The organism is Thalassolituus oleivorans MIL-1 (assembly GCF_000355675.1).
Lineage (GTDB): Bacteria > Pseudomonadota > Gammaproteobacteria > Pseudomonadales > Oceanobacteraceae > Thalassolituus > Thalassolituus oleivorans.
In genome coordinates this window covers 345,001-1,267,746 of the sequence record NC_020888.1, presented here as the reverse complement: position 1 = coordinate 1,267,746, position 922,746 = coordinate 345,001, and the positions used below count along the sequence as shown (strand labels likewise).

816 protein-coding genes, 14 tRNA genes, 2 rRNA genes, 2 other RNA genes, 3 pseudogenes and 1 riboswitch (2 of these 838 cut by a window edge) are annotated in these 922,746 nt (G+C 46.8%); of the genes and pseudogenes, 317 read left to right on the top strand and 520 right to left on the bottom strand.

Annotated elements, in window-relative coordinates; all coding sequences use genetic code 11:
• Positions 1–989, top strand: partial view of a BatD family protein gene (locus TOL_RS05735; RefSeq protein ID WP_015486351.1) — the 3' portion only. Its footprint begins 697 nt before the window's first position; only the last 989 of its 1,686 coding nucleotides appear in the window; its start codon lies off the left edge, out of view; its stop codon occupies positions 987–989.
• A gap of 193 nt (positions 990–1,182) precedes the next feature.
• Here TOL_RS05735 and TOL_RS05730 read toward each other — a convergent pair whose 3' ends face one another.
• From TOL_RS05730 to TOL_RS05710, 5 genes are all read right to left on the bottom strand, one after another.
• Entirely contained in the window at positions 1,183–1,413 is a 231-nt protein-coding gene (locus TOL_RS05730) for a thioredoxin family protein (protein ID WP_015486350.1), read from the bottom strand.
• 11 nt (positions 1,414–1,424) lie between these two features.
• Entirely contained in the window at positions 1,425–2,411 is a 987-nt protein-coding gene (locus tag TOL_RS05725; RefSeq protein ID WP_015486349.1) for a permease, read from the bottom strand.
• A gap of 820 nt (positions 2,412–3,231) precedes the next feature.
• Entirely contained in the window at positions 3,232–3,723 is a 492-nt protein-coding gene (locus TOL_RS05720; RefSeq protein ID WP_015486348.1) for a GNAT family N-acetyltransferase, read from the bottom strand.
• Between the two features lie 58 nt (positions 3,724–3,781).
• Positions 3,782–4,189 carry a GFA family protein gene (locus tag TOL_RS05715; protein ID WP_015486347.1) on the bottom strand — a complete coding sequence of 136 codons (408 nt, stop codon included), beginning with the start codon at positions 4,187–4,189 and terminating at the stop codon, positions 3,782–3,784.
• A gap of 16 nt (positions 4,190–4,205) precedes the next feature.
• On the bottom strand, positions 4,206–4,898 hold the full coding sequence (locus TOL_RS05710) for a type 1 glutamine amidotransferase (RefSeq protein WP_015486346.1): 693 nt from the start codon (positions 4,896–4,898) through the stop codon (positions 4,206–4,208).
• A gap of 217 nt (positions 4,899–5,115) precedes the next feature.
• On the opposite strand from TOL_RS05710, the gene TOL_RS05705 reads away from it, so the two are divergent.
• Positions 5,116–5,643, top strand: a complete 528-nt coding sequence (locus TOL_RS05705; protein WP_015486345.1) for an NADPH-dependent FMN reductase — start codon at positions 5,116–5,118, stop codon at positions 5,641–5,643.
• A 202-nt stretch (positions 5,644–5,845) separates the two neighbouring features.
• On the opposite strand, the gene ligA is transcribed toward TOL_RS05705, so the two are convergent.
• From ligA to TOL_RS05685, 4 genes are all read right to left on the bottom strand, one after another.
• On the bottom strand, positions 5,846–7,951 hold the full coding sequence (ligA, locus tag TOL_RS05700) for an NAD-dependent DNA ligase LigA (protein WP_015486344.1): 2,106 nt from the start codon (positions 7,949–7,951) through the stop codon (positions 5,846–5,848).
• A 100-nt stretch (positions 7,952–8,051) separates the two neighbouring features.
• Entirely contained in the window at positions 8,052–9,236 is a 1,185-nt protein-coding gene (locus tag TOL_RS05695) for a cell division protein ZipA (RefSeq protein ID WP_158505907.1), read from the bottom strand.
• Positions 9,237–9,478: 242 nt separating this feature from the next.
• Positions 9,479–12,982 carry a chromosome segregation protein SMC gene (gene smc / locus TOL_RS05690; protein ID WP_015486342.1) on the bottom strand — a complete coding sequence of 1,168 codons (3,504 nt, stop codon included), beginning with the start codon at positions 12,980–12,982 and terminating at the stop codon, positions 9,479–9,481.
• Between the two features lie 3 nt (positions 12,983–12,985).
• A complete protein-coding gene (locus TOL_RS05685; protein WP_015486341.1) occupies positions 12,986–13,645 on the bottom strand; it encodes a GntR family transcriptional regulator in 660 nt (219 codons plus the stop codon).
• Between the two features lie 177 nt (positions 13,646–13,822).
• Between TOL_RS05685 and TOL_RS05680 the strand changes: the two genes are divergently transcribed.
• Entirely contained in the window at positions 13,823–14,974 is a 1,152-nt protein-coding gene (locus TOL_RS05680) for an alkane 1-monooxygenase (RefSeq protein WP_015486340.1), read from the top strand.
• A 66-nt stretch (positions 14,975–15,040) separates the two neighbouring features.
• Here TOL_RS05680 and TOL_RS05675 read toward each other — a convergent pair whose 3' ends face one another.
• Entirely contained in the window at positions 15,041–15,961 is a 921-nt protein-coding gene (locus TOL_RS05675) for a P-loop NTPase family protein (RefSeq protein ID WP_015486339.1), read from the bottom strand.
• Between the two features lie 304 nt (positions 15,962–16,265).
• Between TOL_RS05675 and TOL_RS05670 the strand changes: the two genes are divergently transcribed.
• The 4 genes from TOL_RS05670 to TOL_RS05655 all read left to right on the top strand — a co-directional run bounded on the left by TOL_RS05670 (position 16,266) and on the right by TOL_RS05655 (position 21,550).
• Positions 16,266–17,537 carry a glycerophosphodiester phosphodiesterase family protein gene (locus TOL_RS05670; protein WP_015486338.1) on the top strand — a complete coding sequence of 424 codons (1,272 nt, stop codon included), beginning with the start codon at positions 16,266–16,268 and terminating at the stop codon, positions 17,535–17,537.
• Positions 17,538–17,756: 219 nt separating this feature from the next.
• Positions 17,757–18,482, top strand: a complete 726-nt coding sequence (locus TOL_RS18220; RefSeq protein WP_015486337.1) for a putative porin — start codon at positions 17,757–17,759, stop codon at positions 18,480–18,482.
• Positions 18,483–18,658: 176 nt separating this feature from the next.
• A complete protein-coding gene (locus tag TOL_RS05660; RefSeq protein WP_015486336.1) occupies positions 18,659–20,188 on the top strand; it encodes an AbgT family transporter in 1,530 nt (509 codons plus the stop codon).
• A gap of 108 nt (positions 20,189–20,296) precedes the next feature.
• Entirely contained in the window at positions 20,297–21,550 is a 1,254-nt protein-coding gene (locus tag TOL_RS05655; RefSeq protein ID WP_015486335.1) for a TIGR03862 family flavoprotein, read from the top strand.
• A 137-nt stretch (positions 21,551–21,687) separates the two neighbouring features.
• On the opposite strand, the gene TOL_RS05650 is transcribed toward TOL_RS05655, so the two are convergent.
• Together TOL_RS05650 and TOL_RS05645 are read right to left on the bottom strand one after the other, a co-directional pair.
• Positions 21,688–22,758: an alkene reductase gene (locus TOL_RS05650; RefSeq protein ID WP_015486334.1), complete on the bottom strand. Its 1,071-nt coding sequence runs from the start codon at positions 22,756–22,758 to the stop codon at positions 21,688–21,690.
• A 145-nt stretch (positions 22,759–22,903) separates the two neighbouring features.
• The gene (locus TOL_RS05645) at positions 22,904–23,458 is read right to left on the bottom strand and encodes a flavodoxin family protein (protein ID WP_015486333.1); all 555 of its coding nucleotides are present in this window, start codon (positions 23,456–23,458) and stop codon (positions 22,904–22,906) included.
• Positions 23,459–23,680: 222 nt separating this feature from the next.
• On the opposite strand from TOL_RS05645, the gene TOL_RS05640 reads away from it, so the two are divergent.
• Both TOL_RS05640 and TOL_RS05635 read left to right on the top strand, forming a co-directional pair.
• The gene (locus tag TOL_RS05640) at positions 23,681–23,965 is read left to right on the top strand and encodes a PepSY domain-containing protein (RefSeq protein ID WP_015486332.1); all 285 of its coding nucleotides are present in this window, start codon (positions 23,681–23,683) and stop codon (positions 23,963–23,965) included.
• Entirely contained in the window at positions 23,966–24,478 is a 513-nt protein-coding gene (locus tag TOL_RS05635; protein ID WP_015486331.1) for a cytochrome b/b6 domain-containing protein, read from the top strand.
• Positions 24,479–24,632: 154 nt separating this feature from the next.
• Here the strand turns inward: TOL_RS05635 and TOL_RS05630 are convergent.
• The 8 genes from TOL_RS05630 to fadB form a co-directional block, all read right to left on the bottom strand.
• Positions 24,633–25,816, bottom strand: a protein-coding gene (locus tag TOL_RS05630) for an IS3 family transposase (protein ID WP_144055335.1) whose coding sequence is annotated in 2 segments (ribosomal slippage) — positions 24,633–25,528 and positions 25,528–25,816 — 1,185 coding nt in all. Because the reading frame shifts where the segments join, the coding sequence is not laid out codon by codon here.
• A gap of 72 nt (positions 25,817–25,888) precedes the next feature.
• A complete protein-coding gene (locus tag TOL_RS05620) occupies positions 25,889–27,562 on the bottom strand; it encodes an AIPR family protein (protein ID WP_015486328.1) in 1,674 nt (557 codons plus the stop codon).
• Between the two features lie 151 nt (positions 27,563–27,713).
• On the bottom strand, positions 27,714–28,166 hold the full coding sequence (locus tag TOL_RS05615; protein ID WP_015486327.1) for a hypothetical protein: 453 nt from the start codon (positions 28,164–28,166) through the stop codon (positions 27,714–27,716).
• 49 nt (positions 28,167–28,215) lie between these two features.
• A complete protein-coding gene (locus TOL_RS05610) occupies positions 28,216–28,992 on the bottom strand; it encodes a hypothetical protein (protein WP_041588412.1) in 777 nt (258 codons plus the stop codon).
• A gap of 29 nt (positions 28,993–29,021) precedes the next feature.
• Positions 29,022–29,477: a hypothetical protein gene (locus TOL_RS05605; protein WP_015486325.1), complete on the bottom strand. Its 456-nt coding sequence runs from the start codon at positions 29,475–29,477 to the stop codon at positions 29,022–29,024.
• A gap of 528 nt (positions 29,478–30,005) precedes the next feature.
• Positions 30,006–30,851, bottom strand: coding sequence for a DUF6160 family protein (locus tag TOL_RS18215; protein ID WP_015486324.1), 846 nt, complete (start codon positions 30,849–30,851; stop codon positions 30,006–30,008).
• A 226-nt stretch (positions 30,852–31,077) separates the two neighbouring features.
• Entirely contained in the window at positions 31,078–32,253 is a 1,176-nt protein-coding gene (fadA, locus tag TOL_RS05595; protein ID WP_015486323.1) for an acetyl-CoA C-acyltransferase FadA, read from the bottom strand.
• A 24-nt stretch (positions 32,254–32,277) separates the two neighbouring features.
• Complete coding sequence (gene fadB, locus TOL_RS05590) at positions 32,278–34,425, bottom strand: fatty acid oxidation complex subunit alpha FadB (protein WP_015486322.1); 2,148 nt, start codon at positions 34,423–34,425, stop codon at positions 32,278–32,280.
• A gap of 368 nt (positions 34,426–34,793) precedes the next feature.
• Between fadB and TOL_RS05585 the strand changes: the two genes are divergently transcribed.
• A complete protein-coding gene (locus TOL_RS05585; protein WP_015486321.1) occupies positions 34,794–35,588 on the top strand; it encodes a hypothetical protein in 795 nt (264 codons plus the stop codon).
• Between the two features lie 75 nt (positions 35,589–35,663).
• On the opposite strand, the gene TOL_RS05580 is transcribed toward TOL_RS05585, so the two are convergent.
• Together TOL_RS05580 and TOL_RS05575 are read right to left on the bottom strand one after the other, a co-directional pair.
• The gene (locus TOL_RS05580; RefSeq protein ID WP_015486320.1) at positions 35,664–36,140 is read right to left on the bottom strand and encodes a hypothetical protein; all 477 of its coding nucleotides are present in this window, start codon (positions 36,138–36,140) and stop codon (positions 35,664–35,666) included.
• Positions 36,137–38,101 (bottom strand): ATP-binding cassette domain-containing protein, encoded by a 1,965-nt coding sequence (locus TOL_RS05575; protein WP_223248657.1) that lies wholly within the window; start codon positions 38,099–38,101, stop codon positions 36,137–36,139. Before TOL_RS05575 ends, TOL_RS05580 begins: the two co-directional genes overlap by 4 nt.
• Before the next feature lie 158 nt (positions 38,102–38,259).
• Here TOL_RS05575 and TOL_RS05570 point away from each other — a divergent pair, with 158 nt between their 5' ends.
• The 8 genes from TOL_RS05570 to TOL_RS05535 all read left to right on the top strand — a co-directional run bounded on the left by TOL_RS05570 (position 38,260) and on the right by TOL_RS05535 (position 43,356).
• Complete coding sequence (locus TOL_RS05570) at positions 38,260–39,342, top strand: efflux RND transporter periplasmic adaptor subunit (protein ID WP_015486318.1); 1,083 nt, start codon at positions 38,260–38,262, stop codon at positions 39,340–39,342.
• Positions 39,339–42,443 carry an efflux RND transporter permease subunit gene (locus TOL_RS05565; RefSeq protein WP_015486317.1) on the top strand — a complete coding sequence of 1,035 codons (3,105 nt, stop codon included), beginning with the start codon at positions 39,339–39,341 and terminating at the stop codon, positions 42,441–42,443. The genes TOL_RS05570 and TOL_RS05565 overlap by 4 nt, the downstream gene beginning before the upstream one ends.
• A gap of 157 nt (positions 42,444–42,600) precedes the next feature.
• Positions 42,601–42,676 (top strand) — tRNA-Val (locus TOL_RS05560).
• 29 nt (positions 42,677–42,705) lie between these two features.
• A tRNA-Asp gene (locus TOL_RS05555) sits at positions 42,706–42,782 on the top strand.
• A gap of 22 nt (positions 42,783–42,804) precedes the next feature.
• A tRNA-Val gene (locus TOL_RS05550) sits at positions 42,805–42,880 on the top strand.
• 34 nt (positions 42,881–42,914) lie between these two features.
• A tRNA-Asp gene (locus TOL_RS05545) sits at positions 42,915–42,991 on the top strand.
• Between the two features lie 179 nt (positions 42,992–43,170).
• Positions 43,171–43,246 (top strand) — tRNA-Val (locus TOL_RS05540).
• Between the two features lie 33 nt (positions 43,247–43,279).
• A tRNA-Asp gene (locus TOL_RS05535) sits at positions 43,280–43,356 on the top strand.
• 441 nt (positions 43,357–43,797) lie between these two features.
• Here the strand turns inward: TOL_RS05535 and TOL_RS05530 are convergent.
• The 11 genes from TOL_RS05530 to TOL_RS05480 all read right to left on the bottom strand — a co-directional run bounded on the left by TOL_RS05530 (position 43,798) and on the right by TOL_RS05480 (position 57,660).
• Positions 43,798–44,850, bottom strand: a complete 1,053-nt coding sequence (locus tag TOL_RS05530; protein ID WP_015486316.1) for an AraC family transcriptional regulator — start codon at positions 44,848–44,850, stop codon at positions 43,798–43,800.
• A gap of 15 nt (positions 44,851–44,865) precedes the next feature.
• On the bottom strand, positions 44,866–45,723 hold the full coding sequence (locus TOL_RS05525; RefSeq protein ID WP_015486315.1) for a hypothetical protein: 858 nt from the start codon (positions 45,721–45,723) through the stop codon (positions 44,866–44,868).
• 103 nt (positions 45,724–45,826) lie between these two features.
• Positions 45,827–48,310, bottom strand: a complete 2,484-nt coding sequence (locus TOL_RS05520) for an efflux RND transporter permease subunit (protein ID WP_015486314.1) — start codon at positions 48,308–48,310, stop codon at positions 45,827–45,829.
• A gap of 2 nt (positions 48,311–48,312) precedes the next feature.
• Complete coding sequence (locus TOL_RS05515; protein ID WP_015486313.1) at positions 48,313–49,530, bottom strand: WD40/YVTN/BNR-like repeat-containing protein; 1,218 nt, start codon at positions 49,528–49,530, stop codon at positions 48,313–48,315.
• Positions 49,531–49,766: 236 nt separating this feature from the next.
• The gene (locus TOL_RS05510; protein ID WP_015486312.1) at positions 49,767–51,149 is read right to left on the bottom strand and encodes a DUF1329 domain-containing protein; all 1,383 of its coding nucleotides are present in this window, start codon (positions 51,147–51,149) and stop codon (positions 49,767–49,769) included.
• 96 nt (positions 51,150–51,245) lie between these two features.
• Entirely contained in the window at positions 51,246–53,873 is a 2,628-nt protein-coding gene (gene pepN, locus TOL_RS05505) for an aminopeptidase N (protein WP_015486311.1), read from the bottom strand.
• 19 nt (positions 53,874–53,892) lie between these two features.
• Positions 53,893–54,714 (bottom strand): DUF2797 domain-containing protein, encoded by an 822-nt coding sequence (locus TOL_RS05500; RefSeq protein ID WP_015486310.1) that lies wholly within the window; start codon positions 54,712–54,714, stop codon positions 53,893–53,895.
• Between the two features lie 25 nt (positions 54,715–54,739).
• Positions 54,740–54,985: a YeaC family protein gene (locus TOL_RS05495; RefSeq protein ID WP_015486309.1), complete on the bottom strand. Its 246-nt coding sequence runs from the start codon at positions 54,983–54,985 to the stop codon at positions 54,740–54,742.
• Positions 54,975–55,817, bottom strand: coding sequence for a rhomboid family intramembrane serine protease (locus tag TOL_RS05490; RefSeq protein ID WP_015486308.1), 843 nt, complete (start codon positions 55,815–55,817; stop codon positions 54,975–54,977). The genes TOL_RS05495 and TOL_RS05490 overlap by 11 nt, the downstream gene beginning before the upstream one ends.
• On the bottom strand, positions 55,817–56,773 hold the full coding sequence (locus TOL_RS05485; RefSeq protein ID WP_015486307.1) for a metallophosphoesterase: 957 nt from the start codon (positions 56,771–56,773) through the stop codon (positions 55,817–55,819). The genes TOL_RS05490 and TOL_RS05485 overlap by 1 nt, the downstream gene beginning before the upstream one ends.
• Positions 56,774–56,775: 2 nt before the next feature.
• On the bottom strand, positions 56,776–57,660 hold the full coding sequence (locus tag TOL_RS05480; protein WP_015486306.1) for an NAD(+) kinase: 885 nt from the start codon (positions 57,658–57,660) through the stop codon (positions 56,776–56,778).
• Positions 57,661–57,798: 138 nt separating this feature from the next.
• Here TOL_RS05480 and TOL_RS18210 point away from each other — a divergent pair, with 138 nt between their 5' ends.
• On the top strand, positions 57,799–58,668 hold the full coding sequence (locus TOL_RS18210) for a DUF1853 family protein (protein ID WP_015486305.1): 870 nt from the start codon (positions 57,799–57,801) through the stop codon (positions 58,666–58,668).
• Here TOL_RS18210 and TOL_RS05470 read toward each other — a convergent pair.
• Positions 58,634–59,545, bottom strand: coding sequence for a 1-aminocyclopropane-1-carboxylate deaminase/D-cysteine desulfhydrase (locus TOL_RS05470; RefSeq protein WP_015486304.1), 912 nt, complete (start codon positions 59,543–59,545; stop codon positions 58,634–58,636). The genes TOL_RS18210 and TOL_RS05470 overlap by 35 nt on opposite strands.
• A 28-nt stretch (positions 59,546–59,573) precedes the next feature.
• A complete protein-coding gene (locus TOL_RS05465) occupies positions 59,574–60,362 on the bottom strand; it encodes a hypothetical protein (RefSeq protein WP_015486303.1) in 789 nt (262 codons plus the stop codon).
• Positions 60,363–60,613: 251 nt separating this feature from the next.
• On the opposite strand from TOL_RS05465, the gene topA reads away from it, so the two are divergent.
• Both topA and TOL_RS05455 read left to right on the top strand, forming a co-directional pair.
• A complete protein-coding gene (gene topA / locus TOL_RS05460) occupies positions 60,614–63,295 on the top strand; it encodes a type I DNA topoisomerase (RefSeq protein WP_015486301.1) in 2,682 nt (893 codons plus the stop codon).
• A gap of 156 nt (positions 63,296–63,451) precedes the next feature.
• A complete protein-coding gene (locus TOL_RS05455; protein ID WP_015486299.1) occupies positions 63,452–63,739 on the top strand; it encodes a ComEA family DNA-binding protein in 288 nt (95 codons plus the stop codon).
• 54 nt (positions 63,740–63,793) lie between these two features.
• Here TOL_RS05455 and TOL_RS05450 read toward each other — a convergent pair whose 3' ends face one another.
• From TOL_RS05450 to TOL_RS05430, 5 genes are all read right to left on the bottom strand, one after another.
• Positions 63,794–64,516 (bottom strand): hypothetical protein, encoded by a 723-nt coding sequence (locus TOL_RS05450; RefSeq protein WP_015486298.1) that lies wholly within the window; start codon positions 64,514–64,516, stop codon positions 63,794–63,796.
• Positions 64,517–64,519: 3 nt separating this feature from the next.
• Positions 64,520–64,771, bottom strand: coding sequence for a glutaredoxin family protein (locus tag TOL_RS05445; protein ID WP_015486297.1), 252 nt, complete (start codon positions 64,769–64,771; stop codon positions 64,520–64,522).
• A 67-nt stretch (positions 64,772–64,838) separates the two neighbouring features.
• Positions 64,839–65,930: a DUF5610 domain-containing protein gene (locus tag TOL_RS05440; RefSeq protein WP_015486296.1), complete on the bottom strand. Its 1,092-nt coding sequence runs from the start codon at positions 65,928–65,930 to the stop codon at positions 64,839–64,841.
• A gap of 116 nt (positions 65,931–66,046) precedes the next feature.
• The gene (locus TOL_RS05435; RefSeq protein WP_044019374.1) at positions 66,047–66,388 is read right to left on the bottom strand and encodes a hypothetical protein; all 342 of its coding nucleotides are present in this window, start codon (positions 66,386–66,388) and stop codon (positions 66,047–66,049) included.
• Between the two features lie 104 nt (positions 66,389–66,492).
• A complete protein-coding gene (locus TOL_RS05430) occupies positions 66,493–67,509 on the bottom strand; it encodes an AraC family transcriptional regulator (protein WP_015486294.1) in 1,017 nt (338 codons plus the stop codon).
• 183 nt (positions 67,510–67,692) lie between these two features.
• Between TOL_RS05430 and TOL_RS05425 the strand changes: the two genes are divergently transcribed.
• Positions 67,693–68,571: a MaoC family dehydratase gene (locus TOL_RS05425; RefSeq protein WP_015486293.1), complete on the top strand. Its 879-nt coding sequence runs from the start codon at positions 67,693–67,695 to the stop codon at positions 68,569–68,571.
• A gap of 38 nt (positions 68,572–68,609) precedes the next feature.
• Here TOL_RS05425 and TOL_RS05420 read toward each other — a convergent pair whose 3' ends face one another.
• A complete protein-coding gene (locus TOL_RS05420) occupies positions 68,610–69,020 on the bottom strand; it encodes a DUF7793 family protein (protein WP_015486292.1) in 411 nt (136 codons plus the stop codon).
• Between the two features lie 394 nt (positions 69,021–69,414).
• Here TOL_RS05420 and TOL_RS05415 point away from each other — a divergent pair, with 394 nt between their 5' ends.
• Together TOL_RS05415 and TOL_RS05410 are read left to right on the top strand one after the other, a co-directional pair.
• On the top strand, positions 69,415–70,095 hold the full coding sequence (locus TOL_RS05415; RefSeq protein ID WP_015486291.1) for a hypothetical protein: 681 nt from the start codon (positions 69,415–69,417) through the stop codon (positions 70,093–70,095).
• A 303-nt stretch (positions 70,096–70,398) separates the two neighbouring features.
• A complete protein-coding gene (locus TOL_RS05410) occupies positions 70,399–71,445 on the top strand; it encodes an AraC family transcriptional regulator (protein WP_015486290.1) in 1,047 nt (348 codons plus the stop codon).
• 58 nt (positions 71,446–71,503) lie between these two features.
• On the opposite strand, the gene TOL_RS05405 is transcribed toward TOL_RS05410, so the two are convergent.
• The 6 genes from TOL_RS05405 to lepB form a co-directional block, all read right to left on the bottom strand.
• Positions 71,504–72,061, bottom strand: coding sequence for an NUDIX domain-containing protein (locus TOL_RS05405; protein ID WP_015486289.1), 558 nt, complete (start codon positions 72,059–72,061; stop codon positions 71,504–71,506).
• Entirely contained in the window at positions 72,042–72,620 is a 579-nt protein-coding gene (gene rrtA, locus TOL_RS05400; protein WP_025265951.1) for a rhombosortase, read from the bottom strand. The genes TOL_RS05405 and rrtA overlap by 20 nt, the downstream gene beginning before the upstream one ends.
• Before the next feature lie 30 nt (positions 72,621–72,650).
• Complete coding sequence (locus TOL_RS05395) at positions 72,651–74,732, bottom strand: M6 family metalloprotease domain-containing protein (protein ID WP_015486287.1); 2,082 nt, start codon at positions 74,730–74,732, stop codon at positions 72,651–72,653.
• Positions 74,733–74,868: 136 nt separating this feature from the next.
• Positions 74,869–75,873 (bottom strand): YheT family hydrolase, encoded by a 1,005-nt coding sequence (locus TOL_RS05390; RefSeq protein ID WP_015486286.1) that lies wholly within the window; start codon positions 75,871–75,873, stop codon positions 74,869–74,871.
• 115 nt (positions 75,874–75,988) lie between these two features.
• Positions 75,989–76,354: a glutaredoxin family protein gene (locus tag TOL_RS05385; RefSeq protein ID WP_015486285.1), complete on the bottom strand. Its 366-nt coding sequence runs from the start codon at positions 76,352–76,354 to the stop codon at positions 75,989–75,991.
• Positions 76,355–76,648: 294 nt separating this feature from the next.
• Positions 76,649–77,479 carry a signal peptidase I gene (gene lepB / locus TOL_RS05380; RefSeq protein ID WP_015486284.1) on the bottom strand — a complete coding sequence of 277 codons (831 nt, stop codon included), beginning with the start codon at positions 77,477–77,479 and terminating at the stop codon, positions 76,649–76,651.
• A gap of 95 nt (positions 77,480–77,574) precedes the next feature.
• Between lepB and TOL_RS05375 the strand changes: the two genes are divergently transcribed.
• Positions 77,575–78,600 (top strand): alpha/beta fold hydrolase, encoded by a 1,026-nt coding sequence (locus TOL_RS05375; protein WP_025265955.1) that lies wholly within the window; start codon positions 77,575–77,577, stop codon positions 78,598–78,600.
• A gap of 49 nt (positions 78,601–78,649) precedes the next feature.
• On the opposite strand, the gene paeA is transcribed toward TOL_RS05375, so the two are convergent.
• Positions 78,650–79,966: a polyamine export protein PaeA gene (paeA, locus tag TOL_RS05370; protein ID WP_015486282.1), complete on the bottom strand. Its 1,317-nt coding sequence runs from the start codon at positions 79,964–79,966 to the stop codon at positions 78,650–78,652.
• Between the two features lie 120 nt (positions 79,967–80,086).
• The gene (locus TOL_RS05365) at positions 80,087–81,436 is read right to left on the bottom strand and encodes a deoxyguanosinetriphosphate triphosphohydrolase (protein WP_015486281.1); all 1,350 of its coding nucleotides are present in this window, start codon (positions 81,434–81,436) and stop codon (positions 80,087–80,089) included.
• 174 nt (positions 81,437–81,610) lie between these two features.
• Here TOL_RS05365 and TOL_RS05360 point away from each other — a divergent pair, with 174 nt between their 5' ends.
• Positions 81,611–83,941 (top strand): efflux RND transporter permease subunit, encoded by a 2,331-nt coding sequence (locus TOL_RS05360; RefSeq protein ID WP_015486280.1) that lies wholly within the window; start codon positions 81,611–81,613, stop codon positions 83,939–83,941.
• Here the strand turns inward: TOL_RS05360 and TOL_RS05355 are convergent.
• A complete protein-coding gene (locus tag TOL_RS05355; RefSeq protein ID WP_015486279.1) occupies positions 83,930–84,562 on the bottom strand; it encodes a MarC family protein in 633 nt (210 codons plus the stop codon). The genes TOL_RS05360 and TOL_RS05355 overlap by 12 nt on opposite strands.
• A gap of 219 nt (positions 84,563–84,781) precedes the next feature.
• On the opposite strand from TOL_RS05355, the gene TOL_RS05350 reads away from it, so the two are divergent.
• The 3 genes from TOL_RS05350 (at position 84,782) to TOL_RS05340 (ending at position 89,346) form a co-directional block, all read left to right on the top strand.
• Positions 84,782–87,073: a hypothetical protein gene (locus tag TOL_RS05350; RefSeq protein ID WP_015486278.1), complete on the top strand. Its 2,292-nt coding sequence runs from the start codon at positions 84,782–84,784 to the stop codon at positions 87,071–87,073.
• A gap of 215 nt (positions 87,074–87,288) precedes the next feature.
• On the top strand, positions 87,289–87,558 hold the full coding sequence (locus TOL_RS05345; protein WP_015486277.1) for a DUF4212 domain-containing protein: 270 nt from the start codon (positions 87,289–87,291) through the stop codon (positions 87,556–87,558).
• Positions 87,559–87,570: 12 nt separating this feature from the next.
• Positions 87,571–89,346, top strand: a complete 1,776-nt coding sequence (locus TOL_RS05340; RefSeq protein WP_015486276.1) for a sodium:solute symporter family protein — start codon at positions 87,571–87,573, stop codon at positions 89,344–89,346.
• A gap of 74 nt (positions 89,347–89,420) precedes the next feature.
• On the opposite strand, the gene TOL_RS05335 is transcribed toward TOL_RS05340, so the two are convergent.
• The 10 genes from TOL_RS05335 to TOL_RS05290 all read right to left on the bottom strand — a co-directional run bounded on the left by TOL_RS05335 (position 89,421) and on the right by TOL_RS05290 (position 100,003).
• Entirely contained in the window at positions 89,421–90,299 is an 879-nt protein-coding gene (locus TOL_RS05335; RefSeq protein WP_015486275.1) for an alpha/beta hydrolase, read from the bottom strand.
• Positions 90,300–90,410: 111 nt separating this feature from the next.
• Positions 90,411–90,905, bottom strand: a complete 495-nt coding sequence (tpx, locus tag TOL_RS05330; protein WP_015486274.1) for a thiol peroxidase — start codon at positions 90,903–90,905, stop codon at positions 90,411–90,413.
• A gap of 213 nt (positions 90,906–91,118) precedes the next feature.
• Positions 91,119–91,541: a group I truncated hemoglobin gene (locus tag TOL_RS05325; protein WP_015486273.1), complete on the bottom strand. Its 423-nt coding sequence runs from the start codon at positions 91,539–91,541 to the stop codon at positions 91,119–91,121.
• Positions 91,542–91,572: 31 nt separating this feature from the next.
• Positions 91,573–92,436 carry a DUF3034 family protein gene (locus TOL_RS05320; RefSeq protein WP_015486272.1) on the bottom strand — a complete coding sequence of 288 codons (864 nt, stop codon included), beginning with the start codon at positions 92,434–92,436 and terminating at the stop codon, positions 91,573–91,575.
• 3 nt (positions 92,437–92,439) lie between these two features.
• Positions 92,440–94,812, bottom strand: coding sequence for a putative bifunctional diguanylate cyclase/phosphodiesterase (locus TOL_RS05315; RefSeq protein ID WP_015486271.1), 2,373 nt, complete (start codon positions 94,810–94,812; stop codon positions 92,440–92,442).
• 4 nt (positions 94,813–94,816) lie between these two features.
• Positions 94,817–95,509 (bottom strand): methylamine utilization protein, encoded by a 693-nt coding sequence (locus TOL_RS19135; protein WP_015486270.1) that lies wholly within the window; start codon positions 95,507–95,509, stop codon positions 94,817–94,819.
• Positions 95,510–95,598: 89 nt separating this feature from the next.
• Entirely contained in the window at positions 95,599–96,222 is a 624-nt protein-coding gene (locus TOL_RS05305; protein ID WP_015486269.1) for a 3'-5' exonuclease, read from the bottom strand.
• Positions 96,219–98,018 (bottom strand): DUF294 nucleotidyltransferase-like domain-containing protein, encoded by a 1,800-nt coding sequence (locus TOL_RS05300; protein ID WP_015486268.1) that lies wholly within the window; start codon positions 98,016–98,018, stop codon positions 96,219–96,221. The genes TOL_RS05305 and TOL_RS05300 overlap by 4 nt, the downstream gene beginning before the upstream one ends.
• 51 nt (positions 98,019–98,069) lie before the next feature.
• Positions 98,070–99,650: a sodium:solute symporter family transporter gene (locus TOL_RS05295; protein ID WP_051052379.1), complete on the bottom strand. Its 1,581-nt coding sequence runs from the start codon at positions 99,648–99,650 to the stop codon at positions 98,070–98,072.
• Positions 99,647–100,003: a DUF485 domain-containing protein gene (locus tag TOL_RS05290; protein ID WP_015486266.1), complete on the bottom strand. Its 357-nt coding sequence runs from the start codon at positions 100,001–100,003 to the stop codon at positions 99,647–99,649. Before TOL_RS05290 ends, TOL_RS05295 begins: the two co-directional genes overlap by 4 nt.
• 248 nt (positions 100,004–100,251) lie before the next feature.
• Between TOL_RS05290 and TOL_RS05285 the strand changes: the two genes are divergently transcribed.
• The gene (locus tag TOL_RS05285; protein ID WP_015486265.1) at positions 100,252–103,698 is read left to right on the top strand and encodes a PAS domain-containing hybrid sensor histidine kinase/response regulator; all 3,447 of its coding nucleotides are present in this window, start codon (positions 100,252–100,254) and stop codon (positions 103,696–103,698) included.
• 48 nt (positions 103,699–103,746) lie between these two features.
• On the opposite strand, the gene TOL_RS05280 is transcribed toward TOL_RS05285, so the two are convergent.
• Both TOL_RS05280 and acs read right to left on the bottom strand, forming a co-directional pair.
• Complete coding sequence (locus TOL_RS05280; protein WP_015486264.1) at positions 103,747–104,436, bottom strand: response regulator transcription factor; 690 nt, start codon at positions 104,434–104,436, stop codon at positions 103,747–103,749.
• Between the two features lie 120 nt (positions 104,437–104,556).
• On the bottom strand, positions 104,557–106,506 hold the full coding sequence (gene acs, locus TOL_RS05275; RefSeq protein ID WP_015486263.1) for an acetate--CoA ligase: 1,950 nt from the start codon (positions 106,504–106,506) through the stop codon (positions 104,557–104,559).
• A gap of 363 nt (positions 106,507–106,869) precedes the next feature.
• Between acs and TOL_RS05270 the strand changes: the two genes are divergently transcribed.
• The 10 genes from TOL_RS05270 (at position 106,870) to TOL_RS05225 (ending at position 122,957) form a co-directional block, all read left to right on the top strand.
• Positions 106,870–107,988, top strand: coding sequence for a DcaP family trimeric outer membrane transporter (locus TOL_RS05270; RefSeq protein WP_015486261.1), 1,119 nt, complete (start codon positions 106,870–106,872; stop codon positions 107,986–107,988).
• Between the two features lie 703 nt (positions 107,989–108,691).
• A complete protein-coding gene (locus TOL_RS05265) occupies positions 108,692–109,942 on the top strand; it encodes a DUF11 domain-containing protein (RefSeq protein ID WP_144055332.1) in 1,251 nt (416 codons plus the stop codon).
• Positions 109,943–109,960: 18 nt separating this feature from the next.
• Positions 109,961–112,756 carry a beta strand repeat-containing protein gene (locus TOL_RS05260; protein WP_015486259.1) on the top strand — a complete coding sequence of 932 codons (2,796 nt, stop codon included), beginning with the start codon at positions 109,961–109,963 and terminating at the stop codon, positions 112,754–112,756.
• Between the two features lie 134 nt (positions 112,757–112,890).
• Complete coding sequence (locus TOL_RS05255; RefSeq protein ID WP_015486258.1) at positions 112,891–113,328, top strand: hypothetical protein; 438 nt, start codon at positions 112,891–112,893, stop codon at positions 113,326–113,328.
• Between the two features lie 10 nt (positions 113,329–113,338).
• Entirely contained in the window at positions 113,339–114,337 is a 999-nt protein-coding gene (locus TOL_RS05250) for a hypothetical protein (RefSeq protein ID WP_015486257.1), read from the top strand.
• Positions 114,338–114,351: 14 nt separating this feature from the next.
• Positions 114,352–114,810, top strand: coding sequence for a DUF11 domain-containing protein (locus TOL_RS18205; protein ID WP_015486256.1), 459 nt, complete (start codon positions 114,352–114,354; stop codon positions 114,808–114,810).
• A 19-nt stretch (positions 114,811–114,829) separates the two neighbouring features.
• Positions 114,830–115,942: a DUF11 domain-containing protein gene (locus TOL_RS05240; RefSeq protein WP_015486255.1), complete on the top strand. Its 1,113-nt coding sequence runs from the start codon at positions 114,830–114,832 to the stop codon at positions 115,940–115,942.
• Between the two features lie 13 nt (positions 115,943–115,955).
• Entirely contained in the window at positions 115,956–120,320 is a 4,365-nt protein-coding gene (locus TOL_RS05235) for an OmpA family protein (protein WP_015486254.1), read from the top strand.
• 90 nt (positions 120,321–120,410) lie between these two features.
• A complete protein-coding gene (locus TOL_RS05230) occupies positions 120,411–121,805 on the top strand; it encodes a hypothetical protein (RefSeq protein WP_015486253.1) in 1,395 nt (464 codons plus the stop codon).
• A gap of 129 nt (positions 121,806–121,934) precedes the next feature.
• Positions 121,935–122,957 (top strand): DUF2804 domain-containing protein, encoded by a 1,023-nt coding sequence (locus TOL_RS05225; protein ID WP_015486252.1) that lies wholly within the window; start codon positions 121,935–121,937, stop codon positions 122,955–122,957.
• A 90-nt stretch (positions 122,958–123,047) separates the two neighbouring features.
• Here TOL_RS05225 and ccmI read toward each other — a convergent pair whose 3' ends face one another.
• From ccmI to ccmA, 9 genes are read right to left on the bottom strand one after another with little or no spacing between them, the layout of a single operon-like run.
• The gene (gene ccmI, locus TOL_RS05220) at positions 123,048–124,283 is read right to left on the bottom strand and encodes a c-type cytochrome biogenesis protein CcmI (protein WP_015486251.1); all 1,236 of its coding nucleotides are present in this window, start codon (positions 124,281–124,283) and stop codon (positions 123,048–123,050) included.
• On the bottom strand, positions 124,280–124,771 hold the full coding sequence (locus TOL_RS05215) for a cytochrome c-type biogenesis protein (protein ID WP_015486250.1): 492 nt from the start codon (positions 124,769–124,771) through the stop codon (positions 124,280–124,282). Before TOL_RS05215 ends, ccmI begins: the two co-directional genes overlap by 4 nt.
• The gene (locus TOL_RS05210; protein WP_015486249.1) at positions 124,771–125,292 is read right to left on the bottom strand and encodes a DsbE family thiol:disulfide interchange protein; all 522 of its coding nucleotides are present in this window, start codon (positions 125,290–125,292) and stop codon (positions 124,771–124,773) included. Before TOL_RS05210 ends, TOL_RS05215 begins: the two co-directional genes overlap by 1 nt.
• The gene (locus tag TOL_RS05205) at positions 125,289–127,265 is read right to left on the bottom strand and encodes a heme lyase CcmF/NrfE family subunit (RefSeq protein WP_041588724.1); all 1,977 of its coding nucleotides are present in this window, start codon (positions 127,263–127,265) and stop codon (positions 125,289–125,291) included. Before TOL_RS05205 ends, TOL_RS05210 begins: the two co-directional genes overlap by 4 nt.
• Positions 127,266–127,287: 22 nt before the next feature.
• The gene (gene ccmE, locus TOL_RS05200; RefSeq protein WP_015486247.1) at positions 127,288–127,743 is read right to left on the bottom strand and encodes a cytochrome c maturation protein CcmE; all 456 of its coding nucleotides are present in this window, start codon (positions 127,741–127,743) and stop codon (positions 127,288–127,290) included.
• Positions 127,727–127,915, bottom strand: a complete 189-nt coding sequence (ccmD, locus tag TOL_RS05195) for a heme exporter protein CcmD (RefSeq protein ID WP_015486246.1) — start codon at positions 127,913–127,915, stop codon at positions 127,727–127,729. Before ccmD ends, ccmE begins: the two co-directional genes overlap by 17 nt.
• Before the next feature lie 10 nt (positions 127,916–127,925).
• Positions 127,926–128,678: a heme ABC transporter permease gene (locus TOL_RS05190; protein WP_015486245.1), complete on the bottom strand. Its 753-nt coding sequence runs from the start codon at positions 128,676–128,678 to the stop codon at positions 127,926–127,928.
• A gap of 7 nt (positions 128,679–128,685) precedes the next feature.
• Complete coding sequence (gene ccmB, locus TOL_RS05185) at positions 128,686–129,354, bottom strand: heme exporter protein CcmB (RefSeq protein WP_015486244.1); 669 nt, start codon at positions 129,352–129,354, stop codon at positions 128,686–128,688.
• Positions 129,351–129,998, bottom strand: coding sequence for a cytochrome c biogenesis heme-transporting ATPase CcmA (ccmA, locus tag TOL_RS05180; protein WP_015486243.1), 648 nt, complete (start codon positions 129,996–129,998; stop codon positions 129,351–129,353). Before ccmA ends, ccmB begins: the two co-directional genes overlap by 4 nt.
• Before the next feature lie 114 nt (positions 129,999–130,112).
• On the opposite strand from ccmA, the gene fliK reads away from it, so the two are divergent.
• Together fliK and TOL_RS05170 are read left to right on the top strand one after the other, a co-directional pair.
• Positions 130,113–131,993, top strand: a complete 1,881-nt coding sequence (gene fliK, locus TOL_RS05175) for a flagellar hook-length control protein FliK (RefSeq protein ID WP_158505905.1) — start codon at positions 130,113–130,115, stop codon at positions 131,991–131,993.
• Positions 131,990–132,274: an EscU/YscU/HrcU family type III secretion system export apparatus switch protein gene (locus TOL_RS05170; RefSeq protein ID WP_015486241.1), complete on the top strand. Its 285-nt coding sequence runs from the start codon at positions 131,990–131,992 to the stop codon at positions 132,272–132,274. Before fliK ends, TOL_RS05170 begins: the two co-directional genes overlap by 4 nt.
• Before the next feature lie 15 nt (positions 132,275–132,289).
• On the opposite strand, the gene TOL_RS05165 is transcribed toward TOL_RS05170, so the two are convergent.
• On the bottom strand, positions 132,290–133,357 hold the full coding sequence (locus tag TOL_RS05165) for a TauD/TfdA dioxygenase family protein (RefSeq protein WP_015486240.1): 1,068 nt from the start codon (positions 133,355–133,357) through the stop codon (positions 132,290–132,292).
• 316 nt (positions 133,358–133,673) lie between these two features.
• Between TOL_RS05165 and TOL_RS05160 the strand changes: the two genes are divergently transcribed.
• Complete coding sequence (locus TOL_RS05160) at positions 133,674–134,630, top strand: hypothetical protein (protein ID WP_015486239.1); 957 nt, start codon at positions 133,674–133,676, stop codon at positions 134,628–134,630.
• 9 nt (positions 134,631–134,639) lie between these two features.
• Here the strand turns inward: TOL_RS05160 and TOL_RS05155 are convergent, their stop codons facing one another.
• Complete coding sequence (locus tag TOL_RS05155) at positions 134,640–135,641, bottom strand: type I asparaginase (protein WP_015486238.1); 1,002 nt, start codon at positions 135,639–135,641, stop codon at positions 134,640–134,642.
• A gap of 150 nt (positions 135,642–135,791) precedes the next feature.
• Positions 135,792–136,454 carry a TetR/AcrR family transcriptional regulator gene (locus tag TOL_RS18200; protein WP_015486237.1) on the bottom strand — a complete coding sequence of 221 codons (663 nt, stop codon included), beginning with the start codon at positions 136,452–136,454 and terminating at the stop codon, positions 135,792–135,794.
• Positions 136,455–136,710: 256 nt separating this feature from the next.
• Between TOL_RS18200 and hemN the strand changes: the two genes are divergently transcribed.
• Together hemN and TOL_RS18195 are read left to right on the top strand one after the other, a co-directional pair.
• The gene (gene hemN / locus TOL_RS05145) at positions 136,711–138,087 is read left to right on the top strand and encodes an oxygen-independent coproporphyrinogen III oxidase (protein ID WP_015486236.1); all 1,377 of its coding nucleotides are present in this window, start codon (positions 136,711–136,713) and stop codon (positions 138,085–138,087) included.
• A complete protein-coding gene (locus tag TOL_RS18195; RefSeq protein ID WP_015486235.1) occupies positions 138,056–138,583 on the top strand; it encodes a TlpA family protein disulfide reductase in 528 nt (175 codons plus the stop codon). Before hemN ends, TOL_RS18195 begins: the two co-directional genes overlap by 32 nt.
• Before the next feature lie 25 nt (positions 138,584–138,608).
• Here TOL_RS18195 and TOL_RS05135 read toward each other — a convergent pair whose 3' ends face one another.
• Positions 138,609–139,193, bottom strand: coding sequence for a hypothetical protein (locus TOL_RS05135; RefSeq protein ID WP_015486234.1), 585 nt, complete (start codon positions 139,191–139,193; stop codon positions 138,609–138,611).
• Positions 139,194–139,305: 112 nt separating this feature from the next.
• On the opposite strand from TOL_RS05135, the gene TOL_RS05130 reads away from it, so the two are divergent.
• The 3 genes from TOL_RS05130 (at position 139,306) to TOL_RS18190 (ending at position 141,044) form a co-directional block, all read left to right on the top strand.
• Positions 139,306–140,061, top strand: coding sequence for a GNAT family N-acetyltransferase (locus TOL_RS05130; protein WP_015486233.1), 756 nt, complete (start codon positions 139,306–139,308; stop codon positions 140,059–140,061).
• A 79-nt stretch (positions 140,062–140,140) separates the two neighbouring features.
• Entirely contained in the window at positions 140,141–140,620 is a 480-nt protein-coding gene (locus tag TOL_RS05125) for a DUF4442 domain-containing protein (RefSeq protein WP_015486232.1), read from the top strand.
• A gap of 97 nt (positions 140,621–140,717) precedes the next feature.
• Entirely contained in the window at positions 140,718–141,044 is a 327-nt protein-coding gene (locus TOL_RS18190) for a hypothetical protein (RefSeq protein WP_015486231.1), read from the top strand.
• 19 nt (positions 141,045–141,063) lie between these two features.
• On the opposite strand, the gene TOL_RS05115 is transcribed toward TOL_RS18190, so the two are convergent.
• On the bottom strand, positions 141,064–142,008 hold the full coding sequence (locus TOL_RS05115; protein WP_051052378.1) for a diguanylate cyclase domain-containing protein: 945 nt from the start codon (positions 142,006–142,008) through the stop codon (positions 141,064–141,066).
• A 246-nt stretch (positions 142,009–142,254) separates the two neighbouring features.
• On the opposite strand from TOL_RS05115, the gene TOL_RS05110 reads away from it, so the two are divergent.
• The 5 genes from TOL_RS05110 to TOL_RS05090 are packed head-to-tail and all read left to right on the top strand — an operon-like array spanning position 142,255 to position 147,650.
• Positions 142,255–143,019 carry a glucosaminidase domain-containing protein gene (locus TOL_RS05110; protein ID WP_015486229.1) on the top strand — a complete coding sequence of 255 codons (765 nt, stop codon included), beginning with the start codon at positions 142,255–142,257 and terminating at the stop codon, positions 143,017–143,019.
• Between the two features lie 5 nt (positions 143,020–143,024).
• Positions 143,025–143,432: a hypothetical protein gene (locus TOL_RS05105; protein ID WP_015486228.1), complete on the top strand. Its 408-nt coding sequence runs from the start codon at positions 143,025–143,027 to the stop codon at positions 143,430–143,432.
• A 28-nt stretch (positions 143,433–143,460) separates the two neighbouring features.
• Positions 143,461–144,642 carry an acetate/propionate family kinase gene (locus TOL_RS05100; protein WP_015486227.1) on the top strand — a complete coding sequence of 394 codons (1,182 nt, stop codon included), beginning with the start codon at positions 143,461–143,463 and terminating at the stop codon, positions 144,640–144,642.
• Complete coding sequence (gene pta, locus TOL_RS05095) at positions 144,635–146,755, top strand: phosphate acetyltransferase (RefSeq protein WP_015486226.1); 2,121 nt, start codon at positions 144,635–144,637, stop codon at positions 146,753–146,755. Before TOL_RS05100 ends, pta begins: the two co-directional genes overlap by 8 nt.
• A 7-nt stretch (positions 146,756–146,762) precedes the next feature.
• Positions 146,763–147,650 (top strand): acyltransferase, encoded by an 888-nt coding sequence (locus TOL_RS05090; protein ID WP_015486225.1) that lies wholly within the window; start codon positions 146,763–146,765, stop codon positions 147,648–147,650.
• A 3-nt stretch (positions 147,651–147,653) separates the two neighbouring features.
• Here the strand turns inward: TOL_RS05090 and TOL_RS05085 are convergent, their stop codons facing one another.
• Together TOL_RS05085 and TOL_RS05080 are read right to left on the bottom strand one after the other, a co-directional pair.
• Positions 147,654–148,166 carry a GGDEF domain-containing protein gene (locus TOL_RS05085; RefSeq protein WP_051052377.1) on the bottom strand — a complete coding sequence of 171 codons (513 nt, stop codon included), beginning with the start codon at positions 148,164–148,166 and terminating at the stop codon, positions 147,654–147,656.
• Positions 148,167–148,190: 24 nt separating this feature from the next.
• Positions 148,191–148,907 carry a hypothetical protein gene (locus TOL_RS05080; protein WP_015486223.1) on the bottom strand — a complete coding sequence of 239 codons (717 nt, stop codon included), beginning with the start codon at positions 148,905–148,907 and terminating at the stop codon, positions 148,191–148,193.
• A gap of 119 nt (positions 148,908–149,026) precedes the next feature.
• Here TOL_RS05080 and cysK point away from each other — a divergent pair, with 119 nt between their 5' ends.
• Together cysK and TOL_RS05070 are read left to right on the top strand one after the other, a co-directional pair.
• On the top strand, positions 149,027–149,971 hold the full coding sequence (gene cysK, locus TOL_RS05075) for a cysteine synthase A (protein ID WP_015486222.1): 945 nt from the start codon (positions 149,027–149,029) through the stop codon (positions 149,969–149,971).
• Positions 149,972–150,036: 65 nt separating this feature from the next.
• The gene (locus TOL_RS05070) at positions 150,037–150,606 is read left to right on the top strand and encodes an alpha-ketoglutarate-dependent dioxygenase AlkB family protein (protein ID WP_158505904.1); all 570 of its coding nucleotides are present in this window, start codon (positions 150,037–150,039) and stop codon (positions 150,604–150,606) included.
• Here the strand turns inward: TOL_RS05070 and TOL_RS05065 are convergent.
• Both TOL_RS05065 and TOL_RS05060 read right to left on the bottom strand, forming a co-directional pair.
• On the bottom strand, positions 150,593–151,513 hold the full coding sequence (locus tag TOL_RS05065) for a hypothetical protein (RefSeq protein ID WP_015486220.1): 921 nt from the start codon (positions 151,511–151,513) through the stop codon (positions 150,593–150,595). The genes TOL_RS05070 and TOL_RS05065 overlap by 14 nt on opposite strands.
• Positions 151,514–151,584: 71 nt before the next feature.
• Complete coding sequence (locus TOL_RS05060; protein ID WP_041588405.1) at positions 151,585–152,448, bottom strand: cation diffusion facilitator family transporter; 864 nt, start codon at positions 152,446–152,448, stop codon at positions 151,585–151,587.
• A gap of 210 nt (positions 152,449–152,658) precedes the next feature.
• Here TOL_RS05060 and TOL_RS18185 point away from each other — a divergent pair, with 210 nt between their 5' ends.
• Positions 152,659–153,525: a response regulator gene (locus TOL_RS18185; protein WP_015486218.1), complete on the top strand. Its 867-nt coding sequence runs from the start codon at positions 152,659–152,661 to the stop codon at positions 153,523–153,525.
• Positions 153,526–153,690: 165 nt separating this feature from the next.
• Positions 153,691–154,485, top strand: a complete 795-nt coding sequence (locus TOL_RS05050; RefSeq protein ID WP_041588404.1) for a tetratricopeptide repeat protein — start codon at positions 153,691–153,693, stop codon at positions 154,483–154,485.
• A 64-nt stretch (positions 154,486–154,549) separates the two neighbouring features.
• Here the strand turns inward: TOL_RS05050 and TOL_RS05045 are convergent, their stop codons facing one another.
• Together TOL_RS05045 and TOL_RS05040 are read right to left on the bottom strand one after the other, a co-directional pair.
• Positions 154,550–155,656: a DUF4377 domain-containing protein gene (locus TOL_RS05045; RefSeq protein ID WP_015486215.1), complete on the bottom strand. Its 1,107-nt coding sequence runs from the start codon at positions 155,654–155,656 to the stop codon at positions 154,550–154,552.
• Positions 155,653–156,606, bottom strand: coding sequence for a 1-acyl-sn-glycerol-3-phosphate acyltransferase (locus TOL_RS05040; protein ID WP_051052376.1), 954 nt, complete (start codon positions 156,604–156,606; stop codon positions 155,653–155,655). Before TOL_RS05040 ends, TOL_RS05045 begins: the two co-directional genes overlap by 4 nt.
• Before the next feature lie 404 nt (positions 156,607–157,010).
• Here TOL_RS05040 and TOL_RS05035 point away from each other — a divergent pair, with 404 nt between their 5' ends.
• Positions 157,011–157,412, top strand: a complete 402-nt coding sequence (locus TOL_RS05035) for a hypothetical protein (RefSeq protein WP_015486213.1) — start codon at positions 157,011–157,013, stop codon at positions 157,410–157,412.
• On the opposite strand, the gene TOL_RS05030 is transcribed toward TOL_RS05035, so the two are convergent.
• Entirely contained in the window at positions 157,387–159,444 is a 2,058-nt protein-coding gene (locus TOL_RS05030) for a response regulator (protein WP_015486212.1), read from the bottom strand. The genes TOL_RS05035 and TOL_RS05030 overlap by 26 nt on opposite strands.
• 42 nt (positions 159,445–159,486) lie before the next feature.
• The gene (locus TOL_RS18180) at positions 159,487–160,032 is read right to left on the bottom strand and encodes a helix-turn-helix domain-containing protein (RefSeq protein WP_015486211.1); all 546 of its coding nucleotides are present in this window, start codon (positions 160,030–160,032) and stop codon (positions 159,487–159,489) included.
• Positions 160,033–160,198: 166 nt separating this feature from the next.
• On the opposite strand from TOL_RS18180, the gene TOL_RS05020 reads away from it, so the two are divergent.
• The 3 genes from TOL_RS05020 to TOL_RS05010 all read left to right on the top strand — a co-directional run bounded on the left by TOL_RS05020 (position 160,199) and on the right by TOL_RS05010 (position 164,910).
• The gene (locus tag TOL_RS05020) at positions 160,199–161,710 is read left to right on the top strand and encodes a response regulator (protein ID WP_015486210.1); all 1,512 of its coding nucleotides are present in this window, start codon (positions 160,199–160,201) and stop codon (positions 161,708–161,710) included.
• A gap of 69 nt (positions 161,711–161,779) precedes the next feature.
• Positions 161,780–162,040, top strand: a complete 261-nt coding sequence (locus TOL_RS05015) for a hypothetical protein (RefSeq protein WP_015486209.1) — start codon at positions 161,780–161,782, stop codon at positions 162,038–162,040.
• Positions 162,041–162,048: 8 nt separating this feature from the next.
• Positions 162,049–164,910, top strand: coding sequence for an insulinase family protein (locus TOL_RS05010; RefSeq protein WP_015486208.1), 2,862 nt, complete (start codon positions 162,049–162,051; stop codon positions 164,908–164,910).
• Positions 164,911–164,929: 19 nt separating this feature from the next.
• Here the strand turns inward: TOL_RS05010 and TOL_RS05005 are convergent, their stop codons facing one another.
• Positions 164,930–165,961, bottom strand: coding sequence for an AraC family transcriptional regulator (locus TOL_RS05005; RefSeq protein WP_015486207.1), 1,032 nt, complete (start codon positions 165,959–165,961; stop codon positions 164,930–164,932).
• A 118-nt stretch (positions 165,962–166,079) separates the two neighbouring features.
• Between TOL_RS05005 and TOL_RS05000 the strand changes: the two genes are divergently transcribed.
• Both TOL_RS05000 and TOL_RS04995 read left to right on the top strand, forming a co-directional pair.
• Complete coding sequence (locus tag TOL_RS05000) at positions 166,080–167,534, top strand: flavin-containing monooxygenase (protein ID WP_015486206.1); 1,455 nt, start codon at positions 166,080–166,082, stop codon at positions 167,532–167,534.
• A gap of 27 nt (positions 167,535–167,561) precedes the next feature.
• Positions 167,562–168,332, top strand: coding sequence for an SDR family oxidoreductase (locus TOL_RS04995; protein ID WP_015486205.1), 771 nt, complete (start codon positions 167,562–167,564; stop codon positions 168,330–168,332).
• Between the two features lie 56 nt (positions 168,333–168,388).
• Here TOL_RS04995 and TOL_RS04990 read toward each other — a convergent pair whose 3' ends face one another.
• The 5 genes from TOL_RS04990 to TOL_RS04970 all read right to left on the bottom strand — a co-directional run bounded on the left by TOL_RS04990 (position 168,389) and on the right by TOL_RS04970 (position 174,478).
• A complete protein-coding gene (locus tag TOL_RS04990; protein WP_015486204.1) occupies positions 168,389–168,703 on the bottom strand; it encodes a hypothetical protein in 315 nt (104 codons plus the stop codon).
• Positions 168,703–170,610, bottom strand: coding sequence for a TIGR03545 family protein (locus TOL_RS04985; RefSeq protein ID WP_015486203.1), 1,908 nt, complete (start codon positions 170,608–170,610; stop codon positions 168,703–168,705). The genes TOL_RS04990 and TOL_RS04985 overlap by 1 nt, the downstream gene beginning before the upstream one ends.
• Positions 170,611–170,613: 3 nt before the next feature.
• A complete protein-coding gene (locus TOL_RS04980; protein ID WP_015486202.1) occupies positions 170,614–171,123 on the bottom strand; it encodes a TIGR03546 family protein in 510 nt (169 codons plus the stop codon).
• Positions 171,124–171,335: 212 nt separating this feature from the next.
• Complete coding sequence (locus tag TOL_RS18175) at positions 171,336–173,300, bottom strand: sensor histidine kinase (protein ID WP_015486201.1); 1,965 nt, start codon at positions 173,298–173,300, stop codon at positions 171,336–171,338.
• The gene (locus TOL_RS04970) at positions 173,300–174,478 is read right to left on the bottom strand and encodes a transporter substrate-binding protein (protein ID WP_015486200.1); all 1,179 of its coding nucleotides are present in this window, start codon (positions 174,476–174,478) and stop codon (positions 173,300–173,302) included. The genes TOL_RS18175 and TOL_RS04970 overlap by 1 nt, the downstream gene beginning before the upstream one ends.
• A gap of 513 nt (positions 174,479–174,991) precedes the next feature.
• Here TOL_RS04970 and TOL_RS04965 point away from each other — a divergent pair.
• On the top strand, positions 174,992–176,002 hold the full coding sequence (locus tag TOL_RS04965; protein WP_015486199.1) for an efflux RND transporter periplasmic adaptor subunit: 1,011 nt from the start codon (positions 174,992–174,994) through the stop codon (positions 176,000–176,002).
• A gap of 15 nt (positions 176,003–176,017) precedes the next feature.
• Entirely contained in the window at positions 176,018–179,149 is a 3,132-nt protein-coding gene (locus TOL_RS04960) for an efflux RND transporter permease subunit (RefSeq protein ID WP_015486198.1), read from the top strand.
• Between the two features lie 77 nt (positions 179,150–179,226).
• Here the strand turns inward: TOL_RS04960 and TOL_RS04955 are convergent, their stop codons facing one another.
• From TOL_RS04955 to TOL_RS04945, 3 genes are all read right to left on the bottom strand, one after another.
• Positions 179,227–179,673, bottom strand: coding sequence for a DUF4124 domain-containing protein (locus tag TOL_RS04955; RefSeq protein ID WP_015486197.1), 447 nt, complete (start codon positions 179,671–179,673; stop codon positions 179,227–179,229).
• Positions 179,674–179,708: 35 nt separating this feature from the next.
• On the bottom strand, positions 179,709–181,415 hold the full coding sequence (gene recJ, locus TOL_RS04950; RefSeq protein ID WP_015486196.1) for a single-stranded-DNA-specific exonuclease RecJ: 1,707 nt from the start codon (positions 181,413–181,415) through the stop codon (positions 179,709–179,711).
• Between the two features lie 76 nt (positions 181,416–181,491).
• Entirely contained in the window at positions 181,492–182,352 is an 861-nt protein-coding gene (locus tag TOL_RS04945; RefSeq protein ID WP_015486195.1) for a DNA ligase, read from the bottom strand.
• Positions 182,353–182,596: 244 nt separating this feature from the next.
• Between TOL_RS04945 and folK (TOL_RS04940) the strand changes: the two genes are divergently transcribed.
• The gene (gene folK, locus TOL_RS04940; RefSeq protein WP_015486194.1) at positions 182,597–183,019 is read left to right on the top strand and encodes a 2-amino-4-hydroxy-6-hydroxymethyldihydropteridine diphosphokinase; all 423 of its coding nucleotides are present in this window, start codon (positions 182,597–182,599) and stop codon (positions 183,017–183,019) included.
• Here folK (TOL_RS04940) and TOL_RS04935 read toward each other — a convergent pair.
• From TOL_RS04935 to TOL_RS04925, 3 genes are all read right to left on the bottom strand, one after another.
• On the bottom strand, positions 183,001–183,708 hold the full coding sequence (locus tag TOL_RS04935) for an SDR family NAD(P)-dependent oxidoreductase (protein ID WP_015486193.1): 708 nt from the start codon (positions 183,706–183,708) through the stop codon (positions 183,001–183,003). The genes folK (TOL_RS04940) and TOL_RS04935 overlap by 19 nt on opposite strands.
• Positions 183,709–184,066: 358 nt before the next feature.
• Positions 184,067–184,143, bottom strand: a tRNA-Met gene (locus TOL_RS04930).
• Between the two features lie 108 nt (positions 184,144–184,251).
• Positions 184,252–184,328, bottom strand: a tRNA-Met gene (locus TOL_RS04925).
• Between the two features lie 237 nt (positions 184,329–184,565).
• On the opposite strand from TOL_RS04925, the gene TOL_RS04920 reads away from it, so the two are divergent.
• Positions 184,566–185,615, top strand: a complete 1,050-nt coding sequence (locus tag TOL_RS04920; protein ID WP_015486192.1) for an AraC family transcriptional regulator — start codon at positions 184,566–184,568, stop codon at positions 185,613–185,615.
• A 70-nt stretch (positions 185,616–185,685) separates the two neighbouring features.
• Here TOL_RS04920 and TOL_RS04915 read toward each other — a convergent pair whose 3' ends face one another.
• From TOL_RS04915 to msrA, 7 genes are all read right to left on the bottom strand, one after another.
• Complete coding sequence (locus tag TOL_RS04915; protein WP_015486191.1) at positions 185,686–186,231, bottom strand: hypothetical protein; 546 nt, start codon at positions 186,229–186,231, stop codon at positions 185,686–185,688.
• A gap of 151 nt (positions 186,232–186,382) precedes the next feature.
• On the bottom strand, positions 186,383–187,069 hold the full coding sequence (locus tag TOL_RS04910) for a class I SAM-dependent methyltransferase (protein ID WP_015486190.1): 687 nt from the start codon (positions 187,067–187,069) through the stop codon (positions 186,383–186,385).
• Positions 187,059–188,135: a murein transglycosylase domain-containing protein gene (locus TOL_RS04905; protein WP_015486189.1), complete on the bottom strand. Its 1,077-nt coding sequence runs from the start codon at positions 188,133–188,135 to the stop codon at positions 187,059–187,061. The genes TOL_RS04910 and TOL_RS04905 overlap by 11 nt, the downstream gene beginning before the upstream one ends.
• Positions 188,136–188,183: 48 nt before the next feature.
• Positions 188,184–189,542 carry a DUF1329 domain-containing protein gene (locus TOL_RS04900; protein ID WP_015486188.1) on the bottom strand — a complete coding sequence of 453 codons (1,359 nt, stop codon included), beginning with the start codon at positions 189,540–189,542 and terminating at the stop codon, positions 188,184–188,186.
• Positions 189,543–189,725: 183 nt separating this feature from the next.
• Entirely contained in the window at positions 189,726–190,328 is a 603-nt protein-coding gene (locus TOL_RS04895; RefSeq protein ID WP_015486187.1) for a Yip1 family protein, read from the bottom strand.
• 132 nt (positions 190,329–190,460) lie between these two features.
• Positions 190,461–191,264 (bottom strand): TatD family hydrolase, encoded by an 804-nt coding sequence (locus TOL_RS04890; RefSeq protein ID WP_015486186.1) that lies wholly within the window; start codon positions 191,262–191,264, stop codon positions 190,461–190,463.
• Positions 191,265–191,274: 10 nt separating this feature from the next.
• Positions 191,275–191,913 (bottom strand): peptide-methionine (S)-S-oxide reductase MsrA, encoded by a 639-nt coding sequence (gene msrA, locus TOL_RS04885; RefSeq protein WP_015486185.1) that lies wholly within the window; start codon positions 191,911–191,913, stop codon positions 191,275–191,277.
• Positions 191,914–191,965: 52 nt separating this feature from the next.
• Between msrA and TOL_RS04880 the strand changes: the two genes are divergently transcribed.
• From TOL_RS04880 to TOL_RS04870, 3 genes are all read left to right on the top strand, one after another.
• A complete protein-coding gene (locus TOL_RS04880) occupies positions 191,966–192,724 on the top strand; it encodes an MBL fold metallo-hydrolase (RefSeq protein WP_041588403.1) in 759 nt (252 codons plus the stop codon).
• Entirely contained in the window at positions 192,721–193,377 is a 657-nt protein-coding gene (locus TOL_RS04875) for a class I SAM-dependent methyltransferase (RefSeq protein WP_015486183.1), read from the top strand. Before TOL_RS04880 ends, TOL_RS04875 begins: the two co-directional genes overlap by 4 nt.
• An 84-nt stretch (positions 193,378–193,461) precedes the next feature.
• Complete coding sequence (locus tag TOL_RS04870) at positions 193,462–195,393, top strand: ribonuclease R family protein (RefSeq protein ID WP_015486182.1); 1,932 nt, start codon at positions 193,462–193,464, stop codon at positions 195,391–195,393.
• A gap of 75 nt (positions 195,394–195,468) precedes the next feature.
• Here the strand turns inward: TOL_RS04870 and TOL_RS04865 are convergent, their stop codons facing one another.
• Positions 195,469–195,945 (bottom strand): hypothetical protein, encoded by a 477-nt coding sequence (locus TOL_RS04865; RefSeq protein WP_015486181.1) that lies wholly within the window; start codon positions 195,943–195,945, stop codon positions 195,469–195,471.
• A gap of 425 nt (positions 195,946–196,370) precedes the next feature.
• Between TOL_RS04865 and TOL_RS04860 the strand changes: the two genes are divergently transcribed.
• Together TOL_RS04860 and feoB are read left to right on the top strand one after the other, a co-directional pair.
• Positions 196,371–196,610 carry a FeoA family protein gene (locus TOL_RS04860; RefSeq protein WP_015486180.1) on the top strand — a complete coding sequence of 80 codons (240 nt, stop codon included), beginning with the start codon at positions 196,371–196,373 and terminating at the stop codon, positions 196,608–196,610.
• Positions 196,607–198,904, top strand: a complete 2,298-nt coding sequence (gene feoB, locus TOL_RS04855) for a Fe(2+) transporter permease subunit FeoB (protein ID WP_015486179.1) — start codon at positions 196,607–196,609, stop codon at positions 198,902–198,904. The genes TOL_RS04860 and feoB overlap by 4 nt, the downstream gene beginning before the upstream one ends.
• A gap of 76 nt (positions 198,905–198,980) precedes the next feature.
• On the opposite strand, the gene TOL_RS04850 is transcribed toward feoB, so the two are convergent.
• The gene (locus TOL_RS04850) at positions 198,981–199,592 is read right to left on the bottom strand and encodes a flavin reductase family protein (protein ID WP_015486178.1); all 612 of its coding nucleotides are present in this window, start codon (positions 199,590–199,592) and stop codon (positions 198,981–198,983) included.
• Positions 199,593–199,764: 172 nt separating this feature from the next.
• Here TOL_RS04850 and TOL_RS04845 point away from each other — a divergent pair, with 172 nt between their 5' ends.
• The 4 genes from TOL_RS04845 (at position 199,765) to TOL_RS18695 (ending at position 202,620) form a co-directional block, all read left to right on the top strand.
• Positions 199,765–200,733: a bile acid:sodium symporter family protein gene (locus TOL_RS04845; RefSeq protein ID WP_015486177.1), complete on the top strand. Its 969-nt coding sequence runs from the start codon at positions 199,765–199,767 to the stop codon at positions 200,731–200,733.
• A complete protein-coding gene (locus TOL_RS04840; protein WP_025266019.1) occupies positions 200,730–201,251 on the top strand; it encodes a YceB family lipoprotein in 522 nt (173 codons plus the stop codon). The genes TOL_RS04845 and TOL_RS04840 overlap by 4 nt, the downstream gene beginning before the upstream one ends.
• A gap of 452 nt (positions 201,252–201,703) precedes the next feature.
• Positions 201,704–201,913 carry a cold-shock protein gene (locus TOL_RS04835; RefSeq protein ID WP_015486174.1) on the top strand — a complete coding sequence of 70 codons (210 nt, stop codon included), beginning with the start codon at positions 201,704–201,706 and terminating at the stop codon, positions 201,911–201,913.
• 176 nt (positions 201,914–202,089) lie between these two features.
• Positions 202,090–202,620 carry a DUF1289 domain-containing protein gene (locus TOL_RS18695; protein WP_015486173.1) on the top strand — a complete coding sequence of 177 codons (531 nt, stop codon included), beginning with the start codon at positions 202,090–202,092 and terminating at the stop codon, positions 202,618–202,620.
• Here the strand turns inward: TOL_RS18695 and TOL_RS04825 are convergent.
• Together TOL_RS04825 and TOL_RS04820 are read right to left on the bottom strand one after the other, a co-directional pair.
• Entirely contained in the window at positions 202,617–203,408 is a 792-nt protein-coding gene (locus TOL_RS04825; protein ID WP_015486172.1) for a hydroxypyruvate isomerase family protein, read from the bottom strand. The two genes, TOL_RS18695 and TOL_RS04825, sit on opposite strands and share 4 nt — an antisense overlap.
• On the bottom strand, positions 203,405–204,289 hold the full coding sequence (locus TOL_RS04820) for an NAD(P)-dependent oxidoreductase (protein ID WP_015486171.1): 885 nt from the start codon (positions 204,287–204,289) through the stop codon (positions 203,405–203,407). The genes TOL_RS04825 and TOL_RS04820 overlap by 4 nt, the downstream gene beginning before the upstream one ends.
• A 172-nt stretch (positions 204,290–204,461) precedes the next feature.
• Here TOL_RS04820 and TOL_RS04815 point away from each other — a divergent pair, with 172 nt between their 5' ends.
• Entirely contained in the window at positions 204,462–205,289 is an 828-nt protein-coding gene (locus tag TOL_RS04815) for an HDOD domain-containing protein (RefSeq protein WP_015486170.1), read from the top strand.
• Between the two features lie 28 nt (positions 205,290–205,317).
• Here the strand turns inward: TOL_RS04815 and TOL_RS04810 are convergent, their stop codons facing one another.
• From TOL_RS04810 to TOL_RS04770, 9 genes are all read right to left on the bottom strand, one after another.
• A complete protein-coding gene (locus tag TOL_RS04810; protein WP_015486169.1) occupies positions 205,318–206,271 on the bottom strand; it encodes an alpha-L-glutamate ligase-like protein in 954 nt (317 codons plus the stop codon).
• Positions 206,268–207,794: an inactive transglutaminase family protein gene (locus tag TOL_RS04805; protein ID WP_015486168.1), complete on the bottom strand. Its 1,527-nt coding sequence runs from the start codon at positions 207,792–207,794 to the stop codon at positions 206,268–206,270. Before TOL_RS04805 ends, TOL_RS04810 begins: the two co-directional genes overlap by 4 nt.
• Entirely contained in the window at positions 207,791–208,561 is a 771-nt protein-coding gene (locus TOL_RS04800; protein ID WP_015486167.1) for an ATP-dependent zinc protease family protein, read from the bottom strand. The genes TOL_RS04805 and TOL_RS04800 overlap by 4 nt, the downstream gene beginning before the upstream one ends.
• 159 nt (positions 208,562–208,720) lie before the next feature.
• Positions 208,721–209,191, bottom strand: a complete 471-nt coding sequence (gene bfr / locus TOL_RS04795; protein ID WP_015486166.1) for a bacterioferritin — start codon at positions 209,189–209,191, stop codon at positions 208,721–208,723.
• Positions 209,192–209,203: 12 nt separating this feature from the next.
• Positions 209,204–209,668, bottom strand: coding sequence for a bacterioferritin (gene bfr, locus TOL_RS04790; protein ID WP_015486165.1), 465 nt, complete (start codon positions 209,666–209,668; stop codon positions 209,204–209,206).
• A gap of 115 nt (positions 209,669–209,783) precedes the next feature.
• Complete coding sequence (locus TOL_RS04785; protein WP_015486164.1) at positions 209,784–210,254, bottom strand: DUF2947 domain-containing protein; 471 nt, start codon at positions 210,252–210,254, stop codon at positions 209,784–209,786.
• Between the two features lie 96 nt (positions 210,255–210,350).
• Positions 210,351–211,754 (bottom strand): threonine synthase, encoded by a 1,404-nt coding sequence (thrC, locus tag TOL_RS04780; RefSeq protein WP_041588708.1) that lies wholly within the window; start codon positions 211,752–211,754, stop codon positions 210,351–210,353.
• An 82-nt stretch (positions 211,755–211,836) separates the two neighbouring features.
• Positions 211,837–212,175, bottom strand: a complete 339-nt coding sequence (locus tag TOL_RS04775) for a hypothetical protein (RefSeq protein WP_015486162.1) — start codon at positions 212,173–212,175, stop codon at positions 211,837–211,839.
• Positions 212,176–212,283: 108 nt separating this feature from the next.
• Complete coding sequence (locus TOL_RS04770) at positions 212,284–212,787, bottom strand: DUF3087 family protein (protein ID WP_015486161.1); 504 nt, start codon at positions 212,785–212,787, stop codon at positions 212,284–212,286.
• Positions 212,788–213,041: 254 nt separating this feature from the next.
• Here TOL_RS04770 and TOL_RS04765 point away from each other — a divergent pair, with 254 nt between their 5' ends.
• The gene (locus tag TOL_RS04765; protein WP_015486160.1) at positions 213,042–214,166 is read left to right on the top strand and encodes an NADH:flavin oxidoreductase; all 1,125 of its coding nucleotides are present in this window, start codon (positions 213,042–213,044) and stop codon (positions 214,164–214,166) included.
• Positions 214,167–214,389: 223 nt separating this feature from the next.
• A complete protein-coding gene (locus TOL_RS04760) occupies positions 214,390–215,064 on the top strand; it encodes an Hsp20/alpha crystallin family protein (RefSeq protein WP_015486159.1) in 675 nt (224 codons plus the stop codon).
• A gap of 138 nt (positions 215,065–215,202) precedes the next feature.
• Here TOL_RS04760 and TOL_RS04755 read toward each other — a convergent pair whose 3' ends face one another.
• On the bottom strand, positions 215,203–215,454 hold the full coding sequence (locus TOL_RS04755; RefSeq protein WP_015486158.1) for a hypothetical protein: 252 nt from the start codon (positions 215,452–215,454) through the stop codon (positions 215,203–215,205).
• Positions 215,455–215,674: 220 nt separating this feature from the next.
• Between TOL_RS04755 and TOL_RS04750 the strand changes: the two genes are divergently transcribed.
• From TOL_RS04750 to TOL_RS04715, 8 genes are all read left to right on the top strand, one after another.
• Positions 215,675–216,277 (top strand): restriction endonuclease subunit S, encoded by a 603-nt coding sequence (locus tag TOL_RS04750; protein ID WP_015486157.1) that lies wholly within the window; start codon positions 215,675–215,677, stop codon positions 216,275–216,277.
• An 85-nt stretch (positions 216,278–216,362) separates the two neighbouring features.
• Entirely contained in the window at positions 216,363–217,889 is a 1,527-nt protein-coding gene (locus tag TOL_RS04745; RefSeq protein WP_015486156.1) for a type I restriction-modification system subunit M, read from the top strand.
• Positions 217,882–218,925 (top strand): PDDEXK nuclease domain-containing protein, encoded by a 1,044-nt coding sequence (locus TOL_RS04740; RefSeq protein WP_015486155.1) that lies wholly within the window; start codon positions 217,882–217,884, stop codon positions 218,923–218,925. Before TOL_RS04745 ends, TOL_RS04740 begins: the two co-directional genes overlap by 8 nt.
• Before the next feature lie 98 nt (positions 218,926–219,023).
• On the top strand, positions 219,024–220,166 hold the full coding sequence (locus TOL_RS04735; RefSeq protein WP_015486154.1) for a restriction endonuclease subunit S: 1,143 nt from the start codon (positions 219,024–219,026) through the stop codon (positions 220,164–220,166).
• A gap of 18 nt (positions 220,167–220,184) precedes the next feature.
• Positions 220,185–222,122, top strand: coding sequence for an ATP-binding protein (locus tag TOL_RS04730; protein ID WP_015486153.1), 1,938 nt, complete (start codon positions 220,185–220,187; stop codon positions 222,120–222,122).
• A gap of 128 nt (positions 222,123–222,250) precedes the next feature.
• Positions 222,251–223,288 carry a virulence RhuM family protein gene (locus TOL_RS04725; protein WP_015486152.1) on the top strand — a complete coding sequence of 346 codons (1,038 nt, stop codon included), beginning with the start codon at positions 222,251–222,253 and terminating at the stop codon, positions 223,286–223,288.
• A 3-nt stretch (positions 223,289–223,291) separates the two neighbouring features.
• A complete protein-coding gene (locus TOL_RS04720; RefSeq protein WP_015486151.1) occupies positions 223,292–226,624 on the top strand; it encodes a type I restriction endonuclease subunit R in 3,333 nt (1,110 codons plus the stop codon).
• 6 nt (positions 226,625–226,630) lie between these two features.
• Positions 226,631–227,380, top strand: coding sequence for a M48 family metallopeptidase (locus TOL_RS04715; protein WP_015486150.1), 750 nt, complete (start codon positions 226,631–226,633; stop codon positions 227,378–227,380).
• A 40-nt stretch (positions 227,381–227,420) separates the two neighbouring features.
• Here the strand turns inward: TOL_RS04715 and TOL_RS04710 are convergent, their stop codons facing one another.
• The 3 genes from TOL_RS04710 to ffh all read right to left on the bottom strand — a co-directional run bounded on the left by TOL_RS04710 (position 227,421) and on the right by ffh (position 230,275).
• Entirely contained in the window at positions 227,421–227,840 is a 420-nt protein-coding gene (locus TOL_RS04710; RefSeq protein WP_015486149.1) for a secondary thiamine-phosphate synthase enzyme YjbQ, read from the bottom strand.
• A gap of 60 nt (positions 227,841–227,900) precedes the next feature.
• A complete protein-coding gene (locus tag TOL_RS04705) occupies positions 227,901–228,713 on the bottom strand; it encodes a hypothetical protein (RefSeq protein WP_015486148.1) in 813 nt (270 codons plus the stop codon).
• 170 nt (positions 228,714–228,883) lie between these two features.
• Complete coding sequence (gene ffh, locus TOL_RS04700) at positions 228,884–230,275, bottom strand: signal recognition particle protein (RefSeq protein WP_015486147.1); 1,392 nt, start codon at positions 230,273–230,275, stop codon at positions 228,884–228,886.
• A 132-nt stretch (positions 230,276–230,407) separates the two neighbouring features.
• Between ffh and TOL_RS04695 the strand changes: the two genes are divergently transcribed.
• The 11 genes from TOL_RS04695 (at position 230,408) to TOL_RS04645 (ending at position 240,941) form a co-directional block, all read left to right on the top strand.
• Positions 230,408–231,214, top strand: a complete 807-nt coding sequence (locus tag TOL_RS04695; protein ID WP_015486146.1) for a cytochrome C assembly family protein — start codon at positions 230,408–230,410, stop codon at positions 231,212–231,214.
• Between the two features lie 101 nt (positions 231,215–231,315).
• Positions 231,316–232,605 (top strand): HlyC/CorC family transporter, encoded by a 1,290-nt coding sequence (locus TOL_RS04690; RefSeq protein WP_015486145.1) that lies wholly within the window; start codon positions 231,316–231,318, stop codon positions 232,603–232,605.
• A 108-nt stretch (positions 232,606–232,713) separates the two neighbouring features.
• Positions 232,714–234,831 carry a methionine--tRNA ligase gene (metG, locus tag TOL_RS04685; RefSeq protein ID WP_015486144.1) on the top strand — a complete coding sequence of 706 codons (2,118 nt, stop codon included), beginning with the start codon at positions 232,714–232,716 and terminating at the stop codon, positions 234,829–234,831.
• A 305-nt stretch (positions 234,832–235,136) separates the two neighbouring features.
• On the top strand, positions 235,137–236,021 hold the full coding sequence (locus tag TOL_RS04680) for an urease accessory protein UreD (RefSeq protein WP_015486143.1): 885 nt from the start codon (positions 235,137–235,139) through the stop codon (positions 236,019–236,021).
• Between the two features lie 50 nt (positions 236,022–236,071).
• Positions 236,072–236,374: an urease subunit gamma gene (locus TOL_RS04675; RefSeq protein WP_015486142.1), complete on the top strand. Its 303-nt coding sequence runs from the start codon at positions 236,072–236,074 to the stop codon at positions 236,372–236,374.
• 15 nt (positions 236,375–236,389) lie between these two features.
• Positions 236,390–236,710 carry an urease subunit beta gene (locus tag TOL_RS04670; RefSeq protein WP_015486141.1) on the top strand — a complete coding sequence of 107 codons (321 nt, stop codon included), beginning with the start codon at positions 236,390–236,392 and terminating at the stop codon, positions 236,708–236,710.
• Positions 236,707–238,431, top strand: coding sequence for an urease subunit alpha (gene ureC, locus TOL_RS04665; protein WP_015486140.1), 1,725 nt, complete (start codon positions 236,707–236,709; stop codon positions 238,429–238,431). Before TOL_RS04670 ends, ureC begins: the two co-directional genes overlap by 4 nt.
• A gap of 14 nt (positions 238,432–238,445) precedes the next feature.
• The gene (gene ureE, locus TOL_RS04660; RefSeq protein ID WP_015486139.1) at positions 238,446–238,946 is read left to right on the top strand and encodes an urease accessory protein UreE; all 501 of its coding nucleotides are present in this window, start codon (positions 238,446–238,448) and stop codon (positions 238,944–238,946) included.
• Entirely contained in the window at positions 238,903–239,646 is a 744-nt protein-coding gene (locus TOL_RS04655) for an urease accessory protein UreF (protein ID WP_015486138.1), read from the top strand. The genes ureE and TOL_RS04655 overlap by 44 nt, the downstream gene beginning before the upstream one ends.
• 31 nt (positions 239,647–239,677) lie before the next feature.
• Positions 239,678–240,319: an urease accessory protein UreG gene (ureG, locus tag TOL_RS04650; RefSeq protein ID WP_015486137.1), complete on the top strand. Its 642-nt coding sequence runs from the start codon at positions 239,678–239,680 to the stop codon at positions 240,317–240,319.
• Positions 240,320–240,374: 55 nt separating this feature from the next.
• Positions 240,375–240,941: a HupE/UreJ family protein gene (locus TOL_RS04645; protein ID WP_015486136.1), complete on the top strand. Its 567-nt coding sequence runs from the start codon at positions 240,375–240,377 to the stop codon at positions 240,939–240,941.
• A gap of 104 nt (positions 240,942–241,045) precedes the next feature.
• Here TOL_RS04645 and efp read toward each other — a convergent pair whose 3' ends face one another.
• Entirely contained in the window at positions 241,046–241,612 is a 567-nt protein-coding gene (gene efp / locus TOL_RS04640; protein WP_015486135.1) for an elongation factor P, read from the bottom strand.
• Positions 241,613–241,644: 32 nt separating this feature from the next.
• A complete protein-coding gene (gene earP / locus TOL_RS04635; protein ID WP_015486134.1) occupies positions 241,645–242,778 on the bottom strand; it encodes an elongation factor P maturation arginine rhamnosyltransferase EarP in 1,134 nt (377 codons plus the stop codon).
• A 282-nt stretch (positions 242,779–243,060) separates the two neighbouring features.
• Here earP and TOL_RS04630 point away from each other — a divergent pair, with 282 nt between their 5' ends.
• Positions 243,061–243,879, top strand: a complete 819-nt coding sequence (locus TOL_RS04630) for a Tim44 domain-containing protein (protein ID WP_015486133.1) — start codon at positions 243,061–243,063, stop codon at positions 243,877–243,879.
• Positions 243,880–244,110: 231 nt separating this feature from the next.
• On the opposite strand, the gene TOL_RS04625 is transcribed toward TOL_RS04630, so the two are convergent.
• A complete protein-coding gene (locus TOL_RS04625; protein WP_041588401.1) occupies positions 244,111–244,773 on the bottom strand; it encodes a phosphatase PAP2 family protein in 663 nt (220 codons plus the stop codon).
• Between the two features lie 85 nt (positions 244,774–244,858).
• On the bottom strand, positions 244,859–245,839 hold the full coding sequence (locus TOL_RS04620) for a GlxA family transcriptional regulator (protein WP_015486131.1): 981 nt from the start codon (positions 245,837–245,839) through the stop codon (positions 244,859–244,861).
• A 127-nt stretch (positions 245,840–245,966) separates the two neighbouring features.
• On the opposite strand from TOL_RS04620, the gene TOL_RS04615 reads away from it, so the two are divergent.
• Together TOL_RS04615 and TOL_RS04610 are read left to right on the top strand one after the other, a co-directional pair.
• Positions 245,967–247,757 carry an acyl-CoA dehydrogenase gene (locus TOL_RS04615; protein ID WP_015486130.1) on the top strand — a complete coding sequence of 597 codons (1,791 nt, stop codon included), beginning with the start codon at positions 245,967–245,969 and terminating at the stop codon, positions 247,755–247,757.
• 12 nt (positions 247,758–247,769) lie between these two features.
• Complete coding sequence (locus TOL_RS04610) at positions 247,770–248,549, top strand: crotonase/enoyl-CoA hydratase family protein (RefSeq protein ID WP_015486129.1); 780 nt, start codon at positions 247,770–247,772, stop codon at positions 248,547–248,549.
• A gap of 69 nt (positions 248,550–248,618) precedes the next feature.
• Here TOL_RS04610 and der read toward each other — a convergent pair whose 3' ends face one another.
• The 12 genes from der to trmJ all read right to left on the bottom strand — a co-directional run bounded on the left by der (position 248,619) and on the right by trmJ (position 260,619).
• The gene (gene der / locus TOL_RS04605; protein WP_015486128.1) at positions 248,619–250,118 is read right to left on the bottom strand and encodes a ribosome biogenesis GTPase Der; all 1,500 of its coding nucleotides are present in this window, start codon (positions 250,116–250,118) and stop codon (positions 248,619–248,621) included.
• A gap of 91 nt (positions 250,119–250,209) precedes the next feature.
• Positions 250,210–251,403 (bottom strand): outer membrane protein assembly factor BamB, encoded by a 1,194-nt coding sequence (bamB, locus tag TOL_RS04600; RefSeq protein ID WP_015486127.1) that lies wholly within the window; start codon positions 251,401–251,403, stop codon positions 250,210–250,212.
• Entirely contained in the window at positions 251,403–252,065 is a 663-nt protein-coding gene (locus tag TOL_RS04595; protein WP_015486126.1) for a YfgM family protein, read from the bottom strand. Before TOL_RS04595 ends, bamB begins: the two co-directional genes overlap by 1 nt.
• Positions 252,066–252,118: 53 nt before the next feature.
• Complete coding sequence (gene hisS, locus TOL_RS04590) at positions 252,119–253,399, bottom strand: histidine--tRNA ligase (RefSeq protein WP_015486125.1); 1,281 nt, start codon at positions 253,397–253,399, stop codon at positions 252,119–252,121.
• Positions 253,400–253,431: 32 nt separating this feature from the next.
• Positions 253,432–254,550: a flavodoxin-dependent (E)-4-hydroxy-3-methylbut-2-enyl-diphosphate synthase gene (gene ispG / locus TOL_RS04585; protein WP_015486124.1), complete on the bottom strand. Its 1,119-nt coding sequence runs from the start codon at positions 254,548–254,550 to the stop codon at positions 253,432–253,434.
• A complete protein-coding gene (locus tag TOL_RS04580; RefSeq protein WP_015486123.1) occupies positions 254,547–255,344 on the bottom strand; it encodes a tetratricopeptide repeat protein in 798 nt (265 codons plus the stop codon). The genes ispG and TOL_RS04580 overlap by 4 nt, the downstream gene beginning before the upstream one ends.
• On the bottom strand, positions 255,341–256,489 hold the full coding sequence (rlmN, locus tag TOL_RS04575) for a dual-specificity RNA methyltransferase RlmN (protein ID WP_015486122.1): 1,149 nt from the start codon (positions 256,487–256,489) through the stop codon (positions 255,341–255,343). Before rlmN ends, TOL_RS04580 begins: the two co-directional genes overlap by 4 nt.
• Positions 256,490–256,563: 74 nt before the next feature.
• Positions 256,564–256,989 carry a nucleoside-diphosphate kinase gene (ndk, locus tag TOL_RS04570; protein ID WP_015486121.1) on the bottom strand — a complete coding sequence of 142 codons (426 nt, stop codon included), beginning with the start codon at positions 256,987–256,989 and terminating at the stop codon, positions 256,564–256,566.
• A gap of 121 nt (positions 256,990–257,110) precedes the next feature.
• Complete coding sequence (locus tag TOL_RS04565; protein WP_015486120.1) at positions 257,111–258,274, bottom strand: aminotransferase class V-fold PLP-dependent enzyme; 1,164 nt, start codon at positions 258,272–258,274, stop codon at positions 257,111–257,113.
• Between the two features lie 118 nt (positions 258,275–258,392).
• Positions 258,393–258,875, bottom strand: a complete 483-nt coding sequence (iscR, locus tag TOL_RS04560; RefSeq protein ID WP_015486119.1) for a Fe-S cluster assembly transcriptional regulator IscR — start codon at positions 258,873–258,875, stop codon at positions 258,393–258,395.
• A gap of 110 nt (positions 258,876–258,985) precedes the next feature.
• Entirely contained in the window at positions 258,986–259,825 is an 840-nt protein-coding gene (gene cysE, locus TOL_RS04555) for a serine O-acetyltransferase (RefSeq protein WP_015486118.1), read from the bottom strand.
• On the bottom strand, positions 259,822–260,619 hold the full coding sequence (gene trmJ, locus TOL_RS04550) for a tRNA (cytosine(32)/uridine(32)-2'-O)-methyltransferase TrmJ (protein ID WP_015486117.1): 798 nt from the start codon (positions 260,617–260,619) through the stop codon (positions 259,822–259,824). The genes cysE and trmJ overlap by 4 nt, the downstream gene beginning before the upstream one ends.
• A 179-nt stretch (positions 260,620–260,798) precedes the next feature.
• Between trmJ and TOL_RS04545 the strand changes: the two genes are divergently transcribed.
• A complete protein-coding gene (locus TOL_RS04545; RefSeq protein ID WP_015486116.1) occupies positions 260,799–261,572 on the top strand; it encodes an inositol monophosphatase family protein in 774 nt (257 codons plus the stop codon).
• A 270-nt stretch (positions 261,573–261,842) separates the two neighbouring features.
• On the opposite strand, the gene TOL_RS19405 is transcribed toward TOL_RS04545, so the two are convergent.
• On the bottom strand, positions 261,843–262,334 hold the full coding sequence (locus TOL_RS19405; RefSeq protein ID WP_015486114.1) for a cold-shock protein: 492 nt from the start codon (positions 262,332–262,334) through the stop codon (positions 261,843–261,845).
• Positions 262,335–262,462: 128 nt separating this feature from the next.
• Here TOL_RS19405 and TOL_RS04535 point away from each other — a divergent pair, with 128 nt between their 5' ends.
• Together TOL_RS04535 and plsB are read left to right on the top strand one after the other, a co-directional pair.
• Entirely contained in the window at positions 262,463–262,708 is a 246-nt protein-coding gene (locus TOL_RS04535; RefSeq protein ID WP_015486113.1) for a SlyX family protein, read from the top strand.
• A 182-nt stretch (positions 262,709–262,890) separates the two neighbouring features.
• Complete coding sequence (plsB, locus tag TOL_RS04530) at positions 262,891–265,344, top strand: glycerol-3-phosphate 1-O-acyltransferase PlsB (protein ID WP_015486112.1); 2,454 nt, start codon at positions 262,891–262,893, stop codon at positions 265,342–265,344.
• An 83-nt stretch (positions 265,345–265,427) separates the two neighbouring features.
• Here the strand turns inward: plsB and TOL_RS04525 are convergent, their stop codons facing one another.
• From TOL_RS04525 to cysM, 10 genes are all read right to left on the bottom strand, one after another.
• Positions 265,428–266,207 (bottom strand): class I SAM-dependent methyltransferase, encoded by a 780-nt coding sequence (locus tag TOL_RS04525; RefSeq protein ID WP_015486111.1) that lies wholly within the window; start codon positions 266,205–266,207, stop codon positions 265,428–265,430.
• A 6-nt stretch (positions 266,208–266,213) separates the two neighbouring features.
• Positions 266,214–267,011, bottom strand: coding sequence for an undecaprenyl-diphosphate phosphatase (locus TOL_RS04520; protein WP_015486110.1), 798 nt, complete (start codon positions 267,009–267,011; stop codon positions 266,214–266,216).
• A 25-nt stretch (positions 267,012–267,036) separates the two neighbouring features.
• On the bottom strand, positions 267,037–267,729 hold the full coding sequence (gene tsaB, locus TOL_RS04515) for a tRNA (adenosine(37)-N6)-threonylcarbamoyltransferase complex dimerization subunit type 1 TsaB (RefSeq protein ID WP_015486109.1): 693 nt from the start codon (positions 267,727–267,729) through the stop codon (positions 267,037–267,039).
• 160 nt (positions 267,730–267,889) lie between these two features.
• A complete protein-coding gene (locus TOL_RS18170; RefSeq protein WP_015486108.1) occupies positions 267,890–269,092 on the bottom strand; it encodes a hypothetical protein in 1,203 nt (400 codons plus the stop codon).
• 469 nt (positions 269,093–269,561) lie between these two features.
• Complete coding sequence (gene adk, locus TOL_RS04505; protein ID WP_015486106.1) at positions 269,562–270,215, bottom strand: adenylate kinase; 654 nt, start codon at positions 270,213–270,215, stop codon at positions 269,562–269,564.
• A gap of 325 nt (positions 270,216–270,540) precedes the next feature.
• Positions 270,541–273,174 carry a phosphoenolpyruvate carboxylase gene (gene ppc, locus TOL_RS04500; protein WP_015486104.1) on the bottom strand — a complete coding sequence of 878 codons (2,634 nt, stop codon included), beginning with the start codon at positions 273,172–273,174 and terminating at the stop codon, positions 270,541–270,543.
• Between the two features lie 177 nt (positions 273,175–273,351).
• Positions 273,352–274,170, bottom strand: a complete 819-nt coding sequence (mazG, locus tag TOL_RS04495) for a nucleoside triphosphate pyrophosphohydrolase (protein WP_015486103.1) — start codon at positions 274,168–274,170, stop codon at positions 273,352–273,354.
• Positions 274,167–276,419 (bottom strand): GTP diphosphokinase, encoded by a 2,253-nt coding sequence (gene relA / locus TOL_RS04490; protein ID WP_015486102.1) that lies wholly within the window; start codon positions 276,417–276,419, stop codon positions 274,167–274,169. The genes mazG and relA overlap by 4 nt, the downstream gene beginning before the upstream one ends.
• Positions 276,412–277,755, bottom strand: a complete 1,344-nt coding sequence (rlmD, locus tag TOL_RS04485; protein WP_015486101.1) for a 23S rRNA (uracil(1939)-C(5))-methyltransferase RlmD — start codon at positions 277,753–277,755, stop codon at positions 276,412–276,414. The genes relA and rlmD overlap by 8 nt, the downstream gene beginning before the upstream one ends.
• A 96-nt stretch (positions 277,756–277,851) precedes the next feature.
• A complete protein-coding gene (gene cysM, locus TOL_RS04480; RefSeq protein ID WP_015486100.1) occupies positions 277,852–278,784 on the bottom strand; it encodes a cysteine synthase CysM in 933 nt (310 codons plus the stop codon).
• Between the two features lie 177 nt (positions 278,785–278,961).
• Here cysM and TOL_RS04475 point away from each other — a divergent pair, with 177 nt between their 5' ends.
• Positions 278,962–281,793 (top strand): response regulator, encoded by a 2,832-nt coding sequence (locus TOL_RS04475; RefSeq protein WP_015486099.1) that lies wholly within the window; start codon positions 278,962–278,964, stop codon positions 281,791–281,793.
• Here the strand turns inward: TOL_RS04475 and acpS are convergent.
• The 12 genes from acpS to rpoE all read right to left on the bottom strand — a co-directional run bounded on the left by acpS (position 281,766) and on the right by rpoE (position 291,599).
• Positions 281,766–282,173, bottom strand: a complete 408-nt coding sequence (acpS, locus tag TOL_RS04470; protein WP_015486098.1) for a holo-ACP synthase — start codon at positions 282,171–282,173, stop codon at positions 281,766–281,768. The genes TOL_RS04475 and acpS overlap by 28 nt on opposite strands.
• A gap of 8 nt (positions 282,174–282,181) precedes the next feature.
• A complete protein-coding gene (pdxJ, locus tag TOL_RS04465; RefSeq protein ID WP_015486097.1) occupies positions 282,182–282,919 on the bottom strand; it encodes a pyridoxine 5'-phosphate synthase in 738 nt (245 codons plus the stop codon).
• Positions 282,920–282,929: 10 nt separating this feature from the next.
• Complete coding sequence (recO, locus tag TOL_RS04460) at positions 282,930–283,571, bottom strand: DNA repair protein RecO (protein ID WP_015486096.1); 642 nt, start codon at positions 283,569–283,571, stop codon at positions 282,930–282,932.
• 5 nt (positions 283,572–283,576) lie between these two features.
• A complete protein-coding gene (era, locus tag TOL_RS04455; RefSeq protein ID WP_015486095.1) occupies positions 283,577–284,467 on the bottom strand; it encodes a GTPase Era in 891 nt (296 codons plus the stop codon).
• Positions 284,467–285,156 (bottom strand): ribonuclease III, encoded by a 690-nt coding sequence (rnc, locus tag TOL_RS04450; RefSeq protein WP_015486094.1) that lies wholly within the window; start codon positions 285,154–285,156, stop codon positions 284,467–284,469. The genes era and rnc overlap by 1 nt, the downstream gene beginning before the upstream one ends.
• Positions 285,153–285,518, bottom strand: coding sequence for a DUF4845 domain-containing protein (locus TOL_RS04445; protein WP_015486093.1), 366 nt, complete (start codon positions 285,516–285,518; stop codon positions 285,153–285,155). Before TOL_RS04445 ends, rnc begins: the two co-directional genes overlap by 4 nt.
• Positions 285,518–287,317, bottom strand: coding sequence for a translation elongation factor 4 (gene lepA / locus TOL_RS04440; RefSeq protein ID WP_015486092.1), 1,800 nt, complete (start codon positions 287,315–287,317; stop codon positions 285,518–285,520). The genes TOL_RS04445 and lepA overlap by 1 nt, the downstream gene beginning before the upstream one ends.
• Before the next feature lie 128 nt (positions 287,318–287,445).
• Positions 287,446–288,831 carry a DegQ family serine endoprotease gene (locus tag TOL_RS04435; protein ID WP_015486091.1) on the bottom strand — a complete coding sequence of 462 codons (1,386 nt, stop codon included), beginning with the start codon at positions 288,829–288,831 and terminating at the stop codon, positions 287,446–287,448.
• A 22-nt stretch (positions 288,832–288,853) separates the two neighbouring features.
• Complete coding sequence (locus TOL_RS04430; RefSeq protein ID WP_015486090.1) at positions 288,854–289,297, bottom strand: SoxR reducing system RseC family protein; 444 nt, start codon at positions 289,295–289,297, stop codon at positions 288,854–288,856.
• A gap of 7 nt (positions 289,298–289,304) precedes the next feature.
• Positions 289,305–290,309, bottom strand: a complete 1,005-nt coding sequence (locus TOL_RS04425; protein WP_041588399.1) for a MucB/RseB C-terminal domain-containing protein — start codon at positions 290,307–290,309, stop codon at positions 289,305–289,307.
• Positions 290,306–290,992 (bottom strand): sigma-E factor negative regulatory protein, encoded by a 687-nt coding sequence (locus TOL_RS18165; RefSeq protein WP_015486088.1) that lies wholly within the window; start codon positions 290,990–290,992, stop codon positions 290,306–290,308. Before TOL_RS18165 ends, TOL_RS04425 begins: the two co-directional genes overlap by 4 nt.
• 19 nt (positions 290,993–291,011) lie before the next feature.
• Entirely contained in the window at positions 291,012–291,599 is a 588-nt protein-coding gene (gene rpoE / locus TOL_RS04415; RefSeq protein WP_025266064.1) for an RNA polymerase sigma factor RpoE, read from the bottom strand.
• A gap of 311 nt (positions 291,600–291,910) precedes the next feature.
• On the opposite strand from rpoE, the gene nadB reads away from it, so the two are divergent.
• A complete protein-coding gene (gene nadB / locus TOL_RS04410; protein WP_015486086.1) occupies positions 291,911–293,518 on the top strand; it encodes an L-aspartate oxidase in 1,608 nt (535 codons plus the stop codon).
• A gap of 22 nt (positions 293,519–293,540) precedes the next feature.
• Here nadB and TOL_RS04405 read toward each other — a convergent pair whose 3' ends face one another.
• Entirely contained in the window at positions 293,541–293,963 is a 423-nt protein-coding gene (locus tag TOL_RS04405; RefSeq protein ID WP_025266065.1) for a hypothetical protein, read from the bottom strand.
• Positions 293,944–294,210, bottom strand: coding sequence for an FAD assembly factor SdhE (locus TOL_RS04400; protein WP_015486084.1), 267 nt, complete (start codon positions 294,208–294,210; stop codon positions 293,944–293,946). The genes TOL_RS04405 and TOL_RS04400 overlap by 20 nt, the downstream gene beginning before the upstream one ends.
• A 176-nt stretch (positions 294,211–294,386) precedes the next feature.
• Between TOL_RS04400 and ygfZ the strand changes: the two genes are divergently transcribed.
• Both ygfZ and TOL_RS04390 read left to right on the top strand, forming a co-directional pair.
• Positions 294,387–295,325 (top strand): CAF17-like 4Fe-4S cluster assembly/insertion protein YgfZ, encoded by a 939-nt coding sequence (gene ygfZ, locus TOL_RS04395; protein ID WP_015486083.1) that lies wholly within the window; start codon positions 294,387–294,389, stop codon positions 295,323–295,325.
• Positions 295,326–295,365: 40 nt separating this feature from the next.
• A complete protein-coding gene (locus TOL_RS04390) occupies positions 295,366–296,211 on the top strand; it encodes an HDOD domain-containing protein (protein ID WP_015486082.1) in 846 nt (281 codons plus the stop codon).
• 47 nt (positions 296,212–296,258) lie between these two features.
• Here the strand turns inward: TOL_RS04390 and TOL_RS04385 are convergent, their stop codons facing one another.
• Complete coding sequence (locus TOL_RS04385) at positions 296,259–297,383, bottom strand: enoyl-CoA hydratase/isomerase family protein (RefSeq protein ID WP_015486081.1); 1,125 nt, start codon at positions 297,381–297,383, stop codon at positions 296,259–296,261.
• Between the two features lie 70 nt (positions 297,384–297,453).
• Between TOL_RS04385 and TOL_RS04380 the strand changes: the two genes are divergently transcribed.
• The 3 genes from TOL_RS04380 (at position 297,454) to TOL_RS04370 (ending at position 299,821) form a co-directional block, all read left to right on the top strand.
• Entirely contained in the window at positions 297,454–298,119 is a 666-nt protein-coding gene (locus TOL_RS04380) for a hypothetical protein (protein ID WP_015486080.1), read from the top strand.
• A 16-nt stretch (positions 298,120–298,135) separates the two neighbouring features.
• On the top strand, positions 298,136–299,095 hold the full coding sequence (locus TOL_RS04375) for an alpha/beta fold hydrolase (RefSeq protein WP_015486079.1): 960 nt from the start codon (positions 298,136–298,138) through the stop codon (positions 299,093–299,095).
• A gap of 243 nt (positions 299,096–299,338) precedes the next feature.
• Complete coding sequence (locus TOL_RS04370) at positions 299,339–299,821, top strand: DUF4442 domain-containing protein (protein ID WP_015486077.1); 483 nt, start codon at positions 299,339–299,341, stop codon at positions 299,819–299,821.
• Positions 299,822–299,903: 82 nt separating this feature from the next.
• Here the strand turns inward: TOL_RS04370 and TOL_RS04365 are convergent, their stop codons facing one another.
• The 12 genes from TOL_RS04365 to TOL_RS04310 all read right to left on the bottom strand — a co-directional run bounded on the left by TOL_RS04365 (position 299,904) and on the right by TOL_RS04310 (position 317,462).
• Positions 299,904–301,202, bottom strand: coding sequence for a tetratricopeptide repeat protein (locus tag TOL_RS04365; RefSeq protein ID WP_015486076.1), 1,299 nt, complete (start codon positions 301,200–301,202; stop codon positions 299,904–299,906).
• Positions 301,203–301,214: 12 nt separating this feature from the next.
• Positions 301,215–301,859 (bottom strand): energy transducer TonB, encoded by a 645-nt coding sequence (locus tag TOL_RS04360; protein WP_015486075.1) that lies wholly within the window; start codon positions 301,857–301,859, stop codon positions 301,215–301,217.
• Positions 301,860–301,861: 2 nt separating this feature from the next.
• On the bottom strand, positions 301,862–302,272 hold the full coding sequence (locus TOL_RS04355; protein ID WP_015486074.1) for an ExbD/TolR family protein: 411 nt from the start codon (positions 302,270–302,272) through the stop codon (positions 301,862–301,864).
• 15 nt (positions 302,273–302,287) lie between these two features.
• Entirely contained in the window at positions 302,288–302,809 is a 522-nt protein-coding gene (locus TOL_RS04350; RefSeq protein WP_015486073.1) for a MotA/TolQ/ExbB proton channel family protein, read from the bottom strand.
• A gap of 5 nt (positions 302,810–302,814) precedes the next feature.
• Positions 302,815–304,191, bottom strand: coding sequence for a MotA/TolQ/ExbB proton channel family protein (locus TOL_RS04345; RefSeq protein ID WP_015486072.1), 1,377 nt, complete (start codon positions 304,189–304,191; stop codon positions 302,815–302,817).
• Complete coding sequence (locus TOL_RS04340; protein ID WP_015486071.1) at positions 304,191–304,979, bottom strand: DUF3450 domain-containing protein; 789 nt, start codon at positions 304,977–304,979, stop codon at positions 304,191–304,193. The genes TOL_RS04345 and TOL_RS04340 overlap by 1 nt, the downstream gene beginning before the upstream one ends.
• Before the next feature lie 229 nt (positions 304,980–305,208).
• Positions 305,209–306,591 carry a hypothetical protein gene (locus tag TOL_RS04335; RefSeq protein ID WP_015486070.1) on the bottom strand — a complete coding sequence of 461 codons (1,383 nt, stop codon included), beginning with the start codon at positions 306,589–306,591 and terminating at the stop codon, positions 305,209–305,211.
• An 83-nt stretch (positions 306,592–306,674) separates the two neighbouring features.
• The gene (locus tag TOL_RS04330; protein WP_231848009.1) at positions 306,675–309,641 is read right to left on the bottom strand and encodes a TonB-dependent receptor; all 2,967 of its coding nucleotides are present in this window, start codon (positions 309,639–309,641) and stop codon (positions 306,675–306,677) included.
• A gap of 151 nt (positions 309,642–309,792) precedes the next feature.
• Positions 309,793–310,758, bottom strand: a complete 966-nt coding sequence (locus TOL_RS04325; protein WP_015486068.1) for a LysR family transcriptional regulator — start codon at positions 310,756–310,758, stop codon at positions 309,793–309,795.
• Positions 310,758–314,414, bottom strand: a complete 3,657-nt coding sequence (locus TOL_RS18160; RefSeq protein ID WP_158505902.1) for an FG-GAP-like repeat-containing protein — start codon at positions 314,412–314,414, stop codon at positions 310,758–310,760. Before TOL_RS18160 ends, TOL_RS04325 begins: the two co-directional genes overlap by 1 nt.
• 312 nt (positions 314,415–314,726) lie before the next feature.
• Complete coding sequence (locus tag TOL_RS04315) at positions 314,727–315,776, bottom strand: DUF2333 family protein (protein WP_015486065.1); 1,050 nt, start codon at positions 315,774–315,776, stop codon at positions 314,727–314,729.
• A 255-nt stretch (positions 315,777–316,031) separates the two neighbouring features.
• Positions 316,032–317,462 carry an OmpP1/FadL family transporter gene (locus TOL_RS04310; protein ID WP_015486064.1) on the bottom strand — a complete coding sequence of 477 codons (1,431 nt, stop codon included), beginning with the start codon at positions 317,460–317,462 and terminating at the stop codon, positions 316,032–316,034.
• Between the two features lie 208 nt (positions 317,463–317,670).
• Between TOL_RS04310 and tsaA the strand changes: the two genes are divergently transcribed.
• On the top strand, positions 317,671–318,408 hold the full coding sequence (gene tsaA / locus TOL_RS04305; RefSeq protein WP_015486063.1) for a tRNA (N6-threonylcarbamoyladenosine(37)-N6)-methyltransferase TrmO: 738 nt from the start codon (positions 317,671–317,673) through the stop codon (positions 318,406–318,408).
• A gap of 58 nt (positions 318,409–318,466) precedes the next feature.
• Here the strand turns inward: tsaA and tmpT are convergent, their stop codons facing one another.
• The 3 genes from tmpT to TOL_RS04290 all read right to left on the bottom strand — a co-directional run bounded on the left by tmpT (position 318,467) and on the right by TOL_RS04290 (position 320,824).
• A complete protein-coding gene (gene tmpT / locus TOL_RS04300; RefSeq protein ID WP_015486062.1) occupies positions 318,467–319,135 on the bottom strand; it encodes a thiopurine S-methyltransferase in 669 nt (222 codons plus the stop codon).
• A 132-nt stretch (positions 319,136–319,267) separates the two neighbouring features.
• Entirely contained in the window at positions 319,268–319,834 is a 567-nt protein-coding gene (locus TOL_RS04295; protein ID WP_015486061.1) for a PhnA domain-containing protein, read from the bottom strand.
• Positions 319,835–319,981: 147 nt separating this feature from the next.
• Entirely contained in the window at positions 319,982–320,824 is an 843-nt protein-coding gene (locus tag TOL_RS04290; RefSeq protein WP_015486060.1) for a metal-dependent hydrolase, read from the bottom strand.
• Positions 320,825–321,014: 190 nt separating this feature from the next.
• On the opposite strand from TOL_RS04290, the gene TOL_RS04285 reads away from it, so the two are divergent.
• The 3 genes from TOL_RS04285 to TOL_RS04275 all read left to right on the top strand — a co-directional run bounded on the left by TOL_RS04285 (position 321,015) and on the right by TOL_RS04275 (position 324,262).
• Positions 321,015–322,058, top strand: coding sequence for an AraC family transcriptional regulator (locus TOL_RS04285; RefSeq protein ID WP_015486059.1), 1,044 nt, complete (start codon positions 321,015–321,017; stop codon positions 322,056–322,058).
• A 94-nt stretch (positions 322,059–322,152) separates the two neighbouring features.
• Positions 322,153–323,463, top strand: a complete 1,311-nt coding sequence (locus TOL_RS04280; protein ID WP_015486058.1) for an RsmB/NOP family class I SAM-dependent RNA methyltransferase — start codon at positions 322,153–322,155, stop codon at positions 323,461–323,463.
• Positions 323,464–323,530: 67 nt separating this feature from the next.
• Positions 323,531–324,262 carry a substrate-binding periplasmic protein gene (locus tag TOL_RS04275; RefSeq protein ID WP_025266073.1) on the top strand — a complete coding sequence of 244 codons (732 nt, stop codon included), beginning with the start codon at positions 323,531–323,533 and terminating at the stop codon, positions 324,260–324,262.
• Between the two features lie 32 nt (positions 324,263–324,294).
• Here TOL_RS04275 and TOL_RS04270 read toward each other — a convergent pair whose 3' ends face one another.
• The gene (locus TOL_RS04270; RefSeq protein WP_015486055.1) at positions 324,295–325,458 is read right to left on the bottom strand and encodes a type III PLP-dependent enzyme; all 1,164 of its coding nucleotides are present in this window, start codon (positions 325,456–325,458) and stop codon (positions 324,295–324,297) included.
• 224 nt (positions 325,459–325,682) lie between these two features.
• On the opposite strand from TOL_RS04270, the gene TOL_RS04265 reads away from it, so the two are divergent.
• The 4 genes from TOL_RS04265 (at position 325,683) to TOL_RS04250 (ending at position 332,155) form a co-directional block, all read left to right on the top strand.
• Positions 325,683–327,524: an ABC transporter ATP-binding protein gene (locus TOL_RS04265; RefSeq protein ID WP_015486054.1), complete on the top strand. Its 1,842-nt coding sequence runs from the start codon at positions 325,683–325,685 to the stop codon at positions 327,522–327,524.
• A gap of 172 nt (positions 327,525–327,696) precedes the next feature.
• Positions 327,697–329,934: a TonB-dependent receptor domain-containing protein gene (locus TOL_RS04260; RefSeq protein ID WP_015486053.1), complete on the top strand. Its 2,238-nt coding sequence runs from the start codon at positions 327,697–327,699 to the stop codon at positions 329,932–329,934.
• Between the two features lie 69 nt (positions 329,935–330,003).
• Entirely contained in the window at positions 330,004–331,128 is a 1,125-nt protein-coding gene (locus TOL_RS04255; protein ID WP_015486052.1) for an alkaline phosphatase family protein, read from the top strand.
• A gap of 10 nt (positions 331,129–331,138) precedes the next feature.
• Positions 331,139–332,155, top strand: a complete 1,017-nt coding sequence (locus TOL_RS04250; RefSeq protein WP_015486051.1) for an alkaline phosphatase D family protein — start codon at positions 331,139–331,141, stop codon at positions 332,153–332,155.
• Between the two features lie 80 nt (positions 332,156–332,235).
• Here the strand turns inward: TOL_RS04250 and TOL_RS04245 are convergent, their stop codons facing one another.
• The gene (locus tag TOL_RS04245) at positions 332,236–333,066 is read right to left on the bottom strand and encodes a crotonase/enoyl-CoA hydratase family protein (protein WP_015486050.1); all 831 of its coding nucleotides are present in this window, start codon (positions 333,064–333,066) and stop codon (positions 332,236–332,238) included.
• A gap of 166 nt (positions 333,067–333,232) precedes the next feature.
• Positions 333,233–334,228 (bottom strand): ferrochelatase, encoded by a 996-nt coding sequence (hemH, locus tag TOL_RS04240; RefSeq protein WP_015486049.1) that lies wholly within the window; start codon positions 334,226–334,228, stop codon positions 333,233–333,235.
• A gap of 261 nt (positions 334,229–334,489) precedes the next feature.
• Between hemH and TOL_RS04235 the strand changes: the two genes are divergently transcribed.
• The 5 genes from TOL_RS04235 to TOL_RS04215 are packed head-to-tail and all read left to right on the top strand — an operon-like array spanning position 334,490 to position 338,943.
• Positions 334,490–335,923, top strand: coding sequence for a circularly permuted type 2 ATP-grasp protein (locus tag TOL_RS04235; protein WP_015486048.1), 1,434 nt, complete (start codon positions 334,490–334,492; stop codon positions 335,921–335,923).
• Positions 335,917–336,849, top strand: coding sequence for an alpha-E domain-containing protein (locus tag TOL_RS04230; protein WP_015486047.1), 933 nt, complete (start codon positions 335,917–335,919; stop codon positions 336,847–336,849). The genes TOL_RS04235 and TOL_RS04230 overlap by 7 nt, the downstream gene beginning before the upstream one ends.
• Positions 336,850–336,862: 13 nt before the next feature.
• Positions 336,863–337,648, top strand: a complete 786-nt coding sequence (locus TOL_RS04225; protein ID WP_015486046.1) for a transglutaminase family protein — start codon at positions 336,863–336,865, stop codon at positions 337,646–337,648.
• 32 nt (positions 337,649–337,680) lie between these two features.
• Positions 337,681–338,394 (top strand): proteasome-type protease, encoded by a 714-nt coding sequence (locus TOL_RS04220; protein ID WP_015486045.1) that lies wholly within the window; start codon positions 337,681–337,683, stop codon positions 338,392–338,394.
• Between the two features lie 18 nt (positions 338,395–338,412).
• Positions 338,413–338,943 (top strand): NADPH-dependent FMN reductase, encoded by a 531-nt coding sequence (locus TOL_RS04215; RefSeq protein ID WP_015486044.1) that lies wholly within the window; start codon positions 338,413–338,415, stop codon positions 338,941–338,943.
• On the opposite strand, the gene TOL_RS04210 is transcribed toward TOL_RS04215, so the two are convergent.
• From TOL_RS04210 to TOL_RS04130, 22 genes and pseudogenes are all read right to left on the bottom strand, one after another.
• On the bottom strand, positions 338,911–339,945 hold the full coding sequence (locus tag TOL_RS04210; RefSeq protein WP_015486043.1) for a threonine-phosphate decarboxylase: 1,035 nt from the start codon (positions 339,943–339,945) through the stop codon (positions 338,911–338,913). The two genes, TOL_RS04215 and TOL_RS04210, sit on opposite strands and share 33 nt — an antisense overlap.
• A complete protein-coding gene (cbiB, locus tag TOL_RS04205) occupies positions 339,946–340,941 on the bottom strand; it encodes an adenosylcobinamide-phosphate synthase CbiB (RefSeq protein ID WP_015486042.1) in 996 nt (331 codons plus the stop codon).
• A gap of 58 nt (positions 340,942–340,999) precedes the next feature.
• Entirely contained in the window at positions 341,000–342,463 is a 1,464-nt protein-coding gene (locus TOL_RS04200) for an esterase-like activity of phytase family protein (RefSeq protein ID WP_015486041.1), read from the bottom strand.
• Between the two features lie 19 nt (positions 342,464–342,482).
• A complete protein-coding gene (locus TOL_RS04195) occupies positions 342,483–343,355 on the bottom strand; it encodes a hypothetical protein (RefSeq protein ID WP_015486040.1) in 873 nt (290 codons plus the stop codon).
• 124 nt (positions 343,356–343,479) lie between these two features.
• A complete protein-coding gene (locus TOL_RS19400) occupies positions 343,480–343,605 on the bottom strand; it encodes a hypothetical protein (RefSeq protein WP_015486039.1) in 126 nt (41 codons plus the stop codon).
• Positions 343,606–343,974: 369 nt separating this feature from the next.
• Entirely contained in the window at positions 343,975–345,414 is a 1,440-nt protein-coding gene (locus TOL_RS04190) for a P-loop ATPase, Sll1717 family (RefSeq protein WP_015486038.1), read from the bottom strand.
• Between the two features lie 112 nt (positions 345,415–345,526).
• Positions 345,527–345,853 carry a hypothetical protein gene (locus TOL_RS04185; RefSeq protein WP_015486037.1) on the bottom strand — a complete coding sequence of 109 codons (327 nt, stop codon included), beginning with the start codon at positions 345,851–345,853 and terminating at the stop codon, positions 345,527–345,529.
• Between the two features lie 486 nt (positions 345,854–346,339).
• Positions 346,340–346,641, bottom strand: an RNA gene (gene rnpB, locus TOL_RS19560) — RNase P RNA component class A.
• Positions 346,642–346,866: 225 nt separating this feature from the next.
• Entirely contained in the window at positions 346,867–348,228 is a 1,362-nt protein-coding gene (locus TOL_RS04180; RefSeq protein ID WP_015486036.1) for a KAP family P-loop NTPase fold protein, read from the bottom strand.
• Positions 348,229–348,382: 154 nt separating this feature from the next.
• A complete protein-coding gene (locus TOL_RS04175) occupies positions 348,383–348,652 on the bottom strand; it encodes an immunity protein Tsi6 family protein (protein ID WP_015486035.1) in 270 nt (89 codons plus the stop codon).
• 2 nt (positions 348,653–348,654) lie between these two features.
• The gene (locus TOL_RS19010; protein WP_015486034.1) at positions 348,655–350,241 is read right to left on the bottom strand and encodes a polymorphic toxin type 46 domain-containing protein; all 1,587 of its coding nucleotides are present in this window, start codon (positions 350,239–350,241) and stop codon (positions 348,655–348,657) included.
• A 112-nt stretch (positions 350,242–350,353) separates the two neighbouring features.
• Positions 350,354–350,596 (bottom strand): hypothetical protein, encoded by a 243-nt coding sequence (locus TOL_RS04165; RefSeq protein WP_015486033.1) that lies wholly within the window; start codon positions 350,594–350,596, stop codon positions 350,354–350,356.
• A gap of 542 nt (positions 350,597–351,138) precedes the next feature.
• The gene (locus TOL_RS19395) at positions 351,139–351,261 is read right to left on the bottom strand and encodes a hypothetical protein (protein ID WP_269450301.1); all 123 of its coding nucleotides are present in this window, start codon (positions 351,259–351,261) and stop codon (positions 351,139–351,141) included.
• Positions 351,262–351,544: 283 nt separating this feature from the next.
• The gene (locus tag TOL_RS04160) at positions 351,545–352,444 is read right to left on the bottom strand and encodes a hypothetical protein (RefSeq protein ID WP_015486031.1); all 900 of its coding nucleotides are present in this window, start codon (positions 352,442–352,444) and stop codon (positions 351,545–351,547) included.
• A 24-nt stretch (positions 352,445–352,468) separates the two neighbouring features.
• A complete protein-coding gene (locus TOL_RS04155; protein WP_015486030.1) occupies positions 352,469–353,017 on the bottom strand; it encodes a recombinase family protein in 549 nt (182 codons plus the stop codon).
• 170 nt (positions 353,018–353,187) lie between these two features.
• A complete protein-coding gene (locus tag TOL_RS04150) occupies positions 353,188–353,691 on the bottom strand; it encodes a hypothetical protein (protein ID WP_015486029.1) in 504 nt (167 codons plus the stop codon).
• 309 nt (positions 353,692–354,000) lie between these two features.
• Positions 354,001–355,422, bottom strand: coding sequence for a DUF3258 domain-containing protein (locus TOL_RS04145; RefSeq protein WP_015486028.1), 1,422 nt, complete (start codon positions 355,420–355,422; stop codon positions 354,001–354,003).
• Between the two features lie 63 nt (positions 355,423–355,485).
• Positions 355,486–355,608 (bottom strand): annotated as a pseudogene (locus tag TOL_RS19490) (DUF6538 domain-containing protein); the annotation flags it as partial.
• A gap of 72 nt (positions 355,609–355,680) precedes the next feature.
• An RNA gene (gene rnpB / locus TOL_RS18605) (RNase P RNA component class A) lies at positions 355,681–356,037 on the bottom strand.
• Positions 356,038–356,170: 133 nt separating this feature from the next.
• Complete coding sequence (locus tag TOL_RS04140; protein ID WP_041588398.1) at positions 356,171–357,064, bottom strand: diacylglycerol/lipid kinase family protein; 894 nt, start codon at positions 357,062–357,064, stop codon at positions 356,171–356,173.
• Positions 357,065–357,147: 83 nt separating this feature from the next.
• Positions 357,148–358,011 (bottom strand): alpha/beta hydrolase family protein, encoded by an 864-nt coding sequence (locus TOL_RS04135; protein ID WP_015486026.1) that lies wholly within the window; start codon positions 358,009–358,011, stop codon positions 357,148–357,150.
• 25 nt (positions 358,012–358,036) lie between these two features.
• Positions 358,037–358,450: a MarR family winged helix-turn-helix transcriptional regulator gene (locus TOL_RS04130; protein ID WP_015486025.1), complete on the bottom strand. Its 414-nt coding sequence runs from the start codon at positions 358,448–358,450 to the stop codon at positions 358,037–358,039.
• 241 nt (positions 358,451–358,691) lie between these two features.
• Between TOL_RS04130 and TOL_RS04125 the strand changes: the two genes are divergently transcribed.
• On the top strand, positions 358,692–359,291 hold the full coding sequence (locus tag TOL_RS04125) for a GNAT family N-acetyltransferase (RefSeq protein WP_015486024.1): 600 nt from the start codon (positions 358,692–358,694) through the stop codon (positions 359,289–359,291).
• Positions 359,292–359,410: 119 nt separating this feature from the next.
• On the opposite strand, the gene TOL_RS04120 is transcribed toward TOL_RS04125, so the two are convergent.
• Positions 359,411–359,812, bottom strand: coding sequence for an HPF/RaiA family ribosome-associated protein (locus TOL_RS04120; protein WP_015486023.1), 402 nt, complete (start codon positions 359,810–359,812; stop codon positions 359,411–359,413).
• Positions 359,813–360,246: 434 nt separating this feature from the next.
• Between TOL_RS04120 and TOL_RS19245 the strand changes: the two genes are divergently transcribed.
• The 5 genes from TOL_RS19245 to TOL_RS04095 all read left to right on the top strand — a co-directional run bounded on the left by TOL_RS19245 (position 360,247) and on the right by TOL_RS04095 (position 363,113).
• Positions 360,247–360,810, top strand: a complete 564-nt coding sequence (locus tag TOL_RS19245) for a hypothetical protein (protein WP_015486022.1) — start codon at positions 360,247–360,249, stop codon at positions 360,808–360,810.
• A 120-nt stretch (positions 360,811–360,930) separates the two neighbouring features.
• Positions 360,931–361,356: a hypothetical protein gene (locus tag TOL_RS19240; RefSeq protein WP_015486021.1), complete on the top strand. Its 426-nt coding sequence runs from the start codon at positions 360,931–360,933 to the stop codon at positions 361,354–361,356.
• A gap of 31 nt (positions 361,357–361,387) precedes the next feature.
• Positions 361,388–361,999: a hypothetical protein gene (locus TOL_RS04105; protein WP_197537905.1), complete on the top strand. Its 612-nt coding sequence runs from the start codon at positions 361,388–361,390 to the stop codon at positions 361,997–361,999.
• Positions 361,996–362,529, top strand: coding sequence for a hypothetical protein (locus TOL_RS04100; RefSeq protein ID WP_015486019.1), 534 nt, complete (start codon positions 361,996–361,998; stop codon positions 362,527–362,529). The genes TOL_RS04105 and TOL_RS04100 overlap by 4 nt, the downstream gene beginning before the upstream one ends.
• Positions 362,530–362,645: 116 nt before the next feature.
• Positions 362,646–363,113 (top strand): SPFH domain-containing protein, encoded by a 468-nt coding sequence (locus tag TOL_RS04095; RefSeq protein WP_015486018.1) that lies wholly within the window; start codon positions 362,646–362,648, stop codon positions 363,111–363,113.
• 39 nt (positions 363,114–363,152) lie between these two features.
• Here the strand turns inward: TOL_RS04095 and rsmI are convergent, their stop codons facing one another.
• A complete protein-coding gene (gene rsmI / locus TOL_RS04090; protein WP_015486017.1) occupies positions 363,153–364,013 on the bottom strand; it encodes a 16S rRNA (cytidine(1402)-2'-O)-methyltransferase in 861 nt (286 codons plus the stop codon).
• Here rsmI and TOL_RS18155 point away from each other — a divergent pair.
• From TOL_RS18155 to TOL_RS04075, 3 genes are all read left to right on the top strand, one after another.
• Positions 364,012–365,946 (top strand): penicillin-binding protein activator, encoded by a 1,935-nt coding sequence (locus tag TOL_RS18155; protein WP_015486016.1) that lies wholly within the window; start codon positions 364,012–364,014, stop codon positions 365,944–365,946. The two genes, rsmI and TOL_RS18155, sit on opposite strands and share 2 nt — an antisense overlap.
• A 62-nt stretch (positions 365,947–366,008) precedes the next feature.
• Positions 366,009–366,413: a YraN family protein gene (locus tag TOL_RS04080; protein WP_015486015.1), complete on the top strand. Its 405-nt coding sequence runs from the start codon at positions 366,009–366,011 to the stop codon at positions 366,411–366,413.
• A gap of 79 nt (positions 366,414–366,492) precedes the next feature.
• Positions 366,493–367,077 carry a phosphoheptose isomerase gene (locus TOL_RS04075; RefSeq protein WP_015486014.1) on the top strand — a complete coding sequence of 195 codons (585 nt, stop codon included), beginning with the start codon at positions 366,493–366,495 and terminating at the stop codon, positions 367,075–367,077.
• A 37-nt stretch (positions 367,078–367,114) separates the two neighbouring features.
• Here the strand turns inward: TOL_RS04075 and corA are convergent, their stop codons facing one another.
• From corA to hemA, 6 genes are all read right to left on the bottom strand, one after another.
• A complete protein-coding gene (gene corA / locus TOL_RS04070) occupies positions 367,115–368,182 on the bottom strand; it encodes a magnesium/cobalt transporter CorA (protein ID WP_015486013.1) in 1,068 nt (355 codons plus the stop codon).
• A 116-nt stretch (positions 368,183–368,298) separates the two neighbouring features.
• On the bottom strand, positions 368,299–369,576 hold the full coding sequence (locus tag TOL_RS04065) for an NAD(P)/FAD-dependent oxidoreductase (protein ID WP_015486012.1): 1,278 nt from the start codon (positions 369,574–369,576) through the stop codon (positions 368,299–368,301).
• Between the two features lie 170 nt (positions 369,577–369,746).
• Positions 369,747–370,493, bottom strand: coding sequence for a HesA/MoeB/ThiF family protein (locus tag TOL_RS04060; protein WP_015486011.1), 747 nt, complete (start codon positions 370,491–370,493; stop codon positions 369,747–369,749).
• 31 nt (positions 370,494–370,524) lie between these two features.
• A complete protein-coding gene (gene prmC / locus TOL_RS04055) occupies positions 370,525–371,397 on the bottom strand; it encodes a peptide chain release factor N(5)-glutamine methyltransferase (RefSeq protein WP_015486010.1) in 873 nt (290 codons plus the stop codon).
• 18 nt (positions 371,398–371,415) lie between these two features.
• Positions 371,416–372,501, bottom strand: a complete 1,086-nt coding sequence (gene prfA / locus TOL_RS04050; protein WP_015486009.1) for a peptide chain release factor 1 — start codon at positions 372,499–372,501, stop codon at positions 371,416–371,418.
• A 4-nt stretch (positions 372,502–372,505) separates the two neighbouring features.
• A complete protein-coding gene (gene hemA, locus TOL_RS04045; RefSeq protein WP_015486008.1) occupies positions 372,506–373,783 on the bottom strand; it encodes a glutamyl-tRNA reductase in 1,278 nt (425 codons plus the stop codon).
• A 204-nt stretch (positions 373,784–373,987) separates the two neighbouring features.
• On the opposite strand from hemA, the gene TOL_RS04040 reads away from it, so the two are divergent.
• From TOL_RS04040 to TOL_RS19005, 11 genes are all read left to right on the top strand, one after another.
• A complete protein-coding gene (locus TOL_RS04040) occupies positions 373,988–375,793 on the top strand; it encodes a tetratricopeptide repeat protein (protein ID WP_015486007.1) in 1,806 nt (601 codons plus the stop codon).
• Positions 375,794–375,866: 73 nt separating this feature from the next.
• Positions 375,867–376,388, top strand: a complete 522-nt coding sequence (gene lolB / locus TOL_RS04035; protein WP_015486006.1) for a lipoprotein insertase outer membrane protein LolB — start codon at positions 375,867–375,869, stop codon at positions 376,386–376,388.
• Positions 376,381–377,238: a 4-(cytidine 5'-diphospho)-2-C-methyl-D-erythritol kinase gene (ispE, locus tag TOL_RS04030; RefSeq protein ID WP_015486005.1), complete on the top strand. Its 858-nt coding sequence runs from the start codon at positions 376,381–376,383 to the stop codon at positions 377,236–377,238. The genes lolB and ispE overlap by 8 nt, the downstream gene beginning before the upstream one ends.
• Positions 377,239–377,244: 6 nt before the next feature.
• A tRNA-Gln gene (locus TOL_RS04025) sits at positions 377,245–377,319 on the top strand.
• 49 nt (positions 377,320–377,368) lie between these two features.
• Entirely contained in the window at positions 377,369–378,310 is a 942-nt protein-coding gene (locus TOL_RS04020; protein WP_015486004.1) for a ribose-phosphate pyrophosphokinase, read from the top strand.
• An 84-nt stretch (positions 378,311–378,394) separates the two neighbouring features.
• A complete protein-coding gene (locus tag TOL_RS04015) occupies positions 378,395–379,024 on the top strand; it encodes a 50S ribosomal protein L25/general stress protein Ctc (protein ID WP_015486003.1) in 630 nt (209 codons plus the stop codon).
• Between the two features lie 80 nt (positions 379,025–379,104).
• Entirely contained in the window at positions 379,105–379,692 is a 588-nt protein-coding gene (gene pth / locus TOL_RS04010) for an aminoacyl-tRNA hydrolase (protein ID WP_015486002.1), read from the top strand.
• A gap of 80 nt (positions 379,693–379,772) precedes the next feature.
• Positions 379,773–380,864 carry a redox-regulated ATPase YchF gene (gene ychF, locus TOL_RS04005; RefSeq protein WP_015486001.1) on the top strand — a complete coding sequence of 364 codons (1,092 nt, stop codon included), beginning with the start codon at positions 379,773–379,775 and terminating at the stop codon, positions 380,862–380,864.
• 184 nt (positions 380,865–381,048) lie between these two features.
• Entirely contained in the window at positions 381,049–382,239 is a 1,191-nt protein-coding gene (locus tag TOL_RS04000) for a multidrug effflux MFS transporter (protein ID WP_015486000.1), read from the top strand.
• 139 nt (positions 382,240–382,378) lie between these two features.
• Positions 382,379–382,942 (top strand): TetR/AcrR family transcriptional regulator, encoded by a 564-nt coding sequence (locus tag TOL_RS18150; protein ID WP_015485999.1) that lies wholly within the window; start codon positions 382,379–382,381, stop codon positions 382,940–382,942.
• 32 nt (positions 382,943–382,974) lie between these two features.
• Positions 382,975–383,148, top strand: coding sequence for a hypothetical protein (locus TOL_RS19005; RefSeq protein ID WP_015485998.1), 174 nt, complete (start codon positions 382,975–382,977; stop codon positions 383,146–383,148).
• Between the two features lie 44 nt (positions 383,149–383,192).
• On the opposite strand, the gene TOL_RS03990 is transcribed toward TOL_RS19005, so the two are convergent.
• The gene (locus tag TOL_RS03990) at positions 383,193–383,795 is read right to left on the bottom strand and encodes a hypothetical protein (RefSeq protein ID WP_015485997.1); all 603 of its coding nucleotides are present in this window, start codon (positions 383,793–383,795) and stop codon (positions 383,193–383,195) included.
• Between the two features lie 322 nt (positions 383,796–384,117).
• Between TOL_RS03990 and TOL_RS03985 the strand changes: the two genes are divergently transcribed.
• A complete protein-coding gene (locus TOL_RS03985) occupies positions 384,118–385,050 on the top strand; it encodes a hypothetical protein (RefSeq protein ID WP_015485996.1) in 933 nt (310 codons plus the stop codon).
• 9 nt (positions 385,051–385,059) lie between these two features.
• Here TOL_RS03985 and TOL_RS03980 read toward each other — a convergent pair whose 3' ends face one another.
• Positions 385,060–385,401, bottom strand: coding sequence for a DUF1820 family protein (locus tag TOL_RS03980; protein ID WP_015485995.1), 342 nt, complete (start codon positions 385,399–385,401; stop codon positions 385,060–385,062).
• 182 nt (positions 385,402–385,583) lie between these two features.
• On the opposite strand from TOL_RS03980, the gene miaB reads away from it, so the two are divergent.
• From miaB to lnt, 5 genes are all read left to right on the top strand, one after another.
• A complete protein-coding gene (gene miaB / locus TOL_RS03975; RefSeq protein WP_015485994.1) occupies positions 385,584–386,933 on the top strand; it encodes a tRNA (N6-isopentenyl adenosine(37)-C2)-methylthiotransferase MiaB in 1,350 nt (449 codons plus the stop codon).
• Between the two features lie 90 nt (positions 386,934–387,023).
• Positions 387,024–388,079, top strand: a complete 1,056-nt coding sequence (locus TOL_RS03970; RefSeq protein ID WP_015485993.1) for a PhoH family protein — start codon at positions 387,024–387,026, stop codon at positions 388,077–388,079.
• Positions 388,076–388,552 (top strand): rRNA maturation RNase YbeY, encoded by a 477-nt coding sequence (ybeY, locus tag TOL_RS03965; protein WP_015485992.1) that lies wholly within the window; start codon positions 388,076–388,078, stop codon positions 388,550–388,552. Before TOL_RS03970 ends, ybeY begins: the two co-directional genes overlap by 4 nt.
• Positions 388,549–389,394 (top strand): HlyC/CorC family transporter, encoded by an 846-nt coding sequence (locus TOL_RS03960; RefSeq protein ID WP_015485991.1) that lies wholly within the window; start codon positions 388,549–388,551, stop codon positions 389,392–389,394. The genes ybeY and TOL_RS03960 overlap by 4 nt, the downstream gene beginning before the upstream one ends.
• A gap of 3 nt (positions 389,395–389,397) precedes the next feature.
• Positions 389,398–390,906: an apolipoprotein N-acyltransferase gene (lnt, locus tag TOL_RS03955; RefSeq protein ID WP_015485990.1), complete on the top strand. Its 1,509-nt coding sequence runs from the start codon at positions 389,398–389,400 to the stop codon at positions 390,904–390,906.
• Here lnt and TOL_RS18145 read toward each other — a convergent pair whose 3' ends face one another.
• A complete protein-coding gene (locus TOL_RS18145) occupies positions 390,907–391,701 on the bottom strand; it encodes a FadR/GntR family transcriptional regulator (RefSeq protein WP_015485989.1) in 795 nt (264 codons plus the stop codon).
• A 264-nt stretch (positions 391,702–391,965) separates the two neighbouring features.
• Between TOL_RS18145 and TOL_RS03945 the strand changes: the two genes are divergently transcribed.
• Positions 391,966–392,307 (top strand): DUF6164 family protein, encoded by a 342-nt coding sequence (locus TOL_RS03945; RefSeq protein WP_015485988.1) that lies wholly within the window; start codon positions 391,966–391,968, stop codon positions 392,305–392,307.
• Positions 392,308–392,335: 28 nt separating this feature from the next.
• Here TOL_RS03945 and mutT read toward each other — a convergent pair whose 3' ends face one another.
• The 20 genes from mutT to mraZ all read right to left on the bottom strand — a co-directional run bounded on the left by mutT (position 392,336) and on the right by mraZ (position 415,344).
• Positions 392,336–392,755 carry an 8-oxo-dGTP diphosphatase MutT gene (gene mutT, locus TOL_RS03940; RefSeq protein ID WP_015485987.1) on the bottom strand — a complete coding sequence of 140 codons (420 nt, stop codon included), beginning with the start codon at positions 392,753–392,755 and terminating at the stop codon, positions 392,336–392,338.
• A complete protein-coding gene (gene argJ, locus TOL_RS03935; RefSeq protein WP_015485986.1) occupies positions 392,755–393,972 on the bottom strand; it encodes a bifunctional glutamate N-acetyltransferase/amino-acid acetyltransferase ArgJ in 1,218 nt (405 codons plus the stop codon). Before argJ ends, mutT begins: the two co-directional genes overlap by 1 nt.
• Before the next feature lie 16 nt (positions 393,973–393,988).
• Positions 393,989–396,730: a preprotein translocase subunit SecA gene (gene secA / locus TOL_RS03930; RefSeq protein WP_015485985.1), complete on the bottom strand. Its 2,742-nt coding sequence runs from the start codon at positions 396,728–396,730 to the stop codon at positions 393,989–393,991.
• A gap of 98 nt (positions 396,731–396,828) precedes the next feature.
• Positions 396,829–397,758 (bottom strand): M23 family metallopeptidase, encoded by a 930-nt coding sequence (locus TOL_RS03925; RefSeq protein ID WP_041588397.1) that lies wholly within the window; start codon positions 397,756–397,758, stop codon positions 396,829–396,831.
• 136 nt (positions 397,759–397,894) lie between these two features.
• The gene (gene lpxC, locus TOL_RS03920; RefSeq protein ID WP_015485983.1) at positions 397,895–398,800 is read right to left on the bottom strand and encodes a UDP-3-O-acyl-N-acetylglucosamine deacetylase; all 906 of its coding nucleotides are present in this window, start codon (positions 398,798–398,800) and stop codon (positions 397,895–397,897) included.
• Between the two features lie 98 nt (positions 398,801–398,898).
• Positions 398,899–400,065 carry a cell division protein FtsZ gene (gene ftsZ / locus TOL_RS03915; RefSeq protein WP_025266128.1) on the bottom strand — a complete coding sequence of 389 codons (1,167 nt, stop codon included), beginning with the start codon at positions 400,063–400,065 and terminating at the stop codon, positions 398,899–398,901.
• Positions 400,066–400,126: 61 nt separating this feature from the next.
• A complete protein-coding gene (gene ftsA, locus TOL_RS03910) occupies positions 400,127–401,362 on the bottom strand; it encodes a cell division protein FtsA (protein ID WP_015485981.1) in 1,236 nt (411 codons plus the stop codon).
• A complete protein-coding gene (locus TOL_RS03905) occupies positions 401,362–402,144 on the bottom strand; it encodes a cell division protein FtsQ/DivIB (RefSeq protein ID WP_015485980.1) in 783 nt (260 codons plus the stop codon). Before TOL_RS03905 ends, ftsA begins: the two co-directional genes overlap by 1 nt.
• Positions 402,134–403,054 (bottom strand): D-alanine--D-alanine ligase, encoded by a 921-nt coding sequence (locus TOL_RS03900; protein WP_015485979.1) that lies wholly within the window; start codon positions 403,052–403,054, stop codon positions 402,134–402,136. The genes TOL_RS03905 and TOL_RS03900 overlap by 11 nt, the downstream gene beginning before the upstream one ends.
• A 2-nt stretch (positions 403,055–403,056) precedes the next feature.
• Positions 403,057–404,478: a UDP-N-acetylmuramate--L-alanine ligase gene (murC, locus tag TOL_RS03895; RefSeq protein ID WP_041588679.1), complete on the bottom strand. Its 1,422-nt coding sequence runs from the start codon at positions 404,476–404,478 to the stop codon at positions 403,057–403,059.
• A gap of 22 nt (positions 404,479–404,500) precedes the next feature.
• Complete coding sequence (gene murG / locus TOL_RS03890; protein ID WP_015485977.1) at positions 404,501–405,571, bottom strand: undecaprenyldiphospho-muramoylpentapeptide beta-N-acetylglucosaminyltransferase; 1,071 nt, start codon at positions 405,569–405,571, stop codon at positions 404,501–404,503.
• Complete coding sequence (gene ftsW, locus TOL_RS03885) at positions 405,564–406,724, bottom strand: putative lipid II flippase FtsW (protein WP_015485976.1); 1,161 nt, start codon at positions 406,722–406,724, stop codon at positions 405,564–405,566. Before ftsW ends, murG begins: the two co-directional genes overlap by 8 nt.
• Complete coding sequence (murD, locus tag TOL_RS03880) at positions 406,721–408,073, bottom strand: UDP-N-acetylmuramoyl-L-alanine--D-glutamate ligase (RefSeq protein ID WP_015485975.1); 1,353 nt, start codon at positions 408,071–408,073, stop codon at positions 406,721–406,723. Before murD ends, ftsW begins: the two co-directional genes overlap by 4 nt.
• Positions 408,074–408,085: 12 nt before the next feature.
• On the bottom strand, positions 408,086–409,168 hold the full coding sequence (mraY, locus tag TOL_RS03875; protein WP_015485974.1) for a phospho-N-acetylmuramoyl-pentapeptide-transferase: 1,083 nt from the start codon (positions 409,166–409,168) through the stop codon (positions 408,086–408,088).
• Between the two features lie 2 nt (positions 409,169–409,170).
• Positions 409,171–410,535: a UDP-N-acetylmuramoyl-tripeptide--D-alanyl-D-alanine ligase gene (locus TOL_RS03870; RefSeq protein ID WP_015485973.1), complete on the bottom strand. Its 1,365-nt coding sequence runs from the start codon at positions 410,533–410,535 to the stop codon at positions 409,171–409,173.
• Positions 410,525–411,994, bottom strand: coding sequence for a UDP-N-acetylmuramoyl-L-alanyl-D-glutamate--2,6-diaminopimelate ligase (locus tag TOL_RS03865; RefSeq protein ID WP_015485972.1), 1,470 nt, complete (start codon positions 411,992–411,994; stop codon positions 410,525–410,527). The genes TOL_RS03870 and TOL_RS03865 overlap by 11 nt, the downstream gene beginning before the upstream one ends.
• Positions 411,991–413,709 (bottom strand): peptidoglycan D,D-transpeptidase FtsI family protein, encoded by a 1,719-nt coding sequence (locus TOL_RS03860; RefSeq protein ID WP_015485971.1) that lies wholly within the window; start codon positions 413,707–413,709, stop codon positions 411,991–411,993. The genes TOL_RS03865 and TOL_RS03860 overlap by 4 nt, the downstream gene beginning before the upstream one ends.
• Complete coding sequence (gene ftsL / locus TOL_RS03855; RefSeq protein ID WP_015485970.1) at positions 413,706–413,960, bottom strand: cell division protein FtsL; 255 nt, start codon at positions 413,958–413,960, stop codon at positions 413,706–413,708. The genes TOL_RS03860 and ftsL overlap by 4 nt, the downstream gene beginning before the upstream one ends.
• On the bottom strand, positions 413,957–414,892 hold the full coding sequence (rsmH, locus tag TOL_RS03850) for a 16S rRNA (cytosine(1402)-N(4))-methyltransferase RsmH (RefSeq protein ID WP_015485969.1): 936 nt from the start codon (positions 414,890–414,892) through the stop codon (positions 413,957–413,959). The genes ftsL and rsmH overlap by 4 nt, the downstream gene beginning before the upstream one ends.
• Complete coding sequence (gene mraZ / locus TOL_RS03845; protein ID WP_015485968.1) at positions 414,889–415,344, bottom strand: division/cell wall cluster transcriptional repressor MraZ; 456 nt, start codon at positions 415,342–415,344, stop codon at positions 414,889–414,891. Before mraZ ends, rsmH begins: the two co-directional genes overlap by 4 nt.
• 526 nt (positions 415,345–415,870) lie before the next feature.
• On the opposite strand from mraZ, the gene TOL_RS03840 reads away from it, so the two are divergent.
• The 5 genes from TOL_RS03840 (at position 415,871) to TOL_RS03820 (ending at position 420,387) form a co-directional block, all read left to right on the top strand.
• Entirely contained in the window at positions 415,871–416,536 is a 666-nt protein-coding gene (locus TOL_RS03840) for a DUF502 domain-containing protein (RefSeq protein WP_015485967.1), read from the top strand.
• 219 nt (positions 416,537–416,755) lie between these two features.
• Positions 416,756–417,559 (top strand): COG4705 family protein, encoded by an 804-nt coding sequence (locus TOL_RS03835; protein ID WP_015485966.1) that lies wholly within the window; start codon positions 416,756–416,758, stop codon positions 417,557–417,559.
• A 2-nt stretch (positions 417,560–417,561) separates the two neighbouring features.
• The gene (locus tag TOL_RS03830) at positions 417,562–418,347 is read left to right on the top strand and encodes a COG4705 family protein (RefSeq protein ID WP_015485965.1); all 786 of its coding nucleotides are present in this window, start codon (positions 417,562–417,564) and stop codon (positions 418,345–418,347) included.
• Between the two features lie 13 nt (positions 418,348–418,360).
• Positions 418,361–419,035: a response regulator gene (locus TOL_RS03825; RefSeq protein ID WP_015485964.1), complete on the top strand. Its 675-nt coding sequence runs from the start codon at positions 418,361–418,363 to the stop codon at positions 419,033–419,035.
• Positions 419,032–420,387, top strand: a complete 1,356-nt coding sequence (locus TOL_RS03820; RefSeq protein ID WP_015485963.1) for a sensor histidine kinase — start codon at positions 419,032–419,034, stop codon at positions 420,385–420,387. Before TOL_RS03825 ends, TOL_RS03820 begins: the two co-directional genes overlap by 4 nt.
• A 75-nt stretch (positions 420,388–420,462) precedes the next feature.
• Here TOL_RS03820 and TOL_RS18680 read toward each other — a convergent pair whose 3' ends face one another.
• Positions 420,463–420,597 (bottom strand): DUF2834 domain-containing protein, encoded by a 135-nt coding sequence (locus TOL_RS18680; RefSeq protein WP_081601076.1) that lies wholly within the window; start codon positions 420,595–420,597, stop codon positions 420,463–420,465.
• Between the two features lie 165 nt (positions 420,598–420,762).
• On the opposite strand from TOL_RS18680, the gene TOL_RS03815 reads away from it, so the two are divergent.
• Entirely contained in the window at positions 420,763–423,084 is a 2,322-nt protein-coding gene (locus TOL_RS03815) for a M48 family metallopeptidase (RefSeq protein WP_015485961.1), read from the top strand.
• Here TOL_RS03815 and TOL_RS18675 read toward each other — a convergent pair.
• Both TOL_RS18675 and TOL_RS03810 read right to left on the bottom strand, forming a co-directional pair.
• The gene (locus tag TOL_RS18675; RefSeq protein ID WP_015485960.1) at positions 423,025–423,519 is read right to left on the bottom strand and encodes an IS3 family transposase; all 495 of its coding nucleotides are present in this window, start codon (positions 423,517–423,519) and stop codon (positions 423,025–423,027) included. The two genes, TOL_RS03815 and TOL_RS18675, sit on opposite strands and share 60 nt — an antisense overlap.
• A gap of 17 nt (positions 423,520–423,536) precedes the next feature.
• Complete coding sequence (locus tag TOL_RS03810; RefSeq protein WP_144055327.1) at positions 423,537–423,722, bottom strand: hypothetical protein; 186 nt, start codon at positions 423,720–423,722, stop codon at positions 423,537–423,539.
• Between the two features lie 111 nt (positions 423,723–423,833).
• On the opposite strand from TOL_RS03810, the gene TOL_RS03805 reads away from it, so the two are divergent.
• Positions 423,834–424,841: a transposase gene (locus tag TOL_RS03805; RefSeq protein ID WP_015485958.1), complete on the top strand. Its 1,008-nt coding sequence runs from the start codon at positions 423,834–423,836 to the stop codon at positions 424,839–424,841.
• A 677-nt stretch (positions 424,842–425,518) separates the two neighbouring features.
• Here TOL_RS03805 and TOL_RS03800 read toward each other — a convergent pair.
• Both TOL_RS03800 and bioA read right to left on the bottom strand, forming a co-directional pair.
• On the bottom strand, positions 425,519–426,316 hold the full coding sequence (locus TOL_RS03800; protein WP_015485957.1) for a substrate-binding domain-containing protein: 798 nt from the start codon (positions 426,314–426,316) through the stop codon (positions 425,519–425,521).
• 461 nt (positions 426,317–426,777) lie between these two features.
• The gene (gene bioA, locus TOL_RS03795; protein WP_015485956.1) at positions 426,778–428,064 is read right to left on the bottom strand and encodes an adenosylmethionine--8-amino-7-oxononanoate transaminase; all 1,287 of its coding nucleotides are present in this window, start codon (positions 428,062–428,064) and stop codon (positions 426,778–426,780) included.
• Positions 428,065–428,224: 160 nt separating this feature from the next.
• Between bioA and bioF the strand changes: the two genes are divergently transcribed.
• The 3 genes from bioF to bioD are packed head-to-tail and all read left to right on the top strand — an operon-like array spanning position 428,225 to position 431,636.
• On the top strand, positions 428,225–429,418 hold the full coding sequence (gene bioF, locus TOL_RS03790) for an 8-amino-7-oxononanoate synthase (RefSeq protein ID WP_015485955.1): 1,194 nt from the start codon (positions 428,225–428,227) through the stop codon (positions 429,416–429,418).
• Entirely contained in the window at positions 429,415–430,920 is a 1,506-nt protein-coding gene (locus tag TOL_RS18140; protein WP_015485954.1) for a methyltransferase domain-containing protein, read from the top strand. Before bioF ends, TOL_RS18140 begins: the two co-directional genes overlap by 4 nt.
• Positions 430,921–430,922: 2 nt before the next feature.
• The gene (gene bioD, locus TOL_RS03780; protein ID WP_015485953.1) at positions 430,923–431,636 is read left to right on the top strand and encodes a dethiobiotin synthase; all 714 of its coding nucleotides are present in this window, start codon (positions 430,923–430,925) and stop codon (positions 431,634–431,636) included.
• 96 nt (positions 431,637–431,732) lie between these two features.
• On the opposite strand, the gene TOL_RS03775 is transcribed toward bioD, so the two are convergent.
• Positions 431,733–433,865, bottom strand: a complete 2,133-nt coding sequence (locus tag TOL_RS03775; RefSeq protein WP_015485952.1) for a TRAP transporter large permease subunit — start codon at positions 433,863–433,865, stop codon at positions 431,733–431,735.
• 244 nt (positions 433,866–434,109) lie between these two features.
• Here TOL_RS03775 and TOL_RS03770 point away from each other — a divergent pair, with 244 nt between their 5' ends.
• Positions 434,110–435,129, top strand: coding sequence for a cyclic nucleotide-binding domain-containing protein (locus TOL_RS03770; protein ID WP_015485951.1), 1,020 nt, complete (start codon positions 434,110–434,112; stop codon positions 435,127–435,129).
• Positions 435,130–435,194: 65 nt separating this feature from the next.
• On the opposite strand, the gene TOL_RS03765 is transcribed toward TOL_RS03770, so the two are convergent.
• On the bottom strand, positions 435,195–435,797 hold the full coding sequence (locus TOL_RS03765; RefSeq protein WP_015485950.1) for a peroxiredoxin: 603 nt from the start codon (positions 435,795–435,797) through the stop codon (positions 435,195–435,197).
• A gap of 191 nt (positions 435,798–435,988) precedes the next feature.
• Here TOL_RS03765 and TOL_RS03760 point away from each other — a divergent pair, with 191 nt between their 5' ends.
• The 6 genes from TOL_RS03760 to gcvP all read left to right on the top strand — a co-directional run bounded on the left by TOL_RS03760 (position 435,989) and on the right by gcvP (position 444,681).
• The gene (locus TOL_RS03760; RefSeq protein ID WP_041588395.1) at positions 435,989–436,879 is read left to right on the top strand and encodes an energy transducer TonB family protein; all 891 of its coding nucleotides are present in this window, start codon (positions 435,989–435,991) and stop codon (positions 436,877–436,879) included.
• A gap of 78 nt (positions 436,880–436,957) precedes the next feature.
• Complete coding sequence (locus tag TOL_RS03755; protein ID WP_015485948.1) at positions 436,958–438,787, top strand: cation:proton antiporter; 1,830 nt, start codon at positions 436,958–436,960, stop codon at positions 438,785–438,787.
• A gap of 342 nt (positions 438,788–439,129) precedes the next feature.
• Positions 439,130–440,023, top strand: coding sequence for a helix-turn-helix domain-containing protein (locus TOL_RS03750; protein WP_041588394.1), 894 nt, complete (start codon positions 439,130–439,132; stop codon positions 440,021–440,023).
• Between the two features lie 146 nt (positions 440,024–440,169).
• Positions 440,170–441,252 (top strand): glycine cleavage system aminomethyltransferase GcvT, encoded by a 1,083-nt coding sequence (gcvT, locus tag TOL_RS03745; protein WP_015485946.1) that lies wholly within the window; start codon positions 440,170–440,172, stop codon positions 441,250–441,252.
• Between the two features lie 46 nt (positions 441,253–441,298).
• A complete protein-coding gene (gene gcvH, locus TOL_RS03740) occupies positions 441,299–441,682 on the top strand; it encodes a glycine cleavage system protein GcvH (RefSeq protein ID WP_015485945.1) in 384 nt (127 codons plus the stop codon).
• A gap of 98 nt (positions 441,683–441,780) precedes the next feature.
• Entirely contained in the window at positions 441,781–444,681 is a 2,901-nt protein-coding gene (gene gcvP, locus TOL_RS03735; RefSeq protein ID WP_015485944.1) for an aminomethyl-transferring glycine dehydrogenase, read from the top strand.
• Between the two features lie 68 nt (positions 444,682–444,749).
• On the opposite strand, the gene TOL_RS18135 is transcribed toward gcvP, so the two are convergent.
• The 3 genes from TOL_RS18135 to TOL_RS03720 all read right to left on the bottom strand — a co-directional run bounded on the left by TOL_RS18135 (position 444,750) and on the right by TOL_RS03720 (position 452,794).
• On the bottom strand, positions 444,750–447,278 hold the full coding sequence (locus TOL_RS18135) for a putative bifunctional diguanylate cyclase/phosphodiesterase (RefSeq protein WP_231848008.1): 2,529 nt from the start codon (positions 447,276–447,278) through the stop codon (positions 444,750–444,752).
• Positions 447,279–447,711: 433 nt separating this feature from the next.
• Positions 447,712–450,366, bottom strand: coding sequence for a putative bifunctional diguanylate cyclase/phosphodiesterase (locus tag TOL_RS18130; protein ID WP_015485942.1), 2,655 nt, complete (start codon positions 450,364–450,366; stop codon positions 447,712–447,714).
• 298 nt (positions 450,367–450,664) lie between these two features.
• Positions 450,665–452,794: a hypothetical protein gene (locus TOL_RS03720; protein ID WP_041588393.1), complete on the bottom strand. Its 2,130-nt coding sequence runs from the start codon at positions 452,792–452,794 to the stop codon at positions 450,665–450,667.
• A 305-nt stretch (positions 452,795–453,099) separates the two neighbouring features.
• Here TOL_RS03720 and TOL_RS03715 point away from each other — a divergent pair, with 305 nt between their 5' ends.
• Positions 453,100–454,005 (top strand): DMT family transporter, encoded by a 906-nt coding sequence (locus tag TOL_RS03715; RefSeq protein ID WP_025266155.1) that lies wholly within the window; start codon positions 453,100–453,102, stop codon positions 454,003–454,005.
• Positions 454,006–454,120: 115 nt separating this feature from the next.
• Here the strand turns inward: TOL_RS03715 and ggpS are convergent, their stop codons facing one another.
• From ggpS to gtfA, 5 genes are all read right to left on the bottom strand, one after another.
• Complete coding sequence (ggpS, locus tag TOL_RS03710; RefSeq protein WP_015485939.1) at positions 454,121–456,379, bottom strand: glucosylglycerol-phosphate synthase; 2,259 nt, start codon at positions 456,377–456,379, stop codon at positions 454,121–454,123.
• Positions 456,380–456,724: 345 nt separating this feature from the next.
• Positions 456,725–458,374, bottom strand: coding sequence for a methyl-accepting chemotaxis protein (locus TOL_RS03705; protein WP_015485938.1), 1,650 nt, complete (start codon positions 458,372–458,374; stop codon positions 456,725–456,727).
• A 33-nt stretch (positions 458,375–458,407) separates the two neighbouring features.
• Positions 458,408–458,986 (bottom strand): cache domain-containing protein, encoded by a 579-nt coding sequence (locus TOL_RS03700; RefSeq protein ID WP_015485937.1) that lies wholly within the window; start codon positions 458,984–458,986, stop codon positions 458,408–458,410.
• Between the two features lie 100 nt (positions 458,987–459,086).
• Entirely contained in the window at positions 459,087–460,364 is a 1,278-nt protein-coding gene (locus TOL_RS03695; protein WP_015485936.1) for an MFS transporter, read from the bottom strand.
• Between the two features lie 113 nt (positions 460,365–460,477).
• On the bottom strand, positions 460,478–461,920 hold the full coding sequence (gene gtfA, locus TOL_RS03690; protein WP_015485935.1) for a sucrose phosphorylase: 1,443 nt from the start codon (positions 461,918–461,920) through the stop codon (positions 460,478–460,480).
• Positions 461,921–462,438: 518 nt separating this feature from the next.
• Here gtfA and mqo point away from each other — a divergent pair.
• Both mqo and TOL_RS03680 read left to right on the top strand, forming a co-directional pair.
• Positions 462,439–463,923: a malate dehydrogenase (quinone) gene (mqo, locus tag TOL_RS03685; protein WP_015485934.1), complete on the top strand. Its 1,485-nt coding sequence runs from the start codon at positions 462,439–462,441 to the stop codon at positions 463,921–463,923.
• Positions 463,924–464,119: 196 nt separating this feature from the next.
• Positions 464,120–465,241 carry a CvfB family protein gene (locus TOL_RS03680; RefSeq protein ID WP_015485933.1) on the top strand — a complete coding sequence of 374 codons (1,122 nt, stop codon included), beginning with the start codon at positions 464,120–464,122 and terminating at the stop codon, positions 465,239–465,241.
• A 7-nt stretch (positions 465,242–465,248) separates the two neighbouring features.
• Here TOL_RS03680 and TOL_RS03675 read toward each other — a convergent pair whose 3' ends face one another.
• The 4 genes from TOL_RS03675 to TOL_RS03660 all read right to left on the bottom strand — a co-directional run bounded on the left by TOL_RS03675 (position 465,249) and on the right by TOL_RS03660 (position 469,054).
• A complete protein-coding gene (locus TOL_RS03675) occupies positions 465,249–465,791 on the bottom strand; it encodes a DUF924 family protein (protein WP_015485932.1) in 543 nt (180 codons plus the stop codon).
• Positions 465,792–465,800: 9 nt separating this feature from the next.
• Entirely contained in the window at positions 465,801–466,316 is a 516-nt protein-coding gene (locus TOL_RS03670; protein ID WP_015485931.1) for an SHOCT domain-containing protein, read from the bottom strand.
• Positions 466,317–466,422: 106 nt separating this feature from the next.
• Positions 466,423–466,977, bottom strand: coding sequence for a VF530 family protein (locus TOL_RS03665; protein WP_015485930.1), 555 nt, complete (start codon positions 466,975–466,977; stop codon positions 466,423–466,425).
• A gap of 88 nt (positions 466,978–467,065) precedes the next feature.
• On the bottom strand, positions 467,066–469,054 hold the full coding sequence (locus tag TOL_RS03660) for a BCCT family transporter (RefSeq protein WP_015485929.1): 1,989 nt from the start codon (positions 469,052–469,054) through the stop codon (positions 467,066–467,068).
• 163 nt (positions 469,055–469,217) lie between these two features.
• On the opposite strand from TOL_RS03660, the gene TOL_RS03655 reads away from it, so the two are divergent.
• Together TOL_RS03655 and TOL_RS03650 are read left to right on the top strand one after the other, a co-directional pair.
• Positions 469,218–470,813: an ABC-F family ATPase gene (locus TOL_RS03655; protein WP_015485928.1), complete on the top strand. Its 1,596-nt coding sequence runs from the start codon at positions 469,218–469,220 to the stop codon at positions 470,811–470,813.
• Between the two features lie 241 nt (positions 470,814–471,054).
• Entirely contained in the window at positions 471,055–473,067 is a 2,013-nt protein-coding gene (locus TOL_RS03650; RefSeq protein ID WP_015485926.1) for a methyl-accepting chemotaxis protein, read from the top strand.
• A 3-nt stretch (positions 473,068–473,070) separates the two neighbouring features.
• Here TOL_RS03650 and TOL_RS03645 read toward each other — a convergent pair whose 3' ends face one another.
• Positions 473,071–473,931, bottom strand: a complete 861-nt coding sequence (locus TOL_RS03645) for an endo alpha-1,4 polygalactosaminidase (protein WP_015485925.1) — start codon at positions 473,929–473,931, stop codon at positions 473,071–473,073.
• 117 nt (positions 473,932–474,048) lie between these two features.
• On the opposite strand from TOL_RS03645, the gene TOL_RS03640 reads away from it, so the two are divergent.
• Together TOL_RS03640 and nhaD are read left to right on the top strand one after the other, a co-directional pair.
• The gene (locus TOL_RS03640) at positions 474,049–474,684 is read left to right on the top strand and encodes a cyclic nucleotide-binding domain-containing protein (protein ID WP_015485924.1); all 636 of its coding nucleotides are present in this window, start codon (positions 474,049–474,051) and stop codon (positions 474,682–474,684) included.
• Positions 474,685–474,830: 146 nt separating this feature from the next.
• Positions 474,831–476,087 (top strand): sodium:proton antiporter NhaD, encoded by a 1,257-nt coding sequence (gene nhaD, locus TOL_RS03635; RefSeq protein WP_015485923.1) that lies wholly within the window; start codon positions 474,831–474,833, stop codon positions 476,085–476,087.
• Positions 476,088–476,123: 36 nt separating this feature from the next.
• Here nhaD and TOL_RS03630 read toward each other — a convergent pair whose 3' ends face one another.
• From TOL_RS03630 to dnaE, 5 genes are all read right to left on the bottom strand, one after another.
• Complete coding sequence (locus TOL_RS03630; RefSeq protein WP_015485922.1) at positions 476,124–476,858, bottom strand: glutathione S-transferase family protein; 735 nt, start codon at positions 476,856–476,858, stop codon at positions 476,124–476,126.
• A gap of 9 nt (positions 476,859–476,867) precedes the next feature.
• Complete coding sequence (locus tag TOL_RS03625) at positions 476,868–477,392, bottom strand: thioesterase family protein (RefSeq protein WP_015485921.1); 525 nt, start codon at positions 477,390–477,392, stop codon at positions 476,868–476,870.
• Between the two features lie 112 nt (positions 477,393–477,504).
• On the bottom strand, positions 477,505–478,011 hold the full coding sequence (locus TOL_RS03620) for a hypothetical protein (protein WP_041588392.1): 507 nt from the start codon (positions 478,009–478,011) through the stop codon (positions 477,505–477,507).
• A gap of 84 nt (positions 478,012–478,095) precedes the next feature.
• Positions 478,096–479,421, bottom strand: a complete 1,326-nt coding sequence (tilS, locus tag TOL_RS03615) for a tRNA lysidine(34) synthetase TilS (RefSeq protein WP_041588391.1) — start codon at positions 479,419–479,421, stop codon at positions 478,096–478,098.
• A gap of 24 nt (positions 479,422–479,445) precedes the next feature.
• Positions 479,446–482,934, bottom strand: a complete 3,489-nt coding sequence (gene dnaE, locus TOL_RS03610) for a DNA polymerase III subunit alpha (protein ID WP_015485918.1) — start codon at positions 482,932–482,934, stop codon at positions 479,446–479,448.
• A gap of 145 nt (positions 482,935–483,079) precedes the next feature.
• Here dnaE and rimK point away from each other — a divergent pair, with 145 nt between their 5' ends.
• From rimK to TOL_RS03595, 3 genes are all read left to right on the top strand, one after another.
• Entirely contained in the window at positions 483,080–483,994 is a 915-nt protein-coding gene (rimK, locus tag TOL_RS03605) for a 30S ribosomal protein S6--L-glutamate ligase (protein WP_015485917.1), read from the top strand.
• Positions 483,995–483,996: 2 nt separating this feature from the next.
• Positions 483,997–485,028 carry a succinylglutamate desuccinylase/aspartoacylase family protein gene (locus TOL_RS03600; protein WP_015485916.1) on the top strand — a complete coding sequence of 344 codons (1,032 nt, stop codon included), beginning with the start codon at positions 483,997–483,999 and terminating at the stop codon, positions 485,026–485,028.
• 116 nt (positions 485,029–485,144) lie between these two features.
• A riboswitch (FMN riboswitch) is annotated at positions 485,145–485,295 on the top strand.
• Positions 485,296–485,376: 81 nt separating this feature from the next.
• Entirely contained in the window at positions 485,377–485,859 is a 483-nt protein-coding gene (locus tag TOL_RS03595) for a 6,7-dimethyl-8-ribityllumazine synthase (RefSeq protein WP_015485915.1), read from the top strand.
• A gap of 77 nt (positions 485,860–485,936) precedes the next feature.
• On the opposite strand, the gene TOL_RS03590 is transcribed toward TOL_RS03595, so the two are convergent.
• Complete coding sequence (locus tag TOL_RS03590) at positions 485,937–486,185, bottom strand: hypothetical protein (protein ID WP_015485914.1); 249 nt, start codon at positions 486,183–486,185, stop codon at positions 485,937–485,939.
• 162 nt (positions 486,186–486,347) lie between these two features.
• On the opposite strand from TOL_RS03590, the gene TOL_RS03585 reads away from it, so the two are divergent.
• Positions 486,348–487,178: a TatD family hydrolase gene (locus tag TOL_RS03585; RefSeq protein ID WP_015485913.1), complete on the top strand. Its 831-nt coding sequence runs from the start codon at positions 486,348–486,350 to the stop codon at positions 487,176–487,178.
• 52 nt (positions 487,179–487,230) lie between these two features.
• Here TOL_RS03585 and TOL_RS03580 read toward each other — a convergent pair whose 3' ends face one another.
• Both TOL_RS03580 and TOL_RS03575 read right to left on the bottom strand, forming a co-directional pair.
• The gene (locus tag TOL_RS03580; protein ID WP_041588390.1) at positions 487,231–488,541 is read right to left on the bottom strand and encodes a hypothetical protein; all 1,311 of its coding nucleotides are present in this window, start codon (positions 488,539–488,541) and stop codon (positions 487,231–487,233) included.
• A 126-nt stretch (positions 488,542–488,667) separates the two neighbouring features.
• Positions 488,668–490,059, bottom strand: a complete 1,392-nt coding sequence (locus tag TOL_RS03575) for a DEAD/DEAH box helicase (protein WP_197537916.1) — start codon at positions 490,057–490,059, stop codon at positions 488,668–488,670.
• Positions 490,060–490,377: 318 nt separating this feature from the next.
• Between TOL_RS03575 and TOL_RS03570 the strand changes: the two genes are divergently transcribed.
• Together TOL_RS03570 and TOL_RS03565 are read left to right on the top strand one after the other, a co-directional pair.
• Positions 490,378–490,701 (top strand): hypothetical protein, encoded by a 324-nt coding sequence (locus TOL_RS03570; protein WP_015485910.1) that lies wholly within the window; start codon positions 490,378–490,380, stop codon positions 490,699–490,701.
• 6 nt (positions 490,702–490,707) lie between these two features.
• Positions 490,708–491,910 (top strand): cation:proton antiporter, encoded by a 1,203-nt coding sequence (locus TOL_RS03565; protein WP_015485909.1) that lies wholly within the window; start codon positions 490,708–490,710, stop codon positions 491,908–491,910.
• 1 nt (position 491,911) lies between these two features.
• Here TOL_RS03565 and TOL_RS03560 read toward each other — a convergent pair whose 3' ends face one another.
• The 5 genes from TOL_RS03560 to TOL_RS03540 form a co-directional block, all read right to left on the bottom strand.
• Complete coding sequence (locus TOL_RS03560; protein WP_015485908.1) at positions 491,912–492,583, bottom strand: YoaK family protein; 672 nt, start codon at positions 492,581–492,583, stop codon at positions 491,912–491,914.
• Positions 492,584–492,619: 36 nt separating this feature from the next.
• Positions 492,620–493,174 (bottom strand): VF530 family protein, encoded by a 555-nt coding sequence (locus TOL_RS19485; protein ID WP_015485907.1) that lies wholly within the window; start codon positions 493,172–493,174, stop codon positions 492,620–492,622.
• 73 nt (positions 493,175–493,247) lie between these two features.
• Complete coding sequence (locus TOL_RS03550) at positions 493,248–494,375, bottom strand: putative solute-binding protein (RefSeq protein WP_015485906.1); 1,128 nt, start codon at positions 494,373–494,375, stop codon at positions 493,248–493,250.
• A gap of 238 nt (positions 494,376–494,613) precedes the next feature.
• Positions 494,614–494,928, bottom strand: coding sequence for a hypothetical protein (locus TOL_RS03545; RefSeq protein WP_015485905.1), 315 nt, complete (start codon positions 494,926–494,928; stop codon positions 494,614–494,616).
• A 1-nt stretch (position 494,929) separates the two neighbouring features.
• A complete protein-coding gene (locus tag TOL_RS03540) occupies positions 494,930–496,102 on the bottom strand; it encodes a glycosyltransferase (protein ID WP_231848007.1) in 1,173 nt (390 codons plus the stop codon).
• A gap of 228 nt (positions 496,103–496,330) precedes the next feature.
• Here TOL_RS03540 and TOL_RS03535 point away from each other — a divergent pair, with 228 nt between their 5' ends.
• From TOL_RS03535 to TOL_RS03525, 3 genes are all read left to right on the top strand, one after another.
• On the top strand, positions 496,331–497,131 hold the full coding sequence (locus tag TOL_RS03535) for a hypothetical protein (RefSeq protein WP_015485903.1): 801 nt from the start codon (positions 496,331–496,333) through the stop codon (positions 497,129–497,131).
• Positions 497,132–497,203: 72 nt separating this feature from the next.
• Positions 497,204–497,770, top strand: a complete 567-nt coding sequence (locus TOL_RS03530) for a hypothetical protein (RefSeq protein ID WP_015485902.1) — start codon at positions 497,204–497,206, stop codon at positions 497,768–497,770.
• 260 nt (positions 497,771–498,030) lie between these two features.
• Positions 498,031–498,759: a type 2 periplasmic-binding domain-containing protein gene (locus tag TOL_RS03525; protein ID WP_015485901.1), complete on the top strand. Its 729-nt coding sequence runs from the start codon at positions 498,031–498,033 to the stop codon at positions 498,757–498,759.
• Positions 498,760–498,880: 121 nt separating this feature from the next.
• Here TOL_RS03525 and groL read toward each other — a convergent pair whose 3' ends face one another.
• The 3 genes from groL to TOL_RS03510 form a co-directional block, all read right to left on the bottom strand.
• Positions 498,881–500,527, bottom strand: a complete 1,647-nt coding sequence (gene groL, locus TOL_RS03520; RefSeq protein WP_015485900.1) for a chaperonin GroEL — start codon at positions 500,525–500,527, stop codon at positions 498,881–498,883.
• 53 nt (positions 500,528–500,580) lie between these two features.
• Complete coding sequence (locus TOL_RS03515) at positions 500,581–500,874, bottom strand: co-chaperone GroES (protein WP_015485899.1); 294 nt, start codon at positions 500,872–500,874, stop codon at positions 500,581–500,583.
• Positions 500,875–501,032: 158 nt separating this feature from the next.
• Positions 501,033–501,509 (bottom strand): FxsA family protein, encoded by a 477-nt coding sequence (locus TOL_RS03510; protein ID WP_015485898.1) that lies wholly within the window; start codon positions 501,507–501,509, stop codon positions 501,033–501,035.
• 342 nt (positions 501,510–501,851) lie between these two features.
• Between TOL_RS03510 and TOL_RS03505 the strand changes: the two genes are divergently transcribed.
• From TOL_RS03505 to TOL_RS03485, 5 genes are all read left to right on the top strand, one after another.
• Positions 501,852–503,348 (top strand): flavin-containing monooxygenase, encoded by a 1,497-nt coding sequence (locus tag TOL_RS03505; RefSeq protein WP_015485897.1) that lies wholly within the window; start codon positions 501,852–501,854, stop codon positions 503,346–503,348.
• Between the two features lie 124 nt (positions 503,349–503,472).
• Complete coding sequence (locus TOL_RS03500; protein WP_015485896.1) at positions 503,473–503,958, top strand: hypothetical protein; 486 nt, start codon at positions 503,473–503,475, stop codon at positions 503,956–503,958.
• Positions 503,959–503,961: 3 nt separating this feature from the next.
• Positions 503,962–504,630, top strand: a complete 669-nt coding sequence (locus tag TOL_RS03495; RefSeq protein WP_015485895.1) for a PspA/IM30 family protein — start codon at positions 503,962–503,964, stop codon at positions 504,628–504,630.
• Positions 504,631–505,284, top strand: coding sequence for a YqiJ family protein (locus tag TOL_RS03490; RefSeq protein ID WP_015485894.1), 654 nt, complete (start codon positions 504,631–504,633; stop codon positions 505,282–505,284). It abuts the gene before it with no gap.
• A gap of 38 nt (positions 505,285–505,322) precedes the next feature.
• Positions 505,323–507,008 carry a flotillin family protein gene (locus TOL_RS03485; protein WP_015485893.1) on the top strand — a complete coding sequence of 562 codons (1,686 nt, stop codon included), beginning with the start codon at positions 505,323–505,325 and terminating at the stop codon, positions 507,006–507,008.
• Positions 507,009–507,120: 112 nt separating this feature from the next.
• Here TOL_RS03485 and TOL_RS19390 read toward each other — a convergent pair whose 3' ends face one another.
• The 5 genes from TOL_RS19390 to TOL_RS03460 all read right to left on the bottom strand — a co-directional run bounded on the left by TOL_RS19390 (position 507,121) and on the right by TOL_RS03460 (position 513,512).
• Positions 507,121–509,268, bottom strand: coding sequence for a 3-hydroxyacyl-CoA dehydrogenase NAD-binding domain-containing protein (locus TOL_RS19390; RefSeq protein ID WP_015485892.1), 2,148 nt, complete (start codon positions 509,266–509,268; stop codon positions 507,121–507,123).
• Positions 509,269–509,309: 41 nt separating this feature from the next.
• A complete protein-coding gene (locus TOL_RS03475) occupies positions 509,310–510,515 on the bottom strand; it encodes an acetyl-CoA C-acetyltransferase (RefSeq protein WP_015485891.1) in 1,206 nt (401 codons plus the stop codon).
• 15 nt (positions 510,516–510,530) lie between these two features.
• Positions 510,531–511,667, bottom strand: a complete 1,137-nt coding sequence (locus tag TOL_RS03470) for an acyl-CoA dehydrogenase family protein (protein WP_015485890.1) — start codon at positions 511,665–511,667, stop codon at positions 510,531–510,533.
• The gene (locus TOL_RS03465; RefSeq protein ID WP_015485889.1) at positions 511,667–512,881 is read right to left on the bottom strand and encodes a CaiB/BaiF CoA transferase family protein; all 1,215 of its coding nucleotides are present in this window, start codon (positions 512,879–512,881) and stop codon (positions 511,667–511,669) included. Before TOL_RS03465 ends, TOL_RS03470 begins: the two co-directional genes overlap by 1 nt.
• A gap of 190 nt (positions 512,882–513,071) precedes the next feature.
• Positions 513,072–513,512, bottom strand: a complete 441-nt coding sequence (locus tag TOL_RS03460) for a MerR family transcriptional regulator (RefSeq protein WP_025266194.1) — start codon at positions 513,510–513,512, stop codon at positions 513,072–513,074.
• Between the two features lie 306 nt (positions 513,513–513,818).
• On the opposite strand from TOL_RS03460, the gene TOL_RS03455 reads away from it, so the two are divergent.
• The 3 genes from TOL_RS03455 (at position 513,819) to TOL_RS03445 (ending at position 516,928) form a co-directional block, all read left to right on the top strand.
• Positions 513,819–514,577 carry an SDR family oxidoreductase gene (locus TOL_RS03455; RefSeq protein ID WP_015485887.1) on the top strand — a complete coding sequence of 253 codons (759 nt, stop codon included), beginning with the start codon at positions 513,819–513,821 and terminating at the stop codon, positions 514,575–514,577.
• Between the two features lie 62 nt (positions 514,578–514,639).
• Positions 514,640–514,960 carry an MGMT family protein gene (locus TOL_RS03450; protein WP_015485886.1) on the top strand — a complete coding sequence of 107 codons (321 nt, stop codon included), beginning with the start codon at positions 514,640–514,642 and terminating at the stop codon, positions 514,958–514,960.
• Between the two features lie 486 nt (positions 514,961–515,446).
• Positions 515,447–516,928 (top strand): flavin-containing monooxygenase, encoded by a 1,482-nt coding sequence (locus TOL_RS03445; RefSeq protein WP_015485884.1) that lies wholly within the window; start codon positions 515,447–515,449, stop codon positions 516,926–516,928.
• A 79-nt stretch (positions 516,929–517,007) separates the two neighbouring features.
• Here TOL_RS03445 and TOL_RS03440 read toward each other — a convergent pair whose 3' ends face one another.
• The 3 genes from TOL_RS03440 to aceE are packed head-to-tail and all read right to left on the bottom strand — an operon-like array spanning position 517,008 to position 523,381.
• Positions 517,008–519,029, bottom strand: coding sequence for a methyl-accepting chemotaxis protein (locus TOL_RS03440; RefSeq protein ID WP_015485883.1), 2,022 nt, complete (start codon positions 519,027–519,029; stop codon positions 517,008–517,010).
• Between the two features lie 41 nt (positions 519,030–519,070).
• Positions 519,071–520,684 carry a dihydrolipoyllysine-residue acetyltransferase gene (locus TOL_RS03435; RefSeq protein ID WP_015485882.1) on the bottom strand — a complete coding sequence of 538 codons (1,614 nt, stop codon included), beginning with the start codon at positions 520,682–520,684 and terminating at the stop codon, positions 519,071–519,073.
• A gap of 12 nt (positions 520,685–520,696) precedes the next feature.
• Entirely contained in the window at positions 520,697–523,381 is a 2,685-nt protein-coding gene (gene aceE / locus TOL_RS03430; RefSeq protein ID WP_015485881.1) for a pyruvate dehydrogenase (acetyl-transferring), homodimeric type, read from the bottom strand.
• Between the two features lie 85 nt (positions 523,382–523,466).
• Between aceE and cobO the strand changes: the two genes are divergently transcribed.
• Entirely contained in the window at positions 523,467–524,084 is a 618-nt protein-coding gene (gene cobO, locus TOL_RS03425) for a cob(I)yrinic acid a,c-diamide adenosyltransferase (protein WP_015485880.1), read from the top strand.
• 37 nt (positions 524,085–524,121) lie between these two features.
• Here cobO and TOL_RS03420 read toward each other — a convergent pair whose 3' ends face one another.
• Positions 524,122–525,024 carry a cobalamin-binding protein gene (locus TOL_RS03420; RefSeq protein ID WP_041588388.1) on the bottom strand — a complete coding sequence of 301 codons (903 nt, stop codon included), beginning with the start codon at positions 525,022–525,024 and terminating at the stop codon, positions 524,122–524,124.
• Positions 525,025–525,121: 97 nt separating this feature from the next.
• On the opposite strand from TOL_RS03420, the gene TOL_RS03415 reads away from it, so the two are divergent.
• On the top strand, positions 525,122–526,669 hold the full coding sequence (locus TOL_RS03415; RefSeq protein ID WP_231848006.1) for a cobyric acid synthase: 1,548 nt from the start codon (positions 525,122–525,124) through the stop codon (positions 526,667–526,669).
• Here the strand turns inward: TOL_RS03415 and TOL_RS03410 are convergent.
• From TOL_RS03410 to cobU, 4 genes are read right to left on the bottom strand one after another with little or no spacing between them, the layout of a single operon-like run.
• Entirely contained in the window at positions 526,658–527,449 is a 792-nt protein-coding gene (locus TOL_RS03410) for an adenosylcobinamide-GDP ribazoletransferase (RefSeq protein WP_015485877.1), read from the bottom strand. The genes TOL_RS03415 and TOL_RS03410 overlap by 12 nt on opposite strands.
• On the bottom strand, positions 527,446–528,114 hold the full coding sequence (locus TOL_RS03405; protein ID WP_015485876.1) for a histidine phosphatase family protein: 669 nt from the start codon (positions 528,112–528,114) through the stop codon (positions 527,446–527,448). Before TOL_RS03405 ends, TOL_RS03410 begins: the two co-directional genes overlap by 4 nt.
• Entirely contained in the window at positions 528,114–529,199 is a 1,086-nt protein-coding gene (gene cobT / locus TOL_RS03400) for a nicotinate-nucleotide--dimethylbenzimidazole phosphoribosyltransferase (RefSeq protein WP_015485875.1), read from the bottom strand. The genes TOL_RS03405 and cobT overlap by 1 nt, the downstream gene beginning before the upstream one ends.
• 16 nt (positions 529,200–529,215) lie before the next feature.
• Positions 529,216–529,746, bottom strand: a complete 531-nt coding sequence (cobU, locus tag TOL_RS03395; RefSeq protein ID WP_015485874.1) for a bifunctional adenosylcobinamide kinase/adenosylcobinamide-phosphate guanylyltransferase — start codon at positions 529,744–529,746, stop codon at positions 529,216–529,218.
• A gap of 73 nt (positions 529,747–529,819) precedes the next feature.
• Between cobU and TOL_RS03390 the strand changes: the two genes are divergently transcribed.
• Together TOL_RS03390 and TOL_RS03385 are read left to right on the top strand one after the other, a co-directional pair.
• Positions 529,820–530,164, top strand: coding sequence for a PilZ domain-containing protein (locus TOL_RS03390; protein WP_015485873.1), 345 nt, complete (start codon positions 529,820–529,822; stop codon positions 530,162–530,164).
• A 57-nt stretch (positions 530,165–530,221) separates the two neighbouring features.
• Positions 530,222–531,142, top strand: coding sequence for an ROK family protein (locus TOL_RS03385; RefSeq protein ID WP_015485872.1), 921 nt, complete (start codon positions 530,222–530,224; stop codon positions 531,140–531,142).
• Between the two features lie 29 nt (positions 531,143–531,171).
• Here TOL_RS03385 and ampE read toward each other — a convergent pair whose 3' ends face one another.
• Both ampE and ampD read right to left on the bottom strand, forming a co-directional pair.
• Positions 531,172–532,047: a regulatory signaling modulator protein AmpE gene (gene ampE / locus TOL_RS03380; RefSeq protein WP_015485871.1), complete on the bottom strand. Its 876-nt coding sequence runs from the start codon at positions 532,045–532,047 to the stop codon at positions 531,172–531,174.
• Between the two features lie 60 nt (positions 532,048–532,107).
• Positions 532,108–532,647: a 1,6-anhydro-N-acetylmuramyl-L-alanine amidase AmpD gene (gene ampD / locus TOL_RS03375; protein ID WP_015485870.1), complete on the bottom strand. Its 540-nt coding sequence runs from the start codon at positions 532,645–532,647 to the stop codon at positions 532,108–532,110.
• Positions 532,648–532,784: 137 nt separating this feature from the next.
• Here ampD and TOL_RS03370 point away from each other — a divergent pair, with 137 nt between their 5' ends.
• The 8 genes from TOL_RS03370 to yacG all read left to right on the top strand — a co-directional run bounded on the left by TOL_RS03370 (position 532,785) and on the right by yacG (position 540,899).
• Complete coding sequence (locus tag TOL_RS03370; protein ID WP_015485869.1) at positions 532,785–534,128, top strand: alanine/glycine:cation symporter family protein; 1,344 nt, start codon at positions 532,785–532,787, stop codon at positions 534,126–534,128.
• 174 nt (positions 534,129–534,302) lie between these two features.
• Positions 534,303–535,154, top strand: coding sequence for a carboxylating nicotinate-nucleotide diphosphorylase (nadC, locus tag TOL_RS03365; protein WP_015485868.1), 852 nt, complete (start codon positions 534,303–534,305; stop codon positions 535,152–535,154).
• Positions 535,155–535,433: 279 nt separating this feature from the next.
• Complete coding sequence (locus tag TOL_RS19385; RefSeq protein ID WP_015485867.1) at positions 535,434–535,928, top strand: pilin; 495 nt, start codon at positions 535,434–535,436, stop codon at positions 535,926–535,928.
• A 237-nt stretch (positions 535,929–536,165) separates the two neighbouring features.
• Positions 536,166–537,863, top strand: coding sequence for a type IV-A pilus assembly ATPase PilB (gene pilB, locus TOL_RS03355; RefSeq protein ID WP_015485866.1), 1,698 nt, complete (start codon positions 536,166–536,168; stop codon positions 537,861–537,863).
• A gap of 44 nt (positions 537,864–537,907) precedes the next feature.
• Complete coding sequence (locus TOL_RS03350) at positions 537,908–539,137, top strand: type II secretion system F family protein (protein ID WP_015485865.1); 1,230 nt, start codon at positions 537,908–537,910, stop codon at positions 539,135–539,137.
• A gap of 4 nt (positions 539,138–539,141) precedes the next feature.
• Complete coding sequence (locus tag TOL_RS03345; RefSeq protein WP_015485864.1) at positions 539,142–540,029, top strand: prepilin peptidase; 888 nt, start codon at positions 539,142–539,144, stop codon at positions 540,027–540,029.
• A gap of 39 nt (positions 540,030–540,068) precedes the next feature.
• Positions 540,069–540,668: a dephospho-CoA kinase gene (gene coaE / locus TOL_RS03340; protein ID WP_015485863.1), complete on the top strand. Its 600-nt coding sequence runs from the start codon at positions 540,069–540,071 to the stop codon at positions 540,666–540,668.
• 36 nt (positions 540,669–540,704) lie between these two features.
• Positions 540,705–540,899 (top strand): DNA gyrase inhibitor YacG, encoded by a 195-nt coding sequence (yacG, locus tag TOL_RS03335; protein ID WP_015485862.1) that lies wholly within the window; start codon positions 540,705–540,707, stop codon positions 540,897–540,899.
• Positions 540,900–540,954: 55 nt separating this feature from the next.
• Here yacG and TOL_RS03330 read toward each other — a convergent pair whose 3' ends face one another.
• From TOL_RS03330 to TOL_RS03310, 5 genes are all read right to left on the bottom strand, one after another.
• Positions 540,955–542,136 carry a response regulator gene (locus TOL_RS03330; RefSeq protein WP_015485861.1) on the bottom strand — a complete coding sequence of 394 codons (1,182 nt, stop codon included), beginning with the start codon at positions 542,134–542,136 and terminating at the stop codon, positions 540,955–540,957.
• A 152-nt stretch (positions 542,137–542,288) separates the two neighbouring features.
• Positions 542,289–544,907, bottom strand: coding sequence for a LuxR C-terminal-related transcriptional regulator (locus tag TOL_RS19380; RefSeq protein ID WP_015485860.1), 2,619 nt, complete (start codon positions 544,905–544,907; stop codon positions 542,289–542,291).
• A 138-nt stretch (positions 544,908–545,045) separates the two neighbouring features.
• Positions 545,046–545,774 (bottom strand): PepSY domain-containing protein, encoded by a 729-nt coding sequence (locus TOL_RS03320; protein WP_015485859.1) that lies wholly within the window; start codon positions 545,772–545,774, stop codon positions 545,046–545,048.
• On the bottom strand, positions 545,774–546,352 hold the full coding sequence (locus TOL_RS03315; protein ID WP_015485858.1) for an FMN-binding protein: 579 nt from the start codon (positions 546,350–546,352) through the stop codon (positions 545,774–545,776). The genes TOL_RS03320 and TOL_RS03315 overlap by 1 nt, the downstream gene beginning before the upstream one ends.
• A gap of 9 nt (positions 546,353–546,361) precedes the next feature.
• Positions 546,362–547,507, bottom strand: a complete 1,146-nt coding sequence (locus tag TOL_RS03310) for a porin family protein (RefSeq protein ID WP_015485857.1) — start codon at positions 547,505–547,507, stop codon at positions 546,362–546,364.
• A 249-nt stretch (positions 547,508–547,756) separates the two neighbouring features.
• Between TOL_RS03310 and leuS the strand changes: the two genes are divergently transcribed.
• The 4 genes from leuS to TOL_RS03290 all read left to right on the top strand — a co-directional run bounded on the left by leuS (position 547,757) and on the right by TOL_RS03290 (position 552,773).
• A complete protein-coding gene (leuS, locus tag TOL_RS03305) occupies positions 547,757–550,336 on the top strand; it encodes a leucine--tRNA ligase (protein ID WP_041588386.1) in 2,580 nt (859 codons plus the stop codon).
• Positions 550,337–550,378: 42 nt separating this feature from the next.
• Entirely contained in the window at positions 550,379–550,915 is a 537-nt protein-coding gene (locus TOL_RS03300) for an LPS-assembly lipoprotein LptE (RefSeq protein ID WP_015485855.1), read from the top strand.
• The gene (gene holA, locus TOL_RS03295; RefSeq protein ID WP_025266223.1) at positions 550,912–551,919 is read left to right on the top strand and encodes a DNA polymerase III subunit delta; all 1,008 of its coding nucleotides are present in this window, start codon (positions 550,912–550,914) and stop codon (positions 551,917–551,919) included. The genes TOL_RS03300 and holA overlap by 4 nt, the downstream gene beginning before the upstream one ends.
• Before the next feature lie 260 nt (positions 551,920–552,179).
• Entirely contained in the window at positions 552,180–552,773 is a 594-nt protein-coding gene (locus TOL_RS03290) for a hypothetical protein (protein WP_015485853.1), read from the top strand.
• On the opposite strand, the gene TOL_RS18125 is transcribed toward TOL_RS03290, so the two are convergent.
• Positions 552,765–553,613: a sugar nucleotide-binding protein gene (locus TOL_RS18125; protein WP_015485852.1), complete on the bottom strand. Its 849-nt coding sequence runs from the start codon at positions 553,611–553,613 to the stop codon at positions 552,765–552,767. The genes TOL_RS03290 and TOL_RS18125 overlap by 9 nt on opposite strands.
• Before the next feature lie 125 nt (positions 553,614–553,738).
• On the opposite strand from TOL_RS18125, the gene TOL_RS03280 reads away from it, so the two are divergent.
• Both TOL_RS03280 and TOL_RS03275 read left to right on the top strand, forming a co-directional pair.
• A complete protein-coding gene (locus TOL_RS03280; RefSeq protein WP_015485851.1) occupies positions 553,739–555,550 on the top strand; it encodes a sensor domain-containing diguanylate cyclase in 1,812 nt (603 codons plus the stop codon).
• A gap of 30 nt (positions 555,551–555,580) precedes the next feature.
• Entirely contained in the window at positions 555,581–556,123 is a 543-nt protein-coding gene (locus TOL_RS03275; protein ID WP_015485850.1) for a YbhB/YbcL family Raf kinase inhibitor-like protein, read from the top strand.
• A gap of 6 nt (positions 556,124–556,129) precedes the next feature.
• Here TOL_RS03275 and TOL_RS03270 read toward each other — a convergent pair whose 3' ends face one another.
• Positions 556,130–556,507, bottom strand: a complete 378-nt coding sequence (locus TOL_RS03270; RefSeq protein ID WP_015485849.1) for a hypothetical protein — start codon at positions 556,505–556,507, stop codon at positions 556,130–556,132.
• Positions 556,508–556,687: 180 nt separating this feature from the next.
• Between TOL_RS03270 and TOL_RS03265 the strand changes: the two genes are divergently transcribed.
• A complete protein-coding gene (locus TOL_RS03265; RefSeq protein ID WP_015485848.1) occupies positions 556,688–557,428 on the top strand; it encodes a glutathione peroxidase in 741 nt (246 codons plus the stop codon).
• A 30-nt stretch (positions 557,429–557,458) separates the two neighbouring features.
• On the opposite strand, the gene TOL_RS19130 is transcribed toward TOL_RS03265, so the two are convergent.
• From TOL_RS19130 to mpl, 5 genes are all read right to left on the bottom strand, one after another.
• Entirely contained in the window at positions 557,459–557,713 is a 255-nt protein-coding gene (locus TOL_RS19130) for a hypothetical protein (RefSeq protein WP_015485847.1), read from the bottom strand.
• Between the two features lie 126 nt (positions 557,714–557,839).
• Positions 557,840–560,311, bottom strand: coding sequence for a thrombospondin type 3 repeat-containing protein (locus TOL_RS03255; protein ID WP_015485846.1), 2,472 nt, complete (start codon positions 560,309–560,311; stop codon positions 557,840–557,842).
• Between the two features lie 10 nt (positions 560,312–560,321).
• A complete protein-coding gene (locus TOL_RS03250; RefSeq protein ID WP_015485845.1) occupies positions 560,322–560,684 on the bottom strand; it encodes a PA3694 family proteiin in 363 nt (120 codons plus the stop codon).
• Positions 560,677–561,342, bottom strand: coding sequence for a flavin prenyltransferase UbiX (locus TOL_RS03245; protein WP_015485844.1), 666 nt, complete (start codon positions 561,340–561,342; stop codon positions 560,677–560,679). Before TOL_RS03245 ends, TOL_RS03250 begins: the two co-directional genes overlap by 8 nt.
• The gene (gene mpl / locus TOL_RS03240) at positions 561,339–562,727 is read right to left on the bottom strand and encodes a UDP-N-acetylmuramate:L-alanyl-gamma-D-glutamyl-meso-diaminopimelate ligase (protein ID WP_015485843.1); all 1,389 of its coding nucleotides are present in this window, start codon (positions 562,725–562,727) and stop codon (positions 561,339–561,341) included. Before mpl ends, TOL_RS03245 begins: the two co-directional genes overlap by 4 nt.
• Before the next feature lie 259 nt (positions 562,728–562,986).
• Between mpl and TOL_RS03235 the strand changes: the two genes are divergently transcribed.
• The gene (locus TOL_RS03235) at positions 562,987–563,961 is read left to right on the top strand and encodes a class 1 fructose-bisphosphatase (protein ID WP_015485842.1); all 975 of its coding nucleotides are present in this window, start codon (positions 562,987–562,989) and stop codon (positions 563,959–563,961) included.
• Positions 563,962–563,995: 34 nt separating this feature from the next.
• On the opposite strand, the gene TOL_RS03230 is transcribed toward TOL_RS03235, so the two are convergent.
• The 5 genes from TOL_RS03230 to TOL_RS03210 all read right to left on the bottom strand — a co-directional run bounded on the left by TOL_RS03230 (position 563,996) and on the right by TOL_RS03210 (position 572,605).
• Positions 563,996–565,891, bottom strand: a complete 1,896-nt coding sequence (locus TOL_RS03230) for an ATP-binding response regulator (RefSeq protein WP_015485841.1) — start codon at positions 565,889–565,891, stop codon at positions 563,996–563,998.
• Complete coding sequence (locus tag TOL_RS03225; RefSeq protein ID WP_015485840.1) at positions 565,878–566,783, bottom strand: hypothetical protein; 906 nt, start codon at positions 566,781–566,783, stop codon at positions 565,878–565,880. Before TOL_RS03225 ends, TOL_RS03230 begins: the two co-directional genes overlap by 14 nt.
• Positions 566,784–566,797: 14 nt before the next feature.
• Complete coding sequence (locus tag TOL_RS18120) at positions 566,798–569,134, bottom strand: TonB-dependent receptor plug domain-containing protein (protein WP_015485839.1); 2,337 nt, start codon at positions 569,132–569,134, stop codon at positions 566,798–566,800.
• Positions 569,135–569,400: 266 nt separating this feature from the next.
• Entirely contained in the window at positions 569,401–570,240 is an 840-nt protein-coding gene (locus TOL_RS03215) for a hypothetical protein (RefSeq protein WP_144055323.1), read from the bottom strand.
• A gap of 52 nt (positions 570,241–570,292) precedes the next feature.
• Positions 570,293–572,605, bottom strand: a complete 2,313-nt coding sequence (locus TOL_RS03210) for a TonB-dependent receptor plug domain-containing protein (protein ID WP_015485837.1) — start codon at positions 572,603–572,605, stop codon at positions 570,293–570,295.
• A gap of 169 nt (positions 572,606–572,774) precedes the next feature.
• Between TOL_RS03210 and ppa the strand changes: the two genes are divergently transcribed.
• The gene (gene ppa, locus TOL_RS03205) at positions 572,775–573,302 is read left to right on the top strand and encodes an inorganic diphosphatase (RefSeq protein ID WP_041588385.1); all 528 of its coding nucleotides are present in this window, start codon (positions 572,775–572,777) and stop codon (positions 573,300–573,302) included.
• Positions 573,303–573,372: 70 nt separating this feature from the next.
• Here the strand turns inward: ppa and TOL_RS03200 are convergent, their stop codons facing one another.
• Complete coding sequence (locus tag TOL_RS03200) at positions 573,373–573,840, bottom strand: PAS domain-containing protein (protein ID WP_015485835.1); 468 nt, start codon at positions 573,838–573,840, stop codon at positions 573,373–573,375.
• A gap of 221 nt (positions 573,841–574,061) precedes the next feature.
• On the opposite strand from TOL_RS03200, the gene TOL_RS03195 reads away from it, so the two are divergent.
• Entirely contained in the window at positions 574,062–574,979 is a 918-nt protein-coding gene (locus TOL_RS03195) for a MerR family transcriptional regulator (protein ID WP_015485834.1), read from the top strand.
• Positions 574,976–575,980 carry a class I SAM-dependent methyltransferase gene (locus TOL_RS03190; RefSeq protein WP_015485833.1) on the top strand — a complete coding sequence of 335 codons (1,005 nt, stop codon included), beginning with the start codon at positions 574,976–574,978 and terminating at the stop codon, positions 575,978–575,980. The genes TOL_RS03195 and TOL_RS03190 overlap by 4 nt, the downstream gene beginning before the upstream one ends.
• Before the next feature lie 7 nt (positions 575,981–575,987).
• Here TOL_RS03190 and TOL_RS03185 read toward each other — a convergent pair whose 3' ends face one another.
• From TOL_RS03185 to TOL_RS03175, 3 genes are all read right to left on the bottom strand, one after another.
• Positions 575,988–577,166, bottom strand: a complete 1,179-nt coding sequence (locus TOL_RS03185) for an MFS transporter (protein ID WP_015485832.1) — start codon at positions 577,164–577,166, stop codon at positions 575,988–575,990.
• Positions 577,167–577,230: 64 nt separating this feature from the next.
• Positions 577,231–578,022, bottom strand: a complete 792-nt coding sequence (speD, locus tag TOL_RS03180; RefSeq protein ID WP_015485831.1) for an adenosylmethionine decarboxylase — start codon at positions 578,020–578,022, stop codon at positions 577,231–577,233.
• 34 nt (positions 578,023–578,056) lie between these two features.
• A complete protein-coding gene (locus TOL_RS03175) occupies positions 578,057–578,479 on the bottom strand; it encodes an OsmC family protein (RefSeq protein ID WP_015485830.1) in 423 nt (140 codons plus the stop codon).
• A 188-nt stretch (positions 578,480–578,667) separates the two neighbouring features.
• Between TOL_RS03175 and crp the strand changes: the two genes are divergently transcribed.
• Entirely contained in the window at positions 578,668–579,306 is a 639-nt protein-coding gene (gene crp, locus TOL_RS03170) for a cAMP-activated global transcriptional regulator CRP (RefSeq protein ID WP_015485828.1), read from the top strand.
• A 61-nt stretch (positions 579,307–579,367) separates the two neighbouring features.
• Here the strand turns inward: crp and trpC are convergent, their stop codons facing one another.
• From trpC to TOL_RS03140, 6 genes are all read right to left on the bottom strand, one after another.
• Entirely contained in the window at positions 579,368–580,168 is an 801-nt protein-coding gene (trpC, locus tag TOL_RS03165) for an indole-3-glycerol phosphate synthase TrpC (RefSeq protein ID WP_015485827.1), read from the bottom strand.
• Positions 580,169–580,210: 42 nt separating this feature from the next.
• On the bottom strand, positions 580,211–581,257 hold the full coding sequence (gene trpD / locus TOL_RS03160; protein WP_015485826.1) for an anthranilate phosphoribosyltransferase: 1,047 nt from the start codon (positions 581,255–581,257) through the stop codon (positions 580,211–580,213).
• A gap of 14 nt (positions 581,258–581,271) precedes the next feature.
• Complete coding sequence (locus TOL_RS03155; protein ID WP_041588384.1) at positions 581,272–581,865, bottom strand: aminodeoxychorismate/anthranilate synthase component II; 594 nt, start codon at positions 581,863–581,865, stop codon at positions 581,272–581,274.
• Positions 581,866–581,907: 42 nt separating this feature from the next.
• The gene (gene trpE / locus TOL_RS03150; RefSeq protein ID WP_015485824.1) at positions 581,908–583,392 is read right to left on the bottom strand and encodes an anthranilate synthase component I; all 1,485 of its coding nucleotides are present in this window, start codon (positions 583,390–583,392) and stop codon (positions 581,908–581,910) included.
• Between the two features lie 232 nt (positions 583,393–583,624).
• Positions 583,625–584,296, bottom strand: coding sequence for an HAD family hydrolase (locus TOL_RS03145; RefSeq protein ID WP_015485823.1), 672 nt, complete (start codon positions 584,294–584,296; stop codon positions 583,625–583,627).
• A 78-nt stretch (positions 584,297–584,374) separates the two neighbouring features.
• Entirely contained in the window at positions 584,375–584,881 is a 507-nt protein-coding gene (locus TOL_RS03140; RefSeq protein WP_015485822.1) for a hypothetical protein, read from the bottom strand.
• A 122-nt stretch (positions 584,882–585,003) separates the two neighbouring features.
• Between TOL_RS03140 and TOL_RS03135 the strand changes: the two genes are divergently transcribed.
• A complete protein-coding gene (locus TOL_RS03135; RefSeq protein ID WP_015485821.1) occupies positions 585,004–585,363 on the top strand; it encodes an HPF/RaiA family ribosome-associated protein in 360 nt (119 codons plus the stop codon).
• A gap of 66 nt (positions 585,364–585,429) precedes the next feature.
• Here the strand turns inward: TOL_RS03135 and TOL_RS03130 are convergent, their stop codons facing one another.
• The 6 genes from TOL_RS03130 to bioB form a co-directional block, all read right to left on the bottom strand.
• The gene (locus TOL_RS03130; RefSeq protein ID WP_081601072.1) at positions 585,430–586,047 is read right to left on the bottom strand and encodes a TetR/AcrR family transcriptional regulator; all 618 of its coding nucleotides are present in this window, start codon (positions 586,045–586,047) and stop codon (positions 585,430–585,432) included.
• 143 nt (positions 586,048–586,190) lie between these two features.
• Entirely contained in the window at positions 586,191–587,981 is a 1,791-nt protein-coding gene (locus TOL_RS03125; RefSeq protein WP_015485819.1) for an acyl-CoA dehydrogenase C-terminal domain-containing protein, read from the bottom strand.
• Positions 587,982–588,151: 170 nt separating this feature from the next.
• Positions 588,152–589,957 (bottom strand): acyl-CoA dehydrogenase C-terminal domain-containing protein, encoded by a 1,806-nt coding sequence (locus TOL_RS03120; RefSeq protein ID WP_015485818.1) that lies wholly within the window; start codon positions 589,955–589,957, stop codon positions 588,152–588,154.
• A gap of 211 nt (positions 589,958–590,168) precedes the next feature.
• The gene (locus tag TOL_RS18115; protein ID WP_015485817.1) at positions 590,169–591,056 is read right to left on the bottom strand and encodes a putative metalloprotease CJM1_0395 family protein; all 888 of its coding nucleotides are present in this window, start codon (positions 591,054–591,056) and stop codon (positions 590,169–590,171) included.
• 22 nt (positions 591,057–591,078) lie between these two features.
• Positions 591,079–591,330, bottom strand: coding sequence for a flagellar basal body rod C-terminal domain-containing protein (locus TOL_RS18110; protein ID WP_015485816.1), 252 nt, complete (start codon positions 591,328–591,330; stop codon positions 591,079–591,081).
• 105 nt (positions 591,331–591,435) lie between these two features.
• Positions 591,436–592,500: a biotin synthase BioB gene (gene bioB, locus TOL_RS03105; RefSeq protein ID WP_015485815.1), complete on the bottom strand. Its 1,065-nt coding sequence runs from the start codon at positions 592,498–592,500 to the stop codon at positions 591,436–591,438.
• A gap of 56 nt (positions 592,501–592,556) precedes the next feature.
• Between bioB and TOL_RS03100 the strand changes: the two genes are divergently transcribed.
• The 3 genes from TOL_RS03100 (at position 592,557) to TOL_RS03090 (ending at position 594,876) form a co-directional block, all read left to right on the top strand.
• Positions 592,557–593,297, top strand: a complete 741-nt coding sequence (locus TOL_RS03100) for a ComF family protein (RefSeq protein ID WP_015485814.1) — start codon at positions 592,557–592,559, stop codon at positions 593,295–593,297.
• A 61-nt stretch (positions 593,298–593,358) separates the two neighbouring features.
• Positions 593,359–594,342: a serine/threonine protein kinase gene (locus TOL_RS03095; RefSeq protein ID WP_015485813.1), complete on the top strand. Its 984-nt coding sequence runs from the start codon at positions 593,359–593,361 to the stop codon at positions 594,340–594,342.
• 33 nt (positions 594,343–594,375) lie between these two features.
• On the top strand, positions 594,376–594,876 hold the full coding sequence (locus TOL_RS03090) for an outer membrane beta-barrel protein (protein WP_015485812.1): 501 nt from the start codon (positions 594,376–594,378) through the stop codon (positions 594,874–594,876).
• Between the two features lie 82 nt (positions 594,877–594,958).
• On the opposite strand, the gene TOL_RS03085 is transcribed toward TOL_RS03090, so the two are convergent.
• The 3 genes from TOL_RS03085 to TOL_RS03075 are packed head-to-tail and all read right to left on the bottom strand — an operon-like array spanning position 594,959 to position 601,283.
• Positions 594,959–596,323 (bottom strand): DUF1329 domain-containing protein, encoded by a 1,365-nt coding sequence (locus TOL_RS03085; protein ID WP_015485811.1) that lies wholly within the window; start codon positions 596,321–596,323, stop codon positions 594,959–594,961.
• Between the two features lie 35 nt (positions 596,324–596,358).
• Positions 596,359–598,272 carry a DUF1302 domain-containing protein gene (locus tag TOL_RS03080; RefSeq protein WP_015485810.1) on the bottom strand — a complete coding sequence of 638 codons (1,914 nt, stop codon included), beginning with the start codon at positions 598,270–598,272 and terminating at the stop codon, positions 596,359–596,361.
• Positions 598,273–598,292: 20 nt separating this feature from the next.
• The gene (locus tag TOL_RS03075) at positions 598,293–601,283 is read right to left on the bottom strand and encodes a hypothetical protein (RefSeq protein WP_015485809.1); all 2,991 of its coding nucleotides are present in this window, start codon (positions 601,281–601,283) and stop codon (positions 598,293–598,295) included.
• 281 nt (positions 601,284–601,564) lie between these two features.
• On the opposite strand from TOL_RS03075, the gene TOL_RS03070 reads away from it, so the two are divergent.
• Positions 601,565–602,752: a thiolase family protein gene (locus TOL_RS03070; protein WP_015485808.1), complete on the top strand. Its 1,188-nt coding sequence runs from the start codon at positions 601,565–601,567 to the stop codon at positions 602,750–602,752.
• A gap of 85 nt (positions 602,753–602,837) precedes the next feature.
• On the opposite strand, the gene purU is transcribed toward TOL_RS03070, so the two are convergent.
• The gene (gene purU / locus TOL_RS03065) at positions 602,838–603,689 is read right to left on the bottom strand and encodes a formyltetrahydrofolate deformylase (RefSeq protein WP_041588383.1); all 852 of its coding nucleotides are present in this window, start codon (positions 603,687–603,689) and stop codon (positions 602,838–602,840) included.
• 108 nt (positions 603,690–603,797) lie between these two features.
• Here purU and TOL_RS03060 point away from each other — a divergent pair, with 108 nt between their 5' ends.
• From TOL_RS03060 to ppnN, 3 genes are all read left to right on the top strand, one after another.
• A complete protein-coding gene (locus TOL_RS03060; protein ID WP_015485806.1) occupies positions 603,798–604,568 on the top strand; it encodes a hypothetical protein in 771 nt (256 codons plus the stop codon).
• A gap of 132 nt (positions 604,569–604,700) precedes the next feature.
• Complete coding sequence (locus TOL_RS03055; protein ID WP_158505900.1) at positions 604,701–605,270, top strand: CBS domain-containing protein; 570 nt, start codon at positions 604,701–604,703, stop codon at positions 605,268–605,270.
• Between the two features lie 9 nt (positions 605,271–605,279).
• Positions 605,280–606,641 (top strand): nucleotide 5'-monophosphate nucleosidase PpnN, encoded by a 1,362-nt coding sequence (ppnN, locus tag TOL_RS03050; protein WP_015485804.1) that lies wholly within the window; start codon positions 605,280–605,282, stop codon positions 606,639–606,641.
• Positions 606,642–606,701: 60 nt separating this feature from the next.
• Here ppnN and TOL_RS03045 read toward each other — a convergent pair whose 3' ends face one another.
• The gene (locus TOL_RS03045; RefSeq protein ID WP_015485803.1) at positions 606,702–608,369 is read right to left on the bottom strand and encodes an alkaline phosphatase family protein; all 1,668 of its coding nucleotides are present in this window, start codon (positions 608,367–608,369) and stop codon (positions 606,702–606,704) included.
• Between the two features lie 153 nt (positions 608,370–608,522).
• Here TOL_RS03045 and TOL_RS03040 point away from each other — a divergent pair, with 153 nt between their 5' ends.
• Positions 608,523–610,136 (top strand): hypothetical protein, encoded by a 1,614-nt coding sequence (locus TOL_RS03040; protein WP_015485802.1) that lies wholly within the window; start codon positions 608,523–608,525, stop codon positions 610,134–610,136.
• 108 nt (positions 610,137–610,244) lie between these two features.
• On the top strand, positions 610,245–612,041 hold the full coding sequence (locus tag TOL_RS19375) for a PhoX family protein (RefSeq protein ID WP_015485801.1): 1,797 nt from the start codon (positions 610,245–610,247) through the stop codon (positions 612,039–612,041).
• Positions 612,042–612,101: 60 nt separating this feature from the next.
• Here TOL_RS19375 and TOL_RS03030 read toward each other — a convergent pair whose 3' ends face one another.
• From TOL_RS03030 to TOL_RS18105, 8 genes are all read right to left on the bottom strand, one after another.
• Positions 612,102–612,782, bottom strand: coding sequence for an OmpA/MotB family protein (locus tag TOL_RS03030; protein ID WP_015485800.1), 681 nt, complete (start codon positions 612,780–612,782; stop codon positions 612,102–612,104).
• A complete protein-coding gene (locus TOL_RS03025) occupies positions 612,779–613,585 on the bottom strand; it encodes a motility protein A (protein ID WP_015485799.1) in 807 nt (268 codons plus the stop codon). The genes TOL_RS03030 and TOL_RS03025 overlap by 4 nt, the downstream gene beginning before the upstream one ends.
• A 6-nt stretch (positions 613,586–613,591) precedes the next feature.
• Positions 613,592–615,526 (bottom strand): FliG C-terminal domain-containing protein, encoded by a 1,935-nt coding sequence (locus tag TOL_RS03020; protein WP_015485798.1) that lies wholly within the window; start codon positions 615,524–615,526, stop codon positions 613,592–613,594.
• 10 nt (positions 615,527–615,536) lie between these two features.
• The gene (locus TOL_RS03015; RefSeq protein WP_015485797.1) at positions 615,537–616,208 is read right to left on the bottom strand and encodes a tetratricopeptide repeat protein; all 672 of its coding nucleotides are present in this window, start codon (positions 616,206–616,208) and stop codon (positions 615,537–615,539) included.
• An 8-nt stretch (positions 616,209–616,216) separates the two neighbouring features.
• Complete coding sequence (locus tag TOL_RS03010; RefSeq protein ID WP_015485796.1) at positions 616,217–617,275, bottom strand: hypothetical protein; 1,059 nt, start codon at positions 617,273–617,275, stop codon at positions 616,217–616,219.
• A 366-nt stretch (positions 617,276–617,641) separates the two neighbouring features.
• On the bottom strand, positions 617,642–617,944 hold the full coding sequence (locus tag TOL_RS03005; protein ID WP_015485795.1) for a 4a-hydroxytetrahydrobiopterin dehydratase: 303 nt from the start codon (positions 617,942–617,944) through the stop codon (positions 617,642–617,644).
• Positions 617,945–618,055: 111 nt separating this feature from the next.
• Positions 618,056–619,567 carry a fumarate hydratase gene (locus tag TOL_RS03000; protein ID WP_015485794.1) on the bottom strand — a complete coding sequence of 504 codons (1,512 nt, stop codon included), beginning with the start codon at positions 619,565–619,567 and terminating at the stop codon, positions 618,056–618,058.
• 175 nt (positions 619,568–619,742) lie between these two features.
• The gene (locus tag TOL_RS18105) at positions 619,743–620,504 is read right to left on the bottom strand and encodes a DUF2846 domain-containing protein (protein WP_015485793.1); all 762 of its coding nucleotides are present in this window, start codon (positions 620,502–620,504) and stop codon (positions 619,743–619,745) included.
• A 231-nt stretch (positions 620,505–620,735) separates the two neighbouring features.
• Between TOL_RS18105 and TOL_RS02990 the strand changes: the two genes are divergently transcribed.
• Positions 620,736–621,242 (top strand): hypothetical protein, encoded by a 507-nt coding sequence (locus tag TOL_RS02990; protein WP_015485792.1) that lies wholly within the window; start codon positions 620,736–620,738, stop codon positions 621,240–621,242.
• A gap of 13 nt (positions 621,243–621,255) precedes the next feature.
• Positions 621,256–621,684: a hypothetical protein gene (locus TOL_RS02985; RefSeq protein ID WP_015485791.1), complete on the top strand. Its 429-nt coding sequence runs from the start codon at positions 621,256–621,258 to the stop codon at positions 621,682–621,684.
• Between the two features lie 30 nt (positions 621,685–621,714).
• On the opposite strand, the gene TOL_RS02980 is transcribed toward TOL_RS02985, so the two are convergent.
• Entirely contained in the window at positions 621,715–622,581 is an 867-nt protein-coding gene (locus TOL_RS02980) for a hypothetical protein (protein ID WP_015485790.1), read from the bottom strand.
• The gene (locus tag TOL_RS02975) at positions 622,578–623,393 is read right to left on the bottom strand and encodes a hypothetical protein (protein WP_015485789.1); all 816 of its coding nucleotides are present in this window, start codon (positions 623,391–623,393) and stop codon (positions 622,578–622,580) included. Before TOL_RS02975 ends, TOL_RS02980 begins: the two co-directional genes overlap by 4 nt.
• A 446-nt stretch (positions 623,394–623,839) precedes the next feature.
• On the opposite strand from TOL_RS02975, the gene sodB reads away from it, so the two are divergent.
• Together sodB and TOL_RS02965 are read left to right on the top strand one after the other, a co-directional pair.
• Positions 623,840–624,421, top strand: a complete 582-nt coding sequence (gene sodB / locus TOL_RS02970; protein WP_015485787.1) for a superoxide dismutase [Fe] — start codon at positions 623,840–623,842, stop codon at positions 624,419–624,421.
• A gap of 69 nt (positions 624,422–624,490) precedes the next feature.
• On the top strand, positions 624,491–625,099 hold the full coding sequence (locus TOL_RS02965) for a Maf family protein (protein ID WP_015485786.1): 609 nt from the start codon (positions 624,491–624,493) through the stop codon (positions 625,097–625,099).
• 36 nt (positions 625,100–625,135) lie between these two features.
• On the opposite strand, the gene gspD is transcribed toward TOL_RS02965, so the two are convergent.
• The 4 genes from gspD to TOL_RS02945 all read right to left on the bottom strand — a co-directional run bounded on the left by gspD (position 625,136) and on the right by TOL_RS02945 (position 629,248).
• Positions 625,136–627,031 carry a type II secretion system secretin GspD gene (gene gspD, locus TOL_RS02960; protein WP_015485785.1) on the bottom strand — a complete coding sequence of 632 codons (1,896 nt, stop codon included), beginning with the start codon at positions 627,029–627,031 and terminating at the stop codon, positions 625,136–625,138.
• Between the two features lie 2 nt (positions 627,032–627,033).
• Positions 627,034–627,915 (bottom strand): type II secretion system protein N, encoded by an 882-nt coding sequence (locus TOL_RS02955; RefSeq protein ID WP_015485784.1) that lies wholly within the window; start codon positions 627,913–627,915, stop codon positions 627,034–627,036.
• A 34-nt stretch (positions 627,916–627,949) separates the two neighbouring features.
• Positions 627,950–628,732: a type II secretion system protein N gene (gspN, locus tag TOL_RS02950; protein WP_015485783.1), complete on the bottom strand. Its 783-nt coding sequence runs from the start codon at positions 628,730–628,732 to the stop codon at positions 627,950–627,952.
• A gap of 165 nt (positions 628,733–628,897) precedes the next feature.
• On the bottom strand, positions 628,898–629,248 hold the full coding sequence (locus TOL_RS02945) for a GIY-YIG nuclease family protein (RefSeq protein ID WP_015485782.1): 351 nt from the start codon (positions 629,246–629,248) through the stop codon (positions 628,898–628,900).
• A gap of 119 nt (positions 629,249–629,367) precedes the next feature.
• Here TOL_RS02945 and trhA point away from each other — a divergent pair, with 119 nt between their 5' ends.
• Complete coding sequence (gene trhA, locus TOL_RS02940; protein ID WP_015485781.1) at positions 629,368–630,027, top strand: PAQR family membrane homeostasis protein TrhA; 660 nt, start codon at positions 629,368–629,370, stop codon at positions 630,025–630,027.
• Positions 630,027–630,455 carry an alternative ribosome rescue aminoacyl-tRNA hydrolase ArfB gene (gene arfB, locus TOL_RS02935; protein ID WP_015485780.1) on the top strand — a complete coding sequence of 143 codons (429 nt, stop codon included), beginning with the start codon at positions 630,027–630,029 and terminating at the stop codon, positions 630,453–630,455. The genes trhA and arfB overlap by 1 nt, the downstream gene beginning before the upstream one ends.
• Here the strand turns inward: arfB and djlA are convergent.
• From djlA to TOL_RS02920, 3 genes are read right to left on the bottom strand one after another with little or no spacing between them, the layout of a single operon-like run.
• Positions 630,452–631,342: a co-chaperone DjlA gene (gene djlA, locus TOL_RS02930; RefSeq protein WP_015485779.1), complete on the bottom strand. Its 891-nt coding sequence runs from the start codon at positions 631,340–631,342 to the stop codon at positions 630,452–630,454. The two genes, arfB and djlA, sit on opposite strands and share 4 nt — an antisense overlap.
• Positions 631,339–632,025: an N-acetylmuramate alpha-1-phosphate uridylyltransferase MurU gene (gene murU, locus TOL_RS02925; RefSeq protein ID WP_015485778.1), complete on the bottom strand. Its 687-nt coding sequence runs from the start codon at positions 632,023–632,025 to the stop codon at positions 631,339–631,341. Before murU ends, djlA begins: the two co-directional genes overlap by 4 nt.
• Complete coding sequence (locus TOL_RS02920) at positions 632,022–633,056, bottom strand: aminoglycoside phosphotransferase family protein (protein ID WP_015485777.1); 1,035 nt, start codon at positions 633,054–633,056, stop codon at positions 632,022–632,024. The genes murU and TOL_RS02920 overlap by 4 nt, the downstream gene beginning before the upstream one ends.
• Before the next feature lie 109 nt (positions 633,057–633,165).
• Here TOL_RS02920 and TOL_RS02915 point away from each other — a divergent pair, with 109 nt between their 5' ends.
• From TOL_RS02915 to TOL_RS02870, 10 genes are all read left to right on the top strand, one after another.
• The gene (locus TOL_RS02915) at positions 633,166–635,643 is read left to right on the top strand and encodes an LPS-assembly protein LptD (RefSeq protein WP_041588381.1); all 2,478 of its coding nucleotides are present in this window, start codon (positions 633,166–633,168) and stop codon (positions 635,641–635,643) included.
• A complete protein-coding gene (locus TOL_RS02910) occupies positions 635,633–636,913 on the top strand; it encodes a peptidylprolyl isomerase (protein WP_051052370.1) in 1,281 nt (426 codons plus the stop codon). Before TOL_RS02915 ends, TOL_RS02910 begins: the two co-directional genes overlap by 11 nt.
• Positions 636,910–637,893 carry a 4-hydroxythreonine-4-phosphate dehydrogenase PdxA gene (gene pdxA, locus TOL_RS02905; protein WP_015485774.1) on the top strand — a complete coding sequence of 328 codons (984 nt, stop codon included), beginning with the start codon at positions 636,910–636,912 and terminating at the stop codon, positions 637,891–637,893. The genes TOL_RS02910 and pdxA overlap by 4 nt, the downstream gene beginning before the upstream one ends.
• Before the next feature lie 71 nt (positions 637,894–637,964).
• Complete coding sequence (gene rsmA, locus TOL_RS02900; protein WP_015485773.1) at positions 637,965–638,855, top strand: 16S rRNA (adenine(1518)-N(6)/adenine(1519)-N(6))-dimethyltransferase RsmA; 891 nt, start codon at positions 637,965–637,967, stop codon at positions 638,853–638,855.
• Positions 638,845–639,222, top strand: coding sequence for a Co2+/Mg2+ efflux protein ApaG (apaG, locus tag TOL_RS02895; RefSeq protein ID WP_015485772.1), 378 nt, complete (start codon positions 638,845–638,847; stop codon positions 639,220–639,222). Before rsmA ends, apaG begins: the two co-directional genes overlap by 11 nt.
• 55 nt (positions 639,223–639,277) lie before the next feature.
• On the top strand, positions 639,278–640,093 hold the full coding sequence (locus TOL_RS02890) for a symmetrical bis(5'-nucleosyl)-tetraphosphatase (RefSeq protein ID WP_015485771.1): 816 nt from the start codon (positions 639,278–639,280) through the stop codon (positions 640,091–640,093).
• A 64-nt stretch (positions 640,094–640,157) separates the two neighbouring features.
• Positions 640,158–640,478: a thiosulfate sulfurtransferase GlpE gene (gene glpE / locus TOL_RS02885; RefSeq protein WP_015485770.1), complete on the top strand. Its 321-nt coding sequence runs from the start codon at positions 640,158–640,160 to the stop codon at positions 640,476–640,478.
• A 316-nt stretch (positions 640,479–640,794) separates the two neighbouring features.
• Complete coding sequence (locus TOL_RS02880; protein ID WP_015485768.1) at positions 640,795–642,717, top strand: PrkA family serine protein kinase; 1,923 nt, start codon at positions 640,795–640,797, stop codon at positions 642,715–642,717.
• Between the two features lie 32 nt (positions 642,718–642,749).
• Positions 642,750–644,030, top strand: a complete 1,281-nt coding sequence (locus TOL_RS02875) for a YeaH/YhbH family protein (protein WP_015485767.1) — start codon at positions 642,750–642,752, stop codon at positions 644,028–644,030.
• Positions 644,027–645,532, top strand: a complete 1,506-nt coding sequence (locus TOL_RS02870; protein ID WP_015485766.1) for a SpoVR family protein — start codon at positions 644,027–644,029, stop codon at positions 645,530–645,532. The genes TOL_RS02875 and TOL_RS02870 overlap by 4 nt, the downstream gene beginning before the upstream one ends.
• 101 nt (positions 645,533–645,633) lie before the next feature.
• On the opposite strand, the gene TOL_RS02865 is transcribed toward TOL_RS02870, so the two are convergent.
• Genes TOL_RS02865 through TOL_RS02855 form a run of 3 tightly spaced genes read right to left on the bottom strand, consistent with a single transcriptional unit; the run spans position 645,634 to position 648,504 of the window.
• Positions 645,634–646,824, bottom strand: coding sequence for a flagellar assembly protein FlgT (locus tag TOL_RS02865; RefSeq protein ID WP_015485765.1), 1,191 nt, complete (start codon positions 646,822–646,824; stop codon positions 645,634–645,636).
• 12 nt (positions 646,825–646,836) lie between these two features.
• Positions 646,837–647,460 (bottom strand): LPP20 family lipoprotein, encoded by a 624-nt coding sequence (locus tag TOL_RS02860; protein WP_015485764.1) that lies wholly within the window; start codon positions 647,458–647,460, stop codon positions 646,837–646,839.
• A 60-nt stretch (positions 647,461–647,520) separates the two neighbouring features.
• Positions 647,521–648,504: a DMT family transporter gene (locus TOL_RS02855; protein ID WP_051052369.1), complete on the bottom strand. Its 984-nt coding sequence runs from the start codon at positions 648,502–648,504 to the stop codon at positions 647,521–647,523.
• Between the two features lie 331 nt (positions 648,505–648,835).
• On the opposite strand from TOL_RS02855, the gene traF reads away from it, so the two are divergent.
• On the top strand, positions 648,836–650,467 hold the full coding sequence (traF, locus tag TOL_RS02850) for a conjugal transfer protein TraF (RefSeq protein ID WP_015485762.1): 1,632 nt from the start codon (positions 648,836–648,838) through the stop codon (positions 650,465–650,467).
• 105 nt (positions 650,468–650,572) lie between these two features.
• Complete coding sequence (locus TOL_RS02845; protein ID WP_041588638.1) at positions 650,573–651,805, top strand: multifunctional CCA addition/repair protein; 1,233 nt, start codon at positions 650,573–650,575, stop codon at positions 651,803–651,805.
• On the opposite strand, the gene folK (TOL_RS02840) is transcribed toward TOL_RS02845, so the two are convergent.
• From folK (TOL_RS02840) to tsaD, 3 genes are read right to left on the bottom strand one after another with little or no spacing between them, the layout of a single operon-like run.
• On the bottom strand, positions 651,794–652,306 hold the full coding sequence (gene folK / locus TOL_RS02840; RefSeq protein WP_015485760.1) for a 2-amino-4-hydroxy-6-hydroxymethyldihydropteridine diphosphokinase: 513 nt from the start codon (positions 652,304–652,306) through the stop codon (positions 651,794–651,796). The two genes, TOL_RS02845 and folK (TOL_RS02840), sit on opposite strands and share 12 nt — an antisense overlap.
• Positions 652,306–652,659 (bottom strand): dihydroneopterin aldolase, encoded by a 354-nt coding sequence (gene folB, locus TOL_RS02835; protein WP_015485759.1) that lies wholly within the window; start codon positions 652,657–652,659, stop codon positions 652,306–652,308. Before folB ends, folK (TOL_RS02840) begins: the two co-directional genes overlap by 1 nt.
• A complete protein-coding gene (gene tsaD / locus TOL_RS02830) occupies positions 652,652–653,692 on the bottom strand; it encodes a tRNA (adenosine(37)-N6)-threonylcarbamoyltransferase complex transferase subunit TsaD (protein WP_015485758.1) in 1,041 nt (346 codons plus the stop codon). The genes folB and tsaD overlap by 8 nt, the downstream gene beginning before the upstream one ends.
• Before the next feature lie 200 nt (positions 653,693–653,892).
• On the opposite strand from tsaD, the gene rpsU reads away from it, so the two are divergent.
• From rpsU to TOL_RS02795, 7 genes and pseudogenes are all read left to right on the top strand, one after another.
• The gene (gene rpsU, locus TOL_RS02825; protein WP_015485757.1) at positions 653,893–654,108 is read left to right on the top strand and encodes a 30S ribosomal protein S21; all 216 of its coding nucleotides are present in this window, start codon (positions 653,893–653,895) and stop codon (positions 654,106–654,108) included.
• A 24-nt stretch (positions 654,109–654,132) separates the two neighbouring features.
• Positions 654,133–654,576, top strand: coding sequence for a GatB/YqeY domain-containing protein (locus TOL_RS02820; protein WP_015485756.1), 444 nt, complete (start codon positions 654,133–654,135; stop codon positions 654,574–654,576).
• A 141-nt stretch (positions 654,577–654,717) separates the two neighbouring features.
• Entirely contained in the window at positions 654,718–656,547 is a 1,830-nt protein-coding gene (gene dnaG / locus TOL_RS02815; RefSeq protein ID WP_015485755.1) for a DNA primase, read from the top strand.
• Positions 656,548–656,761: 214 nt separating this feature from the next.
• A pseudogene (rpoD, locus tag TOL_RS02810) lies at positions 656,762–658,609 on the top strand (RNA polymerase sigma factor RpoD); the annotation flags it as partial.
• Positions 658,610–658,791: 182 nt separating this feature from the next.
• Positions 658,792–658,868 (top strand) — tRNA-Ile (locus TOL_RS02805).
• A gap of 512 nt (positions 658,869–659,380) precedes the next feature.
• On the top strand, positions 659,381–659,986 hold the full coding sequence (locus tag TOL_RS02800) for a DUF6088 family protein (protein WP_223248670.1): 606 nt from the start codon (positions 659,381–659,383) through the stop codon (positions 659,984–659,986).
• On the top strand, positions 659,986–660,288 hold the full coding sequence (locus TOL_RS02795) for a nucleotidyl transferase AbiEii/AbiGii toxin family protein (protein ID WP_015485752.1): 303 nt from the start codon (positions 659,986–659,988) through the stop codon (positions 660,286–660,288). The genes TOL_RS02800 and TOL_RS02795 overlap by 1 nt, the downstream gene beginning before the upstream one ends.
• A gap of 278 nt (positions 660,289–660,566) precedes the next feature.
• On the opposite strand, the gene TOL_RS19125 is transcribed toward TOL_RS02795, so the two are convergent.
• From TOL_RS19125 to TOL_RS02705, 17 genes are all read right to left on the bottom strand, one after another.
• Positions 660,567–661,004, bottom strand: coding sequence for a hypothetical protein (locus tag TOL_RS19125; protein WP_015485751.1), 438 nt, complete (start codon positions 661,002–661,004; stop codon positions 660,567–660,569).
• A gap of 11 nt (positions 661,005–661,015) precedes the next feature.
• A complete protein-coding gene (locus TOL_RS02785) occupies positions 661,016–661,846 on the bottom strand; it encodes a hypothetical protein (protein ID WP_015485750.1) in 831 nt (276 codons plus the stop codon).
• 276 nt (positions 661,847–662,122) lie between these two features.
• On the bottom strand, positions 662,123–665,245 hold the full coding sequence (locus tag TOL_RS02780; protein WP_015485749.1) for an efflux RND transporter permease subunit: 3,123 nt from the start codon (positions 665,243–665,245) through the stop codon (positions 662,123–662,125).
• Positions 665,238–666,863, bottom strand: coding sequence for an efflux RND transporter periplasmic adaptor subunit (locus TOL_RS02775; protein WP_015485748.1), 1,626 nt, complete (start codon positions 666,861–666,863; stop codon positions 665,238–665,240). The genes TOL_RS02780 and TOL_RS02775 overlap by 8 nt, the downstream gene beginning before the upstream one ends.
• A gap of 11 nt (positions 666,864–666,874) precedes the next feature.
• On the bottom strand, positions 666,875–668,206 hold the full coding sequence (locus tag TOL_RS02770; RefSeq protein WP_015485747.1) for a TolC family protein: 1,332 nt from the start codon (positions 668,204–668,206) through the stop codon (positions 666,875–666,877).
• Positions 668,203–668,745 carry a DUF411 domain-containing protein gene (locus TOL_RS02765; RefSeq protein WP_015485746.1) on the bottom strand — a complete coding sequence of 181 codons (543 nt, stop codon included), beginning with the start codon at positions 668,743–668,745 and terminating at the stop codon, positions 668,203–668,205. Before TOL_RS02765 ends, TOL_RS02770 begins: the two co-directional genes overlap by 4 nt.
• A gap of 606 nt (positions 668,746–669,351) precedes the next feature.
• Positions 669,352–669,711, bottom strand: coding sequence for a hypothetical protein (locus tag TOL_RS02760; protein ID WP_015485744.1), 360 nt, complete (start codon positions 669,709–669,711; stop codon positions 669,352–669,354).
• Positions 669,712–669,728: 17 nt separating this feature from the next.
• A complete protein-coding gene (locus tag TOL_RS02755; protein ID WP_015485743.1) occupies positions 669,729–670,052 on the bottom strand; it encodes a P-II family nitrogen regulator in 324 nt (107 codons plus the stop codon).
• A gap of 61 nt (positions 670,053–670,113) precedes the next feature.
• Positions 670,114–670,623 (bottom strand): YybH family protein, encoded by a 510-nt coding sequence (locus TOL_RS02750; RefSeq protein ID WP_015485742.1) that lies wholly within the window; start codon positions 670,621–670,623, stop codon positions 670,114–670,116.
• A 15-nt stretch (positions 670,624–670,638) separates the two neighbouring features.
• The gene (locus TOL_RS02745) at positions 670,639–671,280 is read right to left on the bottom strand and encodes a methyltransferase family protein (RefSeq protein WP_015485741.1); all 642 of its coding nucleotides are present in this window, start codon (positions 671,278–671,280) and stop codon (positions 670,639–670,641) included.
• The gene (locus TOL_RS02740) at positions 671,270–671,512 is read right to left on the bottom strand and encodes a DUF2933 domain-containing protein (RefSeq protein WP_015485740.1); all 243 of its coding nucleotides are present in this window, start codon (positions 671,510–671,512) and stop codon (positions 671,270–671,272) included. The genes TOL_RS02745 and TOL_RS02740 overlap by 11 nt, the downstream gene beginning before the upstream one ends.
• Positions 671,509–673,779: a heavy metal translocating P-type ATPase gene (locus TOL_RS02735; RefSeq protein WP_223248759.1), complete on the bottom strand. Its 2,271-nt coding sequence runs from the start codon at positions 673,777–673,779 to the stop codon at positions 671,509–671,511. Before TOL_RS02735 ends, TOL_RS02740 begins: the two co-directional genes overlap by 4 nt.
• 85 nt (positions 673,780–673,864) lie before the next feature.
• Positions 673,865–674,443 (bottom strand): c-type cytochrome, encoded by a 579-nt coding sequence (locus TOL_RS02725; RefSeq protein ID WP_015485738.1) that lies wholly within the window; start codon positions 674,441–674,443, stop codon positions 673,865–673,867.
• Positions 674,444–674,461: 18 nt separating this feature from the next.
• Entirely contained in the window at positions 674,462–674,740 is a 279-nt protein-coding gene (locus TOL_RS02720; RefSeq protein WP_015485737.1) for a hypothetical protein, read from the bottom strand.
• Between the two features lie 50 nt (positions 674,741–674,790).
• Positions 674,791–675,624, bottom strand: a complete 834-nt coding sequence (locus TOL_RS02715; RefSeq protein ID WP_231848004.1) for a copper resistance protein B — start codon at positions 675,622–675,624, stop codon at positions 674,791–674,793.
• An 8-nt stretch (positions 675,625–675,632) separates the two neighbouring features.
• Positions 675,633–677,453, bottom strand: coding sequence for a copper resistance system multicopper oxidase (locus TOL_RS02710; protein ID WP_015485735.1), 1,821 nt, complete (start codon positions 677,451–677,453; stop codon positions 675,633–675,635).
• Entirely contained in the window at positions 677,450–677,806 is a 357-nt protein-coding gene (locus TOL_RS02705) for a hypothetical protein (protein ID WP_015485734.1), read from the bottom strand. The genes TOL_RS02710 and TOL_RS02705 overlap by 4 nt, the downstream gene beginning before the upstream one ends.
• A gap of 239 nt (positions 677,807–678,045) precedes the next feature.
• Here TOL_RS02705 and TOL_RS02700 point away from each other — a divergent pair, with 239 nt between their 5' ends.
• The 4 genes from TOL_RS02700 to TOL_RS02685 all read left to right on the top strand — a co-directional run bounded on the left by TOL_RS02700 (position 678,046) and on the right by TOL_RS02685 (position 681,804).
• Positions 678,046–678,738 carry a heavy metal response regulator transcription factor gene (locus TOL_RS02700; RefSeq protein ID WP_015485733.1) on the top strand — a complete coding sequence of 231 codons (693 nt, stop codon included), beginning with the start codon at positions 678,046–678,048 and terminating at the stop codon, positions 678,736–678,738.
• Complete coding sequence (locus tag TOL_RS02695) at positions 678,710–680,131, top strand: heavy metal sensor histidine kinase (protein ID WP_231848003.1); 1,422 nt, start codon at positions 678,710–678,712, stop codon at positions 680,129–680,131. Before TOL_RS02700 ends, TOL_RS02695 begins: the two co-directional genes overlap by 29 nt.
• Positions 680,132–680,187: 56 nt before the next feature.
• On the top strand, positions 680,188–680,886 hold the full coding sequence (locus TOL_RS18100) for a helix-turn-helix domain-containing protein (RefSeq protein WP_015485731.1): 699 nt from the start codon (positions 680,188–680,190) through the stop codon (positions 680,884–680,886).
• 72 nt (positions 680,887–680,958) lie between these two features.
• Positions 680,959–681,804 (top strand): sterol desaturase family protein, encoded by an 846-nt coding sequence (locus TOL_RS02685; protein ID WP_015485730.1) that lies wholly within the window; start codon positions 680,959–680,961, stop codon positions 681,802–681,804.
• A 90-nt stretch (positions 681,805–681,894) separates the two neighbouring features.
• Here TOL_RS02685 and TOL_RS02680 read toward each other — a convergent pair whose 3' ends face one another.
• From TOL_RS02680 to TOL_RS02645, 8 genes are all read right to left on the bottom strand, one after another.
• Positions 681,895–682,221, bottom strand: a complete 327-nt coding sequence (locus TOL_RS02680; protein ID WP_015485729.1) for a YnfA family protein — start codon at positions 682,219–682,221, stop codon at positions 681,895–681,897.
• Positions 682,222–682,235: 14 nt separating this feature from the next.
• Positions 682,236–683,135 (bottom strand): cation diffusion facilitator family transporter, encoded by a 900-nt coding sequence (locus TOL_RS02675; RefSeq protein ID WP_015485728.1) that lies wholly within the window; start codon positions 683,133–683,135, stop codon positions 682,236–682,238.
• Positions 683,136–683,184: 49 nt separating this feature from the next.
• Positions 683,185–683,508 carry a P-II family nitrogen regulator gene (locus tag TOL_RS02670; RefSeq protein ID WP_015485727.1) on the bottom strand — a complete coding sequence of 108 codons (324 nt, stop codon included), beginning with the start codon at positions 683,506–683,508 and terminating at the stop codon, positions 683,185–683,187.
• A gap of 77 nt (positions 683,509–683,585) precedes the next feature.
• Positions 683,586–686,726 carry an efflux RND transporter permease subunit gene (locus TOL_RS02665; protein ID WP_015485726.1) on the bottom strand — a complete coding sequence of 1,047 codons (3,141 nt, stop codon included), beginning with the start codon at positions 686,724–686,726 and terminating at the stop codon, positions 683,586–683,588.
• 83 nt (positions 686,727–686,809) lie between these two features.
• On the bottom strand, positions 686,810–687,751 hold the full coding sequence (locus TOL_RS02660) for an efflux RND transporter periplasmic adaptor subunit (RefSeq protein ID WP_015485725.1): 942 nt from the start codon (positions 687,749–687,751) through the stop codon (positions 686,810–686,812).
• On the bottom strand, positions 687,748–689,088 hold the full coding sequence (locus TOL_RS02655; RefSeq protein WP_015485724.1) for a TolC family protein: 1,341 nt from the start codon (positions 689,086–689,088) through the stop codon (positions 687,748–687,750). Before TOL_RS02655 ends, TOL_RS02660 begins: the two co-directional genes overlap by 4 nt.
• A gap of 83 nt (positions 689,089–689,171) precedes the next feature.
• A complete protein-coding gene (locus TOL_RS02650; RefSeq protein WP_015485723.1) occupies positions 689,172–689,519 on the bottom strand; it encodes a hypothetical protein in 348 nt (115 codons plus the stop codon).
• Positions 689,520–689,710: 191 nt separating this feature from the next.
• Positions 689,711–690,610, bottom strand: a complete 900-nt coding sequence (locus TOL_RS02645; RefSeq protein WP_011711494.1) for a cation efflux transmembrane domain-containing protein — start codon at positions 690,608–690,610, stop codon at positions 689,711–689,713.
• Positions 690,611–690,687: 77 nt separating this feature from the next.
• Here TOL_RS02645 and cadR point away from each other — a divergent pair, with 77 nt between their 5' ends.
• The gene (gene cadR, locus TOL_RS02640) at positions 690,688–691,095 is read left to right on the top strand and encodes a Cd(II)/Pb(II)-responsive transcriptional regulator (protein ID WP_015485722.1); all 408 of its coding nucleotides are present in this window, start codon (positions 690,688–690,690) and stop codon (positions 691,093–691,095) included.
• On the opposite strand, the gene TOL_RS02635 is transcribed toward cadR, so the two are convergent.
• The 6 genes from TOL_RS02635 to TOL_RS02615 form a co-directional block, all read right to left on the bottom strand.
• Positions 691,073–693,061 (bottom strand): cytochrome c/FTR1 family iron permease, encoded by a 1,989-nt coding sequence (locus tag TOL_RS02635; protein WP_015485721.1) that lies wholly within the window; start codon positions 693,059–693,061, stop codon positions 691,073–691,075. The two genes, cadR and TOL_RS02635, sit on opposite strands and share 23 nt — an antisense overlap.
• 230 nt (positions 693,062–693,291) lie before the next feature.
• Complete coding sequence (locus TOL_RS19370; protein WP_015485720.1) at positions 693,292–693,525, bottom strand: GDCCVxC domain-containing (seleno)protein; 234 nt, start codon at positions 693,523–693,525, stop codon at positions 693,292–693,294.
• Positions 693,525–693,812 carry a mercury resistance system periplasmic binding protein MerP gene (gene merP / locus TOL_RS02630; RefSeq protein ID WP_015485719.1) on the bottom strand — a complete coding sequence of 96 codons (288 nt, stop codon included), beginning with the start codon at positions 693,810–693,812 and terminating at the stop codon, positions 693,525–693,527. The genes TOL_RS19370 and merP overlap by 1 nt, the downstream gene beginning before the upstream one ends.
• A gap of 17 nt (positions 693,813–693,829) precedes the next feature.
• Positions 693,830–694,189 carry a mercuric transporter MerT family protein gene (locus TOL_RS02625; protein WP_015485718.1) on the bottom strand — a complete coding sequence of 120 codons (360 nt, stop codon included), beginning with the start codon at positions 694,187–694,189 and terminating at the stop codon, positions 693,830–693,832.
• 76 nt (positions 694,190–694,265) lie between these two features.
• Entirely contained in the window at positions 694,266–694,670 is a 405-nt protein-coding gene (gene merR / locus TOL_RS02620) for an Hg(II)-responsive transcriptional regulator (RefSeq protein ID WP_015485717.1), read from the bottom strand.
• Positions 694,667–695,083, bottom strand: coding sequence for a DUF4143 domain-containing protein (locus TOL_RS02615; RefSeq protein ID WP_041588377.1), 417 nt, complete (start codon positions 695,081–695,083; stop codon positions 694,667–694,669). The genes merR and TOL_RS02615 overlap by 4 nt, the downstream gene beginning before the upstream one ends.
• A gap of 81 nt (positions 695,084–695,164) precedes the next feature.
• Between TOL_RS02615 and tnpA (TOL_RS18095) the strand changes: the two genes are divergently transcribed.
• The 3 genes from tnpA (TOL_RS18095) to tnpC (TOL_RS02600) are packed head-to-tail and all read left to right on the top strand — an operon-like array spanning position 695,165 to position 697,441.
• Positions 695,165–695,464 (top strand): IS66 family insertion sequence element accessory protein TnpA, encoded by a 300-nt coding sequence (tnpA, locus tag TOL_RS18095; RefSeq protein WP_015485608.1) that lies wholly within the window; start codon positions 695,165–695,167, stop codon positions 695,462–695,464.
• Positions 695,451–695,807 carry an IS66 family insertion sequence element accessory protein TnpB gene (gene tnpB / locus TOL_RS02605; protein WP_015485607.1) on the top strand — a complete coding sequence of 119 codons (357 nt, stop codon included), beginning with the start codon at positions 695,451–695,453 and terminating at the stop codon, positions 695,805–695,807. The genes tnpA (TOL_RS18095) and tnpB (TOL_RS02605) overlap by 14 nt, the downstream gene beginning before the upstream one ends.
• Positions 695,808–695,830: 23 nt before the next feature.
• Positions 695,831–697,441 (top strand): IS66 family transposase, encoded by a 1,611-nt coding sequence (gene tnpC / locus TOL_RS02600; RefSeq protein ID WP_015485715.1) that lies wholly within the window; start codon positions 695,831–695,833, stop codon positions 697,439–697,441.
• Positions 697,442–697,619: 178 nt separating this feature from the next.
• Here tnpC (TOL_RS02600) and TOL_RS18655 read toward each other — a convergent pair whose 3' ends face one another.
• The 6 genes from TOL_RS18655 to TOL_RS02570 form a co-directional block, all read right to left on the bottom strand.
• A complete protein-coding gene (locus TOL_RS18655) occupies positions 697,620–698,930 on the bottom strand; it encodes a TniQ family protein (protein WP_041588376.1) in 1,311 nt (436 codons plus the stop codon).
• Positions 698,931–698,939: 9 nt separating this feature from the next.
• Positions 698,940–700,013 (bottom strand): AAA family ATPase, encoded by a 1,074-nt coding sequence (locus TOL_RS02590; protein ID WP_015485712.1) that lies wholly within the window; start codon positions 700,011–700,013, stop codon positions 698,940–698,942.
• A 2-nt stretch (positions 700,014–700,015) separates the two neighbouring features.
• Positions 700,016–702,415, bottom strand: coding sequence for a Mu transposase C-terminal domain-containing protein (locus TOL_RS02585; protein ID WP_015485711.1), 2,400 nt, complete (start codon positions 702,413–702,415; stop codon positions 700,016–700,018).
• Between the two features lie 219 nt (positions 702,416–702,634).
• Entirely contained in the window at positions 702,635–702,997 is a 363-nt protein-coding gene (locus TOL_RS18085) for a helix-turn-helix domain-containing protein (protein ID WP_015485710.1), read from the bottom strand.
• A 204-nt stretch (positions 702,998–703,201) separates the two neighbouring features.
• Entirely contained in the window at positions 703,202–705,028 is a 1,827-nt protein-coding gene (locus tag TOL_RS02575; protein WP_144055319.1) for a sensor domain-containing diguanylate cyclase, read from the bottom strand.
• A gap of 114 nt (positions 705,029–705,142) precedes the next feature.
• A complete protein-coding gene (locus tag TOL_RS02570) occupies positions 705,143–706,192 on the bottom strand; it encodes an AraC family transcriptional regulator (RefSeq protein ID WP_015485708.1) in 1,050 nt (349 codons plus the stop codon).
• Positions 706,193–706,408: 216 nt separating this feature from the next.
• Here TOL_RS02570 and TOL_RS02565 point away from each other — a divergent pair, with 216 nt between their 5' ends.
• From TOL_RS02565 to TOL_RS02550, 4 genes are all read left to right on the top strand, one after another.
• Entirely contained in the window at positions 706,409–707,446 is a 1,038-nt protein-coding gene (locus TOL_RS02565; protein WP_015485707.1) for a fatty acid desaturase, read from the top strand.
• 105 nt (positions 707,447–707,551) lie between these two features.
• Entirely contained in the window at positions 707,552–708,538 is a 987-nt protein-coding gene (locus TOL_RS02560) for an NAD(P)H-dependent flavin oxidoreductase (RefSeq protein ID WP_015485706.1), read from the top strand.
• Positions 708,535–709,422 (top strand): crotonase/enoyl-CoA hydratase family protein, encoded by an 888-nt coding sequence (locus TOL_RS02555; RefSeq protein ID WP_015485705.1) that lies wholly within the window; start codon positions 708,535–708,537, stop codon positions 709,420–709,422. Before TOL_RS02560 ends, TOL_RS02555 begins: the two co-directional genes overlap by 4 nt.
• A gap of 105 nt (positions 709,423–709,527) precedes the next feature.
• Positions 709,528–710,142 (top strand): nucleotidyltransferase family protein, encoded by a 615-nt coding sequence (locus TOL_RS02550; protein ID WP_015485704.1) that lies wholly within the window; start codon positions 709,528–709,530, stop codon positions 710,140–710,142.
• A gap of 61 nt (positions 710,143–710,203) precedes the next feature.
• Here the strand turns inward: TOL_RS02550 and TOL_RS02545 are convergent, their stop codons facing one another.
• The 3 genes from TOL_RS02545 to TOL_RS02535 form a co-directional block, all read right to left on the bottom strand.
• A complete protein-coding gene (locus TOL_RS02545; protein ID WP_015485703.1) occupies positions 710,204–711,835 on the bottom strand; it encodes a long-chain-fatty-acid--CoA ligase in 1,632 nt (543 codons plus the stop codon).
• Positions 711,836–712,028: 193 nt separating this feature from the next.
• Positions 712,029–712,907, bottom strand: coding sequence for a metal-dependent hydrolase (locus tag TOL_RS02540; protein ID WP_041588374.1), 879 nt, complete (start codon positions 712,905–712,907; stop codon positions 712,029–712,031).
• 198 nt (positions 712,908–713,105) lie between these two features.
• Positions 713,106–713,954, bottom strand: coding sequence for a metal-dependent hydrolase (locus TOL_RS02535; protein WP_015485701.1), 849 nt, complete (start codon positions 713,952–713,954; stop codon positions 713,106–713,108).
• A 170-nt stretch (positions 713,955–714,124) separates the two neighbouring features.
• Between TOL_RS02535 and TOL_RS02530 the strand changes: the two genes are divergently transcribed.
• Positions 714,125–714,580, top strand: a complete 456-nt coding sequence (locus TOL_RS02530; protein ID WP_015485700.1) for a YaiI/YqxD family protein — start codon at positions 714,125–714,127, stop codon at positions 714,578–714,580.
• 2 nt (positions 714,581–714,582) lie between these two features.
• Positions 714,583–715,620: a 2-dehydropantoate 2-reductase gene (locus TOL_RS02525; RefSeq protein ID WP_015485699.1), complete on the top strand. Its 1,038-nt coding sequence runs from the start codon at positions 714,583–714,585 to the stop codon at positions 715,618–715,620.
• An 80-nt stretch (positions 715,621–715,700) separates the two neighbouring features.
• Here the strand turns inward: TOL_RS02525 and TOL_RS02520 are convergent, their stop codons facing one another.
• On the bottom strand, positions 715,701–717,281 hold the full coding sequence (locus TOL_RS02520; protein WP_015485698.1) for a flavin-containing monooxygenase: 1,581 nt from the start codon (positions 717,279–717,281) through the stop codon (positions 715,701–715,703).
• A 103-nt stretch (positions 717,282–717,384) separates the two neighbouring features.
• Here TOL_RS02520 and TOL_RS02515 point away from each other — a divergent pair, with 103 nt between their 5' ends.
• Positions 717,385–718,395 (top strand): AraC family transcriptional regulator, encoded by a 1,011-nt coding sequence (locus tag TOL_RS02515; RefSeq protein ID WP_015485697.1) that lies wholly within the window; start codon positions 717,385–717,387, stop codon positions 718,393–718,395.
• Here TOL_RS02515 and TOL_RS02510 read toward each other — a convergent pair.
• Together TOL_RS02510 and TOL_RS02505 are read right to left on the bottom strand one after the other, a co-directional pair.
• Positions 718,392–719,036 (bottom strand): GGDEF domain-containing protein, encoded by a 645-nt coding sequence (locus TOL_RS02510; protein ID WP_015485696.1) that lies wholly within the window; start codon positions 719,034–719,036, stop codon positions 718,392–718,394. The genes TOL_RS02515 and TOL_RS02510 overlap by 4 nt on opposite strands.
• Before the next feature lie 94 nt (positions 719,037–719,130).
• Entirely contained in the window at positions 719,131–719,493 is a 363-nt protein-coding gene (locus tag TOL_RS02505; RefSeq protein WP_015485695.1) for a PA4575 family protein, read from the bottom strand.
• 185 nt (positions 719,494–719,678) lie between these two features.
• On the opposite strand from TOL_RS02505, the gene TOL_RS02500 reads away from it, so the two are divergent.
• From TOL_RS02500 to TOL_RS02485, 4 genes are all read left to right on the top strand, one after another.
• Positions 719,679–720,491, top strand: coding sequence for a methyltransferase domain-containing protein (locus TOL_RS02500; RefSeq protein WP_015485694.1), 813 nt, complete (start codon positions 719,679–719,681; stop codon positions 720,489–720,491).
• Entirely contained in the window at positions 720,488–720,985 is a 498-nt protein-coding gene (locus TOL_RS02495) for a 2-thiouracil desulfurase family protein (RefSeq protein WP_015485693.1), read from the top strand. Before TOL_RS02500 ends, TOL_RS02495 begins: the two co-directional genes overlap by 4 nt.
• A gap of 180 nt (positions 720,986–721,165) precedes the next feature.
• Positions 721,166–721,642 (top strand): PAS domain-containing protein, encoded by a 477-nt coding sequence (locus TOL_RS02490; RefSeq protein WP_015485692.1) that lies wholly within the window; start codon positions 721,166–721,168, stop codon positions 721,640–721,642.
• On the top strand, positions 721,617–723,116 hold the full coding sequence (locus tag TOL_RS02485) for a methyl-accepting chemotaxis protein (RefSeq protein ID WP_015485691.1): 1,500 nt from the start codon (positions 721,617–721,619) through the stop codon (positions 723,114–723,116). Before TOL_RS02490 ends, TOL_RS02485 begins: the two co-directional genes overlap by 26 nt.
• Positions 723,117–723,121: 5 nt before the next feature.
• Here the strand turns inward: TOL_RS02485 and TOL_RS02480 are convergent, their stop codons facing one another.
• The 55 genes from TOL_RS02480 to TOL_RS02205 all read right to left on the bottom strand — a co-directional run bounded on the left by TOL_RS02480 (position 723,122) and on the right by TOL_RS02205 (position 760,782).
• A complete protein-coding gene (locus TOL_RS02480) occupies positions 723,122–723,874 on the bottom strand; it encodes a class II aldolase/adducin family protein (protein WP_015485690.1) in 753 nt (250 codons plus the stop codon).
• 600 nt (positions 723,875–724,474) lie between these two features.
• On the bottom strand, positions 724,475–725,323 hold the full coding sequence (locus tag TOL_RS02475; protein WP_015485689.1) for a hypothetical protein: 849 nt from the start codon (positions 725,321–725,323) through the stop codon (positions 724,475–724,477).
• An 8-nt stretch (positions 725,324–725,331) separates the two neighbouring features.
• Positions 725,332–725,955: a putative phage tail protein gene (locus TOL_RS02470; RefSeq protein WP_015485688.1), complete on the bottom strand. Its 624-nt coding sequence runs from the start codon at positions 725,953–725,955 to the stop codon at positions 725,332–725,334.
• The gene (locus tag TOL_RS02465) at positions 725,955–726,779 is read right to left on the bottom strand and encodes a phage tail fiber repeat family protein (protein WP_015485687.1); all 825 of its coding nucleotides are present in this window, start codon (positions 726,777–726,779) and stop codon (positions 725,955–725,957) included. The genes TOL_RS02470 and TOL_RS02465 overlap by 1 nt, the downstream gene beginning before the upstream one ends.
• 12 nt (positions 726,780–726,791) lie before the next feature.
• On the bottom strand, positions 726,792–727,841 hold the full coding sequence (locus tag TOL_RS02460) for a baseplate J/gp47 family protein (RefSeq protein WP_015485686.1): 1,050 nt from the start codon (positions 727,839–727,841) through the stop codon (positions 726,792–726,794).
• Positions 727,831–728,268 carry a phage GP46 family protein gene (locus TOL_RS02455; protein WP_015485685.1) on the bottom strand — a complete coding sequence of 146 codons (438 nt, stop codon included), beginning with the start codon at positions 728,266–728,268 and terminating at the stop codon, positions 727,831–727,833. The genes TOL_RS02460 and TOL_RS02455 overlap by 11 nt, the downstream gene beginning before the upstream one ends.
• Complete coding sequence (locus tag TOL_RS02450) at positions 728,265–728,909, bottom strand: phage baseplate assembly protein V (RefSeq protein WP_015485684.1); 645 nt, start codon at positions 728,907–728,909, stop codon at positions 728,265–728,267. Before TOL_RS02450 ends, TOL_RS02455 begins: the two co-directional genes overlap by 4 nt.
• Positions 728,906–729,970 carry a phage baseplate assembly protein gene (locus TOL_RS02445; RefSeq protein WP_015485683.1) on the bottom strand — a complete coding sequence of 355 codons (1,065 nt, stop codon included), beginning with the start codon at positions 729,968–729,970 and terminating at the stop codon, positions 728,906–728,908. Before TOL_RS02445 ends, TOL_RS02450 begins: the two co-directional genes overlap by 4 nt.
• On the bottom strand, positions 729,967–731,181 hold the full coding sequence (locus tag TOL_RS02440; protein WP_015485682.1) for a DNA circularization protein: 1,215 nt from the start codon (positions 731,179–731,181) through the stop codon (positions 729,967–729,969). The genes TOL_RS02445 and TOL_RS02440 overlap by 4 nt, the downstream gene beginning before the upstream one ends.
• Entirely contained in the window at positions 731,181–732,980 is a 1,800-nt protein-coding gene (locus TOL_RS02435) for a phage tail tape measure protein (protein WP_015485681.1), read from the bottom strand. Before TOL_RS02435 ends, TOL_RS02440 begins: the two co-directional genes overlap by 1 nt.
• Before the next feature lie 128 nt (positions 732,981–733,108).
• Entirely contained in the window at positions 733,109–733,531 is a 423-nt protein-coding gene (locus TOL_RS02430) for a phage tail assembly protein (RefSeq protein ID WP_015485680.1), read from the bottom strand.
• A 1-nt stretch (position 733,532) separates the two neighbouring features.
• A complete protein-coding gene (locus TOL_RS02425; protein WP_015485679.1) occupies positions 733,533–733,892 on the bottom strand; it encodes a phage tail tube protein in 360 nt (119 codons plus the stop codon).
• A gap of 10 nt (positions 733,893–733,902) precedes the next feature.
• Entirely contained in the window at positions 733,903–735,354 is a 1,452-nt protein-coding gene (locus TOL_RS02420) for a phage tail sheath subtilisin-like domain-containing protein (RefSeq protein WP_015485678.1), read from the bottom strand.
• The gene (locus TOL_RS02415) at positions 735,354–735,551 is read right to left on the bottom strand and encodes a DUF2635 domain-containing protein (protein ID WP_015485677.1); all 198 of its coding nucleotides are present in this window, start codon (positions 735,549–735,551) and stop codon (positions 735,354–735,356) included. The genes TOL_RS02420 and TOL_RS02415 overlap by 1 nt, the downstream gene beginning before the upstream one ends.
• Positions 735,548–736,093, bottom strand: coding sequence for a hypothetical protein (locus tag TOL_RS02410; RefSeq protein WP_015485676.1), 546 nt, complete (start codon positions 736,091–736,093; stop codon positions 735,548–735,550). Before TOL_RS02410 ends, TOL_RS02415 begins: the two co-directional genes overlap by 4 nt.
• On the bottom strand, positions 736,090–736,569 hold the full coding sequence (locus tag TOL_RS02405) for a phage virion morphogenesis protein (RefSeq protein WP_015485675.1): 480 nt from the start codon (positions 736,567–736,569) through the stop codon (positions 736,090–736,092). Before TOL_RS02405 ends, TOL_RS02410 begins: the two co-directional genes overlap by 4 nt.
• 33 nt (positions 736,570–736,602) lie before the next feature.
• The gene (locus TOL_RS02400; RefSeq protein WP_015485674.1) at positions 736,603–737,019 is read right to left on the bottom strand and encodes a gp436 family protein; all 417 of its coding nucleotides are present in this window, start codon (positions 737,017–737,019) and stop codon (positions 736,603–736,605) included.
• The gene (locus tag TOL_RS18895; RefSeq protein WP_015485673.1) at positions 737,019–737,435 is read right to left on the bottom strand and encodes an HI1506-related protein; all 417 of its coding nucleotides are present in this window, start codon (positions 737,433–737,435) and stop codon (positions 737,019–737,021) included. Before TOL_RS18895 ends, TOL_RS02400 begins: the two co-directional genes overlap by 1 nt.
• A gap of 86 nt (positions 737,436–737,521) precedes the next feature.
• Positions 737,522–738,415 carry a Mu-like prophage major head subunit gpT family protein gene (locus tag TOL_RS02390; RefSeq protein WP_015485672.1) on the bottom strand — a complete coding sequence of 298 codons (894 nt, stop codon included), beginning with the start codon at positions 738,413–738,415 and terminating at the stop codon, positions 737,522–737,524.
• Between the two features lie 40 nt (positions 738,416–738,455).
• Positions 738,456–738,857, bottom strand: coding sequence for a hypothetical protein (locus tag TOL_RS02385; RefSeq protein ID WP_015485671.1), 402 nt, complete (start codon positions 738,855–738,857; stop codon positions 738,456–738,458).
• A gap of 57 nt (positions 738,858–738,914) precedes the next feature.
• On the bottom strand, positions 738,915–739,937 hold the full coding sequence (locus TOL_RS02380) for a phage protease (protein WP_015485670.1): 1,023 nt from the start codon (positions 739,935–739,937) through the stop codon (positions 738,915–738,917).
• A 110-nt stretch (positions 739,938–740,047) separates the two neighbouring features.
• A complete protein-coding gene (locus TOL_RS02375) occupies positions 740,048–740,539 on the bottom strand; it encodes a hypothetical protein (protein WP_015485669.1) in 492 nt (163 codons plus the stop codon).
• A gap of 53 nt (positions 740,540–740,592) precedes the next feature.
• Positions 740,593–741,201, bottom strand: a complete 609-nt coding sequence (locus TOL_RS02370; protein ID WP_015485668.1) for a hypothetical protein — start codon at positions 741,199–741,201, stop codon at positions 740,593–740,595.
• Positions 741,198–742,124: a hypothetical protein gene (locus TOL_RS02365; protein ID WP_015485667.1), complete on the bottom strand. Its 927-nt coding sequence runs from the start codon at positions 742,122–742,124 to the stop codon at positions 741,198–741,200. Before TOL_RS02365 ends, TOL_RS02370 begins: the two co-directional genes overlap by 4 nt.
• A 249-nt stretch (positions 742,125–742,373) precedes the next feature.
• On the bottom strand, positions 742,374–742,556 hold the full coding sequence (locus TOL_RS02360) for a hypothetical protein (protein ID WP_015485665.1): 183 nt from the start codon (positions 742,554–742,556) through the stop codon (positions 742,374–742,376).
• The gene (locus TOL_RS18640; protein ID WP_015485664.1) at positions 742,553–744,097 is read right to left on the bottom strand and encodes a phage minor head protein; all 1,545 of its coding nucleotides are present in this window, start codon (positions 744,095–744,097) and stop codon (positions 742,553–742,555) included. Before TOL_RS18640 ends, TOL_RS02360 begins: the two co-directional genes overlap by 4 nt.
• Complete coding sequence (locus TOL_RS02350; RefSeq protein WP_015485663.1) at positions 744,097–744,288, bottom strand: hypothetical protein; 192 nt, start codon at positions 744,286–744,288, stop codon at positions 744,097–744,099. The genes TOL_RS18640 and TOL_RS02350 overlap by 1 nt, the downstream gene beginning before the upstream one ends.
• Entirely contained in the window at positions 744,288–745,940 is a 1,653-nt protein-coding gene (locus tag TOL_RS02345) for a DUF935 domain-containing protein (RefSeq protein WP_015485662.1), read from the bottom strand. The genes TOL_RS02350 and TOL_RS02345 overlap by 1 nt, the downstream gene beginning before the upstream one ends.
• Before the next feature lie 9 nt (positions 745,941–745,949).
• Positions 745,950–747,482 (bottom strand): terminase large subunit domain-containing protein, encoded by a 1,533-nt coding sequence (locus tag TOL_RS02340; protein WP_015485661.1) that lies wholly within the window; start codon positions 747,480–747,482, stop codon positions 745,950–745,952.
• Positions 747,482–748,048, bottom strand: a complete 567-nt coding sequence (locus TOL_RS02335; RefSeq protein ID WP_015485660.1) for a DUF3486 family protein — start codon at positions 748,046–748,048, stop codon at positions 747,482–747,484. Before TOL_RS02335 ends, TOL_RS02340 begins: the two co-directional genes overlap by 1 nt.
• A 1-nt stretch (position 748,049) precedes the next feature.
• Positions 748,050–748,346 (bottom strand): VpaChn25_0724 family phage protein, encoded by a 297-nt coding sequence (locus TOL_RS02330; protein ID WP_015485659.1) that lies wholly within the window; start codon positions 748,344–748,346, stop codon positions 748,050–748,052.
• Positions 748,343–748,717 carry a hypothetical protein gene (locus TOL_RS02325; RefSeq protein ID WP_015485658.1) on the bottom strand — a complete coding sequence of 125 codons (375 nt, stop codon included), beginning with the start codon at positions 748,715–748,717 and terminating at the stop codon, positions 748,343–748,345. The genes TOL_RS02330 and TOL_RS02325 overlap by 4 nt, the downstream gene beginning before the upstream one ends.
• Complete coding sequence (locus TOL_RS02320) at positions 748,717–748,944, bottom strand: TraR/DksA C4-type zinc finger protein (protein WP_015485657.1); 228 nt, start codon at positions 748,942–748,944, stop codon at positions 748,717–748,719. The genes TOL_RS02325 and TOL_RS02320 overlap by 1 nt, the downstream gene beginning before the upstream one ends.
• Entirely contained in the window at positions 748,944–749,204 is a 261-nt protein-coding gene (locus TOL_RS02315; RefSeq protein ID WP_015485656.1) for a hypothetical protein, read from the bottom strand. Before TOL_RS02315 ends, TOL_RS02320 begins: the two co-directional genes overlap by 1 nt.
• Entirely contained in the window at positions 749,149–749,415 is a 267-nt protein-coding gene (locus tag TOL_RS02310; RefSeq protein WP_015485655.1) for a hypothetical protein, read from the bottom strand. The genes TOL_RS02315 and TOL_RS02310 overlap by 56 nt, the downstream gene beginning before the upstream one ends.
• Positions 749,412–749,642: a hypothetical protein gene (locus TOL_RS02305; RefSeq protein ID WP_015485654.1), complete on the bottom strand. Its 231-nt coding sequence runs from the start codon at positions 749,640–749,642 to the stop codon at positions 749,412–749,414. The genes TOL_RS02310 and TOL_RS02305 overlap by 4 nt, the downstream gene beginning before the upstream one ends.
• Positions 749,639–750,151: a D-Ala-D-Ala carboxypeptidase family metallohydrolase gene (locus TOL_RS02300; RefSeq protein WP_015485653.1), complete on the bottom strand. Its 513-nt coding sequence runs from the start codon at positions 750,149–750,151 to the stop codon at positions 749,639–749,641. The genes TOL_RS02305 and TOL_RS02300 overlap by 4 nt, the downstream gene beginning before the upstream one ends.
• A gap of 174 nt (positions 750,152–750,325) precedes the next feature.
• Positions 750,326–750,532: a hypothetical protein gene (locus TOL_RS02295; protein ID WP_015485652.1), complete on the bottom strand. Its 207-nt coding sequence runs from the start codon at positions 750,530–750,532 to the stop codon at positions 750,326–750,328.
• A 47-nt stretch (positions 750,533–750,579) separates the two neighbouring features.
• On the bottom strand, positions 750,580–750,777 hold the full coding sequence (locus TOL_RS18890; protein ID WP_144055318.1) for a hypothetical protein: 198 nt from the start codon (positions 750,775–750,777) through the stop codon (positions 750,580–750,582).
• Between the two features lie 159 nt (positions 750,778–750,936).
• Positions 750,937–751,332 (bottom strand): Mor transcription activator family protein, encoded by a 396-nt coding sequence (locus tag TOL_RS02285; RefSeq protein ID WP_015485650.1) that lies wholly within the window; start codon positions 751,330–751,332, stop codon positions 750,937–750,939.
• A 14-nt stretch (positions 751,333–751,346) separates the two neighbouring features.
• Complete coding sequence (locus tag TOL_RS02280) at positions 751,347–751,793, bottom strand: gp16 family protein (protein WP_015485649.1); 447 nt, start codon at positions 751,791–751,793, stop codon at positions 751,347–751,349.
• Between the two features lie 80 nt (positions 751,794–751,873).
• Positions 751,874–752,227, bottom strand: coding sequence for a hypothetical protein (locus tag TOL_RS02275; RefSeq protein ID WP_015485648.1), 354 nt, complete (start codon positions 752,225–752,227; stop codon positions 751,874–751,876).
• Positions 752,228–753,009: 782 nt separating this feature from the next.
• A complete protein-coding gene (locus TOL_RS02265; protein ID WP_015485645.1) occupies positions 753,010–753,462 on the bottom strand; it encodes a hypothetical protein in 453 nt (150 codons plus the stop codon).
• Between the two features lie 3 nt (positions 753,463–753,465).
• Positions 753,466–753,747, bottom strand: coding sequence for a hypothetical protein (locus TOL_RS02260; RefSeq protein ID WP_015485644.1), 282 nt, complete (start codon positions 753,745–753,747; stop codon positions 753,466–753,468).
• Positions 753,748–753,749: 2 nt separating this feature from the next.
• The gene (locus tag TOL_RS02255) at positions 753,750–753,965 is read right to left on the bottom strand and encodes a hypothetical protein (RefSeq protein WP_015485643.1); all 216 of its coding nucleotides are present in this window, start codon (positions 753,963–753,965) and stop codon (positions 753,750–753,752) included.
• Positions 753,955–754,587 carry a DUF3164 family protein gene (locus TOL_RS02250; protein ID WP_015485642.1) on the bottom strand — a complete coding sequence of 211 codons (633 nt, stop codon included), beginning with the start codon at positions 754,585–754,587 and terminating at the stop codon, positions 753,955–753,957. Before TOL_RS02250 ends, TOL_RS02255 begins: the two co-directional genes overlap by 11 nt.
• Positions 754,587–754,817, bottom strand: a complete 231-nt coding sequence (locus tag TOL_RS02245; protein WP_015485641.1) for a hypothetical protein — start codon at positions 754,815–754,817, stop codon at positions 754,587–754,589. Before TOL_RS02245 ends, TOL_RS02250 begins: the two co-directional genes overlap by 1 nt.
• A gap of 206 nt (positions 754,818–755,023) precedes the next feature.
• Positions 755,024–755,680, bottom strand: a complete 657-nt coding sequence (locus tag TOL_RS02240; protein ID WP_015485639.1) for a hypothetical protein — start codon at positions 755,678–755,680, stop codon at positions 755,024–755,026.
• On the bottom strand, positions 755,677–755,964 hold the full coding sequence (locus TOL_RS02235) for a hypothetical protein (RefSeq protein ID WP_015485638.1): 288 nt from the start codon (positions 755,962–755,964) through the stop codon (positions 755,677–755,679). The genes TOL_RS02240 and TOL_RS02235 overlap by 4 nt, the downstream gene beginning before the upstream one ends.
• Positions 755,957–756,304 carry a hypothetical protein gene (locus tag TOL_RS02230; protein WP_041588621.1) on the bottom strand — a complete coding sequence of 116 codons (348 nt, stop codon included), beginning with the start codon at positions 756,302–756,304 and terminating at the stop codon, positions 755,957–755,959. Before TOL_RS02230 ends, TOL_RS02235 begins: the two co-directional genes overlap by 8 nt.
• A 10-nt stretch (positions 756,305–756,314) precedes the next feature.
• Positions 756,315–756,974, bottom strand: a complete 660-nt coding sequence (locus tag TOL_RS02225; protein WP_015485636.1) for a hypothetical protein — start codon at positions 756,972–756,974, stop codon at positions 756,315–756,317.
• Positions 756,971–757,690 carry an AAA family ATPase gene (locus tag TOL_RS02220; protein WP_015485635.1) on the bottom strand — a complete coding sequence of 240 codons (720 nt, stop codon included), beginning with the start codon at positions 757,688–757,690 and terminating at the stop codon, positions 756,971–756,973. The genes TOL_RS02225 and TOL_RS02220 overlap by 4 nt, the downstream gene beginning before the upstream one ends.
• 48 nt (positions 757,691–757,738) lie before the next feature.
• Complete coding sequence (locus TOL_RS02215) at positions 757,739–759,937, bottom strand: Mu transposase C-terminal domain-containing protein (protein ID WP_015485634.1); 2,199 nt, start codon at positions 759,935–759,937, stop codon at positions 757,739–757,741.
• Entirely contained in the window at positions 759,934–760,419 is a 486-nt protein-coding gene (locus tag TOL_RS02210) for a hypothetical protein (RefSeq protein ID WP_015485633.1), read from the bottom strand. Before TOL_RS02210 ends, TOL_RS02215 begins: the two co-directional genes overlap by 4 nt.
• A 90-nt stretch (positions 760,420–760,509) precedes the next feature.
• Positions 760,510–760,782, bottom strand: coding sequence for a hypothetical protein (locus TOL_RS02205; RefSeq protein WP_015485632.1), 273 nt, complete (start codon positions 760,780–760,782; stop codon positions 760,510–760,512).
• A gap of 106 nt (positions 760,783–760,888) precedes the next feature.
• Here TOL_RS02205 and TOL_RS02200 point away from each other — a divergent pair, with 106 nt between their 5' ends.
• Positions 760,889–761,455, top strand: coding sequence for a hypothetical protein (locus TOL_RS02200; protein WP_015485631.1), 567 nt, complete (start codon positions 760,889–760,891; stop codon positions 761,453–761,455).
• Between the two features lie 516 nt (positions 761,456–761,971).
• Here the strand turns inward: TOL_RS02200 and TOL_RS02195 are convergent.
• The 6 genes from TOL_RS02195 to alaS all read right to left on the bottom strand — a co-directional run bounded on the left by TOL_RS02195 (position 761,972) and on the right by alaS (position 766,823).
• Positions 761,972–762,048, bottom strand: a tRNA-Arg gene (locus tag TOL_RS02195).
• 45 nt (positions 762,049–762,093) lie between these two features.
• Positions 762,094–762,170: transfer RNA gene (locus TOL_RS02190), tRNA-Arg, on the bottom strand.
• Positions 762,171–762,249: 79 nt separating this feature from the next.
• Positions 762,250–762,340: transfer RNA gene (locus TOL_RS02185), tRNA-Ser, on the bottom strand.
• A gap of 74 nt (positions 762,341–762,414) precedes the next feature.
• Complete coding sequence (csrA, locus tag TOL_RS02180) at positions 762,415–762,609, bottom strand: carbon storage regulator CsrA (RefSeq protein ID WP_015485630.1); 195 nt, start codon at positions 762,607–762,609, stop codon at positions 762,415–762,417.
• A 190-nt stretch (positions 762,610–762,799) separates the two neighbouring features.
• On the bottom strand, positions 762,800–764,032 hold the full coding sequence (locus TOL_RS02175) for an aspartate kinase (protein WP_015485629.1): 1,233 nt from the start codon (positions 764,030–764,032) through the stop codon (positions 762,800–762,802).
• Between the two features lie 163 nt (positions 764,033–764,195).
• Positions 764,196–766,823, bottom strand: coding sequence for an alanine--tRNA ligase (gene alaS, locus TOL_RS02170; RefSeq protein ID WP_015485628.1), 2,628 nt, complete (start codon positions 766,821–766,823; stop codon positions 764,196–764,198).
• Positions 766,824–767,052: 229 nt separating this feature from the next.
• Here alaS and TOL_RS02165 point away from each other — a divergent pair, with 229 nt between their 5' ends.
• From TOL_RS02165 to TOL_RS02145, 5 genes are all read left to right on the top strand, one after another.
• Entirely contained in the window at positions 767,053–767,253 is a 201-nt protein-coding gene (locus tag TOL_RS02165; RefSeq protein WP_015485627.1) for a YgaP family membrane protein, read from the top strand.
• A gap of 92 nt (positions 767,254–767,345) precedes the next feature.
• The gene (locus tag TOL_RS02160) at positions 767,346–768,323 is read left to right on the top strand and encodes a hypothetical protein (protein ID WP_015485626.1); all 978 of its coding nucleotides are present in this window, start codon (positions 767,346–767,348) and stop codon (positions 768,321–768,323) included.
• Positions 768,320–768,553, top strand: coding sequence for a hypothetical protein (locus TOL_RS02155; RefSeq protein WP_015485625.1), 234 nt, complete (start codon positions 768,320–768,322; stop codon positions 768,551–768,553). The genes TOL_RS02160 and TOL_RS02155 overlap by 4 nt, the downstream gene beginning before the upstream one ends.
• A gap of 15 nt (positions 768,554–768,568) precedes the next feature.
• Complete coding sequence (locus TOL_RS02150; protein ID WP_041588370.1) at positions 768,569–769,435, top strand: alpha/beta fold hydrolase; 867 nt, start codon at positions 768,569–768,571, stop codon at positions 769,433–769,435.
• Positions 769,436–769,553: 118 nt separating this feature from the next.
• Positions 769,554–770,837: an NAD(P)/FAD-dependent oxidoreductase gene (locus TOL_RS02145; RefSeq protein ID WP_015485623.1), complete on the top strand. Its 1,284-nt coding sequence runs from the start codon at positions 769,554–769,556 to the stop codon at positions 770,835–770,837.
• On the opposite strand, the gene TOL_RS02140 is transcribed toward TOL_RS02145, so the two are convergent.
• The 6 genes from TOL_RS02140 to TOL_RS02115 all read right to left on the bottom strand — a co-directional run bounded on the left by TOL_RS02140 (position 770,809) and on the right by TOL_RS02115 (position 778,289).
• Positions 770,809–771,843 carry a helix-turn-helix domain-containing protein gene (locus TOL_RS02140; protein ID WP_015485622.1) on the bottom strand — a complete coding sequence of 345 codons (1,035 nt, stop codon included), beginning with the start codon at positions 771,841–771,843 and terminating at the stop codon, positions 770,809–770,811. The genes TOL_RS02145 and TOL_RS02140 overlap by 29 nt on opposite strands.
• A gap of 156 nt (positions 771,844–771,999) precedes the next feature.
• On the bottom strand, positions 772,000–772,485 hold the full coding sequence (gene recX / locus TOL_RS02135) for a recombination regulator RecX (RefSeq protein WP_015485621.1): 486 nt from the start codon (positions 772,483–772,485) through the stop codon (positions 772,000–772,002).
• Positions 772,466–773,503, bottom strand: a complete 1,038-nt coding sequence (gene recA / locus TOL_RS02130) for a recombinase RecA (protein ID WP_015485620.1) — start codon at positions 773,501–773,503, stop codon at positions 772,466–772,468. Before recA ends, recX begins: the two co-directional genes overlap by 20 nt.
• A gap of 124 nt (positions 773,504–773,627) precedes the next feature.
• A complete protein-coding gene (locus TOL_RS02125; protein ID WP_015485619.1) occupies positions 773,628–774,113 on the bottom strand; it encodes a CinA family protein in 486 nt (161 codons plus the stop codon).
• A 61-nt stretch (positions 774,114–774,174) separates the two neighbouring features.
• Positions 774,175–777,192: an efflux RND transporter permease subunit gene (locus TOL_RS02120; RefSeq protein ID WP_015485618.1), complete on the bottom strand. Its 3,018-nt coding sequence runs from the start codon at positions 777,190–777,192 to the stop codon at positions 774,175–774,177.
• Positions 777,189–778,289, bottom strand: a complete 1,101-nt coding sequence (locus TOL_RS02115) for an efflux RND transporter periplasmic adaptor subunit (protein WP_015485617.1) — start codon at positions 778,287–778,289, stop codon at positions 777,189–777,191. Before TOL_RS02115 ends, TOL_RS02120 begins: the two co-directional genes overlap by 4 nt.
• A gap of 97 nt (positions 778,290–778,386) precedes the next feature.
• Here TOL_RS02115 and TOL_RS18075 point away from each other — a divergent pair, with 97 nt between their 5' ends.
• Together TOL_RS18075 and TOL_RS02105 are read left to right on the top strand one after the other, a co-directional pair.
• Positions 778,387–779,043 carry a TetR/AcrR family transcriptional regulator gene (locus tag TOL_RS18075; protein ID WP_015485616.1) on the top strand — a complete coding sequence of 219 codons (657 nt, stop codon included), beginning with the start codon at positions 778,387–778,389 and terminating at the stop codon, positions 779,041–779,043.
• Between the two features lie 2 nt (positions 779,044–779,045).
• The gene (locus tag TOL_RS02105) at positions 779,046–779,621 is read left to right on the top strand and encodes a hypothetical protein (RefSeq protein WP_015485615.1); all 576 of its coding nucleotides are present in this window, start codon (positions 779,046–779,048) and stop codon (positions 779,619–779,621) included.
• Positions 779,622–779,629: 8 nt separating this feature from the next.
• Here the strand turns inward: TOL_RS02105 and TOL_RS02100 are convergent, their stop codons facing one another.
• Complete coding sequence (locus TOL_RS02100) at positions 779,630–780,124, bottom strand: DUF4411 family protein (protein WP_015485614.1); 495 nt, start codon at positions 780,122–780,124, stop codon at positions 779,630–779,632.
• Positions 780,121–781,260, bottom strand: a complete 1,140-nt coding sequence (locus TOL_RS02095) for an ImmA/IrrE family metallo-endopeptidase (protein ID WP_041588369.1) — start codon at positions 781,258–781,260, stop codon at positions 780,121–780,123. The genes TOL_RS02100 and TOL_RS02095 overlap by 4 nt, the downstream gene beginning before the upstream one ends.
• Positions 781,261–781,469: 209 nt before the next feature.
• Between TOL_RS02095 and TOL_RS02090 the strand changes: the two genes are divergently transcribed.
• The 7 genes from TOL_RS02090 to tnpC (TOL_RS02055) all read left to right on the top strand — a co-directional run bounded on the left by TOL_RS02090 (position 781,470) and on the right by tnpC (TOL_RS02055) (position 790,797).
• The gene (locus tag TOL_RS02090) at positions 781,470–782,990 is read left to right on the top strand and encodes a site-specific DNA-methyltransferase (RefSeq protein ID WP_015485612.1); all 1,521 of its coding nucleotides are present in this window, start codon (positions 781,470–781,472) and stop codon (positions 782,988–782,990) included.
• A 33-nt stretch (positions 782,991–783,023) separates the two neighbouring features.
• Positions 783,024–785,726, top strand: coding sequence for a DEAD/DEAH box helicase (locus TOL_RS02085; RefSeq protein WP_015485611.1), 2,703 nt, complete (start codon positions 783,024–783,026; stop codon positions 785,724–785,726).
• A gap of 683 nt (positions 785,727–786,409) precedes the next feature.
• Positions 786,410–787,978 (top strand): TNT domain-containing protein, encoded by a 1,569-nt coding sequence (locus TOL_RS19120; protein ID WP_015485610.1) that lies wholly within the window; start codon positions 786,410–786,412, stop codon positions 787,976–787,978.
• A gap of 1 nt (position 787,979) precedes the next feature.
• Positions 787,980–788,339, top strand: a complete 360-nt coding sequence (locus TOL_RS02070; protein WP_015485609.1) for a hypothetical protein — start codon at positions 787,980–787,982, stop codon at positions 788,337–788,339.
• A gap of 160 nt (positions 788,340–788,499) precedes the next feature.
• On the top strand, positions 788,500–788,799 hold the full coding sequence (gene tnpA / locus TOL_RS18070; protein WP_015485608.1) for an IS66 family insertion sequence element accessory protein TnpA: 300 nt from the start codon (positions 788,500–788,502) through the stop codon (positions 788,797–788,799).
• Positions 788,786–789,142 (top strand): IS66 family insertion sequence element accessory protein TnpB, encoded by a 357-nt coding sequence (gene tnpB, locus TOL_RS02060; protein WP_015485607.1) that lies wholly within the window; start codon positions 788,786–788,788, stop codon positions 789,140–789,142. Before tnpA (TOL_RS18070) ends, tnpB (TOL_RS02060) begins: the two co-directional genes overlap by 14 nt.
• A gap of 23 nt (positions 789,143–789,165) precedes the next feature.
• On the top strand, positions 789,166–790,797 hold the full coding sequence (gene tnpC, locus TOL_RS02055; RefSeq protein WP_015485606.1) for an IS66 family transposase: 1,632 nt from the start codon (positions 789,166–789,168) through the stop codon (positions 790,795–790,797).
• Positions 790,798–790,901: 104 nt separating this feature from the next.
• Here tnpC (TOL_RS02055) and TOL_RS02050 read toward each other — a convergent pair.
• Positions 790,902–791,159 (bottom strand): annotated as a pseudogene (locus TOL_RS02050) (IS3 family transposase); the annotation flags it as partial.
• A gap of 115 nt (positions 791,160–791,274) precedes the next feature.
• Positions 791,275–791,634: a hypothetical protein gene (locus TOL_RS02045; protein WP_015485605.1), complete on the bottom strand. Its 360-nt coding sequence runs from the start codon at positions 791,632–791,634 to the stop codon at positions 791,275–791,277.
• A gap of 317 nt (positions 791,635–791,951) precedes the next feature.
• Here TOL_RS02045 and TOL_RS02040 point away from each other — a divergent pair, with 317 nt between their 5' ends.
• Together TOL_RS02040 and TOL_RS02035 are read left to right on the top strand one after the other, a co-directional pair.
• Positions 791,952–792,209 (top strand): type II toxin-antitoxin system ParD family antitoxin, encoded by a 258-nt coding sequence (locus tag TOL_RS02040; protein ID WP_015485604.1) that lies wholly within the window; start codon positions 791,952–791,954, stop codon positions 792,207–792,209.
• Positions 792,210–792,214: 5 nt separating this feature from the next.
• Positions 792,215–792,514: a type II toxin-antitoxin system RelE/ParE family toxin gene (locus TOL_RS02035; protein ID WP_015485603.1), complete on the top strand. Its 300-nt coding sequence runs from the start codon at positions 792,215–792,217 to the stop codon at positions 792,512–792,514.
• A gap of 17 nt (positions 792,515–792,531) precedes the next feature.
• On the opposite strand, the gene TOL_RS02030 is transcribed toward TOL_RS02035, so the two are convergent.
• The 4 genes from TOL_RS02030 to TOL_RS02015 form a co-directional block, all read right to left on the bottom strand.
• Complete coding sequence (locus TOL_RS02030; protein ID WP_015485602.1) at positions 792,532–793,251, bottom strand: transposase; 720 nt, start codon at positions 793,249–793,251, stop codon at positions 792,532–792,534.
• Between the two features lie 197 nt (positions 793,252–793,448).
• Positions 793,449–793,808 carry a hypothetical protein gene (locus tag TOL_RS02025; RefSeq protein WP_041588367.1) on the bottom strand — a complete coding sequence of 120 codons (360 nt, stop codon included), beginning with the start codon at positions 793,806–793,808 and terminating at the stop codon, positions 793,449–793,451.
• Position 793,809: 1 nt separating this feature from the next.
• The gene (locus tag TOL_RS02020) at positions 793,810–794,448 is read right to left on the bottom strand and encodes a hypothetical protein (protein WP_015485599.1); all 639 of its coding nucleotides are present in this window, start codon (positions 794,446–794,448) and stop codon (positions 793,810–793,812) included.
• 170 nt (positions 794,449–794,618) lie between these two features.
• Positions 794,619–794,966 carry a DUF4112 domain-containing protein gene (locus TOL_RS02015; RefSeq protein ID WP_015485598.1) on the bottom strand — a complete coding sequence of 116 codons (348 nt, stop codon included), beginning with the start codon at positions 794,964–794,966 and terminating at the stop codon, positions 794,619–794,621.
• Positions 794,967–795,015: 49 nt separating this feature from the next.
• Here TOL_RS02015 and TOL_RS02010 point away from each other — a divergent pair, with 49 nt between their 5' ends.
• A complete protein-coding gene (locus TOL_RS02010; RefSeq protein ID WP_041588366.1) occupies positions 795,016–796,461 on the top strand; it encodes a porin family protein in 1,446 nt (481 codons plus the stop codon).
• Positions 796,462–796,480: 19 nt separating this feature from the next.
• Positions 796,481–797,668: a hypothetical protein gene (locus tag TOL_RS02005; RefSeq protein WP_015485596.1), complete on the top strand. Its 1,188-nt coding sequence runs from the start codon at positions 796,481–796,483 to the stop codon at positions 797,666–797,668.
• On the opposite strand, the gene TOL_RS02000 is transcribed toward TOL_RS02005, so the two are convergent.
• The gene (locus TOL_RS02000) at positions 797,665–799,854 is read right to left on the bottom strand and encodes an FdhF/YdeP family oxidoreductase (protein WP_015485595.1); all 2,190 of its coding nucleotides are present in this window, start codon (positions 799,852–799,854) and stop codon (positions 797,665–797,667) included. The two genes, TOL_RS02005 and TOL_RS02000, sit on opposite strands and share 4 nt — an antisense overlap.
• A 170-nt stretch (positions 799,855–800,024) precedes the next feature.
• Between TOL_RS02000 and TOL_RS01995 the strand changes: the two genes are divergently transcribed.
• The 5 genes from TOL_RS01995 to TOL_RS01975 all read left to right on the top strand — a co-directional run bounded on the left by TOL_RS01995 (position 800,025) and on the right by TOL_RS01975 (position 803,738).
• A complete protein-coding gene (locus tag TOL_RS01995; RefSeq protein WP_015485594.1) occupies positions 800,025–800,675 on the top strand; it encodes a hypothetical protein in 651 nt (216 codons plus the stop codon).
• 354 nt (positions 800,676–801,029) lie between these two features.
• Positions 801,030–801,605, top strand: a complete 576-nt coding sequence (locus TOL_RS01990; protein WP_015485593.1) for a DUF2589 domain-containing protein — start codon at positions 801,030–801,032, stop codon at positions 801,603–801,605.
• Positions 801,606–801,675: 70 nt separating this feature from the next.
• The gene (locus TOL_RS01985) at positions 801,676–802,377 is read left to right on the top strand and encodes a hypothetical protein (protein WP_015485592.1); all 702 of its coding nucleotides are present in this window, start codon (positions 801,676–801,678) and stop codon (positions 802,375–802,377) included.
• Between the two features lie 5 nt (positions 802,378–802,382).
• Positions 802,383–802,946 (top strand): hypothetical protein, encoded by a 564-nt coding sequence (locus TOL_RS01980; protein ID WP_015485591.1) that lies wholly within the window; start codon positions 802,383–802,385, stop codon positions 802,944–802,946.
• A gap of 186 nt (positions 802,947–803,132) precedes the next feature.
• Entirely contained in the window at positions 803,133–803,738 is a 606-nt protein-coding gene (locus TOL_RS01975) for a Pycsar system effector family protein (RefSeq protein WP_015485590.1), read from the top strand.
• A 97-nt stretch (positions 803,739–803,835) separates the two neighbouring features.
• On the opposite strand, the gene efpL is transcribed toward TOL_RS01975, so the two are convergent.
• The 16 genes from efpL to TOL_RS01895 form a co-directional block, all read right to left on the bottom strand.
• Positions 803,836–804,402, bottom strand: a complete 567-nt coding sequence (gene efpL, locus TOL_RS01970; RefSeq protein WP_015485589.1) for an elongation factor P-like protein EfpL — start codon at positions 804,400–804,402, stop codon at positions 803,836–803,838.
• A 211-nt stretch (positions 804,403–804,613) separates the two neighbouring features.
• Positions 804,614–805,036 carry a ClpXP protease specificity-enhancing factor gene (locus tag TOL_RS01965; protein WP_015485588.1) on the bottom strand — a complete coding sequence of 141 codons (423 nt, stop codon included), beginning with the start codon at positions 805,034–805,036 and terminating at the stop codon, positions 804,614–804,616.
• Positions 805,036–805,662 (bottom strand): stringent starvation protein SspA, encoded by a 627-nt coding sequence (sspA, locus tag TOL_RS01960; protein ID WP_015485587.1) that lies wholly within the window; start codon positions 805,660–805,662, stop codon positions 805,036–805,038. The genes TOL_RS01965 and sspA overlap by 1 nt, the downstream gene beginning before the upstream one ends.
• A 95-nt stretch (positions 805,663–805,757) precedes the next feature.
• A complete protein-coding gene (locus TOL_RS01955; protein ID WP_015485586.1) occupies positions 805,758–806,516 on the bottom strand; it encodes a cytochrome c1 in 759 nt (252 codons plus the stop codon).
• Positions 806,517–806,518: 2 nt separating this feature from the next.
• Positions 806,519–807,751, bottom strand: a complete 1,233-nt coding sequence (locus TOL_RS01950) for a cytochrome b (RefSeq protein ID WP_015485585.1) — start codon at positions 807,749–807,751, stop codon at positions 806,519–806,521.
• On the bottom strand, positions 807,751–808,347 hold the full coding sequence (petA, locus tag TOL_RS01945) for a ubiquinol-cytochrome c reductase iron-sulfur subunit (RefSeq protein ID WP_015485584.1): 597 nt from the start codon (positions 808,345–808,347) through the stop codon (positions 807,751–807,753). Before petA ends, TOL_RS01950 begins: the two co-directional genes overlap by 1 nt.
• Before the next feature lie 220 nt (positions 808,348–808,567).
• Positions 808,568–808,960 carry a 30S ribosomal protein S9 gene (rpsI, locus tag TOL_RS01940; RefSeq protein ID WP_015485583.1) on the bottom strand — a complete coding sequence of 131 codons (393 nt, stop codon included), beginning with the start codon at positions 808,958–808,960 and terminating at the stop codon, positions 808,568–808,570.
• A gap of 4 nt (positions 808,961–808,964) precedes the next feature.
• Positions 808,965–809,396 (bottom strand): 50S ribosomal protein L13, encoded by a 432-nt coding sequence (rplM, locus tag TOL_RS01935; protein WP_015485582.1) that lies wholly within the window; start codon positions 809,394–809,396, stop codon positions 808,965–808,967.
• A gap of 145 nt (positions 809,397–809,541) precedes the next feature.
• Entirely contained in the window at positions 809,542–809,853 is a 312-nt protein-coding gene (locus TOL_RS01930) for a hypothetical protein (protein ID WP_015485581.1), read from the bottom strand.
• 118 nt (positions 809,854–809,971) lie between these two features.
• Entirely contained in the window at positions 809,972–811,561 is a 1,590-nt protein-coding gene (locus TOL_RS01925; protein WP_015485580.1) for a peptide chain release factor 3, read from the bottom strand.
• An 87-nt stretch (positions 811,562–811,648) separates the two neighbouring features.
• Positions 811,649–813,754, bottom strand: coding sequence for a TRAP transporter large permease subunit (locus TOL_RS01920; protein WP_015485579.1), 2,106 nt, complete (start codon positions 813,752–813,754; stop codon positions 811,649–811,651).
• A gap of 273 nt (positions 813,755–814,027) precedes the next feature.
• The gene (locus TOL_RS01915; protein ID WP_015485578.1) at positions 814,028–821,131 is read right to left on the bottom strand and encodes a GLUG motif-containing protein; all 7,104 of its coding nucleotides are present in this window, start codon (positions 821,129–821,131) and stop codon (positions 814,028–814,030) included.
• Between the two features lie 404 nt (positions 821,132–821,535).
• Positions 821,536–828,837, bottom strand: coding sequence for a GLUG motif-containing protein (locus TOL_RS18065; RefSeq protein ID WP_015485577.1), 7,302 nt, complete (start codon positions 828,835–828,837; stop codon positions 821,536–821,538).
• 82 nt (positions 828,838–828,919) lie between these two features.
• On the bottom strand, positions 828,920–839,695 hold the full coding sequence (locus tag TOL_RS01905; protein WP_015485576.1) for a filamentous hemagglutinin N-terminal domain-containing protein: 10,776 nt from the start codon (positions 839,693–839,695) through the stop codon (positions 828,920–828,922).
• 97 nt (positions 839,696–839,792) lie between these two features.
• Positions 839,793–841,844, bottom strand: a complete 2,052-nt coding sequence (locus TOL_RS01900) for a ShlB/FhaC/HecB family hemolysin secretion/activation protein (protein ID WP_015485575.1) — start codon at positions 841,842–841,844, stop codon at positions 839,793–839,795.
• A 409-nt stretch (positions 841,845–842,253) separates the two neighbouring features.
• The gene (locus tag TOL_RS01895) at positions 842,254–843,138 is read right to left on the bottom strand and encodes a Stp1/IreP family PP2C-type Ser/Thr phosphatase (RefSeq protein WP_197537901.1); all 885 of its coding nucleotides are present in this window, start codon (positions 843,136–843,138) and stop codon (positions 842,254–842,256) included.
• 239 nt (positions 843,139–843,377) lie between these two features.
• On the opposite strand from TOL_RS01895, the gene TOL_RS01890 reads away from it, so the two are divergent.
• The 9 genes from TOL_RS01890 (at position 843,378) to TOL_RS18060 (ending at position 852,275) form a co-directional block, all read left to right on the top strand.
• A complete protein-coding gene (locus TOL_RS01890) occupies positions 843,378–844,106 on the top strand; it encodes a transposase (RefSeq protein WP_041588365.1) in 729 nt (242 codons plus the stop codon).
• Between the two features lie 412 nt (positions 844,107–844,518).
• Positions 844,519–845,007 (top strand): Hcp family type VI secretion system effector, encoded by a 489-nt coding sequence (locus TOL_RS01885; RefSeq protein WP_015485571.1) that lies wholly within the window; start codon positions 844,519–844,521, stop codon positions 845,005–845,007.
• A 151-nt stretch (positions 845,008–845,158) separates the two neighbouring features.
• On the top strand, positions 845,159–847,045 hold the full coding sequence (locus TOL_RS01880; protein WP_015485570.1) for a type VI secretion system Vgr family protein: 1,887 nt from the start codon (positions 845,159–845,161) through the stop codon (positions 847,043–847,045).
• Positions 847,046–847,056: 11 nt separating this feature from the next.
• The gene (locus TOL_RS01875; RefSeq protein WP_015485569.1) at positions 847,057–847,641 is read left to right on the top strand and encodes a DUF6931 family protein; all 585 of its coding nucleotides are present in this window, start codon (positions 847,057–847,059) and stop codon (positions 847,639–847,641) included.
• Between the two features lie 3 nt (positions 847,642–847,644).
• Complete coding sequence (locus TOL_RS01870; protein WP_015485568.1) at positions 847,645–847,938, top strand: PAAR domain-containing protein; 294 nt, start codon at positions 847,645–847,647, stop codon at positions 847,936–847,938.
• 35 nt (positions 847,939–847,973) lie between these two features.
• Positions 847,974–849,317, top strand: a complete 1,344-nt coding sequence (locus TOL_RS01865; RefSeq protein ID WP_015485567.1) for a hypothetical protein — start codon at positions 847,974–847,976, stop codon at positions 849,315–849,317.
• A gap of 2 nt (positions 849,318–849,319) precedes the next feature.
• On the top strand, positions 849,320–850,414 hold the full coding sequence (locus TOL_RS01860) for a hypothetical protein (protein WP_015485566.1): 1,095 nt from the start codon (positions 849,320–849,322) through the stop codon (positions 850,412–850,414).
• A 108-nt stretch (positions 850,415–850,522) separates the two neighbouring features.
• On the top strand, positions 850,523–851,101 hold the full coding sequence (locus TOL_RS01855; RefSeq protein WP_144055317.1) for a DUF6795 domain-containing protein: 579 nt from the start codon (positions 850,523–850,525) through the stop codon (positions 851,099–851,101).
• 10 nt (positions 851,102–851,111) lie between these two features.
• Positions 851,112–852,275 (top strand): lipase family protein, encoded by a 1,164-nt coding sequence (locus TOL_RS18060; RefSeq protein WP_015485564.1) that lies wholly within the window; start codon positions 851,112–851,114, stop codon positions 852,273–852,275.
• A 297-nt stretch (positions 852,276–852,572) separates the two neighbouring features.
• Here the strand turns inward: TOL_RS18060 and TOL_RS01845 are convergent, their stop codons facing one another.
• The 15 genes from TOL_RS01845 to tagH all read right to left on the bottom strand — a co-directional run bounded on the left by TOL_RS01845 (position 852,573) and on the right by tagH (position 874,359).
• The gene (locus tag TOL_RS01845; protein ID WP_015485563.1) at positions 852,573–854,267 is read right to left on the bottom strand and encodes a hypothetical protein; all 1,695 of its coding nucleotides are present in this window, start codon (positions 854,265–854,267) and stop codon (positions 852,573–852,575) included.
• A gap of 146 nt (positions 854,268–854,413) precedes the next feature.
• On the bottom strand, positions 854,414–857,074 hold the full coding sequence (tssH, locus tag TOL_RS01840; RefSeq protein ID WP_015485562.1) for a type VI secretion system ATPase TssH: 2,661 nt from the start codon (positions 857,072–857,074) through the stop codon (positions 854,414–854,416).
• A gap of 62 nt (positions 857,075–857,136) precedes the next feature.
• Positions 857,137–858,276, bottom strand: coding sequence for a type VI secretion system baseplate subunit TssG (gene tssG / locus TOL_RS01835; protein WP_015485561.1), 1,140 nt, complete (start codon positions 858,274–858,276; stop codon positions 857,137–857,139).
• Positions 858,240–860,072, bottom strand: a complete 1,833-nt coding sequence (tssF, locus tag TOL_RS01830; RefSeq protein ID WP_015485560.1) for a type VI secretion system baseplate subunit TssF — start codon at positions 860,070–860,072, stop codon at positions 858,240–858,242. The genes tssG and tssF overlap by 37 nt, the downstream gene beginning before the upstream one ends.
• Positions 860,073–860,552 (bottom strand): type VI secretion system baseplate subunit TssE, encoded by a 480-nt coding sequence (tssE, locus tag TOL_RS01825; RefSeq protein ID WP_015485559.1) that lies wholly within the window; start codon positions 860,550–860,552, stop codon positions 860,073–860,075. It lies immediately after the preceding gene.
• A gap of 1 nt (position 860,553) precedes the next feature.
• Positions 860,554–862,074 carry a type VI secretion system contractile sheath large subunit gene (gene tssC, locus TOL_RS01820; protein ID WP_041588611.1) on the bottom strand — a complete coding sequence of 507 codons (1,521 nt, stop codon included), beginning with the start codon at positions 862,072–862,074 and terminating at the stop codon, positions 860,554–860,556.
• Positions 862,075–862,139: 65 nt separating this feature from the next.
• Positions 862,140–863,624 (bottom strand): type VI secretion system contractile sheath large subunit, encoded by a 1,485-nt coding sequence (tssC, locus tag TOL_RS01815; RefSeq protein ID WP_015485557.1) that lies wholly within the window; start codon positions 863,622–863,624, stop codon positions 862,140–862,142.
• A complete protein-coding gene (tssB, locus tag TOL_RS01810) occupies positions 863,624–864,142 on the bottom strand; it encodes a type VI secretion system contractile sheath small subunit (protein ID WP_015485556.1) in 519 nt (172 codons plus the stop codon). Before tssB ends, tssC (TOL_RS01815) begins: the two co-directional genes overlap by 1 nt.
• A gap of 59 nt (positions 864,143–864,201) precedes the next feature.
• The gene (gene tssA, locus TOL_RS01805) at positions 864,202–865,455 is read right to left on the bottom strand and encodes a type VI secretion system protein TssA (RefSeq protein WP_015485555.1); all 1,254 of its coding nucleotides are present in this window, start codon (positions 865,453–865,455) and stop codon (positions 864,202–864,204) included.
• Between the two features lie 137 nt (positions 865,456–865,592).
• Positions 865,593–866,270: a type VI secretion system-associated protein TagF gene (gene tagF, locus TOL_RS01800; RefSeq protein ID WP_015485554.1), complete on the bottom strand. Its 678-nt coding sequence runs from the start codon at positions 866,268–866,270 to the stop codon at positions 865,593–865,595.
• Between the two features lie 10 nt (positions 866,271–866,280).
• Positions 866,281–869,778, bottom strand: a complete 3,498-nt coding sequence (gene tssM, locus TOL_RS01795) for a type VI secretion system membrane subunit TssM (protein WP_015485553.1) — start codon at positions 869,776–869,778, stop codon at positions 866,281–866,283.
• A gap of 80 nt (positions 869,779–869,858) precedes the next feature.
• Positions 869,859–870,740: a type IVB secretion system protein IcmH/DotU gene (gene icmH / locus TOL_RS01790; RefSeq protein WP_015485552.1), complete on the bottom strand. Its 882-nt coding sequence runs from the start codon at positions 870,738–870,740 to the stop codon at positions 869,859–869,861.
• Between the two features lie 4 nt (positions 870,741–870,744).
• On the bottom strand, positions 870,745–872,079 hold the full coding sequence (gene tssK / locus TOL_RS01785) for a type VI secretion system baseplate subunit TssK (protein ID WP_015485551.1): 1,335 nt from the start codon (positions 872,077–872,079) through the stop codon (positions 870,745–870,747).
• Positions 872,080–872,170: 91 nt separating this feature from the next.
• Positions 872,171–872,707, bottom strand: a complete 537-nt coding sequence (gene tssJ, locus TOL_RS01780; RefSeq protein WP_144055316.1) for a type VI secretion system lipoprotein TssJ — start codon at positions 872,705–872,707, stop codon at positions 872,171–872,173.
• A 38-nt stretch (positions 872,708–872,745) separates the two neighbouring features.
• The gene (gene tagH / locus TOL_RS01775; RefSeq protein ID WP_015485549.1) at positions 872,746–874,359 is read right to left on the bottom strand and encodes a type VI secretion system-associated FHA domain protein TagH; all 1,614 of its coding nucleotides are present in this window, start codon (positions 874,357–874,359) and stop codon (positions 872,746–872,748) included.
• Positions 874,360–874,635: 276 nt separating this feature from the next.
• Here tagH and TOL_RS18055 point away from each other — a divergent pair, with 276 nt between their 5' ends.
• The 3 genes from TOL_RS18055 (at position 874,636) to TOL_RS01760 (ending at position 878,851) form a co-directional block, all read left to right on the top strand.
• Complete coding sequence (locus TOL_RS18055; protein WP_081601063.1) at positions 874,636–877,242, top strand: bifunctional serine/threonine-protein kinase/formylglycine-generating enzyme family protein; 2,607 nt, start codon at positions 874,636–874,638, stop codon at positions 877,240–877,242.
• A 208-nt stretch (positions 877,243–877,450) separates the two neighbouring features.
• Positions 877,451–878,392, top strand: a complete 942-nt coding sequence (locus TOL_RS01765; protein WP_015485547.1) for an SPFH domain-containing protein — start codon at positions 877,451–877,453, stop codon at positions 878,390–878,392.
• 3 nt (positions 878,393–878,395) lie between these two features.
• On the top strand, positions 878,396–878,851 hold the full coding sequence (locus tag TOL_RS01760; RefSeq protein WP_015485546.1) for an NfeD family protein: 456 nt from the start codon (positions 878,396–878,398) through the stop codon (positions 878,849–878,851).
• Between the two features lie 30 nt (positions 878,852–878,881).
• Here the strand turns inward: TOL_RS01760 and TOL_RS01755 are convergent, their stop codons facing one another.
• Together TOL_RS01755 and TOL_RS01750 are read right to left on the bottom strand one after the other, a co-directional pair.
• Entirely contained in the window at positions 878,882–880,264 is a 1,383-nt protein-coding gene (locus tag TOL_RS01755) for a ribonuclease J (RefSeq protein WP_015485545.1), read from the bottom strand.
• A gap of 14 nt (positions 880,265–880,278) precedes the next feature.
• Entirely contained in the window at positions 880,279–880,686 is a 408-nt protein-coding gene (locus TOL_RS01750) for a thiol-disulfide oxidoreductase DCC family protein (RefSeq protein ID WP_015485544.1), read from the bottom strand.
• 182 nt (positions 880,687–880,868) lie between these two features.
• On the opposite strand from TOL_RS01750, the gene ilvD reads away from it, so the two are divergent.
• Positions 880,869–882,707: a dihydroxy-acid dehydratase gene (gene ilvD / locus TOL_RS01745; protein ID WP_015485543.1), complete on the top strand. Its 1,839-nt coding sequence runs from the start codon at positions 880,869–880,871 to the stop codon at positions 882,705–882,707.
• Positions 882,708–882,956: 249 nt separating this feature from the next.
• Here ilvD and TOL_RS01735 read toward each other — a convergent pair whose 3' ends face one another.
• The 5 genes from TOL_RS01735 to hisB form a co-directional block, all read right to left on the bottom strand.
• Entirely contained in the window at positions 882,957–884,555 is a 1,599-nt protein-coding gene (locus TOL_RS01735; RefSeq protein WP_231848002.1) for a methyl-accepting chemotaxis protein, read from the bottom strand.
• 297 nt (positions 884,556–884,852) lie between these two features.
• The gene (gene hisF / locus TOL_RS01730; RefSeq protein WP_015485541.1) at positions 884,853–885,617 is read right to left on the bottom strand and encodes an imidazole glycerol phosphate synthase subunit HisF; all 765 of its coding nucleotides are present in this window, start codon (positions 885,615–885,617) and stop codon (positions 884,853–884,855) included.
• Positions 885,618–885,620: 3 nt separating this feature from the next.
• The gene (hisA, locus tag TOL_RS01725; protein WP_015485540.1) at positions 885,621–886,361 is read right to left on the bottom strand and encodes a 1-(5-phosphoribosyl)-5-[(5-phosphoribosylamino)methylideneamino]imidazole-4-carboxamide isomerase; all 741 of its coding nucleotides are present in this window, start codon (positions 886,359–886,361) and stop codon (positions 885,621–885,623) included.
• A gap of 48 nt (positions 886,362–886,409) precedes the next feature.
• Positions 886,410–887,054 carry an imidazole glycerol phosphate synthase subunit HisH gene (hisH, locus tag TOL_RS01720; RefSeq protein ID WP_015485539.1) on the bottom strand — a complete coding sequence of 215 codons (645 nt, stop codon included), beginning with the start codon at positions 887,052–887,054 and terminating at the stop codon, positions 886,410–886,412.
• Between the two features lie 9 nt (positions 887,055–887,063).
• Positions 887,064–887,654, bottom strand: coding sequence for an imidazoleglycerol-phosphate dehydratase HisB (gene hisB / locus TOL_RS01715; RefSeq protein ID WP_015485538.1), 591 nt, complete (start codon positions 887,652–887,654; stop codon positions 887,064–887,066).
• Between the two features lie 136 nt (positions 887,655–887,790).
• Here hisB and TOL_RS01710 point away from each other — a divergent pair, with 136 nt between their 5' ends.
• The 7 genes from TOL_RS01710 to TOL_RS01680 all read left to right on the top strand — a co-directional run bounded on the left by TOL_RS01710 (position 887,791) and on the right by TOL_RS01680 (position 895,149).
• Positions 887,791–888,210 (top strand): acetyl-CoA sensor PanZ family protein, encoded by a 420-nt coding sequence (locus TOL_RS01710; protein WP_015485537.1) that lies wholly within the window; start codon positions 887,791–887,793, stop codon positions 888,208–888,210.
• Between the two features lie 114 nt (positions 888,211–888,324).
• The gene (locus TOL_RS01705) at positions 888,325–888,954 is read left to right on the top strand and encodes an MlaC/ttg2D family ABC transporter substrate-binding protein (protein ID WP_015485536.1); all 630 of its coding nucleotides are present in this window, start codon (positions 888,325–888,327) and stop codon (positions 888,952–888,954) included.
• A 407-nt stretch (positions 888,955–889,361) separates the two neighbouring features.
• Positions 889,362–891,773, top strand: a complete 2,412-nt coding sequence (locus TOL_RS01700; protein WP_025264597.1) for a bifunctional diguanylate cyclase/phosphodiesterase — start codon at positions 889,362–889,364, stop codon at positions 891,771–891,773.
• A 63-nt stretch (positions 891,774–891,836) separates the two neighbouring features.
• On the top strand, positions 891,837–892,886 hold the full coding sequence (mutY, locus tag TOL_RS01695; protein WP_015485534.1) for an A/G-specific adenine glycosylase: 1,050 nt from the start codon (positions 891,837–891,839) through the stop codon (positions 892,884–892,886).
• A 19-nt stretch (positions 892,887–892,905) separates the two neighbouring features.
• The gene (locus tag TOL_RS01690; protein ID WP_015485533.1) at positions 892,906–893,172 is read left to right on the top strand and encodes an oxidative damage protection protein; all 267 of its coding nucleotides are present in this window, start codon (positions 892,906–892,908) and stop codon (positions 893,170–893,172) included.
• Between the two features lie 106 nt (positions 893,173–893,278).
• A tRNA-Phe gene (locus tag TOL_RS01685) sits at positions 893,279–893,354 on the top strand.
• 109 nt (positions 893,355–893,463) lie between these two features.
• The gene (locus TOL_RS01680) at positions 893,464–895,149 is read left to right on the top strand and encodes a DUF6538 domain-containing protein (RefSeq protein WP_041588363.1); all 1,686 of its coding nucleotides are present in this window, start codon (positions 893,464–893,466) and stop codon (positions 895,147–895,149) included.
• 638 nt (positions 895,150–895,787) lie between these two features.
• Here TOL_RS01680 and TOL_RS01670 read toward each other — a convergent pair.
• A complete protein-coding gene (locus tag TOL_RS01670) occupies positions 895,788–895,976 on the bottom strand; it encodes a hypothetical protein (RefSeq protein WP_015485530.1) in 189 nt (62 codons plus the stop codon).
• A gap of 557 nt (positions 895,977–896,533) precedes the next feature.
• Between TOL_RS01670 and TOL_RS01665 the strand changes: the two genes are divergently transcribed.
• On the top strand, positions 896,534–897,106 hold the full coding sequence (locus TOL_RS01665) for a recombinase family protein (RefSeq protein ID WP_015485528.1): 573 nt from the start codon (positions 896,534–896,536) through the stop codon (positions 897,104–897,106).
• A 628-nt stretch (positions 897,107–897,734) separates the two neighbouring features.
• On the opposite strand, the gene TOL_RS01660 is transcribed toward TOL_RS01665, so the two are convergent.
• The 7 genes from TOL_RS01660 to TOL_RS01625 form a co-directional block, all read right to left on the bottom strand.
• Entirely contained in the window at positions 897,735–898,700 is a 966-nt protein-coding gene (locus TOL_RS01660; protein ID WP_051052367.1) for a reverse transcriptase family protein, read from the bottom strand.
• Between the two features lie 1,152 nt (positions 898,701–899,852).
• On the bottom strand, positions 899,853–902,012 hold the full coding sequence (locus TOL_RS01650; RefSeq protein ID WP_015485524.1) for a membrane dipeptidase: 2,160 nt from the start codon (positions 902,010–902,012) through the stop codon (positions 899,853–899,855).
• A gap of 629 nt (positions 902,013–902,641) precedes the next feature.
• Complete coding sequence (locus tag TOL_RS01645) at positions 902,642–903,508, bottom strand: alpha/beta fold hydrolase (RefSeq protein WP_015485523.1); 867 nt, start codon at positions 903,506–903,508, stop codon at positions 902,642–902,644.
• An 8-nt stretch (positions 903,509–903,516) separates the two neighbouring features.
• The gene (locus TOL_RS01640; protein ID WP_015485522.1) at positions 903,517–905,505 is read right to left on the bottom strand and encodes a RecQ family ATP-dependent DNA helicase; all 1,989 of its coding nucleotides are present in this window, start codon (positions 905,503–905,505) and stop codon (positions 903,517–903,519) included.
• 75 nt (positions 905,506–905,580) lie between these two features.
• A complete protein-coding gene (locus tag TOL_RS01635; RefSeq protein ID WP_015485521.1) occupies positions 905,581–906,117 on the bottom strand; it encodes an SPOR domain-containing protein in 537 nt (178 codons plus the stop codon).
• Positions 906,118–906,178: 61 nt separating this feature from the next.
• Positions 906,179–907,864 carry an arginine--tRNA ligase gene (argS, locus tag TOL_RS01630; RefSeq protein WP_015485520.1) on the bottom strand — a complete coding sequence of 562 codons (1,686 nt, stop codon included), beginning with the start codon at positions 907,862–907,864 and terminating at the stop codon, positions 906,179–906,181.
• A 423-nt stretch (positions 907,865–908,287) separates the two neighbouring features.
• On the bottom strand, positions 908,288–909,295 hold the full coding sequence (locus TOL_RS01625; RefSeq protein WP_015485519.1) for a fatty acid desaturase family protein: 1,008 nt from the start codon (positions 909,293–909,295) through the stop codon (positions 908,288–908,290).
• Positions 909,296–909,427: 132 nt separating this feature from the next.
• Here TOL_RS01625 and TOL_RS01620 point away from each other — a divergent pair, with 132 nt between their 5' ends.
• The gene (locus tag TOL_RS01620) at positions 909,428–910,651 is read left to right on the top strand and encodes an ATP-binding protein (protein WP_025264590.1); all 1,224 of its coding nucleotides are present in this window, start codon (positions 909,428–909,430) and stop codon (positions 910,649–910,651) included.
• Positions 910,648–911,178 carry a response regulator transcription factor gene (locus TOL_RS01615; protein ID WP_041588360.1) on the top strand — a complete coding sequence of 177 codons (531 nt, stop codon included), beginning with the start codon at positions 910,648–910,650 and terminating at the stop codon, positions 911,176–911,178. Before TOL_RS01620 ends, TOL_RS01615 begins: the two co-directional genes overlap by 4 nt.
• Positions 911,179–911,184: 6 nt before the next feature.
• Here TOL_RS01615 and TOL_RS01610 read toward each other — a convergent pair whose 3' ends face one another.
• The 10 genes from TOL_RS01610 to TOL_RS01565 form a co-directional block, all read right to left on the bottom strand.
• Positions 911,185–911,844, bottom strand: a complete 660-nt coding sequence (locus TOL_RS01610) for an energy-coupling factor ABC transporter permease (protein ID WP_015485515.1) — start codon at positions 911,842–911,844, stop codon at positions 911,185–911,187.
• Positions 911,844–912,287 (bottom strand): ribosomal protein S18-alanine N-acetyltransferase, encoded by a 444-nt coding sequence (rimI, locus tag TOL_RS01605; protein ID WP_015485514.1) that lies wholly within the window; start codon positions 912,285–912,287, stop codon positions 911,844–911,846. The genes TOL_RS01610 and rimI overlap by 1 nt, the downstream gene beginning before the upstream one ends.
• A gap of 11 nt (positions 912,288–912,298) precedes the next feature.
• Positions 912,299–913,072, bottom strand: coding sequence for a hypothetical protein (locus TOL_RS01600; protein WP_015485513.1), 774 nt, complete (start codon positions 913,070–913,072; stop codon positions 912,299–912,301).
• A 5-nt stretch (positions 913,073–913,077) separates the two neighbouring features.
• Complete coding sequence (locus TOL_RS01595) at positions 913,078–914,628, bottom strand: 2-isopropylmalate synthase (RefSeq protein WP_015485512.1); 1,551 nt, start codon at positions 914,626–914,628, stop codon at positions 913,078–913,080.
• 70 nt (positions 914,629–914,698) lie between these two features.
• Complete coding sequence (locus tag TOL_RS01590; protein WP_015485511.1) at positions 914,699–917,104, bottom strand: DUF6160 family protein; 2,406 nt, start codon at positions 917,102–917,104, stop codon at positions 914,699–914,701.
• 2 nt (positions 917,105–917,106) lie between these two features.
• A complete protein-coding gene (locus tag TOL_RS01585; protein ID WP_015485510.1) occupies positions 917,107–917,730 on the bottom strand; it encodes a DUF6160 family protein in 624 nt (207 codons plus the stop codon).
• Between the two features lie 41 nt (positions 917,731–917,771).
• Entirely contained in the window at positions 917,772–919,340 is a 1,569-nt protein-coding gene (locus tag TOL_RS01580; RefSeq protein WP_015485509.1) for a hypothetical protein, read from the bottom strand.
• A gap of 2 nt (positions 919,341–919,342) precedes the next feature.
• The gene (locus TOL_RS01575; RefSeq protein WP_231848001.1) at positions 919,343–920,506 is read right to left on the bottom strand and encodes a hypothetical protein; all 1,164 of its coding nucleotides are present in this window, start codon (positions 920,504–920,506) and stop codon (positions 919,343–919,345) included.
• 556 nt (positions 920,507–921,062) lie between these two features.
• A 5S ribosomal RNA gene (rrf, locus tag TOL_RS01570) occupies positions 921,063–921,178 on the bottom strand.
• 194 nt (positions 921,179–921,372) lie between these two features.
• Positions 921,373–922,746: ribosomal RNA gene (locus TOL_RS01565) — 23S ribosomal RNA — on the bottom strand (it continues 1,515 nt past the right edge of the window).

The following is a 922,746-nucleotide window of genomic DNA, read 5'->3' as shown; positions in this document are numbered from 1 at the left end:
GTTACGACCGCTTTAATCGTGGCCGCACCGCCACCGTAGTAAGCAAACCGATTAAGCTAAACGTGCAGCCAATACCTAAAGATTACCCACAAGCACCTTGGTTACCTGCCAGCAATCTAAAAATTGAAGAGAGCTTTAGCAAAGACGAAAAAAGCTGGAAAGTTGGCGAGCCTGTTACGCGCTCATTTAAAATTACCGCCGACGGAATTTCGGGTAGCCAAATTCCACCGATACCAACACCCGAAGTATCGCAACTACGCTACTACCCAGACCAAACCAACCAAGATACACAAATGGATGAAACTGGCTTACACGCCACCGTTGCACAATCGGTTGCCTTAGTGCCGACCACCGCTGGAAGAATAGTCCTGCCAGAGCTGCGTATTCCATGGTGGAACACACGCCTAAATACGGTTGAATATGCTGTATTGCCCGCTCGCACCATTCAGGTCGCCGAGGCCGTTAGCAGTATTCCTACTCCGGTGACTGCGCCGCAAGACTTAACCGTGAACAGCACCGAGGTAGAAACAAATACCACTAACGGAATATGGCCGTGGATCTGTGCCCTGCTCGTGATCAGCAATATCGGCACACTAGCGCTACTATGGTTCCTTCGTGCTCGTCCAAATGGTGGCGACATAAGCCCGCGAAAACAGGGTAAAAAAGAAAATAGCGTAACCGTAGAAGGCAACTGGAAAGAAGTACGCATTGCCTGCCAAAGCAGCAGCCCAAAATACATGCGCGACGCCATATTACGCTGGGCACCCGTGCACTTTAATGACCCTACCCTGCTAACGATGGATCAGTTAATACAGCATTACCAAGACCCCAAAATAAAAGCGGCATTAGCAGAGCTGGATGCACAACTATACTCACAGCAGGACAACAGCGCATTTAATGGCAATGCCTTGCTCACTTTGCTAAAGAAGGAAGATCCAAACAGTAAAAAGAAAAATACTAAAGAGGGTTTAGCCCCGCTTTACCCCTAATGGATATTGGGCTGGGGCTAAATTAGCTCGCTGGTGCTGTAGGAGCGGATCTTATCCGCGATCAGCGTTGACTATATCGCTAGGTTCTTCGCGAAAAAGTTTCGCTCCTACAATTTCACATACCTGTAAGAGCGGATCTTATCCGCGATAAGTGTCGATTATATCGCGAGGTTATTCGCGATGCCTTATCGTCTTACAACCAACTCTCTACTTTTTTGCGATCCGGAATCGACCCCGAATGCACTACCACCTCATCAACGACCACCGCTGGTGTACTCATCACTCCATAATTCATCATCACCTCGGCGCTGGTTTCCTTTACGAGGTTAACTGGCACACCATGCTCCTCGGCTATCGCCTGAATCACCGCCGCCGTTTTAACGCATTTTGCACAACCACTACCCAATACTTTAATTTGCTTCATATTTATCTCCGCTAACTAAAACTAACCGCATTCAAACTCCAACCCATCACCGTAAACGAAAACAGTAATAGCGCTAAAATGATCGCCAGTAACTTCCAAGTCATCACCTGCTTTAACAAAATAAACTCAGGGAAACTCGCGGCCACCGTACTCATACAAAATGCCAACGTCGTGCCAATTGGCAGTCCCTTAGTGATCAAGCTTTCCATTACAGGAATAACACCCGTCGCGTTGGAATACAGCGGAATACCTAGCAATACCGCCATAGGAACCGACCACCACTGGCCACTACCTAAATTCGTTTCGATCCACTCTACAGGCACATATCCGTGCAACGCTGCACCTAAACCCACACCGATAAAAACCCACTTCCAAACGCGGCTTAAAATATCCAATAGCTCGTGCTTGGCAAACTCATGTCGTTCTTTCGCGGTTAACTTTGGTGTATTCACACGTTCAGAGACCGTAGCAGGGTTAGCCGATTGATAAGCTTTAAGTGCAAAAGGCTGTAACAACCTTTCCGCATGAATAAGATCTAAGAACATACCACCCGCAATCCCGATAACTAAACCGACCAAGACATACGCTAGCGTAATCTCCCACCCCACCAAACTTAACAAAAGCAACACCGCCACCTCGTTAATAAGCGGCGACGTTAAAAGAAACGCCATTGTGATCCCAACAGGAATACCACCCGACGTAAATCCAAGAAAAACCGGAATACTAGAACACGAACAAAACGGCGTAATCGCACCAAATATCGAACCCATGAAATAACCGATAAACCGGTTTTTACCTGCCAAATAATCACGAACTTTTTCGATGTTAAGAGAAGCACGAATCAACGCAATGAAATAAATCATCAACACCAAAAGAAAGAAAATCTTAGTGGTATCTTCAATGAAAAAATGAACAGCACCGCCCAGCTTAGAACCTGGCAACAATCCGAACAGCGTATAAGCCATCCAATCAGCTAGATCAGTAAAAATACTCAGCACATATACCTCTCATTCGCACAGCGAATAGGTAATCAGAAGACACAAGGTAACAAAACCCTGATGAACGAGTATACAAGCTAAATGGCGAGATAAACCTAGCGGGATGTGCGGTATTGGAGGAATCGGCGGTTATCTGGCTTTATCATGACTTAGGACAGCTAATTGGCGACACTCGATACAGGCTGCCATGTAGGAGCGACTCAACGAACGCTTTTTGTTCGTAGTCGCGATAAACGCAGAGTATAGAATCAAGGTTGCAAATCGGCACTACTCGCTTCGCTCCCTGAGTACCTCCTACGATTATCCGAGTACCTCCTACGTTTATGCTGAGTACCTCTTACAGTTTTTAATTCAACCTACAGCCATGTAGGAGCGACTCAACGAACGCTTTTTGTTCGTAGTCGCGATAAACGCAGAGTATAGAATCAACGTTGCAAATCGGCACTGCTCGCTTCGCTCCCTGAGTACCTCCTACGATTATCCGAGTACCTCCTACAATTATGCTGAGTACCTCCTAAGATTATACTGAGTACCTCTTACAGTTTTTAATTCAAACCTACAGCCATGTAGGAGCGACTCAACGAACGCTTTTTGTTCGTAGTCGCGATAAACGCAGAGTATAGAATCAACGTTGCAAATCGGCACTGCTCGCTTCGCTCCCTGAGTACCTCCTACGATTATCCGAGTACCTCCTACGATTATCCGAGTACCTCCTACAATTCAATATGAACAAGCTAAAAAAAGAATGCGTTAGAAGTTAGAAGACGTCATCGTTCATTTGCTATGTTTGATAGATGTATTAAAAACACCATTTTCTTTATCACAACTGAACTTTGGCAAAAACGTGCTTATCGTAAAATTCACCGTTTTTATAACATGCTTTGTGGAATATCCCCTCGCGCTGAAAGCCGCATTTTTCTAGTACGTGCATCGATGCTTTATTGGGGTCAAACACAGTACCGTAGATACGAACAATATCAGTAGTAGAGAAGATCATATCGGTTAACGCGTTAGTGGCTTGGCTTGCGTAACCAGCTCCCCAAAACGGCTCACCAAGCCAGTAGCCTATTTCTGCGGATCTGCAGCCTTCGAATAGCCCGGGCTCAGCACCAACGCAGCCGATCAATTCGTCGTTGAGCGTAATTGCACGAACAATACCGACTTTACTACCGGTAGAAATCCACCAATTTGCATCATCTTCTGAATATGGAGTCGGCATTCGAGAAGATAGATATCTGGTAACGTTGTGATTATTTAATAATTCCACTAATGCACTGGCATCTTCTGGTAAAAACTCTCGAAGGTTAATCATGGTATTTTCTCGCCGAAGTTTATTACTGTACTTATTTTTAAGGCCGTTACTTTACACTTCACGGCTGCTTATCATAAACCGCGACACCTTCAGGGATCACATACCAATCTTGCTTTTCACTTACCCAAACATGCGCTACTGGATGAATAATGCCGGTATCCGATAAATTCGATGGTTTAAGCTTGATCTTATCAGGTTCAGCTGGATTGAAATGATAAATGCGATTGCCACATGTAGGGCAAAATTTCGCTCCGTTTAAGTTTCCACTTTCTGCAACTCTTATCCACTCCTTCATCTCGCCATTAAATTCGACGGTATCAGCATTCACCAGTGCGGTGATACTAAACGCACTGGTGGAAAGCTTTTGGCATTCTTTGCAGTGACATGCAACGACCATTAGTGGCTCAGATAGCAATTTATATGTCACTTGACCACACTGACATGATCCTTGTATCGGGAATGTCATTTTTATCTCCTAAGCTTTATCGAGCTTCGTGCAAATATTCAAGAACTCTGGTCATCAGGCTATTTATTGATGTGTAACTTTCTTTCACCGCGGCCAAAATTTCGGCTTCTGACTGAATGTATTCTCCCCCCACCAACTCGTCTCTGCAATTCGTAACAAGAGCTTGCGCCGATACCGGCGTAGTTTCGAGATGAAACTGCAACCCAATAACATTACGACCGAGCTGGAATGCCTGATTTTCACACCCTTGGCTTTTTGCTATTTGCACAGCACCCTCGGGCAGGCTGAAGGTTTCACCGTGCCAATGGAATACGTCGATTTCTTTTGGAAACTGAAACGTTGAGCTAGCTTCTGAATTAACCGCTGTTATGGGAAACCAGCCAATTTCTTTTACGGTATTAGGAAAGACCTTACCGCCCATCGTATCGGCAATTAGTTGTGCTCCTAAACAAATACCCAGTACAGGTATTCCTAAATCAATGGCCTGCTTTATGAAGTCTTTTTCTTGCGCTAACCACGGATATTCAGCTTCATCGTTAACACTCATAGGGCCACCCATAACAACGAGAAAATCAATACTCTCGATATCAGGGAAAACGGCTGAACTATAAAGTGGCGTATTTGAGATTTCGTAGCCTGCATTTACAAGCCAAGATTCTATGCTTCCTAAACCTTCAAACGATACATGCTGTAAGTAATGTGCTCGCATTCAGACGCCCTATGTTGTTCACGCATGGATTTAATCGTACATCTAAAAAATTTCAGTTCTAAGTATATGCACTTTATGGAGTGTTAAAGTCGTGAGCAAGCGGTATATTTAGCGATACCATTTTGGCCACCGCACTCTTAGAAACAGAAGTGATTTAGCATTAGATCCTTATGGACGAGCAAAACCATATACCAAACACTAACGAAGCGTTCTGTACATGAAACTACTGGCCCTCTCTGGCAGCCTGCGCCGTACGTCGTACAATACTGCCGCCATTCAAGCACTAAAACGGCTTGCCCCAACGAGTATTGAGATTGTTATTGGCGACATTAGCTCGTTGCCCCTGTTCAACCCTGACATTGAGAATAATGATATTCCTACGGTGCAAGCGCTTAAGTCTAATTTAGCGCAGGCCTCGGGCTTAATCATCGCGAGCCCTGAATATGCTCATGGCATTAGCGGGCCGATGAAGAATGCCTTAGATTGGCTAGTCAGCGGTGTTGAATTTCCTTATAAGCCGATCATGTTGGTCAACACCTCACCGCGAGCGTCGCATGCGCTGAATGCGTTAATTGAAGTGATCACTACGATGTCGGGCGATATCATCGAAAGCGCAAACGTTACCGTTCCCTTGTTGAGTAGCGAACTGGATGCGGATGGTATTGTGGAAAACCGAGAAATCTCAGCAGTGCTGAGTAATGGCCTTAAAGAATTTTGCCAGAGGATTGAAGCGTCAATCCCGTAGGAGCGGATCTTATCCGCGACAGCATTGATTACACCGCAACGGTATTCGCGAAAAAGTTTCGCTCCTACAATGTCACATACCTGTAAGAGCGGATCTTATCCGCGACAGCATTGATTACACCGCAACGCTATTCGCGAAAAAGTTTCGCTCCTACAATGTCACACACCTGTAAGAGCGGATCTTATCCGCGATCATCGTTAGTTTACGCGTCAGCAACACTCAATCCATGCTCGGCCAGCATTTCAATAAACGCAGCTTCATCCAATACCGTGACGTCTAGCTGTTGGGCTTTGGCTAATTTGGAGCCTGCTTTTTCGCCAGCAACGAGGAAGTCGGTTTTGGCGGATACGCTGCCGGTTACTTTTACGCCTAGGCGTTCGAGTAGGGTTTTGGCTTGTTCACGGGTAATGTCGCTGAGGGTTCCAGTGATAACCGCTATTTGCCCACTAAGAGGCGCATCTTCGGCTTTTGTCGGCTCTTGTTCTTCCCAGCTAATACCGGCTTTTTGCAGTTGTTCTATGACGGTGCGGTTGTGTTCTTCGGCAAAGAAGTTGGTGACATGAGCGGCAACGATAACGCCCACATCGGCAACTTCTAATAGCTGTTCGTTGCTGGCGTTCATGATGCGTTCTAGAAAGCCAAAATGTGCGGCTAAATTCTGAGCGGTGACAGTTCCGACTTCACGAATACCGAGTGCGTATAAAAACCGGCCTAGGGTGGTTTTTTTCGCGGTTTCGAGTGCATCTAATACATTTTGTGCGGATTTTTCGGCCATGCGTTCAAGGCCTGATAACTGCTCTAATGTGAGATGAAATAAATCATCTACTGAGTCAATTAATCCGGCGTCCACTAGTTGATCAATTAATTTATCGCCTAAGCCTTCAACATCTAATGCTTTACGCGAGGCGAAGTGTTTGATCGCTTCTTTGCGTTGCGCTGAGCACACTAGGCCGCCGGTACAGCGCGCCACGGCTTCGCCTTCTACCTTTTCGATGTGCGAATCACACACGGGGCAGGTTTCGGGCATAGTGATTTCAATCGTGGTTTCAGGGCGACGATCTTCCACTACCGATACAATTTGTGGAATAACATCACCGGCACGACGAATAATCACGGTATCGCCAATACGCACGCCTAGGCGCGCGACTTCGTCCATATTGTGCAATGTGGCATTGCTCACGGTAACACCGGCCACATGCACGGGCTGAAGGCGCGCTACAGGAGTTAATGCCCCCGTGCGCCCTACTTGAAAATCAACACCCAGTAATTCGGTCATTTGTTCTACGGCAGGGAATTTATAAGCAATAGCCCAACGTGGCGCACGGGCAACAAAGCCTAGGCGTTCCTGTAGGGTTAGATCGTTTACTTTAAATACGGTGCCGTCGATTTCATACGCTAACGAATGACGTTTTTCGCCAAGCTGCTGAAAAAAGGCTTCGGCTTCTGCAATACCCTGCACTACTCGCATTTCTTCGTTAATACGAACACCCCATTCTTTTAATTTATACAGAATATCGGCATGGGTATTGGGTAAGGTCGCTTCGTCACTAACAACGCCAATGCTGTACGCGCAAAATTCGAGTGGGCGTTGTGCGGTAATTTGCGGATCAAGCTGACGTAATGAACCTGCCGCGGCATTGCGAGGGTTAGCAAATAACTTAGTATCGTTCGCACGCGCCCGTTCGTTGTAAGCTTCAAAGCCTGCTTTAAGCATATACACTTCGCCACGAATTTCGATGCGTTGCGGGTAATCATCACCGCGTAAACGCAAAGGCACATTTTTAATGGTGCGTACGTTTTGAGTCACGTCTTCACCGGTTTGACCATCGCCACGAGTGGCGGCACGCACTAATAATCCGTCTTCGTACAATAGACTAATGGCCAATCCATCAAGTTTTGGTTCACAAGCATATTCAACGGTATCCGTGCTTTTTAAACGATCTAAAACGCGTTGATCAAAAGCAATAAATTCTTCGCCGTTCATGGCGTTATCCAGCGATAACATAGGGCGTTCATGAGTTACGCTGGTGAAGCCAGCGAGTGGAGCAGCGCCTACTCTTTGTGTTGGCGAGTCGGGGGTGACTAAGCTCGGATTCTCTTGCTCTAAGGTTTGTAATTCGCGCAATAAGCGATCGTACTCCGCATCAGGAATACTCGGTTCATCTAAAACGTAATAACGATGATTATGTAAATTAATTTGCTCACGTAAGGCGATTATTTGTTCGGAAGGTGCGCTATTAGTTGCAGAAGTATTAGCAGTAGAAGTCGACGCGCTGGCGTCGTCGGAAAATAAATCGTGTTGGCTCATGACATTCTCTATCGACATATTGGTAGGCCAAAAAACAACGCGGCTGAAATCAGCCGCGCGTTATATTTACTACCACTAAATTTTCGCTTTATACGCTATTTTAGTGACGCTGTTTTTTTGCCCGCAAGCGCTGTTGGCGCTCGTAATCTAAAATTTGTTGGCGTTCGTGTTCACGTGTTTGCGAAGTCATGGCGCTGTGTGTGCCATCAAGTACGTCGGCTTTTAAATTACGCGATACAACCATCGCCATTTCAGACATGGCTTCGTAGGCTTCTAACGGGCGCTTAGCTCCCGGCAAACTCATAAAGAAACTCAATCCGGTAAACATTTGCTCGGCCATTTGTCCTGGTGCAAATACGCCCGGCTCATGGCTTTGAGCAACCGAGAACTGAATATTGCCTTGGCCATCGGCATCTTCAAAGCGATGGAAGATATTCTTTTCGCCGTAACGTAAATCACAACTATTGAACAAAAACAGTAAATCTTTACCAGAAAAACCCTCTGGATCACGAGCAATAGTATGAATCACTAATACCAATTCAGCATCAGGGCGGTTCGCTAATACTTCGGCATTTGGGCCAGCAAAATTTACCGGCTGAGAAATCGTATTTTCAGGTAGTAGGCTTTCAACTTCGTCTTCTAGATGCGGATCATTTACGGTGTCAGGATCTTCTACTTGAGGAAGGTCTGCTTCCGCCTCCGCTTCCGCAGCATCTTCAGCGTCTTGTATGGTGACATCGACTTTTGGCTGCGAAACGTTTTCTTTTTCTTTCTTTGTGGTTTCACCCACGACACGAGGGGCCGATAAAATACCGTCGGCAAACGCATCATCTGAACCCAGCTCTTCAACATCCAACAACACCGGCACTTGTTCATCCAGATTCACTGGGCGCGCTTTCGGAATTAGTGGAGAATTTGGGATTTCAACGGGCTTATGCGGAGCAGGATGACTTTCTTTATGCTTGGCAAAGGTAGAGGTGGTTTTCGGCTTGTTATAATTCGCTAGCGTGGACGGCTTCAGAGGCTGAGGTGGTTTCTGCGGCGATTTAATCGATGGTTTGACATCGTCGAGCGCTGAGAACGACACTGCGTCAGCAGGAATATCGGCTGAGTCTTCGTCTTTACCAGACATAAGCACTGCTAATGAATCTTCTTCGTCGCTATTAGCCGTATGGCCAATAACCCGAGCTTTGCCGGGCAATTCAGGATTGAAGTCATCTTCAGGAAGGTTGTGTCCGCCACTAGGGATATCCAAACGTAGTGCCTCTGCACGGGCACGTTTCATACGTCTAAATCCGTCGACTAGAATTACCACCATTCCTAATAATCCAATTAGGATCATGACGGTGCGCCAGCTCCACTCCATATTTTGCCTCTAAACCTGCTTGCCGAATGTATTGTTATAAAGTTAACGATGAAACTAAACCACGATATTACACCACGCTGGCTCAGCATGACATAACGCTATCAATCTAGTCCATGTTCAGCTTGGATGACAGCGCTGGCGAGTAGTTTCATTGGTGTGCATTATCCTTCCACCATGCTGGCAGCTTCTTCGACGTCCACAGACACCAAACGAGATACACCCGGTTCGTGCATGGTAACCCCCATCAGCTGATCGGCCATTTCCATGGCGATCTTGTTGTGAGTGATGTAGATAAACTGCACTTTTTCCGACATAGCTTTCACCAGTCGGGCATAACGCCCTACGTTGGCGTCATCCAGTGGTGCATCCACTTCGTCGAGCATACAGAAAGGCGCTGGATTGAGCTGGAAGATGGAGAAAACTAAAGCAATTGCAGTAAGAGCCTTCTCGCCACCCGACAGCAGGTGAATGGTGCTGTTCTTTTTGCCCGGCGGACGGGCCATGATACTCACACCCGTGCTCAGCAAATCATCACCGGTGAGTTCTAGGCAGGCATGGCCGCCACCAAATACTTTCGGGAATAACTCAGCAAGGCCGGCGTTCATTTTCTCGAAGGTTTCTTGGAAGCGGCTGCGCGTTTCTTTGTCGATCTTTTGAATCGCACCTTCTAAGGTGTTCAACGCTTTTTGCAGATCGTCGTTTTGCGCGTCAAGATAGACCTTACGCTCTGACTGCAATTTATATTCTTCAATTGCTGCTAAGTTAATAGCCCCTAGGCGCTGTATGCGTTCGGCAATTTTGAGAAGGTCTTGCTGCCATTGCTCGGAGTTGGCTTCATCCGGCATATTTTCGAGTACGTCTTTAAGAGTGAGCTTGTCTTCTTGTAGCTGCTCAACCAGACCTTGACGACGAATATCCAATGCTTGGCATTCCATCCGCACCGATTCTAAATCGTTACGTACTTCCAACGCGCGACGCTCAGCATCAGCGCGCTTTTGCTCTAGCTCGCGCATTTGCGTATCGACTAGCTCTAACGCATGACGAGCAGCCTGCATGGATTGTTCGGCGGTTAGGCGCTGCTCCAGCAACTCTTCTAGCTCAGCGCGTAACACATCAAGATCGGCATCGTGATCACGATTTTGATTTTCTAATATCTGTTGTTTGCGCTCTTTAAAGCGCTGCATTTGCTCAGCTAGGCGAGCAATGGCTTGCTGTAAACTATCTTCACGGCTGCGCACGCTTTGGAGTTGTAGCTGCAATTGATGCAAGCGATCTTTATTTTGACCTGCGCCTAAGCGTGCTCGCTCAAGCTGCTGCACACACTCTTGCTTACGAGCTTGTAACCGTTCACGCTCGTCGGTGTCGTCATCAATAGCCGCCATCGCGGTTTGCCATTCGAGACGCATTTCTTCGAGATGTTCTCGCTCTAGCGTTTGCGTTTCGCGAATTTCACTCAGCGACTGATCGAGTTTGTCGGTACGTAACGATAGCTGCTCTGCTTTCGCTTTCATGCCCGATAACTGCGATGACACAGCGACCAACTTTTGGCTGATTTGCTGCAGTTCACGCTGTGCGGTATCGCGTTGTTGTTCTAGGCTACGCAGGCGCAGTTGCACCGTATCGAGATCAGCCTCCCACTCTTCGACTAACATATCGAGTTCGTCGGCTTCGTCCACCAGCACTTCGAGTTCTTGCTGGCGCGCTAAAACACCGCCTTCACCATCGGCTGCACGAGCAACGCGCAACCAATCAGGGCCAAGCCAAATCCCATCAGGAGTGATTACTGATTGATGAGATTGCAGTTGCGAACGCATGGCCAGAGCGGTGGTTAAGTCATCTGCAGTCAGCACGTTAGCGAGTAATGATTCTAAATTCTGAGCGCTTTGAACTTTGGCAGCTAACGTATTGGCGGCGCTGTTAGCCGTATTGGTATTACTTTGCCATAAAGTGAGCGTGCCTTCTTTAAAACCGCCCAGCCATTGTTGCGTTAGCGCCATGTCGTCGATTAACACGGCTTGCAGGTAATCACCCAAGACGGTTTCAACGGCGCGTTCCCAGCCGCTGGTCACTTGCAGTTGCTCCGCTAAGCGTGGCTTACGCGCCAACTGATGGCTTTCAAGCCAATGACTAACGGCTTCGCTGCCCTGACCCATCGCGGCTTTTTGTAATGCTTCAAGAGTGGCTTTACGCCCCAACATTTGTTGCAAACGCTGGCGGCCATCGTCGAGCTGACGACGCTGTTTTTCGCTGTCTTCTCGCGATTGCACCAGCTGTTCTTGCAGTTCATCAACGCGGGCTTGCTGTGATTCAACTTGCAATTCGGCTTCGCTGGCTTCTTCTTGCAGTAGCAGAATTTCGTCGTTTTCTGGGTTTTCGGTAAGCTGGCGACGCTCCTCTTCAAGGCGTTCGGCTTGCTGTTGTAGGCGCACCAACTGCTGTTCGATGGTTTGCATACGTGCTTGCGCCACTTCCGCTTGGCGGGTGGGTTCGCTGGCGCGTTGGGTAAAGCTATCCCAGGATTCTTGCCATTGCTGCTGTGCTTCTTCAGCTTCTAGCAAGGCCATATTGGTTTCTTCGGCACCGGCTTCGAGCATTTCGAATTCGGGTTCTAGCGTTAGGCGTTGCTCGGCAAGAGTTTCCATCGCTAATTGGTCATCTTCGAGTGCGCGTTGAGTATCGAGCAGGCCTTTTTCTACATCAGCCATATCGCGATCAAGCTGCAAACTCAGTTGAGCTTGGTGCTCGATTTTTTGTTCGGCGCGGGCAATGCGCGAACCGACTTCGTAGAACTTGCCCTGGGCGCTGTTGAATTCATCGGTGCGAGTCATGTGCTCAACCCGCAATGCTTCGATACCGGCGTCGGCAGCTCGTTGATCGGCCATTTGGGCTTCGAACTTCACATCAAGTTCGGCAATTTTGGTTTCGCGTATCTGATATTCGCCGTTCAGAGCTTGCCACTTCAAGGCTTGCAATTGGGCTTTCTTCTCACGTTCTTGGGCTTTGTATTCGCGATATTTCTCTGCAGCCTGTGCTTGGCGCTGCAGATGCGCGAGTTGGCGCTCTAACTCGCTACGAATATCGCTCAGACGCTCTAAGTTTTCGTGCGTGCGGCGCATACGATTTTCGGTTTCGCGGCGGCGTTCTTTGTATTTAGAAATACCAGCAGCTTCTTCGACATAAACCCGCAATTCTTCTGGCTTAGCTTCGATTAGGCGCGAGATCATGCCCTGCTCAATGATGGCGTATGAACGCGGCCCTAAACCTGTGCCTAAAAAGATATCGGTAATGTCTTTGCGACGACACTTAGTACCGTTGAGGTAATAGTTAGACTGGCCATCACGGGTTACCTGACGGCGAATACTGATTTCGTTATAGCCTGCGTATTCGCCGCGTAAAGTCGAATCAGAGTTATCAAACACAAGATCAACGCTGGCTTTACTCACCGGCTTACGTTCAGACGAGCCATTAAAGATAACGTCGGTCATGGCATCGCCGCGCAAATACTTGGCAGAGCTTTCGCCCATCACCCAGCGTACGGCATCGATGGTATTGGATTTACCACAACCGTTAGGGCCAACAATACCGGTCATATTGGTATTGAAAGGCACCGTAGTAGGATCAACGAAGGATTTAAATCCAGACAGGCGTATCGCTTTTAACCGCATGGCTTAGTTTTCTTCCTGCATAGCGGCCAACACGAGACTGCATTGATGGCGGCCATAGCTATGAAATATTTTAGGCAATACGTCAGTATCCCTGCTTAACACTGCCGTGACTAGGCCACTAAAGAATTGGCGACTCAGTTCAGTTTCATCGGGGGAATGGCGTATCGACATGGCGTAGGTACGATGAATCGCTGGCTGCAAGTCTTCAAGCATTTGCGCTAGATAATCGTTGTTAGCAATCGTGAATGCCTTACGCATTAGCTCAAAGCCCGCCAAGATAAACGCATTCTTATCCTGACTACTGGCCAACTCTTGCAAGCGCATTGCCTGATCTAACAAAACTTGTTTGTTGTTATCGTTCCAATTGCGCGCCAGAAGATCCGCTAGCATCGTCAGCAAAGTAACGTACATATCGTATAGGCTGCGCACGCGATGTGGTGTCAGTTCGGTAACAATTGCTCCGCGACGAGGAAGAATGGTGACTAGGTGCCGGCTTTCTAATAACAGCAGTGCTTCGCGCACCGGCCCACGGCTAACCTCAAGTTCTTGAACGACGCGCCCTTCTTGTATGCGCTCGTTTGACTTCAAATCACCCTGAATAATCCGTTCTGCTAGATGCCCCGCAATTTGCTCCGCTAGGCTCTCTGGGGTGACAAAACTCATTCGTTTTCCTGTTCTAAACTGTGACTAAACGGTTGGCGAGATAGTATCACAGGATTCATTTTACGCATCCTCGGCCCGTTCGAATGGCAGAATCGAACTCTTGATCTAAATCATCTTTTGTTGGATTGTAGGACAATATTACTAAATAAGAAAAAACTCTACCTAGAGGATTGCGCTATGACAACGAAAACGGCAACCATTATTCCAGCGACAGACTGGCGTATGCAGCTGAAAAAATACGGCTACTTGGTGGTACTGCTACCAGCCATTCTTTGGCCTATGTCTATCTCTCTTTGGGAGTCAAATGGCGCTAACAGCGATCTTTGGTTCTTTTTCCCGCTATTTTTTGTATTTGGCATTATTCCTATTCTCGATCATTTGGTCGGCAAAGACCCATTCAACCCCAATGAAGAAATGGATGTACCTTCGATGTCGGCTGAGAAGTGGTATCCATTTTTAACCATACTGACATTGCCAGTCATGCTCGCCAACGTAACCTATGCCGGCTTTTTGTTTGTAGATGATCGTATTGGTCTTCTAGGGCAATTCGGTATTGTGATTTCTACTGGCGTGATTATGGGTATCGTATGCATCAACGTTGGCCACGAATTAATTCATAAAGACAGCAAAATTGAGCAGTGGACCGGCGGTTTATTACTTGCTTTGGTAACTTACGCTGGATTTAAAGTTGAGCACGTACGCGGTCACCATGTACATGTATCAACACCGGATGACGCTTCGTCTTCACGCTACAACCAAACCTTGTATCAATTTTTGCCACATGCTTACTGGCACAACTTTAAAAATGCTTGGGTGTTAGAAGCAGCAAAACTACGTCGTAAAAATCAGCCGATTGTTAGCTGGCACAATGAATTAATTTGGTGGTACAGCATCTCGGCTTTATTAGCCGTAGCAAGTGGCGTGTTATGGGGCTGGGAAGGTGTCGTCTTCTTCGTAGCGCAAAGTTTCTTTGCCTTCACTTTGCTAGAAATCGTTAACTACATTGAGCACTACGGCTTGCACCGTCGCAAACTAGAGAATGGTCGTTACGAGCGTACTACCCCAGCTCATTCTTGGAACAGCAATTATTTACTGACTAACTTATTATTGGTGCAATTGCAGCGTCACTCTGATCACCATGCGAACCCTAAGCGTCGTTATCAAGTATTGCGCCACTACGATGAAAGCCCGCAATTACCGGGTGGTTACGCAACCATGGTAGTGTTGGCGATTATTCCGCCACTCTGGTTTAAAGTGATGAATCCGCGCGTGGAAGCCTATTACAAAGGCGAAGAATATCAGTTAAACAATGATCAACTGTCGAAATAAATACTGAATAAAAAAAAGCCGTACTGGAAACAGTACGGCTTTTTTTATTTGCACAAACAATAAATGTTACATAAATGGATACAGCGACTTAGGCTCGTCGGTAGTTTCAGTATCGCTTGGTGATGCTTTCGCACCGGCTTCGTAACTCACGCCCACGTAAGCAGCACGAGTATTAGTTAATGGCATTTGCGTTTGTGCCATTGGTGCTTGCGGGGCTGGTGCAACAGGCGTTGGGGCTGATGCAACAGGCGCTGGGGCTGGCTCAACCGGCGCAGGCGCTGCCGCAGCTGAATAAGCCAATACTTGGTCAAATTCGGCGAAAGCCTTTTTCACCCAAACACGCGTACGTTGACGCTCCATTAATGTAAGGTGCGGTTGCGATGCATCAGCAAAGTGTTCAGCACCCCAAAAGCTAAAATTCAACTCGTCGATTTTGCGCATAGTTGCGGTGTGCAACACTGGCAAGGTCAAAATATTCAATTCTGAACCCGGTGGTAACTGCACTTGAGCAATAGATTGATCAGCAGGCCCAAAATCCAAACCGCGTCCCATATTTTTGACCACAACGCATGGCATAGATCCACCATGACGTTGTAAGAAGCCTTTTAACAAACCAGCAGAATCCATACCGTCGTCGATGATGTACCAATATACGCAGCGCACATTCATTTCTTCGCACATTTCGGCTACGCCGTTTTCTTCCATCCAGCGATTAAGAAAACGCTCGCTTTGTGCCGGTAAATCGACCACCACTTGTACATCTTGTTCTATTGCCAGCTCCATAATACGGTCGGCGCTTTCAAAGTGATCAAGATCAATTGCTTGGGTATATTCAGGATAAAAACGCGACAGTGTAGAGTGCGATTGATCAGCATCTAAACCGGCATACATCATCTTATTGTCTAAGCAATACTGTGATAATAAACGCGATACGACGGATTTACCCACGCCGCCCTTTTCTCCGCCAACAAAATGTATTGTGCTCATATCTAACTCCTTCTGATGACTCTATAAATAAAAAACGCAGTTCAATTGACGCTTGTTCTGATTTGATGCCGCTAAGAGGCGATACGATACCGTTGAAACAAGAGCATGCCATGTCATTTTTCATATATAAATGACATTGACGACATAGACCGCCTATAGGATCACATATGCCAGCAATGAGCCACCGCGATCTTGTCATGCGTTCGTATCATAACTGCAATACCGAGCCTCTAACTTAGTGATGCGATCCATAGGAAATCGCAACGAACGCTCAAAATAAAACACATTCGACATTGGAGGATCTATGCAAGTACGGACTCACTTACTCACCCTGCTCATGACGCTGGTATTCAGCCAGCTAACATTCGCCGATTCATCACACGACAACAGCCAAGCAAATGTTAAGCGTATTGGTCAGCACTTCTCAGCGGTACAATTAGGACCACGCCCGTTTTTCTTAGTAAACGACATGGACGAAGGTGCACTGAAAGATCGCCTATCGCGTTGCGGAAAAGGCCCTTTCCGACCATCAACGTTCTCAATTGGTCACCGCGGTGCCGCATTGCAATTTCCAGAACACACGCGTGAATCGTATGTTGCTGCCGCCAAAATGGGCGCTGGCATTATTGAATGTGACGTTACCTTCACCAAAGATCGCGAGTTGGTTTGTCGCCATTCGCAGTGCGACTTACACACCACCACCAATATTCTAGCAACACCATTGGCTTCTAAGTGTTCTGTTCCGCCTGAATTTGATCAAAATGGCGTGCTAACCAATGCCAAAGCGATTCAATGTTGCACCAGTGACATCACTCTCGCTGAATTCAAAACCCTTGAAGGCAAAATGGACGCTGCAAATACCGCAGCCACCAGCATTGAAGAATACATGGATGCAACGCCTAGCTTCCGCACAGATCTCTATTCCGCCCACGGCACTTTAATGACACATGCTGAATACATCGCACTAGTCGACGACCTAGGTGCAGACTTCACGCCCGAACTAAAAACACCAAGCGTTACCATGCCGTTTGAAGGCGATTACACGCAGGCCGATTTCGCTCAGCAAATGATTAATGAATATCGTTCTGCTGGCATTCATCCACGCCGCGTATGGGCTCAGTCGTTTGATTTCGACGATATTCTCTATTGGAATCAAAACGAACCTTGGTTTGCCCGCCAAGCTGTTTACCTTGATGGTTCTGAAGATGCCTCTACTAGCCTTGAGCAAATGCAGCAATGGAAAGCTGATGGCATGAAGGTATTAGCCCCACCGATGTGGATGCTGTTAGACGTTAACGAGAATGGTGACATCGTGCCATCGCAGTATGCAAAAAATGCTAAAGCGGCCGGTTTGAAGCTCATTACTTGGACGTTAGAGCGTTCAGGCCTGCTTAAAGATAACGGCGGGTATTACTATCAATCGGTGAACGGCTCATTAGGAAAAGCCGATGTGATTGATAACGATGGCGATACCTTCACTGTGCTTGATGTGCTGGCAAAACAGGTCGGCGTTATCGGCGTATTCTCTGATTGGCCGGCAACCACAACCTTTTATGCGAACTGCATGAATCTATAGCCTCTTCATACGCAATAATGAAGCGCATTTAGCCCGTCGAACTGCGACGGGCCATTACTTGCCGTAAGTATTGCAAGCGCATTTATCACTCAGAATCATTCAACGCGCCATAACTCGGATAGGCACTTCAAGCACACCGTTAATTGCGATATAGTCGTTGCCATATGGCGCGTTACTGCCACCGGACTAATACCTAATAAGAATAATGGGACGACACCAATGAAGAAGACTTCCCTCGCGCTAACAATGACTGCGCTAATGGCTGCTCACGGTTCAGCTTATGCTAGCGACTATCGCTCTGAAGCCAGTGCAACCTTTGGCCAGATCAACTACCAAAACAACGATGAGAACACGTTTGGCATCGATTTGAAGATGAACCTAGAGCGAGTTCGAACCAAGAATCGTCCGTTGGCTGAGGCTGCCTTCCTAGGCCATAACAGCAACATCAACGCGAACTATGCGCAGTTCAATAAAGCAAAAGTTGAAACACGTGGTTTTGGTGGCGAGTTTTGGGTTAACGACTTCTTCTTCGCTGGCAACTACCAAATGACAGAAGAGAACAACGACATCAACGCGCGTTTTGGTGTTGCTCTTTATCATGGTTTGCTGGTGTACGCTGGTTTAGATACCGGCGATAGCTATGACACTGATGCCATGACCTACGGGTTGAAATACGTTACGCCTGTAGGCAACGACTTTATTAACTTTGAAGTATCGATGACGGATAACGAAGAAGTCAGTTCTTATAATTTGATCACCGACTACTACTTTACGCGTGACATCGCCTTCGGTATTCGTGCCACCGATACGGGTGTAGAAGATGCCGATCCGATTTATGGTGCAGGCTTCCGCGCTTTCATCGTACCGCCAGTCAGCGTGAGCTTAGAATATACCCGTGACAATGGCATGGATACCTACGTATTTACGGGTGTTACCCGTTTTTAATACCGCTTAGTACTCTAAAGAAACCGGCATTAGCCGGTTTTTTTATACCTAAAATAAACAACGTGCACATACTCGATTCGAACATTACTGCCATTATCACTTCGATCAAGGTTGGCCAAAACACCTAGCGATGGGTAGACTCAGGGCTACTTTATAACGCTTAGGTAGGCTCCTCCATGTCGTTATCCGCAAACCGAACCTCTTTAGTTCAACGTGCGCTAAACAAGGTTGAATTACTCGGTAATCGACTCCCGCATCCGACTCTATTATTTGTTTATTTATCGGCTTTTATTCTGGTGTTATCCGCAATTGCGGCAGGATTTCAGCTGCAAGCCTTGCATCCAATTAGCGGCGAAACAATTTCTGCGGTCAATCTCCTCAGCGTCGATGGTTTGCATAAAATTTTGGCCAACACGGTCACTAACTTCACTCATTTTGCGCCTGTAGGCACGGTACTGGTTGCCATGCTCGGCATTGGCGTCGCGGAAAAAAGCGGATTATTTGATGTCGCCTTGCGAGCCAGCGTACATAAAGCACCTAGCACGTTATTAACTGCGATGGTGGTATTTACTGGCGTGATGTCGAGCATCGCAGCCGACGCTGGCTATGTTGTATTAATACCGCTCGCCGCCATTATTTTCCAAAGTGCGGGACGCCATCCATTAGCCGGAATTGCGGCTGCGTTTGCCGGAGTATCCGGTGGCTATAGTGCTAACTTATTAATTGGCCCTGTCGACGCTATGCTCGCGGGGTTATCAACCGAAGCTGCTCATCTGGTGGCGCAAGACTATCAAGTGAGTGCCACCGCTAATTATTACTTTATGGTGGCATCGACATTTCTTGTGACCTTTGTCGGCACTTGGATTACCCAACGTTGGATCGAACCGCGCTTACTCGAATCAAGCCCTATGAATACGCTCGTTGACGTTAATAATGGCGAGGATAAAAATCATACTTTAACGCAACTCGATAAACGCGGTTTACGCGCTGTAGGCTTACTGACGATTATCGTGACGGCATTATTATTGTGGGGGCTTGTACCAGCAGATGGTCTACTGCGTAATCCCGAAACTGGCAGCATTTTACGTTCTCCCTTTATTCAAGGCATTGTCGTAATTATTGCCGTTTATGCCTTGCTGGCCGGTATTGTTTTCGCCCGAGTATCTGGCCGTTGGCACAGCAACGGTGAAGCAATAACGGCCATGGAATCGGCCATGGCCAGCATGGCAAGCTACTTAGTATTAATGTTCTTTGCCGCACAATTTGTCAGTTATTTTTCGTGGAGTAATCTGGGCGCAGTGTCGGCGATTCAGGGGGCGCAGCTGCTACAAAGCTGGGATCTATCGCCAACCTTATTACTCGCGGGTTTTGTTATCATGGCCGCTAGCATTAACTTATTAATCGGCAGCGCCAGCGCCAAATGGGCGCTGCTCGCGCCTATTTTTGTACCTATGCTGCTACTGGCTGGAATATCCCCCGAAGCAACGCAAATGGCCTTCCGTGTGGGCGACAGCAGCACCAATATTATTACGCCATTAATGCCCTATTTCGGCGTTGTGGTGGCCTATGTACAACGCTATCAGCCGACAGCTGGGATTGGCACGATTATGTCGATGATGCTGCCCTACAGTGTTGGCTTCTTGATTTTTTGGTCTGGCTTAATGGTGCTGTGGTTAACACTCGGCTTACCTCTTGGGCCGAGCTAACGTAATCCGGCTATTGCCTCACCCCCTCTAGATCGTGCCAACGCAACATTTTTGCGGCGTCGGTAAATAGGGTAAACTGCGCGCCTAATATTCCTAGGACACTGTTTTATGGCCTCTCCAGCATCCGCCCAACGCATTGCCGTCATCGGTGCTGGCCCTGCAGGCCTAATGGCAGCAGAGCATATAGCCAACGCCGGATTAGCGGTCGACGTGTTTGATGCGATGCCCAGTGTTGCACGCAAATTCTTATTGGCAGGCATTGGCGGTATGAACATCACCCATGCCGAAGACTACGACACTTTAGTTACCCGCTATGGCGGCGCGCAAAGTCAGCTTAAGCCGATATTAGATGATCTTCCTCCACTAGAATTGCGCGCATGGATTCATGCGCTTGGAGTAGATACCTTTGTTGGCACCTCGCAACGCGTTTTCCCCACCGATATGAAAGCCGCACCGTTACTGCGTGCTTGGTTGCACCGTTTGCGTAGCTCCGGCGTTACCTTTCATCCGCGTCATCGCTGGACAGGCTGGAACAACAACACCCCTCAAGATGGCTGGGTATTTGCCACGCCCGATGGCGAAGTAACTCATCAGTTCGATGCTGTCGTTTTAGCCTTAGGCGGTGCCAGCTGGGCGAAGCTCGGATCGGATGGTCGCTGGTGTGAGCCGCTTGCGCAGATGCAGGTTGATATTGCCCCGCTTAAACCCACGAATTGTGGCTTTGAGATACCGTGGAGTGACTTTATTCGCGAACGTTTCGCCGGTACGCCGCTTAAAAATATCGCGGTTTCAATTACCGATAAAAATGGCAATACCGAATACAAAAAAGGAGAATTTGTCCTCAGCGAATATGGCATTGAAGGCAGTTTGATTTACGCTATTAGCGCGCCGCTGCGCGATCTTATTGATACCAATGGCGAAAAAACAGCCGAGTTTTTCCTCGACTGGTTGCCGAATATGACAGTAGAGCAAATCATCAAAAAACTCGACCAGCCGCGCAAAGGCATGAGTTTTTCTAACGTGTTGCGTAAAAAATTAAATTTACCAGCCCTCACCAATGCACTATTAAAAGAATGTTGCCCCACCCTCGACAATAATAATTCGACGGATGTTGCTAACGCGATTAAAGCCATGCCAATGCGCCCACAGCAGACGCGCCCTATCGACGAGGCGATCAGCAGTGCTGGCGGCGTTCGCTTTAACTCAACCAATAACGATCTTATGCTAGAGCAATTACCTGGGGTTTTTGTTGCCGGAGAAATGCTGGACTGGGAAGCCCCTACCGGTGGCTACTTACTGACCGCTTGTTTTGCAACCGGCAAACGCGCCGGTCTGGGTTTAGTGCAATGGTTACAGAAATAAAACGTCATTAATTTCTTTGGATTAATTTTATTCATTGTTAATCTCGCGCTTAGCCTATTGAACACACTAAATTGTATTCAACGAAAAAGCCTCCTTACGGAGGCTTCAGTCGTATTAACACATCTATTTAAAGCGTTTTAAAGAGCTGGATAATCGGTATAGCCTTTTGCACCTGGCGAATAGAAGGTCGCTTCGTCAGGCGTATTTAACTCAGCACCCGCTTTAATACGCGCCGGTAAATCTGGGTTGGCAAGGAAGCCCGTACCAAATGCAACCGCATCAAACTGTCCGGCGGCAATCGCGGCTTCTGCTTCTTCAGCACCGTAGCCCATATTTAATACTAAATTACCTTTGTAGGCTGCACGCGCAGGTGTAATAACATCCGCTTGCTGCACACCAAAAAAATCGGCGCGCATTAAATGCAAGTAAGCTAAATCGAAGGCGTTTAATTGCTCAGCCAAGTAACTAATTAGAGCGACTGGATCACTGTCTTTCATATCGTTGAAGCTATTAAGAGGCGATAAACGCACACCCACACGACCGGCGCCAAATACCTCAGTAACAGCGGTTAAGATCTCGATCAGCAAACGCGCGCGATTCTCCATCGAACCACCGTATTTATCCGTACGCTTGTTACTACCATCGCGTAAGAATTGGTCGATGATGTAGCCGTTTGCCGCATGCACTTCGATACCATCAAAACCCGCCGCTTTAGCATTTACTGCCGCTTGCTTAAATGCAGCAACCAGCTCAGCAATTTCGCTCTCGGTAAGCGCACGAGGAACCGTGTATGCTTTTTTGCCTTCAGGCGTATGAGTTTCGCCATCGATTGCAATCGCACTCGGTGCAACGGCTTCTTGGCCATTATTCAGCAATGGATGTGCTGCACGACCAGCATGCCAAATTTGCATAAAAATTCGACCACCGTTGGCATGTACAGCATCAGTGGTTTTCTTCCAGCCTTCGACTTGCGCTTGCGAATACACACCTGGATCGCTACCAAACGCTGATGTACCTGGCATAACCATAGTACATTCGGTAATTAATAAACCGGCACTCGCGCGCTGCGAATAATACTCGGCCATGAGTTCATTCGGTTGGTGCCCTTCAGCACGACAACGAGTAAGAGGAGCCATGAGCATCCGATTAGGTAGCTCAAGGTCGCCAAGTTGAATACTAGAGAATAATGCGGAATGTGTAGCAGTCATGGGAGCCTCGTCGTGCTTTAAATGTCGGCTAACTATAGGAACATCACTGGCGGCCATCAAGCGATCAAAGAGAACAATAGCGCTGGATGGCAGCAACAGTGAGTTGCAACTAATTTTGTATTGAAATTAGAATATTTGCCCCAAGTTAGGCACTTAACCGACCGGCAATAGCTGCTACACGCTCGCCATACAATCGCGCGGTTTCTAGATCACCGGCTGGAATAGCGTCGTTGCCAGCGTCCGAAGGTGACTGAACTAACACACCAACAGAACCACCCAGATTGTTAACTTCACTACGCGTCGAAGCCAACTTATTCGCCGGTGGCAAACCTAAGCTAACCCAAATACCGCCATGCTGTGACGCTAATGTCTGCAAGTAGATCATAGTGACTTGCTTATCGCCGTTTAAGCTCGCGCTGTTGGTAAAGCCACCAAAGACCTTGTCTTGCCATTCGCGGGTAAACCAGGCTTTAGACGTCGCATCGGCAAACTTCTTAAACTGCCACGGCACTGAACCCATGTAGGTTGGCGCACCAAAGATAATAGCATCCGCCGCGTTTAGAGTTTCCCAATCGGCATCGGTGATGTCGCCGTTACTATCGATTTTGATTGCCTCAGCATTCGCACCGTCGATAACAAAGTTTGCTACGTGCTCTGTGTGTCCGTATCCAGAAAAATACACTACGACTGTTTTGGTCATGTTCAAGTCCTCATAAGGTAAGCCATTCGATTGCCGTCAACACCTAGGCTTAAATAGGTATCTAGGCCATCACTGTTGCTGAAAGCAGATTAATAACTCGTACCCATCGAATCCATCTCATAAATTCGCACCAATCTTTCGAAAATTTATATGGTTATTGATAATCATTATCGTTTATGTAAGATACCACCAAATCCAAAATGACCCACCAAAGGTAATCCCATGCTCAAGATTGCTAGCTTCTTTGTAACAGCTCTATTTTTCAGTGCCTCCCTACATGCCGGAGCCGCATGTAAAGAACACCCAAAAAATGAATGGTTACACGTACTCGACATGCAGAAAAAAATCGTCAACGAATACGGCTTTGCGATTAAGAAATTTCAAACATCTGGCGACTGCTACGAAATTTACGGCTGGGGTTTAAACGAAGCCAAGACCGAGTTCGTTAAAATTGAAGTGTATTTCGATACCAAAACCGGCGAAATCATTAAGAAAAAAGAAGATTAAATGCAAACGCCCTATCAATCTTGGGACATCGTTATTCGCCTAGGGCATTGGCTAATGGCGAGCCTATTTTTAATTAATTATTGGCTATTAGAAGAAGGTGAAGATTGGCATGAGTGGGCGGGTTATGCCCTCTTCTGTATTTTAACGTTTCGCATGATTTGGGGATTTGTTGGTCCATCAAATGCGCGCTTTAGCGACTTTTTCCCCACGATTAAGCGCCTTAAATACAGCATTAACAACTTCAACCAAGAACAAAAAAAACACCTAACTGAAAATCGCCACAACCCGATTGCCGGCCTCATGGTGTTATTTTTACTATTTACCCTTCTCATCACTGCAGTGAGTGGATGGATGCAAACCTTAGATGCTTTTTGGGGCGAAGACTGGGTACAAAACCTACATGCTTGGTCGGCCGATGCCGTAATGATAGCCGTGGCTGTGCACGTTAGTGCGGTATTGATTATTCAATATCGATACAAAGTGCCCTTGATCAAACGCATGATTCGTCGTTAAAAATAAAGGTAGAGCACCGACGTCGTATCTGTAGGAGCGAAACTTTTTCGCGATAAAAAACCATCATCTACGTCATATATGTAGGAGGTACTCAGGGAAGCGAAGCGAGCAGTGCCGATATGATCTTGCCCCGATAAAACGGACACATGAATTTTCATGCTACTATTCGCTCGTATTCTATCGGTGAACAATAACCAATCCCTGAATGCAGCCGCGTTCGATTATAAAAATCATTAATGTAACGTCCCAAAGCATACTTCAATTCTTCGCCTGATTGGAAGTTCGTGCATCGGATTAATTCTGCTTTCAATGTATGAAAGAATGATTCCATATGAGCATTGTCGGTACATTTACCTGGGCGGCTCAAACTATGGAAGATGCCATGCCGTTTAAGATCCTTTTGGTATTCAGCCCCTCTGTACTCAACACCTCGATCCGTGTGCAGCATAAGTCCCTTCTCTGGCTTTCTTTTCTTTATAGCAGTTGCCAATGTTCTTTTGGTTACTTCCGTCGTTCTTTTCGTATCTAAGCTCCAACCAACAATGCGCCTTGAGTGAAGATCCATGACCGCTGACAAGTAATGCCACTGCTTCTTTACTTTGAGATACGTCACATCAGCAACCCATACTTTGTTCTTTGCTTCAGGCACGGCACCATCTGATCTCAGATTTTCACCGGAGGCAAGGAAACGCCTCATGCCGGGTGCTCGGTAGGTTACTCGAGTAACGCGCGCGATTAAGCCCATCTCTTGCATCAAGCGCGCTATACGCTTCCTGCTGACGCAAAATCCTTGGTTTTGCACTGCTTTCCAAACTCTAGGGCTGCCGTAGCGCCCTTCGACCTTGTCATACACTTTCTGAATTTCAATCTTTAGTAGTGCATCTTCACTTGTGCGGCTCGAATCTTCGCGCTTACGCCAATCGTAATAACCGCTTCGAGAGACACCGAGCAAAAAGCACAACGATTTAATCCCCAGATCTAATCCGAATCTTTCGATGAATCGATACCTTGCTGATGTTCCTCCGCAAGAAACCGTTGCCACTTTTTTAGTAGGTCATTCTCCTGCTTAAGCTTGCGATTTTCAGCTTCTAATCGCTTAACTTTCGAGAGTTCCTTCTCTTGCTTAGAAGATACTTCAGTTACTTTCTTTCGTTTATCTGCCACGATTTTGCCTTCACGATATTCTTTTCGCCATCGTGACAGCATAAACGGATGAATGTCGAGAGTAACGGCAACTTCTTTAACCTGAATACCTTCAATCAAACTCAACTGAACGGCTTTAACTTTGAATTCATTTGAGTACTGCCACGTCTTTCTTGGCTTTGTATATTTTGGCATTGGACACCTCATCTGTTAGATGTTGGTGTCCGTTAAATCGGGGGAAGATCAGTGTCCGCGTGCAGCAACTTGTTAGCTCAGGAGCTTAGCTACAAGAGCCGAGCCCTTTGCAACTTGGTCGGTTGCGCCTAATTCATTAAACTTCTCAAGCACCACTTGAAGTGAATCACTAAGAATTTCGTTAGATACCTCTACGTTCGGCAACTCTGAAAGTTTTTTCTCTATCTCTTGCGATGATCCTGCTATTTTAATGCTCGCAATCATCGCCACATAAAACTTGATATTAGTAATCGTTTTTCTTTCTAATTGAGTCTCACAATTTTCTGGCTTGAGATATGTTTCGGTTGCTTTCAGTATTTGAATAGCTTTCAGGTATATATCAATTGGTTTGTCTAAGCTAAATATTTTCTTGTATTCCACATCTGAATTTATCAGTGTCGAAGGACGAGCCCTTGCGCTATCAGGCTTCAACATCATGATAGCCATCATCGCCTGTGCCATATAAGAAATGCTAATTATCTTAGAAACAGGCATTCCTTGATTTTTATAAAAGTTCTTCTTTCTATCATAGTAATAGCCATTTGACTTAAGAAAGTCTTCAATATTTCTATGGATATCATCAGAGCTTCTTAATGATGCAGGTGGGATGGATGTTTGACTGTTAGTTGCTCGTATAATCCTGTCTCTCGCTTCTTCATCTTCTTCACAGATCACCCTTACAAGCACTGCTCTTTCATCGCCCTCGTGACTTTCGAGCTGCGAGAAGTACTGGTATATTTCATGTGATGTCTGAAGCCCATTAACAATTTGAGGGTCTTCAATTGTAAGCTGTTTACCAGCCATTACTGCTTTGGGTGTTATGATAGTCACACCATTATTTAGATACCAAAAATTCTCTGAATCCTTATTTTCAAGCGTCTTTCGTATGCCAGTATTGACGACAACACTACCTTGATAATCTCTGACATTTGATTCGAAAATGCTTCGCGCCAACGATCCAGAATCAGATATAAACTCGTAGTATTTTGACAAGCTCACTAAACATAGATAACTACCAGCGGTCGTACCAATTGGTGATTCAGCCACTTCCAGGACTCTTGAAGTAGAAGGAACATTTCTCGTCATCTCAAGAAGTTCTGATGCACCAATAAATTCGAAAGAAAACTCAGCACCTCCAAACATCTTGACAATGTCTTCCTGCAATTTCGGCACTTTACCAGAGACATTTGGATGAACATCGTCACCTTGAGTCGCGTAAAAATATCGTATTTCTATTTTTGGAAATGTCTTAGCTAGTTTTGAATAGGAGTCTCTAAAAAGCTTTACCTTGTCAATCAGGTCTGCGTTATAGCGCTCGGCATAATCGTCCGGATTGTTCGCTAGATTAAACAAGTCCTGGGCTGATTCCCTGAATTTGATTACGGCATCTTCTTTAAAGGACGCCGAAGTTTTTGACTGAATTATAATCAATTCAATATGATTTTTTTTCTGATTGGTATTTACTGATGTATCTTCTTTTAATGGCTCGCCATTAATAAATGTATAGATTGAATCAATACCACCATCTCCTCCATCACCTACTATCCCGTATGAAATGTCGTCGTAGGTAAGATCATAATTCTTAAGTATTTCAGAGGCCGAATAGATTTCAAAATACTCTGATACAGTCAGTTCATCACCAGATTCGGCGCATCGCTCCTTGATGATTTGCTCAAGAATTATTTGATCATTTGTTTTTTGAGCCATCTTTATTCCTTATTAACTTGATGGTGGTACGCCCTCAAAGGAGCTAACGCCCGCAACACCGGACGGATTTGAGATGGCTGCGTTTTTGCGGCCCTTTTGCAAAAACGAAGACAGCTTAAATACGGTCCGAGTGTTTGCGTTTGTTAAGGCATTAGCCATCGGGCCTTACTTTAAAGCTAGAGCTATGCCCCACACCAAAATTAACTCCGGGATACTTTTTTGAAAAAGCCACAATGTCTGTATATATTTTCAACACATCGCTATCAAAGGATTTGCACTTATGAAGCGACGTTGCCTGCTGTCTTTTATTCCCTTCATAGTATGAATACATGGGATAAACACCATTCTCAGAGGGTTCTACTGAGAATTCATAGCCTCCCATTTTTAAAATCATTACCCCATTTTTATCAATACTGTATTTATCGAACATCAAGGAAAAACTATCTTCTCTTTTAGAAAAGTTCCGATACCTACCTTCGTCAGATCTAAGTTCAATAAAATCAGATGAACACTCACCGCCGGACGTACTATAAAATCCATCCTCGAACCCCATAGAAAATGGGCTTAACGAAAGTAAAATTGTAAGAAAGAATAGATGCTTCATGATTGAGCCTTAACGCCGCATTCAGCGGCTTGTCCGCTGGAATGCTTTGTTAAGCATCTGGTTCAACTTCAGGATCAACGTCTTCTGTCGTTGGATCTGTTACTTTCTCAAGAAAAAAACGTATCGGCTTTGTCAGCATCTTTTTCAATTTTAGGGCTCTAGCTGTGAAAGAATCTAATTTATCAATGAGCTCTCCTAGCCGCTTCAAAACATCTGGATTATCTTTAGAAGAATCCTTTAAGTCTTGCTGATTTGCAACGACGGCGCCAATTGTTCCTTGAAGTGCTTCTTTTAACCCTTTTGCACCCTTGATTCTGTACATGCTTATAGAATTTCTTAAGCGCTCTACCTCTTCCAAAAGAGATAATCGCAATGCATCAGGAAGACTAGACGCATATACTGCGCTAAAAAGTTCTTCTGTCTTCTCGATTATCTCTTTTAGATCTTCATCGGAAAGAGTGTCTTCTGTGTAAAACGTGGATAGTTCTTCTGCGCAAAACTGCAGCCGTGTAAGAGACTCTTCAGTTAAGTGCCCTTTGACAGGCTTCCAGTCCGCTCCAAGATTCAGAGGGAAGAAGGCATTATTTATTCTGTTAAATGACTTCAGGTATAAATCATGGTTTAGATTATTATTCATCTTTATCAATGACTGAATTTCGTTTGAAAGTGTATACAACTCCACCACAGCCTTTGTAACTATTACATCGTTTTCCTCTACATCTAAAACAGTCGCCCAGACCTTACGTACCTTCTCTTGATCTGGACGGTTTTTGGCCTGTGTTAGTATTTTATGAAGTCTTCCTGCTGGATTACTTTCGTCGATCAATTATGTATCTCCATTGATTGCTTAACGCCTCAAGAACCGGAGGCAGCTTTACCGCCGTCCGTGTTACTTGTCTTGTTAAGTGTTGGATTTTGAATATTTATAGGAGGTTTTGATGAGTCCTGTGCTTGTAGTGGTTTTTGTAGGATTTCTTGTTGGGTGTGTTGTGTCAATCCTTGTTCCACTCTTAACAGATAAAAAGTGATTGCGAGGGAAAATATTGCAGTCAGTATTACACCAGAAATAGCTATATAGAAAGGTTTAGTGTTGTACCAAGGGGTTTTATCCTCTATCAATTGATGTAGATAGATTGAGGTTTTACTTACCTCAGAGATTAAATCTTTATAAATTGGATTAATATTGCCAATTTTTGATAACTGGTCTCTGCATTGTTTAAGTTCAGGTAGTGTTAATGTACCACCCGTGGCTCGTACATTTAAACAGAACGCTGAAACTTCGTCGCGTTTTTCGAGATTGTAAGTTTTCACGGTGTTACCTTTATGGAGGACACTTAACAGCTTAATAGTGTACTGGCACACTTTGCCGGTTTTGACAAAGTTCCGATTTTACCGTAACTCATTGTTTTAAAAGGGGCATATTCCATTACACTAATAATCCATTCTGTGAAAGTGTGCGCGCACACTATTTCGGTTTTGTATGGCACACTAACTTGTAAACCAAGTTTGTAACTTACTGATTTAAGTGGAGTTTAAGCTATCACCCACTGGCAAAGCGTGCAACCCGATTTGTAAAGTGTGCCACAGTTTCTTGCCTTTGTAAAAATATACTGTATATATGAACAGTATATATTTACAATTGGAGGTCACGGATGGCCAAGAGCAAATTCCTCACTGATATACGTCAGTTTATGCGCTTTAATGGGTACAGCCTTCGCGCATAAGATGCGCTCCTACAGGCACGGCTTAACTTTGCTCAACGTTTGGTTTTGCTAATTGCATTTCACCCACAAAAAAACCGGCCGAAGCCGGTTTTTTATTAAACAAATACTGTTGCGTTTAGTGACCAGCAATAAACAAATCAACACCGCGAATAGATACGTCGTCTAAGGTAATACCGCCGATTAAACCATTACCGACATATACGGTTGGCATTACAAGATCGAAAACGTTTTGGCCAGCAGCGCCGCCTTTAAAATCTATTCCTACACCTTCATCAAAAGCGGCAATTGCATAATGGAAGCTGGCTAAGCTTGAACCTGGCGTGTCGTCGATATAGTCACCACCGAGTAAGACGGCATCATATATCTGCACACCCAACATAGAGCTTAAATCGAGATCAAGATCATCAATACCAAAGCTAAGGTCACCTGTGATGGTTGTGCGATTAACCGGAAGGCCGTTGAACTGCCATTCTTGTTCTGAAATCACGGTTCTGAACTGTCCAAGCGCACCGTAGATATTCATGCTATCAACTAGCACTGCACCTACTTGGTTAGATGCGTTTTTCAACGCTACTTGGTCAACATGAATGTTGAAATCAACAAACTGTTCGCCATTGGCGCCGTTAGAGCCGCCATCAATAACTAGAGCACCCGTGCTGTCGACATCAATCGCGAAGGTGAGGTTATCAATACGAGAGGTATTGGTAACGGCTTCGCCAAATAGGGTTGTACGGCCTGCACCACCACCTAAGGTAACGCCAGAAACAGATAACGAGCCGCCATCGAATACGTCGTCATCGGTATATTTAATTTCACCAATGGTTAGATCGAAATCGAGAGTTAGATCCACACCAGCCTGACCAGTGGCATTGGACAACTCAAAGTCAGACGCAGGAACTAGTTCAGCAAAGGCAGAAACAGGTGTTAAAAGTACGAGACAGGATAATAGAGGTAATTTCACTGGCCTTCCTTGATAGTTATTATGGGCTTAGTTTACGGTTGTTAACTATTGTAATCTAGGGTCAGAATGCGCCAGAAACCAAGTTTTTGTATCAAAGCCTTCGCGCATAAGATGCGCTCTTACCTGTACGGCCCAGCTTTGCTAAAAGTTTGGTATTGCTCAACCATATTTCACCCATAAAAAAACCGGCACAAGGCCGGTTTTTTTTATTCGTCTGACGTCAGAATTACATGCGTTCCCAAACGGTCGCAATACCCTGACCCAAACCAATACACATAGTGCTCACACCATACTTACCATTGTTCTGTTCTAGAACGTTGATCAGTGTGGTTGAAATACGAGCGCCTGAACAACCCAGTGGGTGACCCAGTGCGATCGCACCACCATGAATGTTAATGCGGTCTTCAGCGATTTCTTTCAGCTTAAGATCTTTAACACATGGTAGAGATTGAGCAGCAAATGCTTCGTTCAATTCCCAGTAGTCGATGTCGGTAGTTTCTAAGCCAGCACGCTTAAGTGCTTTCTTAGTCGCTGGTACTGGGCCGTAGCCCATGATTGCAGCGTCAACACCGGCAACTGCCATAGCTACGATACGAGCACGTGGCTTAAGACCAAGTTCCATCGCTTTTTCGTAGCTCATCAGCAACATAGCTGACGCACCATCAGTGATCTGTGAAGAAGTACCCGCAGTAACGGTACCGCTCTTAGGATCGAATGCTGGGCGTAGCTTGCCTAGGCTTTCTGCAGTGGTTTCAGGACGGATAGTTTCGTCTTGAGTCACTAGGATTTCTTTACCGTCTGCATCGTGGCCGAACATAGGAACGATCTCGTTCTTGAACTTGCCTTCGTCAGTCGCTTTTTGCGCTAGACGATGCGAACGTGCTGCGAACTCATCTTGTTGTTGACGAGTAATGCCGTGCATTTTGCCCAACATTTCAGCTGTTAAACCCATCATGTTCGATGCTTTCGCAGAGAACTTAGAGGCTTCTGGGTTGTGGTCGAAACCATGTTGCATGTTTACGTGACCCATGTGCTCAACACCGCCAACAACGAACACATCGCCGTTACCAGTTTGAATTGCTTGAGCAGCAGTATGGATTGCTGACATGGCTGAACCGCACAAACGGTTAACAGTTTGTGCACCCGCTTCTTTAGGTACAACAGTCATCAGACCGATCTGACGTGCAACGTTAAAGCCTTGTTCTAGAGTCTGGTTTACACAGCCCCAGATGATGTCTTCAACGAGCGCCGGGCTTACGCCTGGGTTACGTTCGAACAGTGCGTTGATTACGTTAGCAGAGATAGTTTCCGCGCGAACATTGCGGAATACGCCACCTTTGGAACGACCCATTGGTGAGCGCACTGCATCTACTACTACAACGTCTTTTGGATTGTAAGACATGTGATATTTCTCCTAGTGCGCCTATTAACCGAAGTAGCTTTCGCCGTTCGCAGCCATTTCACGCATACGATCGGTTGGTTTGTACAGATTACCCAGTTCAGCGTACTTGTCGCATGAAGCAACGAAGTTAGCCATACCTAGAGAATCCATGTAACGGCACGCACCACCACGGAATGGAGGGAAGCCGATACCGAAGATCAAGCCCATATCTGCTTCGGCTGGTGTATCAACGATACCCTCTTCCAAGCAGCGAGCGATTTCGATGCACATTGGGATCATCATGCGCTCGATCAGTTCTTCGTTAGTGAATTCACGGCTTTCTGCAACCACTGGCTTGAGTAGGTCGTAAACGCCAGCGTCAACAGTCTTCTTAGGCTTACCTTTGGCATCAGTTTCATAAACGTAGAAACCTTTACCGTTTTTCTGGCCAAGACGGTTTTCTTCGTACATCACATCCATTGCCGACTTGAAGTCAGCCTTCATGCGATCTGGGAAACCTTCTGCCATCACTTCGTTTGCATGGTGACCAGTGTCGATACCAACAACGTCTAGCAAGTAAGCTGGACCCATTGGGAAACCGAACTTCTCCATCACTTTATCAACAGTTTGGAAGTCAGCACCGTGACGAACCAAGCCTGCGAAACCAGCGAAGTAAGGGAACAATACGCGGTTAACTAAGAAACCAGGGCAATCGTTAACAACGATTGGTGTTTTGCCCATTTTCTTAGCGTATGAAACCACAGTAGCAACGGCTTCTGGAGACGTCTTCGCACCGCGAATAATTTCTACCAATGGCATCATGTTTACTGGGTTAAAGAAGTGCATACCCAAGAAGTTTTCAGGACGCTTAAGATCAGCAGCCAACAAATCGATAGAAATCGTTGATGTGTTAGATGTGATGATGGTGTCGGGACGAACGTTATCTTCTAGTTCAGCCAATACCATTTTCTTAACTTTCGGGTTTTCAACAACCGCTTCTACTACGGTGTCTACGTTACCGAAATCGCCGTAAGTCAAAGTAGGACGAATGCGGTTTAACGCTTCACCCATTTGAGCTGGCTTCATTTTCTTACGTTCTACACGCTTAGAAAGCAGTTTGTTGGCTTCGTTCAAGCCCAACTCGATACCTGCTTCAGCGATATCTTTCATTAAGATAGGCGTGCCTTTCAAGGCTGACTGGTAAGCAATACCGCCACCCATGATGCCTGCGCCTAATACAGCTGCCATGTTAGTAGGCTTAGCCGCTTTGTCGTAATCTTTGGCTTTTTTCTTCAACAACTGATCGTTCATGAACAAACCGATCAATGCATTGCTTTCAGATGTTTTAGCCAGTTGTGCGAAACCTTTAGCTTCTACTTCTAGCGCTTTGTCACGACCAAAGTTTGCAGCTTTCTGCATAGACTTGATTGCAACGATTGGCGCTGGGTAGTGACCTTTGGTTTGGCCAGCAACGAAACCTTTAGCGGTTTCGAAAACCATCATTTGCTCTAGCGTGTCGAGTTTCAACTTAGATGTTTTCTCTTCACGACGAGCTTGCCAGTTGATTTCGCCTGCAATCGCAGATTGCAACATAGCAATAGATACTTCTTTCAGCTTGTCGGCAGTAACAACAGAATCAACAGCACCGTCTTTCAGTGCTTTTTCTGGCTTGTTCTCTGCGCCCATGCAGATCCATTCGATGGCATTGTCTGCGCCGATAACGCGTGGCAGACGAACAGTACCGCCGAAGCCTGGCATTAAGCCTAACTTAACTTCTGGCAGACCCACCTTTGCTTTGTCAGACATAACACGTAGGTCAGTCGACAAACACATTTCAAAACCGCCACCCAATGCGATGCCATTGATAGCAGTCAGGGTTGGAACTGGCAGATCTTCGATAGCGCTGAAGATTTTGTTAGCTTCTAAGCCCCAAGCTGCGATTTCTTCTTCGCTTTGCTTGAACGCTTCACCGAATTCGGTGATGTCCGCGCCTACGATGAAAACGTCTTTGCCAGAAGTAACAAGAACGCCTTTAACGTCGCTGTTACCTTGGATTGCTTCTACAGATGCCTTAAGGTCTTCCAGGGTTACACGGTTAAACTTGTTAACAGAGTCGCCTTGTAGATCGAATTTCAATTCGGCGATGCCGCCTTCGATCATAGTTACCGTGATGGCTTTACCTTCGTAAATCATCAACTGATCTCCACATGGTGGTTAGCTATTGGTTGGCCTGCTTATGCGAGCCAACAGTTTGCCGGTTGGTGAAACAACGGCTTTTGGTGTTCAGAAATCGAACAATTCATACAAGCGTTTGAATCCGAACGCACACCTTCTTAGAAAGCGGCCTGAAAGTCAAGACGCGCTCAATAAATAGCCACCTTAGCCAACTCCGTCACAAATGCTGTCATGAGTGGTGTAGTAAGGGCTTGATACGCAGCAATGACAGCATTTTTCGTCTATTTTGTTACGTATTGTAATGTCCTATATGGAGAAGGCATTAGATTTCATACACTCAGGTTGTGAGAAGAGCTGATACTTTCAAAAATAATAAGTAGATACCTATGAATAAATTAGTAACAAGTCTGTTTTTTACCTTAGCCATTCTACTATTCAGCCCGCTATTGCGAGCTGATCCGCAAACGATTCTGGTTGAAATGCAAACCATGCGTTTAGCTGCAACCAACGCGGTAACTAGCTTTTATATGTTTTCTGGGCTCGATGCCGATAGTAAATACGCTCAACGCATCGACACCAACTTTGAACGCTTTGAGGCATCACTTGAGCAAGTTAGCCTGCAAGCTCAAGCCATCGGCTTGGTAGATGAAGTCGCGACCATCGAACACGACTGGGCAGAATTCAAACAGCTAACAAATAACAATCGCGCAGATATGCTCAATGTTGGCTATCCCAATGTACGGTTAGTAGATGATATGGGCAGAAAATCACTCGCGTTGGTTAACCTGATATCCAGCTCGTATGCAAAATTAGCCTCTACTAGCGGTATGGCACCACCTGCCATCGTGCAGCAAGCCCGTAACATGGCACTGCTAATGGAAGAAATCACGTCGCAATACGCAGCTCGGGGAACGAGTGTTCTGGGGCAAGTATTTCTTGGTGTCCAAAAACAAACACTCACCGAAATGGCGGATAAATTTCAGCTGGATTATTTAGCGCTAAAGGAGATGGCGAAAGATAAAAGAAGTCAGGTAATTCTCGACAGTATTGGTAGCAAGTGGAGCTTTATGGAACGCTCTATTCGTAATTACAACGAGAACAGCGTGCCCTTTTTAGTGGTGAGCTACAACGATCGCATCGTCGGACATTTGCAAGAACTGGATGATTTATACCACAAATAATGGTGATGCCTAGCCCAACAAAAAGCCCTCGAAATGAGGGCTTTTTGTTATCTAGCTCAACCAAATAAAAAACCGTTACTCGGGGAGGAAGGCTTTTAAAAACTGCTCGTAGGATTCAGCGGTTGCAGCTTTATGTTCGGCCGTCATTATGGTGGCGCGATTTTCAAATACTTCCATCATGATTATTTCATCATTTAAAGTACCGATTTTCTCGCACAGCAAAGCCGCCTCCGCAGGCGTTCCTTTATCATGCCACGCCAGCCCCTCGGGTAAACCTTCACTATCCCAAGCCGCTTGCCCGACCACGCGAAAACGCAATTCGCCCCCCTGTTGTCGACCAGGTCTTACGTAGGTGAAGCTTGTACCCCAAACCTCATCGCGTACGCCGTTTTTTGCCGACTCCGGTTTAAACTTAAATTGGCGTACATGCAGCCCTCGCTTAATCGCATCGAGACGCAGCGCGGCAAGGCGGGTATCTCGAGGGCTTGGTTTCATCCAATAAACAGAACCAAATACGACAAGCACTACGAGAATAACAACAGGCCAAATCATTCGGTCATTGCCTCAAGCTCTAACCAACGCTCTTCAAGAGCTTCTATTGCGGCTTCAGCATCAACTAACGCTGCTAAGGTTTTTTGAATGGTTTCAGGGTCACCGTTATAGAAATCCGCCGCGCTCGATTGAGCCGCTAGCTCATCGCGCTTTGCTTCTGCTTTGGCTATATCCTGCGGCAGATTGTCGAGTTCGCGTTGCAATTTATACGATAGTTTTTTGCGCTCAGTTGCCGCTTGAGGCGCGCTAACCGACTCAGTTTTCTTTGGATCAGGCTTGGCCGAAGCTGCATGTTTAGCGGCTTTATTTTGCTCTTCTGCGGGCTGAGTTTTTAACCAGTTCTGCCAGTCAGAATAACCACCAACGTGCTCTTCGATTTGACCATTTTCACCAAAGACCCAAAGATGGGTTACTACGCTATCAAGGAAGGCACGGTCATGGCTTACCAAAAGCAAGGTGCCTTGGTATTCCAACAACCGTTCTTCAAGCAATTCTAAGGTTTCAACATCAAGGTCGTTGGTTGGCTCATCCATAACCAATAAATTGCACGGTTTAAGAAATAACTTAGCCAGCAATACGCGGTTACGTTCACCACCCGACAGCGCTTTAACAGGAGTACGTGCGCGTGCGCCTGAGAACAGGAAGTCACCTAAATAACCAATAATGTGACGGCTCTGACCATTCACTTCCACTTGATCACGACCATCGGATACGTTATCTGCAATCGAGCGATCACCATCCAATTGATGACGCGACTGATCGAAGTAAGAAACTTCCAGTTTCGTTCCTAAACGAATACTACCGCTCTGAGGTTGCAAGTTACCCAGCAACAGCTTTAACAACGTACTCTTACCCACCCCGTTCGGACCAACCAAACCAATACGATCACCGCGTATAACTTTGGAAGAGAAGTGATTCACTTGCTGGATGTCTTTCCATGCATAGCTGATGTCATCAATTTCGAATACTTGCTTACCAGACGACTCGGCCGCACTCATGCTGATGTTAGCGGTGCCGACTTGATTGCGTCGTGCAGAACGTTCATTACGCATTTCTTTAAGACGTAACACTCGTCCTTCATTACGAGTACGGCGAGCTTTTACGCCTTGGCGAATCCATTTTTCTTCTTCGGCTAAACGCTTGTCGAATAACGCGTTTTGCGTTTCTTCTTCTTCAAGACGTTTTTCGCGGTATTCAATAAAGCTGCGGTAATCGCCATCCCAGCTATAAATATGGCCGCGATCAAGATCAATAATGCGAGTGGCGAGTGCTTGTACGAAGGCTCTATCGTGACTGATAAATACCAAAGCACCATTGAACTGTTTAAGCTGTTCTTCTAGCCATTCAATCGTCGGCACGTCCATATGGTTGGTCGGCTCGTCGAGAATTAACACATCAGGCTCTGTAACCAAAGCACGAGCTAACATGACTCGTCGCTGCCAACCACCAGACAGTTCGTTAAACCGAGCTTCTTCCGGTAGGTTTAGCTTTTGAATGATAGCGTCCACTCTTTGCTGCAGTCGCCAGCCATCATTGGCTTCAATCTCGGTTTGCAATCGCTCAAGGCGATTCATATTGGTATCCATACCTTTGGCGATTTCTTCGTGATATTCGGCAATGACTTTACCGACATCACCTAAACCTTGAGCCACCACATCATAAACAGCGATGTCTTCTGCTTTTGGTAGCTCTTGCTGCAGTGTTGCTGTACGCAACATGTCGCGGTGCTGAACGCGCCCGTCATCAGGGCTGATTTCCCGAGTAAGCACTTTTAATAACGTCGACTTACCCTCACCGTTGCGACCAACGATACACACTCGTTCGCCAGAATGGATATCCAAATCAACCTTGTTTAGCAGGACGTGGTCGCCAAACGCTAACTCGACCTGCAACAGACGCACTAACACCATGAAAATATTCGCTTCGCGTGAAAAAACGCCATGGTAACAGCACTGAGCCATAAGAAGGAGGTGTTCCGGAAGCCAGTCACCAATTTGTCGTAAAATTCACCGATTTAGCCTCTATGATCGAGCCTAAACAGCCGGTAGTATCCGGTAACGATTTTTTTAGGCAACGACTAGCCTCGCCTAGCGCCAAATATCTATCTGGAATAACAATAATGCCAATACAAATTAACCGCTCTCATGTCATTGCTATTCTCATTGCACTTTTACTAGTGGTTTGGGTTGTATCAGGCGATGCCGCTGAACCCGATGTCGCCGATCGCCCTCTTAACAATCAAGAGACCTCGTTTAAAGTAGGCTACGAAGTTTTCGTTCCGACTCAAAAAGCCAGCAACGTAAGAATTTCAGCTCATATTAGTGCAAATCGAAGCGTCGATGTAGTGGCCGAGATTAACGGCAAAGTAACCGCACTGCCGTTGAAGCGCGGCGCGTTGGTTAATCAGGGCGATACAATTCTCGAAATTGATCAGCGTGACCTTCCGGCTAAATTGAAACAAGCAAAAGCGCGTCTAGAACAACGCCAGCTAGAAACCGCTAGCGTGCGCAACTTATATGAGCGCGGCCTCACCAATCAATCAGCCATCGCCTCTGCGGAAGCCGAACTGGCCGAAGCGGAAGCCATTGTTACCCGTGCGCGCCTCGACTTAGAAGCCACCCGTGTCAAAGCACCATTTTCTGGGGTATATGACCAGCGCTTTGTTGAATTGGGCGAATATGCTTCTGTAGGTCAAACCCTTGTGCGAGTCGTCGACAACGCCACCATGTTGATCAAAGGTTCTGTGTCTGAAAACAATATCAATCAAATACGCAAAGGGACTGAGGCATACGCGATTCTTCCCGACGACACCCGCCTCACTGGCACTATTCGTTTTATCGCAAGCTCAGCCGATGCCAAAACTCGCACCTACCCGATAGAGATGGAAGTTAACGATGCGCCGGCACCATTATTCGACGGACAAACGGCAACGCTATTTGTCCCCCAAGGTAAAGTCGATGCTTATTTTGTCTCTCCGTCTTTGCTAATCATCACGGATAACGGCGGCCTAGGACTCAAGGTAATCACTGCCGAAGATACCGTCGCCGTTGTGCCTGTTAGTATTTTATCGGCCGAAACTAATGGTATTTGGATTCAAGGTCCAACCGGTGAACAACGCATTATTACGGTTGGCCAAGGCTTCGTAACCGTCGGTGAGCATGTGAATGCCGTTTTGTTGAATAACGAGGCAAGCCAATCATGATGGCATTGATCCGCGCAGCCGTTGATCGTCATCGCACGGTCATCATGCTCTTCGTATTAACGTTAATTGCTGGGGCTACAACTCTCTATCAAATACCCAAAGAAAGCGCGCCCGACGTTACCATTCCACAGGTATATGTATCGGTGGTACACGACGGTATATCGCCAGATGATGCCGATAGTTTGTTGTACGAGCCACTAGAGACTCAACTGCAAGGGCTGGAGGGACTGAAAGAAATGACCTCTACCGCGAGTTTTGGTCATCTTTCTATTCAGCTCGATTTTTACAGTAATGTGGATATCGACAAAGCGCTAGAAGACGTTCGTAATAAAGTAAATGATGCCGTTGGCGAGCTTCCCGTCGACAGCAAAGAGCCTGTTATTCGCGAAATTAACGTCGCCCTATTTCCGGTGATGGTGGTCACTCTATCTGGCGCGGTCGATGAGAATGTTCTTTATGGCGCGGCCGATGCACTCAAAGATAAAATTGAAGCCTTACCAGGTGTACTCGAAGTTAATATTCAAGGTAAGCGTGAACAAATCGCCGAACTCATTGTTGACCCTGCGCGCATGGATAACTATGGGTTATCGCTATCAGAAGTTGGCCAACTATTAAGCAACAATAGTTTGCTCGTTGCCTCGGAGGATCTCGACAGCGAAGCCGGTCGCTTTGGGATAAAAATTCCGGGACGCATAGATGACATCGAAGGATTAATGCGCTTACCCGTTAAGGTAACCGACGATCACGTCGTGTTATTTCAAGACATTGCCGTTGGCCGTTTATCGTTTAAAGATAAAACCTCGGCTGCACGGGTTAATGGTGTTCAGGCGGTAACACTCGACATTAAAAAACGCATTGGTGCCAACATCATTGAAACCTTAGATGAAGTTCGCGAAATCACAGCCCAAGCGCAAGAAATACTGCCAGAAGGTATGACCATCGGCATTATTCAAGATGAATCAAAGCAAATTCGAACCATGCTTAACGATCTTTTTAATAGCGTATTGGTCGCAACCTTGCTGGTATTTATTTTAATTCTTGGCAGTTTAGGTGTTCGCAGCTCATTACTGGTTGGCTTGGCAATTCCCGGTGCATTTCTAATGGGGATTATGGCACTTGCGGCCATGGGGCACACATTGAATATGGTGGTGCTTTTCGCCTTAATTTTATCCGTCGGCATGTTAGTCGACAGCGCCATCGTCGTGGTCGAATATGCCGATCGCCGACTTGCCGAAGGCGCTAGCGCAAAAGATGCCTTTACCGAGGCCGCCAGTCGTATGGCGTGGCCAATCATCGCCTCGACAGCAACCACTCTTGCGGTTTTTTTACCGCTATTATTCTGGCCCGGCATTATGGGCGGCTTTATGAAGTTCTTGCCGCTAACCTTGTTATTCACTTTAACCGGCTCGCTCATCATGGCTTTGATCGTCATGCCCGCCATCGGTAAAACACTGGGCCAAGCAAAGCACCATGACAACGATTCTTTAGATAGTATTATTGCGGCGGAACAAGGCGATTTTGGCAAATTAAAAGGCTTTTCTGGTGGCTACGTACGCGTACTATCCAAAGCTTTAAAAGCGCCCGCCATGACCACCCTGATTGTTCTTGCCTCTGTATTTGGTTCATTTTTCGTCTACAGCGTTTTAGGCCATGGCTCCGAATTTTTCCCGGATGTGGATGCCGATGTCGCCATGGTGGATGTTCGTGCCCGAGGCAACCTATCAATTGCCGAACGTGAAACACTGGTGCGCGATGTCGAAAATCAAATTTTTGATATGGCTGAAATTGATGCCATCTACACCTCGGTATTTGCCCACGCACCCAGAGGAGGAATGGAAAGTTCTCCGCCGGATCTTATTGGTCGGATTCAACTTGAATTAATTGACTGGGAATCGCGCCGTCCAGCCGTAGAAATACTAAAAGAAATTGAACAACGAACAGCCCATATTCCCGGTTTGATTATCGAAACACGAAAAAAAGAAGGTGGCCCTGCCGGTGGAGCGCCAATTCAGCTGCAATTAAGCAGCAATACGGAAGCGAACCTTCTACCTATGGTGGAAAAAGTACGTGCCATGTTAGAAGCCGACCCAGACCTTAAAGACGTGCGTGACGACCGCCCACTGCAAGGTGTGGAATGGCGAATAGATATTGATCGCGAAGAAGCGGTACGCTACGGCGCTAGCGTGGCAGAAATTGGGTCGTTAATACGCATGGTGACCGGTGGCCAGCTTATTACTAAGTTTCAGCCAGACTATGCCGATGAAGAACTGGATATTCTTCTGCGCTATCCCGGCTCGAAGCGCACCATCGACTTATTCACCGACCTCAATATTCATACCGATAAGGGTCTAGTGCCAATCAGTCAGTTTGTTAAACGTACCCCCATCGAGCGTACCGGCGATATCGTGCGAGCGGATGGCAAACGACGTTATCTCATCACTGCTAATGTTAAAGACGGCGTTAACGCTAACGCCAAGATTGCCGAACTTGGTGAACAAGCGAAAGAAATCGACTGGCAAGCAGCAGGTGTAGAACCTAAGTTTCGCGGCGACTCTGAAGAACAAGCCGAAACCGGCATATTTCTCGTGAGTGCTTTTGCCATCGCCATTTTTATGATGGTGACGATTCTAGTCACACAATTTAATAGCTTCTATCAAGCTGGCCTCATTATGAGTGCCATTGTGCTGTCGATTGCCGGCGTACTGATGGGCTTATTAATTCGGGGCGAGCCATTTGGCATTGTGATGAGTGGCGTTGGTGTTATCGCTTTGGCCGGAATTGTGGTGAATAACAATATCATTCTTATTGATACCTATAACCAGTTCAAAAAGACGGGGCTTACTGCGTTTGACGCTGCCTTGCGTACCGGTGCGATTCGTTTACGTCCGGTATTACTGACAGCGGTTACCACCATCGTTGGCTTAATGCCTATGGTGCTGCAATGGAACATCGATCTAATTCATCGAGAATTCAGCATTGGTGCACCCTCATCACAGTGGTGGACACAATTATCAACCGCGATTGCTGGGGGTTTAACCTTTGCGACGGTACTGACACTGATATTGACGCCAGCGCTGCTCGTATGGCGAGACAGAGAGTAGCCAGAATCTATTCAGAACGGGGCATTCCTTTTTGTTCACACGAAGAAGAATGCCGTGGTCAAAATTCACGCAACCTACTGAAAAAAGTAAGAAAAGTTAGAAATAGCATTTGACATAGAATCCGACGCGAGTAGAATGCCCACTCGCTTTAGGACGAGGGTGATTAGCTCAGCTGGGAGAGCATCTGCCTTACAAGCAGAGGGTCGGCGGTTCGATCCCGTCATCACCCACCAAAAGCGAATTTTGAAGTGTAATAAGTAACGGACTGGTAGTTCAGTTGGTTAGAATACCGGCCTGTCACGCCGGGGGTCGCGGGTTCGAGTCCCGTCCAGTCCGCCATTACTTATACGACGACAAATAAGGGTGATTAGCTCAGCTGGGAGAGCATCTGCCTTACAAGCAGAGGGTCGGCGGTTCGATCCCGTCATCACCCACCAAACCTTTAGATGCAGGTTAAGCATCAGACAATGTGGACTGGTAGTTCAGTTGGTTAGAATACCGGCCTGTCACGCCGGGGGTCGCGGGTTCGAGTCCCGTCCAGTCCGCCATTATTGTCTAAAAATGTAGTGATTAGTATTGCAGGCTAAACCGGATTAGCACGGTTTGATGTTCGAAATTAGTACAAGGCGCACCGCAGCGAGTACCCAAGGCATACCACATGGTAGTCGCAGGGACGAGCGAGGAACAACGCAGTAATAAATCGAACAGCGAAGCGATATTAAAGATTGGGTGATTAGCTCAGCTGGGAGAGCATCTGCCTTACAAGCAGAGGGTCGGCGGTTCGATCCCGTCATCACCCACCAAACCTTTTGATGCAGGTAAAGCATCGACAATGCGGACTGGTAGTTCAGTTGGTTAGAATACCGGCCTGTCACGCCGGGGGTCGCGGGTTCGAGTCCCGTCCAGTCCGCCATCTATTTATAGATCCCCTTTTAAAGCCTTTGTTTTTGATGATCACAGCGAGTCCCACGGGATGCCGCCCAGTCGTCCGCCATCTTTTTATAGATCCCCTTTTATACCCTTTGTTTTTGATGATCACAGCGAGTCCCACGGGATGCCGCCCAGTCGTCCGCCATCTTTTTATAGATCCCCTTTTAAAGCCCCGCAACGCCATCAATAATTCGTATTCTTGTCATATAACTGTCACACCAAGATTCTATTCTCTCTACCGTCTTAGAGCATATGTATAGAAACTCTTAGACTAAAATCTTGTCTTACACCCGTTAGCGTCTATGCTTATTGAAGCTGGCACGACTAATGCTAGCCAAGAAATGTAGGTCAACTAAAACTAAAACAATAAGGAGGCAGTTATGTCTGACTATATTGAAGAGCTGCTAGATATCACCATCGACGATTATGAAGACGATGTTGATGACGCAGTAGAAATGTAACTCCGGCGTTTTTCTTCACGGAACCGACCTGGCGCTTCGCCAGTCCACCGTTTAAACGCTCTCTGAAAAGCAGTCGCTGATCCAAATCCAAGCAGAAATGCTATCTCACCTAGGGTCAGCGTAGTATCCCTTACGTAACTTACCGCCAAATCTCGGCGGGTCGTATTCAATACTTCTTGAAAGCTATGCCCTTCTGCACTTAATCGACGCCTTAACGTCCACGGTGCCGTATTTAAACGATGCGCCACTTGCTCTAAGGTTGGTGTATTGCCATCCAATAGTGGACCAATAGCACGAGCGACCGTCTCGCGGTAACTTAACCCTAATCGAACATGCTCTAATTCTCGCTCAGCACTGCGCCGAAGGGCTTCATACGTTGATGCACAAGCATGAAGCGAAGGTATTTCCAATGCCCACTCGTGAAGCACGACAGCGTTGCGTGTTGCCTCAAAATGCACCGGACATTGAAAGTAACCTTGATATTCATCGACATAGCTCGGCGCTGAGAACTCAAACTCTATCCGCTTCACCAAATCAGTGCGACCAGTGACCCACTGAAGAAAGTGATACCAGCCACACAAGACAGAATCTACGACGAATAAGTTGTAGGCATTGTAGGGGCTAACCGAATAGAAACTGGCGACGCCGCAGCCTTGCTCCAATTTAAATTGAGAGCGACCACGCGCGTTAAAACTAGACAATAATTCATATGTCGCCAACGCCTGACAAGAAATGCGCACATTCGGCGCACTCATCGCAAGTAAGCCGGCTAACCCAAGATGCGGCGCTTTAGTCTGACGCCCCATTTCCAAGCCAAGCCAAGGCTTGTCACTCACCTCTATACAGGCATGCCCGAGACGCATGAAGCGCGGAATGCTGATGCGTGCGTCCGGTGACGCGAGCTTGAGATCGTCTAACTGGAATTGCTGTAGCATAGGTGTCGCATCGTGACCCAAGCGACTCATGGCCAAGCGCATGAGCTCAACGAAAGCGACTGAAACATCTCCAAGCTTCACGATATGAATCTCAAATTAAGCGTCAAAACGACCTGACTCGCCTTCTTTTTCAGCTGGCTGCTCAAGCTCTTCACTAAGCACTTCTGGAGCTAGTGATTCAGGCTCGTAAAAATCGATTAAAAATTGATAGCTCAGCGACAAAATAGTTACGGATATCAAGCTACCAACATACACAACCAGCAACGCAAAATACGTCGCTAAGTGAGATTCAAGCCAGTACAAAATTGCTGCAGGAATAATCATGGCGATTGGAATTAACAATACAACGATTACCATACGCGTACCATTTCCTTCACTTAACGCCCAAGCACGCTTCAAATCCCCCTGCTTACCAATCGCCACTTCAGGCAAAGTAATCGACAGGCGACCAAATAAATACATAGCGATTAGCCCACCAATTGTGCCTCCAATGGCCATTCCTTCTTGCGAGCCTGTCGCTGCGCCAATAAAAAATGGTACTAAAGCCGCTATGCCTGCAATAAATCCAATAACAACAGCGCGCCCTAGATAGCGCCATTCATTTTTACCCCAGCCATGTAAACCATTTGTGTACCACTGATCACGAGGCAATAAAGTAAAACGATGAGCCGCTGTCGCCATTAAAATACTAAAGAGCATAGCGATAAGACTCATGCCCAATTGCTTCATCGACTGTCCCGCTTCGACCATAGGGTCTGCTTCGACCACCTGAGCATCATCCGTAACAACGGGAGAGAAATAGACTTCGCTAATAAAGTCGACGGTCGCCAAAACAAAAATTACTGGCAAAAACATAGGGATCACAATATTGCGTTTTGCCCAAAGCAAGACGATAGCTTCTTTGAGTAAATCGAATACCGGAAGCTTAGCTTCAAGACCTAATGAACTTTTCATTCACACTCCTAATGGTGTTGGATAGAGCACTATTTAATGGCAGCAATAAAAAAGCCCCAGCGTGGCTGGGGCTTTAGTGTAACGGAGGCTATCGCCGACGTCATTAACCCGCTGGCGGAGTATCGCCGTGACGAGCTTTGTGACGTGCTTTCATACGTTCAGGACGTAAGATAAAGCTTGCCAAAGCTGGTAGCAGAATCAAAGAACCTAACATGTTCCACAAGAACATAAAGGTCAACAAAATACCCATATCGGCTTGGAACTTAATCGGCGATGCAATCCAAGTAGCAACACCAATCGCCAAGGTAATCCCCGTGAATGACACGGCTTTACCGGTTGAGCGTAATGTTTCGAAGAAGGCTTCCTGCATGGTTTTACCAGCAACAATCATTACTTCTAGACGGTTATAGATATAAATCCCGTAATCCACGCCAATACCAACCCCGAGTGCAATCACGGGCAAGGTCGCTACTTTCACGCCGATATCCAAATACGTCATCAGTGCTTGACTTAAAATCGACGTCAAAGCCAATGGAATTAGAATACAAGCAACAGCGGTAAATGAACGGAACGTCATAAAGCAGAGTACAAATACAACCACGTAAACGAAGATCAACATGGTATTTTGTGCATCAGCAATGACTTGGTTTGTCGCGGCTTCAATACCCGCGTTACCCGACGCTAATTGGAAACGCACAGGTGCTGAATCAATTTCACCATTGGCGATAGCTTCATCCATTTCAGCCATACCGTAACCAAAATATTTTTCATCAACGTGGTCGTCAAATTGCTCTTTAAACTTTTCTACCGCAGCAACCGCGGTTTCCAAAGTTTCTGCCTTATGATCGTTAAGATACACAATCACAGGAGCCATCGAACAATCAGGATTCAATAATCCTGCTGGTGCACGCTGGATTGAGGTATTCAAAATGGTTTGGTTGCGAGATAACGCCGACCAATTGAGGTTGCCCTCGTTCATCGCCTTCGTAACTAGCTTTGACACTGTTACTAACGATGTTGTCGATTGAACCCCCTCAACGTTATCCATGTACCACATAAAGCGATCAACAGCGTCCATGACTTTGAAGCTATTGCAGTGTTCCCGAGCGGTTTCAACCATCACCACAAACACATCTGCACTAGTGGAATAATTGGATACCATAAAGGCGTTATCTAGGTTGTAGCGCGAATCTGCACGCAACTCAGGAGCACCTTTATCCAAGTCGCCAATTTTTAATCCCTGACTGTAATAATAACCAGAAACAGCCATCACGATTGCGATCACAATTGGTATTGGTGCCACTTTGCGATTCGCAAACATTGAAAGTCCGCGCCAGATAGCGGCGGGATTAGCATCCGACTTACGCGCATGCTCAACACCGGAACGACTAATACCGATATAAGACATAACAATCGGCAACAAGACCAAGTTAGTCACAATAATCATGGCAACGCCGACACTCGCTGCAATCGCTAGCTCTTGAATAACACCGATATCAATAAACAGGAGTGTTAAGAAACCAATCGCATCACTCAATAGTGCCAACATACCCGGTACATAAAGACCGCGAAACGCTTGGCGAGCCGCTTGAACTGGTGAAGCTCCTTTACCCGACTCAATGGCGATACCGTTAATAATCTGTACACCATGGCTAATACCAATCGCAAAGACTAAGAAAGGCACCAATACCGAATATAAATCGACCGTAAAGCCTGCCAACGCCAACGATCCTAATTGCCATACCACGGCGATTAGCGAAGCAACGATCGGTACAACGGTGCCTTTCGGGCAACGTGAGTACAGGTACAACAGAATCGCGGTCATGATCATAGCCATTAGGAAGAACCCACCAATGGACTTAGCGCCATCGAGTAAGTCACCTAATTTTTTAGGCATGCCGGTAATGTAAATTTTGTATTGATCATCACTAAACTGAGAACGAATTTTTTCTTCTAAGTCGTGTGAAAACTGACCATAACTTAGCTTTTCACCCGTTTCTGGATCGTATTCAATTAGTGGTACATCGATAATTGACGAACGGAAGTCGTTGGAAACTAAACGACCGACTTGTCCAGATTTCAGTACGTTCTGACGCACAACTTCGAGGCTTTCTTTACTGCCATCGTAAGTGCTTGGAATAACAGGACCGCCTTGGAAGCCTTCTTCTGTTACTTCCATCCAGCGTACGTTTGGTGTCCATAGCGACTGCATGCCCGAGCGATCAACGCCTTTGATGAAAAATATTTCATCACTGATCTTGCTCAGTTTTTCCATGTATTCGGCGGTAAATACGTCACCGTTTGTCACTTCAACGGCAATTTTTACGTTAGCAACACCACTCTTCATCTCGTCTTTATGGACTAGATAATTTTGAATATAACTATGATTCAGCGGAATGTATTTTTCGATGCTGGCATCAAGCGTTACTTTGCTCAAACCATAAGCAAACACCATGGTAATAATGGCTAATAGCAGCATAACTATGCCGCGATTATTAAAAATAAAACGCTCTAACCAAGGTTCTGACTCAGGCGATAAAATATAATGCTCTGGAACCGTTGAGTAATGACTCTTTTTTTCCTTCATGATCACTCTTCTCCGGTTGCCATGCTGATATTGAGATCCATCAGTTCTCCCGACGCATCTAAGATCTTCACACCGGCCTCCCCAACAATAATAAAGTGGCCATCATTAGTTTCGACCACTGAAGATGATGCCTTACGGCCACCAAGAATAATTGAGCGCGGTGCCATTAGTTTTTCATTAAACACCACAACTGAACCAGCGTTACCCACCAGCAATGCTTCACCATTGCCAACAACGCCGCCTAATAATGTTTGTTCACTGCCTGTCGTTAATTCGACCCAAGTAATGCCGTCGTCTTTTGAACGAAAAACATGACCGCGTAAACCGAACAAGAGTTGCAAATCACCGCTATCCACCATGCCAAACAGTGAACCATCGTAAGGCGAATCTTGAGTTACCCAAGTTTGCCCTAAGTCATCCGAACGCAATAGAAGACCCATTTCGCCGACAATTGCCAAAGAAGTCGGACCGACATTGGTGATAGCATTTAGGTGTAGACGATCAGGATTGGGTAATCGTGAAGAAACATCTTCCCAATTTTTACCACCGTCTAAAGTTTGAAAGAACATGCCATAGGCACCAACGGCAAAACCGCGATTGGCATCGTAAAACCAAACATCAAGAAATGGCTTAGTAGACCCTGTGTTCTGGTCATACTCAGCATCTTGAACTGCAAAACTGGCTGCTTCTTCGGCCATTTCTGCGTTTTCAATTCGTAGATCATTACCAGAATCGGAGGCCGCAACAAGCGCATCTTCTGCTTTCGCTAAATTCGCTTTTGCTGCGCGGACGATGGCATCATTTGCTGCAAAACCATCAAATTGTTTTTCCCAACTACGACCAGCATCACTGCTGTGTAATATCACACCATCATGTCCCACGGCCCAACCATAGCGGTCACCCGAAAAGTGCACGGCCGTCAGCGTGACCGATACAGGCACATCGCTTTGACGCCAGCTCATCCCATTATCGTCCGAAAAAACAATATGTCCGTATGAACCTACGCTAACGATACGATTGCCCGCACGAGTAACATCTAATAACAATGACTCATGTGCACGCATAGTTTGTAAAGCAGGCGAATCGAGCGGATCTATCCACTCTGCTTGTGTTAGATCAGCGGCAAGCACCATAGTAAGTAGTGCTATAACGCGGGATAAACCATTCAGGCGCGCATCCCCATTTGCACATCCTTTAGGCTTAACCAAATTAAAAAACATATCAGACCCCGTTTTTATAGTAATGTCGGCTGAGGCTAGTCTATCGAACTGGCCTGATCTTGACTAACGTCCCGTTGTTACAGAATGTAAGGCAAATTTCTGTAACGCTACGACCAGCACTACTTTTCATGAATTTCGGGATCAATAATGAAAGCTGGTGTAGTTATAAGGATAGACGCAATCCTAAAAAGCAAAACGGACGAAGTTCACACTGCGTCCGTTTTACAACTTTAATCTTAGCGTCTTCCACGCCGCCTTAATTCAGCTGGCGTGAAATAGCGTTCACCTGGCGGTGGACTACTGTAATCTATCTCGCCCATTTCTTCGTTTGACAGTCCTTGAACATGGTATCGGCGAGCTTTCAGATCATGGAACACATCAAGCGTCGTCCACGTCACTGGCAATTCATAGTAAGTTTTCATATAGGCCGTGGATACACGCCAGAGATCGCCTTGGTTATCGTACTGATCTGCTAGCACGATTCCCCAAGTATCTTCATCTATATAGAAGCGACGTTTACTATAAACGTGGCGAACACCTGCTTTCTGTGTAGCTTCTAATACCCAAACACGATGTTTTTCATAACGCGTGTACTCAGGGTTGATGTGTCCAGGACGTAAGATATCGTTGTAGCTCAGTTCATTCGAGCTAAGACGATAGTTGTTGTAGGGAATAAATAATTCTTTTTTACCCAACAACTTCCAATCAAAACGATCCGGTGAACCGTTGAACATGTCGGTATCATCGGCGTAGCGTAAACCATCCGCTGCTGCAATGGGCGTATCGTATGCTAGGTTTGGTGCGCGACGTACGCGACGCTGACCCGCGTTATAACCCCAAGCTTGGCGAGGTTCATCCGCTTGGTTTAACGATTCATGAACTAATACCGCACCACCCGCTAAACGCGCAGGCGCTTTCGTTACAGATAGGTAATAGAACAAGATGTTATTCAGATCTTCGATGGTACGATCTTGACGATAGTAGTTAAATTCAACTTCTTGCTGCACGGTCGTAGGTGAAAAATTACCATCAACTTGTACCGCAACTTCAGAAGCTCGAAGCTGCAAGTATGTACCGCGCCAGCGAGTAATGTGATTCCAAATGGCTTTTAAGCCAGCTTCTTTATCATCGAGATCAATGACCGGAAACGGAATACCACCGTATGCGTACAACAGCGATGAGCCATTATTCGCTAACTCACTGCGTACCGCATTTTTATAAGTGTTTTCGTATACCCATTCAGGCGCTGCAGCAGTTCTACGCGTCTTATATACCGGTATTTTGAAAGTGTCAGGGTAAACATCGAACATAGCCATTTGGCCATCACTCAAATACGCGCGATATTGAGAGGCGTTCTTTGCATTAATCGTAAATAACGGTTTATCACCAGGAAACGGGTCAATATGATGTTGACCAGCCTTGGTATAGCCCAAAGGAGGCAAGGATAACCCTCCGCGCCATGGTGGAATATCCTTACCATTCCCAGCACGCTCTCCGCCAACGGGAGTCAGATCTTCCTTCAGGCGCTCCGCCTGCTGCACAGAGACAGCTGCAAAAACACTCGATGTGGAAAACATCAAAGCCAGCGCACCCGCTGCTATCCATTTTTTCTTATTCATTTACAACCTCTAAACCCGAGAGAATCATCATGCTTCTCTGCTAGGGAACCACTGAACTACCCATAAATGGTTGTGCTTTTTCTTGCTGTATTCACATTAAGACGTACCGAGGCTCTTACTTACAACTTCGTATACGTCTTTAGATAGATTGCCCTGATGCATAATGCGTTGCAATTCGGCTTTCATCAACTGTGAAAGAGTTGGCACAAGTCGCTGCCATTTTGTTAACGGGGTCAACAAACGTGAGGCGATTTGTGGGTTGCTGCTATTTAAACGTATAACAGCATCGGCTAACAACGCATAGCCAGCTCCATCTTCTCGATGGAAGTTAACTAATGATTGATTGGCAAAAATGCTGATCACAGACCGTACTTTATTAGGATTACGCCAATCAAATGCTGGGTGTGCTAATAAATACTTAACATGTTCAACCGTACCCATTGCCGATGACCCAGCTTGAGCACTTAACCATTGATTCACCACCAATGGGTCTGTTTGCCATTGTTGATAGAAGGAGGTCAATGCCGGAGCCGCTACCGCCTCGTTACCACTATTCACCATAACGATAAGCGCAGCCATTTGATCCGTCATATTATCGGCCGAAGCAAATTGTTGCTGCGCTTGCTCTAAACCTTCATCTGTCACGCGCGCCCAGTAACTTAACGCTAAATTCTTCAATGCGCGAGCGGTCATTTGAGCCGGAATGGGGGCATATTCGTCAGAACTGCACAATCTCAAGTAACAGTCTTTAAATTCTGCACTCAAATCGACTGCAATTGCTTGGCACACGGCTTCACGCGACGTATGAATACGCAGGGGATCAACCACATCACTGAATTCAGAAATATAGGCTTCTGACGGCAAGGTCAGTAAGTACGCCACCATTGCTGCATCTAACTCGGTATCGGCCAACAATGAGGCCAATGCTTCGCGTTCTGTTGGCGCGAGTGAAAATTCAGACGTTGCCGCGGCTTGCTCAATCCAATGCAACATTAAACGCTGACCAGCATCCCAACGATTAAAACCGTCACTATCGTGCTTTAGTAGGAACAAAAGATCGGTCGGAGTTTGATCGAATTGCACTTTTACAGGGGCTGAAAAATCGCGAAATAACGAAACTACCGGCTCAGTGGTTACGCCACTAAATACAAACGTTTGTTCAGCTTCTTTAAAATGCAGTACTTGGCTTTCAGGTGTCCAAGCCGCTGCGGGTTCAACTTGAATCGCCATATCATTGCCGTTCGCATCAAGTAAACCAAGCTGCACTGGAATCCAAACCGGTAATTTATTCGTTTGCTTTGGCGTATCAGGCGTGTGCTGGCGCAGAGTTAAACTTAAGGTTTTCGCCTCAGCATCGTACTTCGTCGTCGCACTCACAATCGGTGTTCCCGCTTGTTTGTACCAACGTTTGAATAAGGTTAAGTCAATACCACTCGCGTCTTGCATCGCACTAACGAATTCATTGATAGTGACGGCCTGACCGTCATGGCGAGCAAAATACAAATCTGAGCCTTTACGGAATTTCTCTGCACCTAAAATTTTGTGCAGCATCCCCACGACTTCACAGCCTTTTTCGTAAATCGTAACCGTATAAAAATTGGAGATTTCGATATACGCATCAGGCTGCACTGGATGCGCCATAGGGCCGCCATCTTCAGCGAATTGCACCGTACGCATAATTTTCGCGTCTTCTACCCGTTTTACAGTGGCAGAATTCATATCGGCAGAGAAACCGGCATCACGGAAAACAGTAAAACCTTCTTTCAAACTTAATTGAAACCAATCACGACAGGTCACGCGGTTGCCCGACCAATTGTGAAAGTATTCATGCGCAACAATGGACTCTATACGTTGATAAGCCGCATCGGTAGCCGTTGCAGGATTGGCCAATACGCACGACGAGTTAAAGACATTAAGCCCTTTATTTTCCATCGCGCCCATATTGAAATCATCAACAGCAACGATCATAAAAATATCAAGATCGTATTCACGCCCGTAAACCTCTTCATCCCAACGCATAGAGCGCTGCAATGCATCAATGGCGTAATCGGTTTTATCAATATTCTGTGGTTCAACAAAAATCTTGAGCACCACGTCACGACCACTCATGGTGGTAAAGCGATCTTCTTTTACTTTCAAATCACCGGCCACCAGCGCAAATAAATACGCCGGTTTTTTGTGAGGATCTAACCATACTGCATGACGTTTGCCATCACTGACGGTTTCACTCACAGGATTCCCATTCGATAGTAAAACGGGAAATTGCTCAGCATCAGCAATAATTTCAGTAGTAAATACCGACATCACATCTGGACGATCTGGGTAATAAGTTATGCGACGAAAACCTTCGGCCTCGCACTGGGTGCAGTACATTCCGCCAGAACGATACAAACCTTCGAGCGCGGTATTTTTAGCTGGATATATGCGAGTCACGATAGCCAAGGTATGACGCTCACCCAAGCCATGAATCTCCATTGACTCTTCACCCAACACATAACGTTCTGCCGTCAAAGGCTGGCCATCTAATTCAATTGAAATGAGTTCCAACTCTTGACCATCAAGGTGCAAAGAGGTCGCATCAGCTTGATGGCGCACAAGCTCTAACTTACTGTGCACTATGGTGTAATCATTAAATAACTCGAAACGCAGATGAGTCGTCTCGACTTGATAATTCGGAGCACGATAATCACTCAGTTGAATCGCTTTTGGCTGTGCGTCTCGCATATCGACCTCGATGCTTATCTTACGCGCTGAAAGTAACGGCGTAAGAGGTATATTTGCGTAAATTAATCACACCAGTATCTAACATTAAATACTGACCTTTTATTCCCAGTAACACCCCGGAAACAACGGGTGTTTTATCTAGATTATGGCTAACAACCTTAGTTGGATACTGCAGTACTGGGTAGTTAAATTGTCTTACCGTTTCACTGCCTAACCAACTCACAGAGCCTGGCCCTGCGTCTAATTCAATAGCCGCAAGCTCCGCAGAGAACTGTTCACGTAGCGCATCTCTGGTAGCTTCAAGATCCACAGCCGGCGCTTCAGTTTTCAACATAGCTTGCCAGCTAGTTTTATCAGCCACTTGCTTGCGCAAGGTATCTTCAATCAATCCAGATAAACGTCTGTTCGCTACCCTAGCAATAGGCAAAGCCTGAGAGGCTCCCTGATCTAACCAGCGCGATGGCATATTTTTCATACGCGTAATGCCAACTTTAATGCCGCTAGAATTAGCAAGGTAAACAATATGATCGTTAAAACATATTTTTTCAGCCCATTGCGGCTCTCGACAAGTTCCCATATGAAAATGACATTTTTCAGGGCTCATCATGCAGGAATCGCATTGCGCTAATTTAGTAAAGCACGGATAGCAATAACCCTGATTGAAACTCTTGTTGGTACTGCGCCCACAATGGCAACATTTAATAGCACCTGTCCAAGTAATAGTAATCGCTTTGCCTAAGTATTGATTAAGATCGACTAGATGTTCATCTAAAACCATTTGATAGGTTAGCGGCTCTCCCGGCTGCACCCGCATTTTGTCTAGGTGCCCTGTAATTTCCATCGTGTTTTACCTTAATGCGCTGTCATCATTGCAGAGTCAATGTTTGCGTATCATCATCTTTTGAGGATTTGCACTGGCTTTCCATATAACCAACACGCAGCTCTTCCGGCACATTGTGAGTCACTTCATAGTGCATAATGGCTTCCATACATAACTCACGCTGGCCTTCAACTAACAGCCTGCCATCCGGCCACTTACCCGTTGCCACAGCATTTTTCAGATTTTCATACACCTCAGGAGTCAGTGCTTTAATTAATTGTTCAAGCGTCATGTTTACCTCGTTTTTTGACCGGCCAAAGCCAACCCAACATTAAACCCGCTAATAAACCGCCTAAATGGCCACCATTGGCTATTCCAGTTAAACCCGGTTCAATTGTTTCTGCAGCTATGGTTACTGCCATGATCACCACCATCACGGTCATCAGTGCCGGAGGAATTCCGTAAGCTATTTGATAGCGGCGCTGACGTAAACCGACCCAGCCGACTAGGCCGTAAACCACGCCAGAAATTCCGCCAAATGCCGGTCCTTGGTACCACCACTGCAAAATATTACCCGCCAATCCGCAAACAGCAATTAACGCTATCAAGGCAATCCATTCACCTCGCCTTTCTAATGCGCGACCTAAGACCCAGCACCAAAAAGTATTGTTAAGTAGATGCAACAAACTGAAATGCAACAAAGTCGGACGCCACAACGACCATAGCCCCATATCGACATAACTCGCTAGCGCATAACGTTGCTCTGGCCAAAGGGTTTGCCCAGCAGACACCCACTCATGCCAAAAAGGCGAAAACTGCATCGCCAAGTACACTAGTGGTAATAATATGACTAAGGCCAATGTTACAGGGGTTTGCAGCGCCGACATTACACCGGCAAAGATGCCAACGCTAACCGATTCTTTTGGCTCTTCGACGCGTACGCCATTGTGCCAATCATCGATAAAACCTTTTACCAATGGAAATTGCCGTGGATCAGCAATAAATAAACATTGCTCCCCTTCAATTTCAATCACTCGGTGTACGATTTTCTCGGCCCACAATCGCTGCGTCACTGGACTTAAATCAAGTCCTAGAGGCGCTTTCAGTATCAACAATGGTTCCATTAGCGCTCGCTTTTTTCCACTCGAACCCAAGTGAACTTGCTCTTTTGCAGCGCATGCTCAGTATCCATTCTATAAGCAACTAAACGCCCATATTTCACTGCACTGTAATCAATACAGGCGATATTGGGCACAATTGGAGCTGGCAAACCCGCCATCCAATAGTGACCAATAAACAACGGCTTTTCTTCTGGGCCGTAATACAACAATTGCTTTTTCTCATCTTCGCTAAGCAGCGCATGCTGCAAATCTTCCGGAATCGGATCTGGCTGAAAAACAACTTCGTTATAGCGTTCGGGTTGATCGGCCCAAAACTTGGTGCGGAAAAACTGCCGTTTCATGCCGTCTTTTGCCGTCATAGTGCGCCCATCTGGCAATTTCAATGAGGTGCCACGTAGCATTCGATCGAGAAAACGATAGATAAAGGAATCGGTGTTAATTGATTCTGGCAGCATGTCACGTGCCAGCTGATTACCACCATACCGCGCTATGTATTCATCAATCATAGCTTGGTCCCAACAGGCATGAACCACGCGAAAATGGTCAAACTCTAAAAACAAAGGCAGATCAATAAACCAGTCTAAAAACTCGTTAAATTCTTGCGGGTAATTAGCAAATTGTTCGAGCGTTTGCTCCACCATAAAATCATTGCGCTTGGTGTGTTCGCGCAAGAACGGTTGGCGCATACCTGGAGGTGCCTCGGTGCAATAGGTCACGACGTTGTATTCGTGATTGCCCATAACAATGTGGGCGTGCCCATTGTCCACCATGTCACGCACAACGTGACAGGCGAGCCGAATGTTCGGACCGCGATCGACGATATCCCCCACAAAAACAACTTTGCGTTTTGGATGTTGATACGCCCCGTTGCGCTTGGTGTAACCCATTTGTTCCAATAACTCGATCAGCGTATGTCCACAGCCATGGATATCACCAATCAAATCGTAGCCTTGGTGCATACTCAATCTCCGAGATTACTACTCCAGCCCAACTTGGTTCGGCAGATTTCGTAGAAATTATGCCCTTTGGGATGAATCAATTTCAGTTTGTGCGACTTTTTCCGAATGGTAATGCTATCACCCGGAGCACATGGAATATGACTTTGGCCGTCGCAACTGACGGTTGGATAAAGACCTTGGCTGGCATCCACAACAATTTTAATTTCACTCTTACCGTCAACCACAATAGGACGACTGGATAAGGTGTGTGGAAACATCGGGACTAAGACCAGAGCATCTAAACGCGGATGCATGATAGGGCCGCCACCAGAAAGTGAGTATGCCGTTGATCCTGTTGGCGTAGATACGATTAAGCCATCGGAGCGTAAGTTGTAAACAAATTGCCCTTCGATGTACAAATCGAAGGCGATCATACGTGCTGATTTACCGGGGTGCAGAACGACATCATTCAATGCCGCAGCAGAACCGATGGGATTACCATCGCGCTTAATCTCGGCATCAAGCAAAAAGCGACGCTCTTCGATGTATTCGCCATCCAGCACGGCTTGCACCGCGTCACACATACCGTCATCAGGACTGATATCAGTTAAGAAGCCTAAGCGACCACGGTTAATACCCAACACTGGTGTATTGAAGCGCGCTAGCGCACGCGCTGCACCAAGCAAACTGCCATCACCGCCAACGACGATCACCAGATCACATATTTCACCCAGTAGATTGACGTTGGACACTTGCATACCGTGACCAGGCATCACTTCGGCAATACGGTCGTCCAATATGACGTGATAGCCTTCATCGACCATATAACGCGACAAACGGCGAATCGTTTCAATTACTTTATTGCTATTTAATCGACCGATAATGCCGATATTGCGAAATTCTTCCATTACGAAACCTGATCACCTCAATTTTGGCGCAGCTATGATAATGTGCGCACTATATTTGTTAGGCACTGCTGCAAGAATACGGCAAAGCATTGCCATAAAAACGTTAGTCGCTTTATACCATACAGGAGTGAAAAACACTTGTTGACCTCCCCGCTTAATCCAGAGCATCCATTTTTTGCGATCGAGTGTAAAGCTCAGCGCGATATGGTGTGGAGCGTACTTGGACCGTCCATGCTCGATTGCTCATGGGCTCCGCAACACCCTAGCTGGTTGCAAGCCGACTGGCAGCTACTCAGCCATGCAGAAGCAGAGTTTACCCCAGAGTTTTCCAGTACTCGCCTTGGTCTGATGTTCGAACAACTGTGGCAACGCGCCTTATCACTCACAGGTTCAGATTGGCTAGCCAATTTGCAAATTAGTGGCCCAGAACGAACGCTAGGCGAGCTAGATTTACTCCTCAGACAAGCAGACAAAGAGTGGCACCTCGAACTCGCGCTCAAGTTTTACTTAGGGCATCGCAACGAATGGATCGGGCCGAATCGTCGTGATCGATTAACCGACAAGCTGGCCCATACCCATTCCCATCAACTGGCATTGTCGCAGCAGCCCGAGGGAAAGAAAGCACTAGAACTTGCGGGCTGGCACGCCCCTGAACCGCAAGCGCTGATGCGCGGCTGCTTATTTCATCCCGCCAAACCAGAATTTAACGGCAGTCTTCCCGAAGAAGTATCTGCAAGCCACTGGCGCGGTCGCTGGTGTCACTACCAAGATGCTGCAGAGCTATTACCCGAAGGTCCTTGGTACGTAATATCCAAACCGGATTGGATAAGCCCTGTACGTTGCCCACTAACAGTGGAGCGCGCAGAACTCATACGATATTTAACAGCCCACTTTGAATATTTAACAGTTGCCGTTTGTGCTGTTGTGGCAGTTGAAGGCCAGCAAGGCTGGGTAGAACAACAACGTTGGTTAATCATGCCGGACAACTGGCCGCAGGGATTAGACTAAGGTTCACGCCTCGCCGCCCTTGTAAACCACCGGTATGAATCACTAAACGGCGCACATTCGATAATCTCCCCGCCGACTGTTCTTGCTCTAAGGCCCAGATCACCTTGGCCGTGTAAACCGGATCAAGCGGCAACTCAAGCGCATCGTAGCGCTGAATTACATGTTTTACCGCATCAGGGTAGCGACCAAAACCACCACCGTGATACTCATCTAGCACTTGCCAGTCTTTGCCAGAGCCAAGCTCTCGTTGCCAGCGTTCTTGTTGCTCGCCTTGATCCGCTACGCAATTCACACCAACCAGTTTGGTGTGCGCTGCTAACTTGGTGGCTATTCCAAGCGCCGTAGTGCCAGTTCCTAGCGCCAACCACACTTCGTCATAGCCTGACGACCGTTCGGCGATTAAAGCACACCCCTGACGCCCCTCAGGCCCATCTCCTCCCTCAGGGATAACCCATGCATCCCATTGCTGAGCTAGGTTTTGTCGGTAAGCTTCGTCATAGCGCAACGCATACTCTCGTCGATTACAGAACTGCAGCTGCGCTCCCCAAGCTTGGCAATCAACTAGCGTTGGTGTTAGCGGCAATTCAGCAAAGCCTCTTACCATTAGCGTCAACGGCACATTAGCCTGAGCACACACGGCAGCTAACGCATGGAGATGATTCGAATAGGCACCGCCAAAACTCAACAATCCACTGCGACCGGAGGCCTGCCATGCTTGCAGATGCCCCATTAATTTAAAAATTTTATTGCCACTCACGAAAGCATCTAGCTTATCTAAGCGCAAGACATCACAGCTTCCTGCGCCCTGCCAATCGGGCAAGGGATGAATCGGCGCGGTTCGCGAAATAACAGATGATACGATGTCATTTGGTGACATAGGGATCAGGGCACACGGCCCACCTTATTTAGAATTTCTTTTTAGCCTGCGCTGACGGATCCGTTGGAATTCCAAACTGGCCGCTGGCCTCTGCGGCTTCCTCTTTCGACAATGCCCGCGACAACGCATCGTTTGGATTAACATTGTCTTTGCTATTGTACAAAGCGGCTGTGCGCTGAGCTAATTCACGGATACGCTCTGTTTTCTCCGGATACTGCAAATCAAACTCTATTAATAATTTTTTTGCGGCCTTGTAGTAATTCGAAGCCGTAAGGACGTCTCCGCGCTGCCCAGCAACATCGCCTTGAGCTGTGTAAGTGTCAACCTCACGTTCCAACATAGTCATGCGCAAGTAGCGACGATATTCCAACATTGCCGTTTCAGATATCACCCTACCCTTCGCTAACGGCCCTAACGTTTTTAATATGCGCGTTAACTGTCGACGACCATAACGTAACTCTCGATCACTTTTGAACACCTTACGTAAATTTTGGTTTTGGCTGATTTTCTGACGATATTCATCAACATCAAATGCCTGCGCAGCCGGTGCATCTTTGTCAGCTTTAGGCATCGCACTATTCGCACGTTCATACAATTGCACGACTCGATCCAGAACAACCTGCTGAATTTCTTGATGATTGTCGACCAATATCAGAAATTCGAGCGCTTCCAACAAGTCATCAGCCTTTTGTTTTACTAGACGCGCTTGCTCTCGCTTGGCATTACTCGCTTGCTGCTTGCGCCCCCAAATAACGAAGGCAAACAAGACTAAACTGATGGGTACCGCGATCGCGATTACCAATCCAATTGCCGACATAGACTAAGCCTCTCCGTGAATAATGTGCTATTCCTAGCAAGTCAGCGATAAAAAAATGTAGCCGATCAATACCAAAATCGGGCATATATATGTCGCTATTGAGTGAAAGTTTAGCAACTTTTCCGCACACTGCCGGTCAAGTTGCAACATCGGAAATATACATCCGGACTTGACCGCACCCTGGGGTGTGCCTTTAAAGTGTCGCCTCTTAGGCTCGCTGAATCATCAGAACAAGGGTTAATCAAAGGACTATGGGCAAATCTCTGGTCATCGTGGAATCGCCAGCAAAGGCTAAAACGATTAATAAGTACCTGGGCAATGATTTCATTGTGAAGTCCAGTGTCGGTCACGTGCGCGACCTGCCAACATCAGGCTCTGCTAGCAAGAGCGATCCGAAGGAGCGTGCTCGTCAAGCAGCGCTTACTCGTAAAATGTCGCCTGATGAAAAAGAAATTTACAAAAAGAAAAAGGCACAAGACCAGCTTATTAACCGCATGGGCATCGATCCAGAGCACGGTTGGAAAGCGTCTTATGAAATTCTTCCCGGCAAAGAAAAAGTCGTGGAAGAACTAAAACGCCTCGCAAAAGATGCCGATCAAATCTATCTCGCAACGGATTTGGACCGCGAAGGGGAAGCCATCGCTTGGCACCTGCGGGAAATTATTGGCGAAAAAGACAAGCAATACCGTCGCGTGGTATTCAACGAAATCACCAAAAAAGCGATTCAAGCAGCGTTTGAAAAACCATCAGAGCTGAACATGAATCGTGTTAATGCCCAGCAAGCACGTCGATTCCTCGATCGTGTCGTGGGTTTTATGGTGTCGCCGCTGCTATGGGCAAAGGTCGCCCGTGGCCTGTCTGCCGGTCGCGTGCAATCCGTTGCCGTACGTTTGATCGTTGAACGTGAACGAGAAATTCGGGCCTTCGTACCAGAAGAATACTGGGAAGCGTTCGCCGATTTAAATACCAATTCCGGCGAAATTTTGCGAACTCAAGTGGCGCGTCGTGCTAACGGTGAATTTCGTCCAAGTAATGAAACAGATACGCTTAGTGCTTTAGAGCTTATCCGTAAAGGTCCATTTGTCGTTAGCAAACGCGAAGATAAGCCGACCAGCTCAAAACCAGCAGCACCATTTATTACCTCTACCCTGCAGCAGGCCGCTAGTACGCGCTTAGGCTTCAGCGTTAAGAAAACTATGACGTTGGCTCAACGTTTGTACGAAGCCGGTTTTATTACCTACATGCGTACTGACTCTACCAATTTGAGCCAAGATGCCGTTGCCAGTGCACGTGATTATATTCAGCAGCACTTCGGTGATGAATACCTGCCAGAGCAGCCGCGTATTTATAGCAGCAAAGAAGGTGCTCAAGAGGCTCACGAAGCCATACGACCTTCTGATGTGACGGCAAAAGCCAGTGTTTTGGCCTCGATGGAGCCTGATGCCCAGCGCCTATACGATTTAATTTGGCGTCGTTTTGTTGCCTGTCAAACGGCAGATGCACGCTTTACCAGCACCAGCGTTACCGTGACTTCTGGCGAGTTTGAATTAAAAACTCGCGGTCGCATTATTCGTTTTGACGGCCATCTAAAAGCGATGCCATCACAAGGTGGTAAAGGTGAAGAAGATATATTGCTTCCGGACGTATCCGAAGGTGATGTTCTGCACTTAGACAAGCTAGAACCTAAGCAACATTTCACTAAACCATCTCCGCGTTTCTCAGAAGCGGCATTGGTTAAAGAGCTAGAAAAACGCGGTATTGGTCGCCCTTCGACCTACGCCTCTATTATTTCAACCATTCAAGAACGCGGCTATGTCAGCCTAAAAGCACGTCGTTTTTATGCTGAGAAAATGGGCGATATCGTTACCAGTCGGCTAGTTGAAAATTTTGATGGCCTAATGGATTTTGGTTTTACCGCCAACATGGAAGAAAAACTGGATGATATCGCTGATGGCGATGTGAACTGGACTTCTGTACTCGATGAGTTTTATCAAGGTTTCCGGACACAGCTTGATACCGCTAGTGGCGAAAATGGGATGCGCCTAAACGCCCCCGTTGATACCGATATCGACTGCCCTAATTGCGGCCGACATATGCAAATTCGCACCGGTAGCACCGGCGTGTTTTTAGGCTGTTCCGGCTATGGTTTACCGCCGAAAGAACGCTGTACTCAAACGCTTAATCTTATTCCAGGTGAAGAAGCAATCACCGCTGAAGAAGATGAAGAAGCCGAAAGCCGTCGTTTAATGAACAAGCGTCGTTGCAAAATTTGCGACACGGCGATGGACAGCTATTTATTGGATGAAAACCGTAAAGTACATATTTGCGGTAATAACCCCGACTGTAACGGTTTTGAAGTCGAAAACGGTCAGTTCAAGATTAAAGGCTATGATGGTCCGCGCCTTGAATGTGATCGTTGCGGATCTGAAATGCAGTTAAAGTCTGGTCGTTTTGGTAAGTATTTTGGCTGCACCAACAACGAATGCAATAACACGCGTAAGTTATTAAAAAATGGTGAAGCTGCACCACCAAAAATGGATCCAATTCCAATGCCAGAGCTACGCTGTCTGAAAGTTGATGATAGTTATGTTCTGCGTGATGGTGCTGCAGGCCTATTTTTGGCGGCTAGCCAGTTCCCAAAAAATCGTGAAACGCGCGCTCCTTTGGTCACTGAATTGATTCCATACCAAGCGCAAATACCAGAAAAATATCACTATTTACTCGATGCTCCGCGTACTGATAGCGACGGTAACCCTGCAATTATCCGCTACAGTCGTAAAACCAAAGAGCAGTACGTAATGACTGAAGTCGAAGGTAAGGCAACTGGTTGGAGCGCTTATTTCGATAAAGGTCGCTGGGATATTACTGAGAAAAAAGCAGCAGCAAAACCAAAAGCAGCTGCGAAGAAAGCACCAGCTAAAAAGAAGACTTGAACCACAACAAAGTGATTTGAGTCTGATAATCAAATCATAAAAAAGTGTTAAAAAAAGCCGGCATTGCCGGCTTTTTTTTCACTCTAACGTCCGATGTTCAAAACGTAATTAAGGTTTTAGGGTTATATCTCAACCCAATGACATATGGAGCATGTTATGCAAAATCACTTCAAATTAGCCTGCAAAACCTTTTTCCTCAGCTGCTTAATGGCGATTGCTATTCCTACGCTTGCGGGAGAACCAAGCCAGAGTTTAATTAATATTAACAACGCCAGCGTTGAACAATTGAGCGAACTAAAAGGCATAGGTAAGGCGAAAGCTGAAGCCATTGTCGCTTATCGCGAAGCACACGGAAAATTCTCTTCTTTCGAAGAGTTATCGGCCGTAAAAGGAATTGGCGCAGCCACAATAGAAAAGAATAAAGCTCTGTTAGCAATCGAATAGCAGATATAAAAAAACCGCTCACAACACATTGTGAGCGGTTTTTTTAACAATTATTTATTGTAAAACTAAGCAATTGCCCCACTCACAGCGCATCAATAAATGATTCGCACCAGGACATGAGACATCATAAATTTCATAAGGCCATTCGCCTTTCAACAATTGCACTTCGGCATTTGGGCAACCCTCACGCTTCGATAACTTTTCAACCACGTATAAAGAACGACCATATTGACGCTGAGTCTTTAACTCCACCATGCCGCGACGCAAATCCAGTATTTCGGCATCATTGACTGAACGACGTTGTAACGTTACTAATTCATTGTAGGTTTCGTCAGAACCGTGTAGATCCCACTTACCTTGATTGTATTGGCCAAGAATCTTAATACACAATTCTTCGCGTCCTTCTTCATCACCCGCTTTGTCCATCAACTTAGTGACGGTTTCTTCAGCACGCTCGGTGACCTCCCATGTCATCGCCATGGCTAAACGAGCACCTGTATCCGCTCGAGTATCGGTCACGGTGACAATATTGTACGCCAAGCCAAAATCAGCTCCCTCAACAAATGGACCATTGCGCTCCCACCAGTTATTACGAGCCGTTAACCCAGCTTGACGTGCACGAGGGCTGACGTCGCGACATTGAGAAACCCAAGTACGCAGCATAGTATCGGCTTGCAATGCGTAGAAGACAGCCTCACCTTTTGGCGATAACGGTGTCTGTGCACAACCTTGAATAATGAGCGCGGCCATTACAGCCAGAATGAAACGTAATTTCACGGGTCAGTTCCTCTTGTTATTGTTGAGCAAAAATTCACGAGCCTGTTCTGCAGAGAACGGCCAGTTTAATTCTTGTTCGGTGAGTTCGTTCAAAATGACGGGGATTCTTGTGCCGTAGCGCTCAACAAGAAGGTCTGACTCGGCAATATCTTCCTGATAGATAGTTACTTCTATACCTTCTGCGGCAACGACCACCAATTGAGCAGCAATATCACACAGATGGCATCCATCAGTACCGAATAATACAAATGTCATTAAACCCCTCCACAACTGGTACGAGTATACCGCTGCGCAAAGGGGCTGACTATTAGGTAAAGCTTAATCAGAGTAGGCGATTTAGGCCTTCATTAAAGCTTTGCAATATATGGTAATCCGGTTTTTCCGGTAACCATTGCTGCATCATGTCTTGCAGTGTTGTGCGTGGCTCTGCCAGAGGGCTCGCTTTATCTAACGCTTTGATATACTCGTCGACATATTGCGCTAACGGCGATTGCAGCGAATCCAATTTCGGCGTTGGTAATGAAGGAGCTCCAGCCGCATAAGCACGACTGACTGACGAAAATGAGCGCTGACGTAGATCTAAGCTCATCGACGCAAGCTCATTGCCATCGAAGCCTAAATTCATCGCCTCTCCTAATGCTGCGCCGAGGTCGCCACCAAAAAACTTATCACTTAGCGATTTAACATCATCAAACAAGGCAGAAAGCGCATCTAATTCACCTTGATCTAACGAGCCTTCGACTTCTAATTCGAAGTTTTGTGAAAACGTAGAGCCGGACAAACTATTCGAGCCATTGCTTACACTAAATTGGCCTTGCTGATGTTTGAAATTAACCGTGACTTTATCGCCATCTCGCGTAACAACCTGCATCGACAAGGTATTTGAACTACCTCTTACACTGCGTTCAGATGTAACTGCCTGATTAGTAAGAACAGAATCGGTCTCAGTAGTGGCGGCGACATCTGCAGGTGCCGATTGGTCTGGATTCGCCAAGGCATCAAGACCGTCATCGACCAGTTTACGACTCGCGGTAATTTGCGCTTTCATCTCGTCATCGAGCAACCCCATGCTATCAAGCATATCCTCGGCATCAGCATAGCCTTTGGATATTCCAGATCGGGCCGCATCAATACGCTGTTGAATACGCTCTTCGCCAGCCCCTTGGTCACGTAATGACTCAATACCTGCCGTGACGTGAGCCAAAATATTAGCAGCGGTATCTTGCGCACTCTGTTTTGGACCTTGCACAACGGTTGGAGCCGCTTTCGCAGTCGCTTGTGTAGCTTCTGTCGAATCAGTGCTCGTTTCTGTTGTAGATTTACGCGCAGCGCCATCCGCAGAATGCCCGGAATACTTATGGCCTGACGTTAGAGAATGATAGGAATTTAGTGAATTATTAAACTGTATGCTCATGGGTATCTCCCGGGCCTTGCATTGTGGTTAGTCTATCGACCAGAAAATGCAAAACTTGAGCAAAAATTATTCAAAAAGGCCACTTGATGTAAATTCAGTGGCCTATGCAACTTCAACTAGTAACAAATTGCGCCTTGTTGATACTCATGGGGCAATTCGACCGACCAAGTAATCGCTTGCTCGTCAATAGCATCTAACAATTGCTGCGAATTGAATTGACGGTAGCGCATGACCAACAAGGTTCGGTATGCGGCGGTCAACGCTTGCTCCGTTAGCTGAAGTGTCGCTTCTAGGGTCATGATCTCCTCTTCAACTAACGACTTGCGCCATTGCGTGTAGTCTCGTAACGCGAGTTCATGATCAACTAAAGGATTAATGAGCGAGTTCTGATTTGAGCTATTCATAACGTCAACCTGCGAATTTTCCATTGGGTAGGTCACCACAATGAACTCAGACACTACGAACTACCAGTTCATTTTTTGAACACTTCAGTGAATAAAATTCAATAATAAGGCAGAGCTAGACGACATAAGCCAATTAAAGGCAATAACCGCCAACCCGATCAGCGGCGGCTATTGCGATATTCGACAGGAGTTTGATTGGTCCAGCGCTTAAACGCCCGATAAAATGTGCTGGGTTCCGAAAAGCCCGTGAGATAAACGATTTCGTCGATACTCTCATCCGTTCCCGACAACAGTTTCTTTGCCAAGTTACAACGATAGTCAGCCAACAATTGGTTGAAGTTAGTGCCAGCTTCAGCCAAGCGAGTGCGTAGCGTTCGCGATTTAATATTCAACCTTGATGCTACGTCTTCTAAATTTACTTGGCCGGTTTCTAATACCTCACCAAATACTTTGTACACCCGAGTGACCACATCTTGCCGCTCGAGCTTGGCCACATGTTCACTGGCAAGCTTTTCATGCAGCTGCAATAACTCTGGTTCAGCATGCAATGACGGTAAATCGAGTAATTGAATGTCAAAGTGGATGCGTGTTTCTGGCTCTGAAAAACGTACAGGGCAACCAAATATACGTTCGTATTCGCTAGTATCAGTAGGCGCAGAATGGGAAAAATCGATCGCCGAAGGACGAAATGCACCATCCGTCACATAACGGAAGAATCCTATCAAACCAAGCACCATACACTCGTTCAAGTGACGTAATGAACCCAACAATTCGCTCACACTGTCGACAACGATACATGCCAAACCGTCGTGAACTTCCACACTGGCTTGCGAGGCGTCACTCAGTAGACGTTGATAATTGAATGCACGAGCAAGCCCGTCGCCAAACGTAGGGCTAGAAAGAAACAGATACTGCAACACCTGACCTTTATAAACCGGCATATTTTCACCGAGATGCAAACCAATGTTTGGATCTTGGCTAACCTCCTCCATAACGCTCCAGAACAAGCCCTGAGCTTCATGCGGGGTACGCAAATTGCGGTCAGTCAGCAACTCTGGAGTTATCCCCAGTCGTTTACACACTTCAGAAACATCTAAGCCCATCTTCAGCATCGCTTGGTGAGCTAACTGAATCATAATGCCTGAGTCTCTTAATTCTGCCATTCCGCCAGACATAAGTTATTGATATTCCTTGCGAGTATTGGTGGAATTCTGCCACATAGCGCAAAGGCTGCAAGCCTTATTGACCAAAGTGACGCAAACGACATAGGCTAAGCGCCAATGAGGCCAGAGACAAGTTCATTGTAAACTGTTTGCCTTGTTATAACTTGGCCTGTATCGCCCCAAGGACTGTTCACTATGAATCAAGCTACGCACATGCAATTTAATGCGACTCCTGGCAACCTGAGTCAGTACGCTCGTTGTGTTATCCAGAAAGTGACCAAGAATGGCAAAGCCGATTTACCCAAAGTCGAAGCTGTGCAAAACAATGTTCGCACCAACCAAGCCCGCGTTTCTGCCTATGCCCGCGTTTGTGGTTTCGACGATAACTCCAATTTATTGCCTATCACCTACGCACATACCCTCGCGTTCCCGTTGCATATGGAAATGATGCTACATGAATCTTTTCCGGTTACACCAATGGGCATGGTTCACATCCGCAACAGTATTACTCAGCACCGTGCAATTCATGTTGATGAGAAGATGGATATTCGTTGCTTTTTTGCTGAGGGTGAGCGTACTAGCAAGGGCTTGGAATTCGACATTCAAACAGAAGTCCGCATTGGTGGAGAATTAGTTTGGGAAGGCACAAGCACCAACTTAGCTCGAGTTACAGGACCTGGCGCTCCTAAGAAAGCAAAAAATAATACTCCCCGTCCAGCCTTGCCTGATTTCCAAATGAAAGAACGTTGGATTTTAGCTACTGACTTAGGTCGTCGTTATGCCCGCGTATCAGGCGATACCAATCCTATTCATTTGCATTCTATTCCAGCAAAACTATTTGGTTTCAAAGGTCATATTGCTCATGGCATGTGGAGCAAAGCTCGCGCAGCAGCAGCTTTATACAAAAAAGTAAATTCTGAAGCCTGCACCATTAGTGTTGAATTTAAGTTACCGGTATTTTTACCGTCTAAGGTGGAATTTAACTACACCGAAAGCGACGCTGGCATCAACTTTGATCTACGCGATGACAAAGGCCAAAAAGTACATATGAAAGGGCAAATCATTAAGCTATAAGCCGAACTTGGAAGTGCTCAAGCCACAGGCCTAATTACTCAGGCTTGTGGTTTTATCGACGATTTAACGCCCCCCAAAACCCATTCCTTAGCCTCTCCTACTTCATCAAACAATGCCACTGGATAACCAGGCGCGTGATAAGACAGAAACATCGAGGTTAAATGACGCAACATAAAAGAAGTCCCTACAATAGCAACTGCTTCTGTTGATTCTAAGATCTGAGGATGAGACGCAAATAACTGGACTTCAAAATCCACCGTTAGAATGTGTTGCGCTAACATCACAACAGGACGCCTTGCCTTTCCCGTCAAACGCAAACGCTGTCCATAAAGAAAGCGCATTAAATCAACACTTAAATGGCTTAGATCCGTCAGATCGTGGTACACAATACCGTCATCACCAAGACGCGTTATCGGCTTAGGTAATTGATCGGTGTCTCGAATTGACATATTACCTTCAGTTATAAGAACACGTGGTTTTGCACGCTATCTAATTTTTTTTATAAAAGAAACAGTGATTCAACGTATAAAGGTCAATTGGAGACAATATGACACAATATAACCGACACATTGGCCTACTAGGAGTGCCACGAATTTTGCAAACTCTTCAATAGAAAAGCCTCACCTAGCAATAGGAAGATCTCATCCTAAAGCCAATTGCCGACATAATGAAAAGATTGGCTTTATCTTGGCTAGCCTGCTGGTATTATGACCACTGAAATAATAGTCAGTATACTAGACGGTAGTTTGTAGCAGCCAATAAATGACTGTGTCGCGTTCTCTATGAAACGATCATAAAGCTACCAACTGACTGACATTAACAATAACAAAAATGGATTCTCTCATGCGCTTAACCGCTACCCTTGGAGCCCTTGCTGCTCTCATGATCCCATCGCTAGTTTTGGCAGGCGAAGGCTTTGTCGGCGTTACCGCTGGTATTACTGATTCGCAGGACATGGATCAATTCAGCGAAAACTTCCGCATCGTTATTGGTCCGAACATCACTGAAAACCTATCGATGGAACTTGCGTTGCTCGATATGGGTGAAGCTGGTTTCGATGATCCCGTAGCAGATTTCAGCGCAGCAGGAGATGGCGTTGCGCCACGCTTTAATAACATTCAATCAGGAAGTGTTGATCGAGCAGGAGCAACAGATGATATCCAGGCGTCAGCAACCTACACAGGATTGAGTACGGTTCATCCTCGTAGTTTTCTAATCACTATGCGCTACCGTTTTGGCCTTACTGACACCATCGACTTTTTTATCAAAGGTGGAGCAAACGCTTGGGTCGCTAAGTACGATGAAGTAGAAATCGTGGCCTATGAAGACGGCAGCAGCACTCGACGTATCTCAAAATCGAGTGAAACCTCAGCGGTCGATTTAATTACTGGTGGTGGTTTTTTATGGAATGCTTATAAAAGCATGACAATTCGCGCCGAGTTGGAGACTACGGCGCTAGATAGTCAGATTTTTCCAAGAGCTCGCTTCCAGCTTCTGACTCTCGGATTGCAATACGAGTTCTAAAAGCAATACATAATCATTAGAAATACCAAGGCCCAACGCAAGAAAACACCTTATTTCAGCTTGCTTGGGCACTTTCGTGCCACTTATCCCTCTTTTTTTTCAATTGAAAACTTCTGTCAGCAATTGGTGTCATACTTTCTCACAATTGGGTCAAAGCTGTGCTACATTTGGTAACAGGTGACAAAAATGGGCACCTAGGGTTACCATAAAGCCTGATTTATGCCGCCTAATTTGCTGGACTGGTTTTTGCTAACGGAATAGTTAGAAAAATAACAACAAACTCACTGATCAGACATTGCCACTATGAACATGGAAAAAGGTTACGTATCAACTGCACTGATCCGGCCTCTGCTGGAAAATGCCGGAGCACGCTCTTTTGAAGAGATGCCGGATGCCTCGGAAGGAATCCAGCGTGTTTTGAAACAGCTGAAAGATCCGGACAGTCGCATTAGTATTGAAGACGCAGATGAACTCATTGGTCAGTTGATCCAAACAACAGGCAATGAAGCTTTGTGTGTTCAACCGCCGCATAAGTTCAATACGCACAGTAGTTGCCAATTGCAGCATTTATTCCTGTGCAGCAACACATTGCGTGAAGCACTCTACTACATGGAGAAGTTCTCGCCCTTGCTGAGCGACCTCCTTGAAGTAAACGTCACCCGCACCCGCGACAACATCATTAAGATCAAACTCCCTGTTCACGATAATGCTTTTCTTGCGAGTCAGCGTCATCGTACTGAAATCATTATCAGTATTATGCTGAACTGGATGCGTCAGTTGTGTGGAGCAGAGTTAGAAGTTGTCGGCATCAATGTGCCGTTCCCTGCAACACAGTACCAGCAACAGCACAGTCAGCAGTGGCGGACAACAGTGCAATACAATGCCGACGAGTGCAGCATTCAGCTACACAGCAAGTGGCTAGACGAAGGGTTACACAAAACAAACCCTCACATCCTCAGCATGATGAAGCGTGAAGTTGAAGAACAATATCGCAAACTCGCACGTTCGGGGTCTTTGGCAGAAAGAATTCGTAAAGCGCTCATGCAGGACAAAATCCGCTTAAATGCGAATCAGCAAGAAGTTGCTAACTACTTCCATATCAGTGCACGCACTCTCAATCGTCATTTGCATCGCGAAAATACGTCGCTTAAGCAAATCGTTACGCAAGTGCGATTAGAAACAGCTAAGCAGATGCTCATTGCTTCTGAAGACAGTATCGAACAGATCGCTCTGCAAATTGGTTTATCGGGTCGTCGTACTCTAGACCGAATATTTATTAAAGAAGTGAATCAAAGTCCGGCTCAATTTCGCCAGAACAATCGTCACCATGCGATGGCGGTCGGTCACTGACCAATATAGCGGTGCTCGATAGTGATATTTCTCATAATGTCACTATCGAGTGAGCTAATTAAGCCATTCCTAATAGCCGTATACGCTGAATCGCGAGCACGGACAGTGCATCGGTAATTCGACCATCCATCACCATCGCAAAGACCTCATCAAACGGTAGGCGTCGGATTGTTAGCACTTCCGTTTCTTCCATTTCCGTCTCGCCTTGCTCTAAGCCGCGCGCCACAAATACAAACCCTTCTTCATTGGTGATGCAATTACTCATATGTGCATGACCGCACGGCATCAATTCACTCGCAATCAGGCCTGTTTCTTCCTTTAGTTCCCGTAATGCACAAGCTGCTGGATCTTCGTCTAATGGGCAGCCACCCATCGGTATTTCCCAGTGATACTGACTCAAGGGGAAACGGTACTGACCAACTAACCAGGTATCGCCATTCTCGGCCAGAGGAACAACCCCCACGGCTCGATTTTTAAAGGACACAGTGCCATAAATACCTGGATTGCCGGCAGGATTAATCACCTGATATTCGTCAATCTTAATCCATGGGTTTTGATAGTAGGTTTTTGACGATATTATCTGCCAAGGACTGATGTCATCTTGCTTCTGAGTCATGCTCTTTCCTTACCGCTTGCTGGATACCCGCGACGACAATCCAAAGTATCCCCGCTAGAACCCCAAATAAATGCGCCCTAGTCTCAACGCGCCCTCCCAACCACGACGCCATAGCCAAGTCATCATACATAGGCGACTGCTCCCACAACACCTTGCCAATCACAATCGCAACAGTCACCCACACCACGCGACGACTGTAGAACGGCGAATACCAGATGGCGATCAATAAAGCGCCGTGCAAAGCTCCTGAAAGCCCTACGTATATAAGCAAATCGGGAGCAAACCAGTACAAGCTCAAGCCATCGGCTAATAATAGCCAAAACATGGCGATCAACGTCAATAGTGGATAGCGATGATCCGCGATGTAGGCAACTAAAGCCAAACCGCAAAGATTGAGCAGAAGATGATATAGCGAGAGATGAACCAGATGGCCGGAAATAATTCGCCACCACTGCCCAGCACCAATGGCCGCGCGGTCAAATTGCAATCCACCAGCAAAGCTTGCACTAGAGAATTGAATTAAAAGGCAAACAAGGGCTAACCCTATAAAGATGAACACTGATCTCAAAACCGAGATCCTACGCTGAGACTATACGCGGCAGTATAACCTTTGCCGTGGCAAAAAGACGATCAACAACAACCAAACCCAAGCGCCGCCACCAGAAGAACTCGACGAAGAACTACTAGCATCAATTACAGGTAGATTTGGAGCCATCGCATCAGCACCGAGATCACTGACACTAACCAAGACACGAACGCTGACATCAAACGGCGCAACCGTAAATGGACTGGAAGAGTTACTGCGCACATAGGTTAAGCCACTTGCCATACCCTGAGTGTCAGCAAGTATCGGGGCGTGAGAGCCATTAGTAACGCTATCAACTTGTAGGTAGAGAGTTCCTGCACTGACTTTTTTTGCACTTGAGAACAATAACCGGTTCCAACCTGCCTTTACGCTGTAATTCTGACGAACAACTTCACCATCCGGCGACCATACATCGAAATTCCGATATAAGCCCACGGTAACCTCACCAGGCCCATGCGCAAACCAGTCGATACCATCGACAGAGGTAACGCTAGAAGATAAGGCTATCGGCATTGCCATTGAGCCTGAACCGCCATATGAGCCCCACAAACCGTTTGGTGGTAACTCGTCATAACCAATATTATCGCCGTGAATATCAATACTACTGGTCACCGAGACCGATGCACTTGTATTGGTCGACAAACTGGCAAGCGTTACAGCTCCGCGACTGTCGCTATAAAGCTGATAGCCCGAAGCAGATTTCATCACCTGTTTTGAACTTCCCAAAACAAGACTGTCACTTTGCTCAAACGTCGGTAATAACACTAACTGATCAGCGACATCAGTTGTTAATGACGCAAGTGGGCCGAAGCCGAAGTTATCATCAATCTGCGAAATCAATAACCCTTCATCAGGAACACTCACATCAAAGCCAGTTTGATAACGATGCTCAAGCAATAACCGCTTACCATGACGATAGGCATCTAACGGGATTTCAATAATATCTGGCGATATCGCTAGCGCATCGAGTATGCCACCACCGGTAGTCACGACCGTTTCTTCGGCAAAGCCCGCTAATAGTTTATTCCACGCCATCATGTGAGATGGAAAATCGCCCGCGTCACCGCCACCGCTATTCCAACCGCCGTAGCTCATTAACCCCCACCGGCCAATACCATCACCAATGCCAAGATAGTCGTACAGGTCTGGCAGATCGAAGAGTAAATGACCTAACTCGTGAGAAATCAATCCGGTTGTCGCCATATGACGTTCATGCTGCTCGCCAAACATGGCGTATTCACTCAGCCACACCCCACCCGAATTAACTGCCGTAACCGAAGATTTGTGCGCCCATATGCGTGGATGTGAGGATGCAGTACCCGCATAAGCCTGCTCAAAGCCTGATACCAAGAGCACAACCGCGACTTCATTAGGATCGATCCAAGTATCGCCGTTCAAATCGTAGGCCGTTAAATTCACTACGCTTGCGACATAGGACAAGGCGGTTGCGACTAACGCCTGACTGCTCGATCCATATTGATTGCCGAAATCGGGGTGATCCGTGGTGAGCGTCATCGTAATAATGCCGTCATCGCGCGTACCCGATTGCTCTGCGACCGGTTCGATATCAAATTGACCGTAGGAATTTTCTAAAAAGTAATCGCGAACGCTGTTAGTGTTGCTTCCAAATACTCGCTCGGCGAATTCTGCATCACTGTAAGTCCAACTCTGATTAGCGAAGTTTACGCGGACAATCACTAACGGCTGCTTATGTGTGCCACCAGCATAACGATACGGTTGATGTTGAGGAGCTGCCGCACTGATAGTGGCATTGGCTTTGGGAGTGACGGAAATTTGCGGACCGTTGGAAGCCTCAGGAGCGGACGCAAGGCGGCCAAACTCGGTTGGTAGTGCCACAACCTTACCGCTGCGATCTAACTTAGCTAAAAAGAGCGTGCTATTCACTTCGACCAACAAACGGCCATCATCGAGTCGCAAATAGGGGTCATCTCTGCTTCCCATAAGCGACACCGAATACACGTCGCCCGAAGCCAACTCAATAGTGGTTTGCTGCAAAGCTGTGGGCATGCTGGCCCAAGCCGACATACTGCAAAACATTAAGATAACGAGGCGTAATATCGGCATGAGAATAAGAATCTGGTAGACGTCTACCTAAACTCTAGCTAAAAGTCTGCGAAGGGATAAGGCCGAGTAACAAGTCCCTACAATTCTTCTAAATACTGGCACTATTTAGCCGTAACAGTGCCAAATTCCCAACGGGTTAAACGCTTTCTTCTGCTAATCGAACAGGGGTTGGAAGGTGACCTCCCTGCTCTCGAATAAAAGCCATCGCTCGTCCTTCCATCCAGTAAACACGGTCAGGATTGCGCTGAATAAAACCAACGTGTCCGCCACTGGTCGGTTCTTCAAAGTAAAAATTGGCATGGCTGCGAGCAATAGCACGCGGGTAGCATTGCTCAGGAAGAAAGGGATCATTTTGCGCATTAACCATAAGAGCCGGAATACGAATGTCGGCTAAATAGCTAAGACAACTGCTCTTATTCCAGTAATCCACTGCACTACGAAAACCGTGTATGGGCGCGGTATAACGCTCGTCGTATTCTGCAAATGTGCGAATTTTAGCGAAGCCATTGAGATCAACGTGGGTCGGATATTGCGATGCCTTGGCTTTTAGATTTTCACCCAATTCCTTTAAAAACCGCGACATGAAAATTCGATTGGATGGCTTTGCCAATTCATATGCACACGCTTCTAAATCACAAGGAACAGAAAACGCACTCACCGACTCTATCTCGCTTGGTAGCGAATTCGCTGAACGACCCGCATACAAAAGACTGAGATTTCCGCCCATAGAAAATCCCACGAGATGAATACGAGTATAACCTTGAGCCAATGCGTGCTGGACAACAACATCGAGGTCATCCGTTGCGCCACTATGATACAAACGCAACTGAGTATTCACTTCGCCGCTACAGCCGCGATAATTCCAAGCAAGTGCATCCCATCCATGACGATTAGCTTCAAGCACTGTGCCGAGCACATAATGGCCACGCGAACTGCCGGTCAAGCCATGACTAACAATAACAAGTGTCTCGGAACCCATTCGGCTCCAGTCTAAATCGAGAAAGTCTTGATCCGGCGTAGGTATGCGTTCACGAACGAAAAAATCATCACGTAGACGGCGAAATAAATTAGGGAATATGGTTTGAACAAAACCATTAGAGAAGCCAAAAGGCGGGCTATAGCTCGAATCTATCAGGGGCATGGCATATCCAAAAAGTGGCTTTCGTTACATCGCATGTAAAAACAAACAAGATGATAGTAACGTAAGACGCTCAACCCTGCCCGGGGTTCAAGAATGATCGATCAGATCAATAAATCTATTGCGAGGAAAAACGCTGCTGCAAATACTTCAAAATAGTATCTGGATTATATAGCCAGTCATTGCATTCGTTGCCATCTATGCGTAGACAAGGCACACGTGGTTCACCGCCACCATTGAGCAACTCGTTACGGTATGCGTTAACACGCTCGACGTCTTTTTCAACAACCCGTAAACCCAGACGTTCGCAGTAGCGTTTTACTGCAATAGAAGACGGACAGCTACGACAAAAATAGAGATGCATACGGCGGGATTCGCGATCAAGCACACATTGCTCATCGGCAGAGCGCACGATAGGTTTGACCGGTAAAAAGCGGTCAACAAGATCCAGTGTTTTGCCTTTTAGTTGTCTCGTAAGATTCATACTTAAGCATGCCGTTGGCTTTGGATGATCGGCATTGTATTCGCCTAATTACAAATATCCAGTAGCAAATTGAACTATTTGTAATATTTTGCGCCAGAGGCGCGTTTTGACAGTTTTTCTGGAAAAATAAAGAAGTGAACAGGTCATGCACCTAGGTTCAGGAACATTACCGACATCATGACGACCAGAATAGTCGCCACCATTAACCAACGGCTGCGTTGGCAAAACGTACAAGGTGCCTTTTGTTTTGGCTTTGTTACTGAATCAACCATGGCAAAGGCACCTATTTAAGTATTACTGAATAATGTGATTACGCCCGAACGAAGGCAAATCTGACCAACCTTCCCAGTGCATCCAAACCGCCACTGCCTTGCCCACAATATTCTTCTCAGGAACAAATCCCCACATGCGGCTATCACCGCTATTGCCGCGGTTATCGCCCATCATAAAGTAATGCCCTTCAGGTACGTCCCACTCGCCTTCAGGACCCGCCCAAACAATAGGCTGTTGAGTGCGCGTATCTCGGGCAAGAATCCACTGTACTGTGGCCGTCGATGAAGGGTGTACCTCTTCCCCTAAATACTTAGTCGGTCGATAAGACGGCTCACCACCCAGCTCAGTGGTCGGTACGCTTTCGCCATTAATCGTTAAGCGACGATTTTTATACTCAATATGATCCCCAGGCTTGCCAATCACCCGCTTGATAAAATAGCGTGGATCATTAGGTGGAAAAAACACCATCACATCACCGCGCTCAGGTTCACCAATAGGCACTAAGGTATTACCAAATACTGGCATCCGCAGCCCATAATGAAACTTACTCACTAGAATAAAGTCTCCAGTAATTAGCCCAGGCTCCATCGAGCCAGACGGTATCTGGAAAGGTTCAGCAACAAAGGAACGTAGAACGAAGACGATGACTAACACTGGGAAGAAGGACTTTGACTGTTCAACAACGAAGGATTCTTCCTTTGCGCTGTCAATATCATCGACATTAGCCCCCTCTTGCTGCAACCGCTCTGCCTTTGCTTCACGCTGCTTCCGCAACCAAAGCCAATCAACTAAAGCAACAGCACCGGTAGTCGCAGTTGCTATCATCAAAATCAGGGGAAAATCGATATCCATAAATCGTCACTTATTCCAGACATTCTATAATGAACTGCATTCTAACCGCCGACAGACTGCAACGCGAGCGTAGCACTGTATATGAGAGTCAAGAAATGAGCCGAATACTAACCGATGATGGCATTGAACTGGCCTACGAAAGCATTGGCAGCGACGATGATCCCTGCATTATTTTGATTATGGGGCTAGGAGCTCAAATGCGCGTTTGGCCTGATTCTCTTTGTCATGCCCTAGTCAAAAAAGGTTTTCGTGTTATCCGCTTTGATAATCGTGACACCGGAGATTCAACGGCACTAGATCACCATGGCACACCAAGCTTAGTAAAAACGTGGCTAACGACCCAGTTCAAGCGTAAAGCACAAGTACCGTATACCTTAAAAGACATGAGCCGCGATGTAATCGCTTTGATGGATACCTTAGAAATTGATAGCGCTCATCTCGTCGGAGCTTCGATGGGGGGAATGATTGCTCAGATTCTTGCGGCAAAGCAAAAGAAGCGCGTGCGCAGTCTGACTTCGATTATGTCGTCGGCCACCAGCCCTAGCTTACCAGGGCCAAAATTACAGGTATTGCTGCAACTAGCAAGACGCCCAACTCCCTTCAATAGAGAAGCATCTATCCGCTATACCATGCGCATGAACCGCTTAATCGGCAGCCCAGCCTACCCGATGGACGAACTAGAATTACGGCAACTGGCAGAAACTAGCTTTGAGCGCACCTCTACACCCAGCGGATTTAAGCGCCAGTTAGTCGCCATTACTGCCGCCGGTGATCGCAGTCATTTATTGCGTAAAATTAAAGTGCCAACGCTGGTAATTCATGGTTCCGATGATCCACTCATCCCTGTGCGTATGGGGTTAGCGACGGCAGCGGGCATTCGTAAATCGAAAATGCGAGTTATTCACGGCATGGGACATGATTTGCCCAGCGGTTTAGTACCGCAGTTGAGTAAATTGCTCAGCAAGCATGTTAAAAAAGCAGAGAAACGTTGGCAACGTAAGATCGAGAAGAAACGCTTGAAGTTACTAGAACACGATGACCATCATGTTCTGGCATTACCGGCTCCTAATGACAGCTCAGAAACAAAAAACTTATTGAATGTCGTCAATATCCGAGCGTAATCACAACTCTAAAACAAGGCTTTGAATTCACTAAGCCTTGTAGATTGCTCTAGGATTTACTTCCTGATTCGCTTTGTTTGACGAGATCCAAACGAGTTACTAACAGCTGATCTACTCGCAAATTATCAATATCGACTGCTTCAAATTTAATTCCCATAAAGACAATAAAATCAGCGCGTTTTGGAATACGTTTAAGATGATAAATCAAAAAACCAGCAACGGTTTCGTATTGGTTATTATCGAAAAAAACATCAGTATCAAGTTCTAGCGCACGGGCAAGATCAACAACTGGTGTACTGCCATCCACTAACCAAGAATTTGAATCTCGCTGAATGATTTGATCCTCGCCGGATGGCACAACTAAATTACCCATAAAACTGTTCATCAAATCTTTTACCGTTAGGATACCAACCACTAACGCATATTCATTAAGCACGACAGCAAACGGTTTCGCCGTTGTTTTAAACGCGTTTAATCCTTCTGCAAGCGTTAGCGTATCAGGCAAGAACAGCAAATCACGCTCAATAAAATCGTTGCTGATCGAGGCTGCCTCACCTTTTAATACCTGACGCAGAATTTCCTTCGACTCAATGGCACCGACAACTCTATCCAACGAGCCATCGCATACTAAAAACCAATTGTGTGGATGCTCTACAATTTTAGCGCTGATTTCTGCGCTACTATCGCTAATGTCAAAATAAACTAGATGCTCGCGGGTGGTCATCGCCGTTGGCACAGTGCGGCCTTCAAGCTCAAACACGTTGCCTAAAAGATGGTATTCCTGTTCTTGCAAACTACCGTGCTCAGCGCCCGCATCCATCATCGCCACGATGTCATCAGTGGTAACGGTATCCTCACGTTGCAACGGCAGTTTAAGTAATTTCAGAACAATATTGGTCAAGCCATTAAAAAATGCCACTAAGGGTTTTAATAGCAACATCATAAAACGCATAGGACGAATAACACGGATAGCCACCGTCTCAGGAATCGTCATACCAACACGCTTAGGCAGCAAATCAGCAAACAGAATAAAAAGTGACGTTACCGCCGTAAACGACAGAATGAATCCTAATTGGTCGAGTAAAGGGCCACTGTAGAAGATACCAACAAACTGCACCATATAAGGGGTAAGTGTCGCCTCACCGACGATGCCACCCAGAATCGCGATCGCGTTCAAGGCGATTTGAATCATGGCGAAAAAAGCACCCGGCTGCTCTTGTAACGCCAGCACCTCTCCGGCACGTACATTGCCCTCTTCGACCATTACACGCAGCTTGATTTTACGCGCTGCCGCCAGCGATATCTCTGAGATAGCAAAGACACCACTCAGTAGAATTAGAACAAAAATAATAAATGCGTCACTCACGAACCTAGCTCCAAAAATTGTCGACTCTCGGGAAACTAACCCATCGAAATTTATCCGCGGAGTATCTGCCTAAGCTCAAGATTCAGCAAGACAGCGCACGTTAAATAATATGACTAACACTTAGTTGCGATTAGGTGGCTGATATCCTGAAAACTGGCGGGCAATCTCTGCCGCGTAGTTGTCGGTCATACCAGCAATAAAATCCAATGCGCGCATGTAAGCTTGGTATAGAGTCCAGTCCGACTTTGGCGCCGAACGTCCCATTAACTCTAGTACACGTTTATTGCGAAAGGTAGCTTGCCCATCCAGCACGCATTCACGTACCGCGCGTAAAAACGCATCCAACAGAATCGATAAGGTGGCATAAGAACCAACCTCAACCGCAAGCTTGCGACTGTCATTAAAAATACGTTCACGTGCAAGTTTTTTAGCACCATGCACCACTTGCTGCACATTGGCTGGGCAATAATCAATAATATCGCCCTTCAGCTCTCCGGCCAGTAAATTGTCGTGCTGATGCACAAACGCCGAACTCACGGCACTGACCATGGCCTCCATTGCTTGCCCGCGTAACATTTGCAAGCGACGGCGAGTGTTGTCAGCTTTATCTAATTCTTGCAAGGCTTCATGCCACTGTTCCGCTAACAAAGGCTGCAGTAAATCTTCGACCTCTTGATAATTTAACAGGCCCATTTCTATTCCATCTTCAAGGTCAATCAAGCCGTAACAAATATCATCAGCGGCTTCGAGCAAATACACGAGAGGATGGCGGCACCACGCATTTTCACCGGTTTGGATAAGACCAAGGGCGTTTGCTACTTCGCGCATTAGTGGTAATTCGGTTTGATAACAACCAAATTTCTTCCGCTCACCACGAACAACATAATCCACTGTCCACGGGTACTTTAAGAATGCCCCCAAGGTTCCGTAAGTTAGGCGCATGCCGCCGTCAAAACGATGCGACTCCACCTGGGTTACGATGCGTAGACCTTGAGCATTGCCCTCGAAGGTCTGCAAATCCGCTTGCTCTAATTCACTCAGTCCTTCAAGAAAATGGGCATTGTCTCGATCAAGAAACCAATGGCGGATAGCGTCCTCGCCAGTGTGGCCGTAGGGTGGATTGCCAATATCGTGAGCCAAGCAAGCTGCCTGCACTAATGCGCCAATGTCGCTGGCATCAACAAAATCAGGTAAAACTTTCCCCAACGCTTGCCCAACTCGCGTCCCCAGAGAGCGACCAACGCAAGCGACTTCTAAACTGTGGGTTAGACGGCTGTGTACGTGATCATTTTCAGAAAGCGGATGTACTTGGGTCTTTCGATCAAGGCGACGAAAAGCAGACGAAAAAATAATACGATCATAATCTTTGTGAAACGGCGTACGACCAAGATCCATGGCCAACGTACCTTGCTGTTCACCGAAGCGCGCTGATGAGAGTAACTTGTCCCAACGCATCGTTTTCGTCGTCATAAAACCACCTTATTTATAGATGCTCAGAGTATAGCGGTGTAGATCCTGCGCGCCTACCACGGTGATGTCATCAAATTACGGCACCCAACGAGCCAACAGCCTCGCCGAATCGGACCTTGCGAATACTAAGAAGTCGCATAGCATAGTCCGACGTTTTGATGTGAGTTACACGCAATGAGAGAGCGTTTTTTAAATTGGGTTATTGCCCATCCTTGGCTAGTCATCGTTGCCATTGCCATCGTGATATTGAGCAGTCTGGCTGGCATTCCACGTTTAGGATTCACCAGTGACTTTCGTATGTACTTCGGTCCTGAAAATCCGCAGTTAAAAGCCTTTGAAGAAATGGAGCAGCGCTTCTCACGCCAAGACAACGTATTCTTTTTAGTCTCGACTCCAAGCAGCCAAGCGGATCAGACGTTGTTTCAGCAAGACGCATTAGCGCTGATCGAAGCATTAACCACAGCGGGCTGGAAACTCCCCTACTCCCAGCGTGTTGACTCACTGCAAAATTTTCAATACACCCAAGTCGATGGCGACGACCTCTTAATTGCAGAATTTTATACCCTAGATGAATTACCGCTGGATCTTTCAGTACTCGCTCAACGCGCGATGAATGACCCCGATATTGTACCGAAAATATTATCCAAAGATGGACGGACAACCGGTATAAACGTGCAACTATTTTTACCCGAAAATAACAGTGCCGCGGCATCGTTAGAAACCGTTAAAGCAGCTCGCGCATTAGCCAATTCGTTGCGACAGCAATATCCAGATTTTTCTATTGAAGTGGCAGGGTCAGTTACCTCCAACGTGACAATGGGCGAAGCAATTAAACAAGATATTGAATCACTACTAGTTATTTCCTACGTCATCATGCTCGCCATCATGTTGTTATTACTGCGCACAGTGACCGGCATGCTACTCGTGACGGCGGTTATCGGCATGTCGGTAATCGTAACTATGGGGATATTTGGTTGGTTAAGCTATACGCTCACCCCGCCGACGGGCTTTGTGCCAACCGCGATTATGACGATCGCAGTGGCTGATACGATTCATATTTTAGTGTCGTATTACTATTACTTACGTCAGGGGAACGACAAAAAATCTGCGTTAATGACCAGTTTAAGTATTAATTTTTCACCGGTATTTATTACCAGTATTACGACCATGATTGGTGTTTTATGTTTAAACACTAGCGACTCTCCGCCGTATCGGGACATGGGTAATATGATTGCCGTAGGTGTCTTAGTAGCCTGGCTCCTGACCATTACCTTTTTACCCGCCGTGTTAGCTTTATTACCGACACCAAAAGGTCGCTCAAGTCAGCAACAATCAGCACTAATGGATCGCCTAGCCGATACCATTATTCGCCACCATAAAGCACTATTCATCACTATGGTTGCTCTCGTAGCAGCGAGCGCGACATTTGCTGGTCGCAATACCATTACCGAGCGCTGGCATGAATTTTTCGATACCAGTTTTGAAGTACGCCGCACCATTGATCACATAGAAAAATCATTAGGCGGTTTGCATGTTTTGTATTTCGTTACCGATAGCGAACGTGACAACGGTATTAATGATGTTGAATTTCTGCAGCAGTTGGATGATTTGGTACAGTGGTTACATCAACAAACGGGCGTCGTGCAAGTCACCAGCATTAGCGATACGCTTAAGCGGTTAAATCAAAATTTACATGGTGATGATCCTGCCTGGTATCGCACCCCAGAGAGCAACGAAGCAGCAGCGCAATATTTACTATTGTATGAACTATCGTTACCACTCGGGTTAGGATTAGATAACACATTAACAAGTGATCGTTCGGCCACTCGTATTCAAGTTAGTTTAGAGCGATCTGATTCACGCCATATTTTGGCAATGGAAAAAGACATTGTCGCTTGGTCAGAAGCACATGCACCTCTACTTCATATTCGCGAAGCAACGGGGTTAGATATTGTCTTTGCCAATCTTACCTTTCGCAACGTAACCGCTATGTTAGAGGGCACAGGGTTCGCACTTATTATCATATCTTTGTTGATGATTGCGGCATTGCGCTCTTGGCGATTGGGCTTAATTAGCATGGTGCCAAACATATTTCCGGCGATATTAGCGTATGGCTTATGGGGATTGTTATACGGCAAAGTCGATACAGCCACATCTGTCGTTGCCTGCGTGAGTTTGGGGATCGTGGTCGATGATACTGTGCACTTTTTAAGTAAATACAATTACGCACGATTGCAGTTAAAGCACTCTCCTGCCGATGCCATTCGCTATGCGTTTCATACCGTTGGTGTTGCGCTATTGATTACGTCAGCGATTTTGATCGGTGGCTTTATGGTCATGGAATTTTCACACTTTAATCCAAGCCGAGCCATGGGCACTTTACTCGCAATTACCATTGCAGTTGCGTTACTGATCGATTTTTTACTACTACCGCCATTGCTGTTGCTCACCGATAAACGGCAAATAGTAAAGACCCACAAACCGGAGTCACCGTTAGTGGTTTAATAAACCACTTTCGGCGATACCATCAAACATAAACTGCACAGCCAAAGCACACAGCAATACGCCCATCACGCGCGTAATGACCTGAACACCGGTTAGACCCAATATTCGGTGTAATTGCGTTGCCGCTAATAAGCATCCAAGCGTAATTAACATAATCACGAGTATGCAGCTCACCACAACGATTTGCTCTGACACATCCCCCTTGGCATGAGCCATCATCAAGATAATCGCGCCCATGCTGCCGGGGCCGGCAATTAACGGCAGTGCCATTGGAAATACCGATACATCTCGCCGCTCTAATGCTTCTGCATCTTCAGTTTCGGTCGTGCTATTTGCTCCTGAACTACGAGCAAACACCATATCAATGCCGATTAAGAGCAAAATAATACCGCCACCCGTACGCAAGGCTGCCATTGAAATTCCCAAAGCGGTCAACAAACTATCGCCAACTAAAGCAAAGGTCAGCAAAACAACGGTGGCAATCGCAACCGCCCGACGAGCAATACGGCGACGCTCTTTCGCTGTTTCTTCTGCCGTTAAGGCGGCAAAAATAGCTGAAATATCGATTGGGCTTACCGTCGCAAAGAGTGTCGCTAAGGTAACCGCTGCAATCTCCCCCATGAAATCGTCCCTTCTAGTTAATTTATGGTTATCGCAAAAAATGGCGCAAGAAGTCTTGAATTGATTAGGGTCATTTAGGCCATGACTTCTGTAGTCAGGCGATTGACCCCTGTTGCCAAGCATAACGAAGTAAATGTCTATGAAGTGTAGTCTGCCAGCCTAATCGAACACTGGCCAATGAAAACCCATAATTAAAATAATGATAACGGACGATAACTCATGAAGCATTCAACCAGTATTCTGGCACTGCCACTGCTACTCAGTGGTTGTGTTTTAGACTTGCCCGGGGAGTTTCCCGAGCAAGATGAGATATGTGAATTTGATCAAGCACGCGAAGATGAACGCGCTGCCTCCGCCGCGAACTTCCCAACCCCGCAAATTCAACGCTTGCTCGTCAACGGTAACGAGCGCTGGAGCAATGGCCAATCAGTAGCCCCACAATTGGTACCGGGCGACGAGATCACACTGATTGGTAGCGGCTTTGGTGCGGGCACAGACATTGATTTCTCCAAAATCATGATTGGTAATACACGTATTCTCGAAACCGACCTTGTTATGTACAAACAAGAGTTGGCCCTGAGCGCTCAGGTCAATTTTGAAACCACCGAAGTCGTCGATGAGTGGCCAAAAAACGTCTTAGGCTGGACCGATACCGAAATTCGCTTTCGCGTACCCGAGCACACATTAAGCGGCGATTTAATTGTACAAATTCAAAAACGCACCGGGTTTAATCAATCGTTAACTCATGCCGGCGACGCACACTTAGTGATTGATGCGCAAACGTCGCGCATTATCGATGACAACTTCATACACAATTGCGATGTGGTATCTGATGTTAGTGCGGTGAAATCCACCTCTCCGATCAGCGTTACGGTCGACAACGCTGGCTTTGATGCACTGGCACAAGCTGGAAGTGAAGCCTTCTGGTCTTGGGATTACAACGTCGGTCTTGCGCACAATGTTCGCAATCTAGACTGGACTGCCATTATGCAAGGCAAAGCCACCGACCCTATTTCTGGCGGTTTAGCCGACCCTAAATTACTGTTTGGTGCCGTGCCAGAAGTTCGTGGTGAAGTCCCAGATGAAGCCATTGATGACGTGTACTTTACTGAATACCCAATGCCGACGCCGATTCCCGGCTTCCTCGCCGGAAGTGAAGGCAAAAAAGAAGGGAACACCAGTAGTTCTGGCTATGTTGGTTATCGTTATGCTGAAGCCACGAACCCCTACACAGGTAATGGTGAATGGATTGGATTTAACTGTGCTTCCTGTCATGGCTACCGCGTCAGCTATGAAAAGGCACCGGGCAACCATGTTAATAAGGTCATTCCTGGGTTACCTAATCCGCAGTGGTCGATGAAGTGGTCGGTATTACAAACCAGCACTAAGACCTTTGATGCGATTTACGACAAAGAAGAAGGCCCAAGCTGGGCGCCGGGCAATGAGGATGTCGCCAAAGACATGCTTCTTTATTACATGCCCTCAGGAGCCGGTGAGCACAACATCATCCGTAAGGTAGGCGAAGGAAGCCATACCGATAACGACTACCAGTTCTCGCCGATTGCCATTCCGAACGTGACTCATTATATGTCGATCCGTCGCTCGCTCTCGCATACCGAATCCTACGTCGGTTTTGAAGGCTCATATATTCACGCCGAAGAGCCTGATGGCGCCCAAGGCAATATGAGTAAAGATTGGTTAGAAGCGTTAACTGCTTATATGACCACGCTAGATGAAAACGATGACGACCTACGCAATGTGGGCATGTATCGTTGGCTCGCCTATAACAATTTACTCGGCGAACAAGCCAGCACCGAAGTTTCAGAGGGCACATTCGTCAGTGCCGGCTGGCAGTCGTATCCAAAGGTGGCCGAAGCTGTCGCTCGTGGACAAGAGACCTACACACGCGATTGTGGCAGCTGCCATACCGACGCGTTAGAAAGCCACACAACCGAGCAAATGATACCGCTCGATCAAGTGGGTCGTTTCTTTGCACCGACTATCTATCAGAAAGAAACTCAGTCGATCCGTGTTGCCTACCTACGTGATCTCTACTGGACCGAACATCGTGGCTTATTATCAGACGGTCATGTTCGCAACCTAGAAGACTTGGTAAACCCTGAACGTTGCACCACAGGTTCGACACTCTACAACCAGTACTACACCTTGCATGAACCCGTGCGCCCTGAACTAGGTGGTCCAGATCATCAAGTAACGTATCCAGATCTCAACCGTAAAGGCGATGTATTTCGGGTGCCTAAGTCGAAGGAAAGCTGGCTCAAGCCAATTGGTAAGCAGCGTAACCGCTTCATCAAACGCCACAAATACTTCGTAGAAGTACCCTGGGACAAAGACAACTACTACTGGGATTATCAAGGCATGCGCGCGGCATACGGCCCAGGTGAACTGGGTAGTGACGATGCTATCGGTATGCCGGATGCTCCCCATCCTTGGTGTGCAAGTAGTACCAATGAAGTACAAGACCTCGTGCAATATCTGTTAACTCTATAAGTAGTTTATAAGTTAACCCCGCTGTACCAAGCGCTCTCGTGGTCGTTCTGCGAGAGCGCTTTCTCATCTTCTATTGCAACTAAAGTCAGTGCATTTATCCCTCATTTTCGTAAAAACCTGCCTGAAATCAGTGTGGTACTACCAAGGTCTAGCTGTCGCCAGCCCCCAACCTACTGCTAGTTTGGATAGGTATTAAATAAAAAGAGGATTGGGTTATGGCTTTCAGGTCTGACGACGATAAAAAAGCTTACTGGCGCAGAAACTTGAACTTAATGTTCTCGTTACTGGCTATCTGGGCATTGGTTTCTTACGGGTTTGGCATAGTTTTGCGTCCATTAATGGACATGATTCCCGTCGGCGGTGTGGGACTTGGTTTTTGGTTTGCCCAACAAGGTTCCATTTATGTGTTTCTCGCTATTGTAGTGATTTACGCCAAAAAAATGCGCGAACTCGATCGTGAGTTTGGCGTTGACGACGACGAATAAGAGGAGCTGACTATGGATCTGCAAACGTTAACCTATATCGTAGTGGGCCTAACTTTCGCCCTCTACTTTGGTATTGCCATTTGGGCTCGTGCCGGAACAACCGGTGAATACTATGCCGCAGGTCGCGGTGTACACCCAGTCGCCAACGGTATGGCAACCGCCGCCGATTGGATGTCAGCTGCATCCTTTATCTCTATGGCAGGTTTAATCGCCTTCCAAGGCTATGATGCTTCAATCTTCCTAATGGGCTGGACAGGTGGCTACGTGCTATTGGCACTCTGCTTAGCTCCTTACTTGCGTAAGTTTGGTAAATTCACCGTGCCTGATTTCATCGGTGATCGCTACTACTCACGTACCGCACGTATCGTGGCCGTTATCTGTTTAATCGTTGCATCGCTGACCTACGTAATTGGTCAGATGAAAGGGATTGGCGTGGCTTTCTCCCGCTTCCTCGATGTTGATTACGCAACAGGCCTCTACGCAGGTATGGGGATAGTATTCTTCTACGCCGTACTCGGCGGTATGAAAGGCGTAACCTACACTCAGATCGCTCAATACTGTGTGCTCATCTTTGCTTACACCGTACCCGCCATCTTTATCTCTCTTAATCTGACCAACAACCCAATTCCACAGTTAGGCTTCCTCAGCGATACCGCCGACGGCACGCCTCTACTAGTAAAGCTGGATCAAACTTTGGTCGACTTAGGTTTTGCTGAATATACCGCGCAAAAAGGCGGCACACTCAACATGATGATGTACACACTGTCTCTCATGATGGGTACTGCTGGCTTACCGCACGTTATTATCCGCTTCTTCACCGTACCAAAAGTATCAGACGCACGTTCTTCTGCGGGTTGGGCATTATTCTTCATCGCGATTCTATATACCACTGCGCCTGCAGTAGGTTCTATGGCTCGCCTGAACTTAACCAACACCATTCAAATGGGTGAAGTCGGCAGTGTCGACGGTAACTTGGAATACGCAGCACGTCCTGACTGGTTTAAAAACTGGGAAAATACTGGCTTGCTAGCGTTTGAAGATAAAAATGGTGACGGTCGTATCCAATATTACGACGACAAGAACCCAGAGTTTGCCGCTAAAGCTGAATCGTATGGCTGGAAAGGTAACGAAATGGTGAAGGTTGACCGTGACATTATGGTACTGGCGAACCCAGAGATTGCGAACCTACCGAATTGGGTAATCGCTCTGGTCGCGGCAGGTGGCTTAGCAGCGGCACTATCGACAGCAGCAGGTTTATTGCTGGCGATGTCGACTGCGATTTCTCACGACTTATTGAAGCGCACGTTTATGCCTGATATCAGTGAGAAAAATGAGTTGATGTCTGCACGTATTGCGATGGCTGGTGCGATTTTAGTGGCAGGTTACCTAGGCTTGAATCCTCCAGGCTTCGCAGCTCAGGTAGTGGCACTTGCCTTCGGTTTGGCGGCGTCCTCCATCTTCCCTGCGTTAATGATGGGTATCTTTAGTACTCGCATTAACAACCATGGTGCGGTGGCAGGTATGTTGGTCGGCTTAGTAAGTACCTTGGTTTATATCTTTGCATACAAAGGCTGGTTCTTTGTTGCCGGTACCGAGATGTTTGCTAACACGCCAGACAACTGGTTCTTGGGTATCTCACCAGAAGCCTTCGGTGCTCTAGGTGCATTACTCAACGTCGTGACTGCATTCGTAGTGTCTAGTATGACAGCACCAGTGCCTGATGATATTCGTCAGATAGTTGAAGATATCCGCGTACCGAAAGGTGCAGGATCTGCTCAAGATCACTAATTCAGTGTGATGAGTAATAAAAAACCCAGCCTCGGCTGGGTTTTTTATTGTCAGAAAAATCCGTTAAAACAACTTTAATTGCGCTCAATTTCCTTGATAAAGGTATTTATCGGCTCGATAGTACTGCCCTTAAAAAACAGCACTGGTGAAAACGCTCCAATTAAACTGGTATGGCCTGTTCCTTTAACCGTTACCAAGGTATGTGGCTTATTTAATTTATCTAAAGCCTTGGAAAATGAGTAACTATGGCGCTCAGTACTAATAAGTTCATCGTTCTCTGGCGCTAAAATTAACGCTGGTAAATCAGACGATTCAACAAACTCGATGGGATTCGAATTAGGTGGATAATTTGGATAAAAGAACACAGGCTTCACATCTTCTAGCACAATCGGATATAAGTCATAAGGCCCTGCCAACCCGACCCAACCGCGCAGACTGTCCATGCGGTCTAGACCTTCTGCACTCAGCCAACGATCATCCATAGCCAACATAGCGGCATTGTATGCCCCTGCGCTATGCCCCATTAAAATCAATTTTTGTTCAGGGTTAAGAGCGCGGTATTTAGCACTTTGTAACTCGTCATGGATCACGTTCACTGCAGCGGCACAATCAACCAAAAAATCCGGATACGTTACTTCGGGATAAAGCCGATAATTGGGTACCGCAACAATATAACCCTGTGCGGTTAAACGCCGAGCGACAAATTCATAACCCGACTTCTCGCCACTATTCCAACTACCGCCATAGAAGAACACGATAACTGGTGTGGGTGAATCTGATTCGTTTCCTGAAGGCAGATATAAATCGTATTTCTGCCGTTCAAGTTGGCCATAAGGTAAATCGCGGACCACATCAGCGGAGTAAACTTTAGAGATACCATTCACTATCCCTTGCGGTGAGCAAGCAGTAAGAACAGTTAGCACGGGAATAACGATAAGTTGTTTAAAGCGCATAAGTGAAACAGCCCAAACCAAGAAAAACTGTAGCTAAATTAAGCTATTTTTTCGAAATAGCAAAAAAACAGCGCCGAAGCGCTGTTTTCAAAGCCATATTGTCACTGACGCTTAAAGCACGGCAAGTGCCGCACTGTAGTTTGGCTCATCAGCAGTTTCTGCCACTTGCTCAGTATGCAGAACCTTACCGTCAGTATCCAAGACCACAACCGAACGAGACAACAACTTGGTCAACGGACCTGTCGCGAAATTCACACCATAATCGTCGCCGAAACTTGAACGGAAGGTAGAGCCAACCTTAACGTTATCAATACCCTCAGCACCGCAAAAGCGTCCTAATGCGAACGGCAAATCCGCAGAAACGCACACCACGGCGACGTTATCTAAGGATGCCGCTTGCTCGTTAAATTTGCGCACCGAAGTCGCACAGGTTGGTGTATCAATCGATGGGAAAATATTCAACACAACACGCTTACCCGCTAAGCTCGCCGACGTTAAATCTGACAGATCGCCAGCACTGAGAGTAAACCCAGGAGCAACAGATCCAACCGCTGGTAATGTGCCGACGGTTTCGAATGGATTGCCTTTCAAAGTAACTGTAGCCATGACTAACTCCTAGTAAAGAAACATAAACAGATGAGCACTACTATGAAACGATATGCCGCTAAGGGCAAGATACCTGAGTAAAACAGTATGGATTTTTGTCGGAACAATCTAATGGATATCGCTCATACTCGCCTGCCTGCCAATAATCTATGAAAAGCCGTTGCGACCATGCAACGGCTCAATATAAGTAGAATCGGTGAGCAATATTAGGGGTTAGCGATGAATAATCGCTGGGCGCATCGGCGCTAGACGCTGAATCAAACGATTTTGATCGGCATACGATACACCTTGGCTGGTCATCGCATTTTGCAAGAGTTCAACTACGCGGTTGAACTGGCTCTTATCAATCTGCATGCCAGCATGGACTGCTTCCATGGTATCGCCGGTGTATTCACACGGCCCATTACTCACCATACAAAACTGCTCTTGAAGTTTAGTCCGCAACCGCTCGATATCCGTATTCTTAAAGAAGGGATAGATATTTTTGTCGAATGAAATTTCCGTAATGTAGTCGTCGACGATATTAGCAACTCCCTGCTGACCACCTAAATCATCATACAAGGTATCAGCTTGGGCAAAAGAGACCATCGCACTCAAGGCGGCAACGGCAAGCATCTGTTTTATGATTATTGTCATAATGAACTCCTTAAACAGAAAGGCTCTAGCCTTATTTAAAATAACCAGTAATAGAAGCATACAGTCCGCTTTGATCTTCTGACCCTGCTATGCTGCCTAAATCCGCCCAAGCAACCGTGAGATTAAGATTTTTATTGGGAAAATAAGCAACGAATACATCGGCGAATCGATCTTCTTTAAATGCCGATAAATTATCAGGTTTATATCGATACTCAGCTCCAACGGCTAAGCCTTCGTCCAGTAATACCAGAGCCGACAATTCTGGGACTAACTTATAACTATTATTGTCGTCACCACCATAGCCCAGCAGCCCCATTTGATTGGCTTTAGTAGCTCTTAAAGTAGCGTTCCAGAGCAGGTGGTAGCCCCCTAATGCTGCTAAATGCACTTTAGTGGCCGAAACATAAAAATCGGTACCCGTGTCACTGTCTTTGGCGCCGACAGCATCGGCAATTTCGCCGTCAATGAGGCGCTTGTACTGAATACCGGCCGCTAGCTGTGGCATGCTGGTGTAGATAGCATCACCCGAAATTTTGTACTTAGCACCGTAAATCTCTTGCCTAATATCGACCGCAGTACCTTTTAGTTCAAAACGTTGCTGAGCTGCGGTTAGCTCAAAACGGTTACCATAGCTGAAGCCTATACCGTCTACAGTCATGCGAAAATCTTGTACATCCGTTAGCGTATGAAACGCACTCACACTGGTTTGATTCTCTTCACTGTAACCGGTAATCAACGCCCACGGCACCAATCCGCCGCCCGCACTACCTTCAACTTGGGTTACTCCCGAGGTTGCAATCAAACGTCCATCTGCATGTGTAGATAGCGCCATCATTAACCCTGCAGCAACACTAGTCATCGTGCGAACACTGGTTAGATATGATGAATTTTTCATAATTTACTCCGCTTTCTCTGCAGTCTTAAACTCGTCTAACCACTTAACCAAAGCATCACATGCCATCGGGCGAGCTAGATAATAACCTTGAATATAATCGCAGCCTGCTTCCCTCAGCCAGTCTTTCGATTCTAGGTCTTCAACCCCTTCGGCAATGACCGAAAGGCCCAGTTCATGCGCCATTGTAATGGTGTTACGCACGATAATTTGATCGTCTTTTTGCGTTGCTAATTTCAAAATAAAACACTTATCTATTTTTAGTTCATTGAGCGGCATTTGTGCAAGTTTCGACAAAGCTGAATAGCCAATACCATAGTCATCCATGGATATCTGAAAGCCGCGTTCGCGAAAATAGTTAAGCAGTGCAAGTGATTTATCAACGTCAGTCATCATGTCTCGCTCAGTAATTTCTAAGCAAACATCATGTGCTTCAAGATTATTTTGTTGTAACTTTTGTTCAATTAAAAACTTCAGACCATCGTCGCTCAGATCTTGTGCAGAAATATTAATAGATACCTGCATGGCTATACCATCGCGTTTGAGACGAGCCTGATCGTCAAGTACGCGACTGATAACCCAAGCAGTTACCAAACCAATCAAGCCCGTTTGTTCGGCTAATTCAATGAATAAATCAGGGGGAATAAAACCGTCATCTGGATGAAACCAACGTATTAGTGCCTCTGATTTTTCTACCTCTCCAGTACGTAGATTCATCTTTGGCTGATAGTACATTTGCAATTGGCCGTCGTCTTTCTGCAACGCTTCTTTTAAAGACCGCAGAATTTTCAACTTACGCAGATGAACTTTATCCTGCCCTTCTTGGTATACATAGAGACGCTCATTAATCGCAATAGCATGTTCATTCGCTATATTTCCGCGCCTTACTAATAATTTCGCGGTGTCTGCTTGCTCTGGATAGGCAATAGCTCCTGCACGAGCATCAATGCTCAAGCTAATCCCATTAATCTGCATCGGAGCTGACAGGGCATTAAGAATTTGCATACACATCAGACGTGTATCATTCTCTGTTTGATCTTCTCTGGCGGCTAAAATTAAGCAAAATTCATCGGCTGATAGCCGGGCCGATACACCATCCAAGGCAGTGGCTTTTATACGCTGAGCGATATTCACTAGACAGGTATCACCAACCTCAATGCCTAATGAATCATTAATTGATTTAAAGCCGCGAAGATTAATCCCCATTAGCACGAAGGGTTTGTTTTTTTCAACAAAGCGCTCAATAGAGGCCAACATACTGTCGCGATTTAATAGGCCCGTTAAGCTATCGTGGGTCGCCTGATAAACAATTTTTTTCTCACGTTCGGCGAGATCGACGTTCATGGTACGGAAGGCTGATATCAAGGTTTGAATTTCATAACTGCCGCGCTTCGGTGGCGCCACTAATTGATAATCGCCTTTTGCAATAGATTGCGCTGCAATCACTAAGGCTTTAAGAGGCTCAGTTAACCCATTAGCAATCAGTGTGCTTCCAAGAATTGCCAATATCACGATAACAACCGCAATCTGCAGGATGCGGCTAGTGAGTTCCTCATATTCTTCATAAAAGTGAGTTAAATCTTCTGTCAGTACAACTTGTACCGCTGACTCTTGATTGGACGATATATCCAGCATTCGACTAGCGTAACGTTGACTCGTCTCAAAAGGTAAACGGATAAAGCTTTGCACCGATTCTGGTGCACGTAATGCAGCACCTACCGCTTCCAGTGACGGTAGTGTGGTGGCATATGCCCAAGACTGATTACTATTGGATTCGGTATCCGTTTTTTCTATAAAAGTAACATCAACTCCCGAACCATTACCCAGTACTCGGGCTAAATCCTCATTCATTTCAAAGCCGACACCCGCAATGGCGACGACTCTTGGTGCTTTAACAGGGATCAGCAATAGTTGATAAATATGTTCACCTAGAACATAAAAATCCGCCCGCATTTCTCCTTGAAGAGCATCCATAAAAGGCGCTTTGTAAGCAAATTTGGAGCCTTCGAGAATATCGCTATTAGTGCTAGCGATAATACGCCCGTCAAGATCACTGAGAAACATCAGGTCGGAGTTAATACGCGCGCCATGATTTTCAAGCATGCTTCCAACGGTGCCAGAATCACTGCTAGCAACCGCTTGTTTAAAACCGAAATCGGAGACTAAAATTTGCGCTGCGCCTAGCAATTGATCTCTACGTGCATCAATAGTGCCTTGAAACGCTTCCACGGCCATGTCAATGTCTTCGTTAACACTTAGCTTAGTCGCGTTGCCAGTATTCACTAACACAACCAGCAATATCGCGCTTAGCGTTAACGAGGTTAAACCCGCGGCAAATGCGAGAATCTGACTTCGCAGACTATTGAAAAATATTGGCACTCTGTTACCTGCGCAACGAATTACCAAAGCCTTTGGCGGCAGGCGCCTCTAACTCTGGGGCAGGAACAGCAAGCGGCAGAACTAGGGTGTAGTGTGAATCGTCACTTTTAGCGGCTTGCAATTCATCATTACCCAATATCATTCTGGCGGACTCATCAAATGAATAACGTTGATGCCATAAGGAAATTTGTTTGAATTTAGCAGGAAGATCGAAAGTCACAGTGCCCTGATTATCGGTCATACGGGCATATGCACTGTCAGCCACGTAAATATAACCAAGCATGTTGTCGTGAATATTACAGCCAAGAACGACGACACCAGCGTTGTTGAATAAAACCGGCTCATCGGGTTTATTTGCATACAGTTTGATTTCAAATGGCTTTGGTTTTGAAAACGAGTACACATGATGGCGAATATTGTCGCTGTTGGGAAAGCTCACATTTTGCCCTTGCTGTACCAGCAAGACACGCGGTTTGAACTGCCGATCGACTTGGTCCATGATCGCGCTGTTAGCCTGAGGTCTTGGCGCAGAATCAGGCAAACCAAGTACAGACACCACGGCCCCCTCCACCGCCTTTCCACTTTCATCAACCACGGTAAACGTAATAGGTTGAGCTAGGACAACACAGGTAGCCGCAGCACACGCCAAGCTAACAAGGAAGTGGATTGAATACTGCGCGCTTTTAAGTAAGGTCACACCCGATCCCTAAAAAGTTACAACTAGTCCAATAACTCTAGTAAGAGATCAGGGTTTTAGCAAAGTGAGACGGAACTAAATCAAGCGTACTAAGGATCACGTTTGGTGTTAAATTTGGTCAACTTTATCCACATTAACGCCGTAGATATAACGTCACCCAGCGCCGTATGACGGTCGATAACAGGCACATTTAAGTCTTTCGCAAGTCCTTCAAAGGTGAGATCTAACGCCAGCTCAGGAATATAGCGCCGTTTCTGACGAACATAGAGTTCCGATACCTCGATAAATCGATTGGGTAGTTGAAAATGATATAGCTCCCGAATATATCGGTTAAGTATTGCCCTATCGTATTCGATATAAAAACCGCAAATTGGACGATTCCCAATAAAATCCAATAACTTCTCAATAGCTTCTGCTGCCGCGACACCATTCAGTCGATCCTCGCGGCGCAGATAATGAACTTTGACAGCATTAGGGTCGGTAATCGCATTGGAGTTAATCGTTAGATCTAAGGCATCCGACAACTGAATATGCTGACCCTTAACGACCACGGCAGCAACACTTAGCAACTCGCCCTTCTTGCGATCGAACATACTGGTCTCGCAGTCGAGCACGACTATTTCGTCGCCCTTGTACGGCTCCTCCATGATCGACCAACGCGCAGGTGGTGGCGAATACCAAGGCATTCTGCGCCGCAGCCAATGTGGGATCATCCGAAGTTTTCCAAGTGATAATGACTCACTAATAGCTGTTTGAATTTTTTCACTCGATGCAAACCATGACGCAATAAACTGCGGTCGACACTGCGTAGTGTCGCAAGCTGCAACTTCTGGGTGAGGCCCGGATTCTCGACCTCTCGTTCAAGCTGCTGACGTAGACGAATACGTAAAAATAAGATCAGTGCATCTTTAAGCCCTTGGGCGACTTCAGCATCCAATACATTTAAAGCTAAAAGCCGATCAATACGATCCAATGTACCGGTATCCGAAATTCCGTATTCAAAAGCTAGCGCTCGCACACCATGTACGAGAGGAAAAATCCCCCCTTTTTTAATATCAATCGTGCCGTGATCTTCGCGAATTTTACCCAGCAAGGTTAGTGGTGTTTCAAACTGCAATGCGGGACGAGCGAACCAAGCGGATGTGACGCTCGAACGCAATGCCGGCGTTTGCCAATGCGACTTAAGCCCGCGAAATAGATCAGGGTTGCCGCACACTACTTCTGCATCAATAAAAATAGCCATATTCATCATCGGCTCAGGTGTAGATGCTTGCAGCCATCGTCCTACTCGCTGCTGCCAACCTTCAACGGTATGGATCCATGCGTCGTTAATAAACATAACGCCGCCAGGACAAGGTGGATAACCAAAATCCAACAATATTTGATGAAGTTTATGCAGTATCGGCATCACAGCTTCGCGATCGTGGTCGTCCTTTAAAATCACAGCATTGTCTTGATCTGTCTTTAAAATTTGCTCGCCACGGCCTTCACTACCCAATACCAGAATACAAAAGCGTGATTGCAATCGCTCCGGCACGACTAATTCAAAAGCACGTTGTATTAACCGCCGATTCAAGGTTGTAATCAACGACATGATAGCGATGATTTTTACCCCCTGCCCCGACAAACTGCGAATCAAAACATCGAGTCGTCCGGCCGCCACAACCAAATCTTGAACGTTCTTTGCTTGCTCTATGCGCATAGCAATCACATGAGAATGGGTCGAAAATGCGCTCAGCATGTCCATCAATTCAAGGGTGCCAACTATCACGTCATCGTGCATCACCACCACACGTTCAATATGGTGCTGCGTCATTTTGATTAAAGCGTTGAACAGAAAATCGCCCTGTTCCACGGTAATTAAACCAAATTGAGCGATATCCCCCACTTTGTCGTTACGATCAGAATCGCCGAGCAGCACTGCGCGCAATAAATCCGTACCGGTGACAATTCCGACCCCCTCAGTCGTTTTGACTAAGACTGCATCGTATTTTTGTTCATCCATCATCGCGGCGACACGAGCAAGACTGGTTTGACCGGTAACATAGACTGGAGCGCGCATAGTATCGCTATCAATACGCGATAAAATAAACTCTGATACATCGCCATCCTGTTGTTCAACCAGTGATTGCTGAGTACCTAAGTCCGTTTTAAAATAAATTGAAAAATCACTAGAAGTATTTAGTAACTGAACGAAATCAGCTGTCTTCAATAAATAACAGAGAGTTTCTTCCACCGCGACATAGCGATGCTTACAGGCAGATTCAAGTATTGCTCGAACATCAAACAAGTCTTCTTTACCGTACTGAGAAAATACTTGTCCGTCGTCATCGGTTTCTTCGACGATACCTTTATATACAATGAATAAACCGGGAGAAGCCTGACCAATATCTAAAATTGCAGCACCTGTTGGGAAAAATACTAAATCCAAACGGCTGATCAACCATTGCAGTTGCTCTTCAGCTAAGAAGCTAAATGGAGGTTGATCTAGATTGATTTGAATACTCATATTTTTCCCTAAGCGATCATTTATGACAGCAATGGTGCTTTGTTAAAGCGATTAATCAAGCTGTGAAAATTCCTGCTGGCGCTCATGAGCACCTAATTCAGAACGGTCACTAAGTGAAAAATACACGATAGCCACAAAGCCAATCGTGACCGATAGCAAGGCAGGGTTCGACCAAGCAAAGATTGGCTCACTAAAACCAAATCCATCGACCCAAATCGCTGGGCCAAAAACAATACACAGTAAAACCAAAGACAAACTTAACCCGCCCCCTATTACAGCGCCTCTTGTCGTCAACCCCTTCCAATACAAGGCTAAGGTTAACAAAGGAAAACTCACACTGGCGGCGATGGCGAAGGCCAAACCGACAATATAAGCAACATTTTGCCCACGCATCAGTATGGCGACTAAAGTGGCGAACAATATCAGACCAACCACAGAGCTACTGTGAATAAATCGCTGTTTATAATAACTTCGACCTGGATTGACCGTTACCGCATACCAGTCGTGTGAAATAGCCGATGCCCCCGAGAGGAGCAATGCGGTCATCACCGATATGAGTACCACAAATAGCACTGCAGCCAAAAGGCCAGTTAAGATCGGACCTCCTACTCCTAACGCCAATTGTAATGCGACTAAATTCCCACCGTTATTCGCCACCGATATGTTCATTTCTGGATGTAAATCCAATAAACGTAAGGCGGCATAACCAACAACAAACGTCAGTAAATAGAATCCACCAATAAATCCGGTAGCATAAAATACCGACATTCTGGCGCGACGAGGATCAGCAACAGAAAAAAACCGCGTTAATACGTGAGGCAGCCCTGCTGTACCAAAAAGCAAAGCGACGCCTAGACTCAGTTGCGATAAAGCGCCTTGTTCTTGCAATGCCGACGTGGCTAAAAGCAAAGGCTGTTGCTTATGATCACTGGCAAATAACGTGGTGATATCTACATCCGCTTGCAGTAACCCCATAACCACCAACAACAGTGTCGTCAATAACATGACAACGGCTTTAACTACTTGAGCGCGAGTGGAAAATAACAAGCCACCAGCGATACCTAATAGCGCAGTTAATATGCCAATAACGACTACGCTGCCAATGTATGGCAACGAAAATAAATACGCAGCCAGATGCCCTGCAGCTACTAATTGAGCAGCTAAATACAACACCACAACCGGCACACTCGCAGCCATTGCGACGCGAGCAACGGCTGAGCGCTGCAATCTCACCGCCAAAATATCGGTAAGAGTGAAACGCCCAAGACGTCTTAAACGTTCAGCGAATAAGACTAAAATCAGAGGCCAACCTGCGAAAAAACCGACGGCATACAGCAAACCATGATAACCACTCAAGGCAATCATTCCGGCAATACCTAAAAACGAAGCAGCCGACAAATAATCGCCGGTAATCGCTAAGCCATTACGAATACCACCGTTATCGCGACCAGAGGCATAAAATTCTGCTGCAGTACGAATTCGGCGACCGCTCCACAACAATAAGACTCCCAACGGGATTAAGAAAAAAACAAAATAGCGAGGATCAGGCGCGGTCAAAATAGCCGCACGACTATCGTCAGCAAAGACCTGTGCGGTTGACGATAAAACTAAAAAACTGAGCAGCCACTTCATGACTTCACCGCGGCAGATTTACTGGCGTTATTAAGGCGCAAACACTCAGAACGCATGCGTTCATGCTCTTCGTCCCCCACCGTATTGGCATGCTTGACGTATATACCGGTAAGCAAGAACTGCAACAATATAAAAAATGCAGCAAAGGGCACTAGCCAAGGGGTAGGGTTACTGACACTCACAGGCGTTAGTAATATACAGGGTAAAAATACGACACTGAGAAGAAATACAGCATAGCTGCCACCCAGTACCGCCGCCATGCGCCGACGATATAGACGTTGCCCCGCAACCCAAGCTGCATAGTCGGGATGTTGGCTAATCAAGCTGCTCGATTCACTTTCCACTGTTTGCATTCCACCACCTCCGTGTCTTCAGTGTATCGAAAGTATTGCCATACCCCAGATCGACCATAGTCGCAGACCTTATAACATCAGCGCTACAGAGCACCATCTACAACTTTCGTCTAATATGAGTTAGGCCTGTACGGACACAACGCGAGCTCGCGTGGTAATCTCAGAGGCATAAGAAAGACAATAAAAAGAACAAGTTAATATGCTGCCGATGCGTCACTCCATCTTATGCATATTCATTAAGGATCGACATGATTCCCGTTAGTCAGCTAATTACAATCTCCATTTGTTATATTGCCGTGCTCTTTGTGATTGCTTGGTACGGCGACCGGCGCGCCCATCAAGGTAAACCCTTACATGGCAGTGGCTTGGTTTATAGCTTATCACTGGCCGTGTATTGCACATCATGGACCTTCTATGGAGCGGTTGGGCAAGCGGCATCCAGCGGTTGGATTTTTTTAGCGATTTACGTCGGGCCCATCGTATTTCTACTGCTTTTTTGGAATCTACTCGAACGCATTGTGCGTATCACCAAAGAAAAACGTCTAACCTCAATTGCCGACTTTATTGCCACGCGCTACGGTCGCGATCACACCCTCGCCGTCATAGTCACACTCGTTGCCGTTATGGGGGTCGTTCCTTATATCGCGCTGCAGCTAAAAGCAATTTCCACGACGTTTGAGTTACTCACCCAGCCTTTAGGGCTGGATTACGGTATTCCTGGCTCTATCTGGCAAGACACTGGTTTCTACATCAGCGTCGTCATGGCTCTATTCGTCATTATATTTGGTACTCGCGATATCGACGCCAGTGAGCAACATCCGGGCATGATTTTAGCGGTGGCATTTGAGTCTCTGGTCAAATTACTGGCCTTTGTTGGGGTTGGCATTTGGGTTATGACCTCGGTATTCGAGAGCCCTGAAGAGATATTGAAATTAACTCGAGAAACGGCCAGCGATCATCCGCTACTACAAAGCAATATGGTCTCAGTGTCCTTTATCTTACAAAGCGTGCTCGCCGGTTTTGCCATTGTGTGTTTACCACGGCAGTTTCAAGTCGCCGTTGTCGAAAACGAAAACACCAACCATATTCAAACGGCGCGTTGGTTATTCCCGCTGTATTTAGCCATCATGATGTTATTTGTTGCCCCGATTGCGTTAACGGGGCATTTATTTATGCAAGATTTAGGCTTTTCACCGGATACCTATGTGCTCAGTTTGCCCGTTTCTATGGGCCAAGATGCACTCGCGATTATTGCCTTTATCGGCGGCGGCAGTGCCGCTACCGGCATGATCATTGTCGCCACGATTGCCGTCAGTACCATGGTATCGAATGAACTGGTATTACCCGCCTTCTTTCGCCATGGGCAACAACAAGAAAATCAGCAACCAGCAGGTGTGCAGCGATTAGTTCTAACCGTGCGTCGTGTTGTTATTATCGGACTAATCGGGGTTTCGTATTTATTTTATCGAATCGCCGGGGAGTTTGAATCTCTCGCCGCAATAGGCTTATTGTCGTTCGCTGCCATCGCACAATTTGCGCCAGCTCTATTTGGCGGCTTGATATGGCAAGGAGCCAATCGTCAAGGCGCAGTCGCGGGCTTACTTGGCGGTACTTTTATTTGGTTCCAAATGTTGCTTTGGCCGGTACTGAGTCAACAGCTATTCGCACCTAGCGGAATCGACTCTATCGTGCCTAACAATATGTTTGGCTTCGACATGGACGACTTCAGTTTTACCGTAATTTTAAGTTTACTAGTCAATTGCACTCTATTTGTCTTTTTCTCGGTGGTCACTAACGCATCCGTTCGCGAACGTATGCTTGCTAGTGATTTCACCAGCGTACGCAGCTCCAATCAACGCAAACATACATCATCGTTTAATTGCAAAGTCGATGATGTACGCGTGGTACTTGAACGCATTTTGGGGTATCAAAAAACCGATGGTTTCTTCACCTTATATCAAGCTCGTCATGGTATTCAGTACGACCATGCCATGGCATCTGATGATCTCTTACACGATGCTGAAGAGCTACTAGCGTCCGTTGTTGGCTCATCATCGGCGCGGGTTATTTTTTCGACCCTACTAGGCGGAGAGCAAATTCAAATTCGCGATTTGGCTTTCTTAGCCAGTGAAGCAAGTCAGGCATTTACACTCAGCCGTGAACAATTACAGGCTGCATTAGAAAACCTCCATCAAGGGGTCAGTGTCATTGACCGTAACCTTAATTTAGTCGCTTGGAATCGCCGCTACTTAGAATTATTTGAATACCCGAAAGGCTTTATTCAAATTGGAAAACCCATCAAAGAAGTCATCGCCTATAACGCCATGCGCGGCTTTTGTGGCGAAGGCGCAGTAACCGATCAAGTTAAGCGACGTATGGATTACTTAAAAACATTATCCGCACATCATTTTGAACGTTCTCTGCCCCACGGCATCGTCGTTTCTATGCAAGGCCACCCCATGCCTGATGGCGGTTTCGTTACCAGTTTTACCGATATAACAGCTCATCGAAAAGCAGAGCAGGCGTTGCGTGAAACCAACATAACCTTAGAAAGACGGGTTGAAAAACGAACGCAAGAATTAGACGATCTGACCTCACAATTAATTGATGCAAACCAAAGCAAAACGCGTTTCTTAGCGGCGACAGGCCACGATTTAATGCAGCCATTAAATGCCGCAAAGCTGTTTGCATCGACGCTGTCGCAGCAACGTTTAACGACCGAACAGCAAGGTCTACTAAAGCATTTAGAGGGTGCTTTACAATCTGCCGAGGACGTTCTGTCATTGCTGGTTGAAATATCAAAGCTCGATTCAGGGGCAATGGAGCCGAACTTAAAGCCGATAAGCTTAGCCGCGGTATTACGGCCATTACGCGATGAGTTCACTGCGCTTGCTGCCGATCAAGGCTTAAAGCTGCATGTGCGCGAATGCAAGCATTGGGTGATTAGTGACGCGCATTGGCTGCGCAGAATCATTCAGAACTTCTTAAGCAATGCTGTGCGCTATACCAACAAGGGTGGCATCTTATTAGGCTGTAGAGTACGTGGAGAGCATCTTTTATTAGAGGTTTGGGATACTGGTCTTGGCATACCACAAGACAAATTAATTGAAATATTCGGCGAATTTAAACGCCTCAATCAAGGACGCCAAGACACTAAAGGTCTGGGGCTAGGACTCGCTATTGTTGATCGTATGTCGCGTAGAATGGAGCATTCAGTCAGCGTGTCATCCCGAGTGGGACGCGGCACCTGTTTCCGCATTGAATTACCTCTAACTCCAGCTCAAGAACAAAAAGTTGATAAAAGCGATATCGTACTGAATAACACCGGCAACTTTAGTGGCATACCAACCTTTTGTATTGATAACGACGAGGCTGTATTAGCGGGTATGACTGCTCTACTCAGCAGCTGGGAATGCGATTTACATGCATGTCAAAACGAAACGGAAGCACAAAATATCCCATTCGAACCACGAATTATGCTGGCAGATTATCAGCTCGACCACGAATCAACAGGGCTAGATGTCATGATGGGCATACGTGCAAAAATGAATAACCCGGACATTCCTGGAATTTTGATTACTGCCGATCCTCGTCCAGAAATAGCCGATCAAGCGAAGGCATTAGGGTTCTATTTTTTAAGCAAGCCCGTTCGCCCAGCGGCATTACGAGCCTTGATGCGACGCTTACTGAGTTAACTCAGCAAGCGTGCTTGGAAAACGACAGAAATCATTGAATAAAGCGAATTAAGCATCAACGTGTGATGACGATGCCGCTATACGTCCTTCTGGTTTTTCGATATCTAAACTTTGTACGGCAATAACTGCTTGCGTACGAGTACGCACACCAAGCTTGCGAAAAATAGCAGTCACATGAGCTTTAATGGTCGCTTCACTAACTTCTAAATCATAAGCAATCTGCTTATTCAGCATACCGTCAGCCATCATAGTTAACACACGGAATTGCTGCGGAGTTAACGTCGCCAAACGCACCGCTAAGTCCATCGCTAATGGATTCGGGTGATGCTGATGACGGCGTGCTTTCTCAGGTAAATAAATATCACCTTGCAATACCAAACCAATTGCCCGAGAAATCTCATCAAGTGACGAAGACTTAGCAATATAACCAGCGGCTTCGTGGTCAATGGCCTGACACATAATCGCTGGATCTTCACAAGCCGAAACGACAATGACAGGTATTTCAGGATAATGGGAACGCATATACACTAGCCCTGAGTAACCGTGGGCACCGGGCATTTGCAAATCCAGCAGCACCAAATCTGCATCTTTATGCAGTTCGATTAAGTGCTGTAACTCGGGTAGCGATTCTGCCTGCTCAATCAACACATCGGGCAACAACTGTTTTACAGCTTGCTGCATAGCGGTGCGAAATAACGGATGGTCATCCGCAATAATAATTTTTTGGGCCAGTTGCATCACTGCCTCCTGTTTGGCTGTTCCATCGCCTTGTTATTGTTGTGTCTTACTGTCTGCTATTACTTTAGTCTAGAAACACTAAAGCCGCCGAGCAAGCTCGACGGCGTTAGTAACCAAACCTTAACGGTTTAGCCGCTCTTCAATCAAAGTTTCAACAACAGCAGGATCTGCCAGCGTTGAAATGTCACCCAGCGCGTCATGTTCGTTGGCTGCAATTTTGCGCAAAATTCGACGCATGATTTTGCCTGAACGCGTTTTCGGTAATCCAGGTGTAATCTGAATTAAATCAGGTGTCGCCACTGGGCCAATTTCAGCACGCACCCAGTTACGCAATTCTTTCACCAATTCATCGCTAGCTTCTTCGCCGGAATTTAATGTGACATACACATAAATGCCTTGGCCTTTGATATCGTGGGGGTAACCCACCACAGCGGCCTCAGCAACCTTAGGATGCGCCACTAACGAACTCTCAACTTCTGCAGTGCCCATGCGGTGGCCAGATACGTTAATCACATCGTCTACGCGACCCGTAATCCAATAGTAGCCATCCGCATCACGGCGGGCTCCGTCACCGGTAAAGTACATACCACGAAAGGTCGAAAAATAGGTCTGAACAAAGCGTTCGTGGTCGCCATAAACACTGCGTGCTTGGCCAGGCCAACTATCAACAATCACTAAGTTACCGTCAGTAGCGCCATCTAGAATCATACCGCCGCTATCCACTAACGCAGGCTGCACACCAAAGAATGGGCGAGTTGCCGAGCCTGGTTTAGCAGCCGTAGCGCCCGGCAGCGGCGTAATCATGATGCCACCGGTTTCGGTTTGCCACCAAGTATCCACCACAGGGCAACGCTCGTCGCCCATTGTGCGGTAATACCATTCCCAAGCTTCTGGATTGATCGGTTCACCAACCGAACCCAACAGACGCAGGCTCTTACGACTAGTGTTCTCGACCGCAGCCGTACCTTCCGCCATCAGTGAACGAATCGCGGTCGGCGCGGTATAGAGAATGTTCACTTGGTGTTTATCAATAATCTGCGAAATTCGATTAATGCTTGGATAATTCGGCACACCTTCCGACATCAAGGTAATACCACCATTCGCCAATGGCCCATAAAGCAGATAAGTGTGGCCGGTTACCCAGCCAACATCCGCGGTACACCAGTAGACATCACCATCATGGTAATCAAATACGTACTGATGGGTAATAGACGCCCAAACCATGTAACCGCCCGTCGTGTGCAATACACCCTTTGGTTTACCGGTGGAGCCTGACGTATACAAAATAAAGAGCGGGTCTTCGGCATTCATTTCTTCTGGCGGACAATTAGGGGATGCCAACGCCATTAAGTCTTCATACCAAACATCGCGCGCAGCATGCCAAGCCACTGGGCCGCCAGTGCGTTTTACCACAATCACTTTTTCTAATGATTTGATCGCTGGATGCGTCAATGCTTCATCGACATTGGCCTTCAGCGCAACTTTTTTACCTGCACGTACGCCTTCATCAGCGGTAATCACAATTTTTGAATTACTGTCTTCAATACGACCCGCTAATGCATCTGGTGAAAAACCACCAAATACCACCGAATGGATAGCCCCAATACGAGTACACGCCAACATTGCAACGGCAGCTTCAGGAATCATCGGCATATAAATACAAACAACATCGCCCTTACGTACGCCCTGCCCGCGTAGCGCGTTGGCAAAGCGCGATACTTGCTCATGCAATTCGCGATAGGTGATGTTTTTACTATCACTCGGGTCGTCACCCTCCCAAATAATGGCGGTTTGATCGGCGCGTGTTTCAAGATGGCGATCTAGACAGTTAGCAGAGGCGTTGAGCGTACCGTCTTCAAACCAACGGATATCGACTTTGTGATCATCGAAAGAAACGTTACGCACTTTGGTGAAAGGTTTAATCCAATCAATACGCTTACTGGCTTCCTCGCGCCAGAAGCCATCAGGATTAATGACCGATTGCTGATACATCTGCAAATACTTGTCGTTGTCGATCCAAGCTGAGTTGGCAAACTCAGGCTTAACCTCATAAATCTTGTCGTCACTCATTATTGTTCTCCCGTCATTCGTATCACGCTCAACCAGCTCGACAGCTGACGTCGTTTAATGTTCTACCTCCATATTGGTCGCACTAGGACCAAGGCTGAATTAGACAATGGTCTATTCAACCCAAATAGAGATCGCGCAGTGAGTTACTAGTCAGAGAATACTACAAAGTCAGGAAAGTACTGTCATTAGGGGCGATTCATCGTCACTTTGGTTCGATTCCAGCAAACTGAACAGGTGTTTCACCTAACCAGAACTAAAGTATTTGCTCAGTCAGGATGAGTGCTTCGACCTTTGGCTAATTTCATTGCACAGAATTTGTGCACCATAGTGGCTCTGCACAATACAAAAATTAGGAGAACAAGCATGCGCAAATTACCTATGGTTTTACTGGCCACTGCGGCACTGCCAATGGCGGTCAACGCTGCCAATACCGAGTTCAGCTTCGGCGGCTTCATTAAAATGGATGCCATGCTAAGCACCTATTCTGATGGTGATATAGCGCCAGCAAACATTGGCCGTGATTTCTATGTTCCATCGACCATCCCAGTGGGCGGTCAAGATGAAGGCGCGGATCTAGATTACAGTGCCAAATCAACTCGCCTGAATATGAAAACAGTCACTACCCTTGAAGACGGCGAAACTGTCACCGGATTTATTGAGATGGACTTTCTCTCCAGCCCAGGTGGCACCGAGGTTGTATCTAACTCATACAATCCACGACTACGTCATGCCTTCTTCAAGTACGATGGCCTGACCGCTGGTCAGACGTGGACGACCTTTATGAATACTGGAGCACTACCAGAAACCGTCGATTTCTTAGGGCCAAGTGAATCCTCCGTATTCGTTCGCCAAACTCAATTCCGCTACACGATGGGCGATTTTGATCTAGCCATTGAGAACCCAGAAACCACCGTTGATGGTGCCGTAAGCGATGATGGCATGCTGCCTGATTTTGTTGCTCGCTATAATATAAAGTCTGGCAATAGCAATTTTGCAGTAGCCGCTTTGGTGCGCCAACTGTCGTACGAAGATGCGGTAAACAATGTTGATAGCACCACAGCAATGGGCTTTGGTATCAATGTTTCTGGTAAAATAATGATCGGCGGCGACGACCTCAAACTCAGCCTCACTAGCGGTACCGGTGTTGGCCGTTATGTTGGCCTAGGCGCGGTTACCGATGCCAATTTGGTGAACGGAGATTTGAAAGCCAGTAAAACCACCGCCGCTTTCATCGCTTATCGCCATCACTGGACCAGCAAACTGCGCTCTACTGCTATGTACTCCATGCTGACGGCCGATTACGATAGCGCTGCCCCAACAACATCAACCACCGACATCTCTAGCGTGCGCGTAAACTTGATGTACAACCCTGTCGAACCTATCACTTACGGCGTTGAGTACAGTATGGCAACGCGTGAAATCGATAATGGTGCCAATGGCGATATGTCTCGTCTGCAAGTATCGGCAAAATATAGCTTCTAAGCAGTAATAGAGGCTACCTTGAAAAAACCGGTTCAATAACCGGTTTTTTTGTATCTACTCTAGTCTGTTAACTGATACCCCACTGATAGCACCCTCTAAACCAAAGCCCTCTGTTGAGACCAAAATGTCACGCTAATCAAAAAAATCATACATTCACATTGCTGCAATCTTTTAAGGGCACCCTGCTCCAGCTAAAAATCATTGCACTATGCGCATCTAACAAGATGTTTACAGCGTATATATAAGGTGACAGACAGTTACTCTTTCACCGCGTTGGAAACCAATCGTTACACATAGGTAGTGAAATGAAGAAAATAGCCAAGATATACCGCCGCTTGCACAAGATTTACATAGTGACAATTTTTGTCACTTTAGGTCCGATATTCCATGTTTTCATGTGACCTATGCCCTCTTTTATCGCTCAAAAACGATCAATAAACAGATATAAAGTAGTTTTATCAATACAAGCGGCGAATATCGAATATTCATCGCTAAATCAAGCGCTTACCACATGATGGAAAACTTTGGCTACATATTGGCTGTAAATTGACGCGAGATGTTACAAACCCTATGATCTCCAGCCATGAACATGGCGCGACTTTTTTTTTCGATAAAAGTTCAGGTTAATTTTTTGAAAACACGGAATTCCAAAATTTTAAACATGCTAAACAACCTGCCTAAAAACGGATTTTGCTCTGGGCTTGTGCTGTTATTGTGCTTTTTAGTCGCACCAATCTCTTACGCCCAAGATATCGTTCTGCGCAAAAGCTTTGCTGGTAATTTATCTTTCGCCTTGACCGGTAACACCATGCGCAGCGGCACCAACGGCTGCGGAGTACTTACCAGCTCAAGTGCAACACTGACGATTCCAACCGGTAGTACCTTAAAAGCGGCTTATCTTTACTGGTCAGGGTCTGGCTCGCCCGATACGAGCGTTAGTTTAAATGGTGCATCCGTTAGTGCAGCCGTTAGTTATACCGAAACGGGTAACAACGAAACCTATTACAGCGCCAAAGCCGACGTCACGGGTCGTATCTCCGCCTCGACATCTACTTATACAGTAACCGGTTTGACCTTTAGCACGGCAGACGCCTATTGCTCGACTGAAGGGGCTTATGGTGGTTGGGCTCTATTAGCGGTATACGAAAATAACTCTGAGCCATTGCGAGTCGTTAATCTATTTGATGGTTTCCGCGTTTACTGGGGCAGTTCAATTACCCTGACACCAAATAACTTCGTGGTAGCCCCAAACCCTGCGTCTCTTGGCGGCAAGCACGCTCACATCACTTGGGAAGGTGATTCTGGCAACTCTGATTCTCGTAACGGTATTAGCGAGTCGTTAGTTTTCAACGGAACCAGTTTAACCAGTACGAACAACCCAAGTGGTAACCAATTTAACTCATACTCTAATGCTGTTGGCGCCACGACTTCTGGGGTTGATCTCGACATCTATAACATTGGCAGTTTTTTAACGGCAGGATCTCGTTCGGTTGCGACGACGTATTCCTCGGGCCAAGACCAAGTTTTCCTTTCGGCTGAAATTATCAGTATTCCCAATGAACCGGTCAGCGATCTTTCACTAACGGTTACCGCCCCAACGACAGCGGTTGCTCGCGGCAGCAATATTAGCTACCAATTTTCAGTGAAGAACGACGGTCCGATTGACGAACCTACTGGTACAACGTTAACGATTCCATTAAATAATGGCGTTACCTTTATCAGTGCCACGGGAACTGATTGGTCATGCACCAACACCAGCAGCCAAGTGCTTTGTACATACAACAAAGCACTTACCGACAACGTAACCGCACCAGCGCTGACTCTTGTTGTTGGCACCAGCAATGCTACGACCAACACCATTTCAGGAACGGCCGTGGCTGCAGGCTCTAACTTCGATAACAATGAGGGTGACAATAGTGTCAGCATGGCCGTAACGCTTGCTGATCCTAATTGATCGACCTCAGTAAAGAGTGTGTTGGACGTCAACGGTGGCACTGTTCAGCCAGGGGATAAGCTGCGCTTTACAATTGATATCAATAATACAAGCGACTTCAATGCTGAAGGCATCCGTTTAACCGACAATATGCCGGCAGCTATCAGTAGTTTCGAGGTTGTTCGTCAACCTGTCGACAGTATTAATAACAGTACTGCAGCACCGACTGGCACCAATAGTGCGGGTGTCGTCATTATTGATAACTTAATGATTGCGGCTCAAGGGACAGAAGAAGTCGTCATTGACGCTATTGTTTCAAGTTCTGCGGCCCAAGGGACCAATATAACTAACAGCGCAATTATTGGTAACAGCACAACCACCTATACGATTACGGCGCCAACCGTGTCTGTGGCTAGCACTGCATCCAACGGGGAAATCGTATTACGTTCAAGCTTGGCTGGAAATTTGTCGTTTAAATTAACCGGCAACTCAATGCGTTCAAGCAGCAACGAATGTAACGCACTCACAAGCTCAAGTGCGAGCTTGACCATTCCGTCTGGTAGCACCATCAAAGCGGCTTATTTGTATTGGTCTGGCTCAGGTTCAACGGATAACTCGGTCAACTTGAATGGCTCCGCAGTTACCGCAGGCTACACCTATAATGAATCGTCAGGTAACCAGACCTTTTATAGTGCACGCGCGGATATTACTAGCCGCATTAGCGCTACTGGCGGCACTTATACAGTTACAGGTCTCACCTTCGATACTAGCAGTACTTATTGTAATAACGCTGTCGTATACGGTGGCTGGTCGATACTCGCTATTTATGAAAACGCGTCAGAGCCTTTGCGCGTTGTGAATTTATATGACGGTTTCAAAAGTTTCACCGGCAGTTCGATTACCCTATCGCCTAATAATTTTGTTATTGCACAGAATGCTGCGACTTTAGGTGGTCAGCATGCTCACATTACTTGGGAAGGTGATGCGGGTAACTCACAAAGCACCGGCGGGTTCAGTGAAGCATTAATATTTGAAGGCAACAGCTTAACCGACGCCAATAACCCAGCTGGTAATCAGTTCAACTCCTACTCTAATACAGTTGCGGCTGCTACCAGTGGCGTTGATATCGACACATACCAAATTGGCAGCTATCTAACTCCCGGCGCAACATCAGTCTCTACTACTTATTCATCTGGTCAAGACAAAGTATTTTTGACCGCTGAGATCATCAGTGTTCCCAACGAATTAGTATCTGATTTGCATCTGCTTACCACGGCGCCAGCGAAAGTATCTCGTGGCGCCAACATTAATTATTCATTTACTGCGCGCAACGATGGTCCATCAACAGCACCTATTGGTAGCGAAATTCGTATTCCCCTCAATGATGGCGCTACATTTATTAGCGCTAGTGGCACGGACTGGACTTGTACTTCCACACTGACTGAAGTGGTTTGTACTTATGCACAAAGTATCAATAACGGTGCTTCCTCTACTCCGCTGGCTATACAAATTGGCACTACAAATACAACTCAAGCAACCACCGTTGGCTCGGCAACGTTAAGCGGCAGCAACTTCGATAACGATAGTAGCGACAACAGCGATGACCTAGCGGTTATTCTGCAAGACGCTAATTTGTCGACAAGTACCAAAACGGTTACCGATCTGAATGGTGGGTTACTGGAGCCTGGCGATACCCTGCGCTATACCATCACTTTGAAAAACAGCAGCAACTTCAATGCAACCAACTTGTCGTTAACTGACAATATGCCCGCGTTGATTAGCAGCTACACGTTAGTAACCATCCCTGCAGGAAGTATCAACAACAGTGAGATTGCACCGGCAGGAAGCAATAGCAGTGGCCTCGTTCAAATCGACAATATCAGTATTAGTGCCGCGAGTAGCGTGACAGTCGTTATTGAAGCCATCTTGTCTAGCGGTGCTCAGAACGGTAACAGCGTTACCAACACAGCAGTCGCGGGCAACAACGGCCAAAGCTATACATTTTCGTCGCCGACACTGACGGTGAATAATGTTATCGATGGATCAGGTAATAAGCCTTTATATTTGCATAGCGATAGTTCGCTTACACGTATCGCAAGCACGGAAGAAAACTTTGTCACCATTAATGATGATCAGAGTAATACGTGGGCTATCAGCCCGGCCTTACAAACATCGGTGAGTCTGAATTACAACTCCTCTATTCCAGTTCAGCTATTTCTACAAAACTCAGCGACTAGCGGAACGTTTGTAAATAACACATTCAATCATACAGTCACTGCTACCCTGCGTAGAAAGCGTTCAGGGGCTACTACAAATATTGCGTCCGCGTCTCAAGCCATTGATTTAATCGGTGCTGGTAATAATTCGGGGCAAGATACGATTCGTAGTTTCCAATTCGATTTGGCGATTAGCAATCCCGTTACCTTGGAAGCCGGTGATTTACTTGAACTCGTTATCAGCCAATCACGTAACGGCGGCTCCCAAGCGTTTCCAACTTATCGCAACTTGAATGTTTATTCGTCGCATAGCGGTACCCCTGCCGCCGTACTACTAACTTCTAATACAGTCATTAACGTTAATTCCATTTCTGTATTTGATGCGCCATACCCTGCTGGAAATGAACTAACAAGTATTGATCGCGGCCAGCAAATTTATTTCCGTAGTCAGGTATCTGATCCGTTCGGTTACTACGACATTAACGGCGCATTACTTACCGTTGCGAACACCACTGGCGACCTGCCGATATCTGAAGCAACCCTCTCTCCTGTGGCCAGTAGCGGTGCAATTAATACCTACGAATACCCATATTTAATACCTACGAATACCCATATTTAGTACCAACGACTGCTAATGGTGGCGAGTGGACCATTACTGTAGAAGCCAACGAAGGCTTCGAAGGTACGGTATTCCATAATCGCACCCAAACGATCAGCTTGCGTTTACCGCCAGAATTAATTCTGACAAAAACCATGAACGTATTATCCGACCCGTTAAATGGCAGCACTAACCCAAAAGCGATTCCAGGTGCAGAGGTCGCATATCAATTAAATATCATCAATCAAGGTGAAGGCGAAAGTGATCCCGATAGCATTCAGTTAATTGATCACCTCGCCGCAAATACTCCGTTATTTGTGGGTAATTTCGCTAATGGTAGTCCTATTGAATTAGCTGATGGGACACCGGCGTCGACTCTTACTTTAACATTTACCAGTTTAGATTCTGCTACCGATGACATTGATTTCTCCAATAACGGCGGTACCAGTTTTACCTATATACCTAATCCCGATGCCGATGGATTTGATCCGTTAGTAACGGACATACGTATTACTCCGAAAGGCACTATGCCAGGCAGTGTTGGAGGCGGCTCGCCGCAATTCACTCTCATTTATAAAGTAAAGGTCCAATAAGGAGCATTCCATGAAGACCATCGTAAAAGGCGCCTTGCTATTCGCAGGGATTATATCGGCTTCGGCCACATGGGCGATCGGCACACCAGCCGGTACTAAAATCACTAACACCGCCGTTGCGACCTTTGATGATCCAGCGACCGGTACAACAGGCGTAACGACCAGTGATGCGGCTGAATTAACAGTATTAGAACTGATCAGCGTTAACGTAACCGCAGAAAACGTTACCCCAGTAACGACTAATGCAGGCGATACCGCACAAGTCCTGACTTATACCGTCACTAACACGGGTAACGGTAGTGAAGCATTTGCACTCGATGCTACTAACTTGGCAGGCGACCAATTCGACGCAGAAAATATCAAAGTTTACGTTGATACCGACGGTGATGGCGTATTCAGTGCTGGCGATCAATTGCTAACGTCGGGTAGCTCTATCAACTTAGATGCGAATTCATCTAACCCAGCAAAGACTATTTTTGTGGTGGTTGATATTCCTGCTGGCGCAACCACCATTGGTGATACCGCCAAAATTCAATTGGAAGCGACCTCTGATACTCCAGGAGCATCGACTGCTGCACCGGGTGATTTGTTAGTCGGCGAAGGCACTGGTGTTAGCGACGCCGTAGTCGGTAACAACGTAACGGATACTGCTTCAGCAACCTTCACTATTGGTGCAGAACCAACGACCGCTACCGTTAATATATCGAAAACAATCGCAGGTCGCGTTGATCCATTCGGTGGCACAACTGACGTTCCAGGCACTGTCGTAACGTACCAAATCGATGTTGAAGTTGTTGGTGGTGACGTTGATAACCTAGTTATCACTGATGCTATCCCAACCAACATGACCTACGTTGCGGGTACCCTAACGTTGGACGCTGCAGCACAGACAGATGCTGACGATGTTACAGATAATAGCAATGTAACAGCAGGTGCAGTCACCGTAACACTCGGTACTGTCACTAGCGGCACGTCTTATGTGATCCAGTTACAAGCTGAAATCAAATAATAAAGAGGCACAACATGCGCTTATTAACGACTTTGCTGTTACTACTGCCGTTATCCGTTTTTGCTCAGGTTAACTTGAACACGGAAGTGTTTCTGGTTGCACCTGTGACTCAAGCCGATGGCAGTGTTGTGGAAGAATGGCAGGATGCTGGAACCATCGCCCCTGGCGATAAAATCGGCTACCGGATCACTTACACCAACACAGGCAGTGAAGCCGTTAGTGGCGTAGTGATTAATAACCCTGTGCCCGAAAACACCACGTACGTGGCAAATAGTGCAAACGGTCAAGCTGCAACCATCACCTACTCGGTAGACGGTGAGCTGTTCGCTCGTATGCAAGATTTGAAAGTGGATGAGGATGGGCAATTACGCCCAGCTCGAGCCCAAGATATCAACCAAATCCGTTGGGTCCTACAGCAAGCAGTTGCTGCCGGAAAAAGTGGTTCGGTTGAGTTTAAGGTTCGCGTTAATTAATACCTAGTGGGAGCTACTTATGAATAAATATTCAAAACTGATTGCCCCAGTATTACTGGGGACGTTAAGCGGATTGGCAGTCAACGTACATGCAGCAGGTACTGCTGCAGGTACGGAAGTTACCAACACTGCAACCCTTAACTACCAAATCAACGGCATAGACCAAACTGCGGTCACTGCTGAAGATAAATTCAATGTCGATATTAAAGTCGACTTTGATTTGGCACGTTTAAATACTGATGCAAACCAAACATCATTAGAAACTGACAACGTTATCGTTGCAGCTTTCGTGGTAAACAACACTGGTAACGCGCCGACGTCGTTTGCCGTTGCAGCAGCAAACGCAACCGGAACAACGGTAAACGCCAACGGCAATGACTATACCGATACCATCGACCTAACGGGTACCTATACCTATTACGTTGATGTTAATGGTGACGGTCAACTTGATGCCGGCGACACGGCGATCACAGTGACAGATGAAATCCCTGCGGACGATTCAGTCACTATTTTCGTTGTTTTACCAAAAGAAAATATCACCGGTGTTGATGGTGACGTTGCGATCACAGATCTAACGGTTAATGGCGTTGCTTCCACTATTAATGGAACAACCTACAACCTAGATACGGACGACAACGATCCAAGCAACGGCAGCACAGACGATGCAGCAATCGCTAACGGCGCGACCACCATTGAAGTGGTTTATGCCAACGGTGCAACCCCTGCGGATGCTGACAACTCAGAAGTGTTAAGCGACGTTTTAAAATTGGCATTCCCTAACCTAAACAGTGACGGCGGAATTGATAACTTAACGAAAACATCGGTTGTTATCTCTGATCCGATTAATGGCACGACCAACCCTAAAGCCATCCCTGGCGCTGTGGTTAAGTACACCATTCGCATCGTAAACACAGGTAGTGCATCAGCAACCAATGTCATCATTACCGATACATTGCCGACTGACACTACCTACGTTGCAGACTCTCTGTTAGTTAGCTACGACGACCTTGCAACACCGGCAGCCGCCGATGCCGCAAACGTTACGGAAAGCAGTGGCGTAATCACGGCCAACCTAGGCGAAGTAGCCGCGGAAGAAGCCAACGTGATTGTTTTTCAAGTAACTATTAACTGAAGAAACTGACACGATGACTCTGTTCAATACCCACAGCAAATCACTCCTGACAACTGTCAGAGCGGCAGTATTGCTGACTGGAATGGGTATGCTATCGATGACGACAGCGAATAATGCATTCGCTGCGGTCACGCCTGCCAATACGGAAATTGAAAATACTGCAGTGGCATCGTATCAGGTAGCCGGTGTTGATTTTACGAAAGCAGCGTCAGTGAGCTTAACGACTCAGGAAATTAATCCAGGTCCGATTGCTCCGACGCCTGCTGAAATCTCACTTGGCCATTACGACGATACCGGTACTAGCAACGACACCTATTTAACCGATAGCGAATGCTCTGATAGTGCCGGTAACTACACCTCTTTAACTGGCTTTACCGATTTAAGCGGTACGAGTCATAGCTTGCCAGGCAACTACAGCCTGAGTGACGATCAATTTGGTTATAAAGTAGGCGAACCCCTATTTATTTTAGTGACTGAGGGCGACAAAAATATCAACCCTGTTCGTCCCGACCAAATTGTTATTACAATTTCCTCCAGTGATGGTTCTGATACCGAAACCATTCGCCTAACGGAAACAGGTAATAATACTGGAAAATTTGCTGGTGTATTGCCAACGACTGTTGCGAGCAATACCAGCCAATCGTATAACTGTGTTTTGTCGGTAAAATCTGGCCAAACCGTAGTAGCAACCTATCAGGATGCTGCGGACAGCACGGATATTGTTAGCGACTCAACCCGCTTTGATCCAAGCAGCCGTGTATTCAACGCCGCCACTGGTGCCCCCATTAATGGCGTAAGTATTACGCTTATTGATGTAGCCACCGGTCTACCGGCCGATGGCAAAGTATTCGAAGACGACGGTGTTACTCCATATCCAAGTACCGTTAAAACTGGCCCTGCTCCTACCATTAGTGCAAGCGCTGTAACTCCATCATTTGCTGATGGCGCGTTCCGTTTCCCTGTGATTGCTAGCGGTGAATATCAGCTACAAGTTAGCGGCCCAGCAGATTTCCGCATTCCGTCAGATTTAACTGATGATGAATTAATCAATGCACCGAATGGTCCATTTGCTATTAGCGCTATTTCTCGCGGTGAAAGTTTTACCGTGAATAACCGCGTATTCGTAACAGACATTGGTGCCGATCCACTTGATACCAATTTATTACTAAGTAAAACAGCATCTAAAAATGAGGCCGGTGTCGGCGACTTTATTGAGTTCACTATTCGTCTTAGCAATGGTGAAGTATTACTCAATGATGCAGAAGTGAAAGACCAACTACCTGCTGGCTTACGCTATCGCCAAGGCTCTGCGCGCATTAATGGTGTGAAAGTCGAAGATCCTAGCATTAGTAGCAAAGGCACATTACTGACATTTACTCTTCCTGAAGTCTCTGCAGAAGCCAGCTTAACGCTAAGCTACGTCACCCAAGTAACGACCTTGGCAAAAGGCCAAGTTACCAATACCGCATGGATTAACGACGACGTCGTCGTGAGTAATCGCGCTAGCGCTCGCGTATCCATTCGAGACGACTTCTATAAAGATAATGCCCGTTTATTTGGCCGAGTATTCCTTGACGACTGTAACGGTAACCAAGAGTCAGCCGATGGTGTTCCTAACATTCGTTTGTTTATGGAAGACGGCACCTATGTCGTGACCGATGAAGCGGGTGAATGGCATATCGAAGATGTAAAACCGGGCACGCACGTCGTCCAAATTGATAAAGCGACCGTTCCTCCATATATGGAACTAATGGAATGTGATCTCCGTGGTTTCCATGCAGGACGCGACTTCAGCCAATTTGTCGATGTTCAAGGTGGTAGTTTCTGGCGCGTTGATTTCGCATTGAAAATGCTTGAGCCAGACATGGGTGAAGTCACACAACAGTTAAATCATGAGTTAGTGCCTTTAGACATTGCCGCGAACCAAGCAACACCATACAACTCACCGGTTAAGCAAAAAGTACGTTTTACGATTGATGTAAAAGGTACAGGCTTGCCAGTTAACAACGTTATTCAAATGATCGCGTTACCTGACGGTCTTATTTATCAAACCGGAACAACCGATATGGATGGCGTCGCTTCTGCAGACCCAGAAATATCATACGGTACCCTGATTTATCGCTTAGGAGACAAGCCAGAAAGCTGGAGCCATCAAATTCATTTTGATGCAATAGTCACTGACCAAGCTCAGTCTGGCGATCTTGTTACACGTTCGATCACTCGCTTCCAAGCAGAAGGTCAAACACCACAGCAAGTCAAAGCGGCAACTACCACTGCTCTACTAGTATTGCCACCTGCCGATGGTGAGGTAAAACCGGTTAGTCCACCAAAGTTTGCTAACTTCTCGGATGTATTAACCGACGAAGATAAGCAAAACTTACGCTCAGTTATTGAACGTTTGGATGGCCTCGATAATTTGAAAATTCAAATTGTCGGTCATACTGACAGTACCCGTATTTCTAAGCGCAACCAGCATATTTTTGCCGACAACCAAGCCTTATCGGAAGCCCGTGCGAAATCAGTGGCGACCTATTTAGCTGAAGAATTAAAAGTTGCTGGTAGCCAAGTAACAGCGCTGGGTAAAGGTGCAACGGTTCCTGTAGCAAGTAACGCCAGTGCTGAAGGCCGTGCGCAAAACCGTCGCGTTGAAGTGAAAGTACTTAATGCTGATGCGGTACTCAGCTTGAAGAGCCAAGGCAGTGATTTACAAGTCGCCGGCGTTCAATCACTTATCCCAGGCTTTACCGGCTTACCCGCTACCGCGGCAGGCAATCCGGCGCAAATGCCATCGGAATTATTGATTCCTGAATTTGATGAGCAATGGTTCGATACCGCAGCAGACGATGCGCAATGGTTATGGCCACCACTAGATCGCAGCCCAGCTATTGGCTCGATAAAAATCGCAATTTCGCACGCGAAAAAGCAACGAGTTGTTTTGACTCTTAACGGTTCTCCGGTGAGCGCTCTTAACTATGACGGCACTACCGCAAGCACAAGTCGTGATTTGATGGTTAGCCAATGGCGCGGCGTCGATATTCAACCGGGGGCTAACCGTTTCGGCGTAACTATTCTTGATAGCAATGGCGACGTCGTCAGTGAATTCGAGAAGACAGTTCACTTTTCACAAGATCCTGCTAAAGCTGAGTTAGTGCTCGATCAAAGTACAGTGATCGCCGATGGCATTAATCCACCAACGATTGCCGTGCGTTTAACCGACAAAGACGGCTTCCCTATTCGCGCTAAAGTTCAGGGCGAAGTAGAAGTTCTAGCGCCATATCAGCTCTATGACGAAGCCCGTCAAATTGAAGCGAATCCGCTCGCAATGATGCAAACGCCGCACTATCAAGTCGGCAACGATGGCATTACTCGAATTCAATTGGCACCGACTTTCCAAGCGGGTGAAGCGGTATTACGTTTCCATCACTCAAATGGCCAAACCGATGAACTGCGCGTGTGGTTAAAACCACAAGATCGCGAGTGGATTTTGGTCGGTTTAGGCGATCTGTCTGTGGGTTATAACGCTGGCGGTGGCGACAACGCCTCAATGAAAGCCGCAGGTATTGATGACAACATTTATAGTGACGGTCGTGTCGCCTTCTTTACTCAAGGTCAGGTATCCGGCGAATGGTTAATCACCGCTGCCTACGACTCAGGCAAGGCCGAAGCCGAACCTTTCGCTCGTGTCATAGAGCCTGATCGTTACTACACCTTATACGGTGACGCCAGCCAGCAACAACTGGATGCTAGCTCTGCACGTAAGCTGTATGTAAGGGTTGAACGTGAGCGTTTCTACACGGTGTTTGGTGATATTAATACCGATCTGAACGTTACTACTCTAGGTCGCTATAACCGTAAATTGACTGGTTTACAGTCGGTATACCAAGGTGATGTTGTTGAATTATCCGGTTTTATCAGCCAAACCAACCAAGGTTTTGTACGTGACGAAATTCAAGGTGACGGCACGTCTGGTCTGTATCGTTTACAGAAGCAGCAATTAGTTCTCAACAGCGAAAACGTCAGTTTAGAAATTCGTGATCGTTATCGTAGCGAAGTCGTGCTTTCAACCCAATTGCTGCAACGCGATGTTGATTACGTTATCGACTATCAAGATGGCACGATTTATTTCAAGAGCCCAATCGCCAGCACCGACGCATCCTTTAATCCACGCTATATCGTGGTTGAATATGAGGTCGACGCCGGTGATAACCTTGGCTATATCAGTGGTGGCCGTGCTGGTGTGAAATTACTGGGCGATACTGTACGCGCTGGTGTCACCGCCATTACGCAAAATCAAACAGGTGATGATCGTAACTTACAAGCGTTAGACGCCACGGTGAAATTAGGTGATACCGAAATTACCGCTGAAATCGCCCAATAGGAAGAAGTTGTAGCAGGTGATGCCACCACAGCTAATGCTCATCGCATTGAGATCGCACATCGTAATGAAGTTATCGAAGCCAAAGCCTATGTGCAAAGCCAAGATAATGGCTTCGGTTTAGAACAAACATCCGACAGCGAAAATGATTACCGCAAAGAAGGTGTTGAGGGTAACTGGTACATAACCGACCGTGATCGCCTGCAAGTATTGGGTTTTCATCACTATGGTTTAAGCACAGAACTAAATAGCTATCAAAGCCAAGTAGACTGGATTCATCGCTTAGATGACGATCAACAATTCTCGTTTGGTGTCATCACAGCGCAAAATGAAAGCACTGACGAAACCATATACACGGACCAATTATCCGCTGGTTTCAGTCGTCGTTTCATGAATAACCGCATGACCTTAAGCTCGCAGTTACTTGGTAATGTATCCGAACGTAGCGACGCTTATGATCGCTTATTGTTGGGTGCCGATTATCGCCTAGACGATGACTACAGTTTATTCGCTGAACACGAAACTGGGTTTGAAAGCGATGCACCTCAACGCTCCGTATTCGGTGTTCGGGCCACACCTTGGGCCGGCGCTCGCGCCGAACAAAGTATCGAACAAGTAGAACAAGACGACAGTTATCGCTTATTCGCGGTATCTGGTTTATCGCAAGAGTTCTTGCTGAATGAAGCATGGAGCATAAGCACTGGTTTCGAACAATCGCAAGATTTGGAAAATAGTGCGCCTGAAGAAATCGGTACATCAGAAAACTTCCATGCCGTATACGTTGGCAGTGCTTATCGCACACCTATTTGGCAGTGGAATAACCGTGTCGAATATCGCAACGGTAATATCAATGATAAGTGGGTAGCTCGTACTAGCTTGTATCACCCACTAAGCGATGCACTGGCCACCGGTGGTAGCGTTAATTGGTTCCACGAAAATGGTGATGACACCTACTCCAACCAATTAGATGCGCGCTTTGATTTAGCACTACGCCCACGTAAAGATCCGTTTGCCTTATTGTGGCAAACGCGTTGGGTACAAGAAGCTTACGGTGGTAGCGGCATTCCTGACCGCACACGTAAATTAATTAATAATATTCATGCAAACTGGTTGATTACTGAACGTGATCAGTTGGCAGGACAATACGGTATTAAGCGTGTGTTGGATCAATATGGCAGCGGTAATTACGCCTCGACTACAGACTTTATGGCAACAGAATGGCGCCACCACCTGACCGAACGTTGGGATGTCGGAGCTCATGGTCGCCGTTTACATGGCTACGAAGCAGGTCAAGTTAATCATGGTGCCGGTGTATCGGTTGGTTATATTCCAAAAACCAACGTCTGGGTTGGCTTGGGTTATAACTTTACCGGCTTTATCGATAGTGATTTCTCTGCGGCGAACTTCACCGCCAAAGGTGTTTACCTGAAACTCCGCTTCAAAGCCGACCAAGAATCGTTGGCTACGATGCGAGCCGCTTTCCAATAAACATAACTTAGAGGGGCATCTCAGCCGAGATGCTCCCTCTTTGGCCTCATCACCCCGTTCCATCCTTGCTGCCTTGCTGTACTCTATAGCACTGATTTTATTGCGCTCTCGTTAGATAAAGGACACAGCATGACCTCGCGTGACCAACTTGTTGGCGACAACGGCCAGCCTGCCTACGGCATATTCCCTCGGGGTGTTGGTGATATCAATTTTATGGATTTCGATCTGCGTAACAGTATGGATCGTAAAATTGGACAATCAGCCAAACGTCGTCGCTTTAATCAATTTGAATTTATTGGAATTACCAGTCCAAGTTTGATTGTTGGTATCGCGATTGTTGACTTGAAACTGGTCAGTAATGCGTTCGTTTATCTATTTAATCCTGAGACCAAAGCCTACAAAGAATACAGTTTTCTCCAACCATTAAGTCGTGGCACCCGCTTTGGTACGCGCCCGAATAAAGATACGGTGACCTTTGTTAAAGGCCGCAATCGCGTCACCATACGTGCAACCCAACGTCCCGGTATTCGCCAAGTACGTGTATCGCTAAAAGATGGCACGCAAATACGCGCCAGCATAGATGAAAGTACTAACTATCACCCTCTTGCACTGTGCACTCGCACCGGCTATGAGGGGTGGACCTATACCCAAAAGGTGTGTGCGCGGGTATGTCATGGTTCCGTCGTGTGGGCGGGTAATACTTATAATCTAGAAAAAATAGGAGCGATGGCCAGCGTCGACTGGACCGGTGGTTTTATGCGTCGCGAAACAGTATGGAATTGGGGTAGCCTCTCTTGCCGCTTAGCCGATGGCCGACGCTTAGGCTTTAATTTAGCCGCAGGGGTCAACGAAACTGGATTTACGGAAAATGCCCTCTGGCTTGATGACCAACTCATAAAAATCAATCAGGTAGACTTCCGCTTTGATCGTTACCAAAGCGATCATGCTTGGGGCATGCATTCAGATGATGGCAAAATCCAACTATTCTTCGAACCTCGTGGGCAACGCTGCGAAAAAATTAATGCTCTCATTATTAAGTCTAACTTCACACAGCACTTTGGACAGTTTTACGGTGACATCGTATTAGAAAATGAAGTCATTCATTTAGATGGCCAATGGGGCTTTGCCGAAGACCACTACGCTAAGTGGTAACTACTTATAGATATTTCCGAGTCGTTCTCACCAATAAAAAGGCCGGTATTTATATGCATAAATACCGGCTTTTTCATTCAACTAAGATTGTTATTCAACACGCTGATCAATGCTGAGATTTAACAAATCTGTACCACGAGTAGCAACTGGCGAAATCTGCGTTTGCCAATCACCAGGCTGAGCTATCGGTTGATTAGTGCGAGAAACTCGGGCAATAACCGTTACCTCAGCAAAATTACTCAATTGTAAGCCCGCAGCCATCGCCTGAGCATCGCTAAGGGTGATGACCTGAGGTAAGTCTGCCACCGTTAAACGCTGCACAGCCAGAGGCATTGGTGGGCCGCTAACAGCTTTGGCCAAAACAAATACACTATCGGTACTATTTACCTCTGCTTTAGCTGCATCCGAGAGCGCAACAAACACTTGAATTTGCGCACGCTCCATCCAACTTAAATCAATTTCTTCCCCCTGCTCGGCGGCAAGACTAGCAGCTCGTTCAATGCCTTGGCCCAACGACTGCGATTCTGGCCCTTCCGGCATGCCAAGATAAAGCCCCTTCCAATGATCAACCGCAGCACTGTAATGGCCTAACTCAAAGGCTAAAATGCCAGCAATACCCATCGTTTGACGTTGATTAGGCGCCAACTCTAACGCTCGTTTAACTAAGCCGTAGGTTTCTTCATCAGCGACTTGATCGTTAGCGAAAAAACGCGCCTGTGCCAGTAATGTCATGGTCGCCGCTCTATCTTGTGCGGCTTCCGCAGGCAATGCCGCTAGAATATCTGCAAACACATCCGCCGCTTGGCTGAAATCACCTTGAGCATTTAATAACCGACCAAGTAAATAATTCCACTCGATCTCTTCAGGGTCGTGCTTAGCAGCAGCGGTTAAACGCTCAATCAACTCTTCACGTTCTTTATCCGATAGCTCTACCGAACTGGCTTTATCCAGCAACGCGGTCGCCGCGATAGCGTTAGCCGCACCCCACTGTTGATACAAAAGCACGGTAGCACCAACCGCAACCGCAACCACAGCAACCAGAAAACCCGCTCGCAGTGCTTTGCTCGGTGTCTTGGAATAGCTCTGCGCCTGATTAGCATTCGCCAGCAACTCCCGGTCTAGCTCTAAACGCAGCGCTGCTTTTTCGTCTTCAGTGATTTCCATAGCGTCAATATCGGCGCTACGCGTTTGATATAAGCGCAAATTCTCACTTTGCTGAAGAGACGCAGAATCACTATCTAAATCAGCATCATCACTTTTTAATAATGGCTGTAATAAAATGACGAACAACACGGCCGTCAGTAACAATAACAATGCCCAAATCATGACTGGTCGGCCTTATTTGTTGATTCGCTTTTTAAATATTCATTTTTTAATGCTTCGATACGCGCTTTCTCATCATCGCTAAGATCCGCCACGGGTTTCTTCTGCGCGCGACGAATGCCGATAATTAATAGTAAACCGAGCAAGAAGGCGACACCCGGCCCACCCCATAAAAATAAAGTATTCCAACGAAATGGCGGGTTGTAACGAACGAAATCACCATAACGAGCAACAAGATAATCAACAATCTGATCATCCGTTTGCCCATCTTGCATTAAGGTATATACCTTTTCGCGCAGATCGGCGGCTACAGGCGCACTTGAATCAGCGAGGTTTTGATTCTGACATTTAGGACAACGTAGGTCTTCGGCTAATGATTCAAAGCGTTGCGCTTTTTCAGGATCATCAAACGGATATTTCTGGCCATCAACAACAGCAAGCGTCGGCAAGCTCAGTAATGCCAATACCACTAAGGCTAAATAATTGCGCATTATTCCATCGCCTCAAATTGAAGTTTCAATGTCTGCCAAACCTTAGGATTTAAATCACCGATATGTTTAGCGCGAATAATACCCTTAGAATCCACTAAGAAAGTTTCTGGTGCACCGTATACACCCAGCTCCAAACCCAGCTGACCATTCGGATCAGACAAATTCCATATGTACGGATTACCAAACGACATTAACCAGTCTTTTGCCTTCTCGTCATTGTCTTTGTAATTGATTCCGAAAATACGTACGCCTTGACTGGCCAACTCATTTAAAAACGTGTGCTCTTGCTTACACGTAGGGCACCAAGTAGCCCACACATTAACCAGTGCAGGTGCGCCAACGATGTCCGCTTTCGTCACTGCTCGGCTGTCTTCCAAAACCGTTAATGAAAATTCAGGAAAAGGATGATCGATTAATGGCGATGGCAAACTGGTTTTATCTTCTTGACCTAAGCCAATCCAAAACACCACCGCCATGAGTACGAAAATACCAAGAGGAATAAAAAGCAAACTACGATTCATGCGTTTACTCCCCCCAGTTCAGCACCTTTTGCTGCCGTTACTTTTTTATCAGCGCGACGACGATAGCGTTTATCCAACATAGCTAAGAAACCACCACACGCCATAAAAATAGCACCCAGCCATACCCAGCGCATAAATGGCTTAACCTGCAAGCGCATCCCCCAAGCACCGTTGTCTAACGGTTCGCCCATAGAGACGTATAAATCACGGAACAAAGAGACATCAATAGCCGCCTCTGTCATCACCGAACCACGAGCGGTATAGCGACGCTTTTCCGCCATCAAAGTGCTAATTAACTTGTCATCTTCATACACATTAAAGCGCACGGCATCAGAGGTATAGTTTGGCCCAGTGATGTGTCCGCCCTGAGCAAATTCAAAGACATAATCACCTAAGGTTTCACGTTCACCAGGAGCAATCCTTACCGATTTTTCAGTACTGTAGTTAGCCACCATAGTGACACCCACAATCGTCACCGCCACACCTAAGTGCGCCAAAATCATACCGAGATAACTCATTCCTAAATTAGGAATTCGAGTAATTTGTCCGCGTGATTTTTTCCACACATCAATAAAGGTGGCTAGCGTGAGCCAAATACTGACGCTTAAACCAAGCACCACCATGCCTTTCAATTCACCGCTGATAATCATTGGCGTAATAATGGCAAAAACAATCGCTGCTATCGCCGCAGGCCAAAGCATAGTGCCGATACGACCAAGCGAATCGACTTTCCAGCGTGACATAGCACCTGCACCCACCACAACCGCAAGACCTACGCTAAGCGGAACAAACATAGTATTAAACCAAGCGGCACCCACAGACAATTTGCCGAGTCCCATAAAATCGTACACAAGCGGATATAGTGTTCCGATTAAAATAGCTAAAGCGATGACCACTAACAGCAAGTTATTTAGCAGTAAAAACATCTCGCGCGATACCAGCTCGAAACGTCCCGTTGAGGCTACGGTCGGTGCTTTTATCGCGTATAAAAGTAAGGATCCACCAACACAGATACCGAGCAATGCGAGAATAAAAATACCGCGCTCAGGATCAGAAGCGAACGCATGCACGGAAGTTAATACCCCAGAACGAACCAAGAAGGTGCCGAGTAAACTTAACGAAAAAGCAAAGATCGCCAGCAACACAGTCCAGCTTTTAAATAAACCGCGTTTTTCCGTTACCGCTAAGGAATGCAGTAACGCAGTTGCAACCAGCCAAGGCATTAATGATGCATTTTCTACCGGATCCCAGAACCACCAGCCACCCCAGCCAAGTTCGTAATACGCCCACCAGCTACCCAATGCGATGCCGACAGTTAGGAAGATCCACGCAGCGGTTGTCCACGGACGCGACCAACGCGCCCAAGCGGCATCCAAACGACCACTCATTAACGCTGCGATAGCAAAAGCAAAAGCCACTGATAAGCCAACGTAACCCATGTACAAAGTAGGCGGATGCACAATCAAACCGAAATCTTGTAGCAAGGGATTAAGGTCGCCGCCTTCGGCTGGAGCCGATGGCAAATGACGACTGAATGGATTTGAGGTTTCAAGGGTGAACAAAATAAAGCCCACCGACACCATGCCCATTACCGCAAGTACTCGAGCAATCATATCGATAGGTAACGACTTACTTAACCAAGCAACCGCCAAGCTCCACAAGCCAAGCATAGTTACCCATAGCAGCAAAGAGCCTTCATGAGCGCCCCATACCGCGCTGATTTTAAAGGGTGTTGGTAACGCGGTATTGCTATTGGCAGCGACATACGCCACCGAGAAATCATCAACAACAAAGCAATACGCTAAAGAAAATAGCGATATCAATAAAAATAGCGCTTGGCCAGTCGCCAAAGGGCGGGCATACGCCATTAGCCAAGGCGCTCCACGATTTACGCCTACCAATGGAATGACCACTTGAAAAGCGGCGCAGACAAAAGCAAATATTAACGCTAGTTGGCCAAATTCGGGCACCATACTGTACAGCTCTGTCATGTTATTAATCCCTTGCCGCTTCCAGTGCTTGTTTACCATCAAGGTGCGCTTTTTCAAGCGCGTCTTTTACTTCTGGCGGCATATAATTTTCATCGTGTTTTGCTAAAACCTCAGAGGCAATAAAAACGCCATCTGTATTTAATTTACCCAGTGCGACAATGCCCTGACCTTCGCGGAATAAATCTGGCAGGATGCCGTCATAGGTGATGGTCACTTCGGATGCACCATCCGTGACCACAAAGCTGGCGCTTAAACCGTCACGCACTACACTGCCGACCTCTACTAAGCCACCAGCACGGATAGTACGACCCGGTTCAACTTCACCATTGGCAATTTGCGTTGGCGTCATAAACAGATTGATATTCTGCGTAAGCGAGTACATTAGTAAGCCAACCGCAGAGCCTACGGCGATGACTAAAAATACAATTAACGTAAGACGTTTTTTACGCTGAGGGTGCATTGTGCTTCTCCCGACGCAAGCGCTGTGCTTGCTCTTTCATTAAACGACGACGGCGCAGAATGGGCTGCACCACGTTGACCGCAATAATCACGGCTGTGATTCCATAAGACAACCAGATGTAGAGTCCGTGTTTTCCCATGGCGATAAATTCTGCAAAACTATTAAATTCCATAACGCGAGTCCTATTCCTGACCACTTAATAGCTGTTTTACCCAGCTACGTTTGCGTTCATGCAACAAGATTTCGTTGCGCGTATTCAGTATTACCAGCAAGGCAAAAAACACGTAGCTGGTAACGATCATAATCAACAAAGGGACCAGCATATCGGGGTCCATTGACGGCTTTTCGGTGAGCTTAAGCGTCGCTGGCTGGTGCAAGGTATTCCACCATTCAACTGAGTATTTAATGATCGGAATATTCACTAATCCCACCAGCGAGAGAATGGCACCTGCTTTGTAAGATGCGTCGTCAGACTCCATGGCTCGCTGCAAAGCAATAACCCCGAAGTACAAAAACAACAGCATTAACATTGACGTTAGGCGTGCATCCCAAACCCACCAGGTTCCCCAAGTCGGTTTACCCCAAATGGCACCCGTCAGTAAGGCAATTAGACAGAATGAAGCACCGATAGGCGCAATCACTTTTGCCACCCACGCTGCCATTTTCATGCGCCAAATAAGATACACAGCACCCGCAACCGCCATCATCATAAAGGCACTCTGCGCTAAAATGGCCGCCGGAACATGAATATAAATAATACGGAAACTATTACCTTGTAGGTAATCTGCCGGAGCATAAGCCAAACCGAGAACCAAACCGACCACAGTGCCGATGATAGAAATTGCGGCCAACCAAGGAATCCAAGGCGTAGTCAGCTCGTAGAACCATTTCGGTGAACCCATTCGATGATAAAGCTGTGTCAGCCATTGCCACATAACAAAATTACCGCGATAAATTTAATTTGAGTGCCGCTGCTGCAGCAAACGGTGTGAACGCCAGTGCCAACGCGAACATCGCACCGAGCATGGCTATTTGACCATTGTACGGCATGCCGATACCGGCGTGATAAACCGCACTGGCCGCAAAAATCAAAACTGGAATATACAGGGGTAAAATTAATAAGGTGAGTAACAATCCACCGCTACGCACACTCGAAGTCAGGGCTGCCCCAACAGCCCCCAATAGACTCAAAATGGGAGTGCCGACCGCCAAACTTAAAATCAATGCGCCGTAGGCATCATTTGGCAGCGCCAACATCAAGCCTAAGACAGGCGACATAAGAGTTAATGGCAAACCACTAATACACCAATGAACCAAGGCTTTACCTAAAGCCATGCCGTAAAGAGACTCGCCCGAGGCCAACCATTGTTCCAACGAGCCATCTTCCACATCGGCACGAAACAATGCATCGAGGGAAAGTAGGGTCGCCAATAACGCCGCTACCCAAATGACGCCCCCTGCGATTTTAGCCAAAAACGACGGATCAGGATCAACCGCTAACGGAAATAAAGCCGCCACCATCAGAAAAAACATCAGTGGATTCGCCCACTCGCCAGGGTTACGTGCCGCTAGCAACAAATCACGCTTAACCGTCGCACCAATCAAACTCATGAATGCACGCTCCCAAGCTCTAACTGGCGTAAAGAAGGGATGCCTTGAAGAGCATGATGACTGGTGATAATAACTGCACCACCCCCGGTAACATGCCGTTCAAGTTGCTGTTCTAACCATGTAACGCCGTAATGATCGAGTGCGGTAAAAGGTTCATCTAAAATCCACAAGGGCGCTGGGCAAACACATAGTCGCGCCAAAGCAACGCGCCTTTGTTGTCCAGCAGAGAGCTGCTGACAGGCAGTTTCTTCATACCCAGCCAAAGAAACTTCTTCTAACGCCTGCCACAGAAGATCATCGGCCACATTCCATTGGCTCGTTAACCAACGTAAATTCTCAATCGGGGTTAGCGCACGTTTAACTGCCGACAAATGCCCCATGTATAAACGCTGATGGGCATAATGGGCATACACTTGCTGAAGCGGCTCTCCGGCCCAGAGAACCTCGCCGTCAAAATCTTGATTCAAGCCCGCTAACAAGCGCAGTAAGGTTGTTTTACCTGCGCCATTTGGCCCGACTAACTGCAATAAATCACCATTAGCCACATGCACCGATAACTGCTCAAATAGCACGCGATCATCGCGCTCGCAGGTCAATGAAGTAGCTGTTAACTCTATCTGACTGGCTCGTTTTGGGGCCGTCATCGGAACCTCTTAATAGTGATTTATCGCTACTGGTATCCCAGCGCGGCCGCATTATAACCAAAAACAGGCTGACGAACCTGAGCTCAGGCAACTATGATGGGTAAAGATGCGTCAATGGCCGCCGATATCTTACGTATGAAAACCGATTCTATTCCATTATTCACCACTAAAACGCTCGCTTCAGCGCGTGTTAGTAGCACCCCTGCGAGTGTTGAGTCCTCAGTTCAAGCTGCCACAAGCAGCCAGAACAACAGCCAACCTGCGCAAGCCGAAGCTAAAGTCATCGCCAGTAAGTTACAGCCCCAACCGGAAAATAGCGCCAACTCAAAAACTTTCACCAAACCCGAATGGCAATTGACCTTAGAAATCGATGGTAAAACGCTAAAGGTAAATAGTCGGTTGCCCCTCCCTGTCGACAGTCGGGTAACAGTCACTGTAAGCCAAGATGCTAATGGCAAACCACAACTCAATGTCGACGCTATCGAACTCGCATCGACAAAACCCGTGGTGGCAAGCAAAACATCAGAAACCGTGGCCAACAGCGCGGAAGCGCGCCCAGCATCAAACCCCACGGCCAATTTATTACAGATACTTAAAGGCGCAGTAAGTAGTACGCCTCAGGCACCCAGTGCGATTGTCAGCCAATGGCTAGCCAGCCGTTTACCTGCGACAACCCAAGCGCAGGTAATCCCTGCAGCACTGAAAATGATAAAGTCTAGCGTGAACCCAGCGAATAATCCTACAACCAGTTCAGCAGCAAACACTAACTCAATACCCAGCGCTAGCAGTACCGTCAATGCCTTACTAGCGCAACAGCTGCCAGACAGCGTACGCCAAAGCCTGAGCCAATTTATCGCTGCGCAACCTGAGCGGCCCGCCCTAAACCAAGGCAGCCAAGTAGAAAGTGCAGTACGCAACTCGCCACAACAGTACGAACGGCAACTATTACAGCACGTCGTGCAAAAGCTACTGCCCAATGCCGAATTACCATCTGCTATAAAAAACAGTTCGCCATCGTCGATATTTCAACAACTATGGCGTAACGCCCCTTCTAGACCACTGACGAATTCAGACGCTTCAACCGCTACAACGACCCGTACTGCGAGTGCTGCGCCAAATAGCATGAACATGGAAAAAAGCACCAACGGCTTAAGTTTACGTGAAGGTTTAAAACAAATATTCAGTCCGACAAGCGTGGACAATGGCACTCTAGGGGGCAATAAGCAGCTGCGCACACTCAGCGACGCGATTGCTGTTTTGTTAAACAAAGGTCAGGCAAACGACGGTGCTAAGAGCGCCACGCCAACAACCTCTAGCGTCCTTGCCACAGAAAGCGCGGCAAAATCACAGATTAACGCAGGGCATATTCCGCTTAACGATGATCAAGCATTGGCTAAATTACTCACACACAACCTCAAAGGCGCATTAGCCAAAGCATTTGTCGACTGGCAAGGACAACTAAGCGGTAATCGCGGAGTTGCCACCAGCCATTTACCCTTATCGTTTAGCGCTGCAGCCGATGATGTACCCGATGCCTTTCGCTTGCTGCAATCGACGTTAGCGCAACACGAAGTGGAGCAATTTCGCACGGTGCAATCCAGTAGTGAGCAATTGCAAACCTCTCTAGCCTTGCTATACCGCGATGGTAATCAACTGCGCGATATACCTATGCACATGCAGCGCGAAGACGGGGGCCAAGGAAATAAAGACAATGAAGTAAAACGCCAAAGCCGTTGGCGCATAAAACTGCACTTCAATCTGACAGAACTAGGGCCATTGGATGTCGATCTTGATTTACGTATGCCCACCATGTCGGCCACCTTTTGGTCGCAACAACCGGAGACTTTAGCCCGTATTAACCAAGCTATTGCCCCGTTGCGAAAGCGCCTTACGGAGCTCGGTGTTAGCGTCGAAACCTTGCAAGCGAAGCACGGCCAACTGCCACCACAAGAACACGGCAACATTCAACATTCACTCGTGGATATTCACACATGAGCCTGCCGGATAGCCTGTTTGAAAGCACCGAAGCCATTGCCATTAGTTATGACGGCTTAACCGCGCCCAAAATTAGCGCCAAAGGCGAAGATGACCTTGCCCAAGCCATTATTCAGCTCGCCCTGACGCACAAAGTACCTGTGTATGAAAACGCTGAATTAGTCAGCTGGCTTAGCCAACTCGATCTAGGTGACGAGATACCGCGACAGCTGTATCAAGTCATCGCCGAGATATTAGCCTTTGTTTATCACTTAGAGGGCAGAACGCCCGACAATAACTAGAGAAGCTGCCACCAATTAATTAGGCAGCTCCACAATACAATCAGTCGCCAGAAACGGTTCCGCCTGCAACTGGTATATCTTGCGTGGTTGATCGGCATAACCATTCATACGCCAATGAGCACACCGTATATTGTCGACAATAGTAATATCACCCGGTTGCCAACGAACTAACCGAGAATTTTCGAACGTTGCGTTAATGAGTTCATCCATTAGTGCGAACTTATTCGAAATAGGATTGCCGTTGTGCTGTGTAAGCTTCCACTCTAATCGCCATGTACTGGCCATGCATTCCTTGTCTAATGGTTTCCGTTCTGGGAATGTTTTACTGGCAGCCGCATAAACACTATCACCGCGATAAGCCCAAATCTGAGGGCAAAGTAATCCATTATCTGGATGGCGACACAACACGGGAATACGGTCCATTACCATCTGCATATGCTCGTCAGGGCGCAAGTAGTGTTTAATTCGACCAGCCACTAATATTGCGCGTTCCAACCAGTTCAGGCGCTTCACGCTAGTGAACTCAAATTGCTGCCAAGCATCCTGTAACGCTACTTGAGTTTCTGGCGACAGGGATTTGTAAACGCTATTTAAATCGGCAATTCCAGTCTCACCCCAAGTGGCAGGCGCTTCTTCGCAATACATAAACAAATAACGTGCACGCTTATTGTATACGCCACCCTCGACATGCGGCCCTTGTACTGAATTATCGATGCGCCCAAGTTGCTGCAGCTCTGAGTTCAGATAACTTCGATTGTCGCCAGCACCGAGAATTCCGTCCGTGATTCTTCGTACGAACGTAATGATAGGTCCAGCAACTTTCATCTTATTAAAAACATTCCATGTTTTGATCGAGAGATCATTCTGCAAAAAACGTTGAAAGTGATGAGCATCATTAATGTCAAAATCTCGAAAAATTATAAAGCCGAAATCTCGAACTTTATTATAAATAAAATCTTTCCATTGAGCGCGATCAATTGGGACATCATTGGGAGTTAAAATATAAGGCGCGCCAATAACTCGTTCTTGTACGCTCGTTTCAACCACTGAATTCCGCGAGGCATACTCCACGGTAATATCCATATTAATTTCCTTATTATTATATTTTTTGTATTGTTCAGTAGATCAAGGATGATTCTGCCACAACAATATTCATACATTCCGAGCCAATAACGATCAACATTGCCAATCTTTATAAAAAAATAGAATAAATTGTTATCGTATAGACAACCTCAGCCACGCGAGTCGCAGTGAGACAAAATATGGCACGCAGTTAATGCCGTAGGTGGCTTTTCACGCCAACCTTCTTCCAGAAAATCAACTCTTCAGTAAGTGCTGCTATTTACACAACCCCAATGCTAGAGTAGCTGAAGAAATCGTCTGCCTTCTAGGAGTTACCATGACGGAAAAAGATTACATCGCTCAACTGTTTCGTGTGCGACGTGAGCGTTTTGGGATTTCTGATGATATCTATTGGGGCTGGTTTAATCCTGATGATGGTAGCGTTGAATGGAAAACGTGGCGCCATGGCATGGGAGGTTTCGCGAACATTTTACGACCCTTAGGCTTTCCTTGCGATCCACTACCAATATGTAATGAAAATAAGGTCCCCAGTTGGCTAGAGATTTTTCGCGCGAGCAAAGAAAATCCACGTCCTGCCGCCCTTAAGCAAATCAACTGGAAGCAAACCTATGCATATTCACCCGACAGTATGCGCATGCCAGAAGTTGCTCTTCTTACACGGGAAGAAACAATAGCTTTAAAAGAAAAAGGGAAAAATCAAAAGTTAAATTACAGTAATCTAGCATTTTCAGCTCTTAACAGGGTCGTCGCTAAGAAACTCGTCAATGGAGACGATCCTTATTACTGGTTCATCGGAGTGAATATCCGCGGTGCCACCAATATTCGCAATGAGCAGTTTAATCAAGTATCTGGTATTAATTTACCGATATATCCAGACTCAGATGCCGCTCACTGGCAACAGCAGATGCGCTTGGCGTTAAAAAGCAAAAGTCACTGGGCAACTTGGAAACTGGCTAATATCGGTAAATACATAGGCGATGGCGGACTGTCGCTAGTCTATCGTTTATCGACCAATTCCAGTCACTTTGCCGGGAGCTGCTCGGTCATGGGCGATTGGCCATTACCTGACGAGCGCAATCCTGAAATTAACGACAACCGCTTACTATGTGCCGCAGGTCCTGGTACTGCAAACTACCCGATTAATAGCTCACTTGTTGGCTGGAATGGTGCAACCACCCTAACACTCAAATTACACCCATATATCTGTGAAAATCAGGCGCTCATCAAAACTCTGGTGAATGCTTGGCGAGACGAAATCCTAAGAGATTTGTAAATTCATGCCCTAGCGGCACTCGCCCCGCAACGACATCGGTATTTTACTGCGAATAACATCAACTTGTTCGTCACAAGCGAATAAATAGTGAAGTTTGGTAAAGGCCGCTTCCGCGGTCATATCACTACCCGAAGTAACACCAATTTTACTCAATACCGATCCTGAGGCGTAGGTATCTTGAAACACACCACCAGCCAAACATTGACTAACATTTACCACTACAATTCCGCGCTTAACCGCCTCCTCGATCACCTGCATTAACGCGGAATTATGGGAAGGTACATTACCTACACCATAATTACGTAAAATAATCCCTTTCAGCCCTTCCATGTTGAATATTTGCTCAACCATATTCGCCTGAATTCCAGGAAAAAGCGTTAGCATTGCAACGGCTTGAGAATCAAACGTCAGCGCACGAAAATTCGGTAATCCTGCTGGTAACAAAATTCGATTATTGAGCTGAATATTTACGCCAGCTTCTCCTAGCCAAAGTAAATTAGGGGAGTCAAAAGCATCTAAACTCGCGCTATTCACTTTGGTACTACGATTACCCCTTAAGAGCCGCCCATCAAAACAAATACAGACTTCTTTGAGCGCCGAATTAACCGCCAGAAACAGACTATTGAGCAGATTGTTCAATGCATCTGTACGCACCGTATTCAAAGGAATTTGCGAACCTGTGAGGATCACCGGCTTGTCTATTTCCTGTAAAATAAAAGACAGAGCGCTAGCGGTATAAGCCATGGTATCCGTACCATGCAGCACAATAAAACCATTATAGTTATGCCACTGCTGCGTCAATGAAAGCGCTATCCGCGACCAATCATTTGGACACAAGTCAGCACTATCTATTAGCGTATCTAATTGTACTAAGTCATAGACAGGTAACGTGTACCCGTGCAGCTTTTCTGCTAATAGCGCCGAAAAATTTTGTGCGGGCCGATAGCCGTCAGTGGAAGCCTCCATGCCTATAGTGCCACCAGTATGAAGTATCAGAATACGTTGCTGCATAGAGTAATAGCCGCGTCAGGTTAATGATCAACAATGTTCATTATGAGTTTATATCACGATATTTGGCAGAGTTTAGCACAGGAGAAAAACGCAATACTCCAATAAAAAAGCCCAGCACTAGGCTGGGCTTTTTTATTATTTTTCGTTTTTTTAGTGCGCCGTTTCTGCCTGACGCTCTATGGCCGACAGCAACCAGCCGATGTGCGTTTGTACGACATCATCAGGAATCAGGTCAACACCCGATAGTAATTGCGGTAGTGCTTTGTATCGATACGAGTCAATCAGCCCGTGCAAGGACGAAACAAAAAATAGCGCTAATTGCTTCTTCAATGCATCGCCTTTACTACCAATCGTAGGAACAGCATCGGCAAGCAGTGATAACAAGTGCGACTGCCACTCATCAACCATACGGCTGACTTGCAATTGAATTTCTTGATCAACACCATCAGTATGATCCAAGCTCAATAACGGCGGCTGAAACATCAGTTGATAGTACCCAGGGTAGCGCTGTGCGAAATCAATGAGGTTACCAGCAAACGCATACAAGGCAGCAGTGGCGTTAGCTGAGTTAGCCATTTGCTCATTCAGATCGGCGAACGCCATATCAAAGCCGCGGCGTCGGGTGTGAACGAACAAGGCTTCTTTATTTGGAAAGTAGTTGTAGATATTACTCGCCGTCATGCCCAATTGGGACGCTAGCTTTCTCATCGACAAATGATGAAAACCAACTTCAGCCATTACACTTGATGCGCTATCCATAATTCGTTCACGTTGTGCCGCAATTTCTTCCGGCGTAAACGGCTTCTTAGGCATAACCAACCTCGTTGACTACAAATCTCAGAAGCCAGTGTTTCGCAACTGAGAATTGTTATACAGATTTCAGGATCCGCCTATCAAACGTGCAAAAGGTGCCAAAATCAAGGCAATTAGCGACTAAATGCTATTTATTTTGCTCTAAACGGCAAATTTTTGATGTGGAACAATATAAGCCAAGATCGTCATGGATAGACTGCGCCGATTCTATTGCTAGATTCAACTAACTGAAGATTCACCTGCAGAGCTGCCTAATATGTCAGAGCACCTTATCTGGGATCCATTAATGATCCAGCGCTACAACACCGCAGGACCTCGTTATACGTCATTTCCAACGGCGGTAGAGTTTCGCAATGTTGATTCCGACCAGTTAGAGCGCAATGCGCTATGCACTCCAAGCCATACGCCACTCTCTCTCTATCTCCACATCCCCTTTTGCACCCATGTTTGCTACTACTGCGGCTGCAATAAGATAGTGACGAAAAACAAAGGGCGATCGATCCCCTATTTAGAACATTTGAAAACCGAAATCAGGATGAAGCATGCGTTGCTCGGAGGCTCGCGCAGTGTTGAGCAGCTGCATTTAGGTGGCGGCACACCGACATTCTTAAGTGATGATCAACTCACGGATTTGATGGAGTTTTTACGTAACTTATTTACTTTCAGCACCGCCGAGACTGCTGATTATTCGATAGAAATCGACCCGCGAGAGCTCCGTCCAAACACACTCAAGCGCTTGCGCGAACTGGGATTTAATCGCTTGAGCTACGGCGTACAAGATCTAGACGAGCGAGTTCAGGCGGCGGTCAACCGAGTCCAGCCCGAGAGTATGATTCGCGCCGTTATGATTGAGGCACGAGAGCTAGGCTTCCGTTCGATCAATATTGACCTGATCTATGGTTTGCCACATCAATCAGTAGAAAGCTTCGATAAAACACTCGATGCCATTATTGATATGCGCCCAGATCGGTTATCTATTTTCAACTATGCTCATTTACCGCAGCGATTTATGCCTCAGCGACGCATCAGCGAAGATGACTTGCCCTCGGCCCAAGAGAAGCTGCAAATTTTCGGACATGCAATTAGCAAACTCGATGACGCTGGCTACCATTATGTCGGGATGGATCACTTTGCTCTGCCTGATGACGAACTTGCCATTGCCCAACGCGACGGCAAGTTACATCGAAACTTCCAAGGATACACAACTCACGGCGACTGCGACCTAATTGGCTTTGGGGTCTCATCTATTAGTCAGGTTGGCGATCTCTATAGCCAAAATGCGGTATCGTTAGAAGACTGGCAAGAAGCGCTAGAAAACGGCGGACTACCGCTGAGTAAAGCCTGTAAAACCAATGCCGACGACCGTCTCCGTCGAGATATCATCATGGGGCTATTGTGCCATCTTGATATCCGCTTTAACGAACTGGATCAGCAACATAACATCGACAGCCGCACTTATCTCAGGCAGGATTTAGCTCGGTTGCAACCCATGTGTGATGACGGACTCGTAAACATTGACGAGCACGGGGTGCAGATTACAGATTCAGGTCGCTTACTGGTACGTCATGCCTGTATGGCCTTCGACCCATACCGGCAACAGGATGACCAAACCCGTTTTTCCAAAGCTATCTAAGAATTGGACCAAGCGCCTCTGGTGGGCGCAATGGCCCCTTTATGTACTGCTATTTCTGGGGATGAGCCATAGCCTCAATCGCCATTTACTCGAAGAAGGCACTAAGCTGCCGAACTTGTCGCTCTATACGCAAAGCGGCGCCCCTACTCAGATAAAATGGCCACAATCCGAGCAAACAATTGTTCTGTATGTCTTTGCTCCTTGGTGCAGCATTTGTCGAGTTAGCATGCCCGGCTTGAACTTGATACCGCAAGAACGTGCACGCGTGATTGGTATCGCACTTGATTGGGATAGCGCCAAGCAAGTAGAAGACTTTGTAGCATCCACTGGTTTCAAGGGGGAATGGTATTTAGGCGGGACCAAAATAGCTGAAGCACTAAAAGTTACTGGCTACCCCAGCTATTATGTCGTATCTGGCGATGGCCTAGTTAAGCATCGAGATCGAGGTTTAACGACACCTCCTGGGCTATGGCTAAGAACGATACCTGATAACTAAAGGCTTAACTTTAAGCGCAATGATATCAATAGTTAGCCAACTCATTTTCAGGTCGCCAAATCTTCCAGCGGCCATTCTCGTGTTTAAAAATCACCCGCGTTTCAAATGGCTTCTGAAAAGACTCTTGGCTGCGTCGTAACGTCCGCGCAGCACGGAAGGCTGGGTCTCGTACCCAGCTTTCAATATCATCCACATACCAAGCCACCATCGCCTCAGCATACGTCTCGTCCGCTTGCTGCTGCGGCTCAGATAACGACATGATCTCTTTCACCCGCCGAATACCGTAATAAAACCCTTCGGGATCTTCATCGTTCAACGCACGATAATCCCAAGTAAGCACAACGCGCTTTTTCCCCGCGCCCATGTCTTCCATGTACATCTTTTCGTCTCTGGCGACCATCTGATGACGAAACAAGGCCGCTAATGTCACCGCATCGCGACTCGTAGAAGCGCGTTCAACTTGCATAGGCAAACGCATGGGCGTCCAATACAGGCGCTCACCTGCAAAATCTTGCTGCAAGACACTCGCTGCCATATTTGGGCCAAATGCGGGTTGAGTTAGGCCAAAACTTGAAAAAAGTAACAAAATTGTAAGAATCAATGGTTTCATCTTTTCCCTCCAACCCTTAGGATAGCCGCTCTTTTTTTGATCATGTAATTTGTCACGAAAGTGTCATTGATTTGTTATAAATTTTGGCAAATCAGAGAAAACGGGAAGAACCATGCAGCAAGCCATTGCCCCCCTGCGTACCGAAATCGCTGAAGCGTCGCTGGTTGCGCGCATCACTGACGATCCGCAAGAGATTCAGCAGGCGCTTGAACTCCGTTTCCGTGTCTTTGCCGAAGATATGGGAGCCGATGTTGAAGGCGCCCACCTAGGCATAGACAAAGATCGCTTCGATGACCTGTGTATGCACTTGGTGATCAAAGATGTAAACAACGACCGTGTGGTTGGTTACAGCCGTATTCTGACCAATGAACTGGCAGAAAAAGCCGGCGGATTTTATTCATCGACTGAATTTGATCTCAGTAACATAGTACGGGACGGTCGTACTTTTATGGAAATTGGTCGCACTTGTGTTGATCCAGATTTTCGTAGTGGCTCAGCCATTGGCATGCTTTGGGCATTTATCGCTCAATACCTCGATGATCAGAACATCGATTACCTCATGGGGTGTTGCAGCATTCCTTTGTCAGATGGCTATGCCCGTGCCGTTGCCGTCGTTAATCATTTACGCGAACACCACTACACCACTCCCGATCTGCGTGTGACGCCAAAAGTACGTATGCCTACCATTGATGTCGATATGGATGGTAAACACTTGGTACCCTCACTACTGCGCGCATACTTGCGCCTAGGCGTGAAAGTGTGTGGTGAACCGTACCTAGACAAAGACTTCAACGTTGCCGATGCCCTGATTTTGTTGCACCGCACAGAGCTCGATCACCGCTATCTGCGTCGTATCCTCAAAAGTTAACTCAGTATTCCGCAGGCATGCTTAGAATGATGCGTGCCTATGCGGTAAACTTCAGCCTCACTTCAATCTGTGAGGCAACATGAAAAAAGCCATCATGCGCTGGTTATCTTCCCCGCGCATCTTCCGTCATACCATCAATCTGTTTACCCCATATATTGGCGCTGGCATTAAAGCGACCTATTTATCGCCGGACTACCGTGAAATCCATGTGCAAATGAAATTGCGCTGGTACAACCGTAACTATGTTGGCACCCACTTTGGCGGCAGCATATTTGCCATGACAGACCCCTTCTACATGTTGCTGTTCATGAATATTCTCGGGCCAAAATACATCGTATGGGACAAGGGCGCAGATATCGACTTTGTAGCTCCCGGTAAAGGCACCATCAGCGTACGCTTTATCATTACTGACGCCATGCTGGACGAAGTTTTAGCGAAAACGGCTAATGGTGAGAAGTTTGAGCCAACCTACGAAGTGCACGTCATAGACGAAGCTGGAGAACTAGTCGCCTCCGTGCAGAAACGACTTTATATACGCAAACATCCACGCCATCGTTGAGCGCGGTCTGTCGGGCTAAATCTTTCTGCTCTGCTACACTTTTTGTATCGACGTGTGTGCTAATCACACATGCTCACGATTCAACAAGGTAACCGCTATGACCACCATGACTATTAACCAAGCTGTCGAAATCATCTCTGACTTACTTCAGACACTTGAGAACGCTTATTGGGAGGCAGCAAACTGTGAAGAAAAGGATCGAGTTTTCAATCTTTCACAGATACTCAATGCAGAATACATCGAGCTATTAAAAATTAGCGTACAAGATCATCACTATGAATACGAAGTCATCTCAATTGCTAAGGCAGAATTACTCCAAGCATTGAATAATTTCGCCTTTAACTGTCAACAACACGTTCGTCGACAGCCAACAGCCACTCGACTGCAACAACTGCTCTCGCAATTCAGCAACAACCTCAATTAAGAGGAGTGAAGCTGTTTCATCATTGCGTTAGAAGTGATCGAATAGAGGCCAAGTCGACCGTTTGACTGAAACGATTACGACCTGCGGATTTAGCAGCGTAAAGCGCTTCATCCGCCGCCTCCATGAGAACCATCACATCGTCGTCCAATCGCGGCTCACACCACGCCAACCCCATACTCACGGTAACGTAAGGATTTACGTCGGAGCCGGCATTAGGAATCGCCAAGTCTTCAATAGCTTGTCGCAAGCGCTCAGCCACTACTGCCATACCATCAAATTGAATAGACGGCAGTATGATTGCGAATTCTTCACCACCAAAACGAGCCACCAGATCGCGTGGACGCTGCACTTGTTGCTTCAGGGTCTGAGCAACACGACGCAGACATTTATCACCTTCAACGTGGCCATAATTGTCGTTGTAGCCTTTAAAATAATCGATATCGATCATAATCAAACCAATATTGCCGCCCTCGCGTTGTGCGCGACGCCACTCTGCTAGCAAAAAATCATCTAAGTAACGACGATTGGCAACTTGAGTGAGCGCATCCGTGCTGGATAAACTTTCTAATCGGCGGATCTGTGCACGATGACGTAAAACGACCTCAATACGGGCTTTACAGAGCTCTAGATTCAAAGGCTTGCGAATATAGTCCAACGCGCCCACCTCTAACGCAGCCAACTCGGCCTCGTCGTCATCTGGTCCCATAATAATCAAACTGACATTACGACTCAGAGGACTCTCTAGCCATTGCTTGCAAAAAGATGCCAACTGCTGACCAACAAATGCCATATCAAGTAGCAAGATATCCGTCTGATGAGATGGCTCGCTCAGTCGATAAATTAACTGTTCCTGATTCATTGCACTAACCAATGTGGATGCAGAACCCAAGCAGGCACCCAACTGCGCCTGAACAGCTAAAGTTTCGTCAGCAATAATAATGATTGGATCTTGCGGCATAAGCATTAATATCCGTCAACGTGAGAACAGTATTATCGACCAGAATACACGAAACTTTGGCGCTGTTAATAAAACTTAACAAATATTTACTGGACGTCAGTTTTCCACATATTCGACCATGAAAAATCGTCAATAATCTGCCAAGGATATCGCATATAGCGATATTTAAGTAAACTAACAGGCGCTCGAAATGGCGTTAAAAGTACATTTTAAAATGAACGTCCAGAACTAAAAATCGTTATAGAGACTCTAATGAAGCCATTACTATTACTTATTTCTTCACTATTAATCGCTGCTTGCACGCCACAGTCAGATGAAAGTGATAGCCCTAAAACACTGATAAATCGGGATGTAAACCTGCCCGACTTTAGTGTTTACAATGATGTAAATGAAAAAAAAGCAGCGTTCTTTGGGTATCTTCTACCACTTATCGAACAAGCGAATTTGGATGTTAAGGCAGAACGTGAAGAAATGATGGCGATGGAGAAACGTCAACCTCTCGATCGTAAAGATAAAAATCGCTTAAAAGAACTCGTACTAAAATACAAAGTAGATGAATCATTGCCTGCCAAAGAGAAAATTCAGATATTGCTCAATCAAGTCAATGTCGTACCACCATCGCTTGTACTTGCTCAAGCGGCCAATGAATCAGCGTGGGGAACCTCGCGCTTTGCCGTCGAAGGCAACAATTTATTCGGGCAATGGTGTTTTCGTAAAGGCTGTGGTCTAGTGCCCGAAGCACGCGGGGACGACGCTAACCATGAAGTAGCTGCATTTGAAACGCCATTTCGTTCGATTTCAAGCTACATTCGCAACCTAAACCGCCATCCGAGCTATCAAGAACTGCGCGAAAAACGAAACCAACTATTAACAGATCAAGGCTATGCCACAGGTGAGCAGCTAGCCGAAGGGCTAATGCATTATTCTGAACGCGGAGAGGAATATGTTAACGAAATTCAAGCTATGATTCGTTATAACAAACTGAACCGTTACGATCCCAAAAATCCAGAGAGTTAAACTGCATGCCTAACGACGTCATAGACAAGATGGCAGAAAGTCCAAAAAGTAGTAACCCTACACAAATAGGCAGTAGTGATGACGCTTTGATAAATGACTTTAAAATTGTTTTTAAACGACGTGATTGGCTTTGCATATTTCATGGCGATCAGGATGGGCAACTTAGTTGGCTATCCACTGAAGGGTTAGTAGTCACTGCAGCCAAGCGTTTGCCCGTTGGCTGTCAGGTATGGATTAGTCTGCGCTCGCCTTATCATATTCTGCATCGAATTCCAGCGGATATTGTGCGAGCAGAACCCTGCAAAAATAGCTTCCGCTACAGCATGCGCTTCCAACTTGAAGAACTACCGGAAGAAGGCCGTCGTGGTGCTCGCATGGTTTTGCAACAATTAACTCATAGTCTGCAGCATTAATTAACTTAATGGTTTCAAGGAGTGTACCGTGCAGCAATCTGTTTTAGTCGTTAACTGTGGCAGTTCATCCATCAAATTAGCCTTGTACGCCGACGGCAGTGCGAGCGCACCGATTATGACCGCTTTAGCCGAACGCTTAGGTGGCGAAAATGCTTCCCTCACTATTAAGGGAGAATTAAGCCATTGCGAATCCGGTTTAATGGATCACCGCAAAGCATTGAGTCGGTTTATCGAGCTGGCTAAATCACAATTGAATAATCTTGTAGGTATCGGTCATCGCGTCGTTCACGGCGGAGAGGCCTTTCATAGTAGCACCCTACTAACTGAATCGGCGTTAGCTGAATTACGTCCTATATCTGCCCTAGCACCGTTGCATAACCCTCGTAATCTTATGGGTATCGACCTGTGTAACGACTTATTGCCGGGCGTTCCTTCAGTAGCCGTATTTGATACTTCTTTTCATCAGTCTATTTCCGAACAAGTTTATCTCTATGGGGTACCCTACGACTGGTATGAGCAAGATCAAGTGCGACGTTACGGTTTTCACGGCACCAGTTATCGCTACGTGTCACAAAAAGCCGCCGATTTATTGCAGCGACCCCACGAGGATTTACATCTATTAATCGCCCATCTCGGCAATGGCTGTAGCGCTTGCGCCGTACGGCAAGGTAAGTCGGTAGACAGTTCAATGGGGCTGACACCACTTGAAGGCTTGGTTATGGGAACCCGCAGTGGTGATATTGACCCCGGTTTAATTGAACATATGCAGCAATCCAGAGGCATGACCCTAGAGCAAACAATGAATGCACTGAATAGAGAAAGCGGACTTCAAGGCTTGTCGGCAGGACTCAGCAACGATATGCGTACCCTGCTGGAAGCCGAGAAGAATGGTAATGAAGCAGCCACCAGAGCGATTAAAGTCTTTTGCTTTCGAGTAGCTCGCAATTTGGCCGCGTTATCTACCTCGTTGCCGACCATCGATGCGGTAGTGTTTACTGGGGGCATTGGTGAGCATGCAGCAGTGATTCGCCAGCGGATTTTAGCGGCATGGCGTCCTATGAACTTCAGGCTTGATGATGCGTTAAATGCTCAGCACGGTGATCAATGCGGTCGAATTAGTCAAACAGGTAGCCCATTGGCAATGGTCGTACCTACCGACGAAGAACGCATGATTGCACATGATACTTATCAATTGGTTACCCATGATTAACATTTTTATTGCTCCAACCGATATTGAAAGCGGCCTAACAACCATTAGTCTTGGCTTAATTCAAGCGCTTGATTCCCAAGGTCTAAAAGTCGGATTCGTTAAGCCCGTCGCACCTGACTATGCCGCCAGCGAGCGTTCAACCCATCTCGTGCGCTCGGTATTGCATTTAGAAACACCGGATCCAATGAGCCTGCAAACGGTGCAGCACAGCATCAGTGAGGGTCTGCTGGATCGTGTCCTTGAAGATGTCGTCGGTTTACATGCGCAAGTAACCCACGATTGCGATGTCATACTCATCGAAGGGCTAACTCCAGACCGCAGCGAACCCTACACAGCAAAACTCAATGTAGAGATTGCCAAAGCACTTAATGCTGACGTGCTGCTTGTTGCTAATGCTGAAGGTCGCAGTATCAGCCAACTAGGTTCCGATTTACGTTTACAAATCGGCCTATTCGGTGGTGCCAAAGCAAATATTATGGGCTGCATCATTAATAAAGCTGGCGCTCCTGAGCTGAAGGACTCATTACCAACCGCCGAATCGGCACCAGAAACACTGCCGCCCGCAGGCTGCAGTGCGCACGAGTGCGATAACTTGCAAATGGATAACTGCCCTGTTTTAGGAGTCATTCCTTGGCAGGCCGACCTGTTAAGCCCTAGAACCTTAGATATTGCACGAGCATTAAAAGCCGATGTTATACACCAAGGAGAACTTGATAGCCGACGCGTCACTCGCGTAACACTGTGCGCTCGTTCTCTTGCCAATATTATTGACTTGCTCCGACCGGGAACATTGGTCGTTACCCCCGGCGACCGCGACGACATCATAGTGGCAGCAGCCATGGCCGCAACCAATGGAACTCCTCTTGCCGGCCTGCTATTAACCAGCGGCTATGCTCCCAATAAAGGCCTAGATGAACTATGCCAGCGGGCATGGCAAACCGGACTACCGGTGCTAAGTGTCAATACCGATACATTTGCAACCGCACGAGCACTCACGCAACTCGATACTCATGTGCCGATCGACGATGGTGATCGCGTACATCGCATCATGAATGTCATTGCCTCCCATCTGCATAGTGAACGCCTGTTAGAACGTATTGGCGCACCGCACACGCCACGCTTGAGCCCTGCGGCTTTTCGCTACCAATTGGTATCAAGAGCACGCGCTGATGTCCGCCGAATCGTATTACCTGAAGGCGAAGAACCAAGAACGGTTCAAGCCGCTGCTATTTGCCAACAGCGAGGGATTGCTCAGTGTATTCTGCTAGGTAAACGCGACACGATTGAGCAAGTCGCACGCGCCCAAGAAATTGAACTGCCCGATGACTTATTAATCATTGACCCTGAAGATGTCCGCGAACAATACGTTGCCGGTATGGTTGATTTACGCCGTCACAAGAATCTTACAGAACCAATGGCTTTAGCCCAACTTGAAGATAATGTCGTGCTCGGCACTATGATGCTGGCACTCGATGAAGTCGACGGCTTGGTCTCTGGCGCGATTCATACAACGGCCAATACCATTCGCCCTGCGTTGCAATTAATTAAAACGGCACCCGGAGCCAAATTAGTATCCTCAGTATTCTTTATGGGTTTACCAGACCAAGTTTTGGTCTATGGCGACTGCGCAGTCAATCCCGATCCTACCGCCGAAGAACTTGCCGACATCGCCATCCAAAGTGCTGAATCAGCAACCGCAATGGGCATTCCTGTTCGCGTTGCAATGCTGAGCTATTCCACCGGCGAATCAGGCACGGGAGCGGACGTAGAAAAAGTGCGCGCCGCGACGCAAATTGTTAAACGTGATCGCACTGACATTGTGATTGATGGCCCGCTTCAATACGATGCTGCCACCACCGCCAGCGTAGCGCGTAGCAAGGCTCCGAACAGCCCTGTTGCTGGTCAGGCCACAGTGCTAATATTCCCCGATTTAAACACCGGCAATACCACTTACAAGGCCGTTCAACGCAGCGCCAATGTCATTAGCATTGGCCCTATGTTGCAAGGGCTTGCTAAACCCGTTAACGATTTGTCGCGCGGCGCATTAGTAGAAGACATTGTCTACACCATTGCTCTGACGGCAATTCAGTCACAACATCAAACGAAAGGATAATCCACGCATGCTTCCGCTATTTAAGGGTATTGTGGCCAGCCTACTCCTGCTGGTAAATACGCTGTTTTGGGCCTGTTTCTTATTTAGCTTTACGCTATTTAAAATCATTCTCCCAATACCGGTGATTCGTCGCCTAATTACAGCCATTTTGGATACCATCGCCAATGCTTGGATTTCATGTAACTCCGGCTGGATGATACTGACCCAAAGTATGGATTGGAAAATTGAGCGCCCCTTCAACCTAGATAAAAAAGGCTGGTATTTTGTTCTCAGCAACCACCAAAGCTGGGTCGATATTTTAGTGCTGCAGCACAGCCTTAATGGGCGTATTCCATTGTTAAAATTCTTCCTAAAGCAAGAATTAATAAAAGTCCCTATCATGGGAGCGGCATGGTGGGCACTCGACTTTCCATTTATGAAGCGCTACAGCAAAGCGTATTTGGAAAAGCATCCCGAAAAGAAAGGACAGGATTTAGAAACAACGCGCAAGGCATGTGAGAAATTCAAAGATCTCCCAACCAGTGTTATGAATTTTCTGGAAGGTACCCGCTATACCGAGCAAAAGCACGCCGAGCAAAAATCAGAATTCAAACATTTACTGAAACCCAAAGCCGGCGGAATGGCATTCGCAATGAGCGCTATGGGAGACCAATTTAAATCGATTCTAGATGTGACAATTTATTACCCTGATGGCATCCCAACTTTTTGGGATTTCATGCAAGGAAAAATGCCGCGCTGTAGCGTCGTTATTGAAGAAAAGGCAATTCCTAAGGAATTGATGAACGGTGATTATGAAGCGAGTGATCGCTACCGTTTAGATTTTCAACTTTGGGTTCAGCAGTTGTGGGAAGAAAAAGACCGTCGTTTAGAGACAATGCGTAAGCAGTACAACTAACGATTAAGCGGCGCAACTCACACGGTTGCGCCCGCTGCCTTTTGCTTCGTATAAATGCTCATCTGCGCGACGTAAAAGCGCTTCATAGCTTGATCCCATTGCCGGCACTTCTGCGGCTACGCCAATACTCACCGTAGCCACTTCATGATTCGATTTTTCATGCTTTAACCCCAAGGCTTCCACACCGCGGCGAATCTCTTCTGCCATACGGCAGGCTTCTTCGCTCTTGGTTTCTGGCAGCAAAATAACGAACTCTTCGCCGCCATATCGCGCGCATTCATCACCAGGACGCTTACAGTACTCGTTGATCTTTGCAGCCACAGTACGTAAACAAATATCGCCTTGCTGATGTCCATAAAAATCGTTGTAGCGTTTAAAGGCATCGACGTCGATCATAATAATGGCCACCGGCAACGAATTACGCATGCAACGATTCCACTCTTCGAACATTTTCTCTTCGATAAAACGACGATTGGCGATTCCAGTTAAACTATCCGTCGTTGATAGCTGATGCAAACGTAATCCTAAATACTTCAACCGCTAGGCTTCTAGCGCTAACAAACGATTCTTAATGTAATCCGTACGCGCAGATGCCTCAATTTCGAATGACAAATATGCACCCATAGCAATTAATATCATCCAAAAAAGTATGTAATAAGGTGCTATAGCGTGCGCTAATACATCGACAGGGGTTGGATCAATAGGCAGAGGAACATTAGCCACGAAAATGGCGTAAGTTATCAACATCGCTAGCGACGCGACAAACATGATACGAAAATTTACCCTTAGCGCCATCATGGTGAAGACCTGCATCGGGATCATACCCATATGATAAAAATAGCTCATCTCCACTTCAACGTAGGTTACATTCCACAGCAGCGAAGCAAAACAAATGTAGGTACCAAGCCCGACCAAGTATAGACGGTATGCCTTCATAGTCGTTTTAAACGTAAAAAAAACAACCGCAGCCAACGCAACCGTAATACAAGCTCTTATTGTGAGAAGGTAGATCCCATTATCTCCACCAAAATGAAGATCCGCCCAACCAAACAAGAGAAAGATCATCAATCCCGCGTAAACAATACGAAGATCACTTGTAAGAGTTTGAGTAAGACTGTACTTCGCATACGCATCTTCTAATTCACGCGGAAAAAGCACAAAGAAACGTCCGCGCTGCAGTAATGCTAACAACGTGTTAATTTGCCCCTCAATCGGGCCTAATGTCGCGCTATCTTGTCCGATGCTGCCTTTATGCACTTATGTTCCCATTTGTTATAGTTCTTACATCTGTAGAATAGGACATCGGGTGTTACAATGTAGTGCCCGTCATCACAGATTAGTCTAGTTAAAATCTCTTAAAAGTCACTGAGGTTCCCATGAAGGTATACGACGACATTAGCCAATCCGTTGGTAACACACCCCTTGTTCGCATAAACAAGTTAACGTCTCACCCACATGTTTATGCCAAACTCGAAAGTCGAAATCCAGCACAATCGGTGAAGTGTCGCATCGGCGCCAACATGATTTGGCAAGCAGAGAAAGACGGCGTGCTCAAACCTGGTATGGAAATCGTAGAACCGACCAGCGGCAACACAGGTATTGCTCTCGCCTTTGTCGGTGCGGCTCGGGGCTATAAAGTGACATTAACTATGCCTGAGACTATGAGCATGGAGCGTCGTAAGGTCATGCAAGCGCTGGGCGCCAACCTAGTTTTGACAGAAGGCGCAAAAGGCATGAAGGGCGCTGTTGATGCGGCTCAAGCCTTAGTGGATGAAGACCCGAACCAACGTATTATCCTGCAGCAATTTAACAATCCGGCGAATCCTGCAATCCACGAGCTGACCACAGGCCCAGAAATTTGGAACGATACCGACGGATTAGTCGATATTGTTGTCGCTGGAGTCGGCACTGGCGGCACCATCACAGGTATCTCGCGTTTTCTAAAACAACATAAAGCTGTAACTTCTGTCGCAGTAGAGCCAGCTGATTCGCCCATCATTACCCAAACGCGAAATGGTGAAGAAATTAAACCTGGGCCACATAAAATCCAAGGAATTGGCGCCAATTTCATTCCAGGTAATCTAGACATCGCCATTCTTGATCGCGTTGAGCAAGTCAGCAACGACGACGCGATGAAAGTCGCCCATGAGTTGATGTCAAAAGAAGGCATCTTAGCGGGTATTTCATGTGGTGCCGCCATGACCGCCGCTCTGCGCGTTGCGGCAGAGCCTGAAAATGCTGAGAAAGTGATTGTCGTTATCCTACCAGACTCTGGTGAACGTTACTTAACGTCACCATTGTTCGAAGGATTTTTTAAATAAGCAGAAACTGAAAGATGCCTTGGTCACTTGATCTAAGCGAGCCCCAAACGTTACTGGATGGGGCGATGACCTACTATGCACAGGCGCTATCCTTCTCCTGTGCTGATCAGTTATTCACGTCGTTAAACGGTGAACTTCCTTGGACACAAGAAAGTATCATGATTTATGGGCGAGAGACCCTCAGCCCGCGCCTTCAAGCGTGGCATGGTGATGAAGGCATCTCTTATCGTTATTCGGGTAAAACCTTTACAACTCTACCTTGGACGCCAAGCCTCGTAGGGCTTTGTCACTCTATTAATCAAGCATTTGGTTTAAAGCTTAATTCAGTACTCGCCAATCTATATCGTGACGGGCAAGACAGTATGGGTTGGCATGCCGATGACGAAATGGAACTTGGATCTGACCCCATCATAGTATCTGTTAGCTTGGGGGCCGAACGTGATTTCGCTGTACGCCGAATCGGTGAGCAGCGTCAGGCCGGAAAGCTAGCATTAGCCCATGGCAGTTTGCTAGTAATGGAAGCGGGAATGCAAAACCGATGGCAACATAGCTTGCCCAAGCGTCAAGGGATAAAACAACCGCGCATTAACTTAACGTTTCGCGAAATAATTCATAGCCGCATCAGTTTGCCATAACAGCTTCTAGGCGGAACATGATCACTGGCGTGGTTTCATAATTTTTATCACCACTCCATTCTAATCCCGGTGCCACTTCGAAGAACATCCAAGACTTATAAACTTGGCGACGATAGCGAAAACCTGCACTGTAGTTATCGAATGTGGCTCCATATTCAGTATCACCTCGTGCCTGGCCAACCCAAGCGATTGCAGCCTTCCGGCTCAACTCTCGATAAGATCCTAGACCATAGCGTAATTCAAAAAAATCGTCGTTAAGCAGATAAGATGCTTTGGTTTCTAAGCGTAATAAGCGTTCAGTTGATAACGGGTAGTCAAATACTAGTGACGTATCTTCGCCATAACCTGTGCTTGTAAAGTAAGACAAGGTCTGAGTAATACGCATATTCCAATGATCAAAATACGCTAAACGACGAGCACGAATCCGCACAAATGGATCGGGCGGTACCGCCCACTTCACCCCTGCATCAATGTTAGTGCTCCAGTATTCAGTTTCTCGAATGATGAAACGCAGTGCCGCACTATACGTTGGGTTTTCGATACTTTCTAAAGGGTCACCTTCGCGCGCTTGCTCATCTTCTGATTCTAATAGCAGGTTTAAACGCTCATTGGTGTGAGGTAATACTAAACGAACGCTGGCGCCAAATTTATAATCGACCGGATCACCAATTTCGCGCCGCGTATAAAAGGATACTTTCGCAAGGCTTCCCTTCACATTCTCTTGCGGAAGGGTTTCGTCAAAAAAAACATCGACGAAAAAAGAATCAATGCCACCCGACAAGTTATCAAGATGATTAACCAACCAACCACGAGAGCGATCCAACATATCGTGATCGATGTCTGTTTCAGCTCTGTCCACTTCGCGGGGAATATCCGGCAACATCATTTCGACTTGCGGTAACAGCATTGGTGGCTGCATCGAGGCTTCGGCAGAAGCCACGCAACATAACGCTAACAACCGCCAGAAAAAATGCATAACTATACAGGGTCGTGGTGAACCAGAATTTCTGCACGCGGGAAACGCTCCTGAATTTGTGCTTCCAAGCGATCTCCAATTGCATGCGCTGATTTCAGCGACTGAGTACCATCTAGCTCTAGATGAAATTGAATAAACTGTACGACTCCAGATTGCCTTGTACGCAGATCGTGATATCCCCGCACGCCTTCACAATTTGAAATCAGATCAATCAAAGCATGTTCGTCTTCTTCTTCCAGTGCTCGATCCATCAGCACATTCAAACCATCTCGCACGATACCGTAAACGCTGTAAAGGAGTACCAAAGCAATGATCAAAGCCACTGCAGGATCTAACCAGTACACCTGCCAATTGGCCGCAAGTAAGGCCACAACAACAGCGAGGCTCGTTAAGATATCGCCATAATAGTGCGCAGAATCTGCCTTAATAGCTAAAGACCCAGTCTTCGTATAGACCCAACGCTGATAGAGCACTAAAACAATCGTCGCCATAGTAGAAAACAACATCACACCAATACTTTCACCCAGCGCATGCAGCGCCTGAGGATTGGCTAAACGATCAAGAACGTGCACTAACAACACGACAGCCGAACCCAAAATAAAAGCTGACTGTACCAAAGCAGCTAACCCTTCAGCCTTATAGTGACCAAAAGGATGGTCATTATCAGCAGGCATTAAGGCGTAACGAATAGCAAAAAAGTTAACCATCGATGCGACAATGTCCATTGACGAATCCAACAATGACGACAACACGCTAGCTGAGTCACTGGCCGACCACGCAAAGATCTTGGCAATAAGTAATATAATGCCCGTCGCCATTGAGGCTAGAGCCGCTCGTTTAATATGGACAGAAGCTGGATGAGTCATAACAAGAACGATGCCATTAAAAATCGCATTATGCCAGAAGTGAACCCATTTGGTTGCGCTTACTGGCCGATTTAAACAGTAAATAACTGCTATACTCCCTAACTCAACGAAAGAGTGTGACGCAGGTCAGATTGAACCTAGCTACAACTTGACCGATATGGCGCACTTTATACATAGTGGAACAGTCGTAAAACACTGGGTGAACTCATAATGTCTATAAAAAATGCTCTAGTGGTCGATGATTCAAAATCTGCCCGAATGATGTTGCAACGCCTCCTTAGTAAAATGAATGTACGGGTCGATACCGTGGATAGCGCAGAAGCAGCACTCTTGTTCCTAGAAGGCGCACAGCCCGACATTATTTTCATGGATCATATGATGCCTGGCATGGATGGTTTGGAAGCTACACAAATCATTCGCTCAAACCCCAAAACGTCGGGCATCCCGACCATCATGTACACCTCAAAAGAAGGTGAAGACTATTTCAAAATGGCACTGTCTCACGGCGCCAGTGGTGTGTTAGGTAAGCCAGCCAACCAAGAAGCCGTTATGGCAGTGATTAAATCGTTAGATGCGCCTGCCGCGAATGACGACACAAAGGACAGTGCACATGCGATTCCTTTAGTCGAAATAGATCATTTAATTCAAAAACACGTCAAACAAGCATTCGCCATAGCGCGCAGCGAAATAACCGCAGGTATCGATACCACAGCACAACAATTACAGCATCATCAGCGCCACCAACTAGAGATTATCCAGCAGCAGTTGCAAGCGCGCACTCAGGAAAGCAAAGAAGAGCTAGAACAAGCCCTCGATGCCAATGCGCTCTATAAGCTAACCCAACCGTTGAATCAGCGCTTAGCAATGGCAGTAGCCGATAAGCTAATTAAGAAAAATGCGGATGATTTAGTCGCCGTTATGCACACCAATAAAGTAGAGTTAGAAGCTTTGGTAGGAAGACAAAATAAAGAACTGCGTCGCGTCATACGCAGCGCCAGCATTATGGCCGGAACCATCGGAGCTTTGCTTGGTTCTGCCGTTGGAATCTTAGCGGCGCTTCTTACAAAACTGATCTAACGCATGAAATGATGCCGAATACTTCCTAGACAGGTGTATTCGGCTCGTTTAGACCCCCTCTGCTCTTCCCATTCCCATGCTGCCTGTTTAGACTGAAACTCAGAACATAGCCAAACCACTGTGTGTGAGGCTGCGTATTTCATCTTACCTATCATGGATAGCCAAATGATAAGAATACTTGGATTAGCCGCCATTGTTGCATTGAGTGGTTGTGCCGCTCCTGCTCCTTTAGTGATTGCCGGCTCAGGAGTGCACGCGATTGCACGCCACGACGAAAACATTAAGGTGCGTTCTGCGGCAGCGCTAAAAGACGAACCAGATCTTCTCACTTACTCAATGCAGTCTATTGGTCGCGGCAAAGCAACCGAAGCCATTCAGACTTACATGCTGGGATACGATAATCCCGATTACAGCACTAACATGAAATCACTGGCCTTATACCAAATTGCCTTGATTTACATGAACCGTTTTAATGATGATCGTGATGATGAAAAAGCACGTGAGTATTTACAGCGTCATCGCGAAGAATTTCCTAATTCACTACTTGCCACTCGCATTCAAGGCCATCTAGAAATTCTACGGAAACGTGATGAAGCCCCAGTGACAGACCACGCCGCTCAATTGCTAAAAGAAGTCGATCGCGAAGCTTTGTTAGCACAGGATCTAACGCCCTACGATGCTGATTTAAACCCAATGAGCGAGCGTGCCATTGCCGAAGATCGCACTGCGGACGCCGAGGCGGTATATAACATAGTGTATGACAATGTCGCTTCTGGCGACGAAATGCGCGCCAAGTCTTTATATCAGTTAGGCCTTATTTTCATGAGCCCATACAATAAAGACGCTAACCGCATGAAAGCTTTAGATTATCTGCGCAAAGCGAATGAAGAATTCCCAGATTCAAGCATTCGTGAAAAGGTTGCAATGAAAATCACCGAACTGCTTAATCGTCAGAATTAATCAGCAAATAGCCCAGTAAAAAATCACTTTTACTGGGCTTTGTTTAAATCTACTTCTGCCTTAATTACTCTATCGACCAAGTCACGTCATTTTCATCAGCGACACAACTATTGAAGTCATCAATATTGTCATTACTACAAACAACATCGGTGGCAACAACTTCGCTGCCATCAGTAAAGACCTTTACTAGAATCCATTCATCATTATCAATCGCAGTATTGAGATCGCTACATTGACTGTATTGGCTGCAATTTAATTCTTGAGCGCCGTCATAAAGAGTAATCACACCCGACGAATCATTAGCTAAAGCACTGCCTAATAAAATGATTTTATAGGTATAACTACTACCCGTATAATCAACCGGAGAGCTATCGTCTGTGACTAAACTCGCAGCGGTAATAGTTCCCGAACTCGACCGTGTTTGCTGCACAGTAATGTCGTAGCGATAACCCCAATCGTAACTAAAATTGGCAATATCAACCGGTAAAATCTCCCAATCATCTGAGCTATTTAAGCGATATAAATAGCATAGAGATGCGCTAGATTTACCACAATCGCTCAAAAAAGGAGCAATTTGCCAATCGACTTCGGTTTCGCCTTCACAATCGCTACTGAAGCCTTCTTCACTACTAGAGCAAATCACCTGATCTAACGTTAACTCACCAGCATTAATACTAAACTCACCAACAACAACGTACTGATTGCTAACAGCTGTCGCCAATACTTCGCAGTCGCTTGCACAGGTAAAGTTTTTCTCGCCGCCAAGATACCAAGCATCTGCGCCTAGTTGCGTTAATACCCCATTCTCTGTGTATAGGTTAATTTGAAAAGGCGTATCTATTGTCACTACTGGCACATCTTCTTCAATGCTGTTGTATGAATAAGAACTAGGATTACCATTGCTGTTAAAAGACGTAGTTACATTAATAGTGTAACGATGACCCCAAACAAAATCGGTAAATCCTGACAAATTGGCGTCTGAAATTCCCCAGCTATCGGTACTCAATTCGCGTGTACGAAAGCAAATATCAGCAGAATTTTTATCGCACTGTGCCTTGTAGTAATCAACTTGCAAAGTTTCTTCTTGATCACTCCAATGCCTTCCGAGCTCAGGGCAACCCGAGAGAACCAGTGTTGCCATCAACAAGGGCAGATACAGCATAAACTTCATATCAATGTCTCATCTTCAATTAACGGGGCCGCATAGTTTAATAACAAACGCCGCACCACGGCTTCAGGTTCATTTTGAACTCGAGACAGTAAAGCACGGCAACACGCCTCATCAACTTGGCCCGGGTTTACATCGGTGGCAAGGTTAAAGTGTCTTTGTAGTAAAGATAACGCGGCGCGATGAACCGGCATAACAACGGCCAATGCCTTAATCTGTCGATCAATCTCCGCTGCCATTGCATGGGCATCAGCCAACATGTCGTCTTTCAAAGGCGAGCCGAAGCATACACGAACATGCCCCTTATAACCGGTCAGCCCACGAATAACACTTTGCGTATCTTCGTTAGCCGCTTTGGCATATGAGGAGCCGTCTGCGCGAGCAACCAGCTCTCTCGCCTTTAATACGTCACAAGGATCCCATTCATACTGAACTAGCACCGGCACTGGCCTAAGGGAGGTTAACGTCGTCGTAAAATCATCTTTGAGTTCACGACCACTGAGCGCAAGCATTTTCAGAACGGCTGTATCCGTTTTATCGCGACTGTCTTTTGCACGACCCTCACGCTGCGCCAACCACACCGAATGACCTTGATCTAACGACTGCTTTATATAACCCGATAATCTTTGCAGTTCGGTTAATTTTTCCCGCTTACTCGCAGCAGAGCGTTTAACGACAAAGCTTTTATTCAGACGCATAACATCGGCTAACACAGGGTTGTGCAATAAGTTATCACCGATGGCGATACGAGCGGTGGGCCAGCCCTGACGATGTAGCGAAAAATTGATTAAAGTGGGATCCATCGCGATATCTCGATGATTAGATAACCACAAATAAGATGCACCACTGGCCATATCGTCGAGACCCGCGACTTCAACCCGCGACGTGGTTTTGTTGATCAGTTCTTCAATCCAGCGCACCAGCCAAGTTTGCACCTCGTCGACACTAGTCATAGCGCCCAAGCGACGCCGGAGATGCCACCCAACTAACCAGTAAAGCGCGGGCCTAGTCCAGGCAGGACTACTAGGGAAACGATAGCCCACCAATGCTCTTCGTAACTCCAAAGACTGACTGAGCCTAGTGATAACCCCCGACACTTCATTATCGTTATAGGGACGTATGTCAAAATACGGATCATGCATGGGTTGTGACAACCTCTAAACCAATGTTTCTATAATGCCAAAGGTAGCCCACAACGTCGTCAGGTAAAACGAGAAACTCTGTTTTTCGAGATATTGAAGTTGGGATTGGTGTATTCTTGAGTCAGCAACTTATTGCTATAGGTAGCGTCAGAGAGCGCCATGACAAATAGGTTCAATGAAACCATCTTTATCAATCAATCGTCATAGGGTAAACAATGATCGATCAATGGGACCCTTCACTACCCACCACTAATTTTCCTGATTCTGCGCTGCTGCAACGCATAGCAGAGCAAAGCAAAGTGTTACGCCTTCAAGGCAAAGATGCGTTAACACTAACCGCTGAGGAGTTACAGCAAGGAGCTAGCTGGATTCAACAAAGCGAGGAGATCTGGTTAAACACCATTCCGACACTAAGTGATGCCACTTTAATTGATCTAGCCTTTTTCTATACTCAGGCCGAGATGACTTTATCGGGTTTTCAAGCAAAAGCCAAAAATCCAGCGATATGGATTTTTCGCTATTTACGCCAGATGAAACGTCTGCCAGATAAGGCCATTATCCGCGAGCTGAAAGCTCTAACAGATAATCGTTTCATCCCTTACGGAAGTGTTTTGTAAGAGGCGGACTAAATGCCTGTAACGCCTGTTTCATATCGTGCAGGCGAACAGGCTTGGTTAAATAACCATCCATTCCCACGTCTTCACATAACTGCCGCTGCTCTTCCATAGCATCAGCAGAAAGAGCAATGATTGGAATATCTCTGATATCTGGGTTAGCGCGTATGGCTGCTGTGGCTTCAACCCCGTCCATAACCGGCATATGACAATCCATCAAAATAATATCGGGGCGGGTATGTTCTAGATAACGCAAAACTTCCCCACCATGGGCTACAACGGCCACTTCGCAACCGAGATGACGCAATATCTGCGTAACCACCTTCTGATTAACGGGATTATCCTCGGCCAGTAAAATATTGATGCCTTCAAGCGCTAATTTATTCTCACTCTCCTCATGGTTGAAGCGCGTAATAATGTCCGACACTGGGCGCGTTTTATCCAGCAAACGAAGTAATATTCGTTTCACTTCTTCTTGTCCAATCGGCCACTCCCAAGAAGCATCCATACCCTGCTTTGAAAGACGATCACTGCCTTCAAAAAAGCCGTTATCTGCGGTCATAGCAATTCGGCCGCCATGCTCCCGAACGGCTCGACGTACATTGTCAAAATTGGCTTTACGATACAGAGCACTAGAGATCACCAGCACATGCGGTTGGTGCCGACTAAGTTCAGCTATCAAGGATTCTATATTCTCAAACTGACGAACGCGAAAACCCATTTTCCGAACAACCGATACCACCAAAGCACGGTTGATCGCCAGCGCATCAGCAACCCATATATCGTAAGAATTTTTAGTCGTTAATAAAGTGGTCGTCAGGCTATTTTCCACCTCTATTGCAGCAACTGGTAATGTGATGTCCATCCAAAAACAAGAGCCAATACCTGGGCTGCTAACAACGCCTATTTTGCCACCCATTAAATTCGCTAACCGTTGACAAATATTCAATCCCAATCCGGTTCCGCCCTGATTCGCTGATATCGCACCATGAGCAAAGCTGTATTCTTCAAACAACAACACGGCTTTATCGGCTGAAATGCCGATACCGCTGTCTTCAACACTGAAACGTAAAGTGGCATCATTCTCAACTTGGCGCACTAAGACGACACGCAGCAGGACATGTCCTTCATCAGTAAATTTGATCGCATTTGTTAAGAGATTCATGAGTACTTGTCGAATGCGAGTGGGATCACCAACCACATGAGACGGCACACCGTCTTCGAAAAATAACTGTATCGCTAGCGATTTCTCACGTGCTTTAGGACTAACAATTTCAATTACACGCAAGGCCATATCATTTAAATCAAAGGGCGCCACATTAAGCGTTAATTTATTCGCTTCGATTTTTGATAAGTCCAGTACATCATTAACTATCGCCAGTAAATGTTCGGATGAGTGAGATATGGTGCGCAAATACCCTTGCTGCTCTGACGTCATTTCAGTGCTTTCTAAAAGCGACACCATGCCCAAAAGACCATTCATCGGAGTGCGTATTTCGTGGCTCATACTCGCTAAAAAGCGACTTTTTGCCGTGCTAGCGTCTTCTGCAAATTTCGTTTGCTGCTTGAGAAGGTTTTGAGCATTGGCCAGCTCAGTTATATCGCGACTAATAACGAGTAAAGACGCTAACTTTGTTGCTCTGACAATTGGCACTAATTGATTAGATAAGGTTACTCGCTTACCTTGCCCTCCTATCAGTTCAAGTTGATAAGATTGAGGCGTCAATGTCTCGATTGCGCGGGAGAGAGAGTTCTGAAATACGGACTGTTGCTCTGGTGCTAAGCATTCACCTATTTTATGCCCAACCAGCAACTCACCATCGAAATATTCCGAGGGGCGATTGCTTTTAATGATGGTGCCATCTTGAAGAATTTCTAGAATGGAATCAGGTAGATGATCCCAAATTAGTTGTAATTGTTGCTCAGACTGCAGTAACCCTGAACGCTCCGACTGGAAGCGTCGCCGGGATAATTCTTGAACAATAATGATGCCAATAAGAACGGCGATAATAGGTAAAGTCCAGAACCAGAGCATAGCAATATCCCTTGGCCTGAACCGGCCAGCCTATATTAACGCTTAAGCCGCTACATTATTGGTTAATTGCAATACAAACTGCGGTTGATCTGTTGGCCAACTTAAATGAATCCAGCCATCTCGTGCAGCGGTGTCAGACACACCTCCCGGAGAGATACAAATGCGCAATACATCCTTCGCATCACTGTCCTTAAGCAGCCTATTAACAGACACCTCATACTGCATCTGCGTTATAGCAACGGCCGCCGGTTGATGCTGACTGATCAGCCAACCAAAATGTACGGGATCTGACGTCACCATAAGGTCCCATCCAGCGCGTCGAACGCAGGCTGCAACATCAGCAGATAGATCGTCGACATCCGCTAACAGCACCAGTTTATGCCCACCGAGATCGAGTTCTTCCGGTATTGGCATATTGTTGTTGTTAAGAAAATCAACAAAACTGTCCACTGGGATGCGGTTGTCGCCGCGCCCTGGAAGCTTATATGCATCGAGGTGACCGCGCTCGATCCAACGAATCACTGTACGGAAGTTAACTCCGCAGTATTTCGCTACCTCGCCTGTTGTAAGTGCTTGTTTTTCCCGCACAGCAAACTCTCAATTTGGTAACTACACTAAAACCAGTATAGATAGCCCAGCGTTATTGCAAGGTGAATTCGGCAGATTTTTTTAATCCTTTACCTTAATTGCGATTCTGCGCACGGGGCTGTGATTCGTATATTTATGACGGCGTATAGCTGAGACAGGGGCTCCCATGCAGTTGAACGTTCTTCTGGTCGATGATGAAAACGGCATTATTCAAGCACTTAGACGTATGTTGCGGGCCGAGCCTTATCAACTATTCGAAGCTAGTGATGGTGAAGAAGCGTTAGAGATCATTCAACGTGAAGATATCCACCTCATGGTCACCGACTACAAAATGCCCCATCGTGACGGCATCTCCTTGTGCGAAGAAGTGCGGCGTCTATCCCCTGCTAGCTATCGATTACTGCTATCGGGTCAAGTCGACTACAAAGCGCTCCAGCAAGCGTGGAAAGATGGCGTTGTACATCGCTTTGTTGCTAAACCATGGGATAACTACACGCTAACCATGCACATACATGAAGGGCTTAGACAGCATGCTCTTTTACAGCGTTTAGAGCAGATGCAACAAGCGATTGTCGCTGATCAAGCCATGCTGTTGACCGACGATAACTGGATTGTTCGCTTGGCTAATCCTGCATTATGCCGAGCACTAGATTGCCGAGAAAGTGACCTACTAGGGGTAAACTTATTTTCTGCCAGCCTTTCGACTATCGCCATCACGCTGGAGGCCGAAGTCACCCGCCAGCTGGATGCAGGCCAAGTATGGCTCGGGTATTTCAACTTATTAAATCAAAATCACGACCAAGTACCGAGCTGGATGGCGATTAGTCCGCTGGGGAAACGCTACAGACTGTGTGCGCTCAATTTAGTCAACGAGCATGATCTTAATCATGCCGACCCCGCCTTAGCCGTATCGAGCTACCACAACACTAACTCACGAAAAGATCAGTCAGGTACGAGCAACTCCGAATCACTCGTTAACGCCGACACCACAAGCCTTGGCGCAGAAGAGACGTCAATTGCCCCTGTAGCCCAATTGGAATTTAGAGCCCTTCCAGTATTTAACGCACAAGGGGGGCTAGTCGCCTTAGAAAGCCATCAACTAGGCAATTATTCAAAGACGGAGTGGGACAGTTGGTTTAGTCAGTTGGTTAATACATGGGATACCTGCTTCACCGAAACCTTAAATGTCATTGTCGATGCCAGTGGTTTAGCACCTAGCTGTACCGACCACTTTTTGGCTGCACTCAATAACGCACGCCAACAGATACCAATCCAATGCTCTGTTATTTTGGATGAAGACTATTTAATCAGTGACGAACCGAGTGCCCAAGCTTGGCAAGCACAGCTACAAGAACATGGCTGCAAACGTTTGATCAGTCATTTTGGTCGTAGTTTTCTCAATGCCCGTCAGATTTTAAATCTACCTATTGACGGAATCTCCTTAGCACCCGAGTTTCTCACCAATATTCAAGACGCAAAGACGGGGGCCGCCGGGATAAGAATGTTGCAAAAACTGCATGAACACGGGGTATTGATCTACGCGCGCAACATTCATCAATCGGAAGCCTTAGCAGCAACCCACAAAGCCAACATCGATTGGCTCAGCGGTGCGGTTATGTCGCACGAACTGCATCTTAATCAGCTGCATTGGTATGGACCTGATAGTCAATTGGGGTAACCTTAACCCCAAGGTTGGCTATCCCTTAGGGGGCTGGGTATGATAGCGGACTAAACTCAGGAGCCGACTGTGAATAAAGATAAAGCCTACCACCAGATTGCCCTCGCCTGCCTCAAGACTCTGCACGGAGGCAGTGCTGCAAACTCTAACGATCAAGTTCAAGAACTGTACAAAGTGATTGATCAAGCATTCGAAGGGCAATTTGCCTTGTTGCTGACGGAACTGGAGGATGCTAAAGCGCGTCTACACCAAATAGAACAACTAGACCCGCTCAAGCATTCGCTTGCTGATGCTCAAGCGATTATTCAATACAACGGAACAGCACACTAGGAGCTGGCATGTTATCGCCGCGTTACTGGATCTTTTTTTTAATCGTATTAGCCGCCATTGGTTACTCTATGTTGAAACCCGACACTCTGACATCTGCAGATTCTAGTGACATTATTACTAGCCCTGCAGACCCGTTCAGTTACCGCTATTTAGAATTAGATAACGGCCTCAAAGTCGTGTTAATTAACACACCAAACACCGACAAAGCCGCCGCAGCAATGACCGTTAGTGTCGGCAGTGGCGATGATCCAGATAACCGCAATGGCTTAGCTCACTTCCTCGAACATATGCTGTTTTTGGGGACAGATCCGTATCCAGAGCCAGGCGAATACCAAGCCTATATTAGCCGTAACGGCGGTAGCCATAACGCCTTTACTGCGCACGCCCAAACAACCTATTTTTACGAAATAGAAAACGATGCAATGGCAGGCGCACTTGACCGCTTTGCTCCTTTCTTTATTTCTCCGCGCTTTGATGAAGCTTATGTCGATCGCGAGAAAAATGCCGTTCATGCAGAATTTCAATCTAAGTTAAAAGATGATTTCCGCCGTATTTTTTCTGCCGAAAAACAGGCAATGAATCCCGAACATCCATACGCTAAGTTCTCAACCGGTAACCTCGATACGCTGTCAGATACTGCCGATAGTAAGGTACGAGATGACTTACTCGCATTTTACAAAGAACACTACTCATCTGATCGTATGACACTTGTATTAGCGGGTGATTATCCATTAGAACAATTAGAGGGGTGGGCACGCAGCCATTTCTCCGCTGTGCCTAAACGTGAAATTGCCAAGCAGATTAATCACAAGCCTCTGTTTGTTGAAGGCCAGTTGCCACTCGACATGAATATCGAACCCGTAAAGGAAATTCGTCGCTTACAGTTCACCTTCCCAATGCCAGAAGTCATGAGCCTGTATGATTATAAACCCGTACAACTGCTGTCGAATTTAATTGGCCACGAAGGCGAAGGCAGTCTACTCGCCTATCTAAAACAACAAGGCTGGGCTGAAGCACTTAGCTCTGGTCGCGCGATCAGCACCGAAAATGAATCTGCTTTAACGGTGCAAATTAGCCTTACTCGCTTGGGTCTTTTGCATACCGAAAATATTACTCAAGCCTTAATGCACTACTTTGAGTTAATGAAAGTTAAGCCATTTCCAGAATATTTAAAAACAGAACAGCAGCAACTGAACGAATTGACTTTCCGCTATTTGGAACACGGACAGTTATCCGACTATGTAGTGCGCGTCAGCACTAATATGCAGTTATTCCCTGTTCAAGATATTATTTACGGAAATTACAAAGCGCTTATTCCGACCGACGAACAGATGCGTCCATACTTAAATGCTTTGAGTGCTAACAATATGTTGCGCACTCTAATCGCGCCGGGTGTTGTTACCGATATGGTTGATCCTTGGTATGCAACGCCAATGCGTATTCGCCCTAGCGACTACGCTAAGCTGGATATCGAAACAAATGGTTTAGATGCCTTGCACCTACCAGTAGCAAACCCTTTTATTCCAACCGACTTTAGCTTGCATGCGGGTACCGAACGCGCAACGCCAACGGCGTTGATACATAACGATGGTCAACAAGCTTGGTACTATCCAGAAAACGAATTCAAAGCACCGAAAAGCCAAATCATTTTGCGCTTAGCACTAGAGCCGGTGCAACAAAGTGCGCGCCAACAAGTACTGGCAAAGTTATACGCCCGCGCTATTAATGAAGCATTAAATACCTACAGCTATCCGGCATCGTTAGCGGGTTTAAATTACTCGCTTAGCGCGACGAATCGAGGCTTAGATATCGGTTTCGGCGGCTACCAAGATAAATTACCTGAACTGATGCGCCGTGTTTTAAGTGAAATGAACAACCTAGTCATTAGCGATGATGAATTTGAACGTTATCGTGCATCACTGCAGCGCTCGTTAGAAAACAATCTAAAAGCCAAACCTTTCCAGCGTACCATCGCGGAACTCAAGCATTGGTTATATGAGCCATCTTTCAATGAAGACGATTTACTGGCTGCGCTAGCCGATGTGAACCGTGAAGATGTGATTCGCTTTGCTAACGAGTACAGCAACGACTTGTCCAGTATTCTTTATGTCCACGGTAACGTTAGCGAAAAAGACGCTAAAGAAATGGCGGATATCGTTGCTAAACGCTTCCCTGCCAATGCCTCTACCTTGCCTTTGCCAGAAGTTAAACAACTTCCAGAGGGTCAATTCAGTCAAGTGATTGAGCAAGAGCATCCTGACAATGCCTTTAGCCTATATATTCAAGGGCAAGCAACCGACGATAATAGTCGTGCGCGTATGTCGCTGCTAACGCAAATACTCAGCGCGCCGTATTACCAATACATGCGCACAGAACAGCAACTTGGCTACGTTGTCGTTGCCACTGCATTTCCACAGCAAACGGTTCCTGGGCTGTTATTTGTCGTGCAATCACCAACCGCAACCCCGAACAAAATCATGCAACAAAGCCAAATTTTCTTCGAAAATTTCGCACCTCAGCTAGCCGCGACGACACCTGAGGAATTTGCTGCATTCAAAGAAGGTTTAGTGACCTTATTATTAGAAAAAGCTAAAAATATGCCAGAAAAAGCTGGGCAATTCTGGCAAGAAATAACGGTTGGTCGATACAGTTTCGATACCCGCAGTGCCATTGCCGAACAAGTTAAAACTCTTACTCTCGATGACATTATCACGCTTTATAATGATGCTATTACCGAGAAGAAATTTAGCTGGGCCGTATTTAGCAAAGGTGGTGACATCGAAAACCTTACGCCTCTGTCCGAGCAAAACCGCAGTCAGCTCCCGGCGTTTCCGCGTCCCGATTTAACGGCAATTCCAACAACGAACTGACAGCTAGATCAAACTGGCGTCACAGCGCTTTATCGAGCTGTTGACGCCGGTATTGAGCCGGAGACAACCCTTTCCAGCGTCGAAATGCATGACTAAAATTGGATAAATCGGAATAGCCAACCCGCTCCGCAATTTCATCCAATTGAATATAGCCAGCACTCAGCAAGGCTTCTGCCATACCTAAGCGAACGTCATCTCTAACAGCCCGCCAACGCGTGCCTTCTTCCGCTAACTGACGATGCATCGTGCGGGTCGACATAGATAGATAACTCGCCACCCGCTCCATACTGGACCCTAAGCCGGAGTGTAGTAGTGCATTGCGTACCTGTTCCGCAAAGCCCTGCCATTCCTGACGCGTAGCCAATAAGTCACGACATTGCTGCTCACACACCGCTAACGTTACCGCATTGGCCCTAGGTAAGGGTTTATCTAATATCTCGGCTGATAAAACGACTGCATTGCGTTTGGCGTTAAATATCACGGGGCATTGTGCCAAACCATTTAAGACATGGCGCTGCTGCGCCGATAGATCAGGCTCTGAAGAGGTGAGCTCTACCCGCTCTCGCGGCACTTCACCATTAAAAATTTCCCGCTGGATCAGCAATAGAGCGCCGATATCTCGCCCTAGTGCCATCACCCCTCCTAGTCCATCGTGACGTGGGGTATAAACCATGATGGCCTCTTGTCCCTCAATATGCAGCGAGATATCGCAGAAAGAATAGGTCAAATCAACGTAACGTAACCCTAATTCAATGGCCTTGCCTAAACTCGGACTGGCCAGTAAAGCAAAACCCCAAATGCCGTAGCTTGTGAGTTGATAGTTCAATCCCAATTCGAAACCAGCCAGAAACGGACTATCCACATGCTCCGCTAAGTTATCCAGCAGCCTAAACTCTTGCGCCTCATTCACCATTTGCATTGGATTAAATGGCATTAATTCCTGCAAATGAGTGCCTGTCAGCAGAGCTTCAGTATCAATACCGCGCGAGCGCGCAAATTCCAGAATCAGAAGTACACTACTAATACTGCGACTGAGCGAGCGATTGACCATTTAATGTACCTTGCGTGTCCGATAATCACAAAAACTCGTCCGATTGTGACATGGCTTATTGCGAACGTCTGCCACAAAATGAGCTACTCGTTTAAATAAAGATAATAATAGGTGACGCATGCAACACATTGAATGCCTTATCATTGGTGCCGGCTTCGGCGGAATCGGCATGGCAATACAATTAAAGAAATCTGGCAAGTCTGATTTCCAAATATGGGAAAAAGCCAGCGATTTCGGCGGTTGCTGGCGCGACAACACCTATCCCGGCGCTGCCTGTGATGTGCCATCCCATCTATATTCTTATTCATTTGCGCCCAAAAAAGACTGGCAGTACCGTTTTGCACGTCAACCAGAAATTCTCAGCTACATCCAACAATGTGCTCAGCAATACCAAGTTATCAGTCACCTGAGATTTGATCACGGCGTACGCTCGGCAGAGTTCGACACCGAGCGGCAGCACTGGGTAATTGAGGCTGAAAATGGCAATCAAATTACGGCACGTTATCTGATTACGGCAACGGGGCAACTTAATCGCCCTCTGATTCCAAACATCTCGGGGCTAGATGATTTTAAGGGTGAGCACTTTCATTCTGCTCAATGGCGTCATGATATTGATCTCACCGGAAAAACAGTGGCTGTTATCGGCACTGGCGCCTCCGCAATTCAATTTGTACCCGAAATTTCTAAGATTGCGGCTCAGGTCACCTTATTCCAACGCTCCGCTCCCTATGTCTTGCCTAAGCCTGATCGCGCATACACGCCGTGGGAGCACGCACTACTGAAATGGGTACCGGGCCTACAAAAACTGAGTCGCGTAAAAACGTACCTACAATATGAAAGTCGCGTTTTAGGTTTTCGTTTTCATGAACACCTTATGAAAATTATGGCAGGACAATGGGCTCGCTACATGAAGTCCCAGATTAAAGACCCTGAATTAAGAAAAGCCTTAACACCTAATTATCCGATGGGATGTAAGCGCATACTGTTGGCTAATAATTACTACGAAACCATGAAACGCAACAATGTCTCTCTATGCAGCGATGGCATTAGTAGCGTTAACGACTCTGGTATTATTGATAACAATGGCCAGCACCATCCTGTGGACGTCATTATTTATGCGACGGGTTTTAAAGCCACCGAATTCCTAGTACCAATGACAATTACAGGGGCTAACGGTCAATCCTTGCACGACGTCTGGAAAAACGGTGCCGAAGCCTACTTAGGTATTAATGTTCAGGGTTTCCCAAACTTATTTATGTTGTATGGGCCAAATACAAATCTTGGCCATAACTCAATAATTTATATGTTAGAAAGCCAATTTCGCTACATTCTATCGGCGATCAAATACCAAGAAAAAGGTGGTTTCCGCAGTATTGATGTACTGGCAACGCCGCAGAGAGCATTTAACGAAAATATACAAACAAAGATAAAAAATACCGTCTGGAATCAAGGCTGTCATAGCTGGTATATCACCGACGAAGGTAAAAATACCGTTAATTGGCCAACCTTCACCTTTAACTATCGGCGCATGACGAGTGAGTTTCATCCAAACGACTATCATTGCCAACAATAGTTAAACCAAATACTAGAGATAATTACCATGATCAAAACAGCCTTTATTACCGGTGCCGCGTCGGGTATCGGCAAGTCGACCGTTGAAGCACTCTATGCCAATGGCTGGACACTCGGCATCGCTGATATTAATCTCGATGCATTAAAAGAATACAGTGCAAATTGGGACCCAAATCGGGTGCACTGTTATCAACTCGACGTGCGTGATGCCAACCAAGTAACCGACTGCATTAAAAGCTTTGCCGAGAATAATAAACAGCGACTCAATCTATTATTCAACTGCGCTGGCATTTTACAAATTGATCGGTTTGAAGACATCAGTACGGCACGTCATCAACAAATATTCGATATCAATGTGATGGGCGTCGTGCATGGCTGCCAAGCCGCCTTTCCATATCTGCGCAACACACCAAAATCACAAGTGATCAATATGAGTTCAGCGTCTGCCACCTATGGTGTTCCTCATTTGGCAAGTTACTCTGCCTCCAAGTTTGCAGTACGCGGCTTAACAGAAGCGCTTAATATTGAATGGGCAGACCATAAGATCAGCGTAACCGATATTATGCCTCCCTTCGTTAATACCCATATGGTTACCTCTCAGACCAGCGAATCACGTATCCTAAATCGCCTAGGTGTAAATCTAGACGCCAAGGATATTACCGCAGCAATTCTTGCCCAAATTCAGAATCCTAAAACCCACCGTGCGGTAAGTTTACAATTTCAGATTCTCTATGCGCTGAATCAAATCACTCCTTCATGGCTCAATCGCCAGATGATGCGATTTTTAAACCGACCGTAAGTACTTCTAGCCATGAAAGAAAAAGGCCACTATCAAAAATAATAGCGGCCTTTTTATCATTCAGGTATCTCTGTATTCGGTGGATTAATATCTAACAAAAAATGTCCGTAGATATCCTGCTGCACCAGATCCACAACAATCACCATGGCAACCCCCATGAACTCGCTATTCACAAGAATATGCTCGTATTGATCATTCATACGATAAACGTGTGTAACAGCACCTGTGCGGCAATCAAATCCACAAAAATCGGCCACCGGAATGGCCTCTACGTACTGCCATAAATGCGGTACAGGCTGACCTGAGTTTACTCGCTGTGGATTAATGCGAGTCGCAGCAAATTCTTCCGGTGTTAAACGTCTTGTCATCATTAAAATAGCTTTTTAAGTTTATCTTTGGCTTGTTGTTCAGCTTCTTTCTTTTTACGCTCAGCTTCGGCTTTTGCAGCCGCTTTTTCGGCGTCTATTTTAGCCTGAGCAGCTGCTTTTTCAGCATCTATTTTAGCTTGTGCTGCCGCTTTTTCAGCATCGACTTTAGCTTTGGCTTCACGCTCTTTTTGTACAGTAAAATCTTCTAACTGCTGACCCGCCATGTCTTTAAGCGCATTGAAACGATCACTCATAGATCCATCCATCGCCGCCAACTGCTGTAATTCGCCAATGTAATCACCGCCATACTGAGTAATTTGAGCGGTCAAACGTGTGCGTAATTTAGCCTCTAGCTCATCTTGCTTCGCACGTATGCGCTGATTGAAGGCTTTGCTTAGCTGCTTGTCCAAATCAGAACCAAATTCTATTTTTGGCGTTAACAACTTGCCTTTAGCACCCGCATTGACCGTAAACTGCGTAATACCGGCCAGTGCTTGATTCATTTCTCGGGCGAATGTCGTTTTACCTGCACCACTAAACTTCGCATCACGCACGGTCGCATCAGCCGTCGCATTAAGTTTACCCGCGACAACTTGCGCATCGGCTTTCACTTGCACCCGCGATGATGCTAATTCAGCGCCGGCTATGCCCAAATTAACCGGTGCAAGACGCCAGTCACTGATGGTTAACATAGCGCTATCGGTTGCTGGCTGCTGGCGATGATCAAGGGTTATCAAACCACTAAGATCACCGACCCGTTGTAACTTATCACCTGTAATCGTTAATACCGATGGTCGCCGCGTGACGTCCTGTTGGTGGGTAAGATCGCGACCATTAATCACTAAATATCCACCATCGAATGGACCAGTAATATGAGCATTACGAATCAAAAATTCCGGCCAAGGGTCATTGCTCGGAAAATGCACAAAACGTCCGGTGAGGCGCGACTCTTCAATAACCTCGGGCTCTTCCACACCATCAGATGCTAGATATGGACTAATAAGTTCATACCAATATAGTGCTTGGCTTGCCCATTCAGCCGCTTGATCGCCAAATAGCAGGCCTGTCATATTGGCAGCACCGCTGGCATTAAGCTGATATTTGTCGCGCAAATAAGCTAAATCTTCACCCGGTGCATTTTTCAAATTAGCAGCTGCCAGCTGAATATCTTTACGACTCGCTTGAATAACATCTCGCGCTTGCTGAACCGCAGCTTGATCCGCTTTAAAGCGTTTCTTAAGCTCATCAAACTTAGCTTTACGCTGTTTAAAATCTTCTAGCGATGAAAAACTACCACTTGTTAGCGCTTTAAGCTCAGCTTCATACTTAGCCAAGTCAGCTTGAGTCGGCACACTTGCCACAGCGGCTTCAACGTCTGCTTTACGCTGCTTATAAGTGGCTTCCATAGCCTCACCCGCAGCCGTTGTTTTTAACGGTTCACGCGCAAAAATTTCATCGGCACTTGGTAAATCTTCAACACTCACTAATGGCTCTTCTGCGGCTTTTTTAGCAGCCTCGGCGGCAGCCTCCTCCGCAGTCGGTTTTGCAATCGCGCCGCTTTCTGTGCGCTCAGTATTGAACTGCAAATTACTCACCCCAAGGTCACGAACAATGCCTTTACCCAACAACAATGGCGCTAACTCAAGTTGCGCATCAGCTTGAGTAAATTCGACCAAATTACGCATCGGTTCACGCGCATCGGTAACCTGCAGACGATTTAAAGTAACGCCCAGCGGGTTAAAGCTAACATCAACGTCATCCACACTGACCTTCGCCCCTGCAACCTCAGTACCTATGTACTCGATACTGCTTTTAATTAACCAAGGCAAAGCTAAAACGAAAATAACAACAAGCAGCGCCGTAACGGCAATAAAGCCTAATAAACCAGACCAACGAATCCATTGTTTCATGTCTTACTCCGCAAACTTTTGATAAAGGCTATAAAAAGTACTGGCCTTTAACATCTGAGTAATTTTTAGTTTATTCACCCAATTCAGTACTCTCTCACGATAAACGCGTACCAATATTAGGGATATGGCAAACACAGGGATAAAAGCGATAAGCGCAATACACACACCGCCAAGAGTCAGGGTGTGATTAAAGGCTAACATACGCCAAAAGTCTTGAGCGTATAACTCGGTCCATAGAGTTTGAAGATCAGGGCGTGTTAGTAGTTCCTCGCCCAGTCGAATAGACCAAGGGTCGACTAACGCCATCCCTATACCGGTAAATACCAATATCCCAAGGAAAAATGCACTAAGGTTTACGCGGATAATCATTGCTAAAAGCAAGATCACCAGATTATGCAACGACCACAGCGGTGTTAAGCCTATGATCATAGATAAAGCTAGCGCCAAGGCAATTTGCCAAGGTGCAGATTCGGAGTTCAGTGCTTTTAGCAGCTTCGCCAACATAGTTAACATGATGCTTTCCTAGCAAATTGAGTAAGACAAGACATGTGTCTGAATTTGAATACTCGGGTCAATACCGATCATTGATAGATAACCGGCAACCCGCAGCTTCGGGCACCACTATAAAAGCCCGTCGCGTATAAATCCACCGTAGCCAGTGAGACAGGCCTCAGGGGGTATGGTTCTAGCGAAATCTAGGTCGGATGCCGATAGGTATAGTACGACTAAGCCGCATGACTGTCAGATGGTAAGGCTATTTGAACTTTTGTACCTTTCCCTACCTTACTCATCAACTTAATGGAGCCGCCATGTGCTTCAATAATGGAGTGCGCAATTGAAAGCCCCAAGCCAACCCCCTCCCCCACCGGACGAGTAGTATAAAATGGATCAAATATATGAGCTAAATGCTCCTGCTCAATGCCTGTGCCGCTATCTTGAAACTCAATAATTGTCTTTGCACCGCGCTGATATGCACGCACCCGTAGCTCACCTTCATTCGCGCAAGCTTTTAGCGCATTATCCGCAATGGCAGTAAATGCTTTACGTATTTGCTCATGTTTAAACCGAACAGGCTGCTTAACATCTATCGAATAATGTACCTTTACGTGCTGGGAATTAACTTGGCTAACCGCAAACTGTAGACACTCGTTGAGGTCGATGACTTGTTCTTCAGATTTATCCAATTCAGAGAAAACCCCCAAACTACCTACTATGCTTTTCACTCTCCCCAGCCCTTCTAACGATTCATTAAGTAGCTCTTTCATGTCTTGATTAACAAAATGAATATCTTCTTGCTGCTGAAATGCTACCAATTCACGATTAATTTCTTCGTAACCGGCACTGTCATTTTCCGTTGCTGCCTTTAAGTAGCGGTCGTACATATCGACCAGCTGCACATAAATCTTAGAATACTGACGCATGGTATCCATATTGGACGTTACCACACTCATAGGATTATTGATTTCGTGGGCAACACCAGCTGCTAAATGTCCAATCGATGCCATCTTTTCCGATTGCAGCAGCTGTGCTTGAGTACTGCGCAAGGAATGCGCCATGTCATTAAACTGATGAGCAAGTGCGCCCAACTCATCCTGCCTTTCTACTTGTGACCGTGCATCACGATCACCACGGGCAATTTTTTCTAAGTTATCAGATAGATCTTTTAACGGAGCGACAAGACTTCCAGATACATGACGGGAAACAAGAAAAACCAAGAGCAAAATAATCAAAGTTACTCCCCACGCTGAAAACTGCAAATCCGTAATCGCCGCTAATGCCATATTTTTTTCTCGACGAACTAAAACGACTGCATTGAGCGCTGGCAATGCTCGCGCACTAATCAACCAATCATCCCCCCACTCATTAACACTGCCACTATAATCGCGCCCCAGATAGGCCGCTGATAAAATGCGGCTCAGTAATGTGCCTCGATCAAAATGTCCATCGCCGAATAATTCATTAAAGCCACCATCACTATCTCGGTGATAAACACTCAAAACCTGCTTACTGCGATCATTCGTGGTCGTCAAAAATTGACGAATGGTGCTAGGCCCCGGAATGAGGACAACAACACCGATGAGCTGCTGATTTAAAATGGGCGATGCCATAAATGCAAAACCATCAGAGCCGTTAACACCCACTTCAATAACACTGTCCATCTGCCAAAGAGCTTGTTGAAAGGCACGTTGTATCGCCGTTCCGCTGTAATCGACATGAGTTAAGTTCGCACCATAAAGATCAGATTGCGAGGCGGAATAAACAACGTCGCCTTTTAAATTTACAAACAAGAGGTCCGTTAGCCCGTGTTTTTCAGCATAGAAAGCAAGATAATTCCAATAGCGATCCTGCTGGTCTTGATACTCCATCGAGTACAGTTCTCGATCATCATAAACCGATGAAAAATCAACCATTGCGCCCTGAACATAAGGAGAGCGAGAGAAAATTCGAACATCTTCAACTTGCGCCACTACGGCGAGATCAACTTCACGCTGTAATCGCTGAGTTAACTCTTCTAAATCTTCCATCATATTTTGCGCTAATCGACTCTCGGCATAGGTCATACCAATGCCAACGAGCAGTAATACAGGAAGAAGTACAAGTAACATCATCCATACCAGCATTCGCGCCTGCATACTTTGAAATTGATAGCTTTTAAGCGAGCGCAATCGTTGGCGTAAACGTTTTAACATTAATGTTTACCTACACTGGTCGCACGCCACAAACCACCGGCATTGCGCCAATAGATCGTAAGATTGTGAAGCCAATCAGAAGGAGCTTCTAACCCCGGAAACATTACAGGTCGAATGGCTGTATTTGATATCCATAATAGCTGCTGCTCGTTATTACGAACTTGAGCAATATAGAGGGTGTGCCAAGTACCTTGAAAAGCATGATCAACAGTGATCGCTCCGCCTGCGGTTAAGGCATTTCGTCCTAAAACAAATTCAAGCAAACTACGATTATCTAGGGTACGACCACGATTAAAAGCTTCTCCTAGCCAAGAGGCACTCAATTCAGACAAAATAGTGAGACCATCTAAATCACCCCTCAAATCCGCTTTCAAACGATGAATCTCGTGATTATGCGGATTTTCGAAATAATGACTTATAAAGTACATATCAACGCCGCTAGGAGGGCTCTGATCCACACAAAGTGAGAATATTTTCACACCGGTTTTGCTCAGCTCGCGATTAAACTGTCGGTCAAACATCCATTCGCAGGCATCCATTACGAGCACATCAGCTTTGAAAAAATTAATTTTATCGATAATAGAAGGGAGCTGTTCAATATTACTCATAAAATCTGAGGCAACAATTTGCGCATCATGAGTCACGAGCAACTGGCGACTAATCAATCGAAGTAGCATGGCGGAGCGTGCCGATTCGGTGCCTAAGAATTGGATTCTTCCACCTAAATTTTGTCGAACCCAACTGACCGCAGGAAACAAATATTGATTAGCAACCACGCCCAAATGAATGACATGCCGAGATTTAAACAACCCTTCCGAACTGCCCGGATATAGAAGCACAAGATCACTTTGTTCTAACACCGGTAATACCTGACGTACGCAAGCCGAGTCGCCACATCCAAGCACAGCAGCGACTGGCCCTTTCGCCAGTATTTCGTCAAAACGCATTTGCATGTCATCGCGGCTGAGTAAACTATCCACCACCTCGACCACAATATTGGACTCTGTCACTCGGTTTAAAGTGCGACGCAGTGTTTCCACCATTGCCGCATCGCGCCCTCCCATCGACCCCGAATGCGCAGCCATGACAATCACACGCAAACCTACCTCGTGGCGCGGCCAAAACCAGACGCCAGCAACAAGTAGAATTAGGATAGTCATCACGACCGTGCGCTTCATCCAATCGCCTCCATACACCACACCAATACTTCCCAGCCGTCACCCAAATAACATTGCTGACATATTGATAGTAGCTGATCAGGTCACATTGACGCTCATATAGAGCGAAAAGGGATAAAACGCTGTGCTCGTCTATAATCTTGGCGTAAGTAACCTTGATGTAACCACTTCCCTGTTACAATCTTATCAATCTTAGGTGTATATCCAAGGATTGTACCAATTACATTAACAATCCTTTCCGAGTTACCGATCTATTCATAAGAGTCGTAAATCGCTATAAATAACAGCTAATCATCTAATCGCTGGGCTATTTAGCTAAGCAATTAATACTGTACCAGCAAAACTTTTAAGCTCGCGGTCGACGAGCGCACTTAAAAGCAGCACCGGAACATCCACGAGGAAAATATGGCAAGATTAATATCACGCATCCGTCACGGGTTTATCGTTAGTACTATCCTTCTAGCTATAGTGGGGTGCAGTGAACAACAGGGAAGTGCCCCTCAAGGCCCGCAGATGCCGCCTCCAGCTGTCGGAGTGGCAACTATTAAAGCCGAATCGCTAAAGCTATACGACAATTTACCGGGACGGGTTTCCGCTTTCCGCACCGCGGAGATCCGTCCTCAAGTGAGTGGAATTATTCTAAAACGCTTCTTTGAGGAAGGCGCTTCAGTGAATGCCGGTGAAAAGCTATATCAAATAGAACCGACATTATATGAAGCTGAACTCGCCAGCGCAGAAGCTCAACTCGCAGTTGCTGAGGCAAACGCATACAGCGCTCACCTGCGCGCAGAGCGCTACAAAAAGCTGTCTAAAAATTCGGCGGTAAGCGAACAAGAGCTGGATGACTCTGAAGCAACGGCAAAACAGACCGAAGCTCAAGTAAAAGCGGCTCAGGCTGCAGTTCGTTCTGCTCGCATTAACTTAAGCTACACCGAAATCACTGCACCAATATCAGGTGTTATTGGTCGTTCAACGATCACAGAGGGCGCACTGGTTTCAGCACAACAATCGACTGCTCTGACAATTATTCGCCAATTAAGTCCTATTTACGTTGATATTCAGCGTCCCGCGAGCTCTGTTTTGCTGATGAGAAATCCAGCCTTGCCACGTGAAGTAACCCTTTCATTGGAAGATGGTACCTCTGTCGAAAAAACAGGTGAGCTGCAATTCAGTGATGCCAATGTTGATCCGGGCACCGGCACTGTAAACGTCCGCGCCTTGTTCGAAAACGCCGATCACTTGCTGCTGCCTGGCATGTTCGTGCGCGCCAATGTGCCAAGTTCATTAATTGAAAATGCTCTGCTTGTGCCGCAGCAAGCCGTAATGCGTCAAGCTGGCGGAGCAACCACAACTTACGTTGTGAACAGTGACAATGTTGTAGAAGTCCGTGGGGTAGAAGTCACCCGCGCAATAGGCGACAAGTGGCTAGTTAAAAGTGGCTTAAAAACAGATGACCGCGTTGTTATTAGCGGGCTGCAGAAAATAAAACCTGGGGTCACAGTGACTCCAGAAGAAACTAAGTAAGGGGTATTCTGCAACATGGCCAGATTTTTTATTGACCGACCCATTTTTGCTTGGGTGATTGCCATCATAATTATGTTGGCGGGTGCTTCTGCTGTGATAGAGCTGCCAGTGCAGCAATATCCAACAATTGCTCCTCCAGCAGTAAGCGTTAGTGCTTCTTATCCTGGTGCGTCGGCACAAACGCTAGAACAAAGCGTTACCCAGGTCATTGAGCAAAATATGACTGGGTTAGATAACCTTCTATACATGTCATCGAAAAGCAGCAGTGCGGGTAGTGCAACGGTAACACTTACCTTTTCACCGGGCACCGACGCAGATATTGCTCAGGTACAAGTTCAAAATAAACTGTCCTTAGCCGAAGCCTTGTTACCTGCAGAGGTGAAGCAGCAAGGTCTTAGCGTAACCAAAGCATCAACGTCATTTTTAATGGTTATTGGTCTGGTCTCTAAGTCGGGCGAATTAAGCCGCGTCGATTTGGCTGACTACATCAATAGTTATATAAAAGATCCGCTATCACGTACTAACGGTGTTGGCGATATTCGTGTGTTTGGTTCCCAATATGCCATGCGTATTTGGCTAAAACCCGAAAAATTAACAGGTTATGGCTTAACACCTAACGATGTTAAAAGCGCCATTGGTACGCAAAACAATCAGTTTGCATCAGGACAACTCGGTGGTTTACCTGCTGCACCGAACCAACAGTTAAATGCGACTATTATTGCCCAGACGCGCCTAGAAGCTTCTGAACAATTTGAAAATATATTGCTAAAGGTTAATAGCGATGGCTCGCAAGTCCGTTTGAAAGATGTGGCGAGTATTGAACTGGGTGCTGAAAACTATTCAGTTGCTGGCTATTACAACGGCAAACCAGCCTCTGGCATTGCGATTCAGCTCGCCAGTGGAGCGAATGCTCTTGGCACTGCGAAAGCTGTGCGAGAACGCATTACCCAATTATCAGCCTTCTTCCCTGACGATATAGAAGTGGTATATCCCTACGACACGACTCCTTTCGTTCAGATATCAATCAAAGAAGTGGTCAATACGTTAATTGAAGCAGTGGTATTAGTGTTTCTAGTGATCTTCCTATTTTTAGGTAATTTCCGCGCCACGTTAATTCCGACCATTGCCGTACCGGTTGTTCTGCTGGGAACCTTTGCTGTCATGGCTGTATTTGGCTACAGCATTAACACCCTCACTATGTTTGGTATGGTGCTCGCCATCGGTCTATTAATTGATGATGCCATCGTGGTCGTGGAAAACGTCGAACGAGTCATGGAAGAAGAAGGCTTATCGCCTAAAGAAGCAACGCGTAAATCCATGGATCAAATCACTTCAGCCCTAGTAGGTATTGCGCTAGTGCTGTCGGCGGTTTTTGTACCTATGGCGCTGATGAGTGGCTCAACTGGGTCTATTTATCGTCAATTCTCCCTCACTATCGTGTCCTCAATGGTACTGTCGGTATTTGTTGCGTTAACACTAACACCGGCATTGTGTGCAGCGATCTTAAAACCTGCCCACAAAGGTGAGCTGAGCGAGCAGCGTGGCTTCTTTGGCTGGTTTAACCGATTCATGCACAAATCAACCGGTGGCTATGTTAATTCCGTCAACGGTACATTAAAGCGCCCTATCCGCATGATGTTGGTGTATGCCGGCATGGTGGCAGTATTAGTATTTCTTTACGCACGCTTGCCGGCCTCTTTCTTACCATCCGAAGACCAAGGGGTGATTCTTAACCTAGTTCAATTGCCAGAAGGGGCGACGCTAGAACGCACCAATGAAGTCATGATGAAAATGAAGGATCACTATCTTGCTGATCCGGCGGTTAAATCTATCTTTACAGCGTCAGGCTTTAGCTTTGCTGGTCAAGGCCAGAATATGGGTATCGGTTTCGTAATGTTGAAGCACTGGGATGAACGTCAGACCCCAGAACTTTCTGCCGATGCAGCTATTGGTAGGGCTTGGGGAGCATTAAGTCAGATTAAAGATGCCACGATTTACCCGATTAACCTGCCGCCAATTCCTGCACTTGGAACCGCGGCCGGCTTCGACGTTATGCTGCAAGATCGCAATAATATTGGACACGACAACTTATTATTGGCACGTAACATGTTGCTCGGAATGGCAGCACAAGATGCACGACTTAATAGAGTTCGTCCTAACGGCATGAACGATGCCCCAATCTTTAAAATAGATATCGACTACGAGCGAGTAAAATCATTAGGCTTAGAAATCGCTGATGTGAACTCTACGTTGAGCACGGCTTGGGGTGGTTCATACGTCAATGACTTCCTAGATAATGGCCGCGTCAAAAAGGTATTTGTGCAGGGTGAGGCCTCATCTCGCATGCTGCCTGGTGATTTGGAAAAATGGTATGTACGCAACAAAAATGGCGAAATGGTTCCTTTCTCGGCCTTTATTTCAACCAGCTGGGAATACGGTTCTCCGTTATTAGAGCGTTACAATGGCTTGCCATCAATGAACATACAAGGCGAAGCGGCACCTGGATTAAGTACCGGCGATGCCATGGCTGCAATGGAGGAATTAGTTAAGAAGCTACCAGGTGGTGTTAGCCTTGAATGGACAGGTATGTCGTTGCAGGAACGCATGTCCGGCGCACAAGCGCCACTCCTCTATGCGATATCACTATTAGTTGTATTCCTTTGCTTAGCCGCTTTATACGAAAGCTGGTCCGTACCATTTGCGGTTATCCTAATCGTGCCACTGGGGGTTATGGGTGCTTTGATTGCCGCCACTGGCCGCGGATTAAGTAACGACGTGTATTTCCAAGTTGGCTTATTAACAACCATTGGTTTATCAGCTAAAAATGCGATTTTAATCGTGGAATTCGCCAAGCACTTGGTTGAACAAGGCAAAGGGTTAGTAGAAGCCACGTTGGAGGCTGCTCGCATGCGTTTGCGCCCTATTCTAATGACCTCCCTTGCCTTTATGTTGGGTGTATTACCATTAGCGATTAGTACCGGTGCCGGCGCACAAAGTCGTCATGCAATTGGTACCAGCGTTCTCGGCGGTATGATTGCTGCTACCTTCTTAGCTATCTTCTTTGTACCTTTATTCTATGTATTGGTTATGAAGCTAACTTGGAAGTTACGCGGAAAACCGGAGACATTAAAAGCGCCTGAACAGTAATAATGGAAGATAAAAAACCGGGCGATTGCCCGGTTTTTTTATTTCTTTAAACACAATATAAAAGCGTTAAACGATCCTCAATAACATGAAGCTTTAACGTCCGATTTAGCATTATTAATTTCGCGCCGACGATTCTTTAAGGTATCTAAATTAGCTTGCCCACCCCTCCTTACCTTTCCGTCGATATCACGCTGACGCTCTCTAGCACGCTGGCAAGCACGCTCTTTTTTCATTTTCAATTCTGCTTCTTGTCGGAGTTTTACATCCCTCATACTGTCCTCATAGCTATTATCAGGTTCATAATTCCTGCCGTTATAAGTACGATGCGTTGAAGACGGTGAATCCATACTATTTGTAGGCGCTACGTCAACAGATTCAAATGAGGAGTGACTCGGACTAACGTCAGAGAAATGCTTACGGCCATTCTCATCAGTCCATTGATAAACTTGAGCAAGTGTAAATTGGCTAACAAATACAGTCGATAAAACAACCAAATGCACTGTATTAAACTTTCGATCTTTCATTTCACATCCTTGTAACAATAATTAAATAAACGAGTTTATTCCAAATGACGAATCAACAACTGCAATGACTGACGCCCGCGAAACTCATTAACATCCAATTGAAATGCGCAATGCACTCGATCTCGCTGTTGATCGGGCCACTGCTGAGGATCGATATTAAACCATATTGCATCCAAGGCGAGATCAGATCCCTCTGGTTGCAGTACCATCTTTAAATGACGTTCGCCCACGATCCGCTGCTGTACTAAGCGAAAATGACCATCAAACACTGGCTCAGGGAAGTTCTGCCCCCAAGGGCCACCCCAGCGTAACTGTTCAGCTAGCTCTAAACTAAATTCAGCTATCGACAAATTGCCATCGCTATCAATGGTTTGATGCAATTGCTCTGACGATAAATGCGCTTGGCACACCCAATCAAATGCACGACTAAAGGCATCAAAAGCACCATCGTTCAAAGTCATACCGGCGGCCATCGCATGGCCACCAAATTTCTTAATTAAACCTGGGTGACGCTTATCCACTTCGTCAATCACATCCCGAATATGTAACCCCGGAATTGAACGTGCGGAACCTTTCAATACGCCATTATCATCCGCTGCAAAAGCAATCACTGGACGAAATAATTTATCTTTAATACGCGAGGCTAAAATACCAATCACACCTTGATGCCAATCGGGTTGAAACAAACATACCCCCACGGGGTTGTGATCATCTGCCTCAAACTTGGCCAATAAGGCTAGCGCTTCTTGTTGCATACCCTGCTCAATCGAACGACGATCACGATTAAACGCATCAAGCTGAGTCGCAATATCCAACGCCCGATTCATATCGTCGGTTAATAAGCATTCGATACCCAAAGACATATCATCCAACCGTCCTGCGGCATTGAGACGAGGGCCAATCGCAAAGCCAAAATCCGACGCTACAATCCGTGCTGGCTCACGCCCAGCCACCGTCAATAAAGCCTGAATACCAACGTGCCCTTGCCCTGCACGAATACGCCGTAAACCTTGTTCAACCAGAATTCGATTATTACGATCAAGCGGTACCACATCTGCGACACTTGCGAGTGCCACTAAATCCAATAATTGCGCCATATTCGGTGCTTCTCGTTGGCTAAACCAACCACTTTTATCCAGCGCTGCTCGTAACGCGAGCATGACATAAAACACCACAGTACAACCGCATGCTGCTTTACTCGCAAACTCACACCCTGGCTGATTAGGATTAACAATAGCGAGTGCATCAGGAAGTTGATCAGCGGCTAAATGGTGATCTGTAACCACCACAGCAATGCCTGCCGCATTCGCGGCAGCAACACCATCAATAGACGCGATACCATTATCCACCGTCATAATTAAATCGGGTTTCATAGTGACTGCGACAGCGACTAATTCGGGTGATAAGCCATAACCGAAATCAAAACGATTAGGCACTAAATAATCGACGTTTTGTGCTCCCATTAAACGCAGAGCGCGCAAAGCAACCGCGGTACTTGTCGCACCGTCCACGTCAAAATCACCTACCACCAGCAAACGCTTTCCTTGGGTTACCACCGGAATTAATGCCATAACCGCTTGGTCTATGCCTTTCATTTCGCGGTATGGCAATAAGCCTTTTAATTGCAACGCTAACTCGTCGACGGCCAAAACACCCCGCGCGGCGTAGACACGTTGCAACACCGGAGGCAATGATTGCAAGCCCAGTGCAATTGGAATTTCTCGCGATTGAATACGCGGCATACAAAGACCCAAAACAAGACCGAAAATGAAAAATGGTAACACATGACAAAGCCCGTATCGTAAGAAACGCTAACGATTATTCGTCTGGCCTTATGCGTAAAAAACGGGCAAATCGCGGTAAACCACTGGATGTTAAGCCGTTATAAGCAAAGGTGATCCGCGTCCCTAACGCCGGAGGAGTATGCCTTAACGTATCATTTAAACCGCTGCCTACTCGAATTTCTCTCCCATCATCCAAACGCAACAGCAGTGACCCTGTCATTCCCTGCAAGCGCCCTTCCCCAGGAATATACGCAATCACAACGCCTTCGCTATCTTGCACCGATTTTACTTTGAGCAAGTCTTGACTGCGTTGTCCCTGATATAAAGACACTGAACGATGCAACATCACACCTTCACCACCACGTGCTTCAACCTCTGCTAAATAGGCATCTAATTGCGCGCGATTACTAACGACTTTTTGTTCAACTAATTTAAGCCAAGCAACATCAGCCGTTTGAATTAAATTAATTAATGCTAGATAGCGCAAATGAAATGGCTGCGGGCTGTGTGGCTTATCGAATACTTGGTACGTCACCTCGCGCCACAATGTCTGGTTCGGAATACTCGAGCGAACAAGTCCGCTAATCTCGTCAAAACGCCCAACCCCAAGCCACAGCTCTCCGTCTAATGGCGTTCTCGGCAAGCGCGAGGTGAACCACTCTGGGGCCTCAATTATTCGGCCACTGCGAGTAAGTAGGTGCTCACCATCCCAATAAGCACGCACACCATCGAATTTTTCACTCATGGTATAACCCGCGATATCCTGATCCGGCTGCCATGACTCAGCCAACATCAATGCGGGTGACGGTTTGAGCGTTGCTGCCAAGATTGGCGAACTAAACCAAGTAACGGTAACAATAATGACAGTTACCAATAAAAAATTAACAACATCCATGTTGAGCTCCCATTGCTACGGTACAGAAGTGAGCAAGTCAAACAGCGAATACAGAGGATTCCAAGCGATAGAGCCGAATTTCAAACTTTAGAATTAAGCAGAAGGTCTACAAACCAAGCGATTGAACAAAAAGTTAGCCGTCGTCATTAGCCAACACTCGCCAGAAGCATTTATCCTTCCAAGATAGCTTGACAGAGTCCGTAGCGCGCTTAATCCTTAAGCATCACCCTTTCGACAAAAACTTATGCCATATTATCTTTTGGGTTTGGGCAGCAACATTCGCCCCAACGAACATCTACGGTTAGCCGAACAACAGCTCCAAGACATTGGTGAAGTAGTAAGCGCATCGCCAATACTCAATACCGCACCGGTAGGAGATACCTTTCACTACGAATTTTGTAATCAATTATTAGTGCTGCACACAGAAATGCCACCAACCATGTTGAAGCACAGACTACAGGTCATTGAAACAAATCTTGGACGCGAACCTAAAAACCCAAGTCGAAAAACCAAAGATCGTACTATCGACTTAGATATTTTAGCCCGTGCTGCGGATGCCGACACCTGTCGTCAACACCCGTTAGAAGAGAGCTACTACCAAAAGGTGATGTCCTTATGGAGCAGCAAGCTGAAGCAAGATACCGATACTCATACCCTAAAGGTTTGATCATATCGGTTAGCGACAAAACGCCCACCATCGACGCGCATTTGTGTGCCGGTAAGTGCTTTCGCAGAAAGCAGATAGTGACAGGCCTCAACAATAGCGTCGTAACCTAACTCACGACGAATCAAGGATTGTGAAAGCACCATAGTACGATACGCCTCGTCATGTTCAGGCAAAAACTGAATCGGCCCAGGCTGAATCACATTCACCCGAACCTTCCCCGCCAACCGCTGAGCCATACTCAATGCCCAGTTCTGTAAGCCAGCCTTCGACGCACAGTAAGCCGCGAAACGCTCGTTCGGTATATCAGTATAGATATCAGTAATCGCGACCATAGCCGCTTCAGGAGCCCACTGCAGGGCTTCAGTGATCATCGCTGGGGCTTTGACGTGCACGTTGAAATGCACCTCATAGTGCTTACCAAGATCCGTTGCCGCACAATCTGGGATAAAACATGATGCATTATGAATAACCGCATCCACCGGTCCAGCGAGTGCAAGCTCTTGGCACAAACTCGCCACATCTTTTTGCTCCGCCAGATTGGCCTTCACGGTGCGTAAGTTAGGGTGTAGCTCAAGCTCACACACGGTATTAAAGTGTGCAATTACCTGCCAGCCTTGAGTTAACCAATATTCAGCCAGCGTTTTACCTAAACGACGACCTGCACCGGTAATTAAAATGGTTTTAGACATGAATCTCATCTCACACATTGAACATTGAGTGTAAGAGATCGTTGCGCGGGATTCGAGAAATGAGTTTTCTATAGACGAAAAAAAACCAGCACTTGGCTGATTCATCTTTTATTCACTTTTTAATTGGTTGCGGGAGCAGGATTCGAACCGGGCGGCGCTCCGTCTACGACCGCTTGGTCGCTTTATCACAGACGAAAAAAAAACAGCGCTTGGCTGATTCATCTTTTATTCGCTTTTTAATTGGTTGCGGGAGCAGGATTCGAACCGGGCGGCGCTCCGTCTACGACCGCTTGGTCGCTTTATCACAGACGAAAAAAAACCAGCGCTTGGCTGATTCATCTTTTATTCGCTTTTTAATTGGTTGCGGGAGCAGGATTCGAACCTACGACCTTCGGGTTATGAGCCCGACGAGCTACCAGACTGCTCCATCCCGCGACAATGCTGTGTATCTGTTTACCGTCTTCGTACATCTTAGCGTGATGTTACGGTCTTTCAGGTCAGATCACCTGTTTCTCTGAACTACAAAATCATACTTAGAGTAGTTGGTTGCGGGAGCAGGATTCGAACCTACGACCTTCGGGTTATGAGCCCGACGAGCTACCAGACTGCTCCATCCCGCGTCAGAGGTGCGTATATTACGGAGGAGCCCTCCACCTGTCAACCGTAAACCATTGGTTTCATACTAATTTTCCTCATTTAAGTAATAAACGATGAAAAATTGTTCAATCTTGCTGGCTTGAGGCTCGATCTGGTGATAATTTATCAGTGTAGCAGTGGCGAACGGCGGAGAGTGTCTCCAAATGTCCTAGCTTCTAGCTTGCACTAATAAAAACAATAAATAGCAAAAGCCTAAATTTATGAGCACTAATCCAGCCAATACTATGACGACGGCGGCGTTGCAGCCCCTTCTACGTCTGTTGGAAAGCAAAGGTTATTCAAGCAGGGATCTGCTGGGTTCTTTAGGGTTGGATTCGTCCTCGATATCCAGCTCCACCCAACGTATCTCGATTTCGAATTTTGACCATTTGCTGGAGCAGTCGAGTCGTCTGTTAGATGATCCTGCCATCGGCTTAGCCGCTGGACAACGTTTGGAACTGCCAAGTTTTTACTTGTTAGGATTCCTAATCAGTAGCTGCCAAACTGGTCGTGAAGCACTCGCCGTGTTGCGACGCTACTACTCACTCATCAGCGATTCGAGATCTCCCGATTTTTTCATCGGACAAGATTCGATAAAGATCGTGTTCTACGTTACCGAAGGTACACCCTTTGGCAGCCAGACGCGGGCCGAATTTATCGCTGCAGGTATCCACACCGCAGGGCAGGCCATTGGTGGTAATTACTACCAAATCCAGGGAGTGGGGTTCCGCCATCCACCTCCGGCTCACAAAGATCGCCTGCAAAAGTTTTTCAATGTACCTATGCAATTTAATCAGCCGCAAAACTGGCTAAGCTTCTCTAGCCGTCATCTGGATAGCCCGCTGTCGTACGCAAACCCAGCGCTGTTCAATATGCTGCGTAGTGAAGCTGAGCAAGCCTTGTCGCGCTTCAGCCGTTTAAAGAGCTTTAGCCAAAAGGTGATGCATATCTTGTATCAATGGCCGGAAGCCGTGCCAATGACTAAGGATGCGGTTGCTGAACTGCTCAGCACGAGCAGTCGTACCCTAACCCGTCGGTTACAAGAAGAAGAATGTCAGTTCTCCACCTTGGTAAAAGAAGTACGCCTTGAGAAAGCGAAAGTCGCACTTAAATCGGCACAAACCGATGTGCAGCAATTAGCCCTTGATTTAGGCTTCTCTGATCGCCGTGGTTTCGAACGCGCATTTAAACAATGGACAGGTCTGACACCAGCGGCTTATCGCCGTCAGCATCTGACCAAAGGTTGCAGTTTAATCGAAGAGTCTAATTAAAATTTCAATTGCGTTTTAATGGACAAAAAAGCCGCTATTAATAGCGGCTTTTTTATTAACACGATATCACTTAGTGATCTTGATCGAAATGCGATGTAATTTTCGTTAAATAGGGACGTACGGCTTCTTTATCCGCTGCAGAAATAGTACCCAATGATTTAATCATGTTCATTGAAGCCTGCAACATATTTTCCATCATTTGCTTTTGTTCTTCAGGTAAAGCTGACGCCTTAAGCTGTTCGATCTGCGCTTCAATTTGCTTCACATCAATCGTTTCGCCTTCCATCGAAATTGCCATATAAGCCATGGTAATTTTCTTAGAAACTTCGCTCCAAGCTTCAACCGAATCAAAACTCTGAGTTTTTACTAATTTACTAAACTCATCGTACAAACCGGCTTTTTGTAATTGCGCAATACCCTGAGTAAACATCTCATCAACACTGGCAACGCCTTTTTTCATCATGTCTTCTTTCGGTAGCTGATCTTCGTGCTTATCCAGCCACGACTGCAAGGTCGGCATCGAGGATACCCAGTTATTCACTTGATCGTCCGATAAATCTCCAGCTCGGGCAACCGACATCATCAAACTGAGCACAAGCAATAAACCAAAACGCATAGGAAGTTCCCTTTTTTAAAAGTCTAGATAGACACTAAGTTCGGCTGACTTTAGCACAGCCATATTTTTCTTAGCAGCCCTAATTTAGGACAATTTGACTCGGTCAATGGCATTCAGTTCAGTATCACTAAAATGATTCAAGACCGAGCAACTAATTCAACATTGGGATCAGCGGGTCATCCCGACGACAGTATATGTCCACCTCTACTCGCTCGTCGAAATCGCCAATAGCAGGAAGCGTCGATGTTACAATCTGCTGTAAGCAGCGCAACTCGACAAAGTCAGGAGCAACAAATCGGCTCTCGGCAAGCAGCCAGTGCGGGATGTCTAACATCAATGCCTTTAAATCAACACTGCTACTGATGTCATACAAGACATCGCTAGCAAGTAATAAATCTACCTGCGGCCAATCACCGTCCACAATTTGAATATCGACACCGTTAACCGCCGCATTTACTTGTGCCGCAAGTAAAGCCTGTGGATCTAAATCCGCCACAAACACCGTTTTTGCACCCGCAAGTGCTGCTGCTATACCGACAATTCCTGAGCCGCAGCCAAAGTCGAGAACCCGTTTACCGGCGACCAAATTAGGATTAGCCACTATAAATTGTGCCAACGCTCGCCCGCCTGCCCATGCAAACGCCCAATAAGGAAGATTCTGCCAAAAGCGGCCAATGCCTTGAGCATCCATAGACACCGCATCGGCATCAATATTCAATAGCCATAAAGCCAATAATTCGCTATCCAACCAACGGCGACTTAAGCTTGCATTTGGCAATTCTAACGACTGTTGTAGTTGCTCTACTCGCCGTTCAATTTCGCTTACTTCATTCGCCATATTTCTGTTTTCTCGCAATAACTTTCTCTAGATAACGACGTGTTTCTTCTTTCGGGTGGCGTGTTGTCAAATAACGATATAGCTTGTCTTCAGACATACTATTTATTTGCGCTAGCGCCTTATTGCGATCGCGATGAAAGGTACGTAATAATTGCCCAGCACCACCGTTGTAGGCTGCAATCATACAATATTCACGCTTGCGATCACCTTTAATCCCAGCCAAATAACTATCCCTTAATATGGATAAATACGCAGTACCTGTTTCGATATTATTTCTTGGATCTAATAAATATTGGCGACTCGGAGCATGATCTTTACCATGAATCTTCGCCATCACATCTCGACCTGCGGTTTTTTGCATTACCTGCATTAAACCATAAGCCCGCGCTGGCGAAACAGCGAATGGGTTAAAGCTACTTTCAGTTTCAATAACAGCCAAGATAAGTGCTGGAGATATCCGATAACGTTGAGCTGCGGCATCAACGAAGGGGCGATATAAATTTGCGCTGACTTGTTTATGCTGGCTCACCATAGGTATTTCGATTAGGTAGCCATCTCGCGTTTTTACCAACGAACGTGTTAGTAAATAATCGGCATAGCGCTGTGCTCGCCAAGGGTATTCAATTACCTGACCTTCTTGATCTTTTACCTGTCCCGCCAAAAATGGACGCCCCGTAAGGCCAAAATCTGTAGCCGTGTACAAATCAATTTCGCGCGGATCTGCTGGCGTTAATAAAGTGCCAACAATGGCTTGCCGCAATTGTAGTAAGGGCTCTTCAGCACCGCGTGTTTCAACCCGAATTAAACCCCGCTCAAAATCAATTTTAACCAGTGTATGAAAGTCATCGAGATAACGAACCATAGTATGAGTTCCAGAAACCTCACCATTAGGTCCCCAGACATCTGCTGGCGGTGGTTCTAAAAAATCAAGCAAGACAGCCTGAACATCGTCAGGCAGTTGATCAAAATTATCGGGAAGATTATCAGCATAGGTACTGGCCGTAGGCACGGCCAGTAGAGCGCAAAGCGCAAATAAATTGAGGTGCTTAAACAACCACTTCACCACACGAATGTACCGCTAAAAAAGCCAGTGTAGCGGTACTTGGCTTAGCTGTCAGCGTTTTGCTTCACGGCGTACCGCGTTGGTTGAGAAGTCTTCTTCTGTCAGTTTAAAGCTGAAGTCGAGTGTCTTCGGACGCTCATTATCTAAACCTTCGACGTAATACTGACCACTAGTGAAGTCATACGTTACTTCCAAGGTAGGGAAGATTAACTGCTGATCATAGTAGTTAATGGTGTGCGATTCGGTTACTTGCAATAAAGTACCCGTAGCGTCGTATTCCTCAGCATAAATGATCGACCAACTGTCTTCATCGAGGTAATAACGGCGTTTGGCATAGCGATGGCTAAATCCTACACGTAAATTCGCTTCCACCACCCAAACTCGATGAGCTTCATAACGTAGCAAAGCAGAATTCAAATGATTGGTGTGCAAAATATCATCTATTTTTAGCGTATTTTGATGCACCTTATAACTGTTATACGGAATATACATCTCTTGCTTTCCGAGCAAGCTCCAATCGTAATAATCCGGTGCACCATTAAACATATCGACTTGATCGATGGTACGAATAGAGTTGGTATTCGAGTCTGATGTATCGTAAGCCAAATCTGGGGTTCTGCGCAGACGGCGCTGCCCCGGCACATAAATCCATGACTTACGTGGCGAGCGCACTTGATCAAGTGTTTCATGCACTAAAGTAATGGCCCCAGACAATTTCGCAGGTGCTAAAGTTTTGCGCTTAAGAAAGAAGATTTTATTATCCAATTCTTCCGGCTCTAAGCCTTTTTCGCTATAACGAACGTAATATTCGTACAAACGCAATGTATCCGAGCGCAAACCATTACTCGCGACCGCCGACGCTACTGCTGTGTAATTAAGCGTTTGCCCTCGAAAGCGTAAGGTATGATTCCATAGGGCCTCTAAGCCATTTGCAGGAATTGGAAATGGCGATGACATAGTGGCGCCCGTCACCCCGGCACCATATTTCATCAACTGGGCACGTTCGGCATTCACTTTGATCGCATCATAAACGTAGTCAGGATAAGACGCCGAGCGATGCGTTGGGTACACATCGAAATACATATCAGGAAAGCGCTGCAGCATGGCAATCTGCCCTGCACTCAAACGATTTTTGTGCTCAACAATATTCGCCGCACTGATACGTAAAAAAGGAATGTCTCTGGCAAATGGATCTTTATGAAAAGTGCCTGCCGGTTCGGAATCATCTTTGGCTAGACCGCCTTTCCATTCAGGAATGTCACTACCATTACCCGCACGTTCTGCTCCTACAGGCGTCAAGTCCGTGCTCAGTCGAGCGACTTTCTCTTCTGCCGTTAACGCCAATATCCCTGGGCTAAACAGTACTAACAAGACAGCAATACTAAGAACGTTAGGAAAACGGCGTGTCATAATCGATTAGCCCCTGAAATTAAATGGTGCAGCAGGCTAATAAGATGGCCCAATAGGATCAATAGCAAATTACAAAAAGACTACAAATAGAAATCGCTCGGGATTGCCCCGAGCAAAAGAGAAGTGCAGCAAATGTTTGCGAACAGACCTTATTATGGCGGCTTACTGAATTGCAAAGCAGAGCTATATAAACGTCGGACCTAACCCCATCCCCCACATAATAACGGTGATGGCCATACAACCGACCAAGGCGCACAAACCAACCGTCACGATAGAACTCGCAAATATAAATCCGCGTTCTTCTGGGATATCCATAAAGATAGGCACGCCGCTATACAGCAAGTACACGCTATACGCAGCAGCTCCCATCACCACTACCACGTCGAGCCAGAGCACAGGCACTAGGCCAATAATTCCTGATAGAAACAGTGGCGTGGAGGTATAAATAGTGAACATCAAACAGCGTTCAAAGCTCGCCGTCACACCAAACGTTCGCTCCATCCAAAATACGCAATAAGATACGAATGCCAATCCTAGTAATAGGGCAAAATAAAATGCGATGGCGATGGGCACTGCGCTGTCGTATGACAACTTCACTATGTCACTACCAGCAATACTCCAGCCCATTTGGGTGGTGCCAACGAATAAAGAAAAGGGGGGAATTAAAGCAAGAAGCAAAGCATAGCGAAGAAATGCGTGGGTAATACTGGTTCCCCCTTCGCGGCGAATCTCACTCCATTCTCGATGCGGATTATATATAAGTCCAAACATGTGATTAGTGAACATACAACGCTCCAGAAAGCGATTATTGGATAACCAAGCTACTGAGAATGATGGCTGCGGGCAACGTAAATACAGCAAGCGGCCCGAAAGAGCACTTTGTCATTACGCCGAGCTATAAGCCTTGCCGTTTTAAGTCTAGTTAATACTAGGCTCTTCTCGAATTAAGTAACTGGCGGGCAGCACACTTTGTCGATTGCGTTCCAATTGCGCTGACAATTCGTTGAGTTCAGCCCCCTGTAGTTGCGCCAGCATGGCCGCCAATAAGGGAATAGCGGCTGGAGAATTGGCTGGTCCTCGCCAAAAAGCTGGCTTCATATCGGGTGCGTCGGTTTCTAATAACCAAGCGGTCTTTGGTAAGGCGGCAATGGTGCGGCGCAACTTTTGCGCGCCTGGATGACTCATGGCTCCGCCAATCCCCAAGCAGAACCCCAAATCAAGCCAGGCCTTACCCTGTTGCTCGCTACCGCTGAAGGCATGCACGACACCGCCATACTCAAACCGCGCGCGTCGCAACATAGCAGCGGCTTCATCATGGCAGCCACGAATATGCAGTATGAGCGGTAATTTATGGCGCTTAGCGAGTTGGATATGTGTGGAAAAACAGGCGAGCTGTTGTTGCCAGTGAGCATCATCAACGGCCAGCACTCGATCTAATCCACACTCCCCCACCGCGCATGCCAACGAACTTTCAAGTGCAACATCGAGCCACTCAAAGTGCATCTGCTCGTGCTCAGCTAAAAAATAAGGATGTAATCCTAACGCGAATGACCATGAGTATTGCTGGCATAACGCCTCTAATTGCAGATTGCGCGCATGGGTAACACCCGGAATCAACAACCCTGAGACACCAACACGGCGGGCAAATTGCCACTCGCTTTGTCGATTTTGGTCGAACTCGGCAAAATCAAAGTGACAATGACTATCAAACCATAGAGGCATCGATACTCACTTACGGCAGAGGACGATAAGGCACCTGACAGCCGCTCAAACCACAATAACCGTTGGGGTTTTTCGCTAAGTACTGCTGGTGATAGGTCTCCGCCAAGTAAAACGGAATTCCGGCGCGTAGCTCGGTTGTAATTTCAGGGGCCCGCACTGTATCTAAGCAACGCTGATACTGATCTAAGCTCGCTCGAACCAAGCGCAAATCTTCATCATTTTCAGTAAATACCGCCGACCGATACTGAGTACCGATATCGTTACCTTGGCGCATTCCTTGTGTAGGATCATGCTGCTCCCAAAACACAGCCAGCAATTGTTCAAGTGAAATTTGCGCTGGGTCATACCAAATACGGACCAATTCTGTGTGCCCTGTGTTACCACTACAGACTTCATCATAAGTTGGGTTTTCGGTGTATCCACCGCCGTATCCCACTGCGGTCGCATAAACCCCCGGCAATGACCAAAACAGGCGTTCGGCTCCCCAAAAGCAGCCCATTCCTACGCTTAACTCTTTCAGTCCTGCGGGACAGTTTCCCGTGATATCATGCCCATTAACGAAATGCAGAGGCTCAACCGTCATAGGTTCACTACGGCCCGGAATTGCCTCTTCTGCGCTTGGTATTGCCATTAATTTTGGTCGCCACATAGAAAACCTCTGCTGCAATTTAACCAGTGTCTGAATAAAGTGATTGATCATTATGACCTGCGAATCGTCAGAATATTCCCTGCTTTTTCTTGGAACTGGAAGTGGAGGCCACTTACAAATGGGTTGCTCTGCTGCCTGTATTGAACAGCATCAAAAGCCGCTATTGTTGATTGATTGCGGCCCGGGTACGTTAGCCGCGTACCAAGCAAATTACGGCGGCCTCCCGAACGCCATATTTATGACCCACGCTCATATGGATCATATTGCCGACCTTGAAATTCTCACGGTTCGCGCCCGACTGCAAGAGGTAGCACCGATTACCTTGTTTGTACCATTGGCTTTAATTCCCACATTGCACCAGCGTCTTGCCACTTACCCCGGCACCATGGCAGAAGGCGATCACGACTTTTGGCAGTCATTTCAGCTACGCCCAGTTACCGATCAGTTTATTCATGCGGGGCACACATTTAAGCTCTACCCAACACGCCATCATGCTCCTAACTCCAGCCACGCACTCTGCCTGCCGGGACACATGTTTTTTTCGGGCGACACTCGACCGATTCCCGAAATTATTCACCATGAATTAACCGGCAGTGAAGCGATATTTCACGATTGCGGCACAATCCCGAATCCGTCGCACACAGGCTTAGACGATCTTAACCGCGAATATCGTGACGACGTGCGCAGCCGTTTTGTTCTGTATCACTATGCCGATGAAGCAGCCGCAACAACACTTGAAGCTGCGGGCTACCAAGTCGCTCGACCCAATGAGCGCTTTTCCTTACCCGATGGAAAGCGCCTGTCACTATGACGATAAGTAATCCTATTTTAGATACTCGTATTCGTACCATGTTGGCGGACGCCTACGTTAGCCAGCAAGTCTTACCGCAATGCTCAGAAATAAAGCTATGGCTGGTCGAGCCAGAAACCATGCGCCGTCACTTTAGCCAAGACGAAATTCGCAACATTCAAGAATATCCAGCCTACTGGGCATTTTGCTGGGCTAGCGGCCAAGTACTCGCTCGGGAAATCTTAGCCAATCCGAGCTGGGTGAAAGGTAAAAAGGTCATGGATTTTGGAGCGGGCTCAGGCGTCGTTGCCGTCGCTGCAGTCATGGCTGGAGCCGCCGAGGTCATTGCCTGCGATATTGATCCCGATGCCTTACTGTCGTGCCAACACAATGCTGAATTAAATGGCACCCAATTTCGGCTCCATCACGATCTATTCGAATTCGATGAACCCTTGGATCTACTGATCGCCGCGGACGTACTTTATGATCGGGCAAATTTGCCTTTATTAGAAATATTCCGCCAAAAGGCTCAAGAGGTTTTAGTCGCCGACTCTCGCGTAAAAGACTTTGATTTCCCCCCCTATCAAGCCATAGGTCGGCACGAGTCCTTCACTGTACCCGACCTCGATGAACTTGATGAGTTCAGGTGGGTCAACCTATATCATTGTAAATAACGCTATTTACGCACGGGATGGATTTCCCCAGCCTCGGGAAATCCATTACACTCTCCGCCTTTTCTGACATATGGTCCCGATCGGATGCTTGATAAAAACGCACTATCCCAGCTGAAGTCTCTGAAGCAGGAAATCCAACAAAGCACCCCTCGATTCGAAGGTACTGTTCGCGCCACTGCGGGACGTTTCGGTTTTGTGAATACCGAGGATGGTCAAAGTTTCTTTTTATCCCCCGAAGAGATGGAAAAAGTATTACCGGGAGATGTTGTCGCATTTCGCGTAGAACCCGCAGGCGAAGGTAAAGAACAAGCCATCGTTGAAAGCTTAATCAGCACAGTTCAAAACGAATTTTTAGGACGCTATGTCGTTCGCGGTAAAGGACATTTTGTCGAAGCTGATCATCCAACACTAAATCGTTGGATATTTGTACCACCCGCCAAACGCTTACAAGCAAAAGACGGCGATCTTGTTAAAGCACATATCAGCCAACATCCATTTCCGAAAGGTAAAGCCCAAGCCGATTTAGATGCGGTTATTGGTAACGATCAAACACCGCATATCGAACGCTTATTTGTGCAGCAGAAGTTTGGCCTCAGTGATGCCATCTCCGATGCAGCCCAAGCACAAGTAGACGCGTTATGCGCCCAAGGCGTGGATACGATTGCCAATGAGCGCAGCGATTTAACCCACCTACCGTTTGTGACCATCGACTCAGCAGGAACGCGCGACATAGATGATGCCTTGTACGCTGAAGCGCAAAGCAGCGGCTGGACATTATGGATTGCTATCGCCGATCCAGCAGCACTTATCGAGCCGGGAACGCCACTTGATGAATTAGCAAAAACACGTGCAACATCGGCGTACTTTCCTGATCAAGTACTGCCAATGCTGCCACCCGCATTGTCAGAGCAATTGTGCTCGTTGCAAGCTGGCGAGCTACGCTTGGCCATGGTGGTTGAATTACGCTTGAGCCAAGATGGCGATGTGCGTCAAACAACCTTACACAACGCGATTATCAAAAGCCGAGCAAAGCTGACGTACAACCAAGTTAGCCATTTGATTGCTGGCGAATGTGATGAGATTGCCGCTGAACTGCAAGGCCCGGTGTTACATCTATCCGACTGCGCCAAAGCACTGGCAGCTAACCGCCTGCGCAACTGCTTGGTGATGGAAGATCGCCCAGACTTTAAGCTCCTGGTCGATGAAGATGGCCATGTAACCGATATCGTTCGTATTGAGCGCAACGATGCACATCGTTTAGTCGAAGAATGTATGTTGGTTTGCAATCGCTCGGTCGCCTTGTGGTTGAAAGAACGCAACGCTGGTATGTTCATAGAACACGCAGGCGTTCGTAGCGAACGTATCGGTGAAGTCGCCGCGCTATTACGCGAAAATCTAGCGCTTGAAGCCAAGCCGAAATTCGACAACCTCGAAGAATACGTACAACTAATGCAACAAGCGGCCAAGGCTGAATGCGAACTACCGTTACGCGCGATTATCGGTCGCCAACAAGAACGCAGCCGCTTTGGCCTTGAAGGCAAGCCACACATGGGCTTGGGCTTCCCTTGCTATACCACCTTCACCTCACCACTGCGCAAATACAACGACCTGATGATTCATCGGACAGTACGTGCTTTGCTTAATGGCGAAAATATCGAGCAAGCATCTCAAGAATTACTCGATGCCGTTCAACAAGCACAGACTTCTGCACGGATAGCAGCAAATCAAACCGAACAATGGATGAAACTTGTTTGGTTAAATGCGAAAGATAAAGATGCGGTTTATAACGCGACAATTGTGCATATGAATAGCAGCTCAATAACGGTGCGTTTAAATGACAATGGTATCGAAGGCACTATTGATCGCCGTAAAGTTAAAGGTGATTGGACATTTGATAGCAAAACATTTACTCATCGCAATGCAGAGCAATGCTTTATGCTTGGACAAGCACTCAATGTGCGTATTAATGAGGTTCGCCCTTATAATCGCCAAGTAACGTTCGTAATAGTGGAATAATCATTTCTTACAACGGATAACAGCTAATAAAAAAGGGAGCCTAGGCTCCATTTTTTATTTCTAACTAATCAGTAATTAGCTAATTTTCCAAGTACGAACAGTTTCAAAACCGTATTCATTAATCCACTCGTCTAAAATACGTGGATTACGTTTGATTTTTTCTACTTTTTCGTGAGTTGCTGGATTGCGATATTCGCCAACTGCTAATTTAGGCTTAGGCAAAGATGACGTGCGCTCAGCACGTGTTTTTGTGCCTTTAGTTGCCGCACGGTTGATCACTTTTTCAAAATGCTTACGCAAGTTGTTATAGATAGAAGACGGTGATTCTTCTTTCGCCATACCAACAATCCAAGCTTCAATTTGCTCAGAGCGAGAAACATACAGCTCCGACTCTTGCAGACTGTTTTGATTGCATAGGCGCTTAATAGCAACATCAAACTCTTTTAAGCCTTCAAATTTCTTTTCTTGATCTTTTTTCAATTGCTCAAGCTCAAGAATTTTTTGATGGTGTTGCTGGATTTGTTTTTCAATATCGTTTGCAAATACGCTCACGTTTACAACCTCAAACTGTGTCGATTGGTTAATCTACCGTCGTATTATTACTACGTCCGATAAGGGGTATTCAAAACGACCTCATATCATCTTTAATGTTGCAGCAGCGTACGAAAAATAAACAATAAACGTGCTCACGTATAAGTGCGCGGACTTATACCAATATCGAGATATATGATCGGGACGCCAATATTAAACAATTAATAGGCGACTGCAAACAAACCATTTAGAAATTTAGCGATTTTTTGTCAATATCGAATATAGCAACATATATATTGTGGATTTGAGTAAGGGTTTATATACCTAACGCGTTTTCGAATCAGAGTGTCCTTAGAGTCTCTAGGGATTCCTTGCACTCTTGAATGATAAGGATTATCATTTGTGTAGTTTTCGTTGCTCCATCGTGACATCTAAGCTGGATAATTATGACACCCGAAACCCTCGATCAAATGGCAGTTGGCAGTCGCGCTAAAATCATCGGCTTTGCTAAAACAGAATCTCATTTCCGCCGTAAGCTGCTGGCATTAGGTTTAATGCCCGGAGCGGTCGTTGAAATTCGTCGTCTGGCACCATTGGGAGATCCTATGCAAATCCAACTGCGCGGAGCATCCGTTAGCTTACGCAAGCTAGAGGCCGCTATTATTTATGTGGAGCTGGAAGCATGAAAAGAGCGGTTATCGGCGTTATCGGCAATCCAAATTGCGGTAAGACGACCTTATTTAATGAACTAACCGGCTCTAAGCAAAAGGTTGGTAACTGGCCTGGTGTAACCGTTGACCGCAAAGAAGGCATCATCACCCTGCGCGGTGAAGCACACCTACTGGTCGACCTTCCTGGTACTTATGCGTTAGATAGCCACGATGATGAGCTATCCGTAGATGAAAAAATCGCTCGTGAATTCGCCCTAAGTGGCGAAGCACAGCTGATAGTGAATATCCTCGACGCGAGCAATTTACACCGAAACCTCTTCCTGACGTCACAACTCTTGGATATGGGCATTCCGGTAATTTGCGCAGTCAATATGATCGACGTTGCTGAACGCGAAGGTATTCATGTTGATTGTCAGCGCTTAGCCGAAGAGCTGGGTGTACCGGTTGTACCCATCGTAGCATCGACGGGCGTCGGCATTGCAGAGCTTTGCCGCGTATTAGGTCATCAACTGGGCCATGCGACTGTCGCAACGCCAATGATTCGACCAGATAAAGATCTAGATAGGGCGGTTCATCAATTAAAAGATTCCTTGCAAGGCACTGTTCCCAACGCATTTTGGACAGCGACCCGTGTATTAGAACAAGATATTTACGCGATGAAGGATCTTCCTCAAGATCGTCGCGACCAAGTCGAAGCGCAAGCGGAAGTACTACGCAAACAGCTCGAAAATGCACACAAGCAACCAATTGACGTGCTCGTCGCTAATGGACGATACCGCGCCATTGAACGTATTTTGCAGCAAGTATTAACCGTTAATAGCTTTGGTCGTTCTCTATCTGAGCGCATTGATGACTGGGTTCTCAACCGCTGGTTGGGCATACCGTTTTTCTTCTTCATCATGTACTTAATGTTTACCTTCGCGATTAACTTGGGCGGAGCATTTATTGATTTCTTCGATATCGCATTCGGCACTGTATTTGTCGATGGTACTCATTACGTACTTGAAGCTATCGGTACTCCCGGTTGGTTAACTACCCTATTAGCCGATGGCTTAGGCGGTGGTATTCAACTAGTCGCGACCTTTATCCCAGTCATCGGCGGCTTATACCTTTTCCTTTCCATTATCGAAGACTCTGGCTACATGGGGCGTGCTGCATTTGTGATGGATCGCTTAATGCGCGCTGTTGGCTTGCCCGGCAAGTCGTTTGTGCCGTTAATTGTCGGCTTCGGCTGTAACGTACCTGCGGTCATGGCAGCCCGCACTATGGATACCGAAAAAGACCGCTTACTTACCATCGCCATGGCACCTTTCATGTCGTGCGGAGCACGGTTATCGGTATACGCGCTTTTTGCCGCAGCCTTTTTTACTGAGAATGGCGCAACGATTGTTTTCAGTCTCTATTTTCTCGGTATCGCCATGGCCCTGTTAACAGGCTTAGCGCTGAAAAATACCTTATTCAAACCCGAATTAACGCCTTTTGTTATGGAGCTGCCGGCCTACCACATTCCGACCGTCAAAGGCGTTTTGCTAAAAACATGGGAGCGCTTAAAATCGTTTTGCCTACGTGCAGGTAAAACCATTATCGTGGTCGTCACCGTTCTTAGCTTCTTAAATTCCATCGGTAGCGATGGCTCGTTCGGCAACGAAAACAATGACAAATCGATTCTTTCAGGTATCGCTAAAGTCATTACTCCTGTTCTGAGTCCATTAGGCGTACAAGCCGACAATTGGCCTGCGACCGTTGGCATTATCACCGGTATATTCGCCAAGGAAGCTGTTGTTGGTACACTCGACGCTTTGTACACGCCAGAATCCGGTGACAAAGGAGAATTCGACCTGCAAGCGGGTCTGCTCGAAGCATTACAAACCATTCCGGATAACTTAGCCGGTATAGCTGACAACCTGCTTGATCCATTAGGCCTGTCATTAGTTGGGGCTGATCAAGGTGCAGAGCAAGGCGTTAAAGACACAACCTTCACCGCAATGGATACACTATTTGGCAGCCAACTAGCCGCCTTCTCGTATTTAGTATTTGTATTGCTATACACGCCTTGTGTCGCCACCTTGGGTGCCATGGTGCGTGAATCAGGTATGCGCTGGATGCTATTCGTAGCAGGTTGGAGTACAGGTTTAGCCTATACAACTGCCGTTATTATTTACCAGTTAGGCCGTATTTTTGAAACACCAGTAACATCCATCAGCTGGATAAGTGGATGCTCTGCTTTCATCGGTCTGTGTCTCTGGCAAATGCGTCGCTACGGAGCCAAACGAGATGCTCGCATGATTCCGTTGGTGAACATTGGCTAATGCTAGCAAGGAAGAAACCAATACAAAAAAGGCGATCTAAAGATCGCCTTTTTTGTGGTTGCTGTTCTGGTCGCGTCTATTCAGGTCTCGCCAATGAAATGATATCGCCCAACGCGGCATATTCAGAGCCACCTAGACGAGCAAGAGGATTAATCGCCGCCGCAGAAAGACGAGTACTGCCGCCTTTCACATAATCGACCCCTTCGGCAACAATCAGCTTATCAATCTCTAAAAAGACAATATGCTGCGGCGCTGGTCCTAAATCAGTCACTTGCTGCAAACGACAGTAGTAAGCAACTGGAGCACCATCAATATGCGGCAAACCGCCATCACTATCCGTCAATAATGGAACATTGCCCATACTGACTTCACTCTCATTTTTAGCCAAAGTTGCAGAACTAGCATTCAAGGCTTCCAACCAATCCACCGAGGCGATGTGAACCACACAACGTCCATCACGCTGCAAATTGCGGAAAGTATCTTTGTCTTCTCCCGGTTGCTTTTGCCCGATAGATACCACCATTGTCGGTGGATTAGCGCAAACAGGTGCAAAGAACGAATATGGAGCTAAGTTGTGCGAGCCATCATCGTTAACTGTTAATATCCAAGCAATCGGTCTCGGCAAAACTGATTGCACCATCAGATGATAACGTTCATTTGGCGTTAGTTCGGAAAATTGAAACTGCATACAACCACCTTAATTTTGATCTTGCGAAAATGCTACGCGATCCCGTGATACAGTCCTAGCGATAAGATGAAATCGTCATCTATTGATCCTCGGCTAAATCACTCTGCGACAGCAATCCGTCTTGCAGCTCGCCAGTAAAGTCGTTATAAGGCCTATCAACCGGAGGATTGCCATGTTTCCTATCAACCGCTTTTTCCCATTTCTCGCCGTCGCTGTCAGCCTATTAGCTTGGCACGATCCGGAACCACTACTCGATTGGAAAAGCGCGATTACCCCACTATTAACTGCCGTTATGTTCTGTATGGGGTTAACGCTTCGCTGGCAAGATTTTCGACGTATTTGGAAAAAACCAGAGCCGGTAGCATTAGGAATTCTACTGCAATTTACCTTAATGCCCCTTATCGCTTGGGCTCTGGCGTGGGCATTCAACCTGCCAGATGAACTGGCCATCGGCATGATCTTAGTCGGTGCCTGTGCTGGTGGCACCGCCTCCAATGTAATGACCTACCTTGCCGGAGGCGACGTTGCCCTTTCCATCAGCATGACCCTAGCGTCAACCTTATGGGGTTTATTTCTGACGCCTTGGCTGGTTTGGTTTTACGCCCGCAGCGGCATAACCGTTGATAGCCTAGGTATGCTCGCGAGCATCGGCCAAATGGTCATCTTACCGATTGCGGCAGGTTTATTTCTTAACCAATATTTACCGCAAGTTCGCGCGAAATTGCATAACCATCTTGCGGATATTGCCAGCGCTATCATCCTGCTCATCATTGCCATTATCGTCTCACTGAATGCCGATGAGATTGCAACCGTAGGAACCTCCGTGTTAGCTGCGGTCATACTTCATAACTTACTGGGACTTGCTGGCGGTTATGCAATTGCTCGCTGGAACGGTCATACTGAAGTGCAGGCCCGCACAATAGCGATCGAAGTAGGCATGCAGAACTCAGGACTGGCCGTTGCCTTGGCACTCAAGTTCTATACACCAGTGGCGGCATTACCCGGTGCCTTGTTCAGTGTTTGGCACAATGTGAGCGGTGCATTGCTCGCCGCCTACTTCCGCTGGCAAACCCAAAAAACGATTAAGCGCCAAGTTGCGTCGCACCAAGCCATAAAAATAACGATGGAGAAGCAAGAATGACAAAAATACTACTCAGTTTCATAGTTCTATTAATGTCTTTGCAGGCGTATGCCTATGACATGCGTATTACCGAAGCTCAGCTACAAGAACAGCTCAACGCGCGCATGCCGTGGCAGCAAGCTAAGTCTTTTGTTAATTTGACCATCAACAACGCTTTGGTCGATTTGTTACCTGAGGGCAATCGAGTTCGTGTCACGACTGATGCCAAGGTAATGCTGAGCATCGGCTTACAATCCAGCGGTACGTTAGTGTTTGAAGGCGACATTCGCTATAAGACAGAAGATCACAGCTTCTATATCGATAATCCTGTCATCATTGATATGCAGGTAGAAGGTATGTCGCCGCAACTAAAGCCTCAAGTAATAACTCTCGCTCAACATTCCATTGAACCGGCGCTGAAAGATCGGCCGGTCTACACCTTGTCAGATAGCGATGCGACACAAGTGATGGCGAAGATGATGCTAAAGGACCTCACCATTGAGAAAGACGAGGTTATTTTAACGTTAAGCCCGTTCTAAACGTCTCTCCTGCTGCATGAATAGCGCTTACGAGCGCTATTTTTTTACTTGGCGCTAAATAGTTAGTAATCGCCATCGAACTTTTCCAACATCCCCAATTCACCCGCTTACAGATCAAGTATTGAGCTGCGGCGGGACTTACAGGGCGCTTCCCCTAGGTTTCACCTGTCTATTTATTGCAAATTCGGGCCATTTACAAACTTGTTATTCAAATTAATTGCCGAAACCTGATAATGATGCTTGGTAGTCCTGCACAGTTGATATACTATTAGTCGCGTTGATGTACTGCATCAACAGATTGGCGAGTGCTACATATTGAACATATGCAAGATACTGGTCGAACAACGGCATTATTCAAGTATTCCCAGTTAGGCTGGGCCAGTATCGATGTAATGCCATTTGAAAAAGCAAGAGGTAGGCTTCGGCCACCGCAATATATTTAGGAAAGAAAAATGGCTAATACAGTTCAAGGCACCGTTAAGTGGTTCAACGATGAGAAAGGTTTCGGTTTCATCGAGCAAGAATCTGGTAAAGACGTATTCGTACACCACAGTGCAATCAACGGTTCAGGCCGTAAGACTTTGCACGAAGGTCAGAAAGTAACTATGGAAGTTACTCAGGGTCAAAAAGGCCCACAAGCTGAAAACGTTACTCCACAGTAATTGTTGAAGCTGCGTAGTCTTCGGACTACGTTGTGTTGACCGGCGAGATTCTTCTCGCCGGACGCCGACCCCCTCCCCGGTTATCCTTATGTCTGATTCTCTGTTCTTCACAGTTGTAGTCGACCATTCGTTTGAAATACTCATGCTGAATAACAGCCACTGCCGATCTTTGTCTTATGATTGATCAGGGCGAACTATTCTCAATTCCAAGTCCTTGCCAAGGTATTTGCGAAGTGAATAATCGTGGCTACTGCAAAGGCTGTCTACGCAATCGCACAGAGCGTTTTCACTGGCTTGAATTTACTGCTTATCAGCAACAACTCATCATTAATAACTGCGAAAAGCGCCGCCAAAAGATTATTGCCTCTCGCAATGCAATTGATGTCGAAGAAGAAGAATTAGAGATCCCGCAATTTGATCTATTTACGCCGCCTACCGAGTTAACACTCGTAGAAGATAAGCCCGATGCAGCTACCAGCGTATTAATAGATGATAAAAATACAGTGCCAGAAAACGTAGAAGAAATAACGGTAGAAACAGAGGTAGAGGAATCTTCTTCGAACTCACTATTTGCCGACTCTGTAGACGCTACCCCCCAAAAAGAGTCGACCACCTCTGATGACAAAAAAGCTGAGAAACCAGCAAAAACTCAACGCAATAGCACTAGCCAACCACCCGATAGCGACCAGCTAGATATGTTTTCTTAAACGCACTCTAGTGCTGGCAATTTTTTCTTCCAAGCCATGGTTACCGATGTATTTGGGCGACTCGGACGGTACTCTGCACCTATCCAGCCATCATATTCCGACTCTTCAATCGCACAAAAAATCTCATTAAAATCTAAATTTCCTGTACCCGGCTCGTGACGTCCCGGCGTGTCAGCAAACTGAATATGACCGATATCAGTGGCATAGTGCTTAATGAAGGTTGGAATATTTTCCCCCATCACTGCCATGTGATAAATATCGAACTGCATCTTAATCGAAGGGTGATTAACCTCCTCTAAAACACGCAGCATTTGCTCACCTGTCGATATCAAAAAATCTGGCATATCCTGCGTATTAATTGCTTCAAAGGTCGTGATGATTCCAAAAGGAGCCAGATGACGTGCGGTTTCTAACAAGTTGTTTTGAAACGTCGCTAAATAACTAGCGCGTTTGTTTGCATCAAAACAACGACCCGGCAATACATTCACACATTTAACTTTTAAGGCACGCGCATAAGCTTGGCACTCGACTAATGCGGCTGCAAATTCTGCAGTTTTACCAGGAATGGCCGCTAAGCCTTCGCCACCAGCCATTAAATCGCCAGCAGAGACATTGATAAGAACACAACGTAAATTCGATTCGACCAATGCGCGCTGGATATCGGCTATCGGCGTGTCGTAGGGAAATTGAATTTCAACCGCATCAAAACCATCTTTACGTGCCGCTGCGAAGCGACTTAAAAACGGTAATTCTGTGTATAGCAGCGATAAATTCGCAGTGAGTTTCACTCAGGTTTCTCCACATACATTGAGACGAGAGTGCAGGGATCGCGCTCGGCATTTCCCTGACTCGCATGAAGTCGCATTAACTCCGCACCTAAACCAACCATAGGTGCGGAGCTGTTCATTATTTTTGCTAAATTGTTGGCCATATCAAGATCTTTTAACAGTGTTTTGACATGCCATTTCACTTCATCAAAATCGCGCTTGGCCATCCGCGGCCCCGTCAATTGCAATGGAATCGAATCGGCAAAACCGCCTTTCAACGCAACAGGAATTTGCTCGGCATCGACTCCCGCTTTTTCAGCCAGAGCCATCACTTCTGCCATTACTAGCACATTGCAGCTTACCAGCATCTGATTGCAGATTTTGGTTACCTGACCTGACCCTACATCACCTACACGAGTAACCCGCTGTGATAATGGTGCTAATACAGGTCGGATAGTTGCAAGTACATCCTCTGGTCCACCCGCCATAATAGCTAGCGTACCCTGCTCAGCCCCAGCAACACCACCCGATACTGGAGCATCAATCCAAATACACCCAGAGGTCGTGTATAAACGCTCAGCCATCATTTGTGTTGCTTGCGGCTCTATGCTTGAGAAGTCAACAAGCACCTGCCCAGCACGCGCAGAATTCGCGACACCCGCCTCACCGAAAACAATATCGCTCACCGCCGCCGTATCGGTAACGCAAAGCATGACAATATCACTATGACGCACCAAATCGTCAAGTTTGTCAGTAAGAATAGCGCCAGCAGACACGACACCCGCGCACTTGTCGATGCTACGATTCCAAACACGAACCTCATACCCTGCACCCAGTAGGCGCAACGTCATAGGAACGCCCATCAAGCCCATACCAATAAAGCCGATTGTCGGTTGTGCCATATTGGCTCCTTGTTAGATTTCGTAACCATCTCGGCGCAAATCACTACCAATTCGGCCTGTTTAGACATGTCCCAATAATATCAAAGACTTAGCGAGTTAGTAGCGATTAATTAAGCAGTTTTTAAATCCTGTCCTATGCTTATTTCAGTGAACACCAAAGGAAGTAAACACTATGAATATGGCTTCAATTTTTGCTGAATCTCATCAACTACCGCACATTCCTCGTGTGGTACAAGAACTCATCCTAAGTTTCCAAGATGATGATGTTGACGTCGATGCGATCAGCGGCAAAGTTGCGCTCGACCAATCATTAACGGCTAAAGTTCTTCGCATGGCCAACTCGGCACACTACGGCGTATCCAGAACAATTGCCAACCCCCAAGATGCCGTTATGTTGCTGGGCTTTGATCGCTTACGCACTATGGTGCTTGCGTCGGGAGTTACCGGCGCATTTAAGATGGAAGGTTTCGATCAGAATGCGTTCTGGCGTGAGTCATTTGCCATTGCTGCCTTATCTAAATGGCTAGCTCAATATATCAGGGGTTGTGATAAAGAAACCGCTTTCACCTGCGGCATGATGCACTCAATTGGTAGCCTACTTATTCGTATGGTGATGCCAAAAGAAGCGAAGCACTTAGATGACGCTGAATCCATTGGAGGCAGCAAGCGCCATGAATTAGAAAACGGCCAGCTTGGTTTCTCTTATGCTGAGGTTGGCGCAGAATTAGCGAAACGCTGGAAATTCCCAGAGGTTATTCAAAATGCAATTGCAGGGCAAAATAAGCCTGGAAAAAATGAAGAATACTCAGTGGAAGCTGGATTAATCTATATCGCGAAGTATCTGAAACATTCCCATGAAAATGGCCTGTCAGAAGAGGATATCGTATCGGGATTTCCGCTAGCAGTAGCTGATAAAATCGGTTTAGACGCTACTCGTGCCTATAAAGACCTATCAGCAACAACCGATCTCAATTCAGGCCTTGATGGCCTGTTAGAATAAGTCGCGCAATACAATGCACATGGCGCGGCTAAGCGCCAAACCATGTGCGACTTAATGCCGAGCGTTCTTCCGGCCCTAGCGCTAATTCTGCAGCGGTTAAATTGTCAATCTTAGTTAGACGCGGACGCAAACCCGCTCCATTTGCCACTTGAATTCCTAAACCAGGACGGGCATTTAACTCTAACAGCATGGGTCCTTTGTAACGATCAAGCACAATATCTATACCCAAATAACCCAATTGGGTGACGTCGTAGCAACTAGCCGCAATCACTAACAAATCAGACCAGTTAGGTACAACCAACTCGCTCAGTAACTGACCCGTATCCGGGTGATGGGTAATCACCTCTCCATTTTGCACGGCATTTAGTGCCTTCCCCGTAGCGATATCCAAACCAACACCAACAGCACCTTGATGTAAATTTGCCTTACCATCGGAAGCATGCGTCGACAATCGCATCATCGCCATCACAGGATATCCTCGGCAAACGATAACGCGGATATCAGGCACACCTTCAACGGTAAAATGAGCAAAACTCGGATCAAAATGAATTAATTCTTCAATAATGACCGTGTCCGGACTTCCGCCCAAGCTGTACAAGCCCGACAAAATATTCGATACGTGACGCTGAATATCGTCTGGTGACACCGCCGCACCGCTGGATTTATAAAATCGCTGAGTGTCTTTGTCGGTAATCACCAAAATACCCTTACCGCCCGAACCTTTCGCAGGCTTAATAGCAAACCCATTATAATCAGCCACCAGCTCTCCGATACGACGTACATCATGCTGGTGCGCTATCGTTCCAATCAATGAAGGCGTATTGATACCGGCTTGCTGAGCAATAATTTTCGTCTTCAGTTTATTATCCACTAAAGGAAATAAGCGACGTGGATTGTAGCGACTGATGTAGCGACTATTTCGGCGATTAATGCCTAAAATACCGTCACGCGCTAGCTGCCAAGGAAAACGCAGACGAATCAATTTCTATTCCTAAATGATGCAAATCGTTTCAACTCTGACAGTCGATAACCCGCGTATGTGCCTAACATTAGCACTAAGGCTAAAACCACAAATTGCATACCGACAAAATTAAACATCAAATGACGAACCCATGGATCATTCATTGCGCCATAAGCGAAAACTGCAGTAAGTAAGCTGCCGCCGCCTTGAATCATTACCTCACGCCCGCCTTCTTCTTCCCAAAGAATCGACATACGTTCAATCGTCCAAGACAGAATAATCATAGGGAAGAACATAATTTTCAGGCCTTCGGTTAATCCTAACTTATAAGATAAAACGCTAAATATACTGATAATCCCGATAACAGAAATAATAACGGCCGTTATTCGTGCCACCAGCAGCAAATTTAACCGCGACAAATAACTACGAATAAATAAGCCAACAGCCACGACTAAAGAAAAGCCTATTAGCCCCGTCCCCAAAGACGTTTGCACAAATGCCAAGGCAATTAATACTGGCATAAAGGTACCTGAGGTACGAATACCCACTAAAATACGCAATATACATACAATTAAAGCACCCACAGGCAGCAGCAAAATGGTTTTGAACATGGCCTGCTCTTCTACCGGCAGACTCTGAATGGAGAAGTTAAGAAAATTTTGTTGATCAGATAAATTATTGGCAATTGAAGTAAAAGTAGACTCTTCACGGCGAATCATAGAAAAACGCACGCGTGAATCACTGGCGCCAATAACATCTAAAACCGGTGCGCCACGTTGCTCCCACAATATTTGCGGATGATTACTTAGGTTGTCGGTTCCAGCAGCATCTAAGTAAAACACTTGGCTTTCGTCACCATCCCATACGCGCAACAGCGGCGTTAAAGATTGCCGGCGGCGACCGTCCTCAAGCGCTAAAGCATAAACCACACTAGCAGGCACTTGGGTATGATTAAGAATTTCAGCAATTAACGCCGCTGGATGCCCATTAGAGTAACTGCGCAATAATTCAATATGCTGTGGCGGAGACTGCGAATTAAATCGTTTAAGTAACTCTCGGGTGAGACTGAAATTATCTGCTGATGTCGTGTAAGCCTCACTTAACACCATGCCAATTGCCGTACGATACGGCTCTGGCCAATCAGGATGACGCAAAAGCGGCGGTGGTTTCGGCGTCGCCGTAGAAGATTTGCTCTCTAATATTTCCGCCCGATAGTAAAGCTCTTGACGTCCAGCAGCACTACGAATAGTCCATTCTGCACGCGGCTCACCCTCATCAATAAAATTCAGGCCATAACCAGGTGAAGCCCCCGATTCTTGCAAAATTGTATAGCCATCCTGTGCGGATGGGCGTACCAAAGACACCGTCACCGCATCGCCGTTGGCGATAAACTCAACACGCGCTTCGACCGACCATACGGTTTGCGTTTCGCCATACATAAAAGGAACTTCATACACCCAATGGCGATGCAATATCAGCGCTATCCCTATCGCCAACAAAATAGCTATGAGCGTTATAAAAGGGACATTACGACGTTGAATCATGGTGTATTGATCACCTGTTCGGGTTCATATTTAGGGTGAGTAAACTCGATAGCGACATCCACTAAAGTTAAGTCGCGTAGAAAGCTGCGGCCTAGCAACACCGGGTAACTCATTTGAGTGCGATCCGTCAGTGTGAATTCCGTTGTTTGCATAATGCTATTGCCAAGGGCTACATCCAATTCCACCACAGGACGACGCTCGATTTCTTCGTAAGACGCCTGACGAATTTTAACTTTACGTACCATAGGCGCCTCTAAATGCAGTGGCGTTTTAGCATCTGACGCCAGCAAATCAAATGATACCCAACGGCGTCCATTACGTTCGAACTGTTGCACATTTAAGGCGTTTAAAGACGATGTTGCCGCGCCGGTATCAATACGCGCTTGAAAGTGATGACCCGGAGGATTGAGATAAATCCACTCGTTGGCACCAACAACCACCTTGTGATCGTTACCGACCTCCTTGGCGACGTTATCACATGCCCGTACCGGTGAACTGCTAGCAATGGTCGGGGTTTCGGTCAGCGCTTCGGTAGCGATAACTTCCAGCTGACTGCGCATGACGGCTAATTGCTGCTCTTGCATCGATAGCTGTGCGGACAACTGACGGAATTCCGCGGGATCGGTTGCTACAGTTGCACAAGCGCTGGCCATTTCTGCTTTTATTGCATCAATAGTGACATCACGGTGTGCCTGCGAAGGCCAATTACTACAACCTACCAGCCCTAAGCTAGCGATAACTAACGTACAACATACCCAACGGGGCATAACTGCTTACCTCACCCAAAATTGCTGCGGTATTTAATCACAAACCAAGTATCTGCCATACGTACAAATGGTCGTATTTTGCCGAATAGTCTAGCCTGCAAGGTTTTGATTCCACAAAAAAAGCTCCCGAGGGGAGCTTCGACATGCAGAGAGCAAAACCTATCCCATTTGCGACTGCAAATAATTCGGCAAACCTATCTTAGCGATCAAACCAAGCTGCTGTTCTAACCAATGCGTGTGATCATTTTCAGTGTCATCAAGAAGTACCTGTAACATCTCGCGAGTCTGATAATCCTTTACTTGCTCGCATAGCGCCATGATCTCACGAAGGTCGATAATGACCTTATATTCAAGATCCAAATCGCTTTGCAACATAGACGGCACATCACTACCCACATTCAGTGGTACACGAGTAACCATGTCGGGCTTACCACCCAAAAATAAAATACGCTCAATAATTTTTGAGGCGTGTTCTTTTTCGTCTTCAAACTCGTGATCAATGCGTTCGTACAGTTTTTTCAAACCCCAATCGTCGTACATACGGGAATGAATAAAATACTGGTCCATTGCACTTAATTCGCCCGCGAGTAACTCGTTCAATTTTTCAATAACTTGCAGATTACCTTGCATACAAATAACTCCTTACATCATGGACTGCTGGTAGTTTTCAATGCCGATCTGTGCAATCAGGCTTTGCTGGGTTTCCAGCCAGTCGAGGTATTCTTCTTCATACTCTTGAATATCTTCTAACAACTCGCGAGTAACAAAATCTTTTACCGATTCGCAATACGCAATCGCATCTTTAACAACGTCTAATTGCTCGACTATTTGATCTAAATCGCACTGCAACATTTCCGCTGTGTGCTCACCAATACGTAAACGATTTAAACGCTGTAAATTTGGTAAACCTTCAAGAAATAGAATTCGTTCAATCAAAGCATCCGCTTGCTTCATATCCTTGATTGATTTTTTGTAGGCTTTTTCATTGAGCTCTGACAACCCCCAATTTTTAAACATGCGAGCATGCAGAAAATACTGGTTGATCGACGTTAATTCGATACTCAATACCTGATTGAGCCATTCGAGTACTTTGCTATCGCCTTTCATAGAGGGCCTCATTAACTGTCGCGTCGTGGCAGCGGCCAAACTTGGCCCTGCAGGAATGATAAATCAGTGTAAAAGTCGCTTGTCGATCTTGCAAGTTAAGCACCCGAGAGCAGGGCTAGCGAATACCCGTTTCATAAGTACCGTTTGAATGAAAGCGAGCTACTTGCATGCGCTTCTTGGCGAGCATGATCGGCTCATCATCGTAGAACAAAAAGTTCTTCCAACTTTGTTTAAAGGTTCGCCAAGTTGTCTGGACTACATTGTTGATGTCGTAGCAGAAATACACCACCGTATTATCGTTCCAGTCAGAAAAGGCCTGTAGTAGCTCCGGCAGCGCCATATCGTCACTTTCCCACGCCGCTTGCCACTCGCCTTTCTCTAGCCAGATCCCGTTATGTGAAGGCCAATCATCACCGAGAAAATGAGAGGCATGCGTCGCCTCAGCACTGATATTTTGACGCCAATATTGATTAGCGAATCGCGTAGATAGTGGTTTGATATCGGCTAAGCATTCTTCCGATAACACCAACTCACGATGACGAAATATCCAACCCTGTGAATATTCCTGCAAGGTCTGATAATCCATGAAAATTCCTAAAATCTATATAATAAGCCAACGAATAAGCATCAGGATGCCACAAAAAAACCACCCGAGGGTGGCTTTTTTAGGCTGATGTGGCGATCAGTCTTTAAAAGTGTTGGTTGCGATAAATTCTTGCACCGTTGCCAAATCGGCTGGCAACACTTCTAAGCGCTCTTCACGAGTCATTAAATCCGACAAATGATGCGGCAACTTCGGCATATCGAAACCGGCACGCAACACAGCGTCTTCAAACTTAACTGGATGCGCTGTACCCAAAGTGATCATAGGGATACGTGGGTTACGACGGCATTCGCGCGCTGCTTTCACACCAATGGCCGTGTGAGGATCAAGCAAGTAGCCCGTTTCTTTGTAAACTTCTTGCATGGTTTGTACGGTCAAATCTTCACTTACCGCAAAGCTATCGAACAAGGCACGCGCCTTACCTAGCTTGTCCTCAGAGACTTCAACCGATTCAGTGCGCTTATTCATTTTGGCCATCAAGTCAGCCAAAGCTGCGCCATCGCGATCGTATAGATCAAACAACAAACGCTCGAAGTTGCTAGACACCGCGATGTCCATAGACGGCGTAATCGTGTGCTGCAACGGATGAACTTCGTACAAGTTTTGGCTCATCAAACGGTGTAATACATCGTTGCTGTTGGTCGCAATGATCAACTGCTCAATCGGCAGACCCATCTTCTTCGCCATATAGCCTGCGAAGATATCGCCAAAGTTACCGGTAGGCACCGAATACGCCATTGGACGTAAAGGACCACCCAAATTCAGACTTGAATAGAAGTAGTAAACGATCTGGGACATGATGCGCGCCCAGTTGATGCTGTTTACTGCAACCAGTTTACGCTCACCACGCAAGAACGATTGATCGCCAAAGCTGGCTTTGACCATATCTTGAGCTTGATCGAAGTTGCCTTTGATCGCGATATTGAAAATGTTATCGCCAACAACTGTCGTCATCTGACGGCGCTGCACTTCCGACACTTTGCCGTACGGATGCAGAATAAAGATATCCACATTACGGCAAGCTTTAGTACCTTCAATCGCAGCTGAGCCGGTATCACCAGACGTCGCGCCCATGATTACAACTTTTTCGTTGCGACGTTCAAGCACGTAATCCAACAAGCGACCTAACAGCTGTAAGGCAAAGTCTTTAAACGCTAACGTTGGACCATGGAACAACTCAAGTACATATTCGTTGTTATCCAACTGCTGCAATGGTGCAACCGCTTTATGACCAAATGCACCGTACACTTCGTTGATCATGGTTTGCAACGCGTCAGAATCAACACAACCCTCAACAAACGGATAAATCACTTTATGTGCTAATTCCGTGTATGGCAGGTCACGCCATGATTCGATTTCAGCCAAAGAAAACTGTGGTACTTCCTTAGGCACATACAAACCACCGTCGGTGGCTAAGCCAGTTAGCAGTACGTCTTCAAAGGTCAACTCAGGTGCGTTACCGCGGGTAGAAATGTATTTCATCATGGTCAGGAAGCCCTGCGAACATCGGTTAGCGTAAAAATGCGCGTAGTTTACAGGTTTTGAATTTATTGCGCACCCGCGATTAGTGAGCGACTACTCCTAACGCTTCAGCCGTTTCATCAAGTAAAGAACGGTCGGCGCTGATGCATTGGTAGTAAACCTCCGAAGATACCTTGCCGTCGTATTCAACGTCTAAGTAGAGATACTCTTCGTCGAACGGTGGCAGGTTTAACAAGGTCAGCATGGTATCAATGAGCGCAACACGATTTTCATCGCCGTCTTCGTAACCGCCTTGATAGAACACATCATCGACGCAGGAAGCGATGGTTTGGATTTTTAAGATCTCCAAGTCCGATGGCTGTGCATGAGCAATCGCACCAACAGATAGAAGCATTAAGACAAATAAAGGCCGAATACGCATAGATACCAGTCATAAAAGTAAGGTTATGCGGAGATTAACAGCACCATTTCCTATCAGGCCAGTATTGGTGTGTTACAAGGTGTAACTACTTTGCTCAACTCCTTGCAGCTAAAGCTGGCTCAATAACTCCGGCGAATAATCTTCGATACTCACATTCAGCCCTAGACGCTCAATCTGCTCATCCAAAGCGACAATCTGCTCGTTCAACTCAGGCATGGTCAAAGTATTATCTTCCAGCTGATACAAGTGCGCCGACGCATGCAAACTGAAATAGCGGATACGCACCGCAATAGGATTATCCTCCACCAACGCCGCATCCACTTTTTTAGACGACCGATAAATCTTATTTAAAGCCTGCTTTAAGCGCCAAGCATAAACAACTTCCGCCATATATGGATGATTGCGGTAGTGATACAGGGCAAAGGTCACGATAGCCGCAGCCGTCGCCACCCCCGCCGCATTAAGCATAAAGCTTGATTCGCCGCCGATCAGAAGATAACGGTATAACTCAGCTAGGGCTAACGATAGCCCGAATAATGCGATTACTAAGCCTGCCTGCACACGATTAAGGCGTTGCTTATATTGCTGCTTATCTATCTTTTGTAATTTCATAGTTCCACTCTTTAACGTTCCGCAGTGTCACGGCTAAACCCTGCGCAGCATAACCAGCCCTATGCCCTATGCCTACTACTGATGAAGAAACTACCGACGAAGCCGGTATTAACCTACGCTTTTGCTAGTTTTTAGAACAGTGTCTGCAAGAAACCCTATCAAAATGGCACATATCACTCCTAAAATGCATTAAACGCCGCGCTATGCTAACGGCTTACTTAAACCACCTAATTTCGCTACGTAATGGAGCTAACATGACGCAAGCCCTTTCCAACGCTGCTTTGTTTCAGCCTATCGAACTAGGCCCACTTTCGTTGCGCAATCGCATCGTAATGGCTCCGATGACTCGCACCTTTTCACCGGGCAACGTACCTAACGATTTAAACGTCGCCTACTACGAACGCCGCGCAGAGAATGAAGTCGGTTTAATCATTACCGAAGGCACCTGCATTGGTCATAAAGCGGCTAACGGATATGCACGAGTGCCTTTTATTTATGGCGAAGAAGCCCTCGCCGGATGGAAAAAAGTCGTTGATGCCGTGCACGCCAAAGGCGGAAAAATAGCACCACAACTCTGGCACGTAGGCTCCATTCGCAAAGAAGGCGTCGAGCCTGATGTATCCGTTCCTGGTTACAGCCCTTCTGGTTTAGTTCGCCCGGGCAAAGAAGGCGGCATCGCCATGACTAAGCAAGACATTGACGACGTCGTCGAAGCCTTTGCACAAGCGGCAGCAGACTCACAACGCATTGGCTTTGATGCAATTGAAGTTCACGGCGCACACGGTTATTTAGTCGATCAATTCTTCTGGGAAGGCACTAATCAGCGCGAAGATGAATACGGCGGCGATTTAGTTGCACGTACACGTTTCGCTTGCGAAATCGTATCAGCCATTCGCGAACGCGTCGGCCCAGACTTCCCCATCATCTTCCGTTTTTCACAATGGAAGCAGCAAGATTACTCTGCGCGCCTAGCAAATACGCCAGAAGAACTGGATGCCTTCTTAAAGCCATTGGTCAATGCCGGTGTTGATATCTTCCATTGCTCAACCCGTCGTTTTTGGGAACCTGAATTCGAAGGCTCGGATTTAAACCTCGCAGGCTGGACCAAAAAATTAACCGGTAAGCCAGTCATTACCGTTGGTAGCGTTGGCTTAACCGCCAGCTTTATCGATGAAGAAAAACACGACATGGTCGATGCATCAGGCGTTGCGACGGCATCATTTACTGAATTAGAACAACGCATGAATAACGATGAATTTGAACTGGTCGGAATTGGCCGTGCATTACTGCAAGACCCTGAGTGGGTTATTAAAATTCGCGAAGGTCGCTACGACGAGTTAGAAGACTACAGCAAGCAATCGTTGATGCAGTTAGTGTAATTTTTAAATTACCCTAATTAAATTAAAACCGGCGTAAGCCGGTTTTTTTATTGTATTCCTACTTATTGACGTTCACACCAACTACTTATACAACACCATCTGTAAAGCAATATTAAGAAAAGAACAGCTTTGTAAAATTCCATCTGCAAGCAACAACTCTCCCGATTCTATCTGTCTAAAATAGCAATTCCATCAAGACAAACGGAAATAGAGGAGACTCATCATGAGCGAATCAATACAGCCAAACAACCTGAAAAATAGTCTGATTGGTATCGGATTTATTGCGCTTGCTGCTCTCGGCTATTACAACTGGGACTTGCATAGCAAAGTTGCAGCACTAGAAAATCAGATATCGACGCCTGCGCACAGCGTTCCTGTGCAGATATCGGGGCAACCGCTTAGCCAAGCGTCTCCCGCTACTGGACACACAACCAACAACCTAGGACAAACAATAACGAATAGCATGCCTGACCCTTTTCAAACGCTACTGGCTATGAGACAAAACCCGGATGAAATGATTCGCCAAATGCAGCAACAAATGCAGAATATGGACATGGCGATGAACCAATTCATGTCTGGAAATCAAGGGCAAATCCAACAGGCAAGTTCTACGTCATTCGGCCAACCAGATATTAAAGTAACGGACGAAAAAAACGCCTATGAAGTGGTGATTGATGTACCTAAAGATTCCAACGTACAGGTAAACACCTCGTTAGATGGAGGACATCAGTTTACAGTGAATGGCACAGTCAAAAACGAGCTGAAAAATGACAACGAATACGTCAATTCGGTCAGCCAGTTCTCACGCTCTATGTATCTTAGCGATGCTGTGAAACAAGATGGAATTAAGACACAAAACAAAGGCAATCAAATCGTAATTACCCTGCCGAAAGTTTGATGGATTTTAAATGCTTAGGCGACCGAGCTACGGTCGCCTAATACAAGACACACCTAACACTTATAAGCTGTTGCAGATCAACCACCCATTTTACCAATACAGTAATTGAGATAAGCGGACTCTTCTTTGTACCGAAACTTAATCATCCTTAAACATCTGCTCACCATTCGGCACCGCAAACATATCCTCATACCGTAACCCCGCTCGCGCGAACCTATCTCTGATAATGCAAACCATCGGTGCAACCAGTGCCGCATCTTTGCTGACCAGTTGATACTCGACAATTTCATATAACGAATCAAAAGACCGATAGATCAGATGCAATTCCTCATGCAAGGATAAAACGTCATCCAACGCTGCCGGACGCTGTGGTAAATCGACATCTGTCATTTCCATGCTCCAGTAGTGAAAGGTAATAGCGAGCCACCTGGGGCAACCATCACCGTATATTGATCAACACATCATTGGCCATATCACCAGCCAAACACTCGCTTCAAGGCAAATGCTAGATTGCTTTTTTTGCATCAAAGACGATGAACCAACCATAGCTTGACATCCAACCATAATCAAACGATTATTTCTGCATCATTAACTATGAACTGGAATAGATTTGAAACTAAAACAGATCGCAACCATCAACGCAGGCTATCCGTTTCGGGGGAAAATCCCTGAAGTTAGCGATTCGTCCGTGGTTGCGGTGCAAATGAAAGATGTTTCGCTGGCAGAAGGCATTCGCTGGTCTGCTTGCCAAAAAACTGAGTTAACCGGCAAACGTCCTCCCGACTACCTCACCACCGGTGATATTTTAGTGGCCGCACGCGGTAACCATAACTACGCCATACCGATAGACTCAGCACTGGCCACCACCAACAAACAAGCCGTCGCCGCCCCACATTTCTTTGTCGTGCGCTTAAAAAGCCAAAATGAGAAGAAACAGGGCATACTGCCTGAATTCATTGCTTGGTTGCTGAACCAAATACCCGCTCAACGCTATTTCGAACAAAATGCTGAGGGTACACTAACCAAAAGTATTCGCCGTAGCGTGCTAGAAGAGGCTCCCATCGTTGTTCCGCCACTAGCCAAACAACGCACCATTGTTGCGATGGCGAACACCCTCCGCGAAGAACAACGATTAATGCAGCAGCTGATCAACAACAACGAGCTGATGATGAGAACAATAGCCAGAGACCTACACCTGAATCGCCGCCACTAAGTCACCGATACAGGTAAACAAAACAAAACTGGTCAACCAACGACTTGGCCCTAATAAAAGAACACAACGGATAAACGACACAGTCATGAGCGCTAACAGCAAAATCAATCAAGACGCCATCAACAAAGCCCTATGGAATGCCTGCGATACCTTCCGCGGCACCATCAGCGCCGACACCTACAAAGACTTCATCCTGACCATGCTATTTCTTAAGTACATCTCCGATGTATGGCAGGATCACTACGACGGCTACAAAGCAGAATACGGCGACGAGCCAGAACTCATTACCGAAATGCTAAAAAACGAACGTTTTGTACTGCCACCCCAAGCCAGTTTTTATGCCCTGCACGAGCGTCGGCACGAACCCGGCAACGGCGAACGTATCGACCAAGCCCTGCACGCCATCGAAGAAGCCAACGGCACCAAACTCAAAGACGCCGGAAAAAGCGTGTTCCAAGACATCAGCTTTAACACCGACAAACTGGGTGAAGAAAAGCAGAAAAACACCATACTGCGGCACCTAATTGAAGACTTTGCCAAACCCGAACTCAACCTCAAGCCCAGCCGTGTCGGCACGCTGGATGTCATCGGTAACGCCTACGAATACCTGATTAAAAACTTCGCCGCCAGCGGCGGACAAAAAGCCGGAGAGTTTTATACCCCGCCAGAAGTCTCGGATTTAATCGCCGAATTATTAGACCCACGCCCCGGCGACAGCATTTGCGATCCGGCCTGTGGCTCCGCCTCGTTATTAATGAAATGCGGCAGCAAAGTTCGCAAAAATCACGACAGTAAAAACTATGCCCTCTACGGCCAAGAAGCCATTGGCTCTACATGGTCACTGGCCAAAATGAACATGTTTTTGCACGGCGAAGACAACCATAAAATCGAATGGGGCGACACCATTCGTAACCCTAAATTGCTGGATAAAAACGGCGACTTAATGCTGTTCGATATCGTGACCGCCAACCCACCCTTTAGCCTAGATAAATGGGGGCACGACGAGGCCGATAACGATAAATTCAGCCGCTTTCGCCGCGGAGTACCACCCAAAACCAAAGGCGACTACGCCTTTATTTTGCACATGATCGAAACCTTAAAACCGAAAACGGGCCGCATGGGTGTGGTAGTGCCGCACGGCGTATTATTCCGTGGTTCGAGCGAAGGCAAAATTCGCCAACAACTCATCGACGAAAACCTGCTCGATGCCGTGATCGGCCTGCCCGAAAAACTGTTTTACGGCACCGGCATACCCGCCGCGATTTTAATTTTTAGCAAAGACAAATCCGACGATTCCGTGATGTTTATTGATGCATCACGCGAATTTAAAGCCGGTAAAAACCAAAACCTACTCAGCGAAGACAACATCAATAAAATTGTTGCCACCTATCGCAACGGTAACGACGTCGATAAATACGCCTACGTCGCCAGCCTGAATGAAATAAAAGAAAACGACTACAACCTCAATATCCCGCGCTACGTCGATACCTTTGAAGAAGAGGAAGAAATCGACCTGATGGCCTTACGCGCCGAGCGACTAAAACTTAAAGATCAACTAGCCGAGCTAGAAAGCGAGATGGCCAAGTATCTGGAGGAGTTGGGTTATGAATAACCCCGCTGAAACCGACCCGCTGTACCACAGTATCCGCGAACTGATACAACAAGCGCGCCAGCAGGTACAACGCCAGATTAACAGCACTATGGTGCATATCTACTGGCACATTGGCCAGCTGATTATCGAGCACGAACAGCAAGGTGAGCAGCGCGCTGCCTATGGCAAACAACAGCTGCAACAACTGTCCAGCCGCCTGACCGGTGAGTTTGGCAAAGGCTTTGACGTAACCAACCTGCGCAATATGCGCCGGTTTTATCAGGCCTTTCCAATTCGGGAGACAGTGTCTCCCGAATTGAGCTGGTCGCATTACAACCAACTAGCCCGCTTGGAAAACCCGGCCGCCCGGCAGTGGTATCAACAAGAAGCCATTCAGCAGCACTGGAGTGTACGCGCCCTGGAACGCCAGATCGGCACCCTCTACTATGAACGGCTGCTATCCAGCCAGAACAAAGCCCCGGTTGAAGCAGAAGCCCAGGCTAACACCCGCGCACTTGCCGTAAACCCCAAAGACTATCTGCGCGACCCCTACATACTCGATTTTCTGAATCTGGAATCGGGCAGCTATCAGGAAGCCGATCTGGAAGGCGGCATTATTCACAACCTGCAACAGTTCCTGCTGGAAATGGGCAAAGGCTTTGCCTTTGTTGAACGCCAGCAACGCATCCGTACCGACGATGGCGACTATTACATCGACTTAGTGTTTTACAACTACCTGCTTAAATGCTTTGTGCTGATCGACCTAAAACTGAACAAACTCAACCATCAGGACGTGGGCCAGATGGACATGTACGTTCGGCTGTACGAAGAACAAAAACGCAACCCCGACGACAACCCCACCATCGGTTTAATTCTGTGCAGCGAACACAACCACACAGTGGCGCAGTATTCGGTACTCAAAGACAGCCAACAGCTGTTTGCTTCGCGTTACCTCACTGTTTTACCCAGCGAAGAGGAACTGCAGCGCGAATTGGAACGGGGGCGGTGCAAAATTGAACAGCAGATTAAGGAACAGCGGGGGAAGTACCATGAGTAGGGTATTGAGTGAGAGCACCGTGGCAAGGCCGGTGTGGTCAGTGGCAACCGTAGTATCGCCGAAAACCGAGATGGCTAAGTATCTGGAGGAGCTGGGTTATGGTGCCTAAGGGGTGGTCGAAAGTCAGACTTGGCTCTGTCGCAGAATTGCAACGTGGATTTGACCTGCCAAGCAGCCAAAGGATTGATGGGAGCGTTCCAATAGTGTCATCTGGCGGTGTTACTGGTTATCACTCTGAAGCCAAATCTAAAGCACCTGGCGTTGTAACAGGACGATATGGTTCTATTGGTGATGTGTTCTACTTGGAAGAAGATTACTGGCCCCTCAATACCTCTCTATGGGTTAAAGATTTTCATGGAAATCATGAGAAATTTGTTTATTACTTATTGTGTAATTTTGACTTTAAAAAATTCAGTGATAAAACAGGCGTACCCGGTGTCAATCGAAATGACCTCCATGCCGTAAGAGTTAAACTTCCCGCCATCCCAGAACAAAAGAAAATCGCTCAAATCCTCTCCACTTGGGATAAGGCCATCACCACCACCGAACAACTACTCGCCAACAGCCAACAGCAGAAAAAAGCCCTGATGCAACAACTGCTCACCGGCAAAAAACGCCTGCTGGATGAAAATGGGGTTAGGTTTAGTGGAGAGTTCAAGCGCTTCCACTTCTCAGATTTACTTAATATTGATCAAAAGAGTCTAGGGGCAAAAACTGATCCAGATTTGAAATTCGATTACATATCCCTTTCTGACGTTGGAACAGGAACAATCTCTCGTGCTATTGAAAGACATACCTTTAAAACATCTCCCAGTCGAGCAAGAAGAATAGTTTCGTCTGGAGATATTTTACTTGCAACGGTTCGTCCAAATCTTCAAGGTTTTGCGAAAGTAAAAGAGCAACATAAACATTGCATTGCATCTACTGGGTTTGCAGTCCTGAGTCCAAAAAAAGGGACGTGCAATGACTACATCTATCACTATTTGTTTGGTTCTCATATAACAGGCCAAATCAATGCACTTGTGGTTGGTACAAACTACCCAGCAATTAATTCGTCAGATGTTTCAGGGTTGTGTATTTACTGTCCTAATTATGAAGAACAAGTCCAAATTGCAAAAGTACTCAATAGTAGTGATGAATTGGTATACGCTCTGCAACAAAAGCTTGATGCTTTAAAACAAGAGAAAAAAGCACTGATGCAGCAGCTATTAACTGGCAAGCGCCGGGTTAAAATTCAGTAACAGGGAGATTAATAGTTTATGCACGAATTCACTGCTGAAGAGTTACTGGAACAGCTGCAATTGCTAGACGAATGTCCACGCATAGAAGCCAAACGGGGGACTGAAATTGGCAGTTCGGTGATGCAAACCGTCTGTGCACTTGCTAATGAGCTTGGGCTGGGCGGTGGCTATATTTTACTGGGGGTATCAGAACCAGATGATCAGCAGAATCAGTTTTTCGTTTCGGGGGTAACCAACACCGATCAGCTACTAAATACTCTGCACACTAACTGTCGTGAGCAATTTGAGCACAGTATTCCAGTGTCGGCAGAAACCGTGCTTTTACAGGGTAAAACTGTGATTGTGGTGTTTGTGCCTGAACTGGAACCCGCCGCGAAGCCCTGTACCTTCAAAGGTAAATTCGACAGCAAAAATAAACGTAAAACCGGTGTATGGCGGCGTGGTCTTAACGGCGACTATGAATGCACCCAGATTGAGCTAGAACCTTTGCTTCTCGCCAAGAGTGGCCTTGGCTTTGAACAGGTGATTCTGCCGGATGCCGAATGGAGTGATCTTGATCCGGATGTCATCGCTCTTTATCGCCAATTACGTGCCCGAGTTCGTCCTCATGCGGAAGAATTACAGGCGAGTGACCAAGAAATGCTGCGAGCGCTGAATCTGGTCAAAAAACAGAACGGTGAATGGCTTCCGAATGTGGCTGGATTGCTGCTGATGGGTAAACCTCTGGCCTTACGGCGCCTGTTGCCCTCAGTTCGTGTAGATTACGTGCGTATCAGTGGTACCCAATGGGTTGAAGATCCTGAGCAGCGCTTCCAGACCACATTAGATTTGCGAGAGCCATTGCTAAGGCTGATTACCAAACTGGAAGCCACCATTCTAGATGATTTACCAAAACATTTTCGCCTTGAGGAAGGCAGCACCCAACGCAGCGACCAGCCACTGCTGCCACAAAAGGTGGTTCGGGAGGCGGTAGTGAACGCATTGATGCACAGAGACTATCATGTGCAGCAGCCGATTCTAGTGGTGCGTTACAGTAACCGGATTGATATTCGCAATGCTGGGTACTCCCTAAAACCAGAAACAATGCTGGGCGAGATGGGCTCCAAATTGCGTAATCCCGTATTGGCTGCGGTATTGTACGACCTGAACTTTGCCGAAACCAAGGGCTCGGGTATTCGAACTATGCGCAACTTACTTGAGCAGATTGGCTTAACAGCTCCTGTATTTGCTAATCATGTGATTGCCAATGAGTTTCAGGCAACCTACTTGCTACATCAACTATTAGGTCGAGATCAGCTGGCTTGGCTCAGTCAATTCAAACACTTGCAGCTGACCAACGATGAAGCCCGAGCTCTGATCCTAGCAAAAGAAACTGGTGCGGTAGACAATGCAGGATTACTCGCAGTTACCGGACTTGATACGCTATCAGCGAGCCAAGTTTTGGGGCGCTTGCATCACCAGCATGGTTTGCTAGTTAAAGGTGGCGCCGGCCCGGCAACCTATTATCAGTTGGCAGACTGGTCAGAAAATCAGGGGGAGCTACCTCTGTTTGGTAGCCAGAAATCGGCAAATACGGGTGACCTAAGTACAAATACGGGTGACCTAAGTACAAATACGGGTGACCTCGACGGAAATCGAAGTCACTTACCTAAACTGTTGGAACAACGAATCCGTGAACTCACCCCTAAAGCACGCCAAGGTCAGCTATGGCCTGTGATCGTATGGTTGTGTGCCCTGCACCCTTACAAAGCAGAACAGATAGCCAGCCTTCTTGGTGGACGATCCGACAAATCGCTCAAGAGTTCACACCTAAATACCCTGCGTGAACAAAAACAGCTGATTGCCTATCGCTACCCTGAAGTTATTAACCATCCGGATCAGGCATATCAGGCGACAGAGAAGGGGTTGCAATGGCTGAAAGATCAGGGAATTCATCCTTCAAAAGAGAAGTATTGATGATGAACACTGATCCAGTCGCAAAACTTCATGAAGAATACAGTGCCAAGCATCCGGTACTGGCGTTGCCAAAAGCTAATCTGGGTGGCGGAAAATAAAATGCTTAAGCGAACAGGAATAAACCATCGATGACAAATCAGCCCCCTTCACCACCGGCGGGTGAATTTGTGATGTTCACTTCCGATGATGGCAGCGCTCGCGTTGAATGCCGGTTTGAATCAGACACTCTCTGGCTATCGCAGGCAGCTATGGCAGATTTGTATCAGGTTACCCCTCAGGCTATTACCCAGCATGTTCGAGCGATTTACGAAGAAAGAGAGCTTGATCAAAATTCAACCTGTAAGGATTACTTACAAGTTCAAACAGAAGGTGGTCGCAAGGTTAGCCGTAAACGTTTGCATTACAGCTTACCCATGATCATCGCCGTTGGCTACCGAGTGCGCTCTACCCGTGGCACTCAGTTTCGCCAATGGGCAACTCGAACGTTAACTGAATATCTGACCAAAGGCTTTGTCATTGATGACGAACGCCTAAAGAATCCCCCTGTCGGAACGTCAGTGGTGCCGGATTACTTCGACGAGTTGCTGGAACGTATTCGCGATATCCGCGCCAGCGAGCGCCGAATGTATTTGCGTGTACGGGAAATCTTCGCTTTAGCCGCAGACTACGAGCCATCCCTAAAAGAAACCACGCAGTTCTTTAAAGTGATTCAGAATAAATTGCACTATGCCTGTACGGGTCATACTGCCGCCGAGTTAATCCATAACCGTGCCGATGCTTCGCAACCGAATATGGGGCTGAACACTTTTAAAGGCGCCGACGTGCGTAAGGGCGATATTGCTACGGCGAAAAACTACCTGACAGAACCTGAGATCAAAGAACTTAACCGTATTGTGACTATGTGGTTAGATTTTGCCGAAGATCAGGCTGAGCGACGCCAACAAGTGTTTTTGCAAGACTGGCAAATCAAGTTGGATCAGTTTCTACAATTTAATGATAGAGACGTGCTGACAGGATCAGGCAATATCAGTAAAAAAGACGCGGATGAAAAAGCTTCTGCCGAGTATGAGCACTTTGCTGAACAGCGTCGCCAGCTAATAGAGCAAGCAGGAGAACAAGACATCGACGAGCTGTTAAATTGGATACCGCCGAAGAAGGAAAGATAACGAATGGAACATTGCTTCCCCAAATTTCAGGAAGAATACAGTGCCAAGCTTCCGGCGCTGGCGTTGCTAACCAACCTTGGCTGGTCGTTCCTTTCTCCTGAAGAGGCGCTGCGTAAGCGCGGTAATCAATACGATCAGGTTGTGTTGCGCGACATTCTGCGCGATGAGCTCAAGAAGCGTACCTTCACCTTTGCCGGTCATGTGCATTCGCTGTCTGCTAAAGCCATTGATAATCTCATTGCCGAGGTGTGCAGCCCAGCGCTGAATGAGGGGCTATTAACCGCTAATGAGCGTCTTTATAACCATCTGCTTTATGGTATTTCGGTCACTGAGTTTGTCGATGGCCGCAAAGCTAATCCGACGGTTGCCTTAATTGATTGGCACAACCCTCAGAATAACAGCTTCACCTTTACTGAGGAGTTCAGTGTTACTCGCTCTGGTGGGGCTGGTTCATCGTCGGCGGATCGTCGTCGCCCAGATATTGTGTGCTTTGTGAATGGCATTCCACTGGTCGTGATCGAAGCTAAGCGCCCTGACGGCAATAGCAAAAAAGGCCCAACAATTGATGAAGGCATTTCGCAAAATTTACGCAACCAACGCCATGATGAAATTCCGCAGCTGTTTGTTTATAGCCAATTATTATTATCGGTAAACGGTATTGATGGCCGCTATGGTACGTGCGAAACCAGTAAGAAATTCTGGGCCGCTTGGCGTGAAGAAGATATTTCTGATGCAGAAATGGTGGCGATAAAAAATAAAAAGCTCTTATCAGAACAGGTAACTGGCTTATTTTCTCACCGCTCAACGTCAGACTTAACTTGGTATGAAAATCTGATTGCCGGTGGTGAATTGGCTGTCACTGGGCAGGATAAATTATTAATCAGTTTATTAAGCCCCGCGCGCCTGCTAGAAATGACGCGTTATTTTACCTTGTTTGATAAAAAGGCTGGCAAGATTGCCGCCCGTTATCAGCAAGTATTTGGCATTAAACGGCTGATTGAGCGCATCAATACTCGTAATTCTGCCGGAGGGCGTGAAGGCGGTGTTATCTGGCACACCACGGGGTCTGGTAAGTCGTTTACCATGGTATTTTTAAGCAAGGCGTTGATTCTGCATGATACGTTAAAGCAGTGCCGAATTTTGGTGGTAACAGATCGGGTTGATTTAGAAACTCAGCTGAGTAGAACCTTTGCTAATGGTGGCGAACTAGCCACTTCGAAAGACAAAACTGCTGCAATGGCAACCTCCGGCACTCGGCTGGCCGAGCAAATTGGTTCAGGGACCGAGCGAATTGTTTTTTCTCTTATTCAAAAATTTAATTCGGCCACCAAGCGTCCTGAATGCCATAACAACAGTGCAGATATGATTGTGTTAATTGACGAAGGTCACCGCAGCCAAGGTGGCGAGAATCATATTCGCATGAAGCTGGCATTGCCCAATGCGGCGTTTGTCGCGTTTACCGGTACGCCATTATTAAAAGATGATAAAACCACGAATAAATTTGGCCCTATTGTGCATGCCTACACGATGCAGCGCGCCGTAGAAGATCAAACCGTTACGCCTTTGCTATACGAGGAGCGAATCCCCGATTTAGATGTCAATGAGCGCGCGATTGATAGCTGGTTTGAGCGTATTACAGAAGGTTTAACGGCCAATCAAAAAGCCGACTTAAAGCGAAAATTTGCGAAAAAAGGTCAGGTGTATGAAGCCGACGATCGTATCCGTTTGATTGCATTGGATATTGCGAACCACTTTGTTAAAAACATTACCGAAGGCCTAAAGGGTCAGTTGGCCTGCGAAAACAAGGCCTCTGCCATTAAGTACAAGAAGTTCCTAGATGAAGCCGGCCTGTTTGAATCGGCCGTGGTGATGAGTGCTCCCGATACGCGTGAAGGTAATACCGCAGTTGATGAAGCGACAACCCCGGAAGTCACCCAATGGTGGAAAGACAATGTCGGTAAAGAGGATGAAAAAGCTTACACCAAACATTTGATTGAGCGGTTTGAGAACGATGATGCGTTAAAAATTCTTATTGTGGTCGATAAGCTGCTAACGGGATTTGACGAGCCAAAAAACACGGTACTGTATATCGATAAACCTCTAAAAGAACACAATTTAATTCAAGCCATCGCACGAGTAAACCGCCTACACCCATTGAAGAAGTTTGGCTTACTGATTGATTATCGCGGGATTTTATCTGAGCTGGATACAACGATTCAAAAGTATCAAGATTTGGCTTCTCGTACTCAAGGTGGTTACGACATTAATGACATTGCGGGTTTGTACAACCAAATGAGTACGGAGTACAAACGCTTACCACAGCTTTATAAACAGTTATGGGCGATTTTTGATGGTGTAAAAAATAAGAGCGATATTGAGCAGTTACGTCAGGTTTTAGTGCCGCGAATTAAAGAGACTAGCGGCGACCCGTTGGCCGGTGTTGCTGGCGAACTGGTTGATGTAAACCTGAAAAAACGCGAAGACTTTTATGAGGCGCTAACGGCCTTTGCGAGCTGCTTAAAGATTGCTCTGCAATCCGCTACATTTTATGAAGATAAGAGTTTTAGCGATGATGATCGCCATCGCTATAAACAGACGGTCAAAGAGCTTTCTAACTTACGCCAAACTATTCAGCAAGATACTGGCGAGCGAGTTGATTACGACGAATATGCTGAGCAAGTGAAGAAGCTGCTGGATAAACATGTGGTTGGTGTCGAAGTAAAAGAACCTGGCGGTGTTTATGAAGTGGGAAAAATGGGCCAGAAACAAAAGCCGAAAGATTGGGGTGAGGAAAAAACTCGCAACGAAACCGACATCATTAAAACCCGTGTCGCGAAAATGATCGAGCAAGGCTTGCAAGACGACCCGTATGCCCAAGAGGCTTTTTCCAAATTGCTGCGTCAGGCCATTGAAGAAGCCGAAAAGCTGTTCGATCACCCATTAAAACAGTACATGCTGTTCCGTGAGTTTGAAGCGCAAGTTCAAGACAGACGCTTAAACGATATTCCGAATGTGTTTGCCGGAAATCGTCATGCACAGGCCTACTTTGGTGTATTCAAAAAGGTATTACCAGACGCTTTCGCCTCTCCAGAAATGACCACGGATCAGCAAGTGCAGGATAAGTGGATAAAGCTGGCGTTTGAAATTGACCAAGCGGTAGAAACGTCGGTGACGGAAAACTCTATCAATCCACAAAATATCGAAGCCGATATCCGTAAGCAATTGCTGCCACGATTATTTCAGGAGTGCAAATCCATTGGCGGTGGTATGGATCAAGCCAAGAAACTGGTAGAGATGATTGTGCAAATTACTCGTGTTGGCTTAAGTGATCTCTGACGACCTATGAACGTACCGATTAAAGCCAACCGCCAGCTTATGAGCTTTCGTTACGGTGATCAGCAGATTGCGTTTGAGCGTGTTAAACGCCCCCAAGCCACGAGCAAAGTGCTGATTAAGGTTCACCCCGATTGCCGAGTAGTCGTGTCTGCTCCTGAAGATGCCGACAACGAGATGGTACTCAGTGCAGTAAAAAAACGTAGCCGCTGGATCTATGAAAAACTACGTGATTTTCGCAAACAACTTGAGCACATTACGCCGCGCCAATACATCAGTGGCGAAAGCCATTATTACTTAGGTAAACAGTACCTATTAAAAGTAATAGAAGCACCGGAGCAAGCTCAGGGAGTCAAACTGCTTCGAGGAAAGCTGGAGGTATCGGTAAAAATTAAAAGTGCCGAAAAAATAAAAACGCTACTGGCTGATTGGTATAAAGCACGCGCAAAAGAAATCTTCGCTAAACGCTTAGATGCCATGCTAGAACAAGCACTTTGGGTAACTGATTGCCCTCCTCTGCGTATTCTGACGATGCAAACCCAATGGGGCAGCTGTTCCCCCAATGGCCGGATCACCCTGAACCCTCACTTGGTTAAAGCGCCTCGCGAGTGTATTGACTACGTGATTTTGCACGAGCTCTGCCACATAGCTGAACATAATCACAGCGAACGATTTTACCGGCTAATGAGTAAAGTCATGCCAAAATGGGAAAAGACGAAAGAAAGGCTGGATGGGATGGCTTCAAGTATCACAAGTTGAATCAGTGATCAGCCGTATATATCCATATTAAAGATAGCCATCACTCACCATTCACTGTCAGCACCAGTCTTCTACTGCCGCCATAATCGCGGTGTTCGCACAAGTAAACGCCCTGCCATGTGCCCAGGTTTAATTGCCCATTGGTAATCGGAATAGTGACCGATGGCCCCAACAAACTAGTTTTAATATGCGCGGGCAAATCATCCGAGCCTTCATCATTGTGCTGATAGTAAGGCTGATTCTCGGGTACTAGGCGATTAAATACCCGTTCGAAATCACCGCGTACGGTTGGGTCCGCGTTTTCATTAATAGTAAGCGAGGCTGAGGTGTGTTGAATAAATACGTGCAGCAGACCGGCTTGAATTTGGCTTAATTCAGGCAGTTGCTGTTCTATTGCGGAGGTAATTAAATGAAAACCGCGAGCATACGGCTTTAATGTTATCGTGCGTTGAATCCACATAATCTACCTCCACTCAATCCTGCGCTGAACCTAGGAGGTAGATTACCAGAAAACGACAGCTTAGAAGCGGTAGCCCACCGAACCAATATACTCATCGAAGTAAAAAGTTTGATCGGCCTTGTCGCCTTTATTGCTGGTAAGTACGTCGCTCATATCGGCATAACCGAATTTACCTAAAAAGCGCACAAATACTCGCTTCCAAACCGTGGCTTCGATACCCAATTTCAGCACGGAGGCATAACCGGCTACATGCCATTCGTCGTTACGCTCACCACTCAATAGCTTTACGTTACTTTTTGGAAACAGCACACCGCCGCCGCCGCCGGCAAATAACGCAACATCAAACTTATCTTGCCACTGCCATACCGGCAAATACCCTTCGGTCTCTAACGAAATCATGTTAAAGCCATCAGTATGCTCGTACGTTAAAAAATCGTCGGTTAGCTGCTTTTGGCCTAATGCTGGATCTGTACGTGCAAATCCAGGTTTTAAAATTGTACCGCTAATATCGACGGTTTGATCTTGTACCATAACGTATTTCATATGGTCGAAGCCCAAAGATACAGACCAATTATTGGTAACAAAATAACCAAAACGCCAATTGTATTGCGGAATAGTCATGCGAAATGGATTGAGATAGGAGTGATGTACCTCCCTACCGCTTAATTCAGTCTGATGGTCACGGGCACTAACGTTATACAAGGTGAAATCGTGATCTTCGCCCTTAAAATGGATATCACTATCGGAATAGGTAGCGTTGTTCCAGCCCCAGTATGCATACCAGTCGCCTTGCTGACGCATAGTCGCGGCTTGAGTAAAAGATGAGAAAAACAAAATTATAAGCAATGACGTGTAAGCGTTTGTCCGCTTCATTCTAAATACTCCTCCAGTGAGTCATTGGATTTCCGCTATCATAACATTCTATTTAAACCAACAATGGGCGAACCAGTGGGATTATTAGATTCATATACGAAACAATATATCTTTTAGGCAAAAAAACGGCCAACCCAAAAGGCTAGCCGTTTTTGCGATCATCAGTACGATTATCGCATCATGGGTGGCATACCACCGGGAGGCATTCCGCCACCACCGCCCATTCCACCCATAGCGCGCATCATTTTTGCCATACCGCCTTTGGCCGATACTTTCTTCATCATCTTTTGCATTTGCTTATGTTGCTTGAGCAAACGGTTAAGATCCTGAATTTCGGTACCAGAACCAGCAGTAATACGCTTTTTGCGTGAGCCATTGATTTTATCGGGGAAGCGACGTTCATCGGGCGTCATGGAGAAAATAATCGACTCCATTTGCTTGAATTGTTTTTCCGCAGCGTCGGTTTGTTTGGCCATGGCGCCCATGTTACCCATGCCCGGTAACTTATCGAGCATGCCGGTTAAACCGCCCATGTTTTTCATTTGCTGAATTTGATCAAGGAAGTCTTCAAGATCGAAGCCCTTGCCCGACTTCATCTTCTTGGCGAGCTTATCCGCCTTCGACTTGTCGATCTTACGTTCGGCTTCTTCGATCAGGGTAAGAATATCGCCCAAATCCAAAATACGGGAAGCAACACGATCAGGGTGGAATGGTTCTAAGGCATCAACCTTTTCGCCCATACCCATAAACTTGATTGGCTTACCTGTGATATGACGCACCGACAGAGCGGCACCGCCACGTGCATCACCATCCGCTTTGGTTAAGATAACACCCGTTAGCGGTAAGGCATCGTTAAACGCCTTTGCGGTGTTCGCGGCATCCTGACCCGTCATGGCATCAACCACGAACAAGGTTTCAACCGGTTTGATACCTGCGTGTAACGCTTGAATTTCAGCCATCATGGCTTCGTCAACGGCCAAACGACCGGCGGTATCCACCAGCAACACATCAACGTGCGCGCGCTTAGCGGCATCAATGGCGTTGCGGGCGATATCTAATGGTTTTTGATCACCAGAAGATGGGAAGAATTGTGCGCCCACTTCTTTAGCTAACGTTTCTAGCTGCTTAATCGCCGCAGGGCGATAGACGTCAGCAGAAACGACCATGACCTTTTTCTTCTCGCGCTCAGCCAGATACTTAGCCAGCTTAGCAACAGTGGTCGTTTTACCCGCCCCCTGCAAACCCGCCATTAAGATGACGGCAGGCGGTTGGGTGGCAAGGTTCAACTTCTCGTTGGCCTCACCCATCACCGCTTGAAGTTCGTCATGGACGATTTTCAAAAACGCTTGGCCCGGATTTAGGCTCTTCATGACATCAGTGCCGATAGCACGCTCTTTCACCTGATCGGTGAAGGCTTTTACCACTGGTAATGCAACGTCGGCTTCCAACAAGGCCATACGCACTTCGCGCACGGTGCCTTTTATATTGTCTTCTGTTAACTTCGCCTGGCCAGTTATCCCTTTAAGGGCACTGCCAAGGCGGTCCGTGAGGCTCTCAAACATCTCGATGACTCTGCCAAATACAAAACAGCCGGCAGTATAGCGCGTTGCGGTTCTACTCCCAAACTCCGCTAATGCATCTTTTACCGAGTGTCGCCATGTGCGACACTGCGGCTATCTTTTTGAGGAATCACAATGTCTGGATTCGCATTGGCAGCCCCTGCTGCTGGTTTCTATATTTTTGCAGCCTTTGTGCAATGGTTAGTGGCTACCGGCCGCCGCCAAAATTCTCGTGGTTTAGTGCGCAGCTGTACCGCTATCGCAGCGCTTCTGCACATTGGCTATGTAGCGGCCACTATGTTCAAGGGCGATGAAATAAACTTGGCCTTTTTACAAGTGGGCTCTTTGATTTCTCTGGTCATTACCTTACTGCTGCTCTTCTCTAGCTGGCGCAAACCGGTCGATAACTTGCTGATTGGCTTGTTACCCATGGCTGCAGTGATATTACTAACCGCCTCTATTTTTCATCAGATCGTTATTTTCACCGAGCTGAGTTACGGCCTTACGTGGCATATCTTGCTGTCGATTCTGGCCTACAGCACCTTTACCATCGCATCCATGCAAGCAGTACTAGTGATGCTACAAGACCAGCACTTACGTAAACATCAAACTCGCGGCCTAGTTCAAGCGCTGCCGTCGCTGCAAACCATGGATGTATTGTTATTCGAAATGATCTGGTTAGGCATGATTTTATTAACAGCAGCCTTTGCTATCGGATGGCCACACGTCATCGACATAAAAGGTCAGCACCTGATCCACAAAGTAGCTTTTGGTTGCATCGGCTGGCTAGTCTTCGCGGGATTATTGTTTGGCCGTTATCGCTTTGGCTGGCGCGGCGTTATCGCTAGCCGTTGGACTCTTGTTGGCACAGGCTTCTTGGTCATGTCGTATTTTGGTTCGCGCTTTGTCCTCGAAGTTATTTTGCATGTATCGCCGCTATAGTCAGAGCTGAAGCGATTTAGCACTGACTAACCTCTCTGTCTGTTGACAGTTGAGACCTACACCCTATGATGGCGGGATCGAAATTATAAAAGGATACCGTCTTGAATGACGTCCCCTTAAGTATGCTATTCGGCATACTTGCTCTCCTGATAGTTATGTCAGGATTCTTCTCCAGTTCCGAAACTGGAATGATGTCGCTCAACCGCTATCGCTTGCGCCATATGGCCAAGAGCAAGCACAAAGGTGCCATGCGTGCTTCTAAGTTGTTGGAAAAGCCCGATCGTTTAATCGGCACCATTCTTACTGGTAACAACCTAGTTAACTTTGCCGCAGCCGCGTTAGCCACCATCATTAGCCAGCGGTTATGGCCGGACAATCCCGATCTTGCGGTATTTGTGAACACCATTTTATTTACCTTGGTGGTCCTTATTTTTGCCGAATTAACGCCGAAAACATTAGCTGCAATCATGCCGGAACGAATTGCCTTTCCTGCTGCGCGGTTATTGATTCCATTACAGTGGGCTCTGCACCCTTTTGTATGGTTCGTGAACACCATTGCCAATGCGCTGTTAAAAATCATCCGCATTGATGTCAATAACACTACCCCAGATAACCTCAGCACCGAAGAATTGCGCACTGTGGTACGTGAAGCCGGAACTATGATCCCGAAGCGCCACCAACATATGCTGATCAGTATTCTCGATTTAGAGAAGATGACGGTTAACGACATTATGGTGCCGCGTAACGAGGTAATGGGGATTGATTTAGATGATTCGCTCAGTGAAGTGATTCAGCAACTGCGTACCACACAACATACGCGCTTGCCGGTATTCCGTGGTGATATCAATAACGTAGTGGGTATTTTGCACACCCGCAATATCAGTCGCTTTTTATCATCGGGCGAGTATCTCAAAGCCGATATCGAAGAAATTTGCCGCGAACCGTATTTCATTCCTGAAAGTACACCGCTGCACACTCAGCTATTCAATTTCCAGAAAAACCAGCGCCGTATTGCACTGGTGGTTGATGAGTATGGCGATGTTCAAGGTATTTGTACCTTGGAAGATATCTTAGAAGAGATCGTGGGTGAATTTACTACCGATGTCGCCTCCAGCAGTTCTCCCGATGTACATCCGCAAGAAGATGGCAGCTTTATTGTCGATGGCACGGCCTATGTGCGTGACGTCAATCGCGCGCTGAAGTGGGATTTGCCCACCGATGGACCAAAATCCATCAGTGGATTAATTGTAGAAATGCTCGAACACATTCCCGAGGCGCCAGTCTGCTTGCTCATTGGCCGCTATCGTATCGAGATCATGCAAATTAAAGACAATACCATCCGCACCGCCAAGGTGACGCTTGATCCTAGGGTCGCTGATCACCACGAATAACATGCCTCAATAACTTCACGCCCGAAGAGATCTATCTTGGGGCGTGAAGCCGAACGTAATACCCGTTACAATGGCGCCCTTTCTTTGAGCAACCCGTAGCGAATTGTCATGACCGCACAGAACTCTCGTAACATCCTAGTCACCAGCGCCCTTCCTTATGCCAACGGTTCTATCCACCTTGGGCATTTGTTGGAATACATTCAAACTGATATTTGGGTTCGCTTTCAAAAATCGCGTGGCCATCAGTGCACCTACGTCTGTGCCGACGATGCGCACGGCACCGCAATTATGTTGCGCGCAGAAAAAGAAGGCATCTCACCAGAAGAACAAATTGCACGAGTAAAAGCCGAGCACGAAAAAGACTTCGCCGATTTCCAAATTGCGTTCGACAATTTTCATAGCACGCATAGCGAAGAGAACCGTGTGCTATCGGCTGAGATTTATAAAGCCTGCCGCGACAAAGGCTACATAGCCACGCGCAGCATCAAGCAATTATTTGATCCGGTAAAAGAGATTTTCTTAGCCGACCGTTACATCAAAGGCGAATGCCCTAAGTGTGGTGCTGGCGATCAATATGGCGACAACTGCGAGGTCTGTGGTGCAACTTACACTCCGGCAGAATTAAAAAATCCTTTTTCGGTTATTTCGGGTGCTACTCCCGTTGAAAAAGAATCTGAGCATTTCTTCTTTAAGTTGCCCGAATTCCAGAGCTTTTTACAAGAGTGGACACGCTCTGGCACGCTACAAGACGAAGTGGCTAACAAGTTGGCCGAATGGCTAGATAGCGGCCTGCAAGAATGGGATATATCTCGCGACGCGCCTTACTTTGGTTTCGAAATTCCAGATGCACCGGGCAAATATTTTTATGTTTGGCTCGATGCACCAATCGGCTACATGGCGAGCTTTAAAAATTTATGCGACCGTCGTGACGATTTAAACTTTGACGATTACTGGAAGGTCGGTTCTGAAGCCGAGGTGTATCACTTTATCGGCAAAGACATTATTAACTTCCATGCGTTGTTCTGGCCATCCATGCTCACGGCAGCAGAATACCGTACCCCAACGGCGGTAAACGCACACGGCTTCGTCACTGTGAACGGTGCCAAAATGTCCAAGTCGCGTGGCACCTTTATTACCGCCCGTACCTATTTGGATCATTTAAATCCGACTTATTTACGCTACTACTTTGCAGCCAAGTTAAGCTCCAGCGTCGATGATTTCGATTTAAACCTAGAAGACTTTGTACAGCGCGTAAACTCCGACCTCGTGAATAAACTGGTTAATATCGCGAGTCGTAGTGCTAGCTTTGTGATGAAAGCCGGTGGTCAGTTAAGCAGCCAATGTGCCGAGCCGGAAATGCTGCAAAGCTTTATTGATCGCGGTGATGTGATTGCCGATTTCTACGAAAAACGCGAGTTTGGTCGCGCCATGAAAGAAATCATGACACTGGCCGATCGCGCTAACGAATACATCCAAGAAAAAGCGCCTTGGGCGATGGCCAAAGAAGAAGGCCGTGAACAAGAAGTTCTGGATGTATGCTCGGTAGCCCTCAACTTGTTCCGTCAATTGATGACTTACCTTGCGCCAGTATTACCAGAATTAGCGCAAAAAACTTGTGAATTTATGAACCTCGATAATTTGCAATGGGATAATCGCGCTATTTTATTGGGCCATACTATTAACAAGTTTAAGCCGATGCTTAACCGCGCAGAAATGGATAAGGTCAACGCTATCCTGTTCGACACCCAAGAGCTTTTGGCAAAAGAAGCCGGTACTTCAACACAAAAAGAAGACAAAACGGCGGCAAAGAAAGACGCCAAAAAAGACGGTAGTAAAAAGGACGAGAAAAAAGCCAAAGGCCCAGCAACTCGTGAAGACGGTTCTGAAGCCATTGCTGAAACCATCGAGTTTCCCGATTTTGCTAAAGTCGATTTACGTATTGCTCGTATCGTTAAAGCCGATCACGTGGAGGGCGCAGACAAACTGCTGCAACTGACCTTAGATATCGGCAATGGCGAACTGCGTAACGTGTTCTCGGGTATTAAATCGGCTTATAAGCCAGAAGACCTTGAAGGCAAGTTAACCGTGATGGTCGCTAACTTAGCACCACGCAAAATGAAGTTCGGCATGTCCGAAGGCATGGTGCTGGCTGCTGGTCCGGGCGGATCAGACATCTGGTTGCTAGAACCACACGATGGTGCTCAGCCGGGTATGCGTGTGATGTAACACTGTTTGATCATCAGGTAGCCACTCAGCTACCTGATGATCAGCCTCTGAATAGCAACACCGATTCCGCAAAAACTCCCCTCTGCCTAACATTCTCTTACGCCTTAAAATCTGTTCGAAACCTTCTAATTTTCAATAACTTAGATAAAACCATCCAGTTTTTTTTAATTGGCAACTTTGCGCCCAGTTTTAAATCATCTATGGGTTTGCCTCCCCCCTGAGACAGTTGTAAAGTGATTGCAACATAACGGCGCACGTTCCTAATTAGGGTTCAAACCGCTGCTCAGCCGCACAGGAGAAACGGCTTGAATCTGCCTGTTCCGCCACCGAATTTAAATATTACTAATGCTTCAAGCTGGCGTGCTTCGCTCAGTCTCGGTTTTCGTCGCACCGAACGCGGCTCGCGTTTAGTTCGCAGTGAACACAACGGTCCGCTGTACGTACAAAAACCGTTTTATCCCGAAGGCCCAGATTGCGCCCATGTGTATTTGCTTCATCCTCCGGGTGGCATGGTATCGGGCGATTTTCTTGCCATCAGCGCTCATGCCGAATCACACAGTCATGCACTGATTACCACTCCCGGTGCTGGTCGGGTCTATCGCGCACGCAGCGATGGCCTGCTGCAACAGCAACAAGTAGAACTAACAATAGACGACGATGCCGTACTGGAATGGATGCCTCTGGAGACGATTCTCTTCCCCTCTTCGCGCGCGCGCCTGCAAACCAATGTGCACCTAGGCAACAACAGCCGCTTTATCGGTTGGGATATTGTCAGTCTGGGCTTACCTGCCAATGAAGCGCGCCTCGACGACCTAGGGCAAACGACGCATTTAAAACAAGGGCTGCGTCTTTATAATCAAGGGCGGTTAATTTTTAACGAACGCCTGAATTTATCGCCTGAGCAAAATAGCCACCTCAATGCGGCAGCCGGTTTTCGCGGCCATCCAGTACACGGGCTATTAGTTGCTGGGCCATTTTCCGCACCATTACCCGACGAGCTGATGGGCGCATTACAGGCCTTGTGCGAAAACGAACTCGCCGGTGTGACGTTGAATGGGGAAATATTAACTGTGCGTTATCTGGGCACCTGTAGCGAAAAAGCACGCCAGTTGTTGGTCGAGGCTTGGTCACTCATCCGACCACATTTATTACAGCGACCGGCCTGTGCACCACGCATCTGGGCGACTTAAATTCATTTAATTTGGCGCTCATGCGCTAATTATTAACACCGAGGTGAATGATGGAATTACTACCACGCGAAAAAGATAAGCTGCTGATTTTTACCGCAGCTTTATTAGCCGAACGTCGGCTTAATCGCGGCTTAAAATTAAATTATCCAGAAGCCATGGCCTATCTTTCGATGGAAATCATTGAAGGTGCACGCGATGGTAAAACCGTAGCCGAATTAATGAGCTACGGCAAAACGCTACTAACATCCGATCAAGTGATGCCGGGCGTGCCTGAGTTAATCCACGAAGTACAAGTGGAAGCGACCTTTCCCGATGGAACTAAATTAGTCACTGTTCACGAACCCATAGTGTAAAGCGGAGATAAAAACATGATTCCAGGTGAAATTATCGTCGGTGAAGGCGATATCCTTCTTAATGAAGGCCGCCCGACCATTACGCTGCGGGTTGAGAATACTGGCGACCGTCCGGTGCAAGTGGGTTCGCATTATCACTTTTATGAAACCAATATGGCGCTGTCGTTCGAGCGTGAAAAAACCAGAGGATTTCGGCTAAATATTGCCTCTGGTACGGCGGTGCGGTTTGAACCGGGTCAAGGCCGTGAAGTGGAATTAGTGGCGTATGTGGGCGACCGTAAAGTTTACGGTTTCCGTGGCGATGTGATGGGCAGTTTGGATGGAGAATCAGCATGAGCCAAGATACCAGCAAGAAAACCATGGATCGCACTTCCTACGCGCAAATGTTTGGCCCAACCACTGGCGACCGCGTGCGTTTAGGCGACACCGAACTCTTTATTCAAATTGAAAAAGACTTCACCACCTACGGCGACGAAGTAAAATTCGGTGGCGGCAAAGTCATTCGAGATGGCATGGGTCAAAGCCAATACACCAACGACGTGGCGGTAGACTTGGTTATTACCAATGCCGTGGTACTCGATCACTGGGGTATTGTAAAAGGCGATGTCGGTATTAAGAATGGCCGCATCTTTGCCATCGGTAAAGCCGGTAATCCCGACATCCAAGATAATATCGACATTATTATCGGCCCAGGTACTGAAGTAATTGCCGGTGAGGGTTCAATTTTAACCGCCGGTGGTATCGACGCTCACATTCACTTTATTTGCCCTCAGCAAGTCGAAGAAGCCTTAATGAGCGGTGTTACCACCATGATCGGTGGTGGTACAGGCCCAGCAACGGGCACCAATGCTACCACTTGTACCTCCGGTCCTTGGTATATCGGTAAAATGCTACAAGCCACCGATGACTTACCGATGAACTTTGGCTTCCTCGGCAAAGGAAACGCCAGCTTGCCTGCGGCGTTAGAAGAACAATTAGAAGCCGGTGCCTGCGGTTTAAAACTGCACGAAGATTGGGGCACCACACCAGCGTCGATTGATTGCTGTTTAAGTGTTGCAGAAAAATACGACGTGCAAGTAGCCATCCATACCGACACGCTTAACGAGTCGGGTTTTGTTGACGACACCATTGGCGCATTTAAAGATCGCGTTATTCACACCTACCACACCGAAGGTGCTGGCGGTGGTCATGCTCCGGACATTATTCGCGCGTGTGGCTACCCGAATGTATTGCCGTCTTCAACCAACCCGACTCGCCCGTACACGGCAAACACGGTAGACGAACATCTCGATATGCTGATGGTGTGCCACCACCTTGATAGCAGCATTCCAGAAGACGTGGCTTTTGCCGATTCGCGCATTCGTAAAGAAACCATCGCTGCCGAAGATTTATTCCACGACCGTGGTGCCTTCAGCATGATTTCATCCGATTCCCAAGCTATGGGGCGCGTCGGTGAAGTCATTACCCGCACATGGCAAACCGCGCATAAAATGAAAACCCAATTTGGTTTATTGCCTGAAGACGAAACACTCGGCGCGGATAACTTCCGCGCTCGTCGCTATATTTCTAAATACACAATAAACCCTGCCATCGCCCATGGTATGTCGCACGAAATTGGCTCTATCGAAAAAGGTAAGCTGGCGGATTTAGTGTTATGGAAACCAGCATTTTTTGCGGTTAAGCCATCAATGATTATTAAAGGTGGCATGATTGCAGCCGCGCCGATGGGCGACCCTAATGCCTCGATTCCTACACCACAACCGGTGCACTATCGCATGATGTTTGGAGCGCTTGGACGTGCCGCCGCCGCCACCAGTTTAACCTTTGTGTCGGGCGCGGCATTAAAGAATGATGTGGGTACCAAACTCGGCTTACACCGTACTTTGGCTGAGTGCAAAAATACGCGCAATATTCGTAAATCCGACATGGTATTAAACAATTGGATGCCAACCATTACGGTGGACCCTCAAACCTATGAAGTACGTGCCGATGGCGAGTTGCTGACCTGTGAGCCAGCAACTGAATTACCACTGGCACAGCTATACAACTTATTTTAAAAAGGACAGCCTTCATGCTGGAAGTCTACGAGCGCCTCGGCACTCATTGTCATGATCCGGTTAGTGCAACCGTCGTATTAACTTACGAGCAGCGCGACCGTGGTCGGTTGAAATTAACCAGTACCGATGGTGAAGAAGTACGCCTATTTTTAGAGCGCGGTAAACCCTTATTGGTGGGCGAATATTTAAAGGCTACATGCGGCAAAATCGTGAAAATCGAAGGCGCGGTAGAAGCCATTGCCCACGCCAGTTGCGACGATTGGCAAGCCTTTGCTAAAGCCTGCTATCACCTCGGCAATCGTCATGTAAAAGTTGAAGTCGGCGACCGTTGGTTGCGCATTCAACCCGATCACGTTCTGGAAGATATGCTGCATTTACTGGGCTTAATTGTCAGTCATGAAAACGCGGTATTTGTACCTGAATCAGGCGCTTATGCGCCGGGCTATGGTCACAATCACGGTGGACATAACCATGATGGTCATGATCACGGAGGCCATCACCACCATGACCACTAACACCATTAACCAACCTGCTGAGGAATTAAGCACACCGGCTTTACTGCGTTTATTGCAGCTGTCGAGTGTGAGCTTACCGGTGGGTGGTTATGCGTTTTCTCAAGGTCTGGAATACGCGGTGGAATGTGGCTGGGTCACTACCATGCAAGCGACGCGCGATTGGTTGTCGATTCAATTGCAAGAAACCATAGCGCTTATTGATTTGCCGGTATTGCACGGTGCCATGCACGCCATTGCCACTGGCGACGAAACCGCATGGCTAAAATGGAATGATTTAATTTTGGCTAGCCGTGAAACCCGCGAGCTGCGTCTTACCGATACCGCCATGGGGGAAGCCTTAGTGCGAGTATTAAAGTCCATTGAAGTACCTTTACCCGCCGCCGTAACAGAATGCGAAAGCGGCATTAGCTATGTCGCTCTCTATGCCCTACCCGCAGTGCAATGGGGCATTCCATTTAATGCCGCAGCAACCGGATTGGCATGGAGCTGGTTAGAAAATCAAATCGCCGCGGCTACTAAATTAGTGCCGCTTGGGCAAACCCAAGCACAGCAATTATTAAGTGATTTACAGCGCCTAATACCGGCAACAATAGCCACGGCTATGCAGGTAGAGGAAGACGATATCGGCGGCTCACTACCCGCGTTGGCCATTGCCAGCGCACGACATGAAACCCAATACACACGCTTGTTCCGTTCATGAACGGGCGTAAGATTCAACGGAGAGTTATTTAATGAAAAAACAAACATTACGCATTGGTGTTGGCGGCCCAGTTGGCTCAGGCAAAACAGCCCTATTACGTTCACTATGTACCGCTTTACGCGATCACTACAATATTGCCGTCGTCACCAATGATATTTACACCAAAGAAGATGCCGAATTTTTAACCCGCAACGAAGCGCTGTCGGCGGATCGTATTATGGGCGTGGAAACCGGTGGTTGCCCGCATACCGCCATTCGCGAAGATGCCTCGATGAATTTGGCCGCGATTGATGAATTAATGAAGCGCCATGAAAACTTGGATTTAGTCTTTGTCGAAAGCGGCGGCGACAATCTCAGTGCAACCTTTAGCCCTGAATTATCCGACCTGACCATTTACGTTATTGACGTATCCGCTGGCGATAAAATCCCACGTAAAGGTGGGCCAGGTATTACCCGTTCCGATTTATTGGTGATTAATAAAACCGATTTAGCCCCGCTGGTTGGCGCGTCACTCGAAGTGATGGATCGTGATGCCAAAAAGATGCGCGGCGAGCGTCCATTTGTTTTCTCTAATTTGAAAAAGGCAGAAGGATTGGATGACATTATCCAATTTATTATTACCGAAGGCATGTTAGAGCAAAAAACATTACCACCTGCAAAAGCCGTGGTTTAAACGCCAAGCTGATTTTAACAAGTTGAATTTACTAAAAATTCTAATGGAGAAATGTATGAAAAAAATCATCATCACCGCGGCAGCATTATTACTCCCCGCCGCCGCTTTTGCCCACACGGGCCATGGCACTAGCAGCTTTAGCGCCGGTATTGCTCATCCATTTATGGGCTTGGATCACCTACTGGCGATGCTCGCAGTTGGCCTTTGGTCGGCACGACAAGTGGGGGCTGCTCGCTGGACCACGCCAGTTACCTTCGTTGCCATGATGGCCGTAGGTGCCATTATTGGTGTAAGTAATAGCTTGGCGATTACTGAGTTTATGATTATTGCTTCTGTCGTAGCATTCGGTGCAATGATTGCATTTAAAGTAAGCAGCTCGGCTGTTATTGCTGGAGCAGTCGCAGGAACATTCGCGCTATTTCATGGCTTAGCACACGGTGCAGAAATGCCGATGATGAGTACGCTGTTCACCTATGGTGCCGGCTTTATTCTAGCGACAGCCCTACTCCATGCCATTGGTTTTGGTTTGGCTATGTTAGGCCATAATAAAGCAGCGGATGTGAGCCGTCGCATCGCCGGTGCTGGAATTGCAGTTGCTGGTTTAGCGATGGGTGTTGCCTGAACTTACTTAGATCGCGTTTTACCTAAGTGTTAAAACGACAAGTAAGCGCGCATAAAAAACGCCAGCATCGGCTGGCGTTTTTTTATGGCAAAACAAAAGCGAGCTTATTTTTTAGCACGGCCTTTGAATTCACCCGTACGAGTGTCGATTTCGATGTCTTCATCAATCTCAATGAATGATGCGACTTGAATCTCAGTACCGTTTTCTAGTGTTGCCAATTTCATGACCTTGCCGCTGGTGTCGCCACGAGCTGAAGGCTCTGTGTAAGAAACCTTACGCACGATAGTGGTTGGCAATTCAATGCTGATTGCTTTGCCTTCGTAGAAGGTCACTTCACACACTTCGGTCATACCATCAATGATGTATGGTAAAGCTTCACCTAGGTTTTCTTTTTCCATTTCGACTTGGTTGTACTCTTCGTCCATAAAGACGTAAAGAGGATCAGCGAAATATGAGTAAGTCACCTTGCTGCGTTCTAGGATGATAGGCTCTAACTTATCATCTGCCTTGAAAACAGGTTCTTGAGAAGCACCAGTAATCAAGTTCTTCAATTTCATTTTTACAACAGCCGAGTTACGACCCGACTTGTTGAATTCAGTTTTCAAGATCACCCAAGCTTGGCCATTCAGGCTCAGAACTTGTCCGATGCGAAAATCGTGAGCAGTTTTCATAGCGGTTACCGATTAAAGAAAAATCGCCAGCACTATACTCTGTTTTTAACGTACGTCACCAGATTTGATGCAAGGTCACCGTTAGACATAAGGTGTTGGCGCCAGCCCTCGGCATGTTGCTGCCAAATTGGCAGGCGTTGCAACACCGCAGGCCAATCGCCAATAGCGCCATGCACCTGATTCCAATGCAAGCTTAAGACTGAGATCTGGCTTGCCAATTGGACGTCGGCATCAGCCAAATACACTTCTAAAAAGGCTTCTAGCTTATCGATATGAGCATTGTCATCTTGAGGGTAAATATGCCACAGCGTTGGCTTACCGAGCACCTGAGAGCGCACAAAGGATTCTTCGCCACGAACACAGTTAAAGTCACAAATCGCCAATAGACCGTCGTATTCTAATTGCGACATAAAAGGCAAAGGGGTAATGGTTAGCGATCCGCGCTGCAGCGAAGCTCCCTCTATCAATGCCCAGCCCAACCAACGCTCGACATCGGCAGTCACTCGGCCAGTTGGCACGAATAAGTGACTGGTCGTTGGATCGTTAGCCAACGCCGCCAACAGGGTTTCGACCGCTGGGTTTTCGTAGGCAAAAAGAGAAATACGGCGATCAAATAAGCCATCTTCAACGACACCCAGCGAAGCGAGGAAGGTTTGCTGAGCCGTTGCGGATTTTAATGTTTCCGCTGTCGCGAGTAATTCATTGTCGATTAAAACGCCGCCGCTTCCGGCCGCAAAGCCAGGAAAGAAAAACACCCGCTGCATACCCGCTAATGGCGAACACCCTAGATGACAATCTAAAGTCCAAGCTTCAGCGCTTAAGTACTCAAGATTGAGCCATTGCGGCTGCGGTTCGCGTTGCGCCATGCTCACCAACCAAGCCTCGGGCAAATCACATGCAAACGCCTCAATAACCACATCCGCATGCGCAGCTAAGCTTACATCTACAATTTCTCGCCAATGCCTAATCTCCACTCCATTGACCGTTTGCTCCGCCGCCGCGGTGGAGGCATTAGGGCAAATTGCATTAAAGCTATTGAGATCGTCGACCCATAAGGTCAGCACTTGCTGGTGCTCGCGTACGAGCTGCTGAGCTAAGCGCCAACACACACCGATGTCGCCGAAATTATCAACAACTCGACAGAATATGTGCCACTGCAAGCGCATAAGAAACCCTAAATATAAAACCGCTAGTATACGTCGAGGTTATTGATAAACCGACTGATTAAAAATCAACAGGTATAGCGAAATGGCAGCTCGACATAACAAGCTCAGATAATCAATAACGGCGGGAAACTAAAGCGTCTATTTAACACTCGAACACATTAACAAGTGCACACTCATTCTTTTTTTGCGTTAACATCAAGGCAGTCAGGCGACAAAACCGCAACAATGAATTTATCCGTATAAGAACTAGGGTTATCCCCCGAGTTTATTGATGAGGCTAATATGAAGACCTTTTTAACCGTTTTTTCTGCATTTATATTTCTAATCAGTGTCAGTGGCGAAGCTCAAGCTAAACGCTTTGGCGGCGGCGGCTTTGGCAAAACATACAGCACCCCATATAAAAGTGCTCAACCGGCTAAACCATCATCACAGCCAGCATCTAATCAACCTGGTCGTAAAGGCGGACTAATGGGTGGCATGCTTGGTGGTTTACTTGCTGGTGGCCTATTTGCTTATCTGTTGGGCAGTGGCGCATTTGAAGGCATTCAGCTAATGGATATCTTGCTACTGGCCGGTGCCTTCTTTGTCATCATGCGCTTGTTAAAAGGTATGCGTGGGCCGCAACCAGCACATGCCGGCCATGCGCATGCGAGACAAAGCTTTGATCAAACACCAAATACGAATAGCACGTCTTCTTTTCAAGGCAATGGCCATCAAGCTCCGTTGGATCTGCCTGAGAACTTCGACGTTCGCGGTTTTATCGATGGTTCGCTAGAGCATTACCGCTTAGTGCAACAAGCGTGGAATGACGGCAACCTTGATTTGATCCGTGAATACGTTGCCGCCGACCTGTATGCCGCATTGGCTGCTCAACGTAATCGTTTGATGGTGCCACCAAAAACCGAAGTACTCGATCTGGAAGCTGAGATTGTGCGCGCGGAAGAAAGTGACGGTGTTCGTCATATCAGTGTCTTGTTTAAGGGACGCTGCCGTGACGAGCTAGAAAAATCAGAAGATGGGATTTTCGACATTTGGCATTTAGAGCGTGATCTCAGCAATGATGACTCACCTTGGTTGGTGGTTGGCATCGAAGCCCCGTAATTAACTCGTTAGGCAGAATAAAAAAAGGTGGCTACATCCGTGGCCACCCAAAAACACAGAAACTGTGTCACAAATAAAAAACCCAGCAAACGCTGGGCAAAGTGGAGATAAGGATCCTATGTAAGAACCTATACCCTCATTCTACCCAACTCAATACGGTAAAACAGGCCCTTAATGGCCATAAAAGTAGCATCCTGCGCCAAAGCTATCACTAAAGGGAACTTTATGACGCTACTCCAATCGACTGCGCCCTAGAAACCAATACCCCAAAGCGCGGCAGGTGAAGTAACAAACGTAGCCTGCAAATATCGTATCACTCAAGAAATGCCCTCCCTGAACAATGCGCGTCGCGCTAACCACTACTCCAACCGCTATCCCAAACCAGAACCAACTGCGGCGACGCAGCACCCAAGCAAAGGCAATAAACCAAAAGCCCATCGCTGAGTGACCGCTCACGAATGAATTGCAGCCCTTAGAACAATGATCGGAAATAACAAATGCGGGGGTGAAGGTATTTGGACCATCAAATTGTTCAATATTTTTGGGACGACTGCGATCAAATCCCTCTTTGAATACACCATGAACAAGAATACCTGGGCCAATAAGCAGTACCAGCAAGAGAAACAACCACGACTTGCGTTGCCTAACATCAACACCTTGCTTAACAAAAGTAAGGCCAATCACGATCAGGAGCGTCGGTACGATCACATGGGGTGCATAACGAAATAAGGCGTAAATAGAATCGGCAATAGGATGGTGGGCATACGGCCAAGAATGGCTTACAGGATCATAAAAAGTTGCGCTGACGGCTAGGTCTATCTGCGGGAAAGCAACAAAAATAGCCGCTAAAAAAAGCATGCTTAACCAATCTGCATTCTGTCGTAAAAAACTCATTACACGGCCCCATAACAATTCCAGAGGCAGCATACCGTTTTACGCATAATTGGTCATCGAAGAATACATTTCATGACTATTCAAACTAAAAACGGCGACTAAAACGGCGACGATACTCTGTTGGGGTGAGCCCAGTTTTCTTGCGAAACAAACGCCGGAATGAACTAGCATCATCGTAGCCTACATCATTCATCACCACATCAACGGTGCGTTCAGTTTCTTCTAGTAACTTTTGCGCGGCTTCTATTCGGATCGACTGCACATAGGTGTTTGGCGGCATATCAAGGGCAGAGTTAAAGCGACGAATAATGGTACGTTTGGACACATTAAACCGGTCGGCAAGTGCCTCTACGGTTACGGTTTCCGAATAATGCTCATCCAACCATGCCTGTACGTCTTTCACTAGATCATCTTTATGCGGTTTCGCTAAGCGCATCAATGAATAGGTTAATTGGCTATCGCGACGATAATCAATAACGAAGGCCTTTGCGGTTTGGATCGCGACCTCAAAACCCACGGTGCGCTCGATAATGTGCAAACCTAGATCAAACCAAGCCAAACCACCCCCAGCGCAATAAATATGTGCATCGCGAGTGATTAACTGATCGGCCTTTAAATCCACCTTCGGATAGCGTTGCTCAAATTGCTCTTTAAAACCCCAATGCGTCGTGGCGCTACGGCCATCCAGTATTCCCGCTTCGGCCAATAGAAAGTTACCTGTGCAATTACCTGCAATCACCCAACCATTTCGATCCGCACGACGCAGTAATTCCAACGTAGGAGCAGCATTCGCCAACACTTCTTCAAATACACCACCAATAGAGGGCACGATCAGAGCGTCTGCTGAGGTAATCTGGTCGTAGCTCATGTGTGCGCCAAGCATCAAGCCATTGATACAGCGGATAGGCTCGCCATCAGGACTAGCAATACGCACATTGAATAGACGCTCAGGCTCTTCACCTTGAATTCGGTTCCAAGAAACTCCGGCCAAGGCCAATAAGTCAGCGACACCGGTAATAGCCGAAGCCAATGCTTTATGAAATCCTACAACGACGATGTTTTGCATAATCTGTCACTAATGGCTTTATCTGTGGCTATATTGACAATTACCAGACGGCATGACAAGCCCGATACTGGTAAAAAGAGACAATACGCCAGACTTTTTGGCTTTACGCTTATCGGGAGCAACACGCATGCCGCAACTCATTAGCTCGAAGGATATGGATTTTTTACTGAATACCGTATTCAACGCCGAAGAACTTTGCCAATTACCTGCTTATCAAGAACACGACCGCACGACTTTTGATAGCGTGCTGACGACTGCCGAACGTATTGCTACCGATTACTTTTTACCGCATAACGCGAAGGCGGATGCCAACGAGCCACAATTTGATGGCGAGCGTGTTAGCACTATCCCTGAAGTAAAAACTGCTTGGCAGCACTTTGCGGATTCCGGATTGTTATCTGCTCGTCATAGCTATGAAGATGGCGGTATGCAGCTGCCAGCCTTGGTTCATAGTGCCTGTATGGCCTACTTCACTGCCGCCAACCCATCAACCGCTGGTTACCCTTTTTTAACCATGGCGGCCGCTAACTTAATCAATGCCTTTGGCAATGACGAACAAAAAAGCCGCTATCTACCGGCAATGTTCGACGGGCGCAGTGCCGGCACTATGGCGCTAACTGAGCCGGATGTAGGTTCGTCGCTGGGGGATTTAACCACCAAAGCCATTCCTCACGAGGACGGTAGCTACCGCATCAAAGGCCAGAAGATGTATATCTCTGGCGGCGACCAAGATATCACCAGCAACATTATTCATTTGGTTATTGCTCGCATTCAGGGGGCGCCGCAAGGCGTTAAAGGTATTTCACTGTTTCTGGTGCCTAAATTCATCACCAATGAGGCCGGCGAACCCATTCAACGCAACGATGTGCAGTTAGCCGGTTTGCTACACAAAATGGGCTACCGTGGCACCACGTCAACGGTGTTGTCGTTTGGCGAAAAAGACGATTGTCACGGCTATCTGATCGGTGAAGCTGGTCGCGGCCTTAGCTATATGTTCAAAATGATGAACGAGGCGCGTATTGGTGTTGGCCTAGGAGCCGCTGTGATCGGTTATCGCGGTTACATGGAATCACTCGACTATGCCCGCAACCGCCCGCAAGGCCGTCGCCCTGATGAGAAAGATCCACAAAGCAAACAGATCAATATTATTGAGCACGCAGACGTACGCCGTATGCTGCTAGCGCAAAAATCCTATGTCGAAGGCTCACTAGCCTTATGCATGCTCGCAGCACGGTTAGTCGATGAGCACGAAGCAGGCGGCGATGAGGATTCGGGCCGGTTACTCGACCTACTTACTCCGGTAGTGAAATCCTTTCCATCGTTTTATGGCCCACGTGCCAATGATCTTGCGATTCAAGTCTTAGGTGGTGCGGGTTATACCCGTGAGTACCCTGTTGAGCAGTGCTACCGTGATAACCGGTTAAATCCAATTCACGAAGGCACGCACGGTATTCAGTCGCTGGATTTACTGGGCCGTAAATTATGGCAAGAGAACGGCGCTGGCCAAAAGCTGTTACTCAAACGTATTCAGAAAACCATGCACGCTGCTGGTAAGCACAGTGAATTGGTAGAGTTAGTTGGCGTTTATCAAAAACACATTAATACCCTAATGCAAACCACGCTGGCATTAGGCTCTGCGTTACAAAGTGGCAAATTAAAGGAGGGCCTGGCCAACTCTGCCCTTTATCTCGACATGATGGGTAAATGCATTATCGCTTGGCTGTGGTTAGATATGGCTGAAAAAGCTATCTCGACCTTTGCCAGCTCCGAATCAAAAGAAGATACCGATTTTATGGCCGGAAAAATCCAAGCCGCGCGTTACTTTATTTTGTGGGAGTTGCCAGAAGTCGAGCATCAAGCGCATTTATTAACGAGCTTTGATCGAACATGTTTAGATATGCAAGACAACTGGTTTTAAAGGATCAATACCATGAGTAGCTTACTGATTAATGCCAGCGAACATATTTTAACCATGACGTTTAATCGTCCTGAAAAATACAATGCTCTCGACATTGATACGTTTAAACTTTTAGCCAAGGCTCTTTATCAACTCGAACATGACCCTGAATTACGGGTAGGTATTTTGCTCGCTAACGGTAAACATTTTACCTCGGGGCTAGAACTCGATAAATGGGCACCAATATTCGCCAAAGGCGTCATGCCAACGCTAGCAGACGATGAATTAGACCCTTATGGCATTAGCGGTCAACGTTTAACCAAGCCGCTAATTATTGCTACTCAAGGTCTGTGCTACACCAGTGGTCTAGAGCTATTACTTAATACAGATATTCGTATCGCCACACCCGAAACTCGTTTTGCCCAACTTGAAGTTAAACGTGGCATCTACCCTTGCGGTGGCGGCACAGTACGCTTGCCCGAAGAAATTGGCTGGGGACGAGCGCAGCGATATCTATTAACCGGCGATGAATTTACCGGACAGCAAGCTTATGACTGGGGCATGGTACAAGAACTTTGTAGCGCCGATGAACTTGCAAATAAGGCACACGAGATCGCCACTAAAATAGCGGCGGCGGCACCATTAGGTGTACAAGCAGCACTCAGGTCATCCAAACTGGCACGCTTTGAAGGCGACACTACGGCGCTATCTCATGTATTTGATGACATGCCAAACATCATTGCCAGCGCCGATGCGCGCGAAGGGGTGATGTCATTTATGCAGCGCCGTGAGGCAAAGTTCACGGGTAAATAAACCAATACCACGCCCATAAAAAAACCCGCTTAAATGCGGGTTTTTTTATTTAAACTGAAGCTGCGCTACTCAACCTTTCGGCTTTTGGTAGGACTTTTTCAGCTGTTTACGCGCTTTCTCAATCTTGTTCTTACGCACGTTTGCCGTTCGTTCAACCGCTTCTGCACGACGACGACTACTGTGTTTAACTTCCTTAGTTTTGTCCGCAAATGGGTTTTCACCTTGGCGGAATTCAAAACGGATCGGCGTACCTTTAATTTCTAATACGCGACGGAAAGTATTGGCTAAGTAACGACGATAATCTTCGGGTAAGTCATTAGCTAAGTTACCGTGTACCACGATAATCGGTGGGTTTGATCCACCTTGGTGAGCATAACGCAACTTAGGTCGACGCCCACGAACCACCGGTGGCTGATGACTGCCAACAGCATCTTCTAAAATGCGAGTTAGCATATTGGTTTGCCATTTCGCCATCGCCGATGCATAAGCCTGGTCAACAGAGTCATACAAATGGCCAACACCGGTGCCGTGCAAGGCAGAAATAAAGTGCATTTCGGCAAAGGTTAAAAAGCCAAAACGGCGGTCAATTTCATCTTTAACACGCTGCTTATCATCGGCATCCATACCGTCCCATTTATTGATGGCGATAACCAATGCACGACCTGAGTTCAAAACAAAGCTCAGCATGTGTAAATCTTGTTCAACAATACCTTGGCGTGCATCCAAAACTAAAATACACACATGGCAATCTTGAATGGCTTGCAGTGTTTTAATAATCGAGAATTTTTCGGCCGCTTCAGTAATGTTTTTACGACGACGAATACCCGCCGTATCGATCAGGGTGTAATCCTGACCATGACGTTCATATGGAATATAAATACTGTCACGAGTTGTACCGGCTTCGTCATACACCACTACACGATCTTCACCAAGAAAGCGGTTAATCAGCGTCGATTTACCGACGTTCGGACGACCGACCACGGCAATTTTGGTGCCTTTAATATTCAGCTGCTCGTGTTCAATTGCACGCTCAGCTTCATCCGGCAGATATCCAGTTTCTTCTTCTGGCTCGACTTTAGGATGAAGTTTCTCCATCACGTAATCGATTAATGTGGTGATACCACGGTTATGCGCAGCAGCAATCGGAATCGCTTCACCCATACCTAATTCGAAGAATTCGGCGAGCACAACATCGGGATTTTTACCGTCGATTTTATTCGCAATTAAATACGCAGACTTACCACTACGGCGCAAATAATCGGCGATCATACGATCGCCCGCAGTGATACCAGCGCCAACATCGACCATGAAGAACACGATGTCGGCTTCTTTTATCGCTTGAAAACTCTGTGACGCCATCGCCTCGTCAATACCCTCTTCTTGCCCACTGATACCACCGGTATCAATCACAATAAAAGGATACTCACCCACTTTGCCTTCACCGTATTTACGATCGCGAGTTAAGCCAGCAATCTCAGCAACCAGTGCATCACGGGTTTTAGTTAAGCGGTTAAATAATGTCGATTTACCAACGTTCGGACGCCCGACCAGCGCTATGACAGGAACCATCTTCAGGAACCCTCAGAAAAATAACACGAATTGCGGGCAGCCCTAGCCGCCCATATATAAAGCCTAATTCTCATCGCGCGCTAAACGCGAATCAAGACTCAACGTTCAATAACAGTAGCTCACCAGTATTGGTGTATACCAATAAGCCAGCATCCGTCGCGACTAGCGTACTACGGATACCAAAATCTTTACCGCGCAGTGCGCGCCAGTTAGTGGCTTCGCCCTGATTTGGGAAACTCATATGAATGGGACGAGGACGCAATAAAATACGACCGGTTATATGACCATCAACCTGACTCATGGTATGAACATAGCCTTCACCATCAGCAACGGCTAACTGAGTGCCGATGGCGGTTACTTGTCCAACTTCACGACCCGTTAAAGCGGTTTGTTTCCACGCTTTAGCACCATTCACCATGTCGTAAGACTGAATGCTGTCGTCTTCCAAAGTCAGATACAAGCTACCAAGCGCTAACTCTGGGCTGGTATAGCTAGAGCCGTCTTCTTCCCAAATGGTTTCACCCATTTGAGAAATTGCCGCAATTTTACCGTGATAAGCAGCAGCGTAGAGAATGCCGTTATCCCAGATCGGCGCGCCATCAACATCCACTAAGCGCTCTAACTCAGAGCGACCATCAGGTGACGCTAAGCGCACATTCCAGCGAGGTATACCGAGTGCTTTATCTAAAGCCACCACTTTACCGGTAGCAAAACCGGTAACGACTAATTGTTCTAGCACGACGGGCGCGCCCGTACCGCGTACGGTTAATACTGGCGCAGCCGTTTGATACGACCATGCCTGTTTACCATCGGCACGTTCAAACGCAGAGGTACGACCATCTACCGTTTGCACAAACACACGCGCGTCATCAGTGGATGCAGGAGAAACCGCTTCACTGCTCAATTGCGTGATCCAAACGACATCGCCGGTTGCAGTATCAAGACAGACGAGGCTGCCATCATTTGTGCTTACAAATAACTGCTCACCAGCAACACTAACTCCACCTAAAATAGCGAAGTCTAATTGTGTGCTCCAGCGCTCACGCCCGTTCTCTAAGTTCAAAGCAGATACAATACCTGATGTATCTGCTGCGTAGACTGTGTCGTCCTGCACAACGGCTTTCAAACGCGTATAGCTGCTTCCTGGCCCGTTACCTAAAGTGGCGCGCCAGCTCACGGATAAATCAACACTGCCATCCGTATCCGGTAGCGTGGGCGATTTAACCGACTGGCTTGAACATGCCCCTACAAGGGCAGACATCATCAGGACAAGAAGCAAACGCATTAGGCGTCTCCAGCGATGGCCAAGCTATCAGCCTTACGTTGCAACGCTGGATTATTAATACCCAGTTCTTGAGCCGCTCCTAAAGCGCGCAAATAAGCTTCACGGGCAGCCGCTTTGTCACCCTTCAGGAACAGAGCATCACCACGAGTTTCTTCAAATTGCGGCGCATAAGCTGGATCAGGGATATTAGTAACAATTGCTAAAGCTTCATCCAGTTTCTCTTGCTGCACTAAAATAGCGGCTAAGCGTGCTTGGGCGGTGTATTTGATCGGCCCTTTGTCAGCGCTAGCAATCAGTGCATTCAGCTCAGCAACAGCACTGTCGTAATCACCGGCTTCTGCAGCAAAACGGGCAATAAACAAGCTGCCGAAATCAGCGTAAGAAGTGCTGCTGTAATCGCTTTTTAGTTGTTCAGCCAATGCTTGCATCTCTGCTTTGGCAGCGGCATCTTGGCTTTCTGCTGGTTTCGCAGATAACTCAACTAATTGGCTGTAAACAGCAGAAGCCGCTTCACCAGTTTGCTGTTGGTTGTTTTGCCAAGCACCCCAACCAAACCAGCCAGCAGCAACCACAGCAATCGTAGTTACAACGCCTGCGCCGTTGTCTGACCACCATTTTTTCAACGCTTCTGCTTGTTCTTCATCCGTACGCAATTCAGTCATGCTTATTTATCCCCAACACGAGTCCGTTGTTGTTCTATTAATATGTTAGTTGATCAGTTTACGTGTTCAGCCAGCCAAGCCGACACGTCGGCTTGAGCCAGTGTCTGCTGGTCTGCACCGCCACGCATATCTTTAACCGTTACATTGCCATCAGCGATTTCGCTCTCGCCCAACAGCAAGGCAAAATGGGCGCCGCTTTTATCGGCTTTTTTCATCTGACTCTTGAAGCTGCCGCCGCCACAATGGGTTTGGACCCGCAGCCAAGGGTGTTCACCACGAATACGATCAGACAACAGAAGCGCCGCTTTGTCAGCTCCAACACCGACGCCACAAACATACACGTCGATCGTTTGTAACACTTCAGCTGGAATCAATTCTAGTGTTTCAAGCAATAAGATAAGACGCTCAACGCCCATGGCAAAGCCGACCGCAGGGGTTGGCTTACCACCTAATTGCTCGACCAAGCCATCATAACGACCGCCAGCACACACAGTACCTTGTGCACCAAGCTTATCAGTAACCCACTCAAATACGGTTTTACAGTAGTAATCAAGGCCACGTACTAAACGCTGGTTAATCTCGTATTTCACACCAGCGCTATCGAGGATATCGCGCAAGGTGGCGAAGTGCTCGCGACTTTCGTCATCCAGATAGTCATGAAGTTCCGGCGCGCCCACCAATACCGCCTGAGTTTGCGGATCTTTACTATCCAACACTCGCAATGGATTCGTTTCTAAGCGGCGCAAGCTATCTTCATCGAGCTGATCTTTGCGCTCGCTTAAAAACTCAACCAAGGCATCGCGGTAGCGCGCGCGCGCTTCGTTACTGCCTAAGGTATTTAGCTGCAACGTCACCGAATCGCTTAACCCTAAGAACTGCCACAAACGAGCGGTCATCAGAATCACTTCAGCGTCGATATCGGGGGTCGCCATCCCAAAGGTTTCAACACCAATTTGGAAAAACTGACGATACCGACCTTTTTGCGGACGTTCATGGCGGAACATAGGGCCTGTGTACCACAAACGTTGAGTTTGGTTATACAACAAACCATGTTCTTCACAAGCGCGAACACAACTAGCCGTACCTTCTGGGCGCAATGTCAGGCTATCGCCATTGCGGTCTTCAAACGTGTACATTTCTTTTTCAACGATATCGGTGACTTCACCAATAGAGCGTTTGAAAAGCGCCGTCTGCTCTAAAATCGGCATACGAATTTCATCATAACCGTAGCCAGCAAGAACGTCTTTTACAGTACCTTCTAAATACTGCCACACAGGGCTTTGCGCAGGTAGAACGTCGTTCATACCGCGAATTGCTTGAATATTTTTAGCCATAAACTCGATCTAAATTCCTAGTGCAACCCAAATTAAACGTCGGTCGCGATAATGTCTTTGCGCTCTTCAGCGAGCTTAGCTGCACGCGCACGAATCAAACGTTCGAGGTCGTCGACTAAATTGTCATTGGTGAGTTTTTCCGCTGGCTTGCCGTCGATATAAACCAAATTAGGCTGCCCACCAGTTAACCCTAAATCGACTTCTTTTGCTTCGCCTGGACCGTTAACCACACAGCCAATCACTGCAACATCCATACTGGTACGGATATCTTCAGTGCGCATTTCCAGCTCGTTCATTGTTTTGATCACATCAAAATTTTGACGTGAGCAACTCGGACAGGCAATAAAGTTAATGCCGCGTGAACGCAGTTTTAACGATTTCAGCATGTCCCAGCCGACTTTAACTTCTTCAATCGGATCCGCTGCTAGCGATACTCGGATAGTGTCGCCAATACCGTCCCACAACAATAAACCTAAACCAATAGACGACTTCACTGTGCCGCCACGTAAACCACCCGCTTCGGTAATACCTAAATGCAATGGTTGCTCAATTTGGCCTGCGATCTGACGATAAGCCGCTACCGTCATAAAAATATCGGATGCTTTTAAGCTCAGTTTGAAATCAGGGAAATTCAAACGATCCAAGATGTCGATATGGCGCATGGCTGACTCAACCAAAGCATCTGGTGTCGGTTCGCCGTATTTCTTTTGTAGGTCTTTTTCTAACGAACCGGCATTCACGCCAATACGAATCGGAATACCGTTATGACGCGCGGCTTCAACCACTTCACGTACGCGGTCTTCGCGGCCAATATTACCCGGATTTATGCGCAAACAATCCACACCTAATTCGGCAACGCGCAGGGCAATACGGTAATCAAAATGGATATCTGCAACCAAAGGGACGTCGACTAATTTACGAATCTTACCGAAAGCCTCAGCGGCATCCATTGTCGGCACCGATACGCGCACAATATCAACACCCGCATCTTGCGCGCGCTTAATTTGCGCAACCGTTGCAGCCACATCAGTGGTCTCGGTATTTGTCATGGTTTGCACAGCAATCGGTGCATCACCGCCTACTGGCACATTACCGACCCAGATTTTACGACTGAGGCGGCGCTTAATTGGATTTGGTTGATTCTTATTCATGCACCGTGCCCTGCCAATGATTCTTGGTACAAACGATATTCGGTCGAGTTAGTAAAGTTTTGCTTCAGCTCAGTGGCAAACTCAATCGCACGCGCCGTATTTTGCTGAATAGTGACTAACTTAATTCCAAGCCACAAACTATGGGCCGTATGACGCGTTTGGTTACGCTGCACTAAACGATCAAAACGGTCGAAATACTTGAGCGACTCTTCGTAATTTTGCGCTTCAAATAACAATGTAGAGACGTTAACTAAAGCATCGACGTTATAAGGAGCCAAACGCAAGGTTTGCAAATACGCATCAATAGCCAGTTGACTCTTATCCATGCGATAAAAATTCAATGCTAAATCATTGTAAGCGCCCGGACGATTATCGTAATAACGATCGTCGGCTGCTTTTTGTAAATTCTCTTGGGCTTTTTCGGATTGCTTTAATTGCGAATACAAACGACCAATATGATGACGCGCTAAAGTATAGGTTTTGTCTTCACTGATGGCTTTCAGAAAATATTCTTCAGCTAAATCCAGTTCACCTTCGGTTTGCCAAACCATGCCCATAGCATCGTTCGCAGGAGCATAATTGGGATTAATGGCTAACGCTTTTTGCAAACGCTGACGGGCCCAATCAGGACGCCCTTTTTGTAAATACCCTATGCCCAGCTGGGTATAGTTCTCGACTGATTTTTCAGGAGATTCTTTTTTAGTAAAACGACTTTCCGTTACAGTCACGCACCCTGCAAGAAAGAAAATCGGTAGGCAAATTAATAGACAACGAGCTAACACACGTCCTGTCATAGCGATGGGCCTTCTTGGGTTTGTTCAGAATCTATATTGTCTAGCTGAATAGCATTGATATAGCGTTCACTGCGGCGAGTGCGATCCTCAACACGACCGACCAACTGACCACAAGCGGCGTCGATATCGTCACCACGGGTGGAACGAATAGTAACGATATGACCTTGGTTTACTAAATAATCGCGGAAACGATAAAGGCGATTATTGCTTGGGCGTTTATAGCCCGAATTCGGAAATGGATTAAACGGAATAAGGTTAATCTTACACGGAACCTGTTTCATCAGTTCCGATAGTTCAACCGCATGTTCCATTTCGTCATTAACGCCTTCCATCATAGTGTATTCGATGGTTGCTTTACGGCGATCCGGCAGCTTACTTAAATAACGATTCGTTGCAGCAATCAATTCTTTCAGTGGATATTTTTTATTGATCGGCACGAGTTTATTACGCAGTTCGTCGTTTGGCGCATGTAAGGATACTGCCAATGAGACGTCGGTAACGTCACCGAGTTTATCCATCATAGGAACAACGCCAGAGGTACTTAACGTCACTCGACGCTTAGACAAACCATAAGCGTTATCGTCCATCATTAGGTTCATCGAATCGACCACGTTGTCGAAGTTCAACAGTGGCTCGCCCATGCCCATCATGACGACGTTAGTAATTTTGCGTTCGCGACGCTCCCCCGGCTTGTCGAAACTCATGGCCGCAACAAATACTTGGCCAATGATTTCAGCTACGGAAAGATCACGGTTAAAACCTTGTTTGCCGGTGGAGCAAAAACTGCAATCCAACGCACAACCAATCTGCGAGCTAACACACAGAGTGCCACGCTCTTTTTCGGGGATGTAGACGGTTTCAATTGAGCTGCCACCAGGCATACGCATCACCCACTTTTGGGTGCCGTCTTTCGAAACATCGTGGTACACAACTTCCGGCAATCGGATTTCGCTGACCTCAGCAAGCTTAGCGCGCAGGCCCTTGCCCATATTGGTCATTTTTTCGAAATCTGCCTCACCTAACTGATGAATCCATTTCAGCATTTGCTGAGCACGAAAACGCTTTTCACCTAAATCAGCGAAGAAGGCTTCCATTTTGGCGGGCGACAAGCCCAACAGATTGATTTTTTCGGGGGTATCGGTCATCAGTGTTTACCTGGTGTGGCGCATCCTGAACGGAAGAAACGGAAGGAGCTCCTGCCCCCTCCGTAAACTGCCACTTAGCGTGAGCAGATTTCGTCAGCAGCGAAGAAGTATGCAATTTCGCGTGCAGCAGATTCAGCAGAATCAGAACCGTGTGCAGCGTTTGCATCGATGCTTTCTGCGAAGTCAGCGCGGATAGTGCCTGGTGCTGCTTCTTTAGGGTTAGTAGCGCCCATTAGATCGCGGTTTTTAGCGATTGCGCCTTCACCTTCAAGAACCTGTACAACAACAGGACCAGAAGTCATGAAACCAACCAAATCTTTGAAAAAGCCACGCTCAGAGTGTTCAGCGTAGAAACCGCCCGCTTTTTCGTCATCCAGTTTGATCATCTTAGCAGCAACGATCTGTAGACCAGCTTTTTCGAAACGAGATTGGATTTCGCCGATTACGTTTTTTGCAACAGCGTCTGGTTTGATGATCGACAGAGTACGTTCAACAGCCATTTTTTAGCTCCATTTGTGTGTTTAAGAGAAGTTATAGGGTTAAAACCCGCGGATTATACGCAGGTTTTCATGAAAGTTGTACGCATGACGTCATCCTAGTAACAATTGACGACTGCTTGTTTCAATGACTACGCAGTAAGGTCACTACTCGAGTGATCTCTTGTATGGCGTTATCAATATCGTCGGCCGTGGTAAAACGCCCCACACTCATGCGTAAACCGGCATGGGCAAGTACATCACTGCGACCAATGGCTTTCAAAACATAAGACGGTTCGACGCTGGCCGAGGTACAGGCAGACCCCGACGACACCGCAACTTTGGCTAGGGACGCGAGTAAAATTTCACCGTCCAAACCACCGAAACTCACGTTTAAATGATTAGCAACACGTTGATCTAAATGACCATTAATATACACGTCACCCAGCGCCTGAATGCCCAGCCATAAACGATCGCGTAATGTACGAATGCGCTTTTCATCGGCTTCTAGTTGCTCTTGGCAAAGACGTGCTGCTTCCCCAATTCCTACCAACTGATGCGTTGGCAAAGTACCCGAGCGCATACCACGCTCATGGCCACCACCATGCATCTGCGCCACCAACTTAACTTGCGGATCACGACGCACATACAGAGCGCCAATACCTTTGGGACCGTAAAACTTATGCGCTGATATCGACAGCAGATCAACCTGCCAGTCGTTAATATTAACCGCCATCTTGCCCACGGCCTGTGCCGCGTCGACGTGCAGTAACGCAGAGTGCTTAGCTAACAATTTTGCAATTGCGGCGACATCGGTAATCGTCCCTAACTCGTTGTTCACCGCCATTAGCGTTACCAAGCACGTATCATCCCGTAGCGAAGCGGCAACTTGCTGCGGATCAATCAAACCATCGGCATCAGGACTCAACCAAGTAACATCAACATCATGGTACTGCTGTAAGTATGCGCAGGTATCAAGGACAGCCTTATGTTCAATCACCGAGGTAATGATGTGCAGCGGCCGACCTGGCTGTTCGCGGCGCAGCCACTCAACGACACCTTTGATCGCCAAGTTATTGCTTTCTGTTGCACCAGACGTCCAAACAATTTCACGCGGATCGGCGCTTATTAAATCCGCCACTTGACGACGCGCAACCTCTACCGCCTGCTCCGCTTGCCAGCCAAATCGATGCGAACGAGACGCCGGATTAGCAAAGTTACCGTCCAGTGTGAGGCACTGCCCCATACGTTCCGCAACAATAGCATCAACAGGAGTAGTGGCGGCGTAATCGAGATAGAGAGATTTCATGGTCGACCTGTTCGGCAAGGCAAATGCGTGATTTAGGCCGCCATTTTGCGTATGACGCCTGTAAGGTCAAGTGCTGATTCGAACGGCGACATCACTTAGCTAACCGCTAGAACAGAACTTAGTTGGAACCTTCGGAGCTCAGCAATAGATCAATGCGGCTGTTGGCGCGCTCGTCTTGGCGCGCTGCGGTGGCTTGGATTTCACGACGCTCTATCAAAGCATTTAGAGTGATATCGCTTAAAAAATTGTGGATCTGATCGCTCAGGTCCAACCAAAGATGATGCGTTAAGCACTCTAGACCTTCTTGGCAGTCACCCTTGCGATTACAACGGGTGGCATCCATTGATTCATTAACGGCATCGACAATTTCAGCAACGTTGATGCTTGTGTCTTCACGACTTAAGCGATAACCACCACCTGGGCCACGAACGCTAGCGACTAAACCGCTGCGGCGTAATTTAGCGAACAACTGCTCTAAATAAGACAGCGAAATCCCCTGACGACCAGAAATATCATTAAGGCTTACCGGGCCGCGACTGGCATGCAATGCCAAATCTAACATCGCGGTGACCGCATAACGGCCTTTGGTCGTCAAACGCATAAGGGACTCCTAAAAACAGTAATTGAGAAGCATTATGCGGATGCCCTACTATTTCAGTCAACTATAACCGACCTGAAATCCATCTTGTTTACTTGAGAATTACCAATTATCTAAGCGTTCGGCTTTTCATCCGCAATGTCCGTACCTTCTGGCAACACTCCGTCCTCATCACGCTTTAAACGCTCATGCAGGCAAACAAAAGTTTCTTTCTCAAGTTCCGGCAGAGCTTCGTCACAGGTGTGATCGCCAAGACGATTCAACGCCCGACACATACTATCGATCTTGCCATCAACGGCGTGCATATGATCCATAAGGTTATGGATCGAACGAGCAATCGGATCTGGCATTTCGTCGGCCATACCATAGGCATCAAAACCAATTTTCGCAGCAATCGCGCGACGACGATCTTCCAATTCAGACGATGCTTTTGTTGCAGCCTTGCGCACGATACGACCAGGAATACCCACCACAGTGACGCCTTCCGGCACATCTTTAGTCACTACCGCATTAGAACCAATACGAGCCTCTTTGCCGACGGTAATAGGTCCCAGAACTTTGGCCCCTGCACCAACGACTACGCCATCCAGCAAAGTAGGATGACGCTTACCTTTTTTCCAGCTAGTACCGCCCAGCGTTACCCCGTGATAAAGCGTGCAGTCATCGCCAATTTCTGCCGTCTCACCGATGACTACACCCATGCCGTGATCAATAAAAAAGCGGCGACCAATGGTGGCTCCGGGATGAATCTCAATGCCAGTCATCCAACGGCTAAAGGTCGACAGCATACGCGCCAGCCACTTAAGGCCTTTGTGCCATAACCAATTAGCAATACGATGATGCAAAATCGCGTGCACCCCAGGGTAGGTTGTCAGCACCTCAAACGTGTTTCTTGCCGCAGGATCGCGCTCAAAAACGCAAGCGATGTCTTCACGAAATTGTTTAAAACTCACAGCGAATCCTCTTGTTGATCCTGAGCCTCTGGCGTATCCACAACAGAGGTATCTTGAGCGGATACTAGCGCAGTTTGCTTACCAACTGCCGCTAACATGCCGCGCAATATATTAATTTCTAACTTGTCCGGCGCAGCACGCTGGAACAACCGCTGAATACGAGGCATCAGCTGCTTAGGAGTATTGGGGTCGAGGAAGCCAATCTCAATGAGAGTTTTCTCCATATGCTGCAACATACCGTTCAACTCCCCATGAGTCGCCAGAGGATAATCCCAATTAACACCCCACTGCGCATCCTCGTGTACATCGCCAATGGCCGCCAGCCGCAGTTCATAGGCCATCACCTGAATGGCTTGGGCAACATTCAGCGACGAGAATTCCTCGTCGGTGGGAATGTGTACGTGTGCGTTGCACTTATGCAGCTCTTCATTCGTTAAACCACGCGATTCTCGACCAAAAACCAAGGCCACCTGATTATTCACAGCTACTTCTGCCGCTTTCGCTGCACATTGACGAGGATTCATTAACGGCCACGGAATATGACGACTGCGAGCACTTGTGCCCACGACTAGGCCACAATCCGCAATCGCATCGTCTAATGTTGGGCAAATGACGGCGTTACGCAAAATATCGTCGGCACGAGATGAACGCTGGATCGCGTCTTCATCTATGCTGGCAATAGGATCGACTAGGTATAAACGGCTCAGCCCCATGTTTTTCATGGCTCGCGCTGCCGCGCCTATGTTGCCGGAGTGCGTTGTGTTTACCATCACTATGCGAATTTGGTCGAGCATCTAAACCTGCCTTTTGCGGACCTTCTGCGGACCTTTTCGAGATTCAAAGACGACAAGCAAGTGCTTGCTAATCGAGGGTCGGCAAGTGTAACGCAAAATTGGCTTCGCCAACCACTCACAGGCTGCTATAATCCGCGGCCGAATTTGTTTCAACTGTTCTTTAAGAGATAGCAACCCCTATGCAGCCCATGGTTAACTTGGCGTTGCGCGCTGCGCGTAACGCAGGTCTGGACCTTGTCCGCCGTCTTGACCGCTTCGATTCGTCCCAAAGTACGGATCAAGAAAAAGCAAAATTTGTCGCCGATTGCACCATCGGTTTGGAAAAAGGCATCATCTTCGAATTGAAGAAGGCGCTACCAGACAATAACTTTGAAGGTCGCGAAACCGGCCTCAATGCTGGCGACACTAAGCAACCAACGTGGCAGGTGTGCGTCATCGACGACGTTGCCAACTTCCGCGTAGGGATTCCTGCATTTGCTATCATCATAGCTTGTGTGAATCACGGTAAAACGGATCACGCTGTTATTCTGAACCCGATGAACGGTGACGAATTCACAGCTTCCCGAGGACGTGGTGCACAGCTAAACAATCGCCGCATCCGCTGCGGTGGCCTCAACACATTGACCGACGCCATGATTGGCTTCACTCAGCCACTAGGTTTGAGCGAGTCAGGCTATGAGCAACGCGCGAAAATCCAGCAGCTTCTAATGAAGAACTACGATTTACGCAGCATTGGCTCCAACGCGTTATCAATGGCATATGTTGCTGCTGATCGCTTCCAAGCTGCTTTACTGTCAGATGTCGATTCGTTCTCATTAACGGCAGGCAGCTTACTAGCTTCTGAAGCGGGTTGTTTACTGGCCGACGTAACAGGCCAACCACGTATCGTTGCTCCTGCAAATATCGTGATCACCAATCCTCGCTTATTGAAGACATTGCTAACCCTCGACTAAACTCGATGCGTTGCTTGTCTATTAGCCAGTACCGGACAATCATGTCTAATGATTGCCTGATACTGGTTGAACTCGGATGCCTACCTATACTGACGAAAGACACCTTTGGAGGAGTCCTTCATGATCTGGCATCAAATTACCCTATTATTAGGCTGGCTTGCTGAACCTCAGTGCTGTGACGAACTTGAGTTACACACCATCGAGCATCACGAGTGACCAGGCATAAAAAAGCGACTCTATGAGTCGCTTTTTTTATCTACGCTTTAGCGCTTAACGAACAGCAGAAACATCTTCCGCTTGCGGACCTTTTTGGCCACGCACAACGCTAAACTTAACGCGTTGACCTTCAGTCAATGAACGATGACCTTGACCACGGATTGAGCGGAAGTGAACAAATACATCTTCACCTTCGTCCCAAGTAATAAAACCGAAGCCTTTTTTCACGTTAAACCATTTAACAACACCGCGCTCACGACCATCTTCAACATCGCTTTCCACAATCGTGCCACTACTACGCTGGCGACGACGACGCGAAGGCACTAAAAAGGCTGAGCCCAAGCTAATTAGAAACGTAAGAACACCGATCACAATCAAAAGATCAGTCATACCAACAACCGTTGTCAGGTTGTCTGAGTTAAGAAGTTCACCATTCGCCAAGGTGAGCCCCTCCGTCATGCCACTTAACAATGCGGCGACTACAAACGGAGAAACAATGGCGAACACCAATGCCACAATTATTTTACGTACTAGCAATTTACCCATGCGTTATCTCGTATCACTCGTTATTATCACAGATGTCACAAATATGTCGGCAACAAAGCCATTGCCAAGTGGGCTATGAAAGCCCAATTCATTAAAAAAATCAACACGATAGCTAGAGTGTCTGAACCATGAGCAGTGATAACGCACAAATAAGTGCAGAAAAGCAGCAATTACGCATCGAAGAGCTTGAAACGCGCATGGCGTTTTTAGAAGAAATCGTCGATACCCTCAACAATCAACTATCGTCCGTCACCCAAGATTTTCTTATGGCGCGTCAAGCCATGCAGATGATGAACCAACGCCTAGAGCAGATGCAGAATCAAGATTCTGGTCTGCGAGATTTTGCTGATGAACCGCCTCCACCACATTATTAGTCGTCTTGGCGCGGGATGTCACACCTGCGCCCTTTGCCCTCGCTCTTCTTTTTATACGAACAGAATCACTACATAAGCTATATATCGGCAGAAATTCACTGCTGAATGCCTCATACCGACATTTCAACTGTAACTGCCAAGGGGTACACTAGCGCCGCGAATTAGTGACACCAGAGAATTTTATGAGTTTGTTTAAAAGTATCCGTTCAAGTATTTTTCGCTGGCAGCAAAAATTGCTCTACAGCGTTATCAAAACCAAAATCATCGGACCCGATGTCAGTGAGTTCGACATTGATCCAAATAAGCCGATTATCTACGCGACACTCTACCCGTCCTACGGCGAACAACTCGTTATTGACCGAGAAGTAAATAAGTTCAACTGGCCTAGCCCTCGCCGTCAGGCCCAAAGTGCCGGTTTATCCGCCAAGCCCTATTTCAGCATTTATCGTCGCTCGTCGGTTCCATTCCGCAAACAAGGGGTGCCTATTGTCGCACGCCAATTAATTAAGCATGCCGAGTGGCTTTCAGAAGACGAGCAACGCGAAATTCAAATTGTTCCGGTTCGCGTATTCTGGGGCCGTGCACCAGAAAAAGAACGCTCATTTTTACGCATTTGGTTGCAAAGCAGCGGAGCGCTTGGTGGTCGAGTTTTAACGCTAATGGCTATTTTACTCAATGGTCGCAACACATTCGTTCACTTTAGTCGCCCTATCTCCTTACGCGACTTGTACGACAGTGAAAAATCACCAGAATTGTTAGCGCGGAAAGTTGCCCGTGTACTACGAGTGCACAACCGCCAGGTATCAGCTTCGGTTCTCGGGCCAGACCTATCACACCGCCGTACGCTTGTGCATCAATTACCTAATCGTCCTATGGTGCGCAAAGCCATCGAAGATGAAATAGAAAAACAAGGAAAACCAAGAGCAAAGCTTCAGGCACAAGCACTTAAATATGCCGACGAAATTGCTTCAAATATTTCCTATACCAATATCCGTTTCCTCGATGTCATGCTGACTTGGGTTTGGAACAAAATATACAACGGCATAGAACTGCATAATATTGGCCATCTGCGCGACATCAGCAAAGACAACACCATCATTTATGTTCCTTGCCATCGTAGCCACATTGATTACTTACTACTGTCTTATGTGCTTTACCACAAAGGCTTACAAATGCCGCAAATTGCAGCTGGCATTAACTTAAACATGCCTATTGTCGGTTCCATTCTAAGACGCGGCGGCGCATTCTTCATGCGCCGTACCTTCCGTGACAATAAATTGTACGCCGCAGTATTTGATGAGTACCTGCACTCTATTTTCACCCACGGCTATTCTGCCGAATATTTTGTTGAAGGTGGGCGTAGTCGCACTGGTCGCACCCTAACACCCAAAGCAGGCATGTTAGCCATGACACTGCGCAGCTATTTGCGCGATTCGCGTAAGCCAATTATTTTCATGCCGATTTATACAGGCTACGAAAAAGTATTTGAAGCCAACAGTTATCTGGGCGAGTTACGCGGCCAGAAAAAGAAAAAAGAGAGCTTGCTAGGTGTGCTCGGCACTTTACGCTCTTTCAAGAACTCGTTCGGCAAAGTAAACGTAACGTTTGGCGATCCAATTTACTTCACTGAATTTTTAAATGAGCGTCGTCCTCAATGGCGCGAAGAGGATTACACTGAGTGTAATTATCGCCCAGAGTGGGCACCAAAAATGGTTGATGATTTAGCCTTACAAGTGGCCACAGAAATTAACCGCGCAACATCGGTTAACCCAGTTAACTTAATGGCCTTGAGTATACTGTCGGCTCCACGCCAAGCGATGGACGAGCAACAACTGGTTGTGCAAATGGAAGCGTATCGCGATTTGCTCAAGCAAGCACCGTATAGCCATCTAACAGTATTACCAGAAGGCACTGGCTCTGAGTGGTTAAGCTACAATGAAAAATTAGATATTGTTTCGCGCTCTCCTCACCCAATGGGCGATCTAATCCAAACGAATGATCGTCAAGCGGTCACTCTTACCTACTACCGCAATAACGTATTGCACGTTTTAGCGCTACCATCTTTAATCGCGTGCTTGTTCGTAAATAACCGTCGCTACACCTCTGAAGAAGTCTTGAGCACGATTCGCTGCCTGTACCCGTACTTACAAGCGGAACTGTTTTTACAATGGAAAGCTGAAGATTTAGAGAGTGATATTCATCGCTGGCTGAATATCCTTACCGAATCCGGTTATTTAATCGAACACGAACAAGGCTTCCATGCGACACCGTCAAGCAGTGACAAATTCGCTCTTTTAGAAGGATTAGCTGCACATGTAATGCAAACATTAGAGCGCTATTTCTTAACGCTATCGCGCTTAATAAACAAAGGCTCAAACGCATTAACCGCAGTCGAGTTAGAAGATCAGTGTACCCAAGTAGCACAGCGCATCAGTATGCTTTATGGAATTAATGCACCGGAATTTTTCGATAAAGCGCTATTCCGTACCTTGATCCAAGAGCTTATTAGCAATGGCATGCTACGCCGTCATGAAGATGGAACCTTAATTGTAGAGCCGGCGATTAATGCGCTATCTGAGGCATTAGAACAGGTACTTGATGGCGCACTGCGTCAAAGTATCTTACGCAGCCTATAAAAAGCGCAGCCTACAAAAAAGGCGTAGCTCTAGATTAGAGCTACGCCTTTTTTCAATCTTGATTTACGCGGATCGCCTGACATTTAGCTCGGCGGAAGCACCTTAGCCAATGCATACACATCAAAGCGATTAGCTTTACCCGTTAAAGCATAACTTGGCGCACGCCCCGCTAAGGGAGCAGCTTTGCGACCACGCTTTACCACCACGCGACAACGCGCACAGGCAAGTGCACGCTCAAGTAAGTCATCGGCATCCATATCTTGCCCGACCACATCACGAAACGCCTGCATGTCCTTTTTTACTTGCGCAGTCGCTTTGGGATCGTGATCAAACATAGGATCAAGATAAATAACATCGGCTAAATACCCCTCACTTGGTGCTTGTAGCAATTGATGGCTACTGCCAAACGAGAGCGTGATACGTTCGATAATGTCGGCAATTTCTGGATCATATGCGGCGCGCTGTAAACCATCTTCCAGCAAGGCCGCTACCACGGGCTGACGCTCAAAGGCTTGTACTCGACAACCAAGGGTCGCCAATACAAAACTATCGCGCCCAAGACCCGCTGTGGCGTCGACAACCGTCGGTTGATACGCACCAGTAATACCAATGGCCTTGGCGATATCTTGCCCTTTACCACCACCAAACCGACGGCGATGTGCTGCTGCCCCACCGCTAAAATCGACCTGAACCGCAGTACGGGTTTGCTCGCCCTGACGCAAACTTAAGCCAGTTTGATCAAGACACAAATGAAAGCCAGAAGTATCTAACAAGGTAGGTTCTGCTAGCGTTAATCCAAAACGAGTAGCAATAACCTGAGCTCGCTGCGCCAACTCAGGCACAAGACAAATCAAACTCGGCATAAAACGCTAAACAAAAAATAGAAGCAAGATACCACCCAGCAATAGGCGATAAACAACGAATGGCAACATACCGATGCGACTGATAAACGCGAGGAAGTAGTAAATACATACCCAAGCACTGATCGCAGAAATTAGCACACCTAAGCCTAATGCTTGCCAATCGACAGGTGCAACTGACTGCAACAGCTCCAGCGTTTTAAGACCGCCAGCGGCGAGAATTAACGGTATGGATAATAAAAATGAAAAACGAGCAGCATCAACACGATGTAATCCGAGCAATAAAGCAGCTGTCATCGTAATCCCAGAACGCGATGTACCTGGAATTAAGGCAATCATTTGCGCCAAGCCAATGACTAGCGCAATCATCAAGGTCATATTAGCTAAGGTTAAACGTTCTTTACGGACAATATCCGAATAACCCAGCAATAAACCAAAGCCGATTGTGGTGATGGCAATCACCAGTGTTGAACGCAGATTCTCTTCAATCCAACTCTCAAGTAGCAAACCGGCTAGTCCTGCCGGAATCGTTGCCAAAATGACATACCACGCTAAGCGCGCGTCGGAATCAGGATTGCGGGTCCAGCCGGTAACACACCAACGCGTAACGAGTTGCTGTATGTCTTTGCGAAAATAAATAATAACCGCGGCTAATGTACCAACATGAACAGCAACGTCGAAAGCGAGTCCTTGGTCATCCCAGCCAAATAACCGCGACGGTAAAATAAGATGCGCCGAACTGGAAATGGGTAAAAATTCAGTTAAGCCCTGCAGAATAGCTAATACAACAATTTCTAATGTATCCACACAAAGTCCTTACAGAGAGAATAAGTTAAATGCGTTTAAGGAGACTGGGCTGTTCGTCCAGTTTTTTCCAAGCAACAGAATTACGCAAATAAACCGGCTGTTGGTTCTCGGCATCGGTAAATAATCCTTTATCCCACGCATCAATAACCAAGGGCACCATCATGCGTGCTTCAGGACGTAACATCGCTAACTCGGCATCCAACTCCGCGAATACTGGAAGCTGCAGTCCATCTCCGGCAAGAATGCCATTAAAATTAGTCATATCACTGATACAAGCGTCAGGACTTCCAACTTGCTCGGCTGCAAGCGCACGACTTAACTTTCCATCGCGCTGAAAATGCCCCCAGAAAACTTCACCCATGTGAGCATCCATAATCGCCATGACTTCATTGGCAGAGCTCGCACTGAAGGCCGCCTGCGCAACAGCTTGTAGGGACGAAATACCTTTAACAGGTAAATCCAAAGCCAAAGCAATACCTTGAGTAACCGAAGCAGCAATACGAATACCCGTAAAAGAACCAGGCCCACAACCATAGGCAATGCCATCAAGTTGCGCGGCTGTTAAGCCACAATCACTAAGGGCTTCATCAATCATAGGCAACAAGCGCTGCGCATGACGACGGGGCTGCTCTTCGGTTAATGCAAATAATTTTTCTTCATGCCAAACCGCAACAGAACATAACGACGACGAAGCATCGATAACTAACAAACTGGCCATGATTAGATACCACTGAAAATGCGCTCGAAGTATACCAAGGAATTTTACCCAACGTCGCCCGTAATAATCACCACGGTTCAACATAAAAGCCAAATCACAGACAATAAAAAACCCGGCAAGCCGGGTTTTTTATTAGCACATCAAATAAAACCTAAAGGTTTTATTCTGCTGCTGGAGTTTCAACTACTGGTGCTTCTGCTGGTGCATCAAATACTGATGCAACAACTGGCTCTGCGGCTTTGTCAGCAACTGGCGCGGCAGCGGCTTTCGCTGGGCGGCCACGCTTTGCTGCAGGCTTAGCTGGGGTAGTTGCTGCTTTCGCTGGACGACCACGCTTTGCAGCTGGTTTAGCTGCGGCTTCAGTCGTTGCGGCTTTCGCTGGACGACCACGCTTTGCAGCTGGCTTAGCAGCGGCTTCAGTCGTTGCGGCTTTCGCTGGACGACCACGCTTTGCAGCTGGTTTAGCAGCGGCTTCAGTCGTTGCGGCTTTCGCTGGGCGACCACGCTTTGCAGCTGGCTTAGCTACGGCTGCAGTCGTAGCGGCTTTCGCTGGACGACCACGCTTTGCAGCTGGCTTAGCTACAGCTTCAGTCGTTGCAGCTTTCGCTGGACGACCGCGTTTTTTTGGAGCGGCTGCTGGAGCTGCTGCCGTAGCGGCTTTCGCTGGGCGACCACGTTTTTTTGGAGCGGCTGCAGGAGTGGCTGCTGCTTTCGCTGGACGACCACGTTTCTTCGGTGCTGCTGAAGCTGTTGCTGTAGTCGCTGCTTTCGCTGGACGACCACGTTTTGCCGCTGGCTTAGCAGTAGCTGTTGAGCCCGCTAATTTTTTAATAGTAGCGGCAGCTTTCTTTTCTTCACGAGCAGCTTGCGCTTTTACTTTAGCAGCGTCTTGGGTGCTGCGAGTTTTACGCCATTTAACTTCAAATGCTGCCAATGCTTTTGCCAATTCGGCATCTGCTTTAGCAGCAATAGAAGCTTCAAATGCTGCAATTGCAGTTTTAGCTTGTTCAGTTGCATCGGCGATACGAACTTCAACCTGTGCTGACTTAAGATCTGCCTTCGCTGCAGTTAGTGTTGCACGAAGAGCTGCCAACTTTTCTTTTTCTGCTTTAACTTTAGCTGCGGCTGAAACAACAGCACGCTTTGCAGCTGCAGTTGCACGCGGGCCTGCGGCTTTAGTTTTCGCTTCAGCTGCTTTTTTAAGTGCTGCGTCTACGCGCTCTTGTTGCTTAGTAATTGCAACAGCTGCTTTTTCTACTGCTGCAGTTGCTTTTGCAATTGCTGCTGGAACGACAGAAGTAGCTACTGTTTTAACAGCAGGTTTACGTCCGCGTTTGGCAGGAGCTTTTTTAGGTCTAGCCATAGGTTGAATCCTCTAATATTTGCCTGATCAGGTAAGCTAACGCTAGCACAACTTAATAGTGTGCATAAGCCAACTGAAGCAATAATAGTATTTTTATTTAAAAAAACCAAAAGTTGTTTATCAATATTATGTGAATTAGCACTATTAATGTCCTTTTGGCGGTAAAAGTTCATCATTTGAATGATATGAACCGATTTTTTTCTATTCAAATAAGTATCTGCGTCTAACGACATATTCATATTGACGCTTTTGACCGGCTCTAAAGAAAAGGCAATAACACCTTTTTCAAATAACTTAAGGTATTACCAAGGCAGCTGGATGCCGAAGAATAACCAATGTTAGGTCGAATATATGCACCTGTATGAATTGATCATTGCTATAGATTAACTAGGGGAGAAGATATGCGGTGCCGAGACAAAAATAAAAAAAGAGGCCATAAGGCCTCTTCTCTTTCGATAACGATTCAGGATTAAGCTAAAGCAGCCAATACCTTCGCAGTAATATCGTTTAACGAACCAACACCAGGAATGTGACTATACTTTGGCGCGCTATCGCCCTTTTCTGCTTCTAACTTTTTATAGAAGCTAACTAAAGGCGCTGTTTGATCATGATAAATAGCTAAACGCTTACGCACAGTATCTTCTTCATCATCCGGACGCTGAACTAACTCGTCACCCGTTTCATCGTCTTTACCTTCCACTTTTGGTGGATTGTAAACTAGGTGATAAACACGACCAGAACCAGGATGTACGCGACGCCCACTTAGACGTTTAACAATTTCTTCATCAGCTACGTCAATTTCAACAACATGATCAATTTCCACACCGCCTTCTAATAACGCTTCCGCTTGCGGAATCGTGCGCGGGAAACCATCAAATAGAAAACCGTTTACACAGTCGTCTTGTTGAATACGTTCTTTAACTAGGTCGATAATGATTTCATCAGAAACCAAACCGCCGGTTTCCATGATTTCTTTTACCTTTAAACCAAGCTCACTGCCGGCTTTAACAGCAGCGCGTAGCATATCCCCAGTAGAGATTTGCGGAATAGCAAACTGTTCACATATAAACTGGGCCTGAGTACCTTTACCAGCACCTGGCGCACCCAATAGAATCACGCGCATGCGCATACTCCTCGAGATTAAAAAAACTGGCCGCCTGAACATATTGTTTAAATTTTGATCAGGTTGGCGAAAAAATAGGCCTAACCTTACTCCGAAGGCGCTTTAGTCTCAAGTGATTGTAGAGAATTTTGCCCGTTAAGAAGTATCGACTTTGGTCGTTATTGAACCGTGCAACAGAAGATAACTAGGGCTACAACCCGCATAAATACTAGGCTTTGCGTAAAACCTCGGCTGAAATAGCCGAGGCACGGAATATGAGCAATACGCACAATCTAGGCACAGAACTATCCTGTCGTGAGCAAAATCGAGCCTACATTACTCATTGCTATCCGGTATTACGCATCCCGGCAGCGATGCCCGCCATCGTCACCATTAAAGCACGTTCAACTTGGCTGCTAACCATATCGGCAGCCTGACGTTCACGATACAAAAGCTCGGCCTGTAAATAGTGCAACGGATCGGTATAAGGATCGCGTACCTGCATAGAATATTGCAGCGCTTTATTATTTTCCAACAACATTGTTTGCTCTTTTACTGCCAACACTAGCTTGCGCATATTCGCCAGACGCTCACGTAAAACGCTACCGATTGGCTGTAGCTCTGGCTCAACCAAACGTTCTTCATAATACTGTGCAATTGCCGGGTCGGCTTTCGACAACACCATCTCTAGCATGTCGATGTAAGTCCGGAAAAATGGCCAGTCACTATACATTTCTTTAAGTCGTGGTAATTGCTCGTTATCGACCTGAACTCGAAGCGCATCGTCAGCACCTAACCAAGCAGGCAACATTAAGCGCATTTGCGTCCAAGCAAAAATCCAAGGAATAGCGCGTAATGTTTCAATACCGCCACCAGAACGACGGCGCGCAGGACGACTGCCCAAAGATAATTTTCCTAATTCCGACTCTGGCGTTGCCGCACGGAAATAACGCACAAAATCAGGATTGTCTTTAACCATTGCGCGATAAGAAGAAACGCCTGCAGCCGCTAATTGCGACATCATCTCTCGCCATTCGTCTTTTGGATGGGCTGGCGGTAATAAGTTAGCCTCTAATACAGCTGACACATAAACTTTAAGATTACGCTGAGCAACCGCTGGCAAACCAAATTTAAAGCGGATCATTTCGCCCTGCTCGGTCACGCGTAATCCGCCCGTTACTGAACCCGGTGGTTGCGCCAAAATAGCGCGTTGCGCAGGGCCACCTCCGCGTCCAACGGTACCGCCACGGCCATGAAATAAACGTAATTTAATACCTTGCTCGGCTGCCACGCGCGACAAAGTTTCTTGCGCCTGATACTGCGCCCAAACAGCCGCCAATTGGCCGGCATCTTTAGACGAGTCAGAATAACCTATCATCACTTGCTGGCGACACATGCTGTATTCGCGATACCAAGGTAAGGACCATAATTTATCCATACGCGGACCTGACTGCTCTAAGTCCGACAAAGTTTCGAATAAAGGCACAATCGGTAATAAACGTTTAACGCCACAGGCTTGCAACAAAAGTGCTACCGCTAAAATATCGGAAGGCTCGCTGGCCATCGAAATAATGTAGCAAGATACGCCATCACCAGCAGGCGTTGCTAACACCGCCATGGTATCCAATACTTCTTGCACCTCTGCTGAAGGTGTCCAGAAGTTGGGGATTAATGGGCGCCGTGAAGTTAACTCACGCAGCAAAAACGTTTGCTTTTCGTCTTCTGTCCAGCCGTTGTAATCACCCCAGCCATAATATTCACAAATAGCTTGAAGCACATCGCTGTGACGAGTCGACTCTTGTCTGACATCGAGTCTAACCAACGACATACCAAAACATGCTGCACGACGAATGGTATCTAACAACATGCCATTGGCGATGGTATCCATGCCGCAATCAACCAAACTGTCATAGCACAACTTCAATGGCCGAATCACATCTTCGCGTTCGAGTATTGGGACTTTCTTAGTGCTTTCTCCAGCGGCGCAAGCATCAGCCCAGCGACGAGTATCTTCTAGCCCTTTGCGTAAATCGTGTAAGCAATCACGGTAAGGTTCTCGACCTGTATATTGCTGACGCATATCTGCTGATGCTTCACTCATAGATAGCTGCATGCCTAACAGTTCTATATCCCGTAAAAACAAATCCGCGGCCATCCAGCGGGCGAGGTATAGCACTTCACGTGTCACGGTCGCGGTCACATTCGGATTACCGTCGCGATCACCGCCCATCCATGACGAAAAACGAATAGGTACGGCGGTTAATGGTAAAGCGCTACTACCACGTGCGCGTAATTCTTGATCTAAATCTCGTAGCAAGGCTGGAATGGCGTACCACAAAGAGTTTTCAATAACGGCAAAACCCCATTTCGCTTCATCGACTGCCGTTGGGCGTACTTGGCGAATTTCATCGGTATGCCAAATCTCATCAATAATTAGTGATATTTCTTGTTCTATATTGGCTAAATCAGGATGGCCATCGCGTAAATCATCGCGACGCTGCAATAACTGCGCTATGTGATCATATTTTTGAATAAGTGTACGGCGGGTAATTTCCGTTGGGTGCGCGGTTAATACCAATTCAATATTAACGTCGGCAACTTGCTGGCTTAAATCGATACCACGAATGCCTGAAGATTCTAAACGAGTAAGTAACTCGCTAAACATGCTATCGACATTTTCTTGCAGATGTTCACTGCGACGCCAACTAATTCCGTGCTGCTGCTCGGCAATATTGGCCAAGTTTAAAAACTGATTAAAGCCGCGTACAACAGGCCCAAGCTCATCATCAGAAATATCATGCAGCATGGCGAGGAGTGTTTCGCGTTCTTTCGGATCGCCATGGCGGGCAAGCTTTGCTTGTTTACGAATACGCTCAATTTGCTCAAGCATGCCATCGCCTAGCTGTCGTTCAATAGTGCCACCAAGCTGGCTACCCAGCACTCGGACCTTGTCGCGCAGCAATGCGTCCAGTTCTTCCATAGGGTTCCCCTAGCAATGATCGAACATTGCTATCAAGCATTGACCCATTCCTACTAAATTTCAACCGCTTATGCTGTGATCTGGAGTAAATGAGGGTAACAATGGTGCTAAAAATAAGCAGTGAGGAGAATGCTATGAAATAAGGTAATAAATTAGCCCGCGCTGGACTAATTTAACTTATTTACCGCGACGCTTGGCTTCATCCCAAGCAGCATCCATATGCTCTAATTCGAGCTGACTAAAACCGCCTGCTTCGTCTGCAGCGTCTTCTACAAACGCAAAACGCTGATAAAAGCGTTCGTTAGTGCCACGTAATGCCACTTCAGGGTCTACTTTAAGATGGCGCGCTAGATTGGTAATCGCAAAAAGCGCATCGCCAATTTCGTCTTCAAGGCGCTTCGAGTCCATACCCTCAAACTCAGCCTCTACTTCATCTAATTCTTCCCGAATTTTATCTAACACGCCGTGAATATCTGGCCAGTCAAAACCCACAGATGAGGCTTTTTTCTGTAATTTGAGTGCTCGCGTGAGCGCTGGCAAAGTAACAGGAACGTCGTCTAACAGGCGCTCTATTTGCGCTGGCTTTGCTGCTTTTTCTGCCGCTTTAATCTCGTCCCAGCGAATATTCACTTCTGACTCTTGCGGCGTGATACTAGGATCACGTTCGCTGGTCAGAGTGCCGTCAGGAAATACATGAGGATGACGACGAATCAGTTTTTCGACCAAACGGTGAATGATAGAACTTAAATCAAAACGACCTAGTTCTGCCCCCATTTGTCCGTAAAAAATAACCTGAAAAAGTAAATCGCCAAGTTCTTCTTCAAGGTGCGGCCAGTCTTGACGTTCGATAGCATCCGCAACTTCGTACGCTTCTTCCAGAGTATGGGGAAGAATGCTGGCAAAATCCTGACGCAAATCCCATGGGCAACCTGTCTGCGGGTTACGCAGACGCTGCATGGTATACAGCAATTGCTCTAACCCATATTGGACGCTCATGGTTTAGCGCCTCCGCGAACCCGACGAGTCGACACCACGTTAGGTAGCTGATCAATTTTACTCATCAGTCGCGCTAAGCGTTCGAGGCTATCTACTTCAACGGTTAAACTCATTGAAGCCGTGTTATCACCCTGATTCGACAACGTATTAACCGCAACAACATTAACCCGTTCGTTGGCTAACAAGGAACTCACATCGCGTAATAAACCGGTACGATCATAGGCTTGAATCAACATTTCTACAGGATAAATATTAGAAGGACGATCCCCCCAACTGACTTGCAAAACTCGCTGCGGTTCAATAGAAGCTAAGTGCAATAAATTTTCGCAGTCGCTACGATGCACGGTAACGCCACGACCAATAGTCACGTAACCATGAATATCGTCACCCGGTACGGGTAAACAACATTGCGCCATAACGGTTAATAAATTACCGACACCTTCAATAAAGACATCATCGGATTTCGCAACACGATCGGTCGGCTCATGACGACGAATAAGCGGCAGTTCTTGCTGTTGCGCACCACCTTTGTCGGCCAGCTTTAACAGCATATGAACGATTTGGCCGATGCGTAAATCGCCCGCACCAACAGCCGCAAACATATCGTCGACCGAGCGCATATTCAGCTGCAGCGCCACTTCATGCAGAGGTTCATCGGCCAAGTCTAAACGTCCAACTTCGCGTAAAACGAGGTGACGCCCTTCTTCAATATTTTTATCGCGATCTTGTAATTTAAACCAGTGTGCAACTTTTGCCCGCGCACGAGTGGTATGAATATATCCAGAATCGGGATACAACCAATCGCGGCTTGGATGTGCATTCGCGTTGGTTAGAATTTCGATTTGCTCACCCGTTTTCAATAAATACGTCAGCGGCACAATACGGCCATTGACCTTAGCGCCACGGCATTTATTACCGACTTCGGTATGCACACGATAGGCAAAATCAACCGGAGTTGCTTTAGGTGGTAAGTCCACCACATGGCCTTCAGGCGTAAATACATAAATACGGTCTGGGTTAATGTCGCTGCGTAACTCACCGATTAATTGCGGTAAATCATCTAGCTCTTCATGCCATTCAAGCACTTGTCGTAACCAAGCAATTTTTTGCTCATAGCCCTGATCTTTGGCGTTGGTGTCGGTGCCTTTATATAACCAATGAGCACAAACACCGAGTTCGGCGTCTTCATGCATCGCATGAGTACGGATTTGTACTTCCAGCACCTTACCTTCGGGGCCGATTACAGCTGTATGCAACGAGCGATAACCATTTTCCTTCGGGTTGGCGATGTAGTCGTCAAATTCGTTAGGAATATGTCGCCACAAAGTATGAACAATACCCAAGGCGGCATAACAATCGCGTAATTCAGGTACAAGTATGCGAACAGCTCGAATATCGTAGATCTTAGAAAAATCCAGATTCTTGCGGCTCATTTTACGCCAGATACTGTAGATATGCTTCGCCCTGCCATAAACATCGCAGGAAATATCGGCATTGGTCATTTCGTCGCGCAGACGCTGTACGACTTCCTCAATGTAAGACTGGCGGGTTAAACGCTTTTCATCGAGTAACGAGGCAATCTTTTTGTAGGCATCAGGCTGTAAATAGCGAAAGGCTAAGTCTTCTAATTCCCACTTTAAATGACCAATCCCCAAACGATGAGCCAGTGGTGCATAAATATTGAAAACTTCTTCGGCAACTTTACGACGCTTGTCTTCTGGAGCGTCTTTCATCGCACGAATGGCCGATGTACGTTCTGCCAGCTTAATCAAAGCAACGCGCACGTCGTCGATCATAGCGACCAACATTTTACGTAAGTTATCGACTTGCGCTTCGCGCTGACCAAGAACGACTTCGTCACGCGAATTTTGAATGGCACTAATTGCTGCCATCCGTAAAACGCCCTCAATCAGTTTGGCAACTTCTTCGCCAAACTGCCGCTCAACCTTATTTAATGCTAAACGACCTTCACGGACCGCACGATACAAAATAGCCGCAATAACAGAAGCGCTATCGAGACGTAAATCCAAAAGGATTTGCGCCATCTCAATACCCATCTGCACGCTGTCGATTGACCAATAAGTACGGTTAGCGATAGCTTCGTCAGACAACTGTTTCGCTAACACTAAAGCATCACGTAATGCTTCCGGATCTTTAACATCTTGCGACTGCTGAATGCTTTCTAACCAACGATCAACATCCAATGACCCGTCATGCAATAACGGATGATCATCTCGGACTTTAACCATGCGATTTTCCTTGGTATTCAAGCAATACCATCGTTTCTACATGGTGTGTTTGTGGAAACATATCCATTATTCCTGCTTTTGTAACGGCATAGCCCTGTTGGCTAAGCACATTAAGATCACGGGCCAACGTCGCGGCATCACAAGACACATATAAAACTCGTGGAATACGACGTCGTGCAATATCCTGCATTACCTCGGCCGCACCGGCGCGAGGTGGGTCTAGTAAAATGGCATTAGGGCTTTCTAAATGCGCCAAACGCCCTTCGTCTGATAAATCTGCACAAACCGCCTGCAAAGGAAGGGCCAACTGTTCAGCTTGAGCCGCTAAACTGGTCACCATACTGTTTTGAACTTCCAAAGCGACGACATGCTTGCTGCGTCGGGCCAATGGCATAGAGAAATTGCCATGACCCGCAAATAAATCCCAAATACGCTCATCTTCTGTCGGTGCGAGCCACTCAAGGGCTTGCGCAACCATAGCGCGATTCACATCGCCGTTAACTTGCACGAAATCGGTCAGGGCTAAATTCAATGGCATTCCATCAACAAAGTGATGCAAGGTGTCGGGCTGGGCTGGCCATAAACATTCCGCCTCGCCGTCCTTTTCGCTGCGCAACCACAGTTGCAGAGGCAGCAAACCGGCTTCTTCGCCCTGCTTTTGCCACCCTTTTAATTGGCTAACTAATTTATTGCGATCGCCATCCTGCAAAGGTTTGAGCGCACGCAATACCAAAGCAATCGCATTATCAGCAGCAATCACTTCAATTTGAGTTACTAAGGCACGCGCATCTAACGAATTTAATAATGGCCGCCAGTCTTGCCACTCCAAAGCCGGATGATCCGGCAATACCGCACATCGATCGACATTACTAATGTGGTGGGAAGCGCCTTCACGGAAGCCAACAAAGTTGGTGTTTTGCTCTTTGCTATAGCGCACACCTAAACGCGCCTTACGGCGATAACCCCAAGGCTCAGCAACAATTGGCAGTGCCCAGTCGCTAACAGCGACACCCTGGCGGGCGAATTCACGAGCTACGCGGTCTTGCTTAAACTCAACTTGGCGCTCGTACGTCATGTGCTGCATATCACAGCCACCGCAACGCAAATAGTGCGGACATGGTGCAGGCACTCGATACTCCGACGGCGTAATGACTTTTAATAAACGCGAATGCCAGATCTTTTTACTGCGTTTTTCGATGCGCGCTTCGACCTGCTCGCCCGGAATCGCACCAGGGACAAAATATACATCGCGCCCAGAACGCGCGACGCCTTGACCATCCGACGTCATGTTGTCGATGGTTAGCGTTAAGGTCTTACCATTAGATCCTTGGTTCACGGCGCACTCTGTAATAATTCTGTATGGATGATGTCGCCCTATATTGGGGCAAATAGACGAAATTCAATCAGTAGCAAGGAAAGGTCCTGAGTGACCTTATCCTTGTGGGGCAAATACGCCCGACGATAAATAGCGGTCGCCACGATCGCATATAATCGCGACGATGGTGGAATTTTCGAGGGTTTCAGCCAAATGAAGAGCCGCTGCAACGGAACCTCCAGAAGACACACCACAAAAAATACCTTCTTCGCGCGCTAAAGCCCGCATAGTGTCCTCGGCCAATTGCTGACCGATATCTAACACCTGATCGACACGCGTGCTGTCGAAAATTGTGGGTAAATAGGCTTCTGGCCAACGACGAATCCCGGGGATAGCTGCACCTTCGGATGGTTGTAAACCGACAATACAAATATCTGGATTTTGTTCCTTGAGGTAACGAGACGTTCCCATAATTGTTCCGGTAGTACCCATTGAGCTAACGAAGTGCGTTACCTGACCAGAGGTTTGCTGCCATATTTCAGGACCAGTACCTTGATAATGAGCCTCGGGATTATCGCCATTACCAAACTGATTTAATACTCGCCCCTTACCGTCTTGTTGCATTTTTTCGGCTAAATCACGAGCGCCTTCCATGCCCTCTTCTTTACTCACCAAAATCAACTCAGCGCCATAAGCTTCCATCGCCCAACGACGTTCCATAGTGGCGTTATCCGGCATGATTAATATCATGCGGTAACCCATAATCGCCGCCGCCATGGCCAAAGCAATACCTGTATTACCACTGGTCGCTTCGATCAAAACATCACCGGGCTGAATCTCCCCGCGCTGTTCTGCTCTTTGAATCATCGACAGAGCCGGCCGATCCTTTACCGAACCGGCTGGGTTATTGCCTTCTAACTTCAGCAACACCGTATTGCTACTACCCGCAGGCAGTAAACGCTGCAATCGCACGAGCGGTGTATTACCGACACAATCAGCAATAGTGGGGTATAACGGTGCTTTAGTTGTCGAGTTTTGGCGATCAGTCACGGAGATTCTCGTTTCTGGTAGACAGTTTGCGCGTAGTTTACCGCTGTCGCGACTCAGACGCGACGACTCTTAGGGATTAATCGCAGTAAATTGACGACAAAGTTTGCACCTAAGTCGCCCCCCCATTACTCTTAGCCGACGCGTTTTTTTGACTAAATAATAGGCTGCCTCATCGCGATGAAAAATTGGAACATTCAAAATCGTATCCTGTTTCTGGCGTTGCTGCCTGGCATCATAGTGTCATTAGTTCTCGGCACCTTCTTTATTACTGAACGCGCCCGCGATCTTGGCGACCTGCTAGAACAGCGCACACTAGCAATGGCGAAACAGCTCGCCCCCACTTGCGAGTACGGTGTAATGACCGGCAGCGTGGGGATTTTGCAAAACATTGCAAATAACATGTTGGAAGAAATCGACGTTCGCGCCGTGACTTTGTACAACCAAGATATGCAAACGCTGGCCCATGCAGGGCCGCGAATGTTGACTGAGCGTTTTGGCTCGGCTGAATTGAAAGCAGATCAATTACAACTCATGCGCACGGATGCCTCACTGCGCGCGCGCGCGCCGATATTCTCACAAAATTTAATTATTGCCGATCAACTTTCAGAACAGTTTTATGCGCAAAAAAACGGCCAACAACAATTATTAGGTTGGGCCGAAGTTGAGCTATCGGGTGCTAATACCAAATTAAACCAGTACCAACACATAGCCTCATCGCTCAGTATTATTGTGTCGGTGCTAATACTTTGCACTGTGCTAGCTCTACGCATTAGTAAACAAGTATCACAGCCGATGGGCGTTATTGTTGATGCCATCGATGACATGAAAGATGGCAAATTAGAAACCCGTGTACATATTGAAAATGGCGGCGAATTCCAAGCCCTCGCGTCGGGCATTAATGCGATGGCCAGTGCCCTGCAACGGGCGAATACCGAACACCAGCAAAACTTAGAACAAGCCACTCACGACCTACAAGAAACCTTAGATGAACTAGAGATTCGTAACCGCGAGCTCACACTTGGGCGTAAAGAGGCCATCGAAGCTAGCCGCATGAAGTCTGAGTTCTTAGCCAACGTTAGCCATGAAATTCGTACTCCACTCAACGGCATTTTAGGTTTCTCCGAATTATTAGGCCGTACCCAAGTCAGTGAGCGCCAGAACGACTACTTGCAAACAATCCGCAAGTCCTCGGACGACTTACTCAATATTATTAACGACATCCTCGATTTATCGAAAATTGATGCCGGTAAACTCATCATCGAGCATACCCCTTTTAATCTGCGCGACGTCATCGAAGATGCACTACAAGTATTAGCTCCCGAGGCAGTAGGTAAACGCTTAGAACTCAATCAGATTATTGAAAGTAATGTGCCGCTCGCGGTGTGCGGCGACCCACTGCGACTAAAACAAGTGATTACCAACCTAGTCAATAATGCGATTAAATTTACGGAATACGGCAGCGTTACGGTTAAAACATCACTCATTAGCCAAAAAGATCACCGTGCCAGCTTACAGTTTGAAATTCGTGATACCGGCTTAGGCTTATCGCCAGAAAAACAGGAAAAATTATTCCAAGCCTTCTCACAAGCGGATGCCAGCGTCGCCCGCCAATTTGGCGGTACGGGCCTAGGGTTAATTATTTCTAAAGCGCTTGTTGAGGCAATGCATGGTGATATCCGTGTTGAAAGTCGTGAAGGTTTCGGCTCGTCTTTCTTCTTTAATATTGATATCCAGATAGATCAAGACTCCACGACCAATAACCTTGCACCGCTCGATATCAGTATCGCCGTTATTGATCCAAAACAAGCGGCGACTACCGACTTACTAACATTATTAACATCGTGGCAAGTTGACCATCACTACTATCCAACGATTCCACAAGTCGTAGATCGGATAAATTCAGGCGAGAAATACGATCTTATTTTATGTGCTATTGATCATGAAAAACTCGACGATGACGCTTTAGCCTTACTTAACGCACTGAAAGATACCCAAGTGCCCGTCGTCGCTTTGGTTAATAGCGTGAGCCACGAAGACCTCGATATGTTGAAAAAGCTGGGGGCTAATGAGGCGTTGAGTCGCCCCGTTACGCAGCGCAAGTTACACGCAGCGCTGAGCGAGCTTGTTGCTGACGAATCGCAAATACTCACGCTTACCGACCCAGCAGAAGAGCACTCACCTGGGCGAGTTCCTCCCTGTATTTTAGCGGTGGATGACAACCACGCGAATTTGAAATTAGTCGTGACCTTATTGCGTGAAATGGGCATACAAGTCTATTCCGCCATGACTGGGAGCGAAGCGATTGCGCAAATCGACCAGCATCCGATAGAAATGGTATTCATGGATATTCAAATGCCAAACATGTCGGGCACAGAAGCAACCGAACACATTCGCCGTATGCCCGGCAAAGCGGCATTGCCTATTATTGCACTGACTGCGCATGCCATGGCTGACGAAAAACAGGCCTTATTAAAGTCGGGAATGAACGATTATCAAACCAAACCTATTACACAAGAACAGTTGGCTAAATGCGTTGAACGCTGGACCGGCTATCGCGCGCCGATCAATACATTAATACGTGTTGTTAAACATGAGCGCAGTCGTGAAATCGCATCCGAAAAATCAATTTGCCGCGAAATATTCAATGCCGACATGGCGCTTCACCACGCCAATAATAATATTGAGTTAGCCGTTGATATGTTCCAGATGCTGCTCGATTCCCTCGATAATGAACGTGCCAATATCGTTGCTTACTGGGAAGAAGAAGCCTTAGACGAATTACTCGAGGCTGTGCATAGAATGCATGGTGCAACTCGCTATTGCGGTACACCTTGTTTACGCCTTGAATTAGAAACATTCGAAAGCGCGCTAAAAGCCAATGAGTTTGCCAAGCTACCGGAACAAATGCGCCGCTTAGTGACAGAGCTAGATAAACTGCAGGAATGGGTGGAGGCTAATGACTGGTCGGAACTATTAAGAAATCATGCGACGATTAATGCAAATGCTTGAATAAGCCCTTGATCATCAGACAAGCTAATCAATGCGCGGGTAGCCCCCAATAGCTTCATTCGCTGAGCGGCAACACCCGATAAAACAACATAAGGAGCGCCGCGCTGATCGCGCAACACTTCAATATGTTGAAAGCTAACACCCGCCGCGATACCCGTCCCTAACGCCTTAGACAAGGCTTCTTTTGCCGCAAACTGTTTCGCTAAAAAATTTTTCGGCTGTTGATGCTGCCTCCAAACGGATAATTCCGCGGGCGTTAAAATACGCTGAGCAAATTTTATTGGCTGACGCTCAACAATGGCATTGATACGTGATTCAGCCAATAAATCGGTACCGATACCCATGACACCATGAGCTTCAATATCACTCAGCGAAAACACCAAAAGTCCTAACGTGCTGCCGCTAATAGAGCACGCATATCGGCCACGGCTTGCGCCAAGCCGACGAACACCGCGCGCGCAACGATGGCATGACCAATGTTTAATTCATTCATTTCTGGAATCGCCGCGATTGCTTCGACATTGTGATAATTCAGACCATGACCAGCGTTAACGATTAAGCCTTTACCGGCTGCATATTTAGCAGCAGCGATAATGCGCGCTAACTCTTCATCACGCTCTTCGTTAGTTTCAGCATCGGCATAACGCCCCGTGTGCAATTCAATGACCGGCGCGCCAGTGCGTACTGTTGCATCAATTTGCGCTTCATCAGGATCAATAAATAATGACACTTCACTACCAATCGCTTTTAAACGCGCGACGGCAGCGGTGATATGAGCTTCTTGACCAGCGACATCCAATCCACCTTCGGTGGTTAATTCTTCACGCTTCTCTGGCACGAGACACGTGCAAGGAGGACAAACCTCTTCCGCCAATTGCAGCATCTTCTCGGTCACCGCCATTTCAAGGTTCATACGTGTCGCAAGTGTATCGCGCAGAATACGCACATCGCGTACTTGAATATGACGTCCGTCTTCACGCGGATGAACGGTAATACCATCGGCTCCAGCTTCTTCAGCAACAAAGGCCGCTTGCACTGGGTCTGGATAACGTGTGCCACGCGCTTGGCGCAAAGTTGCAACGTGATCGATATTAACACCTAACAAAACGCGTTTAGCCAAACTCATAACTTCACCTTTAAATAAATAGCTCGCGACTGATCAATGGCCGCGTAAGTTGTGCTTCTAATGCTTGTCGTAAAATCAATTTAGCCACATTAAGTGCGGTAGGAAATTGATAATCGCCATTACCGATAGCAAGAATAACTGCGCCCGAGTAGCCTTTAGCCGCTAGTACAAAGCCCTCACCACCGCTGAATACATAATGCGATGACGGTTCGATATTATTACCTAGGGTATCTTTCTGCCACGAAAAACCATAGCCCAATTGCTGCAATAATTGAAATTCGAAATGCCGCAACCAAGGGTCTACCAAGGGCGTATCGGCTAACGCATTAAGGGTATCAAGATAGAGGGTAAAGACCGTCGGATGAGATTCGTGTTGCGGCATTAATCTTGCCAACAATTCGGTGATGTAGACCGCACAATACAAGGGCAAGCCCTGCAGACTTGGTCTAGCAATTACTTCTGATGCTTTAACCCGCGGAAAATCTTGTCCTTGCTGCCAGTCGCCCTGACAAAGACACAACAAATCGGGTTCATCACGACCAACCATTGCTTGGCTGATCACTCGTAAACGACCGGCACTCAAACTGAATATATCGAGTAGCCAGTCATCTTCGCGTAGTGGCTGACGTTGCAGCACGAACCACTGCTTCATCGTGACTATTGGTCGTCGTAACCGAGACTACGCAAAGCGCGTTCGTCATCCGACCAGTTGGATTTCACTTTTACCCACATGTTGAGCATGACTTTGCAGTCGAATAGCAACTCCATATCTTTACGAGCATCTTGCCCAATTTGCTTTAAACGAGAACCCGCTTCACCGATTACGATACGTTTTTGCGAGGCACGCTCAACTAAAATAAGCGCACTGATTTCGATAATACGACCATCATGCTTGAACTCTTCAATTTCTACCGTCATAGCATACGGAAGCTCATCGCCTAGCTGGCGCATGATTTTTTCACGTACTAGCTCTGCGGCTAAGAAGCGCGAGCTTCTATCCGTAATTTGATCTTCTGGATAGAAATACTGATTTTCAGGCAAATAGCTTTCAATTAAATGTTCTAAACGGTCAATGTTATGACCCGTTTTCGCACTGATTGGAATAATCTGATCGAAAGTATGACGCTTACTCACTTTCTCTAGATACGGTAATAAATCGTTTTTATCTTGAATAAAATCGACTTTATTAACGACTAATACAACAGGCGCACGTTGCTGTTTAACCGCTTCAAGAACCATATCGTCTTCGTCAGTCCAACGCGTGCGGTCGATGATCATCAAAATGAGATCAACGTCTTTTACTGCGGTGGTAGCCGCTTTATTCATATAACGGTTAATCGCTTTTTCTTGGTTCTTATGCATACCCGGCGTATCAACATAAACAACCTGAATATCATCTTCTGTTTTAATACCTAGAATTTGATGACGTGTTGTTTGCGGTTTACGCGAAGTAATCGATAATTTTTGACCAAGAATGCGATTGAGTAACGTGGATTTCCCCACATTAGGACGACCAACAATGGCCACAAAACCGGTACGTTGCGGCATTATTCTTCCTCCCCGTGGATTCCAAGATTAAGCAGCATTTGCTGCGCGGCGGCTTGCTCGGCAGCACGACGGCTGCCACCAATCGCCACTACGGCATCGGCTTGTTCTGGTATGACACATTCAATCGTAAATACTTGCTCATTCGTCGGACCTTCAACACTCAAAACCGTGTATTTTGGCAGACTTGAACGCTGCGCCTGCTGATATTCTTGCAAACGCGTTTTAGGATCTTTAATAGGATCTTCGAGGGTTAATGCATCGAGGCGATCGGCGTACCAAGCTAAAATACGCTCACGCACGACGTCTAACCCAGCATCTAAATACATCGCGCCTATTAGGGCTTCTACCGTATCGGCCAAGATAGAATCACGGCGATGTCCGCCACTTTTCATTTCGCCGGAACCCAGCAATAAAAAATCGCCTAATTCAAATTCGCGTGCGACAAAAGCTAAGGTCTCGCCTTTAACCATTTTTGCCCGCAAACGGCTCAACTTGCCTTCTTTCGCAGTAGGAAAGCGGCGAAATAAATCTTCACCGACGACGAAATTTAAAATGGAATCACCAAGAAATTCTAGTCGTTCGTTATTGTGACCCGCTTTACTGCGGTGAGTTAATGCGAGCGTGGCTAATTGCTCGTCGCGAAAGGTATAACCTAATCGCTGCGATAGTTTCAGGAGCGAATTATTCACTGAGTAAAATCTTTCCGATGAGTAAAGGTAAGCACAAAATCAATGTTGCTGAAAAAATCATCTCGACGATCGTAGGTATACGTCAGCACTAAACGGTGCTCTGAACGATCGAGTTCTAATTTATCAGTAGAAATATCTAAATTATTGGATTGGAAACGTTTTTCCAGTACACGCTTGGCATCACTGGTCGAGGTTTTGGCAGTAATAGCTTTAGACTCTTGAACAGAGTCTAAAATACTACCAACCATCACATCATCCCAATACATAGGTATCAATGAAATAGCAGCTCGAAGAATCATAATGGCCAATACCATCAAGGCCAAAATTCCCGGCATTGATAATCCAAGCTGCTTCTTTTTCATTAATCGTCCACCCTAAGAACCGCAAGAAACGCGGATTGCGGAATTTCAACGTTGCCGATCTGCTTCATACGCTTTTTACCGTCTTTCTGCTTTTGCAGAAGCTTCTTCTTACGGCTAACGTCACCGCCATAACATTTGGCAATTACGTTTTTACGCAAAGCTTTTACCGTTGTACGGGCAACCACCTGATTGCCAATAGCGGCCTGAATCGCCACGTCGAACATCTGGCGTGGAATAAGCTCTTTCATTTTTTCAGTTAATGCAGCACCGCGACGGCGAACGCTATCGGTATGCATAATAGTTGCCAGAGCATCAACACGCTCACCATTCACCAATACATCTAAACGTTGTAACGACGAAGCTTGGAAGCGAGTAAAGCTGTAATCTAATGAAGCAAAACCGCGACTCGCAGATTTCAAACGATCGAAGAAATCCATAACAACTTCACCCATCGGGATTTCATATTTTAACGCTACTTGCGAACCAGTGTACTGCATATCAATTTGCACGCCGCGCTTTTCAATACACAAAGTAATGACGTTACCGAGATACTCTTGTGGTACCAAAATATTACATTCAGCAATTGGCTCGCGCATTTCTTCAATCGTGCCGGGATCAGGTAATTTCGATGGGTTATCGACCATCAATACGTCACCACGACGGGTCAGAACTTCATAAATTACCGTTGGGGCCGTAGTAATTAAATCTAAGTCGTATTCGCGCTCCAAGCGCTCTTGGATGATTTCCATATGCAGCATACCCAAGAAGCCGCAACGGAAACCAAAACCCAATGCATCCGAGCTTTCCGGTTCAAAAAACAGAGAGGCATCGTTCAACGATAATTTATCGAGTGCATCACGGAAGCTTTCAAAGTCGTCAGCCGACACAGGGAATAAACCTGCGTATACCTGCGGCTTAACTTTTTGAAAGCCCGGTAAGGCATCAACATCAGGAAACTTCGTACTAACGATGGTATCGCCAACTGGCGCACCGTGAATTTCTTTAATGCTACCAACCATGTAGCCTACTTCACCCGTGCAAAGCTCACCAGTTGCGGTCATTTTTGGGGTAAAGATACCGATGCCATCAACCAAATGGTCACGGCCGGTCGACTTCATGCGAATTTTGTCGCCTTTTTTGATGCTGCCGTTTTTCACACGAATTAACGACACAACACCCAAATAAGGATCGAACCAAGAGTCAATAATCAAGGCTTGCAGAGGACCATCAATGTTGCCCTCTGGCGGTGGCACTCGAGCCACTAAATCTTCTAAAACATCTTCAATATTTAAGCCGCTTTTAGCGCTACAACGCACCGCTTCGGTAGCATCTAGGCCAATAATATCTTCGATTTCTTGAGCGACTTTGTCTGGATCGGCCTGGGGCAAATCCATCTTGTTCAATACTGGAATAACCTCTAACCCTTGCTCAATCGCGGTATAACAGTTGGCAACGGATTGGGCTTCAACGCCTTGTGCAGCATCAACAACCAACAGGGCACCTTCACAAGCTGACAAGGAGCGACTTACTTCATAGCTAAAGTCGACGTGTCCTGGCGTATCAATGAAGTTGAGTTGGTAGGTTTCACCATTTCGCGCTTTATAATCTAGCGTTACGCTCTGGGCCTTGATGGTAATGCCACGTTCACGCTCGATGTCCATCGAGTCCAACACCTGCGCCTGCATTTCGCGGTCGCTGAGACCACCACACACCTGAATAAAGCGATCTGATAGTGTCGACTTGCCGTGGTCAATATGGGCAATAATGGAAAAGTTACGAATGTGGTCCAATCGGCTCACAGAATATCATCCGGTAGATTATTGAAAATGGGTGGGGATTTTACTCGAATTACAGCCCAAACGCTATGTGGAGTGCGGGACTAGGGCAATCGACTGCGCTCAGCAGGGAGCTGAGCGCAGTGGTCGTGTTAGTCGGTAATGCGCAAAGGGATGAACATGGCAGTGCCACGACGCACGATACGCATAGGAACACTGCGGTTTTTCGGTAGGTTGTTCACAACCTTGTCGAACTCAGCCACAGAATGAATCTGCTCGCCATAGATCATGGTGATAATATCGCCGTTGATCAAACCGGCCATTGAGGCAGGGCCACGACGCACTTCTTTGACCATCACACCATCGCCAACATCTTTACGCTGACGATCGCTAAGATCAGTGACCAACACGCCCAAGCTATTACTTAAACGTTCCGCGGTTGCAGGATTCTGCGCCAATTCCATTGCGCCGCTATCTGGCAATACACCGATAGTAACCGTGACTTTCTTGCGCTTGCCATTACGCACGACATCAAGTGTGGCGTCTTCACCGGCCGCTAAACGACCAACTTGATGTGGTAAGTCTGACGATAAATAAATATCTCGTCCGTTGATTCGAGTAATGATATCGCCGTTTTCAATTCCGGCACTGGCCGCTGGACTGTTTGGAACAACCTGAGCAACTAAGGCTCCGGCAGCTTTATCTAACCCAAACGACTCGGCAAGATCTTTACTCACCTCTTGGATCACTACCCCTAACCAACCGCGGCTGACTTTGCCGTTGGCTTTGAGCTGTTCAACCACATCCATAGCAACATTGATTGGAATAGCGAACGAGACGCCCATAAAGCCACCAGAACGGGTGTAGATTTGCGAATTAATACCTACCACCTTGCCGTCAAGGTTGAATAAAGGGCCGCCTGAGTTTCCAGGATTGATCGCAACGTCCGTTTGAATGAACGGAACATAATTCTCATTGGGTAAGCTGCGCCCTTTGGCACTGACAATCCCTGCAGTCACTGAATAATCAAACCCGAATGGTGAACCAATGGCGACCACCCATTCACCCACTTCTAACTTGTCGGAATTACCAAGTTCGACAGTCGGTAGGTTTTTGGCTTCCACTTTCAACACTGCCAAATCTGAACTTTCATCGGCACCAATTAATACCGCGTCGAGTTCACGACGATCACTGAGACGCACGACAATTTCATCCGCATCTTTCACAACGTGGTTGTTAGTTAAGATATAACCATCTCGGGAAACGATAAAACCCGAGCCTAAAGAAGCACTTTCTTGCTTGCCACCGGGTAATGGAATTTGCTGGCCAAAGAAGTGACGAAAGATTTCTGGTACATCATCAGGTAAGCCATAACGCTGTTGAAATGCAGTAGAGCGCGCGTGTTGTACGGTGCTAATGTTCACCACCGCAGGAGACGTCTCTTTGACCAGTTCGCGAAAATCAGGAAGTTCTGCCCAAGCACGACCAGCCGTCAGCACTACCAAGCAAACTACGAATAAACGGAGTATTACTGCCATGTCGATCCTCTCAACTATAATTTCATTCAACGAGTTTTGTGGAGATAACGCCGGCACAGCCATCAACAATTTGAGGATGCCATTGTTTTGTGAACTGTTCTGATAGTTTTTTAGCGACAACAAATCCAATCCCTAAGCCAGCAATGCCAACAAGGGCTGACAAGAGATCTGTACCAAGGCGTTGCCCAAGGATAGCACCCGCAATTAAGCCCACCAGCGGTAAGCCATAAAGCACCAAAGCACTAAGCGCCAGTCCACCTTGAGGTAGCGATAAAATCACCTGATCACCGACCTGATAATTTCGGTCTGTGGGTATCCACAAACGCATGGGGCGACCAAGCTTGCTTAAACTATGTTGACCGCATCCGGAGCGCGCATTGCAACTTCCGCAAGCGCTGCGCTGAGTTGCTTCAACCCAGATACCGCCTTCGCCTTGCTCAACCACTGCAACTACTTCTTGGCTCATCGTTTATTTATTCCAACTCATTAATTAGGCCACTCGGCACAGCCGCTAACATAGGCCGCACCGATAACGCGATTTTTTGCACTGTCGCCATGGGAACTTCACCAACAACCGTGATGCGATAACCGTTGTCGTTAAACTTCATATGTCGCACGACAGCGGCGGTCGCTCCCCAACGTTTATTCATATCGGGCATTCGACTATCGGCAATATTATCCACAAACAAGGTAAAGGCTGCCAAGCCATCGGTGTACATCACCATAGTTTGATGATGCTGTGCCGCTTGTTCTTGCTCGTGGCGCGTCGTCATCATAAAGCCTCTCGGAATCCATCCCGGCTCCCATAGGGCCGGTTGTATCATTCCTGTCCCACTCGCTAATCCGTGCCCTTCAATGCGATGCCCTGCATCCGTGTCATCAAACTCAGATATCGGGATGTCGCCGTCTATTTCAACTTGAGCAAACTGAAAACGCTCCAGCACTTCTCCCCGTTCGGACAATAAGTCGCTGCGTAACAATAAACCGCTTTGCATATCCACCCAAAGGCTATAGCCGTAACGATATTTATCTTTGGGTAAAACGTTAATTCGTTGGGCTATACGATCCGCTATTCGTTCGTGTCCGCCTACCTGCAAATCGTATAGATTGGTAAGCTCAGAACTGCTAAGCACTAGGGATTGTGTTAACGGATTGGTGATATTTGGATCAGTACGAACGACATGATCACCCGGATGAATGCAGGTAATGTCATGTCCACGCCGAATAATTTTGCGCGGTAAACCGGTGAGATGTTCTAGCTTTTCATATTCAGTGCCGTCGATGACACTGTGCTTAATTGACAGGGTATCCCAAGCAGACGGGTCGCCATAGATCAGCACCCCTTGGTAATTACGTTCGTTCAACGCCCGAGACATTTTATCTAGCCAAACTCGAGCATTTTGTTCCTGCTGAGGGTCGGACTCTGCATGCGCAGCCCCCGACAAACAGCAGATTACTAGCAGCAGTCTGGCAATCACTTGCCCTTCGCCTTAACGGCGTCCTGTTCGAAGTTAGCCACTCGTGCATAAGGCATCATGCCACTAGCGGTATTAAGCGAAGCATGCTCAGTATGCTGCAAGACATACTCCTTCAGCACATTTTGTGCTTCTCGCAAAGTCTCACTATCGGCTTGAGGCTGAGTTTCAGCCACAGCGATCACGCTGTTCGGCATGGGCTCAGCAGACACCAACGCTTCAGCAATCGCATCCGATGGCTCTACGCTATCAAGACTTAGTGTTTTAGGTGTCACAGCACTCAATGCTTGTCCACTAAGAGCAGGATTTTGTAACTCTGAAGTCACACGCACACCCACCAGCACGGCCAATGTAACCGATGCCGCAACGGCCCCAGATGCTAACCAATGCCAGCGAGAGGATGTTATTTGAGATGCTGGCGCAGCGACGGCAAGGTTACTCGCAGTCGTTACCGGTATCACCACATCATCCATCGGCTCCCCGTCAAGGGCTTGCATAATGCCGCGAGAAAGATCAATTGTACTTGCCGGTTCGTCGCGTAATACCGAACCAATCAGCTGATAGCGGCGCCAGGTTTGCAGCATTTCTGGGTTTTGATCAATTTGATTCATCACCCGCCGCACTTCTAGCTCATCGGTCTCGCCATCCACTAATGCGGATAAGGATTCATTCATTTTATCGTTCATAGTTAATCCTTACGTCTCATCAGGCAGTCGCACTCAGCAGGGGCTGCATTTTTTTCTCAATGGCTTCACGAGCTCGGAATATGCGCGAACGTACGGTACCTATAGGGCATTCCATAACATCGGCAATCTCTTCATAGGTTAGACCATCAATCTCGCGCAGCGTGACTGCAATACGCAATTCTTCGGGTAAGGCATCAATGGCAGCAAATACCACATCACGTAACTGGTCTCTTTGCAGCAAACCATCCGGAGTATCCATATCACGCATATGGCTCTCATCGGCAAAGTAGGCTGCATCATCTAAATCAATATCGTTCGTCGGTGTTTTACGACCGCGACTAATCAAATGGTTTTTAGCGGTATTCACCGCAATACGGTACATCCAGGTATAGAAAGCACTGTCACCGCGAAACGATGGTAAGGCGCGATACGCTTTTATAAATGCTTCTTGAGTCACGTCCTGAGCTTCCGCGAAGTCAGAAACAAAACGGCCAACCAAGGCTAAAATTCTATGCTGATACTTAACCACCAGCAGATCAAATGCGCGGCGATCACCTTTCTGCACCCGAGCAACCAATTGCCGGTCTGAAATTTGTTGATCTGTCATGCCATTACCCGCTGTATCTCGCTGCTTCGTCGCAGCCATCGCTAAGTTTGTCACACCCTGCCCTCCGTTGTGGCTTTGTATTGTAGAGGGCGTGATGTTTAAAAAGTTCCTATTGATTTGTCTGATTGACGCTTTATTACAATCTTGCGTCCGAAGGTTAGATATCGTCAGCTTTATGACAAAACCTTTTCAAGCACAACGGGCTGGCATTATAGTGCGAGGCGTTGCAATGCGTACACTACCGTTCTACATGCCGTTTTCGGGTGACGATATACGTCGTTTGTCATGTTTAAAATCAAGGTTTCAGAAGTATGAGTCAGAGTTTTACCTACGATGTGCTGATTATCGGTAGCGGAGCTGCGGGTCTGACTTTGGGGCTATCCCTGCCCGAGCATATCAAGGCAGCGATCATTAGCAAGGACTCCTTAGATGCAGGCTCGACGCGCTGGGCACAAGGTGGTGTTGCTGCAGTATTAGATGATGAAGACAGTATCGATGCCCATGTAGAAGACACACTTATCGCCGGTGCCGGCCTCTGTCATGAGCCAGCGGTGCGCTACACCGTAGAAGAATCAACAGCGGCAATTGAATGGCTTATCGATATTGGCGTGCCATTTACCCAAGACAGCCCTAATCACTTTCATCTGACCCGTGAGGGCGGTCATAGCGCACGTCGCATTATTCATGCAGCCGATGCCACTGGCCATGCAATTTCCGATACCTTGCTTGAGCGCGCTCGCAACTGTCAAAACTTGACCTTACTTCAAGATCATATTGCCATCGACCTCGTCACTCGCAGCAAGCTCGGTCTCCCCGGACAAGCCTGTGTTGGCGGATATTTCCTAAATAACGAAACCGGCGACGTCGATGTTATTACTGCCCGTGCTGTGGTTTTGGCCACTGGCGGAGCCAGCAAAGTGTATTTGTACACAAGCAACCCTGATGGCGCGTCCGGCGACGGCATTGCCATGGCTTGGCGTGCGGGTTGTCGGGTGGCCAATATGGAGTTCAATCAATTCCATCCCACCTGCTTGTATCACCCACAAGCAAAATCGTTTTTGATTACTGAAGCGGTTCGAGGTGAAGGTGGTAAGTTACTGCTGCCAAACGGTAAACGCTTTATGCAGCATTTCGACGAGCGTGCAGAACTCGCGCCGCGAGATATCGTCGCCCGCGCGATTGACCATGAGATGAAACGTCTGGGGGCCGATTGCTTGTTCTTAGACATTAGCCATAAACCGGCCGACTTTATTAAAGAACATTTCCCAACCATCTATGAACGCTGCTTACAACTGAACATCGACATCACTAAAGATCCCATTCCAGTCGTACCCGCAGCGCATTACACCTGTGGTGGTGTGGTAACGGATATTCATGGGCGTACCGATATTGAGCGCTTATACGCTGTCGGCGAAACTGCTAGCACAGGGCTCCATGGTGCGAATCGCTTAGCCAGCAACTCGTTATTAGAATGCTTAGTGTTTGCTCGCTCTGCGGCTAAGCATATTGCCGAGAACTTAGATTTAGCCGCCTCGGTTGAGAAAGTCCCCGCTTGGGATTCCAGTCAAGTAACGGATTCAGACGAAGATGTCGTCATTGCCCATAACTGGGATGAGCTTCGTCGCTTTATGTGGGACTACGTCGGCATTGTACGCACAACTAAACGCTTACTACGGGCAAAACACCGCGTAAAACTGCTACGCCAAGAGATACAAGAGTTTTACAGTAACCATAAAGTAACCAACGATTTACTCGAGCTACGTAATCTAGTCGATGTCGCGGATGTGATTATTCGCTCAGCCTTATTACGCAAAGAAAGCCGAGGGCTGCATTTTAGCCGCGACTACCCTGAGCCTTTACCGCGCGCGTTCGACACTGTTCTAACACCAAAATACATTAAAGAATTGGGCGAGCTCTAGTTCACCCGGCCATTATGGTGTTTTAAATTTGCGCATAAAGCGCACGGCGTAAACGGCGAAAGTCTTCGTCGTTTACAAAACTGTCAGCTCTCACTATGAGTTGCTGCCAAGGCCAAAACCCCCACTGCAAACGCACTAATTCATAACGGCGGATACTGCCGCTACGCCAACTCACAGCATGACGTTGGCCGCCCACAAGCATCCACCAGCCGCGCGCATCGCAACCTATTCGCTCCACTGATACGTGCATTCGCTGGGCGAAACGCCAGCTAAGAAAAGCGACCGCTAGTGCGATCATCAAAGACAACCACCAAGAAAGTGGTAGTAAAACAAGCAGCAGACAAGTACCTGCTAACAACGCCGCAAAATCTAAGCGGCGTTGCTGTAATGAAGGCCGCAAAGCCCACTCATAATATTCGCCCGTATTATTTAGGGCTGCGGGCATACTCTAACACCACGGCCACGATACGCTGAAAATCAGCATCGTCTGGATTTTGATGTTCCATAAACCAAGCAAATAAATCCGGATCTTCGCACTCTAATAAATCGCGATAACGACGCTTATCGTCTTCCGCTAAGCCCAAATATTTATTTTCAGCAAACGGCACTAAGATCACGTCCAGTTCCAGCATGCCGCGACGGCTATGCCAACAGACACGTCGTGCATCAATATCGTTGAGTTCTTCTGACACGTTAGTCTCCTCTGGTGGGTCGCCATTGTAGCAAAGCGATCTGCTAAAGCGCTAATTACGCAGTACAAGCAGACAGATAATCCCACAACTTCTATCCCGTATTTAGCCGTCAACTTTTGCCGTAGAATGCAAAGGCTTGCAGATTCTACGCAGGCATAGTTTTGGAGACACCGACAATGAACCAGCTTACATCCTCGCTTGGCAGCACCGACGGCGAATATTTTACCCCGAATTCGACTAGTCTAGGCCGACCGGCTCGTACCTACTTGATTGATATGGCCCTTATCCAGATTCAGGGACCTGATAGCGAGCGTTTTTTACAAGGTCAGTTAACGTGCGATGTTAGCGCTTTGAAAAATGGCATGTGGCAACTCGGTGCTTGCTGCACAGCGAAGGGGCGCATGGTGGCTAACTTTGTTATCGCCCGCCAAAATGATGATTTTTGGTTACGCTTACCCAGTACGCAAGCAAACGCCCTCCAGACTCATCTAAGTAAATATGCTGTATTTTTTAAAACAAAATTAATTGAGCGCCAAGATTGGGTAGTACTGGCAGAGCTAGGGCAAGAATCCACGCGACAAGCCGCGCATACTGTTATTGCAGACGCCGACGGCCTTTGCCTCCAATGGCCGGATAACCGCACCGAATTCTGGTGCAATATCGACCAAGCAGATGCTTGGCTTAATGGTCACCCCTTATGTTCATCGAAAGACTGGCACTTAGCCGATATCGACGCCGGGCTCGTTTGGGTTAACGATTACAGTCGCGAAGAATGGGTGCCACAACATATCGACTGGCAACAGCATCAAGGAGTGAGCTTCTCTAAGGGCTGCTACACCGGCCAAGAAATTGTTGCGCGCTTACAGTATCTAGGTAAAAGCAAGCGCGCTCTTTACCGCTTCAGCTTGCCGACAAATATCGAGATAAAAGCCATGACCCCCATCAGTAACAGCGATGGCAAGGCCATTGGCGAGCTGGCAAGTCTTTGTCACAACATAGCGAATAGCGAGGGTTTAGCCGTAATCAATAGCTTAGAACAACAGCTAGATGCCGTGATAGGTGAAAACCCCGTCACTTTGCACAGGGTTTTCTATACTGAGAGTTCAGACAGCTAAATGCCCGGCCACGCGGGCAGAAAACTCAAAAGGCCCGCTCATGTCTCAGTCGCTAGTGCAGCAAGTAAAGGACGATATTGTTCAGCAGATTCGTGAAGACCGCTTGGTCCTTCCAACCTTACCTGAAATTGCCTTGAAAATTCGCGAAGTCGCAGAGGATGAAGATGCCACCATCAATGATATCTCATCCATCATCGGCCAAGACCCTGCACTCACGGCGCGATTACTGCGTATTGCCAATAGCCCCATGTTACGCAGTAGCATCGCAATTAACGATCTCACTACTGCCGTGTCACGTTTAGGCATTGATTACACCAGCAATCTAGTAATTGGCTTAGCCATGGCGCAAATGTTTCAGGCCACTAACGATGCGATTGATGTTCGCATGCGTGCATGTTGGTCACGAGCGATTGAAATAGCCTCATCCGCCCAAGTACTGGCTCGGCATTTTACCAAATTACCGTCAGATCAAGCATTGCTCGCCGGTTTGGTGCATCAAATCGGTGTGCTACCGATTCTCGCGTATGCCGAAAATAACGAAGGCTTAATGAGCGATAGTATGTCGCTCGATCATGTTATCGAGCGGCTGCATCCGCATATCGGTGCATATATTCTCAAAAGCTGGGATTTTTCTGACGAACTAGTGCGCGTTCCAAAGCAATACCAAGACTTAACCAGAAAATCCGAACAGGTAGACTTTACCGACATAGTGCAAGTTGCCGTCATTCAGCACTTTGCCGGTACCGACCATCCTCTAGGGCAAGTTGACCGCGATAATTTGCACTCGTTCCAGCAACTAGGATTAGATGCTGACAATGTCGAACCGCAATGGCAGGCAATTAATGAAGAAATCGACGCTACACAAGCCGCTTTTGGTAATGCTTAAACAGAGAACTGTATATCAGAACCTTATAAGAACCTTATAAGAACCTCTTAGATATCGACATAAGGATGTTCGTTTACCTTCCACGGTGAACGGAGCAATTCTTCCACCCAGCTCCGTGGCACAGACTGAATGTCTTTGTGCTGCCACTGGGGCTTAAAGTCTTTATCAATCACCATAGCGCGAACCCCTTCAGCAAAATCAGGATGACGAACCGACTGCCAGGCAATATCCAACTCCCATGCGACCACTTCTTTCAAGCTCATAAACCCACCGCGACGTATCTGCTCCATGGCAATATGAGCAGTGGCTGGGCAACCTTGCTGTAAATTTTTTATCCCTTGCTGCAGCCATTCATCGCCGCCCTTATAAGCACTCATGCGCTTTGCTATTGCAACAAGGTCATCCCCCTCTAACCACTTATTAACTTGCTCTTCATTGGCTTCTAATCGCGCAGCAGGCAGTTCACTGGTCGTCGTTTGCTCTAATTGCTGCAAGCCCTTACGTAACTCTTGATGATTACGCGCTATGTTGTCTTGCCAAGGCAAATTGGTCACTAGTTCCAGTATGCCCTGCCATTGCTCACTGCCCATTGCATAATGCGTTAAGCCGAGCTGTTTGCATTCACTTGCATTCATCAGGCTACCGGTCAACCCCATCCACAATCCCCATGGCGCAGGCATATGGGATAAATACCAAGTAGCGGTCACATCAGGAAATAAACCAATCCTAACTTCAGGCCAAGCTAAGCGCAGTGATTCCGTACCGATACGATGGCTAGCACAAACAAATAGACCTAACCCTCCCCCCATAACAAAGCCCTGTCCCCAAGCAATCAAGGGTTTAGTAAACTGGTGAAGAACATAGTTTTTTCGATATTCTGCGCGAAAAAAATCATCGGCATAGCGATACTGAGTACGCCCTTTTAACGTCATACTGCGATACAGTTTACGAATATCACCACCGGCACAAAACGCCTTTTCACCGGCACCGCGCATAATGACAGCAACGATATTGGCGTCGTCTTGCCAAGCTTTCATATGCTCATCAATGGCATTGACCATATCCAAATCCACCGCATTCATGGCTTTAGGCACATTCAGTGTTAGTACACCGATACCTCGACCACATTGCGTCGATAGTACTTCCGTTAAAATGGCTGGAGCTTTCGCCATGACAAAGCGTTCCTTAACATCAAGTTAGAAAGTAGGCATATTACACTGAGTAAGCCCATCAGGAGCCGCAATGGCCACCTTCGTTTTAAGTATTCTCATTATTGCCGTTATTATCGGCCTGCTAGTGCTACCAATGGTAGTCGACCGAGGTCGCAGAGGTGGAAAGTTACGCATTCTCGCTCATCAACAAGGCTATCGCTACGAACCCTACGTCGCCGCCGATCGTCATATCCGCAGCGCTGATTTTTTAATTTTAACCTGCAGTCAGTATCGTCATTGTCCGCACTTTATTGAAGGTACGTTAACAACCGACCATGACACTAAAAAAATTACTGCATTCGACTGCACCGTCATTGCCGCTAGCCAAACCTACACGCAAACATTGATTATTATGGAATGTCCACTCGCATTCCGCGGTCGTATCGCCTTGAGCTACAAGCGCTGGTTAGCCCTCGATACCTTCACTGATCAGCTCAAAGCACCGTTAAAACTCCATGATCGCGACGATAAGCCGAGTCAACTAGCCTCTTGGTCTATTCAATCTGAACCTGTGCATCATATGAAGCAATGGTTATCTTATAAGGCCATAGAGTGGCTTTTGGCACATCCGCACCTTCACATTGAATGGTCAGATGGCATGCTGCTGGCCTGCCAACCGGGGGCCTTACTGGATGCCGATGATCTACTTGGCGCTATTCAGCAAGTAAATGAACTCTCTGCAGCACTGACACAATAATAAACCGAGGACTGACATGAAACGCTTTAATCTCGCTCAATCACTATTTGGCTGCGCCATTTTTTCTGCCGTATTAACCACTGGGTGCACCAATGGCCAACAAGACGCTTTATATTCTAAAGTCATTGATATGGGCCGCGGAGCCGTTCATCTAGAAGTCGAAAAAACACATACGGTAGATGTCGACATGACCTACCTTGAACGCAAAGGTAGCGGGCCTGCGGTTATGTTGGTGCATGGATTTTCAGCCAATAAAGATGCTTGGTTAAAATTCGCGATGGAATTACCCGATGATTATCACCTAATCATTCCAGACTTAGCTGGACATGGTGATACTCCCGCTCCAACAAGTGGTAATTACGATTTAGAGTTACAGGCACAACGCCTACACGCGCTGGTCACTCACTTGGGTCTAAACCAATTCCATATCGCTGGAAATTCTATGGGCGGTGCTATTAGCGCTATTTATGCGGTCGATCACCCAGAGCAAATTTTGAGCCTGACACTAATGGATTCCGCAGGTATCGATGGTGAAAACAAAAGCGAATACTACGAAGCACTGGAGCGAGGCACCAATCCGTTAATCGCAACAGATGAAGAAAGTTTTGAGAAGCGCATGCAAATGGTTATGGAAGTTCAGCCATTTTTGCCATGGCCTCTACGTCCAGCCCTTGCGCGGGAAACAATCAATCGTGCTGAAATTAACCAAGAGATTTTTACCGATTTACTCGCGACGCGTACCCGTATGAATGAGAGTAACTTCCCCGAAACCTTAGCCGCAAAAGCCACTATGCCAGCGCTCATTATGTGGGGAGAAAAAGATCGCATACTTGATGTATCGGCTGTTCCAGTATTCAAACAATACCTACCGCAGGCGCAAGTTTCACTATTTCCCAACGTTGGTCACGCCCCTATGTTAGAAATACCGGAAGAAAGTGCTCACGTCTTATCCGAGTTTATCGCCTCTACCAAATAATATGAGATTAGGTTTGGCCTCTATGACAGAGGCCAACATCCCCCTCTATTTGCTACCATGGCCCCACCTGAATGACTGGTATCAACGGCTAGGCTTTATGCCAATAGCGGATACTGATCTACCCTATACTTTAAGAAAAATCGTGCTGCAAAGTCGGCGCCGTCATAAAGGCTTAACGGCCATGTACATACAACCTTCTGCGCGCTAGCCTATGGCCCAATACAACCTATAAACGAGTAATCTATGAACCGTCTCAGTAAAGTCATGCGCCAAATTGAACGTCTACCTAGCGGCCTGCAGCCCACCGTTCGTTCATTTATTTTAGGAAAAATTATTCGATTTGCAGGTACTGCATCGTGTCGAGTAGAAACACTGCGCCCAGAAACCTGTGTTATTCGCTTAAAAAATCGTCGTAAAGTGCAAAACCATATCGGTAGCGTTCATGCTGCAGCAATGGCGTTATTAGCTGAATCTGCGACTGGCTTTATGACAGGTATGACCGTTCCCGATGACCGCATCTTGGTGATTCGCAGTATGGAACTGACTTATTTAAAGCGCGCATCAGGCGATATGACCGCCGTTGCTAGTTTTAGTGAGGAACAGCTCGAATACGTACGCAATACACCCAAAGGCGATATTACCGTTCCTGTGGTGATTACCGATGAAACGGGAACGGAAACCGTAAAAGCGGAAATGATTTGGGCATGGACGCCAAAGAAAAAATAGCTCTAAAATCAATATCGCTAAAATAAAAACACCCCGCTGTACAAATACAGACGGGGTAAAAATATTATCTTAGAGCGTAAAATTAAAGCTCTGAAGACGCCATATATTCTAAGCGTTTACGTTCGCTGTCGATGTAATCTTCCCACTGACGAGCGGCGGCACTGGCCTCAGGATACTCAGCCGCATCGGCAAACACAGCCGCAGCATGATCCAACTCGTTCAAGTTATACAAGGCTAAGCCCTTAAGAATAAGTGCTTGAGACGGTGCGTTTAACCCGCCTAACTTAATTGCTTTATCTACATTATTTAATGCTAATTCCCATTCTTGACGCTCGGTATGAATTTGCGCAAGTTTGTAGTAATCCTTACCACTTTGCGATTTTTCCGCAGCCTTACCCATAATTTCAATGGCTTTGTCGTATTCTTTGGCCAACATCCAAGCATCGCCTAATAAAGATAAATTGCGCGCGGATAATTCTATCACGCCCTCATCCATCCCTGCTTTAATGACCATCGCTGCCTTAAAAGGCACATCCTGACCTAATAAAGCTTGGGCTAAATTAATACGCTCATTTTCCCGCGTCAGTAGCTTTTGATCGTAGGCCGTTTCGAGCGCGGATAATTCCTTTTTAGGCTGCCCCAACTCGCTGTACACCGCCGCTAGTTGCACCCAATAATCACCTTTAGGATACAAAGCAACTAGGTCTTGTAAACAACGCGCTAAACCTTTGAAATCTTTGTTTTGATACAGTGCTGCGCGCTCTAACAAAAACCAATTTTCTGGTGGGTTGCCTTGTTCCTTTTTCATGGCAATCGCTTTTTCTACGTCAGGCAATGCTGCCGCATATTTTTCCAACTGAAAATTCATCTGCGCGCGCAAAATAAAGGCTTCGCTGCCGGGTTCAGCCACCATGGCAAACCATTTATTCAGAGCTGAAATCGCTTTCTCGTACTTCTCTCCCATTAAATACAGCTTAGCCAAGCTGTATTGAGTGGTTTGCTCCAAACTCTCAGGAATATTATTGACCGCTAATACTTGTTCGTATGCTTGCGCCGCTTTATCCAATTGCTCTTGGTTAAAATACACGTAAGCATACATGTTGTAAGTCATTGCCTGCTCGTAAGAGTTACGCTTACGTTTTTCTAGAGCCGCCAAAGCATTGAGAGCTTCCGTTGGCCTACCTTCATCAGCATGAACTCGTGCAGCTTCCAATTTTTCATAAATCTCAGGACGTAAGGTCTGAGTTCTACGCACTCGCTTAGAAGGCGCTTCACTGGAACTTCCTTCTGCTGCTTGCGCAACCGAGATAATCGGTGTTACAGCAATAGTGGCGGCCATAACCATGCTCAATAATAAGCAAGTTAACGTTAATTTTTTCATAGCATTAGCCCTCTATCGGCTTTTATCCAACTCAAAACGGATGATGTTTCGTACACCAGGTACTTCTACCGGCGTACCATTCACCATTTTCGGCTTGTACTTGAATTTACTGGCGGCATTAATAGCTGCGCTATCGAATACGCTTGGGGGATCCGATTCAATCACTGTAGGATTAATCACAGTCCCTAAGGTCGATACCGTAAACTCAACGACCACATACCCTTCAATGCCACGCTGGGCCGCACGACGAGGATACGTCGGCGCAACCTTAACAATCGGTAAATACTCGCCGTCGCCTGTTCCACCTGTTAATCCAGCATCAACGGTTAAATTGTTCGCCATCTGAAACCCACCCATATCCATACTGGACGTATCTGCCTGCGACATTTCTGGCTTCGGCATATCGGGTTTCGGTGGTTCTTTTTGCGCTACTGGCGGCTTTTTCGGTGCGCGCTCTTTGGTCTGCACATCATCATCAGGCTTATCCATCACAAAGCTTTGAATACGACCAAAATCTTGTTCGTTTAATACCGAACCTCCGGTACTAATCAAACTTTGCATCATCCAAAACACCGCAAAGGTGGCAACAACGGCCACCACCAGTGCAATAGCGAAACGCAATACGGTTGCAGGCATCGTAGAGATTGCTGCAGACATAATCAGCGCTCCTCTGTAGCCAAGGATACGTCGTAAACGCCCGCTTGACGTGCCGCATCCATAACCGCAACAAGAGTCTTGGTCGTGGCCTCTTCATCCGCTTGGATGACCACAGTTCCTTGAGGATTTTCCGCGTGCATACGCTCGATGTTGGCGCGTACCTGACTCGCATCAACGCGACGCTTATTGATCCAAATTTCATTCATATCGTTAATGCCGATCAAAATATTGGCACGCGGCTTAGATTGCGCTGTGCTTGCATCTGGGCGATTAACTTCGATACCGGATTCTTTAACGAACGATGCCGTTACGATAAAGAAAATAAGCATAATAAAAACCACGTCGAGCATTGGCGTGATATCGATCTCGCCTTCTTCTGCTGCGGGGGTCAAGTTTGAGAAACTACGTTTCATAGCAAAAAGTCTCTGTTAATGGTCGAAGGTCAATTGGTCTTCGAGCCTAATTTTTTCGCGTTTGATATAACGATCAAGCAGCGACTGAGCAAATACACCAGTAAGTGCGCCAACCATCCCAGCCATCGTTGGGATAGTTGCCTTCGAAATCCCCGAAGCCATCGCTTTAGGGCTGCCATTACCGATAAAAGCCATCACATCAAATACTTCAATCATGCCGGTTACCGTACCGAGCAAACCAAATAAAGGCGCCAAACCTATGAGCATTTTAATGGTGCTCATATTTGCTTGCAGGCCGATATTTAAGCCAGTAATTAAATCGTGACGAATTTGATGAGCTGCCCAAGATGTGCGTTCTTTACGTGCTTCCCACTCTTGCTTAGCTGCTGCTAACGCAGCACGGTGAGAGAAAATAAAGTAACCAGCACGCTCTAGGACCATCAACCACAAGATCAGGATTAATCCGAAGATGGCGTAGAGGACGTCGCCTCCACGCTCCATAAACAGATAAACCGGTTCGTAAAATTCACCGAACATAATGGTTACGCCGCTTTAGCTGATGACTGAGTCTGTTCTGATTGACGTGCCAAAATCCCAGTGGCGCGCTCTTCCAGAATCATCATTAATTCACGGCTACGGTTATTCGTTAAAGTGTGTAAGAACACACACGGAATCGCCGCAACTAGACCGAGAACAGTGGTCACTAAGGCTTGAGAAATACCACCCGCCATTAATTTAGGATCACCAGTGCCGAATAATGACATGGTTTCGAATACGTCGATCATACCGGTGACAGTACCCAATAGACCCAACAGCGGTGCAACAACAGAGATAATTTTAATCCAACCAATAGCGCGAGTTAGGCGCGGAATTTCAGCTGCAATGGCTTCTCCCAAATGCAATTCTAATGTTTCGGTATCGGCTTTATTATTGGCATTAAATACTGCCATAACACGACCCAGCGCATTATTTTCGTTTGCACTTTCGTTATTCATTTGTGCACGAATGCGCATCGCTTCAAGGTTAAGAACAATCATGCGCCAGATAGCTAAAGCAATACCGATAGCGCCTAAAACAATAATGATGTAACCAACCACACCACCTTGATCCACACGATCTCCAAGCTCTGGCGATTGACCCATAATTTTTAATAGCTGACCGCGTGATGGATCAATCCAAAAGCCAGTCATAGCCGAGCCAGTAGCCGCTTCTAATTCAGCCGCAGGGTCGGTGTAACGGCTACCCGGTTGCTTATCAAGCTCAACCAAGCGACCCGTTTCTAGATCCCAGTTTAAATACTTACCGCCAGACACGGCATTAAAGCCGCCAATGCGAACTACTGGACGTGCAACGGTTTCACCTGAAGGCAATACAACTTCGGCATTGTACTTAGAGATACGACCGCTATACGTTGCTTCACGCTGCATTTCGAACCAAAGCTTTTCTAGTTCTTCGATCGACGGCAACTTAGAAGTAGATCCCGCCGTTTGAATAAGGTCGGTTAAAAATGCTTCGCGACCAGGTAATTCAGAGCTAACCACAGAACCTTCAAAAACAGCTTTAGTATCGCCAGCCACTTGTTGCAGAACGCCGAACAACTCTTTCAAGCTACCCATACGGTTAGTTAAACGCTCTTGAGCATCCGCGATCTTGGTTTCTTGATCGCGAAACTGACCTTCCTTAGTCGCACTTAAATTTTCAAGGCGAGTACGCTCTGCTTTGGCATCAGCCAGCATTTTTTCTTGCTGTGCACGCGACTGATTAAATTCATTTAAACGCGCTTTAAAGGCTTTATCGTCACGTGCCTGCCCTTGTTCAACTAGGTTCAACAAAGAATCAACGCCTACAGGCTCAGCATTAACTGAAGGAGCTAAGCTAAGAGCTAAAGTTGCAGCTAGAAATAAGTTAGATAATTTCATTAGTAGGCCTCCTGTGGGGCGGCAACCGGTACTTTAATAAGATCTGGAGCGGCTTGTTCACGAGCAATACGAATACCCGCAATTAATTTACTTTTATAAGCCGCATCCATTGGCTCCCAAGCATTGCTAGCGGTATTCCACATACCTAATTCTTGGCCATCCAATGACTGATACATTAAGGCAATACGTCCAACACGAAGGAAATCCACTTCGCGTTCAGTACCGTTATTCGCTAGGCTGCCACGATAGGATTCAATCGTGCGACCGTAGTCAACTTCAGCTTGGTAAGCTTCCATTACCTTGCGATATTTCTCGGCAACGGTAACGTCAGAACGGCCCATTAAATCTTTTAATTTGGCGACACGCTTCGATCTTTCTTCTTTCAAGAAAGGCACATCAGCGGCAACAAATTGATCAATGGCGTCAATCATACGCAGCATTAGTGGCGTAATCTGGCGCTCAACCAAGGTCACTTGCTCAATACTTTCCTCGATATTACCCAGTTCTCGCTGCTGGGCATTTAACTGACGATCAAGCTGCGAAACGTATACGTTTAAACCTTCAATTTCTTTGGCGATGGCACGATATTCACGCTCGGCTTCACGCGTAGTGCTATCAATTGAATCTATTTTTTGCTGCGATTTCTGCGCGTTAGCAACGCGCTCTACGCCTTCGTTAAGGGCTTTATCGACTGTGTTTGCAGCGTATGCAGCAGAGCTGCCGATTACAGCGCTTGCACTGAGCAACGCAGTAACTAGAAGAGTTTTGGATCGCATTGGCTTGGCCATGATGGTTACCTATGGTGACGTCGGCCTACGCTAGAGCGGAGGCAACTACTTAAAAATTCTGAGACACCATACCTGCGTTTGATGACAGTTCTATTACATGACAAAACGACTTCATTTTTATGACAGGACTTTCTACGACAGCCAATAAATATGCGGCTTAGAGACTAATTAGAAGAAAAAATAAACAAAAAAAACGGCGCCCTTAGGCGCCGTATTTTTCATACAAGTATCACAGAGCAGGGTTGACCGAAGTAGCACCATCCAAAGAATTCGGAATGGTCCAACCAGACCACCAAGCAGTGGTTGCTGCTGGATCAACTGCACCAATGTAAGTAGTAGGATCGAACGCAAAGCTAGAACCATTATTAACTGCCGTTACATCTGCAGTAATACCGCTATCTACAGCTTCAGAGTTAGTAACAGCCCAGTTAGCATTAAACGCCATTGAACCAGTAGTAATTGTAGTGATTGAACCCGATGCTGGAGCATCATTCTTCAGAGCAGTTTCATCACATAACACGTCCTGAACACTAACATCCGTTGCTTGAGAATCTTTAACTTCCAAACAACCTGAAGTGAAACCGGTAACGGCCACTTTCGCCAATTCAGTTGTTACTTTACCGCGTAGTTTGATACCTGGCTGGCCGTCATTGATATCCCCACCAACAAGAGTCACGTTAGCAATCACAGCGTGAGTATCCGATGTCTCTTTAGGAATATCACTATTACCTTCAATACCACGCGGGTCGTTTGAACCACTTGGAGTCGCAGCAGTAGTCTGATCCTTCACAACTAAAGCGTATTGAATGTTACCCATGTAACCTTCATCGAAGTCGATATCGTCATCATCATTGTTAGTTAACACTAAATGAGTTGCGTTAACCGTACCACCGAACCACTCGATACCATCATCTAAGTTATTGTGAACTTGAACGTAATCAACAACAGTACCGTGACCTACACCCTGCAGGGTTAGACCGTTAATTTCGTTGTTTGGACCAGCAACACGACCTGCTTCTGCTATACGAACATACTTGATAACACCACTGTTATCGGCATTGTCGTTACCGCCGAACTTACCAATACCGTCACCACCTTCACCGTCGATGTTACAAACATCACCACACACACCAGTGTCGCCTTGGCCATACTGTGGAGCGAAACCTTGAATAACAACGCCACCCCATTCACCAAGACCATCAAAGTCTTCATCTTGATATGAGCTGAACGTAATAGGGTCAGCCGCTGTACCTTCTGCCATCAGCTTAGAACCACGAGTCACTAATAGCACGCCAGTATTCAAAGATTTGATGTGAACACCAGGCTCAACAGTCATAGTTACGCCTGCAGCTTTAGCAGCTGTAATGGCAGCAGCGTCTGCTAATTCTACGTTGCCAGCACCGATTGTAACAAAACCATCCAAACGCCACTCTTTGTCAGCAGTCAACGTGATGTCTTCTAAAATTTGACCAGAGATAGTACAAACATTATCTGCACAGCTTACACCCGCGATATCGTCAATACTTTTAGAGCTGCTATCGCTATCACCACCACAACCCACTAAGGTTGCAGTTAAGATTGATAATGCGAGGTAATTCTTTTCCAATTTCATGTTTTTCCCCTTTGGGTTTATTTCATAAGCCGACGCTAATAATAGGTCGGCTTTATTACATAAAAGTTACATTTAAAAATTATTTAGAACAGATACTCGACACTTGCACTAATATCCGTTCCTTCGAAATAGCGTTCGATTTCTGTGTCATCACGGGTATAACGAGTAACTGCATCAGTTATATTTCCCGCTTTTGCTTTTACAGTTAAATTGTCATTCGCTTCGTACTGATAGACTAAATCAACTACGACACGACCTTCTTCCATTTCTGGAGATAAACTGCGAGAAGCTTTAAAAATACGATCCCCCGCATAATTAACTAATAACGTTAAATTTTGACCAGTCGACAGGTGGTCAAAACCAAACTGTAAGTTAGCCAAATATTCAGACTGGCCTTGTAATCGACGACTGTCTTTACCTTCGAAACGAGCAGTGTCTTCACTTAGATTAACTTCTGCGTCAACCCAAGATATATTCCCTGAAATAAAGCTCGACCAATAGTCGCTATCGACAATCATTTTACGGAAGTCTATTTCTAGACCCTGAACACTAGCAGAATCTTCATTACGGAAAGTAGAACCGTCGGCAGCAGATCCCGAACCGTCAGGGATACTGCGTTCAATTGGATCTGTAATATCCTTAGAAAAAACAGCGAACGATAGATTTTCTTCTTCGGAGAAATAGTATTCCGCTCGCAAATCTAAATTGGAAATTTTAGACACTTGTAAATTCGGATTACCAAATATTTGCTCGTCCGTTTCAGGATCGTATTGCACTGATTGTGAACGTTCAGTAATGCCTGGGCGAGATAATGTTTGACTAACACCAATACGAACTTGCATATCTTCAGAAACAATAAAGTTCGCAGATGCCATTGGTAAAATTTCATCAGATTTCAAGTTATTATCAAGAGTCGTGCTGTTTGGATAACTCAATACTTGCTCTGAACTCTCCATGCGCGCGCCTGCTAGTAACTGCACGCTAGTCAAATCAATACCTGCAGAACCATAAAAAGCGAATATATCATCAGTCGCTTCATAACTATCCGTAGCTGCTGTACGAGTTTGTATCAGCAAATTACCCGCAGAAAAACTATCATCATTCACAATACTTTCAATGGATTGAGTCATGTCCAACGTGGAACTCGATGGCTTATCAATACCAATACGTGCTACTTCAACCGTACGTTCTTTGGTAGATATCATCGCACCAGCTTTCAACGTTAAACCGGTCTCACCTGAAATCATTGTGTCGAACGTGTAATCTCCACCAATTTCAAGAGAATCTTCGGTTAATTCAGAAAAGCGCCGTTCAATTGTTGAAGGGATTAGAACGCCATTAATATATGAATAGGTTCGACGATCTGGTTCATCCCGTTTAGTTTGTCCATAATTCATACGCCAATCTAATTCATGCTCACCAAAATAATGTTCACCAGCAAAATGTTGTGCCAAAAATTGACGTTCGACCCATTGCAAAGTCGCCTGATCAGTCTGCTGATCATTGTTAGAGTCGTACTCTGACGATGTACGAGTAGTATTGTCGCTTTTACGCAACAGCATGGTTTTACTGGTTACAAGCATTGCTTCATCTTCATAACCAGCAACAAAATAACCTGTTGTATCGACTTTACGTTTTGAACGTTCATAAGTGCCGGTCACGCCTAAATCATCAGTACGACCATCATGACGAGCTTCCCATTTATCCTTATATTGCATAGCACCATAGAAGCCAAAACCAGAATCTTTTACATCACCAAAAGAATAAGAAATTGCTTTCTCTGGCTTAGCTTGAATTTGATCGACATTATAAATATGGTCAAAAGACTGTCCTAAAGAAGCTCCTTCGGCAGGTGTAACACAACCCGAAAAATTACAATAATTCAATGAATCTTGGCCGCTATTAGTCGCACTATCGACGATGCTTGGTAATTCACGCGTACCGTCATCCAAACCTAAATAATCAGTCGAACCGCCTTCATAACCATTAACATCACTAAAGGTCGTGCGCGAATTCATACCTATTGTGGCGCTTAACTTACTAGTCGGACCATCAGGCAAATCTTTTGTGGTCATCATTATCACACCGCCGGTGGTATCTCCCGGCATGTCTGGTGTGAATGACTTTTGAATATTAATTCCACCCAGAACGCTGGAAGGAAACAAATCTAGTGGGACATCGCGACGCATCGGATCTGTACTTGGCATCAACCCGCCATTTAATGTTGATGAAATATAGCGTCCTTGTAGCCCACGAACGACCGCAAATTGCCCACCAACCAATGACACACCTGCTACACGCTTTAACGCAGAAGCCGCTGAGGAATCGCCAAAACGAGCCATTTGCTCAGACCCAATAGAATCTAATACCGCAGAGGAATCACGCTCTTGGGCGGTCGCAGTAGAAGGAATATACGAACCAACCGCGACGACTTCCTCAATTACACCATTGCCAGACAAGCTCATGGTCATGTTGACGCCAGTCGTGACTCCGCTCATCACGCGTAGACCGCTAACATCGCGCTTGCCGTAATTCGGATGAGCAATCGTTAATGCATATTCACCACGAGGAAGTTCAAACGCGAACTCACCGTTGTCGTCGGTCATTACCGCTTGATCCGTGCCTTCAATGGCAATACGCGCGCCGCTCACTGGGCCACCGGTTTCATCAGACATCAAAGCACCAGCGATCTGGCCGACGGCCATCGCATCAACCTGACCAGGTAAATATACTTTGACCTCTGGCATGGCTTCGCCACCGACGATGTCGACTTGAACTTCAGCATTTTCTTCGCTGCTGGCCGTGTCGAAATTAAATTCGCCCAACCATTCTCCAAATTGAGACAGCTCTACTTGATGAGCACCGGCAGGAATGTCGAATGTCGCGAAACCAGCACTATTCACTAGTTGCTTCTGACCATTTACGCTAACGGCAATATCGCGCATAGCGTTGCCGTCTTCCGTTACATAAAAGACGGCTTCGCCTGCCATAAGATTTGAAGCCAGCAAAGACGACGCTGCAGTTAGCAGCACTCGAGTTGGTTTCATCATGTCCCCCAGAGGATGTAAATTAAAACGCACACTGCAATCAGACGATCACAGCCAAAAGATGAGTGGGGGCAATTTACTACGAACTTATGACAGCTTTGTTACAGTGAGGAGTCAACGCAAAGACGAGGTTTCATCAGAGCGATGGAAGTGACTATTGCTTCAGAAGGTGTGCGCGGAACGCCGATAATTGTTCTTCAGGCGTATCTAATTTTTTAATGATTTCGTCAACCTGCGCTAGCTCATCGACCATAAAATCAATGAATAGACGAACTTTTTTCGGTAAGTACTGACGTGATGGGTAAGCCAATGAGATCGGCTGAGGGCGTATTTCCCAGTCACGCAATATAGGTATCAGGTGCCCAGAAAGAATTTCTTCACCAGCTAATAAATAAGGTACCTCACCAATTCCAGCGCCATGAACAATACTATTGATGGCGCCTGCAATTAGATTAGTGACCATATTAGTTTGGATATCCACTTCAACCGCTTCACCGGTTAGCTTGTGGGTCAGCGCTAGATGCAGAGGCTGCTTGCCCTCGCCAATCTTTACCGAGCGCAAATTGGTCAAATCGGCAGGTACTTGCGGAGTACCATGTTCAGCTAAATAAGCAGGACTTGCGCAAATAACAGAATTCGATTCGGTGAGCGTTCGAGAAATTAAAGAAGAATCCGGCTGAACACCAATATAAACACCAAGGTCGAAGCCATCTTGAATAAGATTAAATTGCCTATCGGTGTAAGTAGCTTCGATACGAACATCAGGATATAGACGTTGATAGCGGGCAAAGTAATGCCCCATTAATCCACTACCCGCGATAACCGGAGCAACGATACGCAATATGCCTTGGGGGCTGGCTTCGCGATCCGCTATCATCCGATGCGCTTCGTGTACCTCCTTGACGCTTTGCGAGCAACTTGAATAGTAGGCATGGCCAACCTCAGTAAGGTGAAGCTGGCGCGTTGTTCGCTGTAACAAGCGAACGCCTAACGCCTCCTCCAGTTCGGCGACCATACGACTCACTCGAGACTTAGTCATCCCGAGTGATTTCGCTGCTGACGTAAAGCTGCCTTCATCGACAACGCGAATAAAAACACTCAACTGATTCAGATCGAGCATCACGGAATCGCGGGTTGTTGCAATACCATAAATTGATTCGCATCCACGTCAGTTAACTCTGTCACCGTGCCGTTTGGCCATTCAACTCGTAAAGTATCTACTTTAGAATGCGCTGCTAAGCCAAAATGCAATTCAGGGGCATTATTTGAAATAAAGTTATTTTCAAAGCGCATTTCACGATATTGATTTAACTCGCCTAAACCAACAAGATCGCCACCGATATTTGCTGCGGTATACGCATACACTTTAGCGCCATAAGCAAAACGATTACCGCCATCTCCGCGTAACTGTAAATTTAGGAAGTTGTCCCAAACATTAGCAACTCGACGATGATGATTCTCATAGTAAGTCGGCTTTCCAGTGTTATTAATAATTAAAATATCGATATCACCATCACGGTCAAAATCGTTACATACCACACCGCGTCCTTCACCGGTATCATCCACTTGCTTTAAAGCTGCCTCCTCATGAAAGGAGCCATCTTTATTATTCATAAATAAATGAGCAGGTTTATTTTGGAATTCCGACCATTTTGATTCAGTATTCTTAATTGCAAAGGCAGCTAAATAAAACTCAGAAAGTCTAGATATTAAAGTTGCATCCGATCCAAAGTCGATTCCAAAACGAGTAAGAAACTCTGAATAATCACCAATTGAATCAAATACAGCAGATACAAACTCATCAGCCGATTGATAATCAGCCGCCATCAAATCCTCGATATTGGATATACCGATATCACTTAATAGAGGCAACAAATCATAATCAAACCCGTCATATTTATAACCGTAGCCATTAACCTGGTAGATATCGAGCCAACCATCATTATTAAAATCTTTGATGCAAGCACCCCAAGCCCAGTTACCATTGGGAACGCCGCTTGAATCAGTTATATCACTCAGGACAATACTCTCGCCAGGCACAGAATCATTGCGGTACAAGCGATTACCAGTGGCCCCCCAATTCGACTCTGTTTCGGCTTCAGCACCACTCATTACTTCTTCGTCATAAATACTGCTAATAAACCAATCGAGATCACCATCGTTATCGATGTCGCCTAAAGCAGCACCCATACCATTTTCATCGGTAATAACTAATGGATCAGTTACATTGATAAAACTACCATTTACTTGCTTTTGGTAAACTTGAGTCCGTAAGAAATCAGCGGCGCTTAACAAGTCAGTCAAGCCATCTCCATTCATATCGGCAAAGTTAGGCGTAAAAGTGAAATCACGCTCACCGAATTGACCTGAGAATCCAAATTCGCTGCCGGCTGGAGTGAAATATCCCAAACCGTCATTGAGCCACAAATGCACCTCTTCTAATGGCGCCCCGAGATCCCAATGGGATAGGAATACATCTAAATCACCATCACCATCAACGTCAGAAAAAGCACCACTTAAAGTTTTACGACTTACCTGAAAGCCAGAATCCGTTTGTGCAATAAACTGGCCTTTACCATCATTAAACCAAATACGAGGCGTACTGCCTAAAATGTTGCCAACAAACAAGTCCGGCCAAGCGTCTCCATTTAAATCAACCAAAGCAACGGGGGCTAGGTCCTCGATAAGCGGCAAACCGAAATTATCTGATGCCAAGGTAAATACCCCGCCGTCATTGAGATAAACACCAACGCCATTAACATCGCCACTATCGATAACTAAATCTAAATCACAATCACCGTCCAAATCTGCTGACGCGGCGGATCCAGTGTTTAAAACGGGTTCATAATTAGAATAAAAATTTGCCAACATTTTGCTGGAAATAGTTCGCTCCACATCAAAGCCAACATTAGTTCTTTTACGAAATTGATAAATGATGTCGGCTTCTACTGGAGTCGCGACATGAGAAACTTCACACCCGCCCGCCTGATAGGTTGGAACAACGCCTAAATCGGGGGAATTTCCAGTGCCAACCTCAGTAACATCAGGCACAGAAATATCAAATACCGCAGAGTTGTCGAACACTAGCAACAATTCCGGATCCAAACGATGCCCATCGACACTTGGGGTTGTGTAGTCTGGCATCCACTTACTAACGCAAGTAAAGTCCTGTAAACAGTTGGAACTTAAGGTTTGCAAGAAGGCAACCATGTCCGCCATTTCAGTGCTATCCAAGGCACCCTTAGTGTATTTTGTCCGGCGTGTAGGGCTAGTTAACTGCAGCGCTACAGAATCAAGCGCTTCCGCTGTATTGGTCGAATACTTACCAGTATTAATTCCCAATCCCGAAAATTGAGGTAGCGATTCCAAAGAATAATCATAGTTAGCAACACTATCACTTGGAGTGTAGTGCCACTGAATAGCAGTTTCTAAATCAATTAAACTGCCCGCATGCATATAAGGTGCGGTCAATGCCACATTGAGTAAGCTCGGCGTTCTAAAAGCATGTCTGTCCATAATCGAACGAGACACATTATATCGACCAAAATCCTTGGCATTGGCATTCTTACCCCGCCCAATTTGCGGTGTTGCTAAAACGTAAAAATTTTCGTCAGTAAAATGAGGTCCAGTATGGCACTTGTAACAGCCACCATCTTGTAAGTCAGAAAAAAACTTAGTCGCACCACGTTTCGCCGATTCTGATATTGCGTCATCGTTGCCCGCAACATAATCAAAAAAGGGATTATCCAACGCAACTTGCGAACGCTGATACTCTGACAGGGCTTTCGCGATAAAAGGATAACCCACGATTTCTTCGCTAGTACTTACGTAATCATTAAAGGCGTCACGAAAGTAAGATTCCCAACCACGATCAATAAGACGCTGAGTTAACAAATCGCGGCTGTCATGAGTAGTTCCACCGGAGGCCGAGGCGAAACCTCGCATTTCGGTGGTTGATGTGACGGGGAAACGAGCTTGCGCTTCCGTCAAGTTCGCCCCCGCCAAAGGATCGGGTCCGCTAGCGAAACTATCAGGAGTACGAATAAGCGTATCAACACCGTTTTCAGTTTTCGGAGTCAGACGAATGTAGCGATCATAATCTAGCATCACCGACTCTATTCGTCCGTCCCAAAACATAGCGCTATCATAAAAGGCAATATTAAATGTAGTTGGGCTATTGCGCGGGACGTTGGGTCCAAAATCCGCTTTAGGATCGATGTAAAAATTACCATCATGTCTGCGTCCCGGCCCGACGACATCCGGATTATGCGCGCCCACTCCAACGGGCAGAGACAAATTATCGGTACCTGCTAAACGAGGGTCATGGCAAGAGGCGCATGCGACATCATCACCAAAGCTAAGTGATTTGCTAAAGAATAGTTCTTTGCCTAAGTCTGCAATAGGGTCAGTAGGCGTTGGCAACTCACGAGAAGTTAGTTCAACCGGATCAAATAACTTATTAGTCAACAATGCTCTTAGTTCTACATCAAGAGCGTTATCTGTATCTGTGCCGCTGCCTGTATCTGTACCCGAGCCTGTATCTGTGCCAGAGCCTGTATCTGTGCCAGAGCCTGTATCTGTGCCAGAGCCTGTATCTGTGCCAGAGCCTGTATCTGTGCCAGAGCCTGTATCTGTGCCAGAGCCTGTATCTGTGCCGGAGCCTGTATCTGTACCGGAGCCTGTATCTGTGCCGCCGCCCGTATCCGTAGCGGCCCCACCACCGCCACCACATGCCAAAAGCATCAAGGACACTATTATTGTTAAATATGCCTTCATCTTGATCCCTGAATTAGTTGATAAACAAAGCTACCGCATGGTGCTGAAGAACAAGCCACTTATAAATAATGTGTCTCATTCAGCATAGTATTATTCATTCTGAGCCAAAACCAAACAACTGTCGCGACATTAACGGCTAAATACTGAGTAAAGTGTAGTAGACGTCTAAGTGAAATAAGGTAAGAAGTTTGTCAGGTATATGACAAGGACCCTAGGAGTCATACTAGAAGAAAAAAAGGTGACATACCGCGAAGTAAGTCACCTTTTGATAGCGCTAATTGAACATAGCGGCTTTAACTCGTTACTAATTCATTAGCCTTGAGACAGAAGCTCACGCAAATCGATGATAGCTGCGTTGGCGCGAGAAATATAAGAAGCCATAACCAAGGAATGGTTAGCAAATAAACCAAAACCGCTACCACTCAATATCACTGGTGAACCAAGAGGCTCTTGAGTACCTTCTAGTTCGCGAATGATCTGACGAACACCGACCAAGGCGTTCTTCTTCTCTAAAACTTCTCTAAAATCGACTTCAATTGCATGCAATATTTGCAGCAAAGCCCATGAAGTGCCACGAGCTTCATAGAAAACGTCATCAACTTCAGTCCAAGGTGTTTTCACTTCTTCTTCGTCAGGGGTTGGAGTTGACTGCTGCACACCGACATCAGTATTCAAGCGACGTCGTGCTACAGAAGCACTCAAACGCTGAGACAAGCTCCCCAAGCGCGTTTCCACGTCAAATAACCACTGACGTAAGTTATCGGAACGGGCATAAAACTGTGCCGTAGGCTCTTGCGGGTCAGATAAACGGGCTAAGTAGCTATGAAGAGCTGCTATACCGCGTTCGTACTCACCTTCAGTGTCTGGAATAAATGTACTGTCCGCATCAAAATGCAGTTGCGGCTCAGCTATAGCTAAATCTTTATCTTCTGTTGATTGGCTTTGCGAACGGCTGAAATCCTTACGCAATGCTCGGGCAAAATCGCGCACCTGAACCAACACTCCAAATTCCCAATTAGGAACGTTATCTAACCAAACACCTGGAGGGGTAACATCATTGCTAAGATAACCACCAGGCTTGTGCAATAGCGTCTCTGTTACCTTAATCAGCGTCGAAGTAGTAGTAAAACCCGTAACGACTTTCACACCCATTTCTTCTGCACGCTTTTCAGCTACTTCGGTAACAGAAAACTGCTCGGGTTCTGTACTCCAAAAATAGCCAACCACTAAGGCGACGAGTAAATAAAGCACTACCAAAACAACAATTAAACGACCTGTTGAGCTACCGCCGCTGCGATCGGCCCACCAATCCTGCAAGCGCTCTTTCGTATCTTGGATTCGATCCTGAAACTGACCACTCATACCCTTTTATTCCTTAATGCCTGAAATAACTTAACCAACATGTTGGGATGCAAGCCTAAACGCCTTGCTCTGTTGGTACAAGACGATACCCGAAATCACAGAACTTAGCTGGGTGATAACAAGCCAGACGTGCAATGACAGTATTGTCACATAGGCATTTTAGTGCAGCCATGACCGTCGCGCCGCCAAATGCAATAAGGCCGGTCAACCCTAAAATTGACCGGCCTTGATACCTAGCACTAACTGAATGGCCGCTTACATGCGGTAGTTCATCTGTAAGGATATACCGAGAGCATCCAGCGCGTAGGTCCCTTGGGCATTTTCTACACCGGACACTTGATCGTTTAGGTCGTAGTCGTATTCATTTAACTCTGAATCATCAATCAGCAAGTACGCAACGCCTAAGTCAAAGCTAATATCGTTATTCAAGTCATAACGAGCACCCGCCGTTAGCCACTGGCGATCCGTGTCGGGAACTCGAGCGGTACGATGATCATCGCTTACAGGAGCTTCGTCGTAGGCATAGCCACCGCGTAACAACCAACGCTCATCGATACGGTAGCTAGCACCAACAGCCCAAGAGAGTGTGTCGTGCCACTTTTCAACGATGTGACCAATATAGTTTTCGCCTAAACCACTCAGGTCATCAATTAGGCCCGGCTTGGTCGCAACAATATCGAAGTACTTAAATACCGACCAATCCGTCCAAGTTGCACCCGCCTGCAACTGCAAGTTATCAGTCGCTTGATGCGCCAGACTCAGAGTAGCAGAACGCGGGGTGGTGAGAGGTACGCGAGATGCCTGAGAATCGACTTGGCCAGTAGCCCCATCAACAGGATAAATACCGGCAGGATACGGACCACTCTCGCCATCAGGGTCAGTGTAGGCAACAACACCAGATGACTGGATAAACTTAGAATCGCCCTCTAATTCTAAGTCCACTTCTGACCGGTAGGTAAAGCCTAACGTCGTGTGCGCCGTGACATCCCAAATCAAACCTAAGTTCCAGCCGTAACCTAAGTCATTACCTTCTACTTCAAACTTGTTTTCGTAGCCTTGATAGTCGGTATTACCCAATTGCGGATGACCTGGTACATACGGCACTAAGTCTAATTGCTTAGAGAGCAAACCATGGGCGTACATGATGTCGATACCGCCACCAATGGCTAAAGTATCACTCACACGATAAGAAAACGTTGGCTGGAAATCGATGGTGGTTAATTCAGTTTCATCGGCAAACCCACCAACCAAAGCATTGCTGGAATAGTCAGTGTGCGTTCCAAATGGAGCGAAAATACCAAAACCAAACGCTACCTTATCGTCCACGGGGTGCACATAATAAACAAATGGAATCGTCGCATTTGGGACGAAGTCGCCACCATCGTCATAGGCATTACCCTCAGCAGCGTCGGGTACACCTGCAGGGTTAGTACGAGTACCTTCAAAGCTACCTTCAACATCGATATAAGTAGCACCAAAACTTAACTCAGAGCGCTTCAGCTTACTCATAGCTGCAGGGTTATAGAAAACAACAGATGCATCATCAGCAACGGCTGCTCGCCCCGCATAGGCAGTGCCGACACCGCTAGCGCTTTGCTCGTTTACTTTATAGCCCGACGCGTATGCAGTACTCATCAAGACAATGGACGCACCAGTAAATCCCGCACGCAAAAGAATAGCTTTCATATCACTCCCCGAATCAAACACATGACCAAACGGGCCAAATTTGCGCGAGTATGCCAGCCAAAATGGGCTTAATATGTGTTTTTATTGGATATTTATGTAACTTTGTGAAACAAAAACGTCGTAAATAGACTAGAAAAAGCATGCAAAGTCGGCATGACGCCAACAATCACGGGGCTTATACTGCCAACACTCGATATTGGACCTACCTATGCAACACTCTGTGTACCTCACTATCCACCCTATCGCTATCGCTCACACACCCTTTAGCGAGAAATTTTCCATTCCACGCCAGCCCGGATTAGCACCAGCTGCGATCGCCAAAATTGAGCTAATTCCGCCTTATGACGAGCCTTTAGCGCTGGAAGGTTTGGAGCAGGTTTCTCATGTTTGGTTGCTGTTCCATTTTCATGGTGTCCCCAGCACCCAAAGCGAGCATCGCTTGAGAGTTCGCCCACCACGCTTAGGCGGAAATGAAAAAATCGGGGTATTCGCTAGCCGCAGCACGCATAGGCCGAATGGTATTGGGCAGTCATTAGTGAAGGTAGAAAGGATCGAAGGCAGTTGTTTATGGGTGAGTGGCGTCGATCTACTTAATGGCACGCCTATTATCGATATCAAGCCCTACGTCCCCTACGCCGATTGTTTAGCAAGCGCATACAACCATATCGCGCCAGATACCCCCGAACTTATCGAAGTAAACTGGCGCGAAGGCGCTTTGCACGCAGCAGAACAACAATCTCAGCGTTTGCAGCAAGAAGTGATCGCATTAATCGAGCAATGTTTGGCTCAAGACCCGCGTCCGGCTTACCAAAAGCATCAGCCAGAACGTGAATACGGCGCACAATTTTGGGATATCAATGTGCGCTGGCGTTACCCAACCGCCACCAGCATTGAAGTGATCAATATCGTGCGAGTAACCGTCGATACAGAAGGCGAAGAACAATAAAAAGCCCACTCGTATGTGGGCTTTTTTTAGCTAAGTGCCATTACCAAGCTGCGCTTTACTATTTCTTAGCGACCAAGCGATGGACTGTCTGCATCATAGAGTTCAAACCACGATCTCGAAAACGCACCTCTTCATCAATCTGCTCGCGACACTCCATCTCATCAATTTGATAGGTGGCGCCGTAGTGATCATTTACTTCGCTGGTCGATATTGCGAATGGCGGGCCATCCATAACTTCGCGATCATAATCAACAGTGACTAACAACTGAGGTGCAGAATGGGTAATCGCCATTAGGTGTTGAGCATAGTCTTTACGCATTTCTGGCGGTAATGCAATCAATGCAGCACGATCATAAATGACATCCACAGGACCAATATCCCGCGCTGTTAGCTTAAAGAAGTCCCCCCCGATCAGCAGAATTCCGGCGGCACGATACAGGATCAAACCATCCACCGTTTGCTTATCTACTGCCAAACCAAATTCGCCTTCAATTTGATCTGCCAAGGCATCCAGAGCCACTTCGCTCAGCTCGGCAGCCACTACTTGATAGCCCTCACGCAATATCCAGACGACATCGACAGTCTTACCACATAGAGGGACAAATACACGGCAACCAATATCAACAGGCATGGTATGCCAGTGATTCACTAACGCCGGATTTGCTTTGTCTTTGTGAAAGCCAATTTCGTTACGCTGCCAGCGCTCAAGCCAAAAATCTGTTTTCATAAGAATTCCTCAATCGTCACGGCTCACATCGATGTTCGATATGGGCGGGCAACATTGTACGTGATAAGCCATAAAAAAATCCTCCAAGAGTCAGCTCGTGGAGGATTTTGATAATCCAAGCGGTAGCAGCAGTTAGGCTTTCTTGCAGTAGGCCGCAATAATCACAATACGGCTACCATTTACACGTCCTTCGATGTGCAGTGGGTTATCTGACAAAGAAATACCGCGAACTACCGTGCCGCGTTTAGCGGTAAAGTTGGCACCTTTCACATCCAAATCTTTAATCAGAGTCACGTTATCGCCAGCTGCTAGCGCAGCGCCGTTAGAATCTAACGTCACTTCTCGATGTTCTGCCGCGAGGCTGGTTTCTGCCCACTTACGCGTGTCTTCATCAAGGTACATCATCTCTAGTGCATCTTGGGCCCAAGACTCAGTCGATAATTTGGTTAATAAACGAAAAGCCGCAACCTGAACCGCTGGCACTTGGCTCCACATGCTGTCATTCAAACAACGCCAGTGATTAGCATCTAAGTCACCAGAAGTGATCTGACCTGCACAGGTGTCACACACCAAAATATTGTTATCCATACTTGCCAGCGCAGACTCAGGTGGAACTTGGTAGGCCGTCAAATTATTAGTAGACGTACACAGTTCACACGCACCATTGCTACGTTGGCTCAATGTTTCTTCGAGAGACATAATTAATACCCTTAAATTTTTGCGGGCTATTATGCACTATTTTGGAGTTTCGAGCCATGGCAGCAAAAAGACCAAAACACAGATAGCAAAACGCCGATGCAAGCACCGGCGTTTTAGTCTGACTGAGAGAGACTTGTAGCTCTGCTCTCAACCTACTTGTAGCTCTGCTACGTCAGGATGACGTTTTTCCCAATCGTTAATCAAATAGTTTTGATCAATGTCCGATGGATGAAAACCGGTATGGAAAAACTCGCGCAGGCCTTTTACGTTGTCGCGCAAAATACCTTTTTTACCCCAAAAGAATTGCGTCGCTTCTTTCCATTCACGCCAGCTAGGAAAATGACGGTCTGACTTCAACAATAAGAATTGATAATACGCCAAACGACAAAATAAGCCGCCAACCGCAACCACCATAATACGCTTACGCATGAATTCTTTATTCACAAAAGCACGATAAACATCAAATGCGACCGCTTTGTGTTCTATCTCTTCCACCGCGTGCCAAAGCATCATTTTACGCACCGTTGGATCAACGGTATCCATCGCTTCAGGATTCTTTAATAAAAACTCAGCCAATGAGGCAGTAAAATGCTCCATAGCAACGGTTAACGCTAACTGACGCTCTCGACTTAAAGTCTTCAAAAAAGCGACTCGCTTATGCAAACGATCGGTGATCGCTTGCATCGGAAAGCCCATATCACCAATAGCTTTATTTAAGGCTTCGTGTGAAATGCCATGGTGAGCTTCTTGACCGATAAAGCCTTTAATATCGGCCTTCATTTTCTCATCAGTAATATCGTCTTTAAAATTACGAACCGAGTGAATAAAAAAACGCTCGCCATCTGGAAATAGCGCCGATAATGCATAGAAAAACGTACTAACAAGTGAGTTATTGTTAAACGTGTATTTTTTCATAGGCGTTTCTGTATCAAACGCCATACGACGAGGCTTGATGTCGATCGATTCAGAATTATTGTTCGCATGAGTCATAATAAACTCCCTCAAAGGGCTATCGGGCAAATCGGTCTGCACTAACAATAGCAGACTCTTTTGTTATATTTTGTCAGTCGTTATGGCCAGATAGAACATACCTGACGTGCTATCACTATGACATACTGCCCCATAGGCAAGCGGGTGCTAAGCTTGCAGCTTGTGGTTCTAAACTAGCAATGTGAGTCGTATGACTATAAAAACAGTCGGTGCTGGCGATTACCGAATATCATCAGATTACTTGATACTTTTAACTGAACTCGGCTTCGAACGCGGCATATCCGCATCAGAACTGTTAAAAGATACTGGGCTGCCTGAAACTCTGCTATTTCACCCAGACGTATCGGTTGGTCACGAGTCTGCACTTAAAATGCTGCAGCGCTTTTGTGATCTCACTAACGACCTGTCTATTGCCTTGGAATACGGCAAACGTATGACGTTATCCAAGCATGGAGCGCTCGGTTTTGCCGCGCAATACAGCGAAACCATGGTCGATGCCGCACAAAAAGTCGTGCTCTACATTGAAACTCGAATCCAGCTCTTTGACATGAAAAGAGAGCTAGATGATAACTATCGTCATCTATCCATCACCCCAAAATTTGACCACCCTGCGGGGCAGTTTTTAGTACTCGCTTTTCTATCGAGTGTCGAAACTATTTGCCGCACATTGGTTGCATCCGGCAGCAAGACGGCACAAAGCACCATATATATCCAAGACAACACCGACCTCAGCAACCAAACCATTCTTGCAAACTGCACGATCAAATCGGGTTCAAGTCTAAATCGTTTAACTTGGCCAAGGGCCGCGCTTGAAGGCCAATTATCCTTCTTCAACCCAAATTTAGAGAACCTTGCTGAGAACGAACTCAAACAAGCCCTTCATTCCGTTGCAGAAAGCGCTACGCTATCAGCGCGAGTGCGCGAAATATTGCTCGAACATATTGCCGAAATGCCAACCGTCGATACTGTTGCCTCGACCTTATGTATGTCTGCCGCCACACTGAACCGTAAACTCAAAGCAGAACAGCGTAGCTTTCAGCAAATCAAAGACAGTGTTCGTTACACCCAAGCACAGCGGTTACTCAAAGACGGCGTGCTTTCTATCGACATCATTGCCGAGCAATTAGGCTATAGTGATGCCAGCAATTTCGCTAAAGCGTTCAAAGGCTGGTCGGGACAATCGCCCTCTCTATATAGGCAAGAGCACCGCCAAGAACAGCGCAAAACCAACTGATTGTCAGCAGAAACACAGTTCACCTTTTCACTGCACGGTGAAATGGTTATGCTGCGCGGTTTTCTGCTGTTAATCGCCTGATCCGGAGTTCCGCATGTCTTCTGCCCGCCAAATCATAACTTACGAACAACTGCACTCTCTGTGGTTGCGTTGGCAGGCCATGTCGCCGCGCCCACCGCTTGATCGTTGGCTAAAGCAACATGCCGCTGGCTGGCGTCGTCATCAGGGCGAGCCAATGCCAATGGCCGTCAGTGATGCCATGATCCAAGCCGTGCGCTACATGCAGCTAGCCTGTGCACTAGAAGCCGTGCAGCGCCAAGGCGCTAATATTGATTGGATGACCTGGGATGATACTTGGCAGCCAGACGACAGTGACCAATTAAGCCGCAATAACTTCTGGTACTGGATTCATCAACGCTGTGAAGGTCGCTGGCGGGTACCGCAAGACTGGAACAGTGGCTCGCGCAAGCAATGCTTTATCGACTTCCAAGAACGCGCGATGAGCAACCCGCTCTCGCCAGAATGGATGCTATGGCACGGCTTACGTCCACAATGGTTACCATTATTACAGCAACGCGCAGAACGTAGCCGTTGGAGCGACATGGATCTGCAACGCTTTGTTGAACAGCAAAGCGCCCGCCCACCGCTCTGGTTGCGCATTAACACCAGCGAATCACCAGAAACTATTTTGCCGCAATTGCTGGATGCCGGAATTCAAGCCGATATCCGTAATGGCACCTTATGCGCTCAAGGTGGTAACGGCTTACAGCAAAGCGAACCCTACAAAGCAGGCAAGGTAGAGATTCAAGATCTAGCCAGCCAACAATTATCCAATATGGTTGCCGCTCGCAAAGGCGATAAAGTATGGGATTGCTGTGCCGGAGCCGGTGGTAAAACCTTAGCGATTGCTAGCCGCATGGAGCAAAAAGGTGTGGTGGTTGCGACTGACTTACACCAATTCAAGCTAGATGAGCTTAAACGTCGAGCCAAACGCGCCAGCTACCTGAATATCCGTACCTTTACTTGGGATGCCGAAGCGCCGCTGCGCTTACCTGCAGAGGTTGCACGTCAGCAAGGTTTCGATTGGGTCCTGATAGATGCACCTTGTACTGCATCAGGTACGTGGCGTCGCAATGCCGATGCTCGTTGGCGTTTTGATGCTTCCGACAGTGCAGAGATGGAAGCTTTACAGCAAAAAATTCTAAACAACGCATGTGCTGCGGTACGCAAAGGCGGACACATGGTGTACGCAACGTGTAGCTGGCAACTCAGCGAGAACGAAGAAGCTGTCGCGACGTTCTTAGCAAATCATCCTGAGTTCGCCTTAGAGTCACAACAAATGGTGGGCGCGCCACAGCAAGATGCTGACTGCATGTTCGTGGCTAAAATGACTCGAATGGCCTAATAGTCAAACTACAATCCTTCTTCTATACTCTGATGGCGGGCGAGTCGGCTCCAAGAGGTGAAGAAGGATGGTAATTTCAAATAAATATTGCGCATTACTCAGCGTGGTGTTGATAAATTTTTTCAGCGCAATCAGTACTGCAGATACCGTTCGCGTCACGACCATTGTTGATAACCCTCTCACTCCTCTCGGTATAAGCATTATGAACCATGCTTATGGCGAGCTAGGCTACGATGTTCAATACATAGAAGCACCATCCGCCCGTTCACTTGAGCTTCTCGATAGCGGTCTCGCCGATGCTGAACTGGGCAGAATTGATGGTCAGCAACTGGAATATCACAACCTCGTTAAAATTCCCGTGTCTCTAACCATGATTCGAATAGGTGCTTTCACACACAGGCACGACGTAACTGAAGCTAGCTGGGAATCTCTTAAAAACTTAAGACTAGGAGTGGTGCGTGGCTCTAAATTTTACAACTCCGCACCATCCGGATTAACAACCTACTTTGTCGACCGAGCGCCACAACTGTTGGATTTACTGATGGCCAATCGCATTGATGTTGCCATCATGGAGCAAGCCGTAGGACGGTATTTAATCAAAACCGGCGGATATACTGGGATTAAGCAACTGCAAGGAGAGCTTGGACATTTTGACGTGTATCACTACATCCATAAACAGCGTAAGGAGCTCATTCCTGAGATGACTGACGAACTAACGAAGATGGAACAGGAAGGGATATTGAAAAGAATGCGGGAAGAATTTGATCAGAGAATACAGGAGCCCTCCTCACTTAACTAAGCAAGGAGAGCACCAGAATTAAGCAAAAATGCTTATATGCAGTAAATCTTCAACGGCGGGAAGCCATTAAATTCCACAGCACTGTAAGTCGTGGTGTAGGCACCGGTAGAGAACCAATACATACGATCACCACTCGCCAAGTTTAACGGCAGCTCATACTTGTACTGTTCGTACAAAATATCAGCGCTATCACACGTTGGACCAGCGATGACCACTTCTTCGCACTCGCCTTGTTTTTCAACATATAGCGGGTACTTAATGGCTTCGTCCATCGTTTCGATGAAACCACCGAACTTACCGATGTCGGTATAAACCCAACGGTGCAAACCAGTGCGGTTTTTACGGCTGACTAAAACAACTTCGCTAACCAAAATACCGGCGTTAGCCGCTAGCGAACGGCCAGGTTCTAAAATAATTTCTGGCATGTCGTCGCCGAAGTCTTCTTTCAAGAAACGGGTGATCTCTTCCGCATACACTTCCAGTGTATTGGTACGGCTAATATAGTTAGCAGGAAAACCGCCACCTAAGTTAACCATTTTCAGATCAATACCGTCTTCGTCTTTGAGACGCTCAAAAATCCACTTAACCTTCGCAATAGCAGAATCCCAAACGCCAATATCACGTTGCTGAGAACCCACATGGAAAGAAATACCGTAAGGTACTAAGCCCAAATCGCGCGCCATAATACAAAGATCCAGTGCCATATCCACTTGGCAACCGAACTTGCGCGATAACGGCCAGTCAGCGGTTTGCGAACCTTCCGTTAAGATACGGACAAATACGCGGGCACCTGGCGCTGCTTTAGCAATGTTGCGCAAGTCAGCTTCAGAATCCGTTGCAAAAAGATTAACGCCCTTCTCGAAGAAGTAACGAATATCTTTAGATTTCTTGATGGTATTGCCATAGCTGACACGATCGCCACCGACACCCATCGCCAATACTTTGTCTAACTCGTAGCGAGATGCCACGTCGAAGTTACACCCACGATCACGCAGAATTGCCAACAACTCGTCCGCTGGATTCGCTTTGATCGCATAGTAAGTTTTCGCATACGGAAAACAGCCCATCAAATTATCTAATTGACGAGTAAATGTGGCGGTATCAAACACCAAACACGGTGTCTCTTGTTGATCCGCAAAATTCTTAATGCGTGCAAAGGTCTCGGCGTCGTAGTAATCCTGGGGTTTGCTCAACATCGGTCTCGCTACCTCCTGAGGTAGAGTGGGTCAGAGAAAGGCGCAAAGATAGGCCGTTTTTCTGACGAGTACAGTGATAAAATTTTTCCTTTACGATAACAAAACATAATGAAAGTTTCATAAGCATCCATAGCTGCAACACTGAGGTGCAAGCCACGACCTTACAATTTCATCATCAGTCCGTTATCGTTACCCGCATCCTACCGGAATATAGTTACAACTTCATGCTTAAGTTCTTCGAAAAACTCATACAACCCTACCCTGAAACTCAGCCAGGGCAACCACCCAAAGGGCTTTATGCGTTTTGTCGGCATTACACGCGAGGGTTAGAAATACCCTTACTTTTAATGTCATTTTTTACCGCCATGCTCGCCATCTTAGAGGTCACTCTATTTAGTTTTATGGGCGATCTGGTCGATTGGCTTACCGTACATACGCCTGACAGTTTGCTCCAAGCAGAGGGTAAACATCTGATTTTCATGGCGATTATGGTTCTCATCGCCCTTCCAACGGTCGTGCTTTTGCATGCGCTGCTCGTGCACCAAACCTTGCTCGGCAATTACCCGATGCGCATCCGCTGGCAATCGCACCGTTATTTACTAAAGCAGAGCCTAGGATTCTATCAAGATGATTTTGCTGGCCGCTTAGCGCAGAAGGTAATGCAAACCTCTTTATCCGTACGCGAAACCGTGATGAAACTACTCGATGTATTGGTTTACATCTTGGTCTATTTCACCTCGGTACTTGTCATTATTGCCGTCGCCGATATCCGCTTAATGTTCCCTATGCTGATTTGGCTGGGGCTATACATCGGCATTCAATTTTACTTTGTACCACGGATGAAACAGGTCGCTACCGAACAAGCCGACGCGCGCTCCATGATGACCGGGCGAATTGTCGACAGTTACACCAACATCCAAACGGTAAAGCTTTTCTCGCATACAGAACTTGAAACCGAATATGCGCGACAAAGCATGGATGGCTTCTTGAATACGGTTTATCGCCAAATGCGTTTAGCCACTGGGCTTAACTTTAGCGTTAACTTAATCAACTATTTATTAGCTTTCACCATTGCCGCCCTCTCGATTGCATTATGGATGCAAGGCGCAATTACCGTTGGTGCAATTGCAATTGCGATTAGTCTCGCGTTACGAATCAATGGCATGGCGCAATGGATTATGTGGGAAATCGGTGCTCTATTCGAAAACATAGGCACCGTTGTCGACGGCATGAACACCCTATCCAAGCCGCAACAAATTTGCGACGACACGGACGCTCCCAAATTATCAGCAAAAAAAGGTCGAATCGAATTACGCGACGTGTGTTTCTCTTATCAAGGCAACGACGACCAAATTCATCCTGTGTTTGAGCACCTAAACCTTGATATCAAACCGGGTGAAAAAATTGGTTTAGTTGGACGCTCAGGTGCCGGTAAATCGACCCTCGTTAATTTGTTACTGCGCTTTTACGATATTAATGACGGCCAAATCCTTATCGACGGACAAAACATTCGCCAAGTTGAACAAGAAAGCCTGCGCGCTCAGATCGGCATGGTGACCCAAGATACCTCGTTACTGCATCGCAGTATTCGCGAAAACATCTTGTATGGTCGCCCGAATGCAACCGAAGCAGAATTATTAGACGCAACCAAAAAGGCCGAAGCACACGAGTTCATTGCCGACCTGCATGATCCACACGGCAATAGCGGCTACGACGCACAAGTTGGTGAGCGAGGCGTTAAGTTATCTGGCGGCCAACGCCAACGAGTTGCTATTGCACGGGTGTTATTAAAAGACGCACCTATTCTCATTTTAGATGAGGCGACATCGGCGTTAGATTCGGAAGTTGAAGCGGCTATCCAAACCAGCCTCTATCGTCTGATGGAAAATAAAACGGTAATCGCCATTGCGCATCGTTTATCCACCATTGCCGCAATGGATCGTTTAATCGTTATGGATAAAGGCAAAATAGTGGAGCAAGGCGGCCACAAAGAACTGATAGAGCAAGGTGGAATTTATGCGCAATTGTGGGCGCATCAAACCGGTGGATTTATTGGGGACGAATAAATGTCTTATTTCTCCTGTCATTAATTTCACATGGAAATGTAAAGTTTAAGTCACCAACCTGTCACCATTACTATCGACTATACATCCCCGATTGGGGAGCTCTAATAATTTTATAAGCGCAGTTTAATGCGCATATGTTCCCCAAAACACAACTTTCATTTTGGGGAACGACATGAAAATCAAAGCTGTATTTCAACTCACAGCACTAGCTTCAGCCATCTTTGCTGCATCGACTTTCGCTGCTGAAAACGTCACTGAAGAAATCATTGCCGTTGGGCAACCGATTGCTCAAGCCAACAACGTCACCGACGACAGCATGAAAGAACAACAGTCGGCCATTACCAGCGTATTTGCCAGTGTCGATAACTTACCTGGCATCTCAATTTCAGAAGGCGACACGTTCGGTTCTGACGATTGGTCAACCACCGTCTCTATGCGTGGTTACAGCATCAACTTAAACGAACAACAACTGGGCATGACTGTCGACGGCATTCCTAACGGTGGTTCTAACTATGGCGGCGGTACTAAAGCCAACCGTTTATTAGACGGTGAAAACATGCAAGGTATTGAGGTTTATCAGGGCTCCGGTGCCATCTCGTCTGCATCACTTGACGCACTCGGCGGCGTATTTAACTTCGTATCAAACGATCCTATGCGCGAAGAAAATGTACGCGTCGCGTTAACCAATGGCGACTATAACGCACGTCGTTATTTTGTTCGTGCTGACAGTGGCGAGCTGATGGCGAATACCTTCGGTTATGTGTCGATGTCCGACTCCTACAACAACCGTTGGATTGGTGACGGTTCTAACGGCAACACACGTCGTCAGCACATTGAAGCCAAAGTGGTTTCTGAACAGAAAAACATGAACATCATGGGCCGTATCGTTTTTGATAATGCCGAAGAAGATAACTACAACGGTGTATCTATCGCGCAATTCGAACAGAATCCAGAATGGGATCGCTTAACTTGGCAGTGGACTGGTGATCCAGATATCGATCAGAACTATGCAGAAGCATGGTCAACCCTGCGTAAAAACTTAATGGCCTATGGTTCCGTTGAATTTTTTGCGAGTGAAGATCTAACCATCACGGTTAAGCCTTATTATCACTGGATGAAAGGCCGCGGTGATTGGTTACCACCCTATCTTGTTAATACCACTGGTAAAAATGGCGGCGCTTATGTGGATCGTTACACCTATGTAGACGACAGCGGCAACCCAGTAACCGACGGCAGCTGCGTTGGTAGCGCTAGCGCTGGCTGTAACCCTGTATCGTCTTATCGTCACACGCACTACGATAAAGAACGTTTTGGCTTGCTGAGCGATGCCGAATTAATCATTAATGACGCAAACACGTTTGAAGGCGGTATTTGGATTGAAAACAATCACCGCCCAGAAAGCCGCGACTGGCACGAAGTAATCGACCCACGGGTATATCACCACTACGACTTCGAACCATACTGGGTTCAGTACAAGAACACATTCGACACCTTTACGGTTATGCCATACGTCCAAGACACCATGACCTTAGGTGATTTGGAAGTAACCCTTGGCGTGAAGAAGTATTTTGTCGATATGGAATATACAAACGAATTCACTGGCAACAAAGTTTCAACCGACAGTAATTCCGATGTTCTGCCGCAAGCGGGTTTTATTTATAACCTCACTCCTGAACTAGAACTGCATGGTAGCTACGCCGATAACTTCGCAGCCTTCCGCGATGAAATGTTGACCGGAAGCAAAGAATCGCTGCAAGAAGTAGAACCAGAAAAGTCGACCAACATCGATTTAGGTTTGCGTTATAACACGGGCACAACTCAAGCTACGGTGGCAATTTATCAAGTCGATTTTGCTAACCGCATTACCTTTATCGACGGTGCTGCGGCCGAAGAAATTGACTACCTTAACGAAGCAAGTGGTGCCTATCTGAACGTCGGAGGCATCGAATCTTACGGTATTGAAACCAGCGTACGTCAGACGCTAACAAATACTTGGGATGTTTATGCATCGTACACTTACAACAACTCAGAATACAAAAAAGACGTCGACACCGACGGTGATGGCACTCTGGAAGTTGTTGGCGGTAACAAGGTTGCGGCATCGGTGAAAAATTTAGCCGTGCTAAGCTTAAACTACAGTAATGAGCGTTATCACTCTTCGTTGAGCACGAAATATACTGGCTCTCGTTACGGTGACTTTGCCAACGCCGACCAACTAGACGCATACACAGTGGTTGATTTCAGCCTAGGTTATGCCAAAAAGGTTGATGGTGGTTTATTCAAACGCGCAGCCATCGATTTAGTCATTAACAACCTGCTAGACGAAAGCTATCTAGGCGGTGGTATTGAAGGTTCTTACTTCATTGGTGCAGGCCGCACAGCATCAGCTACCTTAGCGCTAGACTTCTAATTTAGGCCATCGAAAAAGCCGGTTTTATAACCGGCTTTTTTTGTTGTTAATTACCGCGAGATTTTAGTCATGAAAACAATATTCTCTACTTTGATATTTTTACTTTGTGCTCAATCGAGCTATGCCGCTGAAAATTTAATACTCATATCTGTCGATGGCTTGCGCTGGCAAGAAACCTTTACTGGTGCAGATAAAGACCTCATTGAAAATAAAGACTTTGTAAAAGATAGCGAAAAATTAAAGCAAGATTTATGGCGCAATAGCGCGGAAGAACGCCGTAAAACACTGATGCCCTTTTTATGGGATACGATTATTCCGAATGGCGTCATCATAGGAAACCGTGCCACCGGCAGTCTCATGGATGTCGCGAATCCTTGGTATTTTTCTTATCCGGGCTACAACGAGATGCTTACCGGTGCCGCTGATCCTGAAATCAATTCCAACAAAAAAATACCCAATAAGAATGTTACTTTCTTAGAGTGGGCGAATAATCAATCACAATACAAGGGTAAGGTTGCAGCCTTTGGTAGCTGGGATGTATTCCCTTACATTCTCAATACTGAGCGCAGCCAATTACCGGTCAACGCCGGTTTTATGCCAGCAGAAGGAAAAACGCTAACAGCAAAAGAAAATTTTTTAAATGAACTGCAAACAGAAGTTCCTAGCCCGTGGGATAACGTACGGTTAGATGCCTTCACGTATGGCTTTGCGGCAGAATATATCAAGCGTGAACAGCCCAACATTATTTATATCAGCTTAGGAGAAACCGACGATTTTGCGCACGATGGCGATTACGACCATTACCTATATTCAGCGCAAAGAGACGATGCCTTTATTGGTAAGCTATGGGCACTTCTGCAGTCGTTGCCTCAGTATAAAAATAACACCAATTTGCTCATCACTTCGGATCACGGTCGCGGCAAAACCGCAGCCGATTGGCAGCATCATGCATCTAAGCGTGCGGTAGAAGTTTATATGAAAGACCTATCGGAAACGTATCCAAACGGCATTGAAGGTGCGCAAAGTACTTGGTTTGCTGCCATGGGGCCTGATATTCGTTCGGCTGGGGAAATAAAACCAAAAAATACAATTCACTTACAACAAGTAACTGCGACTGCGCTGCGTACTTTAGGTATTAACCCAGAAGATTTTAGCGCGGCAGCAGCCCCAGCTATCACCGAAGCACTTAAGTAAGGAATATACTATGTTGTTACGCTCAATCGTATTAATGGCGGCTTTATCCAGTACTTCCGCATGGGCGCAAGAACCAACACGTATTTTGTTTGGTTCTTGCATGCATCAAGATAAGCCCACCACCATTTTAACAGCCATCAATAAAGTGGATGCCGATCTATTTGTTTTTTTAGGAGACAATATTTACGGCGACACAGAAGATATGGCTATTTTAAAGAAAAAATACACCAAACTAGGTAGCAAACCAGAACTCGTAAAGCTGCGTGAACGTATGCCTGTTATCGCCATTTGGGATGACCATGATTTTGGTGAAAATGACGCTGGCAAAGAATATCCGAAGAAAGAAGAATCACGGCAAATCATGCTCGATTTTTGGGGCGCTGAAGCAGACGATATTCGTCGCACTCAAACCGATGGCATCTACACCAGTTACTGGCTAGATAAAGATGGGAAACGTGTTCACGTTATTCTTCCTGATTTACGCTGGAATCGTGGGGCATTAACGTCTGTCGATCGTGCAACCTACGATAAAGAGAAAGCACCGAAAAATCTGGGGCCTTACCTTCCCGCAGTTGGCCGTTCTATGCTGGGTGAACATCAATGGCAATGGCTCGAAGCTGAGCTACAAAAGCCTGCTGACCTAACGATTATGGGCTCTAGCATTCAAGCACTTTCAGACTTTACTGGTTGGGAGTCTTGGGCCAATTTCCCTGATGACCGTAATCGCTTGTTAACCTTGGTGGAAGAAAAAAATCTGCATAACCTAATTCTTATCAGTGGCGATACGCACTGGGGCGAATTTAGTAAAGTAGACGTGAATGATATCCCACTATGGGAACTGACCAGCTCAGGTCTGGATATGGAATGGAAGCAAGTCAGTCCAAACCAAAATCGCATTGGAAAAGACTATAGCTCAGTTAACTTCGGTGATATTTTGATTGACTGGGACAATCACTTAGTCACCATGTCCCTAAGAGACGAACAAGGCGACGCTTTCGCTAGTCACGAGTTACCGTTAATCAAATAATCACTGCAAGCGGATAATCAGAAGAAGCTAAGCTGCCCCTGCATTCATACAGGGGCAGTTTTTAGATGCATAAAAAAATATTACTTAAAACTGGTACGATCAATAAACGGCTTCGGTTCTGTCCCCTTCGCTCGCAAACCATTCGCTATCGCTATTTTGTTGTTTTTGCGCATTAACAACCGACCTTGTACCCAACGTTCCCAGCGCAATGCTTTGTTGGTATCGGCTTTCCATGTTTTCTTAAATAGATATTTGGTTGCGGCGATAGCATCTGGGGATTTTTCGCAAATAATCTTCGCCAGTGCTTCGGCTTCGGCCATAGGATCGTCGGCTAACTTGCTGATAAGACCGTACTCGTGACCTTCCACAGCGCTAAACTGACGGCCCGTCATGGTGAGTTCTTGGGCAATATCAACACGCGTTAAACGCGACAAGGTCACCATACCGCTCATGTCGGGGATTAAGCCCCATTTCATTTCCATAATGCACAGGTTGGCATCCGGACGAGCGATACGATAATCCGTCGCCAGAATAATCTGCATACCACCGCCAAAGCAGTTGCCGTGAATAACGGAAATAACCGGTACAGGTAAGTCACGCCAGCAATGGGCAATCTCTTGCGCTAGGTTTTGCTTACGCCACGGCCAGCGTAAAAATAGCTTGGGCAGCATGCTTGGATTTTTACTGACTGATTTAAAATCTAAGCCAGCACAGAATGATTCTCCGCGCGCAGCCAAAATCACCGCTCGCACAGAACGATTTTTACGCAGTTTTTTTGCAGTTGCGACCATGTCATGAAACATCGCCATATCTAGGCCGTTAAGCTTATCGGGACGATTTAGATACACATAAGCTATGTGTCCACGAATCTCGCATTCAATGCGTGACGGCTGAGCGCTGGCTGAAGTCATAAATTGGGCCTGCTGATTATCATTGATAAAAATAGGGGATCATAATTTCACACGCATAGAACGGGTGCTATGACCAAAACAGACGATTTGATGCTCAATCAGCTCAAATAGAGAGATTAAGAGAGAAGATAGCCCCGCAATGATTCACGCGGCTATCTTGCAAGCGTTAGTTTGACGTCCAGCCTGCGGCGTTTTCGTTTACCAAGGCAGCCATCATGGCGATATGGTCAGGACGATCGTTTAAACAAGGAATGTAGTGATAATCTTTACCACCGGCGTGGATGAAGGTTTCACGGTTTTCGACCTCTAATTCCTCTAGAGTTTCTAAGCAGTCGGCCGCAAACGCTGGGCTAATCACATCAACACGCCCAACACCTTCTTTACCCCAAGCAATCAAGGTGTGATCGGTATAAGGTTTCACCCACTCTTCACGGCCAAACCGAGATTGGAAACTGCATATCCACTCACCGTCTTGCAAACCCAGTTCTTCTGCAAGCGCTGCTGCCGTCGCGCGACACTGGCGCGGATAAGGATCCCCCTTCTTTTCATAACGCTCAGGAATACCGTGAAAGGACATCATCAACCGATCACCACGACCATGCGCTTGCCAATACTCACGCACTGAATTCGCTAAGGCTTGAATGTATAGAGGGTATACATGGTAGTCAGTAATCCAACGCGAAGCCGGAATGTGAGGGCAAGGCCCCAACGCATTGGCATAACGATCATGTACTGCCGCCGTTGTTGACGATGAGTTCTGTGGGTACAAGGGCAAAATAACTAAGCGTTCCGCACCGGCTTGACGCAATTGCTGCCCTGCTTGCTCCATAGTGGGCTCACCATAAGTCATGGCTAGCGCCACTGGAATGTCCTGTCCGTATTCGTTACTCAAATGCTTAGCCAGCGCTTTTTGCTGATCCTTCGAGATACACATCAAGGGGGAGCCGTCTTCACGCCAGACACTGGCATAGGCCTTGGCAACACGACGAGGACGAATACGCAGAATAACGCCGTGCAAAACTAACCACCATAACCAACGCGGTGCGTCGACCACACGACGATCACCCAAAAACTCCGCTAAGTATTCTCTAACAGCCTTGGGGGTTGGCGCTGTTGGCGTTCCAAGATTGACCAGCAACACACCAAAAGGGGGCTTTTTCACGGACGTTTCCTCCTGCTCTGCAAAAAATAGCTTTTGTATCAGTCTTGTCTAAGTTTATCCGAACCTGTTGATCAGGTCATCTTGAATCCTTTCGGCTCACCTCGCCCTTTTTTAGGTCGCGCCTCGCACTAAAATAACTTCACTGCACAGCTCTGGCTCAATAACCTTAGTAAATCTTTAAATATCGATAGAGTTCTAGCCAATTCGAATAGTGGCATATGCATTGCAAAACCTAACTAACGAGATCATGCAGACACTATCATGCACCAACAATATTCTGCCCCAAACCTCTACGATGAAATGTTTTCCAGTGACGGTAATTGTCGCGCCCACTATCAAGCCTTTGCAGATTGGTTGAGCGATATAACGCCCGAACAATTACAACAAAAAAAACAAGAAGCCGATTTACTCTTCCATCGTGTAGGTATCACTTTTAACGTCTACGGTGAAGATGCGGGAACCGAACGCCTAATCCCCTTCGATTCAGTGCCTCGCATTATTCCAGCATCCGAGTGGTCGATGTTAGAACGCGGAATGCGTCAGCGCGTCGCCGCACTCAATGCGTTTTTATACGATATTTATCACGATCAAAATATTATTCGCGCAGGCATTATTCCCGCAGAACAAGTATTTGCTAACGATCAGTTCCAGCCCTGTATGCAAGGTTTGAATTTACCTGGCAATATCTATGCGCATATCACAGGTGTCGATTTAATTCGCAATGATGCTGGCGACTATTTTGTATTAGAAGACAATCTAAGAACGCCATCGGGTGTTTCTTATATGATGGAAAATCGCAAAATGATGATGCGATTATTTCCCGAGTTATTCAGTCGTCACGCCATAGCGCCCGTATCACACTACCCCGCATTATTACTCAAAACACTGCGCGAAAGTTCAGCAGTCGATAATCCTTGCGTCGTAGTTCTAACGCCCGGCAGATACAACAGCGCGTATTTTGAGCATGCTTTTTTAGCGCAGCAAATGGGCGTTGAGTTAGTCGAAGGCCAAGACCTTTTCGTGAAAAATGGCTTCGTATACATGCGCACCACGCTTGGTCCGCAGCGTGTTGACGTGATTTATCGACGTTTAGACGATGCATTTTTGGATCCGCTAACCTTTAATGCTGGGTCTATGCTCGGCGTGCCTGGGCTAACATCTGTTTATCGTGCCGGTAATATCGTTCTAACGAACGCTATCGGCACCGGCGTTGCTGACGATAAATCTATCTACCCATTTGTTCCCGATATGATTCGCTTTTATCTCAGTGAAGAACCCATTCTAAACAATGTACCAACCTACCAATGCCGCAAAGCCGATGATCTAAAATATACGCTCGATAATTTAGATAAACTCGTCGTAAAAGAAGTACATGGCGCTGGCGGCTATGGCATGTTGATTGGTCCGAAGGCAACAAAGCAAGAAATCGAAGCATTTCGTGTACAACTGAAAAACAATCCGGCCAATTATATTTCTCAACCAACTTTATCCTTGTCGTCCTGTCCTACATTTGTTGATGAAGGAATTGCACCTCGGCATATCGATCTACGTCCTTTCCTTCTTACCGGAAAAGAAACTCATCTAGTCCCCGGTGGTTTAACTCGAGTGGCATTAACAAAAGGCTCACTCGTTGTTAACTCCTCCCAAGGCGGAGGCACCAAAGACACTTGGATTCTGGAGGATGAATTATGTTGAGCCGGACTGCGAGCGAACTTTACTGGTTATCACGTTATTTAGAACGTGCGGAAAATACGGTGCGCATGCTCGACGTTAGCTTCACCGTTTCTATGATGCCAAACAAAGAAATTGCCGAACAAGAACTAATAGCGCCGCTAAAAATATCATCGACCTATGAAGACTTTATGGAACGCTACGGCATCGTTAATCGCGATACTATTTTGCAGTTTTTTGCACTAGATACGTTAAATCCAAGTAGCGTTATTAGTTGCTTAAACAGTGCCCGCGACAACGCTAAGTCTGTACGCGGTAAAATCAGTAGCGAAAGCTGGGAAGCCATTAATTCAACGTGGATTGAACTTCAAGCCATGAAGCGCTCCGGTAGCGTCGGCGATGCCAGTCGCTTTTTCGATTGGGTAAAAGAACGCAGTCATTTGTATCGCGGCGCTGTTTATGGCACCAGTTTGCGTAACGATGCTTTTCGCTTTCTGCGCTTAGGAACATTTTTAGAACGCGCGGACAACACCGCCCGAATTCTCGACGTTAAATATCAAATCGAAAACCAACAAGATGACGAAGGTTCGCTTGAATATTACCGTTGGGTCGCCGTACTGCGATCACTCGGAGCTTACGAAGCCTACCAAGATATTTTTGGCGACCGCATAACCCCAGAAAAAGTCGCGCAGCTACTTATCCTGCGCGCAGAAGTACCACGATCTATTCGAGCATGCTTAGAAGCCACCAACGATATTCTGCAAGACATCGAAGGTAAATCAGGGCAAGCCGCCAAACGCTTAGTAGCCGTGCAGTATGCACGCATTCAATTTGGTGACAGTGACTATATTTTTCGCGAAACAGGATTGCACTCCTATCTAACCGATTTTCTCGCACGTATAGAAACCATCGCCAACAGCATTCATACCGCTTACATGGAAGCGGTATAAACGGAGAAAGCCTATGAAACTCGCAATTGAACACACGACACATTTCGAGTTCGACGAAAGTACACGCCACAGCGTGCAATATTTACGACTGACACCTTTCGATAGTGGGCGACAAAAGGTTTTGAACTGGTCTCTATCCTTGCCGACAGACGCCAGTGAAATTACTGATGGATATGGCAATGTCATGCATGTTTTCACCATCGACGAACCACATAGCAACTTTGATATAACCGTTTCTGGAGAAATTGAAATTATGGACGACTTACTCGAAGACGATGATCACGAACTATCCCCGTTTGTGTACCTGCGCCAAAGCGATCTGACCAAACCAGATAAAGCCTTGCGCGACTACATGACCACAAGCCCACAATTTACCAGCACACATGATGGCTTATGTGGACTCATCAACGATCTGCAAACACGCTTACGCAAAGAATCGACCCCGAACACGGATCCTTCAAGTGCAGCCGACGCCTTTGCACACTTGTGGGGTGATAGCATCTCTGCCACTCATGTATTCCTATCGTGCTGCCGTTATACCGGTGTTCCAGCTCGCTATGTCAGCGGCTACCTGTATAGTCCAGACGCGAAAGAGATGAAAAGTCATCAGTGGGCTGAAGCTTGGTTAGACGACGGCTGGCATACATTCGACGTACAACTCGGTTTGACGACTCCGAGCCGTCATCTAAAGTTAGCCGTGGGATTGGATCATCTCGACGCCTGCCCGCTACGCAGTGTAAAATCCGGCCACGGCACGGAAGCATTTTCTGCGATACCTAACAGGCGCAAAACCGGATAGGAATACCGGCTAATCATCTAGCAGGCTAAGTTATGACATATTGTGTTGCGCTCAAACTTCGAGAAGGTTTGGTTTTGTGCTCAGATTCTCGCACCAATGCGGGCGTTGACCACATTGCGAGCTTTCGAAAACTGAGCGTGTTCGATATCCCCGGTGATCGAGTCATTTTTCTGCAATGTGCAGGCAACTTGGCCAGCACGCAAAGCGTAATCAACATCCTGCGTCATGGTATTCAGCATGAAGAACGCCACATCCTTAATGTAGGTTCACTATTTGAAGTAGCCGAACTGATTGGGCGAACGATTCGCCACGTTATTAGCCGCGACGAAGGCCAGAATCAGGGAATCGATTTTGGTTGCAACATATTGGTAAGCGGTCAAATCAAAGGCGATGAGCCAAGTCTTTTTCATGTTTACCCACAAGGTAACTTTATTGAAGCGACTGAAGACACACCATATTTTCAGATTGGTGAGAGCAAGTATGGCAAGCCTATCCTTGATCGGGTTATTACTTGGGAAACTCCGCTAGCCAAAGGCATCCAATGCGCCTTGATCTCAATGGACTCGACGTTACGCAGTAACCTGTCAGTAGGTATGCCACTCGATACGATTTCATATCCGGCCAATCTTCTCGATAACCCTGGCATTCGCCGCTTAGATGAAAATGACGAGCATTTCCTAAAGCTACGCACTGCTTGGTCCGATGGATTGAAGAATCTTTTTAATGAACTGCCAGAGTTTTTCTAAGCAGATTTGGAATCGAAAATGAAATTTCTATTGTTGTCGGGTAGCTTTCGCAAAAATAGTTACAGCCTTGGTCTATTAGATGTTGTCAGCGAGCTATTGATTGCTCACCAAACCGCGCGACCACAGCTTGATAACTTGCCGTTCTATTCCGACGACATAGAAATCAATGACACAGCAATGAGTGCTCTCATCACTCAAATCGAAGACGCAGACGGCATTATTGTCTGCACCCCTGAATACAATCATAGTATTCCTGCGGTCCTTAAAAATGCGATTGATTGGGCGTCACGTCCAGCGTTTCATTCTTGCTTAAAAGATAAGCCAGTCACTTTTATTACTCAAGCTGTTAGCCCCGTTGGAGGCGCTCGTGCACAAGCGCATTTAAAGTTGGTGTTCGATGCTTGCCTATCTAAACTACATAACAGCCATGAAATGATGATTGCCGGAATAAATCAGAAGTTTAATGCTGAGATGCAACTTACTGATGACCAAACTCGCCAACGTCTGCAACGACATCTAGACGGGTTTATTCAATTTATCGAGTGTTAGCCTCAAACGCTCTAATTCATGCGGCTGTACTAACCCCAAACGCAATAATCCTTGCTGACGAAAACAACGCGTCCAAATTTTATGTTCAGCCAATAAAACTTGCGCAGCGGCAACGTTAGGCACGGCCAAAGTACAAAATAGCGAAGTGCTCCCGATCAGATTGAAACTCGTCAAAGCTTCTCTCATTGCTCCACTGCATTCTTGCAAACGCTGGCGTTGAGCGCATTGCCACGCTATATCTTTAAGCGCTTGTTGCGCCAACCACATACTTGCACCCGCAAGCGGCCACGGCCCGATACGCTGGGCCAGTGCGGCTCTAATATCATCACTAGCGAACAACACACCAAAGCGCAGACCCGCTAAGCCAAAGAACTTACCCAATGATCGCAAGACAATCATATTAGCCGGCATATCATCAGCCAAGATGCTCTGTTCTGGCGTCGCATCAATAAAGGCTTCATCACACACCAAGTAACCACCAACAGTGGCTAATTGTTTTGCCCACTGTTGCAAATCAGCTGACGAAAATAATTCACCACTGGGATTTCCCGGATTAACCACAATTAAAACATCGGGAAAATCCGTACCGTTTAAAAAGTTAACTTCGATCTCGTCTTGGGTTAATTCTACAACTGTATGCCCTTCGGCACGCCAGCAAGCCGCATGTTCACCATAAGCCCCTGCTAACACCCAAACCGTTGCACGAGTAAAACACTGCGGCAAAACTTGAATAGCAGCCTGACTTCCCGCGACTGCAAGTCCAGCAATACCGTAATACGCTTGTATTGTCTGATTTAATTCATCGTTAAATGATGGCAAATCGTGAAAAACAGCTTCAGGAAAAATGACTTTTTGCTTATTGTCCGCCCACCAACTGAACGGGCTAACAGCACTGGATAGATCCAACCATTCTGATCGCGCACCACCAAATTTTTGTATGGCATAAGACAAGTTCGCGCCATGCGCAACACTCTGCAATATTGGCTTTATTTGAATCGCCATTTATAACGTGCTCGTTAATGCAAAAGCTAACGCAACTAAAGCGCACATGCTCAAAGCGAATATACAAGCACGGCTTACCAATATAATCGACACTGGGATATCCACTGGGGTAGCCGGTGATCCAAATCCCATTGCTGGCTTGTCCTTCCAAACACCGTGGTAGCATGCCCGCGCACTTAAACGTACGTTCAACGCGCCCGCACCTGTGGTCATTACCACACCGCCATTAGGGCTAGCACAATCACGCGCCTGAACTCGCCAACACGCCATCGCTTTCATACCGTGCTCACCAGCGACTAGAATAAAACACAGCGCGGTTAAGCGTGCGGGGATATACGCCAGTACATCATCCAAACGCGCAGCCGCTTTACCGAAATATAAAAACCGATTATTTTTATAGCCCCACATAGCATCTAAGGTATTGACCCAACGATGCAACAATGTGAAAACAGCGCCACCAATAAAAAACCAGAATAACGACGCAAATAAAGCATCCGAAGAATTTTCTAAAACACTTTCAATATCCGCTTGGGCAATTTCATCAACATCTAACTCTGCAACATCACGGCTGACGATCCAACTGAGTTTTAAGCGTGCTTGATCAATATCGCCCGCCATCAATGCTTGCCACACGGCCAATGCGTGTTGCTGCAAACTTTGCCAACCAATACATAAATACAGTACAGCCACCTGAGCAAGACACCAGCCCACCAGCGATACATCAGCCAAAAGTGCAAACAGCCAAACCACGAGTAATAAAGGCGATAGCACAATCGCTAAAGCCAAAGCACCGATGACTATACCAAGCTTGCCGTTCCCTTGATTTAACCGCTGCTCCCACCAACTCGCCCAGCGACCAAAGCCAACCAAAGGATGAAACTGTGCCGGCTCGCCCAATAAGCGATCGAGTAGCAAAGCGAATACACTCAAAGCGACGAATAAAAGGGGAAGCAAAACAGAAGAAATTGCTAACGAATCAGAATAGAAAAACAGCATATCACTAGCGCCAATGAATATTGGCGCTAGTTTATCAGAGAATTGCCTTTAGGATTTTTTACTGAGCAACAGACAGATCAACCGGAACGATATACAGGTGGTTACCGTCAATCGTATTGGTGTCCAACATCTTTTGCTCTAAATCACCGTCAGCGGTAGACCAAGTGGCAAAGTCATCATCGTTGAGTACGCCTAAGTACTTATCGTTGATAACCCAAAGGCCTTCCATTTTATCGTGGGCATAGTTCACTTCAGCAACCATATCCACCACCAAAGATTTCTCTACCGGCACAATGTTATTGCTGCTTAACGTCGACCAGTCGCCATCCGCTAGAACCTGTTGTTCCAGCGTATTACCAGCAATCGTTAACCCAAGATCTTCGTCTTGAACTAAATCGCCTGAAGCAGTGATAGATTCGATGTCAGTACCTGTACTTAAATCAATACGATAAACATGTTTCATCGCCGAAGGATTAGCAGCTTCGGTGCCGTCAGGGCCGCCATAAAGGAAACTACCGTCGCGTTCGATAACCAAAAACTCTGTAGCACTGAGCGCTGCAATTTCTGAGTTCGAGTTAGCGCCTTTTTCTTGCTTATACAGATACTGATGTACCGCCCCATCTTCAACGTTAACCGTGACGATACGAGTAAGATCCATATTCTGAACCGACTTGTTTGGTAACTGCATGGTCGATTGCATAATACCAACCAATGTTTTTTCGTCTGGCGTGATCGCCAAACCTTCCATACCACGATTAGCGCGACGATATGCAAATTCCGCTGGCAAATGGTGTGTTACACGCGTATCGCTAGCGAAGGCATTAATACGATCAATTTCTTTACCCTCCGCATCAAAGTGAACCATATGTGGGCCATACTCATCACTCACCCAAAAAGAGCCATCTTTTAATGCGACAAGACCTTCAGGATCTAAGCCGTAATCATCTAGCTTAACGGGATTTGTGGTTTCGTCGTAAGGCTTGCTGCCATCCACCAAAACCGGTGATCCATCCGCGTTGTAAGGGGTTTCACCCGTTCCACCCAATGCAGAAGTATTCGGTAAACCGGTAATTAACGTGCCATCAGGACGTTTTAATAACACGGTTTTAACTAACGAAATTTCACCGCTGGTGCTCACTTCAAACAAACCGATACGAGGCGTGTAATCTGGTGTAGGGAATTTTTTTCCCTTACCGTAGGAACCCGTATTAAATGTCGCATTAGGGCCGCGGTCGGTTAATGCATAAAAACGGTTGTCACTGACAGGATCTTTCGTCATCGCCGAACCAAAGCCACCATTACGTATTTCAAATGGTAAAGCCGTGCTTACATCAACCAAATCAGCGCGCAAGACGCTATAAGGCAGCACAACACCATCCGCTGGAAAGTTATCGGTAAAAGCTTCAGCGACCGGGCTCTCATCAACCACTACCGATGAATTATTGTTAGACGAATCACCGCCACAACCCGTTAACGCGATAGATGTAATAACTGTGGCTAGTAAGGATTTATTAAATGTCATTATTTATTCCTATATTTAATTATTGGCAAAAAGAAGGATCATATTGGTAAACGAAACGAGTTTTAGTCTGGGCATTGGTATCCACCCATTGGCTAAGCCCCTGAATGGAAATAAATGCATCGCGAGCTCTATTAACGACTTTTTTTGTATAATTTGCCGAGCTATCGGCATATTTAAATGAAATTTCTGCAACGGCAGGTGTCGTATTCTGTGAGGGCGAACCTATGTACCAAAGCGTAATACTGAACTCAGCATCAAACTGGCCCAAGTCAATAAATACGTTTTTATATACACGCTCACTGAGTGTCAGGTTGCTAACAACACTGAGGCTTGTACTGTCACTAAAACCATAATTGCTCGCAAACCCAGGAAAGTGTGCATGAATATCATCCATGCGGTTAATCGTGCGAGAGTTTCCTGCTGTAGTGGAATGACCGTACTGAAACTTAAAGTTATTATCTGTGCTAACACCTACGTCAGCCTCCAATTTAGTCTCTGCGCCACTGGTCGATGACGATAAATCCTCAAAGTCAGAGATATATCGGTCAGGACTACGAAACTTTAACGTAACTTCTGACTGACCACTTTCAATGCGCTCACGAAAAGCATAATTAATGTTATTGAGTACACAGCTTCCTTGGGTATCAAAAAACTCAACCTGACGATCATGTGTTAACTGTGCCGTACCGCTAACATTGCGATTAATGGCGGCCTCAACAACCGTTTTGACATCGGCCATTAAATCCTGAACATCGCTGTATTCTGTCGTATAGCTAAATAGCGAGGCATCAAGCATAAGCTTGTATTCACGCGAAGTGACATCAGGATTGGCCTGTACAGAACCAATAAAAGTAAACCCAACAACGAGGAAAAAACTGACCTTGCGAAACATCTAATAAGCCCCTTTTTTAATCTTCCAACTAATAAGGTGAAGCAGAGTAAGGGACTTTGATGAATCAATTATGACAGTTTAAGTAATTATAGTGGTTCAATGATTCCTGACACTTAATAAGGCGTCACAATAACGCCAACAACGAGCCGACTACATCTCCAGCGCCACCAAGTCGTTCAAAGTCATAATAATCTGACGATTTATGACTCATCCACTCCTCAATAAACTCTTCCCAGTCATCAGCAGACATTGTAGATATCCGGTTTTGTCCGGTAATGTGTTTCCCAGAATTCAAAACCATATGATCCTTTTTATCCACTCTTGCTATCTGGTACATTAACTAATAGCCGAATAAAGTATGAATAATGCTTCGAGAAATGATCTTTTTATTAATGCACACACGCGTTTTAGCACATCCGAGTCTATCCCGCCATTTTCGACAAGAAAAGTACATATCACGACAAAACAACCAAAATTTCTCTACACACTCCGATTAAAAAGCCAATTTGGCATTTACACTAAACCACCACTCACAAAAAAGCCCGCGATCCTTTCAGTCAGCGGGCTCTTTCAACAGGCCCAATAGTGACTGTGTCGATTAAATGTTTTGACCTCGTTACTACTCGCTTGGGCTAAGCGTTGCAATAATGTCCGCAATATTATCTGGTTGTAGCGCCCACCTGTATGCAGGATGTATCTCCCAGTCAAAACCAAAATCTACAAACTTGTGTGAAAGATATCGACTTTCCTCAAAGTACCTTCTTTCGACGAAATCACCTTTATCTTTCCGAGCAGTTAAAAAATTAATTTTATAAAGAAAAGCGGCTATATCTTTAGCATCTGCTGACTTGTTACCAAAAAAATTCAAAGGATGGTTTTGTTGGATATTATGTATTTTTTCCAGCAAATTAGCTGTTGTGTACACATAACCTTCTTTAGCCTTTTTCTCTACCTTTGAAGGCTTCATAGAAAATAGTAGTCTTTCTATATTTGGAAGCTCGGACCTATATTCATTGATGGTATCCTGCAGTCTTCCTTGAGAGTATTCTTCGAACACACTATTGAAGTCTAAAGTACCGATAATTTCACGGTCCTCTTTACTGGCATGCTTAGCTGCTAATGTGCATAGCTTAACCAAGTCCCGAGGCCGTTTTCTGATTAAAGACATCAATATTCGATATGTTGGAATGTGTTCCCATTTTCCTCGACCATTAAATACTGGTTCCATCACTTCTGAGAGCCGCTCTGCTAGCATCGTCTGAGAAAGTTTTAGAAGCTCTTCTGTGCTAGTGTTTCTCCCCAAATGATGGTCAATTCGTTTTGCCAAAAGTGCCAATATTTCATGATTTGTCCATGAATACCAAACAACCGAGCCTTCAATTTTATCAGTTGATTCATCTGAAGTTCTAACCAAGTAATACACATCAGATCTGAGGCTAACTCGAAATGCAACTCCTTTGCTCTCTGAAGCAAGATCTCTAATTGCATTTAAAAGCGCAGAAATCCTACGAATATCATTTGTAGTACCTTGCCATCCCCGATCCAAGTCATCTAAATAGACGTAAATTTTTCCACTTTTTAAAAAGCTATCAATTACCGCTTGCTTTGTCGGTTCAATATTTGCGTAATTTTCTGGTAAAAACGTAGCTTGGAGAAAATCAATAAATTGCCCCCCATAACTATTTAATTTTTTCCGCCACCCTTCATGAAGCAATCCGAATGAAACGAGTGCTTTTCGAGCTATAATCTGTGAAATCCCGATTTTCCACTCTCGGATCAGCTTGAGAAAGTCTGTCTCATCTTCACCGATACCTGCAATATCATCTGGTTTAATAAGTAGAGTAAGCTTTTTTTCTTGATCTTGTTCCGCCTTAGCAACGTGGAAAAGTGCTGATTTACCAATGCCTTTATGTCCCACCAAAATTCTAATGGGAAGTTCATTGGCGACTTGGCTATAGACTTTACCCTTAAAGTAGTAAGCCCTAAGTCTATTGATATCTTCATCCTCAGCGGCTTCATGGCCAAATATTTCTGCGATATTTTCTTCAGTAAACTTCACGTTTATCTCCAATATTGACGATTAGCTCTAACGTCCGCATTTGCCGCTGGTTTTGGGCGGAGTGGAAAACCACAGTCCCTATAAAACCGTTTGTAATGTTAATTCTATTCGTCTACTCCCTTTTAAATTTTACATTAGACCAGTTTTCTTTTCTAACTTTCTTTAATGCCTTTTGGTGGGCCTCATATGTAATTACTGAACCGTCATATCCCTCACCAGGTAATCTAGTTTTTTTATTCACAACTAGTGCTTGCAAAGGAGCCAGTTTGTTTTCATGGCAAAACTCTTGTATCTCGGAAAGAAACCAGCGAGCAGCTCTGTGATGAAGACCAATCCGATTACTAATTTCTTTATATGTAAACGGCACACATGTTGTTTGTGCTCTTTTGACCAATAGAGGCCAAGCTTTTTTCGCCCTAAAAAAGTGATCAATCGCCATCAAGTAACTCCTTATTTTGACTCGTTTACATAACAGCATATTAATGTCCTAGCACACTTCCCCGGAACTAATAAAAGTACGTAAAATCTACAACCTATTGATTTCAAATGGGCATATTCCATTACATTGTCAGTTTATTCTTTGAAAGTATGCGCGCAAACTATTTCGGTTACTCATGGCACACTATTTCGCAAATCGAGTCTATCCCTCCATTTTCCTCAAGAAAAGCACATCTCACGACAAAACAACCAAAACCTCACTCCCAACTCAGATTAAAAGGCCAATTTGGCTATTTACAGTACCCCCCCACCCACAAAAAAGCCCGCGATCCTTCCGGACAGCGGGCTCTTTCAACAAGCCTAACTTACCAACCTGTTTTCTCTTTCAGCGCTTTACCAATGTCCGCTGGGCTCCAAACTGTGGTAACACTCTAGTGGTCAAGTATTTCCGGACAGTTACTGTTCCCAGAACTGGCTTTTAGTATTCAAGCGGAGTCAACCGATAAGCCGGGTTCTGTCTTGAACAGTCATTCGTCTAGGCCTGCAATCACTCACAGGCTCAAGCAACCTACCCGTTCCCAGCGCGGGCCGCGCCTATAGGGAACCTATTTGGTCTTGCTTCGAGTGGAGTTTACCATGCCACGAACTGTTGAATTTTCTTCAGCTACGGCGGTTTTGTACCAAATTTTGTACCAAATTAAAAGCCCAACCAATTGATTACTGGCACTCCGGAGTTCCCATGATACGGTGAACAACATTGCGTGAAAGCGCCTATTGTGAGCTATTTCAAGCATACAGTCCTGACGTGGATGTAGAGAAAGTCCGCAAGTGACGAATGAACATTGGGTATTATATAGTAAAAAATTATTGGGCAGCTTGAATATCGAGTAGGTGTTACTGGAAAAACAATGAAACATCGCGGGGATAAAAAATCGAAAGCGTATAGAAATCGACGGTTCTGCCCCCTTGAGTTCTGAATTCTGAATTCTGAGCATAGAACGTTGCTTTAAACAATCAAGCCAAACTCAGAACATCGAATACTTTGACAAATTCATCAAATATAGCTTTTTGATTATAGTCAATCGAACGAAATCCATTCTTAAATTGTTCCTTCATTGCCAGCCTACTAACGTCCTCTCCAACATCCCAATATCCATTATTCCTATTAAATTGAGATCCAATATACCATGCAAACACCTCAATGAAATCACAGAAATCAAAATCCTCACCTGAAATAGTCTCTGTAATTCCGAGAAGTGGATATATACTCTCTCCGTCATATATATTAAAAATTATTTGATTCTTAACATCCGGCCTGAAGCAATATATAAAAATAGAAAATATTTTAATAGCTTCAAAACCATAATCAAAATCGTAATTATAGTTACGATTTAAAGCACTATATACAGACAAATAGCGGACAAAGGCTTCGATCTCCCTGAGAGATATTTTATTTATTTTTAGCAAGCACTTACAAAATTCATTTAGTGGGGCCCTGCCTTGTCTAAGAGAACTAACCTTAAGAATATCAGACTGCTCTATACATGCATCAAAATGCCGATCTGAAACATCGTATTTTGAGTATCCACCCGATGGAATAAAATTAGGAAGTTCAAACCTAAACTTAAGAAACTTATCCAGATAACGCTGCGCATCAACTACAGCACCATATTCATGATTTACCGCTGCTTTTAACTGTAAAGTATTTGTCACCAATACAAAACTAACACCTTCTACATCGAAAGTATGCTTTATTACCTCAAGCACCTGCACTGCATAGTTCGGGCGACAACGATCAAGTTCATCAATAAAAATAACAATGGGATTGCTTTTGGCTATATCTCTAAGTGTGGCTTGTAATGCTTCTAGACTTTGCTCTGCCCGCTCATGATCTTTAAGCATTGCGCGTACCGTTGCGTCTATCGCAGCATTAGCGGTGTCTTGGATATGCTCCTCAAGCTCATCTGCAACATCATCTGCATTCTCTCGAAGCACATGACTTACACCAGCCTTTAACAATGCTTTAATACCAAAACGAATAACAGGAACCGCTTTCTGAAGGAAATTCTCTTTTTGATCTTTAGGAATAAGTGATAACACCTCTGCCAGAATTGTCATCAAAGCATCGTCAGCATGATCTGCGCGAAATGCGTCGACATATAAAATTCTGTAATTTTCATGTTCATCTTTGAACTTATTAATCAACTTATGACAGAATTCGGTTTTCCCTGTACCCCAGTATCCATCAACCACCATGGGCGATACATCAATATCGGAACATAAAAGCTTAATAACCTTATCAGCGACCTGCTCTCGAAAAAATTCATCGCGGCCATTATCACCAATGAAACGTAATTTTCGTACTTCATTAGACATAGTTGTTACCTCATCCATCCCAGTAGAGGGGGAAAGCTATTTAAATTACTAACGAGACCACGGAGGATCTAGGAGCTGAACTATTAGACTTTGGAGAATGAAACAGCTTTAACTTAGTTGCATTCAACCCTGACCCCATGAATCTGCTTGGCATCTAGTTATGAATTATGTATGAATTTATTCTGCTAATCTTCTCTTCCAACTCTTCTTCTGGTCCAGCAAAGTTTCGAGATGCTATTATCCCAAAATTTAACTTTTTGCCATTCAACTTTACTCGGTAATCCAATCCATTTTCGTAGCAGTTTTTTAAAAATTCGAGCTGTCTTGCTATAGAAGCGTAAATGTTAGAGTCTTCAGATGTTTTCTCTTTCAGTTGTATTTCTGGTAATACCTCGTCGATCATGTCGACTATTTTATCTTTCATACTTATAGACCTATAGTGGAGTTTTTGACTGAATTATTGACTAACAATTGAACCCCTCCTCCGGAGGTTTTAACTGGATTAGCCGGAACGGTCCAGTCATCGAGCACTGGCTTTGCATAACTTTGTAGTCCTGTACCCTCTGGAACTTTAAATGCTTTTAATGATCTAGTGTCACCATTAAGACCTAAAGAATCTGGGGATTGATTGCTTAAAGGATCAAACCAGTTTCCGGGATGGCCGTGAGATTTGACATACTGAGTCATTGTGTCAGGCGGAGGAAAGGAGACGACCTCAAGAGGTTGCGACAAGTCGACACCACCAATAACTCCATCGGAAGCACTTCCCAATGCGTTATCGATTTGTCCCTCCGTAAAGCCATTATTTTCTAAATAATGTCTAGCTACTTTGTCTCTGGCAGCAATATGCTCAGGGGTTGAACCTTTCGATTTCGCTAGCTCAACTTCTTCAGGAGTTGGTTTTAGTGTCTTATGTTTATTTTTATCATCGTGGCTGCCCGATACCTTCCCATCCTCCGCCCCATGCGGATCAGTCGGCTTAATCTCCACTTCATCCACATCAAAGACAGAAAACTTAGCCGTATTGCCTTTAGCTTTGCGTTTTTTGCCTTCGAGTTTTAGCTTGCGTGTGGCTTTGGCGAAGTCGCTGAGTAAATCCCCAACCTTTTGGAACTTCTTAATCAGGTGCGCTTTGCTGCCAACCGCAGCAACAACGCCTACGCCACCGGTAACGGCTGCAACTATGATGGTGAGTATTAATTCAAAGGCGGCGGTGCCCGCGACATTGGTGATTTCAATGGCGTGTTGGGCTTCGGCGTAGTCTTTCACAAATTGATAGAGCATGTCGCGCAGGCTTGGGTCTTCGATCACCAAGTTGGCCATCGCCATGGCTTCGTCAATTTGTTGTTCGGTAATTTGTGATGGATCAAAACCTAGGGCTTCGACCAGCTCGCGTTTTTCGCCTTTGACGTAGGTTTCGGAGTAGGTTTTAGAAAAGTCCTCCGATTCCCATGCGGCTTGCAGGGCACGGGCATGGTGCTGCATTTTTACAAAGGGGTTTACGACGTCGCTCACTTCTTTTAGCCATACCACCATGCCCCACGCGGATGAACCAATGCCTTGCATAAAGGCACCGGTGTAAATGACGCCTTTCATCACGGTGGTTTCTTTATCCATCTGCTTTTGATACATGGCCGCTTCGGCGCGTTCGCCCGCCACGATGGCCATTAATGCATTGCGGATTTTTACTCGTAGTTCGTTGCGTGGATCAGGTTCGTCGTCGTTGATGGCGAGCGCAGTGCCGATTTTTTCAATCGTGAGATACGAATTACTTAGGGTTGTGCTGAGTGCCGCTTGCGGGCCGCTCGGCAGATTCGGGATTTTGGTGAGTACATTGAAATAGAAGTGATTGTGCGCATCATACAGCCCGCTCACCGGCATTGTGCTGAGCAGGTTATCGTTAAGTAATGAGCTACCTGCACCGAGGTTTTCAGGATGCCAGAACCTTGGCCCTGCACCTGGGCGCATGCGGTAACGGTTACCGTGTTTATCTTCTAACTCAAAATCGGCCATATCCCTGTGATCGTCCGTCTAGTCCATGATTGCAGCGAGTATTTAGCTGTTAGCTGCGTGTGTAGCGAATCAATGGGGCGTAATACTAAGCGGTTAGGGCATTGGCTTCAATTTAAAACATCTGCTCATAAGGCGGCATCGACAGAATCTCTTCATAGCGCTGTCCGGCGTGTCTTAATCTATCTCCAATCATGCAAATTATGGGGGCTGCCAGCGATGCATCTTTGCTGAACATGTGATGCTCAACAAATTCGTAGAGCGAATCTAACGACTGTTGGATTAAATACAGTTCTTGGTGCAGGGATAGGATGTCATCCAGTGTTACCAGATGCGGCGGTAAACCGAGCTCTGTCATTTATATGCTCCAGTAATCGATGGCAATAGGGTGCCCATGCCCGATGCTCCTGAATTTAGGGCTTTCGGAAAAATGCGCGATGAAGCCGGACCGGTGGAAAAATGTTTTAGGTAAAAAAGCGAAGTTATATCAAGAAGATATGGAGGCTCTATACAAGCTTTGGCCTGAATATAAATATTGGCTAACTTTCGGTATCGAAGAACCAGAAAAGGGCCAAATCAGTCCTATGACCAAAAGGGTGATGAGGTCTTAACAGCAGGCCTCGACTTGTCATACCTAGCAGAACTTTTTTTACCTTTGTGTAAAAACGGTTACCTACATATTGCCCCCTCTAAGGGCTCTAGGATAGAACTCTGAATTTTTCGCTCGGGAGACCGCGTCTCTGATTTCTCTATCGTTACATTTTTAATAAACGTTCGTATTGTCAAAAATCTGGAATTTTTTCGAAACTATTTCTCCTGATTCAGGATTATAAGAATCTAAGCGCTAGTAACCATCCCTTTCTGATTTATATACACTTCATTGTTAGGGTAGTTTGGTACTTAGGCTTTATTGAAATCATTGCCATCGTCAAGGCGACGTAACCATTCAGGCTTAGTGTTTTTATTTGAATCCTTATTCGGTTTAACCAAGCAAAGCCAACCGATAAGCCCAAGTTTTAACATGAGGTATCTTGGACAGCGACGGTCCCAGAACCGCCTTACAAGCAAAAAAAAGCCCCGAGAAACAAGTTCTCGGGGCTTTAGTGTTCGAGTGGAGTCAACCGATAAGCTAAGTAGCTGACTACCTCAATCTGCACCATCGCTGGTTTTAGTACCTGCTACCCTACCACCTTGTAACACTTTTTGTAACAGTACTGGTGAATGGGTGTTTAGCACACCCTACAAATAGAAACGACAATCGTTCACTAAATCAAAAATATCTTAGACTATTCCTATATCATTTCACTCAGTACATACCATCAAGTGCAACTTGAGTTTCCATCATCTCCTTATTCAAGGCTTCAAGATACTCAGGCGATACCTTCGGTTTACTGAACAAGGAGCCATTTGGGGCTTGGTTATAGTATGCACTGAAATCACCACCTGAGAATCCTTTTTTACGATCCCATAGATAGGAGTTTATATACAAAATAACTGGGCAACTATCACAAGTTTCTCTTATTTTCTTATACTCATTTTTAATGTAGGACAACAAGCTTTCCTTAGTGGTAATTTCAACATAGATTTGACCATCTCTTGCATCCTTTGGTTTGGCTATTTTATTAAAAAACATATTAAAATGTTGTCGGTCAATTATACCCGATATATATTCCTTTCTATCTTTTTTGCTAGGCAGTATTTGAATACCAAACTCTTCCAACTGCTTAGAGTATATTTCTCTAAAACATCTATTCATAATTTTCGAGCAAAATGGCTCACCAGCTTTAAACTCACCAATACTTTGGGTGCTGGTTTTTGTAAATTGAGGAGAATCGGTATTTTCTTGGTTATCTGTTACAAAACCAGCTTTAAACTTAGCAGATACTTCACAACGAATCTGCCCTGTTCCTTCATCAAAGGAAGCTTTCTCTGACTTATCTAGCAACTTAGCAAAAGCCTTTGATGTAACTACCTGATCATCTTTATAAGAACTACCACTATCCGACTCAACACTGGTAAAAGTAGCCTGCACTACCGTTGTCGCAGACTGGGCAGCCTCTCTTCTAGCATAATCAAGAGCTATCTCACATGCCTTGATCTTTGTGTCAGCTACACCAACACCTGTAGCAGAGACCTCCTCTTGATTAGCTTGTGCAGATAAGGAGAAGGCTATCGTCAAAATAAACATTAACTTTTTAAAATTCAAAATACAGTCCTTTTTAATTAGAGCTTATACTTTATATCTATATACTGTTGCTCTACTCACTCCGAGCTTCTTAGCAACATCCATTGGTTTCATACCAGCTTCAAGTAGATTGCGAATTGCTTGTGCATCTACGGAGGCGGGCTTTCCTTTATATACTTCCGGTCGCTCTGCCTTTGCCTTAGCTATTCCAGCAGCTTGTCTTTCTTTGCGTAGATTGGTTTCAAACTCAGCAAATACACCTAGCATTTGCAAGAATGCCTTACCGCTAGCAGTACCAGTATCTATGCGCTGATCTAGGATTTCTAGTGTTGCACCTTTAAGCTCTAGCTCACTCACAATCTGCATTAGATCATTCATATTTCTCGCTAAGCGATCCAGCTTCCAAACCACCAGCTTATCGTCTTTGCTGATCATATCTAACAGTAAGGCTAGAACCTCTCGACCCTTAGTCGTCGTTCCTGATTTCTTTTCATGACGAATGATGGCGTCAGGATAGGCTTTCTTGATTGCATCAGCCTGCATTTCGCTATTCTGATCTACTGTACTGACTCGGCAATATGCGAAAATGGTCATAGTTTTTTTCTCACTAAGGTCTATATCCTAGTGAGAATACCCTTTTTCTCATTAAAAACAACCCTAATGAGACACATTTTGATGTTTCTTTTGGGTATAGCCAAATAAGACTAATATTATACCAAAGGTACTCGCACTTAATTACACCTGTTAAGACTATTCACACCAAGTTAGAACAATGAATCAACACCTTTATTCATCAAATGAAAGCGGTTCAATTTTCTTTGTCCAAATACTCTTTGTAAATCATGCGGTTTTTGTTTCATCACCGCTGCCTCATACGTCTCAAGCTTCCATTCTGGGGTAGACCGCACAAAAAGCCTAAATCCATCCTCTGAAACCTTAAGGTTCTTTTCTATAATCGGTAATAATTCTTTTCTTTTAAGCTCGCTAGTAATAAATGCTGTCCAATAGGGAATTGTTCCAGCGTAAAGTTGATTAGTTACATCAACCACACCTGCACTTTCTCTAACATTTTTACATACAAGCCGCCAAAGAAATGTAGTATCAGGGAATGCCTTAGCTAAAGCCCTCCTAACCCTTAAACCATGCTCTGGTGCATTGAGTGCATCATCATAATTACAGTAAAAGATTGAAATCTGCTTTAGCCATTCATAATCTCTAAGATGCTTACAAAACCCTCGTTTAGATCTATCTTCAGCACTCTCTGTCATAATTAATCTCTAATATAATCATTAATCCTTATACTACATGACAAGATACAGACAAAGTATAGCTTGAGATTAGGTAATACGGTACTTTTCGGCAATTCTTTGATCAACCAGTTAGACCTACTTTAACGGTATAACTTATAGAATAAGCTAAATTTCGAATAAATTTTAATCTAATCACATAAAGTCAGGGGAGGCACTTGTACTAAGCACTTCAAACGCACGCAGAGCCTTCTAAATCAGCGCACAGGGCGTTTTCAAAGAGAATCAATACCCACCCAAAGGGTAGATCTAGAACCCTCCTTAAAAGAGCTAATTTTCGTAATCTATACTTTCAATGACTTCTTGAAGTTCTTTCAATGGGAACTCATGGGTATATCTGTCTGTTATGCCTGCACTGGTTTTTTCATGACCTATAACTTGCTGAATTTTATCTAGACTAATCCCTTTGCTTCTAGCCATCGTAATAACGGTGTGGCGAAACGAGTGAAAGACTTTTCTCTCATCGTATTCATTATACTGTTCAATATTACAATTCTCTCGAAACTGGCTAAACCACTGAGTCATCGTTCTACTTTCCACACTGAATAACCCGCTTTTTGATCGAGATAGCCAATCTATAAATCCAGCTTCTATGAGTTTAGAATGTATAGGCACTAGACGCTTAGCAGCAACGGTTTTCAAACTACTACCAAATTTATCAGTTACAAGTATGTAATCAATGCCAGTTTCATCATCATGCCTAATAGCATCTTTAACAAGCCCGTTAATCTCGCCTAACCTCATCCCTGTGTAGGCACCTATCAATACAAGCCACTTATGCCACTCAGTTACTTCCTGTACAGCCGATTCAATTAAAACTCTAACCTCTGCATTAGTGTAACTAGAATATGTTTTACTAATATCTAAATTTAATTTTAAGTTCTTAACAGGGCTTTGACTCAACAACTCTTCTTCGACTGCGTAGGCAAATACACCCTGTAGCCATTTCTTATATTGAGTCGCCGTTCTGGGAGCAATTTTGTGATTTTCTGGAACGTCTATCTCCAATAGTTCAATAACTGTTTTACCTTTATATTCCCTTAAATTACGCCTTGGTAAATTTGAAATGCTTATAATGAACTTTTTAAAGTCTTTTCGTTTATATTCGTCTATTGGTTTATCTTCAACAAGTTCATTCCAGTCAGATAGGAAACGCTTATACTCAGCCTGAAGTTTATTTCTAAGACCAGACTTTACTTTATGATCTAAAAACTTGGCGCATAGCTCCGAGAATAGAATTGTGCTGATGGCATGAGTCTCATCACTAATTTCGGGAATCAGTTCTGACTGAAAATTAGGCGGATAGATCTCAGAGGAAAGATCCACACACTCTTTGGCCTTATTTATAAAATAAGCGTGGGATTTTATTTTCTCAAACCGCAGTCGTTTGATCTTATCTTGGTCATCTTTATCAAAATCTAATATGCATGAATCTTCGAATAGCTGATTAATGATGTACTGATCCATATAGCTATAAAGATCCGACCACCCCTCCTCCTCTTCGTTTTTAAAATTTATACCTTTACTCAATTTATTATATAGGTCGTAATGCTCCTGAACGCTCGAAAGGTACCTTGCATGTGCATGCTCATCCTCAAACTCCTGAGGAGGAATCATCTCACTCATCTGCTGAGCAAATGACCAAATTTCACGAAGTAAATTTTTATAGTCTTCATCCGTGATATAGCCCATAACTTGACTAGTCCTCAAAACCTTAATACTGGTCACGCATCGACCATACCGCGCCCCCCTTTCGTGAGCAGTCCAGTAATCTGGCGTTTTCAAAGACTTTACCAGTGCTGTGGCTTTTAGAATAGAGCGCAAATCAACGGGAACAACCCATCGGAAATAATAGATTTTATTACGTTTTTGTAACACTTTTTGTAACACCTCATGATTGAGGTGCAGGAGGATGGCTGTAAGCCCCGTATTTCAGGGGCCTACAGCACATTTTGGAGTCAGCCGATAAGCCGGGTTCTGTCTTGAACAGTCATTCGTCTAGGCCTGCAATCACTCACAGGCTCAAGCAACCTACCCGTTCCCAGCGCGGGCCGCGCCTATAGGGAACCTATTTGGTCTTGCTTCGAGTGGAGTTTACCATGCCACGAACTGTTGCCAGTCGCGCGGTGCGCTCTTACCGCACCCTTTCACCCTTACCTGTGCTATCCGAAGATAGCCATCGGCGGTTTGCTCTCTGCTGCACTTGTCGTAGGCTCGCGCCTCCCAGGCGTTACCTGGCACTCTGCCCTATGAAGCCCGGACTTTCCTCCCCTTGCTTACGCAAGCGGCGACTGCCTAGTCAACTCCGCGCCGGAGTCTACACGAATCCTCATCGACTGTCTCGGCCAGACTGCCTAGTACTACATAAACCACGCGGCGGCTACACAAAACCATATTTGATGTCTCGGCCAGACTGTCTAGAGCGAAACAAATCAAGCGATTATCGAACTGGTGCGATTATATTCAACGCTATATTTTCCATGCGAATTTCAAGCGGCAGCTGCGTTAGTGAGTCGCCATCGGCTTGCACGGGCTCTGGATTATGTTCGTTATGATCGGCATCCGTGATAACAATGTGCTCACCAGAGACCGATACGATACCAGGCATACGCTCTAGCATTCCAAAGGGTAAAGCCAGCAGTGTTAGCAAAAAACGCGCTGGATTTTGGCTCGACATCATTAATATCTGGGTCTTCGGATGACTCAAGTCCGCGTGTCGAGAAATCACAAAAGAGCCACCATAATAACGACCATTGGTTACGACAACAGAATTCGCTTGGTATTCCTTTCCGTCAATATTTAGGTGATAGCGCTTAGAACCAAATAGCTTTAAATGCTTCAGCATTGAAAGAATATAAGCGAATTTCCCCACGCGCTTTTTAAGATCAAGGTTCACGTTATCAACAACCCAAGCGTCGTAACCCACCCCTGCCATTAGCAAAAAGCGACGACCGTTGATACGTCCTGGATACACCAAACGGGTTGCGCCATCACGAATCATTCTGACGATTTTGGCGGCGTTACGGCTAATCCCCAATTCCTTAGCCAAAACATTCGTTGTACCAGTAGGAATAAGCGCTAAACGATAGGAACTGGCATCGCGATCAACAAGACCGTTAACAACTTCATTGACTGTGCCATCACCACCGGCAGCAAGCACTATATCTAACTCACCGTCATACGCTAATAAGTAGCGAGTCGCATCGCCAGCTGCTTGAGTGGCATAGTAATCGACCGTCATCCCTTCGAGGCGAAGCCCTGCAATCACGCGATCGATCAAGGGCATACTACCGCTTCCTGAAACAGGATTGTGAACGATTAAAACATGAGTCACGATGCTAAGGTTCCGAACAAAGAGGGCGCAAGATTATAGCGGAAGAAGCCCCATGCCTCCATCCGCTATAACCAGTGTTTACTCTATGCACCTAGCACTGGCGTAAACACCTTATCCCACATTTCTTCGTAACGTTTACGATGCCAGCCGATATGCCCTATGCGCTTCTGATTAACTTCGCTCGGCGTTACGGTAATACGGGTCATTGGCGCTCCCACAAAATACCGGTGCAACAAGTCGACGTTTTTCTTCGACATCATGTCGTCATCACTAAAAGCGATGGAGGTTATGGGGGTCTTTACGTTAGCAAAACGATCTCGCAACCATTGCCCTTCGCTACCAATGGCGTATTCCTTTTTCAAGCACCAACGACGCCACTGCATCATGACTCCCCTCGGCATATTGCACATCACTTTGATTCTATCACCGGGGAAATAACCTAATACTGGCACGGTTGCGGGCACTAAGAAGTACCACAAAAACCAAGCAACCCGTTTGGTTGGCGCCGCATTGTACCACCAGGTTCCGGTGCCACAGGCCACGGTGATAGCGCGATCAATTTTATCGGTACTCGCCATCATGCCTAGCATGTGGCCGCCAACGCTATGCCCGATCCATGTGCGAGCCTGATGTGGAAATTGCTGTTCAACAAAATCCAACACCGCAGGACAATCATAAGTCGCCCAACTTAAAATATCGCTTTTACTGTATTGAACGTGACGATCTACCGACAGCCCCATACCATCGTAATCAAACGTCACTACGTTATAACCACGCGCGGTTAACCAGTTGGCGAAATCATCGTACAGATACTGAGCAACGCCGGTTGCGGGAGCAATAATACAAACGCCGTTAACGACTTCTTGCTCATTTAATTGAGCAGGAAAAACCCGTGCAACAATCGAATGACCTGCTGCTGTTTGTAGTTTTTCAATACGATAAGACATACTCCCCCTCACGACTTATGGGTAATTAAAAGCTATTAAGGATGAAATTGAAAAAACGTAATACGGTGGCTATTTCTTCAGCGCTAAATTCTCGCTGAAATTCATTATTCAACTCGTCGACTAATGGCTTTAATCGCTCGATTTTATCGATGCCTTCAGGTGTAGGCCAAAGCTTAACCGCACGCGCATCATCATCTGAACTGACACGTTGCACTAATCCATTTTTTTCCATTCGAGTCACCAAACCCGTGATGGCAGATTTATTAAGCTCCAGCGCTTGAGCAACATCCTTTTGTCCACAACCCGCTACTTTGGCGATATACATCAACGCAGCTAACTGTGTTACTGATGCATCAAGCTCTTGCTCGCACATACTATCAATATGCTTAAAGAGCTTTTTTTGCGCCATATTGAGCAAAAAGAATAAACGCTTATCCACTGCAATCGACCTTATCCTCGTCAAAGTAGTTCACATGTAAACATTATATAGTTCATATGTAAACTATATATTTGTAACGATAAGATCTCATGAGTGAATCAATCGAAAATAATCTGAAGAATGTACATACGAGGGCACTGAAAAACTTGCGAGTAAAGTCATAAACTTGCCCCCATCTAACTGCACTGGTAACTTACCGGCTCTATTAATCTCTAGCAGCGTGTAATCAAGGACAGCAAAGATGACCGCGCCAATCGACGACGTAGCAACAACACTGGCTCAAGCTTTCGCTCACGATCCGCTGATGTGCTCGTTCTTCCCTTATGAACAAAACTCCAGTGCCTTGTCGTATTACACCTTCCGTTTTCTTATTAGCCACTCGCTCGCCAATGGTGAAGTCACGTTGGCTCACGCCAACGACCAAATAGTGGGTGCCGCTTTGTGGCTAGCGTCAGAAAATGCTGAACGTACCCTAATGGATGAGATACGTCACGGTGGCATCGCCATGCTCAACAAACAGGGGGTTAAAGCGATACTGCGACAAATTCGAGCCAGCGCACAAATGCAACAATTGCATCAAACACTGATGCACGCACCCCACTATTACTTATCCATTTTGGGTTTAACAAAAGAAGTGCGCGGCCAAGGTCTTGCTACTCAATTAATAACGCCCATGTTGGAACGCGCGGATTACGAAAAAAAGCCCTGCTACTTAGACACCCACAACGAAGCCAATATCAATCTTTACCGGCATTATGGGTTTGAAGTAGTTCATGAGGGGGTTATGAAAGGTTTAAAAGTGCGCCATTGGGTGATGATCAGGCAGCCGAGAAACAATTAAACCTAGGAATTAACTAGCATTTTTAATAAATACTAAAAATATATATTAAATTTTTTTAAATAATGATCAGCCGAACACTGCCTGATCATTATTATTTCTCGCATAAATTAGAAATTAAATTAATATCCGTACTCATTTTCATAATCTTCGTACAACCGATCTGTCTCACGCTCTTCCGAACTTTTAGATCTGAAGGAATGTTTTAGTTTTCTTGCTTTATTTTGTAATCGCTCAATTCGACGCGAAACGGCTCGGCTAGCTCGATCAACGGCAAGATCAATAGCTGAGTGAAAATGCTCCTTTTTATCGTCGATCACAATATCATTTTTGCCATCTAGCTTAATCAGGACTTTACAGCGTTTGTCTTCACCGCCTTTAGGACCGTTGACGTCTGACAAAGTCACTACAATTCGCTCGATTTTATCGTCACGAGAACCCAGCGCGTAACTAATACGACGTTTTATATAGTCTTTTAAATCTTTAGTTAGAGCAACGTGACGAGCCTGAATCTTAATCTTCATACTGATCTCCTGTGTCCGCTAGCGGACGAGTTAGAATGAAAATTTACTCTAGCTGCCAGAAGAAAAATGGAAAAATCGAATTATCTTTAGGTTTGAACATGGTTTTTTCGATGAATCGAAAATCTATTAAATATCAATAGGTTATATGATGAGGCAGGAATATTCATGGCTATTTCGAAGTGTATAATTTTGTAGAGGTTACTGTTTCTAAATAATTTATTAGCTTTTCTCTAGTACATCAGTGATGTTAAAAACACGAACACGTAATCAGAACCTAACAAAAGAAGTTCACCTCAGACAAGATTACGCAAGCTGAGAAAAAGAACCCCATTGAAGCCAACACCCTAACCGCTTAATATCCCCCTCGGTATTTTGCTACGTATGCAGCTCAATACCCGCAGCAATAATGGACTAAATGGGAATAATATAGGGATATGGCCGATTTCGAGTTAGAAGATAAGAGCGGCAACCGTTACCGCATTCGTAAAGGCGCAGGCCCACGATTTTGGCATCCCGAAAATCTGGGCGCTGGCAGCTCACTACTGGCTGACAACTTACTCAGCACCATGCCTGCCAATGGGCTTCAACAAGCCCACAACCACTTCTATTTCAATGCGCTCGTCAATATCCCCAATTTACCCTGTAGACCGCAAGATGCGCTTTGCTCAGCACTAAGCAATTCGTATCTCACGATTGAAAAAATCGGCACTGCGCTCGCCATCAACGACGACGAACCTGATCCGCGCAACGAACTACGAGTAAAAATCCGCAATGCATTAATGGCCAGAGTCGCTGGCGAACGCGCCGAAGCAGCCATGTATCAAAAGCAGATGGATAAAGAAACCACCGTGATGAAAGGCGTCATTTACACCGGTGCGTTTATGCAAGGCGTTGGCTCATCCGCTTGGGGCATGGTGGTATGGCTAAAAGAAGTGAGCGACGTCGTAAACCCCTTTGTAAAAATGCAGCATGCCGCCCGCGCCCTGCAAGCAGCATGAGAATCGGACGACTTTTCTAAAACCTACTCCGAAACCTACGTAAAAGGCGAAAAGCGCGAACTGGTAGAAGCGCTAGGCTTCGACCCTACACAAATCACCGAACAACAAATTGACGAAGCCATGGCGATGGCCAGCTTGGTGATCGAAGACCCAAGCCTGCGCGACATGCTCTATCAATTTGTGAAAGACTACGCCGAAGCCACACGCAAGCTAAAACTCGAAGGCAAAAAACGCAAGGCTAAAGGGAATAGCGCCAAGTTTTCAAACTTTGATACAGATGAAATTCAAGCGAAGAAGACCGATGCGCATGGGGCAGAGGATGGAAAGGTTAGTAAAAAGGCAAATAAGAAGGTTGAACCCAAAAACCTAACGGATGCTAAGAGTATCTTAGCGGCTAGGCGAGAAGAGATTGCTGCCAATGGTTATACACCTAAATACTCCGATGCTGAACTCCAAGATATTGCGAAAAATGGTGATATTGGTAGTGACCGCTATCAAGTTCGCTTTATGGAAACCAATTACCTGAATCATAGAGATCCCCCCTGATGTGCCTTTAAGTGGGTCTATGGGAAGATCAATGACCGGTAAATCAGGTACTGGAGCGAAATATTGGTCTACCAGCTTTGATCAATTAGAAGACGCTGATACGGATCCAAGGTTGATCTCGCAGAAACTCGGTTTAACCTATGACCCCAATGCCAATTACTCACTGGTGATCGTCGATAGCCAAGCCGCTGCCCCACTGACGGGTGTAAAAAGTGTTTCGGCAACGTTTGAAAATGTTAGCGAGTTTGCCAATACAGAATTGCCAGATGATTTTCCTAAATCATTTACCGACAAGGTTATGACGCCAGAGTTTCAGTCGGAATATTCTAGTCAGTATAAAGCGGCGCAAGATGCTGGTGCTTTTGACAAAAAATGGTCAGCAAAGAACTTCGAAAATCACTTAAATACAACGGATCTTAGTAGTTCCGACAAAGCTCTGATGAAGCAGCGTTTTGAAATGCACGAAGCGATTGGCAATAATGACGACTATCTCGGGAATGGACTAACCAAAAACAACAACCCTACCGTCAAACAAGAATACGGTGTGGTCGAAACGCTGAACTTTGAACGTAACGAAGTAAACTTGTCTCAACTAGACCAAAAAAATGCGATCACTATCCTACCAGGATTAAGCCCAATATGAGCTACGTACAAAATTACCCCTTATTACCACCTTTGCCCAAAATAGAACGCCACGATCAACTTCCCGATGACGCAGTTGTTATTGGTCAATTGAGAGAAGGCTACAAGCAAGATGACCCTTTATATATGTTCATAAAAAGAGGGAATTATCTATCCATCGTACTAACTTATGATGATCATTGGGGAGGACAGGACCATTACACTTGTGATCAGTACGATTTTCCTTTAAAGGTTCTTAGCTGGTTCCCTAAAGCCCTCGCTGATTTTCAGCGCCCCCCCGCCGCAGGTGGCTTACATGCTGGCGCTATGATCAGCAAAGATGAAGACGTTGATGGTGAGATGCTGACTGTGGGCAGTACGACTCGGGGTTATGCCCTTAAAAACAGGTCAAGGGATTCTAAAGGGGTTGATGCTGACCCCGATTATTATGAGCCGACATCCCTGAGCTTGGATTACGAATTACTCAATGATTTTGGCTTGCTTCGATTTTGGAAAGACTTGGGCGATAAATACGAAAAAGGTTTGTTGTGAGTGATCGTCGTATGAATGCAATTTCATACGACTTACTCATTATTCTGTTCTGACAAATCTAACGGCTTTAAAATGCCCTATAATATCGCAACTTCATTCACCAATAGGAAATCCGCGTGTATCAAAACAGGCAAGCATTAGCACTAGGCACATTAGCATTTCTATTTTTTGCAGTAATTATATCCATTGGGTTGTTAATGTGGAGCTGGCCAAAGTACAACTTATATCGAATGGAAATGCATGGAAGAGCTGCTCTCAAAGAAGCCGAGTGGTCAAAGCAAATATTGATCGAAGAAGCCAAAGCACAAGAAACAGCGTCGCTTATGCAAGCCAAAGCCCGAGTAACATTGGCTCAGGCCGAAGGCGAAGCTCAAATAGTTAAGGCCAAAGCTGAAGGTTTGGCCGATATCGAAAGTGCCAAAGCGGCTGCTGAAGCAAACCGAATAATTGGTGAATCGCTGAAAGGAAACGAAGAGTACCTTAGGTACATATGGATTAAAGGTCTTCATGACGGAAAAGGCGAAAGGATCTATATCCCAACAGAAGCTGGCCTTCCGATTCTAGAAGCTGGTCGAGGAAAATAAAACCTCCTACCGAACGTAGGAGGCGAAAAAGTTTCGCTCCTACACCTTCCCCTGCATCTCTAGCGCTTTCTGATACAGTACTTTTTTATTCTCGCCAGTTAGCTCGGCAATAATACCGGCGGCTTTTTTCGGTGGTAATTCGGCTAGCAGCAATTTAAACAGTTTTTCGGTATCAACCTCTGAGCCAGATATAGGTTCTGGGTTACCGGCAACCATCACCACGAATTCGCCTTTTTGCTGGTCGGCGTCGGCCAGTAGTTGGGTGCGAATATTACCGAGTGTGCCGTGGTAGAAGGTTTCAAAGGCTTTGGTGAGTTCGCGCGCGACGCAGGCGAGGCGGTCGGGGCCGAAACATTCTTCCATAAGGGTTAGGGTTTCGATAATGCGGTGTTTCGATTCATAAAACACAATGGTGGCGGTTTCTTGCGCCAGCGGTGCTAAGCGCTCACGACGGCCACTGGCTTTGTGCGGCATGAACCCTTCAAACAAAAAGCGGTCTGTTGGTAGGCCTGCGGCGCTGAGTGCGGTGATGATGGCACTAGGCCCGGGAATCGGTACAACCTTATGCCCCATTTCGCGCAACGCTTGCACTAACGGGTAGCCGGGGTCGGAAATCAGCGGGGTTCCAGCATCCGATACTAAGGCCATGTTTCGACCTTGGCTAAGCTGACTAGCAACCTGCTCAATACGATCCCTTTCGTTGTGGTCGTGTACCGACAACAGTGCTTTGCGAAGGCCCAGATGCTGCAGTAATCTTTGCGTATGTCTGGTATCCTCGCAGGCAATTACATCGACTGAACTCAGTACTTGCTGCGCACGTACGCTGAGGTCGGCGAGATTACCAATCGGAGTCGCGACTACGTATAACGTGCCGGCTTGTATATTTGGAACAGAGGTCATGCAGGGATATTTACCTGAATTCTGGTTACGCCGTTTTGCCACCGTAGCGGTAATAAGCGGTTGTATCGGACTAAGTGCTTGCTCGACGACTCCTCAACAGGATGATCGAGCTTTTCTGGAGTCCGCACTGGATAACAACCAGCGCTTTGAGCTGGTTGTCGAAAATCTGAATGCAGGCGAGTTTCGCAATGCCGGGCTGCAATTGCAACTACTCGAAGGTAGTTCGCTCTCGCCTAGCCAACAATTAGATTGGTTATTGCTGTCGGCTCGCGTTGCGATTGGCGAAGGCGATACTGTGTTGGCGCAAAGCTACCTCGATCAATTCTCTGCCCGAATCGACTCGGCCACGCCGCAGCAAGAGCAGCAAGCCGGTTGGTTAACGGCGGCCGTGTACGAAGCCGATGGCCAGTTTTTGCAAGCAGCGCGCGAGCGGGATTTTATTTCTGGCGTGTTGGTTGGCGATATAAAACAAAGCAACCAAGAGCGCCTGTGGTTGGATTTAATGCAAATCCCCGATGGCGAGTTACTCAGCTGGGCAGAAAAATCCCCCGATACGCGTTTTGGTGGTTGGCTGCAGTTAGCGGCAATCAGTAAGAGCAATACCTATACGCTAGATGAACATTTAGCCGCGATTATGGCTTGGCGTAATGCCAACCCCGGGCATCCGGCAAGTATGCAGTTACCCGGTTCGTTGTCGATGTTAGAAGACATTGCCGCCAACCGCCCTACTCGAGTGGCGTTATTGCTACCTTTAACGGGTCGTTTAGAGCGCACCGGTGCTGCGATTCGCGATGGTTTTATGGCAGCGTATTTTGCGGCGCTGAGTAAGGGTTATTTAGTACCTGCTATTACCTTGTTGGACAGCGAGCAATACCCGGCTGAAGCCCCCGCGCCACAACCCGCTTTTACCCAAAATCCGTTGCTGCTGGGCGATGTACCCGTGGCAGAGCCAACGGTAACCGTCGATGCTATGAGCGTTACTCCTCCTGCAGAAGTTTACAACCTACCATATAACCTCAGCCGTGCTTATGCCGATGCGCAGCGAGCAGGCGCACAGTGGTTGGTTGGACCTGTGAGTAAACCCGATGTTCAGGCGTTGCAAACCGCACCTATGCTGCCAATGCCAACGCTGGCGTTAAATTATGGCGACCGCAGTGACGATGAAGGTCAAATCCCGTCGGCGAATCTTTATCAATTTGGTTTAGCCGCAGAAGACGAGGCCGTTCAAATTGCTGAGCGCGCTTGGCAAGATGGTCATCGTCGTGCTTTGGTGATGATTCCTGAAGGCAATTGGGGTGAACGTATTTTCGCGGCGTTTGAACAGCGCTGGTTGGAGTTAGGTGGTGAAATCGGCGAGAACCGTTTTTACGCACCGCAAAAAGACTTTAACCCAGAAATTAAAGCTCTGCTCAACGTTGAAGACAGCCAGCAGCGTTATAAAACCATGCGGTCGTTATTACGCCAAAGCACTGAGTTTGAGCCGCGCCGTCGTGAAGATGTCGATTGGGTTTTTTTAGTGGCTTTGCCGGCACAAGCGCGCCAAATCAAACCAACACTAGCGTTTAACTTTGCCGCTGATCTTCCTGTGTATGCGACGTCGCATGTATTTTCTGGGGCGGTTGATCCAAAACGCGACCGCGACTTAAATGGCATTCGTTTCTGCGATGCGCCGTGGTTGTTGCGCCATACCGAGCTGTATAACGACGTAGAAAAATCGGTGAAAGGTGGGCAAGGCAGCTACGCTCGCTTGTATGCAATGGGCGTGGATTCGTACCGTTTGATTGCGCGTGTTAAGCAGTTAGAAGCCTTCCCCGAGAGCCAAATTTTCGGAACCACAGGCGCTTTAACCTTGGATGATCAACGTCGTATTCATCGCAGAACCGAATGCACGCGCTTCCGCTCCGGTGAGCCAGTACAGCTCGCCATCGAGTAAGCGAAAGCAATTAATGTAAGCGTTAAAGCAATTCAACAGGTGTCAGGCAAGGAGGCCAGACCATGTGGATACCTCGCAACAAGGCTAAGTCGAGTGCCAGTAAAGGCAAAACCGGCGATAGCAGTCATCGTGCCGCAGGCGAACGCCGCGAATTAGACGCCGAAGAGTGGCTAATACAACGCGGCTTTGTGCCTATTACCCGCAATTACCGCACCCGTGGCGGCGAAATTGATCTGATCATGCGCGACGCCGATACTTTAGTGTTTGTGGAAGTACGCTATCGTAAAACCACCGAGCACGGCACAGGTGCAGAAACCATTACTTACCACAAACAGCAGCGATTACGTCGTGCTGCCCTACACTACCTGCAAAAGCATTTTGGTAGCCGCGAACCGCCTTGTCGATTTGATGTTATGTCAGGTACTGGCGACCCGGTTATCTTCGAATGGATTAGCAATGCGTTTTAAACAGGCTGTTGAGTAAGCAAACCTTTCTACCTATCGGCTTTTTCTTTATGATGGCTTCCTGCTATTTCGGAGCTTTATTGTGCAAGATCGCATCATTAGCCACTTCGGCGCCAGTATCGAAACCAAGACATTAGCCGCTGAAGAGCTGCCGCCCTATATTGAGCACGCAGCACAAATTATGGTTAACGCCCTGCTTAGCGGCGGCAAGATCTTATCATGTGGTAACGGCGGTTCAGCCGGTGATGCCCAGCACTTTTCTTCAGAATTACTTAATCGTTTTGAGCGCGAGCGCCCTAGTCTTCCGGCGATTGCACTATCGACCGATTCTTCGACCATCACCTCCATCGCTAACGACTACAGCTATAACGAAGTGTTCTCGAAGCAAATTCGTGCTTTAGGTAATCCAGGCGATGTATTGTTGGCTATATCCACCAGCGGTAACTCGGCTAACGTAGTGCAGGCGATTCAAGCCGCCCACGAACGCGATATGTTGGTGGTTGCATTATCAGGTAAAGACGGCGGCCACATGGCATCGCTACTCACCGTCGAGGATGCTGAAGTACGCGTACCATCGAATGTGACGGCGCGTATTCAAGAAGTTCATTTGGTGGTGATTCATTGCTTGTGCGATTTAATCGACTGTTCGCTGTTTGGCGAAGAATAACGATTAAGCTACAACATCGAATAAAAAATGGCTGTGATTACAGCCATTTTTTTCGTCTGAAGAAAACTAATAGCCCTGCGGTTATTAACAAGAACACGCCCCATAAAGCAGGATATCCCCACTTCCATTTTAGCTCGGGCATGTACTCGAAATTCATGCCGTAAATTCCAGCAAAAAACGTCAGCGGAATAAAAATGGAGGCGAATATGGTCAGCACTTTCATCACTTCATTCATTTTGTTACTGACGCTAGAAATATAAACATCCAGCAAGCCAGTTAATATATCGCGATAGGATTCTATCGAATCGACAATACGCATAGAGTGATCGGCGACATCGCGCAAAAAGATGTGGGTTTGCGTATCAATAAGTTTGGTTTCGCTACGCAACATAGCAGCCAGTAGTTCGCGCACCGGCGCGACCTGACGGCGCATGGTAATAATTTCACGCTTTAAGCGTTGAATGGTGTTTAGGGTTTCTTTGTTCGATTGGGAATCGAGCAACTGATCTTCGATATCGTTAATGGCGTCGTCGAGCGAATCAATCACCACAAAGTTTTGATCCACTACAGTATCTAAAATGGCGTAGGTTAAGTAATCGGCACCGAGATTACGAAACCGGCCTTTGCTCGAATTTAACCGTACTTGAATAGGATCAAACAAGGCATCGCGTTTTTCTTTAAAGGTGAATACGTAGTCGTTAAGCACGATTAAACTGACCTGTTCGTATTCAACACTAAACTCATCTCTTTCGGCAGGCACTAAACATTTAAGCACTATGTATAGATAGTCGTCGTATTCTTCAAACTTAGGGCGTTGATGAGTATTTAGAATATCTTCAAGCACGAGTTGATGAATACCAAACTCTGCGCCAATTTTTTCTATCAAGCTAACGTCAGTTAAGCCTTCGATCACCACCCAAGTGACACTTTTACGCTCGCGGTAGGCGAAAATCTCTTCAGCCGTTGTCGCAGTAATGGTCGTTATCTCGTCGGGGGTGTAATCAACAACGGTGATAAGAGAATCATCGTGATGCCTATCGCCCACATGAATCAAACTGCCTGGGCGCATACCCAATTTGTCGGATGGCTTACGAAGGGATGTCATCGTGTTGTTACCTTAGGAACGTATTGCAAGAATACTCTGTTATTCGCTTTTAACTCAAACAATCCAACATACAAAAAAGCCACGCTAGGCGTGGCTTAGTTTACGTGTGCTAGTGGCTATTCATCTTTTAAGCGATTAATACCCAAAGCTTTTAACGTGTACTTTTCATAAATAGGCTCACTGGAGCCGGTTTTCATTTTATGAATAAAGTATTTTTCGAAGGCGATTTTCGCCACATGCACCCACTTCCCCTTTTTAAACCAAGTGACGTTACGCGGTGGAATCTGTGGAATCGCCACAAATGCAGCGCCGGTATCGCCCATATCGGCTAGACAAATTGCACTCCACGTACCTTTTGCCGTTGCAGGTTCTCCAGCTAAATCCGATTTTAGATTATGCGCAATGGCGGTCATCATTGATTCAATCATGTAGCCAGTTTTAGGAGTTCCGGTTGGTACGGGGGTTACTTCAACTGGTGGAATAGCAACGCAAACACCCGCCGAGTAAATATTCGGATAAGTAGGATTGCGCTGGTGTTCATCGATGATCACGAACCCTTTCGGGTTACAGATTTCTTTTACCGCAGCAACGGGGTCAACACCGGCAAAGGATGGCAACATCATCGAGTGTTTAAATGGTAGTTCATGTTGTTTTTTCAGCGAGCCATCATCATTCAGCTCATCAACGAACATTTTACCCGCTTCAACCTTAGTGACCTGAGCATTGGTAATCCACTGGATATGACGATTGCGCAATTCACTTTCGAGCATAGATTTAGAATCACCCACACCGCCTAAACCAAGGTGGCCAATGTAAGGCTCGCTGGTCACATAGGTCATAGGAACTTTGTCGCGCGTTTTACGGTTGCGCAGTTCTTTATCAAGAATAAACGCGTATTCGTAAGCCGGGCCAAAACATGAGGCACCCGGCATGGCACCAACAATGACGGGACCGGGTTCTTCGGCCAGCGCTTTCACATCTTCGAAACAGGTTTCGGCATGGTCGAGCGCGCAGATAGATTGGGTATGACCACCGTGTGGCCCTGCGCCTTCGATAGCGGCAAAGTTCAATTTCGGGCCAGTGGCAATAACAAGATAATCGTAATTTTCGACCCGACCGTCAGCCAGCGTAAGGCTGTTCTGTTTTGGGTCTATTGCGGTAACGGCCGCAGAGATAAATTCAATGTTCTTTTTTTCAAGATACGGTCGAATCGGAAAGCTGGTATCCGGACGTTCTCGCCAACCCACCGCAATCCACGGATTAGAAGGTACAAACTGAAAATCTTCACGTTCGTTAATAACAGTGACTTGGTGCTCAGAACCAATCGATTCGCGAATTTCGTAAGCCCCTGCCATACCTCCCGTTCCTGCGCCCAGTACAATAACCCGTGCCATAAGTAAGCATCCTTCTGTTAGCTACTTTAACTACCAATACCGTTTAGACTACTCCAATTCATCAAAATAACCATATAAGCATAAAGTATTATTGGGCCAAAATTGAATCATTGGCGTCGAACTTCCCGCGAATAGAACATGCGACTCTGCAGCGAATTTAGAGATTTAGTTCAGACAGGATTGCAATGTGGGCAGTTGGAGCGCTTACTCAGCTGCCAGCGTTGCCACTGACCTGCCTTGGCATCATAGGTAGCTAGCCAGCCTGCTTGCGGGCTACCGAACGGTGATATCAAGCGCAAAGCTTCAAGTGCTTGCATACTGCCAATGACACCAACTAAAGGCGACAGAACGCCGGCCTCGGCACAACTGAGTTGTTGATCATTCAAATTGGGATATAAACAGCCATAGCACGGGCTAAGAGAATCGCGCGGATCAAACACAGCGACTTGACCGCTAAAACCAATCGCAGCACCCGATACCCAAGGAATAGCGTGCGCTACACACCTTGCATTAATAGCGTAACGAACCGCCGCATTATCACTGCAGTCCACCACCAAACTAACGCCTGATAGATGATGATTCAGCCATTCATTAGTGGCTCGAAATGGATATACTTCAACCACCACATCGGCATTTAATTGCTGGCAACTGGTTGCCGCCGATTCGACTTTACTGCGCCCAACAGCTGCCTGCTGATGCGCTATTTGGCGCTGTAAGTTGGAGATTTCTACATGGTCGTCATCGACCAAACTTAATTTACCGACACCAGCAGCGGCGAGATACAAGGCAACCGGCGAGCCCAAGCCGCCAAGGCCAATAATCATGACATGTGCATCTAGCAAAGCTTGCTGACCGTCGACGTCGATATCGGATAGCAAGAGATGGCGGCTGTAACGTAATAACTGATCGTCGTTCATACAATACCCGCCCCCTTTCGATATGCCTGAATTAATCGTCACCTAGCCAGCGACCACCGCTAATACGCGGTTGTCCGGCGAGATCTAGCTGGGTTTCTACTTCGGTAAAACCGCGCGCGCGCAAGGCGTTGCACACGGCGTCAGCTTGTTCAAATCCGTGTTCTAGCAACAGCCAACCTTGAAGATTTAAAAAACGCGGGGCCTGTTGAACAATGGTGTAAATATCCGCCATGCCTTGATCATCAGCAACTAACGCGGTGCGCGGTTCAAAACGTACATCACCCTGACTGAGGTGTGGATCAACGGGATCGATATAGGGCGGATTACTTACGATTAAGTCATACGCTCCCTGCACGGCTGAAAACCACGAGCTTTGCTTAAAGGTGACCGTCAGTTGTGTTTTTAGTGCATTGCGCTGAGCAAGTGCGACGGCTTCAGGATTGAAATCAACGCCACTGATAACCCAAGTTGGTTTTTCAGACGCTAGAGCCAACGCTATTGCACCGGTTCCTGTGCCCAAATCAATCACTTTAGCTTCATGCGGCAAGGCCAGATTCAGCGCCCACTCAACTAATGTTTCGGTGTCAGGACGAGGAATCAATGTTGATGGAGCGACGTCAAGCATCAGTGACCAAAACTCACGCTCACCAAGCACATAAGCGATAGGTTCGCCGAGCAAACGCCGTTGCAACAAAGTATCGGCGGTTAAACAGTGTTCGACGGTTAGTAGGCGGTCCCCCCAGGTGTAAAGGTAAGTTCTGTCCTTATCTAACACATGTCCTAGGATTAATTCGGCGTCGAGGCGTGGACTTTCCGTATGCTCGTCTAATTGCTCGCGCGCATCAGTAATCCATGCCTCTATGGTAGGGAGGTTTGTCGACGAACTGATCTTAGGTGTTGTCATCAAACACTCACCAACATTTTAGTTGCCTGCCATTTCCGCTAACAAGTTAGCTTGATGTTCACGAATAAGCGGCTCAATGACTGGGGTTAAATCCCCTTGTACGATCTCGTCTAACTTATACAAGGTTAAATTGATACGGTGATCCGTTACTCGCCCTTGAGGATAATTATAGGTACGAATTCGCTCTGAGCGGTCACCACTCCCGACTAAACTCTTACGAGTGGCAGCTTGAGCGGCTTGAGCGGCTTGTTTTTGCGCATCACGTAAACGCGTAGCCAGTACAGCCATCGCCTTAGCGCGGTTCTTATGCTGTGAACGTTCATCCTGACACTCAACCACCATACCGGTGGGTAAATGGATAATACGAATCGCAGAGTCCGTTTTGTTAACGTGCTGACCACCCGCACCGGACGCGCGAAAGGTATCTATACGCAAATCGGCTTTATTGATGTCAATCTCGGCTTCGTCTTCGATTTCTGGCATCACGGCAACGGTACAAGCCGACGTATGGATACGACCTTGGCTTTCGGTTTCTGGCACGCGCTGTACGCGATGTGCGCCCGACTCAAACTTCAAACGTGAATATACGTCGGTGCCACTAATGCGCACGATCACTTCTTTGTAGCCGCCATGCTCACCGTCGCTGGCAGTCATTAGCTCGCTACGCCAGCCTTGTGTTTCAGCAAAACGGGTGTACATGCGATACAAGTCGCCAGCGAAGATAGCGGCTTCATCACCGCCAGTACCGGCACGAACCTCGACGATAACGTTGCGGCCGTCATCTGGATCTTTTGGCAGTAACAAGATTTCGATATCGGCTTCGAGTGCTTCTAAGCGCTCTCGGCTGCTTTCGATTTCTTCTTCCCCCATGGCGCGCATTTCAGGATCAGGGTCGCTGGCCAGCGCTTTCGCTTCTTCTAGATCTTGCTGTGCTTGCTCATACGAGGTGTAGGCTGCGGCAACGTCTTCTAGTTCGCTGTACTCTTTCGACAACGTACGGAATTTATCCTGATTCGAAATAATTTCAGGAGACGACAACAGGTAGCCGATTTCTTCGTAACGATCGCGAAGCTGTTCTAATTTTTGCAGTATCGAAGGTTTCATGAATTCAGTTATTTATCTCAGGGGTATCATCGCCATCCAGCTGAAACAGCTCGCGGCTCCAATCGAGTAATTCTAAACGCCCCTCGGCACCGGCTTTGCGTAAAGCGGTCATAGGACGATGCATTATTTTGTTGCCAAAGGTGTGTGCAAATTGCTTCAGCACGCGCTCTGGATCTGCGCCGTTTTGCAGCTGCTTTAAGGCTTTTTCCAGTTGTTCGTCGCGTAACGCTTCAATATGTGAACGCAAATCTGTGACTGTGTTCACCGCATCGAGCGCTTTTAGCTCGCGCATAAAATGTTCGACGCCCGCTAGAATTAGCTCTTCAGCTTGTATGGCCGCATCTTCTCGCGAGCGAACGTTTTCTTCAATGATGTCACGCAGGTCATCAACCGTATAAAGGTATACGTCCGCTAACTCGGCGACTTCTTCTTCGATATCGCGCGGCACAGCAATATCGACCATAAACATCGGCTTATGGCGACGCTTCTTCAGTGCCTTTTCTACCGCCCCTTTACCCAAAATCGGTAATGGACTAGCGGTGGACGAAATAACAATATCAGCTTCAGCTAAAACATTGGGAATATCTTCGAGCAACACAGCTTCCGCATGAAACTCTTGCGCTAAGTGCTGAGCACGGGCCAAGGTGCGATTGGCTAAGGTCATTTTCTTGATCCCAGCGTGGTGTAAATGACGAGCAACAAGCTCAATCGTTTCACCAGCACCAATCAGCAAGGCACGGCTATTTTTAAGATCAGCAAAAATATGTTGCGCCATGCGCACAGCAGCAAAAGCAACGGATACTGGATTTTGGCCAATCGCGGTATCGGTACGAACACGTTTTGCGATGGAGAAGGTTTGGCGAAATAAGCGTCCTAGCTCTGCACCCACTGTGCCGGCTTCTTGGGCAACGGCATAGGCGGATTTCATCTGACCGAGAATTTGTGGTTCGCCTAGCACTAACGAGTCCAAACCACTGGCAACACGCATGGTATGGCGCACGGCTTCGTCAGCACCTAAATTGTATAAGGCGCTTTCAATTTCATGGCGGCTAATGTTGTGGTGTAATAATAACCATTCAATAATTTCTGCGGGGCCAGTATCTGCCGACGAGCAGTAAATCTCAGTGCGATTGCAGGTAGACAACACCACGACTTCAGAAACGGACTCAAGCGATTGAATAGTATTCAACACCTGCGACATACTGGCAGGGTCAAATGCTACGCGCTCGCGAACCGCGACAGGCGCTGTCTTGTGGTTAATGCCGAGAGCCCAAATACCCATTCTTGCGGCCAATTCTCCAGAGAGTTGCTTAACTAAAACAAGCAACCCCAATTACAAAAGCGGCGATTATAAACGGCAGAGACCCATTAACACTAATTTATCTAGGCCTATTCGCCGTCTAAACATATCTTTACCGCTGAAATCTTTGACTTAAATCGGTATCTGACTCTAAATAGCAGCAGAATCCATAGGTTTGTTATTCATATGTCTGACAATGCAAGTGATCAGCGCGCACAACAGAACTCTTTTACGGTAGCGAGCATGACACAAAGAATACGAGCACCATGGCTAGTGTGCGCACTGGCTTTATCTACCCTACACGGCTGTGCCAGCCTTAATTCATCGCAGCAAAGCGCTGCCGACGATGTCGTCGCCGTTGAACAGCCTGTTGCAGCAGAAGAGCCAGTGTATCGGCCTATCCCTGCACCAACGCTGTATTCTTTACTGGTAGCCGAAATCGCCGGTCAACGTCAGCGTTATGATATTTCGCTCTACAACTATTTAGATCAGGCACGCAAAACCAATGATCCAGCGGTTGCTGAACGCGCATTACGCATCGCTCAGTTTGTCGGCAGCGTACCGCATGCCGTTGAAGCAGCAGGACTATGGTTAGAAAGTGACCCTGAGAATCCTGCGGCTCAACAAGCAGCAGCGCATTTAGCGATTGAGCAACACCGATATAGCGAAGCTATGGTCCATCTCGAAAAGTTACTGCAACTTACGGGGATTAGTCAGTTCGATTATTTAGCAGCCACTACGGGCTCAGTTGGTGTTGAAGAACAGCGAGCTGTACTCAATGATCTTGAGATATACAGCGAACGCTACCCTACTGACGCAACGCTTTGGTATGCACGCGCTATTCTTGAGCAAAATCTCAATCAGTTTGATACCGCGATAGAGCACATAGATTACGCATTGAAACTAGATCCAGAACAAGTCAGCGCTGCGGTACAAAAAGGCCGCATATTAGCTGCAACAGGGCAGAATGAAGCCGCCGTAAAATGGTTGGATAAAGTTCAAAAGAAACATCCAGACAATAAGCCCGCTGCGGTATTGCATGCCAAATTATTATTGCAAGACCACAGCATTGAAGAAGCACGAGATGCCTTTTTGGAGGTTAACGAACGCTTCCCAGATGACAGCTCGGTGATTTTATCGTTAGGTTTAATAGAGGAAGAACTCGGTAATATCCCTGCCGCGCGTGAACATTTATTAATGCTGGTCGAGCGCCAGCAGTACCTAAATGAAGCGCATTTTTATTTAGGGCGTATTGCAGAAACTGAAAAAGATCCCGAACTCGCTATTAGCCATTATGAGCAAGTAACAGAAAGCCGAGAGTTTCTTCCTTCACACCTGAATGCTTCGCGCTTAATCAGTGATGAGCAAGGCTTAAATGCCGCAAGAGTGTATCTAAACGACATGCGCCGCGCCTATCCAAAAGAAAACACTAACCTCACGCGTATTGAAGTAGAACTGTTAAGCAAAGATGGCGAAAAAGAAGAAGCCATGAACTTGATTAGTCATGCGCTTGCCACTGAGCCTAATAATACTGATCTACTATATACACGCGCTATGCTAGCGGAACAGCTAGAAAACTTTGATTTATTGGAAAGTGATTTACGCTACTTAATCAAATTAGAGCCTAATCATTCAGAAGCCCTAAATGCGTTAGGCTACAGTCTAGCTGATCGCACTGATCGCTTCGATGAAGCCCTACCTTTAATTCAGCGCGCCTTGGAATTAGCACCAAATAACCCAGCGATTATCGATAGCTTGGGTTGGCTGTATTTCCGACAAGGCAATATAAAAGACGCAGGGCCATTGCTAGCACGCGCGTTTGAATTAATGGAAGATCATGAAATTGCCGCGCATTATGGCGAATATTTATGGGCCATTGGCGAACAAGACGAAGCATGGAAAATCTGGAAGCAAGGCCTAAAACAAAGGCCTGATAGCAGTATCATTAAGCGCACCTTGGAGCGCCTAAACCTCGAATTACCATCTGCTTAATATGATATTTCCCCGAATAAAACCACTATTATGGCTGCTGATACTCAGCAGCCTTTCTGGTTGTTCAGCGCTCATGCCGAAAGAGGGTAAAGAAGCGCTGCAAGACAACTTAACGGAATTAAAGCACTGGCAAGTACGCGGTAAGTTATCAGTACGTTCACCTGATGACAGTGTCACTGGTTATTTAGATTGGGATCAAGATAATCGTGATTACGATATTTATATCGCTGGTCCTTTTGGCCAAGGCGCTACGCGCTTAAGTGGCGACCCGTATTCAGCTTCCTTAACTCTGCCCGGCTGGGATTCTCCACAATTTGCCGATTCTCCAGAAGAATTAATGGAAACCTATATGGGCTGGAATTTTCCTGTTAGCGATATTCGCTATTGGGTAAAAGGCCAACCTAGCCCCAATGCCAAATCTACTGCTGAATTTGATGAATACGGTTTATTAAGTGTATTACGCCAGCACGGTTGGGAAGTTCGCTACAGCCGCTACCAACAGCAAAACGGGTATTGGCTACCTGGACTAGTTAAAGTCACTGGCTATGATTTCCGTTTTACTTTCGCTATTCGTGAGTGGACTTTGCATGACTGATACCACTTGGCTGGTTGTGCCAGCCCCAGCCAAACTGAATTTAATGCTGCATATCACCGGGCGTCGCGCCGACGGATATCACAATCTGCAAACCCTATTTCAATTCTTGGATTATGGTGATGAATTACGCTTCAGAATACGAAACGACTCTGAGCTAACGCTATCACCTTCCATTGAAGGCGTAGAGTTTGAAGACAACCTAATCATTCGTGCCGCCCGCCATTTACAAAAATTAGCCAAGCGCAATGTCGGCGCAGATATTCAACTAGATAAGATACTGCCCATGGGCGGCGGCCTCGGTGGTGGCAGCTCTGACGCAGCCACCACCCTACTCGCCCTGAATCAATTGTGGGATTTGAATCTCTCTTTAGAAGAACTAGCCGCGATTGGTTTGAGCCTAGGCGCTGATGTACCAGTCTTTATTATGGGCGAAGCAGCCTTTGCCGAAGGCGTCGGTGAGGTGCTCACACCAACCCCAGAACTAGCAGAACCTTGGTATCTCGTGGCGTGTCCGCAAGTCCATGTAAATACTGCAAAAATATTTTCACATAAGGGTTTGACAAGGAACACGCCCGCCATTAATATTCGCACCGCGCTTGAGCAAGGGGGCAGAAATGACTGCCAAGCAATTGTCTCAATGTTGTATCCAGAAGTTGGTAACACATTGAATTTGCTAAATAAATTTTCCTTTGCTAAGATGACGGGCACTGGAGCTTGCGTATATTCAAGCTTCGGTTCTGAAGCAGAAGCTATCATAGTTTCTGAGCAGTTACCGGCTGGATATAAAGCCTTCGTGGCTAAGGGTGTTAATATTTCACCCACCCATAGGGTATTATTCAGACCGTCTTAAAGTTGTTGGGGTGTCGCCAAGTGGTAAGGCAACGGGTTTTGATCCCGTCATTCGCAGGTTCGATCCCTGCCACCTCAGCCAATTCTGATTCCATTTCCATCATTAAAATTCAACATCAAAGGGGACTCCTGTGTCTAAGTTGATGGTATTTACCGGTAACGCTAATCCGGAGCTAGCTAAGCTCGTTGTTGAGCGTCTCGATATTCCCCTTGGCGAAGCCACTGTTGGTAAGTTTAGTGATGGTGAAATAACCATCGAGATCAATGAAAACGTTCGTGGTAAGGATGTCTTTATCATCCAGCCTACGTGTGCGCCAACGAACGATAACTTGATGGAAATCTTGCTGATGGCAGACGGCCTACGCCGCGCATCAGCAAGCCGCATTACTGCGGTTGTTCCTTACTTCGGCTATGCCCGTCAGGATCGCCGCCCACGCAGCGCCCGCGTACCTATCAGTGCCCGAGCTGTCGCCGACATGATGTCTGGCGCTGGTATCGACCGCGTACTGACCGTTGATCTTCACGCCGACCAAATCCAAGGCTTCTTCGATATTCCTGTAGATAACGTCTACGGTTCGCCAATCCTTATTGATGATATGGAACGCCAAGCATTTGAAGATCTAATCGTTGTTTCTCCTGATATTGGCGGTGTTGTTCGTGCTCGCGCTATCGCTAAACAGTTGAACGTCGACCTCGCTATTATTGATAAACGTCGCCCTAAAGCGAACGTTTCTGAAGTTATGCACATCATCGGTGACGTAACCGGTCGTACTTGTGTATTGGTCGACGACATGGTCGATACAGCCGGTACACTGTGCTTAGCCGCTAAAGCTTTAAAAGAATTCGGCGCGAAAAAGGTTGTAGCCTACTGTACACATCCTGTACTATCCGGCCCCGCTATCGAGCGCCTAGCGAATGCAGAATTAGACGAACTAGTGGTAACAGATACCATTCCTTTGTCTGAAGCAGCAAAAGCGACGGGCACGATTCGCCAATTGACCATCGCTGGTCTTCTGGCTGAATCCATTCGACGCGTTAACAACGAAGAATCAATCAGCGCGATGTTTCGCTAAGCGAACCCGCTAGTTTGATTTTTTGGCTGTCAGGGTTGGTCGCAAGCCCTGATGGTTCATATACCCTTATTGAGGAATAACATTATGTCAGACGTATTCACACTGTCTGCTGAACTTCGCGAAGATGCAGGGAAAGGTGCGAGCCGCCGCCTGCGTCGCGAAAACGGCGTACCTGCTATCGTTTACGGTGGTAAAGCTGGCGGTAACGACCGCAAGCCACAAGCTATCATCATGAAAGCGAACGAATTGAACAAATTGCTGGAAAGCGAAGCGTTCTATAGCAGCGTTATTACGCTAAACGTGGCTGGTAAAGAAGAACAGGTTATCCTGAAAGATCTTCAGCGCCACCCTGCTAAAAACATGATCTGGCACGCTGACTTCTTACGTGTAAGCAAAAACACTAAGATCAAAGCTCACGTTCCATTGCATTTCATCAACGAAGAAACATGTGTTGGCGTTAAAACTGGCGGCGGCGTAGTTGCTCACCAGTTAACTAGCCTAGACATCATCTGTAACGCTGGCGATTTACCAGAGTTCATCGAAGTTGATTTGATCAATCTTGAAGTTGGTGGTCACATCCACTTGAGCGACCTGAAATTACCAAAAGGCGTTGAGTCTTTGGCACTTTCTCACGGCGCTGAGCACGATACTTCAGTGGTTTCTGTTGCTATGCCTAAAGGCGCTGCAGTTGAAGCTGACGACGCTGCCGAGTAATTCGACAGCGTTTGAAAGAAGCGGGGCTTGCCCCGCTTTTTTATTGTCCCGAAAAGCATAACTCCGGCAGGCTATCCATCATGACGGCAGCTATTCAATTGATTGTTGGCCTAGGTAATCCTGGTGCCGAGTACGAACAAACCCGCCACAATGCTGGCACTTGGCTAGTCGAACGCCTCGCGCGTGCGAACAATATTAGCCTCTCTCCTGATAAAAAATTTCATGGCCACGTTGGCAAAGGCACGATTGGCGGTAATACCTGCTGGTTGCTAATTCCCGCTACCTATATGAATCTCAGTGGTAATGCAGTGCAGGCACTCGCCTCCTTCTACCGTTTAGTACCAGAACAAATATTGGTCGTTCATGATGAGCTGGATCTTGATCCCGGCGTTGCCCGCTTCAAAAAAGGCGGCGGCCACGGTGGGCAAAATGGCTTACGTGACATCATCACTAAGCTAGGCAATAACAAAGAATTTCATCGTTTACGCATAGGCATTGGCCATCCGGGCGATAAAACCAAAGTGACTGGGCATGTTTTAGGCCGAGCCAGTAAGGCGGAGCAACAAGCAATTGATGCCGCGATCGACGAAGCATTGTGTGTTATTCCAGATGCCATCGGCGGTGATTTAGCAAAAGCCATGAATAGACTGCACTCTTTCAAGGGTTAAAGCCGCACTGCGATAGTGTTGGCGGGCGTGAATGGGTAGAATACCCAGCAAAATTTATACGAATCTGACAGGATACCTTTATGGGCTTCAAATGCGGCATCGTTGGCTTACCCAACGTCGGCAAATCTACCTTGTTCAATGCGCTAACCAAATCTGGTATCGCTGCCGAGAACTTTCCGTTCTGCACCATTGAACCAAACTCAGGCATCGTGGCCATGCCAGACAAACGCTTGGAAGAGCTGGCTGAGATCGTAAAACCAGAACGCGTTGTGCCAACCACAATGGAGTTTGTGGATATTGCCGGTCTTGTTGCTGGCGCGTCCAAAGGCGAAGGCTTGGGCAACCAATTTTTGGCTAACATCCGTGAAACCGATGCCATCGCACACGTAGTACGTTGCTTTGAAGACGAAAACGTTATTCACGTCGCCAACCAGGTAAATCCAGCTGACGATATCGACATCATCAATACCGAACTAATCTTAGCTGACTTAGATTCTTGCGAAAAACAGCTACAACGCATTGCTCGTATCGCGAAAGGCGGCGATAAAGACGCCGTTGCGCAAAAGAACTTACTTGAGCGTTTGATTCCTCATTTCGAAGCCGGTAAAACGGCCCGCATGATCGAACTTTCTGATGATGAGAAGCGCGCCGTGCGTACCTTCCATCTACTCACGATCAAGCCAACCATGTACATCGCCAACGTTGCCGAAGATGGTTTTGAAAACAATCCTCATCTCGACACAGTAACTGCCATCGCCGCATCTGAAGGCGCTTCGGTTGTTGCTGTGTGCAATAAAATCGAAGCAGAAGTGTCTGAACTTGATGACGAAGACAAAATGGAATTCCTTGCCGAAATGGGCATGGACGAGCCGGGCCTTGACCGCGTTATTCGCTCCGGCTATGAGCTTCTTGGCTTACAAACCTACTTTACTGCGGGTGTAAAAGAAGTTCGCGCTTGGACCATCAAGGTTGGCGATACCGCCCCCCGTGCTGCAGCTGCGATTCATACCGATTTTGAGCGTGGATTTATTCGCGCAGAAGTCATTGGTTACGGCGATTTTATTCAGTATCGCGGCGAGTCTGGCGCCAAAGAAGCCGGTAAATGGCGTTTGGAAGGTAAAGAATACATCGTTAAAGATGGTGATGTTGTGCATTTCCGTTTCAACGTTTAAGCCACCAATAAGCTAAACGTGCCTGTTCAAAAAAGCGCCTCTAAAACTATTTTTAGAGGCGCTTTTTTGTAGTTCCGATCTTTTGTTGCTAGATAATGAACAATAAATTACGAAATCACTTATCTATTTCATTTTAAAGCTATAGTAGAATGATTTCTCTTCTCCTTCCTTGTAAAAGATTTTTATGACACTGCCTCTCCCCCTCCTGTTGGCACTGCTATCCGCCATAGCACCTTTGGCCATCGACATGTATCTGCCAGCAATGGCCCAGATGGCAGGCAGTCTCGACAGCGACATTCACCACGTTGAATTATCCGTCAGCACCTTCTTGTTGGGCTTTGCGATTGGCCAAATTACAGGCGGCCCACTGTCTGATCGTTATGGTCGAAAACCGATTATTATTGCTGGCTTAACTATCTTTGCGATCGCTAGCTTGACCCTATCGATGACGACTTCTCTGTCAGGCTTGCTAATTTTACGCGCGATTGAAGCCATTGGCGGCGGCTTAGCGACGGTCAACTCGACCGCCATCGTACGCGATCGCTTCGAAGGTAAGGACATCGCTAAGGTGCTTTCTATGGTTGCCATGATCATGATGACAGCACCATTAGTGGCACCTATGCTTGGCTCTCTCATTGTCAGTTTTAGTAACTGGCGCAGTATCTTCATGCTACTCAGCGTATACAGCGCCTTCGTCATGATACTGCTTGTTTGGTTGCTCCCTGAAAGCCATCCGCCCCACCGTCGCAGCCGCGCCAAACCTTGGGTCGGCTACGGTGTGGTACTGCGTCACAAGGTCGCTCGTCGCTTCATTCTGACCTTGGCATGTGCTTACAGCGGTATGTTTATCTTTATTACCGCATCCCCCTATTTGTACCTCGATTACTTCGAACAATCGGCAGCACAATTCCCGTGGCTTTTTGGTGCCAACGTAGTAGTCATTATGATGGTCAACCGAATCAACATGTTGCTACTCAACCGCTTCAAGCCAATAGATCTGATTACCACCGGAATTTCCATTCAGGTAGTAATGGGCTGTATTTTACTGACACTAAGTCGTTACTTTCCCGACGCCTTTACGCTTTGGACCGTGTTACCACTGATGATGGCTTACGTTGGTGCGCTCGGTCTAATTTCAGCCAACTCAATGGCTACCGTACTGCAGTATTTTCGCGACGTTGCGGGTTCGGCCACAGCCCTCATTGGTGTAGTACAATTTTGCGGGGGTGCGGCTTTTGGTTTGCTATGGGGACAATTGCACGACAACACACCTGTCCCTATGATGGCGATGATGTTTTTATCGGCTTTTTGCGCCTTCGTCGCACTGATGGCTGCGAGGTATTCACGCGAAATATACGAAGCTCCCGCGACCTAATTAATACACGTATTAATAACGACTCACTGCCAATCGAGCAAAATTAAAACAGACTGATCCATATTGAACACCAATTGGCGCTTGTCAGTTGGTCATCAGACGAGCAGAATGAACGTTCATTCCGGTTGTTATAGATGGTATGGATAAGCGCGAACAAATTCTTGAGGCTGCGGCCAATCTGATTGCAGAACAAGGCTTACAGTCTTCACCTGTATCCCAAGTTGCTAAGCAAGCCTGTTGTGGTGCCGGCACGATTTATCGTTACTTTGAAACCAAAGAATCTCTTATTGAAGAGTTGTTCGTCTTAATGTTGCAACGCCTGACCATAGCGTGTTTAGAGGGCGATGAAAGCAGTCGCACTCCTGAGCAACGCCTGCGACATATATGGGCCAACACCTACAACTATCTACATGAAAACGAACGTGACTGTGTATTACTCGATCATTTGGCGGCTTGCCCGTCAATTAGCGAAGAGATCCGTGCAGAAGCATTGGAGAATATTCATAGCGTGTTGTTTGCTCTGCTTGATCAAGGCAAGGCCGACGGAATTATTAAAGACCTACCAAATGAAGTGCTCGCAACGTTTGCCTATGGCGGCTTGGCCACTATTGCTAAAAAGCGTCGCATTGCTCCACATATGATGGGCAAACAGATAAGTAACGAGATGCTGACTCAGCTTTGCTGGGATGCGATTCGGACTTAGTAAAAACGTTCAAACAGATAGGGAGACGATCAATGGCGAGTGTACATACCGAACAGTTCAGCAACTCTGAAAGCGCCAATGGAGTGCTAGTGCAAGGCACTGAAGCACCGAATCGCACGCACACTGGGTTCTTTGATGCTATTTCCCAGCTGGCTTTAACGCAGAAGCGTAACCGTCAGCGTAATAGTGAAAAAGTATCACGCTGAACGCTAGCGTATAAGAAAATCCCGGCTAATTAGCCGGGATTTTTTTAGTGGATAATCGCGCCCTCGCCCGTATCACTATCGGCAAACGCCGGTGATAACGCATAGGCTCGGTTAACAATCAAAACACTGTGATCCGGTACAAGACATTCTTCTCCATCTTGAATACTCTCTAACAAGATGCAGGTCATGTCGATGGAATCCATCCCTACCACGATCGCCATCACAAACCCATAACGGGTGTTCAGTGCAACTAAATCGCCAATTTCAAATTCTTCTCGTTCGGTAATGAAATCTTCGCCAACGATATCATCACTAGGCCATGGTGTTTTGAAACGCGCTAAAGCAACCAGTTGAACTATCCCCTGAACAACGCCGTCGTTGATATCGAGCGTGATGCCCTCTTCTTCGCCGTCATCATCATCGGATATACGATCAAGTAAACTTAAAAACAAATCAGAATCGTCATCAGACCAGCGGATATCCACTGCATGGCGATTTGATCGACGAGATTGAAAACTAACATCCACTGGGAATTCTGAAGCGGGCTCACCATCAGCATTCGATGGCATTAATAAACTAACGATCTCAGTACCGTTAGACTCGGCGTCTCGAATACGCCAGAACAGGGGCTGCATCTCTGCATTCATTGGGGTAACTCCTTATTCACCAGAACCGGGGGTTATGCCAGAACCTTACAGAGCTATTCAGTGGTTCATGCGGCAGTAAATACGATGTGTCTCCTCTTTTGCACCTGCGTACTTGTTATATAGCAAGGCTTAACAAGCCTGACAAGCTTTGCGCAACAGGTTCAGAAAAAGTGACAAGTTTGTTGCTAGGTCATTAGCAATAATGAGTAACCCGTCGCGGGATTTGTTATTTGTTAGTGGTATGATCTTGCCCCCTAACAAGTTTGCCACTTCGCGTGAATCACTCTGTCGATTTTAATTTGTCCGCCGTCATTGGAATATCATGAAAAAACATGTCCTGCTGTTGACCTCTATTGCTGCTCTAATCAGTGGCTGTGCTACTCCGGTTGCCAACTTTGAAACACTTAGCCAAACCGCTACTCGCGATGCTGCTCTTGCTGACGATAGTGCTCTAGAACTGTTACAGCGCAGCGAAGCACTAGCGGTCGATGCCAAGCAAAAGAAGCTGAGTTACTTCGCCCCAGCCCATGCTGAAACAGCGCAATACTGGTTAGATAAAAGCCAAGCCCTTAGCGCAAAAGGCAAACCTTCTGGCGAGGTTAAAAGTGCTGCGATGACCAGTATTCGCACTTGGGAAGCCGGTCTGCAAGCACGCGAAAATGCATTAAAAACATTAAAACCTGCATTCGATCATCAACAAGTACTGCGAGAAATCCACGCAAACGACTACTACCCCGAGGATAATCGCCAACTAAATGAGCGCTTAACCCAACTCATTCGAATGCTGGAAGCCGATAAGCAGCAAGAAGCGAATAAAGAACAACGCAGCCTCTTGGCCGATATGCATGACTTAGAAGTCCGTGTTGTTGAATTCGTGCAACTGCAAGCCATAAAAGACGATTTAGCCAAATTAAAAACTGAAAATGCCGATGAGCTATCGCCGATTAGCTGGCAAACTGCTCAAAGCGCGCTAAAGCAGGCGCAAGCCCTGATTGCTAAAACACCACGAGCAACAGGTGCAATTGCCAAAGCAACAGAAGGCGCTAAGCGTGCAGCAGCGCATGCTCGCGTGATTGCGGATCTTACTCAAGAGATTCTTGCAGCTAAAGATGCCGACGCTGAGGCATTAGCACTGCGTATGGAACGTTGGCTGTATCAAATAAGTGTGGCACTTAAACACGACGATATTCGCTATCTATCCATGCCTGAACAGGCTAAGCGTTACGCAGCGGCCGTTGAAGAGCTGCAGCGCTAACGTTACTGTTTAGTCGTTATCTCGTGGTGGAAAGCTCATCACGGGAAACGGCGTGACATTAGAACCATCTCCCTTACTGACTTTAGGCGTGCCTTCTTTCTCAACCTCATCAATGCGAATGATGGAGTTCATTGGAATAAAGGTACGCTTTACGTCGGCGAACGTTTCTTTTAACTTTTCTTCTTCCGAATCGAGTTCGCCTTGAGCGCCTTCACCAAACAATAGCTGTTCGACTTCGATAAATCCGTACAACTCACTTTGGTAAATGTAGCTGGCGTAAATTTCAAAAATATCGCCCTGCTGCTGGAAAATAATACGGTAGGTGGGTTCGCTAGGAGTACGAGTTGTCATGAGGTCACTATCAAAATCGCCGTCAGCCTATCTGACGGGCGCGGCAGTATAACACGACTAAAGGCAGCAATACTGGCGAAGACGTGATCAGGCACAGTATAATGCGCCCCTTTTAAGAAGAACTGCGCAATACCCTTACATTATGTAATGGCGCGCATGTAACTCGAGGCTATCTGCACCGCATGACTGAGCAAGTTAAAAAACTCTATATCAAAACCCACGGCTGCCAAATGAATGAGTATGACTCATCGCGTATGGCTGACATGTTGGGCGAAAGTCATAAAATGGTGATTACAGATAACCCGGAAGAAGCCGACGTTATCCTACTCAACACCTGTTCCATTCGCGAAAAAGCCCAAGAAAAGGTATTTCACCAACTGGGTCGCTGGAAAGGCCTGAAAAGCAAAAATCCGAATTTAAAGATCGGCGTTGGTGGCTGTGTAGCCAGCCAGGAAGGCGACGCCATCATGAAGCGTGCACCGTTCGTTGATATGGTCTTCGGCCCACAAACCTTGCACCGTTTACCCGACATGGTGAACAAAGCGAATAACTCGATTCAGGTGGTCGATATCACCTTCCCTGAAATCGAAAAGTTTGATCACTTACCAGCGCCGAAAGTTGAAGGTTGTACTGCCTTTGTTTCCATCATGGAAGGCTGTTCTAAATACTGCACTTTCTGTGTTGTGCCATACACCCGTGGCGAAGAAGTCAGTCGCCCGCTGGCTGATGTATTGAAAGAAGTTCAATCGCTGGCCGATCAAGGCGTGCGCGAAGTAAACTTACTCGGGCAAAACGTTAACTCCTACCGCGGCGACACCGGTGATGATGATTTCGCCGATCTAGCAGAGCTCATTACCTTAGTTGCCGAGATTGAAGGCATTGATCGCATTCGTTTTACCACGTCGCATCCGGTTGAATTCAGCGACAGCCTGATTGATGTGTATGCGCAAGTACCTGAGCTAGTCAGCCACCTACACTTACCGGTACAAAGCGGTTCAAACCGCATTTTGAGCGCGATGAAACGTGGCCACGAGATCGATATGTACATCGATAAAATCGAACGCTTACGCAAGTTGCGCCCTGATATCTCGATTTCATCCGACTTTATCATCGGTTTCCCTGGTGAAACCGAAGAAGACTTCCTTGAAACGATGAATTTAGTTAACCAGATTGGTTTTGATACGTCCTTCAGTTTTGTTTATAGCGCCCGTCCGGGAACCCCTGCGGCAGAACTACCAGACGATACGCCAGAGTCACTGAAAAAAGAGCGTTTGCAAATTTTGCAGGCTCGCATTATTCAAACGGCCGCTCAAATCAGTCGCCGTATGGTAGGCCGTGAAGAAACCATCTTAGTAACAGGTGTATCACGCAAAGATCTAGGCGAACTCTCTGGCCGTACTGAAAACAACCGCGTGGTGAACTTCCGCTCGGACGATCACTCCCTGATTGGTAAATTTGTGCGCGTAAAAATTGACGACGCGTATCAAAACAGCCTCCACGGCATTCTTTTAAACCCTGAATTGGCTTACTGATATCCATCACAGATATCATCTATTCAACTTGTATTTTCCCTACTTAGCCTCCACATTGAAGGTTAAGTAGGGATTATCACAGAGGTTACTTTGACAGAAACACATAGCAGCGAATCTGAAACAGCTCCGGGCCAGCACACCTTAAGTTTCACGTTAGAACCTGATGATGCAGCGCGCCTCTCCAATTTGTGCGGCAATCTCGATAGCAATCTAACGCACATCGCCGAACACTATGAGTTGTCGATCTACAATCGTGGCAATCGATTCCAGCTCGAAGGCAGTGTTAGCAAAGCCAAACGAGCCGCATCACTGCTGCAAAAACTGTATAAAGAAACCAATAACGGTACGGAAATAAGTCCGGACCTTGTGCATCTCTTTTTGCAAGAAGACACCAGTCGTGTAAGTCAGCGCGGTAAACGTAGCTACGATGCCGATAAAGGCCTAATCAAGACACCTCTTGCCGTTATTAAAGCCCGCGGTTCGAACCAGCATGAGTACCTGGAGCGCATTCGTGAGTTCGATATCAATTTCGGCATTGGCCCTGCCGGTACTGGTAAAACTTACCTAGCCGTTGCCGCGGGTGTTGAAGCCCTGTTACGTGATGAAGTAAAACGTATTTTATTGGTTCGTCCTGCGGTTGAGGCTGGCGAAAAACTTGGTTTTTTACCAGGCGATTTAGCTCAAAAAATCGATCCTTACCTGCGCCCGTTGTATGACGCCCTGTATGAAATGCTAGGTTTTGAGCAAGTTGCCAAGTTAGTAGAACGCAATTCAATCGAAATAGCGCCTTTGGCTTATATGCGTGGCCGTACACTGAGCCACTCATTCGTTATTCTCGATGAAAGCCAAAACACCACCAAAGAACAAATGAAAATGTTCTTAACCCGTATTGGTTTTGGTTCGAAGGCGGTTATAACCGGTGACGTTACTCAGGTTGATTTACCTCGTGGCGTATACTCTGGCCTTAAACATGGCCTCGAGGTACTTGATGGGGTGCAAGGCATTGGTGTTACGCGTTTTGCCAATAAAGACGTTGTCCGTCATCCACTGGTACAACGTATTGTCGACGCCTATGACCGCTTCGACGCAATAGCCGATGGTGCCGATACAATCGCGAACAATCAAACAAGCGGTGACGCGCAATGATGCTGCAGCTCGATGTGCAACTTGGGGATGATCTGGACGACAGCCCTGAGTTTCCTAGCGATGAACAATTTCAGCACTGGGCAGAAGCGGCAATAGCCAACCGCAGCGATTTTGAAAACCCTGAGCTAACGATCAGATTAGTCAGCGAAGAAGAAAGCCAAACACTAAATCATGAATATCGCGGTAAAGATAAGCCAACCAACGTGCTATCTTTCCCATTTGAAGCTCCGCCACAGGTTCCTATCGAACTTCTGGGCGATTTGATCATTTGCACCGAAGTCGTTAAGTGCGAAGCGAAAGAACAAGATAAGACACTAGAAGCCCATTGGGCTCATATGGTTGTTCATGGCTGCTTGCATTTGCTCGGCTACGACCATATAAATGACGACGAAGCCGAGATAATGGAAGGCCTAGAACGGCAAATACTCGGTAACCTGGGATATCCCGATCCTTACTTAAATGAGGCAACATGAGCGAAGACCGATCGAGCAGCCAGCCAAGAAGCTGGCTGGAGCGAATCACCGATGTATTCTCGGACGATCCAAGAAACCGTCAAGACATCAAAAATATAGTTCGTGAAGCCGCCGAGCGCAGCATTGTCGATAGCGAGACCCTGAACATTCTCGAGGGTGCTTTGCAGGTATCCGAAATGCAGGTACGCGACATTATGATCCCGCGCTCACAAATGATTTCGATCAACGTCAGCGAATCAATCAAGAATTTCCTCCCTAGCATCATCGAATCCGCTCACTCGCGCTTTCCGGTTATGGGTGAGGGCCAAGACGAAGTGGTTGGCATTTTATTGGCCAAAGATCTGTTGCCTTTAGTGCTAAAGAATAATTGCGAAGACTTCCGTCTAAAAGACGTTCTACGACCAACAACGTTTGTACCGGAAAGTAAGCGTCTTAACGTATTGCTGCGTGAATTCCGTGCAACCCGTAACCACATGGCTATTGTAGTCGATGAATTTGGTGGTGTTGCGGGCTTAGTAACCATCGAAGATGTACTCGAACAAATTGTTGGCGACATTGAAGATGAACATGACTTTGATGAAGAAGATAGCCTGATAAAAGAAGTCGAACCCGGCATTACCGTGGTGAAAGCGCTTACACCGTTAAGTGACTTTAACGAACATTTTAAAACACGCTTTCCTGATGAAGACTTCGACACTATCGGCGGGATCGTGGCGCACCATTTTGGCCGCGTACCTGAGTGCAACGAAACCATACGTATTGATGCGTGGATGTTTCGTGTTATTAACGGCACCAGTCGTCAGATTAATTTGCTTGAGGTCACGCCCGCGGGCGACGAATAGCCAGTGCCGATCTTCGGTTTACGTCTTTCCTGTATTATCGCCTTAGTTTCTGGGGCGATTTTCCCACTAGCGCTAGCGCCTCTATTTTGGTGGCCAATCCAGCTATTAAGTATTGCCGGTTTGGCGCTCGCATTTCCGGCAGCTAGCACGACCCGTCAGGCATTTGCTATAGGCTGGTGTTACAGCTTCGGGCAATTTGCCACGGGTGTGTCTTGGATTTATGTATCAATACATAGCTTCGGTGGCACACCTATTTGGCTGGCCGTTCCCATGGTGGGTATCTTCGCCGCATTTTTAGGCTTATTACCTGCCGCTTGGTTTGCGTTGCGTCAGTATTTAACTGGAAACACACTTGCTTGGCTGACACTGCCCGCCTTCTGGATAATGCATGAATGGTTTCGCAGTTGGTTTTTTACTGGCTTTCCGTGGCTATTCGCCGGCGAAGGCCATGTCGATACTTGGCTATCGGGATGGGCTCCCATCATAGGCAGTTACGGTATTTCATTTATCGTGGTGTTAACTGTCACTATGACACTTGAGGCGCTACGCCAACGTAAGCCATTATTTTTATTAATTTTCTCGTTATGGCCAATTGGCTTAGCCTTGCAAAGCATTGAATGGACGAAGGTAGAAGGCACCATGACGGTCGCCGCCGTGCAAGGCAACGTAAATCAAAACGATAAATGGCGGCGTGAGGAAATTTTTCCAACTATCGAAAAATATCAAAACGCGAGTAAGCCCTTACTCGGCACTGATCTTATTTTATGGCCAGAAACGGCAATTACGTTATTTCTAGATCAGTACCGCCCACACATGAAACGCTTTGCCGATGAAGCACGCGACCAAGGCAGCACCATTATTACGGGTATTCCTTATCGTCACCCATCAGGTACGACACTAGCCGGTGAGTTTCACAACAGCGTTACCGCCTTTGGTGCAGGTAGTGGTATTTATCACAAGCAACGACTCGTACCTTTTGGTGAATACGTACCGCTGGAAAAATTAATTCGAGGCTGGATACCCTTTTTTGATTTGGATATGTCGAGTTTTCTCGAAGGTGAAGCCAATCAGCCACCACTACTGGTACCAATTATTAGCGATGATGGTAACGAAGAATTAGCGCTTATTGCTCCTTTTATTTGCTATGAAATTGCTTACGCCGATTTAGTTGCACACAATGCGAAAGAAGCTGATTTACTCGTTACCGTTAGTAATGATGCTTGGTTTGGCGATTCATTAGGGCCAAAACAGCACATGGCGCTGGTGCGTATGCGTGCCCTTGAAACTCAACGCTATATTTTACGCTCAACCAATACAGGTATAACCGCATTGGTTGACGAGCGTGGTCATTTTGTTGAACGTATACCTGTTAATGCTGAAGGTATCTTAACCGGTGTAGCTCAACGCCGCAGTGGCAACACGCCTTATATGCTATGGGGAATTTGGCCGACGTTAGGACTAGCATTTTTCATTGCTATTGTGGCGATGTGGCAACGTCGTCGCCTCAAATAATTATAGCAACTGCGCCATACTGGTAATATTTAAACCATTTTTTAATGGCGAAGAGATTAGCCTTGGCTCGGGTGGTAGTGTCGCCAAATGCTCCAGCAAAGGTTTTGTTAACGTCGCCATATATTCTAAATAGTTACTGATCATTAATTCGACATCGACATTGTCTTCTCTTGCTGTATGTAGCAACTTGAGCTGATGATTCAAATGCGCTTTCACATCAATTAATTCAAATAATTTTTCTGTTAGTAATAAGCGAATTCGGCGAGAGCTGGTCGATGATGCTTTTAGAACCAAGTTATCACTCGCCGCCATTAAGCTATCAGTTACATCGACTTCTAATCGAGCTAAAGTTTTATTATCAACGCCTGCGTTTACAGCGGTATACATCTCTTGCACCAAGCTCGCTGTACGTCCATTCTCTGCGGAAAAACCAGCATTAATTCGCCTTAGCATGGCTAAGCGCATCCCCATAGGTACAGCTTGGTTAAACATTTCCAAACCAGATATCAGCAAACGTCCGCCTAATTCTAATTCGGGAATACGGTATAAGTTATCAAGGAAGTCGAGGCCAGCATCTTGCTCGATATCCCCTATACGGATACCTGAGCCTTGTACACTATGAATTATATTCATACGGCCTAACGTTCGCAGCGCCATACGTAATGACGTGCGATCGACCCCAAGTTGCTCGGCAAATTTCCTTTCTGGAGGTAATTTGTCCCCTGGTTTTAAATCACGGATGAAAATAAGCGAAATAATAAGATCAGCGACCTGATCGGGCAGTGTTTTTGTCATTATTGTAATTGTTAAGGCGGAATCGAGGCTGAGTCTCGCCAAAAAAATCATCTAGCGCAAGCCACCTATGGGATTATCCACTCGTATTAGACAAAAAATGTACAGGTGTCTTGCATACACACTAAATAGACAGTAGTATGCCACCTATTGGTTTATCCAATTTTGAGAATGCACACTATTCGGCCGCAACGGACAACTTCCGTTGCGGTTTTTTTTTGCCTATCCCGCTACACTAAGCAGCTACTTTCTTAAAACTGATCTGACATGTCTAAATTGCTCTTTCGTTTAAACGGCGTCACTGACGACGAAGCTGAAGATGTTCGCGCTTTGCTCGCGGAAGCTAACTTATCTGTCTACGAAACACATGCTGGACGCTGGGGATTGTCGGTTGCTGCCATCTGGATACGCGATGAGAGCGAATATGAGGCTGCTCGTGCGATTATCGATACATACCAGCAAATACGTTATGAAAAGATCAGAGCCGAGCCACACGAGACCATAGGTGAGCGAATTGGACGCAACCCCGCTAATGCCCTGCTCACGTTAATTGCCTTAGCAGCCGTAATAGGGTTAACGATTCTACCATTTCTAACGGTATTTAAGTAATTCAGGCCTAACGGCACCACGCATGCCGTTAGTTAAGTGCGTCTAAACGCTGCTGAATAGCAACCACTATAGGTTGATTGGCATCGGGAAAGGTAAACTCGTTTAAGCGCGAATAATGAACCCAACGGACTTCTTGGCCTTCAGCGCCATGCGCGAGTAATGCATCATTCATATTGGCTTCAACCCAGCAGACATCAAGCAACACACGCTTGTCTGGGTATTCGAATGGAATTTTCATCAGCGAAGTAATGGCACCAAGTGCAACCGGTAGTGCCACTTCTTCGTCGAGTTCACGCACTAAGGCCGCTTCTACGGATTCATCCGCTTCCACTTTGCCACCAGGAAACTCCCAGCGGCCACCTTGGTGTTTATCGTCAGGGCGGCGAGCGATCAGAATATCTTGATCATTCACCACCACAACAGCAACGGCTACGTGAACTTGCTTCATTACGAACGGTAGTTGGCGTTAATCGTTACGTATTCGTGCGACAAGTCCGTTGTCCACAAAGCTTCTGTCACATCACCGCGACCTAAGATAATACGAACGGTAAACTCCGACTGTTTAAATACAGCAGCACCAGCAGCCTCCGTATAACTATCGCAACGCCCGCCATCCTGAACGATTTGCACATCTTCGATATAAATCTGCACACGATCAAGATCAAAGTTCTGCACACCAGAACGACCAACAGCTGCCAAAATACGGCCCCAGTTAGCATCGGAAGCAAACATGGCTGTTTTAACTAAAGGCGAATGCGCTACGGTATAAGCAACATCCAATGCTTCTTTCTGACTAGCCGCTTCGTCAACTTGGATGGTCACAAACTTAGTTGCACCTTCACCGTCACGAACAATGGCTTGCGCCAAAATCTGGAAGGCTTCTTTCAACGCATTGTATAACGCTAGCGCCGCAGCACTATTCGCATCATCGATCACTAGGCCACTCTGGCCCGTTGCAATTAGCATGCAGGAATCGTTGGTCGAAGTGTCGCCATCAATCGTGATGCGGTTAAACGAACAATCGGCAAACTCTTTACACCATTGCTGCAACAAATCTTGGCTTACACCAGCATCCGTTGCGATATAACCCAACATGGTGGCCATGTTCGGCATAATCATGCCGGCACCTTTGGAAATACCCGTAATGGTTACAGCTTTACCTTCGATGCTAATTTCACGGCTATAGCCTTTAGGCAATGTATCTGTGGTCATGATGCCTTTAGCAGCACGAGCCCAGTTATCCTCTGCCAAATTTTCTAATGCCGCAGGAATACCGCGTTCAAACGCCGCCATATTTAATGGCTCACCAATCACACCGGTAGAAAACGGTAAGATCTCTTGCGACGTAACCCCAGTCGCTTTTGCCAGCATATCGCAGCTAACTTCTGCGTTGCGGAAGCCTGAAGGACCCGTTCCAGCGTTAGCATTGCCTGTATTAATCAACATATAACGCGCAGATGCTGCCGCCATATGTTTACGACATAGCTGAACGGGGGCTGCACAAAAGGAGTTAGTGGTGAATACACCCGCCACACTACTACCCGGAGCCAATTCTAAAATAACCATGTCGTCGCGGTTCTGATAACGCACAGCCGCCTGTGCGATACCTAAACGAACCCCTTTTACTGGGCGAAAGTCTTCAAATACAGTGAAGTTTACAGCCATTTTCTTTTGCTACGCCTTATGACAATTTGCCATGACAATGTTTGAATTTTTTGCCTGAGCCACAAGGACACTCGTCATTGCGCCCAACTTTTTGTTCATCACGAACGTACGGCTGTGCTGGTTGCTCGTCGGCATCATCGCCGCCGTCACCTTCAATTGCCGTTGCTGCTTCATGTTGATAACTCGCACGAGCAGCCTGTGCTGCCGCCTCAGCGCGACGTTTTTCTTCTAACTCACGGACCTCTTCTTCTTTGCGCACCTTAACGTGCGAAAGAATACGAATAGTATCGTGCTTGATATTTTTCAATAGCTCTTGGAACAAGCCAAACGATTCACGCTTGTACTCTTGCTTTGGATTTTTCTGACCATAGCCACGCAAGTGGATGCCTTGACGCAGGTGATCCATGGTTGCCAAGTGCTCTTTCCACAGATTATCCAATACTTGCAACATCACCTGACGCTCAAACGAGCGCATAGCTGTGGCACCTACCGTGGCTTCTTTTTCAACGTAAGCTTCGCTAATGGCAGTCGAAATTCGCTCACGAAGCGTTTCTTCGTAAAGTTTTTTATCGTCATCTAACCACTGCTGCACCGGCAACTGCACATCAAATTCAGAACGTAAGTGGCGCTCTAAACCTTCGATATCCCACTGCTCAGCCAAACTTTGCGGCGTAATAAATTGATCAATGGCATCAGCAACCACATCAGCGCGAATGCTATTAATAATTTCAGAAATATCGCCCATTTCCATTAAATCATTACGCTGGTTATAAACCACACGACGCTGATCGTTGGCGACATCATCGTATTCCAGTAATTGCTTACGAATATCGAAGTTGCGGCCTTCTACTTTGCGCTGTGCTTTTTCTACCGCATTTGTAACCATACGATGTTCAATCGACTCACCATCTTTCATCCCCAATGCTTGCATCATGCCGCGCATACGCTCAGACATAAAAATACGCATTAGGTTATCTTCAAGACTCAAAAAGAAGCGCGTAGAACCAGCATCACCTTGGCGACCAGCACGACCACGTAATTGGTTATCGATACGACGTGACTCGTGACGCTCTGTACCAATGATGTGCAAACCACCGGCTTCTAAAATTGCATCATGGCGCTTCTGCCATGCCGCTTTAATATCGGCAATTTGTGCGTCTGTCGGATTTTCTAGAGCAGCGACTTCCGATTCCCAGTTACCACCCAACATAATGTCAGTACCACGACCGGCCATGTTGGTGGCAATAGTCACTGCCCCCGGACGACCAGCTTCAGCAATAATCTGAGCTTCACGCGCGTTTTCTTTAGCGTTTAACACGTTATGCGGCAAATTCGCTTTCTTTAACACGCCCGAGATGTACTCAGAAGAATCAATAGACGCTGTACCAACAAGAACAGGACGATTTTGCGCAACCACTTCACGAATTTCTTCAACAACGGCATCGTATTTTTCTTTACGCGTCGCATAGATAACATCGTTGTAATCAATACGCTTAACTTCTTTGTTGGTTGGGATAACCACAACGTCTAAGCCGTAAATTTGATGAAATTCGAACGCTTCAGTATCCGCTGTACCTGTCATGCCAGATAACTTTTCATACAAACGGAAATAGTTCTGGAAAGTGGTTGAAGCTAATGTCTGGCTTTCCGCTTGAATGGTTACGCCTTCTTTGGCCTCAATCGCTTGATGCAGACCTTCGCTCCAGCGACGACCAGGCATAGTACGACCGGTATGTTCGTCGACAATAACGATCTGACTATTCTGCACAATGTAGTCGACGTTCTTTTGATAAATAGAATGTGCCTTTAATGCCGCTAATACATGATGCAATAAACCTAAGTTGGTAGCAGCGTATAAGCTCTGGCCTTCTTCGAGGATACCTTCGCGGGTTAGCAGGTCTTCAATGAACTCGTGACCTTCTTCTGTAAGTTCGATCGTGCGTTGCTTCTCGTCGACAAAGAAATGACCATCGACAGTCTGTTCTTTCTCTTTGCCCTCTTCCGCCGCTTTACCCTGTTTCAATTGAGGGATCAGCTTGTTAATACGACGATACATTTCTGAGCTATCTTCCGCTGCGCCAGAAATGATCAAGGGTGTACGCGCCTCATCGATAAGGATTGAGTCAACCTCATCGACAATAGCGAAATAGAGTTCTCGCTGAGCTTTGTCTTCAATAGAAAAAGCCATGTTATCGCGCAGATAATCGAAACCAAATTCGTTATTTGTACCGTATACGATATCGGCCTTATATTGCTCACGCTTTTCTTGGGAGTTTTGTCCTGGCACCACGATACCAACCGATAAACCAAGAAATTCATACAAAGGACGCATCCACTCGGCATCACGACGAGCCAAGTAATCGTTCACAGTCACAACGTGAACACTTTTACCGGTCAGGGCATTTAGATAGGTCGGCAAGGTTCCAACTAAGGTTTTACCTTCACCGGTACGCATCTCAGCAATACGACCTTCATGCAAGGTGATACCACCGATCATTTGCACGTCGAAGTGACGCATCTTCATGACGCGCTTACTGGCCTCGCGACACACGGCAAAGGCTTCAGCCAACAGATCATCGAGTTTCTTACCCGCAGCTAACTGCTCGCGAAACTCGGCTGTTTTTGCCTTGAGCTGGTCGTCGGTTAACGACTCCAAACTGGCTTCAAATTCGTTAATACGAGCAACAAGCTTGCCCATACGTTTTAGTTCACGGCTGTTCTTACTGCCGAAGATTTTACGAAATAAATTACCGATCATGAGGTTTAAGTTGTCCGTAATACAAATAGGTGCGCTGGGCAAAGTGCTAAAGGCTACTTATAACCCAGAATGATGACAAGCGTATTGAGCAGGAAAGTTTAACGCGGCTTACGATGGATATACGCTGCGGGGTCAACTGTGCGACCATTTTTGTATACTTCGAAGTGAACGTGCGGTCCGGTAGAACGCCCGGTACTACCCATAAGAGCGACGATATCCCCCTTACGTACAACATCGCCGACGGCGACTTTTAATTCTTTACAGTGAGCATAACGAGTCTTGTAGCCGTTGCCATGGTTGATCTCAACCATGTTGCCATAACCGTACCTATCATCTGCCCAAGTAACAACACCAGAGGCTACAGCAACAATATCGCCGCCCAGTTTACCGGCGAAATCGACACCGGCATGCCATGCGAGAGAACCATTGAAAGGATCGGTACGCTGCCCATAACGAGACGACATCCAGCCCTTTGTAATAGGACTACCAGCAACAAAGATATCATCACTAAATTTATTCGCCGCCATTAGATCATCAAGAACTTCTAACTGTTGTTCGCGGCTATCTATGCGTTCGGCTAACTCATCTAACACCTGACCAATTTCTGGTGCTTGATACGCTTGCCCTAGAGATGTGGCTGGACCACCCATGGCAGGTTCGATAGAAAAATCGAATTCATCACTTTGCAAATCTGCAACATCGACCAAACGCTCACCTAAAGCATCTAGACGAAGCAATTTACCCTGCATTTCTGCTAAACGTACCGTAAGAGCCTCTAGCTCTTGATCGGTCTGTTTACGTATCTCTTGAAGCTCTTGGCGCTGTTCATCTAAATCTCGTTCCCAAGCGCGAGCAGCATTGAGATCCAATACTCCCTCATCCGTAAGGCGCTCAGCCAACCAATAGCCAGCCGCGCCCATAGCAAACGGCAGAGCAAACAGGATGCCCATAATCACGTTCTTTGCTGACGAACCCAGCCTGTATGTGCGGGATTCACCATGTCTACGGCCGACGATGATGATATTCATAAGTAACTTCTTTCTACTATTATCCGCTGCGTTGAATAATCGCTATTCGGCCTTTACAACTCTAAATACGACAAAGGCCATAATGGAATTATGGCCTTTGTCTGAGGATACTCAAATTTGATTATGTTTCAATACGTTAACCAGCTGCTGGACGCATGTATGTAATCGGGGCCGCTTCTTCAGCAAACTCCACAAACTCCCATGCATCTTCATGCTGCAGCAACTCACGCAGTAGTCGGTTGTTCAGGCCATGGCCTGATTTATGACCGACAAACTCACCAATCAGGCTATGACCTAAGAGGTACAAATCACCTACGGCATCCAAAATTTTGTGCTTAACGAATTCATCGTCATAGCGCAAACCGTCTTCGTTAAGAACACGATAATCATCCACTACAATAGCGTTTTTCACGCTACCGCCCAGTGCCAAGTTCTTTGAGCGCATATACTCAAGATCTTTGGTGAAGCCAAATGTACGCGCACGGCTGACTTCTTTCACATAAGACGTTGAAGAGAAATCCAGACTGGCTTTCTGGATGCTCTGCTTAAATACTGGATGGTCGAAGTCGATCTCAAAACTGACTTTGAAACCATTGTAAGGTACGAAAGATGCGACTTTATCGCCCTCACGAACTTCAATCTTGCGCTTGATGCGAATAAAACGCTTAGGCGCATCTTGCTCGGCAATGCCCGCTGACTGCAGCAAAAATACAAATGGACCAGAACTGCCGTCCATAATAGGTACTTCTTGCGCACTCAACTCAACAATAGCGTTATCAATGCCCAAACCTGCCATCGCAGACAACAAGTGTTCAACGGTATCAACACGCGCATGGTCTTTAACCAGTGTGGTTGATAACGTTGTCTCACCTACTTGCAACGCATTAGCCGGAATATCGACCACAGGATCTAAGTCGGTACGACGGAACACAATGCCACTATTAACAGGGGCAGGTTTAAGCGTCAGGTAAACTTTCTCACCTGAATGCAGACCAACCCCTGTAGCGCGGATTGTGTTGTTAAGCGTTCTCTGTCGAATCATCGGACATTCCTGCCATTATTGAGCAAATTTCATACAAATTTAGTCGCGCATTATAACAGCATTTTTCAGACGCGCTACCGCGCGTTTGTTACATGCTGTTAATCCGCCTGACGACGCAAAAATGCCGGGATATCTAAATAATCCATATCCGGGCGACTGCTCACGTCAATTTGCTTAGCAGTGTTACCTGCTTGACGACTAATCGTTGGTCGCTCGAGCTGACGATAATCAGTACTGCCGTCTGCATTACGAGCTGACACTGTATTATCGACTACTTTAGTTGGTTTTGGTTCCTCAACAACTTTTTGTTGTTGACCTAAACCAGTAGCGACAACTGTTACTCGTAATTCATCTGACATTTCTGGGTCAATTACAGTACCAACAACGACGGTGGCATTTTCTGAAGCAAATTCTTCGATAACAGCACCGACTTCACTGAATTCACCCAGCGATAAATCAAACCCAGCCGTTACGTTAACAAGAATGCCGCGAGCGCCACGTAAATCAACATCTTCCAGTAGTGGGCTACCGATGGCTTTTTCTGCCGCTTCGCGAGCGCGGTTTTCACCAGTCGCAACACCTGTACCCATCATCGCCTGACCCATTTCAGACATAACTGTGCGCACGTCTGCAAAGTCGACGTTGATCATACCCGGACGGGTAATTAAATCGGCGATACCTTGCACAGCACCTTGCAACACATTATTCGCTTCTTTAAAGGCATCTAACAATGACGTGCCTTTACCTAAAACGGATAACAGTTTTTCATTTGGAATCGTAATTAAAGAATCTACATGCTCAGATAAAAGAGCTAGACCTTGATTAGCGATTGCCATACGTTTTTTACCTTCGAACGGGAAAGGCTTAGTAACGACAGCAACAGTAAGAATACCCATCTCGCGAGCAACTTCTGCAACAACTGGCGCACCACCTGTTCCTGTACCACCACCCATACCGGCGGTAATAAAAATCATATCGGCACCTTTAATCGCTTCCGCTATGCGTTCGCGATCTTCCAGAGCAGCCTCACGACCGACTTCTGGATTTGCACCAGCACCCAATCCTTTTGTTAGACCATTACCCAATTGGATAACAGAACGTGCTCCCACGTTTCGCAATGCCTGGGCATCGGTATTAGCGCAAATAAATTCTACGCCTTCGATGTTTCCAGCCACCATGTGTTGAACCGCATTACCGCCGCCGCCGCCAACGCCGACGACTTTAATAACAGCGTTTTGTTGTAAATCATCAGCCAGTTCGAACATATCACCTTCTCTTGTATGAGACATCGCATTATCTCCTATGCCGTGCGTTTAATATTTAATATTAAAAATTGACTTTTATCCAATCTTTTATGCGCAAAAATACACTTTTTTGTTCATCATCAGATCGGTTTGTAAATGTTTTATTGTTTTGTTGTTTGGCTGCAAACAAAAGCAGCCCAACAGCGGTTGAATAAATCGGATTATTAACTATATCTGACAGTCCAGTAACGCCATATGGTTTGGCTAAACGAACCGGCATATGGAATATTTCTTCCGCTAATTCGACTACACCTTCCATTTTTGCAGTACCGCCTGTTAATACAATTCCTGCCGCTACTAAATCTTCAAATCCGCTGCGACGTAACTCCGCTTGAATAAGCGTAAATAATTCGTCATAACGAGGCTCAACAACTTCTGCTAATGCTTGTCGAGATAAGTCACGTGGAGGCCGTTCGCCAACACTCGGAACCTTGATTGTTTCATCTGCTTTCGCCAACTGCGTAAGCGCACATGCGTACTTCATTTTAATTTTTTCAGCATGCTGAGTTGGCGTTCTCAAAGCCATCGCAATGTCATTCGTTACTTGATCACCAGCAATAGGAATAACCGCCGTATGACGAATCGAGCCGTCGGTAAAAATTGCAATATCCGTCGTGCCACCACCGATATCAACCATACAAACACCGAGTTCTCGTTCGTCGTCGGTTAATACGGCATAGCTAGACGCAAGTTGCTCTAAAATAATATCGTCTGTTTCAAGATTACAACGCTGCACACAGCGTTCAATATTTTGAATTGCATTAACAGAACCAGTCACTAAATGTACTTTTGCCTCAAGACGAACGCCCGACATTCCTACTGGTTCTTTAATGCCTTCTTGGTTATCAACTACGTATTCCTGCGGTAAAACGTGCAAAATGCTTTGATCTTGAGGGATTGCAACAGCCTGTGCCGCATCAATAACTCGTTCAATATCGGTCGCGGTTACCTCGCGGTCGCGCACTGCAACAATGCCGTTTGAATTCATCGAATGAATATGGCTGCCCGCAATTCCAGCATACACTGAATGAATAGTGCATCCTGCCATTAATTCTGCTTCTTCCACCGCGCGACGAATTGAATGCACGGTCGATTCAATATTTACCACTACGCCTTTTTTCAGTCCGCGACTAGGGCTGCTACCTAAACCAACAACTTCGATATTGCCGTCGGCATCTACTTCACCAACGATAGCTACAATCTTTGAAGTGCCGATATCTAGGCCAACCAACATGCGTTTTTGTGGTACCTGACTCATCATCCTTTCTCCTGCACAGACTGCCAGCCAATAGCGGCGCCTTTGCCATAACGTAAATCAACCATTGCCACATTTTGATTAGGCAACTTTTGTAATAATCGATGCAGACGACGTACTCTTTCTTCAAAGTTTCGACGCCCAAATGCAACCTGCCAATGATTTGATAAAACAATATCGACAGAGCCTGTATCTGATATGGTCAATTCAGTCACTGTGACCCCCATATCCGATAACATTTGTTGCACTTTTCGAAATCCCCGAACAGCAATATCGGTGTATTCTGCATTGCTCTTTATCTTTGCCAAATTACTGGCATTAAATCCTTCCGGAATCGCCATTAAACTGCCATTAATACTTAATAACTTATCGTCATTCCAAGCGGCCATCGCAACATCTTCATAGGCACTAATGACTATTGTGCCCGGCCATTTTTTTCGTATAACAACATTGGTTAATAATGGCAGCTCAGCTACAACATCATGAACCGTTTGCAAGTCTGCTGTGAAAAAACCTTGGTCTTTTACCCAAACCACTTTTTCAGCAATTTTTTCTGGTGTCCAAACTGATAAACGTCCCTCGACTTCAATACCAGTAATCGGCCACCGAACCATCATCCACTGCGCCGCATAAAATCCTGCAACCAAAACAACTGGGGTGACCAACCAAGCCCAATGAATTTTGATGGCGATGGTCGGCCAGCGAAATTCGCGCGGCGGCTTTTCAACTAATGGCGTTGCTCCACGACGCGGCTCTTTTTTCAGCTTACGTGGCTTAGCCGCCATGACGGAGCTTCGCTTCTTGCAATAAGCGGGTAACTAAATCGGTAAAACTCATGCCGTGTGCTCGCGCCGCCATTGGTACTAAGCTATGGTCAGTCATGCCTGGGCTAGTGTTCGCTTCGAGCAACCAAAACTGACCCGCTTCATCTTGCATCACATCTATACGCCCCCAGCCTTGACCACCAAGAACATCGAATGCTTTTAAAGCAATATTTTGCAGCAACGCTTCTTCATCCGCTGCTAGGCCACATGGCAATAAATATTGGGTATCGTTAGCTTGATATTTAGCGTCGTAATCATAAAACTCATGACTGGTTTTAAGTTGAATAACCGGTAATGCTTCACCATCCACAATCGCTACAGTAAATTCTTTACCCTGTACCCAGCGCTCTGCCAACACCATACCGTCGTACTGACATGCAAATTCATAACTGGCTTTTAAATCGTCAGCGTTATGTACTCGACGCATGCCGATACTCGAGCCTTCACGCGCTGGTTTTACAATGGCATTTTCTTCAAGCTGTTTGGAAATTTCATTCCAATTGCAGTCTTGGCTAAGTAAAAATGCTGGAGGAGTGGGTAATCCTGCAGCCATCCAAATCATTTTGGTGCGCCATTTATCCATTGCTAATGCAGATGCCATCACACCACTGCCGGTATAAGGTTTATTCATCCACTCCAAAACACCTTGAATAGTGCCATCTTCGCCACCGCGCCCATGCAAGGCGATAAACGCAATATCGAATTCAATATCGGTTAATTGGTGAATCGCATGATCCCGAATATCAACCGCTTCAACGTTCGCTCCGGCCTCAACTAAAGTGCGATAAACTTCACCACCACTTCTTAATGAGACTTCACGCTCTGCTGATGTTCCGCCCATAAGAACGACGATTTTTCCTAGATCTTGCACCTTCACGCCTCCACCTCTTTAAGCCATAGCGGTAATTGGTCGGTTAAAGTAATCGCCAAACCGCCGATATCTCCAGCTCCTTGGGTTAACAATAAATCGCCGGGCTTTAATACACGCTTTAGAGGTAGCTCTAGCGATTCATCCCGTTCAATAAAAATTGGATCAACAGGACCACGCTGACGAATGCTTCCGCATAGCGAACGGCCATCGGCACCAGCAATCGGTTTTTCACCTGCAGGATAAACATCCATTAACAGCAAGACATCGGCATCCGCTAATACGCGTACGAAATCTTCGTATAAATCACGCGTGCGACTGTAACGATGAGGTTGGAAAATCATGACTAAACGACGATCCGGAAATCCTTTACGAATTGCATCTAACGTCACCTCAAGTTCGCGCGGGTGATGACCATAATCATCCACCAACATCACATCACCGTCAGCGAAAGGAAATTCTCCACAAACTTGGAATCGGCGGCCGACACCGGCAAATTTTTCTAACGCTACGACAATCGCGTTATCGGCAACGCCTTCGTCATCGGCAACGGCAATTGCAGCTAGCGCATTTAATACATTGTGTTTTCCCGGCATACGCATACGAATTGCTAAAGGCTCGCGATCACCGGGACGCTGAACAACAAACGAAGTAAACAAACCGTCCTGACATAATTCGGTAGCACGATAATCGGCACCTTCGTCAAAGCCGTAAGTAACAAATTGACGACTGATTCGCGGCAAAATACTGCGTACATTTTCATCGTCTACGCAGACCACGGCTAAACCGTAAAAAGGTAAGTTGTGCAAAAATTCAACAAAAGTATTTTTCAGTTGCTCGAAGTCTCCACCGTATGTGGACATGTGATCCGCATCGATATTCGTAACAATCGAAACCATTGGTTGAAGGTGTAAAAAACTCGCATCACTTTCATCGGCTTCAGCTACGAGATAACGACTTTGTCCCATGCGCGCATTCGTACCGGCACTATTTAATTTGCCGCCAATCACAAAGGTGGGATCTAAATCTGCTTCGGCCAAAATCGAAGTCACTAAGCTAGTTGTCGTCGTCTTTCCGTGAGTACCAGCAACCGCAATACCATGGCGAAAGCGCATTAATTCGGCCAACATTTCAGCACGGCGTACAACCGGTATGCGTGCTTCTAATGCGGCACTAACTTCCGGGTTGCTAGCATCAATAGCCGTCGACACAACCAAAACATCTGCACTTTTAACATTATCGGCATCGTGGCCAATCATCACTTTTGCGCCGAGTTGCGCTAAACGTTCGGTCACACTTGAAGCTTTTAAATCTGAACCCGTAATCTGATACCCTTGGTTCAGCAATACCTCGGCAATACCGCACATGCCGGCACCGCCAATTCCAACAAAATGGATGACACGCACACGACGCATTTCTGGAATCATGCTCACCAAGCTTGATGGCGACTTATTGCTCACGGGCAAACCTCTTAATTTGATTAACCACTTGATCAGTGGCGTCTGTTACAGCTAATTTTCTCGCCTGACTCGCCATCTCACGCAGGAGTTCGCGGTCGGAATTGAGTTGCTGCCATTGCTGCGCTAACCACTCAGGACTTAATTCTGATTGCTGCCGAATAAGTGCAGCACCTGCTAATTGTAAATACTGTGCATTAGCAGTTTGATGATCATCGACAGCATGGGGATACGGAACAAAAATCGCCGCACACCCTGCTGCCGCAATTTCAGAAACCGTTAACGCACCAGCGCGACAAATGATTAAATCGGCCCATGTATAAGCCGCCGCCATATCATCAATAAATGCTGTGACATCTGCATCAACGCTTGCGGATCTGTATTCTTGCTGCACAAGTTCAACATTACGTTTGCCAGCTTGATGACGTAATTGTGGACGTTCATTGATAGGCAATAATTGCATAGCCGCCAACACGGTTTGGTTGAGAGCAACAGCACCTAAACTACCACCCACGACCAACACTCGAATATTGCCGCTATGAGATTCGCGTTGTTCTGGCGCAGGTATTTCAATAACCTCGCGACGAACAGGATTCCCTGTAGTGAGCGCATTATCTAACGCGCCCGGAAATGCCTGCATCACACAATCGGCGATTCGTGCTAATAAGCGGTTAGTCATCCCTGCTTTTGCATTTTGCTCATGTATTAACAGTGGGATACCCGATAGATATGCCGCAACGCCGCCGGGGCCTGTGGCATAACCACCTAAACCAACAACAGCTAACGGCTTTACGTCTTTCAGAACTTTCCGCGCAGCCGCTACCGCTTTGATAATTCGTAAAGGCGCTTTTAACAATCCTAATTTGCCTTTGCCGCGCAGGCCGGCAATATCAATGGTGTGCAAAATAATATTATTAGCCGGCACTAAATCTGCTTCGATTCCGGCAGCCGTGCCTAACCATTCAACATTAAAGCCTTGCTCACCCAATTCGCGCGCAACCGCAAGTGCAGGGAATACATGTCCACCCGTCCCACCGGCCATCATCAATACGGTGTTACTCATGATCGCCTCCTGAATTATCGCTATTTTCTAGATTTTGACGTGACTCATAGTCTATGCGCATTACAATGCCGATCATCGCACAGCACATCATCAAGCTACTGCCGCCATAACTAAAAAATGGCAGTGTTAAACCTTTGGTCGGTAACAAACCGGTATTAACACCCAGATTAATAACCACCTGTAACCCGAGTAATGAGGCAATACCAATGGCAATATAAGCAGAGTACATTTGGCCTCTTTTTTGCGCAGCCCAAGCCACACGCCAAATTAATCCAATCACTAACGCTAAACCTAATAAGGCAATGGCACCGCCGAATAAACCAGTTTCTTCCGCCCAAATTGCAAATACAAAGTCGGTATGCGCTTCTGGTAAATAGAAGAGTTTTTGAATACTTTCGCCCAAACCAATTCCGAACCACTCTCCACGACCAAAAGCGATTAAGGATTGTGTTAACTGATAACCAGTGCCATACACATGCTCTGGCGCCCAAGGATCTAAGTAAGCGAGTAGCCGTTCCATGCGGTAAGTTTCAGCGGTTACCACAAAACTACTAACAATAAGGGTGGCAAAAAGTAGTAGAAAGAACTGCCCAGCTTTTACCCCACCTAAAAACAATTGCACCATTGCCGCGCCCATCAACACAACAACTGCGCCAAAATCAGGTTCCATTAGCAGCAAAGCAACCATAACGGCTAAAAGGCCGAGGGGTTTGATAAATCCAGACCACTGACTTTGCACTTCATCTTGGCGACGAACTAGATAACCAGAGATATAAAATACGGCGCTCAATTTCGCGATCTCGGAAGCTTGTATTTTAATGATGCCAAGATTTAGCCAACGCTGACTGCCGTTAACCTCATGACCAATACCGGGAACAAAAACCAATACCAATCCGACAAAACCAATGACCAATAAAATGGCATCTAACTTTGCCCAGCGCGCCATTGGAATCAGACTGATAGAAAATGTGACACCGATACCCAGCAATAAATAGAAAGCATGACGAATTGCAAAATGCGCTGGATTGCCGGTATAGAATTCGGCTATGCCTGTGGAAGCCGATGCCACCATGAGCCAACCAAGCAACAACATGGCTAACCACGGATAAAATAATTGTGTTTCATTTTGCCAGCTAAGGTTCGGCATTTTCATTGTAATGCCTCCACCTGTGCGACAAAATATTCACCGCGCGCAACGTAGTTTTTGAATTGATCAAAACTTGCACAAGCCGGTGACAACAACACAACATCATTTTTCTGCGCATGCTGACGCGCATGATTTAACGCCTCATCAATTGTTTGCCATTGAGACGTTTTGCACGCGCCATCGACACCGTCGACTATACGAGTTGCATCTATGCCATAAGCCAATACTTCAGCAACGTAGGTTTGGCAAAACTCAGCCAGCTCAGAGAAATCTTGACCTTTTCCTTCGCCGCCAGCCAATAACCAAATACGACCATTGATGGTGCGCCCGAGACCTTTTAAAGCAGCAAGAGTAGAACCAACATTGGTTCCTTTAGAATCGTTAAAATAATCAACGCCATTAATATTACGAACCCACTGACATCGATGTGCTAACCCAGAAAATTGTTTGAGCGCCGTAATAACCGCTGCCGGCTTAACACCCAATACAGAAACCAACGCCAACGCAGCTAAAGCATTAGCGACATTATGCTCACCGCGAATATGCAACTCGTCAGCACGTACAATCATTTCACCCTGAGAAGTCAACCAAGTACCATCACTGCGCTGCACGACACCAAAGTCACTATTGCTCTCTTCTAGCCCAAAACTTACTGCGCTAAATCGACCTTCTAGTAGTGGTCGAGTGTGGTCGTCGTCGCGATTAATTACGACCGATTGAGCACCTTGGAAAATGCGTTGTTTAGCACGTTCGTAGTCTGCCATTCCGGCATAACGATCCATGTGATCCGGTGAAATATTTAAAATCGTCGCGACACGTGCTTGTAAGTCGGTAGTGGTTTCTAGCTGGAAGCTTGAAAGCTCCAATACATAAACATCGGTTGCCTCATCGTTAGCCAACAGGTCCAATGCCGGAATACCTAAATTGCCGCCAGCACTTGCACGAATGCCAGCAGCATTCAGTAATGCGGCAACCAGTGTTGTCACTGTACTTTTACCATTAGAACCAGTAATCGCGATCACTGGCTTTTGACATGTTTCAGCAAATACTTGGATATCACCAGCAATTAAACTACCTTGCTGTTGTGCAAATTGAATGGCTTCTTGCTGAATGGTAATACCAGGACTAACCAATAAGACTTGGTACTGGGCAAGTACCTTACCCTGCAACGCGCCCAACATAATGTTGGCATTGGGAAATTCTCGGCGAATGTCTTCTAAGCTAGGCAACGATTCACGGGTATCACACAAATCAAATGCCAAGCCATTTTTCTGACAGAAACGCGCGCACGACAACCCAGTAAGCCCAAGGCCTACAATCAGTCGTTTAGTGTTAGCGTTAGCCAGAACAGACATTACAATTATTCCTTAGCGAATTTTTAACGTAGCTAAACCGAACAGCACCAAAATAATGGTGATGATCCAAAAACGAACAATGACCCGCGGTTCAGGCCAACCTTTCAATTCGAAATGGTGATGAAGTGGCGCCATACGGAAGATGCGCTTACCAGTGGTTTTAAATGAAGCCACTTGCAAAATCACGGATACAGTTTCTGCTACAAAAATGCCGCCCATAATAAACAGAACAACTTCTTGGCGAATAATAACTGCGACAATACCTAAGGCAGCCCCTAGCGCTAATGAACCAACGTCACCCATAAATACTTGTGCTGGATAGGTGTTGAACCACAAAAAGCCAATACCGGCACCAACAATAGCGCCACAAAAAACCGCGACTTCACCGGCACCGTGGATGTAAGGGATATGTAGGTAGTTAGCGAAATTAACATTACCCGCTAAATAAGCGCATAAGCCAAGTGCACCACCCACCATAACCGTCGGCATAATAGCCAAGCCATCAAGACCATCGGTTAAATTCACCGCATTACTTGAGCCAACTACAACAAAATAAGTCAGTACGATAAACATCACGCCCAGCTGCGGCATAACATCTTTAATAAAAGGCACAACAAACTGAGTTTCTTCTGGCGTTTGCGCGGTGTAATACAAATAAAATGCAGCGACTAGAGCAAATACCGACTGCCAGAAGTATTTCCAACGCCCTGGTAATCCTCGAGAGTTTTTCTCAACCACTTTGCGGTAGTCATCAACCCAGCCGATAGCGCCAAAAACAATAGTGACTAAAAGCACGACCCAAACGAAACGATTTTCAAGATCGCCCCAAAGCAGTGTTGAAACGGCAATAGAAAGCAAAATGAGTACGCCGCCCATGGTTGGCGTCCCTGCTTTACTTAAATGCGATTTAGGACCAACTTCACGAATTGCTTGGCCGATTTGATATTCGCGTAATTTACGAATAACTAGCGGGCCTAACAACAAGGACACTCCCAAGGCGGTAATCACACCAAAGATAGCGCGTAAGGTTAAATAATTAACCACACCGAATCCCGAGTGATACTGCGCCAACCAGTCACCAAGCCATAGCAACATAATTAAATTTCCTCATTCCCGTTTTGCAACGCAGCAACGACCTGATCCATACCGGTGTAGCGCGATCCCTTAATTAGCAATACATCTTGCTTTTGGGTGTGTTGTTGTAAAAAACGAATCAATGCAGGTTTGTCCTCAAACCAATGCGCAGATTCGCCAAATGCTGTTGCAGCGTTACGACTCAATGGGCCTGTTGCTACAAAATGTTCGATACCGGATGTTTTTGCATACGTACCAACGTCTGTATGGGCGGCAATTTCATCACTACCTAGCTCCCCCATATCACCCATCACTACCCAGCTATTTTCTGTCCCTTTTAAGACATCAATGGCCGCTTTAAATGCGGTAGGATTAGCATTGTAGGCATCATTTAAAATCAGTTGACCTGCAGCACCACGGCAAGGCTGTAAACGCCCCTTTACGGTTACTGAAGCTTGTAAACCTTTAACAATGTGATCCCATGACAAGCCTGCAGCATGCGTTGCGGCTATAACAGCAAGCGCGTTACGTACATTGTGTTCGCCCAACAAAGGCAATTTGATCGCTACGGTTTGGCCATCACACAAAACATCAAACTCACTCCCCTCTAAGGAGCAACGAATATTAGTAGCGCGGACGTCTGCCAATTCAGAAAAACCAAAAGCTAATTGTTGCAAATGGGCAGCGCGTTGCTGCCATTGAGCTAAGTTGGCGTCATCAGCGTTTAATACAGCGGTACCATTCGGTTGAATGAAATCAAGCAACTCGCCTTTTGTTTCGACAATGCCTTGCAAGCTACCGAAACCTTCAATGTGAGCTGGAACTGCGTTGGTAATAATGCCAACTAGTGGTTTAACAAATTGAGCTGTGTAAGCAATTTCGCCAAGACCACTAGCACCTAATTCAATCATTGCTGCTTCATGTTCTGGCTTAAGCGCCAGCAACGTTAACGGTGCACCGATGTGATTATTCAAGTTGCCTTGGGTCATCCACGTATTAAATGTTTGCGTCAAAATACTTGCAGTTAATTGCTTCACACTCGTTTTTCCGGCACTTCCGGTGACCGCGATCACCAAACCAGAAAATTGATCACGCTGCCAACCAGCAATACGACCTAACGCCAATAAAGTGTTATCTACACGAATAAGCGGCAGTGAAGTTGCAACATCTTCACTCGTCAAAGCAGCAATCGCGCCTTCATTTTCTGCCTGAGCTATAAAATGATGGCCATTAAAATTGTCACCAGACAATGGAATATACAAAGCGCCGTCGATAAGAGAGCGCGTATCAGTAGATACCGACGATATCAAAACATCGGCAAATTCTGGTTGAAGTAGTTCGCCATTTACAACATCGGCAACTTGAGCAAGAGTCATATTACGCAACATAATCTTCTCCTGCTTTTCTATAACCCTGAGCTATTAATACGCCAGCATCGCTATAAGCATGGCGAGTTCCAGAAATTTCCTGATAAGCTTCGTGCCCCTTACCAGTAATTACCACAATGCCGTCTTTATCTGTCTTTTCTAGCGCACTTTCGATAGCCTTGCGACGATCATGAATACAATAAAAATTATCCGAGCCATCAGCCGCTAATACATCAGAAAAAATTTGATCGCTGTTTTCACCACGAGGATTATCGTCGGTCAACCAAACTTGAGCAGCGTGCGCTTGAGCTATAACCGCCATGATTGGGCGCTTGGTTCGATCGCGTTCACCACCACAACCAAACACCAAAGAAATAGCTTTATTCCATGGCTTTAAAGCATTTAAGACGTTATCTAGTGCATCTGGCGTGTGAGCAAAATCCACTATCGCTAGGGGCCCATTATCTTTTACGTATACTTCCATGCGACCGGCGACAGACTGTAGTGTTGAAGCTGCAGCAACCAGGGATTCAAAAGGGAAACCTTGAATAGCCAATACAGCAATTGCCGCCGTAGCATTAGCCAAATTAAATTCGCCAATTAATGGCAAAACAATATCGGCTTCGCCCCAAGGCGTGGTCAGCGTTGCTGTCATACCGCGAGCGTTTAACTCGACATTGTGATAACGCACCTCTGCCTTATCACTATGGCCATAGGTAAACACTGGTACAGTGATGTCTTTATCTGCCGCTAATCGGCGTCCATAACCATCATCAATATTTATGAGCGCAGCACCAATATTGCCGCCAACAAAGAGGCGACGCTTCGCTTCAAAATAGGCTTCCATAGAACCGTGATAATCTAAATGGTCACGGGTCAAATTAGTCAGCACTGCTACTTTGAAATGTATTCCGTCAATGCGGCGCTGATCTATTCCATGCGAAGAAACTTCTAACGCGGCGTATTTTATTGATTGCTCCGCCATATCATTTAAATGACGTAACACCACAGATAAGTCGGCGGTTGTATTGCGAGTTTCAGCTAAATTGGGCCAAATGCCGTTACCCAAAGTTCCGAGCAAACCACACTCTATTTTCATTTGTGTCAGTAGCTGGGCAATATATTGCGTAACAGAGCTTTTACCGTTAGTGCCAGTAACAGCGGTTAAATCAAGTTGAGATACGCCTGCATAGGCACGATGCAGCCAATCACTTAGATGATCTAATAAATCCGGTGTCGAAAAAATCGGCACACCTAATATTCCACAACGGAAACCAGGTTCACCCAAAGCAACAACAGCGCTGGCTCCGGCTTGAATGGCGGTCTCAATAAAACGCTCGCCATGATTATCACGACCAACACGAGCGATAAATAAATCACCCTGCTTAACGTCACGACTATCAATCACGATATGATTAATTTCGCGATCCCACTCAGGAGGAATAAACAAATGCGGCGCAGCGATTGCACTGAGTTTCATGCTCCACCTCCTGCCATTTGTAAGGTATTTTTACTTGGAATATCAGGCGCAACCTGACGTAAACGTAAAGCCTGACCCATGATGCGAGAGAATACCGGTGCCGCTACTTCACCACCGTAATATTCCTGCCCCTGAGGTTCATCAATAACAACCACTAATACTAAATCTGGGTCCGAAATCGGTGCGATACCGGCAAAAACAGCAGTGTATGCAGAATCTTCATAACCACCGCGCCCGACTTTATGAGCTGTACCCGTTTTACCGCCAACGCGATAACCCTCAACACGAGCGCGACTACCAGTACCTTTGTCGCTTGTTACTGTCTCTAACATATCGAGAATTTGACGGGATACTTTTGCCGACATCACAGGTTCACAAGCTGGTTTATCTTCATCGCGCATAATTAACCGTACAGACTGACGGCATCCACCAGCAAAAGCGGTATATGACTGCGCCAGTTGCAATGGCGAGACAGCCAAACCATACCCGAACGATGCCGTTGCCAACCGTAAGGAATCTAACTGTTCTGGATAAGGTAAAACGCCGACAGCCTCACCCGGAAAACCCAAAACGCCCGGCTGACCTATACCCGCCTTAGTAAAGAAATCCCAAATAACTTCGGCACCTAATTTATGGGCTAAATAGGTAACACCAACGTTACTGGATTTAGTGATAATGCCAGTAATATCTAGCACACCGTAATCACGGTGATCACGAATGGTTTTATTTTTTACGCGCACATAACCCGGTGACGTATCAATCTGGGTAGACGGAAAAAAGCGGCCGGAATTTAGGGCCGCTGCAACAGTGAAGGGCTTCATGGTAGAACCGGGTTCGATTAAATCGGCGATAGCTCTATTGCGCATATCTTCGGGCTTTAACGTTGCTCGATTATTAGGGTTGTACGATGGCTGACTGACAAGGGCTAATACTTCACCTGTGTGCGCATCAACAATAACAGCACTACCTGACTTAGCACGATGCTGCTGCACGGCGGCTTTTAATTCGCGATAGGCTAAATACTGCAAACGCAAATCAATGGTCAAAGCCATATCTGGGCCATTTTCTGCAACACCATTAACTTCTAATTGCTTAATAACGTTACCGTATAAATCTTTAACAACTTTGCGCTCGCCGTCATGTCCGCGCAGATAATCGTCGAATGCTAATTCCAGACCTTCTTGACCTTTTCCATCAATATTAACAATACCGACTGTGTGCGCAGTAATTTCTGCTGCCGGGTAAAAACGACGAAAATCTTCATCACCGTAAACACCGGCAACACGGCGAGCCAAAACTTTCTCAGCAACATCAGGCTCCACCTGACGCTTCAAATAAATGAATGAACGCCCTTGTGATGCAGCACGCTCAACGCTTTTCACCAAAGTATGCGCTGGAATATCCAAATCCTTAGCAATGGCTGGTAACTGCTGGATATTAACTTGTTGAGGATTTAACCAAAGTGTTACTACTGGTGTACTGACCGCTAGTGGTGTACCAAAACGATCCGTAATCATGCCGCGACTAGCCGGTTGAACTTCCTCACGCACCGTGCGCTTTTCGCCTTGTTCAAACAAAAATGGCTGATCGACAGTGTGTAATATAACCAAGCGACCAAGCACCACCGCTAACAACAGGGCGAACACAGCTAGCACTAGCGTAAAACGCCAGCGAACAATGCTGTTTTCCTGTGGTTCTAGCGATGTTTCTGTCATTCTGACAACACCTGTACTTGTTCTGGATCTTTCATATTCAGTTGCTTTCTTGCCAACTGATCTACCCTGCCATTCGCCAACAATGTGCTTTTTTCAAGCACCAAACGCGTATGTTCTTGCAACAACAAATAGCGTTGTTTATCAGCCGCCTGCCATACCTGTAATAAATCGCGATGATGCTGAACTTGCGCTATTTGCACTAACGCAGAGACCACCACAAAACCCCACAGGGTTCCTTGTAACGCATTCATGCAAGGCGCTCAGCCACTCGCAATACCGCACTGCGCGCACGCGGATTACGTTCAACTTCTTCACGCCCTGGCATAAACGCTTTACCAATGCGCTTCATCGTGCGTCCTAGCTGATCGTCTGTTAGCGGCACACCCGGTGGCGGTTCATTGCCTTTTTCTTGAGCTCGAATAAAACGCTTAACCATGCGATCTTCCAACGAGTGAAAGCTAATCACCGATAAACGACCGCCCGGTTTTAATAAATCAACGCTTCTTGCCAGCACATCTTCTAAGTCACCCAGTTCGTTATTCACCGCAATTCGAATAGCTTGAAATGCGCGTGTAGCTGGATGCTTATGCTTTTCCCAGGCCGGGTTTGCTTCTTTAATTAATTCAGCAAGTACGGCGGTACGAGTAATTGGCGCTTCCGCACGAGCATTAATAATTGCGCGCGCCATGCGTTTGCCAAAACGTTCTTCGCCATACACTTTTAATACGCGGGCGATTTCTTCTTCACTGGTCGTAGCAACCCATTCTGCGGCGCTCATTCCAGCATCAGGATTCATGCGCATATCCAACGGGCCATCACGCATAAAGCTAAAACCGCGTTCGGCATCATCTAGCTGAGGCGATGACACACCAAGGTCTAACAGAATCCCGTTCACCTGCGGGTAACCCAGTACTAACAACTCGGTTGTCATATCAGCAAAACTGGCCTGCACAATGTGAAAGCGGCTGTCTTCAGCCGCTAGTTCTTTTCCGCTTGCGATTGCCAAAGGATCTTTATCGAAGCCAATTAACCGGCCCTTAGGCGATAGTTTGCTTAACAACAACCGGCTATGCCCCCCGCGCCCAAAGGTGCCATCTACATAGATGCCATCAGGATCGACGACGCAGCCATCAACGGTTTCGTGCAGCAGTACCGTGGTATGGGCCAGCTCTTCCAGGTTCATAGAGAAATACTCATTAGTTCTTCAGGCAATTGATCGGACTGACTCACCATGTCGAGATACTCATCACGGCGGCCTTCCCACATTGATTTGCTCCACAACTCCAGCTTTTTGCCTTGTCCAACCAACACAATTTCTTTATCTAGCTCGGCGTACTCACGCAGCGAGGGCGGTAATAACACGCGACCACTGCCATCAAGCTCTAGATCCGTCGCATGACCGATCAATAAGCGCTGAATACGACGAGCTGCAGGATTAAAACTTGGAAGGGCTTCGATCTTGGCCTGAATCACTTCCCACTCGTTGATCGGGTAAACCAACAAGCAGCGTTCTTCAGTATCAATGGTGGCTACCAAACGGGCACCACAAAGCGTCGACAGCGGTTCCCGATACTTAGTCGGGATCGCTAGTCGCCCTTTGGCGTCCAGATTGATCGTATGTAGCCCCCGAAACATGCCTTATCCCTTTATTAAGTGAGTAATCACCAACCTAGTTGATTCCCACTATTACCCACAATTTTCCACTTTGCGACACTATAGGAAGCAAAACAGCCTTTTGCAAGGTAAGAACCAATCGTCTTGCAGGGATTTTTGTTAAGTAGCACAAGGACTTAGCGACCATTTACGGCAAGGTGGGGAAAAGTGGGAGAGAAAACCCAAGCGCTTCTGTCAGCCTGCGCGGCATACTTAAAGTAAACTGTGAAGTTAGCGCCCACTAACAAACGACTTTAGACATTTTTGTACTATGAAGTGATTACTAACTAATCATTTTGAATATGCACTTCGCAGATTTGATTTCGTCATGACGAAGTTAACGAAAAACCTTCTGGTTTGGCGTTTAAAGGCGCTACTATTCGCCACAAATACAGACCCTTTCGGCGCGCGTCAAATGACTCAAGACTCAACGCGACCTACTGAATTGAAGCCACAACATAGCTCCACAATCTAATCTCAAGCAATTGATATCAAAGGAATTTTTAACATGCGTTACCTCATGAAGGCTTTAATCAAAGGCTCCGTCGTGATATTCCCTCTGCTCATTACTTTATGGATGGTTTGGTCTGCGCTGAGCTGGTTAAATGAGCTCGGGTTGTCTGTGCTGAACGTACTCCACCTAGAAGCGATCGTATTTCCAGGCAGCGGCTTACTCATTATGCTGATCACCCTGCTAGGAACTGGCTTATTATTTCAATTCAACCCGGTTACTTGGCTTTATCAATACGTTGAAGATGCTTTATTGCGCTTCCCACTAGTAAAAACGCTATACGGCGCAGTGAAAGATTTCGCTGACATGTTTGATGGTGAAAAGCCTAAGGCACAGCAAGTGGTGCTGCTTGATATGGCAGGCCAAGGTCAAGTGATCGGATTTATCACTAGTACCTCGGTTCCAACCCCAGTCAAAGCCGCCAACCCACAAAGCCAGCTAGTCGCTGTCTATCTTCCTATGAGCTATATGGTGGGTGGATACACACTATTTGTAGCGCAAGAGCGCTTAACTTACGTCGACTGGTCAATTGAGGATGCTATGCGTTTTGCCCTTACTGCAGGTGTATCGCAAACCCAGGCAAAAGTACGTGAAAAACCGCAAAGCGAAGGAAAAAACACCCCTACGGACGATCCGGTTTCTGCAGAAAGCCCACTGCTTTAACAGCCAGAATACATGACTAAAAAGTGTCTATAGAACTAGTGGCGATTCAATGAGGCAAATGAAATGAGATAAGGGGGAAGTGATCCCAAGAATACATAATTTTTTTCGCAACTTTCTGTTTACTAAGTCCTAGCTAAGTTTACTTAGTTACTCTCCATTCTTAGTAAAGCAATACAGTTATCTCACCGTCTAAATTATGAAATTCCTCTAGGGGTCACCATGCAAGCAGTAAGTGAACAACTCAACTTTGTAAAAGTACCCGTCATTATCACCCTAGTCTTTTGGGTGATAAAAATTTTAGCCACCACAGTTGGAGAAACAGGTGCCGACTTTCTAATTTTCAATCTGAATATTGGCTTATCGACGACCTCAATGATCATGGGAGGATTGCTGTTGGTCGTGTTGTACTTTCAAGTATCAGCTAAAAAGTATATCCCTTGGCTCTATTGGTTGAGTGTTGTTATGGTCAGTATTGTTGGCACACTGATGACTGATTACTTAACAGACGAACTTGATGTACCTTTAACGCTATCTACCACTGGATTTACCATCGCCCTCCTTATCAGCTTCGGTTGCTGGTACAAAGTTGAAAGAACATTGTCTATCCACAGCATTTTTACTTTCCGTCGCGAACTATTCTACTGGGCTGCTATTCTTCTGACATTCGCACTAGGAACAGCTGCTGGAGATCTTCTGTCAGAATCGGTAGGGCTTGGCTATGTCGTCAGCGGGTTAATTTTTGCCGGTTTGATTGGTGTCATTACCGCAGGATTTTATCTATTTAATATCAACGGCGTGTTGGCTTTTTGGTTAGCTTATATTCTTACTCGTCCATTAGGCGCATCAATAGGCGATTATCTGTCGCAACTACCAATGGATGGCGGTTTAGGTTTAGGTTTAGGCACGGTGAGCACCAGTGCAGTTTTCGTCGTTACGATTATCGCTCTGGTAATCTACCTTACACGCAGCCAAATTGACGTATTACCTATCAATAATTCACAGTCAGAAATTAGAGGCAATTAAAAATGATTCGATCAGCGACTGCACAGAATCAGTCATTAATAAATCGCGTTCCTCACATTATTATTTTGTATTGGGTCATTAAAATTGCTTCGACCACGCTGGGAGAAACTGGCGCTGACATGTTCTCTATGACTTATGACCTAGGGTATGGCACCACAATTCTGATATTTATCGGGTTATTCATTGGTTTTCTTGGTCTTAAGTTAGCGATAAAACGATACGAACCTATTTTATATTGGCTAACCTTTACCGCCACAGCCATTGCTGGCACAGCCATTTCTGATTATATCGACCGCACACTAGGCTTAGGTTACTTAGCAGGCTCGATTTTACTCATCGCACTGCTATTGGTAATTTTGGGGTTATGGTATTGGCGTGAAAAATCTATCAATGTCGAAGTGATCACCAGTGGCAATGCAGAGCTTTTTTATTGGCTAGCCTTTCTGGTAGCAAACACCTTAGGAACCGCGGCGGGTGATTACGTTGCCGACGAAGTCGGGCTCGGATTCGCCGCCAGTGCGATGCTGTTTTCTGGGTCTTTAATCGTGATTACCTTGCTACACTTTTATACCCGTATTTCTGGCGTTGTACTATTCTGGCTTGCCTTTGTGCTCACTCGCCCATTTGGTGCTACCTTTGGCGACTGGCTAACAAAACCGCTTGATCATGGTGGTCTATCGCTCGGAACCGAAGGTGCTTCAGCAGTGTTTATGATAATTTTAGTGCTCGCCGTTGCACGCGAAACTTTTCTTGAGAGAACCAAGAAACAGATATCTGAACTGGATTAGTAAGGAAAACACCATGCGAATCTTGCTGGCGGAGGACGATCATTTAATCGGCAGTGCTATCGAGCAGCGCTTAAAAGAAGAGGCGCATGCGCTCGATTGGGTAAAAGATGGTGAGTCTGCCCTGTCAGCGATCAATAATTTGGACAACAGTAAAGGTTACGACGTACTGCTATTGGATATTGGCTTACCGCGTAAAGACGGTTTTCATGTGTTGCAGCAATTAAGGGCGAGTAACAACTGCTTACCCGTCATTATAATTACCGCCCAAGACGGCGTCGATGAACGGGTAAAAGGGTTGGATTTGGGTGCCGATGATTTTTTGGTAAAGCCTTTTGCGATGAAAGAATTACTGGCTAGAATTCGAGCCGTTAGCCGCCGCCATCAAGGCACAGGTAAGCCGCGTTATGGCAATGGCATTCTTGAGCTCGACCCCGTCACGCATCGAGTATCGCGAGCTGATGTGGACGTGGTATTAACCGCACGCGAATTTTCTCTGTTACAAGCCTTGATGGTGCGACCCGGTGCCATCCTCTCGCGCAGCAAATTAGAAGATCATATTTACGGTTGGAATGAAGAAGTAGAAAGCAACGCCATCGAATTTACCATTCACTCACTGCGCAAGAAACTCGGCGCAGACGCTATTAAAAATGTTCGTGGTGTTGGTTGGATGGTAGATCAAAATTCATGAATCATTCCCTGCAACAGAATTTAAATCGAAGAATACTGACAGCGACTGCGCTGTTTGCCCTGCTTGCTAGTGCGATTTCAGGATGGCTCGCTTTTAATGAAGCACGTGAACTGCAAGATAATCTACTACGCCAAGCCGCGGCGCTGGTTGATTCACACACCATTAACAGTGCCCAGACCTTTCCCAGATCAGAGCCGAGAGCATATCCAGAAGACATGCTGGTGTTGCAAAGTCTCGGCGCAACTAATCTAGGGACTTCGGCAAACAGTCTGCCGATTCCCGTCGAGCTTAATGATGGTTTATACACCTTAAATTTAAATGATATCGGCTGGCGCGTATTGATCGTCAGCCAACAAAACAATGATAAATTACCCACACAGCGTTTTGCTATCAGCCAACAAACAGAAGCACGCGACGAAGTCGCTTGGAACAGCAGCCTACACACATTGCTTCCAGTATTACTGCTTGTTCCGATTCTTATGGGTATTGTTACGTATGCGATCAAGCAAAGTATCCAACCCATCAGCGACCTCGCGCAAGAATTGGATGAGCGTGACGAATCCAATCTTGAATTATTACCTAAACACTCGATACCTACAGAGTTGGCGCCTTTTATAGAGTCCATCAACCGTCTTTTAAAACGTCTAAAACGAGCGATAGAATTACAAAGACGTTTTGTTGCCGACGCGGCCCACGAACTGCGCACCCCTGTCACGGGACTTTCTTTATTGGCAGACAACCTCGCTCGCGCCACCACTATGACCGAAATTCAAGAACGCCTAATTCCACTTCAAGCAGGGCTGCAGCGCACTCAACAGTTGGTGGTGCAATTGCTTGATTTTGCAAGACTGCAAAGTGAAGCAAGCGCAAAAAATCAGCCAATAAACTTACAAGACATAGTGCAAGAGGTTATCGCCGAGCTTTATCCCTTCGCTGAACATAAATCCATTGACCTTGGTATGCTGCGTAATGAATCACTTCAAGTAATGGGCACTAAAACTAGCCTACGAACACTGACTCACAACGCGATTGATAATGCATTACGCTACACGCCTAATCACGGAAAAGTAGACGTCAGCCTTTACACACTTGATGGGTTTTCCATCTTAGAAATAGAGGATACCGGGTGCGGAATTCCAGTAGAAGATATAACGCATGTATTCGAAGCCTTCTATCGAGTCGGCGTTAACACAGAACCCGGAACTGGACTTGGGTTAGCCATTACGCAAGAAATAGCAAATCGATTGGGTGGAAAAATATATTTAGAAAATCGTCCTGAAGGCGGGCTTAGGTTTCGTTATATTCAAGGGCTTTATCTGAATACCGAAATTAATTCTCCGGCTTGCGTTTAACCCCATTTCAGAAAATCACGATAAATGGAAAAATCCCCCCACGGATGATCCGGTTTCTGCAGAAAGCCCACTGCTTTAACAGCCAGAATACATGACTTGTATGGATTGAGATTCAAGGGACTGTTTTTCTCTGAAGTAAAGATAGAGTGGGAGGCCAAATGACACTCCCACAAACAATCGACCCAACACAGCAATATACCGAACCGTCACTTTATTTCTGTGGCATATGATTTATTGACGACTGGGAAAGTTGAATATATTTCTAGACCACCAGAATCGGTGGAGAGCCATGCAATAACAAGACTAGCCTACCTATTGCGCCATTTTTTAATTCTGGCATTCTACAAAGCACCATTTAACGATACGGACATTATTATGGAATCCGCTGATCTATATCCGCTAGGCCCCGAGACTATCCCTTCAGATCTTACAACACCGAGTCGCTCTTATAAAAAGCATGCATGGCTAGCCATGTCTGGGTTAACACTGTTTATGCTTGCCTACATTGCACTGGGGGTCTGCTTTACTGGCATTACCGTTTTAGGGGCGATACACCTCAGCGAGGCTTTTGATGTTGTTCGAGCGTTCGTCACTTTTTGCTCTGGCTTACTATCATTATTTATCATCAAGTCACTATTATCTGTACGTAAAGCGTCTGAGCCCAATGGCATAGAAGTCACTGCAAGCAACCAACCTCAACTGTTTGAATTTATCCATACCCTAGCTGATGATGTTGGAGCCCCCCGACCACATCGTGTCTTTTTAACGCCTGAAGTGAATGCTGCGGTCTTTTACGACTTATCATTAGCCAACCTCCTATTTCCATCAAAGAAAAATCTAATCATAGGATTAGGCTTAGTTAACGTACTCACCCTAGGCGAGCTCAAAGCCGTGTTAGCCCATGAATTTGGCCATTTTGCCCAAAAATCCATGATGGTTGGTCGCTGGGTATATACTGCCCAGCAAATCATTGGACACATGGTCGTTGCACGTGACTGGTTAGATAAACTCATTCGCGGGATTGGCCGAATTGATATTCGTATTGCTTGGATTGGCTGGATGCTCGGATTAATTATTTGGTCTATTCGCTCGGTCGTCGACACTCTCTTCCGCTTGGTCATCATTGCCGAGCGAGCACTGAGTCGTGAGATGGAATTTAACGCTGATTTAGTCGCTGTTTCTGTTACCGGCAGTGACGCCCTCATTAACGCTCTGCATAAACTACAAGCCGCAGACCACGGCTGGCAAACGGCCATTAGCGTTTTACATTCAGAAGCGAACAATGGCCGCCGCCTATCGAATATATTTCAGGCGCAGGAAGCGGCAATGAATAAAATGAAGGCCGTATTAGATGATCCCGATTACGGCGTACCACCGGTACCGGCTGCTGGCAGCGAAGCCAGTTCTCATCGAGTATTCACCGAAGCCATGGCGAGACCACCACAAATGTGGTCCACCCACCCTGCCAATAGAGACAGAGAAGATAACGCCAAGGCAATGTATGTACCCGCAGATATTGATTCACGCTCATCTTGGCAGTTATTCACTGACCCGGATGCCTTAAAAAAATCCATCAGCGACGACTTCTACAACCCAGAGAAAAGAAGCGAACTCGAAGAAATTGCCGAAGATGATGCCATGATGCGTCGCTTTGGACGCTCGTACTTCAACCCAACGTATCGCGGAAATTATTTGGGCCGTGATGCCCTGCGCCACTTTACGAGTATTGATGAACTACTCACAACGGGAGATATAGAAAGTGACCCGCTTTATGCACTATCAAAAATTTACCCAGAATCACTCAAAGAGAGTTTAGCGGCAGAGCGAAGCGTAAATGCTGAAATTCGCACTCTGGAAGGACTCCATAAAGGGGAATTACAACCGTCTGGCGGCACTATTCGTCATCGTGGTGAGGAGTTAAGCAAAGCAGAAATTCCATCTGCACTTCAGCAGCTTGCAGAAGAACGTACTGCGTTAATAGAGACACTAAAAATGCATGATGCATTGTGTCATCGCAGCCACCTTCTCGCCGCTGAAAAAATAGGCAATGGCTGGCAAGAGCACCTACTGCACCTGCTATACCTCTTGCACGCTGTCGAGCATATGGCAGCAGTGGTTTCTAATGAAAGAGCATTGCTCGTCAATACTTGGCAAGTTATTAGCGCAGATGGAAAAGTGGGGTTCTTCGAAAAACGTAGAATGATTCGCACAGCAGTAATCGTTCAAACCAGCATGAGAGAAGTATCCAGTGCCTTCTCACAATTAAAGCTTCCAGACACTATTTTAGAAACCGTCGGAATAACAAACTGGGATGAACAACATCCTAAGTTTGAATTAACGGATGTCACCAAAAAGAACTGGGATCAATGGTGCCAAATTGCAGATGAACACATTGGTATAATCGGCAGACTTCTTAATTACTTAGCAGAGCTTCTGCTAGAAGACGTTATTGTTGCTGAGGATAAAATTGCCACAGCATTAAAAAACAATACCGACATAGAAGTAGCTCCGCTAGCACAGCCGCCACTGACAAAATACCCAACCTTAATGCAAGGTGATGAACATCAATTGCAAAGCAAACTAGATCTCTGGAATCGCTTTCAGTTAGCTCATGGTGTCGCACCAACCATTGCTCGGCTAACCGTAGCAGGCGCCGTGATCGGCGGTACTATTTATGGCGGATTTATGGTGGCTTAACAATGAGGCATTGGACACCTCATCTGTTAGATGTTGGTGTCCGTTAAAGCGGGGGAAGATCAGCTTCTTTACTTTGAGATACGTCACATCAGCAACCCATACTTTGTTCTTTGCTTCAGGCACCGCACCATCAGATCTCAGATTTTCACCAGAGGCAAGGAAACGCCTCATGCCGGGTGCTCGGTAGGTTACTCGAGTAACGCGCGCGATTAAGCCCATCTCTTGCATCAAGCGCGCTATACGCTTCCTGCTGACGCAAAATCCTTGGTTTTGCAGTGCTTTCCAAACTCTAGGGCTGCCGTAGCGCCCTTCAGACTTGTCATACACTTTCTGGATTTCAATCTTTAGGAGTGTATCTTCACTTGTTCGGCTAGATTCTTCGCGCTTACGCCAATCGTAATAACCACTTCGAGAGACACCGAGCAAAAAGCACAACGATTTAATTCCCAGATCTAGTCCGAATCTTTCGATGAATCGATACCTTGCTGATGTTCCTCCGCAAGAAACCGTTGCCACTTTTTTAGTAGATCGACCTCTTGCTTAAGCTTGCGATTTTCAGCTTCTAATCGCTTAACTTTCGAGAGTTCTTTGGCTTGCTTAGAAGATACTTCAGTTACTTTCTTTCGTTTATCTGCCACGATTTTGCCTTCACGACGACTATAGACAGTCATCCTAAGAAGAATGCCCGATTGATCAGGAACGTCAATACCGCTAGTTTGAAAATACGAAGCAAGTTGCAGGAGGCTTGGATGCCTAAACCGAGAAAAGAGCTTATATCAATCGAAGCTACACCCTACTACCACTGTGTTTCGCGCTGTGTAAGGCGTGCATTCCTATGTGGAACAGACGAGGAAGGTCGTAGTTTTGAGCATAGGCGCGGCTGGATCGAGCATCTACTACTCGAACAAGCCAAGGTCTACTGTATTGATATCGCAGCATACGCTGTAATGTCGAACCACTTCCACGCCGTACTCCATATAAACCAAGCCAAGTCTAAAGCCTTAACCGATATAGAAGTCGTCAAGCGCTGGCATCTATTATACAAAGGTAATCTCGTCTCGCAGCAGTTTGAGCGTGGCGAGGAATTGCGGGAGGATCAATGGATATTGTTGCGACGAAATATCGAAGAGTGGCGCTCACGACTAATGAGCATCAGCTGGTTTATGCGCCGGTTAAATGAAACAGTCGCGCGCTTAGCAAATGATGAAGATGAATGCACGGGCCATTTCTGGGAAGGCCGATTTAAATCCCAAGCCTTGCTGGATGAAAAAGCTCTAGCCGCATGCATGGCCTACGTCGATTTAAATCCAGTGCGCGCTGCCATGGCAGAGACACCGGAAGAATCTAAGCATACATCGGTGAAAAAACGTGCTGAGAAAGCAAAAGAAGCCTACTCCCCCAACCATCCCCAGCAACAAGTGCCTGAACTTCTCAACTTTGCCGGAAATCCGAAACAGGATATGCCTGAGGGCATACTAATGCGCCTGACGGACTATTTAGAATTAGTCGACTGGACTGGCCGCCAAATCAGAGAAAATAAACGAGGCTCCATTTCTGAAGCTGAACCTGCAATTATGAATCGATTAGGTATTGACGCCGAACACTGGCTCTATATTACCCAGAATTTCGAATCTGAATTCAAGGGTGTTGTTGGTGCCGTCAATGAAGTGAAATCAAAAATTAGTTGTTTTTGGGATAAACAAAGAGAACGACGACGAACGGCGGGAATTCAAGCCTGTAAATTAAGGCTTTCGTAACCTCGAAAATCTAATTGAACACGCGTACGCCATAATTCAGAGTACTCTGAGGTTTAGCCTCACCTCAAAATCGCTAAATTTGGATATTTTTCCAAATTATCACGATTAAATCTCCAAAAAACCCAACCAAACGCAAGGCTGATTGAATCGGCCGACAATTAGAGCAGACCTCTTCATATCTTGACTGTCTAGTTAAGACTACTTCATATCTTGACTGTCTAGTTAAGACTATAATTCAGAGTACTCTGAGGTTTAGCCTCACCTCAAAATCGCTAAATTTGGATATTTTTCCAAATTATCACGATTAAATCTCCAAAAAACCCAACCAACCGCAAGGCTGATTGAATCGGCCGACAATTAGAGCAGACCTCTTCATATCTTGACTGTCTAGTTAAGACTCGTTAAGTAAGCCTCGCCTGAAAATCGTTAAATTTCGATATTTCCCTAAATTACTGCGATTAAATCTCCAAAAAACTCAACCAACCTCAAGGCTGATTGAATCGGCCGAAAATTAGAGCAGACATCTTCTTATCGTGACTGTCTAATTAAGTTGATGCCACAATCTCTCCTTGAGGGTTAACGACTAAGCTCACCGGCGGCAATGGAGCGCAGCGGAATTGCCGTCCGGTGCAGCGCCTTGTTATGCATCGGATTATGGGGCAACTAATAAATAGCGATTATCTCCGCCACCCTTCGGTGGCCATTATCTTTTGCGCTTCTTCGGTAACCAGAAAGTCTAGGAACATCTGCGCCTCACGGTCTGCGTCAGGTGAGATGACTACATTGACATCTCGCCAGATCGTTCGGCCTTCATCTAAGCGAACAAGCTCCAATACATCGGGGTGCGTGATTGGCCAGTTCGGCCAGGTAATCCAGGCATCAGCGTCCAGCTCCTTGAACGCATTGAAGCTGGCGCCAGAGCCGAGCGAGTACGACACGATATTCTTCCGAAACTGCGCGACGTCATTCAGCGAGCCCATGCGTCCGGCGACGTCTTCCCATGTTCCAGTTCCGGAGGTGTTGTAGATGCCCTTGCCCTCCGTAACGACGATTTTCATTCCTTCCACTAGAAGCGCGTCAAAGCCCTGAATATTCTTTGGGTTGCCGGCCTTAACGGCTATAACGGTGGGCCTGATATAGATCGGCTCGACCTTGCTGGGGTCGAAGGTCTTGTAGGTTAGCAGGAATGCCGTCATCGACTGCTCCGAAGTACCCCAAAGTATATCGGCATCTGCCTGCGCATCAGCAGACCATCTGCTTTCAGGCCCGGCGATAATTTCCACTTTGGTACCCGAACGGTTTTCCCAGACCTCAGCGACTTTTTTGAAGGCGGTATTCGGCCCCCCAGCACCATACAGTTTGACGACACCATCCTTCGGCTCGTGCTCGATTGATGGGTCATAAAGTGATGCCTGAGCGAATGACGGAACAACTGCTGCTGCACAAAAGAGTGCTATGACGGTAACTATTTTCATTTTCTATCTCCTAATTTGAATGAGATTGTAACTTGGCTGTGAGGCATAACAGTTTTATTCATGCGCATGCGCGTTTTGACGCTTCGCTTCCCTTTTATGTTTCGAGTCTAACCCACTGTCTCTGCTACGAAAAGTACCCAAAATAAGCAGACTCCTTAGCATGTAAACGCGCATACGCGTTTACACACCAGTTTAATTTTTACACTTGGCACACTATCACTTTGGCCAAAGTCGTAACTTATTGATTGATCTGATATTTTTACTATTCGTCGGCGGCAATTTGAGCATGACAATTTTGATGGTGGAACGTAAACGCGCAAAAAATCTGTCAATTCGTCAGATATACTGTATGTAACCTACAAAACTATCAGTAAATATCACAGTCAATCTATTTCCGTCGCCCACAAAAAAACGCACCGACGTGCGCTTTTATCATCAAAAATGCAGTGGAAGATCACCGACTAACAAGTCGTTTGAATGACCTCGACAATCGCACCCGTCAGCGTCGCCAAGTCTTCGTTGTTCATAATAAACGGCGGCATCACATAAACATTATTGCCGAACGGCCGTACCCAGATTCCGCGCTCTACGCAAGCCGGTTGCAGCACTTTCATATTTACAGGCTCATGCAGTTCCACCACGCCAATAGCACCCAACACACGCACATCAGCCACAGCAGCAAACGCCCGCGCTGGGGCCAAGCCGCGCTCTAATTCTGTTTCAATACGCTGCACTTGCGCTTGCCAATCGCTACTCAATAGCAAATCCAAACTGGCACAGGCAACGCGACACGCTAGCGGATTGCCCATAAAGGTTGGGCCGTGCATAAAGCAGCCGGCTTCACCTTGGCTGATTGTTTCTGCTACATGGCGCGTGGTTAAGGTTGCCGCCAAAGTCATATAACCACCAGTAATGGCTTTGCCGACGCACATAATATCGGGCGAAATATCGGCGTATTCACAGGCGAACAATTTACCCGTACGGCCAAAGCCAGTGGCAATTTCATCGGCAATTAACAGCACATCAAACTCATCGCACAAGGCACGCGCTTGGCGTAGATACTCAGGATGGTAAAAGCGCATACCGCCCGCGCCTTGCACAATTGGCTCTAAGATCAACGCCGCGATTTGCTCATAGTTCTCCGCTAATTGCGCGCGCAGTGGCTCGATATCGGCAGGGTTCCATTCGTCGGTGAATCGGGTATGGGGCGCAGGTGCAAAAAACTGCTGCGGTAAAATACCTGCAAATAAGTGATGCATACCGCGTTTAGGATCACACAGAGACATGGCCCCTAAGGTATCGCCATGATAGCCGCGCTCTAGTGCCAATAAGCGATTTTTGCTCGGTTTACCGCGCGCATGCTGATATTGAATGGCCATCTTGATAGCCACTTCAACCGACACCGAACCAGAATCCGCTATAAAGACTTTATCTAGCCCCTCTGGTGTTAGAGCCACCAGCCGCTTGGCTAATTCAATCGCAGGTTCATGAGTTAAGCCGCCGAACATAACATGACTCATGCTCTGCAATTGCTCAGTGACAGCAGCATTCAATACGGGATGATTGTAGCCATGCACAGCGCACCACCAAGACGCCATACCATCAATCAATTCTCGACCATCTTCCAGTTGCAAACGCACTCCCTTGGCGCCGACCACTGGCCAAATGGTGGCTGGCTGAGTCATCGAACTGTAGGGATGCCAAATGTGCTCGCGATCAAAAGCGAGGTCTAAACCGTTCGATGTCATGCGTTACTCCTAATTTCTGCATTAACCCACTAGAAAAACCAAACCTAGTAGCAAACCAACCGCAGTAGTAAACCTAAAGTCTCTGGTGTAGTTGACCAATTATCCGCGCCCATTATGATAAAGGCCTTCCCAACTGTCGAGTCACCCTGTTGAGTCATTCATGAGCTGGCAACACCGACTACATTCCAAACTGCAACAACGTCGCGACCAACATCTCTGGCGTCAGCGCAGCGTATTAAATTCTCCTCAAGATGCTCATGTTGATTGCAACGGTGAGACCTTAGTTAACTTTTGCAGCAATGATTATTTAGGCTTAGCCGCGAGCGGTGGCGAAGATTTAGCCACAGCCGCTCGACGCTGGCAGTTCGGTAGCGGTGCATCGCACTTAGTGTGTGGACATAGCCGAGCCCATCATGCTCTAGAAGATGCTCTAGCGGAGCTAACGGGATATCCACGCGCGCTTCTGTTTTCAACCGGCTATATGGCTAATATCGGTGCGATTAGCGCGCTAGCACAACGTGGTGATCGGGTGATTCAAGACAAGCTCAATCATGCCTCATTACTCGATGGCGCCATTCTTAGCCGTGCCGACTTGCAACGCTTTCGCCATGCAGACTATGAACATCTTGCCGACTTATTGAACAAGGACGATGCCCGCGGCGAAACACTCGTAGTGAGCGATAGCTTATTTAGTATGGATGGTGATCTTGCGGATGTGCCGCAACTCAGTCGTTTGTGCGAGCAGACGGGTTCACTGCTGATGATTGACGATGCCCACGGCTTCGGCGTACTTGGCGAAAACGGCGGTGGCGTACGCGAACATTTCGGCTTAACAACACAACAATTACCTGTGTATGTCGGCACCTTAGGTAAAGCACTGGGCGGCTATGGCGCTTTTGTTGCTGGCTCTAACGATCTGATTGATTACCTAATTCAATTTGCCCGCCCTTACATTTATACCACCGCGCTCCCACCGGCCGTTGCTGAAGCTATGCTGGGAAATCTGGAGCGGTTGAAAGACAACGCCCGCCGCCAGCAACTGAAGGCGCGCATCCAGCAATTCCGCAGCGGCGCAGAGCAAATGCACTTGCCCCTAATGGACTCACATTCACCCATTCAGCCACTGTTGATTGGCGAATCCGCCAAAGCAATCTCGGTAAGTAATGAGTTACGCACTCGTGGCTTGTGGGTCAGCGCTATTCGTCCCCCTACGGTTCCTGAAGGCAGTGCACGGTTACGCGTAACGCTTAGCGCTGCGCATAGTGATGATGATGTGAAACGCCTGTTAGACGCATTATCGGCGATATGGCAGAACGATAACACCTTGCCCCGCGCATCTGAGCAGGTGCTATGACAGTCAACAAAGAGCTCTGGACTCAGCTACACGAGAACCCCAGTACAACCTCGATTGATTGGTGTTGGCTTCCGGGCTGGAGCTTTGCCCCCACCGTATTTGCTGAGCTTTATCAGCAACTGCCGGGACGACATTGGGGCGCCAATATTCACAGCACGACCGCCACGTTCACGGAACAAGCTCAAACACTGGCGGCGCAAGCGCCTGATAACGCTATTTGGATTGGCTGGTCACTTGGTGGAGCGCTGGCGATGGCTGCAGCCACAAAATCTAACGCTCGTTCGATTATTACCTTAGCCACAGGAGCGAGCTTCACTCAAAGACCACATCAACAAGGTGGGATGTCGGCGACGCAATTCGAAGATTTTAGCCATCAATTTAATACGGCGCCCGCCAAAACGGCTCGCCGTTTTCTCGGTTTGTGCAGCCAAGGTAGTAGGGATGCGAAAGCCACTCTGCGTGCGCTAGCTGAGCATCAATTACCTGCGGAAGAAGCTTTCGATGAATTGACTCATAGCTTAGCGTGGCTGGGTGATTATCAGCTAGACACGCAAAATGCCAAATCACCGCAACAACATTGGTACGGCAACGATGACGCGTTAAATCCCCACGGTTTAATTCCAAGCCAGCCATCTTGTAGCTCTGGTCATGCCTTTTTTCTGAGGGCTGAAGGTCGAGATGAATTGTTAGCCACCTTAAAACCATTCGTCCAAAACACTCAGACGACACGCAATAAACAGCTGGTTGCCCAGCAGTTCAGTCGTGCAGCCCAAAGCTATGATCAAGCAGCCAGTATTCAGCAACGCACAGTAAGTCGCTTACTGGAGCAAATCGGTGAAATCAGTGGTCATTGGCTAGACATTGGTTGCGGCACCGGCGCCGCGTTACCTTCTTTATTGGCGCTGGGTGCTGAGCATATCAGTGGTATTGATTTGGCCAGCGGCATGCTCGAACAAGCCGCCCAACGTAAAGGCCTGTTGCCCAATCAAGTGACCTTATTACAGGCCGATGCTGATGACCTACCAATTGATAGCAACAGCCAAGACGGCGTGTTTTCTAGCTTAATGCTGCAATGGAGCGAAGATCCCAATACCACACTGCAAGAGTGGGCGCGGGTTTTAAAGCCTAATGGCTTACTGGCAATCGCCACCTTAATTCCCGGCACTCAACGTGAACTACGTCAAGCTTGGCTAGCCATTGATAATCAGCCTCACGTGAATCACTTTGCCGATACCAATACGTTAAAACTGGCGTTACAGAATAATGGCTTAACCTTGTTGCATGAGGCCCAATCCTGTTTACAAGAAGACTATGCGTCACTACCTGAGCTACTTCGCGGACTAAAGGCCATAGGAGCAACCAACGTAAATCCAGGGCGCCGCGTAGGCTTAGGCGGTCGTTCCGCGCTGATACAGCTCGATAAGCATTACCCCCGTAACGCCGACGGCACACTCCCACTCAGCTACGAAGTGATTTGGCTCATCGCCCGCGCAGGAGCATAACCATGCAACGTTATTTCTTAACAGGCACAGATACCGATGCCGGCAAAACCCTGATCAGTAGCGCACTCTTATTGAATGCACGACAACTCGGTTTCAGTACCTTTGGTTTGAAACCAGTCGCAGCGGGGTGCGAGTACATGAATGGTGAATGGCAAAACAGCGATGCCCGCCTGTTACGCCAGTACAGCACCACCACGGCCACCTACCCAGTGCACAACCCCATCGCCTTAGAAGCCGCTATTGCACCGCACATAGCAGCACAACGCGAAGGCATAGCACTGAGTGTTAGTTCACTTTTTACAGCCTGTCAGCCCGCGTTAGAAATAGAAGCCGACCGACAAATAATAGAAGGTGCCGGTGGTTGGTTAGTCCCACTCAACGATACCGAAACCTTGGCCGACTTTGCCTGCGCATTAAAACTGCCCGTTATTTTGGTGGTTGGCATGCGCTTGGGTTGCATCAACCATGCGCAACTAAGCGCGCAGGCAATACAAGCCAGTGGTTTACCATTAGCGGGATGGGTAGCGAACTGCCTGCACGCCGATATGGATGCACAGCAGGATAATTTGGACTATTTAACTCAGTGGTTTCAGCGCCAGAATGTCGAGCACTTAGGCACTGTGCCTAGGTTTTCAGGAATCGACACCAGTAGAGAAGAAGAACTCAGCGCAGTAGCTGCGCATCTGCATTGGCCGACCATTGATGTAACCGCCTAGCCTTCTAACCAACCTGCATAAAAAAACGGCCCCCTCTTTTACGGAGGAGGCCGCTTGGCGTCACTAAGCGCCCTTGAATAGAGCGCAGATACCGCTTTAATCGTAACCAATCGCCAGTGGCAGAAAGGCGACAATAACCAAGGCAACCGCCATGGTGACCAGCGGCAACAGAATCCGCTCATTACGATACCAGAAGTTCTCACCAGCACTCTCTTCCTTCGCCAATTCGAACTCCCGTTCGCCAACCACCTGTCGCGTTAACAGATGATTCAGTGCCACCGGCGGGCTTAGATAGCCAAGCTCGAAGGCTACAAGTGTCACCATCCAGAAATGCACCGGATCAATGCCATTCTTGTAGGCGATATCCGCAATCGTGGCGGTTACCAGCACAACCGCACCGTATGGGTCCATGATCATGCCGATAAAGACCAACATGCCAACTAGCAGGGCCATCGCCATCCAAATTGAGCTAAATTCCGCCGGTAATAACAGCATGATTTCGGCGCGATCAATCACACCACCAATACCCATCGTCATGCCCATCAGCATCAGCAAAGCACCGATATGACCGGTTGCTTCCGTGGTCGCTTCGCGCACAATTTTCTCCATCGAATCACGACCGGTTTTAAGGTCGTTCAAGGAAGCTCCTACCCGCTCTTCGATGTAATCAATGTTCATATTCTCGCGTTTTAGAACATCTTTTTCTTGCGTCAAACGCTCGTAGAAAAGAATAACTAACATTAATACTGGCAGGATAATCGGAGCTGAGAATTCATCAAGATACGCATTCAGCAATAAAGCATACGCACCTAACGTCACCGCGATCAAAATAACATAAGGAATCAAAGGCTTCAGTGCGGCCAGAAACTCAGGCCAAACATCGCCTGTTGGCTTACGGTATTCGAGTGGCGCTTTACGAGTTATCAGGGCAAAAACGGCAAACAATAAGGTGGTCAGAAAGAAAACTTTCACCCCCCAGCCAAACAACTGGTCGGTTGTTACTTCATTGTTGAGTGCCGCTACGATCACCACAAGCAAACAAGGACGCAAAACGACACCAAGCGAACCAGACATAGCCGTCGCTGCAAGCGCTAACTGACGGCGAGCACCGGCACGACGCAGCTCCATAAAGATCAAGCCACCGACCGCGATAACAAAGATACCTGAACCGCCGGTATATGCTGTTGGAATGGCCGCCAGAGCCACAACGGCAACCGCTAGCATTTCAGGAGGAAGATTGAATGGGCGGAAGATATTAAATATTTTTTGCGCCATCTCGGTACGTTTAAGCAGCATACCGACCCAAACGTACAGGCCAACGTTCAAAAATAACTGCGACAGCTCCATCATTTGATTCAGATAGATAGCAATACCGGAAGGATGACTCACTGAGAGAAAGTAGACACCGGCTATCATCGCCATATTTGCATAAAGTGGAATCGCCAGTTGCGCCTTTAGAAAGCTACCGCCAGGTTCGGCTTCCTTGGGCACCACAATCATTTGATACAAGGTAATGAGGATTGGCGAAGCAAAACCAAAAATCCAAATCCAGTGCAGCGCCGCATGTTCAGTAGTGACTTCAACTCCAGCAGAGAAGGCGATCACCTTAAAGCTATAAACAGAATAAAACAGAAGGCAGAAGGCGATAAACTGAGCACCCGCAGACACACGATAATCCATCGCCGTGACGGTAGGACGCAGAGCTATATGATGACGTGTGACGAGTGCCGTACCACCACATATCAATACGAGTATGGCGAGCAAGATGCGCTCAACAGACATCCCAGCACTACCAAACTCAGCGATGCCTTTTTCAACCGAACGGAAGATCTGCACGCCCGTCGTTATCCGATCTTTCGTAGCATTGTACTGATCGAACTTTTCCTGACACTGGCTCTTTACTGCCTCCAGAGATCTCCGAATAGCAACAGGATCAACGGGATCTGGCTCAAATAAAGAGAAGCCATCGTCTTCCGGTATGGCGTTACGCTCGGCAATCAAGCGTTGAGTTGCCACTTCGACATCCATATTGACGTCGCAGCTTGGTTGAACCGGATCTTCGCGTAATTGAAAATATCCTTCCCAGATCGCCTCACCTAGCTGCAGCAACTGTGCATGCATGGTGTGACTGGTATTCAAGGTTATGACAAATACTAGGACGAGAAACGCAGGTAAAGCAGCTAGCCACTGATATAATGTACGGTTGCCCGCACTTACCTTTTGATCCATGAAAGACCTCAATTTATTATTTTTAATTAAGCCATAACTCAATAGCGTAGGCTTGGGCCTTTCATTCTATTGAACACATGTCTAGTAAATGATACCTGAGTATCTTTTTCGGTCAATACTAGATGCGCTGTCGTTGACAAAAGCGTCATTGATTACCCTGTTTGACCACTAATCTGACGGAACGTAACAGCTTTTGCTATAGTCAAAGGCATCGACAACAGTTTGAGTCAAATTCCCGAATTCCATGGAAACTACGCTGAGCCAACAATTGCAGCGCTTTATCCCGTTTGATGAATGGTCAGAAGACATCATCGACGGGCTTCTGCCGCACTTCCGCATCTATATCCTCGATAAAGGCAAGGTCGTATTCAAACGCGGCGATGCTGACGAAGAGTGCCACTTTCTTCTGAAAGGCACGATGGACCTTGCGGATGAACACTTCAATGTCACCAATGTTGATGCCGAGGACGACGATAACTTCATGGCACTCGACAGCACACATCACATCCATCGCTATGCGGGTATCACCACTAGCGAATGTGAATTTGTATCAGTTAAACGTGCACACTTAGATTTGATTTCGACTTGGGCCGAATTACGCACGGACATCCGTCAATCTGGCGACACTGAAGATGACGAAAGCGACTGGCTTGAACGCCTAGTGACCTCAGAACTGTTTAATCGCATTCCTGCAGGGAATATTCAGAAGCTGCTGTCGCGCTTCGAAGAAGTCCCAGTAAAACTTGGGGATGAGATCATTCGCCAAGGTGAGCCCGGTGAACATTGCTACGTTATCAAACACGGCAGAGCGCTAGTCACTCGCTCTGATGGCGAAAATATTCAAACACTCGCGGCCTTAACACATGGCAACCTGTTTGGAGAAGACGCTCTCGTAAGCTCACTTCCTCGTAATGCCACCATCACCATGAGCAGCGATGGCGTTCTTATGCGTCTAGCGAAAGAACATTTTGATGCTCTACTGCGCCAACCTGTGGTGACCTTCATCACGGCGAAGCAAATAGAAAAACTCGTGGAAGAAGGTGATACCGGCACTGTCGTGTTAGACGTGCGTCACGAAGAAGAATATGCGGCCGATCCTATGTTACGAGCACGCAACATACCGTTGGCTAAGTTGCGTGATCGCCTAAAGGAATTAGAGCCTGCGTTCATTTACATCGTAGCGGGAGGCAATCGAGCAGAGGCGGCAGCCTACATATTATCGGAAGCTGGATTTGATGCGCGGGTATTAAAAGAACCGCAATAATTCTTAACTCATATGCATAAAAAAACCCGCCAATGCGGGTTTTTTTATGCAAGTTGCGAAGGCAATTACAAAGCCTCAGCAGACTCAGATAGATACTTAGCCACACCTTCTGGTGAAGCATTCATACCTTTATCGCCTTTATTCCAACCCGCTGGACACACTTCGCCGTGCTCTTCATGGAATTGCAGCGCATCAACCAAACGGATTAATTCATCGATATTACGACCCAGTGGTAAATCGTTGATATTTTGCGCGCGTACAACACCGTCTTTATCGATGATAAATGCACCGCGTAAAGCAACACCACCCATGGTTTCAACATCGTATGCTTTGCAGATGCCATGATCGATATCTGCCGCCATAGTGTATTTAACAGCACCAATACCGCCGTTATTTACAGGCGTGTTGCGCCATGCATTATGAGTAAAGTGAGAATCGATAGAAACAGAAATGACTTCAACACCCATTTCAGTAAATTTATCCATGCGCTTATCAAGAGCAATCAGTTCTGATGGACATACAAAGGTGAAGTCCAATGGATAAAAGAACACAACCGCGTATTTTCCTTTAATGGCATCGTACAAGTTGAATTCTTCAACAATAGAACCGTTACCCAATACTGCCGGAACGGTAAAGTCTGGGGCTTGCTTTCCTACCAATACGCTCATTTTAATGACTCCATGTGGATTGTTATAATTTGCAGATACCCTGCAATATAAGGCAGAGTAGCTATCATACATTGCGTATCTGGCTAATCATACCGCCACTACCAGATAAATCGCGCCCAATAATACAAGGGTTATTCTTATAAGAAACCCTGTTTGCCCATGATGTTAGATTGTAGGTTATTACTGTTTTGATGATGCGCCCGTTGACCGGAAATCACGCCAACAAATACCTGCCTTGGTCTATGGTTTGGGCCTTGACGCTATCCATTATTTTGCACACTGCACTCTTCATCTCTGCGCGCACTGAAATTCATTACGAACGACCGCACACTATTATCAATGCCACTATCCAAACGACAGTAGCTAAACGTAACGACAGTCAAGATCAACGCGGAGATTCTGGTAACAGCAGTCTAGCGGATGCACCGACGGCACAAGACGCTAGCCGCGCAGCGGTAGCCGCAACGCCAGCTTCAGCCACACAACCCAAAAAAAACGCACAGCCCAGTACGGCACCGGCAGCCAGCGCCCCAAGTAAAACGCAAGCGAGTAAGCCTGTTGTGGCAGCTAATCAACCCCGCGCCGCCAAATCCGCACGCCTAAGCGACCAAGAACCGCAACAAGAAACTGAGGCGCCAAGCGCACTGCAATCACTAACCAATGCCATAACGCCCTCCCAACCAGCGCCAACAACAGTACCACCCACTGAAGCAAAACCAGTGGAAGACGCGAATATCGCCAGCAATCCCAAGTCTGCGACAAACAGTGCTTCACTTAAAATTCGCGGTGACGAAGACGTAATCACGGATCCTGTCGAGCGTGCTTATTACAAGGAGCTAATGGCGCATCTAATGCGCAAACTTCCAGCTCATCCTCCAGGGATTATTGGCAATGTGCGCTTACAGCTCGAAATCAACTACTCCCAAGTTATCACCGGGGTCGAAATTATTGTCAGCAGTGGCGATAAGCGCACAGACGAATGGGCGCGACGAGCAGCACTGTCAGTTAGTCCAGTTCCTCCAGTACCCAAAAGCCTACTGCAGCCCTACTATTTTCGCCCAACCATCAAACTCGCAGACTAACTCGCGGCGAAAGGTTTCTGTTGACCACTTAGCTCGCTATGATGAAGGTCACTTTCGTTATCGGATTATCTCTCCTTCATGGATTCTACAATTTTAGCGTTCGCCTTCGTCGCCATATTAGCATTCGCTTGTCAGTGGCTAGCATGGCGCGTGAAGCTTCCCGCGATTCTCTTTTTACTTGCCTCTGGCCTCATCGTAGGACCGCTCACTGGATGGTTTGATCCTGATCCGCTATTCGGCGACCTACTCTTTCCGCTGATATCACTATCGGTTGCTATTATCTTATTTGAAGGCAGCCTAACCCTAGATTTTGCCGAGATTCGAGCGCAAAAAAACGTTGTACAAAGATTAATCACTATTGGCGCTTTAGTAACGTGGGGCGTCATTGCCGCTGCCACCCATTACTTATTCGAATTGAGTTGGTCTTTAAGTGTGCTCTTTGGCGCACTGACTGTAGTTACCGGCCCAACCGTCATTGTACCTATGCTACGGACTGTGCGGCCCAATGCCTCAATCGGTAATATCCTGCGCTGGGAGGGGATTCTTATTGATCCCATCGGTGCACTACTCGTGGTGGTAGTGTATGAATTTATGGTGGCGCAAGGTCAAGCCTTAGGCCTAACCAGTGGCCTACTTGCGTTTGTCGAAATTATAGCCGCAGGCAGCATCATGGGACTTGCTGGCGGTTGGATATTATCCGCGATACTAAAACGTCACTGGGTTCCAGATTATTTAGAAAATCTAGCCACTCTATCGTTAGTTTTTGTGGTCTTCGGTGTAGCTAACGCCTTAGCACACGAATCCGGTTTATTGGCGGTAACCTTAATGGGGATGTGGCTTGCGAATCAGAAAGATATTCGCATGGCTGAAATTCTCAACTTTAAAGAAAATCTAACCGTTGTTTTAATCTCAGGGCTATTCATTATTTTAGCGGCTCGCCTAACACTCGACGACATTATTGCACTGGGTTGGACCCCTCTTATTTTGCTGGCGATCATGCAGTTTGTAGCCCGCCCGCTATCGGTTCTTATTTCCTCTACTGGCAGCACATTAAGGTGGCAAGAAAAGGCGCTATTGTCTTGGATTGCACCACGCGGCATCGTTGCCGCCGCTGTATCCGCGCTCTTCGCAATTAAGTTAGAACAGGCTGGAGAAGAAGGCGCTTTGATATTAGTCCCTCTCACGTTCAGCGTAATTTTTGGCACAGTCGTTCTGCAAAGCGCAACCGCTGGATTTCTGGCCCGCTGGCTTGGCGTTAATGAGCCACCGCCCAATGGTTTTTTAATTGTTGGCGCCAATAGTGTTGCTCGTGCCGTTGCCACCGAATTAAAAAAGCACAACGTGCGGGTACTCGTCAGCGATTCTAACTGGGACAACATCCGCGCAGCCCGCATGAAAGGGCTTGAAACCTTCTTTGGCAATCCCGTTTCAGAATACGCTGAGCAACGCCTAGATTTAGTCGGTATTGGTAAACTATTGGCACTATCCCCTGAGCGCAGCAATAACACAGTAGCGGGAATGCGTTTCGGATCAGAGTTTGGCACGCACAACATTTACGCGTTACAGACGACCTCTGAGGCAAAACTTAGCGAAAAACACCAACACGGCGAGGAGCACAGAGGGCAGCGCTTATTTGCTGAGACCATGACTTACAGTAAGTTTTCAAGCCTATTGTCCCAAGGGGGCGAAATGCACTCAACGCGTCTAACTAAAGAATTTGGCTTTGAGAAATTTATCGATATCAACGGTAAAGAAGCGATTCCCCTATTCGCTATTACACCGGAAGGCAAGGTTCAAATATGTGTAATTGGGCGTGAATTTAAACCCAGTGCTGGTTGGACAATCGTCAGTTTGTTTACACCTAGCTTGGTTACAGAGCGCGCTGCGTCTAACACAGCGACCTCCTAGGTCGTTGTGTTTTGACGCCAAATAACTATGTAACATTTTGTGACAAAAACAAGACATGTAACGACCAACAATAGATCTGTCGCAAAATGACTAATTTAACCTTTGCAATGGCTGTATTGATATTTCTATCTACAATCCCCCGTTCCGTGGCCGTTTCGGCCATTTAAGGGTCATATTAAGCCAAATAATTTAAAATCATTGCGCAATTAAACATTGATCTGTCGGTAACGACCATTAGAGTCTAGGTTCTCACCATACTATATAACTAGACCAATCATGCATTCTCTTAAACCACATACGGAAACACTGCAGACGTTGCGCCGTCTTGTGATCCGGAAGGATATGAAAAAAGCGACACCGACACTCAACTGCTCGGTCGCCAATATTCACGATACACCGGCATTGCTTCACGTCGTCTCAGTACTCGAGAATAGCCAACTGGTCGATACTTATCCGACACTTTTTTTGGAATATGGACAAATTCTAGGGATGCAGGCAACCGCACAAACTGACAACCTCAAACAGTTGTTAGAAAAAATGCAGACCTTGATTAGCACGCCTGAACGTCCTTTTTCTCTTAAAATTCTTGACGACGGCATGACCAGCCACTGTGAATTTTTGTGGCTATCGTCATCGGACCCAACACCGTCTCAGGGTCTATCAGAGTTAATACTCGCGTATGGGTATACCTTAGGCTTCGCCTTCATCACGGGTATACATGAGCAGATCTCCATATTCCTGCCCTACCCAGAGCCTGAATATGCTGCTCAATATCCACTCTATGCCCCCCTCAGAGTAACTTATAACGCACCATATTTAGCGATGCGTATTCCTTCCGCACAATTGCTCGCACCGTTATCAACTGACGTCATTAGCTTTGGCCCGAAGGAGGCTAACTTACGCTCATCGCAGCTGATTGTGCAGAAAGCCGCCAATATCTTACGTAACAATCTGCGCGAGCCGCCGGCGCTGGCCGATTTAGCCGCGCAATTGAGCCTAACAGAACGCACCTGTAAGCGCCGTTTGCAAGAAGCGGGAACACACTATCAGCAGCTGCTGGCTGATTTGCGTTTAGAACAAGCTCACTACTGGCTAAATCAACGTATTTGCAATGTAAGCCAAGCGGCCGAACGCCTTGGTTACTCTAGTGTCGCCAATTTTTCGAAAGCCTTTAAAAAGTGGAGCGGTTACTCACCAACCCACGCCAAACAACGTCGCGAGCCAGAGCCAGCCTGATGTTCTACCGTGGGTGGTCACAATAGCCACCCACTGGCGACGAAATCCAGGTGCCTCGAGCCACATAAAACGCTATACTTGCCGCCTTTTTCAGACAGCCATCTTGCCCTAAAGCAAATGGCTTGAACTCGTAATCAGGACAAATCATGGGCAAGCAAACCGCTCTCTACGCTAAACATCTTGAAGCTAACGGCAAAATCGTCGATTTCGGTGGTTGGGATATGCCAATCCATTACGGGTCACAAATCGCCGAGCACAATGCGGTTCGTGAACATGCAGGCATGTTCGATGTATCGCACATGACCATCGTTGATGTTCGCGGCCCAGACGCAAAAGCATTTCTGCAAAAATTACTCGCCAACGATGTCGACAAGCTCACCGAAGTTGGCAAAGCCCTATACAGCGGCATGCTCAACCATGACGGCGGAGTGATTGATGACTTAATCGTTTACCGTATGGAAGGCTGGTATCGCACGGTCGTCAACTGCTCGACGCGCGAGAAAGACCTTGAGTGGATGGACAAACAAAGCCGCGGTTTTGATATCAGCCTTACCGAGCGGCCAGAGCTTGCTATGGTTGCAGTACAAGGCCCGAAAGCCATTAAAATCGTGCAAGGCATTAAAACCGAGGCCGCCGATTTAATTGCTAGCTTAAAGATATTCCAAGGTCTCCCTCATTCCGACTGGTTCTTCGCACGCACCGGCTACACTGGCGAAGACGGTTTAGAAATTATGATTCCAGAGACTGAAGTCGCTGCATTCTGGCAAGCACTGACCGATGCCGGTGTTAAACCTGCAGGACTTGGTGCACGTGACACTCTGCGCCTAGAGGCAGGCATGAATTTGTATGGCAATGATATGGACGAAACCATTAGCCCCCTGCAAGCAGGCATGGGCTGGACCATTGCTTGGCAACCTGCGGATCGTGATTTCATCGGCCGTGAAGCGCTAGAACAGCAACAAGCTGCGGGCGTAACTCATGTTCAGGCCGGTTTAGTATTTGAGAGCCGTGGCGTTATGCGCTCGCATCAAAAAGTAATCGTTGATGGTATTGGTGAAGGCGAAGTGACCTCTGGCACATTTTCTCCTAGCTTACAGTACTCGATTGCGATGGCACGAGTACCAGCCGGAACTGGCGACACGTGCCAAGTAGACATGCGCGGTAAGCTGGTTGATGTACGCGTCGTTAAATTGCCATTCGTACGTAATGGTAAAAAGCAGTTCGAGTGAGCTGCTAATAAAGAATTTTTTTGCATAAATAATTGGAGACACCCACATGAGCAACATCCCTGCTGATTTGAAATACGTTGCCTCCCACGAATGGATCCGTGTTGAAAGCGATGGCACCGTAACGGTTGGCATCACTGATTTTGCACAGGACCAACTGGGCGACGTTGTATTTGTTGAGTTACCAGACGTTGGCACTGACGTTGAAGCAGAACAAGACATTGCTGTTGTTGAATCGGTTAAAGCCGCTTCTGACATCTATGCACCGCTGTCGGGCAAAATCATTGCTGTTAACGAAGCATTGGCCGATGCGCCAGAAACCGTTAACGAAGATCCGTACGGTGAAGCTTGGTTCTTTAAAATGGAACTCGCTAACAGCGACGATCTTAATGCGCTACTCGATGCTGACGCTTACGCAGCACTTTGCGAATAACGCTCGATCTTCTATAGCCGCTGGTTGTTAACGACACGGCGGCTACAGAACGCTTTACTTAAATATCCCCGAACTCCGACATGCCCACAGGTTCATCCATGACCACTCTGTCCCTGAAAGATCTGGAACAACGCGACAACTTTATTGGCCGCCATATTGCCTCTAATGGCGCAGGTAACGACGACAACGAAGAAGCAGCATTGCTCGCTGCCGTTGGCGCTGATTCACTGGAAGCGCTCACTGCAGAAATCGTTCCTGCCGATATTTTGCGCCCACCGTTCCTGACTACGGGTGAACCGCAATCAGAGTTTGCAGCGATCAATCGTCTGCGCGCAATTGCGAACAAAAACAAAGTATTCAAAAGCTATATCGGCTTAGGTTATCACGACACCATCATCCCACCTGTGATCCTGCGTAACGTGTTAGAAAACCCAGGTTGGTACACCGCCTATACCCCATACCAGCCGGAAATCGCTCAGGGCCGTTTAGAAGCCATCTTAAACTTCCAGCAAATGGTGATCGACTTTACCGGCATGGAACTGGCAAACGGTTCCTTGTTGGATGAAGGTACGGCCGCGGCAGAAGCCATGGCGATGGCTAAGCGTACTGTGCGCAAAAACAAATCAAATACCTTCTATATTGATGAAAATTGCTTACCGCAAACCATCGACGTGGTAAAAACTCGGGCCGAAGCCTTTGGCTGGGATTTACTTGTTGGCCCAGCCGCCGCTGCGGCTGAAGCTGACGTATTTGGCGCTCTGTTCCAATACCCAGGTAAAAATGGCGAAGTGACCGACTTCACTGACGTCATTACCGCCCTGCACGCTAAAGATGCGCTAGCCGCCGTGGCTACCGATCTGATGGCCCTCGTTATGCTAAAAGCACCAGGCGAAATGGGAGCCGACATTGTATTGGGTAACGCCCAACACTTTGGCGTACCGATGGGCTTTGGTGGCCCTCACGCGGCCTTCTTCGCCACGCGTGATGCTTACAAGCGCTCTATTCCTGGCCGCATCATTGGCGTTTCTATTGATGCTCAAGGCAAACAAGCGCTGCGTATGGCACTGCAAACTCGCGAACAACATATTCGTCGCGAAAAAGCCAACTCGAACATCTGTACCGCGCAAGTATTACTAGCGAATTTGTCTTCGTTTTACGCTGTGTATCACGGCCCACAAGGTTTAAAAACCATTGCCAGCCGTATTCATCGCCTAACGGATATTTTGGCGAAAGGTCTGCAAAACAAAGGCGTTGAACTCGTCAACACAACTTGGTTCGATACCCTGACGATTCGCGTTAACGATAGCGCTGACGTCTTAGCTCGCGCCGAAACCGCTGAAATCAACTTGCGCTACAGCGACAACAATCAAATCAGCATAAGCTTGCACGAGAAGGTTAGTGCTGCCGACATCGTCGAACTATTCGATGTGATTCTAGGCGCAGAACATGGCCTAGACGTATACGCACTTGATGCTGAAATTCTAGCCAGCGGTAGCAACAGCATAGATACCGGTATTCAGCGCACAACCGCATTTTTAACGCATCCAACGTTCAATAAGTACCATACCGAACACGAAATGCTGCGCTACATGAAGCGTTTAGAAAGCAAAGATCTAGCGATGAATCACTCGATGATTACGCTGGGTTCGTGCACCATGAAACTGAATGCCACGACTGAAATGATTCCGGTAACTTGGCCAGAGTTCAGCAACATCCATCCGTTTGCCCCCAAGAGCCAAACCCAAGGCTATGAAGAATTGGTACAAACACTGGATGCCTACTTGCGCGACATTACCGGTTTTGATGCCATCTGCATGCAGCCAAACTCAGGTGCACAAGGCGAATATGCTGGCTTGCTAGCCATTAAGAAATATCATGAAAGCCGCGGCGATCATCATCGCAATGTCTGCCTAATTCCACGCTCCGCGCATGGTACTAACCCGGCATCAGCACAGATGGCCTCAATGCGTGTCGTTGTTACCAACTGCGACGAAGAAGGCAACGTGGATTTTGCCGATCTAAAAGCGAAGGCCGAAGAACTCGGCGACCAGCTATCCTGCTTGATGCTCACCTACCCTTCGACGCACGGTATTTATGAAAAAGGGGTACGCGAAATTTGCGACCTAATTCATAGCCTAGGTGGCCAAGTCTATATGGATGGCGCCAACCTTAATGCCCAAGTCGGTGTGACTCAGCCCGCCTTTATCGGCGCTGACGTATCACACATGAACCTACATAAAACCTTCGCTATCCCTCATGGAGGCGGCGGCCCAGGCATGGGGCCAATTGGAGTAGCGAAACACTTAGCGCCGTTTGTGGCTAACCACAGCGTACGCCCAATTGAGGATGCGAGTATTGGCAACAGTGCGGTATCGTCAGCCCCTTATGGCTCAGCCAGCATTCTACCAATTAGCTGGATGTACATCACGCTAATGGGCGGCAGCGGTTTGCGTAAAGCAACACAAAACGCATTACTGAAAGCCAACTATCTGGCCAAACGTTTAAGCAGCCATTACCCAATTTTGTACTCAGGTTTAAATGGCCGTGTTGCGCATGAATGTATTGTTGACCTACGCCCGATTAAAGCAGAAACCGGTATCACGGAAGTGGATATCGCTAAGCGTTTAATGGATTACGGTTTCCACGCGCCAACCATGTCATTCCCGGTTGCAGGGACTTTCATGATTGAACCAACAGAATCTGAAAGCAAAGTCGAAATCGACCGTTTTGCCGACGCCATGATTGCGATCAAGGGCGAGATCGAAGCGATTCACCGTGGTGAATTAGATGCGGGAAATAATCCGCTGAAAAACGCCCCGCATACCGCACCCGTTATTGCTGGCGAATGGAATCGCCCCTACAGCCGCGAACTCGCTGCTTATCCAGTAAAAGAACTGGGCGCGCATAAGTTCTGGCCAACAGTAGGACGTATCGATGATGTCTACGGCGACCGCAACTTAATTTGCTCATGCCCCGCGATTGAAAATTACGAAGATTAATTCGTTATTTTAAGCAAAAAAAAGCCCGCATTTACTGCGGGCTTTTTTTTGATAAATAGCTTATTTTGTTAAGCTAGTCTTATTGGCGGATATTGACGCGGCATCTTGTATGGCGTTTCGTTATGAATCAGATACCAAGCATCTAACTCCTGACGCAACATAGGTTTCGCAAAGTAGTACCCTTGCAACTCCTCACCGCCAAGACGCAATACGGCTTTCAATTCTTCCTCCGTCTCTACGCCTTCAACGATAATTGATAACTCTAAGCCATGGGCGAGCGCAACGATACTGCTATACAGTCCCTCACCACCATCCTTCAGAGCAGTAACAAAAGAGCGATCGATTTTTAGCGAATCTAATGGAAAATTACGTAAGTAACTGATTGAGGAATAACCTGTACCAAAATCATCGATAGATACTCGGATACCTCTTGCACGGAGCTGGTTCAATACATGGCGAATTTGCTCGACATCATTAGCAAAAACATTTTCTGTCATTTCGACTTCTAAGCGCTCAGGTTGCAAACCGGTCTCTTCGAGAATAGTGAATACCTCAGGGACAAAATCTGGATCTATTAATTGCAGTACCGATATGTTGACAGCAACTCGGATCATGGAATCAGGCGCTATTTCAACCAAGATTTCACATGCCCGTCGTAGTATCCATCCACCAAGCAAAGGCATAAAACCGTATTCCTCAGCTAATGGAATAAAGACTCCAGGACTTATTGAATCACCATTTTGTTGTGGCCACCTAGCCAACGCTTCAAAACCGGTAATACTGCCGCTTTTGGCGGCAATGAAGGGCTGTAGTGCGACATCCATTGATCGAGTTTCAATGGCTTTGCGCAGTGCTTGCGCTAAGCGCACTCGCTCTGCCGCCTCGCTCCCCCAGTGGTCGTTATAAATGGATACTCCATCTTTCATACATTTGGCGCGATAGACCGCGATATCGGCATGCTCTAGTAACTCATCAGCTGCCACACCATGATCAGGGCATATTGATACACCAATGCTAGCACCCACGGTTACTGGGCCCTTCTCAAGCTCAATAGGAACTTGTAGCTGTTTGATTAGGCGCTCTGAAAATCGTTGAATATCATCCCGTGACGAAACCCGCTTTTGTAAAATAACAAATTCATCGCCCCCCCAGCGTGCGCAAATTCGATTTTCATCGCAAGCCTGACTGATTCGTTGCGCTGTTTCGCGTAAAACATGATCGCCAGAAAAGTGTCCCAAACCATCATTAATTTCTTTAAATCGATTTAAATCGAGCATATAAACCGCAAAGCCCGATTGATCTTTATCGTATTCTTCTAACGCTGTTTGCACTTCTGTTGCAAAACGATAACGATTGCCTAATCCCGTCAACATATCGTGATTTGCCTGATGCTTTAACTCTCTTGTTCGTTCTTGGATTTGGCTTTCTAGCGATGCATTGACTTCAGTTAAACGCTTACGTGCGTGCGTGAGATCGATGTTCAGCTCTTGCATTTTTTCCGCTCGATACTCAGCAAGCTTTTGTAGTAATCGCCCTTTTAGTGAACGAGCCGACGACTGATGTATATTCTCTACGACGACTAACAAACTCAGTATTGCCAGCAAACTCAAGGCTACGACTAACCAAGTATTTAGATCCGCAATCAAAATTAACGTCAATGGCGCAAGACACAAAACGCTATTGAAGTACAACAAAGCGCGATCAGCAGTGAGGCCTATCGTACTAAACACGGCCATGAGAATTAAAATCCCTGAAACCATGCTGTAGTTGAACCCGTTTAACATTTCACTAAATATAAAAAGATAAGAAAACCATGCTATTTGGCTAACTAGAACCCCGCCTGAAAAAATTAATCGCCATTGCATAAGCGTGCGTTTTTCAGAATCATCCATAAAGCTAACTATGCTTGCAGCTCTTAAAACCTGAACAGAGATAAAGCCTAAAAACCAATTCCACATCAATGCTTCGGTTGTCTCAGTTCGCAGTGCAATAACCAAAATAAATGCAGTAGCTGCCTGCAATATAATCGATTGTGCACCTTGGAAGTACATTGCCGAAATTCTTAATTGTTTTAATCCTGACTCCGACATGTCCGGTTCGGAAATCTTACCTCTATAGTGCTCCCGTCTAAAATTATCCATTTCAGTACGATACAACCAGACGATCTGCATAACTTCCATAAACACCAAAACCATCCCGGCCAAACCCAATGACATAATTTTATCGTCACCGAGAAGTGCCAACTGCAGGGACATAGGGAAAAGACTAATCGCCAGAATAAATAGTGCATAGCGTGGAAGTAACGTCAGTGGTAAAAAATACGCCAATACCGACACAATAAATAAACTTATGGTTATTAAACGTATATCGCCTTCTAAAATTGGAAGTATAAATGCCGCCGAACAATTCCAAACCAAAATAACAATGGCCAATTGCCGCATATATCGACGTATTTTTTTCTTTTGATCAAAAAGCTGATCGGGTTTATCTACAATGAATCGATAACTCGTATGCAAAGGGAAAACATAAAGAGGTAAGCAGAAAACAGCGATAAACCAAATTTCAAAAACGTCTTGAAGATAGAGAAAGGTGATCATTGCTACATTGCATGCAATAGCTAAAGCCAATCCTACAATAGCTCGCCTCATCAATAACGATGCTCTTTCTCCATAAAATTCATCTGTGTTTTTTATAATGCTAGGCAGGAAGCCGATACTTCTCATAAACCGCGACAAACCCTATTGATTGTGTTACTGAATACCAACTCGTCTATCTTTAACTTTAGGTTGCTCGTGATAGCATATCGACGTCCTACATCTAAATCTGGACACAATATATGCATACCATAGACCTCTCATCGAATTACAACCTACCTCTATCATAGTTCAACTAGCGAACGAAGAATGAAACGGGCTACAACGCCTGACGAAAAATCAGATCTATTACAGTGACTATCCTGTCAGCCATGCGAAGGAATCTTCTGATGACGACTGAAACATGATGCGTAGAGTGCACATTTATACGCTAGCGCTAACCTAGGCTTACAAACGGAAACTTCTGCTTAATATCAAATGACGTATCACGATGCTCTATTAGCCAACCCTCCAATTCTGGCAGCATCATAGGCTTAGCAAAGAAGAAGCCTTGAACTTCTTCACCACCAAGACGAATGACACTATTTAGCTCTTTTTGCGTCTCTACACCTTCGACAATGACCGACAATTCGAGGCCATGCGCAAGCGCAATAATACTGCTAAAGATACCTTCGCCACCGCTGTTCAGGGCCGTAACGAATGATCGATCGACTTTTAATGTGTCTAACGGGAAGTCCAACAAATAACTAATAGAGGAATATCCTGTACCAAAATCGTCAATAGAAATACGTATACCCTGTTCTCTTAATTGACTTAGTACATTACGTATTTGTTCAACATCGCTAGCAAATACGTTTTCGGTCATTTCTAGTTCTAGACGCTCTGGTGGCAACTCAGTTAGCGTCAGAACATCAAGAACTTCACTAACAAAATCGACATCAAGCAATTGTAATACGGATATATTTACCGCGACTCGAAGATCACTGTCTGGTGCGACGTCCTGCAACATTTCACACGCACGCTGCAACACCCAACGACCTAACATCGGCATTAAACCACACTCTTCCGCGAGAGGAATAAATACACCAGGGCTAATAGGGGCATTGTCCGTTTGCGGCCAACGAGCTAACGCTTCAAAGCCCGTTAATTTGCCTGTATTCATGGCAATTAAGGGCTGCAGCGCAAGATCCATACCTTGGCTTTCGATGGCATTGCGTAGTGCTTGAGCAAGATGAACACGCTCAGCGGCTTCAACCCCCCAATTATCGTTATAAATCGACACAGTACCGCGCATACATTTAGAACGATAAACAGCAATATCAGCATGTTCGAGTAGCTCTTCGGCCGTTGTGCCGTGCTCTGGGCAGACAGATACACCGATACTAGCGCCAATACTCACAGGGCCGCTGGACAATTCTATTGGCATCTTTAATTTATTAACAAGATCGTCAGAGAAGCGATAGATCTCTTCACGACTAGAGACATAGCGTTGCAAAATTACGAATTCATCACCGCCCCAACGCGCACACACATGATCCTCGCCGCACACGTCACGAATGCGTTGTGCTGTTTCCCGAATAACATGATCACCTGCAAAATGGCCAAGGCCATCGTTAATTTCTTTAAACCGATCTAGGTCTAATAAATAAATAGCAAAGCCTGACTGATCGTTGTGATACTCATCCAATGCTCGCTCGACCATATTAGTAAAGCGGTAGCGGTTGCCTAACCCAGTAAGCATATCGTGATTAGCTTGATGTTTTAATTCTTGGGTACGCTCCAGCACTTGAGATTCAAGTGATGCATTTACTTCTGTTAAACGATGACGAGCATTGATTAAATCTAAATTTAGCTCTTCCATTTTACGAGCACGGTAGTTTGCCAATTTATGTAACAAACCACCCTTTAACGAACGAATTGCGGACTCATGAATACTCTCCATGACTAAAAATAACGTTAATGCAGCAGTTAGCCCCAGCGAAGCTAGCATCCAGAAATTAATGTCTGATGCTATAAATAAAATCGGCGGACTAATACATAATGCGGTATTGGCATATAACAATGCTCGATCTGACGTTAAACCAATGGAACTAAGCACTGCAATCACAATCAATACGCCAGCAACCACACCTAAATGAAAATCACTAAGTGCCGCATTAAAGATAAACGGGAATGCAAACCAAACGAACTGACTGCCCAACATGCCGATAGCAAAAAATGCGCGCCAACGACCTACACGGTCGTCATTCGTTCGGCTCATATATGCGACAAATACCGCAGCCCTAATGGCTTGCATCGACACAAAAGCCAAAAACCAACACCATAGGGTACTTTCGATTTCAGGCGCTCGCAGTGCAATAACAAGTAATAACGCTGTTACCAGTTGCAAGACCACCGATGGAGGACTTTTTAAGTACACAGAGGAAATTTTTACCTGTCGAAAACCAGAAACAGTCAAATCTGGTTCAATAGCTCCTCGATCACCACTACTCTTACGCAATCCGGTCATATCGGTAACATACAACCAAGCAATAATAATGATCTCTGCAAAAGTGAATACCACGCCAGCAATACCCAAAGGGGCGATATCTGCATCACCCAAGCTGGTTAATTGCAACGAAAGGGGGATTAAATTCAAGACAAGAACAGCAATCGCATAACGAGGAAATAGCGATAAGGGTAGGACATGACCCAATACAACGGTGACAAACATACTAATCACAATCAGCCGAGTATCTGGGTCTAAACCCGGCAAAATCATAAATGCAATAAGGTTCCAACCGATCACAACGATGACAAGCTGGCGTACATATTTTCGTACTACCGCTTTTTTCGCATCAAGCCCCTCGGGTGGCTTACGGCCATATTGAATGGCGGTTGCGATGGGAAACATGTAAATAAACATGCAAGCAATGATGCTATACCAGTGCACAAGTGTGGCGCTGGTTAAAATAAAAAACACAATCGAGAGTGAGCAACCGATGGCCAATGCCAACCCGATCAGTGCGCGTTTCATTAACAGCGCGCCACGTTCAGCATAGAATTCATCAGTGTCAGCAAATATCGCTGGTAAGAAGGCGGCACTTCTCATAAATCAAAATACCTGTTTAATATTATTTTATTGGGTGTTCTGATCGTCTCTCCATTATCTATACAAAATTTTTGGCGTTCCTTGGCTAACAAAACAACTATTGAATGATAGTTCTCTAATCAACCAATTCCGAGCACTAGTTATCACTTTTACACAGCCTCGACATTCGCATAGTGACATTCCTGCCAGCGCATCTAATTAGTGCACTCAATAACATAGGATTGCAAGAAAAATGCAAAAAGGCTCAACCTTAGGTTGAGCCTTTGATCCAAATACGATCGAACTTCCGATTTTTATATCAAAAAGGTTCTTGCTGTACCGTTTCTAATAACGCTGGGCCACTCGCACAAGCACCATCAATTGCGCTTCCTTCGACTACCTGAGGGGTTATTCCCGCGGCGATGTCCTGCAGCAAGCAACCAATCTGATGCTTAGGGGCTTCTAATTGAATCATCACATGATGACCCGTCTTAATCTCATCTTGCTGATAGCGTGTAAAAGCGTTGGTTTCGCCGTGATGGCCATTGCCGCTAACAGGATAATCAAGCGCTTCTCCACCAGCCACTTGCGCGCTGGCCAATAGACTCAACTCTATCGGCACATCGAGTTCAGGACCTGCCATATCGCTTTCTAATGCTCGTATTAGCGGTTTCTGTGAAGTTAACGACACAAAATTATCGACATGACCGAAAATCATCAAGCTATGAAATGGAATCTGCCCCGCGTTATTAAGCTGCTCACGTTTAGCTAACATCAAGGACGTATTCGACGGCGCGCTAATTTGATCACTCAAAGCATACACAGGGTGAAATGGGTCTTCGACAATATCGTCCTCATCGGTATAGAAAAACAAAGGTTCTAGAATGTTGCCTATCGCTGAACCTTCCGGATCTTGCTTGTTTTGGAAAAACAACTTCATGTTATACGTACCTGGACCTGTCGCTATGTAAGCCGTAAGCGGTGCCGGATCAACAGCCATCTGTGCTGCCGCAGTAAACGCCCCTAAAGACTGCCCCATCAGCGCAGTCTGCTGAGCATTAAAGACAGCCTCTCCCTGATTGCTACCAATGCAACCTCTAGTATCAATATGGGCTTGCTCAATCAAACGACGAAACAAAATACGTTCACTCAGTTGCTGTAGAAGATTGTCACGAAAGCCCTGGGGGTTGTAGAGGTTAAATTGCAGCAAATTCAACGGGATGCCAACGGTTTCAGAGATCGCATCATACAATTCAATCGACTGCTGGTGATCATGCCCGAAGTGGCCTCCCAACCCTGCCGCGGCCCAACCACGCAAAGCGGCGACATGCGCTGCAGAACCGTAGGTGCTAATTTCTCCATCAACTGGCTCCTTTCCACGCGACCAAACATGCTCCGCTAAGCCATGAGTACCATGATGAAACAACAGCATAGGGTAACCCTCAGCCGGCATGGGCGTTTTGGGTACAGTGACAACGACCGGAGTATCGCGCCAATATTGCACAATCGGCTCACCATTTAGATCGTATTCAATATCCCCACCAAAGATAGGCGACGGATATGGAAATAGACCTTTTTGTAGGCCAGGAACACTCCATTGCGCTTCGTAAACACAAAATTCAGGCATGTCTTTCGTCATTTCCCAATCAGACAAAAGTGGCGGCACATCCCATTGAGTCATAATCTGCCCCAATTCAAATGCTTTGCTAGTAGCCGCTCCTATTGTCCATACGACAGCCGCAATGACATCGTCAGGATCAATACCATCAAGTTCTAATTGGTCTTTCAAAGGCGCATACACTTGCAGGGCTTTTTCTGCATTCGAAGCAGTTATGAATAGGTCTTTGTAACGTGGGTTTTTACCTTTCAATAATGAGGTCAAAACCGGATTGGCATTCAAATCATCCGCATACTCACCGGCAATATCGCGCGTGATAATAAGCGCATAAGTAGTGTTTTCTTGCTGGATTTGCCCGATAGGAATGGCTTCAAACAATGACGCAGGTCGGTATTCATCTTCTTCATAGCGGAAATCGACTGCAATTGGGTAGCGCTTACCGCGCAGCGGCGAATCAGGATCAACATCAATCAGTTGAATGACGGAAGACGCATCCGCAAAATGATTAGCGGATTGAGGCAATGAAAATTCTTCTGGCTCAAATGTGCCGGTAAAGCGGATATACACCGGAGTATCGGGTGCATATCCCGTCATTTGATCGTAACGCTCAGCTTCGCGTGCGAACTCCATGACCAGTGGCGAAAAAAGCCGGTGAGGAAAACCACTAAAATCGGGCCTCCCTTCATCCGTTAGGCGTAAATCGGTTGGGAATCCTTGATCATAAAAGCGCCATTCGCCATCACCACCATTAAGTTCAAGCACCATTTCTGGGCTGGAAAAGCACCCAGAAAGAGTCAACGTCATAGCGGCAGCTATTATTATTTTTGTCATACAACCTCCTTGCTATGGGCTTCAGCAACTCTGCTGATCTATCTCCAGCGTGCATTCGTCTCTCACCACGACCCGCCAGAGCAAAAACTCTAGCAGCTGACTAGCACCCCGAATACTGACAAATGTCACTGGTATTCCACCGAATGCTGATTGGCGTCTTCAGTGTTAGCCTCGGCGTCACAAGCTTTATCCTTAAAAATGAAACAATGGATATCAGCCAGCCCTATTTATCAATGAGGGCCTAAGCTCTAGGATACGCGCCCAGCGTTAACCTCTGTCAGTTAACCGTTACTTTGGTGATTCTAGTGTCTTCTAACGCCCACCTATGGCTTCTCATCGTTCTTAGCACCTTGTTTTGGGGCAGCAATTTTAATGCTGCCCATGAGGTGGCCAATATAGTGCCACCGCTAACGGCAGCGGCAGAGCGTTTTGCCACAGCACTGCTGTTATTCTGGGGCTTTCGTTGGTGGACGGGGAAGGCTGAGTCACAACTGCAATGGCGTGATGCGCTAACGTTAGTACCGCTTGGCTTGTTAGGCGTGTTTGGATTTAACTATGCATTTTTTATCGCGCTCCACACCACATCACCGCTAAATGCAGCCCTCATTATGGCGCTAGCCCCATTAATATCAGTATTACTGTCAGTATTTCTATTGGGATCAAAAATCAATCGCCAGCAAGCACTCGGTATTGTCATTGCGTTTATTGGTGTGAGCTTAGTGATCACTGGCGGTAACTTCGCGCAACTTCAAATTGCGGTTGGCGATTTATGGATGCTTGGCGCATGCTTTGTATGGAGCCTCTACAGCGTCGGCTCAAAACGCTATGCCCCGCATATTCCATCAATGCAATTTGCACGCTGGACCGTCAGCATTGGTGCTGTCGCCTTGATAACACTTGCCCTAATCGTAGAGCAACCACTGCATACGATTCCGCAATTATCACTTAAATCTCACGCTGTTTTACTTTATATGAGTATTTTCGGTTCCGTATTGGCTTATATATTCTGGCTCAAAGGTGTACAAGAAATTGGACCCGATAAATCAGCAATTGCCTTTAACTTCGTACCGGTGTTTACCCTACTTGTCAGTCTGATACTGGGGGTATACCCCGACGGCATACAAATATCCGGATTAGTTTTAGTACTTGCAGGGGTTTTAGCATTTAACGGGGTATTAGCAAAAATCGTCACTAGGCGGTCACTCGTTTAACCAAGACTAACCAGTTAATTAAACTGAGAAATAAAACGTAAAAAGCCGGTTAATAAAACCGGCTTTTTTTCTCTTATTACAGCTATGCTACCCTTCGTTTTCAGGCCACTAAGAGCTAAGCAACTTTTACTAAACGTGTTTTATGGTTAGCTTTACCCTTTACTGCCGCCAAAAACTCATTCCCCCAATGCTCGATATCATAATGGCTCACAATTTCGTAAGCCTCGCGCATACGACTCCGCGCTTCGTCACGATTCATTGCTAGTGCCAAATAACAAGTCTCGGCCATTTCCGCGGGATCATGTGGATTCGTTAACATGGCTCCGCGCACTTCTGCCGCCGCACCTGCGAACTCAGATAATACCAGTACACCACTACCCTCAATCTTACCTTGGGTCGCAACGTACTCCTTAGCAACCAAGTTTAAACCATCGCGCAACGGCGTAATCCACATGACATCCGCCATAGCGTAATAAGCCACTAACTGCTCAAACGGTACAGCGCGGAAGAAAAATTGCACTGGAGTCCAGCCAACATCGGCATAGCGACCATTAATACGACCAACCGCCTGTTCTATTTCTATCTGAAGTTTTTTATACACCGTCATTTCTTTTGCTGCCGGCACACAGACAGTGACAAGCGTGACTTTACCGTGCAACTCAGGGTGATCTTCCAACAGTTTTTCAAAGGCTTGAAGCTTAGCAGGAATCCCTTTGGTGTAATCCAAGCGCTCAACCGACAAGACTAACTTAGTGCCACTTAACTCTTCACGCAGCTCCGTCATGCGGTTCTGAATAACAGGATCTTCTAACGCATCTGAAACTCGATTTAAATCTAATCCCACTGGGTGAGCGCCCAAACGAATACGGCGATTATTCACTTCGATTTCGGTCGTCATTTCATCCAAACCGACGGCACAGCCATAAGTTACAAAGCGAGGAGCACAACCCACTTTTTCTTTCACATCAATGGGGGTGACACCACGAGCAACGTCGACAAAATTTTCAGCCTGACGTGGAATATGAAAGCCAATATAATCACATTGCAACAAGCTCCCCACTATCTCGCGACGCCATGGCAGAACATTAAATACATCTGCAGATGGAAAATACGTGTGATGAAAAAATGCGATGTTTAAATCTGGACGTAATTCGCGCAAATAGGCTGGCACCATCCATAAGTTGTAATCGTGAATCCATACGGTAGCGCCTTCAGCGGCTTCTTCACTGGTGCGCTCAGCAAAACGACGATTAACGTCTTTAAACACCTCCCAATGATCTTCTCGAAAAGTCGCTCGTTCCCAGAAAGTATGCAAGGTTGGCCAGAAAGCTTCTTTCGAGAATTTCTTATAGAAGATATCAACATCACGCTTACTCAAGCCCACCCGCGCTGCGACTAGATTCGGATACTTATCAACATCGACCTCAGTATGACTCTCGAATTCACCTAACTTTGGATCATGAATCGACCATGCCACCCAAGATCCCTTTTTTCCATCGGCGAAAAAACTCATTAACGTAGGAATAATGCCGTTAGGAGAGGTCGGACGACGACGCTTTTGAATACCATCTTCAATATATTCTTCATATGGCAAGCGGTGATAAACCATGACCAAATCAGATTGCCCCGGCGTTGCTGGCTCGCGCACCTCAGCACTGATGCCCTCTTCGCCTAAAAAACCAAAGTGACTAATGGCCTCCAAGATGCCACCGCAACCGGGTTCCAATGCATGATACACACGAGCACGGCTACGAGTAGCTTCTAGCAATCCAGCTTCCGATTCCCCCACACACACACCGATAAAATCGTGCTCATACATAGATAAATCATTCAATGTATCACCAGCAACCATCACATCTTCGCTATTTAATTCGAGGTGATTAATGAGAGCAGTTAGTGTCGCGCCTTTGTTAATGCCTTTGGGAAGAAAATCCAAATACAAACCCGCCGAATAAAGTACATCGCAGTTAAGTGTTGCGGCGATTTCACTTAATTCTTCGGTGACTGCACCCTCTTCGCAAAAATATGAACAACGACGCTCTTGCGGAACATCTTGACGCGTTAAACCGGCAATATGAGCGATCGCCTCTTCAATTTTGTGTTCGCCTGGCCACATATCTTCAATGGGGCTTTGTACCTCAAATACGGGCTGCAAAGTATGACCATTAACGATCGTGCAGCCGACGTCACAAATAATATAATCAGGCTGAGGGATCATAGTATCGGCGAGCAGTGGCAGCACAGACTCCAAACCACGTCCGGTAACAAAGACCAAATCAATGTTCGGATGCGCTGCGATTAATTGGTACAGCTGTTGACGCTGGGCAGCGTCGCCCGCGAGGAAGGTTCCATCAAGATCGGTAGCTAATAGCATAGTAGTCTCCTGTGGCTATGTGACAGGAAACGAAACGGTAAACTGAGCAAAAAATTACGAAAAGGACCTGTGAATTAAGGTACCTAAAAATTGAACCAAGCTAGATAAGCTCAAATGCAGTATTACAGCGCTTCGCTCCAAAATGAAATAATCAACATCGAATTTTGTCGAAATATTAACATCATTGTCAGAATTAATAAAAACTGACAATTAATACATGCATATTTCATACCTAGCAAATAAAAACGTTAAACACGCTTTTAATTTAGGATTTAACATTAATCATGCGCTGACAATAGCACCACCACTGTGCACATACAATTAAAATGCCACATAAGGTTGCATTTAAACTTTAAACTTATTCGTTGTTTGTAATAGCTTTTGATACAAATTATGCAAACTACGGCTTGAGTCTTCCACCTTACCAGCACGATCAGCACTCACGGTAGACAATTCATTAATGGAAGATATATTTTTATTGATTGCTTCAATAATTTTATATTGCTCTTCAGTGGATCGAGCTGTTTCACCAACTAAACCTTGAACCTTAACAAACGAAGCTTGAATTTCTTGAATCGAATCGCTGGTTTTCATACTGGAACTTAACGTTTTTTCAGCATTTTCAGTCGCTGAATCCATTGTTTTCACAGCAACAGACACGCTATTTTCAAGCTCGACAATCATATCATTAATATCTTTAGTTGATTGTTGAGTCTTGCTCGCGAGCGACCGAACCTCATCTGCCACTACGGCAAAGCCTCGACCTTGTTCACCCGCCCGCGCTGCTTCAATTGCAGCGTTAAGCGCTAACAGATTGGTCTGTTCTGCGATACCACTAATAACCGCAAGTACAGACCCAATACGTTCTGTACCTGTCTCAATTCTTGAAATCGCTTTATAAACTTGCTGAACATCGTTGGTTAAGGACTGAATGTCTGTTCTTGTCTGTTCAACTAACAAACGTCCATCTTCCGTACAATGCTGTGAATTTTTCGCTTCTTCAGCTGTGGTCGATGTATTTGCTGCAATACCTTTCAGGGCTTCACGCATTTTTTCAACAGCGACAGCCACCGAATTAATTGACTCATCTTGTTGACTAATCGATGTTTTTGCTTGCTTGGACATACCATTCAACTCACCAACATTGCTGCCAACGCCATTCGAGGTATGTATGATTTCGCTGATTAAACTATGTAATTTATCCATAAAACGATCGAACGAATGACTGAGGCGGCCTAATTCATCACTGCGTTTTGTATTAAATCTAACGGTCAGATCGCCCTCTCCTTCAGCGAGATCAGTGAAACGATCATTAATTTGATTGAGATCGCGGGTAATCATCCGTGGGAATAGTATTGCGAGAGATACGCAGGTAACCAATGCCAGAGCCAATAGAAAAACCTGTTTAAACATGGCTTGATCTTGCACTTGATCGACGTATTCCGATTCTTTATTCGAGAGTATTTCAATGTCATGAATCATGGCATTTAAATGGATCATTGATTCGTCAAATAGCTGATGTCCTTCAGCATAAGACAAACCCATCGCAGTACTGCGTCCGATTCGACTATCAGTCGACCTTTCTTGTTCTATTTTGGTAGTAATGGCTTTCCATTTTCCAAAGCTAGTTAGCAAGGACTGATAATTTTTATTTTGAGTTATTTTTGGGTCTAAATCGGCGAGCCTCTGAAAATTGTATTCGATTTCAGTCAAGCTTTCCTTATGCTGCTTTAGCATGGCATCGTAGTCTGATGACCCTACTTTTAAATTAAGCAAGCTTCGCTCTGCTACCACGACCCGGTAAAAATCCATACCCGTTTGTAACAGGATATTAAGCGCTGGCAAATCGTGATGGATAACAGTTCCGACTGCTTCTGATACCGTATTTCTGGAACTGATAGCGACAACAGATAAAGCAATTACCAGTAAACCGACAAGTGCCAAAGGCAGGGTTACTTTTTTTGCGAAACTTAAATTATCAAACCAATTTTTCATATCCCTGCTCCAAGGTACAACCAATTACCACAATCAAAGTTCGTCTAAATTAACTCCGATGGTCATTGCTCCTATTGCTTTATCGCCATCCATAATAGGAATAGAAACTTGTACGAGGTAGGCTTGAGAACTTTCGTCAAATTTGACGTCACTCATATAGGTGTTTCCTACTCCACCTTTAAATGACTCAGTAAATTTTTCCTCGTCGCCCTGCCAATAATCAGAAGTCTTATTCGTCATGGCGACATTGGCACCTTGATTATCCATCAAGAAAAACTCAACAAAATACGGTTTACTTTGTTCTAGTGTCAGCATGTGCTTTGCGACAGCACTCGACATAAGCTCTGCCATGAAATCATCAACACCGGATGTGGCACGCCACACAGCATCGCGTTCTTGAATGGTTGCAAGCGTCAAACCTTCCGAGTTTTGCTGACGAACGGCGTCAATCAAAGCTTGATCAGTACTCCAAACCTCTAAATCCGGTAGGATTTCATGCAGTTTTGCCGGAGCTTCTTCGGCGATAGACAGCATTGAACATGCTGTTAAAACTACCCCAAATGCTACTTGCACGCAGCGCTTAGAAAAGAAATGTGACTTGATACTATTCATTCTGAAAGCTTCCTTTAGTTGGTCTAAAGGAAGTGTAGTTAAGGTTCTTACTCCCACAATAAATATCCAACAGATGTCAGTTTTAGTCTAAGAAAGGATTTCATGCCGCATTTTCTCTGGCTTGAGAAGATAGACTATCATCGACCTCCGATACTGCTTCAGATTCATCGGGGTACATTTCCAGCGCAGTTGGCGTGGTGCGCACCATGGCAACAAATTGTGCAGGATGTTCATACTCATCTTCGTTTCTAGCGTTAATCTTCCAGATGGCAAAGCCTGCGAGCAGCAGCTGCATAAAGCAAAAATATACTGGTAAAGCGCTTGGTCCGGTTACTGTCATTAACTGTCCTGCTAACGCAGGCCCAATGGCCGCTCCAATTCCATGAAGTAGCAAAACTGCACTGCCACCAGCAATGATATCCGGACCATCTAAGTGGTCGATTAGGTGCGCAACAGCAACAGGATAAATCGCAAAAGCCAAGCCACCATATAGAGCGATAGCGAATAATAGAGTCGTACTATTGAATCCAGCGGGTATCAGCAATAAAGCGGCCAGTGCTGCAAAAGCACAGGTAATGGCGATCACTTTTCGCCGATCGCTGCTATCAGAGTAACGACCTAAGGGATACTGCAACAACGCACCACCAAGAATGCCAGCGCTCATAAAGCTTGCGATACCGGCATCATCAAGCCCAACTTTGCCAGCATATACCGCCCCCATCCCCCAAAAAGCGCCCATGGCAAGCCCGGATAGCAAGGATGCGGCAACCGCAACGGGAGCAATTCGCCATAAGAAGGGAATACGTAATCGCTTAACCGTCTGTACCTCTGGAGGAGTTAATCGAGTCCATGCAACCGGTACTAAACTTAAAGTAACGAGCATTGAAGCCAAGGCAAACAGAATATAAGACTCTGCTGAATCAAAACGCATCAACTGCTGCGCCAAAGTTAATGCTGCTAGGTTAACCACCATGTAGACAGCAAATACTTTTCCACGCTGGTTTGCTGGAGTTTGTGCATTGAGCCAGCTCTCGATTACGGTATATAAAATCACCAGCGAGATACCGGTCAGTACTCTTAACCCCACCCACACCCAAGGGTTAATTATCAATTGATGCAGCATCACAGATACTGAAGCAACAGCAGCGCAAAGCGCAAACACTCGGATGTGGCCGACTCGGCGGATCATAGGCAACGCGATAAACGTACCAACAAAAAAACCCACAAAATAGCCCGACATTATTAGGCCCATCGTGCTGGAATCGTACCCTGCTGCCCCTCCACGTATCGCTAATAAGGTATTTAACAAGCCACTACCAAGTAATAATAACGATACACCCGTCAGCAATGAGCCGATGGGCGCAATGAGTTGTAACATAAACGAAAATACTCCTGTGCGAATTGAGGCGCTGGAAGTCTAAGCAGCAAAGACGACAGCCTCGTGACATTTATCCGAAGCTTAGCAGCCTTGCGGAAATTCTACTGCTTCAATCAGCAGGTAATAGTGACTTCCGTTAAATGTTCTGTTTCCAGATACGTCAACGTGGTGGTTTTAAAGTTCAAATCGACAAAGATACGGCAATAATATTCGCCGTGACGCCACGCCATGCAAATACTCGTGTCGTTTGAAGAATTTAGCTCAAAGTGGCCATCAAAGGCGGGATACTGTGTACGAAACTCCATTAATTTGGTCAGACGTTTCACCACCGGCTTTTCTACGGCAGCGTCAACCTCATCCAACGAATAATAATGGCGATTAATATCACGCAACTCACCGCTACTTTCCATTAATTCATTATCATTTTCGCCAGCAAGCCACCCAACGTAATAAACCTGCGGAATTCCTGGCGTAAAAAACTGTATTGCACGAGCAGCAATGTAGGCGTCATCGTTTTGCATCAAAGCATCATAAAATGTGCAGGTAATTTGATAGATAGCACCCACACTATGAATATTCGCTGCCGAGCGACGTAGAATCGGATCTGCACTGCGTGACTGTAAATTATCGATTAATGCTGTAATGCAATCATTAGGTAGAACACCTTCGACATCAGGAATGCAAATTCCATCATGAGTGTCTAACACCGTAATCATGTTACGAGGACACATACGCAGCCAATTTTTAAGATGAACGCTATTGGCATCTAACAAGGAGAATAACAGCAGAGGGGGCAACGCAAATCCATAAGGGTGCATATTTCGGCGTGCTATCGCATATTGGTAGCTAGTGTGATCATGTACTTCGGGGAGGCACTCACATCCATGCCTTTGCGCTACCGAATTAACCCAATCAAGAATTCGATACACTTCTGGTTCAACTAAAAAACACGTCGATCCAATACGCTTAGTGGTGTAGCCAAATGCATCCAACCGAAATAATTTTACGCCTTTACTCGCCAAAAAGGCGATGTAACTTTCCATTAATTCGTAGGTTATATCGGCTTCGTAATTTAAATCAATTTGCTTCTCGGTAAAGGTACACCAAACACGATCGGTCGTACCGTCGCCAAAAGTGACATCGCGGAATGGTTCTTTTTCTTTGCGAATATGAATTTTCGCCATGTCGTCTGGCGTAATCTCGCCCATACGCCCAACTCGTACAAACAAGTCGCCATATTTGGAGGCGTCACCCTTCTCGATAAAGTCTAAAAATTCAGGGGATTCATCCGAAATATGATTCACCGTTAAGTCAGCGCAAATATCATATTTAGCGGCAATACGTTCTATATCAGCCCACGTACCATAACGTGGATCAACTTCTTTATGAGTCAGCGGTGAGAATCCACCATCAGCGTTCGATGGATAGAAAGGTAAAATATGAACGCCGCCAACGGCTTCAGTGAGATGTTTCTCTAAAATACCGTAAAGATCACTCAAGTTATTGCCTAAGCGGTCTGGGTAGCAAATTAGTTGCACCGAGTTGGTCAATGCCATACGCATTCCTCCTGATGGGTTTGCTGTGTGTCAGTCACCTCAGCTACCTTAACGAGCCTAGCGCCTTAGTGACAGTTTCATTATCTAGATCACACTGTTCCAGCACGCCTAGGCCCGACGGAGTGGCCATTTAGGTTAAATATTCGCGGTACTATTGAGTGTAGCCACAGAGCAAGGTACGTAGAGCTAATCGGCATAAAGTCACTTTATATTCGTCAAATTTGCACCTTGCCAAGCAACCACCGAAGCTGCTAAACAATTGACCGAAAAGGTCTTTTCCGGTATTTTCGCGTCAATTAAGCGGCCTGAGTTTGGGAACCGGTAAACACCATTTTTCTATCCTCAGCTGACCAGCCTCCTGCAAGAGGTTGAGCCTCACCTAATATAATGCGCGGGTACAGCCAACTAGCGGATACCACCGGGCTGTGTAAAACTGAACATGTGTCGCGACGCCAAAAGCACCAAAGACGTCGCTAATACCCGCTTTGAAAGATTTTCTGTTAATAGGCGATTCCATAATGACTACACAAAAAGTCGATGTGCTGCTCGTCGGCGGTGGCGTGATGAGTGCAACACTGGGGACTCTTCTCTCTAAGCTTGATCCTTCTCTCAGCATTGCGATGGTTGAACGACTCGACCATGTTGCACACGAAAGCACCGATGGCTGGAACAACGCAGGTACAGGTCACGCTGGCTACTGTGAACTCAACTACACCGCCGAAAATGAACATGGTGTAGTGGATATCGAACGCGCGTTAAGCATTAACGCCAACTTCGAAATCTCTTTGCAGCTCTGGAGTTATCTCGTTGAGCGTGGCGAGCTTCCATCCCCTTCAGAGTTTATTAACACAACGCCACATATGAGTTTTGTGTGGGGCGAAGACAACGTCGCATTTTTACGTCAGCGCCACGAAAAAATGAGCGCCCATCACCTTTTTAAAGAGATGGAATTTAGCGACGACCCGTCGGTTCTCAAAGAGTGGATGCCACTCGTCATGGCGGGACGCAATCCCGACGAAAAAGTAGCAGCCACACGAGTTAAGCATGGTTCCGATGTCGACTTCGGTTCGCTAACCCGCAACCTTGTTAAGCAACTGCAAAAGCATGAAAAATTCTCATTGTTAGTAAACCATGAAGTCGATGACTTCGAGCACGCCCGAGACGGCAGTTGGTTTGTTCGCATCAATGACCGCAAAACCAAAAAAGCCACTACGGTTCGCGCTAAATTTGTTTTCCTTGGTGCTGGCGGTGGCGCACTACCCTTGTTGCAAGAATCTGGTATAGACGAGGCCAATGGCTATGGTGGTTTCCCAGTCAGTGGTCAATGGCTAGTATGCAAAGATCCTAAGATCGTTAGCCAACATCACGCCAAAGTCTACGGCAAAGCAGCCATAGGGGCACCCCCAATGTCGGTGCCACACCTTGATACTCGTATTATCAATGGTGAACCGGCGTTACTGTTCGGACCATTTGCTGGCTTTACGACGAAGTTTTTGAAGAAGGGCTCGAAACTTGATCTTCTTAAATCCGTCAGTATCAGCAATATGTTGCCAATGATGTCGGTAGGCATTAATAACATGGACTTAACAAAGTACCTGATCAGCGAAGTCCGTCAGTCGCACAGCGATCGCGTTGCATCATTGCGCGATTACTTTCCAGAGTGCAAAGACAGCGACTGGACTCTTGCCGACGCTGGTCAGCGCGTGCAAATCATCAAGAAAGATGATCAAGGACGCGGTAAGTTAGAATTCGGGACTGAGCTGGTCGCCTCCAAAGACGGTTCATTAGCCGCACTGCTTGGCGCATCACCCGGCGCCTCAGTAGCCGTGCAAGCCATGATCGAAGTGCTTGAACGTTGTTTTGCCGACAAGATGAAGTTTGGCTGGGACAAACGCTTAAAAGAAATGATCCCATCCTATGGGCAATTACTGAAGCGCGACCCTGAGTTACTCGCAGTTACTCGAGAACGTACCCTGCGTACGTTGCAGCTAAACCAAGACTAAGTATTAGCAAAGTCGTCATAGCAGCAATCGGAGTTCAGGTGTATTCACCCGAATATACCTGAACTTTCTTTCCTATTTTCAACAGCCCTGCCTAGGTTTTAGCTGCCAATCCTTACTTCATCGATCTGCCAAAAGCACTCGCTGTGGTACACTGCGCAACAATTGTTAATAACACCTCTCTTGCTGGAACTGCATCATGGCCGAACTCGGACGCTACAACACCCTCACAGTCATTGATGAACTTCCACAGGGCATATATCTCGACGACAATGAAGAAGGTCGCTTACTGCTGCCACGTCGCCAAATCCCTGAAGGCACTAAGAAAGGCGACAGCCTCAACGTCTTCGTCTATCTAGATTCTGACGACCGCCCAATTGCCACCTTGCAGCGCCCGCGTGTACAACTGCATCAAGCCGCTGCACTAGACGTTAAAGAAGTAAACCGTACCGGTGCTTTTTTAGATTGGGGCTTAGCTAAAGATTTATTTGTACCTTTTGGTGAAATGAATCAGCGCATGGAAGAAGGCAAAACCTATGTCGTTTATGTATATCTCGACAACACCAATCGCTTAATTGCTACGGCAAAACTAAATCGTTTTATCAAAGACGAAGCGAAAGCGACTTGGCCTGGTGCTGCTGATCCTTTCGAGCAAGGCGATAAAGTGAATTTACTCATCGCTCAACGCACCGACCTAGGCTACAAAGCCGTGGTGAATAACGAATACTGGGGCTTAATCCACGAAAGCCAAATTCGCACCGCCATTCGTGTTGGCCAGCGCATGGATGGTTATGTTCGCCGCGTACGCGAAGAAGATCATCGCCTCGACCTCTCTCTAGAGCCACTCGGCCATGTGCGTATTGATCCCGTTGCCGACAAAATCATGAAGAAATTAAAAGACGGTAATGGCAGTCTTGGATTAAACGATAAAAGCCCTGCCGATTTAATTGAATTACATTTTGGCGTGAGCAAGCGTGCATTCAAAATGGCGATTGGTAAGCTGTATAAAGAGCGTCAAATCGTGATCGAAGACAACGGTATTCGCTTAGCCACGGCTGAAGAGAAAGTACGATCAGATTTAAAACCGACTCCGAAAACAGATGGTAAAAAACCAGCCGGTAACGAGCGTAACGAAAAGAAAACCTTTAGTGATAAAAAGCCCCACCCTGCTCGCAGCGACAGAACGACGAGCGAGCTTAAGGCAAAAGACACTAAAAAATCAGAAGTAGAAAAACCGAAACCCGAAAAACCGAAGACAAAGAAAACGGTCTATAAAAATCCGAAAGCACCTGGCGGAAAAACGCTGTCATTAAAGAAATAATGATTCGTTAAAAACCCGAACCCGGCTGTTGTAAAAATACTATTTCTTCAGCCGTAGACTCTCGCCCTAAAATCGCATTACGATGTGGATAACGCCCATATTTAACAATAATGTCGCGGTGGAGATGCTCATAATTTAGATTATCTTCTAGTCCTGGCAGCGCAAATAATCGCAAGGCCTCTTCATGTATAACCAAAGACTCGCTGTGCATATATGGCATGTACAGAAACTTACGCTCAGTCAACGGTAAGTTGTTGTCCAATCCTTGCGCTATGGCTTCTTGTGCTAGCACTAAGGCCAAAGCATCGCTAGCAAACGCTTGCGGTGAGTCTCGATAGATATTACGTGAAAATTGATCCAATACGATCACTTCTGCTAAGCGCCCTTCTATCGACTTGCGCCACTCATACAATTCACCCCTTGCGGCCTTTGCGTGCAAATCTCCAAAACGTTGTTGGATAACCTGATCAAAGGCTGGATCTTTTTTGAACCACTGCGCAGGTTTACTTTCTTTAAACCAAAAATCCAACACATCATCAGAGGTAATCATCACTAACTCCTATAAGTCGTCCAATATATCTGCACGCTTAGCTTTGTATTCTTCTTCGGTTAACAAACCCTTTTTGTTTAAGGCTTCTAACGTGGTTAACCGTTCTTCAATGGAAAGCTCTACCATAGGCGCAACAGCAGACTTCACCGGCATAGCACGCATAGGAGCTGAAGAATTTTCTTGCTCGGCAGCTACATCATCGGCCACGAAGTCATCACACAAATAATAATCTGCAGCCATATCTGTTTTTTCAATAATGACATAGCGACCATCCACCCGCGGGCGGCGCGTTTCGCTGGATATAGTCCCCTTGATCACGACGGTATTTCCGCCCTCAGCCAAAGCATTTTGGCGATGACGTTCTTCGCATACTTCCACACCGTCGTTTTTAATCGACGAGCAGGAATCGCTCTTAATTAATGTGCAGTGCTCTTTGCTAACAACATCGCGGATAACCACATTTTCCGCATGAACAAGCGACAAGCCGCAAAGCAAAGGTAAAGCGAGTGCAATAACTGGTTTCATAAATGTATCCAACGATAACTACAAATATTGTAAGAAGAATGTCTGATTGGAGGGCAAGGTCAAGCTTACCACCACAGCCCTAGCCGCACCCGACCGCGCTTGGGTATTACTTCCATTTAGCCCAAGGATCAACGCCTGAACTTGTGTCTGAAGCAGCAGGCGATGATTCTTGTGGTTTATTTGGCTTACCTTGTTCCGAGCCTTCGGTTCTAGGGCGAGAGTTACCACGACTAACTCCGTCACGGCGATACCCGCCACTACGGCTGCCAGCACCTTTCCCTTTGCCGCCAAACTCTGCTGCTTTTTTCTCGCGCTTTTCACGCAAGCGCTCAGCATCTTCCAAGCTCAATACTGCGGGTTCACCCGGCACTTGATCAGATGGCACAATACGATCACGCGGCGGTAACGCAAACTGAGCGCCCGAGGCCTTAGGCAAGCTCTTGTACTGGTACATGTAGAAGGCTTCTACTTTCTCTCGTGCCCAATCCGTCTTCTTCAAAAACTTCACACTCGATTCAATACTCGGATTAGTTTTAAAGCAGTTGATGTTCAAGTACGCAAACAAAATCTCAAAGCCGTAATGGTCTACTAGCTCCGTTAGCAAGGGCTTTAAACTAAGGCCATGCAAAGGGTTGTTTTTGTAATTGATATCGTCAGTCATGAAAGCGCCTAAAGCAGATTATGTAGCTACCTATTATAACTGCTTGGCAGAAAAGTACCTACCGCGACACTGCGGTAGGCAGCGGCTACTACGACACGGTATTCCAGGGCAAATGTCCAGGAGCGGCATCAACAAAGTTAAAGTACTGTTCGAGCTGATCAATAAGATCGCGAATCACTTCATCGCGGCTGCAACCGTACAGTTCATAACCGAGTGCACCATTGCGAATATAAACATCTGCCTGCCAATGCGTCGCGAGTGTTGTGCCATCGGTATGTACGTCGGGCACTTGGTGTTCCGTTGCGAGCACTTGGTAAAAGAAATCCAATTTCTCATCGCGCTCTAGCTGAAACGTTACGCCATTATCTTCAGCAGTGATATTGGCTTTCCAATCATGAATCGCCAGTTCTTTTTGCACTTCCTCCATGGCTGGTGTCACCACTTCTTTAATAAAATGTTCGATCTTGGCTTGCTCAGGAAATTTAAACAGAGCACTTAAGCGTTTACGCCAACTAGTCTCATTACTGAACGCGCGTACCGGCGCAGCCGCAGCAACCAATGTAGCGCCGCGATGCCCTTCTATCACCAATGCTCGCCATAACCCAAGCGCCGCTAACAACATAATAATGGCAAAGGGCAAGGCCGCTAATATACTCATCGTTTGTAACGCGCTGAGTCCGCCTGCCAATAATAATGTCGACGCAATTACACCTTCTAGCGAAGCCCAAAATACCCGCTGCCAAATAGGGGTTTCATGCGCTCCACCCGAGGCCAACGAATCAACCACCAACGAGCCCGAATCAGATGAAGTCACAAAGAAGGTAATAATTAGAAAAACGGTAATGACCGATAAAAAAGTCGACCATGGCAACAAATCATAAAACTCGAACAAGGCCACAGCATGATCAGCTTGCACCTCACCGATCAATACTTGCTTACCTTGCTCCATGATCAGGTACAACGCAGTGTCACCAAAAATAGCGAACCATAAAAAAGTAAAGGTCGTCGGCACAACCAATACGCCAAACACAAATTGGCGAATGGTTCGACCGCGACTAATTTTCGCAATAAATAGACCGACAAACGGTGCCCATGCGATGGTCCAAGCAAAAATAAACAAGGTCCAATTGCCGATCCAATCACTTTGGGTGTAGGCCTGTAGATTAAAGGTACGCGAGACGATATTGCCAAGATAAGCGCCGGTGTTCTGCACAAACGCATCGAGAATATGAATACTTGGGCCGACAAGAAATACAATGCCCATTAAAAATACTGCCAAAACCATATTCAATATGGATAGATTTTTAACACCTTTATCCATACCTGCCACTACAGAGCCAATCGCGGCGACAGTAATTAGAGCAATGGCGGTAATCTGAACCGTCGTGCTTATTGGTATGTCTTCCCACAGGTAATGCAGGCCTGCATTAATCTGCGTTACCGATAAACCTAACGTAGTTGCCAAACCGAATAAGGTACCTAAAATCGCAAACACATCGACTGTATGACCAATCGGCCCATAAATCCGATCACCAATCAGCGGGTATAAGGCCGAGCGCACAGATAAAGGCAAGCCATGGCGAAAGGCAAAATAGGCTAGCACTAAACCCATCAGGCCGTAGATTCCCCAGATATGCAGACCCCAATGAAAATAGGCTATCTGCATCGCTTCGCGGGCAGCTTGTACCGTTTCGGCTGTGGCATTCGGGGGCTGCGAAAAGTGTAGTACCGGCTCGGCAACGCCAAAAAATAGCAAGGCTATGCCGTAACCTGCGGAGAACAACATGGCAAACCATGCAGGAAAGCTATATTGCGGTTCGGCGTGGTCGGGGCCCAAGCGGATATTGCCCCAACTGCTAAACCCAACACAGATGATAAACACGAGAAAAACCGCGGTGGCCAGCATGTAAAACCAGCCAAAGGTTTCGGTTACCCAAGCAAGCGCACTTTTAAATACCTCCCCTGCAAGTTCAGGATTACTGAGCGTGCCTAGGATCAAAAGCAGTGTGATAACGACAGCGGGAACAAATACCGGCAGCAGCACTGCACCCGTTATCGTTCGTTGTGAATTGGTCATAAATTGTCCTCCTCCTTTTTACCCTGACAAACCCAGCCGCGAATAGCAACCTACAATCCCTGCTACAAAAGCGCGGGCTTGCCCTAACGCGCTCGTTTTTTAACCGCAAATCGCGTATCATCCCGCGCCTAAATCTATCCATCTGCAATATCAGGAATCTGCTGTGATCTCCACTGCTAACATCACCATGCAATTCGGTGCTAAGCCGCTGTTTGAGAACATCTCGGTTAAATTTGGCGATGGCAATCGCTACGGTTTGATCGGCGCCAACGGCTGCGGTAAGTCGACTTTCATGAAGATTTTGGATGGTTCGCTAGAGCCGTCTGCCGGTAACGTCAGTGTTACCCCCAACGAGCGCTTGGGTAAATTAAGCCAAGACCAGTTCGCCTTTGAAGAATTCACCGTGATGGATACTGTGGTGATGGGCAACAAAGAGCTGTGGGCAATCAGACAAGAACGCGATGCGATTTATGCCAATCTAGAAGCAACGGAAGACGACTACATGCGTGCCGCCGAGCTAGAGGGCGAATTCGCAGAGATGGATGGCTATACCGCAGAATCTCGTGCTGGCGATCTGCTATTAGGCGCAGGTATTGCGACAGAGCTGCATTTTGGCCCTATGAGTGAAGTGGCTCCCGGTTGGAAGTTGCGTGTGTTATTGGCACAGGCCTTGTTCTCTAATCCGGACATCCTGCTGCTCGACGAACCAACCAACAACTTGGATATCAACACCATTCGTTGGTTGGAAGGCATCATCAACGAGATGAAATGCACCATTATCATCATCTCGCATGACCGTCACTTTTTGAACTCTGTATGTACCCACATGGCCGACATCGACTACGGCGATATTAAGATCTATCCGGGTAACTACGATGACTTCATGATGGCCTCAACCGCTGCACGTGAACGTCTGCAATCAGAAAACGCGAAGAAGAAAGCGCAAATTGCTGAGCTACAGCAGTTCGTATCGCGCTTCTCGGCTAACGCCTCTAAAGCGAAGCAAGCGACCTCTCGTGCCAAGCAGATTGATAAGATTCAGATCGATAAAATCAAACCTTCTAGCCGTCAAAACCCGTTTATTCGTTTCAACCAAGAGAAGAAGCTGCACCGCCTAGCTCTGGAGATCGAGGGTTTAACCCACGCTTACGATGGTGAAGCACCGCTATTCAAGAATACTAACCTCATGATTGAAGCTGGCGAAAAAGTCGCGGTTATCGGTGCCAACGGCGCGGGTAAAACCACCTTCTTGAAGTGTTTGGTCGATCATGTGACACCAACCGCCGGCATGATTAAGTGGTCGGAAAACGCGAGCTTGGGCTACTACGCACAGGATCACGAATACGAATTTGAACAAGGCGGTAATTTGTTCGAATGGATGGAGCAGTGGAAAACAGCTGAACACGACGATCAAGCCGTTCGTGGCACCCTGGGCCGCTTGCTGTTCAACCAAGACGATATTAAGAAGTCGGTAAAGGTATGCTCAGGTGGTGAAAAAGGTCGCCTGCTGTTTGGTAAGTTGATGCTGCACAACCACAACGTGCTATTACTCGACGAACCAACCAACCACATGGATATGGAGTCCATCGAATCGCTGAACATGGCGCTTGAAATGTTTGAAGGCACCTTGATCTTCGTATCTCACGACCGCGAGTTTGTATCCTCATTGGCGACGCGAATCATTGAAATTCGCGACAACCAGATCGTCGACTTCCACGGCACCTACGATGAATACCTCAAGTCGCAGGGCGTGGAATAACAGCTCCCCGCTTCTCGTCAAAAAAGCCGCGCCTGTCGCGGCTTTTTTATGCCCTTCAGAAAGCTGCGCTCCGATACCCGTAACGATCCATATAACCAATAACAAGTTTTCTACCCTTTTTTAAAATTCTAACCATTTTTGCATCATAAAAACTGGCGAGTAACTCGCTTGCCGCCTATACCAATAGAATGGCCAAGGGTCTACTCGCTTGCTCTCTTAGGTAAAAAACGGATCTTCAATTATGTCGTTATCACAGCGTTCAACAGCAGCTCTAGCAATACTGATTACGCTCCTACTCGGTTTGTTTTTTGCTGGCCAATATACGCGCAATGAGCTCGTTACTACCCTTGATTACATTACCGGGCCGGCTTGGGACACCGCCGACGGCGCAATGGAGGCCACGATTACCATTGAGCGCGAAATGTTGCTGCTCAATCAGCTATTTGCCGGTGAAAACATTGATATTCAACAATTAAAAACCGCTCAGACCGAAGCTGAAGAAGCACTCAATCGCTTACGGCTTGCCAACCTGCTTGATCCACAACTGATCACCAATATTGACTCTCAACTCGCCCAGTTCCACCAAGCTGGCAACAGCCTTCAAGCGAGTTACAAAGATTATCGCTCAGCGCTCGCCACCTTCGATGCCCACACAGTGAAGTTTGTTGCCTTCAGCGCAATCGCTGAAGAAGAAGGTGACGCAGCCGTAGAATCCATCGCCGCTGATCCGAGCTACCCAATTAGCTGGGACACAGGTCTAGCCGAAAAATGGCAAGCAGCTGATGGTGGCATGGAAGCGTCTATTGGCTTCTTTCAACAAATGTATTTCTTAGCTCGAATGACATCCGACGGCGTATCGGAATCGCTACAGGCGCAATTGAATGAAGCCATTGGCTTTCAACGCGAAGCAGTCAAAGAAATGCTGGCCAGCGGTTTATTTGATAACTCGGCACCGGCGGCATACGGTGTCGGCAGCATGGCAAAGATTTACCAAGAAAATCTACAACAACATGTTCAATTGTTAAACCAAGTCGTCGTTACCCTAAAAAATTTCCAACAACAAAAAATCGCATACTCCCAAACCTCGGAACAACTGCTAGATCACATAGGCAAGGTTGAAGAAAAAGCCGATCAACAAGTAGAAGGGAGAATTGCCGGTATTGCAGAACAGCAAAGTGCAGCCTCAGCCACCATGATGATGATTTTAGTTGGCTGCCTCTCGATTTTTATTTTTGTTGGTTATTACGTTAAAACACGAGTTATTAAAACCTTACTTGAAATTACCTATTCGCTTCATCAGGTGGCCAATGGCGATGGCGATCTCACTCGTCGTTTAACTTACAATAAGCAAAATGAACTCGGTGATATTTGTCGTTCGTTTAACAGCTTCTCTGAAAAAATTGCAGTCATAGTGCAAGAAGTTAATACAAAATCAGAACAATTAGCCGCAGGCATAGATACCTGCGTTAATTTATCTCAGCGTATATCACAAGAAACAGCGAGCACCGCCAATAGTGCATCTGGCGTATCTAAAGCTATTGAGCAAGTTCAGGATGGTGCAACCGAGATCGCGCGCAGCTGTACCCATGTTGCTGAGGAAACACGCCAAACAGAGAGCATTGTCGGTAGAGGAAAAACGGAAGTAAGTAATACGGTAAGAGATACTCTCTCACTTGTGGATGTATTAGATGAATCCAGTGATTTAATTCGTAATCTAAAAGCCCAAGCCGACCGTATTGACCGTTTAGTCACGGTTATTGGTGATATTTCAGAGCAAACGAATTTATTAGCACTGAACGCTGCAATCGAAGCTGCTCGCGCTGGCGAACAAGGACGAGGATTTGCGGTAGTTGCCGATGAAGTACGCGATTTAGCGACAAGATCAGCCTCCTCTTCACGTGAAATATCAGAGGTCATTCGTACCATTGTTGATAGTACCCATAAAGCGGTCGATAACATGAGTACCTCAGCCGAGCGAGCACGCTTAAGTGTCGCAGCGTCACAAGCCGCTGGCGTAACCCTAGATCAAGTTCTTGATCATATGAAAACTGTAAACGAGCAGATTCACACGGTCGCCGCGGCGGCGGAGCAGCAATCACAAACCTTATTAGGGGTCACCTCTGATATGGGTAAGATGACGGGCATTGCACAACAATCGAGTAACGAAGCGATTGAAGCCGTGAACGTCAATAAACATCTATCATCACTAAGCCAAACTCTCGATCAAACAATGCAACAGTTTAAAATTGGCTAATATTCAAAGGCAGCTGTAACGAAAACTATCGTCGAGATCGAGTGGTAGAATTAAGCTACTAAAACCCAGAGCGTTCATTTGCGTACAAAAACTCTGACGAGCGGTATTATCGCTCGTCAGAGTTGCATCGTATTCAGCATGCAGCACTGGCTTATCGGCGTTAATGAAAGGTGTTAGCAAATCACATTCGTCGTATTCAAAACATTCTTCATTAACCGCAAAATCAAAGTAATCAATTAAATCATCTACGTGTGCAAGATCATTTTTTAAGCCTATGGCCAAGCCCCTTTCATGTGCGGCATTGGCCAAAAAACGGTTGTAGGCCAACTGCTGGCTACTCGTCAATGCAAAACCGGGATTATTGGTATAACCATCGACATTATCGGGTTCAACGCCATCACAGCCCTTGCTGCTAGCCAAATCTAGCCGTGCCTCCATGATCGCACGCACGTCGTCCGAACGAATGTCGAGCCAACGCTCACCTTCCCAACCATCGAGTTGATTCCCCAGATCCGCTTCGACAAATTGATCGGCATCATCTCGCCATTCTTCGTATGAACCTGCCGAGAAGTAGCAAATCACTCGCACATCACTCGCTTGTAAGTTAGCAATCGTAGCGGTGGATGAGTCAAACAAATCAACATCGTAGATAGCCACTGCATATCCGCTGTTCAGCGTGCCTTGTAACTGCCACTGCCAGGACGTTCCAGCAACTGGGCGATACCATTCACCAAGCGTGACAGGAAGAACAGCAGCGTCGTCGGCTGTTGCTTGAGAATCAGCGTCCTGGCCACCAGCACCGCACCCCGTCAGAGTACATGCCAATGTGAACACCCCCACAATTGTTGTTAACGCCTGTTTCATAACGAGTTTTCTCTAGGTAAAGTTTTCCCATAGGGTCAGCTATTGAACTGAGCGATGAGCTTCACAGCCCTCAAACCCGTGCTATATTCAATGGAATCGTTTTTAAAGGATAGCAGTATGCGTCAGGTAACCCGAGACGAATATCCCATAGAGTCACTACATCGAATCGTTAATGGTGTTACTTTTTTTAAAGAGCTCATTCTAACGGACCCTGCCCAATTTGAGCTTCTAATGAGCGTTACTCGCTTTATGGTAGCCGACCAAGATGAACTCATATTTCACAAAGACGACCGCGCAGACATCCTATATTTTCTGCTAAAAGGTCAGCTAGTCGTATTTGCTGACGATGAGGCCAACACCCTATTAGGTGAAGTTAATGCGGGGGAGCCATTTGGTGTAATGGCTATGCTGCTCAATTTCCGTCGCTCAGCGTCAATAAGGGTAAGTGGACGTCAAGCCTTGCTGGCTGGTATTGATTTTGCGCACTTTCGCCATGATCAAAACGCCAGTTTATTTGATGTGGGTACTCGCATTCGTTTCTTCCGCATGATCGACAATCACATACGCTGGGCTTTAGAACGCAACAAAATCGCTGAACCAGAGCATCCATTAGTCCCTAGACTACGTTCTTTGCCTATTTACACCGGCGAGAAAGACACGGTAGCCGAATTGCATGCCTTGATGCACCTTGCTCACGTACAAGCTGAATTGCTGCGCGATTGGAATGAAAGTACATTGGTATCGACTTCTTAATATCCCCGATTAACCGCTTAAGCAATGGATGAATCAGTTCGTTCCATCGATCTGACACTTTTTTGCTTTTAATAACGCAGTCACACTTTTAGAATGCGACTTCCTGACCCGCTAGTCGTCGGGTCTGCTGACAGAAGTCGCCTCCTATGCCTGAAAGTTTGTATTGGATTCTCATCGCTCTTGCTATTGCAGGATTGCTATCCGTAATTCTTGAAGAAGTCATTCACGTCAATAAAGCCCAATCAGTATTATTTTTTGGCGCTCTATCTTGGTTATTGCTGTTTATATTCGGTTCCGAAGCGGAAACTCACCAGCGAGTGATGGAAGGCTTACAGGAAAATATCGGCGAAATCGCAAGTCTTTGGCTGTTTTTATTATCAGCTATGACCTTCGTAGCTTATCTCAACAAGAAAGGCTTAATTGAAAATATTACCTACCGTTTTTTACCCCAAAATATCAGTGAGCGCCAACTACTGCTCGTGACTGGGTTATTCAGTTTTGTCTTTTCCTCACTTGCGGACAACGTGACCGCGACCTTAGTATCTGTCGCCTTAATTTTATCCCTGAATCTATCAGCGACTAAAACTCTGCGCTTTGCTACGGTTTCTGTCTTTGCAGTGAACTCCGGTGGTGTGGCTATGATCACCGGTGATGTCACGACACTCATGATTTTCTTGGCCGACAAAGTCAGTATCCCGCATTTATTGATGCTCGCAGGGCCAGCTTTACTCGCGGTGGTATTGCTAGCGACATTACTGGCACGTCCACTTAACGATAGTGTGAAAATCGAACGCCAAACAAACGAACTCCAGCGGGTTGATGTCACTATCGCTATCGTATTTTTACTCACCATCTTTGCCACGATTGCCGGCAACGTACTGTTCGATATTCCCCCTGTGTTGAGTTTTATTAGTGGTTTATCCGTGATGTTTTTAGTGGCGCGCGCTTTTGGTGAAGACACTGAAAACGATCCCATCATGAATTACATTCGCCAAATCGAATTTGATACCTTGATGTTCTTCTTAGGCATTTTATTACTGGTAGGATCGTTGAAAGAAATCCACGCATTGGATTCCATCGTACGTATCTACGAATTCCTACCAGCTTGGGCGGCGAACTACTCCATGGGTTTACTGTCTGCGTTGATTGATAACGTACCCTTGACCGCTGCTTTATTGAAAGCTGATGTCCCAATGGAAATGCAAGATTGGTTGGCATTAACTTACGCCGTTGGCGTGGGCGGCTCGCTACTGATTATTGGATCGGCTGCGGGTATCGTTGCTATGACTAAAATTAACGAGCTCACGTTCGGCTCTTATTTGCGCTTTATCGTCGCACTACTCATCGCCTACACCGTAGGCTACGCGGCAACGTTAGCATTAGGAACTTGGATAGGCAGTTAGGCGCATGAAATCCGCTAGCAATAACAGCGTTATTTGCTAGCGGTTTTGTTCGTAGCGTAATGCTAGCGATTGCAGCACATCTTTTTGGGTAGCGACCCAAGCCGTTATCGCCACCGGCATCTGCTCGACATCGGGCCAGCTAATACCGTATTGAGACGGTTGAAATAAAGGCGCAAATATTGCGCACGCCGTTAAATCGGCACGCGTAAATTTATCCCCTACCAGAAAGCGCGAACGCGAATACGTGCGCCACAGCTCTGCCAATATGTCTTCCATATCGTGCCGTGCTTTTAGCGCAGTTTCTGCATTAATTTGCATCCACTGGCGCATCACTCGTTCTACCTTTTTAAAACCCAGGCGCATGCCCCACTGCATATAAAAAGGCTGACGTGCTGCCAACATAGGCACAACCAAACTGGGTTGCTGCAATAAATGGTGATAACAAAAACAGCGTACTGCAGGCGCAGCGATACGATCTAGGCGCTCCTCCCAATCTCGCACCTCGGCAGCTAACGAAGGCTCTTCCGGCATTAAAGAGCGATTAGGGAAACGCTCATCAAGATAATCCAAAATTTGTGAAGAGCCTTGCACTATGGTGTCGTCTTCTCGGATCACTGGCACCGATGACTCAGAGGCAATACCCTTGACCGTGCGAATATGACCACCCGGTAATAGATTGATTTTTTGGTACGAGATCGATTTATACGCCAATGCCCAGCGCACTTTCTCGCAGTAGTGGGATATTGGAAATTGATATAAAACGATACTCATACATTTACCTTAATTAGGTTGAGACAGTTGCCGCAACGATTGCTGCAACGCCTGCCAATGCTCTACAGTGGTTACTGCCATGTCGGAGCCTCGGCATTCACCGAATATCGAAACGGGTGATTGCACCCGCCCATAGCGCAAACAGGCCTCTTTTACTAAACCGGTCGCCACTAAAGTGCCCTTCACATAAAAGTTGTGCTGAAAATAAACATACTTGTCATCCCAGAACAGCAACACTGTATCACTGTGTAACAATGCAAAAGGTGAAACAGGTCTAATATAGACGAGTTCCTGCGCAGCAATTAACCGACTTCCTGGCGACATTTCATGAAATTTGTGACTTACGTACCAGAATTCAAATCGGCCTAACTCCATAAAGCTAAAAAAGCGAAAGTTAGGTAAATGTAACCGCCAGCCCATATCATGAGGCAAAATTCGATAGCTCTGCTGTATTGCACCGTTCATATTGCTAAAGGGTTTTTTCATCACTAAAAGGCATAGCCACAGCCAAGCAAAACGAATAAATAGATTCATATCGACCTCCGAGAAAACAGCGATTCACTATATAGAAGAGACGATCACTGTTATTGGCCGAAAAGACATAACGAGAAGGAGTCAGCAGCGAAGGCTGACTAAATTAGAAAAATTAAGGTAGGTAAAATTGCAGTTCGACTTCTGCACCTTTTATCGTTTCTTCGATAGGACGCGTACGCGCTTCTTCTGATTCATCCCAATATAGTTTGCCTGACAAGTTCATCACTTGCTCTGGGATACGCCGCGCAAACACATCAGGAAGTACGTTAGAACGTGAGCGGTAACTGCCATCCCCCCAGTCTTCTCGGGGTAACGACAAGTTGAGCGGCGGTTTTTCTTTCGCATAATCATGCAATATGGGGAGTTCAGAGACATCGACATTAGCGCTAGGCGCATCGTCATCTTTGGTCACTGCAGCCACAGGAATGACATCCGTTTCTTTAATGCTGACATCGTTTTCTACCGCTTCGTCAGGCACCGATATTGGCTCATCTTGTGTAGGTTCTGACGAGCCAGTGAAAATTTCCGTTAGGCACTTACCCCGTAAAATCGGTTCACCATCTTCCATGCAGGCGGCAAGAAATAGAGATAAACAGGTAAGAAATAGCAAACGGAGCATACTAATAGCTTGGCCTCCAGGCCATATCAACAATGTAATGCAGCCTTAGTCTATCATTGGCGGCGAATGTTCCCAACTTGCCTGTTATGACAACCACTTAACGGCATAACCGTGAGCCACGACCACACTTTGATCATTACAAATACCTACCACCGCGCATAACTTTCCGTCCTGAAGTAGCAACGGCCAACGATCTCGCAGCCAAGGCGGAATCGAATTTTCTTGCCAAATATGCTTTAAGGTTTTTTGCGGACGACCAGCAGGACGCAATGTTTGCCCAACACATGAATAAGCCGGAATCAGATCATAGCGACCAGAAGCCAAGCCTTCTTCGCTCGTATTTGTGACGGTAATAGTGCTACCTGCCCATGGGAACCGAGTATTAGAGCCAAGATCAATGATGCAGGGGGTGACATCATCTAACTGTCGAGTCACATAAAGATGCTGTTGATAACGCCGGACGCAAATATCGCCTAACACCACTTGCGGATTACGATCTTCAGCAGCCTCTATTACCTCTCGTTGGATGCGCTCTAACATAGCAGCCGAAGGCATAGGCACACCACAACCGGCCAACCAGCCACGTAATAAATAAGGGCGATGATGCTTAGGCTTATCATTGAGCGCCGCTATAGAGCAGATCAGTTCGTTGGTACCGGGCCAATCACAGTAAGCTATGCAAGCATCTATTTCAGGCTTCAATAACTCCTGTAACAGTGCTTGATCGCTCTGCAATTGTTCTAGTGTGCGTTTTAACGATTCCTCGCGTCCTGTAAAGCGCTGCCAAATTTGCGGCAACAGTTCATTGCGCCACCAATTCCGTTCATAGCGCGTATCGGTATTGGATTCGTCTTCCACCCATGCAAGCTGCTGTGCTTGGGCATATGCCTCCAACTGCTTACGCGACACATGAAGTAAAGGGCGCACAAGCAACACGTCGCTATCATCGAATAAGGGGCGTACAGCCGCCATAGAAGCTAAACCAGTTAAACCCGAACCGCGAAATAAGCGTTGAAAGAAGGTTTCGACTTGATCGTCGTTGTGATGCGCCACTAGTACCAGATCATGGCTGTTGGCGTGCTGCTGAAAAACATCATAACGGGCGTTACGCGCCGCTTGTTCGATACCATTACCGTCACCAGTAACAGTCACTCTTGCGCTGATAAACGCGACGCCTAAATTTTCACTCACTGCTTGGCAATGCGCTTCCCACACGTCGGCGTTGGGCGATAAACCATGATGGACATGCAACGCAATAAGTCGTGCTTTTAAACCGTCGTTTTGCGCTAACGCGTGCAATAACACCGACGAATCCAAGCCACCGCTAAAACCGACAATCAAGCGCCCTTCTTCACCCAACATGGGAGCGAGAGCAGCGGTTAAATGATGAGTCAGATCAAGCGTCGTCATAGCACTCGCATCATGGAAAAAGAATCAACTGAACACCAGTTGAACGGCATCATCACCAAAAGCAAATTTCAGTTCTTGCAGTTGCTCATCGGTCGGATTAATTGCCCAGCGCTGCGCTAATTGAATATCGCAGCGAGCGACCGAATTATGGAAATCAAGTACCACTGGGCATCCGTTTTCCATCGTTTGCAAAAGGCCGGTTAAACGCTGACAGAATTTCTCGTCGGCACCTTCGCCATCCACGCGCACACGCAACGCTTTAGCGTAATTCAAACGGGCTTGGCTAATTTCCATAGCGCTACGTCCCGTCGCTTTTAAACCGCCGGAATAGTTGTCGTGACTTACCATGGCTTCAATGACGAGTACCTTATCTAAGCCGACCACCTCACGAACGTTGTCGTAGATATCAGAAAACAAAGCAACTTCAACCCGTGCTGTCCGATCGTCTAGGGTTACAAAACACATATTGTCGCCGCGTTTATTTTTCATCAAACGCATATCGACCACTAAACCCGCTAATTTTTGTGGCCCTTTTTGTTCTTGCAGATGTGATAGTTTGGTGGGCACTAATTGGCGCACTTCACCTTCGTATTCATCAAACGGATGACCCGATACGTATAAACCTAAGGTGTCTTTTTCGCCTTGCAGACGCTCTTTTAACGTCCAGTCGCGCAGGTAACGATGACGCTCATAAACGTCGGTGGTATCGGCTTCTTCGGCCTGCACTTCGCCAAATAAATCGACCATTCCCGCGGCTTCGTTGGCAGCCGACTGCCCAGCACTTTTAATGGCATCTTCAACGCTGGCCATTAATACCGAGCGCGGTGCAGTTAATTCTAAATTTTCAAAGGCACCGCAACGCACTAACGCTTCAAGCACACGTTTATTCAATTTTTTGCCATCCACGCGTTGGCAAAAATCGAACAAACTTTTAAATGGCCCGCCTTCTTCACGTGCGGCAATAATGGCATCAATTGGGCCTTCACCTACGCCTTTCACTGCACCTAATCCATAAACAATCGCACCGGATTTATTCACGGTAAAACCAAAGAAACTTTGGTTCACATCAGGCAGTACGATTTCTAATCCCATCTCGCGACATTCTTCAACGAAGATCACCACCTTGTCGGTGGTTTGCATATCGGAGGTTAATACCGCCGCCATAAAGGGCGCTGGGTAATGCTGTTTTAGCCACAGCGTTTGATACGACACCACGGCATAAGCGGCCGAGTGCGATTTGTTAAAACCATAACCGGCGAACTTTTCCACCAAGTCGAAGATTTTCATCGCAAGATCAGGATCTACCCCAACCGACACAGCACCATCGCGGAAGGTATCGCGCTGCTTGGCCATTTCTTCGGGTTTTTTCTTACCCATCGCACGGCGCAGCATGTCAGCGCCGCCAAGCGTGTAACCGGCCAACACCTGCGCAATTTGCATTACCTGTTCTTGGTAAACAATAACGCCATAGGTTGGCTCTAAGGTTTCTTTTAAGCTGTCGTGTTGAAAATCGGGGTGGGGATAAGCAACTTGAGCACGACCGTGCTTACGGTTAATAAAGTCGTCCACCATGCCCGATTCCAATGGGCCGGGACGGAACAGTGCCACCAAGGCGATCAAGTCTTCAATATTGTCCGGCTGTAAGCGCCGAATAAGATCTTTCATACCACGGGATTCCAACTGGAATACCGCCGTGGTTTGCGCCTTTTTTAGTAAGGTAAACGAGTCAGCATCATCGAGCGGAATTAGGCTGATATCAATCGGCTCTAAATCTTCTTCTGCGCGCTTAGCATTAATGGTTTCTAACGCCCAATCAATAATGGTGAGGGTACGCAGACCCAAGAAGTCGAACTTAACTAAGCCCGCTTCTTCCACATCGTTTTTATCAAACTGGGTAACTAAACCGGTGCCATCAGGTTCGCAGGCGGTGGCAGAAAAGTCGGTTAATTTCGTGGGTGCAATCACCACACCACCGGCGTGTTTACCGGTTTGACGGGCAATACCTTCAAGCTTTAACGCCATTTCCCAAATTTCTTGGGCTTCGTCATCGTCGTTAATAAACTCGTCGAGTGCGGCTTCGGTGCTGCGTGCTTTTTCTAGCGTCATGCCCGGATCACCGGGAATCAGCTTGGATAATTTATCGGCTAAACCAAACGATTTACCTTGAGCACGCGCCACGTCACGCACCACCGCTTTCGCTGCCATGGTGCCGAAGGTCACAATTTGCGATACGGCTTCGCGACCATAGTTATCCGCAACGTAAGCAATCACCTTTTCACGATCTTCCATGCAAAAGTCGATATCGAAATCGGGCATGGATACACGTTCAGGGTTTAAGAATCGTTCGAACAGCAAATCGTATTCAAGTGGATCAAGGTCGGTGATTTTTTGCGCATACGCCACCAGCGAGCCAGCACCCGAACCACGGCCGGGGCCAACCGGAATACGGTTGTCTTTCGCCCACTGAATAAAGTCCATTACGATGAGGAAGTAACCAGGAAATCCCATCTGAATAATAATATCCAGCTCGAAATCCAGTCGATCATCGTAAGGTTTACGTTTTGCCGCGTAATCAGGATCATTTTTATCGAGCAAAATTTCTAAGCGATCTTCCAAACCTACCTTAGAAATTTTACGGAAGAAATCCGCTTCATCCATGCCCGCAGGAATTGGATAATCCGGCAAAAAATACTTACCTAATAGCACTTCAACCGAACAGCGTTTGGCAATTTCTACGGTATTTTCAATGGCCGACGGAATGTCTTTAAATAGGTCGATCATTTCGTCTTCGGAGCGGAAGTATTGCTCTTCGCTGTATTCACGCGGACGACGTTTATCACCTAAAGTGAAACCCTGACCAATGGCAACGCGGGTTTCGTGCGCTTCGTATTCATCGCGTTTTAAAAAACGTACGTCGTTAGTTGCCACTAACGGCACCTGATAACGTGCTGCCATCGCTAAACCCGCCTTAACAATGGCGTCTTCGCCTTGGCGGTTAGTGCGCTGTACTTCAAAGTAGAAGCGGTCGCCGAACACCTCCATGTATTCTTTCACCAGCGCTTCAGCTTCGGCCACCTTGCCTTTAATAATACGCTGACCGACATCACCGTCACGACCACCGCTGAGCAAAATCAAACCTTGATTACTTTCTAACAGCCATTCACGTTTTAGCATGGCCTTATCAAAATGCTGGTTCTCGGCATAACCACGAGAAATCAGTTCGCGCAGGTTAAGGTACCCATCAGGATTCATGCACAAGGCTGCTACTCGAAAAGGCGCATGGCGATCGTCTGGATTTTCGAGCCACAAATCCGCGCCTAAAATAGGCTTTAGACCCTCACCCAAAGCACCTTTATAGAATTTCACCAAGGCATACATATTGGCTTGATCGGTGAGCGCAACGGCAGGCATACCATTAGCCGACGCAGCACCAATTAGCTTCTTAACGCGAATGGTACTGTCGTAGAGTGAATACTCGGAATGTACGCGTAGATGTACAAATCGATTGGCCATGCTTGTGTGTCCTGACGGGCGGAAAGGGGTCATTGTATAGGAATAAGAGCAAAAAATATTTACCCAAGCCTAGCTTGCCTCCCCTTGCAGAATAGGGCCACCCCAGTGCAGACTAGCGCCTCGTTTTTTTACCTCTGAAGTGTCTATGCGTATCGCAATTTTGTCTCGTAACTCTAATCTATATTCAACCCGCCGCCTGAAAGAGGCCGGAGAGTTAAGGGGTCATGAAGTCGATGTTATCGACACACTCCACTGCTATATGGACATCACCAGTAACAAGCCTACCGTGCGTTATAAAGGTGAAGCCTTGCCCGCGTATGACGCAGTTATTCCGCGTATTGGCGCGTCCGTTACCTTTTATGGCACTGCCGTGGTTCGCCAGTTTGAGATGATGAACACTTTTTCGATCAACGAATCGGTTGCTATCAGCCGCTCCCGCGATAAATTGCGCTCGCTGCAACTGCTATCACGTAAAGGCATTGGCCTGCCGCGTACAGGTTTTGCTCACCGCCCAGATAACGTCGAAGATTTGATCAACAACGTCGGCGGCGCTCCGCTGGTTATCAAGCTATTAGAAGGTACTCAAGGTATTGGGGTCGTGCTTGCCGAAACCCGCAAAGCCGCCGAGAGCATTATTGAAGCTTTCATGGGTTTAAACGCGAACATATTAGTACAAGAGTTTATCAAAGAGGCGGGTGGCGCGGACATTCGCTGCCTAGTTGTTGGTGGCAAGGTTGTTGCAGCAATGAAACGTCAGGGAGCCGAGGGTGAGTTTCGTTCTAACTTACACCGTGGCGGTACGGCTGAAATCGTCCGCTTATCTCCAGCAGAACGTAAAACGGCAATTGATGCGGCGAAAGCCATGGGCTTAAATATGTGTGGTGTCGATATTTTACGCTCGAACAGTGGCCCCGTAGTGATGGAAGTAAACTCGTCACCAGGCTTAGAAGGTATTGAAAAAGCCACCGGAAAAGATGTTGCCGGTATGGTTTTCGAGTTTTTAGAAAGCGCCACGCGCACATCTGCTCGTAACGCTACCCGAACCAAAGGCCAAGGTTGAACATGACTGCAACAACAGCTTCTTCATTAGTGATTGCCGGTACTGAGATTTTACCTGGCACAACGCATAAGTTAGAGCTGGCTTGCACCAAACTGTACACAGATACCACGATTGGCATTCCTGTCTTTGTAAAACGCGGCAAACGTCCGGGGCCAACCCTATTTTTAAGCGCTGCCATTCACGGTGACGAACTCAATGGCGTCGAAATTATCAACCGTGTTATTCATAGCAAACGTTTAACCAACTTACGCGGCACCCTGATCGCAGTACCGGTAGTTAACGTTTATGGGGTGATAAGCCAAAGCCGTTATTTACCGGATCGACGCGACCTTAACCGTTCTTTTCCCGGCTCGCCGCGCGGCTCTCTGGCAGCACGTTTGGCTCATACCTTTTTAGAAGAAATTGTTAAGCAAAGTGATTACGGCATCGACTTTCATACCGGCGCGATTCATCGTACCAACTTACCGCAAATTCGCGCCAACCTAGATGATGAAGAAACCTCCGAACTGGCCCATGCCTTTGGGGTTCCCGTGTTATTGAATGCCAACTTACGCGATGGCTCGCTACGCCAATGCGCTGCAGAAATGGGTACTCGTATTCTATTGTACGAAGCCGGTGAAGCGTTGCGCTTTGATGAACTCTGCATTCGTGCAGGCGTCCGTGGCACCTTCGATGTCATGCGTCATCTGGGTATGATTCCTAAAAGTCGCAGTAAACGTAATGTCATCGAACCTGTTATTGCGCGCCATAGCTCTTGGGTACGCGCCACCGACAGCGGTTTCGTTAATCACCACAAAAAACTAGGCGACTGGGTTGTTAAAGATGACCTATTGGCGACCATTAGCGACCCCTTCGGTACGATATTGGATACCGTAAAAGCGAATAAAGAAGGCATCATCATCGGTAAACAAAACATTCCTTTGGCGCAAGAAGGCGAAGCCATGTATCACATTGCTTACTTCCATGAAGAAGCTGAAGATATCGCTGAAACCATTGAAATGATGCAAGACGATTTACTCCCCGACGGCGGCTAAGCGCTATTGAGATTGCGCTAACACACTGTTTCAGGCGCGTTAGCACTTTGACGAAACCCTTCAACTTGCCTATATTGCCGCCCTCACCGCGCATTATCAGCGATACTCTGCGGTGAAATCGTTCTCGGGGCGGGGTGTAATTCCCCACCGGCGGTAAAGAAACTCAATTTCCAAGCCCGCGAGCGCCCACATTTTATAGGTGTGGGGTCAGCAGATCTGGTGAGACTCCAGAGCCGACGGTCATAGTCCGGATAAGAGAGAGCGTGCAAGACACTAGTGATGCCATCATTGGCTTCGCTAATGCCTGCCCGTTCGCCCTGATTCACCTTAGTATTTTTAGGATCAGTGATGAATCAGAGCTCAACGAACACAATCAATCGCGCCGAACAGCGCATTGCCTTTATCCACGCGTCTTGGCACGCTGAGATCGTACTGAAATGTCTTGAAGGCTTTACTGCCGAGATGGTTAGTCGCGGATACAAGGCCGACAATATCGCCGTTGTCGCCATGCCTGGCGCCTATGAAATTCCGCTACAAGCCAAACTATTAGCCAAGACAGGGCGCTATGCTGCCATTGCTTGCAGCGGCTTAGTAGTCGATGGCGGTATTTATCGACACGATTTCGTCGCCCAAGCGGTATGCACTGGCTTAATGCAAGTACAGTTAGAAACCGAAGTACCAGTATTAACGGCCATTTTAACGCCACATAACTTCCACGAACACGACGAGCACAAACAATATTACAGTCGTCATTTTGTACTAAAAGGACAAGAGTTAGCCAACGCGGCTGATGGGGCGATTACGGCGAAAGCCAATATTGCTCAAGGATAACTGCAGATAACGTAAGAATTCACAGGGATGTGGGGCTTTGCTTTTTGCTAGCCATAGATTATGCCGTAAGTTCTCGGTTACGACGGATTGATATGAATACCCGTCATCTGTTCTATACGATGGCACTCACGACAAATTTCTTTGTACAAGCGCTCGGCGTCGTCCTCTTCACCATTAAGCTGCACTGCACAAGTCTCCACATCATTCCATTGAACTGCGGTCAGGCGTTTTGGTTCTCGTAGTGCCCTTACCCAATGCTTGATCAATTTGTTTAAACCTTGACTCATTACTTTCTCTTCATCGCGTAACGATTGCGTCGTAATCACGGACAATGCCGAGAATGCGTATTTACAGTCAATGACTGCGCCAAATTCGAATGAAGTGTAGCAGCTGAATTCAAACCTGCTTTACGAGAAAACGTCGCAATATGACAATTTTGAGCATTGTTTACGTTTGCTGGCCGTACCTGAGTGTCAAACGCTATACTGATGGCCAATTTTATCCAGCAAACAGACGTTATGAGTAAAAAGCGCCGCGACATCCCGCAATACCAACTGCCCATCATCGAGACTCACTTTCACCTCGACTACCTCAAAGACGGTAGTTCAGACGAAATATTGAATGCCGCTCGGGCCATTGGGGTAGAACACTTTATGACGATTAGCGTTACGCCCAGCAATATGCCAACCGCCATGGCGCTAGCTCATGCTAATAACGATGTCAGTGCCACCTTAGGCGTGCATCCGCACGATGCGGCAGAATTTAACGACGATACCGAAGTATTTATGCGCGCCAATTTACGCGACAACAAGGTGGTTGCTGTCGGTGAAATTGGTCTCGATTATTACTACGACCATTGTGACCGCGATGTGCAAAAAGCCGTATTTAAACGCCAACTTGCGCTTGCGGTAGAGTTCGAAATGCCCGTGGTAATTCACACCCGCGAAGCTGACGACGATACCATGGCGATTTTGCGAGAATACGCACCGCAAATGAAACGCAAAGGTGTTGTGCATAGCTTCACCTCTGGCATGGAGCTGGCAAAAGTCGCGGTAGAGTTAGGTTTTTGCTTAGGTATTAACGGTATTGTGACCTTTAACAAAGCCGACAACGTACGAGAGGTGGTTGCTGCTACGCCGCTGGAGCAATTACTGCTCGAAACGGATTCACCCTACTTAACCCCTATGCCCTATCGTGGTGTCGAAAATGCACCTAAGTATTTACCATTTATTGCTGAGAAAATTGCAGAGGTAAAAGGCATAACGGTAGAAGCGGTATTAAAACAAACTTACGCAAACTCATTGCGCGAATTTTTTTAAAAGCGCGACTAGCAAAATAGGATTTAAATACTAAGTCCTATTTTCTTTCGAGTTAGCGCAACTCGTGCTCTAACGGTGCTTGTATATGTTCTATCACAATTTGTCGTAATGCCTCTGCGGCATCTCGCCCAGGAATTGCCTCAGCAATTTTAATCGTTTTAGTACCATCCGTTACCACGAGGGCGTAATATTCCGTCTTCACACCTGTGTTCGTTGTTGATGTCACCCCTAGTTTTAACGTTATTTGACTAGGCGAGGTAAGCACTCCCTCGCGTCGATACAAGGCTTTGCCAAAAAAGGTTCTGACCATACGAACCCGACTGACACCAATGGCAACATCTAAACCACGTCCAATATAAAATATTGAATAGATTAAACTCGCCAAACCGATAAAGAAGAAAATAGGCGCCATTAACCAGAGCATTGCTTCGCCTGCCAAAGCCTCACGAAACAAAAAGCCACCGGCAATAGCGAATACCACACCGCATACGAAAAATACTAAGCCATTAATAAAATGTCGCCCCCAACGACTTTCCAACGTTAGATCCCCAGCAAGGTGACCTATTTTAATATTTTCAATGGCAGTTGCTTCGGCCTCTCTTTGTTTCATTAACCGCGACGATGCTAAATGTTCTGCTGCAATATCAAGACTTGTTAACACCGTACCCGTGCTCACCGGTATCGTCCAAGTACGTTCAAACTTAACGACGTGCTCTTGTTTATCCTTAGCGTAAGCTTGTACCGCATTCCCAGAATTACTTTGGCGTTTAACGACAACCTGTCCGTCACAATGCACCTGCCAATCAACTCGACCGCGTTTTTTGTATCCTTGACCACTGACGGGTAATTCGCTCGGAACATCAAACACAAAGCGCATATCCCCAGCGCCCTCGTTTGGATTATTCCAACCGCGAACATACTCCTGCCAAACAACATCATGGTGAGTTGTACTATTTTTTCCGCTCCCCGTGCGATATATGTGAACGCATGACAAACGAATTTTAGGCGGTTCAAGCCAATGCCCATGCGCTAAAGCAAACTTAGCGCCGACTTGCCCACCGACACACCCTGGACTTGGATCGAGAAACATCGGGGTTGGTCCTATGAGTTTATAGGTACTGCGACCGATAAAACCCTTACGAATAAAAAAACCACCAAATAAAGGAAATACTAATACGGCTAAGATGAGTACATTACCCTTCTCTAATTCGCTTGGAATGGCCAGTATCGCGGGGGTAGGTAACAGCGCAAAAATAACACCAAACCACAACATGAACGTATCCATGATTTTTTGATCACTAAGAATACCAGCGTCGATATTGGTAGTGCTTGAGCGCTTTTTAAAGAAATTTATAGACTTCATAATATCCCATAGCTAAATACCAAACGGTAAATACAGATCTAGAAATATTAGAGAGTGTAACGCAGAAATATCAACAGGAGGGAGTGTCGACTGGCCCCTCAGAGGAAGGAGCCAGTGATCTAAAAGTTAGCTGGCAGAGCTAGGACGCGGTCCGCGCTGCGAGCGGCGCGGGCGAGATGGTGCAGCGCCATCTTTGCTCGCCGACTGGCCAGAACGATTGGCAGGTTTGCCATTCGCTGGTTTTTTCGGCGCGTTGTTATTACGTGGAGCAGAGTTATTACGCGGCGCGCTATTACTACGCTCACCCTGCGCCGATGACGACCCAGAGGATTGCTTCGGCTTCTTAGGCTTGCGTGGTGCTTTAGGGCGCGACAAAGGTAACGGCGCCTGGGGCGCGAAGCCTTCTAATTCGCGACGTTCTATTGTGCGACCAATTAAACCTTCAATACCTTCTAAATCTTCTAATTCTTCTGCACACACCAAGGATAATGCTTCACCACTGGCACCAGCACGGCCAGTACGACCAATACGGTGCACATAATCTGCAGAAACGTTCGGCAGTTCATAGTTCACGACATGCGGTAGTTGGTCGATATCCAAACCACGTGCGGCAATATCCGTCGCCACTAACACACGAATTTCGTTACTCTTAAAATCTGCCAGTGCGCGGGTACGAGCACCTTGGCTTTTATTGCCGTGAATCGCTGCGGCTGTAATGCCAGCATCTTCGAGCTGTTTAGTTAAGCGATTCGCGCCATGCTTAGTACGAGTAAACACCAACACTTGATGCCAATCGCCTGCACTCACCAATTCAATCAAGGCTTTCGATTTACTGCCTTTATCAACCGGCACCAACCACTGTTCAACATTATGTGCAGTGCTATTGCGCGGGCTGACATCGATTTCCACGGGATTATTCACTAAGCCTTTTGCTAGAGCGCGAATCTCGGCAGAAAACGTTGCGGAGAACATTAAGTTCTGGCGGTTAGCAGGTACTTTGGCGAGAATCTTCTTGATGTCGTTGATAAAGCCCATGTCGAGCATGCGATCAGCTTCATCTAATACCATGAACTCAACTTCGTCGAAACGAACGGCATTTTGCTGATACAAGTCGAGCAAACGCCCCGGGCAGGCAACCAAAATATCAACACCACGGCGCAGAGCAATCATCTGTGGATTGATCTTGACGCCACCAAAGACGACGGCCGAACGTAGCGGTAAGTATTTACCGTAAGCTTTGATATTTTCGTCGATTTGAGCCGCTAATTCGCGCGTTGGCGTCAGAATTAAGGCACGTATGCGGTTACCCGATACCCGTTTGCCGTTATCTAGGCGTTGTAATATTGGCAGTGTAAAACCAGCGGTTTTACCGGTACCTGTTTGTGCTGCGGCCATAACGTCACGGCCCTGCAATACGGCAGGTATGGCCTGAGCTTGGACCGGAGATGGGATGGTGTAGCCTTGTTCGGCAACGGCTTTCAGCAGCGATTCAGATAAACCTAAATCGGCAAATTGGATTTCAGACATAATATTCTCTGGTGCGACTAGCGCAGATGGGTATGCCAGAGAGGAGAAAAAACCAAATTGGCACGAGGAAGGCGCGGGACTGTACTGCAAACAGCCGGTAGAGTCCAGTAAACAAGGGCACTTGGGCATTATGACATCGGATTATTTAGCCGCGAAAACGCAGATCAGAAGCGCTAAAAAGTCCTTGGTTTAGAAAATACCCTTGCAACAAGCAAGAAGAGTTGGGCGTCAAAGCGTATACTGTGCGACTGGCGATCATTTTATACGGCCTTTGCTAGGTCGTGCGTACACCTCTTTACCGGATGCTCTATGAAAAAGAAGACGACCAAACGAGAAGTCCGCAATCAATTGAACGAGGAAATTGAACAGTTTCTACAACAGGGTGGCGCTGTGCGCGAAGTCGCCCGTGGCGAATCTGGCTTAGTCGATGGCCGCTACCACGAACGCTCAATGAGCTTTGATAAACGCCAAGAACGCACGCCTGTCGATGATGTTCTCAAAGCCATAGATCAACGCAAAGAAGCCAAGCGCAGTCGCCCTGCACGCAAGGCTCCTCCTCGCAAAGTACCTAAACAAAAAGTGATCTACGACGACTTTGGTGAACCGTTACGTGTCGTGTGGCAAGACGAGTAAACCCAAATGCTAGAAGAACCTCTCGCACTCATTATTGCTGTTGCAGTTTTTGTGTTTGGTCTGGTATCGCGCCGCATAGAGCAAGTGGCTCTCACTGCGCCCATGCTGTTCACTGGCTTAGGCGTTTTAATCAGTCCTTTATTACTCAATTTATCTGAGCATGACGTTAGCGCTCAAGGCCTAAAAACCATTGCCGAATTCACCCTGATCTTGATTCTTTTCACCGACGCAAGTCAGATTGAACGCAAACACTTAGTGCAGTTCGAGATTCTACCGATTCGCTTACTCGCAATCGGCCTACCTTTAACCATTATTGCTGGTACTTGGGTTGCCCATACATTACTCGGCATTAGCTGGCTTTCTGCAGCGTTACTCGCGGTTATTCTGACTCCCACCGACGCCGCCCTTGCTCAATCTATTTTTGATCATAAAGAAATCGATGAATCATTACGTCATTCGGTATCGGTTGAAAGTGGCTTAAACGATGGCTTGGCGCTACCAGTTTTATTACTTGTATTAGCGTTAATTTCCGCGGGCTCTATGATCGAATTTGACCATTGGCAATGGCTTGGTTTCTTTCTGCAGCAAGTACTACTAGGAACGGTGGTTGGCATTGCCGTGGGTCGACTAGGCGGTTATTTGGTACAAACCGCATCAGAAAGCAGCTTAATGTCACCGGTTTACCAGCGACTATCGTCTCTCTCTCTTGCAGTACTCGCTTATACCGTGAGCGAAGCTATTGGAGGTAATGGTTTTATTTCTGCCTTTATGGCGGGGTTATTTCTACAATCACACCGCACGATTGTGATTCAACGTCTCAAGGAATTTGGCGCCGCTGAAGGCCAACTACTCAGCCTGCTGATGTTCTTTTTATTCGGCCTTATTTATATCCCCGAGGCCTTACCCTTAATTGATGGCTACACGGTCATTTATGCCTTACTGAGCCTCACAATTATTCGCATGATTCCGGTATTTATTAGCCTTTTAGGTTCAGGTTTAAGCTTCAAACAACAAAGCTTTTTAGCTTGGTTTGGACCGCGCGGTATTGCCAGTATTTTATATTTATTACTGGCCGTCGATGAACTGGGTTTTGCCGATAAAATAGATCACTACCCGCAGCTTTTTGCCACTACAGTAGTCACAATATTCATGAGTATTATCCTGCACGGCTTGTCTACACAGCTTTGGAGCAGACTCTTCAAAACGTAAGTTATTGAGCTGAATATCGATTTTTTTGGCTGTAGATAACGTACACGCCTGCGACAAACAAGACCCAAAGTGACGATAATAAAACAGCGTGATAATGCCAGTATTGAAACACAACGGAGCCGACAGCTGCGCCACCTAAGAATGCAAATAAGATCGCACTCTGCAATTTCAACTGGGTTTTTAATAAGCCACGACCGGCAAAAAAATTACCTAAGGTAGAGCCAATGTCCGATACTATTCCGGTTAAATGGGTTGTACGAATAACTGACCCACTGTAAGTGGCGACCATAGCATTCTGCAAACCACAGGCTGCAGAGGCACATAATTCGGCATAAAACGCGCCTTGGCGAAAGCCGTACCAAGCAAGCGCTAAAAGAATCGACTCTAATAACAGCGCAACCCCATAACGACGCCCCATACGCAAAGCTTCGTTACCGACAATCGCACCGCTGATAATAGCACCAAGTAAAAAGCAGATGACGATCAACCCGGTATTGGCCAAGGTTTGCCAATGACCTCTCACCAAAGCGTCTGCGGCAATAGTCGCCGTCCCTGTCACATGCGACACCGCATTATTTGCAAAACTGAGTAAGGCGACGCTATTAATAAAACCGGCGTTTAACGCTAATAAAACGCTGCCAAGAATAATCCATATTGGTAACCGGTGAATCACAGCATCTCCTTGGTTCGAATGTTTTTACAAAATTATCTAACGATGCTTTGCCCAAGGATCAATGGTACTTGGTTGCTGTACCGGTGTAGATTGAGTAGCACTCTCAGGGGTAGGAACGGGCTGGCGCGTAATATTAGCGGCCATACTCCCCTGCTCAGCCGTTCGCTCAGATTCGTTCGCGGGTTTAGCTGACGGCGTTCTTGCTGCTTTGGCTTTACCCTCTTTAGGCGCTTTTTTACTACGCTCTTTTGGGACTGGCCCGTTATTCGTGGTCGCGGCCTTCACTGTCCGTACCGGCTCACCGCCATTCGCGAGTAGGCGTAAGCGATGACGAATTTGCTCTACATCCTCGCCAGCCTGTGCGCCGATATAAATCTGCTCAACTAGGGTTCTTGCCCAAGGTGTTTTGCGTAAAAATTTTAGGCTGGACTTCACACTAGGATCAGAGTGGAAACAATTGATACGTACAAGAGACGCCAAAACATCCCAACCCAAAGTGTCACTGAGATGTTCAAGTAGAGTCTCCAAGGTCACGCCGTGGAGTGGGTCTTGCTTGCGGGTAGCACTAGGCTCCCGAGGGGAATCAGACATCCGTTAAACCTGTAGATTCAGCGCGACCTGTGCATCAGGCCGCCGAATGTCTATTGTAAGAGAATGCTGCGGTTTATTCGACTGGGTTAGCGCATTCAAAGTGTGCAGGCTCGAACTTACAACGTACTTTACGTTGCAAAGTCAGCATATACGGGTCGTAGTAACCACGATCACGTAATTGAATGCGAGCTTCTTGCATCATGACTTGGTATTCCGCTTTATCATCATCTGAGATTTCAATGAACGCGCTCTCTGGAATATCACCAATCTGCTGATTAACTATCTGCTCTAGATCGTCATAACGTTTTAAGAAGTCTTCACGCACCAGTTGCGCCAACTCGTTAGGGAAACGCTCAGCACGACCAATCAGCTGCAATGTGAGCTGCGAGAAAGGATAGTTAACGATACCGCCGGTATCACCAATACCTTTGTACAATTCCATGATGTTGTAAGCCACAAGTGGTGCAGGCAATACATCGACGTTGTTGTTGTTGAACTTGCCACCAGCACTAATCATGCTAGTTGGTACTGGGTTAGCGCCAATTTGCTGAACCATTTCTGCTTGTACAAGATCGTAATCCATCACCGCAACACGCTTACCAGCGGCTTTAGCTAAGGTATTAATAGCGCGATCATTTACGAAAATATAGGCGGCTCCTAGCGGCGCGTAACCCATAACAACGTATTGACCATCCACCATGCGATCGGCGTTTTTAGGATCGGTAAGCACACGCATCAATAACTTCATGTGCGCGCTACTTGGCACAGCACCGATAGAGTCGATAGTGCCAGTAAATTTATTAAATAAACGTGCACGTAAACCGGTAAACAAAGCGGCATCGCACTGACCTGCTTTTAAGTCTTCCGCTAATACGCTCTCACTGGTGTAAGCCTCAAGCTTAACATCAACACCCCAGCCCAACATACGCGCTTGCTGATCAACTGCGGCGTTATAAATTGGGCCAGTTTTACCAACAATATCCCATACACAAATGGTGCGAGTTGGCGTTGTGCCATCCGCATTAAGCATGTCTGGATACAGTTTTTTGATCGTCGCAACCCGCTCTTCAATGGGTAGCGATTGATCCATCGCGTGGGCACTTAGCTCCGCTCGTTTAGCTTCGCTTAAAGGAGCCGCGTGCGTCATAGCTGCTACACAAGTAGCAATAGCGCATGCAGCGGTAGTGATTAATCGCTTCATTGGGGTGATTCCTATTTTTCTTGTTTTCGGGCGCTACCATAGCGCGTTCAACATCATAACGGCAGGTGTTTTATGGAAAATCCGCCGCTCCGGTGGCAGGTTTGGACAGTCTGAAACACTCGAGAACATTAGGTAAAACTTTTATCGTCTAATATTCCGCTCAATTACTAGCCAGCCGTAAGGATTCTAAGCTGGCGCAATTACACCTGTCAAATAATAGCAGCGCCCCTCAAAGGGCCTAGAAGTGACTTCGACCGCGGGGCTCGGGAATGCGTTCCTTACGATTGGCAAATAACCACCATAAGAGACACAAAGGGATGAGTAACGTGCCGATCGGCAAGATAACTAAAAAAAGCCAACCCATAACTGAAACGCTATAAAGTAGCTCGCCCACTTCAACACCGGCAACCTTGCAAGGCGAAACACCGATGGCAGCAAGCTCGCAACCGGCAATATCCGCCATAGCGTAAGATAATACCATCAACAAGAATGGTGCTAATGTGACAAGACCACTGACCGATAAGCCAACCAGTGCTTTTTGCGACGTTTTCATTCTATTTGCAATATTCTTGGAGTCGATTTTTCACTTCAATCCACTGGCCCATATATTGGGTACTCCTCATGCTGTGATGCCGTAGCATGGCGCCGTAAAAATTTGTACGACGGTGTTGTTCTAATTGTTGCTGCACTCTAGTTATGAGCTCTATCAACAGCGGACAATGATAATCCATCGAAAAGCGCTTGGGTATGAGCTGAGCACCGGCTTCACTCAACAACTGCCACTGTGGCTTAGATTGATACAAAGATACTGCCTGGGCGATAAACTCAGACTCGGTGTCGCAAATTTTAGCCATAGCATCAAGGTCACCATACATGCCTTCAGCACCGATAGAGCTAGTAATTGCGGGAGTTTGACACTGAGCCGCGTCCAATAATTTACCTTTTAAACCTGCTCCGAAACGCAAGGGAGCTAGCATCACTCGGGCGTGCTTTATGACGTCAAAGGCATCATCACACCACCCCTTCACCACAAAGCCTTGTTTTGTATTATGTAATTGCGTGGCTTTTGGGGGTGGATAAGCTCCGTAAATATGCAGCTCAACTTGAGGTAACTGAGCGCGAATAGCGGGCCAACATTGCTTTAACTGCAATACCGCGTCCCAGTTGGGCGCATGGCGAAAGTTACCAATTGCGATAAAGTGCTGGCGTTGCTCAAAGCTAGGCTGCAGCTCTGGCACGACGTGTTCGATCATAAAGGGTGAGTAGTGCAAGAGTTGAGCAGGAATGGCAAAGGTGCTCTGCAACCATTCCATCTCGTACTCAGAAATAACCAGTGTGATATCGCAACGCAATATGGAGGCAACCTCGCGCAGCGCAATGTCGGACATAGGTGCAGCAACACCGTCAAAAATTTCTCCCTGTTTAACGGCTTCATGGCGAGCATGACGCAGACAATGGACATCCTCCATATCGAGAACTTGAAGGGCATGCGGGCATGCCCTACTGACACGCCAACCAAACTGCTCTTCCATCATAAAACGATCATAAAGCACGACATCTGGTTGCACTTCTGCCACCCACTGATCGAACGAACTGCAATTTAAAACAATGCTTTTCTGGCAGACATTAATCGACGCTAAGTCGATAGCATGTGGGCTGATATCTGCCGCAGATGCATAAGTAACTTGATAGCCTGCGCTTTGAAAGCAGGCAATAAGCTGCAGCATGCGACTACCCGCTGCAGAGGAGTTGGGCTCCGGCCAAACGTATCCTACAACTAATAATTTTTTCACCGACATAACAACAATAAATACTAAGTGAGGAACAAAGTACAACTATAACCTAGGCACCCCCTGATTAATTCAGCGTTTTTCTAAATTGGTATTACAGGCCTGAGATCCTTCTGATATACCATCACCGCTGTTACTTTGTTGTTGATATTAAGAGGGCATCTAGTGTTATTAACCGCCAAAATACTGGTTACGTTTTCAACGGTATTGCTATTAAGTTGGATTGCTAGCCGCAGCGGGCCTAAGTTGGCGGGACTAATGTCTGGTTTTCCATTAGGCAGTGCCATATCCCTGTATTTTATTGGCATGGAGCAAGGCGCTGATTTTGCTGCCATTGCATCTATTCACAGCTTAGGTGGATTAACATCATCTTTATGCTTGGCTGGCGCTTATTGGTGGACAATGACACGCTTTCCAAGTGTTAAATATCTACCTCTTGTACTGGTTGTGAGCTTAGGCGCTTTTATCGTCAGTGCTTGGGTGCTGCAATTTCTTCCAAGTGAACGTGAAGTCAATTTAGCCGCAGTCGTTGCAGCAATTATTCTGTTTCGCCTATGGTTTAAGCAAATTCCTGCGGCATCAATTGTTAAACCAAGACAAGGGGTATGGCTAAAACCTTGGTTTACCCTATTGTTTCGTGCGGCCGTTGCAACCGCGGCGGTATTACTAGTTACTGGTTTAGCGAGCTTACTCAGCCCTACACAGGCCGGCTTATTGGCTGCCTTTCCGATCAGCTTCTTTCCCCTAATGCTGATTTTGCACATCAGTTTTGGTGCGCCTATGCTAGCTAGCACAATTCGCCATTACCCCGATGGAATGGGTGCTTTGGTAATTTACGTACTGACCATCGGCTATACCTATTCAACGGTCGGGGTGGCGTTGGGCACGACCATTGGTTTGCTCTGCTCAATTCTCTATCTCGCTACCTACGCACTTTTCAGTCGTCGCCTACAGCGGAAAGGCTAAAACCTTTCTGGTACAATAGCGTCTATTGTAAATGCCATCTCAGTAATGGCCACAGATAGCGGAAATTTACCCATGACAGAAAAGCATACACCTGACTATTTATCCGACATCAGCGCGAAATTAAGCGTTAATGGTATCGCTAGCGATGGTATCTGGTATCACGGGACGGCATCTGGGCTGGTTGATGCCATTGTTGCCGATGGATTAATCGGTGGTGGCGATAGCGAGTTTTTAAATCGCACCCAACAAACACTGGGAACCATAGGTGGTCGTCAGTTTGAAAGCAAAGATCCTGTGTTTATTACGCAAAGCAAAGAACTAGCCTATTACTGGGCAGAACAGAAGACTCGCGCGCGTAATATCTATTTTCAAAAAGATGAAACGCCTGTCGTGTTCGCCATTAACTTACCATCAGAGCTTGCCGATAAGGTTAAACCGGATGTCGGTGCTGCCGCTCTCGTTATGGAGCCTGGTAACGATTACGTCACTAAGCTGCAAGAGCTATATATAGATAACGGCATCACCTTAAATGAAGTGAACCCATTACAAGTGGATCGCAGCTACTTTTTACAGATGTTGGCCATGGCCTATATTCAAGATCAGATTCCTGCCACAGCCCTAACCTTGCTAAAGGCATAACTACAATTTTGCTATAAAAGGCCGCTTATGCGGCCTTTTTAATACATATAAAACAAAGATCTCTTACAGCTTTGTGTAAAAAACATACAGAAACTGGGTCAAAACTTGCTTTTAATCCCCCCGCTGGCTATCTTCAAGCTTGTAAATAAGAGCCTGAATGGCTAAAAAAGTGGACCGTCTGAAGAGACCGTAGCGCGACTGGAAGTCCATTGCGTGCGTCCTAGTTAACTACTCGTGTAGTTGTATTAATTGAGGTCTCTATGCCGTCTTTGAGTAAAATACTCATCATTCTAAGCTTTGGCTTTTTCTGTACATCTTTAACTTCGCTACATGCCGACTCTTTTAAAGCCAGCCTGCCAGATATAATGCTCGATACCAGAGATAAACCGAATGAATTTCTCGGTCTAGTATATTTATGGGGAGAAGTACTCAGTAACGACATTAGCGTTGAATATTATCCGTTTAAGCGTTCAATATTGAATGTCATTAGCAAACAAGCGGACTTTCATTTTCCTTTAATCAAAAACCCTTATAAAAGCAATTCTGAGTTAGGATTTGATTACTCCACAGCTGTGATCACTCAAGTTAATTTCGTTCTTTATACGCGCAAAGATAGACCGATTGATATTGATAATTTATCGGCCTACAACATAGCAACGGATGCTGCCCATACGGACCTTTTTAATTTTCCCGTAGAAGGCATTTTTTCAGTTGATGGGGCACTTAAAAAATTAAATAGTGGACGTATCGATGGCTATATTTTTTCTGGAGAAGTAACCGATGTTGTTTTGAAAGAACTGCATCTAACCAATATTCACAGACAGCTCTATCGTACCTACGATGTTCATGCAATTCTGCCGCTCGGTGGGCAAGGCAATAAAACGGATCAAATGATCACTGAAGCTCAAGCAACTATTATGGCTTCACCTGAGTATGCTGATGTGATGAAAAATATTTATGTGCCTTATACAGAATGGCAATTTGAATAAAGCCATAAAAAAACCGGCCCTTGTGAGGCCGGTTTTACACGCTGCGCGGTTAAGCAGCCATGTTTTTTCCGTATTAGCTAACAGGGTTGCCTGAGCATTCTACATACTCAGGCAGGAGGCATTACATCATGCCGCCCATACCACCCATTCCGCCCATACCACCCATGCCGCCCATATCACCAGCACCGCTGTCTTTTGGAATCTCAGAAACCATCGCTTCGGTGGTGATCATCAAGCCAGCAATAGATGCTGCTGCTTGCAGAGAGGTACGAGTTACTTTCGCAGGATCAAGAATACCCATCTCGATCATGTCGCCGTATTCCCCTGTTGCTGCGTTGAAGCCGAAAGCACCTGAACCTGCCTTCACTTTATCAACAACAACAGAACCTTCCGCGCCCGCGTTTGCTGCGATTTGACGAATCGGTGCTTCCATCGCACGCAATGCCAAAGCAATACCTACATTTTGATCTTCGTTATCGCCAACCACTTGTACTTGAGTTAAGGCGCGCACAAGAGCAACACCACCACCCGCCACAACGCCTTCTTCAACCGCTGCGCGAGTCGCATTCAATGCATCGTCAACACGGTCTTTTTTCTCTTTCATTTCAACTTCAGAACCGGCACCCACTTTGATAACGGCAACGCCGCCAGCAAGCTTAGCTACACGCTCTTGCAGTTTTTCTTTATCGTAATCAGACGTCGATGCTTCCATTTCTGCACGGATCTGCTCAACACGACCTTTAACGTCTTGCTCAGTACCAGCACCGTCAACGATGACTGTGTTTTCTTTACTGATAACCACTTTCTTAGCCGTACCCAGCATATCGATAGTGGTCGTTTCTAAAGACATACCCACTTCTTCAGAAATAACCTGACCGCGTGTTAGTACCGCGATATCTTGCAGCATGGCTTTACGACGATCACCGAATCCCGGTGCTTTAACCGCTGCTACTTTGAATGTGCCACGCAGGTTGTTAACAACCAAAGTTGCCAAGGCTTGGCCTTCAACATCTTCAGCAACGATCAATAAAGGACGGCCTGACTTAGCAACGGCCTCCAATACTGGAATCAGTTCTTGTAGGTTATCAATCTTTTTATCAACCAATAGAATTACTGGGTTTTCTAACTCAGCAACCATTTTTTCTTGGTTGTTAATGAAGTAAGGAGACAAGAAACCACGGTCGAACTGCATGCCTTCAACAACTTCTAACTCGTCGTTTAAGCCTTTACCTTCTTCAACCGTAATAACGCCTTCAGTGCCTACTTTAGCCATCGCTTCAGCAATCATCTGACCCACAGTTTCGTCTGAGTTAGCAGAGATAGTACCTACTTGAGCAATCGCTTTTGAATCAGTACAAGGTTGAGCTTGTGCTTTCAATGCTTCCACAACCGCGGCAGTCGCTTTATCAATACCGCGCTTCAGATCCATTGGGTTCATGCCCGCAGCAACTGACTTCAGGCCTTCGTTAACAATGGCTTGAGCCAATACAGTTGCAGTCGTGGTACCGTCACCGGCTTGATCGTTTGCTTGAGAAGCAACTTCCTTAACCATTTGTGCGCCCATATTTTCGAACTTGTCTTCCAGTTCGATTTCACGCGCTACCGATACACCATCTTTAGTGATGGTTGGTGAACCAAATGATTTATCTAGAACAACGTTACGACCTTTAGGGCCTAAGGTTACTTTTACTGCGTTAGCAAGAATGTTCACACCGTTCAGCATTGCTGAGCGTGCTTCATTACCGAATTTTACTTCTTTAGCTGCCATGAAAAATGTTCCTTCAGAATTAAGTTAGATGAATGAATCAAAGCTGATGAAAATTACGCTTCGATTACGCCGTAGATGTCGCTCTCGTTAAGAATCAACAATTCTTCACCACTAATCTTGATGGTGTTCGAACCTGAGTACTTACCGAATACAACGGTGTCACCCACTTTCACAGCGAGTGCTTGCACATCGCCATTCGTCAAAACGCGGCCAGTACCGACAGCAACCACTTCACCCTGATTAGGCTTTTCAGCCGCAGCACCTGGTAACAGGATACCGCCAGCAGTAGTTTGCTCTTCTTCCTTGCGACGAACCACGACGCGATCGTGTAAAGGACGGATTTTCATTTGAAGGTCTCTCCAATGTAAAAGCATGTTTTTGCTGATGATAGAAGCAAGTATCAAGGGGATAATTCCGACATTGAGCCTTGCTTCAAACTGTGTGATGTCTTTATTGGGGTGCCGAATCTGATTTCAACACCTTAAGCATAAAAAAATTGCTTTATTTAGTCTTCGCGGCGGTACTCGCCATCGATAATGTCGTGACCACCTTGATCGCGGTGAACATGAGGATCCGCAGGATTGATCGGGCGCTCAAATGGACTGCCGCCATTCATGCTGCCCATGGTCATAGTCGGTTTAAAACGTTTCAACACAGAGCCAGCAAGACGACCACGCAATGTCGGCACTAGCAACATAAAGCCGCAAGCATCAGTAATCAAACCTGGGGTCAACAGCAAGGCACCAGCCAAAGCTAATAAAAACCCTTCGGCTAACTCTTTTGCCGGCAAGCCTCCGTCCTGCAATTTTTGACTAGCTCGCATCAGGGTAGATAGCCCTTGCACGCGCAGAATACTGACGCCAATCGTCGCCGTTAGCAGGATAAGTGCGAAGGTCCATAAAATGCCAATATAACTACCAACCTTGATTAACACGGCCAGCTCGGCAAGAGGAACGATAATAAATATAAAGAGAAGTGGCACAAGGCCTCCTAATTAACTCAATGGAGTCACGGGTCGCCGATGAAAGGGGAACGCCAATGTAAGTCTTTATTTGGGGGCAAATTATGGCAATACAAGGCACATTAACTTTCACGGCCAGAAATATACATATTCGGCCATGAAAAACTCAAATAAGGTAGTTTTAGGCCAACGCAAAAGCAGTTTGTCCCTCGATGACCTGTTCAAAAAGCGCACAGAACGGGATAGTTCACATTAAGACTTATTAAGCCAAACAGAACAAAACGTAACGGCTTAAACTATTTCAGCCCAGTCCCTACTCCAGATCTGTAAGGCTGATGTTGTTTGTTTATTGAGGATTTCCCCATGTCTATTGAACACTTCGATGTATTGATCATAGGTGCAGGTTTGTCTGGTATTGGTACCGCTTGCCACCTTAGTCAAAAGTGTCCGAATAAAACTTACGCAATATTAGAAGGCCGCGATGCCATCGGCGGCACTTGGGATTTATTCCGCTATCCTGGTATTCGCTCTGATTCTGATATGTTTACCTTGGGCTATAACTTTAAGCCTTGGACCTCGAGCAAGGGTATTGCCGCCGGAGGCGATATCTGCAACTACATTCGTGAAGCCGCTGAAGAAAACAACGTGACTTCCCATGTACGTTATAGTCATTCCGTTAAAAAGGTAAACTGGGACAGCAACACCGCGCGTTGGGTCGTCGATGTGGAAATATCCAATACCGGTGAATGTCGTCAATACAGTGCAGGGTTCGTCGTTAGCTGTACTGGTTACTATGATTATGAAAAAGGATTTACACCTGAATTCGCCGGACGCGACGACTTTAAAGGCCAAGTTATTCATCCACAACATTGGCCAGAAAATCTAGACTACGCTGGCAAAAAAGTGGTCGTCATTGGTAGCGGTGCAACCGCTGTTACATTGATTCCATCAATGGCGCGCGCTGTAGAAAAAATCACTATGCTACAACGTTCACCTAGCTATATTTTGCCAGTACCTGCAGAAGATAACTTTGCTGTCAGCTTGCGCAAATACCTGCCAGAAACTTGGGTATATAGCATTATTCGCAGCCGCAACGTATTGCTTTCAATGGCTTTCTTTAATTATTGCAAGCGCTTCCCTGAGCGTGCTCGAAAATTCATCTACGGCTTCAATAAAAAGATGTTGCCTGAAGATTTCGACATGAGCCATTTTACCCCAAAATATGCTCCTTGGGATCAACGTTTATGTGCTGTACCTGGCGGAGATTTGTATAAATCTATTAGCAAAGGTAAAGCCGATGTCGTCACAGATAACATTGATCATTTTACCGAAAATGGGATTTTACTGAAATCTGGCAAAGAATTAGCAGCCGATATTATTATCACCGCGACGGGTTTGAACGTAAAAATGTTTGGCGGTATTAAGTTAACCCTCGATAACAAAGATTTTAACTTCACCGATAAAATGAGTTATCGCGGCGTGCTGTTCGAAGGCATCCCTAATATGGCCATGGTATTTGGCTACACCAACTCGTCGTGGACATTAAAATCCGATCTCATTGGTGATTGGGTTTGCCGCTTGCTCAAACATATGGATAAAACAGGCAAAAAACAGGTTGTTCCCGTCAATACTGACAGCACGATTGGACGGTTATCTTTTATCGACATGAGTTCGGGTTACATTGCCCGAGTGAAGGATCAATTACCGCAACAAGGCACCAAAGGCCCGTGGAAGTTAAACCAAAACTTCTTTAAAGACTTTGCTTCGCTTAAATTCAGCCGCCTGAATGCAAAAGAACTGCAATACTCTAACCCGCAAGAAAACAAAGTAGGCAGCAAGACCGAGGCACAAACCGCTTGATACTCTAAGCCCTACTTGCACCACAAAAGCGCTCACCATTGAGCGCTTTTTTATTACCTGCAACAAAATTGTTGACCCTGCTTAAATCGCTGTATACATTTGTATTCAGACACGGAGAACGAGCATGCTCAACAAGTCACAATCCATTAGCGTACGACTTTCAGCAGAAGACTACGACTATCTGATGCACATCGAACAGAACGGGGCCGTCACGCAAAGCGAGAAGGTTCGTGAGCTGATTCGTATGACGCGCGAGCAGATAGGCACTCAGTCTTTCACCCGTGCCTATCTATGCGCCAGTGATGCTGTTGCACCCTATCGCGCTCTGAGCAAAGACATCCCAGACACCCGTAGCGACATCGTTGATGGTATTTTAGATTTCATCGACGAAGCCGCGGCTGCGGTGCAAGCAACCGAGAAGAATGATCAGTTTGTGTCACAACTGGAACAACGCTTACTGCCCGTGAGCGAAAATTTACTAGCGCGCTTATTACCCAGCTTCTTGCAATCACAAACTGCACAACTGGCTAACGCTGAAAATATTACCCCACGTGCCGAGCGTATTCGGCATCTGATTGCACAATTGCAAACACCAATAAGAAAGGAGTAAGTCATGGCTGAAGGATATATCACTCGTATTGGCCGCCTGATTTCAGCATCAGCAAATACCTTGGTCGATTCATTAGAAAATGTTGCGCCACAAATGGTGATGGAACAAACCATCCGTGAGATCGATGACGCAATGTCGGATGTGCGCCAACAACTTGGAAAAGTCGAAGCCGCACGCTATTTAAGCACCAAGGGTTTAAATAACGACAACGCCAAGCATGCTGAGCTACAAGATCAAATCGACGTTGCCATAAACGCTGGCCGCGATGACTTAGCTGAAGCAGCAATCGCGCGCCAAATGGATATTGAAGCCATGATTCCTGTGGTCGAAAAATCCATTGCCGATGCCGACGCTGAGATCATTGAACTCAATTCATACATTCAAGCGCTGCAAGCCAAGAAACGTGAAATGCAAAGCATGGTGGATGAATACGTTAAAGCAGCCAAACACAGCGCTCAATCGGGCACTGACAGCAATGGTGCACCAACATCTAATGCGGCTGATAAAGTCGAGAATGCAACCAGTGCATTTAATCGCATTATGAATAACGCCGGTGCGCCGGGTGTTAGCTCCAATGCCGACGCAGCAAAACTGGCTGAACTAGAAACACTAGCGCGCAACAATCGCATTCAAGAGCGCTTAGCGAAAGCGAAATCTGAGGTAAAACCTTAGATGGAATTTTTGTTCGCCGATAACAATATGCCATTCAGCATTGCACTCATGTTAATGCTGATTATTGCGGTAATGGAAGGAGCATTAACCTTAATTGGCTTGGGAATGTCACAAGCGCTGGATAGCCTGCTACCCGATATTGATATTGATGCTGATATGGATGGCAGCGGATCGAGCGGCGGCGCTTTAAGTAACCTACTTGGCTGGATACGCTTTGGCCAAGTACCTATGCTGATTTTATTGGTGGTATTTTTAGCAGCGTTTAGTCTTATTGGCCTGGCACTACAATTAGCCCTCGATAATACGCTTGGATTTACCCTACCCGCTATTATCGCTGCGCCACTCGCCTTTATGGGATCTTTACCTGTGCTAAGAACCAGCACAGGCATTTTGGCTAAGGTGGTATTTAAAGATGAAACTGAGTCGATTTCATCCAACAGTTTTGTCGGTCATATCGCTGTCATCACCGTCGGCGAAGCTCGTCTTGGCTCTGCGGCAGAAGCACGCTTTAGCGATCGCTTTGGTACTAGCCATTACGTGATGGTAGAGCCAATCGACGATAATATTTTTAAGCAAGGCGATAAAGTTTTACTCGTTGAAGAGCGTGGCGCTATCTTTAGTGTCATTGCCCCAACTAATCCGAATTTAAAATAAACTAAAAAATTTCTATAAATTAAGGATATGGAGTCCTGATGAACAATTTACCTGCAATTTTATTCTTCGCTGCGATGCTATTTATCGCATTGATGGTCGTCGGCCTGATCTTCGCGCGGCTATATACCCGCGCCTCAAAAGAACGTTCTTTTGTGCGTACCGGTATGGGCGGACAAAAAATCATTATGAACGGTGGGGCCATGGTGCTGCCGGTATTGCACGAAATAATCCCAGTTAACATGAACACCCTACGCCTAGCGGTTTCACGTAAAGAACATCAAGCGCTGATCACTAAAGACCGCATGCGAGTTGACGTACTGGCTGAATTTTATCTGCGTGTTAAACCCGAAAATGATGCCATCGCCAACGCTGCACAAACCTTAGGCACGCGCACTCTCGATCCTGAAGCGTTAAAAGACATGATCGAAGGTAAGTTTGTTGATGCGCTGCGTTCAGTTGCCGCCGAAATGGAAATGGCAGAATTACACGAACAGCGCAGTCAGTTTGTACAAAAAGTTCAGCAAGTGGTGAGTGAAGACTTATTGAAAAACGGTTTGGAATTAGAATCCGTTTCGTTAACCGGTTTAGATCAAACCCCGCGTCAGTTCTTCCAACAAGATAACGTCTTCGATGCTGAAGGTCTGGCACGTATGACGCGCTCCATTGAAGCACGTCGTAAAGAAGTGAATGATGTCGAACAAGAAACACGCGTTCTTATTGAGATGAAAAACCTTGATGCCGAACGTCAACGGTTAGATATTGAACGTGAAATGCGCTACGCCAAAATGGAACAAGAGCGCGAAGTTGAAAACCGCGAAGCCCAACAACAAGCCGATATCGCTAAAGAAAAAGCCGATAAAGAACGTACGGCGATGCAGGCTGAAATTGAAGCTAAGCGTGAAGTCGATGTATCACGCATTGCCGCTGAGCAGTCAACACGCCTACTAGAAATTGAAAAAGAACGCCGCCTGCGCGAACAAGAAATCGAACGCGAACGTATGTTGGCCGAACGCGAAATTGAAAAGCAAAAATCACTAGAAATTGCCGAACAAGAACGTGCGATTGCTGTTGCACAAAAATCAAAAGAGCAATCACTAGCCGATCAAGAGGCAAACGTTGCTCGCTCTGAAGCCGTGCGTGCCGAAGAAAAAGTAACCACGGCTAAGCAAGTTGAAATTGCTGAGCGTGAAAAAGAAATTGAGTTGATTGAAGCGCGTAAAGAAGCAGAACGCCAAGCAACCAGTGTACGTGTATCGGCTGAAGCCGAAAAAATGGCGGCTGAAGATAAAGCCGAAGCTCTACGCATGCAGGCTCATGCTGAAGCCGATGCCATTCGCGCACGCGTTGAAGCAGATCGCGAAAAATACAAGGTTGATGCTGAAGGTCAGCAATTGATGAACGAAGCATTAAATAGCCTAAGCGAAGCTCAAATTGCGCTTAAACGCGTACTGAGTCTGCACGAACATTTACCAATGATTATTCGTGAAAGCGTTAAACCGCTAGAAAACATTGATGGTATGAAAATCATTTCTATTGATGGTATGACTGGCTTTGGTGAGAGAGGCAGCACAGGCATTTTGAACGCCAACGCCGAAGGTAGTCAAAGCTTGCCTGAAGCTCTGGTTGATAGCGCACTGAAGCATCGTGCTATGGCTCCGCTAGTCGATTCGCTGCTAAAAGAAGCTGGTGTTGCTGACTTAGCTGCTGATATCAAAATGAATTAAGCATCACGCGCTAGACCGCTAGAAACGAAAAAAGCCCAGTACCAAAATACTGGGCTTTGTTTCATCATCCACTAGAATCAGGGAAATCCTAGCAGACTCAGAACCTTCGAGATCAATAGAACGACGAACCTGCTGCCGCTTTCTCAATCACATTAGCAGGTACGCGATAACGTTCGCCAACGGCATCCGCTAACTCATTCGCTTCGGCAATAAAGCGATCCATACCAATGATTGTTTCTACGTATGAAATCGTACCGCCAGTATGAGGGGCAAATCCCCAACCAAAAATAGAACCGATATCAACTTCATGGGCACGAGTAATCACACCCTCAGAGACACAACGTAAAGTTTCTACGGCTTGAACATGCAGTAAACGCTTTACCACATAATCCGCATCAGGCTGTGTAACCGCCAGAGGGAAGCGCTCTGCTAAACCGCTCCACAGCATTTTTTTCGCTGTTTTATCATCGGTAGCCGGATAATCATAAAAGCCTTTACCTGTCCGTTTACCAATACGGTCAGCCTCTTCGACCATATATTTAACGACTTCATCGGCAGGATGAGCAACATAGGCATCGCCCAAATCTTTGCGCGTTTGAGTACCAATGCGGTTCATTAACTCTAAAGTGACTTCGTCGCTTAGCGCTAATGGGCCAACCGGCATACCAGCTTTTTTACCCGCATTTTCAATCAATGCTGGGGCAACCCCCTCTTTCAATAACGCCATGCCTTCCATCACATAGGTACTGAAGACTCGTGAGGTATAAAAGCCACGACTGTCGTTTACAACGATTGGGGTTTTACGCAATTGCTGCACGTAATCCAATGCCCAAGCTAAAGTATGCTGCGATGTTTGCTCGCCCATAATAATTTCGACCAACGGCATTTTATCCACCGGCGAGAAGAAATGTAGGCCAATAAATTGCTCAGGTCGCTGACTCGCTTGCGCTAAACCAGTAATCGGCAAGGTTGAGGTATTTGAGGCGAAAATGGCATCACTACCAATAACAGCTTCTGCCTTAGCCGTGACATCGGCTTTAATCGTACGATCTTCAAACACGGCTTCAATCACTAAGTCGCAACCGGCAAGATCATTAAAATCCGTGGTTGCGAGAATTCGGCCTAGTTGTGCATCCGCCTTTTCTTGGGTCATTTTTCCGCGTGTTACACGCTTCTTTAAAATGCCTTCAGAGTAAGCTTTCCCACGATCAGCTGCTTCTTGCTTAGTATCAAGCAATACCACATCCATACCACTCAGCGTTGATGAGTAAGCAATACCAGCGCCCATCATGCCAGCGCCTAAAATACCGACTTTCTTAAACTGCTTTTTCTCAACGTCTTTTGGACGATTTTTCAGTTTATTGGCATCTTGTAATGCAACAAAGAAAGTACGAATCATAGCTTTCGCCTGATCGCTTAATAGCAATTCAGTGAAGTATTTCGCTTCAATTTCTAAAGCCGCATCAATCGGCAATTGGCAACCTTCAAATAAGGTTTGCAGAATCGCCTGTGGCGCAAGGTAATTACCTTGAGTCTTTTTACGCAACATTGCCTCCGCACCCATAAATGCTTGTGCGGCTTTAGCCGATTGCACTTCACCACCGGGTAAGCGGAATTTTTTATCATCCCAAGGCTGTATCGCTTTAGGGTTATTTAATGCCCATTCTTTCGCTGCACTGATCAGCTGATCTGCAGGAACAACGGCATGAATCAAACCGGCAGCTAAGGCTTCAGCAGGCTTAGCTTGCGTGGCTTGTAACAACCACGGCATCGCTGCTTGAATACCTAATAAACGCGCTAAGCGTTGTGTACCACCGCCCCCCGGCAGTAAACCCAAATTCACTTCGGGAAAACCGAAACGCGCTTTGCTGTTATCTGCTGCGATACGTTGATGGCAGGCCAGCGCGATTTCCATACCACCGCCCAGTGCTGTGCCATTTAAAGCAGCTACAACCGGCTTACCAGCCGTTTCCATGCGGCGCATTAACACATGCAATTTACGGATAAAGCCCATAATCGTTGCTGGATCTTGTGGCATGGTTTGAATTTCATGCAGGTTGGCCCCAACAATAAAATCGCTCTTGCCAGATGTCAGAACAATGCCTTTTACCGCATCGTTAACCAACAAGCTTTCCAGCACTTCAGCAAAGCCAGCCACAGCCGCTTGCGCCAATGAATTCACCGGCGCGCTTTGATCATTCCATGTTAAAACCACGATACCTTGATCGTCGATCTCATGAGTAAACATTGTATTCGCCATCCCGTTTCTCCCGTCGATGGTTTGCAGTCGTTAGCAAAGAATTAAACGCGTTCGATAATCGTTGCTGTACCCATACCACCACCAACACATAAATTAATCAGTGCAGTGCGTTTATTCGTGCGTTCGAGTTCATCCAGCACTGTACCTAAAATCATGGCACCTGTTGCACCGAGCGGATGGCCCATCGCAATCGCGCCGCCATTCACATTGATACGACTATGGTCGATGCCCATTTCTTTCATAAACAGCATCACCACCGAGGCAAACGCTTCGTTTAATTCCCACAAGTCGATATCCGAAGCCTGCATACGTGCATTGGCTAATGCCTTACGAGCACTTGGCGCTGGGCCGGTTAACATAATGGTTGGTTCAGAACCAACCGAAGCCGCTGCAACAATGCGCGCACGTGGAGTTAAACCTAACGCAGCACCCATTTCGCGAGTACCGATTAATACCGCCGAAGCACCGTCAACAATACCCGATGAGTTACCGGCATGATGAACGTGATTAATGCGCTCAACCTGTGGATAAACCTGTTGCGCAATCGCGTCGAAACCTAGTCCCCCATGCATTTCAAACGATGCATTTAGTTTACCTAAACCCTCGACCGTAGCTCCTGGACGCATATGTTCATCACGATCCAATAAGGTAAAACCAAGCTGATCTTTTACTGGTACAACTGATTTAGCGAAAAATCCGTTATCCCAAGCGTGCTTAGCACGACGCTGTGACTCTACTGCATAGGCATCCACATCGGCGCGCGAAAAACCGTGCATAGTGGCAATTAAATCAGCGGAAATACCTTGTGGTACAAATGATAATTTATTGGTTACCGATGGATCGGTGTAATACGCACCACCGCCTGATCCCATAGGAATACGCGACATACATTCAACGCCGCCACCAATCGTCATCTGTGCTTCGCCCGCTTTGACTTTAGCTGCAGCCATGTTCACGGCCTCTAAGCCCGAAGCACAAAAACGGCTCACCACGGTACCCGCAACAGTTTGCGCGTAGTCGGCCATCAGTACGGCGGTGCGAGCAATATCAGCACCTTGTTCCATTACCGGCTCGACGCACCCCAAAACAACATCATCTAATTTCGATGTATCGAGATCATTACGCTTTTGTAATTCACGCAATAAACCCGACATTAAATTCACAGGGGTTACGCTGTGCAAACTACCGTCTTTTTTACCGCGACCACGAGGGGTACGAACGGCATCAAAAATATAGGCTTCAGTCATGATCCTTACCCTGTATTAAATAGTACGAGAAATAATTTCTTTCATAATTTCTGATGTGCCTGCGTAAATGCGCTGCACACGAGAATCGGCATAGGCACGAGCGACTGGGTATTCCCACATATAGCCGTAACCACCGTGTAACTGTACACATTCATCAACAATGCGACATTGAGCCTCAGTAGCCCAGAGTTTCACCGAAGCGGCCGCATCAATGCTGAGTTTTTTCTCGCAATGCAACTCTAAACAACGGTCTACATACGTTTGCGTAACGGCAAGTTCTGTGCGGATTTCGGCTAATTTAAAACGAGTATTTTGGAAGGCTGCAATCGGTTTACCGAATGCTTTACGCTCTTTCACGTATTTAACTGTTTCGTCGTAACAAGCTTTCGCGACGGCGGCACCAATGATGGCAACACTCAAACGTTCTTGTGCTAGTTCTTGCATTAAATAAATGAAGCCAGCGTTTTTCTGACCTAATAAATTACTTTTAGGAACACGAACATTGTCAAAAAATAGCTCTGAAGTATCTTGGGATTTCATACCCACTTTCTTCAGATTTTGACCACGAGCAAAACCAGCGCGATCAGCTTCGACTAAAAACAAGCTAACGCCTTTTGCACCGGCTGATGTATCCGTTTTAGCAACAACAATAAACAGATCAGCCATTTGACCATTAGTGATAAAGGTTTTAGAACCATTAATAATGTAATCGTCGCCATCTTCGGTGGCACTAGTGCGAACACCCGCTAAGTCTGAACCGGTACCCGGTTCAGTCATAGCGATTGCGGTAATGACTTCCCCCGTACACATCTTTGGCAGCCACTTCTTTTTTTGTTCTTCAGAACCATAATGCAAAATATAAGGCGCGACGATATCCGAATGTAGAGAAAAACCTGGGCCTGAAGCAAACACATAGCCTTGCTCTTCAATGGCAATAGCAGAGTAACGAAAATCAACACCAGCGCCGCCGTATTCTTCAGGAATATGAGAGCATAAAATACCGGCCTCGCCTGCTTTTAACCAAGCTTCTCGGGAGATTTGACCGTCTTCTTCCCACTGATCAATATTTGGCTGAATTTCACGCTGCATAAATTTACGTACCGCGTCGCGGAACATGTCATGTTCTTCGGTATAAACACTGCGAGGGATCATTATTTGCTCTCCTTAAGGGCTGTGTAACCTGCCTGACGTGCAACGCCACTAAGCAACAGGCGGTCGATGTCTGTCGCTGTGCAGTGAACTTCATGCAGGATATTCTGAGTATGCTGGCCTTGCTCTGGACCAACGGAATCAGCTAAATGTTTTTTATCGGAATATTTAATTGAGGGCGCAGGGCAACGAATGGTTTGACCACTAGGGGTGGTTAATTCTTGCACCATTTCTCGTGCTAACAATTGTGGATGCTCAAACGCCGCTTGGGGGGTCAATATTGGGGTTACGCAGCAATCCGCATCAGCGAACAGGTCGCGCCAATGCGCTTGCGGCTCAGATGCAAAGACGGCAGCTACTTCTGCACGTAATTCCTCTGCTTTGTTTCCCATATCTAAATAACGCGCTTTCCACTGCGGTTTATTCAGTACGTCGCATACTTGCAACCAGAATTTTTCTTCCAATGCACCAACCGCCATATATTGGTGATCAGCTGTGGCATAAATGGAATAACATGGGCGCGCACCGGTCAGCATGTCTTGACCACGAGGCAAAGATTTGCCCATTAAATTCATGCTAGCCATTGTGATAACGTGGTGGGCAAACGTGCAGTCCGTCATCGAAATATCTAAATAACTGCCTTCACCATGACGCAAGCTACCAACGACTCCCGCCATAATCGCCATCGCGGCACTGAGTGATCCACCCGCTAAATCGGCAATTTGAAAATTACCTAACACAGGCGCGCCATGAGCTTCACCCATTTGCTCCAAAACACCGGCTGTCGCGCAGTAGTTCATGTCATGTCCAGCTTTTTCCGCCCACGGACCTGTTTGGCCATAACCAGAAATAGAACACACGACGATCTTTGGATTAATTGCCTTAAGTGCTTCATACGAAAGACCAAGACGCGTCATAACGCCGGGGCGAAAACTTTCGAGCAGAATATCGGTTTTTTCGACCAAACGAAGGAGCAAGGTATGCCCTTCGGCGTTACTAATATCCAAACTAATGGATTCTTTACCACGATTTAAAATATGAAATGCAGGGCTTACCATGCCCTTCGGCATTCCCATAAAACGGGTGTAGTCACCGGCTTTGGTGTCTTCCACTTTGATCACTCGAGCACCCATATCGCGTAAGTGCATAGAGCACATGGGGCCGGGTAACAGGCGCGACAAATCGAGAACAGTCATCCCTTCTAAAGGTAAAGCCATAGTGCCTTCCTAATTCTTGTTATTTGCATTCGAAGACGGTTCGTGTCGAGACACCATCCTGATAAGTTACCTTAACGTAACTCAAGTTACCTTAAGGAAAAACTGAGAGCAAGGTGCAAATCATGCACACCAATGACAGATTAGCACCGACGAATAACTTGAAAGGAAATAGAGGTGAACAGGTCAGGTATTAGGAATGATCTGCCATAAAAGCTTGAAATTCGGCCTCAGGATCGAGATTCAGTAGCCGCAAATCGTCTTGCGCTGATAACTCTACCGCGCGTAATTCATTAATAGTTGCTTCGAGATCGCGTCGTTGAGCTTCGAGTTCGTGCAAACGCTGACGACACTTTTGCATCATGCTTAATAGACGCTCAGGGTTGGTACGATCGGCATCGTATAGATCAAGATAGGCTTTTGTGGCTTCTAAAGAAAAACCCAAGCGCTTAGAACGCAATACAATTTTTAGACGGGCGCGCTGGCGATGATCATAAATCATGGCACGACCAACTCGGCGAGAACGGATCAAGCCTTTCGATTCGTACAGGCGAATGGCCCTAGGAGTGATGCCAAATTCAGTGGCAAGGTGTGCGACGGTATAATAATCGTCTGAACTGTTGAGGTCGGTCATACCCATCTACACTGTCATAAAGGCGTCATCATATCATTAGCGACTCCATTCCTCAGCACCTGATCGCACAAAGGCGACACTCCCTCTGCTCATTCCTGTTAATCCATCAATTCAACGCTGATGTCTCTTGGGATTCTGTCCTATAATGTTTTCACTTCTACTTATCTCACCTTCTTTTCTATTTGCAATTCGTTACTCATACCAAAGCGACGGCTTCGACGTCCAAGTTCAAAATGGTAAAAACTTGGCAAGAAAGATAGAGGAGAACCTAATTTATCAGCCTTAAAGTATCAAAGGAGTTCGACTATGAACCTTCAAGATAAAGTCGTAGCAATTACTGGAGGAGGCCAAGGTCTTGGCCGCTCAATGGCCGTATATTTAGCGCATAAAGGCGCTCAAATCGCGATCATCGACCTAAGCCAAGAAAACATGGATGAAACCAAGCGCCAAGTTGAAGCCGCCGGCAGTAAAGCCTGCACATACTTGTGTAACGTTGCCAACGAGGAACAGGTTGAGGAAACCTTCGATGCCATTATCGGCCAAATGGGTGGTTTGCACGGATTAGTCAACAACGCCGGTATTTTGCGCGATGGTTTGCTGGTTAAGGTAAAGGATGGCGAAATTACTAAAATGACACTGGCGCAATGGCAAGCAGTCATCGACGTGAACTTAACCGGTGTGTTTTTGTGTGGTCGTGAAGCAGCGATTCGCATGATTAAGCACGGTGAGGGTGGCTGTATCATCAATATTTCCAGCATTTCGCGCTCGGGGAATATGGGCCAAACCAACTACTCTGCCGCCAAAGCGGGTGTAGCCACCATGGCGGTATCATGGGCTAAAGAACTCGCTCGGTACGGTATTCGCGCGAACGCTATTGCTCCAGGTTTTATCGCCACTGAAATGACTTCTAGCATGAAGCCAGAAGCCCTCGAAAAAATGACCGCTGGTATTCCATTAAAACGCATGGGGCAACCGGAAGACATCGCTAATGCGGTCGCTTTCCTATTGGAAAACGATTACATGTCAGGTCGTGTTGTTGAAGTTGACGGCGGCTTACGCCTGTAGTTTCCGCAGTCATTGGGTAGTATGAGAGGCCGATCTCGACTACCCAATGGATTCATTCGCGCATGCCCCAAGACCAATCAAATACTTTCTTAACTGCCGAACAGCACTTGTACGCAGCGCTGGCGCTTATCCCCTATGGCAGTGTTACCAGCTACGGACGTCTAGCAGCGATGGCGGGATATCCCGGTCGAGCACGTTGGGTGGGAAAAGTTCTCAGTCAATTACCTGCAGACAGCCAACTTCCATGGCATCGTGTCATTAATGCCCAAGGCAATATATCCTTCCCTGCGAACAGTGATGCGGCCCTACGCCAGAGCACCCGACTATTGGCAGAAGGGATCGCCGTTCGCAATGGCAAAAAAGTCTTAGCCAAACTAATGTGAGATTCTACACGCTTGTTCAGAGTCGAGTGACGACAAGTGCTGTCAGATTCGGACACTGCCATAAATGTCGTAACTAACTGGTACTTGTGCCATTTGAATTTGTCGCCGTTAAAACGAGCGAAATTAGTCCATACTAGGTTCTGCAAGGCCGTCAAACGCAGCCTATGAAAACAACCCATCGACATTAAAATCTCTTTAAAATCAATAAGTTAATGGTTAAAGACTGAAAAACCCAATGCAACTATTTAAACTTATAAAATGTAACACTAAAGGCCAAAGAAACAGCTATTTAAGCCATAAAACGGCTTATGATCGCGATGCGGCGCTATCACGTAGCCCCGCCATAAGAATGGATTCATATCAAACTTTCACCTAACTTTGTCATGGGATCACCTGTTAACTCTTGCGGTTTTACGACAAAGTACTCGTAATGAGCGCGAACGCCTCTCAAATTACAAAAACAACGTCGATACCAGGAAACCTTCCATGTCTAAAGAATATTTTGACGTACTTATTATTGGTGCTGGCTTGTCCGGTATCGGAACAGCATGTCACCTAAAGAAAGAAGCCGCGGGTAAGACATTCGCTATCCTTGAAGGCCGAACAGCGATTGGTGGTACTTGGGATCTATTCCGTTACCCTGGCATTCGTTCTGATTCCGACATGTTCACCTTAGGCTACGAATTTAAGCCTTGGACGCAACGCAAAGGTATTGCCGACGGTGAAGACATTCGCAATTACATTCGCGAAGCTGCTGCAGATTATAATATCGAGCCCCATATTCGTTACAGCCATAAAGTAAAAAGCGCTGCATGGTCAACCAAAGATGCTCAATGGACTGTCGATGTTGAACTAAGCGACACCGGCGAAACAAAACAGTACGTTTGTAGTTTCTTCATTAGCTGTACCGGTTACTACAACTACGATCAGGGCTTTACGCCAGATTTTGAAGGCCGCGACGACTATAAAGGTCAGGTACTACATCCGCAGTTTTGGCCTGAAAACCTAGACTACCAAGACAAAAAAGTTGTGGTAATCGGCTCTGGCGCGACGGCGGTAACACTCGTTCCTGCGATGACAGATAAAGCACAAAAAGTGACTATGCTGCAGCGTTCACCGTCTTATGTATTGTCGGTACCGCAAGAAGACATCATGGTTAATGGTTTGCGTAAAATTTTGCCAGAATCATGGGTATATCGCATTATTCGTGGTCGTAACGTATCGATTACTTTGGGCATTTATAAGTTCTGCAAAGCCTTTCCAGGTGCCGCTCGTAATCTTTTACAAGGCATGATCAAGCGTCAGCTACCGGCTGATTTTGATATGTCTCACTTCACTCCTAAATACAATCCTTGGGATGAACGTCTATGCGCAGTACCTAATGGCGATATGTTTAAAGCCATTAAAAAAGGGAAAGCAGATGTGGTGACCGACCATATTGATCGTTTCACTGAGAAAGGCATCCTGCTCAAGTCTGGTAAAGAGTTAGAAGCCGACATCATCGTTACCGCGACGGGCTTACAAGTGCAAATGCTGGGTAACATGAAACTGACGATGGATGGCGAGCCATTAAGTATCGCCGATAAGATGAGCTTTCGCGGCGCTATGTTCGAAGATGTTCCAAACTTCAGCATGGTATTCGGTTATACCAACGCTTCTTGGACACTTAAAGCAGACTTAATCGCAAGCTGGGTTTGCGGTTTAATGAAGCACATGGATGACAAAGGCCTGCGCCAAGTAACCCCTCGCAACTATGACAATAGCATGGAAAAAGTGTCATTTATTGAGATGCAATCAGGTTACATTGAACGTATCCGTAATACGATTCCGCGTCAGGGCACCAAGAAACCTTGGAAGCTTTATCAAAACTACATGCTCGACATGGCGTCTTTGAAATTAAGCAGCTTTGAAGAAGAGACGTTGGAATATTCCAACCCGATACAAACGTCAGAACCTAAAATGGCGTAACTGTCAAAACAGTTGCCCCATAAAAAAACGGCCCTCGTGGCCGTTTTTTTATGCATATTATTCGCGTTTTAACTCTTTTTCATTCTACTTTGAATTGCATTACGCGCTGCGTTAAAGCGTCCGTAATCGCTTGTGTTTTACGCACAGCCTCCACTGTACCTTCGGCATTAATCGACGTTTGCTCACCGCTATCACGGATGGCACCTAGGTTATGTTGTAAATCATCCGAGGCACGTTTCTGCTGATTAGCAGTCACGACGATGGCACTGGTTTTACCTTGAATATCCCCCATGCTGAGCTGAATTTCAGCCAAGGTCGTACTTACTTGAGCTGAATTTTTCACCGTTGTATCGACCATATTGCGATTTACTTGCATGGTGTCCACGGCACTCACGATGTTTTGCTGTACATCGCTAATTAAGCCTTCAATTTCCCGTGCCGACCCTTGCGTGCGACTCGCTAATGTACGCACTTCATCAGCAACAACGGCAAAACCACGCCCCTGTTCACCCGCTCTTGCCGCCTCAATCGCTGCATTCAATGCCAGTAAATTGGTTTGCTCTGCAATACCTTTAATGGTTTCTAAGATACTGCTGATACTTGATGAATTTTCCGCTAAACGATTTACCGCTTCCATAGAGTTAGCCATTTCATCCGACAAGCGTCGCACCTCGTCCATTACTCGAGTAACTACCTGCCCTGCTTGATCCGATTTCTTTTGACCTTCTAGTGCTGCTGATTCCGCTTCTGCTGCCAAACTCGTTACTGCAGCAGCTCCTTTTGCGACTTCACTAATAATCACTGAGACTTGATTGGTTTGTTCCAACTGATTAGCAACTGCCAAACGATTTCTATTAGCAATTTCTTCCACTTGATTAACGTTTGAACTAACCGATGCAGATGAATCTCTTACGGCGGTAAGGGTCACTCGAATATTTTGTACCATACCGTTAAAGGAGTCTCGCAACTGCCCCATTTCATCACGGCCATGGAAGCGAATTTCATGGGTTAAATCACCATGTGCAATATCACCCGCAGTTTTGGCAAAGCGCTTAATCGTAAAGCGAATCGACATAAAGAAAGCAAGATACAAATATACAATAATCGATAATGCCGTCAGCAATACAAACACTAAAATTGTAATGCGCTTTTCTTGAGCCAAATAACGTTTATTCAACGTATTTTTAATCATAGGAAACACGAGGTCTTCAATGCTACTCAAAGCGACGATCTTATCCTTATAGTGCTTATGAAAATCTTGCCACTTCATTTCTACCGATGCAGCGCCAATTATTTCCTCGTCAAGTACAACTCGTATATCCGTCAATGCTGCTTTGGCTGCTTGTGCTGCCGTTATCAGATCTTGATTTTTAGTTGCTTCAGCCGATACGATAATTAAATCAACATCGGGTCCAGCAGCTAACAATTTGTCGTAAACCGCATTCATCAAATCGTAAGTCGCGGACTGCAGATATTGTTCAACGAAGGAAAACACACCACTGGCATGTCCTAAACCAGCCGCACGTTCAACTTGCGGTAAATCGTCTAATAAAATTCCCGTTAAGCGCTGAATACCAATATCACTATCCAATGAAATACCGGCGGATTGGCTGTACTGCTTAGCAATTAAATAGATTTCATCAATAACAATTTGAAAGTAATTAAACTGATCTAAAAAAGTAGGTTGACGATATTCGCCAATTACACTGAAGCGCGGTAAAAACTTAGCACGCCATTCTTCAAGCGAGGTTTGCAGATCCACATCGTCAACGCTAGAAATTAATTCTGCAGTCCGCTTGGGAATACTTTCTAGCATAGCATTCGCAGTTAGCTTCAAATCGTCGTCGAGTTGGAAACCAGTTACTGCGGCAAGATCGCGGGTATCTTCTAAAAAGTGCGCAAAATCCAACAAGCGCCGAACGTCGTCAACACTATTCAGCTCTTGCTCGGTCTTTTTCAATGATTCAAAAGCGGCCAGAAATACTTGTCCACTGAGAACAACCAAAGGCACCATGAACAAAAAACTAATAAGTCCAAATTTGGCAGCATAATTTAACTGCCCCATAAACTTGATGCCCGGCCACATCAGCGATCTAAACATAGTGATCACACCCTTAATTCATATCTAAGACCAAACGAAAATTACATAAGCAGGGTTCTCATGTCTTCGAGATAACCCACGACGCATTGGCCAAATCTAGCGGCCTCAGCCCCATCTACGACGCGATGATCATAAGAAAGGGACAACGGCAACATCAGCCTTGGTTGGAAGCTGGTTCCATCCCAGACCGGTTTCATTTCGGCTTTGGACAAACCCAATATTGCCACCTCAGGTGGGTTAACAATCGGCGTAAATGCCGTCCCACCAATACCACCCAAACTAGACAAACTGAAACAACCACCCTGCATCTCTGTTAAGGGTAGCTTACCTAAACGGGCCAGCTCAGCTTTGTTACTCAGTTCTTGTATGATTTCTGTAACCGTTTTGCCATTAACATTACGAATTACAGGGACAAGCAAGCCTTTAGGTGTATCTACGGCAACACCGATATGAATATACTGCTTTAAAATCAACGACTCACCGTCTTCGGCTAATGACGAATTAAAGGTAGGAAACTCCTCTAACGCTCGCGCAATGGCTTTTAATACGAAGGGAACGATGGAGTAGCGCACCCCCTGTTTGTTGGTTTCGTTTTGCGCCTTACGGAAAGCTTCAAGGCTGGTGATATCCGCTTGATCGAATTGCGTGACTTGCGGCACGTTCAACGATGCAATTGTCATCGCTTTCGCAGTTGCGCGTTTAATTCCATTCAAAGGTTCAGTGGTTACAGGCCCAAATTTAGCGAAGTCCACTTTCGGGACAGGTGGGATGCCTGCCCCTCCGCCTACCGCTGCCACACCACTCACGCGTTCCTTAACAAAGGCTTGAATATCTTCTTTCAAGATTCGATGTTTTGGACCTGTGCCTTTTAACTTGCCTAAATCAACACCAAATTCACGAGCGAGTTTGCGCACAGATGGCCCTGCATGAACCACTGCTGAACTCACATGATCGTCTACAGCCTTTACAGGCGCGGTAACTGACGGCTCTATATTGGTTTTGGTTTTGCTCTCGCTGGCAGCCACGCTAGGAGCCGTCGTCGCGGCTTTCAGTGTCGGTGCCGCCGCCGTTACGGTCATGCGCACCATTGCATCACCTTGGCTAAGCTTATCGCCCAATTTCACCAACACTTCTTCGATATGGCCAGCAACACCAGCAGGAATTTCCATGCTGGCTTTATCCGATTCAAGAACAACGACCGCTTGCTCATCGTTAATGTCATCACCCGCGCGTACCAGCACTTCGATGACCTCAACGCCTTCAGCACCGCCCAGATCAGGCACAACAATGGTTTGAACCTCTGACGTTGAAGCTGCAGGAGCGCTACTTATAGCAACCACCGACTCAAGCTCGGGGCTACTTTGCTCTTTAGCCGGCTCAGATGGCGTAGCTTGATCCGATGGCGTAGCTTCTGCACTTGCCGTACCGGTATCTAACTCAATAAAGACATCGCCCTCGCTGACTTTATCGCCCAATGCGACACTAATAGCCGTCACGGTTCCGGCAAATTCAGACGGAATTTCCATGCTGGCTTTATCGGTTTCCAATACGATCAGTGCTTGTTCTACATCAACCTGATCGCCTACTTTTACCAAAATCTCGATCACCTCGACCTGACTGGCACCACCTAGGTCTGGGATTTTTACAGTTGTCATAATGCTTTATCCTTAGCTATACAGCGGATCTGGTTTGCTCGCATCAATACCTAGCTCTTCTCGCCAAGATTCGAGTTCTGTTAAATCCAGCTGTTGCAATCGACACAATTCATAACCCGCTGACCATGCGACATGCTGCCAATTCACTTCGAAGAACTGACGTAAATTTTCGCGTGAGTCACTGCGACCAAAACCATCCGTTCCGAGGGTTTTATAGGTACGACCTGCAGGAATAAATGGGCGTATTTGTTCGGCATAAGACTTCATATGATCGGTAGCCGCAACAATCGGCCCTGCCGTTGTTTGCAATTGCAGAGTGACATACGCTTCACGACCGCGCTCGCCTGCAGATAGCATAGTTTCACGTTCACAATCCAAGCCATTACGGCGTAATTCATTAAATGACGTGACACTCCAAACATCAGCACTAATGCCTTTGTCAGCAAGCCAAACCGCGGCTTTTTCGACTTCGCGTAAAATCGCACCACTACCCAAGAGTTGTACTTTTTTATCGCTTTGATTAGTGGATTCTCGTAGACGATAAATACCTCGACGAATACCCTCTTCTACGCCCTCAGGCATAGCTGGATGAACGTAGTTTTCGTTCAAGCTGGTGATGTAGTAGAAGACTTTTTCTTTCTTCTCGTACATACGTTTTAAGCCATCTTGAATGATCACAGCCAGCTCGTAGGCGTAAGTAGGATCGTAAGAAATGCAGTTAGGAATAGTGGAAGCCAAAATATGACTGTGACCATCCTGATGCTGTAAACCTTCTCCGTTTAACGTCGTTCGACCTGACGTTGCGCCTATTAAGAAACCTTGGCACTGCATATCACCCGCAGCCCATGCCAAATCGCCAATACGCTGAAAACCGAACATGGAGTAATAGATATAAAACGGGATCATGGCCAAGCCATTCGTGCTGTACGAGCTGGCTGCTGCCATCCATGCGGCAAAAGCACCCGCTTCGTTGATACCTTCTTCTAGAATTCGGCCTTTTTTATCTTCGCGGTAATACATAACCTGGCCTTGATCGACCGGTTCGTATAATTGCCCTTCCGACGAATAAATGCCCATTTGGCGGAATAAACCTTCCATACCAAAGGTTCGCGCCTCATCAGGCACAATAGGCACGACACGATCCCCCATGCTTTTATCGCGCACTAACTGCGACATAATGCGCACAAACGCCATGGTCGTAGAGATCTCACGCTCGCCCGAACCTTCTAATTGCGAACTAAAAAATGAGACATCAGGTGCAGTTAATGCGGTCCAATTTTCGGTGCGCTGGGGTAAATAACCGCCGAGTTTTTCGCGCTGCTTACGCATATAGGTTAATTCAGGGCTATCTGCCGGAGGACGATAAAATGGCAAATGCTCCAAATCTTCATCACGAATAGGAATATCAAAGCGATCACGGAACGCTTTTAAACCTTCGACATCCAACTTTTTAACCGAGTGCGCTTGGTTCTGCCCTTCCGCCTCAATACCCATACCGTAACCTTTAACGGTATGGGCCAAAATAACCGTCGGCTGACCCGTATGATTTACCGCTGCATGATAAGCCGCGTAGACTTTATAAGGATCGTGACCACCACGATTTAATTTATAAATATCTTCATCCGACAAGTCTTTGATTAATTCTTTTAGCTCAGGATATTTTTCGAAAAAATGCTCGCGGGTGTATTTACCACCCTTAGCTTTGTAGTTTTGATATTCACCATCGACGGTTTCATCCATGCGCTTTTGCAATAAACCTTTACGATCTTTTGCTAGCAAGGGATCCCAATGGCGCCCCCAAACCACCTTAATGACGTTCCAGCCAGCGCCACGGAACTGGCTTTCTAATTCTTGGATAATTTTACCGTTACCACGCACAGGGCCATCTAGACGCTGTAAATTGCAGTTAACAACAAAGATTAGGTTTTCGAGCTTTTCGCGCCCTGCCAAACCAATAGCACCTAAGGTTTCTGGCTCATCACATTCGCCATCACCCAAGAATGCCCACACTTTTCGACCCTTGCGTGGTACTAATTCTCGTGCCGACAAATAGCGCATAAAGTGCGCTTGATAAATTGCCTGCAACGGTCCCAGCCCCATAGAAACTGTCGGGAATTGCCAATAATCCGGCATCAACTTGGGGTGTGGATAAGACGACAAACCGGGCGCTAACGCTTCACGACGAAAGCGTTCCAAATCCGCCTCTTGGAAACGGCCTTCTAAATAGGTACGCGCGTAAATCCCCGGAGAAACATGGCCTTGATAATAAATTAAATCCCCTAATGGCGATTGCTCACTGGTTGGATTTGGTGCGCGGAAGAAGTGATTAAATGCGACATCATATAGCGTGGCACTCGAGGCAAAACTGGAAATATGGCCACCTAGGTCACCAGCACCTTCTTTGTTGGCGCGCATTACCATCGCTAACGCATTCCAACGCACGAGCGAACGAATACGTCGCTCCATAAACAAATCCCCTGGCATAGGGGCTTCATTCTCTGGCGAAATCGTATTGCGATAGGGAGTATTCAATGCATAAGGTAGGGGCATTCCATCACGTGTGGCCCGCTCGGCAATGCGTTCGATTAAGAAATGCGCACGCTCAACACCTTCTGCGCGAATTACGGAATGAATGGCATCAACCCATTCTTTTGTCTCTTGTGGGTCGGTATCATTCGTGAACAACTGGTCATCCATCATTTTGGCTCCTGACTTGGGGCATAGTCCTTCACCCAGTATAGTTAACCTCTGTACAAACACTCATACGACTTTGGAAAAACCTATGAATTCCGTCTCAAATTCCGCTAACGATGCCGAACGCCACCAACGAAAAATGGAAAAACAGAAAGCTAAAGTAGATGCGGCCATCGAACGCGCTCAAGAAGAGCGAGGGGTCGTCATCGTGCTTACTGGCACCGGTAAGGGTAAAAGTAGCTCTGGTTTTGGCACTGTGATTCGTACTCTTGGTCATGGTTATCATGCCGGTATCGTACAGTTCATTAAAGGCACTTGGGATTGCGGCGAGATTAAAATTTTAAAATCTCTACCCAATCTACGACATGAAGTTATGGGATCTGGTTTCACTTGGAACACCCAAGATAAAGAAAAAGATCAACAAGCCTTCGATCAAGCATGGCCATTAGCACTCGAAATGTTGAATGACGATAACCTGCGTACCGTCATGCTTGATGAGATTACTTATATGTTGGCCTATGGCCACCTGCAATGGGAAGATTTAAAAGTTGCTTTAGAAAATCGTCCAAAACACCAAAATGTTATCCTAACAGGCCGAGGCGCGCCGACGGCATTACGTGATTTCGCCGATACCCTTACCGATATGAAGATGGAGAAGCACGCATTCAAAGCGGGCGTTAAAGCTCAAGCTGGTATTGAGTGGTAATCCAATCAATCGCTTAAAGCTAATATTTACAACCAGTTTATTTGGCGGCCATGTGCTCGCGGGCGGTCGTCAAATGCTCGCACAATTGTTGCGTGCCCTGTAAAAATCGCGACGTTGGTCGATGAAATAAATCCGGATGAATATGAAATAAATTAGCGTATTTAACCGCATTTAGTTTTGGGAATTCCTTCCAGTCATCCAGCCATTCAGGGCGACTTTCTCCCATACCGCTAGCAACAATTACATCAGGATCGGCAACAAGCACAGTTTCCATATTGATATGCGGCGCGCGAATATCGAGGTCTGCAAAGACATTGCTACCACCACAAAGATCAATCGCCTGAGAAATAAACGTATCACCATTTTGAGTAATCAGTGGTTGATTCCAAACTTGATAAAACACACGTACTCGTGCGGACTGTTGATAAGTACGTTGTAATTTATCCACTTGCTGTCGCAACACCTGAGCAGCTATGGCCCCGCTCTCCTTATGACCCGTAAGTATCCCTAAGCGCTCTAAATTAACAGCGATGCCATCGAACGTTACTGGGTCAGATACAAATAATGGTACTCCCAGCGCTGTAAGCTTCTGCAGTTCTCTATTGGGATTTCCCTCCGGCCAAGCTAGAACGATATCGGGCTGCAAGGCTAAAATAGCCTCAATATTCATACCGCTATAACCACCAATGCGAGGGATTTTTTTTGCCGCTTCAGGATAGTCGGAATAATCCACGGCTCCAACGATGAGATCCCCAGCCCCCACTTCGAACAGTAATTCAGTACCGTGTGGCATCAAACTCACTATACGTTTAACTGGGCCTGAAAAATGATGCTCCACACCCGCATCATCAATCAAATCAAATGACTCTGAGCTTTGCGCCAGCGTAAAACTGGCATTGAAGCAGCAACAAAGAAAAATAAATACGAACCGTGTTTTCACGAAAGCTATTCCAAACTAGAAATCAGGCTAAATAATGCGGCATTGGCGGTCATCTGACATACAATAGCGCTTAAATTGATCTCGTTAAGTGTACCAGATGCCAAAGCTAGACTCCCCGTTAACTCCACCAATGAAACAACTCAATGGCACCTTGATGGTTCAAGGAACCACTTCGGATGCCGGTAAAAGCACCTTAGTCTGCGCTTTGGGGAGAATCTGGAGTGATCTCGGCATTTCAGTCGTGCCTTTTAAACCACAAAATATGGCCTTGAACAGTGCCGTCACGGCTGATGGTGGAGAAATAGGCCGTGCTCAGGCACTGCAAGCACAAGCCTGTCGCTTAGCCCCGCACACCGATATGAATCCGGTACTACTAAAACCGAACAGCGATACTGGGGCTCAGGTGATTATTCAAGGTAAGGCCGTCGGAAATCTACCCGCAACGGATTACCACGCCTATAAGAAAACCGCGATGACGGCTGTGCTCGATTCCTATAAACGCCTGCAACAACAATACGCCAGCGTATTGGTTGAGGGCGCGGGTAGCCCTGCTGAAATTAATTTACGCGAAAATGATATCGCCAACATGGGCTTTGCGGAGGCTGTCAATTGCCCGGTTATTTTGATCGCCGATATTGATCGTGGTGGTGTATTTGCCCATTTAACCGGCACGCTTGATTGCCTTAGCGAGACCGAGCAAGCACGCGTTATCGGATTTGTGATTAATCGTTTTCGCGGTGACATCTCATTATTGCAATCTGGCCTAGATTGGTTAGAAGCAAAAACAGGTAAACCCGTACTCGCCGTTCTACCCTATTTACATGGCTTATATTTGGACGCTGAAGACGCTATTGATTCGCGTCAAACACTGAACAACCGCCAAGATAATGAGCAACGCCTGCGCGTCGTTATGCCCGTTTGGCCGCGCATTAGTAACCACACCGACGTCGATGCTTTGCGTCTGCACCCGCAAGTTGAATTAATTATGGTGGGGCCAGAACAAACCCCTCCCCCTGCCGATTTAATTATATTACCGGGATCAAAAAATACCCGTGCCGATTTGCATTGGCTGCAAACTCAACCGGGAAAATGGCCAGACGCTATCGCCCGCCATCTTCGTTACGGCGGCAAAATACTAGGAATCTGCGGTGGCATGCAAATGCTGGGAAACAGCATTAGCGACCCATTAGGTATTGAGAGTACTTCTGGCAATAGTATTGGCTTAGGTTATCTCAATATGAGTACTGAACTACTTGCCGATAAAACACTACGCCAAGTTACTGGCGAACTGACATTGGCGAACCAAGATCCTACGCCAATCTCTGGTTACGAAATTCATGCGGGCATCAGTGAATGCACGGAACTCGTGGTTATTCGTGATAGCGAAGGTAACCCCGGCGGATATTTAAATCAGGATGGTAATGTCTTAGGCACATACTGGCATGGCCTACTCGATACCCCAGCGGCATTAAGCAGTATTTTACAGTGGGCCGGGCTAGGAAAGGTTGACGTAGTCGATTTCAATTCGATCCGTGAGCAACAGCTAGACCGTTTAGCCCAAGCCACCAGCGAAGCTTTTGTGTGGCCGAAATTAGACACTGCATTAGCCGATTTTTACCAACAACGGCCTTGGTTAAATCGCTAACGCGAGCGCAACTAACAAGATCGCCTCTTGAATTTCAATCGTTGCACCAAGCGTATCCCCAGTGCAGCCCTGTATCCGTTTTAGCATGGCTGCACGGGCCATTGCCGCCACGGTTAGCCATACAAGCAGTAATAAAATTGCACTTTTTGGCACTAACAATACCGTCAACAACGCCACTATTATGAGAGTAACCCAGACTCGTATTGGTGTTACTCCCGCCAATAAATTTTTTCCTAATCCTGCTTCACGTACATACGGCGTTGTCGCCAAAACACCGATAACAACGGCTCGCGCGAGTATCGGAACAATAATAATGCTGGCAAATACCGGCCACCAAGATGTACCGTTTAGCATTGGCTGCAATAACGCCTGAAATAGCGCCTCCAGTGCGGCCCATTTAATTAACAATACCAAGACGATAGCAATAACGCCCATAGGACCGCTTTGCGGATCTTTCATAATGGCCAATGTTTTATCGCGCTGACCTAAGCCCCCAACCCATGCATCAGCGCTGTCGGCTAGGCCATCCAAATGCAAACCACCACTAAGATATGTCCATAGAGTTAATACTAATGCAGCAACTAAACCACTGTTGGCGTGAGGATAAAAACCAATTAATACACCGACGAATAAGCACAATAAGCCCCCAATAATGGCGCCCACCAGCGGATAAAAAATAACAGATAGTGCAGCGATCGATTCATCGTAGCGCTGAATTCTAGGCAAAGGTAAACGTGTTAAAAATGCCAATGACGTTAAGAAAGCCCACCACAATATCATTGTGATAAATCGCTATTGATTACCTGATTTAATTCAGAGCCATCAAGGGCTTCTAAACTGTACCAGTGTTCTTCAGTGCCGCTTTCAGCGACGGTGTGATCAATACGAATACGCATAAAACCGGCATAAGGAATGGCTAAACGATTCATTGCTTTAGGATCAAGTAAGAGTAGATATTGAGCCAACACCCGCATCACTCCACCATGGCTCACCACTAATAAATGCTCACCTTTATGAGCATTCAACAAACCGCTCCACGCCAATTTCACCCGCTGCTGTAAATCCGGTACGGGCTCACCATTTGGCGCACAGAAATTAAGCGGGTCTTGCCACAATTGTTGGGCTATAGCGATTTGCTCGGCCATGACATCGGCGATGAGTTTATCTTCCCAATCGCCGTAGTGTATCTCTTGCCAATTAGAATCCACCAATAAAGGAAGATTTAAGCGTTCAGATAGTTGCTTCGCACTCGAATGACATCGTTGCAGCGGCGAACTGATAATACGCGACCATTGGCTGGCAAAACGTTGTATCCGTTGTTCAAACTGCCAACGCCCGAGGGAGGTCAATTCATGATCGACACGGCCGCGAAAGACTTCGCCGCCTTGAGGTTCACCATGACGAATAATATCGATACGTGTCACAGTGTGAGCTTTTACTGACATTATTCTGCTTCAGATACTAAGTGTTGCCCAGAGACAGAAGCTTCAGCGAAAGTCGCCATTTCGTTATGCAATGCCAGTGCTTGCTTAACGATTGTCAGTGCCGTTGCCGCACCAGAGCCTTCACCTAAACGCATATTTAATTGCAATAAAGGTTCGGCATCTAATGCCTCTAATACACGTGCATGACCCGGTTCAGCTGATTGATGACCAAATAGCATCCAATCGCGCGCACCTTCATTCAATTGCACGGCTAACAAAGCTGCGGTACTGGCAATAAAACCATCGACCAAAATAGGAATGCCGCGTTGGGCAGCGCGAATATAGGCACCGGCGATGGCACCTAATTCGAAGCCGCCCACTTGCTCTAACGCTTGCAAGGGGCTTTCTACAAATTCTTTTGCGCGACGCATCGACGCCGCTAATACTTGCTGTTTGTGGTGTAAGTTCTCACCCGTGACACCCGTACCAGGACCAACTAAAGCTGTAGCCGGTAAGTCTAAAATCATCGCCGCTAAACAGGTTGCTGCCGATGTATTGCCGATTCCCATTTCGCCAGCAATAAATAAATCGCTACCTACCTCTAGTTGGTCGATAATCTCTGCGCCAATATCTAAAGCCTGCTGCGCTTGCTCATTTGTCATTGCCGCTTGCAACGAAAAATCTTCTGTTCCAGCAGCAACAGGACGATGAATAACACCCTGAAGATATTCGCATGGAATCGCCGTGCCGCAATTAACGACGGTTAAACCCATCTGATGAAAGCGCGCTAAGACAGAGATCGCAGCGCCACCGGCGATGAAGTTCTTCAACATTTCAACCGTCACCGCTTGCGGAAATGCCGACACGCCCTGCGCAACCACCCCGTGATCAGCAGCAAAAACAACACACTGAGGCAATTGAATTTGTGGTTTAACTTGCCCTTGCCAAGCCGCGAATTTTATCGCGACCTCTTCTAGCATGCCTAATGACCCAGGAGGTTTAGTCAATTCGTTTTGACGCGCAAGTGCTCCCTGTTCACTGCGGAAATCAGGTATAGCAGTCGCATGCAGCCACCAAGGTGACGACCAACGGGAGGCAGAAGTCATAATTACCTAAATCTTTTTATTTCAGTACAAGGGGGAGTCCAGCAACTACCAGCGTAACATGACTGGCTTTTGCAGCAATGTCCTGATGAAGCCAACCTGATTCATCGACAAATCGCCGACTTAATTGACCCATAGGAACGATGCCCTGACCGACCTCATTTGACACCAATACGACCGGCTGCGCCAGTTGTTCTAAACAATCGATGAGTTTTTGCTTTTCGCTTTGCCAAATATCGTCGTCATCTAATAGGCAATTGGTTACCCACAGCGTTAAACAATCAACCAAAATGACGGCTTTGGGATCTTGTTTAGCTATTGCGATAAGAGCCTGCGACAAATGTATTGGCTCTTCGACACATAGCCATTCGTCGCTGCGTTCACGGCGATGTCGCTCAATCCGCTGCGCCATTTCGTCATCTCCCGCCTGTGCTGTAGCAACATAAACCACTGAGCATTTATTTCGGCGTGCAATGCCTGTTGCGGTTTTCTCAGCAAAGCGACTTTTACCCGAACGAGCACCACCTAAAATCAATTGTGTTGTTTTCATGTCACCTTTGCCGACTCGGGTCTACACTATAAAGCACACCATTTAAGGAAAATCCGGCAGAGGACACAAGCCCATGACCGTTCAAACTTCTGCAGATCAACGTATGGAGCCCCGTTGGGTTCTAAAAAGTACCGTGAGCGTATTCCAAACGGATACTAAGGAATATCTCGGGTTACTCGTTAACTGCTCGACAGCAGGATTAATGCTGTCTACCTACCAACCCATGGAGCCGGGGGTAACAATTAACATCGATTTAGTCGATATTCCGCCCAATATCGATGGCCGCCGCACAGGACAGTGCACAGCGGAAGTCATGTGGAGCGATCAGTTAACCCCTAGCCTTTATGGCAGTGGCTGCCGTGTGATCGAAGCGACCGATATAATGCGCAGTATGATGAAGCAATACACCCACACCTAACAGTGTGCTTGTTGTTCTGCTACGCCTTAGGGGTATCATAAGAAAGATGTATCTCTTATGAAGCCCCTCGTTACTATGTTGCAATTTGGAATTGATCTAGGCGGAACCAAAACTGAAATTATCGCCCTAACAGCAACAGGCGAAACACTACTGCGCCGTCGCACCCCCACCCCCAGCCATGATTATCAAGCAATTGTCGACAACATTGTTTCCTTGGTGACCACTACAGCCAATGAGCTAAAGCAACCCTACACTTTAGGTATTGGAATTCCTGGAGCTGTTAGCCCCGTCACTGGGCGCATCAAAAATGCAAATACGGTTTGCCTGATTGGCGAAGACCTTGCCGGTGACATTGAAAAACGCCTTAACCATCCCGTGATCATTGCCAACGATGCTGATTGCTTTGCCTTGTCAGAAGCTACCGACGGTGCCGGAGCCGGTGCAAAAAGTGTATTTGCCGTCATTATTGGTACTGGTTGCGGCGGAGGTTGGGTTATTAATGGCGGATTAGTCAGCGGCCCAAATGCCATAGCTGGCGAATGGGGCCACAATCCCCTACCTTGGCGCACTGATCAAGACACACAAATAGACTGCTACTGCGGTCAAAAAGGGTGCTTAGAAACGCTGCTTTCGGGTCCTGGATTACGCCAACAAGCCTTGGCGGAAACCGGAATCGATCAAACTGCAGAAGCTTGGGCTAAAGCAGAAGCGACCGGTAACGTTCAAGCTGCAAAGGTATTGCGCGACCATCACCTTAGGTTAGCGAAAGCTTTGGCCGGCGTTATAAACACCCTTGATCCGCACGTTATTGTACTCGGCGGCGGTGTATCCAATCTGGCAGGAATATACGATACCGTACCCAAACTTTGGGGCGAATTTGTATTCTCAGATACGGTAGTAACACCGCTACGTAAAGCCGTTCATGGCGACTCTAGCGGAGTACGCGGAGCCGCTTGGTTAGGCGCTGCGCAAGCATAAACAAGATTGCGCAGACATATTTTCGAGGTTTAAAGAAGAACACCACCGACGGCAGCAATAGCAATAACCACCATCCAAATCGACACGGAGCGTAAATGCAGGCTATGCCATTCATCAAGGTCGCGGGCGGCTTCTGCGGCATTTTCATCCGCCTTATGCCAACGACGTTGTTCGCCATTAGCCGATAATGCACTGCTGGCGACATTAAAAAGTATATCCGCGCTGTGTGCATCTAACTGCCAAAGCTGCTGTCGCCATACCGGCAAGGCGCGCATAAAATTTCCTGCCAAGCCATAGGTTAAACCAAGCAGCCGCACCGGCCCCCACTCTAACCAGTGCAAGTATCGCCATGCTCTATCATCACATTCTTGCGCCCGTGCATACTGCACACTAAACCAAGCCAACAGTACGCCTGCGACATCCGCAACCATGTACCAAAACACCATTAAAAAGAAATATTCAAACCAGCGATGCAGCAGTGCTCGGATTACTTGCTCATTCATAGCACTAATATCGTCGGTGACCGTCACCTCGGGCACCGCTAAAAATTGCTCAGCACAATGGTATGCACCTTGGGTATCCCCCTCCCGCAAATCGTGACGATAATCATCGAGATGCTTACCGATACTGATATGCGACAACACGTATGTGAGTAACAAAATCTCTAATAAAACAGTGCCAAGTCCCCATGCCCAGTGCTCAGCCCAAAAGAAAGCTGCGCTAATAGCAACTGTCGGGACGATAACCACTAAGGTGTAGCGCACATGCCGATGCACCCAAGCAAATTTAGGCAGTTTTCGACATAGCTGTAGCCATTTGTTAAAGCTACGACTGCGTGTACTGCGTTGCGGTAATGGCAATCGCGCTTGCATCATCAAAACGATAAACACGATTAAAAATTTCATGGATAATTCCTAAAATCGCCTGATTAGAACGATGGTTAAATTCAAAAAGACCTCACTAACCTAACCAATATCTGCTCTGTATCTTAACCAATCAAACGCCGGACCCGGATCAGTTTTCCGGCCCGGAGCTATATGTTCATGGCCTGTAATCCTATCCATAGTGATCGCCGGATATTGGTATTGCACGGCTTTGGTTAAATCCGCCAAAACCTTGTATTGAGCATCTGTGTACGGAATATCATCGGTACCTTCAAGCTCTATACCTATAGAATAGTCGTTACAGTTGTCTCTGCCTGCAAAGCTCGATAATCCCGCATGCCAAGCTCTGTCGTTCATATTAACGAATTGCACCAACGTACCCGTGCGCTCAATCAAGAAATGACTCGATACTTGTAATTCTGCAATTTCGACAAAGTACGGATGTTGATCAATCGATAATTCATTCTGAAAAAAACGCTGCACATAACCACCACCAAATTGCCCAGGCGGCAGACTGATATTGTGAATCACCAACAAAGAGATATCCGCACATGGGCGTGCCCCAAAATTTGGCGATGGCACCCATAAAGCTTCTCGGCAACGTCCTGCTTCAATCTTCATAACCGTTTGTATCTCTTAGGGTTTTCTAACACACGCTGAGCCGATATTGGGTGGACAATGGGGCTAATAGGCGTTTGGCATTAAGTCTGTGACTATATATAGTCGAATCACTTATTAAAAGAATCAGGAGAGCTGACATGTTGGAGTTGTTAAATACCGTCAATGGCTGGGCATGGGGACCACCAATGCTTTTTTTAATCGCCTTGACGGGTATTTATCTAACGGTCGGACTAAAAGCCTACCCCATCCTGCATTTAGGCAATGGCTTTAAGCAGTTGTGGCGCGGGCGACATAAGCACGGCGAAGGTGAGATATCAGGCTTTAATGCCTTGATGACCTCGCTCTCCGCCACCATAGGAACTGGGAATATTGCGGGCGTAGCCACCGCCATCGCGTTAGGCGGCCCCGGCGCCTTATTCTGGATGTGGATCATTGCCTTAATCGGCATGGCGACCAAATATTCCGAAGCGGTGTTGGCGGTGAATTTCCGCGAGAAGAACGAACAAGGCCACTATGTTGGTGGACCTATGTACTATATTCGCAACGGCTTAGGGCCAAAGTTCAAATGGCTAGCAGTTGTGTTTGCGTTTTTCGGTATGCTTGCCGGTTTCGGTATTGGTAACGGCACACAAGCCAACTCAGTTGCTGACGTTGTCAGTCATTTCAACTTTGCTGGCGCCCCCATTCCAGAATGGTTTACCGGAGTGGTGGTTGCAGTGCTCGTTGGCTTGGTATTAATTGGTGGCATTCGCCGCATCTCAGATATTGCCGGTAAACTCGTGCCTTTTATGGCGATTAGTTACGTGCTCGCCGGCATTCTCTTGCTGATTATTTTTGCCGATCGCATTCCAACCGCCTTGGATTTGATTTTCACCCATGCTTTTGCTCCTATTTCAGCCGTCGGCGGATTTGCCGGTGCGACGGTATGGGCAGCCCTGCGCTATGGTGTTGCCCGCGGCGTTTTCTCCAACGAAGCGGGCTTAGGTAGCGCACCTATTGCACATGCTACGGCGACTACCGATAACCCAGTTCGCCAAGGCACGATTGCCATGCTGGGCACCTTCATCGACACCATCGTTATTTGCACTATTACCGGCTTAGTCATCGTCGCCTCCGGCGAATGGCAAAGTGGCGTATCAGGTGCCAACTTAACCACCGCCGCCTTCAGTGCAGGACTACCCGTGGTTGGCCAATATATAGTGGGAATTGGATTGGCCGTCTTTGCCTTCACGACGATTATCGGTTGGTCTTTCTACGGCGAAAAATGCACCGAATACTTGTTTGGCCCAAAGTCGATTCCAGTATTTCGTATTATTTGGGTACTGGCGATTCCCATTGGCGCCACCCAAGATCTTAATAATGCATGGCTGTTAGCTGATACCTTAAACGCCCTGATGGCGATTCCTAACTTAATTGCGCTCTTGTTGCTAAGCCCAGTGGTATTCAAATTAACCAAAGCCTTCTTGGCTAAACAAAAGTAAATACAACAGGCCTAGCGTCAGAAGAGCACCATCTTTCTAACGCTAGGCTCACTTCTTTAGCAATTTCCCTCACCAGCTTTAGGTTTTCAGCCCGCAAGGGTAGAATCAGCAGCCTACCGGCAAGCAACACCCGCCCATTGTTGAATGAACACCTTTTCGCCTGACGAGATATTCATGGATCTAAGCCAACACACCCAAGATATTCGCACCTCGGTTACCCGCGCCATCGAAGAAGATGTAGGCAGTGGCGATATCACCGCGCAATTAATTCCCGCAGAAAATATGGCACATGCACGTATCATCTCGCGAGAGCGCGCGGTCGTTGCAGGGCAAGCTTGGGTTAATGAGGTATTTCGTCAGGTTGACCCTGCGGTAAGCGTTATCTGGCGTGTCAGCGATGGCCAATGGGTACGCCCCAACCAAGTGCTATTTGAACTCAAAGGTTCTGCCCGCTCGCTGCTAACGGGTGAACGTTGCGCCCTCAATTTTTTACAAAGCCTATCGGGCACGGCGACCCTTTGCCGTCACTATGCTTCACTCGTAGAAGGTACCGGCGTGCGCTTGTTGGATACACGTAAAACCCTACCGGGTTTGCGCATTGCGCAAAAATACGCAGTGACCGTTGGCGGCTGTTATAACCACCGGGTTGGTTTGTACGATGCCTTCCTCATCAAAGAAAACCACATCATGGCCGCTGGCGGCATTAATAATGCCGTTGCCCAAGCACACCAAATAGCGCCAGGCAAACCGGTGGAAGTCGAAGTGGAAACCATGCAACAGCTTGATCAAGCCATTGATGCTGGTGCTGATATCATCATGCTCGACAACTTCAATACCGATACCATGCGAGAAGCGGTTGAGCATACCCGTAACAAAACCCAAGGCCGCGTAAAACTCGAAGCGTCTGGTGGAATTAACACCACGACATTGCGTAGCTATGCCGAAACCGGTGTGGATTTTATTTCCATTGGTGCACTGACTAAAGATTGTAAGGCCGTAGATTTGTCGATGAGGTTGATTGGTTAAAAACCCAGCGGAATAACGCATTCTGTATATAATCTGACCAATTTTGTCAGCATGTGCCCAAGCAATGATCAGAGTTGCCAAAAGAATTAAAAACCCCCTATAAAAATGTGATGCATGCCCGCAAACAGGGCTTGCAGCGTGCCTTTAAGCTTGGCACACTCTTCGCACAGTCATTAAAGAATGACCTGATTAGCCAGACGAACCGAAAGCCCTCCCGGCGATCAAACAGAACGGCCGATCAATCAATAAAAAATCTCAAATGAGAGTGGAGAGTTTCCTATGAAATTACAAAAAGGTTTTACCCTGATTGAATTGATGATCGTGATCGCGATTATCGGTATTTTGGCTTCTGTTGCGATTCCGCAGTATAAAACGTACACAACTCGTGCTAAGACCTCACCAGAGTTAGTTGGTGGCGTTCGTCCACTCCAACTTGCACTAGCAGAATATGCAGCAAGTGAACTGGCCTTACCTACAGCAGCTACTCAACTGGTACAATGGCAAACAGGTGAAGTAAACAACTGTTTGGGTCTAGTTAAAGATGTTACATACGCTTATACATCGGCAACAGCAGGTGTTATTACAGCGACCACATACACCACTGCGGAGAAACCTGCGACAGAATGCACCGGTGCCGGCCCAGCAGATAACGTAGAACTATCTAACAAGACATTGATAGTCAACGTGACTGCAAATGCAAATGGAGCGGTATTCTTTGCCGTGGACGCCGCAAGTACAGTTCCAGCGAAATACATTCCTAAAATCGGCGGCTAATATCGCTTAGGTTAGGAAGACCAAATAACCCCGCCTCTGTAAAGATGCGGGGTTATTTTTTGCCTATGATTTGACTCTATTTACAGCACGATTTGAAATAGAGGCCAGAATTGTCGGTTAGGTCTCACCCCTTGCCGATAATTTTTGAGTACAATCATGCTCTAGTCTGTATTATCAGCAGACTGCTATAAAACCTAATTTTTATAACCGAACTTAGCCCCGTATGGAGTGTTTTACATGGCGTTATTGACCGGCCTCCCTCGTCGTCTCGTTGAGCAACAACTTCTCAACCAAGCGCAAGCCGAAGAAATACTCGCCAGTTGTAAAAAAGAAAAACAAAGTTTTGTCACACTGGCCGTTGCCAAAAAGTTAGTAAAAGCGAAAGAGCTTGCGGTGTTAGCGTCCGAAGAATTCGGCTTACCGCTATTAGACCTAGCAGCATTTGACGGCGAATTGATGCCAAAAGAACTGGTCAGCTCGGAACTCATCGACAAGCACCGTGTGCTACCACTATTTGTTCGCGGTAACCGATTATTTGTAGCGCAAAGCGATCCATCGCAAATGATCGCTATCGACGAAATCAAGTTCAATACTGGCATGACGGTAGAAGCGATACTCGTTGAAGAAGATAAACTCAGCGTTGCCGTTGATCGTTTTCTATCCGCCAACGACAATACCTTGGGCGATCTCGATAGCGCGCTCGACGACATTGATTTAGATGACCCGAACGCCCGAGACAAAGAGGATGAACAAAATAGCAACGCCGGAGGCGATGACGCTCCTATCGTTCGCTTTGTAAATAAAATTTTATTAGACGCAATTAAATCCGGAGCATCCGATGTTCACTTTGAGCCCTACGAAAAACGCTACCGTGTACGGTATCGTACCGATGGTATTCTATTAGAGGTCTCCAGCCCTCCAGTGAATTTGGCTGGTAAAATTGCGGCACGCCTAAAAGTTATGTCGCAAATGGATATTTCTGAGCGTCGTCTTCCTCAAGATGGTCGTATCAAGATGAAGCTTTCAAAAACGAAAGCCATCGACTTCCGCGTCAATACTTTACCCACGTTATGGGGCGAAAAAATCGTACTACGTATCCTTGATCCGTCTTCAGCTAAACTAGGGATTGATGCTTTAGGCTATGAGCCAGAGCAAAAAGATTTGTACTTAAGTGCCTTGGCGAAACCACAAGGTATGATCTTAGTGACCGGACCTACCGGTTCTGGCAAGACGGTTTCGCTCTATACAGGCCTGAATATTTTAAACGTGGAAGGCACCAATATTTCCACGGCAGAAGATCCCGTTGAAATTAACTTGGAAGGTATCAACCAAGTTAACGTGAATGCTCGTGTCGGTCTCGACTTTGCTGCCGCGCTGCGATCCTTCTTACGCCAAGATCCTGATGTGGTCATGGTGGGTGAGATTCGCGATTTGGAAACTGCTCAAATTGCGATTAAAGCCGCACAAACAGGTCACTTAGTGCTGTCTACTCTACACACCAATAGTGCAGCCGAAACACTGACACGTTTGGCCAATATGGGGGTTCCGTCGTTTAATATTGCCACTTCAGTCAGTTTAATTATTGCTCAGCGCTTAGCTCGCCGCCTATGCGTGCACTGTAAAGTCCCCGCAGAAATCCCAGAGCACACACTGAAAGAAGTGGGCTTTACCGATGAATTACTTGCAGACGCCGAAATATTTAAACCAGTGGGTTGTGAGCACTGCAACCATGGCTACAAAGGCCGCGTCGGTATATATGAAGTCGTTCGCGTTACCGATTCGATCTCCCGCATCATCATGGAAGGTGGTAACTCCATTGAAATTTCGGATGCTGCTCGAAAAGAAGGATTTGCCGATTTGCGTACTTCGGCGCTTAAGAAAGTCGCTCAAGGCGTCACTAGCCTAGAAGAAGCAAACCGTGTGACAACCGACTGACGCTCTGTCACTATTAAGCCCTGAATGATGGAAGACAGAATCCTATGGCTAAACCAATAAAAACAACGACTTTCCAATGGGAAGGCACGAATCGCCGCGGACAAACCGTCAAGGGTGAGCTGAGCGGTCAAAACCCAGCAATGGTAAAAGCACAGCTGCGCAAGCAAGGTGTTGAACCGAAAAAAATTAAACGCCTATCCCAACCTTTATTTGGTTTAGGCGGCGGAGTAACAAAGAAACGTATCAAACCTGCCGACATCACCTTTTTCACACGCCAAATGGCCACCATGGTGAAAGCGGGTGTACCTTTAGTACAGTCGTTCGATATTGTTGCCGACGGCGTGGATAATATTTCATTAAGAGAAGTTATCTATGCCATTCGTGATTCGGTATCTGCCGGTAATGACTTTGCCTCGGCGTTAAAACAATATCCGCAGTATTTTGATGAGCTAACCTGCAACCTGATCGAATCGGGCGAGCAGGCGGGTGCGCTAGAGTCCATGCTGGATAAAGTCGCTATTTACAAAGAAAAAACCGAAGAACTGAAAGCTAAAATCAAAAAAGCGCTTATGTACCCTATGATCACCTTGTTGGTGGCATTTGGGGTAACCGCTATCCTGTTAATCAAAGTCGTACCGACCTTTGATGAGATGTTTAAAAGCTTTGGCGCTGAATTACCCGCACCAACCCAGTTTATTGTGATGCTTTCCGATTGGATGCAAGCAAATTACCTATATGTCTTTGGTGGGCTAATTTTCCTAGTCGTTGCTTTTATGCAAGGGATGAAGAAATCACAGTCGTTTCGAGATAATGTAGAAACAACATTACTCAAGGCTCCTGTTTTCGGCGACTTGATAATGAAAGCATCGGTTGCACGGTATGCACGAGTACTGTCAACCACCTTCGCGGCGGGTGTTCCCTTGGTTGAAGCCTTAGATTCCGTTGCAGGTGCCGTTGGCAACGTTGTATACCGCAATGCCGTATACAATATCCGTGATGAGGTCGCCTCTGGTCAGCAAATGCATTTCGCTATGCGCGCGACTAAGGTATTCCCGAACATGGTGGTACAAATGACCAGCATTGGTGAAGAGTCGGGTGCCCTTGATTCTATGCTAGATAAAGCAGCCAGTTACTATGAAGCGGAAGTTGATAACGCCGTAGACAATATGACGTCTTTATTAGAGCCAGCCATTATGGTGTTCTTAGGTGTTGTTATCGGCGGCATGATTGTCGCTATGTACTTGCCGATTTTTGCCATGGGCGATGCTATTTAATCTTATGTTTTCTAATGTATTTGCTGAACTCGCACTACTCAGCACACCTTGGCATATCGCCCTGGTGGCGCTGTTAAGCTTATTGGTCGGTAGTTTTTTAAACGTCGTTATCTTGCGTCTGCCGATTATGATGTTTCGTGGTTGGAAGCAAGAATGCCAATCATTAGAAGACGATTTACCCGATCATCCTGCATTGAAGGACTTAAATAAGCCCTTCAATTTGGTTAAACCTGATTCCCACTGCCCTACCTGCCATGCGCCGGTAAAAGCTTGGCAAAATATCCCCGTAATTAGCTATGTATTGCTGCGCGGTCGTTGCGGGAATTGTCAGACTAAAATCAGCCCAAGATATCCAGCTGTTGAAATAATCACCGCAATCATGAGTGCGGTGCTATTGGTGCAATTTCCTTGGGGTTGGCCCTTAGCGGCTATGTTAGTATTTACATGGCTACTCATCGCCATGTCGGTTATCGACATTGATCATCAAATATTGCCGGATACCTTAACATTAGGCCTGCTATGGCTGGGCCTTTTGGTTAACACCCAAGGTCTATTTACGGATTTAACCTCCGCGGTTTACGGTGCGGCTGTTGGATACGGTTTGCTGTGGAGTATATTTTGGATATTCAAACTGTTAACGGGTAAAGATGGCATGGGGTTTGGCGACTTCAAGCTACTAGCGGCATTGGGCGCTTGGCTTGGCTTGAGTGCTATACCTGTGATTGTTTTGTTATCAAGTATCGTTGGGGCAGTCGTCGGTATTGCCGGGATCATTATTCTCGGGCGTGATCGACAATTACCTATCCCATTTGGCCCATACTTAGCTATGGCGGGTTGGATTGCAGCGCTATGGGGTGACCAAATCGTAGAGTGGTACTTAAGTACGCTTTAATGTCTAAAACTGTAACCCACACAATGGGCTAAGGTATGTATGTTAGTAGTCGGTTTAACGGGTGGAATTGGCAGCGGCAAAACGGCTGCCAGTGATTACTTTGCTTCGTTGGGCATCACGGTTGTTGATGCCGACGTCGTCGCCCGTGAGGTCGTAGAGCCACATCAACCGGCTTGGCAAGCAATATTAGAACGGTACGGTGCTCAAGCCTTTCTCTGTGATCAATCACTTGATCGCGCATGGCTTAGAGCTAAGGTTTTTGCCGACCCGAATGAGCGCATATGGTTGGAACAACAAACCCATCCGCGTATTCGTGAACGTTTAATTCAGCAATTACAAAATTCTAAATCGGCCTACGCCATTTTGGTATCACCACTATTATTCGAAAGCGGTCAAAGCGCCTTAGTGCAACGCACTTTATTAGTGGATGTTCCTACCGACATTCAGGTTGCCCGTGCCAGTTCTCGTGATGGCAACGATGAGGAACAAATACGTCGTATAATTGCAGCTCAAATGAGTCGTGAAGATCGTCGTGCGAAAGCAACCGACATCGTTGATAATAGTACCAACTTAGGTAGCCTGTATCAGCAGCTGCTACCGCTACATCAATACTATTTAGAACTTGCCAACGCGAGTTAACAGCCTAAATACCTTGTTAAGAATCGAGAAACAGCTATGAAAGTAGATTGCCCAACCTGTAAAACGCCTGTGGAATGGAAACCTGAAAGCAAGTTTCGTCCATTCTGCTGTGAACGTTGTAAACTTATTGATCTTGGCGAATGGGCTAGCGAAGGTCACGCGATTCCAGGCAAGCCTGCCGATGAGGTTTTAATGTCTGAAGATTGGGATCAACTCAAGACTTTAAATTAATTCGAGATAAAAATGCGGTAATGCTTTGATAGGCACAAGCCAACACCTTGGTCGGCTAGTGCACCGAGGCAATTGCAGGCATGGCATTTAGTAAACGATCAAGCTTAGCGTGATCTACCGAATCTGAACAAAAAACATTGTCTACTTGCTCCAAGAATTCACGCAACCCCTCGTCCATTCGCATGCCTTGGTTGAATATACGATTGGTATCAACAATGCCGGTTTCCATGATTTTTTGTAACGCTAACTCTTGGCGCTCGTCCATCCCTAGAAACTGAATACTACTTTCAACACCATCAGCCATTGTTTCGACGACATCAGCGATATCCTTCATCACACCTTTATATGAACTATCAACATGCTTCATCAAATCACGCATCTGTCCTGCCATACGTTTTACCAGCAAGCTCTCCATAGCGAGCGACTCTAGATTATCCAATGCTTTTACTCGTGCATCCGCGCCCTGAAGTAGCGAAAACACATTATCTTTTATCGCTCCATACTTTTTATCATCATTCATCGGCATATTCTTAACCAACAAAGAAACGCTGCCATAATTCATAATTGAACGACGTCCAAAATCTACATAACGTCCTTTATCTTTGCACTCTTGCAGCAGCACGGATTCCATTTCTTTTGCCATGCCATTGGCTTCCATATTTTTTACGGTATGCCGTCCACGAATTTGCAAACTGCAATTAATACCGTAGCTTTGCAGCGACTTGAATACGCGCATGCCAAGTTCATCAAGATTGTCGCAGGTATTAACATCAAGCAAAAACTGAACGTTAACGCCTAAATCGGAGGTGTCCGACATGGCGATAAATGCCATTTCATTCGCTTGTTGTAACTGCTGTTTGAGTTGATCGTTTGCGACTTTATTGAAGATTACCCGCATCAAACGTGCCTGCAGCTCCGACATACTTTCCGAATTCACATAATCATCACAGCCGGCGTCATAATAGGCCATTTTGCTATCAAGTGCGGAATCACGGGCGAGTATCACAATTGGGGTATCAGCGACAGAAGGGGTATCTTTGAGCTGGCGACAAACATTAAGCCAGACGGGCTGCAGGTTATCGACGATGTTGAGCAAAACCAACTTGACGTCGTCTGCCGCTACTTGCCGAATGCAATCATCGACAGATTCAACATGCTCAAGTTCGTATTGTTTTCCGAGCAAGCCAACTAACGAATCGTTGTTTGCATCTCCCATCACCAAAACCTTATAGGTCATCGCCCTTAACTCCTGTCAATATCGCCCATTCAAAGGTTTAGTACAGGTTACAGACGATTACCATCACAGGTTACATAACGACCCGAAAGTCATACTAAATGTAACAATAGCGGTGAATACTTTTGCCAATTTAAGAAATAAGTATGAATTCTTTACAGTAACATCAACTCTTTAGCACGATGTATCGCTTGAGTCCGGCTTTTAGCTCCCAGCTTCACATTAATTTTGCGAGCATGGGTCTTTACTGTATGTAGCGAGATATAGAGCTGATCGGCAATTTCTTGATTAGAAAAACCCATCGCCATTTGTCGTAACACATCCAACTCTCGATCACTTAAACTGGCCTGAGCGCTCAATTCGGCTATTTTATCCGGATCTGGGCCTTGCAGTAGTCTGGCTAGATCAGGCAGCCACTGGTGCAGTTCAAGCCCTACCCCTTCTTTTTCTAGTGTTCTACGCACGACTCCAAACTGACGCTGACTTTCGTGCTGTTGCTGTGACATAGCCAGCGCTCCTGCACGAATTAAGCGAATAAAGGTCGTCATAAGTCCATCGGCATTATTACGAAGCCAATGTTCAGTTTGCTCTAGGCAGGGTTCAAGTTGGTGCGCCACCAAGTACAAGCGCGATAACGTCGCGATAGTGAATCCCGGCAACATAGGAAACAGCTCGGGACGCGGAATCCGCTCCGAGTCAGCACCGACCAAAAGAGGATCAATACAATCTTTAGCGCGTTTCAACTTGCCCTGAGATATCCAAACGTTAGCGCGAACAATGTGCAGCCATTGGTACGTACCTGGCTCCACCTGCCAGTTTTGCATACGGCGCTCAGCTTCATCTAATGCATCTAAAGCCGCAGTATGACGTCCTTGCGCGGTAAATTGCATGGCCATCACAGCGTAGCCGTAACACACAGAGACATCGTGCGCTTGAGTACTCAGCGCAATACCCTGCTGAATAACAGCTTGTAGCTGGTCAAGTTCTTTGCCTGATAACCACATCAGAAGTCCGCGGTATAAGAGTAAACGTCCTCGCGGTAAGCGGTCCATTTCATTTGGCCGCTCTCCTAATAAATCGAGGCCTTGATCAACAATACTCATGCTGCGACTAATGTGGCCGCGATTTAATTCAATTCGCGCATGATCAAACATAGCCAGAGCTTCCATTGTTGGTGCTCGAAATTTCCGCGAAAGGTCTTGGGCGAGACGGTTCCATACCCGTGCACCATCAGGATCTTTGGCCGACAACGATAGATGAGACAAGGTACTGCTCATCAATATGCGCAACGAAAAACGACTAGCAGGCAGATTGTCGAGAGCAAACCGGCAAAGACGATCTGCACGATTCAGCTGCCCTAATAAGACGGCCAGATAGCCTTGCAACGCGGAAATTTCATAGTCAGCAAGGCTACCTTCTTGGGTTAAACGCTGAATCAATTGATCTGCCCGATCCGCCTGATGAGCCAGTAACCATGTCCACGCCGCAATTTGCATCAAGCGCGGCGAGGCCAACAAAATTTGCTCATCCAGCTGACTAAACCAGCTAATTAAGCCATTCATATTTAAATTTGCGAGGATGCTTTCAGCCTCTAACTCTACCCACCGAGCCGCTTCTTCGTTGTCACCACATTGGGATGCATGAGTTAATGCTGCCACCGGATCTTGCCGCTGACTTAGCCATCGATACGCCAAGCGATGCAGATCCTGTCGCTCGGTAAGAGGAAGTTGTGACGCCAAACACTGAGCCATGACCGGATGCATTCGATACCATCCTTGACGCTCAATTTGCGGCTCAATGAATAGCTCTTTAGCAAGCGCCTGCTGCAGCAGCGGATGATAATCCGCCCCTATCACATCTCTTAATAGCGCCTCATTAAAATGTCCTAGAACACTCAATTGACGCAAAAAACTCTGCAAAGGTGGCGACAGAGAACATACGACTTCCCCCTGTAAATAATCACTCATTTCGGCAATTGCCATCTGATCATTCACACTATCGGGTTGCCCTGCCATACGAAAACAGCTTCCCCACAAGGCTAACCCAACAGGCCACCCCAATAAGCGTTGCTCAATATGTTGCCTAAGCTCCAGTGAGGTCGTGAGTCCCTGATTCGCCAACCACTGCTCTTGCTCACTGGCACTGAAGGCCAAGTCAGACATGCTTAAAAAAACGGAGTCTTGCAGTGCGGCAGTACCCATAGCAAAAGGCCGATAACGGCCACTGAGCACTAATTGCACGTGATCTGGGAGATAGCGCACAAGCGCCATCAGCAACTGCCAACTGGTAGCGTCCACTAGTGAATGAATATCATCCATGAAGATAAGGATATTGCGCCCGCTCGCTGCCAAATCGCGCAACCAAAGCAAAAGAATTTTTTCTGCGTGCGGAGCACCGTCGGGCTGACGTAACAAAGCCAAAGCATCGGTCGCTGTGCCCATTAGCTGTTGCTCTGCGGCTTCCAAAATATGCTCAAGCAACACCGCCATGGGGGCATCAAGACTATCTAAGGTAAACCAAATAATACTTCGATCTGCGCTCTGCTTGTCTGCCACGCTCGACATGATTTGTGTTTTACCAAATCCTGCGGGCGCAGTCAGCCAAACAACGGGCGCTTGCGTTAAAGCAGCAATAAGTATTTCGCTACGATCAATAGCACCGGAGGCCGACACTGGACGCTCGCCTTTGCTCTCAATCCAAGCACCTAGTGCTTTATGATCAAGGGATGTTAACCATGCATCTTGTGCTCGGTTTGCGGGCGCAGAAAAGTCCATAATGACAACTATAAAAGTATATTTAAGGCGATGGATGCGATACATCCGACGCAATATGTCCGTATAAAACCAGAGGAAAAGACCTGATTCAACTAATCAGATCAGTTACTTACGATATGTTACTAAATAACCACAAACTCACGACTTTCGAGCTTTACTAAACCAGATCCAGCAGCCGGACAATGCCAAAAATAACAAGATGATTGCAGCAAGATCGACTAACCAAACTCCATACTTACCCAACCAACGTCCGCTGTGCATATCGAGCAGCAATCGCTGCCAGCTGATGGTTTTATTGCGGCTAGAATCCACCGATAAAGGCAACGACGTTAACTCGTAGGGTACTGAAATAAAGTCTGCTTTAGACAATAGCAACGCCGAATAAGTTTCAAGATCCAACACATACCAATGGCCAGAGTCGACCTGAACCGCAAAGCGCTGCTCGCCTGAGCCAATCGATTTAATATGTTCTAACTGAAAAAATGCTGGATCAATTAATTCTAAAAGAGTCCAATCTGAGTTCAACAGTAACCACTGTTCTTCACAGACTAAAAGCATCTCACGGTCTGTGCTGGCAAAACCAATCAACCGCGAACATTCACCTAGTACTTTCGCATCCAATAAAACCTGCTGATTAAAAACATGCAGCCAACCATCTTTGGTTGAAATACCCTGACGAATTTCAATGGCTGATTCATATGGCCACAACAGCAACGAACTTTGTGGATAGTAGCTATCTAGTTCTAAGTCACCTGTGTGATTAAGCGCTATGCCGCTTACAGTGACTAGAATTATGATCACTGCCGCCGCTAAACCGCCACGGCGATGCCAACGATAGAGCCAAAATCGTAAACGACGCCCCTTCATTACTCAGCTCCAACAACAGTAGAGCCATTGTTTGGCATGATCCAACGATCCAACAACAAAGCCAAACGTGCAATACGCTTCATTGTTCTAACTGAATAGGTTGCGCCAGAAATACCATCAACGTGACGAGATAACTCGCCGTCGTCCGTGAGGGTTTGATCAACAAATTGAGCGGTATAAGCAGGAAGTCGAATTTCATCGCCCCGCGCTTCGCGGAATACCATGACTTCCATACGTTCAATTTTCTGGGCGCGAGTTACCACAGCAAAAGTAATGGGTCGTTCTTTGCCAATATCACTTAAAATCCACAAACAGGTATCGCCAGCCTGCCAATATTTAATCCGTGCCTGTCGCAATTCTATATTGGCTACGCGCTGAGCTTCTTGTTTTTGCTCAGCCTGCAGCCACAATGTTTTTGCATTAGAGGACATTCCATTAAAAACTTCGGCCGAAATGCCTTCAATACTATAGTAAACACTCTGAGCGCGACTGAGGTTCGAACATAGCAAACAAAAAAGGATCAACGACAATGTCGTTAACCCCCTTAGGTTGCGTAATAATGTAAAAAGCAACGCCATTGCTATCCTTTAAAAACTGTATCCCATGCCTAAATTGTAACCAGTACCAATCAAATCATCGTCTTGCTTTTCACGATAATAATCGGCCTTCACAACAACCGTTGGTGCTAGCCAATAATTGGCACCAATATCATGACGCTTTACTTCAGAATCAATGCTGTCACCGGCAGTGGTATCCCAAGCGCTATTACGATAAAAAACACCGACATTATTGATGCGATAGGAAGGTTCGATATAAAAACCCTTTTGTTTGGATGCTCCAGCCGTGATGTCGTTAATAGCAGTCGTTAGATTCCACTGCGCATACAAGGCACGTAGAGCAAATCCACCGGTTTGATAAACCGCATGAGTTTCTAGCAAACGAGCTCCTATCTCTCGCTCGCCCGCGCCTTGAAGAATATCATCTTGATACTGCATCGAAGCCGCCAGTTCTAGACCAGGAATCGCGGTGTACTTAATACGTGCGGTGTACGCTGCCTTATTTGCAGGAGCTTCAGCTACTTTTTTTCTACTTTTTCTGATGCTACTTTGATACCCAGAAACAAGGCCGTCATCATCAAGCTTCACCAAACTCAAACCAGAATGAACCGCTACGTCATAGCTAACGCCATCCGCGATATCACCACTTACCGCGACACCGCCTTCCCCCCAAGTGGTAGGAATAATGTTTTTCTCAACATTGTTGCGCTCTACACCGTAAAAGGTATCTGGCTCATGCGTCTCGTTTAAAATACCTACTGGCAGCAAAAACAAACCGCCTTTCACTTTGGTTGTATCTGCAACGTCGTATTCAATAAAGGCTTGTTCTAACTCAATTCCGCCATTTTTTCCTTCACCAGCGATGCTGTGTTCAAGCTCAAACTCAGAGAAAAAACGCGTTCGTTCGTTGAATTCCTTGCCGAAAAACAACACAAAACGATGAAAATCGATTTCATTATCTTCACCATTGGCAAGATTTAAATGCATTTCACCATAACCGCCAATCGATACACCGCTGGTTGCGCTTGTCGAAGCTTGCTGATCAAGCGTATCAGCCAGACTATTAAGCTGCGCTTTCATAGCAGCTATTTCAGCTTTAAGTTCTGCTGTTTCGTCAGCAAAAGCGACTGCGGGCAAAATCATAGTGGCAGCTAAGAGAAGTGAACGGGTATCCATGCAAGGTCCTCTGTATTACTAGATTAAATATTTAGATACGAACCCTAACACAATTGCGAATCACTACCAAACACTTTTACGAATGACTATTGTTTAGATGCTAGATAAAAATAGACTCCATCTTTGATGGTAATCGAACCTAGCTCGTTAATAACAAGACTAATTCAGCGCTTCCCTAGGCGCTTAAACCGCATTCAGGTAAACTCAGTGCCCAAATCCATTGCACCCTATTCTCATTAAGACACCATGATGCAAGAGACTTATCAGCCCCATACGATCGAACCTGCTGTACAACAACAGTGGGAAGCTAATCAGGTTTTTAAAGCCGTTGTCGATACCAACAAAGAGAAGTTTTATTGCCTCTCTATGTTCCCATATCCGAGTGGGCGCTTGCACATGGGTCATGTGCGTAACTACACCATTGGTGATGTGGTATCGCGCTTTCAGCGCATGCAAGGCAAAAATGTGATGCAGCCTATGGGCTGGGACGCTTTTGGTCTTCCAGCAGAAAACGCGGCGATCAAGCACAAAGTTGCTCCGGCTAAATGGACCAAAGAAAACATCGCCTATATGAAAGGCCAGTTAAAGTCGCTCGGCTTCGGCTATGACTGGGATCGTGAAATCGCTACCTGCGATCCAGAGTACTATCGTTGGGAACAGTGGTTTTTCACCACTCTGATCGACAAGGGCTTGGCTTACAAAAAAGTTTCAGCTGTAAACTGGTGTCCTAACGACCAAACCGTTTTAGCTAACGAACAGGTCATTGACGGCTGCTGCTGGCGCTGCGACTCCGTAGTGGAGCGCAAAGAAATCCCGCAGTGGTTTATTCGTATCACCGCCTACGCCGAAGAATTATTAAATGATCTTGATCAGCTTGAAGGCTGGCCTGATCAAGTAAAGGCCATGCAGCGCAACTGGATTGGCAAATCCCGCGGTGTACAAATGCGCTTCGGCTTAAAAGATCGATCTGACGAGTTAGAGATTTACACCACTCGCCCAGACACACTAATGGGTGTTAGCTACCTTGCAGTTGCTGCTGGCCATGCGCTAGCTAAAGAAGCCGCTGCAACTAATTCAGAGTTAGCTGCATTTTTAGATGAGTGTAAAAAATCCGGTACTGCCGAAGCCGATTTAGCCACGGTCGAAAAGAAAGGTATGGCCACTGGCTTTACCGCTATCCACCCGATTAGTGGTGCTGAAGTACCGGTGTGGGTCGCTAACTTCGTATTAATGGAATATGGCACAGGCGCAGTCATGGCCGTACCGGCGCACGACCAACGTGACTGGGAATTTGCCAATAAATACGACTTGGCCATAAACCAAGTGATTGAGGGTATCAATGGTGAAGAAATTGATCTTGCGGCCGCCGCTTTCACCGAAAAAGGTGTATTGATCAATTCTGGTGAATTTGATGGCTTAGCCTTCGAACAGGCGTTCGATGCTATTGCAGCAAAATTAGTCGAGCTAGGTAAAGGCGAAGTTAAAACTAACTATCGCCTGCGCGATTGGGGTGTTAGCCGTCAACGTTATTGGGGTAGCCCAATCCCTGTAATTCGCAATGCCGCAGGCGATACCATGCCAGCACCAGCATCATTGCAGCCGGTTATTCTGCCGACCGATGTGGTCATGGATGGCATCAACTCGCCGATTAAAAACAATCCAGAATTCGAAAATATTGAACTGGATGGCGAACCCGTATTCCGCGAGACCGATACCTTCGACACCTTTATGGAGTCATCTTGGTATTACGCGCGCTATTGCTCGCCACGTTGCGACGATGCCATGCTGGATCCCAAAGAAGCCAATTATTGGCTACCTGTCGATCAATACATCGGTGGTATCGAACATGCAATTTTGCACTTATTGTACGCCCGCTTCTTCCACAAGCTGCTGCGTGATGCAGGCTTAGTAGAAAGCGATGAGCCGTTTAAAAGCTTGCTATGCCAAGGCATGGTGTTAGCGGAAGCCTTTTACACCACCAATGACAATGGTGCTAAAGAATGGGTTAACGCGGCAGATGTGACCATCGAACGTGATGAAAAAGGGCGTTTATTAACGGCCCATCGCACTGTCGACGGCGTAGAAGTACAGTACTCTGGCATGATTAAGATGTCGAAGTCGAAAAACAACGGCGTCGATCCGCAAGAAGCGATTGAGCTTTATGGTGCCGACACTGTGCGCTTGTACACTATGTTTGCAGCGCCCCCAGAGCAAACGCTGGAGTGGTCAGATTCTGGCGTTCAAGGTTCGCAAAAATTTCTACAGCGAGTTTGGCGTTTAAGCTATGAACTGCTGCAGCAAGCCAATGCGGGGACTTTAGAAAATCTGAGCAAAGACGAACAAGATGTTCGCCGCAAAGTCCACGAAACCATCCAGAAGGTCAGCGATGATATTGGTCGCCGTTACAACTTCAACACCGGTATTGCCGCTATCATGGAATTGATGAACGCATTGCAAAAAGTCGATCTGTCATCAAATGGCGGGCGCGGTGTTGTCAGTGAAGGTCTGAATGCGATTATTCGCATGCTGTCGCCGATGGCTCCGCATATCACTCAAGCGCTGTGGGTTGCTTTTGGCAATGATGGATTAGTGATTGATGCTACTTGGCCGGTCGTTGATGAAAGCGCGTTAGTACGTGATTCAATCACCTTAGTCGTTCAGGTAAACGGTAAATTGCGAGCCAAACTGGAAGCGCCTGTAAGTGCTGGCAAGGATGAATTAGAAGCCTTGGCAATGGCAGACGAAGCCGTGCAAAAACAGCTTGAAGGCAAAACCGTACGTAAGGTTATCGTGGTGCCAGGTAAGTTGGTCAACATCGTTGTAGGTTAATATCGACAACGATTTAAACACCACACAATAGAGGTTGTTCGCATGCGCGTTTCGTTAATTTGGTTAGCCGTTATCACACTCAGTGCCTGCGGCTGGCATTTACGCGGAATCACCCCAATACCCGATGGTTACCGCATCTTGTATTTGCAAGGCAGCGGTAACACAGGGTTTGACCAAGCGCTTAATCAACAACTGCAGTTCAACGGTGTGGTTATTACCGAACACGCCGTCGATGCCCCCGCACAACTCGTGGTTGAATCTTACGAGATCGAACGTCGAACGCTATCAGTAAGTACTAACGGACAAGTGGCCGAATACGAGCTGAATGGTCGCCTAACGGCCACTGTGTCGCGTCCTGAAGATGGAATCAATACCGAGATATTAGTGCGCTCCCGCCGCACACTGACGAACGACGTCAATAACATCGTCGCGACCGCCAACGAAGAACGTCAGCAACGTTCCGCCATAGAAAAAGACTTAGCAAGCAAGCTACTACGACGCTTACAAGGCATCTCAGCCAATAAAGCGGATGGCAAAAGTGAACCAGCTCCAGCGCCAGAACCGACTCAGCAGCCGTGAAAATCCGTCAAGATCAACTATCAGCGACCTTGAGTCGCGGCCTCAGTAGCTGTTATTTGGTTTCCGGTGACGAACCACTTTTGATCATGGAAGCCTGCGATGAAATTCGCGCTGCGGCACGGGCCGCCCAGATAGAAGAGCGAGAACTGTTTCATGCAGAATCCGGCTTCGATTGGCGCACCTTGCTCGATGAAGCCAACGCCATGTCGCTATTTTCTAGCCGCCGCATCCTTGAAGTTCGCATTCCAAATGGCAAGCCCTCGGATAAAGGAGCTGCTTTACAGCAGATGGTAAGCCATCCCAATCCCGATAATGTGCTACTGATTATTTGTCCCCGTTTAGATGCCACAGCACAACGCAGCGCTTGGTTCAAAGCTATTGAAAGTGCCGGAGTGTTTTTACCGATCTGGCCTATAGAACGGAATCAATTCCCCGGCTGGTTGAAACGTCGCCTTCAGATCGTTGGCTTACAAATTGAACCTGCAGCACTGGCCGCACTCGCTCATCAAACTGAGGGCAATTTACTCGCCGCAGTACAAGAAGTTGAGAAGCTACGTCTTTTAGGTGATTCACCCGTTACTGAAGCTATGATTAACGAGGCTATCGGGGATAGCTCACGCTTCGATGCATTCGGCTTAGCAGATGCCTGTCTATTAGGAAATTTAGCCGAAGCGGCACGCATACTCACCCACCTTCAAGCAGAAGGCTCTGAACCCATTATGATTTTAGGAGCCATCACGCGAAAGATTCGCCAGCTTATCGCCTTGTACAACACCTCAGGCCAGCAATTGAGCGAAGGATTTAAAAAGCAAAACATTTGGCCAAAACAACAAGGTCCTTATAAAGCGGCACTGCAAAGGATTCGTCAGAATGAGCTTTTCGCCGCCCTCCAAAAGGCCGAAGCGATCGATAATGCAGCTAAAGGTAATGGACAAGACCCTTGGTTATTACTTGGCGAACTAACAATTCTCCTGACAGGCCATAAAACTCACCTGCCCTGCTAACTATCCGAAAAAAGCATTAGCTTGGTCACATTTCATACAGCCACCCCATGCCATACTCTCTTAGCTTATTGGTCTAACCCGACAAACTCATTTGCAAGAGTGGCGCTAGTGTCTTGATTCGACTAGGTAATGTGCAATTTATTGTCAGTTTTAAACAGTTAGCGGTACGAAAACATAGCTTTAACGTCAAAAGCTATGAATAATGTGGCTCAAAACGCCACCGTTTATTGACGGTGGCGAACCGTAGGAAGGAGGAACCGATGAATACTGCCGTACGTCAGCAAAACAGCGATCTAGTCTGGAATCTTGAAAAGATTAACCAGCACAAGCGTGCGATGAGCTTCGTTAAGCAATTCGAAAACCGCTTTTGCGTGTTTTCATCATCAGTTCGACAGCTATACACCAACTACAGCATCTTTTTTCCAGAAGAAGCTCATCGTCAAATGGTGATCCTACCTGATCCATATGCCTTTCATGACACCTTCAGCTATCTCAATCCAGATGCTGTGAGCTCGACGGGTCTGCATGTGATTCCCGGAAATCTGATTGGCAAACAAGGTTTGTATTTAGTTATTTCTCACAAAGACAAGAAAGTACGTTCAGTACCGATTCCATTTCAAGAAGGCATGCGGCAGATATTACGTCGCAGCAACAGCGACGATCCGTTTTTACCGGTACTCATGAAGGGTGACTTACGTGAATTTAATGACAAGCTTCCCTGCTTGCATTTACACCGGTTACGTCTGAAAGAACTGACTGGACTTTCTAGTTTAGAACGCGAAAGCATTCGTACAGTTATTACCGATAAGCTGATGGATTTGTATCAACAATCATCTACTTTCAATTTAAACTGACACTGAGCTGTCAGCCATATCAACACGATAGTATTGACGAATAAGCCGGCTAAGACCTTTGCGCCAAGCTTTCGGCTTAATACCAAAACTATGAAATAGCAACGTATTGTCTGAAAGCGGCGTCCAAACATACGGCACTTGCCCACCCTCCTGAGAATGTAACTCAGCCGCTCCGAGATTTTCATACTGTCTTGCCTCAGACAACAGAGCTTCGGCAAACGCATATGATGACACCGGCTCGACACCACTAAAGTGATAAGTCCCCCAAAGATGATCTGCACAAGAGGCTTGCTTAAACATGGCCAACATAACTTCAGCAACGTCATCCGCAGGTGTTGGTGCAATATGACGCTTCATATCGACAGTCAGAATTTGCTCATGACGAATAGCCGTTAGCAACCGAGTAGCAAAATCATCATTCATTAAAGAAAAGACCTGACCGGCACGTAAAATTAGATGTTGTGGATTTTGCCGAACCAACTCTTCAATCGCCAACAAGTGTTGTGCAACCTGCGTATCGCTGAATACATGCCAAGTCTCATCTACCAAAGTACCATTAGTAGCCTCGATAACAGCCATGGAGGAAAGCAGCACAATCGCAGCATCTTCTGAGCGAGCCTGATCAATCCAAAACTCAAGATGTTGAAAATCTTCTGGGTTATAAACAGAAGGAGTCAGAACGTAGACCGGTCGACCACTAGACTGCAATCCCTGACGTTCGCGACTTTCTAGGCTAACACCCTTGTACATGAAATTCTGTTCAGCCAATAAGCGTGTCAGACACTTACCGACGGGGCGGTTTGCACCAATGATATGGGTATGAAAACTGCTGATAGCCAATGTTAAGATCCCAGTGAAACCGGTGAATTGAAAGAACCTAAGATTACCACTGGCAGCCACTCCTTCAAAGCTCAGAAGGATGTCTATACTGGTAAGTATCTATAGCTCTACTCAAGTTACTTCCCATGGCAAATTGGTTACGCCTAGTATGGTGCCTATTGCTCTGGTCAACGTCATTACTAAGCCATGCAGATAGTAATACGTTGCAGCCGCAGCCCATATTAGTCGATGCACTCGAGTCTAATTACTCACTCTCGTTAGAACAGGCCATGTTCATGCCTGCGAACGAGTGGCTGCCGGTCAATCCATGTTGTATTAACTTAGGATTTTACAATGGTGAATACTGGTTTAGGGTAAATTTAGAACACATCGTACTACAGCAAAACTCCACATCGTGGATGTTAGAAATCGACTCTCCTCTGCTTGACTATGTTCAGGTATTTCACTTACGAGAACGCCAAGTCATTTTTGAAGCAAACATCGGCAATGCTTTGCCTTTTCACGATAGACTCGTCGACGTTCCCAACTTAGTAGTCCCCCTAAACGACTTGCGAACTTCCGATCAAATTTATATCCGAGTAAGTTCAGCCTCTGCTATTGAAGTGCCATTGCATTTATTCCATACCGATAAGTTCTGGCAAGCGCGTGCCGACCGCGTCGGTATCGCTTCTGCTTTTTACGCCATTATGCTAGCGATGATCATCTATAACGCACTGATCTTCCTTTTGACACGCGATGCGTTATTTTTATTTTACTCTTCCAGCTTACTCTCCTTTAGCTTTTTAATTGCTACCATTTATGGCTGGACCTATAAAATACTTTGGCCAAATTACCCTATATTTAATGATCATTTCCTTATGATCAGTATTGTTGCTACTTGTATCACATCTACCACTTTCAGCATCCGTTTTCTACGCTTAAAAGAAGAAGCACCAAGTATTAATAATTTAATAGTACTATTAAATTGGGTAGCGTTATTCAGCGGTATTGCTTCTATATTCGCTCCTTATGAAATCATGATTCGATTCTTGACAGGTCTTGGCGTAGTAATGTGTAGCCTAGGTATAGGCAGTGGCATTTTTTTAACAATTCAGCGCCGCTCTAAAGACTATCTATTATATTTGCTATCGATATTCTTGTTACTCAACGGATTTATCGTCTTTGCATTACAAAAATTCGCCGTACTTGATATCAATAAATATACGGTACATTCGGTAGAATTCGGGGTGATATTTCAAGTACTGGTACTCGCGATTAGCTTAGCTGAACGTCATAATCGCGAGCGGATTGCGCGCATACAGGCTCAAGAAAAAATCATCTCATTACAGCAAGAAGCTAACGATGCTTTGGATAAAAAAGTAAAAGAACGTACCGAAGATTTAGAGCAATTAAATTCTAAACTACAAGAAGAAACCATCACCGACGCACTAACAAGAGTGCGCAATCGCCGTTATTTCGATCAAAGGTTTTTCAGCTTATACCAAGACGCATTTCGCCAACACACATCGTTAGCTTTACTATTAATGGATATTGATCATTTCAAAAAATTCAATGATGTACACGGCCATCATGTCGGCGATTTAGTATTGCAGCAAGTAGCACAAACAATGCAAGACGCACTAAAGCGTCCGAGTGACACTGTCTATCGCTCGGGCGGTGAAGAATTTGCCATATTACTGCCGAATACAGATATCAGTGGCGCGCTTCAAGTTGCCGAAACAGTACGTAATGCGATTGCCAATTTATCACTGCGCCACCAGAACGAAGAGCTTTCAGTAACGATTAGTATCGGTGTTTGCGCGGGTATACCACACATTCGCAACTATCAAGAATTCATGTATCAACGAGCTGATAAAGCCTTGTATGCTGCCAAAGCAGCTGGTAGAAATTGTGTTAGAAGCATGACCTTACTCGGTCATCATGATGAAATATCATAACCGCATCCCCTATCAGATAAAGGAACACCCATGAATCTTAAAGTATTAGCCCTATGCCTGTTAAGTAGTGCAGCTGTGGCAGATTTTAAAGTCACCAGTAGCGATATTACGGCTGGTGAAGCAATGTCAAACGCGCAAGAGTTTAAAGGATTTGGTTGCAATGGAGACAACCTATCGCCGCAACTAAGCTGGACTCAAGGCCCTGACGACACCAAGAGCTATGCCATTACAGCCTACGATCCAGATGCACCAACTGGTAGTGGATGGTGGCACTGGCTGGTATTCAATATTCCTGCCGATGTTCATGAATTACCTACAGGTGCAGGAAGTGCTGAAGGTGAAGCATTGCCAGATGGCGCGATGCAAAGCCGAACGGACTACGGTAGTGTTGGCTTTGGTGGCGCTTGCCCGCCAAGAGGTGATCAAGCTCATCGTTATCAATTTACGGTCTTTGCTCTCGATACCGATAAATTAGATTTAGAACCCGACAGCTCAGGCGCACTGGTTGGCTATTTTCTCAATAGCCACGCACTGCAAAAGACAACACTTGAGGCGCTCTATCAACGCCCGTAAATCAAACTAACTGCCCAGCGCAATCCGCACAATTTCATTCTGATTGCGCAGGGCTTGTTGTTTTGATGGAAACAACTGCGCATCATTGAGAGTAATTAAACACACTCGCCCGTCACTCAAACCAACATACCCTGCACGATGCTCTTGTATGTAGGCACCATTCTGCAAGGTTAAACAAAAATCAGCAGGGATCGCGACTGAACGCAGCAGGCCATTTCCTAACGGATCTCCAACCATGCCGGCACGACTATAGACAGCAAGCCCATCGCTACTAATAACCAGCGCTTGTCCGTTAATTAATTCTGCCTCGTGCGCAAGCGCACCGGAGGGCAGAGTCACCATTTGATGACGTTTAATTAAATCGGAGCTATTTTCAATAAGCATACATACGACCTCAAAAAGTAAGTGCCATTATAAGCGCTTACTAACCAGTACTGCACTCGCGTTATTAACGTCAAACAAATCAAGCTTCCCGATCTGTAATGGTATGAATTATTTAGCCATCGAGGCATAAGTTCAGCCATACTGGCACTATCATTTTTTCACTCATAGATAGGACTGCATATGTCGAACTTAGTAAATATCGAAGGACAGCACGTGCCATCCGTTACTTGGGCAACACGTAGCGGCAATGATTGGGTCAATATCAATAGCGACGACCTATTTAAAGGACGCACAGTCGTTGTATTTTCATTGCCGGGAGCCTTCACACCAACCTGCTCCAGCACCCATCTACCGCGTTACAATGAACTTGCCAAAGTTTTTGCTCAGAATGGTATCGATGAGATTGTTTGCATCAGTGTTAACGACACATTCGTGATGAATGCATGGGCCGCCGATCAAGAATGCGGCAACATTCGTATGATTCCTGACGGCAATGGCGATTTCACCAAAGGCATGGGAATGCTCGTCGACAAAGCAGATCTTGGATTTGGTCCGCGTAGTTGGCGCTACAGTATGCTCGTACGTGACGGCAACATTGAAAAAATGTTTATCGAACCACAAAAGCCTGGCGATCCGTTTGAGGTATCCGATGCCGATACCATGCTCAACTACATCAATTGCAATGCTGCATTACCTCAGTCAGTGGCACTTTTTACCAAACCCGGCTGCCCATTTTGTGCAAAAGCGAAAGAAGCATTACAGCAAGCAGGGCTGGAATATGAAGAGATTCTGATGGGACGCGATGCCAGTATAACCTCGTTGCGAGCAGTATCTGGGCGTGAAACCGTACCCCAAGTTTTCATTGGTGGCAGTCATATTGGCGGCAGTGACGATCTCGAAACTTGGTTAGCTCAACAATAATAGCCAACTGTTTTGGCTCAGTTTTTTGAGTCAAAACAGTTCAATATCACCCGCATCGCTAGCGCCTCGTCTTTTGCGCTCTCGCTCATTCGCTTCCGACAAGACCAAATCCTTTAAATCATTAAATTCGCTTTCGTTGAGAGCACTGATATCCAGCGACTGAAATGTCCGCTTTAAAGCAACATGGGCTTGATAGCAATATTGATGCGCAGGGCCTTGATTAGGCACAGTTACACCAGTCGTACCAAAGACCAACTTGTTACAAAAAACACAATTCAAAGACATAATGTCTTAACCGCGCCTAACTTGAGGAGTTACTTGCAGTGTAGTTGAGGAATAATATTTTTCGCTAAAACCGGTCTGTAAGATTCACGAAGAATGAACAAATCAACCATTCTTCGTGAGCTCTCACTAGCGACCGTCAGTATCGAATATTTGCTCAATCTGATTACCGGCATGATCTTCAGCGTGCAAAGTCCAGCGAGTGCTATTTGCTCTAATCGGACAAGTAACGTTGAAGTGACCTATATAGGATACGTAGCCTTCGCAAACGTCGCCCATTGGGCTTTGCAGCCACACACGTTTGATACCTAAACCGTCGTCATACAACATACCCGTGAGTGTTGGCTCTCCCTCTAGCCAATGGGCATCCTCCAACACCGGTGGTTCATGATCTGGATAAGACGATGCTGACCGCGGATCGGTGCCCTCTGCCAATTCTTCGTTATTCGAATAGCTGTCACCATCTAAATCAGAATCGCTGTTATCCCCAATTCCATCACCATCTAGATCGGCCCACTCCAAGCGATTATCTGGGAATAAATCACTACCATTGGTTACGCCGTCGCCGTCGCGATCATCATCAATAGCATCAGGTAAACCGTCACCATCTTGGTCACGAGGACGGCTTCCAGCGTCATAAGGATCAGTATTCAACCGTACTTCGTAGGTGTTGATAATACCGTCACCATCAATATCGCCGTCTGTGTTGTCACCGATACCATCGTTATCGGTATCAGCCCACTCAGTGCGATCACGAGGGAAGCGGTCAAGAGTATTCAGATAACTATCACCATCAATATCATCATCCAGTTCATCCGGAATACGATCACCATCTAAGTCTGGTGGTACATGGGTACTGTCCAAATGCCGATAACCCAATCGAAGCTCATACTCGTTCGAAATTAAATCGCCATCGATATCGAGATCACTGTTATCACCAATGCCATCACCGTCCATATCATGCCATTCACTGGCATCCATTGGGAAAGCATCCGCTCCGTTCAGGTGAGTATCTCCGTCGATATCATCATCTACGACGTCCGGAATACGATCACCATCCATATCGGGTGGCACTGAGTTAGGATCGGATGGGTCTGTACCGGCACGCAACTCATAGGCATTACTAATACCATCACCGTCACGATCTGGATCGGTATTGTCACCGATGCCATCAAGATCCGTATCGAACCATTCGGTCGGGTCACGCGGGAACATATCCATTACGTTTGACAGTGTGTCACCGTCCATATCACTATCAAGCGCATCCGGAATTCCGTCGCCATCCATATCCTCAGGCTTACTATTAGCATCGTACGGATCGTAACTGAGTGAGCGTTCAAACTCGTTATTAATGCCGTCGTTATCTAAATCTTGATCGCTGTTATCACCAATGCCGTCACCGTCAAAATCGAGAGATTCGCTAGGATCATAAGGGAAGGCATCGTCGTCGTTTAATACACCGTCATCGTCGATATCGGGATCAACAACGTCAGCTAAGCCGTCGCCATCGAGATCCGCGGGCTTGCTGCTGGCATCGAGATCATCACTATTCGCCAGCGCTTCGATTTCTTTGCTGAAACCGTCATTGTCTCTATCTGTATCTAAATTATCGCCAATACCGTCGCCATCGGTATCTAGCCATTCAGTTGCATCTTTGGGGAAAGCATCGAGATTATTTTCGGTACCATCACCATCAACGTCAGAATCAAAATAATCCGGCATACCGTCACCATCGGTATCCGCAGGGCGACTGCTAGCATCCAAGGCATTCGTGCCAAGATGCATTTCCAATACGTTGGCAATGCCGTCGTTATCTGCATCCGCATCTTCGTTGTCCGGAATACCATCACCATCGGTATCAGCCCAAGCTGCTGAATTGTCTGGGTAAAGATCTTTGGCATTGCTGACGCCATCGCCATCACGATCGTCATCAAGCATATCAGGGACGCCATCACGGTCGGCATCGCGCGGCACGGAAAACTGATCATCGGGATCGGTGTTAGCCAGCACTTCTAATTTATTACTGATGCCATCGCCGTCTTTATCCGGATCGGAATTATCGCCAATACCATCGTGATCCATATCGGCATGTTCGGCGGCATTAAGAGGAAAGGCATCCTCATTATTTTTATAGCCGTCGTTATCCATATCGTCGTCGAGCAAATCCGGCCAGCCATCACCATCGCTATCTTTCGGACGAGAGCGAATATCGTTGGGGTTATAGCCCAGCTTTTCTTCTAAATCATTGCGCACGCCATCGCCATCACGATCAAGATCGGCATTGTCGCCTACACCGTCGCCATCCGTGTCTCGGTATTCGCTGCCATCTAGCGGAAATGAATCTCGTTGATTGGGCACGCCATCGTTATCAATATCGTCGTCGATGGCATCGGGAATACCATCCTCGTCGGTATCAAATTGATCTGGAACATCGGGGTCGGTACCGCCCGTCTGCTCCATAAAATTAGACAGGCCATCGCCATCACGATCAGTATCGAGATGATCTGGAATTCCATCGCCATCTATATCATTTAGCGCAGCAAAACTGAGTGAGCTAACCAGTGATAACGAAAGTAATAATGTGGAATAGTAGCTGCGCATAAGGCTCTTATTATTCTGAAGGTTCACCGACCGTTGGGGTCAAACTGTGCTGACATTGCACACCGCGATTTTTTTCGTCAACTAAAATACCAGCCACTGCATTACCATTGGTAGGGCGCAGCAAAATATAGCCATCGACACAAAAGGCTTCTTTACCCGACATTTTTGGTGATACCTTAACTTCGTGTTCTGGGCTTAGCGATAATAATTTAAACTCAGAAATTAAAGCTGTATCAGCATCTTTAGGATGTTGAATAAAGCCGTAATATTCCAACGCTAAAGCTGCGACGATAATACCGCCCATAAAACTTAAGATGCACCATTTGGCGATATCTTGTTCTTCTGCTTCAGGGGTATTTTGTTGTTCAGTCATGCTTAGGCTCCGCCGCTTTTGGCTCTGTAACTATGTCTTTTCCCCACGCTGGCATCAGTGTTTGAGGAAGTTCTAATTGGCCAAGAATTCTAGCCACAATAAAATCGATTAAATCAGTTATTTGTTTTGGCTCATGATAAAACCCCGGACTGGCAGGAAGAATAACAGCCCCCATACGGGTAAGGTTTAACATATTTTGCAGGTGTATTTCCGAGTACGGCGTCTCACGCGGCACTAAAATTAGCTTTCTGCGTTCTTTTAGCGCTACATCTGCGGCTCGCTCGATAAGATTATTGCTGGCACCAGTAGCAATAGCGGATAAGGTTCCGGTACTGCAAGGACAAATAACAACCGGACCTGGTTGGCCAGAACCGGATGCCCAAGGGGCCATCCAATCTTCGTTACCAAATACTCGTAAGCGCTCGGCATCAACTCCGTAGCGCGCCTGCAGTGCCGCCGCTGCTGATTGTGGCTTAGCCGACAGAGTAACGTCTGTTTCTGTGGCAAGCACCAGCAAAGCCGCCTTCGAGATCATCACATCAACATGACAGTCGGCGGCTAATAACACTTCAATGAGACGCAAGGCATACAACGAGCCAGAAGCGCCGGTAAGCGCTACACAAATACGCTGCACGCGATTGCCATTCACCGTCGTCATTTATATCCACCCACTAGCGCTGCCAAACGTTTTGACACCCCCTGAAAACTACCATTGGACATACATACAATCCAATCTCCCGGACGAGCATCCGCGACTACCGCTGTCACAAGCTCATCGAGATCGCTATATACTTGCGCCGGAATATCACAGCGCTCGGCAACCTCTGCTAGAGACCAACCCATATCCGCGGGTTGAAACCAAAATGCCTTATCAGCACTAGCAACGGATCCGGCCAGCTGATCCTTATGGTGTCCGAGTTTCATGGTATTTGAACGCGGCTCTAGTATCGCGAACAAGCGTCCGCCATTAGGCTGTTTCGTACTTTGTTGCGCCTTAGCACCAGCCAGCGTTGTCGCAATTGCCGTTGGGTGATGGGCAAAGTCGTCGTAAACACGAATAGAGGAATCACCGGACACGCATTCCATTCGACGCTTTACCGACTGAAACTGACCCAGTGCTTCCGCGCTAACAATAGGAGTAACCCCCATATGCCGTGCCGCCACCATAGCAGCGACTGCATTACGGACGTTATGTAATCCACTTAACGACCAGTTTACGTGTGCTGTATCTTCGCCCTGATACATAACACTAAAGCGACTAGCATCATCACTATCCAAACGCCATTGCCATTCACAGGCACTCGTGCCTAGATTCTGCTCTATGCGCTGAACCGGTGTCCAACAGCCTTGTTTAAGTACTCGCTCCAACGCTTCCTCACCTGCCGGTAACACTATTTGCCCTGAGGCAGGAATAGTGCGAACAAGATGGTGAAACTGGCGTTCAATCGCAGCTAAATCGGGGAATATATCGGCGTGATCATACTCAAGATTATTCATAATCACAGTACGAGGCTGGTAATGAACGAACTTAGAACGCTTATCGAAAAAAGCCGTATCGTACTCATCGGCCTCAATCACAAAAAATGGAGAGTCGCCCAAACGTGCTGAAACGCTGAAGTTTTGCGGCACGCCACCGATTAAATACCCGGGTTTCATACCCGCATACTCTAGGATCCAAGCCAACATACTCGCCGTGGTTGTTTTGCCGTGCGTACCAGCAACAGCAGCAACCCAACGTCCTCGTAAAACAAATTCGCCTAACCATTGCGGTCCTGAGATATAAGGAATACCTCTATCCAACACATACTCAACCGATGGATTCCCACGGGACATGGCATTGCCAATAATAACGAGATCGACATCAGTAGGAATGCCTTCGGGCGCAAAGCCTTCTGTCAATTCAATGCCAGCGGCTAGCAATTGATCGCTCATTGGCGGGTAAACCCCCGCGTCAGAACCCGAAACGTCATGACCTAGTGCTTTGGCCAATTGAGCAAGAGACCCCATAAAGGTGCCACAAATGCCCAGAATGTGCAGTCGCATCTTCCCTACCGCTTTAGGATTAAACCGTTAGTGTACTGCCCCTTTACCGCGGAGCAAGCACTAACATCAAGGGAAGCTGTTAATAATTCAATGCCTCCACTTCGCTCTAAGAAAGCCGGTGATGGTGAACATAGCCTGCCATTCCTATTTAAGTGTGAGCTATGGCCATAGGATTATCGGTCTAAGCGCTGAATTTCCCCAGAGTTTCAGGTAGTATGCGCGCCAGTTTACCCTTTTGCTTACCGATGAGGACGATAACATGCAACGCTTACGGACGTTTTTGGATGGCCATTGCGACAATACCGCTGTGGTAGAGATCATTGATGGACTTATGGTTGCGTGCAAAGACATTGCCTATCGTCTACACCTTGGTTCACTTGCTGGCGTACTTGGCAGTGCCGAACAAGAGAATGTCCAAGGGGAATGCCAAAAGAAATTAGATGTTATCTCTAACGACTTAATCAAGGATTGTCTTGCTGCCATTCCTAGCGTCAAAGGCTTGGCCAGCGAAGAAGAAGAATTACCAGTAGCATGTAATGCCAGCGGTGAATATTTGGTCTTGTTCGATCCATTAGACGGCTCCTCCAACATCGATGTAAACGTCACCGTCGGTACTATTTTTTCGATATTGAAGGCCGCCGCGGATTCCGACGCTGCTACCGAAGCTGCGTATTTGCAATCAGGTAAACAGCAAGTTGCTGCCGGGTACGTACTCTACGGACCATCAACTTTACTCGTACTGACAACGGGTGATGGCGTCTTTTCCTTTACACTGGACCCGCGCATCGGCGAATTCGTATTAGAGCGCCAAAATATTCGTATATCTGAAACGACTCAAGAATTTGCCATCAATATGTCAAACCAACGTTTCTGGCTGCCTGAAATGCAACAATACGTTTCTGATTTATTGCAAGGCGAAGAAGGTCCCTTGGGTAAACGCTATAACATGCGTTGGATTGCATCTATGGTTGCAGAAATTCACCGCATTCTGACCCGCGGTGGTATTTTTATGTACCCATACGATAGCCGCGATCCTGGCAAGCCAGGTAAGCTGCGTTTAATGTATGAAGGCAATCCAATGAGTATGCTAGTAGAGCAAGCAGGCGGTATGGCCTCCACCGCTTTCGAAAACATTATGACGGTTAAACCCGAAGGTATTCATCAACGTGTATCCGTTGTTATGGGTTCATCTCAAGAAGTAGAAACAGCGATCAGTTATCACGTAAAAAACTAATGCATTCGCGTTAATTAAACAGAAACGGCAGATACTAATCTGCCGTTTCTGTTTGTTTCAACCATCGATTTAACATATCTCTAATATTGTCTAGGCGAATTGGCTTCGCCATATAGTCATCCATACCAGCATCAATGCACCGCTGCTCTATTTTATCCGTGGTATTTGCCGTACAAGCGATAATCGCCCCTGGAAACCCATATTTTCTTAGCTGCTCGCTGGTCTCAAAACCATCCATTCCCGGCATTTGGCAGTCCAGCAGAATAAGATCAAAATGCCGTCCCTGATGCTGAATTAAACTTATGCAGTCTTCGCCAGAACCAACCGAACTGATTTGGATATCGGGAGCGACTTTGTTCAACATCTTTTCAGCCACTTTTAAATTGACTTCGTTGTCCTCGACAATCAGGATTTTGCCGCGGGCTACTGATGTTGACGCTGCCTTAGCCGAAGATTTTTCATTACTCTTTGGTGATAGTAAGGGAATAGTAACAGAGACGCAGGTACCGCCACCGGGGTTGTCTTCAAACGCGATATGCCCAGCTAATATTTGGCTAATATGATGACAAATCGTCAAACCCAATCCTAGGCCATCGTAACGACGATTAAAGGAAGAGCTTACTTGGGAAAAAGCTTCGAGCACTTGGCTTTGCTGATCGGCTGGAATACCAATCCCCGAATCCCGTACAACAATTCGAAGCTCTTCGCCGTCATCGCGCAGATATTGCAACTCAATAACGACAACACCTTGCTCGGTGAACTTTAGGGCATTATCCGATAAATGTCGTAATAATTGCCGAACCAAAGACTTCGGTAAATAAATCTCCGTCTGCAAAAAAACAGGATCAATATCAACGATTAAAGATAAGCCCTTACGACTTGCCTTGATTCTTAAATCGGCAAACAGTGGCTCCATGACTTTAGCGATATCGCAATATGCATAAACCACCGGCAACTGACTACTATCAGTGTCGACAACGACCATGACATCATCGAGCAACTGAGTTAAGTGCGCCAGTGACGTATCAGCATGCCTTTTTTGATCATTAAATTCCGTTTCCGAACTACTCTGATCCATAAGTTGTAGCATACCAACCGCGCCATTTAATGGTGTCCGCAGTTCATGGCTCATCATGGATAAAAACTGACTTTTAGCCTGACTGGCTTCCCGCGTTTTCTGCTGTTCTTGCAGCAATTGACTAGTAAAGCGTTCATGCTCTGCTTCCGCTTTTTCTAAGGTTAACGCCAGTCGATTACCATCATCTTGCAAGTTACCTATTTCTGCACCGTCGTTTACATCAATTCTGCGCCAGTTTTCTCCGCGAGCTAATTGGCGAATAAAACTGGATAAAGATTCCAGTGGCCGCACAATCGTCATCCCCATGTAACGACCAATAAGCGCTGCTAAAATAACCACCGCTAAACCAGTCAGTAACGACTGCCGTAAAATAGAAAGTTCTCGATCGCGGCCAAAACGATCTGTCATACCCAACTCGATATAACCGAGTTCTTGAATGGTACGATCATCCTCATTAAAACTAGAAAATTCGCTCAGAGAGACAATTTCGCGATTAATATCACTATGCAGTAAGCGCACTTCCGATAAGCTCAACCCTACATAGGAATCAGAGTGGCGATCAATCACTAGCTCGCCATTGGCATTACTAATTCGTACCGTCACTATTGCAGGCTGAGCCAACGCCGCATCAATAAGTGGCATTAATAATTCATAATTACCTGAAATCAGTGGGTATTCTGCCGATGCCCCGATATTCTCAATCATTAAACGTGCGATGCTCTCGTTCTCACGATGCACGTCAGACCAGCGCTCCATCATGTGCAAAGCGGTGAGTAAGGCAACCGTCAACAGCACTGGCAAAGTGCTGAGTAGCATAATTCGACGACGAATCGACCAATCACGGAAGTTCATGACGATTCTCCTCCGCTTTCATCAATGCCTTAACTGCATCATTAACATTCGGCAAAGATAAATTTAACGACCGCCCGACCTGCTCGTTGTAGCGCACTTGAAAATATGGATTGTAGTCCTGTTTAGCCCATTGTTTGTTATTTAAACCTGCAGATAAAATTTCAATTAAGCGTTTGCTAACATCATCTAAGTCGCTGTAAGTAGATGCTAGCGATCCTGCTTTTATATAAGCACTTGAAGGTCCGATTAAGGGTCGATTCTGTCGATAGGCTGTTATTAAAATATTTTTGATATTGCCAGGACTGTATAACTCGCTATCGTACACCCCCACCAAAGCTTGATTGTCAGCAAGTAATTCAATCAATGTACGATTTAAGTTATTGAGATCCGAAAGTGGATAAATATTAACAAACTCTTCGCGCTGCACCTTAGCGACTTCATCTGCCGCGCTTGCTGCAAAGGCATCTGAAACTAAGACACCGAGACGTACATCAAAACCTAGCAGAATTTTGCTGAGCGTAATTTGACGAGATAAAGGCGGCTCCACATAGATGGCAGACTTTAATAGTGCAGAACGCCGCTGCGCACTCTCGCGGCTAACGAACACTGCGACCACAGGGCTATCCGTAGGCGTTTGCCATGCTTCAAGAACAGGTTCACCTAGCAATACAATCGCATCAAAGCTAGACCAATCGACTTGTTTATCGCCTAGCGTTAATAACTGGGAGGGGATCTTCAGGCCCTGAGCAATGGTTTTTGCCAACTGCTCGGCCATAGGCTGGCGTTCGCGCACGACCAAAGCAATATCGGCAATGCTCGCTGCGCTAAATAGCAACGAACACCACAGAACAAGAATCGCCTTACGATGCCAGAACGGTTTCAGAGCATCCATGCACATCATCCATGTCAAAAAGTAATTCCGGCCCGAAAGGAGTAGATATCATTAACAGCATAGACCTGATCTGGGTAAACAAGCCGAGAATCATCAACTAAATGATGCCAAAACAAGCCTACTTCTGGTTTATAGCCATTCATATCCCAAGTTTTGGTCAAATTGGCTTCAAACCGGCGAAAATCAACCCCCTTATTCTCTAAATCGTTGTAACCATCATGCCAGAAATAAGTCAGAGTCGAGCCCCAATTATTGCCATCATGATGCCAACTAACGTTATTGCTCCACTCCGCGCTTAAGCGCCGTTCAACTTTCGCGAGGCGATCAATTTCCTTAGCGTCTAATGGGCTGGTATCACCTAGGCGGACAGCAGCATCCACATACGCTCCAGACCACCACAACCAGTTATTTCGACTGAATTGCCAATTTAATTGCCAATCAACCCCTTTAACATCCATCTTAGTATCCGACGCGATATACACAGAGTTAAGCGCAATAGTATTGGATATCAACTGGCTAAGACGGTCTTTATACACCTTAACGTCTAGCTCTAAATTTAATTCCGGCAACTTACCGTAATAACCAAGCTCAACACTGGTAATCTTTTCATGATCAAGCTCTCGCGTATCCGGCACTTGATTCATAAAGAAAACACCATCATCTAAATTTAGATAATTGTCGGTCAAATCATACAAAGTAACGGCGTAATTTGGCTTCTTCTCTAGCAAGTCTGGCGAGCGCACAGCTTGCGAATAAACCAGACGCAAACTCTGTTGTTGAGTTAACAGTAGATTAGCCGCAACCCGCGGAGAAAAGGCGCTATCATTCGAATCTTCCTGTTCATACATACCGCCAATATTAAAAACCAAATGAGAAAATGCCTGCCATTCACCATTGGCGAACATACGATAGGTATCGTTGTGCACAGCACCCTTAAAGTAGGTCATTGAATCGGCGCTGTCGCGACGATAACTAATGCCAGAAACCGTACGCAATGCGGGCGTCCACTGCATGGTATCCTGCCACTCGATGTCATAGCGATCTTCGCGCACATTAAAATTACCAGCACCACATGCCAATTGTCCTAGTTGCGAGAAGTCACTGCCATTGTAGGCATTACCGAAGGCGACAGCAGCAGCATCTAAGTCACTTTGCTGTAGGGTGTAGGTTTTTCCTAGGTTCTCCTCAATCAATTGCTCCACTTGTTCAGGCGTAAGCGAGTTGGTGGCTATACCGCCAACCAAATAATTAGCCGCCGCCAACGTCTGCGGAGTCGTGTTGCTATCGGCATAGATACTTGGCACCCCCAGCGCAACAAATTGCGTCCATTCAGGGTTCGTACGATACTCGTCCAACAAAACAGGATCGAATGATGTGGTCGAACCGCAACTAGACGTCTCTTGAGTGCGGTGATCGGTTTGCCAATATGCCTGCAAATGAGAAAAGTGATCCTGGTTAAATTCGTGAATTAACTTACCCATCACAAATCCTTGACGCGTGATTTGATCAGGATAGTCCGTATCAAAATCACTTTTACGAATATCTGTGTTGCCGTACTTGTACGCTGCTTCCCAATTCAATTGAGTACTTTCACTGATGTCATGATCATAATAGAGGCTGGCAAAGCCATGACGGCGAGAATCGTGCCAATCATCTTCGCCATTGGTTGCATCGCGGCCGTCAAAACCATTGTCCGAATTTTGCTGCAGTGTTAAGCGATAGGCATCATCACTGACCCTATCAGAATGACTGAATAAGCTATCCTCGACCCCCTGATTACCTTTGCGAAAGCGCAAAGTCGTTCCTTGAGTGTCAGCCGCGTGTTTAGTCACTATGTTAATCACCCCAAGAAACGCATTCGCGCCATAACTGGCTGCGTTAGGTCCGCGCACCACTTCTACACGTTGAATATCTTCCATAGCAACTGGAATATCGTCCCAAATAATTTGAGCGATAGCCGCTTTAAATACTGAACGACCATCCACAAGCACTTGCATACGACGCATAATGTTGGGGCTTGACGCGTGATAAGCTACCGCGCGATTGTTTTGATCATCACCATGACCAACAAACATCCCGGGCACAAAACGCATAAGCTCCGGGATAGTTCTCACTCCCCAAGCCTCGATTTGTTTCGCTTCAATCACCGTGATACTGGCTGGCACTTCAGCTCGAGGCTGCTTTAAACGCGCAGCAGTGAGTGCAACAGGAATATCATCTTGCAGAGCCAAGCCGCCGAAGTCGCCATCGGTTAAAGGATCAAAGGCAGCCATATCATCGGCCAACGCATCGGCACTGATGGCTAGCGAGGCTAAAATAAGACCGGAAAATATCTTGTTCTTCAAAAGCATGTGTACCTGCTACTTTGGTGATCTTTGTTAGTGCACCACACTCCATCGCCGGCACGGGGGATACTATTTACGACTTAATCAAACCACTAATAACTATTAGCATAGCAGGTGATCTAAAGTCATTCTTCATTCACTCAAACTATCCATCGCCACAAGAATACGCGTGGTGACAATGATACAGAGATCAATAAGGGATTCCTATTCATCTACGCTAAATGCCAGTCCTTCTGCGAACAGGAACAACCGCCCAATCAAAAATTCTATAATTACTGTTCAGTTTTTTTAATGCTAGCCACAACGGTATCTACATCGGGTAAATTTAAATTAAGAGAACGGGCCACCTGATGATTATAGCTAACAGAGAAATACGAATTATAGTCTGGTTTAGCCCAATCATTATGACCTAGCCCTTTTAGTAAAATTTCACTCAAACGCCGAGCAACATCCGTTAGATCACTATAAGTTGACGCTAAAGCGCCCGCATTAATATAGGCGTTCGATGGGCCTATCAAAGGAACATTATGTCTATAGGCAGTAATTAATATGTTTTCAATATTTTTAGCACTATAGATATTTAAATCATACTGACCGATCAATACCCGACTATCCGCAAGCAAGTCGATCAACGCTCTATTGAATGAGTCATACTCGTCAATATTATACAGCTTAATTTTTGAAGATTTAGGGAGCTTACTAACTTCCAGAGAAAGACGCTTAGAATCATTTTTTAAAATAAGAATACCTAAGTTTTCCGCTTCACCTAAAATTAAGCGCGCCAAAGCAACTTGCCGTCTCAATGGAGGTTCAACGAAGATCGCACTGCTTAAAAAGGAGGCATTTTCAACGGCCACTCTACCACTAAGAATACTAACTACTGGAACATCGTTCGCCAAATTCCATGTCTCTAGCGGCCCATCACCCACCAATACGACGCAATCATAAACAGAATGCTCAAACTGTTCGGCCAAAACTACGGTAGCGGTAAAACCGGTTTCATTAGCTACTTTTTGCGCTAGCACATTCACTGCCGGAATTACTTTCTGCACCACAATAGCGACTTTTTCTGCCCATAATGAAGAAGAATAAATCAGCAAAATACCAATCAAGAAACACTTCACGAAATGTCTCTATTGCTGAAAAAATTAGACGAGATTCGCATTAAAAATCAACTCCAATGCGAATGGAGTAAAGATCATTGGTGGAATACACTTGATCGGCTTCTAATAATTCGCCGTCATCCACTAAGTGGTGCCAAAACAAGGTAACGCTAGATGTAAGCTTTCTATATCGCCATGATTTCTGCAGGTTCACTTCGTAACGACGGTAATCGTTTGGATCAGCTTCGCTAGCGTCATAGGCAGAATTCCAAAAATACGACAACGTCGAATTCCAACCTTCCCCTTTGTGATGCCAACTAATATTGCCGCTATACTGCGCACTTAGACGTGTCTCAGCAGTTTGAAATTCTTCTATTTCAATTTGGCTAAATAAATACGTAGAGCCGGGGCGAACATCCGTATCTAAATAAGCGCCAACAAACCTTAGCCAGTTCTTTCCGCTAAGCTCCCACTGGAACTGCCAATCAACACCTTCGATACTCATTTCGGTGTCATTTGATAACGATGGTGCAGCAACTCCAACATACTGGGATATTAATTGCGTTAATTCATCTCGATAAAGTTTGATATCCATTTCTAGGCCAATGCTAGAAATATTGTGATAATAACCAACCTCATAGCTAGTGATTTTCTCACTTTCAACACGGCGATTATCATAAACCTGATGAATAAAATAGGTTGCTTCCTGCACGCCTAAATAATTATCAGGTAAATTGTTCACATCAAAAGAATAGTTAGGTTTTTGTTCATAAACATCAGGCGATCTAATCGCTGTCGAATACACCAATCGAACACTTTGACGTGGCGAAAAAAGATAATTTAGAGCAATGTGAGGAGAGAACTCAGGAGAATTAATACTTTCGTATTCGTAAGTACCTGCGACATTAATGATAATTGACTCTGCTGCATGCCATTCTAAATTGCCAAAAGCTCGATACAAATAACTAGTTACCTTACCGTCGAAATACGTTTGTGAATTAATATTTTCTTGCCGAATATTGATTCCAGTTACACTGCGCAATGTATCCGTCCATTGAACGGTGTCTTGCCATTCAACATCCGAACGCTGGCCGTCGTAACTTAAATTTGCATCATCACAAAACGGTTGCGAAAATTGACTAAAGCCAGTTCCGTCGTAGGCTCTAAGTACTACCGTTTGGGCAAGATCGACATCTTCTTGCGATAAGGTATATCGTTCGCCTGTGGCCTGCTCAATAATCGCCGCTAATTCATTTGGCGTTGAGCTGCCGAAAGCCAATTGCTGTAATAACTGATTGGAAGCATAGGCAGTAGCAGGGTCAGCCGAACTGACTGCCGTCGGCAGACCTATCCCTAAAAACTTCGCCCATTGCGGATTCACCTCCCACTCAGCGTATAAATCACTATCAAGTGCCACGGTAGGAATACACGCTATGCCTTCCTGAGTGCGTTTTTCGAATTGCCAATACGCACGCAGGTATGCTTGATGTGAACTTGAAAAATTGAAGTCCGCCTGTGCAGATCCATAATAGGCTTTAACAAAGTTACTCCGCGGTTCTTGCCAAAGAAGTCCTTTCCGCACATCGGTATAGCCATATTTATAGCCACCTTGGAAAGATAACTGAATGCCGCTATCTAAATCTTGCTCGTAATACCCGGTAGCGAAACCATGTCTTCGGCTGTCCTCGAGCTTGTCAGACGACTCAGTTTGTAATCCATCAAAACCATCGTCGCTGGTCTGTTGTACGGTTATACGCGACGAGCTCTTGCCATGTATCGTAGAAACACTCCCCATAGCATCACGTACATTTTGAGTCCCCCCACGATAGCTAATGCGCACACCTTCGGTATCCGCTGGTTTCTTCGATGTAATACTGACCACCCCAAGGAAGGCATTCGCACCATACATGGCTGAACTTGGACCCCGAACAAACTCGATTCGTTGGATATCCTCAAGCGCGATGGGAATGTCATCCCAAACCACCATAGCGATACCGCCTTTATAAACCGACATACCATCAACCAAGACTTGTAGACGCCGGCTCATATAAGCGGTTGAACCGTGATAAGCTACGACATCGTTATGTTCAAACTTATCTTGAGTAACAAAAACACCGGGAACAAAACGTAATAACTCAGGAAGGGTACGCACGCCCCAAGCAGCAATTTGTTCAGCATCAATGACGGTAACACTAGCGGGAACTTCGGCGCGAGGCTGTTTCAAACGGGCAGCCGAAAGAACAACAGGGATGTCTGCTTCTAGCAATGGCAAATCAAATTCGGATAGATCGTACTCACTGGCATAGACACCAGTGCATTCCATAAAAAAAACGATAAACAATACAATCGAATGTAGCGTTCGACTTAAAAACATCTACTACAGCTCCCGCTTTCCCTGACTCTACAACAACGAAGGCCTCCTGCAATGCATCCTGCCACCCGTTTCGGTCACGAATTATGCCATATTCTCTCGTCGAACTGACATCTATAGCGGCTTGCGGCTATAATTCCGCCAGACATTCAACCTACCTATGGAAACTGTTATGAGCTACAACTCGATTCCAGCTGGCAAAGACTTGCCTAACGATATCTACGTCGTGATTGAAATCCCTGCAAACCACTCTCCGATCAAATACGAAATCGACAAAGATATGGACGCCCTGATGGTTGACCGTTTCATGGCAACCCCGATGTTCTATCCAGCGAACTACGGTTATATCTCTAACACTTTGGCTGATGACGGCGATGCACTCGATGTATTAGTTATCACTCCATACCCAGTTCAACCGGGCTCAGTCATTCGTGCACGCCCTGTTGGCGTTCTAAATATGGAAGACGAAGCCGGTGGCGACGCTAAGTTATTAGCCGTTCCGCACGAAAAATTGACTCAGTTATACAACGATGTAAAAGATATCGACGATGTTCCTGAGCTATTGCGCGCGCAAATCTCTCACTTCTTCGAAAATTACAAAGATTTAGAGAAAGGCAAGTGGGTAAAAGTAAGCGGCTGGGGTAATGCTGACGAAGCTCGTCGCATGATCACTGAATCAGCTGCAGCCTATAAAGGCTAATAGCGCTGGCTCAAGCCATCGTTACAAAAAAGGGAGCCTAGGCTCCCTTTTTTATAAGACATGTATCACTCTACTGAGCTAGCTTAGCTCTAAGCTCGGCCAGTTCTTGCTCCGCCGCTTTAGCGCGCGCTTCAGCTTCCACCTGCGCGGTGACATCTTTTTGGATGCCGATGTAATAGGTCAACTGATCTTCATCGCTATAAATTGGCGATATACTCAGCTCATTCCAAAACATCGAACCATCTTTATGGTAGTTACGTAATACAACCCGAGCGCTGCTGCCTTGCTTAATCGCTTCGCGAATCGTATCTAAGCCCGTTTGATCTCGATCCCCTGTCTGTAAAAAGCGGCAATCTTGATACAAAATCTCGTCAACATGATAGCCAGTCAGACGCTCAAAAGCCTTATTAGCGTAGATCAGAATATTGTCGTCACCTTCTTGTTCCGCAATGACAATTCCGTCGTTCGAGGCATCTACCGCTTTTTTCAACAGCTCTAAACTGATTGGCCCTTGCTCATCATTGTGGTCGATGACCATCTCTGTACTCCACCATTAAATATCGCTCTAAGCCGCAGTCGGGAATCATCCTTACGGCAAACTTCGAACACGGTACTACGCCTTCCGCTAGAACGGAAGTCTATAAAAACGCAGAAAGTGCGACCGAACACTTAGCGTGTGTTCGGACATTCTTTTACATTCTGTATAACTACTTATAGAATTTGCTCAGCTTTGTACAATTTTAGGAACAGGCCCAGGGTATGTCATCCCCAACATCCGAGCCGCAAGCGGCTTACTATCCTATACGGGTCGTCTCGAACGAGACCGGTGTTAATGCCATTACTCTTCGCGCATGGGAACGACGTTACGGGTTAATTACGCCCAAACGCACGGCCAAAGGGCATAGACTCTATACAGAATCCGATATTCAGCTTATTCGTAAGGTTGTGTCTCTATTAGAGCGCGGAGTCCCGGTATCACAGGCTAAAGCCATGATAGATAGCGGCGATCCGGAACCAGAAACCATATTGATAAGCCAACCACAGCCGTCGCAATGGCATCAGTATCGTGCGTCTTTGGCCAAAGGCGTACAACAATTTGATGCTGCGCAACTGAGCACCGTTGCCGATGAAGTGAGTCAGTTTTTTCCTATAGATATCGCCTTGCGCTTCTTATTGATCCCTATGTATCAACATTTGCGCGATCAAGTTACCCAGCCTTTGGGGCAAGCCCGCATGCAGTTTTACGGCGGTTTTCTCCAAGGTAGACTCGCTGGGCGCTTAGGTGAAGAAAGTAACCTTGAATATAAAGGTACGCTTGTAGTTGCTAATACCACTCAAGATGACGACCTAGATATGTTGTTGTTAGCAATATTGCTGAAACAACTCGGATTACGCATTGTGCGCTTAGCTGGATTGACCGCCACGGATGATATTACCGAGTTACTAAGACACCAACAGTGGCAAGGGGCTGTATTGCGCATCCCTAAACACGCCAGTGATGCACAAAAGCAACAATTACAGCGCATGGTCCTTGAATCCGGTGCCGCTATTTTTGTCATCGGCCAACAAGCAGATGAACAAACAACTTTACGACAAAAAGGGCTCGTTACCCTCAACGGCGATCTACAACAAGATGCCATCAATGTTCGAGACATGTTATTAGGCTTACCTGAATGAGTGCCGTATACGATCTGCTGCTCCGCCATATTGACTTACTAACCCCCAAGACCACCGTATTGGGTTCAGCAAAAGACTTCAGCGGTGAGTGGCTATCAGTAGTAAAAAAAAACGAGTTACAGATCAACACGTGGGACTGGCTAACGGCTCAAGCTTATCAAGGTCATATCGACAATAAATTGATCACATTTGGTTTACCGACTACAGATCAACTGCAAGATCGCACCGTAATTTTGCTTTGGCCTAAAGCCAAACCTTTTGCTCAAGCGCTTATTCAGCTCATCGCCACTACCGCAAAGCGTTGCTATGTTGTTGCCGCTAATGACGCCGGTGGTAAAAGCATTGGCAGTGCCTGCAAAGAATTCAGTAGCTCAACCACAAAATTGGATAGCGCGCGCCATTGCTCACTATGGTCTATAGACCTAACACCTGTTACAAAGTTTAACTGGCTAGCGATGGGACGCTCATTTAAATGGGATGCCGCCGACTACCTTACCCTGCCTGGAGTGTTCAGTCATGGCAGTTTAGATAGCGGCACATCCGTCTTGTTAGAACACCTTCCCGCGCCTGCACACGGTCGGCTACTCGACTTAGGTTGTGGCTCTGGCGTCATTGGCCTTAGCCTCAAAAAGCGCAGCCCGTCATTAGAGGTGGTACTAACGGATGTTGATGCATTTGCTCTGCGCAGTGCTCAACTCAACAGTATGCGCTTAGCGTTACCGGTTGAAATCCTACACAGCGATGGTTTGACCTCCATAGATGGGCGATTTGACTTCATTATTACCAATCCGCCGTTTCACCAAGGTAAGAATACCGATTACCAATTCGCGCAGAACCTTTTCAAACAAGCGAAGCAACACCTCGTCAAAGACGGACAGTTATGGCTAATCGCTAATCGTCACTTAGGTTACGAAGAATGGGCGCAAGAAGCCTTTGACCATGTAGAAGTCATGGTACAAGAGAAGGGTTTCAAATTGATTTGCGCGCAAGAACCACGCTAGCCCGCAATTACAAACCAGCGGCTGACGCTCGTTTGATACTCACCTGTTGCCAAACTAATACGGCGGCTAAAATCATCAACGGTGGTAAGGCAGATAGTAACAAGCCTTGCCACCCAAGAAGCAAAACCACTGCACCCGACGCCATAGCCCCAAGTGCCTGACCACCAAAAACAAGTAAATCATTAAAACCCTGCACACGGGTCGCCTCTTCAGGACGATAGCATTGAGTCAGCAAAGAGGTTCCTGCAACAAAAAGTAAGTTCCAAGCAAAGCCCAACAACAATAGCCCTAACCAATAATGCAGTAATGATCGATCCCACCAAGCTACCGCAATGCAAAGCAACATGGATACTAGGCCCGCAACAATCATGCGCACATGCCCTAACCCTTGGATCAAATAACCAGAAATGAGCGAAGGTAAAAACATCGCCGCGATGTGGCTTTGAATAACCCACTTAGCATCGGCCAATGCGTAGCCATCCACCAAGGTCATACTAATCGGCGTCGCGGTCATGATGTAAGACATCACACTAAAACCACAGCTCGCTGATAGCGTCGCCAACCACAGCGTCGGCTGAGACAAGAGTTCAGATAGTGACCTCCCTGTTGCCCGCGCACTTTCAGTCGTGACTAATTGCCGCGGAACAACCATGGCTAAGACCGCGGCGGCTAACGTAAAAAATAATGCCAGTGCAATAAAGGCTGCACTCATATCTAACCGAGGAAACCACGCTGCTAAAGTAACCAGTTCAGGTCCCAAAAAAGCCGAAACAATACCCACCAGCAGCAAACGCGCCGCCACCACTGCATGCTTATCCGCTGTCACGCTCGCCATCGCAACAAAACGAAATTGCTGTACGACAGCCGCCACACCACCGAAACAAACTGCGCTAGCGACAAAACCCCAGAAAGTTTCTTTATAAATCGCTAAAGCCGCTGCTAATGATGCAACTGAACCGAATAACATGGCATTGATAAATAGAACTCGACGACCAAACCGAGCAGCAATGGCGGCTGCAGGTAATACCGCTAATGCCGTACCAATGATCATGGCGGCAACAGGTAAGGTCGCTAAAGAAGGATTATTGTGCAAGCGTGCGCCAATGACACCACCGGCAAACATCATGAGTGGAGCAGCACTCAATGCGAGTGCCTGAGCCACCATCAACCCTTGCAACAGCGTCATTGAAGTATTCCTATAATCGGCAAATAAGCTGCCCACCCTATGCGAAATAGGCAGCTTACTTCTATTACGGCATATTGCGCGAGTAGAAGATTTCTAACATCTCTTTACGTAATTTCGCTTCGACGTCTTCACGCTCAGCGGCATCCATTGTCTTAACACCTTCACCAAACAAATAGTTGTCTAGTTCAAAGTCTTTCAGCAGCATCTTGGTGTGGAAGGTATTTTCTTGATACACGTTCACATCAATCATCTGATACGCATTACGTGTATCTTCAGTCAGGTACTTCTGAATCGAATTGATGTTGTGATCGATATAGTGCTTCACACCATCGACGTCACGAGTAAAACCACGCACACGATAATCAACGGTCACGATATCCGAATCAAAGCTGTGAATCAGGTAGTTCAATGCTTTCAGTGGCGAAATCAAACCGCAAGTAGACACATCAATATCCGCACGGAAGGTGCTAATGCCACCGTGAGGATGACTTTCAGGATAGGTATGCACGGTAACGTGCGATTTATCCAAATGAGCAACCACAGTATCGCGCAGCGGACCTGGGTTCTCTTCCATCAGCTCTTCTGCTGGCGGTGTTTCATGCTCGGCAACCAGAATGGTCACACTCGCACCTTGAGGCTCATAATCCTGACGGGCTACGTTCAGGATATTTGCGCCAATGATATCAACAACGTCCGTTAGAATTTTAGTCAGACGTTCTGCACTATAGAGTTCATCAATATACTCAATGTACTCCTGACGCTCTTTTTCTGTTTTGGTATAACAGATGTCATAGATGTTAAAGCTCAATGACTTAGTCAGGTTGTTGAAACCATGAAGTCGCAATTTGTTATTCAATACAGGATCCTCATATATCGTGCGATCTAGCCGCTCAGTCTGTTTCGCTTACAGCAAAGCTGTGGGTAATTTCGACGCCAGCTTGCTCTAACATAATCGATGCAGAGCAATATTTTTCAGCCGACAGTTTTACTGCCCGCTCAACTAACGATTCTTTTAGATTGCGGCCACTGACTTTGAAGTGAACGTGAATTTTAGTGAAGACACTCGGCACCGCATCTGCGCGCTCCGCTTCAATCTCAGCAACACAATCATGCACATCAAGACGCTGCTTCGATAAAATGCTCATCACATCAAAACTAGTACAACCACCTAAGCCAAGTAACAGCATCTCCATAGGGCGAATCCCCATGTTGCGGCCACCGTGATCTTCTGGTCCGTCCATGACAATGGCATGACCACTACCAGACTCACCCAAGAACATCGCATTATCGACCCACTTTACCGTCGCCTTCATGAAAAACTCCGCTACCAGACGAAAGCGCGCAGATTACCACAGCTACCCCACTGAGATAACTCAGTGAGCAAAAAAACCACAGTTATCAGCAAAAAAAGCGAGATAAATGAGTAATTGGCCTCTTTCCACGGTTCTACTGTGCCAACGGATAGGTAATAATCAGAGCAGCGATCAGCAAGGAACCCTAAATGATCATTCCGCGTATTCCATCCATTCATGCACCGTTAGAGAACTTTCTAACGCATTGCCACACGAAACGTTATCCAGCACGTACCACCTTAATAAACACAGGCGATGCGAGCGACACACTCTACTACCTAATGAAAGGTTCAGTCAGTGTTGTGATCGAAGATGATGAGGGCCGTGAGATGATCATGGCTTACCTCAATGAAGGCGACTTCTTTGGTGAGATGGGTTTATTCGACGAAGCAAATAGCCCTCGTACTGCCAGTGTTCGCGCCAAGACAGTATGTGAAGTGGCTGAAATCTCGTATTCGCGTTTCCGCGAGTTAGCAGAATCCGATATCGAGCTCGTTTTCCGCATCTTCCGCCAAATGGCTCAGCGCTTAACTCGCACCACTCGCAAAGCGGGTGACTTGGCATTTTTAGATGTCACGGGTCGCGTTGCAGGTACATTATTGGATTTGTGCAAACAACCCGATGCCATGACGCATCCCGATGGTATGCAAATCAAGATCACACGCCAAGAAATTGGTCGTATTGTTGGTTGTTCGCGCGAGATGGCAGGACGAGTACTGAAGAGCCTAGAAGAACAAGGGCTAATCAGTGTGGCCGGTAAGACGATCGTGGTATTCGGCACGCGCTAGGTCAGCGCTTTGAATATCAACCAAGCGGGAGGAAACTCCCGCCTAATTGCACGGATAACTCTTAGAAAAAAAGTGCCTGTAGAGCTTCACCCGGTTCATCACAGCGCATAAAGGCCTCTCCCACCAAGAAGGCATTGACGTTGCGTTGGCGCATCGATGCCACATCCTCAGGTACCAAAATACCGCTTTCGGTAACCAACAAACGATCTGCTGGTACATAAGGCAACAAGCCAAAGGTGGTTTCTAGCGTTAACTCAAAGGTATGCAAGTTACGGTTATTGATACCCACCAATGGCGTCGCCAGTGTCAGTGCCGTTTCTAGCTCTTCACCATCATGCACTTCCACCAGCACATCCATACCCAACTCGTGCGCAATGCCTTCTAAATCTTGCAGCTGCATTTTACTCAATGCAGAAACGATTAAGAGAACACAGTCGGCGTTTAATAGACGAGCCTCATAAATCTGATACGGATCAATTAAAAAGTCTTTGCGAATGACCGGTAACGAGCATGCTTTACGCGCAGCCACTAAAAAATCTTCATGGCCCTGAAAATAATCGCGATCGGTTAATACCGACAAACACGCAGCGCCACCCTTTTCGTAGGATTCAGCAATGGCCTCCGGTACAAAATCTTCACGAAATACACCTTTCGATGGTGATGCTTTTTTAACTTCAGCAATAACAGCGGGGAGACCAGCATCCACCTTGGCTTTCAATGCGCGATAAAAACCACGTAATTCCGCATTATCACAATCGACCGCACGCGCTTTTAATTCACTCAACGAATGTGTTTTAGAGCGAAAAGCCACTTCACTCGCTTTCGTTGCGAGGATTTTTTTCAGTATTGTTGGGGTATTCATAATTAATTCCAAACGCGTCGTGGGCAAAACAGTGCCACAATATTATTCAGCACTATCCGCTGCTAGGTAATTTGAAAAACTGACTAATTCGTTCATCTTCTCTAGCGCTAGGCCCGTACAAATTGCATCTTCGGCCATCGCCACGCCATCTTTTAAGTCTTTTGCTAATCCTGCTACATAAATCGCAGCACCGGCATTAATTGCTAACATATCCGCTGCTTTTTTCCCCGCAGCTGTTTCACGTTTACCCAGAGCATCACGAATCAGCGTCAAACTTGCCGCAGCGCTGTCAATCTCAAGCCCAGTTAATACTTGCGACTCAATACCCACTTGCTCCGGTGTCAATACATATTCCTTTAGCTCACCATCGCGCAATTCACATACATAGGTGGGTGCCGCCAAGCTAATTTCATCCAACCCATCTTGTGAATGTACGACCATGACATGACCGCCATTTAACCGTTGCAATACTTCCGCCACAGGACGAACCAAAGCTTTTGCAAAAACGCCTATCACTTGATTGCGCACACCAGCGGGATTGGTCATAGGACCAAGAATATTAAATATGGTGCGTAAACCGAGCGACTTACGAGGGCCAATCGCATGCTTCATTGCACTGTGATGTGATGGTGCGAACATAAAGCCAACGCCCAACTCATTAATACAACGAGCAACTTGCTCAGAGGTTAGCGCTAAATTAACACCTGCAGCTTCTAACAAATCCGCACTACCAGAACTAGACGACACGCCACGATTACCATGTTTCGCCACCGTGCCACCAGCTGCAGCAACCACAAATGACGATGCAGTCGAGACATTAAATAAATTGGCACCATCGCCACCTGTACCAACGATATCGACAGCATGATCTTGCTTTACCGTTACGCCGGTCGCCAATTCGCGCATCACAGTGACCGCACCAACGATTTCATCAATGCTTTCGCTTTTCATACGCAATGCGACTAAAAAAGCACCAATTTGCGCATCGTCACACTGGCCTGTCATGATTAAGCGCATAACGTCGATCATTTCTGCGGTGGTTAAGTCTTGTCGCTCAACAACACGCGCTAGTGCTTGGCGGATATCCATACATTGCTCCCCGATTAGCGACTAGTCAGTGTCGTGGTTAAAAAATTCTTTAAGAGTGCATGACCATGCTCAGTCAGTATCGACTCAGGATGAAATTGCACACCTTCTACGGCCAAGGTTTTATGTCGTACGCCCATAATCTCTTCCATACTGCCATCCTGATTTTCCGTCCATGCAGTAATCTCTAAGCAATCAGGCAAATGATTCTTATCAATAACTAACGAATGATAGCGTGTGGCCTTGTATGGGTTCGGCAGGTTCGCAAATACGCCTAAATTGGCATGATGCACATCGGATGTTTTACCGTGCATCACTTGCCCAGCTCGGATAATCTTCCCACCGAACACCTGACCAATACTTTGGTGGCCTAGGCAAATCCCCAAAATAGGTAACTTGCCGGCGAAATGCTCAATCACCGCCATAGAAATACCCGCTTCGTTCGGCGTACAAGGCCCGGGAGAAATCACTAGGTGGTCGGGGTTCAATGCTTCGATTTGCTCAATGGTGATTTCATCATTGCGATAGACGCGCACATCCGCGCCTAACTCAGCAAAATATTGTACGACGTTGTACGTAAATGAGTCGTAATTATCGATCATGAGCAACATGCTTGCTTCCTATGGGTCGCCAACGCGATCCTTAAAATTCGTTTACTGATCCAATCCAGCTTCAGCCATCGCGACTGCACGGAACATGGCACGGCCTTTATTCATAGTTTCTTTCCATTCCAGTCTTGGAATAGAATCTGCCACAACACCAGCACCGGCTTGAATATTAAGATAACCATCTTTAATCACGGCAGTACGAATCGCAATTGCCGTATCCATATTACCGTTCCAACTTAAATACCCCACCGCACCGCCATAGACACCGCGCTTGGTTGATTCAAATTCGTCGATAATTTCCATGGCCCGAATTTTAGGTGCACCGCTCAACGTTCCAGCGGGATGCACTGCTCGTAGAACATCCATAGCCGTAATGCCTTCTTTAACTTGGCCTGTCACATTAGAAACGATGTGCATAACATGACTGTAGCGCTCAACCACCATTTGATCGGTGACTTCAACTTGACCAGTCTTGGCGATACGACCAACATCGTTACGTCCTAAATCAATTAGCATTAAATGCTCGGCAATTTCTTTCGGATCAGACAGTAACTCTTTTTCAAGAGCGACATCTTCTTCGTGCGTTTGGCCACGATAACGCGTACCGGCAATCGGACGAACCGTTACTTCACCATCTTCTAATCGCGCTAAAATTTCAGGCGATGAACCGACTACATGAAAATCACCTAAATTTAGGCAGTACATGTAAGGTGATGGATTCAAAGTGCGTAAAGCGCGATATACATTAACGGGATCACCCGCAAAAGGGACTTGCATGCGCTGCGAAATAACGCATTGCATGATATCTCCGGACAATACATATTCTTTGATTTGCTCAACCGCAGCCATGAATTCCTGCTCACCAAACAAGGAGCGAAAATCATCTTCATTAATTGTTTTCGGCTGAGCTAAGGCAGCACCTACTGGGCCAATGTAAGGTCGACGAAGCTGTTCACGTAATTCACCCAAGCGCAATTCTGCTTTGGCTAGAGCGTCCGTTTCCGCTGGATCGGCCAATACAATTAAATGTAATTTTCCACTTAAATTATCAAATACTACGACCTCCTCCGATACCATTAATAAAATATCAGGAGTATTTAATTCGTCCTCTGGGCACGAATTTTTTAATCGTGGTTCGATATATCGCACAGTATCGTAACCAAAATAGCCTACTAAACCGCCGTCGAATTTAGGCAATTCCGGCATAGGAGGCACACGATAACGTTGCTGAAAATCACTAATAAATTGCAGCGGATCAGCAACCTCCACTTGATCGATTACGTCGCCGTCTCTTTCTTGCAGAACGGTGTTACCAGTAATACGAATAACCTCGCGGCATGGCAAACCAATCATTGAATATCGGCCCCACTTTTCGCCACCTTGAACAGACTCAAACAAGTAGGTATACGGCGCATTCGCCAATTTGAGATATGTGCTTAAAGGCGTATCGAGATCGGCCAAAACCTGACGAGCGACTGGAATACGGTTAAAACCCTGCTCGGCAAGAGCAGCAAATTGTTGCGGAGTCATACAGAACCTTGAAATGTTAAAAACGCGCAAAAAATCCGCACACCACTAAATAAAGTCTAGGTGCGGTCAACAAGAGTGGCGTTTAACACCATCGACGAGTCAGATGCTGACCCTGTTGTAGGGGGCGGTTATATTGAAAAAACACCGCTAGCTCCGTAAAAAGCAATAAAAATGATGAGTGAACTATACCAGATGATCGCCGCGCGGCAAGTCACGGCTGCTGTCTAAGCATTTACTCTATGCGCCAATCAAGGCAAGGCCAATTGCGCAAAGTTGCAGCATTGCGTAGTTGCTCATTAGGATTGAGTACTACCGGCTGTGCGACTAACTCAAGCAAAGGAATATCGGCATGACTATCGGTATAAAACGCCGCATCCGTAAACGATAAGCCACGCGCTTGAAGAAATGCCTGCGCCAGAGCTACCTTGCCACTGCCGTAGCACATAGGCCGCTCCAATCCGACGATCTTTTCTCCTTCAACTCGCAAACGATTACTTATGACGTGTGGAATACCGAGTGCGCGCCCATATGCTTCTGCTATCACATGATCAGCACCAGTAATCATTACCAATTCCGTGCCCTGACGTTCGTAAGCAAACAGCAAAGAAGCGGCCTGAGGATAGATATGCAGCTGACCGCGCTCGGTAAAGAACTGCTCTACTCGCCGCTCATAACTTGCTAGATTCATGCCACGAGTTCGCGTGCGATAATAATTTGATAAGCGCCAATGAGTAACACGACCGCGCTTATAGGCTCGATATAACGAAGCTAAGGCGAGCATAGCTTCGACTATGGCCCAGCGCTCACTACGGAAACGCCAACGAATCCACAAGCTATTGGCGTCTTTATTAATTAGGGAGTCATCGAGATCGAAGAACACGACGGGAACATCATAGACCCGCATGTCGTTCTCCTTGTTCAGTATTTAGGGGGTAGCCTATCACACAGCCGCTAAAGGCCAACAGCGGCGCGCAGTAAACTATTACTGACCATCCGTCTGCTTAACTATTTCCTCAATCATGGCCAAAACATTCGCTGTTGCGGTGTCCGCGTAATCGTCAGCATAGGTCTGCAACGCCGCAACTAATACCTGCTGCTGCGCGCCCAAACCTAAGCGCTGCAATGTAATTACTACCCCTGGCAAGTACAGCGCACACCGTGCACTAATCTCAGCCTCGGCAAGCTGCTCTGCGTGTACTTCCGCCGCATAACCTTGAGCACTATCCCAGAAGGTAATGCCAAATAGTGGCAGCACAGTTCGCAGCATATCGTACAGACCAGATGTCGCTTCTGCGTCGAACACAAATTGACGGATTTCGCTCTCAGACAGACCCAAAGCACCATTAGTTTCTGCGCCACATGGGAATAACCAAGGTAAAAGTGTGTCAAGTTCTTGCCATTGTTTTGCCGCAATCCCTAAACGCTCATCCAAGCTAAGCCCTTGAATATCCGAACATTCTCCACGATAAAATGAAAGTAAAGTAATCATGGCAACAACTTGTCAGTTTTGTGATCTTTTTAGTATAGCTACATAAAATGGGTTGACCTGAGAATCGGCAGGAGTAATGTAAATAGTCCATCCTGATTACGCAACTAACAAAAGGAGCGAGTATGAAAGGTTTGGAAATTAGCTTCCGTGACATCGGCCACTCCGATGCGATTGAACAAAACATCCGCGAGAAAGCCAGTAAACTCAGCAGTACTTTCGACGACATCACGAGTATTAGGGCTGTCGTTGCTATGCCGCACAATCACAGTAACAAAGGCCGCTTGGCCCACGTATCGCTAGAGGTCGGTCTGCCCGGTGAAACCGTCGCAATCACCCATGACCATCATGACAACCCCGAGCATGAGAATATGTATGTCGCGGTTAGAGATGCCTTTGAAAAAGCCCAACGAAAAGTCTTGAAGATTCATAAGCGTCGAGCTGATAAAAGTCGTCGCGCAGGGCTCGTTGTAAACCCCATTTGATGCTGTTGAGTTAATTACGTGAGGACGGGTGCCGCAAGGCACCTGTTGTTCGACAAGTTACTGAAATTAAAGCTTACCGCTCATTAGCACTTGAATAAGACCTGGACGAGAAAGGTCCGCATACAACGCCGATAACTCTTCTGGCGTTTCTTTGAAGTCTTCGCGAATCCAACGCACAATCACTGAGAACGACGCACCCGCCAAGAAATCCACAACATAGTGAATCTTACTATCACTGCTGATCTTTAATTTGTGAGCTTCGACAAAACGGTCGATCACGTGACCAACGTAGCGCTTAAACTCGTTCAGCAAAATCGCTTCGACATCCGGCGCTACCAACAAGCGCGCTAAATCTGCATGCTCCTGCCACTGACGGAACATAATCGTCGCAATCTCTGGATCAACCGTCGGCGAAGCCGTCAGAATTGGATCAATTTGCTCGGCAAATTGTAAAAACATCTGCTCAATGTAGTAACGTAATAAATCATCCTTCGAGCGAAAATGCAGATAGAACGTCGGACGTGCAACACTTGAGTGCTCACAAATATTGGCAACCGAAATTTTTGAATAAGGACGCTCTGCCATTAACTCTAGCAAGGTATTGATGAGCAGACGGCGCGATCGCTCTACCCGCTTATCAAGTTCTTTGTTCATTTCGCTTAAACGCTCCATGTGTATCGACATCAGCCATCATAGTGTTATGTAGTCGCAAGTTTACCTTATTAGGTGCCCGCTAAGAATGGTCAGCCGCTGCCAATACTCAGATCAATTGCCCTAACAAGCAAAAAAACCGCCCGAAGGCGGCTTTTTCATCATTGCTTCCGCGCTTACGCCGTTACAAATAAAGCTTCGTCTAATTCATACAGGCTTTCTGAACCGCCTTTCACAACAGCACTTAGGCCAATGTAACGAGGTAGTACGCGTTTTATGTAAAAACGAGCAGTTGCCAACTTAGCTTTATAGAAGTCTTCATTTGCTTTAGGCAAAGAAACTACCGCCATACGCGCCCACATGTAGGCATAAGCGGCATAACCAAATACGTGCAAGTATTCCAGAGAAGCTGCACCAATTTCATTTGGATTACCCTGAGCTTGATCTATAACCCATTGAGTAAGATCTGCTAGGTTTTCCATAGCAGCCTTCAGAGGTTCGATAAACTCAGCCGCAGCCGTGTTTGCTGCTTGGCTAGCAATAAAGTCGTTAACGTCTTGTTCGAACAACTTGTAGAACGCGCCGTTGTTACCAACAATCTTACGTCCCATCAAATCCAATGCTTGAATTCCGTTAGTACCTTCATAAATCTGGGTAATACGAATATCACGTACATGTTGCTCTTGGCCCCATTCACGAATAAAGCCGTGACCACCAAATACCTGCTGACCTATGATCGCAACTTCTAAGGAAGTATCGGTCAAGAAGGCTTTAGCAATTGGCGTCAACAAGGCCAGCATCGCATCAGCATGCTTCTTCTCTTCTGCATTGTCAGAGAACTTAGCTCGATCCAGCCAACCGGCAACATAGGTGGAGAATGCACGGCCGCCTTCGTTGAATGAACGCATGGTCATCAGCATACGGCGTACATCTGGATGCACAATAATCGGATCAGCTACTTTATCCTTAGCAACAGCACCCGTTGGTGCTCGGCTTTGAATGCGATCTAACGCATATTCAACCGCATTCTGATAGGAAGCTTCTGCCGCACCGACACCTTGGATACCTACGCCTAGGCGCTCGTAGTTCATCATAGTGAACATACAAGCAAGACCTTGGTTCTCTTCACCAACCAACCAGCCTTTAGCGCCATCAAAATTCATCACGCAAGTAGCAGAGCCTTTGATACCCATCTTGTGTTCGATCGAACCACAAGACATAGCGTTACGCTCACCGAGAGAACCATCATCATTGACCAAGAACTTAGGCACTAAGAACAAAGAAATGCCTTTTGGACCGGCAGGCGCATTTGGTAATTTAGCCAACACCAAATGAATGATGTTCTCGGCCATATCATGCTCACCCCAAGTAATAAAGATCTTGGTACCTGACACTAAATATGAACCATCAGCTGAAGGCTCAGCTTTAGTACGAATAATCCCTAAATCGGTACCAGCATGAGGTTCTGTTAAATCCATTGCACCTGACCAAACGCCAGTGTACATATTCGGCAGATACTTCTCTTTAAGCTCCTGCGAACCGTGAGCGTTCAACGATAAACACGCACCAGCGGTCAGCATCGGCGCTAAACCGAAGGCCATGTTAGAGCCTTGAACCATCTCTTCAACTTGGCCAACCAAAGTTTTCGGCATGCCCATACCGCCGAACTCTGGGTTACCACCCAAGCCGTTCAAGCCAGCTTCTACGTAAGTTTGATAAGCATCCTTAAAACCAGGAGCGGCCGTTACTACGCCGTCTTTCCAAGTTGAGCCAACTTCGTCACCTTCACGGTTGATCGGTGCCAATACTTGGCTAGCGATTTTACCGCACTCACCAAGAATGGCGTCCGCGGTTTCCATATCAACCGCGCCTTCCAATCCCGCTAAAGAAGCCCACAACTTATCTGCTTCAAATACTTCGTCTAGAACAAAGCGCATATCGCGCAATGGAGCCTTGTAATCTGCCATGTTTAACCTCGTTTTATCGTTAACGACCACCAGTCGCGAGCCAAGATATCCAGCGAATGGCTCAAAATGCCGCTATTTTAACCACTATCCAGAGAATGGGTAGTAAAGAAAGTAAAAAACCGCGCCGGCATTATTGCCAAAGCGCGGTTTTCTTTATCAATAGATCAAAATTAGAACGCGAAGTGTTCTTCAGCTAGATCCATCAGACTGTCCGCACCCGCTAGCATGGTCGCTGCGTGTGCTTTAGTACGTGGCAAAATACGCGCGAAGTAGAACTTAGCGGTTGTTAATTTAGCCTTGTAGTAGTCTTCTTCAGTGGTGCCGTTAGCCAATGCATCTTGTGCAACTTTAGCCATACGAGCCCACAAGTAACCCAATACTGCGTAACCAGAATACATTAGGTAATCAACCGAAGCCGCACCCACTTCATCGCGGTTCTTCATAGCGGTCATACCAATTTTCATGGTCAGATCGCCCCACTCTTTGTTCACTTCAGCCAATGGCTTAACAAGAGCAGCAAGTTCTTCATTGCCTTCTTCTGCTTGGCAGAACTTGTGAACCATCTTAGTGAAGTTACGCAGTGAAGCACCTTGAGTCATCAGAACCTTACGGCCCAACAAGTCGAGTGCTTGGATACCGGTAGTACCTTCATAGATTGTAGAGATACGAGTATCACGAACAATCTGCTCCATGCCCCATTCAGCGATGAAACCGTGACCACCGAATACTTGCATACCTAAGTTTGCAGATTCTGAACCCGTCTCAGTCAAGAATGCTTTAGCGATTGGCGTTAGGAAGCCCAACAGTTCATCAGCTTCTTTACGTTGCTCTTCGGTTTCGCCTTTGTTAACGATGTCGTTTTGCTGAGCAGCTAAGTACACAAGTGCACGACCACCTTCAGCGAACGCTTTTTGAGTCAAAAGCATACGACGTACATCAGGGTGAACAATGATTGGATCAGCCGCTTTTTCAGGCGCCTTAGGACCCGTCAATGAACGCATAGCTAAACGATCTTTAGCGTAAGCCAAAGCACCTTGGAAAGACGCTTCAGAAGCTGTTGCACCTTGCAATGCAGTACCGATACGAGCGGTGTTCATAAAGGTGAACATGCAGTTCAAGCCTTTGTTTTCTGGTCCGATCAACCAGCCTTTAGCACCATCGAAGTTCATAACGCATGTTGCGTTACCGTGGATGCCCATTTTGTGTTCGATAGAACCACAGATCAGCGTGTTACGCTCACCTGGAGTGCCGTCTTCGTTCGGCAGGAACTTAGGAACGATGAACAAAGAGATACCTTTAGTACCTTCTGGAGCACCCGGTAGACGAGCCAATACGATATGGACAATGTTGCCAGACATATCGTGTTCACCAGCAGAGATAAAGATCTTGCTACCAGTAATGGCGTAAGAGCCGTCGGCATTCGCTTCTGCTTTAGTTTTCAGAATACCAAGGTCAGAACCGCAATGAGATTCAGTCAGACACATAGTACCTGTCCACTCACCTGAAACTAATTTAGTCAGATAAGTTTCTTTTTGATCATGAGTACCGTGCAACGCGATGGTATTCATTGCGCCGTGCGATAGACCTGGGTACATGCCCCAAGACCAGTTAGACGTGCCCACCATCTCTGACATCACAGTGCCTAGAGACTCTGGCAGACCTTGGCCGCCGTGTTCAACGTCGTGTGCCAGTGAAGGCCAGCCGCCTTCAACAAACTTAGCATACGCTTCTTTAAAGCCTGTTGGCGTAGTAACAGAACCGTCGTCGTGACGAGTACAGCCTTCGATATCACCAATGCGGTTCAGCGGAGCCAATTCTTGCTCACAGAACTTCGCGCCTTCAGTCAGAATCGCGTCAACCATGTCTGGTGTTGCAACATCTGCAAAAGCAGGAATGCTGGCGTAGTGACCAGGCATATCCAACAGTTCGTCCATTACGAACTTAATTTCACGTAGGGGAGCTTTGTAATCTGGCATTGGGATGACCTCGTTGCCTGTAATGTTCTTGCAGCTAGGCTGCTGTTTAGGGTTTCAATCAGTCGAACTGATCTAGATTCAAACAAGTGTTTGAAACATACGTTCGCATTGAGCAATTGTCAAGCCCAGCGGCGACGGATTCGTGCCATAAAAAAACCGACAAACGTCGGCTTCTTAATCATTTTGTGTCGGTAATACGGTCTAAATAAGATTAGGCTTCATCATCGAGCAACGAACCAGCTTGCACGACTGGGGGCTGAGTAATGCGCAACAAAGTTTCATTGATACGGCGCAACTTCACATTAAATTCGGCAAAGCGCTCAGCGGCACTAATGCGTTCCTGCTCGTCATTCCCGCCTTCTTCAGCCTCTTTTTGAGTTTTCTTCGCCGCTTTTAATTCAGCGTCTAAAGAAGTCTGCTGATCCGACTTTTTAGAATTTTCTAAATTGAGTAAATCTTGCTGCTGCTGAACGAGTTCACTACGCGCCTCTGCCATGCGCTGAGAGGCCATGGCCGCAACACGCCGATCTTGAGCTGATGGCTCAGCCGGCGCTAACGCTGCCCTACGTACTTGTTGCATCTTGGCTAGGGTAGCTTCAGGGTTGCCGCTGACTTGTGATACATCGATAGACACCTCACCGGCAACTGCATAGCGCGCACCGTCAGGGCCTTGCTCAAAGGTGAAAGACGCTGATCCCGCCAACTCTCCGCCAACACTCGCGTGGGCTTGTTCATGCGAACGCACTTCAAGATCTCGTTGACGCAACTGATTGAGTTCGGCCAACTTAGCCTCATCTGCAGACGTTTGAGCACTAGTATCGGAGCTTGCTTCCGCTGATGCATCTTCGCTGTCAACAGATTTAGGCTTTGGAGTAAGCGAATAGGTATCAGACTCTTTGCGCTTACCGAATACGAAGGCACCTTCTTCTGCCGATGCCACAGAACCAATTTCAACAATGTCTGGAGAATATAAACTTTCGTTAGTGGCAGGTTTGCCCGTTAACGAAGGACGGAGCGAAGGATCGATAGAATAAGATGCAGCTCCGACCAATGAACCGGAAGGTGTTGATGAACCGGGGGCACCGACTGAAATTTGCACGCTAGAATCTCATGCTGACCGACTAGGCCAATGTATCAATAAGTGTGCCCAACTGTTGATCTGACGCTTGCATTACTTTTGCGTTAGCATCGACTGCTTGCTGACCTTGTTTCATGTCAGTCATCGCCGAAGCCAGCTTGCCAGTGCCTTCAACAGGGCGTTGGGTGGTTGCATCTGCAACACTTTGCGCAGCACGTTGTACTTGATCAGAACCTTGGCTGACGCCATAAGATGCCGTCGTGAACGCAGAACCAGTAGTAGACCCGATATTCATATGCACCTCGGGGATGTTGGTGTATCTGTATACAATTTAACCAACATTGCATTTAAACGCTACCCAAAAGCCAAAGCTAGATAGCGTTTAGACGCATTTGTCACATTAGACAGCTGATGCGTTATAGAAGAGCTCGCTGTCTGCGGTTGCAGCAGCAGGTTGAACCAAAATTTCGTCCAACTCTTGTGGAGCTTGAGTGACTCTATGATTGGAGTTAATGCCCAACTTACGGAACAAGGCCTGGTCTTTATTGGCCGCGGGGTTTGGCGTAGTAAGTAAGCACTCACCATAAAAAATCGAATTAGCACCAGCAAAGAAGCACATAGCTTGCATTTCTTCGCTCATTTCTTCGCGGCCAGCACTCAAACGTACGTGAGATTTCGGCATCATAATGCGCGCGGCAGCGATGGTACGAATAAAGTCGAGTGGATCTAAATCGCCTTCATTTTCCAACGGTGTACCAGCAACCTTGACTAATTGATTGATCGGTACTGAATCTGGATGAGCTGGTAGATTCGCTAACTGCACTAGTAAACCAGCACGATCTCGATGGGTTTCGCCCATACCTAAAATACCACCAGAACACACCTTCATCCCGGCATTGCGAACGTTAGCTAGAGTATTCAAGCGATCAGAATAGGTGCGCGTGGTAATAATTTCGCCGTAATACTCAGGTGAAGTATCTAAGTTGTGATTGTAATAATCCAACCCTGCTTCAGCCAAAGCATCCGCTTTTTGGTTATCCAGCATACCGAGCGTCATACAGGTTTCCAAACCGAGCTCTTTCACCCCTTTCACCATTGCGATCACATAGGGCATGTCTTTCTCGCGTGGTGAGCGCCAAGCAGCTCCCATACAAAATCGATCGGAGCCAGCAGCCTTGGCCGCTTTTGCTTTTTCAATCACGGCCTCGACTTCCATCAGCTTTTCTTTCTCAAGCTTAGTATCGTAGCGCGCGCTCTGCGGGCAATAGGCGCAGTCTTCTGGACAAGCGCCGGTCTTAATAGACAGCAAGGTGCTCACTTGCACGGCATTAGGATCGAAATACTGGCGATGAATCGTCTGCGCACGAAACAGCAAGTCATTAAAAGGCAGGTTTAGCAGCTGTTCAACTTCTGCCACCGTCCAGTCATGACGGATATCGTGGGTATTCTCAGCTGCGTGCGCCATGGTGTAACCTCTTAAAACTAAATGCTGTATCACTACCACGGATGATAAAGATACTCATGGATTGGTCAACTAGATCAAGATTTATCGCTAACAGCTGGTTATTTTTCAACCAAACATTAAAACAGACAAGCATCTGTATCTATTGCTTAGCGTCGGCACCAGAAGAAGGAATCATCTGTAACGAATGCCGCGACTCACTGCCTAAGCAAGAATTATGTTGCGCGCAATGTAGCGAACCAACAACCCAGCCAGGGCGTTGTGGTAAGTGCCAACAACACCCACCAACCTATCACTACAGTCACTGTAACTTTCATTACCAAGCACCGCTCAGCGACTGGATTCGAAACTGCAAAGACCAACGTAATGGCTTTTGGCTCAAGTATTTCGCTCGCTGGATGATAGACAACCCGCCCAATAGTCTCGATAGCATCGATGCCCTAGTATACATACCCAGCGACCGCTGGCGCTTAGCCCGACGCAGCTTCAATGTTAGTGAATTAATCGCGCGTAAACTTAGCCGCGAATTTGATATCCCGATTATTGAAGGATGCCTACACAAAAAGTACGGGAAAGATCAACGTGGGTTGAGCGCGCAGCAGCGACGAACTCAACTTAAATCCCGATTATTAGCCGGGAGTCAAAATCTAACTAACAAGCACGTCGTAATTATCGACGACGTGATGACCACTGGCGCCACAGCGGATCTCGCCGCAACTCACTTGCTCCATCAAGGTGCCCGACTAGTGGGAGTTTGGTGCCTAGCGAGAACACTACCAAGAATAAATAATAGCGATTAACAGCGCTGTCTGCTTGAGCATAGAACAGGCATAATGGCGCTCTTTTCTTAGAGGTAACATTATGTCGTCTCATCCGTACGCCACGTTAACACCCGAACGTGTTATGGACGCCGTCGATTCACTTGGTTATCTCTGCGATGCCCGCATCTTAGCTTTAAATAGTTACGAAAATCGCGTCTACCAAGTGGGCATCGAAGACCAACTTCCACTAATTGCCAAGTTCTATCGGCCTGGGCGCTGGAGCCGCGCAGCCATTACCGAGGAACATCAGTTTTTATTCGAACTCGAACGCGAAGAGCTTCCTGTCGTTGCTCCTATTTTGCATGGTGGCGAAAGTGTCTTTGAGTTTGATGGTTTTTATTTTGCGTTATTTCCCCGCCGTGGTGGACATGCGCCAGAATTAAGCAACGAAGACGACTTAGAACTATTAGGTCGTTGGCTTGGGCGTTTGCATAACATTGGTAGTCGCAAGCCATTTGCCGAACGCGCAACCATTCGCGGTGGTGACGATATTCGCCTCGCCGCAGAACAAGTACTTAAATGCGGCTTAATGCCCGATGACTTTCGTCCCGCTTATGAATCATTAATTCGAGATTTACTGGCACATATCGATCAGCAATATCCGGCTGATAAACTTAAAACGTTACGGCTACATGGTGACTTACACACAGGAAATTTATTACTGCGTGAAGATGTTTTACACATGGTCGACTTCGATGATTGCATTCAAGGCCCCGCAATGCAGGACATTTGGATGTTGCTAAGTGGCGACCGTGCGGAACAACGCCAGCAATTAATGGTCATAAGCGAAGGTTATGAAATGTTTCGACCATTCCCTAACCACGAGCTGCGCTTAATTGAATCGTTGCGCACGGTGCGAATTGTGCGTTACGCAGCTTGGCTATCGCAGCGTTGGGATGATCCTGCATTTCCTATCGCCTTCCCTTGGTTCGAAGGACACCGATTTTGGTCTGAACATCTTTTATCACTACGCGAGCAACTCGCCGCACTACAAGAAGAACCGCTTTCTATTTCTGTTTATTAATACAGAGCCTCAGCAATTACATAAGGATTTATCATGAAAAAGACCCTTGCACTTGTTACCGCTTTAGCAGCCAGCTCTCTTGTTATGGCCGAAGAGCAAACCTCTTCTGACCTAGCTAATCGTCTCTACATTGGCGGTACAATAAGCCATAACATGGTTGATTCTGCATTTGGCGATGGTAGCGTCGATGCTCCAGGTTTCGGTTTATTCCTTGGCTATAAATTGAACGACGAGATGCCAGATATCGACACCAGCTTAGAGATTGGCTACAGCCAAACCGATGAATTTTTCGATGGCAAAAATAATGAAATCAATGGTATCTGGGTCGCTGCAGTCGGTGAAAAACGCTTACCTGAAATCAGCCCGAAAGTCTCGGTACTGGCTCGACTAGGTTTAGACGTCGGTGATGACGATGGTATTTTGATGGGCGCGGGTATGGGTCTACATCCATCTGAGCGTATTGCTCTTCGCGCTGAATATCTCAATAAAGATTCATCCAGTGTTATGCAACTCAGTGCGGTAATCAATTTTTAATAGCGTATTAATTTGCTAATTAAATGCGATCACACCAATAAAAAAGGGCCTTTCGGCCCTTTTTTATTTCATCGAGAAAATGCTAGCGAACACCTTCACGACGCAAGGCTGCCGGCGTGTAATCTGCCTGTGAACGCTTAAAGCCATATTCATAGCCACCATCTTCTTCGCTATCTAACCCTAGCACTAGGTAACGACCAGAAGTTAATTCATACAAAGTTTCAACGGCATACCAAGGTACCTTTTTATCGTAGTACATCACGTTGTGAGACTCAGCCACACGCCATAACGCACCGCGACCGTCGTAATGATCAATCTCTGTGGCCTGCCAAGTATCTTCATCGAAGTAAAATACGCGCTTAGCATAGATATGACGCTTGCCTTCTTTTAGAGTTGCGGTCACTTTCCACACACGATGCAATTCATAGCGAGTTAGGTCCTGATTTATGTGACCTGCTTTTACGATATCGCTATATTTCAACTTACTGTCTTTCAAAGCGTAAGAGTTGTATGGGATATACAATTCCATTTTGCCTTCTAGCTTCCAGTCGTAGCGATCTGGAGAGCCGTTGAACATATCGAGGTTATCCGCAGTACGCAGACCATCCGATGCCGTTCCTGGACCGTCGTAAGCAACCTGAGGAGCGCGTCGCACACGACGCTGACCAGCATTATAAACCCATGCTTTACGAGGCTCTTTTACTTGGTCGAGAGTTTCATGAACCAATAGTACATTACCCGCTAAACGAGCCGGTGAAAGTACATCTTGCTTAAAGTAGAACAGAACGTTGGCATCAACATTAGGGTCATAATCCGTTAGTTTGTTGCGGAACGTGAACTCATCTTGAAAGCGCACAACAGTGAAATCACCATTTACTTGCGGAGTAGCTTGACCAACTACACGGGCAACACTACCACCACGATAACGGGTGATATGGTTCCATACCACTTCAACACCGCTTTGAGGGAATGGAAAAGGAGCGCCTTCGACGAAGTTGCTCAAGCCATTACCATCATCCAACAATACAGTGTTCGTGGCATTAGCCTTTGTCGCTGCGTAAATAGTCTCAGGATAACTTGCAGTACGACGGGTCTCATATACTGGCATTCTGTAAGTATCTGGATACTTAGCAAACATCGCCTTTTGACCATCACTTAAATTCGCTGAATAGTCTTTATAGTTTGCTGCGGTAATTACAAACTTAGGCTTATCTTCAGGAAATGGGTTAGTAATTTTACCCTTTGCGTCCAATCCGCCTTTACCAGCAGGTACACCACCTAACCATGCCGGAATATTACCTTCTGCCTTTTTGATAGCACCCATTGGGGTGAACTCATCACCGCCTAGCTTTGCGGCTTGCTCCGCAGGAACACCTGCATTAGCACCGGTGATCATTAGAGACAGCGCTACAGCGCCGCCCCATATTTTTGCTTGTTGTTTAAACATAATAAACCTCTGTAAATCGAATCTGATCAACACACTCAGAATGAATATTTAGCTGACAGACTAATGTTGTCGCGGTCTTTAAGTTGGTTGTACTTACCACCAGAGAAATTGGTGTAAGACACATCAACAGACGTTTGGTTTAGGTACACGAACGACACACCTAAGCCAACAGTCAAACGATCATCAATAAACTGAGAACCGGGTTCTGGACCATTACCTTTATCAAAGGCAACCGACATATTCGGAGACATGTTGACGCCAGCAAATGCGTTGTTGAAGTCCATACCACCACGCAAACGGATACCACCGGATAGCTTGGTCACATAACCATCATCAGTACAGTTACTGCTTTGAACGTTCTTACCTGAGTTAGCTGCTCCACCAAAAGTTTCAGCGGTACAGAAGTTGGTACTTCCAGCTAGATCCCAAACACCATCGTTATTACCGATACCATAAGCACCAGAACGACCATAACGAGCATCATCGGTATCCGGTAAATCAGGAATAAAGTTCAAGCCAAATTCGGCAACCAAAGCAATACGGTCTGCACCGAAGGCATTGTCGAAGAATTTAATAATGGTGGTTTGAGCCTGCCAAATATCAAACTCGTCGTAACCTTTAGCAATTTCGCCGTAAAGATCAGATGCAGATCCGCCTTCTTCAGCTCGCTGCTGATACAAACGGCTATATGGAGCGCCGTTACCAGATACGATCAACTCGAAAGCGTTCCACTGCAGTGGCGCATCCGGCTTGTAGCTAATTTCACCACCGATAGACATACCGCTTTCAGTACTACGCGCAAAACTCACACCCATAATCTGGATGTCTTCCGGGTAAGCAATTTGATACAAGGGACGATACGTGTCGTATGTAGCGTTGGCATTAACCTGCGCACCTTTGGTACCGGTTACCGTTCCTGTAGAGTCATAGTTTGTTACGGCACCATTGATATATGGCACGCGACTATGAATATTCATGTAATACAAACCGAATTCAGTGTCACCCAGCGCTTCGGAGTACCAACGTAAAGCAGCACCAAACTGACCAGAATCTTTCGGTTGATCATCAGGTAAGCGCTCAGTTACTGGTGATACACGAGATGATAAAGGCACACCCGCATCAATCTCGGCTTGGCGGAACGCTAACATATCGCGCTCGTCAGCTTCCCCCCCCAAAATAACTGGACCACATCCGTCCGCAACGAAATCAACGGTAGAGAAGAAAGTACCGCACGGGTCAGTACGAGTCTTTTCCCACTCAAGTTGATAAAAGGCTTCTAACGTTACGTCGCTGGTAATACCAATAGAGGTATAGGCCATACTAACGGGTAATAAACCTTCTTTAACTTCAGCACCAGGCTTACGGAAAGCCGACGCATCCACTGGGTTGATACTGTTAATACCACCCTGAATAAAGGTACTTTCACCCCAGCTCAATACCTGACGACCTAATCGAAAGGTCACTGGAGTATCACCAAGGTCGTAATCAGCCCACACATAAGCATCCAATAACTCAGCGCCTTTACCTGCAGCGTTTTCGGTTGCTTCGTTTAATGGTTTGAAATCGGTATCCTGATCCATCAAGGCGGCATCGTAATAAGCACGACCACGGAAGAAACCACCGTAGTTTTTGTAGTTCAACTCAAGGTCTGATGAGAACTTCAAAACGTGGGTATAAACATCGCCCTGACTGTAGTTCAACGTACCATCGTCATAGTTGTACGAAGAACCTTGACCAGTAAAACCAAAATCACTGCCATTGGCTGGCATGATCTGATCTTTATCGCGATCTTCTACACGCCACGCAATACCATAACTGATGGTGTTATCAAGCTGGGCGCTGAAATCACCAAAGTTAAATTCAACCGCATGAGCGGCGCCCATTGCGCTGGTCAATGCCAGTGCTAATGGGGCTTTCTTAAATACTTTATACATAGCTTTGCTTGTCATCTTTTTATACTCCGCAAGGCTTAGTTAGATGTTTCGAGAACAGATATGTCTTCAACAACAAACCCTTTCTGATCGCCAGGCAAGCCAGTAAGCTGGGTCGCTCCATACGGATCAAAGAAAGTAATAATTTGTTGGAAGGTTTCAGCAAATACATCCTGCGGATCAGCAGAAGAGAAAGTGCTGTGCGTACCCTTAGCGATGCGAACGTTTGCACGTACAATCGAGTCATTCGATGCATTCGGGAAGTAGTACTTAGGATCAGCTGAAATTGCTCCTCCCTCTACAGCAGTTTCCTGCGTTACAAAGGTCGTAATCCCCATTTCTGTTACTAGTGGATCTGTACCGGCTAGATACGATTTAGATGTATCTAAGACTGGAGTTAGCGCATTGTTAGGAACCACCTGATCAGATAATTCATCAGCATCACCTGCTACACCCACATCTTCGTATACGAGTACAGGCAGAGTCTCAAGATTCGATGCAAAGTTAATTGGGTCAGCGGAGTCAACCATAGCTTGTAAAACACTAAAGAAAGACTCAATGCTCGTAGAACCCTGATTAATACCAGCAGCAGCCAAACCACCTAATACTCGTGCACCAATCGTTGGCGAGTTTTCAAGTAACTTAACAACACCACCACCTGGGTTACCTAAAGCAGCTGCTTTAACAAGTGGTAAATCTGAGTTGTATGCTTGCACCGAAGTATCATTATTTACGGCTAAGAAGGTCGTACCTATGATCCCACCCAGTGAATGGCCGATAAAGTAGACGTTTTCCGGATCTAAATCATCTGCAGTGCCATCAGCATTAACATCCATATCACCAATCGATGCGTTCAGGTTCATCATGTCGAGAACGGTTTGACGCATACCATCACGCAAACGCGAGAAGTTCTGCAAGTTAATGTATAGCTCGCCAGAAGACCCAACAGAATCCGCTGTTACTGGATCACTATTAGCGTCTAAAGCACCGTTAAAGACCATCGCAATATTCGAACTATCGGCAGCTTTTGCCACGTTATTGTGACGTTCTTTTAGTGCTGCCAATTCAGGAGCATTTTCTGCACCAACGGCAGTAACCCAACCAGCACGAGCTGCGGCAAACGGGCTATTGGTTGACACGTCAGCTGCTGCAACTTGCTCTACGTTAAATAGACGTAGAGAGTTCGCTTCGCCTTCATTATTGAGTGGAGCAACACCGTGCATAACATGGTCGATCGCGACCATAGCAATACATTGGCCAGCCAACGCATTACCCACTAATACGCCAGCTGTGCGATCAACTGTAATACCGTGCTGGTAAATCACAACCGGCCAACCTTCAGCAGGCTTACCAGAGGCTGGACCTGCGCCGTCTGGATCACAGCTAGCATCAGGCATAGTGACCATAACCGGAATTACAGAGTCGCCCACTTTATCCGCAAACGGGAAGCGATAGGTAACGTTGAAAGAACCGTTAACATCTTCCGGAGCACCTGTAAGCCCCAAAGCAACTGCAGCATCATTGCTACCCGTCCAACTACCTAAGCTAGCATCAGCAACACCGGCTTCGGAATCGGCTAAATACGATGGAATCTCTAGAGCGCCTTGGAAGATATTACCGTGAGAGGACAACGCCGCCACTTGTGCAGCAACTGTCGAGGTAAGATCTGAAGCCAATTGCGCATCAACAGCCGCCTGAATAGTCGTTTCATCCGCACCATCCAATGCTGGGTTTGCGCGTACTTGAGCTTCAATTGCCGCTGCAACTTTTGGCGTGAGCTGAGCCGTCAATAATGTGTCATATGGAACAGCAACCGGCGTTGATGGCGCCGATACAATCGGTGCGTAGCTACGCGATTGTGGGCGATCAACAATAGAGTCGATGCCGGCACCTTGACCATCGGCAATCGCCGTGATCAAACCTTGATAGTAAAACGGTGCTAATGACGCTGTCGCTTTCAATACAGGACGGATTGTTGCTCCATCAGTTGTTGGCAGAGTGCCCGGAGCCTTGGTGTTTATTGACACTGCAACCAAACCAGCAATGCTATCTAACGTTCCTGATGCCGTAGCATCTGCGGTCGCTTGATCGCCACCACCACCGAGAACCGACGCTACAACACTCGCTGTGATCTTAGCTTCCGCTGCATCGACTGACGTGATCTGTGTTGCCAAGAAGGTCGCAGGAGCCGCCATTGCATTAAGAACATCAACTGTACCGCCTGTGGTGAAGGCATAGCTCAAAACCACATCGTCTTGAGTAACTGCATTGCTTGTTGCCGCAGCAAGGAAGCCACCCGCAATTTGTTCCCAACCTTGAACCGCTGCACGAACAGGCGCCAACGCAGAAGACGGTAACTGTAAAGAGCCACTTAATAATTCGTATTCCGCCGATCCTGTTACTGCTTCACCGCTCGCGGATGTAATACTATTCGTCATCGCAACGATGTACTTAGTTTTTGGATCTAAAGGCGTTTTCGGCAAAATCTGAATTGCGTGCGTTGCGCCACCATCAAGTGTCACATAACGCGCATCATAGTCAGTACCACCAACTGGCTGATCTGCTGCCACTGGAGATGCACCGCCATTTGCGATAATCGAGGTGATATCTAACGCATCAATCGCAGCGTTGTCTTGGGCATTTTTCAGTTTGATCAAAAATACGGTCTGACCAGCAATAACGCTTTCAGGAGCTAACGCAGCATTAAAATTGACATAAAAAGCGGCGGTATTAGAAAAACCATCGAGTTTATTGATGGCAGTCGTTACTGGCGGCGTTGTATCTGCAGTATTTGCCGTACCATCAGAAGTCGATGCATCAGCAAACAGCAAATCGATGTTAAGAGGCAGCTTGCGACTACCTGCAGAAAAAATTGGGGCAACGCTACTTGGCGTTGATCCTGCGCTTCCGGCTGTTACTGGAGAAAGGTCGACCTTGTTGTTATCACCTTCCACGCTACTAATATTACAACCGGCCAGTCCCGCGGTCGCTGCTGCAACGGCCAGACTGAGGAGAGTCTTCTTCACCATATTGCTACCTGTATGAGTTTTTATGGTTATTGGTATACATCATGTACGTGGAAGCACCACATACGGACATGCTACCGACTATAATCTGGCAGACACGCACCCTCATCACTCGAAAGTATGATTCCTTGCGTAAGCACAGCTCATTTTGTATCTGATCGTAATCAAACATAGTTGAGATATTCAAAGGTGCCAAACCGAACACCTGCTTTCGGACTGTGATTTACCTAGTCCTTCCACTAGAATGAACGCCGTTTATTACTCAGTGTTTGCAGGAGACTCTCATGTCAAATCAGGATTCCGTGGTTATCGTTGCTGGTGCCCGCACCCCCATGGGCGGCTTTCAAGGCAGCCTAAGCGCAGTTAGCGCTACCGATCTGGGCGCTATCGCCATTGCCGAAACCGTAAAGCGCGCCGGTATTCAGCCGACTGACGTGCAAGAAGTGATTATGGGGAACGTACTACCTGCAGGCCTAAAACAAGGTCCTGCACGCCAAGCTATGCGTAAAGCCGGATTACCAGATGCGACTGGCGCAACCACAGTTAACAAACTCTGCGGTTCGGGCATGAAAGCAACCATGATGGCCCACGATGCCATTAAAGCTGGCTCCGTTGATATTGCTGTCGCTGGCGGCATGGAATCTATGTCTAACGCACCTTACATTCTAGAGAACGCACGCAATGGTTATCGCATGGGTCATGGCGATCAAGCTAAAGACCACATGTTCCTAGATGGCCTTGAAGATGCTGAAACCGGCAAGCTAATGGGAGCATTCGCTCAAGAAACTGCTGATAGTAAAGGCTACACGCGCGAGCAAATGGATGATTACGCTATCCGTTCACTAACCCGTGCTAAATCTGCAATCGAGGCTGGCTTGAACGCTGCTGAAATCGTTTCTGTAACGGTTACAACTCGTAAAGGTGAGACAGTCGTTAGTCAAGACGAGCAGCCGTTTAACGCGAACATCGAAAAAATTCCAAGCTTACGTCCTGCCTTCCGTAAAGACGGAACGATCACCGCAGCGAACGCTTCTTCCATTTCTGATGGCGCTTCTGCTCTATTATTGATGCGCGAATCGGTTGCCCAAGCAAAAGGGGTTAAGCCTATTGCTCGCATCGTGGCTCATGCCACTCAATCACAGCACCCATCGGAGTTCACGATCGCTCCTTGTGGCGCGATTGAAACGGTACTGGCTAAAGCTGGCTGGAATAGCCAAGAAGTTGACCTTTATGAAATCAACGAGGCATTTGCTATGGTTGCCATGATGCCGATTGATGCTTTGGGCCTGGATGCCGAAAAAGTGAACATCTACGGTGGTGCATGTGCTCAAGGCCATCCTGTTGGCTCAACCGGCTCACGCTTGATCGTGACGTTAATGAATGCATTGAAAAACACCGGTGGTACAAAAGGCGTAGCAGCTTTGTGTATCGGTGGCGGCGAAGCAACAGCGGTCGCGATTGAAATGCTATAAGACGTTAAATTAAGGTCAAACTTGACCTTAATTTTTGCATAAAAAAACCGGCAATTGCCGGTTTTTTATGCAAAATAAAGTCTGATTAAAATACGATGGTTTTATTACCATGCAGTAAAACGCGATCTTCTAAGTGACTACGCACTCCGCGAGCCAATACAGATTTCTCTACGTCTTTACCCAAGCGCACCATATCTTCAACAGTATCGTTATGGCTAATACGAATAACGTCCTGATCAATAATAGGCCCAGCATCCAACTCTTGCGTCACGTAATGACACGTCGCACCGATTAATTTAACACCACGTTCTGCCGCTTGGTGGTATGGCTTAGCGCCAACAAACGACGGCAAAAAGCTGTGATGTATGTTAATCACCTGCCCAACATATTTTACGCACAACTCTGGGGGAATAATCTGCATGTAGCGCGCAAGTACAATGGTATCTGCTGCGTGCTCTTCAACAATGGCATTTACCCGACGAAAATGTTCCGCTTTATTGTCTTTATCTACGGGCACATGAAAGAAAGGAATTCCATGCCACTCAACTAAGGAACGTAAATCATCATGGTTAGATATTACGCACGGAATATCGCAATTGAGTTCTTTGCTATGCCAGCGGTGCAACAAATCAACTAAGCAATGACTCTGTTTGCTTGCCATGAGAATTACTTTCTTTGGCGCCCCCGAATCGCTGACCTGCCAGCTCATTCCAAACTCTTCAGCAATCGGCGCAAAGTTCTCTTTCAAAACATCAAGATCGAACGGCAGAGAATCCGCGCGAATACAGTGCCGCATAAAGAACCTTCCAGTCACTGGGTCTGAATAGTGATTTGCTTCCACTATCCAACCGCCATGTGCGGAGAAAAACTGACCGACTTTGGCTACTATACCGACCCGATCGGGACACGATATTGTTAAACGGTAAACTCGTTCCATAACCATCCAAATAGGTAATTAAGGCCTAGCTGGCCCTTGCAGTCTGAGACAGTTAATGGTGAACTCGTCACAGACTATTATAAATATTTCAAAATCAGAGATGGGCCTATGTTACTCCTAAGATCCCTGCTCCTCACCTTGTTTGTTAGCCTACCAGCTTATGCCGACAATTCTGAGCTTGAGCGCAGTGTCTTTCAATTGTCAGTCGACGTCAAAATGCTATTGCTTAAGTATTACCATGTTCAAGCAGACGAGGGGAATACCCAACGCATTGCCGAACTTAGCCAACGTCGCAGCGAAGTAGAAGCACTTCATGCGGATATTAGTAAGCAATTGGATGGTTCCTATTTACCGTACAAACAAAACATCCAACAGCGGTGGATGACGTTTGACAGTTACTTAAAGCAAAATCTAAATGAAATCCAAGAAAGTAATTATCCTGAGTTGCAGGTTGTTACGCTGATGCGTGAAGCACAGCGTGCGATGCTTGATGAGCTAGAAAAACTTGGCGAAAACCTAAGACAAAATTCAGAAACAAAACCCTCAGAATACGAACAATGGAGCCGCAATCAAAAGAATCTTATGATCTCGGTCGTAGAACGCTACATAGAACGTGCCGCGTCTTCTATGGGTGCCCCACTGACCACAGATCAAATTGATATTGCAGCCCTGTGTAAACAATTCGATCGCGGTTTAGCCGATATGAAAAGCCAAGCCACATCAGACGAAGCTCAAGCTTTGCTCTCAAAAATTCGTAGCCAATGGATATTTATTCAAACAGCGGCCACCAATACCGACGCTAAGCTAGTGCCCTTTTTAGTCATGCGCTACACCGATAATATTCTTGATCGGTTAACCTTACTCGATCAACACTCCTAATCGTTTTGCATCTATCGTCGGCGGCAATGTCGTATTCGGGAGCATGACACTTGACTGCCGCACTGCTATAGTCAAAGCAACTGCGGCGGAAAAGGATCGAACTAAACGTCTATGGGAGTGTATGTTTTTGACATGGGTCGGCGCATTGAAACGCCTGTGTCAGCCCCTTCGTTGCAAATTAAAGCAACAGCAGCAACTCAAGCCGTTGCTAAGATACACTCGAACCTAAAATCCCCTTCGCAACACGCTCAGCAAGCTATTCACGACTATCAAGAACACACTGAGCATGAACCCCAGCTTGTTGCTTATGCTACCGACATTATGGCGACCGAACTTAAAACTTTAAGCACAACAGCCACCGTCGGCGATGCTTGGCTAGCGATAAAAGAAAGCGGATATCGACATCTCCCCGTCATCGACGAACACCATGCGATCCATGCAATTGTTTTCGATCGTGACATTATGGCAACACTCATCGAAACCCCTAAAGCGATTGGCAATAATATTTTGCAGCATGCCATGCATCCGGTTTACTGCATCTTAGAAAACACCGATATACGACAAACAGCACAAATTTTATATCAACATGATCTTGGCGCTCTGCCGGTGATCAATCGTCAACATCAGTTGACTGGCATCATTACCCGCACCGATCTATTGCGGTTATTAAGCCATTACGGCCCCATGGAACTGTGGGCATAGGAGTACTATATGGCAAGACACTACGAACTGATTCACCCTAAAACCCATCTACGTGTACTCTCACGCTACGAAATTCAGCAACTCAAAGACGTTAGTAGCCGCACCCATGAATTATTGCGACGCTGTTCTTATGCGGTATTGAGTGCAGGTAGCCAAAATGATGATTATTTAGAATTAGAAAAAGAATATAAAGACTTTAATATTGTCGTCGATCAAGAAGACCGTGGCATTATCTTACGACTCACTGGAGCACCGGCAAACGCCTTTGTAGATAACGAAATTATTCGCGGTGTGCGTGAACAATTATTTTCGGTATTACGCGATATTTTGTACGTCGATGAGTCTATTTTAAAAGCTCACCGTTTTAACCTTAATAACAGCGAAGACATCACTAATGCTGTTTTCCACATTTTAAGAAACGCCAATATTCTACAACCCGATATGCAGCCGAATTTAGTCGTCTGTTGGGGCGGTCATTCAATCGCACCGCATGAATACCAATACACTAAAGACGTCGGGTATCAGTTAGGTCTGCGTGGTATGGATATTGGTACTGGTTGCGGACCAGGCGCAATGAAAGGGCCGATGAAAGGTGCAACCATCGGCCATGCAAAACAACACATCCGCGACGGACGCTATATCGGTATTACTGAGCCGGGCATTATCGCGGCAGAAGCGCCCAACCCAATTGTTAATCAACTTGTTATTCTTCCAGATATCGAAAAGCGTTTAGAGGCTTTTATCCGTTTAGCTCATGGCATCGTTATTTTCCCTGGCGGCCCTGGCACAGCAGAGGAGCTCCTTTATTTACTCGGTGTATTGTCTCATCCGGATAACGCGAGAATACCTTTCCCACTGATTATCACTGGACCAAAAGAAGCAGAGGAGTATTTGTACGATATTGATCGCTTTATTGGTGAAACTCTTGGTAAAGATGCACAGCAACGTTATGAAATAATCATAGCTGATGAAGAAAAGGTCGCTCGTAGGATGAAAGCAGGGATTCACGAAGTCGAGACGTTCAGACGTGAACACAATGATGCTTTTTTCTATAATTGGGCACTGACAATTCAAGATGAATTTCAACATCCCTTTGATCCGACTCATGAAGCCATGCAGTCATTGGCGCTCACCCATACGTTACCGGGCCACGAACTTGCCGCGAATTTAAGACGTGCATTTTCTGGCATTGTAGCCGGCAATGTGAAAGCCGATGGCGTGAGTCGAGTACGTGAAAACGGGCCATATCAAATCACTGGTGATCGCGACATATTAGAAGGAATGGATCGACTACTCAGAGCCATGGTAGAGCATGGAAGAATGAAGATAAAAGGTAATTACAAACCTTGTTACGAAATCGTCTCCAGCTAAAAAATCGCATCCAAATAAAAAGCCCTGCATTGCAGGGCTTTTTTATGCTCTATTTTAATATTATTTTTTAGGCAGCGTAGACGTCGCTTTTCCTGTTAAATTAGCGGCGTAATTCATAATATGAAAAATCACATTTTGCTCATGAACACCGCTCACTAAATGTGCGCCCGGACCAGTGGCAAAAATACCCACATCTTCGCCAGAGTGAGTTTCGGACTCCAAGGGAATTAAGGCTTCTTGGTGATATCCTGGTGTTTCAGTATTGATAGAATTTAAATCCTTACGGCCCTGATCAACCGGATGCTCATAAGCTAAATCACCATCTGTCTCATCACCTAAATCTTTAAAGCCACGCCCGTTAGCATACCCCAGCGTGGTATAAGGCATATCATCTAAAGCCAGTGCCTCTTGATCACTACCAACAGAAACAACTTTACCCAAAATTGGATTACCGCGCTTCGGATAGCCTGCCATCGTAAAGACATGGCTATGATCCGAGGTAACAATAATCAAGGTTTCATTCGGATTTGTAGATGCTTGAGCTTTAGCCACCGCTTGGCTAAGTTCAATGGATTCATGTAAAGCATTAAAGGCGCTGCCTGCATGATGGCCGTGATCAATACGACCTGCTTCAACCATTAAAAAATACCCTTTATTTTTATCCTTAGCCTCTAACAACTGAATCGCTTTGGCTGTCATCTCACTAAGCGATGGCTCCCCGGAGACATCATTTTTTCGATCCATTTCGTAGCGCATATGCGATTCATTGAACAAGCCTAGTACTGGTAATTGTGCAGCTGTAGTAAGCGCATCAAAACCAGTCTGATCCATAACATATTGACCAGAGGGATATAGCTTTTTCCATTCAGCAATTAGATCGCGATTGTCAGTACGATCACCTTCAATAGCACTTACGGCATCAGGCGAATTAAATGCAGCATCTTTCGGCAGAAAGTGACGTCGCCCACCGCCCATAGCAACATCAATTCCATCGACGCTTACACCATACTCCTGCTCAATTTTTTCCTTTAAATGAACAAATTGATCTGCGATATCCATACAGCCCTGCGCAATGGCACTAGCCGGCATATCTGAAACATCTTCCCAATCACGATCAGGACTATGTGCGTAAGTTGCAGCAGGCGTTGCATGTGTCAACCGAGCGGTAGTAACAATCCCTGTCGCCATACCTGCTATTTCAGCCAGCTCAAGCGCAGAGATAACCTCAGTTCCCTTGCTACTAGCACAATCGCCCCGAGTAACCTCTTCACTCAACCCAACAATACCAGCATCAGTTTTAACACCAGACATCATCGCCGTCATAGTGCCAGCAGAGTCGGGGGTTTGCGCATCGACGTTGTAGGTTTTTGAAAACCCGGTAAACGGAAATTTCTCAAAGCTTAATTGGTTCTCTTCACCGCTTTCACCGCGTAGCTGACCGTCCAAAATTCGTGCTGCGGTAATGGTCGAAATACTCATACCATCACCAACAAACAAAATAACATTTTTAGCGCTACCGATTTGATTTTGAATCGCTTCAAACTTAGCAAAATCCGCTTGCAGCGAATCCTGGGCAGATTGATACCAAATATTAGAGTTCGCACCGGCATCAAAAGAAAGTGGCGGCTTAACATCCAAAACATCGGATGACTGAGGCTGACATCCGCTCAGAACAAGAATACTGGGTACCCATAGGATATTTAAGAATTTAAAGATAGTACTATTCATGAGCGTCCTAATTTCCATAGCTTCTACTGAATTTTTACTCGGACCATAGTGTATTTCCGAATTATGACACTTTATCAATTACGCGCCATTAATATAATTGTCACAATTCAGAAATATCCTTCGTGCTATTCGCTAACAGATCAGAGCAGTATCATGACTGATATCCGCAATAAAACTACCCTCATAGCCAGCATCTTTATTAGCTTTTACCTCAGCGCCTGCGGCCAAACAGACACTTCGATTTTACCAGAAGTCGAAAAGACCAAGCGCGTACACATTACAAATGAACGCATTTTTAACGACGAAGCAAGCATTCCACCACAGTGCTATACCCGCACTGAACAAAAATACAACCCTTGTTATACCTGCCATCAACTTTATGATCGCAAAGGGGAAGATCGTCTTAACCAGCTAGACGACGGCAGCATTCAAGGTAGCTATATTTTCTCTGATATTGGCGTTACCAACCACTGGAGCAATCTTTTTGAAGACCGAAGCCAATGGCTCAAAGATGTCGATGATCAAAGTATTCGAAAATATGTTGCAACTGAAAACTACCAAAGTCTTCCAAAAATATTAAGCGATAGCGGCTGGACGGGTTTTATCCCTGATTTAACCAATTACCACAAAGGAGCCGCAGCATTCGACGCCAACGGACTCGCACTTGATGACAGTGGCTGGGTTGCTTTTAATTATAAACCGTTTCCGGGGACATTTTGGCCAACCAATGGTTCAACGGATGATGTTGTTATCCGTCTTCCAAAAAAATTTCGTGAACTAAACGGACAGTTTAATCGTGATATTTATTTTATCAACTTAACGCTTACTGAACTGAATTTAAAGAACATAGACAGCGTAAATTTTTGGAACATTGACGAAAGCGAAATCAATGCGGACTTAAATAGGGATGGCAAGCTTTCGATCATCGACACCATTACCAAAAGCAGCCATTACCTTGGCGACGCCAGCGATGAGAAAATTGAATTCCAACAGTTTCCACAAGGTACAGAGTTTATGCATTCAGTGCGTTATGTCGGCACTGATATTCAAGGAAATATTTCAATTCCGGCGAGAATGAAAGAATTACGATACATGCGAAAGGTCAATGTTTTAAATCGATACGTCATTGATAGTCGCTATGCCAACGAGCGCAAGGAGAAACTTCTAGAACAAGTGCCTAATTTCATTAAGCGCGGCGATGAGGGTCTCGATAACGGACTAGGCTGGTTTGTGCAAGGTTTTATTGAAGACTACAACGGTGATCTTCGCCCGCAATCCTACGAGGAAACTATGTTTTGCATGGGATGTCATGCAGCTATTGGTACGACCATCGACAGCACGTTTTCGATGGCTCGAAAAGTAAGTGGAGGCCAAGGTTGGGGTTACATCAATTTGCATGGCATGAAAGACGCTCCGAACTTTAATGAAGAAGGAGGAGAAATTCTAAATTATTTGCAACGTGCCGGAGGCGGAAGTGAGTTCAGAAGCAACCCTGAGATTATCGAAAAGTGGTACAAAGACGGAACTCCGGATGTAGATAAAATTCAAGCAGCAGATGTATATGCCTTAATCACGCCATCTATGCGTCGCGCATTGGATTTAAACAAGGCGTACAGCCACATTGTTCGCCACCAAAGTTTTATTAACGGACGCGATGCCACATGGAGTCCAGTGACCAATGTATATAAAGAAATTGACGAAAGCACTCCCCCTCTCGATGGAGCGCACCGAGTGTATCATTGGGATATGCGCTTAAATTGGGATTAGAACTTTAAGTGTCAATAAACCATAACAAACTACGAATAATTCCGTAACAATCCACCTCTAGATTACATGACTTAAATTTGTCCTCCCTGAACTAATAGGAATTTAAGCATGAATACTAATAAGAGCCTCTTGGCGGTAGCAATTGCATCGGCATTTTTAGTTACCGCCTGCGGCGGAGACGACGGTAAGAATGGTAAAGATGGTGTTGATGGTACTACGACCATCATCACTCAAGATGGCGCTCCTGGTTTAGCCGGCAGCAATGGTTCTAACGGTGCTGATGGTGCTGATGGTGCTGATGGTGCTGATGGTGCTGATGGTGCTGATGGTGCTGATGCGACTGTAGCACCAAAACTGATCCGTCTAGCAACCACTCCGCTAGGCTCTGAGTTAACCGGTATGTTCAATACTGACAACGGTGAATTCTTTTTCAACATTCAACATCCGAGCTCTTCACTACCTGGCGACGAAGCGAAAGCGGCCGTTGGCGCATGGGTTGGAGCGGATATCGATAATATCGATCCGCGCTTACAGTCAGTAGCGGTACCGGCCTCAGATTCTGTAGAAGCTCAGTCAACGCAAATGGCAATTGGTAGCTATCAAGCGATTGGGCGCGAAGGCGATACTTTCTCTGGTGCATTACCATTTGGGCTTGGCCATATCGTTAACGCCGCAGGTGATGCTTCGATTAAACAATCTAACAATCCAGATTTTAATGCTTTTATTCCTAACAATGCCGACGGCTCTGAAGGCTTCCTATTTACCGCTTGGGAAGATCGCCCTGGCGCAATGTCGCGTATGAGCATTGCCCGTCAAGAAGATGGTAGCTGGTCTGTAAGCGATGCCTTGAATATTGATTTCAGCTCTGTGAACGGCACCATGATTAACTGTTTCGGTACTGTCTCTCCTTGGGGCACCCCGTTAACATCTGAAGAAAACTACGAAGCCGAAAATACCGTACGGTGGAACGACACTACTTACTCAGGCGGTTATCCAAGCTATCCTGATGTGCAAAACATTCAATCCTACTTAGGCGGTACCTTTCCGAACCCATATGATTATGGCTACATTGTCGAAATAACAAACCCAACGGATGCAGCGCCAACTCCTATTAAGCACTTCACTCTTGGTCGTGTAGCTCACGAAAACCCAGTTATCATGCCTGATCGTAAAACAGTATATCTGACCGACGATGGCTCAAATAAAGGCTTCTTTAAATTCGTTGCAGACACCGCGGGGGATCTATCGTCCGGTACTTTGTATGCCGCGAAAGTTGCGCAAGACGCTACTCGCGATCACTCAAAAGCCGGTTTCGATATTACTTGGATTGAATTAGCGCACGCAACCAACGCAGAAATCGAAGCATGGGTTGATTCGTACGATTCAATCGACGAAACCGACTTCGTTGACGGTGAAACAAGTTACATCAGTGATGCTGATGTGGCGGAATGGGCAGCGGGTACGGCAGCCGATGATCGCGTCGCATTCCTTGAAACATTGCGTGCAGCTGAAGCGGTAGGTGCCACCGTTGAATTCAATAAAATGGAAGGCATTAATATCAACTATGATGGTGCGGCCAGTGGCGCTGTTCCGTTCATGTACGTTGCTATGTCTGATGTAAAAGGTGGCATGTCAGATACCAGTGGTGACATTCAAATTGAAACAAACCGGTGCGGTATCGTTTACCGTTTAGGTTTGCATTCTAACTACGATGTCAGCCGTATGGATCCAGTTGTTGTTGGTGGTGCTTATGATTCATCACTCTCAGAAAATCGTTGTTCAGTTGATAATATCGCTCAACCAGACAACCTTGTTGTGCTTGATGACGGTCGCGTGTTGATCGGTGAAGATACCGGTAATCACACCAATAACATGCTTTGGATTTATAACCCTAAAGGTGAATAATTCCTGTATAAAATAACAAAGGGGCTTCGGCCCCTTTGTTGTCTCTATGCGTTTTAATCATTAATACCTGCGCACGGCTACCACAACCCGACGATTGTCTTTGCGCTGCTGTTCTAGGCTTTCGCTTTCACCCTCCGCAACGGGCTTAGGCCGGCTATCGGCAAAACCTGACGCTTTTAAGCGCTCTTTGGCAATACCGGAGGCTAAAAGATACTTAACCACATGGGTCGCTCTTGCAGAAGACAACTCCCAGTTCGATGGGAACTGTTCGGTTGTTATCGGTACGTCATCGGTATGCCCTTCGACCTCGACCATGTGGCTGTCACCACTGACATCACGGATAACCCGACTTAACTCTTGCAATAAAGGCAGGGCATTATCTTTTAAGTCTGCGGATCCAGAATCGTAGAGCGCTACATTGGCAAATTCAATTTGCACACCACGTTGATCTAACGTAACACTGACCTGATCTTCGAGCCCATTCTCCTTCACAAAGTCGTCTAAACCGCGCTTGATATCAGTAAATGGAGTCGTTGGTTGTTGTGAGGCATTTACCTCAGCTAAGCCTTGCTGCAAAGCCTCAACCTTGCCTTGATTTAAATCGGATACGGATAAAATCATGACAAAAAATGCGAGTAATAACGTAATGGCATCCGAATAGGTAACCAGCCACGAACTCGACGAATCATCATAATTGGGGCGACGACGACGCAGGCCACGCTGTTTCGCGGCGTGATTCATTCAAGCTCCTCAATCAATGCTTTCATGCGCGCATTCGGCCTTAAATAAGCATTTAACCGATCTTGAATGTAAAGGGCGTCGCGTTTCTCAGCCAATAGAACAAAGCCCTCCATGATCAATTGATGGCGAAAGTACATGGTCTCTTGCTTTTCGGTTACCTGATTCGCTGCAGGTTTAAAAAATAGGTTAGCTAAAACCACACCATACAAGGTGGTAATTAATGCAAGTGCCAAGCCCTTACCTAATCCCGCCATATCACCATTAAGATTGTCCAGCATAATGATCAAACCAACAATGGTGCCCACCATGCCGAACCCCGGAGAATACACGGCCATAGTATTCAATACCTTAGATTCCAAGGTATGACGCTGCCAAGTAGCATCCATCTGATCGGTCAATAAAATACGGATATCATGATTTTTATAGCCAGCACCGATCATTTCTATGCCGTCGCGAACATATTCATCTTTTAAATCTGCAGGGGTTAACGACGACTCCAAAGCGGCAACGCCTCCTTGCCGATAAATCGTACTCCAATCGACAAAGCGCTGGGCAATCTCACGTAAATGCCGTTGTGAAGTCGGCGAATGCAGGAATGTCTGCATCATACTTTTTACTGCGCAGAGCACATCCATCGTCGAATAACTAATTAATGACGCGGCTAACGTACTACCCAAAACCAACGCCAAACTCGAAATACTGACGAATATTTGATAGTTACTGGTCGAGCTCATTACCGCGAAGATAAATAAACCAATACCAGCACAAAACCCAATTAAGGTACTAAAGGAAAAACGGAACACGATAGCTTACCCCTGTGAGATCTGAACCAGTTCATCCATTGAGAAACGACCAGCCCGAATAACGGCGCGCATCGCCTGTACAATATTTAAACGTGCTTGCTCTATAACTTCGGTACTATTTTCGCTTTCTGCAACTTTCAATTCTGCGATCACGCCTGCACGTAATTTTTGTGGTAAGGCGGCAAGAACATGTCGTTTAAACTCAATAGAGCTATGACATAGCGCACTCGCCAATACGCCTCGATCCAACTCGCGCAATTCGTTGGATATCACACGATCTGGAGTCCGCGCTAAATCCGCAAAGGTAAAATAGACCTGTCTCAGGCGGTAGTAGGTTTCTGGTTTTTCAGATTTCAGTGTTTTAAGCAATCGCGTTTCTTCGGTCATTGTCATGCTATCCAACATGCGAATAAGCACTGATAAGCCGTCCGCGGATATATTCTCAAAAGAAGGGACGGTCAATGAAGCACGCGCCAAGCGATCAGCCACATCTTTAAATGCTGATACAGGTAAACTTTCAAACTGACCTAATTCAAAAGCAACATTGGCCAACTCTTTTTCACTAAGACGTAAAAACATGTCGGCTGCTCGTTGCGCCGGCAACTGCGACATCACGAGCGCTTTAATGCGAGTATCTTCGTCTTTAATTAAATATAAGACCTGAGAATCATTTAACTTACTTAAAAAAGAGAATGGTGCATTATCATTATGCTCATCCGTTTGTTTGGTCAAGCGCTCGGTAAATTGCTCCATACCTTCCAGCAATTGTGACTCACTCCAATTGCCTTCTTTCAGCATGTCATCAATTTGTTGCCATTGAGTGGGCGTCACTTGCGGCGCCAAGCTAGCAAACAAGCCCTTTCCCATGGTCATTGATAAGGCGGCAACCTCAAATGCTTGTGCACTCTGCAATGCTTGCGCGACGCCCTGTTGAAAACGATGCGGCTGCGATAAGCCTTGGCTAACAAGCTTCTGTCGAGCCTCGTTAATACGATATTTAAGCTGGGCCTTTTCGTCTTCGGCATGGCTGTTCGTTGCATTATTTGTGCTATTAGCAGCGGCATTTGCATCTGTGATCAATTCGGCAGCATGCGCTAATGGACGATTATTGGCCGTTTCGCCAACGCGTAGAATACGACGCCAAAGAGCGAAGAACAGAGCAACGGTCAGTAGTGCCACCAGGAGCATGGAAGCGAGCCAAATCCATGGACCATATTGCTCCCAAAAGCTCTGCACACTGGGTTTTGGTTCTATGCGATTAAATTCTGTGCGCACAACATTTAAGGTGTCGCCACGCAATTCATTAAGTTGAGATTTTCGCGTAATTAAATTTTTGAGAAATTCCACCTGTTCATCTTTCAAGGTGTTATCAACCACTAAGGTAATCGTTAACTTCTTAATAACATTGCGATAACCAATCGTTTTTTCTGTTGCTTTGGTCGCGGGCGAGCTCTGATTTGCCGCCTCTTTTAATTGGTCTGCATACTCACTGACAGCATCGCGCTCTTGTTGTAATTTGCGCACTTGCTGCTGCAAGGTTTGCATCTGCTGTTGATTTTCCATTAACAGCGGCAGTTCGTTGACGGGCAAACCTGGTAGCTCTTCATAATCGGCGGGATTAATAGTTTCTACCGGTTGCAGTGAAATACGAGAGCCGACTTGCGGCTTACTTGGTAAATCAGGCGCTGCTTTTGCTGGAGTCCCCTCCTGCTTAACAACCGAACGTGTGCGCTCTAAAATGGCATCCACCTGAATAATAAATCGATCTTCGCCAAGATAGGCTTGGATATCGCGCCCCAAACGCGCTTCCATTTCATTTTTAAAGCGCGCTTCCTCAACTTCGTCTTTTTTAACCGGTACTTCATAGGCTTCTTCTGCCTGAAGTAAGCTGCTAATAAACAGTAGTGGCAATACTAAGAGAGATTTCGATAATACTTTCATCACCATCTCCTCAGCGTAATCGCGCTAAACTGGCTTTAACTTGATCCAACTCTGGATCTAGACGTAAAGCCTCTTCCCAGCTGGTACGTGCTTCGGCAACCAAGCCCATTTTATAGTAGATACTGCCTTTTAATGCGTGGGCTTGAGCTGAATCAGGAACTTTATCCAACGCTGCATTGGTTTCATCTAAGGCATCCCAATACTGCTTTTTATAAAATAGGCTTTGAGCATTGAGAATGTGCTTAGTCATTCCTTCAATACTGGCGATTTTACGCGCTTGCGCATCTTCAATTTCATTGGCTGCCGCGCCTTGTTCTGCCAGCGCTTTGTCCTCAGCACTCTGTTCAGCATCATCGCTTATAAGAGGATCACCCGAGGCTTTTTCTTCATTACTGGATGGTAAATCCATAACAAACTTCACATCGCTATCGCCGGCATCCAAGGTCAGTAGGATATCGTAGCCTTCGCCATAGCGATGAATATGCATCAGTCCATGTTGTTTTTTTGCCTGTTCGGCTACTTTTTGCAAGGTAATTTCTTCTGATTCAGGAGCGGCTTTCGTTTCTTCCGTCCATTCAGAATTGCCATAGCCTTTGAGCATGCGATTTGATCGTTCGTAACTGCAACCTGATAAACAACTAACCAGTGCGATCGCAGAAATGAGTAGCGTTAAATTCTTCATAGTCATTCCTAAAACCGTAAACCAAGGGTTAAATCGTAGCTGGCACCACCAAATTTACCGGTACGTTCATAGTCAGCAACATCCAACCAACGTGCATCACCTTCAGGCATGTAAACCACGCCATAATCAACAAAGCCGTCTTTAAAGAAAGGAAATTCAAAACCAAAACGGAACACCAATGAGTTAGTATCGTTATAAAATGATTGGCCTATTCCCATGTAAACTTTGGTATCGAGTAGCGAATCCATTGCAGGAATATCAGCAATAATCCGCCCCTCTAAGTTGATACCTGACACGTCGAAATAGTCGGTATTAGAGAAGTTTTTGAAGTACTCAAGTGCTAGCGTGTACTCAATGCTGTCGTCTAAACTCGTGGTCTCGCGTCGACGAATACCAAATACTGTCATGCCTTTTACATCTTCGGTCGCGTTAGTAACCGAATTATCGCGCTCTGCACTGATACCCCAGGCACCTACAGTAAATTCATAAGTAACACTGTCAAAACCTTCGGTTTCTTGCTCTAGCGTCGTCTTCTTGGAATATTCTTTTATCCACAATAATTTATTATCGCGTGCATCTACCATGCGTAAATTAATGGTGAATTTATTTTCATGCACAGAGGCATTCCAAAACATAAATGCGTCTGCACGTACTTGTTTGCCTAACTTACGTAGCGATTGGTTGTCTTCCGCAGGATGAGATATCTCTAACTTATCGGCTTTCATCGCCACTTGAGTAGTTCGGCATTCTAAACACTGAATAACTTCAAAACGTTCACTATCCATCATGCGATGCATCAGTTTATTTTCGATCATCAAATGCACTTGCTTCGGAATTTGACGATGTAAGCGATCACCATTGTGATACAAAGCAACGCGACGAATATTTGGATCTAGATCAATTAAATCCTCTAAAACAAGCGTTTGATCATCGTCCAACAACTGCTCAAAGCCGGTATACAAGCTGGAGGGAGCTACTTCGGCATCTAGTGCTGGAACATTATCTTGGGCATTTGCCGCAGCTATAAAAGTTGCGAATAACGCCGTTAGAAATAGTCGAAAGTTCATGCAATTTCCTTTCTTCAGGAATCCACGGGGGCTTTGCAGAGCATAGTTGATATTTCAAAGCTGACGGTTCCGAGGGTCAGTTATAACCTTTTATTAAACAACCGTTTCTCAATTAAAAGAGAAATCTCATAATGCAACGTCAAAAAGTGATCGGTATTAACCCGAGGTGGGAAGAGTTTTGATTAAAATGCAGACAAAAATTCGCCGTTTTTCTGACGAGAGCGGAGGGGCGTCAGCTAGAAGTCGTTACTAAGAATGAACAGCGCCAGAGAAATAATTATTTGTTTCGGATAGTAACAATGACGAAATTCCTGATATCAAATTCGAATAAGCCATTGTATTGGATGAGCCTATCTTACAGGTGGCTCATAAAGTGTTAAATAATGCGTCGCTGGCACGAGCTAGATCGACGTCGGAAGTGCTAATACCTCCAACATCGTGCGACCACCAGAAAATATCTAAACGACCCCACTGTACGTTGAGCTGCGGATGATGATTGGCGGATTCAGCCAGCTCGCCAATGCGATTAGCAAACGTCAGAGCCGCCATAAAGTTTTTAAACGGATAAGAACGAGTAAGGCTTTGTGCCTCGTCTATCAACTGAGTATGCCATTGCGACAGTTCACTCAGCGCTTGCCGTAATTCTTGATCTGATAACCTTCTACGCATCTCAAATTCCTTCTGACGCTAAGCCTAGATATTTTCAGTGAGCCATTAATAAAGCATAAAAAAGGAGCCGAAGCTCCTTTCTTGTCGTTACTGATTCAACCTAGTGCTGAATTAGTTAACTTCCGTTGCATTGATACGAGCAAACCACTCTTGTGGACCCGTCTTATGCACAGACTCACCTTTAGTATCGACAGCTACGGTTACTGGCATGTCTTCTACATCAAATTCGTAGATAGCCTCCATTCCCAGATCCGCAAAACCAACAACTTCTGCGCCTTTAATCGCTTGGGATACTAAATATGCAGCACCACCAACAGCCATCAAATAAACCGCTTCGTTATCTTTAATCGCTTCGATAGCAATGTCACCGCGTTCCGATTTACCAATCATGCCCAGCAAGCCAGTTTTCTCAAGAACGGTGCGGGTGAACTTATCCATACGTGTTGCCGTCGTTGGACCTGCAGGACCAACGACTTCTTCGCGCACAGGATCAACGGGGCCGACGTAGTATATAAAGCGCCCTTTCAGATCAACCGGCAACTCTTCACCACGAGCAATCATCTCAACCATGCGCTTGTGTGCCGCATCACGGCCAGTCAGCATCTTGCCTGATAGCAAAATAGTTTCGCCTGTTTTCCAATCTTTAACGTCTTCTGGCGTCACTGTGTTCAAGTCAACACGACGAACGCTATCACCGACTTCCCAGCTAATTTCTGGCCAGTCTTCTAGCTTTGGTGCTTTCAACTGCGCAGGACCGGATCCATCCAATACGAAATGCGTATGGCGAGTCGCAGCACAGTTAGGAATAATCGCCACAGGTTTGTTCGCAGCGTGTGTTGGGAAGTCAGCCACCTTGATATCGAGAACTGTAGTTAAACCGCCCAAACCTTGAGCACCGATACCTAGCTTGTTAACTTTTTCGTATAGCTCTAAACGCAATTCTTCAGCGCGATTCTGCGCGCCGCGCGCTTGCAACTCTTGAATATTCACTGGCTCAAGCAACGCTTCTTTCGCCAACATCATGGCTTTCTCAGCAGTACCACCGATGCCTATGCCTAGCATACCCGGAGGACACCAGCCCGCACCCATTTTGGGCACTTGCTCTAATACCCAATCAACAATGGAATCCGATGGATTCAACATCGCAAACTTCGATTTAGCTTCAGAGCCACCGCCTTTTGCCGCAACATGCACATCCACTGTATTACCCGGAACCAGTTTCATGTGAATAATCGCAGGCGTGTTGTCCTTAGTGTTGGCCCGCTTACCATCGGGATCGGCCAATACAGAGGCGCGAAGCACGTTATCGGGATGTGTGTAAGCGCGACGAACGCCTTCATTACACATATCTTCGACACTCATGTCGCCTTCAAATTTAACGTCCATACCAATCGTTAAAAACACAGTAACAATACCGGTATCCTGACAAATAGGACGCTTACCCATCGCACACATGCGCGAGTTAATCAGAATTTGAGCCATCGCATCTTTCGCGGCTTTCGATTCTTCACGCTCGTATGCAGCATGAACTGCATCAATAAAATCTTTTGGATGGTAGTACGAAATGTACTGCAGCGCGTCTGCAACGCTCTGGATCAGGTCTTCTTGCTTGATCACAGTCATGATGGGCTCTCTCTCAAAGGCTTATGGGCGTAGTAGTGAATATATAAAAAAGCGCTTCACGTTAGCCAATGGCAATGGATGGGCGTAAAAACGCCCACATCAGTGGGCGTCAGTCTGGTCTGTATTGTAGCGCAAGCGGTGACAGTCTAAAACGTCCACATGCATTGTTCGCAAATTAGAATGGCCACCATTCTTCTTGCTCTGAACGAGGCTTGGCTTTCAAACCTTCCGGCGCATCAATGCCACCTTTCGCTGGAGTTGGAGCATTTGAGCTCGATTCACGCTTAGAGCTATTAGTACTGGCATCAGCCATATCACTTAGATCTCGTTCTTTACGACCGTTTTGCGTAATTAAATCACGACCATGATGAATCATTTTAGTGTCTTCCATTTCCTTCATTGCTAAGGAATGGGGAACTAGCTGTAATGGTCCATCTCCAGTCGTCAGGCCGTTATCGCCGACAATCACGTTCACAGGATCTATTTCGGAGTAACGTAGGTAATACACCTTGCCAGCTTCCACTTGAAAATCGAAATCTGAATACTTAGCGAAAACAAAATCACCTATACCTTCTAAGCCGAATATTCCGCGCCGTACGACGATGTCGTAGGTGCCAGGCTCCATTTCGTACCAAGTGTAACCGCCGCCCTTGAAGTTAAATAGACGCTCGTTGTTGACGTTAAAACTAGGGGCTTCAACTTCATCCATAGCCCAGACACTAATAGGACGATAGATATATACCAATGCGGTATTTTCATAATCCCAACGGTAACCCACAGATTTATAGTAATGACCCTTAGGGCCAAACAGCCATTTAGGGTACGACCCAAAATTATCACCAATTGATTGATGAAAATTAGTGCAACCTGTCATCGCCACTACGCTGGCAAAGATGGTTACAGGGATCAAGAAACTACGAGACAGTGTTTTTATCATTATTATCTTCCGCCTATTTGGCATTCGGTCTTTATACTGTTTAAGAATAACCGAGTTTTGTTCTTACTCACATGAATGTATCAGACCTGTGAAGCAGTGCTCTATTGTTACCGTTGAACGACTTCGATGCAATCGGTAAAGTAGGACATAAAGTGTACACAAAGTGATCTTTGATCTATAATGACACACTTGTAAAAAATAACAAAAACAAACAAAAAAGGGGTTGTTGTAATGATGCGCTGTCTATCCCGCGTTACCTTGCTGACCACTGGTCTGCTGTTATCTGTATCGGCATTGTCATACGACGATGCTGCCAAGGCTTACTACTCCCCGCAATTGGACGAGGCAGTTGATGCCGCCAAACACTCTCCTAGTCAGACTGAGTATGTTGGACATGCTTGGTATAATCGTACTACATCGAAAAGTTTTCCATTACCAAAGCTACTCAATACTGAAATGGAAGAGTTAGTAATCGAAGGTGCCATGGGACCAACGGCTGCCGGTGAAGCAGCTACAATAGAGGCTCAAAAGCCTGTAAGAGATACGGCACTAGGACGCCAAATAACAGAAGAAGATGTTACAGATACCGAGCAAGGCACCAGCCCGAAAGAAGATAATGATGTACCGCAGAAGAAAGTAACTTTACTTCGTGATGTTACTTACAAAAGCGAAAATTACGAACTACGCGTGAAAGATGCTCGCTCGACCGTTGGTATTTCTACACAAATTCGCCGCTAACTAGGGCTGCCACATGAGTAGAAAAATAACATTCTCTTTGCTGTTGTGTGTATTCTCGAATCTAGCATTCGCCGACACACTGTATCCGGGCGATAAAGATGATTATTATTCTGATGATCTTGAAGCTGCGGTCACTGAAGCAAAGCAACGTACCCATCATTATGACTACAGCAATACTTTGCGCTACAACCGCACGACATCACAAAGTATTGAGATACCACGATTACTGAACCAAGATCTCGCTTATACTGCAATTGAAACGCCGGCACTCGCGCCAACGGCTGCATCAGCAGAATCATTAGGTGTCGAACAAACCGTCGATCCATTATTAAGTAATAAAGAGACACGCGTGCTAACGACAGTGCAGGAACCTAAGGTAGCACTACCGAATATTGGAAATGCCCCCGTTCTTGCACCTCCGGTTACCGTGACGGTGCGATAAAAACTTTTCATATCTCAAAAAAATGGCCGACTAGTCGGCCATTTTTTCGCGTAACATTTGCCGAGCTTTCTCACCTAACGCCAGTAATAGACGGTCTCTTTTCCAAGATACAGCAGAATCGCCAACGATCTGATCTCCAGCAATCATCATTTCTCGATACAAATCATCGACGAGCTGTAGAGTGTCTATGCTGTATCCTTGAGTATTATTTGAAAATTCAGATTGAATCTTTTGAATAGCGTCACTGAAATCGAGTGATACGTCGCTCTCTTGCATAATTAGCTGGCGCACTATCCAACCCGCAAAAGCCAATCCAACACACACATCCTCCCAATAGCGAAATGGACGATTAATATTAGCGTGTGCATCGGTAAATATGACTGCCGCCTTGACGTCAACTGCCTCTAACGCAATAGCTGAATGCTGAGCGTCTGGAACAAATGGCTGTGGTTTTTGATTGGGGATAATTCGTATGCCGTCACTGTTTGCAGCGACCTTAAGAGCAACAATATCGTCGTCACGCTTAGCTAATATATATAGCCAGTCCATGCCTTGGCCAATCATCAGCGCATGTGACTTAACACCTGATAGCCAACCTCGCTCATGATCCAAACGAGTTGTCATCGACGACAATGATTTCAATCCTTTCTCGGAAACGCAAAGCGCGCCCCACTGCTCGGCCTCTAACAAAGGATCTACAAAACGTATTGCAGCTTGATAACCACAAAAGAAGGCTGTCGATGGCGTATCGCTACGCAAGCCTGAAGAAAACGCAGCGCTCGCTGGGCCAACACTGCGTAGTAATCGTCCATAAGTTAGTCTGAGGGTAAAGGGTGATTTCTGTAGCGACAATTCCGGTTGCTTAAGAGTGATCATCCATCCCTCAGGCCACATCATGGGGCAGTACCACCAAGAGCATTTTGAATACGATCAAGACGAATTTGAATATCTTCTATTTCAAGCTTCATCCCACCGATATCACCCGATGTTCCCGCCTTGCGCATTTTTTCGACCGTTGCGTTCAAGCCAGCTAATGTTGTTTCAACCGTTTGCACAGCTTCTTTATTTTGCGCGATGGCTAATTCAGCTTCAGCAGGTAATGAACTAGCCGCAATCTCAACGCGATCAAGACGTTGACGAACGGCAGCGATTGCGACGTTAGCATCTGAAATTGATTTCGCAGCAGCATCAACAGTTGTCTGCATTTGCGCCTGCGATTTCTTCAAGCTATCAACACCTGAGCGCGCGATGGATACACTCTTAGTGTTATCTTCAATCGCAGACTTATTACGTTTATTAGCGACATCCCACAGTTTACGAATTTCTTGGTCGTGCTCACGTAACAAAGACTTTAAAGCGTCTACGGATAAATCTGCATTTTCGCCGGTTACTGACAGCTTCTCATTCAATGAGTCAATATTTACAGCCTGATCACGAATAACAGCCTGCGCATCACTTAATGCCGCTTGAGTTTCCTGCAATTGAGTAAATAAGAAACCAGCTCCCCCCACTGCGACTAAACCAATAACCAAAGCAGCAATAGCCAAAGTTTGATTCGCCTTCGGCGCTGGAGCAACTACCGCTCGTTGCGGGTTGGTTGTTCGTGCAGCACGCTGTGCGGCCTGACGACGGGCCTGTTGTTGACGCAATGCACTATCATCAGCGGATGCCGTCATTTTAGGCACCACTGGTGGTTGCTCTTTATCCATGATAATTCCTCTAATTTGCAGCTCGTGCGAACGACTGAATCTAATCGCATCAGTATAACAATATTATGATTAAGTACTGCTTTTGTTTATTTTTCAACCATATAGCTAATAAAGCTTAAGCAAGTTATACCTGCATTGACGCCATTGTTCAGCTCTTTTTCAGATGAACGGTGTCAGATTTATGTTCGTATGCATTAATCACGGTAATCAACCGCGTCGATAGCCGCCCTAGTAGCGAAAACACTAGGAATAACCCTATGTTTTACGTGAATAGCACGCTGTAGCAACTGAGTGCTATTATTCACAATCCGTTTTATGGATGTGGCATTTGTACTTTCAATTGCAATTCTGCCCTTGAAATCCGCTACTTTGCCCCCATTTCGGAAGGATATGCACCCCAGAGTGCGACCAAGCAACCTGACTCAGCACTAGAATGGAGACACACCATGGCGTTTGAACTTCCTGCTCTACCGTACGAAAAAACTGCTCTAGAACCTCATATTTCTGCAGAAACATTAGATTTTCACCACGGTAAGCATCACAACACTTACGTTCAAAAGTTGAACGGCTTAATCGGTGGTACTGAATTCGAAGGTAAAACCCTAGAAGAAATCATCAAGACTTCATCTGGTGGTGTTTTCAATAACGCTGCTCAGATCTGGAACCACACTTTCTACTGGAATAGCCTAAGCCCTAACGGTGGTGGCGAGCCTACTGGCGCAATTGCCGACGCAATTACCGCTGCGTTCGGATCTTTTGCTGATTTCCAAGCTAAATTCAACGACAGCGCAGTGAACAACTTTGGTTCAAGCTGGACTTGGTTAGTTAAGAAAGCAGATGGTTCTTTAGACATCGTAAACACGTCAAACGCTGCAACCCCTATCACCGAAGAAGGTGTTACACCGTTGTTGACTGTTGATTTGTGGGAACACGCTTACTACATCGATTACCGCAACGTGCGTCCTGATTACCTGAAAGGTTTCTGGGCACTGGTTAACTGGGACTTCGCGAACGCTAACTTCGCTTAATAATTCCAGTTTGATAAAAAAGGGAAGCTCAGCTTCCCTTTTTTACATCCACATAAAAGACCCTCAAATATGAGCACCCAGCCTTTTAAATTACTACTTGCCTCAAGCTCACCTTATCGCCGAGAACTCTTAAGCCGATTACGCATTCCCTTTGAATGCGCCTCACCAGATATTGACGAATCGCAGCAAGCAGACGAGACACCTGAGCAATACGTCGGTCGCTTAGCCTCAGAAAAAGCTCAAGCATTACGCCAACAATATCCTCATCATTGGATTATTGGCAGCGATCAGGCCTGCGTGCTAAATGGTGTAGCTGTCAGTAAACCGGGCAACCGAGAAACAGCGATCAGGCAGTTAAAACAAGCTTCAGGAAACAAAATTCGTTTTCATACAGGGTTAGCTCTATTCAACGCCAACACCGGAGAATCATGGAGTTTAGTCGAGCCCTTTGATGTCTGTTTTCGCCAGCTGAGTAGCGACGAAATTGAGCATTATGTAGATATAGAAAAGCCGTATGACTGTGCTGGTAGTTTTAAAGCAGAAGGGTTAGGAATTGCGCTGTTTACTGCACTAGAAGGTCGCGATAGCAATGCCTTGATAGGGCTACCACTGATTGGTTTAGTCGATTTATTTAAACAAGCAGGAATAGATGTCCTGCAATTAGCGGCGGCTCAATAGCCTATTGAGCCACCGCAACAGCATTCTTCGATTCGCTTACTTCTCGCGAATTGGCAATCCTTTAAATAGATTGTTAATTTCAGCATCGATACTATCAACGCCTAATTTTTCAGACACCGTAAACTCCCAAATACCGTTGAATTTATCTTGAGTTAATTCACGGGCACCTGTAGAGCTACTAACGATCGTTGGACGCAAGAACACCATTAAATTGCTTTTAACTGTGCTGGTCGATTTAGAGCGGAACAACCAGCCAATTAATGGAATATCGCCCAATAACGGCACCTTGCTCACCACTTCTCTAACATCATCGCGAATTAAACCACCTAGCACTATGGTTTCTTTATCCGCCGATAAAATCATTGTTTTAATCGAACGCTTGTTAGTGATCAAGTCGGCGCTACCATCAACACTGGTCTGGGCGACAGATTCTGCAGTAGCCTCTACTTCGAGACGAATCGCTTCACCATCATGAATATGTGGTTTCACTTTCAGCGTAATACCAACATCTTCACGAGTAATCGTAGTAAACGGATTGGCGTTACTACTTGATGCTGTTGAACCGGTACGGAAAGGAACGTTTTGACCAACAATGATTTCCGCTTCTTGGTTGTCCAACGTCATGATACTTGGTGTCGATAAAAGATTAGTCGCGGTATTGCTTTGCAATGCCTGAATCACCACTCCAAAATCAACTTCGCCGTTAATTTCACTATAACCGCCTAAAGTTAAACCGCTACCGACGGCAGAACCGACATCGCCGGTCGCAACACTTGTGGCAATAGACGATAACGATGGGCCAGCATTACTGAAGTTAGTACCGCCAACAGGCGCATCTAGATTGCCCGTAGCCCATTGCACACCTAACGCAGCACTGTTATCACCAGTCACTTCAACAATCGCAGACTCAATGAGTACTTGAGCACGACGCACATCTAACGATGCCACCAGTTCTTGCACTTCCTTCATCAAGGATGGTTCAGCTCGAACAACCAGCGCATTCAAGTCTTCATCAGCATAAATAGCGGCTTGGCCTTTCGCTTGATTTTCATCTTTGCCAGTCGATGTATCGGCCATTAAGGCTTTCAACATTTCCGCCAGCTTAGTAGCGTCGGCGTAATGCAAACGAATAACTTGAGCACTACCACTAAAATACGAAGGCTGATCAAGCTGCTCAATTAGCTGACGAATACGTTCACGCGCAGTTTTCTCGCCTTTAATAATTAAACGATTACTACGCTCGTCAGCTACAACACGAATACTGCCAGAGGTATTGTCGGTATTATTGGCATTGCCTTGGGAGACTTTAGCTGGATCTAAGCTCTGTAGCATGGTCACTACGTTGCCAACCCATGCTTCCTTAAGCTGAATAACTTCAAGCTCTTCACTACCGGATTTATCCAGACGGTCAATAATTTGTTCAATACGACGAATATTGACGGCGTGATCAGAGATAATTAGCGCATTCGACGATTTCACCCCAGCCAAATGCCCATACTTGGCTACTAACGGGCGTAAGATTGGCACAAGATCAAGCGCTGGCGTGTTCTTAATCATAATGACTTTGGTCAACAGCTCTTGGCTTCCAATACCGGCTTTTTCGTCCAAATCGCGACCATTTTGCTTCACATCATTTTGCTGCACGATAAGAATCACATCACCAGCAGGTACTGCAGCAAAGCCATGCAGTTGTAGTACTGACAAAAACAACTCATATACACCGTGACTGTTCATAGCTTCACTGGTGATAACGTTAACCTTACCTTTTACCCGCGGATCAACCACAAAGCTTTTGCCCGTAATATCGGCAACTTGACTAATAAATGCGCCGATATCTGCATCCTTCAGATTGATCTGCCAGCTTTCCTGCGCCTGAATCGGGCTTACTACACTAATCAGTAGCAATACCGCCAAAACCCATTGTTTCAACACACTTAATTCCTTAATCCAAAACTCTGATTGACCATAAAGCGACTATTTCCGCGCTGTACTTCTATTTGAGCCGAACCTTCACTCATCACTTGCTCTAATAAGCTTGAGTCACTTGAAGCATCGCCCAATGGCTGTCCATTAACAGACAACACTATATCCCCAGGCTTTAGATCAACCTGCGTCAGTATTGACCCGGCCGTTACCTTATAACCACTACCCGATCCCTGAGACTCTAACCCTAAACCGCTCAACATCTCTTCAGGATCTTGCTGTGCGGCTTCACTAGCGACCATCATAAAATCTTGTGTACTGCGTACTCGACTAAAACGTTCGCGCAAGGATTTAGCCCGATCGTCGGTATCTGGCCGTTCATTGCGCTCTGGCGTCTGACTAGCAACACCAATACCGGCACTGGATACCTCATCGAACTTCAATGTTTCGAGCTTTCCTGCCGTGTCTAAGATCACTTTATCTTTATACACTGCAGCTAAGCGCGTACGACCTTCAACCACATCACCAATACGATAAAAATCTCCACCACTGCCTTTACGCGCAATGATGGCACTCGATTCCTCTTCTACCGAGGATTGAGTCGCGCCCAATAAGGACAGGCGCAAGCGAGTATCAGGGGCATCGACAGCCTTAACTTCAACGACTTCAGCAACGCCGACTTCACCAAATACATGATACGAGCCGGCGCCCGCACTTTCGAAACTTGTACGATTCGATCCACCTTTCGTTGGTGCCTTGAGGTACAGCGGCTCAGGGGCAATAATCAGCCACACCAAAAGCGCCATCAACCAGGCCAACAGAAGCGTTAATACGATCTTACCAAAGCGCACCGTTAAGCGCTGCCAAGGTTTTATATCTGCTGCTTGTTCCATCAAAGGAAACTACCCCAAAAACAAAGGACTCAGGTTATAGAATCTTATGGGACACTTCAAAAATAACCGTGTCCTCCGTCGCCTGTTTATCCGGCCATTGCTGACCAACCAAATCCACGGCGCGTTTACGCATTGATGCACCACCCCAGCCATCTGCCTGTAAAAATACGCGAGCAATATCTTTACCTTCAGGTGTTTTAACATTCATAACAGCGGTATCGTCTTCCATACCCATCTCACCAATAAGCATTGGCAAAAGCGCATCGACCTGATTGCGCTGTACGGGAAATTGCACGTTGCCACCGCTGTATATAAGACGCCCAGTCAAGCTCAGAACTTGTTTGCTGACTAAATCAAACTCACCATTCAACTGTGACAACTCGGCGTCACCCTTTACAGACACTCGCATACTTTTCAGTGCCTTAGCCGCAACTTGGCTATCTAGGTAACCCGACACGTCGGTCAATATGATAGAAGAAGGTGTCATCGTCGCCAGATCTATAGTCACAGCGGCATCACCATGCAAGCGTACGCGTTCGTTATCGACACTTAAGTTCAGTTCAGGCTGAGCACTTAACAACGACAATGGGCTTAAGCGCCAAGTGACTTGCACAGGACCAACCTCTGGAGCGTCCGCGATCAAACGTCCGTGCCAAAGTGTGCCTGTAGGATTCTGAATACGGATAGGCATGCGGCCCAATGCCGGTTCAGCATACTGCCAAATAAAATGGAGCGGTGTATTCACCACTAGAACAATAAGAAAGGTCAGGATGCCCAGTAACAAGTACCAGCGAGCAGCCCAGATGGATTGCAACATGTTTAATTAATGATTCCGTGTCGAAGACTGCGGCCCATTCTACGCATAAGGGCGGCAAAGTTTAATGGGTGATTGTGACAGTCATGTAAAATGACGTCATCCTGCTGATCGCGCCATTGCGTCAATAAAAGCACAACTATTGTTCCTCAAGATGGATTTAGCAGCTCAGACCTCACTCGCGTTAATCATATCGGGCAAATTTCTTAAGCCAGAAATCAACTTTTCTTTTTCAGTTCGCGATAAACGTTTCACCGCAAATTCACACTTCAAAGCCGCACTTCGACTACCAATATAGCGCTGAAACTCTAGGACCAAAGGGCCGCGTCCACGCAGTGATTTAGCGGCTTTCACCCCACTACCAGAATGTTCACGAAAACGCCGCTCGACATCCGTCGTGACACCACAGTATAAGCTACCAGAAGCGGTGCGAATCAGATACAGACTCCATCCTTCTGGTCCGGTTCCTTTTGCTCCGGTGTCGGTAGCTAACAACACCCCCTTAGACTCCGCTGCCACTTTTATCCTTGCCGTAACTCAGAAAAGCCGTATCGTACCTAGAGTAACCCCGAAAGCCAGCGCCGTTACACTTTTATGCAAAGGCTCTCACACATTCTTTTACCCAATAAGATGTCACCATGCATTCAGTTTTTCGCGATCCTATCAGTGGCTTAACCCATTTAATCGGCGCGCTTTTCGCCATTGTTGCCCTCTGTATATTAGCCGTTCAGGCTGCAACATACGGCGGAGTTTGGCATATGGTGTCGTTCTCGATATTTGGCGCTACTTTATTTTTAATGTTCGCCAGCAGCGCACTGTATCATCTATTGCATGCGCCCGATCACATCATCGTCTGGCTCAAGCGCCTAGATCACATGGCCATATTTCTGCTAATCGCTGGAAGCTATACCCCCTTCTGCCTTATCCCATTGCATGGTCCCGTCGGCTGGGGTTTATTTTCAGCCGTTTGGGCATTGGCTTTGGCGGGCGTATTTCTAAAACTGTTTTGGCTCAGCGCACCACGCTGGCTTTCTACAGTGGTGTACGTTTCGATGGGCTGGTTAATTGTGTTTGCTATCGAACCTGCGATAGACACAATTCCTGTTGGAGCTTTATGGTGGTTACTCTATGGAGGACTTGCATACACCGTAGGGGCGATAGTGTACGCCACCAAAAAACCAGACCCGTGGCCGCGCTGGTTTGGCTTTCATGAAATTTGGCATCTATTTGTGATGGCAGGTGCTTTTTGCCACTTTTGGGCAATCGCCTTCTATTTAGCGGATGTAAAGGTAGCTTAATGGACACGATCACAACGGGCTTATTCATTGGCCGAGGCGTCACGATTCCTTGGAGCGAGCTGGAGATACGAGCCGTACGAGCTCAGGGAGCTGGCGGTCAAAACGTCAACAAAGTATCAAGCGCGATCCATTTGCGCTTTTCTGTGCCGAACTCCTCGATTCCACCTAGCTGGAAGGAGCGTTTATTGGCAACCGCCGATCAACGCCTGACCCAAGATGGTGTATTAATCATTAAGGCTCAGCAATTTCGCACCCAAGAACAAAACCGCGAAGATGCTATTGCACGCTTACGACAGGTATTGCTAGCCGCTAGCACTGTGCCTAAACCACGCATGGCAACTAGGCCGACACTCGCATCCAAAAAACGTCGGGTAGAGAGTAAGGTTAAACGTGGTCAAATAAAGGCATTGCGAGGCAAGGTTGATTAGCCAGTAGCACTGGCGCGACGATGCTTGCGGATTTTGTCGTACGCGGTTTGAATTTCCTGCGTCTTTTCTTTCGCCAAGCGCATCATAGATTCGGGCAAGCCCTTAGCTATTAACTTATCAGGATGATGTTCACTCATCAGTCGACGATACGCTTTCTTCAATTCAGCATCCGCGACAGAGGACTTGACCCCTAGAATGGCATAAGCGTCATTCAATTCAGATGTCTTATTCGTACGAGGCGCTTGTTGACGACCGCCAGCTCGCCCCTGCGATTGCTGACTGCGCGCACCCGCACGAACTCGATTGTGAATCCATTCAAATTGAAATGCGCCAACGCCTAAAGCTTTGCAAATTTGCGAGAATAATTGCTTCTCATCACGACTCAACTGGCCATCGGCATATGCAACGCTGAGTTGAATTTCAACAAACATCTGAATTAAATCATCACGATCACGGCATGCTGCACTGAGTGATTTTAGATCTGGGGCTAAGTCGTAATTCGTGCCCTTGCCTTCCGTGAACAATCCAATGGCTTTTTGGCGCTGATCTCCCGTCAACCCCATTTGATCCATAATGGCTGTTGCTGCGGCGATTTCTCGCTCACTAACCCGGCCATCAGCTTTGGCAATACATCCCATCACACGAAAAACAGTCGCAAAGTAGACTTCTTGCACGCGGGCGTTTTGCTTACTTGAACCTTTGCTGTCTTTGAATGGCCCTCGTTCCGGACTTCCCTGCGTCCACTCGGACTCTTGCTTACCCAGTAGATTCTTTGAAATTGTTTGATCAAATAAGTGCCCAGCAAAAGCACCGATCAATAAACCAAACGGGCCACCACTAAACAATCCAATCACAGCACCAGTAAGCTTGCCGAACCAAAAGTTCATCGCGTCGCCTCAGCCAATAGAAGCTGCTCAAGATCGTATAAACGCTGTGGCGTTCCAACATCTACCCATCGAGCCTGCATATGTTTACCGCGAATTCGTTGATGTGTCATTGCATTACGCAACATTGGGGCCAATGGATGCGCACCCGCTATAAAACCTTGCCAAAGTTCAGGGCGTAATAAACTCATGCCGCTGAAGGTGTAACCCGTCGTATCCGGTTGAGATAAAACTAAGCCTTCCTTCGTCAACCCGAAATCACCGTTCGGATTATGATCCGGATTATCCACCAGCCATAAAAAACCCAAATCACTGTGAGCGAGCTCAATAGAGAGAGCTCGTTCGTAACCCCAATCAGTCCAGACATCGCCATTCACTAACAAGAATGGCTCGGCGCCAAGTAAAGGTAACGCCTGATAGACACCGCCCGCTGTTTCTAATGCTTCTACTTCGCCAGAATACTGAATACTGCAACCGAAGCTAGAACCATCACCTAACGCCCGCTCTATTTGTTCACCCAACCAAGCATGATTAATCACAATATCGGTAATCCCCGCCGCGACGAGTTTTTCGATGTGATGCACAATGAGTGGCTTACCAGCTAACGGCAATAAAGGTTTAGGGCAAGCATCCGTCAACGGCGCCATACGAGTACCTCGTCCAGCCGCTAGAATCATGGCTTTCATGACTCACTACATCCCAATTCAAATTGCTCCAGCGCCGGCATAAAGCGCATAACTAACCACTGATGAAATGGGACCAAGTGCGGATCATGGGCACTAACATCGAGTAGGTATTGGCAAGTATTAGGAATACTGGCTAAGTAACCATTTTTGCCATCGCGCAGATTCAAACGCGCAAAAATACCCGCGGCTTTCAAATGCCGCTGCAATCCCATCGCATCAAAAGCTTGGCGGAAGTCCGACCAATCACTATGCCAAATACCTAAGCGTCGTGCGTGTTGCCAATAGTAACTCGCCAATTCATCAACCCACTCGGCAGGCCAACGCACATAACAATCACGCAGCAAAGACACCAAATCATAAGTCGCAGGCCCAGCAACAGCATCCTGAAAATCAATCACAGCGATACGCTGATCGCTATCCAACATTAAATTTCGCGAATGGTAATCACGATGCACTGTTACTATAGGTTGGGCCAACGCTAACTCTGCTAAGTAAGCAAAGGCATCATCAAGTAATTTTCTTTCATCTGCAGTCAATGCCATCGCCAATTGCTGATCGCAGAGCCAATCAGGAAACAACGCCATCTCTTGCAATAATAATGCATTGTCATAGGGCGGTAATTGCGTGCAAGACAAAGCCTGAATACGCAGCAACTCGTCAATGGCTTGCTGATAATGATGCAAAACAGAAGTACGGTTAGCCTCTTCAGAATGAAGAACCGGCCATAATATTTGATCACCAAAATCCTGTAGCAACATAAAACCTTGCACAAAATCATGGGCAATCACCTTAGGAACGTGAACGCCACGTTTGAACCAATCTTCGGCAATGCGCACAAAACGTGGGTTATCTTCTTTGTCGGCAGGCGCGTCTACTGCAATCCAACTGTGATCTAGCCAACGCAACCGAAAGTAACGACGAAAGCTGGCATCACCTGATACCATCTCTAATTCTGCTGGTATTTCAAAACCTGTTTGCTGGCGAATTATCGCCGTTGCCCAGTGCGCGAGTGCGTCCCGCCGCTGATCCATGCTGGCCTCTCAGTGTCAGTCGTTCTAGAATTGGGCGCTGCGCGCGCCACACCATGTTATTCGCGCTAAGATATCACACTTCATATTGGAATCGCGCTTGCTGCCGCACATGATAAAAATACCCAAGTTACCGGCCTGCACTGATGTGCCGTCGACTATATCACCGCGCACTGGCGTTCGGCATTCACCGTTAGTGAAGCATCTGCGCGCCAGCGTTTATGGCATCGCCTTACTCCTATTGAGTGTGAATAGTGTCGCCGAACTCGGCTGGGTGCCGAAACAAGAGCTCAGCGAAGAAGAGCAAGCGACGTTGCCCTCGTTCTGCCGCGGCATGTATCGCCCTGCCGATATAACGCCACTCGATAGCGATCGCATTGAGGCGGACGCGGATGCTTCAGAAATGCAAATTGGCGGTTCTATGCACCTCGAAGGTGATGTGATATTTCGCCAGCAAGATAGAGTTTTAACCGCCGATCAAGCCGATTGGCAGCCAGATGAACGTCAGGCGCTGTTTACTGGCAACGTAACGTTAAACACCCCCGTGCTGTCCCTTAGCGGTGATGCTGCAACCTACCAAGAAGTTGATGGCCAAGTGGCATTAAATCGTGCGGCTTATTCCATTCCTGCACGCCACATGCGCGGCACTGCGGCAAGTATAGAAACACCGTCAGATAATCTCTTAGAACTTGAAGATGCCACGGTTACCTTTTGCGAACCCGGCCGCAATGATTGGGATCTTGCCGCAAGTGAATTAACCCTCGACCAAGAAGAAGGCTTTGGTACCGCTTGGCATACACGCTTACGAATTCGTGAAGTGCCAATTCTTTACATCCCTTATTACCGCTTTCCAATTGATGATCGCCGTCTAACTGGGTTTTTAGATCCCAAATTTACCGTCAACGAACTCGGCCAAGCGGAAGATATTCAAATACCGTTTTATTTGAACCTCGCTCCGAATCTCGACGCAACCATTACTCCTCATCATATTCTTGATCGTGGTGTGGTTTGGGAAAGCCAGCTACGACATAAAACCAAATGGCTGGGTGATGGTGAGCTTAATTATGCTTATCTTAACAAAGACGCTACTGAGCAAGACGAGCGCTGGTTAATCAACTACCAGCAAGCGGGACGCTGGACGCCGAATTTGCAACATCGCTGGGTCTACAATCACGTTAGCGATAGCGATTATTTAAATGACATGAATCCAAGCGCTGCGGTTGATAGAACAACGCACCTTCCTCGTCGCGGTGAGATTCTTTTCGATCAAGGTAGCTGGCATGCCGACGCGACAATTGAAAGCTTCCAAACAATCGACGATGACATCACGTTAGCGAATCGTCCTTATCGACGTTTGCCGCAATTTAATGTGAATTACAAACCGCAAACGCTCAATGGTCTACGTTTTACCCAAACACTGCAAACCACGCGTTTTAATCGCGACAGTGAAGCCACTATCAATAATATTGAACAAACACTATCTGGTTTTAGCGCCATTAATGGTGATCGTTTAGTGTCAGATTCTGGTGCGTTTTATCCGATGGAATGGCCATTCGGATACTTAACGCCTGGTGCAGAATATCGTTATCGCAGTTATCACCTGTACGATACCGATGCGACAGTACTAGCGTTGGATGGGTTTGATGAAAAACCGGCCTATGGTGCCGCCCGCTACAGCGTCGATGCGGGCCTGTACTTTGATCGAGAATTTGATTGGTTTGGTGATGAATATCAACAAACTCTAGAACCGCGCATCTATTACGTGCGTAGCCCTTACATCGACAATCAGAATCTCGTGCCTAATTTCGATACCAAGCTCACCACAGTAACATTCGCCAGCCTTTTTACCGGTGACCGCTTTACCGGTGGCGACCGCTTAGCAGATCTCAATCAAATGAGTGTTGGTTTAACCAGCCGCCTTATTCGGGATGATGGTTTGGAGCAGCTACGTGCAAGCATTGGCCGAATTTATTACCAACGCGATCGTGACGTGCAATTAACCGGAACCAACGTTGGGGAGTACGACCTCCGAGCAACTTCCAGTACACTAGGTGAAGTTGAATGGAACCCAAGTGAATCTTGGTCTGTCTTCTCTACACTGGAGTGGGATTCTTACTACGACTACGCTCGGCAGCGCAAATACGGTGCTCGCTATGAAGGCTCGAATAATCGTATGTTAAGCGTCAGTAGTACCCGTACGCAGAGTTACTCTACGAGCACAGAATCTGTGTCCACCAGCACACATCAGTTAGATGCAGGAGCATTTTGGGCACTAAACGACCGGTGGGCTTTGGTCGCAAGACAATTACGTGATTTGCGTAAGTACGATACCGATGAAAGAAAACCTGTTAGTCCTGTATTGGAGTCAATAGCAGGACTCGAATATCAAAGTTGTTGCTGGCGTGTACAAGCGCTTTATCGCGAAAGCTCGAGCAACGACAGCTCTGATGTGGATTACACCACAGATAAAAAATATGGCTTCATGCTTAGCTTCCAGTTAAAAGGACTAGGCAATTTCGGCAGCGGTACTGATGAACTTATCAGCGACGGCATCAATGGATACTCAAGACGGCAATATCATGACTTTTAAACAATTTATCGCCTGCGCCACATTCGCGCTAAGTGCTATTACCGCACAAGCAGCACCGGTATTGATCGACCGTGTAATCGCCATCGTTGATGACGACGTATTGATGGAAAGTGAACTGCAAAAACGCCTAAATACCGTACGAGTGCAGAATCGTGGCAGTGAATTACCCAGCGAAGATGTGCTGCGCGAACAGGTATTAGAACGCATGATCTCAGAAAGCATTCAGGTGCAAATGGCTGACCGTTCGGGTATCCGCGTCACCGACAGTCAGCTTAACGATGCCATGTTGCGCATCGCTGAGCAAAACAACATGAGCTTGCAACAGTTTGAACAAGCTATGAAAGATGAAGGCGTATCTTTCGTTGATGCTCGCGAACAAATTCGCAACGAAATGCGTGTTAGCCGTGTACAGCAGTTCCAAGTTGGTGAACGTATTCAAATTACCGACCAAGACATCGATTACTTCCTTGCCTCAGATATTGGCCGTATGGCCTCCGCAGAAGAATATCACTTACGTCATATTCTGATTGAAGTCCCTTCAAGCGCGAGTCCTGAGGCCTATAAAGCAGCTAATGACAAAGCTGACGACATCGTTAAACGCCTCCGAGCCGGAGCCAATTTCGCCAGCACAGCCATGGCAGAATCGAGCGGTCGTACCGCGCTTAACGGTGGAGACATGGGCTGGCGCAAAGAGGCACAACTGCCAAGCCTGTTTGCCGATGTTGCACCTAAGCTAGCGGTCGGTGAAGTATCTGATCCGATCAGCAGTGCCAGTGGATTTCACATTATCAAGCTGGAAGAAAAACGCGGCGGCAGCACTAAGATGATCGATCAGACCAAGGTGCGTCATATTCTGATTCAAACCAACGAAGTACGTGATGATGCGCAAGCCGAAGAACTCATTCAACAATTGTACGAACGCTTACAAGCAGGCGAAGATTTTGCCGCACTAGCCCGTGAATTCAGTGATGATCCTGGTAGCGGTGCCAGTGGCGGCGATCTAGGCTGGGTCAATCCCGGCGACATGGTGCCTGCGTTTGACGCCACCATGGAAAACACAGCCACCAATGAAATCAGCGCGCCGTTCAAAAGCCGCTTCGGTTGGCATATTTTAGAAATTCAGGGGCGTAAGAAAACCGACGTTGGCGAAGAACTGCAACGCAACCAGATTCGTCAAATGTTATACGCACGCCGCTTTGACGAAGAACTGCCGATCTGGTTGCGTAAAGTGCGCTCAGAAGCATATGTCGACATCAAGGAAGCGCAATGACACTGCGTTTAGCCATTACCGCCGGTGAACCGGCGGGCATCGGTCCAGACTTATGCATTCAAATTGCACAATTACCGCAAGAACATGAGCTGGTTGTCATCGCCAATGCCGATCTACTGCACCAACGTGCCGCCGAATTAGGACTGCCATTAACGCTGCAAGTATTTGATCCAGATAGTCCCATTCGCGCGAGTGGGAACGGTACCCTAACCATCTATCCGGTTGCGTTACGCACGCCAGTTATTGCGGGGCAACTGGATGCCCGCAACAGCGATTACGTACTCGAAACACTACGCCTTGCGGCGGCCGGTTGCTTAGATGGTCGCTGGCAGGGAATCGTGACTGCTCCTGTGCATAAAGGCATCATTAACGAAGCCGGTATTGCATTCAGTGGTCATACCGAATACTTCCGCGATTATTGCGGTGTTGAAGAAGTGGTGATGATGCTGGCAACAACGGATTTGCGAGTAGCCTTAGTGACCACACACTTACCGCTGCGTGCCGTCGCTGATGCCATAACACCCGATCGAATTTCACGCGTCGTGCGCATCTTGAATCACGATTTAAAGCAATATTTCGGTATCGCGGATCCACGGATATTAGTCGCAGGACTCAATCCTCATGCGGGTGAAGATGGCCACCTAGGACGTGAAGAATTGGATATTATCAATCCAACCTTAGCGCAGCTAAGAGCAGAAGGCATCGACTTGATCGGCCCCCTACCCGCCGATACATTATTTACCCCAAAACATTTACAACACGCCGATGCGGCTTTAGCCATGTACCATGACCAAGGTTTACCTGTGCTTAAATTTCATGGATTTGGTCGTGCTGCCAACATTACTCTGGGGTTACCTTTAGTGCGCACCTCAGTCGACCATGGCACCGCACTCGATTTAGCCGCTACCGGCAAAACCGATGCTGGCAGTTTGAACACCGCGATTGCAGTTGCGGCACATATGGCAAGCAACCGCACATAACCGTATTTATTTTTATTCCGCAGTGACCGCTATTAGATAAACAAGCGTGTCCTGCCGACACAGGCAATAGCATGAGCAAGCAACCCCAGAAGGCCCAAGGCCACCGCGCACGTAAGCGCTTTGGTCAAAACTTTTTGCACGATCACCATGTCATCGACAAGATTGTGCGCGCCATTCACCCAAAGGCAACCGATGCGCTGGTTGAAATCGGCCCGGGCATGGGCGCTCTGACGGAACCTCTATTGGAAGCCTGTGGCAAGTTGGATGTGGTCGAGCTTGACCGTGATCTCATCCCAATTTTGCGCACCAAGTTTTTTAACTACCCGGATTTCCGCATCCATGAAGGTGACGCGCTAAAGTTCGACTTCGGCACTATTTTACAGCCGGGTCAGCAGCTGCGCATTGTCGGTAATCTGCCTTACAATATTTCAACACCGCTGATTTTCCATTTTCTAGCCCATCACCACATGGTGTTAGACATGCACTTTATGTTGCAGAAAGAAGTGGTTGAGCGACTGGCTGCAAGCCCGGGCACTGGTGACTATGGCCGCCTGAGCATCATGGCGCAGTACTTTTGCAAAGTGGAACCGCTATTTGTTGTCGGCCCAGGATCATTTAATCCACCGCCCAAGGTTGATTCGGCCATTGTGCGCTTGGTTCCTTACGACGTATTACCTTACCCGGCTAAAGATCACAAAACGCTTGAACATGTGGTACGTGAAGCGTTTAGCATGCGCCGTAAAACACTGCGCAATACGCTCAAACGTTTGATTGATGCAGAAGCATTAGAAGCGATCGGAATTGATGTCACCTTACGGCCCGAACGCCTAACTCTCGCCGAGTATGTTCGTATCTCTGATGCCGTATTTGACTTAAAAAGCGCTGCAGCAGATAACGCCGACACTGATGTTACCCATAGTGATGCACTGAACAATGATCCGGAGTCGCAGGATGAATATTGAAGACAGCATTGAAGTCAGCGTAAATACCGAATATCTGGCTGAGCAATCCATCCCCGAAGAAGACCGCTTTGTGTTTGCCTACCACATTCGCATTCACAACAGTGGTGATAATGGTGCGACATTACGCAGCCGTCACTGGTTTATCGCCGACGGCAATGCCGATGTGCAAGAAGTACAAGGCGAAGGCGTTGTCGGTGAACAACCAACCATAGAACCGGGGGAAACCTACCGTTACTCATCCGGTTCAGTGTTGCGCACCAAAGTAGGAAGCATGCGCGGCTACTACGTCATGCAAGCAGACGATGGCACCCTATTTCACGCCACTATCCCTGTTTTTACTTTATCAGCACCGAACGCATTGAATTGATACTGCCAATATTCGCACGAATTTAACGCAGTCTGTTTCACCACGGAGCACACGCATGGCCACCTACGCAATCGGTGATGTCCAAGGCTGCTACGAACCGCTACAGCGTTTGTTAGCACACATTAACTTTGATCCCCAGCAAGACCAGCTCTGGTTTGCTGGGGACTTGGTCAATCGTGGCCCACAGTCACTGGAAGTTCTGCGTTTTATTAAGAACTTAGGGGATAGCGCTATTAGCGTACTGGGTAATCACGACCTACATCTATTGGCCATGCACTATGCCAAACTCAATAGCCGTAAAAGCGACACATTAAACGCTATATTCGCGGCTTCAGATCGCGATGAATTACTCGACTGGTTGCGTCATCAACCACTATTGCACCTTGATGAGGCGCAAAATTGGTGCATGACTCATGCAGGATTGCCTCCAAAGTGGTCGGCAACCACTGCACAAAAGCTAGCGCAAGAGGTAGAAGCAATACTGACGTCTGTCGATTGCTCTCAATTCTTCGAAAATATGTACGGTAACAAACCCAATCGCTGGTCGGATGATCTTACTGGATTTGATCGTTTACGCGTTATCGTCAACAGCCTGACGCGCATGCGCTTTGTTGATGACGAAGGCACGCTAGACCTAACCAGCAAGGAAGGTTTAGATACGACACCTACAGGCTTTAAACCTTGGTTTGAGATAACGCCCCGCCAAGCATCAGCCACGCGTTTGTTATTTGGCCACTGGGCAGCGTTAAACGGTCAGGCTAACGCAGAGAATGTCTTTGCACTGGATACCGGTTGCGTCTGGGGTGGCACCTTAACGGCCTTACGCTTAGAGGATCAACAACGCTTTAGTGTTGCTGCTACCCCTGCATAAAATTCAGTATACTCGATTACAATAACCCAAAAACTCTGACTATATTCAGCACACAGGTACCCAAATGAGCGGATTCAAACGCATTTCCCCAGCCGATGCCAAAGTGATATTAGAGCAAGGTAACGCTAAGGTTGCCGATATTCGTGATGTGATGAGTTTTCAAGCTGGGCACATTCGCGACGCCATCCGCGTTGATAACGACAATCTGCCAGAGTTTATGGCCGCCGCGAGTAAAGAGTTGCCGCTTTTGGTTTGCTGTTATCACGGTAACTCGAGTCAAGGCGCCGCTCAGTTCTTTAGCGAGCAAGGCTTTAGCGACGTTTATAGCATTGATGGTGGCTACGAAATGTGGAAAATGGTCGCTCCTGACTGGTGTAACCGTTAAGCGTTAATTCAGCTAAACAGCGGTAGCATCCCTGCTATCGCTCTTGTCTTTGTTTCTACACTTTTGCATTCCCCCTGCATTTATCTAACGCCAATTCGACGCAAAATAAACTTAACCGTGCATTGATCACATTCGAACACATCAATGGGTGCATCACGGCACGGTGAATGCATACTAAAAATAAGGTGTCAGAAAAAGTTAAATTATCTGGCAGATCGCAACCAACATAGACCATACTGGTTCTAAGAATAAGATTTCACTAACGGATTTATATGTAATTTAGACAACACGTTTTTAGACGAACAAGGGGTGCACCATGAGCGTATTCAGTCGTTATCAAGACAGATATCGTGATACTCAAGAAGAGGTCATGAGTCTGCAAGACTACCTCGAACTTTGTAAGCAAGATCCCAACGTATACGCCTCTGCTGCGGAACGTATGCTGACTGCCATAGGTAAGCCAGAATTTATCGATACCTCCAAAGACCTGCGCTACAGCCGCATTTTTTCCAATAAAGTCATCAAACGTTACCCTGCCTTTTCCGAATTTTACGGCATGGAAGATGCGGTAGAAAATATCGTGTCATATTTCCGTCATGCCGCCCAAGGCTTGGAAGAACGCAAACAAATTCTCTATTTACTAGGCCCCGTCGGTGGCGGTAAGTCATCGTTAGCTGAACGCTTAAAAGCACTTATTCAAAACGTACCTTTTTATGCCATTAAAGGTTCACCTGTATTTGAATCCCCTTTAGGGTTATTCGATGCTGAGGAAGATGGTGCTATTTTAGAAGAAGATTATGGCATCCAACGACGCTACCTTGGCCGCATCATGTCACCTTGGGCGGTAAAACGTTTGCATGAGCTCGGTGGTGACATCAGTAAATTTGAAGTCGTAAAACTCTACCCATCAATACTCGATCAAGTCGGCGTTGCCAAAACCGAACCCGGTGACGAGAACAACCAAGATATTTCTGCATTAGTTGGTAAAGTTGATATTCGTAAGTTGGAAGATTTCTCCCAAGATGATCCAGATGCGTATTCCTATTCTGGCTCTCTCTGTCGAGCCAACCAAGGCTTGATGGAATTTGTCGAGATGTTTAAAGCACCGATTAAAGTGCTACATCCACTATTAACCGCAACCCAAGAAGGCAACTACAACGGTACGGAAGGTACTGGAGCCATGCCATTTGAGGGGATTATTTTAGCTCACTCAAACGAGTCTGAATGGCAGGCATTCCGCAACAATAAAAACAACGAGGCATTTCTCGACCGGGTTTATATTGTCAAAGTGCCTTATTGCCTTCGTGTTGATGAAGAAGTAAAAATTTACGAAAAACTGTTGTCAACCAGTTCATTATCAACCGCTCATTGCGCTCCTGATACGCTCAGTATGCTCGCGAAGTTCACTGTGCTATCACGCCTAAAAGTACCTGAAAATTCTAGCGTTTACTCCAAAATGCGGATTTACAACGGAGAGAACTTAAAAGATACCGATCCTAAAGCCAAATCGATGCAAGAATACCGCGATTCGGCGGGTGTTGATGAAGGCATGAACGGTATTTCTACCCGTTTCGCTTTTAAAATTCTGTCTAAAGTATTTAACTTTGATGCGACTGAAATCGCCGCCAACCCTGTACATCTAATGTATGTACTCGAACAAGCGATTGAACAAGAGCAATACCCTGAAGAAGTTCACAACCGCTACTTAAACTATTTAAAAGAATACCTAGCGACGGAGTATGTCGACTTTATCGGTAAAGAAATCCAAACCGCCTATCTCGAATCTTACTCAGAATATGGGCAGAATATTTTTGATCGCTATATCACCTACGCCGACTTCTGGATTCAGGATCAAGAATATCGCGATCCTGAAACAGGCGAAATGCTCGACCGCGTCGCGATCAACGAAGAGCTGGAAAAAATCGAGAAATCGGCTGGCATCAGCAACCCTAAAGATTTCCGTAACGAAATCGTAAACTTTGTATTGCGGGCACGTGCCAATAACAATGGTAATAATCCGTCATGGCAGTCGTACGAAAAAATGCGCGCCGTGATCGAGAAGAAAATGTTCTCGAATACCGAAGATTTACTTCCAGTGATTTCCTTCTCGGCTAAATCGTCTAACGATGATCAAAGAAAGCACGATGACTTTGTCGCCCGTATGACAGAACGAGGCTACACGGAGAAACAAGTAAGACTGCTGTCCGAATGGTATCTGCGCGTCCGTAAGTCGCAGTAAAAAGCCGACAATGGCGCCGTAAGGGGAATTGCATGTCCTATGTTATTGACCGTCGTTTGAACGGCAAGAATAAAAGCACAGTAAACCGGCAGCGCTTTCTTAAGCGCTACCAACAGCATATAAAAGAAGCAGTGTCGGACGCGGTTAATCGCCGCTCCATCACTGACATGGAACGCGGTGAAGAAATTAGCATTCCAACGCGGAACACCCATGAACCCGTTATATCGCACGGTAAAGGAGGAAAGCAGCATCGTGTATATCCGGGCAATAAACAATTTGGTACTGGCGACGAGCTAGAGAAACCCAAGCAAGGGGGTGGCGGCGCTGGCAGCGGCAATGCCAGCGACTCGGGCGAAGGAGAGGAAGACTTTACCTTCTTCATCACCAAAGAGGAGTTCTTAAACTATTTATTCGACGATTTAGCTTTGCCGAATATGGTTAAAAAGACATTAGCTAAAACCAAAGAGTTCAAAACACGTAGAGCTGGGTTCGTATCCGAAGGCACACCCAATAATCTATCGGTCGTCCGTTCTATGCGCAACGCTCATGCTCGTCGTATTGGCATGGGCTCCGGCAAGCGGCGCAAGCTCAAAGAACTGCAACAATTATTACTCGATACTGAAGCGCAAAGCCCTGCTGACGAAGTCATGCTTAACAGCTTAAAAGAACAAATTGCCGACGTTGAACGACGTTTAAAACTCATCCCCTTTATCGATGATATTGATCTACGTTATCGCAACAAAGTAAAAGTGCCGACGCCATCGAGCAAAGCCGTTATGTTTTGTATTATGGATGTATCGGGCTCTATGACTCAGGATGTAAAAGATATCGCAAAACGCTTTTATATATTGTTGTATCTCTTCTTACAAAAAACCTACGAACACATTGAGATAGTATTCATTCGCCACCACACCAGTGCTAAAGAAGTCACAGAAGAAGAGTTTTTTTACTCTCGTGAAACTGGCGGAACCATAGTATCCAGTGCACTGAATTTAATGAATCAAATCATTGAAGATCGCTTCAATTCCGAAGAATGGAATATCTATGCTGCTCAAGCATCCGATGGTGATAACTGGGACGATGACTCTCCGGTATGCTCTCGTATATTGGCAGAAAAATTATTACCAGCGGTGCAGTACTTTGCTTACATAGAGATCACCCCGAATCAGCACCAAGCGCTGTGGACGGCGTATCAAAATTTAAGTCGAGCGTTTGCTAATCAGTTTGCTCTTGCGCAAATACGCGGCCCTGAAGATATTTTTCCGGTATTCCGCGAACTATTCGCCAAAGATCGGGTTAAGGAGGCGATATGAGCAACTATATCTCGACGGATTCTGATTGGACTTTTGAATTATTGGAGGAGTACGACCGCGAAATAGCACGAGTTGCTGCTATTTATAAGCTCGATACCTATCCGAACCAGATTGAAGTTATTAGCGCCGAACAAATGATGGATGCCTACTCTTCAGTGGGTATGCCAATTGGCTACAACCATTGGTCGTACGGCAAACAATTTTTATCTACGCAAAAAAGCTATAAGCGCGGCCAAATGGGGCTAGCTTACGAGATTGTTATTAACTCTAATCCTTGTATCGCCTACTTAATGGAAGAGAACACGCTTCCTATGCAAGCATTGGTTATCGCTCATGCTTGTTACGGTCATAACTCATTTTTTAAAAACAATTATTTATTCCGCACATGGACTGATGCCAGTTCGATTATTGATTACTTAGTATTCGCCAAAAATTATGTACGCAAATGCGAAGAGCGCCACGGGCAGGAAGAGGTGGAGCGAGTGCTTGATGCTTGCCACGCTTTGCAAAACTACGGCGTCGATCGCTACAGAAGACCGTCGCCGATATCTGCAGCGGAAGAACGCGTACGTCAGCAAGAGCGTGAAGAAATTCGCCAGCAACAATTAAACGATTTATGGCGCACTATTCCATTAAAGAAAAAAGATGATGCCCCACGTAAGCGCCGTCAGTATCCGTCGGAACCGCAAGAAAACTTGCTATATTTCCTCGAAAAAAATGCGCCTCTACTCGACCCTTGGCAACGTGAACTGATCCGTATAGTACGCAAAGTATCTCAATACTTTTATCCACAACGCCAAACTCAAGTGATGAATGAAGGTTGGGCAACCTTTTGGCATTACACCATCCTTAACCATCTGTACGACGAAGGTAAGGTCAACGAAGGCTTTATGATGGAGTTTTTAACTTCTCATACCAACGTTGTGTTCCAGCCTGGGTTCGACTCGCCCTATTTCAATGGCATTAACCCCTATGCTCTAGGGTTTAATATGTTTTGCGATATTAAAAGGATTTGTGAAAATCCAACGGATGAAGATCGTGAATGGTTCCCTGACATTGCTGGAAAGGACTGGTTAGAAACAGTCCATTTCGCTATGAAGAACTTCAAAGATGAAAGTTTCATTCAACAGTTTTTATCCCCGCACCTAATGCGTGAATTTCATTTATTTAGTATTTACGATGATGATGAAGCACCAACCTATAAAGTTGGCGCAATTCACAATGAAAATGGATATCGAAAACTGCGTGAAACCCTAGCGCGGCAATACGATTTATCCATGCGCGAACCTAACATCCAAATCGTATCGGTAGATATAGAAGGCGATCGCTCTATGACGCTGCGTCACATACGGCAAAATAGTACACCGTTGTCGGGCGATACCTACGAGGTATTAAAGCATCTGCACAGTTTATGGGGATTCGACATACATTTAGAATCGTGGGAAAACGACAAGAAAATAAGTCGCATGAGCTGTCCGTCTATTACCTTGGATGATTTATAGCAAGGCGATGCAAACAAGCTAGAAGCAAAATTTCAATAGTAGTAGTGGAAAACAGCAAGAAAAAAGCCACCTAAATAGGCGGCTTTTTTCTTCTCTTAAACTTACCAAGCTATGACCATGTCATCACGTTGAATCGACATATGTTCTGCGGATGACGCCATATCGGCAATAATAAACTGCGGCTGTACTTGCTTAACCGTGACCACAGTGGCCATATCAGTTAATTCAGTACGAGGTTCTAAATCAAGATTATAAAATGTACCGGTACGATACACTTGAAACTTATCACCCGGACGAATCCCCGCTCCAGCGCTTGCTTCAATGTGCAACCGGTTACCACGCGCTTTTACAATACGAGCCATAAAAGGCTGGCAGCGTAAGACTTCACCTACATCATCGGCAACGGTCGTTAATACATCCTTCACTTGATCGCCATAATTTGTGCGCCAAAATGACGGGGTTGCGAAACCCACATTGGCATCTGGGCGCTCGCCCCAAGCACCTTGGGTGTGATAGCTGCGCTGAAATAACATAGCGCCACTTAAACCGTCGTGTACAAACACATCGACTACAAACTGACGTTGGCGATTTTTATGGCCAAAACCCACGCTATCCAACAAGGAGAATCCTCGTTTTTGCTCTTCTGGTTCAAAATCTAAATCACGAACAACACCAGATACTACATATTGCGCGCCGAGCTGAGTCGCTAACGCAACCGAGGTGGTCAATCTTTGCTGCGCTGTCTCGGTAGAAGGAGCACGACGAGGGTCTTGATACAAACTGATTCGCGAGGCATCCATAACATGCACATTGCCACGCCCATTGAGGGTATTGACCAACACCCTAGGTAACGCCTGTTCTACATTTTCCAAGCGCCCATAGGTCGCTTGTTGCGGTTGTGCTAATCCGAAACCTGCGATAGCGATCGCTTTACGGTAACGTTGAGATGAACCAGGGCACATAGCTTGGCTACTAACTTCAGCACGAATAGCAACTTGATACACACCATCATGACTGTCTTCCCACAATACTTCGACATCGCGCACTTGAGCATTACTTTGCACACGCACTTCGTCTTGTTCAATCACGCCGTGCTCCATTAATTGGGTGCTGCTAATTTGCGCACCACCGCGCAAGGTCGCCTGTTGCAGCGCGTCTTTCAATGCCTGCTCACGAGCATAAGATACCGCTCCGGTCAGAGCCGCCTCGCCCACCACCTCAACCGTTAGCGCCTGTGCAGGCGCCGAAAGCGACACAAGGGCCATCAAGCTCACAAACAAGAAAGTACGCATAGCTAACCCCTGTTACTCAATAAAGTAGAAGCCGCCCTCGGGCACACTCGCTTCACCTTGCACGCGTTGACGTTGACTCGAGGCAAAGTTATTTGCACTCTGGCCACCAAGGGGAACCCGACAGTCAACATTAAAACGCTGGCTATCTGCGGTTTGTAAACAGTTACGGAACCCTTGATCTATGATCATTTCCAACACAGTTTCGACACTGCCATCGGGCATCACATCGGAGGACACAACGCGAGCGCCATGCATATAGGTCTCAACATAAGAGCGGAAGCGATCATTCAATACGACCATGTCGCGCACTGTGGTACTACCTTGAACAGAAGTCCCATATACGCGTTCTGCCATCGAGCGATAGGCATCCATTTTTGATGCACGAATAGCCATCAAGCGACGCTGTACTTCGCTTTTCTTAGAATCAGTAGTATCCGTAGCGCCGTACCCTACAACGCGCAGCACCATAGGAGCAACAGGATCAATTTCTTGTTCGACAGGTTGAAAATAGGCTTCCGGCTGCTCGACGTAATTACCATCCTGAATGAGTGCATCAGAACACCCCTGCAAACCGAAAATCGTGGCAACTCCTAACACCGACACCAGCAATTTAGCGGCGACACCTGACTGTTTCATATTCATCTCCCACCCGATATAGGCTCTCATGCAATCTATATCGGCCGGTTGACGAAATGTTTAATGTTTTTCTTGCTGGGCTGCGCGAATATCCATCGCGTTGGCCACCTCAGTCTTAGCCTTAAATGGCCATAACCACCGCAAGCACCGATCCATCGACTGATGCCATTGATACAAGGCTAAGCCACTCAACAATAACGCCGCTCCACCTGCAGAGCTCCATTGCAACCGTTCATCACGCAACAAATATCCCCATAGCACGGCCAGAACGGGCGCAATTAAAGTAATAAGAGTGACCCGTGACGTCGGTAAATGTTTGAGCACCAAGAAATACAACATGAAGCCCAACAAAGAACCAAACACCACCAAATACCCCAAACCTAGCATTGAGCTAAACGGCCACGCGTCGGGAATATGCACCCCAAACCATGGCAGTGACAGCGCATAGGCCAATGATGAGACCCAAAGCGTACCGCTGGTTTGCACCATAGGATGCAGTCCCGCATTCGCAGCTTTCACCCAAACGGCACTCGCCGCAAAGCACAACACCGACACGACGGTCCCCAAAATGCCGCGCCAAGACTCAGCATCTAACATCATGCGTGCCGATACGACTAACGCCAAACCACACAATGCAATCAAGAGCGCAATCATCCGCGCCGGCGTTAATTCGCGTTCGCCCAACCACCAATAAGCAAGCGCTCCCGATAGCATAGGCGACAGGCCATATAGCACTGAGATTAAACCAGAAGGAATATAAGCCGCCCCCCAGTAAACCGACATCATGGCGCCATACACGCCTAAACTACCGGCGACATAGCTCATTAAAGCAGGACGAGTTAACACTAATCGTTGCCCCAAAATCAGTAATAGGGGCAACGACAACAAGGCGCTAAGCCACATACGCAGTGACACTGCCGTAAAAAAATCGAGGCCCCCTAAACTAAATTGAATAGCGACAGGAGTTGTCGACCAAATAAATATAACGAATAAATAAGCAACAATAATCAGCATGATTTCACCTGTATTTGCTGATTGAAACATCCTCCTAAATAACAGCCACAAAAAAGGCCGCTATTATCGGCGGCCTTTTAAAATAGAGCGTTGTTACACTAGATTCTCAGGCCAACATCGTCGAATCGCGCGAATCGCACGCACACGAGCACACATACGGACTGCCTTCACGGGCACCGCTGCTGAGATCAGTGTAGGAGCAAAACATTGCAATATGAGTAACGTCATTGGGTAATCGCTGAGTTTTTTAAATGTCGTGTAAGGCAGGATAGTCCTACTCGTTTTACCAAGCAAGCTTTCGTTCGCCAGCTACGCTTATTGATAACCGACACGACGGCTATCAATCATTACAGGACTTGCCATGACTATTAAACCATCCTTACTTGCAACCGCGGTTGCTGCCATTTCAGCCCTGTCTGTACACACAGCGATGGCGACACCTTTTTTACCTATGGATGCCCGTGGACTTGCAATGGGTGACACTGGCGTTGCAAGCGCGAAACTTGCACATGCACCCGCATTTAACCCATCATTACTATCACAAGCTCGTAATGAAGATGACTTCGCCATTATCTTCCCATCGGTTGGTGTTGTGGTTGCCGATGAAGAAGAATTAATTGATTCAGCCAACGATATCTCTGATATTACCGTGCCAAAATTCGAAGATTTATTCGACGATGCTTCGAGTAATAACTTCAACAGTGCAGTCAATAATGTTCAAGCATCATCTACCGCTTTAGTTAATGAGTTGAATAGCCTAGGTAACAGTGATGGCCGAACTAATGCGCAAAAGGCCGATGACCTTCGTACCGCCAATCAAAATTTTGCCGATGATCTCGACGAAGTAAATAGCAAGTTAAGTGAAGTAAATAGCGTTACTAAGGAATTAACCGACTCGCTCAATTCTATTTCTGGTGATCCTATTCGTGGCCGCGCCGGTGTTGGCATGGCCGTCGCTATGCCGGGCAAAAAGTTTGCTGCCGCGCTCTCTGTGAATGCGGATGTACATTTTTCTGGCCGAACTATTTTTACTGGTACTGACCAAAATTTAATTACCGCATACGGTGTTGCTGCCCAAGGGTACGTTGATATTGCGCAGGCCATTCCAACCGACATTAATACACTGGCAGATGATGTTGAAGCTGGTGCAAGCCCAACCGATATTCAAACCGCCGCGACGAGTATTCAAGATAGTCTTGATGAATTCCAAAACTATACATCAGACGATGTAGAAACAGCCGATGGTTCTATTAAGATCTTTAATGGGGGTGATATTTCGAACGAAGCAGAAAACCCCAACTTAGACTCTCGGGTAGAAATTGTTGCCGTTGGTATTGCTGATGTTGGCTTAAGCTTCTCACGCGAATTTACTATTGCCGATCGTAAAGTGGCTATCGGCGTGACACCTAAGCTACAAACAATCGAGACATACCACTACATCACCGAAATGGACAACGAAGACGATATCGAAACCAGTGATATCGAAGACTCGCGTGCAACCTACAGTCACATCAACCTAGATATCGGTGCCTCAATGCGCCTTGGCGAAAACAACCAGTGGATGGTTGGTGTGGTTGCTAAAAATTTAATCTCTAAAGATTTTGATCTATCCGATGCTCCGGTGCGTGGCAGTTCAAATAATCTTGTTGTTGAAGGTGGCACTGTATCGCTTAAACCACAATTTCGTGCTGGTGTTTCCTACAGTAATAATTGGGTAACGGTTGCTGGTGATTTAGACCTAGTCGAAAACGACCCTATCGCTTACGAACAAGCGACTCAATATGCAGCCATCGGTGCTGAATTCGATTTATATGAAACCTTTCAAGTCAGAGCTGGCTACCGCACTAATTTAAGTGCAAGCAACAGTGAAGTTGTTTCACTCGGCTTTGGGTTGTCACCGTTCGGTGTCCATATCGATATTGCCGCACTGGCTAATCCAAGCGACTACAAGAAAGAAGTCGGCGTCGCACTTGAGACTGGATTCTATTTTTAAGGTGCCGTCGTAATTGCTCGATAGACTTTAACGACTGCCTAACTCGGGCTACACTCAATGGCTGTTGCATTAGCAACAGCCATTTTTTTTGAACTTGAGAACCTAATGCAGATTTACTTGGTGGGCGGTGCCGTTCGCGATCGATTACTTAATATTCCAATCAAAGACCGGGATTGGATGGTCGTTGGCGCAACACCAGATGAATTAATTAGCCAAGGATTTGAACAAGTCGGCGCTGACTTCCCAGTATTTTTGCATCCGCAAACTCACGAAGAATATGCGCTCGCACGAACCGAAAGAAAATCCGGTAAAGGTTATCAAGGCTTCGACTGCCGTTTCTCACCCGACGTTACCTTAGAAGACGATTTGCAACGGCGCGACCTCACCATCAATGCTATGGCTCAAGATGATGACGGTACCATTATTGACCCTTACGGTGGCCAACAAGATTTAACGCAGCGCCTTCTACGCCATGTTTCGCCCGCCTTCAGCGAAGACCCCTTACGCGTACTCAGGGTAGCAAGATTCGCAGCTCGTTTTGCGCCTTTAGGCTTTACGGTCGCCGAGGACACTATGCGCTTAATGCAGCGAATGGTAAGCGACGGTGAGCTCGATCATTTAGTGGCCGAACGGGTATGGCAAGAAACTCAGCGCGCCATAAGTGAAGCCCAACCGGAGGTCTACTTTGAGGTGTTGAGGACTTGCGGAGCTTTAAAAGTCTGGTTCCCTGAACTCGACGTTCTATTTGGCGTGCCGCAACCCGAGGCACATCATCCTGAAATTGATACAGGCGTGCATGCGCTGATGTCTCTAACGGCCGCTAGTAAAATGTCGACAGATATTGCGGTGCGCTGGGCTGCGCTGATTCACGATCTGGGTAAAGGCTTAACACCACCAGAAGAATGGCCACGACATATTGCTCATGAACGACGTGGCATTAAACCCATTAAAGCATTAAATAAACGAGTAAAAGCCCCAAACGATGCCAGTACCTTAGCGCTGTTGAGCAGCGAGTGGCACACGCATGTGCATCGCGCCTTTGAATTACGTGGTGAAACTTTACTGAAATTATTCGATGGCTTAGATGCTTGGCGCAAACCTGAACGCTTTGAACAGTTTTTAATTGTTTGCAGCGCCGATGCGAGAGGTCGCACGGGACTGGAGGATACATCCTATCCGCAAGCGGAATACTGCCGCGAGGCGTTTAAAGAAGCATTAAGCATTAACGCACAAGATATGATCAAGCAAGGACTACAAGGCGCAGAAATTCGCGCAGGACTGACGAAAGCGCGTGGGCAGCATTTACAACAATGGAAAGAAAATCAGTTACCGCGATGAACGCGCAGATTTTTGCGCCTTAGTGTCGCTCACAATTAACTGCAGCGTTTGGTTTGCCACAGCAGGCCAATAGCTAGCAAAAGTTTCACCACTCTTAGGGCAAATTGCCTTAGGAACTAAATCCAACAACGGCTTTAAAACAAAAGCGCATTGCCAAATATCGTTGCGCGGTAATTCAATACCATCGAACTCACCACACAAATCATCGACCAACAAAATATCAACATCTAAAGCGCGAGAAGAATACTTCACTGCATTTGCAGCGCGGCCAAAATCCGTTTCTATTTGCTTAAGCTGCGCTGATAAATCAGCCACTGACATGTTTGATTCTATTTCGATAACAAGATTAATAAAGTCTGGGCCAGAAAAACCAAGCGCTGGCGATTGATACCAAGGCGAGACTTGCACTACTTTAAAATCCTGCGCAAGACGCGCTAAGCCCATGCGAATATTCATCATAGGATCGAGATTCGCGCCAATACCTAAAAATACCCGCGCCATTAACTATCGCCCCGCTCGATATACAAACCAACCGCTTTTGCTTGTGGCACAACGGCTGGCTTTTCCACGCGAATACCCAACCACGGCATACCAAACTCTTGGCGCAAACCGGCAGCTAAACGCTCAAGTAATGATTCCAACAATTGAAAATGCTGCTCGCGCACAAAGCGTTCGATAAATTCAGTTACCGCTTGATAATTTAACGCATGAATTAAATCATCGGTGGCAGCTGCTACGCGAATATCCCACGCCATTTCGAGATCGAAAATTAATGGTTGGCGTACCTGCTTTTCCCAATCATAAACACCGATGACTGCGTCAACCTGTAAACCACGAATGAATACCTTATCCATGTTTGGTATCCAGAGGTTTTAATTCCGTCATCGGCCAACGCGGAACCGCTGTCACCGCGAGATCTGAGCATTCCCCCGCGAGTAAACGTTGCGTACCCGCATAGGCAATCATAGCGCCATTATCCGTACACAATTCAGGGCGAGGGTAATAGACCTCCCCCCCCAACTCAGCCGCTGTTTCTTGTAGACGCGCACGCAAAGAACGATTAGCACCGACCCCACCGGCAATAATTAAACGGTAAATACCCGTTTGCTTCATCGCCCGTCGACATTTAATGGCTAACGTTTCAACCACCGCATCTTGGAATCCCGCGGAAATATCCGCTTTATCGGTATCGCACAGCACGCCATCTTCGGCACAATCAAGAATGGTTGTACGCGTAAAGGTTTTTAAACCACTAAAACTAAAATCCAAACCGGGACGATCGGTCATTGGGCGAGGAAAACGAAAACGCTTAGCATTTCCCGAATCAGCCAAACGACTGAGTTCAGGGCCCCCTGGATAAGGTAAACCCATCATTTTCGCGGCTTTATCAAACGCTTCACCGGCAGCATCATCTAATGACTCACCTAATAAGGTGTACTGACCAATGCCCTCAACTTGCACCAACTGGGTATGACCGCCCGATACAAGCAGCGCAATAAACGGAAACTCCGGCGCGTTTTCTTCCAGCATAGGCGCCAACAAATGGCCTTCCATATGGTGTACACCTACCGCCGGAATCCCGAGAGCCCACGCCAAACTACGACCTAAGCACGCACCAACGAGTAAGGCCCCGACTAAGCCAGGACCGCGCGTAAAGGCAACACCGTCGAGATCAGCTAATGTTAAACCAGCTTCAGCCATAACCTCACGAATGAGGGGCATAGCCTTGCGTACATGATCGCGTGACGCTAATTCAGGCACAACGCCGCCATATTCTGCATGAACGGCTATTTGCGTATAAATTCGATGTGACAGCAGCCCAAGCTCACTGTCATATAAGGCAATACCGGTCTCGTCACATGACGTTTCCAGTCCCAGAACCCGCATAAACTACCCCTACAACGGTTTAGCCGACCATGATACTGCCAGCAGCCAATGGGCGCTAGCGAAGGCTTCAACTGTGGCTGTTAAAGCATTTCCAAACTACGCTTTGCAATCTGAATGCAAAAGCTTTAGAATGCCCGCCCTCTGACTGGGGCCATGATTTCCCCAGAATAAACGAATTGACTAAATACGTAGGTGATTGGATGCCAGCTGTAAAAGTTAAAGAAAACGAGCCGTTTGACGTTGCGTTACGCCGCTTCAAGCGTTCATGTGAAAAAGCCGGTGTACTGTCTGAAGTACGTCGTCGTGAACATTACGAAAAGCCAACCTGGATCCGCAAGCGTAAAGCAGCGGCTGCAGTGAAGCGTCACCTGAAGAAAGTACAGCGCGAACAGCGTAAAATGGTGCGTTTGTACTAATACAGGTTTTTCGAGGAGTTTGATATGAGCTTGATAGCGACCATCAAAGATGCCGTAAAGGCAGCGATGCGCGCAAAAGATAAGCAACGCCTAACTGCGCTGCGTTCTATTCAAGCTGAGTTCAAACGCATAGAAGTCGACGAGCGCATTGAAGTAGATGATGCTCGCGCGCTTGCGGTACTCGATAAAATGACCAAACAGCGTCGTGACTCCCTTTCTCAGTATCGGGAAGCAGGGCGTGATGATCTGGCAGATATTGAACAGTTCGAAATTGATGTACTGTACGAATTTTTGCCAGAAGCCTTGAGCGAAGAAGAGTTGGCCAAACTGGTGGCTGATGCCGTTGCACAGTCCGGTGCTGCAAGTATGCAGGACATGGGCAAAGTCATGGGCATCCTAAAACCACAGGTGCAAGGTCGTGCCGATATGGCACAGATCAGTCAACTAGTGAAGTCTCAACTGGGCTGATTCAGCTGCGGGCAAAGCTAAAAGCGCTATTAACCTGTTAATGGCGCTTTTTGCGTTTCTGACGTTTAGGATAATAACCATTCGGTCTACACTAACCGATCCCGAACCATCATCCCGGTAACCAGAGAAGCAATCAGCACCATGGCAGGCCGTATCCCCCAGAGCTTTATTGACGAATTACTCGCCCGCCTCGATGTCATCGATGTGGTAGATAGTCGCGTAAAGTTGAAAAAAACGGGAAAAAACTACTCCGCTTGCTGCCCTTTTCATAACGAAAACACGCCGTCGTTTACCGTAAGCCCAGACAAACAGTTTTATTATTGCTTTGGTTGTGGCGCATCCGGCACAGCACTTAAATTCGTTATGGAATACGATGGTTTGAGTTTTCCTGATGCGGTAGAAAAACTTGCCTCCCAAGCTGGCCTAGAAGTACCTAAAGAACAAATAAGCCACGATGCCCGCCAAGAACAACAGCACCAAGGGTTGTTCAAACGAATGGAAGCCGCGAGCCAGTATTTCGAACAAATGTTGCGCCAGCACGAACAACGCGGACGCGCCGTCGATTATTTAAAAAATCGCGGTTTATCTGGCAAAGCAGCAAAATTCTTTGGCATTGGTTATGCCCCACCAGGCTGGGATGGATTACAAACCGAGTTAGGCACCGACAAAGAAGCCCTACGAGAATTAGTAACCTGCGGCATGCTGATCGAAAAAGAAGACGGCCGAACTTACGATCGTTTTCGTGATCGCATTATGTTTCCTATTCGCGACGCTCGCGGACGTTTTATAGCCTTTGGTGGGCGTGTATTAGGCGATGAAAAGCCGAAATATTTAAACTCGCCAGAAACTCCAATATTCCAAAAAGGTCGTGAACTATATGGCCTTTATGAAGCACGGAAAATTCGCCAGAAACTGACGCGGTTTATTATTGTCGAAGGTTATATGGACGTCGTGGCACTGGCTGAATATGGCATTCATTACGCCGTCGCCACACTCGGTACCGCAACCAGCGAACACCATTTACGACGCTTATTTAAAATCGTGCCTGAAGTGATTTTTTGTTTCGATGGCGACAATGCAGGCCGCACCGCTGCAGCGCGCGCAATGGAAACTGTATTACCCGTGTTAAGTGATGGCGTTCAAGCGCGTTTTCTATTTTTACCCGACGGCGAAGACCCAGATACTTTGGTACGAAAAGAAGGCAAAGACGCCTTCGAAGAACGTCTCAATAAATCAGTCCACTTACCTGAATTTTTATTCGATTTTCTAAAAAAACAAGTGGATTTCGATACTCTCGACGGCAAAGCACGACTTGACCAATTAGCGGCCCCACTCATTAATAAAATACCCGCTGGCATGCTCAAGAAATTAATGAAAAAGCGCCTTGAAGACGAAATAGGCATGAGCAGCGAAGCACTGGCCGACATGAACAATATACCTGTACCAGCCACTGTACTCGATTACGATTTACCCCCTGAAGAGCCGAGCATTAACATTAGCGACTACCTGCCTAATGATGAATCAGAACAGCATCCACTGGCACCATCAGTGTACAAATCACTCGTTCAAATCGTGCGCCAGCCAAGCTTGGCACAACAACTAGAACTACCGAATGCCGACCCAGAAACGGAATATGAACGACTATTGCTAGAAGTTATTCGTAAGCTGAAACTAGCGCCGCAACAAGGCAGTGTTGGTTTATTAATTCAATGGATAGGCACGCCCTACCAAGCTGAATTACAACAGATGGCAGAAAGCGGCTCCGACGGCCACATTCCGCCGAGCGCTAACGATATTAACGATGTACTGAAACGCATGGGAGCGCGCCATCTCGATGTCGAACTCAACAAGCTCAAAGCAAAATTCGAACGAGGAGAAAAGCTCTCCACCGAAGAACGGCAACGACTGCAAGAATTAAAACGCCAGCGCCATGAAATGAACAAAAAACGTACAAATATTTATCGGCGCTGATCAGAATTTATCTACATCAGCACCTTGAAATTAGATCGATCAGACCCAAACTTAACCCCATACACAGCGCGAACCGACACTACCTGCCAAATCCCATGGAAAAGCTGCAAATAATGCCAGCATTCGGAGGGAACAATACGCCGTGGTGCTGGCCTAACGTTAGCTTAAAAGTTATACTTCGGCGTTTTACTTCCGCCTTAGAAAAACGGAAAATAGGGCTTCTATGTCAGCGAATACGCAACAATCCCGTCTTAAAGAACTTATTGCCAAGGGTAAGGAACAGGGTTACCTAACCTACGCCCAGGTAAACGACCACTTGCCGGACGATATTGCCAATCCGGATCAGGTCGAAGACATCATCCGCATGATCAACGATATCGGTATTCCGGTATCCGAGGTCGCCCCTGATGGTGATTCGCTATTCATGTCTGATGCGGCCGATGACGCAGCAGCTGAAGAAGCCGCCGCTGCATTAGCACTTGTCGATTCAGATGTCGGTCGTACCACAGATCCAGTCCGTATGTATATGCGTGAAATGGGTACTGTTGAGCTGCTGACTCGCGAAGGCGAAATCGTCATCGCGAAGCGTATCGAAGAAGGCATCCGCGAAGTGATGTCAGCATTGGCCTATTTCCCAGGCGCCGTGCAAACCATCATGAACGCCTTCAAAGAAGCCGAAGAAGATCCTAATCGCGTTGGCGATATCTTCAGTGGTTTTATCGATCCTTCTGATGAAGATCCTGAGCCAGGTGTTCAAGCCGGTGCCGCAGCACCTGTTGCTGACGATACCAGCGACACGGATTCAGACAGTGACGATGACGACGATAGCGATACCGAGAGTGAAGACACTGGTATCGACTTAACCGAAGTTATCCGTCGCTTCGATGAAATCAGAGACGCCAATATCGATATGGTGGCGGCGATCGAAAAACACGGTCGCGCTAGCAAACAAGCAGAAGAAGCAATTTCTCGCCTAGCGGAATTATTCGCTCCGATTAAATTAACGCCAAAACATTTTGAAGCGTTAGTAAACGGTGCGCGCGAAGCACTTGATGCCATTCGTAATCAAGAACGCCAAATCATGGTGATGATGACGCGCAAATGTGGCATGAACCGTAAAGACTTTATTACCGGTTACCAAGGTAATGAAACGAATAACCAATGGATTACCGATCTTATCGAAGCAGGCCATGCCTACTCCGATAAACTGGATACCTACCGTTTTGATATTTTCCGTGCGCAAAAGAAAATCAAATCCGTAGAAGATCGCGTAAATCTATCAATTGCAGAAATTAAAGAAGTTAACCGTCGTGTTTCCATCGGTGAAGCTCGCGCTCGCCGCGCCAAAAAAGAAATGGTGGAAGCGAACTTACGTCTGGTTATCTCGATTGCGAAAAAGTACACCAACCGTGGTTTGCAGTTCCTCGACCTTATTCAAGAAGGCAACATCGGCTTAATGAAAGCCGTTGATAAATTCGAATACCGTCGTGGTTATAAGTTCTCAACTTATGCAACTTGGTGGATTCGTCAGGCGATCACCCGTTCGATTGCCGACCAAGCGCGTACTATCCGTATTCCGGTACACATGATCGAAACCATCAATAAACTGAACCGTATCTCTCGTCAGATGCTGCAGGAGATGGGTCGTGAGCCGACGCCAGAAGAATTGGCAGAGCGCATGGAAATGCCAGAAGATAAGATTCGTAAAGTGCTGAAAATTGCCAAAGAGCCGATCTCAATGGAGACGCCGATTGGTGATGACGAAGATTCACACTTGGGTGACTTTATTGAAGATACCCAATCAGAATCACCAATGGATACCGCAACCGCTGAAGGCCTGACCGAAGCAACTCGTTCTGTATTAGCAGGACTTACCGCTCGCGAAGCCAAAGTATTGCGTATGCGTTTTGGTATCGATATGAACACTGACCACACGTTAGAAGAAGTGGGCAAACAGTTCGACGTAACGCGTGAGCGTATTCGTCAGATTGAAGCGAAGGCGTTGCGCAAGTTGCGTCACCCTAGCCGCTCTGATCATCTGCGTAGCTTCATCGACGAATAAGTTGTTGATAAAGTTCATAAAAAACCCAGCTAAGCTGGGTTTTTTATGGCTGGCACTTCGTAAAAATGCTGCTTATAATGCGTGCCAAGAAAACTGCTAGGACGCGAAAACACATTCTCTCCTATGCCGTTAGCTCAATCGTTCTATCACCTTGTGAATCATAGAACGTCTGCAATATCGTAGGGCCTTTAGCTCAGTTGGTTAGAGCACGCGACTCATAATCGCTAGGTCCCCGGTTCGAGTCCGGGAAGGCCCACCATTCCGCTTAGTATCTTCTTATTTGGTATTGAAACCATAACTTGGCCGTTTTGGCCACTTTATGCTTGCATAGGTAAGCAGAATTGGCCGCAAAATCCCCTTCGCTAATATTGCACAGCCCTACCAGTGCAGTAATGCTCTTGATAAGCAAATTTCTATATAACTTGAGCACGCTAGCTCTCTCCTTACAAACAAAATCAGCCTGCAAGGCCTTGTTATTACTGGATTTCTGGATAACTTGAACAAGCTATTTGATCTCCGCGTAACATTACTCCCATCCAAGACTCTAACTGACTTAAAGATTGTAAAGTGCTTAACACATCCGACGCTGTGAGCAGCCATCGCTGTTAACCTCTAGGTATAGAACCTCACACCCACAACGATCCCACCACTACCGAAACACGTATAAAAGTGAATTAATCCTGACAAAAAATAGCTTATAAGCATTGATATTGCTGGGTTAGACTATATGTCACATGTATAACACGAGCAGGAGGAGTCGTGTCTGTCTCAATGATGGTACTAACAAGACTTCACCGTATGAAGCGCGGTGAACCATTCCCAATAACAGGGTTTTATGCTCTGGGAACTCGCACATCTGTACAGAAAGCCATCAGTAGACTTACCCAAGAAGGGAAAGTAGTACGGCTGCGAAAGGGGTTCTATGTACGCCCCAAACCCTTAGCAAGCTTGCCTTCGATCAAAACAACTGCCAGTGCAGAGCAGATGGCCAAGGCCTGGGCAAAGCGATACGGCTATAAGCTGGTTAGTCAAGGTCAGGAGGCTGCATATCACTTAGGCTTCCAAACTCAAACACCAATGAAAAAAGTCTTCTGGAGTAATGGTGCCAGTACAAACTTCAAAATCGGAAACCAAGTTGTAGAAGTCAGACATGTAAGTAATAAAAAACTACTATGGAAAGCCAAACCTGAAGGTATTATGTTGAGAGCTATGCTGGTCACACCTCCAGAAGCAGTTGACTCCTCCAGTTTGAAGAAAGCAATTCAGCGGCTATCTCTGACTCCAGCCCAAACAAAAGAGATTGCAGAGAAACTCAGTGCTCTTAGCATTTTGAGTAGCTGGAGGAACAACCTACAAAAGCTAAAGGAAATAGCCTAATGCACATATTGGATTTCTACCGCACCGAGAATAAGCGCGAAGAGCTTAAACAGTTGCTTATTCTGGCGTCTCAGAGTCACTCAGACGGACTACCGGATTTCTTTTTAGAAAAGGACTTGTGGGTAACTGAGATACTCAGAATCCTTTACGATGAAAAGCTACTGGGTGACTATGCTGTTGCTTTCAAAGGCGGTACCGCCCTAAGTAAATGCTGGAAGACTATTGATCGATTTTCTGAAGATGGACCAGCGGGGGCATTTGAACGAAAACCTACGGTTTTGAATCCTGTGGCACCCTCGTAACCGTAGGTTTTCGTTTGATAGCCGTTAATCCCTGTATTTGAGGTTCGGCTGCATTCGGCCGGTAAAAGCGTTGAATTTAGCCACAAAACCTATAACACATTGATAATATGTAGGAATATCAATATTCTTTTTCAACCTGACGTTGGTCGAATCGATGCTTCTCCTTGGCCTGCAGGGTCTTGTGGAAGAACCGACAAATTTGCCAAGTTTGCTCGTTTAGGGGCTGGCAACGATTTCTGCATTTGCAGCCAGACGATCAAAACACATCCATTAAATCGTTATAGCGAACTTTGAAGCTGTTTAAACTGCCCTTGGATCACTGCTTTTTCCTGAAGAATCACCTTATTCTCATCGGTCAGAAATGCCACTTTATCCTGGGCGGTTTTCAGTTCGGCTTTGGTGGTCTCCAGTTCGTGGGATAACACGGCCACTTGCTTATCGACATCTGCTTTCTGAGTGGTGAGCGCGGCCATGTTTTCCGCCAATTGCTCATTTTTATGCTGGAATTCCCGGAACTTTGTTACAGCTTCTTCGCACTCGTGTTCCAGGTTCTGGATATCTTCTATCTTTGCGTTCAAATCGCTATTTAGCGCCGCATTGGCTTGTTTTAATTTATCGGCATTTCGTTGTAACTGCGCGTTGACGTCGAATAGCTCGGACGCTCTCAACTCAGCCTGGGCGAGCCGGTGTTGCAGATCCTGAATCTGATCATTCAACCCCTGGTTAACTATACGGAACTGGTCGCGCTCCTGCTGGCGGTCTTCGGCAGTTCGCTGCTGATAATGTTCGAAATGATCGCGGAAATCCCTATTTCCAAACCGGGAAACGGCAGTAGCCCAAGGCGGCCACCAAATGACTTCTTCCCGTCAGGGTCACTGGTACGGCCTTCGGTCTCCACCTCCTCGATGGCCAATTCGTAATCCCCTCCTTGTCCCTCTACTGCGGCGGCCAGGGTGGGCCCGTTACCAACATAAATAGCATAATTGGCGCGCATCTCGCCGAGTGGAAACCCGCCGCGCAATTGCAAGCCGGTCTCACTTAGGGGCGCAGCTCCGCCATGCCCGAAACCAGCGGGTGCCGAGACAGCCTTATTGATCCAGCTAGGGTGCAAATTCTGCCGGAATTGACCTATGGGACTTAAAAATTTTCCCGCACCAAGCGCTACATAATCATTCAGGAACAGGTTGATAGAGGCATATTCCAACGCCAGCTCAGTGCCCCCTTCGGCTGTGTTCGACAGCTCAAATTCTGTTTCGAACATTAGCCAGTCTTGGTAATTGTAGTGGATGATGGGGGCGGCCAATACCTTGTTAAAAGCGGCGTTGCCTGAATCCGGATCGGCGTACTCGACCGATCCATAACCTGCCATATGAAATGACGAATCTGTATTACGTTCCGCTGCCGTGTTTTCCAAGCGATCAACTTGATTTTGAAGATCGTCGACTTGCTGCCTGAGATTGTCGGTCTGATTGTCTGCGTAAACAGCGGCAGGAACTATTGCCGCTGTAACACTTAAAGTCAGAAGGCAGCATTTGAGTTTTGACTTCTTCATGTTCATGGTTTTCCCTTATCGTTGATTTGCCCAACTTCTACACCGGTAACTGTCAAGCTAGTTGTCGCCTAAGGTGTGTTTTATTAAGCTTCATTGTCTATTATGTGGGGTGATGATTACGGATGGATGACCCCAACATGACAGCCATGTAATGCTGGGGAATTTTGATTGATTCAGATCAACCAAATAGCATTAACCTATTTGTGCATTTGGTGCTTTATTGGTTTATACCACAGAGCTCCGGCAGGGGCAGACAAGTCTGCCCCATTTAGTTTGGCAATATTATGCTTTCAGCGAGCGGGTGCGCCATAGGTAATACACGACGGGTAATACCAACAACGTTAAAATCACAGCACTCACCATTCCGCCCACCATAGGCGCCGCAATCCGGCTAACAACTTCCGCACCTGTTCCGGAACTGAACATAATGGGCAACAATCCAGCGATAGTGGAGACCGTAGTCATCATTACGGGTCTTACACGAAGTCCCGCGCCCTGTGTCACGGCTTCGAGCAAATCTTCTTTTAATGGTTGCACTCCACGCTCACGACAGGTATCTATCAATTGGTGATATGCTTGGTTAAGATAAGTTAACATGATGATACCTATTTCCACCGTAACCCCCGCCAGTGCAATAAAACCAACCGCAACCGCGACAGAAAAATTATAGCCAAGCAGGTACATCAGCCAGATTGAACCAATTACCGCCAGTGGTAGTGTTCCCAGAATAATGGCTATTTCAGTGAAGTTACGAAAATTCATGTATAACAGAATGATAATGATGGCAAGCGTCAAAGGAACCACATAGGTCAGTTTCTCTTTGGCGCGCAGCATGTATTCGTACTGACCGGACCAGGCCACCGAGTAACCGGCCGGTAAATCCAACTGCTGCTCGACCGTTGCCATGGCCGCTTGTACATAGCTGCCCACGTCCACCCCATCGATATCTACAAAGGTCCAGCCATTCAGCCTGGCGTTCTCGCTCTTGATCGCTGGCGGGCCGTCCTCCACATAGACATTGGCCACATCGGCGAGCGCAATGCGTTGGCCGCTGGGCGTAACGATGGGCAGCAGCGCCAACTGTTCTGGCGAGTCTCGATAGTCCTGCGGGTAGCGCAGATTGATCGGATAACGCTCCAGCCCCTCAATGGTCTGCGCCACATTCATTCCCCCAATGGCCGTGGCTATTACCTGCTGCACATCAGCAATATTGAGGCCATAGCGCGCCGCCTGTGCACGCTGAATATCCACCTTGATGTAACGCCCACCGGCCACCCTTTCGGAATACACCGAGGCTGTGCCGGGTACATCCTTGAGGATCTGCTCTAGTCGCTGACCAATCTTCTGAATTTCTCGCAGATCCTCGCCCGCCACCTTGATGCCTACCGGCGTCTTGATACCGGTGGCCAGCATGTCGATGCGAGTCTTGATCGGCATCACCCAAGCGTTGGTTAGACCGGGGAATTTCACTAGCGCATCCAGCTCCTTCTTGAGCTTCTCCGTGGTCATGCCCTCGCGCCATTCCTCTTTGGGCTTGAGCTGAATAAAGGTCTCGACCATGGTTAGTGGCGCTGGATCCGTGGCTGTCTCGGCACGGCCGATTTTGCCGAAAACAGTCTTCACCTCGGGGACAGTCGCAATCAGCTTGTCGGTCTGTTGAAGCAATTCCCTGGCCTTACCAATAGATAGCCCCGGATAAGTGGTGGGCATGTACATGAGATCACCTTCATCCAGATCGGGGATGAATTCACTACCAATCTTGTTAACCGGCCAGATCCCAACGAGGAAAATCACAACCGCAATGGCAAGTGTGATTTTCGGAAAACGCAATACGGTTTTCAGCAGGGGCATGTACCCGGCAATCAGTAATCGATTAACGGGATTCTTGTTTTCCGCTACCACCTTGCCTCTGATGAAATATCCCATCAAAACCGGCACCACTGTGATAGCAAGCGCCGCACTGGCTGCCATGGCATAGGTTTTGGTAAAGGCCAACGGGCTGAACATCCGGCCCTCCTGGGCTTCCAGGGTGAATACTGGTACAAAGCTCACAGTGATAATAAGCAAACTGAAAAACAGCGCCGGACCGACTTCACTGGCTGACGCCGCCACGATTTTCCAACGGTTCTCTGGCGTCAAGGGCGTACGTTCCATATGCTTATGCATGTTTTCGATCATGACAATCGCGCCATCAATCATGGCGCCTATCGCAATCGCTATACCGCCTAATGACATGATATTGGCATTGAGACCTTGCCAATACATCACGGTAAAAGCCGTGAGTATACCTAGCGGCAGACTGAAGACCGCCACCAGTGAGGACCTGACATGAAACAGGAAAATGACACAGATCAACGCCACAATAGCGAGTTCTTCGGCCAGACTTTTCCACAAACTGTCAATGGCGCGAGATATCAGCCCTGAACGATCATAAACGGTTACGATCTCCACGCCCTCGGGCAAACCCGCCTTGAGTTTTTCCAGCTTGGCCTTGACCCCATCAATGGTTTTCTGGGCGTTCTCACCGAAACGCATCACCACAATACCGCCCACCACTTCACCTTCGCCGTTCAACTCGGCGATGCCACGGCGCATTTGCGGCCCCAACTCGATATCCGCCACATCCTTGAGCAACAGCGGCGTACCGTTAACATCCAACCCTAACGGAATGTTGGCCAGATCATCGATACCCTGGATGTAACCGCTGGCGCGCACCATGTATTCGGCTTCGGCCATTTCCACCACCGAGGCGCCCACTTCCTGATTACCGCGCTGGATCGCCATCTGAATATGGGACAGGGGAATACTGAAAGCACGCAGTTTTTCCGGGTTCACTTTCACTTGGTACTGCTTAACCATGCCGCCGAGCGCCGAGACTTCGGAAACACCCGGCACGGTTTGCAGCTCGTATTTCAGGAACCAGTCCTGCAGGCTGCGCAACTGACTGAGGTCATGCTTGCCGGTACGGTCCACCAGGGCGTAGAGATAGACCCAGCCAACTCCGGTAGCGTCCGGCCCCAGTTGCGGCCGAGCACTCGGAGGTAATGTGGGCGCGACCTGAGACAGATACTCCAGCACCCGGGAACGTGCCCAGTAGGCATCGGTATCCTCGTCGAAAATGACATACACAAAGGAATCGCCAAAAAAGGAATAACCGCGCACGGTAACCGCACCGGGTACCGACAACATGGCAGTAGTCAGTGGATACGTGACCTGGTCCTCCACCACCTGCGGCGCCTGCCCAGGAAAACTGGTCTTAATAATGACCTGTACATCGGACAGATCGGGAATGGCGTCCACCGGGGTGTTTTTCAGCGAATAGAGACCTATCCCCACCAGCATCAAAGTAGCCAGCAGCACGAAGAAACGGTTACCGACGGACCAACGGATTATCGATTCAATCATGATTGTGCTCCTTTTGATCGTGACCGCCGTGGTTCATGCCCTGGTGTTCGCTGTGCTCCGGCATCGACATATCACCGTGATCCATACCCTCGTGCTGACCGTGATCCATTCCTGCAGGCATGGCATCATTGCCTTGCTCATTGGGAATATGCACTTGGGTAATCTGGTATCCACCACTGTTGTTATTGGTGATCTGCACATGCAGGCGCATTCCCTGTTTGAGCGCATCCATGTCCACAGCCTCAGCGACGGTGAAATCCATGGTCATGGTGGGCCATTGCCAGTCCGGGATGGCCTCGTGCTCCAGGGTCACCATGCGGTGATCCGGCATCAGGCTGTCGATACGTGCGGCCACCCAGACTGAGCGGGAATCAGCGTCTGCCTTTACATCCATTGATTCGCCTTGCTGATCGCGCTTGGCCATGCGCTTGAAGTCCGACGTCTTGCTGGATTCCGAGTCGATCAGGAACTGAGCAGAGGTCACAATGCGTTCCCCTTCTTTGAGTCCCGACTGAATTTCCACCTGCCGCTCGCCCACGCGGCCGACCTCAACGGCCACCGATTTGAATTTGCCATCACCCAGCGCCAACACCACGCGCGCCTGGCTGCCGGTACGGATCAGCGCTTCCCGCGGGATTAACAGTGCTTCAGCCCCCGCCTGGGTCTCAATGACCATCTGCGCGAACATGCCCGGCTTGAGGAAGTCGTCCGGGTTGTCGAAATGCACCCGGATTTGCGCGGTACGTGTCTTGGCATTCAAAGACGGATAGACATAGTCCACCTGGCCCAACCAATCCCGACCGGGCAGGTAATCGAGCCGCATCCGCACCTGGTCGTCGGTCTTGACCAGGCTTGCCTGTCGTTCGAACACCTCACCGATCACCCAGATATGTTCTAGCTGGCCGATGCTCATCAGACTCAAGCCAGGCTTGACGAACATGCCCTCACGCACCGCGAGATTGTCCAGTACCCCGGACTGCGGCGCGGCAACGGTGATGGTCTGGCTGACCTTGCGGGTTTTACGCAGCCGGTCGATATCTGCCTGAGGTACTTGCAATGCCAATAACCGTTCCACGGCAGCGCCGATCAACACCGGATTGTCGCGTTTCAACGCCAACAACAATTCCTCCTGGGCGTTGACCAGGGTGGGTGAATAGAGGGTGTACAGGGGGTCGCCCTGTCTGACCGGATCCCCGGCGGCCTTGACATGGAGCTTCTCGATCCAGCCTTCCACGCGCGGGCTGATATGCACCAGCCGGTTCTCATCGTATTGCACGTAACCGACGGTTTTGACATCCAGATCCAGAGACCCTACCTCAACCGTGGCGGTGCGCACGCCGAGATTGTTGACGACCTCGGGCGATATCTTGACGGTGCCGGCTTCATCCTCTCCGGCGGATTTCTCGTACACAGGGATCAGATCCATGCCCATGGGCGATTTGCCAGGCTTGTCGCGCTTGTAGTTGGGATCCATGGGCGCCACCCAGTAAAGTGGCTTGCGTTCACCGCCGGTTGCTGTCATATCCCCCTCATCGGGGTTGCCGAGCAGCCAGACGCCGGATGCGCCGAGCAGCGCGCCGACGGCCGTGCCCAGCAAGGTTTTGGTGAATGTATTCATGTTGAACTCCTTTAAAACGGTTTCGCCGGCCGTGCATCGTCGAACGACGCCTCGGCGAGCAGGTAATTGATTTGGGCGATGGTCTTCTGCCGATCCACGGCAATGGCGAGCGCGTCGACCTTGGCATTCAATTCGGCAATGCGAGCACGCACGGCTTCGGCGAAGTCGCCGTCGTCGTTGTTGTAGGCGGTCAGCGAAGCTTCTGCCTGCTCAGCCATTTGCGGCAGCAGCTGATCGGCGTATAACGCCTGGCGTTCATCAAGACGCGCCAGTTGCACGCTCGCGGTTTCCAGTTCCGCCATCAGCCGACGACCAAGCAAGTGCTTTTCGGTTTTAATGGCCTCGGTTCGATTGACGGCGGCGCTGACTTCCTTGTCCTGCCGGTTACCGGTGAAAATGGGCAGGTCGAAGTTCACGCCAACGGAGAACAGATCGGCCCGGTCGCGCCCCAAGGGGTCGTTGTCGCGATAGCCGTATTGGGCGGTCAGGCCCCATTCGGGCTTGTATTTCTGTTTTGCCAGATCCACACCGGTTTGCGTGGCGTCGATACGCTGGTCCAGCGCTCGCAACGCGGGATGATGACGGATCCATTCGTAGCGCGTATGCTCGCTGGACTGCTTAATGGTCGGTACCGACAGTGGCCTGGAAAGAGACTGTGTCGGTAGTACCGGAGCCAGAGGGACAGTGGCAGGCGCACCGATCCATTCGGTCAGACGCTTTTGTGCGGCTTGCTGTTGCTGCCTGAGCATCGTCAGTCTGTCTTCGAGACGAGTCAGCTCCAACTGCGCACGGATCACGTCCTGCTGACGTGCCCTGCCCAGCGCCGAGGAGTAACCCGCTTTGGCGGCATCCACCAACTGCTCAAACAGTGCGCGATCCTGTTCGATCAGCCGGATACTCTCCTGAGCTTTGAAGGCCTCCAGCCACAACTGGCTGACCGTAGCGCCTACCTTGGCCCGACGATCCAGCCTTAGTAAGGGATGCTGCTCGGCTAGCTGCTGCTTTTGTCGGCGGGTGAGCGACAGACTGTCACCCCGGGGAAACATTTGGCTGATCCCCACCGACAACTGAGTCATGCCTTCCTGGTTCAAATCGAAAGTGTCCACGGGGAAATTGCCCGCCATCAGGCTCATTCGGGGGTCTGGCAAGGTCGCAGCGGCGGTCGCTTCGTCATTGAGGGCCTGCTGGGTGTACTGGCTGCCAGTGAGCCAGGGATCGGCATCGATAGCGAGGGCTACGGCCTCTTCCTGCGTCAGGGTATCGGGAAGGGGTTGCGCAAAGGCTATGACACTGCCCAGACCGAGCGGCAGGATAATAAAAAGTATCGTGACGAAGATTCTCATGGCTGCGCTTCCGGTTGTTGGAGTGGCTGATACTGCTGAGCCATGCTCCCGACACTGGCAAACACTTCAGTGCTGCCGTCCTTTTTCATCAGCAATATCTGGTAAGGCATAAACTTGTCACCCACCTCCATTCCGGGGCTGCCAACGGGCATGGCAGGCACTGTCAACCCCATCGCGTCGGCGGGTGGATTGGCCAGGAACTGATGAATGTAGCGAGCTGGGATATGCCCCTCAAAGACATAGCCCTGGGTCGACACAGCGGTGTGGCAGGAGCGCAGGTTGTTCGCGATTCGATAGCGATCCTTGATGGCGTCCAGATTAGCCGGGTGTTCGACACTGGCCGCAAAGCCCTCGGCCTCAAGGTGACCTATCCATTTTTTACAGCAGCCACAGGTCGGGCTTTTGTAGACGGTGAGCATTTCGGCATCAGCGGCGGATGGATCAGATATTTTGGGGTTTTTAGACCCATCATTACAGGCTACGAGTAAGGGCAGCATCAGCAGTCCCAACAGCGAGCTGATTAATTTAAATCGAAACATGAGTTACCTCCGAAGGTAATCGAATAGAGGGTTGAGAACTGGATAGCAGGGCTGCAGACAGGCATTAGCTACAAGCAGTTGCCAGTCGTGCGGGTGGTTCGCCTTGTATCACACAGTTCGTGAAATCGGTTTTTGCCTGTCAATCAGGCAATCGGAGGTCTAAGCAAAGGAAAATAGGGCGGTCGCGGGATGGCTGGCGCATGAAATAAGATTGAGCTGGAGCCAGCATGGATGTGGGAAGAGACATGAGCAACAGGCGGCATCATTGACAAACAACCGCTCATCATACAGTCGGCGTCGCCCTTATCACCGGCACAGCAGCCGTGTCGATCCTGGACTTCACCGGCGTCATGCTGCATGGCGGCGTGGTCTAGTTGGGCGTGGCCCGGATGCACGTGCTCACCTTGGGATAGGCTGGGCGGTGCCGGTTGACTGGAGGACATGGTGCAAACGTTGGGCGAAGCCGCGAATGCGCTCCTCGCAAGGAGCGTCACCAGCAGCAGCCATATTACCCATGCACCAGGTCGCACTAAGAAACCTCTCGCCAAGTTATTACATCAACGTTTACAGAATATTGCCTGTTTGTCGCGACTGTATTGATCCCTGTCATCGTTCGATCACTTGCTCTAGTTGACGCAGCAGAACTCGCGTCTGTATCAGGCTTTCGTCCATACTTTCCATATAATCCAGCTTGTATTTACTCATGCCTTCTTTCACGTGCGGATAATCCTTGGCCATCAGATTGCGCAATACCAGAATTTTGTGGTTCAGGGCGTTGATCTGTGTATCGAGCAATTTCAGCTTTTCCGTGTTACTTTGTGAGATGGCAAATTCCGACTGTGCGTGCGTGATGGCACGGTCGCGCTTTTTCAACTCCTCGACGGGGTCTTCCCCGCCATGCGCCATTACCTGCGCCTGAAACAGCAGCGCCCCCAGCAGCAAGGGCGCGATTATCAATCTTTTCATTATCCATGTTTCCTTTATTATGAGTTGTCGACTGGATCTGAATTCAAATCCAGGTTCGTTCGGCTGACCGGCTCTACAGCCACCAAGCCGCTATCGGCCGCGTGCGTGTTGATAAAAGACTCGATGGCTTTGGTCTGGGGCTTGGAAGCTTTCGATGTCATGTAGATCTCCAGCTTCAGGCCTGTGGAGAGCAGATCTTTGCGAAAATAATTGCGGTAGCTGCCAAACCCCCTAACAGGCATCAGGCTGAGTCCCCTGACAGAGAGCCTCAGTAACAGTTCCTCCATCTCTGGCCACAGGAGTTCGGGGAAAATGGCCACGATTTTCACGGTGTTTGTCATCAGGTTACCTCTTACTTAATTCACTGGTCCCGACTTCGACTTCCAGTTGGCCTACAAGCCATCAGCCATGCGACCAGTGGATGTGAACTATTTTCCAGCCATTGCCTGTGCGCGCCAGCACCAAGGTCTCCACGCTGATTAGGTCAATGTCCTTACCCTTGTATTGGCCCTGAAGACGGGTCTTGGCCACCGAATAGGCCATATCACCGGCCTCCCTGACCCTATGCTCCAGCGGGGTGAACGACAGGGACTTCAAAAACGCCATGTCGCCGGGCATGTGGTGATGCGCGTATTCATCGGCCGACCGTTCGACGCCCTTGCCCTCGTAGATATAGACATCGTCGGCCAGCAGGCGGCGCGCCGTCTCGGCATTGCCATCACGCAAGGCTTGTTGAAAGGCGATGGCCGTGCGTGCGGCCTCGCCGTCAAGCCCCGACTGGATCGCCATCGCCTGGTTGCCGGCCGGATCCGCCTGCAGGGGCGACGACGCGGCCATCACAACCGCCAGCAACACCAGCAGACGTCTTTTCCAGCCTATGGCCCCGTGAAAATGAGTTAAAGTGGAAAGCATGATAAAAATTTCTCCTTAGTTTTGTTTTGAATGGGATCTGGGTAACCAGGCTGGCACCTCACGCTGATAGTGCCGGTACGCGTCACCAAATTCGGCCAATGCCTGTTGCTCTTCCCGCCGGGCGAGGCGCACATAAACCACCACCAGGATCGGAAACATGATCAGGGTGGGCAGGGTCGGCCACTGCAACAGGAATCCGAACATGATGATGATAAACGCCAGATACTGGGGATGACGACAACGCGCGTACCAGCCCGAGCTGGCCAGGGTTCCTGCTTGCTGCGCCTGGTGCAACACGTTCCATGCCGAGGCCAGCAGGAAGAAGCCGAGAATAATGAGCACATTGCTGGCAATATGCAGCGGATCGAAGTGTGGATTGCCTTCAAGCCCCAACAAGGTGTGTAACAGATGGCCATTGTCGTGGCTGAGAAAGTCGATGTCTGGGTAGCGCTCGGCCAGCCAACCGGAAAGAAAGTAAATGCTCAGCGGAAAGCCATACATCTCGGTAAACAGAGCCAACACGAAAGCGGAAAAAGCGCCCAGGCTACGCCAGTCGGTGGTTGTCTTCGGCTTGACAAAACTGAAGGCAAAGAATATGAAAATGGCCGAGTTGATAATTACCAGCGACCATAATCCATAGGCTGATTCAGTGTGCATGAGGGCCTCCCGATCCATGCTTGTCCTTTTCTTTTGATGCCGTGCCGTGATCACCATGGCCGTGATGCATGAACAGGTGCATGAAAGGACAGGCGAGCAGGATCACATAGGGCAAAAACGCTAGCAGGTGGTCGCGATGTTCGACCAGCAGAAAATAGCTCGCCGCCACAATCAATCCAAGTGCCGCCATGCCTCTGGCGCTTAGCCAGAAGCTTCTGCTGGGTTTGTTCATGCGTCACCTCCCGTTGTCCTGTTGCGACGCAGCCGCAGCGCGTTACCGACCACCGATACCGAGCTCAGACTCATGGCCAGCGCGGCGATCAGCGGCGACAGCAGCCAACCGGTCAGTGGATACAAAACGCCGGCGGCGATGGGCACGCCCATGGCGTTATAAAGAAAAGCGAACATCAGGTTCTGGCGCATGTTGGCTACCGTATCGACCGATATTTGCCTGGCAATGGCGATGCCGCGCAGGTCACCTTTCACCAGGGTCAACTGCGCCGTACTCATGGCGACATCGGTGCCCGTACCCATGGCGATACCCACATCGGCACGGGCCAGAGCAGGCGCGTCATTGATGCCATCGCCGGCCATCGCTACATTGTGACCCTCAGCTTGCAGACGAGCTACCAGTTCATCCTTATCCTTGGGGCGTACCTCACCGTAAACCTCGTCGATGCCCAGTTCACGGCCGACGGCTCTCGCCGTGGTCAAGCCATCGCCCGTGGCCATCACCAGACGCAATCCGCTGGTGCTGAGCTCGCTGATGGCTTGTGGCGTGGAGGTTTTGACGGGATCGGCAACCGCGAGCAGGCCAGCCAACAGGCCGTCAACGGCCAGATAGATCACGCTGGCGCCTTTGCTGCGCAGTGTTTCCGCTTCATTGGCGACGGTGCGCCATTCGACCTTCTGCTCCTCCATTAAGGCGGTATTGCCCAGAGCGACAAAATGGTTATCCACCTTGCCACGCACGCCGATCCCGGAAGCTGACTCAAAATCAATCGCAGGGCTCAACTTCAGTTCCCGCTTGCGTGCTTCGGCTACAATCGCCTGCGCCAATGGGTGCTCACTGCCTTGGTCCACGCTGGCTGCCAGTCGTAAAACCTCATTAGGCGCGAGGCTGCCCGCCGAGATCACAGCATGGAAAGCGGGACGCCCCTCGGTCAGAGTTCCGGTCTTGTCGACGATCAGGGTATCCACCTGGCGCAAGTGTTCGATGGCGGCCGCATCCCTGAACAGTACGCCTCGGGTCGCGGCATTGCCAGTGGCCACCATGACCGACATGGGCGTCGCCAGACCCAGCGCGCAAGGACAGGCGATGATCAGCACCGCCACCGCGTTAATCAACCCGAATGCCCAGCTCGGTTCGGGTCCAAACAGGCCCCAAAGCATGAAGGTGGCGAGCGCAATACCCATCACCACCAGCACGAAATACCCCGCGACCACGTCAGCCATGCGTTGCATGGGGGCGCGGGAACGCTGCGCATTGGCGACTAGTTGCACGATCTGGGCGAGCACGGTGGCCGAGCCAACCTTTTCGGCCCGCATGATCAGTGCGCCGCTCGTATTGAGTGAGGCGCCGATTAGCACATCACCGGGTCGCTTGCTCACCGGCATGGGTTCGCCGGTGAGCATGGATTCATCGATGGCACTTTCACCTTCCAGCACCTGACCGTCCACCGGTACCTTCTCGCCGGGCCGAACGCGCAAGCGATCACCGGGATGCACATGTGTCAGAGGAATATCTTCCTCAGTGCCATCGTCGCGGAAGCGCCGTGCAGTCTTCGGCGCCAGACCCAGCAGCGCGCGAATGGCGGCACCGGTCTCCGAGCGTGCTTTCAGTTCTAGCACCTGACCGAGCAAGGTCAGTGAGATGATCACAGCCGCCGCCTCGAAATACACCGCCACTTGGCCATCGAGACGGAACGATGCTGGGAAAATGCCGGGAGCAAGTGTCGCGATGACGCTGTAAAGATAAGCGGCACCGGTACCGGTACCGATCAAAGTCCACATATTGGGGGAGAGCTGCTTCAGGGACTGAAACCAGCGTTTGAAGAAGGGCCGGCCAGACCAGATCACCACCGGGGTAGCCAGCGCCAGCTCCACCCAGGGGCGCGCCGTTCCCAGAAAATGGTCAAACGTCCCACCTGACATGGCAATCATTGTCACCACGAGGGTCAGGGGTAAGGTGTGCCAGAAACGACGTCTGAAATCTGCGAGTTCCGGATTTTCCCCTGTATCAGCACTGGGCATCACTGGTTCCAGAGCCATGCCACATTTCGGACAGGTGCCCGGGCTGAGTTGCCTTACTTCCGAGTGCATAGGGCAACTGTATTCGGTGTTGGTGTCACCCTCTAGGGGTAGGGGTTCGGAGCTTGTCAGATAGCGTTGTGGGTTATTCATGAATTTGCTGCGGCAAGGCGCGCTGCAAAAAGAGTACAGCCTGCCTTGAAACTCGGCCTTGTGGAAGGAGGTCTTCTTGACCGACATGCCGCACACTGGGTCGGTCAATTATGTGCTGTGGGGCTCGGCGCTCAGACGGACTGGGTGGCTGTGATGGGCATGTGACATAGTGACACCAACCTTAATGGTGTTCTGCGTCATCCGCACCGCGTGCGGTCAGGACCTGGTATTGCTGAGGCGACAGCTCGGGCAGGCGTTGCAGAAACGCCACCATGTTCCAGATACGTTCATCGTCATGTCCCGGTGCCCAAGCCGGCATGCCCGAGGCTTTAATGCCATGTTTAATAATCCAGAATTGTCGCTGAATGGCTGCGTCGTTATTATCGGTTTCAACGCCATGCTCGTGTCCATGTTCATCACTGCTCATGGTTAGATTAGGTGGCGCAGGATACAGTCCCAGAGTGAAATCACTATCTGTTTTGCCAGGCTTCAAATGACAACCTGAACACATGTCATTATAATCGGCGCCACCGGCCAGCAACCGTTCGGAAGTGTTTAGGTCTTGAGGAATTACAATATCACTGGCGGCCCTAGCTACGGATCGCTCACGTAAGGTTTCGAGTAACCAATAGGTCAGCTGATTGTGGGGAACATCGGCACCCATTGGATAGAAGCCCGAATAGAGAAAAAGCCCACCACCCGCAAGCGCAATAACAGCGGTAACGACAAGGCACTTAATGTAGGTAGTGAGCGTCGGCATGAAAATTCCTTGTATTGATTAGTGTTGGTGTTCAGATTTTTGTTGTTCGCTTTGAGTCTCATCTGGTGCAACGTTACTAGTAGACATGTCGTGATTCATCTCACTCATGCATTGCTTCATCATCGCCTGCATCATTGGGTCACTCATATCCATCTTGCTGTGGTCCATATTTTTCATGGCTGCGCAATCCGGTTTTTCAGCATCTTTCATATGCTCTTTGGGGTCATGGGCCTGTACAGAAAAAGCGATGGCCAGAGTCGTAAGCGCAATAAGCGAAGAGAAGTGTTTGCCTTTCATAGAAATGTACCTGTTACTTTCAATAAATGGTGATACCGAGGTATCGTTGGTTAAAACCAGAACCGCAATCCAGCTACGAATTGGGTGTCTGAGGTATCACGACCAGCCGAACGTCGGTAATCGGCTGTGTCGCCATAGGTGTCGGTCCACTCGACACCGATGTACGGCGCAAATTGCCGATTGAATTCATAACGCAGGCGCAAGCCAAGTGCTAAATCAGAGAGCCCCGAGCCCAGCCCGTTATCGAGGTCATCCTTGCCGTATAGGTTGAGTTCTGCACGGGGCTGCAGAATAAGTTTTTGTGTCAGCAGCAACTCATACTCCGCTTGAGCGGTGAACGCGGTTCGTCCATCCTCGCCAACATAGGCAGCAACATCGAGCTCGAACCAGTAGGGCGCTAGACCTTGCACACCCATTGCCAGCCATCGGCGATCTTTACCATCTCTATAATTGTCGAGTCGAATGCCAAGTTGGGTGTCGAAATACGCGTTGAGCGCATGGCCCCACAACAGATCGGTGGAACTTTCCTCAAGTGTGCCGTTGCTAATATCGCCTTCGGCTTTAATGACAAAGCGGTTGAAGGTGGTGCCATACCAAGCCTGTGCATCGTAAACCGTGCTGTCGTTGTCTTTCTGATATTCTAGGCGATCCGCCAGAACGGACCAGAAAGCGTGCTCATCCGCTAGTTTTAATTGTCTTGGACCTGGCTGTGCATAAGGCCCCTCGGTTAGCGTGTAACCGTCTGAATAGGCGTGAGGATCGCGGCCATCTACCGTTGTGGCACTTGCCTCCATTTGCATAGCGCTATGATCCATCTGCGCCAAGGCTGTAGACGCTTGAAATGCGCTGACAGCTAAAATCAGGTTGGTTAAGGGTTTCGTCAAAATCCGTTTCATGACACCACCACCTCGCGGAACATGCCCGCGTCCATATGAAACAGCAAATGGCAATGCCAGGCCCAGCGCCCAAGATCATGGGGTGTTGTCAGAAAACTGATGCGTTGTGCAGGCTGCACGGGAATTGTATGGCGCCGAACCCGCAATTCGCCCTGATCTGTTTCCAGTTCGCTCCACATGCCGTGCAAGTGCATGGGGTGCGTCATCATGGTGTCGTTTTGTAAAATGATTCTCACGCGTTCGTTATGACGTAAGGAGACTGGAGTGCTTTTGCCGAATTCAAGCCCGTCGAAAGACCAGCTATAGCGTTCCATATTGCCGGTGAGGTGTAGTTCCAGCTCTCTCGCTGGCGGGCGGCGGTCATCCAGTACACCATCGATGGATTTCAGGTCGGCCAGCGTCAGCACGCGGTGTCCCTGTGGGCGCAGTCCACGCTGGCTTAAGTTTCGCAGGCCAATACCGGGGTCGTCGAGATTGGTACTTGGCGTATCCACCCGTTGGTCAACCGAAGCCCCGTATTCGGTTCGGGCGTGGCGTATGGTAGATGAAGGTTTGGCAAGCGGGTTGTCAGAACCCTGCTGCATGCCGTGCATACTGTGGTCCATGGCCATACCGCCGGACATTTGGGAATGATCCATCTTGGTTTGGCCCATGGAGTCCATTTTCATCATGTCGTGGCCCATGGCGCCACCACCCATTGCTCCCATCATATCCTTCATGGTTAACCACTCGGGCGAATCGGGTTCTGGCACAGGCGCTGTTAAACCTTGCCGCACACTCAGGGTGCCGCGAGCGTAACCGCTGCGTTCCATGCTCTGGGCGAAGATCGTATAAGCGTCGTCCTGAGGCTCGACCATGATATCGTAGGTTTCGCCGGGGCCAAATCGGAATTCATCCACAGTGACCGGCTCGACATCCTGGCCATCTGCTTGGATTACCGTTAACTTCAAACCAGGAATGCGAACATCATAAAAGCTGTTGCTGGCGGCATTGATAAACCGCAGCCGTACGCGATCACCGCGCTGGAACAAGCCGTTCCAGTTGCCTGCCGGGGTGGTACCGTTCATCAGGAAGGTAAAGGTGGCTGCCGATAAATCGGCTAAATCGGTCGGACTCATCCGCATCTGATTCCACATCTGGCGTTTTTCCAGCGCCGCCTGTAATCCCATCTTTGAGACATCGTCAGTGAAATCGAAAAAGGTGGACTGATTGAAGTTATAGACATCGCTTTGAACTTTCAGTTTGCTGAGGGCGCGCATCGGGTCTTCATCGGTCCAGTCAGAAAGCTCCACCACATAATCCTGGTCAGCACGATGTTTTTCTTCACGTGGTTCAATGATCAAGGCGCCGTACATCCCCGTCATTTCCTGAAAGGCAGAGTGGCTATGGTACCAATAGGTGCCGCTCTGTTGTAACTTGAAACGGTAAACAAAGGTTTCTCCCGGCGCGATGCCTTTGAAACTGATGCCCGGTACACCATCCATTTGATAGGGCAGCAGTATTCCGTGCCAATGAATAGAAGTGTCGACAGGTAAACGATTAGTGACGCGAATGGTGACGTCATCGCCTTCACGCAATCGTAGCGTTGGTGCCGGGATGGAACCGTTGATGGTGGTGGCCATGCGCGTGACGCCAGTGAAATTGACGGGAGTTTCGGCGATCACTAGATCGATTTCTCGGCCGCTGAGTACTGGTGCTGAGCCCAGCGCGGTCGCACCTTTTACAGCCGCCTGCAACCAGGCCGGTGTGGCGGCCAGCACGCCACCGGCTGCAAGGCCCTGTACGAAGCGACGGCGTGTCGCACTATACGTTTTCATAAATACTCCAATTCAACGATATCGTTTTTCATAACCTTGCCTTCGATCACATCAACCGTGGCGAAATGCTCGTCGATGATCCCGTCGACGCTGACCTTACCGACCCACTCGCGAGCCCAGTCAGATTCACCTTCCTCAACGACATCCGTTCTAAACACGACGCGGTAGGCGTCCAGCACTTGCCCCACTTCAGCGCCCTTGGGTTCGCTGATGCAGATGACAGTGCGCCCGTCGGAGGCCTGCACCACCTGACCCACCATGACGTACCGATGGTAAAACGGACTATTGGCACATCCGGCCACCAGCAGCACGGCCAAAACGAGCGCCGCGTTTCGCAGAAATTGAATATGCATTACACACCTCCAAGAGTCATTGTCATGAATCGTATAGCGCGGCCTTTCTCGAAACAGCTGAACGGGCGAGCCAGTGACGGTGACCGATACCAACCCGCATCAGCACAGATAAATCCTATATTAACTAATCTCCCCTGTCAGCCAGATGACCCGTAGATTACAAAAATGTCACCTTGGTATGATCTTACTGTGGGGAATGACCCGCTAGACTGATATAAAACGTGATAAGCGAGGTATTTATGCGACTACTGTTGGTCGAGGATGAAATCAAGACTGGCGACTATTTGCGGCAGGGGTTGAGCGAAGCCGGTTTTCAAGTGTCCCTGGCTCGCAACGGTCTCGATGGCCACCATCTGGCGATGACCGAGTCTTTCGACCTGATTGTGCTGGATGTCATGCTGCCCGACGTGGATGGCTGGCGCATCGTGCAGTCGCTGCGTGAGGCGGGTCGCCAGACACCGGTGCTGTTCCTTACCGCGCGCGACCGCGTGGATGACCGGGTCAAGGGGCTGGAGCTGGGCGCCGATGACTACTTGGTAAAACCCTTCGCCTTTGCCGAGTTGCTGGCACGGGTGCGCACCTTGTTGCGCAGGGGTTCGGCACCACCCCTGTCGGATCAGCTCAAAGTGGCCGATCTCGTGCTGGATCTGCCTAGGCACCGGGTCACGCGCGCCGGCCGAAAAATCAATCTCAGCCACAAGGAATTCTGCCTGCTGGAACTGCTGGTGCGCCGTCAGGGTGAGGTGTTGCCGCGTTCGCTGATCGCCTCGCAGGTCTGGGACATGAATTTTGATTCCGACACCAACGTGATCGATGTGGCCATCCGTCGATTGCGCGCAAAAATCGACGACGACTTCGAGCCCAGGCTGATCCACACGGTGCGTGGCATGGGTTACAAGCTTGATGTGGAAGCAGAAGATGATGGCGACTGAGCGGCGTCCGCTTTCGCTAACCGCCAGGGTCATGGTCTTTGTCGCGTTGGCCATCGGCATCAGCCTGGTATTGATCGGCAATCTGGTGCTCGGTGCCGTCGAGAGGCATTTCGCCGAGCAGGACGCGGACGAGTTGGTCGTGATCAACCAGGCGGTAACGCAGACCCTGCAAAGGGTGGATGATCCGCTCCGGTTACCGGTGGCGTTGTCGCAGGCGGTGTCGGGACACCACGGTGTTTATTTTCAGGTGTGGAATGGCCGTGGCCAGCTGGTGTTCGCTACACCGGGGGCTGACTTCGCGCAGGCTATAGTAGCTTTTTCCCCCGTTAAGCGGATCCATGCCGATAACCTGGCTACTTGGCACATTGACGGAAATGCCTATCGGGGTGTCGTCACACGGTTTGTCAGCGACAGCCAGGAATATCGCATTGCCACGGCGATCGGCATGGACTTCCACCTGCATTTTCTGCAAGGGTTTCGCCGCAGTCTCTGGATTATCATGTTGCTTACTGGCGGTGTGACTTTGCTAGCGGCGTGGTTTGGGGTACACCAGGGACACGCGCCTTTACGCGGTCTCTCGGACGAGATGCGCAGTATTCAGGCCGACCGATTGCATATGCGACTTGATTTTCGCAGCATGCCCCTGGAACTACGGGATCTGGCCTCCGCCTTTAATCAGATGATTGAGCGACTGGAAGACAGCTTCACGCGGCTGTCGCATTTCTCGGCGGATATCGCCCACGAACTACGAACCCCGCTGACCAATCTCATCACCCAGACTCAAGTGGCGTTGGGCAGGGCCAGAACACTGGACGAATATCGTGAGCTCCTGTACTCCAATCTGGAAGAGCAAGAACGCCTGGCCAAGATGGTTAACGACATGCTCTGGCTGGCCAAGAGCGACCACGGCCTGCTCAAACCGGTGCAGGTAACGCTGGATCTGGCCACCGAGGTCAGGGAGCTGTTCGACTTCTTCGGGGCGCTGGCGGAGGAAAAACATATCACCCTGTCTTTAGAGGGTCAGGCACCGGGGGTAATGGGTGATCGCGCCATGCTACGCAGGGCCATCTCCAACCTGCTGTCGAACGCCATTCGGCACACCCCGGCGGGCAAATGGATAAAGGTTCGATTGACTAAAGCGGCGAATGACTCAGTATCGCTGAGTGTGATCAACCCGGACTCCGAAATTCCTGCACAGCACCTACCAAACCTGTTTGATCGCTTTTACCGCGCCGATCCGTCCAGAACACGCCAAAGCGAGGGTGCCGGTCTCGGATTGGCCATTGTTCACTCCATTGTTGAGACCCATGGTGGTCGTGTCGAGGCAAGCTCCGACCCGAACGCCACCACCTTCACCCTGTTTCTGCCTGTCACCGATGAGCGAAGCGCCTGAGCATGAGCGTGTCCAGCAAAACACGCCAGGCCCAATCGTGGCGAGGTGAGGTAGCCATGGTGCCGGGGCTCATCGCCTTTCGGGGTGAAGCTGGCGATAACAAGCCCCACAAACATTGGGCGCATCAGATTGTTGTGGGTCTGGGCAACCCGGTTGAGGTGCGCGTTGGCCATGCGTATTATGCCGGGACGAGTCTGTTGATCCCCGCCGGTACAATCCATCAATTACAAACTGCCAGGGTGTTGTGCCTCTATGCCGATCCGACCCACAATGCCTGTAAAACCCTGCTCCCCCAGACGATGGCACAAAACATTTCCATTATTGAGATTGACGGCACGCGGCAACTCATCCAGTTAAGCAGCGCAGACGATCTGCAAGCTGCGCTTGAGGATTTTCGGAAAGCCTGCACCTGTGGCGACGTATCTGGCCTGGATAATCGGTTCCAACAGGTGGTGGAAGCGTTGCGATCCGAGTTAATGCTTGGACGGGAACCTTCCCGTACCGACTTGGCTGAACTTGCCCACCTCTCATCGAGCCGATTCTCTCACTGGTTCAGCGAGCAAGCCGGCTTGCCGTTCAGGAGCTACAAGAAGTGGCTGAAGCTACTGCTGGCATTCGAACTCACCCAAAGCAGGTCGCTCACGGATGCCGCAATGACGGCCGGTTTTGCCGATCAAGCCCACTTTTGCCGTGCCGCGATGGAAGCGTTTGGCGTCAACCCTGCAACAATTAAACAGCTGCTTTCGGAAAAATAGCTCTTTCGTTCAATTGTGCATTGCTTATTCAGTGCAAAATGAGCGCTCTATGATGTTTGAGAGGTTTCCGGAATGAGTGCAATTCGATGGTTGATCAAGCTATTTTATCTGCCGGTTTTTCTATTGGCCGGCAATGGTATTGCTATTTATCTTGTAGGGTCAGGACACGCTGATGCCTGGTTGGCTTTATTACTATCCGGATTTGTGGGTCTGTCGTTCATTTGCGAAAAGGTTGTTCCCTATGACCCCACGTTCAATCTATCCCAACAGGATCAAGGCACAGACTTTATTCATGCCATCGTCAACGAATCACTCAATATACTTGGGCTTTTAATGCTTCCACTGGTTGGTCAGGCGTTTTCGCTGATAGACCTTTGGCCATCCAGCCTGCCGCTACCGTTACAACTGGTCGTGGCGATCTTGATTGCCGATATGGGTATTACCCTGGCTCATTTCGCCAGCCACCGCTTCCAAAGCCTGTGGAAACTGCATGCCGTCCATCACAGCTCACGGCGCTTATATGGTTTTAATGGATTGATGAAGCATCCACTGCACCAGTTAATCGAAACCGTAGCGGGAACCATGCCGCTGCTTTTGATGGGTGTGCCACACAACATCATGCTGTTACTGGTTGTGGCGGTAGTGCTCCAACTACTTTTGCAACACTCCAACGTGGCGTATTTTTCAGGGCCGCTAAAGTACATTCTGGCGATCAACAGTGTGCACCGATTTCATCATCTGAACACTGCCAAGGAAGGCGATGTGAACTTTGGGCTGTTTACCACTTTGACGGACAGGATTCTGGGGACGGCTTATTTTGACTCTTCCCGAAAAATTGCCATAAAAGATCTTGGTATTTCCTCGGAGCCCGATTACCCAACGCATTATATGGGTCAATTGCTTCAGCCTTTTAAGTGACAGAGCTAGCAATCATTCTGATGGAAAAAATGAGTTTGCTGCTGAACGCTGAATCCCTAAAAAAGGGAAAGTAAATCCGCAGGATCGACATCATTTTGGTGCAAACATTATAATGCCCATCCCTACCAGGGTGACGGTCACGCCAACAAAATCCCACAGATGCGGGCGAATCCCATCCACACTCCACAACCACAATATGGCCACCGAAACATAAACGCCGCCATAGGCCGCATAAACCCGACCTGCGGCGATCGGATGAAGAGACAGCAACCAGGCAAACAGCGCCAAGCTGAACGCTGACGGCAGCAGAACCCATGCGGATGCCGATTTCTTCAGCCAGAGGTATGGAAGATAACAGCCGACTATTTCCGCTATAGCGGTGATGATGAACAAACCGAGCGTGTAGAGGATGGACATACGAAGTTTTCTTGTTAATGCGGGTCCATTTGGCTGGACACGGGCTGATCCCGGCAAGCTTCTTCGGCCAGCTCGATCTCAATGGTGGTGTGAGCCAGATCGTAGGTTTCCAGGGCTGACTGGATGGTGGCCTTGAGCTGTGCGTATCTCGCCAGATCTTGCGTCTGCACGGCTTTGACATGAGCTGTCAGTACGTGGTGCTCTCCATCGAGGGACCAGAGGTGCAAATGGTGTACGTCGTCGATTTCCTTGAGTGACATCAGGGACGCACGAACGCTCTCCAGCAAATCTGGCTCCGGCACGGCCTGAAAAAACAACCGCCCTGTTGCCCAGAGATTACGCAGTACGTTGATCAGAATAAACAAGGTGAAGCCGATCGACAGCAGTGGGTCGAGAATGGGCCAGTCCACAAATTGCATGACCGTCGCCACAATCAGCACAGCCACCCAACCCAGCACGTCTTCCAGCAAATGCCAGTTGAGTACTTTTTCGTTCAAGGTTTTTCCCTGACTAAGGCGATAGGCGGCGTAGCCATTTACCGCCACGCCCAGCACGGCAAGGGCCAACATGCCTTCGGTATGTGGCATGACGGGGTCTGCCAAGCGGGGAATGGCCGTGACCAGTACCCAGACCGATCCCGCGATTAACACTAGACCATTAATCAGGGCACCGAACAGCGACAACCGCCGATAGCCGTAGGTGTATTCAGGATTGGCGGATTTCCTGCCCAGGCGGTTCAGCAGCCAGGCGCTGCCAATGGAGAGGCTGTCGCCCAGGTCATGGACCGCATCGGCCATGATGGCGGTGCTATTGGTCAACCAGCCACCAACGAATTCGATAACGGTAAAAATCAGGTTTAACCAAAAAGCCAAGCCCATTCGCTTGGAGCTATCATCGTGCGAATGTTGATGCATACGTTATTTCTCCAGTCGATGATTGGCTTGGCGTTGGGTAGCTAAACGATTAATGATCCTCGGTGCCGCCGATGGGCAGGGCTTGTTCGATTGGGCTGACATAGACCCAGCCGGATATGTCAGGTCCGATTTTCCCGGTTTTTCGAATGATCGAGGTCACCTCATCCACCTGATTGTCTTCACATACCAGAGACAATTGGACTTCTGAGATAACCACGCCAGCTTCGGCTGAATACGCCAGTTCCCGTTCCCCTAAAGGCTTCAAGGACCCTTTGATATCGAGTATTGATAGGTTTTTGTAGCCTGCGTCACGCAATGCATCGATGACATCGGCGGATCGAACGTGGTGGATAAAGGCGGTAATTTGTTTCATGTAAATACTCCAAAAAAATTCGCTATTACTGTTAGATGGATCGCGGAAAGAGGATACTTGCCGCGATCCTGAGGGTGTTACTGAGCGATCGGATCGCCATTGTTATCAATCGCTTTTGGCCTTCGCCAAGCCAATCGATACAGACCGGGGAGCACCAATAACGTAAGTAATGTGGAAGAGATAATGCCGCCGATAACCACCGTGGCCAGTGGCCGCTGGACTTCTGCCCCGGTGCTGGTATTGAGTGCCATCGGCAGGAAACCTAATGCGGCCACCAGAGCGACCATCAATATCGGCCGCAATCTCAACATGGCGCCGCCCAGAATCGCCTGCTCGACGGATTCACCGCGATTGAGCTCATCCCGAAAGGCCGACACCATCATGACCCCGGTCAGTACCGATACACCGCATAAAGTAATAAACCCAACACCGGCGGTAATCGAGAGGGGGATGTCCCGTAACCACAAGGCGATAATGCCACCGGTCAGCGCCAGCGGTACGCCACTAAAGACCAATGCCGCATCTTTTGCTGAGCCAAAGGTCATCATCAACAGTGCAAAAATCATCACCAAAGTGACGGGGACTAACAGGCTTAACCGCTGCGAGGCCGATTGCAGTTGCTCAAACGTGCCGCCGTATTCCAGCCAATAACCAGGTGGCAATTTCACTTGTTGCGCCACTTTGTCCTGAACTTCGGCCACAAAGCCACCCAAATCACGACCGCGAACATTGGCACTGACTACCAGTCGACGCTTGCCGTTTTCACGAGAGATCTGATTCGGTCCGGGGGCCAGCGTGAGACTAGCCACTTCGCGCAGCGGCACGTAGCCGCCATCTGGCAGCGGTATCGGCAAACGCTCCAACGCGCGCAAGTCACCCCTGACGCGCTCGGCTACCCGCACCACTATCGAGAAACGCTGATCGCCCTCAAAGATCAGGCCGGCTTCCTCACCACCCGTGGCGGCGGCGACCACGTCCTGTACATCGGCGACATTCAAACCATAACGATACAGGGCTGAACGGTCGGCATTGATGGATAGAATAGGTAACCCAGACACCTGCTCGACCTTAACCCCTTCGGCGCCCTCGATACCGTTCAATACCGCCGCGATTTCGCCGCCAGATTTCAGCAGTTGCGTCAAATCGTCGCCAAACACCTTGATCCCGAGATCGGATCGCACACCCGATATTAACTCGTTAAAACGCAGCTGGATCGGCTGACTGATCTCGAAGGCATTACCCGGCAATAATGATAACTTCTCACCGATTTCCTCCAGCAACTGCGCTTTGGTTTTGTCAGGGTCAGGCCATTCACTGTGATCCTTGAGCATGACATAACCATCGGAAATGTTCGGCCCCATGGGGTCACTGGCGACTTCAGCCGTGCCGACGCGCGAGAAGTAGGTTTTGACTTCAGGGATTTCCAGCACCGCTTTTTCCAATTGAAACTGCATATCCAAAGATTGAGTGAGACTGGTACCCGGTATTCGCAGCGCCTGGATGGCAATATCGCCCTCATCCAGATTCGGGATAAATTCCGTACCCATCCGCGTTGCCAGTGCGCCGACCAAAACCACAAAGATCAGGGCCGCAGACAATACGAGTACGCGAAATTTGAGTGCCCACGCCAAAACCGGGGCGTAAAACCGTTTGGAGTGGCGAACAATAAAATTGTCCTTCTCCTCGATATGCCCCGTCATAAACAGCGCCACGGCGGCAGGGACGAAGGTGAGTGACAGCACCAGCGCAGACAGCAAGGCCATGATTACCGCCATGGCCATGGGCGTAAACATTTTTCCTTCCACGCCGGTTAGCGCCAGGATGGGTAAGTTCACCAGAATCACTACCAATACGCTGATCAAACTCGGTGTAAATACCTCGCGGGTGGCCGCAAACACCGTTTGAAAACGTTCGTCCAGCTTTAAGGTGCGCCCAAGGTGGTGCTGGCGTCCGGCCAGGCGCAAAATGCAGTTTTCGACAATGATCACCGCGCCATCCACAATCAAGCCAAAATCGAGCGCACCCAAACTCATCAGATTGGCGCTGACCTTGGTCTGCACCATGCCTGTCATCAACATCAACATGGATAAAGGGATCACCATCGCCGTGAGCAAGGCCGCCCGCACGTTGCCCAGCATGACCAGGAGCACGACAACAACCAATATCGCGCCTTCCGCCAGGTTGGCCTGTACCGTGGCAATGGTTTTATCGACCAGTACCGTACGGTTATAAACCGGCTCAGCAATCACGCCTTCAGGCAGCGTTTTATTGATCTCCAGCAACTTGGCCGACACCGCCTGGGAAACCGTCCGGCTATTACCGCCCAACAGCATGACGGCGGTACCCAATACTGTCTCCTCACCGTTGAGTGTCGCAGCACCGGTGCGCAATTCCTTGCCGAATCCAACCTCGGCCACGTCAGCCACGGTAATAGGTAAGCCGTCACGACGGGCGACGATGATTTTTTCGATCGCCGGGATGTCAGCTACCTGTCCGGGTGCGCGGATCAAATATTGCTCGCCATTTTTTTCAATATATCCGGCACCGATGTTGGCGTTGTTTTTCTCCAATGCCGCCACCAGATCGTCGAAGCTGAGCTGGTAGGCCAGCAGCTTTGCAGGCTCAGGGGTGATGTGGAACTGCTTCTCGAAACCGCCAATGGTATTGACTTCGGTGACGCCGGGAACCAGACGCAACTGGGGACGGATCACCCAATCCTGCAAGGTGCGTAAGGCCGTTGCATCATAGGGCTCACCGTTTTCTTGCAAGGCGCCCGGTTTTGCATGCACCGCATAGTGAAAGATTTCACCGAGACCTGTGGCAACGGGTCCCATAACCGGTTCGATCCCCGAAGGCATCTCGCTTTTCGCCTGCTGCAAGCGCTCGTTGATCAGGTTGCGGGCGAAATAGATGTCCGTGCCTTTTTCAAACACCACGGTCACCTGAGACAGGGCGTAGCGTGACAGCGAACGGGTGCTCTCCACATAGGGCAACCCAGTGATGGCCAGTTCTACCAGGTAGGTAATGCGTTGCTCCACTTCCAGTGGTGAATAACCTGGGGCTTCCGTATTGATTTGCACCTGGACATTGGTGATATCGGGTACCGCGTCAATGGGCAGCTGCTGATAGTTCCAGACACCCAGGGCCCCAATTACCAGCACCAGAAACATCACCAGCCAGCGGCGCGCGATGGAAAATTGAATGAGTTTATCTATCATGGTGAACTCCTATTGTGGGTTCATATGACCGGTTAAAGCCGTGTAGGTGGTTCGACGTCGTAAATGGTGCCAAGAATACTGTTTTAGTGTCCATGTTCAGCATCCTCCTTGCCCAGCTCCGATTTCAGAGTAAAGCTGTTTTTGCTGACATACACTTCATCTGCGGACAGACCTGCCACCACTTCGCTTAGCTCACCGTCGGTTCGCCCCAAAGTCACTGTACGTGGTTCAAAACCTTCCTCACCCCGAACAAAAACGACAGGGTTATCCTCGACGATTTGCAAGGCTTCGTTGCGGATCACCATTGGAGCGGCTATTTCTGCGCGGGTGATTTGCGCGTTGACAAAGAGACCGGGTTTCCAAATGCCATTCGGGTTGTCGATCAAAGCGCGCGCCATAATGGCCTGATTACCAGCTTGGCCAAGCGGCGCAATATAGATGATTTTTCCCTCTGCGATTTGGGTCGAATCGAGACTGAGAATGCGAACCCGCTGGCCTAATTCAACCTGGGCAACATCCTTGGGAAAAATCGACAGCTCTACCCAGACCGTGGAGAAATCCTGCACTACCAACAGCGGGGTATCGCTGGTTTGCTCGCCAGGGTTTGCGTGGCGCTGGGTAATAACGCCATTGAGTGCAGAGGCAATCGAATAGGTTTTCAGGCTTTCGTTGGCTTCTACAGACAACAGGGCTTCGCCTTTGCGAACCGAATCACCAACACTTTTTTTAACTTCCCGAATAACGCCGTCGAAGCGTGCCGTTACCGACTGTACACGCTCTGCGTTGGTTGCGACGACGCCATATACTGGCAAAACATCACGGATGGTGCCCGAGGTAACGGTTGCCAGCGTAATGCCGGCATGTTTTATCTGCTCCAGGGTCAGCTCGACATGGCCTTCTTCACCGTGCTCTTCCTCTTCTCCGTGACCCGTCTCGGCGAAAGTTTGTCCAGACAACAGGGTGATCGCAAAGCAACACGTAATTAGACGGATAAATGATTTTTTTAACTGGGTATTTGATTTCATTGTGGGGTTCCTGAAAATGTGTAGTCTTCGCCATACTGCGTCAAGGCCAAGGGCTCTGCTGTTAGCTGCTCAATTTCTGCGCCATAGGTTAAGGCCGCTGCGGCCGCTTCGATCTGGGTACGCCTGGCGCTCAATAATTCCTGCCGTGCACTGACATAGTCGAGATACCCGTACCGGCCCCGTTGATAGGCCGCCTGTGTTTCTACCAGCGCTTGTTCAAGGGCGGGAATGATCGCGGTACGTAGCGCCTTGACCGCGACAATGGCTTGCTTGCGGTTGTGAAAAGCCCGGAACAGTTGCGTGTGTAGATCCAGCAGCATTACGTCGCGCTCTGCCAACACCTGATTTTTTTCGGCCAACGCGGTCGAAACCGCGCCGGCATTTCGCTTGCCGGAAAACAAGGGCATGCTGAAACCCGCTACCAATGCGGTGTCATCGGTCTCCTGCAAGCGACGAACCCCCACCGACCAACTGATATCGGCACTGGATTGGGTTTGAGCAAGGCGTATTTCTGCTTCTTTGAGACGGGACTCTACTGCGAATACTTCTATCGCAGGATTTTTTTCAACTTTGGCGTACAACAGGTCGAATGCCACGTCCTCGCCAAACTGGAATAGATCACCTTCCACTTTGTCAAAGTCCGGTGAGGTTACCCCCCACAAGGCAGACAACGACACTTTCAAATAAGCAAGCCGTTGCTGCTCCGAAAGCAAAGCGAGCTTCGCTTGCTCGGCAGCGGCCTGTGCCCGTTTGACTTCCGCCTCGGGTGTCGCTCCCGCCGTAGCCCGCTTTTTCACAATGCGTAAGCTCTCGCTCGCCAATTGGGCGGCCTCGCCAGCCAGGGTGACCTGCTCCTGTGCCGCTAGCACATCGACGTAACGGCGGGTGACTTCGCCCAATAAGGCCAAGGATTCCACCTGTCGGCTGGCATTGAGCACCGACCGACTGTGGGAGATTACGCCTTGCCGTGCCGCGCGCTTATCCCCCATTTCGATGACCGAAGACAGCGCAATGGTGAGTTCAGCACCACCTGCGCCGCTGAAGTCCCCAGTGCCCCCGACATTTTCAGCGTCAAATCCCAGCTCATACGCCGGCCTTAACCCGGCTGTTTCGGCCTGCCCTTGAAGGGCTGCGTAGCGGTAGGGAAAAACTTTTAAAGAAGGGTTTTGTGACAAGGCGCGCTGCACCGCATTGGTCAGCGTGATCGTTGAGTCCCCAGGTGCGGCGTTAAGCCCCGACGAAGAAATAAAAAATAATAAACTGAACAGAATGCAGCGGCTTTTGATATTCCGCCGACCCGTAGCGCCAGAACCCGGCGCAGTACGTATTGATAGCATATGGTAGATCCTACTTATTTAAGATAATTCAAACCGCGCGTTGCAGCGATAACGGCAACACAGAAAAAACTTAATCGGTAAAATCAGGCGATTGGAGGGCGGTACAGCGACGAGGATGGGGCCTCGGGAATGAGGGCTTGATAGTTGTTATGCAACGAATGTTTATGCAAAAAGTTTGAGTGAGTCAGGTTACCGGATAAATAGACATGGCAATGGCAGCCATGGTGATGGCAATAAAACAGATCGTCAGGCGCGGTATTTTGATCTGCAGGATCAATAACGGTCGAGCTATCCAGCATTGCCGATGATGAGCCATCGGAGGAATAAGGGGCTGTATCCGAATAATCAAGGGGATGAACGTCAGCCATAGCTGTCACTGATTGCAGTGCAATCAAGACTAACAGCAGATAAGACAGTGCTTTTCGACTCATAAACCGAATATAACCCCAATGAAATGGAATAGCCTGCGAAGCATACCACCTTTGATTGCGGAGTCAATCAACGATTGTCCCGGCGCCTTTCGTTTACCTGTTATCCGCCTGTCAAAGCGAGCCAGGTCGAGGATCTTTATTGGCGGTGTATCATAAGACGATTGCTTGTTGTTCATATTGTGCCCGGTGTCTCAGGACTTAAGTTGCAAGATGCGGCGCGCGCCATTCAACACAATCAAACCGATGATAAGGCCAATCACCAAGTCTGGATAACGTGAGCCCGTCCAGGCCACCAATCCACCGGCAAGGATCACCCCTAGATTGGCAATCACGTCATTGGCGGAGAAAATCCAGCTGGCTTTCATATGGGCGCCGCTATCCCGGCTTTTGGCAATCAACAGCAGACAGGTCACATTGGCCGCCAAGGCAACAAGCCCGAAGCTCATCATCAAAGTGGAAACCGGTTCACTACCCAATACTAATCGCCTTACCACCTCGCCCAAAGCGCCCAAGGCGAGAATGATCTGAAGCCAACCGGAAAAATGGGCTGCACGCAACTTCATCCGCACACTGTGCCCTACGGCATACAGCGCCACGCCGTAGACGGCGGCATCAGCGAACATATCCAGGGAGTCCGCAATCAAACCAGTGGATTGCGCCCACCAGCCGACAGTAATTTCAATGACAAACATGATGCCATTGATTGCCAGTAGCCACTTGAGAATGCCAGCTTCTCTTTCTGCCTCCTGTTTTGCAGACGCCTGCGCACGGGCGATGGACTCGCTGGCGACGGGCATTGTACTGACAAGTCTCGCGCCCAGACCGACTGATTGCATTCTTTTTTTAATAAGGTCAGCGTTATCACCATGGTAGACACTCACCTTGCGCTTGGGGGTATCGAATTCCAATGTGACTTTAGGATGCACACTGTCCAACGCCATACGGATCATGCCTTCCTCTGAAGGACAGTCCATCTTGGGGACATGATACTCACTAACAAAGCCGCCATGAGAAGCGTCGTGTACTTCGGCAATTTGGGGAGTGTTCTCCGTCGCGTTATTTTGGCAATTGCCACCGCATGTGGTCGTCATAAAAAACCCTTGTTCTATCCAAGGTGGGCAGTTTAAACTCTATAGTTACTATAGAGTCAAGCACAGAGATTGAATAAATGAAGATTGGCGAGCTGGCAAAAAAGACGGATTGCTCGGTGCAAACTATCCGTTACTATGAAAAAGAACAGTTGCTGTGCACGACACAGCGTAGTGACGGCAATTTTCGACTTTACGATGAAGCTGCTGTCGAACAGCTGCTATTTATCAAGCTCTGCCGTAACCTGGATCTCAGTTTGTCCGAGATCCGCCAGCTACTCACATTAAAACGCTCACCGGGTGCGCAATGTGATCAAGTCAATCGCATGATGGATACGCACATTCAACAAGTGGAAACGCGCATTCAGGTGCTGGTTCAGCTGCGCGAGCATTTGAAAGTACTTCGCCGCAGCTGCTCCAGTGAAAGGACGATCGAACAGTGCGGCATCTTGCAAACGTTAACCACTAATCAGCATCAGAAGCGGTAACACTTACGCGCTTGAAATCGGACGCCTGTGTTATCGGCGGTGATGTTGCGCGTTTTGATTTGGATAGTATTAAAAATACCAGGTAAACCAGAAGTACCGAAAGTTGCGCAAGCACGCCTTGCCAGGTGGATTTGACGCCAATCCAGTCAATCTCAAAACTCACAGGTAATGGCGTCATACCGATGATGGCCGCCTCCTGTAATGCCGACACAGCTTTGCCCATCAGGACAAATGCCAGCGCTAGCAGCAAGTAGGTGGTGGCTGAAAAGAATTTGGCGATCGGCAGCTTGACGGAAAAGCGAATCAACACCCACGCCAATATGGCTAACAGCAACAAACCGAGCGCAAAGCCACCACCAACAGAAGAATATTGGGTTGATACCGCCTGCGTTAACAGCGATTGATAAAATAATACGGTTTCAAACACCTCCCGGTAAACCGCCACAAATGCCAACGCCACCAGCCCCCACAAGGTGCCAGACTTAAGTTGGGTATCGACATGTTGCTGAATGTAGGCTTGCCATTGTGCAGCCTGGGTTTTGCTATGCATCCAGATCCCAACATAGAGCAGTACCAACGCGGCCAATAAAGCGGCAATTCCCTCCATGATTTCACGATTGGCACCACTGATCGTGATCAACGATTGAGCGGCGATCCAGGTGGCACCACCGGCAAGTAATGCCGCAATCCAGCCTATGTGGACATATTTAAGCGCATCCCGACGCCCGGTTCTTATCAAAACCGTCGTTAAGGCAATGATAACCAGCAATGCCTCCAGGCCTTCGCGCAACAATATGACCAGACTAGCAGTGAATAAAGTTCCTTCGGACAAGGTGGACTCTGATAACAAACGTTGTGCGTCATCCAACAAATGCCGCGTCTCCGCCATTAGCGCACCCAATTCTCCGTTTACGTCGGGGCGGCTGGTCAATTGTCGTAGTGCCATCATGTTGGACTCGATGGATTGGCGCAGTGCTTTGTCATGCGCATCGAGGCTGTTTTCAATCAGTTCAAAACCGTCCAGATAAGCATTGACGGCGAGTTCACTTGCGGTTGAAAAATCTCCCTTCTGATGCGCTTTTTGGGCGGCTTGAAGTCGATTCCATGTGATTGCCAAGGGATCTTGGGATGCCTTGAATAATGCCGAGGGGTTAGCGCGTAAACTCTCCAAAGCTTGTAGGGTTATATCAGGGCGTGCTGCTGCCAGTTGCAGTGGGTTGTGATTAATCAGCTGCAGTTTGGTAATATTCAAATCATTGTGAGTAGGTTCGCTGGATTGAAAAGCGAGTCCACCGACATAGAATGCCATTGACCAACGCTCTTGCTCCGTTAGTTGTTGAAAAGATGGCATGGCGGTGTCGTCAATGCCATTGGTAATGGCGTCGTATAAACCCAAAATTGATCGATTTAATGCCCGCTCTTTATCGGTAAAGTCCGTGGGTGCGGGATCGAGTTGTGCTGCCAGCACTCCGTCACCTTGACCAGATACTCCATGGCAAGATCCGCAGTTAGTCTCAAATACCGGCCGGATTTTTTCTTGAGGTAATATCCGTTCCGGCAGGGATAAATGTGGCATCAATCCCAACAATGTGCCGCGTAGGCTGGCACTCATTTGACGGATCTCATCAACACCTTTCTTATCATGGATGGCCCTCTGCAATGCCATTGCTTGCACTGCGAGTGACTCTGCATCAGCAGTGGCGGCCAGCGAGCTCTTGCTAACAATCAGTTGTGAAAACTCCACCATCTCCTGATATTCATTGTCATTAATTACCTGACCGTTTTTCACCGCTTCGGCATAATCAACGCCTATGTATTCAGCGAGCTGTGCCAGTTGCCGGAGTTGAGTAACGTTGTCTGGGATCTCAGCTTCATTCGCCCCGGCAGATAGAGAAAGTGGCAGCATCAGAAATATGATGGCATGAAGGGTGGCTCGTTTCAGGCGTTGCAATCTGCAATCAAACATCTCGGTGTTCTCTTATTCATGAATCGCTAATGGTTATTGATCGCAATTGTAAACTCTATAGCCGCTATAGAGTCAAGAGAAGTAAAAATTACAGTCGGTTGGAAACCGTTTTGATAGAGAGGCCTTACCAAGGCTCGCTCCTTAATCTTACAGAGATCATTGAAGGTGGATTGATACTGGAAAATCATCGACTTAACCGGGTGAGTGACATGCAGATTTGCGAGGTCCACTTAACCGCCGCAACAGGTTCCTGTGTCTTTATTGCCCTGTGACAACTGTATCGGCGGGCATGGTACCGAGCCATAGGAACAGTAGACACAGCAGTCACCGAGCTTCGGCTTCAATAAAACATGGCACTGCTCACACTCGTAGAACCACTGACACGCGTCGGTGGGCATGGATTCTGTTTTTTTATGGCCGCATTCGGGACAAGTCAGCACTGACTGCAAAATCACCTCTGGCATCATGGTGTTTCCGTTTTCACGATGGTCGATGAATAACCGGCATGGGTGGTCGCTTCGACCAATCTGTCAGCGTTGGTCAGGGAATCCTCAAAGGTTACTACGGCTTGCTTATGCTCATAACTGACCTCGGCTTTTGTTACGCCTTGGACCTTGGTGAGTGCCTTTTTGACCGTGATCGGGCACATGGCACAGTTCATGGTTGGCAGATCCAGCGTGATGGTTTGTGGCTTGGCCCAGGCCGAGAAGCTGGCGATGGTGAATACGAGACCGAGAATGATTTTCTGCATGGTTAGCTCCAGAGTGTTCATGCGAACAGAGGAATCCAGTAGGTGCTGGTGACGAGCACCAGCGCGACGATTGCAGCGATCCAGAAAACCATTTGCCGCCGTTTCCGAGTTTGCGGCACAGCGCAGACGGTTCCCGGTTCACAGGTATCGACCGGTCGATAAACCTGCCAGCCAGCCCAACCGAGCAACAACATAACAAGCATGATGAATACGGGACGGTAGGGCTCCAATACAGTCAGGTTACCGATCCAGGCCCCGCTGATACCCAGTGACAGGAGCACAAAAGGCCCAACACAACACAGGCTGGCGACGGTGGCAGCGGTAATGCCACCGATGATAGGTAGCCTTGTGTTGGTGAATGACTCTTTTCCTGCCATCGCCGACTCCACTTTATTGACCTAGTGAAATCAGTGTAAGTCCCGTACCAAGGTACGGAGTCAAGTCCAATGCCTTTTATTGACGAGGAGCAGGTTGGAGGGATTCAACAATAGGACATGCCGCATTGTCAGGATTGGTCCGGCACTGTGTGACGAGCTCTTCCAACACCTGTTGCAGGCGGTGTAGATCGTTAATTTTTTCACGCACGCTGGCCAGCTTTGCTTCGGCCAGCTCCTGGACTTCCGAGCAATGCGACTCGCCCAATGACAGCAGGTTGTTGATCTCCTCCAGCGTAAAACCCAGTTCCTGGGCGCGTTTGATGAATAAAATCCGAGCCAAGGTTGCGTTTGGGTAGGTACGGTATCCCTCTGCGGGTTTGGGTGGTTGACGGATCAAACCACGGCGTTCGTAGTAGCGGATGGTTTCGACGTTGACACCTGCTGTCTTGGCCAGCTGGCCAATGGTGTGGTTTTCGTTCATGACCAGAGCGCTCCCAGCGGGACAGCAAAGAGATTGTCACCAAAAGCCGTCGTATGATCGCCATCGTAGAGCAGGACACCGATTTTAAAGCGCTTGCCGGCCACACTTTGAAAGCGTTTCAAGCCGGTAAAATCTTTCGTGCTCAAGGTTGCCGCCGCTTTGACTTCAATGGCAAAACAATCGCCCATGGCGTTTTCAATGATCACATCGACCTCCACCTTGTCCTTGTCACGGTAGTGGTAGAAGTTCAAGGGCTCCTCGATCCACACCGCCTGTTTGCGCAATTCGTTGTAGACGAAGGATTCCAGCACCAACCCAAAATCACCTGGCTGTTTCAGCAGGCGCTCCCGATTGAGGCCCCGCACGGCGCACATCATGCCGGTATCGACCGAGTGCAGTTTGGGTGTTTTCACCGTAAGCGCTCAAACAACCCCATCTAAAACCCACGCCGAAATCCCTCTAAACTGTCTTCAAATTATTTAACGAGACAGCTCATGACCAAATCGGAACAATGGCAACAACACCTTAATCTCTGGCACGAGAGTGGTCTATCCCAAGTCGCCTTTTGTCAGCAGCACAACATAGCCGTTCATAATTTTCAGTATTGGCGTAAACGTTTGTCGCCCAAGACAGAGTCGACGAAAACCAAGGCTCTGATCCCTATCACGCTGACGTCTTCGGCTCCGGCACGACTACGATTGGGCTCGCAGGTGTTGATTGAACTGTCAGTCGAGGCCTTACCCGATCTATTGGTGGCTCTCAATGATCGAGGGCTTTTGTATGCTTCGGCCTAGCGCATCGGTTCAGGTGTATTTATACGCAGGCGCGGTGGATATGCGCAAGTCTATTAATGGCTTGTCCGCTCTGATTGAGCAGGAGTTAGAACTCAACCCCATGATCAATGCGCTGTTCGTCTTTTGTAATCGTAACCGCGATAAAGTTAAGCTACTGTACTGGGAGCGCAATGGCTTTGTGCTGTGGTATAAGCGGTTGGAAAAGCAACGTTTTAAATGGCTAAAGCCGACCGACACTGCATCCCTTTGCATCGACGGTTATCAACTGAATTTATTATTGGATGGACTGGATATTTTTAATAATAAACCGCATGAAACGCTATTTTACTCTGCTATAAATTAACGGGTTTGGTATAATCCAACCCCATGAAAACACCACCGACTGATCACTTACCTGACGATATTGTTGCGCTAAAACAACAGCTTTTAGCGCAGAGTCAGTTATTGCAATCGCAACAAAATCAGTTGGAGAAAAAAGAACAATTAATTAGCCAAAAGCAATCACGTATCCAGTTTTTGGAAGAGCAGATCATTCTGTTTAAACAGCGTCAGTTTGGTAAAAGCAGCGAGAAGAGTGATCGGCAAGCCGAATTGTTTGATGAAGTCGAACGTGAGGATGATGCCTCCGCTCCTGAAATCGCAGAGTCCATTGATGCAGAAGTGAGCACCGCAGAATCAGCCTCTGATGCTGTATCGTCTGCGCCTAAAAAAGCCTCCGGCCGTAAACCTCTGCCTGCGGTATTACCGCGAGTACGTATCGAACACGATCTTGCTGAAGTCGATAAACGTTGTGAATGTGGCTGTGTAAAAACCTGCATCGGTGAAGACACCAGCGAACAACTGGATATTATTCCTGCTGTGGTTCAGGTGCTCGTTCATGCCCGCAAAAAATACGCGTGTAAGGCCTGCGAAAACGGCGTGCACATTGCTGAACTTCCGAAACAACCGCTTCCTAAGAGCAATGCCAGCCCAGGCTTACTCGCCCACATTGCGGTTGCCAAATATCAAGACGGTTTACCTCTCTACCGGATGGAAACCATTTTCAAACGAATGGGCATTCATTTACCGCGTAACACCTTAGCCAACTGGATGATCAAAAGCAGTGAATGTCTGCAACCGCTCTATAACCTGCTGAATGATCAACTTCTGGATAGCGACTACATCCACATGGATGAAACTCGGGTGCAGGTGTTAAAAGAACCGGATAAAACGGCCGAAAGTCTCAGCTACATGTGGGTCCGAAAAACCGGTGATCGAGAACATCCCATCATCTTATTTGATTACGCGAGTCGTCGACGTACCGACGTTGCCGCCTCACTATTAGGCGACTATCAAGGCTACCTGCAAACTGATGATTACGCGGGTTATCACCGAATTGGGCAGCAACAAGGCATCGTAGCACTTGCCTGCATGGCCCACGCTCGTCGTAAATTTATCGAGGCGCAAAAAGTCAGCCCAAGCCTAAAAGGCAAAGTCAGCAAAGCCGACATGGCGATCACCATGATCAAAGGGCTGTACGCCATCGAAGCCAGCATCAAAGACCAAGCAGCCGAACAAAAATATCAAACTCGACAAGAAAAAAGCCAACCTCAACTCAACAAACTCAGAGCTTGGCTGGATAAAGCGTTGCAACAAACCCTGCCAAAAGGAAAAACGGGGGAAGCCTTAGCGTACCTCGATAAAAACTGGGACAAACTCACGGTATACATCAGCGATGGCCGACTGAATATAGACAACAACCCAGTCGAAAATGCCATCCGGCCGTTTGCGATTGGACGCAAAAATTGGCTGTTTAGCGATAGTCAACGTGGTGCAAAGGCCAGCGCCATGCTGTACAGCATAATAGAAACCGCCAAAGCGAATGGACTCGAACCCTACGCGTATTTACGTACGGTACTGACGCGATTGCCGCACTGTGAAACGGTGGAAGATATTGAAAAACTGCTGCCGGAAAATATAGAGCTGGCGGTTATTTAATTGGTAGGTGGGGTTGTTTGAGCGCTTACGTTTATTCATAAAAGATCCTTAATAGTGGAAATGCTTGAACTTACCAACGTTGCTTTAGAGTTAACTGTCGGTATGCCTTTTTCATGATCGCTTGGGTTGGTTATGGTCAGATCGTCCAGTTCTACCAAAAATTGATTCGTATATCATTTCAAGCGTTGTACTTTTTATCTGAATTCAGAACGCCATAAACGTCCTGAATCGCATTTTTCAGTACCCACTTGGGCAGCCCAGTTTCCTCCTTCAGAACCCGGTATGCTTCTTTGCGAGATTGACTATGATCAGCATAGCGATCATCAGTGAAAAATCTGATCGCTGCCGCTTGCGCTTCGTAACCTCTAATCATTTTTTGTTGCTTCTGGTAGGTCTGAGATTCCTCAACCACTTTGCGGACTAGGTTTGGAAATCGATATTCAAGATACCCAACTGAAACATTAGATAACCTAGCCAGTTTCTTGAGACTGGGTGGAAACGACTGTTCAGCTACAAGTTTTAACAACTTCTGATACTCCTCCTTATGATTTCTTCTCACCTTCTTTTTGGGTTTAAACTGATTTGGTAGTTCTTTATCTGCAGTTTCTTCATGAAAAAGAGGATTCATACCATAATTTTCTGACAGCAAATCGTATAGAGTTACGTTTAGAACATATGCCAATCGCCGCAACGTCGGCAGACTCCAGAAATTTCCTTTCCCCCTCTCCAGATACTCAGTCATCCGATCTTCTGATCCATATAACAAAAACCCTTGCTTAACCCTGCCTAAAATGTAGTTGTCAATAATCTCCCGATTGAAATGTTTAAATACTAGAGGCTCAGACTTACTATGTTTCTCTCGCGCAGTCGTGGTAAAAATTTCATATATATCGCTCGACTGACATCCCCAAGATGGCTGTATATCGGCGGCGGATAGTGGCTTCTGTCTGCTCGCGAGAGATTGTCCACATTTAGAACACCAGCCGATATGAAGCTCTGCCTTCATTGAGAATTGACCAGTACCACATTTGGGGCAGTTCGCTACTAATGGCGTTTTGTGCAATGGGCAATGAGTTATGGCAATCATATGCCAGAGCTGTTTAATATACCGAGTTGAGCCAATTTCAGACATCTCTAAAAAACATTCAGGACACCATCTAAAACCAGTAATTTCACAACTGACTCGAAAGACCTTGGCTTCTAAAAAATCTAATGTCGAACAGAAAAGATCTTGCCCCGTGAGCTCCGATAAAATTGTACGTAATTTTTTTGAGGTTCCGTTTACTCGCGAAATATCTTCAATGCCTGCTCTGCCACCTGGCCACCCTCTAGACTTACTCCGACTGAATTCAGGTATTGAATCAATGGCTTTCAGAAGAGCTCCGACTGAAATACCATGCTCATATGCGAGCCGAAAAACATATGACGGCAGTGATTCTATTTCTGAAGTACCCTGTCCCAGTAATGGTATCGGAAATAATCGATTCATGTACGCGCCTCACATCCGGTTTTCAGGCTCAAAACGTTTCGCCTTTCGTTGAAAGGGTTTGGTAACAGTTTTACGTGTTTTCTTCGTTGCTACTATTGGGGCTTTAGGCCTAACAGCTGATCTCAACGCATCGCAAGGCGTCAATCCCAATATGGTTTCACCTGTAAGGATCTCGTCCGCTATTGAGTACAGCTGCATGGGAGATTTCATAGTTTCCTGAAGAAGCGCTAAGTCGATTTTTTTTTGATGGGCTGCCGCCACTGCGGAGGCATGATATAGCCAAGCTCGTACAAGCCCGATACAACCAAATGTTCCGCGATACAAGAGCTCAGTACAGTGCATTAAGCTAGGTAATGATTCATCGAGATCTAGCACTGCGTCATAGTGTGCCAGTATCCACTGAAACTCAGCCAGATCGGCTTCGGTTTGGTGATAACGCGAGAGGTGTACGCCATATTTGCGCCCCTCCAAGTGTGAAGATCGGTTAATGGCCTCTAGTATCGGATAGGTACCTGCAATTATTAATACAACGTTAGCCTTCTTGGCCATGGACTTCAGGGCATCCATTACACCCACAGCAGCCATAGCTTGGCTGCTGACATAACGCATATGCTGCGCCTCATCTATGATCAGGAAGCGCGTCCTCCTTTGTATTAGAGCTCGGATCAGAGCCCGGTTTAGCGTTTTTTCTCTGGCTCGCTCAATACGAGAGTCGACTATCGCATCCCCCCAGCCATCTGCACAACCTGACGAATAGAACGGGTGGCGTACCATTTCTAACGCCTGCAGGATAAACGACCGGAAGCTGAATTTTGCATGGGCATCGTCATTTACAAGCTCAATTGAGACAATTGGCTGCTCATCGCCCTGCCCATGCCCGACACCGCAAACGACATCCCCTAATTGGCGTAGTAATTCAGTTTTACCAGCTCGGGTTGGACCAACGATAGAGATAACCTCACCTGGCATGGCCGTCGTCATTAGCACAAAGAGTTCTGCAAAGGCCGTTTTCCAGTTGCGATGTAGAATTTTAAAATTCAGGTTGGAAACCCGTGCAATGTCGATATTGTTCAACTCATCCATTATCATGCCCCCCACTTTTGAATGTTGATAGGGCGTAGTTTGGCACCGATTGCATGACTGAATATGTTTTCAGCAACCGCTGGTTCGTCCTCTAGAATAGTGACGTCTAGCATTGGTGTTGTTTTGGTCTGCTTTTTAAATTCGTCTAACTCTCTGATTTTTTTCGCAAGTTCCAAATCATGTTGGTGGCCAATTTTGGCCCGGAGATTTGATGCTTCATGCTTAATCATTCCTTCTACGAGCTGATGTGCAGCACATTTAGCTGAGTAGGCGTTGATCTCAGAGCTATAACAAGGTTCCCACTGGTCTTCTATCTTGGCAAATATCAGGTTAGGATTTTCAGGATCAATTCTTACATCGACTTTTTTTGCCCTGCCATTAAGTTTTTTCAGAGCTGGGGTGTAATACCAGATGTTCTTAATATTAATCCCCTTCTGATAACTGAAGCTGTATCTTTTATCCTCCACAGCCGTAACAGTAATAAACTCCGAGTCGTAGCTTATTTGCTTCGCATAGAATGGGTATCGCTCACTCCCATCAGAAAATTCAAATTCAATTGAATTGCTCCCCGTTCCTCTGCATTTGTTCTCGCGCCATTCACAAAATGTCCAAAGTTCCTCGTAAAAGTCTATGGGTTGCAGGATAGCCGCTTTCCTAGGTGCCTTATTCCCATCCACCGAACGGACCTCTTTGTAATCAGCCATATTACCTGGACGCTGGCACAACCACTGTTTCAAAAACTCACCGAAAAATCCCTCCACCTCTCCACCAAACTCAGGATAGCTAGCTGGTCGCATACTCAGTATCAAACCATAGTGAGCCATAAAGGATGCCATATAAACGGATTTAAAATCCGCGCCTCTGTCCACGATAATTTCCCGAGGTAATCTCCCATGCCTGCGAACACAGTCGCGTAAGACTTTGGATACTGATCGGCGCGATGGCGAACAGAATGAGATACATAAACCAAGAATTTTTGATGTAGCCAAATCTACTAGAGCGGTCACCCATGGACGCTCAACATAAACCTCACCAGATCTGGAGAATACGATGAGAAAAATATCAGCGAGATAGTGATCTACAGCGGCTCGTTGCCATGGAATAGTTGTCTTTAAACTCCGCATTTGAGGATCCGTTGGTGCAGTCATGGCGTTACGCTTGCGCTTACCTCCACGCGCCTCACCAATTATTTCCCTAGGTATCTGATCTAGCCGGGTACTAAAAGTCTGCCGGGAAACCGGGTTAAACTGCGGATGCGTCATTAACGCCAGATCTTTATATCGCAAATAACCGCGATAAATCGATATTCCTTGCTCCTGAGCAAATGAGTGCAGCAGGTAATCCATAAGCAGTTCATCTACGACTGCAGGAATTTTCCGATTGCGATTCCCGCGTAGATGAATCATCGGAATCAGCGCCTGAAATTCACTCAGGTCACGTTCAAGACCCAGCTTAACTTGAGTTTTCCAGCGGCGAATACTACGCGTGGTATATTCTGATTGGAGTTTTTTTAGCCTTTTTAACGCATGCTCAGCACTCTTCAATGTTGGTATCAATTGCAGATCACCGCTCTCGGCTAGACCGTCCCAATACACTCGCTGCTTGTTACTGAGTTCAATGGCATGCTCTAACAGGTCTCGATTCAACGAAACAAGACAGCTTGTAGAATTGGCTAATCGATGCTTCTTGAGGTCCGCCACCAAGATACCTTTATCAATAGCATGTATCAGAGGCGTCAGATCTTTGAGTTTTAATTTCACTCTCAGGTCATTTAGTGTGATCGCACAGGCATTTCGCAAAAGCTTTTTTGCGCTATTTCGATCCAGCACCACAGGGGACTCTTGATCTCTGGCCTGTAGTATCAGATCCAGATTTTCAACTAGAAATCTGTCCTCATGATCATACACATATACAACATGCTCTAAGCCCAATTCAGCGAACGCCTTGCGTGCAGGGAGAAAAAGTACATCGCCGGATTCAGAACGCGTCCAGTCAGCAGGATTCTTTGTGAGATAGTTTTCCACATCGCAGGCACCTTTCACCTCCACAACCCTAGCGACATTACGCGTCAGAATGACCGCATCTGGCGTGTAGCTTCCTCTTCGCCTATTACCATTCTTTTGGGTTCGTTCTATCTGTATTGGATCAGGTTGATCTAGTGCACAAATAACATCATCGTCAAACTCACACAGAGTGAGGAATGCTCTCTCAGGAGAACGGCTCTCGGTTGAGTAGGTTTTGCCATGCAACTTTCGACTGGGTACGAAAGAGACAACGTTGGTTCGGGCATGGACCCCGACCATTCTGGATGGGTTAATCCAGCTTTGGCGGATATATTCGATCGCCGTAGCTGACAAATTGCGGTCGCGCAGATAATCATGAAGGTCACTTTCAGTACGCATAGGTATCCCCCTTGCCGAGGCCGGATGCGCGTTTCTCTGGGCGCAACAAAGCCTCGAACATGATTTCGTGAAGTTGAGGACTTGACGGTCGGGGATTTGGGAGGGATACTTTGACTACCACATCGAAGGTAACCCTTCACAAATAAGCCGAAAGCAAGCCATTGTTTTCGGTTTTTTTGTTTCTAGATCATGGATTTAGCTCCTCTATTGGTTAGCCTGCTACCGGTTTGCCCCGCCAAGGCGCAGGGCGGTGGTCATAATCGCCAGTTCTTCACCGCTCAAAGAACCAAGCCGCTGTCTGAGTTCCCACAAAAAGACATACTCCTCTAGGCTGACGCTTTCCGGGACACGGAAAACGCGCTTAGATGGGCCAATGGTGGATGTCAGGGAATGGGCTTCTTCAGGGGAAAGTTCGAGTGATTCGATCAGCTTGTGCATAACCGCTTTTGAAGGTGGTCCCTTCTTGCCGCCTTCCATAGCAGAGATATAGCAAGGCTGAACACCAATACGTTCTGCCAGCTCTCGCTGCTGGAGTTTTCGGCTACGCCGTAATTGTGAGAGAACACTACCAAATGGTGTCATGAATTTACTCAATCCAGTAACAATATAAAAACACTATTGGATTAAGTCTAATTAGTAAAGAATTCTTTTATTTTCAATGGTTTACACAACCAATATTAGGTGTTGTAAAAGTTTAAATTAATAACTCTTAATGAATGCCAACTTGTCTTTTGCATTATCTCCTTTTCCGAAATGGCCAAATTATGCTTACAATTTTCGGCCACTTTATGCTTGCATAACCACTAGCTCTTTCGCACGATACAACTGCTCATCCGCTTCTTGCAGTAACTCGGCAACATCAAGTTCCCTTTCTTTACCTTCACTGCTAGCGATGCCAATACTGATGGTGAGTGCCACTCGTTCGCCTCGTACCACAACGGCTTCGCTACGAAAATTAGTCAGTATTTTCTCGGCGATATACTTAGCAGCTTTCATGGTGGTGTCGGGTAGCACGACTACAAACTCTTCGCCGCCATAACGAAATACGCGATCTTGCGGGCGCTTTACACACGCCTGAATACGCTCGCTGGCTTGTCGTAAGCATTCATCACCAAAAATATGGCCGTACTTATCATTGAGCTGTTTAAAGTGATCCAAGTCTAAAATTAATAACGACAAAGTAATCGCTTTACGATCCGCTAACCTTTGCTGCTCATTCAAACACTCATCCAAATGGCGACGATTATGCAATCCGGTTAAGGCATCGGTAGTGCTAATTTTCTTTAATAAAGAATTGGCATTTTCCAACTCTTGGGTACGCATTTTTACAAGGTGATCGAGACGAATATTCTGCGCTAATTGCGCATCTAATAACTGGTCTTTCGCATTCGCTGATTCAGCTTGCGCTTTTGCCAACAAGTCACGATCCATGGCGATACGCATCGATAGTGCAAACGCAAATAGCAACACCTCCACTAAGGTCGCAATCATCATGGCATTATCGACGAGTGTACTGGCTGGAATAATATTGAGACGGGATAAAATAACCGCTGAAGACGCTAACACTAAGCTAAATGAGGCATAAAAAATGGCTTTGGCCGGAGGGTAACGATCTTTTAAACGTACTAATACGATGATGCCATTAATAACAAAAGTAACTAGCGACATAACTAAGGTAATCACAGTTACGATAGCAAATGGAAAGAAAAATGAGGCGGCGGCGACAACAATACATAACATCACGAATATGGCTTGCATTAAACCTAAGCGCGGATACGTGTCAGAAATATTCAGTAAACGGGTAACGAACATAGCACCGATCATATTGGTGATATTCAGCGTCACGGGCAAGCTGACGCTGTTCCAGTAAATGGCATTCGGCCATAGCCACTGAAATGCTTGGCCGTTAATACTGGCGTGCACTATGGTCAATATTAAAGTAAATAAACCGAAATATAAGAAACCATAATCGCGAACGGATGCAAAAATGAGAACGTGATAAAGCCCTATTAAAACTAACGCGCCAAAATAGAAACCGGTCAGTGTCGAATCTTTGTCAATATGCTCAACCAATGCTTGGCGCTTCCATACCAGCAGCGGAATCTGTAATGAGGTTTCCGACTGAATACGCATAACAACATCTAGATGCCCAGAAGAAATATCGTTTAATGGTATTAAAAACGTTCGATGCAGCATTGGACGTTGCGAGAATGGTAAAGCATCGCCTAAGCGCCATTCACGTAAAACCTGACCATCACGCAGTAGATATACGTCAATATGATTCAATAGTGGATTACTGACTTCAATCACGCTGTCAGCAAAGTCATCGCGGTTGCCTTCTAATCCCATATGAATCCAGTAGGCTTGCTCTCCATAACCAAACTGCAGGGGATTCGCTTGCGCGGCTTGCCAATCGGCCAATGGCGGCAATTGATCTAAGGTCAATACAGCACTGGGATCGGCTAGGTAACTCAACGCCGATATTGGGAAGTCTTTATTCAGGTCGGCCGACAGGCGCAAAGCATCCGCCCGAGTGAACGATGTCATTAGCAATAGTGTGAACAATAGAAATACAGCACCGAGTGCTGATGCCCGACAACGGAAAAGCTTCACGCTTCCGATAACCCCCAATTGGCCCAAACAGTGGCACAAACTAACATTAGCGGATTGTTTGGCGCTATCCGACCATTTGATCGCAGAAGTTAGACCCACACCACATTAATATTGTTACATTTGGTCAGCACTAATAGAGAGATACGATGCTCGATGCTGCGTAGGCAACATTCCTGTCCAACGTTTAAACGCGGCACGGAAGCTGGCTATATCTTGATAGCCACAACGCATCGCTATGTCGTTAACGGTCAAGTCACCTTGCTGTAGTAAACGCAACGCGAGCTGAAGACTGTGTTCTTCTTGCAGACATTTAAAACTGTGATTAGCCAGTTCAAGCTTGCGCCGCAAAGTACGCGCCGATACCTTCAGTGCCTGCGCGGCTTGCTCTAGGGTTACCCGCGTATCGTCATAACGAGCAAATAACTCCCTCACCTGCCATACGATATCGCCCTGCAGCACCCGCGCTAAGCGCTCTGCCTCAATACGACACACATGAAGGACTTGTTTGCGTGCCACCGGATTAGCGAGCGGCAATGGCCGTTTTAACGTATCGAGTTTTATCGTTAATCGCGTTTTAGGCGCTGAGAAGTGCACTGGACACTGAAGTAATAAACGATACTGATCAGCATAAGTTGGCGTTGGAAACGCGAAATCGACCGCCTCGAAATGAATGTCTTCGCTTAATAAGTCACGAATCTGTGTCTGTAGACTTGCCGCCAATACCTCATAAGCAAAACGCAAACTCAGGGGAAACTCTTGAGCATCGTGCGTAGAGACTTCGATATGACACAGCTCACCCACCACATTGGTTGCTAAGTTGAAGCGACTGCGTACCAATGACCGCATTTCATTCGCAGTTGCCAGCGCTTGGCCTAGAGTGCGACTCGTCAGCAAGGCCCCCGATAACATACCCCAGCGCGATAAATTGAGCGCGGCACCAAAGGTAAGACCCAAATCCTGCTGCGGAGCTAAGCGATAGATGTTGCGATAGATAATATCGAACTGGCGCAACGACACTCGGGTGTCCGGATCAAACACTTGGGCTTCTGTTAAGCCGACCCCCAACAACCACTGCCGAGCGCTAATATCTTGTGTTTGCATGAATTCATGAATCAAAAACAACTCGGCGCCAGGGTAGATTGCGTGGTCTTGATATTCCGCCATTCATCATGCCTCTTTAGCGTCAATCTCTTCGGAAATAAGCCCTTAAGGGGCCACTAGTGATAGGTTTTACGGCCAAATTATAACTAGGCGCTAGCCACTTTTACCATTAACCGTTCTAATATTGCCCATATTGCCCATATTGCCCATATTGCCCATATTGCCCATATTGCCCATATTGCCCATATTGCCCATATTGCACCTAGCGGAACACGATTTATGACATCTACGACTAGCTCCGATGCCGAGCGTATCGAAACCATCAAAGCGGTGATTCGCGAAAGTGGTGATAACTGGCGTCGGCGCCATAGCATCCTCGCCAATCAAAATTTCATGGGCATGACGATTTTCTTAGGGTCTATTGCGGGGATTTTGTTGTGTGGCTGGGCCTATCTTGACGGGTATTTATCCGCTTGGCTGTGCATTCCATTGGTCGCAATTTTAACCTCGTTTTTGCATGAACTAGAGCACGACTTAATTCACTGGATGTATTTTAAAAACAATAAAAAAATTCATAATTTAATGTTGCTGGGAGTGTGGATCTTCCGACCTGGGACGATTAACCCGTGGATTCGTCGTAAGCTGCATTTTTTGCATCACAAAACTTCCGGTACTTCCCAAGACTTAGAAGAGCGCGGCATAGGCAATGGCCATCCTTATGGCTTTGTGCGCTTCTGGGTCATGATGGATACCTTTACCGGTAATCTGTTGCGCGTATGGATGTTCGTACCGGCGGGTCGTCGTTGGCATTCAGCGAAACGTATCATTGCTTCGAATCTGCCATTCGGCGTCATCACTGCAATCGTGTGGTATAGCTTCTTAGCCATTCATCTCATTAATGGCCTGCTAAGCCTTGCAAGCTGGTCGGTTCCGTCAGCTTTACTCAATTACGCTAACGCCGTAACACCGTTAATCGTAATTTTAATTGCGCCATTTTATCTGCGTTCTTTTTGCTTAAATTTCATTAGCTCCAATATGCATTATTACGGCAATGTGGAGTCAGTTCTAACGCAAACTCAGGTCCTTAATGCCAAGCGTTTTTTACCTTTCCAATTATTTTGTTTTAACTTCGGTAGCACTCACGGTATTCATCATTTTGTCGTTGGCGAGCCGTTTTATATTCGCCAATTAACGGCAGCCGATGCCCACAAAGTGATGCGCGAAAACGGCGTGCTATTTAATGACCTAGGTACATTTGCGCGGGCGAATCGCTACGAAAATGTCGCGCCAAACCGAGCAAGCGCGACCGCCGCGTAGTTTCTGTCTCCAATCACGCTAATTCTGGCGTGTATCTACCTGTTATTATCAGCAGCTAGGGGCGAGAGTATCGCCCCTGCTGCTTTTTTTATTGATGAGGTTTTCATGTCATTACCCGCTGCATTACAACGAGGTTTAACTTTGCCTCTTGTCGTTTCACCTATGTTTTTAGCATCTGGCCCTGCGCTAGTCAGTGCCTGCTGTAAAGCTGGAGCTATTGGTACATTCCCTGCCCTAAACCAACGCACGAGTGCAGGCCTTGATCAATGGCTGAGCGAAATCCGCTCAGAGCTTGATGCATACGAGGCCGATACCGGTAAGCTTGCGGCGCCTTTCGGGGTCAATCTAGTCGTGCACAAAAGCAATACCCGCCTGCAAGAAGATTTAGCTATTTTAGTGAAGCACAAAGTGCCTTTGGTTATTACGTCGCTGGGGGCCGTTCAAGAGGTGATCGATGCCGTACACAGCTATGGTGGCGTGGTATTTCATGATGTGGTTAATGTGCGCTTTGCGCGCAAGGCGGCGTCAGTTGGTGTTGATGGCTTAATTGCAGTTGCTGCTGGAGCAGGCGGTCATGCAGGCGATTGGAATCCGTTTGCACTGGTCAATGAATTACGTCAATTCTTTGATAAAACATTATTACTGGCAGGTAGTTTGTCCACCGGTCGAGATATCGCTGCGGCACGCATGATGGGTGCCGATTTAGCCTATATGGGAACCCGTTTTATCGGCACCCAAGAATGTCTTGTGCAGCCGGAATATAAGCAAATGCTAATCGATAGCTCCGCTGCCGACATTGTGTATACCCCACAAATTTCTGGTGTTAATGCGAGTTTTTTACGCCCAAGCATCGAAGCCAATGGGATTGATCTCGGCGTCCATAAAAAGCCCGACCATGTCGATTTTGGGGCTGAACTAGACGATGCAGCCAATGACAAATCAACGACCAAAGCAAAGCCTTGGAAAGACTTATGGTCAGCAGGCCATGGGGTTGGCAGCATCCGTGATTTACCCGACGCAGGTACGCTAGTCGCGCGTTTAAAAGAAGAATATCGAGCAGCGATCAATCATTTTTGTGGGGAAGAATTATGAGCTACAACACCCTGTCATACGACGTCACCGATAGTATCTTAACGATTACTCTGAACCGTCCAGAGCAGTTAAACGCCTTTACAGTAGAAATGTGTGAAGAGCTGATTCGTGCCTTCGATAGCGCCAGTGCTGATGACGAGGTTAGAGCCATTATTGTCACCGGAGCAGGTCGTGCATTTTGCGCCGGAATGGATTTAAGCCGTGAAGGTAATGTCTTCGGTTTAGATGAAAGTATCCAACCGACATTAGAAGACATGACGAGCCGCTACAACGACCCTGATATCGTCGCAGGTGTACGCGATACTGGTGGTCGCGTGGCGTTATCTATTTTCCGCTGCACTAAACCTGTCATTGCTGCCATTAACGGCGCGGCGGTAGGAATTGGCGCAACCATGACCTGTGCCATGGATATTCGTATAGCCACTGAGCATACTCGCATTGGATTTATCTTTAGCAAGGTCGGCGTTGTGCCTGAAGCCTGCTCTAGCTGGTTTTTGCCGCGCATCGTTGGAATTTCACGAGCACTAGAGTGGACCATGACCGGCGACATATTTGATGGTGCAGAAGCACTGGAAGGCGGTTTCGTGCGCGCGGTCGTGCCCGCAGATAAGTTGCTCGACGAAGCACGCAAAATTGCTAAGCGCATTAGCACACGTTCTGCCGTGTCGGTCGCGATGATTCGTCAAATGATGTACCGCAACAGTGCTCTCGATAATCCTGAAGACGCCCATCGTATTGAATCTTTGGGTATGTATTACACCAGTCTCGTTGATGGTAAAGAGGGGGTTGCCTCCTTCCTTGAAAAACGCCCGTCTAACTTCACGGCTAAGGTCAGTGATGGAATGCCGCCGTTTTATCCTTGGTGGGAAAAAAAGTCCAACTGATCAAATTGTAAACAGCGGTCGGTAACACAAACGGACTACCTCCTACGCAATTCACTGTGCTAGGGTCTTCAATGGCTCTAGTAATAGACACCAAAGGAGAAGTGTATGGGGATTGGTATCGTCATCCTAGCGGCGGGGCGTAGTGAGCGCTTCGGTCAGGATAAACGCTGTTTACCCTTGAACAATAAGGACTCTGTCTTACTCGCGACTATTCGAGCAGCCAAAGCCAGCGGACTGTCATGCTATGTGGTTTTACATCCGGGCGACCATGAATTAATGCACCAATGCCAACAAGATGGTGTTGAAGCAGGCATCTGCCCAGACGCTCGCCTTGGCATTGGTCACAGCATTGCGTTTGGTGTACGCGCAAACCAGCATTGGCAAGGTTGGATTATAGCGCGCGGCAATATGCCTTGGGTGCAGCCTGTGACCTATCAGCAGTTAGCCGCATCCTTATTTGATCATCCTTGCATACGTCCTGTGGACGGTGATGGACACCCAGGATTCCCAACCGCTTTTCGCCGTGAGTTTGGCTGGAATTTAATGCAGTTGCATGGCCATCGTACAGAAGTACGGCTGATGCCATCCTGCTCCGATATTGACCTTGTAGTGAATGATCCAGCGATTTCTCGCGTCATTCGCACTCCTAAAGATCTTTGTCCTTTGCATCAAATCACTAATGACACCCAACCACCTGCTTTTTCGCAAGCTGCTATTTGATAAGCAAAAAAAACCCACGTATTAACGTGGGTTTCAATAGCACTTAATTTAGAAAAAATAATTACGCGTTTTCTTTTTCTATTAAGTAATTTTCATACTCTTTGCGTAAATCTATTTTTAAGAGTTTACCTGTTGCAGTATGCGGTAAAGACTCAACGAAAATAACCGCATCAGGCATCCACCATTTTGCAATTTTATCCTGTAAATAGGCCAGTACACTCGCTTCATCAACGTCGACACCGGGATGGCGAATCGCCAACAAAATAGGTCGTTCATCCCACTTAGGATGACGAGCGCCAATCACGCAGCATTCTGCTAAATCAGGATGACCAACCGCAGCGTTTTCCAAGTCAATGGAGCTGATCCACTCACCACCAGACTTAATAACGTCTTTAGAGCGATCAACAATCTGCATGTAATTATTTTCATCGATAGTCGCTACATCGCCGGTATCAAACCAACCATTTTCAAAGCTACTCACATCGTCATTTTTATAATAACTACTCACAATCCAAGGACCGCTAACCATCAAACGTCCAAAGGTTTTACCGTCGCGCGGCAATTCATTTCCAGCATCATCGATGATTTTAATTTGTACACCATAAACAGGACGACCCTGCTTTTGTTGTAGCAAATACCGCTCTTCACGCGGCAGTTTTTCCATAATGTGGTTGTGAGCATTAATCGTTCCGATTGGGCTCATCTCCGTCATGCCCCATGCATGAATCAAGAAAGCATCGTGTTTTTGATCAAAATCTTTGATCATTTGCAGCGGTGCCGCAGCTCCCCCCACAATAACGTTTTCTACCGACTCAAGCTTCTTACCGATTTTATCCATATGATTCAGGAGCATTAACCATACCGTCGGAACACCTAACAATAAGTCTGGCTGCTCAGCTTCAATCAATTCCCATAAAGACGCGCCATCCATACCAGGGCCAGGGAAAACCTGCTTAGCTCCGGTAATACACGCTGAATAAGGTGTGCCCCAAGCATTAACATGGAACATAGGCACCACAGGTAAGAAACATGATGACGATGACAAGCCCATCACTTCATCACCCACTGACGCCAAGGCGTGCAATACGGTTGAACGGTGGCTGTACAGTACGCCTTTTGGATTACCCGTAGTACCCGAGGTGTAACACATACTTGCGCCGTGAGTTTCTGGGAACTCAGGCCAAGCAAAGTCAGACGACTCAGCAGCCAGTAGAGTTTCGTAACACATAGCGTTAGGCAAGCTAGTGTCCGGCATCTTGTTTTCGTCACACAGAATGACAAAGCCTTCAACGCCGGTAATGTGATCTTTAATGGCTTCTAATAATGGTACGAAAGTTAAATCAACGAAGATAAACCTATCTTCTGCGTGATTAACAATATAGATAAGCTGTTCGGCGAACAGGCGCGGATTAATCGTGTGTAAAACAGCACCAAAGCCCGAAACACCAAAGTACATCTCAAAGTGGCGGTAGTTGTTCCAAGCCAGCGTCGCCACGCGATCACCTTGCTGAATGCCAAATCGAGTTAATACGTTAGCGACTTTACGCGCACGTTCCGCAGCATCTTTCATGGTGTAGCGATGTATATCGCCTTCACAGCGGCGGCTTACAATTTCAGAATGGGGGTGGGTAGTCTCTGCGTGTTCCAGCAAGCCTGAAATCAGCAGCTGACGATCCATCATCTGGCCTAACATACGTATCTCCTCGGGTATTCTGCATTATTTTTTTATGACGAATACCATAGGTGGATTAGACCTGAAACTCAAGGTGGCTATGTTGCCAAAATGTAAGTAAAAAACACGAAAAAATGGCCGCTAAAGGCGCTAGTGCAACCACCCTTGTAGATAGCTGGCCGAAGCCAGCCATAGTGACGACCAAAAGTATGATCTAAGCGCTCTTTGTTTTCTCAGCAGCCCGTTGCGCACCAACATCCTGCTCTTCGCGATAGAACTCTGTCTTCCAACGCTCAATCAAATCACGATTCTCATGATCCCAAGGATGGAAGCCTTTTTTGTAGAAGTCTAAATAGTTCTTAGTAATACCTGTGAACATACCCTTTTTACCGAACATAAAACCGGCAAAGCCTTTGATATCCGACCAAGAGGGTAACTTCTTTTGCTGCCATAACAGCTTGCCCATATACCAGCTGATACGATGAATAAAAAATAGCGTCGCCCACACCATCATGCGGCGCAAATATTTTTGGTCGTTTTCAATCGACATAAAGGTGTCGAAGGCCACAGCCTTATGTTCAATCTCTTCGACCGCATGCCAGTACAATAAATCTTTTACTGGCTCAGAAAGCGTTTCTACCGTTTCTGGATACGTTAAAATATGTTCCGCTAAAATCGCCGTTAAATGCTCCATGCCGACCGTTGTCGCCAAGCGGAATTTCGGCGAATGTTTATGCACACGACGGGCTATGTAGCTTTCTAAATGCTTATCTAAAGCAACAGCATCCAAACCAAGATCACGCAACACTTCATTTGCGCGCTGATGCTGACGACTGTGATGCCCTTCTTGACCGATAAAACCGCGAATTTGTTCTTGCAATAACGGGTCTTTTACTTTGTCTCGATATAAACGTACAGACGCGATGAACTCACCTTCCCCCGCGGGAAATGTTGACGATAATGCTGCGAAAAAAGTCGACAACAAAGCATTACCAGCAAAAAAATACGGCGTATCAATTTGCTCAAAAGGCATCGACATATGGCGAGGCTTAATTTCTGGTTTGATATCCAGATTGGTTACTGTAGCGTTCATACCGTTCTCCCAAAAGAGCATCGTTAGATTTATTCTTGCGTTAGCACGAGAATAAGTATCGACGATGACCGAAGAATGAGACAGGTGGAATACAAACAAAATACTGTGGTTTCAAAGCATTCGGAGCGATACAAGAAAGGGGCATGACGTTATAAGTCGTAGTTTCAACAGAACACTACGACTTATAACGAGATATAACTAGGCCGTTTTTTCTCGCCCTTGATCGTGTTCTTCGCGATAGAACTCTTTCTTCCAGCGTTCTATTAAATCGGTATTCTCGTGATCCCAAGGATGAAAGCCCGCTTTAAAAAAGTCTTTATAATTACTACGAACGCCACTAATCATTCCTTTTTTACCAAAAAGGAATTTATAGAATTCTTTTATATCGCGCCACGTTGGTCGTTTTTTCGACCACCACAATAGCGCAACCATATATAGGCTGATGCGAACAGAAAACATAAGGGTTGCAAAACGTAAAACGCGACGTAAATACGCCTGATCTCCTTCGGTACTCATGAATACATCGAAAGCTACGGCCTTGTGCTCAATCTCTTCGACAGCATGCCAATAAAGTAACTCTTTTACCGAATCATCTAAGCCGTCGAAGATCTCGGGATTGGTCAACACATGCTCAGCTAAAATTGCCGTTAAGTGCTCCATGCCAACCGTTAACGCTAAACGAAACTTAGGTTTAGCTTTCCCCTCATGTAAGCGCCGTTTAATTTCGCGCTCTAAACTCTTTTCTAAACGCACAGCGTCAATGCCTAAGTCACGAAGTACTTCATTCGCGCGCTTATGCTGATGACTATGATGTCCTTCTTGGCCAATAAAACCACGAATTTGTTCCTGTAATTCTGGTGATGTCACTTTGTCACGATACAAACGAACCGAAGCAATAAACTCCGCTTCACCAGGTGGAAACGTTGACGATAATGCGCCCACAAAGACGCTCAATAATGGATTATCAAGGAAGAAAAAACGTTGCGTCAGTGAATCAAACGGAATCGCCATGCGACGCGGTTGTATCTCTGGTGTAATGACTGACATGCTGCACTCCTAAAGACGCGGAACCTGTTCCAACTTCATAACTATGGATCTGGATGACCAGCTAGGACAGGTGCAAGTATGCCATTCACTTTATATGGCTGCGAAAGTCGGGTTGTATTCTGCCATAATGCACTATCGTTAACCTTCAGTTTAGTTGAGAGATGACTTGTATGCCGACCATCTGGGTGGATGCAGATGCGACACCAAAACCGATACGTGAAGTTATTTGCAAAGCGGCTATCCGCACTGCGATTACCACCTACTTTGTCGCCAACCACCGTGTACCTGTTACACCCTGCCCACATATCCATACAGTTCAAGTCGAAGCAGGCTTTGATGTTGCTGACAACGTCATAGTGCAGCGTGCAGAAGACGGCGATCTAGTGATTACGCAAGATATTCCACTGGCAGCAGAATTAATGGAACGTGCTATTACTGTGATTAACAATCGCGGAGAAACCTATACAGCAGAAACCATTCGTCAGCGTCTCAATATGCGTGATTTTATGGAAACCTTGCGCTCAAGTGGTGTACAAAGTGGGGGGCCTGCGGCCTTCTCTGACCGCGACAAGCAACAATTCGCCAATTCTCTAGATCGTTGGTTAACCCGCCAACGTAAGGCTTAGCTATGAAGGTTGTGATTCTTGGTGCAGGTGCTATCGGATGTTATTTAGGAGCAGCCCTCAAGGCTGGCGGACTAGCACCAACCCTAATCGCTAGGCCGCGAGTAATAGCGGATATCCACCAAGCCGGTGGTTTGACGATTAGCGACTATCAAGAGGAACAATGGCAAGTTGGCACTCCTGACATGACGGACAGCAATGAAGCTCTCGCCGATGCTGACATAGTACTCCTTACCGTTAAGTGCCTCGCCGTTGAAGAGTCGGCCCAATTACTCCACCAGTACTGTAAAGCTGGAACCCTTGTGTTGTGTCTACAAAACGGCTTAGGCAGTGATGCCATCATTAAACGTATATGCCCCACACTTAACATCCTTAGGGGAATCGTTGGCTTTAACGTTGCTCCTCTAGGTGAGGGTCGCTTTCATCGCGGAACGGAAGGCGCTATTTACTGCGAGCCTAACGATACCATTCGCGCTGCATTAACCTCAGCGTTTGCAAAAACCAATATTCAATTACTATCCAACTCAGATTACGAAGCTATCGTTTGGGCTAAGTTACAGTTAAATTTAAACAATGCGATTAACGCACTCTCTGGCTTGCCGCTTAAAACTGAATTAGAACACGCTGGATATCGTCGCATTTTAAGTGCTGCAATGACGGAATTACTGGTTGTCGCTAAAGCAAAAAATCTAAACCTACCAAAACTAACGCGACTACCTGCGCGCTGGTTACCTCCGCTAATGAATTTTCCTGATTGGTTATTTAAAAAACTAGCAGCGAGCATGCTGGCTATAGACCCTCAAGCGCGTTCTTCTATGTGGGAAGATCTACACTTAGGGCGCTTAACCGAGGTTGAATACTTAAACGGTGCTGTGGTTAAAGCTGCAAGTAAGCTTGGTATAGATGCGCCAGTGAATGCCGCATTGTGCACTCTCATACACCAAGTAGAACACCATCAACGGCATGAGGGTTTGTCGTCCTCTGAGATTGAAAAAGCCATCAAGAAAGAAAAGAAAAAAATTGAACAAAAAAAAGGGCGTTAATAATAACGCCCAAAGAGGTCTATCAGGACTCAAACATTCAACTCAAAAAGTTATGACGGGCTTTTTGAGTTGATCTTGCATCACGCGCTGACTTCCTTCGCTGCAGCCGTCTTACTTTTAGCTTTAGCAACAACGCGCTCCTTCGAACCAAGCTGCACAGTGGCTTGCGGCTTGGCTTCAACTTTCACCCACTCGTAGTGGCGAGCAATAACATTACGGTTACGACGGTAGAACTCCATAGTTGACGAAGGCCATAAAGCGAAGTTTTTACCATCCGCTTGCTGATACCAGCTCTTACAGCCTGAAGTCCAAACGGAACCTTTAATGCGAGATTGCATCTCTTCGTTAAATTCCACTTGCGCTTCTTTCTTCACATTTAAGTAACCCACATCGCGCTTCTGAACTTCTTTCATACACTGAAGAATGTAGTGCACTTGAGATTCAATCATAAACAAGATCGAATTATGTCCTAAGCCAGCGTTCGGCCCCACTAATTGGAACATATTTGGATACCCAGTGACGGTGTTACCTAAATAGGCTTCAGCACCGTCTTTCCAGTCTTCTAAAATATCGTGACCCGGCAAGCCTTTCAGGTTGAATTTATTCATATAACCACGAGGATCAACAATAAAACCTGTGCCTAAAATAATGGTATCTACTTCGCGCTCAACACCATTGCTATCAACGATACTATGTTCACGAATCTCTTTAATGCCATCGGTAATTAAATCAACATTGTCCCGATTAAAGGCTGGATACCATTTATTCGAAATCAAAATACGCTTACAACCGAGCATATAATCGGGTGTTAGTTTTTTACGCACCACCGGATCTTTCACTTGCGCACGAATAAACTGTTTAGCAAAGAACTCTGCAACAACAGCAATACTAGGGTGAAAAATTGGCCAAACGCGCATTTCATTCGTCATGTATAAACGGGCGCGGTATAAGCGACGCAGTGACGGGAATTTTTCAAATACCCACTTGCTCGCTTTGCTGTACTTGCGCTCATCGCGTGGAATAACCCAAGCGGCACTGCGCTGATACACATCTAAACGCTCAACATCCGGCGCAATTTCAGGTACATACTGAATCGCGCTACCGCCTGTACCTATGGAGGCAACCTTTTTACCTTTCAAATCGTAACCATGATCCCAGCGTGCGGAATGCATTACCTTACCTTTGAATGTATCAAGACCCGGAATATTTGGAATTTGTGGATGGTGTAACGGGCCCGTCGCTAAAATGAAGTACTTACATTTAACCGTTTGGCCGTCAGCTGTGCCTACTGTCCACGTCGCGGTTTTTTCGTCGAAAACTGAACTATTCACTTCAAGACCAAAGCGAATATTAGGGCGTACGTTATACTCACTCACAGTTGCTAGAATATAATCTTGGATTTCATCCCATGGAGCATAGCGTTTCGTCCAATCTGATTTATTCGTGAACGAAAATGAATAAAGATGTGACTGAACATCACACGCGCAACCTGGGTAAGAATTGTCGCGCCATGAACCGCCAACTTCGACATCTTTCTCAACGATAATGTAGTCATTAATGCCATGTTTTTGTAGTTGGATACCCATTGCTAGGCCACCCAAACCGCCACCGACAATAACGACTTCTGTGTATTTTGGTAGAGTACGTTTAATATCCGTCATTGTGATAAACCTTTCGTTCGTTGTTATGATTTATCCAATGTACTGCCGAGCGACCACGGCAAACTATGTCCAGAATTTCTAAAAATTAACATATTCGGCCACTATGACTCTTAGATCTATCCTTGCACTCAGTTTTACCATCGACCAAATTCAACGCAATTATGGTCTCGACCCCGCGCCAATACTGGCGCGGCACGGCATGCGCAAAGATCAATTTGATGGTAATGCGGTAATCAGTCAGGCCGACGAATTGGCGATACTTTCCGACCTGTTTATTGATCTAAGTCATGACCCATTAGCCGCTGTAAAAATCGGTTCGACCTTCGGACTATCAGGATATGGCGCTTACGCCATGATGTTGATGAGCTGCAGCACGGTTTACGAGTCAATCCAACTCGGTATTCGCTACCAAGAAATGAGCTATTTGTTCAGTAAAATAAGTTTCGAGCTGGATGGTGAGAATGCGAGCATCATTCTAACGCCCTATCGTGTCCCTGAGCATTTGCATCGTTTTGTGATTGATCGCGACGTTGCAGGCACCTTTCAATTTTTAAATTTAATGCAAACAATGATCGGGCAACACACCCACCCATTAGAAATTTGCATCCCTTATCCAAAACCATTAGAAGCCGAATTTTACGAAAAACAATTTCAATGCCCTGTTAAATTTGGCACTGATGTTATTCGTTTTTTAATTCCTGGCGATATTTTGAAAAAAACACTGCCCAACGCGAATACAACGGCATTAACACTGTATCGCCAACAATGCGATGAATTATTAAGCAAACGTAGTCAGGTCAATAACGGTACTCTAGCGGAGCGAGTAAAGCACCACTTAGAAATGTTTAAGGAGGAGTTGCCGGCGATAAAAGATTGTGCGGAATCGTTTAGTAGTAGCGAACGACAATTTCGTCGTGATTTAAAAGAAGAAGGAACTACATATCAACAATTATTGGACAAAGTACGCTCTGAAAAAGCCTGTAAATTACTCGACAACAGTAAAACCAGTGTCGAACAAATCGCTTTATTACTCGGATATACCGAGTCTGCAGCATTTATTCGTGCGTTTAAGAAATGGCATGGCATTACACCGGCACAATATCGCAAACGTTAATCGCCACCGAATAAACCACGTATAGCATCTTTTTCGTCTTGGCTTACGCCTTGGTCGCGCTGAACGGGAGTATTGAAACAAACGCGATTACGGCCCTGCCGTTTCGCTTCATACAGCCATTTATCAGCTTCTTGCACCAACTGGGCTGCGCCAAGATATTCATCGACCCGACAGATAGCCAAACCAATGCTGGCCGTCACGGTAATTGAGTTTTCGCTAATATCAACCGGCGTAGACGCCAGAGCTGATCGTACGCGCTCGGCAACTCGCTTGGCTACGGCCAACTCCGTCGATGGCAAAATAACGACAAATTCCTCACCACCATATCGACAACGTACGTCCAATCGACGTGTCATCGCTTCAATTAGACGGGCGGTATGACGTAAGACAGTATTACCTTCTTCGTGACCATAGCTGTCATTAATGCGTTTGAAATGATCCAAATCGATCATCATCACTGCGGTCGACATACGAGTTCGCTGAGTACGCTCTAACTCTTGTTCGAGCATTTCACGAAAATGGCGGACGTTGAATAAGCCCGTTAGCGGATCGGTAATCACTTGCTGACGCAAGTGCACCACTTCATCAACCAGAGGACAACTTAACTCTCCTACCGGACAGGTAGCGGTTTGATTGGGCATAACTGCAAAATCACCTTTGAAACGGCCGACTAAAGATCAAAATTCAGTGTAGACCAATAATCCCAACCGGTGAGGCTGCTTATAAGAAACATTGTTATTCGTCTTCGGGAGGAACCCCCAAAGGAACGAAGCTGGTATCCACCACATAAAGAGAGCGTCGATGCTGATTTTCGCGCGCTTCGCGCCGAGCATGCAATGACCAAATAGAAGTACGTTTCTCACCGTCATAACCATCAACGGTTAACGCCCAGCGAATGGCACTTAACGCCGCCTTGGCTTGGTTCTTATCATGGTAAGGGCCTTGGCTATTAATCGAAGTAGGCATGCTATCGTCACGCCCCACCAACATGACGAGTACAAACAATTCTTCGTCTAGCTCACACACATGCAGCTCAATGCGCTTTCCAGAGCGGATAAGGACTGATTCTGCTACCGCTCCGTCATAGACCAGTTTCATTCATACCATCCATATTCTGGCGCTGTTACTCAGACACCCTTAAGACACTATCCGACATCCTGAAACCGATTACTAGCCATCAATTTGTTAGATTGAGCCGCCGTTCACATTGGTATTTGGGAGATTACTCTAGCTCGCGTACTATTCTTGCAATTGTTTACTCTACTTAGCCAAAGCGCATCATAATGACCCACGATTCCGCCGACCATTCCAGCCTAGAGGCTGCCCATAAACACCTAACGGTCGATCGCAATTTCGACGATCTGGCCGCACGTTTTAGTCGCACTATTTACGCCACACCGCGAGGGCAATTACGATTATTGGCATTGGCACAAGACTTTAGCGATTTAGCGATACCACTTGAAGGCGCAACGGTATTGGATATCGGCGGAGGCCAAGGACAATTCAGCTTACAACTGGCCAAACAAGGCGCAAATATTTCATTGTGTGATGTCTCACAAGAAATGCTGACGCTCGCGCAGGATCTCTTCGCAGCGGAAAACATCCCCGTTAACAGCCAATGCTGCAGCCTACAAGCAACCGATAGTGTCTTTCCACATGAGTATGACATTGTGCTTAATCATGCCGTTTTAGAGTGGTTAGAACATCCATTTGATGCACTTCCCCAGCTGGCGGCTCGTGTACGCCCCGGCGGTTGGTTATCACTTATGTTTTATAACTTACATGGACATGAATGGCGTCAACTGATGAATGGCCGTACACATGCCCCCAAGGGCGCGAACCCAAGATTACGCCGCGAAGGGAATGCGCCGCAACATCCGCTAGACCCTGATGCCATTGAGCAAGCACTAACTCAGCTCGGCTTTAGCGTTCGGCGCTGGCGCGGTATTCGTTGTATTCACGATCATATGCATCAAAAAATTCGTGAACGCATCGGGCAAGAGGCCGTGAACAAATCCGATCTTGAAGTAGGACTGCAAGAACCCTATCGACGTTTAGGGCGCTACGTCCATTTCCTCGCACAGCGCAATCCATGAAACGCTTATTAGTGAGCGCCTGCTTACTCGGTCAGCCAGTCAGATACGATGGTGAAAGCAACGAGAACAAAGTGAACCAACTCGCTGAGCAGCTGCGCCAGTGGCAACAACAAGGCCGGATCATCGCTGTGTGCCCAGAAGTTGCTGGCGGCCTAACAACGCCCCGCCCTGCCGCAGAGATCCAAGGCGGAGATGGACATGACGTTTTGGACGGTAAAGCGAAAGTGATCACCACCCAAGGGGATGACGTTACTACTGAATTTATCAAAGGCGCACAACAAACCTTAGCACTAGCACAAAAGTATCACGCCATGGCGGCCTTGCTTGCGGCTCGCTCTCCTTCTTGTGGTGTAGGCCAGATATATGATGGTGAATTTCAGCGCCAACTCACCCAAGGAGATGGCGTTACCGTGGCATTATTGCAACGCCATGGCATCCAGTGTTTCTCACCTGATGACCATTCATGCCTATTGCACTGGATGAATGATCTTTAACCATTGCATTGCTCAGACTGCCAGCATCCGTAAATGAAGTAACTTCCGATCAATTGCCAATAAACAGTCGAGACCAGACTGTACATTCTCCCCTTGTGTCTATACTTGAAAAACAACTTCGCATGAGACCAGCACATGTACCGCCCAAACCAGATCACACCTATAGATAAGGAGTATTGCTTGGAAGCAAGTGATCTGATTGTGTCTAAAACCGATACGGCAAGCCGGATTACCTATGTTAACGATTGCTTCTGTCGAATTGCTGGCTACACCTATCAAGAACTGCTAGGCAAACCTCAAAATATCATTCGCCATCCTTGCATGCCTCGGGCCGTCTTCAGCCTTATGTGGGAGCATCTGAAGCAAGAGCAGGAGTTTCTTGGGTATCTAAGAAATATGGCGAAAGATGGTAGCTACTACTGGGCATTCGCCAGTATTGCACCTGTATATGAAGACGGTGAGGTCGTCGGTTATTTATCGGCTCGACGAGCACCAAATCCAAACGCCTTAGAGTTGGTGATTCCTCTATATGAAAAAATGCGCAAACTCGAATTAAGCCTACCAGAAGATCAACAAATCCCTCACGCCAGTGCACTACTCTGGCGAGAAATTAGTCGGGAGTATCAGAGCTATGCCGAATTTATCCTTGCTTTTTAATCCACTCGCTAGATTACTGATTGCCATGACGATCTCCTTCATCGGCTACATTACTTATGCCATCATCAGTGGCGTACTCTGGCCTGCAATCGTATCCATTGCAACACTATCAATGCTGGGACTTCTGTCCTACCGATCACACCTGCAGTCCTCAATAACTGCAAAGGACATTAAACATATCCTTGCCCTAGCCGAGCAAGGAAAGCTAACTCGTCGCATTGACGTTGGCATGGGTAAATCCAGAATGTCAGGGATATCGAGTAGTATTAACAACTTTCTAGATCAGGTAGAAACCTACATTCGTGAAGTTGAAATTTGCTTTAAAGAAGCTTCCGAGAATCGATATTATCGTCGCCCATTGGATAAAGGTATGCATGGTGCTTTTGGTGATTCGCTACGGCAGATAAATCAAGCTTTTTACTCCATGGAAGAAGCATATTTACTGCAACACAGACAGGCACTGGATCAAAATATCGGCAGCGTAAAAACCAATAGTCTTTTAAAAAATCTCGACAGAAATCAACAGGACTTAAATAAAGTTGCTGGAGAAATGGGACATGTAGAAAATATTGCCAAAGAAGGCGTGCAATTATCCACCGATGCCCTAGTGGAAATTACGACTGTTACATCGAGCCTCCAACAGCAAGCTAACCATGTAAAAGAAATACAGCAAACGACATCTCAGCTTAATAAACAAACAGAAAAAATAAGTAAAATCCTGTTATTAATTGATGATATTGCAGGAAAAACAAATTTATTGGCATTAAATGCCGCTATTGAAGCTGCTCGCGCAGGAGAGGCCGGGCGAGGTTTCTCCGTCGTTGCCGATGAAGTTCGTTCTCTGGCTGAAAGTACGAGAAATGCCACGGCGGACATTAATGGTATGGTAAATGATTTCAAACTAGTCAGCAGTCGCATGGAGCAGCAAGCAAGCGATGTTGTTGAGATGACCGATCTAGCATTAATCGCGAATGAGAAATTTTCATCTTCATTCAATAAACTAGCGAGCATTGCGCAAAAAACATACGAAAAAGTTAATTATTCACTCATCGTAAGTTATGCTTCATTAATAAAAGTAGATCACATGATTTACATTCAAAATGGCTATCAAGCAATGGAGAGTGGTAAAGGTTCCGCCGCATGGAATGCGGTTGAGGTAGATCATCATCACTGCCGATTCGGTAAATGGTACGACACAGGAATAGGACATAAATACTTTTCGCATCTGCCTACTTATAACGCGATCGCCCCAATGCATGAAGCTGTTCATAAATCCATGCATGAAATTCTCAAACAAGTGGGCGAAGAAAATTGGCGCCGAAAAATATCGATTCATACTGAGATTCAGTCTGGTTTTACACGTATGGAATCATACAGCAACCAATTAATAGAACTGGTTGATAAACTGACGGAAGAAAAACTGAGATTTGAAACGGCTTCCGGCGATTCGGAAACCGATATAGAGCTGTTTTAAGAACATCAATTAGCGTACGGAGCCCCTATTCGCTCAAGCTTGCGTAGCAATCCTGGCCAGGCCAGCTTCCCTCCCGCATTACGCGTTACTTGCTTAGCGGCTTGTTTAATACCGTCCACTATAGGTTGAGAGATGGGAATTAATTCTGCACCGCCAGACTGAGCCAGTAACTGTACTTCGCAAGCTCGTTGCAAAATAAACATATTCAAAAATGCATCCGCTATATTTTCGGCACAGGTTAGCAGTCCGTGATTGCGCAAAATCATAAAGTCGGTAGTGCCGAGATCAGCAACTAGCCGTACCTTTTCTTCTGGATTTAACGCAACGCCCTCATAGGCGTGATAGCTTAGCCCTGACAGCGGAAATAATGACTGCTGCGAAATAGGCAACAGACCCTGTGCTTGAGCCGATACAGCAACGCCTTCTTTCGTGTGGAGGTGCATAACACAATGCGCGTCGCTGCGCGCTTCATGAACAGCACTATGAATAATAAATCCCGCAGGATTGATATCGTAATCAGACGACATCGCTTTGTTACCGAGCAAATCGACTTTAACCAAACTCGACGCACTGACTTCATCAAACATCATCCCATAAGGATTAATTAAAAAATGGGCCTCAGGGCCAGGCACGCGCGCAGAGATATGAGTAAAAATTAAATCATCCCAGCCATACATAGCCACAAGATTGTAGGCTGCGGCTAAATTGACGCGAGTTTCCCATTCTGCAGACGACACTTGATCGCGGACGGAAGCCATGTGAACTCCAATTATTGTTATTGCAAACCATAACCTTAGCCTGAGTCGATTTATTTTTCTGCAACGAATTGCAGGAAAAAATGAGAAGCCAAGAAGTACCAGGATAATTCCACATATCTGTCGTGACTACGAACAAAAAACGTTCGTTGAGTCACTCCTACAAAATCGGGAAAACTCAAGGAGCAAAGGTAGCAGTGACTCAAGGAGCGAAGGTAGGAGTGACCAAGGTGCGAAAGTAGGAGTGACTCAAGGAGCGAAAGTAGGAGTGACTCAAGGAGCGAAGCGAGTAGTCACGATATATTCTGGGAATTCTAGTTCTAAGGCCGACTAAGTGGCGCGCACGGGAGGATGGCAAAATACGCGCTCTTCGCTTGTGCAAAAAGCGCACAGCTACGAGTCGAACCTAACGGAGGTTCTCGTCCGCCCGAGCAAATCAGCTTCGAGGAACATAATATTAGTTTGGGAGTTTTATAACTTCTTGAAGGGCCTAAGTGGCGCGCTCGGGAGGATGGCAAAATACGCGCTCTTCGTGTAGCGCGCCGGTTCGCTTGAGACACCTAGACGCATACGATGAGACGGCGTATATACCGAACCTCAGCCCTACGCGATGCCATACCCAGCTTTAAACCTATTAAAGATGTCATCTGCCTCCACCTCTGTAAGGGGGACGCGGCTTTTAGCATAGAATGCTGGGAGTATAGCGCTACCCGCATATGTTGATGCTACGCCGATTGTAGTGGGCGTAATTCTAAATGCTGTCACGTTAGTATTTTCTCCACTACCATACCTTAGCCCACTCTGCGTCGCGTTACTAACTGTGATTTCAATTCTTACAGTTGTATTGACGCGGTCCATCGTTGTTTTAGCATGCACCATCACCCATCCGCCTAATAAATCATCTGTACCAAATTGTGCAGAGACAGGTACTGAATTATACGGATAACAATACGATCCAATCGTCCATTTTGAGTATTGGTCATTTGTGTGCAGAATAAACATTCCTTGGAAGTTGCCGTTACTAGCACAGTACATTAACTCTGACCGATCATCTGTAGCTGGAGAAATAGCTGGATCAATATAAAAAATTCCGATTTCAGATCGCTCAACTGATATTTGATCAGTTTGAAGGCTCTGAAAAATCAAGTTCTCGTTTGTTGTGTTTAACGCTGCATAGACTCTGACGCCTTCTTTTTCTACGAGTATCGGAGTGTCTGTTGAGTTGAAGTCGGTGCACCTCCGTCCCGACTTAGCAAGATACCCTACATCGCTTTTATCGGGCCACCAGTAGTTGACGATATCGGAATGGGTGTCGAGCCACGCTTTAAAGCCACCTTGAGCTAAGCTCGATGGATCGATCCAGCACGGCACGCCGTTCGCATCTAGCCCGATGATTTTAGTAGCGTCAGCCAATGTCACTGTTTCCGCATCTTCAAGTTTGTATTCAGACATAACGAGTCCTATGGGTTGTAAGTCAGATAAGCGCCGTTGTACGTGAGATAAGCGCCGTTGTATGAAAGTGCGCCATCAGGAGCGCCGCCGTATACAAATATCGGGTACTTATGAGCGTGCAGAATGCGAGCTATAGAGCATTCCAATATCGATTTTGTTGAGTCGATATCTGTGATCGTATCGGGGATTTCGATATCAAACTGAACAACAAACGCCCAGTCTGTGCCCCAGAAGTAGCCACCAAAATCGCCACCAAACACCGCTTCTTTGTACTCTGATATGTTTGCTATTAGCCCGTATGCGTCGACAAGTGACACTAAGAAAGCACGGCTTTGGCTGCCGTAAAGTTTGTATTTTTGTTCCAGCGCGGATATGCGCTGATCGAATGTTTGTACAACCGATGAGCAACTATCAGGCAGGCCGTAATCTGCTTCCCAGCGCTCTAACAATTCGATCACGCCACTCGGTAGCGACTCATCTATAAGCTGCTGAGCGCGAGTATCGATGCGCGCAAATTCTTCTGCCAGCCCACGCATGAGTAATGCGATTTTTCCATCGTCGTCGCGAAGCCATGCAGAACCCTGCGGCAGCAATGCGAGCAGTGATTTTTGATAACTCATCAGCGCATTCATTAGATAATCCAACCCGCAGAGAAATAAAACTCACAATCATTGAGACTGTCATTTTCTGTTCTTATCTGTAGCTCTAAATAATCAGTCCCTACAGTAGTAAAGTACGGAATAAACTGATCCGTAAAAGAACCGGGGCATAGCGTAATTTGTACTGAAAAATTAGTAGCAGCAATCGCGGGCGTTGTTAAGTTCGCCAAATATTCTGTGAAATAGAAACGATATATTCCGGTAGAAACATACGTGACACGACAACTAAAGCGCCGCTGACCGCTGTTGCCCGCTTTGTAATATATATCAACGTAGTGATCACCACCCCCGATGTATCGTCCTTCGCCTTTTTGATGATTTCTTGAGAGCGCTGTATTTAAATCTGCAATGTCTGTTATCGAATGACCATGCCCAGCATTAGACTTACCATCTAATGCTGTTTGCAAGCCGGACACATCTGCGATTGCATGACCATGCCCAATCACAGATTTAGTCGCCAACGCAGCAGTTATTGTCGCGGCGTAATCGGCATCATCCGCCAGCGCTGCGGCTAACTCGTTCAGTGTATCTAGCGCACCAGGTGCGCCGCCGACTAAGTCGCTGATCGCATTCGCCGTGATTGTTGTTGCGATGCTTTGTATCGCTAAAAGAACCTGATTTAACTGAGCTTCATCGGGTATTAAACCGCCGCCACTGATAACGTTTAATAATTCATCGTGGATGGCGTTTTGGTATACAGCCGAGTTTTTAGACGGTGGCACGGCGTTGACTGGATCGCCGTCTGTGAACTTGCCATCGACCAACCGCGCATTGCTGTCTGAGAGTGGATAATCCATTGCTGAAACCTCTTATACTGGCCAAGTGATCGTGCCGAGCACAATCAACTGATTTTGGTTACTTGTAATATCTGCAACTAAATCAATCGCATGATCTGTCTCACCTGCGGCTGCTGATATCGCCTCGTTAATTGCCGATATCAGTAATATGCCGCCTGGAGTGGCTTCGCGTTTGATGAGATCGTCTAGCTCGGCTTCGACGGCTAAACGCACGTCGGATGTGTCTGGCGTTAGGCTTGTAAATGTGATGTCGAGCGGTGCCGCGACTATGGTCGCGACGCTGAATCCGGCCATGCCTGCGGGGCGCACTGTGTCGGTATAATCTTGCACTGCTGTGATGTGTGCTGGCGACGGAATTGGTGTTGCGAGGTCGTCTGTAACGAATCGCACGACGACTGTGCCTAGACCGTTTTCATTGGGGTATGACCACGCACGAGTAACATCGACGTGTGCCTCTTTTGCCCATGTGATGTAGTCGTTTGCGTTGCCGCCCATCGGTGGGTTTTGTCGACGATCCGCAAGGCGTTCGCGCACGCGACTTATTGATTCTGATTCTGCGCCGCCGCTAATTTCTACGACTGTGGCAGTTGTATCTGCACCGGCGATTGTTGCTGAAATAGTGAGTGTTTTACCGACGGTTAAATTGCCGTTAATACCCGGTTCAACGGCTCTTAAATTGAGCGTTGCAGAGCCACTTTCAGCGGTCGCTGATTCGGTAACGCGGTAGGCGATTTGGTCTTTCGTAAAAATCGTTTCAGCCGGTATCACTGTGCCGTCTGTTGCTGCAATTATTGCTGTACCCGCAGCGCGTGTTGCTGCAATTTGATAGATGCCCATTTCTGCTGCGCGACGCAATAGATTTTCGTTGTCGGCCGTGTCGTCAAACAACTGATCGCGGTTGTAATCTAAGTGGGTGTGCAGTCCATAACATGCGCCCGCATGGGCTTGTGCGATGGGGTAATAAATGTCACCGCGAGCGGTCGCAGATTCGCCGCTATTACGTTCAATATCAGCCGCAATGCGAGCCTTTAGTGTTGCTAGTGATGGGCGTTCAAACGGCATAAGTTTGCTCCATGATTATTTGCTGCCAAGTGCCATTATTTAGCTGGCAATTGAGCTGGTATGCGAGGCGATCTAGCGCTTGGCGCTCTACGGTAATTTCAATCGCTAAAAGATCACTACCATCGATCATCCATTGCGTTGCTTCGGTGATGTAATCGCGGGCTTTGTTGATTGTTTCTGTTGTAATTTTTGAGCGATTTAGTAGCCATAATTTGCTGCCCAGACTCTGACCGGATGGCAGGTACATGTCGCCCCAGTAGCCGCGATTTTTTTCGCCGTCGGGTAGCTCATCAGTATTGACGCTGGCGTCTGTAAATAGACTGATCGCAATAGCCGTGGTTAGCTTTGTGAGCTGTGTGTTTTGGCGTGGTGCAACGTCTAAACGCTGATTATTTGAGTCCCAGATAATCGCTAATATGTTGCTCATTGTGGGCCTCCTGACACTAGCGGATTGCCGTTGTCGGTGTAGCTGTGTGCATGGGTATCAAACGCAATGCCGTTGACGGTTAATGATGTGATGACTGCCGTTGTAATTGTGCCTGCTGTTATTGTGGCACTCGGCGTCGTCATGCTCGTTGAAAGCGTCGCCGCTAGAGCCACATTTAATGTGCTTTCTAGCGTTGTTGCGCCCGCGACTTTTAGCGTACCGGTCATCTCAACGGCTGGACTTTCGACAATCACTTTTGTGCTGCTTTTTAACGTTGCTGTGCCGTCGTTTTTTAAGTGCAGGTAGTCAGCGTTTTGGTTGTAAATAGCAACGTCGCCTTCTTCGATAAGCATGCGGTATCTACGATCACCCACTTGCAAACCAACTGAGTGAGAGCCGTTGCCGCCGAATGCAAGCACCAGGCACTCGGCACCGGCAGGGGCGTGACTGGTAAAACCGAACGGCTCTAGATGTTCGATGTCCGCTAGCTCTTGGCCGCCGGGCACCTTCACTTGTAGTAAACGCACTTTAGATTCGTATTTAACACGGGTTAAAACGCTGCGTTGCACGAGCATTTTAATGCGTCGGGCGATGGGTGCCGTAAATGCGGATATGCTGCGAATTAGCTGATTGCGGGTCATAACGTAGCCCCGCTGGTTGACTCAGGCTGTGTGATCAGATCAAACGCGGCTTTAGGCATGACGGTTAGCGTGCTGGTGCGGCCAGATCGTGTGGTTAGATTGGTAGCCACGGCGGTGATTAGACGCTGTGCATTATCTAAGCCGCTAAACTTATCGGTAACGCGCACGAGTTCGTTAGGCATCCAGATTCGGCCTTCATCGCCAGACTGACGCCAGCCGCGCATTGTGTAGTTGATGCTGCGGCTGCGACCGTAGCTAACACGGCGCTGCCATTCTGCGCGTGCTTGGCATGCCGCGCTGTCGACTGACTGATCGGTAACGATGACGGACGGACGATACCGACGTGCGTCGCCAGTGATGGTGCTTTTGCTTTGGCTGTTTGCTTCTGCGCTGAGCGTTGCCCAGTTTGCCGCTTGGCCTGCGACCGTATACTCAGAAAACAGCGAACGGTGGCTGCGTTGTGCGCTTGCGGCTTTGATGTTAGCGCCTAGCACTAGCGGCACGTCGGCAGTGCCAGTGCCAGAGCGAGTGATGACTAAATTGCCTGCGGCATCTGAAATCAGCAATACGGCACGAATGCGGGCGAGTTCTTCTAGCGCTTCCCAAATCAGTTGGCCAGCATCTAAGGTTAAGTCTGTTGCGGTAAATGATTGGTTGGCAGCTGCTGTTGCGCTGCTGTCTACTATCACGCTAATGCCAAAGGGTTTGCACAGTTGGCGCGCAACACTTAATAGAGTTTGACCGGCTTTGATTTGCTGGCCTGTGGTTGAGCAGTCTGCCAGGTCGCCACATTTACTGCGGCCAATCACTGTGATCTCGTGGGTTTGTGAATCGTAATCGACGTTGATGTCGTCGACTGCGCCAGTCAGTACCAAGTCGTCATCTATATAGGCTTGGCAGCTCATGCCGTCTTCTACTTCAAATACACCGCCGTTGGTGTTGAGATCGGGCGCGATTTTTAGTTCGAATTGATGTGGCCCTTGCTCGATGCTGCGCAGCAACACGACTTCTTTAAAACCAATGTAATTGCGGCCATCGACACGCAGCACTAACTCGCTCATATCAGCACCTCAATGTCTTTACCGGCGGGCATAAACAAAGGATTGGCAATGCTGTTGCGGCTGACTAACTCATCGGCTTTGGTGGCATCGCCATACACTTGATGCGCAATCACAAGCGCAGGAAGGGACGCACCGCGCTGGATGTATTCGATTTTACTTAGACCAGGTGCAAGCTGTTCGATGCGTTTATAGAGCGCGTTTTGTAGCTCTGTGATTGCTGCGTATTCGGCGTAGCTTAATGTCGTGGCGGCTGACTGATCGTCTAGCTCTGTAAGTAGTGCGTCACGAATTGCGATCGCTTCTTCGTAGCTAGTAAATGACACATCATCTGCGGCTACGGCTTGGGCCATTGATACCACGGCAATAGCACCTAGTGCGGTGGCGATTAACTCTTGATTGTCTGCCATTGCAGCGCGGTTTTCTGTTGCTACTCCATTAGCGGCGGTGCGGGAAATTGGGCTAGTGATTTTAAAACCAGCAAGCAACTGATCGTACACACCAAACGCGGTTTTGATGTCGCTTGCGATGCCGATAAAACTGCTGACCACGCCAGCGACCGTACTTATTAATGTTGCTGGCGCTTGGATGAGGGTTGCTAGCTCGTTGCCGAGATCGTCGATGTCTGACGAGATATCTTCGACTTGGGCGACTGCTGCATTTATTTTGCCGTTGATTTTACGGATTGCATCGGTTGCTTTATTAAGCTGATCCAGTGCCGCATTGCGCACAAATTCTGGCTGACCGGTCACGCTGAAATTATCAACAAATTGGGCAGTGGTTTGTGCCAGGCACTGAGTTGCGGCGGCGGCTACTGCGTCGGCAGTATTTGCCGCAAATACCGGCGCACCACGACCAGCTTTAACGTAGTTAATATTGAATGAGCAATAGCCACCTTGGCGGCTGGTGATTGACCACGAATAATCAACAACGCGTATTGAGAGTGAGCCAAGATACGGATGCACCAGCGTTGCAACGTTTGGTTGATCTAGTGCATCTATTAGTTTGTCGCGTGCGATGTCGTAGTCATCACCGATTAAAAACGCCTGGAAAGAAAACTGGCCCGACTTTTTGCCTAAGTCTTCTGTGTCATGGTCTTCTTGCAATGGGTATTCATGCACAACGACATTGCGACCGCCTGAACCTGTCGCTTGGCTTACGTGAAATTCGATGCCACGGAACGAGGCTTTTTGTAAGCGGTCACGCCAAGACATTATGCACCACCCGTAAGCATGCTAGAGCCACTGACGTCGATGTCCATGTTTTCGGCGTTAGGGGATTTGACGCGAATGCGGTCGTCAGAGACTTCGATTTTTAAATGAGCTCGTTGCCGACTACGGCTGTTGGAACTGTTATACGCTGGGTCATAAGTTGAATCACTTTCTAGTGATTGTTTAGCGTTTTTATTGCCAAGTGCTGCCATCATTTGCGCGGTTATTTTACCGATTTCATTTCCTGCGTCCGTGCCTTGTACATGAGGCGCAACAACGTTAGAGCCAAACCAATAGCCAGCACCACCGGCGGCAGCTAATGGCAATAAACGAGTAGCGCCCATTGTGGCGGCACTGCGTAATAATCCGCCTTTGCCACTTTTTATAACTGCATCGGTAATGCCAGGGAGTCCACCCATACCACCAAAACCGCCGGGCATATTAACGACATACACAGGCTGAACACCGGCCATTTCTTCTAGTACTTTACCCGTAGCGACACCCGCACCAACTCCTGCGCCAATTTTACTAAGCAACTTACCACCGCCCTTTAAAAGTAGAGCGGTTGTTATAAGTCCTGCGGCACCTCCGGCTAATAATTCCCCGCCAGTTAGATCTAATCCACCATCTTCTTTTTTATCGATTAAATTCTTTATTGCATTTTCAATTGTCGAGTTAATCGGCTCTGAAAAACCATCTGCTGCTTTCTTTAATGCAGATTTTAAACGCGCCACTTGGTCTACCGAGTTAGCAACTGCATCTGGTAAATCCTTTCCAATCGTGCCACCGGCGTTGGCTATTTCTGCGCTCATTTGGCGGGCTTGGTTTAACGTGTCGCCGCTTAGTAATACGCGCAGGCCACGCATAGTGTCTAAATCCACCTCGCCAAATGCCAAGCTTAGGCCTTGATCGCGCTGAGCATCGGTTTTGAATTTTTGATAACCCGCTGCGATGTCATCCAGTACATCGAGTGCGGCTCGGCGTTCGTCTTCGGCATTGTAAAACGTAACGCCGGTTGCTTGTGCTGCTTTGTCTAAATACTTTTGATTAGTAAATATGCGCAGCGTTGAATCGACCAGTGTTGCTAAGCGCTCTGGATTCTTTTCTGTTTGCGACAATCGCTCGATTAAGCCGAGGGTTTGATCAAACTCCAATCCTGATGCCTTAGCGTTAACGCCGACACGCGCAAAAATTGCGGACAGATCTTCTAACTCGGCATTGCCTAAGCGGCCCGCTTTTGTCATGCGATCCAGAATATCAACCGATGTCTCAGCTTTGGATAAATCAAAATCGAACGCCTCGGCGGCCACGGTTAATGCACTGGATAATACTTCTGCCCGCGCCCCAGTGACGGCCATTGCAGGGTTGATTGCTTGAGTGGTTGCTAATGCCTCGTTCCAGCTAAGACCCGCTTGAATTAAATTATTAAAACCACCTAACAACGAATCTAATGACTGACCTGTTTGCTGCGCCATTAAAAATAATTCTTTACGAAGGTCTGCCGCTTGCTCTGCGGTTGCGCCTGCGGTTTGACGAATATTAATTAATTTTTTATCTAACTGGGCTGAGTCCACTACCTGGCGAACACCGACATACGCCGCACCGGCACCAGCCACCACGGCAGCGGTGCGACCGGCTAAGTTATCTAAACTACGACCAGCGCTTTGTGCAGCCAAACTCATGCGGCCAAGGTCACGCTGACCGCGCTGACTAAAACCCGACAACGAGCGGCCATATTGCTGCGCTCGTTGGGTTAAGTTGCCTGCTAAGTCGATGACGACACTAGTGCGTAGTTCGTTCATTATTTGCGCCTATTTTTTGCGATTATTTAAAGCGTGATTGAATGCGGCTTAAAGGTTCGTTTCGTAGCGCTTGCACGTCGGTAATGCTCATGCCTTTTTTGAGTAACTTACTTTCTAACTGCTCTAACTCATTCGCTAGAGCTATCGCTTCGCCCCTTTTGCGTCACCTCGGGGGACGCGCTGTGCGCTAATGCGGTGAGCTTGTCGCTTAACTCAGCTGCGCTGACTGCTCCGGCGGCAACGTCTGCATACAGATTTAATATGGCTAAATCTTCTTCGTGCAGCAGCGCAAACATGGATGGTTCTAATGGCCCTGCAATAACTCCAATTTTTTTAATTTGCTGGCACAGCATTAGTACGCCTAAGCGCGCTGGGCTTTCGACACATACCGGGGTCATGCGGCCATTAATATTAGTAATAACGACTTTTTCAGAGGCTTCCTTGGCCTCCATTATTTGCCCGGCGGTTAAGTGGGTATGCAGCTCAAAATTGATTTGTGCTTCATTGCCCACTTTTAAACCGTGCTTTAACGTGCCTGTAATTGCCCCCATATCAGCTCACCGGATCTGTGCGCAAACCAGTAAAGTCAAAGCTGATCATGCCGTTACTTTGAGAGCATGGGGCAGGCGTATAGCTGCCGCTTTGGATATAGGTTTTGCCGTTGTCATCCTGAATAGTGACGTTGACGTTAGTGAGTGCATCGATTTGCTCCATGCTTACCGTGCCATCGTTTGGCACTTGAATGCCGGTGATTTTTGGCTCCACAGGCTCCTCGCTGAAACCCACAGGGCCAGTGTCTGCATTTACTGACGTGCGGTTATTTCCGCCTAGGGTGAACGTTGCACCTGGCATAGCATTAATGCGCCCAATGCCATCGATATCAAAAAATAGTTTTTTAGCGACTTTAGCCATGATCTACCCCTTATAAAATAAACTGTGTTTTGCCCGCGAACACGCGGGCCTGATTAACGAGATTTGGCGTGTCGCGCCAGTTGATGCGATTGCGATCGGAGATGTCGCGCTCAACAATTAAATTGTTAACGTAGATGTCAAACCCTTCGGCCCAGCCGCGTGATTCAAAATCACGATAAAGCGCAATTAATGTGGCTTTAACTAACTTGGGCGTTACGATCGCTTGGCCTGCGCCGTAATTTGTGCCGTCATCGGCTAACTTATGGCGAGGGTAGTTTTGCGCGATGGTTGCGCGTTGTTCGTAGCGTATACGCTCTAGGGTTTCTGGCGTATTGATATCTAAGTACGACGCATCAGGTAAACCTGACGCATTGGTCTGATACGTTGTGATTTGACGCTCAATACGACACGTACCATCCGGATCGACTTTGTACGTTGCGATCCCGTCATACAATAACGAGTCGCGTTCGGCGCGAATCCAACGGTCAGCCTTGGGCGGCAACATACCGACCAGCTTTAATGTTTGCAGCGGACGTGCTGGATCAATCGCTAAATTAAATGCAGCAACTGCACCGTTAATTGCTGCGCATTCGTAAATAGGTGTTACTGCGCCGTTGGTGCCCAGTACAGATAAATGCGGGCTGTTATGACCTTCGCCAAATGTTGCGGTAGCAGACAAGGTGCCGCTGTATGCTGCGAATGCACGCGCACCTTGTTGCACGAGCGGGCCGTAGCGATTATCTAACTCGGTTTTAAGCGCTAATAAATTCGCAGTGTCTGTGTATGGGTTGACGATCCAGTTGTACCAAACGTCACCCATCGCATCGATGGCAGTCGTTACGTCCGGGTTGCCTGCGCCGCCGGTTAAATTAACAAACGTAATTGCTAGGCCGTCGGGTTGGGCTTCGTCGTAGTAAGAGGCGTGCAATTGCAGGCCGTTAAATACTTCGCCTTTATGACGTGCGGTGACGGTGACGACTCCGGCAGCGGCGGCGGCAGTTACTGGCAAATACGTTGCGGCGTTAATTGCGGCGGCGATGTTTGTCGCGACATCTGCAATTGCGTCGTCTGATGCGATACCTACCGACACAGATTCACCACCGACGTACACATATAATGTGCCTGCGGTTGTTGGTGCAGCGGTGACAGTAATTGTGCCAGCGGCAGCGGTGCCAGCGGCATTGTCATCTAACGCAATTACGTACACCGGCGTTGTTGCGTTGGCTGTTAAAAACTTGCTGCACATTTTATGCAGCATTGAGCCAAGGCCGAAATATTTAGACGCTTGCGCAGGATCGGTCACGCGAGTCGGTATACCTTCGGCAACTGTGCCGGTGGTTAAGCGCTGACCGTAAATTACGGCTTTAAATTCAGTGGATGTTGCACCGGCTAACTCATTATTAAATTCGATATACGTGCCAGGTGTGCGAAGCGCTGGGATAGCGTCAAATGAAATAGGCATTATTTAAGCTCCTTTTTAGCAGCAACTTTGGTGTCAGACTTACCGGCATTAATATCAATTAAATCGCCATCTTTAATGCGGCGGCGATAAAACGAATTGTTTGGGACTTCTTCGCCTGCGGCGGCAATGTGTTTGCCGTTTTCGATACGGCGGACGTTAACGCCTTCGGCGGGTTTTACTTTTAGTTTGTCGCTCATTGCGCGGCCTCCAATGTGACTGCTGTTTCAATTAATGTATCGCCATCTGCGTTTTCTGCGGTGCCGCTTGCGCGTAGGAAGTCATCCAGTGCAGCCACATCGGTTGCAGATCCGAGTTTGATTTTTTGCTGCCAGGTGATCGCCCACATCGCCACGCCGTTTTTATCGATGCTCGCGGAGTAGAGGTTTTGGCTACGAATATTTATTGGATCTTCGACGACGTCGGTGCTATCCCAGTCGTTTGAGTCGGTGAGCACGAGCAATGCATTGACGATGTCTAGCACTAGGCTGTCGCGCGATTTTCCGGGCTGATCTTTGGTGACGATAAATGCGGCAAAGCTGACCGGTGCTTGTACGTCGCCACTTGAGCTTTCTTGCTTACCTGTCGCTAATGCCGCTACAAATACAGCCGGTGCGTTGGCGGCTACGCGTTTAATTTCGACAAGATCAAATCTGCCGGGGTGAGCTTCGCAGGTTTTTAATGCGGGGATCTCGGCATCGATCATGTCGACGATGGCGGTGCGCACGGTTTCGATACTCATAGCGCACCTGCTTTTAAATGTTCGTCTATTGCGGCGTCGACAAAGTCGTCGACGACGTTTTGCAGGTCACTTAAGTTGTCGTCTGAAAATCCGAGATATTGGCGGGCAGGAATTCCGGCTGGCCCTGGGGCCATGTCTTCGGTACCGCCCAAGTTATGAATGGCGGCATAAATTAAATTGGAGCCGATTTCTACGCTGTCGTCACTGGCTACGGATTCGATGCTGTCGATTAATGCACCGCTGCTTTCTAATAAACTTTGACCGCCATTGCGGGTGGCTGCGTAGTCTTCTGACCATTCTGGCCATGCGGTGCCGTCGGGGGCGGTTTTCTCTTCGCTGATGCGGCGGCGGGTTTGGGTTTCGACTTCTGCCGCAATGCCTTCGAGTAATTCACCGTGATCAATATTGCCCAGCGCTTGGATGCGGGCACCCAAGCGTTTGATCTGTGACATATTGATGTTTAGTTGCAGGCTCATAATTACTCGTTTTAAACGTTAGTTAACCGCTGTTTAAAGCAGCTTTTTGCCACGCCCAAAACGGCGCGCTTGGCTTGTTACTACGACCGCACCGTTAGAGCTTGGTGGCGGTGTTTGAATACCCAAAGACACTTCGCCGGTTGCAATGCGGCGCAACAAATACACTGCATCTTCATAGCGCTTGCGGCGCTCTTCGGTTGCGATGTCGCGATCAGCGGCAAGGCGATACATGCTGATGTCGACACACAAACGCGTTAGCACGGTTGGCACAGTCGACAGCGGTAATGCGTATTTGGCAGCAACGTAGGTGTCGATTTCTGCACTGGCATCGAGTAGCGCTTGCTCGATAACGGCGGCATCTACCACGCTGTCGTTGTCGCGATCGGCGACGATCAATAGTTGATCGTCGCCGTAGCGGTCGGCCATGTTTTGCTGCGTGGCGTAAGCCATTACTCAGCGCCTTCCATAATTGGCGTTACAACTAAACGCGGCTCGCTCATTAGCGCTGCGATTTGATCTTCTGAGAGATCGTCCATCGCGATGAGCGTTGGTTGTTGCGTAAACGCGAAGCCAGCGCGACGGAATGACGGGACGCCTTTGACCGTTGCTACTTCGATGAAGTCGGGCGTTACTTGCTCTGCTGCTTCTGCTTCTGCGTCTGCCTTGGCTTCTGCTTCTGCGTCTGCCTTGGCTTCTGCTTCTGCGTCTGCCTTGGCTTTTGCTTCTGCGTCTGCGGCTGCTTTGGCTTGAGCTTCTGCGTCTGCCTTGGCTTTTGCTTCTGCGTCTGCGGCTGCTTTGGCTTGAGCTTCTGCGTCTGCCTTGGCTTTTGCTTCTTCCGCTGCCGTTGTTTTTTTAGGAGTTGCCATACATCACCTATTTATCAATTTGTTTAAAGGTGGCCTTCCTTGGCCGTTCAGCGGCACCCTATGACGCTGATTCGTTGGTCTTCTGGTTACTTGCCTTTAAAGGCCAGCTGCCAGAATCCGTAACCTGCCGCGCCGCGAGCTTCGGCACCAAAGAGGAACATGCCGGTACGGAATACTGCATCAGACTTAATGTCGGTTTGGCTGACCATGACTGGCTTTTCGCGCTCTTGGAATACAAATGGCTTAACAGGTTTGGAGGTGTCGAGCAGATACCAGGTATCGTCATCCAACCAAGGAGCGACAACAACCTCGGCTGTGCCTTTGTACAAGTTTGGCTTGCCATCTTCTAAGCGGTCGACGGTCATTAGTGCGTTGGCGGTATCGTCCAAATTAGTTGATACCAGCAAGACATTTGGATTGACGTTAAGCGGGCGGCCTTCTTCGTCGCGCTGGCTTTTCATGGCTGTGCGCACTGCGCCGTAGGATGCAATTGCAGCGGCTTGGGTAGCGATACTTAGCGCTAAGTTATATTTATTGCTGACAGAGGTATCGCCCACTGGGTGGTCTGTATCGAAGAAATACTGGCCGTCGTGACAGATCGTCGATGTGCCTTTATTCACAGCATCAAATACCAATTCATCTGGCCATTGCTTGGCAGAGTAACCCGCACCTTGTGCCTGCGGCCCAATAAACCCGATTTGGTCGTCGGCAATTGCGTGTTTGCCGACCTCGATGGTCGCTTCGTACGGCTTGTTTTTTAAGCTGTACTTATTGCTTTCCAGCGACTTAACGAATTTCTCGCCAATCCATTCGCGCATTTTAGGAAAGTTATTTAACCAGGCGTAATCTTCAACACTGGTTGTTGAGGTCACTTTCATTGCGATCTTGTCCCACAAGGACGGCGTCGCTTCGTAAGCCTTACTGAATGTTGCCTTGATATTGGTAAATATCTGACCAAGGTTCGCTATGTTGATTAGCATGATATTTCTCCGTTGCTAAATTTGATTAATGGCGGTGGGCTTACAGCACCCACACGCCTTCTGAGCTGACTTCAATCACTTTGCCCGCCGCTGAACGGGTGCTAGTGCCATCTGTTGCTGCTACGGTTTCGTCGTCGACGATGTAGCAAACCTTGCCCAAACTCGCTTGAGTGACGGCATCGGCACCAGAGTTTTTGAACAAAAAGGCTTTGCCGTGATCGATAGCGATGGATACGTCACCGGCGCTGCCTGCGCTGTTGTCGACGTGCTCGCTTGCGCGGCCCAAATACGTGAGCGTGGTTGCGGTTGCGCCTGGCACTGCGTTGCCGCTGGCATCGGCACAGACTAATGCGCCTGCGTAAATAGTTGTCGATGCCGCCACAGGAGCAGAGATGGTGTCTCCGTTGCGGTATGGCGTGTTGCGATCTGCTGTGAGTGCCATGCTGGCCTCCTGTTTAGCGGTTATTTAATGCTTTATTAAACGGCGGATAATTCTCGATTAAGCGCCGTATGTTTTTAAGTCTTCTGCGGTGTTGCCAAAGGCGTCGGCGATCTTTTGCGCTTCTGCGTTTAGTGCGGTTTTGTGTTCGCCGGGGGTTTTGCCATCCAGATCGGACGGTGCTGCAACCACAGGGGCCGACTTGGCGAACTCGCGGAATTTATCTAGGCCACCTTCGGCATTGCATGCCGTTCGATAAAATTCTTTATTCGCTGGGGCGATTTTTCCCTGGGCGACGGCGTCTTCGATGGCGGTATCGATCTCGGCATTTAGTGCGGTTTGCAGATTGTCTGTTAGCTTTTGCTCGGCGTTCATGGCGCGTTGCAATACAACTTCGTGGGTTTCTACCGGCACAAATTTACTGAGGTCTGGCTGCGCTTCGGCATTGCGAGCGGTTTGCAGGTCAGTGTTTTGCTTTTGAATAGCGGTCAGAGCTTGCTCTGGCGTGCTGATTTCAGAATTTAGAGCGGTCGCTAATGCGGCAAGAAATTGTGCGAGATCCATAGTGGATGCCTCCAAAGGTTGGTTTAGTTCGCGATTAAGGGCTGGTGTTAAAAGGTTGTGGCGATTCGTTAGGGCGACACTGCGGATGTCGTAGATGTTGCCATTGGCGTCGTAGCGGAATACCGGGGATAGATAGCGGTATTCGCGATTTTGAACCGAGGCCAAGCCGCGTGGGTTTAGCACCAAACGGCCTTCGATATGACCATTCGAGACACGGTATTCTTTGAACCAACCAGCAGCTGGGGCTTCTTCGCCCTTAGGGGCTTTTAGCTCGGTGCTGTGTTCGTAGTCGAGAGGTTGCTCGCGATTGCTAGCAACGGTGTAACCAATAACGGCGGTTGGATTTTTGTTTTGCCATTTGCGACCGTCACGGCCAAGCACTTCGCCCACGGGGATAAGTGGCACCCATTCCGGGATGGTGCCGTCTTCAGGCAATTCAAAACAAAGCGCTGTCTCTAAAGACAGGTTTGATTGCTCTGCGTTGAGCGCGATATGTAAAAGCGGGATTTGTTTTTTCATGCAGCCATAGTGCTATGACTGCGGGGGCGTGTGACGGGGGAACGTGTTCCGGTGCTCTAAATGAGGCTTATATTTAGCTTATAGAGCAGCCAGAAAAAGGCAAGCGCTGGTTATTTTAGTGGGATGAAATCGGGATCTGATTTAGTGAGTCCGCATAGTTTTTTGCATGCTGCTTTGGTGGTGAATATGCCAGGATTGTTAAAGTCCAAGCCAACTGAATAGTAGCAATGTTGGCCCGACGCATAAAATTCAGGCGGGATCTGCTTTGGGTTGCCGCTGATGACAACTTCAATTTCTGTTTGCTGTACCCAGCCAATATCCGATTGGTAAGGATAGGCATCTAACTGCTTAGCATTAATAGCTTGCACATCTGACGCGTAGCTTTTGATTGCTGGGCACTGCATCCAAAGCACATCGGCTACGTTCTCAATCATGACCTTTTGGCCGCTGGTTAAGTCTTCTGCCATGTTTATTGTGGGCAACGCTTGTTGTGTGGGTTCTCCTGCCATTGCTTGGTGCGTTGGATGACTCCATAAGCCAATGCCGATAGTAGAAGCGAGAATGAGAAGTTGGGTTCTTTTGCAACTGTTCCGTGATTGCATTATGGGTATCCTTACTTGGCTGATTTTGAATGGGTGGATTTTTCTAGAATAGGTTATTTATCATCATTCTTTATAACATTACCATCTACTGGTCGGTGTATACGATCGGTCAGATAGTGCAGGCCTAATAATGTCGACACCAGTATATTAGACACCCAGAACAGATATATAAACGCAACCACTCCTTTAACCCAAGGGATAATACTGCTACTTATATGTACTTTGGCTAGTGGAGTCAGTAAGTTTATAGCCATTCCTGATATAAACAAAACTAAACTCATAAATGCCAAATAGCCAAACAAATAACTCAAAAATCTTCTGCGCGATAAAGGAATGACTATTTCTTTTCCTCGTCTTTTACTCTTTAAAGTGGCACTTTCGCCAGCCAAGCCCTGATTTAAAACAGCCGAAGGGAATGTGGATACAGCGGCTAATGATGCTATGTAAAATCCGATTAGCATTTTCAACAACTCTACGACTTGCTCAATGAGACCATTAGAGCCAAAAGTATTTATTGACCAGTCAGTAGAAATTAGAATCATCACAACCATTCCAGAAATAGCTGTAGGCATATACCAGTCGTACCACATTTTCACAGTGCCGCGACGTATACGAATATAGTTGAGAGGCGTAAATAACTGCCTTACTCCTGGAATATTCATAATAACTTTAACATTTCGCCCATAAAAACTTCATCTATAGTGTCGGTACATTGCTCTAAAGGATAGTTCGACTTTATTAGTTCAGTCTTTGTAACTGCACTGGAAGCTATATCATCCACAGTGGTTCCCATTACAACCGTGCGACTTTTCCCTTCTTTTTTTCTATATCGAATTTTAAAGTCAGTATAGCCTTTTCTTTTAGCCTTTTCTTTTAGGTCGTTTATTGTCCCCCACCAAGATTCGGCAACTTTCTTTTTAGTAACGGATATTTTTACAGTTCTAACCTTTTCGACGAAAAAATTATCTTCGTCGAACTCACCGTGCCCTTTAGGAATACTTTGCACTAGCTCAATACCATCAATAATTCCTTCTTCGATTTCCTTAGAGAAATCAACAGATGGTTCGTCTTCTAATGAGGCCATTGGTTCATAATTTTTCAAGGAATTATTTGCCGTCTCATCTGCAAACTGAAATAGATCTTTTGATACGGCTTTAATCATAAACCGAAAGAATGGCCCAATATTGGATCGCCCCAATCCTGGGACCTGTTCGATAAGCAATTGATACGACCCATCTTCTTCCGGTTCTCGCTTGATAACTACGTGTCCGGAAACAGCGATACCTTCACCTTTAAGTCTATTAACTTTACGTAACTCGTAGGTTTCCATATTGATAAAAGATGGATCTGTTGCGTTCGTGTCGGCATATTGAATGAGCATTTCTACATGATTTTCACGTACATACATTTCAGCGATGCGAAGCGATGCCGTCTCCTTATTCATCATCTTGATTGCTTCGCCTTCATTCACGACGCCTAGCAGATTGTGAATGACATCATTTAGGATAAATATTGGTGCGTGTTCCGGCCTGGTGTTTATTCGTAAGGCGTGAAATAGAACCCATCTTTCATATGGATCAAGCATCGTTCGATTCCCTTCTGTTTGTATCGTCAGTATATAAGACGATTTATACATATGAGAAAGGTATAGACAATGGCCCAAAGGACATAAATGACTAAATTAGTCGCCATGAGCTTACAAACCTCACGTGATGGCGTTTAAACCATGTTTAAAACTTCCACCACTCGCCTTGGCATCACAGACCCATACCAATGCCGCACCTCGTCAGTTTTCAATCAGTAGGCGGCTATACAGGCTTTCTGGCTGCGGGGCTTATTCGGGGATGGGTAGCGGCTTTGGCTCTGACAGGTTTTCATACGCAGACCAGATGTCTGCAAAGTAGCGCTGTTCGCTTTTGTCTGCTTGCTCTTGCAATGCTTCGAGCTGTTGCTCGGCATCTTGGGGCAGCGGATCTGTGCTGATGATTTGCATGGCTTTGTCTAGTGCTTCGCTCATGGGTTACGTTTGCCTTTATTGTATTGCCAGCCTATGGCGTTATCGACCATGCGGTCGAAGTATTCGGCCACTTCTAAATTCCAGCCTGCGAGTGCATCGCGGTCTATCACCCAAGCGGTAAAGTGCTCAGCGTGCCACTCGTGGTTATTCGTGTTTGCGTAACGTGTTAAGTATGTGTCTTTTAACGCGCCTGGCACTCTTGGCGTGCCCGCCCAAAAATGTACCTGATGCCCTAGCTCGTGCAGCCATGTTATGACTTGCCCAGGGCTTTTTGCTGCGGCTGTTTTTTCGTAAGTCTCGGTGATAGTCCAACGTTTAAGTAATGGCTCGGAAACTGATGCAGCAGTTCGCTCTGTTTCAATTGCTAAAGATACACTCTTTTTCATAGCATCTATATCTGTCTTTAGCAAGTTATCTGTCGCTTTAACCTTAACAACAACGTGCTCGCCTTGCTGATAAGTAAAGCCGTTAACTTGACTGACCTTGCGCGTATTGTACGCACCCCACGCATTGTCTAACCCTAAAAATTTACCCACCTTATCTTTAAGAGCATAGGCGGTTTTGCCGGTGCCCATTTCTGTTTGCTTGATCATTAATGTTTTGATTGGGCGACGGTTTAAAAACTCTGCAACCTTGGCCACTTGCACTTGTGAGTTTGGCAGCTCACTTAGCACTTGATCAATGCCTGCCTGTGTTACGTTTTTTGCGGTGCTAAGCACTGAGTCGGGCGGCAATGTTGGCGATGCTTTTGGCGCTGGCTTTTGGGCTGCTTTTTTTAATTCGGCTGCTGATCGGTCTGCATTATCCGCCAGCGCTTTAGCGCGGTGCATGCCGGGGTTGTAGTCCCAGCCGGGGTCGATGCCAATGGGCACTTGCAGTGCTTCACCGGTGCGGTCGTTGATCCATTCTTTTTTGGTAATGCGCGGCGCGGTTGTTGTGTATTTGCCGGTATCGACGAGCTTGTCGTATTCGCGTTGGTTGATTTGGCGCACGCGGCATTTGCAGCCCCAGCCGTTAGGCGGGTAATGCGTTTGCCAGAACGGATCGTCGGCGCGCAGGATGATGCCAGCCCATGCGACGTGCTGGGCGCGGTGGTTTTCTGATGGGCCTAGTTCATAAACTAGGTACGGGTGTGTTTTTTTGCGGCGCTCTATGCGCTCCCACTGGCCTGCGGCGCGGGCCACTTTCATGTTCGTTGCGTAGATCTTTTTAAGGCGACGCGGGCTGCCAAGTTGAGCATTGATAACTTCGCCTGTCGTTGGGTCGACTACATCAGCACGGCCCCACCAACCGAGTTTTTGCAATGTGGGGGTTAGCTCTTTGCGAAACTGTTCTAGGGTTTTGCCCTCCGCTAGGGCTTGGTCTAGCGCCTCGCGGATGGTTGTGAGCACATCCATGCGCATGGCTTTGGCGACGGTAAAGGCTTGGGCGTGTTCTTCTGCCCAGACTTCGCGGTAGTCGAATGATGGCTTTAAACCTTTGGCGCGAAACCACGCTAGGACGGCTTCGGGCGGGTTGGCGGGGAAACGGTAGTCGGGCATTAGCGGTGTGACTTATGACGTAATTTATTAATACGCTGGTTGCGCTGCCGCTTAGCTAAACGCTGGGCTTTACGTATTCCTGTCGGTCCTTTGCTTGATATCAGAAAGCTGCCTTGGCTGTACATGACAGGTAGGCGAAAATCTTCTTTAGTTGCTAGTGCAATTAATATTGCGGCTTCGTTCATATACATTAGCTTTGCTCTCCGTCGGTTTCGCCTTCGCCTAGACCGCGTGCCAGGAACATTAGCCGCGCTAGGTTTTTAACGAGCTTGGTGTCGGCCATATCTTCGAGAAGATCTTCTAAGCCGTCTGCAAATTCTTCGGGTGTTGAGACGCTGTCTAACAGTTCTTTAATGGGGTTTAAAAGCGGGTTCATTTGTTGTTGCCAGCCTTCTAGCCCTTCGTCTTCGAGATCATCCAACACGCTTGGCAGCTCGCGATTGTGCGCGGTGTGCAGCGCTTGGGTGCAAGCATGGCAGCCACACGACTGTTGCTGGTTGAGTGCGGTTTGGTTTGGCTGTGGTTGCTCTGGTGCTGTTGGAGCAGTGGCAACGGCTAGCACTTCGGCACCGGCTGCGGGATCTGGCACGCCAAGGCGATCGCGCATGACGGATGTTTCGACTGTAAAACCGAATGGGAGCAGCTTCACGACGTTGTCGACGAGTGCGCTGGTGTCTTCTTGGTCTTCTGCCGTGATCATGATGCGCGGGTAGTTTTCTTGCGGTCCGAAGTTAAGATCGATGAATGAGCGTACCAGGTATTTGTTGAGTGTGTTGCTGAGCTGGCGTGCGTCGGACTCTAAAATATCCTGGCGAACTTCGTCTTGCGAGTCTGAGTTGCCTAACGCGCCTGGTGTGCCGTCTGCTGATGCGGTTTGGCCGAGCACAGCTTTTGAGATTTGTTTGTCTAAATACTCGGCTAGGTTTTTGAAGAGATCGGCACCGCCAGTGCTGTTGCCTGCGGCTTCGAACTCGATGCGCATGGATTCGGGGATGACGGCGGCGGCATCGGTGCCTATGTTGGCCACGGCATTAATAAGGGTGTTGATGTCTTCGGTGGTTGCGCCGGTGCCGTACTTGCCAACGCGCAGCGGCATGCCAAAGACTTCTGCAAATGACATCCAATCTGTGATTGTGTATGCCTTGCACATGTAGGCTACGGCTGCTAAACGCGCTAGACCACCACGGATCGGCAAGCCTGACTTTAAGCGCGGGCGGTGAATAATAAAACGATGCGGTGGCAGCGCTTTGCCGTTGTAGGTGTCTTCTTCATCTATTAACCGCAGCTGACGGCCTTGTACACGGTCGTACATAAAGAAGCGCGGATCTCTCCAGACGTAGCCTTCTACCTCATGCCATTCGCCGTCTACTAACTCGTTGCGATCGCGGGGTGTCCAGGGCGTGCGCTTGGTATCCCAGTTCATTTCGACGACTGAATAGCCTTTTGCGATCGCGTCTAGGCAGTCGTCGGTCATGTCGCCGAATTCTGGGCGACGGATAAGATCGCGGACGGCGTCTGCTAGTTTTACGTCGGCGGCGGCGTCGCTGAATGATTCGACACTGACGGGCAAGCCCGACACAGCACGCTTGCGAGTGCCGAGCACTGAGCCATAGTGCGGGTCGCGCTCTTCCATCTCTTCGGCAAGGGTTAGGTATGCGATTGCGTCGCCTTCGTTTGCGGCGCGCAAGATTGCGCCCAGTCGTTCGGGCGTTATGTATTCGGCTTCGCTGCCCCAGTTCCACACGCTGCGCACGCCGGTAAGCGATGCGTGGGCCACTTCTTTGCTGAGGTCTGACTTTTTAAACGGCTGGCCGTTGTGATCTAAAATTGTGCTGTCTGCCATGTTTTACTCCTACAAACAGCCGCGACGAAAGCCGCCTGTTGTGCGAATGGATCGGTGACGTTGGTCGTCGTTGCGGTTCTGGTGTTTGGCGGCGCTGTGGTAGGCGAACTCTTCGACTTCCATGAGTGAGGCGTAGTAAGCAAGAAAGAGCGCGATGGCCGAGTCGCCGTGGCGTTGTTTTTTGCTGTCGGTTTTGGTGTCGGGCAGCTTGGGGATGCCCTTTATCACTTGCAAGGCACGCAGATCGGACAGGATGTCGGCATGCTGTGGGATGTGGATTTTGTCGTCTTCAAACGCAGCTTTGAACTTGGGCATGTGCTCTAAATAAAAGCCCTGGGAAAGCATGACCGATTCCATGCGGCCTTGGCCGTAGCGATATCCTGCTTGCTCGGCCATGTATTGGCCGTTACCGCGACCGTCTAACGCTCCGGCATAAAGACGTGGCAGCCGGTCGGCGATGTAGTTAAAAACTTGCTCTTGCTGTTTAAACGGTACGTTGTGCAGCTCGCATAAAAACGGCACACGGCGTATGAGATCTTGCCCCACCTGCATGGGTGAAATGACGGTCATGTCGGATGAGCGGCCAAAGTCTTCGCCCACGCAGTGATGCAGCTTTGGATCTAATACCACTAATAACGGCAGTAGGTTTTGCTCGCACCAGTCGTTCATTTCCGCTTCGCGGATGTGCTCTGGCCATTGGTTAAACTCGGTCGTGCCACGATATTGCACGACGGTATATTCTGGGCGCATGCGCGCTTCGATTAGGATGCGCGGCAGGTACGCGCCGCCGCCTGACTTGGGCACGCAATAGTATTCTTCTAGGGCGTCTTCTTCGGTGGCGGTGTCTTTGAGCAGGCCAGCTTTCCAGTCTTCTTCTGCTTCGATACTCCACTGCTTGCCGGTGCGTTCGCAAATGCGCTGGTATAAGCCTTCGCGGCAGGCGTCGTCTAGTGTGATGCGATGCACGCTGTAGCGTTTTTTACCTGCACGGCTGTCGTTTATTAGCTCGTTAAAGATGCTTTCGTCGCCGTTGTGCGTGCTGATTAAACGCACTTTAGCGCCCCACATGGTGAGTGCGAGTGCAGCTTTTAATACTTCGGCTAGGCGCTCATGGAACGCGGCCTCATCGATGGTGACATTGCCTTGCATACCACGCAGGTTGGATGGGTTGGACGACAGCGCCTGCACTTTATAGCCGCTGTCGAAGTAGACGACAAAAGTTAGGATGTCTTTGTCTTCGTCTGTGAATACTTCTTCGCTGATTTCGGTCGCGACTTTGTCGAATGCTTTTGCCCACATGGCCACGGCGTCGATAAATTCGCGGGCCATTTCTTTGTTAGAGCCAACGTAAAAATGGTTGGTACCGCCTGCGGATTTAGCGGCGCTCGCGGTTAAGGTGGCGTCGGCGGCTTCGGCCCAGGTTAAACCTGTGCGTCGTGATTTCTCTGCAATTTTTAACGGCGATTCATCAGCCACCCAGCGTTTTTGATAGCCGAGTAGCAGCTCGTTTGAGTTGTAGGGAATAAGCTCAGGCAGCTGCATTACGCGATCCCCAGTATTTCGTTTTTGATGGTGCGGATGGCTTCGCGGCTTAAGCCTGCACCTTTGGCAACTTCTTCTGCTTTGTTGGCGGCTTGCTCGGCAAAGGCTTTGCGAATTTCTTTTTCATTTTTGATGCTGTCCATGCGGGTTTTTTCTAGGCGTTGGACGGTTAAGGCGAGGTCTTTTAGCAAGCCAAGTGATGCCGGTTCATCGTCTTCGCTGGCGGTTGCTGCTAATTCAAACGCCATTGTTTGGGTCATTTGGATGAGCAATTTGCCGATATCACCTGTTGGGGCTTCGCCCAATTTGGACACCCACGCGTTAGCGATGGAGTTGGTTTCTTGCATCTTTTTGCCGATGGCCGCCATGCGTGTTGCGTAGCGATTTAATCCGCTGCGGCTGATCTTGTCTTCGTCTGCGCCTATGGCTTCGAGCTGTGTATTAACTTCGTCGAGTATGTCTTGCTGTGTGTATTGCTGATCGCGCAACATGGCGTTTAACAGCGATTTAACCGCGTCGGGTAGCTGCTCTATTTTTGATCCACGACCACGAGTGGTTTTAGTCATATCAAGCTCCTGGGCGTGGAGTTGCTACGCCTGGCACGCTGGCTGAACCTTCGGCAACATCAAAACCGCGACTTGTTATTTTTACAACGTCGGTGCTTAAGATGGTTTCGACTTCGAGCAGCTCCATTTCTGCCAGCCAGTAAAGGTGCGATTTCACTTTGTCGCGGCTGATGTGATGCCCCCAGATGCCTAGCATTTTATGCAGCATAGAGTCGTTGGACTTTCCGCCGGGCGCTTCTTTTAACGAGCGCAATATGACTAGGCGCTGATCTTCGGTGACGATATCGTTGTAGCTCATTTCTTATCTCCGCTGATCAAATGACGATTGATCAAAAGCAAGGTGTTATTCATTTGTTTTAATTCACCTTCAACTGATGTTAATCGCTGTGCTGTTTCGTTAACTCGGTTGTGTATGTCACCCATATCGCTATGACCGGGCATGTGCTCTAGATTGGTTTCAATGCGCGTTGAACGTGTTGCGACATCTTCGATTTCTTTGCCAAGGTCTTCTAATTCTTCGGCCATTTCTTTACGTAATGTTTCTATCGCCGATGCGTTGGCTTTTTGTTTATTCGTGAGTACGACGTAAATAAACATGGCTAATGTGATCAGCCCTTGTGCAACCTGATACCAAAATGTGAGCGCTTTGTAGTCCATAGCTTCTAGCATCAGCATTTATCCCGTAGCTCTGATAACTGTTGGCAGTCGATGCAGCGCGCCGCGTTGGGTTTGGCTGCTAGTCGTTGCCTGCTAACTTCATCGCCGCAGTCGATACACCAGACTGTGCCGTCCTCGTCGATGTCTTGCGGTGGCTCTTTGGCTTTCAGTTTTTGCGCGTTTAACGCGTTATCGCGCTGAAAAATTTCCAGGTCTTTTGCGCGGTCTAAATCGTCCATTAATGCTGTCCATGTGTGCTGGTAATAATGGTTTCTAGTTGTTCTGCATACTGACGCCGCAAGCGGTTGCGCTCGGCTAATTTGCTATATGTTTCGGCGCTTAGGCATTGCAGTTCGTCTGCGCTGATAGCCGGTAGCAGCGGACGCTCTGGCAGTAGCAACGGTAAGATCTGGTATTGCACGCGCTGCGATGTGCAGCCGGTGCTACCAGTTGCTATCAAGGTGGCTACGATCGCCATCAGCAATTTGCTGCGCTTCATCGCGTTGCTCCTGTTTGTGTTGCTTGGCTTGGTCGGCTTGGGCTTGCTGCAATGCCGTGTTGTGATCGACAACGACATTGGCAGCGGCGGCTTGCTGTTCGGCTTTATCGGCCTTGGCTTTTTGTTGTTGCGCACGCCCGCGAAAAAGCAGCGCTAAGAAACCAAGCGCAACGGCAAATGCCGCTGTTAGTTTTGTTAATACGCTATTCATTGGGTCGCCTCTGGTTTGCGCTTTTCTGTCCATTCTCGGCCTAGCCAAATGGCGAGCACGGCGGTAACTGCGCTGCCAAAATCCATTGCGCTCATTTCGTGCATGGTGCCGAGCGGCCCAAGTGTCATACCTGCAATCAGAAATTTAATGAGCAACGCAACCCACGAAACACTGACGAAAAATAGCGTGGTCGATTGCTTGCCGCGTGCGTCGCAGAGCTTAATCATTTGTTTAACCTGTTCCAGGCTGCGGCCATATCAACCGATAAAATGCCGTCTATATAAACCGTTTTTGGCTTACCGATAGCGCGAGGGACTTTGATTGCGGTTAATGTTTGCAGGCGCGGAGTGTTGAGATTGCGAGGCACGGATGCATGCACCCATTCGCCAAACTCGTGAATGATTTGATCGTAATTGGTTAGGTTTGCTGCGCACCAGTTTGCGACCTGCAACGGCGTGTGATCGGTGACTGTGATGTCTGCGGCTTCGCCCTTGGTATGCTGTGAATTAGCAGCGCCGTCCATTTTTTTGTTGAGCTGAGCACAGCGATAGCCTGAGCTGATGTAAACCGGCCCCAGCGCATTGCGGATTGGCTGCAATACGTCGCGACATAGACGCACGACGTTTAGGTATTCCATACTGCCAATTTTTATGCTGTTATCTATACCGAAACGCGCCGCAGTTTGCGAGCGCGTGAATTCGTCTAGATAAAAGTTATCGCTGAGTTTGATACGCATTACATGGCCCGCCCCTCTGTCGATTTGATTGATCTGCTAAGTGATCGTTTTCAGAATCTAAAGAGTACGTTTGCGGGTTGTAATTTAGGCGGGGGAACGTGTTCCGGCGGGGTGTGTTTTGCTAAATAAACAATAACACAGTGCTGGTGTTGGGCGCTATTGGGGGATTGAGGGTTAAGTTTTTATACCCACAGACTCTGCAAGCTCTTCAAGAACTTCTTTGAAATCTTCATATACTTGCGCAGCTTTCTCGAATATCTTTTCTAGTTCTTCATCTGGCATTTGCGTAGATTGAGAATACCCAGTAACAAAGTATTCCAATCCCTCATCTTTTATTGCTTGTGCAACTTCGGCTCTATCTTTGAATTTCCAATTATTCATGTGGTTACCTATTAATTTAATTGATCGGTTCGTGGAAGTTATACATATTATGCCGCTTTTCGTTTTCTTGGCTTTGGTGGCTCTGGCGGGCTATCCGGTACAAATTCTCGTAGTGAATGCTTTTGGCAACGTGGACAGCGAAAATCCAGCCGTGCGGCGTCAATTTCGGCCTGATGCATCAGGTAGCCGCAGCTTGGGCATTTGCGAATCTCTATTCCCGGTGGCAGTTTTGTAATATCGGCCATCGCGTATCCTCAAAGGTGAGCAATTATATTTTTAGAGTGTTCTGGAGCTGATCCCAGAATAGCGCGTCGGTGTCAGATATGTTTTTGGCCCTTTGCCTGCTGTCATACCCCAGCCCGTATCAGCCTACGGATTCCACTCTAAAAATATAACCACTAAAGTTAATCAAACAATCCTATCTGACTTGTATTGATGCCGTCACGTTCTTCTACGCGGCGTCGCAGCTTTCTGATCCCGCGTTCGGTGTAGCCATACTGTCTTGCTAGTTCTGAGTTGCTGGCATCGCTGTTTGCAATTTGATGTTCTTTAACTGCATTGAGCGCGGCGGCACATCTTGAGATCTCTATTTCTTCGCCGCCGTAGTACGCAATCAATTTGGCGGCAGGATCGGTGCCGATGAGTTTGCATAGCCAATGGTCTGGCTTGTAGATCTTAGGCACAAATAAACGGACACCGCCGCGCTCTTCAACGATTGCGAGTGCAGCCTGTAATCCGACAACGTCGATTAATTCGCGTATCGATTCGGGCAGTAGCTGTGTGTCGTATTGATGTGCCATGTGTTTACCTGCTGTTATTTCGTTTGTTGCTTGGGCTTGCGTTGTGACCATTGTTTAAGCTGCTCTAGCAGCTGATTGCATTCGGCGTGGCCGTCTAACCATTGCAGCGAGTCGATCGGCGGAGCGGCTCGCTTGTCGAGCTGGCCCTGCACCCAATGCAGCAATGCGGCTTCGCTGCTGTCGCGGATCAATCCGCGCTGTTGCATCGTGATCCAGATCGCTCGCATTTTATCGACGCGGGTGCCTTTGGATTTGGGCGACAACGCTTTTTTGCCTGGGCGTGGTTTTGTCGATTTAAAGCCGCGATCTTTAAATGCTTGCAGCGCTTTGTTGAGATCGATGATGCCCATGTCTTTGCAACTGGTTTTGCCCGTCGCGCTTTTCAGCAGGGCGCGATAGGTGTCGTCGTCCATGTTTAATTGGCTTTTGGCGATGTGGATTTGTGCTTTTAAATTAGCCATGTTTTTAAACCTGTTTTAAATGATCGATCAATAACACACTCACAACACGAGACCTCGTGCCTCGGCTAGTGTGCGAGGCGTTAGTTGTCTGTGCTCATGGCAACATCGACAGCTTTATCTAAATCAATACCATTGATTACAATGTTTTCCGGCGTCTGTCCCACAAACAATCCGCGCAGCTCTATCTGATTAATATCTCGATCTCTCAGCCAGCGGTAGCGAGCTGCATCATCACTGCATCCCCTTCGTGTCTCCTGCTCATGCACAGCGGCTGCTAAATTTGCATCATTCCATTGCTTGGTTAAAGTTGTGATTGGGCAGTTTTGGCCGTTAAAGTCGCTAGTAACTTGTATCTCGCGAATCAAATGATCAGGCCCATTCAGCGCCGAAAGTATTTTTCTCAGTGCTTCTGCATCTACGGTTACTTTATTCATAATTTTCCTCACTATTAAGCTAAAGATCGACAGCTAACAAAGCATTCAATTTTGACTCCGCTTCGCTACGCAAATTAATGCGCGGTTATTCGTGTTCGGTGATTTCCGAACACTTAAACGTTTTTTTGCCAACATAGAACGACCCTTGACGCTCGCACTCTGTAGCTATTGTCGAATGTGCCCACTCCCAGCCTATCCATACGCCGAAAACCAGCATTAACAATGCGAAGAACATTTTCATCACCTCTCCGAATAACAAACATTTGAATCGTGGACTGTCGCTACGCTCCAGCCCATTAAAACTAGGGTTATTCGTATGCAGCATCAGCACAGCTTTGTGCTATCGGTTCACTGCATGATTCACATCTAAAAATATCGTACTCGCGGCCATCGTCAGTTAATGGTTGGTCGGTGTAGATGACCTGTTTACGATCCTTTCTGAATGTTCCTTTTGAATCCGCATTTGTGCGGACTGTTATTTTTTTACCGCACTTACATTCTGTATTTATGATGGCCATTAATTATCGCCTCGCTGATTTTTATCTATCTCGCCAACCTTAAATACCAACCGCCCAAGCTCTGTGTCTGTGTACGTGATAGCGCAATCGCAGCAACAATCAAACTGTCGCTGTGGTGGCTGCTCTATTCGCGTGACGGTGTTGGTCGCGATGTTGTTGCAGTCATCGATCATGCAAACCATGCCGCTCATATCCCTACCCACACACAGAAGGTGACGACGAGTAGCGCAGTGATGCAGGCGGTGCCTTGTATGGTGAAGTAGTTCATAGCGCTACCTCTTCCAACGCTGCTAACTTCGCTTGCATTTTTTCCGACAGTTCAATGCCTTCGATTTTTTTAAACTGGCGAACTAACGATGCTGCGGTGTTGAAAAAAGGATCATAGCTTTCCATTACCTCATCCATCTTTGGGAAATATTCTTTGGCTTTCCGCTTGCCAAAGTTCTTTATTAACTTCGCTTTTTTGGCCGGTGGAAATATTGCCTTTGAGCGACGCCGCCAAACTTTTGTGATGATGTCTGGGCGATCCCCATCAGAGTCGAATGCATTTTTCCATTCGATCTGGCCATCGACAAACACCGCTAGTGCAGTTTTACTTTCTGAGATCGAACGGCGCTCAACAGAAATTGTGTGTTCGCCAACAATAAACTGCATTGTTGCGAATGAGCTTTTTAGCCGCTCTTGGATTTTCGCCCATTGATCTTTTGTAATTGCCATGCGTTAGCCCTCTATCTTTATGTGCAAGCCGCCTGAACGACGAAACAGATCTAGGAATGTGCATAGTCCGCTGTACTCTTTACCACTAGCAAACCAGCCTGTAGGTGGGATCCATTTCTCTAGTGCGATTGCGCAGCTTATTGCTGTTTTGTCGTCTAGTTGAATGTCATCTACCGGCGCTTGAATGATCTTTTTAAGCGGGCCTTCGACGAGCAACGAAAACGTTTTATCTGCAACGATTAGACGCTGAACGTTGCTATTTTTCGGGGTTAGTTGAATAGCCATATTTATGCCTCCACCAAAGGAATTGATTTTTCTAGCGCGGTAATTTCGCGCTCGGTGCTGTACACGGCTTGCTGTAGCTCCTCCGCTTTTAAGCGAAGGTGATTTAAATACAGTAAGCGGCCCTTGCGGCATTGATCACATGCACGGTAATTCGGCGTGCGGTCGTCGATGCCGGTGTCTTCGCAGACTTGGCAGTTTGGTTGTTTGTTAGCGGTCATAACCACCTCCCACGGCAGCGATGCTCAACGGAATTGAGCGATAGTGGTCACTGTCGTTAATGCGCTCTTGTACTGTGATGTACACTGTTTTGCCGTCGACGCTGATTGAGTCTTTGAGAGCTTCACAAGCTCGTACCCAGTCGGGATGTTTAATGTCGTATTTAAGCAGCCGCAATAGATCAGCCGTTCGCAGCGAGCCATTATTCGTCGTGCGGAATGCGCCATCGATCAGAGCGCGAATTTCGCCGTCTGTACCGGCAGTAACCTCATCTAAGTAACGCAGAAATAATTCTTTTGCGGCTTCTAGTTCTAGTCCAAATGAAATTTGGTCGGCGAATGTACGCTGTATTTTATAGCGGCCATCGAAACTGGTTATTGTGATATTGCCTTTATCGCCACCCAGCTTTAAATCGTATTTTTCTGCTGCGGTTTTAATCAGCTCTTGAATATCGTCCAATGCCATACGCTTGAATTTAACCAGCGCTGTGTGTATGTCGATTGCTTGTTTAGTAAGCGCGATCGCCGCTTGATCTTTTAGTAGATCAATCGGTTTTATATTTTCGATCAGCACTAAATCGCCACGCGAGTTTTTCATGTAGCCGTTTGGTATTTCAGTATTCATTAGTGTATTTCCTGTGCTGCTGTTTGTTTTTCGGCGTCGTACTCAGCAATGGTTTGCTCTACCGATGTCATGAGTATTGGCATCATGTGCTTGAGCAACTGAGCCAGTACTTGCGCACGGCGACTTAGCTCTTGGTCTTTTGACTTGCGCCCATCGCAGTTAATTTTGATGCCACCGTCGTCGGTTTTGCGAAACGTCAGGCTGACTTCTGGATGTGTTTGAATTGTCATTTCGCACCTCGGGTACTAAATACTTCGGTTAATTGCTGGCCGCACTGTCGCATTGAGCGCGAGCCGATTTTTAATTGTGTTTTGCAGTTGCGTGGCTGCACAGTTTGTTCGATTCGTACTGGCCCGCAGGTTGGGCACTTTGCTATCCAGATCATGTGGTGGGCCTCTTGGTTGTTTGGTTGCCTTGGTTGCACTTGAGTGTGCGTTTAAGCCGCTGCCGCTTGGCGCATGACAGGGGCTTTTGGCTTTGCTTTAACGGCTTTTAAATTGTTCTTTAATGCAGGTGCTTGCATTGCGTTTTCGGCCCACTCGCTGGCTGGCTTTTCACTAACAGCGCGGATGGCTAGCACGATGACGATTTGGATTAACAGCAATGCGAGTGCTTGCATTAAGACGATTGCAATGGTTTGCCAAGGCGTTGCGCTGGGGGCTGTTATTAATTGGCTTAATTCTGTTCGTTTGGCGTTGAGCGTGGCTTGGGTTGCGTCGATGCGTGCAGCCCAACCAACGCGGGTGCCGCTGTTGCTGTTGTATTGCGCTAACGATGATTCGAGGCTTGCTATTTCTGCGGCTATTAACTGCTGTTGCTGAGTGTTGGTTTGGGTGCTGCGTAGTTGTTCGACCACGGGCGCAGCGACTTGATATAGCGGGCCGGTCAGCGCTAGTAGGGTTGCAACAACCGCCAGTGCATTTTTAAGCGCATTTCGTTGCGACCATAGCCAAAGTGCAGCGCCTTCAATAAGCACGCTCCATAGCGCGCCATATTGGCCGGTGTGCTCTGTCCAAAACTGGATGGCGTGGATCTGCATGAGTAACATGCCGCCAATTAATAAGAGCGCGGGGAATAATTTATTAAGGCTCATGCTGCTTGCTCCTGTTTTTTAACTTTTGTTGTCCACTCCAGCAGGCAGCCGCATAGCAATGCGCGGACTCTGGTGATTCCGGCGTGACTGAATTTAGAGATATAACGGACGTCGGCATGTGCGGTTGCATCGCCGGTTTTCATGTATGCGCGACCGCCAACAATTTTAATTTCGCGTATCGCTATGCCTGCATCAATCAATCGCTGGGCGACGTCTTGCGCACAAGAAAACGCACATGCTTGCTGGTAGTTTTGTTCGTTGATTGTTAGCTGTTTTTTAGTCATGCGATTTCTCCCGATTTTTCTCTGAATTTGGGCAGTTGCCGTTGCACGAGCGGTAGAGCTGCACGCGTAATGGATTAACGGCGGATAGTTTTTCGCGCTGGTATGCGAGGCATTTATTGGTTTCGAGTTCGCCTAATACAGGGCAGTTAACCGTTTCGCCTAGGTAGGCTCCGCGCACAGCGCGTTGCAGCTTTTCGACGTTGCCGGGATACGTGCCTTTAAGTGCTAGGCTGATCATGGCGGTTGATACGCTGAGCTTTTCTGCAACCTGTCGCTGACTGGTTTTTTCGCACTGCGCACGCAGCTCTGTTAGCCAACGTGGTTCGTTGGTGTCTATCATTTTTATTTCATTATTTGAGAGCATCGATGAGTACCTCTGTGTGAGATTTTGGCCAGACCACCTGCGCTAAATTTGGGTCATAAATGCTGTGGACTCGCTGAACTTGCGGCGGACGTGGGCCGGTGTTTTTGCTAGGTATTAATTTATAGCGAGCCAAGCCACCGCTGTTTTTTGCGAGGCGCGTGCAGTGCAGGTAACCTGCGCGATGCAGATGTCCTATGTAGTTTTTTGCCTCGGATAATTTAACTGATGTTGTATCTGTAGATGCGAGTGCTGCGAGTTCGTTAGCGTCGAATTCATCGACAATTTTCATGACTCGCCACATGCAGGCGCGGCCAACACCCATGACGCTTTCGTTGCCGTATTTGTCGAGTCTAGGTGCGTGGATTCCTGGATCTTTTCTGAGTTGATACGTGTTCACAACGCAGTGTCCGCGAACTCGTGTACTGTCGATAACGGTTAGATAATGACCGCGCATCAGACGCTGGACGTAACTTTTTACCGTGTGGTCGTTGATGCCGGTGTATTTAGTGCCCGCGATATGACAAATGAGGTCGGTTGTGGTGAATGTTTTTAGCTCGCGTATGGCCTGCCAAATAACATCCTGCGAGCTGGCAGCAGCGGCGATGTGGGCAGGTTTTTTGCCCAAGCCTTTTCCTGATTTGATCATGCTGCACGCCCCTTGGGCGCTTGGCCTGTGAAAAATGGACGGTCGTAATTGGCAACGGTGACGGTGTCGGTGCCTTCGTTTTTGGCGAATGCAGCGATGGTGTCGAGGTTGACGCAAATACGGCGCGTAATGCCTTTGGTTGCGCTGTGCAAATTCTCTAGCAGCTGCTGATCGATATTAATGCCGGGGGCGTAAATACTGGCGAGTTGTTCTACGTCGGTGATCTCGCATGGCTGCGCCGGTGCCCACTCTAAAATGCGGTTGTGGATCTTTTCGTAGGTGCTGAGTTTTTGCGGCAGGCGTTCTTCGCCGATTAGCATGATCGGTGCTTGTGATCCTTCGTATAAATCCATGACCATAAAGATGCGATCTTTGTCTGCAAGATGGTCGGCTTCGTCGATGATTAACGGACGACCGGATAGCATTAACTCTTCGCAGATTGCATCCATTAATTCGGATAGGCTGCCTTTGATGAGCAGCCCCATATCTTTGGCAATGGCTTGCAAAAATGCTTTGCGCGTCCAGGTGGATTTACACTGCACAAAATAGGCGCTGTGACGATTCGCAACGTAAGATGCTGCGAATGATTTACCAAGGCCTGAGCGGCCATGGAATACGACGATGCCAGGCAAGCTGTTGGCGCGGTTGATGGCACGCTGCAAGGTGGTATTGCAGAGTGCGACGTTTGTTATTCCCGCAATGCTATTAATTGTCATATACTGCTCTCTCTTGTTTGATTTACGCCTGTGTCCGCAGGCGTTTTTTTATCGCTGATTTGCGCTGGTGTGGCGCATTTCGAATACCATTTTCCCGCTGTCATAAGCGTTGCTGCCGCTGTACGTGCGTGACCATTTTTGTTCGTCTTCGGTTGCTGTTCCCTCCGTTATTTTTTGCTGAATTAAGAGCCAGAATTCATAGCGGCTAACTAAGTTTTCTGGCACGTTTAAACGGTTGCTAAAGTCCGGTTTAACAACCGTTGCTTGCCGCTTGGGTGCTGCGGTGTTTGTTGGTGTTAGGTCGCCCAATTCGGCCAGCGCTTTGGCCTTGTCGAATCCGGCTGGTAGGGCTGATGTGACGTCTTTTAAAGCGTGCGTTGCGGCGGTTAAACCAGCACTGGTGTGTGCGGTTTCAGGACGCGGAAAATGACGCACTTTGTTTGCTCGCTCTTCGGCGGCACGGTGATCTAAAATTTGCTGTGCAACGTCGCGTTTAGTGACACGTTTTGCGGCTGCTTTTAGGCGGCGTTTTTCTTCCTGCACTTGTTCGCGCTGGATGTCTTTTGCAGCGACGGCGACTTCTGTGCGGCTGACGCCGGTGATGCTTGGATCTTCTGCGGTGCAGAGGTAGTTGCCGTCGATGTCGTAGACGTAAATGCGGCCTATATCTGAATCGTCATAAAACGCATTGACCTGGTCGCCAGTGTGAGCTGCAAGCTGCGCATGAATGTAAGTGCCCCCGTTGAGCTTGATGCCAGTTTTTGTGACTGTACGGGTGCCTGCTGGCTCGCTGAGCAATACATCAAGTGCGCGCTCGTTACTAATTGTGCGAATGCTACCGATGTAGTTGGCGGCCATTTGGTTTGGCGTTGTTTTGATGCTGTCGTGACGGCGTGTGTGGTATTCGTGCTCTAGCCAGCCGTCGCAGAATGTTTGCAGCTCTACTGATGACATTTTGACTTCGATTAACTGATCTTTTTTAAATAAGCGATCGCTAAATGTTTTGCGCGCCTCAATGGCGGAGCGCTCGGCGACGTTGTGGCCGATAAAGCCAGGTAAGAACTCGGCGACGTCGTGCGAGAACGTTCTGAATACTCGTTCGATGTGCGGTTTTTTCCAGCCCTGAAACGGTGGGCAAAACTCTTGATGTATGCCAAGCGCGGTGAATACGTGTTTGATCCATTTGGATTTGTAGTCGGCACCGTTATCGGTCTTCACTCCTTCGGGTACACCCCAATCTAAGATGGCGCGGCGGATGACTTTCGCAACGCCTTTGCTGTCGGACGTTGGCATAACAACAAAGCGGACGCGGCGGCTGTATACGTCGATAACACCAAGGATGCTATAACGCCCATCGGTTAGCATGAGATCGGCGGGTGTTGAGTCGAATTCCCAAAGCTGATTCAGCGCGATGACGTGTTCGGATGCTGATCCTTGGGCATCCATGTATTTGTTTTTCCACGCGTCCGGATTGGTCACGGCCATGAATACTTGTTTGTTTTCGTCTTTCCATTTGCTAACCCAATCGCACAGGCGGCGCTCGCTAGGGACTGATACGTCGGTATTGGAAAACTCAGCACGAATGGCTTTATGTAGGGTTGAGCTTTTGGCGTGTGGGTGCTCTACGAGCATGCCGATAACGTAGTCGCGTAGCTCTGGCTGGCTGTCGATTAACCCGCTTCCGCGACGGTGTGCGCCGATGTCTTCGCACAGGTAAGCGATGCCTTTTTCGCGGATGATTTTTTCCCAGCGATAGAGTGATGCGCGGCTGCATTTTGTTACGACGTCGCGGATCTCGGCGGATGTGTCGATGTCGCCGCTATTGAATAGTGTTGAGAATTCAGTAAATGCCTTGCCTTTGGTTAAACCAGATTCGCGGTAAAACTCGTTAGCGATACTCATTAGGCAATTGATTGCATCGACTTTGACGCGCTGGTATGGCTTGAGCTGGTGATATAGCACCAGCGACTCTTGGCGGCTGTCAGATTGCTGCGCAGACGTAGCAGCCATCGCTTGCGATGTTTCGCTATTGCGTACAATGGCAGCGGCGCGCTTGCCGTGACTAATACGAAGCGCACGCTGCGTCTCTTTAGGCAAGCTGCTGATGTGGTATTCGTTGCCACCACCACGCCCGGATCGTGGGCGGCTCAACCAGTTTTCAGACGCCGCTTTATTCAAAATTCCTTTGATGCTGTCTGGTAGCCCATTGGTGCAGATTAACTGCTGAGCTGTTAGCCACTCATTCATTCGTCATTACTCTCAAATAAACCCAGCTCTGGGGTTGCGTAGGATTCAACACGAGCATGGTGTCCAGCGATGCCAGTCATAACGTTGCGCAATTCGTTAAGCGTTTCTTCGCCGGTAGATGCGCCTTTGTAAAAACCCTCAAGTACCTTTAAAGCGTCGTTAAATGCGCTATTAAGTGTGAGCAAATCATTGTCGTTAGCGCGTTTGGTGGCGGGTATATCAACCAACAACTTATGGTGGCTAGTTGCTAGATACTGGGTGACATAAGTTGCGCAAGTTGCAAGCTCAAAGGGGCGGATCATGTTTGCTGGTAATTTCGCAGACTCTATCCATTTATAAAGCGTCCAGTGGCTTGCAAGTCCCATATCATCTGCAATTTGCTCAACGCTTTTGTTTTTGCGTTCGCGAGCGAACTCAACACACAACTCCATGGCGTTGCGCAATGACGTCGGGGAAGTACGTTTCCAATTTCGCTTACTCATTGGGTGTCTCTCTTTTGGTTCTAATCCAAACAAAAGCTGGCTCTGCATCTACCGTGTGGCGTAGCTGCTCGGTAATCTGGTTGCAGTTGATTAAGCGGACTTGCTCAAAAGCAAACGCGCTTTTTCAACTTTTGAGGCGCGAGCTTCAGAAGGGCCGTGCTCTGTGTATTGAGGTTGGTCGGGGAATAGTTCACTAACGCTAAGGCCAGTGAGCGCTGATAGTCCGTTGGCAACCTTCCTGCTGGTAGTACGACGAGCACATACATTCATAACCAATGCTGGTGAGCAGCCGATTGCTGTAGCAGCAACGCACCAGTTGAGATCGTTGCTTTTGAGGGCTGTATGTATTGATTCGTAATTCATGGTTTAATATCCGTTAATAAGTTCTGTAATATATTTCCGACTAATGGAAATATATGACTGTAATATATTACTGTCAAGTGGAAATATACTTCCGCGAGGTTTTTTTATGATTCATGAACAACTGAAAGTGATTGTTGATAGGATGGGCATTGGTGCTCTCTCCAGAAAATCAGGGATTGGTGAGCGAACTCTGCGGACATATTTGTCAGGCTCTAGTCCATCGTCAGATAAACTTGCGGCTATCGTTAAGGCATCTGGGGATGATGCAAACTGGGTTTTATTTGGTGGTGAGTACAAAACAGCAGAAGAAGTAGATAGCGTTATTAGTGAAAGTTTGTTCTTTTCTATTTTTGATGAAGTGCATACGGTCGATAGCGCCAACTCAGTAAAGAGAACGCTTCTTCGATCTGATCTTTCTCACGCAATTCGTGTGTATAACCAGGCGGTGTCTTTACCGGGTAAATCCGATTTAAGAGCCAGTTTGATACTCACTCAAGAAGAGAAAACGATGATATGCAGACTGATTAATAACGAGTCTGCTCAAGCAGCAGAAACTCCTGAAGAGCAAACGTTTGTAAAAAAACAAGTTCAAAGATATGAAACTAGGCTCTCTGACCTGGACGAAAAAGAAGCGTTATTAATCCGAGAGATTGGGCCTGATTATAAAGTTTGATACGGTGAAATTGAGTTCAAAGTTAACTCCCTTGCTTTTTGATAGCCAAAACTAAAAAAATCATAAATATCAATAGGTTATATAACTTTGAATTTATTTTTAAAAACAATAAAAACGTTCAAAGTTAGATAGCACCAAATCAGAACCTAAAAAGCCGCATAAACGAGTGTTTATGCGGCTTTTAGCGTTTTGATGGTGTCCCATTCTATGTGGCGAAACGGCTATTCATCCCAAATAGGGGGCGGCGCTTAAAATGAGACGCTGCATATTGTTGCTAGGCTTTAAATTCTCTACAACGCCTATAAACACTGACGATTCCCAGCAAAAACCGTGTAATTCCGGTTGTTCCCATATTTCCTTCACTATCTCAGGGTATCTGTCTGGTTACACTTCGCTTGTGCAAAAAGCGCACAGCTACGAGTCGAACCTAACGGAGGTTCTCGTCCGCCCGAGCAAATCAGCTTCGAGGAACATAATATTAGTTTGGGAGTTTTATAACTTCTTGAAGGGCCTAAGTGGCGCGCTCGGGAGGATTCGAACCTCCGACCGCCTGGTTCGTAGCCAGGTACTCTATCCAGCTGAGCTACGAGCGCGCATTAGGTAAGGCAATTTCACGATTAGATTCATTCGGTAAAGAATGGCGCGCTCGGGAGGATTCGAACCTCCGACCGCCTGGTTCGTAGCCAGGTACTCTATCCAGCTGAGCTACGAGCGCACATCGTGGGGCGCGTATTATAGGTTGATTGACCAAACTGTCAATCAACTTTATACGCTACTGCACAAGGCAGAAAAAGTGGCGGAGAGAGAGGGATTCGAACCCTCGATAGGGTATAAACCTATACACCCTTAGCAGGGGTGCGCCTTCAGCCACTCGGCCATCTCTCCATTCACGGCGCGCATAATAGCACGTCCGTGAAAAATTCAAAGGAAAAATTTAAGGAAATTAATACGTTAGCAAATTAATAGTTGCCAACGTCCTCATCACCGTCTTTTTCACGCTGAATACGTTGGTAAATCTCTTCACGGTGAACCGCAACTTCTTTTGGTGCGTTAACACCAATGCGGACCTGATTTCCTTTTACTCCTAACACAGTAACGGTCACTTCATCACCGACCATCAGTGTTTCGCCCACGCGACGGGTCAAAATAAGCATAGGTTGTCTCCTAACATTCCTGTTTCATTCTAGGGTGCTGTTGGCAAAAGCCGATTCTCTGCTCCGCTTCTTCCAGTATTGACTAGTTCAGTCAAAGATAAAGCGTCAGCGGAAACTTATTGAGAATTTTTAGTTATTAAGAGGCCCCCAATCATTGAGTGCCTCCTAATCCTCTTGTGGAAAGAGACTATCAGTCTTCAACGGCTTCGGCATCTAAGCCAAAAGCAGTATGCAAAGCCCGAACAGCCAGTTCCAAATACTTTTCCGCAATGACTACGGAAATTTTAATTTCAGACGTTGTGATAGCGAGAATATTGATATTTTCATCAGCTAACGTTTTGAACATTTTACTAGCAACACCCGCATGTGAGCGCATGCCCACACCAACCATAGACACTTTACAGATGTCATCAGTTCCATGAACGCCACGCGCGTTCAACTCAGTTGCCAGAGCATTCAAAAGCGTCATCGCTTTTTTGTAGTCGTTACGATGCACGGTAAAAGTAAAGTCGGTCGTGCCGTCTGCAGAGACGTTTTGCACGATCATGTCGACTTCGATATTCGCTTCGCTAATCGGTACTAAAATACGTGATGCAACACCTGGAACATCAGGTACGCCTTGTACAGTCACTTTAGCTTCATCACGATTGAACGCGATACCAGCAATAACAGGATTTTCCACGGAAGCATTCTCCTCCATTGTAATCAGCGTGCCATTACCTTCTGAGAAAGACGAAAGAACACGCAGCGGAACTTTATATTTGCCAGCAAATTCAACTGAGCGAATTTGCAAAATTTTAGAGCCGAGACTTGCCATCTCAAGCATTTCTTCAAACGTAACGCGGTCCATACGACGGGCGTTAGGTACAACGCGTGGGTCAGTGGTGTAAACACCATCAACGTCGGTATAAATCTGACATTCATCAGCACCTAACGCGGCAGCCAATGCAACACCTGTGGTATCCGAACCACCACGACCGAGTGTTGTAATATTGTTGTCAGGATCAATGCCTTGGAAACCAGCGACAACGACAACACCACCACTGTCTAAATGCTCACGCATTGGAATAGTATCAATTTCTTCAATACGCGCTTTCATGAAGGCATTATCGGTTTTAATACCGACCTGCCAACCAGTAAACGAACGCGCATTAATGCCGCGTTTTTGCAATGCCATTGCCAATAATGCAATGGTGACTTGCTCGCCAGTTGAAACCAACACGTCCATTTCGCGTGGAGATGGTGTATCTGAAATCCCCTTAGCCAAACCGATCAAGCGGTTGGTTTCGCCACTCATGGCTGAAACCGCAACAACGATCTGATGACCGGCGTCGTGGAAGGATTTAACCTTGTCGGCGACATGTTCAATGCGCTCAACAGTGCCTACGGAAGTACCGCCATATTTCTGTACGTATAACGCCATGGTGCTATTACTGGAATTGACTGAAAAAAGGTCGCTAATTAAACAACAATTGCGGGGTTCAGGGAAGCAAGTACATGCAGCAAACACTGTTCCCTTGGCGTTAAAAGCGAAAAAGCGGACCGATGGCCCGCTTTTTCCTGTTTGGCGTGTCGAAACAGCAATATTACAGTGCTGTTGCCGCCCAAATTTCGAACGCTGCTAATGCTTCGTCGATACCTTCTGGCTTCTGACCGCCCGCTTGAGCCATTTCTGGCTTACCGCCACCACGACCATCAACGTAAGGCGCGCATTCTTTCACGGCATCGCCGGCTTTCGCTTTACCTATCAGATCTTTAGTTACACCTGCCAGTAAAGTTACTTTACCGTCGGTTTCTGCAGCTAGCATGATCAATGCCGAACCCAGCTTATTTTTAAGCTGATCCATGGTTTCCCGCAAAGCATTCACATCGGCACCGTCGAGGCGTGCAGCCAAAACTTTTACGCCGTTAATGTCTTTCGCACTGCCGGCTAAATCAGAACCCGCACTGCTCGCCAATTTTGACTTCAACGCTTCCAGTTCTTTTTCTAACTGACGACTACGAACCTGTAACTGCTCAACCTTATCAGCAACATTTTCCGTCGAGCCTTTCAGTGCACGCGCAATAGTTGTAAGAGTACGTTCCTCTTGGGCAATGAAATCCAACGCCGACTGCCCTACTACCGCTTCAATACGACGAATGCCTGCAGCAATACCACTTTCTGAACTGATTTTTAGCAAACCGATGTCACCAGTACGAGTCGCATGAGTACCACCACACAACTCGACCGAGAAATCATTGATCCCCATCGACAACACACGAACTTCGTCATCGTATTTTTCACCGAACAAGGCCATCGCCCCTGACTCTCGCGCCGCATCGATATTCATCAAGCGCGTCGTAACCGGTGTATTAGCACGAATTTGCGTATTGACGATGTTTTCGATTAGGGCAATTTCATCAGCAGAAACGGCTTCTAAATGCGAGAAGTCGAAGCGCAGTTTATCGTAGGTTACCAATGAGCCTTTCTGGCTCACATGCTCACCCAACACTTGACGCAAAGCCGCATGTAATAAGTGAGTCGCGGAATGATGAATCGCGGTGGATTGACGTTTTTCGGCGTCCACAACGGCTGTCAGCTGATTGCCGACTGCAATAGAGCCTTCCACCAACACACCTTTATGTAGGTGATTTTTACCTTCTTTGCTGGTGTCTTTTACTTGAAAGACAACGCCATCAGCCTTGAGGAAACCTGAGTCACCGGCCTGACCACCGCTTTCCGCATAGAATGCGGTTTCATCCAAGACCAATACCGCTTCATCGCCTGCGCTCAATGAATCAACCGCAACGCCGTCTTTAAATAAGGCTTTGACCGTGCCGGTATTTTCCAGCGAGGCGTACCCCAAAAATTGCGTTTGACCGTCGATTTCTAAACCCTTGCCGTAGTTACCACCGAAGTTACTACCTGCACGCGCCATTTCACGCTGTTTATCCATCGCCACATTAAAGCCGTCCTCATCAACTTTAAGGTCGCGCTCACGTGCTACGTCAGCGGTTAAATCCAGCGGAAAACCATAGGTGTCGTACAACTTAAACGCGGTCTCACCGGGAATAGTATCGCCTTTCAAATCCGCGATAGCATCGTTGAGGATCGCCATACCTTTATCTAAGGTCTTAGCGAATTGCTCTTCTTCTAAGCGTAAAACTTTTTCGACGTGCGCCTGTAGCGTACGCAATTCCGGATAGGCTTCGCCCATTTGCTCAACCAGAGCGCCCACCAACTGGTGGAAGAAACCGACTTTCGCACCCAGCATGTGACCATGACGAACCGCACGACGAATAATACGACGCAATACATAACCGCGGCCTTCATTGGACGGTAATACGCCATCCACGATCAAGAAGCTGGTAGAACGAATATGGTCAGCAATCACGCGCAGTGATTTGTTTTCCATGTCGGTGCAACCAGTCAGCTCACCAGCGGCTTTTAACAAGGCTTGAAATAAATCGATTTCGTAGTTGCTGTGCACGCCCTGCATAATTGCAGAAATACGCTCCAAGCCCATGCCCGTATCAACAGAAGGCTTAGGTAACGGCTGCATTTCACCGTCGGGCTGACGGTTAAACTGCATGAATACGTTGTTCCAGATCTCGATAAAACGATCACCGTCTTCTTCTGGTGAACCTGGAGGGCCGCCCCAAATGTGTTCGCCGTGGTCGTAGAAAATCTCGGTGCATGGACCACAAGGACCAGTATCACCCATCTGCCAGAAGTTATCCGAGGCGTAGCGTGAACCTTTATTGTCGCCGATGCGGATAATTTTTTCGGCAGGAATACCCATCTTTTGATTCCAGATATCAAAAGCCTCGTCATCTTCAGCGTAAACCGTCACCAGTAATTTTTCTTTTGGCAGATTCAGCCACTGTGGTGACGTCAGAAACTCCCACGCAAATTTGATCGCGTCTTCTTTGAAGTAGTCGCCAAAGCTGAAGTTACCTAGCATCTCAAAGAAGGTGTGATGACGTGCGGTATAACCGACGTTTTCCAGATCGTTATGCTTACCGCCAGCACGAACACAGCGCTGCGATGACACAGCGCGGGTATAGCTGCGTTGGTCCTGACCGAGAAAACAATCTTTAAACTGAACCATACCGGCGTTGGTAAACAACAAGGTTGGGTCATTACCAGGGATCAGTGGGCTGGAAGCGACCACTTCATGACCTTGAGCGGCGAAGTAATCTAGAAATGCCTTGCGAATGTCTGAGCTTTTCATACGGCTACGGGTATCCGGAAGCGAGTTAATAATATAAGGGGACGAAGTATAGCGGTTTGCGCTGCCAAGTCCGAGTCCCTGATGCGATATCTATTGAAAGCATGATGCCTCTGGCCTAACTCCGCTATTTTTTCACAGCTGAGCTTGACCTAAAACCCATTCGCCACCACAATATAACCATATTGGAATATATGAATTTAACTTATTAACAGTCAGATGGAAGGTACTTATGAATATTGATCGTCTTGTTTTTGCCATTGCCGGTACATTTATTTTACTCAGCTTGGCCCTAGCGCAAGCACACTCGTCATATTGGCTGTGGTTTACCGCGTTCGTCGGCGCTAACATGCTGCAAGCGGCGTTTACTGGGTTCTGCCCTCTAGCAAAAATTCTGAAAGCTCTTGGTATAAAAGCAGGCAACGCATTTTAATTCTGCTCTAAACCGACAGCCAACTTTGGCTGGATCTGACAGTTCAAACTAGACCAACGCCGTTATAATCGCGCCTCAAACAAGGATACATTATGCGCCGTTGGTTTTTGTCATTACTCATTTCTATTGCTTCTACTGCGTCCGCTGGGACATGGCAGGCATACCCTAGTGATCTCCCGCAATTCGATTACAGTGGCGATCTATTAGAAGCCCACTGGCAAGAGTTAACGCTAATTTCGCGCGTCGACTTTCCAAGCGTCGAACACCTTCTCGATCAAATGAAGGTTTATCCGGACTTAGCATTACGCACCCTCCAAGATGCTCAAGCTCCAAACGCTCATCCGGCTTTGCATGCCATCCTTGAAGGTAGTTTCGAACCACTGAGTTTGGCCATTCAAGAAGTCTGGCGCCTACATTACGAGGGCCACTTCGAAGAAGCTTACGAACTCGGCATGCAACTCGGTCCATTCGGCAAAGTGCCTGCAATATACGCACTCTCTATGTATGCTGCCCTGGTGGTTGAAGACAAGGATAAAAAACTAGAACTATTTGCCGCAAGCGCTTCACAATCAGAAGCCCTGTTGCCGCTAAGCCCTGACTATGCCTTTGGCCAATTCGGTTTGGTTTATTCTCATGCACGCACACTAGAATTGCTCGATACCTCCGCTGCGCGGTCGAGTGGCTACATCACCTCATCATTAGAAATTCTGAAAGACCTGCATGAGCGGTATCCGAATCGCGCTATTTACTTAGGCACCACAGGAGCGATACAAGCAGGCATTGTAGAAAGAGTAGGCTCCTTTTTGGGTCGTATGACTTACGGTGCAACAGAAAGCCGTGCCATTGATGCGTTCGAGCAAGCCCTAGAATTAGAGCGCTCCATGCCGGTCATCTACAATGAATACACCAAAGCGCTGGCGCGATTAAATAATTCCGACTTTCACGATCATTCAATTGAACTCCTTACGACCTGTATCGGTTTGACACCCCGCAGTGCAGAAGAAGCGCTTAACTTGCGCGCCTGTCAGCGTCAATTGGATGCTATCCAGAGACCAAAGGGCAAACCGTGATAGGTCTACTCTACTTTGCCATGGCGCTGGCCATGGCTTGGGTAATGTTGCACTTGGCTATCGGTCCATTTGGACATCCCAAGTTTTTGCACTGGCATCAAGGTTACTTAAAATTGCCTAAAGCCGTGCGTAATTTTGCTCTCGGCCTCTGCGGCTTAATCACCATACTGGCGATTAGCCATTTATTAGGCCTGTACGAATTACCTGGACAAACACCCGTCTCCAATTAGAGGAAATACCCTGTGATGGAAGTTATCAATATTGAGCACAACGGCATCAGCCTAGAAACCCGCGTTGCCGGGCCTGAAAATGGTGAAGTTGTCATTCTTCTGCACGGTTTTCCCGAATGCTGGGCCACTTGGAAACACCAAATACCGGTACTTGCTGAGGCAGGCTACCGAGTCTACGTTCCGAATCAACGAGGTTATGGACACTCATCCAAGCCGAAAGCCGTCAGCGCATATCATGTTGATCGTTTAATTGAAGATGTTGACGCCATTCGTAAATTCAGTGGTGCTGAAAAAATACATCTGGTTGGTCACGACTGGGGAGCCATCATTGCTTGGTGGTATGCAATACACATGGGCGACAATCTAAGCAGCCTAAGCGTATTAAATGTGCCACACCCAGAAGTATTCTTGAATTCGCTCAAAGCCAATCCGCTACAAGTATTAAAAAGCTGGTACATGTTTTTTTTCCAAATTCCTTGGTTACCAGAAAAAATGATCAGCCTGTTCAACTACATGACGTTCCGTAAGGTGCTAACCCTAACCTCGAACAAGGGCAGTTATCAGCCAGAAGATATCAAAACCCTACTGGAGCACTGGCGAATTCCGGGCGCAATGACCGGTATGGTGAATTATTATCGCTCTGTCATTCGTACCATGCCGCACCCGAAAGGCGACGGCCAAGTTCATTGTCCAACTCAAATCTTATGGGGCGAACAGGACTTAGCATTGACCTTACCAATGGCCTCTAAAAGCTTGGATTACACTAGCCGCGCCCGTCTATTTACCTATCCAGATGCCACACACTGGTTAGCACACGACAAACCAGAAGAAGTAAATTCACGCCTTATTGAATTTTTCACGACACACAAGGCCGTAAATTAATCCTACAATTTACCGTCCCTTCACAACGTGACCGAAAATAGCGCACCATTTTCGGTCACGGTCTATGCTCTTTCCCCGTATAATGCCGATAATTTCTTAATCTTCGGAGTTCTCTGATATGCAACGCATCGTTATTGTTGGCGGTGGTGCAGGAGGGCTGGAATTGGCTACTCAGTTGGGTCGTGCGCTTGGTCGCAGCGGCAAAGCCGAGATTGTATTAGTCGATGCCAACTCTACGCACCTTTGGAAGCCACTACTGCACGAAGTCGCCACCGGCGCACTCGATTCCGGTATCGACGAATTAGATTATCGCGGTCATGGCAAAGTCCATGGATTCGATTTTCAATTGGGTCGTATGTGTGGTTTGGATCGTGAGCAACAACACGTCATCTTATCGCCAATCTATGACGAAGACGGCGACGTCGTATTACCCGAACGGAACATCCCTTACCACACACTCGTGCTGGCAATTGGCAGTATTACCAACGACTTTGGTACTCCAGGTGCAAAAGAACACTGCATATTTTTGGATAGTCGTCGTCAAGCCGAACGGTTTCACCGCACCTTGTTGAATGAATTTTTACGAGCAAATTCGAGTGAAAATCCAAAGAACCTAGAGATCGCCATCGTTGGCGCAGGCGCAACGGGTGTAGAGCTGTCTGCAGAGCTGTATAACACCGCAGAAGTTCTAACTCGCTATGGTATGAAAAACGTATCACCAAAGCAGCTCAGCGTAACGCTTATAGAGGCGGGTGAACGTATTCTTCCCGCCCTGCCGACACGCATATCAAAAGCAGCAACTCGTGAACTAGAAGCTCTCGGTGTATCGGTGCGAACCGGCACACTGATTACCGAAGCGACAGCGGACGGCTTTGTGACTAAGAATGACGGACTAATTAGCGCAAAATTAAAAGTTTGGGCAGCAGGCGTTCGCGCTCCAAGTTTCATGGCCACTCTTGGCCTCGAAACCAATCGCGCTCATCAGATAATGGTCGATAGTAGCTTGCAGAGTGAAGATCCGAATATTTTCGCTATGGGTGACTGTGCCTGCGTATTACAAGCTGATGGCAAACCTGTGCCTCCACGTGCGCAAGCAGCACACCAGCAAGCAACTCACATGTTTAAAGCGCTAAAAGCACGCTACAAAGGGCAGCCGATGCCTGAGTTTGTATACAAAGACAAAGGTTCACTCGTGTCGCTTAGCGGCTACAGCACGATTGGTAGCTTGATGGGGAATCTAAGTAGCGGATCTATGATGATCGAGGGGCGCTTGGCGCGCTTTGTGTATGTATCGTTATATCGCATGCATCAAATTGCATTACACGGATACTGGCACACCTTATTACTAAGCCTAGTTGGCCACATCAATAAGGTTATTCGGCCCCGTTTGAAACTGCACTGAGTCTTTCCTGATACGCCTGACGATAGTCGCCAGGCGTTGACCCTGTCCAACGCTTAAAAGCTTTATAAAACGCACTCGGCTCGGTGTACCCCACCAAATAAGCCACCTCATACAAAGGCATATCACCTTCACGAATGACCTTCATCGCTAAGGCCTGACGACCCTCATCAAGTAAATTTTGATAGGTCGTACCCAGCGCTTTGAGGCGTCGTTGTAAATTACGCACACTAATGCCTAACTGATCAGCAACGTCATCTTGAGATACATGACGCTTCAACAGGCACATTTGTAAAATATCCCGCAACTCATTGTAGATAGCTAAGTGATCTTTAAATTTTTCATCTTGGCGGCGTAAATCTCGCAGCACACTGGCATAAAGAATGGGCTGCTGCTCTAAATTCAAGCGCTGCCAAGCACTACCGCTAATTTCGAGGCCAAAACCAGAAGCGCCGGTCACATTGATCTTCATGCGCTGTTCAATAGCACGCTGGTAGCACATAAATTCTTTAGGGATACAGAGTAGAAGATCGTCCTCTTCGTAGCGCTTTCCCAACGCTATGCGACAAGCCTCTGCGATGCACGCAAGTGCGGCACTTTGCTGCAACTGGCTCATTGTGTGGGAAGTTTTGCGTTCGATGCTAATCACTGAGCGAACATCAGTAACCTGCAGCTCTAAACACACACTGCCAGTCATCAAATAGAAATAAGGGACGAAATCCGTCAAGCCAGTACGCAAGGTGTCGGCATAACGCAATAGACGAGCCATCGGTAAATCACGGCGAGCAACATATTGCCCAAGATCGATACCAATCAGGTCATCATTTAAAAATTGAAATGCATAGCGATGTGCATCGGCTACACGCTCGGAATTTACCCAGCGAGGTAATGGATCGCCAATATCGATACCCAATAGTGGCCAAACCGGATCCATCTCGACTCCACGACTGCTCCAAAAATTGAGCAGGTGCTGCACCAGTACAATATCAACCTGAGCAGTCGGGCCCATATCCTTCCCCAACAAGATTCTAATTATCGTCCTCTTACAAAAATGAACATCTGTTCACTTTCGGTAGATTTCATTCGATCATGGTTAGCATGGACACATGTGTCAATAGACTAAGGCGACATTGCCCGTATAGTCAGGAAAAACAAGATAAAATCATCAGTCACAAGTGTCTTCGATTGACACTCGTTCAATAACTGTCTGAATTTGATCGGAAGAGAAGCCACGGTAAGCAAGAAAGCGATAGAGCTTCGCTCTTATATCTTGAGGTTCACCCTTCAGACTAGCGAGCTTCTTTGCTGCGACATCCGATGCCAACTGATACCAATCTTGATCGCACGCATCTAAGGATTGCTTTACCAGCTCATCCTTAATGCCTTTCTCTCTCAGGGCTTGGCGAACACGCACAGGGCCATGGCCGCGAGCAACTCGACTGCGAAGAAAAGATTCAGAGAAGCGTTCATCTGACTGCCAATGCCGTTCCGACAAATCAATAAGTACACTTTCGACATCGGCTGTATCAGCCGCTCGAGGAGAGAGCTTGCGCCAAAGTTCTTGGCGCGAGTATTCACGGCGGGAAAGTAAATCGACCGCAACGCGCATTAACGCGGCGCGGTCTAACGGATCAAGCTTCTGCTTCTTCATCCACTTCGCTAGATGTTTCAGCGGCGATAGCAGGGGTCAACATTTGCGCACGAATGCCCGCTTCAATTTCTACGGCAAGCTCTGGATGCTCACCTAAATATACGGCAGCATTGGCTTTGCCTTGACCAATTTTATCGCCTTTATAGCTGTACCAAGCGCCAGACTTATCGACTAAACCAGCTTTAACACCTAGGTCGATTACCTCGCCCATGTGGTAAATGCCAGAACCGTACATGATTTGGAATTCGGCTTGTTTAAACGGTGGCGCAACCTTGTTTTTAACCACTTTAACGCGAGTTTCGTTACCAACCACTTCGTCGCCTTGCTTCACTGAACCGATACGACGAATATCCAAACGTACCGATGAGTAAAACTTCAGCGCGTTACCACCTGTAGTGGTTTCAGGGCTACCAAACATCACACCAATTTTCATACGAATTTGGTTAATGAAGATCACTAAACAATTCGCGTTTTTGATATTACCGGTGATTTTACGCAATGCTTGCGACATCAAGCGCGCCTGCAAACCTACGTGTGTGTCACCCATCTCGCCTTCAATTTCCGCACGAGGCGTCAACGCAGCAACCGAGTCGACCACAATCACATCCACGGCGCCTGAACGGACTAAACTATCGCAAATTTCTAAGGCTTGCTCACCAGTATCTGGCTGAGAAACCAATAGACTATCAAGATCGATCCCTAGCTTCTCGGCATACAGTGGATCTAACGCGTGCTCAGCATCAATAATGGCAACGGTTTTCCCCATTTTCTGTGCTTGCGCCATTACCGACAAACACATTGTGGTTTTACCCGAGCTTTCAGGACCGTAGATCTCAACAATACGACCTACTGGCAAACCGCCTATGCCTAAGGCAATGTCTAATCCTAGTGAACCGGTGGAGATCGCAGGAATCGCTTCGCGTGGCTGCTCACCCATTTTCATGACAGCACCCTTACCAAACTGACGTTCGATTTGGCTGAGCGCGGCGTCGAGTGCTTTTTGCTTGTTAGCGTCCATGATCCTGTCCTTTCTAGTGTCTGAGTAGTATCTGCGTGATTTCAAAGTAGAGGCTAACGGTAGCCGTCACTGTAAATTTAAACAGTATTTAACCACAGCTTTTTTTAATGTCAACAACTACTGGTTATTCATCCAGCCATGAGTTGAGATTAGAGATAGCAACAAGCACACTTTGCTCTCGTACCGATGCTCTATCGCCGGCAAAGTGCATGCAAGATGCTTGTTGCTCAGTTGCACTGCCCCATGCAAACCAAACAGTGCCCACGGGCTTATCCGCAGAGCCACCTCCCGGCCCAGCAACACCGCTAACCGCAACGGCGACATCGGCACGACTATTAGCAACGGCACCTTTTACCATAGCAATTACGGTTGCTTCGCTTACCGCGCCATACGTAGTAAGAATTTCTGCGGAGACACTAAGGTGTTGCATTTTAGCTTCGTTGGAATAGGTCACAAACCCACATTCAAACCATGCCGAACTGCCAGCTAGATCCGTCATAGCAGAGGCTACTCCACCGCCTGTACAGGACTCAGCAGTAGCCACTCGTAAATTTTTAGACTGTAGACATTGAGCAAGCCGAACGACTTGTGTCTCAACAGAAGAATTCATGGTTAACCTTCAATGCCAGTGAACATACTAAGCATTGAGGTTACCAAAAAGTGAAGAGGTATCACATCGCAACAGGGTTGGTTTTAAGCATCATCCGACATAAGACAGGGATTACGATCAGGGTTAGCAAGGTCGACATCAACAACCCGGAAATAATAGCCCAAGCCATCGGCGGCCATAATGTCGACGCCGAAAATGCTAACGGTAACAAGCCCAATACCGTGGTAGCCGTTGTTAACAAAATAGGAGCCGTACGCGCATCAATAGACTGCGCGACAGCGCTATCAATATCGGCACCTTCACGTAAACGCGCATCGACAACATCTAATAAAACAATGGCGTTATTCACAACGATCCCAATCAAGGCAATCACGCCAAGTAAGGATTGAAATCCAAAAGGCTGATCACTTAGAACCAATCCCGGTATAATTCCGACTGCGGCCAAGGGGATGGTTGCCAGAATAATCGTTAGCCGACGAAAGCTATTAAATTGCACCAACATAAATAGCAGTAGCAACATAACGCCAATCGGTACCGATTTTAAAATTGCACGATTAGCATCAGCCGAGCCTTCAGCATCTCCACCAAGTTGCAAAGTAACCGCACCTGGCAACGGATTTTCATCTAAGGCAGCGAATACCTTTTTAAGCACAGTGTTATAGGCTGCGCCGGGCATTAACTCACTGTGAATCGTAACCGTAGGAATGCCTTTGTAGTGGCGAATAACGGCCGAGGTCCACTGTGACTTAAGAGTAGCAACGGCATCCAGCGGAACGGATTGGCCTGCGGCGTTATAGATATACTGGCCAGACAATTCCGCTGTCGTTGTAAGATCGCCCGCGGCAGAACGCACCCGCATGGTGATCGGATCATCACTATAAAGAAATTCGCCTGCATCTAAACCACGAGTTTGGCCAAATAAGCTAGCAGCAACCTGATCGCGACGCACTCCCAATTCTTGGGCAATGGTTTTATCTATATTGACACTAAGCTCGGCAAGACCGCTGTCTTTATCGGAACGAATCATTGTTGTTTCGGGTAATGCATTTAAAATTGCCAGCACCTGATCCGCAGCCTGATAAAGACTTGATGGATCATCGCTTTGTAAACGCAGCTCGACCGGCGCTGGAGTCGGCGGCCCTTGACCCAAACGCTTAGCAATAATGGTTGCTTCTGGCAGCGCCGTTTGGATGTCATGGGTAATCCAATCAATTACCGCTTGATTTGCCGCCATATCGCGAGTGTTGACCATTAATCGCGCAGAATTGGTTGAATCAATGGTCGCTAATAAATTGTAATAGAAGCGAAATCCCGACATTCCCACCGAGCGCATCACACCAACCACATCGTCACGAGCCAATAATTTTTGCTCGACGTCTGCACTCACCTCGGCCATGCGCTCAAGGCTGCTATCTCCCGGCAGTGTCATATCAATCACAACTTGATTTCGATCCGCCTGCGGAAAAAATTGTAACTTCAATAGTGGAAAAGCCATGATAGTCAGTGCCATAACACCAACAACCAGCAAGAGCGCTAACTTAGCTTTGTAACGACTAATATAAATTAATTTATCCGATATTTTTTTAATCCAACGCTGGTTATCGTGTTTCGGAATACCAACCAATCGCTCCGCGACCAGAGGCAATACCAACACCGAAATTACGTAACTAACGAGCAGCGATAGAATAATCATTACCGGAATGCCCCGGGTAAAATCTCCGGTACCACCCTTACTTAATAGCAAAGGAATAAAGGCCGCGACGGTTGTACCTGTGGACGTAAATAGTGGAAAAGCCATTTGCTCAAACGCACTTTCTACGGCTTCGAGCCGACTGCGCCCCGCTTGAAGTTCTTGCACAATAGACTCGACCACCACAATGGCATTGTCGACGAGAATCCCTAAAGAAATCACAATGCCGATGACGGCAATTTGATGAAGAACACCACCACCCAAGTTGTAGAGAGCCAGTACAATGATGGCCACAACCGGTAGAACACCAGCGACGAGCAATCCATTGCGCCATCCCAACGCCGCAATCACCGTAATAGCAATAATTAAAATACTGCCCAACAGATTAAACTGCAGCCCTTCGAGTCGATCAGCAACGTAATCAGGCTGGAAAAATGTTTCAACAATGTCGAGTGGTTGATAATCCGCGCGAACCGCATCAATACGTTGACGAATTTGTTCGCCAAAAACAATCGCATCCACTTGTCCGCGCTTGGCATAAATTCCAAGTGATACACTGCGCATGCCGTTGTGGTAGGTCTGCGCAGCGGACGGCTCGCGCGCTACGAAGGCGATATGTGCAATGGCACTTAACGGAATGTACTGACCAGTAGCCAAGCGAATTGGAATACTCTCAACATCGGATTTTTGTTGTAAATCCGATCCTGTATCGACTCGTAAAGCGTGATCACCAATACGAACAACGCCACCCGGAATAATTTGATTATGCACCTGAATAGCCGCAACAACTTGATCACGGTTAATACTCAATTGGCTCAAAATCGCGCTATCGAGATCGATACGTAATTCTTTCTCAGGGTCACCTTCGATCTCGATTCGCGAAACACCATTAACCGCTAATAATTGCCGTTTTAATATTTCCGCTTGATGCGCTAATTCCAGTATATCCGCAGTGCCCACTATGCTGATCACTGCCGCCGGAATATCCATACGGCGATCTTCTAATACATACTCAACAACACCTTTAGGAAAATCCTGTTCAGCTTTCTCCATGGCTCGCCTGACTCGATCCCATGCCGCATCGGTGTCGTAAATGCGGTCGAGCAACTCCACCACAAAAATAGCGACATTATCGCGCGAGGTTGATTTAACCCGACGCAGCTCTTCTACCTCAGCCAACTGTTCGTCCAGCGGCTCGGTAATTAATTTTTCAATTTGCTCAGCAGAAACACCGGGAAAAACCACTCGAATAGTGCCGGTGCGGTAAGGAAAACTCGGATCTTCTTGCCGCGCCATGGTTAGCCATGAAGCAATACCTAGCAACATAAACATGGCAGTTAGCGCCAAAATCAAACGCTTATAACGATGAATATAGCCAAACAAATTCATGGCAAGACCTCTACATTGGCTCCATCAAATAAACGATGGCTACCCGCAACAACGATTTCTTCGCCAGCGTTTAAACTCAATTCCTCCGCAGCACTAATTACAATGCCATCAGCTTGCATTAATCCCATATTTACAGGTACTGCTTCTACTTTGTGAGTGGAATTAACACGATAGATAACAGCGCCTTCACCGTTGCGCACCAAGGCACTCATAGGGACTTTAAAGCCATCGCCTCTGTTGATTTCAAAACGCGCATGCACTGCAATTCCTGGGCGAACTTCTTGGCCGGGAAATGCCAGAACGATACTAGGCAAAGCTCCACGTTCACGAAATGGGCTAATTTCAGTAACAACCCCTTGGCGCTTGCTGTTTTGCTCAAACGGTAACATCACACTCACGCTGTCACCGACTTTTACGTTCGTTGCAATGTCATCGTTAATAACCATTTCAACTTCGGTTTGCGCTGGATCGGCAATACCCAACAAGGCTTGACCGGGTGATACCACTTCACCAATATCGGTATCAATCGTGGTTACCACCCCAGCAAACGGCGCAGTAATCCAACGCTCCATATTCAATTGCTGAGCGCGATTAAATTGTTTTTTTGCCGACAAGGTTGCATCGGTAAGCGCATCTAAATCAGTACGCACTTGCTCAAATTCCTGCAAACTTGCGGTGCCCTTGTCGTACAGCAAACTAATGCGATCAAAATCGCGTTGGCGCTGAGTTTGCTGCGACTCCAACCGACGCCATTGGCGCTCAGCCGACTGAGCTGCAGGGTTCGCCTCGGGGTTATAGAGCTCAAGTAATACATCCCCCGACTGAACTTTTTTGCCCAAAGTAACCGGCAAACTCGCTACTCGACCTGCAATTTGCGAACGCATGATGGCGCGATTCACGGCTCGGGTTGTACCTGCAAATACGCGCGATTCCAGCACAGGCTCGTGAACAAGCTCAACCACTCTTACCGGCAAGAATTTCGCCTGAGGCGCTACCTCCGAGGCACGACCAACCGCAGGTACAGAGGGCTCACTCGTTTCAGAGCAAGCCGTTAGCCCTGCACTCAATACCATCCAAATCAATAGAAACTGTTTCATAGTCGCACCGATATTAACAAACTGTCAGTAATTGACAATATGTCAATTAACGTTAGAGTGTCAATATATGCAGAGTTAAAAACAAGGCCTCACCAGCGTGCGATCACGGAACTCAGACGAAAAATTAGAACGCCGCGAAGCCATATTGGATGCCGCCGAAGAAGCATTCATCCAACAACGCTTCGACAAAACCTCTATGAACTCGATCGCGCAAAGCGCCGGATTGAGTCGCGCCTTACTGTATGTGTACTTCCGCGACAAAGAAGATATACACCTAGGTTTATGCGCCCGTGCCGCCGATTCCCTGCATCAACGCATGTCGCAATACACCGAAAAATGCACTAGCGGCTTTAGCGCTATGGCGGCTATTGGTGAGGCTTATCTTGATTTTTATTATAACGAGCGCGACTACTTTCGAATTATCACGCTAGCCAGTGGCCTAGGTAACGTAAAACACGATACGGTGAAAGAAATGACCCCGTCACAACAGGCTTATATAGCCGCAGAAAAGCGCATCATGGCGCTCATGGCCAGTTGTGTGCAGCGCGGCATTGAAGACAAATCCGTCGACACCAATGTTATTACTGATCCAATGAAAACCGCCATGTATATGCGCGGTTCATTACACGGCTTAATCATGCTGCAAGATGCCGGCGGCAGTTCGTTATTTGATTCAGAAGGCATGGACCGCAAAACGTGGCTAATTCAATGCAAAGCGCTGATTTCGCGGGCCATGGCACCGCATAAAAACTGATCATGGCGATCAAAGAAATTCTTAGCGGTATCGCCATGCTGCTTACCTTTATTGCCTTCGCCCCCTATATTCGCTCCGTGCTTAACGGTACTGTAAAACCGCATATTTTCTCTTGGGCGATATGGGGAATTACCACCTGCTCCGTATTTTTTGCTCAACTGGCGGATAATGGTGGCGCAGGTGCTTGGGCCATCGGTTTTTCCGGTAGTATCACCCTATTTATTGCCATCCTCGCTTATAATAAACGCGGAGATATCAGCATAACCCCCAGTGATTGGGCGTTTTTCAGCGCAGCGCTTGCAGCCCTTCCCATATGGTTTTTCACCAACAATCCAATATGGGCTGTGATGGTATTAACCACCGTCGATTTACTCGGCTTTGGTCCAACCATTCGTAAAACATGGCACCACCCTTACTCTGAATCATTGACCTTTATGGTGTTATTTTTACTGCGCAATTTACTGGTGTTAACGGCTTTAGAACATTACTCCGTTACGACAGCACTATTCCCGGCGGCAGTTGCAGCGGCTTTAACGGGGTTGATTGCAATGATGGTGTGGCGGCGGGCTAATACATAAATGTGGTATCAAGCACTTACAAATCGTGCATTTAAAATTCGCAGTAATTCAAAGGTAGTAATGCAAGGTACACCGAATTCAGCACAGATATTGGGTACTTTCACTTTTTTAGTCTGAGGGACTCTTTGGGCTTCATGAGATACCACAGTTGCGCCAGAGGCCTTCGCTTTCGCAATCAGCCAGGGATCAGCCCCTTGGATAAAACCGTCTCGATTACCAACATTATATTCATGCGTCATCAGGTAATTTACAATATCGGCAAGTATCGTCTGAGTAGCAGCATCATTATTAGCAATAAAATGTGCACGATGCGATTTACACCAAATTCTCAGTTCGTCTTCCTTATTGCCTTTCTCCAATTCCAGACGAACCGCATCAATACTCGCAATATTGCCAGTTTCAAATTCTGCATCTAACCAATCCCAATAAGCAGGGCAAAAGTCCATTCCGTAATAGCGATTTTTCGCTTCGATATAAGTATTTGCATCTAGTAAATACTTCAAATGCCGACCTCCTTGGCAAATTTAACGACATTAGCAGCGCTCATATTCAAAAGATGCCCTGCGTCACGCAGCATCATCTGACCATTCAACGCCTGGGACGTCACAGCCCGACTAAATCGATCACTCAGCCAAGACTTCTGATTTTTATAATAACCACCGCTACCACCAGTTCGTTCGCGGTCGTCATGAGCTTTTCTCTGCGCCAGAATATAATTTGAATAATCGACTTGACTGATAAAGCCTAATGTCAAAGCACGCCGCGCCAATGCCCAAGTACTCACATGAAAATGCGCCTCTAACGGGCGAAGGTTATCGCGCCAGTCCTCAAAAGAGGTGTCCCATTTCTGACGAAACTCCACTTCCGGCACTAAGAACTCAGCTGCTACAGCGTTACAGAGCACTTCAATCTTGTTTTGAGTATTAGCATCGCCATCAGACACGCCAGATTGCCCAAGCAAGATATGGCAAAACTCATGGATCAAAGTAAACAGACGAGCGCCCGGTGCATCGGCATGATTAACAAATAAAAGCGGTGCTATCGCATCAGCCATAGCAAATCCTCGAAATTCCTCAACTCGAAAGCGACGATGATAACTACCAAGATAAGGCAACCGCATGACCATAATACCCAGTTCTTCTATGCGCTTTACCAAATCACGATAATAGTCTTCCCAATCGTTTCTTTGCGGATGTGCAGAAACACCCAACTGCTGACGCATGTACCCTACGATATTGGCAACGCTATCTTGGGTGGTCTTTCGTCCTACTACTTGACTACCAGACTCACCTTGCTCGGCAAGATACTCCTTATACCACTCCTGCCGCTCTTGCATTTGCTTTACTAAATCAAGTAATTCAGCGCTCGGTTGACGTACACCACCACTATCGACCGTGCGTAAATCAGGGATAGGAAATTCATCGGCAGGTGGCTGTGTTAGAAATAAATAACCGAATGGCACATAAGCCTTATCAGCAAACTGCATCGCTTGGTTAAACGTCAAAGGCCGACTGCCAGCCTCCCAAGCCAGCAATGTATCAGAGGTTTTACCCATTTTACGGGCAAAGTCAGGCACGGCAAAGCCCGCGCGCTCACGCGCCCAGCTCAGCATAATGGGATTAATTAGTGCCAGTGTCATACATCCTCCGATATTGAGACAGATTATAGACTGACCACAGAGTTCTTCCCAAGCAGAACGATATGTGAGCTACATGATAAAACAGCAATCATCCCCAGTAGAATCATTTTGGATGCCCCTGTATCTTATGGGCCTAAAGGCTTGCATCCAACAGCCTAGTGGCTAACAAATAGTCAATCATAAGATTCAAGTACGCATATGGGGATATCATGCCGCTTCTACACTGGCTTAATAAAGATTCAGCCACCAAAGCTGCCGCGAAAAGCGCCTACCGACTACTAGAAGAAGTTCCTGACCTATCCTATGGCGAGAAAGACAGTGAGAACCTGCTGATACAAGGCGACAACCTCGAAGCCCTTAAAGCCTTATTGCCGTTTTATGCGGGCAAAGTAAAGTGTATTTATATTGACCCCCCGTACAACACCAAAAGTGCGTTTGAACATTACGATGATAATTTAGAGCACAGCCAGTGGTTGTCTCTTATATACCCGAGATTGGAATTATTATGGGCACTACTTGGTGATGATGGATCAATATGGATTTCATGTGACGATTCAGAGTCGCACTACTTAAAAATCATTTGTGATGAATTATTTGGCCGTAATAAATTTATTGCGTCAAATGTATGGCAAAAAAGGTATTCGAGAGAAAATCGAGAAGCCATTGGTGATGTTCATGAATACTTATTTGTTTACGCAAAAGAGCCTAATTCATTCAAACAGCAAAGAAATAAAGTCCCCTTAACAGAACGGCAAGCTAGGGTGTATAAAAATCCTAATAACGACCCTAAAGGTCGCTGGAGGACAATACCAATGACCGCTCAAGCAGGTCATGCGACTTCGGAACAATTTTACCCTGTTACTACTCCAAGCGGAAATATCCACTACCCACCAGAAGGTCGTTGCTGGGGTGTTGCGAAAAAGACATATGAAAAGCTACTGGAGGAGGGGCGGATATATTTCGGTAAAAAAGGTGATTCCCAACCTAATACTATAAGATATTTAAGTGAAGTAGACGGTGTTGCACCTTGGACTTGGTGGCCCAGCGATGAAGTTGGACATACAGACGAATCAAAGAAAGAAATACATACGTTATTTGGAAAGAAAGATGCTTTTGACACTCCAAAGCCAGAACGACTTATAGAACGAATTTTCCAAATTGCTAGTAACGAAGACGACTTAGTATTGGACTCTTTTTTAGGATCTGGAACCAGTGCCGCAGTAGCTCTTAAAATGAACAGAAAGTTCATAGGTATAGAAATGGGGGGGCACGCAGAGAAATTATGCCAAAATCGACTCAAAAAAGTTGTAGATGGTGAACAAGGCGGCATATCAAAAGCAGTCAACTGGCAAGGCGGAGGCGGTTTCCGTTTCTGCAAACTCGGCCCAACGGTTTTCGATGAATTTGGCCTCTTGAATAGTGAGATTAAGTTTCCAACACTGGCCGCGCATGTTTGGTACATAGAAACACGCCTACCGCTGGGCAAGAAAAAACGCTCACCTTTAATAGGTATTCATAACAGTACCGCTTATTACCTGCTTTATAATGGCATATTGGGCGACAAGCGCCCTCATGGTGGCAATGTATTAACCGCTAAAACGTTAGAATTATTGCCCAAATTTGATGGTCCGAAAGTAATTTACGGTGAAACCTCCCGTTTAGGCAGTGCTCGTTTAAAGCAGGAAAACATCACATTTAAACAAATCCCTTACGATGTCAAAGCACTGTAATCGCGGTTAAAGATTTAATAGGACATGGAAACTATGTTTGCACTTAAAGGTTATCAACAACGAGCCATGGATACGCTGGCTGCATTTTTAAGCCAAGCCAAACAAAGCGGTAATGTGGAACAAGCCTACAGCGACTCATTAAAGGCCCAAGCGTTACCGCCGATTCCTTATCGTGACTTTCAATTTGGCACTGTGCCTTATGTCTGTATTCGTATACCGACAGGTGGCGGTAAAACAGTACTGGCCTCTCATTCGATTGTGACGGCGGGCCGTGAATACCTAGAAGTAGAGTTTCCGGTTGTACTTTGGTTAGTGCCCAGCACAACCATTCGCCTACAAACCGTTGAAGCACTTAAGCAGAATGGGCATCCGTACCGTGCTAAATTAGATCAAGCGTTTAATCATCAGGTATTGGTACTGGACGTTGAAGAAGTATTTAACATACGTCCGCAAGATATTGGCACTAAAACCATTGTTATTGTTTCTACACGCCAAAACCTAACCGTGAACGATACTAGCGGTCGCAAGGTCTATGCCTATCATGAAAATTTTGAACCGCACTTCGCTAAAATAGATCAAAGCCATCCGCGCTTTAATCAGTTAGAAACCGTCAGTGAAAGTGACCTTAAAGAAAATGGCTTAACCTCTCGTGAACTTGGAAAAGTTAAATATTCTTTTGCTAACCTATTAGCGCTGCACAATCCTTTAGTGATTATTGACGAGGCTCATAACGCCCGTACCAAGCTTACTTTTGATACCTTGCGTCGTCTTCATCCCGCCGCCATTGTCGAATTCACCGCGACACCAAATGACAGCTTGGACAATGGCAGCAATATTTTATTCAATGTGTCTGCTGCTGAATTAAAAGCAGAAGAAATGATTAAACTGCCGATAATGCTGGCAGAAGAGCCTCAAGGCTGGAAACAAGCCGTCGGGGACGCCGTAGCAAACCGCAATAGACTTGCCATTGAAGCGCAAAAGGATACCGACTATATACGTCCTATCGCCTTACTACAGGCAGAAGCCAAAAATGGCACGGTGACCGTCGATGTACTCAAAAATTACCTGCTCGACGAGTTAAAAATAGAGCCGGAAAAAATAGCGGTGGTGACGGGCAATCAACGCGAACTGGACAATATCAATCTGTTCGCAACGGACTGCCCTATCGAATACATCATTACTATTGAAGCACTGAAAGAAGGCTGGGATTGTCCTTTTGCTTATGTGTTTTGCTCGGTAAAACAAGTTAGCTCCAGTAAAGATGCCGAACAGCTTTTAGGCCGTGTATTGCGCATGCCCTATGCTCGTCGCCGCGTAATTGAAGACTTAAACCGCGCTTATGCTCACCTTGCGACCTCCAGCTTCGCAAAAGCCGCCACCGAACTAAAAGACAAGCTGATTACGATGGGCTTTGAAGAACTAGACATAGCAGCCTATGTTCGCCAATACGAGCAAGACACCCATCAAGATGATTTATTTGGTGACAGAACACATCAACCTCCTATGCCTAAGTCTATGGAGGTCGTTGTTGAAGTCGCTTCCATGCCTGAACTTGATAAGCTCAGTGACAGTGAACGAGCGCAACTTACCGCAACGACCACTGCAGAAGGCATCGTTGTTGTAAAAATACGCGGCGAAGTATCTGACAACCTTCAAAAAGTTATTGTGAAAAGTGCCGAAAAAACAGCAGATAAGAAGTCAATCGAACAAGATTTCCGCATTCACAACAAGCGTATTGAAATATCCCGCTCTCCAGCGGAAAGGGGCGAAGTCTTTGGGTCTTTACCGCTGTTGTGCGCTGTCATTCAGGGTGAGTTAGAGCTAGTAGAACCTGAAACTCTGCTCGATGTGAACGAATGGAACTTGCTGAATTACCCAGCCAAGCTACCTAGCTTTAAATCGGTAGAGACTAGCAATCTCTGGGAGATCGACGTTGAAGGTGAAAAAGTAGTCTACGGTACAGCGGAGCCGACGGGGCGGTACGATTTAAATCAATCATTGTTAGATGTAACGGAAAACGACCTTGTGCGCTGGCTGGATAGAGAGCTTCGTCAAGCGGATGTACCACAAGGTATTTTGATTAAATTCATCAATCTTGTGGTGAGCGACCTTTTAAGCCAACCAGAGCTGACTCTCACCGCTTTAGTGAGAAACAAGTTTCCACTGGCGAGGGCTATCCGTGACTTGATTGAGCGATATAGAAAGACGGCCCAGAAAGAAGGTTATCAACAAGCGCTATTTTCAACGGAAGCCCAACTCGATTTAAGTAGCGAATTCATGTATGAATTCAGCCCTTCCCACTACCCAGCCAAATCTCCGTTTTACAGTGGTAGCTACAAGTTTCAAAAGCACTATTACGGCAACAATCGTATAGAAGACCTGAAAGCCACCGGAGAGGAATTTGAGTGCGCTCGTGCGATTGACAGCCTGCCGCAAGTAAAACATTGGATCAGAAACTTGGTACGCCGCGACCACGGTTCATTTTGGCTACCGTTAGCTCATGGAAAATTTTATCCCGACTTTATTGTTGAACTGACGGATGGCCGTATGTTTGTTGTGGAATACAAAGGGGATGCCTATGCAACGAACGACGATTCAAAAGAAAAGAATCTAGTCGGCGAACTATGGGCCAAAAACAGCGCAAATACAGCGATATTTTTGATGGCTGTCGATAAAAAGACCGATCCTAATGGAAGAGATACAAGAACTCAGATTTTAGAAGCTATCAGCGCATAGAAACTGACGTTATAAGTAACTAGCAAAAATGAGACACTTGAAAAATTGAAATACCGGAGTAAGCTCTTTGCAGTGGTACCTCAGCGACGGCTCGCCGAGGAGCAGGCCGGAAAGGTTACGATCAGCAGCATCGGCTGAATTTAGCGCCTCTGGACTCCTACCTACCGCTCGGCTCATCCCCTGAATAGTGTCAGGGATCGATTGGCCGTTAAAAACGGTGCTGTTTAGTTTGTAACTAACGGTGCCGTTTTTATTTGTCGAAAATTTATTGGCAAAGGCTCAATAAGTGCAACTCGAACATTCTTGTTCTATTATCTGAGCTTGGCCGGAGGCAGGAAAAGGCTTCTGTTATCGGACGTTATGTTGGGTTTATATTTACCTTACATAACAGCGCGTTATATGTGGGAGACGCCGCCCCACCCGGCCATTCTACAGGTACCCCAGATTAATTGTAGGAGGTACGAATATTACCGAATATGTCGTGATAGAAGGTTTCAAATACGTTGGCGAGTTCGCGCGCGACGCAAGAGAGACCGTCGGGGCCGATGTATTCTTCTATTGGGATTAGTGTCTCGGTATTGAAGCCAACACCCTAACCGCTTAATATCACCCCTGGTTATTTTGCTACGTATGCAGCTCAATACCCGCCGCAATAATGGACTAGATGGGAATAATATAGGGATATGGCCGATTTCGAATTAGAAGATAAACACGGCAACCGTTACCGCATTCGCCAAGGCGCTGGCCCTAAATTTTGGCATCCCGAAAATCTGGGCGCTGGCAGCTCGCTACTGGCTGACAACTTACTCAGCGCCATGCCTGCCAATGGGCTTCAACAAGCGCACAATCACTTCTATTTCAATGTGCTCATCAAGATCCCCAATTTACCCTGTAGACCGCAAGATGCGCTTTGCACAGCACTAAGCAATTCGTATCTCACGATTGAAAAAATCAGCACTGCGCTCGCCATCAACGACGACGAACCAGATCCACGCAACGAACTACGAGTAAAAATCCGCAATGCATTAATGGCCATAGTCGCTGGCGAACGCGCCGAAGCAGCCATGTATCAAAAGCAGATGGATAAAGAAACCACCGTGATGAAAGGCGTCATTTACACCGGTGCGTTTATGCAAGGCGTTGGCTCATCCGCTTGGGGCATGGTGGTATGGCTAAAAGAAGTGAGCGACGTCGTAAACCCCTTTGTAAAAATGCAGCATGCCGCCCGCGCCCTGCAAGCAGCATGGGAATCGGACGACTTTTCTAAAACCTACTCCGAAACCTACGTAAAAGGCGAAAAGCGCGAACTAGTAGAAGCGCTAGGCTTCGACCCTACACAAATCACCGAACAACAAATTGACGAAGCCATGGCGATGGCCAACTTGGTGATCGAAGACCCAAGCCTGCGTGACATGCTCTATCAATTTGTAAAAGACTACGCCGAAGCTCAACACGCCATTGAAATTACCAATGTCGCGGGCACCGCCGCCTTTGAATTAATACTCACCATTATAATGGCCGCGGTTACAGGTGGTGTTGGAGCTGTGGCCGCCATTGGCAGCAAAGCGCACCTAATTAAGAAATTCCAAAAGGTTGGGGATTTACTCAGCGACTTCGCCAAAGCCACGCGCAAGCTAAAACTCGAGGGCAAAAAACGCAAGGCTAAAGGGAATAGCGCGAAGTTTTCAGACTTTGATATAGATGAAGTTCAAGCGAAGAAGACCAATGCGCATGGGGCTGAGACGGGAATACACTCTCCAGTTGCTAAAACTGTGGTCTCTTTTGACGACTTTAAAAATTCCGTTGATGACTTTGATAATAACCCGCAGTTAGCAGAACAATCATATGAACTATTTAAAGCTGAGAAATGGAGTGAGCTTGAGGAGCTATTCAAAACACATAATCTCAATGGCGGCTGGCCACCTAACCGAGGGGCTATATCCTCGCACACAACGACATTAAAACCAGGCCAAAAAATTGATCGATACGGTGGTTTTATAGATAACGGTACGGGTGAATTCAAAGATTTTGGTACATTTACAGCTAAGGCCGGAGAACCATTTGAAAATCGAGCACTACCAATAGACACTTTAACTAAACCCTATAAGCAATACGAAGTGCTAAAACCAATTCCCGAAGTTCAAGCAGGCGAGGCGATTCCTTGGTTTGGTCAAACAGGAAAAGGATTACAATATGAGTTACCATTGTCCGTTGACGATTTAATATCTAAAGGCTATTTAAAAGGTATTTAGCATGCTGAAAAATATAAATAAAGCTTCTGAAAAAGTTTATGATGGCGGCCCAGATCAAACATCTAATCAAATATTGAGTTTAAATATAGATGGTCGATTATTTAACATTCCTCTTAAAGAAATTAAACCGCTAGAACAAATAAATACATATTGCCACTCGATCACCCCCAGCAAAGTATCTAGCGATCTATCCCTCAAGATTACTAATTTTGATGGAATGGAAATATATCACGGGAGCAAAAAAGGGTTGAAACTATACTTCAATTATGCAGAAGAGATGGATGTAGTATTAATATTCTCTTTCGGTGAATTTCAATCAGGAAGATTTATCTGTCAATACGAAGGGTTTTATAAAGTTTAAGGCATGGAGTCTGAATTTTTAGAAATTCAAGGTGTTAGGCAATTCAAAACCGAGCAATAGTGGAACTATACCTTCATAAAGTAAGCGCTCAAACAACCCCACCTAAAACCCACGCCGAAATCCCTCTAAACTGTCTTCAAATTATTTAACGAGACAGCTCATGACCAAATCGGAACAATGGCAACAACACCTTAATCTCTGGCACGAGAGTGGTCTATCCCAAGTCGCCTTTTGTCAGCAGCACAACATAGCCGTTCATAATTTTCAGTATTGGCGTAAACGTTTGTCGCCCAAGACAGAGTCGACGAAAACCAAGGCTCTGATCCCTATCACGCTGACGTCTTCGGCTCCGGCACGACTACGATTGGGCTCGCAGGTGTTGATTGAACTGTCAGTCGAGGCCTTACCCGATCTATTGGTGGCTCTCAATGATCGAGGGCTTTTGTATGCTTCGGCCTAGCGCATCGGTTCAGGTGTATTTATACGCAGGCGCGGTGGATATGCGCAAGTCTATTAATGGCTTGTCCGCTCTGATTGAGCAGGAGTTAGAACTCAACCCCATGATCAATGCGCTGTTCGTCTTTTGTAATCGTAACCGCGATAAAGTTAAGCTACTGTACTGGGAGCGCAATGGCTTTGTGCTGTGGTACAAACGGTTGGAAAAGCAACGTTTTAAATGGCTAAAGCCGACCGACACTGCATCCCTTTGCATCGACGGTTATCAACTGAATTTATTATTGGATGGACTGGATATTTTTAATAATAAACCGCATGAAACGCTATTTTACTCTGCTATAAATTAACGGATTTGGTATAATCCAACCCCATGAAAACACCACCGGCTGATCACTTACCTGACGATATTGTTGCGCTAAAACAACAGCTTTTAGCGCAGAGTCAGTTATTGCAATCGCAACAGAATCAGTTGGAAAAAAAAGAACAATTAATTCATCACCATCAAGTACTGTTAAATAAAAAACAATCACGTATCCAGTTTTTGGAAGAACAGATCATTCTGTTTAAACAGCGTCAGTTTGGTAAAAGCAGCGAGAAGAGTGATCAGCAAGCCGAATTGTTTGATGAAGTCGAACATGAGAATGATGCCTCTGCTCCTGAAATCGCAGAGTCCATTGATGCAGAAGTGAGCACCGCAGAATCAGCCTCTGATGCTGTATCGTCTGCGCCTAAAAAAGCCTCCGGCCGTAAACCTCTGCCTGCGGTATTACCGCGAGTACGTATCGAACACGATCTTGCTGAAGTCGATAAACGTTGTGAATGTGGCTGTGTAAAAACCTGCATCGGTGAAGACACCAGCGAACAACTGGATATTATTCCTGCTGTGGTTCAGGTGCTCGTTCATGCCCGCAAAAAATACGCGTGTAAGGCCTGCGAAAACGGCGTGCACATTGCTGAACTTCCGAAACAACCGCTTCCTAAGAGCAATGCCAGCCCAGGCTTACTCGCCCACATTGCGGTTGCCAAATATCAAGACGGTTTACCTCTCTACCGGATGGAAACCATTTTCAAACGAATGGGCATTCATTTACCGCGTAACACCTTAGCCAACTGGATGATCAAAAGCAGTGAATGTCTGCAACCGCTCTATAACCTGCTGAATGATCAACTTCTGGATAGCGACTACATCCACATGGATGAAACTCGGGTGCAGGTGTTAAAAGAACCGGATAAAACGGCCGAAAGTCTCAGCTACATGTGGGTCCGAAAAACCGGTGATCGAGAACATCCCATCATCTTATTTGATTACGCGAGTCGTCGACGTACCGACGTTGCCGCCTCACTATTAGGCGACTATCAAGGCTACCTGCAAACTGATGATTACGCGGGTTATCACCGAATTGGGCAGCAACAAGGCATCGTAGCACTTGCCTGCATGGCCCACGCTCGTCGTAAATTTATCGAGGCGCAAAAAGTCAGCCCAAGCCTAAAAGGCAAAGTCAGCAAAGCCGACATGGCGATCACCATGATCAAAGGGCTGTACGCCATCGAAGCCAGCATCAAAGACCAAGCAGCCGAACAAAAATATCAAACTCGACAAGAAAAAAGCCAACCTCAACTCAACAAACTCAGAGCTTGGCTGGATAAAGCGTTGCAACAAACCCTGCCAAAAGGAAAAACGGGGGAAGCCTTAGCGTACCTCGATAAAAACTGGGACAAACTCACGGTATACATCAGCGATGGCCGACTGAATATAGACAACAACCCAGTCGAAAATGCCATCCGGCCGTTTGCGATTGGACGCAAAAATTGGCTGTTTAGCGATAGTCAACGTGGTGCAAAGGCCAGCGCCATGCTGTACAGCATAATAGAAACCGCCAAAGCGAATGGACTCGAACCCTACGCGTATTTACGTACGGTACTGACGCGATTGCCGCACTGTGAAACGGTGGAAGATATTGAAAAACTGCTGCCGGAAAATATAGAGCTGGCGGTTATTTAATTGGTAGGTGGGGTTGTTTGAGCGCTTACATTGCAATCGCACAAGCATAGAGATAAGCAGGTGATAAAAATTTCCTAACATACACTTGAATCGCCCCTAGTTTCCTAGACACCCATTTGCTTCAAAAAATAATTCTTTTCATAGTCCCTTGGCGACAAGTCATTATTATTACCATGGCGACGTGTGGAATTATAAAACAGCTCGATATAATTAAATATATCCGCTTTTCCTTCTTCTCTTGTGCGATAAATTTTACGGCGAATACGTTCTCGCTTTAGCAAGGCAAAGAAGCTTTCCGCACAGGCATTATCATGACAGTTCCCTCTACGGCTCATGCTGACGGTTAAGTTATTGGCTTTTAACACGATTCAAGGGGTCAGAGTCGTTGATTTCTTATACGCCTTCGACTTCCGATCACCACCATGCTCCTTAAAATGACTGTCTCGATTATTATCGAGGCAAAGCTCTGACCTTGGATCAGGACTCAGGAATAAAGAACGAGCCGATCAATCCAATTAACATTGCAGAGTAGAAAGAGACAACCAACGCCGTACCTATCAGCTTTTCCGCTTTAAGCGCGTAAGGTCTGATACTCCGGGCATCGATAAGAGGGTTCCCATCATGGTTCAACGGATTACCCATAGGTACGCCGATTGCAGTCGCAATCATCAAAACTCTTAATCCCATGATATCAGTAGAACAAGCCCTACTCTCCCCCGCGTCCTCCATCCTTTTATCGATTTTTGGTATAACGCCGTAAGAGAAGACAAACCAGAGAACCGCAGATACAAGAAATAGCGAGAAAAAGCTTGTGAAAACTACCGCCTCAATCGTCATTTTAATCCACACTCCTCATGATCCATTCTGCGCCATCTTGGCTCAGGCTATCGACCTTAGAGCCAACAAAATACCCGACGGCCAAGCTTCCCGCGAATATTCCACCAAGAGATTCAAGGGGTCAGAGATTCAAGGGGTCAGAGTCGTTGATTTCTTATACGCCTTCGACTTCCGATCACCACCATACCCTGCTGTTTTACGGATTAAAATGGTGTGTAAAACCGTCTGCCCCCACCAGTCACGAATATACAAAGATTGACAATCTTTGTATGGCGACCTAGCATAAACTGCATAAACATCTGCCTTTGGAGATCATTATGCATGTATCCCTGACTGCCGAACTGGAGTCTCGCGTTAAAGCCAAAGTTGAAAGCGGCTTATACAACAACGCCAGCGAGGTGATTCGTGAAGCACTACGCTTTATGGATACACACGAAGACTGGATTCACGAAGTAAAACTGGCTCACCTGCGCGAGCAACTGAAAACAGGCACGGATGAACTGGATCGCGGAGCAGGCATCACCATTGAATCAAAAGCCGCACTAGACTCATTGTTTGACGACATCAAGGCCTGAACCAAATGCCAGCACGCCAACTTGTTATTGCGCCTGCCGCCAAGACTGATCTTAAGGACATTTATCAGTACGGACTTAGGCAATGGGGAGCAGCCCAATCCGACAGTTATCTAGAAACTCTCAAAGAGCACTTTTGGTCTCTTACCGAACAACCGTTGATGGGCGCTGAGCGAACCGAACTCTTGCTTGATGTCAGAAGCATTCCTATTGAAAGCCATACTCTGTTTTACAGAGTCACTACCAATACAGTAGAAATTATCCGCGTACTTCATGGCCGCCAAGACCCACGGCGACACCTGACATAGATTCAGATTCAAGAGATTCAATGGGTCAGAGTCGTTGATTTCTTATACGCTTTCGATTTCCGATCACCACCATGCCCTGCTGTTTTACCGGCAACTCCCACTCGGCGTTCAAATTGCTCAATAAACTTCTCACTACCTAGCACCCAAGATTTATTGGTTGCGAAACGAATAGCGTTTATATCCATGTCGGGAATGTGAGATTGAAATAGATCTCGATACGCACTTTCTCGCAACGCTGATGTTTTGCCAAGGGCGAGATAACTCTCGTGTGGCGTCAGCATTTGAATCTCCACACTCGCCGCATTGTAGGAGTAACTCGACCAAGGATAATCCGCCGGGTGCCCTACCATTCCTGCCCGCACAGGGTTCAACTCAATATAGCGATACACAGTCAATAGATAATTATCTGTATCGACAAGCGTCGACTTGTAGCGCCCTTCCCATAACGTTCCCGTGCGTGAATATGCATAATTAAAATGCTGAACATAGCGTCGGCCAATGGATTGCATCATACGGCTCACAGACTCTTCTGTTGAAGGAGTTGCCAAAATATGAACATGATTAGTCATGAGAACAAAGGCATGAATTGCTACACCATATTGTGTAGCAGCTTCACGCATGAAATGCAGATATGCCTTGTAGTCCGAGTTATCACGAAAACAGGCATCGCGATTATTTCCGCGCTGAATAATATGTAGCGGGCAACCTGGCAAATATAGTCGCGGTCTTCGAGCCATCGTTTCTTCCTTGAAACAAGTGATGTCAGCATATTAATAAAATCTACAAAGAGTACGCAAATATTGAGAGCTTTTATCTTCCAAGAAATCAACGACTCTGACCCCTTGAATTTTGACCCCTTGAATTTGACCCCTTGAATTTTTAATTCCAATTTACTTGAATTCTTCAGAATTCTTCATAGCGCAGATCGAAGAAACTATTTATCCGGGATATAGAATGAGGCGACAATCGTCAACGTTAAAAATGTATATATTGAAAGCGAAAGAATGAGCCCCAGCCTCTTTTCAGTTGGGGTTACATACTTCCGCACTGTATCGACGTCAATAAAGGGATCATGCCTATGATTAAGCGGATTCCCTACAGGCAATGAAATAGCATTAGCTATCGTAAACACTCTCAAACCCATAATATCTATGGGGCAAGATTTTGGTGCGCCAGCCTCGGCCATGCGTTTATCTATTGCAGGTATCGAAAACCGGCTGAATATCACCCAACTAACGGCAATAACCAAAAATGAGAAAACCCAAGATATTAATAAAATATCGAATACATTCACGCTAGAATATTTCCAGTAAACGATCTGAAGCTATCTGGCCAAGATCATCCGCTTTAGAACCTACTACATAGCCAACCGTAAAACTTGTAGCAAAAATAGCCCCCAATACTAACCATCCAACGGGACCGGCCAGAGTAAGACCGGCTTGCAGCGCAATAGCAGTTCCCCCTGCAAATGTTATCTTACCAAAAAACATCCCTGCCGCAGCTCCAAAACCAAACCCCGTCATCTGCTTAGCCCCTTCCCGCATCCAGTCGCCACCTTCGGCTTCAATATCCATAACTTTAACTACACGCAGGCCTGCATCGACCACAATGGCTGTGTTACCAAGGCCATTCACTAGCTTACCCATACGCGCTAGTTGGCTGGCTTGAAGTTGACCTTCGACGTTTAGTCGCACATCAGTTTTCGGGGAGTTGGGATTACGCGTTGCGAGTGTAATGCCGCGCTCGGCATTGCTGAATGCGGTGCCGCGATTTTTAGCGCGTACCGCTTCTGGTGAAAATTTTTGTAATTCGATGCCATAACGAGCTTTTAACTCTGCATAAGCTTCACGAACGCGTACTTTGGCTTGCTGGACTGCCGCGGATTGCCCTCGCCCGTGATTATTCGACGCGATTAAAGTACGTAGTCCATTCAATGATTTCTGGTAATTAACGATGGCTTTCTCAAAGTTATCTAAGCGAGCAACCGCTGCTGTGCTGGCTGATCCGATAATAGAGTTTAGTTTCTGCGTATTTTCATCACTGAAATAGCGATCAAAAAAAGCGGCTAGCGCTAGGGGGTCATTCTAGGCATCTGCGATTAGTGCTAAAGCCCTAAGAACTTCCGCAGCAATTTTGCATTACGTATATTCGCTTTAAAGCCAATGTCAAAAATGTCACCCAGTATCGGCACCGAGCCGATGACGGTATCAATGGCGATGTTCAACATCATTTTAGCGATCAAGCCAAAACCAGCCCCCATGCGTCGCGCCTCTATCACTGGGTAGAGTGCCAGTAAGAATGCAATGCCGTCGCCAACACCTGGTATTAAGCCGATCAGTCCGTCGATACCAATGGAGATATTGGTAAAAGGAATACGGAATTGGGCATCCATTAGATGCGCAAAGGCTTCAATGCGCTTTAGGCATTCTGCGTTCGATTTAGTCTCTGACATTCAAAATCCCTCCTGTATACTTGAGCCTTCTGAGATTGTTGATTTTATTATGCGCTATTTCGCAATATTAGCCTTATCGGGTCTTGTTTGGGCGAGCGGTTCTGCTGCCGAACAGGCACGTACGATGGATGCTGGCAGTGGCTCAGAAACTGCCCCATCTGTTGCTATAAACGACGTTCCAACCAAGGTGGTGGAAAGCACGTGTCCTGTGGTTTCGTTTGCGGATGTGTTCGCAGACCCCGACAACATCCGCCTAAATTATTGTTATCTTCGGCAAAAAGTTGATGGCGGCGAACTAAAAGCCGCTCTGCCAGTAGTTGAACGCCTTTTGCTGTTAGAGCCACATCAAGAGCAAGTACGAGTTCTATACGCCAGTTTGTTATATCACAACGATATGATGAGCGATGCTAAACGAGAATTTACAGGCGTCGACCGTGTTCGCCTGCCACAAAACAATCAAACCTTAGTTATCGACTATCTACGCAAAATCGACGAATTAGACAAACGCTTAAACCAATCTTTGGATTTCTCTTTAGGCGGTCATTTCGATGACAACCGTAATGCTGCGCCCGAAGGCGATACAATTCTTTTCTATGGTTTTGAATTCCCATACAAGATCGAAAAGGTCGATGATTACGGCACTCAAGGCACAGCTAGATACGATATAGCGTATAAGTTTGGCCAGTATCGCAGCCACCGACTACTGGGGTCTTTAGAGTACGCACGTGATAATCAAGCATACTATGACAATGAAGATTTCGCGTCGCTCAACAGTTCCGCCGGTGCGCGCTTTGATCTAGGCGGCTCAGACCTAACGACACTCGGCTACTACTCATTTCATCGTCTAAATGGTAATTCGTTTCTGCGCAGTGTTGGCTCGCAATTGAGCCTTAGTCACTCGTGGTATTTACGTGAGCAGAAGCTCACCTATCGCACGATAGCTTCGAGTGGTTGGTTTTCAGATACCTATATGAATAGCGACGCCAGCCAGAATGCAGAGATGAATTCTGGTGATCGCGTATACGCACGTCTGTATGGCTCGGTAACGTTTAATAGCAGCCAACAGTTATCACTAGGGCTTAATTACACCAATAAGAATACCGATGCTCCCGATACAACAGATTACGAATATGATGCTTGGAGCGCTAGCATTGGTCATTTATGGATGTTCGGCGCAGGCCATAGCCTCTCAAGCTATGTCAGCGGTGGTCGAACAAGCTACAAAGGCAGTGCCGAAAGCGTTACGGGGGACCCGAGAAAAGTTCGCTTAGATACGCCGGTGCGAGTTTCAATAACGCTAGAATCTCCAATTGCTTGGTTTGTTGATGCTATGGCGATTGGCGCTGGCAGTAAAACAGCAGCCAACTTACCGGGGTTTAAGAATTTCACCCTCGCTTTATCAGGCGAATATTTAAGTAATCATTCAAACATTCCTAATTATGACTACAACAATGTCCGTTGGCAGGCGCTTTTACGTAAGCGTTTTGAATTTTAATGGTAAGGGGATGATGACAATGAAATTATTTAGAGCACTGAGCCTAATCGCCCTTTCCATTCTTTGTAGTATTAACGCAGCAGCAAGTCAGGTAGGGGTGATTGCAGGGTTGCGTGGCGATATATTTATTGAGCGCGATGGCGTCGAAATCCCTTCCGTTAGTGGTACTGCCATCCTAATTGGTGATCATATTCGTACTCGTCATGATCAAATATTTCAGCTCATTTTATTGGACGAAACGGTATTCACCTTCGCAGGCGATGTCGATATCTCATTGGATATTTATGAGTACGATGCAACTACTAATATTGGGCGTTTACAAATAACCCAGTACGCAGGCCTGATGAAGTTTTCTACCGGGCACATCGCCAATGGACAAGCTGGGGTCTTTCAAATTAAACAGCCTAATACAGATATTGCCGTTTTAGGCACGACAGGCGTTGTCGGCATGCTGAGTTCTGAGCAAGCGGCGACTTACTTTCCTCAGATCAAACTCCCTGCAACCACCGAACCTGTGAGTTACGCGGCTTTAATGGGGCCGGGTCCTCGTGCTGCGCGCTGGGTAAAAAGTGGGGCCTTTCGCTATACCAGTGATCAAGGCACAGTAGACTTAACCAAACCCGGAGGTAGTGTCTTAGCCGTTAAGGGGAACGCTCCTATCGTCTTCGTTGCACCAGCATTAGATATTAGCCAAGCCGTGTCCTATGACAGCGATAAAGATGACAGCGACGGTAAGAACAGCAGTGGAAGTTCGTCTACTGCACAAAACAATCAAGCGATGGAATTCGGTAACTTGTCCGATACCTTGCCTTCAGTAACAGACAAGGGTTCAGCCAATAGCGATGCACACTTAGGCGGTGATTCTGTTAATGGGGCCTTGTTAAGAGATATTCGTAATTTATTGAATAACGAATCAATGAATAGTGTTATTCAGCGCCTTGAACAAACAGAAGGAATGCCTGGTCAGATTGATCCTGCGCCGATTAACCAGATTCCAATTAAGCCGATTGATTTAGCACCAATTGAACCGATTGATTTAGAACCGATTAAGCCGATTGATCTAGAACCGATTAAGCCGATTGATCGAGCTCCGATTAAACCGATTGATCGAGAGCCGATTAAACCCATTGATCTAGATCCAATTGCTCCGATTGATCTAGAGCCAATTGCTCCGATTGAGCTAGCGCCGCTTGAGCCGATTAATTAATAGACCAATTTCACTGACACCGATTTAAACGCAGGCGTATGACTGCGTTTATCACGCTCTAGTCCAATCAATACATTGGCCTCTGGGTAGTAAGCCATGACATTGCCTTGTGGAATGTCGAAGGGTTGCGCATGCACGGATTTCATCACTCCGTGGGCAGACACCACATCGATCTTATCACCGGCACTCAGCGCCATGGCTTTCATGTCATCGGGATTCAGCAGCACCGTCCAGCGATTATCGACGCCGCGATAGCTATCGTTTTCCTCATAAATAATGCTGTTAAATTGCCCTTCACTGCGCACGCTCATCAAGGTGAAAGGATAATCGGCCTTGCTGTTATCGATTAATGGATGAAATACAAACTGCCCTTTGCCATTATCGGTTTTAAATTCCGGTGTGTGCATCACACGATTACACACATGAAATTCGTGTTTAGCCACAGAAATATCCGCTAGCTCTTCCATACCCGGTACCACATTAGCGATGGTTTCGCGAATGCTTTGGTGTGATTTAAACACACTCATATCGAACTGTTCTGGTGGCAGGGTTTTTACCGCGATACTAGTGAGGATATCAACCTCAGAGCGCACGTGCGCCAGACGAGTAATACCCCCATCACTTAGCCGCACATAATTAAACATCGATTCTTGAGTGGTGGGTTGAGCTTCTTCGTCGCGTGCCATGACGGGTAAAATTAACGCGTCGCTGTTATCACAAACGTGTACATGGCCGGCATTCAGCGTGGTGGTTAAATAGACTTTAAAACCGACCTTATCTAACGCCTGCTTCGCCCATACCGAGTTCGGCGTCGCCTGATATAAATTGCCGCCAAGAATTAACGCCGCATCCATTTTACCTTCTGCGGCTCGCTCTAAACACGCCAGCGTATCTAACCCTTCTGGTGCTTCTGGAAAGCTGACGTTCAGTTCGGTCTGCAATCCTTGAAAAATATACTCGGGCAATACCGGTTTCACCCCGATGGTGCCAATGCCTTGCACATTACTGTGGCCGCGCAGTGGTAACAACCCACGCCCCGGCGCGCCGATCATGCCACGCATTAAGGCAAGATTGGCAATGTACTCAATATTTTCGACACCGTTCAAATGATGGGTCATACCCATTCCCCAAGCAAAAACCGCATTTTTAGAACGCGCATAAGCCTGTGCCACGACTTCGATATCGACTTTAGCGACACCGCTGAGTTTCTCAATTTCGGTCCAAGACGTGTCATTAATATCGGCTAAAAACGCATCATAGCCCTGCGTATATTGCTCAATAAAAGATGGCGCTGTGTGATTATTCTCGATTAAGTATTTGGCGATGCCTTTAAATAAGGCTAAATCACCGCCAATCTTTGGCTGTACATAAACCGAGGCTATATCGCTGCCACCGGTAATAATCGAGCGCATACTTTTGGGTAACGCGAATTTAATTAAACCCGGTTCTTTCGCTGGATTAATCACGATCACTTCACCACCGCGATCACGACAGGCTTTTAATTTATGAATAAAGCGCGGATGGTTAGATGCTGGGTTCGCACCAATCACAAAAATAGCATCGCATAAGCTGAGGTCTTCTAGTTCCACCGTTGCAGTGCCCGCGCCTATGGTAGTACCTAAGCCTTCACTCGTCGCCTGATGGCAGTAGTAGGAGCAGTTAGTAACGTTATTGGTGCCGTACAAGCGGGCAAACAGTTGCAGAACAAATCCGGCTTCGTTGGACGAGCGCCCTGACGAATAAAAGAACGAACGCGCGGCGGATGTATTGGCAAATTTTTTTGCGGCGTAATCAATGGCCCAGTCCCAATCCACCACACGAAATCTATTGCTGCTTTTTTCTTTAAAGATGGGTTTTCCCAAGCGCCCTAGATGTTCTAACTCATGCGGTGTTAGGTCTTTAAAATCGTCGAGCGGGTGATCAAATAATTCATCCGGAATCGGCGACTGCAAATCGGTCGATTGTGCTTGAATACTTTTATTACACACGGAGGGGTATTCGTGCATTTCATTAATCATGCCGCCCTCTTGGCCACCCATGCCCAAACCACAGGCTTTAAAGGTGTTATTAGCGCGCAGGGCTTTTTGCGAATTCATAAGTCCCATACGGCGCATGGTATTCAGCGCATACACTATTTTCTTAACACCGCCACCAACCGGCATGGCCTTACCCGACGAGCTCTTCATGCTTAAACATACCTCAACCAGATATCACATCATCACTATGCCTGAGGGCTCTAGTAGCTGCCAAGGTCGATTCCTTATAACACTAGGATGAATCAGTAAGTCAGCGAGCAATAAGGTCATTTGGCCTGATAATTGCGTATTACCTCTTGTCATATTTGGAGGGTGTTCATGTGGATATCAATAGTTCGTCATCTAGCTACCAAAATTTATTAACCATGCTTGGTAAGAGTTCGTCTGCCACTACCGGAGCAACCGCAAGCGATAGCACGGCAATAACAAGCTCCGCTTCTGGCAAACGCTCCCTACAAATAGGCAACGATAAGGTGTCCCTATCACTGCATGCGGAAAAACTTAGCCGCATTAATGCCGAATTTTTCTCTGGCCGTATGAGTTCAAGTGACATTCCAGCACTTGCTCAGCGTTTGTATAAAGATGGCTTTATTTCCGCTAGTGAGTATCAAAATCTTGGTGGCCAAGAAGATGATATGTCGACCATCACTCAAGCTTCGAATTTTCTGAATACCTATATTCTTGATGAAGAAGTCGATGGCGATAACACGGCGGCAAAAGCCATATTAAATGTCATTGATGTAATAGATCGCATGGATGAAAGCATTACACCAACACATCGCCAAGCTGAAATCGACGCATTCGACTATGTCACCGCATACACCGAACAACTGATAGAGAAAGGCGCACCAGAGAGCGTGATAACCGGTTTTGAAAACGTTTTCGACGTGCTCAGCGCTTTAAATACAGTTCGCAATAACGAACAATCAAACGATGCAACCGCGAGCTACACGAGCATTCAGGATGCGTAGCTGGCACGTAAAATGCCAGTAACTAATACACGTTCGCTGCATCTGCAGCCGATCCCCCCAAAAAGCGCCACACTCCAAATTGTGTCGCACTCATTATGATCCATATCAAGATCCGAACGTGTATTTCCAACACAAAACTTTAATTATTAACTATTAAATTCCTTGGATTTTCATATAGTTAACCCGAAAAGCAATCATTAATACCGGTGAAAATGATTTCGAACAAGCGATTGCACCTGCCATAAACGCGCCGTAGCCTAAGTCCGCTGATCACGTCCTGTGGTTGGTTGAAAGGAAGCAGTCCGGATAATTCCGAGTCCTTTGTCGCCCTTAATCCGACAGAAGGAGAACACCATGGCGATTGGTGACGAACTCTCAAGTATCGACTTTAAATCCATGATTGGCGGCCCGCTAGATGCCGTCGTTCGCGCTCAAGCGCAATCTGCCCAAACATCTGTAGACTTCATTAAGTCGGTTGGTTTCGAACAAGATACCAACATTCCAACGATGGTAACCTTCAGTTATATGAAGCCCATTGAGACGACAGATGCTCAGGGAGCGGTAACCGTAACACCAACAAAATATGATCTCACTGTACCTATTTTGACGATGTTACCTATTCCATTTATTCGCGTAGAAGAAACGACCATCGACTTTAATGCGAAAATTAATTCGGTGCAGGAATCCACGACAACGTCGTCGCATGATTTAAATACGAGCCTTTCTGCGAAAGGTGGTTGGGGCCCAGTTTCAGTTAAACTAAGCGCCAGCTATTCGTACAAGAAATCAACCTCTGCTAGCTCGAAAACCGAGCGTACTTACAGCTTGGCTATCCATGTAAGAGCCGTGCAAGACGAGCTACCAGCAGGTACAGAAAAGCTGCTGGGGATTTTAGAAAATGCGATTAAAGAAGTACCAAGCGCTCCTTAATAATTAGCGCTAGGTTCAATGGAGCTGGGCGAGCGCTGGTTCGCCCAGAGTTAAATCAGGAGAGATTGGTATGGCAGAATTAAGTGAAGTTCTTGGGGCATTAATGGTGAGTCTTGTGCATGCAAGACGTATGGCCGATGAAGAAACTGCCGCAGTCGCCGAATATTATAAAGACAACCCATTACTTGAAGGCATGAGCTTGCCACGAGTACGTGTACCTCAACTAACCATTGATATGCCGATTACGATTGATGGCCACGTCGGCGCAAACACTGCCGAGTTAAATTCTCCCGCAGTGATTCACAAGGCGGTTCTTGATGAATTAAAGCAGCATGTCGCTAGCGAAGGTTTAGAAGCAAGCAGTATGCGTAAATTCCAAGCAACATTTAACACAGACGCTAAAACTGCATTAGAGCGCGTATCAAAACTAGAGCAACAAAAACAAGGGCAAGTTAGCCGCGAAGCCATCGTTCGTGTCGTCGATGATGCACTGCAATCCGCCATGAAAAAATCGGGCTTAAATAATGAATTACAAAACACACAAAAGAGCAATTTGATCCAATCGATTCGCCAACGCGTTAGCTCTGTTTCTCTTAAAAAAATCTCAAATCCAACCAGCCTTAAGGCGTCAGCAATTACCAGTGAAGTAAAAGAAAAGTCGACGCACGAATCCAGTGTGCGGCTTAGTATCACGCTACGCGAAGAAGGTTTGGAGTGGTCAACATCAGAAACAGAAAGTGGCTCTATTCGTAATCGCCTACAGCCGGAGTAAATGGAATGCAGTCGATTATTCGCGAAACCATTCTGGCACAGTTACTTTATGTTCCGACGTTGGTTGATCAGTACAGCCAACAAGAATCTAGATTCACCGACAATACGGTTGATTGGTTGCGGAAAACCGAGAAGGCCTTAGAGCCATTTCGGCTGCCGCTAGTATCACGTCTATCGGGCTTTCGTGGTTTAGTGGTTGCAACCAGTGAAGGTCTTGCTGAAGGGGCTAATTGCAAAATAACGCGCAAGCAAAAACGTGGGCAAACCATGCAAATGGTGCAACAAGCTGAAATCGCTCTGCGCGAACATGTAGAAGGGATTGATCGTCAGTTTGAGGAATATCGCGATAAGTTATCGCAAATACTAGCCGTAGCCTCAAGTCGCGAACCGCTACCAGCAACTAGCACGATAACCACTGGATATTTAGATAAAATCTGGGAACAAGCGAAAGCTGCACAAGACAACCCTACTCTAGCTCTATACCTGCAAGGGCGTATGGCAGAAACTGATCGACGCTATCTACTTGGTGACATTATTGGGCATTTATTGGCGCAGCCAGCCACAAACTAATCGCTTGCCTAATTACAGATACTCTCACTCCGCTACAGCCTAAACGCTGTAGCAAACGCATCTCTCGGTGCCAATCCGATATATTGTAGAATGCTCAGCATTAATCATTAATCGCCATATGTTAATAAACTGCGCCACACTCTAAAATAGCACTATATTTATGTTCACGTGTTTCGGAGCAGTACAATGAACAAGTCGATAACAGACAAGGACACTAGTCCAAGTATTTTGTCTTTAGACGAGCCAGCAGCAGTTAAACCAAACACTGGTGGCATAATTGACTTACTCAACGCCGTACATAGAAGCCATCTGCGACTTAACGCTATGGCCGATCAGAAGGCGAATATTCTGATGGGTATCATAGGTATTATGTTTACAGTGGTACTCACAAAACTCACGAACACTGAGTCTTACGCAACCCATGTGCAACTCATCTTGATAGTCTTCATATCTTTAGAGCTGATTGCCTTCTCCTCTAGCTTAATGGTGATAGCTCCAAAATTTCATGGCAAATTCGCAATAAAAAATATTGAGGAAATGCCCAATCCATTCTTTTTTGGTTTCTACACCAACTTCACCGAAGAAGATTACGTAGCCCACATGCTGAATACCATTGAAGATAACGAAAAGGCTAAAGCGCTATTTTTGAAAGACATCTATCAGATGGGGAACATACTAAAACGGAAATACAAACAGCTTAGACGCGCATACCTTTTTGCCTTTCTTGGCGTGGCGACTTCGTTACTGTTATTTATTGCGGATGTTGTGGTCAATCTAGTCAGCGCTGCCTAATAGCGCCTTAAAAATAAAGCATAAATTGAGAACCACATTGGCAGCTCTCAACTTATGGGTTTCGACAACGTAATTTCCTAGCTATAAACCAGGAATCTTATGCGCGGCCAGTAAACTTACATTCTTCAACGTTCACGCGAATGCGATCACCCGTTGAGATGTGCTCAGGAACCTGAACGACCAAGCCAGTGGTTAATGTAGCTGGCTTAGTGCGAGAAGTTGCCGATGAACCTTTCATTGCTGGGGCGGTATCAACGATAACCAACTCAACAACACCCGGCAAATCAACACCTACGGGCGCATCGTTCAGAACAACCACTTGCAGGTTCTGCGTATCCTCTGCGATAAACAATGCTTCATCAGCAATCGTTTCTTTGTTCAGGCTATACGACGTGTAGTCTTCGCTATCCATAAATACGTATTCATCACCATCAATATACGACAGCGTTACCGGACGACGAGTTAGATCAGCTAGGTTTAGCATATCGCTGTCTTTGAAAGACTCGTCTAGCTTTGCACCAGTAACCACGTTGTACATGCGCATACGATAGATAGAACCACCGGCGCGACCTTGCGGTACAGAGCGTTCAATATCTTTAACAAAATACACGTTACCGTCGTATTCAACGGCGGCATTTTTCTTAATTTCACTGACCTTTGGCATTGTCCGCCCTCTCTTAAAAACCCGAAGGTTACTATATAGATACAGCACCTGAAAAGTACCCAGACATACCAAGCAAAAACTTCACTTAGTGATCCAAGAAAGCATGGTGCCAGATTAAACGCTTGGCACTAAAGACCAACTCAACCGTACTTTAAAAATACCATCAGGTATAAAAAAGCCGCCTTGCGGCGGCTTCTTTGGCATACAGTTACTACTTTACTACTTTCAAAGAAGGTCGAATACCGCTTGGTACTACGTCAGCTTTCTTTGCTGACTTAGGCGGAGGCGTTGGATCGCTAGGATCGGGCGCACCCGCTTCAGAACCAAACACCATTCCTTGACCGTTCTCTTTGGCGTAGATAGCAAGTATGGCAACCAAAGGCACGAAGACGTCCATCGGCACACCACCAAACCGCGCATTAAACGACAACCCTTCCTGAGTCATCGACAAGTCACGTACAGCACCGGTGCTAATATTCAGCACGATTTGTCCGTTGTTAACAAACTCCTGGGGAACTTGTACATTCGGCAAACCGGCATCAACCAACACATAAGGCGTGCAATTGTTGTCGAGAATCCACTCATGCAGCGCCCGCATCAAATACGGGCGGCTAGGTGTCATTTTATCAGCCATTAGTCACGCATCTCGCGTTCTGCTTCAGACAAGCTCGCCTGAAAAGATTCACGCTCAAACAAACGCTCCATGTACTGCAACAATGGTTTTGACGCTTTCTCTGGCAGTTCAATGCCGAAAACAGGCAAGCGCCACAAGATTGGTGCAACACAGCAATCAACGATGGAGAAATCTTCACTCATGAAGTAAGGCATCTCAGCGAAGATCGGCGTAATCGCCATCAAACTATCGCTAAGTTCTTTACGAGCTTTATCTACATCTTTGCCTTTACCAGACACAATAGTTTCAATCAGACCGCACCAGTCTTTCTCAATGCGGTTGATCCACAAACGGCTCTGCGCGCGCGCAACCGGATACACCGGTAATAACGGCGGATGCGGGAAGCGTTCGTCTAAGTATTCCATCATCACATTTGGTTCATACAGAACCAGCTCACGGTCAACTAACGTTGGCAGTGAGTTATATGGGTTCAGGCTTGCCAGATCTTCTGGCTTGTTATCTGGATCGATGTCATGAATTTCTACCGCAACACCTTTTTCTGCCAGTACGATACGAACGCGATGGCTATAGTGATCCGCCGCATCTGAATAAAACGTCATGGAAGAGCGTTTCGCCACAACCCCCATAGTTTCCTCTCTTTTTTCTTAGCAATGCCAAAAATAAATATAGCCCGACCGCTAAAAGCGGCCGAGCTGCATAGACTTGCGATGTCTGAATGACGTTATTTAACGTCGCGCCAGAACTCTTTGTTCAGCATGTACACTGGTACAAAGAAGATAGCTAGGAACAGAAGTACCCACCATCCAAGACGCTCACGCTCAACTGCGATAGGTTCAGCCATATAGGTCAGGAAGTTTACCAGATCGAACACCAACTTATCGTATTCGCTTGCAGACAAAGTGCCTTCTTCAGCTAAATACAAAACATCATGATGTTCTTCGGTGATTTCCTGACCCGTTAACGTGTCAAAATCAACAGCAACCTGAGCAGTGCCACGCATCTGCACGCCCTGCAAACCAGCCAACACATGCGGCATACCAACGTCTTTAAAGACAACGTTGTTAACCCCCCACGGACGGCTTGAATCAACATAGAAGCTGCGTAAGTAGGTATACAACCAATCCGGACGACGAACACGAGCCACCAAGGTCAAATCCGGTGGCGGCGCACCGAACCATTGCTTAGCGTCTTCAGTCGTCATGGCAATTGTCATTAAATCGCCAAACCGCTTGTCCGTGTCTGCAACTAGATTTTCCATCATTAACTTTTCAGGAATTTCTAAATCACGTGCTACGCGGTTATAACGGGCGTGTGATGTCGCGTGACAACCCATGCAGTAGTTAGCAAAGGTTTGAGCACCACGCTGCAATGAAGCAGTGTCAGTGAGATCAGTCAAATGCTTGTCTAGGTGTACATCGCCACCAGAAGCCAAAGCAAACGCAGGGATAACCGCTGCAATTAACGCAAATATCTTTTTCATTATTAATGGCCCCCGGTTACGCGTTCTGGCACTGGTTTGGTTTTTTCCATACGGGTATAGAACGGCATTCCGATAAAGAAGCTGAAATAAATAACCGATGCAACCTGTGCGATAGACGTTAGCGTTGCCGTTGCCGGCTGAGTACCCAACCAAGTCAACAATACAAAGTTGAAACCAAATACGACGATGAAAATCTTGCTGACCCAACCTTTATAGCGCCAGCTCTTAACAGGGCTACGATCCAACCAAGGCAGTACGAACAAGATGGCGATTGCTGCGCCCATTGCGATAACACCTAGCAATTTGTCCGGGACCGCACGCAAAATCGCGTAGAACGAACCGAAGTACCAAACCGGGGCAATGTGAGCTGGTGTTTTCAAACCATTCGCAGGTTCAAAGTTAGCGTATTCGAGAGCAAAGCCATTGCCTTCAGGGAAGAAGAACAATACGGTACAGAAGATCATCAAGAACACAACAATACCCACCAAGTCATGCACGGTGTAGTAAGGGTGGAACGGGATACCATCTAATGGCTTACCGTTTTCGTCTTTCAATTTCTTAATATCAACGCCATCAGGGTTGTTAGAACCCACTTCATGTAACGCCAACAAATGCACAACAACTAAACCAACAATCACTAAAGGCAAAGCAACAACATGCAATGCAAAGAAGCGGTTAAGAGTCGCGCCAGAGATCAAGAAGTCACCACGGATCCATTCCGTCAGCGCATCACCGATACCGAAAGGAATAACCGAGAATAGGGAAATAATTACCTGCGCCCCCCAATAGGACATCTGTCCCCATGGCAGTACGTAACCCATGAAGGCTTCAGCCATAAGAGCTAGGTAAATCAACATACCGAAGATCCAGATCAATTCACGCGGCTTCTGATAGGAACCGTACAAAACCGCACGCATCATGTGCAGGTATACCGCGATAAAGAAGAAAGTAGCACCCGTAGAATGTAGGTAACGAATTAACCAACCCCACTCAACGTCACGCATGATGTATTCAACAGATGCGAATGCACCTTCAGCGCTTGGTACGAAGTTCATAGTCAGCCAAACACCGGTAAGGATTTGGTTGGCCAGCATCATCATGGACAATACGCCGAAGAAGTACCAAAAGTTAAAGTTCTTCGGTGCATAGTATTTAGACATATGCTTTTCATAGGTCTGAGTAACCGGTAAACGGTCATCAATCCAGCCCATGAGCGTATTTTGTTGCTTGCTCATTATGCATTCTCCTCGTCAACGCCAATCACCAGTACGTTATCGCTTTCATAGGAGTACGGAGGTACAACTAAGTTGGTTGCTGCTGGTGAACCATTGAATACACGTCCCGCCAAATCGAAACGTGAACCGTGACACGGGCAGTACCAACCACCTTTCCAGTCAGAATCAAACGGCTCAGGCTTAACTTCAGCGAAATACTTAGGAGCGCAACCTAGGTGAGTACATACACCTAGCAAAACCAGCAATTCTGGCTTACGTGAACGGAAACCGTTATCTGCATACGCTGGTTGCTGTTCTTTATTGCTGTTCTCGGGATCTTTTAAACGACCAGCCAGAGTACCAAGTGTGTCCAAGGTTTCTGGTGTGCGACGCACGATATAGACAGGCTTACCGCGCCATTCGGCGGTGAGCATGGCACCTGGTTCAATTTTACTGACATCGACTTTAGCCGGGGCACCAGCAGCCTTCGCTTTTTCACTTGGCAACCAAGATTTTACGAATGGCACTGCAAGGAAGCCTGCACCAACTGCACCGACAGCACCGGTCGCACCCACGAGCAGAGTACGCCGAGTCTTATTCACGCCGTCTTGACTCATTACCATCTTCTCCCATCAAAAAAATTCTTTCGTCGCCAGCCGGTCAGGAGCGCTTGCACAATTTTTGTACAGACCAAGCGTAGCATACAGAGCGGCGCTCATAGTAAAGAAAATAGGGGCCAGAAACAACCGGAAAAACCCATAGATACTAGGGATTTAGACATAAAAAAAGCGCTTATTGATCTGTGCCAATAAGCGCTCTTTATTATTCTGCAGCGGATTAACGCTTGGAGAACTGTGGCTTCTTACGTGCTTTACGTAGACCCACTTTCTTACGCTCAACTTCACGAGCATCACGAGTTACATAACCCGCTGCGCGTAGAGAAGGACGCAATGTTTCATCGTACTGCATCAATGCACGGGTAATACCGTGACGGATTGCACCAGCTTGACCACTACCGCCGCCACCTTGAACGTTAACGATAACGTCAAATTTGCCTAGGTTTTCAGTCAATTCGAGTGGTTGACGAACAACCATACGAGCTGTTTCACGACCGAAGTAAACGTCCAAAGACTTTTTGTTTACTACGATGCTGCCAGTACCTGGACGCAAGAAAACGCGTGCAGTGGAAGTCTTACGACGACCGGTACCATAGTATTGAGAGACTGCCATCATATTATCCCAGTTTCAGTTCTTGCGGCTGTTGAGCAGTATGAGGATGCTCGCTACCGGCATAAACTTTCATTTTTTTGAACATGGCACGACCAAGAGGATTCTTGGGCAGCATGCCTTTAACTGCAGTTTCAATAACCATCTCTGGCTTATGATCAATAAGTTTCTCAAAAGAGATAGACTTAAGACCACCAGGGTAACCAGTGTGACGATAGTACATCTTATCACTGGACTTATTACCGGTTACTTTAACTTTGTCCGCGTTGATAACGACAATATAGTCGCCAGTGTCAACGTGTGGAGTGAATTCTGGCTTGTGCTTGCCTCTCAAATGGCGAGCAACCTCAGTAGCCAGACGACCCAGCGTTTGTTCAGCTGCATCAACTACAAACCACTCACGTTTTACGGATTCTGGTTTCGCGCTGTAAGTTTTCATCAATTTCTCGCCTTCAAGGGCATGTTGATCCGAAAAGAGGGCGGCATTCTATAGGACACTGAAACATTCTGCAATACCTTCTTGCTCGAATCTCAGCCGAATTCTTTCGTAATACGCATTCCTGCCCGCAGACCTGCATATCCGATTAATACTGTTCGGGTTCCTTAATCACCACTAGCCCTACAATGAGCGCTAGCAATGCCACCATAACATCCAGAAGTAGGGCTAAGCCCATCGCTTCTGACGTATTTTCCTGCTGTTGATATCCCAGTTGTTGGCCAACGGCAAAACAACCGGCACTCACACCAAAGCCAACGATGATACAGGCAATCAGTAGATAACCCTTGGCATCATGGGCCGATACGGTCTGTTTATTGACCCTATGCTGTAATAGCCAGCAGGCAGCCGCGCATAGTAACAGAGTTAGGGCACTTCCTGCGACAAAAAATAACGTCATTTTCTTCTCCGACAGACCTTTGTGGAAAAGATTAGTCGAATCTTTCGTCACCGCAAGGCAAAGCCGAGCCAAAGCTTAGCTAAACACCCACTTAGAACTCGCTATCGCAACACCCAAATTAGTGTTCGCGAGTTGAGCGGAACTCAATATCCGGCCAGCGTTCTTCGGTCAAAGACAGATTCACGCGAGTTGGAGCCACATAGGTTAAATGACCACCGCCATCAATCGCTAAGTTATCACCCGCTTTGCGCTTAAAGTCTTCCAGCATCTTATGATCCTTACAGTAAACCCAACGTGCGGTATTTACGCTGATCGGTTCATAAATACATTCGACCTTATATTCATCGCGTAAACGCTGTTGAACCACGTCGAACTGCAGCACACCCACCGCCCCTAAAATCAGGTCGTTGTTGTTCACCGGCATAAACAACTGAGTGGCACCCTCTTCCGATAACTGCTGCAAACCTTTTTGCAACTGCTTCATTTTCAGAGGATCTTTTAACCGTACACGTTTAAACAATTCCGGTGCAAAGTGCGGAATACCGGTAAATTGCAAATCACCCGAGCTGGTAAAAGTATCACCAATCTGAATCGTGCCGTGGTTGTGCAAACCGATAATATCGCCCGACACCGCTTCTTCAACCGCCGAGCGATCACCCGCCAAGAAAGTAACCGCATCAGCAATTTTAATGTCTTTACCAATACGCACATGACGCATCTTCATACCCTTGGTGTAAGTGCCTGAGCAAATACGCATAAAGGCAATACGGTCGCGGTGCTTAGGGTCCATGTTCGCTTGGATTTTAAAAATAAATCCAGTGAAGTCAGTCTCCGTGGGTACGATTGCACGCTCGTTCGTTTCTCGCGGAATCGGCATAGGTGCCCACTCCACGAAGTAATCCAACATTTCACGGATACCGAAGTTCGCTAATGCCGTGCCAAAGAATACCGGCGTTAGGTTACCGGCAAGGTATTCCTCTAAATCGAACTCATGGCTCGCGCCCTGTACTAGCTCGATCTCATCCTGCAGCTCATCAATCAAGCCCTGAGTTAAGTAGGCTACCGACTCCGGCGAATGCAAACCCTCAATGCGCACATCATCAGGAACAACACTGCCTTTGCCCGGCTGAAATACATGAACGGTATCCGTGAGTAGGTTATAAACGCCTTTAAACGCCTTCCCCATACCAATTGGCCAAGTGACGGGCGCACACTTGATCTTAAGAACGGTTTCAATCTCATCCATCACTTCGATGTGATCACGCACTTCACGATCCATCTTGTTGATGAAGGTAAAAATCGGCGTATCACGCAAGCGGCAGACATCCATCAACTTGATGGTACGATCCTCAACGCCTTTAGCACCGTCGATCACCATCAACACAGAATCGACCGCCGTTAAGGTGCGGTAGGTATCTTCCGAGAAGTCTTCGTGACCAGGCGTGTCCAATAGGTTAACCATGCGGTCCTTGTACGGGAACTGCATCACCGACGTCGTGATCGAGATACCACGGTCCTGCTCCATCTTCATCCAGTCGGACGTTGCCATACGGCCCGTCTTACGGCCTTTAACCGTACCGGCTAGCTGAATGGCATTCCCGAACAACAACAGCTTCTCGGTAATGGTTGTTTTACCCGCATCAGGATGCGAGATAATGCCGAAAGTGCGTCGAGAGGCGACTTCCTGATAGAACGGTGTGTCAGACATGATTACTCGAAACTGGATAACAGAAAGGCCGCTATTCTCGCTGAAAGCGGCCCATTGTTCAAAGGTTGAACGTCTTTTATATGGGCTTTACATCTCAGCCCAGAGCAAAGGGCCAAATGCAACGATGATTAAAGCCGTTGCCATGGTCACTAAGGGCAGCAAGATCTTCTCATTGCGATACCAAAAGTTGTCGCCGATGGTTTCAAGCTTTGCCAACCGGATCTCCTCTTCACCCACCACTTGCCGAGTCAGGAGATGGTTCAGTGCGACCGGTGGACTCAGATAGCCCAGCTCAAAGGCCACCAGCGTCACCATCCAGAAGTGAATAGGATCAATCCCTGCTTTATAAGCAATACCGGCGATGGTCACACTCACCAACAACACAGCGCCGTAGGGGTCCATAACCATGCCAATCACTACCAAAATAGCGACTAACATCAACATGGCCATCCATACCGAACTGAACTCGACTGGTAAATACGCCATTAACTCTGCGCGCTCGACTACGCCACCAATAGTCATTGTCGTACCCATGAGCATGAGTAGCGCGCCAATATGCACCGTGGCTTCTGAGGTCGATGATTGCAGCGTAGCAAATAGACTCGGTTTTTCTTCGACATCAGGCGTCGAACCTTGTTGACGCACCTCTTGATTGGCAAAGCGTTCGTACGCAAGAATGACGATCAAAAGCACAGGCAAAATAGTCGGTGCAGAAAATTCATCTAAGTACGCGGCCAATACCAATGCGTAAATAATTAACGTTCCCGAAATTAATAACACATAAGGAATCAATGGTTTTAACGCCTGAAGAAACTGAGGAAAAACCTTGGTGCCATGATTCCGAGTACTTAATGTTTCGTCTCCGCTGGTCGATACTTTCTTACTGGAAATGAAGGCATAAAATGCAAACAGTGCGGTCGTTAACAGGAACACTTTGACGCCCCAGCTAAATAGCTGATCGGTCGTGACTTCATTATTCAATGCCGCAACAATCACCACTAAAAGGCAGGGTCTTAATACCACCCCAAGTGAGCCCGACATAGCCGTCGCAGCCAAGGCTAATTGCCGACGAGCGCCTGCTCGACGAACTTCCATATAAACCAAACTACCGACCGCAATCACGAAAATACCCGAACCACCCGTGTATGCCGTCGGTATGGCTGACACAGCAACAGCCACCACAGCCAACATCTCAGGACGAAGATTAAACGGACGAAATACATCGAATACTTTCTGTGCCATATCGGTACGTTTAAGCAACATACCGATGAGTACATAGAGCGCGACATTTAACATCAGAGGCGCCAACTCCATCATCTGATTAATATAAATACCGATGCCCGAAGCGTGCCCTTGAAAAAGAAAATAACTGCCGGAAATAATCGTGAAAATGGCGTACAGCGGAGTAGCCAAAATTGCATTACCGATATGACCGCCGCGCTCTGCATCTGCCGGTACTTTAATCACCTGATACAGACAAATAGCAATCGCCGAACCAAAACCAATAATCCAAATCCAAAGCAACGCCAGATGTTCAGGAACGACATTAACACCTGCAGAGAGCGCCACCCCTTTAAAGCTGCCCATGGAATAAAATAAAATTCCAAAAGCCGCCATCTGAGCGAGCGCAGACACACGAAAATCCAGTACCGTTAACGCCGGACGCAATGAAATATGATGTTTACGGAACAGTGCCGTACCACCGCAAATAAGGAGAAGTACCGCCAGCATGATGCCAGAAGCACGCATTCGAAATTCACCTAAGTCCGCCACCCATTGCTCAACGGCAATGTACATAGCCACACTGGAGGTCTTTCGCTCTAATATTTCGTGGTAACGATCGACGCGAAAACGACACTCTTTTTGAGATGCAATTAACGACTCCCTAAGCACCTCGGGCGCAATCGGCTCCATCGCAAACAGATCCATCTCATCGCCTGCATTGGCTTCCTGCTTTTGCAGAGTGCGCTGTAATGCGACTTCAATATCCTGAGAGGGATCACAGGCCGGAGCGACAGGGTCTAATCTTAACTGGTAATACCCTTTCCACGTATGCTCGCCCAACAGCAACAGCTGTCCCTGAATCGCATTACTGGTATCAAGGAGAACAACGAGAACCAAAATAAGAAAGGCAGGCATGGTCGACAGCCAGCGATAAGCGCTTGGCTCTTTGAGACTTGCAACCTGATCCATGGAAGTTCCTAGGTATTATTTTTATTAGGATCTGATCATACATAAAAGACAGTTGTCTGTGAATTGACCACAAGCACACCACGGATATAGCGAGCTTACACTTTCACTAAGCCGCCTTGTTCATAACCCAATCGTCCCGTGCGGACTTTTTGCCGTTGAATATGAATGTGCTGGAACTCGATTTTTTATTTTCAAATACTGCAAATAAAAAAATCGAAGCCAGAATCTATTCTGGCTTCGATTTAAGATCTAGCTAAAACACGTGTTAAAAGCTTAACCCGCAAACACCACACGGCGCTGACGTGTATACACCAAGCCGCCACACAGCATCAGCCAGATTAAGCCTAATGCACCGCCACCGCCTTTTTTACCTGAAGAGGTATTTTCAGGAGCTGGCTCAGGAACATAAGCCGAATAAACGGTGAACGTAATTTCCGCTTTATCGCTCAGTGAAGGATCACCGCTATCAGCCACTTTAACTGAAACAGTATAATTACCAAGAACAAGCTCATCAGAACTGAAACTAACGCTAGTTGCGGACTCGCTCATAACCGTAATACTACCAAGAGCCCAGGTTAACGTGTGTGTATCGTTTACATCGGCATCTGCAACGATTGCTTCGAGTGTGACATCACCAGCACCGAGTGTAATATCAGAAACCTGCTCGCCATTCTGCAGCAAAACTAAATGAACTGAGGGCGGTAAATTGCTATCTAGACTGCCATTACCATCTATGTCCCGATACACCACGCCATCTATTCTTAAACCCGGTAGCTGCTCAAAAGTACCGAAATCCCAAACACTGCTATCCCATCCAGCATAAAGCGTATTACTAATGGCACAGTCGTCTTTATTATCGCTAGACGTTGGACATTGTAATTCAGCCAGTGTGGCACCGAAGTAGTTGTCGAATTCCGATTCCAAAGCACTATTAGGTTGGCGGGTAGTGTCGGTAGCCCAATGGCTGTTAGTAATTACGGTATCGGTATCTCCATTACCAACTAGGCCTCCACCATAACTATCGGTTGCTGTCACAAACCCCGAGGCGAATGATCTGGTTATTACGGATTCACCTTCAATACTCCCCAGAAGAGCACCAACAGAATACAAAGCACTTACGGCACCGGTTGCAAAAGAGTCAGAAATAGAAACTTGCCCTTCGCCTCCCCCAACTAAGCCGCCAACGTCCTCATCCCCAATAACTTCGCTTATAGCAAAACTGCTGCTAATACTAGACCGCTCAGATAAATACCCAACTAATCCCCCTACGTAATCAGAGCCACTCACTACACCCGTGAAAAAGCTGTTAGTGATTGCACTATTAGCAGAAAGACGCCCCACTGAACCGCCTACGTACCTATCGCCGGTAACAGCACCAGTAACGTAGCTTTGACTGATCGTTTCAACGTTATTGGCATGACCCACAAGCCCTCCAACATAGTCATCACCAACAACACGCGTCAATTCGCCTGTTAATTCGATATTGCGTAGCTCAGCGGATTTTCCTGAAATATATCCAAATAGTCCTACGTAATCGGTGCGGCTACGATTGATATACAAGTTTCGAACTTGATAGCCGTTGCCATCAAAGATTGCTTTAAACGGGAACAGCGAGGACGTGCCGATTGGCAACCAACCTTCCTCGCCGTTCCAGTACGTGTCATTCGCACTCATACGCCCATCGGCATTGGTATCAAAATCCAAGTTATTGGTGAGTTCATACCCAGAGCACTGCAACTGAAGCACACCAGCGAGTATTACAGCAGGGCAACCTGAACTATCAATTTCCTCACCTTCACTTGAAGTACGACCAGTACCCGCTAGGTTGTAACGAATAGCATTAAGCTGTTCGAGTGTGGAAACCTCAATCAAGCCATCAGAATCGGCATCCGCATCCATGATGCCGTCGTTATTATCGTCGGTGTCGTCGCTATTACTAATACCGTCGTTATCAGTATCATTCAGGAAGTCGTCAAGTGCTAGGCCAGACGAGTTTTGGCAGCTGGAATCACAACCCTCCGCCCAACTATCGGGATAACCATCGAGATCCTCATCCTGCCAAGCAGCCGAGTTACCCAGGAACTGATCAAGTGTTAGACCGCTGTTATTAATACAATTGGCATCGCAGCCAATCGTCCAAGTATCCGCATAGCCATCACCATCGGCATCGCTAGACGCCGCATATTTATTGGGGAATGCATCATCTTCATCCAGTAAGCTATCACCATCACTATCTCTATAGAGAATCCCATTAATGATTAAGCCAGGCAATTGCGTAGACGTACCGAAATCCCAAATGCTGCTATCCCATCCAGCATAAAGCGTATTACTAATGACACAGTCGTCCGTATTATCGCTAGACGTTGGGCATTGTAATTCAGCCAGTGTGGCACCGAAGTAGTTGTCGAATTCCGATTCCAAAGCACTATTAGGTTGGCCGGTAGTGTCGGTAGACCAATGGCTGTCGGTAATAGTGCTATCGCCATACATATAACCAACGAGGCCCCCTACGAGACTTTCACTCGAGGTAACTGAACCAGTTGCAAAACTATTAGAAATTGCGCTTTTATTTGCTATTTCACCGACTAAACCACCACTAGATCGACTAGCAGCATTGACTCTTCCGGTGGCAAAGCTGTTGGTTAGATTAGTACTAGATGATATACGCCCAGCAAGTCCTCCGACATAACTGGAGCCGCTGACAGTTCCTGAAGCAAAACTGTTAATGGTTGTATTGTTTTGGGATAGGTTCCCAGCTAATCCACCTACGTTTTCACCGCCAGCAACATCTCCCGTTGTATAGCTTCGACTAATCGTCGCCCCCCGGTAGGCAACCCCTACAAGCCCAGCAGTATTGTTTCCACCAATAGCACGCATTAGCTCGCCGGTTAATCCAATATTACGTAGCTCAGCCGTTTTTTCAGAAACATATCCAAATAGTCCTACGCCATTGGTACTGGGACGATTAATGTATAAGTTGCGGATTTGATAGCCGTTGCCGTCAAAGACTGCTGTATATGGCAAATCATAATCACCTACCGGCACCCATCCCTCCCCGTCATTCCAATACACGTCATTCTCATCCATTACGCCATCAGCATTGGTGTCGAAATCCAAGATATTGGTTAACTCATACCCAGAGCAATGCAATTGAAGCACGCCATCCAATATCACTGCAGGGCAGCCCGAACTATCAGTCTCCGCTCCTTCAATTGAAGTACGACCAGTGCCAGCGAGGTTGTAACGAATCGCATTGAGCTGTTCGAGACTCGAAATATCAATCAAGCCATTAGAGTCCGCATCCGCATCAGTAATGCCGTCGTCATTATCGTCGGTGTCATCGCTATTATTGATACCGTCGTTATCGGTATCGTTAGGATAGCTATCAAGCGTTAGACCTGACGTTGCTTGGCAATTAGCATCGCAGCCATCTGTCCAACTGTCGGGATAACCATCTAAGTCCTCATCCTGCCAAGCAGCTGAATCACTAGGGAACTGATCAAGTGTTAGCCCGCTGCTTGAAATACAATTGTCATCGCAGCCAATCGTCCAAACATCCGCATAGCCATCACTGTCATCATCGCTAGACGCCGCATGGTTGTATGGGAATGCATCATCCTCATCCAACAAGCCATCGCCATCGCCATCCCTATAAATAATTCCATTAATGATTAAACCAGGTAATTGCGTAGAGGTACCGAAATTCCAAATACTACTATCCCATCCAGCATAAAGCGTATTACTAATGACACAGTCATCTTTATTATCACTGGACGTCGGGCACTGTAATTCTGCTAACGTGGAACCGAAGTAGTTGTCGAGCTCTGATTCTCTCTCGCTATTTAGTTGGCCTGTGGTGTCGGTAGCCCAATGGCTGTTGATAGTTGTACTGTTGCTATATCCAAGTAGACCACCTATACCGTAGCTTACGCCAGCAACGTGTCCAACGGCGAAGCTATTCTCTAGGGTAGAGAAGTAATCGAAATACGCCACCAAACCACCGACCCCGCCATTGCCCTCAACACTACCTGAGGCAAAGCTATTAGTTAGTTCTGACCGAGATAAATGCCCGACTAAACCACCAACGTAAGTAGAGCCACTCACTTTACCTGTAGCAAAGCTTTCACTTATGACGCCATAAATGGAGAGGGATCCCAATAAACCGCCCACATAATCATCACCGATCACCACTCCGGTGACGTAACTCTGCTCTATCCTTGCGGCGTTCTTGGCATAGCCCACTAGCCCACCAACGTAGTCATTCCCCACAACACGCATCATCTCGCCGGTTAATCCGATATTGCGTAGCTGAGCAGATTCACCCGAGATATATCCAAATAATCCAACGTAATTTGTGCTGCTGCGATTAATATATAAATTGCGAATTTGATAGCCATTGCCATCAAAGATTGCTTGAAACGATAAAGATGATGAAGTACCAATCGGCTCCCACCCATCGCCTTCATTCCAATAGGCGTCATTCTCATCAATTACGCCATCGGTATTGGTATCAAAATCCAAGGTATTGATTAACTCATAACCCCAGCAATGATGTTGAAGCACGCCGGCAAGTATAACTGCAGGGCAGCCAGAGCTATCCGTTTCTTCACCTTCAATTAAAGTACGACCAGTGCCCGCTAGGTTGTAACGAATCGCGTTGAACTGTTCAAGACTAGAGATATCAATCAAGCCATCAGAATCTGCATCCGCATCCATGATACCGTCGTTATTATCATCGTTATCGTCCGTGTTATTAATACCATCGTTATCAATATCGTTAGGGAAAATATCTAGCGTCAAACCAGAGTCATTTTGGCAACTAATATCGCAATCAGGAGCCCAGCTATCGGGGTCGCCATCTATATCTTTATCTTCCCAAGCAGCAGACGTCGTCGGGAATTGATCTAGTGTTAACCCACTCGTTTCCAAGCACTCGGTATCACAGTTTATGTTCCAAGCATCAGGGTAACCATCACGGTCAGCATCTATAGTCGCAGCCCAGATATTCGGAAAAGCATCATCGCCATCAAGAGATCCATCACCGTCACTATCACGATAAACTACGCCATCGAGAATCAAACCCGGTAGTTCTGTATTGCTACCAAAATCCCAAACACTGCTATCCCATCCGGCATACAGCGTATTACTAATAACACAGTCGTCCGCATTATCGCGAGCCGTTGGGCATTGTAATTCCGCCAACGTGGCACCGAAGTAGTTATCAAACTCCGATTCTCCCGCGCTATTGAGTTGGCCAGTAGTATCGGTTGCCCAGTGGCTATTAAGAATGTCATTGTCGAAAGGGAAATAACCAATCAGTCCGCCGATACCGCTAATTGATTTTGCATAAACTCGACCTGTGGCAAAACTGTTATTTACAGAAGAATCATGTAAAGAACCAAGCAAGCTACCAACATACCCATTGGCAGTAACATTTCCAGTAGCAAAACTATTATTTATAGCTGAGTAATCTAAATTTCCTACCAGTCCACCTACGTTATCCCTCCCTGTAATCTCTCCTGTCGAGTAGCACTCGTTAATACTTGAGCCAACCAATGCAAAACCCACTAACCCACCAACATTATCGTAACCTTCCACGTTCATCAGCGGCCCAGTGAGGCCTATATTACGAAGATTTGCATTCACGCCTTCAATAGCGCCAAATAGCCCTGTATCTGAACCACTTTTTATATAAAGGTTAAGTATTTGATAACCTTTACCATCAAATATTGCTTCAAAAGGTGAAGTAGAATTACCTATTGGCTCCCAGCCTTCACCATCGTTCCAATAAGCATCGCGCTCATCCATCGTATCATCGGCGTTGGTATCAAAGTCTAAATTATTGGTGAGTTCATACCCAGAGCAATGCAACTGAAGCACTCCATCAAGTATCACTGGTGGACAACCAGAACTATCCGTTTGCTCACCTTCGCTTAAAGTGCGGCCAGTACCCACTAGGTTATAACGAATCGCGTCGAGTTGTTCGAGACTCGATATATCAATCAATCCATCAGAATCAGCATCAGCATCAGTGATACCGTCGTTATTATCGTCGGTGTCTTCGCTATTATTGATACCGTCGTTATCGGTATCGTTAGGATAGCTATCGAGTGCTAGGCCTGATGCTGCTTGGCAACTCGTACCGCAGCTATCTATCCAGCTATCTGGGTAGCCATCTAAATCTTCATCCTGCCAAACGGCCGGATTACTGGGGAACTGATCAAGAGTTAGACCACTGTTTGAAATACAATTAGCATCACAACCTATTGTCCATATATCAGGATGACCATCATTGTCCCTATCCAAAGACGCTGCAAAATTATTTGCAAATGCATCGTCGCTATCCAGCGAACCATCGCCATCACTGTCTCTATAGGTAATGCCTTCTAGAATCAAACCGGGAAGCTGATTACTTGTACCAAAATCCCAGACATTGTTATCCCATTCGGCATAGAGCACTTTATCGGCAATGCAGCTAGTATTACTAGCGCCGACTGGACATTGGAGTTCAACTAAAGTAGTTGCTTTAATTGAGAAGCTATCAATGTCTGTTCCATTCACGGCAACGATTGAATAACTATTTTCGATAAAGGAGCCAAAAAACACCGCCCCCCCTATACCTCCATAGTAACCGACTCCTCGCACATAGCCTGCGGCAAAACTATTGACGATGGAACTACCGTTTAGATACCCAGCCAGTCCTCCAATACGGACATTGCCACTGACTGTACCTGTGGCAAAGCTGTTTCTAATAGTGCTATTAGTGTCGAGGGTCCCTGCTAAGCCGCCTACGTATCTGTCGCCAGTAATAATTCCGCTGACATAGCTTTGACTAATCGTTGCAGAGCTACCGGCATAGCCCACAAGCCCACCAACGTAGTAATCTCCCAGCACTTGCATCAGCTCGCCGGTTAATCCGATATTACGCAGCTGGGCAGATTCACCTGAGATAGCCGCAAACAATCCAATATAATCAGTGTTGCTGCGATTGATATACAAGTTACGAATTTGATGCCCGTTACCATCAAAGGTGGTGGTAAATGGTGTTGAGGAGCTAGAGATTGGCATCCAGCCAGCTCCCTCATTCCAATACGCATCATTCGCATCCATGACACCATCGGCATTGGTATCAAAGTCCAGCGTGGTGGTTAATTCAAAACCAATACAACCGTCCATTGGGCAGCCGGTGCTATCACCGTACAGGCTTGTGCCATCTAGGTTATTTCTAATTTCATTGAGGTCGGCGAGGCTATTGATTTCAATCAAGCCGTCGTCGTCAAGGTCATAGTCGGCACGGCCACTTTCAGCGAAGGCCGAAGGCACAATGAGGCAACCGAGAATCATCGGCATAAGTAGGCGGAGCGGTGTGATGGCCATAGCTGGGTAACATCCTTTTAACAGTTTCATGACCATTTAAATGAGTGGCCATGCTAATACACATATCAGCGAGTTACTGATTGCTAGCGAATATCAATGTGCTAGAACTCGATGTCTGATTTTCAAATACTGAGGATGTCGAATTAACGCGAGGAAAGTAGCCAGCATCTCTGCGGCTGAGCGAATTCCATTCGAAAAATCATCATCCTTGGTGCTCTTAGATATCTGACGATACCAAAAGCTGTAAATCTGGGCTTCTTAAACCAGCGCAATTATATAGAACACGCACCGCTACGTCAGTGTGGCGGCTAATTATTTTCTCATTAAATATTGCATATAAAAAATCGAAGCCAGAATCTATTCTGGCTTCGATTTAAGATCTAGCTAAAACACGTGTTAAAAGCTTAACCCGCAAACACCACACGGCGCTGACGTGCATACACCAATCCGCCACACAGCATCAGCCAGATTAAGCCTAATGCACCGCCACCGCCTTTTTTACCTGAAGAGGTATTTTCAGGAGCTGGCTCAGGAACATAAGCCGAATAAACGGTGAATGTAATTTCCGCTTTAGCACTTAATGGTGAGTAGCGATTATCTGTCACAACGACAGAAACCGTGTATTCGCCCGCCACTAAATTATCCGACTTAAACGTAACGCCAGTGTCGGTTTCGCTCATGACTGTGATTCCGTCATACGTCCAGCTTAATGTATGGCGATCACTTGCATCAGGGTCAGTTATTGTTGCTTCTAACGTGACATCACCATCACCCGCGGTAATGTCAGACACCACATAACCGTCTTGCTTTAAGGTTAGAGTCACCGTCGGCGCTTGGTTTTCATCAAGGCTGCCATTACCGTCTTCATCGCGATAAACAATTCCATTAATGATTAAACCGGGTAATTGCGTAGAGGTACCGAAATCCCAAACGCTGCTATCCCATCCGGCATAAAGCGTATTACTAATGACACAGTCGTCGGTATTATCACTGGATGTTGGGCATTGTAATTCAGCTAGCGTAGCACCGAAGTAGTTATCGAATTCCGATTCTCCATCGCTATTTAGCTGGCCTGTGGTATCGGTAGCCCAATGGCTGTTGGTGATTACATAGCTATTGCTATAACCAGCCAAACCGCCGACAGAAGAATTACCCGTCACCGCACCAGTAGCGAAACTACTATTAATGGTACTACTAGAGAAGTAGCCAACTAGGCCGCCAACAGAAGAATTACCCATCACCGCGCCGGTGACGTAACTGTTATTAATGACGCTACTCGATAGATAGCCAGCCAAGCCGCCCACATACCGATACCCTGTAACGACGCCAATAACGTAACTCTGCTCTATCATTGCCGCGTTCTTGGCATAACCCGAAAGCCCACCAACGTAGTAATCTCCCAGCACTTGCATCAGCTCGCCGGTTAATCCGATATTACGCAGCTGGGCAGATTCACCTGAGATAGCCCCAAACAATCCAATATAATCAGTGTTGCTGCGATTGATATACAAGTTACGAATTTGATGCCCGTTACCATCGAAGGTGCTGGTAAATGGTGTGTCATAATCGGTACCAATCGACTCCCACCCATATCCCTCATTCCAATACGCATCATTCGCATCAATAACGCCATCGGCATTAGTATCAAAATCCAAGGTATTGATTAACTCATAACCCCAGCAATGATTTTGAAGCACGCCGTCAAGTATAACTGCAGGGCAGCCAGAGCTATCCGTTTCCTCGCCTTCTATTAAAGTACGACCAGTGCCCATTAGGTTGTAGCGAATTGCATTGAGCTGTTCGAGACTGGAGACATCAATCAAGCCATCAGAGTCCGCATCCGCATCGGTGATGCCATCATTATTATCGTCGGTGTCGTCGCTATTATTGATACCGTCGTTATCCGTATCATCAAGGTAACGATCAAGTGTGAGACCCGTCGCTGCTTGGCAATTGGCATCACAGCTCGTCCCCCACACATCGGGATAACCATCTAAGTCAGTGTCTGGCCCTGCCCCCGCGATCGCTGGGAACTGATCCAGTATCAAACCACTGTTTTCAATACAGGTCGTATCACAGTCCGCCGCCCACACATCCGGATAACCATCCAGATCGGTATCTTGCCAAGCGGCCGCAGTTGTCGGGAATTGATCCAGTGTTAACCCACTGTTTTCAATGCAGGTAGCATCACAATCAAGCGCCCATGCATCCGGATAACCATCCAGGTCGGTGTCTTGCCAGGCGGCCGCAGTGGCAGGGAAATGGTCCAGTGTTAACCCACTGTTTGCGATACAGGTCATATCACAGTCCGCCGCCCACGCATCGGGATAGCCATCCAGATCGGTATCTTGCCAAGCGGCCGCAGTTGTCGGGAATTGATCCAGTGTTAACCCACTGTTTGCGATACAGGTCGCATCGCAGCCCGCAGCCCACGCATCCGGATAACCATCCAGGTCGGTGTCTTGCCAGGCGGCCGCAGTGGCAGGGAAATGGTCCAGTGTTAACCCACTGTTTGCGATACAGCTCGCATCGCAGCCAATGGTCCATGCATCAGCATACCCGTCGTGATCACTATCCCAAGACGCCGCGCGGTTGTTTGGATAGACATCGTCGCCATCGAGCGAGCCATCACCATCGCTATCACGATAGGTAGTGCCACTCAACATTAAGCCGGGAAGTTGCGTGTTAGTGCCGAAATCCCAAACGCTGCTATCCCATCCGGCATATAGCGTATTACTAATGACACAGTCGTCCGTATTATCGCTAGACATTGGGCATTGTAATTCTGCTAGCGTAGCACCGAAGTAGTTATCGAATTCCGATTCTCCATCGCTATTTAGCTGGCCTGTGGTATCGGTAGCCCAATGGCTGTTGGTAACTGTGCTATTACTATAGCCAGTCAAACCGCCCACATAAGAATCACCTATCACCGCCCCAGTAGCGAAACTACTATTAATGGTACTACTAGATGAGTAGCCAACTAGGCCGCCAACAAAAGAATTACCCGTCACCGCACCACTGGCAAAACTGTTGTTAATAGCGCTAGCATTATAGCTCCCACCAGTCAAACCGCCCACATAATAATCACCAGTCACCGCGCCGGTGACGTAACTGTTGTTAATGACACTAGCATTGAGATAGCCAACTAAGCCGCCCACATACCAATCACCGGTCACCGCACCGGTAACGTAACTCTGCTCTATCATTGCCGCGTTCTTGGCATAACCCGAAAGCCCACCAACGTAGTCATCTCCCAACACTTGCATCAACTCGCCGGTTAACCCGATATTACGCAGCTGGGCAGATTCACCTGAGATAGCCCCAAACAATCCAATATAATCAGTGTTGCTGCGATCGATGTATAAGTTACGAATTTGATGACCGTTACCATCGAAGATGCTGGTAAATGGCACTGAAGAGCTACCGATTGGCATCCAACCTTCACCGCCATTCCAATACGCGTCATTCGCATCCATTACACCATCGGCGTTGCTATCAAAATCAAGGTTGGTGGTTAATTCATAACCAATACACACTAATTGCATCACGCCATCAATAACTGTGGCAGGGCAACCAGAGCTGTCACTATCACCACCGTCAACAAGGGTACGGCCAGTGCCGGCTAGGTTGTAACGAATCGCATTGAGCTGTTCGAGACTCGAGATATCAATCAAGCCATCAGAATCAGCGTCGGCATCGATGATGCCATCATTATTATCGTCGGTGTCGTCGCTATTATTGATACCGTCGTTATCCGTATCATCAAGGTAACTATCAAGCGTTAGACCCGTCGCTGCTTGGCAATTGGCATCACAGCTCGTCGCCCACACATCGGGATAACCATCCAAGTCAGTGTCTGGCCCTGCCCCCGCGATCGCCGGGAACTGATCCAGTATCAAACCACTGTTTTCAATACAGGTCGTATCACAGTCCGCCGCCCATGCATCGGGATAGCCATCACTATCATCATCGATAGACCCCGCATGGCTATATGGGAAAGAATCATCTTCATCCAGAAAACCATCGCCATCACTGTCCCGATATACAATTCCATCAAGTATTAATCCAGGTAACTGAATAGAAGAACCAAAATCCCACACAGCTTCATCCCAATTGGTATACAACGTATTACTAACAACACAGTCGTTGGTGTTATCGCTTGATGTTGGGCATTGTAATTCGGCTAGCGTGGCGGCGAAGTAGTTCTCGAATTTTGAATCGTCAAAACTATTTAGCTGACCTGACGTATCATTAACCCAATAACTGCTGGTAATCGCAATGCTGTTATAGCTATACCCAACTAATCCTCCCGCATTACCATTACTCGCAATAACTGAGCCCGTTGAGAATGAATTTGTGATTGCACTTGATTTAGTATAACCAACCAAACCTCCGACATTATTACCACCGCTCACAGCAGCAGTTGCAAAGCTATTAGTCATTGTTGAACCAGAAATTAATTTTCCAACCAAGCCACCAACTTGAAAATCGCCCGATACCCCCCCTGTACTATAGCTCTGCTCAATACTTGCATTGTTATCAACAGAACCGACTAAACCACCTACATAACCAAAGCCAGAAACACTCATTAAACCGCCGGTCAGTCCAATATTTCTAATCACAGCATTTGCGCCGGAGATATAAGAAAACAAGCCGACATCGTAAGAATCGAAGCCCAAGTTTATATAAAGATTACGAATTTGATGCCCATTACCATCGAATATAGCCGTGAATTTCGATGCTGAATGGCTACGGCGCTCCCACCCGATAGGCACCCACCCTTTGTTACTATTCCAGTAGGAATCATTCTCATCAATAGCACCGTCGGCATTAGTGTCGAAATCAAGATCAGTAGTTAGCTCATAGCCCTTGCAATGGAGCTGCAAAATACCCTGATAAATAGCAGCAGGACAACCGGACGAATCTGTTTCATAGCCTTTAGCGAGCGTACGACCTGTTCCAGCAAGGTTGTAACGTATTGCACTTAGCTGTTCGAGGCTGGATATCTCAATTAAACCGTTAGAGTCTGCATCCGCATCTACGATGCCGTCATTATTATCATCGTTATCTTCGCTGTCATTAATACCATCATTATCGATATCGTTAGGATGACTATCTAACGTTAGCCCAGATGCATTTTGGCAACTGCTGTCGCAGCCATCCGACCAACTATCGGGATAACCATCGAGATCTTCATCCTGCCAAACAGCGGCATTACTAGGATACTGATCCAGCGTTAAGGTACTACGTGCAATACATTCAGCATCACACCCAAGCGTCCAGGCATCAGGATGGCCATCCTCATCGCTATCATATGAAGCGGCATATTCATTAGGAAAAGCCTCATCATTATCTAAAAAACCATCGCCATCACTGTCCCTGTAAACTATTCCATCGAGAATTAAACCGGGTAATTGCGTAGAAGTACCGAAATCCCACAGAGACTCTCCCCAAGCGGTATACAGCGAATTACTAGCAACACAGTCATCGATATTATCGCTTGATATTGGGCATTGTAATTCGGAAAGAGTAGCACCGGAGTTGTGGTCTACTACTGACACTTCACTACTAATTATTTGGCCAGTAGTGTCGATAGCCCAATAGCTGTTAGTTATATTACTATCATAGCTGTAGCCCACTAGGCTCCCAGCATCGCTATCTATGGCCGTTATTAAAGCAGTAGAAAAAGAATTCGAAATAGAAGAAACATTATATAAAGACCCAGCTAAACCACCGACATTAGCAGAACCGTTCACAACACCCGTAACAAAACAGTTGCTCATCATTGACCCTAAAGATAACTCTCCAACTAATCCACCAATATGCCTGCCCTTACCGGTGACTAAGCCGCTGAAGTAACTTTGCTCTATTCTTGCGCTATTTGAGGCAGAACCAACCAATCCCCCCACAGAATCGCGGCCAATAATATTCATCAAAGCACCAGTTAGTCCTGTATTTCGAATCACGGCTTTTGAGCCATAGATAACTCCAAACAATCCGACATAACTGATACTGCTGCCGTTGATATACAAGTTACGGATTTGATGACCTCTGCCATCGAAAGTGCTGGTATATGGTATTGAAGAACTACCAATTGACTCCCACCCTTTACCGTCATTCCAATAGTCATCCTTATCATCCATCACGCCATCGCCGTTGGTATCGAAATCTAGATTGCTAGTTAACTCGTACCCAATACAATGCGATTGAAGCAGACCTTCAAAAAGCACAATAGGACAACCAGAATTATCCGTTTCGTCGCCTTCGATTAAAGTTCGACCTGTACCCGCTAGGTTGTAACGAATTGCATTAAGTTGTACTAGACTAGACACATCAATCAAGCCATCAGAATCAGCATCAGCATCTGTTATGCCATCGTTGTTATCATCGGTATCTTCACTATTATTAATACCGTCGTTATCGCTATCATTAGGATAACGATCAAGCGTTAGGTCTGATGTATTTTGACAATTACTGTCGCAACTATCCGCCCAGCTTTCGGGGTAACCATCTAAGTCCTCATCCTGCCAAGCAGCCGGATTACTGGGAAGCTGATCAAGAGTTAGACCACTGTTTGACATACAATTGGCATCGCAGCCAATCGTCCACATATCAGGATGACCATCATTATCGCCATCCCACGATGCCGCATGATTATTCGGGAAGGCATCATCCTCGTCTAGCAAGCCATCACTATCGCTATCACGATAGGTGGTGCCACTCAAAATCAAGCCGGGTAGTTGCACATTGGTGCCGAAGTCCCATACACCACTATCCCATTCAGCATAAAGCGTTTTATCTGTCACGCAGCTTGTATCGTTGCCACTAACAGGACACTGCAGTTCGGCTAGGCTGGCCGCCGATGTCGAGGTACTGCTGATACCGGTTGTATCAACCGCCCAATAACTGTTGGTTATGACAGAGCTAAAACTATAGCCAACCAGACCGCCGACAGAAGAATTACCCGTCACCGCACCGCTGGCAAAACTGTTGTTAATGGCGCTACTGCTCGATAGATAGCCAGCTAAGCCGCCGACATAATAATCACCGGTCACCGCGCCCGTCGCGAAACTGTTATTAAGGGCGCGACTACTCGATAGATAGCCAGCCAAGCCGCCGACATAATAATCACCGGTCACCGCGCCGGTGACATAACTCTGTTCTATAATTGCCTCGTTTTTAGCATAACCAACAAGCCCACCAACATAGTAATACCCCTGCACTTTCATCAGCTTGCCGGTTAATCCGATATTGCGAAGCTGAGCGGATTCGCCTGAAATAAAGCCAAATAATCCAACATAATATGTACTGGTGCGATTGATATATAAATTGCGAATTTGATGCCCGTTACCGTCGAAGGTGGTGGTAAATGGCGTTGAGGAACTACCGATTGGCATCCAGCCATCTCCACCATTCCAATACGCGTCATTCGTATCCATCACACCATCAGCGTTGGTATCAAAGTCCAGCATGGTGGTTAATTCAAAACCAATACAACCGTCCACTGGGCAGCCGGTGCTATCACCGTACAGGCTTGTGCCATCTAGGTTATTTCGGATTTCGTCGAGGTCGGCGAGGCTGTTGATTTCAATCAGGCCGTCGTCGTCTAGATCGTAGTCGGCACGGCCACTTTCAGCGAAGGCCGAAGGCATAATTAGGCAGCCGAGAATCATCGGCATAAGTAGGCGGAATGGTGTAATGGCCATAGCTGGGTAACATCCTTTTATAATGAGCTACGCCCAAGCAATGCTTGGGCGGTAATTTTTATTAATTAATGGCTGCTTTAGATTACGGCAATGCCACTTCCCTTCTCAACGATGCTGGTAGAGTCGCGCTATTGCCTTCTTTAGAAATCCCGCCAGCGCTAATTGCACTCTTTAGGATTTGGCCGATTTCATCGCTAACTTTTACAACCACTTTAATGATTTGGCCGTCGGCGATAGACGATGGGTTTTTAATACTTGGATTTTGTTTTGCAATTTCGGTCCAAGCAAAGCCATTACCCAAATAACGTTTTGACAAACTCCAAAGCGAATCACCTGCTTGGAAAACGTAGTCTTTTACAACACCCAGCATTTCGCCCGATTCGCTATAAGCAACTTTAATATCGCTATTATCGTCGGCTACAAACGTACCGGCTTTGCTCAATTTCTTGGCTAACTTCTTCTTATCATCATCTTCTTCGGATTCGCCATCCAGTTTGTATTCGTCGTAATTCACGCCGCCTGCTGCGGTTGGTTCATACGACGATAATAAAGCGGCTAGTTGCGCAGTATCCAACGTAGATGGAACTTCAGAACTCGCATAATAATTGTCGGCACCGGCAATGGAGTTGGCGTCGGCAATATACGGCGTTAATGATTCAAAGATCGCAGGGTCAAGTTGCGCTAAATTTTGCACAGTATCAGTGACGATTAATGCCGACTGCTGTGAGCTGATCAAAGAGTCCGATTCAATACCTTCTAGCTGCGAGGTAATCGGCGCACCATTCGGGAAGAACGGTGTTACGTAGTAAAGTGCCTCAAGGTCTAGATTAAACGACACGTCGAAGGTTAACTGACTTGCATCCGCCGCCGAACCAACGCCTTCCCACAAACCAGCACCTTGGCGATCCGATTTACCGGTACCAATCGATACCGATTTCGCAACAAAGTTAACCTCGTTACGGGTCTCAGTTGTTAACAGCCCCGTACCTTCAACGGCACTATCCAAAATAACAGTACCGCTATCACCCACATCAACCGTGCGTAACACCAGATCACCGTTTTGAACGAAGGTGGCGTTGATCGAACGATTGTCGTTGGTGCTGACATTTAAAATGTCGATCTCAGTATCAAGGTCGATATCACCGGATGCGTTAATGTCTGCTAGATGGGCAATTAAATTACCCGTAATCGCATTTTTACCAACGTAAGTTGAATTAATGATCACATCTTCCTGACCATTAAAGTTCAAATTCATGTCCGAAGGCACTGCTTGTATAGATGCGGTTGAAGAGTTGCCACCAATGAAACTGACACTCTCACCGGCAAATACAGCTTGTAACGAAGTCGATAGATTCAAATTACCGACATTATTGTTCAGCACTTCAAACTGGCTAAATAGGAAATCACCAAGAGAATTAACACCGTCTGAAGCTTGGTTAATAATCCAAGCGAGGCCATCAACATTGCTGATTAACGTATCTTGGCCTTCTCCACCATTCAAATTCTCCATGCCGTCGAAAGTGGTCGAATTGGTAAGGACTGATGTATCGCTATTTACGTTGAATACATCATCGCCGCTCGTGCCTAACAAGGTATCGTTAAGATCTGCTGTCACGGTTGAAACATTGCTCAAGGTTAATTGATTAACAATAACTTGGCTTTCTTCAGTACCTAGCTCGAAGGTCTCTGCGATTGCAGACCCTGCAACCCCTTCACTAACCACATCCACATTTTCAACATTTTTAAACTGATAACGTACAGAGTTAATTTCGCCATTTGTGCCGGTTAAGGTCCAATCAACACCAGCTCGGCCAATGACCGTATCGTCGCCACCTTGAGTATCAACAGCGCTATTAATGAGATAGAAATTAATTTCGTTGGCTGCCATACCAGCGCTCGTCAGCTGAATGGTGTCCGCCTCGTCACTACCAGACAAACGACCACCACTCATGTTCGCCGAACTAATATCACTGAAAGTAATATCCGAAACCAGCAGTTGCTTATCGGCACCGGTTAATTGCGCATCAACCGCCACACCGAGTGTTGCAATCGAGTCGATACTATCCACACCGCCATTAACTGCATTGACAGATTCAAACTGCATGTTTTTAACGGCTAACGCATTCGCGGTTGTGTTAACAACATACACTTCGTTCTCGCTATTAGAGCCATTTAACGTGCCGCCACCAAGGTTAACGGTATCGACATCATTAAACGTAATCGCTGAGGCAGAGATTTGATTATCGACAGCCGTTAAATCAGCGGTAGCTTGAACACCCGTAGCAACTTTAACAACGTCGTCCATGCTTGAGCCTGCGTTAACAGCCGATACTGCCGTTAAGCTCATTCCGTTAACGGTAACTGCATTATTCGTGTTACTGATTTCGAAGGTTTCGCTGCTATCGGTACCGGTAACGATGCCTTGAGATAAATTTGCACTATCGATTGCAGTGAAATTAATTCCCGCAACCATTAATGCTTTATTGGCCGCTGAGAGTGATGCATCAACAGCTAAAGTCGATGTAATGCTATCGTCATTGCTGCTGCCAGCAGCAACGCTACCCACACCTGTAAATTTAACGTTATCTGAAGTTAATGCATTTGCGCCGTTAATTTCAAACTCATCAGACACATCCGTACCATTCAAAGTACCTTTTACAGTGTCGCTGGCCAGATCTACCGATTCGATTTGCTGGAAGGTGATACTTGAAGCGATTACTTCATTGTCGATACCGCTTAACGTTGCACTATTGCCTTGAGTGTCGAGAGTATCAATCACACCTGACTTAGTTCCAGCGACAACGGTGTCTACACCCGTAAAGTTAATTGCATTTACGACTAACTCATTAACTGAACTGCCAACAACAAAGTCTTCTGCCTCTTCGGTGCCGGTTAGCGTACCTTTGATGGTAGTGCTAGCAAGGTCTGCAGATTCAATCTCTTTGAACGTAATATCCGAAACAACTAATTCATTGTTATTACCATTCAGCGCCGCTGCAGTACCATCCGTATCAACGGTGTCGGTCACATCCGTAGCAGTTCCTGCCACAACCGTGGTAACACCCTTGAAGTCGATACCATTAACACCAACGGCTTTCGATCCTGCGACGGTGAAGGTTTCAGCAGCCGCAGTACCGGTTAAGGTGCCATCTGCCAATACCGTTTCTTCAATACCTTGGAATAAATAGCCAGACGAAGAAACTTCGTTGTTCTCACTGGTGAGCGAAGCATCAAAAGTCGATGTTAGCTTGTCCACACCTGCCGCATTGCCTAATGCATTAATTGTCGCAATACCATCTGCATTTGTTTTCAAGCCAGTAACGACAATTTCATTGGCTTTTAAACCGTCGGCATTAACAACAAAGCTGTCAGAATTAGCGCTACCGGTGAGCGTGCCATTAGCGTTATCACCCGCGAAATCCGCTTTTTCAATTTCTTTGAATGTAATATCAGACGCGACTAATTGGTTGTTAGCAACATCAAGCGCTGCATCCGTACCATCCGTATCAACGGTGTCGGTCACATCCGTAGCAGTTGTAGCAGTTCCTGCTACAACCGTGGTAACACCAGTAAAGTCGATAGCATTCACGCCAACGGCTTTCGACCCCGCGACGGTGAAGGTTTCAGCAGCCGCGGTACCGGTTAAAGTGCCATCTGCCAATACCGTTTCTTCAATACCTTGGAATAAATAGTCAGACGAAGAAACTTCGTTGTTCTCACTGGTAAGCGAAGCATCAAAATCTGATGTTAATTTATCATTACCTCCAGTATTACCTGAGGCGTTGATCGTGGTATTGATATCCTCGAACACGATGTCGTTGGCTTTCAGCTGAGTAGCGTTATCAACGGTTGCAAGTACGAAAGTGTCTGCGCTGTCGCTGCCCGTTAATGTTTTCGTGTTTAAATCCGCCGTTTCGATATTTTGGAACGTGATACCATTAGAGATTAACGCTTTTGCAGCACCTGCCAGTGTCGCATCAAAATCGGACGTTAACTTATCTGACCCAGCGCCATTAGCACCAGCATCAATAGTGCTGTTGATATTGTTAAACACAATATCGTTAGCTTTCAGCTGAGTATCGTTATCAACGGTTGCAAGTACGAAAGTGTCTGCGCTATCGCTGCCCGTTAATGCTTTCGTATTTAAATCCGCCGTTTCGATATTTTGGAACGTAAAACCACTCGAGGTCAGAGCCTTGCTCGCACCGGTCAACGTTGCATCAAAATCGGACGTTAACTTATCTAATACGGTGACATTATCTCCAGCATCAATCGTGCTATTGAGATCCTCGAACACGATGTCGTTGGCTTTAAGCTGAGTAGCGTTATCAACGGTCGAAAGTACGAAAGTATCCGCACGGCCACTGCCCTTTAATGAATTTGTATTTAGATCCGCCGTTTCAATATTTTGGAACGTGAAACCGTTAGAAATCAGAGCGTTATTGGTGTCCGTCAATGTCGCATCAAAATCGGACGTTAACTTATCTGACCCAGTGCCATTATCTCCAGCATCAATCGTGCTATTGAGATCCTCGAATACGATGTCGTTGGCTTTAAGCTGAGTAGCGTTATCAACGGTTGCAAGTACGAAAGTGTCTGCGCTGTCGCTGCCCGTTAATGCTTTCGTATTTAGATCCGCCGTTTCGATATTTTGGAACGTGAAACCATTAGAGATTAACGCTTTGGAAGCACCCGCCAGCGTCGCATCAAAATCGGACGTTAACTTATCTGACCCAGTGCCATTATCTCCAGCATCAATCGTGGTATTGATATCCTCAAACACGATGTCGTTGGCTTTCAACTGAGTAGCATTATCAACGGCTGCAAGTACGAAAGTGTCTGCGCTGTCGCTGCCCGTTAATGCTTTCGTATTTAGATCCGCCGTTTCGATATTTTGGAACGTGAAACCATTAGAGATTAGCGCTTTGGAAGCACCCGCCAGCGTCGCATCAAAATCGGACGTTAACTTATCTGACCCAGTGCCATTATCTCCAGCATCAATCGTGCTGTTGATATTGTTAAATACAATATCGTTGGCTTTCAGCTGAGTAGCGTTATCAACGGTCGCTAATACGAAGGTATCCGCACTGCCACTGCCCGTTAATGCTTTCGTGTTTAAATCCGCCGTTTCGATATTTTGGAACGTGAAACCACTCGAGGTCAGAGCTTTGCTCGCACCGGTCAACGTTGCATCAAAATCGGACGTTAACTTATCTGACCCAGAGCCATTAGCACCAGCATCAATAGTGGTATTACTATTGTTAATTACAATGCCGTTAGCTTTCAGTTGAGTATTGCTTCCAACTGTCGCCAAAACAAACGTGTCTGCCTTAGAGCTGCCAGAAAAAGATCCATTATTAACCTCTCCACTCTCATCAGCACCAGCCAAGTCCGCTACATCGATCGACTGGAAAGTTATTCCCGATACTTTTAGCTCATTACTGGCCCCCGTTAATTCTGCCTTATTCCCTGCGGTTTTAACGGTATCGACAACTGAGTCAGCACCTCCGGCAACGACTGTGGCAACATCCGTAAAGACAATATCATTTACATTAAAAGTATTTGCATCTGTAAATGTGAAGGTTTCTCCAGCATCAGTGCCCGTTAATGCTTTCGTATTTAAATCCGCCGTTTCGATACTGTGGAACGTGAAGCCTTCTGAGATTAACGCTTTAGAGGCACCCGCCAACGTCGCATCAAAATCGGACGTTAACTTATCTGACCCAGAGGCATTATCTCCTGCATCAATCGTGCTGTTGATATTGTTAAATACAATATCGTTGGCTTTCAGCTGAGTAGCGTTATCAACGGTCGCAAGTACGAAAGTGTCTGCGCTGTCGCTGCCCGTTAATGCTTTCGTGTTTAAGTCAGCCGTTTCAATATTTTGGAACGTGAAACCACTCGAGGTCAGAGCCTTACTCGCACCGGTCAACGTTGCATCAAAATCGGACGTTAACTTATCTGACCCAGTGGCATTATCTCCAGCATCAATCGTGGTATTGAGATCCTCGAACACGATGTCGTTGGCTTTCAGCTGAGTAGCGTTATCAACGGTCGCTAATACGAAGGTATCCGCACTGCCACTGCCCGTTAATGTTTTCGTGTTTAAATCCGCCGTTTCGATATTTTGGAACGTGAAACCACTCGAGGTCAGAGCCTTACTCGCACCCGCCAACGTTGCATCAAAATCGGACGTTAACTTATCTGACCCCGTGCCATTAGTACCTGCATCAATCGTGGTATTGAGATCCTCGAACACGATGTCGTTGGCTTTCAGCTGAGTAGCGTTATCAACGGTCGCAAGTACGAAAGTGTCTACGCTGTCGCTGCCCGTTAATGCTTTCGTATTCAGATCCGCCGTTTCAATATTTTGGAACGTGAAACCACTCGAGGTCAGAGCCTTGCTCGCACCGGTCAACGTTGCATCAAAATCGGACGTTAACTTATCTGACCCCGTACCATTAGTACCTGCATCGATCGTGGTATTAATATCCTCGAACACGATGTCGTTAGCTTTAAGCTGAGTAGCGTTATCAACGGTTACAAGTACGAAAGTGTCTGCGCTGTCGCTGCCCGTTAATGCTTTCGTATTCAGATCCGCCGTTTCGATATTTTGGAACGTAAAACCACTCGAGGTCAGAGCCTTGCTCGCACCGGTCAACGTTGCATCAAAATCGGACGTTAACTTATCTGACCCCGTACCATTAGTACCTGCATCAATCGTGCTGTTGATATTGTTAAATACAATATCGTTGGCTTTCAGCTGAGTAGCGTTATCAACGGTTGCAAGTACGAAAGTGTCTGCGCTGTCGCTGCCCGTTAATGCTTTCGTATTTAAGTCAGCCGTTTCGATATTTTGGAACGTGAAACCACTCGAGGTCAGAGCCTTACTCGCACCCGCCAACGTTGCATCAAAATCGGACGTTAACTTATCTGACCCCGTGCCATTAGTACCTGCATCGATCGTGGTATTGATATCCTCGAACACGATGTCGTTAGCTTTAAGCTGAGTAGCGTTATCAACGGTTACAAGTACGAAAGTGTCTGCGCTGTCGCTGCCCGTTAATGCTTTCGTGTTTAAGTCAGCAGTTTCAATATTTTGGAACGTGAAGCCTTCTGAGATTAACGCTTTAGAGGCACCCGCCAACGTTGCATCAAAATCGGACGTTAACTTATCTGACCCCGTGCCATTAGTACCTGCATCAATCGTGGTATTGATATCCTCGAACACGATGTCGTTAGCTTTAAGCTGAGTAGCGTTATCAACGGTCGCAAGTACGAAAGTGTCTGCGCTGTCGCTGCCCGTTAATGCTTTCGTATTCAGATCCGCCGTTTCGATATTTTGGAACGTAAAACCACTCGAGGTCAGAGCCTTACTCGCACCGGTCAACGTTGCATCAAAATCGGACGTTAACTTATCTGACCCCGTGCCATTAGTACCTGCATCAATCGTGGTATTGATATCCTCGAACACGATGTCGTTAGCTTTAAGCTGAGTAGCGTTATCAACGGTTACAAGTACGAAAGTGTCTGCGCTGTCGCTGCCCGTTAATGCTTTCGTGTTTAAGTCAGCCGTTTCAATATTTTGGAACGTGAAACCACTCGAGGTCAGAGCCTTACTCGCACCGGTCAACGTTGCATCAAAATCGGACGTTAACTTATCTGACCCAGTGGCATTATCTCCAGCATCAATCGTGGTATTGAGATCCTCGAACACGATGTCGTTGGCTTTCAGCTGAGTAGCGTTATCAACGGTCGCTAATACGAAGGTATCCGCACTGCCACTGCCCGTTAATGTTTTCGTGTTTAAATCCGCCGTTTCGATATTTTGGAACGTGAAACCACTCGAGGTCAGAGCCTTACTCGCACCCGCCAACGTTGCATCAAAATCGGACGTTAACTTATCTGACCCCGTGCCATTAGTACCTGCATCAATCGTGGTATTGAGATCCTCGAACACGATGTCGTTGGCTTTCAGCTGAGTAGCGTTATCAACGGTCGCAAGTACGAAAGTGTCTACGCTGTCGCTGCCCGTTAATGCTTTCGTATTCAGATCCGCCGTTTCAATATTTTGGAACGTGAAACCACTCGAGGTCAGAGCCTTGCTCGCACCGGTCAACGTTGCATCAAAATCGGACGTTAACTTATCTGACCCCGTACCATTAGTACCTGCATCGATCGTGGTATTAATATCCTCGAACACGATGTCGTTAGCTTTAAGCTGAGTAGCGTTATCAACGGTTACAAGTACGAAAGTGTCTGCGCTGTCGCTGCCCGTTAATGCTTTCGTATTCAGATCCGCCGTTTCGATATTTTGGAACGTAAAACCACTCGAGGTCAGAGCCTTGCTCGCACCGGTCAACGTTGCATCAAAATCGGACGTTAACTTATCTGCCCCAGAGGCATTACCTCCAGCATCAATCGTGGCGAAGCCATCTGTATTTACCGCTAACCCCGTAACGGCAATTTCATTCGCTTTTAAGCCGCCTGTATTAACAACAAAAGTGTCCGCGCCATCACTACCGGTTAAAACACCACCTTTAAGATCGGCACTATTAATGTTACTGAAATCAATATGCGTAGTTGATAGCGAATTATCAATGGCAACAAGTTCTTCAACGCCAGGATCAGTAATTTTATTTTCAGCAACTAAGGAAGCGCTCGTCGCAACACCAAAGGTTACACTGTCACCTGAACTTGTACCGGCATCAATAGCTGACACAGATGTAAGGATCATGCTATTAACACCAACCGTGATACCGTCAGAATCAATACTAAATGCCTCGTTAACATCGTCTTTTCCAACCAAGGTTCCGTTGGCAAGATCGGCTTTTTCGACTTCCTCAAACGTAATACCTGACGCAACTAATTCATTATTGGCACCATTTAGTTGTGCTCCAGCCGCCCCCGTATTAACGATGTCGACCACACCCGCATCGGTTCCGGCCACAACCGTGGTAACACCCTTGAAGTCGATAGCATTCACGCCAACGGCTTTCGATTCCGCGACGGTGAAGGTTTCAGCGGCATTTGTGCCGGTTAAGGTGCCATCTGCCAATACCGTTTCTTCAATACCTCGGAATAAATAATTGGTTAGGGAAACCTCATTTTCCTCACTGGTAAGCGAAGCATCAAAAGTCGATGTCAGTTTGTCCTTACCATCGGTATTGCCGGAGGCATTAACCGTCGCAATGCCATCTGCATTTTTTTCCAAGCCTGTAACGGCAATTTCATTCGCTTTTAAGCCGCCTGTATTAACAACAAAAGTGTCCGCGCCATCACTACCGGTTAAAACACCACCTTTAAGATCGGCACTATTAATGTTACTGAAATCAATATGCGTAGTTGATAGCGAATTATCAATGGCAACAAGTTCTTCAACGCCAGGATCAGTAATTTTATTTTCAGCAACTAAGGATGCGTCCGTTTCCGCGACAAAGGTTACGCTGTCGCTTGCGCTTGCGCCGGCATCAATAGCTGCAACAGATGAAAGGCTCATGCTATTAACATCAACCGTAACGCCATCAGCAGCAATCTCAAATGCCTCGCTAACAGTATCAGAGCCATTCAGAATAGCATTATTACTTGTAACAACAGAAACACCGTCAACTTTTATCGATGAAGAAGAGTCTCCTATATTAATATTTAATTTCTTTTCTATTGATACAGAGTCACCGCCATCGATTAGGTCAAAATTATTATACTTAGCACCAGCCTCTGAAACATCCAGCGTACCCGTATTTACTGTAATAGAACCGGCAGGCACCTCTGAGGTCGTATCTGTAGCTGCGGTTCCTGTCGCCGAAATTGCGGTACCTGAAGCCAGAGTCACTTTATCAGCTTCGATAACAATTGAAGCACCACTAGTAGCGCTTAAGCTTCCACTATTCGTAACGGATGCCGCAACATCGGCATCGCCGCTACTAGCGATCAAACGAATTTCACCACCAATAGTTGAGATACCAGTAGCTTGTAAGGTGCCACTGTTTACTGCAGAAGCTAATATATCTGCAGCGGCATAGGCTTCAAGTGTAATTTGGCTAGCAGTAATAGTACCGCTATTTTCTACAGATGGAGCGACAGAAGCATCAACAATACGTTCGATTCCTAAAACGTCAGAGCCAAAAGTAATCGTCGCGCCATCTGCCCCGACCATATTGACGAGCCTAGCGTTGATATCGCCGTTGTTAGTAACTTGACCCCCTAAAAAAACCACAGAAGATGTTGCGTTAAGGCCGCTGGCTGTAATTACAGCATTACTAGTTAGCTCACTAGTACTACCACTGTCCTTAAAGACTAAACCAACGGTATTTTCGGTATCATTAACAAAGTAAGTTAAATCATAAGAGGTATCGAGGCTTAATGTAGATGCAACTAAACCGCCTACATTGATTATTGCTCCATCAGAAAAAACAAGTCCATTTGGGTTTATTAAAATAATATTTCCCTTAGCAAAAACACTCCCATAGATGGTAGATAATTTCGTATCTAAAACATTATTAATCGCAACATCTGTAGTATTAATTTGATCAAAGGTTAAAGTTTCAGTACTACCTATATCGAAAGTACTCCAATCAATCACTACTCGACTTGATGTTTGATTTACCTTATTAATTCCGGTATTTGGATCGCCAATAAAATCTGCACTGCCTCCTTTAACTTCTGGCAAAGTAGGCAAAGCCAACACCGCCACCGGCATGACAATCTGCCCGGCAATTAAGCTACCTAACAAACTGCCTCTTATTCCTGCTGCAATTAAATTCGCGTTGCGAATGGCTTCGGCGAGTTGTTTCAGCTTAGGTAAAAATCCTGTCGCTGCGGTGGTTACATTTTTGCTAGTGTTGGTGTTCTTAGTCATGTCGCTATTCTCAACATCAAGGGGGGCGTCCCCAAATTCATCCGTTCATTCACACGTATGTGAATAAAATCCTTTTATTCGTTTTCGTCGTCAGTTGTTAAAACACGAAATTAATATCGGCAAACACTTCTACTGTGTCTGGCTTTTCGTTTAGTTTTTCAACTGAGCTATCGCCTTCTGGGTCTAGGCTTGATTTACCTTCAATCGGTGTCGCTATCGTAATTTTCGAGCTAAAGGTGTTACCCCATACGGCTTTAATTACAATACCGGCGGCGCTCATACGCGCCCATTCGTCATCGGCAAGGCTACCGCTATCGGTAGTAAAGCCGCCGTTTTGTACGCCGTAGGCAAAGTCTAATAACAAGCCTGCTTGAAATACTTCGCCGAATGTACGATTTCCAATGAAAGACCAGCGCGGTAAGTCGAAGTACCATTCGTTAGCGATATAAGCCGAAGTGTCGGCAGAGAACTTGCCTACATTGAATGCGCGCACGCCATTAGCGCCACCTAAGCTAAATTGCTCAAACGATGGCAGTGATGCTGAGGAGTATTGCATTTTTACGGTAGTAATTAATCGGGAGTATTGCTCGCTAAATGGCAGAGGAACGAAGAATAGCGAGTTCGTATCAATACCAAATTTCGTGAAGGTATCGTCACGCCCTTCGGCGACTTCGTTTTTATGCTCGCCATACTGCAATGTCAGGTTAGCAACGTTCAACATGCGCAAACCTGAACGGTTTAGGCCGTCGATATAGAAATTAAATTCACCACCAACAGCGTGATCACCCGCAGGAATAAACTCACTGTCGATTTTTGTTTCTTTGTCGGTCAGAGTGAAACCTGTCGACATGTTAAAATCGCGACTGCGCTTAATCTTATGATCGATATTTAACGCATAATTAGAGCTGGTGCCTTCTAGCTCCAGCGCGTTAATCACGCCGCCATCTTCATCAACAATCGAGTAGCTATTGTAATCGGCAGAAAGGGTTACGCGTGTTCTTAAACTGAAGAATGGGAATGAGTAAGAAAACTGGCCAAGATTGGCGCGCGATTCGTTATCGGCTACGTTTTTACCTTCAATATCTTCTGAGCGTAAGTAACCCACTTTTAAGCTGTCGCCAAAACCAATCGGGTTGTACCACTCCATGCTGGTAAATAATCGTGTGTCACCAGTAAATGCCGAGCCATGATTATCTAAACGAACTAAAAATCTTAGCGCTTCTTCATCGCGCACGTTTAGCTTAAGCTTTGTTTCTCCTGGGTTTTCGCCAGCGGTAAATGCACCGGTAATATTCAAACCAGGCAAATCATTAAGAACATACAAAGACTCTTCAATACGAGTGCCACTAACCGCTTTATCCATTACCGGTTCAAATGGAGAACTGAGCGTTTTCAAAGTGTACTTTTTATTGTTAATGGCTTCGACTTGCCCTAGGCGCCCTTCAAGAATCGAAAGACGAACGATGCCGTCTTTAATATTTTGCGCTGGCAATTGCACACGAGTGAGAAAAAGACCTTTTTGACGATAAAATAACGTCAATTTATTGGTTACTTCTTCAAGGTCAGCGTAGCTTAAGCCGCGATTACGGTTTTGTTGGCGAACAATTTCTACTAGGTTTTGCATGTCTTCATAAGTCAAATTATCCGCATCGCCCTGACGGCCAATTTCACTAAGGTATTCAATTACTTCGGCTGATTCATCAATAGTAAAGCCACCGGCGATGCGCTTTTCTTCTTTCATATAATCGGCGCGTAAACGTTCTGCTTCTTGCTCTACGCTCTTTTTGGTAATACCAATTTCTGGATATTCGCGTAGATCATCGAATACAAATTGATTAACGATAATTCGCGGGCCAGCATCACGCTTAGCGGCATCAGGAATTTCACCGTTTAATTTAGGGGCCAAGTCATCTTTTTTCTGCCGTTCAGCATAGGCATCCGACACATCTCCTGCAGAATTAGGCGCATCGATACCAAAGATGGATCTCAGTGCATTAAGATCTGCCTGCGGTGGTGCTACAGCAGCACCTTCAGCCTGAACCGTCAGCGCTCCAGCTGTTAGCATTATGGTTGAAATCGCCACAGCCAAAGATTGCTTCATGCGATTTAGACTGGTAATCAACGTCAAACTTGCTTCACCCTTTAACATCTTATTCCTTAATTCTGTTAATTAGAGCCGCCGACAAAAAAGCCAAAAAACAAAAAGCCGACGGGCTCTCAAAAGGTGAGAACGGTCGGCTACAAAATCTATAGAAGAAATTAGAAGACATCCGTGCCTCACAGAAAAATCCATTAGCGATTTACGATCCTAAGATCATCGCGTGTCAGTATGTGTACTGACAGAGTGCCTTGCTACGCAATAAGCGGTCGATTCACGCCCCACAGCAAAATCGCGCGCATTATAGCAATATGATTGAACGAATAACACCCAACAAGGTGATGCAATGCGCAGCAAATTCTGAACGTATGTTACTTAATAAACCAACACATCAACAGTCAGAAATACTGGCGAAATCATGGCGAGTCAGTTTAGGCAGGATGCGCCATTCACGAATTAATTAGTGACTAGGTCGATCCCTACGCACGGTTGTGTCTTCTCCCGAGCCTGATGGAACACTCCCCGTTACGACAGGACTTACCGTGGAATTTGCCGTGAACTCAAGAATTCCAACACTGATGTTGTCTTTACCGCCACACTGATTTGCCTCATCAATTAAACGATAACAACACTCCAATGCAGGACGATGGGTTGCCAATACATGCTCTAATTCTGAATTATCGAAGTACTCGCTCAGGCCATCGCTGCACAGCAGTAGTAGCGAGCTTTTGTTTAACGTTAATGATTGAATCGTTGGCTCAACATCTTCAGTAACACCTAATGCGCGGGTAATGTGGTTGCGAACATTGCTGACCCTAGCCTGCTCTTCAGTTAGGGCACCAGCGTCTATCATATCTTGCACGACGCTGTGATCTTTCGTTATCTGAACGATACCAGCGGTACTCCACATATATGCCCGAGAATCGCCCACATGGGCCACTACGAGCTGATCCTGCCACACAACGGCAAGCACTAGAGTTGTCCCCATATGTGCAAACTGAGGGTTCTCCAGCTTGGCATCAATGATCGATTGATTAGCTTTACCAACGGTGTTGTTAATTGCAGAGTGAATCATCAAATTCTGCTGATCAGGCGTGCAAGCCAGAAAAATGGGAGTAATCAAGCCATCTAAAACCTGACTGAAGGTTTCAACAGCAATCCTGCTCGCTAACGAGCCGCCACTGTAACCTCCCATGCCATCAGCAATTACCACATAGCCAAACGGCAGGGTTGCATCCGCATGCCAACGAATAGCATCTTCGTTTTCTTCCCTAACCCGCCCAATATCGGTTTTGCCGTTAACTGCTAGGCGCACGCCTGCGGTATTGCTCATCATTAATTCCATGTCTTAGATTGACCATGCTAGCAATTTGCGAGTGTTCTGCGCGCTATTTGCGTGGCTCAAATGAGGTTTGGCAAAATTAAAACAAAAATAACTCGTCTCTGGTAGGCTGTTGTTGCATCCAGCGTAAAGAAATTAACCACGGTTGATTTTACGGAGGGGGTTTTGCATAATCCCGCCTGCAATGGAAGCATAGGTTATGCTACAGGTGTATCTAACAGAGTAGGGACGCGAAAGAGGTTATGGCTAGACTGCCGCGAATTAATATAGCCAACATTCCTCAGCATGTTGTTCAGATCGGGCACAACAACCTGAACTGCTTTTTTGACGACGAAGACTACGACTTCTACTTAACTTCGCTTAAAAAAGCTGCCGATCAATACGACGTCAACATTCACGCCTACGTATTACTCCCTAACGCCGTACAGATAATCGCTACACCTAATATCCCACAAGGCATCTCATCTATGATGCAATCGCTGGGACGTCGTTATGTACAGTACATAAACCATCGTTACCAACGTTCAGGAACCTTATGGGCTGGGCGCTACAAATCCAGTGTTATTGACTCAGATGCTTACCTGCTTACCTGTTATCGCTACGTTGAACTAAAGCCCATGTACGAAGGCCTAGTCGACAGCCCAGAGCTGTATGCTTGGTCTAGCTTCAACTACCACACAGGTCGAGAACCCAGCGATCTTATTGCCGATCACCGCTTATTTATGAACCTTGGCGATACTCACGAAGATAGAGCCGATGAATACAGCGCTATGTTCCGCTTCCGCTTTGACCGCATGCTGCTCGACTATATTGCCGAGACGATAAAACTTGGACAAGTATTAGGCGGAGATCGATTTACAGAAAAAATCGAACAAATTGCCAACCATCGCGTTCGCCCGCTAAAACGTGGACGCCCAAAAAAGAAAGATAAAGATGAGCAATCAAGTTCATCCGGCACCACCACAGCCTAATTCCGTCCTCGCTTAAACTCTCGCACCCAATTTACGACCATCACAGTAAGACATAACCCGCCATCTTCGAAATTAATTTTATTAAAAGGGGTCAGAGTCATTTGGGCGCAAAAACTCACCTTAATTCATCAATAATTCGCCGAAACTACAACTAAACCGCCGAATTTTGTTTGTTATTTATACAATCTATAAAAGGGGTCAGAGTCGAGATACTGGTATAAATCGCCCCAAATTTTAATTCGTGCCAGAGTCGATTAAATTAATGAAAAACAGGGGTTTAAACCACAAATTAAATTTGTTTTACTCTGCACCACTTGCCGTATGGGCAGTGGCTCTTTCGTTGCATTTTAATGAAAAGTCGATGACCGAGCCTGATGGAAATAGTCTTTAAATAACATAGAGGAATTGTTAAATGGCGATTTATATGAATTTCAACGAAAAGTCTCCAGCTGGTAACGTGACCGCAGCCGGCTACGAAGACTGGATTGAAGTTGACAGCATGAGCTTTGGTGTTGGCCGCTCTATCAGCATGCAAGCTGGTGCAATGGCTAACCGTGAAGCTTCTCGTCCAAGCATCAGCGAAGTGACTATCACTAAGCCTTTAGACGCTGCTTCTGGCGGTCTTTTCAAAGCATCTGTAACGGGTGACTCAGGCGTTAAAGTTGAGATCCACGTAGTTCAAACTGGTGCTGAGAAAGTTGAAAAGTACGCAGTTTACAAACTAGAAGACGTTATCATGTCTTCTTACAGCGTTAGCGCTTCAGCTGGCGGTGCTCCACAAGAGTCTATCTCTTTAAGCTTTGCAAAAATCGAAGCTGACCTGACTCACGCAGACAAGACCAACAAGAACACCAAGAACATGAAAGTTGGTTACGATCTAACGACTGCTAAGCCGTTATAATAAGAGAGCATTTCTCTTATTAAGCAGGGGGGCTCTCAGGCAATGCCGGGGATTGCCCCCTGTTCCGTTTAAGATTTACAGCATAAATAAACCATAAAGGACGCGCATTTCTCATTGCGCTAACAATCACATATAACGTGGTGACAAGGTCATGTCGGTACTCAGCCAGAATAAACGCCTCATTCAAGTCGATACTCCGGTAGGAAAAGACGCCTTTACTGTGTCGGAATTAATTGGTGATGAGTATATATCGGATCTTTTCCGCTACACCCTAGAATTGTTTTCAGACAACCATAATATCAATCAAAAAGATATTGTCGGTAAAGACATAACGGTGTCGATTCTTGCCGATGGCGAAACGACGACTCGCTATATTAATGGTTACGTCAATCATTTAGCCATGCTCGACGTCAACGACGAAGGATTGCGTCGTTATCGTTTGGAAATGGTACCCGGCCTTTGGTTTACCACCCTTGGTTCGAAAAATCGAATTTTTCACAAAAAGAACGTGAAAGATATTGTTAGTGAAGTTCTTGGCGAATATTCAAAAGTCGTTACCCATCAATTTAAACCGACGGGTTCTTATTTAGTTCGCGAATATTGTGTGCAATTCGACGAAACCGACTTTGATTTTATTTCACGCTTATTGGCCGAAGAAGGCATTAGCTATTACTTCACGCACGATGATGGCAAACACGAACTCGTACTCGCCGACGACATGCAAGACTACTTCGACGCGGCCTCTGAAAAAATCGAATACGATGGCGGTGGCACGCAACCGACTAAGCACACCATTCACAGTTGGCAGCGCAGCTTTAACTACCACACTGGCGGTTTTGAATTTAAAGATTACAGCGAATTCACCACGACTAAAGATAACAAGCAAGTCGTAAAAACTAAGTCACCGCTTAACAGCGTGTCTGACTTCACGACCAGCGGTTACGGTATCTATAACTACGAAATAGATGGTGAAAATAAGCACAAATTCATCGACGCGCAAAACAAAAGCGCGAGCGAAAAAGCCATGGAAGCCCACGAAGCAGGCTTCGATGTCGCCCAAGGCACCAGCGATGTCGTGACATTAGCTGCCGGTGGTCGTTTTGAAATCGATCATTCGATTACTTCGGAATCGGGTAAGTACTTACTTACGCAGGTTCATATCGTTGCTCGCGACGGCAATAATCAAGATACGCACTTCGCCAACCGCTTTGTGTGTGTACCTAATGGCGTTATCGTACGGCCTAAACACAACAACTTTGCAAAGAAAATCCATACGCCACAAATTGCAACCGTAGCCGAAGTGAAAGCCACCGGTAGCGATAGCTCTAGCGACGTACTCACCCAAGTAAAAGTCACCTTTCCTTGGAATACTGCGCAGAATTCTTGCTGGGTACGTGTAGTGCAGCAATTTGCTGGTAAAGGCTGGGGCGCTAATTTTGTACCACGCGTTGGCCAAGAAGTGGTTATCAGTTATATCAATGGCGATCCGGATCGCCCACTCGTCACCGGTGCGGTCTATAACGGCACCAACGATGGTCCGAATTACACCGCCACTCAAAGTGGCTGGAAAACCGCCATCAAAGATAGCAAGTTTAACGAATTGCGCTTCGACGATAAAAAAGGCGACGAAGAAATCTATATGGAAGCCGGTAAGGACCATAACTGGGTTGTGCATAACGACCAGACCGGTCTCGTCGAAAATGATCAAACCTTAACCATTACCGAAAACCGCACAGCCACGATTTCGAATGGTAACGATACACTAACGGTATCTAAAGGTGATCAGACCACCAAAATTGATGCGGGCAACCATACTCTAAAAATAGCGAAAGGCACCTCCACCATTGATGCAATGGGCGCGATTAAAATCACCTCAAAAACATCAATCGAATTAAAAGTGGGCGCCAACACCATTAAAATCGACCAATCAGGCATCGAAATTAAAGGCACTATGGTGAAAGCGAAAGCCAGTGCAATGGGCGAAGTATCTGCCGGTGGGATTCTCACCGTGAAAGGCGCTCTGACTAAGATTAACTAATTGAGACAAACATGAGTGATCTAATCAAAATTCAAGCCTTAACCGCTGATGAGTTGCTAAAAGAGTTCGAATTGACTGAACCCGAAGCCGAAGCGGTCGTTATTCCGGATACCGCACCGCAAATCAGTATTGAGCGCCTAATCGCCGCCGGCTTTTATGCCGATGCCATCAAATTACTGGCACACGGCTTACCCAAGCGCGAATCCGTTTGGTGGGCGTGCCTAGCAGCACGAAAAGCGCAAACCGCCGACACCAGCGAAGACAATATTAACGCCTTATTAGCCACCGAGGCGTGGGCGAAAAAACCCACCGAAGAAAATCGTCTGCGTTGCAAAGCATTGGGCGAAAAAACCCAATATAAAACAGCCGCTAGCTGGGCAGCGATCGCAGCTAACTGGTGCACAGGAAGCATGACGCCACCGGGCGAACCTGAAGTTCAGCCACCACCGTTCTTATACGCACACGCAGTGGCCGGATGCATCACCCTCGCCGCGGCAACCATAGACCCAGAAGCCATCGACGATTATTACAAGCACTTTTTAGCCCAAGGGATAAACCTCGCCCGTGGCGGCAATGGCTTAATTGAGGAGGCATAAATAATGGGAAAACCTGCTTCGCGTATCACTGATATGCACGTCTGCCCAATGTCATCAGGGCCAGTACCCCACGTTGGCGGCCCCATCGTATCGCCAGGCGCACCAACCGTATTAATTGGTAACCTCCCCGCCGCGACTGCTGGAAGCATGTGCGTATGCGTTGGCCCACCAGATACCGTAGCCATGGGAAGCACCACTGTATTATTAAGTAATAAACCCGCAGCTCGCATGGGTGACTCAACCGCGCATGGCGGGAAGATAGTGCTGGGGTGCCCGACGGTGTTGATTGGTGGGTAATTTTTAAATATTTGTAATTATATAGGGACATTAATATGAATAACGCGCTCAAAACTAACGCGCCTACGATTCAACACTCACTCAAGGGCTACCGAGCTTTTCAACCCGAAGGTTACCGCGGAGCTGGGCGATCCATTTATGTCAAAGAAACAACATTAAATAAACTTCTCGCTTTGCAGACGATGAGCAAAACACCCAGCAGTGAAGCTTACTACGCTCTAGAACTACTGCGCTCTATCGATAGCTTGCGCAGTCAAGTTGTACCAATCAATTCATTTATGCAGAGCGCGAAAAATAGTCCGCGCTGTATCGTCACATCAAGCTTTGAAATTGAGTACCACACCAATCCATCCTACGTAGATCACTACCAGACCGATGTTTTTATTACAGATGTACGGATTAAGGCGGCAGATCAGAAAAAGTATGAAAGAGCGGCTCTTTGGCATACATTACAGAATGACAGAGAAAGATGGCAGATTAACGAGGAACCCACCCTAACGCTTTCAGGTAGCTCTAAAGGCAAAGATAAATATGAGCCCATCCAGGTGGGTATTAATGGCTATTGTGGCGGGGAAATTCAAGACGCCGCTTCGATTCTACCTTCTCATATTGCAAGAGGAGATCAAAGAATCACAGCCCAATTACAAAATAATGGCTATGAACTTTTTTACGTACCGCATGACTCTTCAGCGGTAAAAGCAGGCTGGACTTTTGTAAAATCTCTTGCCAATCCTATGTCAGACAAGCGAAATCAAGAATCGGCTCGTATACTTTCGGGCTATATGCACGATGCTCACCAACAAGGCTTATATGTGGAATGGACCAGCCATAGGGGCGGTTCTTTAATTCTAACCGAGGCTATGAATCTATTGGCACAACGCAATATAAACTTGCAAAACAAACAATGGATATACTTGAGTGACCATACATCGAGCCAGCATGCCGCCGACAAAGCCCGCCGCGCGGTAGGCATGGATACAAAAGATAGCAATTGGCATCACACCAATAAATCTATGGGGGTTGCTCAATGGGCTGGAGGAAAAAGCTTTGGAACTTCAGGACTTGCATGTTCAATTGAATCTATAGCGCATAACCCAACCAATTTGAATAACTGGTATGATGCGACGATCGGAGGTGCTCAACAATTTGCTGCCAATCACAAATTATTACTAGGTTCAGCAGGGATAATAGGAGCCGCAGCCACAATGGGAATGACACCTGCATTAATCAGCATGATCTCTAGTGCTGGTTGGTTAGGAGCTGCTGGCGCAGTAGGAACCGCAGGAGCGGCTGCACTGGGCAACATACCGAAATTAAACCAAAATTATGGTGCTAATCCAGTAAAAGAGCTGATTAAAAAACTTCCAGGACAAAACTAATCATGTTTCAACTGCGCAGCCGTAAAAACCCTAAAGGCCCTAGTATGTCGCAAGCGCGACACATAAAAAAAGACTTAGGAATCGCTAGGCTAGCTTTTATGGCTCCAGCTCCTAGCCCGCGATTTGATAAATTGACGAATTGGGAAGGACAACCAGATAGCTTAGATGCGCTAGACTTGACTATCTACACTCATAAATTAGGCTCTAATGGTCACTTCCCTGACAACATCCAAAAATATCGCGTTTATAATAATGAGTGGCAATTTAAAGGGTTACCGATTATTCAACGAGCTTGTGGTGAGATCAATCTTGTCGTTGATGTGATTCGAATTGATGACTTGCCTATTAATGAGAATCTTTTTAATAAACGCGACTTAGCCCTTACTTGCTTAGAAAATATTAAATACGCTCATGCGGAAGTTCATACTGAACCCCCGAAGAACGACGTATTTAATCTCAATCCGCAGAAATGGCCAACCTATCTTGGGCCTATAAATAGTCAATGGATTAAAAAAATCAACACCGATTGGCTCTATTATGAATTTCAATCTCTCACTCACCATTCATCAACTGTCGCTTGGATAACGCCCTTAACAGATCAGCATTTTATATTGTTTAATTTTTCAGTCTCTCGCTCGTGTCCAAATAACAACAATGCCTACCGCATAGAAGAACATGTTCCTCGTAAAAATTTTCTAGACTATATCCATAAATTTATGGATACAGTTGAGATCGAGCTACAGCCCGAGTTTGAACAAAAACGAGAACAGCAAAAAAAACTGGAAGATGAAGCTAAACCAGTAATTGAGGCTACTTCTGAACATATTGCCCTAGCAAAAACGGTGATGCACGAATGGAGCGATTGCCAGTATAAAGATCCATCGAAAGATAAAGGGGAAGACCGCAGGGCTCCCTTTAAGGATGTATCTGATCGCATTGACTGGATAGTTACCCCTAAACCAACTCCGGGGAGCTACCCTCGCGGAGAGTTAATATATAACCACGCGATTATGGAAAAACTGAAACAAGATTCGGCACAGGCTTCTATGATGCAAACAGCACTTGAATCATCTACTAATGATAAACCCCTAGCTTAACCGAACAGTATATTCAGTGTCTGTCCGGTCAATGTATGTCTGGCTATACGACAGTTCGTGGGAGGAAAATGCATGCGTTCTACCTTAATGATTGGTGGTTAGAGCAATATGAATTCTAGATATCGTACTAAAAAGACAACCGCTTCCATTATTGCTCTTCTTTTTATGTTATCAGCATCAAGCGGCTGTTCGGACGAGAATACATCTTTAATACAGAATCAGAAGGAAAATAATATGTTTGGTTTTGGAAATAAATCTGAAGAGCGACATGTAACGTCTTCTCCTATCGAAGGAAGGATATTCGAAAATGGCATCCCTGTCAGTAATGCTCGAATTGTTCGCAAGGTGCGCTCGAACATCAACCAAGACTGGGTGTTAGAGGAATTTAAAACTGATGACAATGGGTACTTCAACCTTCCGATAAAGGAGGAAGTCTATTCTCTTGGATTAACACAGTTCGTTAGCGCTACTCAAATAGATATTGAGATCAATGGGCAATTAGTTAACTTTTGGTATAGCAATAACTCAAGAGGACATCTCTATTCAGAGTTTGGAGGTGCTGCTCTAGAGAATTTGATATGCGAACTTACCAACGAGGAAATAATTATCAATGGCGATGGCTACGGAATACTTACTAAATGCCTGTGGTCCAATATGCCAAAAACTAGTGATACAACTGATAATTAGGGGCTAGGGCATGTCAATTTTAACACCACATGAAGTTGCTGATCTTGCTGAAGGTGTCTATAGAGTAAATGAAGGCGATGAAATTAACTTAAAGATATTTCTCAACAACCGAGTTTTTAAGAAGACAAATATCAAGTCCGAGCCAAGTATACTTAAAGCTGATGTGGGCGGCAGACTATTTCGGGCAAAAAATGATAGTTTTGGTGTCATGGCTAGAGGAGAGAAAGACGTATTCTTGATATTCCGAGGCACTACCGATAAAAATAAAAATGCCGATAAAGTTACCGACCTTCGCATAGGTATATGCTTATCAAAAACCAATCTTCCTGTGCACATTGGCTTTAATCACACATTTAATAGCATGCTTCCTGAAATCAAGGAATTTCTTAACGATAACAAAACTGAAGGGCTGATTCACTGTATAGGTCACAGCCTAGGAGGAGCTGTAGCTTCACTTGCTGCAGACTGGATTTCAAAAAATAGATCGGATCTAAGGGGGCGCATTAAACTATATACATTTGGAGCTCCTAGAGTGGGCACACATTGGTTTGCCAATAGCACAACTAGCTCGATTGGAGATATAAATATATATCGAACTTACCATCGTACTGATCCTGTGCCTATGGTTGCAATTTACCCGTTCATCCAAGCTCCTATTAATAACACTGGATATTTCCTACCATCTAGCTTCCCATTGACTTCTGGTGTTGCACATAAAATGGAACACTATATATCATCAGTTAAAGGGCGAGACTGGAAGTCAATTTCAGGAAACCCTGTAGAACCGTATAACCTTGAAATATGCCTCGAAAACTGGCTCAAATCAAAGTTGCCCGTCAGCACATCAGATAGCAGTTTTTGGCAGTGGGTCGATTCAGCCTTAAACTATGTGATTAGAAAAATATTAATTAATGGTTTAGCTATGCTCCAAGGTGCTGTCATTGGACTTCACACTATAGTAGATAAACTAGCCTACATACTTGCTAAAGGCATTAACTTAGCCAAGGATATTTCTTCTTGGGTCGTTTTACTAATGAAAAAGTTAATGCAAGCGCTTCATATTATCGCTCCACCGACCAAGGAGGAGATTACCCAAGCATTAATAAAAAGAGTTCTTGTTCGCCTTACTGAAGAAGCAAATAAAAATGCTTCAAATGCGATAAAAAATATTTAAAAAAGATAGCGATGAAGAAATAGCTAATAAGCGGGAATTACGAACACATGATGATACTAAAATTTTTAGTGACGGTTTTTTTCGGACTTGCGCTAGCTCTAGTAGTTTGGTCTAGATACAGAAATCCTATTTATAGTAGGATTGCTGAAATGGGTAGTGCCGTCATTATAATTTCAGCGTACTTCATAGGCATGGGTTTTTTATGGGGCATTATAAAGTTCTAATAATTAGAAAAACGGGGCGAAAAGCCCCTTTTTATTAGTCAATACGAACTCAACTTTAATAACATCAACTCTCCTACAAAGAAAATCTAGGTTTCCTCGCCAACAACAACCCACTAATCAACATAAGCCAATAAAGGTTCATCGAGCCACCTCCGCTACTTTTCGAGGATGGCGTAACTTCAGGGCTAGGATTAGGTTCAACGGGCGCAGCTTCAACAGAAAATGTGATTTCTGAATTTCCGCTCATTACCGGATAGCGATTATCCGTTACCACAGCAGATACGGTGTAATCCCCGACAATTAAATTGTCGGAACTGAAAGTCACACTGGTATCAGTTTCACTGATGACGGTAACGTCTTCATAAGTCCAGCTAAGTGTATGGTGGTCACTAGCATCTTGATCGGTAATTACGGCTTCTAAAGTAACGTCGCCATCGCCGATTGTAATGTCATACACCTCATCACCATTTTGCGTTAATACAAACGCTACTTCAGGTGCGTGGTTAGCATCCAGTGCGCCATCACCATCGCCATCGCGATAGACAACACCATCAATAATTAATCCCGGTAATTCACTGCTCGTACCGAAATCCCAAATCGTGCTATCCCAAGTTGGATAGAGGGTATAGTTCATTAAGCATTCGGTATCGTCGCTCATTGTCGGACACTGAAGTTCAGCGAGAGTAGCACCGAAATAATTATCGATATCAGACTCTCCTCCACTCGTTTGTTGACCTGAAGTATCTGTAGCCCAGTGGCTATTGATAATAGTAGCTTTATCATACAATGCACCAGCAAGCCCACCAACTTTATATCCTTCTCCTCCATTGACACTGCTAGCTGAAAAAACATGATTAGCAATTGACCATGAAAATGCATTTAATGCTGAAAGTCCTCCTGCATTGTGCTCGGAATCAACAATCCCCGTAGAAAAAACATTTGAGAATATTGCGAGTTGACTTTCGGCTACTATTCCACCGACATTAAAACGACCTGTAATTACGGCTACCGAAAAACTATTCTCAATATTAGAATCCGACAGATACCCAACTAGACCTCCACTTTTAGATCCAGAGACATCACCAAGATTATAACTATCAACAATACTTATTATATCGGCCTTTCCAACAATACCCCCTCCAGTCCCGCCTAGAGTCCCTTGCGCGACCACATCTATAGTGTTGTAGCAACTAGATATACTCGTGCCCATCTGCGCGAAACCCACAAAACCTCCGACGTACGATACGACTTCATTTTTCCCTCCGGATACCATTGCCAGGTCTCCAGTTAATCCTAAATTTCGGATAATCGAAGTAACATCATTATCATAATCGCCGACACTGGCAAACAAACCAATGTATTCAGCGTCAGGTCTGTTGATATAAAGATTACGAATTTCATTGTGCCCGCCATCAAATATGGAGATGAAGGTATTATGAAAATCTCCAATCGGCACCCACCCTTCTCCCCCATTCCAATAGGCGTCATTCTCATCCATTTTGCCATCGGCGTTGGTGTCGAAATCCAGTGTGGTGGTTAATTCAAATCCATTACAGCCCGCTTCTGGGCAGCCGGTACTTTCGCCATATAGGCTAGTGCCATCAAGGTTATTACGAATTTCATCGAGGTCGGCCAGGCTGTTAATTTCGATCAGACCGTCGTCGTCAAGATCGTAGTCTGCACGGCCACTTTCTGCGAAAGCAGCGGGGACTATTAGGCAACCGAGAAGTATTGGTACGATTAAACGTGTGGTGCTGATAATGGCCATGATCAAAAACATCCTTTTATAATGTTTTATGGCCAATCGTGAAATTGGCCATGTGTATCCTGAGATCTATTTTCTATGAAGACTTAGCTAAACCGTGGTAGAGACAAAACAGAAATCACGTCTCTACTATGGCGCCAAAACCAAGGTTAGCTTACGGTGTAGGTAAATTCACCATCTTCCGTCGCACCAACATGCACTTTGGTAATTTCTTCATCGTTTGCCATTTTATTTAGGCATTCACTGGCCAATGAGGGTAGTAATGTCCGATTCAGTATGGTTTCAATATTACGTGCGCCGGTATCTGATTCTTGGCAGCGGGCAACAATATTGATTAATACATCTTCGTCATAACTAAACGCTGCGCCGTAGTTTTCAACAATGCGTTTTTCAATTTTGCGCATGTTAATCGCTGCGATGGCCATTAAGTTATCATCATCCAGAGGGTAATACGCGATGGTGTTCGCTCGGCCCATAAATGCAGATTTAAAGTGTTTAAGCAGATACGGACGAATATTATCAAGTAGCGTGTCTGGGTCTGGCTTTTCTTCTACTTGATTGAAAATCGCGCGAATAGCATCTTCACCCGCATTTGAGGTCATAATAATGACGGTATTTTTAAAGTCGATATCGCGACCTTCACCGTCTTTTATCGTGCCTTTGTCAAACAGGTTGTAGAAAATATCCTGTACGCCGGGATGTGCTTTTTCCATTTCATCGAGCAAGATAACCGAATACGGCTTGCGGCGTGCGGCTTCAGTTAAAATGCCGCCTTCACCGTAACCCACATAACCTGGAGGTGAACCCAACAGCATAGATACCTTATGCTCTTCTTTAAATTCCGACATGTTGATGGTGGTAATATTTTGCTCGCCACCATATAACTCATCTGCTAGCGCCAATGCAGTTTCGGTTTTACCGACCCCACTGGTACCGCAGAATAAAAATACACCAACCGGTTTGCGTGGATCGGTTAGACCGGCACGCGAGGTACGAATCACTTGAGCGACGGCTTCTAATGCATGGGGTTGGCCAATAACACGCTTGCCGAGTTTATCGGCTAAAGTTTGTACCGCTGTGATTTGATCGCTCACCATTTTACCAACCGGAATACCCGTCCAGTTAGCAATAACTTCAGCAATAGCTTGTTCATCAACGTTGGCTTGCATTAATGGGCGTTCGCCCTGCACACCGTTTAATTCTGTGGTTAATGCTTTTAGTTCGCCTTTTAAATCATTTAGCGCTTCTGGCGTTAGCTTATCGCCTTCTGCTTTTAAGAAATTTTCGTCAATTTGATCGCGACAGGTACGAATTTTTGAAATAAGAGCACTTTCTTGCTCATACTGTGCTCGAAGGATTACTAATAACGCCTCGGCTTGTTCTTTTTCTTCTTTTAGGGCAATTAATTTTTCTTCATGTTCACCGGTCGCTGCCGATTCACGCTCTAGTTTATTAATGGTTAGCGTTGCGCGCTGAATGCGGCGCTCGGCATCCTCAATAGCACTAGGGGTCGATGATTGACTCAGGGCGACACGGGCGCAAGCGGTATCTAATAAACTAACGGATTTATCCGGCAACTGACGACCCGGAATATAACGATGAGATAGAACAACCGAAGCAATAACAGCTTCGTCTAAAATACGTACTTTGTGATGCTGTTGTAACGACTCAGAAATACCGCGCATCATGTCGATGGCTTTCTCTTCTGATGGCTCTTCAACTTTAACGACTTGGAAGCGACGGGTTAATGCTGGGTCACGTTCAAAGTATTTCTTATATTCTGCCCACGTCGTTGCAGCAATAGTACGTAACTCACCACGTGCCAGCGCTGGCTTTAATAAGTTAGCCGCATCACCTTGGCCTTCTTTACCGCCGGCACCAATCATAGTGTGTGCTTCGTCGATAAATAGAATGATCGGCGTGGCTGAGGCGCGAACTTCTTCAATAACGGATTTTAAGCGATTTTCGAATTCGCCTTTTACGCTTGCACCCGCTTGCAACAAACCAAGATCAAGTGTGCGTATCGCAACACCTTTTAATGGATCAGGCACATCGCCAGCAGCAATACGCAGTGCAAAACCTTCAACCACAGCGGTTTTACCAACACCGGCTTCACCGGTCATAATTGGGTTGTTTTGACGACGACGAGTTAGGATATCAATACACTGACGAATTTCTTCATCACGGCCTAGTACTGGGTCAATCTCACCTTTCTGTGCGCGCTCAGTCAGGTTAACTGTGTATTTGTCGAGTGATGGCGTTTTAGTAGCTGCGACATTACCGCCTGCTACGGAAGTTGCACCAGTTTCATCCCCCCTTAAAAGATGATCGGTTTCACCTGTGGTGCCGTATATAGCTTTTGCCGTTTCACGAATGGATTCCGGTGCAATTTCTTTTAATTCTGGACAGCTTTCTAACAACTGACGACGTGAGTTATCGTCTAACATTAATGCTGCTAATAAATGACCGGAACTGATCACCGTCTGGCCATAATCCACAGACGCAAGCATCCATGCATTCTTTGTCGCTTCAACGATGCTAGGTGCTAGCGCTGCAGGACGACTGCTGCCAGAGCGGAATTTGGCAATGGTGTTTGCCAACTGCTTAGCTAAATTCGATGGATTAACACCATGCTTTTCCAGCAACTGCATGAAATCCGTATCCGATATATCAAGCAATTTAAGCAACCAGTGCTCTAACTCAACATTGTATTGGCTGTGGGCAAGACACAGACCGGCAGCGCCTTCTAGCGAGTCGCGCATGTATGGCGACATTTTGTCGACAAGCGACTTTAGGTTGATATTAATCATACGAATGTTTCCTTTTCCGTAATATTTAAAGCGTATATCTAAAGGATATTTAACCGTTAAACTTAATATGCCATTGGCAAATCGTCATTAGGAACGGCAATCTCCTGTGATAATTTAATTGAGATCGAGTCGCCACTCAGGCGATCTGGATCTATGTACGTATTCCAGCCCAGCAGTGGCTCGTAGTCTTCAGACTTCATGAGCTCTTTTAACGGTACATGTTCATCGGATAATTGAATTTCGATATCGAAATCTTGCTCACCACCGACGCTCATTTTAATAAAGGATTTAAGCTCCTCTAACGTACGTGAACCGGGAGCAAGCTGCATAAACTCCTGTTCGTTCATCGGTTTAATAACAACCGAGAATTTGTTCTGCGCTTGATAGCAGCGCGAGCCGATCACGGTATTTACACCAAGCTCGGTATTTGTTCCCAGAGGGTGTTCGCTATCGGGCATGCGGCAATGAACATCGGATGGCAGGTCGTACCACTCCCCCTGAAATTCTTTAATGCTAGTGTCTAAATTAAACATGCCGCAAATGCTGCTACGCAGCGATTCTGCAGAACAGATGGTTCGACCAAAATGACCCGAAAAGCGCGCCATTTGCTCATCGGGCAACGCCGAGCGAAATTTCTGTTCCGATAAGCCAATACCCGCAATAGACAGCAAAGCATCGGTAAAAAGGTCATCTTTTCCTGTTGAATCGTACTTACTGCGCTCGTAATTTGGCACCAATTGGTATTTATGCCATGCCTCGTAAAACATGGAGATGGTGCGGTGATTAAAAAGATCGAGGTAATCTTTTAAGGCTGAGCTCTTTTTACGCAGTTCGGATAGAACAATTTCACTGAGGTAATACGGCATCACGCCCTGACTGCCAGTCAATCCCATCATGGCGACTTCCATCTGCCATTGCAGAACTGAATTATCCTCTGAGTCGTAATTGGAAATGCGTTTTTGCGTTACTTTAGTAACGTCTGAACCGTTAAACGCTAAACTAGTGCGTGCGCGAAAATGCACGGCCTCTTGATCTGGGCGTGCCACGCCCCCAACACTTTCTGTTGCGATTTGGTCTTTTTCGGGATGTAGATTAGCTGCTCGCTCCAGTAACCTTGTCGCTTGAAAAAAATCAAACCGATAAGGTTCAGACTGGAGTTGTTCTACTAGATTAAGGCTTTTTCGCCGGCGCGAGGTGGCCATCTCTTAAACTCTCCGTCTTTACCATTAAGGGTGATAATCAAACGCGTAAACGAGTTGATCGAACCGTATAAACCAAAAAATCGTTCCAATACACTCGAAAACATTAAGGGGCTAGTGCCTGCTAACATGATTGGGTCGAGGGTTAATTCGATCTGCGTACCACGGCACATAGATACCAGCCCTTCAATCTGAATAGGCGCGGTAATCGGCTTTGTATGAATCGCCATTATCGAATCAATCATATTGCGTGTACTGGCAGAATCGCGAAAATCATAAAGGCGTAAAATTTCTTTAATCGCCTCTACTGAACCGCCACCATTACTCAACGATAAGTGATTTAGATTCAGATGCGATATCAGTCGCCAGTAGCCGCGTTCGCGCAATGGCGGGCGAATGGTTGATGTTGGATTAACCACACAGGATATCTTCTCTGTCGGGTATTCGTTATCAACCACTTGCATAAATGGCTGCCCCTGACCTGTTGGCAATTTACGCGGTAAATTACGATTAGTGCACAACAACTGTAAATCTAAACTCTGATCGCTTAGTTCATAAGGATTAAAATTAAGATCCACTAAGCGAATATTCATTTCAGAGGCCAGTTCGTTACGATGCTCACCTTCGAATATTTCTCGCCGACTGGTTAACCAAAATGCGGATTTCTGCTTTTGGTTTTGGCTATGATCGATACCATAAAAAGGACGGTACGGCGTGTACTTGCCATCGCTGTCCGTCGCGCCAGCATTAACCACAGAATAGATCTCTAGGCCTTCTCGACGACGTGCATCCGGCACAATAGGATATTCGGATTCGGTATGCGTTAGTGGAATAGGATCGGCAATTTGCTCGAATATATTTACAATCGGCGTGCAGCCTAAGGCAAACATACCGACATTCACTTGATGCTCTAATTCGATATCACTTTCACGTAGGTACAAATAGATATTTAGGGTGTCATCAAAGCTATTGTTAATGCCGATATCTAACTGCGTAAAATCGATAAACTGGAACTTCTCTTGGAATGAGAAAAACTCAGTTAGTAAACGGTAACCCATAAAGGATGAACTAGGATACGGCAACAGCCCTTCTGCAATATCAAAACCCACTTGCTTCAACGCGTCTGAATTTAAAATGGTGGGTTTGATATCCGCATCGCCATTGGCAATGACAACACGAAAACACTTGGTAAGAATCAGGTCGTATAACGGATGAACATGCTGCGCCTGCCCTTTTAAGAAGAGGCGAATCTTACTGAGATCCATATCGGCAATACGTAGATCAGCACTTAGACTTTTGAACGACAGCTTTAATACTGCGCTTGCACCTTGAATATCAAAACTACCGGGGGCAACAAATGGCTTAGGCATCAATTGCGCTGAATCCAATCGTATCGGTAATAATTCGACTGGATAGCGCGTAGTAAATAGGCACTCCTGATTTTGGCTAGTATCGGTTTCTAGCTCAGTGTTTGCAGGAATCGTGATAGCCGCATCAAGGTCATCCAAAGGCGAGAATTGAGCAATGGCCATGGATGGAATCGGACGCAGATAATGCGGGTATAAGGTTTCAAGCATAGCATCGGTTAACTCAGGAAAATCATCACTGAGTTTCTGCTGAATACGCGCATTTAAAAATGCAAAACCTGAAAGCAAACGAGCAACGAGCGGATCATCTACGGAGTCACTACCAAGCTGTAAATTTTCAGCAGCTGACGGATGCTGTTTAGCAAACTCAGAAGCCGATTGCTTAATAAATGCCAGTTCTTTTTCGTAGTGATAAAGCAATCTATCGCTCATTTAGAATAACTCCGAAACGTTGACCGTTTGATTGATCGGGTTTAACGTCGATTCAAATATCATGAGCTCTTGTACTGGGTTCATATGCAGTGTTGCTTCAACTCTAAAACGTATGGTTGGATCTTCGTTATCAAGGACCGCATCGGTTTTCACTTTTACGGTCTTGATTCTAGGTTCGTATTTAAGAACCGTTTTCTCGATTTTTCGACAGAAGTCATTGCGGCTATCAAATGAACTCATATTAATGGTCGATAAATCAGGCAGACCATAGTTCAACACTGAGTCATCTAAATTTTTATAAGCTTCTGGTGGCGATACACAGCAGTAGCGAGTGTTGAATAAGTTTTCTAAATCGCGACGAATACTTTCACGCAGGCAGCGTTGTATACGGTGGCTTTGGCGAAAATCACTGCTTTGATTTTGTTCTAGTAGGCGATCTAGCACGGGGGCTAATAGCCGCTTCTCACGCTTATTAACCATACTAAACCTTACCTGTTTCTATTTGATTTAGTGCCGTAGTTAACTTCAACTCCGACACTAAGTGATCAACGGTGTAATGCGTTTTTAAGTGTACGATACTTGAGTAATGACCCGGCTTCCCCGGCTCTTCGACAACCCTCACGCGGGCCTCACGTAGAGGATAACGAGCCATCATTTCCCACGATAGGTCATCGCGCCCTGTTGTATATTCATCTAGCCAATCTTGTAAAAAACGCTGACAGGCATCAGCAGTAACATAAGAACCGACTTTATCGCGAATGATCACTTTGATGTATTGCGCGAATCGAGAGCCGCATAATATTTGTTGCAACATAGAACTAATTCGCGCGTTGGCATTGGCCGATTTATTGCCGTAGTTTTTTGAAACTTGCAGCGATGGACAGTTATTAAATACTGCATATGGCGTTTGATAGCAGTGGCACAACGAAATCAAACCAAGATCACTCAGTTCCCGTTCCAATTGGTCGGTGATCGTGACCGAAGTCGACATTTTCACCATAGCTTTTGAGCTATCCGTTTTATAACTCAATGATGGAAATTGCGTTACTAAACCGCCACCCAAATAGTCGCGTGGTACACCGCGAATATGGCTAAACCAACCGACCTCGGAGAATTCACGGATCAAGACCGAGCCTAGCGCAAAGCAGGCATTGCCCCACAAATATTTATTGTTGTTTTTACCCGCTACGTCTTCGACAAAATGCATACCTTGGGGCGAGTTATAATTACGCTCGTAAGGTTTTCTCATCAATAAATTCGGCAATGTTAATGCTAAGAAACGACTATCTTCGCGTTCTCGTAGCGAACGCCACCGAATATATTCATCGGCACGAAAAACGTTATCTAGGTTGATTGGCAAGCCTAACGTATCGTAACTATCGAGGCCGAACAATTGTGGCGCAGCACTGCAAACAAAAGGGCAAAATGCAGCGGCAGCAGCTCGACTAATCCCCTGCAAGGTAAAGACATCGTCGTAGCGATGACCTTCGTACGGGCGATGCGATACGTAATAGTCACCGAGCAATACGCCAAATGGCTCGCCACCTGGAGTACCAAATTCTTCGTTGTAAATTAAATGAAACAGCCCGCTTTGATCGAAATCTGGAGCTCGTTCAATGTCTTTCGATAAGTCTTTCCAGTTAACATCCAACAAACGAATTTTGATGTTATCGGATGCGACGGCAGCCTCCACCAGAAACCATAGTCCTCGCCATGAACTTTCAAGACGCTGAAAACGAGCATCATGGAGAACAGCATTGACTTGTTCAGAAATGAGTTCGTCTATTTCGGCAATTTGCTGATTGAGCCAACGCTTAACTGAATAATTACGATTGATTTTGCTAACGGCGAAATGATTTAGCCAGAGGGAAAATGCGGCTACGTCATCTTTTTCAGCAAGAAACGTATAGATGTCAGCCAAAGGGAGTGTTTGTGTATCGGGAGAACCTAACAAAGAAGGATTCTTATGCACCCGATCAATGCTTGAAGAATCTGTCAGCACTTTAGTTCCCTTAAAATGAATAACGAATAAAAAGGGATGCGCAGAGCGCATCCCTTAATTGACGCTTACTTAGGTTGTGGAATGTTCGCAACCATACGAAGAGAAGTCGTCAGTTCTTCCATTTGCAGCCAAGGCTTGAGGTAGGCAACCGCGCTGTATGCGCCAGGTTGACCTGGAATTTCTTTTACCTCAACGCGAGCTTCAGCTAGTGGGTACTTAGCTTTCATCTCTGCGGACGCATCTGGATTTGAGTTGGTGTATTGAGAGATCCACTGGTTTAACCAGCGCTCGCAATTCTCTGCCTGCATAAATGAACCCACTTTATCGCGTGCCATCACTTTTAAGTAATGAGCAATACGAGAAGTCGCCATCAAGTATGGAAGACGTGCAGAGATAGAGGCGTTAGCCGTTGCATCTGGATCGTCATAAACCTTTTGCTTTTGTGCAGACTGCGCACCAAAAAATACTGAGTAATCGGTATTTTTGTAGTGACATAGTGGCAAGAAGCCTTGGTTCGAAAGCTCTGCTTCACGACGGTCAGTAATACCCACTTCAGTTGGGCACTTCTGATCGGTATCCCCGTCATCACTCTTAAAGATGTGTGATGGTAAGCCTTCAACACGGCCACCTTCAGCACCACGAATAGCGGTACACCAAGAGTTTTCTGCGAATGCACGAGTTAGGGTTGTGCCCATAACATAAGCGGCATTCATCCAGCAGTAATCGTCATGGCCAGCAGCTTTTGACATGCCGGACTCATCCAATTCGAATTCTTCAAAATTGAAGCTTTCAACTGGCTTAGAGGCAGCACCATACGGCAAGCGAGAAAGTACGCGTGGCATTACTAGCGTTACGAAGCGAGAATCTTCGCTATCGCGGAAGCTACGCCATTTGATGTATTCCTGAGATTCGAAAATCGCACCTAAATCGCGTGGCTTAGATAGCTCAGTAAAATCATCAAAACCAAACATACCTGCACCAGCGGCAGAGATGAATGGGCAGAAACCAGCCGCCGCAACGTTAGACATATTAGCTAACAAATCGACGTCTTCTGGGTGGCTAGTGAATTCGAAGTCACCGATCATAGCGCCGTATGGTTCACCACCGGCAGTACCGAATTCTTCTTCGTATAATTTTTTGAAGATTTGGCTTTGATCGAATTCAACCGCTTTATCAAGGTCACGGAACAATTCGCGCTTAGAAATGTTAAGCATGCGAATTTTCAGCGTAGAGCTGGTTTCAGAATTCATCACCAAGTGATTAAGGCCGCGCCATGAACCTTCCAATTTTTGGAATTTTTCGTCATGAAGAATTGCCGTTAATTGACGAGACATAGCTTCATCAATTGCTGCAACCGCTTGCTTAATGGTATTGGTTAGGTTGCGATCCCAAGTCACTGTACCCTTTAAAACCTGTTCAGTCAGGTTAGCCAAAAGGTCTTGAGTTTCTTCGCGCTCAGTTTGCTTAGTTGAACTAATTGCTTGTTCTAATAAGCTAAACGATTGCTCTTCGGCGACTGCGCCGCCAGAGGTTTCTAATTCAGTACTCATTATTCAGCTCCTTCCTTAGCTTCACCGATACCAAGCTCTTTCGAAATAGCGGTAATGTTGTCGGTATTTTTCAAAATTTCTTCAAGAACGTTTTCGAGATCTTCTGAACGATCTGCTTTGCTCAACAAGTCACGTAGTTTGTTACGCGCATCTAGTAGCTTTTTCAATGGCTCAACCTGAGAAACGATGGCTTCTGGTGTGAAGTCATCCATTTTTTTGAAGTCGAGATCAATTGCAACCTTGCTACCGTCACCGGCTAACGTATTTTCAACTTGAAGGTTAAGCTTAGGATTTACTTTACCCATCGCTTCGTTGAAGTTATCACGATCAATTTGAACGAATTTACGATCTTTAAGCGCTTTGCGGTTCTCAGTGTTATCACCGGAATAGTCGCCCATAACACCCGTTACAAATGGCAGTTCCTTCTTAACTTCTGCACCGTTAGTTTCAACGTCATACGTAATATGTACGCGAGGCTTACGAACTCGCTTCAATTTATTGTGAATACTTTCGGACATAAATAACTCCTTTTCGTGTGAGTAACGGTTTAATTCTCTGGGTTCAAATTAATTAACGCTTACCATCCCATTTTCGCAGCTGGTTCCGCCGCTGGCGCAGCGTCTGCCGCCCCTTGAGATGTAGGTGTCGTTTGGCTAGTGGCCGGTTTAACCACTGGTGGCGCAACATATGAATGGGTATCGCTGCCATCCAACATCACCCCGGTAAACTGCGAATAAAGGCTACGAGCTGTACTGTCTGGAATCAGCTCCATCATTAGCTCTGCTACTGTCATTCGGCCCCATGACACAATACGCTCTAAGCTAGGCGCAAGAGGCGTATGAGGTTCGTACTGACGGAAATATTTAGCAACTTCTTCAAGGCGCTTGAGGGCATCTTCGCGATTAGTAATTGGGCCTGCGGCAGCATTAGTCATATGTACGACCTGGCTTGTAGTAACGGTTTCGTCCGATGATACTTCGCTCGGTTCTGAGACAGCTGCGGCTGCAGCATCGGCGTCATCCGCCGCTTGGATTTTTTCTTTATAGGCGAAACGCGTGGTACGTAAAACTTCGTCTAATAATTCTGTAATTTTTGAGCTTGGAGGAGCATCGCCGCCACATAATTCACGTAATTTACTGCTGGTTTCTTTGTAGGCCGCTAATGCTTCTTCGATGGTTTCAATAAAATTACGGCAGGTCTGAATATCGGTCTGGGCGATCGTGTCATTTACTGAAGATAGACTGTATCCAAGCGTTGAAATACGCTCAGCTTTGCGATCTTCATCGTCGATTCGATCAGCATCACGAGCCTGCTGATATTGCCAAAAACTGAACGCCCCATGATCGCCGTCAATCGTAATTTCGATATTGCGTAATGGCGCTAATAAAGTACCTTCACCGCCGTCACCATTTAAACCTGTGAGTGGTGCAACACGAGTCTCAATGCCATCTTCGTCAGGCATTGGAAATAGACCATCCCAATGATCATTAACTAATTGATTAATTAATTTCATACCATCTCTTAGACCAGAAACGCCATTAAGGCGAATTAGGCTTTCGAGGTACCAAGTGGCAACTTCTAAATCCTTAGATTGAGAAGACAAAATCTTAGTTGCTAACTCAGAAACAGTAACCCAAGGGGTGTACAAATCAACTTCAACATCGCCAAACATCGCCGAGCGTTCTGCTGCTCGAGCATTATTTCGGGCGTCTTTAATGACATAGTAATCAGATGTGGGGGAACGATCGGCTCTTACATCGCTTCCCTGCGGCATATCATCACTAATGGGGGCAACTAAGCTATCAATATCGATAACATAACCAAATGGCATTGGTCAGAATCCTTTCTAAATTGGGGTTAAGCAATAATCTGAGCACATATTACACGCCTAGATTGCAATTTAACACCCGCGATAATCTTATTGGTCATTTAATGAATTAGTATTAGTTCGCTGTTGTATTAACCAGCTCACTGATTCCAACGTCCATCCAACATAAATACAAATTGATCCGGCTTTGGTAGTCCTTCAACAACTACTGTTGTCGCTGGGCTATTAGCCGTTTCTCCAGTACTCCATATACTGCAACTGGCTTGATGGCCAAATTGACTATTGAGCAATGCCGCATAACGCTCAGCTTCATTATGCCCACCCGTCATTACCATCGCATTGCCAAGGTTCCGACATTGCGCTGCTGGCGTCATTCCATGCTGCCACAGCGAGGCTGACTCATCGCTCACCATTTGAGATAACTGATCAGCATCCAAGGAATTCTGGAGCGCCGCAAGTGCTGCCGCTTCAAGAGATTCGAACCATGATTGGTTATTACTCATCAATGCAAAAACATTGGTTTTTGCATCAAATGGTTGCACCAATGACAGCGGGAAATATCGACCGACACTATCGACACTTGGAATTAAAATTCCGGCCCAAGCGTGTTCATTAATCACACCAGGACGTAAGGCAAAGCGCCAAATTGAGCTGGTTAAATAGATATCCAGCCAACTATCACCAAGTAGCTCTTTAGACCCCGACACCGAACATTGCAGCCATTCATCCCATATAGAAAGGAAGGCCGAAGACACATGGCGATTAACAAAATCGCCGTGCGCCGGTAATTTTCCGAATAATCCAATCTGATTGCTCATAAGCCCCTCTTTATAACGACTGAGGGCAGCTAAAGTTTCTTAGCAAGCCAAAATCAAAGGCATTAACACTACTCGGAGCAATTAAGTTGTAAACCGCATTATGGCCATTACCCGTAAACGTTACGGAATATTCACGGGCATTACTGGTCGCTTTCATATCGGCATCATCAAGCAATCTTAGGAATGACCAATCGCCATCAAATTGCTTACTGCTTACCGCTTCGTTTAAATCTTCAAAGACAACGCGCGAACGGTTACTTTCTGCAGCGCTCCACATCACATCTTTTTCAATGCGCGGACCATGGGAATAAGACATCCGAGAATCTCCCACTTCGAGCGTAAATAGACGCACATTAGAGTCCAGCTTATGCGGCTCTACCGCAAATGCGAAACCAGCACTTTCTCCCTTGGCATAAAAGGCCTTACGAATATTGTCGGCGCGGCGGAACTGCGCAAGTGATGAATTGCTGATACCTAAGGTTAAGCCATCGTAGCTTTTCGCCTGCCAACGACGCGTATCAACAAATGGCAACACATATTCGTCAACAAAGCTTTGCTGTATGCCACCCGGCTTAAAGAATTCATCGAAAGCGATCACTGTCGCTTCGGATTTTTTATCCGCCGACATTGGATAACGGTTATAGATATTTTCGCGATAATTATCATAAACCTGATAACGCCAAACGGTATCTATGTGAGTTTTCGCCTTGCCGACAATTAACGTCCATGTTGAATTTGCTAAATGATTCAACCACCCTTGCGCTTGTTCTGGTGCTGTCGCGGCAAGACTCTTCAATTGCTGCATAGCATCAGCACCGTTAGCGGTAAACTTAGCTTTCGCTACATCAAAAGCCGCGGCATTAGAATCAGGGGCACTGTTAATTTGTCGGAAGTACTCGTTTAACTGCTGAATGCCCAGCAAATACGATTGCATTTTCGACGGTACGCCGTTCTCGCTTTTCACCATACGCTGAACATCTTGAAATCTAAGATCGACGATATTGGGCTCGTATACTTTAGAGAACACTTTTGCAGCGGCCCCAGCGACAGCGCCTTTGTTTGGATCGAGCGATACTTGCGGCGTTAAGCTAGTATTTTCAGCAACAAGCTCGCTCACATGCACTAATGGCGATGCAATCGGATCGGATAACTGCTGCAATACGGCAATCGCTTGAATGCTGTTAGTAATACGTGCCAAGGTAAAACGCTGATAGAACGCCTGCCAACGCTTGGCATATTCGCTTAAATATAATTTTTCAACTTCGTCACTTAATTTCTCTAAATCTGCTTTAGTGAAATCTTCGCCATTTGCGCCATCACCATAAATCCAACGATCTTCCGCGATCTTGGTCATCATGTCAGAGTTAGCGCCGTACTCAGCATTCTTAAAGCCGGCTTTAGTAAACAAAAATGGCATTTTGAAAACAGGATCGGTTTCTGCAATGCCGAACGCTTGTTGTGTGTCGCCACCGATTTCGCGGTATAGATCAACAAGCTGAGCATTGTTACCGCTATTCTGCAATTGCGCATATAAACGCTGCGCAACGGGAATACGCTTTAACTGCAAACGCGTACGCTCAACCACTTGATCGTTAGCAACAACCTCAGTATTTAAAGGCGCGCCGAATAAGTTATCCAAATGGCGTAACAACTGCTCCTGCTTACCGGCTTCGCCCGGCAACATATCCTGCCAACGAGTTTTAGCATACGCGCGAATCTGCTGATAATCGCGATGCTCTTCGTCAAACAACATTAAATACACTTTAAATATTGGCAGCAGTTCACTATCGGTATAGGTCAGTGTGTTTAGATGTCTTTCCAACATGGTTTTAACCGCAGGGAAAAATATCTTATTCAATTCAACTTGATATAAAGCATCTGCCGATGAATCAACACGGCCATCATAAAGGCCAAGGTTGCTTAGGAATGGATGTTCATCCTGATCGTATACCAAGCTGGCATTTAGCAAAGGATTCATTACCGGTAATACCGCAGGGATATCGTCCCGCGTTACGTCAAACTTTTCAGCCTGCTGCTTGAAGTCATAAAACAGCGCATCAACATCCGTCATGAACGATTTATTTTTAGTAAGACCTCCAGCCCACAGCGCTGCACTGCCTAAGAAGATCAAAGAAAATACCGCAAGTGTGCCCCGCCTTAGCCAAAGTAAAATATTCTCAACTTTGCGATTAACACCCACGAGCTCCGATTCAGGGAAAATAACGTCATTAAACAAGCGCGTTATAAAAAAGCTCTTACCGCTATTTTGCTGCTGCTTGCCCATATTGCGCTCAAGGCCAAAGTTATTACTCACCTGAGCCATCATGCGATCAATCGGACTACCTTCTTGGGTGGCACTGGTAAAATACACACCACGCAGCATAGGCACTGAACCAAAACGGTCGGGTGAGAAAACCTGAGCGACAAACTCATCAACAACACCACCAAGACTTTCAAAATGCGCAGGGAAGCTTTGAATCATTGAACGTTTTTCGATATTACGCTCTTGATGAACTCGCCCTAGCAGCATGCCGTTTAAGCGTTTCGCCAACTCGGCAAATTCAGCTTTAAAGCGACCAATATCAGCTCCGGTCTCTGGACTGGTTTCCGCAGGGAAACTTACCCCCCAAACCTGCTCACGCTCGGATTGCGACAAATTAGCAAAAAACTCGGCAAAACCTGCCACTAAATCACACTTAGTGAAGGTCAAATAAACGGGGAAACGAACGCCTAATTCTTCCTGCAATTCGCCAATACGCGTTTTAATCGTCTTCGCTTGTTGATTGCGCTGTTCCGCAGTCTGAACCATTAAGTCCTGCAAACTAATAGCAACCAAAGCACCATTAATCGGACGACGACGGCGGTATTTTTTCAAAAGGGTTAAAAATGCATTCCACGCATTATTGTCGACAACGCGATGGCTATCTTGCGTGGTGTAACGACCCGCGGTATCAATTAACACAGCATCATTAGTAAACCACCAATCACAATTACGCGTACCGCCAACACCGCCAAGCGCTTGTTTACCGTGACTCTCAGCAAGCGGAAAATTAAGACCGGAATTGATTAATGCCGTGGTTTTACCTGCACCCGGCGGCCCAATAATAATGTACCAAGGTAGCTGGTATAAGCTTCGACTACCAAAGCGAGATTTAAAGCGAGTTTTTTTCAGCGTCGCCAGCGCCTCCCTGAAGCGCTGCGACATAGCCGTTAATTCTTCTTGGCTACGCTCATCGTCTGGGTTTTTTGCTTCTTCTTGAGACTCTTCAATGCTACCGATCAACTCTTTATTTTGACGACGCTCAACTAACCATTGCGCCATATTCCAGGTTAACCAAATCAACCAAAATAGGCTGATAATGATCCAACGAGTCGTTGTGCTTAGGGTAACGTTATCGCTACCAAACTTGATGAATTCAGCGCCAAACCAAATCAGCAAAGATAGAGCTGTAAGGCCTATGATGCCTAAGACCCACTTATTTGTTAGAAACTCAAGTAGACGTTTCATGAATACTCCATGTGAAATAGCCGGGGATATATATCACTACCCGCATTAAAATTTGATAATCAACAGAGCAAGTTCGTCGGCTAATAAAACCGTCTTTCCGTGTTTGGTTCTGGTGAAACTGTATTTTTTTCTAATATTTCGGACGTCGTCATTTCTGCCGCAATCTTACTCGCAACGGGATCGGTGGTCTGATACAGCCAGTAACGAAAGCCAGAAAAAGTTAACAACAAAGCCGCCAAGACAACGCTGGCAAAGACCCATAGCGGAATAAAATTCGCCATACGATCTTTTGCCTTAACGGTGCCTTCCCAATTAGGCGATAAATCATGCGCTGGCACTGGGCGATGACTTTCTATTGTCTTGTACAAATTATCTCGAATTTGCTCAATCTGCTGGCCGCCGCCAGATACAACACGATATTTACCTTGAAAACCAAGACTTAAACAAATGTAAAACAACTCCAGTACATCTAAATGAATGCCTGGGGTTTCCAACATACGCTGAAGAATTAAAAAGCATTTCTCGCCGCCGGATGTTTCTTGATGAAACAGGCTCAGCAAGGAATGCTGACTCCAGCCACTTGATGCGCCCCACGGCGTATTCAATACAACTTCATCAATGACGGAACAGAGTAAATACCGTGCAGCAATAACGCTATCACCGGCAATACCGGCATTACGGGTTTTACTCTCAAATGCTTTTATTTCCTCGGTAAGGCGTTTGTGTAAATCCGGTACATTGGCGTGCTGCATGGTCGAACGCAGCTTAATAACCAATGTCAGCAAGGTAGTTGCTGAATTAACCAATGGATTTAAGCCTGTCTTAATCTCAATACGCTCATTCGACTGCAAGCCAAAATTTCCTGCCGCAGGCGGTGGCGTTTGTGCGCCGCGTGCCGCTCCCGGCGTAGGAATTATAACCGTACGGTCAGCGCCGCCTGGAATTGGTCGATCACCGCTCATTGTTTCAGCTCCTGATTGCCCATAGTTCCATAATTAACCCCGGAAATTCGGCGCCCAAATGAACGGCAAATCCACCCGACTGTTGCATTGCAGTCCATAACGCACCACTCGCATCAATCTCAAAATAGGTAAACCCAGCGTGATATGGAATCTGACGAGGCGCTACGGGTAACGGGCGAATACGCAAACCCGGTAGTTGAGTCGAAATAAGCTCGCGAATATTTTCGACCGGTGCCAACTTAGCCTGAGAAGGAAAACGACTGCGCAATAATTCGGTTGGAATATCTGCTTTTACAGCAATAACAAATGCCGCAGTTTTGGTTAGCGATGGGTCGGTAATTGGTGCAACATGAATACCATATTTACGTTCAACCAAGTTCAACGAAACCGCCGACTGCTCAAGCACCATACTGAGCGACTGACGCAATGCAGAAAATAATCCGGCATACGTCTGCTGTAAATCCTCGTGATTATACGCAGGGATATCGGGCGGACGCTTATTACTAGCAGTGAAGGTTGATAATTCACCGGCCAATTGCAATAGCTCAGTATATAAAGCTAAAGGATGAACATTGGATAGTTGACTCAGGTGGTTGATCAAAGGCTCCACGCGATTGATAACTTGCAGTAACAAATAATCGGCAACCTCTGCCGAGCCCGAACGACCCGAGTCACTAAGACGATGGCTTAAAGCTTCGCCGCGCTGTTTTAGCAGGCCTTTAACTTCTTCAATGTAGCCCTTAATTTCTGCGCTGCTAGTACACTGTAATACCGGCGGAATAAAGGTTTTGTCGAGCTTAACGGGGCTACCTGGCAAGCGTTCGATAATTCGTGCAATACCAATACAGGCATAGCCACCCAAATCTTCTGATCCGAGCTTAAAGCACGTCGATAACTTACCAATTTGAATGCGTGATGACTCACCAGACGATGAAGCGCTATTGCGCGCATCATAGTTGTAGGTTTTGTAGCGCGCCTGCGGAAATTCTTCTTCATCACGCACAGATTCTTGCGAGCCAGGGCGACGCATAGGCACACATAGATAAACAATTTCATCCCGAGTATTTTCGGGAATATCGATAATATTCGGTAGCTCTTCTGACTCTGGTGCCAGAATAGGTGTGCCATCAGGGAATACCCCCTGAACCGAAGATATAGACACCTTGCCAAGAGCCAAAGCCTCGACATCGATGGTTATTTCTTGTACACCCCAATAATGCTGACCAATGACACCTGTCCTTGCATCAATTAGCCGTTCAACAAATCTATCTTGCTGCTGAAAATGCTGCGGGCGAAGAAACATGCCCTCAGACCATATCACTTTATTTTTTGAAGACATTTGTCATCCTTTTTACAACACTTAGGCGCAATCCTAATGGCGTATGAGACGGAACTCACAACGCATATATTTGCTTAATCACAACCAGTGTCTAATGAATTCGGTCACTTCTCACTGGCCGAGAGGCTTCGTGGAGGTCGTTGTTTTCAGGTTCTTGATATACCGACAATTTGTTACTATCAATCGCGATATCAAAGATATTTTGATTATGCTCTACGATTGGAAATACCATAATGGCGTCGGCATTGCGGTATTGAATAAACTCGGCCATCAGGCCAATAAATTTCACCTCTGGCGGCAAGCCAATCACCTCACTGCGTGATTCTCCGGGCGTGATTTCCTTCAGCACTACAGAACCTAGCAAGTCTTTACCTAAACGCGCTTCAGCACCCTCGTACAAACTCAGAAAATCTTCGCGACTAAACTGGCGGTCATCGGCAAGTTTAAACACATGCACAACCACAGGTGACGCTCGATCGTCGGAATCAGGATTGATATTATTTAATGCGGAAAAATTAATTACAGCGGAGGTATCAAAATTAAGTGCCTTACGGGCCGACTGACATCCACTTAGCGTCACAGCCAATACGGCAATTGATGCACAATAAAACAGCGATTTAAACATCATGTGTTTCCCTTTAACTCCCTATCCGTATCACTCAGACTTTACGAGCGGCGCTTTAATGCTCGTGCGTTTTTCAATTCAGCTAATTGCTTTTCATAGCTACGAGCAAACTCTTCACCAAATAACTTGTTATAGGTTGTCTCGCGATCACTTTTCAATGATTTATAGTACTGCTCGAACGCAGACCAATTTTTAGCATTTTTATTGCCTAGCAATGAATCACCCACGTTAATATAGCGCTTTAAACTTTCCGGATTAAAGTGATTCAACATGGCGGTATAGGCGGTATTCATACCCGTTAACACCGCCACTTGGTGGTCGGATAAATCATCAAAGCTATCTTGAATAGCTTCAGTCGGACGCATAAAAGCAGAACGATCTTTGCTAAACATCACTTTCAGTGCATCGGTCGCTGTTGCTGAAAATTTCAACGGATTATTATCCGTCATTTGAATCATGGTGTGCTGGACACGCAACTCATTTTTAATGGCTGTTCTAGCACGCAATAAATCAATTAGGCGAGTAACCGTTTCATTAATAATGCTCGACATCTCAGGAATAAGAGTCTGCAGCTGTGCCGGTTGAATATTGTCGATTCCTAACAATGTCGCCAGCTGCTGTAACTCGTTTGCATTATAAGATGGCGCTTCCGCAGCTTGCGGTTGCGACGGAGCTGACGGCATCACAGGCGCAACCGGTGGAGGCGGCGGCACTGGCTGCGATGCTGCAGGAGAAGAAATTCCTAGTAGGCTATCAATATCTTCGTGTTGTATGCCAGCACTGGATGCCGCAAAGGGATTATCGCCAAAAGCAGGGGTTGACTGCTGTGGCATTGCAAACGCAGGCGACGGCTGACTAGATGCAGCTTGCTGCAACGGAGGAGGCGTGGGCGCAGCGGGCGAAGGGATACGAATTTGCTGTTGATCAACAGGCGAATTATCAGCCTCGCTGCCGGATTTCCACCAGTCATCATTATCATCCCAGCTCGGCGCTTTCGGCGAGCCAAACGACTGTGAATTATCTAACGCGGCAAGCGGATCAACATTGCTAGCATCGTTCAAAATTGAGGCGTTTGCCGTAGGCGATACAGCAGCACCCCATGGATCATCTGCGGCTTTAGAGGCAGGTGCACTTGATGCAGCCGAGCCCCACGTATCGCTTTCAAACGACGGCTTAGGAACGGCTGCCGCAGGATCAAGCCAACGATCTAAGTCTTTCGCATCATTGGCCACTTGCTGCTTTGCTGCAGTGGCCGGATTAAATGTGGTTTTATCACCCGAGTCTAAAAAATCGACCGCGCCTAAATCTTTTGGAATACCCGGAGCTGCCGGAGGAGCTTTTAGCGTGACCTTTAAGTGATACTCACCACAATTAATAATGTCGCCATTGGCCAAAGGATGATTGTTGCCAGCCCCAAGAGGAACTTGGCTTTCATTGATAAACGTACCATTAGTACTGTGATCAACAACGAAAAACTGCCCAGCGGTAAAGCTAATTTCAGCATGCTGAGACGATAGAATCCGATCAGTATCCGGCAACACCCAATCGTTAGAGTCGGCACGACCAATACGACCGCCAACACCCCGAAACACTTTGGTGTGGTTGAGCATGTTCGCATGTGATGGACATTTAACCACTGTCAAAATTAAATCCATTTATCCACCATCAAAATCCCGTTTAGGCAGTCGCTAGCGTCGGCTTTTTAGTAAGTTTTAACTGGCCCGATCAGCACGATAAGCAAAAAAATAGGCTTTCGTGAGCGTCTTTAATTAGACGAGTATATGGGTAACCATCTTGAGCCATGAGTGCGTCTCCTATAGTATCTGCGCCATGCCCTCAGTTCAAGTGATTAAGGGACGTGTGCCAAGTAAGGATCTTGGCATGTAAGGGAAGCAAAATATTTAGACTGTCATCGATTTAATGGGCGCGATATGACCGACAATAGGGACGACAAGACTCGTTTGGTATCTACACACAAAACGAGCAAAAGTACTGGGAATGTTTCTGATAAAGACGGAAATGCAGGGAATAAACAAAACGTTAATCCCGCGCAAGGAACAGCCAAAACAACAAGTGGAACTGGCGACGACGCCACGGTTTACGTCGGCTCTCGCGTATCATCCTCTTCTCCAAACCCCAATGATGACTCAACAGTTATAACGTCTCGACCAACGTCCGCAAGCGCCGCCGGCAACAATCCTACGCCGCCAGAATTTGATCCTTCGTCCTCTATTTCACCTATGGGTCGCCAAGTTATTAAAGGACGGTTTGAATTAGTATCCTTGCTTGGTGCCGGTGGCATGGGGGCGGTATACAAAGCCCTAGACCGACGTAAAGTCGAGGCTAGCGACTCTGATCCTTATGTGGCGGTAAAACTATTAAACGACGAATTCCGCCAGCACCCCGACGCCTTTATTTCGCTGCAACGTGAATCGCGCAAGTCGCAAACCCTTGCCCACCCGAACATCGTGACGGTTTACGATTTCGACCGCGATAAAAATACCGTATTCATGACCATGGAATTCCTTGAAGGTTTTCCACTGGATGAATTACTGCGCCAGCTCCCGCATGGAATGGAGCAAGAGGAAGCTAATTCGATTCTTAAAGATATTTCGAACGCCCTTATTTACGCGCATTCGCACAATATTATTCACTCCGACTTCAAACCCGGCAACATCTTCGTTACCAAGAAAAAAGGCACTAAAGTATTTGATTTCGGCATCGCGCGTGCGGTGTCCGAAGGCAGCGCGGCGCATACCGCTGGTGAAAAAACCATTTTCGATGCAGGCACTCTCGGTGCTCTAACACCAGCATATGCCAGTAATGAAATGCTGCGTGGTGCAGAACCATCAGAGTCAGACGACGTATACGCATTAGGTTGCGTTGCCTACGAATTATTCAGTGGCGCCCATCCGTTTAAGAAGACCCCAGCAAATCAAGCGCTAGAGAAAAAGCTTAAACCAAAGAAATTAAAAAATCTCAGCCGTCGCCAGTGGAATGCATTATCCAGCGCACTGGAATTAACTCGCGACAATCGTACCGCAACCGTTGCGGAATTTTATGACGGCTTCTTCGGTAAACCACGCGTTTTATTATGGGCGTTAGTTGCCAGCGTTGCAGCCTTTGGCGTAGCTGGAGCACTTTATATTGAAAAATTTAGCGACCAAGAAAAAGCTCAAGAAGAATTAAAAGTACAAATGCAAGAACAGATGGCCCAGCAGCTAGAGCGCTCGACTATCGAAAACCAGCAACAAACATTAGAACGCTTGGTTAAGCTATCGGCCCTAACGCCAAATTGGGATAAAGAAGTACGCAAAGAACTTCTCGTGTACGCCAAACTGGTGCCCGAAGACACGGAAACCACAGACAAGGTGAGCAGTCGCATTGCCACGGCTTATTTAACTGAAGCCAAGCATTTAATGGCTGATGAACAACTTGATGCGGTAATACCTATGCTTGAGGCTTCAAGCGCATGGGGCGGACCAGAAGATGATATTAAAATTCTGACTAACCAAGTTATTACTCAGCAAGAGTCAGAGCGACTAAAAGCAGAAAACGCGCGCTTAGCAGAAGCACAAGAAGAAGCTGACCGACTTGAGGCTGAACGTCAAAAGCGTGAAACCGAAATGGAAATCGCTCGTCGTGCGCAAATTAAACAAGAAGTTACCAGCTTAGAAAACTCTCTTCGCTGCCCGAACGAAATTGATGTTGAAGGCCGTGTTGCTAGCCATCTGCGAGTATTAGACTCATTAGAGCCTGAACGTACCAATGAACTGCATAGCATTGTTGCTGATTCATTGGTGCAGTGCTTCAACAAAATTGCAAAGGTTAGCCCTTACTCGGCAGAACGTATGCTCAGTGAATCGCGCGCCTTATTGCCAGAACAGGCAGCCTTGAAAACATTAAAAGTTGATTATTGCGGCCACCTCGAACCCGGTTCTGGTAATAAAGGTCGTCGCTATACTTGTACCGATCCATTACCAAGACAAGCGAAAGGGCCGGTAATGGTCGTTATACCAATGCCTAACGGCAATCCAATTGCGATAAGCCAATACGAAATCACCTATGATGACGTATCGGATTATTGCACCGTCACGCAAATGTGCGACAGCCGGAAATACGCGACTAACTATTTGCCAGTGCATAGTATCGACATTAATTTCGCTGAAAACTATGCCGGTTGGCTTAGCTCAGTCACCGGCAATGTCTATCGCCTACCGACCTATGAAGAATGGTTAATGGCAGCAAAAGCCGACGGTGCAGCGGAGTCGCCAGACCGTAACTGTTTCTTAAAATACGGTGGTATTGAGAAAGGTACCGAGCTGCAAAAAACCACGAACGGTAAACCCAACTCTTATGGATTGGCCAGCACCGTAGGTAACGTGCAAGAATGGGCCTACGACAATAACTTACTGGTTGCTGCTGGCGGCTCGCGTCAAACACCTATGAACGACTGTCGTGTCACTACGGTTAACGCTCATTCAGGGCAAGCCGATGAATTTACCGGCTTCCGTTTAGTACGCGAGCTACAGCGCTAAACGCATTAGACTGGTTAATTCGAGAGATCGGATGTTGCGCACGAGCCAATATCCAACACTGGCTGAGTGGCTGATACAAGCCCTCAGCTCCATTCAACTTCTATTTAATACTTGCCCTTACGTTCGATAGGCTGGATTGCTCGCTTAATCCAGCAAATGAAATCACGTTACCGCCTTGTTTTACGGGCTCAGTTGAAGGAAGTTAATCATGGAAACCGCATTAAACTATTTATTTTCCGTCGAGGCATTCGCCCTCATATTCGTACTCGTACTGCTTAAAAGCAGCGTTAAATTAGTACCTCAGAACCGAGCTTGGGTTGTTGAACGTTTTGGTAAGTATCAGTCAACTAAAGTCGCAGGCCTGAATTTTATCTTGCCCTTTATTGATAATGTAGCTGCGGATCGCAGCTTGAAAGAACAAGCCGTCGATATTCCTAGCCAGTCGGCCATCACCAAAGACAACATCACCTTATCGGTTGATGGCGTTTTATATTTTCGTGTTCTTGATCCTTATAAGGCCTCATACGGTGTCGATGACTATGTCTTCGCTGTCACTCAGTTGGCGCAAACCACCATGCGTTCTGAGTTAGGAAAAATGGAACTGGATCGCACCTTTGAAGAACGTAATCTACTCAACATAGGCATTGTAGAAGCCATCAACGAAGCGGCAGAGCCTTGGGGTATTCAGGTATTACGTTATGAAATTAAAGATATTGTACCGCCACGTTCAGTGATGGATGCAATGGAAGCCCAGATGAAAGCCGAACGTGTTAAACGCGCACAAATTTTAGAATCAGAAGGTGATCGCCAATCAGCTATTAACGTGGCTGAAGGTAAGAAACAGGCACAGGTATTAGCCGCAGAAGCGGAAAAAACCGAGCAAATTCTACGAGCACAAGGTGCAGCAAGTGCTATTTTAGCCGTTGCAGAAGCGCAAGCAGAAGCCTTGAGAAAAGTCGGTGAAGCAGCGAATACCGATGAAGGGGTAAAAGCGATTCAATTTGATTTGGCCACTAAAGCCATTGCGGCAAGAGAAGCGATTGCCAAAGAATCGTCTGTTATTTTATTGCCTGACAACGGTACAGATCCAAGCGCCTTGGTTGCGACATCCATGGCGATTATTAATTCGTTAAATAAACACCAGAGTTAAGCTATGGATTTTATTCTGCAAAGCGACATCGCCAATGTATTACTCATACTTGGCATTGCCGTGTTAATTCTTGAATCGGTTGTTTTAGGCTTCTCGACCGTCGTCTTACTATTTTTAGGTCTGTCGCTATTGCTAACAGGCCTTGGTATGAAGATAGGTCTATTAGACGCCACCTATGTCGCGGCACTCTGGAGCAATACCTTAGTCACCAGCGTGCTCGCTTTTACCTTGTGGAAACCCTTGCGCCGCATGCAAAGCAAAGTCGAAGTGCAAAACATCGACAGCGACTTTGCCAAAGAGACCTTTGTAATAACCACCGATGTGGATATTCGCGGCGAGAGTACGCACCTCTACTCTGGCATCAAGTGGAAATTAAAAAGCCACCAGCCGATAAACGCTGGAACTATGGTGAAGGTAGTTAAAACTGACGTCGGCGTCATGTGGGTTGAAGCCCTATGACACCCTATTCAGCCCTATAGGCAGCGCCAACTAAACCACGTTAACTAACTTACCCTTCTCCCAACCTAAACGTCCTGTTCTGACTTTTTGCCGTTGAATACCCGGAACAGGACGTAGCAGAAAGATATCACCATTACGGCCCGTCATGGTTTGCGGCACGCCGCAGCCTTTCGCTAAACCCGCGTGCGCTTTCATGTGCACCTCTTCGCCATGTACTGGAATCGAGATTTCTGGTTGCACCCATTGGTATAAGGTTTCGAGTTCTTCTTGCGCAGGGTGCCCAGAGGCATGAATGGGTAGCTCAGCTTCGTCGGCGGTAATCACGTCAACGCCCATACTTTTCAGCTGCTCGATAATGCCGTTGATGGCGTCTTCATTGCCGGGAATAGCACGAGCACTGAAGATCACCCGATCACCGGCTTCTAATTCAAAATCAGGATGCGTACCCGCCGCCAATCGACGCAAGGCCGTATGAGGTTCGCCCTGACTGCCAGTTGCCACGGCAAGCACTTCGTGACGTGGTAAATAACCTAAATGCCCAGTATCAACAGAGCCGGCACTGAACGGCCAAACACCGGCGCGCTTAGCGCACTGATGCATATTAATCATCGAACGACCGTACAACCCCATATAACGCCCAGTATCGTCAGCCACGTGCGATAAAGTTAAAAGCCGGGCGATGTTGCTACCGAAACAAGTGACCACCACGCGTCCCTTGGCACTCTCGATATAATGGCGTAGGCCATCATAGAGATCGCCCTCAGACGCGGAATGACCCGAAGTGGTGGCATTAGTAGAGTCACACACCATGGCCACCACGCCCTCTTCCGCCAATTGCGTGAAGGTTTCTTTTTTATAGCCATGACCCACCACCGGATCAGGATCTAACTTCCAATCGCCGGTATGAAATACATTGCCCACAGGGGTGCGAATCATTAAACAATTAGGATCAGGAATCGAATGTGTCAGTGCTAAAAACTGAACATCAAAGGGGCCGATATGAACGCGCTCGCCGGTTTCCGGTACGATGATTTTTACCTGATGCAGCAAACCATGTTCCGCGAGTTTCTTTTTCAGTACTTCGGCGGTAAAGCGCGTGCAATAAATTGGGCACCGTAACTTGTGCCACAAATACGGCACCGCCCCGACGTGATCTTCGTGCGCGTGAGTAATCACTAAGCCAGCGAGCCGATCTTTGCGGGCTACAATAAATTCAGGATCAGGCATTTGCGTATCGGGTTCACCGGAGTGATGACGTGTACCATCGGCGCTGATACGCCCCGGCTTAGGAAAAGTGACACCGCAATCGACCATCAGCCAACTACCATCGTGGCCGTAAAGGTTCATATTCATCCCGATCTCGCCGGTGCCGCCAAGAGGCAGGAATACAAGATCAGATGCTGAAGGGGTCATCGAGTTATTTATCCTTATTTTTTGATGTCGCAGCCTTTATCGGGCGAACACGTTTCGCAGCGCTCCTTCCCTGTTAGCCAGCCAGAAATTTTGTAACGATTACGCGCAAACCAAAGGTAGGCAATATCGGCGAACCAACGAATCACAGGCCAGCGTAATGGTGCATATAAATACCCTCGCCCCACCAGCCCCCATGCTTTATGGGCGACATCTAAACCAAGAATAATGCGACCATCGGGTAATTCCGCATGCAGTATGTCACTCGCGGCTTGAGGATCAATGTGTGGATAGCGCTCAGCAAAGTCAGATTGCTGGATATCCACCATCTGCATTTTTTGCTGCTTGTCGGCCTTCATTAGCTGCGTCACCTCAGCAACACATAAAGGGCACTGGCCGTCGTAATACAGGGTTAGCTCTGTCATAGCCTGACACCTCTCGTCTTGTCGCCACATTACAAACTAACTTCATGATACAACAGCTTAATTGAGCATAGCCCGTAGATTAGTGCGAACTTACCGTTTCTTGTGAGTGAGAGCAGACTGTCACTGCCTAAGCGGCACTGGTACAATAACCGCCATTTTTCTATAGCAAGAGGCGAGACATCATGCCTGAGTATCGTTCCAAGACCTCGACCGCTGGCCGCAATATGGCTGGCGCACGTGCCTTATGGCGCGCCACTGGTATGAAAGACGATGATTTCCAAAAGCCAATCATCGCCGTGGCGAACTCATTTACTCAATTCGTACCCGGCCATGTTCATCTTAAAGACATGGGCCAACTGGTTGCGCGCGAGATCGAAAAGGCCGGTGGTGTTGCTAAAGAATTCAACACGATTGCCGTCGACGACGGTATCGCCATGGGCCACGACGGAATGCTGTACAGCTTGCCAAGCCGTGAACTGATTGCCGATTCGGTTGAATACATGGTGAACGCTCACTGTGCCGACGCCATTGTTTGTATTTCTAACTGCGACAAGATCACACCGGGAATGCTGTTGGCGTCTTTGCGCTTGAACATCCCTGTTATCTTCGTATCGGGCGGCCCGATGGAAGCCGGTAAAACTAAGCTATCTGAGCATAAGCTCGACTTAGTCGATGCCATGGTCATTGCGGCTGACGATTCAGCGTCTGACGAAAAAGTCGCCGAGTACGAGCGCAGCGCTTGCCCAACTTGTGGTTCTTGCTCCGGTATGTTCACCGCCAACTCGATGAACTGCTTAACCGAAGCTTTAGGTCTTGCTCTACCGGGTAACGGCTCTACCTTGGCAACGCACGCTGATCGCGAACAGTTGTTCTTAGAAGCGGGTCGTCGCATTGTTGAAAACGCCAAGCGTTACTACGAGCAAGACGATGAGTCGGTTTTACCGCGCTCTATCGCCAGCTTCAAAGCCTTCGAGAACGCCATGACGCTGGATATTGTGATGGGGGGTTCAACCAACACCATTCTTCACCTGCTAGCGGCTGCTCAAGAAGCTGAAATCGACTTCGATTTAAAAGACATCGACCGTCTATCACGCGTTGTACCCCAGCTATGTAAAGTCGCTCCGAACTCTCCGTTGTATCACATGGAAGACGTTCACCGTGCCGGTGGCATCATGGGTATCCTCGGTGAAATCGACCGCGCCGGTTTATTGCACAACGACCTGCCAACGGTTCATAGCGCAACGATGAAAGAAGCCCTCGATAAATGGGACATCATGCGCAACCCTAGCGAAGAAGTGATTAACTTCTTCAAAGCTGGACCTGCAGGTATTCCTACGCAAACCGCTTTTAGCCAAAGCACCCGTTATCCAACACTAGACGGCGACCGCGAAAACGGTTGTATCCGTAATTTAGAAAACGCTTATTCGAAAGAAGGTGGCTTGGCCGTACTGTACGGCAATATTGCTTTGGATGGCTGTGTCGTTAAAACCGCTGGTGTGGATGAATCTATCCACGTATTCCAAGGTCGCGTTAAAGTCTTCGAAAGCCAAGACGATGCCGTTAAAGGCATTTTGGCCGATGAAGTTGTGGCGGGTGACATCGTGATTATCCGCTACGAAGGTCCGAAAGGCGGCCCAGGTATGCAGGAAATGCTGTACCCAACCTCTTACCTAAAATCGAAAGGTTTAGGCAAGGCTTGTGCTTTGTTAACCGATGGTCGTTTCTCGGGTGGCACGTCTGGTTTATCGATTGGTCACTGCTCGCCAGAAGCAGCTTCTGGCGGTGCCATCGGCTTGCTACGTGAAGGTGATATCGTCAACATCGACATCCCGAATCGTTCAATCAACGTGGATTTATCGGCAGAAGAGCTGTCTCACCGCCGTCATGAGCAGGACAAACTAGGCTGGAAACCAGCTAAAGAACGTCCACGTAAAGTGACTACCGCACTGAAGGTTTATGCCAAATTCGCCACCAGCGCGGATAAAGGTGCCGTGCGTGATAAAGCGGCTTTGGATGATTAATTTTAGTTAATCGAATAGCTGTTAGATAAAACCCTGCTGCGGCAGGGTTTTTCGTTTTTGTTGTTTTATTTTATGCGGCTGACGCAGAAGCACGGAACGATGTGTTTTAAATCGAATAAGTTTGAAAAACACGTAAGAGCGAAACTTTTTCGCGAAAGCTTCTATAGCTAATACGATTTTTCCATTTGCACCGCTTTCGCGAAAAAGTTTCGCTCCTACAAAAAACACGCAAAACCAAGCTATAAAAACTCACGACTTGAACTTATTCACTGAACTTCCTAACCGCTCAACCACGCGAATCAAATCATCGCTCTGCTCCAGCGTGCGGCTTGAGCCTTTAAGCGTTTGACTGGAGACTTCGCCAATCGCGTGGATGTTTTTATTAATCCGTTCCACGACCTTATTCTGCTCGGTGGCGGCGGCGGCGATCATGCCATTCATTTCGCGGATATCTTCAACGCCACTGGCAATTTGTTGTAAGGCTTCACCTGCTCGTCCAGCATCAGTAACGCTTTGGTCGGCGCGCAACTTACTCGCGTCCATCACGCTCACGGCTTGTTCAGATACACTGACCAAGCGCTCGATAATCGAATTAATCTCTTTGGTCGATTCCTGCGTGCGCGTAGCAAGACTTCGCACTTCATCGGCAACAACGGCAAAACCTCGGCCCTGTTCACCTGCACGTGCGGCTTCAATCGCAGCATTGAGCGCCAGTAAATTCGTTTGCTCGGCAATTTCATTAATAGACTGCGATACCTTGCCAATATTCTGAGTATCGCTGGCGAGTTCTTTCACGACCCGAACGGCATCTTCAACGCCCTTGGCTAATTCGTTGATGCTCGCCGCCACTTCGACAACCACATCATTACCATACTCAGCGTTCTTTCTGGCTGAGGCAGCGACTTCTTCAGCATTGATCGCGCTCTGAGTTACTTTTTCAGCAGCACGCGCTAATTCATCAATAGCCTCGGCTAGCTCTCCCGACTCTTTCTGTTGTTCCGTCATGCCGTCACGGGTTTCGCGGGTTATGGTTGCTAACTCGCCTGACGACAAAGCCAATTCATCCATTGTTTGCGTTAAATCGCGAATCGTAGGCTGAAATCGCTCCAACATTTTATTGATCGCGGTTTCTACATTTAAAAATTCGTCGTTTCGTTCCAATTCAACCCGCACGCGTAAGTCCGAGCTCTCACCAATGTGAATCATGGTCTTTTCTAGTTTGGCTAATGGCTTGATAACCGTGCGATACATCAGCCAATAGATGCAGGCTAATCCTGCGATAACCACCAGCAAATTAACGACAAAGCTACGCCATACGTCCATTTCAATTTCAGCGTCTTTGTTAGCCATCGAATAAGTAATACGACCAGCACCCAGCACCGTTCCGGCTTCGACCTGATGGCATGACAAACAATCTGTGCCGTTACGATTTGGCACCGCAATATAAGGTTCAATGACGGTTAAGCGTCGTTCGCCGTCGATATTTTCCATAAACGCTAATGATTCACCCGCCAAAGCTCGGCGATCCATATCATCTAGTGGCTTCTCATTGTCAAATCCAGCCCCATAAAGTTGTTTTACTGCATCACCACGCAATACACGTACTTCGCGCACATTTTCAGCAGATTCAAACTTGCTACGCAGAGTGTCTCGACTCGCCATATTGCCGGTGAGCATGAGCATATTCATACCATCTAGGTAGTTATCCAACACTTGGTTCAGTTGTTGCTCCGTCGAATCCAACAAACGAGTTTTCTGCTGATGTGATGAATAAAGACTCACAACCGCGATCATCAAGGCAAAAATGATGATCATAGGTGTAAGAATCTTCCATTTGATTGAATTCATATTGTTCATAAAAGCACTCTGACTAGGACCCGTAAAATTAACGACAGAGTTTCTTAAGCCAACGTTCGCGACACGTTTAAGCACAACGAACGAGTTCAATGTGGATATTTGACTGAAGTTAGAATCTCTATAGATAAAAATAGACTACTTTGAAGAAAATTGAGGCTTAGCAAACAGCAATTTAATCTAATACTAGAGAAGTAGATAATATGAGACGGCTTCAAAGAAAGACGGAAACCGAGGTGAAGACATAAAAAAGCCCCGCTATCGCGAGGCTTTGATGGGGTAGCTGAAGGATCAGTCTAACCGCATCTCAATACCCGCTGCAGCCATATGTTGCTTGGCTTGTAGCACAGTATATTCGCCAAAATGGAAAATACTCGCCGCCAGAACTGCATCGGCACCGCCCTTTAAAACGCCTTCGGCAAGATGTTCTAAATTTCCCACACCGCCAGAGGCAATGACGGGGATATTAATAGCGTCTGAAATTGCCTTGGTAACACCAAGATCAAAACCGGTTTTTACACCGTCGCGATCCATACTGGTCAGCAAGATTTCACCGGCACCGAAATCGGCCATTTTAATTGCCCACTCAACGGCATTAATGCCCGTTGGTTTGCGGCCGCCATGGGTGAAGATCTCCCAACGATTGTCGGCAACTTGCTTGGCATCAATGGCAACAACAATGCACTGCGAACCAAACTTATCCGCGGCTGCACGCACAAAATCTGGGTTATAAACCGCTGCCGAGTTAATCGACACTTTATCCGCGCCTGCATTAAGCATATTGCGAATATCCACCAGCTCGCGAATACCACCGCCAACGGTTAGCGGGATAAACACTTGCTCGGCTATGGCTTCCACCATATGTACAGTAGTCGCACGTTCTTCATGGCTAGCAGTAATATCCAGAAAGGTAATTTCGTCAGCGCCCTGATCGTTATAACGCTTAGCGATTTCTACCGGATCGCCGGCATCGCGAATACCAACAAAGTTAACGCCTTTTACCACACGGCCTTTATCGACATCGAGACAAGGAATAATGCGTTTTGCCAGCCCCATGAATTAGGCTCCTGTTAATTCGTCAGACAAAGCCTGAGCTTCCGCAACATCGAGCATGCCGTCATAGATGGCACGGCCGGTAATCGCGCCCAAAATACCTTGGTTAGAGACTTTGGCTAGCTTGCGAATATCTTCGATATTGGTCACGCCACCTGAGGCAATAACGGGAATTCCACCTTCAACGGCTAGCTGCAACGTGGCTTCGACGTTAACACCTTGCATCATGCCATCACGTGCAATGTCGGTATAAACAATGGCACTCACACCGTCATTACGGAACTGCTTAGCTAAATCAACGGCTTTGATTTCAGAAATCTCAGCCCAACCATCAGTCGCAACAAAACCATCCTGTGCGTCTAAACCAACAATCACATGGCCCGGAAATGCTTGGCAGGCTTCTTTGACGAAGGCCGGCTCTTTCACCGCTTTAGTACCAATAATGACGTACTGAACACCGGCTTTAATGTAGTGCTCAATCGTTTCTAAAGAACGAATACCGCCACCGATTTGAATCGGTAAATTGGGGAATGCTTTGGCAATCGCAGTAACCGCATCACCATTAACTGGCGTACCCGCGAAGGCACCGTTTAAGTCAACAAGGTGCAGACGACGGCAACCCGCATCAACCCAACGTTTCGCCATAGAAACCGGATCGTCACCAAATACCGTTGAGTCGTCCATACGGCCCTGACGTAAACGTACACATTCGCCATCTTTTAAATCAATCGCAGGAATTACGAGCATTCTTTGAAACCTTAGTTCGTTCTGGAGGGACGAGACGTAATAATGAGATTACGCCTGACCATCCCAAGATAAAAAATTCTTTAATAACGCTAAGCCGGCGTTGTGGCTTTTTTCAGGGTGAAATTGCACCGCAAACACGTTGTCTTCTCCCATCGCTGCCGCAAAGTCGACGCCGTACTGACCGTGACCTTTTACTTGCCCAGCATTAACCGCATCCACATAGTACGAATGCACAAAATAAAAGCGGCTATTATCGGCGATACCAGTCCACAGCGGATGCACCACCTGCTGTACTTGGTTCCAGCCCATGTGCGGGACTTTTAAACGCTCACCATTTTCGACAAGGTTGTCACCAAAATAACGAACTTGGCCTGGAAACAAGCCCATGCAATCCACACCGCCGTTTTCTTCGCTGCGATCCATCATGGCTTGCAAGCCAACACAGATACCCAACAAAGGTTTGGTTTTACGAACTTCAGCTACGACTTGATCAATCCCTTGGGCGCGAATCTCTGCCATGCAGTCGCGAATCGCGCCAACGCCCGGCAGTACTACATGATCCGCTTTCATGATGACTTCAGGATCACCGGTAACAATGACTTGAGTGTCAGGAGATACGGTTTGCAGTGCACCATGAGCAGAATGCAAATTGCCCATGCCATAGTCGATGACCGCACAAATTTTACTGGCCATGCTTACCCCTTAAAGGCTGCCTTTGGTAGACGGCATCATACCGGCCATGCGTGGATCCAATTCAATCGCCATGCGCAAAGCGCGACCAAACGCTTTAAAGATGGTTTCTGCTTGGTGATGCGCATTGAACCCTTTTAAATTGTCGATATGCAAAGTCACATTGGCGTGATTCACGAAGCCTTGGAAAAACTCCCAAAATAGCTGAGTATCTAAACGGCCGATGCTTGCGCGGGTGAATTCGACTTTCATATCCAAGCCCGGACGGCCAGAGAAGTCGATAACCACGCGTGACAGAGCTTCGTCTAACGGCACATACGAGTGACCGTAACGAACAATGCCTTTTTTGTCGCCAATCGCTTTAGCAAATGCCTGACCTAAAGTAATGCCGATATCTTCCACACTGTGGTGATCGTCGATGTGGTTATCGCCCTTACAGGTAATATCCAAATCAATCAGGCCATGACGGGCGATTTGATCCATCATGTGCTCGAGAAACGGCACTCCAGTATCGAACTTTGACTTACCGGTTCCATCTAAATTGATGTTAACGGTGATTTGGGTTTCTAGCGTGTTACGCTCAACCGATGCGGTGCGTGCCATACTTTTGGTGCTCCGAACTCTCGCAAAACAGAAAGGAAAGCATTATAAAGCAAAGCGCCTGAGAAAGTAGGCCACCACCACTGTTTTCAGCCAATTTAGACCGAGAACCGTGTAACTCATATAGCAGGAGACCAACGTGCCGGTAAAACTGGAACATCTAACCGCCCCAACAGACGCTGACTGGAACGATTTAAATAAGATTCATCAGGATACAGCCATCTCTGGACTAACCTTGTCGGAAACCGATATGAAGGGCTGGCTAACGGCGGATCGTTGGATTGTCGCCGGTCGTTTTAACGACCGAGTGGTTGGCGCATTCTTGGCCGAGCGCAACCAAAACGAAGTACGCTTATCTCAGGCCGGCGTGAGGAGCATCACCCAGCGCCGCGGAGTAATGCATCAAATGATACATTTCATACAACGCTGGGCCGATCAAAATACGCTAACGTTAATCATAGGTTTAACGGATACAAACATGAATGATGCACTCAAAGAAGCACTCATTAAGCGTGGATTTGCATCCAAAGGCGATGCGCTAACGTACAATGCAGACTGATTGTGCAATATTGTTGCACCACAGAAACAAGTAATTTAGATTCAAAGGCTGTTACTCGCCCACAGGCAGGAACATACTGTTGGCACGATGCACCAGAGAACCACAGGACTGTGTATGCAAACTCTTTTTAGAAAATCTTTCTCCGTCATATTCGCTATCTTTGCCATGCTGCAAGCTGCCCATGCTTCCAGTGACGATGCGCTAGCAACGGTATCGAAAGCGACCGATAGTATTATTTCTGAGCTAACCAAGCTTGACCCTGAAGCTCGCACCCAAGATAAGGTTGAGAGCTTAGTGCTGGCGTACATTGTGCCTGCCATAGACGAGCAGAAAATTGCGATGGGCGTACTAGGCAAATACTGGCGCCAAGCGACTCCTGATCAGCGCACTCAGTTTATTGCTCGCTTCCGTGAACAACAAATTCGTACTTATACCGGCGCTTTCAAAGCGTTTAGCGGTGAAAAACTTGTCTTTGAGAAAGCGGTTCTTAGCCCTGATGGCGACAAAGCAATCGTAAAAGGCCAATTCCAGCAGAGCAACGGCAATCAAGTACCGGTCGATTTTCGGTTGTATTACAACAAAGACGATAGCAAATGGCTGATCTACGATGCTGTAATTTCCGGTCTAAGCATGGTTAAAACATACCGTACGCAACTGAGCGAACGCTTGCAGAATGTCAACATGGACGACTTATTGAAAGAGCTTGCTAATGAGCAAGCCGCCCCGCAACAAGCACAGCGCTAGTCTCTAGCGCTGCTGTCCTCTTCGCACAAAATTTTGTGACCAAAGCCCAGCAATATAGCTAAAAGACAACTACACTAACAAACCGTGTACTAACCGAATTTTAGTTAGAAATGAAATTCGCAGAGGCTAAGGACGCACCATCGAATAAGACGGGATGCGACAACAACACAAGACTGCCATACAGCCCTAAATACGGCGTAGCTTTCTATCGACTTAGCCTTACTGGAATTATTAAAAAGTAGTTGTAAGCAGGACTGGCTACGTATGATAAGAACTACTAACAATCTGCATGCGATAGTAACTAAAGGAAACCATTAACCGATGCGTCATTCCAATTGGGCGGGATATCCCCTACCACTTCAGGCGTACCGTTCTACGGACATCCGGCATAGCAATATGGTGAATGCGTGAAGTTTCTCCGCTCGCAATCCTTACGTCGCAAGTTAGTATTTATTTCATTGATAACTACTGGCTTAACGCTGGTACTATCGAATCTGGCATATATGTCGTTGGAATATTACCTTTCACGACAAGATACCGAAAAGAAACTTACAGTGCTCGGCGAAGTTATCGCTGACCGAGCAACTGCCGCTTTAACGTTCGGTGACACAGCGCTACTCGAAACAAACCTCAGCACTTTAAAAGCCGATACATCCATCTTGCGGGGGTGTATCTATGGCGAAGACCAAAAACTAGCAGCATCTTATATAGCAGTCGATCATCTAAAAGATACTTGTCCTGACAACGTCCCCCGTCTGAACCGTAACACCTACAATTTCAGCCAATACTTCACCATCAGTCGTGATAAAACTCCAATTGGTACACTGTTTATAGAAAGCAGCCGCAAAGACTTATTACAGCGCTTTAATCAGTTTTTGATTTTCTCAGGCATCATTATCTTAGCGGCGGTTGTATTAGCCCTATTCCTCGCCAATCAACTGAAAGACGTTATCGCTCGCCCTATGCGTGATCTGAGTAATACCTTGCGCCAAATCGTTAACGACAAGGATTACTCCATTCGCGCCGTGAAAGAAAACAATGATGAGTTAGGTGATTTAGTCGACTTATTTAACGGCATGCTGATCACCATCGAAGATGAAAACGTGTCATTGAAGGCATCTGAAGAGCGCTTTCGTAAATTAACAGCGCTTTCGCCAGTTGGGATATTTCAAGTCGATCCAAAACAAAAACTGCAGTACGTTAACCAGCGCTGGCGCGATATTCATGGCCTGACCAATGAACTGCCTGATCTGCAAGACTGGTTTGAAATGATCAATCCAAAAGATATTGTCATGGTACAAGAATCTTGGAATCGCATGGTCTTTGACCAAGAAAGTATCGCACTTGAAATTCGCTTAGTGCGCCGCGACAACGCCCACACTTGGATTCACTTACTTGCCAGTGCACTGCATGATCGTGATGGCGAGCTGTTGGGCTATTTAGGTGCTATCTCTGATATTTCAGAGTTAAAAGCCGCTCAAATCCAGATGGAAAATCTTGCTTTCTACGATCCGTTAACAGGGCTAGCGAACCGCCGTTTATTTAAAAATCGTCTAGAAAAAGCAGTGAAAAGTGTACTTCGCTCAGGCAAGTCAATGGCTCTTATGTTCCTCGACATGGACCAATTTAAGCGTATTAACGATACCTTAGGCCATGATGCTGGCGATATTCTTCTCAAAGCTGTTGCCACCCGCCTGAACAACACCGTACGCGAAAATGATACCGTTTCTCGTATTGGTGGAGACGAGTTCACTATATTACTAACGGACGTGCAACAGTCACAAGATGTACTCGTAGTTGCAGAGAAAATCCTTAAGGCGCTGTCTCGCCCGATTCGAATTAAAGGCCAAGACATTGTTACCAGTGTGAGTATTGGTATCACCATGACGCCGGAAGACTCGACCGACGTTAATACCTTGATGAAAAATGCCGACTTAGCTATGTATTGGGCTAAAGAAATGGGACGTAATAACTTCCAGTTTTTCTCGGAAGATATGAACCATTCAATTCTGGAGCACCTTGCTCTAGAAAAAGAATTGAAAGAGGCGATACAACGCAATCAATTTACTCTCGTGTTTCAACCCAAGGTAAGTTTATTTGACTACAGCACAACCGGCGTTGAAACCCTGATTCGCTGGGAGCATCCGGAAAAAGGGCTAATAACACCCGATCACTTTATCCCTGTCGCCGAAGAAACTGGTCAGATTATTGATATTGGTAATTGGGTGTTGGAACAAGCATGTCGACAGATTAGCTCATTGTTGCGCGAAGGAATCTTACCGCCCACCGCAAAAGTCGCCGTCAACCTATCGGCCAAACAGTTCACTGATCCGAACTTAGTTCAGCATATTCGTACGGTGTTAGAGATCACCAAAATTCCGCCACAATGCCTAGAGTTAGAAATCACTGAAAGCACACTGATGGAAGATGTGGAAACGGCTATCGCCATCATGCAGGAAATTAAGAGCACTGGCGTTGCCATCGCGATCGACGACTTCGGTACGGGCTATTCGTCGCTCTCATACATTAAACGATTCCCGATTGATGTTCTGAAAGTAGATCGCTCGTTTGTGATGGATATACCCGACGACAAAAACGACATGGCGATCACTGCCGCCGTTATCGCGATGGCGCATAAACTCAGCATGAATGTCGTTGCTGAAGGGGTAGAAACCCGTGAACAACTGCAGTTTTTACGACAAAACAATTGCGACGAAGGCCAAGGCTACTTGTTTAGTCGACCTCTATCTCTCGGCCAATTACACCGCTTTTTAATTGAAAACAAAGCGCGTCGCGAAAACGGAACCTACCACATCTGACACTCGTTACCTACGGCAAAAGTCCCTATACTGCGACCACCTTTGCCGTAGAACACGTCTCATATGTCCTCTAATTCTCTATTTAGCGATGCTGTACTGGCCTGGTATCACCAGCACGGACGTAAGCATTTACCCTGGCAGCAAAACATTACGCCCTATCGCGTATGGGTATCCGAAATCATGCTGCAGCAAACCCAAGTCAGCACGGTCATTCCTTATTTCGAACGCTTTATGCAAGGCTTCCCAGACGTCACTGCACTCGCGGCAGCAAGCCAAGATGACGTGTTACATCACTGGACGGGCCTCGGCTATTACGCGCGGGGACGCAACTTACACGCCTGCGCTCAAATCATCAGCGCAAAATATGACGGTGAATTTCCACAAAATGTAGATGCTCTAACAGAGCTACCAGGCATTGGGCGCTCAACGGCAGGGGCGATAGCATCTATCAGCATGGGCATACGAGCCCCCATACTCGACGGCAATGTAAAACGTGTCTTAACGCGTTTCTATGCAATTGAGGGCTGGCCAGGAACAACCACAGTACAAAATGCCCTTTGGCAAATCGCTGAGGATCTAACGCCTGTCCATAGCCACCGTGAATACACCCAAGCGATGATGGATTTGGGCGCAACGCTTTGCACGCGCAGTAAACCTGCATGCGGTATTTGCCCGCTACAACCTGATTGCGCTGGATTAAAAACAGGGAAGCCAACTCAGTTCCCGAACAGTAAGCCGAAAAAAGAAAAGCCTGAGAAGCATACAGTCTTACTGATGATCGAAGCACCTGACGGCACCCTGTTATTGCTTCAACGGCCGCAACAAGGAATCTGGGGCGGTCTCTGGAGCTTTCCAGAAGTAAAGCAACCCGATGACGCAATCGCATGGGTAAAAAGCCACCTAGGACTTGAATATAAGCAAGCAGAATTGCTGCCCTCCTTCAGACATACGTTCAGCCATTATCACCTGCACATCCAACCGCTACATATCCAGCTAGAACAGCTGGCCACTGCGGTAGGCGAACACAACGACCATTGGTACAATCCAGACAACCCAAGCGCACTTGGACTCGCCGCTCCGGTGAAAGAACTCCTCCAAGCTTTGCGCCGCTAACACCAAAGGAACAGCAATAATGACCCGCACCGTATTCTGTCAAAAGCACCAGAAAGAACTCGAAGGCCTAAGCGCTGCTCCATTCCCTGGCCCAAAAGGCGAAGCCATCTTTAATAACGTGTCAGCTCAAGCATGGGATGAATGGACTCAGCACCAAACTCGGCTCATCAACGAAAAGCACTTAAACATGATGGACCTAAAAGCACGTAAGTATCTAACCGAGCAGCGCGATAAGTTTTTGAGCGGTGATGACTTCGACAAAGCAGAAGGCTACGTTCCGGAGTAACCGCCTGAAAACAAAGATAAATAAAATTTTAGGAATGCTTGACAGCTTTTAGTTTGCGCGGTTTAATACGCGCCACTCAACGGACACAAACATTGTTTCCCGAGAAGCCCGGATAGCTCAGTCGGTAGAGCAGGGGATTGAAAATCCCCGTGTCGGTGGTTCGATTCCGCCTCCGGGCACCATTATTTATAAGTTATTGATTTCATTGAGATTTCCAATAATTTACCTCTGATAAATCCCCTCATTATTCTGTTATTGGTACACAATACTGGTACACAATGGGGGGCTTGAATGTCTCAAATGCCATCACCTTTTAAGCATCCTAAGACGAGCATCTACTACCTCAGGGTCAGAATACCAGTAGACTTGAAGAGTGCTTACGCTCCGACCTCTGAAGTAAAAAAGTCCTTAAAAACCAAAGACTTATCTCTTGCCAAAGCTCGCTTTGCTGTTGCCTATGCAAAACTTCAGGAAGAGTTCAGCATTAAGCGCCTAACCGGCACAGAAAAGACACCCAAAAGCGTCACTACAAACAAGATGACGCTAAGAGACATTGGCATACTTGCGGATAGATGGCTTCAAGATGAGCTGACAGAAACAAGAAGGTCTATGTCATTTGACCATCTTCACGCGGCTGACAGTGATAAGTATCTGTCTTACCATGAGGCGATTGTCATCCCTGCTTGGGAAAAAGACCAAGAGCATCTAACTGGCCTCATACGGGTATTAGGCGATAGTATCGACCGGACGTTAGAGAATAGTAATGTCGTACTGGATAGAGCTGACCCTCTCTATATAACACTCGTTAGAGTGGTGACTGAAAAGTCGGCTGAACTGGCCAGAATCACTTACGATAATGTAAGCGTCTTCGGAAACAACAACACACCACAACCATCAAGAAATAGACTATCGACAGAGATTGCCACAATATCCACGGCATTCGATAGATACAAAATGGCTCAAGTAGCCGCCAAAACAGACACCAATAAGATTCAAGACTATGAGCCTTCAGTGAACATGCTCATTGCGCTAATTGGTGACTTAGATGCGAGAGAGGTCAAGAAGCGGGACATTAGCGAGTATATGGACTTCCTCCACCAGCTACCGACCAGACCACCCAAAGCTATAAAGAGTCTTCCACCGCAAGAGCAAGCCCAGATAGCAAGAGAACAAGGATTAAGCACCCTTTCCCCTACAACCGTCAGCAATAAGGTCAAGCACCTCAGCGCCTTCTTTGCTTGGTGCGTAGAGCGTGAATACATTGCAGAGAATCCATGCACCTCTATCAAGAAGCCTAAGCGTAAGCCGAGTAACTCCATAGAGAACGATTACACCAAAGAAGAGCTAGAAGAGATATTCAAGCTGCCTATGTTCACTAATGGTGAAGAGCCACTACGTGCAGACTTTGGGGCTGCGTGGTTCTGGCTGCCTATCCTTGCTTACTACACCGGCGCTAGACCTAAAGAACTAGCTCAGCTTTACCGTAAAGACCTCATGCAATCAGAAGGCATTCACTTCATAGCTATACGTGATATTGAGTCAGACCAAACACTTAAGACACCAGCAGCACAGCGCAAAATTCCCATACACGACGACCTTATAAAGCTAGGATTTATTCGTTATATCGAATCCCTAAGCGCTACAAGTAGAGTCTTCCCTCACCTAAAGCCTGACAGTAGAGGGTCATACTCCTACCACCTATCAAGACGCTTTAGCGAAAGACTTAAGACGCTTAACGAGGCATTGCAGCGCAAGAAGCCGCTCTATGCCCTTCGCCATGCCTTTAAGACTTCCATGAGGGATGCAGGTGTATCAGAAGACGTACATGACAGCATCACAGGTCATTCAGGGCCTTCGGTTGGTCGTCAGTATGGTAAGACAAGTATTGAAGCGACTAAGAAGGCTATAGACTTGGTTCCATCTATCCCGAACATTGAGGCCATGCTGAGATACAGAAAGTCTCAGGGACTTTGCTGAGACGGTGTGCGTCTTTCCGGCCATTGGCCGAAAGGGCGCAGTCTTGTTCTTTGTAAGCGTCTGCTGGATTGACAATAGGCGCTTCATCTTCGTCATCTTCAGGAAAGAAGAAAGGGACTTCTTCGGTTTCTTCAGGTACGACATTTTCGCCAGTGGCCATTTTGTCGCTCTCTGTGTTGGACGCTTCGGTTTCTACTGGGTGCCAATTTTCGCTACTGGCGATTTCTGGCAGGCTGGACTCTTCGGTTTCTTCAGGTGTGATGTTTTCGCCAGTGGCGAAAAGGGCGCAGTCTTGTTCTTTATATGAGTCGATAACTCCACGTACAGAATTATCATTTATGTCTAGTTTTTCCGCTATCTTACGAAGTGATTCACCTTCCTTATGTAACGCTATGACTGCCTCTGCACGCTTACTACGTATCTCTTCCGCCTTACCGTTAGCGTAGCGGTGCGCTGTGCGTTTAGGGATTCCTAGTGACTTCAGCCAGTTGGCGACAGCTTTAGGTTCATAGCCAAAGTCGGGTGTACCATTTTCGCCACTGGCGCTTTTGTGACAGTCATTTACTTGAGAGTCTTCAGGTGTCCAGTTTTCGCCAGTGGCAGTTTATGGACACCTCAGATACTTACAGGGCTATGCTTTAAGCTGGCACTCCTATCCATGCTAGGCCTAGCCAATGCCCTTTTATTAGGTTGCTTTCCTTTCCATCGGCACTTACATACCAACGATAACTAAGTACATTCAAATCGACAGTAACGCCGCCTTGAGTCACTTCAAAGTCACCACTAAGGCTTAAGCAATCGTGAATAAGTAATGTCTGTTCTAACATAATGTATCCTATTGTTTCTGTAACTTCATCAGCGAAGCCCGCTAACAATTCCACATTTATCCTTTAAAATCAATAGGTTAAGCCACGCGCAAGAATACATTCAAAGATGATAATGATGACAGTCTTGTTCTTTATAGGGGGAGGTAACTTCCTGTATTGGCTACTTTCTTCAGGTACGACAAAAGTCCCACTGAGACTTTTGTCGCTCTCTGTGTTGGATGCTTCGTGTCCTTTCACTATGGCTATTACAGTCTTCCAAAGCTAAATACGCTAAAAATCTGTGAGCCTTTTATATGATTTCTATACAGCTCCAATCCCCCATACGCCCCCTAAGCGTCACCGAGGCAATGCTTCAAGCTTCCTAGGTCACTGCATACAATCCACTCAATCTAACGGCCAGCCTTCACCTAATGCCGTCCTCAAGTGTATTCATTAGGGTACACCCCACCGACTACAGTACATGAATACAGAAATTCGTGTTCAATAGGGTTGATTTAAAACTGAATACAGTTATTATTCAAAAAGTCTAGACCCTATTGAATACAAAAGGAGTACACATGGCCGACTTCGCTTACATCCGAGTATCAAGCACTGACCAAAGCACCGAACGCCAATTAGCGGATGTCAGTATCGCCTTTGAAAGGGTATTCACTGATAAGGTTAGCGGCAGCACTGTAAAGAGACCTCAGCTTGAAGCATTAAGGAGTCACGTCAGAGAAGGTGACACAATCCACGTACATTCCATTGACCGCCTAGCGCGTAACCTAAGAGACCTAAGGATGCTGGTAGATGAATGGAGAGGTAAAGGCGTTACTGTGCGCTTCCACAAGGAGAACCTGACTTTTAATGCTGGCAAGGCATCGACACCAATGGATGACTTACTCCTATCAATGCTTGGTGCTGTCTCAGAATTTGAGAGGTCAATGATTAGAGAGCGCCAAGCCGAAGGCATACGTAAGGCAAAGGAAGCAGGTAAATACAATGGAGGCAGCGCCAAACGCTTAGAGGATGATGTCAGACAGGCAGTATTAGCAGACTTGGGCGCTGGACTATCCTTCCGTAAGACTGCAACTAAGCACGATATCAGTGTCAGTTCCGTTCAAAGAATATCAAAGGAATCAATAGCTTAGACAAACTCAGAGAGCCTGTAAGCCGCCTTGCTAGTTGCCGCGAGCATTCACCCTACAGAGAAGAGAAAGAGTCACACGACAGCACTGAGAGCTTACAAAGGCGACTCAGTGCCCTATAGGCTGGCTTCGTAGATGATTTACTCTCTAATTGAACTGGTTATTTGATAACCCACACCATAGCTATGAAATACACCAAGAAAACACTGAGTATATGACTGGTATAAGAGCTAGGTAGATAGACTATGAGTAGTCTTAAGGTTGACCTAGCCCCTAACTCTTAATTGATATCCCACACCCTAGGGGAACTTAGTCCCCCCCCGAAGGTTAACTATATGTATTAGTAAGTAAGACTAAGAGTCTACTTAAGGTCAGACTAAAGGTTCTACCTAAGCTATTAAGCATATAAATCAAGATAGAAGACATAGCCTTACTTAAGGTCAGACTAAAAGCTCTACCTATGCTTATTGAATACAATCAATTGAATGAATATCTTGATGTCTGCTCAAGGTCAGGTGAGGTGAGGCTAAAGCAGTAGAACTGCCCAGTGAGATTCTATTAATTATTTCATAACCATAGAGGCTTGAAATTTATCTTTAAGCGTGCAAAACAGAAAGAGATAAACGTAGAACTACAAGACACTGCTGGAACTAAACAATCTTGATTTAAGTAAATGTAATCTCTCGTCAAAACCCAGCGCTTCTTTATGCCGCAGCCTTTTAAGTCTAACAACTTTTCCTCGAATACTTTCCCATGCGGCTACATTTTCCGCTGTGTATCCGTTGAGAGAAACTGAGACCTCTAAATTATGCAACAACGCTCTTATTTTCCGTCTCTCTTGCTTGTTTACCATTGGTGATTTTAGAGACGTATTTAACCCCGTAACTGATAATCGAGTCCCCTTTCGACACACACGACTTTTAGACCTTTTAGGCTTACAACTCTTGAGAGCAAGCATGTTGTAAATAGAGGCTCTAACAACTGCAATTTCGCTATTACTTATAATTGCGCGAGTCGAAACTATAATGTCGTCAGCAAATCGAGTGTACGTCAAATCTTTATCAAGCAGCTTTTGAACCAACAAATGCTCGCAGTCCCAAAATGCCAAATTAGCCAAGTAGCTGCTTGTTTTAGCCCCCTGAGGCACTTTCCCATTCAGGGTTGTCAGTGAAGTAAGTAATTTGGCGACTTCAGGAGAAAACTTGAAAAACTGCTGCCATACTCCACGCACAGTTGTGTCTGATAACGATGGATAGAAATCTTCAATATCATCTTGAATAAGAATTATTGCTTTCGAATGCTTAGCCGCATTGGATACTTGGTCTTTTTTAGGAAGCCCACCCTGTAAATAATCTGGATAAACAACCTTCTTGAGAATAAGCTTCGATATTTTGTCTTGGATTTTTTTCAGTGAAGGATGTGCATCATAGGTCATTCTTAATGAGCCATCTTTTTTCTTTTGCGGAACCTCTCGATACATTTTCTGAGCGGCATCACCAATACTTTTAAGAGAGTCAGGACTAACTCCCAGCAAGAGGGATAAGCTATTTATTGAGCCTATTGAAGCATGTAGATACAGCGGAGGTGTGGCTTTCAAGTCCTTTTGACATTCCTTTTAAACGCAAAAAAATTTAAGTTTAATAAAAAGTGGATTGTGTTGTTAGAGGTATTGCGAAAGGATTTCGATAAGACGTTGGAGATAAGAGGGGTCTATGATGTGAAATAGGAGCTTACCGAAGAAAAGCAACCATCCATATTCATCATATAACCCAATTATTCTCTCTAAGCGTCTTATTAACCAATCGACTAACCTTCTAACACGAACATCATCATCATCGCGCATTGATTCTCTGACATGCTTAAGCCAAGTCAGAAGTTTCTTTAAACACCGGTTCATTTGTATCTATCCTTTATCAGGCGGGATTGCCCCCGTCTTTGCAAATCAGGCCGATAAAGAATGTGATGATGTTCCAACAACCCACTGTTCTGCTTATGTTTAATAAGCATCCCCGTCACACAAACACTACCACTAGATAGTCCATCACAATCACAATGATAGGCAGTTGTGCAGTAGAGAAAGTCCAAGAGAACAGCTCAGACTGGCCATAGCTATGACCGATATACAGACCCTGATAGATACGATTGTTTAAAGAGCACCTAAGCGATACGCCTAGCTTACCTACTACGCTAAAGGCTGCGGACTTAAGTGTCAAGTGTGGGCGAACAGGCAACGATAGACATAAGCATTAAAGGAATCAGCCACATCCAACTTTACTAATAAGAATTCCTGCTGTTTTCGACGGCGAATTGTAAAGGCGATTAATTTTCTTATTTATAATCAATAAGTTAACTACCTGATAATAATAAGTGCAAAACCACTGGTTTGTATTTCGCTGCTTATTATCAATACGGTTTTCGCCAGTGGCGAATTCTGGCACTTATCAATTGAGCAGAACACTAGGCCCACCAGCTCAAACATTAGGCTTGTGTCTGAACACATTACTGGTACACAATGCTTCTTAACTTATACACACAGACGTAGTGAAAAGCCCGTAGATACTGGGCCTCAGAGGGTTGGTTGCGTGTCGGTGGTTCGATTCCGCCTCCGGGCACCATTATTTGAGAAGCCTACATAGAAATATGCGGGCTTTTTTTATGGCTGAAATTCATTCAAGAGAGCAGCCGATCGATAAAAATATTGCAAATAAAAAGGCGCTATAAATAGCGCCTTTTTATTTCAGGATAAATACTACAATGGATTATAGTGCTCCGTTACTCCTGCTTGCTCAGCTCTTTCCCACATTTGCAGGTAAGCTTCCGCAGAGTTCATGATAGTTTCGTAAATGCGCTCTGGCGCTTGTTCGCGAACATCTTCCAAATGATCTGCGACCATACCGTAGTGGGCGACACCATCCGTATTAAAGTCGAATACTCGATTACCCGAAATCTGCTTGTCAAAGGTTAAGCCAAATTCTGAAACAAATGGATATTCCAGTGGATTCATGTCGGCATCACTACGCGGACCCGGCTGACCACCAAGGCCACTCATATCGGTACCTAAACCCACACCTTGTAAATAAGGTGTTTGCTTAACGATATCTAAGTACTTGTCGATCCGACCGGTCAAATTATTCGCGTCTACGCTGTAAGGCGAAGAAAAACCTCCAGCTTCAATTAAACGACGAGTATTGTCGTGTACAGCACCACCTTTAGCGCTACGCATCCAACTATGAGAAGTAATAACACCGCTGTAGTTACGTGCTTCAACGATATCCATAACCGCTGCAGCCGTATCATTGCTCATATGATCCATTTCAATAAGCATGTTCATATCAATCATACGGTTTACTAAATAAACACCAAGCTCTGTTAATCCGTGTGAATTACAGTGTTCAATATGTTCATCGTATTCAGGATTTAAATGCAGAGTTTCGAGTAATTGTTTAATACCTTCAATTTGCCCGATAAGCGGAAATCCGGATTTAAAATACTGTCCTTGGGTATATTCATCACATTCTTTAGTTTCAAAGAATCGCCCTGACGACAACCACTGACCTAAGTTAATGAAACCGTCTTCTACTGCTGAGCCAGCCAATTGATTATCGAATTTATGGGTTGGATATAAGGTTCGCACACCTAAAGCATAGATCTCTTGTAACTGCGCTTCGATGGTTTCACGAGTACAATAATCATTTAATCCGCAATTAAATGTCTCTGATGCCTCAATACCCATAATGACGGCCATCTTTCCATCGGCAATAATCGCGCGAGCTTCAGCAGCCGTATTCGCTAAACGGAAAAAGCCTTTTCCTTCACCACCAGCCTGAGCATCAATATAACCCTGCATTTCGTGCAAACGCTGAGCTTGTAAACGCACGCTATCCATAACGTTACAACTATTGGCACTACTCCAACCTTCTGGGTTAATAGTACGCTGTGCCGCACACAACACTTCGTTCTCCACGAGGTTGCTTACCATGATGCGCAATCCCGATAAATACGCACGCTCAATCCACTTGTAGTAATAACCCATGTGGCTCATTTGCTTATGGTTTGGCCACCAAGGAAAATCCGGCCAGCCACGGGTGTCGTAACGCATGGTGATATCATCGAAGGTGTAAATATTACCAATGAGATCAAGGGCGCCATCTTTTCCGTGTACGCTTTCACTGTCTTTTAGTGCTTCTTCAACACCCCAACGGTGAAAAGGTTTGCCAGCCATAAAGCGACCACCCATAAATTCGTAGGAAGTAATGTGCGCATGAGCATCAACAAAACCACGAACAGGTTCATTTACATTTCCTTTTAATCCATCGACGTTGCCACTCACGTTTGTGGTAACTTCAGGAAATGCTGTGCAATTATTTTGCACGACTAAACGATAAGCTGTTTCTGAATTAAGACTCAGTAAATCTAGAAAGCTCTGAAAATACAGACTGCCTTTATTCGTCTTATGACCTAACTTCATGAACAAAGCGGTATTCTTAAAACTAAAATTATTATCGGAATCTTTTTCTATTTTCCATTCGGCGAATTCACCTGCGTAGGTTCCTGCGCTAACAGCTGCAGGTAAATGGCTAGCCAAATAACGGCCATCTTTATCTGTTAATAAAAAGCCATCTGGGCCAGTCGGCTTAATAAAGAACTGAGCGGCTTCGGCGACTGGAATATTTTCAAAATGATAAGACAGGCCATCATCGACAGTTCCGCCCTGATCGAAACGATTGAGATAGTTTCCAGTCGCAGGAGATTGAATAGAAAAACAGCCTTGTGCTAACGATGCAACATCACCGCTATAGCCAGACGCATGAGGCTGTGAGGGAACTTCCGGTGTCGACGACATACCGTAACTTAAGCTTGTGGTCGCTATACCCAAAACAGACAAAGCAAGTGTTTGCACCAATTTCATAGAGAGCATCCATTTTTATTATTTTAAGAAATGGTATGCAGCAAGGTGGATCGAAGCAAACTAAACAAAGCGCAAAAGGCACATCGGCTCAAATTGATCTAGATTAAGAGGAAGCATGGCCGCTAGAGCCAAAGTACTGAGTTACAAGGATAAACACTAAGAATTTAACGCGATATACAAGGAAGATTTAAGATCGTTTTTTTAAGTAATAGACGACGTTGTCAGAAACAACATTCTCACAGTTAACCGATCAACATAGCGGTTAACAATATGCAGCAGGAGGTAAATGCGGCCACCACGTGGATATGCACTAGCCCTGAGCCGTTAGTTTCGTTCTCTTCCATTGATCTATTACCTTACGATCGATTTAACTTCTGTACCAATAGTAAGGACCAGCTTCTTGGTTCTTTCCAGCTTTACAGTGTCGTTTTTTGTTAGCGCGTTTTGTTACATTCGGATACTAATGACAATAATCAAAAAGAACTGTGATCTAGGTGGCAATCTAGCAGTAAGCTGTAATAGAAAGTCAGCTAACACGGCCAGAAACGCACTAGAGAAGAGTAAAAAAGTCAGGCAATTATATTTGTGAAGATAGGCCTAGCCGCAAATGCGACTAAGCCATTACGGCATTAGCGATTAAAAAATTCGCTCACTAGAGAGATTTGTTCGTCATCCATCAATACTGGCGCATGGCCAACCCCGGGGATTACTGCCAACTCGGTTCCCTCCCTCATCAGCATGTCGTTCGCCGTCTCCGCCGTGAGCAAGTCAGACTCAGCGCCACGAATGACGAGTACTGGACATTCAACGGCAGTCCACACAGCGGTTAGATCGATGTCGCTATCCAGACCGGCAAAGGCCAAGGCGATTTGCGGATCATAGCGTAACTGCCACACACCACCACCGGTATCCTCTGCGCTGTAGCGCGCGAGGTGCTGCCATTGTGCATCCGTTAATGGGCCAAACGGCTGCGCAACGATTCTTAGGTAGTGCTCAATGCCAACGATATTATGGAACGTCGGCGCTTTACCAACGTACTCCCCCAAACGCTGCAGCGCAGCTAATGGAATCACAGGGCCAATATCGTTGAGTATGAGTCTGTTAATCGGAGAGTTTGGCAGAGCGGCAATCATCATGCCTATCAAGCCACCCATTGAGGTTCCAACCCAATAGCAGGTACTTTGCCCTGTCTCTTCTTCTAGGTACTCCAATAGCTGCATCATTTGACTGACGTACAAGGGATAACCGTAAAGCTGGCCGTCTTGTAAACGATCACTGTCTCCACGTCCGATAACATCGACGGTTATAACGCGATAATCTTCCGCTAATACTTTTGCCAGCATATCAAAGTCGTGTCGGTTACGAGTCAAACCGTGCACGCATATCACTAGCGGCGCTTCAGGCTTATCTGGATGTTGCCACATTTGCCATGCAATATTGCGATTGCCCTCGGGGGTATCGATTACCAGAGTTTCTGTGCGGGTCACTATGCTCATTGGACATCCTAGAGTTCCTTGGCGATGGCCAATACTGTTGCATAAGGCGCACTTTCGAGGCAACCATAGTTCGCTATTCCACGCGCTTTTAATCGTGTTAACCAAGGGCTCGTCATGCCGCACAAAAAACGTGTCTTAGCTTCCGCTTCCGAAGGTAGCTTAAACATTGTTTGATAGGCTTGCTCAAATTGCGATAGATAAGTGACTACTTGCGCTACATCATATTGCTGAGCATGCTTTACTGGTCGCGGCCAGGCCTGCCAACGCCCCATACACACAGAGCAATGACCGCAATCCTGTTTCATGCTGTGGTCATTAAAATATACAGCCAGTTGGCGACTGAGACATTGCTGGGATTGAAATACCGCAATCATATTATGCAGGCGCTGAATATCGCTTTCCTGATGCTCCAAAAAAGTACGATAGAGTTTTTCTGCAATTACTGACTGCTCTGCATGAGGCCAAGCTTGCACTTGGTACACTTCGGTCATTTGTTTAATTTCGAGTGTCAGCCAATCATTTTCGAAGCAATATTCGAGTGCTCGCACTGCACGCAAACGTGCATCAGGCCCAGCGGCTTGCTCTAGTGCAGGCACGTCCAAACTGTACCAAGTACGACCTTTTTTACTGCATTGAAAAATAGTCTGTAAAAACTGCTGCCGCTCCGCATCAAAATGCGCTAGTAGACTGCTCTCACTTTCTAAACGAAATCTATATTCGGCGTAGTAACTAAATAACGGCGTTAAATAGCCCGCCATTTCTAAATGCACTAACAGAGTCTTTAACGGCAGAGGGCGGATATCTGTTTGATTCGATAAAGGCAGCATCATGGTTTCCCACCGCCCTTGGCCCTCATGATTAATACCCACGGTATCCTGCTGAATAGTATCGAGTAGGCGCGTGATCGCCGCTAAGGTGGGCGTATCACCGTAGGTGTAGTTTTCAAGCACCGTTAGACCCGATAAATCGGCGAGCAACACACAATCAGCGGCGCGGCCATCACGCCCAGCTCGGCCAATTTCTTGACTGTAATTCTCAATTGATTTCGGCAAATCGTAATGCAGCACTTGGCGAATATTACTTTTATCAATGCCCATACCGAAGGCAATCGTAGCAACAATGCAAGGCGTCGTTCCTGTCATAAAACGTTGTTGAATCGCCTGACGATTTTCGCTTTGCATGCCCGCATGATAAGCCTCAACAGGAACAGATATGCGCTGTTTTAATGCTTGCGCTACTTCATCCGCCGTATTTTGCTGGGTAACATAAATAACACTGCCGAATGCTTCGCCTTTTTTTATACGGTGATTTAGCCACTCTGCACATTTATCAATTCGAGCTTCAATGGCCGTGGGTTGTACTAATAAGCGTAAATTTTTACGATAAAAACCAGTACTTACGACATCGCTAGGTGCGATTTCAAAATGCCGGCGCATATCGTGCACTACTTTTTCCGTAGCTGTGGCGGTAAGTAATAACGACTGCGGAATATTAAACTGACGACGCCACTCTGGTAGCTTTAAATAATCAGGGCGGAAATTGTGACCCCATTCAGAAATACAATGTGCCTCGTCAACCACCAGCAAAGATATCGCCACGTGACGAATAAATTCGCGAAAACGTTCATTTTTAAGACGTTCGACGGAAATAAATAGAATTTTAATCGCACCTTCGCGCACGCCTTGCTGCACACTTTGCAATTCTTCTCGCGATAATGTGGAATCCAAGCTCGCTGCGGCAACGCCTTTGCTTCGCAAAAAGCTCACTTGGTCTTGCATCAAGGCCAGTAGTGGCGAAACAATCAAAGTTAAATGTGGTAACAATAATGCAGGCAATTGATAGCACAATGATTTTCCCGAACCTGTGGGAAAAATTGCTGCGGCAGAGCGCCCCGCCAATATAGCTTCAACAACCGGTTGCTGCCCCTCTCGGAGCGAATTAAAACCAAAGGTATTCTGTAAAGCGGATAGCCAAGTCGGCTGAGAATGAGTTGTCATAGCGGCATCCTTGCGAGTAAGCAGTGGGAAGATAATGTCGGCTTGTGGATGCACTTGCAAGCCGACATAAGAAGATTAACCGTCGCTCTTTTGCTTTAAAACCAAAGGACTAATATTCATATTAACCAACGTATCTTGTGCTTTATTTAACTTAGAGCGGTTTTTAAATGGGCCAACAAATACTCGATACCAAGTTGAGCCGTTGACGGTACTGCCCTCTTGATAAGCCGTTAGGCCCTCTAATAGTAACTGAGCACGAAGGCGCTCGGCATCATTAGCAGAACGAAATGAACCTGCTTGCAGGCGATATTCATAATTAACATTGTCTTTAGGCGTTGAGCGATACGCTTCTACCTCTGGCACATCGACTGTTTGCTTCTCAAGTAGCTTATAAAAGTCGTAAGACGGTTTAACCGCTGCCGCATTGGCTGCATCCGAGCGTGCTTTTTCTACACCTTGCTCTAACGCCTTACGAGCATCGCCTTTTACCGCGTCTAATTCATTACCCGCTGGTACGGTGGATAAAAATACGATAAAACCGACAAAAGCCGCGGCAATGGCTGGGGTGGTAACCCAAACCCAACCTGGTACGCGACTAGAACCTTCCGCCATGATATTGCCCTATTGAGTAATGACTTTAATGTTGTATGTATTTATAACTATCACAACCGCATTACATTTCTTGCGGAGCACTCACACCGAGTAAGTCTAAACCATTAGCGATAACCTGACGCACACCCTCTGCCAATGTCAGGCGAGCATTACGCACATCCACCTCTTCCACTAAGGTTTTCTCAGAATTGTAATAAGTGTGGAATTCACCCGCTAAATCGCGCAAATAGTTGGCTATTTGGTGCGGTTCATTCGCATTAGCAGCGTTACGCACGACTTCTGGGTAACGGCCTAATTTTACGATTAAATCTTTTTCAGAATTCAGCGCCAAAGAACCCAATGCGGCCAAGCCAGTTGCTTGATCCCACGTCCAATTATTTTCTGCCAGTTTACGGAAAATAGAACACACACGCGCATGGGCATATTGGATGTAGTACACCGGATTATCAGACGACTGCGAACGCGCTAGATCAATATCAAACGTTAATTGACCATCAGCTTTACGCGCCGCTAAGAAATAACGCGTGGCATCACGACCTACTTCGTCAATCAAGTCTCGTAAGGTAACGTAGCTACCCGCACGCTTCGAAATTTTCACTTCCTCGCCGCCACGCATAACCGTCACCATCTGGTGCAATACGTAGTCGGGCCAGCCTTGCGGAATATCTGCGTTTAATGCCTGCAACCCAGCGCGTACACGAGTAATAGTACTATGGTGATCCGCACCTTGCTCATTCACGACACGGACAAAACCACGCTGCCATTTATCGAAATGATAGGCGACATCCGGAACAAAATAAGTATAGCCACCATCCGTTTTACGCATCACACGATCTTTATCATCGCCGAAGTCAGTAGTACGCAACCATAGGGCTCCGCCGTCTTCGTAGGTGTAACCGTTTTCAATTAACTTATTGACCGCCGCTTCGACCTTGCCTTCTGAGTACAAAGACGACTCTAGGAAGTACACATCAAAATCGACCGCGAAGGCCTTTAAATCCAAATCTTGTTCACGGCGTAAATACGCCACTGCGAAATGACGAATAGCCTCTAAATCATCGGCATTTTTTGCACCGGTAAAGCTCTGGTCTGCCGCTTCAACGGTATCGCCATTCATATAGCTCTTCGCTAGTTCGACGATGTATTCACCGCGATAACCATCTTCCGGCCAGCTTTCATGGTCTGGTGTAAAGCCCTTGCAACGAGCCTGCACAGAAAGCGCTAGATTATTAATTTGTGCGCCAGCATCGTTGTAATAAAATTCACGAGTAACGTCCCAGCCTGTGGCTTCAAACAAACGACACAAGCAATCGCCTACCGCTGCACCACGACCATGACCGATGTGTAATGGCCCAGTTGGGTTGGCAGAAACAAACTCAACCTGCACTTTGCGCCCATCGCCTTCGTTACTGCGCCCGTATTGCTCTTTTTGCTCAAGCACAGCGCGTAACAAGGTGTTGGTTGAAGCATCGCTTAGATAGAAGTTGATAAAGCCAGGGCCCGCAATTTCGACCTTTTTCACTAATTCACTAGCGGGTAAGGCTGCAACTAATGCTGTGGCAATGTCGCGCGGACTCTTGCGCGCAGGCTTAGCCAAAGTCAGCGCAAGGTTAGTGGCGAGATCGCCATGCGCCTTATCACGGGTGTTGTCTACCTGAATGCTAGCTTCCAGATCAGCAGGGAGCAGGTTTTGGGATTTCAGTGCCTCAATGGCAGCAGACAATAACTCGGCAATTTGCGGTTTCATAATGACAATCAGCGCCTGACGGGGTGAATTCGGGAGGGGGGCGATTATCGCAAAATTGGGGTAAATGGTGAAGCGCGGATCTCGTGTTTGAAGAAAGCGCCGAGTATCGAGGGGTTACGTCTCATACTGACAAGTACCTACCAGCTTACTAACAGAGTTATCCACAGAATTATTTTTCACATACGACATTATAGTCCGCGATGCCAAGCATTTTAATTTGTTATTTTTTCTAACAGCGCCTTGATCAGATCTAGATAATATGCGCCTCAGAGAGAATTAGAACGAGCGTTTAAATTTTGCTCGTTCTGAGGGAAAGCCCTTTAAAATCAGGGCAAAGAGCAGTTTTACCAAACTTATCCAAAGTCTTATCCACAGATATACTGGATAACTAAAGTGGCTGTATAAGTCGCTCATGCCATAAAACTAAATCGTGGTGAGAAAAGAGACGCCATACAAGCCTACGAAATTAGGCGTCTCGCCCCCCATTCTCGTGGTATCGCTAGCAATCACGCGCGCGACTCGATGGCGATGCAAATTACTCAGCACTTCGCGAATAGGGAATGTGTTCAGCGTCGGCCTATCACCATACAGCTCTCGATGTAATTCTGGTAATCGATACCAAGGAGCCGTCGGCTTTTCGTGATGAGCATTGTGATAACCGAAATTTAACACCAATAAATTGATCAAACGTGAGTTTCCCAAAGGATTGGAGTAGGTATTCTGCCGCTCATAGTCAGCATCTGGGCGTAAATGCCCTTTTTCATCAACGCCAACAACGACATCGTAAGTATGTTGATGCATATCCATTAATCGCAATACATGTATAAACAACACATACGCCAAACAATATCCCACCAATGCCTGCCAAGCAGTCCAAGCCAATATAGCGAAGAGAACGATCCGAATTGCCAACATAATAAGCACCCGCGTGCGCAGCGCTTTATAGGATTTAAAAATAAAGGGGCTGGCAATAACCAAACCATGCATAAGAATGTCAATTGCAGGAATATACAACCACTCGGCCATCTGAAAGACGCGCAACAATAAGGGATGGCGTAATAAAAAAGCACGATAATCAATGGCGATAACATCCGCTCGATCCACGTGGTGGCGCATATGCTTACTGCGTAAGTCGGCATACGGGGTATAACTCGCCCCCACCAAGAAACTGAGCACATTTCCTAAATACTCATTGGCGCGCCGATCCATGAAGAAAGCCTGATGGCTAAGATCATGTATCAAATAAGCAATTAAAATCATGGAGTGTGCGAGCAGCAAAATGCCAAATAACCAGCCAACCACTGAGTGGCCGTTAATCATCAAGGCAAAGCCGGAAAGATATGTGATGGTTATATAAACCAATAACAGAAGACTAGGAAGTAAAGCATCTGCGTAGCGCAGTTTCATCGATGGCAGAGTGAATCTTGGCATCGTCGTACTCCTTCGCCGCTAGCTGAGGAGCCTGATCTATGTCAGGACTGTGTTCTAAGCATAGCTTAAATTCTTTGCACTTAGGTACAGTCGCGGCACAATGGCGGGATGTTTTAGTGGACAATGTGACTTTTGAACTCTCATCGCGTATTAGCTCGTCTTGGCTGGCTGCGGCTCTCAATCGCTCTGGTATGGCTGTTATTCATCAGTTGGTTGAGCTTTTCTGGCTTTCAGATGCTAACCGGTGCATGGACCATGTTGGCAGCTTATTTACCGCTACTGGGGATTACTCTGTGGCAGATAGTACGAGGCTCAAGCGGTGAGCAAGCACTCGCTATACACCTAGCAATAGAAACTCAATTGCTCACCGGATTACTGTATTTTACCGGCGGTGCCACCAACCCTTTTATATCCTATTTTCTAGTGTTAATGATGGTTGCCGCTTATAGCTTGCCACTGCGTTTCGCTATCGCCTTCGCCATAGTAATAGTCGTGGATTACAGCGCACTCAGTCAGTGGTATCAACCACTGATGAACAGCACCACTCACGGTATAGGTAGCCATACTTTGTTCGATTGGCACTTAGCGGGGATGTGGCTAACGTTCGTTATTAGCACTCTTATCATGGTCATCTTCCTGCCCACATTGATGCGCGACCGCCAAAGCCAACAGCAGCAAATTCAACAACTGCGCGAACAACAACTTAAAAACGAACAACTGATTGGTATTGCCACACTAGCGGCAGGAACGGCGCATGAAATGGGCACACCACTAATGACATTGCACATGCTGTTAGAAGAGTTAACTCATACCCCAAATGAACCTCTCAATCCTAAAGACTTAAAGATGATGCAGGCTCAAGTCAGCACCTGTCGCCAATCGTTGCAGCAGCTTGCTTATTCGGGACGCCAAGCACAACACAGCGGACTTCACTCAGCCAGTGCTTGGCTAAAACTGTTATTGCACCGTTGGCGTCTGAGCCAGCCTAACGCGCTTTGGGAAGATTTGGGCTGCGACACGGATGCTGTCATTGCAGCTTCGCCGTTACTTGATCAAGCACTGCTCAATTTACTCAACAATGCGACAGAAGCCGGCAACCTACCGATACAACTACGAACCCATGTTCGTGATGGCTTCTGGTCGTTAGACATTGTTCAGCCTGATCCTCAGGCAGCGCAACACATCCAAGAGGATGCTTTATTCTCGACGATGAAGGATCAAGGTATGGGCTTGGGTCTCTATTTAAGCAATGCCAGCGTCGAGCAGTTTGGTGGAGAAATACATCTTCGCCCATTACGTACCGGTGGTAGTTTTTGTTTACTCCAACTCCCAGTGATACAGCATGAGGAACAATGAGCAATATGAATCCAAGTATGCTGGTAATAGATGATGATCCACATTTTGGCCAAGTGATGGTGCGCAGCCTAGAGCGCCAAAATTACTCTGCACAGTGGATTGCCAGCCCTGACGAGTTAGCACACATTGAACAGGCTCCCGATTTTATTTCCCTCGACCTAAGACTAGAGCATGTATCTGGGCTCGACATTATAGGCAAACTGCTTGAGCGCTGGCCCAGCACTCGTATCGTGATTCTCACCGGTTATGCCAGTATTCCCACGGCGGTGGAAGCCATTAAGCGCGGAGCGCACAATTACCTGCATAAACCAGCCACACTACAAGAACTCTTGCGAGCCTTTGACGACACTCCAGCTCTCGATACCGAGCAAGACGAAAGCGTGATGAGTGTTGATCGTATTGAGTGGGAACACATCCAAAGAATATTAAATGAATTTGAGGGGAATATATCAGCCACTGCTAGGGCGCTGAATATGCATAGAAGAACATTACAGAGGAAACTACAAAAGCACGCCCCTCGTAATTAATAAATATTACGAACTAAAATAGGAATCTTCATCGAAGGTACTTAACCAGCGAGGATGAAAAACCACCATTCCGGTAATAAACATGCCATTTACAACACCTTCGGGGAACATCATTAATGGCAAGTAACGACAGTAGTCATCCCAAATCTTACTCCACGCATAGGCTTCATACCAACCGAACCATGCGCTCAAAACCACGGCATGCAAAGCCTGAGTTAATGCAGCATTAATAAACCCGGCAACCAAAATATAGACAAATGGATTATGCTTTAAGCGCCGATAAACAATTTTAAAAAAATAATAAGAAAATAAAATCGGTAAAGCTGCACTCAATAAAAAGTTAATACCAACGTCGTGCCAATGTATAGATCCGCTAAAAACGAGCAATACTTCTACCAAGGCACTTGCAACGAAAGCCAGCCGCCACCCCATCATCAATGTAATCGCGGTATAACCCAGTATATGGAAATTCATTCCCGGCAAAATGCCAGCATTCATCGATGCAAAAGCAAATAGCACGACAATGCTGCCGAAGAACAGATGCTGGGCACCTCGATGTTTATAAAAAACCGTCCATGAATAATCGGATATTACTCGCCCAAGAATAATCGCAGCTACGATGGTATATAGCCAACCGCTTGCTGAAGAATCAACAATCGATAACATTAGTCAATCAGTTCGAGACAGTACATAAGCGCATCTTCACGCCCCGTCGCAGTAGGGTAATAGTTATTGCGACAACCCGACTGACAAAACTCCAACGACTCATAGAGAGCGATAGCAGGCATATTGCTTTCTCTTACTTCAAGAAAAAATCGCTCAGCTGCTCGCGTTTTAATATGCGTAATTAAAAACTCCATTAATGCTCTTCCATGCCCATTGCCTTGATAGTCGGGATCTACCGCAATCATTAATAACTCCGCTTCGCCAGCAATAACGGTAACAACAGCATAAGCACGAACGCTATTATCAAACTCCAAAACCCAAACGGTCTGAGGCTTATTTAAATACCGCAACATAATGCTTTCTGCCCAAGAATGTTCGTGCGCACGTCGTTCTATCAACATAAGCGCCACTAGATCATCTATTGTTGCTTCGCGCACCGACATTTAACAGCCTCTTAGTGAGCAGGAATTGTGCGTAACGCCTGCCACAATTGACGTTTGTCACTTGCGTTACTGAGCATATCGATAAATTGCGGATGATGATAATGCGATTGCACACCAATACGAGCCAACCACAGACGACTATCATCACCGAAAGTTAAGACATAGGAAACGCCTTGATCTGCAAAGAATCGCCATTGTGCATTAAGCGCTTGCAGAGCCACAGGCTCGCTTTGATCATCGTGTTTAGATTCAATAAAAGGCCAATTGAATTTCACCGGCACCGGCAATAAATCCATTGGTTGTTGCATGCCTTTTAACACTCGATGAGCAAAGCGACGAAGATGCTCTGGAGCCACACTCTGATCACAAATCCAAATGCCGCCACCGGACACTCGCAAAAAGTGCAGCTGGAAACGAGGAGGAATACCCGGCGAAGACGCTAAATTATCGACGCTAAGGTCTCGAACCTTGTCGTCAATTGCACCAACGCTCGACTTCACTTCAGGAGTAATGACTTTACTATCAGGGGCCGATGGTGAAGTAACACGGACAGGCTCGGCCGTTGAGGTTTTCGCTTTGACAGCAAAACCAGATAGTAGATCAGCAGCCGCTACAGGAGCATTGGCGCCGCGACTTGGTTGCTGCAGCCTACCCACATTAGCTTCTGGAGCTTGCGTGACATCTGAAAGCCAGCGCGGAGTAGCAGCATGAGGTAAAACAGCGCGGGGCATCCATTGAGTGATGCCCATAGCACTAAGATAATCTATGCGCTGCTGTTCAAGCATAACGACTAAACACCGTCGTTTTGCGGATGCTGACGAGAGCTGCCTGACTCGAGCAAGTTCAATGCGTGGATATACGCCTTTGCCGAAGCAACAATAATATCCGTATCAGCACCGCTGCCATTCACAATACGACCGCCCTTTTCCAAACGCACGGTTACTTCGCCTTGCGCGTCAGTACCTTGGGTAATTGCGTTAACCGAATACAACAGTAAATTAGCACCAGAACAAGCAACTGCTTCAATCGCTTTCAACGCCGCATCAACTGGGCCACCACCTTCCGATTTACTGCGATGTTCGACACCAGACTTAGCAACAACCAGTTCAGCTGCAGGAACTTCTCCAGTAGCTGAGTGCGATTCAAGTGAAACTAAACGGTAAACGTCTTCCACTGAATCTGTAATTGCTTCTGAGGCTAACGCCTGTAAATCTTCATCGAAGATCTCATGCTTTTTATCGGCAAGTTCTTTAAAACGAGCAAAAGCATCATTTAAAGCAGCATCGGTCGCAAATGTAACGCCGAGCTCTGTTAAACGACTACGGAATGCAGCACGACCTGAATGCTTACCCATAACCATTTTATTAGCACCCCAGCCTACGTCTTCAGCCTTCATAATCTCGTAAGTTTCGCGATGTTTTAGCACGCCGTCTTGATGAATACCTGATTCATGAGCAAATGCGTTTGCACCAACGATAGCTTTGTTTGGCTGTACCGGGAAACCTGTTATAGATGAAACCAAACGAGAGGTAGGCACAATTTGCGTGGCATCAATGCCTGTTGAGATATTAAACAAATCGGTACGGGTACGAGTTGCCATAACCAACTCTTCTAATGCCGCATTACCGGCACGTTCACCCAAACCGTTGATAGTACATTCAACCTGACGTGCGCCATTTGTCACAGCCGCCAACGAATTTGCCACAGCCAAACCTAAATCGTTATGGCAGTGAACCGAGAAGATTGCTTTATCTGCATTTGGGATTCGATCAAGTAAAGTACGGATAGTACGACCGAACTCATCAGGAATAGCATAACCAACCGTATCGGGAATATTGATGGTTTTAGCACCTGCATTAATTGCGGCTTCGATAATGCGACACAAAAAGTCGATATCAGAACGACCGGCATCTTCGCAAGAGAACTCGACATCATCCACGTAGTTACGAGCTTTCTTAATGGCATACACTGCTTGCTCAACAACCGCATCAGGCTCCATACGAAGCTTGTACTTCATATGAATAGGAGAGGTGGCGATGAAAGTATGTATACGAGCGCGTTCAGCTCGCTTAAGAGCTTCTGCAGCATGTTCTATATCGCGATCAACTGCACGTGCAAGGCTACAAATAGTACTTTCACGAACGGCATCTGCAACGGCTTGAATAGAAGCGAAATCACCGGGGCTGGCAGCAGCAAAACCCGCTTCGATAACATCGACGCGCATTCTTTCTAAAGCTTTACCAATACGAACTTTTTCGTCTTTAGTCATTGAGGCGCCAGGGCTTTGCTCCCCGTCACGCATAGTTGTATCAAAAATGACTAAACGATCTTGCTGGCTCATGAGGGTCTCCGCTGCCAATGAATCAGGCGCATAGTATACGCCTGATCACTGGTCACCGCAGCATGATAGATTAACGGATCGGAGTCGCCGTTAAGTTGGCTTGAATATCAGCATTCTGAATCACAATACCTTGAATCAAGGTTTGTGGAGTGCTGGTAGGCGTAGCCGCTAATGTAAGTCCATCAATATTCAGCTGTTTAAAATGAACACGACCGAATACTGCGAAGCCTAATGGACGTTCACCAGCTGCAGTTAATACTTCATTACCCAAATCATCTAAAACAACAGTTTCAGCAACGTCGATAGCTAAATCCACGTTAAAACCATAGTCATTTTGATTTGGATTGCCAGTACCATCATTTGTGCTGAAGTTGTTTAGGGCAAGAGTCGTACCGTTTGGTTGAGTCCAAGAGAAACTATTACCCTTGCCCGCATAGCGAGGATCTGTACCATCATCTTTCACAAAGATTGCTCGAACTTTAACTGTTAAACCTTGATCGCCGCGATCTTCGAAACGGCCACCGTCGGCACCACATGCCGCCGCTGTAGCACCTGAACCACCGATACAAACTTGGCCTGCACCACCGGATGCAACCGAAATAGTTGTTCCATCTTCAAGTCGTGATAACTCGAAGGTGCCTAAGGATTCACCATTAACCTTGTCACCAAACTTGATATCGCTAACCCGAATAGTGGACCATGCAAGACCTTTATTGATCGTTAATCCGTTGTCGGTAACGTCCAGAGTTGCATTGCGCATGTGGATGTCATAGGTAGTTCCAGTCAACCACACACCACGCCCCTCTTCATTTACTGTTAACGCAGCATTCGCTTCCGATATATACAGATCAGTATTTAGCGTAATACCTTGGCCACCAGTATTAATGTTACCAGCAGCAATCGTGAGGTTACCGTTCATTTTAAAGTCGTATGACGGGAAGATTTCTAGGGCCAGTAATAACTCTGTACCACCCATTAATGGAGCATCTAAGGCTTCCTCTTCACTGCGACCAACGGTTACACCAGCAAAACTGTACGAACCTTGTAAATCTTCAAAACCAATGCGTAGACCGTCGAAATTACCGTCATAGTTATCACTATATAAACCGGTCGCACCATACAAACCACCAGTTCCTGGATTTGCTGCGTAACTGGTCATATCCATGGTTACACGACCAATACCATAACTATTAAAACCATTGAAATAAACATAGTTACCGTTGTCATTCATGGCCAAATAAGTGTTCAGAGCCCCAGGCTTATTAAAATCACCCTGAGCATCTGTAGCAGTCACATATGGATCTGACACTATATTCCACGAGATATCTGCTGTAATACCATCATTACCAACAGCACCACCAGGGCGGAAATAGAGATAATTCAAACGATTATTAACGAGGTCATCCCTAAAATGGAATTCTCCTTTAAAACTCCCAAGAGTTTGAGATAAGCCGTTATCGTAATCTGCTTGGGTACCACCCAAAACCAAATCATTTAGGCTATAAGCAAAATCAAAATCGGCAAATCTTATCGCCATATAAGGGCTTTCAGCGTCACTTTCTAAATCAAGTGAGAATCCGCTAACTGTACTAAAGGTCCCAGTAAAATCTTTAGCAAGCATGATAAATCCATCATCGGTATACATAAACGCTGGGGTTTCGTTACCATCGATGCCATCATTATCATCATCGTTGATTAAGGTTAAACCTGGAATAAAGGTTATACCTTCACCAGTTTTACCGCCGGCCTTGATTTTGAATGTACCGTAAGCATCCAAATTAAAAGACACTGCACCAAATGTACTAGCCAACGGATCATCGAAACCAATAGGGTTATTTGCATCTAAGCTCATACCAACCGCACCGACGCTATAACCCAAATGCAGCCCGCGATTCGACTCAGTCCCCATATCAATAGTCATAGTGTCATTATCGAACATCAAATGTCCGTAATTTACAATCACCGAAAATGTATAGTCATCGAGAATCCAAGCAAGACCATCATCAGTAAAATTCAAACGATCAAAGTGCATTTGCACTTCAGAGCCCGATAAATCGTAAACGCCATCACCTGATCCTGCGATGTGAAACTTAGAGGTATAGTCGTAACGTCCCTCAATCCCCATAAAACTTTTGTTAGAACCGGACAGACCGATACTCCCAATAGACAACTCGCGAGAACCGGAAATACTATCAATTGTTAAACGTCCGTCCGCATCAATATCGATAACTGATGAAGAATCGAAATTCGCACCGTTTACACCCGTTAGTGAAAAATCATTCAACTGTAGAGCAACACCATCTTCTTCATAACTAATTTGGGAAGCTGCAATGCTTTCAGTACTAGTATTTAAAGTAATACCTGACTGACCGCTGACAGAAGACATTTCAGATTCATCTAGAGGCTGAAGCGCAGACACATTACTGACATTAATTGCCAAAGCCAGGGCGCTGATTGGGAATAGTATGTTTTTCATAATCAATTCACCGGGAAAAGTAGCAAGTTGCCTTTCAGCGTAATATCGCCATTCATTTGAATACCAAACAAATTTGTCTGCTGGAACGTATTACCATCAGCAAGGACAGTTCCATCCGGCTTCCATTCACCACTATTTGCGACAGCTAGAGTAAACTTGAAATTATTGAGCGATACGGTTTTCGGAAGACCTATTTCAACCACTTCTTTATTAAAAGCCTCAACCACTGGATTGCCTGAAGCATCACGAACATCGTAATTCAACGCTGTTTCTCGAAAACTCGTACGTAGTGTTAGCCCTTCAAATGCAAATCCACCAGACAAGTCATCTAATACATACCAACCGCCTTGGTCGAGCTGGGCAGCAATGCGTATACCGCACTCCTCCGGTTGTGATGCAGTACCACAATTGCGAACTTGTTTCTCACTACCAAATTCATCAAATTGACCAGAGGTAGCTCCCCATAAAGGACCACCGTCTTTGTTAAAAGCAAGCTCACCAGATAGATACACACCACCTTGGCCTGTTACTGATTCCATTTCAGCTTCTTCCATAGGAGCCAATTCAGCAAATACAGATACTGAAGATATTAGACCAAGTAAGGCTGTTATTTTTCTTATTGTCATTAGATATACCCCTTTATGGCACACACAATTGGCTGCGCCAATTACAGGTCGTGACTCGTCACTTTAAGATAAGTCGCACGTAAACCGTCAACAGTTAGACTACCAAGACTGTTAGCAGCCGCTGTAGCATTTCCTAGCTGGATATTACCGACATACAAATAGCTTTTCTGTGCATTGTCGTAAAAATCCTCATAGTTGGTACTATCAACTCCAGATAGCTCTAATTGAAAATTACCATCTGCAGTCACACTGAATTTAAGTGGTTGAACTTCGCCATAACCCAACGACAAACTTAAATAGAAGTTATCCATAAACAAAGTCGCTGAATCCTGAAGAGCTTGTGTACTACAGGCAGAACCGCAAGTACCAATATTGAGTTCCTTGGCATACAAATTAAGTCTCAATTCAGCATTTAACTCATTATCACGCGACCACAGCTTCACGTATGAGCCATCTAAAGTAACTCCCTTCATGTCGATATCCATGAAATCTTCGCGGTAAGCGCCTTTATCTTCGTCATACACGGTAAACTTGAACTTGGAGCCAATATCTAAACCCGCTCGACGGCTATAACCCGCGCTTAATTGGACCGCGACATTGTTGACATCCTCGCGATCACCCTCACGGATTGCTACTAAACCGTTAGCACAAGAGTTACTAGCTTCTACATCGCCACATAAACTACGGTAAGATTCATAATCGCGAAGCCTCTTAATTAAGCTATTACCATTAGAATCAAGCGTTTCTTGATAGCGACGGGCAAGCTCTCGCTCAGCTACGTTATAATCGTCAACTTCCGCAAGATAATCATCAACGCGGTCGTTATAAGTTCCTTTGGTTCCTGTAGTGCATTCAGAGGTACCAAACAACCCGCAATTTTCGTATTTTTGCCCTAAAACAACACCTTCACCGGAAGCGGTCCAAGCTGCTTCCATAGTGTCATATGCTGGAGCAATCTCAGCTTGCTGTGTTGCGACAACCTCTTGCTGGGGAACAATCTGTGAAGCGATGTCGCTATTAATACCACTTTCCAAACTCACCATTTGACCGTTGTAAAACCCTTCTAATGTGTTTTTCTCTGACGTTAAACGACTAACAATTGATTCAATCGCTGTCACAGCATCGTTGGCATTTGTACATCCAGCCTGACCGTAAACACACTCCTGATACCGAGCCCATTTAGCATACTTATCTGTGTTTTCTAAAGCGTATGTATACTCACCAGATCTTAGTTGTAGCAATGCAATATCATCGCCAATACTAGCAAAAGCACTGCCAGGCAGCGTTTCCAGCACCAAAGGATGAGCCAAGCTTCCTATTTGTCCTGGCGTCTCGACAGTACCATTTTGACTGCCTTCACCCATAACATAAAACTCTGTCCAATCAACGGTAACATCACGACCATCTGTGATACCGCCGTCGGGACTAGAGCTTTTAATGCCAGTTACAGTAGTAACCGCATCATCAACGTTAAATACAAAATCCTCTAATACGATACCTAGGCCTTCACCCGTCGCATTTGATAATACAGAGTCATCTAGAGCAACCAAATCTGCATTTGCAAAAAAGGGGGCTATAGCTAAAAAGGTGCATAGTATTTTTTTATTCATTTTTAGCATCCTTTTGTCCGGCCAATACATGTAGCAACACGCGGTTCACCGGTCAAAGCATTGTATAAATCTAAATAAAGAGGATAACGTTGCTGGCCATTAGAGTCGGCGTACTTGGCAATATTCAAGAATGCCCCCTTCTCTGTATAAACTCGAGAAGCACCGGCGATCCCCGACAAATCCTCCCAAGGCACAGACTCAAGCTGGAGAGATATAAAAGCTCCAGATGCAGATCCATTCTCAAAATCTTTAGTCGGGTCACCAACGTATACACTTTGGTAGTTCGTTGTACGGAAACACGCGGTCACACCAATAACAGCGCAATCCTCCGAAGTTGTTAAAGTTGGAATTAAACTCGCGATCAGACCAGAATCGTCAGATTCGAAATTGGTGCCTGTTGGCACACCAATCCATGATGCGCGCTTTAAGTAAGGAGCACCATTAAGCGTATCCTCACCAGTAGCCCCATCGAGCAACTTCACCTCAGCATAAATTTCGGTGTTAGCCGCCAATGACAACTCAATACATTGTAACCAAGTTGCAGTCCCACCATCACCGCAAGCTGCATCATAGGCAATAGACCCAGGCCCACGAATTTCTCCCTCTAAATTACCAGTCAGAGAAATCAAATCACCTGAAAGGTCACCTTGAGCCTGACCAAAGCCAATACGAACACCAGCAATACGACGAATACTAGAATTCGCCGGATCTGTTTTATAGGCCAACTCGATGTATGGATCTTTAATTTTAAATGGAACTATTTCAGCATTTTCTGGATCATTGTAATTATCAACTCGTCCCAAAGCGAAATTCTGAATAATAATATCGGCATCGTGCACAGCGACGCTTCCATCGGCGTTGAATACAATATTTCGATTATCATCAACTATCGGAGCAGTACCGTCAGCACCGTAACTACGATCAAACTCTCCGATACGTAACTCATCCGCATTCGAGAGAGTCTCAATATCGAGACCTAAATTCACCCGAGTAAACTCATAATTACCTAAAGTAGCATCTGAGTATGAAGATGCATCAACCGTGATGAATGCCTGACCTGTATAGTGGTTAAGCTCATCATCAGGAATAGCCTCTAGCGCAACTGACGACAAACTAGCCGTCATAGCACTTAATGCGAGTATTGATCTGTATGCTTTATTGACCACTTGGAGACCTCGTAAATCGTTAGAGGACAAGTCACACCTTAACCAACATTTAGTTTAGTCGGACAGGGCTTGGAATATGGTGACAACTTGTTTTTATTATTAAATTCTTGTTACCGATAGGATATGCGCTACAGAATTTGCTTCAACCTCTATTAGCGGTACGGGCGTACTCTTTACAGCAAGACTACATTACCCCAACAGCTAACTTGGCTAAAATCTGGTGCTTCGGACATAAATCGCCACGAATTCCTATCAATTTCAAACACTTTACCACATGTGTCTGTTAGCAACCACAGCCACTACATCTAGTTGCTGTAAAGATTCAAGCCACTATATCCAGTATAAACTCGCGAAAACTGCAAAAGAGTGTCAACACATCAGACTTTCAATTAGCACACTCTAAAACTCAGCAGCTATGTACCGATACCCGGACTGCAACGCCACCAAAGAATGAAGGGTTATAACTATTTCTAGACTGATTCAACAAATAGTATTCGGTAAATCGCAGCCAAGAAAAAACCCCCAACCGATACCGGAAGGGGGTTTTAGAATAAGAGCTTGACGATGACCTACTCTCGCATGGGGAGGCCCCACACTACCATCGGCGATACTGCGTTTCACTTCTGAGTTCGGAATGGATTCAGGTGGTTCCACAGCTCTATTGTCGTCAAGCAAACTGGTATTTTTAAGACTGTCTCACCTCCGGCGTAATCGCTCTGGAGTGCAGACTTAAAAAAATTAGGTCGGATACATGAGCTCTTCAATGAAGAGTATCGAGATTCTCGTTCTTGCTTGTCTTTCTTGCGCAGACTTAAGGCTGCTTGTCTTAATTCGTCAACAACCACTCTTCCGAGTTTGGGTGTTATATGGTCAAGCCTCACGGGCAATTAGTATCAGTTAGCTCAACGCCTCACAACGCTTACACACCTGACCTATCAACCTTGTAGTCTTCAAGGGCCCTACAGGACTCTCAAGGAGTCAGTGAGATCTCATCTTGAAGGGGGCTTCCCGCTTAGATGCTTTCAGCGGTTATCCTGTCCGAACGTAGCTACCCGGCAATGCCACGGGCGTGACAACCGGAACACCAGAGGTTCGTCCACTCCGGTCCTCTCGTACTAGGAGCAGCTCTTCTCAAATCTCAAACGCCCACGGCAGATAGGGACCGAACTGTCTCACGACGTTCTAAACCCAGCTCGCGTACCACTTTAAATGGCGAACAGCCATACCCTTGGGACCGGCTTCAGCCCCAGGATGTGATGAGCCGACATCGAGGTGCCAAACACCGCCGTCGATGTGAACTCTTGGGCGGTATCAGCCTGTTATCCCCGGAGTACCTTTTATCCGTTGAGCGATGGCCCTTCCATACAGAACCACCGGATCACTATGACCTACTTTCGTACCTGCTCGACGTGTCTGTCTCGCAGTTAAGCCGGCTTATGCCATTGCACTAACCTCTTGATGTCCGACCAAGATTAGCCGACCTTCGTGCTCCTCCGTTACTCTTTGGGAGGAGACCGCCCCAGTCAAACTACCCACCACACAGTGTCCTCGATCCAGATAATGGACCAGAGTTAGAACCCCAAATTGACCAGGCTGGTATTTCAAGATTGGCTCCACAAGGACTGGCGTCCTCGCTTCAAAGCCTCCCAGCTATCCTACACAAGACAATTCAAAGTTCACTGTGAAGCTATAGTAAAGGTTCACGGGGTCTTTCCGTCTAGCCGCGGGTATACGGCATCTTAACCGCAATTTCAATTTCACTGAGTCTCGGGTGGAGACAGTGTGGCCATCGTTACGCCATTCGTGCAGGTCGGAACTTACCCGACAAGGAATTTCGCTACCTTAGGACCGTTATAGTTACGGCCGCCGTTTACCGGGGCTTCGATCAAGAGCTTCTCCGAAGATAACCCCATCAATTAACCTTCCGGCACCGGGCAGGCGTCACACCCTATACGTCCACTTTCGTGTTTGCAGAGTGCTGTGTTTTTAATAAACAGTCGCAGCCACCTGGTATCTTCGACCGGCCAGAGCTTACGGAGCAAGTCCTTCACCCTAACCGGCGCACCTTCTCCCGAAGTTACGGTGCCATTTTGCCTAGTTCCTTCACCCGAGTTCTCTCAAGCGCCTTGGTATTCTCTACCTACCCACCTGTGTCGGTTTGGGGTACGGTCTCTTTATAACTGAAGCTTAGAGGCTTTTCCTGGAAGCATGGCATCGACCACTTCGGACTCCGTAGAGTC

Excerpts from the sequence above, each read along its gene's own strand:
- TOL_RS05730 (WP_015486350.1), bottom strand. The coding sequence starts at position 1,413 with ATGAAGCAAATTAAAGTATTGGGTAGTGGTTGTGCAAAATGCGTTAAA.
- TOL_RS05720 (WP_015486348.1), bottom strand. The coding sequence starts at position 3,723 with ATGATTAACCTTCGAGAGTTTTTACCAGAAGATGCCAGTGCATTAGTG.
- TOL_RS05715 (WP_015486347.1), bottom strand. The coding sequence starts at position 4,189 with ATGACATTCCCGATACAAGGATCATGTCAGTGTGGTCAAGTGACATAT.
- TOL_RS05710 (WP_015486346.1), bottom strand. The coding sequence starts at position 4,898 with ATGCGAGCACATTACTTACAGCATGTATCGTTTGAAGGTTTAGGAAGC.
- TOL_RS05705 (WP_015486345.1), top strand. The coding sequence starts at position 5,116 with ATGAAACTACTGGCCCTCTCTGGCAGCCTGCGCCGTACGTCGTACAAT.
- ligA (WP_015486344.1), bottom strand. The coding sequence starts at position 7,951 with ATGAGCCAACACGATTTATTTTCCGACGACGCCAGCGCGTCGACTTCT.
- TOL_RS05695 (WP_158505907.1), bottom strand. The coding sequence starts at position 9,236 with ATGAAACGTGCCCGTGCAGAGGCACTACGTTTGGATATCCCTAGTGGC.
- smc (WP_015486342.1), bottom strand. The coding sequence starts at position 12,982 with ATGCGGTTAAAAGCGATACGCCTGTCTGGATTTAAATCCTTCGTTGAT.
- TOL_RS05685 (WP_015486341.1), bottom strand. The coding sequence starts at position 13,645 with ATGAGTTTTGTCACCCCAGAGAGCCTAGCGGAGCAAATTGCGGGGCAT.
- TOL_RS05680 (WP_015486340.1), top strand. The coding sequence starts at position 13,823 with ATGACAACGAAAACGGCAACCATTATTCCAGCGACAGACTGGCGTATG.
- TOL_RS05675 (WP_015486339.1), bottom strand. The coding sequence starts at position 15,961 with ATGAGCACAATACATTTTGTTGGCGGAGAAAAGGGCGGCGTGGGTAAA.
- TOL_RS05670 (WP_015486338.1), top strand. The coding sequence starts at position 16,266 with ATGCAAGTACGGACTCACTTACTCACCCTGCTCATGACGCTGGTATTC.
- TOL_RS18220 (WP_015486337.1), top strand. The coding sequence starts at position 17,757 with ATGAAGAAGACTTCCCTCGCGCTAACAATGACTGCGCTAATGGCTGCT.
- TOL_RS05660 (WP_015486336.1), top strand. The coding sequence starts at position 18,659 with ATGTCGTTATCCGCAAACCGAACCTCTTTAGTTCAACGTGCGCTAAAC.
- TOL_RS05655 (WP_015486335.1), top strand. The coding sequence starts at position 20,297 with ATGGCCTCTCCAGCATCCGCCCAACGCATTGCCGTCATCGGTGCTGGC.
- TOL_RS05650 (WP_015486334.1), bottom strand. The coding sequence starts at position 22,758 with ATGACTGCTACACATTCCGCATTATTCTCTAGTATTCAACTTGGCGAC.
- TOL_RS05645 (WP_015486333.1), bottom strand. The coding sequence starts at position 23,458 with ATGACCAAAACAGTCGTAGTGTATTTTTCTGGATACGGACACACAGAG.
- TOL_RS05640 (WP_015486332.1), top strand. The coding sequence starts at position 23,681 with ATGCTCAAGATTGCTAGCTTCTTTGTAACAGCTCTATTTTTCAGTGCC.
- TOL_RS05635 (WP_015486331.1), top strand. The coding sequence starts at position 23,966 with ATGCAAACGCCCTATCAATCTTGGGACATCGTTATTCGCCTAGGGCAT.
- TOL_RS05620 (WP_015486328.1), bottom strand. The coding sequence starts at position 27,562 with ATGGCTCAAAAAACAAATGATCAAATAATTCTTGAGCAAATCATCAAG.
- TOL_RS05615 (WP_015486327.1), bottom strand. The coding sequence starts at position 28,166 with ATGAAGCATCTATTCTTTCTTACAATTTTACTTTCGTTAAGCCCATTT.
- fadA (WP_015486323.1), bottom strand. The coding sequence starts at position 32,253 with ATGTCTTACAATCCAAAAGACGTTGTAGTAGTAGATGCAGTGCGCTCA.
- fadB (WP_015486322.1), bottom strand. The coding sequence starts at position 34,425 with ATGATTTACGAAGGTAAAGCCATCACGGTAACTATGATCGAAGGCGGC.
- TOL_RS05585 (WP_015486321.1), top strand. The coding sequence starts at position 34,794 with ATGAATAAATTAGTAACAAGTCTGTTTTTTACCTTAGCCATTCTACTA.
- TOL_RS05580 (WP_015486320.1), bottom strand. The coding sequence starts at position 36,140 with ATGATTTGGCCTGTTGTTATTCTCGTAGTGCTTGTCGTATTTGGTTCT.
- TOL_RS05575 (WP_223248657.1), bottom strand. The coding sequence starts at position 38,101 with ATGGCTCAGTGCTGTTACCATGGCGTTTTTTCACGCGAAGCGAATATT.
- TOL_RS05570 (WP_015486318.1), top strand. The coding sequence starts at position 38,260 with ATGCCAATACAAATTAACCGCTCTCATGTCATTGCTATTCTCATTGCA.
- TOL_RS05565 (WP_015486317.1), top strand. The coding sequence starts at position 39,339 with ATGATGGCATTGATCCGCGCAGCCGTTGATCGTCATCGCACGGTCATC.
- TOL_RS05525 (WP_015486315.1), bottom strand. The coding sequence starts at position 45,723 with ATGAAAAGTTCATTAGGTCTTGAAGCTAAGCTTCCGGTATTCGATTTA.
- TOL_RS05520 (WP_015486314.1), bottom strand. The coding sequence starts at position 48,310 with ATGAAGGAAAAAAAGAGTCATTACTCAACGGTTCCAGAGCATTATATT.
- TOL_RS05515 (WP_015486313.1), bottom strand. The coding sequence starts at position 49,530 with ATGTTTTTTAATTTGGTTAAGCCTAAAGGATGTGCAAATGGGGATGCG.
- TOL_RS05510 (WP_015486312.1), bottom strand. The coding sequence starts at position 51,149 with ATGAATAAGAAAAAATGGATAGCAGCGGGTGCGCTGGCTTTGATGTTT.
- pepN (WP_015486311.1), bottom strand. The coding sequence starts at position 53,873 with ATGCGAGACGCACAGCCAAAAGCGATTCAACTGAGTGATTATCGTGCT.
- TOL_RS05500 (WP_015486310.1), bottom strand. The coding sequence starts at position 54,714 with ATGGAAATTACAGGGCACCTAGACAAAATGCGGGTGCAGCCGGGAGAG.
- TOL_RS05495 (WP_015486309.1), bottom strand. The coding sequence starts at position 54,985 with ATGACGCTTGAACAATTAATTAAAGCACTGACTCCTGAGGTGTATGAA.
- TOL_RS05490 (WP_015486308.1), bottom strand. The coding sequence starts at position 55,817 with ATGGAACCATTGTTGATACTGAAAGCGCCTCTAGGACTTGATTTAAGT.
- TOL_RS05485 (WP_015486307.1), bottom strand. The coding sequence starts at position 56,773 with ATGCACCAAGGCTACGATTTGATTGGTGATATCCATGGCTGTGGACAT.
- TOL_RS05480 (WP_015486306.1), bottom strand. The coding sequence starts at position 57,660 with ATGGAAGAATTTCGCAATATCGGCATTATCGGTCGATTAAATAGCAAT.
- TOL_RS05470 (WP_015486304.1), bottom strand. The coding sequence starts at position 59,545 with ATGTCACCAAATGACATCGTATCATCTGTTATTTCGCGAACCGCGCCG.
- TOL_RS05465 (WP_015486303.1), bottom strand. The coding sequence starts at position 60,362 with ATGTCGGCAATTGGATTGGTAATCGCGATCGCGGTACCCATCAGTTTA.
- topA (WP_015486301.1), top strand. The coding sequence starts at position 60,614 with ATGGGCAAATCTCTGGTCATCGTGGAATCGCCAGCAAAGGCTAAAACG.
- TOL_RS05455 (WP_015486299.1), top strand. The coding sequence starts at position 63,452 with ATGCAAAATCACTTCAAATTAGCCTGCAAAACCTTTTTCCTCAGCTGC.
- TOL_RS05445 (WP_015486297.1), bottom strand. The coding sequence starts at position 64,771 with ATGACATTTGTATTATTCGGTACTGATGGATGCCATCTGTGTGATATT.
- TOL_RS05440 (WP_015486296.1), bottom strand. The coding sequence starts at position 65,930 with ATGAGCATACAGTTTAATAATTCACTAAATTCCTATCATTCTCTAACG.
- TOL_RS05430 (WP_015486294.1), bottom strand. The coding sequence starts at position 67,509 with ATGTCTGGCGGAATGGCAGAATTAAGAGACTCAGGCATTATGATTCAG.
- TOL_RS05425 (WP_015486293.1), top strand. The coding sequence starts at position 67,693 with ATGAATCAAGCTACGCACATGCAATTTAATGCGACTCCTGGCAACCTG.
- TOL_RS05420 (WP_015486292.1), bottom strand. The coding sequence starts at position 69,020 with ATGTCAATTCGAGACACCGATCAATTACCTAAGCCGATAACGCGTCTT.
- TOL_RS05415 (WP_015486291.1), top strand. The coding sequence starts at position 69,415 with ATGCGCTTAACCGCTACCCTTGGAGCCCTTGCTGCTCTCATGATCCCA.
- TOL_RS05410 (WP_015486290.1), top strand. The coding sequence starts at position 70,399 with ATGAACATGGAAAAAGGTTACGTATCAACTGCACTGATCCGGCCTCTG.
- TOL_RS05405 (WP_015486289.1), bottom strand. The coding sequence starts at position 72,061 with ATGACTCAGAAGCAAGATGACATCAGTCCTTGGCAGATAATATCGTCA.
- TOL_RS05395 (WP_015486287.1), bottom strand. The coding sequence starts at position 74,732 with ATGCCGATATTACGCCTCGTTATCTTAATGTTTTGCAGTATGTCGGCT.
- TOL_RS05390 (WP_015486286.1), bottom strand. The coding sequence starts at position 75,873 with ATGCCCCTGATAGATTCGAGCTATAGCCCGCCTTTTGGCTTCTCTAAT.
- TOL_RS05385 (WP_015486285.1), bottom strand. The coding sequence starts at position 76,354 with ATGAATCTTACGAGACAACTAAAAGGCAAAACACTGGATCTTGTTGAC.
- lepB (WP_015486284.1), bottom strand. The coding sequence starts at position 77,479 with ATGGATATCGATTTTCCCCTGATTTTGATGATAGCAACTGCGACTACC.
- TOL_RS05375 (WP_025265955.1), top strand. The coding sequence starts at position 77,575 with ATGAGCCGAATACTAACCGATGATGGCATTGAACTGGCCTACGAAAGC.
- TOL_RS05365 (WP_015486281.1), bottom strand. The coding sequence starts at position 81,436 with ATGACGACGAAAACGATGCGTTGGGACAAGTTACTCTCATCAGCGCGC.
- TOL_RS05360 (WP_015486280.1), top strand. The coding sequence starts at position 81,611 with ATGAGAGAGCGTTTTTTAAATTGGGTTATTGCCCATCCTTGGCTAGTC.
- TOL_RS05355 (WP_015486279.1), bottom strand. The coding sequence starts at position 84,562 with ATGGGGGAGATTGCAGCGGTTACCTTAGCGACACTCTTTGCGACGGTA.
- TOL_RS05350 (WP_015486278.1), top strand. The coding sequence starts at position 84,782 with ATGAAGCATTCAACCAGTATTCTGGCACTGCCACTGCTACTCAGTGGT.
- TOL_RS05345 (WP_015486277.1), top strand. The coding sequence starts at position 87,289 with ATGGCTTTCAGGTCTGACGACGATAAAAAAGCTTACTGGCGCAGAAAC.
- TOL_RS05340 (WP_015486276.1), top strand. The coding sequence starts at position 87,571 with ATGGATCTGCAAACGTTAACCTATATCGTAGTGGGCCTAACTTTCGCC.
- TOL_RS05335 (WP_015486275.1), bottom strand. The coding sequence starts at position 90,299 with ATGCGCTTTAAACAACTTATCGTTATTCCCGTGCTAACTGTTCTTACT.
- tpx (WP_015486274.1), bottom strand. The coding sequence starts at position 90,905 with ATGGCTACAGTTACTTTGAAAGGCAATCCATTCGAAACCGTCGGCACA.
- TOL_RS05325 (WP_015486273.1), bottom strand. The coding sequence starts at position 91,541 with ATGACAATAATCATAAAACAGATGCTTGCCGTTGCCGCCTTGAGTGCG.
- TOL_RS05320 (WP_015486272.1), bottom strand. The coding sequence starts at position 92,436 with ATGAAAAATTCATCATATCTAACCAGTGTTCGCACGATGACTAGTGTT.
- TOL_RS05305 (WP_015486269.1), bottom strand. The coding sequence starts at position 96,222 with ATGATCCCACATTGGCTGCGGCGCAGAATGCCTTGGTATTCGCCACCA.
- TOL_RS05300 (WP_015486268.1), bottom strand. The coding sequence starts at position 98,018 with ATGAGTATTCAAATCAATCTAGATCAACCTCCATTTAGCTTCTTAGCT.
- TOL_RS05295 (WP_051052379.1), bottom strand. The coding sequence starts at position 99,650 with ATGAAGTGGCTGCTCAGTTTTTTAGTTTTATCGTCAACCGCACAGGTC.
- TOL_RS05290 (WP_015486266.1), bottom strand. The coding sequence starts at position 100,003 with ATGCAAACAGTGGAAAGTGAATCGAGCAGCTTGATTAGCCAACATCCC.
- TOL_RS05285 (WP_015486265.1), top strand. The coding sequence starts at position 100,252 with ATGATTCCCGTTAGTCAGCTAATTACAATCTCCATTTGTTATATTGCC.
- TOL_RS05280 (WP_015486264.1), bottom strand. The coding sequence starts at position 104,436 with ATGCAACTGGCCCAAAAAATTATTATTGCGGATGACCATCCGTTATTT.
- acs (WP_015486263.1), bottom strand. The coding sequence starts at position 106,506 with ATGAGTGACGACAAGATTTATGAGGTTAAGCCTGAGTTTGCCAACTCA.
- TOL_RS05270 (WP_015486261.1), top strand. The coding sequence starts at position 106,870 with ATGCGCAAATTACCTATGGTTTTACTGGCCACTGCGGCACTGCCAATG.
- TOL_RS05255 (WP_015486258.1), top strand. The coding sequence starts at position 112,891 with ATGAACGTATTATCCGACCCGTTAAATGGCAGCACTAACCCAAAAGCG.
- TOL_RS05250 (WP_015486257.1), top strand. The coding sequence starts at position 113,339 with ATGAAGACCATCGTAAAAGGCGCCTTGCTATTCGCAGGGATTATATCG.
- TOL_RS18205 (WP_015486256.1), top strand. The coding sequence starts at position 114,352 with ATGCGCTTATTAACGACTTTGCTGTTACTACTGCCGTTATCCGTTTTT.
- TOL_RS05240 (WP_015486255.1), top strand. The coding sequence starts at position 114,830 with ATGAATAAATATTCAAAACTGATTGCCCCAGTATTACTGGGGACGTTA.
- TOL_RS05235 (WP_015486254.1), top strand. The coding sequence starts at position 115,956 with ATGACTCTGTTCAATACCCACAGCAAATCACTCCTGACAACTGTCAGA.
- TOL_RS05225 (WP_015486252.1), top strand. The coding sequence starts at position 121,935 with ATGACCTCGCGTGACCAACTTGTTGGCGACAACGGCCAGCCTGCCTAC.
- ccmI (WP_015486251.1), bottom strand. The coding sequence starts at position 124,283 with ATGATTTGGGCATTGTTATTGTTACTGACGGCCGTGTTGTTCGTCATT.
- TOL_RS05215 (WP_015486250.1), bottom strand. The coding sequence starts at position 124,771 with ATGCGCAATTATTTAGCCTTAGTGGTATTGGCATTACTGAGCTTGCCG.
- TOL_RS05210 (WP_015486249.1), bottom strand. The coding sequence starts at position 125,292 with ATGAATCGTAGTTTGCTTTTTATTCCTCTTGGTATTTTCGTACTCATG.
- TOL_RS05205 (WP_041588724.1), bottom strand. The coding sequence starts at position 127,265 with ATGGTGCCCGAATTTGGCCAACTAGCGTTAATATTTGCTTTTGTCTGC.
- ccmE (WP_015486247.1), bottom strand. The coding sequence starts at position 127,743 with ATGCACCCTCAGCGTAAAAAACGTCTTACGTTAATTGTATTTTTAGTC.
- ccmD (WP_015486246.1), bottom strand. The coding sequence starts at position 127,915 with ATGGAATTTAATAGTTTTGCAGAATTTATCGCCATGGGAAAACACGGA.
- TOL_RS05190 (WP_015486245.1), bottom strand. The coding sequence starts at position 128,678 with ATGTGGCAATGGCTGACACAGCTTTATCATCGAATGGGTTCACCGAAA.
- ccmB (WP_015486244.1), bottom strand. The coding sequence starts at position 129,354 with ATGAGTTTGATTGGTGCGACGGTTAAGCGTGATTTGTTGCTAGCGGCA.
- ccmA (WP_015486243.1), bottom strand. The coding sequence starts at position 129,998 with ATGACGGCCCCAAAACGAGCCAGTCAGATAGAGTTAACAGCTACTTCA.
- fliK (WP_158505905.1), top strand. The coding sequence starts at position 130,113 with ATGGCCGCCGATATCTTACGTATGAAAACCGATTCTATTCCATTATTC.
- TOL_RS05170 (WP_015486241.1), top strand. The coding sequence starts at position 131,990 with ATGAGCCTGCCGGATAGCCTGTTTGAAAGCACCGAAGCCATTGCCATT.
- TOL_RS05165 (WP_015486240.1), bottom strand. The coding sequence starts at position 133,357 with ATGGATATTACCGTGGAGTATGCCTCGCGGAATTCAGTGGTTGAAACG.
- TOL_RS05160 (WP_015486239.1), top strand. The coding sequence starts at position 133,674 with ATGACGGAAAAAGATTACATCGCTCAACTGTTTCGTGTGCGACGTGAG.
- TOL_RS05155 (WP_015486238.1), bottom strand. The coding sequence starts at position 135,641 with ATGCAGCAACGTATTCTGATACTTCATACTGGTGGCACTATAGGCATG.
- TOL_RS18200 (WP_015486237.1), bottom strand. The coding sequence starts at position 136,454 with ATGCCTAAGAAGCCGTTTACGCCGGAAGAAATTGCGGCACAACGTGAA.
- hemN (WP_015486236.1), top strand. The coding sequence starts at position 136,711 with ATGTCAGAGCACCTTATCTGGGATCCATTAATGATCCAGCGCTACAAC.
- TOL_RS18195 (WP_015486235.1), top strand. The coding sequence starts at position 138,056 with ATGACCAAACCCGTTTTTCCAAAGCTATCTAAGAATTGGACCAAGCGC.
- TOL_RS05135 (WP_015486234.1), bottom strand. The coding sequence starts at position 139,193 with ATGAAACCATTGATTCTTACAATTTTGTTACTTTTTTCAAGTTTTGGC.
- TOL_RS05130 (WP_015486233.1), top strand. The coding sequence starts at position 139,306 with ATGCAGCAAGCCATTGCCCCCCTGCGTACCGAAATCGCTGAAGCGTCG.
- TOL_RS05125 (WP_015486232.1), top strand. The coding sequence starts at position 140,141 with ATGAAAAAAGCCATCATGCGCTGGTTATCTTCCCCGCGCATCTTCCGT.
- TOL_RS18190 (WP_015486231.1), top strand. The coding sequence starts at position 140,718 with ATGACCACCATGACTATTAACCAAGCTGTCGAAATCATCTCTGACTTA.
- TOL_RS05115 (WP_051052378.1), bottom strand. The coding sequence starts at position 142,008 with ATGCTTATGCCGCAAGATCCAATCATTATTATTGCTGACGAAACTTTA.
- TOL_RS05110 (WP_015486229.1), top strand. The coding sequence starts at position 142,255 with ATGAAGCCATTACTATTACTTATTTCTTCACTATTAATCGCTGCTTGC.
- TOL_RS05105 (WP_015486228.1), top strand. The coding sequence starts at position 143,025 with ATGCCTAACGACGTCATAGACAAGATGGCAGAAAGTCCAAAAAGTAGT.
- pta (WP_015486226.1), top strand. The coding sequence starts at position 144,635 with ATGATTAACATTTTTATTGCTCCAACCGATATTGAAAGCGGCCTAACA.
- TOL_RS05090 (WP_015486225.1), top strand. The coding sequence starts at position 146,763 with ATGCTTCCGCTATTTAAGGGTATTGTGGCCAGCCTACTCCTGCTGGTA.
- cysK (WP_015486222.1), top strand. The coding sequence starts at position 149,027 with ATGAAGGTATACGACGACATTAGCCAATCCGTTGGTAACACACCCCTT.
- TOL_RS05070 (WP_158505904.1), top strand. The coding sequence starts at position 150,037 with ATGACCTACTATGCACAGGCGCTATCCTTCTCCTGTGCTGATCAGTTA.
- TOL_RS05065 (WP_015486220.1), bottom strand. The coding sequence starts at position 151,513 with ATGCTGTTACCGCAAGTCGAAATGATGTTGCCGGATATTCCCCGCGAA.
- TOL_RS05060 (WP_041588405.1), bottom strand. The coding sequence starts at position 152,448 with ATGACTCATCCAGCTTCTGTCCATATTAAACGAGCGGCTCTAGCCTCA.
- TOL_RS18185 (WP_015486218.1), top strand. The coding sequence starts at position 152,659 with ATGTCTATAAAAAATGCTCTAGTGGTCGATGATTCAAAATCTGCCCGA.
- TOL_RS05050 (WP_041588404.1), top strand. The coding sequence starts at position 153,691 with ATGATAAGAATACTTGGATTAGCCGCCATTGTTGCATTGAGTGGTTGT.
- TOL_RS05045 (WP_015486215.1), bottom strand. The coding sequence starts at position 155,656 with ATGAAGTTTATGCTGTATCTGCCCTTGTTGATGGCAACACTGGTTCTC.
- TOL_RS05040 (WP_051052376.1), bottom strand. The coding sequence starts at position 156,606 with ATGACTAGTGTCGACGAGGTGCAAACTTGGCTGGTGCGCTGGATTGAA.
- TOL_RS05035 (WP_015486213.1), top strand. The coding sequence starts at position 157,011 with ATGATCGATCAATGGGACCCTTCACTACCCACCACTAATTTTCCTGAT.
- TOL_RS05030 (WP_015486212.1), bottom strand. The coding sequence starts at position 159,444 with ATGCTCTGGTTCTGGACTTTACCTATTATCGCCGTTCTTATTGGCATC.
- TOL_RS05020 (WP_015486210.1), top strand. The coding sequence starts at position 160,199 with ATGCAGTTGAACGTTCTTCTGGTCGATGATGAAAACGGCATTATTCAA.
- TOL_RS05010 (WP_015486208.1), top strand. The coding sequence starts at position 162,049 with ATGTTATCGCCGCGTTACTGGATCTTTTTTTTAATCGTATTAGCCGCC.
- TOL_RS05005 (WP_015486207.1), bottom strand. The coding sequence starts at position 165,961 with ATGGTCAATCGCTCGCTCAGTCGCAGTATTAGTAGTGTACTTCTGATT.
- TOL_RS05000 (WP_015486206.1), top strand. The coding sequence starts at position 166,080 with ATGCAACACATTGAATGCCTTATCATTGGTGCCGGCTTCGGCGGAATC.
- TOL_RS04995 (WP_015486205.1), top strand. The coding sequence starts at position 167,562 with ATGATCAAAACAGCCTTTATTACCGGTGCCGCGTCGGGTATCGGCAAG.
- TOL_RS04990 (WP_015486204.1), bottom strand. The coding sequence starts at position 168,703 with ATGATGACAAGACGTTTAACACCGGAAGAATTTGCTGCGACTCGCATT.
- TOL_RS04985 (WP_015486203.1), bottom strand. The coding sequence starts at position 170,610 with ATGAAACAATGGATTCGTTGGTCTGGTTTATTAGGCTTTATTGCCGTT.
- TOL_RS04980 (WP_015486202.1), bottom strand. The coding sequence starts at position 171,123 with ATGTTAACTATGTTGGCGAAGCTGCTAAAAGCACTGAACTCCGAATCT.
- TOL_RS18175 (WP_015486201.1), bottom strand. The coding sequence starts at position 173,300 with ATGTTAAAACGTTTACGCCAACGATTGCGCTCGCTTAAAAGCTATCAA.
- TOL_RS04970 (WP_015486200.1), bottom strand. The coding sequence starts at position 174,478 with ATGAAGCGCACGGTCGTGATGACTATCCTAATTCTACTTGTTGCTGGC.
- TOL_RS04965 (WP_015486199.1), top strand. The coding sequence starts at position 174,992 with ATGCCGCCTCCAGCTGTCGGAGTGGCAACTATTAAAGCCGAATCGCTA.
- TOL_RS04960 (WP_015486198.1), top strand. The coding sequence starts at position 176,018 with ATGGCCAGATTTTTTATTGACCGACCCATTTTTGCTTGGGTGATTGCC.
- TOL_RS04955 (WP_015486197.1), bottom strand. The coding sequence starts at position 179,673 with ATGAAAGATCGAAAGTTTAATACAGTGCATTTGGTTGTTTTATCGACT.
- recJ (WP_015486196.1), bottom strand. The coding sequence starts at position 181,415 with ATGCCGCGTATTCAATCGCGAGAAATTCCAATTGCACTGGGCTTGCAA.
- TOL_RS04945 (WP_015486195.1), bottom strand. The coding sequence starts at position 182,352 with ATGGATGTTGTTAATTTTTTATTGGTAACTGTCATTATTGTTACCGTT.
- folK (WP_015486194.1), top strand. The coding sequence starts at position 182,597 with ATGCCATATTATCTTTTGGGTTTGGGCAGCAACATTCGCCCCAACGAA.
- TOL_RS04935 (WP_015486193.1), bottom strand. The coding sequence starts at position 183,708 with ATGTCTAAAACCATTTTAATTACCGGTGCAGGTCGTCGTTTAGGTAAA.
- TOL_RS04920 (WP_015486192.1), top strand. The coding sequence starts at position 184,566 with ATGAGCACTAATCCAGCCAATACTATGACGACGGCGGCGTTGCAGCCC.
- TOL_RS04915 (WP_015486191.1), bottom strand. The coding sequence starts at position 186,231 with ATGCGTTTTGGTTTATTGCTTGTGCTCAGTTTGATGATGTCGGTTGCC.
- TOL_RS04910 (WP_015486190.1), bottom strand. The coding sequence starts at position 187,069 with ATGGCGAATGAAGTAAGCGAAATTGAACGGCGAGTAGAGCAACTACAA.
- TOL_RS04900 (WP_015486188.1), bottom strand. The coding sequence starts at position 189,542 with ATGACACGCCGTTTTCCTAACGTTCTTAGTATTGCTGTCTTGTTAGTA.
- TOL_RS04895 (WP_015486187.1), bottom strand. The coding sequence starts at position 190,328 with ATGTTCACTAATCACATGTTTGGACTTATATATAATCCGCATCGAGAA.
- TOL_RS04890 (WP_015486186.1), bottom strand. The coding sequence starts at position 191,264 with ATGCCTCTATGGTTTGATAGTCATTGTCACTTTGATTTTGCCGAGTTC.
- msrA (WP_015486185.1), bottom strand. The coding sequence starts at position 191,913 with ATGTGGCGACCAAAATTAATGGCAATACCAAGCGCAGAAGAGGCAATT.
- TOL_RS04880 (WP_041588403.1), top strand. The coding sequence starts at position 191,966 with ATGACCTGCGAATCGTCAGAATATTCCCTGCTTTTTCTTGGAACTGGA.
- TOL_RS04875 (WP_015486183.1), top strand. The coding sequence starts at position 192,721 with ATGACGATAAGTAATCCTATTTTAGATACTCGTATTCGTACCATGTTG.
- TOL_RS04870 (WP_015486182.1), top strand. The coding sequence starts at position 193,462 with ATGCTTGATAAAAACGCACTATCCCAGCTGAAGTCTCTGAAGCAGGAA.
- TOL_RS04860 (WP_015486180.1), top strand. The coding sequence starts at position 196,371 with ATGACACCCGAAACCCTCGATCAAATGGCAGTTGGCAGTCGCGCTAAA.
- feoB (WP_015486179.1), top strand. The coding sequence starts at position 196,607 with ATGAAAAGAGCGGTTATCGGCGTTATCGGCAATCCAAATTGCGGTAAG.
- TOL_RS04850 (WP_015486178.1), bottom strand. The coding sequence starts at position 199,592 with ATGCAGTTTCAATTTTCCGAACTAACGCCAAATGAACGTTATCATCTG.
- TOL_RS04845 (WP_015486177.1), top strand. The coding sequence starts at position 199,765 with ATGTTTCCTATCAACCGCTTTTTCCCATTTCTCGCCGTCGCTGTCAGC.
- TOL_RS04840 (WP_025266019.1), top strand. The coding sequence starts at position 200,730 with ATGACAAAAATACTACTCAGTTTCATAGTTCTATTAATGTCTTTGCAG.
- TOL_RS04835 (WP_015486174.1), top strand. The coding sequence starts at position 201,704 with ATGGCTAATACAGTTCAAGGCACCGTTAAGTGGTTCAACGATGAGAAA.
- TOL_RS18695 (WP_015486173.1), top strand. The coding sequence starts at position 202,090 with ATGATTGATCAGGGCGAACTATTCTCAATTCCAAGTCCTTGCCAAGGT.
- TOL_RS04820 (WP_015486171.1), bottom strand. The coding sequence starts at position 204,289 with ATGGCACAACCGACAATCGGCTTTATTGGTATGGGCTTGATGGGCGTT.
- TOL_RS04815 (WP_015486170.1), top strand. The coding sequence starts at position 204,462 with ATGAATATGGCTTCAATTTTTGCTGAATCTCATCAACTACCGCACATT.
- TOL_RS04805 (WP_015486168.1), bottom strand. The coding sequence starts at position 207,794 with ATGATTCAACGTCGTAATGTCCCTTTTATAACGCTCATAGCTATTTTG.
- TOL_RS04800 (WP_015486167.1), bottom strand. The coding sequence starts at position 208,561 with ATGCCCCGTTGGGTATGTTGTACGTTAGTTATCGCTAGCTTAGGGCTG.
- bfr (WP_015486166.1), bottom strand. The coding sequence starts at position 209,191 with ATGCAAGGTAATCTGCAAGTTATTGAAAAATTGAACGAGTTACTCGCG.
- bfr (WP_015486165.1), bottom strand. The coding sequence starts at position 209,668 with ATGAAAGGCGATAGCAAAGTACTCGAATGGCTCAATCAGGTATTGAGT.
- TOL_RS04785 (WP_015486164.1), bottom strand. The coding sequence starts at position 210,254 with ATGGATTATCAGACCTTGCAGGAATATTCACAGGGTTGGATATTTCGT.
- thrC (WP_041588708.1), bottom strand. The coding sequence starts at position 211,754 with ATGAAATACATTTCTACCCGCGGTAACGCACCTGAGTTGACCTTTGAA.
- TOL_RS04775 (WP_015486162.1), bottom strand. The coding sequence starts at position 212,175 with ATGCGTATTCGGCCTTTATTTGTCTTAATGCTTCTATCTGTTGGTGCG.
- TOL_RS04770 (WP_015486161.1), bottom strand. The coding sequence starts at position 212,787 with ATGAAATTACAAAAGATAGATAAGCAGCAATATAAGCAACGCCTTAAT.
- TOL_RS04765 (WP_015486160.1), top strand. The coding sequence starts at position 213,042 with ATGACGCAAGCCCTTTCCAACGCTGCTTTGTTTCAGCCTATCGAACTA.
- TOL_RS04760 (WP_015486159.1), top strand. The coding sequence starts at position 214,390 with ATGAGCGAATCAATACAGCCAAACAACCTGAAAAATAGTCTGATTGGT.
- TOL_RS04755 (WP_015486158.1), bottom strand. The coding sequence starts at position 215,454 with ATGACAGATGTCGATTTACCACAGCGTCCGGCAGCGTTGGATGACGTT.
- TOL_RS04745 (WP_015486156.1), top strand. The coding sequence starts at position 216,363 with ATGAGCGCTAACAGCAAAATCAATCAAGACGCCATCAACAAAGCCCTA.
- TOL_RS04740 (WP_015486155.1), top strand. The coding sequence starts at position 217,882 with ATGAATAACCCCGCTGAAACCGACCCGCTGTACCACAGTATCCGCGAA.
- TOL_RS04735 (WP_015486154.1), top strand. The coding sequence starts at position 219,024 with ATGGTGCCTAAGGGGTGGTCGAAAGTCAGACTTGGCTCTGTCGCAGAA.
- TOL_RS04730 (WP_015486153.1), top strand. The coding sequence starts at position 220,185 with ATGCACGAATTCACTGCTGAAGAGTTACTGGAACAGCTGCAATTGCTA.
- TOL_RS04725 (WP_015486152.1), top strand. The coding sequence starts at position 222,251 with ATGACAAATCAGCCCCCTTCACCACCGGCGGGTGAATTTGTGATGTTC.
- TOL_RS04720 (WP_015486151.1), top strand. The coding sequence starts at position 223,292 with ATGGAACATTGCTTCCCCAAATTTCAGGAAGAATACAGTGCCAAGCTT.
- TOL_RS04715 (WP_015486150.1), top strand. The coding sequence starts at position 226,631 with ATGAACGTACCGATTAAAGCCAACCGCCAGCTTATGAGCTTTCGTTAC.
- TOL_RS04710 (WP_015486149.1), bottom strand. The coding sequence starts at position 227,840 with ATGTGGATTCAACGCACGATAACATTAAAGCCGTATGCTCGCGGTTTT.
- TOL_RS04705 (WP_015486148.1), bottom strand. The coding sequence starts at position 228,713 with ATGAAGCGGACAAACGCTTACACGTCATTGCTTATAATTTTGTTTTTC.
- ffh (WP_015486147.1), bottom strand. The coding sequence starts at position 230,275 with ATGTTTGAGAGCCTCACGGACCGCCTTGGCAGTGCCCTTAAAGGGATA.
- TOL_RS04695 (WP_015486146.1), top strand. The coding sequence starts at position 230,408 with ATGTCTGGATTCGCATTGGCAGCCCCTGCTGCTGGTTTCTATATTTTT.
- metG (WP_015486144.1), top strand. The coding sequence starts at position 232,714 with ATGACCGCACAGAACTCTCGTAACATCCTAGTCACCAGCGCCCTTCCT.
- TOL_RS04675 (WP_015486142.1), top strand. The coding sequence starts at position 236,072 with ATGGAATTACTACCACGCGAAAAAGATAAGCTGCTGATTTTTACCGCA.
- TOL_RS04670 (WP_015486141.1), top strand. The coding sequence starts at position 236,390 with ATGATTCCAGGTGAAATTATCGTCGGTGAAGGCGATATCCTTCTTAAT.
- ureC (WP_015486140.1), top strand. The coding sequence starts at position 236,707 with ATGAGCCAAGATACCAGCAAGAAAACCATGGATCGCACTTCCTACGCG.
- ureE (WP_015486139.1), top strand. The coding sequence starts at position 238,446 with ATGCTGGAAGTCTACGAGCGCCTCGGCACTCATTGTCATGATCCGGTT.
- TOL_RS04655 (WP_015486138.1), top strand. The coding sequence starts at position 238,903 with ATGATGGTCATGATCACGGAGGCCATCACCACCATGACCACTAACACC.
- ureG (WP_015486137.1), top strand. The coding sequence starts at position 239,678 with ATGAAAAAACAAACATTACGCATTGGTGTTGGCGGCCCAGTTGGCTCA.
- TOL_RS04645 (WP_015486136.1), top strand. The coding sequence starts at position 240,375 with ATGAAAAAAATCATCATCACCGCGGCAGCATTATTACTCCCCGCCGCC.
- efp (WP_015486135.1), bottom strand. The coding sequence starts at position 241,612 with ATGAAAACTGCTCACGATTTTCGCATCGGACAAGTTCTGAGCCTGAAT.
- earP (WP_015486134.1), bottom strand. The coding sequence starts at position 242,778 with ATGCGCTTGCAGTGGCACATATTCTGTCGAGTTGTTGATAATTTCGGC.
- TOL_RS04630 (WP_015486133.1), top strand. The coding sequence starts at position 243,061 with ATGAAGACCTTTTTAACCGTTTTTTCTGCATTTATATTTCTAATCAGT.
- TOL_RS04625 (WP_041588401.1), bottom strand. The coding sequence starts at position 244,773 with ATGAGTTTTTTACGACAGAATGCAGATTGGTTAAGCATGCTTTTTTTA.
- TOL_RS04620 (WP_015486131.1), bottom strand. The coding sequence starts at position 245,839 with ATGCAAAACATCGTCGTTGTAGGATTTCATAAAGCATTGGCTTCGGCT.
- TOL_RS04615 (WP_015486130.1), top strand. The coding sequence starts at position 245,967 with ATGCCGCAACTCATTAGCTCGAAGGATATGGATTTTTTACTGAATACC.
- TOL_RS04610 (WP_015486129.1), top strand. The coding sequence starts at position 247,770 with ATGAGTAGCTTACTGATTAATGCCAGCGAACATATTTTAACCATGACG.
- der (WP_015486128.1), bottom strand. The coding sequence starts at position 250,118 with ATGGTTCCTGTCATAGCGCTGGTCGGGCGTCCGAACGTTGGTAAATCG.
- bamB (WP_015486127.1), bottom strand. The coding sequence starts at position 251,403 with ATGCGTTTGCTTCTTGTCCTGATGATGTCTGCCCTTGTAGGGGCATGT.
- TOL_RS04595 (WP_015486126.1), bottom strand. The coding sequence starts at position 252,065 with ATGACTGAATTGCGTACGGATGAAGAACAAGCAGAAGCGTTGAAAAAA.
- hisS (WP_015486125.1), bottom strand. The coding sequence starts at position 253,399 with ATGGCTAAAAATATTCAAGCAATTCGCGGTATGAACGACGTTCTACCT.
- ispG (WP_015486124.1), bottom strand. The coding sequence starts at position 254,550 with ATGAATAAGAATCAACCAAATCCAATTAAGCGCCGCCTCAGTCGTAAA.
- TOL_RS04580 (WP_015486123.1), bottom strand. The coding sequence starts at position 255,344 with ATGACAGGACGTGTGTTAGCTCGTTGTCTATTAATTTGCCTACCGATT.
- rlmN (WP_015486122.1), bottom strand. The coding sequence starts at position 256,489 with ATGACCGATACCCCCGAAAAAATCAATCTGTTGGGCTTGTCGCCCGCC.
- ndk (WP_015486121.1), bottom strand. The coding sequence starts at position 256,989 with ATGGCTGTTGAACGTACTCTGTCGATCATCAAACCAGACGCTGTTGCA.
- TOL_RS04565 (WP_015486120.1), bottom strand. The coding sequence starts at position 258,274 with ATGAAATCTCTCTATCTCGATTACGCCGCCACTACTCCTGTTGATGCT.
- iscR (WP_015486119.1), bottom strand. The coding sequence starts at position 258,875 with ATGCGTTTGACGACCAAAGGCCGTTATGCGGTCACCGCGATGTTAGAT.
- trmJ (WP_015486117.1), bottom strand. The coding sequence starts at position 260,619 with ATGCTCGACCAAATTCGCATAGTGATGGTAAACACAACGCACTCCGGC.
- TOL_RS04545 (WP_015486116.1), top strand. The coding sequence starts at position 260,799 with ATGCAGCCCATGGTTAACTTGGCGTTGCGCGCTGCGCGTAACGCAGGT.
- TOL_RS19405 (WP_015486114.1), bottom strand. The coding sequence starts at position 262,334 with ATGGGTAAATTGCTAGTACGTAAAATAATTGTGGCATTGGTGTTCGCC.
- TOL_RS04535 (WP_015486113.1), top strand. The coding sequence starts at position 262,463 with ATGAGCAGTGATAACGCACAAATAAGTGCAGAAAAGCAGCAATTACGC.
- plsB (WP_015486112.1), top strand. The coding sequence starts at position 262,891 with ATGAGTTTGTTTAAAAGTATCCGTTCAAGTATTTTTCGCTGGCAGCAA.
- TOL_RS04525 (WP_015486111.1), bottom strand. The coding sequence starts at position 266,207 with ATGCCGAGTTTGATTTGTCTTGTGCCTGAGTTGGCGCAGCGAGCTCAG.
- tsaB (WP_015486109.1), bottom strand. The coding sequence starts at position 267,729 with ATGGCCAGTTTGTTAGTTATCGATGCTTCGTCGTCGTTATGTTCTGTT.
- TOL_RS18170 (WP_015486108.1), bottom strand. The coding sequence starts at position 269,092 with ATGGCTAGACCTAAAAAAGCTCCTGCCAAACGCGGACGTAAACCTGCT.
- adk (WP_015486106.1), bottom strand. The coding sequence starts at position 270,215 with ATGCGCGTGATTCTATTGGGTGCGCCAGGTGCTGGTAAAGGTACTCAG.
- ppc (WP_015486104.1), bottom strand. The coding sequence starts at position 273,174 with ATGGAAGAACTGGACGCATTGCTGCGCGACAAGGTCCGAGTGCTGGGT.
- mazG (WP_015486103.1), bottom strand. The coding sequence starts at position 274,170 with ATGAGCGTCCAATATGGGTTAGAGCAATTGCTGTATACCATGCAGCGT.
- relA (WP_015486102.1), bottom strand. The coding sequence starts at position 276,419 with ATGGTTAAAGTCCGAGATGATCATCCGTTATTGCATGACGGGTCATTG.
- TOL_RS04475 (WP_015486099.1), top strand. The coding sequence starts at position 278,962 with ATGAAAAATTGGAACATTCAAAATCGTATCCTGTTTCTGGCGTTGCTG.
- pdxJ (WP_015486097.1), bottom strand. The coding sequence starts at position 282,919 with ATGAGTTTGGCTAAACGCGTTTTGTTAGGTGTTAATATCGATCACGTT.
- recO (WP_015486096.1), bottom strand. The coding sequence starts at position 283,571 with ATGAAGCAGTGGTTCGTGCTGCAACGTCAGCCACTACGCGAAGATGAC.
- era (WP_015486095.1), bottom strand. The coding sequence starts at position 284,467 with ATGCCGCAACGTACCGGTTTTGTGGCCATTGTTGGTCGTCCTAATGTG.
- TOL_RS04445 (WP_015486093.1), bottom strand. The coding sequence starts at position 285,518 with ATGAAAAAGAAGCAGCTTGGATTATCAATGCCGGGAATTTTGGCCTTG.
- TOL_RS04435 (WP_015486091.1), bottom strand. The coding sequence starts at position 288,831 with ATGGCAGTAATACTCCGTTTATTCGTAGTTTGCTTGGTAGTGCTGACG.
- TOL_RS04430 (WP_015486090.1), bottom strand. The coding sequence starts at position 289,297 with ATGAGCCAAGAAGTAGTTGCAGTGGTTGAGCAAGGCGAAGGCGGTATC.
- TOL_RS18165 (WP_015486088.1), bottom strand. The coding sequence starts at position 290,992 with ATGAACGATAAAATGAATGAATCCTTATCCGCATTAGTGGATGGCGAG.
- rpoE (WP_025266064.1), bottom strand. The coding sequence starts at position 291,599 with ATGACAGATCAACAAATTTCAGACCGGCAATTGGTTGCTCGGGTGCAG.
- nadB (WP_015486086.1), top strand. The coding sequence starts at position 291,911 with ATGAGTCAGAGTTTTACCTACGATGTGCTGATTATCGGTAGCGGAGCT.
- TOL_RS04405 (WP_025266065.1), bottom strand. The coding sequence starts at position 293,963 with ATGCCCGCAGCCCTAAATAATACGGGCGAATATTATGAGTGGGCTTTG.
- ygfZ (WP_015486083.1), top strand. The coding sequence starts at position 294,387 with ATGAACCAGCTTACATCCTCGCTTGGCAGCACCGACGGCGAATATTTT.
- TOL_RS04390 (WP_015486082.1), top strand. The coding sequence starts at position 295,366 with ATGTCTCAGTCGCTAGTGCAGCAAGTAAAGGACGATATTGTTCAGCAG.
- TOL_RS04385 (WP_015486081.1), bottom strand. The coding sequence starts at position 297,383 with ATGGCGAAAGCTCCAGCCATTTTAACGGAAGTACTATCGACGCAATGT.
- TOL_RS04380 (WP_015486080.1), top strand. The coding sequence starts at position 297,454 with ATGGCCACCTTCGTTTTAAGTATTCTCATTATTGCCGTTATTATCGGC.
- TOL_RS04375 (WP_015486079.1), top strand. The coding sequence starts at position 298,136 with ATGAAACGCTTTAATCTCGCTCAATCACTATTTGGCTGCGCCATTTTT.
- TOL_RS04370 (WP_015486077.1), top strand. The coding sequence starts at position 299,339 with ATGAACCGTCTCAGTAAAGTCATGCGCCAAATTGAACGTCTACCTAGC.
- TOL_RS04365 (WP_015486076.1), bottom strand. The coding sequence starts at position 301,202 with ATGAAAAAATTAACGTTAACTTGCTTATTATTGAGCATGGTTATGGCC.
- TOL_RS04360 (WP_015486075.1), bottom strand. The coding sequence starts at position 301,859 with ATGTCTGCAGCAATCTCTACGATGCCTGCAACCGTATTGCGTTTCGCT.
- TOL_RS04355 (WP_015486074.1), bottom strand. The coding sequence starts at position 302,272 with ATGAAACGTAGTTTCTCAAACTTGACCCCCGCAGCAGAAGAAGGCGAG.
- TOL_RS04350 (WP_015486073.1), bottom strand. The coding sequence starts at position 302,809 with ATGTTCGGTGAATTTTACGAACCGGTTTATCTGTTTATGGAGCGTGGA.
- TOL_RS04345 (WP_015486072.1), bottom strand. The coding sequence starts at position 304,191 with ATGAAATTATCTAACTTATTTCTAGCTGCAACTTTAGCTCTTAGCTTA.
- TOL_RS04340 (WP_015486071.1), bottom strand. The coding sequence starts at position 304,979 with ATGGCCAAGCCAATGCGATCCAAAACTCTTCTAGTTACTGCGTTGCTC.
- TOL_RS04335 (WP_015486070.1), bottom strand. The coding sequence starts at position 306,591 with ATGAAATTGGAAAAGAATTACCTCGCATTATCAATCTTAACTGCAACC.
- TOL_RS04330 (WP_231848009.1), bottom strand. The coding sequence starts at position 309,641 with ATGATGAAACCAACTCGAGTGCTGCTAACTGCAGCGTCGTCTTTGCTG.
- TOL_RS04325 (WP_015486068.1), bottom strand. The coding sequence starts at position 310,758 with ATGCTCGATCTGAATCAGTTGAGTGTTTTTATTCGCGTTGTCGATGAA.
- TOL_RS18160 (WP_158505902.1), bottom strand. The coding sequence starts at position 314,414 with ATGAAGGCATATTTAACAATAATAGTGTCCTTGATGCTTTTGGCATGT.
- TOL_RS04315 (WP_015486065.1), bottom strand. The coding sequence starts at position 315,776 with ATGAGTGGTCAGTTTCAGGATCGAATCCAAGATACGAAAGAGCGCTTG.
- TOL_RS04310 (WP_015486064.1), bottom strand. The coding sequence starts at position 317,462 with ATGAAAGCTATTCTTTTGCGTGCGGGATTTACTGGTGCGTCCATTGTC.
- tsaA (WP_015486063.1), top strand. The coding sequence starts at position 317,671 with ATGCAACACTCTGTGTACCTCACTATCCACCCTATCGCTATCGCTCAC.
- tmpT (WP_015486062.1), bottom strand. The coding sequence starts at position 319,135 with ATGAAAACAGATTTTTGGCTTGAGCGCTGGCAGCGTAACGAAATTGGC.
- TOL_RS04295 (WP_015486061.1), bottom strand. The coding sequence starts at position 319,834 with ATGTCTCTCGAAGAAACATTGAGCCAACGTAGCAATGGTGCGTGTGAA.
- TOL_RS04290 (WP_015486060.1), bottom strand. The coding sequence starts at position 320,824 with ATGACTCATGCGAACAATAATTCTGAATCGATCGACATCAAGCCTCGT.
- TOL_RS04285 (WP_015486059.1), top strand. The coding sequence starts at position 321,015 with ATGACTATAAAAACAGTCGGTGCTGGCGATTACCGAATATCATCAGAT.
- TOL_RS04280 (WP_015486058.1), top strand. The coding sequence starts at position 322,153 with ATGTCTTCTGCCCGCCAAATCATAACTTACGAACAACTGCACTCTCTG.
- TOL_RS04275 (WP_025266073.1), top strand. The coding sequence starts at position 323,531 with ATGGTAATTTCAAATAAATATTGCGCATTACTCAGCGTGGTGTTGATA.
- TOL_RS04270 (WP_015486055.1), bottom strand. The coding sequence starts at position 325,458 with ATGTTGAGCAAACCCCAGGATTACTACGACGCCGAGACCTTTGCACGC.
- TOL_RS04265 (WP_015486054.1), top strand. The coding sequence starts at position 325,683 with ATGCTTAAGTTCTTCGAAAAACTCATACAACCCTACCCTGAAACTCAG.
- TOL_RS04260 (WP_015486053.1), top strand. The coding sequence starts at position 327,697 with ATGAAAATCAAAGCTGTATTTCAACTCACAGCACTAGCTTCAGCCATC.
- TOL_RS04255 (WP_015486052.1), top strand. The coding sequence starts at position 330,004 with ATGAAAACAATATTCTCTACTTTGATATTTTTACTTTGTGCTCAATCG.
- TOL_RS04250 (WP_015486051.1), top strand. The coding sequence starts at position 331,139 with ATGTTGTTACGCTCAATCGTATTAATGGCGGCTTTATCCAGTACTTCC.
- TOL_RS04245 (WP_015486050.1), bottom strand. The coding sequence starts at position 333,066 with ATGACTTCAGCCAGCGCTCAGCCGTCACGCATTGAATGCGAGATTCGT.
- TOL_RS04235 (WP_015486048.1), top strand. The coding sequence starts at position 334,490 with ATGCACCAACAATATTCTGCCCCAAACCTCTACGATGAAATGTTTTCC.
- TOL_RS04230 (WP_015486047.1), top strand. The coding sequence starts at position 335,917 with ATGTTGAGCCGGACTGCGAGCGAACTTTACTGGTTATCACGTTATTTA.
- TOL_RS04225 (WP_015486046.1), top strand. The coding sequence starts at position 336,863 with ATGAAACTCGCAATTGAACACACGACACATTTCGAGTTCGACGAAAGT.
- TOL_RS04220 (WP_015486045.1), top strand. The coding sequence starts at position 337,681 with ATGACATATTGTGTTGCGCTCAAACTTCGAGAAGGTTTGGTTTTGTGC.
- TOL_RS04215 (WP_015486044.1), top strand. The coding sequence starts at position 338,413 with ATGAAATTTCTATTGTTGTCGGGTAGCTTTCGCAAAAATAGTTACAGC.
- TOL_RS04210 (WP_015486043.1), bottom strand. The coding sequence starts at position 339,945 with ATGGCGATTCAAATAAAGCCAATATTGCAGAGTGTTGCGCATGGCGCG.
- cbiB (WP_015486042.1), bottom strand. The coding sequence starts at position 340,941 with ATGCTGTTTTTCTATTCTGATTCGTTAGCAATTTCTTCTGTTTTGCTT.
- TOL_RS04200 (WP_015486041.1), bottom strand. The coding sequence starts at position 342,463 with ATGACATTTAATAAATCCTTACTAGCCACAGTTATTACATCTATCGCG.
- TOL_RS04195 (WP_015486040.1), bottom strand. The coding sequence starts at position 343,355 with ATGTTTCGCAAGGTCAGTTTTTTCCTCGTTGTTGGGTTTACTTTTATT.
- TOL_RS19400 (WP_015486039.1), bottom strand. The coding sequence starts at position 343,605 with ATGTCTGCTGATGACTGGGAAGAGTTTATTGAGGAGTGGATGAGTCAT.
- TOL_RS04185 (WP_015486037.1), bottom strand. The coding sequence starts at position 345,853 with ATGGCGATTGATCACTTTTTTAGGGCGAAAAAAGCTTGGCCTCTATTG.
- TOL_RS04180 (WP_015486036.1), bottom strand. The coding sequence starts at position 348,228 with ATGTCTAATGAAGTACGAAAATTACGTTTCATTGGTGATAATGGCCGC.
- TOL_RS04175 (WP_015486035.1), bottom strand. The coding sequence starts at position 348,652 with ATGAAAGATAAAATAGTCGACATGATCGACGAGGTATTACCAGAAATA.
- TOL_RS19010 (WP_015486034.1), bottom strand. The coding sequence starts at position 350,241 with ATGGCCGATTTTGAGTTAGAAGATAAACACGGTAACCGTTACCGCATG.
- TOL_RS04165 (WP_015486033.1), bottom strand. The coding sequence starts at position 350,596 with ATGACAGAGCTCGGTTTACCGCCGCATCTGGTAACACTGGATGACATC.
- TOL_RS19395 (WP_269450301.1), bottom strand. The coding sequence starts at position 351,261 with ATGTTAAAACTTGGGCTTATCGGTTGGCTTTGCTTGGTTAAACCGAAT.
- TOL_RS04155 (WP_015486030.1), bottom strand. The coding sequence starts at position 353,017 with ATGACCATTTTCGCATATTGCCGAGTCAGTACAGTAGATCAGAATAGC.
- TOL_RS04150 (WP_015486029.1), bottom strand. The coding sequence starts at position 353,691 with ATGACAGAGAGTGCTGAAGATAGATCTAAACGAGGGTTTTGTAAGCAT.
- TOL_RS04145 (WP_015486028.1), bottom strand. The coding sequence starts at position 355,422 with ATGGGCTATATCACGGATGAAGACTATAAAAATTTACTTCGTGAAATT.
- TOL_RS04135 (WP_015486026.1), bottom strand. The coding sequence starts at position 358,011 with ATGTCTTATCGTATTGAAAAACTACAAACAGCAGCAGGTCATTCGATT.
- TOL_RS04125 (WP_015486024.1), top strand. The coding sequence starts at position 358,692 with ATGACCGCGCCAATCGACGACGTAGCAACAACACTGGCTCAAGCTTTC.
- TOL_RS04120 (WP_015486023.1), bottom strand. The coding sequence starts at position 359,812 with ATGAAGATTAAGATTCAGGCTCGTCACGTTGCTCTAACTAAAGATTTA.
- TOL_RS19245 (WP_015486022.1), top strand. The coding sequence starts at position 360,247 with ATGGCCGATTTCGAGTTAGAAGATAAGAGCGGCAACCGTTACCGCATT.
- TOL_RS19240 (WP_015486021.1), top strand. The coding sequence starts at position 360,931 with ATGGCGATGGCCAGCTTGGTGATCGAAGACCCAAGCCTGCGCGACATG.
- TOL_RS04105 (WP_197537905.1), top strand. The coding sequence starts at position 361,388 with ATGACCGGTAAATCAGGTACTGGAGCGAAATATTGGTCTACCAGCTTT.
- TOL_RS04100 (WP_015486019.1), top strand. The coding sequence starts at position 361,996 with ATGAGCTACGTACAAAATTACCCCTTATTACCACCTTTGCCCAAAATA.
- TOL_RS18155 (WP_015486016.1), top strand. The coding sequence starts at position 364,012 with ATGCAGGGATATTTACCTGAATTCTGGTTACGCCGTTTTGCCACCGTA.
- rsmI (WP_015486017.1), bottom strand. The coding sequence starts at position 364,013 with ATGACCTCTGTTCCAAATATACAAGCCGGCACGTTATACGTAGTCGCG.
- TOL_RS04080 (WP_015486015.1), top strand. The coding sequence starts at position 366,009 with ATGTGGATACCTCGCAACAAGGCTAAGTCGAGTGCCAGTAAAGGCAAA.
- corA (WP_015486013.1), bottom strand. The coding sequence starts at position 368,182 with ATGACATCCCTTCGTAAGCCATCCGACAAATTGGGTATGCGCCCAGGC.
- TOL_RS04065 (WP_015486012.1), bottom strand. The coding sequence starts at position 369,576 with ATGGCACGGGTTATTGTACTGGGCGCAGGAACGGGAGGTATGGCAGGG.
- TOL_RS04060 (WP_015486011.1), bottom strand. The coding sequence starts at position 370,493 with ATGAACGACGATCAGTTATTACGTTACAGCCGCCATCTCTTGCTATCC.
- prmC (WP_015486010.1), bottom strand. The coding sequence starts at position 371,397 with ATGACAACACCTAAGATCAGTTCGTCGACAAACCTCCCTACCATAGAG.
- prfA (WP_015486009.1), bottom strand. The coding sequence starts at position 372,501 with ATGAAACCTTCGATACTGCAAAAATTAGAACAGCTTCGCGATCGTTAC.
- hemA (WP_015486008.1), bottom strand. The coding sequence starts at position 373,783 with ATGGGTATTTGGGCTCTCGGCATTAACCACAAGACAGCGCCTGTCGCG.
- TOL_RS04040 (WP_015486007.1), top strand. The coding sequence starts at position 373,988 with ATGTCTGACAATGCAAGTGATCAGCGCGCACAACAGAACTCTTTTACG.
- lolB (WP_015486006.1), top strand. The coding sequence starts at position 375,867 with ATGCCGAAAGAGGGTAAAGAAGCGCTGCAAGACAACTTAACGGAATTA.
- ispE (WP_015486005.1), top strand. The coding sequence starts at position 376,381 with ATGACTGATACCACTTGGCTGGTTGTGCCAGCCCCAGCCAAACTGAAT.
- TOL_RS04015 (WP_015486003.1), top strand. The coding sequence starts at position 378,395 with ATGTCAGACGTATTCACACTGTCTGCTGAACTTCGCGAAGATGCAGGG.
- pth (WP_015486002.1), top strand. The coding sequence starts at position 379,105 with ATGACGGCAGCTATTCAATTGATTGTTGGCCTAGGTAATCCTGGTGCC.
- ychF (WP_015486001.1), top strand. The coding sequence starts at position 379,773 with ATGGGCTTCAAATGCGGCATCGTTGGCTTACCCAACGTCGGCAAATCT.
- TOL_RS04000 (WP_015486000.1), top strand. The coding sequence starts at position 381,049 with ATGACACTGCCTCTCCCCCTCCTGTTGGCACTGCTATCCGCCATAGCA.
- TOL_RS18150 (WP_015485999.1), top strand. The coding sequence starts at position 382,379 with ATGGATAAGCGCGAACAAATTCTTGAGGCTGCGGCCAATCTGATTGCA.
- TOL_RS19005 (WP_015485998.1), top strand. The coding sequence starts at position 382,975 with ATGGCGAGTGTACATACCGAACAGTTCAGCAACTCTGAAAGCGCCAAT.
- TOL_RS03990 (WP_015485997.1), bottom strand. The coding sequence starts at position 383,795 with ATGAATGCAGAGATGCAGCCCCTGTTCTGGCGTATTCGAGACGCCGAG.
- TOL_RS03985 (WP_015485996.1), top strand. The coding sequence starts at position 384,118 with ATGAAAAAACATGTCCTGCTGTTGACCTCTATTGCTGCTCTAATCAGT.
- TOL_RS03980 (WP_015485995.1), bottom strand. The coding sequence starts at position 385,401 with ATGACAACTCGTACTCCTAGCGAACCCACCTACCGTATTATTTTCCAG.
- miaB (WP_015485994.1), top strand. The coding sequence starts at position 385,584 with ATGACTGAGCAAGTTAAAAAACTCTATATCAAAACCCACGGCTGCCAA.
- ybeY (WP_015485992.1), top strand. The coding sequence starts at position 388,076 with ATGATGCTGCAGCTCGATGTGCAACTTGGGGATGATCTGGACGACAGC.
- TOL_RS03960 (WP_015485991.1), top strand. The coding sequence starts at position 388,549 with ATGAGCGAAGACCGATCGAGCAGCCAGCCAAGAAGCTGGCTGGAGCGA.
- TOL_RS18145 (WP_015485989.1), bottom strand. The coding sequence starts at position 391,701 with ATGACAAAAACACTGCCCGATCAGGTCGCTGATCTTATTATTTCGCTT.
- TOL_RS03945 (WP_015485988.1), top strand. The coding sequence starts at position 391,966 with ATGTCTAAATTGCTCTTTCGTTTAAACGGCGTCACTGACGACGAAGCT.
- mutT (WP_015485987.1), bottom strand. The coding sequence starts at position 392,755 with ATGAAGCAAGTTCACGTAGCCGTTGCTGTTGTGGTGGTGAATGATCAA.
- argJ (WP_015485986.1), bottom strand. The coding sequence starts at position 393,972 with ATGGCTGTAAACTTCACTGTATTTGAAGACTTTCGCCCAGTAAAAGGG.
- secA (WP_015485985.1), bottom strand. The coding sequence starts at position 396,730 with ATGATCGGTAATTTATTTCGTAAAATCTTCGGCAGTAAGAACAGCCGT.
- TOL_RS03925 (WP_041588397.1), bottom strand. The coding sequence starts at position 397,758 with ATGAATATCATCATCGTCGGCCGTAGACATGGTGAATCCCGCACATAC.
- lpxC (WP_015485983.1), bottom strand. The coding sequence starts at position 398,800 with ATGATTCGACAGAGAACGCTTAACAACACAATCCGCGCTACAGGGGTT.
- ftsZ (WP_025266128.1), bottom strand. The coding sequence starts at position 400,065 with ATGTTCGAACTGGCTGATGATTTACAACAAAACGCTGTTATTAAAGTC.
- ftsA (WP_015485981.1), bottom strand. The coding sequence starts at position 401,362 with ATGAGTCAGGTACCACAAAAACGCATGTTGGTTGGCCTAGATATCGGC.
- TOL_RS03905 (WP_015485980.1), bottom strand. The coding sequence starts at position 402,144 with ATGGCGGCTAAGCCACGTAAGCTGAAAAAAGAGCCGCGTCGTGGAGCA.
- murC (WP_041588679.1), bottom strand. The coding sequence starts at position 404,478 with ATGATTCCAGAAATGCGTCGTGTGCGTGTCATCCATTTTGTTGGAATT.
- murG (WP_015485977.1), bottom strand. The coding sequence starts at position 405,571 with ATGAGTAACACCGTATTGATGATGGCCGGTGGGACGGGTGGACATGTA.
- ftsW (WP_015485976.1), bottom strand. The coding sequence starts at position 406,724 with ATGAAAATGCCGAACCTTAGCTGGCAAAATGAAACACAATTATTTTAT.
- murD (WP_015485975.1), bottom strand. The coding sequence starts at position 408,073 with ATGTCTGTTCTGGCTAACGCTAACACTAAACGACTGATTGTAGGCCTT.
- mraY (WP_015485974.1), bottom strand. The coding sequence starts at position 409,168 with ATGTTGCTATGGCTTGGTGACTGGTTGGCGCAGTATCACTCGGGATTC.
- TOL_RS03870 (WP_015485973.1), bottom strand. The coding sequence starts at position 410,535 with ATGTTGCGTAATATGACTCTTGCTCAAGTTGCCGATGTTGTAAATGGC.
- TOL_RS03865 (WP_015485972.1), bottom strand. The coding sequence starts at position 411,994 with ATGAAACTCAGTGCAATCGCTGCGCCGCATTTGTTTATTCCTCCTGAG.
- TOL_RS03860 (WP_015485971.1), bottom strand. The coding sequence starts at position 413,709 with ATGACAGAAACATCGCTAGAACCACAGGAAAACAGCATTGTTCGCTGG.
- ftsL (WP_015485970.1), bottom strand. The coding sequence starts at position 413,960 with ATGAATGCGTTACAAGGAACCCTGTGGGGTTTTGTGGTGGTCTCTGCG.
- rsmH (WP_015485969.1), bottom strand. The coding sequence starts at position 414,892 with ATGAACCTGGAAGAGCTGGCCCATACCACGGTACTGCTGCACGAAACC.
- mraZ (WP_015485968.1), bottom strand. The coding sequence starts at position 415,344 with ATGTTTCGGGGGCTACATACGATCAATCTGGACGCCAAAGGGCGACTA.
- TOL_RS03840 (WP_015485967.1), top strand. The coding sequence starts at position 415,871 with ATGCGTTACCTCATGAAGGCTTTAATCAAAGGCTCCGTCGTGATATTC.
- TOL_RS03835 (WP_015485966.1), top strand. The coding sequence starts at position 416,756 with ATGCAAGCAGTAAGTGAACAACTCAACTTTGTAAAAGTACCCGTCATT.
- TOL_RS03830 (WP_015485965.1), top strand. The coding sequence starts at position 417,562 with ATGATTCGATCAGCGACTGCACAGAATCAGTCATTAATAAATCGCGTT.
- TOL_RS03825 (WP_015485964.1), top strand. The coding sequence starts at position 418,361 with ATGCGAATCTTGCTGGCGGAGGACGATCATTTAATCGGCAGTGCTATC.
- TOL_RS03820 (WP_015485963.1), top strand. The coding sequence starts at position 419,032 with ATGAATCATTCCCTGCAACAGAATTTAAATCGAAGAATACTGACAGCG.
- TOL_RS03815 (WP_015485961.1), top strand. The coding sequence starts at position 420,763 with ATGGAATCCGCTGATCTATATCCGCTAGGCCCCGAGACTATCCCTTCA.
- TOL_RS03805 (WP_015485958.1), top strand. The coding sequence starts at position 423,834 with ATGCCTAAACCGAGAAAAGAGCTTATATCAATCGAAGCTACACCCTAC.
- TOL_RS03800 (WP_015485957.1), bottom strand. The coding sequence starts at position 426,316 with ATGAAAATAGTTACCGTCATAGCACTCTTTTGTGCAGCAGCAGTTGTT.
- bioA (WP_015485956.1), bottom strand. The coding sequence starts at position 428,064 with ATGACATCGAACGGTTTAGACCTCGCTTTTGATCGCGAGCACATTTGG.
- bioF (WP_015485955.1), top strand. The coding sequence starts at position 428,225 with ATGAGCTGGCAACACCGACTACATTCCAAACTGCAACAACGTCGCGAC.
- TOL_RS18140 (WP_015485954.1), top strand. The coding sequence starts at position 429,415 with ATGACAGTCAACAAAGAGCTCTGGACTCAGCTACACGAGAACCCCAGT.
- bioD (WP_015485953.1), top strand. The coding sequence starts at position 430,923 with ATGCAACGTTATTTCTTAACAGGCACAGATACCGATGCCGGCAAAACC.
- TOL_RS03775 (WP_015485952.1), bottom strand. The coding sequence starts at position 433,865 with ATGGATCAAAAGGTAAGTGCGGGCAACCGTACATTATATCAGTGGCTA.
- TOL_RS03770 (WP_015485951.1), top strand. The coding sequence starts at position 434,110 with ATGGAAACTACGCTGAGCCAACAATTGCAGCGCTTTATCCCGTTTGAT.
- TOL_RS03765 (WP_015485950.1), bottom strand. The coding sequence starts at position 435,797 with ATGAGCGTATTGGTAGGAAAGCAAGCCCCAGACTTTACCGTTCCGGCA.
- TOL_RS03760 (WP_041588395.1), top strand. The coding sequence starts at position 435,989 with ATGATGCGCCCGTTGACCGGAAATCACGCCAACAAATACCTGCCTTGG.
- TOL_RS03755 (WP_015485948.1), top strand. The coding sequence starts at position 436,958 with ATGGATTCTACAATTTTAGCGTTCGCCTTCGTCGCCATATTAGCATTC.
- TOL_RS03750 (WP_041588394.1), top strand. The coding sequence starts at position 439,130 with ATGAAAAAAGCGACACCGACACTCAACTGCTCGGTCGCCAATATTCAC.
- gcvT (WP_015485946.1), top strand. The coding sequence starts at position 440,170 with ATGGGCAAGCAAACCGCTCTCTACGCTAAACATCTTGAAGCTAACGGC.
- gcvH (WP_015485945.1), top strand. The coding sequence starts at position 441,299 with ATGAGCAACATCCCTGCTGATTTGAAATACGTTGCCTCCCACGAATGG.
- gcvP (WP_015485944.1), top strand. The coding sequence starts at position 441,781 with ATGACCACTCTGTCCCTGAAAGATCTGGAACAACGCGACAACTTTATT.
- TOL_RS18135 (WP_231848008.1), bottom strand. The coding sequence starts at position 447,278 with ATGATCACCTTTCTCTATCTTCAAGACGTTTTTGAAATTTGGTTTATC.
- TOL_RS18130 (WP_015485942.1), bottom strand. The coding sequence starts at position 450,366 with ATGAGAAGTGCCGCCTTCTTACCAGCGATATTTGCTGACACTGATGAA.
- TOL_RS03720 (WP_041588393.1), bottom strand. The coding sequence starts at position 452,794 with ATGACAAAAATAATAATAGCTGCCGCTATGACGTTGACTCTTTCTGGG.
- ggpS (WP_015485939.1), bottom strand. The coding sequence starts at position 456,379 with ATGCTATTAGCTACCGATCTTGATGGAACCTTCCTCGCGGGCGACGCT.
- TOL_RS03705 (WP_015485938.1), bottom strand. The coding sequence starts at position 458,374 with ATGAAAAATTGGTTTGATAATTTAAGTTTCGCAAAAAAAGTAACCCTG.
- TOL_RS03700 (WP_015485937.1), bottom strand. The coding sequence starts at position 458,986 with ATGAATAGTATCAAGTCACATTTCTTTTCTAAGCGCTGCGTGCAAGTA.
- TOL_RS03695 (WP_015485936.1), bottom strand. The coding sequence starts at position 460,364 with ATGTTACAACTCATTGCGCCCATCGGCTCATTGCTGACGGGTGTATCG.
- gtfA (WP_015485935.1), bottom strand. The coding sequence starts at position 461,920 with ATGGCATTGACCAACTCGGTGCAACTAATTTGCTACCCAGACCGCTTA.
- mqo (WP_015485934.1), top strand. The coding sequence starts at position 462,439 with ATGACTACACAAAAAGTCGATGTGCTGCTCGTCGGCGGTGGCGTGATG.
- TOL_RS03680 (WP_015485933.1), top strand. The coding sequence starts at position 464,120 with ATGGCCGAACTCGGACGCTACAACACCCTCACAGTCATTGATGAACTT.
- TOL_RS03675 (WP_015485932.1), bottom strand. The coding sequence starts at position 465,791 with ATGATTACCTCTGATGATGTGTTGGATTTTTGGTTTAAAGAAAGTAAA.
- TOL_RS03670 (WP_015485931.1), bottom strand. The coding sequence starts at position 466,316 with ATGAAACCAGTTATTGCACTCGCTTTACCTTTGCTTTGCGGCTTGTCG.
- TOL_RS03665 (WP_015485930.1), bottom strand. The coding sequence starts at position 466,977 with ATGACTGACGATATCAATTACAAAAACAACCCTTTGCATGGCCTTAGT.
- TOL_RS03660 (WP_015485929.1), bottom strand. The coding sequence starts at position 469,054 with ATGACCAATTCACAACGAACGATAACGGGTGCAGTGCTGCTGCCGGTA.
- TOL_RS03650 (WP_015485926.1), top strand. The coding sequence starts at position 471,055 with ATGTCGTTATCACAGCGTTCAACAGCAGCTCTAGCAATACTGATTACG.
- TOL_RS03645 (WP_015485925.1), bottom strand. The coding sequence starts at position 473,931 with ATGAAACAGGCGTTAACAACAATTGTGGGGGTGTTCACATTGGCATGT.
- TOL_RS03640 (WP_015485924.1), top strand. The coding sequence starts at position 474,049 with ATGCGTCAGGTAACCCGAGACGAATATCCCATAGAGTCACTACATCGA.
- nhaD (WP_015485923.1), top strand. The coding sequence starts at position 474,831 with ATGCCTGAAAGTTTGTATTGGATTCTCATCGCTCTTGCTATTGCAGGA.
- TOL_RS03630 (WP_015485922.1), bottom strand. The coding sequence starts at position 476,858 with ATGAGTATCGTTTTATATCAATTTCCAATATCCCACTACTGCGAGAAA.
- TOL_RS03625 (WP_015485921.1), bottom strand. The coding sequence starts at position 477,392 with ATGAATCTATTTATTCGTTTTGCTTGGCTGTGGCTATGCCTTTTAGTG.
- TOL_RS03620 (WP_041588392.1), bottom strand. The coding sequence starts at position 478,011 with ATGCTCCGTTTGCTATTTCTTACCTGTTTATCTCTATTTCTTGCCGCC.
- tilS (WP_041588391.1), bottom strand. The coding sequence starts at position 479,421 with ATGACGACGCTTGATCTGACTCATCATTTAACCGCTGCTCTCGCTCCC.
- dnaE (WP_015485918.1), bottom strand. The coding sequence starts at position 482,934 with ATGGCCAATCGATTTGTACATCTACGCGTACATTCCGAGTATTCACTC.
- rimK (WP_015485917.1), top strand. The coding sequence starts at position 483,080 with ATGCGTATCGCAATTTTGTCTCGTAACTCTAATCTATATTCAACCCGC.
- TOL_RS03600 (WP_015485916.1), top strand. The coding sequence starts at position 483,997 with ATGACTGCAACAACAGCTTCTTCATTAGTGATTGCCGGTACTGAGATT.
- TOL_RS03595 (WP_015485915.1), top strand. The coding sequence starts at position 485,377 with ATGAATCAGAGCTCAACGAACACAATCAATCGCGCCGAACAGCGCATT.
- TOL_RS03585 (WP_015485913.1), top strand. The coding sequence starts at position 486,348 with ATGGCCAATTTTATCCAGCAAACAGACGTTATGAGTAAAAAGCGCCGC.
- TOL_RS03580 (WP_041588390.1), bottom strand. The coding sequence starts at position 488,541 with ATGAAGTCTATAAATTTCTTTAAAAAGCGCTCAAGCACTACCAATATC.
- TOL_RS03570 (WP_015485910.1), top strand. The coding sequence starts at position 490,378 with ATGAAAAAGAAGACGACCAAACGAGAAGTCCGCAATCAATTGAACGAG.
- TOL_RS03565 (WP_015485909.1), top strand. The coding sequence starts at position 490,708 with ATGCTAGAAGAACCTCTCGCACTCATTATTGCTGTTGCAGTTTTTGTG.
- TOL_RS19485 (WP_015485907.1), bottom strand. The coding sequence starts at position 493,174 with ATGTCTGATTCCCCTCGGGAGCCTAGTGCTACCCGCAAGCAAGACCCA.
- TOL_RS03550 (WP_015485906.1), bottom strand. The coding sequence starts at position 494,375 with ATGAAGCGATTAATCACTACCGCTGCATGCGCTATTGCTACTTGTGTA.
- TOL_RS03545 (WP_015485905.1), bottom strand. The coding sequence starts at position 494,928 with ATGAAAACGTCGCAAAAAGCACTGGTTGGCTTATCGGTCAGTGGTCTT.
- TOL_RS03540 (WP_231848007.1), bottom strand. The coding sequence starts at position 496,102 with ATGCTGCAGCTTATTGCCTGCTTTCAAAGCGCAGGCTATCAAGTTACT.
- TOL_RS03530 (WP_015485902.1), top strand. The coding sequence starts at position 497,204 with ATGACAGAAAAGCATACACCTGACTATTTATCCGACATCAGCGCGAAA.
- TOL_RS03525 (WP_015485901.1), top strand. The coding sequence starts at position 498,031 with ATGCCGTCTTTGAGTAAAATACTCATCATTCTAAGCTTTGGCTTTTTC.
- groL (WP_015485900.1), bottom strand. The coding sequence starts at position 500,527 with ATGGCAGCTAAAGAAGTAAAATTCGGTAATGAAGCACGCTCAGCAATG.
- TOL_RS03515 (WP_015485899.1), bottom strand. The coding sequence starts at position 500,874 with ATGAAAATCCGTCCTTTACACGATCGCGTCGTGGTTCGTCGCAAGGAA.
- TOL_RS03505 (WP_015485897.1), top strand. The coding sequence starts at position 501,852 with ATGTCTATTGAACACTTCGATGTATTGATCATAGGTGCAGGTTTGTCT.
- TOL_RS03500 (WP_015485896.1), top strand. The coding sequence starts at position 503,473 with ATGCTCAACAAGTCACAATCCATTAGCGTACGACTTTCAGCAGAAGAC.
- TOL_RS03495 (WP_015485895.1), top strand. The coding sequence starts at position 503,962 with ATGGCTGAAGGATATATCACTCGTATTGGCCGCCTGATTTCAGCATCA.
- TOL_RS03490 (WP_015485894.1), top strand. The coding sequence starts at position 504,631 with ATGGAATTTTTGTTCGCCGATAACAATATGCCATTCAGCATTGCACTC.
- TOL_RS03485 (WP_015485893.1), top strand. The coding sequence starts at position 505,323 with ATGAACAATTTACCTGCAATTTTATTCTTCGCTGCGATGCTATTTATC.
- TOL_RS19390 (WP_015485892.1), bottom strand. The coding sequence starts at position 509,268 with ATGGCGAATACAATGTTTACTCATGAGATCGACGATCAAGGTATCGTG.
- TOL_RS03475 (WP_015485891.1), bottom strand. The coding sequence starts at position 510,515 with ATGACTGAAGCCTATATTTTTGATGCCGTTCGTACCCCTCGTGGTCGC.
- TOL_RS03470 (WP_015485890.1), bottom strand. The coding sequence starts at position 511,667 with ATGATCCCTCGCAGTGTTTATACCGAAGAACATGACATGTTCCGCGAC.
- TOL_RS03465 (WP_015485889.1), bottom strand. The coding sequence starts at position 512,881 with ATGGCTTTACCTTTAGAAGGGATGACTGTTCTCGATTTGTCGCGCCTG.
- TOL_RS03460 (WP_025266194.1), bottom strand. The coding sequence starts at position 513,512 with ATGACCGACCTCAACAGTTCAGACGATTATTATACCGTCGCACACCTT.
- TOL_RS03455 (WP_015485887.1), top strand. The coding sequence starts at position 513,819 with ATGAACCTTCAAGATAAAGTCGTAGCAATTACTGGAGGAGGCCAAGGT.
- TOL_RS03450 (WP_015485886.1), top strand. The coding sequence starts at position 514,640 with ATGCCCCAAGACCAATCAAATACTTTCTTAACTGCCGAACAGCACTTG.
- TOL_RS03445 (WP_015485884.1), top strand. The coding sequence starts at position 515,447 with ATGTCTAAAGAATATTTTGACGTACTTATTATTGGTGCTGGCTTGTCC.
- TOL_RS03440 (WP_015485883.1), bottom strand. The coding sequence starts at position 519,029 with ATGTTTAGATCGCTGATGTGGCCGGGCATCAAGTTTATGGGGCAGTTA.
- TOL_RS03435 (WP_015485882.1), bottom strand. The coding sequence starts at position 520,684 with ATGACAACTGTAAAAATCCCAGACCTAGGTGGTGCCAGTCAGGTCGAG.
- aceE (WP_015485881.1), bottom strand. The coding sequence starts at position 523,381 with ATGGATGACCAGTTGTTCACGAATGATACCGACCCACAAGAGACAAAA.
- cobO (WP_015485880.1), top strand. The coding sequence starts at position 523,467 with ATGAATTCCGTCTCAAATTCCGCTAACGATGCCGAACGCCACCAACGA.
- TOL_RS03415 (WP_231848006.1), top strand. The coding sequence starts at position 525,122 with ATGCCAAAGCTAGACTCCCCGTTAACTCCACCAATGAAACAACTCAAT.
- TOL_RS03410 (WP_015485877.1), bottom strand. The coding sequence starts at position 527,449 with ATGATATTGTGGTGGGCTTTCTTAACGTCATTGGCATTTTTAACACGT.
- TOL_RS03405 (WP_015485876.1), bottom strand. The coding sequence starts at position 528,114 with ATGTCAGTAAAAGCTCACACTGTGACACGTATCGATATTATTCGTCAT.
- cobT (WP_015485875.1), bottom strand. The coding sequence starts at position 529,199 with ATGACTTCTGCCTCCCGTTGGTCGTCACCTTGGTGGCTGCATGCGACT.
- cobU (WP_015485874.1), bottom strand. The coding sequence starts at position 529,746 with ATGAAAACAACACAATTGATTTTAGGTGGTGCTCGTTCGGGTAAAAGT.
- TOL_RS03390 (WP_015485873.1), top strand. The coding sequence starts at position 529,820 with ATGACCGTTCAAACTTCTGCAGATCAACGTATGGAGCCCCGTTGGGTT.
- TOL_RS03385 (WP_015485872.1), top strand. The coding sequence starts at position 530,222 with ATGAAGCCCCTCGTTACTATGTTGCAATTTGGAATTGATCTAGGCGGA.
- ampE (WP_015485871.1), bottom strand. The coding sequence starts at position 532,047 with ATGAAATTTTTAATCGTGTTTATCGTTTTGATGATGCAAGCGCGATTG.
- ampD (WP_015485870.1), bottom strand. The coding sequence starts at position 532,647 with ATGAAGATTGAAGCAGGACGTTGCCGAGAAGCTTTATGGGTGCCATCG.
- TOL_RS03370 (WP_015485869.1), top strand. The coding sequence starts at position 532,785 with ATGTTGGAGTTGTTAAATACCGTCAATGGCTGGGCATGGGGACCACCA.
- nadC (WP_015485868.1), top strand. The coding sequence starts at position 534,303 with ATGGATCTAAGCCAACACACCCAAGATATTCGCACCTCGGTTACCCGC.
- TOL_RS19385 (WP_015485867.1), top strand. The coding sequence starts at position 535,434 with ATGAAATTACAAAAAGGTTTTACCCTGATTGAATTGATGATCGTGATC.
- pilB (WP_015485866.1), top strand. The coding sequence starts at position 536,166 with ATGGCGTTATTGACCGGCCTCCCTCGTCGTCTCGTTGAGCAACAACTT.
- TOL_RS03350 (WP_015485865.1), top strand. The coding sequence starts at position 537,908 with ATGGCTAAACCAATAAAAACAACGACTTTCCAATGGGAAGGCACGAAT.
- TOL_RS03345 (WP_015485864.1), top strand. The coding sequence starts at position 539,142 with ATGTTTTCTAATGTATTTGCTGAACTCGCACTACTCAGCACACCTTGG.
- coaE (WP_015485863.1), top strand. The coding sequence starts at position 540,069 with ATGTTAGTAGTCGGTTTAACGGGTGGAATTGGCAGCGGCAAAACGGCT.
- yacG (WP_015485862.1), top strand. The coding sequence starts at position 540,705 with ATGAAAGTAGATTGCCCAACCTGTAAAACGCCTGTGGAATGGAAACCT.
- TOL_RS03330 (WP_015485861.1), bottom strand. The coding sequence starts at position 542,136 with ATGACCTATAAGGTTTTGGTGATGGGAGATGCAAACAACGATTCGTTA.
- TOL_RS19380 (WP_015485860.1), bottom strand. The coding sequence starts at position 544,907 with ATGGACTTTTCTGCGCCCGCAAACCGAGCACAAGATGCATGGTTAACA.
- TOL_RS03320 (WP_015485859.1), bottom strand. The coding sequence starts at position 545,774 with ATGAAGGGGCGTCGTTTACGATTTTGGCTCTATCGTTGGCATCGCCGT.
- TOL_RS03315 (WP_015485858.1), bottom strand. The coding sequence starts at position 546,352 with ATGGCGTTGCTTTTTACATTATTACGCAACCTAAGGGGGTTAACGACA.
- TOL_RS03310 (WP_015485857.1), bottom strand. The coding sequence starts at position 547,507 with ATGGATACCCGTTCACTTCTCTTAGCTGCCACTATGATTTTGCCCGCA.
- leuS (WP_041588386.1), top strand. The coding sequence starts at position 547,757 with ATGCAAGAGACTTATCAGCCCCATACGATCGAACCTGCTGTACAACAA.
- TOL_RS03300 (WP_015485855.1), top strand. The coding sequence starts at position 550,379 with ATGCGCGTTTCGTTAATTTGGTTAGCCGTTATCACACTCAGTGCCTGC.
- TOL_RS03290 (WP_015485853.1), top strand. The coding sequence starts at position 552,180 with ATGAATACTGCCGTACGTCAGCAAAACAGCGATCTAGTCTGGAATCTT.
- TOL_RS03280 (WP_015485851.1), top strand. The coding sequence starts at position 553,739 with ATGGCAAATTGGTTACGCCTAGTATGGTGCCTATTGCTCTGGTCAACG.
- TOL_RS03275 (WP_015485850.1), top strand. The coding sequence starts at position 555,581 with ATGAATCTTAAAGTATTAGCCCTATGCCTGTTAAGTAGTGCAGCTGTG.
- TOL_RS03270 (WP_015485849.1), bottom strand. The coding sequence starts at position 556,507 with ATGCTTATTGAAAATAGCTCCGATTTAATTAAACGTCATCAAATGGTG.
- TOL_RS03265 (WP_015485848.1), top strand. The coding sequence starts at position 556,688 with ATGTCGAACTTAGTAAATATCGAAGGACAGCACGTGCCATCCGTTACT.
- TOL_RS19130 (WP_015485847.1), bottom strand. The coding sequence starts at position 557,713 with ATGTCTTTGAATTGTGTTTTTTGTAACAAGTTGGTCTTTGGTACGACT.
- TOL_RS03255 (WP_015485846.1), bottom strand. The coding sequence starts at position 560,311 with ATGCGCAGCTACTATTCCACATTATTACTTTCGTTATCACTGGTTAGC.
- TOL_RS03250 (WP_015485845.1), bottom strand. The coding sequence starts at position 560,684 with ATGACTGAACAACAAAATACCCCTGAAGCAGAAGAACAAGATATCGCC.
- TOL_RS03245 (WP_015485844.1), bottom strand. The coding sequence starts at position 561,342 with ATGACGACGGTGAATGGCAATCGCGTGCAGCGTATTTGTGTAGCGCTT.
- mpl (WP_015485843.1), bottom strand. The coding sequence starts at position 562,727 with ATGCGACTGCACATTCTGGGCATTTGTGGCACCTTTATGGGGTCTCTT.
- TOL_RS03235 (WP_015485842.1), top strand. The coding sequence starts at position 562,987 with ATGCAACGCTTACGGACGTTTTTGGATGGCCATTGCGACAATACCGCT.
- TOL_RS03230 (WP_015485841.1), bottom strand. The coding sequence starts at position 565,891 with ATGAACTTCCGTGATTGGTCGATTCGTCGTCGAATTATGCTACTCAGC.
- TOL_RS03225 (WP_015485840.1), bottom strand. The coding sequence starts at position 566,783 with ATGGATGCTCTGAAACCGTTCTGGCATCGTAAGGCGATTCTTGTTCTG.
- TOL_RS18120 (WP_015485839.1), bottom strand. The coding sequence starts at position 569,134 with ATGCTTTTGAAGAACAAGATATTTTCCGGTCTTATTTTAGCCTCGCTA.
- TOL_RS03210 (WP_015485837.1), bottom strand. The coding sequence starts at position 572,605 with ATGTTTTTAAGTCGAACGCTACATTCGATTGTATTGTTTATCGTTTTT.
- ppa (WP_041588385.1), top strand. The coding sequence starts at position 572,775 with ATGAGCTACAACTCGATTCCAGCTGGCAAAGACTTGCCTAACGATATC.
- TOL_RS03200 (WP_015485835.1), bottom strand. The coding sequence starts at position 573,840 with ATGGTCATCGACCACAATGATGAGCAAGGGCCAATCAGTTTAGAGCTG.
- TOL_RS03195 (WP_015485834.1), top strand. The coding sequence starts at position 574,062 with ATGTCATCCCCAACATCCGAGCCGCAAGCGGCTTACTATCCTATACGG.
- TOL_RS03190 (WP_015485833.1), top strand. The coding sequence starts at position 574,976 with ATGAGTGCCGTATACGATCTGCTGCTCCGCCATATTGACTTACTAACC.
- TOL_RS03185 (WP_015485832.1), bottom strand. The coding sequence starts at position 577,166 with ATGACGCTGTTGCAAGGGTTGATGGTGGCTCAGGCACTCGCATTGAGT.
- TOL_RS03175 (WP_015485830.1), bottom strand. The coding sequence starts at position 578,479 with ATGAAGGCGACGGTAAAGTGGGTCGATAATGCGATGTTCTTGGGTGAG.
- crp (WP_015485828.1), top strand. The coding sequence starts at position 578,668 with ATGATCATTCCGCGTATTCCATCCATTCATGCACCGTTAGAGAACTTT.
- trpC (WP_015485827.1), bottom strand. The coding sequence starts at position 580,168 with ATGAATACCCCAACAATACTGAAAAAAATCCTCGCAACGAAAGCGAGT.
- trpD (WP_015485826.1), bottom strand. The coding sequence starts at position 581,257 with ATGGATATCCGCCAAGCACTAGCGCGTGTTGTTGAGCGACAAGACTTA.
- TOL_RS03155 (WP_041588384.1), bottom strand. The coding sequence starts at position 581,865 with ATGTTGCTCATGATCGATAATTACGACTCATTTACGTACAACGTCGTA.
- trpE (WP_015485824.1), bottom strand. The coding sequence starts at position 583,392 with ATGACTCCGCAACAATTTGCTGCTCTTGCCGAGCAGGGTTTTAACCGT.
- TOL_RS03145 (WP_015485823.1), bottom strand. The coding sequence starts at position 584,296 with ATGCGGGTCTATGATGTTCCCGTCGTGTTCTTCGATCTCGATGACTCC.
- TOL_RS03140 (WP_015485822.1), bottom strand. The coding sequence starts at position 584,881 with ATGATTACTTTACTTTCATTTTATCGTGGAGAATGTTCGGATATTCAA.
- TOL_RS03135 (WP_015485821.1), top strand. The coding sequence starts at position 585,004 with ATGAAAGGTTTGGAAATTAGCTTCCGTGACATCGGCCACTCCGATGCG.
- TOL_RS03130 (WP_081601072.1), bottom strand. The coding sequence starts at position 586,047 with ATGTCGATACACATGGAGCGTTTAAGCGAAATGAACAAAGAACTTGAT.
- TOL_RS03125 (WP_015485819.1), bottom strand. The coding sequence starts at position 587,981 with ATGGCAGATTACAAGGCTCCATTGCGCGATATGCGCTTTGTTCTAGAC.
- TOL_RS03120 (WP_015485818.1), bottom strand. The coding sequence starts at position 589,957 with ATGCCAGATTACAAAGCTCCCCTACGTGAAATTAAGTTCGTAATGGAC.
- TOL_RS18110 (WP_015485816.1), bottom strand. The coding sequence starts at position 591,330 with ATGAATATCGGGTCTACTACTGGTTCTGCGTTCACGACGGCATCTTAT.
- bioB (WP_015485815.1), bottom strand. The coding sequence starts at position 592,500 with ATGGCGCACGCAGCTGAGAATACCCACGATATCCGTCATGACTGGACG.
- TOL_RS03100 (WP_015485814.1), top strand. The coding sequence starts at position 592,557 with ATGGATTGGTCAACTAGATCAAGATTTATCGCTAACAGCTGGTTATTT.
- TOL_RS03095 (WP_015485813.1), top strand. The coding sequence starts at position 593,359 with ATGTCGTCTCATCCGTACGCCACGTTAACACCCGAACGTGTTATGGAC.
- TOL_RS03090 (WP_015485812.1), top strand. The coding sequence starts at position 594,376 with ATGAAAAAGACCCTTGCACTTGTTACCGCTTTAGCAGCCAGCTCTCTT.
- TOL_RS03085 (WP_015485811.1), bottom strand. The coding sequence starts at position 596,323 with ATGTTTAAACAACAAGCAAAAATATGGGGCGGCGCTGTAGCGCTGTCT.
- TOL_RS03080 (WP_015485810.1), bottom strand. The coding sequence starts at position 598,272 with ATGACAAGCAAAGCTATGTATAAAGTATTTAAGAAAGCCCCATTAGCA.
- TOL_RS03075 (WP_015485809.1), bottom strand. The coding sequence starts at position 601,283 with ATGGTGAAGAAGACTCTCCTCAGTCTGGCCGTTGCAGCAGCGACCGCG.
- TOL_RS03070 (WP_015485808.1), top strand. The coding sequence starts at position 601,565 with ATGTCAAATCAGGATTCCGTGGTTATCGTTGCTGGTGCCCGCACCCCC.
- purU (WP_041588383.1), bottom strand. The coding sequence starts at position 603,689 with ATGGAACGAGTTTACCGTTTAACAATATCGTGTCCCGATCGGGTCGGT.
- TOL_RS03060 (WP_015485806.1), top strand. The coding sequence starts at position 603,798 with ATGTTACTCCTAAGATCCCTGCTCCTCACCTTGTTTGTTAGCCTACCA.
- TOL_RS03055 (WP_158505900.1), top strand. The coding sequence starts at position 604,701 with ATGGGTCGGCGCATTGAAACGCCTGTGTCAGCCCCTTCGTTGCAAATT.
- ppnN (WP_015485804.1), top strand. The coding sequence starts at position 605,280 with ATGGCAAGACACTACGAACTGATTCACCCTAAAACCCATCTACGTGTA.
- TOL_RS03045 (WP_015485803.1), bottom strand. The coding sequence starts at position 608,369 with ATGAATAGTACTATCTTTAAATTCTTAAATATCCTATGGGTACCCAGT.
- TOL_RS03040 (WP_015485802.1), top strand. The coding sequence starts at position 608,523 with ATGACTGATATCCGCAATAAAACTACCCTCATAGCCAGCATCTTTATT.
- TOL_RS19375 (WP_015485801.1), top strand. The coding sequence starts at position 610,245 with ATGAATACTAATAAGAGCCTCTTGGCGGTAGCAATTGCATCGGCATTT.
- TOL_RS03030 (WP_015485800.1), bottom strand. The coding sequence starts at position 612,782 with ATGAATCACGCCGCGAAACAGCGTGGCCTGCGTCGTCGTCGCCCCAAT.
- TOL_RS03020 (WP_015485798.1), bottom strand. The coding sequence starts at position 615,526 with ATGAAAGTATTATCGAAATCTCTCTTAGTATTGCCACTACTGTTTATT.
- TOL_RS03015 (WP_015485797.1), bottom strand. The coding sequence starts at position 616,208 with ATGAAGAATTTAACGCTACTCATTTCTGCGATCGCACTGGTTAGTTGT.
- TOL_RS03010 (WP_015485796.1), bottom strand. The coding sequence starts at position 617,275 with ATGAACTTTCGACTATTTCTAACGGCGTTATTCGCAACTTTTATAGCT.
- TOL_RS03005 (WP_015485795.1), bottom strand. The coding sequence starts at position 617,944 with ATGCGTAGAAGGTTATCAGATCAAGAATTACGGCAAGCGCTGAGTGAA.
- TOL_RS03000 (WP_015485794.1), bottom strand. The coding sequence starts at position 619,567 with ATGACTGTGATCAAGCAAGAAGACCTGATCCAGAGCGTTGCAGACGCG.
- TOL_RS18105 (WP_015485793.1), bottom strand. The coding sequence starts at position 620,504 with ATGATAAAAACACTGTCTCGTAGTTTCTTGATCCCTGTAACCATCTTT.
- TOL_RS02990 (WP_015485792.1), top strand. The coding sequence starts at position 620,736 with ATGATGCGCTGTCTATCCCGCGTTACCTTGCTGACCACTGGTCTGCTG.
- TOL_RS02985 (WP_015485791.1), top strand. The coding sequence starts at position 621,256 with ATGAGTAGAAAAATAACATTCTCTTTGCTGTTGTGTGTATTCTCGAAT.
- TOL_RS02980 (WP_015485790.1), bottom strand. The coding sequence starts at position 622,581 with ATGATGTGGCCTGAGGGATGGATGATCACTCTTAAGCAACCGGAATTG.
- TOL_RS02975 (WP_015485789.1), bottom strand. The coding sequence starts at position 623,393 with ATGGATAAAGAGCAACCACCAGTGGTGCCTAAAATGACGGCATCCGCT.
- sodB (WP_015485787.1), top strand. The coding sequence starts at position 623,840 with ATGGCGTTTGAACTTCCTGCTCTACCGTACGAAAAAACTGCTCTAGAA.
- TOL_RS02965 (WP_015485786.1), top strand. The coding sequence starts at position 624,491 with ATGAGCACCCAGCCTTTTAAATTACTACTTGCCTCAAGCTCACCTTAT.
- TOL_RS02955 (WP_015485784.1), bottom strand. The coding sequence starts at position 627,915 with ATGGAACAAGCAGCAGATATAAAACCTTGGCAGCGCTTAACGGTGCGC.
- gspN (WP_015485783.1), bottom strand. The coding sequence starts at position 628,732 with ATGTTGCAATCCATCTGGGCTGCTCGCTGGTACTTGTTACTGGGCATC.
- trhA (WP_015485781.1), top strand. The coding sequence starts at position 629,368 with ATGCATTCAGTTTTTCGCGATCCTATCAGTGGCTTAACCCATTTAATC.
- arfB (WP_015485780.1), top strand. The coding sequence starts at position 630,027 with ATGGACACGATCACAACGGGCTTATTCATTGGCCGAGGCGTCACGATT.
- djlA (WP_015485779.1), bottom strand. The coding sequence starts at position 631,342 with ATGAACTTTTGGTTCGGCAAGCTTACTGGTGCTGTGATTGGATTGTTT.
- murU (WP_015485778.1), bottom strand. The coding sequence starts at position 632,025 with ATGAAAGCCATGATTCTAGCGGCTGGACGAGGTACTCGTATGGCGCCG.
- TOL_RS02920 (WP_015485777.1), bottom strand. The coding sequence starts at position 633,056 with ATGGATCAGCGGCGGGACGCACTCGCGCACTGGGCAACGGCGATAATT.
- TOL_RS02915 (WP_041588381.1), top strand. The coding sequence starts at position 633,166 with ATGATAAAAATACCCAAGTTACCGGCCTGCACTGATGTGCCGTCGACT.
- TOL_RS02910 (WP_051052370.1), top strand. The coding sequence starts at position 635,633 with ATGACTTTTAAACAATTTATCGCCTGCGCCACATTCGCGCTAAGTGCT.
- pdxA (WP_015485774.1), top strand. The coding sequence starts at position 636,910 with ATGACACTGCGTTTAGCCATTACCGCCGGTGAACCGGCGGGCATCGGT.
- rsmA (WP_015485773.1), top strand. The coding sequence starts at position 637,965 with ATGAGCAAGCAACCCCAGAAGGCCCAAGGCCACCGCGCACGTAAGCGC.
- apaG (WP_015485772.1), top strand. The coding sequence starts at position 638,845 with ATGAATATTGAAGACAGCATTGAAGTCAGCGTAAATACCGAATATCTG.
- TOL_RS02890 (WP_015485771.1), top strand. The coding sequence starts at position 639,278 with ATGGCCACCTACGCAATCGGTGATGTCCAAGGCTGCTACGAACCGCTA.
- glpE (WP_015485770.1), top strand. The coding sequence starts at position 640,158 with ATGAGCGGATTCAAACGCATTTCCCCAGCCGATGCCAAAGTGATATTA.
- TOL_RS02880 (WP_015485768.1), top strand. The coding sequence starts at position 640,795 with ATGAGCGTATTCAGTCGTTATCAAGACAGATATCGTGATACTCAAGAA.
- TOL_RS02875 (WP_015485767.1), top strand. The coding sequence starts at position 642,750 with ATGTCCTATGTTATTGACCGTCGTTTGAACGGCAAGAATAAAAGCACA.
- TOL_RS02870 (WP_015485766.1), top strand. The coding sequence starts at position 644,027 with ATGAGCAACTATATCTCGACGGATTCTGATTGGACTTTTGAATTATTG.
- TOL_RS02865 (WP_015485765.1), bottom strand. The coding sequence starts at position 646,824 with ATGCGTACTTTCTTGTTTGTGAGCTTGATGGCCCTTGTGTCGCTTTCG.
- TOL_RS02860 (WP_015485764.1), bottom strand. The coding sequence starts at position 647,460 with ATGAAACAGTCAGGTGTCGCCGCTAAATTGCTGGTGTCGGTGTTAGGA.
- TOL_RS02855 (WP_051052369.1), bottom strand. The coding sequence starts at position 648,504 with ATGTTTCAATCAGCAAATACAGGTGAAATCATGCTGATTATTGTTGCT.
- traF (WP_015485762.1), top strand. The coding sequence starts at position 648,836 with ATGACTATTAAACCATCCTTACTTGCAACCGCGGTTGCTGCCATTTCA.
- TOL_RS02845 (WP_041588638.1), top strand. The coding sequence starts at position 650,573 with ATGCAGATTTACTTGGTGGGCGGTGCCGTTCGCGATCGATTACTTAAT.
- folK (WP_015485760.1), bottom strand. The coding sequence starts at position 652,306 with ATGGCGCGGGTATTTTTAGGTATTGGCGCGAATCTCGATCCTATGATG.
- folB (WP_015485759.1), bottom strand. The coding sequence starts at position 652,659 with ATGGATAAGGTATTCATTCGTGGTTTACAGGTTGACGCAGTCATCGGT.
- tsaD (WP_015485758.1), bottom strand. The coding sequence starts at position 653,692 with ATGCGGGTTCTGGGACTGGAAACGTCATGTGACGAGACCGGTATTGCC.
- rpsU (WP_015485757.1), top strand. The coding sequence starts at position 653,893 with ATGCCAGCTGTAAAAGTTAAAGAAAACGAGCCGTTTGACGTTGCGTTA.
- TOL_RS02820 (WP_015485756.1), top strand. The coding sequence starts at position 654,133 with ATGAGCTTGATAGCGACCATCAAAGATGCCGTAAAGGCAGCGATGCGC.
- dnaG (WP_015485755.1), top strand. The coding sequence starts at position 654,718 with ATGGCAGGCCGTATCCCCCAGAGCTTTATTGACGAATTACTCGCCCGC.
- TOL_RS02800 (WP_223248670.1), top strand. The coding sequence starts at position 659,381 with ATGATGGTACTAACAAGACTTCACCGTATGAAGCGCGGTGAACCATTC.
- TOL_RS02795 (WP_015485752.1), top strand. The coding sequence starts at position 659,986 with ATGCACATATTGGATTTCTACCGCACCGAGAATAAGCGCGAAGAGCTT.
- TOL_RS02785 (WP_015485750.1), bottom strand. The coding sequence starts at position 661,846 with ATGAACATGAAGAAGTCAAAACTCAAATGCTGCCTTCTGACTTTAAGT.
- TOL_RS02780 (WP_015485749.1), bottom strand. The coding sequence starts at position 665,245 with ATGATTGAATCGATAATCCGTTGGTCCGTCGGTAACCGTTTCTTCGTG.
- TOL_RS02775 (WP_015485748.1), bottom strand. The coding sequence starts at position 666,863 with ATGAATACATTCACCAAAACCTTGCTGGGCACGGCCGTCGGCGCGCTG.
- TOL_RS02770 (WP_015485747.1), bottom strand. The coding sequence starts at position 668,206 with ATGAGAATCTTCGTCACGATACTTTTTATTATCCTGCCGCTCGGTCTG.
- TOL_RS02765 (WP_015485746.1), bottom strand. The coding sequence starts at position 668,745 with ATGTTTCGATTTAAATTAATCAGCTCGCTGTTGGGACTGCTGATGCTG.
- TOL_RS02760 (WP_015485744.1), bottom strand. The coding sequence starts at position 669,711 with ATGAAAAGATTGATAATCGCGCCCTTGCTGCTGGGGGCGCTGCTGTTT.
- TOL_RS02755 (WP_015485743.1), bottom strand. The coding sequence starts at position 670,052 with ATGACAAACACCGTGAAAATCGTGGCCATTTTCCCCGAACTCCTGTGG.
- TOL_RS02750 (WP_015485742.1), bottom strand. The coding sequence starts at position 670,623 with ATGCTTTCCACTTTAACTCATTTTCACGGGGCCATAGGCTGGAAAAGA.
- TOL_RS02745 (WP_015485741.1), bottom strand. The coding sequence starts at position 671,280 with ATGCACACTGAATCAGCCTATGGATTATGGTCGCTGGTAATTATCAAC.
- TOL_RS02740 (WP_015485740.1), bottom strand. The coding sequence starts at position 671,512 with ATGAACAAACCCAGCAGAAGCTTCTGGCTAAGCGCCAGAGGCATGGCG.
- TOL_RS02725 (WP_015485738.1), bottom strand. The coding sequence starts at position 674,443 with ATGCCGACGCTCACTACCTACATTAAGTGCCTTGTCGTTACCGCTGTT.
- TOL_RS02720 (WP_015485737.1), bottom strand. The coding sequence starts at position 674,740 with ATGAAAGGCAAACACTTCTCTTCGCTTATTGCGCTTACGACTCTGGCC.
- TOL_RS02710 (WP_015485735.1), bottom strand. The coding sequence starts at position 677,453 with ATGAAAACGTATAGTGCGACACGCCGTCGCTTCGTACAGGGCCTTGCA.
- TOL_RS02705 (WP_015485734.1), bottom strand. The coding sequence starts at position 677,806 with ATGCATATTCAATTTCTGCGAAACGCGGCGCTCGTTTTGGCCGTGCTG.
- TOL_RS02700 (WP_015485733.1), top strand. The coding sequence starts at position 678,046 with ATGCGACTACTGTTGGTCGAGGATGAAATCAAGACTGGCGACTATTTG.
- TOL_RS02695 (WP_231848003.1), top strand. The coding sequence starts at position 678,710 with ATGTGGAAGCAGAAGATGATGGCGACTGAGCGGCGTCCGCTTTCGCTA.
- TOL_RS18100 (WP_015485731.1), top strand. The coding sequence starts at position 680,188 with ATGGTGCCGGGGCTCATCGCCTTTCGGGGTGAAGCTGGCGATAACAAG.
- TOL_RS02685 (WP_015485730.1), top strand. The coding sequence starts at position 680,959 with ATGAGTGCAATTCGATGGTTGATCAAGCTATTTTATCTGCCGGTTTTT.
- TOL_RS02680 (WP_015485729.1), bottom strand. The coding sequence starts at position 682,221 with ATGTCCATCCTCTACACGCTCGGTTTGTTCATCATCACCGCTATAGCG.
- TOL_RS02675 (WP_015485728.1), bottom strand. The coding sequence starts at position 683,135 with ATGCATCAACATTCGCACGATGATAGCTCCAAGCGAATGGGCTTGGCT.
- TOL_RS02670 (WP_015485727.1), bottom strand. The coding sequence starts at position 683,508 with ATGAAACAAATTACCGCCTTTATCCACCACGTTCGATCCGCCGATGTC.
- TOL_RS02665 (WP_015485726.1), bottom strand. The coding sequence starts at position 686,726 with ATGATAGATAAACTCATTCAATTTTCCATCGCGCGCCGCTGGCTGGTG.
- TOL_RS02660 (WP_015485725.1), bottom strand. The coding sequence starts at position 687,751 with ATGAAATCAAATACCCAGTTAAAAAAATCATTTATCCGTCTAATTACG.
- TOL_RS02655 (WP_015485724.1), bottom strand. The coding sequence starts at position 689,088 with ATGCTATCAATACGTACTGCGCCGGGTTCTGGCGCTACGGGTCGGCGG.
- TOL_RS02650 (WP_015485723.1), bottom strand. The coding sequence starts at position 689,519 with ATGAGTCGAAAAGCACTGTCTTATCTGCTGTTAGTCTTGATTGCACTG.
- TOL_RS02645 (WP_011711494.1), bottom strand. The coding sequence starts at position 690,610 with ATGACGACCACATGCGGTGGCAATTGCCAAAATAACGCGACGGAGAAC.
- cadR (WP_015485722.1), top strand. The coding sequence starts at position 690,688 with ATGAAGATTGGCGAGCTGGCAAAAAAGACGGATTGCTCGGTGCAAACT.
- TOL_RS02635 (WP_015485721.1), bottom strand. The coding sequence starts at position 693,061 with ATGTTTGATTGCAGATTGCAACGCCTGAAACGAGCCACCCTTCATGCC.
- TOL_RS19370 (WP_015485720.1), bottom strand. The coding sequence starts at position 693,525 with ATGCCAGAGGTGATTTTGCAGTCAGTGCTGACTTGTCCCGAATGCGGC.
- merP (WP_015485719.1), bottom strand. The coding sequence starts at position 693,812 with ATGCAGAAAATCATTCTCGGTCTCGTATTCACCATCGCCAGCTTCTCG.
- TOL_RS02625 (WP_015485718.1), bottom strand. The coding sequence starts at position 694,189 with ATGGCAGGAAAAGAGTCATTCACCAACACAAGGCTACCTATCATCGGT.
- merR (WP_015485717.1), bottom strand. The coding sequence starts at position 694,670 with ATGAACGAAAACCACACCATTGGCCAGCTGGCCAAGACAGCAGGTGTC.
- tnpA (WP_015485608.1), top strand. The coding sequence starts at position 695,165 with ATGACCAAATCGGAACAATGGCAACAACACCTTAATCTCTGGCACGAG.
- tnpB (WP_015485607.1), top strand. The coding sequence starts at position 695,451 with ATGCTTCGGCCTAGCGCATCGGTTCAGGTGTATTTATACGCAGGCGCG.
- tnpC (WP_015485715.1), top strand. The coding sequence starts at position 695,831 with ATGAAAACACCACCGACTGATCACTTACCTGACGATATTGTTGCGCTA.
- TOL_RS18655 (WP_041588376.1), bottom strand. The coding sequence starts at position 698,930 with ATGAATCGATTATTTCCGATACCATTACTGGGACAGGGTACTTCAGAA.
- TOL_RS02590 (WP_015485712.1), bottom strand. The coding sequence starts at position 700,013 with ATGGATGAGTTGAACAATATCGACATTGCACGGGTTTCCAACCTGAAT.
- TOL_RS02585 (WP_015485711.1), bottom strand. The coding sequence starts at position 702,415 with ATGCGTACTGAAAGTGACCTTCATGATTATCTGCGCGACCGCAATTTG.
- TOL_RS18085 (WP_015485710.1), bottom strand. The coding sequence starts at position 702,997 with ATGACACCATTTGGTAGTGTTCTCTCACAATTACGGCGTAGCCGAAAA.
- TOL_RS02570 (WP_015485708.1), bottom strand. The coding sequence starts at position 706,192 with ATGGCGGAATATCAAGACCACGCAATCTACCCTGGCGCCGAGTTGTTT.
- TOL_RS02565 (WP_015485707.1), top strand. The coding sequence starts at position 706,409 with ATGACATCTACGACTAGCTCCGATGCCGAGCGTATCGAAACCATCAAA.
- TOL_RS02560 (WP_015485706.1), top strand. The coding sequence starts at position 707,552 with ATGTCATTACCCGCTGCATTACAACGAGGTTTAACTTTGCCTCTTGTC.
- TOL_RS02555 (WP_015485705.1), top strand. The coding sequence starts at position 708,535 with ATGAGCTACAACACCCTGTCATACGACGTCACCGATAGTATCTTAACG.
- TOL_RS02550 (WP_015485704.1), top strand. The coding sequence starts at position 709,528 with ATGGGGATTGGTATCGTCATCCTAGCGGCGGGGCGTAGTGAGCGCTTC.
- TOL_RS02545 (WP_015485703.1), bottom strand. The coding sequence starts at position 711,835 with ATGTTAGGCCAGATGATGGATCGTCAGCTGCTGATTTCAGGCTTGCTG.
- TOL_RS02540 (WP_041588374.1), bottom strand. The coding sequence starts at position 712,907 with ATGAACGCTACAGTAACCAATCTGGATATCAAACCAGAAATTAAGCCT.
- TOL_RS02535 (WP_015485701.1), bottom strand. The coding sequence starts at position 713,954 with ATGTCAGTCATTACACCAGAGATACAACCGCGTCGCATGGCGATTCCG.
- TOL_RS02530 (WP_015485700.1), top strand. The coding sequence starts at position 714,125 with ATGCCGACCATCTGGGTGGATGCAGATGCGACACCAAAACCGATACGT.
- TOL_RS02525 (WP_015485699.1), top strand. The coding sequence starts at position 714,583 with ATGAAGGTTGTGATTCTTGGTGCAGGTGCTATCGGATGTTATTTAGGA.
- TOL_RS02520 (WP_015485698.1), bottom strand. The coding sequence starts at position 717,281 with ATGACGGATATTAAACGTACTCTACCAAAATACACAGAAGTCGTTATT.
- TOL_RS02515 (WP_015485697.1), top strand. The coding sequence starts at position 717,385 with ATGACTCTTAGATCTATCCTTGCACTCAGTTTTACCATCGACCAAATT.
- TOL_RS02510 (WP_015485696.1), bottom strand. The coding sequence starts at position 719,036 with ATGCCCAATCAAACCGCTACCTGTCCGGTAGGAGAGTTAAGTTGTCCT.
- TOL_RS02505 (WP_015485695.1), bottom strand. The coding sequence starts at position 719,493 with ATGAAACTGGTCTATGACGGAGCGGTAGCAGAATCAGTCCTTATCCGC.
- TOL_RS02500 (WP_015485694.1), top strand. The coding sequence starts at position 719,679 with ATGACCCACGATTCCGCCGACCATTCCAGCCTAGAGGCTGCCCATAAA.
- TOL_RS02495 (WP_015485693.1), top strand. The coding sequence starts at position 720,488 with ATGAAACGCTTATTAGTGAGCGCCTGCTTACTCGGTCAGCCAGTCAGA.
- TOL_RS02485 (WP_015485691.1), top strand. The coding sequence starts at position 721,617 with ATGCCGAATTTATCCTTGCTTTTTAATCCACTCGCTAGATTACTGATT.
- TOL_RS02480 (WP_015485690.1), bottom strand. The coding sequence starts at position 723,874 with ATGGCTTCCGTCCGCGATCAAGTGTCGTCTGCAGAATGGGAAACTCGC.
- TOL_RS02475 (WP_015485689.1), bottom strand. The coding sequence starts at position 725,323 with ATGTCTGAATACAAACTTGAAGATGCGGAAACAGTGACATTGGCTGAC.
- TOL_RS02470 (WP_015485688.1), bottom strand. The coding sequence starts at position 725,955 with ATGAATGCGCTGATGAGTTATCAAAAATCACTGCTCGCATTGCTGCCG.
- TOL_RS02465 (WP_015485687.1), bottom strand. The coding sequence starts at position 726,779 with ATGGATTATCCACTCTCAGACAGCAATGCGCGGTTGGTCGATGGCAAG.
- TOL_RS02460 (WP_015485686.1), bottom strand. The coding sequence starts at position 727,841 with ATGCCGTTTGAACGCCCATCACTAGCAACACTAAAGGCTCGCATTGCG.
- TOL_RS02455 (WP_015485685.1), bottom strand. The coding sequence starts at position 728,268 with ATGAGCAACATATTAGCGATTATCTGGGACTCAAATAATCAGCGTTTA.
- TOL_RS02450 (WP_015485684.1), bottom strand. The coding sequence starts at position 728,909 with ATGACCCGCAATCAGCTAATTCGCAGCATATCCGCATTTACGGCACCC.
- TOL_RS02445 (WP_015485683.1), bottom strand. The coding sequence starts at position 729,970 with ATGAGCGAGTTAGTGCTGCGTGTCGATGGCCGCAATTACATTGGTTTT.
- TOL_RS02440 (WP_015485682.1), bottom strand. The coding sequence starts at position 731,181 with ATGTCTTGGCGTGACCGCTTACAAAAAGCCTCGTTCCGTGGCATCGAA.
- TOL_RS02435 (WP_015485681.1), bottom strand. The coding sequence starts at position 732,980 with ATGAACGAACTACGCACTAGTGTCGTCATCGACTTAGCAGGCAACTTA.
- TOL_RS02430 (WP_015485680.1), bottom strand. The coding sequence starts at position 733,531 with ATGGGGGCAATTACAGGCACGTTAAAGCACGGTTTAAAAGTGGGCAAT.
- TOL_RS02425 (WP_015485679.1), bottom strand. The coding sequence starts at position 733,892 with ATGGCTAAAGTCGCTAAAAAACTATTTTTTGATATCGATGGCATTGGG.
- TOL_RS02420 (WP_015485678.1), bottom strand. The coding sequence starts at position 735,354 with ATGCCTATTTCATTTGACGCTATCCCAGCGCTTCGCACACCTGGCACG.
- TOL_RS02415 (WP_015485677.1), bottom strand. The coding sequence starts at position 735,551 with ATGAGCGACAAACTAAAAGTAAAACCCGCCGAAGGCGTTAACGTCCGC.
- TOL_RS02410 (WP_015485676.1), bottom strand. The coding sequence starts at position 736,093 with ATGAGTATCGAAACCGTGCGCACCGCCATCGTCGACATGATCGATGCC.
- TOL_RS02405 (WP_015485675.1), bottom strand. The coding sequence starts at position 736,569 with ATGAGCCTGCAACTAAACATCAATATGTCACAGATCAAACGCTTGGGT.
- TOL_RS02400 (WP_015485674.1), bottom strand. The coding sequence starts at position 737,019 with ATGGCTTACGCCACGCAGCAAAACATGGCCGACCGCTACGGCGACGAT.
- TOL_RS18895 (WP_015485673.1), bottom strand. The coding sequence starts at position 737,435 with ATGGCAACTCCTAAAAAAACAACGGCAGCGGAAGAAGCAAAAGCCAAG.
- TOL_RS02390 (WP_015485672.1), bottom strand. The coding sequence starts at position 738,415 with ATGCTAATCAACATAGCGAACCTTGGTCAGATATTTACCAATATCAAG.
- TOL_RS02385 (WP_015485671.1), bottom strand. The coding sequence starts at position 738,857 with ATGGCACTCACAGCAGATCGCAACACGCCATACCGCAACGGAGACACC.
- TOL_RS02380 (WP_015485670.1), bottom strand. The coding sequence starts at position 739,937 with ATGAAAAAACAAATCCCGCTTTTACATATCGCGCTCAACGCAGAGCAA.
- TOL_RS02375 (WP_015485669.1), bottom strand. The coding sequence starts at position 740,539 with ATGCAATCACGGAACAGTTGCAAAAGAACCCAACTTCTCATTCTCGCT.
- TOL_RS02370 (WP_015485668.1), bottom strand. The coding sequence starts at position 741,201 with ATGAATATTCCAGGAGTAAGGCAGTTATTTACGCCTCTCAACTATATT.
- TOL_RS02365 (WP_015485667.1), bottom strand. The coding sequence starts at position 742,124 with ATGCTTGATCCATATGAAAGATGGGTTCTATTTCACGCCTTACGAATA.
- TOL_RS02360 (WP_015485665.1), bottom strand. The coding sequence starts at position 742,556 with ATGAGCGAAGCACTAGACAAAGCCATGCAAATCATCAGCACAGATCCG.
- TOL_RS18640 (WP_015485664.1), bottom strand. The coding sequence starts at position 744,097 with ATGCCCGACTACCGTTTCCCCGCCAACCCGCCCGAAGCCGTCCTAGCG.
- TOL_RS02350 (WP_015485663.1), bottom strand. The coding sequence starts at position 744,288 with ATGTATATGAACGAAGCCGCAATATTAATTGCACTAGCAACTAAAGAA.
- TOL_RS02345 (WP_015485662.1), bottom strand. The coding sequence starts at position 745,940 with ATGGCAGACAGCACAATTTTAGATCACAACGGCCAGCCGTTTAAAAAG.
- TOL_RS02340 (WP_015485661.1), bottom strand. The coding sequence starts at position 747,482 with ATGCAGCTGCCTGAGCTTATTCCCTACAACTCAAACGAGCTGCTACTC.
- TOL_RS02335 (WP_015485660.1), bottom strand. The coding sequence starts at position 748,048 with ATGACTAAAACCACTCGTGGTCGTGGATCAAAAATAGAGCAGCTACCC.
- TOL_RS02330 (WP_015485659.1), bottom strand. The coding sequence starts at position 748,346 with ATGAGCTACAACGATATCGTCACCGAAGATCAGCGCCTAGTCATATTG.
- TOL_RS02325 (WP_015485658.1), bottom strand. The coding sequence starts at position 748,717 with ATGCTAGAAGCTATGGACTACAAAGCGCTCACATTTTGGTATCAGGTT.
- TOL_RS02320 (WP_015485657.1), bottom strand. The coding sequence starts at position 748,944 with ATGGACGATTTAGACCGCGCAAAAGACCTGGAAATTTTTCAGCGCGAT.
- TOL_RS02315 (WP_015485656.1), bottom strand. The coding sequence starts at position 749,204 with ATGAAGCGCAGCAAATTGCTGATGGCGATCGTAGCCACCTTGATAGCA.
- TOL_RS02310 (WP_015485655.1), bottom strand. The coding sequence starts at position 749,415 with ATGAATAGCGTATTAACAAAACTAACAGCGGCATTTGCCGTTGCGCTT.
- TOL_RS02305 (WP_015485654.1), bottom strand. The coding sequence starts at position 749,642 with ATGATTAAGCTCTGCGACGCACGCGGCAAGCAATCGACCACGCTATTT.
- TOL_RS02300 (WP_015485653.1), bottom strand. The coding sequence starts at position 750,151 with ATGCGTATCAAACTCAGCGATAACTTTTATCTAGACGAATTCACGCGC.
- TOL_RS02295 (WP_015485652.1), bottom strand. The coding sequence starts at position 750,532 with ATGAATAATTGGAAATTCAAAGATAGAGCCGAAGTTGCACAAGCAATA.
- TOL_RS18890 (WP_144055318.1), bottom strand. The coding sequence starts at position 750,777 with ATGGCCGATATTACAAAACTGCCACCGGGAATAGAGATTCGCAAATGC.
- TOL_RS02285 (WP_015485650.1), bottom strand. The coding sequence starts at position 751,332 with ATGGCACATCAATACGACACACAGCTACTGCCCGAATCGATACGCGAA.
- TOL_RS02280 (WP_015485649.1), bottom strand. The coding sequence starts at position 751,793 with ATGGCTAATTTAAAAGCACAAATCCACATCGCCAAAAGCCAATTAAAC.
- TOL_RS02275 (WP_015485648.1), bottom strand. The coding sequence starts at position 752,227 with ATGAATAAAGTAACCGTAGATGCAGAAGCACTGAGAAAAATACTTTCG.
- TOL_RS02265 (WP_015485645.1), bottom strand. The coding sequence starts at position 753,462 with ATGGCAATTACAAAAGATCAATGGGCGAAAATCCAAGAGCGGCTAAAA.
- TOL_RS02260 (WP_015485644.1), bottom strand. The coding sequence starts at position 753,747 with ATGGCTATTCAACTAACCCCGAAAAATAGCAACGTTCAGCGTCTAATC.
- TOL_RS02255 (WP_015485643.1), bottom strand. The coding sequence starts at position 753,965 with ATGACCGCTAACAAACAACCAAACTGCCAAGTCTGCGAAGACACCGGC.
- TOL_RS02250 (WP_015485642.1), bottom strand. The coding sequence starts at position 754,587 with ATGAATACTGAAATACCAAACGGCTACATGAAAAACTCGCGTGGCGAT.
- TOL_RS02245 (WP_015485641.1), bottom strand. The coding sequence starts at position 754,817 with ATGACAATTCAAACACATCCAGAAGTCAGCCTGACGTTTCGCAAAACC.
- TOL_RS02240 (WP_015485639.1), bottom strand. The coding sequence starts at position 755,680 with ATGAGCCTTAATAAATTATTCCCCGCGCTCTTATTAATTGGCGGCATG.
- TOL_RS02235 (WP_015485638.1), bottom strand. The coding sequence starts at position 755,964 with ATGACTAAAAAACAGCTAACAATCAACGAACAAAACTACCAGCAAGCA.
- TOL_RS02230 (WP_041588621.1), bottom strand. The coding sequence starts at position 756,304 with ATGATAGACACCAACGAACCACGTTGGCTAACAGAGCTGCGTGCGCAG.
- TOL_RS02225 (WP_015485636.1), bottom strand. The coding sequence starts at position 756,974 with ATGATCAAATCAGGAAAAGGCTTGGGCAAAAAACCTGCCCACATCGCC.
- TOL_RS02220 (WP_015485635.1), bottom strand. The coding sequence starts at position 757,690 with ATGACAATTAATAGCATTGCGGGAATAACAAACGTCGCACTCTGCAAT.
- TOL_RS02215 (WP_015485634.1), bottom strand. The coding sequence starts at position 759,937 with ATGAATGAGTGGCTAACAGCTCAGCAGTTAATCTGCACCAATGGGCTA.
- TOL_RS02210 (WP_015485633.1), bottom strand. The coding sequence starts at position 760,419 with ATGAGTAAGCGAAATTGGAAACGTACTTCCCCGACGTCATTGCGCAAC.
- TOL_RS02205 (WP_015485632.1), bottom strand. The coding sequence starts at position 760,782 with ATGAATTACGAATCAATACATACAGCCCTCAAAAGCAACGATCTCAAC.
- TOL_RS02200 (WP_015485631.1), top strand. The coding sequence starts at position 760,889 with ATGATTCATGAACAACTGAAAGTGATTGTTGATAGGATGGGCATTGGT.
- csrA (WP_015485630.1), bottom strand. The coding sequence starts at position 762,609 with ATGCTTATTTTGACCCGTCGCGTGGGCGAAACACTGATGGTCGGTGAT.
- TOL_RS02175 (WP_015485629.1), bottom strand. The coding sequence starts at position 764,032 with ATGGCGTTATACGTACAGAAATATGGCGGTACTTCCGTAGGCACTGTT.
- alaS (WP_015485628.1), bottom strand. The coding sequence starts at position 766,823 with ATGAAAAGCTCAGACATTCGCAAGGCATTTCTAGATTACTTCGCCGCT.
- TOL_RS02165 (WP_015485627.1), top strand. The coding sequence starts at position 767,053 with ATGAATATTGATCGTCTTGTTTTTGCCATTGCCGGTACATTTATTTTA.
- TOL_RS02160 (WP_015485626.1), top strand. The coding sequence starts at position 767,346 with ATGCGCCGTTGGTTTTTGTCATTACTCATTTCTATTGCTTCTACTGCG.
- TOL_RS02150 (WP_041588370.1), top strand. The coding sequence starts at position 768,569 with ATGGAAGTTATCAATATTGAGCACAACGGCATCAGCCTAGAAACCCGC.
- TOL_RS02145 (WP_015485623.1), top strand. The coding sequence starts at position 769,554 with ATGCAACGCATCGTTATTGTTGGCGGTGGTGCAGGAGGGCTGGAATTG.
- TOL_RS02140 (WP_015485622.1), bottom strand. The coding sequence starts at position 771,843 with ATGGGCCCGACTGCTCAGGTTGATATTGTACTGGTGCAGCACCTGCTC.
- recX (WP_015485621.1), bottom strand. The coding sequence starts at position 772,485 with ATGAAGAAGCAGAAGCTTGATCCGTTAGACCGCGCCGCGTTAATGCGC.
- recA (WP_015485620.1), bottom strand. The coding sequence starts at position 773,503 with ATGGACGCTAACAAGCAAAAAGCACTCGACGCCGCGCTCAGCCAAATC.
- TOL_RS02125 (WP_015485619.1), bottom strand. The coding sequence starts at position 774,113 with ATGAATTCTTCTGTTGAGACACAAGTCGTTCGGCTTGCTCAATGTCTA.
- TOL_RS02120 (WP_015485618.1), bottom strand. The coding sequence starts at position 777,192 with ATGAATTTGTTTGGCTATATTCATCGTTATAAGCGTTTGATTTTGGCG.
- TOL_RS02115 (WP_015485617.1), bottom strand. The coding sequence starts at position 778,289 with ATGAAACAGTTTCTATTGATTTGGATGGTATTGAGTGCAGGGCTAACG.
- TOL_RS02105 (WP_015485615.1), top strand. The coding sequence starts at position 779,046 with ATGGCGATCAAAGAAATTCTTAGCGGTATCGCCATGCTGCTTACCTTT.
- TOL_RS02095 (WP_041588369.1), bottom strand. The coding sequence starts at position 781,260 with ATGACACTGGCACTAATTAATCCCATTATGCTGAGCTGGGCGCGTGAG.
- TOL_RS02090 (WP_015485612.1), top strand. The coding sequence starts at position 781,470 with ATGCCGCTTCTACACTGGCTTAATAAAGATTCAGCCACCAAAGCTGCC.
- TOL_RS02085 (WP_015485611.1), top strand. The coding sequence starts at position 783,024 with ATGTTTGCACTTAAAGGTTATCAACAACGAGCCATGGATACGCTGGCT.
- TOL_RS19120 (WP_015485610.1), top strand. The coding sequence starts at position 786,410 with ATGGCCGATTTCGAATTAGAAGATAAACACGGCAACCGTTACCGCATT.
- TOL_RS02070 (WP_015485609.1), top strand. The coding sequence starts at position 787,980 with ATGCTGAAAAATATAAATAAAGCTTCTGAAAAAGTTTATGATGGCGGC.
- tnpA (WP_015485608.1), top strand. The coding sequence starts at position 788,500 with ATGACCAAATCGGAACAATGGCAACAACACCTTAATCTCTGGCACGAG.
- tnpB (WP_015485607.1), top strand. The coding sequence starts at position 788,786 with ATGCTTCGGCCTAGCGCATCGGTTCAGGTGTATTTATACGCAGGCGCG.
- tnpC (WP_015485606.1), top strand. The coding sequence starts at position 789,166 with ATGAAAACACCACCGGCTGATCACTTACCTGACGATATTGTTGCGCTA.
- TOL_RS02045 (WP_015485605.1), bottom strand. The coding sequence starts at position 791,634 with ATGACGATTGAGGCGGTAGTTTTCACAAGCTTTTTCTCGCTATTTCTT.
- TOL_RS02040 (WP_015485604.1), top strand. The coding sequence starts at position 791,952 with ATGCATGTATCCCTGACTGCCGAACTGGAGTCTCGCGTTAAAGCCAAA.
- TOL_RS02035 (WP_015485603.1), top strand. The coding sequence starts at position 792,215 with ATGCCAGCACGCCAACTTGTTATTGCGCCTGCCGCCAAGACTGATCTT.
- TOL_RS02030 (WP_015485602.1), bottom strand. The coding sequence starts at position 793,251 with ATGGCTCGAAGACCGCGACTATATTTGCCAGGTTGCCCGCTACATATT.
- TOL_RS02015 (WP_015485598.1), bottom strand. The coding sequence starts at position 794,966 with ATGTCAGAGACTAAATCGAACGCAGAATGCCTAAAGCGCATTGAAGCC.
- TOL_RS02010 (WP_041588366.1), top strand. The coding sequence starts at position 795,016 with ATGCGCTATTTCGCAATATTAGCCTTATCGGGTCTTGTTTGGGCGAGC.
- TOL_RS02005 (WP_015485596.1), top strand. The coding sequence starts at position 796,481 with ATGAAATTATTTAGAGCACTGAGCCTAATCGCCCTTTCCATTCTTTGT.
- TOL_RS02000 (WP_015485595.1), bottom strand. The coding sequence starts at position 799,854 with ATGAAGAGCTCGTCGGGTAAGGCCATGCCGGTTGGTGGCGGTGTTAAG.
- TOL_RS01990 (WP_015485593.1), top strand. The coding sequence starts at position 801,030 with ATGGCGATTGGTGACGAACTCTCAAGTATCGACTTTAAATCCATGATT.
- TOL_RS01985 (WP_015485592.1), top strand. The coding sequence starts at position 801,676 with ATGGCAGAATTAAGTGAAGTTCTTGGGGCATTAATGGTGAGTCTTGTG.
- TOL_RS01980 (WP_015485591.1), top strand. The coding sequence starts at position 802,383 with ATGCAGTCGATTATTCGCGAAACCATTCTGGCACAGTTACTTTATGTT.
- TOL_RS01975 (WP_015485590.1), top strand. The coding sequence starts at position 803,133 with ATGAACAAGTCGATAACAGACAAGGACACTAGTCCAAGTATTTTGTCT.
- efpL (WP_015485589.1), bottom strand. The coding sequence starts at position 804,402 with ATGCCAAAGGTCAGTGAAATTAAGAAAAATGCCGCCGTTGAATACGAC.
- TOL_RS01965 (WP_015485588.1), bottom strand. The coding sequence starts at position 805,036 with ATGGCTGATAAAATGACACCTAGCCGCCCGTATTTGATGCGGGCGCTG.
- sspA (WP_015485587.1), bottom strand. The coding sequence starts at position 805,662 with ATGGGGGTTGTGGCGAAACGCTCTTCCATGACGTTTTATTCAGATGCG.
- TOL_RS01955 (WP_015485586.1), bottom strand. The coding sequence starts at position 806,516 with ATGAAAAAGATATTTGCGTTAATTGCAGCGGTTATCCCTGCGTTTGCT.
- TOL_RS01950 (WP_015485585.1), bottom strand. The coding sequence starts at position 807,751 with ATGAGCAAGCAACAAAATACGCTCATGGGCTGGATTGATGACCGTTTA.
- petA (WP_015485584.1), bottom strand. The coding sequence starts at position 808,347 with ATGAGTCAAGACGGCGTGAATAAGACTCGGCGTACTCTGCTCGTGGGT.
- rpsI (WP_015485583.1), bottom strand. The coding sequence starts at position 808,960 with ATGGCAGTCTCTCAATACTATGGTACCGGTCGTCGTAAGACTTCCACT.
- rplM (WP_015485582.1), bottom strand. The coding sequence starts at position 809,396 with ATGAAAACTTACAGCGCGAAACCAGAATCCGTAAAACGTGAGTGGTTT.
- TOL_RS01930 (WP_015485581.1), bottom strand. The coding sequence starts at position 809,853 with ATGACGTTATTTTTTGTCGCAGGAAGTGCCCTAACTCTGTTACTATGC.
- TOL_RS01925 (WP_015485580.1), bottom strand. The coding sequence starts at position 811,561 with ATGTCTGACACACCGTTCTATCAGGAAGTCGCCTCTCGACGCACTTTC.
- TOL_RS01920 (WP_015485579.1), bottom strand. The coding sequence starts at position 813,754 with ATGGATCAGGTTGCAAGTCTCAAAGAGCCAAGCGCTTATCGCTGGCTG.
- TOL_RS01915 (WP_015485578.1), bottom strand. The coding sequence starts at position 821,131 with ATGGCCATCACACCGCTCCGCCTACTTATGCCGATGATTCTCGGTTGC.
- TOL_RS18065 (WP_015485577.1), bottom strand. The coding sequence starts at position 828,837 with ATGGCCATTACACCATTCCGCCTACTTATGCCGATGATTCTCGGCTGC.
- TOL_RS01905 (WP_015485576.1), bottom strand. The coding sequence starts at position 839,695 with ATGACTAAGAACACCAACACTAGCAAAAATGTAACCACCGCAGCGACA.
- TOL_RS01900 (WP_015485575.1), bottom strand. The coding sequence starts at position 841,844 with ATGTTAAAGGGTGAAGCAAGTTTGACGTTGATTACCAGTCTAAATCGC.
- TOL_RS01895 (WP_197537901.1), bottom strand. The coding sequence starts at position 843,138 with ATGGAATTAATGATGAGCAATACCGCAGGCGTGCGCCTAGCAGTTAAC.
- TOL_RS01890 (WP_041588365.1), top strand. The coding sequence starts at position 843,378 with ATGGCTAGACTGCCGCGAATTAATATAGCCAACATTCCTCAGCATGTT.
- TOL_RS01885 (WP_015485571.1), top strand. The coding sequence starts at position 844,519 with ATGGCGATTTATATGAATTTCAACGAAAAGTCTCCAGCTGGTAACGTG.
- TOL_RS01880 (WP_015485570.1), top strand. The coding sequence starts at position 845,159 with ATGTCGGTACTCAGCCAGAATAAACGCCTCATTCAAGTCGATACTCCG.
- TOL_RS01875 (WP_015485569.1), top strand. The coding sequence starts at position 847,057 with ATGAGTGATCTAATCAAAATTCAAGCCTTAACCGCTGATGAGTTGCTA.
- TOL_RS01870 (WP_015485568.1), top strand. The coding sequence starts at position 847,645 with ATGGGAAAACCTGCTTCGCGTATCACTGATATGCACGTCTGCCCAATG.
- TOL_RS01865 (WP_015485567.1), top strand. The coding sequence starts at position 847,974 with ATGAATAACGCGCTCAAAACTAACGCGCCTACGATTCAACACTCACTC.
- TOL_RS01860 (WP_015485566.1), top strand. The coding sequence starts at position 849,320 with ATGTTTCAACTGCGCAGCCGTAAAAACCCTAAAGGCCCTAGTATGTCG.
- TOL_RS01855 (WP_144055317.1), top strand. The coding sequence starts at position 850,523 with ATGAATTCTAGATATCGTACTAAAAAGACAACCGCTTCCATTATTGCT.
- TOL_RS18060 (WP_015485564.1), top strand. The coding sequence starts at position 851,112 with ATGTCAATTTTAACACCACATGAAGTTGCTGATCTTGCTGAAGGTGTC.
- TOL_RS01845 (WP_015485563.1), bottom strand. The coding sequence starts at position 854,267 with ATGGCCATTATCAGCACCACACGTTTAATCGTACCAATACTTCTCGGT.
- tssH (WP_015485562.1), bottom strand. The coding sequence starts at position 857,074 with ATGATTAATATCAACCTAAAGTCGCTTGTCGACAAAATGTCGCCATAC.
- tssG (WP_015485561.1), bottom strand. The coding sequence starts at position 858,276 with ATGGCCACCTCGCGCCGGCGAAAAAGCCTTAATCTAGTAGAACAACTC.
- tssF (WP_015485560.1), bottom strand. The coding sequence starts at position 860,072 with ATGAGCGATAGATTGCTTTATCACTACGAAAAAGAACTGGCATTTATT.
- tssE (WP_015485559.1), bottom strand. The coding sequence starts at position 860,552 with ATGGTTAATAAGCGTGAGAAGCGGCTATTAGCCCCCGTGCTAGATCGC.
- tssC (WP_015485557.1), bottom strand. The coding sequence starts at position 863,624 with ATGAGTACTGAATTAGAAACCTCTGGCGGCGCAGTCGCCGAAGAGCAA.
- tssB (WP_015485556.1), bottom strand. The coding sequence starts at position 864,142 with ATGTCCGAAAGTATTCACAATAAATTGAAGCGAGTTCGTAAGCCTCGC.
- tssA (WP_015485555.1), bottom strand. The coding sequence starts at position 865,455 with ATGCCATTTGGTTATGTTATCGATATTGATAGCTTAGTTGCCCCCATT.
- tagF (WP_015485554.1), bottom strand. The coding sequence starts at position 866,270 with ATGAGCAATCAGATTGGATTATTCGGAAAATTACCGGCGCACGGCGAT.
- tssM (WP_015485553.1), bottom strand. The coding sequence starts at position 869,778 with ATGAAACGTCTACTTGAGTTTCTAACAAATAAGTGGGTCTTAGGCATC.
- icmH (WP_015485552.1), bottom strand. The coding sequence starts at position 870,740 with ATGAGCGGTGATCGACCAATTCCAGGCGGCGCTGACCGTACGGTTATA.
- tssK (WP_015485551.1), bottom strand. The coding sequence starts at position 872,079 with ATGTCTTCAAAAAATAAAGTGATATGGTCTGAGGGCATGTTTCTTCGC.
- tssJ (WP_144055316.1), bottom strand. The coding sequence starts at position 872,707 with ATGATGTTTAAATCGCTGTTTTATTGTGCATCAATTGCCGTATTGGCT.
- tagH (WP_015485549.1), bottom strand. The coding sequence starts at position 874,359 with ATGGATTTAATTTTGACAGTGGTTAAATGTCCATCACATGCGAACATG.
- TOL_RS18055 (WP_081601063.1), top strand. The coding sequence starts at position 874,636 with ATGACCGACAATAGGGACGACAAGACTCGTTTGGTATCTACACACAAA.
- TOL_RS01765 (WP_015485547.1), top strand. The coding sequence starts at position 877,451 with ATGGAAACCGCATTAAACTATTTATTTTCCGTCGAGGCATTCGCCCTC.
- TOL_RS01760 (WP_015485546.1), top strand. The coding sequence starts at position 878,396 with ATGGATTTTATTCTGCAAAGCGACATCGCCAATGTATTACTCATACTT.
- TOL_RS01755 (WP_015485545.1), bottom strand. The coding sequence starts at position 880,264 with ATGACCCCTTCAGCATCTGATCTTGTATTCCTGCCTCTTGGCGGCACC.
- TOL_RS01750 (WP_015485544.1), bottom strand. The coding sequence starts at position 880,686 with ATGACAGAGCTAACCCTGTATTACGACGGCCAGTGCCCTTTATGTGTT.
- ilvD (WP_015485543.1), top strand. The coding sequence starts at position 880,869 with ATGCCTGAGTATCGTTCCAAGACCTCGACCGCTGGCCGCAATATGGCT.
- TOL_RS01735 (WP_231848002.1), bottom strand. The coding sequence starts at position 884,555 with ATGAATTCAATCAAATGGAAGATTCTTACACCTATGATCATCATTTTT.
- hisF (WP_015485541.1), bottom strand. The coding sequence starts at position 885,617 with ATGGGGCTGGCAAAACGCATTATTCCTTGTCTCGATGTCGATAAAGGC.
- hisA (WP_015485540.1), bottom strand. The coding sequence starts at position 886,361 with ATGCTCGTAATTCCTGCGATTGATTTAAAAGATGGCGAATGTGTACGT.
- hisH (WP_015485539.1), bottom strand. The coding sequence starts at position 887,054 with ATGGCCAGTAAAATTTGTGCGGTCATCGACTATGGCATGGGCAATTTG.
- hisB (WP_015485538.1), bottom strand. The coding sequence starts at position 887,654 with ATGGCACGCACCGCATCGGTTGAGCGTAACACGCTAGAAACCCAAATC.
- TOL_RS01705 (WP_015485536.1), top strand. The coding sequence starts at position 888,325 with ATGCAAACTCTTTTTAGAAAATCTTTCTCCGTCATATTCGCTATCTTT.
- mutY (WP_015485534.1), top strand. The coding sequence starts at position 891,837 with ATGTCCTCTAATTCTCTATTTAGCGATGCTGTACTGGCCTGGTATCAC.
- TOL_RS01690 (WP_015485533.1), top strand. The coding sequence starts at position 892,906 with ATGACCCGCACCGTATTCTGTCAAAAGCACCAGAAAGAACTCGAAGGC.
- TOL_RS01680 (WP_041588363.1), top strand. The coding sequence starts at position 893,464 with ATGTCTCAAATGCCATCACCTTTTAAGCATCCTAAGACGAGCATCTAC.
- TOL_RS01670 (WP_015485530.1), bottom strand. The coding sequence starts at position 895,976 with ATGTTAGAACAGACATTACTTATTCACGATTGCTTAAGCCTTAGTGGT.
- TOL_RS01665 (WP_015485528.1), top strand. The coding sequence starts at position 896,534 with ATGGCCGACTTCGCTTACATCCGAGTATCAAGCACTGACCAAAGCACC.
- TOL_RS01650 (WP_015485524.1), bottom strand. The coding sequence starts at position 902,012 with ATGAAATTGGTGCAAACACTTGCTTTGTCTGTTTTGGGTATAGCGACC.
- TOL_RS01645 (WP_015485523.1), bottom strand. The coding sequence starts at position 903,508 with ATGAGCATAGTGACCCGCACAGAAACTCTGGTAATCGATACCCCCGAG.
- TOL_RS01640 (WP_015485522.1), bottom strand. The coding sequence starts at position 905,505 with ATGACAACTCATTCTCAGCCGACTTGGCTATCCGCTTTACAGAATACC.
- TOL_RS01635 (WP_015485521.1), bottom strand. The coding sequence starts at position 906,117 with ATGGCGGAAGGTTCTAGTCGCGTACCAGGTTGGGTTTGGGTTACCACC.
- argS (WP_015485520.1), bottom strand. The coding sequence starts at position 907,864 with ATGAAACCGCAAATTGCCGAGTTATTGTCTGCTGCCATTGAGGCACTG.
- TOL_RS01625 (WP_015485519.1), bottom strand. The coding sequence starts at position 909,295 with ATGCCAAGATTCACTCTGCCATCGATGAAACTGCGCTACGCAGATGCT.
- TOL_RS01615 (WP_041588360.1), top strand. The coding sequence starts at position 910,648 with ATGAGCAATATGAATCCAAGTATGCTGGTAATAGATGATGATCCACAT.
- TOL_RS01610 (WP_015485515.1), bottom strand. The coding sequence starts at position 911,844 with ATGTTATCGATTGTTGATTCTTCAGCAAGCGGTTGGCTATATACCATC.
- rimI (WP_015485514.1), bottom strand. The coding sequence starts at position 912,287 with ATGTCGGTGCGCGAAGCAACAATAGATGATCTAGTGGCGCTTATGTTG.
- TOL_RS01600 (WP_015485513.1), bottom strand. The coding sequence starts at position 913,072 with ATGCTTGAACAGCAGCGCATAGATTATCTTAGTGCTATGGGCATCACT.
- TOL_RS01595 (WP_015485512.1), bottom strand. The coding sequence starts at position 914,628 with ATGAGCCAGCAAGATCGTTTAGTCATTTTTGATACAACTATGCGTGAC.
- TOL_RS01590 (WP_015485511.1), bottom strand. The coding sequence starts at position 917,104 with ATGAAAAACATACTATTCCCAATCAGCGCCCTGGCTTTGGCAATTAAT.
- TOL_RS01585 (WP_015485510.1), bottom strand. The coding sequence starts at position 917,730 with ATGACAATAAGAAAAATAACAGCCTTACTTGGTCTAATATCTTCAGTA.
- TOL_RS01580 (WP_015485509.1), bottom strand. The coding sequence starts at position 919,340 with ATGAATAAAAAAATACTATGCACCTTTTTAGCTATAGCCCCCTTTTTT.